Raw genomic sequence first — 787,312 nt, 5'->3', positions numbered from 1 at the left:
ACGGGATCCCGCCGAGTCGTGGTCACCCGCTTCGAGCGTCGGGCACCCTCGATCCCCGCAGCCCGCATCAGCCGCGCGGTCTGATCCCGCCCGATCCCGATGCCTGCCCGCACCGCGGTCTTCCACAGCTTCCGGACCCCGTAGACGCGGTAGTTCACCTCCCAGAGCTCCACCAGCCTGGGGATCAGCTCGTCATCGCGGACAGCCCGAGCCGAGGGGGCGCGGGACTTGGCGGCGTAGTAGGTGCTCGGAGCCACCTGCAACACAGTGCAGATGAGCTCGACCCCGAGCCTTCGACCCTCCACGACGTCGTCTTTGTTCCGGTCGACGAACGCGACTATCTCCGGTGTTGGCGGTCGAGCTCCGCCCCGAAGAAAGACGCGGCCCGCTTCAAGATCTCATTGGCCCGGCGAAGCTCACGGACCTCCTGCTCCAACTCCCTCACTCGCGCCGCCTCAGCGGTTCTCACCCCTGGGGAGACGCCGTCATCGACATCGGCCTGCTTCACCCAGCTCCGCACCGACTCGACCCCATAGCCGAGCTGCGACGCGACACGCTGCACCGTCCCCTGGGCCGTTCCCAACTCCGACCGCAGGGTCCGAACCATCCGCACCGCGGCGGCCTTCTCCTCCTCCGAGTACCGACGCGTCGTCGGCTTCCCCGGCACCTGTTCCTTCGGCATGACTCCATCCTCGTTTCCAAGACCAGGAGTCTCCAACAAACTCAGTGCGATTCAAAGCCGTCTGATCCCCTTTGAACAGAAGGCGGTCGGAGCCTTGGTGCGGGACCTGTTTAGGTTGGCACCGGATCTGTTGCGCTACCCGTTCGAGAGTGACGAGTGGAACCAGCGCCTCGGTGTTCCGCCCCAGGTCGAGATCGATTTCGGAGGTGAGGCTTGGGCCGCGGACATCGATGCCAATACGACGTCCAGTCCGGGACGCCGGGTTCCCGTAGGTAGGGACCTGGCGCCCGCGGAAGACTCACCGGTTTCGATGCCGAGAACTCGGCTATGAGCTACATCAAGTTCGGCTTCGACGAGATCGCGGAACGGGTCCCGCCGGAATTACGCACCGAAATTCGAGCGCAGCACGACAAGCGGCTGGCTGTGGCTGCGGACAGTGGCCCAAAACGGAGGCGGATCCTCACAAAGGTCGCTTCGGCGCTTGATGTGTTCCACCCTCCGACCATGGCCGGCGCATCGGTGGAGCTTGCGACGGGGAGGACCGCTCCCGAGCTTCTAAGGTCGACGATCAACCTGGTGTCATCGTCGGCCGCCCGCGGGTTCCCCATTCCGGAACAGGCGCCTGAACTGCGACTGGATCCGGCTGGCCTCGTCGTCGAAGCACGCCCGATGCCCCCCGGGATCGAGCACCACGTGGAGTTCGCGTTCTACCTCTTCCGAGATTGCGTACGAGTGGAGTCTCGGTGGTACGAGGAGGCGCCCACGATGCGCTTCTCCGTGCCCGCGACACCTGGGCAGTACAGCGCGACGTCGTTCATGCGGAAGCGCGGCGCAGAGAATCCTGTGTGGGTGGATCGGACCGCCTATGTCCTTATCGAAACGCTGCCAGAAGAGGCGGCAGAGGCACATGCCTCCGGCCCCGCACCTGCACCAGTACCCGCGCCTGAGCTCGCGGCGGAGGTTCCAACTCGCACTGCCAGCTGGGCGCGCCGAGCCGTGCGCGGTATGCGCCGGAGGCTGCCCCGGCTCGGCTAGCGTCCGCACCAGCCCTCAACCCGAGGTAGCCCCAGGGAGGCCTCCACTGCGGCTTCGACATCCGATTGGGAAATCCCCGCTAGGACCACTTCAGTCAGTCAATCCGCGCTTAGCAGCCGTCATTCACGCAGAGTTTCAGAGCCATTCCAGTGTCCTGCCGGGGGCATGCTCCGATGACCTGAGATGGCTATTCCGACGTGCTGAGATCACACAGTTGCAGTGAGCTTGCAGCGTGAGCCGCAGAAGTCTATGTAACTTTGTTGCGCTGAACCCTAGCGTGGCGGGACGGACGCAGGTATAAATGGTCAATCGGGTCTACATTGGGGGGCCCAGCGCGGAAGGCCCATCGGCGGGCCTCCTGTGAGCGACGGGTCAGAGCCCGCGATTGGGGGGTAGAACATGTCCAGATTCAGCATTCCTACAGTTGGTAGGAAAAGAACTTCACGCCGCTGGGCGGCTGCGATCGTCGCATGTGGATTTGCGCTTTCGACGGCGTTTATGTGGACGGAGCGCAGTCCTGAGGCGGTCGCTGCCACAGACGCGGATCCGTCCTTTGTCTTGAACCAGAATGATCTCGAATTCATTCTGCGCCAGGTGCAGATCTCGGAGGCTCATGCCGCAGACCTGCTCAACCCGTCGAGCTACGAACTCCTGTGCCCCGGGCAGGATGACGTGGCACAGAACTGTGTATCGGACATCGCACGCCCGCGCGGAGTGCGCACCGTCGATGGTTCCTATAACAACCTGACGGTGTCGCAAGACCGCTGGGGCTCCTCACAGGAGGTGTTCCCGCGTCTGCTGCCCGCAGAGTGGCGTCAGGCCGACGCCCAACCCACCGGCGAGGGATGGCCGCCCAACAGCGCGGGCGTTACCGACGCCTGTGAAACGGGCGTGACCTGTTATGAGCAGACGGACGGCTTCGTCTACGATGCCGAACCGCGCATGATCTCCAACCTGATCGTGGACCAGACCACCGGCAATCCGGCGATCGTCAACCAGGTGGAGAACGGCACCGCGGAGGTTATCCCGGGCACCGACCGTGTCATCACGCCCAACACAGCCCCGGACGAGGGTCTTTCGGCCCCGTTCAACTCGTTCCTCAGCTTCTTCGGCCAGTTCTTCGACCACGGCCTCGATCTGGTCTCCAAGGGCGGCAACGGCACCCTTGTCGTGCCACTGGCGGAGGACGACGACCTTTACTGTCTTCCCAGCGGAGTCAACAAGCTCGGTGACGAGTGCGACCCGCGGGTGAACTTCCTGGTCCTGACACGCGCGACGCGTCACGAGAACGGCACCGAGCACATCAACCTGACCACGCCGTTCATCGACCAGAACCAGACATACTCCTCCAACCCGTCCCACCAGGTCTTCCTGCGTGAGTACCAGCTGGTCGACGGCAGGCCGATGGCCACTGGACGGCTTCTGGAAGGCGTCAACGGAGGCATGGCGAAGTGGCGCGACCTGCAGGCGCAGGCAGCCAACATCCTCGGCATCCGCCTCACCGACGCACACGTGCTAGGCATCCCGCAGGTGCACGTCGACCCGTACGGCAACTTCATCCCGGGTAGCAACGGCTTCCCGCAATTGGTGACCGAATCCGGTCTGGTGCAGGGAACTACGGCAGGTGGCGGCCTCGCCATCCCGGCCAACTACGTCAACACCGGCCAGGCCTTCCTCGACGACATCGCGCACGGCGCCACTCCTGTCATTGACGCCGAAGGCAATCTGCAGCCGCGCTTCGACGAGAACGGTGACCCCGTCCTCGATGGGAACGGCGAGCCGGTGCTCACCGGCTACGACAACGCAGCCCTGGGCGAGCACTTCATGGCAGGCGATGGCCGCGTCAACGAGAACATCGGCCTGACGGCGGTCCACACCGTCTTCCACGCCGAGCACAACCGCTTGATGCGCCACATCGAGCAGGTCCTCAACGGCGAACGCCCCGAACTCCTCGCTCAGGACGCAGAACAGCGCGGCGGGATTGCGGAGTTCGCGAAGGCCTTCCGCGGCGAAGAGCACGCCTACGTGTCCCACAAGCCCGAAGAGAATCTCCCGCAGCCCCAGGCTGATGACTGGAGCTACGAGGAGCGGCTGTTCCAGGCGGCCAAGTTCGCAAACGAAATGCAGTACCAGCACCTCGTCTTCGAGGAGTTCGGACGCAAGATAGCTCCCACCATCGACGGTGTGGTCTTCAACGAGAACAGCTACGACGCCCGCCGCAGTCCCTCGATCAGCGCCGAGTTCGCTCACGTCGTGTATCGCTTCGGTCACTCGATGATGACCGAGGAGATCGGGCGTAAGCCCGTCAAGGGCGGCGACCAGACGCTGGCTGATGTGCCGCTGCTCGACGGCTTCCTCAATCCGGGGCTGTTCGACCACAACGGCACGTTGACCCCTGAGGAGGCCGCAGGTTCGCTGATCAACGGCATGACGGAGATTGCGGGCAGCCAGATCGACGAGCACGTCGTCGACACCCTGCGCAACAACCTGCTGGGTCTGCCCCTCGACCTTCCCACCATCAACCTGTTGCGGGGGCGCGACACCGGCGTGCCGCCGCTGCAGCGGGCTCGGCAGGTGTTCTTCGAGGACACCGGCGAGGCGGCCCTCGAGCCGTACTCCAGCTGGGAAGACTTCGGCCTCGGCATCAAGAACGGCAACAACTTCGGCCGCGGCGGCAGCAAGGCGTCGCTGGTCAACTTCGTGGCGGCCTACGGCACCCACGAGACCATCACCAGCCAGACCACCGTCGAGGGTCGCCGTGCAGCGGCAGCCCTACTGGTCAACGGCGCGCCGGCCGGTGCGGAGTTCATCGTCCGGCACGGTGGCGAGAACCGCTTCCAGACGGCGCAGGCGATCGCCCTGAACCACTTCACCGGGCCTGTTCCCGTCGTCTACATCACGGCTGGCTACAACTTCCCGGATGCGCTGGCAGGCGGCACCATCGCCGGTGCCAACAACAGCCCGATCCTGCTCGCGGGCACGGTCGACGGGGTTATCCCGATCCCGACGCTGCTGTCTCTCATTGAGCTCCAGCCGCAGCGCATCGTCGTCCTCGGCGGCACCGACCGCGTAGGCGCAGCCACGATGGCAGCCCTGGACGAAGTGTTCCCGACCGACCCTGCGGTGCAGCGCATCGCTGGTAGCAACCGCTTCCACACCGCTGAACTGCTCGCTCAGCAAGTCACTCCCGGTGGTCCGGTCTACATCGCCAACGGTTGGAAGTTCCCGGACGCGCTCAGCGGCTCTGCCGTTGCTGCGGCCACCGGTGACGCCCTGCTGCTGACCAACGAGACGAGCATCCCGGTTGAGACGCAGCGGGCACTCGAGAGGCTCAACCCCTCCAAGATCTACGTCCTAGGCTCCAACGGTACGGTCTCCGACGGCGTCGCATCGCAGCTCGCGGGCTACACCTCGGGTGATGTCGTCCGCCTCGGTGGCAACGACCGCTACGAGACGTCCGTGTTGATCAGCCAGGAACGTTACGGCGCAGGTGCGGATCGCATCTACGTGGCGATCGGTGATCGCTTCCCGGACGCCCTGACCGCATCTCCGGTGGCGGGCCTCAACGGCGCTCCGCTCCTGCTGGTGCCTGCCTCCGGCCTCACCCCGGTGATCCGTGCGGAGATCGAGCGGCTCAACCCCAGCCAGATCCACATCCTCGGCAGCCCCGGCGCGGTCACCGCCGAGACTGAGGCTCAGCTGGCTGAATACGCCCCTGTCCAAATCGAAGCTCCGGCAGACCGCCTGGACTTCATGAACAGCACCGGCCTCTACGAGTCCGTCGACGGCGAAACCGTCACGGGTCTCGAGAACGTTGACATGTGGGTCGGCGGCCTCGCGGAACGGCTCGACCCGTTCGGCGGCATGCTGGGCTCCACCTTCAACCACGTCTTCGAGCTGCAGCTCGAGGCGCTCCAGTTCGGCGATCGCTTCTACTACCTGTTCCGCAACGAAGGCGAGCAACTGTTCGCTGCCCTTGAGGGCAACACGTTCTCCGACCTGATCCAGCGCAACACGGATGCGTCGCATCTGCCGGCCGACATCTTCGCGCTGCAGGATCCGATCATCGACGTCACCGAGCTGGACCCGACGAATCCCGCCGGACTCCCCGCGGGGCTCCTGAGGGATACGGACGGTACCTGGCGTTGGAGCGGTGATGAGCACGTCGAGCTGCACGGTACGCCGGCGAACGACCTGCTGCGCGGTGACGAGGGCGACGACTCCATCTGGGGTTACGCGGGAGACGACCGCATCGAGGGTGGCGCGGGCGACGACGCGCTCGTCGGCGGTCCCGGCGATGACATCATCACCGACTCGTTCGGTAACGACAACATCAAGGGCATGCAGGGTAACGACTACCTGCACTCCGGGCCGGGGATCGATCTGGTGCTCGGCGGTCTGGGTGACGACTTCATGATCAACGGCCCAGGCGAAGGCAACGTGTTCTTCGCCGGTATGGGCGACGACATCGTCACCAGCTCCGGCGGCCGCTTCACGGGCGTCATCGGTGGCGAGCATGATGACTGGGTCGAGGGGGGCCCACACGCCGACCTCCTCCAGGGCGACAACGCCGACCAGTTCCAGAACGACACTCTGGGCGGCAACGACGTCGTGGCAGGCAGACTCGGCAACGACGACATCGAGGGTGAGGGCGGCCACGACGTCCTCATCGGCGCCGGTGTCGGCACCGACCGCCATCATGGCGGCAACGGCTTCGACTGGTTGACCTACTACGGCCAGACCACCGGAGTGACGTCGGACTGGGCCTTCAACAGGTTCTTCGAGCCGAACAACCCGCTGCCGTCCCGCTTCGACTTCCTGGAGGCGCTCTCGGGTGGTGCCGGCGACGACACTCTCAAGGGACCGCTGACGGAAGCCGACGACCTCGCCCCGAGCGAGATCGAGTTGTCGAAGATGACGCAGGAAGCCCTCGACCTGGTCGACGGTTTGGAGGAAATGCTCCGGCCCACGATCATGCACGATGGTCAGCCGTTGGCGCTGGGTGACTTCACCTTGCCGATGTGGCGCGATGCCCCTGAGATCGACATGGATGGCGTCCACAAGGTGGTCATCGGCGGCCCCGGCAGCGACGAGATCACCGGCCGGGGTGGCAACGACTACCTCGACGGCGACGCGATGCTGCGGGTTCGGCTGAAGGCGCCGGGTGCCAACGGCGGACCGGACCGGTACTTCGACACCGCGTTGCAGATGCAGGCGTTGGTGCGTTCGGGCGAGATCAACCCCGGCGACATCGACATCATCCGCGACATCGTCTACGACGACAGCACCGCCGTCGACACGGCCGTCTACGAAAACGCCTTCGCGGCATACACGATCTCCCCGATCGGGCCGCTGGGTTCGGGCTACTGGACGGTCACGCACACCCAGGTCGACGAGGGTGAAGAGAGCGATGGCACGGATGTGCTCCGTGGCTTCGAGCGCCTCCAGTTCGCCGACGGATGTGCCGAACTCGCCGAGGACGGCGTCACGTGGGAGTCCTGCCTGCCGACGGCAGAGGTCACCATGGACACCGACAGCCCCGTCGAGGGCCAGCCGGTCACCGCGCTGCTCTGGGAGGTCGGCGGCACCGAGCCGTTCGACACCAGCAACGTGACCAACCTCCGCTACACCTGGTGGGCGGGCGAAGGCGACACCCCGGACGCCATCGGTGAATGGGAAGCCATCGTCAACCCGCTGACTTCGACGTCCAACGTCTTCGTGCCCACCCAGGCCGAAGTCGGCCAATTCCTGATGGTGACGGCGTCTTACACCGACGCCGATGGCCTGTTCAGGACGGCGACGTCGGCGGTCTCGGCCAATCCGGTCGCGGACCTGAGCAGCCCGGGCACGCTGGCGCCGCTGGCGCATCCTGATCCGCTCGTCCTGCCGCAGACCCTGCTGGCTGGTGTCCCGAGCGATCCGGATGGGTTGGCGGAGGACCAGATCCTGCAGTACCAGTGGTCGTGGTCCGCCACCGATCCGTCGGACGAAGCCAACCCTCCTCAGTGGGTCGACTTCGACGTGACTGTGAGGTTGGATGCTGAAAACTCCAGCTTCGCGCTCAACTCGACTGATGCCGGTCGGTGGATCCGGGTCGCTGTGACATATCAGGATGGCGGTGGAGAGACCTCGACTGTCTATGCACACACGAGTGTGCCCCTGTCCGGTTCCCCCGAATAAACGGACCGACAGTTGAGGGGTCGTCCCGGGTGCGTCGCATGATGCACCCGGGACGACTGCGTTCGCCTGCGGTCGAGCTTGCCCGGCGCGATGCGCCGCCCGCAGCGGCACATGCCGCGACTGAGTAACCACCTCGGTCTGTGATCGGCGCGGCTGAGCCGAGGTGGGTACGCTGACAAGCATGAGCGACGGCGCTTGCAGACGGATCTCCGTCGAACCCGGGGAGTGCACATCCCCCAGCGTGGAGAGCTTCGACGGCGTCTGGCGGATCCGCTCCACGGAGGCCGTCCGCCAGATCCTCAGGGAGCGCGACGCCACCACGCAGGCCGGCTTCAACTCCGAATCCATCCCGGACGGAACCATGGCCGATCAACCCATCCTGTTCGTTGACGGGCAGCCGCACCGGCAGCAGCGCAGCAAGATCGCGCGCTTCTTCGCGCCCAAGACGGTGGCCACCCGCTATCGCGGGCTGATGGAATCGCGTGCAGACGCCCTGGTGGCCGAGATGGCAGCCAAGGGCGGGGCACGGCTCGACGACGTGTCGCTGCGCTATTCGACGGAGGTCGCGGCGAAGGTGATCGGGCTCACCGATTCACGTCGACGTGGGCTGGCGCGTCGTCTGGAGCGGTTGCTGGACCAGCCCGTCTACGACCCGGCCTCAGACCGAGCCGAGGGACCGGTCCGGGCCACGCTTCGGGCGCTGCGCGGGGCGGCGCCCATGGCCTGGTTCTACTTCTGGGACGTGCGCCCCGCCATCCGGGCCCGCAGGCGACAGCCGCAGGAAGACGTCATCAGCCACCTCATCGACGAGGGGTACGGCGCCCCGGCCATCCTCATCGAGTGCGTCACCTACGGCGCGGCGGGCATGGCCACCACCCGCGAGTTCATCTCGATGGCGGCCCTTCACCTGTTGCGCGACGACGCACTGCGCTCGCGCTACGTCGTGGCCCCCGACGACGAGCGCCACGCGATCCTCCACGAGATCCTGCGGCTGGAGCCGATCATCGGCCACCTGTACCGGAGGGCGGAGAAGGAGTTCACGTTCACGGACGCGGGCGCCACCCACACGGTGCGGGCGGGGCAACTCCTCGACCTGCACATCCGCCAGGCAAATGCAGACCCGGCCACCGTCGGTGACTCGCCGTTGGACCTCTGCCCCGGCCGGGAACTGCCCCGCGGCATCGGCCCCGAAGTGATGAGCTTCGGCGACGGGCCCCACAAATGCCCTGGCAACGCGTTGGCGATCCAGGAGTCCGACATTCTGCTGACGAGGCTTTTCGCGCACCCCGTCTCGTTGGTGGGCGAGCCGGCCCTCGGCTGGGACGAGGTCATCTCCGGCTACGCGCTACGCAACGTCAGGATCGCCGTCGGCTGAGGCCCGTCACCGGAAGAAGCCGCAGAGGTGAGGCAGGGAGCTAAGCGCCCGGGGCCCAGATGGCGGCGGTGCGGGCGATGAGTTCGTCGAGTTGGCTGAAGTCGGTGCGTCGGTCTTCGGGCCGGTGTTCGCTCTGAACGGCTTCGACGGCGACCGGTTCAGCGATGCCGGGTTCATCTGGGCAGGGTGGTGCCTTGGCCGAGGAGACGAGGTGTTCGCGCAGGAGGTGCCTGCGGTGTTGCCTCCGCCTTCGCGCCGGATCGACATGCCGGGGTGGGGTGAACCACGCCCTTCCGGTGTCCGGGTCGAGGTGGACCTGCCACTGCGACTCGGCTGACTGTTGAGGGTCTAGTTCGACGAGCCGGTGGTGGTGCGGGCAGAGGAGAACGCCGTTGGCGAGTGAGGATTCTCCGCCTGCCCACCAGGGGACGATGTGGTGTGCTTCGCAGGTTCGTGGTGTGGCGGTGCAGCCGGGGAACGCGCAGCCTCCGTCGCGCAGTGCGAGGGCTGTGCGGATCCCGGCGGGGAACAGGCGGTGTTTGCGGCCCACGTCCAGGGGTTGTGAGTTGGTGCCGAGGACGACGGGGATCAGGTCCGCGTCGCAGGCCAAATGTCTGGCGTCGGCGGCGGATAGACCGCCCTGGCCGTGGCCGCCGAGGACGTCGACGCGTCCCAGCCCGGTGAGCAGGGTGTCGTAGTTGACGGTGATGTGGACCTGGGGCCGGTCTCCGCCGTGGGCGGGGAGCTTCCCGGTGGCGGCAGCGGTCTGCACCAGGATCATCAACGCATCCGCGCGCCGCACAGCCGGATCCGACGGCTCATCCGAGTCGCGGTACGACGAGGCTGGCGGCATCACCGCGTCGAGTTGGGCGGCGAGGAGTTCTGCCTGGGCGGTGGGCAGCAGGCCGCTGAACCTCGACGACCCGTGGTGATCTGGGGTGATGATCAGGAACCGGCTGCGGTGGGCGGCGCGGTCTTGGGCGTCGAGCCTCTTCTTGTCTTCGGCGTCGGCGCCGTCGGGGTCGATCACCCGGAACACGTGGCTGGCCAATTCCCGCAACTCGTCCGGGCCCAGTGCGTGAACCTCATTGAGGACCGACTGCTGACACAGCTCCAACTCGGCACGGGTCACAGCATTGGGCAGTTTCCGCAGCCCGGAGACGATGGCTTCGGCCTGGGCCAGGGAGATCTCCCCGTTGTTCAACGCCGCACCGATGAGCGGAAACCGCTCCCCGAGATCCAGCGCCAGCTTCAGCGATGCGGTGGCCTGGGAGGTGGTGGTGCGCACCGATTGACGGACCCGCTCCACTAAGGCGTCGTCGGCGGCCAAACGGGCGTCGTGCAGCAGTCGCAACCTTGCACCTGCGGCCTGCGCCTGAACCTCGTCCAACAGTGCCGCGAGCTGGGCGCGACGCTGGACGTCGGCTGCCGGGTCCAGGCCTAGCGAGCCGATGTCCTGCCACAGGGCAGCCATGCCCTGCAGCAACACTTCGCGCGTCTCGTTCATAGGTACCATTAAATAAGAACGCACTGACAAAACTGCTCAAGCCGGCGCCCGTCTTCGAAAACCACCCCAAAGGGTGCCCGGACGCAGCCGAGTTGCCCTCTGGGGTGCATTCTGCCGCTGCCGGAAGTGCTTGACTGGAGGCTCACATTAGGGAGGAAGACATGTCCAATGCCGACCGTGTCCGTTCGTCCACCGCCGACAAGGTGCAGCAACGCCTCGATGAGGAACGGCTCCAGCCCTGACCGCCCTGGCCGACGCCCCCGTCGATGTCATCACCCAGCACATCAAGGACCTCGACAGGGCGTGGGACGTGGAGCGCGTGCTCGAAGCGAACGCGTCCACCCTGATGCTGCTGAGCCTCGGGCTGTCACGGCTGCACTCCCGCAAGTGGCTGTGGTTGACCGCCGCGGTGCCCTCGTTCCTGCTGCAGCACGCCATCCAGGGGTGGTGCCCGCCCATCGAGGTGATCCGGCGGCTGAACGTGCGCACCCGCAAGGAGATCGAGGTGGAACGCACGGCTTTGAAGGCATTGCGGGGCGACTTCGCCCACCTCAATTTCCAGGGAATGGACGCCGCCAGCGCCGCCGCGGCCGCGTTGGAGGCTGCCGAGGAACCGCAGCCCTCCTGAGCACCCTCAGACGCCTTCGCGGTTCCCCGTCGCGCTGACGTACACGCGGTCCAACGCTGCCCGCAGGGCCTCGCGCACTTCGTCGGCCAGCGGTTCCATCTCCGGGTTGTCGGTGATGGCGACCATCGTCTCCGGGTCGATGGCCTCGACGACGGTGACGCCGGCCGTGTGCCGCACCACCACGTTGCACGGCAACAGCACGCCGAGCGACGGCTCGATCTGCAGGCCCTTGTAGGCGAACCCGGGGTTGCAGGCGCCGAGGATGATCTGGTCGTCGACGTCGACGTCCAGCTTGTTCTTGAGCGTCTGCTTCAGGTTGATTTCCGTGAGGATGCCGAAGCCGCTCTGGGCGAGTGAATCCTTGGTGAGCGCGACCACCTCGTCGAAGGGGCGCTCCAGGTCGATGCGAAGTCCGTAGTTCATGTCAACCTCCTGGCATCGATCATGCTCCGTTCAGTGCCGTGGCGTGGGGTGTGCGGAGAATTGGCGACGGAAGTGCTGCACGGGCTCCCGTAACGATCTGGACTCGGCCGTGCTCGGTCCGCGCGCGTCCGCGCAGCACGGGCGTAGCCTCAACCTCACCGAGCCGATGGAGGAGGCGCCATGTGGGGGAAAGCTGGGCTGCGGAGCGTCGTGGGAGCTGTCGTCGCGCTGCTGATGACGTTGCTGCTGGCGGCCTGTGCCGGGGGAGACGGCGCCACTGTGGATTCACCTGCGGGTGGCCCCGCTCCGGACGCGGGCGGTGGCTCCGTGGGCATGCCCCAGAAGGACGGTGATGAGGATTCCGGCGGCGGGGACCGCCTGATCATCCGGTCGAAGGTGCTCCGCCTGGAGGTGGAGAGCACGCCGGACGCGGTGACGAAGATCCGCGACCTGGCCCGCAGCCACGAGGGCACCGTCACCGACATGCAGGTGGCCACCGACACCGACGAATGGCTCTACCGCTACGGCGAGGACGGCGCACCCGCGGGAGACGGGTCGGCGTTGCGCGGCTGGGTGACCACGCGCGTGCCCGCCGAGACCTACGAGGATTTCCTCGCCGAGGTGGCTGCGCTCGGCGTCGTGAAGTTCCAGTCCGAGGCCACCAGCGACGTCACCCAGGAGCACGTCGATCTCTCCGCCCGGCTGGACAACCTGCGAGCCCAGGAAGTGCGCCTGCGTGAGTTCTTCGACGCGGCCAAGGACGTCAAGGACATGCTGGCCATCGAGACCGAGCTGTCCCGGGTGCGGGGCGAGATCGAATCGCTCGACGCGCAGGTGACCTACCTGGAGCGGCAGGCCGCGATGGCGACGGTGACGATCGAACTGGTCGAACCCCGCGCCGTGGTGAGTCCCGGCGGCGAGTCGTGGGGCTTCGGCGAGGCCATCACCGACGGCATCCGCGGCGCCGCAGGCCTGTTGACCGGGCTGCTGACGCTGCTGATCGCCACCGCCCCCGTGTGGCTGGTGGCCTTGGTGCTGTTCTTCCCCCTGCGCGCCTACCTCCGACGGCGGGCCGCGCGCCGCCACGCGCCCTCCGCCCCCGTGCTCGCGACACAACCGGAGGCTGAGCAGTCGGCCCCGTGACCACGCGCAGTGCCGCCGGGCGAACCGTCCGATCCTCAGGGAGTGCGACCATCGGGCCTGCTCGGCGAGGTGAGTTCGCGCAGGAGCCAGTCGACTTCGCGGGTCAGCAGCGTGGACGGTAGCTCATGTCCGCCGTCGAAGATCTCGTGGTCGGCCACTCCTGGTGCGAAGGCGGCGACGACCTGGTCGACGCCCGAGACGGGGAACAGGGGGTCGTGGCGCCCGGCGACGAGGAGGACTCGTTGCTGATGGAAGGCACGTGCGACGGCGGGGGAGTCGCCGAGTGTCGTGATGCCGGACGGATACCAGGCCGGGTTGTGGAGAATGCCGGCGGCTTCGAAGGATGCCACCGTCCCGACGCCGCAGTTGAGCACGCCGGCGACGATGCGCTCATCGCAGGCCATCGAGAAGAAGCTGACCTGGGCACCCAGCGAGTGCCCGATCACGCCGCATGAACCGGCGCCGGTGTGGTGGAGGATCCAGTCGATGGCCACGCTGACGTCGGTGACATGTGCGCCTTGCAGGGTGCTGCCGTGGGCGATGAGGTTCCATGCGTGGAACTGTTCGTCACGGGCGCCGTCGCCAGAGTGGTCGCGTCGCTCCTCGAACCCGTGGAGGTCAGGGATCAGCGTGGTGACCCCGGCCGTCGCGAGGGCGAGGCCATAGGCCATGTCCGGGTTGCCCGCGATCCCGGCCGGTTCGCTCTTGCCGAGGTGGAACTCGCCGTTGTGCTGGTGAACGGCCACGACGGGCAGGGGTGTCGAGAGATGCTCCGGTTCCAGGAGGAGGCACGGGATCGTGTGCCCGTCGGGGGCGCGCAGCGACACCCGTGAGCGCGAGATTCCCTCCCACGTTTGGGGTCGCGAGACTTCGGCGTCGACGATGCGAGTCGGGGCGGGGCCGACACCCAGCAGGCGTCTCACGCCTGAACGATCCATGACCCACTCCTCCTCAGGCCAGCAGGGCGCGTGTCTTCTGCTCCTCACGGAACAGGTTGACGAACGTAGTGGGGGCATCCGGCCCGTGGCCGCCCCGAGCCCATCGCCCGATCTCCTCATCCCAGAATCCCACGGCGACCCGAATCGCAGCTCCACACCGAGGCAGAAGATGCTGGGCCACCGCCCGTACCTGAGGCATCCTCGATAGGCTGCACCTCACCATGAGTAGGACTGACACCTTCGCACCCGGCAACGTCGTGGTGGTGCGCGACGAGGACTGGCTGGTGACGTCAGTCGACGAGTCGTCCGACGGACCCGTCCTCAACGCCCAGGGCCTCTCCGACCTGGTCCGCGGCCAGGACGCCGTCTTCTACCCCTCGCTGGACCGGATCAAGCTCAACGACCCCCGCGACACCACCGTCCGCCCGGACGATTCCCCGAAGTACCGGCGCTCCCGCCTCTGGGTGGAGTCCACCCTCCGCAAGACCGCCGTCCCCCTCAGCGACGACTCGCTCACCGTCTCGCCCCGCATGCTCGCCCGCCAGCTGGGCTACCAGCACAAGGCCGTCGCGAAGGCCCTCGACCCCGCGACACTGCGGCCCCGCATCCTCCTCGCCGACGCCGTCGGCCTGGGCAAGACCCTCGAGATCGGCATGATCCTCTCCGAACTCATCCGCCGCGGCCGCGGTGAGCGGATCCTCGTCGTCACCCCGCGACACGTCCTGGAGCAGATGCAGCACGAGATGTGGAGCCGCTTCGCCATCCCGTTCGTGCGCCTCGACTCCCAGGGCGTGGCCCGCGTCAAGCAGAAGCTGCCCGCCAACCGCAACCCGTTCTCCTACTTCCGCCGCGTCATCATCTCCATCGACACGCTGAAGCAGGAGCGCTTCGTCCACGACCTGCGCCGCCACCCCTGGGACGCCGTCGTCATCGACGAGTCGCACAACGTCACCAACACCGCCACCCTCAACAACCGGCTCGCCAGCATCCTCGCGCCGCAGGCCGACGCCCTCATCCTCGCCTCCGCCACCCCGCACAACGGGTCGCGCGAGTCGTTCGCCGAGCTGGTCCGCCTCCTCGACCCCACCGCCGTCAAGGCCGACGGCGACCTCGACGCCAAGCGCGTCGAGCAACTCACCATCCGACAACACCGTCACAGCGCCGAGGTGGCCGAAGAGGTGGGCGCCGACTGGGCCGAGCGCCTCGACTACCACCCGGCTGCGAAGTTGACGGCCTTTCCTCGTCGAGGTCATCGCAACAACTGTTGCCAGGCGGTGGCCGTTCACCCGCGGCGGGCATGTCCGCCCGCGCAGACGTTACTGAAGGAGACCTGCCGGTGATTGGGATCAGAGTGGTCGATGGCGTCCAGCAGGCGGGAGGATCGGCGCTGCCGACGCTCCCAGAGCCAGGACAGGTCGTCGAGGTTCGGGGCTCCTCTTGGGCGGTGACCAACATCCAGGTCCAAGGCCTCCCGCGCAGCCCAGCTGATGAAGCGGTCGCGCAGCTCTCGCACGTCGTCGAGCTGCAGTCGCTGGACGAGGACCGGCTCGGAGAGCAGCTGTCGGTCGTGTGGGAGCTGGAGGTTGGACATACCGTTACCCCCGCACAGGGACTCCCCGAGACGATGCACCCGGCAACTTTCGACGACCCCGCCACCCTTGCAGGGTTCATCGACGCCATGCGTTGGGGAGCAGTCACCAGCGCCGACCCCAACCGGTACCAGGCGCCTTTCTGGTCTGGCGCCAATGTCGAGGCCTATCAGCTCGAACCGCTACGCCGTGCCCTCGCGGCCCCGCGGACGAACCTCCTCCTTGCAGACGACGTCGGCCTCGGCAAGACGATCGAGGCGGGCCTGGTGATTCAGGAGTTGTTCCTGCGCCACCGCGCCCGGACCGCTGTCATCGTCTGTCCGCCCAGCCTCGCGCTGAAGTGGCAGGACGAGATGCGGGAGAAGTTCGGCCTGGAGTTCACAATCGTCAACTCCGAGCTCATGGCCCAGGTCAGACGGACCCACGGTCTTCACGCCAACCCCTTCCAACTCTTCACCCGCGTCATCGTGAGCATGGCTTGGCTGCCGCAGGTGCGCGCTCAGCGGCTCCTCCGCGACGTGTACGCCCAGGCCACCAACCCCAAGACCGGGAAGCGGTATGCGTTCGACATCCTCGTGGTCGACGAGGCCCACCACGTTGCGCCGGCGAGCCCATCGGCTCTGGCCGGTGGGCGAGGCTACGCCGTAGACACTCAGCGCACCGTGGCAGTGCGTCAACTCGCAGAGAAGTGCGAGCACCGCCTGTTCCTGAGCGCCACCCCGCACAACGGTCACCCCGAATCCTTCACCGCGCTGATGGAGATGATCGATCCCCGCCGCTTCGCCCGCGGCGCCAACCTGGACCCAGCCGCCCTCAAGGACGTCACGGTCCGCCGCCTCAAGACGGACCTGAGCGACAAGGGGTTCAAGAAGCGCGCGGTCAACACCCTCGACGTCATCCCGTCCGACGACGAACAGCAGATGTTCTCCCTGCTCGATGAGATCGTCACCAAGAGCGCCAAACAGAACGGCACCAAACCCGGCGGCGACATCGTCACCATGCTGCTCAAGAAGCGCTTCCTTTCCAGCCCGTTCGCCTTCGGGAAGACCCTCAACCACTACATCGCGACTAAGGCCGGGCGCGGACTCACGGACGACGAGTACGACGACATCTTCGGCGAGGGCCAGGCGGACGAGGAAGAAGGCCTGTGGGAGCAGGACGAAGCCGAGAAACTGCGAGAGTCCAAGGGGTCCGACCCGCTCGTTGCTGCCGAGCCCGGCCAGCTCGAGGCCCTGATGGAATGGGGCCTGAGCTACGAAAGCCGTGCCGACTCTCGCCTCGACCGTCTCATCACCTTCCTCGATGCTGTCTGCCGACCCGACGGCAAGTCCTGGTCCAACGAGCGCGTAGTGGTCTTCACCGAGTACGCCCACACCGTCGACTGGCTCTTCCGCGTGCTGCACCAGCGCGGATACACCGACGATCGCCTCGCGGTGATCCAGGGCTCGACTCAGACAGAAGACCGCGAGTACATCCGGTCCCAGTTCACTGCCGATCCGGCCAGGGAGCCGGTCCGGGTTTTGCTCGCGACAGATGCCGCGGGGGAGGGCATCGACCTGCAGACCTACTGCCATCGCCTCGTGAACTTTGACATCCCCTTCAACCCGTCCCGGCTGGAACAGCGCATCGGCAGGATCGATCGATACGGCCAGGCAGAGCAGCCCCAGGTGTTCCACTTCATGCCCGTCATCAACTCATCCACCTATGCGTCCGACCTCAGCTTCATGGAGCGCGTCGCGCGCAAGATCGCGCAGGTGGAGTACGACCTCGGGTCCGCCAACCAGGTCGTGGGCGAAGAGATCCAGAGCCACTTCGGTAACCGGAAGTCGGTCAAGACCAAGACAAAGGGTGTCGACACCAATGAGGTCATCAACTCCGCGTTGGCAGGAGGAATGGAGCTCAACGCTCGCCTGACGCAGCTGGAGCAGGGTTACGACGAGTCCCGCAGAGAGATGCACCTGGACCCGGCCAACCTCCGTCGCGTCGTCGATACTGCATTGCGCATCAACCATCAGTCGGCGCTGATCCCCAACCATGACCACGCTCAGGACACCGATGCCGAGGTCTTCACAGTGCCGTCGCTCACCCCCGGGTGGCACGACGCGCTGCGAGGACTGGACACGAGGCTCAACCCTGGTGTTCTCCGCCCAGTCACCTTCGACGCCGAGGCGGCCGACGGACGCGCCGACCTGGTCTACGTGCATTTGGGGCATCCCATCGTGCAGAAGGCACAGCGCCTCCTTCGACGCTCTCTGTGGAGCGTCGACTCGCCGCTGAACCGGGTGACCGCCGTTGTCGTCGACGACTTGGACGAGTCGTTCGTCGCCGCAGTGACCCGCATGGTCCTGGTTGGCAGAGGGGGAGTCCGCCTCCATGAGGATGTCTTCCTCGCTGGTGTCCGGTTGAAAGGACGACGGGCGATGGCGGAGGAGAAGGCGGAAGCCGCCCTCGAGAAGGCCCTCGATCGCGAACGTCTCACCGTCGCCGACGAGAGCGTCCGAGCGCAGCTTTGCGACATGTGGAACGTGCCTGATGCGCCCCTGCGTCTACGCCTGGAGGAGTCAATGAGGGCACGAGCCGGGAGGCGGCACGAACTGGTGATAGAGCAGCTCGTCAGGAGACAGTCGGCCGACATCCAACGGGCGAGGGAGATCTTCGCAGCGTTCCGTACGAACTTGGGCGACTCACTCTCGAGACTGAAGGCCGAGGAGGCCGAGGCGCAGGGCCAGCTATTCACCGATGCTGATCAGCAGCGCCAATGGAGGAGAGACATGGAGGCAATGAGTCGCCGTCTGGATGAGCTCGACGACGAGGAGGCCCGAGAGGTCATGGCCATCACCGACCGTTACGCCGACGTCAAGCCGCACACCACGGCAGCTGCGGTCGTGTTCGCCCTGACCCGCGCCGACGCCGACGGGTGGACAGAGTGATGGCACGCCCGATCACGCGTGGACGCAATACGCTGAACGCCACGGAGCAGCATCGCGCCTGGTTGGAGCTGGTCGACACCGACGGTCCGTTCCTTGCCATCCCACCGCTCAAACGCGTGTGGCCACAAGGGATGCCCAGCCTCGCCGAGGAGCGAAAGACTGCGCTCGTCGACGCCCGCAAGGAATTCGAACCGGCGTGGGAGAAGCTTGATCTGAACCCGGACTCCCAGAGTGCTCTCGAAGCCTACCGAGGCGCCCGAGACCAATGGGTGAAGATCATTCTCCGCGACGTCGCAGGCTGGGCCGAGTCCCTGGCGTGGGGCGAGGTGCAAGGCGTCACGGCGCAATCGCCTAACCACAGCGTCACCGTCCGGGCACAGGCGGCCCTCAGGGGTCCTGACGGCCTGGGAGCGGTCGTCCACGTGATCGACCCCGTCGACTCTCTGCGCCAAACGCCCGGCGACCTTTGGGCCGCTAACCCCATCGACCGTGTCGAGGTCATGTTGCGGGAGAACAAAATCCCGATCGGGATCGTGACCGACGGCCGATGGTGGGGTCTGGTCACCGCGCGCGAGGGGGCGATGGCAGCCTCCGGCATCGTCGACGCGTTGACGTGGATTGAAGAGCCTCGCACGCGCGACGCATTCCTGGCTCTCATCGGCCGTCCGCACCTCATCGGCGGAGACCCTGCTGAGCGTCTTCCGGTTCTGTTTGAGCAGTCGGTGGCTGCCGCAGAGGAGATCACTGAGGCACTGGGAAGCCAGGTCCGCAGGGCCGTCGAGTTACTCATCCAATCATTCTCCGAGTCGGCTGCGGACGCGCGCCGTCGAGGTCTTCCGGATTCCCTGCCGGAGCGCACCCACGACGCCTACGAGGCGGCCGTGACCGTGATGATGCGCGTGGTCTTCCTGCTCTTCGCGGAGGAACGGGGTCTCCTGCCCTCTGGTGAGCTGTTCGAGCAGGGGTACGGCGTCGCACGCGAGCTCGACCGTCTCATCGCTCGCGAGACCGAGGAGAGCGAGGAGGCACTCGATGCGACGTCTCTGACCTGGCACCGCCTTCTGGCGACCAGCATCGCGTTGTACCGGGGAGCCAGTTTTGAGAGCCTCCGCATGCCCGCCTACGGAGGCTCACTATTCGATCCGAGCCGATTCCCGTTCCTCACCGCCACGAATGATCAGGGCACGCTTTCCACGTCCGTCTCCGACCGCGTCATGCTCCATGTCCTCCGATCCGTCCAAGTGGCCGACATCAAGGGTGAGGCCCGGCGGATCTCGTTCCGAGACATCGACGTTGAGCAGATCGGGTACATCTACGAGGGCCTGCTTGGTTACACCGCAAGCGTCGCTTCCGACGTGACCGTAGGCCTCAAGGGAAAGCTCGGTGAGGAGCCCGAGATCCCTCTCGCCACGCTCGAGTCTCTCGCAGAGGAACACGACGACCCGAAAGCGCTGGCCGCGGCCATCATTGCGTTCGCCAAGGAGACCCAGCCTTCGGCCAAGCCGGCATCGGTCCCGGCCATCGCCAAGGCGCTCAACGCCGACGCCCAACCAGGAGTGGTCAGTGCGCTGACGCAGGCAGTCGGCGACGATCTCGAACTCCGCGACCGTGCGAAACCGTGGCTCGGGCTGATCCGCCTCGACCTGCGTAAGCGTCCGGTCGTCGTCCTCCCAGGTGGCCTCATCGTCAAGGAGACCCCCTCCCGCAAGAACGCCGGCGCCCACTACACGCCTAAGTCGCTGGCCGAGGAGGTCGTCCTCCATGCGCTCCAACCGCTCTGCTATTCACCGGGTCCTCACCAGACCGCCCTAGAGACGGAGTGGAGGCTCAAGTCCTCGGACGAACTGCTGGGTCTGAAGGTTGCCGACATCGCATGCGGTTCTGGTGCTTTCCTCGTCGCAGCTGCGCGCTACCTCGCAGAGCGTGTTGTCGAGGCATGGAGCGCCGAGGACGCTCGCAACGCAGCCCGCAAGGACCTCTACACCCGCGCCATCCGCCAGGTCGTTGCCAACTGTCTTTACGGCGCTGACATTAACGACATGGCCGTTGAGATGTGCAAGCTCTCCCTCTGGCTGGTCTCACTCGACCGCGATCTCCCCTTCTCCTTCGTCGATGACAAGGTATTCCTCGGGAACTCCCTGCTGGGTGTCACGGATCTTGACCAACTCCGACGCCTTCACATCGATCCCACAGTCAAGACCGAGATGGAGCACTACGAGGCCTATGACGTCGATGTCGACGGAATCGTTCAGCGAGCCATCGAACTCAGACGCCGCCTTCTGGCCGAGATCGACGAGAATGACCCGGTCCGAACCAGCGCGGCGAAGCGGCGCCAACTCGACGAGCTGCACCGTTTGACGGCTGGCCTGCGCGCCATCGCAGACGGGGTGGTGGCGGCGGGACTTGCCGTCGGCGGGAAGCCCGGTAAAGGGCTGAAGGAGGCCTACGAGAATCTTCGAGTTGCTGTCGTTGCCGCTCACCCGGTCAAGGGTGAGCCGGACGACACATTCCTGCAGGCCATCATTGACGCGGGCCTAACACCAACAGTCGAAACAGACTACGAGCGATGGCAGCCCCTTCACTGGGTTATCGAGGCTCCAGACGTGATCATCGACAATGGAGGCTTCGACGCCGTCATCGGCAATCCGCCATTCCTCGGTGGCCAGAAGCTCACCGGCGCGATGGGTACCAGCGTCCGCGACTGGCTCATCAATGTGATCGCTGAAGGTCGTCGCGGAAGTGCCGACCTCGTCGCCTACTTCTTCTTGCGTGCCACCTCGCTCTTGCAGGCGAACGGGACACTGGGGCTCATCGCCACGAACACGGTCGCTCAGGGCGACACCCGAGCGGTTGGCCTCGACGCCATGGTTGAGTCCGGCTTCACCATCACGCGAGCCATCCAGTCCCGTTCGTGGCCGGCCGCGAGCGCCAATTTGGAGTACGCCGCAGTGTGGGGCACCCTCAGCGAGGTAGCGGCCACTGTCCCCCGAGTCGCAGACGACATTGAGGTGCGCCTCATCAGCACCCTGCTCGAACCCTCGGGTCGCGCCGAAGGTAATCCCATTCGGTTGAGCGAGAACTCCGGCCTCGCCTTTCAAGGCTGCATCGTTCTGGGCATGGGATTTGTCGTCGAGGAAGCAGAAGCGCAAGAGTGGGTTGCCGCCGATGCACGCAATTTTGATGTGCTCCTTCCGTACCTCAACGGAGAGGATCTAAACTCTCGTCCTGACGCCTCTGCGTCCCGCTGGGTAATCGACTTCCGCGAGATGCCGGAAGCTGAGGCTGCGTCCTATTCGCTCCCTTGGGCACGAGTGCAAGCCGCTGTCCGGCCGGAGAGGATCACCAAGGACGCGACCAAGTACCCGCGGATGGTCTACGAGTGGTGGAAGTTCTGGAACGCTCGGCCGGTCATGCGCGCCGCGATTGCCGAATTGTCTGAAGTGTTGGTCATCGCTCTTGTCAGCAAGACTGTGATGCCGCTGCGTGTCGATGCAAGCCAGGTCTTCAGCCACGCGCTGGGGGTCTTCGCGACTGATGGCTATGGCGACCAAGCAATCTTGTCATCGAGCCTGCACCAGCTCTGGGCGATCACCTACGGGTCCACGCTTGAGACGCGGGTCAGGTACACCCCATCCGATGTCTTCGAGACCTTTCCGCGTCCAGAGGCGACTTCTCGCCTTGACGCAGCTGGCCGTGCTCTGGACGAGGAACGCCAAGCCATAACGAGCCGACGAAATATTGGGTTGACGAAGCTCTACAACCTCGTCAACGACAGCGCTGTCCAGGGCGACAAAGATGTGGACCTCCTGCGCGACATTCATGTCGAGGTAGACACGGCAGCAATGGCGGCGTACGGATGGGACGATGTCGACCTCGCTCATGGCTTTCACGAGTTTCGGCAAATGGTTCGTTGGTCGCCCTCACCGGTTGCTCGCGTAGAGATGCTCGACCGTCTCCTACTTGCAAACCACAACCGCGCTGCGAACGGATCGAGCTCTACTGTTCGAGAATCCGGCAGCCAGATGCCCGCCGAACCAGCCCTCTTCGACTGAGTTTGAGCCAAGATGCAGGTCACTCGAAGAGAGTGTTTTCTTCTTGGGGGAGGCTGTTTGGGAGCGGCTTGCCTTTCGTGTCCATCGAGGCCGCACGGCGGTGGTTCTCTTCAAGCAGGCGATCAAGAAGCTCGACCCTTGCGGACGGGCTGACAGTAAATCGTTCCATCCTCCGATGGCTGTAGAAGCCATGATCGAGTTCCAGATCAGACCAGCCGTAGGCGTCGGCGGCGGCTAGATCCAACTCGACGTGAATGGAGCGGATTCTGGCGACATCATGGTCCAATGACGAGGGCAACTCCGGGTCATTCACCAAGTTGTAGAGCCGAGTGAGTCCAAGCTCCCGTCGGAGCATGATCTGTCGGCGCTCTTGATCAAGTGTGCGGCCGGCGTCCTCCAACGCCGTCGTGATGGATGGGCGTGGGAACGTCTCGAAGACATCGGATGGGGTGTAGCGAGGGTCGTTCCTCATCCCTGAACCGTAGGTGATCGCCCAGAGCTGGTGCAGGCTTGATGACAAGAGCGCTTGGTCACCGTAGCCATCGGTGGCAAAGACGACGCACGCCTCGCTTGGTACCTGACCCGTTCCGACCCGGAGGGGCATCACGGTCTTGCTGACACGAGCGATGACCAGCACTTCAGACAACGGCGCAATGGCCTTCCGCATGGCAGGCCGCTTCTCCGCGTACTGCCACCAGTAGTCGCGGTAGACCTTGCGATTGTTCTTCACGCGCTCGGGCTTCACCCGCTCGACAAGGCGCTCGTAGGGCAGCCGGTAGGACCGCGCTTCGTGCTCTGGGCGATCGTTGAAGTCAATGGCCCACCTTGACGCGCTGGCATCGGGGTTCGAGTTGAGGTCCTCGCCGTTGAGGTACGGAAAGAGCACACCAGCATTGCGTGCATCGGCGGCAATCCACTCCTGCGCCTCCTCGGGGGGCAGGACGAAGCCCATACCAAGCACATAGCAGCCGATAAATCCGATACCCGAGTTCTCGCTCAACCGAATGGGATTACCTTCGGCGCGACCCGAGGGTTCGAGCAGGGTGCTGATGAGGCGCACCTCAATGTCGTCTGCGACTCGGGGGACAGTGGCCGCTACCTCGCTGAGGGTGCCCCACACTGCGGCGTACTCCAAATTGGCGCTCGCGGCCGGCCACGAACGGGACTGGATGGCTCGCGTGATGGTGAAGCCGGACTCAACCATGGCGTCGAGGCCAACCGCTCGGGTGTCGCCCTGAGCGACCGTGTTCGTGGCGATCAGTCCCAGCGTCCCGTTCGCCTGCAAGAGAGAGGTGATACCTCGACAGAGGCAGGCTGACTGCCCACCAAGTGGCATGAGGGCATGACTACACAACTAGAACGGCGTTGCGTGCTGTACGCACGCCTCAGCGTCACCAAGGAAGAGTCCGTCTCGATCGCCCGCCAGCTTCAGTCCTGTCGTCGATACGCCGAAGCCCGAGCGTGGGAAGTGGTCGGTGAGTTCATCGACGACGGAGTGTCTGCGACCGCCAACCGCCCCGAGGACCGCAACGGCTGGGCGGCCCTTCTTGCCGCCAACGACTTCGACGCGGTCATCATCTGGAAGGTCGATCGTCTTGCTCGCCGCGTCCTGGACTTCCTCCATGCCGATGAGGCTCTCCAGAAGCGCGGAGCCGGTCTCGTCGCCGTCGAGGATCCGATCGACATGACCAGCCCTCAGGGTCGGGCCTTCGCGGTCATGCTCGCCGTCTTCGGAGAGATGGAGTCCGAAGCGATCCGTGCTCGAGTGCGTGCTGCGCGTGCGCAGTTGCTGCGGGATGGCCGGTGGGCGGGCGGCGGGATCCCATACGGCTATCGATCAGCTCCTAACCCCGGAGGACCTGGTTGGGTGCTCGCGAGCGACCCTGAGCGCCAGCCTTGGCTTGTTGAGGCAGTCGCGATGGCTCGGCGGGGAAGCACGATCAACGCCATCACCACCTGGTTGACGTCGAGCGGCGCACCCCTTCCGCGCGGGGCTGAGTCACGGCGCAGGTCAGGAAGCACCGCCTGGAACCGTCAGACCGTCGAAGGGCTGCTGCGGAACCCGATCCTGGCGGGCATGACGGTCCACAACCCTGGAAGGGCGAAGAGTGCCACGCGCATGGAGCCCGTCACAGTCATTCGCGACATTCATGACGAGCCCGTCGTCAACGAGTCCTTGGCCATCATGTCGATCGTCGAGTTCAAAGAGTTGCAGCTGCGCCTCGACAGTCGCAGCACGCCTCAGTCGCGGAAGAGGGCCGAGAGGGAGCCCACAAGTCCGCTGCTCTCGCGGGTGGTGCGTTGCGACGACTGCAACGTGTACATGTGCCGAGGTACGAACCAGAAGCGTCCGGTCCTCTACTGCCCCGAGTGTAGGCAAACCATGGGCCGGAACGCCCTCGATCTCTACCTGATCGACCGTCTTCTCTACGAGCGTGGGAGGGAGCCTCTCGGCGACTCCACAGTTCGTGACTGCTGGGCCGCGGCTGGTTCGAATGAGGTCACGCGCCGGGACATTCTTGTGTCTCAGCTGGGGAGCCTCCGTATCCGGCGCGGAGTCGTCGGTCGCTACTTCGATGTTGATCGTGTTCTTCTGCGCTGGCTACCAACCGCGGCGACGAATACGCAAGTCCTCCCGGAAACGTCGGAGGCCTACGGCAGACTGGTGAACCGTGACCGAGGTAACCACTGAAGCGGCTGGGCCGCAGGCATCGTACGAGCTAAACCACGAGCTGGATGGCTCGTCATTCGCTGTGCGTGAGAACCTCTCCGACATCCTGCAGCGTGAGCTCCTTGGCCCGATCCATGGTCCCGAGGAGGTGCTTCCCCTGAGCCCGCGCGCGCAATATCTCGTCGGGCACATCGCTCCCGTGAAACTCATCGGCACGGCAACCACCTCCTCTGACGACAGCGACAGTGGTGGCCTGGTTGAGGTACGGCTTGACAGCGACGCGGTGGCCGAAGGGCGGGGCGTGCCAGCATTCGCGGCCGACGAGACCGAAGCAGACTCGGAGGATGACGAGGTTGAGGATCGGGCACCGAAGCAGGGGTTGATGGTCCCAGCCTCCATGGGTCTGCGGTTCCAGGTGCCGGCCAACCTCCAGGCGTTCAGAGTGGTGGCGTCGTGGGGGACGTACGAGACCGTCGAGACGGACAAGGTCACCAAGACCGGCCGCCCGGTCAGGGAGTACCAGCGAACCCCCGTTGAGGAAGCGCGCACTGTCCGTGTGGCAGATCTCATCCCGGGGCGGACGGCCACTGTGCCGTTGAAGGAGGCCATCGCTCTCAGGGTGGACCGCTACGACGACCCGAAGTACGGGCGAATCCTTGTCGAGATCGCCTTGTGCAACGACCGCGAGACACCGATGCCAATCCCGTTGAGCATGTGGATGTTCCAGACCAAGCTGGTCGTCGACGCGGATGGAGCAGAGGTGTTCCTCCCGGTCCAGGACGTCCTGGAGCACGAATGGCCCGAGCACGACGAGGAGGTCAAGCGCCTCAACCTCCAATATCGCAACCGACTGGAGTTCGCTATCGGCCGCACCTGTTCGGCGGATTGGAGCGTGAAGAACGGCTCTCGGCGCGCTACATCCGTCGAGACGACCTGGCTGCCTGTGGGGGAGACCCCTCAGACCCGAGCGCGGTCAGTGGAGGGAGCCCTGCTCTCCATGGACGCGCTCGCCAGCGCCTCAGGCGATGACCTTCGAATCGGTCTGGCCCCCCTCGTGGCCGGCTACGAGGCGTGGCTGGACGACCAGGCCGCCGCGGTCCTCGGCCTCCCAGAACACCTGCGAGAGACGGCCGAGGTTGCGATGTGGGAGGCGCGGCAGGCGCACAAGCGACTGGTGTCAGGCCTGGAACACGTGGCCAGCGATCCGGAAGCCCTCAGGTGCTTCCAGTTCATGAACCTAGTCATGCGCGACCAGCGCATCTCATCCCAGGTGGCTGCGGAGCGCTCGGCCGACGCCGGCCTGTCCATCGAGGAGGCGAGGGCCACCGTGGCCGAGCGTGGTGCACCTGCCGCCTCGTGGCGCCCCTTCCAGCTCGCTTTCATCCTCATGCAACTCGATGCCCTGACCGACCCGGCAACTGCGTTCCGCAGTTCGGACCACCAATCGAAGGTGGAACTACTGTTCTTCCCCACCGGCGGTGGCAAGACCGAGGCATACCTCGGACTCGCCGCGTTCACGTTCGCGATCCGCCGTCGCCAAGGCATGCTTCAGTCGGCTGACGGGCCGCTCGACGGCCGCGACGGAGTTGCGGTCCTGATGCGATACACGCTGCGGCTGCTCACCGCGCAGCAGTTCCAGCGCGCCACCACCCTTGTGTGCGCGGCCGAACTCGCCAGACTCGATGACGAGGCAACGTGGGGTGCTGAGCCGTTCCGAATCGGCCTGTGGGTGGGAACGGATGTCAGCCCCAAGCGGTTCGAGGAGGCCGACGAGCAGCTGACCAAGGCCAATGAGTACGGCCGCCACCGGCTCACCGTCCTGCAGATCCAAAGATGCCCCTGGTGCGGCACCCCGATCACGGCCGCGCACGTGAAGGCTGACGCATCCAAGCGTCGTGTGTTCGTCTTCTGCGGCGACGAGCTCGCCCGCTGCCCCTTCTCCAAGGGCGGTGCCGTGGCGGAGGGCCTCCCCGTTCTGACCGTGGATGAGGAGATCTACCGCCTGACGCCGGCCTTCGTGATCGCTACCGTCGACAAGTTCGCACGGCTCGCTCGAGAGGGTGAGGCGTCGTCACTGTTCGGCTATGTCAGCCGTCGGTGCGGGCGCCACGGCTACGTCCACGCCGACTACGCGCCCTGCCAGGTGGGCTCACACCCGGCCAGAGACGGCCAGCCGGGAGCGACGGTGGTGCCGGTGGGACGCCTTCGCCCACCAGACCTCATCATCCAGGACGAGCTGCACCTCATCACCGGCGCGCTGGGGACCGCGGTGGGGCTGTTTGAGGTGGCAGTCGAGACGCTGTCATCTTGGGAGACCCCGAGCGGCGCGCCCGTCAAGCCCCTGATCGTGGCCTCGACTGCCACCGTGCGGAACGCTCAGGATCAGGTACGGGCCCTGTACGGCCGCCAGGTGGAGATCTTCCCACCCCAGGTGCTGGATGTGGCCGACACATACTTCTCGCAGGAGATCCCCATCGATGAGCAGAATCCGGGGCGCCGATACGTCGGAGTGAGCGCCCAGGGTGTGCGTCTGTCAAGCGCTGAGATCCGGGTGGCGGAGGTACTGCTTTCCGCCGGACAGCTTCTGCTGGACAAATCGGGTGCGGCCGCGGACCCCTACATGACGTTGGTCGGCTATTTCAACGCCACTCGCGAGCTGGCAGGCATGGCCCGCTATGTGGCCGACGACGTCCAAAGCCGGGTCAAGCGGCCGCGCAAGGACTCAGGCTTCCCGAGTCGTCGGGGCGCGACCTTCGGCCTGTTGAAGACCGGTGAGCTGACCTCGCGCATCGCCTCCTCGGAGATCGGCGCGACGCTTGATCGCCTCGGCTTGGAGTTCGACCCGGAGTACGACACCACGGAAGCCGCTCGTCAACGCCTCGCAGAATCTAAGGAAGGCAAGAAAGTCGCGGCCCGTGGGGAGGCCGAATCACCGTTTGACGTGGTGCTGGCCACCTCAATGCTGCAGGTGGGGGTCGACGTGCAGCGGCTAGGGCTCATGCTCGTCGTCGGCCAGCCCAAGAACACCGCAGAGTACATTCAGGCATCGTCGCGTGTGGGCCGTGACTCTTCTGCGAGACCCGGTCTCGTGGTTGCCCTCGGCAACTGGGCGAGGCCGCGAGACCTCGCACACTACGAGCAGTTCCGCCACTACCACGAGACGTTCTACGCCCAGGTAGAAGCACTGTCCGTGACGCCGTACTCGCCCACCTCCCTCAGGCGGGGTATCGACGGTCTCCTCGTGAGCGCCACTCGGGTGGTTCAAGCATCCGTGCCCGACGGGCTGTCACCCGAGCGGCAGGCCGGCCTTATTAAGCAGCACTGGAACGCAGTGGAGGCGATCGCTGAGAAGCTCAAGAACCGCATTGCCGCCGCGGCGCTCGACGACGCGGCGACCAAGCGCGCCAACGATCTGCTGGTCAACCGCCTCGATCGCTGGGCGGAGCGGGCGAAGTGGGCCGCCGAGATGCACAAGACGCTGGTGTACGAACGCACCGGGGAAGGCGGGAAGTACCTGCCGCTGATCATCAGCCCGGAGAACGTCAAGGCCTCCGTCGGAGGATCGTTGCAGGCCCCGTTCGTGATCGCCAACTCGATGCGCGAGGTCCAACCCGAGATCAACCTGCTCGTCAGTCCGGTGCCCGAACGGCTTTTCGCTCGGGTGCCCGACGGCGTCGCGCAATGGACCCTGCCAATGGGGGAGGACGACTGATGACTGACGTGTCGACAGAGCTCAGCGAGGAAATGCTGGCCGACGAGCACGAGCTGCTCGACCCGCTCGGCGACGCCGAAGAGGGAGTGGTCAAGAATCGCGCCAAGGTGGGCTCCGCTCGCCCGTCATCGCTGCTCTACACCTACGGCCCCGGGGCGATCATGGACCTGCCGAACTTCTCGGTCATGCCCGCAGGACTGGGGGACTGGGAGCCGATCTGGAAGCGGCGCCCCCACGTCCCGACTGTCGTCGAGCCGAGGCTGCTCAACGTCGTGCGACTGCATCTGGGGCCGCAGGTCGATTCGCTGAGGCCCTTCCCGTGGCAGCCGAAACGAATGGGCATGTCCAGCGAGGGTTCCGATCTCGGCATCCCATCGCGCGTGTTCCCGCAATGGCTTCGCTGCACTGGGTGCGACTACCTCGGCCCACTGCCGCGCTTCAACTACACCAACACCCACCCCTTCCGGCCCGATCTCGCCCAGTTCACGCACAAGAACTGCCCAGGGCGGCATGGTAACTCCAACCGGAAGTCCGGCAGTCCAGCCGTTCCAGCGCAGCATCTGCTGACCTGTACTAACGGACATCTCGACGAGTTCCCGTATTCGATCTGGGTCCACCGCGGAAAGAAGTGCTCGAAGGCAGAGCTCCCGGACCTGAAGATGCGCGACGCCAACGTGGGCAAGAGCGTCGGCTCCATCATCGCTTGCGCTTCGTGCGGGCAGACGCGGGGCATGGCAGAGGCTCAGGGCTCCGTCGGGCGGGAGAAGCTCCCGCAGGTTTGCCGAGGACGGCATCCTCACCTCAATGCTTTCGACAACCAGTGCGATGCACGGCCCGCTCTCATCATGATGGGTGCCTCCAACCTCTGGTTTGCATCAACGCAGTCGGTTATCGTCATGCCGCGCACGGATGCCGAGGAGCAGCGGGCGCTCGCAGACCAGCTTAGGGCCGAGCTCGGCGTCAAGCAGATTGAGCAGTTCCGTGATCAGCTCCCCGTTATCAGGGCACTTGCCAGCGCAAGGGGGCTCGACGTCAGCGCCTTCGGGGACGCCGACATCGAGACGGCGGTCGCCGAAGTGCTCGCTCCCGTGGATTCCGACGAGGAGCGCCACCAGAAGCTGGCGGCGTGGGATCCGGTCGACCTCCTTGTCCCAGAGTGGCGCTACCTCCAGAAGCCGGCCCTGTTCCCGCAACAGCAGAACGGCACCGGCCTGATGGTCACCGAGATGCAGCGCGACCCCCATCTGCATCCGAGGATCAGCCGCGTCGTCGCGGTGAACCGGATGAAGAAGATTAATGCGGTCCTCGGGTTTACGCGCCTCGACGAGATGGACCGCGTCAACGACCTCGTCAGCCGCCTGGTCAAACTCACGCGCAACGGCAAACCCACCTGGGTTCCGGCTACGGAGGATCGCGGCGAGGGCATCTTCATCCAGTTGGATCTCGACGCGGTCGCCGCCTGGGAGACTGCCATCCTTTCGACTCCTCTGTGGCAGGCCCATAGAGCCGCGCATCGCCGCAACTTCCAGCGACGGTTCTCGGAGACCGCCAAGCGTGTCGACCCTGATGACCGCCTGCCTTCACCACGTTACTGGCTGCTACATACGCTTTCGCACGCACTCATTCGGGAGATGGCGATGTCCAGCGGATACGGAGCCGCGAGCCTGACCGAGCGGATCTACGGGTGGAGCGGATCCCCACAGCGAGAAGCCGCCGCCGGTCTGCTGATCTGCACCACAGCCTCCGACAGCGAGGGCACTCTCGGCGGACTTGTCGCCCTTTCCGAGCCCGCCAGACTCCACGGCTTGTTCCTGTCGGCAATGAGGCGCGCGTCGCGCTGCTCGTCGGACCCCGTCTGTGCGGTGAGGACGCCGAGCGATCCGGAGGACTTCCTCCACGGGGCGGCGTGCCACTGCTGCTCCTTCGCATCGGAAACCTCCTGTGAGAAGGCCAACCGCTTCCTAGACCGACGGTTCCTGCTCGACCTCCCGACAGTCACGGGTGACCGGGTACCCGGTTTCTTCGGGGGCGCCGATGTCATCTGAGCCCCTCGCGGTGCTCGGGGCCTTCCTGACTGCGAGCGAGGCGAAAGCTTTGGCCGTGCAGTTCTCGCTCGGCCAACACACAGTCAAAGCGCTCGCCGCTGTAAATGCCTCGCGCCGTGGGGAGATCAAGGAGTTGCTCGCGAACGCGGGGCTCAGCCACGCCAACGGGCACCAAACTGCCGCTGTGCTGCATGCTGTAGCTGGTGTGAAATCGGTACATCGAGATCTCGTTCCGGTGTGGACCATGCCTGGCAACGAGGCCGAGGTAGGTCACCTGACCAGTGAGTTCCATCGTCTCGTCTTGGCGGCCCGGCAGTCGGTGGTTTGCGCCACCTACAACTTCGAGCCCACCTCCCAGATGTGGAAGGTGCTGAAGAAGGCATCGGAGCAGCCTGGCGTCCTGGTAACGGTATATGTGGACGGGGAGAAGGCGGACGCTGTCAAGGTCAAGAATCAGCTCCCCAAGGCGACGATTTATCGCTCAGCGGAACTGCCGAACGGCAAGCGCGTAGTTAGCCACGCAAAGTTCGTCATCATTGACCACGAGGCTGTGCTTCTGACCAGCGCCAACTTCTCATTCAGCGCGGAGAAACGCAACATTGAGTTTGGCCTGTTGATTCGCGACTCCGCCCTGGCTGGGTCGGTTCAGTCAACAATGGCTAGTAAACATGGAAGCCTCTATGAGCTGATGTGAGGGCCCTGCTGAAGTTCGCTCGGCTCACACCGGGCGCACGCATGAGAAGGCTGGCAAAGAGCGAATGAGCTGCGGGATCGAGTCTCACGTAGGTGGGTAGGCGCTCCTCAGTCTGTCGACCTCGACCAGGAACGCCTCGATGATCTGCTCGTCTGAATCTGACCAGTCGGCGCTGAGTGGTACGTGGTTGAAGTCGGGGTAGGGCACGCTAGATCGGCCTCTGTATGCCTTGACCGCGAGAGTGGTGTCCGCCGGGTCGGTCCAGTCCACGACGAGTTCGATGTGGTTGTGCGCTGAGAGTTTGAACGCAATCCACTGTTTGTCCCGATCCTCGGGGGCGTAGATCCAGTCGCTGGACACCTCGGGGCCGAGTGCTTCGGCTATTGCCCGGCGCAGCGCCTCTCCCCTTGAGAGGAAAGCGCTGCGGTCATCCAGTCTCCCGAATCCCTGCAGGAGCCTGGTCACGATGTCGATCCCTGCTGCGACACGATCGACGGCGTCGACCATTACCCCCTCAACTTGGTGCTGGGGTATCGCCCAACGGAACCCGTCATCGGTGGCTCGGATGTCGAGTCGTTCTGAGAGAACGTCGATGGCTTGGTCGCGGATGGATTCAGGAACCCTGACGACCAGCGAGTCCTGGACGTTGCGCAGGGCGGCATCGCAGGCCGGTATCGCGAGCCAGCGGGGGCTGTTGGCGAGGCCAGAGAAGGTGGGGTGGCCTACCTGATACTTGGTGGCTGTGACCCGGTGCCGGATTGCGGTCAGAATCGGATCGGTGTAGTAGCTGTTCAGCTGGGACTGTTTGAGGGCGCACAGCATGAATCCCATGGAGGGCGCCTCGCTGACGAAGATGCCTGAGGTCCCGTCCCGGGTCTCGGGGTATTTGACTAGGTAGTAGCGCCAGTCGAGATGCCCCGCCGCCTCGACACTATCCAGCCAATCGTCAATCATCGTTGAGTAGGTGCTGGGGAGAGGGTCGGGGGAGGCGGCCACCCGGTCCAGGAATCGTGCCAATACTGGCTGCGTGTCGGACAGCGGTGTGTCGGCCGGGCCTGTGAGAAGCACTCGCCACCATGAGTCGGTTGTGGGGGATCCGAATTGGAATCTTCCGCGCGTCTTCTGTCGGAAGTAGTCACCGCAGGTCAGAAGTGCACCAGTCAGCTGTGGCCAATGGGAGGGCTCTGCGAAGGCACGATAGAAGGCTTCAACTCGGGACTCCACTGTGGCGGGGTCGAGGTCGAAAGCGCCTAGCGCCCCGCGAAGGAGCCGGTGGTCTTCGAGTTGGTACAACGCTGCCCGCAGATCTGGGTTAAGCGAGAGGAACTCCGCCTTCCGTTTCTCGTCCGCGATCTGGGTCCGGTTCAGGGTGGTCAGGACGTTCAGGTCGCCTGTCGGAACGAAGGTCTGAACATCTCGCAGGTGTGCCCCCATTCGGTCTGCCCGGATCTGGTCGCCCGAGGCTTCGATCACGTTGCGCAGCGCTCGGATGCGGCCGGCGAAGTTCTCGGTCTGCTCTGCTCGATAGATGAGGATGGCGAACAGCAACAGGGTCAACCCCAACGGGTAGGTCCGGGCCCTTTCTGTGCGCCACTCGCCATATGACCGGCAGCACATCTCGAAGAGATTTGTGCCATCAAAGGGCTCTGGGACGAACAGTGCGACGCGACTGTCGGGCTTCATCTGCGGATCGGGGGTACGGAACAGCTCGTCGAAGAAGGCCGCAACGTCGACCCCGACCCAGGAGTCGAACGCTGCCTCCAAGAAGGCCAGCGATGACGCCGCATCGTCAGACTCCTGGCCGAAGACTCGCTTCGCTCGCCCCGAGATACTGCCGGCGGGGGTGCTACCGGTTCTCCACTCACAGACCTCGACGACGAACGTGAGGTAGTGCATGAACTCGTCATCGACGATGCTGTCACCGCCATGGAAGCGCCACAGTACGTCGGACCACTGGCTGTCGAACTTCTTGGCGATCTCGCGTGCGCGATCGGAGTGCGCGATCGTGTCCTCGAACTTGGCCTTGAAGTTCTCGAAGTCGGTCAGTGGTTTGCCGCGTGAGTTCATCTTGATATACATCTCGTCACCAGCGCCCACTTCGGGGAGACGCAGGACGTAGAAGCTGACCGCGGGAGTCTCGCGGTTGGTCAGATGATTCCAGGCGAGTTGCGCGTCGTCGCCCTCGAAGAGCGACTGGATGTGTTTGAGCATCACCAGCATGGACTGGATCGTGGGGTCGTTGCGCCAGACGTAGAGGTACCAGGGTTGGTCGATGATCCAGTCGCTGAGGAGTTCTCCATCGGGCAGCGATGAGACCTCGATCAATCGTTGGCAAAAGCGACGGGCGCTGGGTCGGGTGGCGTAGCTGAGTTTGGCCCATGGCGCGGATGCGACGTCCTGACTTGTGCGTAGCGCAAGGTACCAGTGGAGCAGAAAGAGGGTTGTGAGGCGTTGTTGTCCATCGAGCGGACGCAGCGTTGCGTCCTCCTCGTCACCAAACACGAAGTCCAGGCTGAGCGGATCTCCGTTGGTGGCGGCCTCGTGGATAGCTTCGAGGAACAAGGATCGAATGCTTGATTCTCGCTCACCAGGGCGTCCCTGAGCGTAGTCCCGTTGAATAAGGGGGATCTCGATACTGGTCAGTGGTGCTCGTGCGTGGCTGTCGGTATCGAAGAGGCCCACATAGGAGGTTCTGTAGCCTTGGATCGGCGTGCTCACTTTGCCCCATCCTGTCCGCCATCGGAGTCGTCCAGTAGGTACGGATCGAGCAACGAGACCATGGCCTCTCGATATGCCTGCCGGTCGTCGGAGCCCCAAAAATGTAGTTGCTGGGAACTGGCCTGTGTGTAGTACTTAAGGAATACATTCCGGGTGCACGGCGGGATGAATGCACCCTCACGGTCCCTCTCGATGATGTCTCGACGTTTCACGGTGAAGACGGAGTTACTCAGGGCGCTGTTTAGCCCGACGGCCAGCAGCGCCAGGTTGTCGATGGAGTTGATGTCGCTCTCAACATCCTGGCCGGCCCCAGCGAAGGCGTCAATGATCTGACCTTGCAGGCGACGGAACTGGGATTCAGTCCACGCGACGTCGTGTGCAGGGGCTTGCGCCCGCAGGGACTCGACCATCTCCGGGACGGGCTCAGGCAGAGCCTCCAGTGCGTCGATGTGGCGGCGAATCCATTCGCGCCACTGGGCCTCCGTGTTGAGAACCTCAGCGTTCTGGGCGTGGATGTGCTCAAGGGACCAATCCACCGCGGCGTGCCCGTGGAAGGAATAGCGCTCAGCGGCGTGGCGCCCCGCTAGGACCGTTTGGATGTTCATCAGCAGCAGTGCCCGGTAAGTCTTAGTGCTCGAGTACGTGAGGTCAGTCAGAGTGTCCCGGGTGAGCCCCAACCTTCTTCGCACGAGGTCCCGCAGCGACATCCGGAACCTGCGCTTGGTCGCCTCTTGCTGCAACTGCCAAAGATCCAGAAGGCTGGTGCCTGTGGTCACCAGGAACCCAACCAAATGGTAGACCTCCCTGTCGAAGTACCAACCGATGATGTGCGAGTAAACGTCGACGACGTCGTTCCAGAATGCTTGCGCGTCGGCTTCGATCCGGGGCCGTAGCTTTTCGAAGGTCTCGTAGAGTGGCGCCTCCCGTCGATCCACGTGACCCGCCATCACGTCGAGGACCAGCCCGATGTGGCTTGCTTCCGAGTCAGACCGGCCGGAGATGAATGCCCAAGTCTCCGGGTCCCGCAGGTCGCGCTCGATCAAATCCCACTGGGCGGCCACTTCGTGCGCGCGAGCGGGGTCTCTGTTTCGGATCTGCGCCAGCAGAAGTGCCTTTACGAGCTCCGCGTCGGTCAGCGGGATACGGCCGACGTTGAGGCGAGAGAACAGGTCAGCGGAGTCGACGTCAGCATCCGCCTCGTACCAGATGACATGAACTGAACGCGAGAACGCAGTGTAGAAGTCGATGGCGTCCTGTAGCGGATTGGGGAGTGCGCCTGAGCCGTGGCCTCGACTGCTGGGATCGTCAAACCACTTCTCGATCGTCCGCCACGCCTGGAACATATGAAAGTAATCGATGTTGCCCTGGCTAGAGCCCTCATCCAGGGTGTCCAGGTAATCGGCGCTGCCTGGCCTCGTCTCGTACGAGAGCCGGTAGAGCGGCTGTGCGGCGCTGAACTGCCGCTCGACGTGGCGAGCGATCAAATACAGGGTGGTCAGCCGCTGCTGCCCGTCCACCAGCTCCCATTCATTGTCGCCACGACGCTTGACGACTACCGGCTGGAGGTAGTAATCCTTGCCCCGTGCCGCGGCGATGTCATCCAGAAGGCGAGTCACCTCAACTTGTCCCCATCGGTACCCGCGCTGATAGGAGGGAACGAAGAAGGTCCCTCGCAGATCACTCACAGGCTTCGGGACCAGAGTCGCCGTCGACGCACTTGACATTCCATCAGCGTAGCCCTCAGGCAATCCTCCGTGGTGCTTCCCAGCTGCTCGACTGAACGGGCCACTCGACTGAACAGGCCAAGTCTGAGCAGACCGAACTCAGCACTGAGCATCCAGCACCTACTGTCCAGTTGGGGTGGCGCGGTTCTCCTCGTGGGGCCGTGCCCGGGGTTCACCGCGGCGGGGTCACTTCCTAACGATTGTTGAGCACTTCGAGCACTTCAGCTGGTTGGTGGTGTACGGCTGAAGCGTGTGGCTCCCGCACTTCGGGCACTCATTCCCCTTAGCCATGGCCTGGCCCTTCCCAAGAGTCCGCGGCTTCGTCGCACGCGGTCTATCAAGAGTAGCAATCATTGCTGCCGCAGGCGGCGGTTGACCTATGCCTTTACCAGCGATGATTCAACGGGACGCGCTCTCGACAGCTTCGCCCACCCCAGCGCTCGCGGGATCACGGGTAGCGACTTCACCGCGTGGAGGGTGTTTCCGCACCCTGCGCAGTGACGGTGGGTCGTTGGCGACTGGAAGGGGCCCTACCGGATCGCCGGCGGTGCCAGCACTGGGAAGGCCGTCGTCGTCCTGCATCGGCGCGGCGACTCGCCGACGACGACTCGGACGTGTCCATCGACGTCACGACGTTCACCACCAACCTGGCCGGCGAGCTGTCTCGCAGCCTCGAGCGGTCCCCCGACCTCCGCGTCGCCCCGGGCTCCACGTCAAGGGCATCAACGCGCTGGCCCGGGGGGGGGGCTCCAGTCTGCGGGCGCACGGCAGCCGCAGCGTCGGCGCCAGGCCGTCCTCCGCGCGGGCGAGGAGTTGGAGGAGAAGCTTCACACGCCCGCATTCCTGGTGCCCGAGTGAGATGGTGATCCTGCCCAACCGCATGGCCCTGCTCTCCGACTACCAAGGTGGCGTGTGTCGGGCGTGACGTGAGGCTGTCGCGGGCGGGACGCAGGGCGTCTGGGCGGTCGTCGAGACCTACCGCGGCGCCGCCCGCTAGGCGGGAACGTTGACTTCGCCGAGGCCGCCTCCGTCGCCGCCGCCCACCTCGAGGCGACGGGGGAGCGGCCCGCCCGGCACGTGCTCGTCGACGAGGGGCAGGACTTCAAGCCGTGCCACTGGCAGCTGGTTCGGGCGCTGGCGGCCGAGGCACCCAACGACATCTTCATCGCCGAGGACGCCCACCAGCGGATCTACGGGCAGAAGCTGGTGCTCTCGGCGTACGGGATCCGGACGCAGGGACGGTCGCGGGGGTTGAAGCTGAACTACCGCACGACGGCGCAGAACCTGGCGTGGGCCGTGGGCGTGCTGACCGGGCAGGAGGTCGTCGACTCCGACGGCGAGGCCGAGACCATGGCCGGCTACCTGTCGGCGCGTACGGGGCCCAAGCCGGAGGTGCGGTCGTTCCCGACGCTGACGGCGGAGCTGGACTTCGCGGCGGACCTGGTCGGGTCCTGGGTGGGCGGTGGGGACGTCGCGCCGGAGACGGTCGCGGTGCTGGTGCGCGACCGGGTGACGCGAGACCGCGTCGTCGCCGGGCTGGGGGAGCGGGGCGTCGAGGTCCGGGCCGTGGAGGCCGGCACGGTGAAGCCGGGCAACCCGGTGGCGCTGACGATGCACCGGGCGAAGGGCACGGAGTTCACGCGGGTGCTGCTGTTCGGGCTGAGCAAGGACTCGATGCCGATGGGATTGAAGGCCTACGACTACGACGACGAGGAACTCAGCGAGGCGCAGCTGCGGGAACGCTCGCTGCTGTACGTCGCGGCGTCGCGCGCCCGCGACGAGTTGGTCGTGACGTACAGCGGCACACCGTCGTCGCTGCTGCCAAGCTGATCCTGAGCGGATCAGGTGAAGGAGGATTCCGGGCCGCTGACGATACCTGGTCGCCACGGGGTCCACGTCTGAGGATGCGGACCCACTACCAATAGCCACTGCGCAACGCGCTCCGCCGCAGTCGATACCTCAGTGGCGAAAAGAGCTGATCTGCCTAGAGTGGCGCGCTTCCGTCAAGGCGTGCGTGGCGCCATAATGGCTCCATGCCGAATATTCAGATCAAGGACGTGCCGGACCAGACGCATGCTGTGCTGCGACAGCGGGCTAGCGCGGCGCACCAGTCACTTCAGGAGTACCTGCGCTCGAAGCTGATCGCCGAAGCCGCCCAGCCGACGTTGGACGAGGTGTTGGCCAGGGCCGGCGGGCGCGCCGGCGGATCGCTGCCGCTCGCCGACGCGGTGAGCGCGTTGCGGTCCGACCGTGCTGGTCATTGACGCCAGCGTCCTGGCCGTCGCACTGCTTGACGACGGCCAGGACGGTGACACAGTGCGGGACAGGCTGCGCGGTGAACGACTCGCCGCACCCGCGCTGGTCGACCTCGAAGTGGCCTCGGTTTGGCGCGGCCTGGCCCTCGGCGGCCACCTGGACCCGCGCCGGGTCCGGCTTGCTCTTGACGACCTGCAGGAGCTGCCACTCCAGCGCGTCGAGCACACTTCGCTGCTGGTTCGCTGTTGGGAACTGCGGGACAACCTCACTATCTACGACGCCGCGTACGTTGCCCTCGCCGAAGCACTTCAGGCGCCCCTGCTCACCGGTGACAGGCGCCTCGCACGATCCACCGGCCCACGCTGCACCATCGAGGTCGTCAAGGCCCACGGTTGACGTCACGGTTGCCGCAGAGGTCGAGGATCTGCCGCAGCCACTCCCCCCGACTTCGCGTCGCTTGCGGGCAATATGTTCGTCACCTCAACCAGTCTGCCCCACAGACTTTCGGTACTCTCACGCGCCGCTGGGGCTTCAGGCGATCTTGCTCGGGTAGCGCTGGCGCGCGACCTCTCCGCTGGGCCGACGCAGGCGGCGGGCTTCGCACGGCCGTTTGCTGCTAGGTGACCGCGACCCCGGCCAGCGCAAGCGCCAGGGCCAAGATCACCGAGCCGACGGCGACCCAGGCCCGGTCTCGCGGCTCACGGGGCAGGGCTGGCCACCGCCAGCCCAGGGCCGCCGCAGTCGCCGACGTGAACGTCGCCTGGACCATCCAGATGGGGAAGGGGTCCACCATTCCCATCACGATGGCAGGAAGAACCACCCCGATGAGCGTGGTGCCAGTGACGCTCCACAGCACGTAGGAGAGGGCGCGATGGCGGCTGGGATTGTGCCGCGTGATCCGCCACATCGCCCATCCAGTACCGACGACGGTAGCGAGGGCCAGTGCGGCGGACAGTGCCAGGACGAATGTCTCGCTCATGGCTAGTGCGCTTCGTCCAGTAGGGCGCTCACGAGGTCGCCCTGCAGGGTGAGCAACTGGGCACCGGTGGGCACCGAATTGACGACGTAGGCCAGGCCGCACCCGGTGCGGGGGCAGAACCCCACGTACGAATGGTGCGACCCGGTGAGCCCGTTGTGGAAGATGAGTTCCTCGCCTCCGGCAGTGGAGGCCCGGACCCAAGTGATGCTCATCTGGGCCTCCGGCATCCAGGGCAGGATCGGCGCCGGGGCTACAGGGTCGAGCCCGGCGGAGCCTGGTTGGCGGCCGTCCCGCGTCAGCCGCAGCCAGGACGCAAGATCCTGGCAGGTGGACCACATGCCGCCGCCCGGCCCCAGACCCCCCAGGATCCACGGCTCTGCGGGTCGCCCGCCGAGCCGGCCCTTGGTCCATCCCTCCGGCAGGTCCGCCACAGTCGCGGGGAGCAGCGTGTCGGTCAGTGCGAACGGCTCCAGGATGCGTTCCGTGAGCAGCTCGCCGTAAGTGGTCGCGGCCTTCGCCGCCAGGAGGTGGGCGAGCAGGGCGATGCCGGCAGTGGAGTAGGAGTAGCTGCCCCGTCCTTCCGTGCCCTGCTGGAGGATGTCGGCGACGGTCTCGGCCGCGTCCTGCCGCAAGCCGTCTGCGTGGAGCAACCCGAACCACGTGTTCTGGCTCCCGGCCGCTTTCGCCGTGAAGTCCGGGAGGCCCGAGGTGTGGGAGGCGAGCTCCCGCAGCGTGACGTCGGCCACCTCGGATCCGCTTGCGTCGGTGATCTCGTCGACGGTGGTGTCAAGGCTCACTTCGGCCTTGGCAACCATGTCCATCAGCACTGCGCCACAGAAGGTCTTCGACACCGAGCCGATCCCGAAGGGGGTGGTCTGGTCGGCGCCAATGCCCGCAAACTGGGTGGCATCCCCGTCGACATAGGCCAGTGCCACGCGATTGAGCCCCCGGAGATGGGGGTCCACGCGCCGGAGCAGCGCAGGATCACCGGTGCGGCCCGCGGCCGCTCCCACCGGGCGCGGGCCAACGAGCGCCAACAGCGCCATCGCACCGGCGCCGGCGCCGGCAGCCAAGAGACCCCTCCTCGAGACCTCGGAAGTGCGCACCCGTCTCGCCGCCCCGCTCAGGTGAGAGCCGAAGCTCGCGCCGGCGGAGCGGCCGCGGTGTCCGAAGGCGCGGGTTGCGATATCTCGGGGCTGGGCCCACGTCGTCGAAGCACGGTGATCAAGTACCCGGCGTATCCGGCGCAGACCAGCGTGGTCGCCGCGAGCATGACCAGTTCTGCCTGCGCATCCGCCCTGGTCAGATTCCCGCTGATGTTGAGGAGGGCGTGGAAGGCGATGAGCGGAACGATCGTGCCGGTAACGGCGAACAGCAGCGCCAGGACGATTCCCAGGGTGACGCCGAACGCGATCTGGATTGCCTGATCCAACGGCGCCATTCCCCTGGTGAGGTTCACGATGTGCCCGATGCCGAAAGTGACGCCGGAGATCACAACCGCGCGCGTCAACGTGCTGGTGCGTTGGATTCCGCGGAACAACATGCCGCGGAAGATCAGTTCCTCAAGGAAACCGACAGCGACCATGAGAACGATGATCAGCGCCACCGTGGTGAAGTCGAGGTCGTCCCTAAAACCCTTCGTGAACTGCATCAGCGCGATCAGCAGGAGCGGGATGTATAGCAGCGTCGCGTTGAAATCGCGCCTGCGCAGGGGGCGGACGCCGTAGTACGTCAGCCAACCGTGCTTGCGGAGGCGGACCACGAGCCACACCGCGAGCAGGACCAGCACCGCGCTGGCCCCCAAATTCGGAACGCCGACAAGCGTTGAAAGCCAGTCGCCGATGTTGACCGCAATCACGTAGATCGCTATCCACGCGACCGCGTGCCAAATGGGACGGGTCTCCTGCAGCCTGTTCATGACAGTCACTTCCTTAAGGGCGGAGACGACCAAGTGGTATCACCTGCCCTGCCGCTGATACTACGCTGCGTAGGGACAGGTGTGGCCTTCAAGGGGATCTGACGGTTCCGTCCCGTGCAGAGAGTCAGATTGCCTAGTGCGGGCCTACCAACGTGACGGTGCGTAGTCCTTCAGGAAGACGCCGAACAGGTCGTCGCCGGCCTGGCCGCGGACGATCGGGTCGTAGACCCGGGCGGCTCCGTCGACCAGATCCAGGGGCGCGTGGAAGCCCTCTTCGGCGAGCCGAACTTTCGTGGGGTGCGGTCGCTCGTCGGTGATCCAGCCGGTGTCGACGCTGGTCATCAGGATGCCGTCGGATTCGAACATTTCCCGCGCGCTCGTCCGGGTCAGCATGTTGACCGCCGCCTTCGCCATGTTGGTGTGCGGATGGCCGGGACCCTTGTAGCCGCGCGCGAAGACCCCCTCCATTGCTGAGACGTTGACCACGTACGCCCGGGCCGGACCGCTCGCCACGCTTCTCGCCGCCTCGGCCAGGCGCGGCCGCAGGCGGCTGATGAGGATGAACGGCGCCGTCTCGTTGCAGAGCTGCACCTCGAGCATCTCGAGCGCGTCCACCTCGCCGACGCCCTGGACCCAGCTGTTCGAGTCGTGAAGGTCGGGAACGAGCCCTCCCGCGTCGATCGCTGAGCCGTCGGCCAGACGCGCCAGCGACGACGAGCCCGGAGCCAGAGCCATGTCCGTCAGGCGCTGGGCGTGGCGGGCCGCAGCCTCGGCATCCGCGTGAGTGGAGGCAGAGCCGGTGACCGCAGCGTCCGCCGCCGCGAGCAGCGGGTGGGCCTTGACCGACTCGGCCAGTGCCAGAGGATGCAGGTCTCGTGTGTGCCCGAACGTCAGGAGTTCTGGACCTTGGCCTTCGGGCCACAATCCGTCCGGGATGGGGATCGACTCGGCGTCGACGAGGGGCGCGTACGCACCAGGCGAGCGTCGTACGGTCTGTGCCGCGTTGTTGATCAGGATGTCCAGCGGGCCCCGGGCGGCCACCGCGTCGGCCAAGGCGATGACCTGGGACGGATCACGCAGGTCGATGCCGACCACGTGGAGCCGATGCAGCCAGTGGGCGGCGTCAGGCATCGCCGCGAAGCGTCGCACCGCGTCGCGCGGGAAGCGGGTGGTGATCGTGGTGTGGGCACCATCGCGCAGCAGCCGGAGCGCGATGTGCATTCCGATCTTGGCCCGGCCGCCGGTCAGCAGCGCTCGTTTGCCGGTCAGATCCGTCCGCGCTCCGCGCTTGGCGTGACTCATGGCCGCACACGCGGGGCAGAGCTGGTGGTAGAACGCGTCCACCAGCGTGTATCGCTGCTTGCAGATGTAGCAGGGTCGGGCCTTCATGAGCGTCCCGGCCGTCGGCGCCTCGACGCCTGACGTGAGCGCCAGCCCCCGCGTCTCATCATCGATGCGGTCGGGTGCGCCCGTGGCTGTCCCGGCGACGATCGCCTTGTCGTTGTCCTGGATCGCCGCTCGCTTGACGCTTCGGCGGTGGTGCTTGACCGCCTTGAACATCCTGCCGGTCGCCCGTCGGACGGCCACGAAGTCGGGGTGGGCCTCGTCGAGCTCGTGGATGGTGCGCAAGACCCGCAGGGTCGCGGCCAGGTCGTCTGGGTCGACTCCGCTGCCGACCGCCTCCGAGGAGGGTGCTGCAGTGGGCTTGGGCGCTGATGGATTCGACACGGCGCTAAGCGTACTCAGAACTCGGCCGCGGGCACCTCACAGCCGATCGCGCTCACCTGGCAGCTGCGCCGGCCGATGCCTCCGGACATCCTGATGGAGGCACGCGCAGCGAACTGAACAGGTTCATCGCATCGAGGGGTGATTGAAACAGGCGAAGCGTCGTGGACGCTTTCAGGACGTGGACGGTCCGAGGCGCTGCTCGGCGACGGCCGACGAGGTGGGCTCTTTCAGCTCGACGAAAATGGCGTGGGTCGGGGTGTCTCCGATGTTCATGCCCGCATGCTCTTGGGCGTCCAGCCACCGTGCCTGGAACGCAGTCAGTTCGACGTCCATCTCCCGGTCGTTTGAACGGAGCCGGCGACGGAACCCGGTGAGGGTCACCATCACGCTGTCGGGGTGTGAGTGGGGCTGGGTGGAATCGCCTGGTTGATCTACGTACTCCAACACTCGAACACGATGGTTCTCGAAGAGCACCCGGTACAGCCCGGGATTGGTGACAACAGGGTCTTTCATGACTCTCCTTTGGACTCTCGCTGCTCTTGCAGCGAGACGTTGACTGTTCTTCTGGGCGCGCTCGGGAGGGGGCGGCCGACGTCGGGAGCCTGCGTGACGCAGGCTCCCGACGCCTAACCCGCCGCGGTAGCGCTACCCGGCGGCGGCCACCTGGACGAGGGGAGACCAGGCGGACGTCCCCAGGGCGTTGGCGGCGCGCACCCGGAAGAACCACGTTTGCCGCGTGATGGTTCCGGTGGTGAACGTCGTCGTGTTCGCTGGTGTGGATCCGGTGCCGTTCACGGTGGTGAAGGCCGCGGTGGTGCTCCACTGGAGCGTGTAGCCGCTCTCGTTGGCGAGGTCAGCCCAGGTGAGGGTCACCCGCTCGCCGTTTCCCTGCCGCCTGGCGGTTCCGGCCAGGTTGGCCGGCGTTGCCGGAACGGCGACGGTGATCGACAGCGTGTTGGACGGTGCCGAGGCGCCCGCGGCGTTGGCTGCGGTCACCCGGTACTGGTACGTGGACCCCAGCGTCACGCTGGTGTCGGTGAAGGTCACGTTCCCCGTGCCGTTGCGCGCTGCCGGAGTGGCCAGGGCCGCGAAGGTTGTCCCACCGTCGGTGGAACGCTCCACCACGAACCCGGACTCGTTGCTCGCGTTGTCACGCCAGGTCAGAGCCACCCGAGGTCCGGCCTGCAAGGCGCCCACCAGTTGGGTTGGGGCCCCTGGAATGTTGACGCCCAGCTCCAACGAGGTTGCCCGGACAGACAAGCTCGGGAACTCCGCGCCGTACCCGACCGTGTTCACGGCCTGCACCCGGTAGCGGTAGGGCGTCGTGGCGTTGGACGTGGCGTCGACCAACTCACGCGTGCCTCCCCTGGTGTTGACCTGGTCCAGCGGCGACTGCACCGTTCCCACGTCGACCCAGGTGGTGCCGTCGGCCGTCCGCTGGACGACGAACGACGTCTCGGTGATCGAGTTGTCGGTCCACGTCAGCCGCACCCGGCGGTTGTTGCCCCTCCCGGTGAGGGTGTAGGCCAGCCCGACGGGCTGGAGAGGTGGCAGGGCGAGGCTGACCGGTCGCATCATGTCCATCTCCTCGTGGGAGAGGATGTGGCAGTGGTAGACGTACTCCCAGCCGAAGTTGACCAGCCGGTTGGTGACCACAGCGGTCGGGTTGCCCTGTGGGTCGGTGTTGTTGAAGCCCATCGTCGAGCCGATCGGATCCATCGGGCTCAGTGCCCGCACCGAGTTCGGCACCTCGAACGGCACCTTCGGGATGATCGGGCGCAGCGCCACGATCGTGTCCTCCAGTGGGCTCATCCGCACGGTGTCCTTCCAGCCCAGCTCGCCTGGATCGGTGGGCTTGATGATGTTGTCCCACGTCACCCGGTTCAGCACCTGGACGTCGTAGAGGTGGAAGTGGATGGGGTGCGTGTCCACGCCGTTGTGGGTGAATCGCCAGATCTGCGAGCCGTCGGCCATGTCGCTGATCGGGGAGACCTTCACGTCTGCCGAGGGCAGCTTGCTGCCGTCGATCAGTTCGGTCTGCGGATTGGTGAACGGGTAGAGAGTGACGTTCTGCAGTCCCGGTGTAGGCGGCTGCGCCTCGATGCCGAGGTTGGCCTGCATGCGCCCGAACTCGTCGAAGGTCGACGCATTCATCTCGTCGTGGATGGCCTTGGGCTCCATCTTCATCGACACCTTGGTGTTCGGTGAACGCAGAGTGTTGAAGGCGAAGGTTCCGGTGTTGTTCACCCGAACCAGCCCGTCGCAGCGCTGGACGGCGGGGTTGGCCACGTTGCAGTTGCTGCTGGCGGCGAAGGAGGCGCCGTAGGCCGAGTTGTAGGCGGCCTGGCCGACGATGACCGGGTGCTGGCCCGACTCGAAGACGCCCGACCCGTTCGCCTTGTGGGAGAACGCGGTGCGGAGCTTCGTCAGGTTGAACGCGGCCGCTGGTGTCGTGTCAGCGATGGTCACCTGCATCACCGTGCGGGTGTTGGGTCCGTAGCCGGCGAACGGCGTCGGGGCACCCACTGGGCTCAGATCGGGAGCGCCGGTGTAGTAGTCGTACGACGGCACCCGCGCCGGGAACGCGGCCGGGGCGTCGTTGTACATGATCAGCGTCTTGCCGGCGAACTTCGAGAAGTCGACGATGACGTCGGCCCGCTCGGCGGGTGCCAGAAGCAGCGAGGACTGGTCCACGTTGCCGACGTCGAAGCGCGTCGGATCGGTGATCCAGGTGGTGGGCTGCTGGCCGTCGAGCACCGCGGGCGCGGGCAGGAAGCCGCCCTCGCTGGCGATCTGGACCCAATCGGGGCCGTAGGCGTTGTTCTGGCTGCCCACCGGGGTGGGTGAGACCGTCGGATCCAGCTGGGCCGCCGCGAGCTCTTCGGGCTTGAGAGCCACCTCGGTGGTGCCGTCGCCCTGGGTGGGGTCGGCGGTGTACCACTGCAAGTTGAAGAAGCGGTCGTTGGCCGCGTTGAGCACCCGCAGCCGATACGACTTCGGCTGGAGGTTCAGCGTCGGGTAAGCGACACCGTTGACGATCGGGGTGTCGTTGAACTGCTCCATGCCGGCCGAGATGTTCGGGGTGCCCGGGATCTGCTCGGGTTCACAGAACGGATCGGTCTGGTACTGCCAGGTGGCCGGGTCGTCCAGATTGCAGGCAGGGTCGTAGTACGGGTTGGCAATCGGTCCGTTGACCGTCCCCGAGGCCGGTGGCCAGAACCATGGGCCGTACATCCAACGTCCATAGGCGCTCATCCCGGACGGGTCGCCCGGGTTCTGCGCAGGCATGTAGACGTGGTGGTACCAGAAACTGCCCTTGCCGCCCCAGCGTTGCGTGTCCCACGTCGGGTCCTGCAACTGGAGCGTTGCCTCGTCCGGGGTGAAAGTGCGGTCCTGGACGATGAGGGGGATCGTGTCGTCGGCGCCGGGGATGGTCCCGTTGGTAACGAGGGCCTTCTCGGTGTCGTCGGTGATCAGGTATCCCGCGGCTTCGCCGGCGTAGACGTTGAGCCGGGTGATGCCCCACGAGTGGTCGTGGTAGAACATCATCCGCGCGCTCTGCTGGTTGGTGTAGTAGAAGGTGGAGCAGCCGTCATCGGCGGGAGCACACACTTCGGCTCCGCTGCTGTCCACCATGTCGGGAACGTTGCGCACGCTCACGCCCTCCGGCCAGGCGGTGTCCTCGCCGGCGGGGGTGATCCACTGGTGCGGTGTGCCGTCGCTGATCCACGGTGTGATGCCGCCGTGGAGGTGCAGCGTGGCCCGGTTGTCCTTGAAGCACATGTCGGACTTCGGGTAGCCGGTGCAATCCGGGTTGCGCACGCCGTCCATCACGGTGCCCTCGTTGACGGGCTCGGCCATCTCCATCGGGCCCATTCCCGAGCCCATCATGGTGCTGTCGGTGGGCAGGAAGAGGTCGCCCTCGGCGCCGTTGGGCAGGAGGTTGCGGAAGACGATCCGCACGGGCCGGTTCTTGGTGGCCGCGATGATCGGGCCTAGCCACTGGGGCGACGCGACGGCCGTGTAACCGCTGATCGGCTGGCGGGTGCCGTCGAGCAGTTCGTTGTAAAGCGGCACCTGCCGTCCCGGCACGGCCGCGGTGGACAGCTGGACGTAGCCGCGCACGAGCGTCGCGGGCAGGTCCGTGGAGAACTTGGTGCGGTACTGCACCAGGCCGATGACGTACTCGTCGGCCTCCTGGTCGTTGTAGGTCTTCACCTCGGGGACGCCGGTCGGGATGAACTTGGCGTCCGCTCCCATGGCCGGCGTGTCAGGTGCCAGCGGGCAGCCGAGCCCGTCTGTGCCAGGGTTGCACGGCACAGGCAGTTCGTCCTGGAACTTCTTGATCCCTGGCGAGAGATAGCCGTCGCCCGCGGTGTCGACCGTGATCGAGGAGATGGAGCCGACGTCGGTCACCGCCGTGACGGTGGCCCCCGTGCCGGTTCCGGTGGGATCAGTCACCTCCACGCTGGGAACGCTGGTGTACCCGGAACCCGGATCGGTGATGCCCGTTCCGACGAGCGCGAGGCTCGTGGTGGCGGTTGCCGCCGTGGCGCCGTTGATGGGGTCGAAGATGGTGCCGTTGCGGATCGTGACCGCGGGGGCTGTGCTGTAGCCGGATCCGGGATCATCGACCACCACTGCGGTGATGGTGCCGCCCGCATCCATCCCATCCACGGCGTCACCGTTGGCGGTCATGGGGATGTGGGCCTTGGCCACGGTCCCGTTGGGATCGTCGGGGAGGTCGAAGTCGACGGTGGGCATCGTGTAGCCGCTGCCGCCGTCGGTGAGGGTGACGCCGTCGACGCCACCCGATGCGGTCACGGTGGCGCCGGTGCCGCCGCCTCCGGTGATCGCGATGGCCAGCGCCCCGTAGCCGGCCCCGGGGGAGTCCACGCTGAGCTCGACGACGGCGCCGCTCTGGTTGACCGTCGCTGTGGCCGTGCCGGCGGTGCTACCCGCGGCGTTACCAGCGACGGTGACCGTGGTGGTGGTGTCATAGCCACGTCCCGGGGAGGTGACCGTGATCGAAGCCAGTCCGCCGGTCTGGGGGTCCACCACCGCCACCGCCTCCGCACCCGTGCCCGGGCCGTCGACGGTGACCGTGGCCGTCGACAGTGTGTAGGGGCTGTTGGCCCAGTTGGGGTACGGCCCGAAGTAGTGGGGCACCTTCGTCTCGTCAGTCGGTGATGTCGGCGCAGCAGCGGCTACTTCTGCGGTCACCGCTTGCGGTGCGGCCCCGTTTGCCTCCAGCCCGATCACGGGTGTCATCACAATCAGCAACGATGCTGAGGTGATGGTGATGGCGAGCCTTCGTCGGCTCCTCCTGAGCACGTTCATCATTCCTTCCCCTCTCGTTTCGCGGGGGTCGTTTTTCTCGCCCGCCTACCGAGGGCGTCAACCGACGCTCACCCGCTATTGGAGCCCATCCCCGCGCGTGGAGAGATCAACTGACACAGCGGTCACGCAGGCGTAATCTGTCGGTCATGAGCATCTTGATGGTCGTCGATGACCACGAGCGGACTCGAGCCCTGCTGCGCACGCTGCTGGCGAACGAAGGTCACACCGTATTGCTCGCCGAGGACGGGGACGAGGCGCTGCAGCAGCTCCGTGAGCAGGAGGTGGATCTCGTACTGCTCGACGTCGTGATGCCGAAGTCGAACGGGCTGATGGTGCTGTCTGTCCTGCGTAAGAATGGCTTCACCACCCCGGTCGTCGTCGTCTCGGGGGTGGACGACGTTTCTCTGCGGGTGCAAGCGCTCGACCTGGGCGCCGTCGACTTCATCGTGAAGCCGTTCCACAACGCCGAGCTGGTGGCCCGCGTGCGGCGCCATCTGGTTGACCAGCCACATGAGCGCGACAATCAGCGCTTCCTGGAGGTGGGTGGGCTCCGACTGGACATGGATCGTCGCCTGGCACGCATGCGGGGGAAGGACGTGTACCTGTCCGAGCGTGAGTTCGGGTTGCTCGCCCACCTCGCGCGCCGGCACGGCGACGTGTGCACCCGATCTGAGTTGCTGCACGACGTGTGGGGGTTCGACTTCGATCCCGGTAGCAACTTGGTGGAGGTCTGCATGCGGCGGATACGCAAGAAGGTTCCGGACGTGCCTGTGGAAACCATCCGTTCCGTCGGCTACTGCTTCACCGACGGCTGACCTCAGAGGAGCCGAGATGAGGCAGGGCAAAGGGGTGCTGCGGTCGCGCCTGTTCCTGCCGTGGCTGGCCCTGGCAGCGTTCTGCGCCCTGTGGATGTGGTTCGTTCCAACCTTCGAGGTGGTGCCGTTCCACCTGGTGTGGGTGGGCTTCGCGCTGGCCTACGGTTTTGAGGCCTGGGACCTGCTGCCGACGGTGCTGGCGGCCGTCGGAGTCAGCGTCATCACGGGTGCGATCCTGGTTTATCGTGCTTCGACCGGACACGTGGCCTGGGCGGAAACCACCGAGATCCTCCTGATGCTGATGCTGGCCGGCTTAGTGGTGTGGCACGTCCAGCGCAGAGAAGCGGCGTTGACCATGGCCGGGGCGCTGGCCGATCGGGCAGCGCAGTCGTCGGCCCGGCGGCTGCGGCTCGCCCGGCTGACCTCGCACGAGATGCGGACCCCGCTCACGATCGCCCAAAGTTATGTGGAGATGACGCTCGACGGGCAGGAGCACACGGACGTCCGCGAGCGACTGGAGGTGGTGCATGACGAGTTGCGTCGTTTGGCCCGGGCCAGCGACAGGCTGCTGCGGATGATCCAGTTGAGTGACCTGTTGGAGCGAATGCCCGTAGATGTGGACGCGCTGCTGCGGGAGACGGCCCACCGGTGGGCGTCCGTTGCCGACAGGCACTGGATGGTCGACTCCGACGCTGGCACCGTGACGCTCTCCGCCGAACGCATCCGGGGCTGCCTCGACACGTTGATCGAGAACGCCGTGCGGTACACCCACAAGGACGACACCGTGCGCCTGGCTGCCTCGACCAACGCAGGAAGCCTGTGGCTGTGCGTCGCGGACGCCGGGCGCGGCTTCGACGCGGCACTGGCCGCGGCGGTGAATGCGCGCCAGCCGCACATCGCACATCTGCCCCCGGTCGCCGGGGACCTCGACCTGTCCCAGACCGGCCTCGGCATCGCACTCGTCCAGGAGATCGTGGAGTCCAGGGGCGGCCGCGTGTTGGTGGGGCGCAGCCATGAAGGAGGTGCGTTGGTGCTCCTGATCCTGCCGATGGATACCGGCACGGCAGGGACAGTGGGTGGGGCGCCTGTGACGGCTGAGTTGCCTGGCGTGGTCTTCGACGCCGACAAGTGGGCGACCCTTTCTCCCGACCCCATGCCCGCGGTGCGCTTCTCGAGCTAGGTCAGGCGGTGACGTCGGCGGTCCTGAAGCGGCCCCAGGCCAGCGAGGCGAAGATCGCCACCCAGCCCAGTTGAACCAGAAGGCCGGACGCGAGGACACTCCAGTCGACCTCGAGGCGGAGGAACTCGGCGAAGTCGAACCAGTGATGCGTGAGCAGATAGGGATGGATGGCCGACAGTTGCGGCAGCGTGTCCAGCACCGACGACACCACGGCCACGACGGTCGTCGCCGCCATCGCGCCGACCGGCACCTCCGTCAGGGTTGAGAAGAACAGCCCGACGGCCACCAGACCTGTCAGCGACAGCGCCACGTACGCCGCGACTCCCAGCATCCGGCCCACGCCCGCCGCGAGGGACACGGTGGTGCCCGACAACAGTGTCATCTCCGAGAATCCGAAGAATGCACCGCCGGCGGCGAGAGCGACGATCGTGATCACCAGCACGGCCGCGAACGCGAAGGCGAGTGCGACGAGGGCCTTGGCCACCAGCAGCCGGGTTCTGGCCACCGGTACCGTCAATACGTACCGCAGGGTCCCCGTCTGGGCCTCACCGGCGATGGCGTCGCCGGCCGTGATGCCGATGGTCAAGGGCAGCAGGAACGGCAGGCACATGAACAGTGCGGCGATGACCAGGAAGAGCCCGTTGCCGGTCACCCGGTCGATGAAACCTGGGCCCTGCCCGCTCATGCCGGAGTTGCTGGCAATGAACAAGACGAGCGCGAGCAGGAGTGGCACCAGGGCCAGACCCGCCAACAGGGCCAGCGTGCGCCGTCGCCCGAACAGGAGCCGAAGCTCGCTGCGGACCAGCCGCCCGAACGAACCCCTAGCGCGCGACATCGAAGCCCTCCCCGGTCAGTTCCACGAACAACTGCTCCAAGCTGCGCCGTCGGACCTCGAGCCCGTCCAGGCCGACGCCGGCGTGCACCAGCGCTGCGGCCACCCCCGACGGGGGAGTGGCGCCGAGCGCGGCGTGCAGCACGGCGCCCTCGGCGGTCACTGCCTCGAGCCCGAGCCCGCGGAGCACGTCGGCGGCGGTAGCCACGTCGTCGAGGTTGGTGGTGACCACCAGCGTCGCGGCGTCGTCGGCGACCAGCGATGCCCGTTCCGATTGGACCAGCAGCCGACCCTGGCTCATGATCCCGATGTGCGTGCAGACCTGTTCGATCTCAGCCAGCAGGTGGGAGGAAACCAGCACGGTGGCGCCCTCGGCCGAGAGTTCGCGGATGAGGTGGCGGACTTCCCGGGTGCCCTGGGGATCGAGGCCGTTGGTCGGCTCATCGAGCACCAACAGGTCGCGGGGCCTCAGGAGCGCTGCTGCGAGTCCCAACCTCTGCTTCATCCCGAGCGAGTACTGACGGTAGGGCTTGCGGGCGGCGGCGGTGAGCCCCACCCGTTCGAGAGCCTCGCCGATCCGTTGCCGCGACGAGGACCGGGTGGACGTCGCGTCACAGGCGTCGAGCCGGGCCAGGTTGGCGCGTCCGCTGAGGTAGGGATGGAAGGCGGGTCCCTCGACCAGCGCCCCCACGCGGGGAAGCACCTCCAGGGCGTCTCCAGGTATCGGCTGGTCGAGCAGGCGTGCGGAGCCTGACGTGGGGGAAACGAGGCCCAGCAGCATGCGGATGGTGGTGGTCTTCCCCGACCCGTTGGGGCCGAGGAAGCCGTAGACAGCACCGTGGGGTACTGCGAGGTCGACCCCGTCGACCGCAACCTGCCCGGAGCGGAAGCGCTTGGTCAGCCCCGAGGTCTCGATGGCGGGGGCGCTCACGCCATCGCACGCAGCGTCTCGGCGGGCACAGCACCCACGAGCACGCGGCCGTCGTCGGTCATGAGGATGCTGAGCAGCGTGGAACTGAGCAGGCGTCCCTCGGGAACCTCCGTGGTGAGCTGTTCGAACAGCGCTGCGTTGTCGAGCCCCATCCCCCCGGAGTGGTCGGGGGTGAACTCGTCCATCAGTTCCTGGGCCTCGTCCGATCCGACAAGGCGATCGGGCATACCGGACATGGCGCCCGGGTCAGCGGCGAGGAGCTTGGTGAGGTCCATTCCCTGGAGTTCGACGACGCTCTCCCATCCCGAGCCGGTGACCGTCGGCTTCTGATGTTGCGTGCCCTCGTGCGACGGCATCGCGCCATCCTGCTCGGGGAGCGGTACGACGACCTCGCGCTCGGTGGCCCCCGCGGGAGGGGAGAACTCGAACACCGATTCGTTGGGCATCTGGAAGGAGACGTCGGTGAAGGAGATTTCAACCGCGGGCGCGCTCTGGTCCTGGGTGCTCCAGGTCTGCACGCGGAGGGGGGTCATCGTTTCGCCGTCGACGGCCACTACGACGCGCTCCACGAGGGTGGCGTCGGTGTCGGGGGTCACGACGAGCTGGTAGACGTCCCTGCCCGCGATGATCATCTGGGAGTCGACGCTGACCGAGCTCGATTCCTCGGCCTTCGCCAGGGCCGCCGCAGCAGCCTCCTGCGGGGTGGGCAGTTCGGCCTTGCGGGCCAGGGCCTCCGCTCGGGCCTCCTCGCTCATCGCCTCCAGGCGCGCCCGGTCAGCATCGCTGACGCTGTAGTGGACGGCCTCGTCGTCGGAGCTGGAATAGGTCCACAGGTCCGCTCCGTCGGCCACGACCGAGTACTCGGACACGGCGCCCAGCAGCGCCACCCGCGACCGCTGCTCGCCGTCGGTCCACACCTTGAGCGTGGAGCTGCCGCCCAGCAGCGACATCGGGTCGGCGCCGGTCGCCTCGGTGAAGAGGAGGTCGGGTAGGCCGAGACGTGCGGTGTGCACCACCGTGCCGGACATCGGCTGGGGGTCCGCCTCGAGCACTCGAGCGACGAGTTCCTCGGCGGAGATGTCGGGCAGATCATTCGACTCGCCCGCGGCCAGCAGTGGCTGGGCGGCCAGGGAGGCAGTGACGGCCACGGCGACGACGATCGGCACCGCCCACGGGGAGCGGAGCGGGGAACGGCGGTCAGCCTGGGAATCGGTCATGGTGCCACGATAGGCGCCGCACGCTGAGAGGCTGCTGAGAGCGGAAGCGTGCGGCGCTGGGGTGCGGACGACGCGTGAATGACATGATGAAACCGTGCGCGTACTGGTGGTCGACGATGAGCGCACCCTCGCGCGCGCGCTCCAACGGGGACTGACCGCTGAGGGTTTCGCGGTGGACGTCGCTCACGACGGTGACGCGGGGCTCACGTTGGCCACCCACGGCGACTACGACGCCATCGTGCTCGACATCATGCTGCCGAGGCGCAATGGGTACGCGGTGACCGCTGAGCTGCGGAAGCGCGGCGTCTGGACCCCGGTGCTGATGCTGAGCGCGAAGGACGGCGAATACGACGTGGCCGACGCCCTCGACCTCGGTGCAGACGACTACCTCACCAAACCGTTCTCGTTCGTCGTGCTCGTGGCGAGGCTCCGGGCTCTGGTTCGGCGACCCTCCGGCGCCAGGCCGGCCGTGCTCGAAGTGGGTGCGCTCACCCTTGATCCGTCCACCCGAGCGGTCACGCTGGGCGGCGCGCCGGTGGAATTGACCGCCCGCGAGGTGGCGTTGCTGGAATACCTGATGCGCCACAGCGACCGCGTGGTCGGCAAGGTGGAGCTGCGTGACCACGTCTGGGAGGGCACCGGCGAGGACCTCAATGTCGTCGAGGTCTACGTCGGCTACCTGAGGCGCAAACTGGGTCGCGACGTCATCTCAACCATCCGGGGCGCCGGCTACCGGGCCGTCGGATGACTGGCCCCGTGCGGTGGGGAGGGCTGTCGCTGCGTCTGCGACTCACCCTGCTGACAGCCGGCCTGCTGGCGGTGGGGCTGTCCTTGGGCGCCGTCGCGCTGACCGCCGTCGTCTCCTCCAGCCGCGTCGCCGAACTCGACCGCGCTGCCACCGCCCGCGCGGAGACCATCGCCCGGCTCGCTTCCGACGACCGGCTCCCGGATCCGCTCCCCGTCACTCAGCCCGGAGAGATCGCGCAGGTGCTCGACACCGATGGGCTGGTGGTGTCGAGCTCCGCGACGGCCAGCCGAACGCTGCCGCTGCTGAGCCCCGAGGAGGCAGCGCTCGCTACGGAGCGACCCGGGGTCACCTTGCCCACCGCCTACGACGACCGCGCCCGCATCGCCGCCAGGACTGCGACCTGGCGAGGCGAGCGCGTCACCGTGGTGGTCGCGCTGCCGCTGCGCGACGTGGAGGGGGTGCTTCGGGCGCTTCGCGTATCGCTCGTCGGGGTCGTGCCCATCCTGACCCTCGCGCTGGCTGGACTCATCTGGCTCGCCCTGGGCAGGGCGCTGCGCCCGGTGGAGGAGCTGCGGGTGGCCGCCGCGCGGGTGGCGAGTGAGGGTGGGCCCGGCGCGTTGCCGGTGCCCGACGCGGATGACGAGCTCGCCGCGCTCGCACGCACGCTCAACGAGATGCTTGATCGACTGGATCGGGCGGCGTCGCGGCAACGCCGATTCGTGGAGGACGCCGCGCACGAGCTCAGGTCGCCGCTGTCATCACTCCGGGCGAGCATTGAAGTGGCCCTGTCACATCCAGACGCCTTCCCGACGGGAGAGCTGGCGGCGGAGCTGGAGCCGGAAGTGCTGAGGATGCAGGCACTCGTCGACGACCTGTTGCTGCTGGCCCGGGTCGGGGCGGCGGGTGGACGTCGTCGTCTGACCGATCTGCGGGCGGTGGCGGAGCAGGTGGCGGGTACGCGCCGCGCAGGGGTGGCGCTCGAGGTGATGGGGGAAGGCGCAGCGACGGTGGACGGGCCTGCCGTGGAGCGGGTGCTGCGCAACCTCGTCGACAACGCGGTGCGGCATGCCGGCTCCCGGGTTCGCATCACGGTTGCGGGGCCCCGCGTCGTGGTCGAGGACGACGGTGCGGGGATCGCGCCGGAGGATCGGGAGCGGGTGTTCGAGAGGTTCGTCCGCCTCGATGAGGCGCGCCAGCGTGAAGCCGGGGGCAGCGGTCTGGGGCTCGCCATCGCCCAGGAGATCGCCCGCGACAACGGGGGCGACGTTGCGCTGGGCGACTCGGAGCTGGGCGGACTTCGGGCGGAGTTGACGCTCGCCGCGCAGCAGCCGGCCTCTTAGACGGCTGTTTCCGGAACGTGGGATATAGTAGAAGGATCAACTACCTCTCTGAAGGATTCTGCATGACCTTGGTCGCCCCGCCCGAGCACATCACCGCCAGCCGCATCTTCACCGAGCGGCACACCGCCTACTGCTTCACGTCGGAGCCGGTCACCGACGACGAGCTGGCTCAGGTGTACGAACTGGCGAAGTTCACCCCCACGGCCATGAACAGCCAGCCGCTGCGGATCACGTTCGTGCGCACTCCTGAGGCGAAGTCCCGCCTGCTGCCGTTGCTGGCGGAGTTCAACCGCCACAAGTCGGAGTCGGCTCCCGTCGTGGCCATCCTCGCCGCTGACATCGACTTCCACGAGCACCTGCCCGTCGTCTCGCCCCAGTCTGCCGGAGCGCGCGACCGGTTCGAGGCCGACGATGCCATGCGCGAGGCGTTCGCGCGCAACAACGCGTGGCTCCAGGCCGGCGGGTTCATCCTCGCTGTGCGCTCCGTCGGGCTCGACGCCGGCCCGATGGGCGGCGTCGACCTCGCAGGCCTCGACCGGGAGTTCTTCCCCGGCACGTCGATGCGCAGCCTCATGGTGGTCAACATCGGCCATGTCGCCGAGGACGGCACGTTCCCGCGTAACCCGCGCCTCGCATTCGACGAGGCAGCCAGCCTGATCTGACCCGCGTCGGCCCCGGCCCCGCACGAACCTAACGCCGCCACCCGAGCCTCTTGTCGCGGGAAAGCGTTACATGTAACGTGGATCCATGAGCGTCAGCGACAGGGTGGGGCAGTACCGCGAGCGAATGCGGGCTCGCGGGTATCGTGCGGTGCAGGTGTGGGTGCCGGACGTGCGGTCGGAGCAATTCGCTCGTGAAGCCCGTCGCCAGGCAGCCCTAGTGGCGGATTCTGACCGCAGACATGACGAGCAGGACTTCATCGAGGCCGTTTCCGTCGACTGGGACGAGGAGTGAAACGCGGCGAACTATGGACGGTGGCGGGCGGTGTCTACGCCTCGAAACCGCGGCCGGCGATCATCGTTCAGGATGATGTCTTCGATCAAACGGACTCGGTGACCGTCGTGCCCCTGACCACGAGGCTCATCGACGCTCCACTGTTGCGATTGCGAATCCCCGCAGGTGGCGCGGGCGGGTTGTCCCAGGACAGCGACGTGATGGTCGACAAGCTGACAACGGTGAGGCGGAGCAACGTGCAGGTGCGCGTCGGCAGGCTCTCCAGCCAGCAGATGGTCGACTTGGAGCGACTCCTCATGACCTTCCTCGGGATGGCCCGCTGACAGAATGGCGTCAGCGGGCTCCCGGCGTCGATGAACGTGGACTCAGCCGGTGCAGAGCGCCTGCAACTCCGCCATGGAGGCGCCGAACTCAGTGGTGGCCTCGGTGACGTCTCCCACCTCACTCATGTCCTGGTCGACGTAGGCCTTCTGGATCGCGTCGCGCACCTCCGTGGCGTCTTCCTGCACGGCGCTGGCGGCCGCCTTGACCTCCGGGTTGACCACGGTGTCCGCGGCCGTGCGGTAGGCCTCGACCAGCTCGGTCCAGGTGTCCACGGCTACCTGCGGATCCGCGGTGCCGACCGATGCGATGTCAGCGATCGCCTTGCTCGCATCCTCGAGGGGGCCGGACATGCTCGCGCAGGCGTCCGCCACCGGCTGCTGGGCGTCCGTGCCGGCCGGGGTCGACGCGTCGGAGTCCGCGCTGGGGTCGGCGGAAGCGGACTGGGTGGTGGGGTCGGCCGACGCCGACTCGGTGCCTGTCTCGGCGGTGGTGGTGGTGTCCGTTGCGGGGGCTTCGACGGAGGCGCCGGGCGTCGTCGACTCCCCTGGGGTGCCGGAACATGCGGCGAGCCCGAGGGCTGCCATGGCGGCGATGATGGAGGTGCCGATTCTGTGATTCATGATCTTTCCTTTCGGCGGATCTCGGTGCTCCTCATGCAGGAGCCGTAGTCGGAGCATAACTTTCACCCGGTGCACACCGACCTGACGCGGCGAGGCCAGCCGCCGCCGTCCGATCCCCCGCTAAGCGACGGCTGGGACGTAACTCAGGCGCAGCACGTCATCGTCGACCTGCTCGAAAGCCGCCAGGCGCAGCCGCGGACGGGGCCTGGCGAAGAACGGATCCCCGCCGCCCAACACCACCGGGTGGAGGTAGGTCCGGTACTCGTCGATCAGGCCGAGCTCCGTCAGGCTCTGGGCCAAGCGCGGCCCCGCCACGGCGATCTCGCCGTCGTGCTCGGCCTTCAACCGGCGCACCGCCTCCGCCAGATCGCCGGTCACCAATGAGGCGTGGGGCCCAACCTCCTTCAGGCTGCGCGAGACGACCCACTTCGGCTGCCGGCGGTGGGCGACGGCGAACTCCCGCTCGGCGTCGTCCCACTCGGCCCGGTCGTCGTCCCAGTAGCGCATCAATTCGTAGACGCGCCGCCCGTAGAGCGAGCCCGTCTGCGTCCGCGCCTCCTCGATGAAGCGCCGGAACAGCGTGGGGCCGGGCGCGAACTTGTCGTGATCGACGTACCCATCAAGGCTCTGGTTCATGCTGAAGACGAGCGTGGCCATGGCCACTCCTTTCCCCGGCGCCGGACACCGCTCAACGGTCGGGCGCGATTCAACCGAGACCCTTTCGAGGCTACCCGCCCGAATGCTGAGCCGTTCAGAAGGTGCCCAGCTTGCGAAGAGGTGGAAGGATAGGGGAGTGACTGCAATCTGGGCCCATCGCGGCGCGTCGGCATACGCTCCGGAGAACACGCTGCCTGCGTTCGAGCTCGCCCTCAAGATGGGTGCCGACGGCCTGGAACTCGACGTCCAGCGCACCGCCGACGGGCAGCTCGTCGTCGTCCACGACGAGGCGATCAACCGCACCTCCAACGGCTTCGGCAAGGTTGTGGACCAGACGCTGGAGGAACTGCGCGGCGCGGACTTCTCGCACGGTTTCCCCGGCCGTCGCAACACCAAGATCCCGCTCCTGCGCGACGTGCTGGAGCTGGTCAGGGGCACCGACGCGACGGTCAACGTTGAACTCAAGAACAGCGTCGAGCTGTACCCGGGGCTCGAGGACGACGTGCTCGCCGCCGTCACGGATGCAGGGATGCTGGACCAGACGCTGTTCTCGTCGTTCAACCACTACAGCTTGGCCAACCTGCGCGGACGGGTGTCGCCGGATCACCTCGGCCTGCTGTTCTCGGACGGCCTCTACGAGCCGTGGGAGTACGCCAAGCGGTTCGGCGCCGGCAACGTGCACCCGCACTACCTGGCGCTGCGCCACCCGGATTTCGTGTGGTTGTGCCACGAGAAGGGCATCAAGGTCAATGCCTGGACGGTGAACAACGACGAAGACGCGCTGCGTCTGAAGAGCATCGGCGTGGACGCGATCATCACGAACTTCCCCGACAGGCTGGGCGAGACCGTCCGTCGCGGCTACCTCTGATCCAGACCGCCCACGGCGCGAGCCGCCGCGCGCGCTCGGGCCGACGTCGCCGGGCCGCGCTCGATAGGGTGGGCGCATGAGCAACCCGTTCCGCCCAGAGCTGTGGACCCCCGTCGAGGGCTTCGAGTTCACCGACATCACCTACCACCGCGCCAAGGACGTGCCCGCCGTGCGGATCGCGTTCGACCGGCCGGAGGTGCGCAACGCGTTCCGCCCGCACACCGTCGACGAGCTCTACCAGGCGCTCGAGCACGCCCGCACCTCCTCCGACATCGGCTGCGTGCTGCTGACGGGCAACGGGCCGTCCGAGAAGGACGGCGGCTGGGCGTTCTGCTCCGGCGGGGACCAGCGCATCCGCGGCCGGGCCGGCTACCAGTACGCGGAGGGTGAGACGGCGGAATCCGTCGACGCCGCCAAGCTCGGCCGGCTGCACATCCTCGAATGCCAGCGCCTGATCCGCTTCATGCCGAAGGTCGTCATCGCCCTGGTCAACGGGTGGGCCGCCGGCGGCGGTCATTCGTTGCACGTCGTCTCAGACCTGACGCTGGCGTCGCGCGAACACGCCAAGTTCAAGCAGACCGACGCCGACGTCGGCTCGTTCGACGCGGGCTACGGCTCGGCCTACCTCGCCCGCCAGGTGGGGCAGAAATTCGCCCGCGAGATCTTCTTCCTCGGCGACGTCCACGACGCCGAGGACGCCCACCGCATGGGCATGGTCAACCGGGTGGTGCCGCACGCCGACCTCGAGGACGTCGGCCTGGAATGGGCCGCCAAGATCTGCGGCAAATCGCCCACCGCGCAGCGCATGCTCAAGTACGCCTTCAACGCCATCGACGACGGGCTGGTCGGCCAGCAGATCTTCGCCGGCGAGACCACCCGCCTGGCCTACATGACCGACGAGGCCGTGGAGGGCCGCGACTCCTTCCTGGAGAAGCGCCGGCCGGACTGGTCGAAGTTCCCCTACTACTACTGAGTCATCGCGGCAGCGCAAGGCACGCACCCGCGCCTGACAAGCGACGACTCCCCGCGGAACGCCGAAAAGTAGTACGTCTGACCTCTCGCCGAGGACCCCTGGATCGACCTCTTGCTCAGTAGGGTGACCGGGTAGACCTACCGTGTGGAAGTGAGGGTCGATGGTGATCCTGGAGCCCTACTCAGTCTCCGAACTCCGAACTGCCTTCGCCGCGGGCGCCGGGCTCGATCTGCTGCTGTTCCACGGCCACGTGCCGGAACACCCCGGCCAGGTCGACAACGGCTGCCTCAGCGAGCACTATCCCGCGCCCTTCGAGTCCGACGGCGAGCTCTTCCGCACCGTCGAGCACTACATCGCCTGGCGCAAGGCGACCCTCTTCGGCGACAAGCATTCCGCGCAGCGTGTGCTGCGCGCCGAGGCGCCGACGACGGCCCGCGCCATCGGCCGCACCGTCCGGCCGTTCAATGACGAGGTGTGGAAGTCGCACCGCTTCGACGTGGCGGTGGCCGCCAACGTGGCCAAGTTCGCCGCTGATCCGCAGTTGGCCGACCACCTGAGGTCCACCGGGCGTTCGGTGCTGGTCAACGCCTCGCCCATCGACAGGGTGTGGGGCATCGGGTTGTCGGCCGATGATCCCGCCGCCCAGGACCCCACCCGCTGGCCCGGCCTCAACATCCAGGGCTTCGCCCTGATGGAGGCCCGCCGCCGGCTGCTCAGCTGAGGTGGGAGACGACCTCCCAGGTGGGGTCGTTCGCGGCCTCCACCGGTAGGGCGAGCGCCGTGGCGAGATCGAGTAGCCGCTGCGTCGCCTCAGTGTCGGGCCGGACGTAGGAGTACCACGTGCGCAGGTTGTTGAGGGTTTCGACGGCCACCAGTTCGCCGTCGGCCCCGATGCTCTCGTTGATCATCTCCTCGACCTCGTCGGCCGCCGGGCCCCGCAGGTCTTCGAGCCGGAGCCGGATGGTGACGACCTTCTCCAGCAGGGGTTCCCGCGCCACGCACAGCGGCACCCTGATCCGCGCGTGGAGCTCCTTCCCGTCGTAGCGGGTGCCCTGCACCGTGGTCCACGGGCTGGCGTCGGGGAGTTCGACGAAGCGGGTGCGCACGTCGTCGACGAAGCGCCGCAGCGCGACGAGGTCGACAGGATCCTCCGGCGGGCTGTCCAGGGCCTCGAGCCCACCCACCCAGCACTGCACGTGCTCCTCGCCCAACGCGACGTCGACCATGGCTGCGGCCAGCGACGCCTGCTGCTCGGCGGTGAAGGGCTCGAACAACGGGTGCCACACGCCGACGTCGACCCGGCGCGCCATGTCGCGGTAGGTGATCTGGGTGTCCGCCAACTCGAGGGCGATCCCGTCGATGTCGAAGGTCACGGCCATCGGCTCCGGTGAGCGCTTGATGAAGTTCGAGTAGGACCAGTGCCGGTCCGGCGCGGGGGCGCCGTCGCGGACCCGGCGGGCCAGCGCCATCAGCCACGGCTGCCCGTGGGCAGAGATGGTGAGGGTGCGACGGCTGCGCCCCGCGTTGTCGTCGATGCGGTAGCCGAGGCGCGAGTCGACGGCGTCGAGCTGCTCGGCGAGCAGCGGCCCGTAGGTGCGGACCGCAGCCTCCTCGGCGCCGGTGTCCAGCAGCGACCCCAACGCCGCCGAATGCCGCCCCCACCACTGCCAGAACGCGTCGATCCGCTGTGCCTCGTCCATGGCTCGAGCCTAGGGCGACTCGTCAGCCCGCGTAGCTGTAGACCAGGACCGAGTACGGGGCGATGGTGAGCGTGGCGCTGGCGCCGAACCCGTCCTGGCCCTCGTCGCTGCTGTGCAGGTCGTCCGACGGGTGGTCGCCGAAGTCGTCGGAGTACAGGGTGGCGTCGGAATTGAGCTTCAACTCCCACCTGCCGCCGGACGGCAGCCCGATGCGGTAGTTGTCGCGCGCCTCGCCGGAGAAGTTCGCCACCACCACGACGTCGTCGCCGATGCCGTGGTCGTACCAGCGCTGGAACGCGATGACCTTCGCGTCATCATTGCGATGGAAGACGTTGATGCCCTGGCCCTGCAGCCCCTGCGACTCGCCGAACAGGTTGCGCCGCAGCGTGATGAGGTCGGCGTAGAGCTGCACGATGCCGTGGTGCTCGCGCTTCAGATGCCAGTCGAGTGGCACGTCGTCGCGGAACCAGTCGCCCTGCAGGAACTCCTGGCCCTGGAACAGCATGGGGATGCCCGGCGCGGTCATCACGAGCGCGGCGCCCAGCGTGGAGCGCTTCTGCGCGAACCAGCCCTGCTGGTCGCCGGGCTGGACCTCCGCCACGACCCTCGCCTTGCCGTTGGCCACCTCGTCGTGCGACTCGGTGTAGACCACCCGGCGGAACGCGTCACCGTCGTAGTTGAAGGTGAGCGCGTCGGCGATGGCGTCGATGCTGCGGTGCGCGTCGTCGTATTCCTGCAGGGCCTTGCGCACCGGATGCACGAAGTTGGGGTCCCACTGCGCGTGGTAGCCCGCGCCGTCGTTGTCCAGGCCGGTGACCAGCGGGTTGGAGTGCATGTCCTCCGCGATGAGCAGCGCCTTGGGGAACTGGGCGCGGATGTCGCGGTTGATCCAGGACTGCAGGGTCCAGCCGTCGATGATGTCGAAGCCCGTGGCGTCCACGGAGCGCATGTACGGCGTCATGTCGTAGCGCAGCCCGTCGACGCGGTACTCGCGCAGCCACATCAGCGCGTTGTCGTGGATGAAGCGTCGCACCTCCGCGCGGCCGTAATCCGGGCGGGTGTCGCCCCAGGGCGTGCTCGAGCGGTGGTCGTTGTAGAAGTAGATGCCGCCCTTGTCGTTCTCCTGCCAGCCGTCGAACTGCCACAGGTCCAGGTCTGACGGGCCGAAGTGGTTGTAGACGACGTCCTGGATGACGGCCAGACCCATGCGGTGCGCCTGCTTCACGAACTCGCGGTAGGCGCGCGGGCCGCCGTAGGTGGATTCGACGGCGAAGATGTGGGCGGGGTTGTAGCCCCAGGAGAGGTCGCCGGCGAACTCGGCGATGGGCATGAGCTGGATGGCGTTGCAGCCCAGGTCCAGGACGTGCTGCAGCTTCTCGGCCATCATCGTGAAGCTGCCGGTGTCGTCGCTCTTGGTGAAGAACGAGCCGACGTGGGCCTCGTAGATCACGATCTCGTTGTGGGTCGGCAGGTCGAACCCGTCGTCCTCCCAGTCGAAATCGAGGGGGTCGACGATGACGGTGTTGCCGACGGAGTTCGTGACCTCGCGGGCGTAGGGGTCGTTGCGGTGGAGTTCGAGGCTGCCGTTGGTCAGCAGGTACTTGTACTCCTGGCCCGCCTCGGCGCCCTCGACGTAGCCGTACCAGTACCCCTCGTCGTTCTCCCTGGTGAGGGGATGTGCCGTGGTGTCCCAGCCGTTGAAGTCGCCGGTGACGCTGACGCTGTCGGCGTTCGGCGCCCACACCCGGAATCCGACGCCACCCTCGGCGACGATCGCGCCCATACCCTCTAGAACCACGATGGCCCCTTTCTGATCTCGCCTCAGAGTAGGGGATGTTTCCAAGCGTGCGCTGGGAGTGGAGGGTGGCTCAGAACAGCACGAGCAGCAACGCCCATGCCGACGCCACGATCTCGACGACGCCGATCTGCCCCGGCGAGCGACGCTGCCGCGGCAGCCACCAGGCGCGGACGATGAGGGCCGCCGCCCACACCGGCCAGGCCCAACCGAGCCAGCCGACGATGGCCGCCGCCAGCACCAGCGCGCCGAGCGCCACGTGGTAGAACAGCGACCGCTTCGCCGAGCGGGGGTCGTTGCGCTCCCGGATGAGTGCCTTCACGTGCAGCACCGTGCCCACGAAGTAGGCCGTGATGGCCACCACGACGGCGACCTCGTCAGCCCGGACGAAGTCCACCCCCGCGGTGCTGCGCAGCACCGCCATCAGGCCGCAGGACGCGACGATCGTGAGCACCCCGGAGAGCACGGTGCGTTCCCGCTTGGAGGCCGCCAACCACAGCGCGCTACCGAGCAGGACGGCGTACAGCGGTGCCCACAGCAGCAGCGACCAGCCCCGGAACCACAAGGTGACAAGGCCCGCGACGACGGCGATGGCGCCGTAGACGGCCACGGCGGGGTAGTACGAGGGGCGGCGGCGCGGCGCGGCCTTCAGCGCCAGCGTGAGCGCGTGGTAGGCGAAGTAGCCGATCAGCCACGTGACGCCCAGCGCGGCGTCGCCACCGTCGAGGGGGCGGTAGGGGGCCACCAGGATCAGCCCGGCGAGGAACGGGACGATGATCATCGCCCAGGCGCCGTGCTGGTTGGTCATCCACCCCTTGGACGCTCCCTTGGCCATGACCCCAACCTATCGGCCGCCCCGCGGGGGACGAGCGACGGGGTGCCTACTCGGCCAGGCCGTACAGGCGGTCGCCGGCGTCGCCGAGGCCGGGCACGATGTAGCCGGCCTCGTTGAGGCGCTCGTCCAGCGAGGCGACCACGACGCGGCACGGCACCTGCAGGTCGCCCAGGAGGTGCTGCAGCTTCTCCACGCCCTCGGGCGCAGCGGTCAGGCAGATGGCGGTGATGTCGTCCGCCCCCCGGTCCACCAGGTACTGGATGGCGCCGCCGAGTGAGCCGCCGGTGGCGAGCATCGGGTCCAGTACGTAGCACTGCCGGCCCGACAGGTCCTGCGGGAGGCGCTCCGCGTAGGTCATGGGCTGCAGGGTCTTCTCGTCGCGGATCATGCCGAGGAAGCCCACCTCCGCGGTGGGCACCAGGCGCAGCATGCCGTCGAGCATGCCGAGCCCGGCGCGCAGGATGGGCACCACCAGGGGCGCCGGCTGCGCCAGCTTCACACCGGTGGTGGGGGCGACGGGCGTCTCGATCTGCACCTCATGGACGCGCACCCCGCGGGTCGCCTCGTAGGCGAGCAGGGTGACGAGTTCCTCCACGAGCAACCGGAAGACCGGCTGCGGCGTGTTCTTGTCCCGCAGGACCGTGAGCTTGTGATGGACGAGCGGGTGTTCGACGACGTGTAGTTCCACGGGACCAACCTTCGCACATCCGGGCACTTCCGCGTAGCGGGTTGGGCCCCCTGCTGTCTCATTCCGGGGAAGCGTGCAAGGATGGGCGAGGCACCTGGGTTCGTCGGAAGGAGTGGGTTGTGGACGTGTTCGATGAGGATGCGGAGCCGTTCGACTTGAAGAACGACGTCGAGGAAACAGACGACGCTGATCTGGACGATTTCGACGACGACGATGACGACCTCGAAGACGCCACCGAGGACGACATCGACCTTGTGGTCGCGCTCTACCGCGAAGACGGTAAGGCCACTGCGGTGCCCATGGACTACGACCTCGCCAACGACTTCGACGAGCTCATCCGTCAGCTGAGCCGCCTCCCAGGCGACTCGGGCGCCGACGGCTGGGTCTCCGTGGCCGGCGAGTTCTTCGTGTTGTGCCGCGTGCGCGGCCGCACCGTCGAGGTGCTGCTGTCCGACGCGACGGCCGCCAACGACTGGCCCCTGGCCCGCGACGTGGTCGACTACCTAGGCGAGGACGTGCCGGACGAGGACGACGACTCCTTCCCGCTGGGCGACCTCGAGATCTACGCAGCCAGCGGTCTCCGCGGCTTCGAGATGGAGGCCATCGCCACGGATTACGACGAGGATTCCGACGTCCTCCTCGGCGTCATCGCGAAGAAGCTGAAGATCGGCGCGGAGTTCGAGCGCGCCGCCGAGTCCTTCGACGACTGACCTGGGCCGTGGGCACGCGCTGGCATGACGCGATGCGTCGCGCGCTGGCCGAGGCGTCGGGCGCGGAAGCGCACGGCGACGTACCCATCGGCGCCGTCGTCCTGAACCCGGCCGGGGAGGTCATCGCCGCTGCCGGGAACGAACGGGAACTCACCGGGGACCCCACCGCGCATGCGGAGGTCGTCGCCATCCGCCGCGCCGCGCAGGCAGTGGGGGAGTGGCGGCTCACCGGCTGCACGCTCGTGGTCACCCTGGAACCCTGCACCATGTGCGCCGGCGCCATCGTCGCCTCGCGGATCGGGCACCTCGTGTTCGGCGCGTTCGACGAGAAGGCCGGCGCCGTCTCGTCGCTGTGGGACGTGGTGCGCGACCCCCGGCTCAACCACCGCCCGACGGTGACCTCACGGGTCCTGGAAACCGAATGCGCCGCGATCCTCGAGCAGTTCTTCGCCGCCAAACGCTAGGTGAACCCCCCTGCCCGCTCATGACAGCTGGGCCGCGGCTCAGTCGAGGATGGAGATGCCGCCGCGCAGGTCCGGCTGCGCCTTGCGGAACACGACGGCCACCACCAGCGCCAGCACGCCGGCCCCCGCGGCGATGAACAGCGCGCCGGGCGCCCCCACCGCGTCGATCGCTACGCCGGCGACGGCCGCGCACACAGAGGTGCCCAGCAACTGGCCGGTGCCGATCCAGCCGTAAGCCTCCGCTGTGTCGGCGAACGGCACGCTGCCGGCGATGACCGAGGACACGGCCGCCAGGGCGGGCGCGATGCCGACGCCCGCGATGAACAGGGCGGCGGTCAGGCCCCAGAAGCCGGTCAGGATCGCGGCCAACACGAGGCCGACCACCATGATCATGGTGCGCAGGGCCAGCGACCAGCGCGAGATGGGCCGGTTGCCCGCCGCGAGCCCGCCGATGAGCGAACCGAACGACGTGATGCCCAGCACCACGCCGGCGAGGATCGAGCCTTCGTCGAAGCTGGCCACGACACCCACCTCGACGGCGGCGAAGGCGCCCAGGAACAGCGCCGAGGTGACCATCATGAGGATCACGGACGGGTTCTGGAGCACGCGGCCCAGCTTGCGGTCCGTCTGCGGGATCTTCATGGTGCGCACGGCCGGCGCCAGCATGAAGGCGAGGCCGCCGACGATCTGTACGGCCACCACGATGAGCAGCGCCACGGTGGTGTCGAACGCGGCCACCAGCATGGTGATGGACACCGGTCCGATGACCCAGATGACCTCCTGCAGCGCGGCGTCGAAGCTGAAGAGCGTCGTCAGCAGGGGGCGCGGGGTCACCCGGGGATACAGCGTGCGGACCGCCGGGATCACGGGCGGGACGGTGCCGCCGCCCAGGGCGCCCAGCACGATGAGCCAGAACAGGGGGAGGGTGGGGAACAGCGCGAGGGCCGAGAAGGCGGTGACGGACAGGAGGGTGCACACCAGCAGCACCCGGAAGGTGCCGAACCTGCTCAGCAGCCGCGACACCGGCGGCCCGGCCACGGCCATGGCCGCGGAGAACGACGCGAGCACCAGGCCCGCGGCGGTGTAGGTGCCCTGGGCCCGCTCCACGTGCATGAGGATCCCCAGCGTGTACATCCCGGCCGGGAACCGGGCGGCTAGCTGGGCCGCCAGGATGAGCGGGAGTCCCGGGACACGGAGGAGGGCCGAGATTTCACGCACCGGCCTACTGTACGCGCCGGGCGCGGGTGGCTGGCAAACCACGATTGGTGATCGCCGGTGGGAATCACTACACTGGTCTGCGGTGATGTGTCTGAGCGGCCGAAAGAGCTCGCCTCGAAAGCGAGAGTAGGGCAACCTACCGGGGGTTCAAATCCCTCCATCACCGCCGACGAACCCCCGGAAGAGATTCCGGGGGTTCAACGTTTCTATGGGCCCCGGAGCCGAGGCTACGGGCGTGCGTGCGACGGGCTCAGCTCTCCGTCGTCGGCGAGGGGGACGGGGACGCAGACTCGTCCGTGGCCACCGGCGGCCTGCAGATCGAACCGCCGGCGGACGACACCTGGTAGATGATCTGTTCCGTGGGCGCGTAGCCCTGCCAGGCGGTGCCGACCAGCACGTCGAGGGTGCCGTCGATGCGGTCGTCGTACTCGATCTTCGGGTCGATGAAGTTCGACATCAGCAGCCGCATGGCGGGGTACTGGTCCTTGTTGCCGCGGATCACCGTCTCCTTGATGGTCTCCTCGGTGTCGTCGACGCTCACCACGTTGTACCCGCCGTCGGTCAGTTGCGTGCCGATCCGACGCGCCAACCCGGAGGTGAAGCCGCCGTTGTACACGTGCACGAACACCATGGTGGGGTTGACGAACTCCGTGGCTTCAGTGACGCACGGCGTGGGCGGTGTCGTCGGCAGCGGCGCGGTGAGTTCGCGCCAGCCCCACAGGAAACCCCACCCGAGAAAGCCCAGCAGACCCAGCAGAATCACCGGGGTGGCTATCAGGCGGAAGATGCGCACTTGTTTACATTCGCTTTCGTCGAGGAGTTTCCCTGGTGGGAGATTACTTCAACTCGAGGACCCTGGCGTGCATTGTCTGCCGTTGCTGGAGCGCGGCGCGCAGCGCCCGGTGCAACCCGTCCTCCAGGTAGAGCTCGCCGCGGTAGGACACGACGTGCGCGAAGAGGTCGCCGTAGAAGGTGGAATCCTCCTCGAGCAGCGCCTCCAGATCCAGCGTGCGCTTGGTGGTCACGAGTTCGTCGAGGCGCACCTGATGGGGCGCGATCGCGATCCACTGCTTCTGGGTGTACCCGTGGTCCGGGTAGGGGCGGGAATCGCCGACTCGCTTGAAGATCACGCCGCCAGCCTACCCAACCCGCCCCCCGCCCGGAGCCAGCTGTGCCCACTGGGGCCTCCGTGCGTCGTAAACACGCCCGTGCGACGGGGGTCTGTGGGACGATGCGGACGTGAACGATGCAGCACCAACTGACCAGATCAGGGCCGGCTACACCTTCGAGGCGCCGGCAGCGACGCTGGGCGTCCTCGTCGACGGAGAGCCCGCCGTCGACGTGCCCATCCGCATCCCCCTGTCGATGTTCAACAGGCACGGCCTGGTGGCCGGGGCCACCGGCACGGGCAAGACCAAGACCCTGCAGGTGATGGCCGAGGCGCTGTCGACGGCCGGCGTGCCCGTGTTCGCCGCGGACATCAAGGGCGACCTCAGCGGCATGGCGTCGCCGGGCGAATCGAACGAGAAGATCCTCGCCCGCACGCAGAAGCAGGGCCAGCCCTGGCAGCCGACGGCGTTCCCCGCCGAGTTCTACGCCCTGGGCGGGCAGGGCATCGGCGTTCCGGTGCGGGCGGCCGTGTCGTCGTTCGGCCCCATCCTCCTGTCCAAGGTGCTGGGCCTCAACCAGGTGCAGGAATCCTCGCTGGGGCTGGTGTTCCACTACGCCGACAAGAACGGCCTGCTGCTCCTCGACCTCAAGGACCTCGTCGGCCTGCTCAAGTGGCTCACCTCGGATGAGGGCAAGCCGGAACTGAAAGGCATCGGCGGGGTGTCGACGGCCACCGCCGGCGTGATCCTCCGCTCGCTCGTGACGCTCTCGGACCAGGGCGGCGACGTCTTCTTCGGCGAGCCCGAGTTCGAGCCCTCGGAGTTGCTGCGGGTGGCGCCGGACGGCCGCGGCGTGGTGTCGCTGCTGGAACTGCCGCAACTCGCCACGCAGCCCGCGCTGTTCTCCACGTTCCTGATGTGGCTGCTGGCAGACCTGTTCACGTCGCTGCCCGAGGTGGGCGACCTCGACAAGCCCAAGCTGGTGTTCTTCTTCGACGAGGCCCACCTGCTCTTCAACGACGCGTCGAAGGCGTTCCTCCAGGCCATCACGCAGACCGTCCGGCTGATCCGCTCCAAGGGCATCGGCGTGTTCTTCGTAACGCAGACACCCAAGGACGTGCCCGACGACGTGCTGGCCCAGCTCGGTTCGCGCGTCCAGCACCAGCTGAGGGCCCACACGCCCAACGATGCGAAGGCCCTCAAGGCCACCGTCGACACCTACCCGCACTCCCACTACGACCTTGAGCAGGTCCTGCAGCAGCTGGGCATCGGCGAGGCCGTCGTGACCGTGATGAGCGAGAAGGGCGCGCCCACCCCGGTGGCCTGGACGCGGATCTGGGCGCCGGCCTCCTCGATGTCGCCGACGCCGGAGGCCCAGTTGCGGGCCTCGGTGGAGGCGTCGCCCCTGTTCGCGCGGTACGGCCAGGCGGTGGACAGGGAATCGGCCTACGAGATCCTGACCCGCCGGCTCGAGGCCGGCTCGGCGCAGGCCGCGGCCGAACGGCTGGAGGCGGAGCGGGCGGAGGCCGAGGCCGCCGCCCAGAAGGAGCAGGAGCGCACCCAGCAGGAGTGGGAGAAGCAGCAGCGCGAGAACGAGCGCGAGCTGGCCCGGCTGGAGCGCGAACGCAAGCAGGCGGAGGCCGAGCGTCGCCGCTATGAGCGGGAGAACCCGTCGCTGATCGAGCAGGTCACGAAGTCGCCGGTGTTCAAGGACGTCATGCGCACGGCCGGCCGCGAGATCGTGCGCAGCATCTTCGGCACCGGCCGCCGGGGGCGGTAGCAGCTCAGTCGACGGTGTAGGTGGGGATGTCCGGATCCTCGCGCACAGCGTCCGACAACGCCTGCAGTTCCTCGGCCAGCGCCTGCGCGCCCAGGTCACCCCTGAGGAACTGCCCCCAGAGGCGGTTGTAGTCCTCGGACAGGCCGTAGTGGGACACGAAGCGCCACGAGTACACGTCCTCCCCGGCGTCTGCCAGGAGGCGGGTCTGCGCGGCCAACGCCGTCGACTCCAGGTCTGCCGGCACCGTGGTGCGCACGACCGTGGGCACCAGGTTGTTCCGTGCGAACGACTCCGCGGCCTCCCTCGACAGCAGCGTCCGCAGGAGTTCCTGCCCGCCGGCCGGGTTCGCTGAGTTCTTCGGCACCATGAACTGCTCGATGGGCTGCGCATGCGCGGCGGACCAGGGCAGCGTCGGCGCGGCCGTGAGCGCGGGCACCGGGGAAACCGTCATCTCGAAGCCGTGGCTGGTGCGGCCCTCCATCTCCCTGGCGATCCAGGACCCCGACGGGTAGAACAGCGCCTTCTGGTGCTGCGACCACTCCGCCTGGGCGTCCACGTACGCCCCGCCATGGCGGACGAAGCCCGCGGCCACGCACTCCGCCAGGGACTGCAGCACCCCGGCGACGGCGGGGTGGGACCAGCCCTCGGGCTCCAGGTTGTCGAGCGCGCGGCGCACGTCGTGGCCGCCCTCCTTGATGGCCGACGAGATGGCCAGCTCGGCGTAGTAGCTGGCGGCGTCGTCGCCCCACACGAACAGGTCCTGGCCCAACCCGCGGGCCTGCTCGCCGAGCTCCAACAGCTCGTCCCAGGCGGTGGGCACTGCCCAGCCCTGAGCCGCGAAGTGGCTGGCGGAGTGCCAGAGCCCGTAGACGCTGAGTGCGTAGTCCAGCGCCACGTGGCGTCCGTTGAACGTGCCGGCCTGCACCACGCCGCTGTACAGCGTCTCCTCGATGGGGATGCCCTCGAGGTTGACGGACGACATCAGGTCGTCGAGCGGCAGGAGTTCGTCGACGATGTCCGCGACGGCGAGCTGGTGGCTGCCGGAGTTGTCGACGAGGTCCGGCGGGGTGGCGCCGTCGGCGAACAGGGGCGCCACGTCTGCGGTGATGTCGCTACTCGCGGACACCTGGACCCGCAGGCCCTCATAGGTCTTCCGCATGGCGGTGGCGGCGTCGCGCACGTAGCTGACGCCGAAGGCGCCGTCGAAGATGACGGCCTTGACGCTGCTGGGCACCGTGAGCCCGAAGGGATGGGTGGCCGTGGGGCTGGGCTCCGGCGTGGAGGTGGGGCTCCCCGTCTGGCTATCGCCCGGGGGCGCCGGCGGCTGGGTGTTGACGCACGCCGTGAGCGGCACGACGGCGGCCGCAGCCAGGAAGTGTCGTCGCCCCAGAATGGTCATGCAGGAACTCTAGCCCCGCGCCCGCCGGGAGCACCCTTCGGCCTGCCCGGCGCCCGGCGCCGGGACAGGGGGGAGGGCAAGGTCAGCGACCGGTGCCCGCGTAGACCGTGGCCTCGGCCGAGCCGTCGAGCCCGAAGGCGCTGTGGGCGGCGCGGACGGCGTCGTCGACATCATCGGCGCCGACGATCACCGAGATGCGGATCTCCGAGGTGGAGATCATCTGCAGGTTCACGTCTGCCTTGGCCAGAGCGTCGAAGAACGTGGCGGAGACGCCCGGGTGCGAGCGCATGCCCACGCCCACCACCGAGACCTTGCCGATCTGGTCGTCGTAGAGCACCTCCTCGAAGCCCACCTCGTCCTTGATGGCGTCGAGCGCGGCGATGGCCTTGGCGCCCAGGTCCATGGGGAGGGTGAACGAGATGTCCGTGGCGGCGTCCGACAGGCGCGAGATGTTCTGCACGATCATGTCGATGTTGATGTCGGCCTGGGCGATCGCGCGGAAGATGCTGGCCGCTTCGCCCACCCGGTCCGGCACGTTGACGATGGTGATCTTGGCTTCGGTGCGGTCGTGGGCGACACCGGTGATGATGGCTTCTTCCATGGCTCCGTCTTTCGTGATCTGATCCTGGCTCTTGACCCAGGTGCCGGGCTTGTCGGTGAACGAGGAACGCACGTGCACGGGCACGCCCTCGCGGCGCGCGTACTCGACGCAGCGCAGGTGCAGGATCTTGGCGCCGCTGGCGGCCATCTCCATCATGTCCTCGTAGCCGATCTCGCTGATCTGGCGGGCGGACTTCACGATGCGCGGATCCGCCGTGTAGACGCCGTCCACATCCGAGTAGATCTCGCAGTAGTCGGCTCCCAGCGCGGAGGCGAGCGCGACGGCGGTGGTGTCCGACGCGCCGCGGCCGAGCGTCGTCACGTCCTTGGTGGTCTGGGCGACGCCCTGGAAGCCGGCGACGATCACGACGCTGCCCTCTTCGAGCGACTTCACGACGCGGCCCGGGGTGATGTCGATGATGCGCGCGTTTCCGTGCGTGGGGGTGGTGATGATGCCGGCCTGTGATCCGGTGTAGGACACCGCCTCCATGCCGAGGTCCGACAGCGCCATCGCCAGCAGCGCGGCCGACTGGCGCTCGCCGGTGGTCAGCAGCATGTCGAGTTCGCGCGACTTGGGGCTGGGGGAGACCTGCAGCGCCAGGTCCATCAACTCGTCGGTGGTGTCACCCATGGCGGAGATGACGATGATGACGTCGTGCCCTTCGCCGCGGGTGCGTGCGATGCGTCGGGCGACGCGCTTGATGGACTCCGCGTCCTGAACCGAACTGCCGCCGAACTTCTGAACGATGCGACCCATGTGTAAGAACCTCCTGAGGACCGCCTATCAGGATAGTTCGCCCGGGGCCTGGATGCGAGGGTCGTCCGCCGTCGGCGCTCCCACCCCAAATCTTGATCTGGGGTCGCGGACGACGCCGAATCACGATTCGGGCCAATGTGGTCCTCGCGCCGAATCTTGATCTGGGGTCGCGGACGACGCCGAATCACGATTCGGGCCAATGTGGTCCTCGCGCCGAATCTTGATCTGGGGTCGCGGACGACGCTGAATCAGGATTCGGGTCGCCAGTGCGACCCCCGCACCCGCCCCGACGGCGCCCGGCTCCAGCGGGTAATGTCGGGCCCGTGACCGCGCTTCCGATCCTCACCGCAGAAGAACAGCGCGTGCTGGGGTGCCTCCTCGAGAAGGAGATCACCGTCCCGGCCAGCTACCCGCTGACGCTCAACGCCCTGCGCACCGCCTGCAACCAGTCCAGCAGCCGCGAGCCCGTCGTCGACTACGACGAGCGCACCGTCCAGGACGCCGTGCGCTCCCTCAAGGACCGGGGGCTGGCCCGCATCACGTGGCTGGACTACGGCAAGCGCACCCTGAAGTACTCGCAGAGCGCCGTCGAGGCCCTGGCGCTGCCCGACGACGAGCGCGCCCTGCTGACCGTGTTGCTGCTCCGCGGCCCCCAGGCGCCGGGGGAGCTCAAGGCCCGCACCGACAGGCTGCACCGCTTCGCCGACAGGGAAGCGGTGGAAGCCGTCCTGCAGCGCATGGCGCAGCGCGAGGAGCCGCTGGTGCGCCAGCTCGAGCGCAAGGCCGGCCACCAGGACCACCGCTGGCTCCACCTCCTGGGCGACATCCCGCCCGACGTCGGCCCTGAGGCCGCCGTGGACCGCGAGCAGATCCTGGCGGAGGGGGTCGACGCTCGTGACGGTGCCATGGTCGTGGCCTACGAGGCGCTGGCAGACCTCGAGCCGGACCCGATGTCGCCCACGGCGTTCGAGGACTGGTTCATTGCGCACGTGGCCGAACTCTCTGGCCCGCACCAGACCGCCGACATCGGCTGCGGCCTGGGCGACACCACGCTCCTCCTCGCGGAGGCCGGTGCGCTGCCCACCGGTTTCGACCTGGCACCGCGCATGATCGAGGTGGCCCGCGAGCGCAACCTCGACGTCGAATTCGAGGTGGGCGATTTCCGCCGCCTCCTGCGGCCGGGCAACGACGCGGGCTGGGGCGCCATCCTCGCCTGGTACTCCTTCATCCACCTCGCGCCCAGCGAACTGGCGGCCGTCCTCCGGCGCCTCGCCCAGACCCTGCTGCCCGACGGCGTGCTCGCGCTGGCGCTGTACGTCGGCAACGCCGTCGAACCGGTGACGCGGTGGGACGGCGAAGAGGTGGCGGTGCCGCTGGTGCTGCACGACCCCGCCGAGATCCGCCGCGCCGTGTCCGCGGCCGGCCTGGAATCCGAGTCGTACCTCGTCAGCGGCGACGGGGATCGGGACCGGCTCTATCTCATCGGCCGACGCAGAGCCTAGTCAAACACCCACCACAGGATTATCCAGAGGACTACCCTGTCTGCCATGGATACGGTTCGCTGGGGCATCGTCGGCACGGGAGCTATCGCACACGGGGTGGCTGGAGACTTCCAGTTCGTCCCCGGCGCGGCACTGACCGCCGTCGCGTCACGCACCACCGCCAAGGCCCAGGCGTTCGCCGCCAAGCACGGCATCCCCAGGGCCTTCGGCTCCTACGCCGAGATGCTCCAATCCGAGGACGTCGATGTCGTCTACATCGCCACGCCGCACCCCCAGCACCGCGACGTCGCGCTCATGGCCATCGCCAACGGCAAGGCCGTCCTCGTCGAGAAGGCCTTCACCGCCACAGTCTCCGGCGCCCGGGACATCGTCAAGGCGGCCCGCCAGCAGGGGGTGTTCGCCATGGAGGCCATGTGGACCCGCTTCCTGCCGGTGGTCGAGGCCGCCCGCGAAGTGGTGGCGTGGGGCCGCATCGGCGACGTCGTCTCGGTGCAGGGCGACCTCTACGCGTACCGCGAGTTCCAGCCTGACCACCGCCTCTTCGCCAAGGAACTGGGTGGCGGCGCCATCCTCGACCTGGGCGTCTACGTCGTCAACTTCGCCCAGAATTTCCTCGGCAACGTCAAGTCTGTGGACTGCATGACGCGCCTGTACCCCACGGGCGTGGAACGGGCCGCCAGTATCAGCCTCGCGCACACCGGCGGCGGGCTGTCGTCGCTGGTGGTCGGCTTCGACGGGCATGGCCCGGCACGGATGGTCATCATCGGAACCAAGGGTTGGATCGAGGTGGAGCCGCGTTTCCACCACCCGTCGATGATCACCATCCACCGCAACGGCGTGCTGCCGCGCATCATCGAGGCCATGCCCACCGGCCGCGGCTACAGCCATGAGTTCGCCGAGGTCACCGAGCGGATCAGGGAGGGTTGCACGGAGTCGCCGACGATGCCGCTCGACGACACCCTCGAGGTGATGCGGGTGCTCGAGTCATGCCTCCGGCAGGCAGGGATCTCCCACAGCGACGCCAACCTGGCGCTCATCTGACCCGCTCTTGAACTGACAAAGTCGTCCGGTGCCAGGAGGTGGGTCGGCCCACCAAGGCCACCCCGATGCTGGCGATACCGACCCGGAGTATTAACCTGAGGTTGAGGTCGTAAGACATCAGATTTACGGTTTGACTGCACCTTATGCGTCACTTTGTGTACCGTCACAGGCGGTACTCATCGTCGAGCGACCCCTCCTCGTAGGTAAATCTTGTTCGCAGAAGGATCTTCCCCAGTGCGCCTGCATGCTCTTTTGTCCGCCGCTTTGGGGGCTGTGCTCATCCTCTCCGGGATGGGTCTTCAGTCTTCCCAGGCCACCACCGCGATAGACAACTCCAACATCGAATCCGTCCGCGCTGCTTATCAGCAGCAGCTCAAGCCGGCCTTGGCCGTGCAGCAGGACTGGACCGGGAACCTCGACACCTGCGCGGCGGGTGCCCCCAGCGCCGCGGCCCAGAAGGCCACGCTCGACGCCGTAAACTACTTCCGCGCCATGGGTGGCCTCGCCGCGGTGAAGTTCGACGCCGCGCTGTCCGCCAAGGCGCAACAAGCGGCCCTCATCATGAGCGCCAACAAGCGGCTCGACCATTACCCGACGGATTCCTGGCGCTGCATCAGCGCCCAGGGCAAGGAGGCCGCAGGCCGCTCGAACATCGCGCTCGGCGCGGTGCGCTCCGGCTCCGGCGCGGGCGCCATCGCGCTGTACATGTCTGAGCCGGGCGCGTCGAACACGGCCGTGGGCCACCGTCGCTGGGTGATGCGCCCGCACACGACGACCATGGGCAGCGGCTCGACCACCAACTCCAACGCCCTCTGGGTCATCAGCACCCCCAACGACAACCGCTCCAACCCGGATCCCGCCTGGATCCCGTGGCCCACGGCCGGTTACTTCCCCACGCAGATCCAGCCCAACGGGCGGTGGTCGCTGACCGGCAACTCGTCGACCAAGTTCGACAGCGCCAAGGTGAGCGTGACAGGGCCTAACGGCCCCGTGCAGGTCACCAAGCAGCCGCTGGTCGGCGGCATGGGGAACCCGACGCTGGTCTTCGAGCTCGGCCTGCTGCCGAAGCCGGTGGGTTCCGCGGTGCACACCTATACCGTCACCGTCAGCGGCATCGTCCGCAACGGCGTCACCGTGAGCCACTCCTACGGCGTGAAGCTCTTCGACGCCGACGCCCCCGCCGCCGGACAGCCCGCCCCGGCGAGCCCGCGCCCCACCACGCCGGCCCCCACCCAGACGATCTGGGTCACCACCGGCAACCGCACCTCGCCGTCCCAGACGCCCACGCCGCCGAAGCCGACGGCGGGGGGCTTCGTGCGCAGCGCCCCCTACACGCTGCCGGGCATCCACCGCAACGTGAACGGCCGCGACTGGCAGACCAGGTGCGAGCCCTATTCGCAGACCGAACGCTGCCGCACCGACATCTGGGCCGCGATCGTGGTCAAGGAAGGTGGGCGGTTCGTGCAGAAGGAGGGGTGGGCGTTCAACAACCTCACCTACCTGCCGCTCATGAGCCGTGCGGAGTGGGGCACCAACCCGATCGCCATGCACAACATGAATGGTTTCGAATCCGGTGGCCGCCGGTGGAAGACCGAGTGCGACACCGCCCAGACCGGCCGCGGCGCCTGCCGCAGCTACACGTTCACCACGGTCTTCCGTGCCACGACAACCACCAGCGGTCTGGTCGTGAAGCAGTCCGGCTCGTGGGTCTTCAACAACCTGGTGCTGTTCCGCTGACCCTGTGCACCGGGTGGCAACGACATCGGGCCGGCTCGCAGCGTGCGAGTCGGCCCGATGTCGTTGGACGCCAGGTGTCAGTCAGTGCCGCTGCTGAGGCTCACGCCTCGGGCAGCACGTCCGGGTTGTTCTCTGTCCAGGCCTTGATGGCGTCGGCCTCCTGGCCCTCGTCGAACTCGTTGACGACGGTGTTCTCGAGCGAGCCGTACTGCTCGTCGTCGAGCTTCAGCTCGCCGATCCACTCGGCGATGTCCGGGTACTCCTCCCCGAAGCCCTTGCGGGCCAGGAAGTGGAGGCTCTCGGTGTCGCCCAGCGCGCCCTCCGGGTCCTCCAGGTCACGCACGCCGAACTCGGCGTTGGCCCAGAACGGACGCCACAGCGTGACGACGATCTCCTCCTGCGCCGCGATCTTCGTCTTCAGCTCGGCCAGCATCGCCGCCGTGGAGCTGGTGACCAGTTCGAAGTCCTCTAGGCCGTAGCCGGGGATGACATCCTCCTGCGACACCCGCGACAGGCCCGCGCCCGGCTCGATCCCGATGATGCGGTTGTCCAACTCGGCCGCATGGTCCTTGACGTCGGCGATCGACTTCAGCTCGGAGTACTCCGGCACGGCCCAGGTCAGCACCGCGCCGTCGTAGTAGGCGCCGAGCGACTCGATCCTGTCGCCGTACTCGTCCATGTAGGTGGAGTGCGTGACCTCGGGCCACGCGGACGGGTAGATGTCCACGTCGCCCTGGGCGAGGCCGACGTAGAGGGGGCCCGGGTCGCCGAGCTCCTCCGTCGAGACGGTGTAGCCCATGTCCTCGAGCTGCGCCTTGAGCAGGTTGCCCATGGAGCGCCCGTCGGTCCAGGACGGGATGAATCCGAGAGTGATGTTCTTACTGGGCTCTGCGGCGTCGGTCGCCTCCGGGCCGCACGCGGCGACTCCTGTCAGCAGTGCTGCGCCGAGCGCAGCGATTCCGATCTTGCGGATGGCAGTGAGCTTCACATTTTCCTTTCAGTGGGGTCACGCAGCGAGTTCTGCGGACTCCCTGGCCTTGGCCTTCTTCTCGCGGGTGGTCTTCCACTTCGCGAGCAGGGATGAGGTGTGCTGCGCGGGCGTGCCCAGCGCGGCGGTGAACCGGTCGAGGAAGATCGCGAGGAACACGATGGACAGGCCTGCCTCGGCGCCGCGGGCGATGTTCACGGTGCCGAGGGCGGCGACGACCTCCTTGCCGAGGCCGTCGGACCCGACGAGCCCGGCGATCACGGCCATCGACAGCGCCAGCATGATGACCTGGTTGATGCCGGCCATGATCGTGGGCACCGCGAGCGGTAGCTGCACGCCGCGCAGGACGTCCCACTCGGTGGCGCCGAAGGAGTGGGCGGCCTCGACGGTCTCCCTGTCCACGCCGCGGATGCCAAGCTCCGTGAGCCGCACGGCCGGCGGAAGCGCGAAGATCACGGTGGAGAACAGCCCGGGGACCGCCCCGATGCTGAAGAACGTGATGGCCGGGATGAGGTAGACCATCGCGGGCATGGTCTGCATGAGGTCGAGGACCGGCTTGACTGCGGCGCTTACCCTGTCGCTGCGCGCGGCCCAGATGCCTGTCGGGATGGCGATGACCACTGCCGTCAAAGTGGCGATCAGGACCAGCGCCAGGGTCTGCATCGCCTGGGCCCACTGGCCCATGCTCATGATCAGCAGGAACGAGACGACCACGCCGATGGCCAGCCGCCAGGAACGCACCAGCCAGGCCAGCGCGGCGAAGCCGGCGATCATCGCCAACGGCGGCGGGGCGAGCAGCACGGCGGCCACCGCGTCGTTGGTCCAGGTGCCCGCGTCCTTGAGCAGGTCCAGGAGGAAGCGCAGGTTCAGGCTGATCCAGTCGACGAGGTCGGCCGCCCAGCTGCCCACGGGGATCCGGGGTGGGAATTCGTTCATGCCGGGATTCCTTCGGGTTCGGCGGTGTCCTCGACAACGAGGTCGTCCCCGTTGACGGGCGTGGCTGCCGCCAGGAGGGTCACCCGCGGGACGACGCCGACCACGCGGCCGTCGTCCTCCGTCACGACGAGGGGCGCCAGGTGCTGGGCGGAGTGTTCGAACAGTTCGTTGACGGGGGTCTCCGCACCCACGATGGGCAGTTCATGCACCGTCGAGTAGGGCAGCGTGGTGGCGCCGTGCCGCACGGCGTTGGCGACGTCCTCGGCCCACACCATGCCGACGGGGCGGCGGTCGCGGCTCACCACCAGCAGCCAGTTGGGTTGGTGCTCGCGCAGGATCTTGTGCGCCATCCGCGGGCCCTGGTCCTCGTAGAGGACGGCGTAGGGCTTCTCCGCGATGTTGCGGGCCGTCAGCACCCGCGTCCGGTCCACATCTGCGACGAACCTGGCCACGTAGCTGCTGGCGGGATCGTTCAGGATGTCCTCGGCGGTGCCGATCTGCTCGATGCGGCCGTCGCGCATCATCGCGATCCGGTCGCCCAGCCGCATGGCCTCGTTGAGGTCGTGGGTGATGAAGAGGATGGTCTTGCCCAGCTTCTGCTGCAGCTCGACCAGCTGGTCCTGCATGTCGCGCCGGATGAGCGGGTCCAGGGCGGAGAAGGCCTCGTCCATCAGCATGATGTCGGTGCCCGCCGCGAGCGCACGGGCCAGCCCGACGCGCTGCCGCATGCCGCCGGAGAGCTCGTCGGGCCGGTAGCCGCCCCAACCGCCGAGGCCCACCAGTTCGAGCGCCTCGTTGGCCTTCGCCTCGCGGTCGTGCCGGTTCATGCCCCGGATCTGCAGGCCGTACGCGGCGTTTTCGCCCACGGTGCGGTGGGGGAGCAGCGCGAAGTGCTGGAAGACCATGGAGACGTTCTGCCGGCGCACCTGGCGCAGCTGGCCGCTGCTGAGGCCGGACAAGGGCCGGTCGTGCACCAGCATCTCGCCACCGGTCAGCGGCAGGAGGCCGTTGACCATGCGGATCAGCGTCGACTTACCGGAGCCGGAGAGCCCCATGACCACGAAGATTTCCCCGGGATCCACCTCGAAGCTGGCGTCGATCACGGCGGCCGTGAGACCCCGTTCCTGAAGCTGCTTCCGGTCCTCGCCCGACTCCAGCAGACGTATGCCGGATTCGGGTCGACGACCGAAAATCTTGTAGACGTGTGAGGCCTGAATTGCGCTCACGAAACTCCTCGGGCTGGTGGATTGGGGACTCCAATACCGTTGCCCAGAACCCGGGGTCAGTCAAAACACAACCGAATTATAACGCTGTTGCTGAGAAATCCTCAGAGAGGATGTCCGACGTCAGCGCGATTTGCCCCCCGAGTCCTAAGAAGACCCTAAGAATTCTTGGCCCGCCCGGATCATGCCTTCTGGAGGGCGATCTTCAGCCCCAGCTCATCGTCGACATCCGTGGCTTCAGCCACCGGCGCGTTCGTGAGATCGACGGCGAGCACCTCGCCGGCGATGAGGCTCCGGTGGGTCTCGACGGCGTCGCCGAGGGGGCCGTCGGCCTCGACGGTGACGCGGATCCGGTCCGTGATCTCCAGCCCGGCGCGCTTGCGGGCGTCCTGGATGAACCGGATGACCTCGCGGGCCAGGCCGGCCAGCACCAGGGCCGGCGTCAGCTCCAGGTCGAGCGCGACGGTTTCGCCCTGCTCGTTGACCACGGACCAGCCCTCGCGGGGCCGCTCGGTCACGATGACGTCGTCGGCGGACAGCTCCACCTCTTCGCCCTCGAACTCGATCAGGGCGCGGCCGACGTCGCGGAGCTGCCCGGCGAGCCAGGCGGCGTCCAGTTCGGCGATGACCTTCGCCACCAGCGGCGTCTTCTTCGCGAAGCGCTTGCCGAGACTGCGGAAGTTGCCCTTGGCGGAGAAGTCGACGAGGTCGCCGGCCGAATCGAAGGACTCGATGGACTCGACGTTCAGCTCGGCCTTGACCTCCTCCTGCAACTCGGGCGAGAGCTTGGCGAAGATCCTCGACGGCACCAGCATGCGGCCCAGGACCTGACGCACCTTCATCTTGGACTCGGCGCGCGCGGAGCGGCCCAGTTCGACGGTGCGCTGGGTCAGCCGCATCGCCTCGGTCAGTTCCGGGATGATCAGCGACTCGTCCGCCACCGGCCACGAGGCCAGGTGCACCGAGCTGGGACCCTCCGGGTCCGCGGCGTAGAACAGGTCCTGCCACACGCGCTCCGTGACGAACGGCATGATCGGCGCCAGCAGGCGGGTGAGCGTGTCGAGCGTCTCGTGGAGGGTCCACAGGGCGCCCTCGTCGCCGCTCCAGAACCGGCGACGGGAGCGACGCACGTGCCAGTTGGACAACGCGTCGATGAAGCCGGCGAGGGCCTGGCCGTAGCGCTGCGTGTCGAAGTTCTCGAGCGCGTCGGTGGTCTCCAGGATCAGTTCCTGGGTGGTGGAGGTCAGCCAACGGTCCAGCACGTGGCGGCTGGCCGCGGCGGGCGCGGTGCCCGTCGGTGTCCAGTTGGCGGCGCGCGCGTAGAGCGTGTGGAAGGCGACGGTGTTCCAGTAGGTCAGCAGCACCTTGCGCACGGTCTCGCCGATGGTGGCGTCGCCCACCCGGCGGGCCGACCACGGCGAGCCGGAGCACGCCATGAACCAACGCACCGCGTCGGCGCCGTGCTTGTCCATCAGCGGGATGGGTTCCAGCACGTTGCCCAGGTGCTTGGACATCTTGCGGCCGTCGTCAGCCAGGATGTGGCCGAGGCACACGACGTTCTTGTACGCCGATTCGCCGAAGACGAGGGTGCCCACCGCCATGAGCGAGTAGAACCAGCCGCGGGTCTGGTCGATGGCCTCGCAGATGAAATCTGCCGGGTAGCGCTCCTCGAACATCTCGACGGAACCCTCGGCGTGCGGGTAGCCCCACTGCGCGAAGGGCATCGAGCCGGAGTCGAACCAGGCGTCGATGACCTCCGGCACGCGCCGCGACTCCTTGCCGCAGGTGGGGCAGGCGAAGGTGATGTCGTCGACGAACGGCCGGTGCGGGTCGAGCGCCGATTGGTCCTGCCCCGACAGTTCCGAGAGTTCCGCGCGGGAGCCGACGCACACCTGGTGGTCGTCCTCGCAGCGCCAGATGGGCAGCGGTGTGCCCCAGTAGCGGGTGCGCGACAGTGCCCAGTCGATGTTGTTGGTGAGCCAATCGCCGAAGCGTCCGTGCTTGATGTTCTCCGGGTGCCAGGTGGTGTCCTCGTTCTCGGCGAGCAACTGGTCCTTGATACGCGTGGTGCGGATGTACCAGGAGGGCATGGCGTAGTAGAGCAGCGGGGTGTGGCAGCGCCAGCAGTGCGGGTAGCTGTGCGTGTAGTCCAGCTTGCGGAACATCAGGCCGCGCGAGGTGAGGTCCTCGACGATGAACGCGTCGGCGTCCTTGAAGAACATGCCGCCCACCAGGCTGAGGCCCTCCTCGAAGGCGCCCTCCTTCGTGATGGGGTTCACGAACGGCAGCCCGTAGGCGCGGCAGACGGCCATGTCGTCCTCACCGAAGGCGGGGGCCTGGTGGACCAGGCCGGAACCGTCCTCCGTCGTGACGTAGTCGGCCAGCACCACGAAGTGTGCCTCGGCGGGGAACTCGACGAGTTCGAGCGGCCGCTGGTAGGACCAGCGCTCCATCTCGGCGCCGGTGAAGGACGCGCCCAGCGTCCATTCATCGCCCAGCACCTGCTCGGCGAGCGGTTCGGCGACCACCAGCGACTTCTGTTCCGGGTGGCTGGCCACCCGGTAGGTGACCTCCGGGTGCACCGCGACGGCGGTGTTGGACACCAGCGTCCAGGGCGTCGTCGTCCAGACCAGGAGGTCGACGTCGCCGGCGAGTGGGCCGGAGGTGAGCGGGAAGCGCACGTAGATGGACGGGTCGGTGACGTCCTCGTAACCCTGCGCGAGTTCGTGGTCCGACAGCGCGGTGCCGCAGCGCGGGCAGTACGGCGCGACGCGGTAGTCCTCCTGCAGCAGGCCCTTGGAGTGGATCTGCTTCAGCGCCCACCACAACGACTCCACGTACTCGGGCGTCATGGTGACGTAGGCCTTGTCGAGGTTCACCCAGTAGCCCATGCGCTCCGTCAGATCGGAGAACGCGTCGACGTGGCGCAGCACGGATTCGCGGCACCTGGCGTTGAACGCCTCCACGCCGTAGGCCTCGATGTCGGCCTTGCCGGAGAAGCCCAGTTCCTTCTCGACGGCGAGTTCGACGGGCAGGCCGTGGCAGTCCCAACCCGCCTTGCGCTCCACGTGGAAGCCGCGCATCGTCTTGAAGCGGGGGAACATGTCCTTGAACACCCGCGCCTCGATGTGGTGGGTGCCGGGCATGCCGTTGGCGGTGGGCGGACCTTCGTAGAACGTCCAGGGCTCACCGCCCTTGGACTTCTCGAGGGACTGGTCGAACGTGCCGCGCTCAGCCCACAACTTCAGGATGTCGTGCTCCAGCGCCGGGAAATCGACCTGGGCGGGCACGGCGCGGTAGCCGGGAGTGGTGCTCATCGGGTGGGTTCCTTCTTCGTCTGCAATGGCGAAGGGACGAGCCGTGGCCCGCGGTACCACCCTTCTTGGACGCGTGAGCGCCCCGCTTCATTCGCTGCCGCAGCCGGTTCTAATGAGTGGAGATCCACCGTTCTTCCGGCAGCTCCGGGGTGATGGCCCCATCCGCGCCGTGCGGTCCGTGCCATTATGCGCCGAGTGCGGCGCCGACTCAAGCCCACGCGGCGGTCGGCGCCCCGCCGGACGACCTCCATGGCAACATTGAGCCGATGGGGATGGAAGGGAGGTGCCCGAATGGCCGACGCTGAGGCCTGGCGGCACTGGGCGACCCTCCGCAACCTGCACTTCTTCCCCGCGTGGGAGGCCATGACGGGTACCTTCCGCGGCGGCGGCCTCCACGTCGGCGGACAGCGCGCGATCACCGTCGGGTGGTCCGGCACCTATGCAGGCCTGCCCTGCTTCGGTTTCCGGGCGACGGCGGGTTCGGACCCGGCCGGTCACCTCCACGTCGTGGCACTGCGGGTGCCGGGGGTGCGGTTCCCGTGGCTGAGCATCGAGGTGGCGGATTTCACCCAGTCCGGCCCCGGCATCCCCATCGAGGCGGATTTCGACCTGGCCTGGCGGGTCAGCGCCGCCCACCCCCAGTTCGCCAACGACGTGCTCAACGAGGCCGTCCGCCAGTTGCTGATCCCCATCACCGCGGACTTCTCGGAGATCTGGTTCGAGCACGACGCCGTCCTGCTGAGCGCGCGCGGCCGCGTCGAGCCCGAGCACGTGGACCGGTACCTGGACCTGCTCCGCAAGATGGTCGACGCCATCGATTCACGGGTGCTCGACGCCATCCGGCCCCGCCCCTACCAGCGCGCCCTGCCCGCCTATCTCACCGCCTCGGCCCCCGCGCTGCGCACCGCGGCGCCGAGGCCCGTCGTCCGACGCGGCACCACCTGGCAGGAGTGGGCGGGACAGCGCGGCTGGCTCTACTACGCCAACGCGCGCGAGATCGTCGAACGCTTCAATCAGGGCCCGGTGCCGTCCGGCAGGTTCGTGCACGGTTTCGTGGGCCGCTTCGGCGACCTCCCGTGCTTCGGCTGGCAGTGGATCTCCGCCCCCGAGCAGGGCACCAAGATCCGCCAGGTGCTCTGCGTGCGACGCCCGGGCCTGGTGATGAACCCCGTGCGGCTGACCGCGGAGAACGCGTTGCTGGCCGAGTTGATGGGCACCAGCGACATCGAGGTGGGCGACCCCACGTTCGACGCCCGCTGGCGCGTCACGTCGTCGGACGCGGACGCCACCCGACGCCTTCTGGGCCCGGCCGTGTGGCGGTTCTTCACCGCTCCCACCACACCGGAGTTCAGCCAGTTGTGGCTCGAGCGGGAGGTGGCCGCCGTGGTCATCGAAGGCGCGGCGCCGCGGGAACACGTCGACGGGTACCTGCGCTTCCTGCACGACATCATCGGGGCCGTCGCCCACACTGTCGACGGCGGCTGAGGCGGGGCCGGCTGCCATAGACTCGCAGGCATGACGATCTTCAATGTGCCGCTGGACGAGTTGAGGCAGCGGGGCAGCATCAAGTGGCGCCGCTTCGAACCGGACGTGCTGCCCATGTTCGTCGCCGAGATGGACGCGGAGATCGCTGTCGCCGTCCGTGATCGGATCGAGCGTGCCATCCTCGATTCGGACACCGGTTACCCCGAGCTGCCCGAATACCAGGAGGCGATGGCCGACTACGCGCAATGGCAGTGGGGCTGGCAGTTCGACACGGAGGACGCCATGCTGGTCGCCGACGTCGTCACCGGCATGCGCGAGGCCGTGCTGGCCTTCACGGAGCCGGGGGACCGGGTGCTGATCAACCCGCCCGTCTACCCGCCCTTCCGCAGCGTCAGCCGCGGCCGGGAACTGGTCACCGCCCCCATGCTGGAGAACGGGCGGCTGGACCTGGCCGCCATCGAGGCCGCGTTCGTCGAGCACCGCCCCGCGCTGTACCTCCTGTGCTCGCCGCACAACCCCACCGGGGCCGTGCACACCGTCGAGGAACTGCGGGCGGTGGCCGCGTTGGCCGACGCCCACGGCGTGATCGTCGCCTCCAACGAGATCCACGCACCGCTCGCCGGCACCCGGCACACCCCCTACCTCCAGGCGGCGCCGGGCGCGCGCGCGGTCATCATCACGTCCGCGTCGAAGTGCTGGAACCTGGCGGCCCTCAAAGCCGCGCTCATCATCGGCCCGGCGGAACTGCGTGGCCGCATCAACCCCGTCGTGTCGGACTCCGCCTCCTACTTCGGCATCCTCGCCCACACCACCGCGCTGCGCGAAGGCCGCGAGTGGCTGGCGCAGGCCTCGCAGGAGATCGACGCGAACAAGGTGTTCTTCGCCGAGGAGCTGGCCCGGCAACTCCCGCAACTCAGTTACACGCCGTCCGAGGGCACCTATCTGGCATGGCTCGACTGCTCGCCGCTGGGCTTGGAACACCCCGGCCGGCACTTCCACGAAGTGGGCCGGGTGCGGTTCAACTTCGGCACGGACTTCTCGCCTGAATCCACCCAATTCGTCAGGGTCAACCTGGCCTCTTCGCGTGAGATCATCACCGAGGGCATCAGGCGGATGGCTTCGTCCATCAACTAGTTTCGCGGGTCCTGACCGCTAACCTTCTGCCTAGTGCCAATCCGAGGAGATGACGATGACGCGACCCATGGCTGCATGGCGCACCACCTACACGCCCGGTGCGTGGCTGGCCCTGACGGGGCCGAGCACCCTGGTGGTCATGGCGCCCCCACCGGCGCGCGCAGCAGCCACGGTCAACGAACTCTGGCTGAGCGTGGTGGCCGCCGGCTCTCTGGACGCGCTGCTGACGCTCGTGTCGCAGGTGGGCCTGGACTCCATGCCGGATCTGGGTGCGTTCCACTGGGACGACGACGGGCTGCACGGTCTCGCGCGCGGCCGCGTGCGGGTGGTCGACACTGATTCCGGGGATGTCGTCCTGCAGGGCGAGGGGAGCGTGACGTGGCGCGAGGAGCACCTGGGCCGCGAGCGCAACCTCGGCATCACGCTGGAGGAGTTCGACGCGGACCAGGCCCTGCAGTTGCCGCTGGTGGTCGGGGCGGCCACCGTCTCGGCCGTGTTCCTGACCACTGATCCCGCCGCTCTCGTGCGGTTCCCCACCGCGGACGAGCCGGCCGGCACGCCGCAGTTCGTCCCCACCGCGGCCCACGTCTCAGACGACGACGCGCCGGTGGACGTCGTCCATGACGAATTCTCGGAGGCCATGGTCCTCGACGCCCCGCCGTCTGAGGAATTCAACGCGGACGACACCGACGAAGCCGGCCCGGAGGAGATCGCCGCAGCGCTCAGCGCCGTCATCCCGCCCCCGGTCGCGCCCGAGGTGGTCGTGCCCCCCATCGCGGAGCCCGCATCGCTGTCGTCGCCGGCTGAGCGACCGGCGCCCGTCGTGGTGCCACGCTCGTTCGGCGAGGTGGAGGAGGACGACGGCGGCACCATCTTCTCCACGGGACTGGCCGCCACGCACAAGCCGGCGCCGCCGGCCGACGAGCGGCCGGACCCGCAGGTGCTGGCCGTGCCGTGTGTCAACAACCACCCCAACGCCCCCGGCAGCCGCACCTGCCGCATCTGCCAGTACCCGGTGGACTCGTCGAACCCGCGGCTCATCCGCCGCCCCGTCCTGGCGGGCGTGCACACCAACCGCGGCGACTTCGCCGACATCGTCGCAGGCATCATCGTGGGCCGCGCCCCGGATTCCGGCCACGGCCCGTCCGGCAGCCACCTCATGCGGGTGGCCAGCCCCAGCAACGACATCTCGCGCAACCACCTGCTGATCACCACGCAGGACTGGAACGTGCACGTCACGGACCTGGATTCCACCAACGGCACCACTGTGCTCCCCGCCGGCGAACCCCCGTTCACCCTGCGCGATGGTGCCTCGGTCCAGGTGGGGATCGGCACCGTGCTCGACCTCGGTGACGGCGTTTCGCTGCGCATCGAGCCGCCCCGCGGTTAGAAGAGGAGGACCAGATCTCCGTGACGGACGCTCCGCTCGGGCCAGCCAGGCAGGCTGCCCGGCCCCTTCGGATCATCGCCCGTTTCCTCCGGCGGTTCTGGCAGGCCCTCCTCGTCGTCGTCCTGGCGATCGCCCTGGGCGTCGCCGCGTACCTCAGCCCGGGCCTCGTGCAGGCAGACGTGCACCTCGACGAGGGCATCGTCTTCGTCGGCAAGCGTGACGACGGACTCATGGGCACCGTCAACGCCCAGATCGACGAGCTGTCCGCGGCGACGGCCACCGGCGACTCCAGGTTCCAGCTCTACCAGCACCAGGAGCACGCGCAGGCCTTCCTGCCGCAGTCGTCGAACCTGCATCCGTACCTCCCCGGGCGCAACATCCTGGAGCGCGCCACCAAGATGCCGCCCAACGCGGTGGTGCAGCAGGTGGGCGGCTCCATGCTGGTGTTCGACCAGGAGAACGGGCGCGTCTGGCACGGCACCCTCGACGAGATGCTGCGGGTGGACTTCCTCCGCGACAAGCCGGATCTGGAGGTGGGCGAGTTCGGGGTGGCCACCCTGACCGTCAGCGGGAAGGCCATCGGCCTCAACGTCTCCGCCAGCACGCTCGTGCGGCTCGAGGGCGACGTCGTCCTCACCACTGCGGTGCCCATCGAGTTCGACCCCGAGCGCCGCAGCTTCGAGATCTCCGCCGTCGGTGACAACGCCGTCGTCCTGGACCGGCACAACGCCCAGATCTGGGTGGAGGGGATGCCGAAGGCGTTCACCATCAGCGGGCAGTCGCAGGCGGTGCTGCTGCCGCCGGTGGCAGACGTGCTGCACGGTGAGGACGGCGCCCGGGCGCTCTTCGCCAACGAGGCCGGGCTGGGCGCGATCACGCCGGACGGGTTCCGCTCCATGTCCGGGCGCATGGACCTGAGGCCGGTGCGCCCCATCCAGGTGGCGGACTGCCTCTACGGTGCGTTCCAGGGAGGCCCTGGAGTGCTCCGGGTCGTGAAGCGCTGCGCCGGTGAGGAACCGGTGGTCACCGAACTCGACCACCTCACCAGCGACGGCACCGCCCTGGAGTTCCAGGTCAACCGCACGACGGTGGCCCTCAACGACATGGCCAACGGCACCGTCTGGCTGGTGGACAAGGGCACCGTGATCCTGCCGGAGGCCTGGTCGCACGTGCGGCCCATCGTCGAGCGCGAAGACAGCGAGTACACCGAGGGCGACCCGACGGTGCTTCCGGACCGCACTCTCGACAACCGCGCCCCCATCGCCAAGGACGACCGCCTGGGCGCCCGCGCCGGCGTGGCCACCATCATCCCGGTGCTCGACAACGACACGGACCCCGACGGCGACGTGCTGACCATCTCCGTGCCGGACGACCTGCAGATCGACGGCGCCACGGTGCAACCGGTGCGCGGCGGGTCCGGGCTGCAGATCACCGTCGACTCAGACGCCAGCGGTGAGATCGTCGTGCCCTACATCGTCGACGACGGCCGCGAGAAGACCGCGACGGCCAACGCCTATGTCACGGTCCACCCGCCGGAGCCCGGCGCCGGCAACCAGCCGCCCGCGCTGCGCGGGAAGCACGACCCGGACGTGCCGGCCCCCCAGCCGCTGCGGGTCACCAAGGGCGACTCCGACGTGAAGTACCGCGCGCTGCTGGACTGGCGCGACCCGGAAGGGGACCCGCTCATCCTGGTGAAGGCCTGGATGGACCCCCAGTTCAGCGACATCGTGCAGTTCCGCCCGGACGGCGAGATCACCTACACCGACGTGGGCACCACCTTCGGGCCCAAGACCATCCACGTCCAGGTGGCGGACCGGCACGGCGCCGTCACGACCGACCAGCTGCAGGTGCTCGTCTCGGAAGAGGTCGTGCCGCCCACCACCTACGGCGACTTCGCCACCACCATGCAGGGCGAATCCGTCACCGTCGAGCCGCTCGCCAACGACATCCGCGCGATCAACCTCACTGAGGTCAACCCGGTCGACTGCGCGGAGTGCGTCGAGACGTCGCTGGCGGACAACCGTTTCACGTTCACCTCAGACAGGGTGGGCGCCCACTACATCAACTACAGCGTCAACAACGGCGCCAGCGGGCTGGTGCGCGTGGACGTGCTGCCGCGGCTCACGAACCGGCCGCCCGTGCCGGTGGACGACGTCGCGCACCTCCCGGCGATGGGCTCGGTCACGATCGACCCGCTGCTCAACGACACTGACCCCGACGGCGACGTCCTGGTCATCCAGACCATCACGGACGTGCCTCCCACGCTCAACGTCACGATGGAGCGCCGCACGCTGCTGACCATCGAGGCGACGGCGGAGCTCACCGGCACGGAGAAGTTCCACTACCACGTCTCCGACGGCAGCGCCTCGAAGCGGGGCACCATCCAGGTGGTCGCCACCGACGCCTCGGACCAGATCGGGCCGCGGGTCGAGGACGACCTGCTGCGCGTGCGCGCCGGCGCCACGGGCGCGGTCAAGGTGCTGGAGAACGACACCTCGCCGGACGGCCGCGACCTCACGATCGACGCCGAACTGGTGGACAACCCGTTCGGCGACAACGCGTGGGTGGAGGGCGACACCGTGCGGGTCAGCGTCCCGGCGGGTTCGGCCCCGGGCGTCAGCCAGGTCCGCTACCGCGCCGTCGACAGCACAGGTGAGGCCACCGACGGCATCGTGCGGGTCACCATCGTGTCCGAGGAAGCCTCCAACGCGGAGCCCCCGCAGCCCCGCCAGGTGATCGACCGCGTGCTCGCAGGCACCACCACCCGCATCCCCATCCCGCTGGACGGCATCGACCCGCAGGGCGACTCGGTCCGGCTCGTGGGCCTGGGCTCCATCCCCACGCACGGTCGCGTCCTCAAGGTGGGGGAGCGGTACTTCGAGTACGAGGCTTTCCTCACCTCAGCAGGCACGGACACGTTCCGCTACGTCGTCGTCGACAGCCACGGCGTCGAAGCCACCGGCGAGATCCGGATCGGCGTGGCCCAGCCCAGCAAGACCAACAACAAGCCCATCGCCGTCATGGACGAGATCCGCACGCGTCCCGGACGCCAGGTGCAGCTGGATCCCCTCTCCAACGACTACGACCTCGACGGCGACCCCATCAAGTTCGCCAGTGAGGAGCCGGCGCGGATGCGCGCCGAGATCCCCGTGCAACTGGTGGATAACCGCGAGCTGGTCATGACCGCCCCGGAAGAGGAGGGCGACTACGACGGCACCTACGACATCGTCGACCTCCGCGGCGAACCGAACTCCGGGCTCATCCGTCTGACGGTCGACGAGGAGGCGCCACTGCTGCCGCCCGTGGCCCGCGACGACCTCGTCGACGTGGCCCAACTGGCCGATCAGCAGTACGTCGAGATCGACCCGCTCGCCAACGACTACGACCCCGACGGCCCCCGTGACGAGCTCACCGTGGACCTCCCCGACACCGATGGCGAGGACGACCTCGCGCCCCGCCTCACCGACGAGGGCAAGGTTTCCATCGGCGTCCGCGACACCATGCAGCAGATCCGCTACCGAGCGGTGGACGACGACGGCCTCGGCACCAACGGCGTGATCACCGTCCCCGGCCGCGGCGACGTGGTGCCCACGCTGAAGGACCCGGCACTCCAGATGACGGTGCGGGCCGGCGAGAACCTCCAGATCAACGTCAACGAGGTGGTGCAGGGCACTCAGGGCCGGGAGGTCGAACTCGCCAGCGTCGAGAACATCAAGGGATACCCCGGCACCGGCCTGGCCCGGGCTGCGGGTCTGAACGCCGTGGAGTACCAGCCGGGGCTGGCGGATTTCGGCCCGGCCGCCGTCGTGTTCGAGGTCAAGGACGTGATGCCCGCCTCCAGCGCCAGCACCGACGTGAGCAGCGCGTTCATCTCCATCCCCGTGACGGTCCTGCGCGCGAAGGTCAGCGGCAGCTCAGACCCCAACCAGGAGGGCTACCAGGTCAACCAGGCGCCCATCCTGCTCACCGAGCGCCCGGTCCTCGAGGTGGGCGCCGCGGAGGATGAGCAGAGTATCGACGTGACGGCCTTCTTCCGCGACCCCGAGGGCGACAGCGTGCGGCTCCTGGAGCGTCCGCGCCAGATCCGCGGCGACGCCCCCATCGAGTGGGAGGAGCGCGGCAACCGCATCGTCGCGCGCGCCCTCGATTCGGCGCGCAAGGGCCAGTCCATCGTGCTGCAGGGCGAGGTGATCGACGGTTCGGTCGACGCCAACACCGCCCGGTTCGAACTCACCATCCTGGTGGTGGCCTCCCGCTTCCAGAAGGTTTCGGCGTCCGAGGTGGTCGTCGAGGTCGACGCCGGCCAGTCCATGCCGGTGCCGGTGCTCGGCGACAACGTCGTGTCCTACCTGCCGCACGACCAGCAGGTGTTCCTCGAAGGGGCCCGGGTGGTCAGTGGCGGCGGTAAGGCCGTCGCGGACCCGGGGGCCGGCGTGGTCACGGTCTCCCCGGCGCCGGGGTGGCACGGCACGATGGTGGTCAGCTACTCGGTCAACGACGCGCTCCGCGATCCCGAACGGGTGGTCAGCGGGGTCATCCAGGTGCGTGTGCGCGACGTGCCCGGGCGCCCGGGGCACCCCTACGACATCGTCGCCGGCGACGGTTCGGTCACCTTCAAGTACACCTCCACCGGCACGGGCGGCGACGTGCCGGCCAACGTCACCGGCACCGCATTGGCGTCCGCGCCGGGTCTCCCCCCGGCGGAGGGCACCTGCTCGCGCGGCATCTGCAGTATCCGTGGCCTCACCAACGGTGTCCCGTACACCGCGACGGTGACCGAGCAGAACTCGGTCGGCCCGTCGGAGATCTCGCCGCCGTCCGCGGCGTTCCACCCCGACGCCAAGCTGCTGCCGCCCCAGGTGGTCCAGGCCGCCACGGGCGACCGCGGCCTCACGGTCTCCTGGGTGCACAACCGGATCACCGATTCGGAGTTCGGCTCCAGCGGGGTCAAGGGATACCTGGTCCGTCGGTATGTCGACGGCGCCGAACAGTCCGACAGCCCGCAGACCGTCTCGGCGGACCAGCGGGCGCTGTGGTGGGCCAACCTCGTCAACGGTCAGTCATCGCAATTCCGGGTGCAGGCCCTCAGCGACCACGCGATCGTCTCCAACGCGGCCCACTTCGATTCGGACCTCTCGGAGGCATCCAACAGCGAGTACCCCGTCGGTCCGCCCACCGGTTCCATCACCGTGACGCCCACCACCATCGAGGACGACATCGGGGGCGGCTTCCGGGTCTCCTTCGACGTGTCGGGGGTGGACCCCAACGGTGACCCCACCATCGCGCAGTACCGCGTCGTCCCGGTCGCGTCGGGCCGCGAGCGCACGGACCGCCAGGCAGTGGTCGCGCCGACGGGGGCAACCACCCTCCAGGCGGCCATCCACGGCATGGGCACCGAGGCCACCCAGTTCCGCGTCTACGCGAAGAACCGGCACAGCGAGGTGGCGCTGGGCATGTCGCCGACGCCCATCACCTCGTGGGCCCGGCCGAAGCTCACGTCCGTGGAGGCCACCCCGGGCGACGGCCAGATCACCGTCAGCGTGACCCACACCATGCCGCGCAACTCCCCGGGCGTGATCCAGTACTCGATGGGCGAGGGCTGGCACCAGCTCCCCGGCGACGGCGTCATCAAGCCGCTGGTCAACGGACGCCGGTACCAGCTGCAGATCAAGGCGGTGCTCGACCAGATGGAGTCCGCCCTGGAGACCCGTACCGGGCTGCGTCCGCAGGGTGCCGAACCCACGCCTCCCCAGGTGGCCTCCTACTCGGCCGTTGACGAGAGCCGGGTCACGGCGCGCCTCAGCGGCAGCGCCGACGACTGGGAGGCCACCAACGGCTGGGACCCCTCCGCCTTCGAGTTCTGCTATCCCTCCTCGCGGGGCTGCGTCTGGTCCAGCCAGCGCAGCGGCGCGGTTCCCTACGGCGAACAGCAGATCCCCTGGCGCGTCAACAACCAGAGCTTCAGCCACCTCCCGGCGATCTCGGCCGTCTCGACCCCGCCCCTCCTCCCGCAGCTCCAGAACGACCAGCTGACCTTCAAGTTCAGCTACGTCGACTCCGGCAGCTGCACCATCGAACTGAGCGGCGAGGGCAAGCAGCAGCAGGAAGTGGTGCCGGCCGGCAGCGACGGGGTCATCTACTACCAGCCCACCGAGCAGTACATCTCGGCAGACCCGGTGACGGTCACGCCCAGCCCCGCGGAGCCCGGCGGCCCCACCCCCGAGCCCACCACCTCCACGCCGCCGGACATCAAGCCCACCCGGATCGACGTCACCTGCACGCTGAACGGCTCCACCCAGACCTGGAGCAGGATCAGATGAGCCCGAACGAAGGAAACCAGAGCCAGTGAATCCCGAACAAGCCCGGTGGTTCGGCGAGAACTTCGCCAACATCGTCGCCAACATCGAACGCGTCATCATGGGCAAGACGGAGGCCGTCCGGCTGGCCGTCACCTGCATGCTCGCGGAAGGGCACCTCCTGCTCGAGGACTACCCGGGCACCGGGAAGACCACGCTCGCGCGCGCCATCGCCCAGTCCGTGCAGGGCACCAACAGCCGCATCCAGTTCACGCCGGACCTACTGCCCTCCGACGTCACCGGTGTGACGATCTTCGACCAGAAGTCGGGCGACTTCGAGTTCCACCAGGGCCCCATCTTCGCCTCCATCGTGTTGGCCGACGAGATCAACCGCGCCTCGCCGAAGACCCAGTCGGCGCTGCTCGAGGTGATGGAGGAGTCGCGGGTCACGGTGGACGGTCAGTCGTACAACGTCGGCCAGCCGTTCATGGTGATCGCCACCCAGAACCCCATCGAGCAGGCCGGCACCTACCGCCTGCCAGAGGCGCAGCTCGACCGTTTCCTCATGAAGACCGCGCTCGGCTACCCGGACCACGACGCCACCATGCGGATCCTCGCCACCGGCGGCAGCCGCCCCCGGTCGACGGCGCTGCCGTCGGTGCTCTCCACCTCGCAGGTGGCGGAGATGAGCCAACTGGCCGCGTCCGTGCACATCGAGTCGTCGATCTTCGACTACATCACCCGCCTCACGGAGGCCACCCGCCACGTCGACGACGTGCGGCTGGGAGTCTCCGTCCGCGGCGCCCTGGCTCTGGTGCGCTCCACCCGCGTGTGGGCCGCGTCGCTCGGCCGGCACTTCGTGGTGCCGGACGACGTGAAGATGCTCGCCATCCCGTGCCTCGCGCACCGTCTCATCCTCGACCCGGAGGCCGAGTTCAACGGAGTCCAGGCGGTGGACGTCATGGCCGAGGTGGTCGGCTCCGTGGAGCCTCCGACGGAGCGTCAGTCCGCCTGATGACCGCAACTCCCGCGCGGTGGGAAGCTCCCGAAGTTGTCGACCCACCCACGTTCGACGGTGTGCGCCGGTTCTATGACCGGCTCCGCCGCGTCACCGGCCTGCGCACCAGCGGCTGGATGGCGCTGGCCGCCGGCGCCCTGGCGTTGGCGCTCGGCCTGGGCTTCGGGTGGCTGGAGTACACCGTCGCGGGAGTGCTGGCGGTGGTCACCGTCGGGCTGTGCCTGCTGTTCACCATCGGCCGGCCCACCCTCGAGGTCGGGCTGCGGCTGGCGGGCCGCTCCGTCGTCGTGGGGGACCCCGCCCGGGGGGAGTTGCTGGTGCGCAACGCCGCACCCCGGCGCCACTGGGGTTCGCGGCTGGACCTGCCCGTCGGGCCCGTGTCGACGAGCTTCTCGCTCCCGTCGCTGGTGTCCGGGGCCGTGTCGCACAACACGTTCCGCATCCCCACGGACAAGCGCGGTCTTGTCACGGTCGGCCCGGCCCAGACGGTGCAGGGCGACCCCTTCGCGCTGGCCGGCCGCTCCACCACCTGGACGGAGGCCCTCGAGCTCTACGTCCACCCCCGCACCGTGCGGCTGCCCGGCCGGCAGGCCGGCTTCGTCCACGACCTCGAGGGCCACGCCAGCTCCCACATCTCGTCGGCTGACATGAACTTCCACGCGCTGCGGCCCTACGTCGCCGGCGACGACCGGCGCCACGTCCACTGGCGCTCCACCGCCCGGGCCGGCGAGTTGATGGTGCGGCAGTTCGAGGAGTCGCGTATGTCGCGGGTCGTCGTCGCGCTCGACACCGGACGGGGCGCCTACCTCGACGACGCCGAGTTCGAGCTCGCGGTGTCCTGCGCTGCCTCCGTGGCGCTGCAGACGCTGTATTCCGAATCGCCGTTGGCGGTGCTGACCACGCACGAGACCCTGATGAGCGTCACGCCCACCAGGACGCTGGACGAGTTGTCGCTCGTCGGGCAGAGCACCCGCGGCGGCATCGCGGACCTGGTGCACACCACCATCCGACGCGAGGCGTCGGCTTCGGTGGCGGTCTGTATCACCGGCTCGACGGCGACCCTGGCAGACCTGCGCCGGGCCTGCGCCCGGTTCGACGTCGACACCCGCGTCGTCGGGATCCGCGTGGCCGACGGGGCGGAGTTGAGGGCCCGCTCCGCGAGCAACGTGACCATCCTGCAGGTGGGCACACTGGACGAGCTGCCCCGCGCCATGCGGAAGGCCATGCAGTGAGCGCCCCCGCCCGCCGGGCCCTGCCGGCGCACGACGCCACCCCGTACGAGCTGGCCCGGCGGTGGCGCTGGGCCGCCGTCGACGCCACCGCCATCCTCGTGTTGTTGGCCCTGGTGTCGCTCTCCTTCTACCCGGTGTACGGCACCGTCTGGCTGTTCGTGGCGGTCCTCGGCTTCGGCCTCGTGGGTATCGGCCTGGCGATGGTGTCGGCCCTGCGGCGCTGGTCCTCGGGCGTCACCGCACTGTCCGCAGCCGGGGCGTGGTTCCTCTTCGGAGGCCTGCTCACCATGCCGTCGTCGACGATCGGCTTCGTCGTCCCCACCCCGCGCACGCTGTTCGGCCTGCTCGTCGGGCCCGTGACGGCGTGGCGCGACATGTTGACCCTCGACCCGCCGATCGGCGAGACCTACAACCTGCTGACCGTGCCCGGTCTGGTGGGCCTGACGGCCGGCCTGCTGGCGATGGTCATCTCGCTGCGTTCCCGTCGGCCCATGATGGCGTGGCTCCCGCCGGTGCTGGGCTACCTGATCGGCGTCGTCGTCGGGTCGCAGGTGGCCTACCGCCCGCTGGTGGTGGGCGGCCTGCTGTTCGTCGTCGTGCTCGTGTGGACCAGCCATCGCCGCGCCGTCGTGCGGGGCCAGCTCGCGGGCAGCGCGAACCGGCTCAAGCCGTTGCGCGCGCTGCTGGGCGCCGGCGTGCTGGTGGCCGCCTTCGCGGTGGCGCTGGCCGCCGTGCCGTTCATCTCGCCCACCCCGGCGCGCGAGACCCTGCGCACGGCGATGGAGCCGCCCATCGATCTGGAACAGTTCGCCTCCCCCCTGCAGGGGTTCCGCGCCAACATCACTCAGCATCGCGCGGAGGTCCTGTTCGACGTGCTGGGGGCGCGCCCGGACGACATCGTGCGCATCGCCACCCTCGACAAGTACGACGGCATCAGCTACCGCGTCTCCACCCTCGACGACACCGCGGTGCAGGCCACCACCTTCACCCGCGTGGGCCAATGGATCGCAGACGACACGGACGGCGACGACCTCTCGGTGCGCGTCACGGTGCGCGGTTACGACGGCGTCTGGACCCCGACGGTGGGGCGCAGCACGCAGGTGGCGTTCCAGGGGCCGCGCCGCGTCGAACTGGGGGAGAACTTCTTCTACAACCGCAGCTCCGGCACCGGCCTGAACGTGGCCGGTCTGCGGGAGGGCGACACCTACGAGCTCGGCGCCCGCGTCGCGCCACGCCCGCCGGATGAGGAGATCGCCAAGGCGCGTGCCGGGCAGTTCGACCTGCCGGAGACCAACGGTGTGCCGGACGAACTGATCGCCGCGGCCCGCGCCTGGGCCCGCGACGGCGGCACTGCCGGCCAGCTCGCGCTAACCCTGGAGGAGCGGCTGAGCAACGGCTACTTCAGCCACGGCCAGGCCGACGAGGTCGCCTCGCTGTCCGGCCACTCCGAGCGGCGCCTGATCGATCTCCTCGCGGACCCGGAACTGATGGTCGGCGACCACGAGCAGTACGCCGTCGCGATGGCGCTGATGTCGCGGGAGCTGGGCATCCCGGCGCGGGTCATCTACGGCTACCAGGTGGGCACGGGAAGTGCGATCTCCGGCGGCCAGGTGGGCGCCTGGACGGAGGTCTACCTCGAGGACCTCGGGTGGGTGGTGTTCAACCCCACGCCGCCCGAGGACCGCGAGCCGCCGGAGGACGACGAGCGCACGCCCCCGGAGCAGCTCCCGTTCATCGAGAACCCGCCCCCGCCGCCGCAGCGGCCGGAGGTGCCGCCGCCGGACGAGTTGCTGCCCATCGAACCGGGGGAGGCCCCGGAGCCGGAGAGCCGGATCGACTGGGCGCAGATCGGCGCCATCGCTGCGCTCACCGCCATCCCGCTGCTGACGATCGTGGCGCCGTTGGCGCTGGTCATCGGGCTGAAGCTGCGTCGTCGCTCCCGTCGGCGCAACGACCCCGTCCTGGCCAACCGGATCGCCGGGGCGTGGGCGGAGTTGGTGGACCGGGCCCGCGACGTGGGTCGCTCGCCGTCCATCTCGGCCACCAGGTCCGAGCAGGCTGAGGCCCTCGTCGGGGATTTCCCGAAGGTGGGGACGGTGGCGGATCCCATCGCGCTGGCGAAGGAGGCGGACTGGTTGGTGTTCGCCCCGGGGGAGCCCAGCGAGACCACCGCCCGCGAGTACTGGCGGTCGTCCGCCGCCATCAACCGCGGCATGCGGCGCTCCGTCAGTTGGGTGCGTTGGCTTGCCAGCTACCTGTCGACCAAATCGTTCCGGAGGATCAAGTGATGCGGGGATGCCCATCTCACCCGACCGGCCGCCGTGCCGGCTGGCACCTCGACCGGTATTGTCTGGATGTATCTGGTCTAGGAGGAACTAGGTGAGTCGGCTGATCCCACGCGGTGCCGTGGTCGCTGGGCTGGGGAAGCGTTTCCTCGCCGCGGTGATCGACGCGCTGCCGTTCCTCGTCATCGCCGCTCTGGGCGCCCTCGCCGGGCGGTCATCCAGCGAGCCGACGGTGGCCCTGGTCGTCGCCATCGGAGCCGGGGTGCTGTCCCTGGTCTTCGCCCTGTACCAGTGGTGGGCCTACGCCGTCCGCGGCGCGGGCCTCGGCGCGCAGGCCATGGGACTGCGGCTGGTGTCGCTGAAGGACGGCGAACCCATCGGGTGGTGGCGCGTGTTCCTGCGCTACGTGGTGTTCTCCGCGGTGATGGGCACCGTCATCGGCGGCATCGCGCTGCTGATCTTCCTCGTGATCCATGAGCGTCGCCAGGGCTGGCACGACATGGCCGTGTCCGCCGTCGTGGTGCAGCCCAGGGAGGCCGAGGCTCGTCCCGGCAGCACCGCCCCGCGGAAGACGGCTCAGGCCAGCACCGTCGGGTTGCCGCCCCACCTGTCGAGCTCGTTCAGCCCTCAGCCCGGCACCACCGCCACATCCAACTGGGATTCCTTCGCGCCGCGCGGCACCCAGCAGGGGGCGCCGCAGCAGGGAGCGCCGCGCGGCGGCCTCCCCCCGCAGCCCCGCACCCAGTTGTCCGCGCCGGACTGGCTGCCCGGCGTCCAGTCCGAGCCCGTCGAACCCACGCCGCAGCAGGCGCCCTTCCAGGCCTCCGCGCAGTGGCGTCCGCCGGCCGCGAAGACCCCCGCGCCGTCGCCGTGGCAGGCCCCGCAACCGCCCACGCCGGTGCTGCCGGAGCCGGTACCCGCTGATTCGCCCAAGCCTCCCCGGGCGTGGATCCCGCTGCCCACCCCCACGTCGGTGATCGAACCGTCGATGAAGGTGCGGCGCCGCGACTTCGGCGAGGTGGAGGACAACGAAGGCACCCGCATCGCCAACCTGCCGTCGACGGCGAGCCGCGGCGGCGGCGAGGGCTGGTACCTCCGCCTCGACGACGGTCGCGAGGTGGAACTCACCGTCACGGTGCTGCTGGGCCGCAACCCGCAGAAGGGCCCGGACGATCCCGAGGTGCATCTGGTGCCCGCGTCGGGCGACGGCCGGATGATCTCGCGCACCCATGTGCAGATCGGCACGGACCCCCGCGGCGTGTACGTCGTGGACCGCGGCTCTACCAACGGCACGGCCCTCGTCACGCAGGGCGGTGATCTCGAGCCCTGCCCGGCCGGCACCCAGGTGCGGGTCAGGGAGGGGCAGCAGGTCAGCTACGGCAACCGCTGGTTCACCGTCCTGCGCCGCCCCGTCATCGCGTGAGCAGGCCTCTGGGCCGGCCGCTGCGGCGTTAGGATCGACCACATGCTGCTGAGCGACCGCGACATCCTGGCCCAAGTGCACGCCGGAAACATTCTGCTCGACCCGTGGGATCCCGCCATGGTGCAACCCGCCTCCGTCGACGTGCGCCTGGACAAGCTGTTCCGCGTGTTCGAGAACCACCGCTACCCGTCGATCGATCCGTCAGTGGAGCAGTCCGAACTCACCCGCCTGATCGAGGTGGCCGACGGCGAACCGTTCGTGCTGCACCCGGGCGAGTTCGCGCTGGCGTCGACGTACGAGGGGATCACGCTCGGCCAGGCGTTGGCTGCCAGGCTGGAGGGCAAGTCGTCGCTGGGCCGCCTGGGTCTGGTGACGCATTCGACGGCGGGCTTCATCGACCCCGGTTTCTCGGGCCACGTCACCCTCGAGCTGTCGAACATGGCCACGCTGCCCATCAAGCTGTGGCCCGGCATGAAGATCGGCCAGTTCTGCTTCTTCCAGCTCAGTTCTCCGGCAGAGCACGCGTACGGCTCTGAGAAGTACGGCTCCCGCTACCAGGGGCAGCGCGGGCCCACGCCGTCGCGCTCGCACCTCAACTTCCACCGAAGCCAGGTCTGATCCACCCATGAGTGTCGGTAGGGGGATGGGCGGGGGCCGGGTCCTCGGCCGGCTCGCCACGGGATCCGAGATCCGTGACCACAAACTCGACCGCGGCACCGCGCGCCGCGTCATCGCGTACGGCGGGCCCTTCAAGGGCCTGATCCTGCTGTTCCTGCTCACCGTCACGCTCGGGAGCGCGCTGTCCGTGGTGCCGCTGCTGCTGTTTCAGCGGATCATCGACGACGGCGTGCTCGGCGGCGACGTCCGGCTCATCGTCGTGCTGTCGCTGGCAGTGGCGGGCATGGCGATCGGTTCGGCGGCGCTGTCGATCGTTGAGCGGTGGTGCTCGGCGCGGATCGGCGAGGGGCTCATCTATTCGATGCGCACCCAGATCTTCGACCACGTGCTGCGCATGCCCATCGCGTTCTTCAGCCGCTCCCACACCGGCAAGCTGGTGTCGCGGCTCCACTCCGACGTCAACGGCGCGCAGCAGGCGTTCACCTCCACGCTGTCGTCGCTGGTGTCCAACGGCGTCACGCTGCTGCTGGTGCTGGGCTCCATGCTGGCGCTGTCGTGGCAGTTGACGCTGGGTGCGCTGGTGCTGCTGCCCGTCTTCATGGTGCCCGCCCAGTTGGTGGGCCGGCGGTTGGCGGACCTGTCGCGCGACCGGATGCAGCACCAGGCGGAGATGTCGGCCACCATGACCGAGCGTTTCTCCGTGTCCGGGGCGCTGCTGGTGAAGCTGTTCGGGGACCACGCGACGGAGAACGCCACCTTCGCCGCGCAGGCCAGGGCGGTGGCCGACGGCGGCGTGAAGATCGCCATGACCTCGCGGGTGTTCATGACCGCGATGACCTTCGTCGGGGCGTTGGCCACGGCCCTGTTCTACGGCTTCGGCGGCTATGCCGCAGTGGAGGGTCAGCTCACCGTCGGTACCCTCACTGCTCTGGTGGCGCTGTTGGCCAGGTTGTACGGGCCGCTCATCCAGCTGAGCTCGCTGCGGGTGGACGTGATGACGGCGCTGGTCAGCTTCGAGCGGGTGTTCGAGGTGCTGGACCTGAAGCCCCTGATCGTCGATGCGCCCGACGCGAAGCAGTTGACCGGCCCGCCGAGTGTCGCCTTCCGGGACGTGTGGTTCACCTATCCGGACGCGCAGCAGGTGTCGCTGGAGTCGCTCGAGCCCGCCATGGCGGTGGGGGAGTCCGCCAACGAGCCGGTGCTGCGGGGCGTCACGTTCGAGGTGTCGCCGGGACAGACCGTCGCCCTGGTCGGGCCGTCGGGCGCGGGCAAGACGACCATCACGCACCTGCTGGCGCGGCTCTACGACGTGGACTCGGGCAGCGTCGAGATCGGCGGAGCCGATGTGCGTGAGCTGGCGTTGTCGTCGCTGCAGGACGAGATCGGCTACGTGACCCAGGACGCGCACCTCTTCCACGACACCGTGGGCGCCAACCTGCGCTACGCCAAGCCCTCGGCCACCGAAGACGAGCTGTGGGCGGCGCTCGAGGCGGCCCAGATCGCGGGCCTGGTGCGCCGGCTCCCCGACGGGATGGCCACCGTGGTGGGCGAGCGGGGCTACCGGTTGAGCGGCGGCGAGCGGCAGCGCTTCGCGATCGCCCGGCTGCTGTTGAAGGCCCCGCCCATCCTGGTGCTGGACGAGGCGACGGCGCACCTGGATTCCGAATCCGAGCACCTGGTGCAGCAGGCGCTGGACAACGCGCGGGAGGGGCGCACGTCGATCGTGATCGCGCACCGTCTCTCCACAGTGCGGCACGCCGACCAGATCCTGGTGGTCGAATCCGGCCGGATCGTCGAGCGGGGCACCCATGCGGAGCTGCTCGAGTCCCGCGGCCAGTACGCGACGCTGTACTTCACGCAGTTCTCTGACCCCGGCTGACCTCCCGGATCCGGAGGGTCAGCCGGTCCGGCAACCTCGACGAGAACAACGACGACTTCGAGGTGCGCGACGTCCGGCTCGTGCTGCCCGACGGTCGCACGCTGCGCCCCACCGACTTCGTGAGCTCCGCCACCATCCTCCGCATGGGTGACTCGGCCGGCAAGCTCGACTTCTACGACGCCGTGTTCACGGTGCCCACGGACGCGTTCTCCGCGCTCGGCCACCGCTGGGACACCACGACGCTGGCCGACGGTCCCTACCCGGTGACCGCCGTTCAGGGCGACATCTCCGTCACCCGCACGGTCAGCGTCGACAACACCGCGCCGTGATCACCACCTCACTCGGCGAGGGCACCCAGGTGAAGGGCGACTTCGCTCTCATGGCCTCGGCGAAGGACGCCGGCGTGGGCGGCGGTGACCTCACGGCCCGCCTCGACGGCGAACCCGTCGCGCTGCCGTTCGAGTCGTCGTCGCTGACCATGGCGCCCGGCAACCACACCTTCGAGGTGACCGCCACCGACGCGCTGGGCAACAGCGTCACCAGGAGCGTCACGTTCCGCACGCCGGCCGAGCACCCGGCCGTCGAGCTCCTCAGCCCCGCCGTGGGCGCCGAGGTGTCCGGGGACGGCGTGGAGCTCACCGCCCGGGTCACGGACCCCACCCGGGACCTGCAGACCGGCTCGTTCAACCGCGGCTTCACGCTCACGGCGGCCACCGATGGGATCGCCCTCACCGGCGGCACCACGCAGGACTCCGTCGCCACCGAGCGGCAGGCTGCGCCCGCTGAACTGGGCACGGCCGTGACCAGCGAAACACTCCTGCCGTACCAGATCGCCACCGTCGACGTGCCCGCCGCTGCCGGCGCCGACTATCGCGCCCGCCTCACCTGGGCCGGCGAGGTCAACGCGGGTTCGCGGGTGTCGATGAGCGTGCAGCGCACCGACGGCACCTGGGACCGCGTGGCGGAGACCGTCGCCGGCGGGGCCGCCGAGCTGAGCGCGATCGTGCCGGCCGAGGGTCACGCCGTCGACAGCACCCTCACGGTCCTCATCCAACACACCGACGGCTGGGCCGGCGGCAACGCCACCGAGCGTGACGCCGCGGTGACGAAGTACCACGCCGACGCCCCTGAGCGCTCGACATACGACTTCACCATCGCCCACATGAGTGACACCCAGTACTACAACGCCACGGCCGACTACCACCGCCACCAGGTGGGCATCAACGACTTCCTGCTGGCGGAGCGCGACAACCTCAACCTGCAGTACGTCGTGCACACCGGCGACATCGTCGACAACAACGAGCTCCCCGTCCAGTGGGAGCGCGCCAACCCGCAGTACCAGAAGTTCGACGACGCGGGCCTGCCCTACGGCGTGCTCGCCGGCAACCACGACGTCTCGCAAGCGTCCAACGACTACACCGAGTACTCGCAGCACTTCGGCGCCGGCCGCTTCGAGGGCAACCCCTGGTACGGCGGCTCGCACCTCGACAACCGCGGGCACTTCGACCTCATCTCGGCCGGCGGCATCGACTTCCTGCATCTGTACATGGGCTGGGGCGCCGGCGACGAGCAGATCGAGTGGCTGAACCAGGTCCTGCGCGCCTACCCGGAGCGCATCGCCGTGCTGAACCTGCACGAGTACATGCTGACCACCGGCGGCCTGGGCGCCATCCCGCAGCGCATCTTCAACGAGGTCATCGCGGTCAACCCCAACGTACGCATGGTGCAGTCGGGCCACTACCACGACGCCTTCACCCGCCTCGACGCGTTCGATGACGACGGGGACGGCGTCGACGACCGCACCGTCGTGTCGATGCTGTTCGACTACCAGGGCCTGCCGGAGGGCGGCCAGGGCTTCGTGCGGCTGCAGCACTTCGACAACGAGGCGCGCCAGATGCTGGTGCGCACCTACTCGCCGACGCTGCAGCAGTTCAACGCCGTCGACGCCACCCTCGAGCCGGAGCACCAGAGCTTCGAGATCAGCTACGACACCCTCGGCATCGAGCCCGCGGTGGAGTCGCTGACGACGACGGCGCTCACGGCCGACATCCTCACCGAACAGGTCATCGGGTCGTTCGCCGACGCGGAGTCGGGCAGCACGGTGAGCGCGCTCTGGGCCGAGCCCGGGGCCGACGGCGCCGGCTGGTACCTCGTGTCGCGCGACGACTTCGGTGGCGAGGCCATCAGCGAGGTGCGCTTCGTGGTGCCCATGGCCGAGGGGACGGGGTCGCCTGAGCCCACCGTCGAGCCGTCCGAGGACGACACGGACGGACCGGGCGTCAGCCCGTCGCCGACGGCCTCACAGCCCGGAACCCCGGCGGCCCCGGAGTTCGTCCGCAGCGCGCCGTACACCAAGCCGGGTGTGCACCGGAACCTGAACGGGCGCGACTGGAACACCACCTGCGAGCCCTACTCGCAGACCGAGCGGTGCCGCACGGAGATCTGGGCCACGGTGGTCAAGGTCGTCGACGGCGAATACGTCCGCACGAGCGGTTGGGCGTTCAACAACCTGACCTACCTGCCGCTGATGAAGCGCGCGGCCTGGGCCGGTAACCCGCTGGGCGAGGCGGGGGAGTTCACCTCCGGCGGCCGCCGGTGGAAGACGGAGTGTGACACCGCGGCAACCGGCCGGGGTGCGTGCCGCAGCTACACCATGACGACGGTGTACTCGGCCACGCCGAAGGCGGCCGGTGGCTACACCTTCGCCCAGAAGAACGACTGGGTGTTCAACAACCTGGTGCTGTTCCGCGCCGGCTGAGCCGTCAGAGCCCGCCGAGTGGCGTTGGAAGCCCCGCGTCCTGTCCGGGCGCGGGGCTTCTGCGTATCGGTGGGATCAGTAGTCGTCGCCGGAGTCGACGGCGGCCTCCGGCACCTCGCCCGATTCAACGCCTTCAGCGCCGGCGAGCACAGAGGCGCTGCCGCTCAGGCCGAGGCGTGTGGCCCCCGCCTCAACCATCGCATTGGCGGTGGCGTAGTCGCGGATCCCGCCGCTGGCCTTCACTCCCAGGCGGTCGCCGACGGTCTGCGCCATCAGCGTCACCGCGTGCACCGACGCGCCGCCGCTGGGGTGGAAGCCGGTGGACGTCTTCACGTAATCCGCCCCGGCAGCCTCCGCCGCCCGGCAGGCGGCGACGATCTCGTCGTCGGTCAGGGCGGCCGACTCGATGATGACCTTCAGCAGCACATCCGGCGCCGCCTCACGCACGGCGCGGATCTCGGCCTCGACGAGGTCCGCGCGGCCCTCTTTGAGGAGGCCGATGTTGATCACCATGTCCACCTCGTGGGCGCCGAGGCGGGCCGACTCGGCGGCTTCCGCCGCCTTCGCCGCCGGGGTGTGGTTGCCGGACGGGAAGCCACACACCGTGGCGACCAGCACCTCGCCCAGTTCTACGTCGATCGGCAGCATCGACGGGGAGACGCACACCGAGTAGGTGCCCAGCTCGCGTGCCTCGGCCACCAGGGCGGCCACCTGGGCGCGCGTGGCATCCGTCTTCAGCAACGTGTGGTCAATCATCTGGGCGAGTGCCGAGCGGGTGATCTGCATTGCGGTCCTTTCGTTTCTTGCATCGTAGCTGTCCATTTGGGCGGGTGTTGCGCACTTCGAACGAGCGCTTGTCGTCTCCATGTGACCGCGACAAGGAGTGACAGTTATGGTCGCCGGGAGGTGTGGGCCCGTCGAAGAGCCCACCGATGAGAAGGGACTCGGATGTCCACAGTGACAACACGACACGTGGTGGCAGGTATTGCCGCCGGCGCGTTGGCGTTCGGCGGGTTGGTTTTCCCGCAGGCAGCGACAGCAGCGTATGAGTACACAGCAATTCCGCAGAGCGAGATGACGGTGGTTGACGTCAACTCGGTTGAAACCACCGGGGAAGGTACCAACGGCGCCGCGGCGCTGGTGCTCGACGGCAACCCGGAGACGTACTGGCACACGCAGTGGTCGGGCACCACAGTCCAGCCGCCGCACCACCTCACGGTGAAGGTCGCGGACACCCCGGTGCAGCTCGGCCGGGTGCGCCTGACTCCGCGTCAGTCGTCGAACGGCTCCGGACGCGTGAACGAGTACGAACTGTGGACCTCCGCCAGCGCGTGCACCACTGACACCACCGACTTCGTCAAGCGCGCCGAGGGCAGCTTCGATGGCCTGGTCGTCAACAACAAGATCGAGCGCGAGATCACCTTCCCGCCGGTGGACGCCACCTGCGTCAAGGTCGTCTACCTCTCGACGTGGGGTGGCCACACCTCTGGTGAAGAGATCTCCCGCGTGGAGAAGGTCGGCTCGCTCGCAGAATTCAACGCTGACACCGCCACCGGTGATGGCCCGACCGTGAGCCCCACACCCACCGAACCCACCGTCCCGCCGGTCACCGAGATCGTGATCCCCGAGGGCACCATCGAGCTCGCCGACGGCGACCTCAAGGTGCGTCTCCACCCCGACTTCCCGCAGGTGGTCGACTACCGGCTCGGGGATGACCAGCTGGCCGGCCGCATCGGCGCCGCGCTGACCACCATCCTCGTCAACGAGGTTGAGCAGCCCGTCACAGTGGCAGATCCGGTGCGCGCCGCCGACGGCCGCTCGGCGAGCTACGCGCTCACCTTCCCGAACCTGACCGGCGTGTCGATGACCGCCCGCATCGAGGTCGCCGACGAGGCCCTGCGATTCACGCTCACCGACATCGTCGACCCCGACGGGGACGTCAACCGGGTGCGGATCCCCAACCACAACCTCGTCACCGTCACCGGCAATGACGCGCAGTTGACCGCCGGCCTGATCGGCGTCAACCGCAACGTCTCGGGTGACAGGTTCGAGCCACTGGCCACCACCTCCGCCGGCGCGATCCAGGGCTCCTGGATGGCCATCGCCAACGACTCCAACCTCGCCGCCACCCTCGACTCGAACGCCACCGAGGACAACCGCGGCCCGGCGTCCACCTCGGGCCGTGTTGCAGTCGGTAACAACCGTCTGCAGCGCCAGATCACCACGGTGGGCGGCGTCAAGCTCGGCGCGCTCTGGTCGGGCACGTGGACCTGGCTCGGCGAGCCCGTCGAGCAACACGAGGGCGTGATCGGCCGCGACGCGGACCCGTACGTCACCGTCAAGCTGACGCGCGACCGCAACGCCGACTCCGTGATCGACTGGCAGGACGGCGCGATCGCTCATCGCGAGATCGTCGAGTCGCCGCTGGGCGCCGACAACGTCAAGAACGAGGTCGTCGCGCGGATCCCCTTCAACATCGTTTCGCAGGCGACGCACCCGTTCCTCCGCACGCTCGACGACACCAAGCGCATCTCGCTCGAGACCGACAACCTCGGCCAGCGCGTGCTGCTGAAGGGTTACCAGTCCGAGGGTCATGACGCTGCCCACCCCGACTATGCCGGGCACTACAACCAGCGGGCCGGCGGCTTCGAGGACCTCGAGACGCTGACCGAGACCGGCGCCGACTACAACGCCAAGTTCGGCGTGCACGTCAACGCCACCGAGAGCTACTCCGAGGCCTACTCGTTCTCGGAGGACCTCCTGCAGATGCCGCCGAAGAAGGCCTGGGGCTGGATGAACCAGTCGTACTACATCGACGGCCCCAAGGACCTCGCCACCGGTGCGGTGCTGGACCGCTTCCAGGACTTCTACGACGAGAAGCCGGCCAACCTCACGTGGCTCTACGTCGACGTCTACTACCCCTACGGCTGGGAGATGGAGCGCTTCGCCTCCGAGCTCGCGGACATGGGCTGGGAGCTCTCGTCCGAGTGGTCGGACCGCTTCCCGAACCAGACCCTGTGGTCGCACTGGTCCCAGGACGAGAACTACGGTGGCGCGGAGAACAAGGGCCTCAACTCCACCTTGATGCGCTTCACGTTCAACCACGAGCGTGACACCTGGAACCCGCACCCGATCCTGTCGAACAGCAACGTCGTCGAATTCGAGGGTTGGAGCGGCGGCAACAACCACAACGCATTCCTCCGCAACGTGTGGGAGCGCAACCTGCCCGCCAAGTTCCTCCAGCAGTCGCCGATCCTGAAGTGGGAGACCAACCGCATCGCGTTCACCAACGGCACCGTGGCCACCTCGCCGCTCACGTCGATCCCCGGCAGCACGGTCCCGACGAACCGTGAGATCACGTTCGACGGGGCCACCGTCTTCGCAGACGGCGGCTACCTGCTGCCCTGGCAGAACGGCGGCGAGAACCGTCTGTACCACTACAAGATCGGCGGCGGCACCACAGAGTGGACCCTGACCGACGCGTTCGCGGGCCAGACGTCGCTGAAGCTGTTCAAACTGACCGACACGGGTCGTGAGCCGCTCGCCGACGTCCCCGTGGTCGACGGCAAGATCTCGCTGACCGCAGAGGCCAACACCGCTTACGTGCTCTACCCGACGACCACCGTCCCGCAGGTCCAGGACCCCAACTGGGGCGAGGGCAGCAACATCGAGGATCCGGGCTTCTTCTCCGGCACCCTCGAGGCCTATGAGACGACCGGCAACGTCACCGTCGAGCGCAACGCGCGTCGCAACTACGAGGCCCAGATCGGCGCTGGCGAAGCTTCGCTCTCGCAGGCCCTGAACCTCCCCGCGGGCACCTACTCCGCGTGGGCCTCGGTGGAGATCGAGCCGGGCAAGACCCGCGATCTCACGATTGAAGCCTCCGGTACCGGAGTCACCGCGGCGGGTTACGCCGAGACGGACGGCGGCAAGGTCGTCAACACCATCGCGGCCTCCACGGTGCGCAACTCCACCGCGTCGGACCAGAAGCGTGACTTCTACCACCAGCGCCATCGGGTCACCTTCACCACCCCCGGTGGTGACGTCACCCTGGCGTTCAAGGCCGGCGACGGGGATGCCCGCATCCTGATCGACGACCTGCGCGTGGTGGAGTTCCTGGCACCGGTTGACCCGGACAGCTCGGAGCTCCCTGACACGGTGTTCTTCGAGGACTTCGAGAACATCGACACGGGCTACTACCCGTTCGTGACCGGCGCCACCAACCGCGGTGGCGACGCACGCACCCAGCTCGCCCGTCTGCACGCTCCGTACTCGCAGAAGGGTTGGTGGGGCGTCGACAGCACCAACAACGTGGTCGAGGGCGGCAAGCTCAACGACAACGTGCTGCGTGGCGACTGGTCGCTGATGGCCAACAACGAGAACTCCGGCGAGATCCTCAAGACCGCTCCCGGCGCGATCGCGTTCGAGGCAGGGCAGCGTTACCGCGTCTCGTTCGACTACCAGACCACCTATGCCGACCAGTACCGCGTCCGCATCGGAAGCGACGTGGTGACCGCCACCGGTGTGCGCACCGTCAACGCCGTTTCGGACGTCCTGGGTGAGCAGCGTGACACCACCACGTACTCGGCCGAGCTCGACACCGCATGCGGTGCCAACGCGTTCGTTGCAATCGACAAGCTGGCCGGGGCCAACACCCAGCACAACATGACGATCGACGACCTGCGCGTCGAGCATCTCGGCGAGGCTGAGTCGGGTGCCTGCATCGAAGGCTCCATGTCGGTCACCGGAACCGCTCAGGCGGGTCGCGAGCTCACCGTCACCACCCGTGTGGTGTCGGTTCTCGGTGCAGGTACCGACGTGAAGCACGAGTTGACGGCTCCGGAGGGATGGACCACGACCGTGACCACCGCCGGTGCGACCGAGCTGGCAGAGGGCGCAACCTCTACCCAGGTGTGGAAGGTGCTGTTGCCGGAGGGTGTCGAGGACGCCGTCCTGCAGTTCCGTGGATCGATGACTCAGGGGCAGGAGACGGCCATCGTCGAACGCTCCGCGAACGTCACTGTCATCCCGCCGCTCCCCGGCGGCCAGGTCTACCTCTCCGACATGCGTGAGCGCATCGTCGGAACCCCCACCAACGGTTGGGGTCCCGTGGAATGGGATCTGTCCAACGGCGAACAGGGCGGCGGCGACGGCGGTCCGTTGAAGATCGACGGCGTCACCTACCCGAAGGGCATCGGCATGCACGCTCCGGCGAGCGTCACCTTCAACCTCGAGGGTGAGTGCCAGGCGTTCAGCTCCTTCATCGGCATCGACGATGTGCAGACCGGGCGCGGCACTGTGCAGTTCGTGGTGATCGGTGATGGCGAGGAACTGTTCCGGTCGGAAACCCTCCGCCACGACAGCGCCGTCGTCGAGATCAAGGACCTCGACATCACCGGCGTGCAGGAGCTGACACTCAAGGCTGAGACCACGGCCGACGGCAACGGCAACGACCACGCCGACTGGGCAGAAGCCCGCGTCACGTGCAACACGGTCGAGGACGTCACCGGCCCGGTGGTGGACACCATCACCGCTCCGGCCGATGCCCAGGTGGGCAAGGCGCTGAGCATCGCCGTGACGGCGACCGACGTGTCGACCCCGCTGACCTACGCCGCCACCGGCCTGCCGGCCGGTGTGACCATCAACGCCGGCACCGGCGTCATCTCCGGCACCCCGACGGCGGACGGCACGTTCAGCGTCACGGTGACGGTCACCGACGCCAAGGGCAACGAGACGGACTCGACGTTCACCCTCGTGGTGGCGAAGAAGGCAGCTCCCACGGTGTCGCCGAGCCCGTCGGTGTCGCCGTCGGTGAAGCCCTCGGTGACCCCGTCTGTGAAGCCGTCGGTGAAGCCGTCGGTCACGCCTTCGGGCAAGCCGACGACCACGCCGGCCTCGGACAAGTTCGTGCCGACGGTGCCCTACACCCTGCCGGGTAGGCACGACTTCAACGGCCGTCAGTGGTTCACCACCTGTGAGGCGTACTCGCAGACGGAGCGGTGCCGCACCGAGATCTGGGCCACCGTGGTCAAGGTCGAGGACGGTAAGTTCGTCCGCGAGTCGGGGTGGGCGTTCAACAACCTGACGTACCTGCCGTACATGACCCGTCAGGCCTGGAAGGGCAACCCGCTGGGTCAGGCCGGGGAGTTCACTTCGGCCCGTCGGCAGTGGAAGACCGAATGCGACACCGCCGCCACCGGTAGGGGCGCGTGCCGCTCCTACACGATGACGACGGTGTACGCGGCCACGGCGAAGCCTGCGGGTGGCTACACCTTCTCGCAGAGCAACGAGTGGGTCTTCAACAACATCGTGATGTTCGGAGGACCCGAGAAGCGAGGCTGATTCTGACCTGGGCCGGGCGTTCCGCGCGCGGCTCAGGCGGTCAGCCGAGTAGCTGAAACGGAACCCCGGGCTCCAAGCAAACGTGCTTGGAAGCCCGGGGGTTCTTTGCGTCAGCGCGTCGGCTCTCGGCCGCTGGTGCTCACCGTGGGCGAGGGCAGCCCACGCGTCAGGTGGGTGGTGCCCAGCGTCGTCCGGCTGCCTGAGCTTCGCTCCAAACACGCTTGGAAGCCCGGGGTTCTTCCCGTTAGTATCGACTCTCGGCCGCTGGTGGTCACCGTGGGCGAAGGCATCCAACGCGTCAGGTGGGCGGTACCCAGCGTCGTCCGGCGGCTTGAGCTCGCTTCACTGGTGGGTTTGTGCCCGAGGACGGCGTCACTTCCAGCACTGAAGCGGGGCGGAAGTGTTCAATGCTGGGTTTGTGCCCGAGGACGGCGCCACTTCCAGCACTGGCCCGGAACCTGAAGTCCGCCCTGGCGCCTGGCCCGTGCCCAGCTCCGGCATTGCTGCCTAGCCCAGCGGAAGCATCCAGCGCCTCGACGTCCAACGGGAGACCCCAGCCCACCGAAGGATGCGTCACTGGCCCCGCCTGCGCACGGGCGTCGTTCACCACGGGGTCGTCGAAGTGGCGGGCTGGAGTCGCCCGTCGGTCAGTCGACGGGGGCCAGCGGCAGCGTCACGGTGAACGCCGTCCGGCCAGGCCTGCTCGACACCATCGCCGACCCGCCGAAGCCCTCGGCGATGGCACGCACGATCGCCAGCCCCAGCCCCGTGGACGGCACGGTGGAGTGGGTGCGCGCGTCGTCGGCCTTCGTGAACCGCTCGAACACGCGGGGGAGGATGTGGGGCGGGATGCCCGGCCCGTTGTCGGCGACCTCGATCACCGCGCGGTCCCCATGCCGCCGCACGCACGTGCGCACGACGGTGCCGGGCGGCGTGTGGGCCCGGGCGTTGCTCAGCAGGTTGATCATCACCTGGTGCAGTTGGTCCGCGTCGGCCAGCACCATGACTTCCGGCTCGGGCAGCATCAGCTGCCACTGGTGGTCGCGGCTCGCCGCCTGCGCGTCGCTGACGGCGTTGACCACCACCTCGACGGCGTCCACGGGCCTGGCCTCCACCTGGGTGTCGGCATCGAGCCGGGCCAGCAGCAGCAGGTCGTTGACCAGCTTGGTCATGCGTCGGGATTCCGAATCGATGCGCTGCAGCGCGAAGGACTTCTCGCCCTCGGGTGCGCGCTCCGCCAGTTCGCTGTAGCCCCGGATCGCGGCCAGGGGGTTGCGCAGCTCGTGCGACGCGTCGGCGACGAACCGGCGCAGCTTCACCTCGGACGCCTCGCGGGCGGCCAGCGCGCTCTCGATCCGGTCCAGCATGTCGTTGAAGGCGGTTGCCAGGCGGGTGACCTCGTTGTTCTCCGGCAGCGCCCCCACCGAGACCCTCGGCACCTCGACGCGGCCCCGTTCCAGCTGCAGGTGGCTCACCTGGTCTGCCGTGTTCGTGAGCGCGGTCAGCGGCCGGGTGGCGCGGCCCAGCACCTCGCGGGTGACCAGGGCGGTGACGGCGACAGCCGACAACGAGATGCCCGCCGCGAACAGCGTCAGCCACAGCAGCGAGCGGTCGATGTCGCCGGTGGGCAGCCCCACCGACACCTTGCCCAGCCGCGTCTGGCGCGCCTCGACGCGGTACTTGCCCATCCCGGGCAGCATCACAGAGCGCTTCTCGCCGTCGGCGGGCAGTTCGACGAGCCGGATCATCGCCGCGGTGGTCACGGAGTCGACCTCGCCGTCCTCGATGACGCTGCCCACGGCGCTGCCGTCGGGCAGTTCTAAGGCGATGACGGTGCCCACCCTCATGCCGGGGGTCTCGATGCCCGGCACCCGGTCACCGCTGCTCCAGCCCGGCCCGCGACCCTGCCGCACCTGCGCTCCGTCCAGTTCGGTGTCGAGTTGGCGGTAGAGGATGGTGGCGGCCGCGAAGACGGTGACCATGCTCACCACGAGCGCCAGCACCGCGACGGTGATGACGACGCGGGGCTGGATCTGGGCGGCGAGGGAGCCGCGTCGCTGAGGGCTCATCCGGCCGCCGGCCGCAGCACGTAGCCCGCGCCGCGCATGGTGTGGATCATGGGGTCGCGGTTCGCGTCGATCTTCTTGCGCAGGTAGGAGATGTACAGCTCCACCACGTTGGCCTGGCCGCCGAAATCGTAGTTCCACACCCTGTCCAGGATCTGCGCCTTCGACAGCACCCGCTTGGGGTTGCGCATCAGGAAGCGCAGCAACTCGAACTCGGTGGCGGTGAGGTTGATGTGTTCGCCGGCGCGGGTCACCTCGTGGGAGTCCTCGTCGAGGATCAGGTCGCCGACGACGATCTGGGTCTCGGGGCGGATCGACGTGGCACCGGAGCGGCGCAGGAGCCCGCGCAGCCGCGCGATGACCTCTTCGAGCGAGAACGGCTTGGTGACGTAGTCGTCGCCGCCGGCGGTGAGCCCGGCGATGCGGTCCGTGACGCCGTCCTTCGCGGTGAGGAAGATCACCGGCACGTCCGGGTCCTCGGTGCGGATGCGGCGCATCACCTCCAGCCCGTCGAAGTCCGGCAGCATCATGTCGAGCACCAGGGCGTCGGGCTGCGCCTCGCGCGCCACCTTGACGGCCTCCGTGCCGGAGGTCGCCGTGTAGACGTCCCACCCCTCGTACCGCATGGCCATCGACAGCAACTCGATGAGGCTGGGTTCGTCGTCGACGGTGAGCACGCGGATGGGCGTGCCGTCCGGGCGGGTCAGGGTGTCAGCATGGGCCATGGGTCCACTCTCTCACCGCCGGGTGGGTGAATGCTATGGAGTTTCTGTGGGGTACCTGTGAGAGCCCGCCGGCGGTTCGTCCGGAACAGGGTAGGCCGTCGGGCGGTCCCGGGGGTCCGGTTCGATCAGGCGCTCGGCAGCGTCGTCGCGGGGGCGCAAGAACAGGTAGTCGAGGCCGGCGCGGCCGGAGCCGAAGGCCAGGAAGATCAGGCCGAAGGTGGCCAGGACGGCGTTGTACTCCCAGCCGCGGTCGTGCTGGTAGAAGCCGGCGTCGAGCCGCGTCGTGAGCATGACCGCGCCGTTCTGGACGATCATGCCCAGGCCGATGAGTGGGGTGGCCAGGCCGAAGATGAGGAGGGCACCCCCGATGAGTTCGAAGGCGATCGTCGCGATGACGAGACCCTCCGCACTGGGCAGACCCACACCTTCCAGGATGTTGGTCTGGTCCTCGAGGCCCGTGATGTTCCAGCGGTACCAGCCGTGCGCCATCAGCGTCACGCCCAGCACGATCCTGGCCACGAGCAGCGCGAGGTCACGCACCACCTTCAGGAAGGCGTCCATCGCAGCTCCTAGTCCTCGGTCAGCTCCTCGCCGTGGATCAGCTTGCCAGAAGAACCGGCGCCGAGACGCTCCAACGCGAGGCGCGCCACCATTTGCTGGTTGGTGACCACCCGCTGTGAGCGGCCGTTCGTCACGAACGTGATGAACCAGCTCAGCAGCGTGGTGATGCGCTGCTTGAACCCGGCGATGTAGAGGAGGTGCAGGAACAGCCACGCGAGCCACGCGATGAAACCGGTCAGCTGGATCTTGCCGATCTGCGTGACGGCGGCGAACTTGGAGATGGTGGCCATGGACCCCTTGTCGCGGTATGTGAACGCACCGGGCTCAGAGGAGTTCTCGACGCGGGCCCGGATCGTCTTCGCCGCGTGCTTCGCGCCCTGGATGGCGCCCTGGGCGACACCCGGCACTCCCGGCATCGAGGCCATGTCGCCGATGACGAACACCTCGGGGTGCCCGGGGAGGTTCAGGTTCTCGTCGACGACGACGCGGCCTGAGCGGTCCAGCTCCGCGTCGGACTGCTCGGTGAGGGTCGCGCCCAGCTCGCTGCCCTGCACGCCGGCGGCCCACACCTTGCAGCCTGCCTCGATGCGTTCGGTGCTGCCGTCCTTGCGGCGGAAGGTCAGGCCGTCGTCGTCCAGGTCGGTGACGATGGCGCCCAGCTGCACCTCCACGCCCTGCTTCTCCAGCGTCTCCTGCGCGTTGCGGCCCAGGCGCGGCCCGAACGGCGGGAGCACCTGGTCGGCGCCGTCGAGCAACACGACGCGGGCGTCGGAGGGATCGAAGGAGCGGAACTCGTTGCGCAGCGTGGAATCCGCCAGCTCGCGGATCTGGCCGGCCATCTCGACGCCCGTGGGGCCGGCGCCCACCACGGCGAACGTCAGGAGCCGGCGCCGCTCGTCGGGATCGACGGTGAACTCGGCCACCTCGAACGACTTCAGGATGCGGGCCCGCAGCTCCAGCGCGTCGTCGATCGTCTTCATGCCTGGCGCGAACGTGCGGAAGTGGTCGTTGCCGAAGTAGCTCTGGCCGGCGCCGGCGGCCACGATCAGGGTGTCGTAGGGCGTCTCGTGGTGCTGGTTGTGGAAGCGCCACTTGACGGTGCGGGCGGTCAGGTCGATGTCCTCGACGAGGCCCAGCAGCACCTGCACGTTCTTCTGCCGGCGCAGGATCTCACGGGTGGGGGGTGCGATCTCACCCTCGCTGAGGACACCGGTCGCCACCTGGTAGAGCAACGGCTGGAAGAGATGCGTGTTGGTCTTGGCGATGAGGGTGATGTCCACGTCCGCGTGCTTCAGGGCCTTGGCCGCGAACAGCCCGCCGAAGCCGGATCCGATGATGACGACACGATGCATGTGCCCAGAGTAATCCGCAACATAGTCGTGGCGAAAATATCCCACAGATCGATTCCACTAGTCTGGCGCGGTGCGTAACTGGCTGTGGGTGACGATCGGGTTCTCGGCGGTGCTCGTCATCGTCGGTGCCGCGTTCGTCGACGCCCCCGGGCTGCTCGAGGGCCCCGCCTCCTGGTGGCGCGTGATCGTCTCCTTCACCGGCCATTGCGTGCTGCTGCTCGCCTGGTGGCAGTTGGGCCCCCGCTGGCACCGCCCGCTGACGACGGCGGCCCTGTGGTCGCTGCCCATGCTGGTGTCGCTGCCGCTCCACTCCCGTGATGCCTACGCGTACGCGGCCACCGGTTGGCAGGTAGCCCGCGGCATCAACCCGTACGAGACGGCCATCGGCGATGCGGGGCAGCCGGGCCTGCTCGTGGGGACCCACTGGCACACCACCACGTCGGTCTACCCCTCCTTGCAACTCGACCTGTTCGGCCTCGTCTCCCGGCTGACCGCCGGCGACATCCTCGCCACCCCGATGGCCATGCGGATCCAGAGCGTGCTCGCGCTGGCGATCCTCGCGTGGGTGCTGCCGCGGCTGGCGCGGCGCTTCGGCGTCGACCCGGGCCTGGCGCTGTGGGCGGGGCTGCTCAACCCCGTGATCCTCGTGCAGTGGATCGGCGGCGCCCACAACGACGCCCTGATGGTGGCGCTCGGCGTGGCCGCATTCCTGGCGGTCACCGACCAGGGCTGGCGCGGCTGGCGCGGGCTCGTCGTCGCCGGCCTGCTGCTGGGCGTCGCGATGGGCATCAAGCAGTCCGCCGCCCTGTACGGCCTCGGCGTGGTGGCCGTCGCCTGGAGCCTCCGTCGGCCCGCCCGGTCCTCCTGGTGGGGTCTCACATGGGTGGCGGTCGTGCCGGGAGCGGTGACGGTGCTGACGTTCCTGGCCACCTCGCTCCACTGGGGCCTCGGCTGGCGCAACCCGACGGCCGGCCAGCCCATCGGCGCCACCAGCAACGCCCCGCTTTCGTGGGTGGCGTCCTTCTTCCGCTACCACGAGATCTTCCCGGAGGGGGTCTCCGACGGCGCCATCAACCTGCTCTCCACCCTGCTGATCGCGGTGGCCGTGGTGCTCCTGTGGGTGAAGTGGGGCCCGAAGGGGCGGGCGACGGGGGACCGGCCGTGGCTCTTCGCCGTAGCCGTGCTGGTGGCCTTCATGGTGTGCGCGCCCGCGCTGCAACCCTGGTACCTCACGTGGCTGCTGCCGCTGTATGTCTTCTGCCCGCGGTCCCCGCTGACGGACCGCGTCTGGCTGGTGGTGGTGGCCGCGTTCGCGCTGCTGCCCGCGCTGCAGGATGCGATGGCACCCTATGTCGCCATGTTCGTGGTGGGGGTGCCGCTGTGGTGGTGGTGGCGCCGCGGAATCCCGGCCATCGCCCAGCGGCCCGCACACTAGACTCCACCCCATGCTCTACGTCTCCACCCGCGATGCCTCGGGCGCGCCCGGCAAGCGGTTCAGCGACATCCTGCTCGAGGGTCTCTCCGCCGACGGCGGGCTGTACCTGCCGGACAGCTACCCGCAGGTCTCCGTCGCCCAACTCGATGCCTGGCGCACGCTGCTGGCAGACCAGGGCTACGCGGCGCTCGCTTTCGAGATCGTCGCGCTGTTCATCGACGACATCCCGGCCGAAGACCTGCGCGGCATTGTGGAGCGGGCCTACGCGCCGTCGAAGTTCCTCGACCCCGCCGTGGTGCCGCTGACGCAGCTGAGCGACGGGCTGTGGTTGGCGCACCTGAGCAACGGCCCGTCCGCCGCCTTCAAGGACATGGCGATGCAGCTGCTGGGCGAGCTGTTCGCCTACGAGCTGGAGCGCCGCGGAGAGAGGATCACCATCCTGGGCGCCACCAGCGGCGACACCGGGTCCTCGGCCATGTACGCGCTCCGCGGCAAGCGGGGCGTGAAGGTGTTCATGCTGTCGCCGCAGGGCCGGATGACGCCGTTCCAGCAGGCGCAGATGTTCTCCATCGACGACCCGGACATCGTCAACGTCGCCGTCGACGGCGTGTTCGACGACTGCCAGGACATCGTCAAGGCCATCAACGCGGACGCCGACTTCAAGGCCCGGCACAAGATCGGGGCCGTGAACTCCATCAACTGGGCGCGCCTACTGGCCCAGGTCGTCTACTACTTCGCCGCGTGGCTGCAGCTCCCCGGGAAGCTCACGGGGCCGGTCAGCTTCGCCGTGCCGTCGGGCAACTTCGGCAACATCGCCGCCGGCCACATCGCCCGCGAGATGGGCCTGCCCATCCACCGGCTCATCCTGGCCACCAACGAGAACAACGTGCTGGAGGAGTTCTTCCGCACCGGCGTCTACCGCGTGCGGGCCGGTGCCGAGACGCACGCCACGAGCTCGCCGTCGATGGACATCTCGAAGGCCTCGAACTTCGAGCGCTTCGTCTTCGACCTGCTGGGCCGCGACGCCGCGCGCGTGCGGGAGTTGTTCGTCGACGAACTGGGCTCCCACGGCTCCTTCGACCTGAGCGACACCCCGGAGTTCCGCGGCCAGGTCGAGCGGTTCGGGTTCGTGGCGGGGACGTCCACGCACCAGAACCGGCTGGACCAGATCCGCCGCGTCTTCAGGGCCGACGGCGTGGTCATCGACCCGCACACGGCCGACGCCGTGCAGGTCGCCGGCAGCCTCTCCGTCGACGGCCCGGTCATCGTGCTGGAGACGGCGCTGCCGGTGAAGTTCGCCGAGACCATCATCGAGGCCATCGGCGTGGTGCCGTCACGCCCGGCGCGCTTCGAGGGGATCGAGGACTTGCCCCGCCGCGTCGTCAGCGCCCCGAACGATGCCGTCGTCGTGCGCGCCATCATCGAGCGTTCCGCGTAGCGTCACTACGGCCAGCCCCACCAGGGTGACCCCGAACAGTAGTCCGGCGGCGTAGAAGGCCCACTCGCTCAACGAGCTGAGCCCGAATTCGGCCACCACGAAGAGGATGGGCGCCACGCCCAGCCAGCGCGGCCCGAAACGGGCGCGCAGCAGCATGACGCCGAACAGGATCATGCCGAGCACCAGGCCCAGCACGCCGAACGCCAGGTAGGGCGCCAGGTGGGGACTGCTGTACATGGCTTCAATGGCCGGCCCCACCTCGTCGTGCAGCTCTGTGTGGGGGGCGAAGGTGAGAAGCACGGCCTGGACGCCCCCGCCAACGCCGTGGGCGAACGCGCTCAGGGCGATGAGGGCGGTGGCCACAAAGGTCAGCCTCGGTGCGCGCTGCCAGGTCTGGGCCGCGATGCCGACGACGCCCGCGGCCAGGAACAACTGCGACATGGTGAACAGGTGGAAGGACCAGCCAGCGGCTGGGGTCACGGCGATCTCTGCCAGCCACGTGGCGGGTGGCCCCGAGAAGTTGGGGCCGAAGGGCAGGGAGGCGCACGTGGTGAGCGCCGCGAGGACGAGCGTGACCGCGGTGGTCCAGCGCAATGTGGGTGAGGTGATGTGCATGGCTGCTCCTTGGTTGGGACCGACCGGTGCCGGTTGCCGCCGACGCTACGAAGCTGGCGGTTGGCCGGTCATCAGCCCCACGTGGTCGGTTGTGTCCCGCGAAGTCCACTTCCGGAGACCCAGCGGTCTTCCCTGGAATGGCATGGGACGACGGTGGGCTGCTTAGGCTGTGCGCATGGCACGGCCTCGATTCAGCCCGCAGGCGCAGGACCTGGTGGTCTCGGCGCTGCTCGCCGCGCTGGGACTGTTCGAGGTGTGGCTGCCGATGGAGTCCGTCTTCGGGGCCGGCTCGCCCGCAGTCAGTTCCGTCGGCATCGTCGCGGTCGCCGCGCTGCTGTCGCAACGGAGAGCGCGGCCGTGGGTGGCGGTGGCCGCGCTCCTCGTCTGGCCGGTGCTGGGCTTGCTCACCGGCGGTCAGTTACAGGTGCTGTTCCTCGGCCAGTTGGTGCCCACCTATGTGCTGGCCTACTCGATGGCGCGCCACGCCCCTGGCGCCCTGAGGTGGCTCGCCGCGGTGTTGATCGCGGCCTATCTGGCGCTGGCGGACTTGGCGCTGCCGGATCTCCGTAGCCCGGGGGAACTCCTCTTCCATTGGGCCACGGTGGCGCTGGCCTATCTCGTCGGCCGCGGGCTGCGCGCCTCTGAGGAGAAGGCGGTGGCTGCTGCGGTGGCCGCTGAGCAGGCCGAGGCGGCGAGCCGGGAACGTTCGGCGGCCGCCGTTGCGGAGGAGCGCGCGAGGATCGCCCGGGAGCTGCACGACATCGTCACGCACGCCGTCGGCGTCATGGTGGTGCAGGCGGGGGCAGCGGAACAGGTGGTCGACGAGAACCCGGAGTTCGTGCGGCGCGCGCTGGGCGCCATCCGCACCAGCGGCACGGGCGCCATGTCGGAGATGCGGCGCATGATCCAGATGCTCCGCGTGCCAGAGCCGGTGGCGGCGCTGACGCCCCTGCCGGGGCTGGAGGCGCTGCCCGAGCTCGTGGCCGCGGTCCGTGACGCGGGGCTCGAGGTCCGCGTCACCCGGACCGGCCGGCAGGTGCCGCTCGGCGGAGGGCTGGATCTGGCGGCCTACCGGATCGTGCAGGAGGCGCTGAGCAACGTGCGTCGACACTCGGCGGCGACCTCGGCGGACGTGGGCATCCATTTCGGCGACGACCTGCGCATCAGAGTCAGCGACGCCGGCCCGGCCCTGCCGGGAGGCGCCGCCCCCGGTCACGGCCTGGTCGGGATCCGCGAGCGGGTCTCCCTATTCGGCGGCACACTGACGGTCCACGACGACGACGGGTTCGCCGTCGAGGCCGTCCTGCCGCTGGAGGGTCAATGACCAGGGTGCTGATCGTGGACGACCAGGAACTGGTGCGAGCCGGGTTCAGGCTGATCCTCGAGCGTGCGGGGCTGACGGTGGTGGGGGAGGCGGCCGACGGTGAGGTCGCCGTCGAACTGACCCGCCGGGAGCGCCCCGACGTCGTGCTGATGGACATCCGGATGCCCAGGCTCGACGGTGTCGCCGCCACGCAGCGGATCCTCGCCGGGCCGGGGCCGCACCCGAAGATCCTGGTGCTGACCACGTTCGATCTCGACGAGTACGTGTGGTCGGCGGTGCGCGCGGGCGCCTCGGGGTTCCTGCTGAAGGACGTCGCGCCCGACGACCTGGTGCACGCGGTCCGCGTGGTGGCCAGAGGCGAGTCGATGTTGGCGCCGGCCCTGATCGGTCGCCTGTTGGAACAGTTCACGCGCCGTCCCGCGCCGGGCGTCACGCCCGAGGGGTTGGGCACGTTGAGCGAGCGCGAGCTGGACGTCGTCCGGCTGGTGGCCCGAGGGCTGTCCAACGCGGAGATCGGCGCCCGGCTGTACCTCAGCGAGACGACGGTGAAGACGTATGTCTCCCGGATCCTGGGCAAGCTCGACCTCCGCGACCGCGTCCAAGTCGCCGTCCTGGCCTACGAGTCCGGGCTCGTCCAGCCCGGCTCCTGAGCAACGCCCGCCACAACCGCGGCACGCCTTCATAGCTGTACGTTTTCGCACCCGCGAACCGGTCGTCGGGTAGTAATGGTGCATGCAAGCATTCGAGTTCCTCGGTGACTGGTCCGGTCAACTGATCGCCACCTCCATCCATGCCGGGCATGACCTGAGCCCAGAGATCGCCAAGTCCATGGTGCTCGACGAGGAGGTGCGCTTCCGCGAGGAGGACCCCTTCACGGACCTCATCGCCGGTCGCATCCCGGCACGGGTCAACGTGCACCTGTCGCGGTTCGAGACGGATCTCAACCGGATCCGCACCAAGGCCGTCTACCGGACGCCGGACGACTGCTGGGGCCTCAAGGTCTGGGATACGGAGGAACTTCCCGAGGACGCGGTCGACATCGCCCTGACAGGCTACGACGCGTTCTATGCCGCCCTGGCGGAGCGCCTCGATGTAGTGGCCGAGCGCGGCCCGTTCGTCATCTACGACGTGCATTCCTACAACCATCGCCGCGACGGCGCGGACGCGCCCGACGAGCCGGTCGAGGAGAACCCGGAGGTCAACCTGGGCACCGGCTCGCTGAACCACGAGACGTTCGGCGACGTGGCGGGCGCTTTCCGCGAATCGATGCTGGGTCAGGGCTTCGACATCCGCGAGAACGTGAAGTTCAAGGGTCAGAACCTCGCGTGGTTCGTCCATGAGCGCTACCCCGGCGTGGGCTGCGTGCTGGCCATCGAGTTCAAGAAGACGTTCATGGACGAGTGGACGGGGGAGCCGGACCACGAGCACATCGAACGGCTCGCGGCGGCCCTCGAGAAGACCCAGGGCCCGGTGCTGGCGGCGCTCGCCGAGATCCCCGAGCGGCACATCCCGCAGCGCCGGGATCCCGAGCAGGCCATGGCTGGCGAGGGCGGATGAGTAACAACCCGCTCTCGATGGTGGACCAGGCCATCGACCTCCAACTGTCGCAGCTGAGCACCAGCTTCCGGTTCATCCTGGACGTCACGCCGATCGACGCCAACGACGTGAAGGACGCCTTCATCGCGGGCGACGTGCGGGAGCCGGAGTTCACCTACCGCGACTACATCATCGAGCCGGAGGTGCTCCACACGGTGCTGCACAGCATCGACGTCACCCGCGTCCAGGACGCGACGGTGGGCGCCCTGCTGCGCAACAAGCACCGCGAGCTGGACCTCCAGTTGTCGATGTTGCGCTGCCGCGGCTCGCAGGACTTCCGCAACCTCTCCATCGAGCTGTTCGGCGGGGTCCACCAGGACCTGCTCACGGCGGCCGAGGCGATCCTCAGCCGGATCGACGCCTCGGCATGGTCCGGTGAACGGCTGACGGCCGAGGAGTTCCTGGCCCTGGCCAACGAGGAACTCGACTACTACCGCGGGCTCGAACCCGACGTCGACATCCACGCGGAGATCCGGCCGGATTCCACCGGCGTCATGGTGTCGGGCAACCTGCTGCTGATCGGGCCGGAGGCCTCCGTATCGGCGGACCGCGCCAACGCGCTGATCCAGCACGAGGTCGGCACGCACCTCGTCACCCAGGTCAACGGCTCCCACCAGCCGCTCCAGGTTCTGGGTACCGGCCTGGCCGGGTACGACGAGACCCAGGAGGGCCTGGCCGTGCTGGCGGAGGTGGCCTGCGGGGAACTGACCGCGTCGCGGCTCCGGCAACTCGCCGGCCGCGTGCTCACCGTGTCGCGCATGCTCGGCGGGGCGTCGTTCCGCGAATGCTGGGAGGGCCTCGTCGACGACGGCTTCCACCCCGGAGGCGCTTTCTCCACCGTGATGCGCATCTTCCGCTCCGGCGGGCTGACGAAGGACGCCTGCTACCTGCGCGGCCTCATCGACATCCTGGGGCACCTCCGCTCCGGCGGCGACCTCGGCGCCTTCTTCCTCGGCAAGTTCGCCCTGGAGGACCTCCCTCTCATCGAAGAACTCAACGCACGAGGGGTGCTCAGCGCCCCCGTCGTGCTGCCCCGCTGGTTCGACGAGGCCAGCAGCCGCGAGCGGCTCCTCGTCGCAGCCCAGACCACAGACCCCACCGAACTCATCCAAGGAGTTGCAGCATGAAGATCGGATTCGTCGTCAACGACGTCATGACCGAGAAGGCCGAATACACCACCACCAGGCTGGCCATGCACGCCACGAACATGGGCCACGAGGCGTGGCTGATGGGGATGGGCAATTTCGCCTACGAGCCCGACGGCTCCCTCAGCGCCCGCGCCCGCGCCGGGGCCGGCAAGAACTACCGCTCACTCGAGCGCTATATCGAGGACGTGCAGAAGCCCACGTCTGAGGAGCGGCTACCGCTCAGCGAGTTCGACATCGTGATGCTCCGCTCGGATCCCGCCGACGACGCGCAGGGCTCGGCGTGGGCCAACAACGCGGGGGTCGCCTTCGGGCAGCTCATCGCCTCGACGGGGGTCCTGGTGGTCAACGACCCCACCAGCCTGGCCAATGCGCTCTCCAAGGCCTACTTCCAGCACTTCCCGGAGGCGGTGCGCCCCACTACGCTCATCTCGCGTGACGAGGCTCAGATCGTCGACTTCGTGAAGGATCTCGGCGGCCGTGCCGTGCTGAAGCCGTTGCAGGGTTCCGGTGGCAGTGGCGTGTTCCTGGTGAACACGGACGAATCCCCCAACATGAACCAGATCATCGAGGCGATCTCCCGCGACGGCTACGTCGTGGCCCAGGAGTACCTGGAGGAGGCGAAGAACGGCGATGTGCGGATGTTCGTGATGAACGGCAAGCCGCTGATGATGAACGGCAAGTATGCGGCCTTCCGACGCCGGTCGAGCGGGTCCGACCTGCGCTCCAACATGTCGGCCGGTGGCAAGGCGGTGGCCGTGAAGGTCACTGACGAGATGCTCGAGATGGTCGACGTGGTGCGGCCCAAGCTCGTCGCCGACGGGATGTTCCTCGTCGGGCTCGACATCGTGGGCGACAAGCTCATGGAGGTCAACGTCTTTAGCCCCGGTGGCCTGGGCTCCTGCGCCGCGCTGTACGACGAGAACTTCGCCATCGCCGTGATCACGGACCTGGAGCGCAAGCTCGAGATCCGCCGGCACTACGGAAACCAGATCGCCAACATCAGCCTGGCCGCCCTCTAGCGTGACCCGGTGGCGCCGGGCGCCGGATCAGCTGAAGCGCACCATGTTGTTGAACCGCCAGTCGCGCGTCCATTCGTAGACCTTCGAACCATCCGCCTTCGTCACGAGCGCGATGGCGTCCGACTCGATGTAGCTCCGGCACCCGTTGCGACCGGTGGCTGGGGTGTCGCATTCCGTGCGCCACTTGCGCCCGTCAACCGCGGTCCAGGACCCGGTTGCGGCCAAGGGGTTGCCCTTCCACATTGCCCGGGGCGAGGTCTTGTAGGTCAGGTTGTTGAATGCCCAACCGTTCGTTTGCACGAACCTGCCGCCCACCTGGGCGACCGTCGTCGCCCATATCTCCGTGCGGCACCGCTCGGTTCGGGAGTAGGGCTCGCAGGCGGTTCTCCAGCGACGCCCGTTGACGAGGTGCTCGCCAGGGGCGGTGTAGATGTCGAGCGGTTTCGGCGCGGGCGGGGCCGGGTAGACGTCGAGGAAGTTGCCCCGTTCCGTGTGGGTGGTGCCCAGCGGCCCCTTCGCTGCTTCGGTGACGACGGTGGCCAGCACCTGCTTGACGAACGCGACCGAACGCGCGTCGTAGGCGATCCCGGGCGTCAGGGCGAACGCGAAGCCCATCGTGCCCAGGTTCAGCACGCCTGCCTTCGACGGCGCCACGTAGTACGTCAGGTCTGAGATGCCCTTGCGGGTGGTGCAGTCGAACGTCGAGTGCGCGGCGATGTGGACGCCCTGGGGGGAATCAGGGCCCGCCTTGTCGACCTCGTGGCCGATGAGCTGGGGATACCGCGAGCCCGCGGTGGCGCCGGTTCCCTTGAACGCCCAGAACGACGGGTTGGTGATGACCAGGTCAGTCTGCGGATTGGCCCCGTCGCAGTCGTACTGTGAGCCGATCAGTCGGGCCTCCGGGTTGGGGTAGGGCTCCGCGCGGAAGGTGCCCGTCGAGGTGCGGTCCTGCACGGGGTCGAGGTGGCTGAGCTTGTAGGAGGTGACCTCGGTGAAGTCTGCATTGAAGCGCGTCCGGTAGTAGGCGGCGTTGGAGCCCAGGAAGAGGAGGTTCGTGCCCCTGTCTCGCAGGATTTCGGCATTGCGGCGCATCTCGACGGACCAGTACTCGTCGTGGCCCAGCATCACCAGCGTCCGCGAGCCCCGGAACGAATCCGCGCCGCGGTGCAGTTCCGAGTTGGTGGTGTAGCTGATGGGAACGCCCAGCGACTCGAGGTACTGGACCAAGCCCAGTTCGTAGCGGTAGAACTTGTCCGCGCCGTTGCCGCGGTTGGGCCGGTTCATGTTGACGGTGTAGGCCCGATTGAGCGCGCTGCCGTCGGGCAGGCCGACGTACAGCGAGTAGCCGCCGATGCTGTTGTACGCCGCGTGTGTGGAGGTGGCGAACATCACGGTCACGGCCCCGGAGTGGCTGGGGGAGCGCAGGAACACCGAGACGTAGCGCTGGTTGCCGCCGTTGTCTGAGAGCTTCGCCAGGTAGGCGCCCGGCTGCCAGGAGGTGGTGTCGAAGCGGTGCGTGACGCTCCAGCCGGAGCAGTCCACGGTCTTGTCGCGCGTCACGCAGGCAGGCTGCTTCACGGCAGGTTGGGCGGGAGCAGTGGCCACGAGTTGGCCGCCGGCCCCGTCGTAGTGGCCCATTCGGAACATCTCGACGGAGACCGTCGCGCCTGTGCCGTGGACCTTGAGTCGTAGTTCGTCACCGGGCAGCAGCGACTCCCCGACGGCGTAGCCGGAGAGCACCTGCCAGTCCCCGAGCCGGCCCGTGATCCGCCACGTGGACTCCGCTGAGGCGGGTTGGGCGGAGGCGAAGATTGTGGTCAGGGCCACGAAGACGGCGACGAACAGTGTCTGGATGCGCATGAATTGATTCCCCCTGGTCAGCGATCTGCCCCGACTCTAACGTGCGGTGCCGACACGGGTGCTAGGGGGCCTAGGGTTGACCCATGGACGTTCAACGATTGCGTGCAGGGGATGCGGATCGCGATCACACCTTGACCATCATCCAACGGGCCTACGAGGCCGGCCGGCTAGACCTCGACGAGATGCGGGAGCGTCAGGAGAAGGCGCTCAAGTCCGTCTTCACCGACGAACTGCCCGCGCTCGTCGCGGACCTTCCGGAGGGTAGCGACCTGATGATGCAGCAGGACCAGATGGCGCCGCGCGCGTCGCACTACGAGGCGCTGCCCGCCACCGCTCAGGGCGACGGTGGTTTCACCGTCGCCATCATGAGCGGGCGCGACGTCCTCGTTGAGCCGGGCACGCGCGACGTCGGTTGCCTGGCCTTCTGGGGAGGCAACAACTACGACCTCACCCAGGCCATGGGTCCGGGCCGGATCGTGACCCTGACCCTCAACGCCATCATGGGCGGCTGCAACGTCTACGTGCCGCCGGGCGTGCGCGTCATCGACCAGTCGGTGGCCATTATGGCCGGCAACGACATCCACCCCGAGGCCCAGGGTGACGGGTCCAACGGGACCGTCGTGCTCAAGGGGCTCCTGTGGTGGGGCGGCAACGACGTCAAGCTGCGGCCGTAGACGCCCGTCAACGCCGGAGGACTGCGTCGTTTCCCGCCTCGACCTCGACCCCCGAGGCGCCCGTCCACCTCTACGCCCACACCCTGGAAATGCTCAGGGTTCTCCAGGGTTGAGCCGGATAAGCTCAACTTTAACTTGAGCGCGGGCGGGGTCTGTGGTTAGCTTGAGTCAACCCCGCTCAAGGGAACTGATTCGACTTCAACAGCTTCACAGCAGCTAACACCCAGGAGGAAATCCCATGGCTCGTGCAGTAGGCATCGACCTCGGCACCACCAACTCGTGCGTCGCCGTCCTCGAGGGCGGCGAACCCACCGTCATCCCCAACTCTGAAGGCTCGCGCACCACCCCGTCGGTGGTGGCCTTCTCGACTTCCGGCGAGGTCCTCGTCGGCGAGGTCGCCAAGCGTCAGGCGGTCACGAACGTGGACCGCACCGTCCGCTCCGTCAAGCGCCACATGGGCACCGACTGGAAGGTCGAGATCGACGGCAAGGACTACCGTCCCCAGCAGATCTCGGCATTCGTGCTGCAGAAGCTGAAGCGTGACGCTGAGGCGTACCTGGGTGAGTCGGTCACCAACGCGGTGATCACCGTCCCGGCCTACTTCTCCGACGCCGAGCGTCAGGCCACCAAGGAGGCCGGCGAGATCGCGGGCCTGAAGGTGGACCGCATCATCAACGAGCCCACCGCCGCCGCGCTGGCCTACGGCCTCGACAAGGGCGACACCGAGCAGACCGTGCTCGTCTTCGACCTCGGTGGTGGCACGTTCGACGTGTCGCTGCTCGAGATCGCCGACGGCGTCTTCGAGGTCAAGGCCACCAAGGGCGACAACCGCCTCGGTGGCGACGACTGGGATTCCCTCGTCGTGGACTGGCTCGTCACGCAGTTCAAGAACAAGAACGGCGTGGACCTGTCCAAGGACAAGATGGCCCGCCAGCGTCTGCAGGAGGCCGCCGAGCGCGCCAAGATCGAGCTGAGCTCCGCGTCGGAGACCGCCATCAACCTGCCCTACATCACCGCCTCGGCGGAGGGCCCGCTGCACCTCGACGAGAAGCTGACCCGCTCGGAGTTCCAGCGCATGACCCAGCCGCTGCTGGACCGCTGCCGCGCGCCGTTCAACTCCGTCATCTCCGACGCCAAGACCTCCGTCGACAAGATCGACACGGTCCTCCTCGTCGGTGGTTCCACCCGCATGCCCGCCGTCGCGGACCTGGTCAAGGAACTCACCGGCGGCAAGGAGCCCAACAAGGGCGTCAACCCGGACGAGGTCGTCGCACTGGGCGCCTCGCTGCAGGCCGGCGTGCTGAAGGGCGAGGTCAAGGACGTGCTGCTCCTCGACGTGACCCCGCTGTCGCTGGGCATCGAGACCAAGGGTGGCGTGATGACCAAGATCATCGAGCGCAACACCACCATCCCGACCAAGCGTTCCGAGGTGTTCACCACCGCTGAGGACAGCCAGCCGTCGGTGATGATCCAGGTCTACCAGGGCGAGCGTGAGTTCGCCCGCGACAACAAGTCGCTCGGCAACTTCGAACTGACCGGCATCCTGCCCGCGCCGCGGTCCGTGCCCCAGATCGAGGTCACCTTCGACATCGACGCCAACGGCATCGTGCACGTCAACGCCAAGGACCTTGCCACCAGCAAGGAGCAGTCCATGACGGTGACCGGCGGTTCCGCCCTGGCCAAGGACGACATCGAGCGCATGGTCAAGGACGCCGAGTCGCATGCCGAAGAGGATCGGAAGCGCCGCGAGGCCGTCGACATGCGCAACGAGGGCGACGCCCTGGTGTTTCGCACCGAGAAGCTCCTCACCGAGCACGACGAGACCATCGGCGAGGACGTGAAGGCGCCGGTCGTGGAGGCCACCAACGCGCTGAAGGAGGCCCTGAAGGGCGAGGACGACGACGTGGTCAAGGCCGCGATCGACGACCTCAACACGAAGGCCGCCGCGATGGGTCAGGCGATCTACGCCGCAGCCCAGGCCAAGGCTCAGGAGTCCGCTCCGGCCGACGGTGGGGCCGCTGACGCCACGCCCGAGGGCGAAGAGGACGTCGTCGAGGCGGAGATCGTCGACGAGGAGAACGACAAGTGACCGATTCGCAGTTCACTCCGGACAGCGACGCAGTGGGCGAGACCGTCGAAGAGACGGCCTCGCCCACGGGCGCACCTGAAGCCCCCGTCGAGTTCGAAGCCGTTGAGGCTCCTGACCGTGTCGCCGAGCTCGAGGAACTCGTGGCGGAGCGCACGACGGATCTTCAGCGCCTCGGCGCCGAGTACGTCAACTACAAGAAGCGCGTGGACCGCGACCGCGACCTGGCCCGCCAGGCCGGCATCGAATCGGTCCTGACGGACTTCATGCCCGTGCTCGACTCCATCGCGCTCGCCAGAGAGCACGGCGACATCGACGGTGGGTTCCGCATGGTCGCCGACGAGCTGGAGAAGGTCATGGCCAAGCACGGCCTGGTGTCGTTCGGTGAGGTCGGCGAGGAGTTCGACCCCAACCGCCACGACGCCCTCATGGCGGTCCAGCTGGACGAGCCGGTCACGGTCACCACCGTGTCGCAGGTCATGCAGCAGGGCTACGAGCTCAAGGGGCGGGTCGTGCGCCCGGCACGCGTCGCCGTCGCCAACCCGTAATGCCGCGCCTGGGCCTGCCCTTGCGACGACGTCGCAGGGCAGGCCGCCCGGCCTGTGGAGGAACAACCATGCACCCTGATTCAGGAAGGAGATGATCGGGAAGTGAGTACCAAGGACTGGCTCGAGAAGGACTACTACAAGGTTCTCGGCGTCTCCAAGAACGCGTCGCCGGACGAGATCAAGAAGGCCTTCCGTCAGATCGCCCGCGACAACCACCCTGACCAGAACCCGGGCGACAGCGCCGCCCTGGCCCGGTTCAAGGAGGCCTCTGAGGCCAACGCGGTGCTGTCCGACACGGAGAAGCGCAAGGAATACGACGAGGCCCGCAGCCTGTTCGGCGGCGGATTCCGGTTCAACCGGCCCGGGCAGCCCGGCGGCGGCGCGTCGCCGTCGTTCGAGGACCTCTTCCGCAACGCCGGCCAGGGTGCGGGGCAGCAGGGCTTCGGAGACCTGTTCGGCGGTCTGTTCAGCGGGGGCGCCGGGGCCACCCGTCGCGCCACACAGCGGGGCCCGCGTCGCGGCGCCGACATCGAGGGCGACGTGACCATCAGCTTCGAGCAGGCCGTCGAGGGCGCCACGGTGACCATGCGGACGGTCTCGGATCAGCCGTGCCCGTCGTGCCGGGGCACCGGCGCGAAGGCCGGCACGTTGCCGCGGGTGTGCCCGTCCTGTGAGGGTTCGGGCATGCAGTCGTCGCAGGCCGGCGGTGTGTTCCACATGAGCGAACCGTGCACGGACTGCCTCGGTCGCGGCCTCATCGTCGACACCCCCTGCCCGGACTGCGCCGGTTCCGGCCGTGGGAAGTCCACCAAGACGATGAACGTGCGGATCCCCGCCGGCGTCGAGGACGGGCAGCGTATCCGGCTCAAGGGCAAGGGCGCGGCCGGTGAGAACGGCGGCGCGCCGGGCGACCTGTACGTCAGCGTGCACGTCACCCCGCACAAGTTGTTCGGGCGCAGCGGTTCCAACCTCACCTTGGACGTGCCGGTGACGTTCACCGAGGCGTCCCTGGGCGCCGACATCCAGATCCCCACGATGCAGGGGCAGCGCGTGAAGCTGCGGATCCCGCCGTCGACGCCCAACGGGCGCACGATGCGGGTGCGTGGCCGCGGCGCGCGCAAGCCGGACGGCACGCAGGGTGACCTGCTGGTGACCATCAAGGTCGAGGTGCCGGACGATCTGAGCCCGGAGGCCAAGGCCGCGCTGCAGGAGTACGCCGAGAAGGCCCACGAGGTCAACCCTCGCGAGTCGCTGTTCGGCGGGTGATGACCGATGAGCCAGCATCTGCAGCCCTTTGACCCCGACGCGGCGGTCTTCCCCGTTTCGGTGGCCGCGTCGCTGGCAGACATGCACGCGCAGACCCTGCGCGGCTACGACCGGCTCGGCCTCGTCGTCCCCCAACGGGCGCGGGGCCGTGGCCGGCGTTACTCGTTGCGCGACATCGCGAAACTGCGGCACGTGCAGTACCTGTCGCAGACTGAGGGCATCAACCTAGAGGGCATCCGTCGCATCCTCGCGCTCGAGGAGCAGGTCGACGCGATGCGTGACCAGGTGGAGCGCCTGAGCGAACTGGTCCGGCGCATCCAGAGCGACGAGATGGCCGCGCGGGTGTTCACCGCGGAGTCGTCCGGGCGCGTGCACCAGGGCCGGTACCGGCCGCAGCGTCGTCTGGCGCTGCCGCCGTCCGCCACCTGACGACGCGGCGGTGGCAAGAGTCGCAGTTTGGCTCGGGCCGCCGTCGTGGTGGCGGTTGTTGCACCGACCTCGGTGCGAGATCTGCCCCTACAGAAGCGCCCTGAGCTGCACTGCGAGTTGTGCCACCGTCAGCAGTGCCGAGCCGCCCCAGCCCGCCCGTAGCGCCGAACTCTCGCCCACCTCCGCGTTGGCGGCCTTGCCCAGCGCAGCCATCCAACACCTGGGCCTCCAGCGGGTGACCGACGCCGGCCCGAGGTCTTTGCGCGTCACCCGCTGACCGGCGTCCGGCTCAGAAGCCCAACCGGCGCGCGGCCTCACGAATGTGGTCCGCGCTGTCGCGCAGGCGCTGGAGTTCCCCGTCGGTGAGGGGCAACGCGAGCGCCCGGCCCACACCCTTGCCGTCGACGACGTGCGGCACCGACATGCAGACGTCCGAGATCCCCTGCCAGTTCTCAAGGTACGACGACACCGGCATCACCCGGTGCTCGTCACGCAGCACGGCCTGGATGATGCGCGTGCCCGCCAACCCGATGGCGTAGTTGGTGGCTCCCTTCCCCTCGATCACCTCGTAGGCTGCGCCGACGACCTGCTCGGCGATGCGGTCGCGCACCTCGCGACTCAACTGGCCGGTCTGCTCCTCCCACTGCTTCAGCGGCACTCCGCCGATGGTGGCGGTGCTCCACAGCGGAGTCTCGGTGTCGCCGTGTTCGCCGGCGATGTAGGCGTGCACGTTGGTCACCGAGACGGCGCACTCCGCGGCGATGAGCCACCGCAGACGGGACGAGTCGAGCACCGTGCCGGAGCCCATCAGCTGGTTGCGGGGGAGACCCGAGATCTTGAGTGCCGCCTGGGTGGTGACGTCGACGGGGTTGGTCACCATGATGAACACCGCGTCGGGCGACTGCTCCACCAGCGGCGGGATCAGCGACTTCATCATCCCGACGGTCTTCGCAGCGAGGTCCATCCGGGTCTCGCCGGGCTGCTGCTTCGCACCGGCCGCGACGACCACCACGTCGGAATTGGCCGTCACCGCGACATCGTCGGAGCCCTCGACGGTGACGTGGGGAGGCAGGAACTGGCTCCCGTGGGCGAGGTCCAGGGCCTCGGCCTTCACCTTGGTGGCGCTGAGGTCGTGCAGCGCGACGTGCGTCGCGGCGCCCTTGATCAGCGCCGCGTACGCCAGGGAGGTGCCGACGGCGCCCGCGCCGACGACTGACAGTTTCGTGCCTCGCATCTTCATACCCACATCTTGCCCACAATCCCCAACACCCCGCGTCGGGGACGGCCCCGAATCTGGATCTGCGTCGGTCAGGGACCCCAAATCCAGATCTGGCGCCCGGGGCGCCTCTCAACGGCGCGGTCCCGTTCTCTGCCGACCCCCGACACCTGGCGTCGGGACGGCCCCGAATCTGGATCTGCGTCGGTCAGGGACCCCAAATCCAGATGTGGCGCCGCCGGCGCACCGAAACGCTCGTGGGTCCCATCCTCAGGGGTGAATAGGGGGTTTTTGGGGGAGCCAACCCCTCGTGGCGGCGCCCTTTGCGTTGCACACTAGATAAGGAACGTACGAGATCCAGGAGGGTCCCATGACCGAGCATTTCAACGACCGACCGGACGACCAGACCCAGGGCGAGCGCTTCGCCGATGAACCCACCTACACCTACGACGCCACTGAGGCCGCGGCCAGCCAGGAGTCGGGCGCCGAGTACGGCACCACTGGCACCACCGGCACGACCGACGCCCCTGACGCGTCCACCAGCGACGCGTGGGGGCAGCAGCACACCACCGTCGACGGTCCCGAGCAGCACCGGAGCCCGGAGCAGTTGGGCGACAACCTGCGCAAGGCGGCTGAGGAGACGGCCTACGCCGCCGTCGGTTTCGTGGGCCTGGTGGCCGACAAGGCCAAGGAGTTCTACGAGGAGCAGAAGAAGCAGTACGTCGAGTCCCACCCCGAAGCCGATTCGGAGGCGGGCGCCAAGAACGTCCTGGCCCAGCTGCGCGAGCAGCTCGACAAGTTCATGGACGAGATCAACCGCGGCTTCCGCGACCTCGCCGAGCGCGGCCGCGCCTCCGGCAAGGAGCAGGGCACGCCCGACGTGGCCGATCCGGCCGACGAGAACAAGGATCACACCATCTGATCCGGTGACAGCACCCGATCAGGCGAGACAGAAGCGGCCGGCACCCTTGGGGTGTCGGCCGCTTCGCTGTGCTGTCAGCTCACCCGCTGAAGGTGGCTGAGGACAATTGGGTGTAGTCGGCGGACTCCAGACTCACCGTCGTCACGCCGCCGTCCCGCTGCACTGCCAGGCGGGTGGCGAGGCTGGGATCAGGCAGGGAGCCGAGGAGTCCGTCGACGGCGGAGGCCAGATCCCCTGCGGGCGGGAGCGGTGCCGGCTCCGGCACTGGGCCGTCAGAGGGCAGCGGATGGGACGCGACGCTGGTGCTCGCCGCGTCGAGGCCGCGACTCCACTGGTAGATCCTGGCTGTGTCGACACCTCGCACGGAGACGACGGCGGAGCCTTCCTCCGCGTCGATCTCAACGGACAGGACTTCGTCGGTGAGGCCCGCGCGCTCGATCTCGGACCAGACCTGGGTGAGAGCGGCTCCGGAGATGGGTTCGGTGATCGGCTCCAACTGCTCGCCGTCGAGGAAGACGCTGCCCTGCCCGTCGCACTGGGCTTCGGCCACCGCGATGCCTGGTGACAGGGCCCGCACCGCGACGCGGGCAGCACCGTCGCACGCGTCGATCTGCGCCTCGGCCAGCTCGATGCTGTCGTCCAGGGGGAAGTCGTCCCTCGGCACCGTGATGGGCGCGGCGGGATCCGCGAGGCTGGATCCCTCAGTGGGGTAGAGCTTCTGCGTCTCGGGCGGCTGCCCGCCGACGACCTCGAGGCGCCACTCATCGGTCACCGTGAACCCGGCGGGCCTCGCGGTGGCGCCGATGTACTCCCGCAGCAGGTCGGTGGACTCCGCACGCTCGTCGGCGGGGGTGCAGCCCGCGAGGGCCAGCACGCCGACGGCGGCCCAGGCGGCCGCCCGCCTAGCCGAAGTACTCACGGAACAGGGAGTCTGCCTGGGAGGTGGAGGAGGCTTCGTTGTCCAGATAGTTGCGGGCGGTCTGCCGCAGCGAGTCGCGCATGGATTCCGCGGCGGCGCGGCCCCCGTCGATCGCAGTGGTGATGCTGTCTGCCAGCCCGTTGAGCGACGACGACTCGGCGGCCGAGAAGTGGGGCATATCGATCATGATGACCGGTAGCCGCGCCGCTCCCGAGGCGTTGCTGTGCAGCGTCGCCATCTGGGTGGCCAGGTCGTCCCAGTAGGCGACCTGCGACTGGAACCATTCGGCGTTGGTGCGCACCTCGTCGTTGCCGGTGGAGCCCGGCTGGTCGAGGTCGCGCGAGACGTTGCGGGGCGACGGCCAGGTGCCGCCCGGCCCGATGCCGGTCAGGTCGTTCTCGAGGAGCCCCACCTGCACGACGGAGGAGATGGCCGCCGACAGCTGCCTGCCCTGCTCCTGCACGCGGTCGTAGAAGAGTTGTCGCTGGTCCATGACGAGTTGGGCGAAATCCTCCACCGCGCCGATGAAGCTACCGATCGTCGGCTCCATGATCGCGATCTTGATGGCGTCGAGGTAGAGCTGTTCCTGCTGCTGGGCCAGGTTCGTCAGGTTCGCGATGGAGTCCGTGACGTTGCCGAGATACGTCGTGGTGTTGGACACCAGCCCGCCGGCGACGCCGCGCGTGGTCTCCGCGGCGGTGCGCTGGCTGCCGATGGAGGCGTCGTAGCCCGCCGCGTTCCCGCTCACCCACGGCTCACCGTTGGACGGGATCTCGTTGGTGTTGGCGGGGTAGTAGACGCCCTCGAACGAGGCGTCGATGCTGAACCAGTCGAGGAGGAAGCCGCCCACGTCTGTGGGGATGCTGACCAGCTTGTCCTTGCGGCTCGTCTGCGCGGTGCAGGTGGTGTCGTAGCCGGACTCGGCCTCGGCAAGCGCGTCCATCGCCTCGCCCTGGCGCTCGTGGTCACTGGTGCGGATGTTGTGCCAGAACAGGTTCCAGCCCGACGGGCGGGTCTCGCTGTAGTACCCGCCGGAGGGGCAGAACGGCCAGCTCTCGCAGCGATACTCCTTGAAGCCGCCGACCAGCGCCCTCGACGCCTCCATCTCGGCGAGCACGAGTTCGGCCTGCAGTTCGTAGGCGTCCTGCAGGTCTTCGGTCATCTGGGTGATGAGATCCAGCGTTGCCTGGGGGCTCATGAGGTGTCTCCGTCCTATTTCTCGACGAGGTAGCGGCGCGCCGCCGCGTAGTGGCTGTTGGCGTCTGCGATGTCGGCGTCCTCGGCGGAGGGCTGCACCAGCGGCTTCGGCAGCACCTCCAGGATCTCGTCGGCGAGCGCCTGCAGGCTCGCCTTCGCCGCCCACTCCGGGTTGATCTGGAGCCCGTGGAAGCGGCCGGCGGTCAGGAAGACCTCCACCCTGTCGTGCGGGGTGCCCAGCACCTCGTCGCGGCGACGGTCAACCTCACCGGCCCTGAGCCGGGCGAGGTAGCGACGCATGGCCGCCCGGCCCGCACGCATCTCAGCGAGATAGGAGGGGATGGACGAGAGGGGGAGGTGGACCTCCGGCAGGGGCGACGGTGCGGCGGCCTCGAGGGGCGGCAGCGCCCGGCGGACGAGTGCCGAGATCGTTTCGGCCAGCTCGCGGGGAATGAACCGGTCTCTCCATGAGGCGCTGATGCGGAGTGAGACCACCTCCAGCCCCTCAACGGTGATCTCGATGGCCCCGGACTCATCCGTGATGACGGTTTCCTGCACGCTACCTCCCCGATCTGCCTGTGCAGCCTACGGTCGCACGGGGTCATCGGAGCAGGGGCGCATCCCGGTGGACACAAACGACGAAGCGGCCGGCGCCCCGTGGGGGAAACCGGCCGCTTCGTCGGGTGCGGATCAGATCATCGGGGTGGTGTGCCAGATGCGCTGCAGGTAGTCGCGCATCGAGCGGTCCGAGCTGAAGAAGCCGGTGCGCGCCACGTTCAGGATGGCGGAGCGGGTCCAGGCCTCCTGGTCGGCGTAACGCTCCTCGACGCGGGCCTGTGCATCCACGTAGCTCTGGAAATCTGCCAGCGCCATGAACCGGTCCTGGTTGATGAGGTTCAGCACCACGGAGTCGAAGATGTGACCGTTGCCGCCCGAGAAGTGACCCGACAGGATCAGGTTCAGGGCGTCGCGCAGGTTGGCGTTGGCCTCGTAGTACTCCGTCGGGTTGTAGCCCGTGGCGCCCAGGTCCGCCACCTCCGGCTCGGACATGCCGAACAGGAAGAAGTTCTCGTCGCCGACCAACTGCCGGATCTCGACGTTGGCGCCGTCGTCCGTGCCGATGGTGAGGGCGCCGTTGAGCGCGAACTTCATGTTGCCGGTACCCGAGGCCTCCATGCCGGCCAGCGAGATCTGCTCCGAGAGGTCTGCTGCCGGGATGAGCTTCTCCGCGAGGGTGACGTTGTAGTTCGCCGGGAAGGCGACCTTCAGGCGACCCTCGAGACGCGCGTCGTTGTTGACGACCTCGGCCACCTTGTTGATCAGGTGGATGGTGTCCTTGGCGATGCGGTAGCCGGGGGCGGCCTTGGCGCCGAACAGGACGGTGCGCGGGGTCAGCTCCGCGGCGCTGATCTTGCCGCTAATGACCTGCTCGTACAGCGACACGATGTGCAGGACCTTGAGCGACTGGCGCTTGTACTCGTGCAGGCGCTTCACCATGACGTCGAGCATGTGACCGTCGGGCAGGTCGATGCCGTCGCGCACCTTCAGCAGGCGCGTGAGGCGGCCCTTGTTCCACGCCTTGACCTCACGGAAGCGGGCCTTGAAGTCCTCGTCCTCGGCGTAGGGCTCCAACTCGCGGAGCCGTTCGAGGTCCGTGACCCAGCCGCTGCCCAGGGTGTCGTTGAGCAGGTCGGCGAACTTGTAGTTGGCCATCCGCACGAAGCGACGGGGGGTCACGCCGTTGGTGACGTTGGTGAACTTGTCCGGCCAGAGGTCTGCGAAGTCCTTCAGCACCTTGTCGCGCAGCAGTTGGGAGTGGAGCGCGGCCACGCCGTTGATCTTGGTGGCAGCGACGGCGGCCAGGTGCGCCATGCGGACCCCGCGCTCCTCCCCCTCGACGATCAGCGACATGCGGCGGGCGCGGATCTCGTCGCCCGGGAAGGCGGCGCGCACCTCGCCCATGAGGTTCTCGTTGATCTGGTAAATGATCTCCAGGTGGCGGGGCAGCAGGCGGCCGAGCAGCTCGGTGGACCACACCTCGAGTGCCTCAGGCAGCAGGGTGTGACAGGTGTAGGCGAAGCACCTGCTGGCGATGTCCCAGGCCTCGTCCCAGTCGAAGCCCTCTTCATCGATGAGGATGCGCAGGAGTTCCGGCACCGCGATGACGGGGTGGGTGTCGTTGAGCTGGAAGATGATCCGCTCCGGCAGGTTGTGCAGGTCGAAGCCGTCTTCGAGGCCGTCCAGGAAGTCGCGCAGTGAGGCGGCGACGAAGAAGTACTGCTGCTGGAGGCGCAGCTCCTTGCCCTGGGGAGTGGAATCCTCCGGGTAGAGGACCTTCGAGATGTTCTCCGCGAAGGTCTGGGCGCGGACGGCCTGGGCGTAGTCGCCGGAGTTGAAGATCTGCAGGTCGAACGCCTTGGTGGCCGACGCGCTCCACAGGCGCAGCGTGTTGACGCGGCCGTTGAGGTAGCCGGGCACCATGTAGTTGTAGGGCACGGCGAGCACGTTCCACGCCGGCACCCAGCGGCACCGCTCCTCGCCGTCGTCGTCGGTGTAGCGCTCGGTGTGGCCACCGAAGTTCACCACGACGGAGGCCTCGGGGTGCGGGAACTCCCACGGTGCGCCCAACGCGAGCCACGTGTCGGGCTGCTCCACCTGCCGGCCATCGACGAAGGTCTGGCGGAAGATGCCGTACTCGTAGCGGATGCCGTAGCCGACGCAGGGTACGTTCATGGTGGCGAGGGAGTCGATGAAACAGGCGGCGAGGCGGCCGAGGCCACCGTTGCCGAGCCCGGGCTCGATCTCCTGCGCGCGGAGCGTGGGCAGGTCCAGACCGCACTGGGCCAGGCCTTCCTGGGCGATGTCGTGCAGGTCTGAGGCGAGCAGCGCGTTGTTGAGCTGGCTGCCCAGCAGGTACTCGGCGGACAGGTAGCCGATGGTCTTGGCCCTGGCGTCGTGCGTCTTGCGGTTGGTCTCGAGCCAACGCGCCATGAGGTAGTTCTTCACGGTGCTGGCGAGAGCGAGGTACTGGTCATTGACCGTCGAACGCGACAGCGTGACGCCCTGGTTCGTGTTCAGTTCGTGGAGGAACTCACGCACGAAACCGTCCACCGAATAGGTGGGCGCGCCCACCGGAGCGGTGGCTAGAGGGTGCGTCGGCGTCGATGTGGGCCCGACGCGGCGGACATCGGTGTTGGGGGATTCATCGGCCCGCATGGGGCCCCCGTTGTGCTGCGCAAACTCAGACATGGCACCACAGTAGTTTGAACGTGCACATTTCTCACATCGGGGGGTGTCCCGCGCGCTCAGATACCCGGTACCGCGCGTGCCAATCACCTCCCTCAGGGTGTTTTTCCCGCCCCTTTTCTGAGAGAGGCTGGAACGTACCCCCGGTTACACGGATCGGTCAGATTCTGGCCGGGAACGAAGGGAGCACACCATGCACCACGACGAGAACATCGACCAACTGCTCGAGGCCACGGCCTACGACCGAAGCGGCGAGAAGATCGGCGGCGTCAGCGGCGTCTACCTCGACGACCAGACCAGCCAGCCCATGTGGGTCACGGTCAATACCGGTCTCTTCGGCCTGCGCACCAGTTTCGCGCCGCTCGCGGGATCCTCGCTGGAGGGTGACCGCCTGACGCTGGCGCACGACAAGGACGCCGTCAAGGACGCCCCGAACGTGGACGAGGACGGACACATCACCAGGTCCCAAGAAGACGACCTGTACCGCTACTACCAGGTGGACAGCAGCGTCATCGAGGAAGACCGCCTCCGCACGCGCCGCTGGGACCGCGACCATGACCTGTCCGGCGAGGAGCGCTCGGATGGGCCCCTGCTGGACCGCGACCGCGACGGGCGCGGCCCCATCGGCGAAGTGATGGACGGCCCGGACCACACCCACGACCCGGCCCGTTCCTTCGGGGACGGCCGCGACAACGACTCCGTCTTCGACAGCGACCGTGACGGACGCGGCCCCGTCGGTGAGGTGCTGGACGGCCCGGACCACACCCGCGGCGACAACGCAGGCGTCCACACCGGCAGCCTCGGCTCGCCCGGCGTCGGAAACGAGCGCGTCGTCGAGAGCGGCAGCCTCGGCTCACCCGGCATGGGCAACGAGAACGTCCGCAGCAGTCAGGACGACCTCATCAGTGACCCGGCCTACCGCAACGACCCCTCGTTCGCAGACGACCAGGCCGCGGTGAGCGGCGAACGCTACGTCGACGACGAGCGACTCCGCGACGATCGCCTGCGCGACGTCGGGCCGGACGGTGAACTGGTGGACGACGAGGCGTACCCGAGGGGCGACGTCTCCGGTTACCCCGACGCCGCCGATGGCCCCCTGGGCGAACGCACCCGTGGACAGCGCCCGATCGACAACATCTTCGACGCGCCTGACCAGGGCAACCCCCGCCCCAACTGAGTGATCTGACGAGGAACGGCCGGCCCATCCAGGGCCGGCCGTTTCCGTGTCCTGCAAAAAGCCTCGGCCGATGGCAACCAAACTGAGCCCCGCGACGTATTCACATTGAGTCCCCGAAGAACGAGGATGACATCATCCACGGGGCTCTGCCCCAGGCACAGTTAGGAACAGCAATGTCGCTTCTCCGCAGAACCGCCATCGCCACCGCAGCAGCGGGACTGGCTATCTCAGGGTTGGTGACCCAGCCCTCCAACGCCGCCGACACCACCGACGTCTACGCGACGCCCGGCGGCCACATCCAGAGCGGCAGGCTCTGGGACACCGAGTGCGAGATGTACTCGTCGAACGTCGTGCGGTGCGAGACCAAGATCTGGTCGACGCAGGTCGTGTACAAGAACGGCCGCTTCGTCCAGGACACCGACTGGCACTTCAACAACCTCTCCTACCTGCCGTCGCCGCGCTCCAGTTGGGCCGGCAACCCGCTCGCGACCACCGGCACCTTCACCAGCGCCGGTCACCGCTGGCGCACCGAATGTGACACGCCGGCCACCGGCCGTGGCGGCTGCCGCTCGTACATCGAGACCAACTTCATCGCCAAGGAGGGCAACTCCTACGTACGGAAGACCGGCTTCGTCTTCAACAACCTGGTGCGCTTCTCCGGCGGCTCGGTCGCCCCTGTCACCGCCATCCCGGCGCACGTGCTCGACCAGAGCACGCTGACCTTCGAAGGCCTCGGCCCGTTGACCTACGCCCCGTACACCCAGGCGGCCTACAACAACGCGCAGCTGAACTACCTGCGGCTGGGCTACATCGTCCCGTCGCCGGTCGAGGACTGCGACGCCTACCGCAACGGGCCCGAGTTGGTGGACCGCGGCATCTCTGTGGTGGACCTGGCCGACGTGGCCGTGCGTGAGCCCGGCATTCAGACCGAGGACGGCGCTGAGGTCGGCATGACCGTGGCCCAGATCCAGGCCATCTACGGCGCGGACTTCAAGCAGGTGCGCAAGCAGAACCATGGCGAGCTGCAGTACCTCGGCTCCGTCAGGCTCGGCGACCGCGAGCTGCAGTTCCGCGTCCAGGGCGAGCCCTACCCGGGCGGCGATGCGCGCTACGCCCCGCTGACCCCGATGAAGGGCACCGACGTGATCGTCGAGATCTCGGCCCAGAAGTACACCGAGGACGTGAGCTTCGGCGGCTGCTGACCGCACACCCATCAACCCAGTTCGCTCCCGCGCCCCTGAGGGCGGGGGAGCGAACTGCGTCACGTTGCGTTTACTCTGGCAGGTCAGAGCGTCCAGGTCTCCCGGGCGTAGGACTTGGCCCAGAACTGCTCCTCGTAATAGGTGGCGTCGACGAAGGCGGTGAGCATCTGCTCGCGCGTGGCCTCGTCCGCCGTCGCGGCGGCCGCGTCCATCAGCTCGATGGCGCGTCGGGTGGCGTCCTGGAAGGCGGGGTCCGCGTAGGAGGCGGCCCAGTCGCCGAACGGGTGGTCCCGCACGGCCGAGGCGGTGTCGGCGAGCCGGGCGCCGACGTCGGCGTAGACCCAGAAGCAGGGGAGCACCGCGGCGACTCCCACCTCGTAGGGTTCGTAGGCCGTCATGGTCTGCAGCATGTTGACGTAGGCGCGGGTGGTGGGCGACGCGACGGTGGGGCGGGGCGCGCCGGCGAGCGCGGGGTCGCTCATCAGCCCGGCGTGCATCTCCACCTCTGCGGTGACGGCGCCCTCGGCGCTCGCCGCCCAGAAGCCTGCCGCCTCAGCGGAGGGGGCGCGGCTCGCGAGCATCGCGAGGGCACGGGTGTAGCCGCGCAGGTAGAAGTCGTCCTGCACGAGGTATTCCACGAAGCGGTCGACGTCGAGGGTGCCGTCCGCGAGTTCGGTCAGCAGGGGGAGGCCGTCGATGCGGCGGCGGATCCCCGCGGTGGCCTCCCAGGCCCTGCCGCTGAATTCGCCGGTCTTCCAGGTGATGGTCATCGCGTGCCTTCTACGAAGTGGTCCACGGGTCCGTGGCCCAGATCGGGCGTGCGGGAGAGCGTCCAGCCGGCGCCGGACGCGATGGCCCGCATGAGGTAGTCGCGGGCCTGTTCGATGCTGGGGAGCCGCACACCGGTCCGGAGCGTGTCGCCGTTGCGCGCCGCGTGGGCGGCGATCGCCGACGACAGCGTGCAGCCGGTGCCGTGCGTGTGCCGCGACCTGATCCGGGGGCCGCTGAGGATGGCCACGCCGTCGGCGGTGGCGAACGCGTCGGTGACCTCGTCGTCGGACAGATGGCCACCCTTGACCAGCGCGGCCCTCGCGCCGGCCCCGACGAGCGCCTTCGCCTGCGCGATGACGCCGTCGCTGTCCATGGCCGGGGAGGTGCCCAGGAGCACCGCGGCCTCCGGGACATTGGGCGTGATCACGTCCGCCAGCCGCATGAGCCGCTCGCGCACGACGGCGACGGCGTCGTCCTGGAGGAGTGTGTCGCCGGAGGTGGCGACCATGACGGGGTCGAGGACCACGACACCGAAGTCGGCGCGCCGCTCCTCGAGCAGGTCCGCGACGACGCCGGCGACCTCGGCGTTCGACAGCATGCCGAGCTTGGTGGCGGCGACGGGGAGGTCGTCGAGGACCGCCTCGATCTGGCTACGCACGAAGGCGGGGTCGACGGCGCGGGCCTCGCGCACGCCCTGCGTGTTCTGGGCAGTGAGGCCGGCCAGCGCGGCGGTGCCGTAGACGCCCAGCGCGTGGAAGGTCTTGAGGTCGGCCTGGATGCCCGCGCCGCCGCTGGGGTCCGAGCCGGCGATGCTGAGCGCGATCCTGGGCGTGGTCATCGGGTCCTCCAGAGCGACATGAGTTCCTTGGCGGCGGCCAGCGGGTCCGGGGCGGTCATGATGGCGGACACGACGCAGATGCCGTCCACCCCCGTGTCGATCACCCAGGGGGCGTTGACCGGGTTGATGCCGCCGATGGCGACGGTCTTGGCGCGCCCGGCCGTCTCGCGCACGATCTGTTCGGCGCCCTGCAACTCCAGCGGCGGCTCGGTGTCGGTCTTGGTGCTGGTGGTCCAGATGGGCGACAGACCCAGCACGTCGGCGGTCTGGTGCCGCAGTTCGGTGCGCAGCTGCCCGCTGTTGGAGATGGACAGGCCGATCATCAGGTCCTGGCCGAGCCGCCGTCGGGCCTCGGTGATGTCGCCGTCGCTCTGGCCCATGTGGAAGTGGAGGCCGAGGTCCGCGGCGATGTCGAGGCGGTCGTTGACGAAGATGGCGGCGCTGTGGCCGGTGGCGTCGAACACGCGCTGGGTCGCGTCGACGCAGGCCTGCGTGAGGTGGAGGAACTCGACCTCTGACATGTGCTTGTCGCGTACCTGGACGACTCCGGCGCCGCCCAGCACCGCCTGCTCGACGATCCGCGGCACCCTGTCCGGGCCCCCCGCGAGCTCGGTATCGGTGACGACGTAGAGGCGCCAGTCCACCTGTTTGGCCAGTTTCTTGTGGGCCTGCATCAGTCCTCCTCGACTGTGACGAGTCCTTCCACATCTGCCGGCGTCAGCGTGTGCAACGCGTCGAGCCAGAGGGTGCGGAAGGTGCCGGGGGCCGAAGCCCCCCGGGCAGCGGCGATTCCGGCCGCGCCGAAGATGGCGTGTGCGGCGACCACGGCGTCGTGCCGGTCCGCCTCGCTCTCGGCGACGGCGAGGCAGGCCGCGACGGTGGCGCCCAGCGCGCAGCCGGTGCCGATAACCAGCGGCATGAGGGCGTCGCCGCCCGTGACCCGGGTGATCCGGCCGGCGGACACGATCACGTCCACGGGGCCGGAGATGGCGACGACTGCGCCGGTGGTGGCGTTGAGTTCGCGGGCGGTGCCGACGGCGGCCTCCACCTCGTCGGTGGCGTCCACCCCGCGGCCCCCGGCCGACGTGCCGGCCAGGCCGAGGATCTCGGAGGCGTTGGCGCGGATGGCGGCAGGGCGGTGGGCGAGGAGGTCGCGGGCGAGTTGGGTGCGCACCGGCAGGCCGCCGACGGCGACCGGGTCCAGCACCCACGGCTTTCCCGCGGCCGCGGCGGCGGGGGCGGCGAGGCGCATGCCGGCGTGCTGCTCCGCTGAGCCGTTGCCCACGTTGATCAGCAGCGCCGACGCGAGGCCGGCGAAGATCTCCGCCTCCTCGGGCAGGTCGATCATGGCGGGCGCCGCGCCGACGGCGAGCAGCACGTTGGCGGTGATCTCGGGCACCACGGTGTTGGTCATGCAGTGCACCAACGGGGTGGTGGCGCGGACGGCGCTGAGGATGCGGGCAATGCCGGTCATGGATTGCTCCCTTCGCTAGAACGACCTAGATCAGGTGACTACGGGTGTGTTCTCAGCCCCTCCTGCGGGGCACCCCGGCTTCGCCCCGACCCTACCAGTGTCGCCACGCCTGGCGGTCAGGCGACAGCGTCCCGGGCGGCGACGAACGCCGCCACCGCCGCGTCCAGGTCCTCCCGGGTCAGGGCCGCGGACAACTGGGTGCGGATCCGCGCCTTGCCGCGGGGCACCACGGGGAACGAGAACGCGCGCACGTAGACGCCCCGGGCGAGGATCTCGTCGGCCATCTGGGCGGCCAGCGCCGCGTCGCCGATCATCACGGGGACGATGGGGTGGTCAGACTCGGGCACCTCGAAGCCCTCCTCGACGATCCGGCGGCGGAAGTAGGCCGTGTTCTCGCGGAGCCGGTCGAGCAACTCGGGCCGGGAGGCGATGAGGTCGATCACGGCGATCGCCGAGGCCGTGATGGCGGGGGCGAGCGAGTTGCTGAACAGGTACGGCCGCGACTTCTGGCGCAGCAACTCGACGATGGGCCCGCGCGCGCAGGTGAAGCCACCCGACGCGCCGCCCAAAGCCTTGCCCAGCGTGCCCGTGAGGATGTCGACCCGCTCGGTCACGCCGAACAGTTCCGGCGTGCCGGCGCCGGTGTCGCCGATGAAGCCGACGGCGTGGGAGTCGTCGACCATCACCAGCGCGCCATACTCGTCGGCGAGCGTGCAGATGTCGTCGAGGGGCGCGACGTAGCCGTCCATCGAGAAGACGCCGTCTGTGGCGATCACCCGGTGGCGCGCGCCCTTGGCGGCCTCCAACTGGGCACGCAGTTCGTCGAGGCTCCGGTTGCGGTACCTCAGGCGCTGCGACTTCGTCAGGCGCACTCCGTCGATGATCGACGCGTGGTTGAGCTCGTCGGAGATGATGGCGTCCTCGGGACCGAAGATGGTCTCGAACAGGCCGGTGTTCGCGTCGAAGCATGACGAGTAGAGGATCGTGTCGAAGCCCTCGGCGCCCTTCCGGAGGAAGCCGGTGAGCTTGGCCTCCAGGTCCTGGTGCTGCGTCTGCGTGCCGCAGATGAACCGCACGGAGGCCATGCCGAAGCCCCAGCGGTCGAGCGCCCCCTTCGCGGCGGAGATCAGCTCGGGGGAGTCCGCCAGGCCCAGGTAGTTGTTGGCGCACAGGTTGATGACCTCGCCGCCGAGCGTGCCGACGTGCGCGGCCTGCGCCGTCGTGAGCGGGGCCTCCTCCTTGTACAGCCCCTCGTCGCGGAGGGCCTGGATCTGCTGGCTGATGTCATCGAGGAAGGTCATGGTGCTCCTGTTCGGAAAAGTACCTGCATGGGAATGCCGCCAGTTGGGGGTCACCCGCGAAGAGCTGAGCGGGCAGCCCCCAACCGGCGGAGATCCCATGCGACGTGGTCAGTCCCACGTGAGGATGACCTTGCCGGACCGGCCATCCGAGGCGACTTCGAAGGCTTCAGCGAAGGACTCGGCCGGGAACCGGTGCGTGATCACGCCGGAGATGTCCAGGCCGGAGCGGATCAGCGCGTTCATGGCGTACCAGGTCTCGAAGATCTCGCGCCCGGTCACACCTTGGATGGTGAGCATGTTGAAGATGATGGTGGCGAAGTCGACGGTGAGTTCCTTCGTCGGCGACCCCAGCAGCGCGATCCGCCCACCGTGCGTCATGTTGTCGATCATCGAGCGCAGCGCCGGCCCGGAGCCGGACATCTCGAGACCGATATCGAAACCCTCCACCATGCCGAAGCGCTCGTAGACGTCCTCCAGTCGCTCGACCCCGGTGTTCACGGTCGACGTGAGCCCCAGCGAGCGGGCCAGCTCGAGGCGCTCGTCGGACAGGTCCGTGATGACCACGTTGCGGGCGCCCTGGAACTTGGCCACCAGCGCGGACATGATGCCGATGGGGCCGGCGCCGGTGACGAGCACGTCCTCCGCCAGCGCGGGGAACTGGAGCGCGGCGTGCACGGCGTTGCCGAAGGGGTCGAAGATGGCCGCCACGTCCGGGTTCATGCCGTCGGGATGCACCCACACGTTGCGGGCGGGCATCACGAAGTACTCGCAGAACACGCCGTCTACGTGGTAGCCGATGCCCTTGTAGTTGCGGCAGAGATGCCGCTTGCCGGCCAAGCAGGCCCGGCACCGCCCGCAGACGTAGTGCCCCTCGCCGGAGACGAACTGGCCCACCTCGAGGTTGGTCACCGACGAGCCCAACTCCACGATGTCGCCGCAGAACTCGTGCCCGATGATGCGCGGGCACTTCACGTTCTTCTCGGCCCAGCCATCCCAGCGGTCGATGTGCACATCGGTCCCGCAAATGCCGGTGCGCCGGATCTTGAGGAGCACGTCGTTGGGGCCGGGGACGGGGATGGGCATGTCGATGAGCTCCAGCCCGGGGCCGGGAGCTGTCTTCACCAGGGCCAACATGTCAACCATCGTGGCACGCCGCCCGCGCCGCCTGCGGGCGCCCTGCCGCAACGAGCGTCCACCTTCACCGGCCCGCCCGCGATTCCGCCTCTGCGGGTGCGGAAACCCTTGTTACTGGGCCGAGGCCCGGCTTAGGCTGGTGGCAACCGAGTGTGAAGGAGGCTCCCATGGCCCACGGCGACATCACCCACATCGACATTCCGGTCTCGGACCTCAAGCGGTCGCAGGACTTCTACTCCGCCCTGTTCGGGTGGGACATCCAGGAGTACCCCGGTTTCGAGGGCTACCCGATGTGGCGCGCCCCCAACCAGATCAGCGGCGGCGGCCTCGCCCCGCGGGGCGACGGCTTCACCCAGCCCCGCTCCTACGTCGAGGTGGATTCCATCGACGACACCCTCAGCCTCGCGAAGGACCGCGGTGTCACCGTGGTCATGGGGAAGACCGAGATCACCCCCACCAGTTGGTTCGCCGTGTTCGAGGACCCGGACGGCAACCCCATCGGCCTCTACGAGGGAACCACGTAGGAGAGCTGGGTATGTGCCGCAACATTCGCCCGTTGAACAACTTCGAGCCGCCCGCCACGCACGACGAGGTGCACGCCGCCGCGCTGCAGTTCGTCCGCAAGGTCTCCGGCACCACGAAGCCGAGCAAGGCCAATGAGGAGGCGTTCAACCACGCCGTCGAGGAGGTGGCTCACATCACGCGCCACCTTCTGGAGGACCTCGTGACCGTAGCCCCGCCGAAGAACCGGCAGGAGGAGGCGGAGAAGGCGAAGGCCCGCTCGGCGAAACGCTTCGCTGCCACGGGCTAGACCCCTCCCCGGCTACCCTGCAGGAATGCCGCGCACCCAGCCCCCGAAACACAGCGCCGGCTCGCTCCTGTGGCTGGGCGCGGGTCTGGCTTACCTGTCCATCCTCGTCCCGGCGTTGCTGGGCGGAGTTGGGGCGGCGCTGGTCCCGTGCAGCGGTTTCCTCTGCAACGTCGGCTACGCGTTCCTGGGCGCCCTGGCCGGCGCGGCGCTGGGCGTGGTGGTGGTGGTCTTCCTGGCCGTGAGGCTGGGGCTGCGCTGGTGGTTCGTGCCGGTCCTGCTCGCCGTGGCCGTGGCGGGCGTGGCGCTCTTCACGACCTTCGACGGCGTGCCCGCCCGGGCCGGTGTGCTGCTGGCTGCCGTGGCACCCGTGGCGGCGGCGTTGACCGCCTCCGGGCTGAGACCCAGGCGGCTCCTCGTCGGCGGCATCGCTCTGCTGGCGGGGATCGCGGTGGGGGTGGCGCTCCTCACCCTGGGCGATCACCTGGACCGTCGCAGCCAACTGCAGCAGCGGGCCGAGAAGTTCCGGACGACCACGCTGCCCCTCGTCGCGCCCACCAGCATCGAGGCGCCCGAACTACGCCTGGTCCGGGCGACGCCGGACCAGGTCATCTACGACCTGCGCACGCCGGAGCACACGGGTTGGCTGCGCATCGTGCTGGAGCCCACCGGGGTCCGGGAATGCGGCGAGGGCAACGTCACGGGCATGGGGGACGACATCTTCGCCTCCGGGGAGGGCCAGTCGTTCCGGCGGGTCTGCAGGGAAATGGGCGAGGTCGACGCGGAACTCTGGCCCGACGGCGGCGACAGCGACTGGGGTGCAGACGAGATGGTGGAGGTCGCCAGAGCGCTGGAGCCCGCCGGGGCCGAGTGGTTCGCCGACCATCAGGAGTCGTGAACCGGGCCCCCCCGGCGGGCTCGAACGGTAGGGGTGGCTAGTAGCTCAGCCCGTGCCCGAAGGCATAGGCCACGCCGCCCGACGGCGAAGGGACGTCGACGGGGAGCTTGCCGGTGGGGTTCACCTCACCGGTGATGACCCGCACGAGCGCACCCGGCATGACCGGCGCGTAGGAGTACGTGCAGATCTCCGCCGGGGCTTCGTAGTTGCCCACGTCGTACGGGTTGCGGACGGCGACGGCCACCACCGGCTTGCCCGTCTCCACCAGGGCGTTCACCAGCCTCACGAGCGGGGACGTGGGGCCGGCGTTGTTCGTGAGCACCACGATCAGGTCCTGGTCGGCGGCTGTTGCCACCGCCGTGGCGATGTTGGCGGCGGTGGGGCTGTTGTAGCTGAGCCTGGTCGCCGTCGCGCCGGCAGCAGTGAACGCGGCCTGCACGTTCGTCGTCGTCCCCACGCCCCAGCCGGTGACCAGCACCCGCTTGCCGCTGACCGGCATGGGCAGTACGCCGTCGTTGCGCACCAGGGTGACAGTGCGGTCCGTGACGGCGTCGGCGATGGACAGGTGCTCGGGGATCCCCACCACGCTGCTGATGAGGGCGGGGTCGCACGTGGGCGCGGAGATGATGCCGCGACGGTGCTTCATGCGCAGCACCCGCTCCACCTTGCGGTCGATCTCCGCCTCGTCGATGCGGCCGGAGTGCACCGCGTCGAGTACGGCGTCGCGCGCCTCGATGGGCGACGGCGACATCAGCAGGATGTCGACGCCGGCCTCCAGCGCCCGGACGGCCACCTCGGGGTCGCCGTACATCTCCCGCACGCCCTCCATGTTGAGTGCGTCGGTGATGACCACGCCGTCGTAGCCGAGCTCGTCGCGCAGCAGGCCGGTGAGGATGGGCTTGGAGAGGGTGGCCGGGTCTCCGGATTCGTCGAAGGCGGGCAGCAGCAGGTGGGCCGTCATGATCATGTCGATCCCGGCCGCGATCGCCGCACGGAACGGCGGAGCGTCGAGCCGCTCCCACTCCTCACGTGTGTGGGTGATGAGCGGTAAGCCGTAGTGGGAGTCGACGGCGGTGTCGCCGTGGCCGGGGAAGTGCTTGGCCGACGCGGAGACGCCGCCCTCTCCCTGGTAGCCCTCCACCTGCGCGGCCACCATCTGCGACACCAACGCAGGGTCTGAACTGAACGAGCGCACACCGATGACCGGGTTGTCCGGGTTGACGTTCACGTCGGCGACCGGGGCGAAGTTCGTGTTGATGCCGACGGCGCGCAGCTCCTTGCCAGTGATGGCAGCGGCCACCCGCGCGTCGTCCGCCGAGCGGCCGGCACCCAGCGCCATCGCGCCCGGGAACTGCGTGGCCGGCGGGCCGAAGCGCGTGACGAGGCCCTGCTCCTGGTCTGTGGCGATCAACAGGGGCACGGCCACCTTGTCGCCCACCGGGCGGCCCCTGGAGGCGGTGACCCGCGTCTCGAGGGCCGTGGCCTGCAGCGCGTTGCTCAGTGCGGCCACACCCTCGGGGCCGCGCGTGAAGCTGTCGGTCCAGGCGAAGTAGATGACGCCACCGAGCTGGAGTTCGCGCACGACGTCGACGCCCTTGCCGATGCCGAAGCGCTCGATGTTGCCGGGGTGTTCGACGGTGGGGTCGATCCCGTAGACCTCCGAGACCATGAGCTGGCCCACCTTCTGGGGCAGGGTCATGCGGGAGACGACGGACCGGACATAGCCGGTGATGTTGTCGGCGGCGGCCGGGAGGCGGCCCGCCACTGCGCTCGCGGCGAGCGCTCCCACGCCGAGGCCGAGCATCTGTCGGCGGTTGAAGGTCAGCATCTTTGCTCCTTTCACATCGCCCTGGAGGGGGCGATCTTCGTCACTCTGCCACCGGCAGGGGTCACTGACAAGGGGGTGATGGCGCTGTGACCCGAACTCCGCCGGGGCTGCCCCACGGACCGCCTAAGGTTGCGAATGACACGAGGAGGCACCATGAGCGGCGCTGCTGAAGTCCACGTCGGAGCAGAACTCCGCCCCACCAAGATCGAGCTGCTGCAGGACTGGCTGCCCCGCCAGCACTGGTTCTTCGGCGACGCGGGCAAGCTCGAGCGCGTCGCCAACTTCCGCCTGGTGGATCCCGACGGTGAGGTCGGGCTGGATTCCATGGTCATCTCGGACGGTGCGCACGCCTACTTCGTTCCGGTCACCTGGCGGGCCGCTCCGCTGGACGGGGGAGACCTCATCGGCACCCTCGAACACTCCGTGCTGGGCACCCGCTACTGCTACGACGCGGCCACGGACCCGGTGTTCATGGAGGAGTTGGAGCGCGTCATCCGCGAGACGGACGGCCAGGCGGATGTGCACGACCACGACGGCAACGTGTTGCCGCTGGTCATGGACGTCCAGGGCAGCGGCGTGGTGCCGGGCGAGGGGTCGGACGCGGAGGTGGAACTGGTGCGGGTGCTGGAGCGCTCGGCCGACGTGCCCGGCGACGCGCTCGGCACGCTCATCGCGGACTGGACCGACGACGGCGGCCCGCGCCACGACCTGCTCGCGCTGCTGCGCTGAGGTTCACACCGGAACTACGGGCGCACCGACCAGTTGTCGTCCGCCGGGCGTCCGGCGGCGATGACGGTGCCCTCGCCCTGGGCGACGGCACCCCAGCTGGGGAGGGTGAGGACCGCCACGGCCGACGTCCGCATGGGGACGGGATGTCCAGTGGCGAGCCCGATCAGTTCCTCGAGCGCTGGGTTGTGGCCCACGAGGACCACCGTCGACGCAGAGCCCGGCAGCGCGGAGACAACGTCTGCCAGTTCCTCCCCGTCGAAGGTGTAGGCGTCTTCCGAGTCGATTGTTCCTGAGGCGGGGTGGAGATGTGCGGACAAGATCCCCCAGGTCTGTTGGGCCCGCGTCGCCACAGAGACGACGGCGAGGTCCACCCGGGTGAAGGTCGCGCCCAGCCACTGGCCGGTGGCCGTTGCCTGGCGAACGCCCCTGTCAGAGAGTGGACGGCGGCGGTCCGGGACGTCCGTGTGCCAGTCGGATTTCGCGTGCCGGACGAGAATCAGCGTCACTGCCATGCCTCCACCCTAAGCACGCGGAGGGGATAGTGGAAAAGTTAGCGAAAAGAGACATTTGTTAGCGTGAACAGGCTTGGACGGGTGGCTAGGTTGGAAGTGTTCACCGGCTAGACGACGACGCTGTCGCGAGGAGCGACGTTGAAAAGTGTCGTCGCAAACGAAGGAGACACATGTTCAATCGATCCCGTAAACACGTAGCGGCCCTTGCCGCTCTCGGCATGGCCAGCGTCGCCCTGCTCAGCGCCTGCGGAAACGGCGACACCGAACCCACCGCCGGCACCGACGGCGGGACCACCGCTGCCAGCGAGAGCCCCGCCGGCAGCGAAAGTCCCGCCGGCAGCGAAAGTCCCGCCGGCAGCGAGAGCGCCTCCGGCAGCGAGAGCGCCGCCGCGGACCTGTCCGGCACCACCCTCAACGTCGTCGCCGCCTGGTCCGGCGCGGAGCAGGCCAACTTCGAGGCCGTCCTCCAGCAGTTCGAGGACGCCACCGGCGCCAGCGTGACCTACACCAGCTTCGGCGACAACGGCCCCACCTATATCTCCGGCCAGCTCGAGGGCGGCACGCCGCCCAACGTCGCCGTCGTGGGCCAGCCGGCCCTCATGCAGCAGCTCGCCGCTGACGGCAGCATCATGCCGCTGTCCGACGACGTCAAGGCGGCCGTCGAGGAGAACTACTCGCAGTCCTGGCTCGACCTCGGCAGCGTCGACGGTGAGCTCTACGGCGTCTGGTTCAAGGCGGCCAACAAGTCCACCATGTGGTACAACGCCGACCTCTGGAGTGAGGCCGGGGCAGATCCCGCCGCCGCCGAAGACTGGGAGGGCTTCCTCGAGCAGCTCGGCCTGATCCGCGACGCGGGTTATGCCGGTATCTCCGTCGGCGCCGACGTCGGCTGGCCGCTGACGGACTGGTTCGAGAACGTCTACCTGCGCACCGCCGGTCCCGAAATGTACGACCAGCTCGCCAACCACGAGATCCCCTGGACGGATCCGTCGGTCAAGGAGGCTCTCGACGTGCTGGCCCAGCTGTGGGGCACGGATCTGGTGCAGGAGGGCGGCGCCCAGCGCGGCTTCCCCGAGTCCATCACTGAGGTCTTCGGGGCTGACCCGCAGGCCGGCACCGTCTACGAAGGCGACTTCGTGGCCGGCGTCATCACGGAGGACGGCAACTCCACCGTCGGCGAGAACGCGCTGTTCTTCGACTTCCCGTCCGTCAACGGCTCCGAAGCGGCAGTGGTCGGCGGCGGCGACGTCGCCATCCAGTTCACCGACGACGAGGCCACCAACGCGCTCATGGCCTACCTCGCCTCGCCCGAGGCCGCTTCGGTGTGGGTGCCCCTGGGCGGCCTGACCTCGCCGAACAACGGTGTCGACACCTCGCTGTACCCGGACGACACCTCCCGCCAGATCGCCGAAGCCCTCGTGGGTGCGGAGGCGTTCCGCTTCGACATGTCCGACCTGACGCCCAGCGCGTTCGGCGGCACGCAGGGCCAGGGCTTCTGGCAGGAAATGATCACCTTCTACGAGAACCCGTCTGATGTCGACGGCACCATGCAGCGCCTCGAGGCTGCTGCCGCGTCGGCATACGGCGGCTGACAAGGCTTCCGGTGACTGCTGTAGTCACCGCGCCACAGCGTCCGAGGACCGGGGTTCACAAGCCCCGGTCCTCGGGTCGCTTGAAGCGCGGGTTGATCATCGCTTCCTTCCTGGCGCCGGCCCTCGTGGTGCTCGGCGCCCTCGTCGCCTACCCCATCGTGTTCACCCTGGTGCGCTCGCTCTACGACAGGAGCGGGGACAACTTCACCGGCTGGCAGAACTACGTGACGATGTTCACCAACGAGACCACGTTCACCGCCATCCGCAACAACATCATGTGGGTGCTCGTGGCCCCGGTGATCTGCACCGTCCTCGGCCTGATCTTCGCGGTGCTGTTGCAGCGGTTGAAGTGGAAGACGGCCTTCCGGCTGATCATCTTCATGCCGATGGCCATCTCCATGCTCGCCGCCGGCGTCATCTTCCGCGGCCTCTTCCAGGAGAACCCGCAGCTCGGTGCCGTGAATGCCGCCATCGTCGGCGTGCAGAACACCTTCACGGACACCGCCAACTATCCCGGGGCCAACCCGCGCAAGGACGTCGGCCTCACCGCTGAGGGCGGCATCATCAGCACGGAGTCGACGGTGGGCACAGGCACTGTCGTGGACCTGCCGCTGATCGGCATCCGGCAGAACAACCTCCCGGAGACGGCGGAGGGGGCCGTCGCGGCTCCCGAGGCCGGCGACGACCAGATCTCCGGCACCGTGTTCCTGGACGTCATCCCCGGCGGTGGTGGCACGCAGGGCGCCCTCGAGGAGGGCAAGTCAGGCCTGCCCGGCATCCGGGTCGACGCGGTGGCTGAGGACGGCTCCATCGCCGGCAACGCCACCACGGAACCCAACGGCACCTATGTGATCGAAGGGCTGGATCCCGGAGGCAACTACCGGGTGGCGCTCCCGGCGTCGAACTTCGGCGAGGGCGCCCAAGGAGTCTCCTGGTTGAGTTCCACGTTCATCAACGCCGTGGTGATCCTGTCCTACGTGTGGATCTGGGCCGGCTTCGCGATGGTGATGATCTCGTCGGGCCTGTCGGCCATGGACCCGTCGCTGCAGGAGGCGGCCCGGATCGACGGCGCCAACGAGTGGCGGGTGTTCACCCGCATCACGGCGCCGCTGCTCGCCCCCGTGCTGGTGGTGGTGTTCGTGACGCTGATCATCAACGTGTTGAAGATCTTCGACCTGGTCTACGTCATCCCGCCGGGTGCCTCGAAACCCACGGCGAACGTGATCGCGGTGGAGATGTGGACCGTGTCGTTCGGTGGCGGTAACGACTACGGCCTCGGCTCCGCACTGGCCATCCTGCTGTTGGTGCTGGTGCTGCCGTCGATGATCCTGAACATCCGCCGCTTCCGAGAGGAGCGCGGGCGATGACCGTCGAACTCAGCATCGTGAAACCGAAGCTCACACCGGCACAGAAGGTGTTGCGCGTCTTCAACAACTCGATCGTGAACGTGGTGTTGGCGGTGGTGGCGATCTTCTGGCTCGTGCCCACCGTCGGGCTGCTGCTGACGTCGCTGCGCAGCTCCGGCGACAACTCGGCGTCGGGCTGGTGGAACGTATTCACCGCGCCGGCGCAGCTCACGCTGGACAACTACGCCAACCTGCTGTCGAACCCCACCATCACGGGGTCCTTCTGGAACACCGTCGTGATCGCGGTGCCGACGACGGCGCTGGTCGTGATGATCGGGGCCCTGGCCGGCTACGCGTTCGCGTGGCTCCAGTTTCCCGGACGCGACTGGCTGCTGATCGCCGTCATCGTGCTGCTCGCGGTGCCCATCCAGGTGGCGCTGATCCCGCTGGCCCGCCTCTTCGGGCAGTTGGGGATCTTCGGCAGTGTGCTGGGCGTGATCCTCTTCCACGTGGCGTTCGGCCTGCCGTTCGCCATCTTCCTGCTGCGCAACTTCTTCACGCAGTTCCCCTCGGAACTGCTGGAGGCGGCGAGGGTCGACGGTGCGTCGGAGTGGCAGATCTTCTTCCGTATGATCCTGCCGCTGGGCCTGCCGGCCATCGCGTCGTTGGCGATCTTCCAGTTCCTCTGGACCTGGAACGACATGCTGGTGGCGTTGATCTTCACCAACGCGCAGTCCATGCCGTTGACGGTGGCGATCCAGTCCCAGCTGAGGCAGTACGGCTCGAACATCGACGTGCTCTCGGCAGGTGCCTTCCTGTCGATGATCGTGCCGCTGATCGTGTTCTTCGCCTTCCAGCGCTACTTCGTGCAGGCCCTGTTGGCCGGTTCGCAGAAGTAGTCACACAGCACACGTCCCCTGCGCCTGATCCGGGCGCAGGGGACGCGTGCTGTTGGGTCAGTTGCGGATGATCATCGCCTGGCCGCCGTAGGCGGGTAGTTCGACGGTGAACCCGCCGAGGTCGTCCACGGTGCCCACCTTGCGTCGGGTGGACAGGTCGAACACGCGGCCGCTGGGCAGCTTGTCGGACTGCACCCGGGCGCTCAGCTTCTCGCCGCCGAAGTTCAGGGCGGTGATCTGGGTGGTGCCCGTCTCCAACTCGTTGACCAGCACCAGCAGCGCCTTGTCGCCCACTTCCGGCACATCCACCAGGGCGCCGGTGGGCAGACCGTTGCGCTTGCGCACCTTGAGGACGGCGGCGAGCCGGCTCGCGAACGACGTCTCGCGCTTCAACTGGTCCGGCACGGAGCCGTACAGCGCGCGGGCCCGCGGCATGCCGCTCGCCGACTTCTTCGCGTCCGGGGCCACGCCCAGCAGGTCGTAGGCGCCGCGCTCGATCCACCGGGTGTCGCCCATCGCCGTGAGGGCCTTGACCTCTTCGCGGTCCAGCGGCAGCGCGCCGACGAGGTCCCACCCGGAGAGGGCGAACACGCCCGGCTGCCAGGCGTTGAACATGCACAGCAGCAGATGGGCGTTGGAGATGCGCCGCGCCTCGCTGTCGGAGATCGCGTCGAGGTCCGTGAACCCGAGCGAGGCCGCGACGATCGACGCGGTGGTGCTGGCGATCCCGTTGGTGGTGAACAGCGAGTTGTACGGGGCCGCCGGCCCCGTCAGCTTCTCGCGCATCGTCTCGCGGACGTGCTCGGCCAGCTCGCCGCCGGTGTAGGTCTGGCCGCCGAGGGTGTACTCGTCGTCGCGGTGCGTGGTGGTGAAGTGGACCAGCTCGTAGGTGAGCTCGTCGTGGTTCTGCATGGCGTGCACCAGCGACGCCTGGTCGATGCCCAGGCGCATGGCTTCGCGCAGCACGAGCCGCAGGAACTCGGTGTCGCCCGTCGCCAGCGAGAACTGGGCGGCCGGGCGCGTGATGAAGTCGTAGGAGAGGTCAGGGCCGACGGTGCCGGTGCGGGCGATGTCGTCGATGGAGAGGTTCAGCTCCTGGAAGGTGAACCCGCCCACCTTGCGCACGAGTGATCCGATCAGCTGGTTGGCGGCCAGCGACAGCGGGTGGCCCTCGGACCAGGCGGGGGAGCCGAACGTCTTCTCGACGCCCAGGAAGCCGTTGGCGTCCAGCCGGAGGCCGCGGGAGCCGAGGTCCAGCTGCGAGTGCAGCGCGTCGCCCATCACCAGCCGCATGCCGGCGCACGTGGGGTCGAGCCAGTTGATGGTGGGCTGGCCCTCCTTGAAGTAGTGGAGGTAGACCCAGCGCCGCTCGACGCCCTTGTAGTCGACGATCGGGGGCGTGCAGGACCAGTTGGTCTCCTTGACTCCGGGCTCGTAGAAGATCACCCGCTGGAGAGCGCCGATGATCAGCCCCTCGTCGGAGAGTGCCTGCTCGGCCTCGGGGGAGAGGTTGACCGAATCGCGACCCTCGGGCACGTCGGGCAGCAGCGACCAGTGCTCCGGCGGGATGTCGACCATGTGGAACACCCCCGGGTAGTCACGGTAGTTCAGCTCCGCCAGCCGGAAGTCGGCGCCCTTGCCCGTGTGGCCGGGGACGATGTCGTCGATGATGGTGCCGTGGTACTTGGTGGCGGTCTCGCACATCTCGCGGAACTCGGCCTCGTTGCCGAACAGCGGGTCGATGGCCATCGAGATCCGGTCGAAGTGGCCGTCCACTGACGGGGTGGGCTCCCAGCCGTGCAGGCCGCCGGCCAGCTTCACCGGGCCGGTGTGGACGGCCTCGATCCCGATGCTGGAGAAGGCCTCCCACAGTTCCTGGCTGCCGAGGGAGCCGAGGAAGGACTGCGCCCGGTCCGTCATGTGCGACAGCGGGTAGGCGGTGAACCACACCGAGGCCCGCTGCACCGCCGCGCGTGGGTCCGGGTGGGCGTAGGGGTGGGCCCACATCAGGTGCTTGCCGGCCACCTGGCGCGAGATCTGGTTGGCGTCGTGGAGCATGGATTGCTCCTCGAGCCACTCGACGTAGGCCCGGTTGGCGCCCGAGGCGGTGAACGGCGGGGCGATGGGCCCCTGGTCGTCGGAGCGACGGCGGGCGCGGGGCCGCAGCCGGGCCGGGCGGGCCGCGAACCGCTGCTGGTCGAAGCTTGCCTCGAGCAGTTCGTCGTCGTCGATCTGCTCGGGCACCGGGTTCTCAGGTGTCGTGGTCACCTGCCTTACGCTACCGGTCACTTCGCGCGCGCAGCGCACGTACGGTCTGCCGCGCCCTCGTCCGGGGGCGGGGATGAGGGGATGTCGGTGGAATACAATGGGCCTGAACAAGGTTGAGTGATGTAGACTCAACTTTGTATCCAGAGCGCGGGACTGCGCTTGAGAACAGAACCAGGAGATCCAGCTACATGAACACGGAACGGCTCACGACGAAGTCGCGGGACGCCGTCACGGCGGCGGTCCGGCAGGCTCTCACCAACGGCAACCCCAACACCGAGCCCGTGCACCTGCTGCACGGACTCCTCCTGACTCCTGACAACACCGTCGGCGCCCTGCTCGAGGCCGTCGGCGCCCGCGCTGACCAGGTGGATGGGGCCGCTGTCGCCGCCATCAAGAAGTTGCCCTCCACGTCGGGCAGCTCGGTCAGCCAGCCCGCCCTGAGCGGGCCGTTCGCGCGCGTGCTCGCTGCGGCGGAGACGCTGGCGGATTCCCTCGGCGACGACTTCGTCGCCACCGAACACCTCCTCATCGGGCTGGCCACCATCGCCTCCGATGCAAAGACCATCCTGGACAACGCCGGCGTGACGGCAGACGCGCTGAAGGCTTCGTTCGAGGCCTCCCGTGGGGGTAAGCGCGTCACCTCCGCTGAATCCGAGGGCGGCGAATCCGTCCTCGAGAAGTACTCGATCGACCTCACGGAGCGGGCGCGTTCCGGAAAACTCGACCCGGTCATCGGCCGCGACCAGGAGATCCGCCGCGTGGTCCAGGTGCTGGCCAGGCGCACCAAGAACAACCCGGTGCTGATCGGTGAGCCCGGCGTCGGCAAGACCGCCGTCGTCGAGGGCCTTGCGCAGCGACTGGTCGCAGGCGACGTGCCGGATTCGTTGAAGGGCAGGCGGCTGGTGTCGCTCGACCTCGCGTCGATGGTGGCCGGCGCCAAGTACCGCGGTGAGTTCGAGGAGCGGCTCAAGGCCGTGCTGAACGAGATCAAGGAGGCCGAGGGCCAGATCGTCACGTTCATCGACGAACTCCACACCGTCGTCGGCGCCGGCGCGTCCGGTGAGGGCGCCATGGACGCGGGCAACATGCTCAAGCCCATGCTCGCCCGCGGTGAGCTGCGGATGATCGGCGCCACCACGCTCGATGAGTACCGCGAGCGCATCGAGAAGGACCCCGCGCTGGAGAGGCGCTTCCAGCAGGTCTACGTGGGGGAGCCCTCCGTTGACGACACCGTGGCCATCCTGCGCGGCCTCCGCGAGCGGTACGAGGCGCACCACAAGGTACGCATCACGGATTCCGCGTTGGTCGCGGCCGCCGAGCTGTCGAACCGCTACATCACCAGCCGACAGCTGCCGGACAAGGCCATCGACCTCGTCGACGAGGCCGCGTCGCGCCTGCGGATGGAGATCGACTCCTCGCCGGAGGAGATCGACATGCTCCGCCGCGACGTGGACCGCATGACCATGCAGAAGTTCCACCTGGAGAAGGAGGACGACGAGGCCTCGCGTGAGCGCCTCGCCGCCCTGAACGCCGAGCTCGCCGACGCGCAGGAGAAGCTGCGCGGACTCGAGACCCGGTGGGAATCGGAGAAGTCCGGCCTCAACCGGGTGGGCGACCTGAAGGAGCGCATCGACCAGCTGCGCATGGAGGCAGATCGCGCCCAGCGCGAGGGCGACCTCACCAAGGCCTCCACCATCCTCTACGGCGAGATCCCGGCCGCGGAGAAGGAGTTGGCGGAGGCGGAGGCCTCCGACGCCACACCGTCGATGGTCTCCGAAGAGGTCAGCGCCGGCGACATCGCCGAGGTCGTCGCCGCGTGGACGGGCGTGCCCGTCGGGCGCCTGCTGCAGGGCGAATCCGAGAAGCTGCTCCAGATGGAGGAGCGCATCGGTGAGCGCCTCATCGGCCAGCGGTCCGCCGTCGTGGCCGTGTCCGACGCCGTGCGCCGCTCGCGCGCCGGCATCTCGGACCCGAACCGGCCCACCGGTTCGTTCCTGTTCCTCGGCCCCACCGGTGTCGGTAAGACCGAGCTGGCCAAGGCCCTGGCGGATTTCCTGTTCGACGACGAGACCGCGCTGGTGCGCATCGACATGAGCGAGTACTCCGAGAAGCACTCGGTGGCCCGTCTCGTCGGTGCTCCTCCGGGCTACGTCGGCTACGAGGAGGGCGGCCAGCTCACCGAAGCGGTGCGTCGCCGGCCCTACTCGGTGATCCTGCTCGACGAGGTGGAGAAGGCGCACCCGGATCTGTTCAACATCCTGCTGCAGGTGCTCGACGACGGCAGGCTGACGGATGGCCAGGGCCGCACCGTCGACTTCCGCAACACGCTGCTGATCATGACCTCGAACCTTGGTTCGCAGTTCATGGCGGATCCGCTCCTCGACCGCGAGGAGAAGGAGAAGTCGGTCATGTCCGTGGTGCGGCAGGCGTTCCGGCCGGAGTTCCTCAACCGCCTCGACGAGGTGGTGCTGTTCGATGCCCTGAGCCGGGAGCAGCTCAGCCAGATCGTCGACATCCAGCTGCGGCGCCTCAACGCGCGGCTGGCCAGCCGTCGGATCGCCGTCGAGGTGTCCGACGCGGCGAAGCTGTGGCTGGGCGAGGCGGGCTTCGACCCCGTCTACGGTGCGCGGCCGCTGCGTCGCCTGGTGCAGTCCACCATCGAAGACGACCTGGCCCGCGGCCTGCTGTCCGGCGCGATCAACGACGGCCAGACCGTGCGCTTCGACAGGGTGGACGACGGCATCGCCATCGTCGCCTGAGTTCGTCGGCGCCGGTCAGGCCCCGTCGTCGATCATTCGCACCAGCCGTACCCGCCGTACCACTTCTCCCCGGCGGTGATCAGGTCGACCACAGCAGGGTCGCCGCTCTCGTCGAAGGTGTTGGCGCTGAAGGAGAGCCACGAGTCGCCCTCGCGGAGGTAGAACAGGCTGTTCTCCTCGGTGAGGGCGGCTCCGTAGGCGGCCTTCAACTGGTCCACCGTCTGGCCCAGGCGGAAGGTTGAGACGCCGCCCGCTCCGTCGGTGATCTTGACCTGCGGCGATCGCACGATGAGTTGGTCCATCACCGGGCTCGACCAGACGCCGTAGCGGTTCACGAACGAGTCCGGCGTCTCGACGGTGGAGCAGGTGCTCCCGTCCTCCCGCACGTAGCTCTTGTCCACCTTGAACCCCAGCGTCTTGGCGTCGAAGTCCGAGATGTCGGCTTGGAGGGGGCCGAAGCCGGTGGGGGTCAGGACCGCCCGGTCCAACACGATGGGCGGTACGGCGGTGACGGGTGGCACGGTGGGCGTGGCGAACAGGACCTGGTTGTTGAACACCCAGCCCTGACGCAGCCAGGGGCTGCCCCCCTCCGTGGAGACGTACCGGGTCCAGATGTAGCTGCGGCACGCCCCATGCCCGGTGGCGGCGGTGTCGCATTCGGTCCGCCATGGGCGGCCGGCGCTGACGAACTGCCCGGTGGTGGCCAGCGGGTTGCCCGCCCAGGCCGCGCGGTGGGAGGGCAGGTACGTGAGGTTGTTGAAGTGCCAACCGGTCTCGTTGATGTACTGGGTGCCCTGGTGGACCACGATGGTGGACCACAGGTTCGTGGTGCAGCGCACGACGGTGGAACTGTACTTGGCGCACGCGGTGCTCCAGAGCCGTCCGTTGACCCTCTGGTTGCCCGGGGTGTTGTAGACCGTCACGACCGGTCCGTTGGTGTCGTAGACGGGCGCGGCATGCGCCGGTGAGGCGGTGAATCCGGTCATAGCTGTGGCCGCCGCGACTGCTGTGAGGGCGACGCGTCTGATGAATCCCATTGCTCCCCCAAGGAGTTGATTCGGTGCTTTCAGCCTAGTCCTGCCACCGACATTTATGGGGCGAGTGGGAAGGTACGCTGGTGCTCATGGCTGGGGACTTCATGCGCATCGGGGATGCTGAACGCGACGACGCTGTCGGGATGCTCCGCGAGCACCACGCCACCGGCCGGTTGAGCTCGGAGGAATTCGACGACCGGATGTCGCGCGCGCTGAGCGCCCGCACGGAGAGCGACCTGACGTCACTTTTTCTGGACCTCCCCAACCCCAAGCCGGGCAGCCCGTACCCCGCCTCGGCGCCGTCGCCGCAGCCCGTGGTGCCGCCGGTCTACGGCTACGACCTCAACACGCAGGGCTACGGCTACGAGCAGCAGCCCATGCCGTACGCCGAGCCCAATGCGCCTGTCCAGCTGGGCAAGCCTCCGCGCCCCTGGTACGCGCAGTGGTGGATGATCTTTGTGGGCATCGCGCTGGCCGGGGCACTGGACTGGGGCTTCCTCGTGGTGCTCATGGCGCTGTGGATCTGGCTGATCTACCCCATGGTGTTCGAGAACCGACGCGGCCTCAGCGCGGCGCCGAGCATGGAGCCGCCTCGCCCCCTGACCTACTCGGAGCGCGAGTACGTCATGGACGAGGTGCGCGCTGGCCGCAAGATCAACGCCGTCAAGCGTTACCGCGAACTCACCGGGGCGGATCTCCGCACGGCGAAGAACACCGTCGACTCCTGGGGACGGCAGATCGGCCGCTAGCTGGTTCCGCCGCCGGGCAGGAACAGTCGTTCATCGCCCGAGTTGGCGTTGTAGAACCCCACGCCGTGCTTGGCCGCCAGCGAACGACCGGTCCTGGCCGCCTTCTCTGCCCCGCCGTCGGGGCAGCTCGCCATCGTGACGGTGCGGCCGAAGCGATACGTGGTGGTGCCGTCGTCGTCGGCGTAGGGGCCGTTGAGGGCGGGGAAGTGGCCCGAGAAATCAGAGAACCAGTTGCGGAGGGCGACGGTGCCCGCGTCGGGGTCGTCGTCCGGGGCGCTCTGCCGCTGGAACCAGGCGACGAAGGCGTCGTCGTCGGTGGGGGCGCCCACGGGATCGAACACGGCGATGTCGTAGCTCATGTGCCGACGTTAGTCCCCCCTGTCTCGGCCCGTGGGGGGAATGGTTGGATGGGTCCATGGCCAACCTCCACGATGTGCGGCGCGACTACACCGGCGCGCCCCTGCCCGACGATGTCGCCTCGGTTGAACCCTGGCGGCTGCTCGACGACTGGGTCAACGACGCGCTCGCCGGCGGGGAACCGGAGCCGACGGCAGTGACGCTGGCCACCGTCGACGCCGACGGTCGCCCGCAGGCGCGGATCGTGCTGCTGAAGGAGATCTCGCCGGACGGGCTGGTGGTCTTCACCAGCTATGAGTCGGCCAAGGGCCGGGAGTTGGCTGAGCACCCCGTCGCCTCCGTGTCGTTCTGGTGGCCGCTGCAGATGCGGCAGGTCCGGGCGGTCGGCTCGGTGACCAGGCTGGCGCGGGAGCGGTCCGAGGAGTACTTCGCCAAGCGCCCCCGCGAGAGCCAGTTGGAGGCGTGGGCCTCGCACCAGTCGTCGCCGATCCGCTCCCGCGACGACCTGGTCGCCGCGCTGGAGGAGGCCAGGCGGCGTTTCGAGGGCCGGGACGTGCCGTGCCCACCGCACTGGGGTGGCTACGTGCTCAGCGTCGACACCTTCGAGTTCTGGCAGGGGCTGCCGGGCCGCCTGCACGACCGGGTCGTCTGCCGCCGCACCGCCGACGGGTGGGCGAACGAGCGCCTGCAGCCTTGAGCGCTTGGATCAGTCTGCTGCTGCGAGACCTGCGATGACCCGCAGTTCTGAGACCTCGGGCAGCGAGCAGTCCACGTCGGCGTCGTCCTCGGGGTACGGCTCCATCATGTGCGACAGGTACGAGAGCTGCCCGTCCTCGATGTCGAGCATGAGCACGTGGGTGGCGCCGTCGCGCGTGAACGTGGCGCTCGCCGGGAACGTGTAGCTGTCCAGCAGCGTGAGGGGAGCCTCCGGGTCCGGCACCAGGAGGTAGTGGCCGTCCTCGTCGCGGCACACGGCGTCCTCGAGCTGGACGCGCAGTTCCTCGCTGCCGTAATCGTCGACCGCGTCGAGCAGCGCGGTGATGACCGCCCGCGCCTCGGCCGGGAGCGGCTCCAGCGTCTCCGGGAGCGGCTGGCCGAACTCGTCGAACCCGTCAGCATCCTCCGCCGCGGGCTCGGAACCCTGCGCCAGGGAGACCGCCATCATCGAGGCGAAGACACCGGCAGCGGCCCAGAGCCGGGGGCGCCTGATGCCCAGTCGCTGCAGCTGCTTGATGGACCAGGCGTCGCTGCGGGCCAGGAGGTCCTGCGCGCCGTAGGTCACGCCGGCCGTGCCCAGCGCCAGACCGGTGCTCAGGCCGGCGGGGCGGTAGGTGCCGTCGTCGGGCAGCGCCACCTCGGCGGCGGTGCCCCCGGCCATGGCCAGCCAGTAGGCGTGCTTCTTCCACCCGCTGAGGCGGTTGGGGTCGATCAGGGTGATGCCCGCCCACGCGGCGGACTTCAGAACTGCGGTGGCGAGGGTGGAGCGACTGATGCGTCGGGTCATGCCCGCCACACTAGTCCCCGACCCGCGGGCTCGTTCTTCCCCAGGGCACTCGGGACACGGGAGCCCTCGCCGGCAGCAACCGCCAGGGCATCAGGCCGGGCGCAACTCCAGCAGGAGCGCGCTCTCGCCGTCCTGCAGCAGCCAGATCGCGCCGTCGGGACCCTCCTCGACGGCCCGGATGCGGGCGCCCATCGGCCAGGTCTCCTGTTCGGCGGCGGCCTCGCCGTCCAGCTTCACCCGCACCAGTGCCTCGCCGGAGAGCGCGCCCAGGAAGGCGTCCCCCGTCCAGCCGGGGAACAGGCTGCCCTGGTAGATCATCAGCGAGCCGGGCGAGATCGACGGGGTCCAGAACACCTTCGGCGGCTCGAACCCGTCGCCCGAAGCGTGGTCCGGGATGGGCCCGCCCCCGTAGTGCGAACCGTTGGAGGCGGCCGGCCAGCCGTAGTTGAGGCCCGGCTTGATCAGGTTGAGTTCGTCGCCGCCCTCGGGCCCCATCTCCGACGCCCACAGGCGGCCGTCGGCGTCGAACGCCAGGCCCAGGGGGTTGCGGTGCCCCATGGACCAGAACTGCTGCGCCGCCGGCGCATCCTCTTGGAAGGGGTTGTCAGGGGCCGGTTGCCCGTCCAAGGTGAGGCGCAGGATCTTGCCGAGCGTGTTGTCCATCTCCTGCGCCGGGTCCATCTTCTGGCGGTCGCCGGAGCTGACGAAGAGGTGGTCGCCCTGGATGGCCAAGCGGTGGGAGAAGTGACCGTTGCCGTCCACCTTCGGCGTCTGGGCCCAGATCTTGGTCACGTTGCTCAGCGTGGCGGCGTCGACGTCCAGCGTGGCCGTGCCGACCACCGCGCCCGACCCGCCGTCGCCGCGTTCAACCCAGGAGAGGTAGACGGTGCCGTCTGTCTCGAACGTCGGCCCGGCGACGATGTCGCCGAAGCCGCCCTGGCCCGCGACGGCGACCTCCGGGACGCCGCTCACCTCGCGCACGGTGCCGTCCGGTGAGCGCAGCTTCAGCACCCCGGTGCGCTCCGTGATGGCCAGGAGGTCCGTGCCCGGCAGGAACTCCAACGCCCACGGGTTGCTGTAGGCCTCATGCTCCGTGACGGCGAACTCGTGGGTCTCGGGCGCCGGCTCCGTCGACTCCGCGGTGGCCGATTCCGCGACGGTGGGCTCCGCCGCCGTGGACGACGCCTCGGGGGCGGCCGGTGACGGCGCGGACGGTGCGGAGGTGGTGAAGCTGGGGGAGGTGGCGGGAGTGGGCGCCGGGTCTCCCGGCCTGGGCTGCTCGCCCGGGCCGGTGCAGGCGGCCAGTGTCACTGCGGCGGTCAGGACTAGGGGTGCAAGTCGTCGCATGTCACGACGCTACCAGCCGGCTCAGTCGGTAGAAATCAGGCGCCGAGCCGCATCCAGTGGTCGCCGCGGGCGCGCAGGCCCAGCGTGAGCGCCCGCAGCCCCATGAACCCGACGGCGAACGCCAGCCACAACCAGGTGAGCCCCGGCTGTCCGGCCTCGATGGTGAGCGCACCGAACGACAGGGGAGCGTAGCCCAGCAGCGTGATGACCCCGGCGATGGCCAGGTAGCGGCCGTCCCCGGCGCCGATCAACACGCCGTCGAGGAGGAACACGTAGCCGGCCAGCGGGAGCGTGACGGCGATCAGGACCAGCAGCCAGGCGACGAGCGTGCGGACCGCGTCGTCGGGTGCGAAGAACGCCGCCACCGGTTCCCGGACGAGCACCACGAGCACGCCGATCACCGCGCCGCCGCCCACGGACCACCAGGTCATGAGGCGGGTGGAGTCGCGGGCCTCCTTCGCGTTGGCCGCCCCCAGCGCCGTGCCGATGATGGTCTGCCCGGCGATGGCGAGCGCGTCGAGGGCGTAGGAGAGCAGACCCCACACCTGCATCACCACGTGGTGGGCGGCCAATCCGGCGGTGCCCTGCCGGGCGGCGATGTAGGTGGTGATGAGGAGCGCGATGCGCAGGGTGACGGTGCGCAGCAACAGCGGGACGCCGACTGCCAGGCTGCTCATCATCTCCGTCCACGACGGGCGGAGCCCCGCACCGGCGGCGCGGGCCTTGCGCGCGACGAGCAGTGCGGCCGTCGCGCCCAGCGCGGTCTCGGCCAGCGCGGTGCCGAGGCCTGCGCCGCCGATGCCCATCTGGAGGCCGAAGACGAGAACGACGTTGAGCACCAGGTTGAGCGCCGCGCTGCCGATGGACAGCACCAGCGGCGTGCGGGCGTCGGCGAGCCCGCGGAAGGTGCCGGTGGCGGCGAGCATCACGAGCATGCCCGGCAACCCGGGGAGGGACCAGCGCAGGTACTCCACCGCCTGGGTGTGCACGTCGCCCGTCGCCCCCAGCGCGGTGGCCAGCAACGGCGAGGCGATCCAGACGAGTGCGCCCACCGTCGCCCCGATGAGACCGGCCAGCCACATGGCCTGGACGCCCAGCTGGATGCCCCGGCCGCGGTGACCGGCGCCGATCTGGCGCGCCACCACGGACGTCGAGCCGTAGGCGAGGAAGATCATCAGGCCGGTGGCCGTGGTGAGCAGGCCGGAACCGATGCCGAGGCCGGCGAGCGGAACGGTGCCGAGGTGGCCCACGATCCAGGTGTCCGCCAGCATCATCAACGGCTGGGCGACCAGCGCGGCGAAGGCGGGCACCGCTAGGGCGAGGACACGTCGGCTCAAACTCATGGCGGGGGCGAGTCTATGCCCCTGTCACGGCGCCCCATCTCCGGCGCCTGCCCGGTGGGACCGGCGGTTCAGTACCCGCGTTTGGTGTTCCAGTCCCAGATGTACCAGGCGTAGATGATGTTGCCGATGCCGCCGGTGAGGAAGAACAGGAGCAGGTGCACCCAGAACGAGTTGTACTTGCGGTACATCCCGACGGGCCCGCTCTGGTTGACGAACACCTGCTGGACCGGGGCCATGGGGTGGTGCGCGTACATGGGCGGCGGCAGCTGCGGCGGGCCGGAGGGCGAGGGTGGCAGGTGGGGCGCGGCGTAGGGCGGCGGAGGGGGAGCCTGCAGCGGGGCCGGCGACGGGACCGCAGGCAGGCTGGACGCGGGGCCGGGCTTGGGTGCAGGCAGATCCGAGAAGAGCGAGGCCAGTTCCCCGAGCGTGCGGGCCGTCAGCGCGTTGCCGATCCGTTCGTTGAACTCATCGGAGCTGAGCCTGCCCTGCTCCGCATGCGTCTGGAGGAACCCGACGGCCTCGTTGCGTTCCAGGTCTCCGATGCGGAGCTGCAGGTTGTCCATGACCTCAGGCTAGCTGCGCAGGGCGACAAAATCCCGGCGCCCCACGGACCGCTCACCATCCCCGGCCCCGGGGGCCGGGCGAGTCCTCCATGGTGTCGTCGGTGAAGGGCAGCGCCCCGCCGGGCCAGCGCTGCGCCGCGTGCCCTGTGACCCAGCGGTAGCCGAAGAGTCGGCGCCCGGATTCACGCTCGATCGGCCCGGTGTCGGGCTTGGTGTCGGACGCCAACATCAGCAGGTTCCCGAAGCGTCGGCCCTTGTAGACGTCGTTCTCCATCCCGATCATCGAATGCTTCCACCGTTGGTTGAGCCCGCCGGCGAGCTTCCGGGCCCACTCGAAGGGCGCCTTGTCGGTGATGTTGAAGATGACGACGGCGTCGCCCCTGCCGATGCGCCGCAGGTCGTCCAGCGCCTCCTGGGTCGCCAGGTCTCCCGGCACCACGAGTTCCTTGAAGGCATCGACGATGATGACGTCGGCCCACTGCGAGGGCATCGCGGCCAACCCGGTGCGGCCGTCGACGTCGCGCACCTTGATCCCGGAACGGGTGGGCAGCGGGATCTTGCGCCGCACCTCCTCGGTGAGCTCGACATCGGGCTCGCACACCACCTGGGCAGTCTCCGGCCGACGGTGGGCCACCCAGCGCGGGATGGTCATGCCGGCGCCGCCGATGTGAACGACGCGGAGCCGCTGGTCCGCCGGGGCCCGGAAGGCCGAGTGCTCCAACAGCAGGGAGATGTGCGCCACGTACTCGAACAGAAGCAGATCCGGCTGGTACGGATCCACGTAGGACTGCGACGTGGGGCCGAACCGGACGTAATACGCCCCCATCGTTTCGGGGTCGGGAAAGAGTCGGTCAGCCACCTGGAGAGCCTAGCCAAACCTCAGCGGCGGCGCTCGGGGAGCGCCTCGGGCGGGGCCTGGGGAGCCGGTTCCTGTCCACGGGAATGCCGTTTTCCCTGCCCGTTACCTACGGTGCCGTAGGCTTGTATACATGACCACAACGGGGGTCATCGCCCCTCAGCCCCAGGCCACGTCGGTCGCGAAGCGCGTTCTCGGCGGTGTCCGGAAGGGCGCCCGCAGGGTTGCGGAGGCCATCGCCACCCCGCTTCTCCCCGAAGACTTCCTCGACCTCATCAGCCCGCTGGGCTCCGGTGCCGAACTCCGCGGCCGGGTGCTGGGCGTGCGCGCCGAAGGCCCCAACGCCACCACCCTCACCATCCGTCCCGGCAGGGGTTGGCGCCCCCACACGCCCGGCCAGTACGTCCGCATCGGCTTCGACGTGGACGGCGTGCGCCTGTGGCGCGCGTACTCCCTGACCAGCCCGGTGAATGCCGACACCTTCACCATCACGGCACGCGCCATCCCGGACGGCAAGGTCAGCAACTTCGTCCGCAGCCTCGCCCCGGGGACGCTGCTCCACCTGGACCAGGCCGAAGGCCTCTTCACGCTGCCCACGCCCACCCCGCCCGCCGCACTGTTCCTGACGGCGGGCTCCGGCATCACGCCCATCATGGGCATGCTGCGCAACGACCCCCTGCCGGCGGATGTGGTCATCGTCCACTCCGCCCCCAGCGAGGCCGAGGCGCTGTTCCTCCCTGAGCTGCGTCGCCTCGAGGCGGCCGGTCGCCTGCGGCTGGTCACCCGCTTCACCGCCGTCGACGGCATCCTCACGCCCGACCAACTCGATTCGGTGGTCCCCGACTGGCGCAGCCGCGACACCTGGGCCTGCGGCCCTGCCGCCATGCTCGACGACGCGGAGGCCCACTGGGCTGCCGAAGGCCTGGGGGAGCGGTTGCACACCGAACGCTTCCGCGCGGCCATCATCGCCGTCGGCGACGGTGGCGCGGTGACCTTCGACACTTCCGGCGTGACGGTGGACGCCGACGCCGCCACCACCCTGCTCGACGCCGGCGAAGACGCAGGCGTCCTGATGCCCTCCGGATGCCGGATGGGCATCTGCTTCAACTGTGTGTTGCCGCTCACCGGCGGCAGCATCCGCGACCTACGCACCGGGGAAGTCACCACGGCTGATCCGCAAGACCCTGTACTCGTCCAGACCTGCGTATCGGCTGCGGCCGGGCCCTGTCACCTCACCGTTTAGGACATGCCATGACCGCCACCACGGAAGTTCGTTCCAACCGCATCACCGCCAGCACACCGCAACAGCGCGCCGAAACCTCGTCGACGGGGCGGCGCAACCCCATTGCCCACCTCAGCCCGGCAGACATCGAGGCCATCGGCCGCGAGCTCGACGAGCTCCGCGACGAGGTGCTGGGCAGCCGCGGCGCCAACGACGCCGACTACATCCGCGGGGTCATCCGCCTCCAGCGCATGCTCGAGGCCGGGAGCCGCGTGATGCTGCTGTTCTCGAAGTTCCCGCCGGCGTTCATCGCGGGCACCGCGGGGCTGACGTTCGCCAAGATCATCGAGAACACCGAGATCGGCCACAACATCCTCCACGGCCAGTGGGACTGGATGCGCGACAAGAAGATCCACTCCAGCACGTGGGAATGGGATTTCGCGTCGCCGGCGGACCAGTGGAAGCGCTCGCACAACGTGGAGCACCACACCTACACCAACGTCGTCGGCATGGACAACGACCTGGGCTACAACATCATGCGCGTGGACTCCGGCCAGGAATGGGAGCTCAAGCACCTGTTCCAGTCCGTGACGAACTTCTTCACCATGCTGTTCTTCGAGTACGGCATCGCCGCCTACGACATGCAGATCAAGGAGTGGAAGGACGGCAAGCGGTCCACGGCCGAGTTCAAGGCCGACCTGACCGCCACGCTGAAGAAGATCGGCAAGCAGTTCAGCAAGGACTACGTCGTGCACCCGTTGCTGTCGGGCCCGTCAGCGTTGCCCACGCTGGCTGCCAACGTGATCGCCAACACCTTGCGCAACATCTGGACCCACTCGGTGATCCTGTGCGGGCACCTGCCTGAGGGCGTCGAGACGTTCGAGACGGAATCCATCGAGGGCGAGACCCGGGGCGAGTGGTACCTGCGGCAGATGCTCGGCTCCGCCAACATCACCGGCTCGAGGGTGATGCACCTGATGACCGGGCACCTCTCGCACCAGATCGAGCACCACCTGTTCCCGGACATGCCCAGCAACCGGTACCCGCAGATCGCGCCGCGGGTCCAGGAACTGATGGAGCGCCACAACCTGCGCTACGTCTCCGGCCCCCTGTACAAGCAGGTGTTCTCTGCCTGGCGCACGGTGCTGCGCCATTCGCTGCCGGACAAGCGAGAGGGGTCGAGCCGACTGCGCGAGGTGGCCGGCGCGGCCCGCGACGCCGTGGGCGAGGTCGTGCGCAACACGCGCGGCATGTGGCTGCCCCGGCGGGCCGCCGTCGCGTCGTAGCCGACTATCCTGTGCTCCGACCGCCGTTGAGGGCATAGGAGGTGCGCGTCGTGCGGGAAGACCGGCCGAGTAGCCACCAGCAGTTGGGGCGAACCTTCATCACGCAGCAACGCGTGATCGCCCTGCTGAGCTTCTTCCTGCCGGTGTCGCTGATCGGTTGGAGCCTGATCAGCGGGGAAGGCCTTCGCGGCAGCATCTCGGAGTACTACTACACGCCGATGCGCGACGTGTTCGTCGGCACGCTGTGCGCGCTGGCCCTGTTCCTCTGGTCCTACCGCGGCTACCACCCCACCAACCCGGAGCTGCGGGCCGATCGGATCGTGGCCAAGGTGGCCTCGATCGCCGCGGCCCTCGTCGCGCTGGCCCCGCTCCAGCCGCGGCAGGCGGAGTGGGACTGCACGGTGCTGCAATGCGTGTTCGGGGTGAGCACCACCTACTGGCTGCACAATGTCGCCGCTTCGGTGTTCCTCCTGGCGCTGGCGACGTTCTGCCTGATCCTGTTCCCCATGAGCGCCATCCCGGAGCATGACCTGGGTCCCCGCCTGGTGGCCTACGGCATCAGCGGCGCCACCATCGTGATCGCGGTGCTCCTGATGGTGCTGTGGACGTTCCTGCCGGTGGAGATCTACTTCATGCTGGGCCGCTACAAGCCCATCCTGATGCTTGAGACGATCGCGCTGGTGGCCTTCGCGTGGAGCTGGTTCCTGCGGAGCCGCGCCGTCGAGCACGCCGCGCTCGCCCGGTTCCGGCCGCCCGAAGAGGTGGCGGCCTGACCCCGCCGTCGCGGCGCGGACGGGGCGGCGTCAGTTGCCCTCGGCGTCCTGCCTCGGCACGAAGCTGAGCACGCCGCAGTCGTGGCACTGGACGGCGTCGCCGTCGAGCAGCGCCTGTACGCCCACCTGCTTCTTCCACTCCAGGTACCGCGCGCGGTCGAGGTGCGCCACCCGGGCGGGGTCGATGACCTCCACCTGGTAGCTGTCGCACTCCGGGCACTGGGGCGTGACGTCGAGCCACTGCACCTCGAAGTCGTCTCCCATGAGGCTGAAGTTGCCGCACTCCGGGCAGTCCCAGCACATGAGGATGGCTTCCGGGTCGATGCCGTAGCGGTCAACGAGCTCATCGAAGGACTGGGGGTCCGCCGCCCGCAGGTCCGTCGGGTCCAGCCAGGTGACCGGTGCCTCGCAGTAGTCGCAGACCTTCTCCGACATCAGCTGCAGGATCTTCTGCGCCTCTTCGTCGTCCTCCATGGAGCGCAGGAACTCCTCGTCGACGACGACTTCCTCGTCGGCGACCGGGGGATCTGTGGGTTCAATCGTGGCCATGGTCAGTCCTCTCAGTGCTGGTCGCGCTGACGGGCCTGTTCCTTCAGCACCTTCTGGTGCGTCTCGCGCTCGTCGACGAGCCAGCCCGGCGGGTTGGCCAGCAGCTCGCCGATCTCATCGCTGGTCAGCGCCTCCTTCACGCCGGAGCGGGCGAGGCCCGACTTCGAGACCCCCAGCTTCTGCGCGACGACGTCGCGGGGGAACGGGCCGTTGCGGCGCAGCTCCACCAACCACTCCGGCGGGTCGTCGCGCAGCGCGTCGACCTCTTCGCGGGTGATGGGGGTGGTGCGGAAGTCCTCGGGCGCGGCGGGCAGGTAGATGCCCAGTTTGGCCGCTGCGGTGATCGGCTTCATCGTCTGGCTCATGCCCGAAGCGTAGCCCTGCAGTAGCCTCAACGCATGACAGCAGCAGACGACGGCGGCCTGCGCATCGGCTTCGTGCCGGGCGTCACCCTCACCAAATGGCGCCGCATCTGGGGCGAGCGGTTCCGCGAACCGCTGGAGGTGACGGAGGTCACCGAGGCGGAGCAGCGGCGCGCCGTGGTCGCCGGTGACGTCGACTTGTGTTTCGTGCGGCTGCCCATCGACAAGAACGGGCTGCACGTCATCCCGCTCTACGAAGAACAGCCCGTGCTGTGGTTGAGCAAGGACCACCTCCTGGCGGCGCTGGACGAGGTCACCGCCGAGGATCTGGCCGAGGACGGCACGCGGGTGATCCACGACGCGGAGCCGGAGAGCGTCGACCTCGCCGCCTACTCCGCCGCCGTCCTCCGGGTGCCGATGTCGATCGCGCGCTCCGGCAGCCGCAAGGACATGGTCTACCTCCCCGTCGTCGATGCGGATCCCACCACGGTGGGCCTGGCGTGGCGGGTGGACAACGAGCACCCACGGATCGAGGACTTCATCGGCGTGGTGCGCGGCCGCACGGTCAACAGCACCCGGACCGCCCAGGCCAAGGGGGAGAAGCCCCCGAAGGAGCAGCCGCGCGCTGCGAAGCCCCCGCAGGCGAAGGGTCGACGGAGCCCACGCCGCCGTTGACTGCGGAGGGCGCATCAGATCTCCGCCAGCCGGGGTCTGCCCGCTCCGGCGCGCGCAGGCAGCCCCAGACTGGAGGAGTTTCCATGCACTACCCCAGGCGAGCCGCCCAGGGACGACCGCGGCGACGGCTCAGCAACCGCGAGTCGGCGGCATCCTGCAAGAATGGGGCCGTGGCGACTCGGGTGATCAGAGAGAAGCGGGGCATCTCCCCGTTCCTGCTGCTCCTCGCGACGCTGCTCGTCGTGGTCCTCGCCGTGGGCGCTTTCCTCGGTTGGCAGGTCTGGGGCACCACGGCGTTCGCCCGTGACCGCGCCGTCGACGAGATCACCCGGCTCCGCACGGAATGGGACGCGCCGCTCCCTCCCGAATTGCAGCAGGAGGACCCCGCCGCCCCGCCGCTCATCGCCGAGCCCGGCATGCATGAAGCCAACTGGCTGCTGCGCATTCCGGCCTTCAGCGCGGAGTGGCCGATCATCGCCGGGGTCGAGCCCACGGATCTCAACCGGGGTGTCGGTTGGTACCCCGGCAGCGCGCTGCCCGGCCAACTCGGCAACTTCGCCCTGGCGGGCAACTGCGTGACGGAGGGGGAGCCCTTCCGTCGCCTCCTCGAGTTGCGGCAGGGCGACGAGATCATCGTCGAGACCCGCACCGCCACCTTCACCTACGAGATCGTCTCGGCCCCCGCCGAGCTCACCGTCGGGGCTGACGACAACTGGGTCCTCGAACCGGTCCCCGGCCACCCGGATGTCGTGCCCCACCAGGCCCTCATCACCCTCACCACCTGCGAGGATCTGTTCCCCACCCCGGACCGGGCCGTCGGCTTCGGCACCCTCAGCGACACGGAGAAGAAGACATCATGACCGACCGCACCGAACTCATCGAGCACGTCAAGAACCTCGCCGTCGTGCACGGCAAGGTCACCCTGGCCTCCGGGAAGGAGGCCGACTACTACGTCGACATGCGACGCGTGACCCTCGACGGCGCGGCCGCCCCCGTCGTCGGCCGCGTGATGAACGACCTGGTCGCTGATCTCGATTTCGACGCCGTGGGCGGCCTCACGCTGGGCGCCGACCCGGTCGCCACCGCCATGCTGCATTCCACGGCTGCGGCGGGGGGTCGCCTGGACGTGTTCGTGGTGCGTAAGGAGAGCAAGTCGCACGGCATGCAGCGCCGGATCGAGGGCACCGAGGTGTCGGGCCGCCGGGTGCTGGTCGTCGAGGACACCTCCACGACGGGTGGCTCGGCCCTCACCGCCGTCGAGGCTGTGCGGGAGGCGGGCGCCGAGGTGGTGGCCGTCGCGGTGGTCGTCGACCGCGGCACCGGCGCGGCCGAGGCCGTCGCCGAGGCCGGACTCGAGTACCGCTACGCCCTCAACCTCGCCGACCTCGGCCTCTGAGGCCCTCTCTTCGGCACCCCGCGGCCCCGTGCCGTGAGCAATTGGATGGGGTCACGGCGCGACACGCCGACAAGAACGCCCTTCCGGGGCGATGACCCCATCCAATTGCTCACGGTGAGACCCTGCCCGTGGCTTCGCGCCTGCGGTAGCGTGATTCCCGAAGATAGGAGAACTTCGTGGACACACTGCTGATCATCCTGGCCGTGCTGGTCGTCCTCGCCCTCGGCGTGGTCCTCTGGGGCGTTGCTGCCTACAACGGTTTCGTCAAGAGCCGCAACCTCATCCAGGAATCCTGGCGCCAGATCGACGTCGAACTCAACCGGCGCTACGAGCTGATCCCCAACCTGGTGGAGACGGTCCGCGGCTACGCGGCGCACGAGCGCAACACGCTCGAGCAGATCACCGCGCTGCGCAACCAGGCCCGTGCGCTCGCCGGCCAGAGCGGCGGCCAGCCCAGCCAAGAACGCGCCGCCGTCGAATCCGAACTGACCCAGGCCGTGCACAACCTGCTGGTGTCCGTGGAGGCCTACCCGGATCTGAAGTCCAACCAGAACTTCATGCAGCTCCAGCGCGAGCTGACCGACACCGAGGACCGCATCGCCGCCTCGCGTCGCTTCTACAACGCCAACGTGCGCGACTACAACACGCGCATCGAGTCGGTACCCAGCAACATCATCGCCGGGTTCGCGAAGTTCGAGAAGGCCACCTACTTCGAGGTCAACGACCCGATGGTCCGCCAGGCCCCCGACGTGAACTTCGGCGAGATCTCCCAGCGTCCCGCCGCCGCCCCCGAGCAGCAGCAGCAGCAGATCGCGCCGCAGCAGCAGTACCAGCAGCCGGTCCAGCCGCCTCAGCAGCAGATCCAGCAGCCGCAGCAGCAGCCCGCGGAGCGGCCCCCGTTCGAGAACTGAGCGGCCCCTAGCAGGCAGACGCCCCTTCGTCGTAGCGACGCAGGGGCGTCTTCCGCTTTCGGCTCGCCCCACCGTCGGCCCGGCCCACGTCGCGCCCGGCCGTCGGCTCCGAATCCAGATTCGGCGTCGTCCGCGACCTCAGATCTAGATTCGGCCCTCACGCCACCCCACCCCAAATCCAGATTCAGCGTCATCAACCACCCCAAATCTGGATTCAGCGTCATCAACCACCGCAAATCTAGATTCAACGTCATCAACCACCCCAGATCTTGATGTGGAGCCATCGCCCCAACCAGACGTCCCTCCTCATCGAGGCGACACGCGGATGCCACTAGGCCTTTTGTTGAAAACCGCTCGACATAGTTGAAACCTCAACCAAAGACTGTTAGAGTTTCAACTACCACCCCGGAAAGGAAACAACATGTCCCTCAACGAACTCCACGGCACCTTCGTCCTCGATCCCGCCCACACCACCCTCTCCTTCGTGACCCGCCACGCGATGGTCACCAAGGTCCGCGGCTCCTTCGAGAAGTTCGAGGGCCAGGCCGTCATCAACGCCGACGATGTGAAGGCCAGCACCCTCGAGGTCACCATCGACGCCGCGTCGATCAACACCCGCAACGCGGACCGCGACGGCCACATCCGCTCCGCCGACTTCTTCGATGTCGAGAACTACCCCACCTGGACCTTCAAGGGCACCGACTTCTCCATCGAAGGCGACACCGTCAACGTGACCGGCGACCTCACCATCAAGGACGTCACCAAGTCCATCACCATCCCGCTGGAGTACCAGGGCTCGGCCCTCGACCCCTTCGGCAACACCCGCGTGGGCTTTGAAGGCTCCAAGCAGATCCAGCGCTCCGACTTCGGCCTGACCTGGAACGCCGCCCTCGAGACCGGCGGCTTCCTCGTCTCCGACAAGGTCGTCCTCGAGTTCGAGATCTCGGCCATCAAGCAGGCCTGATCTCCCCAGATCCCCACAGGAACGCCCCGGTGACCACACCGGGGCGTTCTCCTGTCCCCAAGCAGGGCAGCGGGTCAGGAGCCGTAGCCGAGCGACTCGTATTCAGGGTGCTTGGCCATCCAGCTCTTGACGAACGGGCAGATGGGCAGCACCTGGCGGTCGCCGGCCCCGCGCACGTCGTCGAGGGCACCGCGGACGAGAGTGGAACCCAGACCCTTGCCCTCGAAGGCGGGGTCGATCTCCGTGTGGGTGAACGTGATGAGTTCGTTGCTCAAAATGTAGTCGGCGAAACCGGCGAGGTCGTCGCCCAGCCGGATCTCGTAGCGGTTCTGCTCGGGATTGTTGGTGACGGTGGCTTTTTCGGTCATGTGTCGACGATACGTCCGCCTGACATACTGGAGCGCATGCCATGCTGTGACACTTCGGAGGGGTCCCAACGTCTGCCTCTGAGAGGTAAGCCCCGATGACCCCTGTTGTATCCCTGCTCGTAGGCGTCCTGGTCGTGCTCCTGATCACAGTCGCCACCGGCTACTTCGTGGCGCAGGAGTTCGCCTACGTCGCCGTTGACCGGTCCAAGTTGGGCAGCCGCGCCAAGGCCGGCGACGACCGCGCGGCCCGCACCCTCGAGATCACCCGTCGCACCTCGTTCATGCTCTCCGGCGCCCAGCTGGGCATCACCGTCACGGGCCTGCTCGTCGGCTACGTGGCGGAGCCACTGATCGGCCAGGCCATCGGCTCCCTGCTCGACGGCGGGGCGCTCACCGCGGTCAGCGTGGCCATCGGCGGATTCGTCGCCATCGGGTTTTCCACGTTCGTGCAGATGCTGATCGGCGAGCTGTTCCCCAAGAACTACGCCATCGCCCGCTCGACGGTGGTGGCGGACGCGCTGACGCCGTCGACGCGCATCTACCTGGCCATGTTCGGTCCCATCATCTGGGTCTTCGACAAGGCGGCCGAACTGCTGCTCCGTGCGCTGCGGATCGAGCCCGTGCACGACGTCGAGTCGGCCGCGTCGGCCACAGATCTCGAGCGCGTCGTCGCTGCCTCGCGCGAATCCGGCACGCTGTCGCCCGAGCTGGCGCACATCCTGGACCGGATCCTCGACTTCCCGCGCCGCGACCTCGACCACGCCATGAACCCCCGCGTGCACGTCGACGTGGTGCGCGCCGACGCCACCATCGGCGAGGTGCGCAACCTCATGGCCACCGGCCACACCCGCTACCCGGTGGTGGACGAACATGACTCGGTGATCGGGGTGGTCCAATTGGCAGATGTGCTGCGCACCGGCCGCGCCCTCGACGAGCCCGTGCTGCGCATCGCCCGCGAGCCCTTCCGGCTGCCGGATCTCACCAAGCTGCCGGACGCCGAGAACCAGCTGCGCGCCGCCGGCGAACAGATGGCCTGCATCATCGACGAGTTCGGCGTCTTCGTGGGCGTCGTGACCCTCGAGGACCTGGCCGAGGAGGTCATCGGCGAGCTGACCGACGAGCACGACCCCGACAACCCCGATTACCTCCCGCAGTCCGACGACGGCGTCTGGGTCATGCCCGGCGACGTCCACGTGGACGAGGTGGAGCGCGCCATCGGCCTCAAGCTCCCCGGCGGCGACTTCGAGACCATCTCCGGCCTCATCATCCACTCCCTGGGGGATCTGCCCGAGGAGGGCGCCGTCGTGAACCTCGTGTTGGAGCCGACGGCGGCGCAGCGCGCCATCGACTCCCACTCCCCGGCGCACCTCGTGCGCATCGAGGTGCTGGCCGTGGAGCGCCACGTGGCCTCCCGCGTGCGGATCTCGCTGCCTGAACTGGGGGAGCAGAAATGATGTTGCTCGAGACAGGCATGAGTGGCTGGACCGTCACCCTCTGGACCGTGCTGATCATCGTGTTGAGCGCGTTCTTCGTCGCCGTCGAATTTGCGCTGATGGCCGCCAAGCCGCACCGGTTGGAGGAGCGGGCGGGCACGTTCGCCGGCCGCGCCGCCATCAAGAGTTCGCATGAACTCACCCTGGTGCTGGCCGGCTCCCAGCTGGGCATCACGGTGTGCACGCTGGCGCTCGGCGCCATCACCAAGCCCGCCGTGCACCACGCGCTGACCCCGCTGCTGGAGGTCACGGGGCTGCCGGCCGCCGTTGCCGACGTCGCGTCGTTCGTACTGGCGCTGATCATCGTCACGTTCCTCCACCTGGTGGTGGGGGAGATGGCGCCCAAGTCCTGGGCCATCGCGCACCCCGAGGAATCCTCGGTGCTGCTGGCGGTGCCGATGCGGGCCTTCATGTTCGTGGTCCGTCCCATCCTCAGGGCGATGAACGCCATGGCCAACTGGCTGGTCCGCAAGGCCGGCGCGGAGCCCGTCGACGGGCTGTCGGCCACGCAGGACGTCGCCGGTCTGCGCCACCTGGTGGAGCATTCCGCCAACGTCGGCGCGCTGGAGGCCGGCTACCAGTCGTCGATCACCTCCGTGCTGACCCTGCGCGAGCGTCAGGTGCGCGAACTGGTGCCCGAGGAGCAGGAACTGGCCGCCATCCCGGTGACCGGGACCTTGGCCGACGTGCAGATGGTCACCCGGAACCACGGCCACATGCGGGTGCTCGTCCGCGACGGTGGGACCACCGTCGGCATCGTGCACGTCCGCGACACCCTGGACGAGCCGGACCTGTCGCGGCCCGCGATGGACGTGGCGCGCCCGCCCGTGCGGTTGTCGGCGGACAGCGGTGTGGCCACCGCGCTGAACCAGCTGCGCTTGGCGCGCACGCAGATCGCCGTGGTGACTGACGGCGACCTCGAGATCGGCATCGTGACGCTCAGCGACGTGCTGCCCGGGCTGATGCCCACGGGCATTGTCCAATCCGTCGATGCGGGCTGAGCCGCTATCCTGCCGGGCATGACCGACGAGCCCCACGACCCCACTGCGCCGACCGTGGGAGTGGGGCCGCACCCGGAGCCGTGGCCGGACGATGAGCGCCTCGACGCGGAACTGCTGCGCGACGGCGACCGCCGCAACGTGATCGACCGGTACCGGTACTGGAAGCTCGAGGCCATCGTCGCCGATCTTGACCGCACCCGCTCCCGGCTGCACGTGGCCATCCAGAACTGGGAGCACGACTTCAACATCGGCTCCATCGTGCGCACCGCCAACGCGTTCAACGTGGCGGCCGTCCACATCGTCGGGAAGCGACGGTGGAACCGGCGCGGCGCGATGGTCACGGACCGCTACCTCCACGTCCACCACCACGGGGACGAGGCGTCGCTGCTGGCCTTCCTCGCCGAGCGTGGCGTCACGGCGGTGGGCGTCGACAACCTGCCCGGCTCCGTGCCCCTGGAGACGGCGGAACTCCCGGCCGACTGCTGCCTCATCTTCGGCTCCGAGGGCCCCGGCCTGACGGAGGCGATGGTGGCGGGCTGCGCGCAGCTGGTGGCCATCACGCAGCACGGCTCCACCCGCTCGATGAACGCCGGTGCCGCCGCGGCGATCGCGATGTACCACTGGCAGTTGCAGCACGGGCCGGCCTCAACCGGGGTGGCGCTAGCATGACCTCCATGCAGCAGCAGGGACAGCGATTCGCGGCCGGGCTGACGCCACTGCCCACGGCGGCACGCGTCACCAGAGCGCGGAGCACCCTGCGGTGGCGCGTGATCTCGACGGTGGTCTCGCTCGTTCTGCTGGTGGTGTTCTGGTTCTTCTTCGGCCGCAGCTGGTCGCTGGGCTGGACCATCGGCATCGCCGCCCTGTGGCTTGTGTCGACGGTGTTCTGGCTCGTGTTGTCGGCCGTCGGGCTGAGCAACGCCAAGAAGGACCTGGCCGCCATCACCGACGGCGTGGCGTTCTATCTGGACCCCAAGGGCGTCGAATTCGTCCACCCCACCGCAGTGACGGTGCCGTGGGCCGAGGTGACGGCGCTGAAGCTCGCAGGCCACAACTTCGGCGCCGGGCCCACCCTCGTCGTCGAGGCCAACGGCCAACTGGCGGCCAAGGTGCCCGTGGCGTTCCTCGACGCCGCCCCGGCGGTCATCGACTCCGCCGCCCAGGCGTACTCGCTGGGCCGGGTGCGCCTCGACACCACGGCGCTCGACAACCTGCTCTGACCCTCTGACACGTTCCCTGGCGCCCCGGGAACGCCCGGGCTGCAACCCGGACCCAGACGGTGTGGAATCCAGCCGACGCGATAGGCTGGGCGGGAACCAGTTTTCATCGAGAAAAAAGGGGCTCCCATGCCAGTTGCAACTCCTGAGGTCTACACGGAGATGCTCGACCGGGCCAAGGCGGGCAAGTTCGCCTACCCGGCCATCAACGTCTCCTCCTCGCAGACCCTCAACGCCGCTCTCCAGGGCTTCGCCGAAGCAGGCTCGGACGGCATTCTGCAGGTCTCCACCGGCGGCGCCGAGTACTTCTCCGGCCCCACCATCAAGGACAAGATCGCCGGCGCAGCCGCTTTCGCGGCCTACGCCCAGGAAGTCGCCAAGAACTACCCGGTCAACGTGGCGCTCCACACGGACCACTGCCCGAAGGACAAGCTGGACAGCTTCGTGCGTCCGCTGCTCTCCATCTCGGAGGAGCGCGTCGCCCGTGGCGAACTGCCGCTGTTCCAGTCGCACATGTGGGACGGTTCCGCCGTTCCCATGGAGGAGAACCTGCAGATCGCTGCTGAGCTCCTCGAGCGTTGCGCCAAGGCCAACATCGTCCTCGAGATCGAGGTCGGCGTCGTCGGCGGCGAAGAGGACGGCGTCGAAGCCGCCATCAACGAGAAGCTCTACACCACCGTCGAAGACGGCCTGCGCACCATCGAGGTCCTCGGCCTCGGCGAGAAGGGCCGCTACATGACGGCCCTCACCTTCGGCAACGTGCACGGCGTGTACAAGCCGGGTGCCGTCAAGCTGCGCCCGGAGCTCCTCAAGGAGATCCAGGACGCCGTCGGCGCCAAGTACGGCAAGGAGAAGCCGTTCGACCTCGTGTTCCACGGCGGTTCCGGCTCCACCGCGCAGGAGATCTCCGACGCGGTCGACCACGGTGTCATCAAGATGAACATCGACACCGACACCCAGTACGCCTTCACCCGCCCGGTCGTCACGCACATGTTCAAGAACTACGACGGTGTGCTGAAGATCGACGGTGAGGTCGGCAACAAGAAGCTGTACGACCCCCGCGCCTGGGGCAAGGCAGCCGAGGCCGGCATGGCCGCCCGCGTCGTGGAGGCCTGCCAGCAGCTCCGCTCCGCCGGCCAGTCGTCCAAGTGACGCCTCGCTGACGCACTGAACAATGCTGCGGCCGGTCCCCTCGGGGGCCGGCCGCAGTTGTTTTCGTCAGGTCAGCGGAACCGGACGATGTTGTTGAGGACCTCCTTCGTCACCCAGGTGTACTGGGTGCCGCCGCCCGCCGTGGGCAGCGCCGCGATGACGCTGGCGCCCAGGTAGGTGCGGCAGCCGCCGCGGCCCGTGGCGGCGGTGTCGCACTCGGTGCGCCACGTGCGGCCGTCGGCCGATGTCCAGGCGCCGCCCCGGGCCAACGGGTTGGTGCCCCACTGGGCGCGCGTCATCCGCGGCAGGTAGGTGAGGTTGTTGAACACCCACCCCGTCGTCTGGGTGAACGCCCCGGCCGTCTCGGTGACGGTGGTGGCCATGATCATCGTGCGGCAGCGCACCGTCTGCGAGTACGGCTCGCAGGCCGTGAACCACTGCCGGCCGTTGACCATGTGTAGGCCCGGCGTGTTGTAGACGTCCCTGACCTCGGGCCTCGGGGCGGCTGTGGTCGGCCTTCGCGTCGGCTCCGGGCTGGGCTCCTCCGGTTCGATGGCCTCCAGCCAGGTGAACGACGGCGACGTCCAGGTCTCGGTCAGCGCCGGGGTGTCGGAGTTGGTCACGGTGATCCGCAGGGCGTAGGTGCCGTGCGGGGCGGGCATCGGTTCGCCGTCGGCGCCGGCCAGCATGCCGTCCCAGGCGGCGAAGTTGGCCTCCGGTGAGCGCCACGGAGCGGGCTCGGTGTAGACCTCCTGCTCGGACCTCTCGACCGGCGTTCCCTGGGTGTCGGTGGCCAGCACCGACAGCGTGACGGCCGAGGCGGGAGTGCCCAGCGTGAACCCGACGGCGGGCAGCTGCCACTCGTCGTAGGGCGTGTCGTCCTCCCGGACGCCGAAGGCCGGCATGGAATCGGTGCACTGGCGGCCCTCCACCTCGGCGCAGCCCCACAGCACGCCGAGGAACGGCGCGCTGGCGCTGGCCTGCGGGAACAGCAGGGGCGCGTCGCCGTAGTCGCCCTTCATGCCGGCGAAGGGGACCCGGAGGGAGTCACCGTCCGTCGTGAACTGCAGGAAACCGCTGTAGATGGCGGTGTCCGGGGCGGTCTCCGGCGCGTCGATCGTGACGTCGACGGTGGCGCTGCCGCCGGCGGGAACCGTGACCGTGGGTGCCGAAAAGGCGACCTCGGCGGCTTCCTGCGTGAAGTCCGGCCGGTTCTGCGTCCTGGATTCGCCCCAGGCGACCGAGCTCGTCACCGCGTCGTCGTGCGAGGCCCGCCAGGTGACGGGGGCGTCCGTCGCGTTGGTCAGCGTGAGCGTCTGGCGGAACGGGCCGTCCGCGGACTGCCCGGTGGCCAGCTTCGACGGGGTGACGAGGTGCTGCTGCGTGATGGCCCGGTCCACGTGGATCAGGCCGGCGCCCTGGCGGTGGGCCGCGTCGAGGACGCCCGATTGGGGCATGAACGAGTAGACGGCGGGGGTGGCGGTGTTCTGCAGCCGGGTGCGGATCTCGACGGGGGTGTAGCCGGGGTTGCGCTGCAGGAGGAGCGCGGCGGCGCCGGCGACGTGCGGCGCGGCCATCGAGGTGCCCGACGACAGCCCGTGGCCGCCCATCGACAGCGGCAGCGTCGAATAGACGTCGCCGCCCGGGGCCGCCAGGTCGGGCTTCAGGCCCAGTTCCGCGTCGAGTCCCCAGGAGGTGAACGACGAGGCCAGGCCGGGGGTGTACGGGTTGGGGTCGTCGATGAACGTACCCGGGACGGTCACGGTCACCGGGCCGTTCGCCAGCGCCTGGACCACCTGACGCCCGGCGTCGGCGAGGATGCCGATCATGGGGATGTCGTTGACCTCGGCCCACTCCCAGGAGAAGTAGTCGCCGTGGAGCACCACGCCGATGGCGCCGGAGTCCAGCGCGAGCTGCGTGCGCCGCTCGACGTCGCAGCCGCCGGTGCCGGGGAGCAACGCGATCCTGCCCTCCAGCGCGGGGTCCAGCTTGCACTGGAGCGGGTCGCTGAACCTGGCCAGTTCGCCGGTGAAACCCGTCGGCACGGGAGCGGCGGACATGACGGTGTAGCCGGAGCGGATGGGATCGCCGGAGGCCGGAGTGAACACCACCTCGGGGGTGGCGATGCTCGTCGAGTCGAACGAGGCAACCGCGATGGCCTTCTCCGCCACCGAGGGGGCCCGCAGCGTCTGCGTGCCCATCTCGCCCTCGTTGCCCGCGGCCACCACCAGGACGACGCCCGCGTCGACCATGCGGTCACCGGCCTGCGACAGCGGGTGGTTCGGCGAGCTCTGGAACGGCCAGCCGAGGCTCATGTTGACCACGTCCATGCCGTCGGCGGTGGCGCGCTCCATGGCGTCGAGGACGACGGCCATGGTGGTGTCGCCGCTGCAGGTGAGCACCTTGTAGGCGCCCAGCGTCGCCTCGGGGGCCACGCCGACGACCGCGCCCGCGCCGCCGACGGTGCCGGCCACGTGTGTGCCGTGGCCGAGGCAGTCCATGGGATCCCTGTCCGGGGCGATCTCGCCGGCGCCGGCCTCCTCGTCGGGGGAGGGGCTCCAGTGGTCGCCGATGAAGTCCCGGCCGTAGGCCACGCGGGCGGTGGGGAACGTCGTCCCGGAGCCGGTGCCGCCCAGATCCGGGTGGGTGTAGTCGACGCCGGAGTCGATGATGCCGACCTTCACGCCCCGGCCCGTCACGCCGAGCGCGCTCTGCGCCCTGTCGGCGCCGATCATGGCCAGCGCCGGCCTGGTGGGCGAGCCGTCGGCCGACGGCGGGGCCGTGGGAACGCGCAGGCCCAGCACCGGCTGGACCGACCTGACCGAGCGCAGCCCGGCCAGTTTCCTGGCCTGCGCGTCGTCGGCGCGGACGGTGACGCCGTTGAACAGCCGCGTGTAGACGCGGTTCACCTCGGCAGGCAGGCTCGCGGCACGCGCCTCTGCGGTGAAGGCCGAGCGGTCACGCTGGAGCTGCGTCTGCCTGCCGCCGGAGACCGTCGGCTGGGAACGGAATTCGACGAACCACTCCCCGGTGGGCCAGGTCTTCCCGAGTTCTGCCGAGGGGGTGGTCACGTGGTCGGCGAGGTTGCCCAGGTCCACCGTGGCGGCGGTCTGGTCGTCGGCCCGCGAGACCGCGGGGGAGAGGGTGAGAGCGGCGACGACGAGCGAAGTCATCGCCGTGCGCCACCAACGTTGCTGGAACATGGCGTCCTTCCGTTGCCAAGGGCTGAGCACAACCTACTGGTCCGCGACGGCTTCGCGCCTCCGCCCCAGGTCTGGGGGTCCCGGCACCTCCGGGGCAGGTGCAGAGGGGGCCCGGCGACCGTGCCGCCGGGCCCCCTCGGGGTGCTTCAGGTGCCGCTGGTCAGTTCTTGAAGCGGACCATGTTGTTGAGGATCTCCTTCGTGACCCAGCGGTAGGCGTAGCCACCGTCAGCCGCCGGGTAGGCCTCGATCACGCTGGCGGTGATGTAGGAGCGGCAGCCGCCGCGCCCCGTCGTCGCCGTGTCGCATTCGGTGCGCCACGTGCGGCCGTCGGTGCCCTTCCAGGTGCCGTTGACGGCCAGCGGGTTGGTGCCCCACTGCGCCCGCGTCATGTGCGGGAGGTAGGTGAGGTTGTTGAACGCCCACCCGCTGCGCGGCACGAACGAGCCGTCGTCGGCCTGGATCACGGTGGTGGCCCAGATCATCGTGCGGCAGCGCACCGTCTGCGAGTAGTCCTCACATGCGGTGAACCACTTGCGGCCGTTGACCTCGTGCATGCCCGGCGTGTTGTACACGTCGGCCGGCAGCTCGGACGCAGGCGACTTCGTGACGGTCACCGTCGGCTTCGCCCCCGGCACCGAGGGTTTCGGGCTGGGCGACGCGACCGGGGTGTTCATCCACCCGAAGGCCGCCGACGTCCAGCTCTGGCTGCCGCCGTCGCCGTCCGCCGCGACGCCCGTGACCTGGATCACGTAGTTGCCGGGCGTGGCCGGGACGAGCAGGCCGGCGTCGTTGGGCAGCTGGCCGTTCCACGTGTACAGCGACTCGAATTCGGAGCGTCCCAGGTGGTCGAAGCTGAGCACCGTGGCGCGGCTGGCGTCGATGGGGTTGCCCTTGGCGTCTGCGCGCAGCACGTCGATGGTCAGCTTCTGCACCGGCACGGCCTGGTGCAAGGCCACCGTCGGCAGGTCCTCGCCGCCGGTGAAGATGCGTCCGGCGTCGACGATCTCGTAGTCGACGTCCGGGTCCACGCACTGGCCCTCGTCCCAGAAGGAGCAGGCGGTGATCTCGACCACTGCCGGGAGGTCCCAGATCTCCGGGAAGATCTCGAGGTTGCCGTAGTCGCCCGCCATGCCGGCGAACGGCACGGACACGGCGGTGGCTCCCTCGTCGGAGGTCAGGTGGACGAAGCCCGAGTACTGGGCGCCCTCCGGGGCCTCCGGGTCCGCGTTGATCGTGACGTCGACGGTGGCCGCGCCGCCGGCGGGCACGGTGACGCTCGGCGCGGAGAAGGACACCTGCGAGGCGAACAGGTTGTAGCCGACGGTGTTCTGCGTGCCGTCGCCCCAGTCCGGATCGGTCTCCAGGTAGGTGCTGAGCGCGTCCTCGTAGGACAGCGCCCAGGTGACGGGGGCGTCGGTGACGTTGGTGATGGTCAGCGTCTCGGTGTGGGCGCCGTCGGCGGATTCGCCGGCGGAGATCTTGCCCGGCGAGACGACGAAGCCGTCCTGCAGCGCCCGGTCGACGCGGATCAGGCCGGCGCCCTGACGGTGGGCCGCGTCGAGGATGCCCTCGTCGGGAAGTTCGGCGATGGCGGCGGGCACGGCGCTGTTCTGCAGCCGGCTGCGGATCTCCGCCGGGGTCATCGACGGCGCGTTCTCCAGCATGAGCGCCACGGCGCCGGCCACGTGCGGTGCGGCCATGGAGGTGCCGGACAGGGTGGCGTAACCGTCGGCCTTCTCCAGCGGGTAGGTGGAGCGGATGGATCCGCCCGGCGCGCCGAGATCCGGCTGCAGGGTCAGGTCTGCGGCCAGACCCCAGGAGGAGAAGTCCGAGATCAGCCCGCCGGTGGGGTTGGGCTGCTGACTCTCCCCGCCGGTGAACTGGATGGTGGCGGGGAGCGCGCCCACCACGGAGGTGCCCACGGCCTGGGTGACGGTGACCACCGGGATGGTGATGCTCACCTCGCCCTCGACGGTGGCGTTGATGAAGCCGGGTTCGTTGTTGTAGATGACCAGCGCCTCGGCGCCGGCGGCCTGGGCGTTGGCGGCCTTCTGGTGGAAGGTGCAGGTGCCGCGCTGGGCGATGGCCACCTTGCCGGTGAGATCAGCGGTCTCCGCCTCGCAGTTCAGCGGGTCCGTGGTGCGCGCGAGCGGCAGGTTGTTCAGTGCCGACGTCGCGCCCGGCGAGCCCTCAGCACTGAGGAATCCGGCGGAGACTGGGCCGTTGGCCGTGGTGAACAGCACTTCGTCCATGGTCACGTGCGAGTTGTCGAAGGACGCCACGTTGATGGCCAGGCTGGCCGTGCCGGGTGAGCCCACCGTCATGGTGTAGCGGTCGCCGGCGTTGCCTGCGGCGTTGACCACGACGACGCCGTTGCGCACCAGGCGGTCCGAGGCCTTGGAGGTGGGGGCTTCGGGAGAGGAGTCGAAGTCGGCACCGAGGCTCATGTTGACCACGTCCATGCCGTCGGCCTCCGCGCGCTCCAGCGCATCGAGGATCACCTGGTCGTCGACGGAGCCTTCACAGCCGAAGACGCGGTAGGCGCCGAGGGTGACACCGGGGGCGACACCGGTGACCTCACCGGAGGCGCCGACGATGCCGGCCACGTGGGTGCCGTGGCCCTGGCAGTCGTCCGGGCGGCCGTCGGGCTTCGGGACGGGCTGGTAGGAGGTCGACGTGGGGTCGGCGTTGTAGTCGTCACCGACGAAGTCGTGACCGTAGGCCACCCGCGCGCTGGGGAAGGCGGTGGAGCCGTTGGTGCCGCTGCCGCCGAAATCCGGATGGTCGATGTCGATGCCCGTGTCGATGATGCCCACCTTGACGCCCTCACCGGTGAGGCCGAGCTCGGTCTGGGCGATGTCCGCGCCGGTCTGCGCGATGGCGGTGATCAGCCGTGGGGTGACGTCCTGCGGTTCCGGCACGGAGAAGATGCGCACCGGGTGGACGGCCTTGACTCCGGGGAGCTCTGCGTACTGCTCGGCGGTGGCGGTGTCAGCGGTGACGGCCACGCCGTTGAAGAGGCGCTCGTAGTTCCTGATGACGTTCGCGGGGCGGCCCGCGCGGCGCGCCTCCTCGGCGAACGAGCGGTGTTGACGCTGGATCGTTGTGCGGCTGCCGCCGCTGGCGGTGGGCTCGCTCTCGAACTCGACGAACCACTTGGTGGCGTTCAGCCAGCGGGCGGTGCGCTCTTCGGCGGCGGCGCTGTCGCGCGGCACACGCAGGTCCGGGTCTCCGGGGTCTGCTGAGGCGGTCAGGGGTGCGAGCCCGACGATGGCCGCAATGGCAACCGTCGCTGCGCGCCTCCAGGCGGAGGGCAGGGGCATGGGTTTCTCCTCGCAATGGTGGTCTGGCTGGCAACCTAGCGGTTCGTCGGGCCAGCCACGCGGCTTCCGGGGAGGTGGTGTCATCGAAGGCATGGCCCGGGGGACGGCTGAATCGGCGGCGGTGTCGTATCCGAAGAGCGATGAGTCACGGTTTGATAACAAACCCTGCATCAATCGTGGAGGAGTGCTAGCGTTAACATCGTCGTTCAGAGAGCCGCATAGTTGCGGGATTTCCGGCGAAAGTACGAAGGAGTACACGTGAGCAAACTTCTTGAGCTGAAGAACGTCAGCAAGACGTTTCCAGGCGTCAAAGCGTTGCAGAACGTCCATTTGGACCTCAACGCCGGCGAGGTGCTGGGTCTGTGCGGCGAGAACGGTGCCGGCAAGTCCACGCTGATGAAGATCCTGACGGGCATCTACACGCCGGATCCGGGCGCGGAGATCTGGCTGCAGGGCCAGAAGGTCACCGTCCGCGACGTGAACCACGCCCGTGATCTGGGCCTGAGCATCATCCACCAGGAACTCAACATGGTGCCGGACCTCACCGTCGCCCAGAACCTGTACCTCGGGCGCCCCGGCAGCAGCAAGGGCGGCTTCGTCGACGACAAGGCACTCAACCGCGAGGCGAGCGAGCTCTTCGAACGCCTCGGGATGAGCATCCGCCCCACTTCCCGCGTCGGCGACCTCTCGGTGGCCCGGCAGCAGATGGTGGAGATCGCGCGCGCCCTGTCGTTCGAGTCCACCAAGATCCTGATCATGGACGAGCCCACCGCGGCGCTGACCATCTCGGAGACCGACGCCCTGTTCGGCATGATCCGCGACTTCGTCACCCCGGAGACCGGCCTGATCTACATCTCGCACCGCATGCCGGAGATCGAGGAGATCACAGACCGGGTGTCCGTGCTGCGCGACGGCCAGTACATCGGCACCGTCACCACCGACGAGGTGGAGATCCGCGAGATCATCTCGATGATGGTGGGCCGCGAGGTCTCGGGCGACGCGCGACCCCGCACCACCGTCGACAGCGACGAGGTGCTGCTCAAGGTGGAGAACCTCAACACCAGGAAGCTCCTCCACGACATCAACTTCGACGTGCGCAAGGGCGAGGTGCTCGGCTTCGCCGGCCTCGTCGGCGCCGGCCGCACCGAGGTGGCCCGCGCAGTCTTCGGCGCAGACCCCCGCACCTCCGGCGACATCCACGTGCACGGCAAGAAGATCAACATCCGCTCCGCCGCAGACGCGGTGCGCGCAGGCATCGGCTACCTCTCCGAGGACCGCAAGACCTACGGCCTGCTGCTCGAGCAGGACATCAAGTACAACGCCGTGCTCGCCGCCATGAACGACTTCAGCATCGGCGGGTTCGTCCTCGACGGCAAGATCCGCACCGTCGGCAAGGAGTTCTCCGACAAGCTCAAGGTCAAGACGCCGTCGGTCAACCAGCTCCTCGGCAAGCTCTCCGGTGGCAACCAGCAGAAGGTCGTCATCGCGAAGTGGCTCGTGCGTAACTCCGACATCCTCATCTTCGACGAGCCCACCCGAGGCATCGACGTGGGTGCCAAGGAGGAGATCTACGACCTCATCGAACAGTTGAGCGCCGCGGGCAAGGCCATCATCGTCATCTCCTCCGAACTGCCGGAGGTGCTGCGCGTCTCGCACCGCATCGTCGTGATGGCGCACGGACACATCACCGGCATCCTCGACAACGAGGACGCCACCCAGGAAAGCATCATGGAGCTCGCCACCCTCGGCAAGGCTCAGTTGAAAGGAACCGCAGCGTGAGCACTCAAGCCACCACCAAGCAGACGACGAGCCCGGTCCAGGGCTACCTGAAGTCGTCGCTTCAGCAGATTTTCGTCTTCCTCGCGCTGGTCCTGATCTACATCGTCTTCATGCTCGTGGCGCCCAACTTCGCCACGCTCGGCGTCGCGCTGGACATCGTCTCCCAGTCGGCCTACGTCGGTGTGATGGCGTTGGGCGCGACCTTCGTGATCGCGACGGCCGGCATCGACCTCTCGGTCGGCACGGGCATGAGCCTGGTCGCCGTCGCGGCGGGCGCGTTCCTCGCGGCCGACCCGTGGCTGAACCTGCCGCTGGGCGCGGGCCTCGCGCTGACCATCCTCGTCGGCGCGTTCATCGGCCTGATCAACGGCTTCAACATCGCCTTCCTCGGCCTACCACCGTTCATCGCCACGCTGGCGATGATGATGGCGGCCCGCGGCCTGGCGCTCGTCGTGTCGGACAAGCAGACCATCAGCATCAAGAACCCGCAGTACACCTGGCTGTTCAACGGCGAGCTCATCCCCGGCCTCAAGAACGCCATCCTGTGGTTCATCCTCTTCGCGATCATCGCCGGCGTCATGCTCAACAAGACGCTGCTCGGCCGCTACGCCATCGCCATCGGCTCCAACGAGGAGGCCACCCGCCTCTCCGGCGTCAATGTGCGGTTCTGGAAGACGATGGTCTACGTCACCGCCGGCGTCTTCATGGCCTTCGGCGCCATCCTCTACTCGTCGCGGTTCGGCTTCGTCCAACCCGCTGAGGGCGTGGGCTTCGAACTCAACGTCATCGCCGCCGTCGTCATCGGTGGCACCTCACTCGCCGGTGGCCGTGCCAACATCATCGGCACCGTCGTCGGCGCACTCATCATGGAGACCCTCCGCAAGGGCCTCCAGATGATGGGCATCGCACAGGAATGGCAGCTCGTCGCCACTGGCGTCGTCGTCCTGCTGGCCGTGTTCATCGACAACGTCCGCCGCGCCAGAGCTGCTGCGGTCTGACCCGCCCCCCGTCCACCACTCACGCACAACAACACCCTGTACCGGGAGGGCGGTCCTCCCAACAACCGAAAGGAACCGCTATGCGCATGTTGCGCTCCGCACTGGCTCTCGGAGCCGTGCTCAGCCTGGGCCTCACCGCCTGCGGCACGTCCACCTCCACCGAGACCGAAGCTCCCGCCCCGGCAGAGGAGACCAGCGCTTCGGCACCCGCGGAAGAGACCTCGGCCCCGGCTGAGGAAGAGTCCCCCTCCGAATCCGCTTCTGAAGAAGCCCCTGCGGACGGCGATGTCCCCAAGGGCGACGGCACGCAGACCATCTACCTCGTCTCCAAGGGCTTCCAGCACCGCTTCTGGCAGGCCGTGAAGGAAGGCGCTGAGCAGGCCGGCGAAGAGCTGGGCTACAAGGTTCAGTTCGTCGGCCCGCAGGACGAGACCCAGGTCACCGAGCAGCTCAACCAGCTGAAGACGGCCCTGGACTCCAAGCCCGCCGCCATCGGCTTCGCCGCCCTCGACTCGGGCGCCGCTTCGGATCTCCTCAACGAGATCGAGGCTGCGAACATCCCGATCATCGCCTTCGACTCCGGTGTGGACTCCGACATCCCGCTGACCACCGTCTCGACCGACAACACCGCAGCCGCTGAGAACGCCGCTGAGCACATGGTCGAACTCATCGGTGGCTCCGGCCAGGTTGGCCTGATCTGCCACGACCAGACCTCCGCCACCGGCAAGCAGCGTTGCGACGGCTTCCAGAACTGGATCAAGGACAACGCTCCTGACGTCACCGTTCTCGAGCCCCAGGTTGCCGGCGCGGTCGACCTCGCCGCCAACACCGCCAAGTCCATGATCCAGGCCAACACCGAGCTCAAGGGCATCTACGGCACCAACGAGGCCGCCGCCACCGGCGCCATCCAGGGCGCCAAGGAATCCGGCGCTGAGGTCGTCGTCGTGGGCTTCGACTCCGGCAAGACCCAGATCGAGGCCATCAAGTCCGGCGACCAGGCCGGCGCCGTGACCCAGGCCCCCGTCAAGATGGGCTACGAGACCGTCGTCGCCGCCATCAAGGCCATCAACGGACAGGAGCTGCCGAAGGTCATCGACTCCGGCTTCGCCTGGTACGACGCCTCGAACATCGAGGATCCCGAGATCGCCGCCAACCTCTACGAGTGATGCGTGAGGGTGGGCCCGCCCGGGCCCACCCCACCTCATGAACAATCCCTAGGGGCGCCTGTCCGCGTTTGCCTGCCTCGCGTGGGACACGCAGACAGGGGCCCCTTTTCATCCGACGCAGCCACCCGGCCGCCTGCGCGGAGCACACCGTGCCGGAAACCTGAACCACTAGTAACGAACAAAGAAGGTGTGATTCGTGACCAACTACCCGAAGATCGGTATCCGTCCCATCATCGACGGCCGGCGTAACGGCGTGCGCGAGGCGCTCGAGGACCAGACGATGGGTATGGCGCTGCGCGTCAAGGAACTCTACGAGTCTGAGCTGAAGTACCCCGACGGGACCCCCGTCCAGGTGGTCATCGCCGACTCGACGATCGGTCGCGTGCCGGAGGCCCAGGCCGCCGCCGCGAAGTTCAAGGCCGAGAACGTCGGCCTCACCCTCTCGGTCACGCCGTGCTGGTGCTACGGCTCCGAGACCATCGACATGGACCGCACCATGCCGCACGCGATCTGGGGCTTCAACGGCTCCGAGCGTCCGGGTGCCGTCTACCTGGCCGCCGCGCTGGCCGGCCACGCACAGCTGGGCATCCCCGCCTTCGGTATCTACGGCGAAGAGGTGCAGGACGCCGACGACGAGTCCATCCCGGCCGACGTGCGTCAGCGCCTGCTGGACTACGCACAGGCCGGCCTCGCCGTCGCCTTGATGCGCGGCCAGTCGTTCCTCTCCATCGGTGGCGTGTCCATGGGCATCGCCGGCTGCGTGGTGAAGGAGGAGTTCTGGAACTACTGGCTGGGCATGCGCAACGAGTACATCGACATGGTCGAGATCGAGCGTCGCATCAACCTGGGCATCTACGACAAGGACGAATACGAGATTGCGTACACGTGGGTGCGCGAGAACCTCAAGCAGGGTGAGGACTTCAACCCCGAGGAGTGGCAGCGCTCCGCCGAGGACCACGAGAAGTGGTGGGAGTGGAGCACCAAGATGGTGCTCATCGGCCGTGACCTGATGATCGGCAACCCGAAGCTCGCCGAGATGGGCTTCGAGGAGGAGGCCGTCGGTCACGGCGCGCTCGTCTCCGGCTTCCAGGGCCAGCGTCAGTGGACCGACTACCTGCCCAACGGCGACCTGATGGAGACGCTGCTCAACACGCAGTTCGACTGGAACGGCAAGAGGCAGCCCCTCATCCAGGCCACGGAGAACGACAACCTCAACGGCGCGTCGATGATGTTCAACTACCTGTTGACCAACACGGCGCAGATCTTCTCCGACGTGCGCACCTACTGGAGCGCCGACGCCATCGAGCGCGTCACGGGCCACCGTCCCGAGGGTCGCGCAGCGGCGGGTGTCATCGACCTGCGCAACTCCGGCGCCACCACCCTCGACGGCACGTTCGCCGCCAAGGACGCCGACGGCAACCCCTGCATCAAGCCCTGGTGGGAACTCAGCGACGACGACATCCAGGCGATGATCGACGAGACGACGTTCCATCCTGCCAACACCGGCTACTTCCGCGGCGGTGGCTTCTCGACGCACTTCCGCTCCGCCGGTGAGGTGCCCGTCACGATGACGCGCATCAACTGGGTCGATGGCCTCGGCCCGGTCATGCAGATCGCCGAGGGCTACACCGTCGAACTGCCCGACGAGGTGGCCAAGACCATCGAACTGCGCACGGATCCCGGGTGGCCCACCACCTGGTTCGTGCCGAACCTGACGGGCGAGGGTGCCTTCACCAGCGTCTACGAGGTCATGAACGCCTGGGGCGCCAACCACGGCGCCATCTCGTACGGTCACATCGGCCACCAGCTGATCACGCTGGCGTCGATGCTCCGCATCCCGGTGAACATGCACAACGTGGAGCGCGAGCGGATCTTCCGCCCGAAGAACTGGCTGGGCTTCGGCACGGCTGACCTCGAGGGAGCAGACTTCCGCGCCTGCGCCCAGTTCGGCCCGATGTACAACTAGTAGCGCTGTTGGTTCCCTGGGCCGGCCGTGCGCGGCTGGCCCAGGGAACGCGCACCACCATCCAGGAGGAGAGAAGTGTCCACCGTCACCGCCCTTGCGGTTGATCTCGGGTCGTCGACCGGGCGAGTGATCGCCGGCACGTTCCGCGACGGCCGCATCGAGGAAGTCGAAGTCCGCCGCTTTCCGCACGAGGCCCGGATGCGCGACGGGTACCTCTCCTGGGATCTCGATGTCATCTGGGGCGAGGTGGTCGAGGGGCTCCGCGACGCCGTCGCCCGCTTCCCCGACGCGGTGAGCGTCTCCGTCGACACCTGGGGAGTCGACTACGTGGCACTCGGCGACGACGGCATGGAGCTGACTCCCGGCCGCGCGTACCGGGACGAGCGCACGATCCGCACCCATGAGGCCTTCCGCGAGCGCCTATCCGACGAGGCCCTGTGGGCCGCCACCGGTATCGCGCCGGCCACCATCAACACCGCGAACCAGCTGTTCGCGTTCCTTCAGGAGGAGCCGGAGGTGGCGGCCAGGACGTCGCAGATCCTCCTGCTGCCTGACTACTTCACCTATCTGCTGTCCGGCGCCCGCGGCTGGTCGCGTTCCCACGCGTCGTCGTCGGCGCTGATCCGCCCAGGCGCCCACGAATTCTCCGACGAGGTGTTCGAGGCGCTGGGCATCCCGCGCTCGTGGGTGGGCGACGTGACGAACGAGCTCAACGTGGTGGGCCGGTGCATCGTCGAGGGGCTCGAGCAGCTCACCGTGGTGCGCGCCGGTGCCCACGACACCGCCTGCGCCGTGCACGCGCTGCAGCGCGACGTGAGCCAGGACTCGTACTTCCTGAGCTGCGGCTCATGGTCCGTGCTGGGCGTGCTGCGCGACGAACCGCTGCTCTCCGACGAGGCCCGCGCGCTGGGCCTCACCAACGAGGCGCGCGCCGACGACGGCCTGCGCCCCCTGTTCAACATCACCGGCCTGTGGATCCTGCAGGAACTCCAGCGAGACTGGGAGCAACAGGGCCGCATCCACGACATCGTGGAGCTCATCCGGCGGGCCGAGGCCTCGCCGTCGCTGGGTGCCACCATCAACCCCGACGAGCCGCAGTTCGTGCTGAAGGGCGAGATGGAGAGGCGGGTGCTGGAGGCGCTCGCTGCCCAGGGTGTCGCCGTTGACGACCTCGACGAAGGGGCGGTCACGCGGGTGGTGCTGGAGTCGTTCGCGGCCCGCTACGCCCGCGGCATCGCCGACCTCGCAGCCCTCACCGGAACTCCCGCCACGCAGTTGAACCTGGTGGGGGGCGGGTCGCGCAACAAGTTGTTGTGCCAACTGACCGCCGATGCGCTGGGGGTGCCGGTGATCGCGGGGCCCGTGGAGGCCTCCGTGCTCGGCTCGCTGCTGGCGCAGTTGGAGATCATGGGCCACCTGGACCCGGCCAACCGCAACGACGTCATCGCCAGCACCGCCCGTACCGAGACCTTCGAGCCGCGGTCATGAGGGCCGGGCAGCAACGCGCCAACCTGCGAGACATCGCCGAGGCCTCCGGGGTCTCCATCCAGACCGTCTCCCGCGTGGTGCGGGGCGTCGACGTGGTGGCCGAGGCCACCCGCGCGCGGGTGCTGGAGGCCATCGAGCGGCTCAACTACCAGCCCAACCTCGCCGCCCGCTCCCTGTCTGCGGCGCGCACCGGCTCCGTGCACATCATCGACGCCGTGCCGCTGTTCCACGGACACGCCACGTCGTTCGTCGCCATCTGCCAGGCGCTGTCCAACCTCGAGTTGCACACGTCCACCTCCGTGTTCGGGTCGCCGGACATCGACCATCGGGAGCTGCATCACCTGGTGCCGGTGAGCGCCGACGGCGTGATCGTGCTCGGCGGGCGGGCGGAGTCTCGGCCGTGGATCGACACCATCGCCAGCCGCCTCCCGACGGTGTGCGTGGGCGAGACGAAGGACCTCCCGTCGCCGGCCGTCGGCGTGGCTGTGGACCACCGGGCGGGGGCGGTGGCCGCTGTGGACCACCTCATCAGCCGCGGTGCGCAGCGCATCCTGCACGTGGCCGGTCCGCAGGACTGGATCGACGCGCAGGAGCGCCTGGAGGGCTACAAGTTGGCCATGGGCAAGGCGGGCCTGGAGCCCACCGTGCTGTTCGCCAACTCCTGGGACGCCTCCGCCGCGGCTGCCCTGGTGCCGGACCTGCCGCCGGACGTCGACGCGATCTTCGCTGCCAACGACCAGTTGGCGCTGGGCGCCATGTCGGCGCTGCAGCTGGCCGGCCGCCGGGTGCCCGGCGACGTGCGGGTCGTCGGCTACGACGACGTGCCGGGTTCCGAGTGGTTCCTGCCCGGCCTCACCACCGTCCGGCAGGACTTCTTCACGATGGGGGAGCAGGCCGTGAAGGCGTTGAACCTGTTGTTGAACGGCGAGCCCGCGGAGTCGTCGTTGATCACGCCCACGCTGATCGTCCGCGACAGCACGTAACCACCCGAAAGGAAACCCCCATGCTCAACGGCCCCATGATCCACCCCGAGCTGCTGAACGCGCTTGGCCGCGCCGGTCACGGCAGCAAGATCCTCATCACCGACGGCAACTACCCCCACGAGACGGGCGCCAACCCGCGCGCCCGCCGCATCTACCTCAACCTCGCGCCCGGGCTGCTCAACGTCTCGCAGATCCTTGACGTGCTGAAGCAGGCCGTCCCCATTGAGCAGGCCGGCATCATGGTGCCCGCCGCCGACGCCCCGCCGGAGCTGCGCCCCGAGAAGATCGACGCCCACGACGAGTACAAGGCGGCCCTGCCCGGCGTCGAGTTCGTGGAGATCCCCCGTTGGGACTTCTACGACGAGGCGAAGAAGGACGACGTCGGCATCGTGATCGCCTCGGGCGAGCAGCGCATCTACGCGAACCTGCTGCTGACGATCGGTGTTCGCCAGTAGTCGCTGGTTGACGCGGAGAGCGGGGTCAGACCAGGTTGCCGGAAACCTCCGGGAACAACGGAGGCGTCCGCGCATCCACCCACGCCACCAGCGCGTGGAAGGCCTCGGTGTCCTCCGCGTCGATGCCGTCGCCCCGGACCACCTCGTGGGAGCGCCTTCCGACCGCGATCCAGAGTCGCGCCGTGATGCCGTCCGCCACCGGTGAGTCAGGCAGGGAGTTGGGGATGGTGAAGAAGTCCGCCTCCGTGATGAGGCGGCGGAGCTCATCATCTTCAGCCTTGGTCAGCTGGTAGCTGTCGGTCTCGTAGGAGGTGGACCGGCCGGCGATACCGCCGGAGACGGAGTAGCGCAGCCTGATCTCGGTGTCGGGACGCGGGTTGTCCCCCCGGGCCCGGCGCACATTGCCCTGCTGATCGGCGTGGTAGGTGAAGCCGTCGCCCAGCCGGATGAGGTAGCCCGGCGTGATGACGTCCGCGCACGCGTCGTCGTCCTCGGCGAGACCCAGGCAGGAATCGGGCCAGTCCCGCGCCTCCATGCCCTCCAGCGCGACGCCCTCCCTGGGGATCCGCAGGAGGTTGGCGGCATTCTCGATGGCGGCAGACAGTGCGACGACGGCGGGGTGATCAGCGGCGGTCATGGTGCGCTCCTAGCTGGGCGGGGTTGACGCTTCCAGGCGGTCAGGTGAGCCTAGCCACCTGCCCCCGGCAAAGGAAGAGGGTTCGCATCTGCCTTATGTGCGCATGCTCCCGGTTAGGGTGGGAACACCCTCGCCAAGGGAGAAGGAGGACCCACCATGCCCATCCCTACTCCGGACACCGAACCCCTCGATTTCACCACCCTGGCCCAGGCCGACGACGGCCCCCGCGACCCCGTTTCGACGGTGCTGCGTGACCACGCTGCCTTCGTTGAGTTCTTCGATGGTGAGCCGCCCATGGAGGACCCGGTCGACTGGGACACGGAGGTGGTGACGGTTGTCGCGCTGGGCCCACGCGGTCACGGAGCCGGTGTCGCCATTGAGGAGATTCAGCTGCACACCCTGGGGATCCGCGGCGGCACGGTGGATGTGTACTTCCGCGAGGTGGCCGGCGAGGGTGACGACGCCACGGTCACCTATCCCTTCCACGCCGTCCGGTCTACTGCCTTCGGTCACGCGTTCTTCCACCCCGTCGGGCCCGCCGACGTCCCAGCGGGCCTGTTCCGCGACTGGCGTGGCCCCATCCGCACCGACGACGACGGAGTCGGCGTCTATGTCCCTCGGGAGGAGGCTCCGCTGTCACGCTCGGTGGCGGGATTCGCGGTGGACGGCAGCGGCTCCTTCGTTGCCGTGCACGACGCCCCCGGTGATGGCCCCGTCGAAGTCCCAGGACACTGGCGGCCCGCCCAGGATGGGTTGAGCGTCGAACTCGAAGACGGCCGCGCCTTCACCCTCCATGTGGTGTCGGTGGACGAGCATGAGCTGCGCGCCCGAATCCAGGGCGTCAGTCGGCCAGCACGATGACGAGTTCCGTGCGCATCGACTCCGGGTCGGCCTCGGGGGTGGGCTCGGTCAGGTAGATCTCCCAGAAGGGAAGCCCCGCCTTCCTGTGGGCAGACTCGACCTTCTCGAGGAAGACGCCCCAGGCCTCGCCCAGCCGGTCGTAGGAGCCGACGTGCGAGACGGTCGCGATGGGGCCGCCCGGAAGGACCGAGCCGTGGAGCGAGGCCCCGGATGGGGTTGTGACAGGTGTGGTCAGGGGGCGGTCGACCGGCACCCCCACCTCGAAGGTCGCATTCACTCCGGGCATCTGATAGTAGAGGGTGAACACCGGGCCGACCGGATGGAGCCCCTGAGCCTCCAGCGCGGGGAACAGAGCGGACACGGCGCCGTCCATCGCCTGGGACATCGCGGAGAGCGGATAGTCGGTGAACTTCTGCACCACGGTGGGGATCTCCGCCACCTCTAGGAACTCCACATCGGTGCGGGCAGGGCCTGTGTAGTACGGGGCCGGGTGGGCGTCAGTCATGATCTTCCCCTCATTGGGATTCGGGCCGACGAGACGGCGTCGGCCCGCGTGGCCAGCAACTTTACCCGCGCGGGTCGCGCGTGAACAGGCCTCTATCCCCGCTCACTGCTCCACCCTCACCTCGATGGTGTGGTGCCCCGATGCACCGTCGGGCGCGACCGGTGTGCGCACGTCGGTCTGCGTGTCCCCCAAACCGTCGCTGGCCCGCACCGCGATGGTGTGGGACCCGGGCGTCGCGTCCCATTCGTAGACCCACTGGCGCCACGTGTCGACGCTGAGGCTCGCGGCGAGGCGCGCCTCCTTCCACGGGCCGCCGTCGATGCTGACCTCCACCATCTCGATGCCGCGGGTGGGTGCCCATGCCACGCCGGCGATCGGCTGGCGCCCCGCCGTCACGCTGGACCCCGCGCGGGGGACGTCGACGCGGGACTGCGTCTTGATGGGACCCTCGCGCGCCCATCCGCGGGGGATCCAGTACCCGGCCTCGGCTTCGAAGGTGGTCAGTTCGATGACGGACAGCCACTTGGTGGCCGAGACGTACCCGTAGAGACCGGGCACCACGAGGCGGGCCGGGAAGCCGTGTAGGGCCGGGAGCGGCTCGCCGTTCATCCCCAGGGCCACCAGCGCGCCACCCTCCATTGCGGTCTCCGTGGGGAAGCCTGCGGTGAACCCGTCCACCGATCTGCTCAGCAGTTGGGTGGCGCCGTCCTGCACCCCGGCGCGTTCCAGCAGGGCCCGGAGGGGCACGCCCTGCCACCGGGCGTTTCCGACCAGGCCTCCGCCCACCTCGTTGGAGACGCAGGTCAGCGTGATGTCGGTTTCGACGTGCGGCATCGCCAACAGATCGTCGTAGGTCAGGGTGAACGGGCGATCCACCAGGCCGCGGACCTCCAGCGACCATTGCTCCGGATCGACCTGGGGAATGGAGAGGGCGGTGTCGATCCTGTAGAAGTCGTCGTTGGCGATGTACAGCGGAGTCAGCCCGGCGAGCGCCAGGTCCGCATCAGGCGGGGCCGGGGGAGCGGGCGTTGCCGGTGCGGGTAGCCGCAGCAGCGCGCGGATCTCCTCTACGCGGCGCGACGACGTGAGCCACCGGCCGGCCGCGGCGGTGGCGCCGGCGACGGCCACCGCGATGGCGACCGCCTGCAGGAACGCTCGGCGTCCCGGCCGTGCCTCGCCGCGGCCGACGGCTCCCGGCGGGGCGGCAGACCGCGCTGACGCGGCGCGGGTGAGGATCATCAGGGCGATGATCCCGCTGGCCGCGCCGGCCAGGCCCGCCGCCATGACGGCCCAGGCGGTGGAGCGCTCGTCCCCGATGGCAGCGACGACTCCCACCAGGGCGAAGATTGTCAGCCCGACAGAGGCCAACGGCAGGCTTCGACGGGCCACCCATCCCAGCCCTGCACCCACGAGGAGGGATACGGCCAGAATCCCGACGATGAGAACAGGCTTGTCCGCCGAGCCGAGGATCGCGATGGCCGATCGCTCGAGCCAGCCCGGGACGAGATCGATCACTGTGTCGCCCACGGCCTCCACCAGCGACCGGCCGCCGGGCAGGAGCGCGCCCACGAGTTCGGAGACGCCGAGCGCGACGGCGGTGGCCGCGGCGCCCGCGATTCCCGAGTCCCGAAGGGTCGGTGTGGGCACCCCGCCGGGGGTGCCTGTTCGGAGGCCGTTCACATCACGAGTTTACGAGGCGGCGCGTAATCGGGGTTGTCTTGATCGGCGTCTTAGCCGCTTTCGGGGTCCCGTGGTTTGGTGGTCGAGCGGAGACGTCGTCGACATTCGCCGTCGATGGACCACTACTTTGTTCCTCATGGTTGAGGATGCGGCCCGGGTGGACGTCAAGCGGATGCGGCTGCGCTATGCCGGCACCTGCTCAAGCTGCGGCTCGGCATTGAGTGCGGGCACGACCGCGGACTACGACCGGTCGAGCAAGACGGTGGCCTGCGTGACGTGCCCTCCCCAGGTTCCGCTGCGCCCAGCAGATCCCACTGCTCCGGGTGTGGTTGTCGACGAGACCATCGCGGCCGTCGCAGCTGATGCGGTTCGTCCAGGGCCTGACGTGGAGAAGGTGCCCTCGTTGGGGGTGGTTGATGGGCAGGGCGGCGCATCTGCGGCTGCCGAGTACCAGCGGCGCCATGCGGCCCGGGCCGAGCGGGTATTGGGCAACCACCCGCGTATGGGGCGGTTCCTGCTGGCGGTCTTCGACGACCCTCAGTCGACGCGGGCCTGGTCGGTGGGCGCTGAGGGCGAGCGGATGCTCGGTGGCATGCTGGCGTCCATGGCTGCGGACTCGCTGCGTGTGCTGCACGATCGCCGCATTCCCCGGACCAGGGCGAACATCGATCATCTGGTCGTGTGCCCCAGCGGGGTGTTCGTGGTGGACGCCAAGCGCTACCGCAACGCCCGGCCAGCGCTACGAGTCGAGGGAGGCTTGCTGAGGCCACGAACCGAGTCGTTGACCGTCGGGGGGCGAGACCGGACAGCGCTGGTGACGGGGATGCAGAAGCAGGTAGACCTGGTCCGCGCCGCCCTGGCCGAGCGGCCAGAAGTACCAGTGCGGGGTGTGCTGTGTTTCGTTGACGCGGACTGGCCGCTGCTCGGCGGCGCGTTCACCGTCAACGAAGTGGCAGTGATGTGGCCCAAGAAGCTCAAGTCGCTACTGACCGAACGCGGACCGCTGGACGAAGCGCAGATCGCGGACCTCCAGTGGCAACTCCACGAAGCCTTCCCGCGCCAGAAGCAGGCACCACCAGGTGAGTGAGCACTCGCCGACGGCGGCGGTGCGGGCGGTCGTGCCGGGGTGCCAGGCAAGCCGCAGAGGTCTCCCTCGCGCACCGCTGCAGATCCGTGCCTACTCGCGGTGACGCAGGATGTTCACGACATGACCGTCTTGTGTTCGTACCAAGAAGCGGCGGACGCCCCACGGCTCGGTTGTGAGCGGGTGAACGATCTCGTACCCGCGACGAACGGCTTCGGCGTAGGCCTCATCGACATCGTCAACGGCGATCGAGATGGCTGGGGCATCGGACGCAGCGCCGTCTCGAGTGAGCAACTGTAGGTTGGCGCCCGAGGGAGCAACGTAGCGGGTCACCCAATCCAGGCCCAGGTCTTCGCGACGCAGACCCAGGTAGTCGCCGTAGAAGTCGTCGGCTGCGGTGATGTCCTTGACCAGCACGTCCGGAATGATGCGCACTACCCTCATGTTTGCGAGTGTGCCACTACTGGGAGACTGTTACGAGAGCCGGGCCAGGGGGTGCTCATCGGCAGCAACCGGCGGCGACGCTGACGAAGCAATCTTCCGGTACAGCACCTCGAGTTGATCTGCCGCCTCCGGCGCGAACCGGACCGTGTAGGTCACTGGCCGCGCAGGGACACGAGCCGCGCACGGACCTCGCCTACAGACAGCGCACCATCCGGGTCTGCCCGCAGCCTGTCATAGGCTGGAGCAACCTGCTCCAGAAGCCAAGCGTCGACCGCGCGAGTTGGTTACCGGCGTTCGTAGATGTCGCGGCGGTGGCCGATGGCAACGACGAGGACGAGCAGCACGTTGTCATGGATCTCGTAGACGATCCGATAGTCACCGGTCCGGACACGCCACTCACCGTCACCGCCAACCAGCTTCTTGGCACCGCTAGGGCGCGGTCCGCTGGCAAGCAGTTCGATCGCCGCCTGGACCCGCCGCTGGGCGCCCCTGTCCAACTTGCGTAGCTGTCGAACCGCAGCGGGCGCGACCTCGATCCGGTAGCTCATGCCAGGCCGAGGTCTGCCTTGACCTGCTCCCAGGGGATCGCCGACTCGCCATCGACCATCTCGGTACGTGCCGCACGGGCGGCCTCGAGGTCGGCCAGGTCTTCCGCGGCCGCGATGAGCCGATCCAGGTCGTCGGCGTCGATGACCGCGGCCACCCGCTGCCCGCGACGGGTCAGATAGACCGGGTCGTGCCCGACCCGGGCCGCGTCCACGACATCGGCGAGGCGGGCCCGGGCGTCGCTCACAGTCATCTCAGTCATGACACCCAGGATAGCCGCTGGAACAGCCGAATCGTACAACTCAGCGGCTCCAGTCCCCAGAACGAACGAGACTCTCGGCAGTTGTGGACGTTCTCGACTTGGCATGGGCATGAACAAGCCGGGCCTGCGGTGGTACGACGCGCGAAGGGCGGAGTCCACGCGATACGCCGCTTTCGAAGGTCATGAACCCTGTGAGTTCCCCTGCGACGCCCCGATGAAAGGCCAGACCCTCAGAGCGTCAAGGCTCCAGCTATGTAGGCGTGCGGGCCTCCTCAAATATGGATGCCCGTGCATCTACATAGTTGGAGGTTTTCCATCGCCGGCCCCAGCGACTAAACCCCATACTTGGGCCAACGCGTCGTAACAGGTATGGAGGTACTCGTGTTCGAAGCCCAGCCCACCGTCGACGAGACGGCAGTGGGTTTCGACTCGTTCGTCCGCGCCCGCCGCGCTGATCTCTGGCGGGCCGCGTGGCTGCTCACTGGCGACCGCGACAAGGCCGACGACCTGGTCCAGACCGCCCTCGGGCGCACCTACGGCCGCTACACCGTGCTGGCCAACGACGCCAAGTTCGAGGCCTACGTCCGCACCACCATCTACCGCACCTATGTGTCGTGGTGGCGGCGGAAGTGGAACGCCGAGCTGGCGTCGGACGACCTGCCCGACAGCCCGACCGCCAGCGCAGACCAGGCGGTCAGCATGGACGTCGTCCGGGCCTTGGCCGCGCTGCCGAAGATGCAGCGCGCGGTGATGGTGCTGCGGTTCCTGGAGGACCGCACGGTCACCGAGGTCGCGGAGCTGCTCGACATCGCCGAGGGCACCGTCAAGGCACACACCTCCCAGGGGCGCGCGGCTCTGCGCGCTTCGCTTCACCTGTCCGAGGAGGAACGGTCATGAGCGACGACCAGCTGTCCGAGATGTTCAAGCGCGACCTGCCCCGCCCGGGCGACGGTGCCTGGTCCGAGGATGCCCGCCGTCGCGCGGGTCGCCGTCGGGTGACCGTCGGCACGCTGGCCATGGTGGCCGCGCTCGCCGTCGTGAGCCCGTTCGCGTTGCAGTTGGTGAACAAGTCCAACGACACCGCGGTGCCTGCGCCCGTCGGCACCGAGCCGGTGGCGACTGCAGCCGAGGACCGCGAGGCCGCGTGTTCCGGGGCGGACCAGTCCACAGCCAACGAGTTTCCGGAGGAGGCCGTCCGGCTGTGGCTGTGCGACGAGCCGGGTGAGATCGGCTTCTCCCGCACCGGGCCGCAGGACCCGCTGACGCAGGGGGTCGATGAGGCCCTGGCCGCATTCCGGGAGCTCCCGAAGGCCGACCCGAACCAGGCCTGCACGATGGAGTACACGCTCACCTACGTCGTGGTCGCCGAGGCGGCCGACGGCACCATGACGCCCGTGCGTGGCGAGCTGCACGGCTGCCGCAGCGTCGGCAACCGCTCCGGCGGTGACGCGTTCCTCGACACGCTCGCGGGCCTGTGGCAGGCGCAGCGCGCCGAGGGCTCCGCGCCCACGTCCAGCCTCTCGTCGGAGCAGGTCTGCTCGTCCATCGGTGCCATCCTGCCGGCCACGGTCGACGGCGCCACGCAGGGCGCCCTGTGCCGGCCCGACGACGGCACCGGCACCAAGAGCGAGGGCGTCGAGCTGCCGACGGACGTGCTCCAGCGCGTCAAGGACGACGTGGCCGCCAACGCCGTCGACGGCGCCCTGGGCGAATGGGAGCCCACCGCACGGCTGGTGCTCGCCAACGCGTGGGGCGAGTCCGTCACGCTGACCCGCTTCGCCAGCGGAAGCTACGTGGTGGGCCCCAACCAGGTCTGGCGCCCGAAGGGCGACCTCGCGGCAGAGCTCGACGCCCTCGTCGGCCAGCTCGGGAACCCCGTCACCCAGCAGCCGTACGTGCCGGAACGGCCGGACTGCACCGCGGCGCGCAACACCGCCGCCGAAACCCCTGCGGTCATCGAGGGCGACATCACCGGCGTCTACTTCTGCTTCGAGAGCCCCGAGGGTGGGCCCCGGCTGATCGCGCCCGGAGGCCTGTACGAGCCGGCGTTCGTGGAGCGCGCGGTGGAGGCGTTCAACGGCCTCCCGGTGCTCGAGGGGGTCTGCGCCCTCCCGTCCGACGGCACCCGGCCCGAGGTGTACGTGGTGTACGCCGGGATGGAGGGCGACGTGGCGGCGGTGCGGGCGGACGGCTGCGGCCCGGCGACGGGCGCGGTCCAGAAGGACGGCGACCTTGTCGGCGTGCTGGTGGACCTGTTCCACGAACAGACCGGGGATGAGGGCGCCGGGATGTATTACGGCGCGCAGGAGCTGTGCCCGCGGGCCGATTCGCTGGTCCCTTTCAGCCCCGAGGCGGAGGGCGCCACCCAGATCGTGGCCTGCCTCGGCCCCGACGGCGCGCTGCCGGTGGACCTGCCGCAGGAGCTGGTCAAGGCCATCTCCGCCACGTTCGAGAGTGCCCCGCAGCCCGACGACTGGGCCGCAGGCGAGGGCACCTTGGTGTGGGTCAACAAGTACGGCGAGCCCATGACGCTGCTCCGCGGCGAGGACGGCTCGTTCGGTTGGATCGCCGATGGCCCGCGCGTGTGGACCCCGTCGCCGGACGTGCAGGCCCAGCTGGACCGCGTTTTCGGCCTCTAGCCCGGCCCGCCCGGGCGGCCAGGGAACCGCTGGATAGGCTTTCGGCGTCCGACGGCAAGGAGGCCAAGAGGTGGGTTCGACGACGGTGTTCAGGGTGGCCGCGGCGCTGCTCTTCACGACGATCGTGCTGGGCTCCGTGGTGTGCGCCACGGACTCCAGCTCGACCTGCCCCGCGTGGCCCGTCTGCTACGCCGACCAGGTCGCGCCCGCCCCGCAGTTCGAGTGGCTGAACAACCCCGCCATCGAGTTCGTGCACCGGTTCATCGCCTTCCTTTCCCTGGTGTTCACGGGCTGGGCGGGGTGGCTCGGGCGCCGCTCCGCCGACGTGCGGGTCCGCGTGTTCCCCTGGGTGGCGCTGGGCCTGGCCGTAGGCTCCGCGGTGTTCGGGATGATGATCATCCTGTTCACCCTGCCGCTCGGCCTGGCCCTCATCGACGTCGGCGGCGCGATGATCGCCATGACGCTGATGACCGTCGCGTCGGCCGCGGTGACTTCCCGGGGCGACGACGCCGGCCCGCCGTCGGTGCGACGCCTGGGCCTCGGCGCCCTCGTCGTGCTGATCTCCATGCACCTGCTGGGGATCGTCGTGGCGGGCGTGACGTCGGCGGGCACGGGCTCGTTCACCCGCTGCATCAGCTGGCCCCTGTGGCTGGTGCTCGACATCGACAAGTACCCGGCGCTGCAGGTGGCGCGCATCGTGATGGCTGCCGCGGCGCTCGTGCTGATCGCGGCGACGGTGGCGAAGGCCGCGCGCAGCCTAGAGCTGCGCACGCCCGCCGTCGTGCTGGCCGCGCTGACCGTCCTCGAGTTGGCGCTGGGGCTGCTGATCCGAACCCAGGGGTTGGCGCTCACCCAGACCAACGGCATCAACGCCACGCTCGCGGTGCTGTACACCGCGCTGGCGTCGGGGATCGTGTGGGCGCTGGGCTACGTCACCGGGCGGGCGGGATCCGTCGCCCGACGTTCGCCTGAGCCCACGGTCCCGGAGGCCGTCACGGGATCCGCTTGGTCCACTCCTCGGAGCTGAACTTCGTCTCCACGAGGTGCTTCGCCTTCGCCAGCTCATCCTCGGAGTACTCGCGGCGCTGCGTGGAGTAGAGCGACTCGAAGTGCTTCAGGAACGACGCCAGGATCTCGTCGCGGGGCAGCTGGGTCTGCGAGCGCAGGGGGTCGACGCGCTTGTTGGCCGACTTCGTGCCCTTGTCAGACATCTTTTCGCGCCCGATGCGCAGCACTTCGAGCATCTTGTCGGCGTCGATGTCGTAGGCCATGGTCACGTGGTGCACGACGACGCCGCCGGTGACCCGTCGCTGGGCGGCGCCGGCGATCTTGCCCTTGTCCGAGGCGATGTCGTTGAGCGGCACGTAGCGCGCGTTGACGCCCAGCTCCTTCAGCGCGCCCATCACCCACTGGTCCAGGAACTCGTAGGAGCGCTCGAAGCTGAGGCCCTCCACCAGCGACACCGGCACCACCAGCGAGTACGTGACGCAGTTGCCGGGCTCCATGAACATGGCGCCGCCGCCCGTGATGCGCCGCACCACGTCGATGCCGTGCCGCTCGCGACCCTCGTCGTCGATCTCGTTCTTGTAGCTCTGGAAGGAGCCGATCACCACCAGCGGCCGGTCCCAGTCCCAGATGCGGAGGCTGGGGCGGATCTCGCCCTTCGCGAGCTCCGCGGCGAGCACCTCGTCGAGCGCCACGTGCATCCGCGGGTCCATGGAGACGGGGCCGATGACGTCGAAGGTGTGGTCGGTCCAGTCCGTGGCGTGGCCGAGGGCGCGGCGCACCGCGATGCCCACGGCCTCGGGCGTGAAGCCGATCATCTGCGTCTCGGAGTGCAGGCGCGAGGTGATGGCCTCTGCCATCTCCGTCACCGACGACGTGGTGGGCATGCCGAGGAGCGCACCGTTGATGTCGTCGAGGGCCTCGTCGGGTTCGAGGAAGAAGTCGCCGGAGATGGCCACGCGGCTGAGCCTGTCGCCCTCCTGCTCGACGTCGACCGCCACGAGTTTGCCGCCAGGAACCTTGTATTCGCCACGCATGTCGATGAGCTTACCCACCCGGGGTTGGGGCCCGTGGTGGCGGAGGGCTGAGTGAAGTTGTGCACCAACTCCGCTGCACAACTCGACAACGCTTGGTGGGGTGGGCGGGGGCCACGACGGTGGGCTGAGTGAAGTTGTGCACCAAGTCCGCTGCACAACTCGACAACGCTTGGTGGGGGCAGCGGCCACGACGGTGGGCTGAGTGAAGTTGTGCACCAAGTCCGCTGCACAACTTCACTCTGCCGGGCCGGTTCGACGCGGGGGCAGCCGCGGCGCCCCGACTCACCGCCCCAACTCAGGCATTTCGCCGACCCTGTGCACCGAACCGCCCCCTCGACGCGTGCTGGGGGTGACACTTCGCCAACCCAGGAGACGCCGTGCCTGCCGTAACACTCGCCATCCCGGCTCCGGCCGCGGTTAGGGTGAGCCGTGTGAACGACGACGTCAGCGAGGCGACCCTCGGCTTCGAGGGGTTCGTGACGCAGCGCGGCCGGGGCCTCTGGCGCGCCGCGTGGTTGCTGACGGGCGACTCCCACCACGCCGAAGACCTCGTCCAGACCGCCCTCTCCAAGACGTTCACGCGCTACGGCGACTTCGACAACGACAACCAGTTCGAGGCCTACGTCCGCACCACCATCTACCGCACGTTCGTGTCGTGGTGGCGCAAGCTCAGTTGGCGCAACGAGAAGGCGGCCCAGTTCGTGGCGGATTCGGCCGCGCCCGAGACCCCGCACGGCGTCAACCTTGACCTGATCCGCGCCCTCGACGAGCTGCCCCGCATGCAGCGCGCCGTGCTGGTGCTGCAGTACTTCGAGGATCTCCCCACCGACGACATCGCCCAACGCCTGGGCATCTCACCCGGCACCGTCAAGACGCATGCGCACCGCGGCCGCGCCGCCCTGCGCGCGTCCAAGCACCTCGCAGGAAGGGGTGAGTGACATGAACGACAACCTCCACGATCTCTTCAAGCAGTCCGTACCCCAGGCGCCCGCCCCCAACGGCTGGGCCGCCGCCGCCCGCCGCAAGCGCCGCAGCCGACAGATGGTCGCGGGCAGCCTCACCGCCGGGGTGCTGATCGCGCTGGCTGTTCCGCTGGCGCTCAACCTGTCGTCGGAGGGGACGCCGAACCTCGTCGCGTCCCCGGAGCCGACGGTGAGGTCAGCGGCGCCCATCACCTCGCCGGAGGAGACGGCTCAGCCCGCGCCCAGCGTGACCGCGCAGTCGCCGGAGGTGTCGCTCTCGACGCGGGCTGACGCTCAGCCCGGCGCCGAGGCTTGCTACAACGAGGTCGACGAGCCGATGGGCAGCTCGATCAACATCGGCACCATCGACACCGGTGCGGCCCGCGCCTGGCTCTGCACATCCGATTACGGCACGGTCGGCCCGCTGGAGCCGCTCGTCGTGGACGTCGACGGGCTGGTCGAGGCCCTCTACTCACAGCCGCGGCTGATCGAGGCCGACGCCCCCGAGACCGCTCAGTCCTACACCGTGATCTTCGAGTACGACGACGGCCGCAAGGCCGCGTTCACCGGCGACATCCAAGACTCCACCGAACTGACCGACGGCGAGAACCAGCTGCAGGGGAGCGAGGCGTTCTTCCGCGACCAGGTTGAGGCGCGGTGGCTCGCCCAGCGGGCGCTGCTCGGCCGCCCGACGGGGGAGTACACCCCGGCGCAGGCGTGCCCAGTGACGTTCAACCAGGCGCTGTTCCCGGTCGAGCTGGACGAGGTGGTGGGCGGCTACGCCTGCGCCTTGGAGGCCGGCGAGCCGACGAGGAACGTGGAGTTGCGTGAATCCGTGGCTGCTCAGATCGGGGCGGAGGCCCTGGCCAACTCCGTCCCCACCGAGGCCGCAGGCAGCGACGACGCGGGGCAGCGCACCCTGGTGCTGCGCAACGTGTGGGGCGACGAGCTGCGGCTCGAGCAGCGCGGCGACAGCTACGAATTCCGCGGCGAGACCAGCCTCATGCGCTGGACCCCCTCGGCGGAGTTCGCGGCCGAGCTCGACGCGCTCTTCGCCGGGTGAGCCGCCGGGGCGCCGTCGACGCCCGGCCCGCCGTCGAGGGTGGGGGCTGAGTGAAGTTGTGCAGCGGACTTGCTGCACAACTTCACTCTGCCCGGCCCGGGAGCGCCGCCCCCAGCCGGGCGTTGTTGAGTTGTGCAGCGGACTTGCTGCACAACTTCACTCTGCCCGGCCCGATGCCGATGCCCCTACCCGCGCCACCCTGTCCGCCACGCCCCGCCCCACCCAGCCCAACCGACCGCTTCTCCATGACAACCTCCCGCGACCCCCACCGCGTCGTTAGGGTGAGGAGGTGGCCATGCAGGGCATCGAAGCGTTCATCGCCCACCGTGGTGGCGACCTCCTCCGCGCCGCGTGGGTGCTCACCGGCGACTCCCATCACGCGGAAGACCTCCTCCAAACCGCGTTGGCGAAGTCGTTGGGTGCCTACGACAACCTGGCCAACGACCACAAGTTCGAGGCCTATCTCCGCACCACCATGTACCGCACCTACATCTCCTGGTGGCGACGGCTCAGCTGGCGATCCGAGATCCCCAGCGAGGTCCCCGACGACGACCAACCCGCCGCGGACGCCACCGCCGAGCTCCGGCTCGACGTGCTGCGCGCCCTGGCCACCCTTCCCCGCATGCAGCGGGCGGTGGTGACCATGCGCTACGTCGAGGACCGGCCCATCGCGGAGGTGGCCGAGGCACTGGGCATCAGCCAGGGCGCGGTGAAGAAGTACGCCCATCGAGCGTGCGCCGCCCTCCGGGAGTCGACGCACCTCACGCCCCAGGAGGCTTGAGATGAACGACGACGACATCAAGGACGCACTCAACCGCGCCGCCCCCCATCCCACCGTCCCCGCAGGCCTGCTCCGGGGGGCGCTCCGCCGCCGTCGGCGCACCCGTGGGCTGGTCGCCGCCGGTGCCCTCGCGCTGGCCGGGGCGCTGATCGTGCCGCTGGCGCTGAACCTGGGCAACGGCGCCGGCCCTGTGGCCGAGCCCGCCTCCGCGCCGGTGTCCGACGCGGTGGCCGAGATCGCTGAATCCACCCAGCCCCCCGCCGAAGAGTCCGCGACCCACACCGAGGCGACACCCGAGGCCGCCTCCGGCGAGGAGTCCGTCACGGTCTCCCCGGAATTCGCCGCCACACGCTCCCTGGAACTGGGCTGGGACGTCATCCAGGCAGCCGAAGGCCCCAACCGCGTCGTGTCGCCCTCATCCCTGGTCATGTCCCTGGTGCAGGCGGCCGAGGGCGCCGAGGGCGCATCGCTGGCCAGCATCGACGACACCCTCGGCCTCACCGGCGACTCCCGTGCCGCCTCGTTCGCCGCCCTCCGGGAGCAGCTGCTGCCCTATGACTCCCTCCCCGCAAGCGTCGACGCCGACGACCCGCCCGAGACCCCCGTCGTGCATCAGGCCAGCCGGGTGCTGGCCATCGACTCGGAGCTGAAGCAGCCGTTCCTCGAGCGCATCGCCCTCTTCTACGGCGCCCAGGCCGAGTCCACCACCTTCGACGACGCCAAGGCCAACCTCGACGCCTGGGCCACCAAGCACACCGCCGGCCTCATCGAGCAGTCCGCCATCGAGCCGAAACCCGATTTCGTGGCCGTCCTGCAGGACGCCCTGCTGTTCGCCGCCGCCTGGCGCGACGAGTTCCGCTACGAGCAGCCCATCAGCTTCACCACCCCTGCCGGCCCCAAGACGGTGGAGGGGGTGTCCGACATCCTGCCGGTCGCCTACGCCGAGGGGGAGCGCTGGACGGCCGTGCGGCTCCCGTACGACGACAACCTCGCCGCCGACGTCATCCTCCCGACGGCGGGGGTGGCCCCCGAAAGCCTCACCGTCGAGGAGCTCGAGGCCGCCCGCGCGGCCCTGGATGCCGCCGAGCCCGCGCCCATCAACGTGACCATGCCCACCTTCGACCTGACCGCCAAGACCGACCTCCTGAACGCGCTGCCCCAGCTGGACCTGTCCAACCTCAACGGCATCTTCGACGGCGGCTTCGCGGGGCAATGGGTGCAGCAGACCAAGCTGATCGTCACGGCCCAGGGCACGGTCGGCGCGGCGCTGACCGAGATGGCCGTCTTCACGAGCAGCGGGGGCTCCGCGGAGCGCGAGTTCATCGTCGACCGCCCGTACGTCTTCCGCGTCTCCGACACCCGCACCGGCTGGCCGCTGTTCGTGGCCGCAGTCTCAGACCCGACCGAGGAATCATGAACATCCGCTGGCTGAGCCTCATCACGGCCCTCGCCCTCACCGCCTGCTCGCCACCCGCTCCGGCGATCGACGCAGGCGAGGCGAAGGGCGTCGTCGCAGTCCTCGACCTCCCGTACGAGTCGACGCCCTCCGTCGACGAGGCGGCAGACGCCTCCGAGGCGCTCGGCTGGCTCGCCGTCCAGAACGGCGAACGCCTCAACCGGGTGGTCTCGCCGTCGTCCCTGTCCATGTCCCTCGTTCAAGCCGCCGAAGGCGCCAGGGGCCGGTCGCTCGAGAGCATCGACGACGTCCTCGGCCTCACCGGCGACCACCGGGCCCGCGCCTTCGGCGCCCTCCGTCAGTCGATCCTCGAGTACGACGACCTCCCCAGCAAGGTGGATGCCGACGACCCGCCCGAGACCCCGGTCGTGCACCAGGCCAGCCGTGTCGTGGCCGTGGACTCGGTGCTGGAGCAGCCCTTCCTGGACCGCCTCTCCGAGTTCTACGACGCCCCTGCCCAACGGGTGACCCTCGCCGACGCCAAACCCAACCTGGACGCCTGGGTCAAGAAGCACACCGCCGGCCTCATCCCGCAGTCCGCCGTGACGCCCGACGGCAACACCGTGGCGGTCCTCCAGGACGCGCTCCTGTTCGCCGCCGCCTGGGCGCAGCAGTTCAAGTTTGAGGCAACCATCCCCTTCGACACCGCCGGCGGTACGAAGCAGGTGGACGGGCTCTCGGACACCTTCTCCGTCCGCTTCGCCGGGGGCGAGCGCTGGACGGCCGTGCGGCTCCCCTACGACGACGCCCTGGCGGCCGACGTGATTCTGCCCCTCCCCGGCGTCGACCCCTTGGAGCTGACCGAGCGTGAGCTCGCCGAGGCGCGGTTCGTGCTGGCGCAGGCTGAACCGGAGCCGGTGGACGTCACCATGCCGGCGTTCGACCTCACCGCCAAGACCAACCTGCTCACCGCCCTCCCGAACATCGACCTATCCGACCTCGGTGGCATCTTCCCGGGCGGCTACGCGGATCAGTGGGGTCAGCAGGCGAAGCTGATCGTCTCCGCGAAGGGCACCGTCGGCGCCGCGGTGACCGAGGTGGTCGTCGCTGCGAGCGGCACCTCGCAAGAACCACGAGCCTTCAAGGTCGACCGCCCGTACGTTTTCCGCGTGCTGGACACCCGCACCGGCTGGCCCCTGTTCCTGGCGGCCATCTCCAACCCGAGCGAGGAATCATGAACATCCGCTGGCTGAGCCGGGCAGCGCTCCTCATCACGGCCCTCGCCCTCACCGCCTGCTCCCAACCCACCGCCGAACCCATCGCGACGGAGGTCAAAGGCGCCGCAGCCGTCCTCGACCTTCCCCTCGACACCACCCCCAACGTCGACGAGGCGGCCCGCGTCTCCCAGGAGGTCGCCTGGCGCGTCATCCAGAACACCGAAGGCGACAACCGCCTCACCTCCCCGAGCTCCCTCAGCATGTCCATGGCCCAGGCCGCCGAGGGCGCGCAGACCGTCTCGCTGCAGAGCTTCGACGACATCCTCGGCCTCACCGGCGACGACCGCGCCAAGGCGTTCGGCGCCCTCCGGCAGGCGCTCGCCCCGTACGACTCCCTCCCCGACGAGGTGGACGTCAACGACCCGCCGGAAACCCCCGTCGTCCATCAGGCCAGCCGCGTCCTCGCAGTCGACGCGACGGTGGAGCAGCCCTTCCTCGACCGCCTGGCCGAGTTCTACGACGCGGCCGCGGCGCAGTCCCCGCGCGCGGAGGCGCAGGCCAGCCTCGACGAGTGGGTCAACCTCCATACGGCGGGCCTCATCGAGAAGTCGGGCGTCAAGGTCAAGCCCAACACGGTCGCCGTGCTGCAGGACGCCGTCCTGTTCGCCGCCGCGTGGCGCACGCCGTTCGAGCAGGAGCGCAAGGTCCCGTTCACCGGCCCGGCCGGGGCGGGTGAGGTGGACGGCGTGAGCGGCATCGTCACGGCCCGCCTCGCCGAGGGCGACGGCTGGACGGCCGTGCGGCTGCCCTACGACGACAATCTGGCCGCCGATGTCGTGCTCCCTGACGAGGGGACGGGCCCGGAGGAATTGGCCGCGGAGGACCTCGAGGCAGCGACCGCCGCCCTCAACGACGCCTCGGAGCAGCAGGTGATGGTGGTCATGCCGTCGTTCGACCTCAAATCCAAAACGGACCTCATGGAGGCCCTCCCTGAGATCGACCTCAGCGACCTCAGCGGCATTTTCCCCGGCGGCTACGGCGAACAGTGGGTGCAGCAGGTGATCCTCCAGGTCAGCGCGAAGGGCACCGTGGGCGCGGCCGTCACCGAGTTGGCGGTGGCGGAGAGCGCCCCCATGCTCGACGACGAGTTCGTGGTGGACCGCCCCTACGTCTTCCGCGTGCTCGACACCCGCACCGGCTGGCCGTTGTTCCTGGCGAGCATCGCCGATCCCGCCGCCGCAGGCTGAGCCGCCGGCGGCTGGTCGAAGGGCGCGGAGCGGTGGACGACACCACCCCCACCCCTCCTGGAACACGCCCCATAGGCTGGTTCCATGACCTACCCCCACACCCGCCGCGACGACACCGTCGACAACCTCCATGGCACCGCCGTCCCTGATCCGTACCGCTGGCTCGAGGACGCCGACAACCCGGAGGTGCAGGAGTGGGTGGCGGCGCAACGCGACTTCACCGAGGCCCAACTCCAGCACCTCCCCGCCCGCGGCTGGTTCACGGAGCTGATGGGCCGCATCGTCGCGCGACCCCGGGCGGGCGTGCCGTTGAAGCGCGGCGGCCGCTGGCTCGTCAGCCGCAACGACGGCACCAGCGCGCAGGACCTCTGGTACACCGCGCCCACGCTCGAGGAGCTGGTCGACGGAGGAGAGGTCGTCCTGGACCCCAACACCTGGAGCGACGACGGCACGTCCTCGCTGTCCACCTTCACCGTCGCCCGCGACGGCTCGCTGATGGCCTACGCCCGCAGCGACGGCGGCTCGGACTGGCAGCACATCCGCACCCGCGACCTGCGCACCGGCGAGGACCTCGACGGCGAGGTCACCGCGAAGTTCTCCAGCCCCGCGTGGCTGCCGGACAACAGCTCGTTCCTGTACACCACGTTCGACGAGGCCGACGACGCCCGCGGCACCGCGACGGCCGGCCTCGGGGTGGCCCGCCTCATGATCCACCGCCCCGGCGGCGACGACGAGCTGCTGCTGACCTTCCCCGACGAGCCCCACACCATGGCCAGCGGCGAGGTCAGCCACGACGACAACTGGCTGGTCGTGAGCATCTTCCGCGGCACGGAGAACGTCAACCGCCTGTGGGTCTACCCGATCACCACGGCGGACGGCCGCTCCACCCTCGGCGAGCCCGTCAAGCTCCTCGACACCGCCGACGCCGAGTACACCTTCATCCGCACCGACGGCGGCCACCTCTACCTCCACACGGACCTCGACGCCCCGCTGGGCCGGGTCATTCGCCTGAACGTGGCCGGCGGTGAACTGACCGAGGTCGTCCCGGAATCCGACGCCACGCTCGCCGCCGTCGAAGCCGCGGGGGAGGGCCTACTCCTGGCCTACCTCGACGATGCCCAGCACCGCGTCGAGTACCGCAACCTCGACGGCTCAGATCCGCGTCCCGTCGACCTCCCGGCCGGCGCCCTGGTGGCCCTCGACTCCTCCCCGCTGCGCGACGAGGCCTTCGTGGGCCTCAGCACCATCGCCACCCCCACCGCCTCCTTCCACGTCCCGCTGCCGGTCGCCGAGGCTGCCCCTGCGACGGAGGAACCGGACAGGTTGAAGGGCCCCCACACCCTCCCCGCCCGGCCCATCGCCCTCTCTGCGACTTCCGAGCGGTTCGCGCCGTCCTTCACGATGGAGCGACACCGCGCGCCCAGCGCTGACGGCACCCCCGTCCCGTACTTCCTCATCACCCCCGACGACGACCGCTCGGGCCCCCGCCCCACGCTCCTCTACGGCTACGGCGGCTTCAAGATCCCCGTCCTCGCCGACTACCGCCCCGGCTGGTCCGCGTGGCTGGCGGCCGGGGGAGCGCTCGCGATCGCCAACCTCCGCGGCGGCGGCGAGTTCGGCACCCGCTGGTACGACGACGGCCGCCTGGCCAACAAGCAGCGCGTGTTCGACGACTTCATCGGGGTGGCCGAACACCTCATCTCCACGGGCGTCACGTCCTCGAAGCAGCTGGCGATCTACGGCCGCTCCAACGGCGGCCTCCTCGTCGGCGCCGCGCTCACGCAGCGCCCCGACCTGTTCGCGGCAGCGATGCCCACCGTCGGCGTGCTGGACGTGCTGCGGTTCCACAAGTTCACGATTGGCTCGGCGTGGATCAGCGACTTCGGCGACCCCGACACCCCCGAGGGCTTCGACGCGGCCTTCGCCTACTCGCCGCTGCACCGCATCGAGGAGGGCACCCAGTACCCGCCGACGATGATCCTCACCGCTGACCACGACGACCGGGTGGTGCCGCTGCACAGCTTCAAGTTCGCGGCGGCCCTGCAGGCCGTGTCGCCCGCCGAGGCGTGGCTCCGGGTGGAGAGCTCAGCCGGCCACGGTGCGGGGAAGTCGCTGCAGATGGTCGCCAGTGAGTGGGCCGATCTGCTGGCCTTCGCGGCACACCACACTGGCCTCGTTCCCTGAGCCAGTCGCTCTGCGACTGGTCGAAAGCGCTAGGCGTGCCCGCTGGCCTAACTCAGCGCCTCCACGACGGCCGCAGCAATCGCGTCCTGCGCCTCAGCCGACAACGACGTGCCGTCGCCCAACCCAGGCTGGCCGGCACTCACGAAAACCCCGTCGACGGCATCCAGCGCCGCGCTGATGCTGCGACCGTGCAGCGTCAGCCAGTACTCAGCCACATCCTCCGTGGTGACAGGCGCGATGCCGACGATCTCGGCGTCCGGCAGCGCCTTCCTCAAGGCGGCGTAGTACGCGTCGGCCCCCGGCGTGATGCTGTAGTCCCCGTCGGCGACCCCACCGAACGTCACCACCAGATCAGGCTGCGCGTCCACCACCAGGTCCACGGACTTCGCGAAGTTCGCGCACGGCGTGAAGTCGCACTCCCGGGGCGCCGTGATGTAGCCGCGACCGGGGGAGGAGAGGTTGACAACCTCACCCCAGCCCAGCGCCTCTGCGGCTCTGGTCACCCAGGTGTCGTCCCCGATGGAGTGGGAGTCGCCGATGACCACGACGGTCGACCCGCCGACGGCCGGCGACTCAGACGCACTCGGCTCCGGCGACGTCTCAACGACGGCTGGCGGCACACTCTCGCTCACGTCTGCGGTGGGCGACGGGGGCGCCGACTCCGAGATGACCACCGACGGCGATGACGATTCAGCCACGGGATCCGACGACGGGGTCACGGCAGGGGTGGAGGCCCCGCTCGGGGCAGGCGCAGCCTCGATGGGCCGGTTCATCAGCAGCGCGGCGGCGGCGAGGGCGACGGCGACCACGCCGAGCACGATCAAGCCGATGATGCTCAGCCTGCCGAAATCACGGGGAGTGCGCATGACCCTGTCTTCCTGTCATCGAAATTCACGGAACGCCTCAGAGGCTAGTGCACCGTTGCCACTGACGGCGTGCACCCGGCCCCCGAGTCGGCTACCCGGGGCACTTCGGGTTAGGGTAGACAAAGCGGTGACCCGTCGCCGCCCTAACATCCCCTGTGAACAACGGATAAGGCTCCGGATCGGTCTGGAGCGCCCTGGCTGGACAAGGATTCATTGATGGAGTTGCAGCAGTACCTGCAGATCGCTCGCCGATACTGGAGGAGCACGCTGGCAACCGTATTCCTGTGTATCGCCCTGGCAGCCGGCTTCACCTTGCTGCAGAGCCCCACGTACACCGCCACCTCCTCGGTGTTCATCACTGTGGAAAGCGGCGGCACAGCCGGCGAACTGTCCCAAGGCGCGACGTACGCCGAACGCCAGGTGGGCTCATTCATCTCCGTCGCCACCTCGGCCCTGGTGCTACAGCCGGTCATCGACGAGCTGGGCCTCGATCTGTCGGTCAGGCAACTGGCCGAGAAGTTGGCGATCTCCTCCCCGGCTGCAACCTCGATCATCAAGGTTGCCGCCGAGGACGGGTCGCCTCAAGGGGCGGCAGAGTTGTCGAATGCGGTGGCGGCTAGCCTCCAAAGCTCGACCGAGGCACTCGCACCGGCCGGCCCCGACGGGACCCGCCTGGTGAGCGCCACGGTGATCGACGCGGCGGTCGCGCCCGCTTCCCCGTCCGCTCCCCGCCCGGCGATGAACCTCGCGCTCGGCGCGCTCTTGGGCCTCCTGCTCGGCTTCGGGCAGGCAGTACTGCGCAGCGTCCTGGACACCCGGGTCCGCAGCGCCGAGGATCTGGCACAGATCACGGACGCCTCCGTCCTCGCGGAAATCGGCCACCACGAGAAGCCGGCTGCAGGCCGGGCGGCCGGGAACGACGGCGTCCAGTGGGCCAGCGCTGAGTCTTACCGCAAGCTCCGCACCAGCATCGGCTTCGTCGGCTTGGGCGGCGAGCGCCGCTCCTCCATGGTCATCACGTCTTCAGTGGAGGGGGAGGGCAAGACGGAAACGGCCACCAACCTTGCTCGTGTCCTGGCTCTGGCGGGCGAGCGAGTGTTGCTGATTGACGCTGATCTGCGACGGCCCCAAGTGGGCGAGAGGCTGCGGATCGACAGCCAACTTGGGCTCTCTGACGTTCTAACGGGGCGCGGTTCGCTGCAGGACCTCATCATCGATGTTGCCCCCGGTTACCTGTCCGTGCTGCCTTCGGGGACGGTGCCTCCCAATCCATCAGAACTCTTGGGTTCGGAAGCGATGGGGCACCTTCTTGCGACCGTGGAGCGGCAGTACGACTACGTGCTCCTCGATGCACCGCCCCTGCTTCCGGTCACCGACGCTGTTGTCTTGGCGGCCGAGGCAGGCGGGGCTGTAGTGGTGTCACGCTCGGGGACGGTCAGACGCCAGCAACTCGCCGCAGCGCTCGATGTCTTGGAGTCTGCTGATGCCACACTGCTGGGCGTGGTCCTGAACGACGTACCGGCATCTCGGGCGGACTCCTATGGCTACTACTCCACAGCTAAGACAGCAACCAATGGGTAAACGGAAAAGGGGTGCCCTGGGGAACTCGAGCTCCGGTGGCAGAGTGGTCTTGACCTATCACCTGGCCGGGTTCCGATGTGGGGGGGTGGCCTTATGAGAGTAATGCTGATCACGAACTTCTGGCACTTTCCGGAAGAGAAGGCAAGCGCCCGGTACACCACCTTGGCGACGCTATTGGCCGAGGCAGGGCATGAGGTAGAGGTCGTTACATCGTCCTTCCATCATGCTTCGAAGCGTCAGCGTGATCCGGACATTGTGCACTCTGTGGGCGGTTACAAAGTCACTTTGATCCACGAGCCTTCCTATCCGCGCAATGTTTCGCTTCGTCGCCTCCGTAGCCATGAATCGTTCTCTCGATCCGTCGTGCGGTACCTAGGCCGCACCCCTCTTCCTGACGTGATCTATGTGGTTGTACCATCTCTGTCGCTCGGTGATCATGTAACCTCCTTCGCGAAGAAGAATCGCGTGAAAGTGGTTATGGATGTTCAAGACCTCTGGCCCGAAGCGTTTGCGATGGCGATTCCATCGCGGTTTCTATTTCGGGCCTTAAGTCTTCCAATGATGCTCCAAGCTAATCGAGTGTACGCGCGCGCTGACGCTCTGGTCGCAGTCTCTGAGACTTATCGGGCACGGGTTGTTGGCAAGCCCGCCGATCGACCGAGTTTGGCTGTATATCTTGGACTCGAGCTAGACCGGTTTGACCGTCCCACTGCGGAGCCTGTGCTGGTGAAACCGGATGGAGCGATTTGGCTGGCGTACGCGGGAACACTTGGCCGCAGTTATGATTTGCCAACCCTGATTGCGGCCTGCGCGCTACTCAAGGCCAGAGGTGGGGACCACATCGAACTGATCGTGCTAGGCGACGGCCCTCGTCGTGCGGAGTTTGAGGCCCTCGCTGCGCAGGCCAGAGTTCCTGCGCGATTTCTGGGCTTCGTGGCGTATGACGTTATGGCCAGCACTCTACGCGAGTCTGATATAGCCGTGAACCCAATCGACGGACGGTCCGAAGCATCGATCATCAACAAGCATGCGGACTACCTCGCTGCAGGCATCCCCATGATCAACAGCCAGGCATCTAGTGAGCTGATTGACCTGTTGGATCGATGGAACGCAGGGCTAACATGTCAACCTGGGTCCCCTGAATTGATGGCCGAAGCCCTGGCTGCGCTTATCGGTGATCCCGAACTCCGCCATCTCATGGGAGGCAATGCGCGACGTTTGGCCGAGGCCCGCTTCGATCGAGCCTCAACCTATCCCAGTATTGTGGAATTAGTCGAACGTGTGTAGAACATTGAGGAGTTGGCGCTCTAACGAGTTTCTCCTTAACGCTATTTCTTTCGGCCTGTACATCGCTTCGCAGCAATTCCTGATGCTGCCAGCGATTGCTCGCTTTTTGCCAGAGCGGACGTTTGCGCTCACGATCCTATTCGTGTCCGTCTATGCCGTAGCAACGAACGTTCTCGGGGAAGAACTGGGAAACGCCTTCTTGGTACGGAAGGGCCGCTACACTGCCTCAGGATTGAGATCCGGAGGTGACTTTCTTCTTCTGCTTATTTGCGGAGCCGTTACACTGTTCGTAGCTGTGGCCGCCGCTCTGCTCGTTGCGGGGGGCCCATTGATCACTCTCGGGCTGGTGTTGACGAGTGGCGTGATTGGGGTCTCGCGTTGTTACCTGCTTGCGATTCTGCGAGCGGAGCGGGATTTTAGCGCGATTCTCTTGGTAAATGCATCCTATCTGGTGGGTGGCGCCATTGGGCTAGTCCCGGCAGTGAACTGGAACAGCCCTCTGTTAGCGTTCCTGACCGCAGATATCGTTGCCCTGGGTGCAGCTCTTCTCGCTAGATCGCGGAAGATGAGCCTAAGCTTCGACAGGACTCCGGAGTTTCGCTCCAGCGCGGGTCTGTACATCCAGTTCGCCGCGGTGTCGCTGATCATGAATGCGGTCGTCTACTTGGACAGGCTTCTCATCCTTCCCATGCTTGGGGCCGGGGCGATGGCGATCTACTTCGCTGCGTCAAGTCTGGCAAAGATGGTTTCGCTTGCCACAACCCCCGTCGCGGGAGTGATCCTGGCTCGCCTCGGGGCGATGCATGAGTCCTCCCGCGGCGTGGTGGTCCGCTCGGCGCTGTTGCGTTTGCCACTCTTAGTAACCGGAGCGTTTCTCTTGGCGTTGCTGCTCAGTTTCACGGGTGTTCGTCTTCTCTACCCCCAGTTCCAAGGCGACGCTAGAGCGATCTTCGTACCGGCTTCGGTCGCGGCTGCGTTGGGGGCAGCGACCTTGATGCTCCGTCCGTTCCTGATGAAGTTCTATTCGGCCAATTGGCTCTTGGCCGCGAATCTGGTGTACGGAGTGGGGTTCGTCGTGATTGCTCTCAGCAGTGTCGCATGGGGCGTTGTGGGGTTCGCTTGGGCTGTAGCCCTGTCGCGCGTTTTGCAGCTTGCGGGGTACCTGGTTGCGCTTGGAAGTCGCCGTGCGCCTTCGTAAGCAGCCATGCGAACGTCGTTGGGACGCCCCACCTTTCGCTCTATGCATCCTGTTGATGGTTTTGCCGGTGGGCCTAGTGTTCGGAGTGGGCTTGGGCGTTGCTCTGCCAGTGCTCATGATCCCTGCCTACGTTGTCCAGGTCGCGCTACTGACCTTCTTTTACGCGTCCCGCCAGATTCGGCTGCCCCTCGGGTTCGCCGTCTACGCCCTCGCCCTTGGCCTCACGCAATCTGCCGCAGTCATCGCTGGGTTGATTGTTACAGGGGACATAAATCCACTGGACATCGCGGTCGCAATGAGCAAGGTAATGAGCGCGACTCTCCTGTTTGGGTTGGCCGCAGGATTACGGGCAAATGAGCGCGATGTGCACCGGATCATGCAGGCTGTGATCGGTCTTGCTGTGGCCGCGATTCTATGGGGCTTGCTTGATCTCGGCAACCCATTAGCCACGCTCACCCAGATCGGCTCTAGTTACGAGGTGAACTTCCGAGGCTTCTTGGGGAATAGAAACCAGCTTGGCAGCCTTGTGTTTCTCTCGATTGTGGCTCATTTCGTGATTCGCGCCACGAAGCGGTGGTCGTTCCGTGCTGCCTCGATACTCGCGGTTCAGGGCGTTGGCCTCCTCTTGACCATGTCGCGCGGGGCAGTCTTCGCTACTGTCATTTTCCTCTTGGCGTATTTCTTGCTCAAACGTTCGCTACTCTGGGGAATGGTAGGTGCTCTCGCGGCCGGGTTGACACTGTTCGGCCTTCTCGATCTGGTCCCAGATTCGATGGATGTATTGCAGCGATTGTTCATCCGCGAGGACGCAGGTCTATCTGGGCGTGACCTCCTCTGGGCTCACGGTTTGGAAATCTTCTCGCTGAGTCCACTAGTGGGCGTGGGGGCTTTCCAAGCACTTGATGTCGCGACGGGACGCGGGATGACAATTCCGCAGTTCCATAGCTTCTATATCGAGACATTAGCCGGGGGAGGAATTCTGGAACTGGCTCTTGTGCTAGGCGCGCTCTTCTACACCGGACTTTTGGCTTTCCGATCAGCTCGTCGCGACCCAGTCGCCCGTGTGTACGTCGCCGCATTCGTTGGACTTGCATTTCTCGCAACATTTGAGTCAGTGGGCTTTCTCTCTATCGGCTATGTCGACACGCTGTTCGGGGTTCTATTCTTGACAGTGCCGATATCCATGTTCCCACGCAAAAAGGATTCTCTTGGGATCTCGAGGTCAAGCCTCCCTGTCGTGAAAGAGTTACGCGCGCCGCGTTTGGGCACTAATCCTCCGGTGCCAAGCGAGACGCCACCAGTAGGAAGGTCATAAATGAGCTCGCAATCAGTGGTCAGGACGGGCGATGTTCCCAAGGGTGGCGGAGGGCTGCTAGGCAGCCTCCGACGTAGGTACCTGGAGTTCCCTCCACAGCACACGTTTTACGTTACGTTCTTGCGCGCTGTTGCGGCCCTTGCGATCACCAATGCTCATTTCGATACGATCTACCCATTGGGCGGTCTCGCGGCAGGCGGGCTGTTAGGGGATGTCATCTTCTTCGCAGTGGCCGGATACTCGCTGAACCCCCGACCTGGGTTCGTAACGTGGTACGTCCGGCGCGTCATTCGGATCTATCCCTCTGTACTTGTCATTACTGGCCTGTATGGCATCGCGGGTGCCTACTACATAACGAAATCCAACTGGTTTCAATGGTTCGTGTTCCCTACGGACTACCACTTTGTCGCGTCAATCCTGATTCTCTATCCTGTGATGTATGCCATTCAGCGATTCGTGTCATCGGTTCGCGGGACTGTTACGGCACTTATAGTCACCGTTATGATGCATGTCATTCTCTACGTCACGATCTACGATCGCTCGTACTATCACATTGACACCGTGCGTGAGCCACTCATTCGTTTCCTCTTCCTTGAAGCGATGCTGGTCGGTGCGCTATTCCGTCGCGCCAAGGGGCGACTGCTTAATCGGCCGGGGGTCGCGCACTTCGTCGCGCTTTTGATCGCGACTCCGGTGTATCTGTTCACTAAGCTCGGATTCTCCAGCGGCGCTTTGCCTGCTGAGTGGCAACTTATCAATCAAGTGGCCTTGTTGGTTCTGCTGCTTCTAGTCTTCAGAGTCGCCGCGGGGTCGGAGGCGGCCCTCAGGTCTCTCCCGAGTTGGGTGCGCGCCGGGGCTGTTGCCCTGGCCACCATCACCCTCGAGGTCTATTTGGTTCAATACGTCCTAATCGACGTTGCTAGTCGTCTTCCTTTCCCGCTGAGTTGGGCTGCGGCGGTGTTGATGATTCTAGGCGCGGCATTCGTGCTCAACTATGTGGCTCATAGGATCTCGGGCGGCCTTGAGGCGGCTCTCTCGCGGGTAACCCGGACGGAAGTCCATAGGAAATGAGCCGCAGCGCTGGCACAGGGGCGAGCAGGGGGGCGCGAGAGCTATCGGCGCTAGCCACACTGGTCATGCCACGGGCCAGGTCCGGGGCGGTCTTGGCCAAAGAAGTGTCCCGGGTCAGGTGGTTCGCGGAGCCCCACTCCGGAGGCTATTATGTGGCTCATCGTGATTCAGGGGTAGTCTGCGTCTGAATCCGCCGGTCTCCAGCAGACGGTCTTCAGGTTGTCCAGAACGATCCTCGGCGGCCTGCCGGCGAACCAGTGGAGCATCGCCTTTTGCGGCTCTTCACAGAAGTGAGTGGAATCAGGGGTCCGAACCCGCCGGCGTCGAGTAGGCACCGAGCGATGTAGTTGACGATGCTGCGGAATCCACGCGACGTCCCGCGGAGGTGTTCCAGAAGGCCATTCACGGCCTCAGTAGGGCCGTTCGACGTGCCGGGGTGATCGAAGAACGCCAGGATGTCATCGCGGCGCCGTTTCATCGTCTGCCCCAGAGACCGCAGTTCGTCGAGGCCAGTCGGGACGCCGCTCTGGAGGCTGGTGATGAGCCGGGTCATGATCTACTTCCATTCGGTGGGCTGGTCGGCTTGGTAGGCGTGTCGATGCCGCGTGAATACTGACCCCTAACCTCGACGGGCCGGTCCGAGTCCTTGTCGGGGTCAGGTCGATGACGACGGTGACGTACTTGTCGCCGTGTCGGGTGTGCCTCCAGACGTGCTCATCGACCCCGACCGTGGTGACACCCTCAGGCCGGTCAGCGCTGTCGATCAGCAGCTCGGTGCCGGCGGCCAGGATCGCATCCGAGGCGGTGTTCCACGCGACGCCGAGGTTGGCCGCGACCCGGGCGATCGACATCCGGTCGACCACGATCGACTTGACCGCCAACATCACCGCGTCGCGCGACAGCTTCCCCTTCGACGGCGCCGCGGCCGTGATGCTGTGACGCCAGATCAGTCGACACGGCCAGCACCGGTAGCGCGGAACCACCACCTCCAGGATCGTCGGCTTCCACCCGAACGGCACATGCGCCAACCGGCGCACCGCCGCATCGTGCCGTATCCCCGGCCGAGCGCAGCCTGGACACGGTGACGGCGCTGTCGTGGGGCGGCAGCGCAGCACGCTGTGATCAGGTTCGACGCGCTGGGCGGTCACGGACAGTCCGAGACGATCGAGTCGGCAGAACGTATCGAGGCAGGGCCGGGTAGCGTTTCGCACAAGGGCCCTTGGGTTTGAGATGTGGCTTAGACACCTTCATCCTGCCAACCCGAGGGCCCCCTTCACGTCACCAGGGCCGTCCGAACTCCAGCCCCATCACCCACCGCCATCTGTGAAGAGCCTCGAAAGTGTGCCCGGCGTGCAGCTATCGCGAGGAGGAGGCGACGTAGTGGCGCAAATTGGCCATGAGCATGCAGGACAATCTCTCGTGGTTTCTGTCGGACTCGAAGGCGTCATGAGGGGTCACTATTACGTTCTGCAATTCCCAAAAAGGGCTAGAGTCGGGAAGCGGTTCATGTTCGAAAACATCCAGAGCCGCTCCACTGAGCGAACCCGAGCGCAGGGCATCCACCAGGGCTGCTTCATCTACCACGCCACCACGGGAAACGTTGAGGAACAGCGAGCTTTCCTTGAGACTGCGGAAGATCTGTGCGCCGAAGAAATCGCGCGTCGAGGATTCAAGCGGAAGACAGGAGATCAGCACATCCGTCTCCGGCAGAACGCGAAAGATGTCCTCTTGATTAAGCACCTTGTCAAAGCCAGGCATCACGAACGGGCCACGTCGGCTCACGCCGAATAGCCGCATTCCCAACGCGGAAAGGCGTGGGGCCAGGGTTGCGGCCAATTGCCCCAGCCCCACAACAGTCGCGGTCTTACCGTAGATCTCCGGTTGGGCGCGCAGCTTTTCCCATTTGCCGCGCTTCTGATTTTCGTAATGGACCCGGGAACTCTTGAAGTACTCGAAGATGCGTGTGATCACCCATTCTGCAAGCGGAATGTTATAGACGCCCCGAGCGTTGAAGGACTGCACACCACGGCGGTCAGCCTCGGCTCGTGGGAAGCGGTCCCATCCAGTACTGAGCAGCTGCACAAACTCCAGCCGAGAATGATCGGCGAGTCGATGGTGCGCGAAGTAGCTGTTGCAAACGACGGCATGGAAGGTCCGTGGATCGTGGTCGGGGCGTTGCCGCTCATCCTGAAGAGTGACTACGTCGAAGCCGAGCTCGGACATTTCGTGTATCTGTTCCGTTGCCGGTCGAAATGGCCCGGCCAGTAGCAGCGATCGGCGCATGGCTTGCTTCACGCGCTACGCCGGCTGAGGTCCAGCGCTACCTGGCGAGGCTAGTCGTGCGACTATTCCAGCCACGGTTGTAGCGACGCGACCCCGGTTGGATTCGAAGAACTGCTCGTCCCGGTACCGAAGCAGGGTCTCATATTCTCGGATAGCACGGACTTCCGCTTCTAGCTCCCCGCGAGCTTCCTCAGGGAAGGCCTTGGCATGGTCACTCAGGAAAGAGCGGGAGAGTATGGCCATAGTGGAGCCCAAGCGGTAATGTTCAGCAACGATCCGCTCCGCAGGCAGTTCTCCCGAGCCGAGGCGCGCTATGCCTCCAAACCCGTACTTAATTCCGCGGCTGCGCACTCGCATGCAAATGTCGTCCACGGTGCCGTCGGCAAGCAATTCGAACATAAACGTTCTTCGAAGGCCGAGGTGTAGGTCGTTCAAACCGACATGGATTGCGTCGATGCCGGGGATATCTAGGATGCTATCAAGGAGGGCAAGCGCACCCGGTGTTTCGAGAAGCAGGCATGTTTCGGCGCGGCCATTTACAATGCCAGTGAATTCCTGAACTTCCTCGACCGTGGAAAAAAAGGGCAGCATAACCACGTCTGCGCCCCCTCTCAAAGCAGCTTCAATCTCCTCCTCAGAGCCATCATGGACGGGATTCACACGAACCAGAAGCTTCGATGATTTGAGGACGCCCTTTACGAGTGCGACGTCCTGAACCGAGTGCCGAGAAATGACAGTGTCGAGGTGGCCTTGCCTCTCGAGTTTGCCTTTAATTTCGAGATCGACGAAGATCCAGTCGACACCCGCTGCCTCGGCGTGGAACGCCAGCCTAGGGTCGTTCGTTATCATCATCAATGTCAATGTCATGAAGCCACCATCAGTCCTTTACTTAGCTCCGTGCGCCTGAGCCTCGGTGTTTAGATTCCCGGTCGCCGAAAGCACGCTCCTCACAGTCCTGAGAGCGATCGTGACGTCGGTTGTTAGTGACAGCGTTTCCACGTATTGAACGTCTAAAGCGATCCGCTCCGGCCATGGTAACTCTTTCCGCCCCGTGATCTGAGCGAGACCAGTGATCCCGGGTCGTGTCTGAAAGCGACGCAGCTGATCTTCTGAATATTCGTCGAGATTCCACGGGTGATAAGTCAGGGTCGGGCGTGGTCCGATAAATGACATTTCGCCTCGGAGGATGTTGAGAAACTGAGGAAGCTCATCGAGGGAAGTGCGTCGAAGAATCCGGCCGACCCTGGTGACACGCGGATCTTTGGCGAGCTCGTAAACCCCTGCACGCTCCGCGTCTATGGTCATGGTGCGCAGTTTGAACATCGTGAACTCTTTACCGTTGAGGCCTAGCCGGGTTTGGCGGAAGAGTGCAGGGCCGGGCGAATCGAGCTTGACCGCTGCGGCGCAGGCCAAGATGAGTGGCAGGCACAACACAAGCCCTAGGGAGGCTCCCGCCGCATCCAGGGAGCGCTTCACGTGGACGTAACGGTCGCGGGTCAAGAATGCCTCCAAGCTTTGCATGGACCGAGCAGGTGAAAGTCGCTTTCCCGCCGCGGCCGGATCTGACAGTAAACGGAAGGGGCAGGGCTAAACAGTGATGACACTGTGAACCTGTGTGGGTTCTGTCTCCAAGATTCTCATCACGTCTTCCTCCGCCTTTGGGCTGTCCGGGATCATATCGGGGTGCAATGCCGGCACCTGCACCTCGCTGATCAGCGGGTGCTCGCTCGAGTCGCCGGCTTCTGCGTTACTGAAGAGCACTTCGTGCATCTTCTCGCCCTCGCGCAGCCCTGTGAAGTGGATTTCGATGTCCTTCTTGGACTCCGCGATCATCCGCTTCGCCACGTCGAGGATCTTAACCGGCTCGCCCATGTCCAGCACCAGGACGTCGCCAGGGAGGCCGATGGCGCCGGCCTGCATCACCAGCTCGCACGCCTCGGGGATGGTCATGAAGTAGCGGGTGACGTCCGGGTGGGTGACCGTCACGGGGCCACCCTTCTCGATCTGGCTCTGGAAGGAGATCAGCACTGAGCCGCGGGAGCCGAGAACGTTGCCGAACCGCACGGACAGGTACGGCACCTGGTACTCGTTGGCGTACCAGGCGGTGAGCCGCTCCGCGAGGCGCTTGGTGCGGCCCAACACGCTGGTGGCCGCCGCCGCCTTGTCGGTGGAGATGTTCACGAACCGTGTCACGCCCACAGAATAGGCGGCACGCAGCACGTTGCGGGTTCCCAGGACGTTGGTCTTCCACCCCTCAAGGGGGAAGCGCTCCAACATCGGGAGGTGCTTGAGCGCCGCCGCGTGGAACACCACGTCCGGGCGGTGCTTGCTGAAGACGCGCTCAAGGGCGTCCTCGTCGCGGATGTCGCACAGCACCATGTCTTCGGTGTCGAGGAGGCCGTTGCCGTAGAGGTCGAGCTGGACGCCGTGCAGGGCGGACTCGTCGCGGTCCAGCAGGATGAGCTTGGCCGGGCCCAGGCGGTGCACCTGGGCGGCGAGCTCGGAGCCGATGGAGCCGCCGGCGCCGGTGACGAGCACCACCTTGCCGGTGACGTAGTCGGCGATGGCGCTGAGGTCGGTCTTGATGGGGCGACGCCCGAGGAGGTCGGCCACGTTGAGCTTGCGCAGCGAGCCCATGGTGACCTGGCCGCCCACCATCTCCCGCAGCGACGGGATGATCAGCAGGTCCAGGCCATGCTCCTCGCAGGCGGTGCTGAGCCGCTGGATGAGGTCGGGGCTGGCCGCGGAGATGGCGAAGATGACGGCCTGGGCATTCTGCTGCTTGGCCACCTGGATGATGTCCTTGCCGAGGCCGAGCACCCTGTGGTTCCGGACGCGCAGGTTGCGCTTGTCGCGGTTGTCGTCGACGAAACCGACAATGCGGTAGGGCGCATCCTCGGCGAGGTCCATGAGCGTGGCCACCTGGTGGCCGGCGTTGCCGGCGCCGTAGACCAGCGTGGGGATGGCGTTCGCCGCCGCGCTGCGGGGCCGACTCTCCACGATGGAGCGGAAGACCAGGCGCGCCGTGGCCATGAAGATCAGCGCCAGGGACGGCAACGCTACCGCGGCCCGCATGGGGAAAGAATCGGCTGCCAGGAGGAAGGTGGTGCCGTTGAGGATCGCGATACCGGCGACGGTGAAGCCCATGCCCGCGGCATCAGCGAAGCTGCCGATGCGGTTGCGCCCGAGGTACAGCTGCGAACCCAGGCCGCCGATGACCTGGAGCAGCACGGCGGCAGCGGTGTAGAAGAGCACCCACCGGGCCTGAACGGGCTCGAGGGCTGCGTTGCGCATCGACAGGAAGACGATCACCGCGAGCACCCAGGCGAGCGCATCCCACATGATCAGGATCAGGCGCCGGACAGCTGCGGGCATGCGGTACAAGAGCGCGCTCAGAGCGTTAGACCCTCTTGGCTTGTTGGTTTCATCATTGGATGCATCCCATTCCCCCACGGGCCTACCATATACTCCGTCCGCTGAGAAGTGCCAAATTGTCATGAGTGTTTGGCCGGGAAAAGCCCCTAGCTGGACGGCATTTGCTGCTATGTGGCCCCCGGCCTTGTGCCCATCCGTTTGTGTGATATGTCAGGTGGTCACGGGAACCGGCGACGCCTATTCAAACGGTAGTTCGGTGGTGCCGTGGATCTCTTCCCAGTCGTCGACGAAGCGGTCCACCGCGGTGATGATGTCGGGTGCGGACAGCGCCTGCTGCAGCAGCTGCGGCGACAGCGTCACCGCGTCGGCGCCGCTCTGGAGTGCGTGCGACACCTGGGCGATGTTCTTGAAGCTAGCGGCCATGATCTTGCTGGGGGCGTCGAACCGCTTGATGAAGCCCGCCAGTGCCTCGATGGTCTCGCGGGTGTTGATGTCGATCGACTGCATCCGGTTGTAGTACGGCGCCAGGTAGTCGACACCCGAGGCGATGGCCAGGAAGCCCTGCGTCTTGGAGTAGATCGCGGTGGCGGTCACCTTCACGCCCTCGCTCTTCAGGATGCGCATGGCGTGGAGGCCGGCCTCGGTGAGGGGGATCTTGGGGTAGACGTTGGCGTCGATCTTGTCCAGCAGGCGGTGGGCCTCGTCCACCATCCCTTGGGTCTCCTTGGACAGCACCTGGACGTGGAGGGTGCGGTTGGGGCCGATGATCGAGCGGATCTGGCGGAAGTGCGCGTAGAAATCGATCTTGCCCTCGGCCTTGAGAATCGACGGGTTGGTGGTCACGCCGGTGACAGGGTAGATCGGCGTGAGCCGCTCGATGTCGTCCAAGTTGGCCGTGTCGAACAGGATGTCCATGACTGTGCCTTTCGGGTGAGGGGTGCCCCTGGTGATATCCAACCATGCGACCGGCTGTTTCGCGGGTGAGCGGCCGGTGAGCAGATGCCCAATCTGGCGCGTGGCCGAGGCCCGTGGCTGATAGCTTGCCGCTACGCGTTGATGGGGCTCGGGGGCAGTGATGACGGATCAGGAAGACCACACGGGCGAGCCCATGGCGGAGCGGCGAAAGCAGGGGAGTTGGTCGCGGTGGGTCGTCGTGAGCCTCGTCGTGGCGCTGGCGATCGCAGGGACGGGCATCTTTGCCTTCCGCGATTACCTGTGGGGAGCGAGGGCTGACGCCAGAGCCGCAGTCAGCGCCCTCAAGGACGGCGACCTGACGGCGCTGGGGGAACAACTGGCCGAGAACCGCGGCGAGCCGAACTTCGCGTACTTCTTCGCGTCCGGGGTGACACCGCGTGACCTGGGCGACGGTTTGGCCACCGTGGCCGGCCCAAGCAAAGCGCACCCGTTCGCGGTCAGCACCAGCGCGTATGCCTACGAACTCATGCTCACAGACCTGGCGGGAACCCTCGCGCTGGCCACCCACGGCACGGGGGACCTCGCCCTCAGTGAGGGGTGGACCACCGACTTCATCGTCGCCACCACGAATCCCGTGGCGCTGTACGGTGAGCATGACGGCTTCTTCGACTCCGAAGGGAAGCTGCGCGAAAAGCAGGACGCGGCGAACCGGTCGAACCTGATGCTGCTGCTGTCGCGGGGATTCTGGTCCCTGGAGTTCCTCCAATCCGTGACGAAGGCGTACTACAACTTCGACCGCCTCGAACGCGACAGGGCCTGGCCGGGCCCTGCTCCTAGCAAGGACGTGGTGTACGCGCCGTCACCCGATGGCGTCTACCTCTGGGACGGTGTCCTCGCCCTCACTGCTGCCCTCACCGCCAACCCTGAGGCGAGCGAGTGGGCCTTCACCCGCTTTGTGCCTGGCACGACCGAGGTGGAGGGGGCCGACCTCAGCATCGGGAACTTCACGCACTTCCTGATGTTCGAACACCGATTCCCCGAATCCGAGGGTCAGGCCGTCGGAACCAGCGCCACGGTCACCGCATTGTCAGCGGCGATCGACTCGCTCAACTCGGCCGTGGAGATGGGTGGCTCGTCGTCACCCAATGACGTCATCTCTTCTGACGTCGGCCCCATGCACGACGCCGCCGCGCTTCAAGCCCTGGCTAGGGAACTGACCCAGCGCAGCGAATGTTCCTGGTCGCCTCTCGACTACGGGCACTGCGTGATCGATGCCGCTGAGGCTGTGTGGCGGTTTGTACAACGCTGGGGTCGCGTGGTTCTGATGGTGCTGGCCACGGCAGCGCGTGCCAAGTCCCCATGGCTCCAGGTTGTCGGAGTGGCGGCGGGGGTCTCCCTCGCGGTCTGGGACGCGATCGACGGGGACTTCGCCAAGGCCGGTCTCTCACTGGCCAGCGCAGTGCCGAATGGCGCCCTCACCAAGATGGCCAAAGGCGCGAAGCCCAGTCCCGCAGTCATGCGAGGAGTATCCAGATCGCTGGAGGTGGCCGAGATCATCTTGGAGATACGGGACGCAACTGAGAAGAACCGAGGCGGCTAAGAGCCCAGCGCCGCCTGGCCCTATCCTTTGCCGATGCACCGACTCTCCGCGCAGGACCTGCGCCGTAGCCGCACCTATCTGTGGGCCTGGTGGGCGGGCTGGTTCGTGCTCGCCATCCTCTGCGGCCTCGCGCTGGGCGCCATGCAGCTGGGCGACGACGTGGTGCGCCAACCGCTCGGCTCCACCGGTTACGTGCTGATGGGGCTGTTCCCGGCCTGGCTCGGCACGGTGGTCACGCTCCACTGGGCGCCGCGGCTGACGTTCGCCTTCGGCGCCCTGCTCGGCGTCCTGTTCGAGGCCGCACCTGTGCACGACGACGTGCGCGGCCTCGGCTGGGCGGCCGCAGTGTTCGCCGTCGCGGGGCTCGTTTGGTTCCTCTGGCGCGACTCCCGCAGCACGCCCCACGGCCCCCACGTGGTGCCGGCCAACGGGACGCAATGGGAGGGCTCGTGGGCGGCCGACGACGCCCGGATCGACGCGAAGGTCGGCGCCCTCGTCGCCGGCGCGTTCGCGCTGCTCACCCTGATCGGGTTGGGCGTGCACCACTTCATGCTCAGCGACGTCGCCGCCTTCGAGGCCCGGGCCGAGCTGGCGGCGGGCACCGTCGTGGAGCTGATCGAGGACCCGTACGAGATGGTGGTGGAGGTTGGCGGGCGGGAGTTCACGTTCGAGCGGTTCTACACCGACGAGGAGCAGGACGAGCCCCAGCCGGGCGAGGCCATCGAGGTGCTGATCGACGGCGACCGGGCGACGCCGCTGGGCCAGGGGCAGGGGAACCCGGCGTTCGTGCTGGGGATCACCGCCGTCGCGCCGCTGCTGGGCGCGGCCATCGCCCTGCGGCTGGGCACGCGTCGGTCGCGGCGTCGCGCCCTGCTCGAGCGGGGCGGGCCTTCTGCGACGGTGCGGCTGTTGTGGCTCGAGGAGTTCGACGCGCTCGCTTTGCCGGTGGATGACACCGTGCCCACGCTGCGGCTGATCAACCTCACCGGGTTGCGGGAGCTGGACCCGGGGGAGGAGGACGTGGAAGAGGAGGACCGTCCTTCGACACACCCCGCGGATGATGGGCCCGCGTCCGACGACGACGATGGCCCAGAACTACCGGTCGGGGCGTTCGAGATCGCGCAGTTCATCCGGGAGCAGGAGGCCGAGGAGTTCGACGACGAGTTCACGCCCGAGGAGCGGGCCAACCTTGAGGCCTTCCTCGGGCCGCAGAGCGCCGCCAACGGCGAGCCGTTCATCCTCGTGGGCAGGTGGGCGCAGGGCTCCACCGTCGCCCTGCTGCGCGAGAGCGGCGAGGTCTGGTTCGCGGAGGTCGCGGCCGGGCGGCCCATCACGGATCGCCGCGCCGTCGTCGAGGCGGGAGTGCCGTCGGTAAAGCATCGGGCCGTCGACCGCACCATGAGGGCGCTGCCCGTCTGGGCGCACCGCAACGCCGGGTGGCTGCGCTGGGCGTTGGCGTGCGGTGCGGGGCTGGTGGCCGTCCTGGCGTTGGCGCTGTTCATCTGGGACGAGCCCGTGGAGTGGCCGGTGGTGTTCCTGGTGCTGATGGCCGCGTCGGCGCCCTGGTCGGCCATCACATGGTCCGACGGCCGGATCTCGGCCGCCCCCGCGGGCCTGCGGACGCACGGGGTGTTCCTGGACGAGGTCTACGGGCGGGACCGGACCACCGTCGTGGTGCCCGTGGACCACTCCGTGGCGGCGCGGTTCGAGCGGCCCGACGAACTCATCAACCTGGGGGTCGACGTGGTGGCGCCGGGGGAGGACCTCACCGCGGAACAGGCGGCGGAACGGGTGACGCTGATGATCTTCCAGTCGCCGGGCTCCGGGCGGAGCTACCGGGCGCCGTCGCCGGGTTTGGCTGCCGGGGTGGGGGTGCTGGTGGCGTCTCTGGTGTTGATCTGGCCGCTCGTCGGCTGAATGAAGAAGACCCCGGAGCGACGCTCCGGGGTCCTCCATCAGGGGGTGAAGGGTTACTTGAACATGACGATGTTGTTGAACACCCACTCGTTGCTCTGCGAGAAGCTGTAGCCACCCGCAGGCTTCGCGGTTGCGGTGTACACCGTCGTCATCGTGTAGGAGCGGCACGCGCCACGGCCGGTGGCGGCAGTGTCACATTCCGTCTTCCACTGACGGCCTCCCGAGGTGAACTCGCCGGCCTGGCCGAGCGGGTTGCCCGTCCACGCGGCACGCTCCATGTACGGGAGGTAGGTGAGGTTGTTGAACGCCCACCCCGTCTTGCGCACGAACTGGCCGTTCTCGACCTTGACCACGGTGGCCCAGATCTCGGTGCGGCAGCGCTCCGTCTGCGAGTAGTCCTCACAGGTGGTAACCCACCGGCGGTCGTTGAGCAGGTACGCGCCCGGCTTCGTGTACGGGGCGCTCGGCACGAACGTGTCGGCGGGCTTCGTCGGGGTCACGGTCGGCTTCACCGACGGCGACACCGAAGGCTTGGGCGACACCGAAGGCTTCGGCGACACCGACGGGCTCGGCGACACCGAGGGCGACGGCGACACAGACGGGCTCGGCGACACCGAGGGCGACGGCGACACAGACGGGCTCGGCGACGGCGAGGGATCCACGACCGGCGCGGTCACCGTGAGGGTGAACTCGACGGTGGCCTTGTTGCCGGCCTCGTCCTCCACGGTGACGGTCACCTCGTGGGTGCCGGCAGCGGCAACCGAGCCCGAGATCGCGCCGGTGGCGGCGTCGATCGAGACACCCGCGGGCAGCCCCACGGCGCTGAACGTCAGCGCGGTGGAGACGTCATCGGTGGCTTCGATGGCGACCGAGACGGCCGCGTCGGTCTCCACCGACACGTCAGCGACGGCGGTGATCACCGGCGCGGTGGTGTCGACGGAGTCGGGCACGGCGACCTTCACCGCGAGTTCTGCGATGGACACGAACTGCATGGCCTGATCCGAGAACGCCTTGATGACGCGCAGTTGGACGAAGCGGGCCGTCGTGTCGAGGGGGATCCTCTTCACCGACGAGTCGAGCGACATCGTGCCCTCACCGATCTTGACGAGCGCATCCAGCGAGTCGCCGGCGTACAGCTCGTAGTCGGTGATCTTGCCGTTGTTGCCGCCACTCTGGCGCGGCAGCACCTCGAGGTAGGCCAGCTCCAGCGGGGTCTCGCCGACGGAGAGGTTGATGTTCAGCGGCAGCTGGACCGTGGTCTGCCACGGTGTGTGCCACATGGTGGAGGTGTTGCCGTCGAACATCTTCGACGGATCCTCGCCGGGCTGGTAGGGCAGATCGCCCACGACAGTCACCGGCACGCTGACCGCGGGGTTCTGCAGCGGCAGCAACTCGACGGTGAGCCGGGCCATGCCCTGGCTCTCACCGTCTGCGGTGGCCACCGTCACGGGCAGCGTTGCTGCGCCCGCGTCGGCCCAGTCCGGCACCGTCACGTCGAGCGAGATGGTGGTGGAGGCGCCAGCCGCCAAGTCGAAGGCGGCGGACGGTGCGGCCGTCCATCCCACCGCCGGGGTGGGGGTCAGCGTGAGGCCCGTGAGATCCTCGGCGCCGACGTTGGTCAACTCGAACTCGACGGTGTTGACGCCACGGTTGACGGTCTGGGCGGTCGAGACCACCGAGACGGGCAGGCCGCCCAGCCACTCGAGCGAGACCTGCATGTAGCGGATCGTGGAGCTGGTGCCCTCGAAGAGCAGGCCGTACGTGCCGGGCTGCGCGCCGGGGCCGTAGGCCAGGGGGGTCAGCGTGGAGTAGGACATCGAGCCGGGCTCGAACACCTTGGCGACGGACCAGGTCTGGCCGTCGTCGTAGCTGAGCTTGACGGTGCCGTTGGAGCGCGAGCCTGCGGCGGCGTTCGAGAACAGCAGCATCTTCGCCTGGGGCGAGCCCTCAGCGGCGTTCGGGTAGGCGCGGGTGATCGACGCGTTGTTGGCGGGATCGATGAGGGCGCGGTCGATGTACGCCGGCCCGTAGTTCACGCCACCGTCTTCAGAGATGGTGATGCGACGAGCCCCGGTCCCCGGGGCGCGGGAGTTCAGCATGACGCGGCCGTCGGAGAGTTCCACGGTCTTGTTCTCGTCCATGCCGGTCTCGGTGGGGTTACCCGCGTGCCAGGTGACGCCATGGTCGTCCGAGTAGACGGACACTGCACGGAGGCCGTTCTGCCCGGTGATGCCGATGGAGTACTGCTGGATGAGGCGCCCTGCGTAGTCGCCGTAGCGCAGCTGGATGCCCTCGCCGGAGGAGGCGAAGCGGGTGTACCAGTTGGACTCGTTGGTGATGCTGGGCGTGATGACGCGCGGTTCGCTCCAGGTCTCGCCGTTGTCGGCGGACTCGATCACCGCGGCGTGCATGATGTTGCGGGCGGTGGGATCGGTTCCCTCGACGGAGCCCCAGAGGCCGACGTCGTAGGACTTGACGAAGAAGTTGAAGATCTTGCCGGTCTCGCGGTCCACCACATAGGACGGATCGGAGTAGCCCATGCGGGGCGACGTCTGTCCGGCGGCGATCACAACCGGGTCGCCCCAGGTCTGTCCGCCGTCCTTCGAGATGCGCTGGACGATGGAGTTCGGGTTCGGCGAGTCGCCGCAGCCGCCGGGGCGACCGTCCCACGACGCGAGGATCCAGCCGTTGTTGGCCTGGGTCAGCGCCGGAATGCGGTGGCAGGTGAAGCCTGCGTAGCCGGCGGAGGCGAGGGTGACGTACTGGCCCTCTTCGCGCGGCGGCGGCGGGGCGTCGGTGACGGTCACGGGTGCGGCGCTCGCGACGAGGCCGGCCTGGAGGACAGTGAGGCCGTCCCTGTCAGCGGTGGCGTCGAAGGTCACGGTGCCGGTGAACGACCCTGCCGTGAGGTCGGCCTCGGTCACGGTGTGGCTGGCCGTAGCGCAGGTGTTGGTGGCGCCGGCCGCCAGCCCTGCCCAGCGGCAGTTCGGGGGGTTCGGCGGCAGCATGCCGTCCAGGTTCGACGTGCGGGGGAAGGCAGTGATCGACTGAGCGGAGACGTTGGTGTAAGTGACGGCATAGGTCAGGGTGTCGCCCACGCGCACGGGGTCGCCGAGGCTGTCAGTGCGGGCCAGCGAGACCGTGAGGTACTCGATGGGCTCGGGGGTGGCGGTGGTCACCGGGATGGAGCCGTAGATGGTGGTCACTACGGGGGTGCCGCCGGCAGCGGTCTCGGTCCAGGTGAGGTCATAGATCGCCCGGCCCGCGTCAGCGTCGGCCTGGGTGACGGTGTAGGTGAGCTGCGGGTACTGGACCCCGCCCTGGGTGCGGGCGCAGTCGTACTTGCCTCCGGAGCCGGCAGTGAACGTGCCGCCCCAGCTGCAGCTGGCCGCGTTGGTCAGCGTGTTGGAGGTGGCGACGATCGTCCTGGCCGGCGCGGCGGCGTTGGATTCCATACGGAAGCGGACGGTCACGACGTCGCCGACTGAGTACGCCGTCTTGTCGGGGGTCACGGAGCCGATCTTCACCTGGCCGTTGGGGGTCGGCAGCCAGGTGCCTACCGGGGTGACGACAACCTCGGCCTGCGCCGTGGGTGCCGCGATGAGGCCCGTCAGGGCCAGACAGAATGCGAGTGCCATGGCGAACCACGAACTCAATGTGCGATTTCTTTGCACTGGGTTCTCCTCCTTGAGACGACAAACGCTGAGTCTAGGCCAGAGGTCTGATGTCGCATCTCTTTGTTGCTAGGTGTGCAGCCCATGTGAGCGGTGTGAAACCACAAAGCACTGCTGGCAGGGGGTCGGTGGTACGCCCGGCAGAAAACATAAGTGACCCCTGTGCAGACGTAGGGAAGTGAAGGTACTATCGTTGGTGGACGAAAGGTGTCCGTAAGCAAACCGAAAGCTGGTTGAAAGCCACAATGACCGTGGAACGTGCAGATCGGGAGACTGAGATCATGTCTCGGCTGTCCGGCGAAGGCGCCCTCACCGTCGCGTCACTGGCAGCGGATCTCGGAGTGTCAGAGGTCACCATTCGGGGAGATCTGCGCACGTTGGAGCAGCAGGGCATGCTCGTTCGCACCCGCGGCGGCGCGCGTCCCACCACGCTGAAGTCCATCCTCCAGCGCGAACAGCTCAACGTCGAGGCCAAGACCCGCATCGCAGCGACGGCCGCGGCCATGCTCCGCGACGACGACGCCGTGATGATCGAGGCCGGCACCACGTGCGCCATGGTGGTGCGCAGCCTCAGCCCCCGACGCGGCGTCCAGGTGGTCACCAACTCCGCGCTCGTCTTCAACAATGCGCGCAGCATCCCCAACGTCAACGTCATCCTCACCGGGGGCGTCTTCCGCCGCGAGTCAGAGTCGTTCGTCGGCCCGCTCGCCGAGCGTGCGATCGGGGAGTTCAACGCCCGCATCGCGTTCCTCGGCACCGACGGGTTCTCCCCGGAGCGCGGCCTCACCACCCGGTTCGTCGAGGGCGCCCAGGTGGCGTCCACCATGCGGGACCGCGCGGAGGAGACCTGGCTGGTGGCCGATTCCACGAAGTTCGGCCAGGCCGGTTTCGTCAGTTTTCTGCCGCTGAACGGCATCACCGGGATCATCACGGATTCCGGGCTGCCCGAAGGGGCACTGGAAGCGCTGCAAGAGCACACCCAGGTGTGCGTCGTCTAACAAAGAAGGAAAACCGCAATGGCAACCGTTGTAGTCATGCCGCAGCTCGGCAACAGCGTCGAGTCGTGCCTGATCATTTCCTGGCAGGTCAAGGTCGGCGACGAGGTCGCTGTCGACGGCGTGCTGTGTGAGGTCGAGACAGACAAGGCCTCCATGGAGGTGCCGTCCACCGAGGCGGGCACCGTCCTGGCAATCCTCTGGGACGAGGGCGACGACGTCCCCGTCAAGGAGCCGCTGGTGGTCGTCGGCGCAGCGGGCGAGGATCCCCAGACCGCGCTCGACGCCGCCGGCTGGAAGGGCAAGGACGGCGAAGCTGAGGAAGCCGGGTCGGCTGCTGCGCCTGTCGAGGCGCCTGTGAGTGAACCTGCCACGTCGGCTCCCGCGTCCTCCGACCAGCCGCAGGCGGCTGGCTCAGGAAACGCCGGGACCAGCCCGCGGGCCCGCAACCTGGCCAACTCCAGCAACATCGACATCAGCGCCGTCTCCCAGGGCTCCGGCCCCGGCGGCCGCGTGATCGAGCGCGACGTCCGGGCAGTTCTCGACGGCGGCGGCACCACGCTCGCCGCAGCCCGCGCAGGCGCGCTCCCCGGCCAGGGCACCGGCCTCGGCGGACGCGTCGCCACGGCGGACCTCGGCAAGGAAGCCCAGGCCGAAGCCCCGCAGGCCGCGCCGTTCCTCTCGTCCGGCGCCCGCGAGTACCCCGGCCCCTCCACCGCCACCCCGGTGAAGGGCATCCGCAAGGTCATCGCCGAGCGCATGATGCACTCGCTGGCCAGCTCCGCGCAGCTCACCTACACGTCGACGGCGAAGGCCGCCGGCCTGCTGGCCCTGCGCAAGAAGCTCAAGGGCTCGCCCGAGGAACTGGGGCTCAACAAGGTCACCATCGGCGACCTCGTCGGCTTCGCCGCCGTCAAGTCCGCGGCCAAGAACACCCAGCACAACGGCCACCTCGAGGACGGCGTCTTCACCACGTTCCAGAACGTGCACCTGGGCATGGCCGTCGACACCCCGCGCGGCCTCCTCGTGCCGACGGTGCGCAACGCGTCGGAGATGAGCCTGCGCGAGTTCTCCGCCACCAGCAAGGACCTCGCCTACCAGGCCATCGACGGCAAGATCAACCCCGACCTGCTGGCCGGGGCGACGTTCACCGTCACCAACCTGGGCGGCTTCGGCATCGAGAGCTTCACCCCGCTGCTGAACGTGCCGCAGGTGGCCATCCTGGGCGTCGACGCCATCTTCCCCCGGGCCGTTATCAACGACGACGGCACCGTCGGGGCAGAACAGCGCATCGGGTTCTCGCTCACCGCGGACCACCGCGTGATCGACGGCGCCGACGCGGCCCGCTTCCTGCAGGACCTCGTGCGCTACATCGAAAACATCGACATCACGGTCCTGGGCTGAGAAGGGGAAACGCAATGAACGAATTCGACGTCATCGTGCTGGGCGGCGGCCCCGGCGGCTACATCGCCGCGGAGCGCCTCGGCCACGCGAAGAAGAAGGTCCTCCTCGTTGAGGCCGACGCGCTGGGCGGCACCTGCCTGAACGTGGGCTGCATCCCCACCAAGGCGCTCCTCAACGCGGCCAAGACCTACGCCCACGCCAAGCACGGCGCGAAGCTGGGCGTCAACGCCGGCGACATCTCGGTGGACTGGCCCACCATGCAGAAGTGGAAGAAGCAGACCGTCGACACCCTCGTGGGTGGCGTCGGTCAGGCCGAGAAGAAGGCCGGCGTCACCGTCGTGAAGGGCCACGGCACGTTCGACGGCCCGGGCAAGGTGACCGTTGACGGCACGCAGTACACCGGCAAGCACGTGATCCTCGCCACCGGCTCGGTCCCCGTCATGCCGCCCATCCCCGGCGCCAAGGACAACCAGAAGGTAGTGGACTCCACCGGCATGCTCGCCATCGAGGAGATCCCGGCCCGCCTGGCCGTCATCGGCGGCGGCGTGATCGGCCTCGAGTTCGCCAGCCTGTTCGCCATGCTGGGCTCTGAGGTCACCGTCGTGGAGATGCTGCCGGAGATCGTGCCGTTCATGGACGACGAGCTCGCCGCGCAGCTGCGCAAGGGCCTCGCCGACGTGAAGTTCAAGCTCGAATGCAAGGTCACCGGCATCGACGGCGGCACCGTTAAATACGAAACGTTGGCCGGCGCGGAGGAATCCGTCGAGGCTGACGTCGTGCTGATGGCCGTGGGCCGGCGCCCCGCCGTCCAGGGTTGGGGCGCGGAGAACTCCGGCCTGGAGGTCTCCGGCAAGGGCATCGTCGTCGACGACCGGATGCGCACCAACCTGCCCAACGTGTGGGCAGTCGGCGACGTCACCGGCCGCTCGCTGCTGGCCCATGCCGCCTACCGCATGGGTGAGATCGCCGTCGCCAACATCCTCGACCCCGAGGCGCACCGCCGCGGCGAGATCATGCGCTGGAACACCATCCCGTGGGCCGTGTATTCGGCCCCGGAGGCGGCAGGCGTCGGCCTCACCGAGAAGCAGGCCGCAGCGGCCGGCTACAAGGTGGCCAAGGTCGTCGTGCCGGCCTACCTGTCCGGCCGCTTCGTCGCCGAAGAGGGCGTCAAGGCGCCCGGCGCCTGCAAGCTCGTCTACGACGCCGAGAGCCTCACCGTGCTCGGCGTCCACGTGCTCGGCACCTACGCCTCCGAGATGGTCTGGGGCGCCTCCGTCGTGCTCGAGACCGAACTCAGCATCACGGACCTGCGCCAGGTCGTCTTCCCCCACCCAACCGTCAGCGAACTGATCCGAGAAGCGGCTTGGGCCGCGAAGATCTGACACCAGGAGATACACACCCATGACCAAGTCACTCATCGTCGACCCGAGCAACGTACGTTCGGCCTCGTACATCGAATCACCGAAGGTTCCCGTCAACCAGTACACGCCGGACTTCGACGCGGAGCTCGCCAAGTACGGCAAGCAGGGCCTCGTCGACATCCTCCACGACATGATCGCCGTGCGTCAGTTCGAGACCATGCTGGACTCCATCAAGAAGACCGGCTCCTGGAACGGTGTCGAGTACAACCACCGCGGCCCCGCGCACCTGTCCATCGGACAGGAATCCGCCGTCGTCGGCCAGGCCTCGCAGCTGAACCCCGACGACTACGTCTTCGGCTCGCACCGCTCGCACGGCGAGATCCTCGCCAAGTGCTACTCCGCGGCCCGCAAGCTGCCCGAAGACCAGCTCGAGAACATCATGAAGCAGTTCCTCGACGGCGAGACCCTCGGGTTCGCCGAGAAGGTGGGCTTCGAGAACCTCGCAGACCTGGCCGAGAACTTCATCCTCTACGGCACCGTCGCTGAGACCTTCGCCCGCTCCGCCGGCTTCAACCGCGGCCTCGGCGGCTCCATGCACGCCTTCTTCGCGCCGTTCGGCTCCATGCCCAACAACGCCATCGTCGGCGGCTCCGCAGACATCGCCACCGGTTCCGCGCTGTTCAAGCGCATCAACCGGCAGAACGGCATCGTGATCGCCAACATCGGCGACGCCTCCATGGGCTGTGGCCCGGTGTGGGAAGCCATGATGATGGCCGCCATGGACCAGTACCGCACCCTGTGGAAGGACGGCGTCGACGGCAACCCGCCCATCTGGTTCAACTTCTTCAACAACTTCTACGGCATGGGCGGCCAGACCGCCGGCGAGACCATGGGCTACGACATCCTCGCCCGCGTGGGCATGGGCGTGAACCCCGAGGCCATGCACGCCGAGCGCGTCGACGGCCTGAACCCGCTCGCCGTCGCCGATGCGGTCGCCCGCAAGCGCGAGATCCTGGAGAACGGCCACGGCCCGGTGCTCACCGACACCATCACCTACCGCTTCTCCGGCCACTCGCCGTCGGACGCCTCGTCCTACCGCACGCCCGAAGAGGTGGAGCTGTGGCAGGCCCACGACGGCCTCACGAACTACGCCAAGTACCTCGTCGACAACAAGGTCCTCACCCAGGACGAGGTGGACGGGATCCAGGCCACGTTCGACGAGCGCCTGACCAAGATCATCGCCATCGCCACGAAGGACGACGGCTCCAGCCCCCGCGTCGACACCGCGTTCATCGAATCGGTCATGTACTCCGACGGCAACGAGCCCTCGCTGGACACCACCCGCGAGCCGGAGCTCCTCCAGCCGCTGGCGGAGAACGCGCGCGCCAAGTCGCTGCTCGCCAAGAGCCGCTTCTACAAGGACGCCACCGGCAAGGCGGTCTCCAAGGCCAAGGCCTACAACTACCGCGACGCGCTGTTCGAGGCCGTCGCGCACGGCTTCGCCACGGACCCGACGCTCGCCGGCTGGGGCGAGGAGAACCGCGACTGGGGCGGCGCGTTCGCCGTCTACCGCGGCCTCACCGAACTGCTGCCGCACCACCGCCTGTTCAACTCGCCCATCTCCGAGGCCGCCATCATCGGCGCCGGTGTCGGCTACGCGCTCTCGGGCGGCCGCGCCATCGTCGAACTGATGTACTGCGACTTCCTCGGCCGCGCAGGCGACGAGATCTTCAACCAGGCGCCCAAATGGCAGTCGATGTCCGGCGGCCTGCTGAAGATGCCGCTGGTCATGCGCGTGTCCGTGGGCTCCAAGTACGGCGCCCAGCACTCCCAGGACTGGTCCGCGCTCGTGGCGCACATGCCCGGCCTGAAGGTCTACTACCCCTCCACCCCGTTCGACGCCAAGGGCATGATGAACCTGGCGCTGCGCGGCACGGATCCGGTGGTGTTCTTCGAGTCGCAGCTGTTGTACGACGTGGCTGAGCAGTTCGTCGAGGACGGCGTGCCCACCGAGTACTACGAGGTGGAAGAGGGCCAGCCCGTCGTCCGCCGCGAAGGCGCGGATGTGACCATCGCGACGCTCGGCCCCACGCTGTACCGGGCCATGGAGGCCGCAGAGATCCTGGAATCGAAGTATGGGGTTTCGGCGGAGGTCATCGACCTGCGCTTCATCGCCCCGCTCGATCTGACGGTGGTGCTGGAGTCGGTGAAGAAGACCGGCCGCCTGCTGCTGTCGTCGGACGCGGTGGATCGTGGCTCGTTCCTCCACGATGTCGCCTCCCGGGTGCAGACCCTGGCGTTCGACAGCCTCGACGCACCGGTCACCGTGGTGGGTTCGCGCAACATCATCACGCCCGCCGCTGAGCTGGAGAAGCTGTTCTTCCCGCAGCCCGAGTGGATCGTCGACGCCATCCACGAGCGGATGCTCCCGCTGAAGGGCCACACGCCCGAGTCCAACCAGACCGACGGCGAAATCGTCCGCCGCGCGAAGCTGGGCCTCTGACGACGGTGGGCCGGGCGCCGCTCCGGTGTCGCCCGGCCCACCCCCTCGCAGACCGCCCGTGACGTCGCAGACCTGGGCGTGACGTCGCAGACGGCCTGCGGGGTCGCAGACAGTCCTCTGTCTGCGACGTCGGCCGAGGTCTGCGACGTCCGACGGAGGTCTGCGACGTTCGGCCGAAGTCTGCGAAGTGCGCAGCGATGCAGTGAAAAGGAGAAGCATGACCACCACGATCAACGACCCGAATGCCACCCCGGTCGAGCGACTCGACGCGCTGCGGGAGCACCTCGCGACCAACCCGGACTTCCCGCCCTTCGTGACGGAATCCAACAACCACGTCCACACCATCTACAGCTTCAGCCCGTACACCCCGGCCATGGCGGCGCTGCGGGCCCGCGAGGCCGGGCTGACCGTCGTCGGCTCGGTCGATCACGATTCGGCCGCCGGCGCCGCGGAGATGACGGCGGCCGCTGAGGCCGTCGGGCTCGGCTCGGTGACCGGCTTCGAGTGCCGCGTCTACGTGCACTCCGCCGACGACGTGGCGGCGGGTCGCGCCCCGTTCCACGACCGGAAGCTCAACAACCCGGACACCGCCGGCATCGTCTACATGACGGTGCAGGGCATCCCCGCGTCGTCGCGCGACGCGGCCGCGGAGTTCCTCAAGCCCATCCGCGAGGCGCGGCTGAAGCGCACCGCCACCATGGTGGAGAACGCCAATGCGATCCTGGACAAGCTCGGCGCCCCGTTGATTGACGTGGAGACCGACATCGTCGGCCGCTCACAGTTCCTCCTCGGCGGCACGGTCACCGAGCGGCACCTTCTGGCCGCGATGGCGGACAAGCTCATCGAGCGGTTCGGCCGCGGTGAGTCGCTCGTCGACGGGCTGGCTCAGATGGGGCTGAACCTGTCCGACAAGGTCAAGGCGCAGCTGGCCGACGTCGACAACCCGCACCTCACCTTCGACCTCCTGGGCGTGATGAAGGCCGAGTTCCTCGACCAGATCTACGTCATCCCCGAGCGGTTCGAGGACGGCGGCGAATGCCCGACGATGGCTGAGGTGATCGCCTTCGCCAAGTCGATCGGGGCCATCCCGTGCTACGCGTACCTGGGCGACGTCACCGCGTCGCCGACGGGGGACAAGAAGGCGGAGAAGTTCGAGGACGACTTCCTCGACGAGCTCGTCGAGTTCCTCGGCGAGATCGGGATGCCGGCCATCACGTACATGCCGCCGCGCAACACATCCGCGCAGATGGCGCGCATCGCTGACCTGGCGGACCGCAACGGGCTGCTCGAGGTGAGCGGCGTGGACATCAACACGCCGCGTCAGGTGTTCAACTGCCCCGAGCTGCAGCGCCCGGAGCTGGACCACCTGAACGACGCGACGTGGGCGATGGTCGCCCATGAGCGGCTCGCCGAGAACGACCGTTCCCTCGGGCTGTTCGCCGAGAACTCGCGCCTTGCCGGGCTGCCGCTGAAGGAGCGCGTTGCGCGTTACTCCGCCGTCGGCCGGGAAATGATCCAGGACGGCCTGCCCGTCGCCGACGCTGCGGCGCGCCTCATTCCCTGAGCCAGCGCCCAGGAACCGTTAAGGAGAACCCATGACCATCACCACCATCGCCCCGATGGTGCGGGGCGCGTACCTCGCCCGCCACGGCGTCCCCGTCGTCCTGACGCTGAGCGACCCGGCCGAGCCCGCCGGGCCCATCAGCCTCCAGGCGGCCTCGGTCGACGACCTGGCCGACGCCCTCCACGGCGCCGAACTTCCCCTCCCGGCTCAGCTCGCCGTCGAAGTCGCGGGGGAGAGCTACTCGTTCGCCGTCGAGACCCTCGGCGACGTCTCCGTCCTGCCCGACGCCAAGTCGGCCGAGGCACGTTCCGCGGCGTTCCGCTCCGAGGTGGTGGCCGGCAAGGTCGCCGTCGTGACCGGCGGCGCGCAGGGCTTCGGTGCCGAGATCGTGCACGGCCTCGTCGACTCCGGCGCGTTCGTCTACATCGCCGACCTCAACATCGACGGCGCCACCGCCCTCTCCCAGGAGCTGGGCACGGATCGCACCGCGGCCATCAAGGTCAACGTCGGCGACGAGGACTCCGTCGCCGCGATGGCTGCGGAGATCGCCCGGCGCACCGGTGGCCTCGACCTGGTCGTCTCCAACGCCGGCGTCGTGCGCGCCGGCCCGGTGTTGGAGCAGGAGTTGAAGGACTTCGCCTTCACCACCGACATCAACTACACGGCGTTCTTCCTGGTCACCAAGCACCTGGGCCGGCTCCTGGCCGCGCAGCACCGGACGGCGCCCGAGTGGACCACCGACATCATCCAGATCAACTCCAAGTCCGGCCTCGTCGGCTCGAACAAGAACGGCGCCTACGCGGGCTCGAAGTTCGGCGGCATCGGGCTGGTGCAGTCGTTCGCGTTGGAGATGGTGGAGCACGGCGTGAAGGTCAACGCGATCTGCCCGGGCAACTTTTACGACGGCCCGCTGTGGTCCGACCCGGACCGTGGCCTGTTCGTGCAGTACCTGCGCTCCGGCAAGGTGCCCGGCGCCACCACCGTCCAGGAGGTCCGCGACTTCTACGAGGCCAAGGTGCCGCTGCGTCGCGGCACGTACGGCGCCGACGTGATGCGCGCGGTGTACTACATCGTCGAGCAGGCCTACGAGACGGGCCAGGCCATCCCGGTCACCGGCGGTCAGGTGATGCTGAGCAGCTAGGGCTGGTTGAGTTCGTCGTCGCGGTCCGTCGGGTCAAGCCCGGCGGACCGCGATTGCGTTCTGTTGGATGAAGCTGAGGTCGTCGCCGCCTGCGCTGGCAAGGCAGCTAGCGCGTGAGCTCGTGGGGGCTGGTCAGGGCAGACGGCTCTCGGATTGCTGCTGGGTTTGGTGCCGTCTTTGGGCATGAATCCAGCACTTGAGCTGGGCGCGATGTTTCAGTGCTGGGTCTGGTGCCATGGACGGAGCCAAACTCAGCAGTGAATTGCGACGGCGTCCTGGGGCTCGCCTGCCGGGCTGCGGTCGCGCCGGCCTGCCGCGGTTGCTGCCTTGTCCAGCTGCACCCGATGCCACCGAAGCCTCAGTGCAGCGTCAGGTCCTAGCTATTGTTGTGAGGTAGGACAAAAACACTGGAGGGACATGTACCCCGAGCAATCGCCCCAGCCCGATCCGACGATGGCACACCGCCGCGCCGCCCGCACCCTCACCCTGCGCCGCGCCGACGGCACGCCCCTGGCCGACGCCGAGGTCACCGTCGAGCAGACCCGGCACGAGTTCGGGTTCGGCTGCATCGGCTTCGACTTCCTTCCGCTCCACAACAACGAACTGGCGCCCGACGGGGACGAGGCCAGGCGCCTCACCGCGCTCGCCGACCTATGGCTCGACGTCTTCAATTGGGCCACCCTGCCCTTCTACTGGGGCCGCTTCGAGCCCGAACGCGGGAAGCCCCACACCGAGGAACTCCGTCGCACGGCTGAATGGTTCGCGCGGCACGGCGTCACGCTCAAAGGGCACCCCCTGGTGTGGCACAGCGTCGACGCGAAGTGGCTGCTGGACCTCAGCACCGACGAGATCGAAGGCGTCCAGCGCGAGCGCATCCGTCGCGATGTCGGCGACTTCGCCGGCCTTATCGACATGTGGGACGCCATCAACGAGGTGGTCATCATGCCGGTCTTCACCGCGGAGCAGAACGGCATCACCCGGCTCGCGCGCAAACTGGGCCGCGTCGGCACCATCCGCTTGGCGTTCGAGGAGGCCCGCGCCACCAACCCGTCGGCCACGCTCCTCCTCAACGACTTCGACATGTCCAGCGCCTACGACACCCTCGTCGAGGCCGTCCTCGAGGCCGGCATCCAAGTGGACGCCATCGGGCTGCAGAGCCACATGCACCAGGGCTGGTGGGGCCAGGAGAAGACAGAACGCGTCCTGGAGAAGTTCTCCCGCTACGGGCTCCCGCTGCACTTCACCGAGATGACGCTGGTCTCCGGCGAACTCATGCCCAAGCAGATCGTCGACCTCAACGACCACGTCGTCGATTCGTGGCCCACCACCCCCGACGGCGAGGCCCGGCAGGCAGAGGAACTCGAGGCGCACCTGCGGCTGCTGTGGCAGCACCCCAGCGTCGTGTCGGCCACGTACTGGGGGATCTCCGACGTCGACGCCTGGCTGGGCGCGCCTGCGGGGCTGGTGCGGCTCGACGGCACCCCGAAGCCGGCCTACCACGCGCTGCGTCGCCTGGTGAAGGAGGAGTGGTGGACGCCGCCGGCCACGCTGCGGACGGACGCCGAGGGTCGGGTCGCCGTCGAGGGGTGGAAGGGGCGCTACCGGGCTGTCGCTGATGGGGTCGCCGTGGACTTCGACCTCGTCGACGCTCAGCCTCAGGACCTGACGCTCCGCTGAGGCTTCGGGAGTGCCGGGTGAGGCTGGACAAGGCAGCAAACGCGGAGGCCGGCGCACCCCACACTCGGCAGGCGACCCCAGCACTCCGTCGCACTTCACTGCTGAGTTTGACCCCGTCTATGGAGCGAAACTCATCACTCAAACCAAGGGCCCAGCGCCAGTGCTGAATTCATGCCCAAGGACGGCATCAAACTCGGCAGCCGGCCGAGAGCCGCCCGCCGGGCTCAGGCTCTGCGGTCTCACGCGCTGGCTGCCCTGCCCAGCGCAGCCGGAGGCAACCTCGGCTTCCAGAGCTCAACCCGCAGGAGGGCCCAGAACTGACACCCGTCAGCCGCCGGGCCCTCGTCCCGGGCCGGTGTGTGTAGGTCAGCGGTGCAGCTGGGCCATCCACTGCCAGATGTGCTGACCGTTGTGCTGCGGGTCGTTACGGGCGACGTAGATCCAGGACCAGTGCCCCATGAACTGGTGGCCCTGCCATGTCACCGTGTCGTACAGAGTGACGATGTCGTCGTCGATCAGCGCCGCCGCCCGCCCGGTGTTGGGCTCCCACGGTAGGACGGTGTCGTCCTTCGAGTGCACCAGCCACGTCGGGGTTGAGCTCACGCTCTGCAACTCGGCGTCAGTGAAGAAGTTGGGCGTCGCACCGGGACAGATGGGGACGACGGAGGCGAACGTCTCCGGGTACTCGACCGCCATCTTGAGCGACATGTAGCCGCCGTTGCTGCAGCCCAGGACGTGCACCCGCTGGGGGTCGATCGTGGGATTCGACGCGAGCAACTCGTCGACGAGCGCGGCGATCTGCGGCGCGAAACCGTCACCGTCGGTCATCCACGCGCTGGGTGACTGGGGGGCGACGACGTACGCGCCGCCGAAGATCTGCTGCGCCTCCGGCGTGACGAAACCGACTGCGCCACGATTGCCGCGCAGTTGTGCCTCGTTCGTCTGGCGCGCGCCCATGCCGCCTTCGCCGCCTCCGTGCAGCCAGACGATCAGCGGGTGCTTGCCGCCCTGGCCGTGGCCGTTGTGCCGGGGGGTGAACAGACGGTAGTTCAGCCCTGAGACGGAGGTGCCGTAGCTGAAGGCGTCCACCTCGGGGTTCATCAGTTCACCTTGGACGAATCGGGCGATCGTCACCTGGCGCCGGTTGCGCAGCCGGAGCGGGGCGTTCTGCGTGATCGTGTAGGTCAGGTTGAATTCGACGTTGCGCCCGGCCGGGACCGTGTAGCCCAGGGTGGCGCCCCCTGGAACGCCCTCGGCGGTTGCCAGTTCGAGGGTGATGTTGCCCCGGTTGTCGATGCGGGCCCCGGTCACGTCGCGTTCGACGTCGTAGGTGCCGAGGGTGAGCTGGTTCGAGGAGGCCGGGAGCGGGCTCCCCGCCCGTGCACGCACCGAGAAGGTCTCGAGGGTCAGGCTCGTGGGGTCGAACTGTCCGAGCGCGCCGGCCCGGATGGTCAGCGACGTCACCTGCTCGCCGCCGTCGAGCACGGTCGCGTTCAGGTCGAAACCCACCGAGGTGGACGCCGAGGCCACCTGCGGGAGGGCGGCCACTGCTGGGATTGCTGCGGCCGAACCGAGCACCGCACGTCGTGTGAGGGGTTGCATCATTCCGAGACTCCTTCGTCTGGGCTGGGGGTTGTCCAACGCATCCGCCGGGGCCCTCGTCGTGGAGGTCGTGGCGGACATGATCATTACCCGGCCTCGTGGGGTGCAGGACGGAAAGCCGCAGCATGATCGGACGCCTCGGCGGCACAATCGGTCTCGGCAGGGCAGGGGGCTTGGCATCAAATCCAGCACTGGAGAGCTCAGGATGCCCGGCAGCACAGTGCGCGACGGAGCTGATCGGGCCAGCCGCCCCGCCGCAGGACGGTCGCCATCTGGCGGGCGGCGGCGCATGCTTCCTGGTTCGCGCCGGTCCAGCCGTAGCGCAGGGTCCGGCTGTCGTCCTGCACGACGTTGAGGTTGTCTCGGTCCATGTCGCGCGTGGCGTCCTGGTGGTCGGCCAGCCCGTCGAGTTCGAGGATGAGCTTGTAGTCGCGGTAGATCCCGTCCACACGTCCGGCCTCGCGGCGCACCTGGCGCTCCGGGATGGGGAGGCCATGAGGGATCAGGACGTTGGTGTGGAACCGCCACTCCAACGCGCTCTCGATGCCCTTGGCTGCTTCGGTGCAGAGTTGGGTCAGGAGAGCGCGGTGCCCGACGCGCGACCGGGCGTCGACAGCCTCGCTGATCCGCTGGGTCGTCGTCTTGTCCTTCGCCAGTGCCCTGGCCACGGCGCTGACGGTTTCGTTCTCGTCCCCAGTGTCGGCGATGTCGAGGAGGACCTCCTCAACCGACGTCCGCGGCAGCGTGTACAGCCGCCTGCGCTCGCCTCTGCGGAAGGTGATGCGCCACTCGTCAAGGGAGAAATCCTTATGGTCGGTTGGGACCCAGATGGTCACGTCGGTGGGAGCGTCGCGCACGATGTCGTACACGTGACCGGCCGCGCGTCCGCCGATCGCCGCCTGCTTGCCTCCGCGGAGGATTCCCGCCCAGGCCGCCGCTGTGAACGACGGCGCCCCGAGGAGGTACAGCCCTTGAGCCACCGGCCGCCAGCCCTGCGCCATGCGTGAGATGACCTTGCGGCTCAGCCCGCCGTCGAGGAGTTGCCGCGTGCTGAGCACCCCGGCCTGGTCCGCGGCCAGTTTCTCGAGGGATGAAGAGAGATGTTGTCGATGTCGCACGGCGCCAGTCTGTGCTCGTGGGGGTGCGGCCGGGAGGGGAGTGCGGCAACGGACAACACCGAAGGGGCAACTGACAACACGAAGGCCCTCTGGGACAACACTTGGCGCGGGTTGGACAACACCCTGTGTGGCCTGAGGCTGGCAGACGACCTCAGGTCGTCGTCGGAGTTCGCCGCTGAGTTTGAGTCTGTCTATGGCGCTAAACCCAGCACTGAGGCCGAGCGGTCGACGCCAGTGCTGGGTTTGTGTCCAAGGACGGGGCCAAAGCCAGCAGTGACCTGCAGTCGCCTGCCGGACTCAGGCCGAGTGGGATCGCCCGGTCGCTGACGGGCGGCCAGTCTCGCGTCAGGAGGCGACCACAGCGGTGGTGCCCCGCAGGATGAGTTGCGTCGGGAGCTGACGGTGCGGGTCTGTCATCTCGCGCCCGGCCAGCAGGTCGAGCAGCATGCTCAACGCCATCGCGCCGATCGCCTGCAACGGCTGGGCGACGGTGGTCAGACCCTGCCTCGCGGCTTCGGGCACGTCGTCGAAGCCCACCACGGACAGGTCCTCGGGGACCCTCAGGCCGCGAGCGTGGGCCGCTGCGATCACCTGCAGCGCCGACACGTCGTTGGCCGCGACGATCGCCGTCGGGCGGTCAGGGTCGTCGAGCAGCTGTGCGGCGGGTCCGGCAGCGCCGACGGCGGTGTAGTCGCCGGCCAGCACGTGCCGCTCGTCGAGGGGCAACTGGGCGGCCGCCATGGCGTTGCGCAGTCCGGCCTCGCGTGAGACGGCGGAGGCCAGGTCGTCGCGACCACCGAGGTAGCCGATCCGGCGGTGCCCCAGTTCCAGCAGGTGGTTGACGGCGGACCGCGTGCCGCCCTCGTCGTTGACCGAGACGGCGGGCCGGGTGAGGTCCAGCCGCTGCGGGTCCACGGCGACCACCGGGAAGGTCCCGGAGGTCGCCTCGACGCTGGGCGTCACGATGATGGCGCCGTCGATCAGGCTGCCGGCCAGGCGGCCGAGCAGCTTCTGTTCCCAGCCGGTGGGGGCGTGCGGGTTGTGGGAGGCGCCGGCCCAGGCCATGATCTCGAGATCAGTGCCCTCGGCCGCGGCGCCCACACCCTTGAGGATCTCGGCGGAGTAGGGCTCGAACTGGCTCACCAGCACCCCGACGACCCCCGTGCGGCGGGCGCGCAGCGACTGGGCACCGATGTTGCCGACGTAGCCGAGCTCATCGATGACCTGCTGCACGCGCTGCTGGGTTTCTGCGGCGATGCCGTCGCGCCCGTTCATGACCTTCGAGATCGTCGATACCGACACGCCCGCAGCGCGGGCGACATCAGTGATCGTCACTCGACGCATGAACCCTCCCTCCGCCGACCGTCTACGTGCATGTCAGCCTCATCAGCCCTTGACGGCGCCGCTGAGACCACCGACGATCCGGCGCTCGAAGATGCTGAAGAACAGCAGTGCGGGGAGCATGGACAGCGACGTGAAGGCCAGCACCGCCGCAGTGTTGACGGAGTACTGCGAGGCGAAGGCCTGCACTCCCAGGGGAAGCGTGTACTTCTCCGGGGAACTCAGGATGAACAGCGGCAGCATGTACTGGTTCCACGCCCCGATGAACGCCAGGATGCCCGTGGTGATGACCCCCGGCAGTGACAGCGGCAGCACCATGCGGAAGAAGAAGCCCACGCGGCCGGAGCCGTCGATCATCGCTGCCTCTTCGATCTCCTTGGGGATGGCACGCAGGAACGGCACCAGGATGATGACGGTGACGGGCAGCGCGAACGCGATCTGCGGCAGGATGATGCCTGCCAGGCTGTCGGTGAGACCCAGGGTCCGGATCAGGATGTACAGGGGCGTGATGGCGACCGTCAGCGGGAACATCAGGCCGGCGGCGAACAGCGAGAACAGGGCGTTGCGGCCCCGGAACTGGTAGCGCGCGATGACGTAGCTCGCGGCCAGGGCGAGAGCGACGCAGCCCACCGTCGTCAGGGTGGCGGAGATCGTCGAGTTGCCGAACTGGATCCAGAAGGTGCTGGAGGTCAGCACGTCGGTGTAGTTCTGCAGGATCCACGGATTCGGCAGGCCGGACGGATTCGTCGTGATCTGCGCGTTGCTGCGGAAACCGCCGAGGATGATGTACAGCACCGGCCCGATGCACAGCGCGATCAACACCGTGGCGAGCATGTAGAGGCTGGGGCTACCCCAGGGGACGCTGGACTTGCTCTGCTTCTTGCCACCATAGGGGCGGCGAGCGGCCCGGCTACGTTGGGTGAGGGCGGCCTGGGACATCAGTTCTTGTCCTTTCCGGGCTTCTCCGTGAGGGCGCCCTCGGTGTCGCGGCGCAGCACGAAGCGCTGATAGGTCAGAGCGATGACCAGCGAGATCAGGAAGATGACGACGGCGACGGCGTTGCCGTAGCCGTAGTTACCGGCGAGGCGGCCCTCGCGGACCATGTAGGTGGCCATCGTCGAGGTGCCCGCGGTGTCTGCCACGTACTGACCCCAGATGATGTAGACGAGGTCGAACAGCTGCAGCGAGCCGATGATCGACAGGAACGCCCAGATGCGGATGGTGGGGCCGAGCAGCGGCAGCGTGATGGCGCGCTGGATCTGCCAGTAGGACGCCCCGTCGACGGCGGCGGCCTCGTACAGCTCATCGGGGATGCCCTGCATACCCGCGAGCATGAGGATCACCGCGAAGCCGATGTACTTCCAGGAGATGATGACCATCAGGGTCCAGATCGCGATCTTCGGGTTCGCGATCCAGTCCTGCTGGAGAGCGTCCAGGCCGATCTTGCCGAGGAAGTCGTTGATGGCGCCGGTGCTCTGCAGCATCAGGGACCACCCGGTGCCGACGATGACTTCGGCGATGACGTAGGGGACGAAGATCAGCACCCGGATGAGGGAGCGGCCCCGTACCTGTTGGTTGAGTAGGAGGGCGAATCCGATCGCGATTGGCCCCTGCATGACGAGGGACGCGAGCACGATGAACCCGTTGTGCTGCACCGCGGAGAGGAAGAGACCGTCGGTGAAGATGGTGACGTAATTCTGCAGCCCGATGAACTCGGTGGGCGGGCCGAAGCCGCGCCAGCGGAAGAAGCCGTAGTAGGCCGCCATGACCACGGGGAAGATGACGAAGCCTACGAACATCACGATCGCAGGGCCCGCGAGGAGCATGATCTCCGCGCGCTTGAGCCAGTCAGCCCGTGCTCGGCGCGGCCGGCCGGCCCGGGCCGGCGCCGTGGAGGCGCCGACCCGAGCAGTAGTGGTGGTGGTGTCAGTCACGACCGGCCTCCGTGTCAGCCCTTGGCGGCGGCGGACTCGACTGCGGACACGATGTCCTCAGGCGTGCCCTGGCCGGCGAGCATGTTGACGACGCCGGCGTTGAGCGCGTTGCCGACGTTCTGGCCCAGCAGGGTGTCAAGCCAGACCGTCATGTAGGCCGCGTTGGAGTAGGCGCCGAGGATGTCCTTCAGCGCGGGGTCCTCCACCGCGTCTGCCGCCTCGCCGTTGGCAGGAAGGGTGTTGAACGCCTTGGCGTAGGCCTCCTGGTTCGCCTTGCTGGCGTAGAAGTCCAGGAAGTCGGCGCACTCGGCCGGGGAGTCGATGTGGCAGGCGTAGCCGTCGGCGCCGCCCATCATCGCCGTCGGGTCACCTTCGCCGCCCTCGACGGCCGGGAAGGGGAACCAGCCGAGGTCAGGCAGCGGCTTCTCATCGGGGGTGAGGGAGGCGATGACGCCGGGGTTCCAGGCGCCCATCAGTTCCATACCGGCCAGGTGGTTGGCGACGAGGCCGGCGGAGCTACCCGCGCCCTGCTGGGCGGAGGTGGTGAGGAAGCCCTGGTTGAACGGCTCGGTGTCGGCGAACTTCTGCAGTTCCTTGCCCGCGTCGAGCCAGCACTGGTCGGAGAAGTCGAGTTCTGCGGCCTTGTTGATGGTGTCCTCGCTGCACTGGCGCAGCACGAAGAAGTAGTACCAGTGAGCTGCCGGCCAGGCGTCCTTGCCGCCCAGCGCGATGGGCTCGACGCCCGATTCCTTGAGCTTGGCGACGGCGTCGTTCAGCTCGTCCATGTTCTCGGGCGTGCCCTCGATGCCGGCCGCCTCGAAGAGGTCCTTCGAGTAGTAGATGCCGCCGGGCAGGAGCGAGGTGGGAAGGCCGTAGATCTTGCCGTCCACGTTGAAGGTGTTGACGATCGCGTCGCCGTAAGCCTCCTTGGTCTCGTCGGAGATGGCGTCGGTGATGTCCATGATCTGCTGGGCCTCGACCATGTCGGCCAGCTTGCCGCCGCCACGCGCCATGAAGATGTCGGGCGCGTCGCCGGAGTTGAGCGCCGTCTGCAGGCGTCCGTCCATGTCTTCGTTCTGGATCACCTGGATCTCGAAGGTGACGTTGGGGTTCTCCGCGGTGAATGCCGCAGTGGTGTCCTCCCAGTAGGCCTTACCGGGGCCTGTGGTGGAGTTGTGCCAGAAGCTCAGGGTGACGGGTTCGCCGCCCGCAGCTGAGCTTGCCGCATCGCTGGGCGCTGTGGTCTCGCCGGGCTCAGTTGCCCCGCCGCCGCACGCGCTCAGCAGGAGAGCCGCGATCGCGGTTCCGATGAGGGCCTTCTTCATGTGTGGTTCCTCCCAGTCAGCATTGACTTTGATGGCATTTAGTTGTGCCGTGAGACTAATCCTGGCAAGCTAAGTGCACGATGTCAAACGTTTTCGGTAACGTTTTCGTAACCGACTCACTCACTCGATGACGATGGAGCAGCACATGAACCCCTGGGCAAACACCGAACACCCCCTTGACGAGCGGGTGGACGCCCTGCTCGACGAGATGACGCTCGCCGAGATGGCCGGCCAGCTCGGCGCCTTCTGGCCCCGGCCCAAGGAGCGCGCGGAAAGCGGCGGCGAGGTGGCCCCCATGGAGTCTGTGATGTCGAGCGGCGAGTTCGAGGAGGTCAGCCGCGACGGCCTGGGCCACCTCACCCGCGTGTTCGGCAGCGCGCCCGTCACTGCGGAGGAGGGGGTCGGCAACCTGGCCAGCTTCCAGAGGCGGGTCGTCGAGCACTCCCGCTTCAACATCCCCGCCATCGCCCACGAGGAGTGCCTGACCGGGCTCACCGCGTGGCGGGCCACCGTCTACCCCGCGGCCATCGCGTGGGGCGCGACGTTCGACCCGGCGCTCATCGAGGAGATGGCCTCGGCCATCGGGCAGGACATGGCCGCGCTCGGCGTCCATCAGGGCCTGTCGCCGCTGCTCGACGTGGTGCGCGACTACCGCTGGGGCCGCGTCGAGGAGACCATCGGCGAAGACCCGATGCTGGTCGGCACCGTCGGCACCGCCTATGTGAAGGGCTTGCAGGGCGCGGGCGTCCTCGCCACGCTCAAGCACTTCGTGGGCTACTCCGCCTCCCGGGCCGGCCGCAACCACGCGCCGGTCAGCATCGGCACGCGCGAGATCGAGGACATCCTGCTGCCCCCGTTCGAGATGGCGGTCCGCGAGGGCAAGGTGGCCAGCGTGATGAACTCCTACTCGGACCTCGACGGGGTGCCCGCCGCCGCCAGCCGCCACCTGCTGACGCACGTGCTGCGCGAACGCTGGGGCTTCGAGGGCACCGTCGTGTCCGACTACTGGTCCGTGAGCTTCCTCCAGGCGATGCACCGCGTCGTCGACGACCTGACCGAGGCCGGCGCGCTCAGCCTGCACGCGGGCATGGACGTGGAACTACCCGAGACCGGCGCGTTCGGGCACCTCGAGGAAGCCGTCGAGCGCGGCATCCTCACCGAATCGGAGATCCGCCAGGCCGCCCGCCGCGTGTTGCGCCAGAAGATCCAGCTGGGTCTGCTCGACGAGGGCTGGGACCCGGCCACGGCCGGCGCTGCCGTCGACCTTGACAGCCGGCGCAACCGCGACATCGCCCGCCGCGTGGCGGAAGAATCCATCGTGCTGCTCGCCAACGACCAGAACCTGCTGCCGCTCCAGGCGAAGAGCATCGCGTTGGTCGGCCCCACCGCCGACGACGCGCTGACCTTCCTCGGCTGCTACTCCTTCCCGAACCACGTCATGCAGCGCCATCCCGACATGGAGATGGGACTGGACATGCTGTCGTTGGCCGACGCCGTGCGCGCGGAGTTCGCGGGGGCTGAGGTCGCCGTCGAGCGGGGCGTGCCCATCCTCGAGCCCGACACCTCCGGGATCGCCGCCGCGGTGGAGGCCGCCAGGAACGCCGAGGTCGCCGTCGTGGCCGTCGGCGACAAGGCCGGCATGTTCGGCCACGGCACCTCCGGCGAGGGCTGCGACGCCGTCGACCTCCGCCTGCCCGGCGCCCAGGCCGACCTCGTCGAGGCCGTCCTCGCCACCGGCACCCCGACGGTGCTGCTCGTGGTCTCGGGTCGTCCCTACTCGCTCGGCGCGTTCGCGGACCGGGCGGCCGCCATCGTCCAGGCCTTCATGCCCGGCGCCGAGGGCGGCATGGCGATGGCAGGGGTGCTGTCCGGCCGCGTGAATCCCACCGGCAAGCTGCCCGTCGGCATCCCGAACCATCCGGGCGGCCAGCCCGGCACCTACATCGCGCCCCCGCTGGGCTGGTTCTCCGACGGCGTGTCCAACCTGGACCCGCGGCCGCTGTTCCCGTTCGGCCACGGCAGCTCCTACACGTCCTTCGAGATCTCCGATCTCCAGCTCTCCGCCAGCGAGGTGCCCGTCGACGGCGAGCTCACCGTCACCGCCACCGTCGCCAACACCGGCGACAGGGCGGGCGCCGAGGTCGTCCAGGTGTACCTCTCGGACCTCACCGGCCAGGTGGTGCGCCCGCTGAAGCAGTTGGTCGCCTATGCGAAGGTCCCGCTGGAGGCGGGGGAGTCGCGGACGGTCACGTTCGGCCTGCACGCGGATCTGATGAGCTTCACGGGGCTGGCCAAGACCCGCATCGTCGAGCCCGGCGCCATGGAGGTCAAGGTGGGCGCGAGCAGCGAGGACACGCCGCTCGTCGGCGCCTTCACCCTCACAGGCGCGGTGCGCGAAGTGGGCGAGGGTCGTGTCCTGGTCCCGTCGATCTCCGTAGGCTGATCCCATGGCATTCTTCGACCTCACTCCCGCCGAGCTGGCCACCTACGCGCCGGAACTCGACGAGCCCGCCGATTTCGACCAGTTCTGGGCCCGCACGTTCGAGGAGCACGGCTCCGGCCCGCTCGACTTCACCTGCGAACCCGTCGAGACGCACCTCGCTGTACTGGACGCGTTCGAGGTGAGCTGGCTCGGCTTCGACGGCCACCGCGTCTACGGGTGGCTAGCGCTGCCCCGGGGCATCGAGGGGCCGCTGCCCGCCGTCGTGCAGTACACCGGGTACTCCATGGGCCGCGGCATGCCGTTCGAGAACATCCACTTCGCCGTCGGAGGGTACGCGCAGTTCGTGATCGACGCGCGCGGTCAGGGATGGCGCAACGGCAGCCCGAAGCCGGGCAGCGAAGACCCGGGGCTGCGCACATCGGGCAGCGTGCCCGGCTTCATGACCGCCGGCGTCCTGGACCCGGAGGGCTACTACTACCGGCGCCTGTTCGTCGACGCCGTGCGGTTGGCCGAGGCCGCCGCCGGCCACGAGCGGGTGGATGCCGACCGGTTGTTCATCACCGGCGGCAGCCAGGGCGGCGCCATGGCGCTGGCGGTGGCCGGGTTGGCTCGGCACCGGGGCGTGCGGATCGCCGGGTGCGCGGCCGACGTGCCGTTCATGTCGCACTTCCGCCGGGCCATCGGGCTGACCGACGCCTACCCGTACAAGGAGGTCGCCGACTACCTGGCGGCCTACCCGCAGCGGGCCGAGCAGGTGATGCGCACGCTGTCGTACTTCGACATGATGTCGATGGCCGCGCGGGCGGAGTCGCCTGGGCTGTTCTCGGTGGCGCTGATGGACCAGATCACCCCGCCGTCGACGGTGTACGCCGCCTACCACCACTACGCGGGCGAGAAGTCCATCGAGGTGTACCCGTTCAACGGCCACGAGGGCGGCGGCGGGTACCAGGTGGAGCGCATCCACCGGTGGCTGGCTGGGCTGAGTCGCTGACCCCTCCCTGAACGCAGAGCGGCCCCATCCGGTGGACACCGGATGGGGCCGCACTCGAGACAGCCAAGGTCACTCCTCGGAGATCGCCCCCACGGTCTCACCCACGGTGGACACGTCCATCTGAACGGCGACATCGGCCTGCGCGACGATGCCCACCACCTCGTCGCCGTCGAGGACGGGGACGCGGCGGATCTGGTTGTCTGCCAACACCTTGGCCACGACGGAGGCGTCGTCGTCCACGTCGACGCACACCACGTCCCTGGTGGCGACGTCGCGGACGCTGCACGACGCCGGGTCGACGCCCTTGGCGATGCCGTTGACCACGATGTCGCGGTCTGTCAGCACGCCGACCAGGCGGCCGTTCTCCAACACCGGCATGGAGCCGACATCGTGCTGGGCCAGCTGCTTGGCGGCGTCAACGAGGGTGTCGTCCGGCGCCAGGCACTGGGCGGGTGAGGTCATGAGTTCTCGTGCGGTAGTCATCGCTTACCTCCCGATGGGTTGAGCCGGCCGTCGGCCAGCCGTCTTTCCACCCTGTCACAGCAGCGCCCGGGTGGGAAGGACACCAATGGGTGAGAAGGGACCCAGCGTGTGGGCTCAGTGAACGATGGGCGCCCAGTTCGGATCGCGCCCGATCAGCGCCACGAGACGCTCCTCAGGAGTGTGCGACTCGTCCAGCACGACGGGGGTGCCGAACTCGCCCGAAGCGCCCAGCGCCTCGGCGATGGGCGCCATGCCCTCGACCATCCCGGCCACCACCTCGGGCTCCCATTCGGCGTCCTGGCCGGAGGCCTTCGCCAGGTCCCAGCGGTGCATGAACAGGTCTGCGAGGTAGAACTGCTCGAGCACCTGGCCGAGCGTCTGGTCGCCCTGGCCGACGTCGATGACGCGGGCCACCTGCTCGTCGTCCTCCACGAGGGCCTGCACGTTGGCGGTGTGCTTCCACCATGCGGCGAGCACGTCGTCCCCGACCTCCACAGTGGGGAGTTCCACTCCGGCTCCGTTGAGCATGCCGGGGAGCCAGCCCATGAGGTGGGCCAGCACGTCGCGGGCGCGCCATTCCTGCACGGGGGTGGGTGCGTCCCAGTCGGTGACGTTGGCCGCGATGGCGGCGAGCTTGCCGGCGAGAGCGGAGTGCTGTTCGGCGATCTGATTGGTCATGCGATGAGCCTAGAGGTTGAAACGGCGAAAGCTGGGCGTCGGCCCGTGGACAGTCTGGACAGGGCGCCCCAGGTGACCCCGGACCCAGACAGAATGCCCTCGGATCCGCTAACGAGAGGGAAGATCCATGGTGAAGAAGTTTCTCGGCGCCGCAGCAGCTGCGGTGCTGGCCCTGGGGGGCGCAGCCGTCTACGCGCCGCAGGCTCAGGCCGACGGCTCGACCCAGCCGGTGGCGGTGGCCTCGGCGCTCGACGGCGCCAGGACCACATCGTACGCGCTCGCGCTCCCACTCAGCCCGATGAGCGAGGTGCTCTGCTACGCGACGCGCTGCGGCATCTCCACCCCGATCGCCTACGGGGCCGGCGCCTATCGTGAAGGCGCACCCATGCGCATCAACGTGCTCGGCCAGAAAAACCGCGCCGTGCAGGTGCGGGCCTATGCCGCCAAGCGGACGGCGGACGGCAAGCTCGCCGCGGTCGCCATCTCCAACAGTGTCTCCGCCACACCCACCGGCCCGTCGGGCGACGGCTACGGCCAGGTGCGCGTCGAGGTCACGATCGGCCAGATCCCCACCGGCTACAACGGTGGCGAGGTCATCGTCCAGACCGCGGACTGGACCCCCACCCTGGGCCTCGTGCCCGCAGACAGCGGCGCCACCGACGCCACGAAGGTGAGCATCACGCAGGTGCTCTCGGCCCGCGGCCGCGACATCGGCTTCCACGAGGAGACCTTCACCGACATCTTCCACCGTCGGGTCGACGCCGCCATCCCCGGCCAGCGCTACTCGGTCCAGATGCTGCGCAGTGGCAAGTGGGTCACCATCGACAACCGTGGCCCAGCCACCGTCGGCGACCTCGGCACCGCGTCCATCCAGGCCAAGGTGCCGGCGGATCTCCCCACCGGCAAGTACCGCACCCGGATCGTCAACATCACCAGGAACCTCACGGACCTCACGCCCGACGCAGAGTTCGCCTACTTCACGTGGACCCTGAACGCCACCCCTCCGAAGCCCACCGATCCCGGCTTCAACGTCTACACCACCCCCGGCGTGTGGGACTACAACGGCCGCAAGTGGAAGACCTCCTGCGAGGCGTACTCGGCCACGGAGCGGTGTCGCACGGAGATCTGGGCCACCCAGATCCTCTACCAGGCGGGCCAGTTCAACCGGCTCGACGGGTGGGCGTTCAACAACCTGACGTACAAGCCGTCGCCGCGTGCGCTGTGGAAGGGCAACCTGGTGGGCGGTAACGGCACGGTGGGGTACACGGGTCAGTGGACGGCGGCGGACGGCCGCAAGTGGCGCGTCGAGTGCGACACGGCCACCTCGGGTCGCAACGGTTGCCGCGCGTACGCGATGGCGAAGGTCGCGGAGCCGGTGTCGGCCGGGGCAACCACCTACCGCGTCGTGGACAAGTGGCTGTTCAACAACATCGTCCAGTTCAACTGATGAGCGCCGGAACGACGCCCATGAAGTCCACGAAAGCCTGGTTTGCCGGGGCCGTTGCCGCGGCACTGGCCGTCACGGGCCTGGCTGTCGCCTCGCCGGCGGCGCAGGCGACGGCGGGGGAGGAGACCATCAAGCTGTGCGGGCGCGTCCCCACCGACGGCTCCACCTGCTCGATCGCGATCGATTCCCAGTTCCTGACGACGAGCCCCGAAGAGGGGGTGACGCTGCACGTTTCGGTGCGCGGCGTCCCCAACGTGACCGTCTCGCTGAGCGCGATCGTCTACGAGGTGCGCGACGCCGACAACCGGGTGATGTTCGCCCCCCTCTCGGACCCCGTCATGGTCACCCCCAAGAAGGTCAAGGCGTCCGACACCGTCGGCGTCGCGCGGGCCAGCATCAAGACGCGCGCGCTGCCCGGCGAGTACACCTCGCAGGCGACGGTGGCGGTGCAGCCCAGCGACTGGCGGCCCGTGCGAGGCATGGTGCTCAACTCGGCGGACCGGTATGCCGGGATGGACCGCGTCTCCCTGGTGAGCAAGCGACCCCGGGACCGCGGCTTCGAGGCGGTGCCCACGAAGGACGGCGCGTTCACGCGCCTGCTCTACAACGCGTCGAGCTCCGGTCGCTACAGCGTGCAGCTCAAGCAGGGCACGAAGTGGGTCCCGCTCGACGTCAACGGGCCCGTCCAGGGCGCCGGGGCCGGCATCACGAAGCTCCGCGGGCAACTGCCCGTGGGGCTCATCTCGGGTCGCTACGAGATGCGGGTGGTCAACGTGACGCATGGCCAGACGGGTCTCACTCCGGTCGGCACGCCGCAACAGTTCATGGACTGGCAGCTCGCCATGGACAGCAAGCTGTTCAACGTCTACACCACCCCCGGCACGTGGGACCTCAACGGCCGCAAGTGGCGCACGACGTGCGAGGCGTACTCGGCCACGGAGCGGTGCCGCACGGAGATCTGGGCCACCCAGATCCTCTACCAGGCGGGCCAGTTCAATCGGCTCGACGGGTGGGCGTTCAACAACCTGACGTACAAGCCGTCGCCGCGTGCGCTGTGGAAGGGCAACCCGGTGGGCGGCAACGGCACCGTCGGTTACCGGGGCGAGTGGACCGCCACGGACGGCCGCAAGTGGCGCGTCGAGTGCGACACCGCCACCTCGGGCCGTAACGGTTGCCGCGCGTACGCGATGGCGAAGGTGGCCGAGCCGGTGTCGGCCGGGGCAACCACCTACCGCGTCGTGGACAAGTGGCTCTTCAACAACATCGTGCAGTTCACCTGATCCACCTCGGATCGACGACACCCGGAGCGGCAGCCTGATGGCTGCCGCTCCGGCTCTTTTGGGACCCCCTCCCGGCCGATTGTGCGCACAGACCGACAGGTTGTGCTCAGGCGGCGAGCGCCTATCCGGACGGCTGATTGAGTTTCTCGCGGTAACACGCGGCCGTCCGGCCGCGTCCCACTCGACGAGGAGAAATAGATGAAGGTACTTCAGCGTGAGGGTGCAGGGGGGCATCCGATGAAGCGCTCCGCCGTGCGTGTCCTGGCTTTCGCCGGCGTCGCGGCCATGGCTCTTTCGGGTTGCACCGCAGCCCCGGCGCAGCAGGGGACCCAGTCCCCGACACCTTCGGCTGCGCAATCGGTCAGCGAGACCACCACCGGCGATTACACAGAGCGTGAGGTCACCGACGGCACCACCACCTTCAAGGTCGTCGACAACCCTGGTGACGGCCCCACCCTGTCGTACGGCGCCGAGAGCGGCGTCACCCTGCTCGAGGAAGAGATCGAGGGTGCGACGTACGCGTTCAAGGACATGAACGCCAACGGTGAGCTGGACACGTGGGAGGACTGGCGGGTCGACGCCACCGAACGCGCCGCCGACCTCGCCGGCCAGATGACGATCGAGCAGATCGCCGGCCTCATGCTGTTCAGCTCGCACGAGCGCACCCCCGCGGACGGCCTCACCGACGCACAGAAGACCTACCTGTCCGAGTCCAACTTGCGCGCCGTCCTCAACGCGGCCGGCAGCGACGCCAAGGTCACCGTGCCGTGGGTCAACGAGATGCAGGCGTTCGTCGAGACCTTGTCCGCGGAGGGCACCCCCTACGTGCCGGTCAACTTCGCTTCCGACCCGCGGTCTACCGCGGGCTCCGGCGGCTACAACGCCGATGGCGCCGACATCTCCCGCTGGCCCTCCAACTTGGGCCTGGCGGCAACGTTCAACGCGGAGCACACCCAGAACTTCGGTGAGATGGCCTCTGCTGAATACCGCGCGCTGGGCATCTCCACCGCGCTGAGCCCCCAGATCGACCTCGCCACCGAACCCCGTTGGCTGCGCGTCGGCGGCACCTTCGGTGAGGACGCCGCCCAGGCGGCCGAACTGGCCGCCGCCTACGTCGACGGCTTCCAGGGCACCGGGGGCGAAGACGCTTGGGGGACGGAGTCCGTCAACGCCATGATCAAGCACTTCGCCGGCGACGGGCCGGGCGAGGGGGGCCGCGAGGCCCACACCGACGCCGGCAAGTACGGCGTCTACCCGGGCGACAACCTGGCCGAGCACGTCTCGGTCTTCCAGGGCGCGCTCGACTCCGCCGCAGTCATGACGGCCTACTCGATCGCGCTGGACGCCGACGGCGAGCCGCTGTTCGAGGACCGCATGGGCACGGCGTACGACGCCAGCCGCATGGCGATCCTCCGGGAGGACAACTCCTACCAGGGCGTCATCGTCACCGACTGGGGCGTCATGACGGGGGCCAAGGACGAGGGCGCCTTCATCGGCACCGCGTGGGGCGCGGAGGAGCTCACCCCGGCGGAGCGCTACGTCGAGGTGCTGGGCACCGGCCACGACATGTTCGGCGGCGTGAACGACGCCACCTTCCTGCTCGAGGCCGCTGACCTGTGGCAGCAGAAGTTCGAGGCCGGCGAGCTCGAGATGGACGCGGAGACCCGCTTCCAGGAGTCCGGCTCCCGCATCCTCACCATGTTCTTCAACCCCGGCCTCTACGAGAGCGCCTTCCTCGACCCCGAGCAGTCGACCGAGACCCTGGCGAGCGAGGACAAGGTGGAGGCCGGCTACGCCGCCCAGCTCGATTCGGTGGTCATGCTGAAGAACGACGACGGCACCATCGCCGCGGCCGAGGCCGCACAGTGGTCCGACAAGACCGTGTACATCCCCCAGTCCTACGACGTCGGTACGGCGAGCATCTTCGGCGAGCCGGCCTACACCGAGGGCCCGACCATGGACCTCGACGTCGCTGCCAAGTACTTCGCCAAGGTCGTCACCGACGAGGTGGAGAAGGATGCCGACGGAAAGGTCGTCGGCTACACCGCGCCAGACCTGAGCGATGTCGACCTCGTGCTCGTCGGCATGGACAGCCCCGTGGCCGGCGCCGTGTTCGGCAACTCGGGCTTCGACGCCGCGACCGGCGAGTGGTACCCGCTGTCCTTGCAGTACCGTCCCTACACCGCCGACGGCGAGAACGTCCGCAAGGTGTCGATCTCGGGCGACCTGCTCGAGGACGGCACCAAGCAGAACCGCTCGTACTTCGGCAACACCTCGCGCATCTCCAACGAGGCTGACCTGGATTCGTTGGAGCGGGCCGTCGCGGCCGTCGAAGCCAGCGGCAAGGACATCCCCGTCGTGACCGTGCTCAAGGCGGCCAACCCGGTCATCCCAGCCGAGTTCGAGGCGAAATCCGATGCCATCGTCGTCGGCTTCGGCACCAGTGACCAGGCGCTCATCGAGGTCGTGCTCGGCCTCTACGAGCCCCAGGGTCGCCTGCCGATCCAGTTCCCGGCGGACATGGACACCGTCGAGAAGCAGTTCGAGGACGTCGCCAAGGACATGACGCCCTACACCGACGCCAACGGCAACGTCTACGACTACGGCTTCGGCCTGAACTACGCCGGCCCCATCGCCGGCTGATCCACCCCACCGCCCGGGTGGCGGGCCGATCCCCTTCGGCCCGCCACCCGTTCCCGGCACCGGGACCCGCCCGGAGCCACAGACGACAAGGAACAAGAAGTGAAGACCAACAAGATTCTGACCACCGGACTCGGCCTGCTGATCGCGCTGACCGGCGCCCTGGGCGTCACCGCCTGCTCCGCCGGGGACGACGCCGCCGCCCCCGCCGCCAGCGCTCCCGCCGCCAGCGAGGTGGACGTGGCCGAAGACCTGGAGAACGCCCGTCAGGCCGTGCTCGAGGCGCTGGAGGACGACGACTGGAACCAGGTCATGCTGGCCAGCGACGTCGACGCCCCCACCGTGAAGTACGGCCTGCTCGTGATGCCCTACAGCTACTCGGAGAAGACCTCCCGCGTGCAGGGAACCATCGAGATCAAGGACGGCAAGTTCACCATCGAAGCCGATTCCGCCGCTGACGACAAGACCTGGCAGATCGACCAGGACGGCGAAATCTCCGAAGTTTCCGAGTAACCGCCCCCACACCTCATCATTGAACCTGTGCTCGAAGGAGACAAGTAGTGAACGCCAGACCGAAGAAGGTCTCTGATCGCCGGAAGGCGCCAATGCCGAACAAGAGGTTCCTGTGGATCTGGGTCCCCGTCCTCGTGACGGTGACCGCCCTGATCATCGCCGCCAACGTGGCGCTCGTGGTCGGCGGCGGCTGGGTCGCCTCCCAGCTCGGTTCTGGTACCTACACCTTCACCAACTCGGAGGAATCCGAGGGGTGGGACACCGAGTACTACACGGCCGATTTCGCCACCATCGATGACGTCGACGCGGCGGCCAAGGAACTCGTCGAGGAGATCGCCGCAGGCGGCATCGTGCTCGCCAAGAACGATGGCGCGGCCCTGCCGCTCGCCTCGGCCCGGCGGGTCACCATGTTGGGCCGCGCGGCCGCGGACCCCGTCTTCGGCGGCGCCGGCTCCGGCTCCGTCGACACCCGCTCCGCGGTGACCGCCCGCGGCGGGCTCGAGGGCGCCGGGTTCGAGATCAACGAAGAGGTCTACACGGCCATCGAGGCGTTCGCCGCCGAGAACCGTCGGGGCCACATCGAGATGGACAACCCCGAGGCCTCCAGCTACACCATCGGTGAGCTCCCCGTCGCACAGTACGAGGCCCTCCAGGGCTCGTTCCAGGACTTCGCGGATGCGGGCATCGTCTTCATCGGCCGCCCCGGCGGCGAGGGCGGCGACCTCACCCGTGACATGGCCGGCTGGGACGAGAACGCCGTCGATGGTCAGCACCAGCTGGAACTGAACCAGGACGAGCGCGACCTCATCGAGCTCGCGAAGTCGTCGTTCGACACCGTGGTGGTCGTCGTCAACGCATCCACCACCATGGAACTGGGCGACCTCCAGGACGACGCCGGGGTCGACGCCATCCTGCTGGCCGGCTCGCCTGGCGCCAGCGGATTCTCCGCGCTCGGTGGCATCCTCGCCGGCGACGTGAACCCCTCGGGCCGCACCGCCGACGTCTGGGCAGCCGACTTCACGAAGGACCCCACCTACGTGAACTTCGGCAACTTCATCTACAACAACATCGAAGCCTCCTTCCCCGTCTCGGCGGTGGAGCGCGCCACCTCCAACGCGACGCTGACCTCAGACGCCCCGTTCGTGAACTACGCGGAGGGCATCTACATCGGCTACCGCTACTACGAAACGGCGGCCGCTGAGGGTTTCATCGACTACGACGACGCGGTGGTCTACCCGTTCGGCCACGGCCTCAGCTACACCGACTTCGCCTGGCGCGTCGTGTCCTCCGAGGTGGGTGCCGTGGACGGCGCCATCTCGGTGGAGGTGGAGGTCACCAACACCGGTGCCGTCGCCGGCCGCGACGTCGTCGAGCTGTACTACTCGGCGCCCTACACGCCGGGCGGCATCGAGAAGGCAGAGGTCGTCCTCGGCGCCTTCGCCAAGACGGACATGATCGAGCCGGGCGCCTCGGAGACCCTCACGCTCGAGCTCGCCGTCGAGGACATGGCGTCCTACGACCATCTGGAGAACCGCGCCTACGTCCTGGAGGCCGGCGACTACGAGATCAGCCTGCGCACCGACTCGCACAGCGTCGCCGACGGCGTGGAGCCCATCGCCTACACCGTGGACGAGACCGTGGTGTACTCCGGCGACAACCACCGCTCCACGGACCTCACCGAGGTCAGCAACCAGTTCGACGGCGTCTCGGAGCAGTTCGCCGCCGAGCCGCAGGACGGCAAGGTCGTGTCCCTGTCTCGCGCGGACTTCGCGGGCACCTTCCCGACCGCCCCGTCGGAGGACCAGTACGCGGCCGGCGACGCCATCGTTGCGGGCTTCGCACCGTGGGACCACGAGGCTGCGGCCGACGAGTTCGACGGCGACAAGCCTGCCACCGGCAAGGGATCGGACCTGACCCTCATCGACATGCGCGGCCTGGCCAAGGACGATCCCCAGTGGGCCGAACTGCTGGATTCGCTGACGGTCTCCGAGATGTCCGACCTGCTGCTCAACGGCGCCTACCAGACCGCAGGCATCGGCTCGATCGCCAAGCCGCAGACCCTGGAGCCGGACGGCCCCGCGGGCTTCTCGTCGTTCATCAACTCGTCCATCAACGGCGTTGCCTACCCGTCCCAGTTCCTCATCGCGCAGACGTGGGACGTCGACCTGGGCACCGAGATGGGCCGCATGCTCGGCAACGAGGCGCTCCACAAGGGAATCAACGGCTGGTACGCCCCGGCGGCCAACCTGCACCGCTCGCCGTTCGGCGGCCGCAACTTCGAGTACTACTCGGAAGACCCACTGCTGTCGGGTGCGCTGCTGACGTCCGTCGCCAACGGTGTCGCCGAGAAGGGCGTCTACACGATGCTCAAGCACTTCGCGCTCAACGAGCAGGAGACCAACCGCGTCAACAACGGCATCGCCACCTGGGCGACCGAGCAGACGATCCGCGAGCTGTACCTCAAGCCCTTCGAGATGGCCGTCAAGAACATCTCGATGGACGTGTCCTACATTTCGGGTGCCGATGGCACCCGCACCGACACCACCATCGGCGCGGCGGGCATCATGAGCTCCTTCAACCGCATCGGCTCCACGTGGGCCGGCGGCTCCGAGGCGCTGATGACCAACGTGCTGCGGAACGAATGGGGCTTCCAGGGCTTCGCGATCTCGGACTTCAACCTGTACCCGTACATGAACCCCAACCAGAGCATCAGCGCGGGCACGGACCTGACGCTGACGTTCCAGCCGTCGAAGTCCTTCGTGGACACGACGTCGGCGAAGGCCGTCACGGACATCCGCAACGCCACCCACAACATCCTGTTCACGGTGGCCAACTCCAACGCGATGAACGGGCTGGCCCCGGGCGCGACGGTGGACTACACGCCCCCCACCTGGGTCTACATCCAGTACGCGGTCACCGCCGTGCTGGGCGCCCTGGTCCTGCTGGGCGCGTTCCTGGTGTGGCGCCGGGTGCGCAGGCACTCCGGTGAGGTCAGCGCAGCCTGACCCACACCGACGGTTGACGACAACTGCGGGGCCCGCTTCCGAGCGGGCCCCGCAGCTGTGTGTCCGGCGTCAGAACCAGGCGCGCACGACGCTGTCGAAGCGGCTGAGCGCCGAGCCGATGGCCATGTGCATGTCGAGGTACTGGTAGGTGCCCAGCCGCCCGCCGAACAACACCCGTGGTTCCTCGGAGGCCGCCTGCCGGTACTGCTCCAGGACGGCCCGGTCCTCGGAGGTGTTGACGGGGTAGAACGGCTCGTCGGCGGCCTGCGCGAAGCGGGAGAACTCCCGCACGACGACGGTGCCGCCACGGTGGGTGCGCTCGGGGTGGAAGTGCTTGAACTCCAGCGTGCGCGTGTAGGGGACGTCCTCGTCGCACTCGTTGATGACTGCGGTGCCCTGATGGTCGTCGACGTCGAGCACGCGACGGTCGAAATCCAGCGTGCGCCAGCCGAGGGCCCCGTAGCGGTGCTCGAAGTAGCGGTCCAGCGGGCCGGTGTAGACCACCGGCACCTGGCCGACGGCGGAGCCGCGGCTGAATTCATGCCCGGGCTCGAGGAAATCCACGCCCACCAGGATGTCGATCCGGGGGTGGTCCGCCATGCGCTGCAGCCAGGCGGCGTAGCCGTCGCGGGGCATGCCCTGGTAGGTGTCGTTGAAGTAGCGGTTGTCGTAGGTGAAGCGCACCGGAAGCCGGGTGATGATGCCCGACGCGAGTTCGCGCGGGTCTGTCTGCCACTGCTTGGCCGTGTAGCCGCGGATGAACGCCTCGTACAGGGGCCGGCCGATCAGTGAGATCGCCTTCTCCTCGAGGTTGCCCGGTTCGTGCCCGCCCAGCTCAGCTGCCTGCTCCGCGATGAGAACGCGAGCCTCGTCGGGGCTCATACCGCGACGGAAGAACTGGTTGATGGTGCCGAGGTTGATGGGCAGCGGGAACACCTCGCCGCGGTGACGGGCGTAGACCCGATGCTCGTAGGGAGTGAACCGGGTGAACCGGTTGACGTAGCCCCACACGTTGTCATTGGAGGTGTGGAAGATATGGGCGCCGTAGCGGTGCTCCTCGATGCCCGTGGCCTCGTCGACCGTGCTCCAGGCGTTGCCCCCGATGTGGCTGCGGGACTCCACGACGGTCACCTGCAGGCCCAGTTCGGTGGCGGCCCGCTCCGCGATGGTCAGCCCGAAGAGACCGGACCCCACGACCAACAGATCCATGATTCCTCCCGGCTTCCGCTCCGGGTAAGGCTACCAGCGTGGGCAGGGGCCAGATTGGTAATGTAAGGGCAAGCGAGGAGGGGATTGATGATCACGATCGGCGTCGTCGACGACCAGCCGGAGAGCCGCCACCTCCTCCAGAGCTACCTGGCGCGCTACGAGTTCGAGAGCGGCGTCCAGTTCAAGGTGGAGGAGTTCGCCGACGGCTCGGAACTGACCGCCTCCTACCGCCCCCGGTTCGACATCATCTTCCTCGACGTCCAGATGGACAACCTGGACGGCTTCGCCACCGCCCGCCTGATCCGCGAGGTGGACCCGGGCGTGATCCTGATCTTCGTCACGAACATGGCGCAGTTCGCCATCAAGGGCTACGAGGTGGACGCCCTGAGCTACCTGTTGAAGCCCGTGCCGTACTTCGCGTTCTCGCAGGAGTTGAAGAGGTCGCTGGAGCGTCTCGACAAGGCCCGCGACGAGCACATCATGCTCAGCGTCGGCGGCGAGATGCTGCGCGTGAACCTGGCTGACGTCATCTACATCGAGAGCATCAAGCACCGGCTCGTCTTCCACATGGTGGACGAGAAGCTGTCGATGATCGGCACCCTCAAGGAGATGGCCGCCCAACTCGAGCCGCGCGGCTTCTACCGCTCCAACAGCTTCCTACTGGTGAACCTGCGGCACGTGGAGGGGTTCAGCGGCAGCGAATCCAAGCACACCGGCGGCATCTCGCTACCCGTCAGCCGCGCGCGCAAGAAGCCGTTCCTCGAGGCGCTGTCCGCCTACTTCGGCGGGAACCCCGCGTGACCGAGATCCTGCCCAACATCCCGCGGGAGTTCACGGGGCTGGCGGAGTGGCTGGCCTGCGTCGTCTACATCCTCGTCCTGCCCCGACGGTGGGGCGTGGCCGGCACGGTGGCCGCCCTGGCCGGGGGCCTGGGGCTCCTGGTCGGTGTACAGCTGTTCGCCGGCACGCTGCCGCAGTACCTGTGGACGCTCGGGATGGGGCTGGCGGCGGCGTGCATGCTCGCCTTCGTCGGTATCGCCACCACGGTCAACGCCCGCGACGCCGGTTACGTGACCGCCCGCGCGTTCGTCCTGGCGGAGTTGGTCGCGTCGCTGGAGTGGCAGATCCACGCCTTCTACTTCCATCCGGAGCCAGGGGTCACCGCATTGTTCCCGACGCTGGTGCTGCTGGCGCTGTATGCCGCCGCCTTCGGGGTGGCGCACGTGCTGGAGCGGCGGCATTTCGACGGGGCGGCGCCCGCCGTCGGGTCGCGGCTGCTGGCGATCGCCATCGCCATGGCGGTGGGCACCTTCGGCCTGAGCAACCTCAGTTTCGTGACCCCCAACACTCCCTTCAGCGGCGAAATCTCCCTCGAGGTCTTCTACATCCGCACGCTGGTGGACCTGGCCGGCTACATCGCGCTGTACGCCCAGCATGAGCAGCTGCGCAAGCAGCGTGCGGACCTGGAGGTGGCTGCCATGGACGCCATCCTGCGCACCCAACACGACCAGTACCTGGCGGCCAAGCGCGACATCGAGCTGGTCAGCCGCGCTTCGCACGACCTCAAGCACCACCTGGCCGTGATCCGGTCCGAGCGGGACCCGGAGCAGCGGGGCAAGCACCTCGACGCGCTGGAGGAGTCGCTCAACGAGTTCGGTGCCGCGTTCGACACCGGTAACCCGGTGCTGGACACGGTGCTGACCTCCAAGGCCCGCTACTGCCGATCCAGGGGCATCAACTTCACGGCCGTGGCTGACGGCGGCGCCCTGGGTTTCGTCGACGTGATGGACCTGGCCAGCATCTGCGGCAACGCGCTGGACAACGCCATCGAGTCGGTGTTGCGCCTGCCGGACCCGGAGCAGCGACTGATCCGGGTGGCCGTGTTCAACCAGGCCCGCTTCGTCGTGCTGAAGTTCGAGAACTACTTCGACGGCGAGCTGCGCTACGAGGAGGGCGAACTCGCCACCCGGAAGGTCGGCGGCACGCACGGGCTGGGCCTGAAGAGCATCAGGCAGGCGGCGGAGAAGTACGGTGGCGAGGCGACCTTCGTCGGCCGCGACAACTGGTTCACCCTGACGGTGCTACTCCCGCTCAGTTGAACCCGACGACCGACTGGGCCACTCGGTAGGCAAGCACCGAGACGCTGCGTCCGGTGCGGCCGGGCAGGTTGACCAACTGGCCCATGCTGCTGCGTCGTAGCTGTCGGTGCGCCGGCGCGTGGGCGGCCCGAAGGTCGCGCCACAGCTCGCGCTTCTGCTGCAACTGCTCCGGCCCGCCGGCCCGGATCAGCATGATCGAGGAGACGGCGCACACCAGCCCCAGGTAGTGCACCTGGTAGCGGTGCAGGGCCTTCGGCGTCGAACCGGGCGACGGTAGCGCGCCGATCATCAGGCGGTTGACGCGCAGCTGCTGGTCCAGGCGCTTCAGCATGACGGCCTCGTTGACCGACTGGTCGGCGCGGCCGATGTGGTAGCGGTACAGGTCCACGTCCAGGTAGAACAGCCGCTGCACGTAGGGCAGGGGGAGGAAGGCGTAGAGATTGTCCACATAGAAGGTGTGCTCCGGCAGGCGCATGCCGGAGTTGCGCAGCACCGCCGTGCGGTAGGTCAGCGCGTGCATCAGCATCCCCTGGTCGGCGCGGAAGCGGCCCACCTCGTCCCAACCGAACTCGCGCCCGGTGGGGAGTGTGGAGCGGTAGCGCATGGCGTGCCGGTGTGTGCGGCCCTCCTTCTCATACACGAAGTTCGTCACGACGAGGTCCAGCCGGTCCTGGCCGCGCAGCACGCCGAGCAGCGCCGTGAGCGCCTCGCGGTCGAGCCAGTCGTCGCTGTCCACCACCCGGAAGTAGCGCCCCGTGGCGGCGTCCAAGCCGGCGTTGACCGCCGACCCGTGGCCGCCATTGGCCTTGTCCACCACGCGCACCTGCCCGGGGTGCGCCTCCGCGTAGCGGTGGGCGATGGCCGAGGTGTCGTCGCTGGAGCCGTCGTTGACGACGATGACTTCGAGGTCGTCGTCGAGCGGCATCAGGGAGTCGATGCAGCGGTGGAGGTAGGCGGCCGAGTTGTAGCTCGGCACGGCCAGGGTCAGGGTCTTCACGGCCGGGGCCTCAGACCGTCTGCTCGGCGCGGACGTCTTCTGCGGCCACCGGCTCCTGACGGAAGATGACCTTGAAGATGGGATAGAACACCCAGAACGAGATGGCCGCGTTGATGATCATAGTGAGCACATCAGCCGCGGTCTCGCCGGTCTGGCCCCACCCGAGGGTGTCGATGAGGAAGGTGTAGATCGGCGCCTTGTAGAAGCCCTGCGCTGCTGCGGCCACCAGCGTGATGACGACGTAGGCCACCAGGTACCAGAACGCCGCGCGCCACACGCTGGTGTTCGACTTGAACGTGATGTTGCGCTGCGCGAAGAAGTTGATGATCTGCGCGATGCCGATGGCGAGTTGGACGGCGAGGAAGTAGGCCAGGCCGCCCCCTCCGTCGGGCAGGGCGCCGGCGGCGTAGTCGAAGATGAAGTACTGGGAGCCGTCGACGTTGGCGCCCACCGGCCACACCTGGAAGTTGGTGTCGATCAGTGAGGTGCGCGCGAAGATGGCGCGGAACAACGGCATGACGATGATCTGCAGCACGGTGACCCCGTTGCTGAGGAGGAAGAACATCAGGAACTTCGACAGTTCCGGGTGGCGCTCGCTGTAACGGCCCCACGCGGTGCGGATCTTGGTGAACATGGGCGGGTCTGCTCCTTGGTGATTTCAGTGTGCGTTGAGCTGGCGGGACAGGTCCCTGCCCAGGCGCCGGTTGCGGAGGAAGCCGCCGACGATGGTGCGCAGCCCGCGGAAGTGGTGGCCGTTCACGAGCGCGACGATGCCGTCGACCATCTCGTCGCTGACCATGCCGTTGGACATCTTGGCGATGGCCCGGAACGGCATGTTGTACAGGAACTGGATGTTGAGGTCCGGCTCGCCCTTGGCCTCGCTTCGACGGCGCAGGGTGACGAGGATCCAGTGCGCCAACCGGCCCAGGGGGCTGCGGGCGCGGCTGAGGTCGCCGAGCGGGTCGTTGCGGTCCAGCGCGCCGGAGGTGGCGTCCCTGGGCACGATGATGCCGAACAGGTCGCTGAACTCGTCGTCGGCCAGGCCGCGCAGCATTGCCCGGCGCACTGTCTCAGGCGCGACGGTCGGGTCGACGGCGACCCCCGGGACCTGCAGTTCGCCGCTCAGCCGCAGGTCGGCGGAGCTGGCGCCCACGAGGATGCGGCGCAATCCGCCCTCGATCTCCCAGACGCCGGAGGTGGCGTCGAAGTGGCGCCAGGTGTAGCGGTCGAAGGGGATCGTCACGCTGGCGGAGTCGCCCGCGGCGAGGTGCACCTTCGCGAAGCCCTTGAGTTCCTTGACCGGCCGGACGACGGCGCTGGCGGGCGTCGAGACGTAGAGCTGGGCGATCTCCGCGCCAGCCACCGGGCCGGTGTTGGTGATCGTGAATTCGGCGCCGGCCTCGGTGAGGTGGAGATCCGAGTAGGTGAAGTTGGTGTAGCTCAGGCCGTGGCCGAACGGGTAGCGGACGGCGCGCCCGGCGGCGTCGGCGTGGCGGTACCCGACGAACAGGCCCTCGCGGTAGACGCTGGCACGACCTTCGGCGGGGAAGCGCCCGAACGTGGGCGTCTCCACCAGCGACACCGGGTAGGTTTCCGCGAGCTTGCCCGACGGCGATACCTCGCCGGTCAGCACCCGCAGCGCCGCCTCGGCGCCGGCCTGCCCGGACAGGTAGCCGTGCAGCACGGCCCGGGTCTGTTCCGCCCACGCCAGGTCCACGACGGAGCCCGCGCTGAGCACGACCACAACGTTCCGGTTGACGGCGGCGACGGCGCGCAGCAGGGAGAGCTGGGCGTCGGGGAGGTCGATGTGGCGGCGATCGACGCCCTCGGATTCGTTGATCTCGTCGAGGCCCAGGTAGACCAGCGCCACGTCGGCGGCGCGCGCGGCGGATACCGCCTCCGACTCGAGGTCGCCGTCGATGCCGGAGTGGCGACGGTAGCCCTGCGCGAACGCGGTGAGCTCAAGGCCGCTGTCGGCGATGGCCTCGCGGGCGGAGCTCAGCCGGGTGGGGTTGACCTGGGACGAGCCGGCCCCCTGGTAGCGCGGCGTGTCTGCCATGTCGCCGATGAGCGCCACGCGGGTGCCGGCGGAGAGGGGGAGGATGGCGTCCTCGTTGCGCACCAGCACCATCGACTCCTCGGCGGCGCGGCGGGCGAGTGCATGGTGGGCGTCGTGGTCGACGGTGGGGCGCTCGGCGTCAGCACCGGCGAGGGCGAGCCTGACGACTTCGGCGGCCCGGGCTGTGAGGTCGGCCTCGGACAGGCGCCCGTCGCGGACGGCCGCGACCAGTTGGCGCACCGAATCCAGCCCTGGGGCCGGCATCTCCAGGTTGGCGCCGGCGGCGATGGCGGCGACGGGGTCGTTGCTGCCGCCCCAGTCGCTGATCACCACGCCGTCGAAGCCCCATTCGCCGCGGAGGATGTCGGTGAGCAGGTGGCGGTTCTCATGTGCATAGGTGCCGTTGACGAGGTTGTAGGAGCTCATCAGTGCACGGGGCGCGGCCTCGCGGACCACGATCTCGAAGGCGGTGAGGTACAACTCACGCAGGGTGCGCTCGTCGACGACGGAATCTGACGCCATCCGGCGCAGTTCCTGGCTGTTGACGGCGAAGTGCTTGGGGGTGGCCGCGACGCCTTCGGCCTGGATGCCCCGCACGTAGCCGGCGGCCAGCTTGCCGCTCAGGTACGGATCCTCGGAGAAGTACTCGAAGTTGCGCCCGCCCAGGGGGCTGCGCTTCAGGTTGAGGCCGGGGCCCAGCAGCACATCGACGCCCAGCGCGGCGGCTTCGCGCCCGAGCGCGTGCCCCACCTCCTCGGCCAGCTCGACGTCCCAGCTGCAGGCCACCGTGGCCGAGGTGGGGAAGCAGGTGGCCGGTTCGGAGGCGTTGAGGCCGAGGTGGTCGCCGGAGCCCACCTGCTTGCGGACGCCGTGTGGGCCGTCCGCCATGAAGAACGACGGGACGCCGTGCCTGGGCAGGTCGCGTGACTGCCAGACGTTCTTGCCGCTCAGCAGGGCGGCCTTCTCAAGCGTCGTGAGTTCCTGGGTCATGGGTATCTCCATTGATTCGCGTCCCCCGGAGCCGGTGCGGGCGGCCCGGGAAGGGGTCGTCCCACAGTCGACCACGGGCGCGGGGCGGGGCGTCGGGCCGATGCACAGTCGGCACGATCCGCAGCACGATCCGTCGTCGGGTGCCTGGTGGCCCCGCGCTGTTGGCCGGTGGGCGACGGGCGGTGCGACTCTGCGAGGATGACGGCCATGACCATCCGACGCCGGGCCGCCCTCGCCCTGGGTGCGCTCGTCGTCGCCGGCTGCGCCCCTGACACGGACACCGCGCGACCCACTCTCACCGCGCCCGCGCCGCAGCCCTCGCCCAGCATCAGCAGCGTCCGGCCGGCGCCGGTCGAGCCATCGGCCACGTCCGCGTCTACAACTCCGGCGCCCTCGTCGTCGGCGACCTCCGGCCACCTCAGCCGCGACGACATCGTGGCCCGCTTCCAAGGGCAGAGCCCTACCCAGTGGGGCCCGGAGGTCGACGGCGTGGTGCTCCGCCACGAACAGGCACCGGTCGTCCTCACGTTCGACGCCTGCGGCGGCCGGCACGGCTCCGGCGTCGACGACGACCTCCTGGCCGCGCTCTCCGACACCGGTACCCCGGCCACCCTCTTCGTCAACGCCCGCTGGGTGGAGTCCAACCCCGGCACGGTCCGCGACCTCATCGCGGACCCATTGTTCGAACTGGCCAACCACGGCACCCGCCACCTGCCGTTGTCGGTCACGGGGGAGAAGGCCTACGGCATCCCCGGCACCGCCTCGGTCGCCGAGGTGTACGACGAGGTGGCCGGCGCCCAGGAACTGTTGACCGGCCTGCTGGGCGAGGCCCCTCGCTTCTTCCGCTCAGGCACGGCGCACTACGACGACGTGGCGGTGACCATCGCCCAGACCCTCGGGCTGCAGTGCATCAACTTCGACGTCAACACGGACGCCGGCGCCACGTTCTCTGCATCGCAGGTGAGAACCGCGACCCTGCAGGCCCGGGCCGGTTCCATCTGCCTCGGTCACTTCAACAGACCCGGTTCCGGCACCGCACAAGGGATCCGTCGGGCGATCCCGGCGTTGCTCGAGGAGGGACTCACCTTCGCCCGCCTGGGCGACGTCCTTCCCTGAGGCGGAGCGGCCCAGATCCCACCTGTCGGGCGGGGATTTCACGAAACCCTTGGTTGACCCCGGCCGTGCGGGTACATTGGGAAGTCCTATCCACCGACCGCTAGGAGGCAGCCTATGGGACTCGGAGACAAGATGAAGGAAACCGTCGGTAAGGCCAAAGAAGGCATCGGCGACGCAACCGACAACGAAGAACTCCGTCGCAGCGGCCAGCGTGATCGCATCGAGGCAAATGTCTCGGAAGTGGGTCACGAGGTCGATGAGAAGGTTGGCGATGCCTCTGGCTCAGTCGCCGACAAGGTTGAGGACTTCAAGGATTCCGTCACCGACGACCGTCGTCACTGACAACGGTCCGGCCACACGGCCCTGAACCAAACGGGACCATCCCTCGCGGGTGGTCCCGTTTGCTGTCTCCGCGTACCCGGAGCGTCCGCGCACGGACGGCACAACAGAATACTTTCCTCCGGCACCCGGCTTTCACGGGGGTGCCCCATGGAGCGCGCAATGGACATGATTGGATAGTTGCCATGACAGCGCGAAAGATCGGCGTGACGGAGCTCGTGCTCCGCGACGCACATCAGAGTTTGATGGCGACTCGCATGGCCATGGAAGACATGGTGGATGCGTGCGAAGACATCGATCAGGCAGGCTACTGGTCGGTTGAATGCTGGGGCGGCGCGACGTTCGACGCGTGCATCCGCTTCCTGAACGAAGACCCCTGGAAGCGGCTGCGGACCTTCCGCGAGCTGATGCCCAACTCGCAGCTGCAGATGCTGCTGCGCGGCCAGAACCTCCTGGGGTACCGCCACTACGAGGACATGGTCGTCGACAAGTTCGTGGAGAAGTCCGCCGAGAACGGCATGGACGTGTTCCGCGTGTTCGACGCCCTCAACGACCCCCGCAACATGGCCAAGGCGATGCAGGCCGTCAAGAACGTCGGCAAGCACGCGCAGGGCACCATCTGCTACACCGTCTCTCCCGTCCACACGGTTGAGGGCTACATCCGCCTGGCCGGCCAGCTCCTGGACATGGGCGCCGAGTCCATCGCCCTGAAGGACATGGCCGCGCTCCTGCAGCCGCAGCAGGCCTACGACATCGTCAAGGGCATCAAGGACACCTACGGCGACGTCCAGATCAACGTGCACTGCCACTCCACCACCGGCGTGACGCTCGTGTCGCTGATGAAGGCCATCGAGGCCGGCGCCGACGTCGTGGACACCGCGATCTCGTCGATGTCGCTGGGCCCCGGACACAACCCCACGGAGTCGCTCGTCGCGATGCTCGAGGGCACCGGCTACGAAACCGGCCTCGACATGGAGCGCCTCCTGCGCATCCGTGACCACTTCGCCACGGTGCGCCCCAAGTACAAGGAATTCGAGTCGGCCACGCTGGTCGACACCGACATCTTCTCCTCCCAGATCCCCGGCGGCATGCTCTCCAACATGGAGTCGCAGCTCAAGGCGCAGGGCGCGGGCGACCGCATCCGCGAGGTCATGGAGGAAGTGCCCCGGGTCAAGGCCGACGCGGGCCAGCCGCCGCTGGTCACCCCGTCGTCGCAGATCGTGGGCACGCAGGCCGTGTTCAACGTGCTGATGGGCCGCTACAAGGTGCTCACCGGTGAATTCGCGGACCTGATGCTCGGCTACTACGGCGAATGCCTCGGCGAGCGCAACCCTGAGGTCGTCGCACTGGCGCAGGCGCAGGCCAAGAAGGAGGTCATCACGGACCGCCCGGCAGACCACTTGAAGCCCGAATGGGACGAACTGGTCAAGGCCGCCTCGAACCTCGACGGCTACGACGGCTCCGAGGAGGACGTCCTCACCAACGCGATGTTCCCGGGTGTGGCGCCGAAGTTCCTCAAGTCGCGCGACGAAGGCCCCAAGAGCGTCGGCAAGACCCACGCCCAGCTCAAGTCCGAAGCGGCCGCCCAGAAGGCCGGCGCTGAGCGCCCCGGCATCACCGGCCCCGTCAAGTACAACGTCACCATTGCCGGCCGCTCGCACAGCGTTGCCGTCGAGCCGGCCTAAGGAGAACATTCATGGCAAAGCAGCACACGATGGAGGAGCGCCTCGCGCAGCTCGCCGAACGCCGCGCGCACGTGCAGACGGGCGGCGGCGAGGACAAGCTCCAGAAGCAGCGCGACAAGGGCAAGCTGACCGCCCGTGAGCGCGTCGCCGCCATGCTCGACGAGGGCTCCTTCCAGGAGACGGGCGCGTTCCGCAAGAACCGCACCACCACCTTCGGCATGGACAAGGCCGACATGCCCGCCGAGGGCGTCGTCACCGGTTCCGGCTACGTCATGGGCCGCCCGGTCCACATCGCCTCGCAGGACTTCACCGTCATGGGCGGCTCCGCGGGCGAGGCCCACTCGATCAAGGTGACCGAGGCCCTCAACGCCTCGCTGCGCACCGGCACCCCGTTCGTCTTCATCAACGACTCGGGTGGCGCGCGCGTGCAGGAGGGCATCGATTCGCTGTCCGGCTACGGCAAGGTCTTCTACGCCAACGTGCTCCTCTCGGGCGCGGTGCCGCAGATCTCGATCATCGCCGGCCCCTGCGCCGGTGGCGCCGCCTACTCCCCGGCGTTGACGGACTTCATCATCCAGACCCGCAAGGCCCACATGTTCATCACGGGCCCGGGCGTGATCAAGCAGGTCACTGGCGAAGAGGTCACGCAGGACGACCTGGGCGGCGCTGACGCCCACATGGGTCGCTCCGGCGTCGTGCACTTCGTCGCGGACGACGACGAGCAGGCCATCCTGATCGCCCAGAAGCTGCTGAGCTTCCTGCCGCAGAACAACACGGAGGACGCCCCCGTCGTCAATCCCGACGACGTGGTGGAGCCCAACGAGAAGCTGCGGGGCATCATCCCGGTCGAGTCCAACAAGGGCTACGACGTGCGCGAGATCATCCACGAGATCGTCGACCACGCCGACTTCCTCGAGGTGCAGGCCGGTTGGGCGCGGAACATCGTGGTGGGCTTCGGCCGCATCGTGGGCCGCACCATCGGCATCATCGCCAACCAGCCCAGCGTCATGTCCGGTGTCCTCGACATCGACTCCTCGGACAAGGCCAGCAAGTTCGTCCGCTTCTGCAACGCCTTCAACATCCCCGTGGTGAACCTGGTCGACGTGCCGGGCTTCCTGCCCGGTGTCGCCCAGGAGCACAACGGCATCATCCGCCACGGCGCCAAGATGCTCTACGCCTACTCGGCCGCCACCGTCCCGAAGATCACCGTGGTGCTGCGCAAGGCCTACGGCGGCGCGTACCTGGCCATGTGCTCGAAGGACCTGGGCGCCGACAGGGTGTTCGCCTGGCCCACCGCCGAGATCGCGGTGATGGGGGCCGAAGGTGCGGCCAACGTCGTGTTCCGTCGTGAGATCGCCGCTGCCGACGACCAGGAAGCCCGCCGCGCCGAGCTGGTCGAGGAGTACCGCGAGACGTTCTCGACGCCGTACATGGCGGCCAGCCGTGGCCTCGTCGACGACATCATCGATCCCGCCGACACCCGCCGCGAGATCGCCATGGCGCTCGAGCTGCTCATCGGCAAGCGCGAGATCCGCCCGGCCAAGAAGCACGGCCTCGGCCCTGCGTGATCGGAGTCGACATGGAAGACACCCAGATGCAGGAGTTGCGCGACCTCGTCGCGCAACTCACGGACAGAATCGCGGGGTTGGAGGCGCAGGTCTCCGAGCTGCAGTCCGCCAAGGAGATCCCCGAGGCGGACCTCATCGCCATCGGTGCCGCCGTGGCGGCGTACTTCGGGCACCGCGCCCGGGTGCGCGCCATCCGGTACGGCTCGCAGACCCGTTGGGCCGCCGCCACCCGAACCCGCGTCCATGACCGCTCCGTCCCGCACGTCCGTTAAGGAGACACCACAATGAAGCTCAAGGTGACCGTCAACCAGACGGAGTACGAAATCGATGTCGAGGTCGAGGAGGAGGAGCGTCCCGGTCTGGGGCCGATCGTGATCGGCGTCAACGCAGGCTCCAACCCCATCCCGACGAAGGCCTCGGTCAGCGCTGTCAGCTCCAACGCTGTCGTCGCGCCCCTGGCGGGGTCCGTCGCACGGATCCTCGTCGCTGAAGGCGACGAGATCGAATCCGGCCAGGTGCTGCTGGTGCTCGAGGCCATGAAGATGGAGACCGAGATCACGGCCCCCACGGCCGGCAAGGTCGCCAGCATCCTCGTCGCCCCGGGCGACGCGGTGCAGGGCGGCCAGGCCCTCATCGAGTTCTAGCCGACGCAGCGACGGGCGCCCCACCTTCGGGTGGGGCGCCCGTCTTGCATTGTGGGCTTGGATAAGGTTGCCCCAGATCGAGATGAGGAGATCGCGTGAGCGACGACAGAACTGGCGAACCGACAAACCCCAGGCCGGTTGAGGGGTTGCCGTTCGACGAGGAGACCCTCGTCGCGCTGCCATCGCCTGACCCCTCCGCGCCCGTCGACCGGGCCGACGTCATCGGTGAGGGGGGCCGCTGGGTCGCGGGCTGGGCCGGCCGTTTGATCCTCATGGCCGCCGCACTGTTCGTCATCGGCTGGCTGGCCGCCAGGTTCTGGGACGGCATCCTCCCCGTCGTGCTCGCGCTCCTGTTCGCCTCGGTCCTCTGGCCCGTGACCGCCTGGCTGAAGGGCCGCGGGGTGCCGTACGTCGCCGGCGCCGCCATCTCACTGCTCGGCGGCTTCGGCGCCCTCGCCGGGCTCATCTGGTTGATCGCCCCCAGCATCGCGGCGCAGTGGTCCACCCTGTCCGGCCAGGCCATCAAGGGTGTGCGGCAGCTGCAGGATTGGGCGGCCGGTCCGCCCCTCAACATCCGCGACGAGCAGCTCAACAGCTGGATCGACCAGGGCCTCAACTGGGTCCAGGGCAGGAGCGGCGAGTTGGTGGGGCAGGCGCTCAACGTGGGCGGCTCCATCGGCAGCGCCATCGTCACGCTGCTGCTGACGCTCGTGCTGACGTTCTTCTTCCTCAAGGACGGCCACGGGTTCCTGGCCTTCACCCGTCGCGTCGTGGGCCGCAAGGCCGGGTTCCACGCCACTGAGCTGCTCACCAGGCTGTGGACCACCCTGTCCGGCTACGTCCGCACGCAGGCCATCGTCAGCTTCGTCGATGCCGTGTTCATCGGCTTCGGTCTGTTGGTGCTGGGCGTGCCGCTGGCCTTCCCCCTGGCCGTGATCACGTTCATGGCGGGCTTCATCCCGATGGTCGGCGCCATCACGGCCGGCGTGCTCGCAGTACTCGTCGCGCTCGTGTCCGGCGGCATCTACACCGCCCTGTTCACCCTCATCCTGATCCTCGCGGTGCAGCAGTTGGAGGGCAACGTCCTCCAGCCCATGCTCCAGTCCCGGGTCATGCAGCTCCACCCGGTCATCGTGCTCCTCGCAGTGCTGCTGGGCGGCGTCTGGGGCGGCATCATCGGCGCCTTCCTCGCAGTTCCGGTGGCGGCTTCCATCGCCGTGGTGATGCGCTACCTGGGAGACCTGATCGACCTGCGCACCGGAGACCGGGGTGCTGAGGACATCCGCTGGGCCACCGACGACGGGCACACCGTCGCCTTCGAGGGCGAGCAGCACGCCGCGTTCTTCCGCGCGTTGGTGCGCCGCCGCACCGCCCGCCGCGAGGTGGAGGAGGGCACTGATCGTGCCACCGTGGAGCTTCCCGACGGAGAGGTGGCCCGCGTCGACGGCACCGGCTGGCTCGGCAAGCTCATGCGCCGCCGCCCGCTGGAGGACGCTCCGGATCCGAAGGAGCAACTGGGCCCGGAGGAGCCCCAGGACCGGTAGACCGCAGAAAGCCGCAGTGCGGCTGAGCGTTTGGGTAAATCGCCTTGACCGGACCCAGTCGCCGCTTGGAGGCTGGCCACAACCCCCCTTCACAGGCGAAAGGTATCCATGCGGAGCACCAGACATCTGCTTGCTACCGCGTAGCTCCGGGCGTCCGCGCCCCGCTCGGACCGTCCGGCATGAGCTTCGCTCCACTGCTGGGTTTATGCCCGAGGACGGCGCCACATCCAGCACTGAAACCGGGCGGCCGTGTTCAATGCTGGCTTTGAGGCCAAGTACGGCGCCAAACCCAGCACTGGGCGTGAAACTTGAACGAACCTCTCAGACGGTGCGGTGCACCTTGTGCGACGCGGCCTGGGCCCGCGGGCGGATCGCAAGGCGGTCGATGTTCACGTGCGACGGCCTGGTGGCCATGAACACGATCACGTCCGCCACGTCGTCGGCTGTCAGCGGCTCCGCGACGCCGGCGTACACCTTGTCCGCCCGCTCACGGTCGCCGTCGAAGCGGGTGAGCGCGAACTCCTCGGTCTGCACCATGCCGGGGGCGATCTCGGTGACGCGCACCGGCTGGTCGAACAGTTCCAGCCGCAGCGACTCGACGATGGCCCGCTCGCCGGCCTTCGCGGCGCAGTAGCCCGCGCCTCCTTCGTAGCTGGCATCTGCCGCCAGGGAGGTCACGAACACGATCACACCTTCGGCGGCCACCAGCGCAGGCAGCAGGGCCTTGGTGACGCGGGCGGTGCCGATGGTGTTGGTCGCGATCATCGTCGCCCACCTGTCCAGGTCGGCTTCGGCGACGGGTTCCAGTCCCAGGGCGCCGCCCGCGTTGTTGACCAGCACGTCGAGCCGGTCGCCTACGGCCGCAGCGAGGCGGGTCACGTCGTCGTCCGAGGTGATGTCGCACACCACGGCGGCGCCGCCGATCTCCTGGGCCAGCGCGACGATGCGGTCTTCACGGCGTGCGGCGCAGATGACGCGGTAGCCCGCGGCGGCGAGTTGGCGGGCGGTGGCGGCTCCGATGCCCGAGCTGGCACCGGTGACGAGAGCAGTCTTCATGCCTGTCACTGTATTCCCAGTGGCGGGGGAGGTACGACGAGGGGGTCAGCGTTTCGCGGCGCGCCAACCGGCTGCCTCAGCGTCTTCGGGGGTGCAGAACCAGCGCTCGCCGTAGGACTCGTTGATCTTCGTCTCGTCGTAGTGCTGTTGCCCCGGCTGGTGGTAGATGTGTTCGCCTTCGCGGTTGATGTTGCCCTTGATCAGGCAGTCCTGCGAGGAGACGCCCGCGGGCGGCTGCACCGGCGCGACGGGTTCGGCGGGGGGCTCGACGGAGGGTTGCCCGGCGTCGCAGGTTGCTCCCCACACCCCGAGGCCCCGGTCCTGGGCGCTGGCCTGGGCGGCCAGATGGTCCGCGACATAGGCGTAGGGGGCGGCATAGGTGTATTCGCGACCCAGGCCCCGGGCGATGATCTCTTCGGCGACATTGACGCCCTCGGCCGTGAAGACGTGCCGCAGCAGCCGGTCGTAGCGGTCCGTGTCGCCCTGGCTGGGATCGAATTCGATGTGCACGTCGCGCGACTGCACCAGCGCCTGCATGGCGCTCGCCGCCTCCTGGTAGCCGCAGTCGCCGCGCTCGGGGGTGTCGATCCCGATGACGCGGATGCGGGTCCGCTCGCCGTCGATCAGCACGTCGATGGTGTCGCCGTCGATAACGCCCGCCACCGGCAAAAGGTCCCCGACGACGGCGTCCGCCGCAGGCCCCTCCGTCGGGCCGGCGCTGGTCGTGACCGGCTGTGGAACCTCCGGCGTCGTCACGTCCGATGTTTCGAGGGACGTGCCGGGGAGGCACCCGCTCAGCAGAAGCAGACAGAGCAACGCAGGCCCCACGAACACGTGGGGCCTGCGAGTGAGGTGCGGAGTGGTGACTACTTCTTGCCCTGGTTCTTGACGGCCTCGATGGACGCCTTCGCGGCCTCGGGGTCGAGGTAGCGGCCACCGGGGGTGACAGGCTTGAAGTCCTCGTCCAGCTCGTAGTAGAGCGGGACACCGGTGGGGATGTTAAGGCCGGCGATGTCCTCGTCGGAGATGCCGTCGAGATGCTTGACGAGGGCGCGCAGCGAGTTGCCGTGAGCGGTGATCAGCACCGTCTTGCCCTCGGCCAGGTCCGGCACGATGTGCGCTTCCCAGTAGGGCAGCAGGCGGGCCACGACGTCCTTGAGGCACTCGGTGCGGGGACGGTCAGCCTCCGGGATGTCCGAGTAGCGCGGGTCGTGGTGCTGGCTGAACTCGTCGTCGACATCGATCGGCGGCGGGGGCGTGTCGTAGCTACGGCGCCACAGCATGAACTGCTCCTCGCCGTACTGCTCCAGCGTCTGCGCCTTGTCCTTGCCCTGCAGAGCGCCGTAGTGGCGCTCGTTCAGGCGCCAGTTGCGCTTGACCGGGATCCAGTGGCGGTCGCAACCATCCAGCGCCAGGTAGGCGGTGTGGATGGCGCGGCGCAACAGGGAGGTGTGCAGAATATCCGGGAGGAGTCCCTCCTGCTTGAGCAGTTCGGCGGCCTTCTTGCCCTCCGCAATGCCCTTTTCATTGATGTCGACGTCCACCCAGCCGGTGAACAGGTTCTTCGCGTTCCATTCGCTCTCGCCGTGACGGAGCAGGATCAGCTTCGCAGTCATACGCCCAACATTAGCGGCGACACCCCTGCCGTGCTCAGCCGGGTCAGGCGTTGGGCCACTCTTCACCCTCGGGGATCTCCCCGGTGATGATGTAGATCACGCGGCGACCCACGGCGACGGCGTGGTCCGAGAAGCGCTCGAAGTAGCGGCCGAGCAGCGCAACGTCCACGGCGCCCTCGACGCTGATCTCCGAGCCTTCCTTGAAGATCTCGGTGAAGTGGTCGCGACGCAGGTCGTCCATGCGGGAGTCGATGGTGGCCAGCGTCTGGGCGCCCTTGGCGTCGCGCTCCGCCAGCGACAGGCGGGCCACGTCGATGACCTCTTCGGCGATCTTCGCCATCTCGCGGAAGTTCGGCTCGAAGCGCTCCGGGACGGCGTGGGCCGGGTAACGCAGGCGGGCGATCTTGGCGATGTGCGCGGCGAGATCCCCCATGCGGGCGAGTTCGAACACGACGCGGATGGCCGACACGATGGTGCGAAGCTCGCCGGCGACGGGCGCCTGGAGCGCGAGCAGGCTCAGGCACTGGAACTCGAGCTCCTCGTGCATCTTGTCCAGTTGCGCGTCATTGGTGATGACGGCTTCCGCGCGGCCCAGGTCTGCCGTGAGCAGCGCCTCGGAACTCTCGATGATGGCGACCTCGACGAGATCTGCCATATGAACGAGGCTGTCCAGGACGGAATCAAGTTCCTCATGGTAGCTGGTACGCATTCTGCGGTACTCCTTTGTCACGGTTGCCCCGAGTCTAGCTGGACACCTTTCCTGCCCGAGGCTAGGGCAGCTACCTAGCTGGACGTGTCATCTCGGTGAATGAACGATGAACGGCAGGTGAAGGATTGGTTCCGCATCCCGGACCGGTGCGTTCAGGGTTGTCTGATGACCGGGCCAATCGCGCTGCGCCCCATATGATGTGGCACATGCATCCCGCGGTCGCAGGCCTCATTGGGGCCTTCCTGGCCCTGGTGGTGGTGACGTTCGTCCTGCTGATCCGCCGGGGCCTTGCGCGTCGTCGGCTGCTCGAGTCCCAGGGTCGCGTCGAGGCCAGCGAGGAGCTGCGCATCGTGATGGATCTGCTCCGTTCCGGCGCCATGCTGGTGGGGCCCCATGACGAGATCCTGCATGTCAACGAGCCTGGCATCGTGCTCAACCTCGCGCGGGGGAGCCGCGTGGGATTCGCCGCTCTGCTGGAGAAGGTCCGGGAGGTCCGCGCCAGCGGCAACCTGTACCGCGGCCCCATCCGGCGGGAGGTGCACCCCGGCGCCGACGCCCTCGAACTGGAGGCGCGCGTCGCGCCCATGGGCGACGACCTGGTGCTCGTGATCGCCGACGACGAGTCGACGCAGCGCCGCGTCGAGGCCGTGCGCCGCGACTTCGTGGCCAACATCTCGCACGAACTCAAGACACCCATCGGTGCGCTCAGCGTGCTTGCGGAGGCCGTGGAAGCGGCCAGCGACGACCCCGACGCCGTGCAGCGGTTCGCCGGTCGCCTGCAGCATGAGTCGTCGCGGCTGGCGCAGCTGGTCAACCAGATCATCGACCTGTCACGCCTCCAGTCGGAAGACCCCATGCTCAGCCGCGAGATCGTCGACGTGCACGAGGTGGTCACAGAGGCGGTGAGCCGCTCCCGGGCCCGCGCGGAGAAGCGCGGGGTCAGCCTCATCGTCGCGCGCACGGCGCACACCTACGTCGTCGGCGACAGGTGGCAGCTGGCAGACGCAGTTAGCAACCTGGTGCAGAACGCCATCAACTACTCCCACGAGCAGGCCCGGGTGACGCTGAGCATCCTGCAGGTCACCGCGGAGGGGGACCGGTTCGTCGACATCAAGGTCTCCGACAACGGCATCGGCATCAGCGCGGAGGAGCAGGAGCGCATCTTCGAGCGCTTCTACCGCGTGGACTACGGCCGCTCGCGGGACGCTGGCGGCACCGGGCTGGGCCTCAGTATCGTTCGCCACATCGCCCTGGCCCACGGGGGGTCCATCCGTGTCTGGTCCAGGCTCGGGCAGGGATCCACCTTCACCTTGAGACTTCCGGCCTATCTCGGGCCTGATCCACTAGACACCGCCCTGGCGGAGGAGGAATTTGCGCTGTGACCCGCATCCTGATCATCGAGGACGAGGACTCGTACCGCGACGCCACCAGCTTCATGCTGAGGAAGGAAGGCTTCGACGTCGTGACCGCGGCCGATGGCGCGGAGGGACTGGCCGAGTATGACAAGAACGGGGCCGACCTCGTGCTCCTCGACCTCATGATGCCGGGCATCCCGGGCGTCGAGGTCTGCCGCCAACTGCGCTCCCGCGGCAACGTCGCGATCGTGATGGTCACCGCCCGCGACTCCGAGGTGGACAAGGTGGTGGGCCTCGAACTGGGTGCCGACGACTACGTCACCAAGCCGTTCAGCCACCGCGAGCTGGTGGCCCGCATCCGTGCGGTGCTGCGCCGCGGCATGGACCAGGTGCTGCTGCCCGAGGTGGTGGAGGTGGAGGGCGTCCGTATCGACGTCGAGCGCCACCAGGTCACCGTCGACGGCGAGGACGTGCGGTTCGCGCTGCGTGAGTTCGAGCTCCTCGAACTGCTGGTGCGCAACGCGGGCCGGGTGATGACCCGCGGCCAGCTGATCGACCGGATCTGGGGCAGCGACTACGTCGGCGACACCAAGACCCTCGACGTGCACATCAAGCGCCTGCGCTCGAAGATCGAGAAGGACCCGTCCGAACCACGGCGTCTGATCACGGTGCGCGGCCTGGGCTACAAGTACGAGGGCTGACGCGGGTGCTGGGTTTGTAGCCGCCAGTGGACCTGAGTCCAGCACCGCACACCCAGAGGCGCTCGCTCACTGCTGACTTTGATGCCAAGTACGGCATCATATCCAGCAGTGCCGCGGTCCGAGGGGAGGTCAGCCAGCGTTGGAGAACGCCTCGGAGAAGTCCTCGTGCTCGGAGCTCATGACCGGCGTGTGGACCTTCAGGCTGGTGCCGCCGTCGAAGGTGACCGTCACCTCTGCCAGCCGACCGAGTGCCAGGTCCGGGTTGGAGAAGGACGTCTCCGAACCGTCGAGGTAGACGGAGTTGCCACGCGGGATCGACGCGGTGAAACCGAGATCCACGGGCTCCCCGTACTGCTCGAAGCCCTCCTCTGCGGCCACCGTGATGCCGGTCACCTCCGCGGCCTCGTCGCGGGAGTGGATGCCGCCGAGCAGCACCGCCTCACCCGCGTCGTCCGCCACGATGACGATGTTGCGGATCTTGTAGCCGTTGTCCTCGGCCTGCACGCCTGCGGCCGGCGGGGAATCCGGGACCCAGCCAGCGCGGGTGCAGGCGCTCATCGAAAAGGCGAGTGCTGCGGCGACGGTGATGGCCGCGAAACGGCGCACGGGCTTGGTCATGGGTCCTCCGGTCAGGGGCATGCGTGAGCACATAGTAACCAGTCTCCGCACCAGGTGCGACCCTCTCTCCGCGTTTGCGGACCCCGTCCGTTACGGGCAGAGGCCCCGGGTGTATAGGGAGCCTGCTAGAATTGTCTGTGGAAAGGTGGTCTTCAAGATATGACTTTTTCGATCGGTGAGACGGTCGTCTACCCAAACCATGGAACGGCTGTCATCGAGGACATCGAAAACCGGACGATCAAGGGCGAGGACAAACTGTTCCTCGTTCTTCGTGTGCTCGGCCAAAACGATCTCGTGATTCGTGTCCCGTCCGACAACCTCGATCTCGTCGGCGTGCGCGACGTGGTCGATCAGGAAGGCCTTGAACGGGTGTTCGATGTGCTCCGCGCAGAACACACCGAGGAACCGGCCAACTGGTCGCGTCGCTTCAAGGCGAACATGGAGAAGCTGCACTCCGGCAACGTGATCAAGGTGTCTGAGGTCGTCCGCGACCTGTGGCGCCGTGACCGCGACAAGGGGCTCTCCGCAGGCGAGAAGAGGATGCTGGCGAAGGCCCGCTCCATCCTGCTCGCTGAGCTCGCGCTCGCAGAAGATTGTGATGAGGAGAAGGCCGAGACGCTTCTCGACGAAGTGCTCGCTTCCTGATTCAGACAACCTTCGTGTCAAACACTCAAGTACCGGTCGTCGCCGTTGTGGTGGCGGCCGGTAGTGGTTCCCGGCTGGGTGCGCCCGTGCCGAAGGCCCTCGTTGAACTCGAGGGCGTCTCCCTCGCTCGCCGCTCTGTGGATGCGTTGGTCGACGGTGGGGTCACCGCCGTCGTCGTCACCATCCCGGCCGGCTTCGAAGCGGAGTTCGACCAGCAACTCGACGGCGTGCCCGTTCCGGTGCAATGTGTGCAGGGGGGCGCGTCGCGTCAGGAGTCGGTGGCCCACGGCCTCGCCGCCCTGGAAGCGCCTGCTGACGCCGTCGTCCTGGTGCACGATGCGGCCCGGGCGCTGGTGCCGCCCGCTGTGGTGCGGTCCGTGGCAGACGCCGTGGCCCGCGGCGCTGAAGCGGCCATCCCGGTGGTGCCCGTCGTCGATTCGGTGCGTCGCGTGGACGAGGACACCTCTGTCGTCGTGAACCGGGCCAGGCTCCGCGCCGTCCAGACTCCCCAGGGTGCGCGCCTGGGCGCCCTGCGTCACGCGCACGCCGCCGTCGCCGCCGAGGGCGTTGAAGTGACGGACGACGCGACGGTGTGCGAGTTCGCCGGCATGCACGTCTCCCTCGTGGCGGGCCACCGCGACGCGCTCAAGATCACCGAACCCACAGACCTCATCGTGGCTGCGGCCATCCTGCAGAACCGGAAGGACCACTGATGCGCGTCGGCATTGGTACTGATGTGCATCGGCTCGAGGAGGGGGTGCCCCTGTGGGTGGGCGGCCTCCACTTCCCGGATGAGCCGGCCGGGCTGGCCGGGCACTCCGACGGTGACGTGGCCGCGCACGCCGCGTGTGATGCGCTGTTCGGCGCCGCAGGGCTGGGCGACATGGGCTCCAATTACGGCACGTCCGAGCCGGAGTGGGCCGGGGCCAGCGGTGTCGCCTTCCTGGCGGAGACCGCACGCCGGGTGCGCGCCGCAGGGTTCGAGATCGGCAACGTCTCCGTGCAGATCATCGGCAACCGGCCTCGTTTCGCCGCTCGGCGCGCCGAGTCCCAGGCCGCGCTGACGGAGGCGCTGGGTGCCGCCGTGACCGTGACCGCCACCACCACCGACGGGTTGGGGCTGACGGGTCGCGGCGAAGGGGTCGCGGCCGTCGCGGTGGCCCTCCTCGCGTGAGCCCGGCGGTAGGTAATCTTGCCGACGGTCCGACGAAGGAGAAGGCAATGACGTATGCAGGCAGGCGCCTCGCGCTGACGGTGAGCGCGCTGGTGATGCTGGGGCTAGGTGCGGCCTGCACCGGCGCCGGGAGCGTCACCCCCACCGAGACCCCGGCGTCCACGTCGGCTGTCGCCACCTCGGAGCCCGCGGCACAGACCTCTGACACTCCCTCGGCGTCGCCCATTGCGTCGGATTCCGTCGAGGACGTCCCGGACGACCTCTTCGAGGAACTCCCCATCGACAAGGCGCTCCTCCCCGCGGAGATCGGCGAGTTCGTCCTCGACACGGAACTCTCCTTCGACCAGGCCATCTACAGCCGGGGCTCCCTGGCCGAGGACACCTTCGAGAGTGTCACGGTCAACGCCACCGCCCCGCACCAGGGCGCGGCGGATTACGCGTCGATCATGGAGGACGTCACGGAGGTGGAGGCGGGCACGGCCTACTGCGGCGTGCAGTCCGGTATGTCGGCCTGCGTCTTCGACAGCGCCAACCACGGCACCGTCCACGTCACCAGCCTGGACGCCGCGCCGGCAGACCTCCAGCCCATCATGGAGGCGGTCCGCCCCCTCCTCTGAGGAAGGGCACAGTGAACTCCCGAAACGGAAGAGGGGCCGCGATGCTGTTGCATCGCGGCCCCTCTTTCTGTTCAGGTCAGAGACTGAACAATCAGATCTCGAAGCCCGGGTAGAGCGGGTGCAGGTTGAGCAGCCGCTCGGCTTCGGCGAGCGAGTTGTCGCGCGCCGCATCGTCGAGTGCGTACTTCGCCTTGCTGGGGGCACCGGCCGAGGTGGTGGTCGGCTTGGTGGCCTTCAGCACGCCGGTGATCATGTCCGCGACGGCGTCCATGTCCGAGGCGGTGAAGCCGCGCGAGGTGAGGGCCGGGGTGCCGAGGCGCACGCCGGAGGTGTACCAGGCGCCGTTCGGGTCGTTGGGCACCGAGTTGCGGTTGGTGACGATGCCCGCGTCGAGCAGCGCGGCCTCGCCCTGACGGCCGGTGAGGCCGAAGGCGGTGGTGTCGAGCAGCACGATGTGGTTGTCCGTGCCGTCCGTGACCAGCTTGCCGCCGCGCTTCATGAGGCCTTCGGCCAGCGCCTTGGCGTTGTCCGCCACGGCCTGCGCGTAGGTCTGGAACTCAGCGGTGCGGGCCTCGGCGAGCGCCACGGCCTTCGCCGCCATGACGTGCGACAGCGGGCCGCCGAGCACCAGCGGGCAGCCGCGGTCCACCGACGGGGCGTACTCCGCCGTCGCCAGCACCATGCCGCCGCGCGGGCCGCGCAACGACTTGTGCGTGGTGGTGGTCACGACGTCGGCGTAGGGGACCGGGTCCTCCTCGCCGGTGAACACCTTGCCGGCCACCAGGCCGGCGAAGTGGGCCATGTCGACCATGAGGACGGCGCCCACCTCGTCGGCGATGTCGCGCATCTTCGCGAAGTTGATGCGACGCGGGTAGGCGGAGTAGCCGGCCACCAGCACCAGCGGCTTGAACTCCTTGGCCTGCGCGCGCAGGGCCTCGTAGTCGAGCAGGCCGGTCTCGGCGTCGGTCCCGTAGGAACGCTGGTGGAACATCTTGCCGGACACGTTCGGGCGGAAGCCGTGGGTGAGGTGGCCGCCGGCGTCGAGCGACATGCCCAGCAGACGCTGGTCTCCGAAGCGGCGGCGCAGGGTCTCCCAGTCCGCCTCGCTCAACTCCGCGACGCCCTTCACGCCGAACTCCTCCAGCGCGGGGGACTCGATCTTGTGCGCGAGGATGGCCCAGTAGGCGGTGAGGTTGGCGTCGATGCCGGAGTGGGGCTGCACGTAGGCGTACTGCGCCCCGAAGAGCTCACGGGCGTGCTCGGCGGCAACTGATTCGACGCTGTCGACGTTCTGGCAACCGGCGTAGAAGCGGTGACCGACGGTGCCCTCTGCGTACTTGTCGCTCATCCAGGTGCCCATGGTGGCGAGCACGGGGAGGCTGGCGTAGTTCTCGGACGCGATGAGCTTCAGCGACCCACGCTGATCGGTGAGCTCCTGGCGCGTCGCCTGAGCGATGCGGGGCTCCACCTCCTCGATCATGCCCAGCAGGGTCCGGTAGGCCGACGAGATCGATTCGAGATCGCTCACAGTTCTCCTTGGATTCAGGGGTGCGTGCTGCCCACTCTAGTGCCCGAGGTCCTGAACGGCCCATCCGTTACCCTTCACCCTGTGTCGGTGAACAGGCGTGGTGCGCTGGGGCTTTTTGCGCTCATGGGGTTGAGCGGCTGTTCGTTCGAGCCCATCGAGTGGGTGGAGGGCACGCCGGAGGCCGTCGAGTCGGCTGACCCCACCGTCGAACTGCGGCCGGACTTCTTCATCCAGACCAGCGACAACGGAGTGAAGTCCATCGAGGAGGCCAGTAGCGTCGGGCAGCGCATCTCGACGCCCCACTTCGACGCGCGGCTCGAGCAGGTGTTCCTGGGCGCCGAACTCGGCCAGCAGACCGCCATGCAGGTGCGTCGCCGCACCCCGCTGCGCGCGCCCGAGGGCCACCAGATCCTGGCGTTCACGCTGGCGGCAGGCGTCCCGTCCTTCCAGCCCGACCCAGGGGCGGACCTCGCGCACCGGCTGCGCGTGGGAGACGTCGCGTTCGACCTCGGGGCGCCGTTCGTGCGGCACACGATCAACGACGACGGCGAGTACGACATCGACTGGACGCTCATCATGCTGTGCATCCCCGAGGGGTCGCCGGTGTTCCTCGACGTCACGGACCAGGCGCGCACAGTGTCGCTGGACCTGATCACGGGCGCCCCCGTCGAGGACGAGGCGTGGGCCGACACCACGGGTTTCCGGGAGCGGCACCTCATCGCGGTGCAGCCGGAGCGACAGATCTTCGTGCACGACATCATCAGCCTGCCGGACCCGTCGCTGCAGATCGAGCAGGACGAGGCGCAGTTGGCGGTGGCGTTGGCGCCGAACCCGACGGCGAGCCTCTTGACGCCCTGGCTGCCAGGCCTGGGCTGGGCGGCTGCCGGGATGCAGTGGTTCAGGCTGCGGCTCACATTCGAACCCAGCCTCACCGACACCCGCTTCACCTACAGCTTCAGCGGTCCCGAGTCGTTCACGTTCGAGGACAGCGAGGGCGTCAACCACAAGGTGGTGGCGCCGGAGATCGTGGCGGCAGACGACATCGAGATGTCCACGACGGTGGACCTCATCTGGCAGCTGGCCGGGCCCTATACCGTCGGGACGATGCGGTTCCAGCCGAAGGGCACCCTGCAGGCCCTCTACACCGGGGGCGTGACGGTCGCGGCGCAGTTCACCGCGACCCCGTCCCCGCTGCAGTTCGGCGTGCAGTTCACTGCCCGGGAACAGCCTCAGTGATGCCCGCGCGCTGCTGCGAGACCTCGTAGAGCGCGACGGACGCGGCCACGGAGGCGTTGAGCGACTCCACCTCGCTGGCGATCGGGATCGACACCAACTGGTCGCAGTGGTCTCGGACCAGGCGCGCAAGGCCCTCGTCCTCGGAGCCCACCACGATCACCAGCGGCCCGTCGAGGCCTGCCGCGCCGCTGATCGGCACCTCGCCCTCGCCTGCGAGGCCGAGGATGGTGAAGCCGGCCTTCGTCGCCTGCTCGAGCGTGCGGTTGAGGTTGGTGGCCATCGCGATGGGCAGGCGTGCCGCGGCACCCGCGGAGGTCTTCCACGCGGCGGCGGTCATCGACGCGGAGCGCCGCGACGGGATGACCACGCCGACGGCCCCGAACGCCGCCGCCGAACGCACGATCGCGCCCAGGTTGCGGGGGTCCGTGATGCCGTCGAGGGCCACGATGATGCCGTCCACCTCGAACGCGTCGGCGATGAGGTCCTGCGGGTCCGCGTACTCGTAGGCCGGCAGCTGCAGGGCGACGCCCTGGTGCACGAGGCCACCGCCGGTGACCCGGTCCAGCTCTGCGCGGGTGACCTGCAGCATGGGCAGGCCGCGGTCTGCCGCGAACTTCAGGATGTCGCGGAGGCGGTCGTCGCGCTCCGAACCCTCGGCCACGAAGGCCTGCTTCACGGGCATGCCGGCGAGCAGCGCCTCATAAACAGGGTTGCGTCCCACCACCCAGTCGGCGCCCGCCGGCTTCTGGCGCGTGGGCTTCGACGGGGTGCGGCGCTGTGCGGCCTGCTTGGCCTTGTACGCCTTGTGGTACGTGCGTTCCTCGGCCTTCGGCGTGGGGCCGCGGCCTTCGAGGGATCGGCGGATGCGGCCACCGGAGCCGGCGGCCTTGTTCTTGCCTTTGCTGGTCGCGCCGCGGCGCGAGGAGTTGCCTGCCATGAGCTTCTTTCGTCAGTTGTCCAGGTGCCACGTGGGCCCGGACGGGGTGTCTTCAATGGTGAGGCCGACGTTGCTCAGCGTGTCGCGGATGCTGTCGGCGGTTGCCCAGTCCTTCTCGGCCCGGGCCTTGGCCCGCTGTTCAAGGAGAGCGGCGACCAAGCCGTCGACGACCGGGGTGAGGTCTGTGTCGGTGCCTTGGGCGCCCCACTCCGGGGCGTCGGGGTGGATCCCGAAGACGTTGAGCATGCTGTCCACGACGAGGGCGTGGAGCCTGGCGTTCTCCGTGTCGCCGGCGGCGATGGCCTGGTTACCGGCGCGGATGGCCTCGAAGAGCGCGGCTGTGGCGGCGGGGGTGCCCAGGTCGTCGTCCATCGCCTTCGTGAAGGCCTCGTACCCGGCGGCGTTCATCGGCGCGTAGGCGAGGAACTCCTCCTCAGGCAGGAAGGCGCGGGAGCGTTCGACGAAGGAGTCGATGCGTTCGATGGCCTTCTCCGCCTCGGCAAGGGAGCCGCGGGTGTCCTCGTCGGCGGGGGAGAACTCGATGGTGGAGCGGTAGTGCGGCGACAGCAGGAAGTAGCGCACGGCGCGCGGGTCGTAGGCCTTGGTGACCTCGGACACCAGGGCGGTGTTGCCCAGCGACTTACTCATCTTCTCGCCGGCCATGGAGACCCAGGCGTTGTGCAGCCAGAAGCGCGCGAAGCCGCGCCCCGCCGCGGCCGACTGGGCCAGCTCGTTCTCGTGGTGCGGGAAGCGCAGGTCGATGCCGCCGCCGTGAATGTCGAAGGTGTCACCCAGATATTTGCCGGCCATGGCCGAGCACTCGATATGCCAGCCGGGGCGGCCACGGCCCCACGGCGACGGCCAACTCGCGGTGAGGGGCTCGTCGGCCTTGTGGCCCTTCCAGAGGGCGAAGTCTCGCGGGTCGCGCTTGCCGCGGGGGTCCGCGTCGGCGGCGGCCTCCATCTGGTCGACCTTCTGGCCGGAGAGCTCGCCGTAGCGGGGCCAGCTCTTGACGTCGAAGTAGACGTCACCGGAGCTGTCAGCCGCCGGGTAGGCGTGGCCCGTGCTGATGAGTTCGGCGATGAGTTCGACCATCTCCGGGATGTGACCCGTGGCGCGCGGCTCGTACGTGGGGGGCTTGCAGCCGAGCGAGGCGTAAGCCTCGTGCAGTTCGCGTTCGAAGCGGTACGCGTGCGCCCACCACTCGACGCCCTCCTCCGCGGACTTGTGGAGGATCTTGTCGTCGATGTCGGTGACATTGGCCACGACGGTCACCTCGTAGCCGGTGTGCTCCAACCAGCGGCGCAGGACGTCGAAGTTGACCTCCTTGCGGATGTGGCCCAGGTGAGGAGAGGCCTGGACGGTCAGGCCGCAGTGGTAGATCGACACTTTGCCGTCGACAAGGGGCACGAACTCGCGCACGGTTCGTGAGGCGGTGTCATACAGCTTCAGCGTCACAAGAGGGCAGTTTACCGGTCAGGGCCCCGTCGACGCACTGTCGACGGGCACGCGCGGCGACCAGCCCCGCTTCCTGTATGGTTGAAAATGTGAGTATCGACGTTCAGATCTGGTCCGACATCGCCTGCCCGTGGTGCTACATCGGCAAGCGCCGCTTCGAGAAGGCCCTCGCCGACTTCCCCCAGCAGGACGAGGTGAACGTGACCTGGCGCTCCTATCAGCTGGATCCCAGCCTGCCCGAGCACGACCACCGCTCCGAGATCGACTACCTCGTCGAGATGAAGGGCATCGCGCGTCCCCAGGTGGAGCAGATGCTTCAGCACGTCAAGGGCAACGCGGCGGGGGAGGGCCTCGAGTACGACTTCGACGGCCTCGTCGTGGCCAACTCGCGCAAGGCGCACCGCCTGCTGCAGGCCGCGAAGGCTGCAGACCGGGCGGACGGCGACCACCGCACCGACACGCTCAAAGAAGCCCTCCTGGCGGCCCACTTCATCGACGGCGAGGACATCAGCGACGTCGAGGTGCTGACGCGGCTCGGGGCCGAAGCAGGCCTGGACCAGTCGGAGGCCCGCGCCGCCGTCGACTCCGCTGAGCTTGATCGCGCCGTCGAGGACGACATCACGGCGGCGCGTCAGATCGGGGTGCAGGGTGTGCCGTTCTTCGTCTTCGAGAACAAGTACGGGGTCTCCGGTGCGCAGCCGGCAGAGGTGTTCGCCCAGGTGCTGCAGACCGTGGCGTCGGAACAGACCCCCAGCCTCATCACCATCGAAGGCGAGGCGGGCGACGCCTGCGGCCCCGACGGCTGCTGAGGGCCGATACCCCGCCGGGTTCCGCTCCCGTGGAACACTGGGGTCCATGACCACGCCTGAAGACCGCCAACGGCGACTCTGGGACACCACGGCCGCGCGCTACGACCAGATGGTCGCGCCACTGGAGGGCCGTTTCATGGCCGCCAGCCGCCGCTGGGTGGGCGAGCGTGCTGTGGGCGAGACCCTCGAGGTCGCCATCGGCACCGGGCTCAACCTCCCGCACTACCCCGACGCCGTCGCCGTCACAGGCCTCGACATCAGCGCCCCCATGCTCGACGAGGCCCGCGCCCGTGCAGCACGCACCGGCCGCGAAGTCACGCTCGTGGAGGGCGACGCGCAGGACCTCCCGTTCGCCGACGGCACCTTCGACACCGTCGTGTCCACGTTCGCCATGTGCGGGGTGGGAGACGACGACCGTGCCCTCGCGGAGTTGGTCCGGGTGGTCCGCCCGAACGGCCGGATCCTGCTGGCAGACCATGTCGTCTCGACCAACCCGGTTCTGCACGCGCTCCAGTTGGCTCTGGAGGCGGTGACCAAACGCACCAACGGCGAGTACTGGACGCGGCGGCCGCTGCCGAAGCTGGAGCGCATGAGCGGGGTCGAGATCGTCGACAGCGGTCGCAGTCACGTGGGCATGATCGAGCACCTGCACGCCCGCAGGTCCTGACGGGCGGCGCGGGCCTCAGCTCATCGGGTCAGCTCATCGAGGAGACGAGGGTGGTCGTCACCTGGTGCACATCGGCGACCGGAGTGTTGAACCCCATCACCATCGTGTGCCCGTATTTGGCCGACTTGAAGACGCAGACGTATTCGCCAGAGTCCGGGATGGTGCCGCACACGGCTGCGCCCAGCGTCGTCGAGTCCTGGAGCCCGAGGCGCCACATCTCGACGCCCATGTCCAGGTTGCCGAAAGCCACCACTCCCACGCCCGTCTCGGCGGCGAGGTTGCGGGAGTAAATGATGGCGCCGTCCGCTTCGTAGGCCGTCATCGTGCCGATCCTGGCGGGGACGTCGGCCAGGTCGATGGGTGTCGGGGTGAAGTTCTCGAGGTCGGGCGAGACGGGCGTGACGGGCTGGGGGAGCGGCTGAACCGTCCCGAAGCGCACCATCGAGTTGAAGATCCACTGCTTCTGCCATGCAAAGCCCCCGGGGGTCTTCGCGATGACGTCGGCCTCGATGTAGGAGCGGCAACCGCCCCGGCCTGTGGTGGCGGTGTCGCACTCCGTGCGCCAGTTCCGTCCGCCGCTGACGAAGTCGTTCATGTTGTGGCTGGCGAGGGGGTTCCCCGCCCACGTCTCCCTGGGCGATTGCAGGTATGTCAGGTTGTTGAAGGCCCAGCCGGTGTTCTGGACGAACCTCCCAGCCGAGTAGGTGACCACCGTTGCCTTGATCTCGGTGCGACAGCGATGCGTGATCGAGTACGGCTCGCACTGCGTGCGCCATTCGCGGCCGTTGACATAGTGGTAACCCTCCGTCGAGTAGATGTCGACGTCCGCCGAGGCTGTGGGCGCGACGGTCATTGCCCCCGCCGTGCCCAGCAGCGCAGCGAGCGCGACACGGATGACCTTTTTCACGTGTGATCCTTCCTTCTGGCCTCGTCGTTGAGGCTTATGAGGACACTATCGGGCCACGATCAGGCCGGAGACGACGGGGTGGTGATTCCCCGAACGGATGACGGCCCCGAGCGGGAAGCTCGGGGCCGTCATCGATAGAGGAAGGGTCAGGGCAGTTGGGCGTCGACCGCCGCGGCGACCTCGTGGAGTTCGGCCTTCGTGGCGCTCTCGGCGATGAGCAGTACGACGCCGTACTTCGGCGTGGTCAGCACGCAGGCCTCCATGGTGAAGGGCTCACCGCTTTCCTCATCGACATCGGAGATGGTTCCGCACGTGGCGCTGCCGACCTTCTCGAGGTTGGTCATATCGCCGATGAAGTAGGCCTCGCCGCCGTCGACCTCTCCGACAGCCACGGCCATCACCAGCGCGTAGCGCGTGCCCGAGTCCTTGTCATAGAAGATCATGCCGTCGACGGCCGTCTTCTCCCAGCCGGCGATCGCGGGCGCATCGCTCGCCGAGATCGGGATCTCCTGGGGCTCGGTGGGCGCCGGGGCGTTGGTGCTGAAGCGGACCATCGAGTTGAAGACCCACTGCGTCTGCCACTGGAAGCCGCTCGCGGTTTTGGCGATCACGTCGGCTTGGATGTAAGACCGGCAGCCGCCGCGCCCTGTGGTGGGTGTGTCGCACTCGGTGCGCCAGTTGCGGCCGCCGCTGACGAAGCCGTTCATGTTGTGCGAGGCGAGCGGGTTGCCCTTCCACGTTTCGCGGGGGGAGGGAAGGTAGGTCAGGTTGTTGAACACCCAGCCGTTCTTCTGCACGAACCTGGCGCCGTCCCAGGACACGACGGTGGCCATGATCTCGGTGCGGCAGCGCTGGGTGACGGAGTAGGGCTCGCAGCCGGTGCGCCAGTGGCGGCCGTTGACGGTGTGCACACCGGGCGTCGAGTAGACGTCGACGACGGGCTCGGCCGAGGCGTTCGGGGCCAGCACCACGGCGCCGGTCACGGCGACGAGCGCCGCCAGGGCGACACGGACGGTCTTGAACATAGTTGGGTCCTCCCAAGATCGTGACCCCGACGCCGGGGTGTGCGCCGAACGATACCGCCAGGCGGCGTGCCCCGCGCCTCGGGGCTGGGCAATGAACCCAGCGGCAAAGCCCGATCCGATCAATGCCGACGAACCATCGCCAAACGGGAAACAGGAAAGGTACATTGCTGTTTTTCGGTGGGGGACGACATGGGATTCCTGGACAAGCTCGGCGACCTGTGGAGGCGCGAATCACGAACCGTCGTGCACGGATGGATAGCGCAGGATGACAGCACCTACGGACCGGGAGACGAGGGGCGCCATTACCTGTCGGTCAGCTGCGCAGACCTGGGGCTCCGGTTCGACCGGCAGCGACTGGGCGAGCGCCGCCCCGTATTGCAGTCGATGGTGACCTGGCCGAGCCAGGACGAACGCATCCCCGTATCCACCACCCTCGGGCCATCCAGCTTCACCTCCCTCAACAACGGCGACTTCGCGCACCTCATCCATGAGAACGTGGCGCTCACGGGTGACCTCCCCATGAACTCCGACGCGATCAGCATCGTCGTCGGTCTGATGGCAGCCCCGGGGGAAGGACTGCTCGACCTTGCCACCGAGTTTCTCGGCGACCTGGCGTCCCTGACGCAGGTCCCTCAACTCACGGCCGCTGCGCCGATCGCCACCAAGATCGCGAACGGTGTCGACAAGCTTCTCGGTACCGATGAGACGATCGGGCTCATTGCCCTGCAGATGTCGATCCAGGCCGACGCGCTGCGTGAAGGCTACGTGGTGGTGACGGACTGGCCGACCGATGAAGGCTCGCTCGACCGTCTAGCAATCGATGGTTCACGGCTCATGATGCAAGATGGCGATGACTGGGTTCCGGCCCAGGGCTTCAACTATCTGGTGCTCGACGTGCAGGTGACCCCGTCGCGACCCAAGCGCTGGCGCGAGCTGACCGCGATTGCCGGCCTCGCCGAAACGGCCCTCTCCCAGCTGGCGAAGGCGACCTCACCCGAGGACGTTGAGGCTGCCGGCAGTGCAATCCAAGTCGCCATGAGCACCGTCCTCTTCGAACCGAACCTCACCGTCACCGATCGCGACGCCGCCGCAGATCAGATCCAGGACATGTGGGACAAGGCGGTCACCCGTCGTAATGCGGTGCTGTCAAAGGACGCGACGACGCAGCCTGACCGCGGAGCGGCCGAGGAGACGGAGCACGACTCCGTGGAGCGGGTCACGGGGAAGCAGTTCGATCGCGTCCGGCTGTCCGGCATGGTTTCGGCTGGTGACCGCGTCACCTCCAGGCTGAAGATGCTGCGTACCGAGGCGCGATAGGTCGTCGCTGGGAGCGGAAGCCTGAACAGCGGCGCCGCTACGTCTGCTTCTTCTTGGCGGCCTTCGCCCGCAGGGCGTTGATGTCGAACGTGGCGGCCAACTCCAGGTCTGGAGCGTTCGCGCTGTCCTCCCACGGATCGTACGGCTTCTCCTCATTCTCGTCGACGAAGCCGTGGGACGGGTCGTACTTGTTGGCCAGTTCACCGCCCACCATCTGAAGGTCACCGAGCTGCTCGTCGGGCAGGGTGGTGAGGATCTCGTGGATGTAGCCGGAAGCTGCGTCCGCCGTCGGCACCTCGCGGTTCTCCCGCTGCGACTGGTACCAGCGGTAGTCGAGCACCTCGTGGAAGAACTGGGCGGCGTCGCGCTTGCTCCGGAGATCTGCAGGGATCCGGTTGATGGCCGGCTCGAACACCTCGACGAGCCACTTGTGCGCGGCCACGGACTCGGCCATGTTCGGGGCCTTCTTGGCGCGGAAGGTGTCCATGTCGTTGAGGAGCCGGCGCGCCTGGTGCTCCTCGGCGTCGAGGCCGGTGAGGCGCATCAGCCGACGGGTGTGGTGGCCCGCCTCCACCACCTTCGGCCGCATCCGGATGGTGCCGCCGTCCGCGGAGGCGTCGACGTCGATCTCCGCCACATCGAACCCCAGGGCGTTCAGGCGGCGGACGCGCCCCTCGAGGCGGTACAGCTCGGACTCGTCGAACTCCTCGACGCCCGTCAGCTCCGCCCAGAGCTGGTGGTAGCGGTCCTCGATGGTCTTCACGAGCCACTCCGGGTCCAGCGAGGGGTCGAGGATGCCGCCCGCTTCCAGGTCGAGGAACTCGCCGAAGAGGTTGGTGCGCGCGATCTGCAGGTCGTGGGCGCGCTGGCCGTCCGTGAGCTGGTCGTGCAGCTCGCCCGTCTCGGCGTCCACCAGGTAGGCGGCGAACTCGCCCGCGTCGCGCCGGAAGAGGATGTTCGACAGCGACACGTCGCCCCAGTAGAAGCCGGTGAGGTGCAGGCGGGCGAACAGGACCACCATCGCATCGAGCAGCCGGTTGACGGTCTCGTGCTTGACGCCGTGGTAGAAGAGCGAACGGTACGGCAGGGAGAACGGGAGGTGGCGCGTCAGGAGGATGGGGTCCAGAGGGTCGCCGTTGGGGTCCACCCGGCCCAGGACCACGCCCACCGGATCCACCGACGGCACCTTCAGCCGCTTCAGCTCGGTGAGCAGGCGGTACTCCTGCACCGCCACCTCTTCGAGGATCTCCTTCGCGGCGAAGATCTCGTCGCCCACCTGGAGGAACCGCACCACGTGCCGGGAGATACCGCGCGGCAGCGCGACGAGGTGTTGGGCAGGCCAATCGGTCAGCGGCACCTGCCACGGGAGCCGCAACAGGTCGGCGTCGGGCCGGGCAGCGAGGAATCTGGGCACACGCCCAGCCTACTGGGTCGGTCCCTCGATACAGTTCGCCTGATCCTCGCGGGACCTCCGACGTGGAAGGTCTACGCCAGGGTTGCGAGCAACGCGGCCGCGTACGCGTTCTCGGCGTCCGGGTCGCGGTGGGTGCTGCCATCGGCCAACTCGACGACGAACTCACGGCCCTCCCTGCGCAGGCTGACGAACGTGTCGTCCAGCGCCATCCGCAACTGGTTCTCGTCCGGCAGCCACACCGTCGCCGACTGGGGCACCGAATCCAGGGCCCACTCGGTGGTGCCGTTGAACGCGAAAAGAGTGCCGGTCTCCAGGGGGCGGGCCTCGATGACCATGTCCGCCAGGTAGAAGACGTCGTCGATCATCTCCGTGCGCGTCACGGCGAACCGGTCCCCGGGGCTGGGCACCCAGGCCAGCCCCGCGTCGCGGAGGGCCAGCGCCAGCGTGAGGCTGATCATGTCGCCCTGTCGAGCGCGCGGGTGGCGACGGCCACCAGGTCGTCGCGGCCCTCCACGCCCACGCTGATCCGCAGCAGCCCGTCGGAGATGCCGGCTGTTGCCCTCGCCTCGTCGGTCATGCCGGCGTGGGTCATGGATGCGGGGTGGCAGATGAGGGACTCCACGCCGCCGAGCGACTCCGCCAGGTGGAAGATCTCCAGCCCGTCGAGGAACCGTTCGACGGCGGCCCGGCCGCCCGCCAGCTCGACGCTGATGAGCGAACCGAAGCCGGACTGCTGCGCCTTGGCCACCTCGTGGCCAGGGTGCGACGGCAGGCCCGGCCAGTAGAGGGTGCCGACGGCCGGGTGGTCCTGGATCGCGTCGACGAGGGCCGCCGCGTTCTCGCCGTGGATCCGCAGGCGGGCATCAAGGGTGCGGAGGCCGCGGAGGGTGAGGAAGGCGTCGAAGGCGCTCGACGTGAGTCCCAGCGCGTTGGCCCACTGACGCAGCTTCTCGTGGTGCTCCGGGGTGGCCGCGACTACGGCGCCTCCCACGACGTCGGAATGGCCGTTGATGAACTTGGTGGTGGAGTGCAGCACCAGATCCGCGCCGTGCTCGAGCGGGCGCTGCAGGAGGGGGGAGAGGAACGTGTTGTCCACCGCCACCAGCGCCCCGGCGGCGTGCGCGAGGTCTGCGGTGCGGCGGATGTCGGTGATCCGCAGCAGCGGATTCGAGGGCGTCTCGATCCAGACCATGGCCGCGCCACCGTCGAGTGCGGCGGCGAACGCGTCGTCGTCGTTGAAGTCGACGAAAATCACGTCCAACCGGCCCTGCGAGGCGAGGAAGGTGAACAGGCGCCAGGTGCCGCCGTACGCGTCATGCTGGACGACGACCCTGCCACCCGTCGGCACGAACGCCTCGGCGATCAGCGTGACGCCCGCCAGGCCGGTGGCCACCGTCGTGGCACCGGCACCGCCCTCGAGGGTGTTGATGGCGTCGTTGAGCAGGTCCCTGGTGGGGTTGCCGGAGCGGGAGTAGTCGTACTCGCGGGCCCGGCCCAACTCCTCGAACGCGTAGTTCGACGACAGGTAGAGCGGTGGGACGACGGCCCCGTAGGTGGCGTCGACGCCCAGGCCGGTGCGCACCGCCTCGGTCCAGCGGGAGAAGTTGTTCATTCCACTCGGCCTTTCTGCAAACTGTCCCCCAAGATATCCCGACGGGGCTGCTGCGCGGCTCGCGGCCCGCGGCAGTTCGCTGTCAGGTGAGGATCCCGGGGAACGGGAAAGGGCCCCGGCGACGCCGGGGCCCTTCCACGAATGATCGAGCGATCAGGAGATGCGCTCTTCGGTGCGGTCGCTGAACACGTGGAGCTGGTCAGCCGGTGCGGTGAGGCGCACGGTCTGGCCCTTCTCCGGGGCGGTGCGGGCACCGACGCGGGCGACGAACTGCTGGGCGTTGACGATCTCGTCGTCGGAGAGCCCGGCCAGGGTGCCGTACAGGTAGGAATCGGCGCCGAGCTCCTCGACCACCGCGACGTCGAGACCGATGCCCTCCTGAGCGACGCTGAAGGCCTCCGGGCGGATGCCGACCGTGAGGGTTTCTTCGCCCTCAGCGCGGGCCAGGACCTCACGCGGGATGCGCACGATGTAGTCGCCGACCTGGACGCCGTCTTCGACGCGCCTGCCGGAGATCAGGTTCATGGCGGGGGAGCCGATGAAGCCTGCCACGAAGAGGTTCTTCGGGTTGTCGTACAGCGCCAGCGGGGAATCGACCTGCTGCAGGATGCCGTCCTTCATGACCGCAACGCGGTCACCCATCGTCATGGCCTCGATCTGGTCGTGGGTGACGTAGACGGTGGTGACGCCCAGGCGCTGCTGGAGAGCGGCGATCTGGGTGCGGGTCTGCACGCGGAGCTTGGCGTCGAGGTTCGACAGCGGCTCGTCCATGAGGAAGACCTGCGGGTTACGCACGATGGCGCGGCCCATGGCGACGCGCTGACGCTGGCCACCCGAGAGGGCCTTCGGCTTGCGGGAGAGGAAGTCTTCGAGGCCCAGCAGGTGAGCGGCTTCCTGGACGCGCTTCTGGCGCTCTTCCTTGGGGACGTTCTGCATCTTCAGAGCGAAGCCCATGTTGTCCGCCACAGTCATGTGGGGGTACAGGGCGTAGTTCTGGAAGACCATCGCGATGTCGCGATCCTTCGGCGGGAGATCCGTGACGTCACGGTCGCCGATGAAGATGGAGCCCGAGTTGACCTCTTCGAGGCCGGCGAGCATACGCAGTGAGGTCGACTTGCCACAGCCCGAGGGGCCGACGAGGACCATGAATTCGCCGTCCTCGATCTCGAGGTTCAGCTTGTTGACCGCTGCGCGGTCCGATCCGGGGTAAACACGGGAGGCATCCCGGTAACTAACGGTGGCCATGCCACTTGTCCTTTCCACGGGCAGGTACGTGCCCGACGATCCGTTGTGGATTGGAACCCTAAGTATTTAGGTTTTCCTGAGCCGGACTTTACACCTTCCGGACTGATCGCCAACAGCGGGGTTCGCTTGTTGGTCGTAACAAACTGGTCACGATCAGCGGCTGGATCGATCAAACACAGCGGCGTCCACGGCGGGGCACGGTGGGGGCGTTTCACGTAGGCTTCACCCCGTGATCGACGAGCCGAAGTCCTCGGAAGAGCCCCGAACCGAGCAGTGGTGGCAGGACCAGGGCATGCCTTGGCGCAAGGAGCCGGGGCGTGCCGACTACTGGTGCCTGGGCTGGTTCGGCTTCATCGGCCTGTTCTCGCTCGTCCTGCTGCCCACCCGCGCGTGGCTGATCACCGCCGCCCCGGACTGGCTGGCCATGCTGACCGGCGGTCGGACCGCCGTCGCAGTCAGCGGTGCCTTGGGCTCGCAGGGCGACATGCCACACTGGCCCGTCGTGCTCCTGGTCGCCTCGATCTTCAGCCTCAAATTCGACTGGGTCTACTGGTGGGCGGGCAAGCTCTGGGGCCGGGGCATCATCGAGGTGTGGGCCGGTCAGTCCAAGCGCGCCCAGAGGAACTACGCGCGGGCTGAGCGGTGGGCGGAGAAGCTGGGGCCCCTCGGTTTCCTGGTGGCCTATTTCCCGATCCCCCTGCCACTGATGCAGGTGGTGTTCGTCCTGTCCGGCGCCACCAACATGAGCCTGCGGCGGTTCCTCGTCTACGACTACATCGCCTCCACCCTGTGGTTGGTCCTCTACTTCTGGCTCGGTTGGCGCTTCGGCGCTCCCATCGTCGACGTCCTGGAGCTCTACGCCCGGATAGCGATGTGGGTGGCGCTCGGGCTCATCGTCTTTGTGATTTTCACGAGTGTGCTCGCCCAGCGGCGTCGTGCCAAGCCCAATTCGGGTGAAGGCGCTTGAGAACCGGCTAAGGAGTGGAACCCGGGCACTGTGATGCCCCGCTCGGCTGATTGAGATCCCTGGAAGGGGCCGACCCCACGGTCGGCCCCTTTCTCACGCCTTGCCGCAGATGGCGACGATGAACGTGGAGTCCTCCGTGAAGGGGCGGAGGTCCCACGTCGAGAGCGGGATCTGGAGTTCGAGCCCGGCCTGCGCGCAGTCGGCGAGGAAGTCGCGGAAGTCGTAGCCGCGGCCGGCGCCGAAGCCGATGACGGCGCGTCCATCTTCTGCCAGGTGGGTCGCGAAGCGGTGCAGCACGTCAACCCGGGTGGAGGGGGCCAGGAAGCCCATCACGTTGCCGGCCGAGACGATCACGTCGAAGTTGGCTTCGATGCCCTGCGCCGGGAGGTCCATCTCCGCCAGGTCCCCGACGACCCACGTCGGGCCGGGGTGGTCCTGCCCGGCGGCCTCGATCAGTGCCGGGTCGACGTCGATCCCTACGACGGTGTGGTCGAGCTCGTGAAGCCTGCCGCCCACCCGGCCGGGGCCGCAGCCCGCGTCGAGGATGCGGGAGCCTCGCTGCGCCATGGCGTCGACGGTGCGGGCCTCGCCGTCGAGGTCGTTGCCCTGCGCCGCCATGGTCCGGAAGCGCTGGATGTAACGGCGGGAGTGATCGGGATCCGCTTGGATCATGCGGGTCCACTTGCTGGGCTCAGGGGTCATGCGCGCAATTGAATCAGAGCCTCCTGAGGGAGTCGAACCCTCGACCACTCGCTTACAAGGCGAGCGCTCTGGCCGCTGAGCTAAGGAGGCGTGGGCCCTATTGTGCCAAGCCGGGGCGCGGAATTCCGAATCAGGCGCCCGATGCGGCCACGAACATCTGGCCCTCACCGTGCACCGTGACGTCCTCGTCTGCGGCGAGGAAGGCGCTGTCGCCCGATTCCAGGTGCATGTCGCCATCGTCGCCCTGGAGCACGAACCGGCCCGCCGTGACCAGCGCGATGCGACCGCAGTCTGAGCGCGGTACCGGGAGGTGGGAACCGTCGACGGGGGACACCAGCCACAGCTCGAACTCCGGGAACGACGTGGGGTAGACGTAGACGCCGTCCGCGCCCTCGGCGACGAGGACGGTGGGCTGCAGGGGCTCGAAGCGGACCACCTGCAGCAGGCCGTCCACGTCGATGTGCTTCTGGGTGAGGCCGCCGCGCATCACGTTGTCCGAACTGGCCATGATCTCCACGCCCACGCCGCGGAGGTAGGCGTGCATGATGCCGGGCTCCAGCGCCACGGCCTCGCCGGGTTGCAGTGTGAAGCGGTTCATCAGGAGCGCGGCGAGGATGCCGGGGTCACCGGGGAAGTGCTCGTCGAGTTCGACGGCGGTGCGGGCGAACTCGCCCAGCGCGCCCGGGGCCTCGAGGAGGTTCACGGCTGCCGCGAGCACCACATCGACCAGGTGCCGCCGCTCGTCGAGCGAGAGGACGTCCAGGAAGACCTCCTGCAGGGCAGGGGCGGCGGCGCGGTCGCGCAGCGGGCCGATGACGGAGGCCAGTTCGTCGGCGACACCGAGGGCCTCGAACAGGCCGGCCGTCTCCAGCGGGTCGCGGAAGCCGAGGAGGCCCTCGAACGGGGTGAGTGCGACGATCGCCTCGGGCTTGGGCCAGTCGTCCTTGAAGGACCGGGTGGGCTCCGACGGGTGGAGCCCCAACAGCGATTCGCGGGCGTAGCCGACTTCGGCCTGCTGCCGCGAGGGATGCGCCTGCAGGCTCAGCGGGGTGGAGGCGGCAAGGATCTTCATGAGATAGGGGAGCCTGTCGCCGAACTCGGCGCGGGCGGCGGCGCCCACCACCTCCGGGTTCTCCTGGACGTGGGTGGCCAACGCCATCCCGTCGTCGAGGAAGGCGTGGCCCCCCGGATGCGTGCCCAGCCAGTACTCGGCCCATGGCCGGTCGTCGGGCTCGCGGCGGAGGATCCCCGGGATGGCCGTGTGGCTGCCCCAGGCGAAGTGCTGGACATGGCCGGTGAGTCGGCGCATCGGGGATCGGCTCCTAGGGACGTGGTGTGCGGGCAGAGGCGACTCTACCTTCGGACTGGGACCAGTGTTGCCGCAGTTGAATGACACAGGTGTCGTTTGCAGCTAAACTGACCGTCATGTCCGAGGCCCTCATGCACACGCCGGTCGACCTGACCGAACGCGAAGCCGCCATCCTCGACTTCGAGGACAGCTGGTTCACGTCCGCGGTGCCGAAGGAACAGGCGATCATGGAGAGCTTCTCCCTGTCGTCGGCCCGCTACTACCAGCAACTCAACGCCCTGATCGACACCCCGCGCGCGCTGGCCTACCGGCCGCTGCTCGTGAAGCGTCTGCGCCGCATGCGGAGCCAGCGTCAGGCTGCGCGCTCGGCGCGCCGCCTCCACGCCTGATCCGTCACCTACGGAACCTCAGCGCCGCCAGGCCCTCACGCAGCGGGCGTTTTGTGCCCACGCGGTAGCCGCCCTTGAGCAGGTCCGCCTGTACCTCGAAGTGATTGGCCGTGGCCCTGTCCCCGGAGCGGAGCATGGACCAGGCCACCGCAATCACGTAGAGCGGGATGAACGGCAACCCCAGGCAGTAGGCGTACTGCCACGCATGCGCCTCCTCATGGGCGAGCAGGTCAGGGATTCGCCCCTCGACCTCGCCCACCGTCTTGCCGGGAACCAGCACGACGTCGCCCACCGTCATCGCGCTGGCGTTGACCAGCGGCAGCTTCACCTGCTCGAACACGATCAGGTGGCCCTGACGGCGGGGCCGGCCACGGCCGGCAAGGCCCAGGACCAGCCCCAGTGGGGTGGACAGATTGAGCGCGTTGGCGACGTTCCTGAGGGTCCGCGGCGTGTCCATGGGCTCACTCTAGTGAACCGATGCCCCAGAAGCTTTGCACTCCCTTGGGGAGAGTGCTAATAATGGGGTTAGCACTCTCACGTTTGAGTGCTACCGAATTGCGGTGAGGCCCGGAAGGGCCGTCCGTCGCGGGCACCAGCAGTTCAACCTGACATCTGAAGACACCCGGGGCTAGCCGCCCCATCGACGGGAGGACTCCCGAACACCATGGCAAAGCTGATTGAATTCAATGAGGCCGCACGACGCGACCTTGAGCGCGGCATGAACACCCTTGCGGACGCCGTCAAGGTCACCCTCGGCCCCAAGGGCCGCAACGTCGTCCTGGAGAAGAAGTGGGGCGCCCCCACGATCACCAACGATGGTGTGTCCATCGCCAAGGAGATCGAGCTCGAGGATCCCTTCGAGCGGATCGGCGCCGAACTCGTCAAGGAGGTCGCCAAGAAGACCGACGACGTCGCCGGCGACGGCACCACCACCGCCACCGTGCTGGCACAGGCGATGGTCCGTGAGGGCCTGCGCAACGTGTCGGCCGGCGCGAACCCCGTTGGCCTGAAGAAGGGCATCGAGACCGCCGTCGCGGCGATCGTAGAGAAGCTCGGCGAACTCGCCATCGACGTTGAGACCAAGGAGCAGATCGCCGCCACCGCGTCGATCTCCGCTGCTGACCCCACCGTCGGCGAGATCATCGCCGAGGCGATGGACAAGGTCGGCAAGGAAGGCGTCATCACCGTCGAGGAGTCGAACACGTTCGGCCTCGACCTCGAGATGACCGAGGGCATGCGCTTCGACAAGGGCTACATCTCGCCCTACTTCGTCACGGACGCCGAGCGCATGGAAGCCACGCTGGATGACCCGTACATCCTGCTGGCCAACTCCAAGATCTCGTCGCTGAAGGACCTCCTGCCCGTGCTGGAGAAGGTCATGCAGTCCGGCAAGCCGCTGCTCGTCATCGCCGAGGACGTCGAGGGTGAGGCCCTGGCCGGCCTCATCGTCAACAAGATCCGCGGCACGTTCAAGTCGATCGCCGTCAAGGCGCCCGGCTTCGGCGACCGCCGCAAGGCCATGCTGACCGACATCGCCATCCTGACCGGTGCCCAGGTCGTCTCCGAGGAGGTCGGCCTGTCGCTCGACACCGTCTCCCTGGACCTCCTCGGCCAGGCGCGCTCCGTGCTCGTCACCAAGGACGAGTGCACCATCATCGAAGGCGCCGGCGACTCCGAGCAGATCGAAGGCCGGGTGGCCCAGATCCGTCGCGAGATCGAGAACTCGGATTCCGAGTACGACCGTGAGAAGCTCCAGGAGCGTCTGGCCAAGCTGGCCGGCGGCGTCGCCGTCATCAAGGTCGGCGCGGCCACCGAGGTCGAGTTGAAGGAGCGCAAGCACCGCATTGAGGACGCTGTCCGCAACGCGAAGGCTGCGGTCGAAGAGGGCATCGTCCCCGGCGGTGGCGTCGCGCTGCTGCAGGCCTCGAAGCTCGCTTCGGTCGAGGGCCTGACGGGCGACGAGGCCATCGGCGCCCAGATCGTGTTCGCCGCTGCTTCGGCTCCGCTGAAGCAGATCGCCTTCAACGCCGGCCTCGAGGGCGGCGTCGTGGCGGAGAAGGTCGGCTCGCTCCCCGCGGGCGAGGGCCTCAACGCCGCCACCGGCGAGTACCAGAACATGGTCGAGGCCGGCATCATCGACCCGGCCAAGGTCACCCGCTCGGCGCTGCAGAACGCCGCGTCGATCGCCGCGCTGTTCCTCACCACCGAGGCAGTCATCGCGGACAAGCCGGAGAAGGCCCCCGCGGGCGCTCCCGGCATGGACGAGATGGGCGGCATGGGCGGCTTCTGATCGCCTGAGACCCAGAGGGCGGCCCCACTTCGGTGGGGCCGCCCTTCTGCGTTCCCGGGGACTGGTCAGGGGCTGTGGGGGAGGGATTTCCCAACCCTAGGGGTATTGATCTGCCTCGAGACTAATGCCATGATGGGCGGACTTGAACGATCAAACGTGCAATGACGAAGGAGTCACGATGTCGCGTTCAGCGTCTTCCCGATTGCTCTCGGGTTTCGCTCTCACAGCCCTGGTCTGCACATCAGGCGTTGTCACAGCAATTTCGCCGCCCGCCCCTGCGGCCGCCGCCACGACAGCCGTGACACTGGTGGGCGATCTCCAGTCAGAACTCGGGTGCGCGGGCGACTGGGACCCAGGTTGTGCCGTCACCGGCCTCACCGATGCCGACGGCGACGGCCTCTGGACGGGCGATTTCACTGTCCCCGCAGGCAACTACGAATTCAAGATCGCGATCAACAACGCGTGGGATGAGGCCTACGGCCTCGACGGGGGCAACTACCCCCTGCGCCTCGCTGCGGACACGGCGGTCACGGTGAGCTTCGAGGACGGCTCCAACAAGGTCTCCCTCGGCATCGCCGACCTGCCGGACGGCTACCAGGAGTCCGACGCGGCGCTCGTCGCTGCGCCTTTCCGTGACCCGGGCGCCGGCAACAACTTCTACTTCGTCATGACGGACCGTTTCGAGAACGGCGACACCGGCAACGACGCCTGCATCGCCACCGGGCCCGCCGCCGACGGCGTGCTCCCCGTCGACTGCAGCGGCACCGACCGCCTGGTGACCGGCTTCGACCCCACCGACAAGGCGTTCTTCAACGGCGGCGACATCCAGGGCCTCCGCGACAGGCTGGATTACATCGACGGCCTCGGGATGAGCGCCATCTGGCTCACGCCGTCGTTCGTGAACCGTCCGGTGCAGGGCGTCGGCGCTGACGCGTCGGCCGGCTACCACGGGTACTGGATCACCGACTTCACGCAGATCGACCCGCACTTCGGCACCAACGCCGAACTGGACGCCTTCATCGACGAAGCGCACGCCCGGGGCATCAAGGTGTACTTCGACATCATCGCCAACCACACCGCCGACGTGATCCACTACGCCGGCCACGAGGGCACCAACCCGCCCTACGTCACCAAGGCGGCCAGCCCGTACAAGGACATCAACGGGGCGGAGTTCGACCCCGCCGCCTACGCACCGGGCACCGCGGCCATGCCGCTGATGCACCCCGACGAGCGCTCGTTCCCCTACGACCCGGAGATCCCGGCGGGCATGGAGGACGCGAAGTTCCCGGCGTGGCTCAATGACCCGACGCTTTACCACAACCGCGGTTTCGACCCCGCCTGGCCGGCCGGTGAACCTGCCCGCTACATGGACTTCGGCGACCTCGACGACCTCATGACCGAGAACCAGATCGTCGTCGACGGCATGACCGCCATCTACCAGGCCTGGACCGACCTCGGCATCGACGGCTTCCGCATCGACACCGCCAAGCACGTCGACTTCGTCTTCTGGCAGGAGTTCACCAAGTCCATCCAGGACCATGCCAAGGACGACTTCTTCATGTTCGGCGAGGTCTACGACGCCGACGCGCGCCTGCTGTCGCCGTACGTCCGCAACTCCGACATGAACTCCGTGCTGGACTTCGCCTACCAGTCCAGCGCCCTGGGCTACGCCAAGGGATTCACGGCGCAGGGCCTGTCCGGCCTCTTCTCGGCCGACGACTACTACACGACCGCGACCTCGTCGTCGTCCAGCCTCCCCACCTTCCTCGGCAACCACGACATGGGCCGCGTCGGCTTCCTCCTGGGTGACTCCGCGGACCGGCAGCAGAGATCCGAACTGGCGCACGAACTGATGTTCCTGACGCGCGGCCAGCCGGTGGTCTACTACGGCGACGAGCAGGGCTTCGTGGGCGACGGCGGAGACAAGGACGCCCGCGAGTCGATGTTCGCCTCGCAGGTGCCCAGCTACCTCGACAACTCCCTGATCGACGGTTCGTCCGCCGGCAGTGGGGCCCATTTCGGTACCGACGGAGTGCTCTACGACGACATCGCGGGTTTGGCCGCACTGCGCCTCGCGCACCCGGCGCTCTCCACCGGTGCGCAGACGGAGCTCTACGCCGAATCCGGCGCCGGCGTCTACGCCGCCGCCCGCGTCGACCGCACCGAGAAGGTCGAGTACCTTGTGGCCGTCAACAACGCCACGACGCCCCAGACCGTCGACTTCGCCACCCTGACGCCCGGCGCCACCTACGCGCCGCTCTACGGCGCCACCACGGGCGTGACCAACGTCGACGGCTCGGTCACCCTGACCGTTCCAGCGCTGAGCGCCGTCGTCTACAAGGCCGGTGCCCCGGTCGCGCCCGCTGGCGACGCCCAGCGGATCGCCGTCACCTCCGGCGCTCCCACCGACGGCCTGGTGCCGCTCATGGCGGACATCGCCGACGACCGCTGGGCGGAGACCTCCTTCGCCTACCGCGTGGCCGGCTCCAGCAGCTACACCCCGCTCGGCACCGCTGAGACCGACCAGCCGCGCGTCTTCGGCGACTTCGGTGCGCATCTTCCCGGCACCGTCCTCGAGGTGCGGGCGGTGAGCACCGACGCCAGCGGCGCGCGGGTCGCCGCCTCGACCACAGTCGTCGTCGGCACCGACCTGGGCGAGGCCGCCCCCGACGCCGGTGAGATCGACTGGTCCACCGCCGTCACCGTCCCCGGCAACCACAACGCTGCGATGGGCTGCTCCGGAGATTGGAAGCCCGACTGCGCAGAGGCGCTGCTCACGCTGGATCCGGTGAGCGGGCTCTACACGGGCACGTTCTCGCTGCCGGCCGGCAGCTACGAGTACAAGGTCGCGGTGGGCGGCTCCTGGGACGTCAACTACGGCGTGGGCGGCGTGCCGGGCGGGGGTAACTCGCTGTACACGCTGACCGAAGCAACCGAGGTGACGTTCTTCTACGACCCCGTGACGCACCTGTTCTTCAACACCGCCCAGAGCCCCATCGTCACCCTCCCCGGCAGCTTCAACGCCGCAGCGGGGTGTCCGGGGGACTGGCAGCCTGAGTGCCTCGCGACGCTCATGTTCCCGACGGGAGACGGCAACTACACCTGGTCCACCACCTCCCTCCCGGCCGGCAGCTACGAGGTGAAGGTCGCCCACGGTCAGTCGTGGGACGAGAACTACGGGGTCGGCGGCGTTCCCAACGCCGGGAACTACTCCTTCACCACGGCGGCGAACAAGCTTGTGTCGTTCGCCTACAACATCGACAGCCACCTGCTCGAGATCACCGTCGAGGATCCGCCGCTGGCCGGCACCGATCAGCTGCTCGGCCACTGGATCGACCAGCAGACCGTCGCCTGGCCGGCGACCGTCGCCGCTGGTGACCCGGCCACCCGCACCTGGGAACTCTGGACCGACGCGGACGGCGGGCTGGCGCTCGTCGACGGGGTCGTCACCAGCAGCACCGGGACGCCCGCGGTCAAGCTCGGCGACCTCACCTACGACGCTGCCGGCCTCACCGCGGCTCAACTCGAGGTCCGCGGCCACCTGCGCGGCTTCCTCGCGCTGAAGCTCGACGCCGACCGCGCCGCCGTCGAGGAAGCACTGAAGGGCGACCTCGCCGTCATCCAGCGCAACGCCGACGGGCTGCCCGAGGCATTCACCGGGCTGCAGATCCCGGGCGTGCTCGACGACCTGTACGCCTCCGACGCCCGCACCGGCGAACTCGGCGTGACGTTCGCCGCAGGCGTGGCGTCGCTCAGCCTCTGGGCGCCGACGGCCACCGACGTCGACCTGCTCCTCTTCGCCGACTCCACCGGCTCCGGCGAACCCACCCGCGTGCCGATGGCCGAGCAGGCCGACGGCACCTGGACGCTCACCGGGGAAGCAGGCTGGAAGAACCGTGCGTACCAGTTCGACGTGGGCGTCTTCGTCCCGTCACTGGACCGCATCGAGCGCAACGTGGTCACGGATCCGTACTCCATCGGCCTCACCCTCAACTCCACCCACTCGGTGCTCGTCGACCTCGACGACCCGGCCTGGGCGCCGGAGATCTGGACGGGCAACGAGGCGCCGGTGATCGACCAGTTCGTCGACCGCACCATCTACGAGCTGCACATCCGCGACTTCTCCATCACGGACGAAACCGTCCCCGAGGAGCTGCGCGGCACCTACGAGGCGTTCGCGCTGGAGGACAGCGACGGCGTGGCCGCCCTCACCGAACTGGCCGAGGCCGGCATGAACACCGTCCACCTCCTGCCCAGCTTCGACATCGCCACCATCGAGGAGGACCGCACCCAGCAGGTCGAACCGGTCGTCCCCGACGCCGGCCCGGCCTCGACGGAGCAGCAGGCCGCCGTGACCGCCGTGGCAGACCAGGACGCGTTCAACTGGGGCTACGACCCGTTCCACTACTCGACGCCGGAGGGCTCCTACGCCTCCGACGCGAACCAGATCGGCGGGAAGCGGACCTCCGCCTTCCGCGAGATGGTGGGTGGCCTGCACGGCATGGGCCTCCAGGTCGTGCTGGACGAGGTCTACAACCACACTGCGCAATCCGGGCAGGCCGACAAGTCGGTGCTCGACCAGGTCGTGCCGGGGTACTACCACCGGCTCAGCCTGACCGGCAGCGTCGAGAAGTCCACCTGCTGTGAGAACGTGGCAACCGAACACGCCATGGCCGAGCAGCTGATGGTCGACTCCGTGGTCACCTGGGCCCGCGACTACCACGTCGACGGTTTCCGCTTCGACCTCATGGGCCACCACTCCCGCGCCAACATGGAGGCCGTCCGCGCGGCTCTCGATGAACTCACCGTCCAAGCCGACGGTGTCGACGGCAGCAGCATGTACCTCTACGGCGAAGGTTGGGACTTCGGCGAGGTGGCGGGCAACGCCCGCTTCCACCAGGCCACGCAGGGGCAGTTGGACGGCACCGGCATCGGGGCGTTCAACGACCGGCTGCGCGACGCCGTCCACGGTGGTGGGCCCTTCGACGAGAACAAGTCCGAGTTCCAAGGCTTTGGCACCGGCCTCCTCACCGACCCGAACGGTGTGAGCACCCGGAGCGCCGACGAGCAGCGGGCGGACCTGAGGCACCGCCAGGACCTCATCCGCCTCGGCATGGCCGGCAACCTGGCCGACTTCTCGTTCGAGACGTCGGCGGGCACCGTCCAGAAGGGCAGCGAACTGGACTACAACGGCCAGCCGGCCGGCTACGCCACGCAGCCGTCCGAGTCGGTCAACTACGTCGACGCCCACGACAACGAGACGCTGTTCGACCTGGGCGTCTGGAAGCTGCCCACGGATTCGACGATGGACACGCGGGTGCGGATGAACACGCTCTCGTTGGCCACCGTCGCGCTCGGCCAGTCCCCGTCGTTCTGGCACGCGGGCACAGATCTGCTGCGCTCGAAGTCCATGGACCGCGACTCCTACAACTCCGGCGACCACTTCAACGCGCTCGACTGGTCCATGCAGTCGAACAACTTCGGCGTGGGCCTGCCTCCGGAGGAGAAGAACGGTGCGAAGTGGGACGCGATGCGGCCGCTCCTGGAGGACCCGGCCAACACGCCGTCCCCAGGCGACATCGCCACCTCGCGCACCCGTGCGCTCGAGCTGCTGAAGTTGCGCTCCACCTACCCGCTTCTCACGCTGGGCACGGCTGAGGACATCGCGCAGAAGGTCACGTTCCCCAACGCGGGCGCCGACCAGACGCCGGGCCTCATCCTGATGCGCATCGACGACACCGTCGGCACGGACGTGGACGATGCGGTGGACGGGCTCCTCGTGGCGTTCAACGCCACTCCGGAGGCCATCTCGGAACAGGTCGACGGCATGGCCGGCGTGGAAATGGCGCTCTCGCCCGTCCTCACCGACGGACCCGACGCCGACGCCACGCTGGGCACCACCTCCTGGACCTCGTCCACCGGCACGCTGACGATCCCGGCCCGTTCGGTCGTCGTCCTCGTGCAGGACCAGGAGCAGGCACCCAGCACCCCGCCGACGAAGCCCACCCCGCCAGTGCCGGCACCGCCCACCACGAAGCCCCCGACGACGCCTCCCGGCCCGCCGGCCTTCGTGCGCAGCGCTCCTTACACCCTGCCGGGGCTGCACATGGGCCTCAACGGGCGCGACTGGAACACCACCTGCGAGAAGTACTCGCAGACCGAACGGTGCCGCACCGAGATCTGGGCCACCGTCGTGGTGATCCAGGACGGGAAGTTCGTGCGGAAGACCGGATGGGCGTTCAACAACCTCACCTACCTGCCGTACATGACCCGGCAGCAGTGGCGGGGCAACCCTCTCGCGGCCACCAACGAGTGGACGGCGACGGACGGCCGCAGGTGGCGCACCGAGTGTGACACCGCCCAGACGGGCGGGAACGGCTGCCGGTCCTACGCCGAAGTGACCGTCTACACGGCGGTCGAGGCCGAAAAGGGTGGCGGCTGGATCTTCAGCCAGAACAACGAATGGGTGTTCAACAACATCGTGATGTTCCGCTGATCCCCGCATAAGCACTGACGCCGGCCGAGCACTGCTCGGCCGGCGTCACTGCGTTGTGGGGATCAGCGCGACATGCTGCGGAGCATGCGGTGCATCGCGACGCCGCCCCAGCTGGGGCCGGCCACGAACTGCTCGTCCAGGTCGACGAAGCCCCGCCGCGCGTAGAAGCGCCGGGCGCGCTCGTTGCCATTGATCAGCCACAGGTACATCGGGCGGCCGTCGTCCACGTTGCTGAACAGGGCGTCGGCCAGGCCGGTGCCATGGAAGTCAGAGGAGACGTACAACCGGTCGAGCTGGCGGGTGGCAGGGGCGGGCAGGAGGTCGTTCTCCACCTCCCAACTGGCAGGCGCATCCGTGATCGACGCGATGCCGGCGATCTGGCCGCCCACCCTGGCGACGAGCGCCCGGGCGGAACCGGGGTTGGCGAAACGCGCCTCCAGTCCGGGCACCCACTCGTCGCGGTAGGCGCGCTGGCGCTCGGCGAAATCGGTAGGCACGGTTCCGGCGTAGGTCGCGGCCTGCTGCGCGACGAGGAAATCGAACCAGCCCTCAGCATCGTTGGGTGTGGGCGTGGTCAACACGGGTACGGGCACGCGGTCATGTTATCGCTAACAGGCGTGCAAACCTGGCAAGCTGTGAACATGAGCCTGCTGGAGGTCATCGCACTGCACGCCGCCGACGCCGAGCGCGCCGAAGCCGGCGGCGCAGACCGCGTGGAACTTGTCGGCACCATGGACGACGACGGACTCTCCCCGGAGCCCCGCACGGTCGACAAGGTGCGCCGCGCCACCACCATCCATCTCCGCCCGATGGTCCGCCTGAGGCCGGGCTTCGGCACGGACGGAGGCGAAGCGACCCGGCTCAAGGGACTGATCTCCGCCTACCGCGACGCCGGCGCCGACGGGGTGGTGCTCGGCTTCCTGAACGGCGCGAACCGGGTGGACCGCGAGGTGGTCTCGGAGCTCGTCGGCGACGGCTCGCTGCCCTGGACGTTCCACCGCGCCATCGACCACTGCCTCGATGCGGCCAAGGCCTGGCAGGACGTGCGCACCCTGCCGGGCCTCACACACGTGCTGACGGCCGGTTCCGTGCGCGGCGTCGAGCAGGGCCTTGACGACCTCATCCGCCGCGCGAAGGCGGACGAGGAGGTGGCCCGCCTCATCATGGCCGGGGGCGGCCTCAAGCCGGAGCACGTGCCGTGGCTGGTCCGGGCGGGCGTGCGCGCCTTCCACATCGGGTCACCGGCGCGCCCGGGCGGCTCCTTCAAGGCCTATGTCGACACCGAACTGGTGGAGAGCTGGCGCGACCTCATCGACACCGAGGTGGCTCATGTCCGCAGGCCCCACTGAACGCCGCATCAACCGTCGCAGCGGCGCCCGCGTGATCGTGCTGTCAGCACCGGAAGGGGCGCAGCCGCAGGTCCTCCTGCAGGGCGACACGGACCCGGGCATTCCCGGCTCCAGGTTCTGGCAGACGCCCGGTGGCGGCATCGACGACGGCGAGTCGCCCCGCCAGGCGGCCGCGCGCGAGTTGTTCGAGGAGACCGGGCTCACCGTCGACGCCGAGGAGTTGGGCCCGCCTGTTGCCACCCGTACCGTCACGCACGGCTACTCGGACCGCGTCCTCATCCAGCACGAGACCTACTACCGGCTGCACGTGCCACTGTTCGACCCGGTGCATGCGGCCTTGAGCGAGGCGGAGGCGAGGCGGCGCGTCGAGACGCGGTGGTTCCCGCTCAGTGCCCTGCCCGGCGCCGTCTGGCCGGCGGAACTGCCACTGCTCGCGGTGCACGACGGTGAGGCGCTCGACCTCGGCGAGGTAGAGGAATCCACGGTGCCGGCAGGAAACTGAAGGGACTCAGCGTCCCCTGAGCGAATACAGCATGAAGCCGATGCTGCACCCCAGCGCGATGAAGCCCCACAGCGTGGTGAACATGGGCGACGGCTGCCCGGCGAGGTACCACTGCACCAGTAGCCCCGACGCGCCGACGCTGGTGGCGACATAGCCCAGAGCCTTGGTCAGCGGCTTGGTGCGGAGGCCGATCACGCCGGCCGCCAGCAGCATGAACGCCGAGGTGTTGCTGACCAGGAACCCCACGAAGCAGAGCACGGAGGCGACCCTGGCGAGGGCCCGGTGGCTCTCCGTGACAGGCACGGGGGTGCCGACCACGGGCGGGAGCGCCACCGACGGCGGGGGAGCCCAGGGGCCGGTGGGCGCCGAAGGGAGCGTGGGCGGCGGGTAGGCCGTCGCCGGCCCGGGCGGGTCGAGCGGAGGCCCGGTGGGGGGCGGGGGCGCGGTGTCCAGCGCGGACTGAGCAGTCGTCGGGAACGGCGAGAGCGGGTTGCGCGGGCCCGCCGGGGCGCCGCCCGGATCAGCCGTCATGAGTGAGGTGTACACCGTGAACGCATCCCTCGGGTCACGCGCGCCCGAGGGGCGGTCGCCGATGAGGTGGAGCGGCTGCTGGGGCGGTAGCGGGTCGAAGCCGGTGGGGTGGCCGACGGGGCCCGGGGTCTGCGCCCGGTACGGCTCGCCGGACGAGAGGGGGCCGACCACCGGGGTCGCGAACCCGTCCGGTCTCTCCACGGGCGCGTAGGCCGCGCCGTCCTTCCACGTCGCCATGGATCCATCGTAATGGCCCTGCGGCAACAGGGTCGGAAGGTCATGTGGGGCAAACGTACGGACAAACCTGTTCCAGGTACCTTGGTGCGCACATTTCCTGTTCACTTCACGGGGTAAATGAGCAGGATATGCTCAGGTCACGTTGCGCACAATAAGGTGGCGGGATGCAAAGCCGGACATTTCGGCAATCAGATTCGTGAAGATTCGGGAAAAACCATGGAAGTTATCATCGTCGAGAACGCTGACCAGGTGGGTCAGGTGGCCGCGGACAAGGTGATCGAGAACCTGGAGGGCATCGCAACTCCGGTCCTGGGCCTCGCCACGGGCAGCTCCCCGCTGTCGCTGTACGCCGAGCTGTCGCGCCGCTCCACCGAGGGCATCATCGATTTCTCGCACGGACTCGGCTTCGCTCTCGACGAGTACGTGGGCATCGACCCGGCGCACCCGGAGAGCTACCGCAACGTGATCCACCGCACCGTCGTCGAGCCGCTCGGGATGGATCCGGACCGCGTGCGCGTGCCCAACGGTTTCGCTGACGATCTGGAGGCCGCCGCTGACGAATACGACGAGGCCATCGAGGCCGCCGGCGGCGTCGACGTGCAGATCCTTGGCATCGGCTCCAACGGCCACATCGGCTTCAACGAGCCCTTCTCGTCCTTCTCCTCGCGCACCCACGTCGAGATCCTCACCGCACAGACCCGCGAGGACAACGCGCGCTTCTTCAACTCCATCGACGAGGTCCCCACGCACTGCATGACGCAGGGTCTCGGCACCATCATGGACTCCCGCGTCGCCGTCCTGGTGGCCACCGGTGAGCACAAGGCGGACGCCGTCGCAGCCATGGTCGAGGGGCCTGTCGCCAACGTGATGCCTGCCTCCATCCTGCAGTTCCACCCGAACTGCATCGTGATCGTCGACGAGGCCGCCGCCTCGAAGCTCGAATACGCTGCGCAGTTCAAGGCCCAGTACGCGCTGAAGCAGCAGCTCACGGGCAAGGCCTGACCAGCCCGGCCCACGTCACTTGGGCAGCCCGCTGCCCAAACGACTAGACTGTGCCGTCACTGGATTTTCTCTGAGAAGTGGGGGCGACGTGCCAACCGGTAAAGTGCGATTCTTCGACGCTGAGAAGGGCTTTGGGTTCATCACCAAAGACGGCGGTGGCGATGTCTACGTGCGCTCCAACGCGCTCCCCGACGGGGTCACCTCCCTCAAGCCCGGGCAGCGCGTCGAGTTCGGCGTGATCGAGGGCCGCCGGGGCGAGCAGGCGCTCAGCCTCCACGTGCTGGAGACCCCGCCGTCGCTGTCCAAGGCCCAGCGCAAGAACCCCGAACAGTTGACGATCATCGTCGAGGACCTGATCAAGATGCTCGACACCATCGGCAACGACTACCGCCATCAACGCCACCCAGACAGCAAGCATGCCTCCAAGGTCGCTTCGCTGCTGCGCCGCGTCGCCGACGAACTGGAGCTGTAAATGGCAAAACCCTTCAAACTGGATGCCGTCACCGCCGAGGCCGTCGACCTCGCCCGCGAAGCTGCCGTCGAAGAGGGCGGTGACGAGGCCGTCGGCGCCCACCTGGGTGTGGTCGCTGAAGAGGGCGACCGCATCGTCACCCACTCCTTCGAGTGCCTCCTGACGGGCTACGCCGACTGGCGTTGGGCCGTGACGCTGGTGCGCGCCTCGCGTTCCAAGGTGGTCACCGTCAACGAGGTCGTGCTGCTGCCGCAGCCCGCCGCGCTCCTCGCGCCTGACTGGGTGCCGTGGGAGGACCGGATCGGCGCCGGCGACATCGCGCCGGGCATGCTCATGGCCACGCCGGACAACGACCCGCGCCTGGAGCCCGGCTTCGCCGCCACAGACCTGCCTGCCGACGCGGACCCCTCGGAATGGGTCCAGCTGCGCACCACCGTCGCCGAACTGGGCCTCGGTCGCCAGCGGGTGCTGAGCCGCGTCGGTCGCGACGAGGCCGTCGAGCGCTGGTGCCGCGGTGAGGCCGGCCCGCACAACGAGATGTCGCGCGAGGCCCCCGCCAACTGCGCCACGTGCGCCTACTTCGTGCCTCTCCGTGGCTCACTGGGCGTCATCTTCGGCGCCTGCACCAACGAGTATTCGCCGTCCGACGGACACGTCGTGTCCCTGGACCACGGCTGTGGCGGGCACTCCGACGTCGTGGCCGAGCAGCGCCCCAAGGAACTGCCCGCTCCCGCGTTCGACACGGTGAGTGTCGACGAGAGCCTCTTCGACTGAGACTGGAAAGCCCGCGGGTCCGACGCTGATCGGGCCCGCGGGCTTTGTGTTGCCTGCAGGTGGGGCTCAGGCCGGGCAACTGGCCTTGACGACGAAGTTGACCGGGTCCTGGCCGGTGACGGCCGGGTCCATCAGGTCGTAGAACGGGCCGCTGCCCACGACGGTGAACCAGTCGCCGTCCCAGGTGATGGTGGCGCTGCCCAGGTCCCGTGCGGTGTCCATGTCGACGAGCTTGCCGTCATCGAACACGACGCTGGCGCTCACCACCGTCTGCTTGTCGCCGGTGGTGGTGACGGCGACCTTCGCGCCACCCTCGTTACTCCCGCTCATGGACCAGTTGTCGTTGACCTGGGTGCAGCCCACCTTGGTGATGGCTTCCTCGGTGTCGCCGAGACGCACGGCGGCACCGCCCTGGGGCGCTTCGGTGGTGATCTCCGTGGGAAGGGCCTGGCCGGCAGGAACATCGGCGTTGGCTTCTCCGGTGCCCTGCCCGACGGGTGACGGGGCGCCACCGGCGCCTCCGGTGCACCCGGAGAGCAGCAGCGCCAGCACGGCGGGTCCTGCGAGGAGGGATGCCTTCACACGGTTCATAGAACGCCCTTTCTGACTTCGGCCAGCTTAGGCCAGGATGCGAAAGGGACCCAGGCCTGACGCGGGTCGCGCATCGTGGACGCGCACCTGGTGAGCGTTCGCGGTGCGGAGGCAATAGGATGGTCGTCCGTGGTTACGAACTCCCCCAAGGCAGCCAAGCTGCACCCAGAGACCGCGCGCGGCACCGCGTCCGGACTCGACCGTTTCTTCGAGATCACCAAGCGCCGCTCGTCCGTCGGGCAGGAGATCCGCGGTGGCCTCGTCACGTTCTTCGCAATGGCCTACATCATTGCGCTGAACCCCCTCATCATCGGCACAGCTGCAGACAAGAACGGCAACCTGATCTCAGGCGCGCCCATGTACAGCGACGCCGCCCGCACCATCGTGGACGAGGCTGCCGTGGGCGCCTCCATCGGCATGGTGGCAGCGGCCACCGCTCTCATCGCGGGACTGCTGACCCTGGCGATGGGCCTGATCGGGCGCTTCCCGATCGGTCTCGCGGCCGGCCTCGGCCTCAACGCACTGGTGGCCTACGTGCTCGCGCCGCAGATGACGTGGCCCCAGGCCATGGGCCTCGTGGTGTGGGAGGGCATCCTCATCTTCATCCTGGTGCTGACCGGGTTCCGGACGGCAGTGTTCAAGGCCATCCCGAAGACGCTGCGCACCGCCATCTCGGTGGGTATCGGCCTGTTCATCGCGTTCATCGGCCTCGTCAACGCGGGCGTGGTCCGCCGCGGTGCCGGCACCCCCGTCGAGCTCGGTGTCGGCGGCACCCTGCAGGGCTGGCCGATCGGCGTGTTCTTCTTCGGAATGCTGATCCTGATCGCCCTGTACGTGCTGAAGGTCAAGGGCGCCATGTTGATCTCCATCGTCAGCGCCACCGTGCTGGGCATCATCATCGAGGCCGTCACGAAGGTGGGCGCCCAGTCGCCTGACGGCAGCAACGCCTACGGTTGGGCGCTCAACGTCCCGGCGCTGCAGAACTTCACGCTGCCCGATCTGGGCCTCATCGGCCGCATCGACATGTTCGGCGCGTTCTTCCCGGACGGCGAGTTCTCGCTGGCCAACTTCGTCGCGCTCCTGGTGCTGGTGTTCTCGCTGCTCCTGGCCGACTTCTTCGACACCATGGGCACAGTCGTGGCCGTGGGCTCTGAGGGCGGCCTGCTCGACAAGGACGGCATGCCGCCGCGGACCACCGAAATCCTGCTCGTCGACTCCGTCGGAGCCATGGCCGGTGGCTTGGGCTCGGTGTCGTCGAACACCTGCTACGTCGAGTCGACCGCGGGCGTCGGGGAAGGTGCCCGCACGGGCCTCGCGTCGGTCGTGACCGGACTCGCGTTCATCGCCGCGATTTTCCTGGCCCCGCTGATCAACCTGGTGCCCTCGGAGGCCGCCGCCCCCGTGCTGGTGTTCGTCGGGTTCCTGATGATCTCGCAGGTCGTGGATGTCGACTGGACGCGCCCCGAGGTGGGCATCCCCGCCTTCCTGACGATCATCCTGATGCCGTTCGCCTACTCCATCACCGTGGGCATCGGCGCCGGCATGGTGGCTCACGTGTTCATCAAGCTGGTCAAGGGTGAGGCCAGGAAGATCCACCCCCTGATGTACGTGGTGGCGGCGCTGTTCGTCATCTACTTCGTGCAGGGTGCGCTGATCGGCTGGCTCGTCGGCTGATCCTGCTGGACCACTGCGGGCCGGGCGGTATTCCGCCCGGCCCGTCGTCGTCCCCGCCGATGCGGCACTCTGGAGGAAGCGACGAGGAGGGACGATGGCGGAGAACTTCAACCTGGTCAGTACCGGGACGGCGGGGCTGGACCGGATCGTGGATTCGCTGCGTCTCGGCGACAACGTGGTGTGGCAGGTCGATTCCCTCGACGACTACCGCCGCGTCGTGGACCCCTTCGTACGGCAGGCCCTCGCCGACGGACGCCGCATCACCTATGTGCGCTACGGCGCCCACGCGCCCGTGGTCGACGACCCCGCCGTCGAGGTGGTCGAGATCGAGCCCGGAGGCGGTTTCGAGGCGTTCGCCACGGCCGTGCACACCATGGCCGCTGAGCGGGGCAGGCTCGCGTTCTACGTGTTCGACTGCCTCACCGATCTGCTGAGCGGGTGGCACTCGGACCTCGCCGTGGCCAACTTCTTCCAGGTCACCTGCCCCTTCCTCTACGAGTTGGACACCGTGGCCTACTTCCCGCTGGTGCGCGGCGAGCACACCTACGCCACGGTCGCCGCCATCCGCTCCACCACCCAGCTGCTGCTGGATCTCTACGGCGTCGACGACGAGCTGTACGTGCACCCCCTCAAGGTCTTCGGACGGCACTCGCCCACGATGTTCTTCCCCCACGCGCTGCAGGGCGACGAGGCGCGGCCCATCACGTCGTCGGAGGCCTCCGCCCGGCTCTTCGCCCGCATGAGCGACACCTTCGACCCACCGGACCACTGGCAGTCGCTCGTGCAGACGGGCCGCAACGCGTTGCGCTCCGGGGACGAGGGCGAGGTGGCCGGCGCGAAGAGCCTGCTGCTCCGGATGCTCGTCGGCGGCGAGGGCCGGATGGTCGAGTTGGCCGAGGACTACCTCACCCTCGACGACCTGGTGGCCACCGCCTCCCGGGAGATCGGCACCGGCGCCATCGGCGGCAAGGCGCTGGGCATGCTCGTGGCCCGGGCGATCCTGGAGCGGCAACCCCAGTTCCGGGCGCGGATGGAGGCCCACGACTCCTTCTTCCTGGGCGCGGACCTCTGGTACACCTACGTCGTCGCCAACGGGTGGTGGCGGCTGTGGATGCAGCAGAAGACCCCCGAGGGCTACTTCAGCGCGGGCGCGGAACTCCACCAGAAGCTCGCCTCCGGGCGCTTCCCGCCGTCGGTGCGGGACCACTTCATGCGGATGCTGGAGTACTTCGGGCAGTCGCCGATCATCGTGCGCAGTTCCTCGCTGCTGGAGGACAACTTCGGAAACGCCTTCGCCGGCAAGTACGAGTCGGTCTTCTGCGCGGGCCAGGGCTCGCCGGAAGACCGGTACCAGCGCTTCGAGGACGCAGTGCGCGCGGTGTATGCCAGCGTCATGAGCGCCGAAGCGCTCGAGTACCGCCGCGACCGGGGACTCTCGCACCTCGACGAGCAGATGGCCGTCCTGGTGCAGCGTGTCTCCGGTGACCACCACGGCGACCTGTTCTTCCCCCACGCCGGCGGGGTGGGCAACTCCTCGAACCTCTACGTCTGGGAACCGGGGATCGACCTCGAGGCCGGGATGTTGCGCGTCGTGTTCGGCCTGGGCACCCGGGCCGTGGACCGTACCCACGAGGACTACGCACGGATCGTCACGCTCGACGTACCCAGCCGTCGGCCCATCGTCGAGGAAGGGATGGAGCGACGCTATTCCCAGCGCTACGTCGACGTGCTCTCCCTGAGTGCCAACGAACTGGTGACCGAGCCACTGCTCGACGTGCTGAGCGGCGCGGCCGGAGACCCCGACGGGCGGATCGGGGCCGACTGGTCGCTGTTCCTCACCCCGGACCGAGGGGCTCTGCGGCGCCTGCAGGAACTGGGCCGTTCCGCAACCCAACCCCAGATGATCTGTGACCTGCAGGGGCTCCTCACCACCACGGACTTCGGCACCTTGATGCGGGGGGCGCTCGCCACCCTGGCGGAGGCGTACGACTACCCGGTGGACATCGAGTTCACCATCAACTTCCGCCCGGACGGCGACTACCGCTTCAACCTCGTGCAGTGCCGTCCGCTCCAGACCCGCGGCCTGGGCAAGGCGGTGCGGATGCCGGAACTGGCCGACACCGCGGACTGCCTGTTCAGCTCGAACGGCACGTTCATGGGCGGCAACGTGCGGCTCCCGATCGGTGCCGTCGTCTACGTGCGCCCCAAGCGCTACCTCAGCATGGGACATCAGGACCGCTACGCGGTGGCCCGGCTGGTCGGCCAGGCGACTCGGGCGCTGAAGGGGAAGGGCGTGATGGCCATCGGCCCAGGCCGTTGGGGGACCACCACGCCATCGCTGGGGGTGCCGGTCTCTTTCTCGGAGATCGCCGCGGCCGACGCGCTCATCGAGTACACGTACCCGGACGCGGATTTTCATCCCGACCTCAGCTACGGCAGCCATTTCTTCCAGGACATCGTCGAGGGGGAGACGTTCTACGCCGCCATCTTCGACGGGCGGCCCGGCTACGTGTTCAACCACGAGAAGCTGACGACGCAACCCAACGAGGTCCACTCGATCGTGCCCAACGCGGACCCGGCCATCGCGGAGGTGGTGCACGTGGTCTCCACGGAGTCGCTCGTGCTGTACTCCGACGTCGTGAACCAGCGGGTCTTCTGCTGCTGACCCGCGGCGGCGTCGTCAGGATCATCGATCAGGGACGAGCCGGTGGCGGTCGCGGCCATGGAAGGCATTCCGGTGCGGGCGGGCTAGCCGTTAGGCTGACGCCCATGTTCCAAAAGGTATTGGTCGCCAACCGCGGCGAGATCGCAGTGCGCGCATTCCGTGCAGCCTACGAACTCGGCTACCGCACCGTCGCAGTGTTCCCCTACGAGGACCGCAACGCCGATCACCGCGTGAAGGCGTCGGAGTCGTACCTCATCGGGGAGGAGGGCCACCCGGTCCGCGCCTACCTGAGCATCGACGAGATCATCCGTGCGGCCAAGGAATCCGGCTCGGACGCGATCTACCCCGGCTACGGCTTCATGTCGGAGAGCCCTGACTTCGCCAAGGCCTGCGAGGCGAACGGGATCACCTTCATCGGGCCCTCGTCCGACGTGCTCGCCATGGCCGGCAACAAGGTGCGCGCCATCGAGGCCGCCAAGAAGGCCGGCGTGCCGGTCCTCAATTCCTGCCCTCCCTCCACAGACGTCGAGGTGCTCAAGAAGGCGGCCGACGAGATCGGCTTCCCCGTGTTCGTGAAGGCCGTCGCCGGTGGTGGTGGCCGCGGCATGCGCCGCGTCGACGACCCCAACAGGATCGCAGACGAGGTGGCCGCCGCCATGCGCGAGGCCGAGGCCGCGTTCGGTGACCCCACCGTCTACATCGAGCAGGCGGTCGCCGCCCCGCGTCACATCGAGGTGCAGATCCTCGCCGACGGTGAGGGCAACATCGTCCACCTCTTCGAGCGTGACTGCTCCATCCAGCGCCGCCATCAGAAGGTCATCGAGATGGCCCCGGCGCCGTACATCTCGGAAGAACTACGGCAGTCGCTGTGCGCAGATGCGGTCAAGTTCGCCGAGTCGATCAACTACTTCTGCGCCGGCACCGTCGAGTTCCTCGTCGAGACCGAGGGCGCCCGCGCCGGCGAGCACGTGTTCATCGAGATGAACCCGCGCATCCAGGTGGAGCACACCGTCACCGAAGAGATCACCGACGTCGACCTGGTGCAGGCGCAGATGCGCATTGCCAACGGCGAGACGCTCGAGCAGATCGGCATCCGGCAGGACGAACTGCAGATCCGCGGCGCCGCCCTCCAGTGCCGCATCACGACGGAGGACCCGCTCAACTCCTTCCGCCCGGACACCGGCCTCATCACCGCGTACCGCTCGGCCTCGGGCGCGGGTATCCGCCTCGACGGCGGCACCACCGGCACAGGCGTCGAGATCAGCCCCCACTTCGACTCGCTGCTGGTCAAGCTGACCGCCCGCGGCCGCGACCTGAAGATGGCCATCGCCCGCGCCCAGCGCGCGCTGGCCGAGTTCCGAGTCCGCGGCGTGGCCACCAACATCCCGTTCCTGCGGGCAGTGCTGGAGGACGCCGACTTCCTGGCGGGGCCGGTCACCACCAACTTCATCGACGAGCGCCCCTACCTGCTCAACGCCCGCACCCCGGCAGACCGAGGCACCAAGCTGCTGCGCCACATCGCCGAGGTCACGGTCAACAAGCCGCACGGCGACGCGCCCACGACGCTGGACCCGGGCGACAAGCTGCCGAAGGTGGACCTCAACGGGGCAGTCCCCGACGGTTCCCGTCAGCGGTTGCTGGCGCTCGGCGCGGCAGGGTTCGCCAAGGAACTGCGCGACGCGGTGCCCGTGCGGGTCACGGACACCACCTACCGCGACGCGCACCAGTCGCTCCTGGCCACCCGCGTCCGCACGCGTGACCTGCTGCGCATCGCCCCGACGCAGGCCCGCCTGCTGCCGGAGATGTTCTCCGTCGAATGCTGGGGCGGAGCCACCTATGACGTGGCGCTGCGCTTCCTGGGCGAGGACCCGTGGGAGCGGCTCGCCACGCTGCGTGAAGCGATGCCGAACCAGAACCTGCAGATGCTGCTGCGCGGCCGCAACACCGTCGGCTACACGCCGTACCCCACCGAGGTGACGCAGGCCTTCGTCGCCGAGGCAGCCGCCACCGGCATCGACATCTTCCGCATCTTCGACGCGCTCAACGACGTGGAGCAGATGCGCCCCGCGATCGAAGCGGTGCACACCACCAACTCGGTGGCCGAGGTGGCGCTGTGTTACACCTCGAACCTGCTGGACCCCAACGAGAAGATCTACACGCTCGACTACTACCTCCGCCTGGCGGAGAAGATCGTCGACGCAGGTGCGCACATCCTGGCCATCAAGGACATGGCCGGGCTGCTGCGCCCCGAGGCGGCACGGCGCCTGGTCACCGCACTCCGGGAGCGTTTCGACCAGCCCGTGCATCTGCACACCCACGACACCACGGGCGGCCAGATGGCCACCCTCATGGCGGCCATCGACGCGGGGGTCGACGCCGTCGACGTGGCGAACTCGGCGCTCAGCTCCACCACCTCGCAGCCGCCGATGTCGGCTCTTCTGATGGCGCTGGACCAGACCGAACGCCAGACCGAACTCGACGCTCAGGCCGTGCTGGACCTCGAGCCCTACTGGGAGGCCGTGCGTAACCTGTACAAGCCGTTCGAGTCCGGCCTGCCCGCGCCCACCGGCCGCGTCTACTCGCACGAGATCCCGGGCGGCCAACTGTCGAACCTGCGCCAGCAGGCGATCGCGCTCGGACTCGGCGAGAAGTTCGAGCAGATCGAGAACATGTACGAGGCCGCCGACAAGATCCTCGGCCGGCCCACCAAGGTGACCCCCTCGTCGAAGGTGGTGGGCGACCTCGCTCTGCACCTCGTCGCCGTCGGTGCAGACCCGAAGGCGTTCGAAGAGGACCCGCAGAACTTCGACATCCCGGATTCCGTGATCGGCTTCCTCGGCGGCGAACTCGGCGAACCGGCGGGCGGCTGGCCCGAGCCGTTCCGCACCAAGGCGCTGGGGGGACGCAAGGTCCCCGTCCGCGTCACCGAGGTGTCCGACGAGGACCTGGCGTTGTTGGAGAACGAGGGCCGCGAACGTCAGGAGACGCTCAACCGGCTGCTGTTCCCCGGCCCCACGAAGGCGTTCATCCAGGCCCGCGAAGACTTCGGCGACATCTCCGTGCTGCCCACCGTCCCGTACCTCTACGGCATGGAACGCGGCAAGGAGTACGCCATCACGCTGGAGAAGGGCGTCACGCTGTTGGCCGGTCTGGAGGCGATCTCCGAGCCCGACAAGCGCGGCAAGCGCACCGTCATGACGCTGCTCAACGGCCAGATCCGGCCGGTGCGGGTGCGTGACCTCTCGATCAAGTCGGAGGTTGCGGCGGCTGAGAAGGCCGACACGTCGAACAAGGGCCACGTGGCCGCACCCTTCAGCGGCGTCGTCACGCCTTCCGTGGGTGAGGGCGATGTGGTGGAGGCGGGTGCGCCGGTGGCCACGATCGAGGCGATGAAGATGGAGGCCTCCATCAACGCTCCTGTCGGTGGTACCGTCCGTCGCGTCGTGCTGCCGGGCGCCACCCAGCTCGAGGGCGGCGACCTCGTCCTGGTGATCGACCCGAGCTAGTTGCCGCTGGGGACTGGCTGTGGGGGTGGTCACTTGCGGCCGGTTCCGCAGGTGATGGGAGGGGCCCTCCCGCCCATGCCGTAGTCCCGGCGCGCGTGGCTGTTTGTTTGCGGGGGGTGGGCGACGGGACTCCGACAACGCCCACCTAACCCGTCGGGCCCCTCCCGTCACCTGCTGTGGGCTGAGGGCTGCCGCTGGTGGGGCTGCGGCCGGTTCCGCAGGTGAGGGGAGGGGTCCTCCCGCCCATGCCGTAGTCCCGACGCGCTGGCGATGTGTCTGCGGGGGGTGGGCGACGGGACTCCGACAACGCCCACCTAACCCGTCGGGCCCCTCCCGTCACCTGCTGTGAGTTGACGGCTGCCGGTGGTCGGACCGGGTTCGGTCTGGAGACTGAGGGCGACGCTAGGAGTCGGTGCCCACGACGGCGACATCCAGCCCCTCGTCCGAGGCCACAGCCTCGAGCACCTCGACGACGGGCTGCAGCCAGGAGCGCGCCTCGTCGCTGAGTTCCGGGTTGGTCAGCACGCGTCGGTAGTCCTCCAGGGCCTCGACGGCGTGCACCCGCTTCGCGTAGCCCACCACCTGGCCGGGGAGCGGCCGCAGCGGCACGGCCAACTGGCGGTCCGCCAACGAACGCAGCGAGTAGTCGCTGTTCAGGCCGCCGCGGGCGAGGTCCCATTCGACCCTGTCGAAGGTCTCCGCGTCCCACGGGATGTCGCGGCGCGCGGCCGACAACTCGTCGAGCCAGGCGTGGAACAGGTGCCAGCTGGGGGCCATGCGGTCCGGCGGGATGTAGGCGCCGGTGAGCAGCGCGTCGACATCGGTGCGCTGCGGCAGCGACGGGTCGATCTCGTTGGCCGGATCACGCCGCATCAGGGGCCCGAACCAGTGCCGACGCGACGGCTGGGGGGCGGCGAAGCGCTCGGCGGCGACCCCGCGCAGGCGCTCGGCGAGAGGCGCCGGAGCGCGGAAGATGTCGCGCACCTCATCGATCGAGATCGCGTAGACGACGAGCCGGTGCATGCTTCCACGTTATCCCGCGCGTAGTATCAACGCAGTGAATCCGAGAAGTCGTCGCCTGATAGTCACGGGGGTCCTGGTGGCCCTCGTGTTGCTTGCTGTCGTCAGCGCCGTGTGGGGCGGCCAGCTGTGATCACCGGTGACGCCCTATGCTGGGCGGTCTGATGAACATCCTTGCCCGTAGCGCAGCAGCCTCGCTGGCCGGCGGTCTGGCGCTCGCCACGGCCGTGCTGCCGGCATCCGCAGAGGACGTCACCATTCCCGAGAACGCAGCCCCGCTGGTGGGCATGGCCTACGACCCCAGCAACGAGGAGCTCTGGCTCGCCGGCGCAGACGCGGACCAGGGCACGCTGGTCGACGCCACGGGCGAGAAGGAAGTCACGTTCACCGCAGACCTCGTTTCGGTGCAGGCACTGTCCTGGTCCGGCGACCGGCTCTGGGTCGGCGACATCGGAGACCCCGGAAGCACCCGCGACACCATCGTCGTTTACCGCCTCGGCTCCACCGAGGGCGGGCGCACCACGTACCACGCCTACGACTTCCAGTACGAGGACGAACCGCAGGACGCGCAGGCGATGCTGATCTCCGGTCGCGGCAACATCTACATCGTCACGGTCGGCGAAGCCCCGGGCATCTACCGGGTGCGCGGCGACATCAGCCGCGAGAACATGAACACGCTCGTGCGGGTCTACGACGCGCCTGAGGGCGTGACCGACGGCGTCTTCCTCAGCGACGGCTCCACCATGGCGCTGCGCACCACCACCGGCATCGAGTACATCGACGCCCTGCGGTGGGAACCCCTGGTCACGGACACGATCGTCGGGGCTCCGGAGGGCGAATCCATCGCGAGGGGCGCCGACGACGAACTCTTCGTGGGGGGCAACCCCGCCGTGCGCGTCAGTGAGGTGCCCGGCGAGGACGTGACGACGACCGTGGCGCCGCAGGTGGCGGAGTCACCGTCGGCAGAGCCGTCCACGACGGCGCCGACAGCCACCGGGAGCGCGGAACCCGCTGCCCCCGAACCGGCCGCGGAAGAAGGCCCGGCGAGGGCGGGCACCATCACGGCATTGGCGCTGGCCGCGGCCGTGGCGCTGGCCGCCGGCGTCGTCACCTACCTCTGGCGCAACTGACCTACAGCCGCTCAATCACGTAGTCGAGGCACGCGGTGAGCGCCTCCACGTCGTCGGGATCAACTGACGCGTAGCAGCCGACGCGCAGCTGGTTGCGGTTCAGCGCCCGGTACGGATCCACGTCGCGGATGCCGTTGTCACGCAGCGCCGCGATGAGGGTGGCTGCGTTGACGCTCTCGTCCAGGTCGATCGTTGCGACGACGGGGGAGCGGTGTGCCGGGTCCGTCACGAACGGCGACGCGAAGCTGCGCGCTTCGGCCCAGTCGTACAGCGTCTGGCTGGAGCGGCGGCAGCGCGCCGCGACCTCCGCCATCCCGCCGAGGTCCAGCATCCATTGGATCTGGTCCTCGAGCAGGAGCAGCGTGGCCAGCGCGGGGGTGTTGAGCGTCTGGTTCTTCCGCGAGTTGCTGACCGCGGTGCTGAAATCCAGGATTTCGGGGATGTAGCGCCCCCCGGCCTTGATCCGCTCCGCCCGCTCGACGGCAGCGGGCGAGGCGAACGCGAGCCAGAGCCCGCCGTCGGAGGAGAAGTTCTTCTGCGGGGCGAAGTAGTAGACGTCGGTCTCCGAGATGTCGGCATCGATGCCGCCGGCGGCCGAGGTGGCGTCGATCAGCACGATGGAATCCGGGTCGCCACGGCGCACGACGGGGGCCGCCGCGCCGGTTGAAGTCTCGTTCTGCGCCCAGGCGTGGACGTCCGAGTCGCGGCTCTCGGGCAGCGCGACGCCGCCCGCCGGGGCCTCGAAGATCGCCGGGTCGTCGAGGTGCGGGGCGCGCGACGCGGCGCGGGCGAACTTGCGGGTGAACTCGCCGAAGACGCCGTGGGCCGAGCGCTGCTCGATCAAAGAGAAGACGGCCATGTCCCAGAACAGGGTGGAGCCGCCGTTGCCGAGCACCACCTCGTAGCCGTCGGGCAGGCGGTACAGCTCCGCCAGGCCCGCCTGAATGGTGGCGACCAGTTCGCGGACCGGGGCCTGACGATGCGAGGTGCCCATGATGTCGGAGCGCAGGCCCAGGTAGTCGAGGGCCTCGGGGCGAACCTTCGCCGGGCCGGAGCCGAACCGGCCGTCGAGCGGGAGCAGATCGTCGGGGATCATCATGGGGGCAATCTTCTCATCTCACTCGACCTGCACATTTGGGGATCCACCTTCAGGGCCGCGGAACGAGTGGTGTTGGATGGAACCATGGCCGTTACGCAGATCAAGGTTGCCCACGCAGTCACTCCCGGAGGCGTCGTCGACGACGCGGTCCTCACCGTCGAAGGTGACCGCATCCTCTCCGTCGAATCCTGCGGCGGGGGAGAGGGCACCCTCTGGGCAGTCCCGGGATTCGTCGACTCGCACTGCCACGGGGCCGTCGGTGTCGCGTTCGGCAACCCCGACCGCGAGGCCAACCTCCGCGCCGTGGACTACCACCGCAGGCAGGGTTCCACCACGGTGTTCGCCTCGACGGTGACTGAGCCCATCGAGAAGCTCGAGGCGCAGTTGGCCGTCCTGAAGGAACTGGTCGAGGCCGGCGAACTGGGCGGCATCCACCTGGAGGGGCCGTTCCTGGCCGAGGCCAAGAAGGGCGCCCACGACCCCGCGCTGCTGCGCGACCCCGATCCGGAATCCGTCGAGCGCCTCATCGCCGCCGGCGGCGACGCGCTGAAGATGATCACGCTCGCCGTCGAACGCGAACACGGAGAGGAGGCCACGCGCCGCTTCGTGGAGGCCGGGGTGCATGTCGCCTTCGGCCACTCGGATGCCGATGACGTGACCACTGCGGAGTCCATCGAGTGGGGCGCCGACATCGCCACCCACCTGTTCTCAGCCATGCGCTCCATCCACCATCGCGAGCCCGGCCCCGTGCCGGTGCTGCTCTCCGACGAGCGCGTGATGGTGGAGCTGATCTGCGACGGCATCCACCACGCCCCGGTGATCGCCGCCATGTCCATCGACGCCGCCGGACCGGGCCGCGTCGCGCTGGTGACCGACGCCATGAGCGCCACCGGCATCGGCGACGGCAACTATCTCCTCGGCGAGCTCGAGGTGGAGGTCAAGGACGGCACAGCCCGCCTCGTGACCACCGACGGCAGCCAGGGCGCCATCGCCGGGTCCACCCTGACCATGGCCCGCGCCTTCGAGTTCGTCGTGCAGGAGGTCGGCGTCTCGATCCCCGACGCGGCGCTCATGGCGGCGACCACCCCGGCGAAGTGGCACGGCGTGCCGGATGTCGGCGAACTCGCGCCCGGGAAGTTCGCGGATGTGTGCCTCGTGGACGATGACGGCGTGCTGAAGGGCGTGCTGCGTCGCGGCGAGTGGATCGTCGCCCCCCAGGCCGGTTGAGGGCCCAAGCCTCGGCGCCAGGCTTCCCGCAACCACGCCGGGGCTAGGATGGCCGGGGAAAGGGGGTGGCGATGAGTGACCTGATCGACACCACGGAGATGTATCTCCGCACGGTGTATGAGCTGCTCGAAGAGGGGATCCCGCCGCTTCGGGCCCGCATCGCTGAGAGACTCCACCAGTCCGGTCCCACCGTCTCGCAGACCGTGGGGCGGATGGAACGCGACGGACTCCTCGTCGTCGACGAGGACCGCACCATCAAGCTGACGCGCACCGGCGCCAAGCTGGCGCGCGACGTCATGCGCAAGCACCGCCTCGCTGAATGCCTGCTCACGGAGGTCATCGGCCTCGAGTGGGAGAAGGTGCACGACGAGGCCTGCCGTTGGGAGCACGTCATCTCCCTGGACGTGGAGAAGCGCCTGGTCGCGATCCTCGATTCCCCCACCCATTCGCCCTACGGCAACCCCATTCCCGGGCTGCACGAACTCGGCATCGACGTGCACCACCAACCGTTCCGCGAGGGCGCGGACCCGCTCACCGACATGGTGACCGAGGAACCGCAGCGGTTCGTGCTGCAACGCATGAGCGAGAACCTCCAGGCCGACGCGCACTCGCTGGGGCTCCTGGCGCGCACCGGCTTCGGACCTGACACGCCCTTCGAGGCGGTGAGGATCGGCGACATGGTGCACATCACCGTCGGTGAGGCCGCCGTGGACGTGCCCGTGCACACTGCGGAACTGCTGTTCGTGAGCCCCGAGTGAGCGACATCGACGGCGTGCTGAGGTGGTTCGGCACCCGCAAGCCCGGCGCCATGGAGGAGGTGCTGTCCCGCTCCTACGGAGGTGACCGCACCCCCTACGAGTGGCTGGCGCGGGCAGTGTCGTCGTCGGCCGTGACCGTGCTCGACCTGGCCTGCGGCGCCGGGGCGATGATCGAGCGGCTGCAGCGGCCGGGCCGCACCGTCATCGGCCTCGACCGTTCAGAGGCGGAGCTGCGCGAGGCGCAGCGCCGCGGCCGCGGCCCGCTGGTGCAGGCGCACGCCTCCTACCTGCCGTTCGCCGACAACAGCTTCGACGCGGTGGTCAGCTCGATCGGCATCTCCGTCGTGGCGGACCGTCCACGGTTCCTGGCGGAGGCCGCCCGCGTGCTGAGGCCGGGTGGTGTGTTCGCCGCACTCACGCCGTCGCTGCGTCCCGCGAACATCGAGGACCTGAGGATCGTCAGCCGCCTGGGCGGCTACCTGCGCACCACCCCGCACCTCCCGGGCGTCACCGAGTTCAAGGCCAAGCGTGCCCTCGGCGAGGTGGGCCTCACGAAGGCCGAGGACAAGCGGGCCAAGTACTACTACGAACTGGCCAGTGAGGAAGACGCGGAGCACTTCCTCGCCGGGCTGCGCGCCCCCGTCGACGCCAGCCGCACCGCCGCCACGCTCGATTTCCTCCGACAGCGGCTCCGGATCGGCCCCGTCCAGGTGCCGCTCCCGATGCGCCGCATCATCGCGATCAAGTAACTCCCTGCCGCGCAGGGAACCCTTCCGGTCCATAGGAAGTGGCAGCGCTGCGGGGTATGGTCGAAGTGTCGCGCGGAATATCCCGTAACCCCACCGCGTTGCACTACGTGGAAACGACGACGAAAGGTGTCACCTATGGCGACCACTGACCTGACTGCTGTTGACTTCGAGAGCACGGTCAAGGACAACGAGATCGTACTGGTCGACTTCTGGGCCGACTGGTGCGGACCGTGTAAGCGTTTTGCGCCGATCTACGATGACGCCTCCGTGCGGCACGACGACGTCGTGTTCGCGAAGGTCGACACCGAGGACGCCCGCGACCTTGCGGCTGCTCTGGAGATCCAGTCCATCCCCACGCTGATGGGCTTCAAGTCCGGACAGCTGGTGTTCCGCCAGGCCGGCATGCTCAGCGGCAAGCAGCTCGACTCCGTGATCGAGCAGATCCGCGACCTCGACATCGAGGCCGCGCTCGCCGATCAGCAGAAGAAGTAACCCAGCGCACCGACACACGGCGGCCCATCCCCACTCCGGGGGTGGGCCGCCGTCGTCGTGCGCGAGCATGGCTCCACGCGTTTGGGGACACCCCCTCTGGAGGCCCATACCCCCGCCCCCTACTATGACCAGTAGTAGTAACGGAAAGGGACGACGATGACCTCCGACCGCAAGGACATGACGGTCCAACCGGATCTCAGTGCGAGCCAGGGACGGGTGGCGGCGGTACGTTCGCGCCGTCCCATCTACCTGGACATGCTCCCGCCGTGCAACGCGGGCTGCCCGGCGGGCGAGAACATCCAGGAATGGCTGAGGCTCATCAAGGCCGGCGAGGCCGAGGCGGCCTGGCGGCAACTGGTCGTCGACAACCCGTTCCCCGCCGTCCACGGCCGAGTCTGTTACCACCCGTGCGAGACCGCCTGCAACCGTCAGGACCTCGACTCGGCCGTCAGCATCCATTCCGTGGAGCGCTACCTGGGTGACCTCGCGATCGAGAACGGCTGGCAATTCCCCAAGGTCCGCCGCGCCTCCGGCCGCCGCGTGATGGTGGTCGGCGCAGGTCCCTCGGGCCTCTCCGCGGCGTACCACCTCGCCCGGCTCGGCCATGCGGTGGAGATCTTCGACGCCGGCGACCTGCCCGGCGGCATGATGCGCTACGGCATCCCCGAGTACCGCCTCCCGCGCGACGTGCTGGACGCCGAGATCGACCGCCTCCGCGAGATGGGCATCGTCTTCCGGCAGAACACCCCCATCAAGGACCTCCTGGCCATGCAGGAGCAGGGCCGGTTCGACGCGGTGTTCGTCGCCGTCGGCGCCCACATCTCCAAGCGCGTCGACATCCCGTCGGCTGACGCCACGCGGGTGGTCGACGCAGTGAGCTTCCTGCGCGACGTCGCCTCGGGCGAGCGGCCCGTCATCGGCCGCCGGGTCGCCGTCTACGGCGGCGGCAACACGGCCATGGACGCAGCCCGGGTCGCCCGTCGGCTCGGCGCCGAAGAGTCGGTCGTCGTCTACCGGCGCACCGAGGAACAGATGCCCGCGCACGCCGAGGAACTCGAGGGCGCCCAGACAGAGGGCGTCAAGATGAACTGGCTGCGCACCATCAAGGAGATGCACGACGAGGACCTCACCGTCGAGGTCATGGAGATCGACGAGGAGGGCAGGGCCCGCGGCACAGGCAGGTACGAGACGCTCGCCGCCGACACCGTCATCCTCGCGCTCGGCCAACGCGCCGACACCGACTTCCTCCGCGCCATCCCCGGCATGAGCTTCAACGACGACGTGGTCGACGTTGATCCGCATTCGCTGATGACCGCGGTGCCCGGCATCTTCGCCGGAGGCGACGCCGTGCCGTCGGACCGGACCGTCACCATCGGCACCGGCCACGGCAAGAAGGCGGCCAAGCGGATCGACGCCTACCTCAACACCGAGGAATGGGTCACGCCGCTGAAGCATCCCGTCGTCACCCTTGACCAGATGAACGTGTGGTACTTCGGCGACCACGGCCGTCGGCAGCACCAGGAGACGGAGGGGGAGGACCGCATCGGCGACTTCGCCGAGATCGTCTCCGGCCTCACCGACGAGGAGGCGAACTTCGAGGCGCGCCGGTGCCTCAGTTGCGGTAACTGCTTCGAGTGCGACGGCTGCTTCGGCGCCTGCCCGGAGGACGCCGTCATCAAGCTGGGCAAGGGCAACCGGTACCGCTTCGACTACGAGTCATGTACGGGCTGTGCCACCTGCTACGAGCAGTGCCCGGTGCACGCCATCGAGATGATCCCGGAGGGAGGACGATGAACGACCTGCAGGCCATCATCGACGGCAACGAGGCAGCGGCTGACGTCGCCTACCGGGTGAGCGAACTGTGCTCGATCTACCCCATCACGCCCAGCTCCACCATGGCGGAGCTCGCCGATGAATGGATGGCGCACCACCGCCCCAACATCTACGGGCAGGTGCCCACCGTCATCGAGATGCAGTCCGAGGGGGGCGCCGCCGGCGCGATGCACGGCGCCCTGCAGGGTGGCGCGTTGTCGACGACATTCACCGCGTCGCAGGGCCTCCTGTTGATGATCCCCAACATGTACCGCATCGCCGGCGAGCTGACCTCGACGGTGTTCCACGTCGCCGCGCGCTCCCTCGCGACGCAGGGCCTGTCCATCTTCGGCGACCACCAGGACGTCATGGCCGTGCGGCAGACGGGCGTGTGCCTGCTCAGCTCCGCGTCGGTGCAGGAGGCCCACGACATGGCCGCCATCGCGCACCACGCCACGCTGCGCACGCGCCTGCCGTTCGTGCACTTCTTCGACGGGTTCCGCACCTCGCACGAGCTCAACACCATGACGCGCCTCACCGACGACCAGCTGCGCGCCTTCATCCCCCGCGACCTGGTGCTCGAGCACCGCGGCCGCGCCCTCAGCCCCGCCAACCCGTTCATCCGCGGCACCGCGCAGAACCCGGACACCTACTTCCAGTCGCGCGAGACCGCCAACGCGTTCTACGAGTGGGTGCCCGGCGTGCTGACGGATGCCATGCGCCAGTTCGAGGCGCTCACCGGCCGCAGCTACGGCCTCGTCGAGTACCACGGCGCCGAGGACGCGGAGCGGGTGGTCATCATCATGGGCTCCGGCATCGAGGCCGTCACCCCCGTGGTCGACAGGCTCAATGCCGACGGCGGGCGCGTCGGGGTCATCCAGATGCGCCTGTACCGCCCGTTCCCGACGGAGGCCCTGCTCGCCGCGCTGCCCGAGAGCGTGCGGCGCCTGGCCGTGCTGGACCGCACCAAGGAACCCGGTGCGTCCGGCGAGCCCATGTTCCTCGACGTCAGCTCCGTGCTGGGCGAGGCCGTCGCCAACGGTCGGCGGGCGTCGCTGCCCCAGATGATCGGCGGTCGCTACGGCCTGTCGTCGAAGGAGTTCACGCCGGCGATGGTGCAGGCCATCTTCGACGAGCTGGGCTCGGAGCACCCGCGGCCCCGCTTCACCGTCGGCATCAACGACGACGTGACGCACCTGTCGCTCGACTATGACCCGACGCTGGACCTCGAGGACCCCGAGACCCTGCGCGCCGTGTTCTACGGGCTGGGCTCCGACGGCACCGTCGGCGCCAACAAGAACACCATCAAGATCCTCGGCTCTTCCGAGGACCTGTTCGCGCAGGGCTACTTCGTCTACGACTCGAAGAAGTCCGGCTCGCGCACGGTCTCGCACCTCCGGTTCGGGCCCCATCCGATCAAGGCGCCGTACCTGGTCAGCCAGGCCGGTTTCATCGGCTGCCACCACTGGTCCATCCTGGAGCGCGTCGACGTGCTGGAGTTCGCGCGGCCAGGCACCACGCTGCTGCTCAATTCCCCGTACGGCCCGCGCGAGACGTGGCACCACCTGCCGCAGCCCATGCAGGAGAGGATCATCGAGCTGGGCATCAAGGTCTACGTGATCGACGCCGGCAAAGTGGCGCGCTCGGCGGGCCTGGGTAGCCGCACCAACACCATCCTGCAGACCTGTTTCTTCGCCATCTCGGGCGTGCTCGACAGGGAGGTGGCGATAGGCAAGATCAAGGACGCCATCTCCAAGACCTACGCCCGTAAATCCGCCGAGGTCGTCCGGAAGAACCACGAGGCGGTCGATTCGGCGCTGGCAGACCTCTTCCAGCTCGAGATCCCCGTCGACGCCACCTCCGGCCGGGGTTTCATCCCGCCGGTGCCGTCGGATGCGCCCGAGTTCGTGCGCACCGTCACCGCGACGATGCTGCAGGGCCGCGGCGACGACCTGCCCGTCTCGGCGCTGCCCGTCGACGGCACGTACCCCTCCGGCACGACGAAGTTCGAGAAGCGCAACATCTCCGAGATCGTCGCCGAGTGGGACGAGGAGGCCTGCATCCAGTGCGGCAACTGCGCCTTCGTCTGCCCGCACGCCGTGTTGCGCGCCAAGTCCTATCCCACCGAGATGCTCGACGGCGCGCCCGACGGCTTCCTCAGCGCGCCCCTGAACGCCGTCGGCCTCCCGTCGACGAGTTACACGCTGCAGGTCTACGTCGAGGACTGCACCGGCTGCGGCCTCTGTGTGGAGGCGTGCCCCGTCAAGCCCATCGGTCAACTGAACCGCCGTGCCATCAACCTCGTGCCGAAGCTTGACCGCAGCAAGGACATCGAGGCCGTCGGGTTCTTCGAGGAGCTCCCGGTCAACAAGCGCGTCAACGTCGATTTCGGCACCGTGCGCGGCACCCAGTTCCTCGAGCCGCTGTTCGAGTTCTCCGGAGCCTGCTCGGGCTGCGGTGAGACCCCGTATCTCAAACTGCTGAGCCAGCTGTTCGGGGACCGCGCCACCATCGCCAACGCGACGGGGTGTTCGTCCATCTACGGCGGCAACCTCCCCACCACGCCGTGGGCGAAGAACGCCGACGGTCGCGGCCCGGCGTGGTCCAACTCGCTCTTCGAGGACAACGCCGAGTTCGGCCTCGGTATGCGCCTTGCCGCAGACCTCCACGAGGACCTGGCCCGCCGTCGGCTCCTGGAGCTGAAGAGGCAGATCGGGGACGACGACCTGGTGGACGCCATCCTGGGCGCCCGGCAGCGGCAGGGCTCCGAGATCGCGGCGCAGATGGAGCGGGTCAAGCTGCTCCTCCCGAAGCTGACCGACCTCACCGGCACCGCCGCGGAGGACCTCCGCTCCGTGGCAGACCACCTGGTGCGGCGCTCCGTGTGGATCGTGGGCGGCGACGGCTGGGCCTACGACATCGGCTCGGGTGGCCTGGACCACGTGCTGGCCTCTGGCCGCAACGTCAACATCCTCGTGCTGGACACCGAGGTGTACTCCAACACCGGCGGCCAGGCCTCGAAGTCGACGCCGATGGGCGCCGTTGCGAAGTTCGCTTCCGGCGGCAAGACCACCAACAAGAAGGACCTCGCGCTGCAGGCCTCGGCCTACGGGTCTGTGTACGTGGCTCGCGTCGCCATGGGCGCCGACCCCCAGCAGACGCTCAAGGCGTTCCGCGAAGCCGAGGCCTACGACGGACCCAGCCTGATCATCGCCTACAGCCACTGCATCGCCCAGGGCTTCGACATGCGCAAGGGCCTGGACCAGCAGTACAAGGCGGTCAACTCCGGTCACTGGCCGCTGATGCGCTACAACCCCGTCATCCGCGACGCCGGCGGCAACCCGTTCCTGCTCGACTCCCCGCGACCACGGTTGTCGCTGGCGGATTACCAGTCTGCCGAGCTGCGCTACCGCGTGCTGCGGGCCGCGGACCCGGAGGAGGCCGACCGGTTGCTCTCCCTGGCACAGGAACAGATCGAGCGCCGTTGGGGTGAATACGAACAGCTCGCCGCCCGCGGCGCTGATTCCTTCGCTGCAGATCCGAGGAGAGACTCATGACCGACCTGACCACCAACTATCTGGGCCTCTCCCTGCGCAACCCGGTCGTCGCCTCGGCCGGCCCGCTGTCGCAGTCGGTGGCGGGCATCAAGGCGCTGGCCGACGGCGGCGTCGGCGCCGTCGTGATGTACTCGCTGTTCGAGGAACAGTTGCGCCGGGAGGCCGAGGTTGCCGCCGCGTTGGAGGAGATGTACGACAATTCCTTCCCCGAGGCGCTCAGCTACTTCCCGACGGTGCCTGCCTCGCAGAAGGACGCCAGCCACGCATACCTGAAGCTGGTGGAGCAGGGCGCCAGGGCGATCGACGTGCCGCTGATCGCCTCGCTGAACGGCGCGTCGATGGGCGGGTGGACCCAGCAGGCCCGGCGCCTAGCGGACGCCGGCGCCTCGGCGATCGAGCTGAACATCTACTTCGTGCCCGGTGACATCACGATGACCGGCGCTGCGGTGGAGGAGCGACACCTCGAGATCGTCGCGGCGGTGAAGAGCACCGTCGACGTGCCCGTGGCCGTGAAGATCAGCCCGTACTTCTCGTCGGTGGGCAACATGGTGCTGCGCCTGGTGGACGCCGGCGCGGACGGCGTGGTGCTGTTCAACCGCTTCCTGCAGCCGGACATCGACGTGGACCGGGTCACCGTCGAATCCGGTGTTTCGCTGAGTTCCCCGGTGGAGGCCCGCCTCCCCCGCACCTGGATCGCTGTGCTCCGCGGCAAGATCGCGGCGTCGCTGGCCGCCACCACGGGCGTGGACCGGCCGGAGGATGTCATCAAGTACATCCTGGCTGGGGCAGACGTCGTGATGACCACTTCGTCGCTGATCCGACGCGGCCCCGCCTACGCCGAGGTGCTCGTCGACGAACTGGCCGCCTGGTTGGAGGACCGCGACCTGACTCTGCATCAGGCGCGGGGCCTGCTGAGCGTGCCGAAGGAAGCGCCGGCCGACGTCTATGAGCGCTCCGGTTACGTCTCGGCGTTGGAGAAGGCCAAGGCCACCTACGGATCGCTTCGCTGATGGCTGTCCGGAGCGCCGCCGCGCCCGTTGTGCGGGGCGGCTCTCCGGCCGGTATCCTGACCTGGTTGGCCCCGTAGCTCAGGGGATAGAGCACCGCTCTCCTAAAGCGGGTGTCGTTGGTTCGAATCCAACCGGGGTCGCCAACGAGGTCCTGTTTCCTTCGCCCGCGGGATCAGCGCCCCCGAAGCCGAGCGCTCCCGCCGGCTCCCGTCAGGCTCCTGGCCTGCGGCTCCAATGCAGGAAGCGCGATACCGCGATCGCAAGCTCCGTCGGGTGCGTCAGCGCGAGATCGTGACCCGCCCCCGAGATGCTGACCGTCTGCACGTCAGGGAAGAGTTCCCGGACCCAAGCCTTGGTCTGGCGGAACATCGGCCCGCTGTCGGTGCCGCCCACGTACAACACCGGGGCACCCAGGGAAACGGCCTCGTCCGGCCCGTAGCGCCAGGTCAGGAGGGCAGGGATGTCGCGGCCGAAGAACGCCGCCGCGTCGCGCTCGATCCGTTCAACCGACCCCGGCGCCAGTGCCTCCTGGCGGCGTCGCCAATCCGGCCCGACGAGCATGACCATGAACGCTTCCAGCGCGGCGGCGGCACCGTCGTGCTCGTACACGTCCATCAGCCTGCGGCTCGCCGTGACGAAGTCCGTGGCGGATGGTGCATGCCGCGGTGGCGGCTCGATGGCCACGACCGAGCGGACGGCCGCCGGCGCCAGCGAAGCGAGGTGCAGCGCCACCGCCGCGGAGTAGCTCACGCCAATGACGTGGGCGGGCACCGCGTCCAGGGTCTCGAGGACGGCGAGGCAGTCCAGCGCGTCGGATTCGATCGTGGCGGGGGCTGTTCTGGTGGTGGTGCTCGACCCGTAGCCCCGTCGGTCGAAGGTGATCACCCGGAAATGCCCGCGCACCAGTTCGTGGCGCGAGAACGATGCTGTCTCGTCCACGGACAGCGCGGTCTGCACGACGAGGACTGCCTCTCCCGATCCCTCGGCAGTGACGGCGAGCCTTCCCTCGGGCACCGAAACCCACGAAGTGGTCACCAGACCACTGTGTCACCAGGGGGTTGCATCCACTAGTAGCTGCGAAGGCCGGAACTGCGCTCCCCCCAGCGCAGTCCCGGCCGGTTTTCCCCCCAGCGCAGCGGGCTCAGAGCCCGACTGAATCCGCCCCGTGCTCGGCCTGTGCCTGCGAGAATCCCTCGTAGAGCAACTGGTCCACCAGGCCGGAGCGCGAGAATCCGCCCATCTCCAGGTACGACTTCGCCTTCAGCGCCGCCTGCTCCATCCAGTCGACGGTGACGTTGGCCACCCCGTAGAGGGCCTCCTCGGACGAGAAGCCCTCGTACTCGAGCTGGTCCACCAGACCCGACTCCGAGAAGGCGGTGAACTCGAGGTACGACTCGGCCTTCAGCGCCGCCTGCTCCATCCAGTCCGCGCCGATCGCGTCAGCGGCGAACTCCGCGTCCGCAGTGGAGAAGCCCTCGTACTCGAGCTGGCCGATCAACCCGGTGCGCGAGAACGGGGCGAAGCTGATGTAGTTCTCGGCGCTGACGACCGCCTGGCCCTGAGTGACGCTGAGGCCCGGATCCGCCGGTTCCTCCACCACGGGCTCTTCTGCCACGGGCACCGCCGCCGTCGTCTCCGGGGCGGCTTCCGCTGTGGTCTCAGGTGCTGCTGCCTCCGTGGTGGCTGCCACCGGGGTGGTTTCCTGGAGCGGCTCCGCGGTGGTCTCCTCCGCCGGTGCGGCAGACGTGGCCTCCGCCGTGGCGCTGGCGCTGGCCAGGGGCGCGGCCTGCTCGGTGTCGTCGCCGCCCTTGGGCAGGATGGCGATCAGGCCGATGAGGGCGATCACCGGGATGATGATGCGCTTCTTCGTGTACCAGGGCCGCCGCGCTGCGGCCGTGGTCTGGGTGGCCTGCGCGGCCGGGTCTGCCCACTGCGTCCCGTCCCAGTACCGGGACGAGCCGTCCGGCTGGGTGTACCAGCCGGCTGGATGCTGCTGTGTCATGTTGGTTCCCCCAATGACGATTGATGTGTACGTCATTGACGCTATAGAGGGGGTCTGACAAAAACTGGCGCCCGAAGGAAGATCAGTCGGTCAGTTCGCCGCGCACCAGGGAGTCGCCGGAGTGCGTGGGGGCGTCGTCGAACAGCTCGCGGGAGATGTCGACGATCGTGTAGCCCTCGTCCAACAGTTGCTGCGTCACGGGGAAGCGCTGCTCGCCGTCGGGCTCGAGGATGCCCACCGACACCATGCGCTGGAGGTCTTCGTTGATCAGCCAGACCTCGAAGTAGTCGGCTTCCCTCGCGTCGAACACCGGTGCCTCCACGACAAGGACCAGACCGTCGCCCCCGTCGACGAGGCGGGCGGCGGCAGGCGTGGCGTCGTCGGCGAGAGGGGCGAGCTCTGCGGAGGCCACGGTCACTGGCGACGCGTCCCGCGACGGGAGCTCGAGCAGGGTGCCGAGGCCGACGCCCGCCAGGAGGCAGACGGCAGCCGCCAGCACCCAGGGCCATGACCGGGAACGCAGGCCGGACGCGGTGGTGCCGGCGGTGACCGGTGCGTCGGAGGCCTCGAGGACGCGCGCCCGGAGCCGTGCGGGTGGCGTCGCGGCCAGACTGGGCGAACCCTGCGCGTCCCTGACCAGCTGCGCGCCCAGGCGGAGATCCGCCACGGCCGAGTTGCAGCGGGGGCACGACGCAAGGTGGGCCGCGTACTGATCTGTTGTTTCATCCTCGGCTAGCGCCAGGGAGAGCAACTGGTCGTTCTCGAGGTGGGTCGTCACGATTGGCTCTCCTTCCAGGCGTCCTTCACGATCAACAGGCCCCGCCGGATGTGGCTCTTCACGGTGCCTACGGGCATCTGCAACCTGTCGGCGATCTCCGCGTGCGTCAGGCCATCGTAGAAGGCCAACTGCAACACTTTCCGCTTCGGATCGCCCATGGCGTCCAGTACGGCGGTGACGAGGAGGCGGTCGTCGGCGGGCGGCTCTGTGGTGTCCTCCGTGCTGCTGTAGCGGCGGGCCTCGTCCACGCGACGGTTGTGCCGGGCGCGGGATTCCCAATGGTCCGCCACCCGCCGTCGGGCGATCACCAGCAACCAGGCCGGCAATGCCGTCTCACCGGGAACCAGCGATGACCTACTCGACCAGGCGGAGACGAAGACCTGCTGGGTGACGTCTTCCGCATCCGCATCAGGGGGAGCCACCTTCCGCCGGACGAAGCCGTGGATCATAGGCGACCACCGGTCGTACATGGCCGCGAAGGCCTCGCGGGAGCCCGCAGCGACATCCCGGCTGAGCATCGCAACGTCATCGGAGTCCACACAGAGAGCCTAGGTCAAGAAACGGGAACGGCGCGGGCGATCACGTTGTTCTGATATCCGCCGCGGTCACGTAGATAGGGGCCGCCGCACGTGACCAGGTTGAGGTGGTGCGTCCCGGTGCGGGCGAACAGTCGCGCAAGGTCGAGTTCGGCGCGTGGCACGGAGTCAACCGACTCCACGCGGTAGGTGTGCTCAACGCCTGTTGCGTCGAGCACGACGATGACCTCACCGGGGGCCAGCCTGCGAAGGTCCGCCAGAGGTCCGATGCCCAGTTCCTTCGAGTCGACGTGGGCCGCGATCACGGTGGCTCCCTGAGTGTCGCCGGGGGCCGGACCGAAGCGGTACCAGCCAGCCTCTCCGGGATCGGGTGGCAGGGCCATCAGGCCGATGTCGTCGACGCCCTGGGGTGAGACCGGCATGTCGATCTTGAGGGAGGGGATCATCATCCGCGCCGGTGACGGCCGGGCAGTGGTAGCCGCCAGTCCTGCCGAGCTGGTGCCGACCTGATCAGCCGGCGTGGAGGCAGGCGAGGGGGTTGAGGTCGGCGGGGCGGGGGACCGCGGGGGAGACGCGTCGGGCGCTTCCGGTGAAACGGCCGGGGTCGGGGACGGGGACGAGGTCGCCCCTGCAGGCGCGGTGGAGGGCGCGGACTCCTGGGCGACCGGCCCGCCGCAGGCGGTGATCGCCGTGAGGGCGATCACCGCTGCGACTCCGAAGGCGGGACGCCGTCGGTCAGGGCTCATGACGGTCAGTTGACCAGGGCGCGCCTGCGCACCAGCACCACACCGGTGCCGGCCGCCAGGAGTGCTGCCACGGCGAGGAGGCCGGCGGAGTTGGCGGCGTCAGCAGCAGCGGCCTGTCCACCGGTGCCTCCGGGGACGCCGCCGGGGGCGCTGTGGAGACCGTCGATCACCTGGACGGCCAGCCCCAGGTTGGCGTCTGCCGCACTGCCCCAGGCGTAGACGATGGTGTTGGCGCCCTCAGTGATGTTCACATCCGCCGGGCCGATCGCCACGGTGTCGGTGCCGGTGAGCACCACGTCGGCAGACACGGTGCCGGCCGCGAGGTCGGCCTTCGCCTCGTCAGGGTTGGCGAGGTTGCTGAACGCCACGGCGCCGTTGGCGCGCACGTCGACGGCCGGGGCCGCCGCAGTGTGGCGGACGGTGAGGCGACCTTCGCCCGCGGCGGTGGCGGTGACGTCGTTGACGAACGGCGTCAGCACGGGCTTGCCTTCGGCGTCGAGGTGGGCCACGACGGTGATGTTGGCTCCGCCGGGAACGGTGACGTCGTTGGCCTCGATGGCGGCCTCCCCGTCCGCACCGGCTCCGGCGGCCGTGACCTTGAGGTCGTAGGAACCGGCTGGCAACTGCACCGCGTCGGTGAGGGTACCGGGCGCGAAGTTGGTCAGGAGGGAATTGCCGTTGGCGTAGACGTCCACCGTGAGGCCCGGCACGCCGTGGAGGATGTGGACGGTTGCTTCGTGCTCGTCTGCTGCTGCGATGTTCGGGACGACCGCGCAGGCCAGTGCCAGCGGCAGCGCCGCGGCGAAGAGTCGTGCTCGCATGATGGATCCTTTCGGTCCGGGCCCTGGGGCCGGTGCAGCGCGGCTTTCGCGCTACTGCCCCCTTAGTCCGCCTGGGACCCCTCCATGGATGCACCTTGTTCAATGTTTTTTTAAGGTTGCCCGATCGTTGCCCACGTAGGTCGACCCCGGATATTAATCCCAAAGGTTCGTAGTAATATCTCGGGCATGCAAGATATCTCGCTCAGCCCCAAGTCCAGCTGCGGTTGCGGCGGCCACGACGAAGCCCTCCCGGAGCTCGACGCCCGCACCATCCCGCACGCCATCCGCCACGCCGCCATTCACGGCGTCGTGGACTCGCTGCAGTCCGGCACGGCCTTCGTGCTCGTCGCTCCGCACGACCCGATCCCGCTCATCGCCCAGATCCAGCAGCGCCACGGGCAGGACGTCGCCATCAGCTACGTGCAGCAAGGTCCCGACGCCTGGAAGCTCAAGCTCGCTCGCTCCTGATCGTGACAACCTCGGGTACCGCTGACCGGACGTCCCGGGCCACACGGGACATCGGTCAGCGCACGAAGAACTGGCGGGTGGCGATGGTCGCCCTCGCCGGTTTTTCGCTGTTGGCGGGGCTCAACGCCGGGTTGTTGCGGCTCGGCGTCTGGGCGCCCGTTGATTCGGACCGGCTGGCGGACCTCCATGGACCGGTCATGGTGCTCGGTTTCATGGGCACCCTCATCTCCCTGGAGCGGGCCCAGGCGCTGCGCAAGGCGGCGGCCTACCTCGCCCCGGCGCTCTTCGGCCTGGGATCGGTGACCCTGCTCGCGGGCGCCCCCATCGGCCTGGGCAAACTCCTCCTCTTCGACGGCGGTCTGGCCTTCCTCGGCCTCACCATTGCGCTGTGGTTACGCGCCCCGCTCTCGCTGGTGGCCGCACAGGCCTTCGGCGCGCTGTTCGTCGCGCTCTTCACCGGCCTGTGGCTGGTGGCGGAGATCGCCCCGTTGCTGCCGCTGCTCGCCGCCTTCCTCATCATCACCATCGCTTCAGAGCGCGCCGAACTGGCCCAGCTCACCATGGGCCGCCGCGCCATCCCCACCCTGCTCGCCCTCGGCACGCTGATCGGCGGCGGCGCCGCCCTCAGCCTGGTCTTCCCCGACACCGGTGCCCGGATCGTCGGGCTGGGTTGCCTGCTCACCGCGCTGTGGCTGTTCCGCGACGACGTGGGCCGCCGCTTCGTGCGCAGTACCGGGCTCCGGCGGTTCAACGCCGCCTCGCTGCTGGCCGGCAACCTGTGGCTCGCCGTCGCCGGCGTCGTGTGGATCGTCGTCGGCCAGCCCACCTCCAGCGGCACCTACGACGCCGTCATCCACGGGGTCTTCCTGGGCTTCGGGCTGGCCATGATCATGGCGCACGCCCCCATCATCTTCCCGGCAGTCATCGGGCGGCCGCTCCCGTATCGTTCGTCCATGTGGGCCCCGCTCGTCGTGCTCAACGTGGGCATGGTCCTGCGCCTCAGCGGCGGGCTGGCGGGCATCCAACCCCTCTACCGAACCGGAGGCATCCTCACCGTGCTGGCACTCCTGATCTTCGCCGTGACCGTCGTGGTGTCGGTGGTGCGTTCATGAGGGGACGCCGGTCGCTGCGCGACTTCACCCTGCTGGTCTGGCTGGTCGGCGCCGTCGTCATCGCGCTGGTGCATCGCTGGGTGCCCGAATCCACCTGGCTGATGGTGCACCTCGTCGGGCTCGGCGCCATCACCCACTCGGTCATGGTGTGGAGCGCCCACTTCACCGCAGCCCTGCTCAAGACCCGGCCGGACGACAAAGCCAGGAAGGTCGCCGATGTGCGGCTGGGCCTCCTGGCCGTCGGCGCGCTGGCGGTGTTCGTCGGGGTGCCGACCACGCAGTGGTGGCTGGTGCTCATCGGCGCCGTGGCAGTGTCGACGGCGGTGCTGTGGCACGCCTGGACCCTCGTCCGCGACCTGAAGCGCGCGCTTCCCGGGCGCTTCCGGATCAGCATCCGCTACTACGTGGTGGCCGCGCTCTGCGTGCCGGTAGGAGCCGGCTTCGGCGCCGCGCTCGCCTGGGGCCTGGGTGACCGCTGGCACGCCAACCTCCTCGTCGCCCACACCATGACCATGATTCTGGGCTGGGTGGGCCTCACGCTGGTCGGCACCCTGATCACCTTCTGGCCGACGGTGCTGCGCACCCGGATGGACGACCGCGCGGAGCGCCTCGCCCGCCAGACGCTGCCCATCCTGCTGGGCGGCCTGGCCGTGATCATCGCCGGCTCGTTGACGGGGCTGCGGCCCGTCGCCGCCGTCGGCATCGCGGGATACGCCCTCGGTCTCCTGTGGTTCGGGCGCTGCCTCGTGGCCCCCACCAGGAAGCGGCCCCCGCGCGAGTTCGCCTCCGCGTCGATCCTTGCTGCCTGCGTCTGGGCGTGCGTCGCGCTGGTCGCCACGGCGGTGCACGTGTGGCGCGCCGACGACATCGCGCTCGCCACGGACTACCCGCTGCTCGCCGGCATCTGGGTGGTGGGCTTCCTCCTGCAACTGGTCACCGGTGCGCTGAGCTACCTCCTGCCGTCGGTGCTCGGCGGCGGCCCGCGCGTGGTGCGGGCGGGCGCTGCCTACTTCGACCGTTGGGCCACGGCCCGGCTGGTCGTCATCAACGGCGGCCTGCTGCTGTTCCTGCTGCCGCTGCCCAGCTGGGTGAAGGTGACGGTCTCCAGCACCGTGCTGGTGGCGTTGGCGCTGTTCATCCCTCTGATGGTGCTGGGCATCCGGGCGTCGGTGAAGGAGAAGCGGGCGGCCATGGCGGGCCTCGAACCCTCACTGCCCGCAGAGCGGCCCAATGCGCTGACCGGCAGCGGCCTGGTGGCCGGCGTCGCCGCGCTGGCCGTCGTGGTCTCGCTCGGGTTCGGGATGGACCCCGGAGCGGCCGGCATCGTCACCCCGGGCACGACGACGCAGGCGGTGGAGCCCACCGGCGAGACCGTCCGTGTGGCCGTCACCGCGCACGACATGCGCTTCGACCCCGCGAGTATCCAGGTGGACCCGGGCGACCGTGTCGTCATCGAGCTCACCAACCTGGACGACACCAACGTGCACGACCTCATGGTCGGCGACGTCCGGAGCCCCCGGCTCGCCGCCGGGGAGACAGCGGAGCTTGACCTGGGTGTGGTCGGGCAGAGCATCGAGGGGTGGTGCACCGTCGTCGGGCACCGCCAGATGGGGATGACGTTCGACGTCGTCGTCGGCGACACCGCGCCCGCGCCGGCCTCCACCTCCGGCGGCGGTCATGCCGCGCACCAACCCGCCGCGGGCAATCCCGAGGCGGAGCTGGGCCACATCGTCGACCCCATCGCACCGGAGCTGACAGACGAGACCGTCCGCCGCTACGAGTTCCGCGTCACCGAGGAGCCCCTCGAGGTGGCCCCCGGCCTGTGGCAACGCAGGTGGACGTTCAACGGGCAGAGCGTCGGCCCCACCCTGCGGGGCAGGGTCGGCGATACCTTCGAGATCACACTCATCAACGACGGCACGATGGGCCACTCGATCGATTTCCACGCCGGCGCGGTCGCGCCCGACGCGCCGATGCGGACGATCGCGCCCGGCGAGAGCCTCGTGTACCGCTTCACGGCGGAGCGGGCGGGAGCCTGGCTCTACCACTGCTCCACCATGCCCATGAGCGCGCACATCGCCGCCGGCATGCACGGTGCCGTGATCATCGAGCCGGAGGAGGGCTGGCCCGCGGTGGACCGTGAGTACGTGGTGGTCCAGTCCGAGGTCTTCGCCGACGACGCCGCCACCGCCGAGGAGGCCACGGAGATCAACCCGGACCGCGTGCTCGCCGAGCAGCCGGACCGGGTGGTGTTCAACGGCATCGCCAACCAGTACGACCAGCGGCAGTTCGAGGCCAAGGTGGGGGAGAAGGTGCGTTTCTTCGTGGTCGACGCCGGGCCCAACCGCGCGTCGAGTTTCCACATCGTGGGCGGCCAGTTCGACACCGTCTACCGCGAGGGCGGCTACCTGCTGCGCGACGGCGAGGACGCCTTCGGCACCACCGGAGGCGGCGCCCAGGCGCTGGCGCTCCAGCCGGCCGAGGGCGGTTTCGTCGAGATCACGTTCAACGAGCCGGGGCACTACCCGGTGGTCAGCCACATCATGGTCGACGCGGAGCGCGGCGCCCACGGCATCGTCGAGGTCACGGACTGAAGACGCATCCAATGTCCACCGGCCGGGGGTGCCCCTGTGGCGCTGACTCGGGGCACCCACTGACTGGCGGACATCGGATGCGGGATTCGTGCGTGGTGGGCGGAGCGCGTTACTACGTGTATTACTAATAGTAAGAAAACTGGGCGCTTTCAGGCTGCCGAGAGCTCGGCGTCGTCGGCCAGCGACTCGCCGGCGACAGCGGGGATGCCGCCCAGGTCCACGAGGAAGCCACCGGGGAACTCCTCCGACAACAGATCAGCCAGCCGGCGCGCGGTGCGGGAGCGGGCGTCGCGTTCGGCGTCCGCCGACACCGGCTCCAGCGGGTCCGTGCCGTGCAGCATCGCGCCCAGGTGATCGTCAAGGATGGGATGGCCGCCGAGCGCCTCCATGTCGCCGAAGACGTCGAGTTCCGCACGCACCACCTCAACGGCCGGCAGGAGCGTCTCGGGGTTCGAGGTCAGCAGGGTGGCGCGGGTGCCCAGGGCGGGGAAGGTGGCCTCGTAGGGGAGCAGCGACATGGTGGTGTCCGTTCTGTTCGTCGGTGTATACAACCAAACCGGAGCTTTCTGTGCACATCCTGTGAGGCGTCTGGCAGGTCGGTGTGACCGGTTCCACTGCGCGATCTGGCCCCACGGGGGGCACCTGAAGGTGAGCAATCCGAGGTCGCCGGTTAGGATCGATGCGTTACCTAGGAAGGGAATCGTCGTGTCCGAAGCCGGCCTGCAGGCAGCACGCCAGAAGATGATGGATGCCGGGGTACCCACTCCGGCCATTGAGGTGTTCACGCGCTTCTACCATCTGCTCGAATCCGGTGAGACCGGTGTCATCCGAGAGGACACGATCGAGCCGCTGCTCGACCCGCCGATGCTGACGGACGTGGACATCACCGACGCCGAGGCCCGCGACGCCATCGGCAAGACGGTCATCATCAAGCTCAACGGTGGCCTCGGCACCTCCATGGGCCTCGACAAGGCCAAGACCCTCCTCCCCGTGCGCGACGGGCTCAACTTCCTGGACCTCATCGTCCGCCAGGTGCTCGCCGCCCGCGAGCGCTACGACGCGCGCCTCCCTCTGCTCCTGATGAACTCGTTCCGCACCGACGACGACACCCTCATGCACCTGAGCCGCTACCCCGAACTCCCCGTCGAGGAACTGCCGCTGAGCTTCGTGCAGAACCAGGAGCCCAAGCTCCGCGCCGACGACCTCACGCCGGTGGCATGGCCCGCAGACCCGTCGCTCGAATGGTGCCCGCCCGGCCACGGCGACCTGTACCCGGCGCTGGAGGGCTCCGGCGTGCTCGACGCGCTGCTCGAGGCCGGCTTCCGCTACGCCTGCGTCTCCAACGGCGACAACCTGGGCGCGGCCCCGAACGCCACCATCGCCGGCTGGTTCGCCAAGTCAGGCGCCCCGTACGCCGCGGAGCTGTGCCGCCGCACCATCAACGACAAGAAGGGCGGCCACCTCGCCGTCCGCAAGGCCGACGGGCAGCTGATCCTGCGCGACACCGCGCAGACCGCGCCGGAGGAGATGGACTTCTTCACCGACGAGCACCGTCACCCGTTCTTCCACACCAACAACCTCTGGTTCGACTTGCAGGTCCTGAAGGACACCCTCGTCGAGCGCGGCTCGGTGCTCGGGCTGCCCCTCATCCGCAACGAGAAGACGGTGGACCCGACGGATTCGTCGTCCACGCCGGTCATCCAGGTGGAGTCCGCCATGGGCGCCGCGATCGAGGTATTCGAGGGCGCCACCGCCATCTGCGTCGGCCGCGACCGCTTCCTCCCGGTCAAGACCACCAACGAACTGCTGCTGCTCCGCTCGGACGTCTACAACCTGACCGACGAGGGCAAGCTCATCGCCTGCACGGATGCCTCGCCGGAGATCAACCTGGACTCGCGCTACTACAAGACGGTGCAGAAGTTCGCCGAACGCATCCCGTCGGCGCCGTCGCTGCGCAAGGCGAGGTCGTTCCGGGTGGAGGGCGACTACACCTTCGGGGCCGGCGTCGTCGTCACGGGCGACGTCACGCTGCCGGATCCCGGCGACAGCCGCACGGTCGCGGACGGGGCCCGGCTTGACGGCTGACCCGCTCGCGTGTGCCCTCGCCCTGGCGCTGACGGGGGAGGAGATCCCCGTCGGGTCTGTCGAAACGTTGGCCGAGGAACTGGCCGCGCTGGGCTTCACCCCTGAGCGGCTGTTCGCACTCCGCCACGAGGCCCAGGCGGCGGAGCGCGTCTGGCCGTTCACGGTGCCGCTGGACATGCGCCGCGACGTGGGTTTCGCCCGCTTCGACGCGGCGCTGGCCACCGCCCGGCAGCAGTTGGGTCTCACCGGTCTGGTCGCGAGCCGGCCTGCGGAGCGGCCCCTGAACCGCGACGAACAACGCCTCGTCCAGGACCGTCCGCCGCACTGGTGAGCTTGGCGGGACATGAAAAGGGGCGCCTCCCGTGGGAGGTGCCCCTTCGTGTTCCTCGAGATCAGAGGGTGCGGGCGCGGATGGCGTCGCGGATCTCCTCCAGCAGTTCCTCGGACTTGGTGAGGGTGGGCGCCTCTGCGGACGAGCGGTCGAAGCGCTCCTTGGCCTTCGTGTAGGGCAGCACCACGCCGAAGTAGACCACCGTGGCGATGATGACGAACGCCAGCAGAGCGGTGAGGAAGGCGCCGACGGACACGCCGCCCGGCTTGAAGTTCGAGAAATCGGGCGTGCCGCCCAGGAGGCCCAGCACGTCCATGAACATCGCGGTGAACGACTCGACGACGGTGGCGAACGCGGCGCCGATGACAAAGGCGATGGCCAACTCGATGAGGTTGCCACGCATCAGGAATTCTTTGAAGCCCTTCATAGCTCTTCAGACTTTCTGTATTACCGCCGGAGCGGGGTCTGTCACGACGCGCGACTGTCGCGTCGTCGGACCGTGGTCCGGGATGACTCTAGCGAGGTGCCGGTGCACCCACAACAGCGATGGCGTCACCCGGGCGCGCCACCCAGCACGATGCGCAGGCCGCCGTCCTGCCCCAGCGCGGCCACCATGGGGGCCTCGGACGTGGGCACGTCCACGAGGATCATCGGGCCCGAATTGGCGCTGACAGAGGCCAACGGTGAGCCACCGGAGGGCGGGGTGGCCAACACGGCCACCCGTGCGTCGGTGGTGAGGATCTCCACCTCGTCATAGCCCGTGGCGATCAGGGAGATCCGGTCACCGGGGTTCAGCAGCGAGCGGAGGTTGTCGTCGCGCAGGACGATGGGGACCAGGGCCCGACCAGGCTCGGTGTTGCGGCTGGCGGCCAACATGCCGGGCTGGAGGACGGTGCCCCCTCCCAGGGAGACTGCGGTGCTGCGACCCACCAGGGCGTCGGCTTCAGTGAGGGCGCCGTCGGGCACGGAATGCGATGGCAGATGGGCGAGGCTCACGTCCGAGGCCGTCAGCACGTGGCCCGCCGGCAGGTCCGCCGAGATCACGACGGCGGGCTCAGTGGGCCCCTCCGCAGGCGCGAGGGAATTGCCCAACATCAGGACGGCCGCCGCGGCGAGTACTGCGCCCACCGCGCGGCGGTGCCAGGACACCCGTTGGGCGATGAGATCGAGGAGGCGCTTCATGCCTCCACTGTGGCCGATTGGACCATCGATCCACCGTTATCCACAGGTCTGAGTGCGCGTCAGGCGGACTTGGCCTCGACCTTGGCGGCCGGCTTGGCCTCGGTCTTCGCGGGCTCCGCTGCCTTGGCTGCAGGCTTCGAGGAGCTGCGGTTGTCCGTCTTGTAGAAGCCGGAGCCCTTGAACACGACGCCGACGGCGCTGAACACCTTGCGCAGGCTGCCTTCGCACTCGGGGCATACGGAGAGCGCGTCGTCGGTGAACTTCTGCACGACCTCGAGGTCGGTGCCACAGTGGGTGCAGCGGTACTGATAGGTGGGCATTGACTTCCTCCGTAGAGACAACCGCCCGCCATGATAGTTCAGCGGTCAACGATGACCCAACCGAGCTCAGTGGCGTAGCCATCCATGGACACGTCGTGGGGGAGCACTGGCACGCTGTCGACGACCTCCTCGGACCTCGCGAGCGCCACCAGCAGGACGTTCGGGCGTCGTCGGCTCAGCGCCCGGTCGTACCAGCCCCCGCCCGTCCCGAGCCGCGATCCGTCGCGCCCGACGGCGAGGCAGGGGAGGAGCACGAGGTCAGCCTCAGCGATGGCCTCCGCGCCCAGCCCCGGGCCTGGCGGGTGCGGGATGGCTCCCCAGCCGGGAACCAGCGCGTCCCAGCCGGGGAAGACCGCCCAGTCGGGTGAGTGGGTGAGCCGCGGCACCAGCACGCTCCAGCCCAGCGCCAGCAGCCCGTCGATGATCGCTCGTGTGCCAGGTTCACCGGGCCGCGACACGTAGACAGCCGCCGTCCCCACCGGCAACTCGTCGACGGCGGCGAGCACGTGCCGGGCCAGCTCCGCGTCCGCGCGGCGCCAGCCCGCCTCCGGGACGGCCCTCCGGGCGGCCGACACGTCCTGGCGCAGCGCGTCCTTCCGGAGCTGTTCGGGCATTGGCATATCGTAAGGGCCATGGCCTGGTTTGGACGCAAGAAAGAGGACCCCGTCGTCGAGGAGATCCCCGAAGAGCCGCGGCTCCCGGAGGCCCCTGCCCTGAACGCCTCAGGGCTGCGCAGCGTCGCAGACCACACCGCCTATCTGCTCGGCCTCGTGGAGCCGCTCGAGCCGTTCGGTACCCCGTTGCTGGAAGCCTGGGACCAGGTGATGTGCGAGGACATCGACTCGATGATCAACGTGCCGCCCAACTCCACCGCCAAGGTGGCCGGGTACGCGGTGCGCGCGGCGGATCTCGTCGACGACCAGGGACACCTGGCCGAGCCCCTGCAGATCGCCGAGGCCACCGTCGAGCGGTTGCCCGAGGGCGCGGCTGTTGTGGTGGCCGCCGGTGACGTGCTGCCGCGCGGCGCCAACGCTGTGCTGCCCGCGACCTTCGCCACGCTGGAGGACAACCGTGCGCACCTGATCGAGAAGGTCACGGAGGGTGAGTACGTGCGCGCCGCCGGCGAACATCTGAGCGTCGGCACCCGCCTCCTCAGCGAGGGCGAGGTCCTCGACGACCGCGCCATGGGCCTCCTGGCGGGGGCCGGCATCGACAAGGTGATGGTGCGGCCCCGGCCGCGCGTCGTGGTCGTCAGCTCTGGCGAGCATCTCGTGGACCCGGGCGCCACCATGTCGCACGGTGACGCGACGGACGCCAACTCCTACATGATCTCCGCGGCGGCGCGCGCCGCGGGCGCCACGGTGTTCCGCGTGGCAGTGCACTCCAACGACCCCGAGGCGCTCCGCAACGCCATCACGGACCAACTCATCCGGGCAGACCTCGTCATCTCGACGACGGGTGGGCGCCGCGAGGACTACGAGGCCGTAGTCGACGTCATGAACGATCTCGGCATGGTGGATTCCGTCGACGTGGCCATGTCCCCCGGCCGCACCCAGACGTTCGGCCTGATCGGCGAGGACGACGAGCGGGTGCCCATGCTGATGCTGCCGGGCAACCCGGTGAGCGCCTATGTGTCGTTCCACGTCTTCGCGCGGCCGCTGATCCGCCGCCTGATGGGCGCGCGCACCGAACATCGGGCCTTCCGCGCGATCACCCGCACCATGTTGCGGTCGATGCACGGCACCATGCACCTGCTGCGGGGCCGGGTGCAGCTCGACGGCAGCATCCGCTACGTCGAACAGGTCTCGCTGCCGCACGCGCTGGGGGAGCTGACGGAGTCGAACGCCCTGATCCTGCTCGACGAGTCGCTCGAGTCGGTGAAGGCCGGCCAGGCCGTCAAGGTGTGGCTGTTCGACGAGGAGGACTGAGCCTGGCTGCCATCCGCCGCCTGCGCGGCGTGCGCGCGCGGTGCCGAGAGTGGCCGCGAGCATGAAGAAACCCCCGGGCTTCCACGCGGAAGGCGTGTGAGCCCGGGGGTTCTCCTTCGGTCAGCCTCGCTTCTCGGGTCCTCCGAACATCACGATGTTGTTGAACACCCACTGGTTGGACTGACTGAAGGCGTATCCGCCCGCAGCCTTGGGGGTTGCGGCGTAGACCGTCGTCATCGTGTAGGAACGGCAGGCTCCACGGCCGGTGGCGGCGGTGTCGCATTCGGTGCGCCACTGGCGGCCCGCGGAGGTGAACTCGCCGGCGTAGCCGAGCGGGTTGTTGTTCCACGCCTCGCGCGTCATGAACGGCAGGTACGTGAGGTTGTTGAACGCCCACCCCGACTCGCGCACGAACTGGCCGTTCTCCATCTTGACCACGGTGGCCCAGATGTCGGTGCGGCAGCGCTCGGTCTGCGAGTACGGCTCACAGGTGGTCATCCACTGACGGCCGTTGAACTCATGCTTGCCCGGCAGGGTGTAGGGCACCGTGGGCACGTACTTGCCCGCTGCCGGCGTGGTCGTCGGCTTGGCAGACGGCGACTTCGACGGGCTCGGTGACTTCGACGGGCTCGGCGAAGGCGACGGCGACGCGACCGGCTCCTCCTCGACCGTCAGCGGCACCGTGGCCGTCTGCGTCACTCCACCGGCAGTCACGCTGAGGGTGCCGGTGTGGTTACCTGCCGGCAGCGTGGCGGAGGACGACAGCTCGAAGATCGAGTTCACCTGACGGTGGTCGAAGTCGGCGCCGGCCCCGTCGAGGTACGGACGCTCGGCAGTGACCGTCAGCGGCAGCACGTCGTCGCCCACCTGCAGGGTGGCGGTGATGCCGGCCGGCGTCGCCTTGGGCAGCGAGGCCCAGCCGACCAGACCCAGGGCGTCGTCGACCTGCAGCGCAGGCAGTGCGTGGCCGCGGACGTCCAACTCCCACGTGCCGTCGCCCGGGTAGAAGTTGCGGCCGGAGACGGTGAGGGAGGTACCCAGCGTTGTCAGTCGCTCACGGAAGTCCACGATGCTGCGGCCTGCCTGCGGCGTCCAGCCCACCTCAGCGGTGGCCATCAGGCGCGGGTACAGCAGGTACTCCATGGAGCCCAGGCTGCGGATGTGCTCGCCCCAGATGGGAGCCGTGGGCCCAAGCACCGAAGCCTCGGGAACCTGTGCCTGTGCCGTCGGGTCCCAGTTGTAGAACTGGTTGATGTCACACGCGGTGCCACACGCCCAGGCGGGGCCGAGGAGTTCGGCACCCGGGCGCTGCGGGAGATAGGCGTTGGGGGCCGGGGACATCACGAGCTTGAAGCCGCGCGTGTTGACCAGGTTGCGCACGTTGGCGCTGATGCCGGCCGACGTCCACTGCTGGACGACGGTGCCGTCGGGCAGCTGCGCCGCCGCCTTGTCCGCGGCTTCGTTCCACACCACGGGGATGGCGTCCAGTTCGACGGTGATGTCGCTGACGCGATCCATGTAGACCCGGTAGGCCTCGGCGGTGGTGTTGTGCGACTCGTCTCCACCGATGTGGAAGTAGCGCTTCCCGTTGACCAGGGTCTGGTTCTGCTCGATGAGCTGCTTGAAGACGTGGCGCATGAAGGTGTAGGTCGCAGAGTTGTTCGCATCCAGGCTGGACTCACCGACGCTGGTGTTGGTGATCGGCGGTGCCGTCGTCTCGCCCGGCGCCAGCTTCGGGAAGCTGCCCTCGGAGTTCAGCTGCGGAATTGCGTGCAGGATGGCGTTGGAGTGAGCGGGACCATCGACCTCGGGAACCACCGCGATGTTGCGCTCGTCGGCGTAACGGATCAACTCGGCGACATCCTCGGCGGTGTAGAAGCCGGTGCGGCCCGGGAGCGTGGTCCACTGCGACTGCGTCACTGCGGTGCCACCGGAGACGGAGGTCAGCAGCGTGTAGTCGATGTCGTCACCCTGGACTCGGCCCTCGTTGCTGATCGCGATCCGCCAGCCCTGATCGTCGGCGAGGTGCCAGTGGAGCACGTTGAGCTTGTGCGCGGCCATCTCGTCGATGATCTCCTTGACCTCGTCCTTGGGGACGAAGCTGCGGGAGACGTCGAGCATGAAGCCGCGGTACTCGTAGCGCGGTCCGTCAACGATCTGGACGGCCGGGACGGTCCAGTCCTGCGCGACCGGCTGGGCCGAACGGGCCCAGGGGCCGAGGAGCTGGAGCAGTGTCTGGGCGCCGTAGAAGAGCCCGCTGCGCTTGGGTGCCGTGATCACGACGCCGTCCGCGTCGACGGAGAGCTCGTAGCCCTCGTCGGTACGCCCGGGAAGGTCCGCCATGGAATCGTCGAGGACGAAGGAGATGGCGTTTCCGGTACCGCTGGCGGCGACGTCCAGGTCGAAACCGGTGGCCGGACGCAGGCTGGCGGCGAAGAGGTCCGCAACGGCGGTGGCGGCCTCGCCCGAAGCGACGACGGTGGTGCCGGCGTCGACGGTGAACGAGGACTCGCCTTCAGTGGCGGAGACCGGCTTCGGGATCACGTTGACCTTCAGCGGCTCGACGACCTCGCCGTCCAGCGTGCCCATGACTTCGATCTCCCAAATGGCGACGGGCCACGTGGCGGACTTGGAGTGGATCTGCACCTTCACGTGGCGGTAGCCCGAGACGTCGAGGTCAGTTGTGACCCAGTCGCTGCGCACGCCCACGAGGTTGGAGGCGAGGTCGGTCCAGGCAGCCCCATCGGCGGAGCCCTGAATCGTGTAGCTGGTGGCGAAGGTGTTGCCCCAGCGGATCTTGACGGTGTCGATGGTGGCTTCCGCCCCGAGATCGACGGCGATCCACGGGGTGTCGGTGAGCCCCGACCAACGCGACGCGTCCGGGCGGTTGTGCACCTCTGGGGGGATGCTGGTGCCTTCAGGGCCGGTGTCGCCGTCGAAGGCACGATCCGCCGTCCATGTCAGTTCGCTGCCCGAGGACGTCACCGGCTGATTGAGGCCGAGGTTGATGGGAGCCGCGTGTGCGGCTCCCAGGGGGATGAGTGCGCCCAGGAGAGCCAGCGACGCGAGTAGCGTCGCCAGCTTGGGCCATGCTCGTTGTTTCATTGATTCTCCAAAAGTCGTGCGGGATGGGAAGCGTTTCAGGTGCTCCACTGGAGTCGGGGGGTTTGGGGGCCAACATAAGGTTGGTCAGCGAATTCCTCCTGCAGCCTGGCCAACTCGGACTCCAGTTCCGAGCGAATTGCTGCATAGGCGGGGTCGTCTGCGACGTTGTGGAGTTCGGCGGGGTCCGCCACCAGGTCGTAGAGCTCGTATTCGGACGGCATCACCACACCCGACGAGCCGGGGGTGCCCAGGCCGTCGTTGTAGTAGTGGATGAACTTGTGGGTGGCGGTCCGCACTCCGTAGTGGGCGGGCGCGTGGTGCTCCGGGTCGTCGTGCTCCCAGTACCGGTAGTACATCGAGCCCCGCCAGCCCTCGACCTCCTCGCCCCGCAGCAGGGGCCTGAAGCTGCGTCCCTGCTGGGCGGGCAGCGCGTCGGGGCTCTCGCCGCAGACGTCGAGGAAGGTGGCGGCGAAGTCCACGTTGGTGATCATCGCCTCTACCCGCGTGCGGGGTGCGATCTCCGCCGGCCAGCGCACCAGCATGGGCATCGTCAGCGACTCGTCGAACATGAGGCGCTTGTCGAACCAGCCGTGGTCTCCGAGGAAGAACCCCTGGTCGGAGGTGTAGACGACGAAGGTGTCGTCTGCCAGACCCTCGTCGTCGAGCCATTGGAGCACCGAGCCGACGGAGTCGTCGATGGCCTGGACGGTCTGTAGGTAGTCGCTCATGTACCGCTGGTACTTCCAGCGGCTGCGTTCCAGCCAGTGGCCGTCGCCCTGCAGTTCGGCCGGTACGGGTTCCTTGACGTCGCGCTCCGTGAGGTCGTCGAGCGCCATGCGGACGTTCTTGACGACGTCGGCCCGGTCCTCATGGGTGTCCCACATCGTCTCCGGTTCCGGGATGGTGCCCACCGGGTACAGGTCGCTGTGCCGCTCGTGCGGCACCCACGGACGGTGCGGGGCCTTGTGGTGCATGAGGAGGCAGAAGGGCCGGTCCCGGTCGATGCGTGCCAGGTAGTCCAAGCTGAGCTCGGTGATGATGTCGGTGGCGTAGCCTTCCAGCCGGGCCGCGCCGTCGGGACCGTACATCTGCGGGTCGTGGTAGTCGCCCTGCCCGGGGAAGATCAGCCACTCGTCGAAACCGCGCGGGTTGGCCTTCTCGGTCTCCCCGAGATGCCACTTACCGAACAGCGCGGTCTGGTAGCCGCGGTCCTGCAGCACCTGGGCGAAGGTCGGCACCCGGTAGTCGAACTCTGAGTAGATGGAGCACGCCCCGTTGACGTGGCTGTACGCGCCTGTGAGGATCGTGGCCCTCGACGGGGTGCAGATCGAGTTGGTGCAGTAGACGGCGTCGAGCCGGGCCCCCTCCTCGGCCAGGCGGTCGATGTGGGGGGTGCGGTTGACCACGCTGCCGTACGCCGAGATGGCGTGGGCAGCGTGGTCGTCCGCCATGATGAAGATGATGTTGGGGCGGCTCATGCCTGCGCGTAGTCCTCCGCCAGCCAGTAGTTGCCCACGGGAACCACCTCGGGGGCCTTCTCGGCCTTGACGAACTCCTCGTTGAGGCCGGTGAGCCACGCCTCGATGGTGCCGTCGTCGTTCTTGGCGATGACGTCGTCGGCGCTGAACACCTCGACGAACTCCTGCTCGCTGGCGATGGCGTCGGCCGGGGCCTTGATGAAGTCGGCGAGGATGCCGTTGAGCTCTTCGCGGTTGGCGGCGGCCCAGGTGAAGGCCTCCTTGCAGACCGCCTGGAACTTGGCCAGCACCTCGGGGCGGTCCTGGATGTCGGTGCCGGCCACCTGGGCGGCCAGGAAGGCGAGGTCCGCGAAGTCGGTGGACTTGGCCACCTCGACCAGGTCGGGCACCTGGTTCTTGATGGTCTCGACGTGCGGGTACCAGATGCCGGCCGCGTCGATCTGCTTCGAGGCGAAGGCGGAGATCGTGGTGGGCGGGTCCATCGGGATGCGCTCGATGTCGTCGATGGTCATGCCGGCCTCTTCGAGGGCGAGGTTGAGCAGCATGTCGCCGGAGGTGCCCTCCGGGACGCCCACCTTCTTGCCCTTGAGCTCGGCCATCGAGGTGATGCCGGGCTGGGCGATGACGCGGTCCGCGGTGCCGCGGGAGTTGATGCTGACGACCTTGGCCTGGTCGCTCATCGGCAGCCAGAGGGCGCCGAAGCCGATGTAGCCGAAGTCGAGGTCGCCGGTGCCCAGCGCCTGGATCTGCAGCGGTCCGTTGGTGAAGGCCAGGGTGTTGGCCTTGAGGCCGTGCTTCTCCCACAGGTCCTGCGTCTCGGCGACGGCCACCAGCATGCAGCCGTTGCCATCCTCGATGTAGCCGACGTTGATGTCGTCGACGGTGGCGGGGGCCTCGGCGGCGGAGGTCTCGCTGGCCGGGGCGGACGTCGGGTCGGTGGCGGCGCCGGAGGTGGTGTCCGCGGGCGCCGGGGTGGTGGCTGCGTCGTCAGTGCCGCAGGCGGCAAGGACAGCTGCGCCGGCGATGCCGGCGGTGCCGAGCAGCATGTGTCGTCTGGTGATCATGGGTCTCCTTGGTTTGTCGAGCGTCATTGCTTGTAAACGGCGTTCCAGACCTGGTTGCGCAGGTCTGTGAACTCGGGCGAGGTGCGCAGGTCGTCGTTGCGGGGGTAGGGGAGGTCCACGTCGATGATCTGGTGGATCCGTCCGGGGCGGGCTGCCATCACGATGACGCGGTTGGCGAGGAACACCGCCTCGTCGACGTCGTGCGTGATGAACATGACGGTGCGCTTCTCCTGTTGCCAGGTGTCGAGGAGCGCGGTCTGCATGTGGACCCGTGTGAGGGCGTCGAGCGCCCCGAACGGTTCGTCCATCAGCAGGATCGAGGGGTTGGCAGCGTAGGCGCGCGCGATGGCGCAACGCTGCTTCATGCCGCCGGACAGGTTCTTCGGCAGGGCGTCGGCGAACTGGGTGAGACCGGTGAGTTCCAACTGCCGGTCCGCGATCTGGCGGCGCTTGGACTTGGGGATCTTCTGGAGTTCCAGCCCGAACTCGACGTTCTTGCGCACGGTGAGCCAGGGGAACAGGGCGTACTGCTGGAAGATCACGCCGCGCTCCGGGCCGGGGCCGGTCACCGGCTTGCCGTCCACGCGGACCTGGCCGCCAGTGGGCTTGAGGAGGCCCGCCGCCTGGTTCATGATGGTGGACTTGCCGCACCCCGAGGGGCCCACCACCGTGACGAACTCGTTGTCGGCGATGGTGAGGTTGAGTTCCGTGACGGCGGTGAACGGTTTGCCGCTCAGCTCGAAGACCTGCGTGACGCGGTCGAAGACGATCTTGTCGGACATCAGTGGCGCTCCTGCCAGCTTGTAAGGCGATTGTCGAGCCAGAGGAGTATGCGATCCATGATGAGTCCGAAGACGCCGATGGTGATGAGGCCGACGAAGATGGTGGAGATCTGGTAGTAGATCTGGGCGTGTTGCATGCGGTAGCCGACGCCCTCCTGGGCCGCGATGAGTTCCGCGGCGACGAGGGTGGCCCACGCGGAGCCCAGACCCTGCCGCAGGCCGACCATGATGAACGGCAGCGACGCGGGCACGGCGATGCGGCGGAAGATCGTCCAGTCCTTGGCGCCGAGGACGCGGCCGGCGTTGATGAGTGTCTTGTCGACGTTGACCACGCCTTGGAAGGTGGCGATGATCGACACGAGGAAGCTGGCGAGAGTGATGACGAAGACCTTCGGGACTTCGCCGATGCCGAGGAACACGATGGCCAGCGGGATGATGGCCAACGGGGGGATCGTCCGGAAGAACTGCGTCCACGGCTCGACGATCGCGCGGACTGGGCGGTACCAGCCCATCGCGAAACCGAGGGGGATCGCCAGGCCGGAGCCGAGGAAGAAGCCGAGGAGGACGCGGCGCAGTGAGGCCGCGATGTCACCGAGGAGGGTCCCGTCCTCGATGAGTTCCCACGCCCTGATGGCGACTTCGCTGGGGGAGGGGAGGGTGTCTTGGGTGAAGGAGAGCAGCCACCAGAGCCCGACTCCGCCCAGCACCGAGACGACGCTCAACCACGCCCAGGGGTTGCGGGTCCGTTTGATCGTGACTTCGAGCTCCGGCGGAAGGGTGGTCGGGAGGGGCGTCGTCAGGTCCATGCCGACGTGTGTTTCGGTGCTCATGCGGTGACTGCTCCGACATGTGAGTGGGGGTTCTCGGCCCGGACGATGCGCTCGAGCTGACGTTCCGTCGTCTCCAGCCAGCCGATGAACCAGGACGTGCTCTGCCACCCGCGGTCTTTGGCGGTCGCGTCGATGAACTGGAGCCACTGGGAGTCGATCTCGGGCACTGGGTCTGCGTCCTCGCTGGCCAGCGCGGTGCTCTCCTCCGCGCGCTGCTGCTGGCGGAACGCCAGCTCGGTGCGGACGATCTCCAGGGCGTAGGTGGGGCCCAGCTGGCCGGCGAACTGGAGCCGGACGGTGAAATCCGGGGCCATCGGCCGCTCGGCCGGCTCATACGGGCTGGCTGCCCACTCCAGGAGGGCCTGGCGGCCAGCGGGCGTGAGCCGGTAGACCTTGGCGTCGGGCGCCGCGTCCCGCTGGTCCAGGGTGCAGGTCACCCAACCCCGCCGCAACAGTTCGCCGAGGGCGCGATAGATGGGTGTCATGGACGGCCGACGCCCGAGAAATCTGCCGTCGCTGCGTAACCATTTGCCGATGTCGTATCCGCTTGCCGGCTTCCTCGCCAGCAGCCCCAAGAGGGGATAGTCGGGCTGCATTGCGCCTCCTAGTACCTTACGGGCATAGTTTGGTCAACCGCTGGGCAACTTGTCAACGGTCATCCCGGAAGTGACTATCTCCGGATGGATAGAGCACGCTGGATCCGCGCAATCTCGTTAGAATCAATATCGCGACGCGCCGCGGCCGAGCGGTCGAATTACACGGATGTTGTTAACGTATGGGCATGCTCGCCGGGATCATCATCGCTGTTGTCGTCTGCGCCGGCCTCGCGTTCGCTCTTCCCTGGGTGAGCGCGCAGCGGCCCTCTGACCTCGAGCTCGAGGGCGACCCCACTGAGCGATTCGCAGACTCCATGCGCATCCTGCGCCGGGACGTGGAGGATTTCGTCGAGGACGAGAACCTCGCCTCGGTGTCCACCCCCTTCACCAGGCGGGCCGAGTTGAACGAACTCCGCCTCATCGCGCGCCAGGCCGCCCGACGACGCCTCACCGTCGTCGTCGTGCTCCTCGGCGCACTGGTCATCCTCACCGCGCTGGCCGCGTCGAACATCGTCGCGTGGTGGACGCTCGCCGTGCCCGGGGGACTGCTGGTCGCGTTCCTGTGCGTGGCCCGGCTCACCGTCGTCGCGATGCACCGCAGCCTCGACCGTCGGGCAGCGGCCGTCAACGGCGGCTTCGACGAGCACGAGGACACCACCACCATCGACATCGGCCAGCCGGAATCGGAGAGCACCGAGATCTCCATCGAGCTCACCATGCCCACCACGATGGGTGCGTTGTGGGATCCCATTCCCGTGACGCCGGCCACCTACGTGTCGCAGCCGCTGCTGCCGCGCACCGTGCGAACCATCGACCTGTCCGCGCCCGTTGCGGCCACCTCGCCCCTGGTGCCGACGGCGGACAACCCCGCGGCCCCGGTCGAAGAGGGCGAGGCCACCATCACGGCGTCGGGTGGCGCGGCGAGCATCGCCGAGTTCCGCCCTCGCGCCGTCGGCGAGTGACGCTGGTCACGGGCGAGTGCCCCGTGGGCACCCCAACTTGGAGCGATTCCCGACGCGGTGCTAAAGTTGTCGATGCTCTGGGGCTATGGCGCAGTTGGTAGCGCGTCTCGTTCGCAATGAGAAGGCCGGGGGTTCGAATCCCCCTAGCTCCACCAGACAAATGCCCCGCTCCGGCGGGGCATTCTGCTTCTCCGGGACGATGCTCGAAATTCGCAGGGAGATATCTGCCACATCGCCCTCTGTAGCGCCGATGTGGTAGAAATCTCCCTCCTATTTCTGGAGACTCAACCCTGGTCGGCGAGTAGTTCGACTTCCGCCGTGGCGCTCTGCTTGATCGTGCGGCCGACGGAGCACAGTCGGTCGACTGCCTTCACCGCACGCTCCACCAGCGCCGTCTGCTTCTCGGTGTCGATCTCCGACATGTCCACCACAACTGTGCTGCGGATCGCGGAGTAGCGGTTCTCGCCTCGCACCCCGTCACCTTCGACGGAGAACGTCGCGTCGAAATCCAGCCCCAGCTTGCTGGAGAGGACGTGGTCGGCGGACAGCGCGGCGCAGGAGGCGGCCGCGATCTGCAGCAACTCGCCGGGAGTGAAGGCCGCCTCTGCGTCCGGTCCGCCGATGCGCACCTCGGCGCCGCGGTCGTTGCGAGCCACGTACACGGCCCGCTCCACCCTCTCTGCGGTCAGCCTTCGAGGTGGTGTCCCGTCGGCATCGGCTTCGGGGCGCTCGGGATCGTTGGCCATGGCGTCAGTCTGCCACGGGACGAGGCAGTCCCGGATATACCTTCCCAGGGTCGCCTACTGGCCTGAGGGATCGGACAGGTCCGTCTTTGGCTGACGCATGGCAAGTAAGGTCTGTCCTGGACGGGGCGGTCGCGACATAGCAATTTCACCGGACAGACCCATTCCCCCGAAGCCGCCGGATGATGGAGGTAGCAATGGCAACCGAAAGGTTGGCACGCCAGCGCGAACTCCCGCCCCCTCATGCGGTTCCCGCAACGGCTGGAAGACCATGAGCGGGCGGTGCGGCTGTTCCCCTGCGCGCGGCGAGGCGGTAGAGGCTGTCCCTCGGCCCAGCGTGCGGCGGACCGGACATCACCCCTTTGACCAGGCCGTGATTCCGGCCGGGTCCTTCACGATGGGCGACTCGTCGGGGGACCGCAACCCGCACGACGGTGAGGTGCCCCTCCGCGATGTCGAGGTTCAGGGCTTCAGCATGGACGTGACGACGGTGACCAACGAGGCGTTCGCCGCCTTCGTGGCCGACACCGGGTACGTCACGGATGCCGAGCGTTTCGGCTCCTCCGCTGTCTTCCACCTCGCGGTCCAGGCCCCGGAGGCAGACCTGATGGGTTCACCGGCCGGCCTGCCGTGGTGGCGGGGGGTCCGCGGCGCCGGCTGGCGCCACCCCGGCGGTGCCCTGACGGACATCGCGGACCTTCTCGACCACCCGGTCGTGCATGTCAGCTGGCACGACGCCATGGCGTACTGCACCTGGGCCGGCCGACGGCTCCCGACGGAGGCCGAGTGGGAGTACGCCGCACGCGGAGGTCTTGCCCGCCGGAAGTACCCCTGGGGTGATGCCGCGGTCGACGACAGGGGGTGGCGGGCCAACATCTTCCAGGGTGCGTTCCCCGTCGACAACACGTGCGAGGACGGCTTCCTCACCACCGCACCGGCAGGGCACTTCGAACCCAACGGGTTCGGGCTCCACCAGATGATCGGCAACGTGTGGGAGTGGTGCGCGGACTGGTTTCATCCGGAGACCTACCAACACGACCGTCGTCGCGACCCGCATGGGCCATCGCAGGGCACGCAGCGCGTCATGCGCGGTGGTAGTTACCTCTGCCACGACAGCTACTGCAACAGGTACCGTAACTCGGCACGCTCCCAGAACACCCCGGACTCGTCCATGGGCAACGCGGGCTTCCGGACGGTAGCGACCAGTCACTGAACCTTCAGCGGGGCGGAAGCAGGCGCGGTGATCGACGCGGCCCCCTCGCGGGTCTCAGCCCTGCGACAGGTGCATCTTCCAGACCGCTGCCAAATCGTTATATCTGACTTTCTCGAAAGGGCTTGACGTGGGTTGGGACGCCATCTACTGTCATGCCAAGACGTTTTGGCAAAACGTCTTGGCACAAGGGTCTGCACCCCCACCACAACCGAAATGGAGTCGAAGTGAAGACGCTTCACCCCCGAGCGACGAGGCGTACCAAGCGCGTCGGAGTCGCAGTTGCAGCAGTCACTGCCACAGCACTGGTCCTCAGCGGATGCGGTGCCGGCGGAACCCCCGCCCCCAGCGACGGCGCTGACGGCGCCGAGGGTGCCGAGGGCACCACGCTCACCGTCGTCGTCGAAGGCGGCGGCAAGGCGGAGCTGGAGCCCATCGCAGATCTGTACACCTCTGAAACGGGCACCGAGGTCACGCTCGTCGAACTGCCTTACGCAGGTCTCTACGACCGCATCTCCTCGGAGTTGCAGTCCGGTGCCACCTCGTTCGACGTCGCCGCGCTCGACGCGATCTGGCTCACCTCATTCGGGCCAGGCCTCGCCCCGCTGGACGACCTCTTCACCGACGAGGTCCAGGGCGACCTGTTCGACGGACTCGTCAGCGAAGCCAAGGTGGGCGACCACTTCGTCGGCATGCCGGTGTGGACCAACTCCGAGGTGCTCTTCTACCGCACCGACCTCTTCGAGGACGCCGACAACAAGGCGCAGTTCGAAGAGAAGTACGGCTACGAGCTCGCGGCACCCACCACATGGGAGGAGTACCGCGATGTGGCGGAGTTCTTCACGCGTGACACCGACGGCGACGGCGCCGTCGACCTCTACGGTACGGACGTGAAGGGCGCAGTCGAGACCGAATGGCTGGCGACCGTTTCGCAGGCCGGGGAAGAGCACATGGTCCTCGATCCCGAATCCGGCGAGATCACCATCGACAACGCCACCCACAAGGAGGCGCTGGACTTCTACGTCAGTCTGCTGCCGTTCGCCCCATCGGGTGCGGCGCAGCTCGACTGGGCCGGCGCGCAGAACCTCTTCTACCAGGGCAACCTCGCCATGATGCGGTTCTGGGGCCACGCCTACCGGCAGACGCCCGACGACTCGCCCATCAAGGACTCCATCGGTGTCGCCCCCATGATCGGCGGCCCGGGCGGGGTGGCTGGTGTCCCCGGCGCGTGGTACCTGTCGGTCCCGGCCAGCGGGAAGAACCAGGACGCGGCCAAGGACTTCATCGCCTTCACCTTCGAGCACAACGAACTCGCCGCCGACACGTCGCTCGGGCTGGTGGCCAGCAAGGCTGCGTTCGAGAGCAAGGCCGGCGAAGAGGGATTCGAGAACTATCCCGCTCTGGTGACCACGCTCGAGGCGCCGCAGACGCTCCCTCGCCCGAAGACGGAGAACTGGCAGGAGATCGTGGACTCCGTCCTCATCCCCACGCTCCAGAAGGCCGTTGAACCCGGCGCCGACACAGCTCAGCTGCTCTCGGACGCCAAGTCGCAGATCGAATCCATCATCAAGTAGAGGCCGGTCCCGTGCACTCCACAACCCCCCAGAGCGTCGCCGGGGTGGCCACAGCCGCCCCGGCGTCGCCCGGAATGCGCCCCAGAATCGGGCGGCGCGAACGGGGCGACCGTAGGTTCGCCATGTTGCTCATGCTCCCCGCGGCGGCCTTCCTCGCCGCTTTCGTCCTCTGGCCGCTCGTCCGTTTCGTCTATGACAGCTTCTTCGAGATCTCGCCGTTCGCCGGTGCGGCCCGAACTTTTGTCGGCTTCGACAACTACGTCGCCGCGTTCGCCTCCGACGCCTTCATCGCGGCGTCCGTCCGGACCGTGCTCTACACCCTGTTCGTCGTGACGCTGGAGTTCGTCTTCGGCCTCGCCGTCGCACTGCTGTTCTCCGCCCTGGGGAGCCGCTCCACGGTGTTCCGCACCTTCTTCATGTACCCATTGATGATCGCCCCTGTGGTCGCCGGCCTCCTCTGGCGCTTCCTGCTCATCGACAACTTCGGCATCATCAACGAACTCCTGTTTCAGGCCGGCATCCTGTCGACGCCCGACCAGGTGCAGTGGCTGAGCAACCCGAACCTCGCGCTGTTCTCCGTCGCCATCCCCGACATCTGGCTGACGACATCGTTCATCACGCTCGTGCTCTTCGCCGGGCTGCAGAACATCTCTGGCGAGGTCATTGAAGCTGCCCGCCTGGACGGTGCCCGCTACCTGCGTCTGCTGTTCAGCATCATCATCCCGCTGCTGCGGCCGGTGATCGCGGTGGCGCTGATCGTGCGTGGCATCGACGCCGCCCGCGCGTTCGACGTGATCCTCATCCAGACCGACGGCGGCCCACAGGGGAGCACCACCACCTTGAGCCTGCTCATCTACCGCACCATGACCAGGTTCGGCGACCCTGGGCTGGCGAGCGCCATGGGCACTGTCTACCTGCTGGGCATGCTCGCCGTGTCCATCGTGGCGGTCCTCCTCATCTGGCGACCGGGAGCAGGTGCCCGATGAATCCGCTCGAAACCCGAGGCCGCAGCCGGATCCTCCTCTGGGCGGGTCTCGCCCTGACGCTGGTGCTGTACGGCTTCCCGTTCTTGTACCTGCTGCTCACGTCGTTCAAGAGGCCGCTCGAGGCCATCGCCGTCCCCCCGAGGGTGATGCCGTCGATGTGGACGCTCGAGAACTACGTCTCTGCCCTCACCAGGCAGGGGGTGGCGGCGGCCCTCACCAACAGCGTCGTCACCGCGCTCGTCTCCACCGCACTGAGCCTGGTGCTCGCGGTCCCGGCGGCGTACGCCATCACCCGCTTCCGTACCCCCTCCGGGCGCGTCTTCATCCTCGCCGCGCTGGTCACCCGCATGGTGCCGACGATCGCAGTCGGCGCCCCGCTCGTCCAGGTGATGCGCACCATCGGGCTGACCGACACGTCGTTCGGCCTCGCGCTCGCCCACACCACCATCTCGTTGCCACTGTCGATCTGGCTGATGGCGAGCTTCTTCGAGGCGGTGCCCGACGACCTGAGCGAGGCCGCGCAGATGGACGGGTGCAACAGGCTCCAGGCCATGATCAGCGTGGTGCTGCCGGTGGTCTCCGGCGGCCTCGCGGTCACTGCGATCTTCGCCTTCCTCGCCTCGTGGAACGAGTTCCTCTTCTCGCTCCTCCTGACGTCGGTCCGCGCCCAGACCACTCCGGTGGTCATCGCGAACTTCCAGAGCCAATTCGGGCTCGACTGGGGCGGGATGACCGCTCTCGCGGCGGTCTACTCCGTACCCGTGATCATCCTGACCCTCTTCCTCCAGCGCCACATCGTCGCCGGCCTCACGCTCGGTGCCGTCAAGGGCTGACCCGGATCTGAATGGAGAGCAGCAACATGAACAGATACGACGTCACGGCCTGGCACCATGGCGACCCGCGCGAAGACATCGGCGAGGTGATCAACAGCATCCTCGCCGACGTCAAGGCCCGACAGTCAGGAGCCGCCGACTTCGGTGGAAAGCCCGGAGCCGTCATCTACATCCCGCCGGGCGACTACCGGCTGCGCACCCAGGTCGTCATCGACGTCAGCTTCCTCCGCGTCGAGGGCTCCGGGCACGGCTTCTCCTCGTCGAGCATCCGGTTCAACGTGCCCTCCGCGGAGTGGCCGAACCTCCACGAACTGTGGCCCGGTGGCAGTCGTGTCATCAACGACATCGACGTCGAACCCGGTGCGGAGCAATCGCGGGGCGCGGCGTTCTATGTCGCGCGGAGCGGCAGCCCCAGGATCAGCTCCGTCGAGTTCGTGGGGTTCTGCATCGACGGTTTGCATTTCACGGGGGAGGGGCCCGACGGTCAGCAGGAGAACTCTTATGTGAACGGAAAGACGGGCATCTACGTGGAGGACGCCAACGACTCGTTCCGCGTCACCGGTATGGGTCTGGTCTATCTCGAGCACGGCCTGACGATCTGCAGGGCGGACGCCCTCAGCGTGCACGACAACTTCGTCGCCGAGTGCGGCAACGGCATCGAGTTGTGCGGCTGGGGACAGGCGTCGAAGATCACCGACAACCTCGTCGGCGCCGGACCCCAGGGCCATTCGATCTACGCCGAGAACCACGGTGGGCTCCTGGTTGCCACCAACAATGTGTTCCCCCGGGGAGCGAGCAGCGTCCACTTCCAGGGCGTCACGCGTTCCAGCCTGACGGGCAACCGGCTGCACTCCTTCTACCCCGGGATGGTCCGCCTGCTCGGCGACAGCTCGGAGAACCTCGTGGCCGCAAACCACCTTCTCCGCGACCACGAACCGTGGACCCCGTTCCTGGACGTGGACAACGGCCTGGAAGATACCTACGGGTTGGTGCGCATCGAGGGATCCGGCAACACGGTCACGGGCAACCACTTCTCCGAGGTGGTCGATGCCCGGCAGGTGCGCCCGAGCGGTGCGGCCCCCGTCATCATCCGGCTGGCAACTGGCAGCGACAACTTCGTCGCCACCAACCACTGCATCGCCCGGAACGTGGATGCCACCTCCAGCGACTCCTGCTTCGAAGCGCAGGTCGGGGCGCTGCTCGGCACCGGCGCCACCTCTAGGCTCAAGGTGACGACGGTGCGGGTCGACGGCGACTCCTCGCGCAACACGGTCCTCGATTCCGGCTCGGACTCCGAGGTGCTTATCGACCTCACAGCCAACGCCTTCCGGCCGACGCCGACCCTCGCGCCGTCGCCCTCGCCGGTCACGCCCGATGAAAGGTCTTCACGTTGAGGCAGAAGAGAGTCACCATCAAGCAGGTCGCAGCTGAGGCCGGGGTGTCGATCACGACGGTCTCCCACGTCCTGAACGACGTGCCGGGCCTGCGGGTGAACCCGGTGACCCGCCAGCGGATCCTGGAGGTCTCAGCCAGGCTGGGGTACGTCCCGAACGGGCTGGCCCAGTCGTTGCGTACCCAACGGTCCAACACGATCGGTCTGATCGGCGACGAGATCGTCACCACCCCGTTCGCGGGGAAGCTCGTGCTCGGCGCCCAGGAGGTGGCGCTGTCGCGCGACGCGGTGCTGTTCGTAGTCTCCACCGGCTACCAGCGCGACGTCGAGGACCGCGAGATCGAGGAGCTTCTGCGCCGCCAGGTGGACGGCATCCTCTATGCGTCGATGTTCCACCGCGAGTTGGAGCTGCCACCGCAACTGGCTGCCGTGCCGACCGTTCTCCTGAACGCCGAATGCACCACGCCCGGCGTGCCCTGGGTGGCTCCCGATGAGGTGTCCGGTGGGCGCGATGGGGCGGGCATCCTCATTGAGGCCGGACACCGTCGGCTGGGCTTCATCAACAACATCGACGACATCCCCGCGTCCTCCGGCCGGCTCGCCGGCTTCCGGGCCCGGATGGCCGAGGAAGGGATCTCCGACGACCAGCTCACCGTCGTCACGGCGGAGACCGACCCTGCCGGTGGTTACGCCGCAGCCATGGAACTGCTCTCCGGTGACGATCGCCCGACGGGGATCTTCTGCTTCAACGACCGGCTCGCCATGGGCGCCTACCGCGCGGCCGCCGAGCTGCGGCTCACCATCCCTGGCGACGTTTCCATCGTCGGTTTCGACAATCAGGAGTACGTCGCTGACGGGATCTACCCCGGCCTGACCACCATCGAGTTGCCGCACTATGACATGGGCGTGTGGGCGGCGGAACAACTGTTCAACCTGGTCGACGGTGTGACCGGCGGCACCTCGAGCGCGTTGCTGCGTGGACCAGTGATCCACCGCGCCTCGGTCGCACGGCCCAACGGCCAGACCCATTGACCGCGAGGAGGCCCGGCCGTACCCGCAGACTCGCGGCCGGACCTCCTCGCTCCTATTCCAGAAGAGAGATCATGCGACCCAGCTTCCACTTCACCCCTGCCTCTGGCTGGATGAACGACCCCCACGGCATCACGGCGCGCAACGGAGGCTATGACACGTTCTTCCAGTACGTGCCCGGCCAGACGGTCTGGGGCCCGAACTGTCATTGGGGCCACGCGTCAGGCCCTGACCTGTTGACGCTGCGCGAGCACCAGGTCGCCATCGCGCCGGGCGAGGGTGACGACGGCATCTGGACCGGGACCATCGTTGAGGCGGGGGAGTCCGCCCACGCGTTCTTCACCGCCGTCTCCACCCCCGACTTCGGCATCGGCCGGATCCGCGTGGCCCATCCCAGCGACGGCAACTGGGCGAACTGGAACAAGGGGCGCGTGGTTGTGCAGGCGCCCGACGAACTCGACCTCATCGCCTACCGCGACCCGTTCATCCGGCCGGAGGGAGACGGCTGGCGCATGTTCGTCGGAGCAGCCGGCCGCGACGGCACGGCTATGGCCTTGACCTACACCTCTCCGGACCTGAGCTCCTGGCGCTACGACGGGATCGCCCTGCAGCGACACACCTCCGAAGTGGAACCCGTCTGGATGGGGTCGCTGTGGGAGTGCCCGCAGGTCTTCGACCTCGACGGCCGCTCGTTCATGGTGTCGTCCATCTGGGATGCGGACGTGCTGCACTACGCCGCCTATGCCAGCGGGACTTTCGCCGACGGCCGCTTCAAGGTCCACGCGTGGGACCGCCTCACCTGGGGGTCCAGCCTGTACGCACCGTCCCTGTTCACCGACGCCGACGGTCGGCCCGGGCTGACCTTCTGGCTGCGCGGCGTCGGCGGTGATGGGTGGCAGGGGGCGCACAGCGTGCCGTATCGCCTGTCCACATCGGAGGGTCGCCTTGTCGCGCGGCCCCACCCTGACGTCGCAGCCCACCGGACGCAGTTGGCGGAGGACGGCGTTGTTCCGGCGCTGGCCGCTGACGTCGAATGGGCTGGGGAAGCGGGCACCCTCACGATCAGCTCGGGGGGGCGCGAGGTCGCCTCCCTGAGCCGTTCCGCGCATGAGGCCACGGCGACGACCCCGTCGTCGAGCGACACCTTCCCGGTGAGGGGACCGCTACGGATCATCGTCGACGGACCTGTGCTCGAGGTCTCCTCAGAGGCCGGGGTCTTCGCGATCGCCGTCGAGCCGCAGGGAGCGGGGCTGCGTGTCAGCGCGAGCGGTGGCGTCCCGGATGTCTACGCACTGGGGTAGTCAGCAGGCTGGCGCCCAACCGCTGTCGGGGCGGCTGCCGTGGGCAGTTCTGCCGCCGCCCGCCGCGACAACCTGGCCTGCTGCGCCAAGGGGATGAAGCCCAACGCCGCGACCACCGTCGCCGCCCCGATCAGCCATGGGTACGCCACGGCGCCGATCAGGGCGGCAACGACGGCGGACGTGAGCACCTGGGGCACATTGAACATCATGTTCATCGCCGCCCCGCTGCGGCCCTGCAGGTTGAGCGGCAGTTCGAGCTGCCGGAGCGTGACGGTGGCCACGATCATCAACGGCATGGACATCCCGAGCAGCGCGATCGCGAACACCACCACCACGACATGCTGCACCGTCAGCGCCGCGAAGGACGCCACGAACAGGGTCAGGCCGACCATCATCAGCCGGTCGTAGCCCCACTTCTTCAACAGCCGGGCGGCGTTGAGCCCGGAGACGACAGCGAACACACCCTGCACCGAGATGAACACCGACAACATCTCCGCCCGCAGACCCAGACCGGTGTCGAGGATGGGGAAGATCAAGGCGTTGATGGCGCCGGCCGCGAAGACCGCCATCGCCAGGGCGAGGGTGAAGCGCCAGAGCCGGGGGCGGGAGTGCAGCGCCCCGAACCCCTCGAGAGACGTGTGGAACCAGTGCTTCTCACTGGAGATCTCATTGCGGGTCTCCGTGATCCGGAGGTTGGCCAGCAGCAGCGCGTAGGTCAGGAAGGCCACGGCGGTGACCACGAGCACGGGCCTGATGCCCCACAGCGCGAAGGCGCCGGCGGCGGCCAGGGGCGCGATGATCCGCAGGCCCTGGTCGATGCTCCCGAACAGCCCGTTGGCGGCCGCCAGCAGGTGATCCGGGAGGGTGTCCCGCAGCAGCCCGCCCTGCGCCGCGGCGTTGACGTAGGTGGCCAGCGAGTAGACGAAGGTGACCGCGTAGATCAACCACAGGTGCGTCGCGTCGGTGACGGGCAGCAGGCTGAGCACGGCCAGCGCGATCACGATGTTGCTGATCACCAGGATCCGTTTGCGCGAGAACGTGTCGGCCAGCAGCCCCAGGGCGGGGGCGAACAGCGCGGGCACGCCGAGGACGATGAACACCGTCGCCGCAAAGACATCTGAGCCGGTCAGCACCTTGACCCAGATGCCGATGGTGAGGAAGAGCGCGGAGTCGCCGAGGTTGCCGATGGACCAGGCCGCCACCAGCTTGCGGTAGGCGGGAATCCGCAGCGCCTCGCGGGTGGTGCCGAACTCTTCTGTGCCGATGCTCATTGCGCGGCCCCCTGCCTGTCGGTGTCGAAGTTGGACAGTTCCGGGGTGCTCGCCATGAACACCGTGTTCCGGAGCGCGCCCTCGGGCCGCAGCGACTCGTCGGCGTTGCGGTCCCGGTACCGCTCGAAGAGGGCGAGGACGGCGTCCATGAGCTCCTCGTGCTCGTCGTGGGTGACCCAGAGCGAGGTGTGCGAGACCAGCGTCCGGTCGATCGCCTCCGTCGGCAGGCCCGGCGCAGCCTCGAGGAAGGCGGTGAGGCGCCTGGCCTCCTGCGTGACGACGGCGGTGCCGAGCGCGAGGACCGCCGGCAGCGACTCGGGCTCCTCGGCCGAGAACATCTGGCGCTGGCGGCGGGCGGCGACCTGCCAGGGGCGACTCTTGGCGTCGCCTGATTCGGCCCGCGTGATGTAGCCGTGCTTGGCCAGGGTCCGCAGGTGGAAGGAGCAGCTCGCCACGGACTCGCCGATCACCTCGGCGCACTGCGTGGCGGTGGCGGAGACGACTCCGCTGAGGTAGTCCAGCAACGCCAACCGGATGGGGTGGGCGAGCGCGCGGATGCGCGTCGGGTCCGTGGTGCTGTCGTGCTCGTCGCCGGTCATGCCACGAGAGTAGATGCTAAAGAAGGCTTTAGCAAGAGTTCTTTAGCATTGCTTTCCCCGTCTGATCAGTGCGACCCGCCGGCTTGGCGCGGTCGCACGTCCTTGAACTCGCGCAGGTGGTAGCCGAGGCTCGAATCGCCGAACGTCTCGGCGTGAGTCACGGACGCCAGCACGACGGTGTGGTCACCGCCCGGCACGAACTGCAGGTGGTCGCACCGCAGCCACGACACCGCCCCGTCGATGCAGGGGAGGCCGTGGTCCTCGCGCCACTCGAGATCGGTGAACCGGTCGGTGGCCTCCCTGCGCGCGAAGCGCAGACCCACGTCGGCCTGGTCCCCGGCCAGCACGTTCACGCCCACCCGGCCGGCGGCGCGGATGCGTTCGATCATCCCGCCCCGGTTGTCCAGGGCGAAGAAGACCATGGGGGGATCCACGGAGAGGGAGGCGAACGCCGAGACCGTGGTGCCGGCGGGGGTGCCGTCCACGGTGGTGGTGATGACGGTCACCGGGGCCGGAACGCGAGCCATGGCCTCGCGGAAGCTCACCTCAAGTTCTCTCACGCGCCCCACGGTAGTCGCTCGACCCCGTCCGCCCCGGTCCCGTTCCGGGGAGACCCCGGGAGCCGTCAGCGCTCGTCAGCGGTGTACATCCCGGGGGTGTCGTACTGCAGGGTCGCGCCGTCGGCCTCGTCGCGCATCTGGCGCGGCGCGATGGCGCGGGCCAGGTGGTAGATGCCGATGGTCACGATGGTGCCCAGCGCGATGCCGCCCAGCTCGAAGTCGCCTCCGAGGGGCACCTTCACGTCGCCCACGCCGATGATGATGCCGGCCGCGGCGGGGATCAGGTTGAGGGGGTTGCCGAAGTCGACGTTGTTCTCTTTCCAGATCTTCGCGCCGAGCAGGCCGATCATGCCGTACAGCACGACGGTGATGCCGCCGAGGACGGCCGACGGCGTGGCGGAGATCACGGCGCCGAAGATGGGGGAGAAGCCGAACAGGATGGCCACGATGGCGGCGACGACGTAGGCCGCCGTCGAATAGACGCGTGAGGCGGCCATGACACCGATGTTCTCGGCGTAGGTGGTGGTGGGGCCGGCGCCGACAGCGGTGGCGAGCATCGACGCGGCGCCGTCGGCCGCGATGGCGCGGCCCATGAGCGGATCGAGATCCTCCTTGGTCATCTCCGCGACGGCCTTCACGTGGCCGGTGTTCTCCGCGATCAGCGCGATGACGACGGGGATGGCGATGATGATCGCGCCCAGCGAGAACTGCGGCAGGTGCAGGCCCACGACGTTGGCGGTGGAGCCGAACTCCCAGGTGGCCAGGTCCGTCACCGGGGGCAGGCCGAACCAGTCGGCCTCCGTGACGGCGGTCCAGTCGACGCGGAGCTGTTCGGTGACCGCGCCGTCGGCACCCTCCTTCTGCAGCGGGCCGAAGGCGAGGTCGGCCAGCCAGCTGATCACGTAACCGATGACCAACGACAGGAAGATCGCGATGCGGCCCCAGAAGCCGCGCAGGCCGATGGACAGCCCCACGACGATGAGCATGACGACAAAGGCGAGCCAGGGGTCGACGGGCCAGTACACGCCGGCGACCACCGGTGCGAGGTTGAAGCCGATCAGCATGACGACCGCGCCAGTCACCACCGGCGGCAGTGCCTTGTGGATCACGCGGGCCCCGGCGAAGTGGATGATGAGGCCGGCCATGAAGAGCAGGAGACCCACGACGAACAGGGCGCCGGTCAGCGTGGCGGGGTTGCCGCCCGCCGCGTAGATGGCCGTGGCGACACCGACGAAGGAGGCCGACGAGCCGAGGTAGCTCGGCACGCGGTGCTTGACCACGAACAGGAACAGCAGGGTGGCGATGCCCGACATCATCACCGCGAGCTGCGGGTTGAGGCCCATCAGCAGGGGGAATACGAAGGTGGCGCCGAACATGGCCACGACGTGCTGGGCGCCCAGCCCGATGGTGCGTCCCCAGCCCAGGCGTTCGGTGGGCTTGACCACCGCGTCGGGGAGGAGGACTCCGTTATTGTGCAGCTTCCACATGCGGTCGCTTCCTTTCGTCGGCGTGATGTTACTCGGAGCGCCCCTCGGCTGGCATCTCCGGGTGTCCTAATGGGCGGGCATGTTGCGTGTGCGCCCGGATGCCGCGCGCAGCGGTGGATACTGTGGGGTCATGGCGCATGACGTGGTGGTCCTCGGCGCGACGGTGGCAGGTCTCACAGTCGCCCGGCTACTCGCGTCCGAGGGCTTCGGCGTGGTGGTGCTCGACCCGAATGACGAGGGGGTCAGCGCCGCCACCGGCCACGGTGTCGCTGCCATCGGCCACGCCTCCACAGTGGCCACCATGGCCCACTTCTACGGTCTGGCGGCCGCGCGCGAACACACTCGCCGCAACATCGCAGGCCTCGCGCAGATCAGGGAGGTCTATCCGGACGCGCAACCGATGATGCTGCGCGACCGTTCGCTGCCGGGCGGTGACGAGGCCGAGACGCTGCAACTCGCAGAGCTGTACCGCGGGGAGGGCGGCGAGGCCGAGGTGCTGGTCGCGCCGGACTCGATCAGCCTCATGACGCAGGCCTTGGTCGTCGACCCCATCGCCTATGCCGCCGAACTCCGCGCGGCAGCCGTGCGGGCGGGCGCCAACGTCGTCCACGGCGTCACAGTGACGCACCTGACGCGGCGCGAGGGCGCCACGCGGATCTACTTCCGCAACAACATGGCGTGGCTGCACGACGTGGGGCACGTGACCGGCATGGCCGTGATCGACACCCTCGGCGTCAGCCCGTGGGGCAGGGTGGCGCGGATCGGTCCCGCCGAGTGGGTGCCCGTCGTGCGGTGCCGCCCGGCCGCGCCGCTGACCGAGGTGTCGTTGTACACCCGCCCTGAGGTGTGGATGGTGCGACCCACCGGCGACACCGCGTTGCTGCTGGGCCAGAAGACAACCCTCGGCGGGGTGGAGCACGCCGCGGAGGCGCTCGGGGCGTGGGCCGTCGAGCACCTCGGCGCCACCGAGATCGAGCACAGCCGCCTGGCGATCGACCCCAGCGACCACGGCCGCCCCGTCGTGGGCGCCTCCGCCATCCCGGGCGGGTTCTACGCGCGCGGCAATGGTCGCGGCGAGCTGATGAACGGGACGGCGAGCGGCCACTACCTGGCCAGGTTGCTGGCCGGGCACCAGCGAAGCGACAATGCGCTGCCACCCATCAGCAAGATCCGTGCCCTCGGGTCGCGGATGCTGCGCAGCCTCTGACCGACGTGAAGAAGCCCCGGACTCGGCGAGTCCGGGGCTTCCTGCAGTGCTGACTAGCGGGTCTTGAACATCACGATGTTGTTGAAGACCCAGTCGTTGCTCTGGCTGAAGGTGTACCCACCCATCGGCTTCGCCGTGGCCGCGTACACCGTCGTCCAGGTGTAGGACCGGCAGGCCCCGCGGCCGGTGGCCGCGGTGTCGCACTCGGTCTTCCACTGGCGCCCAGCCGAGGCGAACAGCCCGTTCGTGGTCGAGCCCATGTCGCCCAGCGGGTTGCCCTTCCAGGCCTCGCGCGTCATGAACGGGAGGTAGGTGAGGTTGTTGAACACCCAGCCGGACTTCCGGACGAACTCCCCGTTCTCGATCTGGACGACGGTGGCCCAGATCTCAGTGCGGCAGCGCTCGGTCTGCGAGTAGTCCTCGCAGGTGGTCATCCACTGACGGTCGTTGAGCAGGTGCGTGCCCGCCAGGGTGTAGGGCGCGGTCCGCACGAACCCGCCGCCTGGCTTCGTCGGCGTCGTGGTCGGCTTCGCCGTGGGCGACTTCGAGGGCTTGGGCGACTTCGACGGCGACGGCGAGGCGGACGGGGAGGGTTCCACCGCCGGCTCCACGGTCAGCGCGAAGGTCACCGAAGAGACGTTGCCCTCGGCGTCGGCCACGCGGACCGTCACGTTGTAGCTGCCGGCCCCGGTGGGGGTGCCGGTGAGCTTGCCCGCGGTGTCGATCGTCAGCCACGAGGGAGCGTTGGCCACCGTGTAGGTGAGCGGCACGGACGGATCCGATGCGGTCACCTGCAGCTGGAAGGCCTCACCGACGGTGGCGCTCTGCGCAGCGATGGGCGTGACCACCGGCCCCGTGGCATCCGCGACGGTCAGCGTGGTGGACGCGACCGCCTTGAATGCCCCGACCGCGACCACTTCGAGTGCGCCGGAGGCAGTGCCAGTCGGAACCACGTGGGACGCGGTGAAAGCGCCCTCGGCGTTCGCGGTGGCGGTCACCATGGCGTCGCCGACGGTGATGGTCACCGCTTCTCCTGAGGTCCATCCGGCACCGGTGATGGTGACGGTTTCGCCCGGCTCAACTGATACCGGCGAGACCACGACGGATGGGTTGGGCAGCGGCTCCGGGTTGGCGGCAGGGGTACCCCGCACGCCGAGTTCGCCGGCGTGCGCCCACGCCTGGCCCGTGGCGGCGGGACTGGTGGCGAGCAGCTTGACGTAGCGCGCGGTCACCGGAGCCTCGAGCGTGACCACCTTGGGGGCGGTGTTCTTCTCGAACGTGCCCGAGGCGATCGTCTCGAACGCTGCATCCGCGGGCTGGGCGTACTGGGCCTGGCGCAGCTGCGCGGCGGTGGGAGGCACCCAGGTGCCGGCTGTCGGGACCTGGATCTCGTAGCCGCCGATCTGGCCGTTGCAGACAGCCGGATCGTTGGACGAGCCACAATCGCTCTTCGGGCGTGGGGTGTAGGTGAAGGACGTGAACTCCTTCTCCTCTCCCAGGTCCAGCACGATGTAGTGCGGGTAGTTGGGGGTGCCGGCGCTCCACTGGGTGTGCCAGAAGGTGGACGGGTTGCCATCGATGGCCGCCGACACGTAGCCGTTCACGGCGCCTTCGCCGCCGGCTTCGGCGCTGTCCCAGGCGGCGACGGTCTGAACCGGGATGATCGCGGGATCGGTGAGCTGGATCCCGACGGTGGCGCTCACCTCGAGATCCGTTGCCACGAGGCGGATCCGCAGCGTTCCCTGCGTGCCGGTGTTCGGGGTCCGGACTGTGAACGACGCGGTGCCGTCGCCCTCGGCGACCACCTGACGCTCAGGCGACAGCTGCCAGCCTTCGGGGGCCTCGACGACGAGCTGGGCGCCGGCGGGGGCGCCGACGTAGTCGACGCTCACGACACCGTCGGTGGAGTAGACCAGCGACTCAGGCGCGTCCGTTACGACCAGCTTGGTGTCGCCGTCGATGGTGTAGGTGCCACCGCCGGTGGCCGTGAAGGAGATGACGCCGTCGGCGCGGGTGGCGGCGACGGTGGCGCCGGAGCCGTCACGCACGGTGACGGGGGCCCCGGCCAGGGTCGTCTTGACCTTCACCTGGCCGGCGTTGCCGGTGCTGAGGCGGATCTGTTCGGCTGCCCCGGAGGCCCAGGTGGTCCCAACGGTGACGTCGTTCCAGGCCTTGATACCGTCGACGGATCCGTTGCTCCAGGCTGCGGGAAGGGCCGGAAGCACCGTGATGAGGCCCGGGTCGTTGGCGACGAGCATCTCGTTGATGCCGGAGGTGGCGCCGAAGTTGCCGTCGATCTGGAACGGCGGGTGCGCATCCCAGAGGTTGGCGTAGGTGGAGTTCGAGATGATGTTCTTCACCATCTGGTGGGCGTGGTCGCCGTCGAAGAGCTTGGCCCAGAAGTTGATCTTCCAGGCCATGGACCAGCCGGTGCCGCCGTCGCCGCGGTGGACGAGCGACTTGCGCGCGGCCTCGGCGAGCTCAGGGGTGGTGTTGGCGGAGATGTTGCGTCCGGGCCACAGCGCGTACAGGTGCGAGACGTGGCGGTGGCCGATCTCGCCGAGTTCCTCGGTGCCCTTCCATTCGAGGATCATGCCGGTCTGGTCGCTGATCGTCAGGCCGGGATCGGTGTCGGCGAGCGTGCTGCGCAGGGCGGCCACCTCCGAGTCGACGCCGAGGATCTCCGCGGCCTCGATGGTGGACTGGAACAGTTCCGTGGCGATCTGCTGGCTCATGGCCGCGCCGGCCACGAACGGGCCGTGCTCGGGCGAGTACGACGGGTTGGCCACGAGCGTGCCGTCGCGGGGGTCCTCGACGAGGTACTGCTCCCAGAACTTCGAGGTCTTCTTGAGCATGGGGTAGGCCGTGGTGCGAAGGAAGTCCTCGTCACCGGTGTACAGGTACTTCCACCAGAAGGCCTGCGCCAGCCAGGCGTTGGCCTCGGGGAACCAGAACGCGGTGGACCAGTCGAAGACGCCGGTGAAGCCGTAGGGCGTGGTCTCGTTCATGACCATCCAGGAGTCCTGGATGCCCAGCACGTTCTCCGCGGAGGTGGCGCCGGCGTCCACCAGCGAGGTGATGTAGTCGAGGTAGGCGTCGTAGCTCTCGGGCATGTTGCCCGACAGCGCCGGCCAGTAGTTCATCTGCACGTTGATGTTGGTGTGGTAGTCCGCGGACCACGGCGGGTTGTTCCGCTCGTTCCACACGCCCTGGAGGTTCGCGGCGCCGAGTGTCACGTCGCGCGACGACGAGATCAGCAGGTAGCGGCCGTACTGGTAGTACAGGGTCTCGAGCGTGCGGTCCTGGTCCGAGGTGCCGCGGTAGGCGGAGCGGGCCTGGTTGGTGGGCAGCGTGAGCGCCGCGCCGTCCAGGTCGAGCTTCACGCGGTCGTAGATGTTCTTGTAGTCGGCCTGGTGGGCGGTCATGACGCCGCTCCAGCCCTTGGCCCTGGCGTCGCCGACCCGCTGGGTCACTTCAGCGGCCACCTGCTCGGCCGTGCGGCCGTCGCGGTAGGACCTGGTGATGTCGGCGTTGTACTGCGGGCCGTAGTCGGTGGCGGCGGCCCACACGAGGGTGGCCGAGTCCGCGCCGGCCACGGTGATGCTGGCGCCGGCCGCCGTCGTCGTGCCGCCGTCGGTGGCGATGTCGGCCTGGGCGTTGTACGTGAGGCCGTTGTTGGGGGAGACGCCGCTCAGCGTGATGCGGCTGCCGCTGGCGGTGACGGTGCCGGAACTGAGGGCTTCCTGGTTGTCGGCGACGCCGTCCTGCAGCTTGCGGTCATAGGTGGTGGTGAAGTTCACGGCGCCGGGCTGGTCGGCGGAGATCTTCATCATGATGACGTTGTCCGGGTAGGACGCGATGTATTCGCGGGTGAACGTGGTGTCGCCCACCTTGTAGGTCACCTTGGCGACCGAGTTGTCGATGTCGAGGGAGCGCTCGTAGTCCGAGGGCGTGCCGACGCCGTTGTCGAAGGCGAACTGCAGCTTGCCGAACGACTGGTAGTTGCCGTAGCCCACCTTGGGCTGGCCGAGCTTGCCGGCCACCCAACCGGGATCCGCCTGACCGACGGTGTTGATCCGGTCGCGCACCTCCTGCAGGTTGGCGCGCCGCTGGGTGATCTGGTCCGCGGGGTAGTTGCCGTACCGGTAGCCGGTGACTCCGGGGCCGCCGGTCCAGAGCGTCTTCTCGTTGAGGAAGAGCTCGTCATTGACGACCTGGCCGAAGACCGACGCTCCGAGGGCACCGTTGCCGATCGGGAGGGACTCCTCCTGCCAGCGGTTGAGGGGGGCGGGCGCCGAGTACCGCAGGACCAACGGGTCCTGCTGGGTCGTCGTCGGGGCGGCTGTGGCTGTGGGGGAAAGCATGGGCGTTACAGCTGTCGTTGCGACGAGTGCCGCTGAGAGCGCTGCAACGAGTGCCTTGGAAAAGCGGGACATCGTTGACCAACCTGTGTCGAAAATGAACAGTTCCGCGCCATTGTTCATCGGGGTCCCGCGTGTCGGGAACGAGTTCGGTCAAAGTGCTCAGGGAACTTGCGGGCCTTGTGACCGGCGGTCAGACCCAGGTGTTGCCCAACCACATCCGCGCCCACCAGCTGCTCCTGCTGACCAGTTCGGCCGTGAGCACCGGATAGAGGTAGGCGAAGTTCACGATCACCAGCGCGACGATCAGCCCCGCGACGATGGCCCGCACCCGCCTCTTCGGATGCTCCGGTGGCCCGAGGATCTTGCCGATCGCCATCGCCAGGGCGATGGAGCTGAACGGGATCATCATGATCGCGTAGAAGAAGAAGATGGGCCGGTCCGCGTACTGGAACCAGGGTAGCCAGGCCGCGCCCAGCGCGAGCACCGGCACCGCGAAGCGCCAGTCGCGCTTGATGATCCACCAGTAGAGGCCGGCCAGCAGTGCGAGGGCGGCGGCCCACCACAGGACCGGGGTGCCCATGCCGGAGATGATCCGCATACACGTGTCGCCCACCGCCTCGCAGCCCTGAGTGCCGGGCTGGATGTCGTTCTCGGCCTCGATGCCGATGGGGCGCAGCATGAGGATCCAGCTGGCCGGATGCGACTGGTACGTGTGCGTCGTCTCCGTCATCATCTTGTCGCTGGTGTGGAACTCGTAGGCCTGGTGGTGGTACCACATGAGCGAGCCGAGGGCCCTGCCGAAGAACTTCACGAGGGGGTGCTCCGGATTGCCCTCGCCCCAGTCACGGCTGTAGCCGCCAGAGGTGCTCAGCCAGCCCCACCAGGTCGCGATGTACACGGGCACCGCCACGACGACGAGCTGGACGAACGCGGCGGGGGCGTCGATCACCAACGAGAGCCACTTCCGGTGACGGGCCCCTGCCAACTGCCTGGCCCCGAGATCCCAGACCACGGCCACGATCCCGAAGACGGCGAGCACGTAGATGGAGTTCCACTTCACCGCGCAGGAGAGGCCGAACAGGGCTCCCGCGGCAATGCGCCAGGGCCGAAGCAACATGAGCGGACCGAACTGGCCGCCCAGGTCGTCGAGGTTGTTCTTCCTCAGGTGGTGCGCGAGGCGGTGGCGGAACCAGTCGCGGTCGGCCACCAACGCGGCGATGGCCGCGACGGCGAGGGTGGCCTGGAAGATGTCCAGCAGCGCCAGCCGGCTCATCACGAAGGCGAGGCCGTCGAACGTCAGCAGCAGGCCCGCGACCGCGCCGATGAGCGTGGAGCGCGACACCCGACGGGCGAGCCGGATGGTGAGGAACACCAGCAGCGTGCCGAAGATGAGCGCCATGAACCGCCAGCCGAACGGGTTCATCCCGAACATGGTCTCGCCGAGGCCGATCAGGATCTTGCCCAGCGGAGGGTGGACGACGAACGCGGCGGTGTCCTCCATGCCGCTGAGGTCGCCCTTCAGGAGGAGGTCGTTGGCGCCTTCGGCCCAGTTGCGCTCGTAGCCGGACTGCATGATGGCCCAGCCATCCTTGGCGTAGTAGGTCTCGTCGAACAGCACCTTGTGGGGGAAGGCGATGTTGTAGAACCGCAGCGCGAAGGCCATGAGGGTGATGGAGAGCGTCACGATCCAGCCGACGGTCCGGTCACGGAGTTTGCCGTCGTCGAGCGCCGTCAAGGTCGTTTGCACACAGGCATCATAGGCTCTACCCATGCATGACCCGAGCGAAGGAACACTGATCCTGGCAGCCACACCGATCGGTTCGTCCGACGACGCCAGTCAGAAGTTGCGCGACGCTCTGACCTCGGCAGATCTCATCGCCGCCGAGGACACCCGCCGTTTCCTGACGTTGGCCAGGCGCCTCGGCATCACGCCCCGGGCGCGGGTCGTCAGCTACTTCGAGGGCAACGAGGCCAGCCGCACGCGCGAACTCGTGGAGGCGGTGGCCTCCGGGCAGCGCGTGGTGCTCGTGACCGACGCGGGCATGCCCTCGGTGAGCGACCCCGGGTACCGCGTCGTGACCGCCTGCATCGACGAAGGCCTGCGCGTGACGGCGGTGCCGGGCCCGTCGGCGGTGCTGACGGCACTGGCGGTCTCCGGCCTGAAGGTGGACCGGTTCTGTTTCGAAGGGTTCCTACCGCGCAAGGCGGGTGAGCGCAGGCGGCGGTTGGCCGCCCTCGCCACGGACGAACGGACGATGGTCTTCTTCGAGGCGCCGCACCGGCTGCAGGAGTTCCTGGCCGACGCCGCCACTGAGTTGGGCGAGGCGCGACGCGGGGCGATCTGCCGCGAACTGACCAAGCCGTACGAGGAGATCATCAGGGGGCCGCTCTCGGAGTTGGCGCGATGGGCCGCCGGTGAGGTGCGCGGTGAGGTGACCGTCGTCATCGGTGGCGCCGAGCCGCAGGAGACCTCGGCCGACGATGCGCTGGCGCTGGTTCGGCAGGCCATGGCCGGTGGTGCGAAACTGTCTGCGGCGGTGGCCGATGTCGCCAAGATCACCGGCACCAGCCGCAAGGCGTTGTACGCGGCCGCGCTGGCCGACAAGGAGAAGTGATGAGCGTCATCGACGAACTGGGGCTGCCCCCGCTGCCGGAGTCGTTGCCGCGCGCGGTGATCGACAACCACACGCACCTCACCTCGACGGAGGAGTACTCAGGCCTAAAGGTTGACGACAACCTTCGCCTGGCCGCCGGGGTCGGGGTGACGAGGGTGATCGAGGTGGGCTGCGACGTGCCGAGTGCTCGGGCCGCCGTCGCTCTGGTGGAGGCAGACCCGCAGGTGCGCGCCGCGGTGGCGCTGCACCCCAACGACGCTGCCCGTACTGTCCTGAAGCACGGGGAGTCGCAGTTGGACGAAGACCTGGCGGTCATCGAGGAGTTGTGTGCGCATCCGGGTGTCGTGGCCGTGGGGGAGACGGGGCTGGACTACTTCCGCACGCGGGAGGCTGAGGGTCGCCGGGTGCAGGAAGTCGCCTTTCGGCGCCACATCCAGTGGGCCGGGCGCCTGGGCAAGACGCTGATGATCCACGACCGCGACGCCCACGACGACATCCTGCGGGTGCTGGACGACGAGGGCGTGCCGGAGCGGTTCGTGATGCACTGCTTCTCCGGTGACGCCGACTTCGCCGAGCGATGCCTGGAGAGGGGTGCCTGGCTGTCCTTCCCCGGTGTCGTCACGTTCGGCTCGGCCGGGTCGCTGCGCGAGGCCGCGCTGGCCACGCCGGCCGACCGGATCCTGGTGGAGACCGACGCCCCCTACCTCACGCCCAAGCCGCAGCGTGGCAAGGCCAACGCGCCCTACCTCCTGCCGCACACCGTCCGGTTCCTGGCCCAACTGCTCGAGGTGGAGCTCGGGGAGTTCTGTGACCAGTTGACCGCCAACACGTTCGCCGCATACGGCGGGAGGTGGGGAGATGCCTGAGACCGGACTGCTGGACCCGTCGTCGGTCCGCAAGATCGCCGCGGAACTGGACCTGCGCCCCACCAAGCAGCGCGGCCAGAACTTCGTGATCGACCCCAACACGGTGCGCCGCATCGTCGACATCGCCGAGGTGCAGGCCGACGACGTGGTGCTCGAGATCGGGCCCGGCCTGGGTTCGCTGACGTTGGGCCTACTGGAGCGCGGCGCCACCGTCGTCGCCGTGGAGATCGAGCAGCGGCTCGCGCGGCGGCTGGAGCAGACTGTTCGCGAGCGGATGGGCGGTGACGCGGCCGCGCGGCTGCATGTCGTCGAGGCCGACGCCCTCCAGGTGGAGCAGTTGCCGCTTGCGCCCACCGCGCTGGTGGCGAACCTGCCCTACAACGTGTCGGTGCCCGTGTTGCTGCGGATGTTCGAGTTGTTCCCGGACTGGACGCGCGGCCTGGTCATGGTGCAGTTGGAGGTGGCGGACCGGTTGGTGGCGCCACCCGGCTCCAAGGTGTACGGCGTGCCCAGCGCCAAGGCCGCCTGGTACGCCGAGACCGCCCGGGTGGGTACGGTGCCGCCCAAGGTGTTCTGGCCGGTGCCCAATGTCGACTCGGGGCTGGTGCGGATCAGGCGCCGCCCCGCACCGGAGACGACGGCGACCCGCGCGGAGGTGTTCGAGGTGGTCGACGCGGCGTTCGCCCAGCGTCGCAAGATGTTGCGGGCCGCGCTCTCCGGGATGGCCGGCTCCTCGTCGGCGGCGTCCGCCGCGATCGAGGCCGCCGGGCTCGACCCGCAGCTGCGCGGGGAAATGCTTGACGTCGAGGCATTTGCGCGCATCGCCGAGCGACTTCTGGGGTAGGTTCATGCCGTGAATAACACGGTGCGGGTGCGCGTGCCTGCGAAGGTGAATCTCGCTCTGAGGGTCGGTGGGACCGACGCCCAGGGCTATCACCAGTTGGCAACCGTTTTTCAGGCCGTGTCGCTGGGCGACGAGGTCGCGGCTGAAGAAGCCGGAGCCGGTCAGTTCAGCCTCGCCTTTCACGGTGAAGGCGCCGCATTCCTGCCCGTGGACGACACGAACCTTGCCATCCGGGCCGCGAAGCTGCTGGCCCGGCACGTCGGGCGTGACGACGTGGGTGTTTCGTTGATCATCCGCAAGCGCATCCCTGTTGCCGGGGGCATGGCCGGCGGTTCAGCCGACGCCGCCGCGGTGCTCGTGGCGTGTTCCGCGTTGTGGGAGTTGGGGCTTTCCCGCGAGGAACTCCACGCGCTGGCCGCGGAACTGGGTTCCGACGTGCCGTTCCTGCTGCTTGGCGGCACCGCGATCGGCACCGGCCGCGGCGAACAGCTGGCCCCGCTGATGACCGAGGGCACCTACCACTGGACGTTCGCGCTTTCGCACACCGGCCTGTCTACCCCCTCCGTGTTCAGGGAGTTCGACCGTGTCAGTACGCCGAACGCAACAGACATCCCGCGCGATCTGGTGGAGGCGCTCCGCGCCGGTGACCTCCCCGCCGTGGGGGCCGCGCTGTCCAATGATCTGGAGGAGGCTGCCATCGCGCTGCAGCCCACCCTCGCCCACACGCTGCGGTTGGGCCGCGAAGCGGGCGCGCTCGGCGCGATCGTCAGCGGTTCGGGCCCCACGTGCGCCTTCCTGGCAGGGTCGGAGGCCCACAGCCATGAGATCGCCGAGGCGTTGGCCGTGTTCAGCGGTGTCCGTGCCGTCCGGCGAGCCTACGGCCCGGTCTCCGGAGCGCAGGTGATGCCGTGAGTGACGAGGTCGACGGCGTCGTCGCCGCCTGGCAGCGGGTGCGCCCGGATCTGCAACTCGCTCCGCTGCAGGTGTGGTCGCGGATCGACCGCCTCGCCGGAACCTTGGCGGTCCAGCGCAAGGCGGCGTTCGCGCGCCACGAGATCGAGGGCTGGGAGTTCGACGTGCTCGCGGCGCTCCGCCGGGCGGGTAACCCCTACCAGATGACGCCGGGGCAACTCCTCAAGGAGACCCACGTCACGTCGGGCACGATGACCAACCGCGTGGACCGGCTGGTGAGTAGGGGAGCGGTGACCCGCGAGCCTGATCCCCACGACGGCCGGGGCGTGCTGGTGTCGCTGACGGAGTACGGTCTGACGCTGGTGGACGCGGCGATGGCCACGCTGATCGAACTCGAGGCGGATCTGCTGGAGCAGTGGAACCAGGCCGACCAGGACCGGCTGGCCAACTACTTGCGGCGCCTGCTCCTGGGTTCTTCCTGAGGCCCGTCCTCCACGGCAATCTTGTCGCGTCGCTTGTCGATGGTCTCCATGATCAGCTTCGGGTCCGGCTTGAGGTGCGCCATCCCGTTCCAGGCCAGGTTGATCAGGTGCCGGGCCACGATCTCGCGGGACGGCTCACGGCTGTCCAGCCACTGTTGACCCGTCTGCGCCACCAGCCCGACAAGAGCCTGCGCGTAGAGGCCGGCGAACTGGGGGTCGTGGCCGGTGCGGCTGAACTCCGACGCGAGGATGTCTTCCACCTGCACCGCGATGTCGCTGAGGATCGACGCGAACGAGCCGCCGGTCTGGCCGGCGGTGTGGACCGACGACGGGTCGCGCGACAGGATGCGGAAACCGTCGGGCCGGTGCTCGATGTAGTCCAGCAGCGCCATCGCGCCCCGCTCCAGCAACTCGCGTGACCTTGCGCCGGGGGTGGTGAGGGCGTTGCGGATGGCGTTGTGGAGCGTCTGGGTCTCGCGGTCCACGACGACGGCGTAGGCGCCTTCCTTGCCACCGAAGTGTTCATAGACCACAGGCTTGGACACGCCGGCCCTGGCCGCGATCTCCTCGACCGCGGTTCCCTCGTAGCCGCGTTCGGCGAACAGTTCGCGGGAGATCTCGATCAACTGCTCCCTGCGTTGGACCGCCGTCATGCGCGTCCGCGAGCGGCGGGCACGGTTGGGCGCAGCGGGAGTGGTCACCCCTCCAGTCTGGCCCATCGCTCAGACGGGCGCCAACCATCAGTTCTCAGCGGCCGAGAACGCGGTGGGTCCGGGCTGCCGCCGGGGACGCGGGAGGGATCAGGCCCGAGCGAGCCAGCACCCCTTGACGTGGTCATCCACGTGCCCGATCGCCTGCATGAGTGCGTACATCGTGGTGGGGCCGACGAAGCGGAATCCGCGCCGGCGCAACTCCTTGCTCAGCGCCACCGATTCGTCGGTGCTGGCCGGCACGTCGAACCCCGTCAGCGGCGCCTGCCCGCGCGGTTCGGGCGCGTGCTCCGCGATCAGGTCCGCCAGGCGTTCGCCGTCCTCGTGCATCTTGTTGAGCGCCCGGGCGTTGCCGATGGTGGCGAGGATCTTCAGACGGTTACGGATGATGCCCGGGTTGGCCATGAGCTCCTCGACGTCGTCCTCATCGAATTCGGCTACTACGACGGGGTCGAAGCCGGCGAACGCCTGACGGAAGATGTCCCTCTTGCGCAGGACCGTCAGCCAGCTCAGGCCGGCCTGGAATCCTTCGAGGCAGACCCGCTCGAGCAACTCGTGTTCGTCGTCGGAATGTTCGAGGGGGCGGCCCCACTCGTCGTCGTGGTAGGCCTGATACAACGGGTCATCGGCGCCGAAGCAACGCACCTTGTCCATCTGGTTCTCCTTCATGGCAGGAACAAGTCTCCCCTCCACTGTGGCCGGTGCGCCAGCCGATTTTCGATCGCTTCTGCTCCTGTGGATAACCGGGCTGTCACCTTGATAGACTCTCGGGAGCCTCAGATGAGGCTGATCCCCGGTTGGTCTTTCGGTAGGGCCCGCCTGACTTTGAATCAGGATTAGCGAAGCAGGTTCGACTCCTGCCCGGGGAGCTGAAACCGCCCTTGACAAGCGAGGCGCCCTCCGGCCCCGAAGCGTTGGGCTCGAGCCTTCTCACAGGTAGCGGCCCCGGCGATGCTCGAGGGCTTCCATTTCGGACTCAGGTAGCTCGAGGGATTCGATCACGGCCCGCACGAGCAGCCCCCACCCGGCATGCCCCGGAGCCGCGTCGACGAGTCTGACGCCGGCCCAGGCCGCAGCGTGGACCAGACGCGGGCCGCGTGCGTCGTCGCTCCACTCGCCGGTGCGGAAGGGTCCGCCGGGTGACGGGGCCATCCGGGCGAACACATCGGAGAGCCAGCCCTGCCCCTGGCGCAGAACGTTGACGGTGGCCAGCTCCGTCTTGCGGAACAGGTCCCACCAATCGCTGTCCTCGTCCACGAGCGCCACCATTTCAGCGGGCTCCCCGTCGGCCACCAGCACGGACGAGATAGTCCATCCGTCACGGATGGTGCCGTCGGCGCTGGTCCAGATCGTCACCGGGGACGGCATCAGGCCGCGGAGCCTGCGAACCGGGTCGCGAAGGTCTCGCGGTGGCAGGAACGGATGGTCACTGTGGATCGACATGGTTCCAGTGTTCCCCACGGGGCGGGGCCGGCGGCTGATGCCGGGCACGCGAGCGCAACCACTCCACATCCCGAGCACATGGTTGATCGCTCAACAAGCCTGAGCGATGACGCTGAAGGAGTCCCGTTTCCGGCACGGTGACCGGTTGTCCCGCCTAGGTTCACCGAACGACTCGAACGAGTCGTGACTGTTGAGCGACAAGGTTGTCGTTGCCGCAGCGGGTGGCTTCCCGCTGCTCAGGATCAAGGAGGAGACCTGACGTGACCAATCCATTCAAGGCTTCAAGACGCGGCTTCCTGGCCGGAGGAGTCGGCGCGGGGTTACTGGCCGCCGCTGGCGCCGGCGTAGCCGCCCACGCCAATCTGGGCGCGCAGGACAGTGCCGCCCCCAGCAACGTCGGGGGCCCCCGCCCGATCGGCCAGGAATCGATGGTGGAGGTTCCGTTCGAACAACTCGGTACCGTCCGGATCGGCCTGGTGGGACTCGGTAACCGGGGCCACAGCATGGCGTCGGGATGGGCGCGGCAGCCGGGCGCACACGTGGTTGCCGTGTGCGACATCCGTGACGATCGCGCTCAGCGCACCGCCGACACGCTGCAGGCAGAGACGGGGACCAGGCCCGCCACCTACGGCGGGTCTGCGGACTCCTATCAGAAGATGTACGCCGAGATGGACCTGGACCTCGTCTATGTCGCCAGTCCGTGGGAGTTCCACTACGCACAGGCGCGAGACGCCCTGTTGGCGGGGGCGCATGCGATGGTGGAGTTGCCCGTCGCAATGGAACTCGATGAGTTGTGGAGCCTGGTCGACACGTCGGAACAGACCCGCAAGCACCTCATGCTGGCTGAGAACTGCAGCTACGGCCGCAACGAGCTGGCGATGCTGAAGATGGCCCACGAGGGCGTCTTCGGCGATGTCCACAACGGCCACGGGGGTTACCTCCACGACCTGCGGAGCCTGCTGTTCGCCGACGGCTACTACACCGACGACTGGCGCCGCCTGTGGCACACCCGGCTCAATGCGAGCTTCTACCCGATGCACGGCCTGGCGCCGATCGCAGCAGCGATGGACATCAACCGCGGGGATCGTTTCACGACGCTGTCGGCGACGGCGACCCCGGCGAAGGGCCTCGCTGACTACCGAGAACGCTACGTCTCGCGCAACCACCACTCTTGGAACGAGACCTACGTCAACGGTGACCTCATCACGTGCATGATGACCACGGACATGGGCCGCATCGTGCGCGCTGAGCACGACGTCTCCACGCCGCGTCCGTACAGCCGGATCAACAGCCTGGCCGGCACCCGGGGCCTCATGGAGGACTACGTCGGCAGCGGGTCCGGGGCCCGGATCTACATGGAGCCTGACCACACCGATCACGGCTGGCGCGACTTCGGTTCCTACCGCAACGAGTACGACCACTGGCTGTGGACGGAGGTCGGCGGCCAGGGTGGTCACGGGGGCATGGACGGACTCATGCAGTGGCGCACCATCCAGCTCATGCGCACGGGCGGGATCCCTGACATCGACGTCTACGACTCGGTGGCCTGGTGTTCGCCGGTGCCGTTGAGCGCCGCCTCGCTCGCGCTCGGCGGACAGCCGGTTGAGGTCCCTGACTTCACCCGCGGCGACTGGAAGTTCCCGCGTCTGGGGCTCGACTCCCAGCCCGGAACCATGCCGGGGGCCTGACCGATGCAGGCATTCATCACTTCCTTCCGAACCGCGCCGCGCAGAACCAAGGCGGCGACCGCCATGGCCTCCGCCCTCCTGCTCGCACTTCTCGGGGTGTTCGTCGTCAGCCCCTCCCTGGCCCAGGGTGAGGATCTGGCGGTCGAAGTATCGATCGCACCGGTGGACCTCGACGGCCCCGTGATCTCCGACATCGACGTCACGCTCACCAACACCAGCGGCAAGGCAGTCAGCGACATTGCCGTCGAGGTGACCGGGCCCATCAACTGGACGTTGTACCCGCGGGTGCACCACATCGAGGGTGAACTGGCGGCCGACGAGTCGATCGTCCTGACCGCTGAAATTCACGCGCCCAACGACCCGCCCAGCGCCACCACCCGCACGTTCAGGGCCAGCGCCAACTATGAGACCAGTCCTGGCGTCCGCGAGACGTCCACGGCCACCCGCCAGCAACCTTCGAGCGAACTGGTGGTCCTGACTCTCGACGAGGCTCGTAACAACGTGGGAACCACCACCCTCGACACCGTCGAGCTCGGCGACTACGACGGCGAAGGCCACTCCTTCTCCCGCGAACTACTGGCAGAGCTCGGGGTCACCCCGGGAGCCGCGCTGGAGGTCGGCGGCGCCACCTTCACGTGGCCCGACGTCGAACCGGGCCAGCCGGACAACGTCTCCAGCCGCGGGCAGACGATCTCCTTCGAGGGCGGCGGCACCAAGATTGCAGTGCTGGGCAGCGGTCTGGGCGCCTCGGGTGTGTCCGGGGAGTTCACGGTCAACTACACGGACGGCACCACCTCCACCGGCACGGTGGGCTTCGGCAACTGGTTCTCCGCCACGCCGGCGTTCGACGAAGTCGTCGCATTCGCTATGAACGGACGCAACACGCCAGACGGTCTCGCCAACACGGAGTACCGCTACGGGATCTACCTCAGCACGTTCGACATCGATCCCTCAAAGACGGTCGCGTCGGTGCTCCTGCCCAACGCCCCAGCGTTGCGGGTTTTCGGCATGGCGTTCATCGCACCCGTGGCCTCGCCGACGCCGAGCGAGTCGCCGTCGGTGTCGCCGAGCCCGACCGACTCGCCCAGCCCGAGCGAGTCGCCGAGCCCGTCGGCGTCGCCGAGCCCGTCGGCGTCGCCGTCGGCTTCGAAGTCGCCGTCCGTGAAACCGACGACGCCACCGGCCACGCCGACATCCCCCCGCGTCGACAAGTTCGTCCCTGAGGCGCCGTACACGAAGGCCGGCACGCACAACATCAACGGTCGTCAGTGGATGACGTCGTGTGAGTCGTACTCGCAAACGCAGCGGTGCCGCACCGAGATCTGGGCCACGGTGGTTCAGATCGAGAACGGCGCGTTCGTCCGCACGTCGGGTTGGGCGTTCAACAACCTGACGTACCTGCCGTACATGACCCGCGAGGCGTGGAAGGGTAACCCGCTGGGTGACCTCGGGTCGACTCAGAACGGTCATTTCTCGTCGGCTGGTCGTCAGTGGCGCACGGAGTGCGACACGGCCGCGACCGGTCGGGGGGCGTGTCGCTCGTACACGATGACGACCGTGTACGCGGCGACTGCCAAACCCGGCGGTGGTTACGCGTTCAGCCAGTCGAACCAGTGGGTGTTCAACAACATTGTGATGTTCGGAGGCCCTGAGAAGCGTTGACCGTCGTCGGGTGATCCCGCCGCTGGTTGAGCCGACCGCCCCCGAGCTTGCGAGGGACCCGGTCGGGTCGAGACCTCTGAAGCTGCCAGGCTTCAGGGGTCTCGGCATCTCCAGGGTCGGTCGGTGAGCATCCCCTACGGGGCAGGAGCCGAGGCTGCGCGGCACTGGCCGCCGCGCAGCGGCCCGTGAGGACTCAGCGGAAGCTGTCACGGGGCACGCGGCGGCCGCCTCGCGGCTCAGCGCTCCCCGCGAGAGGTTCGGCTCACCCCGCGAGAGTGCCGCCGAAGACCTGCCAGGCAAGCAGCGACTTCGCCACCAGGCTGAGGATGATGTAGCTGCGCTCCCCGAACAGGTAGTCGGTCCATCGACCCTTGGCGCGGTACTGCAGCCACTGGTTGAGGCCGAAGACGTTGAAGAACAGGAAGAGCGACACGACGATGGCGTAGACGAAGCCGGGCGGCTCGGCGTCGGACCCCGGGGCGATGGTGTAGAGCAGGATCGCGACCCAGGGGACTATCCCGGCTATGCAGCCGAAGATGAAGGGCAGGAAGCCCCCGGTGCCCGCCACTTCGTACTTTTCCTGCAGCCATCCGAACAAGATCATCGACACGTTCGCCCCCGCGATCCCGATGAGCGCGGAGACATCAGTGATCCCCACCAACTGTGAGATGACGACGATCATGAGGGTGGACGAGAAGGAGTACTCCACCCAGCGGGCGCGATTGATCTGGCGGGACAGATCCCTGACATAGCTTCGGAACCACACGGTGCCGACGATGAGATGCGCCAGGAACGAGAGGAACAGGAAGCCGGCGACTGCGAGGCCTGCGGGTAGATCCGCCAGCACCGTCGCGGGGCCGGGCGGCGTTCCGGGCGGCCCCGCCAGGTAGGAGGCCGTGATCGGCAGCGCGAAGTCCGTGGCCAGAATCAGCACTGCTATCGCCTGGGCCAGATGGAGCCCCGCGGCCCCCAGGTTCAGGGTACGGAGTCTGCCTTGTTCGGATGTCGTGATCTCGCGTGACCTCATTCTGACAATTTTGCTCCGGCCACTCCCTCTGGGGCGATCCAAGCGATTACTCGATCCGCTCCGCTCATGCGGGGATGGCAGGGGCTATCGTCGACCCATGGGGCAGCCCCGACGTGACCAGCCCGGACCCGGACAGGAATCCGTGTGGGATTATCCGCGCCCACCTCTCCTTCGCCGGTGCGCTCTGCCCATCCAGGTCGTCCTGGGCGGCGAGGTGATCTGCCGGACATCGGAATCCTGGCAGGTGCTGGAGACTAGCCATCCGCCCACCTATTACCTTCCACGAGCGAGTTTTGCGAAGGGTGCGTTGCGGGCCGCGCCCGGCGGGTCCTTCTGCGAGTGGAAGGGATCGGCACGCTACTTGGACGTGCACGGTGGTGGCAGTGTCGCGCCGGCGGCGGCATGGTTCTATCCGTCGCCACCCGAGCCCTTCGCCGCACTCCTGGGTCACGTGGCGCTCTACGCCGGGCCGATGGACGCGTGCCTCGTCGACGGCGAGAGGGTCACCCCGCAACCCGGTGGGTTCTATGGGGGGTGGATCACCTCGACGGTGAGCGGGCCGTTCAAGGGACTTCCTGGATCCAGTGGGTGGTGAGGCAGCGGACCAGGACGAACGCGGCTGCTGCGCCGGTGCCGGATGAATCAGGCGCCCAAGAACGCCTATGTGGGGGCCGACGAGGCTGCACGGCACTGACCGCCGCGCAGCGGCCCACCGACGGCGGCGCTGATGTAGCAGACGTCGAATAGCCCGGCGGTGAGGGGGAGGATGCTCCAGGCGATCGACGCCAGGCCGAGCACGCTCCCACGCCCGGCGAGGCCGGCCGCCAGGAACGCGGCGCCGGCGGCCACCCTGAACACTCGGCCGCTGGGGTTGTTGATCCAGCTGCCGAACCGAGACCGGTTGAAGGACTCCGCCATGGCGCTCATGCGCGCATCGTAGGCATCAGGGCGGCCCGGGAGCAATGGTCGGCGGATGTGGACATGCGGCCCCGAACGGCTGCAGCCAGAGGCGCCGTCCGGCCGAGAGGCCGGCCCCCTGGGGAACCGACCTCTCTATCCGTCGACGATGACGGCGATCAACGCAACGGCATCGAGATGAGTTCGCCCGGAGGCATCAGGGCGCTGGTGGTGGCGTAGAGCGTTGAGCCCTTGACGTCTACGTCCACAGCCATCATGGCGGGCAGGAACAGATTGACGTCCTTCGTCCCGGCCTCAACCTGGTAGATGCCTTCGCCGAACAGCGAGGCCACGTACAAGTTGCCGTCGCCGTCGAAAGCCAGGCCGGTCGGGGTCATGAGACCGTCGACGTAGAGCTCGTGGTGGCCACTGGCGACGTCAATGCGATGCACCGAACCGCGGGCGCCCAGGCTCGGATCCTCGGGACCACCGGGAAGCAGACCGACGTACAGCATGCCGTCGGGCCCGAACTCAAGATCAGTCGGCACCGCTTCGAAGGCGTACTCGAGGCCCGCGCAGGAAGGCACTCCCAGCATCTCCGCCGCTTCTGTCGTGATCTCCGCAGTCTGCGGGGGAAGGACTGCCACGGTGCTGATGCTGCCGGTCTTCAGGTTGATGGCGAGGACGGCATTCGCACCGGCGTCGGCCACGTAGGCGGTGTTGCCGCGGACCGCGAGCCCGTAGGCGTGGGAATCCACCTCGGCGTCGGCACCGGTATAGGCAGCCGGGAATCCGACGGTTTCCAGTTCGGCGACACACTCGGGATTGGCTGCGGCAACCTCGGGGGACAGGCCGTACTGGACGTCCGCGTCGAGGTTGTTGTCCATCTCATACTGGGCGATCTGGTCCGTGATGGTGGTCACGTTGCCAGCCGCATCGATGGACTTCAGGCTGCCCACCATGGGGCTCGGGTCTGGGCCCGCGCCGACGCTTTCGACGAAGTAGAGGGTGCTGCCCCGGTAGTCGACCCCGGCGACATCCCAGCCCTCAGCGCCCACATAGGACGTGGTTGATCCGGTGCGGTCGACGGTGGTGAGTTTGCCGGCGAACGACTCCGCGACGGTGACCGAATGGCCAGGTCCCACGGCTAGGTGGAGCGGGCCGATGAGACCGCCCGCGAGGACGGTGGGTTCAGAGGACGGAGGCGCCGCCTGGGACATGCCGGCGGGTACGAGTGCGAGGAGGGTGGCTGAGGCTAGAGCGACACTGCGAAACTTCATGAGATCCCCTTCGGACGCAGAGCCGGCCGACGTGGCCGGTCGCATAAGGGACAGCCTCATCCGAGGCGTCAACTATGTCAATAGTTTTCATCCCTGTAAATCTGCGTTGTGCGTGATCCACGCGGCCGGTCGTCGGGCTTCGCTAGGGTTCAGACATGCGAGAGCGCAAAGACATCAAGAGCTGGCTGACGGACATGGACGGCGTGCTCGTCCACGAGAACGTCGCGCTGCCCGGAGCCACCGAACTCATCGAACAGTGGAAGGCCGACGGCACCGAATTCCTTCTCCTCACCAACAACTCGATCTTCACGCCCCGCGACCTCGCGGCCCGCCTCCGTGCTTCCGGCCTGGACGTTCCAGAGGAGCGACTGTGGACGTCCGCGCTGGCGACGGCCGATTTCGTGTCCCAGCAGAAGCCTGGCGGCTCCGCCTACGTCATCGGCGAAGCAGGCATCATCACGGCACTGCACGAGCGCGGCTTCATCATGACGGACCGCGACCCTGATTTCGTGATCGTTGGGGAGACGCGCACCTACTCCTTCGAGCAGGTGACCACCGCCATCCGGCTGATCGCGGCGGGTGCCCGGTTCGTCGTCACCAATCCCGACGCCACGGGCCCGAGCCCGGATGGCATCATTCCGGCCACTGGCGCCATCGCGGCGCTGATGACCGAGGCCACCGGCCTGAAACCCTATGTCGTCGGCAAGCCGAACCCCATGATGTTCCGGTCGGCGCTGAACAAGATCGGCGCCCACTCCGAGGAGACGGGCATGATCGGCGACCGGATGGACACCGACATTGTCGCCGGCATGGAAGCCGGGCTGCACACGGTGCTCGTGCTGACGGGGATCGAGACCCGGGAGAGCCTGAAGATCCGGCCCTTCCGCCCCGTCGAGGTACTCGACGGGGTACACGAGCTGGTCAGGGACTACCGCGGCCCCGGGCGCACGGAGGGCTGACCTCCCGCCTCACGAAAACGTGAGGAACCTGAGCCGGTGCCGCAATGCGCGGTAGGCATCGCAGCAATCTTCGAGCCGTTAGCTAGGCATGTGCCCGCCACTTCGGGCAGACAGCTTTCGCATCACCAGCTCGAGGAGACCACCATGGAACGCAAGAAGCTCAAGACCTCTCTCCGGATCACCGCCGCCGTCCTGATCGGCGCCTCCGCGCTCGCCGTCGGCGCCAACGGTATCTACGCCACCCTGAACGCCACTGCCGAAAACGTCGTGCCCCAGGAAGCCGCGTCGGGCACCCTCAGCCTGAGGCTGGGCACCGGTGCGGATTCGGTCGGCTTCGCCGCCAACATCGAGAACCTGGCTCCTGGCGACGTGGCCAACCGCTACGTCGACCTGACCAATGACGGCTCGCTCGCGTCCACGGGCCTGAGCCTTGGGGTCACCGCCACCGGTACCGCGTCGCTCATCTCGGACGGAGCCACCAGCAAGGCCGTGCGCGTGTCCATCACGTCGTGCTCGGTCGCCTGGAACGTCACCGACGGTACCTGCGCCGGGACGACGAAGACCGAGGTGGCCGCCGCTCCGCTGTCCGCTCTGGCCGCGGCCAACTCCTTCGTGGGGACCACCGGGCTGGCAGTGGGAGGCGTCGCGCACCTCCAGGTGGGAGTCACCCTGCCGGAACAGAGCGAGACCACGGTCAACGGGCAGCTGCCCGCGGGCACTGTCCAGGGCGGCGAGGTGGCACTGACCTACACCTTCAGCGAGACCCAGGCCACCGCTGGCACCACCCACCGCTGACCTCTCACCGGAAGAGGATGAGGAGTAAGCCATGAGGCGCAGTCTGGCTGCGGCCACGCTCGTCCTGGCCATCCTCGTCACCGTCCTGCCCGCAGCCTCCGCGTCCAGCCGCGCGGAGGCGCGGGTGGGGACGACCACCACCGCTGCGGCTTGGGGCGTAGCGGCGGTAGGGCAGGGCGCTGCGCCCACGGGCTCCCCCCTGATCCTCATCTGGACCAATCTCAAAGGCTTCCGCTACTCGTTCGTCGACCTCGTCAACGTCGGCACCGTCGAGGTGTCCGGAGCGAGCCTGCTGCCCGACTCGGTGGCGCAGTCCGGCGGAAACACCGCGAGCCCACGGCTCACCTTCGACGCCTGCGTCGGCGCGGACTGGAACCCGGCCACCGCGACCTGCTCAGGCGCGGTGGTGCACCTCGGGACGAGCGTGGGAGGGGCCCTCAACTCGCCGGTGGCGATTGCCGCCGGCGCGCGGGTCAGCCTCCGCGTTCTGCACCCGTCCAACCCGAACCAGTTCCTGACCAGCCTGCAGGTGGCCGTCTCCCGGGACCAGGTTCGCACCGCAGCCACCACCAACAGCTGACCGAAAGGCGCTCGACAGATGACCGACCACGCAGCCACCCAACCTGCTGCCGTCCGTGCCGGCCGGTGCCGTCGGCTCCGAGCCGTCGTTGGCTGGGCGCTGGTCACGGCAGTGGTCCTCTGCTGCGTGGCGCTGGCCGTCGTCACGAACCTGGGCAACTACCACCTGACCCGGGTGCTCTCGAACAGCATGGCACCCACCTTCTCTGTTGGCGACCACGTCATCGTCCAGGACCGTCCGGCCACCGAGCTGGCCGCGGGTCAGATCGTCGTGTTGCCGCAGCCCGGCAGCAGCAATCTGTTCATCCACCGGATCCTCACCGTTGAGCACGACGGAGAGGGACCCATCGTCACCACGCAGGGCGACAACAACCCTGCCCCCGATGCGTGGACGCTGCGCGTGACGTCGCCCACCGTTCCGGTGTTCGTGGCGGCGATCCCCACCCACGGCGTGCCGTTGCCGACGCTGCCCGCAGCCACCTCGCAGGGGCTCCTCGCACTGGGGCTGGCGGCGCTGTCCCTCCTCCTTTTCCTGCCCGGCCGCACCAACCGCGGCGTCCGCTCCGGAGGAGATCCCAGCTAACTCGTAGCCCGAGTGTCAATCGCCTCCCACTACTGCAATAATCGCGGTGGGCGAGAGGGGGAGCGACCGTGAGCGCGTCGTTCAGTGGCGGTGAGACCGCCGACATCGATCAATTCGTCGCGCAGCGTCGTGAGCGCGTCGCCACCACAGCGATCAGTGAACTGCGCGCCGCGAAAGCGGACGAACTTCCCGCGCTGCTGCACCGGCTCGCCGGGAAACTCGATTCCTTCGGTCTTCCGGCAGCCGGCGAGGCAGTGCGTGAGCTCCTCGGCGACCTACCGGGCGAGGCCTCTGAACTGAACCGCCGGGCACACCGGATCGCAGCTCTGCTCAGCTCTGAGGTGGCTTCGTGACCCAGCCGCTCATTCTCGTCGTTGAGGACGACCCGGATCTGCGGGAGCTCATGATGGTGAGCCTCACCAACTCCGGCTACCGCACTGTTGCCGCGTCGGACGGTGACCGCGCCCTTGAGCGGTTCCACGCCTCGGCGCCGGATCTGGTGCTGCTCGACATCGCGCTCGGCCCGCACTCCATCGACGGCCTCGAGGTATGTCGCCGGATCCGTCGGGAGAGCGACGTGCCGGTGGTCTTCCTCACCACGCACAGCGACGCCGTCGACCAGATCGTCGGCTTCTCGTCAGGCGCCGACGACTACGTCACCAAGCCCGTCAACCACAGGTTGCTGCTGGCACGTATCGCGGCGATCCTGCGCCGCGTCCACGGCGCATCCCGCTCGTCGGACCCCACCGAGCTGGCCGCCAACGGCATCGCCCTGGACCTGGTGGCACGCACCGTCATGGTCAACGGCACCCTCGTGGATCTGACGCGTATCCAGTTCGACCTGCTCGTGCCGCTGGTGGAGGATCCTCGACGCGTGGTGACACGCGACCAGCTCGTCGGGCGCGTGTGGGGCGAGTGGTACGGTACCGACCACCACCTCGACGTTCATCTGTCCCGGCTGCGCCAGCGCATCATCGACGCCGGCGGACCACGCGTAGCCCACGCGGTCAGAGGGGTGGGCTACCGCCTGACCAGCTGAGGAGAAGCGATGTCGCCAACGGTCCTTGTCGTCGAGGACGACGCAGACGTTCGATCATTGATCGCGTTCGCCCTCGGGCTCGACGAATCCTGGCGCGTACTGACGGCGGACTCAGTTGCAGCTGCTTTGACGGTCCTGGAATCGGTCGGGGAAGTCGACATCGTGCTGACCGACGGCCAGTTGGGCGACGGCACATCCGAGACCGTGCGGGTGGCCGCAGCCCCGCGCCCGGTGGTGCTCCTGAGCGCGTGGGCCGACGGCCCATCGGCCAATAGAGTTCCGGAAACCGGGTATGCGGTCAGGATCGCGAAACCGTTCGACCCCATGACCCTGTCCGCGGCCTTGTCCTCGGCCCTGGCTGCCCGCAGCCAGCATCCGGACGGGGAGTAGCCGAAGGTGAGCACCACCGAGAGCCTCCTCACCGCCGCCCTCGACGGACTCATCGACCTGCATGTGCTCGTCGAACCCGTGCGTGACGCAGACGACAGCATCGCCGACTTCGTAGTGCTCCTGGTCAACCAGACAGCTCTCGCCGCGTGGGGGGTGACGCGCGAGGAGGTGCTCGGCGTCGGCCTGCTCGAGATCCTCCCCGGTCTCCGGGACGCCGGCATCTTCGGGCATCTCGTCACGACCTCCCGGACCGGCGAGCCAACCGTCTTGGTGGAGCAGGAATACGCCAGCGAGATGCTGGGCAGCGTCGCCTACTTCGACGTGCGTGCCACCAGGGCCTCGGGCGACCTTGTCAGCATCAGCTGGGCGGATGTCACCGCACGGCACCTCGCCTCTGTCGCCGCGGACGAAGCCAGGGAACGCTACCGGCTGCTCGCCGAGAATGCCTCCGACGTGGTGCTGTGCACCACGGAATGGGCGTTGGAATGGGTCTCACCCTCGGTCGAAACGATCCTGGGCTGGCGGTCGGAGCAACTGCTCGGGTCGAGTCCGCAGGACCTGATGCACCCCGACGACGCCGCCATGGTGTGGTCGGCGAGAGCCCCGCGCGTGGCGGGTCCGCAACGCACGGAAGCCCGCGTCCGATGCGCCGATGGCAGCTACCGCTGGATGGATGTGCGTTTCAACCTGGCCGGTTCGCAGGCCTCGGGGCAGGCACTGTGGGCGGTGTCCTGCCGCGACATCGATGCCGAGGTGGCGGTACGTGCCCACCTGCGTGACGAACGCGCGATGTTCGAGGCGATCAAAGAGTCTGTCACTGACGCCTTCGCCACCGTCGACCGCTTCGGGACCGTCATCGCCTGGAACGGGGCCGCCGTGGACATGTTCGGCTATGGGGAGCGCGAGGCGCTCGGCCAGAGCTACCGGCTGTTCATGCCGGAGATGTATTGGGCCATCGTCGAGCGCTGGCTCGGGGACGTCGACGGCACGGAACTGCGAGAGGCGGCGTCCCGCACCCACCGGGTGCGCCTGCTCCACCGCGACGGCACGACGTTCCCAGGCGAATACTCCATGGCGGTGTGGAGCCGAGGGGACGCCCGCCACGTCACCGTGATTCTCCGTGACGTCACGCGCCAGCAGACTGTCCTGGACAACCTCGAGTACAGCCGCCAAGAGCTGGCCGAGGCCCAGCGGCTCGCCAACGCCGGCAGTTGGACCTACCACCCTCGGATCGGCCGCTTCGAATGGTCCGACGAGCTGCGTCGCATCTACCGGCTGCCCGTCACGGGCGAAACCACCACGATGGGGGAGTTGACCGACCCGATCGTCGAGGACCAACGGCAACGGGTGATCACCGCCATCGAATCCGCGCTCGCCGGCGGCGTGGAGGCGGACGTGGAGTTCGACCTCCGCTGCGCCGACGGTGAACTGAAGCGTCTCCGCGGGCGGGTCGCCACGGCGACCGACCCACGGGATGGCAGCCTGCGCGTACGCGGCAGCGCCGTCGACATCACGGGAGCCCACCGGGCGGCAGAGGCCCGCGTGCGCCGCACCGCGCGCCATGCCGACTACCTGGCCCGGGTGGAACACACCCTGCGCACCCATCTGTCCGTGGTGGAGGGGTGGTCCGGCATCCTCGAGAAGACGTTCGACGACCTTCCGCCGGCTGTCCGCGACGAGGCGCTCGGGGCGATCCGCCGCAACGCCACGTCTCTGGTGGCCCACGTCAAGGGCCTGATGAACGAATCTGCCTTCCTCGCCCAGGCCGACGTCATGGAAGTGGGCCCGGTGGACGTGGCCGTCGTCGCCGCCGCAGTGGCCGCCGACTACCGGGGCCTGGCGGAGGGCCGCCGCCTGGAGGTGTCGCCCACGTCGGGGGTGGTGGCGACGGCCTCGGCCGAGGGCCTCGACACCATCGTGCGGCACCTGGTGGAGAACTCGGTCCACCACGCAGGAGAAGGCGGCTCTGTGGAGGTCCTCACGCGCTCGCTTCCCGGCCGCACCGTGGAGATCGTGGTGCGCAACGACGGCGCCCCAATCCCGGAGGGGGTCGAACTGTTCGCGGCGTTTGCGAAGGGTAGGAGCTCGGGCGGCAACGGACTGGGGCTGCACGTCGTGTCCACGTTGGTGGAGGCCATGGGCGGCCGGGTGACCGGCGGCAACCGCACCGACGGGCCCGGCGCCCAGTTCGTCGTCGCGCTTCCCGCGGCCATGGAAGCTCAGCGCTAGCAGCCGCCATCCAGTCTGTGCAGCAGCGCCTCCAATTCCAGCCTCAGCTGGACCGTGCGGCCTCTCACAACCTGGGCCGCCCGTTGCCGCAGGGCGGCATCGATCTCCCTGTCGTCCAGCAGTTCGAGCCAACCCTCGATGACGCTGAAGTGCGTGGCGATGAGATGTTGCTGCTCCCTGACGTGGGCGGCGGTGAGGCCACTGCTCCTCGCAGTGTCAGGTCTGGCTGGAATGGTGGCTGTCACCCCATCATCATCCCGGCCCACCCCTGTCACCTCGTCCCTTTTTCCTCTCTGCAGCCTCACAATGTGGGCGATCTCAAGATCCGGGAGTGGCGAGTGACTGGACGGTCGTTTCGTGTCGTGCCCTGCGTCCGGACTGGTAGTTTCTGGGGTGAGCCCCCCTGGCCGTCGTCGAAGGGAAATTCTGGTGTCCAACACTGACAACGAGCTCGCGCAGGTCGCGGCGGTCATTGTGCTCGCCGCGGGTGGCGGGACGCGGATGAAGTCCAAAACCTCCAAACTCCTCCATGAAGTGGCCGGCAAACCCATGCTGAGCTTCGCGGTGTCGGCCGCGGCCGCGCTGGACCCGGAGCGACTCGTCGTGGTCGTCGGGCATCAGCGCGAAGAGGTGGTGGCCCATCTGGAGCAGCTCTCCGAGCAGCTCACCACCGCCGTTCAGGAGGAACAGCTCGGCACCGGGCACGCCGTGGAGTGCGGGCTCGCCGGCCTCGGCGACATCGAGGGCGACATCGTCGTCACCTACGCCGACGTGCCGATGCTGGCCGGCGACACGCTGCGGCAACTCGTCGCGGTCCACCGCGGCCGCCGCAACGCCGTCACCGTCATGACCTCGCGCGTCGAGGATCCCACGGGCTACGGCCGCATCATCCGCGAGGACGACGAGGTCGCCGGCATCGTCGAGGACCGTGACGCCACGGAGGAACAGCGCGCCATCACGGAGATCAACTCCGGTATCTACGTCTTCGACGCGGCCAGCCTCCGCGCGGGCCTGGCAGCGCTCAAGACCGACAACGACCAGGGCGAGCGCTACCTCACGGACGTCGTGAAGTTCTGTCACGAGCGGTCGCAGAGGGTCGGCGCCCACCTCGTCGACGACGTCTGGCAGACCGAGGGCGTCAACGACCGGATCCAACTGGCCCGCATCAACCAGGAGATGCAGCGCCGCATCCGGGATTCGTGGATGCTCAAGGGCGTCACGATGATCGACCCGGCGTCCACCTTCATCGACGTCGACGTGGATCTCGCGCCCGACGTGCTGCTCCACCCCGGCGTCATCCTGATGGGTGCCACGACCATCGGCGAGGGCGCCATCATCGGCCCCGACAGCAGCCTGATGGACGTCGAGGTGGGCCCCGGAGCCGAGGTGATCCGCACGCACGGATCGTTCGCCGTGATCGGTGAGGGCGCCACCGTGGGGCCCTTCGCCTACCTCCGGCCCGGCACGATCCTGGGCGACGGCGGCAAGATCGGCAGCTTCGTCGAGACCAAGAACGCGCAGATCGGGGCCGGGACCAAGATCCCGCACCTGTCCTACGTGGGCGACGCCATCGTGGACGAGGGGGCCAACATCGGGGCCGGCACGATCTTCGCCAACTACGACGGCCTCCACAAGTCCACCACCCACGTCGGCAAGGCCGCCTTCGTCGGATCGAACTCCGTCCTGGTGGCACCCATCGACGTCGGCGCTGGCGCGCTGGTGGCCGCTGGGTCTACGATCACGGACGACGTGCCTGCGGGCGCGTTGGGCGTGGCCAGGGGGAGGCAACGCAACGTCGAGGGCTGGATGACCCGCGGTCGTCCGGATTCCAAGCAGGCCGCGGCAGCGGCTGAAAGCGACGGCACCATCCATCCGGCAGTGATCGAGTCCCGAGAAAAGAAGGCCTGAGCCACATGTCCCACCAGATCGCCAAGAACGACAAGCACCTGATGCTGTTCAGCGGGCGCGCCTACCCTGAGCTCGCTGAGGAGGTGGCGAACCTGATGGGCTGCCCGCTGGTGCCAACCCGCGCTCTGACCTACGCCAACTCCGAGATCTACGTCCGGTTCGAAGAGTCCGTCCGCGGCTGCGACGCGTTCGTCATCCAGTCGCACACCGCTCCGGTCAACGAGTGGATCATGGAGCAGCTCATCATGGTGGACGCCCTCAAGCGGGCCTCGGCCAAGCGCATCACCGTGGTGGCCCCGTTCTACCCCTACGCCCGCCAGGACAAGAAGCACCTGGGCCGCGAGCCCATCTCCGCGCGCCTCGTGGCAGACCTGTACAAGGCCGCCGGCGCGGACCGCATCATGTCGGTGGACCTGCACGCCGCCCAGATCCAGGGCTTCTTCGACGGCCCGGTGGACCACCTCTGGGGCCTGCCCGTGCTCAGCGAGTACGTCCAGGAGAAGTACGACACCTCCGAGATGGCCATCGTGTCGCCCGACGCCGGCCGCGTCCGCCTGGCTGACCTGTGGACCGACTACCTCGGTTGCTCGCTGGCTATCATTCACAAGCGCCGCGACCCCAACAAGGCCAACACCGTCGCCGTGCACGAGGTCGTCGGCGACGTGGAGGGCAAGATCTGCCTCCTCGTGGACGACATGATCGACACCGCCGGCACCATCGCACAAGCTGCCCAGGCGCTGAAGGAACGTGGTGCCAAGCAGGTCATCGCGGCGGCCACGCACGCCGTATTCTCCGGCCCCGCGGCCCAGCGCCTCAACGCCTCCGGCATCGACGAGATCATCGTGACCAACACGCTGCCCCTCCGCACGCCGGAGCCCATCGCGAACCTCACTGTGCTGTCCATCGCCCCGCTGATCGCCAAGGCGATCGACGCGGTGTTCCTCGACGGCTCCGTCACATCGCTCTTCGGTGGCCAGGCCTGAGGTTTCCTGCCGCTCCGTTAGAAGGGGGGCTGGTGTGGACGATCCACACCGGCCCCCCTTCACGTTGCGGAGAGCACGTCCCGGTTCAGCGGCTCAGCACAGATGGACCGGTGACGGCTCGGGGAGGGACGCCAGCGCGACGGCGAGCCGCTCGGCGTAGGTGCCGCGAGGGGCCAGGACGGCTGTGGCGCCTGCCGGCAGGTCATCGGGGTCCGTGGCAGGGGGTGAGGCGTAGAAGACCTGCGCGCCGGCGCCGGGGCCTCCGTCGAGCCGGATGCGGTGGGTGAGCACTGCCAGGTTGGCGAACCGTTTGGTGGCCTCGGCTGAATGCTCACAGTGATCGACTGCCAGGTGGAGGCGACAATGAACGGCCAACTCCACCAGCCAGGCGAAAGGAACTTCCGTCAGGCAGCGGTCCAGAACCACGGAGCCGGGTAACGACGACTCCTGGCAGCTCAGGGTGATGTCTGTCACGCCGCTGGAGGCGAGCCAACGCAGGATCGCCGCGTGTTTTCTCTCCGGCATTACTTGTCCTTCCGGCCGTTGATTGACCCTATCCCGTTTCCAGCCGGGCCGGGTAAAGAGTCCGTCAGCCGCTTCTATCGGCCCGGTCGGGACGTAATAAACTTCATCTCTGGTAAAAACACGAAAGATAGTTTCACCCATTCAATGGGGTGAAGGGTCCGGAAATGACAATTGCCCGGCAGTCAGCCGGGCAATTGATCCCCTTCAGGTTCTGGGAGGTGACGGGGGTGGGGCCACAGTTCGCGATCAGCGGTGGACCGTCCCACGAGAAGCTCCTAGACCCCCACCCGGACCATGCTGGCGTAGAACAACATGCGGCCGATGACCTCGCCCGCCAGGACCAGCGCGAATGCGAACAGCGTGATCACGGGCAGGAGCCGCTTGCCGGGGCGGCCGCCGGAGAGGTGGAAGAGCAGGTAGCCCAGGATGGCCACGCCCAGGAAGATGAGCACGGTCTGCGTCGTGCTCCATGCCCCGTAGGTCTGACCGAGGAGTTCCAGGGACCGCTGTGCGGCCGGGCGGGCGTCCTGGGCCAGCTGGGACAGGTACAGGGGCAGGCCGACGAACTTCACGCCGAGCACGATGATGGCTCCGAGTGCGATACCGCGCACGGAATCGCCCAGCAGGCCCTGCTCCGGCGCGCTGTCGGCGCCCTTGCGCTGCCGGTAGAACGCCGTGATCACCAGGGCGGCCGCAACCGCGAGGCCACCGAGCAGAAGCGTCGTCGTGAAGAAGCGCACCGGGGTGTAGACGGTGGCCCAGGCCGGCACCGTGCGCAGCGAGTAGACCTGCGAGATGGCGTAGACCAGGAAGATGCCCACGAGCGCCGTCGCGGCGGCGAGGACCTGGCGCAGGCGGTAGGAGAACAGCTTGAACCATTCGGTGACGGCGAACGCGGCGCCGAGACCCAGGAACGCCATGCCTGAGAGGATCTCGCGGCTCAGCCAGCTGCCGTCCCAGTGCAGGATGGCGTTGGGGGCGCGCAGCGGTGAGCCGAGGTGCAGGGTCGAGGCCGCGAGGCCCAGCACCAGCAGGGGGCCGATCGCATAGAGCGCGGGGCGGGTGACCCGTTCCATGGCCTCGGCGGGCACGCGGCTCCCGGCGAGCTGGATGATGCCCAGCGCGATGAAGGAGCCCACCGACATCTGGGCGCAGATGGTGAAGATCACCAGGGGTAGTTCATGGAGCATGTCAGACCACCTTCGTCATGCGTTCGATCCGGCCGGTGCCCTGCCCGCTGGTCTGGGCGGCCGGGTGGGGCTTGATCACCAGGTTGGGTTGCGTGATGCGCGGGTCGGGCAGCGGCTCGATCCCGGCCTCGGAGCCGTACGTGGTCCGGAGTTCCTCGATGTCACCGAAATCCAGGGCGCGCGACGGGCAGGCCGCCACACACGCGGGCTGCTCACCGACCGCGAGCCGGTCCCGGCACAGGTCGCATTTCGTCATGACGCCCTTGTCCGCATTGAACTGGGGCGCGGAGTAGGGGCAGGCCATCTCGCAGTATCGGCAGCCGATGCACACCTCGGGGTCGACGTAGACGATGCCGTCCTCGCCCCTGCGCATCGCCGTCGACGGGCACACCTCCATGCAGATCGCGTCGGTGCAGTGGTTGCAGGACACGGACGTGTAGTACGTGGCGACGTCAGGGCTGACCGTCCCGTCGGCATCCTCGCGCCAGGTGCCGGTCGTGTATTGCGTGACCCGTCGCCAGGCCACACCGGCCGGCAGATCGTTCTTGTCCTGGCAGGCGATGGTGCAGGCGGCGCAGCCGGTGCAGCGCGACTGGTCGAAGTAGAAGCCGAGCTGTGTCATGTCGTCACGCCCTCTCGATCTGGACCAGCGCGGAATGCTGGCCGTTGGCCTTGGCGTACGGGGTGGGGTGATGGCTGGTCAGGATGTTGACCGAGCCGCCAGTGTCGGTGCCGCCTGCGCGGTCCGGCTTGTACCAGGCGCCCTGCGGCACGGAGATGACGCCCGGCATGATGCGCTTGGTCACGAAGGCCGGTAGCACCGTGGCGCCCCGGTCGTTGAACACTCGCACCTGGTCGCCGTTGCTGATGCCGCGGCGCTTCGCGTCGAGGTCGTTGACCCACACGTTCTGCGGGTGGGCCTCCTTCAGCCAGGGGCTGTTGCCGTACGAGGAGTGGGTGCGGGCCTTGTAGTGGTGGCCGATGCACTGCAGCGGGTAGGTGGCCTGCAGTGGGTCTCCGGGCATCTCGCGCGACTGCCAGTACACCGGCAGCGGGTCGATCTTGTTGCCTTCCTCCATCTCCCAGTCGAGGCTCATCGCGTAGAGGTTGGAGGAGAAGATCTCGATCCGGCCCGACGGGGTGGTCAGCGGGTTGGCGACGGGATCCTCGCGGAACGCCTTCATGCCGATGACGGGCTCCAGCGTCTTGCGGAAGATGCCCATCTTCTTGAACTCCTCGTTCGGCGGCAGGTCAGGGATGCTGGTCGACCGTGACTGGTCGAGGATCCAGTCGAGCCACTGGTCCTGCGTGCGCCCCTCGGTGAACTTGTCCTTGACGCCGAGCTTCTCGGCGATGCCGGTGAGTTGGTCGTAGATCGGCATCGAGTCGCCGATGGGTTCGATGGCGCGGCTGGCGAAGATGGAGTAGCCCAGGTTGCCGGCGGAACCCTGCTGAATGATGTCGCTCTGCTCCGCCGTGGTCACGTCAGGCAGCACGAGGTCCGCGTAGCGGGCGCTCACCGTCATCTGGTTGTCGATCACCACGATCATCTCGCAGAGCGTCTCGTCGGAGAGGATCTCGATGGTGCGGTTGATGTCGCCGTGCTGGTTGATCAGGGCGTTCGAGCCGTAGTTCCAGATGAACTTGATGTTGGAGTTCAAGGTGATGTCGTGCTTGACGTTGGCGTTGCCGTTGAGGTTCTGTAGGTCGCGCACGCCCTGCTGGTAGCCCCAGCCCTTGCCTTCGAGGATCGCGTCGGTCCAGCGGTAGAAGGAGATGACCGGGCGCACCGGGTTCTCCAGGACGGGGAAGCCGCCCATGCCGATGTTGGCTGAGGACTCGCGTTCGCCGGTGCCGCCGCCGGGGATGCCGATCTGGCCGATGAGGGCCGCCAGCATCATGGGTGCGCGGGACTGGTTCTCGCCGTTGCTGTGGCGCTGGATACCCCAGCCGGCGTTGACGGCACAGGGCTTCGTCGTGGCGATCTCGCGGGCCAGGGCGCGGATCTTGTCGGCCGGGTAGCCGGTGACCTGCGCCGCCCACTCCGGGGTCTTCTCGACGCCGTCCTCGCTCTTGCCCATGATGTAGGACTCATAGCTCATGTTCGCGGGCGCGCCCTCGGGCATGTGCTCCTCGTCGAAGCCGGAGCAGTAGGTGTCGAGGAACGCCTTGTCGTGGAGTCCTTCGCTGATCATGACGTGCGCCATGCCGGCGACCAGGGCTGCGTCGGTGCCGGGCCTGATCGGCACCCACTCGTCGGCCAGGTTCATGGCGGTCTCGGACTGGCGCGGGTCGATCACGATGACCTTGTGGCCGGAGAGCTCCTTGGCCTTGCGGGTGACGAACACCTCGCCGCCTCCCGACATGCGGGTCTCGTGCGGGTTGTTGCCGAACATGACGACCAGCCGGGAGTTGACGGTGTCGTCGTTGGAGTTCGACCCCTGCCAGTAGCCGTAGTGGAAGTCGACGGCGGTCTCGATGTTGCCGGCCGAGTAGTCGTTGTAGTGGTCGAGGTAGCCGCCGACGCAGTTCATCAGCCGGGCGATGGCGGTGGCCCGCGGCGGCCAGGACGTGGCGATGGTGGCGCCGATGACGCCGGTGCCGTAGTTGAGGTAGATCGACTCGTTGCCGTACTGGGCGATCAGCGCCTTGAGCTTGTCGGCGACCAGAGTGAAGGCCTCGTCCCAGGAGATCTCCTCCCATTTGTCCTCGCCGCGCTTGCCCACCCTCTTGAGGGGCTTGGTGAGGCGGTCGGGGGAGTAGATGCGCTGCCGCATGGAGCGACCGCGGACGCAGGCGCGGATCTGCTGCGTGCCGAGTTCGTCGTCGCCAGTGTTGTCCGGGTCGATCCGCACGATGGTGCCGTCCTTGACCACCATCCGCAGGGGGCAGCGGCTGCCGCAGTTGACGGTGCAGGCGCTCCAGACGTGGGTCTCGGCCTCGGGGTCGGCCGCGGGAGGGGTGTCTCCCGAGCCGGTGCCACAGGCGGTGAGGGCTGCGGAGCCTCCCACCACCGTGCTCCAGGTCACGAAGCTCCGGCGGTTCAACGCGGTCGAGCCCACTTCCTGGGCCAGTTCGCGTAATTCGGTCATGTCCGCCTCCTCGGTCGAGCGTGAGCCACTTTGTACTACGTATCGTAGGACAACGTTCCATGCCGGGGCGGTCGGGGTGAAGGATTGCCGTTAGTTGCCTCGGGGCCGACGGCGCCGTTCGAGCAGGGCGCGCGCCGCGGGAGGCAGCTGGACGGAGAACGGATCGTCGTCCGTGAGGCGGCACACCGGGCATCGCCCGTGTGGGCCGTCGACCGTGAAAATGCTCTGACAAACGGAGCAGGTCGCCACCTTCATGGTGGCCAGTGGGACGACCGGACTGTCGCGGACATCGCCCCACCGGTGCCGCCCGTGTTTCTCGATGGCTTCAGCGGGGCAGAGGGCGACGCAGGCGCCTTCGTCCTCGCAGCTGGCGAGTCGTTGGGAGAGGGTGGCCACGCCGTCGGCGACTGTGAGCTCCAGTGCATCGTGCGGACAACTACGCACGCAGACCGCGCAGGAGGTGCAGGCGGAGGAGACCGTGAGGGCGGCCGCCTGGCCGGGGGCGGCATCGTCCAGGGGGAGGGCCGCGAGCGCCGCCGCCAGCCGCTCGGCGTAAGTGCCGGCGGGCCCAGGGCTGGCCGGTGCGCCCAATCCGAACAGCCCGCGTCGTCGCGCGGGTGGTGAGGCGTAGCGCGCTTCGGGGCCGGCCGAGGGACCGCCGTCGAGCAGCACCCGGGGCGTGAGGTCCGCGAGCTGTGCCAGTCGGCTGCGGGCGGCGTCGGCCTGCGCGCACCGCTCCACCGCCAGGTGCACGGTGGAGTGGACGGCGACCTCGGCCACCCAGGCGAGCGGCACCTCCGCCAGGCAGGCGTTCAGGACGATCGAACCCGGCTGCGGCGACTCGGCGCACGCGAGCGTGACATGCTCGGCATCGAGCGCCGCGAGCCACCGCAGGATGGCCGCGTGCTTCGCGTCTGTCATCCCGCCTCCTCCTGCCGTGGGCCTCTCCCATAGTCTCATTGCCATGGATGCCGAAGACCTCGACCGTCGGTCTGCCTCGCTGACCGTGATCTCCCGCCTGCTGCTCGCCCCGCCTTCTGAGGACGCGCTGCGGCAGCTTCGCGACCCGGACTTACTCGCTGAATGGCCCACCCCGGAGGGAGCCGACGAGGGGTTGCGCCTGCTGGCCCGCTCCGCGGAGAGCGTGGAGGAAGTCCGGATCGATCACCAGCGACTGTTCGGGGGTGCCGGCCCGGCGAAGGCCAACCCGTTCGAATCAGTGCACCGCTCGCGGGAGGGTCTGAAGTTCGAGGCCGAGACACTGCAGGTCCGCGCGGCCTACCGTCGGCTCGGATTGCAGGCCCCTCTGCTGCACAAGGAACCCGACGACCACATCGGCCTCGAACTGGAATTCGTCGCCACCGCGTACCAGCGGGCGGCGGAGCTGCTGGATGAGGGAGAGGAGGCTGACGAGGTGCTCGCCGTGGCGCAGGACTTCATCCGGGACCACCTCCAGCAGTGGGTGCCGCAGCTGTTCGACCTCGTGGTGGAGCGCGCGGAGACGGACTTCTACCGCGGGGTCGGCCACTTGGGCGGCGCCCTACTGCGCACCCTCGGCTGAGTCAGGGTCTTCCACGACCTTCGTTGGACCGGAGCTTCATACCTGCGATGTCCGAGGCGGGACGTGGGGTGGATTCCCTGGGTGCGTGGGCCTCAATAGGTTGGTCGGCGAAACCTCTGGAAGGACACCCCATGACGCAAGCCCAGCCCGCCTCGCATCCTGCGTGCGGCACCCACCACCTCACGAAGGTCTATGGTTCCGACGACCGGCAGGTCGTCGCCGTCAACGACGTCTCGGTGAGCATCGAGCCCGGTTCCTTCACCGCCATCATGGGTCCGTCCGGCTCCGGCAAGTCCACCCTCATGCACTGCATGGCGGGCCTCGACCGTCCGACGTCCGGCTCGGTGTTCGTCGGCACCGACGACCTGGCGCGCTTGCCCGAGAAGAGCGTGACGCGCATCCGCCGCGACAAGGTGGGCTTCGTCTTCCAGAGCTTCAACCTTCTTCCCACCCTGACTGCCGAGCAGAACATTCTGCTGCCACTCGAACTGGCGGGCACGAGGGTCGACCGCCCGTTCTTCCAGCAGGTCGTCGCGTCGTTGGGGCTGGGCGACCGCCTCACCCACCGCCCGTCGCAGCTCTCCGGCGGACAGCAGCAGCGTGTCGCCATCGCCCGCGCCATGGTGACCCGGCCAGAGGTGATCTTCGCCGATGAACCCACCGGCGCGCTCGACCTGAAGACCGGTACCGCTCTGCTCGAATACCTGCAGCTCTGCTCTCAGGAGCATGGGCAGACCATCATCATGGTCACCCATGACGCGCGCGCCGCCTCGTACGCCGACCGGGCGCTGATGCTGCTCGACGGCCGCGTCGTCGCCGACATCGCCCAGCCCACCGCCGAGGGCGTCAGCTCCTTCCTGCAGCAGGCGGTGGCCTGATGTGGCGCCAAGCCGTCTCTGAACTGAGGCTTCATCCCGGCCGCTTCGTGGCCACCCTCATCGCCATCGCCATCAGCGTGGGCTTCATCGCGGCCATCTCCGTCTTCGTCAACTCCGAGCAGACGGCGCTGGGCAAGTCCAACACCATGCCGCTGGCCAATGCGGACCTCTTCGTCACGACGCTGGGCCTCGAACTGCCAGAGCTCGTCGACACCCTCGAGGGAGTCGACGGGGTGCGCGCCGTGCACGAGGTGCCGTTCGCCCAGTCCACCATCCTCAACTTCGGCGACAGGTCCGAGGTGAGCATGCTGTACAGCGTGCCGCCGGCAGACCTCCAGTGGTCTGAACTGGTCGACGGCAGGTGGCCCACCTCCGAGCAGGAGATCGTGTTGTCGCGGGCCGGGCTCGATTCGCTGGGCGCCGACATCGGCGACTCGGTCTCGCCGGACCACGATTCCGCCACCGCCTTCACCATCGTCGGCGCGACCGACGACCCCGCCTCCCTGTGGTCCACTGTCGGCTATCTGGAGTTCGGCCCGGAGTACGTGATCACCGATTACGCACTGGTCCTCGACGACGGGGCGTCCGCCGCCGACACCTTCGAGGGCGTCTCCGAGGCCGCGGCCTCCCTGGACCCCGACATCATCGTGCGCACCGCGGCCGCCGAGCGCCAGACGCAGCTCGACGACCTCACGAACCAGTTCGACATCTTCAAGTACCTCCTGCAGACCTTCGGCGTCGTCGCGCTGCTCGTGGGCATGATCACCATCGCCAACACCTTCGCCATCCTCGTGGCGCAGCGCCGTCGGCAGGTGGGCCTGCTGCGGGCCGTGGGCGCCTCGCCGGGCCAGGTGATGGGGCGAATCGTCGTGGAGTCCTTCCTACTGGGCATCGTCGGTTCTCTCCTGGGCATCGCGCTGGGCTTCGGCGTGGCCATGATCGGCGGTTCCATCACGGGCTCGCTCTACTGGGGCCTCGACGTGCGCTGGGGCGAGCTCGTCATCGCGCTGCTCGCGGGCGTTGCCGCCACCATGATCTCGGCCATCGCGCCCGCCGTCGTGGCCTCAAGGGTGAAACCGCTCGAGGCGCTGCAGGCCGTGCCGACGGAGGCCCAGGCGCGGCGGGCCGGCCTCATCCGGACCATCCTCGTGGTCGGCGCCGCGGCCATCGGCGCCTTCCTCGTCGTGATGAGCCGCATCAACACCGAATGGAGCGTGTTGTGGGCCGTGGGTGCCGGAGCGTTCCTGACGGTCGCGGTGCTCGCGGCGGCCCCGTTCTTCGTCCCGCCGCTGCTGAAGCTGCTGGGCGCCGTCTTCGGCAGGACGGGCCCGACGGCCAGACTCGCCTTCACCAACGCCGCCCGCAACCCCAAGCGCGCCGCGGCGACGGCCACCGCGCTGATGCTCGCCGTCGGGCTCATCGTAACGCTGCAGGTGGCGCTGGCGACGGCCCGCACCTCCGGCACGGAATCCATCCACGCCACGTACCCCGTCGACTTCACCGTCTCGTTCGCCGACGATGAGGTGCCGGCCGACCTCATCGAACGGCTCGAGGGCATGGAGGGTGTCGCGGGGGTGCGGACCCTGCCGGCCAAACAGTTGGACAACGACGTGGTGGCCTTCGACCGCAACGGCCTGCTGCGGGAACTCGGCAAGCGCATCGCCGAGGACGCCCATCCCCAGGACGGCGAGGTGGTCGTCTCGGAGGGGAGCCTGCTCGCCCAGGGCCAGGACACCGTGACCCTGCCCGGTGCCAACGGCGACGTGACACTGAAGGTGGTCACCGGCACCGGCCTCGAGTATTACCAGGCCTCGGTGACCACGGCCACGCTGGAGCAACTGGCGGGCGACCCCGTGGAGCGTGAGATCTGGATCACGCTCAAGGACCGCGGGGACCTGAAGGCCATCAACCAGGTGGTCAAGGTCCTCGAGACGGTGCCCGACGCCTTCTTCGGCGCGTCCGGAGCCGGGGCGATCCTGGTGCTCAACCAGGTGCTCGACGTCATGCTGATCGTGCTGACTGGCCTGTTGGGCGTGGCGATGGTGATCGCCCTGGTGGGCGTGAGCAACACACTGGGCCTGTCGGTGATCGAGCGGCAGCGGGAGTCCGCGCTGCTCCGCGCCCTCGGCATGCAACGCTCCGGCCTGCGCTGGATGTTGCTGGTGGAGGCCCTCGCCCTCGTCGGGGTGGGGGTGGTGATCGGGCTCGTGGCCGGGATGTTCTTCGGCTGGCTGGGGGTGTCGTCGACGCTCCTGATGATGCCGGGCGAGAACGTCCAGCTGCACTTCTCGATCGACGTGCTCTACACGGCCGGGCTCATCGCCGTCTGTCTGGTGGCGGCCGTCCTGGCCTCCCTGCTGCCCGGTCAGAAGGCGGCCAGCGCGCCCCCGACGGAGGCGCTGGCCGCCGACTGAGAAAGGAGCTACTCGGTGGCGACCTGCTTGCGGTAGGCCTCCGCCTCCCAGTTCTCAATGAATCGACGCTCCCGCTCGTCCAGGGCCCGCACACGGCCGAGAGCCGTGGCGGCCTGGCCGACGGTCAGCGCATCGACGTAGACCTCGAGCGCTGTCGTGGCCTGCTTCTCGTCGGTTCCCACGGCTACCACCCCCAGCCCCGGGGACACCGCGATGACCGGGTCCACCCCGTGCTTCTCCCGGTGCCGGCGGACGGCCGCGGCTGCGTCGTCGCCCTCGTTGAGCACCACGGGGAAGGACCCCGCGTACACGATCTGGTCGGGAATCAGGGGGCCCTCGTGGAGGAAGCGGGCGCCGGCTTCGGTGAGCGGGAACTGCGTGGCGATCGGGCTGGCGTCGAGCGCCGTGAACTCGGCGCCCACTGCGGCGCGGAATGCTTCGGCGACCGCGGGCAGGCTGCCGGCGGCTGCATCCACGGCCTGCTGCACCCGTCGCATGACGCGGTGACTCTCGCTGCGCACCTGGTCGGGGTCGTCGCCGGAGACGATGAGGCCGTGGTTCATGAGGAACGTGGTGGTGGGGGCGGGTCGGCCGGTGCGCTCCGTGTAGGCGGCCCGGCGTGCGGCGATCTCTCTGGCCAGCGGCAGGCCGGGGTCGACGTAGGGCACCCAGAGGACCTGGTCGCCGAACAGCCGGCGGGTCAGATCCTCGCCGTCGGCGTTGCAGGTCACCGCGTTGATGAGCAGCGGGTGGGTGTGCAGCACGAACGTGTCGTCGATGAGGGCGTGGAAGAGGATCTCCACCGACGGCCGGCGGGGCCCGTCGTCGAGCCTCGCCAGGGTGGCCAGATGGTTGACCGGGTCGCCGAGGGCGGGGTCCGGATCCGGGCTTGCGAGGGCGCCGTTGAGGACGTCGACGGCGAGCGGCACCAGATCGTCGGTGCTGAGCGTGGCCATGGAGACACCGCTGGGCTTGATCCAGAGCACGCCGCCGGACTTCACCGACGAGTTGCCGCCGCCCGCCCGGGTGAAGGCCGGGTCGGCGCCGAACTCGTTGGACAGCGTCACGATCTCACGCAACAGGCCGACGGGCCGCTCGGGGGAGGGTTGGTAGGAGGTCAGGTCGGTGGACATCATCGAGATCTTTCGCAGTTCGGAGAGGGAGCCGTGGAGCAGGCCGACGGCGCGGGCCTGGATGAGCGAGTTGCCGATGGCGGTCGCCTCGACGGGCCCGGCAAGTACGGGCAGCCCCGTGCGGTCCGCGGTCAGTTGGTTCAGGAGGGTGTTGGCAGAGCCACCGCCGACGATGACGACGCGGCGCGGCCGGCGGCCGGTCAGGTGCGCCAGTTCCGCGATCGTGTCGGCGTAGGCGGCGGCCAGGGATTCGAGGACGGAGCGGGTGAAGAAGGTGGGGTCGTCGAGACGTTCGTCGCCTCCCAGGAGCGCCTTGACCCGCGCCGGCATGTCGCCCGGAGGCAGCAGCGAGGGGTGGTTGACGTCGAACACGGGCGCGTCCGTGACGCGGCGGGCGGCCCGCGCCAGGGCGGCCGGGGAGTGACCGTGCCCCTCGGCCTCCCACTGGCGGATCGCCTCGGAGATGACCCAGAGTCCCATCACGTTCTTGAGGTAGCGCACGGTGCCGTCGACGCCGCCCTCGTTGGTGAAGTTCTTCAGCCGCGACTCGTCGGTCAACACCGGCGCCGGCAGTTCCATGCCCACCAGGGACCAGGTGCCGGACGAGATGAACACGTCGCCGTCGTCCTGCAGGGGCGCGCCCACGACGGCCGACGCCGTGTCGTGGGATCCCACCGCCACCAGTGGGATGCCGGCCGCGGGACCGTTGGTGATCGGGCCCAGCACCGTGCCGGGTTCGACGACCTCAGGGAAGATGCGGCGGGGAAGGCCGAGCCTGTCGATGAGGTCCCAGTCCCACCCGCCGGTGCGGGGGTCGAGCAGGCCGGTGGTGGAGGCGTTGGTGCGCTCGGCCACGATCCGCCCGGTCAGCCAGTGGCCCAGCAGATCCGGCAACAGGAGGAGGTGCCGGGCCTTCTCGAGGCGGCCGGACAACAGGTCGTGACCGAGTTGGTTGATGGTGTTGATGGGGAGGTCCTGGAGACCGGTGCGCGCGTAGAGCTCGTCGGGGGCGATGCGCCCGGCGATCAGTTCGCGTCCGGCGGCGGTGCGCTCGTCGCGGTAGTTGTACGGCAGGTCCAGCAGCTGGTCGTCGCCGAGCAGCCCGTAGTCCACCGCCCAGCAGTCGATGCCGACGGCCGCCACGTCACCGTGGGCGGCCGCCATCGCCAGGCCGATGCCCGCCTGGATGTCCTCGAACAGCGGGACGACGTCCAGCCGCAGCCCGTCCTCGCTGCGCCGGGCTGCAGTGGAGAAGCGGTGCACCTCGGTCAGCCGTGGGCACCCGTCGTGGAAGGTCGTGAGCACGACCCGTCCGCTGGTGGCACCCAGGTCGACCGCGATGACCGCATCCATGGGGTCAGGCCCCCCAGCTCGACTGGGCACCGCCGACGCGTTCCTCGGCGATCTGGGCGAGGTAGCCGCTGTCGGCGAAGGCCTTCATCGGGTCCGCAGGCAGCCCGCGACCCTCGCGCCACTGCGCCAGCGCAGGCCGCACGTCGGTGTAGAACGCGTCCATGAGCACGGCGTTCGCGCCCAGCACGTCTCCCGCCTGCTGTGCTGCTTCCAGCGCTGCGGTGTCGACGAGCAGGGTGCGGGCGGTCATCTCCTGCACGTTGAGCACGGAGCGGATCTGTCCCGGTACCTTGTCCTCGATGTTGTGGCACTGGTCGAGCATGAAGACCACGCCGTTCTCGGCGTCGAATCCGCCGCCCCGCTTGACCTCCCACAGGATGCGGAAGAGCTGGAACGGGTCCGCGGCTCCGACGATGAGGTCGTCGTCGGCGTAGAAGCGTGAGTTGAAGTCGAACGACCCCAGCTTCCCGAGGCGCAGCAACTGGGCGACGATGAACTCGATATTGGTGCCCGGGGCGTGGTGGCCGGTGTCGAGGCAGACGAAGGCGCGCTCACCGAGGGCGGAGACATGGGCGTACGAGGTGCCCCAGTCCGGCACATCGGTGTGGTAGAACGACGGCTCGAAGAACTTGTACTCCAGCACGAGGCGCTGGTTCTCGCCGATGTGCCGGTAGATCTCCGCGAGGGAATCGGCCAGCCAGTCCTGGCGGCGGCGCAGGTCGCCCTGGCCTGGGTAGTTGGTCCCGTCGGCCAGCCAGATCTTGAGGTCCTGGGAGCCGGTCTGGTTCATCACCTCGATGCAGTCGAGGTGATGCTCGATGGCGCGACGACGGACGCCCGCGTCGTGGTGCGCGAGGCTGCCGAACTTGTACTCGTCGTCCTGGAAGGTGTTGGAGTTGATGGTGCCGATGCCGACACCGAGGTCCTCGGCGTACTCCAGCAGGCCCATCCAGTCGTCGACCTTGTCCCAGGGGTAGTGGAGGGAGACCTTGGGCGCGAGGCCGGTGTACTTCTGTACCTGCGCCGCGTCGGCCAGCTTCTCGTGGACGTTGCGGGGGGTCCCGGGGGTGCCGAACACCCGGAACCTGGTGCCTGAGTTGCCGTAGGCCCACGACGGAACCTCGATGGCCTGCGCTGCCAGTTGCGCGCTGATGCTGTCGTCGAACATGGGCCGCCTCCTTGCGGTTGTGCGATCATTTAAACGGTTCAATTGAAACGATACAATTAGATCTGACAGTGGTCAAGCCAGTGCCGAGGTGATGGGTGGGGGTAGGGAGCCGGGGGCCCCGCGAACGGGACCCCCGGACGTGGAGTGCAGGCGCGCGGCCCGCTGTGCTTCGATCAGAAGTCGAAGTCGGCGATGTTGTCGGCGTTGAACACGAAGGGGTCGCCCAGCAGGACGACGCCGTCGGCGCCGACCTCGTAGCTGCCCAAGCGGCCGGCTTCGAAGGAGTCGCCCTCCGCGCCGGTGATGTCGCCGTTGACGAGGGCGCCTGCCGCGTGGGCGGCGAGGTAGCCCAGGTCGCCCGGGTTCCACAGCGCGAAGGCGGTCACGGTGCCGTCCTCGACGTACTCACGCATCTGGTTGGGGGTGCCAAGACCGGTGAGCGCGACCTTGCCCTTGTACTGCGAGGTCGACAGGTAGCGGGCCGCCGCGGCGATACCGACGGTGGTGGGGGAGACGATGCCCTTGAGTTCGGGGTAGGTCTGCAGGAGGGCCGCGGTGCGGTCGAACGAGGTCTGGTCGTCGTCGTCGCCGTAGACGACCTCGACGAGCTCGATGTCGGGGTGGCTGGCCTCGAGCTCTTCCTTCATCATCTCGATCCAGGCGTTCTGGTTCGTGGCGTTGGCGGACGCGGAGAGGATCGCGATCTGGCCGGCGTCGCCGATCTGCTCGGCCACGAGGTCGACCTGGACGCGGGCGATGCCCTCGGCGTCGGCCTGGTTGATGAACAGGTCACGGCACTCGGGGTTGGTGTCCGAGTCGAACGTGACAACCTTCACGCCGGCGCTGCGGGCCTCGTCGAGGGCGTCGCAGATGGCGCTGGGGTCGTTGGCCGAGACCACCAGGGCACCGGTTCCCTGCTGGGCGGCGGTCTGGATGAAGCTCACCTGGGAGGTGGGGCTGGCCTCGGTGGGGCCGATCTCGCTGAACGTGCCGCCGAGCTCCTCGACGGCTTCCTTGCCGCCGGTGCTGGAGGTGTCGAAGTAGGGGTTACCCAGGTTCTTGGGTAGGAAGGTGATGGTGAGGTCTCCGCCGGCGTTGTCGGCGGGTGCCGACTGGGCGGCGCTGTCAGCGGTGGTTGGCTCGGCACCATCGTCGGTGGTGCCGGTGCCACACCCGGTGAACAGGAGGGCGGCTGCGGCCGCGAGTGCAGCCGAACGGAACGCGAAGCGCGTCTTACGAAGTCCAAACATCATTGTTACCTTTCGTCATGGACTGCTTGTTGGATGGTTGGTGAAGATTGTGAAGTGGTGATCCGGTTGCTCTGCTCATGGGGTGGTAGCTCGGGCGCTGGCCACCCCCTGACGTCTGCCGACCGCAGCGGCCCGCCTGGTGTGAACCCAGGCCAGGAAGCTCGACGAGACCACGGAGAAGATGAGCAGCAGGCCGGTGATCACGTTGATCACGTCGCTGGTGACGTTGGCCAGCCGCAGCGCGCTGGCCACCACGCCGATCAGCAGCACGCCGGCGATGACTCCGTGCAGGCCGCCTCGGCCACCGAAGATCGAGACCCCGCCCAGCAGGACGGCCGCGATGATCTGGAGTTCCATGCCCAGGGCGTTGTCGCCGCGGGCGTTGGAGTAGAGCAGCGTGAAGTAGACGCCGGCGAACGCGGACACGGCGCCGCTGGCGATGAACAGCAGGAACTTGGTGCGGCCCACATCGATGCCGGAGAAGGCGGCGGCCTCCTTGTTGAGGCCGATCGCGTACAGGGAACGGCCGAACGGGGTGAAGTGCAGCACCACGGCGAACCCGATGGCCAGGAGCACGAAAGCCACCATGATCAGCGGAATGGGCGTGCCGGGTATGTTGGCCCGCGCCATGCTCGTCCAGTTCTCGGGGAAGTCCGTGATGGCGGTGGTGCCGAGCAGGCCGACGGCGATGCCGCGGTAGAGCGCGAGCGTGCCGATAGTGACGGCGAGCGAGGGGAGGCCGACGAACGTGATGAGGAAGCCGTTGAACATGCCTGCCACCGCGCCCGCCAGCACTGCGATGAGGGCGGCGAGCAGGAACGGCAGGCCCGCCTGGGTGAGTAGGCCGGTGAGCACACTGGCCAGACCGACGATGCTCGCCACCGACAGGTCGATCTCCTCGGTGATGATGATCAGCGTCATCGGCAACGCGATGAGGAGGATCGGGGCCACTTCACGGAGGAGGAAGGTGACGGTCAGCGGGCCGCTGAAGTTCGGCACGGCGACGAAGGAGACCAAGTAGACCAGCAGGAGGATCGCGATGATCGCGCCTTCCCTGGTGAGCAGGAGGCGACGCCACAGCGGCCGCGTGTGGTTGGCGTAGGTACGGATGCCGGGGGCGGCGACTGCGGTGCTCACGGCTTCTCCTCTCGTTGGGCGACCAGCTTGCGGCTCCGGCGCACGGCCAGAACCCGGTCGAGGACGATGGCGCCGATGATGAGGGTGCCCACGACGGCGCGCTGCCAGAAGTCGTCGATGCCCAGGATCGGCAGGGCCCGGTTGATGGTCATGAGCAGGAATGCGCCGAGCGCCGCACCCCAGAGGGTTCCGATGCCGCCGGCGATGGCTACGCCGCCGATGACGGCTGCGCCGATCGCCTGCAGTTCCCAACCGGTGCCCGCCGCGGAGCTGACCGTGCCGTAACGCGCGGCGTACAACACCCCAGCCAGACCGGACAGGGCGCCGGAGAGCACGAATGCGCTCACGAGCCGGCGGGTGACCCGGAGGCCGTAGAGGTGCGCGGCCGGCGCGTCGGAGCCGATGGCGTACAACTCTCGACCCCCGCGCATGTTCCGCAGGTACCAGGCGGCCAGCACCAGCACGACGACGGCGATGATGGTCAACGTCGGGATGCCCAGGATCTGGTCGGTGCCGAGCGAGCGGAAGTCGCGGGGGAGGTCTGAGGCGTTGATGCGGCTGCTGCCCGCCCACGAGACGTTGAGGCCGCGGTAGATGTACATCGTGCCGAGCGTGATGACCAGCGCGGGGACCCGGGCGAACGCGATGAGGGCGCCGTTGATGGCCCCGAGCAGGGCACCGAACAGCAGCCCGGCCAGGATCACGACGACGATCGGGATGCCCTCGACGTCGATGAACAGGCGGCCAGTCATGTAGGCGGTGAGGCCCACGACCGACGACACGGACAGGTCGATGTTGCCCGTGATGATGACCACGGCCTGGCCGACCGCCACCAACAGGAGGAGGGAGGGCGTGAGGAGGAGGTCACGGAAGCCGTCGGGGGAGAAGAGGAAGGTGGGGTTGGTCAGCGTCGCCGCGGCGATCACCAGCAGCAGGGCGAGCAGGATGCCCAGCTCGCGGGCCGACGCGACGTACTTGACGAAGCGGGCGGCGCTACTGGTGCCGGGGCGCGGAATCGTCGTGGCGGTCATCGAACTGTCTCCAACTGGGCGGTGGCGGCATGGAGGACGGCCTCCGGGGTGGCTTCGTCGCGGCTGAACTCGCCGGTCAGGCTGCCTTCCCGCATGACCAGCACGCGGTCGGACATGCCCAGCACCTCGGGCAGTTCGGACGAGATCATCAGGATGGCGATGCCCTGCTGCGCGAGGGTGCTGATGAGGCGGTGGACCTCGGCCTTCGTGCCGACGTCGATGCCGCGGGTGGGCTCGTCGACGATCAGCACCGACGGCTCGGTGGCGAGCCACTTGCCGAGGACGACCTTCTGTTGGTTGCCGCCGGACAGCGTGCCCGTCTCGGTGTCGAGCGCCGAGGTCTTGACCTCGAGCCGGCTCGCCCAGATCTCCGCGGCCCTGTTCTCCAGGCCGGTCCAGATCAGGCCCCACTTAGCCAACCGGGAACGGATGCTCAGGGTGATGTTGCGCGCGACGCTGTCGTCGAGGACGAGGCCCTGCCTGCGCCGGTCCTCGGGCACGAGCGCGATGCCGCGCGCCGTCGACAGCCGGGGGTTCCCGCCGGGGAGGTGTCTGCCGTGCAACTGCACCGAGCCGGACTCGTAGCGGTCGACGCCGAAGATGGCCCGGGCCACCTCGCTGCGACCGGCGCCGACGAGTCCCGCGAGCCCGACGATCTCGCCGGAGCGGATGGAGAACGAGATGTCGCGGAAGACGCCCGTGCGCGTCAGCCCTTTCACCTCCAAGGCGACCTCACCGATCTCGGCGGGCAGCTTGGGGAACATCTCTGTGACGTCGCGGCCCACCATGAGGGAGACGAGTTGGTCGACGCTGGTGTCCTCGATGGAGAGGGTGTCGATGTAGGAGCCGTCGCGCATCACGGTGACGGTGTCGCTCAGGGCGAACACCTCGTCGAAGCGGTGCGAGATGAACAGCAACGCGCGGCCCTCGTCGCGGAGGCTGCGTGCCACCGCGAAGAGACGGTCGACCTCGACGCCCGAGAGGGCGGCGGTGGGCTCGTCCATGATGAGGACCTGCGCATCGAGCGAGATGGCCTTGGCGATCTCGATCAGTTGCTGGTCCGCGATCGACAGGCCTTCGACGACACGGTCAGGGTCGAGGGCGACACCCAGCCGCTCGAAGATCGCGATGGCCTCCCGTCGCATGCTCCGACGGTCGACGCGCCCCAGGCGGTCGGTGGGCTGGCGGCCCATGAAGATGTTCTCCGTGACGGAGAGGTCGGGGAAGAGGGTGGGCTCCTGGTAGATCACCGCGATGCCGGCGGCCTTCGACTGCGCGGTGCTCGTGAAGTCGACGCTCTTGCCGTGGAGTTCCACCTCGCCCGAGTCTCGCCGGTACAGGCCGGCGATGATCTTGACCAGGGTGGACTTGCCGGCCCCGTTCTCGCCGATCAGTGCGTGGATCGAGTTGCGGTGCATCGTGAGGCTGCCGGACCGCAGCGCCACCACATGCCCGAACGACTTGAACACCCTGTCCAGCCTCAGCGCTGGTGTGGGCGTTCTCACCTCGTCCTTCATGTAGCCTCCCCATCGAGGTCGTGAGATGAAACGATTCATTCCCTTGTGTTGCACACTATAAGGACGCTCTCGGCCTCAGGTCAAGCGCGTGGTGGATGGTGATTGAATCGTTATACGGGCCGGTTGGTGGCGGCCCCCTGGACGGGGCTGCGGGGGGCGTCCGCGGCGTCAGTGACGGCCTTCAGGCAGGGGTGCCCAGCGTGGACCGCCGGGCCACGAGTTCAGGCTTGAGGAGCACCCAGCGGTGGGTGTGGCTGTCGCCGTCGGTGATCTCGTCGTCCAGGAGTTCGATGGCCTTGCGGCCCATCTCGGCGCTGGGTTGACGGATGGACGACAGCGGCACGACGGCGTCCCTGCAGAAGTCGACGTCGTCGTAGCCGATCAGCGCGACATCCTCGGGCACCCGCAGCGAGCGCGACATGACGAGGGCCTGGAGTGCGCCGATGGCGAGCAGGTCGTTCATGGCGAAGATGGCCTCGGGCAGCGTGGCGCGCTCCGCGATCTCCATCGCGGCGTCGCGCCCGGCCAAGATGCTCATTTCTTCGGGCGCGAGGTACTCGATCTCGACGCCGGCAGTTTCGCCGGCGGCCTGCTGGGCGCCCGCAAGGCGTCGCCCCACCTGCCGGAAGTGTTCCGGCCCGCCGAGGATGGTGATCCGGCGTCGACCCAGGTCGATGAGGTGCCTGACCGCCAGGTAGCCACCGTGGAAGTCGTCGGCCGCCACGGCGCAGAAGCCCTCGTCGCGTTCGACCGCGTCCACCAGCACGACGCGGGTGCCGCGCTGGGCGACGCTGCGCTGGACGTCGAGATCCGACGAGACGGGCGTCACGAGGATGCCGCGGGCGCGCTGCTGCTCGAACTGTGACAGATAGAACTGTTCCTTCGAGTGGCGACGGTGGGAGTTGGCGATGAACAGGCCGAGGCCGCGCTCCTCAGCAGCGTCCTCGGCCTCGAGCGCGATGGTGCCGTAGAAGGGGTTCTGGGTGTCGACGACCACGAGGCCCACCGCGCGGCTGGTACCGGCTTTCAGTTGCCGCGCGGCATCGTTGGGCACATAGCCCAGTTCTTCGATGGCCTTCTCGACCTTCTCGCGGCTGCTGGGTGACACCACATCCGGCCGGTTCATGACGTTCGAGACCGTGCCGACCGACACGCCGGCTGCGCGGGCGACGTCCTTGATGCCCACGCCGGAGCCGTGCCTCGTCATCTTGTCCACCCCTCTATGCTATCCATGCAATGAAGCGTTTCAGGCTCTCGGAGAGCCGTGTTGATCCAGGATGTGCCCATGCCCATGCGACGCCACTGTTTCCAACTCCAGGTACGGCCTGACCGGCTCGACGAATACAAGGAGCGCCACGCGGCCGTCTGGCCGGAGATGCTCCGTGCCCTCAAAGACTCCGGGTGGCACAACTACTCCCTGTTCCTCCGGCCGGACGGTCTGCTCATCGGGTACGTCGAATCCGAGGACCTGGGGGCGGCTCAACGCGCCATGGCCAAGACCGAGGTCAACGGCCGGTGGCAGGCCCAGATGGCCGAGTTCTTCGTCGACTTGGATGCCGCCCCGGACGAGAGCTTTTTCGAACTGGAGGAGGTCTTCAATCTCGAGGAGCAACTGGGTCGCCTGTGAGGAGCGCCAGGTTGGCCGCTGAGTGATTTCCTGCAGCCCGAAGGCGTGAGGTAGGCTTGCCGGGTTGCCTGGCGAGGGACTCATGCGGGTCCGTCATCGACTAGCTCGCTTCTCGCTCGGCGCCTGCATGCGCACCATTCATCTGAGAGCTTGAGGAGTTCACCCCATGGCTGCTGACGCCCAACTGTCCGCCACCACCCGCACCGAGTTCGGCAAGGGCGCTGCCCGTCGACTCCGCCGCGAGGGTGGCACCCCCGCTGTCCTTTACGGCCACGGCATGGATCCCGTCCACCTGGCGCTGCCCGCGCAGGAGACCTACCTCGCGCTGCGTACCTCCAACGCACTGCTCGAGATCTCGATCGACGGCGACAAGAAGCCCTCGCTCGCGCTCGTCAAGCAGATCCAGCGTGACCCGATCCGTCCCCTGATCGACCACGTCGACCTCCTGCTGGTGAAGGCCGGCGAGAAGGTCGAGGTCGAGGTGCTGCTGGTCCTCGTCGGCGAGGCCGAGCGCGGCACGCTGATCAACCAGGACCTCACCACGCTGACCGTCCTCGCGCCGGCCACCGACATCCCCACGGAGCTCCACGTATCACTCGACGGCCTCGTCATCGGCGACCAGATCCTGGTCTCCGACGTCAAGTTGCCTGAGGGCGTCGAGGCGACCGGTGACCCCGATGCGCTCGTCCTGTCCGTCAACGCGCCCGTCGTCGAGTCCGAGTCTGAAGAGACCGCCGACGAAGAGGTCGCTGAGGGCGACGACTCCGCGGAGTGACCAGTTCCACCTTTCTCGTGGTCGGGCTCGGGAACCCGGGCCCGGCCTACGAGATCACCCGGCACAACGTCGGGTTCTGGGCCGTAGCGGATCTCGCAGACCGCTACGGCTCCTCCTTTTCGCTGAACTCGCGCCAGAAGGCTGAGATTGCGACGGTGAGCCTCCGCTGTCCGGAACCGGTCAAGCTGGTCCTGGTCCGCCCCACCACGTACATGAACCTGTCCGGCGTGGCCGTCAGGTCCATCGCCACGTTCCACAAGATCGAGCCGGGCCACATCATCGCGATCCACGACGAGCTCGACCTCGACGCTGGGCGCCTGCGCGTGAAGCTGGGCGGCGGCGACAACGGCCACAACGGCCTGAAGTCGATGCGTCAGCACCTCGGCACCGGCGACTTCTACCGGGTGCGCGTCGGGATCGGGCGCCCGCCCGGCCGCCAGTCCGCTGCGGATTACGTGCTCGCCAAGCTGAAGCCGAAGGAACTCGACGAGATGCGTGTCGACGCGGCGGTGGCCGCTGACGTCGTGGAGTCGCTCGTGCGCGACGGCCTGGTCGTCACCCAGAACAAGTTCAACTCGTAAAGCACGCCCACCCCACCGTCGCCCGGCCGGAACCCGTGAGCAATTGGATGGGGTCACCGACGCTTTAGGATGTTTTTCTCGGCGTGTCGCGCCGTGACCCCATCCAATTGCTCACGGCGCCGCCCCGGACCGGGGCCGGGTGGCGTGGAAGGATTGACACCGTGAAGTATCCAGGCCTCCTCCAGGCTCTCGAGGCATCCGAGGGATTCCAGTACACGCTCGCCGACGCCCGGCGCTCCGGAGTCACCACCCTCGATGTCACCACCGTCGGATCGTTCTTCCCGTTCCTGACCTCCGCCATCGCGGAGGAGAGCGGCCGGACCGTGCTGCTCATCACATCCACCTACCGCGAGGCCGAGCAGCTCACCAGCGAGCTCGCGGGCCACCTGGGTGAAGATGCCGTCGAGTACTACCCCGCCTGGGAGACGCTGCCGCACGAGCGGCTGTCGCCCCGTGCAGACACTGCCGGCCGCCGGCTCGCCGTGCTCCGCCGCCTCGCCGGGCACGACGAGGAACCCGCACCCAAGGTCGTCGTGGCCCCGGTGCGTTCCGTCCTGCAGCCGCAGGTCAAGGGCCTGGCGGACATGGCGCCGGTGCGGATCGCGGTGGGGGAGACCTACGAGCTGGGCACGCTGCTGGCGGATCTCGCCGGCGCGGCCTACAACCGGGTCGACATGGTGGAGCGACGCGGCGAGTTCGCCGTCCGTGGCGGCATCGTCGACATCTTCCCGCCCACCGCTGACCACCCTGTGCGCGTCGACTTCTTCGGCGACGAGGTCGACGAGATCCGCTACTTCACCGTCGCGGACCAGCGCTCCACCGGCGACACCGCCACCGTCGTCGTCGCGCCTCCCTGCCGCGAACTGCTCCTGACGACGGCGGTGCGCAACCGGGCCAAGAGGCTCGCCGCCGCCCACCCCGAACTGGCCGACATGCTCACCCGCATCGGCGAGGGCCAGGCCGTGGAGGGCATGGAGGCGCTCATCCCGGTGCTCGTCGAAGGCCTGGAACTGCTCGTCGACGTGCTGCCGAAGGGCTCGCTGATCCTCGCCGCGTCGCCGGAGTTGATCCGCACCCGCGCCGCCGAACTAGTTGCCACCAGCCAGGAGTTCCTCGAGGCCTCCTGGGCGGCGGCCGCAGGCGGGGGCAGCTCGCCCATCGACCTCGGCGCCTCCGCCTACTGGGCCCTGGGCGACGTCCGCCAGCATGCGCTGGAGTCCGGCCACCGCTGGTGGTCGCTGTCGCCCTTCATGGCCGCCCCCGGCGCCGAAGAGGACGGCCCCGCCGTCCCCGAAGCCGCCTCGGTGCACTCCCGTTCGCTCGACATCACCGCCGGTGAGGGTTTCCGCGGCGACACCGACGCCGCCGTCACCCACATCAGGACGCGCCTGGCCGACGGTTGGAAGGTCGTGCTCACCGTCGAGGGCCAGGGCCTGGCCACCCGCCTCGTGGAACTGTTGGGCGAGGCGGGGATCGCCGCCTCGATCGACGACCTGGCTGAGGCTCCGGCGGCGGGCCGGGTCACCGTCGTGCTCTCGCCGCAGCGGCACGGCTGGCGCGCCGGAGGGCCGAAGCTGGAGGTCATCACCGCCGGCGAACTGACCGGCCAGGTCGAGCTGGACAGGTCCGAACGCAAGCTTCCCCAGCGCCGCAAGCCCACCATCCAGCCGCTCGAACTCAAGGCCGGCGACCCCGTCGTGCACGAGCAGCACGGCGTCGGCCGGTTCGTGGAACTGGTCCAGCGCACCGTGCAGGGCAACACCCGCGACTACCTCGTCATCGAATACGCCGCCAGCAAGCGCGGCCACCCGGGAGACCGGCTGTTCGTGCCGATGGACCAGCTCGACCAGCTGAGTCGCTACGTCGGCGCCGAGGCGCCCGCGCTCGACAAGATGGGTGGGGCCGATTGGACCAAGCGCAAGGCCAAGGCCCGCAAGGCGGTGCGCGAGATCTCCGCCGAGCTCATCAAGCTCTACGCCGCCCGCCAGGCCACCAAGGGCCACGCATTCGGCCCCGACACCACCTGGCAGCGCGAGTTGGAGGATGCCTTCAGCTACGTCGAGACCCATGATCAGCTCTCCGCCATCACCGAGGTCAAGCACGACATGGAGCAGCTCGTGCCCATGGACCGCCTCATCTGTGGCGACGTCGGCTTCGGCAAGACGGAGATCGCCGTGCGCGCCGCATTCAAGGCTGTCCAGGACGGCAAGCAGGTGGCCGTCCTGGTGCCCACCACGCTGCTGGTCACCCAGCACTACCAGACGTTCGCGTCCCGCTTCGCCGGTTTCCCCGTGCAGTTGGCCCAGCTGTCACGCTTCCAGAGCGACGCGGAGGCCAAGAAGGTCGTCGACGGCCTGGCCACCGGCCGCATCGACGTGGTGATCGGCACGCACCGCCTCCTCGGCAAGGAGATCCAGTTCAAGGACCTTGGGCTGGTGGTGATCGACGAGGAGCAGCGCTTCGGCGTCGAACACAAGGAGCGACTCAAGTCCATGCGGGTCAACGTCGACGTGCTGTCCATGTCGGCCACGCCCATCCCGCGCACGCTCGAGATCGCCATCACCGGCATCCGCGAGATGAGTGTCATCGCCACCCCGCCCGAGGAACGCCACCCGGTGCTCACGTTCGCCGGCCCCTACGACGACGGGCAGGTGAAGGCCGCCATCCGCCGTGAGTTGGCGCGCGAGGGCCAGGTGTTCTTCGTGCACAACCGCGTCGGCACCATCGAGAAGACCGCCGCGCACCTGCGGGAGTTGGTGCCCGAGGCGCGCATCTCCACGGCGCACGGCCAGATGAACGAACACCGGCTCGAAGCGGTGATGCAGGACTTCTGGGAGCGTCGCACCGACGTGCTGGTCTGCACCACGATCGTCGAATCGGGCCTGAACATCCAGAGCGCCAACACCCTCATCATCGACAGCGCCGACAAGATGGGCCTGTCGCAGCTGCATCAGCTGCGCGGCCGCGTCGGGCGCTCCAGGGAACGCGGCTACGCCTACTTCCTCTACCCGGCGGACAAGTCGCTCAGCGAGGCCTCGCACGAACGGCTCGCCACCATGGCGGCCAACACCGAGCTGGGCTCGGGCATGGCCATCGCCATGCGCGACCTCGAACTCCGCGGTGCCGGCAACCTCCTGGGTGAGGACCAGTCCGGCCATATCGAGGGCGTCGGGTTCGACATGTACCTGCGCATGGTCGGCGAGGCCGTGGCCAACTGGCGCGGCGTGGACACGGAGCCGGAGCCGACGATGCGGGTGGAGATCCCCGTCGACGCGCATCTCCCGGACGACTACATCACCTCGGAGCGGCTGCGCCTGGAGATGTACAAACAGATCGCCGAGATCCGCACCGCGGCAGACATCGACGCCGTGCGCGCCGAACTCCTCGACCGCTACGGCGAGCTGCCGCCCCCCGTCGAGCAACTGCTCGGCGTGGCGGCCCTGCGCAACCTCGCCCGGGAGCACGGGATCCAGGAGATCGTGCCGCAGGGCAAGGTGATCCGCCTCTCGCCGTTGTCGCTGCCGGAATCGAAGCAGTTGCGCCTGAACCGCCTGTACCCGGGCTCAGTGATCAAGTCGTCCAACGAACAGATCCTCGTGCCGAAACCGGATGGCGACCACCTCACCTGGGTCACCACGCTGCTGACCCAACTGTTCGCCTGAGCCTCGAGGCGCAGGGCCGGTCGGCTTCGGGACCGCGGGTGGGCCTGCGGTAGGCTGAGCGAGGTGCCTGTGCACCCCGAAGTTCGAGAGGACCCAGATGAAGTTCAAGCGTCTCGCGCCTGCCCTCGCCGCCGTCGCCGCCGTCGGCCTCCTGGCTGGCTGCAGCCCCACGGCCGGCACCGCGTTGGTCGTGGACGGCAACCGGTACACGGAGAGTGAGGTCACCCAGATCGTCGACGGTTGCGCCGAGGCGCTGCAGGTGACGCCGGACCAGCTGCGTCGCCAGGGTGTCGTCGGCACGCTGCTCCTGGGCGGCCTGTTCGACTCCTTCGGTGCTGAAATCTCCGAGGAGGACCTCCGCGCCGCCGGTGCGCAGAACGCGCAGGGCTCGGAGCAGCTCTTCTCGGTGGAGGACTGCAAGCCCCTGGCCCTCGCCAACGTCAAGACCACCATGCTCGGCCAGCTCGAGCCGCAGTTCGTCGAGGAGGCAGCCAACAAGCTCGACGTGCAGCTCAACCCGCGCTACGGCAAGTGGGAGCCTTGGACGCAGCAGCTGCTCAACACGTCGGGCTCGCTGTCGGAACCGGTCGTCGCGATCCAGTGACCTCCGAGCTGGAGCGCCTGCGCCAGGTGATGGCGGAACTACGGGTGAAATGCCCGTGGGACGCCGAACAGACCCACCGCTCACTGCTCAACCACCTCATCGAAGAGGCCTGTGAGGTGGTGGACGCGGTTGAGGCCGGGTCAGACACCGAACTGGTGGAGGAGCTCGGCGACCTCCTCCTGCAGGTGTACTTCCACGCCCAGATCGCCACGGACGAGGGCCGCTTCACGCTCGACGACGTGGCCCGGGGCATCTCGGACAAACTCGTCAGCCGCCACCCCCACGTGTTCGGCGATGCGGAGATCCCGCAGGACATGTGGCAGAACTGGGAGGAGCGCAAGCGTGCCGAGAAGGGCCGCACCTCCGCCCTCGACGGCATCGCCGAATCGCTGAGTGTGATCGGCCGGGCCCACAAGGTGGTCTCGCGCACACGTTCGCACGCAGTGCCCATCGAGCTGCCTTCCGAACCCATCGACGAGGACACCGTCGGGCGGGAGATCCTCGCGCTCATCGCGCGGGCCCAGGCCAACGGGATCGACGCGGACGCCGCCGCCCGGCAGGCGCTCCGCGACCTGGAAGCCCAGATCCGGGCCACTGAACCGACCACCCATCAATAGGGCCTGAGTCCGGCTGCCCCGGCGCGGGAGACCGAACCGGTTACAGCTAGGCTTGGGCCCGAGAGACGACTCTTTGAAAGGGACCTTAAATGGCATCCATCGAATTCATCCAGGCACGCGAGATTCTCGACTCCCGCGGCAACCCGACGATCGAGGTCGAGGTCGAGCTCGAGTCGGGCGCGCAGGGTCGCGCCGCTGTCCCGTCGGGTGCCTCCACCGGCGCCTTCGAAGCCGTTGAGCTTCGCGACGGCGACAAGGGCCGCTACGGAGGCAAGGGCGTCCTCACGGCCGTGAAGAACGCCACCGAGGTCATCGGCGAGGAGATCCTCGGCCTCGACGCCACGGAGCAGCGCATCGTCGACATGGCGATGCTGGAACTCGACGGCACGGACAACAAGGCCAAGCTGGGTGCCAACGCCATCCTCGGCGTCTCCCTCGCCGTGGCGCACGCCGCCGCTGAGGAGTCCGGCCTGCCGCTGTACAAGTACGTCGGTGGCCCCAACGCGCACATCCTCCCCGTCCCCATGATGAACATCCTCAACGGTGGGTCGCACGCAGACTCCAACGTTGACATCCAGGAGTTCATGATCGCTCCGATCGGCGCAGAGTCGTTCGCGGAGGCCGTCGAAATGGGCGCCGCCGTCTACCACTCGCTCAAGGCTGTCCTCAAGGAGCGCGGGCTCAACACCGGCCTCGGCGACGAGGGTGGCTTCGCCCCGAACCTGGACTCCAACCGCGCCGCGCTCGACCTGATCGTCGACGCCATCCGCAAGGCCGGGTTCGAGCCCGGTTCGGACATCGCGCTTGCGCTCGACGTGGCCGCCTCGGAGTTCTTCGAGGACGGCTCGTACGTCTTCGAGGGCGAGAAGAAGACCGCCGAGCAGATGGTCGACTACTACGCCGAACTCGTCGACGCCTACCCGATGGTCTCCATCGAGGATCCGCTGAACGAAGAGGACTGGGACGGCTGGAAGCTCATGACCGAGCGTCTGGGCAGCAAGGTCCAGCTCGTCGGCGACGACCTGTTCGTCACCAACGTCACCCGCCTCCAGCGCGGCATCGACACCGACACCGCGAACGCGCTGCTGGTGAAGGTCAACCAGATCGGTTCGCTGTCGGAGACCATCGACGCTGTGGACCTGGCCCACCGCAACGGCTTCCGCACCATGATGTCGCACCGTTCCGGTGAGACCGAGGACACCACCATCGCAGACCTCGCCGTTGCGCTGGGCTGTGGCCAGATCAAGTCCGGCGCCCCGGCCCGTACGGACCGCGTCGCCAAGTACAACCAGCTGCTGCGCATCGAGGAGGACCTCGACGAGGCCGCTGTCTACGCCGGTCGCTCGGCGTTCCCCCGCTTCCAGGGCTGATCACCTGAAGTGACACAAGGGCCCCGGAGTAGCGCAGGCAGCTACTCCGGGGCCCTTTGTCTTGGGGCACACGCGAGTCGATTCCGGTGCCTGCAAGGACATGCGGCAGACTGGGCGGGTGGCTCAATCACCCCGATCCAGGCAGGCCAATCCCGGCCCCGGCCGCGGCACCCCGCGGTCGCGCACGTCTGCGCGTCCGGGTGAACGGAGCCGTAAACCCCACGTCGAGCCGCTTCCCGAGCAGGAGGTGTCGAGGGCGATGAGCGCACGGCCCGCGGCGCCACCGCGCGCCAGCCGGGCCATGACCGCCACGTGGCGGCTCGCCGTCCTCCTCGTCGTCATCGCCGGGATCGGTCTGGTGCTCGCCCATTCGCTGCGCGTCTACTTCGCGCAGGCGCAGGAACTGGCCGCAGTCCGGGCGGAGATCGCCGCGGAGCGCGACAGGATCGCCGACATGGAGGACCAGTTGGAGCGCTGGGAAGATCCCGAATACGTTCGCTCCATCGCCCGGGTCCGGCTGGGCTGGGTGATGCCAGGCGAGGTGGGCTACCGCGTCATCGACGCCGACGGCAACCCGCTCGAAGGGGCCACGATGGCGGAGCAGGAGCCCGAGTTGCAGGGCGAGTGGTACGAGAAGATGTGGACGTCCGTGAAGCTCACGGACACTCCGGTGGAGGAGGAGTAGGCATGAGCGGGCCGACGCAGGAAGACCTCGCCATCGTGGAGGCGCAACTCGGACGCGAGCCCCGCGGGGTCGCCGAGGTGGCGTGGCGCTGCCCCTGTGGCAAGCCGGGCGTCGTCAAGACCGAACCGCGGCTGCCCAACGGCACGCCGTTCCCCACCACCTATTACCTGACCTGCCCGCGGGCCACGTCGGCCACCTCCACTCTCGAGGCCTCCGGGTTGATGGCGGAGATGACTGAGCGGCTGGCGACCGACGAGGAACTCGCGCTCGCCTACCAGCGCGCGCATGAGTCCTACCTGGCAGACCGGGAGGCGCTGGGCCACGTCGAGGAGATCGAGGGGATCAGCGCCGGCGGCATGCCCACCCGTGTGAAGTGCCTGCACGTGCTCGTCGGGCACTCGTTGGCCAAGGGTCCCGGCGTCAACCCACTCGGCGACGAGGCCGTGGCGGCGCTCGGCGACTTCTGGCGCGCCCCCTGCCTGGAGGGCGAATGACGACCGTCGCCGCCGTTGACTGCGGCACCAACTCCATCCGGCTGCTGATCCTCCGGAGGGGAGCCGACGGCGCGCTCACCGAACTTGCCCGCGAGGTGCGCCTCGCCCGGCTCGGTCAGGGCGTCGACGCGACCGGGGAGTTCCACCCGGATGCGCTCCAGCGCGCCAACCGGATATTCGAGGAGTTCGCCGCGATCATCGCCGGCACCGGGGCGGACCGCGTCCGGTTCGTGGCCACCTCGGCAGCGCGTGACGTGGGCAACCGTGCGGTGTTCGAGGCGAACGTGCGCGACAGGCTGGGCGTGGAGGTGGACGTCATCTCGGGATCCGAGGAGGCGCAACTCTCCGCGTTGGGCGTGCTCAGCGGCGTGAACGTGCAGACACCGTCGTTGGTGTTCGACATCGGCGGCGGTTCCACGGAACTGATCGTGGTGGGGGAGGGGCCGGAGATCCTGTCCGCCGTCAGCCTCAACATGGGTGCGGTGCGCCTGAAGGAGCGCTTCCTGCCCGGCGACCCGCCGTCGGCGCCGGAGATCCGGGCGGCGCGGACGTTCATCGGGGAGCAACTCGACGGAGCGGTCGTGGATTTCGGGTCGCTCGCTGCTGCCGTGGGCGTCGCCGGTACGGTCACCAGTTTCGCGGCGGCCAAGCTCGGGCTGGAGACCTACCACCGCGAGTCGGTGCACGAAACGGTCCTGGGCCGGGGCGACATCGAGGCCATCCTCACTCACTGGCTCACTCAGCCGGCTGCGGTGACGGCCGAGGAACCCTGCATGCATCCCCTGCGCGCAGCGGTGATCGGCGCGGGCGGCCTGATCCTCGACGAAATCTCCAGCCGCGTCCCCGGCGGGAGCGTGTTGGTGAGCGAGACCGACATCCTCGACGGCATCGCGCTGGGTCTGTTGGAGCAGTGATGCTGCCCACCCTCCCCATCGTGCAGGCGCCCATGGCGGGTGTGCAGGGGAGTGCCCTGGCCGTGGCGGTCGGACGCACCGGTGCGCTGGGCTCACTGCCCGCGGCCATGTTGAGCGACGATGCGCTAGCCGCCGAACTGACCGTGCTGGAGGGCGCCGACGTGCCCTACAACGTCAACTTCTTCGCCCACCACGCGCCCCTGCCTGATCCGGTCCTCGAGGACGCCTGGCTCGCGGCACTCGCCCGTTACCGCGAGGAGTACGGGGTGGCCGAGAGCGGCGGCGGGGCCGCCCGCCGGCCGTTCGACGCACACATCTGCGACGCCATCGAGCCCTTCGCGCCGCCCATCGTGAGTTTCCACTTCGGCCTGCCCGACGAGGGCCTGTTGCGCCGGGTGAAGGCGTGGGGCGCGGTGGTCATGAGCACCGCGACCACCGTCGACGAGGCCCGCTGGCTCGTGGAACACGGGGCCGACGCGGTGATCGCCCAGGGCATCGAGGCAGGTGGGCACCGGGGCAACTTCCTGTCGGACGACCTGTCGCTGCACCTGCCCACCCTGGAACTGGTGCGCGCGGTTCGGGGCTCGGTCACCTGCCCGGTCATCGCGGCCGGGGGCATCACGACGGCTGCCGACGTGCAGGCTGCGCTCGCCGCCGGGGCGGTGTCCGTCCAGGCGGGGACCGCGTTCCTGCTGGCCGACGAGTCCATCACGTCGCCGATGCACCGCGACGCGATCCTGAGTCCGCACGACACCGTGGTCACCACTGCGCTGACCGGCCGGCCCGCGCGGGGGATCCCCAACCGGCTCGTGCTGGAGTTGGGCGAATTCCCCGAGGCGGTTCCCCCGTTCCCTTTGGCGACCGGGCCCCTGGCCCCGCTGCGCGCAGCCGCAGAGGCTCAGGGCCGCACGGACTTCACGCCCCTGTGGTGCGGCATGAACACCGACGGCGTGCGCGCTGCGCCGGCCGCGGCGATCGTCGAGTCGCTGCTCGGCTGACGGCATGCAGAGAGCCGGTGTGCGGAAGTCTCCGCACACCGGCTCTCTTGTGCTGCCTGTTACTCGGCTGGGGTGGCGGTGCCCTGGAGCGCGCCGTTGGTCTTGCCGGCCATCCGGTCGAGCACGGCCGTCAGGTCGTAGCCGGTGGTGTCCTTGACCATCTGCATGGTCTGCATGACGTTCTCCGTGACCTGGCGGGGCAGCACCGAAGCGCCGTCGGTGGACACAACCGTGAGCTTGTCGATGTTGCCCAGCGGGGCGGCGACCTTCTCGGCCATCTGGGGCAGCACGTCGATCAGCATCTGCAGGACGGCGGCCTCGTTGTAGTGCGCGAAAGCCTCGGCACGCTTGTCCATCGCCTCGGCTTCAGCCTGGCCGACGGCCAGCACCGCGGCGGCCTTCGCCTCGCCTTCAGCGCGGACGGCGTCGGCCTCGGCCACGCGGCGGGACTTCTCGCCGACACCGGTGAGGCGCTGGCGCTCCGCGTCGGCCTCTGCCTGGGCGATGGCCGTGGCCTTCTGGGCCTCGGCCTGGAAGATGGCGGCATTGCGCTGTGCCTCTGCAGCGGTCTCGACGCGGTACCGCTCGGCATCTGCCGGGCGACGCACCTCGGTGTCCAACTGGCGCTCCTTCAGCGCGGCCTGCGCGACGGCGACCTTCTCCTGCTCGAGGAGGACGGCCTGGTCACGGTCTGCTTGGGCGAGGGGGCCGGCGGATGCGGCGGTGGCCCTGGCGGCGTCGGTCTCCGACTGGATCTCGGCCTTCTTCAGCACGAGTGCCCGCTGCGAGATGGCGATCTCCTGCTCCGCGGCGATCTGCGCCTGTTCGGCCTCGCGTCGCGCCTCGGCCTCGGCGACGGCGGCGAGCCGGCCCAGCTTGGCCGATTCCGGCCGTCCGAGGTCCGACAGGTAGGTGCCGTCGTCGGAGATGTCCTGGATCTGGAAGGTGTCGAGCACGAGGCCCTGCCCCGTCAGCGACGACTCGGACTCGTCGGTGACCCGCTGCGCGAACGCAGCGCGGTCACGGATGATCTGCTCCACCGTCAGCGAGCCGACGATCGAACGGAGCGAGCCCGCGAGGGTCTCCTGGGTGAAGGTCTCGATCTCGTCCTGCTGCCCGAGGAAGCGCTGCGCGGAGGCCCGGATCGAATCCTCGTTGCCGCCCACCTTGACGATCGCCACACCGTCGACGTTGAGTTTGATGCCCTGGCCGGAGACGGCGTTGCGGATGGTGATCATGATGCGGCGCGACGACAGGTCGAGCGTGTGCAGGCGCTGGATGAACGGGACGACGAACACGCCACCGCCCATGACGACCTTCTGGCCGCTCAGGTCTGTCGACACGAGACCGGTCTCGGGATTGCGGACCTCCCTGCCCTTGCGGCCGGTGATGATGAAGGCCTCGTTCGGCTTGGCCACCTTGTACCTGCTGGCGATCAGCAGGCCGATCAGCACGAGGAGGATGATGAGGCCGAGGATTGCGGTGACTACGGGACTTAAGCCGGGCATGGATGCCTTTCGTTCGGTCTTGGGCTGCAGGCTAGGGAGTGAGTTCGCCGGGGGCGGAGGTGGGCGTGACCTCCACGGCGGTGGGGGAGAGGATGGCCGAGACCCACACTTCATCGCCGGCGGCGACGGGGAGCTCGGACTTCGCGGCGATCTTGCGCACCTGCCCGCCCACGCTGATGTGGATCTCGCCGTACCCGCCCTGGGGGATGGCCGTGATGACGCGGCCTGAGTAGCCGACCATCGAGTCAGACCGGAAGCTGGCCGCATCCTCGCCGCTCTTCAGCGCACGGGTCAGCCGCATGGCGCCCCAGGCGGCCAGCGCGCCGATCACCAGGCCGGTGACGACGGCGAACACCATGTTGTCGACGAGGGCCAGGCCCAGCGCACCGCCGAACCCAAACGCGCCGATGAAGGCGGAGATGGAGGAGACGGAGAAGAGGTCGCCACCGAGGACGTCGAGGTCGAACAGGCCGTCGATCACGTCACCGACGAGCAGGGAAAGCAGGACCAAAGCGATACCGACGCCTCCGATGATCAGAAACGCGGTCAAAGCGGGCCCCTCCCCTTGTGCGAACCCCCAGTCTATCGGGCGGGCAGGTCTCCGTCGGGGGCCGTGGGTCTTTCGCTCATCGTCGCTAGACTTTGGCGTGGCCCTCGTAGCCCAATTGGCAGAGGCAGGCGGCTTAAACCCGCTTCAGTACGGGTTCGAGTCCCGTCGGGGGCACTAGTCTTCGGCCTCGTCGCCCAGGAGCGCGACAACCTCGCCGAACTTCGGGGCCACGGCGACCCAGCCCAGCTCGTCGGAGATCCGGTCCGCGAACTGTGCGGCCACGTGGGGCTCACCGTGCGTGACGAACACCTCTTCCGGGTCCTTGTCCAGGGCCTTCAGCCAGTCGAGCAGGTCCGACGCGTCGCCGTGCACGGAGAACTCGCGGTCGCGCACGATCTCGGCGTTCACCCGGACGTACCTGCCGTTGATCTTCACCTGACGGGCGCCGTCCTCGAGCGCACGGCCGCGGGTGCCCTCGGCCTGGAAGCCCGTCAGCACGACGGTGTTGCGGGCGTCCGGCAGCAACCGCTGCAGGTGATACAGCACCCGGCCGCCCTCGGCCATGCCCGAGCTCGAGATGATGATCATGGGGTCGGTGCGCTTGTTCAGCGCCTTCGAATCGCGCGCACCGCGGGTGGCGGTGAGGTCCAGGTCGGTGAAATCGGCGACCGTCACGTCCTCGCGCAGTTCGTCCAGCGCCGTGTCGCTGTAGACCGCCAGCGCGCGCAGCGACATGGGGCCGTCCACGACGACAGGCACCTCGGGGATGCGGCCCTCGCGGCGCATCTGCACCAGCGCCTGCAGCACGGTCTCCGTCCGGTCGATGGCGAAGGCCGGGACCACCACCTGACCGCCCCGCTCAATGGTGCGGCGGATGGCGGCAGCGAAGTCTTCGTGCGGGACGTCGGGTTCTGGGTGCTCACGGTCGCCGTAGGTTGATTCCACCACGACGATGTCGGCGCCGGGGGGAGTGCCGCGGTCCTTGAGGATGGGGTGGTCGTGGCGGCCGAGGTCGCCTGAGAACAGCACCGAGCGGTTGCCGAACTCCACGTGGACCGAGGCGGAACCGAGGATGTGCCCGGCCCTGGTCCAGCGCACCCAGATGCCGTCGATGTCGACGTTCGTGTCGAACTCGACCGACCGGAACAGCGGGAGGGTCCTCTCCACGTCCTCGGTCGTGTAGATCGCCTCGGGATTCTCGTGCTTGGACCAACCGCCGCGCACCGCGTCGGTGACCGACTGTTCCTGGAGCTTCCCGGAGTCACGCAGCACGATCTCGGCCAGGCGGATCGTGGCCTCGGTGGCCCAGATCGGCCCGCGGAAACCGTGCTTGACCAGAGCGGGCAGGTAGGCGACATGGTCGGTGTGGGCGTGCGTGAGCAGCACGTCGGAGAGGGAGGCCGGGTCCACGGGGAACTCGTCGCGGTTCTTCAACCGCCACTTCTTGTCGCCCTGGAACATGCCTGCGTCCACGAGGATGCGCCGGTCGTCGAGCGTGAGGAGGTACTTGGAGCCGGTCACGGTGCCGGCCGCGCCGAGGAACGTCAGGGTCGCCTTCTGCGGGGTGCTCATGATCCGATCGTGGCAGGTAAGGGGTGCACCCGGGCCCCCGGCGTGGAAACCCACGGCGCGGGTGGGGAGACCACGTACCATGGAGAACGACGATCCCGTAGGGGACCACGACAAGAAAGAGAATCACATGGCTAACCCGATCATCGGCAGGCCCGACTCGTTCACGAAGAATCAGGGCACGCAGCAGCGCGGCTACACCGGCTACGGCCAGCCCCAGGGATATGCGCAGCCGCAGAGCCAGCCCCAGGGCCAGTGGCAGGGCTACCTGCCACCGCAGCAGCAGTTCGAGCAGAACCAGTTCAACCAGCCCCAGCAGACCGATCCGCGCGTCGGCGGTGTGATGACGCTGGACGACGTGCTCGCCAAGACCGCCATCACGCTCGGCACCGTGGCCATCGTCGCCGTCGCGACGTTCATCCTGCTGCCCATGAGCCTGATGCTGCCCGCCGTCATCGGTTCGGGCATCGTGGGGCTGGTCACCATCCTGTTCGTGGCCGGCCGCCGCAAGCTCCCCGTCGGCGGTGTGCTGTTCTACGCCGCGGTCGAGGGCGTCTTCGTGGGTGCGTTCTCGAAGTTCTTCGAGTACCTGTATCCGGGCATCGTGGTGCAGGCCGTGCTGGCCACCTTCGTCACCGCGGCCGCCACCCTGGCGGCGTACAAGTTCTTCAACATCCGCGTCACCCCGAAGTTCCGCAAGATGGTTTCCATCGGCACGGTCGCCCTGCTGGGTGTCCTGCTCGTCAACTTCGGCCTCGCGCTGTTCGGCGTGGACACCGCCATCCGCGGCATCGGTTCCGGCGCCGGCTGGCTGGCGATCGGGATCTCCATCCTGGCCGTCGTGCTGGCCGTGCTGAACCTCGTGACGGACTTCGACTCCGTCGAACGCGGCATCGCCGCCCAGGCGCCCGCTCAGGAATCCTGGCGCGCGGCTCTCGGCATCACGGTCACCATGGTGTGGCTGTACGTCGAGCTCCTGCGCATCATGAGCTACTTCAGGGACTGACAGTGGACAGCTTGCGGGCGTACTGACTCAGTAGCGTCCGCGAGCTGTTCGTCCAGTGCAGCGAGCGCCACGCGCGCGTAGGCACCCAGCCGGCCTTCAGGGTCGATCCACCGATGTCGTGGACGACCGGCTCGCTGGGTGCCTTGCATGTCGCCCCGTAGACGACCCTCAGGGCGTGGAAGTCCTCGAGCCGCCCGCTCATGGAGCGGCCCACCCAGTGCTCGGATTCGAGCGTCAGGACCCGGTCGATGACGATCTCCTGGCCGGTCTCCTCGAAGACCTCGCGTAGCACGGCCTCCGACGGCGACTCTCCCGGGTCGACGCCGCCGCCAGGGAGCGACCACGTACCCGGCGCGGGGGTGGCCGGGGAATTCACCGTGCCGAGGATGCCGCGCTCTGACAGCACCAGGGCGTAGGCGCCGATGCGCTGGTAGCGCGCAGGGGTCTCCGTCGGCGAATTGACGTAGACGGTGTGCCGCTCAACCGGGCGGTGGTCCGACTCGTGCACTTCGCGGACCAGCCAGGTGAAGACGATGTCGCCGTCCTGGATGGCGGCGGCGAGCGGCCGCAGGGGTACATAGCCGTGATCGAACATCGTCACGCGGGGATGCGCGCCGTGCTCCACCGGGAAGTCGGCCACGGGCGCCCGCAGGGGACTGGTGACACCGATGACGCGCATTGCGACAGTGTAGTCGGCCGCCCATTCGCCGGCCCTTGCCACCGCAGCCCCCGCTGAGCTGGAATGGGGTTATTGTTTTGGCTACGCATTCCGGGGCTGCCGGGAAGCGGTTCCGACGGAGGCTGGTCATGGATTATCGCTCTGGCACCGACATCAGTGGCTCCCGCGTGCGGAGGCGCGGCGGCGGCGGCATGGGCGGCGGACGCCGCGGTGGGCCCATCGCGGTGGGCGGCATCGGCGGCCTCATCCTCCTGGTGCTGACGCTGCTCTTCGGCGGGAACATCGGCGATGTCCTCGGCGGTGGCGGCGGGGCCGTGCCGCCCCCGCAGGGGGAGGGCCAGGCCCAGACGCAATGCCGCGACGCGGCAGACATCGAGCAGAACCGCGACTGTCGCTGGGACGCCTACGACGTCGCCCTGGAGGACCACTGGTCCGGCGCGTTCGAGTCCGGCTTCGAGCCCATCTCGGCGCTCAACCTCTACAGCGGCCAGATCGCCACGGCGTGCGGCACCGGCTCGTCGCAGATGGGGCCCTTCTACTGCCCCGGCGACAAGGCCATCTACATCGACGACGAGTTCATGGGCAGCCTGCTCGAGCAGTTGGGCACCACCCGCAGCGACGCCGCTGAGCTGTACATCGTCGGCCACGAGTACGGGCACCACATCTCGAACCTCACCGGCGACATGGAGAAGGCCCGCGCCGGCGGCAACGACACCGGCCCGCGTTCCGGTGCGGTGCGCCTGGAGTTGCAGGCAGACTGCTACGCCGGCGTCTTCTTCAAGAACACGACGCAGGACCCGGAGTCGCCGATCGAGGCCGTGACCCAGGACGACCTGAACCGCATCGTCGACGCGGCCCGCGCCGTCGGTGACGACCACATCCAGCAGCAGCAGGGCGGCCGGGTGGTACCGGAGAGCTGGACGCACGGCTCGTCGAAGATGCGCCAGTACTGGGTGGCGAAGGGCTTCGAGAGCGGGGACCCGGCAACCTGCGACACCTTCAGCACCGACGACCTCGGCGAGTAACGCCGGACGGGAGGGCTCAGCCCTCGATCAACCTGGTCATGTCGCGACCCTCGAGATCCGTGTAGTGGACCTCGCCGCCGCAGTCCACCCGGACGACGGCGCCGCTGCGCTCAGTGCTGCGGTCGATACGCACGTCGCACTGCTGGGCCGGGTCGGCCTGGAACTGGGCGATCACCTTCGCCAACGTGGCCGGGTCGATCTGCTGCGGGTCGAACGTACCCAGGGCGGGGGCTTCCCCGCGCCGCGTCTCGAAGACGGGCAACCCCGCCAACCGGCTCCTGTTCAGGACGACGCCGGGCTCATCCGGAAGATCGGTCCAGTAGCCGCGCGTGTCGTTGAAGCCGACCGCGAAGGCCTCGGTCGCGTCGCCGATGACCTCGCTCAGGCCGGCGGTCAGATCAGCGACACTGGTGTAGCCCAACTGCGCGACGGCGGTGCCGTCGGCCCTGAAGAACACCGTCGTCGATTCCGGCCGCGAGGTGATGGTCATCAGTACCTGCCCCTCGCGGTACTCCACGATCTGCAGGACGAGTTCGCCGCGCACGCCGCGGAGGTCGGCGATGTCGAACATGCGCGCCGCCGACTGCAGGGGGAAATCCGCAGGGTCGAACGTCGCCTGTTCGAGGTACTGGATGTCGGAATCGACCGCGGTGATCTCGTCCTCGGTCCACCGGTAACTGACCACCGAGCCGTCCGGGCGCAACGCGGTAAGGGTGGCCTGGTCCCGCGTGATGTCGAGTTTCAGCACGGGCAGGCCGGCGGCCACCGCATGCAGTTCGTCGACGACGAGCTCGGCACTGTCCACCAGCGGGCCGTCGATGGGGAAACGCTGGGGGAGTTCAGGCTCTGGAACGGGCGGGAGGCTCGGCTCAGTGCTCGTGACCGACGGCGACAACGAGCTGGGCGGCGAGGCCGCCGAGGTGGGCACCAAGCCGGGCGACAACGGCGTGCATCCGGCGAGGACGACGGCAGCTCCGAGCGCACCGACCGACCATTTCCTCACCCGCACAGTGTAGGCACCCGTGGAAGCAGGTCCACTACTCGCCGTCGTCGGAGGTCACCCTGTCCACGAAGTACGAGTCGTCCATCGCCGGGTCCGGCGCGATCGGGATGTACTGGCGCCGCACCCGGGCCTCGCCCCATGCGCGCGACTCCACCACTTCGCGCGCCTCGTTCACCGCGTCGCACTGCTCTTGGCTGAGGTAGAACTCGATGTTCTCGACGGCACGGTCGGCCCGCGTGAACGCCTCGGGATCCTCTCCTTCCGCGGAGGCGGCGATGAGCCGGTCCACCGCGCGCTGCACCGTCGCCCTGCGCATCCGCCGCTTGGACTTGGGCAGCAGGTCGATGCGGCCGTCCTCGGAGACGATGATCACCATGGAGCCCTTGCCCGCACCGGCGAGGTATCGGATGGCGGAGCTGAACCGCGCTCCGCGCGCCGGGTCTCCGGTGCCGGTGGCGAGGCCGTCGAGGATGACACCCACGGCGTGACAGCGCCCATCCGGCGACACCAACACGGCGCCGTCGATGCTGGTGGCGGCCTCCAGCGCCCGCTCCGACAGGCGGGTGGGCGTGATGGCGTAGGCCTGCGGGAGGAGACGCGCCGCCTCCCTGTCGGCCTCGGGGTGCACGACGAGCATGGTGCCGTGGGCCTGCTGCGAACAGGCGACCGCCACGTGCCACAGGAAGCGGGCGTTGCGGGCGGAGACGTTGGGGAAGACACGCTCGACGGTGATCGCGAACTCGTCCTCGTCCAGCAGGTCGCGCGGCATGGCGGGGATGCCGTTGTCGACGCGGAGGAACGGCACGTCGTTGTCCCAGAGTTCCCAGGAACCGTCGCCGGAAATGCGCACCTCGAACGTGTGATCGCGCTCCGTGGTGTCGACGGTGCCCAGCCCGTAGACCTCCCGGCCGTCGCAGAGCAGGTGCAGCCCCGGGCCGGACAGTTCGAGGATCTTGCGCAGCCCCCTGGTGCGGCCGATCGGCACCGGATGCTCCAGCGTGATGATGCGGGTGACCGTGCCGTCGTCCGCCGGCACGAGGACGAGGGTGCCCTTGCCGGCGCGGCCCTCATAGCGGGTGGCGGCCACCGCGTCGAAGGCCTGCATGGCGCCGAACGCGTGGTCCTGGCCGGTCCGTGCCACCACCGCGGACACGAAGGAATCCGCCGCGGCGCGCAGGACCGCCTCGGTGTCCGCACGCACCACGAGCCCGGGCGACTGGCGGTCGAGTTCGCGTGAAGCCACGTCCAGCACCATGGTGACGACGGCCTCCTGGAAGGACCGCGCGGTGAGGAACGCGTCGGCTGCGTCATCCGCGAGCTGGGGCAGTTCACGCCACGGGTCTGCCTGCAGAGCGAGGACGGGGAACACCATGTGATCCAGGATCTTCACGCCGACCCCCACGAAGTGCACCCGCCCGGTGGCTCGCGCTGCGGAGTCGAGTTTGTCGGCCACGGCGCGGCGACGGGTGCGTGATTCGAGGGCGGCGAGGTGTGCCTCGCTGTCGTCGTCAAGGTCGTTCTCCCGCAGGATCCTGTTGAAGCGGCGGGTGGCCAGTGTGCTGGCCTGCTTGAGGATGGCGCGGTCGAAATGGCCGCGCTGCGGCTCCACGAGCACGTCGTCCTCAGCGTTGAGGGGGAGTGCCACGACGAACGCCCGCGGATCGATGTCCACCCCGGCGGCGTCGAGCACATCGTTGGCAACCTGTTCCAGCGAACGACGGAACCGAGCCTGTCCGTCCCATAATTGCCAACCCACGGGGGCATCATGCCACGACGTGGGGGCGGGGTGGGCGCCGCGGTCCACCTCAAGCAGCAGTCGCGTGTAGATCACGGGATCAGACATCCCGCCAGTCTGTCATCGACCCGGTTCGTGGCTGTTGTCGGTGGGCCGACCTAGACTCGCCGCATGCACGACCTCGACGCAGTAATGGTGGAACTCGACGACCTGGCGGATCCCAAGATCCTGGTGGTGAACCAGCGGCGCGGCGACGACCACGCGGTGAACCTGACGAAGCTGCGCGCGGTCGCCAAGCGGCTCAAGACCGATCACTCTTTCGCCCGGGAACTGTGGGCGACGGGCGACACGGCCGCCAGGTTGCTGGCGCTGCTGACGTGTCGGCCGAAGGAGTTCAGCGCCGACGAGCTCGACACCATGCTGCGCGAGGCCCGCGTCCCCAAGGTGCACGACTGGCTGGTGGGTTACGTCGTGATGAAGGGCCCGAACGCTGAGGAGCTGCGCGTGAAGTGGTTCGACGACGCGGATCCGCTGGTCGCCAGCGCCGGGTGGGCCCTCACGGCGGACCGCGTGAAGAAGAACCCCGACGGCCTGGACCTGCCGGGGCTCCTGAGCCTTATCGAGGCTCAGATGAAGGACGCGCCGGAGCGGCTGCAGTGGCAGATGAACACCACCCTGGCCCACATAGGGATCGAGAACCCGCAGCTGCGCGAGCGCGCCGTGGCCATCGGGGAGCGGCTCGAGGTGCTGAAGGACTACCCCACGCCGCCCAACTGCACCTCGCCGTTCGCGCCCAACTGGATCGCGGAGATGGTGCGCCGCGGCGAGCGCTGATCCGGCGTCGGCTCAGCCCTCGGGCTCTGTGATGTCGGCAACGGTCGCGTCGAAGTGGGCGATGAGCGCGTCGCCGTCGATGGTCGCCGCAACCCCGTGTTCGCCGGCTCCGATGGAGACTGTGCGTCCCCGCACCAGCTCATCGGCCACCACGGGCAGCGGCGTCTTCGTGCCGAACGGCGTGATCGTGCCGCGCTCGAAACCGGTCACCTCGAGAGCCGCGTCCGCGTCGGGCATCGACAACCGTGACACGCCCAGCAGCGCGCGGAGCTTGGGCCACGAGATGGCGCGGTCTCCGGGGACCAACGCCAGGATGTGGTCACCTTCGCCGCGGCGCACGACCATCGTCTTGATGATGTCGCGAGGCTCGACGCCCCGTGCCGCGGCGGCCTCCGCCAGGGAGCGGACCCGCCCGTGCCGGGTGACGGTGTGGTCGATGCCTGAGGAGGCGAGCTCCTCGAGTGCGGGATTGGTCATTGCCTCAGCCCAGGGGCGCGCCGTGCGGAACAGCAGGGTCTGCGTGTCGTAGTAGGCGTCCGTGAGCCCGACGCGCCTCATACCGATGCGCTCGGCCACCCGCTGCGACGCGTAGTTCTCGGGATGCGTGACTGCCACCACCTCGGGAAGACCCGCTTCCAGGACGGCCCGGAGGGTGGCGTCGGCCGCCTCCGTGATGTAGCCGTTGCCCGTGTGTTCGGCCACCTGGCGCCAGCCGATCTCGATGTCGACCGCCTCGCCGCCTCCCGACGGGGGGATGGGCTTGACCATGATGATGCCCACTGCGGTGCCGGCGCTGGGACCCGTGGCCAGCTCGACGAGGGAGAAGCCGTGCACCGGGTGGTTCCGCAGCATCATGAACCGCTCGAGGTGGAGCCCGGCGGCGGCCAGGTCCGGCGTGGTCGCCGTCGGGATGAAGCGCTGCAGGTCCGGGTTCTGGTGGAGGAGGTAGACGAAGTCCAGGTCGTCGCCGGTGAACGCACGCAGGCGCAGACGTTCGGTGATGAGGGGGATCATCGCTGACTTTCCGACGCCAGGGGTTACTGCGCGGCCGGCGGTAGCAGGTCTTTGGCGTACCAGTCTGTGGCGTTCGGGTTGTCGTTGAACGGCTCCACCGAGTGGTATCCCTCTGCGCGGTACAGGCCGTTGGCGCTGTCGAGATCCGCGTTGGTGTCCAGCACCATGCGCTGCGCGCCCAGGGAGAGGGCCCGGCGCTCCAGTTCACGGAGAAACGCACGACCCAGGCCGGCACCCCGCGCTTCAGGGGCGATGTAGAGGTGCTTGACCTCCATACCTTCACCCTCGACGGGGCGGATCCCCCCGACGCCGACGGCCTCGCCGTCCCGTTCCGCCACGAGCAGCACGCCCTCGGAGAAATCGGCGGGCTTGGGCTGGTAGGCGGTCTCCTCGCCTGCCCACAGCGCGATGCGCTCGGCGAAGTACGCGTCGAGCAGGCGCGCGGCGGCGGGATCTGTCGAATCGGTGGCGCGGAACTGCAGCATGATCGAAACCCTAACGACTGGCTGGGGGCGGGTGCAGGTCGGTCAGTCCGCCGGACCGCACCTCACGCCGGTGGCGTGGTTCGGGCAGTAACCGCCCGGATTCTTGTGCAGGTACTGCTGGTGCTCAAGTTCGGCGTAGTAGAAGGTCTGGCCCGGGGTGATCTCGGTCGAGATCGGGCCGTAGCCCTCAGCCGTGAGCCGCTCCTGGAACGCGGCCCGGCTGCGCTCGGCTGCCGCCCGCTGCTCGTCGTCCACCGGGAAGATGGCGGAGCGGTACTGGGTACCCAGGTCGTTGCCCTGGCGGTAGACCTGCGTGGGGTCGTGGTTCTCCCAGAACAGCGTGAGCAGATCGTCGTAGCCCACCTTGGTGGGGTCGAAGACCACCTTGACCGTCTCGGTGTGTCCGGTGTGGCCGGTGCACGTCTCCTTGTAAGTGGGGTTGGGCGTGAAGCCGCCCATGTAGCCAGCGGCAGTGTTCAGCACGCCGTCGACCTGCCAGAACATGCGTTCCTCGCCCCAGAAGCAGCCCAGCGCGAAGTAGGCGACCTCGGCGCCTGCCGGCACCTCGTCAAGCGGGAGCCCGAGCACCTCGTGCCTGGGCATGGGGCTCAGGACCGGTGTGTCGCGGCCCTCGAGCGCTTCATCCTCCGTCACCATCTGAGGCGTGGACATGCGGGCGTTGAGCCAGGCCAGAACGTCAATCTCCATTCGCCAAGGCTACCCGGAGGCTGAGGAACGGACTAGGGCTGCTCCTCGTCCTCGCCGGTGATGATGCCGTAGAGACCGCGCAGAATCATGTAGGCACCCACGGCGCCACCCAGCACCCAGACCGAACGCCTGCCCAGCCCCACGTTCTCGTAACGCTTGCCGGGCTCCGGCTCCGCCTGCGGTACGTCGTCGGGGGTCTCGGGGTTGGCCGGCTCGGCCTGCTGCTCTTGCATGGAGTCAGTCTGCCAGGCTCCGCCGGCAGATGGCCCATCGATCTGAGGTGGCCGGCGACAGCGTGACACCGCTAGAGCCGCCAGTCGACGGGCTCCCCGCCCTGGTCCTCCAGCAGGCGGTTGGCGGTGCTGAAGGGGCGGGATCCGTAGAAGCCGGTGCGCGCGGACAGGGGCGACGGGTGCGCGCTGGCGATCACGGGCGTTTCGCCGAGTAGCGGTCCGGCCGACTGTGCGTCGCGGCCCCAGAGGATCGCCACGAGGGGACCGCCGCGCTGGGCGAGCGCGCGGACCGCGCAGGCGGTGACCTCTTCCCAGCCCTTGCCCCGGTGCGAGGCGGGCGCGCCCGGCCGCACCGTGAGCACACGGTTGAGGAGGAGAACTCCCTGCTCGAACCAGGCGGTGAGGTCGCCGTGCTTCGCCTGGGGGATACCCAGGTCGGTCTCCAGTTCGCGGTAGATGTTGCGCAGGCTGCCCGGGATGGGCCGCACGTCCGGGTTGACCGAGAACGAGAGCCCCATCGCGTGGCCCGGCGTGGGGTAGGGGTCTTGGCCGAGGATCAGCACCCGGACGTCCGCCAGGGGACGCGAGAAGGCGCGCAGGATGTGCTCGCCGGCAGGTAGATAGGTGAAGCCGTTGGCCAACTCCGCGCGTAGGAACTCACCCATGGCGGCGATGTTGTCCTCGACGGGGGCGAGGGCCTCCGCCCAGTCCGGCGCCACGAGGTCCGGGAGTGGTGTGCGCATACATCCAACCTTGGCACAGGCGTGGACCCGTAGTCGGGCCGTCCGAGCAGTTCTTAACCCCTCAGGGAAAGCCCAGGGTTTCGAAAGCTGCACGATCGCTTTTCATTATGGAAAAGGGGGATAGCATTTTCACCATGAGCAACGCAGATCTGGGTCCAATTCTGGACGACCTGGCGGCCGGGCGCATCGACGCCGGCGAGGCCGCCACCCGCATCGAGGCCGCCAAGCGAGCGGCAGCAGGGGACAGCCCCGAGGACATCCCGCAGGACACCACCACGAAGGGTGGCCCCAAGGCCGGCGGGCTGTCCCGCGTCTCGGTCACCGCAGTGGGGCGCCGGGTGCGTATCGAGGGCGACCCCTCGGTGAGCACCCTCACGATCGACGGGCCGCACGTGCTCCGCCGCGTGGGCACCGTCATGGAGGTCAACTCCACCGGAGAGTTCGGGCCCAGCTTCACGGGTTTCTCGCTGATCCGCCCGCCCCGCAACCTCGACGACCTGCGCGATATCTCGCTGGGCAAGGAACTCGTGGTCAAGGTCAATCCCAACCTCATCGTCGACGCGGAGGTCACCACCGGCGGGCTCCGCACGGTGGGGGTGCCCCGGCTGGGCCGCATCCGCGTGACGGCGGGCGGCTCCACCCTCGAAGACGTGCAGGAGGTGGAGGACCTGCTCAGCCAGGCCGGCGGCATCGCCGTCGAGGGGCCCATCAGCCTCGGCCGCTCGCGCCTGAAGGTGGAGTCGGGCACCCTCACCATCCACCTCACCAAGGGCGCCAACGTGACCATCCGAGGCGAGGCGAGGCTCGGGCGGATCAGCTGGCCCGATGGGGGCGACAAGGTCGACGAGTACGTGGTCGGCAACGGCTCCGCGCGGCTCGACATCGCCGTCGTCATGGGCATGGCAACCATCAAGGCGGATGAGTGACATGGCGAAGCACCTCTACCACCCGCCGGCGGACTGCCCGGTCTGCGGCGACCAACTCATCACCACCCGCAAGGGATGCCTCCATTGCGGCACGGAGATCGCCGGTGAGTTCGCCAGCTGCGAGTTCTGCTCGCTGAGCGAGGCGGACCTCACGCTGCTGAAGGTCTTCCTCGCCTCCCGCGGCAACCTGCGGGAGGTCGAGAAACACCTCCAGGTGTCGTACCCCACGGCGCGCGCGCGTCTCGACGCGGTCCTGGCCAAGCTGGGCCTCGACCCTGCGGATCCCGCCGCCCAGCCGGCTCCCGCCCATCAGGAACGGCCTGAGCAGGACGGTACGGAGCAGCAGTCGGAGTACGGCGACGCCGTGGACGGCAGCCTGACGCCGGAGGAGCAGATCCTCGCCCGCGTCGCGCGCGGCGAGCTCAGCCCCGAGCTGGCCGCCCAACTGCTGGGCGACTGACCCGGCGCACGCGCCCACAACGAACAGGGCCGCCGTCCCTCTGGACGGCGGCCCCGGTGTTCCTGAGGCGAACTAGAGGGCCGACACCTGCGTGATCCGGACCATCAGCTCCTTACCGTTGGGCGCCGTGTAGCGCACCTCGTCGCCGACCTTGGCGCCGAGGATGGCAGCGCCCATCGGTGACTGTGGGGAGAAGACGGAATGCTCCACCGAATCATCGGTGCCGAGCACCTCGCGCGAGCCGAGGAGGAAGGTGTCAGTGTCGCCGTCGTCGCCGTCGTAGGCGACCGTGATGATCTTGCCGGGGGCCACCTCGTCTGCGGCGCCTTCAGGTTCGCCCACCTGCGCGCGGCGAAGGAGATCCTCCAGTTGGCGGATCCGGCCTTCCATCTGACCCTGCTCTTCGCGGGCGGCGTGATACCCACCATTCTCGGACAGGTCGCCCTCTTCACGGGCGGCAGCGATCCGTGCGGTCACCTCTTCGCGGCCGACGGTCCTGAGCTCGTTCAATTCGGCCTCGAGCTTGTCGTAGGCCTCCTGGGTGAGCCACACCACATCAGTAGCTGTTTCGGACATTGAGCCAGCCTATCAGCCGACCAGGCGGCAGCCTTCGATTCTGATGGCGGTCGCTTCTTTCACCGTTGTGAGGGTCACGTCGATGTTGGTGAGCTTGTCAGTGCCCGGTGGCACCTGCACGATGCGCTCGGCGACGGTCTCGTAGCTCTCCGCCTGGGCGTACATCCGGCACTCCGCGGCCTCCGACGGGTCTTTGCGCTGGACGACCACCTCGGCGGTGATCTCCGTGGCCGACGACACCTCGAAGCTGCGGATCATCGCGACGACATCGGGGTTGGAGTTGCGCACGCCCGACAACACGGCCAGCAGGATGGCCGTCAGCACGGCGACGGCGGCCAGACCTCCCAGCAGGTAGTCGGCGGGGCTCGCCTTGGGGTAGCGGGCCTTGATGCGGGCTTCGTCGGTGGTCACGGCACCCATTGTGCCCTGAGACGGGCATGGTACTGATCCGGGGGAGGGCACAATACAGTCCATGTCCACCGCCGCCGCTCCCCACCTGAGGCTGTTGCACGTCCACGCCCACCCAGACGACGAGTCGAGCAAGGGCGCTGCCACCACGGCGAAGTACGTGGCCGAGGGCGTCGAGGTGATGGTGGCCACCTGCACCGGCGGTGAGCGGGGCTCGATCCTGAACCCGAAGCTCGCCGGTGATCCGGACATCGAGCACAACATCGCGGAGATCCGCCGCGACGAAATGGCCAGGGCCCGCGACATCCTCGGCATCCAGCAGGTGTGGCTGGGTTTCGTCGACTCCGGTTTCCCGGAGGGCGACCCCCTCCCGCCGCTGCCCGAAGGCTGCTTCGCGCTCGAGGACCCGCAGGTGGCGGCGGGCCGGCTGGTGCGGATCATCCGGAGTTTCCGCCCGCACGTCGTCACCACCTACGACGAGCAGGGTGGCTACCCGCACCCCGACCACATCCAGTGCCACCGGATCACCGTCGAGGCCTTCCGGGCCGCGGCCGATCCGTACCAGTGGCCCGAGCACGGCACGCCCTGGCAGGCCGCCAAGTTGTACTACCACATGAGTTTCCACCGGAAGCGCTTCGAGCAACTCGAGGCCGCCATGCACGAGCACGGCCTGGAATACAGCGTGCCCACCCGTGACAACGACCCGTACTCCTACGGCCGGCTCACCACGTTCGTGCCGTGCGCCGACTACTTCCCCGTCCGCGACGAGGCGCTCAAGGCCCACGCCACCCAGATCGACCCCGACGGCCCGTGGTTCGCCGTCCCGCTGGCCATCCAGCAGATGGGCTGGCCCACCGAGGACTACCAGCTCGTCGTGTCGAAGGTGCCCACGATGATCCCGGAGGACGACCTGTTCGCCGGCCTGCGGCCCGAGACGCTGGTGCCGGAGTTCATGATCTGACGCGCGAGGCCTTCGAGTGGAGCAGGTAGGCCGCAATCACGCCGCCGGCGGCGCCACCCAGGTGGGCCTGCCAGCTGACGCCGGGCGCGCCGGGGAGCACCCCCAGCAGCACGGTGCCGTACAGCGCGAACACCACCACGGCGAGCAGGATCTGCGAGATCTTCCGGGTGAAGATGCCCCGCACGAGGAGGTAGGTGAGGTAGCCGAAGATCACGCCGGACGCACCCGCCGTGATGGTGCCGGCGGCCGAGAGCAGCCAGGCGGTGAGTCCGGAGACGACGGCGCTCAGGACGGTCGTCACCACCCAGCGGATCGCCCCTGAGAGGTAGGTCAGCACGCCCAGCACCAGGAACGGCACGGAGTTGCTGATGAGGTGCGCCCACCCGAAGTGCAGGAGGGGCGCCCACACGATGTTGGGGAGGTCCGAGACCTCGCGCGGTTCGATGCCATAGGAGTCGAGCGCGTTGAGCGTCACCGCGTCGAGGATCTCAAGCGCCCACATCACGGCGAGCAGGCCGCCCACCGCGAGTAGGGCGGCGGCCAGCGGGGAACGGGTGGTCCGGGCTTCGCTCATGTCCCCATTGTGTCCGACGCGCCGACAGCCCGGACCCGCCACATGGGGTCCGGGGGCCCACCGGATACCCTTGGGGACTATGGTCAACCGCCTTGCCCAGTCGTCCAGCGACTACCTCCGCCAGCACTCCCACCAACTCGTCGACTGGTGGGAATGGTCCGACGAAGCACTGGCCAGCGCGCGTGAACTGGAACGTCCCATCCTGCTGTCCGTGGGCTACGCGTCGTGCCACTGGTGCCACGTGATGAGCCACGAGTCGTTCGACGACCCGGAGGTCGCCGAGTACATCAACGACCACTTCGTGGCCATCAAGGTGGACCGCCAGCAGCACCCCGACGTCGACGCGGTGTTCATGACAGCCACCCAGGCGATGAACAACGGTTCGGGCGGCTGGCCCATGACCGCGTTCCTGACGCCCGAGGGCAAACCCTTCTTCACCGGCACCTACTTCCCGCCGGAGGCTGCCCCCGGCATGCCGTCGTTCCGGCAGGTGCTGGAGTCGATGGCCGACGCGTGGCACCACCGCCGCGACAAGGTGCGCGGCTCTGCGGAGTACCTCGTCAACGTGCTGTCCTCCCGCGAGGAGACCGTCGCGGGGGAAACGCCGGATCTGCGCAAGGCGATCGACGACGTCGAGGCCGCCTTCGACGTCATCCACGGCGGCTTCGGCACCCAGCCGAAGTTCCCCAACCCCACGCTGCTGGACGCGCTCCTGGTCAAGGGTGACCCGCGCTCCCTCGAGATCGCGCAGCGCAGCCTGGAGCACATGGCCCGCGGCGGCATCTACGACCAGGTGGGCGGCGGGTTCCACCGCTACTCGGTGGACCCGGGATGGGTGGTGCCGCACTTCGAGAAGATGCTCTACGACAACGCGCTCCTGCTGGGCACCTACGTGCGCGGCTGGCGTCGCACCGCAGATCACGATGGTGGGCTGCGCGCGCTGTTCGAGCGCACCGCCTACGGCATCGTCGAATGGCTGGAGCGGGAGATGGTCAGCGAGCAGGGGGCGTTCATCTCCGCACTCGACGCGGACTCCTGTGACATCCGCGGCGCCGTGCACGAGGGCATCTTCTACCTCTGGAACCCCGAACTGCTCGTCGATGCGCTGGGCGCCGAGCTCGGTGACTGGGCCGCGGACGTCTTCCACGTCACCAAGGGCGGCACCTTCGAAGACGGCCTCTCCACGCTGCAGTTGCGTGGCCGGCCTGACTACGCGCGACTCGACGAGGTCGCCGGCAAGCTCCTGGAAGAGCGCGAGACGCGCTTCCGGCCCGCGTCGGACAACATCGTGGTCGCCGCCTGGAACGGCTGGATGGTCTCCTCACTGGTCACGGGCGCGATGATCTTCGGCGAGAGGGGCTGGCTGGAACTCGCGATCCGCGCCGCGGAGTACCTGGCCGGGGTGCATCTGGTCGACGGTGAGCTGCGCCGCACCTCGCGCGACGGGGCGGCTGATGCCGCCGTCGGTGGCGCTGAGGACTTCGGCGCGGTGGCTGAAGCCTTCGCGCTTCTGGCCGGAGCCACCGGCGACTCGGCGTGGTTGCGCAGGGCCGAGGCCGTCCTGGAGCGGGCCGACGAGCTCTTCAGCCACGCCGACGGCGGGTTCTACGACTCCGTCGACACCGGCCTGTTCGAGCGCCCGCGTTCCCTCACCGACAACGTGTCGCCCAGCGGCACCTCTGCTCTGATCGCCGCGCTGCGCGTGGTGGCACAGTTGGCTGAACGTCCGGACTTCAGCGACCGCGCAGACCGCGCCGCCCGCACCACCTGGGCGAGCGTGGCCGAGCACCCACGGTTCGCCGGCGCGTCGCTGGCAGACCTGCTGGTCTCCGACGAGGCGCGGCGTGGCCTCAAGCCCGCGGTCGCCGTCGTGGTGAGCGACGACCCGTTCGGCGAGCTGGCCCGCGCGTCCTGGCGCCTCGCCCCGGCGGGGTCCTATGTGGTCACGGCCCCTGAGGGCGCCGAGGGGTGGGGGTCGCACTTCGAGCAGCGACCCGGCGGGTTCGTCTACGTCTGCCGGGGCACCGTCTGCTTCGATCCGGTGGATGACTACAACGACCTCAAGACGCCGCTGTGGTCCCGCGTCTGACGCTTCCTTGCCTCACCGCCGTGAGCAATTGGATAGGGTCGTGATGCGACACGCCGAGGAATCTGTGCGAAACCGGGCGTGACCCCATCCAATTGCTCACGGAGGCGGCGAAGATGCAGCGCTTGAACTGGACCGACGGCACCTGGACCACCCCGCCGGTGGAGGCCCGCGAGGAGGGTACTGACCTCCTTGTCACGGCCGCCGAGAAGTCCGACGCCTGGCGCATCACCTCCTACGGGTTCGAGCGCTACAACGCGCACGCCCTCGTCGCGCCCCTTCCCCAGGACACCGCGATGGAGGTGGTCTTCACGGCGAACTTCGACGAGCAGTTCGATCAGGCGGGCATCTTTCTCACCGCCGGTCCCGACGCGTGGGTGAAGGCCGGCGTGGAGTTCGCGGATGGGCACCCCATGGTGGGAGCGGTGGTGACCAACCCGCTCTCCGACTGGTCGACGTCGCCCGTCGACGAGTGGCAGGGGAGGAGGGTCCGGGTGCGGTTGTCCCGCTCCGGCGACGCGGTCACCGTCCGGGCGGGCCTCGACGGTGGTGAACTGCGGCTGGTCCGGCTCGCCGCCTTCCCCGCCGACGCGGAGGTGCAGGCAGGCCCGTTCACCTGCGCGCCCGAGCGCGACGGCCTGACGGTGCGCTTCCACGAGTGGTCGTTAGGCGCGGCAGACGCTTCATTGCACTGATCGGTAGCGGCCGGCCCACCGGAGTGCCGACAGTGGCTGGCTACAGGAACGACAGGTCGGTACGTGCGACGCTGTAACCCTCGGAGCGCAGGTCGTCGGCCACCTCGTCGGCATAGTCGCCGGGCAGCACGAGGGCATCACCCCGGAGTGAGGTGATGTCGCCGTCGTACTTGAGGATCAGCGACTTGGGGAACCACTCCAACATCCGCGCCTGCAGCCACGCAGGGTAGTAGCGGTCCGCCACCCCCGGGATGGCGTCGGGATTGAACGGCTCCGTGAGATCGATGTTGTCCATCGTCATGCCCAGGTTCTTCTCGACCAGGTACTGGTACTCGTACGGGTCCATCAGTTCCTTGAACTCCGCCCACGTGGTGGCGTTGTTCAGCGCCCGGCGGATGCGGGCGACATTGTGGGCCTCGTCGCGGCGCGCGAAGACTGCCTGGCCGAACTCGTTGTTGGTCGTGTACAGGATCTCCATGGCCACTCCTTGTCACAGCGTGCTCGTTGTGGCTTCCAGGCTAGCCCGCGCCTCGACGGAGCGGCGCCCGACAGCACCGACTCGGGCGGGAAGGGTCAGCTGGCGACCAGGATCTCGCAGTCGTCGCACCACCGCGTGGCCAACGACACCCGGATGAAGCACGACGGGCAGACGAGGCCCGTGGGGGTGACGCGCTCGGCGTCGTACTTGACGGGGGCTTTTGCCTTCGGGGTTGCAGCCACACGGGGAGTCCGCGTGGCTGCTGCCGCTGGCAGGGCCTGAGCCTTCACCGGGGCCGCCTTGGGGCGGGTCAACTTGTTGCCCATGGGATCCAGTTCTGCCACAAGGCCTTCGGCGGCCTGGGCCGCGTCATCTGCCGTGGTCTCCTGACGCCACCACCACGAGACGCGGTGCTCCGCCTTGTGGGCCGCGTTCATCAGGTTGTTGATCGTGGCCGGGCCGCCGTCCGTCGTGGACGGGGAGACGACGGAGTAGTCCCCGTGCGTGTTCGAGACGCTGGCCAGATCATCGGTATGGCCGAGGTAGACGACCTTGTCAGCGACAACCCAGGCGAAAAGACCGGGGCCGGCGGCCGTCGACGGCTCCACCACGAGCTGGCAGAACGGACCGGCCTTTGGAGCTATCGGAATGCGGAGGTCCCAGTCTGTCACCTTGACCTTCGACGGGGTGAATTCAAGTTCCTTCAATTGCTCCGTGTGCCGCATGCCGCTTCCTCCCGCAACGGCGATCTTTGGATCGCCGTCTTCACGATAAACCGCGAGGTGGGGTCGCGTCATCCTGAGGGCGTGTCGGATGTGCGTTTCAGACGGTGTGTCGGCGGATGATTTCCAGGAATGTGGGATTCGGTTGAGCGTTCGGATGAATCTCCTGCAGCGCCCGCAGCGCCTCGGCGGCAGGCACGCCCAGCGCCTCAGCGGCGTAGAGGGACGCCACCGTGGGGGTCCGCGACTGCCCGGACACGCAGTGGATCAACACCGTCAGCCCCTCGGCCCGCAGGCTGGCCACGATGTGGGCAGCCTCCGTGAGCACATGGTCGAGGTGTGGGTTGTCCTCGTAACCGCGGTCTGAGAGCCAGACCTCGATGCGGTTGTCCGGCGCGATGCCCTTGGCCAGCTCGTCCGCGTCCGAGGGTCGGCAGAGCGAGACCACCGCGTCGATGCCCTCAGGTGGCGTGGATCCGGCGCGGTAGCCGCCCACGAAGAGGCCGCTGTCCAGCGGGTGCTGGAAGAAGTTGTCCAGGCCCGGTTGCACGGTGTAATCGGCGGGGAAGATCTGCGCGGCCATCTCCTTGAGGTCTTTCGCGCGGAGCCCCGGCCAGCCGTGCAGACGGCGGGTCCACTGCAGGGGGATGGCCGAGTAGCCCCACCTGGCTCCCAACAGCCCACCGGCGATGGCCGCGACGGTGTCTGTGTCGTGTCCGACCCTGACCGCGTTCTCCAACGCCAGGCGGAAGTGATCAGCCGGGTCCTCCAGGGGGACCGGCGTCTGCACGATGGCGGCGTAGGCCGCCTGCAAAGCGTGCACTGTCCAGCCGTTCTTCGAGAACGTGGCCGGGGGCAGCGTCTCCGCCTCGTCGAGGCGCTCCGCCCAGTAGTTGCGGCGCTCCTTCGGGATGTAGTGGAGTGCCTCCCGCACGCCGTCGAAGTTCTCCAACTGGACGGCGTGGGCGATGGCGATCGACCAGATCACGCACGCGTCGCCCGCGATGGGGTCTGCGTGCGTCAACTCCGCGATGCGCCGTGCCACGCTCGCCACGATGAGCGGCGTGGTGTCGAACAGCGCGACGGGAGCCGTGCGCATGAGGGCGCCGTTGCCCGCGCTGCGGGTGGGATTGGAGGCGAAGTACTGCCGCGCCGCCTGCGTCAGGTCGTCGGCGTACCCGGCGTCTGCCATGCGCATGACGGCGCGGGTCTGGACACCCACGTCCGGCGGGTTGCTGGCGATCCAGGCCCCGAAGTTCGTGGCGATGGCGTCGCGGGCCTGAGCCGTGCGGGGATCCATCCGCTGGTTGAAGACGTGCGCGATACACACCGCCATCGACGTGTCGTCCGTCCACTCGCCGGGGGCGAAATCGCCCAGCCCGCCGCCGATCATGCTCACCGGCGCATCCGGGGCAAGCGTGGGCCCGAACTCGTAGCCGGCGCCCAGCGCATCCCCGACGGCGGTGCCGACGAGCAGGCCCGCGGCCCGGTCCCGCGAGACGTGGAACGCCCGCTGGGGGCGCCAGGCCAGGGAGGCGGCGAGCGCCCCGGGCAGGTCGTGGCCGAGGACCTCGACGAGGCCCCGGGCCGTGGCCAGGGCAGCGGCCTCGATGTCCTCCTCGCGGCCGCCCTCGATGCCGATCCACCAGTTCAGCATGCGGTCATCAGGGCGGGTGAAGCCCAACTGTTCCAGCGCTGCGCACTGTTCCTCGGTGAGCTGCACGTCCTCGTCGTCGATGTAGGAGTTGGACTCGATCTCAATGATCAGGTCGTCCCCGTCCGAGGCCATCTGGTAGTACCCCCAGACCAGATCGATGACCTTGCTGTCATCGGTGCCGTGCACCTCACGTAGCAGACCCGCGATCGCATCGCGTAGGTCCAGGATGTTCTCAGTATTCAAAGCCGTCCTCCTTGCCCCCGTTATTGGCTTGTGTTTCCACGGTAGGGCCGGCGTCTGACATTTCCGCTCGGCGCTCGGCACTGCGTCCTTCTCCCGGGTCGGGGCAGCGTCGACGACGGGGGACCGCTATGTTTCTTGTACCACGACACAAGGGGGGTGCCTGGTGCCACCGAAGACACAGCGGCCGCCGCTGCCGGACGTCGGCCAACCCCTCGTGCAGACGCGTGACCTGAGCAAGATCTTCCGCGTCGGCGACTCCCGGGTGGTCGCCCTGAACCGGATCAACCTCACCATCCCGCGGGGCAGCTTCACCGCCGTCGTGGGCACCTCCGGTTCCGGCAAGTCGACGCTGCTGAACATGCTCGGCGGCCTCGAGAAGCCGACGGCGGGCGAGGTGTTCGTCGCAGGCCAACCGCTGCACAGGTTCAGCGAGTCCCAACTGGTCACCTACCGCCGCGAGCAGGTGGGCTTCATCTTCCAGTCCTTCAACCTGCTGCAGTCGCTCACCGCACTCGACAACGTCGCGATGCCCTTGAGCTTCCGGGGCATCCCGAAGCGCACCCGGCAGGCGCGCGCCCGGGCGATCCTCACGCAACTCGGGCTCGCCGGGCACCTCCATCACAAACCGAGCCAGCTCTCCGGCGGCCAGCAGCAGCGCGTCGGCATCGCCCGCGCCATGGCCGTCCAGCCCACCCTCGTCTTCGCCGATGAGCCCACCGGCAACCTTGATTCGCGCACCTCCGAGGAGACGCTGCGCCTCTTCCGCGCCGTCATCCAGCGCTTCCAGCAGACGTGGATCATGGTCACCCACGACCACCACCTGGCTTCGTTCGCCGACACGATCATCAGCATCGGGGACGGCCGCATCACCGACATCTCCCAGACGGAACACGCCCAGACGGGCCCCGTCGTCACTACCCAGAAGGTCGCGCCATGAAGATGATCCACCGCCTCATGCTCGTGCTGATGATGGTGTCCAGCCTGAGCCTCATCCCGCTCGCCAGCGCGGCGGGGGACCCCACCACGGACGGTGGCGTACAGGGCGACGGCGGCACCGAGGGTGCGCCGTCGGGCGAACCACCCGCGCCTCCCGTCGTCGTGCCGGGCGTGTCCACGCCCCGCGTGATCCTGTCGGGGTTCACGACGAACCCGGCGGAGGTGCAGGCCGGCGACGACTTCCAGGTCACCTTCACGCTGCGCAACACCTCCACGAAGACGCGCGTGCAGAACATGTTGGTCACGCTGACGTCGGCCGACGCGGCCTTCCTGCCGGCCAACGGCTCGTCGTCGCTGTACCTCAACCGCATCGGTGCCGACCAGATCGAGTCAGGCACGATGAACTTCCACTCGCTGCCCTCCCTGGAGGAGAAGCCGTACCAGCTGACGATCAGCATCGAGTACGAGGACAGCCAGGCCAACGCCTACTCGGCCCAGGAGACGGTCTCCATCCAGGTCAAGCAGAACATCCGCGCGGATGCGTCGGCCCCGCAGTTGCTGCCGCCGCAGTTGACGATGGGTCAGGACGCCTCGCTGACCTTCAGCATCTTCAATCAGGGCAAGACCAAGCTCTACAACGCCAAGGCCTCCATCGCCGAGGGCCAGCCCATCGTCGGTCACGAGGTGTTCGTCGGCACTGTCGACGCCGGGGCCAGCGGAGCCGTCGACATGACGGTGCAGGCGGTGGAGGAGGCCGCCGGGCCGGTGACCGTCACCGTGTCCTATGAGGACGTTGACGGCAACGTGAGCACCATGGACAAGACCCTCGAGGTCGCCGTGATGGCACCCGTGCCGATGGAGGAGCCGGGCCAGTGGGAGGAGCCCATGCCGGAGGAGGGCGCGGGTTTCCCCTGGATCCCGCTGCTTGTCGGCGGCGGCCTGCTCCTGCTGTTCCTGATCATGGCGGTGCTCGCCGTCCGGCGTCGTCGGCGCAGGCGCGCCGAGACGGAGGACATGGAGTCGCTGGCGGCACTCGGCGACCCGCTCATCGGCGCGGAAGTCCGCTGAGCCCTCGATGCGTTGGTCCGATCTCCTCGCGACGAGCTTCGCGAGTCTGCGTCAGCGACTGTTCCGCACGTCGCTGACGGTGCTGGGCGTGCTCATCGGCACCACCGCGGTGATCGTGATGGTGTCGCTGGGGGTGGGGCTCTCGTCGAGTTTCACGGCCCAGTTCCAGAACATCAACCTGCGCCAGGTGTCCGTGAGCGGGGCCCCGGCGCCCGAACAGGTGGGCGTCGGCGGGCCCACCAAGATGAACGAGGCCATGCGCACCTTCCTGGCGTCGACGCCGGGTGCGACGGCCGTGTGGCCCGTGTACCTGGCCGACCTGGAGATCAGTGTCGGCACCACCAAGCAGTACCTCCAGATTCAGGGCCTCCCAGCCGAAGCCTTCCCGGAGATGGAGCTCGAGCTCGCGTGGGGCGAAATGCCGCAGCAGGGCACGTTCGGCCTGCTGCTGGGCGACAAGGTGGACGAGCAGTTCTGGGACCCGATGACCGGCATGCCCATGGACATCGACTTCAGGACCCAGACCCTCTTCGGCACGGTCACCACCTGGGGGGAGTACGGCCCCGTGCCGATCGACGGCGCCCCGGCGCCCGGCGACGACCCGGCGGCGCCCCCGAAACCTGCGAAGCGGCACATCCTGCCTGTCATCGGCGAACTCCACAGCGACCTCGCGGAAGACCAGTGGGGACCGTACTCGACGTCGGTGTGGGCGGATCTCGACGGCATGATCGAGTGGCTACGGAAGGCGATGCCGGGTAAGGCGTTGCCGAACCAGCCCGCCACATCGGACGGGAAGCCGCTGGGCAAGGACTTCATCTACACCGAGTTCAAGGTGCTGACAGACAGCCCGGAGGACGCGGAGGCGGTGCTCAACACGCTGCGGGACCAGGGCTATCAGGCATATGCGGAGATCGAGTGGATCCGGCAGTCGCAGGAACAGGGGCTGATCATCCAGGCGGTGTTCGGCGGCATCGGTTTCATCTCGCTGCTGGTGGCGGCCATCGGTATCGCCAACACGATGATGATGAGCGTCTACGAGCGCACCAGGGAGATCGGCATCATGAAGGTGATGGGAGCCGCCCTCGGCGACATCCGCAAGATGTTCCTGATCGAGGCCTCGAGTATCGGCTTCTTCGGCGGCCTCATCGGGCTGTTGTTGTCGCTGGGCGTCTCCGCGGTGCTGAACGCCACCCTGGGATCGCAGATGGTCACCGGTTCCGAGGGTGGCCAGGTGTCGATCATCCCCGTGTGGTTGATGGTGGGGGCCGTCGGCTTCGCCACCCTGATCGGTACCGTCGCCGGCGTGCTGCCGGCGCAGCGCGCGATGAAACTCAGCCCGCTGGCCGCCATTCGCGCCGAGTAGGGGACCGTCACCGGAATTCGGAGGGAGATACCTGCCACATCCCGCTCTATACGGGCGATGTGGCTGGAATCTCCCTCCGAATTCCAGTCTGTGCCGGGTGGCCGTCAGCCGAGTGAGTCGACCTCCAGCATGTCGGTGACCAGCGCCGCGATCTGCGAACGCTCGGAGCGGGTCAGAGTGACGTGCGCGAAGAGGGGATTGCCCTTCAGCTTCTCGATCACGGCGACCACTCCGTCGTGGCGACCCACCCGGAGGTTGTCCCGCTGGGCGACATCGTGCGTCAGCACCACCCGCGAGTTCTGGCCGACCCTGGACAACACCGTCAGGAGGACGTTGCGCTCCAGCGACTGGGCCTCGTCCACGATGATGAACGCGTCGTGCAAGGACCGGCCGCGGATGTGGGTCAGCGGCAGCACCTCGATCATGTCCTGTTCGAGCAACTCGTCGATGACGTACTTGTTGGTGACCGCCGACAGGGTGTCGAACACCGCTTGGCCCCAGGGCTGCATCTTCTCTTCCGCGCTGCCCGGGAGGTAGCCGAGCTCCTGACCGCCCACCGCGTAGAGCGGCCGGAAGATCATCACCTTGGTGTACTTGCGCTGCTCCAGCACCGCGTCGAGGCCCGCGCAGAGCGCCAGCGCCGACTTGCCGGTGCCCGCCCGGCCGCCCAGGGAGACGATGCCGATGGAGTCGTCCATGAGGATCTCGAGTGCAACCCGCTGCTCTGCAGAGCGGCCGCGTAGACCGAAGACCTCGCGGTCGTGCTTGATGAGCTTCAGGTCCCCGTTGGGCAACTTGCGGGCCAGCGCCGACGAACCAGGGGCATTGACCACCACGCCGGAGTGGACGCAGATGTCGTCCGCGGCCGCTGTGGTGAGCACGCCGTCTGAGTAGAGGGAATCGACGTCCTCCGAGGTGACCGCGACCTCCGCCATGCCCGTGTGCCCGGTGTGGACCGCCAGGTCGTTGCGGTACTCCTCGGCGGCGAGCCCGACGGCCGCTGCCTTCACTCGGAGCGGCACGTCCTTGGTGACCAGCACCACGTCGTGGCCCTCGTTGGCGTAGTTGAGCGCGACGGCGAGGATGCGGGTGTCGTTGTCGCCGAGGCGGAAACCGGGCGGGAGCGCTTCCTCGTTGCTGTGGTTCAACTCGACCCGCAAATTTCCGCCCTGGTCATTGGTGGGCAGCGGGGTGTCGAGACGGCCGTGTTCGACGCGGAGGTCGTCGAGGAGGCGAAGTGCTGAGCGGGCGAAGAAGCCCAGTTCGGGGTGGTGGCGCTTCGCTTCGAGCTCCGTGATGACCACGATCGGCAGGATGACGTTGTGCTCCTTGAAGCGCAACATCGCCTTCGGGTCTGAAAGGAGGACGGAGGTGTCGACGACGTAGGTCTTGATGGCCGTGATGGGCTGCGCAGCGGTGGGGGAAGTCTGCTGGTCTGACAGGTTGAGCACGTTTGCTCCCTTCGCGGGGGCGACGCTCTTGCCTGCCCCCGTCCTGAGGTCAGGGGACCGGATCTTCAGTGATGGAGCGATTCTCCATGCCTAGACAGTAACGCGCCGGCGGGGCAACGGGAAGACCTGAATGACAATGGTGTGATTAGGAATCCCGCGCCGGTGCCGAGACCAGCCTGAACTGGACGCGGTTGTCGCCGTGCGCCGTGTCGATGCTGCGGTTCACCACCGCTTCCGCCTGCGACCACACGTCGGTGGTCGGGTCGAGCACCGCCAGGTAGACCTGGTGCTCCGCGAGCGACCGGACGGCGGCCTGCACGTCGTCGTCCGTCACCACCAGGTGGTGCGTCGGGCCGGGGCCGTTCTCGAAGTGCCAGACGTTCCTGCCCGCGAGCGCCTCGATGGTCGCTTCGCCGACGGCCATGTGGTCCGCCTGGTTGGGCATGCCGGGTTCCCACTGTGGGCCCCGGTAGGTGGAGATGACGACGTCGATGGGGTGGGATTCGGTGGCGTGGCGGATGGCGTCGGCGAGGCCTGGGGTGTCTGCCAGCCTGCCGTCTGGGAGGTCGAGCCAGATCAACCTGCTGACGCCCACATGGGCGGCCGCGCGGCGCTGCTCCTCCTCGCGGAGCGGGCCGGCCTCGGCCGGCGACATCCCCTGGATGCCGGCCTCGCCGCTGGTGGCCAGGAGGTAGGTGACCTGCTTCCCCTCGCGCGTCCACCTGGCCACGGCAGCTGCGATGCCGTACTCCGGGTCGTCGGGATGCGCGACGACGACCACTGCATGATTCCAGCTGGTGGGAAAGAGGTCCGTCATGGAGCCAATCTACCGGCGGCACGTGGCATGGGGATCAGAAAATGGCCAGCCCGATGGCGATCGCGTGGAGCACTGCGGCGACGATCGTGCAGGCATGGAACACCTCGTGGAAGCCGAACCAGGTGGGCGACAACTGCGGCCGCTTCGTCCCGTACGCGAGGGCCCCCACCGAGTAGACGAGCCCGCCGCCCAACAGCAGTAGCACCACCGCGGGGCCGCCCTCCGCCCAGAACTGGTTGAGCCACCCGACGGCTGCCCACCCCATGGCCACGTAGAGCAGCGTGTAGAACCAGCGGGGCGCCGACAACCAGGTGACGCGGAAGAGCACCCCGAGCACGGCGATCGACCAGATCAGGATCAGCAGGGCCCGGCGGGAGCTGCCGTCCAACAGCGCGAGCGTCAGGGGGGTGTAGGTGCCGGCGATGAAGACGAAGATGTTGGAGTGGTCGATGCGGCGGAAGATCGCGTTGGTCCTGTCGGACCAGTTCCCGCGGTGGTACACGGCGCTGGTGCCGAAGAGCTGCACTGCGGCCAGCGTGTAGACGGCGGCGCCGATACGGGCCGTGAGGTCCGGTGCGAAGGTGGTGAACGCCAGGCCGACGATGAACACGATGGGCGACATCCCCAGATGCAGCCACCCCCGCAGCTTCGGTTTCGTGCCCGCCGTCGTTGACAGCTCACCGCCCTGGAGGGGGGCTTCCGAGCTGGGCCGTTCGCTCGGCTGCGGGGTGGTCCCGGTGCCTGCTTCGACGGTGGAGGAGTCGTTCATGGTCAGACCTACGCTTCCGTAACTTACGCAACCGTAGGTTAACGCGTTGCGCGCCGATTTCCAACACGATTCCATCACTCGAGCATCGGCGTCGCCCGGCAGACCCGCTGTCCGTCCTCCAGATGGGGTCACCCCCTCATTTCGGCGGGGGTCACGTCATCTGTAGGACACCTGTCGGGTTGGTTCGGGGAGGCGTACCTGCCGGGCCCTTGACGCGATGCCCTAGGCTTCTCGCATGTCACTTGCGCGCCCGCTCAGCGAGCGGTGGTGGCCGCCCAAATGGCTGTACGCCACCTACGAGCGGGGCGTGCTGGACAAGCTGGACAAGGCGTCGCTCCCCCAACACGTGGCCGTCCTCGCCGACGGTAACCGTCGGTGGGCCCGGATGAACGCACCCGGTGAGCCCCTCGTCGCAGGTTACCGGGCGGGCGCGGGCAAGCTCCGCGAGTTCGTGGAGTGGTGCGAGGACGCCGGCATCAAGGTCATCACGCTGTGGGTGCTCAGCACCGAGAACCTCAGCCGTGGTGAGGAGGCGGAACTCGCCCCGCTGCTGCAGGTCATCCAGGATCTCGTGCGCGACCTCGCCGCCCGGAAGCGCTGGCGCGTGCAGGTGGTGGGAGCCCTTGACCTGTTGGACGACGAGTGCGCCCAGTCGTTGCGCGCGGCCTCCGCGTCGACGGAGGACATCGCCGGCATGGTGGTCAACGTCGCCGTCGCCTACGGCGGCCGCCACGAACTGCGCGACGCCGTGCGCTCCCTGCTCGCCGAGAAGGCCTCACAGGGCGCCACGCTGGAAGAGGTGGCGCAAACGCTGGAGATCGACGAGATCTCCGAACACCTCTACACGAAGGGTCAGCCGGATCCCGATCTGATCATCCGTACCTCCGGCGAGCAGAGGCTCTCGGGCTTCCTGTTGTGGCAGTCGGCGCACAGCGAGTTCTACTTCTGCGAGGCGCTGTGGCCGGACTTCCGCCGCGTCGACTTCGTCCGCGCCCTGCGGGCCTACGCCCAGCGCGAGCGTCGCTTCGGGCGCTGATCCCCGCGTCGTCCGGTCGATGGCATTGCGACGTCCGGCGGCCCGGCAGGTGTGAGTTGTGCAGCGGACTAGCTGCACAACTTCACCCAGCCCGGGGTGGCTCGGCGCGTGCGGCTGGGCGCAGGTGGCTGTCGGAGGCGGCGGCTGGGTAGGGTGGCGCGCATGGCTCGCAACCCGAAGGCCCGCGGTAGGGACATGATCATCTCCTTGGCGGTCATCGCTGTTCCGGTGCTGCTGGTCATCATCTTCTTCACCTCCACGCCAAAGGAGGAGGTCGAACCCATCGATCTGGGCCCCTTCATCACCCGGGCGGAGGCGGAGTCGCCGTTCCCGGTGCTGGTGGCCGGCAACCCGGGGGCGGGCTGGGTCCCGGTCCGCGCCGCCTGGGCCCAGAAGGGCCAGCCGTGGATCACCACGGAGCCCGCGGTAGGTAACTCGTGGCAGGTGGGATACCTCTCACCGGACGAGATCTACTACGGCGTCCTGCAGCGCGACGAGTCCGCCCGGGAACTGGTACGCAGTGGCACCCGCGAGGGCAACGAGATCGGCGAGGAGACGACGCTCGCCGGCCGTGACTGGTCCCGCTACGAGAGCAAGGACGGCCGTACGCGCAGCCTCGTCAACGAGCAGGACGGCGTGACGACGGTGGTCTCGGCGGACACCGACTTCCCGGAACTCGAGGCCTTCACCTCCACCCTCGTGGAGCGATAGGCCGCTCAGCCGGATTCGCGGGCCTTGGCCACCTGCTCCTTCGCGCCGTCGAGGAACTCCTGACAGATCTTCGCCAGTTCCTCGCCGCGCTTCCACAGCGCCATCGAATCGGCGAGCGACGCACCGCCGGATTCCAGCTTGCCGACCACGGCCACCAACTCGTCGCGGGCCTGCTCATAGGTCAGTTTCTCGTCAGCCATCGTATGGCTCCCTTCGACACATTCGTTCGGCCCCCCCCGAATACTCAGGACACGGCCCTTCGGTACATCAGGACGCCCCTTCGGGCGTGACCCGGGCGACATCGAGGGCCAGTTCCCCGTCGGCCAGGTAGGCGTGGATGCGGGCGCCGACGGTGGTGTCGCCGATGCTGGACACTGAGGCGTGGGCCTCGTCCACCAGGACGGCGTACCCGCGCTCCAGAGTCCGCTTGGGGGAGAGCGCCCGGATGGTGCTGACGGCTGCCCGGAGGTCTGATTCCTCGTCGCGGAGCCGGCGGCCAATGGCAGATTCCAGACGGTGGCGCAGCAGCGACACCCGCTCGACGTGGGCGTCGAAGGCGCTGGTGGGGTCCACCATGACAGGGCGCGAGCGCAGCGCGTCCAGCACCTGTTGCCGACGGGTGAGCACACCGTCGACGGCGCGGTGCAGCCGCTGGAGCGCCTGGGCGACACCGGCCTGCTCCGCCGCGTGGTCCGGCACCACGTGCTTGGCCGCATCGGTGGGGGTGGAGGCCCGGTAATCGGCCACCAAGTCGACGAGTGGGAAGTCGCGCTCGTGCCCGATCGCCGTGATCACCGGGGTGCGGGCCGCGTGGACCGCACGCACGAGCCCCTCGTCGGAGAAGCTCAGCAGGTCTTCGAGGGAGCCGCCCCCGCGGGCGATGATGATGACGTCGACCTCGGGGTCTGCGTCCAGCGCGGCCAATGCCGTCATGACGGATTCCGCCGAGCTGACGCCCTGCACCAGCGCGTGCCGGACCCGGAGGTGGGCGCCGGGCCAGCGCCGCTCGACGTTGGTGATGACGTCGCGCTCCGCGTCGGAGTTCTTGCCGGTGACCAGACCGATCACGCGTGGGAGCAGCGGGAGGCGTCGTTTGCGGTGGGCCTCGAACAGGCCCTCCGCCTGGAGCTTGCGCTTGAGTTGTTCGAGCTGGGCCAGCAGGCGGCCCTCGCCGGCGACACGGAGTTCCAGGCATTCGTAGCTCAGTGTCGAGTTGCGGTCCCAGACGCGTGGCCGGATCCGGGCCGTCACCCGGGAGCCCTCCGGGATGGGCCCGGCAGCGTCGAGGACCAGGGTGGAGGCGGTGACCTGGCAGGACATGTCGGCGATCCGGTCGCGGAACGTCATGAACTGGGTGGGGGCGTTGCGGCGCTTGATCTCCACCACCTGGGCGTCGACCCAGATCTCGCCGCAGCGGTTGACCCAGTCCTTGACCGCCCCGATCACGCGGCCGAGCGGCTGCGGTTGTTCCGGGGAGCTGGTCAGTGCCATGCCGGCAACCCTAGTGGGCGCCGGCGTTGCGGTCCCAGGTGCCGGCGTTGACGGTGGCGTAGAACGTGCCGTGGATGACGTTGCCCGGCTCGACGGGGTGCTCCATGGGGACGGCGACAGTGAGGCCGATGACGCTCGCCGCCCGCACGTACTGGAAGTTGGTCTTGGTGAGCTCGTTGCGACGCACCTGCACGTCTTGGACGACGGCGCCCATCAGCAGCGTCGGCCCCGCCTCCTCGGTGGTGATCGAGGAGGCCTGCAACCCCAGGAGCGACGGCGACACCATGGAGCGCGGCTCCATCAGCATCGAGCCGACGCGGGCGGCGTCGGAGGCCTTGAACGCCTCTTCGTCGGCGAACACCAGCACGTCCATCGCCAGGGCGCCCACCTGCAGTTCCTGGATGATCGAGAAGCCGCCGCCGGGGGTGAGGTCGTGCTGCTCGTAGGCGATCGGGTCGTCGACCATCGCAAGGAACTGGGTGAGCAGCTCGCCGTCCTCGCCCTGCGAGTACACGGCGACGCGCGCCAGGAGGTCCGTGAACCGGATCACCTGGGCCCGGTACCGCGTGTCCGAGCGGAGCCCTGCGGACACGTTGACCGCCTGCCCCTTGCGCTGCACGAAGGCCACCCGGGCGCCGCTCGGGTCGGTGTAGGCGCCGATCAGGGCGAAGCCGGGCGCCTTGTTGACGCCCCTGACCCCACCGTCGAACGCAGCCTTGGTGAGCGCCTCCATGGAGGTGAAGTCGAATCCGACGGCGTGCAGCTGAGGCGATTTCATGGCCCCAGGCTACCGAAGCGGGGGTATTTCCTATTTCACCTAGACTAAGAGGCATGACTGCCACCAAACGAGTCGTTGTCGCTGCGCCCCGCGGTTACTGCGCGGGCGTGGACCGTGCCGTGATCACCGTTGAGAAGGCCCTCGACCTGTACGGCTCACCCGTCTACGTGCGCAAGGAGATTGTGCACAACCGCCATGTCGTCGAGGACCTCCAGGCGCGCGGCGCGATCTTCGTCGAGGAACTCGAAGAGGTGCCGCCGGGTTCCACCGTGGTGTTCTCTGCACACGGCGTCTCCCCGGCGGTGAAATCCGAGGCGGCCGAGCGCGGTCTGAAGACCATCGACGCCACGTGCCCGCTCGTCACCAAGGTGCACCACGAGGCCAAGCGCTTCGCGACGGACGGCAAGACCATCCTGCTCATCGGCCACCAGGGCCATGAAGAGGTGGACGGCACCATGGGCCACGCGCCCGAGCAGACCATCCTGGTGCAGCACCCCGACGATGTCGCCGGGCTGGACCTGCCGGATGACGCGGATGTCGCCTGGCTGTCGCAGACCACCTTGTCCGTCGACGAGACCATGGAGACGGTGGGCCGGCTGCGGGAGAAGTTCCCGCTCCTGATGGACCCCCCGTCGGACGACATCTGTTACGCCACGCAGAACCGCCAACTCGCGGTGAAGCAGATCGCCGGCGCCGGTTGTGACCTGATGATCGTGGTGGGGTCGGCCAACTCGTCGAACTCCGTGCGGCTCGTGGAGGTCGCGCTCGAGGCCGGGGCGAAGGCCTCGCACCGCGTCGACAACTACAGCGAGATCAAGCCCGAATGGCTCGACGGCGTGGAGACGGTGGGCGTCACGTCCGGCGCCTCCGTGCCCGACGACCTGGTGCAGGGCGTGCTCAAGTTCCTCGAGGAGCAGGGCTACCCCGTCGCTGTCGAGGAGCGCCTGACCGAGGAGACGCTGCAGTTCGCTCTGCCGCCGGAACTACGCAAGGACCTGCGCCGCGCGGTGAAGCACTGACGCTGCGAAATGGGGGCCGCCGGGAGACCGGCGGCCCTTTCCATGTCCCGACGACCGCCGGCTGGTCAGACCAGGAAGGTGAAGTACGGGGAGTCGTAGGCGATCTCCTCGGTCTTCATGCCGCACTCGTCGATGCGCTGGAGGAGGAAGCGGTAGTCTCCCGGGCTGCCCAGCTCGACGCCCACCAGGGCGGGACCGGTCTCCTTGTTGTTGCGCTTGACGTACTCGAAGTAGGCGATGTCGTCCTCGGGCCCCAGCACCGAGTCGAGGAACATGCGCAGCGCACCCGGCTGCTGCGGAAACTCCACCAGGAAGTAGCGCTTGCGGCCCTCGTGGATGAGCGAGCGCTCCACCACGTCGGCGTAGCGCGAGACGTCGTTGTTGCCGCCGCTGACCAGCACCAGCACCCGGGACCCCGTCGGGATCTGCACCCGCGGGCCCACCCCGCCGGTGGGGAGGGCGGCCGCGGCGAGGGCGCCGGCCGGCTCCGCGATGATGCCGTCGGTCTGGTACATGTCCAGCATCTCGGTGCAGATCTGGCCCTCTGGGACGCGCGCCAGCTCGATGCGTGCCTCGCGGATCGCCTGGAAGGTGAAGTCGCCGGCCCGCCGCACGGCCGCGCCGTCGACGAAGGTGTCGATGTTGTTGAGGGTGACGGGCCGCCCGGCTGAGATCGCGGCCGCCATGCACGGCGCGCCCTCCGGTTCGACGCCGATGATCCGCACGTCCGGGTGTACCGCGCGCAGCCACGCCGAGCAGCCTGCGACGAGACCGCCGCCGCCGATGGGCAGCACGACGACGTCCGGCACGAAGCCGAGCTGGTCGAAGGCCTCGACCATCAGTGTCGCCTGGCCGGCGGCGGTGCGCGGGTCGTTGAAGGCGGGGACGAGCACCATGCCCTGGCCGGCGAGCCGGACGGCTTCCTCCGAGGCCTCGTCGTAGGTGGCGCCGTGCAGCACAAGGTCCACGTACTGGCCACCGATCTTCTGGATCCGGTCACGCTTCTGGCGCGGCGTGGGGTGGGGCACCACGACAGTGGCATGGATGCCGAGGGCCGCGGCGGAGAACGCGACGCCCTGGCCGTGGTTACCGGCCGAGGCGCAGACGACGCCGGCGTCCTTCTCCTCCTCGTTCAGCTGGCTCATGAGGTTGTAGGCGCCGCGCAGCTTGTAGGAGCGGACGGGCTGCAGGTCTTCGCGCTTGAGCCAGATCTCGGAGCCGGTGGCGGCGGACAGCCGCTCATTCAGCTGCACTGGGGTGTGCGTGACGATGGCCGACAGCCGTTCGACGGCGTCGGGGATGGATTCGGCAAGGTCGGCCAGTGTGCTCACCCGGACCATTGTGTCACTCTGCGGTCACCGGTGGACGTGGGTGACGTCGCCGGAGGGCCGGATCGCCGGGTCTTTGGGGCATACCCGGAGTGGGACTCAGGTTTTGTCTGAGGCGGCTGATTAGCTGTGAGGCATGGAAGCACTCGCCATCCTTTTCGGTCTTTTCGCCCTCGTCCTCGGCCTGGTCGGAGGCTTTCTGCTGGGGCGCCGCAGCACCGCCGCTGCGGGTGCCTCAGACACCGCCGCCCGTGAGCAGGAGCAGCGCCAGTTGATGCAGGCCCGCGACGATTCGGCACAGGCCCGGGCAGACGCCAGTCGCGCCCGCGAGGAGGCTGCCATGGCCAAGGCGGAGATCGCCCAGGTCCTCGCAGGCAAGGCAGAGCTGCGCGCCGTCGCCGCGGACGCGCAGCGGCTGGTGGCCGAGGCCCAGGGTGAGACCGCCAGGGTGCAGGCGCTCGTGGCGGCGGCAGAGGCAGAGCGCGACGCCGCGGTCCAGAAGGCCAAGGAACAGGCGGCAGACCGCGAGGTGCTCCTCAACCAGTTCAAGGTGTTGTCCTCGGAGTCGCTGGAGAAGCACGGCAAGGCCGCAGATGTCGTGGCGGACCAGCGGATGAAGGCGACGGAGCAGCTCGTCGCCCCGCTGGCGGACGGCCTGCGCCAGATGCAGGAGAAGCTGCAGGCGGTGGAGAAGGACCGCGTGCGGATGGCCGCTGAGCTCGCTGAGCAGGTCAACACCGTGCGGATGTCGGGGGAGGCCATCCGCAAGGAGACCACCAGCCTCAGCCAGGCCCTGCGCACACCCCAGGTGCGCGGCGCGTGGGGGGAGAGCAGCCTCAAGCGCATCGTCGAGATCTCCGGCCTCGTGGAGCGCTGCGATTTCGACACCCAGCAGAGCTACACCTCCGACGACGGCCTGTTCCGCCCTGACCTACGGGTGAACCTCCCCGCCGGCAAGGTGATCTTCGTCGACGCGAAGGTGCCGCTGGCTGCGGTGCTCGAGGCGTACAACACCGAAGACCCGGAGGCCCAGAAGTCGCACTTCGCCTCCTTCGCCCGGCACGTCAAGACCCACATCGACCAGCTCGCCGGTAAGAACTACTGGCAGTTGGATCTGGGCTCGCCGGAGTTCGTCGTGCTGTACCTGCCCTCGGACGAGTTCTACCGGCTCGCCATGGAGCAGATGCCGGACCTCCACGACTACGCCACGCGCAAGCACGTCGTGCTCGCCTCACCCGGACTGCTCATCCCGCAGCTGCAGATCGTCGCGAATGGGTGGAAGCAGGTGGCTCTCGCAGAGACGGCCGGGGAGATCTCGAAACTCGGCCGCGAACTCTACGAGCGGCTCGCAACCCTCGGAAAGCACTTCGACAAGCTGGGCAATTCGCTGCGCAGCGCCGTGACGAACTACAACAGCGCCGTGGGTGCGCTGGAGACCCGCGTGATGGTGTCGGCCCGCAGGTTCCGTGACTACGAGGTCGCGTCGGAAGACCTCACGGAGCTGAAGGGCGTCGAGCTGACCACCCGCCAGGTGACGGTCACGGAGATGCTCGACTACGAGGACCTGCGCGAGCGGGAGCGCACGCTGCTCTCGTCTGAGCAGACGCTGCTCGATCCGCCGGTCCGCCAGCTTCCCCGCCGCACGGACGCCGGCTGAGGCCCCACGCCACCCTTGGTCGCACGCCCATCGGGCTGGGGCTATGTTTGACGCCATGCTCAGCACCGCCCAGGACCACATCGCAGATCTCGCGGAGTTCGTCACCGCGTCGCCCACCAGCTACCACGCGGCCAGCACGATGGCACGGCGCCTGCGGGAGGCGGGCTTCGAGCAGTTGGACCCGCGTCGGCCTTTCGACGGCGTCGCCGGCAAGCGGTTCATCCAGCGCGACGGCGCCGTTGTCGCCTGGGTCGCGCCCGAGGAGTTGACCGAGACCGCCGGGTTCCGCATCGTCGGCACCCACACGGACTCGCCGTCGTTCAAGATCAAGCCGGGTGACCTGATCCGTTCGGCAGGTTGGGTCCAGGTCGGCGTGGAGGTGTACGGGGGGCCGCTGCTCAATTCCTGGCTGGACCGCGATCTCGGCATCGCCGGCCGCCTCGTCACCCGTGATGGGCAGAGCCACCTCGTGAAGAGCGGGCCCATCGCCCGGATCCCGCAGCTGGCCATCCACCTGGACCGCGGCGTCAACGACGCGCTCAAGCTGGACAAGCAGCAGCACATGCAGCCGGTGGTCGCCGTCGACCTGAAGCGGCCCGTGAAGGAGCATCTCGCGGTACTGGCGGGTGTTGAGGCCGAGGAGGTCGCCTACCACGACCTGTACCTGTTCGATACCCAGCCGCCCGCCGTGATCGGGGCTGAGGATGAGTTCTTCGCCTCGGGTCGCCTGGACAACCTGTCCTCCACCCACGCGGGCCTCACGGCCTTCGAGGCGCTCGAGGTGGGCTCCGACGTGTCGGTCCTCGTCGCCTTCGACCATGAGGAGGTGGGCTCCGCCACCACCACCGGCGCCGGTGGACCCCTCCTGCAGGACGTCCTGGAGCGGATCGCGGCCGGCTGCGGGCTGGGCCTGGACGCCACCCGCGCCATGTTCGCGCGGTCGAGCTGTGTCTCTGCAGATTCCGGGCACCTGGTCCACCCCAACTACGTGGGCCACCACGACCCGAAGAACCATCCGGAGGCCAACGGCGGCCCCCTGCTGAAGATCAACGCGAACCAGCGCTACGCCACGGATGCGGTAGGCGCCGCCCTCTGGCTGGACGCCTGCGCGCGCGCCGACGTGCCGACGCAGCCGTTCGTGTCCAACAACTCGATGCCCTGCGGCTCCACCATCGGGCCGATCACGGCCACCCGGTTGGGCATCACCACCGTCGACGTGGGCATCGGCCTGCTGAGCATGCACTCGGCGCGCGAGCTGTGTGGGGTCGAGGACGCCTGGTTCCTCGCCCGCGCGATGGAGTCGTACTACGCAGGCGGTGCTGCGGCCTGATAAGGAACCGGGCAGCTCAACCGGCGTTGAGGACGAGCGGCACGGGGGCGCCGACCTGGCGGTCCAAGCAGCAGCCCTCCCGTTGCGACCGGTGGGAGTTGTTGCACGTAGGGATTGGCAGGTAGAAGTGCGCGATGGGCCGGCCCTGGAACTCGCCCACCTCAATGTCCAGATCGAACACCTCACGCAACAGACCGGGCCGCACGATCTCGGCCGGTGTGCCCACGGCATGGATCCGGCCGTGCTTCATGGCGACGATCTGGTCGGCCCAGCAGCTGGCGTAGTTGATGTCGTGCAGCACGATGACGACGGTCTTGCCCAGCTCGTCGGCGGCGCGGCGCAGCGTCTGCAGCATGCCGTGCGCGTGTGACACGTCCAGGTTGTTGAGGGGCTCGTCGAGCAGCACGTACTCCGTGTCCTGCGCCAGCACCATCGCGACGAACGCGCGCTGCCGCTGGCCTCCACTCATCTCGTCGAGGAAACGGTTCCGGAGGTCCTCGAGGCCCATCCAGCGGATGGCCAGGTCGATGGCCTCGTGGTCGGCCTTCGTGTGCCGTCCGCCGCTGTGGGGATAGCGCCCGAATCCGACGAGGTCGGTGACGGTGAGCCGCGATTGCACGTCGTTGTTCTGCCGCAAGATGGCGAGCCGCTTGGCCAGTTCCCTGGAGTCTGCCTTCGCTACGTCGAGGTTCCCGACGGTGATCTCGCCCGTGTCGGCTCCGAGCAGGCGCGCGACCATCGACAACAGGGTTGACTTGCCCGCTCCGTTGGCGCCCACAATGGCGGTCAGGCCGCCGCTGGGCAGCGACACCGACACGTCGTCGACGACGACCGACTTGCCGTAGCGCTTGGTGACGTCCTTGACCTCGATCATGACCGTGCAGCCTTCCTGATGACGAGCCAGATGAACGCGATGCCACCGGCGAATTCGATGATGACGGAGAGCACGGTGCCCAGCCCGAACACCTGCTCCAGAATGGCCTGGCCGGCCACGATGACGCCCACGCCGAGCAGCCCCGCCATCGGCATGGTGTAGGCGTGCTTGCCGGTGCCGGCGACCTGATAGGCCACGGCCGCCACGATGAGGCCGAGGAACGTGATGGGTCCGACCAGCGCCGTCGACACCGACACCAGCAGGGTGGCGACGAGGAGCACGGTGCGCACGGTGCGGTGGTAGGGGACACCGAGCGACACGGCGGCTTCCCTGCCGAGCGTGAGTACGTCGAGCGTGTTGCGTGCCCGCCACAGCCACCAGGTACAGGCAGCGACGACGGCGAAGCCCACCCAGATCAGTTCCGGGTGGACGGCGTTGAAGGAGGCGAACAGGTTGCCCTGCAGCACCAGGTAGCTCGTGGGGTCCAGCATCCGGCTGATCAGCGAGGAGAACGAGCGCAGGATCGCGCCCAACACCAGGCCGGCGAGCACCACGAGATAGACGGAGCGGCCCTTGCGACCGAACAACAGGCCCGTGAGTGCCATGGCGGAAGCCAGCATGATCACCACCGTGATGGCGAACATCGTGTAGGGCCCGACGGCCGAGACGAAGGTGACCCCCAGCAGGAAGATCAACAGCGTCTGGATGAAGGCGTACAGCGCGTCGAGACCGAGGATCGACGGGGTGAGCAGCCGGTTGTTGGTCACCGTCTGGAAGGCCACCGTCGCCACCCCGGTGGCCCATCCCACGAGCACCATCGCGGCGAGCTTGCGGCCGCGGAACGGCAGGATGAACTCGAGGTTGCCGGCCGCGTTGATCGTGACGAACGCGACGGCCGCCAACAGGCAGAAGGCGACGGCCAGCCAGAGCCGGGCGTCGGGGCCGACCTGGCGTCGGACCTTGGTGTCCGGGACGAAGGCGACGGTGGTCATCTGGCGGTCCTCAGCTTGCCGGTCAGCAGCAGCGCCAGGAAGACGGTGCCGCCCAGCACCCCGGAGATGGTGCCGACGGGGATCTCGTAGGGGTGGTTGATGGTGCGCGCGAGGAGGTCGCAGACCAGCACGAAACCGGAGCCTGCGAGGGCCGTCCAGGCGATGTTGCGGCGCAGGTTGTCGCCGCGCCACATGGCGATGAGGTTGGGGATGATCAGGCCGACGAAGCCGATGGCCCCGACCACCACGAGGGTGACCGCGGACGCCACGGCGACGAGGCCAAGGCCGAGGTTGAGGGTGGTCTTGTAGGACAGGCCCAGCGAGGTCGCCTGCTCCTCCCCGAGCGACGCGACGGTGAACCGGTCCGAGAAGACCCACAACACGGCACCGACGATGGCCAACAGCCACAGCAGTTCGTAGCGGCCGCGCAGCACGCCGGAGAAGTCGCCCTGCATCCAGATGCCGAGGCTCTGGAGGAGGTCGAACCGGTAGGCGACGAACGTGGTGCCGGCGGAGATGACGCCGGCCAGCATGATGCCGACGAGGGGCACCGCGACGATGGGCGCGCGGGGCGGCAGGGCCCGGACGAGGCGGACGAACACGGCGGTGCCGGCCAGCGCGGTGGCCACGGCGATGAGCATCTTCAACCAGAGCGGCGCCGAGGGGAACAGCATGACCGCGATGAGGATGCCCACGCCTGCCGACTCCGAGGTGCCCACCGTCGTGGGTTCGACGAACCGGTTGCGCACCAGCAACTGCATCAGTAGACCGGAGAGCGCGAGGGACGCGCCGGCCAGGAGCACGGCGACGGTGCGGGGGATGCGGGACGCGAACAGGTTGAGCACCTGTTGGTCTGTGGCCCGCCCCGAGATGAAATCCCAGGGTGAGAGGTCGGCGACGCCGACGAACAGCGAGACCGCCGCCAGCACCAGAAGCGCGGCGAGCCCGCCGACCCAGCCCCAGTTCAGGGGACGGGTGGCGGGCTGACGCGTGGTGCGCAGGGCGGCGACGCTCACAGCTCGGCAGCCACCTGGTTGATCATTTCGACGGCGTTGTTGGCGCCGTGGATCAGGATGTACCAGCGCTGGCCCTCGAGGTACACGACGTCGTCGTTGCTCCAGGCGGAGGTGGTGGCCATCAGTTCGTTGTCGAGCACCTGCTTGGCCGCGGCACCCTCCTCACCGATGGCGGCGTCGCGGTCCACGACGAACAACAGGTCGGGGTTGGCCTGCTGGATGGCCTCGAAGGAGATGGCGTCGCCATGGGCCTCGGCCTCGACGTCGGAAATGGTGGGCTCGATGCCCAGGTCGTTGAACAGGGCGTTGTAGCGCGACTGGGTGCCGTGCGCCGACACCTTGCCACCGGAGGTCATGAGGACCATGGCGTTCTTGCCCGCGGGCACCTTGTCCTTAGCGGCGGCGATGGCCTCCTCGAGCTCCTTGAGTTCGGTCTGGGCCTGCTCCTGGGTTCCGGTGGCCTCGGCGAGGATGTCGGTGGCGTAGGCCACACCGTCGTAGAAGCTCTTGGAGTAGTCGTAGGTGATGTCGACGGTCGGCGCGATCTTGCTCAGCTCAGGCACCTGCTTCGCGGAGCGGAAGCCGGCGACGATGAGATCCGGCTGCAGGGAGGCGATGGTCTCGAAGTTGGGCTCCTGGAGCGTGCCTACGTCCGTGGTGGAGTCGGTGTTGAAGGAGCTCACCGCGTCGGGGAAGGCCCCGCCCTTGGGAACGCCGACGACCGAGCCGCTGACGCCGAGCGCGTCGAGGGTGTCGAGCGCGCCGAAGTCGAGGACGACGATCTTGCTGGGCGTGCCGTCGAGTTCAGCGGTGCCCTGGGTGTGGGCGACGGAGATGGCCTGACCGGAGGTCTCGTCTGCGGCGGGGGCTGTATCGGGGGTGCCGCACGCCGTGAGGGCGAGGGCGCCAGCGGCTGCGGTGGCGGCGAGGAGGCGCAGAGTCTGCTTCATCGGTGTCTTTCAGTAGTAGCTGTCGGTGTCGCGACTTAGGCAACCCTAACCAACCCATTAACGCTACGCAAACGTGGCCAAAATGCGGACAGGGGCCAGTGTGAAGTTGTGCAGCAAGTCCGCTGCACAACTCAACCTTGCCCACGAGCCGGAGCCTGGTCGGGGTAGGCAGTGTGAAGTTGTGCAGCGGACTTGCTGCACAACTCAATTCTGCTGAGGTCGCGCCAGTGCCCGGCCGCCGCGACGGGGCGCGGCATTCGGTCGCCTCAGCGCGGAGCGGTAAGCTGCGCTCTCGTGGCACTCACCATTGGAATCGTCGGTCTCCCCAACGCCGGCAAGTCGACCCTGTTCAACGCACTGACCCGCGCGGAGGTGCTCGCGGCGAACTACCCGTTCGCGACCATCGAGCCCAACGTCGGCATGGTCGGCGTCCCGGATCCGCGGCTCGCGGAGTTGGCGAAGGTGTTCGGCTCCGAGCGGCTCGTGCCGGCTGTCGTCAGCTTCGTCGACATCGCCGGCATCGTGAAGGGTGCCTCGCAGGGTGAAGGCATGGGCAACGCGTTCCTGGCCAACATCCGCGAAGCCGACGCGATCTGCCAGGTCACCCGCGTGTTCGACGATGTGGACGTCACCCATGTCGACGGCAAGGTGGACCCCGCCTCCGACATCGACACCATCTCCACCGAGCTGATCCTCGCCGACCTCGCCACGGTCGAGAAGGCCCTGCCGCGTATCGAGAAGGAGGCGCGGATCAAGAAGGATGCGCAGCCGAAGCTCGAGGCCTTCAGGGCCGCGAAGGATGCCCTCGAATCGGGCCAGGGCGTCCGCGCCGCGGCTCTGGACACCGAGGAGCTCTACGAACTCCACCTCCTCACCGCGAAGCCGTACCTCTACGTCTTCAACTGCGACCAGGACGAACTGGGTGACGAGGAACTCAAGGCCAGGATGCGCGCGATCGTCGCCCCGTCCGAGGCGATCTTCCTCGACGCCAAGTTCGAGTCCGAGCTGGTCGAGATGGAAGAGGACGAGGCTCGCGAGTTCCTCGCCGAGATGGGCGTGGAAGAGCCGGGCCTCGACGTGCTGGCGCGCGTGGGCTACGACACCCTCGGCCTGCAGAGCTACCTGACCGCCGGCCCCAAGGAAGCCCGCGGTTGGACCATCAAGAAGGGTGCCACCGCCCCTGAGGCCGCAGGTGTGATCCACACCGACTTCCAGAAGGGGTTCATCAAGGCGGAGGTGGTCAGCTTCGACGACCTGATGGCCGCCGGTTCGATGAACGCGGCCAAGGCCGCCGGCAAGGTCCGCCTGGAGGGTAAGGACTACATCATGGCCGACGGCGACGTCGTGGAGTTCCGCTTCAACGTCTGATTCGCCATGACTGCGACAAGATATGACCAGGGCTGGGGATCGTGCGTTCTGTCGAAGTCGCCTTGGCTCGCTGGTAGTCGCGACTCGATGACGTGCGTCGCGCCGTCGGCCAGCTGCGCGACGCCGGGCTCGCCTAGACGCCTTGTCATTGTCCTCGGGAGGCTGCGTCGCGGGCGCCCTCTGTGGACCAACACCGGTGTCGTGGCACACTCCGGTTGTGGATACGTCGGAGGAGTCGGGACCCACCCGGTACTACCACGGCACCCGAGCGGTGCTGTCTCCCGGTGACTCGATCACCCCGGGGCGCCCGTCGAACTACCGGGCCGAAGTGACCATGAACCACGTCTACTTCACCGCGCGGCTCGACGGCGGTGGCCTGGCGGCCGAGATCGCCGCGATGCTCGGTCCCGTGGGCGCCGAACCGCACGTGTATCTCGTGGAGCCGACCGGTCCTTTCGAGGACGATCCGAACGTCACCGACAAGAAGTTCCCCGGCAACCCGACGCTGTCCTACCGCAGCGCGGCTCCGCTGCGCGTCATCGAGGAGATCACCGGCTGGACCCGTCTGGGGCCGGATGAGCTCGACGTGTGGGGCGAGCGGTTGCGGGCGATGCGGGAGTCGGACGCGGAGATCATCAACTGATCGCACGTGCCCGCGCCGGAACTCGGTGGAGATCCGGGTGAGCGTCTACCGTGGTTGTGGCGTCGCAGTGCCGTGCGGCAGCGGGTGTGACGCTCTGAGTTGAAGGAGGGTGATATGGCTGGCATCGCTGCCCTGGATGCGAGTGTCGGTACCGAGCGCGAGGTCCTTCTCGCCTTCCTGGCTGAGCATCGCCGACTCGTCCGCGAGACGGTCCTCGTCCTGACCGATGAGGAGGCGAGGCGAAGGTTGGTGCCGTCGCTGACGACGCCGATGGGCCTGCTCAAGCACGCAGCTTTCGTCGAGTCGGCCTGGTTCCCTTGTCGCTTCGGTGGCCTGACCCGCGCAGAAGCGGGAATTCCGGAGACGGTGGACGAGAGCTTCACCCTGGAGCCGGATGACACGCTTGCGCGACTTGCGCGCAATCACGAGCTGGCTGTTGCCGCAGCTGATGAGGTCATCGGTCAATTGGGACTCGACGACCGCTGCACGCACCCCGTCCTGGGGGAGCTCTCGCTCCGCTGGGTGCTGAACCACTGCATCCGCGAGTTGGCCCAGCACGCCGGTCACGCCGAGATTCTCGTCGAACAGATCATGGCCGAACGCGCCTGACCGCTACCGGTTCGACTGTTCACTCCGGGCTATACGGCGACTGACTCATTTGATCTGCCGGACTTCCTGGGGCCAGCCACAGGCAACAGCGACCTTGCCGGCCCACATTTTCGCGGCCTCGTCGTCTGCGACATCAATGATCGTCAGTCCGCCGAGAAACTCGCTGGACGACCCGAATGGCCCGTCGTTGATCTCGACCGTGCCGCTCGTCGCGTCTGCGCTCCACGCCTCGTCGATGTTCTCCTCGAGCCCGCCGGCGAACACGTAGACGCCGGCCTCCTTCATCTCGTCCACGACCGCGTTGGCGAGCGGTCCGCGGCTGTCGAACCACTCCTCGCTGTGGTCGCCCACCCATTGCTGGTTGAAGTAGATGATGTAGTGGCTCATCGTGGCTCCTAGTGTCAGCGGCGCGGTGCCGCACCGACTCTCGCCGACGATACGACGGGGGCCTGAGGCGATGTCAACACCACGGTGGACCGGATTCGGGCGCCCGTGAGCGTTCGAGCCTGGAAAGCCGAGATCGGGTGGCCTTTGCCGCGACAAGTCCGTGACTTCCCCGGACAACCGGTTCACACTGGAGTATGGACCGGGAAATCTATGAGGTGCAGGAGCGGATCTTCGCGCTGCTCATGATCCGTCTGGACCGGTTGATCCAGCGGCGCATCCCAGTTCGCAACGTGTCCCCAGGCCCGGTGCAGCACACGGCCAGGCTCCAGTTCGCTGACGGCGCCACGCTGTTGGTGCGCTCCCAACGTTCCGGCAGTAGTGCCGCGGTCATGCATGCGATCCTCGAGGGACGCTCGGTACTCCTCGAGGCCTGGCAATGGCAGGACGACGGCCTGGTGCTCACCCTGGCGGTCCCGATCAGGCGTCGGATGATGCGCCACTGCCTGATCCTGCTCGGGGCGGACCAACCCGACTAGTGGCGTCAGCCGGACCGCCACAGTGAGCGCATCGACGGGGTAGCGTGGCGGACAAACCGGGCCAACCGGCCGCCGATCAACGAAAGAGGAGCGATCATGCCCAACCCCGTCGTCAGCAAGGCCAGCACCGTCTGGAACGGTGACCTGTTCACCGGCAAGGGAACCACCACCCTGGACAGTTCCGGCTCCGGCAGCTTTCCGGTGGAGTGGAACGCCCGCGCCGAAGGTTCGGATGTCACCACGACGCCCGAGGAACTCCTGGCCGCAGCGCACGCCACCTGTTTCTCCATGGCTTTCTCCAACGAACTGAAGAAGAACGGCACCCCGCCCACGGAGATCACGACGAACGCCGAAGTCAGCTTCGTGGCCGGCACCGGCGTCACCGGGATTCACCTCATCACGAACGTGCAGGCCGAAGGCCTGGATGAGGAGACCTTCCAGACGATCGCGAATGGCGCCAAGGAGAACTGCCCCATCAGCCAGGCGCTGAAGGCCGTCGAGATCACCCTCGAAGCAACCCTCGCCTGAGCCCCGGCGAGGCGGCTCAGGCCGCGGCCGGTGCTCACAGACCTCGCGCAGGTCTGCGCTGTGGAAGCCGAACAGTTGAATGTGGCCGTGGCACTAGCGCAGGCCATGATCCTCGCTATGGGCGGGGCCGGGCCGCCAACGTCATCCACAGGAGGGTCGTGCGGCACCTGCCGCACGACCCTCCGTGTTGGAACGGTGATCAGGCGTTCACGTCGGCCCGCGAGATCAGGTCCGACATCTCGCGGCTGTTCGGCGCGGTCAGGTCGGCCATCCGCTCCTTGCCGACCCGCGCCACGATGATGTTGCCCAGTTCAGTGGCGACGTCGGAGTACAGGCCCTGGGCCTTCATCCGCTCGCATTGGGCGGCGTTGGCTTCCGTGGGCGAGACGTAGTGCACGGCGTCGGCCTTGAAGCGCTGGATCATGTACAGGTGCACGAGCATCGAGAGGCGCTTCTTGCGGAGGTTGTCGTCGAAGGTGTTCTGGTCGCGCACCGAGATGAAGGTGCGTCCGTGACGGTCGTTGATGGGGGCGAACACAATGTTGTGCACCTTGTCGTCCGGCCCCCGGTAGACCGCCAGTTCCAGCAGTTCGGGCGCCTCCCGGCTGGGCCGCAGGCTCGCCTGAAGCGGTGTCCCGAGCCCGTTGAACTCCGCCCACTCGGCCAGCCAGTCTTCGAGGACCTTCTTCGGCAGCTCGGTCTGCACCAGGTGCTGGGTCTGGGTGGAGCCCTTGCCCATGGCCTTGGTGGTGGCGGTGCGTGCCGAACAGGCGGCCAGCGCGGCGTCGAGACGCGGGCCGCCGACGTGGGTCTGCGGGGTCCGGTACGGCGACTCGAGCAGCCTGATCCGGCGCTGCACCTTGGCGAGGGCCAGCATGCCGTCGTGCATCAGCGCCGAGGCGAACTCCTCGCCGGCCACGCCGTCGATCTGATGACCGCCGTACGTGATGAAGTTGAACACGAAGCCCGCAGCTCCCAGCTTCGCCGGGAACTCCCGCATCTCGTCGTCGGTCATCCCGGTGGAGTCCCAGTTGAACGATGGCGACAGGTTGTAGGCGAGCATCTTGTCGGGGAACACCTCGTGCATCGCCCTGGCGAAGTGCTCGGCCTCCTTGATGTCGGCCGAAGCTGTCTCCATCCAGATGATGTCCGCGTAGGGCGCCACGCTCAGCGACTTGCGGATGGCGTACTCGATGCCTCCGCGCACCTGGTAGAAGCCTTCGGGCGTGCGGGCGACGTCGGCGTTCCAGTAGAAGTCGATGCCCAGCTCGCGTGCCTTGTCACGCACCATCCAGAAGGAGGCATCCGCCGCGAACTCGCGCCACTCCTCCTCGCTGATCGGCAAGTCTGCGTCGTCGGCGGCCAGCATCTGGAGCCGGTTTCCCACGGCCTCCCCGATGGTCATCAGGCCGGCTGCGGACTCCCACAGCCCCACCATGTCGTTGACCAGGCCGTCGTAGGTCTCATCGACGATGGGCTCGGCTGCGCCCGCGAGCCGGGTGGCCGCCTGCCCGGCCTTGGCCATCAGGCCGTTGTGCTCCAGCCACGCATCGGCCGCGGCGTACTCCTCGTCGGTGATCGTGTAGAGCTGGAAGCCAGACAACACCGTCGTGCCCGCCTTGTGCATGGCGCGCATGAGCGCCAGTGTGACGAGCTTGTACGACGGGATGGACGGATTGGTCGCACCCAGGACGAAGGGGTGGTCGCGCTCGTCGCCGTTGTTGTCGAGGAGGGTGGCCGCTTCGGCGTCGGTGCGGGCGACGATGAGGCCCGGCACGCCCATGATGTCGAGCTGGAACCGCGCCGCGTTGAGACGCTTGATCTGCTCGTCGACCCCCACGAGCACCTTGCCGCCCTGATGGCCGCACTTCTTCGTGCCGGGGCGCTGGTCCTCGATGTGGTAGCCCGTCACGCCGACCTCGACGAAGCGGCGGATGAGGTTGCGCACGTGGGCGTCGCCACCGTGCCCGGTGTCGGCATCGGCGATGATGAACGGCCGGTAGTCGACGGGGGCGGGGGCCTCCGCGAGATCCTCCGGGCGCATGCGGGCCCGCAGGTAGGTCTGGTTGCGGTCAGCAGTCAGCAGCGCGCGCACGATGCCGGCCGCCTCGTCGGGAACCTGCGAGAGGGGGTAACTGGCCAGGTCCGCACCCGGATCCTCGGTGACCGATCCCTTGGCCGAGGTGGCCCAACCGCCCAGGTAGATGCCCTCCATGCCCATGCGCTTCATGGTCACGGCCTGGCTGGGGGAGTAGGGGCCGAACGTGGTGATCGACTTCCTCTCCGAGAACAGCTCGCGCAGCCGCGTGTGGAAGGCGGCGGCGTTGTCGCGGGCGATCGGGTACGCCGTGGGGATGGTGCCTCGCTGCTCCGCCACCTGGCGGGCCGAGTAGAGCCGCTTGATTCCGGCGAAGCGGTCGCCGTCCATGTACTGCTGAATGTCGGTGGCGGTCTGATCGATGGTCATGTCAGGTCCCTCGTTGGTTGACGTGATGGGATGGTCGGTGGGCGTTGGGGCTGCGGCCAGATCGAGGTTCCAGGTGATGCGGGTGCCGTCGTCGGCGAACGCGTTGAGGTACCGCTCGATCCGGTCCTCGGCTTCGCGCAGGTCGTGGTTGTTGAGGTTGAGGTTGAGCAGATCGATGTACCAGGGCGCCTTGACCGGGTATCTGACGTAGGCCCGCACGATCTCCCGCGCGATGGGCAGGGTCGTGGTCTTCGACACCTCGTGGACGTCCCTGGCATCCGCGGCGACGAGCTTGTGATACTCCTCGTCGAGGAGCCGTTCGAACAGTTCCGCGGTCATCGGATCCCCGGCCCTGACGCCGGTCTCGTCGTCGTCGGCGGTGAACGTGGCGCTCTTGTGCAGCCACTCCCACAGCACCGACAGGCGGATCTCGCCCGTGGCCGCGTCCTCCATCAGGTAGAGCACGCTGTCGTCGCCGAAGAAATCCGCAGGCTTGAGCGCCGCGGCCTGGAACCCCTGGCCGAACGCGTTGCCGTACTGGAGCCCCACGCTCAGGAGGTCGCGGGCGCCGCGGACGGTGCGGGGCGCGTCCTCCAGCTGGGTCAGGGCACGGGCGTCCTCGGCGGTGTAGGTCAGCGCCGGGAACTCGCGCCCGAGCTGGTTGTCTTCGCCGACGCGTTCCCAGACCGGCCGCATGATGTGCACCATCTTCCAGTGGGCCACCCACTTGCCCGAGGCGCCCTCGCGCTGCTCGCGCTCGCCGCCGGCCACCGCCCTGGTCATGGCCGTGGCGACCCCCTCCTCGCTGCCGACGGGGATGTTGGGCTCCATCCCGCCCTGCCAGAGCGAGAAGTTGCCTGCCGCGTCAGGCGTGTTGACGGCCCTGCGGACGCGGTCCTCGTAGGCCCGCATGTAGGCGTACGTCATGGTGATGGCGTCGATGTTGGGGTTGGTGAACTCAGGATCCCAGGCCATGGCGTCGGAGACGGAGTTGATGTAGTCCCAGCGGCCGGTGTTGAAACCGACGAAGTGGAGGCCGAGCGCCGCCCGGATCTCCATCAGCTGGAAGGAGGCCTCCACCTGCTCCACCAGCACGTAGCCGAGGATGGTGCCACGTGTGAGGCCCAGATGGTCCTCGAGCGCATCCATCAACCGGCCCCAGTGGGCGGCCTCGGCGGCGGTCTGGATCTTGGGCAGGTACAGGACGATCGAGCGACCCTGCTCAGCCAGGTTGCGGTGGTTGTGCACGACGTAGAGCACCAGATCGGTGATGCTGGCAGAGAAGCCCCGGCCGTCGTCGTGTGTGAGGTGGCGGTCGTCGAGGTGGAGTCCGCGGCAGCGGAAGATCCGCGTGGTGAACCCCAACTGTTCACGCCAGTCGCCGATGATCTCCCGGCCGAGGAAGGCGCGGGACCACGCGTTCATCTCGCCGGCGACCTGCTCGGCCACGTCCAGGAACTGGGGGTCTTCGGCCACCATGAGGCGCAGGTTGCGCTGGGCGTCGAGCGACATGAACCCGGTCTGGCCGAGGGCGTCCTCCCCGTCGAACATCCAGCCGTCAGCGCCGGACAGCAGGGCGTAGGCGACGTTGCGCAGCCCGGACGCGACGCTCGACTGCGGCTTCGTGCTCGGCCCTGTGCCTTGGATCCACTGCCGACGTAGGTCCGCGGGAATGACCGGGCCGGTGAAGCGGCCGGCGCGCGCATCGGCGACGGTGATCCCGGTGCCCTCGATGACGGAGTCCTCGGCAAGGAAATCGAGGGGTTGCCGCTCGTTGGCGCGTGTGGTCCGGCGTCGGATGCGGCGGTCCATGAGCTCCGCGCGCTGGGTGTCCAACCCGGCGAGCGCCTCGAGGGCGGCCACGGCTTCCGGGGTGTAGACGTCCGGGTAGACGGCAAGAGCCGCGGGGTTGATGCGAATGGTGGTCTGCACGGTCGACATTGACAGGTGCTCCTTCTTTTGTGGACTGGGTGATAGGGGAGGTCAGGCGTCGAGGAGGTAGCGCCGGTAGGCGTGTTCGGTGACCGACGGGGGCAAGACCTCGCCCAGGGCTCCGAACTCGACGAGGTGGCGGATCGCCGCGAGCCGGCTCTCGTGGCGGGAATCGTCGTCGGCGCGGAGTGCCTCGAGTTCCCGGTCCAAGGCGTCGACCAGCACGTGCCGGGTGACGGGTCGCCCGTCGTCCCTGGTGACCCCGGTCCGGGACCACTGCCACAGTTGTGCCCGCGCGATCTCGGTGGTGGAGGTCTCCTGCAGCAGGCCGTCGACGGCGATCTCACCGCGGCCGTCGAGCCAGGCGTCGAGGAACCGGACCAGGACGGCCATGTTCGCGGCGATCCCATCGTCCGTGACGGGGCCGGGCTCCTCCAGGGTGAGCAGGCGCGCCGTGGTGATGCCGGGGTCGTCGAGCTTGGCCTCCAGCTGGTGGGGTCGGCCTGCCAGGACGCCGGCGTAGGCCTCGCTGCACGTGCTGATCAGGTCGACCTGGGCGACCCAGGAGCCGTCGAAACCGCGCCGCGCGTCGCTCTCCTTGGCGGCTCGGACCTGCTCCGAGGAATCGACCTCGTCCGTGGTCGTGGCGGTGAGGCCGCCGAGGGCATGGCCCCCGCGTCGGTGCGCCGTGTGGACCAGCAGGTCGAAGAAGGCCTGAAGGTGGTCAGCGTCGAAGGTGATGTCCCGGCGGTCCGGCAGCTGGAAGCTGGCGTCCCCGCCGAGCTGCTTGATGATGCTGAAGATGTAGTCCCAGCGGCCTGCGGCGAGGCCTGCGGCGTGCCCGCGGAGTTCGAAGAGGATCTCGTCCATCTCGAAGGCTGCGGTGATGGTCTCGATGAGGACCGTCGCGCGGATGCAGTTGACCGGCAGCCCCAGCGACGCCTCGGCGAAGTCGAAGACGTCGTTCCAGAGGCGGGCCTCCAGGTGAGTTTCGAGCTTCGGCAGGTAGAAGTACGGGCCACGGCCCTGCTCGAGCAGCGGGGCCGCGTTGTGGAAGCAGTGCAGTGCGAAGTCCACGAGGCTGGCTGGGACTGGCTCGGAATCGACCTTGATGTGGCGCTCCAGGAGGTGCCAGCCCCGGGGCCGCAGGACGACCGTGGGACCACCCTCGGCCCGGATCCCGGGGAGGCCACCAGCCGCTGTGGCCTTGAGGTTGAGATGACCGGTGATGATGTTGGCCCAGGTGGGGCTGGTGGAATCCTCGAAGTCGGCGATCCAGACGTCGGCGTCCGAGTTGAGCGCCTCGATGCAGGAGGCTGCGTCGACCGGGCCGCTCAACTCGACGACGCGGCGCTCGAGGCCGGGGGCCGGCACCGGGACCGTCCAGTCGTCGCTGCGGATCTCGCTGGTCTCGGGCAGGAAGCCGAGGGTGTCGCGGTTCGTGGTGCGGCGGAAGCGGGCATCGAGGAGAGCAAGGCGGCGCTTGCTGAACCTGCGGTGGAGGGCACGGATGAACTCCAGCGCATCGGGGGTGAGAAGGGTCTCGTCTCCGGGGACCGGATCCCCGACCACCGACAGGTGGTATCCCGCGGAGGGCGTCGTTGCCTGGAGACGGTGTGTCTGGGGTGGGTTCGTGAACATGTCGATAAGCATCCGTTGCGCCATAAGAAGGCCACAAGGGTGCCGATTTGCCAAGTAGCGAAAACCACTTTCGATCATATTGCCAACCTCGCGAAAACCTTCCGGCTCAGGACTCGGCCGTGAACGCTCACATCGGCTGCGCAATCAGCTGCTGACTATGCGTTATGGTGACCCCTGAGTGCAAAGAACAGCCAAGCGGTGGGCGGCATCTCAGTTTGACAAGGGATAGGGAGCGAAGCTACTTCGCGACGGGTCGACGCGCAGCGCCAGCCCGACGGGAGGGGTGGCCCGCTGGATACAGCGAGGTCGGTCGCACGTGCGGCAGCCCGGGCCGATGGGCACCACGTCGGGTTCGATGAGGTCGAGGCCGAGGCTGTAGATCAGCCGGCCCGCTTGCCGCAACTCGCAGCCGAGCCCGATCACGAAGGTCTTGGCCGGGTTGCCGTAGCCGCCCCGACGGTGGGTGACCGTGCGGGCGATCCACAGATAGCGCTCGCCGTCGGGCATCTCCGCAACCTGCACCTTGACCTGGCCAGGCGAACTGAACGCCTCGTAGATGTTCCACAGGGGACAGGTGCCGCCGTCTCGCGAGAAATGGAATCCCGTGGCCGATTGACGCTTGGAGATGTTCCCTGCCCTGTCGACCCGGATGAAGATCAGGGGGACGCCTCGCATCCCAGGTCGCTGCAGCGTGCTGAGTCGGTGCGCGGCGGTCTCGTAGCCCACGTCGAAGTGCTCGGCCAGCTCCTCGACGTCGTAGCGGAGCCGCTCGGCGCGCCTGAAGAACTCCGTATACGGCAGCACCAGCGCCGCCGCGAAGTAGTGCGCCAGGCCGATCCGGGCGAGGGTGCGGCTCGTTTCGTCGGGCCATTCGACGGTGGCCAGTGCCTCGTCGAGCAGGTGTTCGGCCTCGAGGTAGGCCAGCTGAGTCGCCATCCGGAAGGCTTGTTGCCCCTCGCGAAGGTCCGGGGCCAGGATGAGCGTGCGGTGCCGCTCGTCATAGGCGTGCATGTCCTGGGCGAGCCCGCCGCGGTCGATGGTGACCTGCACCCCATGGACCGCCTCCAGGTGGGAGCGGAGTTGGTGCATCAGGTCGCCGCCCCGGTGCCCGACTGCCTTCGCGAGTCGTTCGGCCGTGCGGTCGAGCGCGTTGAAGTAGTTGAGGTGCTTGTCGAAGAACTCCAACACCCGCTCGTGCGGCATCAACGCCAGCCGTCCGCCCGCCCTCGCCGTGTCCGATTCGACGAGGGTGACGGCGTCGCGGTACCCGCGGTGGAGGCGGACGATGGCCTCGGTCACCTCCGGCATGGTGCGGGCGATCTGCTGCAGGTCACTCAACGGGACGAGGCGCGCCTCGTCGTCGGAGGATTCGCGCAGCGCCTCCCGCAGCTGCGCCAACTGGCGGGCCGTGTCACGCGGGGAGAAGTACGACGGATCGATGCCGAAGAGTTCCGTCAGACGGACGAGGACCGTGACGGTCAGCGGCCGGGTGTCGTGCTCGATCTGGTTGAGGTAACTGGGGGAGATCACCAACACGCGTGCGAGCTCCACCTGGGACAGCCCGCGCTCCTCGCGCAGTCTCCTCAGGCGTGCACCACCGAACACCTTCTCCATGTCGACACGCTAGCGTCCCGCATCCCGCGCGTTGGCAGAATTGGCAACCTGTGGCTGGCGCTGCCAAGTCAGCCCCCGACGCGGCGGGCTCGGGGTCGGCTTCCCGGCCGCGGCACTGAGGGAACGGGGAGTACATTGCGTCTCTGGAGGTGCGGCGTGGATCGCTGGTGGAGGGTTCTCTCGATTGCGGCGGGGTCGTTCCTCGTCGTCTTCGGCGGTCTCGTGGTCATGGCGGGGCAGGCAGACGACTCGCCCGGCCTTGGCGGGCTGGGCCTCATCACCGTCGCCATCGGCGGCGTGCTGCTCGTGCGCACGCTACAGGGACACTTCCGGCGCCGCTGATCCCGTCGAACGGACTCACCCCCCGGTCGTCAGGAGCGCCGCGAAGACCCGGGCCAGCAGTTCCCGGGGGAGGGGTTCCTCCAGCGGGAACCAGAGCGTCCCCTTGCCCCGTCGGTAAGTCGTCAACTCCGCCTCCAGGGCACTGTCCTTCGGCACGGGGTAGACGCCGATGTGATCGCGCCACCCCGAGATGAACCCGTAGGCCCGTTTCGTGCCCGCCGGGCGGTAGCCGATGATGTCGTAACTGAGCACCTCCTGCGCGTCAGGTGCCACCTCGCGGACCAGTGCCCTCAACTCATCCAGCTGGGGACGGGCGGCTTGCGGCACCGAGGCCAGGTATTCGTCGACGGTGGTGGGTTTGGCCGGCGGGGGTTCGGCGTGGTGCTGGAACGAGCGCTGCACCAACTCGCGCAGGACCTCCGCGTCGACATCGACGAGCTTGTTGAGGTACAGGCAACTGACGCCGGTACGGTGCTTGCCCAGGCGGTCGAGCAGGTCGCCGTGCCGCTCGAAACCCTCGGGGATGTAGACCGTGATGGCGGATCGCCGCGGGCTGAAGGACAGCAGCCCCATCTCACCCTCGCGCCCGGACGCGAGCCGGTAGGAGGTGCTGCCGAAGCCGATGATGCTGGGTCCCCACATCACCGGATCCTCCCCGGAGATCTCCCGCATCATGACGATGAGCTCCTCCGCCTCCCCGCGACGACGCGTGTCCAAGCCGTCGAGGAAGTCCGGCACCGGAGTGGCGGTGGGTCGGGTCTTGTTCTCCATACCCACACGCTAAGCCACGTTCGGCGAGGAGAATCGTGATTGGCGCACGCGGCGTGCGTCACACGTGTGCACGAGGAGCAGCAATGAACCGGGTAACGCACTTCGAGATCCATGCGGGGGATGTCCCGCGTGCGGTCGACTTCTACCGCAGCGTCTTCGGCTGGGCCATCGAGGACTGGTCCGAGTTCGCCGGGATGCCCTACATGGGTGTCGTCACCAGGGAGGAGGGCACCCCTGGCATCAACGGCGCGATCATGCAGAGGATGGGCGACAACCCTTCTCCGGGCAGCCCCGTCGCCGGCTCCGTGATCACCGTCGAGGTGGATGACTTCGACGCGGCCGGCGATCGGATCGTCAGGGCGGGTGGCGCCGTCGCCATGCCGAAGTACGCGCTGCCGGGAATGGCCTGGCAGGGCTACTTCGTGGACACGGAGGGCAACGTCTTCGGCGTCCACCAGCCCGACGAGGCCGCCGGCGTCGATGCCGAGGCGGCCAAGACGGACGCCTCGCATTGACCCGTTCTGCGACTGTGAGGTGGGTGATGCAGAGAAGTGGCAGGAATCAAAATCCTCGATTTTGACGCCTGACTCGCCGTTTGGGCCTGAATGAGGCTAAGCTGGAGACCTGCTCGGCAGTAGGTGTTGTACAGCCATTAGGCAATGGTCGTCAGGCCACGCGGTTCCCTCTGAGAAGTGTGACGAGCAGACACCAGTTGTGGTCGAAAGTCGGCCACACAAAGCCAGAAGGGCTTAAGTCATGGCTACAGGTACGGTCAAGTGGTTCAACGGTGAGAAGGGCTTCGGGTTCATTGCACCCGACGACAAGTCGGAAGATGTATTCGTGCACTTCTCGGCCATCAAGTCCACGGGCTACCGGTCGGTAGAAGAAGGAGAGAAGGTCGAGTACGACGTCGAGCAGGGTCCCAAGGGTCTCCAGGCCTCGAACGTCACCGTCCTTCGCTGACGCTTAGAGCTCAAAGGGCCGTTGTCTCCAGAAATGGGGGCAGCGGCCCTTTGTTATTCCATCAGTCTCCCCACGGGAAGGTTGCGACACCGCCTTAAACTCCCTTGACCCGCGGGGGTCTAGGGTTGATCCAGATCCGACGCAAAGGAGCGTGCCGTGACAGAACCACTCCTGGTCTCAGTCGACGATGGCCTGGCCCACCTCACCCTCAACCGCCCGGAGCGACTCAACGCCTTCAACGCTGATCTCGCCCGCGCCTGGGAGCAGGCCACGGTCGACATAACCTCGCGCAGCGACGTCGGTGCCATCCTGATCGACGGGGCCGGTCCCGGATTCTGCGCGGGCGGGGACGTCATCGACATGGCCACGACGATGGGTTCACCGTCGGACCTGGAGGAACTGGCGCACACCATCAACCGGGGGATCCGGGCGCTGACCGAGTCGAGCATCCCCGTGGTGGCTGCGGTCCACGGCGTCACGGCCGGCGGCGGCCTGGGAGTGCTCCTCAGCTCCGACTACGTCGTGGCTGCCGCTGGAGCCCGTATCGGCAGCCGCTACGCGAACATCGGGTTGACTCCCGACCTCTCGGTCAGCGCCCAATTGGCCCGCGCGGTCGGCACCCGACGTGCCCTGCAACTCGTGCTGTCGGACCGCATGCTCACCGCCGAAGAGGCGCAGTGCTGGGGTCTGGTCGCCGAGGTCGTGCACGGCGAGGGGTATGCCACGCGGGCCCACGCCGTGGCCCGGAGCTGGTTGGACGGCGCGGCCAGCGCCTACGGCGAGGCGAAGCGCCTCATCCGGTCGTCTTGCTCGCGTTCCTTCGCGGACCAGCTGGACGAGGAGGCCCGCACCATCGCGGCCAGCTTCGGTACTGAGGAGGCGCGGGCCCGGATCAACGCGTTCCTCCAGGCCAAGACGCAACGGGCGACGCGCGGTTCCTGACCGTCTCTCTGTTCGGACGGCTCAGCCCTTGAGTCGTCCGAGAGCCTCGTCGAGCAGGTCCTGGGGGGCGAGCCACATCGACGGGTAATTGCCGTACCACCGCTGGACCCCGTCGCCGTCGATGAGGACGAAGCCATGGCCGGGCAGCCCGGGGTGCATGCCCTTGTCGAGGACGTCGTAGGCCTTCGACACCTTCCCGTCGTCGAGGAGGAACGGCGTGGTCACGCCGAACTGGTCCATGTCAGCCTGGATCTGATCAGCCGTGTTCATCACGATGGGCAGCACCCTGATGCCGGCCTCGGCGAAGCCCGCGTGCTTCTCGATCTCCGCCATCTGCATCGTGCAGGACGCGCAGCCTGCTCCCTCGTTGAAGTACAAGATCACAGGGCTGGGGCGGAGCTCGCTGAGCGTGACGGTCTCGCCCGCTGTGGTGCTGAGGGTGAAGTCCGGCGCACGGTGCTCAGTGTCGCCCGATTCAGGGACGGCCGTCCACAGGCCGTAGCCGGTCACGGCGAGGATGACGACGGTGGTCAGCGCGCCGAGCGCCCTGATCCAGACGAGCCGGGGGTCCTTCATCGGAGCTCCTTCGAAGACGTGGCCGGTTCGGCCGGGCAGCAGTCATGGGCAACCGCGACGGTGTCGCGGCGCCGGGTGCGGTCGCGCAGAGTGGCGACGACGAAGACGGACACGAGCGCGAGTAGGGCAAGGCCGAGGACCGCCTCCGGAACTGGTGCGGTGACTGAAACGAGCCACGCGAAGCTGTCGCTCAGCCAGGCGCCGAACCCGAGCAGGGGCGCATCGCCCCCGGTCATGTCCTCCGCGCCGGCCTGGGCGATGACCAGGACGCCCATGATGGCGAAACCGGTCGCCACGAGCAGATTCACCGTGTTCGTGGAGTAGCTGAGCCGACCGAGCGACAGTGTCACAGGCCGTGCCCTGAGGCGACGCATGCCCTCCGGTCGCTTGTCCCACAGCAACGCCATGACGAAAAGGGGAATGACCATGCCGAACACGTAGGCGGCGCCCAGCAGGACCCCCCCGGCCGCCGAGCCGGAGAGGGCCGACAGCGTCATGACGCCGGCGAGGACCGGGGCGCAACAACTCGAGGCGATGCCGGAGAAGACGCCGAGACTGAAGAAGGTGCCGGTGTCGCCGCGTGCGGTGTCCGGCGCCCGCAGGAACGAGGGCATCGACCACATGGCGCCCGACAGGGCCAGCGCGCCCAGCCCGATCATCAGGAGGCCGCCCGCCCAGTAGAGCACCACGTGGTATTTCGCGATGGCGCCGGCGACGATGCTGACGCCCATCGTGATGGGCACCAACACGGCGGCCAGTCCGGCCGCGAACACGAACGTGAGGGGGAGTAGACGCCACCGTCGGTTCTTCGCGGCTGCGGCGAGGTAACTGGGGGCGAGGAAGACGATGCAGCAGGGCGCGAACAGAGCCACGCCCCCGGCGAGGAACGCGGCAAGGATGCCCCCGGCACCCAGGAGATCGGCGCCCATCAGCGGGCCTCCAGTCCGGTCCTGAGGCGCGCCAGTTTGCCGCGCGGGATCCGCCCGTCGTGGAACCGCTGGCCCTCGACCAGCGTGAGCGGGAACATCGCGGGTCTGTGCGCGGCGATGAGGGCGGCACCTTCGTCGGAATCGGCGGCCACCGTCCTGAGGCGCAAGAGGCCCACCTCCTGCAGTTCGTGGAGCCGCGCGTGGGCGTCGTCGCAGAAGTGGCAGGCGGTAGCTGTCACCAGGACCACCTCGGCCCGTTCGGTGTCGGTCCGCGCCGCTGCGGTCATTGCTGTCTCTCTCACCCCTCCAGAGTCGGCTGACGAAGTCAGGAATTGGCTCATGGGAGGTCAAGGTCCCATCAAGAAATCCGGTGGGTGCGCGCAATCAGGCGGTGGGAGAGTCCTGACCCGGATAATGGCCGCATGACCGACCCGGGAACGCCGCAGATCTTGATCGTGGACGACGAACGTGCACTGGCGGGCATCGTCGCGTCCTACCTGGACCGTGCCGGCTTCGCGACGTTTCTAGCCCACACGGGGCCGGACGCAGTGTCGCGGGCGCGGGCGCTGGACCCGGACGTCATCATCCTCGACCTCGGGCTGCCCGGGCTGGACGGCATCGAGGTGTGCCGCGAGGTACGTACCTTCTCTGACTGCTACATCCTGATGCTCACGGCCCGCACCGACGAGGTGGACAAGTTGATCGGTCTCTCGGTGGGTGCCGACGACTACGTCACCAAACCGTTCAGCCCCCGCGAAGTGGTGGCCAGGGTCAACGCAGTGCTCCGCAGACCGCGTCGTGCCCCCGGGCCGACGGCGGAAGCATCCGAGACCCGGACCTTCGGTGCGCTCCGAATCGACAGTGACGGCCGGGAGGCGTCGGTGGCGGATGAGGAGGTGCCCCTGACCCGCACAGAATTCGACATCCTTGCGGCCCTCTCCGCGCGACCCCACCTGGCCATGAGTCGCCGTCAGATCATCGATGAGGTGTGGGGTCCCTCGTGGGTGGGTGATGAGCACGTGGTCGACGTCCACGTCGCGAACCTGCGCAAGAAGCTCTCTGACCCCCCGGGCGAGCCCCGCTACCTCCTCACCATCCGCGGGGTCGGCTACCGGATGGGGCAGGGATGAGCAGGGCCCCGGTGCTCGGACGTCTGCGGTGGGGAACCCGTACTTTTCTCACCCAGGCGCTGGTGGTCACGGCGGGTCTCCTCGCCGCGGCCGTCGTGGCCGCGGTCGTCGGCCCGCCCCTCTTTCACGGACACCTCCTCCAGCTCGGACACACCGAGGGATCCCCCGAGATGAGACACGTAGAGCAGGCGTTCATGGAAGCTGGGCTCACATCCCTGGGGGTCGGTTCCTGGTTGCGCTGGGTGTGGCGACCGGCCTGGCCTGGCTGGAGACGCGCAGGCTGCGACGCCCCTTGGATGAACTCACTGCTGCCAGCGAACGCCTGGAGGTGGGGGACTACCAGGCCCGGGTCCCCATCGGCGGCACCAGCCGCGAGTTCAACGCCGTGGCTGAGGCCTTCAACGCGATGGCCGGACGCCTGGACTCCGTCGAGACCAGCCGCCGACGGCTCCTCTCCGATGTCGCCCACGAACTCCGGACGCCATTGGCGACGCTGACGGCCGAGTTGGAGGCGCTCAGCGACGGCGTGGTCCCGTGGGACGGCGCGAGCCAGGACCTCCTCGCGCTGCAGGCGACGCGCCTGCGGCAGATCGCCGCCGATCTCGACGATGTGTCCCGTGCTGAGGAGGGCCGCTTCACCCTCGAAACGCAGCCCCAGGCGGTCCGGGACCTGGTGGCCGCCGCCGTCGTTTCACTGGCGCACAGGTTCGCCGAGAAGGGAGTAGACCTGGCCGCTGACGACGCCACCGCCGTCGTCCAGGCCGATGCGCAGCGGGTGGGACAGATCCTCGTCAACCTGCTGGGCAACGCACTGCGGCACACCGCAGCCGGCGGGCACGTCACCATCTCGACGGCCGCGCTCCCCGGCAAAGTCCAGATTCGGGTCACCGACACTGGAGACGGGCTCACGCCCGACCAGTTGGCCAAGGTGTTCGACCGTTTCTACCGGACGGACACAGCCCGGGGCCGCGATGCGGCTGGCTCCGGCATCGGACTCACCATCGCCCGGAGCCTGGCCCTGGCGCACGGCGGGTCGCTGACCGCGACCAGTCCTGGGCCCGGACAAGGGTCGACGTTCACGCTCACGCTGCCGGCCGCCGGCGAGGATTGACCGCAGCCGCCGACGTCAGCCGGCCGACGCGCTGTCGTGCGCCGGGGTGCATGGCAGACTGGCGCTCATGTGGCACGCAGCAGTCATCTCCGAACTGCGCGACTTCCTGCGCGCCTCCCTGGCGGAGCCGGTCATGGCCCACGTCCCCGAAGAGCCCCGCGTGCTGCGGCGCCGCCGCATCGTCGCCGGGCTCAGCTACGCCGTCGGCACCATGGCGTTGGCGGCAACTCTGCGCATTGAGGCCGGCGACGACCTTTTCTACCCGGCGGCGCTCGGGCTCGCGGCCGTCTGGGGGGTGGGGGCCCTGTTGGCGGGGCCGCTGCGGCTCGGCTCGGCCCGCACCCGCGCGGGCGGCGTGACCACCCCCGTCATCCAACCCTTCGCGCTCGGGGCACTGCTCGTGGTCCTCTTCCTCGCCGGCGCAGCCGTCGTCGCGGGCATCCCCCTCCTCCGGGAGCCCGTGGACGACCTGCTCGACCACGCCCGCTACGGGTCGCTGCCCATCGTGCTCGCCCTCACACTGCTCAACGGGGTCGTGGAGGAGTTGTACTTCCGCGGCGCCCTTTTCTCGGCCTTCGCCCCGCGCCACGCGGTCGCGGGGACCACGGTCCTCTACACGCTGACCACCCTCGGCTCCGGCGTGCCGTTGCTTGTGCTGGCAGCCGCGGTGCTCGGGTTCGTGACCGCGCTGCAACGCCGCGTCACCGGCGGCGTGCTCGCGCCCATCATCACGCACATCACCTGGTCCATGGGAATGCTCCTGCTGCTCCCCACCGTTCTACAGATCTCGAGGTAACCAACATGACCACCGAAGCGTCCCCGCCCGCAGACCGCACCGTGCTCGTGACCGGCGCCACCGGCTACATCGGCGGCCTCCTCACCCAACGCCTCCTCGACGAGGGGTGGCGGGTGCGCGTGCTGACCCGCCACAAGAAAGGCATCGGACAGCAGAGCTGGGGACAACGCGTGGAGGTCATCGAAGGTGACGCGGACTCCGCCGACGACCTCGCCACCGCGTTCGAGGGAGTGCAGACGGCCTACTACCTCATCCACTCGATGGGTCAGGCCGACGACTTCGCGGCGCGCGACCGGGCCCTGGCCCAGACGTTCGGCGACGCTGCGGCCCAGGCGGGCGTGCGCCGCATCGTCTACCTCAGCGGACTCCACCCCGACGGCGAACTTTCGCCCCACCTCGCGTCCCGCGTGGAGGTGGGCGACATCCTCATGGCGTCCGGAGTGCCCACGGCCGTCATCCAGGCCGCCGTCGTCGTCGGCAACGGGTCGGTGTCCTTCGACATGCTCCGCTATCTCGCGGAACGCCTCCCTGTGATGGTGGCGCCGAAGTGGCTGAACAACCGCATCCAGCCCATTGCCATCGACGACGTCCTCCACTACCTCGTCGGTGCGGCGGACCTGCCCGACGACGTGAACCGGACCTTCGACGTCGGAGGCCCGGAGGTGCTCACGTACGCCGACATGCTCCAGCGGTTCTCCGCGGTCACCGGGCTGCGTCGACGGCTCATCATGACGGTGCCCGTGCTGACCCCGCACCTCGCCAGCCAGTGGATCGGCCTGGTCACCCCCCTCGACGTCGGCGTGGCCAAACCGCTCATCGGCAGCCTCGTCCATGAGGTCTTCTGCCGGGAGAACGACATCGACCGCTACATTCCGGCACCCGCAGGCGGACCCACGGGCTTCGACGACGCCGTGCGCGCCGCCATGGCCGAGGCTCCACCGGACCACGCCTTGCGCCACGTCGCGACGGTGGCCGCAGCCCTCGCCGTCCTGGCGGCCGTAGCGTTCCTCGCGATGCGAAACTGACGCTTGGCGATGCGACTCTGGTCCCTCACCCCCTCGCTGCTCGACAGGCAGGGCCTGACCGCCGCGTGGCGGGAGGCGCTCCTCGCGCAGAAGGTGCTGGCCGGCGGCACGAAGGGCTATGTGCACCATCCACAGCTCGTGCGGTTCCGGGCCGCCGCCGAGCCGTTGTCAGCGATGGCCGCCTTTCTCGACGGTATCGCCGATGCCGCTACCGAGCGCGGGTACTCGTTCGACCGCACCCGCATCCTCGACGTGCCCCGCGCGGCGCAGTGGATCGATGTCACCGACGGGCAGGTGGCGTTCGAATGGCAGCACCTACTGGCGAAGCTGGCGGCCCGCAGCCCGAAGGTGCACCAGAGCCTCATTGGCGTGCGGCCGATGGTGCATAGGCTCTTCCGGGTGGTGCATGGGGGAGTCGAAGCATGGGAGCGGGCCGCAGGCTCGCCAGCTTCACGTTGACCCCGGGGGACGCTTGGATCATGGGCGGCCTGTCCGGTTCCGGCAGCCCCACCCAGCGCAGTGGCGCGGTGACCTCGCCGTCGACGGTGGCGTGGTGCAGCGGCCAGGGCTGGTGCTCCACGGGGGTCTGCCACATGATCCCGCGCCGGTGGAACGCGGTGAACCGCCCCGTGAGCGTGTCCACCAGCGGGGTGCGCTCCGTCTCGGTCAGTGGCGCACCGACCTCGACGGTGGCGGTGAACCAGTCCTTGACCCGCGGGCCGAGGAGGCCCGGGGCGCCGAAGCGGTAGTCGATCCGGGGCCACGCCGTCCGCACCTCTGAGTTCGACACCCAGTAGGGCAGGCCGATCGTACGCAGCGCCAACGCGAACGAGGAACGTGCCACGAGCATCCCCAGGAACCAGATGCCCTCGCTGCCGTCGGGCGCGGTCACGTAGGCGCGGACGTTGAGTTCGGCGAAGGCCCTCCATCCGGGGACCACGGGCATGCCTGGGCCGCGCACGTTGGCCATCCGGAACGGGATGACGCCGATCCAGGTGACGCCGCCCCACTGTTGGACGCGGAGCCCTGGGGGCAGGAGCCGCTGCACCAGATCCGGCGGGTAGGCCCAGTGCAGGAACGTCGTGTCCTGCCAGTCCTGGAGGTTCACGGGGGTGTGGAGGGGCTTGTCCGGCAGACGGCCACTCATGTCTTCGTTCCTTCCCCGTCTCGGTGGGTGGAGCCGTGAGTCGTCGCCTCGACGAACGCGCGTAGCGTGAGCTCCTCCGCGTCGGTCAACCCGGCGCGTCGGGGCTCGGTGCGGATGTCCTCATAAGCGAGGGCGGCCGCGAGCGTGTCGCGGAGGGGACGCGTGCGCAGGCCGTGTCCGCGGGCTCTCTCGCTGTCGAGCGTCGCGGCGTAGCGCCAGGCCGGGTCGTCGACCCAGAGGGGGAGCGATCGGGGACCGGCCCACGGCGCGATTCCGGCTTCGACGAGGGTGGCGTCGTCGACCACCCGGGGCACAGCCTGGCTGCCCGAGACGTCGCGGGACAGTTCGTACACCTCAGCCAGGGTCGTGCTCACCCCGGAGGCGTTGAACGTGCCGTTCACCGGGTGGGCGGCGCAGTGCACGATCCAGTCGGCAAGGTCGCGCACGTCGATGAGTGCCGCCGGGAAAGTGGGGTCCGGCACGAGCACGTCTGGGCCGGTGGGGTGTGCGAAGCGCCACGGGTAGTAGCCCGAGCGGCCAGACACGTCGCCCTCGCCGCCGATCAGGCCGGCCCTGATGATGGTGTGGTTGGGCGAGCGCCGTCGGTAGGCCTCCTCGCACGCGACCTTCGCCGGCCCGTATTGCGTCATCTCTGTCATCCGGTCCGCCTCGAGGGGCGCGTGGACCTCCGCGGCCTCATCCTGCTCGGGCGAGTCGAACCGCGTGTAGACGCTGCCCGTCGAGACGAACACCCAGCGGCGGGCGTCCAGGTCGCGGGCTGCCCGGCGGGCATGCCCCGGGTCGCTCGCAAGATCGATCACGGCGTCCCAGGCTGTGGGGGAGACGACCGACAGCGCGCCGTCGCCGTTCCGGTCTGCACGCACCAGGTCGGCCCCGCGGGGGACCGGTCCGTTGCCGCGGGCCAGACAGGTCACGTCGAAACCCTTGAGTAGCGCTTCCGCCACGACGGCGCGCCCGAGGAATCCGGTGCCCCCAAGGATCAGTAACTTCATCTCGTGGCGTCACCCACCCTCAGGAGACGACGGCGAAGCCCGCGGTCCAGGGCAGCTTCTCGGCGGCGGCGAGGGTGATCTGGAGGAAGCCCATCGACTCGAGTTCGCGGGCGCGTTTCAGGCCGCCCACGTCGATCGCGTTGAGCCCCCCGGATTTCACCACCTCTGCGAGCTCGGCCTTGGCGTCGGTGTCGTCGCCGGCGATCAGCACCGTGGTGGTGAGCTCACCCACCGTGCCCTCGGCCAGGGTGGCGGCGAAGGTCGTGTTGAACGCCTTGAGCACCCGGGATTGCGGCAGCTTGCGGGCAATCTCCGCAGCCGCGGAACTGTCCGCCGGCACCGAGAGGGAATCGAATGTCTCGAAGTCAACCGGGTTGGTGATGTCGACGACGACCTTGCCGGCGAAACTGGCGCCGCGCTGGGTGAGGACCTGATCGACCGCGGGGTAGGGGACGGCCAGGATCACGATGTCGCCGGTGGCCTCCGAGGTGTCTTCGCTGCCGATGGACTGGACGTTGTTCCCGCCCCGTTTCGCCATGCTCGCGAGAGCCTGTCCCATGCTGCCGGTGCCGATGATGGAGATGCTGGTCATGAGCGTTCCTTCCGGAGGCGTCGACGCCAGCCGGCGGGGCCGGCGATGCGCTCAAACTAACACCGATCCAGGCCCGGGAGAAGGGTTTGACATGCTCCGTCCCGGGGTGCGCGGTGCGCCCGGGGAGAGTGCTCGTGACTCACGCGAAGCGGACGAAGGCCTTGATGGGGTGCGCCATGTCCGCGATCTCAGTGAGGCCGAGCGACTCGTAGAAGTTCCGTTGCCCCGGCTCGTCGTCGGTGATGAGCACCTGCCGGCGCACGTCGCTGAACGGTTCCAGGATGCGCTCGAACAGGTGCCTGCCGATGCCCCTGCGCTGGTGCGCGGGATCGACGAGGATGTCCTGCAGATAGACGATGGTCAGGCCGTCGCCGACGACGCGAGCAAGGCCGACGAGTTGGCCGTCCTCGCGGGCACACACGACCCGCAGCGAGCGGCTCACCGCGTCGTACAGGCGCTCGGGATCCGTGGTGTACACACTCCAGCCGACGCTGTCGTAGAGCGTCACGAGCTCCTCCCTGGTGGGGAGGTCGTGCTCGGTCAACTCGATCGCCGTCATGAATCAAGCGTAGTCAGCACCCGGGCCACTCTTCGTCGCCGGCTGCGGAATGGACACCACCGAGCAACCGCCTAGAATTCCGCGCATGAGCAACCTGGACGGAATCTGGAACCGCGCACTCGACGGCGGGGGAGAGGGGGACGGCGACATCGCGCTCGCCGCAGCCCTGGTCTTCCACGGCATGGTGATGAACGGGGGCGCCCTCCACGCCGTGGAGACTATCGACCCCGAGGAACTCTCCGAAGCCAAAGAGGGCTACCGCTGGCTGGGGCTGGACCAGGTGGCTGAACTCGTCAAGCGCATCGAGGCCGAGTCCGCCGAGGTCGTCGGCGACGTGGAAGCCCTCGAGGACCTGGAACAGAGCGCGGACGACGACTACTACGCCCTCATCCCCGACGACGCCGCGCTCCAGGAGGCGCTCGAGGCGAAGTACGCGGAGGAACCCGACGCGTTCGACGAGGCCTGAGGCGCGCGTCAGTTGAGCCGATTTGGCATCCCAGCGCCAGGTGGTTAACCTTTCAACTAGCAATGAACTTCGAAAGGTTTTCCATGCGCATCGGCTACATCGTCGGCTCTCTCTCGTCGACCTCCATCAACCGCTCCCTCGCCAAGGCGATCGGCACCGTGCTGCCGGCCGGTGTCGAGTACGTCGAGGTGAACATCGCGGACCTGCCGTTGTACAACCGTGACGCGGACGTCGACTACCCGCAGGTCGCCCTTGACTTCAAGGCCGCCGTCGCCGACGTCGACGCCGTGATCTTCGTCACCCCCGAGTACTCCCGCACCGTGCCCGCCGCGCTGAAGAACGCCCTCGAGTGGGGCGGCCGTCCCTGGGGCACCTCGGTGTGGGGCGGCAAGCCCGCCGCCGTCATCGGCACCTCGCCCGGCGGCGCCGGCACCGCCATGGCGCAGCAGCATCTTCGCAACGTGCTCGCCCACCTTGACATGCAGGTGATGGGCCAGCCGGAGGCGTTCGTCCAGTTCCGCGACGGCGACCTGCGCGAGGACGGTACCATCCAGTCCGAGAACCTCCGCGCGATCATCGAGGGCTTCGTCGGGGCCTTCGTCACCTTCAGCGGCGCTGAGGACCGGCTCGCAGCCTGAGGCAGAGCCGAGCCTCCGCTCGACAACCAGAACACCCGGTGTGCTTCGGCACGCCGGGTGTTCTGTCGTCGGGGGCACCCGTCGCCCCATCTGGGATGGACGGTAGGTTCTCACCGCTGCGGCGCCCTGCAACAATTGGCAACCCGGAAGACCGCAGTGGTGAGGAGCGTAATTTGGCGCACATCACCCAGCGCCACGGACTGGAGAATCAATGACGACCGACGTGATGGAACGGCCCTCCACGGCCGAGAGGCTCCGCCTCTGGGTGACCCGGGAGACCACCGGCGGAGCGCTGCTCCTCGCCGCGGCGATGGTGGCGCTCATCTGGGCCAACACCCCGTGGGCCGATGCCTATCACGCGTTGTCGGAGTTCCGCGTCGGCCCCGAAGCCTGGCACCTCGACCTGCCCCTCGCGGCTTGGGCCTCTGACGGGCTGCTCGCCCTCTTCTTCTTCCTCGTCGGCGTCGAACTCAAACACGACCTCGTGGTCGGCTCGCTCCGCAACCTCAAGGAAGCGGCCGTCCCCGTCCTCGCGGCGGTGGGCGGCATGGCGATGCCCGCCATCGTCTTCTCGCTGGTCATCTTCCTGACCGGCGACTCCAGCGCCGCCCACGGCTGGGCCATCCCCACCGCCACCGATATCGCCTTCGCGCTTGCCGTGCTGGCCGTGTTCGGGCGTGGCCTGCCGCGCGCGTTGCGCATGTTCCTCATGACGTTGGCGGTGGTGGACGACCTGCTGGCCATCATCGTGATCGCCGTGTTCTACACCAGTGACCTCAACATCCCGATGCTGCTGGGCACCGCCGCCGCCGCCGTCGCCTTCTGGTTCGTGGTGCGCACCCGGCGCTGGCCGCGCTGGGTGCTGGTGCTGCTGGCCTTGGCCGCCTGGTGGTTCATGCACTCCTCCGGCGTGCACGCCACCATCGCCGGTGTCATCCTCGGATTCTGCGTGCCGGCCCGCCCCGTCCACGGCGAGGAGGAGGCGCGGACGCACACGATCAACAACGCGCTCCAGCCGTACTCCGCCGGCCTCGTGCTGCCGATCTTCGCCTTCTTCGCCGCCGGCGTGACGTTCATCACCGACGAGGGCATCGGCGACATCCTCCTGCAGCCGGTGGTGCTGGCGATCGTTGCGGGCCTGTTCATCGGCAAGATCGCCGGCGTCCTGCTCACCACCACGCTGGTGACGAAACTGACCCCACTGCGCCTCCCTGACGCCATCGGGCTGAGGGACCTCCTGCCCATCGGCCTGGTGTGCGGCATGGGCTTCACGGTGTCGCTGCTGATCGCGGACCTCTCGTTCGCCGACGGCACCCACACCGCCGGCGCCAAGATCGGCGTACTGCTGGGCACCGCGGTCTCCGCGATCGCGGGCGCCATCGCTCTGTCGCGGGACGCGCGGATGGCGCGCCGGGCGGACATGAACCTCGACGGCGTCCCGGACGTCTACACAGAGCCCATCACGGGCGAAGAGCGGCGCGGCCTGTCCTGGCACCCCGAGGTCATCGGGTTCATGGACGGCGAGGACATCCCGGATCCCGACATGGACTACATGGCGGCGCTCGACGGGGTGGACCTGGACGTCGAGACCGAGTTCAAGGAGTCCCTGGATGAGGAACGCGAGAGCCGCTACGGCCCGAGTTCGGAGGACTGACGCCGGGGCGGCACCCGAATCATCCGATCGGATGACCCCGCTTCGATCCTCCTGACTGATCCGCCGAGGCCCAGGCCGCGGAATGATGGGGACATGGCACTGATCCATGTCTCCGAATTGACCAAGAGCTACGGCCCGCACCGCGTGTTGAACGGCATCAACCTCAGCGTGGAGGAGGGCGAGATCGTCGGCATCCTCGGGCCCAACGGCGCAGGAAAGACCACCACCGTCGAATGCATCGGCGGCCTCCGCGGCCGCGACGGTGGGTCCATCTCAGTCGACGGCATGGACCCCGCGGACGACCCTCGGGGGTTCCGCAGCCTCGTCGGCATGCAACTCCAGCAGTGCCAGTTGCCGCCGAAGATCAAGGCGCGCGAGGCCCTCGACCTCTTCGGCTCGTTCTACGCGGACCCGGTAGCCTCTGACGAACTCCTGCGCCGCTTCGGCCTCGCAGACCACGCCAACAAGCGCTTCGAGCAGCTTTCCGGCGGCCAGCAGCAGCGGCTCTCGGTGGCGCTGGCCCTCATCGGCCGCCCCCGCATCGCGATCCTCGACGAGCTGACCACCGGTCTCGACCCGTCGGCCCGCCGGGAGATCTGGCGCTATCTCACCGCCCTGCGCGACACCGGCGTGACCATCATCCTGGTCACGCACTCCATGGAGGAGGCCGACTACCTCTGCGACCGCGTACTCGTCATCGACGACGGCGTGGTGGTCGCCGACTCCCCTCCCGCGGTGCTCGCCGAGGGCCACCGCTCCCTCGAAGAGGCCTACCTCGAACTGACCTGGAAGGAACCAGCCGCATGAACGCCACCGTCGCCCTGTTCCGCAACGAGGTGCGCATGTTCGCCCGCACCCCCGGTGTCGTCGTCTGGCTGGCGCTGCCCATCCTGGCGGCCATCGTGATCGCCGCGATTCCCGCCGCCCGTCAGCCGAACGACGCCTTCGGCGGCCTGAGCGTCAGCCAGGCCTACACGCCCACCCTGACCATGTTCGTGATCTCCATGACCGGCCTCGTGCTGCTCCCGCAGGTGCTGGGGGACTACCGCGAGCTCGGCTTCCTGCGCAGGCTGCGCACGACGCCCGCCACCGTGGGGAACCTGCTCAAGGCGTTCCTCGCCGTGATGGTGGTGCTCAGCCTGGGCGCCGCCCTGATCATCGCCGTGACGCCGCTGTTCTTCGGGGTCGGCGGCGCCGTCCAACCGGTGCGCTACGCGCTGGCGGTGGTCCTGTCGACGGCGGCGTTCCTCGCCCTCGGCACGGTGCTCTGCGCGCTGATCCCCAGCCCGAAGGCGGCCAGCGGCATCGGGACCGCCGTCGCCGCGACCCAGTGGTTCGCCGCCGGCATGTGGTTCCCCCGCGCCCTGTTCCCGGACTGGCTGACCACCGTCTCGAACCTGATGCCTGGCGGTGCCGCCACGCAGTTGATGACCGACGCCATGTTCGGCGTCTCGACAAGCCCCGCCACCGGCTGGATCGCCTCCCCGGCGACCAGCGTGATCGTCTGCCTGGTGTGGGCTGTGATCGGCATCGCTGTGGCGCTGAAGACTTTCCGCTGGGAGTGACGCGGGCGACAGGAGTGGGTGGTGGAGGATAGAGGCATGCTCAAGCGCGACTGGCCGGTGGCCCCGCTGATCCTTCTCGGCTTTTCGCTGGCCGGGGCGCTCGTGCTGGTCAGCCTCGCGCCGGGGTTCTACCGGCCGGAGACGGTGCCCTGGTTCGTGGCGCTGACGCTGATGGCCGCCGCCGCCCGCTGGCTGTTGGCGAGCCAGACGCCACGCTCCGCGCGGTCCCGGTTCGCCTTCTGGGGCAACGTCGCAGTCGTGGTGCCGCTGGTGTTGCTCAACCCGCTGTTCGGCCTGTACGCCTTCTACGGCTACGAGGATTCCCAGCGCCATCTCCGCGGCAGGGAGGCGACCGCCGGGGTGGTGGCCACGGCCGTCGTCTGCGCCGTCTCCCAGACTGGCGGGCCGCCGTCGGCGCTGTTCACCCCCCTGTTCCTGGCCCTGTTCCTGACGGTGAACCTCACCATCGCCGTCACGATGGGGTGCGCCGACAAGGCCCGCCGGCAGCGCGCCGACGAACTGCAGCGCACCAATGACGAGCTGGTGCGGTCGCAGGAGGCCAACGCCGCACTGCAGGCCGAACTGGTGCATCGGGCCCGCGACACCGGCGTGGCGCAGGAGCGTGCTCGGTTGGCCCGAGAGATCCACGACACCGTCGCCCAGGACCTGGTGGCGATCATCGCCCAGCTCGCGGCGGTCTCCAGCACCGATGACGGGGCCGAACGCGAACGGCGACTCGAACTGGTCGACGAGACGGCGCGCAAGGCTCTGGCCGAGGCGCGTCGCGCGGTGCGGGCGCTGTCGTCGCCGCGCCTCGACGAAGCCGATCTGCCCTCCGCCCTGGGCGACCTCCTGATGGCCTGGCGCCAGGCCGAGGGTGGCGAGGCCAGGCTGATCGTCGACGGCGACGCCCGCCCCAGCGCCAACGACCCGGCGCTGCTGCGCATCACGCAGGAGGCGCTCTCCAACGCCCGGAAGCATGCGCACGCCGGCAACGTGCAGATCGAGCTGGGCTACGAGGACGACCACGTGCGCGTCACCATCGCCGACGACGGTGCCGGCTTCGAGCCCTCGTCGACGCGCTCCGGCGTCGGGCTACCGGGTATGCGGGGCCGGGCCACGGAGGCCGACGGCGACCTCACCGTCGATTCCGCGCCCGGACGCGGCACCATCGTGACGGCGACCCTCCCGGGGAGGTGGCGATGATCCGCGTCGTGATCGCCGACGACCACCCCATCGTCCGCGACGGCATCGTGGCGATCCTCGAGCACGCGTCCGGCATCGAGGTGGTGGGCCAGGCCGGGGGCGGTCACGAAGCGGTGGCGCTGGTGGCGGAGCTCGATCCCGACGTCGTGCTGATGGACCTCAGGATGCCCGCCGGCGACGGCGTCCCGGCGATCACCGCGCTGCGCGCCAGACATTCCAGCCGGCCGCGCATCCTCGTGCTGACCACCTACGACACGGACCAGGACATCCGGCATGCGCTGGAAGCCGGCGCCGACGGGTACCTCCTCAAGGACACCCCGCGAAGTGACCTCGTCGACGCCGTGCGCCAGCTCGCCGCGGGCCATCCGGTGCTGACACCCAGAGCCCTGAGCGTGCTGAGTGGCAGGGGCGGCGGGACGTCGCTGACGGAGCGCGAGCTGGAGGTGCTGCGGGAGGTGGCGGCAGGAGGCACGAACAGGGAGGCGGCCGCGCGGCTGTTCATCAGTGAGGCCACGTTGAAGACCCATCTCTCGCGGGTGTTCGGCAAACTCGGGGTGGGGGACCGCGCCGCGGCGGTGCGGGTCGCCTTCGACCGGGGCCTCCTGTAGCAATTGCCTACGGCGAACAACGCTCAGCCCAGCCTGCGCTGCGGGTAACCTGTGGGACGACCCGACCTCAGGAGGCCGTCATGGATCCCGCCCGCCTCGTGCCCGATGACCAGATCTGGGACGCGATCAAGCGCGAATGCCGCGAGGCTGCCGACAGCGAGCCGCTGCTGGCCGGGTTCCTGCACGCCACCATCCTCAGCCAGCCTGACGTCGAGGAGTCGCTGGCCTACATCCTGGCCAGCAAGCTCGACAGCCCCACGCTGCCGGCGCTGGGCCTGCGCGACATCTTCCACGACGTGCTGCACGAGCAGGAGTGCATCCAGGAGGCCATCCGGGCAGACCTGCAGGCCGTCGTGACGCGGGACCCGGCCTGCCCCGGCTACGCCAACCCGTTGTTGTACTTCAAGGGCTTCCAGTCCATCCAGGCCTACCGCGTCGCCCACTTCTACTGGACGCATGACCGCAAGCCCCTGGCTCTCTACCTGCAGAGCCGCATCTCCGAGGCGTTCGCCGTCGACATCCATCCCGGCGCCCGGATCGGCAAGTCGATCATGTTCGACCACGCCACGTCGGTCGTCATCGGTGAGACCGCCGTCGTGGAGGACGACTTCTCGATGCTCCACGAGGTGACTTTGGGCGGGTCCGGCAAGGAGGGTGGCGACCGCCACCCCAAGATCGGCCGCGGCGTGATGATCGGCGCCGGCGCGAAGGTGCTGGGCAACATCCGGGTGGGGGAGTGCGCCAAGATCGGTGCCGGTTCCGTGGTGCTGAAGGACGTCGAACCCCACACCACCGTCGCCGGTGTGCCCGCGAAGGTGGTCAACGTGCCGCCGGCCTCGCTTCCCGCGTTCGACATGATCCAAACCCTGGGCAACGGCAACGGCAACGGGAATGGCAACGGCAACGCTGATGGCGACGCAAAGCCGTCGGACACCGGGGAAGTCCGCGAATAACACCGGCGAAGTGCTGCGCACGCCCCGCGGACGCGTTAGTTTGGGGCATGCGGATCAACGAAGTCATTCACAACAAGGGCAGTTCGGTCATCACCGCGCGTGCTGACCAGGACGTGCGGCACCTCGTCGACCTCCTGGCCGAACATCGCATCGGCGCCGTGGTCATCACGGACGACGGCGACACGGTCACCGGCATCGTCGGCGAGCGCGACGTCGTGCAGGGCCTCCGCAGATTCGGTCCGGACCTCCTCGACCGGCCCATCTCCGACGTCATGGATTCCGACGTACACACCTGCGGCATGGACGATGAACTGGCCGCCGTGGCCACGGACATGACCAGGTTCCGCGCGCGGCACCTGCCGGTCATGGTCGACGGGCACCTGGCCGCGATCGTCTCCATCGGCGACATCGTCAAGAGCAGGATCGACCAACTGCAGACGGAGCAGGAACATCTCGTCAAGTACCTGCACGGATGACGCGGGCCCCCGGACAACCGCTGCGCCGCACGGCGCAGGACCTCGTGGCCGAAGCCAACAGCGTCGTGCCACCTGTGGCGATCGACGACGCCCTCCCCCTGCTCGACGACACCTCGGTGCTGTTCGTCGACATCCGCGAGCAGGGCGAACTGGAGAAGCTCGGCGTCATCCCCGGTGCCTACCGGGCGCCGCGCGGGATGCTCGAATTCTGGGTTGACCCGGCGTCGCCCTACTACCGGAGATCGCTCGACGACGGGCGCAGGCTGGTCCTCTACTGCGGCTCGGCCTGGCGCTCAGCGCTGGCCGCGGCGGCCCTGCACGAGATGGGCCGCACGGACGTGACCCATCTCGACGGCGGGTTCAGCGCATGGTCAGAGGCCGGGCATCCCGTGGAACCGTTCAGGCCCAGGTGATGCGTTCCCCGGCGGCCTCTTCCGCAACCGCCGGGACGTTCGCCGGGTGCACCGCGGCCGTGAGCCGGCTGAGCACCGTGGTGTCGAAACCCTCCCGTGCGGCGTCGAGGGACGTGGCGCGCACGCAGTAATCCGTGGCGATGCCCACCACGTCCACCCTGGTGACGCCCTGCTCGCCGAGCCACTGCGCGAGCCCGACGCCGTCGTCGTGCGCGCCGATCGTGCCCTCGAAGCCGGAGTACGCGGCGCGGTACGAACCCTTGTCGAAGACGGCGTCGAAGGGGTAGGTACGCAGCGCCTCGTGGAGCTGCTGTCCCGCCGTCCCCACGACGCAGTGCGGGGGCCAGGAGTCGACGAAGTCCGGCGTCGGGGAGAAGTGGGTCCCCGGGTCGATGTGGTGGTCGCGGGTAGCCACGACGTAGTCGTAGCCGTGTCGCGACGCCAGGAGTTCCGCAATCCCCTCCGCCGTCGCGTTGCCGCCCTCGACGCCCAGCGCGCCGCCCTCGCAGAAGTCGACCTGGCAGTCGACGACGATCAGTGCACGTGCCATCTCGAGACCCCTCCCTGACTGTGGATTCCACTGTAGGGGCGGCCCGAGGGCCAGGGATGCGGATTCGCATTGCGGGACCTGCCAAACCTCCCCCAAGGGTGGGGGCCGGGGTTACTCTGACCCGTATGCAGTCAAATATGGGGGACGACAGTATGCCTCCAGTCATGTTGGCGGCCACCGAGGGTGGACGGAACACGTGGCTGGTGGGCGACGAGCGTGAGGTGATCGCCGTCAATGCCGTGGCTGATCCCGACACGATTCTCGACATGGTCGACGGGCGGCGCGTGGTCGCCGTCGTGTACACCACGGACCCCGCCGGCAGCGACGCGGTGCGCAGGCTGGAGGAGCGCACCGGTGCGCCCGTCTGGGCCACGCCCCACGTCGGCCAGGAGTTCACCGTCGGGGCGGTGACGCTGCAGGCGGTCCGGGCGCCGAACGGTCATGCAGGTGTCTGCTTGTACTCGCCAACGCTGGGCTGCGTCTTCACGGGCGATGCGCCCCTTGAGGGAGGCATGGGTCTGCCCGCCGAAACCACCGTCTACCGGGGCTGAATCACACCTCGATCGTCATCGCCAACCGGTGGTCGCCGCCGGCCGGGATGGTGACTGCGCCGTCGCGCACAGTGCCGTACTCGAGGCAGACGAATTCGCGCCATTCCTCGCCCACGTCGGTGTTCGCCGGGCCCGGATTCCACACCACGGTGCGGCTCGCGCCATGGTTGCTGAGCCTGCGGGTGCGCCGGACGTCGCTGAGGAACAGGGGCGGGGCCTCGGCATAGACACGATCGGTGTGTTCTCCGAAGGTGAGCGGATCCGCGTCGCGCCCGGGCCGCCACCCGTGCGGGACGTCCTGGAAGTCCACGTCCTCGAGCCCGGTCACCGTGGCCGCCGTGGCGTCGATGCGCAGGTAGGGGTGCAAAGCCTGGTCGATGGAGACCTCGCGGGTGGGTGAGCCGATCGTGAGCGCGACGGTGAGCGCGGCAACGTCGACGGTGATGTCGAGGCGGTAAGTGAGGTCGTCGGGGTAGCGCTGGGCACCCGGCAGGTGGGCGACGTCTGCCGAGGTGAGCGTCAGCACCAGCTTGGCTCCGTCGTCGTTCTGCTCGAGGAGATCCGTGCGCCACTGCACCCGGCTGACGAGCCCGTGGCCGTGGGGCACCTCCCAGTCACCCTGCCCGGTGCCGAACCAGGGCGCGCAGACCGGGATGCCGCCGTGCCACATGGTACCCGGGAGCAGTTGGGCGTCCTTCGACACGAAGAGCACGTCGTCGCCGCCCCGCGGACCCCAGGACAGCACACAGCCCCCCAACTCGGCGACGCGTGCGGTGCCCCAGGCACCGCTCAGTTCGTGGATCCTCATGGCGTCGAGCGTAGTGGCCCACCGGGCGAGCGCCCTACGATGGAGCCATGCCGACCATTCGCCCTGCCCATATCCGCGACCTCCCGGCGATCACCGACATCTACAACGAGGCCGGAGTGGGTACGACGGCGTCCTATGCACTCGAGCCCGTGTCGGTCGCCGACCGCCAGAAGTGGTTCGAACGGCTCACCGCCACCGGTTACCCCGTGCTCGTCATGGAGGATCCGGACGGGCTCATCATCGGGTACGCCAGCTACGGCCAGTTCCGCCCCCTGGAGGGCTACCGCCACACGGTCGAGCACAGCGTCTACATCCGGTCCGGGCACCGGACGGCGGGGGCCGGTCGCATGTTGATGACTGCCCTCATCGACTACGCCCAGGGCCGCGGCGTGCACGTCATGCTGGGCGTCGTGGACGGCTCGAACGAGGATTCGATCGCGTTCCACCGCAGGCTGGGCTTCGAAGTGGCCGGGCGGCTCCCGCAGGTGGGTCGCAAGTTCGGCCGCTGGCTCGACGTGGTGTTCATGACGATGATCTTCGAAAACAACGAGCCGAGCTGAGCGCAAGGGTGGGGACGGCCCCCGAGTCCTACCCACTAACATTGCCCCATGGCTTATCACGCGGACGCTCGGGACCTCACTGACAAGGAAGTTCTCACCTGGGAAGGTTTCGGTGACGCCCAGCGCGAGTTGTCGTCCGCCGTGGCCGCATCGGAGTTCTTCCCCGAGATCATCATCGCCGTCGCACGGGGCGGGCTTACCCTGGCCGGTGCCATGAGCTACTCCCTGGGCGTCAAACTCTCGGATGCGATCAACGTCGAGTTCTACACCGACGTGAACGAGACGCTGCCGGACCCCATCCTGCTCGCGCCCATGCTGGACACCGAATCCATCGCTGAGCGCAGGATCCTCGTCGTCGACGACGTGGCTGACTCCGGCCGCACCCTGCAGCTCGTCATCAAGTTGCTGCGTGGCTTCGGCGCCGACGTCCGCTCGGCCGTGTTGTTCTCCAAGCCGCGTACCATTGTGGAGCCGGACTACGTCTGGAAGGCCACCGACAAGTGGATCGTGTTCCCCTGGTCGGCTGAGCCGCCTGTCACTGAGGAGCGATGAATGGCTGAAATCCGCAAGTTCGATCCGTCCAGCGGCGAGGGGATCCAGAAGCTGGTGCGCGAGGCGCTCGGCGAGACGGTCCGCCCCGTCGCACCCGGCCAGCCCCGGGAAACCGATGAGAATACGGAGCAGGAGGCCCGCGATCAGGAGGCCCTCGACGCGGCCCGCGTGCCCGGTCACCTGCTCCTCCCGGATTCCGGCAATACCGGGGGTGGCGGCGGGTCCTGGTGAAGTTGGGCAGTTGCCCAATGTTGCACCGATTACCGCACCCGAGGACGGGGTTCCGGGGAAGCGCAAGATAGGCTTGCTCGCATGACCGCCGCAGCAAGGAAGCATGCGCTGCGCTGCACAGCTACGAGTTAGGAACAACTGTGACTCTTGAGTGGACCGAGAAGGATGCCCGCGCTGTCGATACGGCCCGCATCCTCGCCGTCGACGCCGTCGAGAAGGTCGGCAACGGCCACCCCGGGACGCCAGTGTCCCTCGCCCCTGCCGCCTACCTGCTGTACCAGAAGGTGATGAACAGCGACCCCACGGATCACCTGTGGCTGGGCCGTGACCGCTTCATCCTGTCGGCCGGCCACGCGTCGCTGACCCAGTACACGCAGCTGTACCTGGCCGGCATGGACATGGAGCTCGACGACATCGCCGCTCTGCGCACCTGGGGTGCCAAGACGCCGGGCCACCCGGAATACATGCACACCAAGTTCGTGGAGTGCACCACAGGCCCCTTGGGCGCCGGTATCTCCAACGCCGTCGGCATGGCCATGGCCGCCCGCCGCGAGCGTGGCCTGTTCGACCCGGACGCCCCTGCGGGCGAGTCCGTGTTCGACCGCATGATCTACACCATCGCCGGTGACGGCTGCCTCCAGGAGGGCGTCGCGTCCGAGGCCTCGTCGCTGGCCGCGACCCAGAACCTGGGCAACCTCGTCCTGATCTACGACGACAACCGCATCACGATCGAAGGCCAGACAGACATCGCCTTCAGCGAGGACGTCAGCGCCCGCTACGCGGCCTACGGCTGGCACGTCCAGCACGTCGACTGGACCAACGGGGGCACCGAGTACACCGAGGACCTCCAGGCGCTGTACGACGCCATCGAGGCCGCCAAGGCGGTCACGGACAAGCCGTCGTTCATCAAGCTGACCACCGTCATCGGCTGGCCCATGCCCACCAAGCAGGGCATGGCAGCGGTGCACGGTTCGAAGATCGGTGGCGAGGAGATCAAGGCACTCAAGGACGTGCTCGGCTTCGAGCACGAGCCGTTCGCCGTCGACCTCGAGGCTGTCAAGCACGCCCGCGAGAACGCGGCTGCACGCGGCAAGGCCGCCCGCGAGGCGTGGGACGCAAAGTTCGAGGCCTGGAAGCAGGCCAACCCGGAGCGCAACGCTCTGCTGGAGCGGGTCTCGGCACGCAAGCTGCCCGAGGACTTCTCCCTGCCGGTCTTCGAGGAGGGCAAGAAGTCCACGCGCGCCGCCTCCGGTGAGGTGCTCGCCGCGTTGGCAGACCAGCTGCCGGAGCTGTGGGGCGGTTCCGCCGATCTCGCCGGCTCCAACAACACCACGATGAAGGGCGAGCCCTCGTTCCTGCCCAAGGAGCGCACCACCAAGGAATGGGCCGGCAACCAGTACGGCCGCACCCTGCACTTCGGCATCCGCGAGCACGCCATGGGCGGCATCGTCAACGGCATCAACCTTTCGGGCCTCACGCGGGCCTACGGGGGCACGTTCCTGGTCTTCTCGGATTACATGCGCCCCGCCGTCAGGCTGGCAGCCATCATGAACCTGCCGTCGGTGTTCGTCTGGACGCACGACTCCGTCGGCGTGGGCGAGGACGGCCCCACCCACCAGCCCATCGAGCACCTCGCCGCGCTGCGGGCCATCCCGAAGCTCGACGTCGTGCGCCCCGCAGACGCGAACGAGACCTCCGTCGCCTGGGGTGAGCTGCTGCGTCGCACGGACCGTCCGGCCGGCCTCATCCTGTCGCGTCAGGATCTGCGTACGGTCGCCCGCGGCGACAGGTACGCCTCTGCAGAGGGTGTCGCCAACGGTGCCTACGTGCTGAGCGAGGCCTCCGCCGAGCCGAAACTGATCCTCATCGCCACGGGCTCCGAGGTTGCCGTGGCGCTCGACGCGCAGGACCTCCTCGAGGCCGACGGCGTGCCCACCCGGGTCGTGTCGATGCCGTGCCAGGAATGGTTCGAGGAGCAGTCCGACGAGTACAGGGAATCGGTGCTGCCCGCGGCGGTCACCGCACGCGTGAGCGTCGAGGCCGGCATCGAGATGGGCTGGGGCAAGTACGTAGGCGCCAAGGGCGCCTCGGTGAGCATCGAGCATTACGGCGCCTCGGCGTCGGGTGCCAAGTGCTTCGAGGAGTTCGGCTTCACCGCCGAGAACGTGGCCGCCACCGCCAAGGGCATCCTCTGACGCCCAGCCCGGTCTGACCCGCGCCCCCGGCAGGGGTACGCGGCAGCCCCGTCCACGGAAGTGGGCGGGGCTGCTGCATTTCCGGTCACGTCGTGGGCCTCGCCGGATCCACGGTGGCGGCTGGAGCCCGCACGTATCCTTGGCTCATGAGCCTCAAGGACGTGCTTGGCAAGATCGTCGGCGACAAGCCGGTGGTACTCGAACTGGACATGGCGCGGGGGGTGCTGGTCGCGAAGCCGACCAATCCGCTGCAGGCCATCCAACTGATCAACAGCCCCACCATCTCCGCCCTACGTGAACACCTCCACGCCGCCGCGGACGATGACCGCGTGCTGGGGCTGATCGTGCACGCCAACCCCACCCAACTCCAGCTCGCGAACCTCGAGGAGGTTGCGGGGCTGATCGAGGAGTTCGGGGAGAAGAAGAAGACGATGGCCTGGGCCGAGTCCTTCGGGGAGCTCGTGCAGGGCCTGGGCGGCTACCGCCTCGCCGCGGCCGCGCAGAAGGTCTGGGTGCAGCCCACCGGCATGCTCTCGATCGAGGGCGTGGAGTTGTCGATCACCCTGCTCAAGGGGCTCCTGAACAAGGTGGGCGTCGAGCCGCAGTTCGGCCAGCGCCACGAGTACAAGAGCGCCGCGAACACGTTCGCCGCAGACACGGTCACCGAACCGCACCGCGAGATGATGCAGCGCATCGGCCAGTCCATCGTCGACCGAGTGGTCGACGACGTCGCCCGGCTGCGTGGGCTGACGGCCGACACCGTGTGGGAGGCGGTGAACTCCTCGCCCGTCGAGCCGCAGCGGGCCCTCACCCTCGGGCTCATCGACTACGTCGGGTACCGCGACGAGGCCTACGCCCACACGCTCAAGCAATGGGGTGCCGAGCCGGAGAACCTGCTGTTCGCCCACCGCTACACCTCGCGCGCCGCCCTGCTGAAGAAGCTGCGCCCCAAGCAGCCGAAGGTCGCCGTCGTCAGCCTCCGCGGCTCCATCGTCACCGGCCGCGGCGTCCGCTCGCCGATGGGCGGCGAACAGGCCGGGGCAGACGTCGTCGACGAGCACTTCCGGGCCGCGTTGCGAGACGACGAGGTGAAGGCCGTCGTCTTCGCGGTCGACTCTCCAGGTGGCTCAGCCGTCGCCTCAGACTTCATCCGGCGCGCCGTCCTGCGCCTGCGCGAGGCGGACAAGCCGGTCGTCGCCCACATGGGCGCGTATGCGGCCTCGGGCGGCTACTACGTGTCGATGCCCTGCAACGAGATCGTGGCGCAGTCGTCCACCTTGACGGGGTCCATCGGCGTACTCGCCGGCAAGATGGTCACCGAGGGGCTCTACGACAAGCTCGGCCTGGTCCGCGAGACCATCCCGGTCGGGGCTGCGGCCGGCACGTTCTCCAGCGCCCATGAGTTCTCGCAGGAGGACTGGGAGCGTCTCGACCGCTGGCTGGACCGCATCTACCTGGACTTCACCACCTTCGCGGCGGCAGACCGCGGCATGGCCTACGAGGACCTCGAGCGCCTGGCGAGGGGCCGTGTCTGGACGGGCGCCGACGCGAAGGAGCGTGGCCTGGTCGATCATCTCGGTGGGCAGCGGCTCGCCATCGAGCGTGCCTGTGACCTCGCCGGCCTCGATCCGGAGGCCGTGAAGATCAGCCACGTCGGCGACTCCGGCCTCTTCGACCTCATCAAGCCCGCCACCTCCTCGGAGGCCGTCGCAGGGGGAGCGGGCCTGGCAGTGCCTGAACAGATGCTCGTCTCTTTGGCCGGCAGTCTCGGCATCCGTAGTCAGGGCGCACTCAGCATGCCCTGGAACCTGCGGATCTCGTGACGTTGTTTTGGGAGCGCTTGACCTTTAAACGTACGATGGACCCGCTTGTACCGCCGCGGTACACGAGGGGTGGACGTGAGTAGAGCCAGCAAGATTGTCATCGGTTGCATCATCGGGGTACTGATCCTCGTGGGCGGCGCCTATGTGGCCGCCTATTTCGTGGCGGGCAACCAGGTACCGGCGCAGGCTGCCGTCGACGGCGTGCCCATCGGCGGGATGTCACCCGAGCAGGCCCGGGCGAAGCTCGAGACCGAGATCGCGCCCAAGCTCACTGAACCGGTCACTCTCAGCGCGGGCAGCGTGTCGACGGAGATCGTCCCCTCGGAGGCAGGGCTGGGCTTCGACTACGAGGCCACCGTCCAGGCGGCCGGAGGCGGCCACAGCTGGAACCCGGCGGACATGTACGAGACCCTCACCGGCGGCAGCGAGGTCGCCGTGCAGCGCACCGTGGACGAGGCCGCGCTCCGCTCGGCGATCGAGGCCAAGGCGCCTGAGTTTGCCGTCGAGGGCGTCGACGCCACCGTCGCATTCGACGGGGGCAAGATCGTGCGCACTCCTGCCACGGACGCGCAGGCCATGGACGTCGACGCCACCGTGGAGACCGCCCGTGCCGCGTTCGAAGAGGGCAGGGGCAACGTGGCGGTCACCCTGGTCAACACCCCCGCGAAGGTCACCGACGCCATGGTCGACGACGTGGTGAAGAACTTCGCGGAGCCGCTCATCAGCGGACCGGTCATCCTCACCCACGGGGACGTGCAGATGGAGATCGCCCCCGGCTCGCTGGCGGAGGCCGCGACGCTCGAGGTGCAGGACGACGAGATCGTGGGCACCCTCGACACTGCGACATTGTTCGAACAGACCGCTGAGGCGCGGCGCGCGTTGAAGCTCACCGAGGCCCAGGACGCCACCTTCACGTTCGAGGGCGGCAAGGTCGTCGTCGTGCCCGCCGTCACCGGCCAGGAGCTCACGGAAGAGGCCTTCGCGGCCGCCGTCGAGAAGGCCGCCACGGCCACCGGTGAGGCCCGCACGGTGCCCGTCGAGGTGGAAACGGTCGAGCCCGAGTACCCGACGGCGAAGGCCACTGCACTCGGTGCGTTCACCGTGATCGGCGAATTCACCACCACCTACCCCCACGCCGCCTACCGCAACAACAACCTGGGACAGGCCGCCAAGAGCGTCAACGGCACCGTGCTGATGCCGGGCGAGACCTTCTCGCTCAACGACACCCTGGGCGAGCGGACGACGGCCAACGGCTACGTGGACGGCTACGTGATCAACAAGGGTCGCCTGGTCAAGGAATCCGGCGGCGGCATCTCGCAGGCCGCCACGACCCTCTTCAACGCCGGCTTCTTCGCCGGGTTCAAGGACGTCGAGCACAAGCCGCACAGCCTCTACTTCGACCGCTACCCGGCCGGCCGCGAGGCCACGGTCTACTACGGCTCCCTGGACATGCGTTTCCAGAACAACACTGAGTACCCGGCGATCATCCAGGGCTACATCAGCCCCTCCTCGTCGTCGAAGCGCGGCTCGATCACCTTCAAGATCTGGTCCAAGCCCACCTGGGACAAGGTCACCTCCACAGAGCTGACGAAGTCCGGCTTCTACACCGGCAAGGAACGCACCGTCACGGGGGACCCGGCCTGTGAGCCGCAGGCGCCCATCCAGGGCTTCACCGTCAACTGGGAACGCCTTTTCCACAAGGACGGCAAGGTTGTCAAGAGGGAGCCCTACAGCTGGAAGTACAGCGCGGGCGATCGCATCATCTGCCAGCCCTGACGGGTGGGCCCTCCAGCCAGGTAGCGCTAAGCTGGGGGACGCCCGCTTGTGAGGAGAAACTGTGACGTACATCATCGGACTGCCGTGTGTTGATGTGAAGGACCGCGCCTGCGTTGAAGAGTGCCCCGTCGACTGCATCTACGAGGGCAACCGGATGCTCTACATCCACCCCGAGGAGTGTGTCGACTGTGGCGCCTGCGAACCGGTGTGCCCCGTCGAGGCCATCTACTACGAAGATGACGTGCCGGAGGAGCAGGCCGAGTTCTACGATGTCAACGTCCAGTTCTTCGACGAGATCGGCTCACCCGGTGGCGCCGCCAAGCTCGGCACCATCGACAAGGACCATCCGGTAGTTGAGGCGCTGCCGCCGCAGGGCAACTGATGGGCCTGGGGGCCCGGCTGCCGGATTTCCCCTGGGACACGCTGGCTGACGCGAAGCGCGTCGCCAGCGCCCACCCGGGCGGCCTCGTCGACCTGTCGGTCGGCACGCCCGTCGACCCCGCCCCGCAACTCGCGATCGATGCCTTGACCGCGGCGGGTGACGCCCACGGCTACCCGACGGTGTGGGGCGCTGCGGAGACCCGCTCGTCCATCCGCGCCTACCTCGAGCGGCGCTGGGCCTCCGTCCCACTCGTCCACGAGGGCATCCTGCCCGTCGTCGGCACCAAGGAACTCGTCGCCTGGCTGCCCCTCCTCCTGGGGCTGGGGCCGTCAGACGCCGTCGTTTTCCCCGAATGCGCCTATCCGACGTACGAAGTGGGTGCGCTGGTAGCGAACGCCCGACCGGTGCCACTGGACGATCCTGAGGGCCTTCCGGCCAACGCGCGCGTGATCTGGATCAATTCCCCGGCCAACCCGACGGGCCGCATCCTGTCACTCGAGGAGCTCCGCGCCTTCGTCGCCGCAGCCCGCAGGGTGGGCGCCGTGCTCGCCAGCGACGAGTGCTACGGCGAGTTCGCCTGGGACGCAGAGGCCGTCTCGGTGCTCGACCCGCGGGTCAACGACGGAGACCTCACCGGCCTCCTGGCCGTCCACTCCGTCTCCAAGCGCTCCAACGCAGCCGGTTACCGCGGCGGTTTCGTCGCGGGCGATCCGGCCGTGGTCCAGCCGCTCATCGGCGTGCGCAAGCACCTCGGCATGATGGTGCCGGCCCCCATCCAGGCCGCGATGGCCGCGATGCTGGGGGACCAGGGCCACGTTGAGGAACAGCGCCGGCGATACCTGGCGCGCAGGGCCGTGTTGAAGCCCGCGCTCGAGGCGGCCGGCTTCCGCATCGACCACTCCGAAGGCTCGCTGTACCTGTGGGCAACCCGCGGCGAGAACTGCCGCGACACCATCAACTGGCTGGCCGAACGCGGCATCCTCGCAGCCCCCGGAGACTTCTACGGCACCGCCGCGGCCCAGCACGTCCGCGTCGCGCTGACAGCCACGGATGAGCGGATCCTCGCTGCCGCGGAGCGTCTGAGCGTCTGAGCGAAAAGCCCCTGGCCCCTTCCCGGCGTGATGTCCGTGGCGGGTTGACAGAGTCTCAGACCGGCGCGTAGCGTTACCGGCGACGTCGATAGGAGGTGCCGCAATGTTGAACACAACCGTGCTGGCAGCGTTCGTCGCGCTCCTCGGCCGTCCGCGCGCTGCTGCCGCCTGAGCCACCACTGCGCCCTCTGACGCCCCTGCGTCCACCCCTCCTTTCGGATCATCTTTCTGCGTCGCCTGACGCGTCAAGGAACACCCATGCTCTCGCCCCATCGCGGCCGTTACGACTTCCCTCCGCCCATTTCCGCCGGCGACGCGCCTGACACCCGCTCGCCCAGCCGTTTCCTCTTCTGGCTCATCCGCTCCTTCGGCTGGGTCGTGCCCGCCATGACATTGGCGGCCTCGTCCTGGATGGTGCCGGGCGCGCTCACCCCGTGGCTGTTGGGGCGGGCCATCGACGCGGGCGTCCTGCGTCAGGACCTCCCCGCGACGATCGGCTGGGTGGCGCTGCTGCTGGGCGTCATCGCCTTCGGCGTCGTGGGCGGCATCCTGTTCCACACCTACGCGGTGCGGATGTGGCTACTCGGCATCTACGGCACGCAGCGCCGCGTCTCGCGGAAGGCCGTGCGGCTGGGGCACGTCCTCAACCGCCGAGTCCCGACGGGTGAGGTGCTGAGCGTCGCCTCGTCGGACAGCAACCAGTTCGGCGCCACCGTCGAGGCCTTCGGCGGTGCGCTGGCCGCGCTCATCAGCTTCCTCGTGGCCACGGCACTCATGCTCACCACGTCGGTTCCGCTGGGCCTGCTCGTGCTCGTGGCCACGCCGCTGCTGCTGGCGGCCTCCACCCCGGTGCTGCGTCCGCTGACCGCCGCGCAGGCTGCCGAGCGGACCGAGAACTCCACGCTGACCTCCATGGCCACGGACATCGCCACCGGGCTGCGCATCCTGCGCGGCATCGGCGGCGAGAAGACGTTCGCGGACAACTACGCCCGCCAGTCGCAGAAGGTTCGTGGGCTCGGCGTGCGGCTCGGTACCTGGCAGGCGGTTGTCGAGGCCATCAGCGTGCTCCTGTCGGGCCTGCTGCTCGTGGCCCTGGTCTACCTCGGCTCCCGCCAACTCCTCGAGGGCACGCTCAGCGTCGGCCAGCTGATCAGCTTCTTCGGCTATGCCGTCTTCCTGATGACCCCCATGCAGATGGCCTTCGACTTCGCCCAGAAGTGGGTGCAGGGCCTGGTCAGCGCGCAGAAGACCGGCGCGCTGCTGGGCACCGACGTGCCCTGGCGCGACGGGGACAGCCGCCTCGGCAGCAACCCTGTCCTGCACGACGAGGCCTCGGGCGTCACGGTCGAACCCGGCCGGATGCTGGGCATCGTGTCCGCAGATCCGGACGACTCCGCTGCGCTGGCAGACCGCCTGGGTCGTTACCTCCCTGATGAGGTGAAGGAGGAGGACGACGACGAGGGACTCTCGGGTCGTGCGCTGCGGCGCGCCCGCAAGGAGCGCTTCGAGGCCCGGCGCCGCCAGGCCGCCGTCGATGCCACCGTCGCCCAGCAACCGTGGGGCGTGACGGCCGACGGCGTCGACTACCGCGACCTCAGTGTGGCCGACCTCCGAGGCCGCATCGTCGTGTCCCACACCGGCGCCGGCCTCTTCGCGGGAACGCTGCAGACCGCCGTCGACCCGTGGGGCACGCATTCCAGGGAGGCCGCGGATGCGGCGCTGGTGGCGGCCTCGGCCGAGGACATCTTCGAGTCGTTGCCCGGCGGATGGCAGGGTCGCATCGACGAGAAGGGCCGCGGTCTGTCGGGCGGGCAGCGACAGCGGCTCGTCCTGGCGCGGGCGCTCCTCCTGGACCCGGACGTCCTGGTGCTGGTGGAGCCCACGTCGGCCGTCGACGCGCACACCGAGGCGCGGATCGCCGAGCGGTTGGCCGAACTGCGGCGTGGCCGCACCACGGTCGTGGTGACCGCCTCGCCGCTGATGCTGCGCCACGCCGACGAAATCGCCGTGCTGGTCGACGGACGCGAAGTCGTCCGCGGCAGCCACGACGACCTGCATGACAACCCGTACTACCGCCGCATCATCGCGCGCGGCATGGAGGACAGCCATGAGTGAACTACTTCCGGGCTCAGCCCGTACCTGGCGCGCTGAAGCGCCGGCGCCGCGCGTCCCGCCGGAGATGCATCCCCCGCGGGGCGTCGGGCCGCGGCGTCGCCTGCAGGCGCTGGTCACCCGGCACCACGCCCGCACCGCGACCGCGCGGGCGGTGTATCTCGATTCGCGCGCCCCGGCGCACGGCTTCCCGGTGGCCTCCTCGAAGGTCGCCTTCGGCTTCATCGGCGACCTCATGAGGAACCGCCGGGCCCTCCTCGGCTGGGCGATCGCGGGCAACCTGGCTGCGGCCGGGGCGGGGCTCATCGCCCCGTACCTGCTCGGTGTCCTGATGGACCGCGTCACGGGCGGCCGGCTGGGCCTCGAGGGACTCACATTGCTGGTGATGATCGTGGCCGGCGTGGTGGTGCTGCAGTCGCTGTTCACCTTCGCGGCGCGTCGCGTCTCCGCGGTGCTCGGCTACGACCTGCTCGCCGCCGCCCGCGAAGAGGTGGTGCGGATCGTGCTGCGCCTGCCGCTGAGCCACGTCGAATCGTCCGGCTCGGGGGACCTGCTGACCCGCATCACCTCCGACGTCGCGAAGATGGGAGTCGCGGCGCGCTGGGCCATCCCCACCCTCATCGTGTCGGTGGTGCTCATCGGCGCCACTCTGATCGCGATGCTGCTGAACTCATGGCTGCTCACGCTGCCCATGCTCGTGACGGCCTTGATCATGTGGTTCGGCGGACGCTACTACCTCGCGCGGGCACCGGCCGGCTACATCGCTGAATCCCGCTCGTACTCGGTCATCAACACCACGACGACCGAGACGGTGGAGAGCGCGCGCACGGTCGAGGCCCTCGGCCTCGGCGACCTCCGGGTGGGCCAGCTCGATGAGGACACCGAGGCGTCGGCCCAGGTGGAGCGCTACACGATGACGCTGCGCAACATCCTCTTCGGGATGGTGGACGTCTCGTTCCAGCTGCCGCTGGTGGGCATCGTGCTGCTCGGCACCTGGGGCTACACGTCGGGCTGGGTGACGATCGGCCAGATCACCACCGCGGCTCTGTACGTGTCGCAGTTGCAGGGGCCGCTCGACCGCGTCATCGCGGTGCTCGACCACCTGCAGCTCGGTCTGGTCTCCACGGCCAGGCTGATCGGTGTGGCTCAGGTGGACGACGACCGCACCCCGGGCCACGCGGTGCCCGACGGCGTCAAGCTCACCGGCTCCGAACTGCGCTTCGGGTACCGGCCGGACGTGGACGTGCTGCACGGCGTCGACGTCGACCTGGTGCCGGGGGAGCGGCTCGCCGTGGTGGGGCCATCGGGCTCCGGTAAGTCGACGCTCGCCCGGCTCGTGGCCGGCGTCAACCGACCACGCGAGGGTGAGGTCACCGTCGGTGGTGTCGACGTGATGGACCTGCCGCTGGACCGCCTCCGCACGGAGGTGGCGCTGGTGACGCAGGAGCACCACGTGTTCGTCGGGTCGGTGCGCGACAACATCGTCCTGGCCCGCGAGACCACGGCCTCGGACGCCGAGGTCGAGGAAGCGCTGCGGGCCGTCGACGCCTGGGGCTGGGTGTCGCGGCTGCCGGGAGGCATCAATGCGCAACTCGGGCACGGTAAGAACAACCTGACCCCCGCCCAGGCGCAGCAGGTTGCGCTCGCCCGGCTGATCGTCGCGGACCCGCACACGCTGGTGCTCGACGAGGCGACCTCGCTGATCGACCCGTCGTCGGCCCGCCACCTGGAGGACTCGATGTCGGCGCTGCTCGACGGCCGTGCGGTGATCGCGATCGCGCATCGGCTGCACACGGCGCACGACGCCGACCGCATCGCGGTGGTGGACAACGGACGCATCGTGGAACTCGGCTCGCACGACGAACTGATGGGCCTCGACGGTCAGTACGCGCACCTGTGGCGGACCTGGCGCAGCTGAGAATTCACCCGGCCAGAGTGACCACCACGGTGAGGTCGGGGCCGGGGGTCTGCAGTGTGTGCCACTGCCGGCTCTCGGCCCGCCATTCCCGGTCTGCCAGCGCGACGCCCGTGATGGCGGCGTCGTAGGAGTTGGCCACCGCATGATGGGCCGCGGCCCACGCGGTGGTCTCGTCCGTGGCGGTGATGCTCAGGCCGTCGTCGGTCTCCTCGACGGTGAGCGCAGGGCCGAACGCCTCCAACACCCTGTCCAGACCCTCGCGCCCGGGGCTGGGGTCCGGCTCGTAGCTGATGCAGCCCAGCGACGCCGGCACGGAGCCGCGCAGCGCCCCCACGACGGCCCGTGAATTCTCGACGTGCTTGCGGTACGCCTCGGGGTGGCCGCTGCGCTGCACCTTCTGGGCGATGTCGTTGACGTCGGTGGTGTCCCAGTTGGTGAACTTCACCAGCTCCTCGTAGAAGCGGGCCGACGAGTACCACGGGTCCAAGATCTGCTCCTCGGTGCCCCACCCGAAGGAGGGCCGCTGCTGGAACAGGCCGAGGGAGTCGCGGTCGCCGTAATCGAGGTTGCGCAACCCTGATTCCTGGTAGGCGGTGGCGATGGCGATCACCGCGGCCTGCTCGGGCAGCTCACGCTCCACCGAGGCTGCCACGATGATCGAGGCGTTGCGGGCCTGGGCCGGGGACAGCGTGAGCGAGCCGTCGGCCACCTGGACGTGGCAGACCTCCGGGGTGATGCGCTTCTGGACGTAACGCAAGCCCATCCACCCGGCGAGGCCGAGCGCGCCGACCACGAGGATCGCGACGAGCGCCACGATCAGTGGCCGCTTCATCAGTCGTTGGCGTGGAGGGCGGAGTTCAGCTCGACCTGCTGGCCGCGGCGGTGACGGGCGATGACGTTGCCCTGCACCGAGTCGCGGAGGAACAGCAGGTCGTTCTGGCCACTGAGCTCGCGGGCCTTCACCACGGCGCCGTCGTCGAGGGTGACCTTGGTGCCAGCGGTGATGTAGAGGCCCGCCTCGACCACGCAGTCGTCGCCCAGCGAGATGCCCACACCGGAGTTCGCGCCCAGCAGGCAGCGCTCGCCGAGCCGGATGACCTCCTGGCCACCGCCCGAGAGGGTGCCCATGATGGACGCGCCGCCGCCGACGTCGGTGCCGTCGGCCACGACGACACCGGCCGAGATGCGTCCCTCGACCATCGAGGTGCCGAGCGTTCCGGCGTTGAAGTTCACGAAGCCCTCGTGCATCACGGTGGTGCCCTCGGCGAGGTGGGCGCCGAGGCGGACGCGGTCTGCGTCTGCGATCCGCACGCCGCTGGGGACGATGTAGTCCACCATGCGGGGGAACTTGTCGATGCCATAGACCGTCAGCTGCTCACCGCGGGCCCGCAGCAGCACCCGCACGCGGGCGACGTCGCCCACACGCACGGGGCCCATCGTCGTCCAGGCGTTGTTGGGCAGCACGCCGAAGATCCCGTTCAGGTTGACCTGGTGCGGCTGCACCAGGCGGGCGCTCAGGAGGTGGAGGCGCAGGTAGGCGTCCTCCACCGTCTCCGGCGCCTCGTCCAGGTCGATGCTGGTGCGCACCACCTTGGTCTCCACCTGACGGATCTCGTCGACGAACTGGGCATCTGCCAGCAACGAGTTGGGCTCGTCGGTGTGGTCCGAGCCGAGCTTGGGCTCCGGGTACCAGGCGTCGAGGACGGCGCCGGTGGTGTGGACGCTGGCCAGGCCCCAGGCCCAGGCGGTGCGGGTCTCATTGGTCATGGACGCCAGTCTATCGGCGTGCCGGAGCGACCGGTGTCGGCCGCCGTCGCGCTCAACCGGCGTTGCGGTCGATCCACCCGAGCTGTTCACTCAGGCGGCCTGAGCCCTCCAGCGCGATGTCCGCCCAGTATTTCTCGGGCAGCTGATCCCAACGGGCCAGGGGCACGGAGATGGAGAGGGCGGCGACGGCGGCGCCCGCCGCGTCGCGGATGACGGCGGCGGCACAGGCCACGCCCGGGCCGGATTCCTCCCGCTCGATGGCGTAGCCGCGCAACCGCGACGTGGCCAGCGCCTTCTTGAGCTGGCCAAGGTCCGTGATCGAGTGTTCGGACAATGCCGGGAGCTGACCGGTGGGGTAGAGGCGGTCCACCTCCGCCGGTTCCAGTTCGGAGAGCAGCGCCTTGCCGAGCCCGGTGCAGCTGGCGGGGGCCCGCTTACCGACGCTGGAGATCAGCGAGAGGGACTCGCTGCCCTCGACCTTCGCCAGGTAGAAGACCTCCGCGCCCTCCCGGATGGCCACCGAACAGGTGTGGCCGGTGGCCTGGCCGACGTCGCGGGCCACTTCCGTGGCAGCGCCCAGCAGGTCGAAGCGCGCCGCGTAGGCGTTGCCCAGTTGGACGGTGCGCACGCCCAACTCGAAGTTCCCGATCTCGTCGCGCGTGAGGTAACCGCGGTGGGTCAGCGTGGTGAGCAGTTCGTGGACCGTCGTGCGCGGGAGCCCGGTTGCCTCGGCGATCTGGGCGGCGTTCCAGCGCGCTCCGCGCTCGACGAACAACTCCATGATGTCGAGTGCGCGCATCAGTGCGGGGGTCAATCGGGCCATGTCTCACCGTCTCAGGTCTTCCGAAATTGATTCTTGCATATGTCTTGACACGACGTCAGACGTATTCGATACTTAGAAAATCATAACGAAATCTCGAACAAGATTTCGACATCTCGAACACGAAGACGTGTGAGGAGGAAGCCTAGTGACCACGAAAGTCGCCATCATCGGTTCCGGAAACATCGGTACCGATCTGATGATGAAGATCCTGAAGCCGCAGCAGACCGCGTTGGAGATCGTCGCCATGGTCGGCATCGATCCCGAGTCCGACGGCCTGAAGCGGGCGGAACGGCTGGGCGTGAAGCCCATCGCCACCGGTGTCGACGGTCTGGTCGCCGACGAGGTGTTCGCCGACGTCGAGATCGTGTTCGACGCCACCTCGGCCAAGGCCCACCTCTACGACGAGAAGGTGCTGCGGGCCGCCAGGCCCGAGATCCGCCTCGTCGACCTGACCCCTGCCGCGATCGGTCCGTTCTGCGTGCCGGTGGCCAACCTCGACACCATCACCACCGACATGAACGTCAACATGGTCACCTGCGGCGGCCAGGCCACCGCGCCGATCGTGCACGCGATCTCCTCGACCGGTGCCACCGTTGAGTACGCCGAGATCGTCGCGTCGATCAGCTCGAAGTCGGCCGGACCCGGCACCCGCGCCAACATCGACGAGTTCACGGAGACCACCGCCCACGCGCTGGAGAAGATCGGCGGCGCCAAGAAGGGCAAGGCCATCATCATCCTGAACCCCGCCGAGCCCCCCGTCCTGATGCGCGACACCGTGTTCGTCCTCACCTCCGACGGGGACCGCGACCACATCCGCGCCGCGGTCAACGCCCGCATCGGCGAGGTCGCCGAGTACGTGCCGGGCTACCGCCTGAAGCAGGACGTGCAGTTCGAGGAGATCCCCGAGGACCAGAGCGTCAACATCCCGGGCGTCGGCCGGTTCCACGGCCTCAAGGTGTCCGTGTTCCTCGAGGTGGAGGGCGTCGGCGACTACCTCCCCGCCTACTCGGGCAACCTCGACATCATGACCGCCGCGGCGCTGCGCACCGGCGTCGAAATCGCCGCCCACCTGAACGACAAGGCTGAGGAGGCCGTCGCATGAGCACCCCCGAAGGCAAGCTCTTCATCTCCGACGTGACCCTGCGCGACGGCTCGCACGCCGTGCGCCACACGTTCACGCCTGAGCAGGTGGCCTCCGTCGCCGCAGCGCTCGACGAGGCCGGGGTCGACTCCATCGAGGTCGCCCACGGCGACGGCATGGGCGGCTCCACCGTCAACTACGGCTTCGCCACCCACTCCGACCTGGAGAAGATCGAGGCCGCCGCCGCAGTGGTCAAGCGCGCCAAGATCGCCATCCTGCTGCTGCCCGGCGTCGGCGTCATCCCGAACCTCCGCGAGGCCTACGAAGCAGGGGCGCGCTACGTCCGCGTCGCCACCCACTGCACCGAGGCCGACACGTCCGCCCAGCACATCGCCAAGGCCCGCGAGCTCGGCTTCAACACCGCCGGCTTCCTGATGATGAGCCACATGGCCGACGAGGACAAGCTCGTCGAGCAGGCCCTCCTCATGGAGGGCTACGGCGCGCAGTGCGTCTACGTCACTGACTCTGCGGGCGCCATGGTTCCCGAGCAGTACGCGGCCAAGATCAAGGCCGTGCGCGCAGCCCTGAGGCCCGAGACCGAGGTGGGCGTGCACGCCCACGAGAACCTGTCGGTCTCCGTCGCGAACTCCGTGGCCGCCGTGCAGAACGGCGCCTACCGCGTCGACGCCAGCCTCGCCGGTCTCGGCGCCGCTGCCGGCAACACACCCCTCGAGGCCTTCATCGCGGTCGCCGACCGCATGGGCTGGGAGACGGGCTGCGACGTGTTCAAGCTCGCCGACGCCGCCGACGACCTGGTGCGCCCCCTCATGCACCAGCCGGTCCGCGTCGACCGCGACACGCTCTCCATCGGTTACGCCGGGGTGTACGGCAGCTTCCTCCTGCACGCCCGCCGGGCCTCGGAGCGCTACGGCATCCCCACGCCGCAGATCCTCATGGAACTCGGTCGCCGCAACATGGTCGGCGGCCAGGAGGACATGATCGTCGACGTCGCCCTGGACCTCGCCAAGTCGCGCGCGGCCAGCTGAAACTCACCACCCCCCTAAAAGACCCGCCTGCTTCAAGGAGGAAGCACATCATGAGCAAACTGGCACAAGGCGATATCGTCAAGCCCATCAATGAGAACAACGAAGACTCATTCGACGTCGAGAACATCGACAAGGGAACGCGGATCAAGGCCCTCATGGGCTCCGCGGTCGGATCCACCGTGGAGTGGTACGACTTCTTCCTCTACGGCACCATGGCCTCGGTCGTGTTCGGCCCCCTGTTCTTCCCCTCGGAGGACCAGCTCACCTCGACGCTGCTCTCGCTGGCCTCGTTCGCGCTGGCCTTCCTGGTTCGCCCCATCGGCGGCGTCATCTTCAGCCACATCGGCGACCGCATCGGCCGCAAGAAGACGCTCGTCTTCACGCTCTCCCTCATGGGCGTCTCGACGGCCCTGATGGGCCTGCTGCCCACTCACGCCGCCATCGGCGCCTGGGCAGGCGTCCTGCTCACGCTGCTGCGCCTCGTGCAGGGCCTTGCGCTGGGCGGCGAATGGGGCGGCGGCGTGCTGCTGGCGGTCGAATACTCCCCGCGCAAGAAGCGCGGCTTCTACGGCGCGGTCCCGCAGACCGGCGCGCTCCTCGGCCTCGCCCTGGGCAACCTGACCCTCTGGTTCCTGGACTGGCTCCTGCCGGAGAACGCCTTCCTCAGCTGGGGCTGGCGCATCCCGTTCCTCCTGTCGGCACTGCTGGTCATGTTCGGCCTCTGGATCCGCGCCAAGGTCGACGAGACCCCCGCGTTCCGCAAGATCAAGTCTGAGCGCAAAGAGGTCAAGGTCCCGATCGTCGAGATCTTCAAGACCCAGTGGCCCTCGGTGCTCAAGGCCATCGGCGCCAAGTTCATTGAGACCTCGACGTTCTTCATCTTCGCGACGTACTCCGTCAGCTACGCGGTGGGTCTGGGCTTCACCCGTGGTCAGGCTCTCGGCGCCGTGCTCTTCGCGGCTGTCGTGGCGGTGCCCTGCATGCTCGCCCTCGGTGCGCTGTCGGACCGTGTCGGCCGCAAGCCGATGTACCTGATCGGCACGGCGCTGGCTGTGGCGTACATCTTCCCCTACTTCTGGATGATCAACCAGAAGTCGGTGCTCCTCCTCACGCTGGCCACCGTCGTCGGCTTCGGCGCCATCTGGTCCATCTACGGAGCCCTCATGGGCACCTTCCTGGCAGAGTCGTTCACCGCCGATGTCCGCTACACCGGCATCTCGCTCGGCTACCAGGTGGGCGCCGCCATCGTGGGCGGCCCGGCGCCGCTGATCGCCACGGCGCTCGTCGGCACGACCAACAACTGGTGGCTCGTGGGCGTCTTCGTGGCCGTGTGCGCCGCGATCTCGTTCGTCGCCGTCCTGATGACGCGTGACCGCTCCGGTCAGGTCCTCGACAGCCACTGATCCATCGCTCGGCACACACGGGGCCGCTCCTTCGGGGGCGGCCCCGTGGTGCGTCGGTACACTCCCAGCCATGTCCGTGCCGAAGATCCTCCTGTTCTACCGGTTCGTGCCGCTGACCGACCCCGAGGCCGTGAAGCTGTGGCAGTTCGAGCTGTGTACCCGTCTGGGGCTGCGTGGCCGCATCATCGTGTCCCCGCACGGCATCAACGGCACGCTCGGCGGGGAACTCGACGCCTGCAAGGCCTATCTCCGCGCGACGAAGCAGTTCGCGCCGTTCAGAGAACTCGACGAGAAGTGGTCGGCCGGCACCGGCGTCGACGACGCCGGCGCCTCGCTCGACTTCCCGCGGCTGTCGGTCAAGACCCGCCCGGAACTGGTCGCCTTCGGCGTACCCGACCTCGAAGTCACCACCGACGGTGTGGTCGGTGGGGGAGTGCGGCTGACGCCCGACGAGGTGGACGCCCTGGCGGCGGACCGACCGGACGTCGTCTTCTTCGATGGTCGCAACAAGATCGAGGCGGAGGTGGGCCGGTTCGACGGCGCCGTCGTCCCCGACGTGGTGAGCACGCCCGATTTCGTGGCCGAACTCGACTCAGGCAAGTACGACCACCTCAAGGGCCGCCCCGTCGTCACCTACTGCACCGGCGGGGTCCGCTGCGAGATCCTCAGCGCCCTGATGAAGGACCGGGGCTTCGAGGAGGTCTACCAGCTCGACGGCGGCATCGTGCGCTACCTGGAGCGGTTCGGGGCATCGTCGCGGTGGAAGGGTGCGCTCACCGTCTTCGACGCGAGGGAGACCGTGGCGCCCGAAGGAGCCGAGCCCATCGGCGCGTGCCACCGCTGCGGCACGGCCACCTCGCAGCTGGTGAACTGCGCCGACCTGGCGTGCCGCGTCCGGCTGGTCACCTGCCCCGACTGCGCGGCGCAGCCGGTGGGTTGTTTCGCCCATCCCACCGCTGCCTGACCCAAATCTAGATTCGGGGTTCTGGACGACACCACATCTAGATCCGACGCCCGGCGCCAATCGCCCCGAATTCAGATTCGGGGGCGTGCACGACACCAAATCTAGATTTGGTTCTTCGGGTGGGTGAGTAGAGTGGATAGTCTCGTCACCATGGTTTCTGATCTGGCCCGATTGCTGCAGGAGATCATGGACGTCGAGTCCGTGTCGGGGAACGAACGCGAACTCGCAGACCTCGTCGAGCGCCGCCTCCGGCGGTTGCCGCATCTGACGGTCTTCCGCGACGACGACTGTGTCGTCGCACGCACCACCCTCGGCCGGGCCGAGCGGGTGGTCGTGGCCGGTCACCTCGACACGGTGCCGGTGGCGGGGAACCTGCCGTCGCGGCGGATCGAACACGCCGACGGCGACCGCATCTGGGGCAGGGGTGCCTGCGACATGAAGGGCGGCGTCGCCGTCATGCTGCACCTCGCGGAAACCCTGACCGCGCCCAACCGCGACATCACGTGGATCTTCTACGACCATGAAGAGGTGGAGGCCACCCGCAACGGGCTCGGCCGCTTGGCGCGTAACCGGCCTGACCTCATCGAGGGGGACTTCGCCGTCCTGATGGAACCCACCTCAGCCCACATCGAGGGAGGCTGCCAGGGCACCATCCGCGTCGAACTGTCGACGACGGGCACCGCAGCCCACAGCGCGAGGTCCTGGATGGGCCACAACGCCATCCACGATCTGGCCCCCGCCCTGCAGACGCTGGCCGAGTACCGGGGCGAGGAGATCGAGGTGGACGGGCTCGTCTACCGCGAGGGGCTCAACGCCGTGGCCGTCTCCGGTGGCATGGCCTCGAACGTCATCCCGCCCCGGGCCACCCTCACGATCAACTACCGTTACGCGCCGGACAAGTCCGGCGACGAGGCGCTCGCGCTGTTGGGGCGGTGGTTCACCGGGTACGAGATGAAAGTCACCGACCTGTCACCCGCCGCCCGCCCCGGGCTCACCCTGCCGCTCGCGCGCGAATTCGTCGACGCCATCGGCGAGCCTGCAGGCCCCAAGTACGGCTGGACGGACGTCGCCCGCTTCAGCGCCCTCGGCGTACCCGCCGTGAACTACGGCCCGGGGGATCCGGCCTACGCGCACCGCGACGACGAGTTCTGCCCCGTGTCCGACCTGGAGAAATGTGCCGCGGGGCTCACCCGTTGGCTCACCGCCGCTGAGGAGACCCGCTCATGACCGAACCCCGCCCCCAGGACCTTGAGCCCGGACGCCGTCGGCGCCAGGGCCCCGTCGTGTTGCGCGGCCAGGAGCTCAACCAGCCCATGGCCGACAGCGCGCTGCTGGAGAAGGAGGACAAGCAGGGGTGGACCCACTGGGACCCGTGGCGGGTGCTGCGGATCCAGTCGGAGTTCGTCGACGGCTTCGACGCCCTCGCCAAGCTTCCCCCCGCCGTCAGCATCTTCGGGTCCGCGCGTACCAAGCCCGGTTCGCCCATGTACAAGGCCGGCGAGGAACTCGGCAGGAGACTCGTGCAGAAGGGCTTCGCCATCATCACGGGCGGGGGCCCGGGCATCATGGAGGCCGGCAACAAGGGCGCCATGGACGCCGACGGCTGTTCCGTGGGGCTCGGCATCGAGCTGCCGCATGAGCAGGGCCTCAACGACTACATCACGCTCGGGATCAACTTCCGCTACTTCTTCGTCCGCAAGACGATGTTCCTCAAGTACAGCCAGGGCTTCATCACCATGCCGGGCGGCTTCGGCACCCTCGACGAACTGTTCGAGGCGCTCACCCTCATCCAGACCGGCAAAGTGACGCACTTCCCGATGATCCTGTTCGGCACCGAGTACTGGTCGCCGCTGATCGACTGGGTGCGCGGCACCGTGCTGGGCGGCGGCTACATCTCCGACGGCGACCTTGACCTGGTCACGCTCACCGACGATGTCGACGAGGCGGTCGAGGCGATGGGGGAGCCCGGGCAGTTCGGTACTGTTTAGCCCATGTGGATCGCCATCTCCGTGGTAGCCCTCGCCGTGCTGGGGGCCGCCGTCTATGCCGGATCGGGCAAGTTGGGCGCCATGCCGCAGGTAGCGGTCAACGACAGGCCGAAGGGCAACGTTCCGGCGGGCCCTGTCACCCCGGAATTCCTGGAGGTGCTGCGGGTGCCCAGGGCCTTCACCGGCTACCGCCCGGAGCAGGTGGACCCCTACCTCGCCGGCATCGCATCAGGCCGTGCTGCACCGGCCGGCACGCAGTCGTTCGACGTCGTCAGGCGCGGTTACGACATGCAGGTGGTCGACGACCTGATCGAGCGTCCCCGCCCCTCCCAACTCCCGGAAATGGCCGACGACAGCGTCGCGGAAGACGACCAGGCGGCGTGCCGGCCGCCCACTGCAGAGCCGGCTTTGGTGGCCCAACCGGGCACGAACTTGCCGGATGCGGAATAATGGGCCGCAACGCAGTTCGTCTAGTCACAAGAATGAGGGTTGCAGATGGCAGCGATGAAGCCCCGCACCGGCGACGGTCCGATGGAAGTCACGAAGGAAGGCCGCGGCATCGTCATGCGCGTCCCCGTTGACGGAGGTGGGCGTCTGGTCGTTGAGATGAACGCTCAGGAAGCCACCTCGCTGCTCGATGCACTCAAGGGTGTCGTCGGCTGAGTTCCCGCCGAAACATGACAAGGGCCGCCCCTCGGGGCGGCCCTTGCAGGTTGGTGCAACCGTGCTCCCTCAGCGGGAGCGATGCGCCTCGATCGCCTTCTGGTAGACGTCGACGGTCTCCTGGGCGATCTTCGCCCAGGAGAATTCGTCGATGCAGCGCTGGCGGCCGGCCTTGCCGAACCGCTCCGCCAGGGCCCCGTCGCGGGTGACGCGGTTGATGGACTCGGCGAAGCCCGCCTCGAACTCGGCGACGTAGCGGGAGTCGTCGGCCTGAGCGGGGTCGTAGGCGACCAGCAGGCCGGTGTCGCCGTCGACGACGACCTCGGGGATGCCGCCCACGGCACTGGCCACGACGGGGGTCTCGCAGGCCATCGCCTCGAGGTTGACGATGCCGAGCGGCTCGTAGATGGACGGGCACGCGAACACCGTCGCGTTGGTCAGCACCTGGCGCACGGAGGCGCGGGGGAGCATCTCCTGGACCCAGATGACCGGCGCGGTGCGCTGCTTCTGGAGGTCGACGAACGCCGCGTCGAACTCGGCGGCGATCTCCGGGGTGTCGGGGGCGCCGGCCAGCAGCACCACCTGGGTGTCCGGGTCGAACTGCGTGGCCGCGCGGACCAGGTGCACCAGGCCCTTCTGCCGGGTGATGCGACCCACGAACGCGACGGACGGGCGGTCCAGGTCGACGCCGAGCTCGCGCAGGACCGTCGTGTCGTGGTCCGGCCTGAACTCGTCGGTGTCGATGCCGTTCTTCACGACGTGCGTCTTGGCGGGGTCAAGGTTCGGGTAGGACTCGAGCACGTCGCGTCGCATGCCGACGCTGACGGAGATGACCGCGTCGGCGGCCTCGTAGGCGGTCTTCTCGGCCCACGACGAGACGCGGTAGCCGCCCGCCAGTTGCTCGGCCTTCCAGGGACGGTGGGGCTCGAGCGAGTGGGACGTGACCACGTGGGGGATGTCGCGCATCAGCGCGGCCAGGTGACCGCCCATGTTCGCGTACCAGGTGTGGGAGTGGACGATGTCCACGTCACCCACCGCCGCGGCCATCGACAGGTCCGCCCCGAGCACCCTCAGCGCCGCGTTCGCGTCCGGCGGAAAGCTCTCGGCGTGCGCGGTGGCGCCGTCGCGTGGCTCGCCCATGCAATGGACTTCCACGTCGATGAGGGCGCGGAGTTGGGGCACCAGTTGAGCGACGTGAACCCCCGCTCCGCCGTAGATCGACGGGGGGTACTCCCGGGTCAGCAGGGACAGCTTCATCGTCATGCGAACATCGTTGCATATCGCTTCTGTCTCAGTGCCCGAGACAGGAGCCGCAAATTCATGGAAACGAACGCACATGGGCCGGAAAGGCAATAGGTTCAGGGCATGGTCGCACGCCCCAGAGTCTTGTCAATCGTTCTTGCTGGTGGTGAGGGGAAGCGGCTCATGCCGTTGACGGCCGATCGGGCCAAACCCGCGGTGCCCTTCGGCGGCACTTACCGCCTCATCGATTTCGTGCTGTCGAACCTCGCGAACTCGGGCCTGCGGCAGATCGCAGTGCTCACTCAGTACAAGTCCCACTCCCTGGACCGCCATATCGCCAAGACGTGGCGGTTCTCGACCATGTTGGGCAACTACGTCGCCCCTGTCCCGGCGCAGCAGCGGCTCGGGCCCCGGTGGTACCAGGGCTCCGCAGATGCCATCTACCAGTCGCTGAACCTGATCCTCGACGCGGACGCCGACTACATCGTGGTCTTCGGCGCCGACAACATCTACCGCATGGACATCGAGCAGATGCTCGACGCGCACATCGACTCCGGCCTCGGGGCCACCGTCGCCGGCATCCGCGTGCCGCGGAAGGAAGCCTCCGCCTTCGGCATCATCGACGCAGCGGCGGACAACCGCATCAAGAACTTCCTGGAGAAGCCGGCAGACCCGCCCGGCCTGCCGGATTCGCCGCACGAATCGTTCGCGTCGATGGGCAACTACGTGTTTTCCACCAAGGCCCTCATCGAGGCGCTGAAGGCGGACGCCGAGGACCCGACGGCCCGCCACGACATGGGCGGCGACATCATCCCGTGGTTCACCGAGCAGGGCGAGGCCCAGGTGTACGACTTCAAGGACAACATCGTCCCCGGAGCCACGGAGAAGGACGTCAACTACTGGCGTGACGTGGGCACCATCGATGCCTTCCACGAAGCGCACATGGATCTCGTCAGCGTCGACCCGGAGTTCAACCTGTACAACGAGGACTGGCCCATCTGGACAGACCAGGTGCAGGCCCCGGGCGCCAAGTTCGTCATCCGCGGCCGCGCCGAGGACTCCATCGTGACCCCGGGTTGCATCATCTCCGGCGGCGAGGTGGAGCGCACGGTGCTGAGCCCGAACGTCCGCGTCGACAAGTGGGCGCAGGTCTCGGATTCGGTGTTGATGGAGAACGTGCGGATCGGCCGCGACGCGGTGGTGCGCCGCGCCATCCTCGACAAGAACGTGGTCGTCCCCGACGGGGTGCAGATCGGCGTGGATCCGGAGCACGACAAGGCCCGCGGCTTCGACGTCTCGGCAGGCGGCGTAGTGACCATCGGTAAGAACGTCACGATTCCCCGCGACTGACCCCACACATGCGAATCGGGCCCGGCACAGCGCGGGCCCGATTCTCTGTGTCGGTGGGGATCAGGCTGCGAAGCCCAGGTTCTCCAACAGGCCGACGTAGGCCTCAGCCACACCGTCCGCGACGCGCCCCATCGGCGCCCGGCACGGGCCGACGTCGAAGCCCCGCAGGCCGAGACCGGCCTTGACCATCATGCAGCCCTGCGTCGCGAAGACGCCCTGGAAGGCGGGCAGCACGTGCTGGTTCGCGGCGATGGCCTCGGCCACGCGACCGGCCAGGAAGTGCTCGATGATCTCGCGGGCCGCAGGGGCCGTGAAGTGGGTGGAGGTGCCCACGACGCCGACGCCGCCGACAGCCAGCAGCGGTAGCAGGTATGCGTCGTCACCCGCGTAGTACGCCAGGTTGGTGCGGGACAGGACGGTCGAGGTCGACACGATGTTGGCCTTGGCGTCCTTGACCGCCCGGATCCGGGGGTGGCCGTCCAGACGGATCAGCATGTCTTCGGGAATGGGGATGCCTGAGCGGTGGGGGATGTCGTAGAGCATCACGGGAAGGTCAGTGGAATCGGCAACGGTGACGAAGTGCGCCTCCAGCGCATCAGCCGGCGGGCGGGAATAGTAGGGGGTGACGACGAGCAGCCCGTCGGCGCCCATCGACGCGGCCTGCTGCGCCAGGTCGACGGTGTGCGCGGTGCTGAAGGTGCCGACGCCGGCCACGATGCTGGCGCGGTCACCGACGGCGGTGACGACCGCGTCGAGGATCTGGCGCTTCTCCACGTCTGACGTGGTCGGCGACTCGCCGGTGGTGCCGTTCACGACGAGACCGTCGTGGCCCAGATCGTCCACCAGATGAGCGGCCAAGCGCGCGCACTGCGCATAATCGACCTCCCGACCATCGGGGGTCATGGGCGTCACCATTGCGGTGAGAACGCGGCCGAACACCGGCATCATGTCGTCGTCTGGACTCATGCGCCACATCTTAGGTCAAGACGCGCCGTGCCTTAGTAGGCTGTGGCCGTGAGCACTCCTGTCGAGAACCCCACCGCAGCCAGCTGGACCTTTGCGGAGGACCATGTGTCGCCGTCCGAAGCCGTCGCCGAGGCGCGTGATGAAGCAACCGTGTCCGGCCTCACGCCGGTGACCACGGGAGAGATCGCCCTCCTGAAGGTGCTGACGCGGGCCATCGGGGCTGGCCACGTCGTCGAGATTGGCACGATGATGGGCGCCACCGGGCTGACGTTCCTCGAGGGCATGGGCTCCGACGGCATCCTGACGTCGATCGACGCGGAGGCGGACAACCAGATTCCCGCCCGCGAGTTCTTCCTGAAGTCGGGGTTCCCGACGTCGCGGTTCCGCCTGATCGCCGGCTCGCCCATCGAGGTCATGCCGAAGCTGCGCGACGGCGCCTACGACATCGTCTACATCTCCGGCGACAAGCTGGAATACGTCGAGTACGTCGCCGGTGCGCTGCGCCTGCTCCGCCACGGTGGGCTGTTGATCGTGCGGGACGTGCTGTGGCACAACAAGGTCGCCGATCATTCGGACGAGTCCGACGAGGTCATCATCATCCGTGAAGCCCTCGAGGCGATCACCCAGTCTGAGTCCTACACCCAGGCGCTTCTTCCGGTGGGCAACGGTCTCCTGGTGGCGGTCAAGGACTGAGCCGCCGCCGTTGCCGCCGCCCCGGGGCGCAGGCTGTCTCTCCGGCCGTCACCGCTGTCTCCGCCGCGCACGGGGCGGCGAGGACAATCCACCGTCCCGCCTCGCCCGGCGTTCAGCCCACAGGGAACTTTTCGGGCGCGCGGCGCGTTATACAGGGAGAGTCACAGCTTGTTCACAGGTTGCTCTGGCAAGGTATCCGGGTATGGAGAGGCCCCCTATGTTCCGAGGAAGCAAGACGGCTAAGGCCGTCGCGCATACTTGGGTCGCGCCTACCTGGCAGGAACTGGTCCGCGACCATTCCGCCCAGGTGTATCGCCTCGCCTACCGCCTCACCGGCAATCAGCACGACGCGGAAGACCTTACCCAGGACGTGTTCGTGCGCGTGTTCAAGTCGATCCACAATTTCCAGCCCGGGACTCTCGAGGGCTGGCTGCACCGAATTACGACAAACCTCTTCCTCGACCAGGCCCGCCGCAAGCAGCGCATCCGCTTGGACGCCCTGTCGGTGGCCCCAGACCATGTCTGGGGCGAAAGCACTGGCCCCGAGGAACTGCACGACGACGCCGAGCTTGACGCCGACGTCTCTGCCGCCTTGCGCGCGCTCAGCCCTGAGCAGCGCGTCGCGGTGGTCCTGTGCGACATTGAGGGGCTGAGCTACGAAGAGATCGCCAAAGTTCTCGACGTGAAGCTCGGCACGGTGCGTTCCAGGATCGCCCGCGGCAGGGCAGCACTGCGCGAAGCCCTCGCGCACCGTGCGCCCACCGGGGGACGAACGCGCTATGCCGGAGTGTCCTGAATGGCCAAAGGCCCCTGCGAGAAATTCCACCCAGATCTGTCGGCCTATGCCGACGGGACGCTGCCGCCCAAACGCTGGGAACAGGTGACCTACCACCTAGCCGGCTGTGACAGCTGCTGCGAGGAGGTCCGGGCCATCAGCGACGTGTGCTCGAAGCTGAGCACCTACCGTTCCACCGGCACCCCGGATTCGCTGGCCGCCCGGCTCGAGAACATCGCCGGCGAACACGCCGCCACCCCCCTCTACATGGCTCACGGAGCCGGGGACCTGCCCTCCCAACGCCGACGCAGGGCCCAGCTCGCCTACCAGGGCGGCGTCGCGCTGCTCGCCGTCATGGTGTCCGCCGTCGTGATCGCGGTGCTCGTTGCGCCCACGCCCGTCAAGGTGTCGGATCCGGTCAAGGCCGCGCGGGAGCAGTACTCCCGGTCGCTGACCGCCATCAGCGTCAACGAGGCCGTCGGTGCCATGCTGCTCGCCAACGAGCGCGGCGCTGACTTCGGTGCCCCGGAGAGCTACGTGCCGCTCACCTCGGAGACGGAATCGCTGCCCATCACCCGTGAACTGGCCGCCAACCTCCTGCGGCGCGCCGCCGACGCTGACTACAGCCTCACCGGCACGCAGCGGGTGTGGGCCAGCAACGGCGAAGGCCGCTACCGCACCGCAGACGTACGCACCACGAAGATGGCGGGATTCGGTGCTCAACTGGAAGTGCTCGACGTGCGGGGCGACCTGTTCGGCTCGGCCTTCCTGCCGGAGGTCGGCACCAGCCCCGTCGAGGCGCCCTGGGGGTGGGAATACTCCCGCAGCGGCACCACCGAGCAGGTGGCGGGCCGCGACGCAGTGCGTATCCAGGCCAACTCCGGCGAACTCCCGGCTGCCAGGTGGTGGGTGGACGCCGCCACCGGCATCATGCTCTGGGCCGAACGCTACGACGCCCTCGGCCGGGTCAACCTGGCGGTCGGTTACAAGCAACTCTCCCTGGACGACGCCTCGTTCGAGCCGGACGACTCGGCCCAGCTGATCTCGCTCCAGCCCGCCTCCTCCTCAGAGGCGGACGACTGGTGCGTCGGCCTGGACGCCTGCCCCCACGCCGTGGGTGGCATGTCCCTGGTGGCGTACTCGTCGTCGGAAAAGGACGAGTCGCCGTCGATGAGCTTGGTCTACTCGGATGGCTACCACACCGCCGTTGTCGACTGGACCACCGGCGTGCTCAGCGACGGAGCCCTCACCGAAAGTGACCGCGCGGCGGACATGACGGTGGAGGTCTGGCAGGCGGGCGACGGGGTTCTTTCGGTGGCCTGCGACTGCGCACCGGCCATGATCAAGGCCATCGCCGGAGAGCTCCCAGAACCCGAGGCCTACCGGGAGACGATCGCCGAGAAGATCGCCGGCGGGCTCGTTCGCATGACCAGGGTGCGCTGATCCGGCCGCGGCCGGGTAGCCTATAGCCGTGTTTGGCATCAGTGCGACGGATCTCGTCATCATCCTCGTGCTGGCCGTGCTCATGTTCGGCCCCGAGAAGCTCCCCGAGTATTCGCGCAAGGCGGCGCGGCTCTTCGTCTTCTTCCGCGATGTGGCGAACAACGCCAAGACCACGCTGGCAACCGAACTGGGCCCCGAGTACGCAGACCTCGAGCTGCGTGACCTGCACCCGAAGGCCTTCATCGCCAAGCAGTTGCGCGAGGAGGTGGCCCTCATCGAAGACGCCAAGCGCGAACTGCTCGAGGCACAGGACACGCTGAAGTCGACAGCCACAGAGGTGAAGAGCGCGGCGAACGTGAACGCGCTGAAGAACGCCGCGGCGGACGGGTCGGCGCTGAACGAGCCGCCTGCGGACGCCCTGGCACTCGCCGGCCCCGTCGCCTCGCCCTTCGATCCCGAGGCGACCTAGATCAGGTCGGGATCCAGCGCCTGGTAGGCATGCCAGGCCGGCACTTCGTAGGGATGTGCGGCCAACATGGCGTCGATGGCCGCTCTCGCGCGCTCGCGCGTGCAGACGGCCTCGATCCGGACCTCCTCCACCACGGTGAGCTCACCGCTGGTGCCGATGAACGGGTCTGCCGCGTCGCTGGGGCGGAAACGTCCCTCGCCCGGGGAACTGAAGCTGCAGGCGGAGTACTCACCGAGCTGTCCCGCCCCGCCCCCGGCCAGCGCGGAGCGCACGGCGTCGGCGTGGGAGAGCGGGGCGAAACAGACGATGACGATCATTGCTGCCTCAGGCGTTGGTGGACAGCGGGAGACGGTGCCCCAGGAGCCCGCGCTTGGTGGCGGCGATCTGGTTGGCCAGGTCGATGATGGCGGTGGCAGACGGGTGCTCCGGGTGGCTCTCCACGATGGGCAGGCCGCGGTCTCCGCCGGCGAGCAACTGCTCGTCGAACGGGATCTGGGCGAGCATGGGTACGTCGTAGACGACGCGGTCCGTGAGCGCCTCGGCAACGAGCGTGCCGCCGCCGGAGCCGAACAGCTCGATCCGGTGAGTCTCGGTGCAGTGGGGGCAGGTGGTCTCGAGCCAGCTCATGTTCTCCACCACACCGATCACACGCTGCTCGAGGATGTGCGCCATGGTGCCGGCGCGCTCGGCGACCTCTGAGGCAGCCGACTGCGGGGTGGTCACCACGAGCACCTCGGAGCTGGGGATCTTCTGGCCCAGCGACATGGCGACGTCGCCGGTGCCGGGCGGCAGGTCGAGGAGCAGGTAGTCGAGGTCGCCCCAGTAGACGTCTGCCAGCAACTGGGTGAGCGCACGGTCCAGGATGGGGCCGCGCCAGGCGACCACCTGGTCACGCGACGGCTTCAGCATGCCCACGGAGATCACCTTGAGGCCACCGATGGCGGGCACCGGCATGATCATGTCGTCGACGACGGTGGGGCGCGCGTCGCCCAGGCCGAGGAGGTCCGGGATGGAGTGGCCGTAGATGTCCGCGTCGAGGATGCCGACGGAGCGACCCTGCCTGGCCAGCGCCAGGCCGAGGTTGACCGTGACCGACGACTTGCCGACGCCGCCCTTGCCGGAGGCCACAGCGATGACGCGGGTGAGGTTGCCGGGCTCGGCGAACTGGATCTTCCGCTCGACGGCGCCGCCGCGCAGCATCGAGCGCATCGCCTGGCGCTGCTCGTCGTTCATCACGCCGAGTTCGACGTTGACGGCGGAGACGCCCTCGACGACCTCGACCGCCTTCGTGACCCGGCCGATGATCTCGCTGCGCATGGGGCAGCCGGAGACCGTCAGGAGGACGCGGACGAACACGGTGCCGTCGTCGCTCGCCTGGATGTCGTCGACCATGCCCAGGTCGGTGATGGGGCGCCGGATCTCGGGATCCTCCACGGTGTGGAGTGCGGCGCGGACGTGCGGGAGCAGCGGGTGTTCAGTCACGGTGTCCTTCATATCTGGAGGTGCTTGTGCCCTCCACGGTACCCGGGGTGTACCGCCCCGGGGTATCGGGTCCGCCTTGGGGATGACCCTCGTCAAGCTGATGGTCAGTCAGCGCCGGGAGTTGAGGGCGTCGCCGAGGATCATGACGCAGGTGGCCACCAGGGCAGGCACCCAGAGCCCGGCCAGGCTGGCCACCACGACGACGGCGGGGCCAAGGACCACGCTCACCGTCAACCGCTCGCGGTAGCCCAAGCGGGTCCGCGAACCCGGGGCGAGCAGGTAGCGCCACAGGGCGAAGTAGCCCAGTACGAACAGCGCGGCCACCACGGCCCCCAGCCACCAGCCGCCGGCGATCCGCCACAGGGAGATCGCGCCCAACACGATGAGGGCCAGGTGACCGATGAGCAGGACGATGCCGAACCAGCGCACCTCGGTGGCCGATTCGGCGACCTCGGAGACCTCGTCGGGGTGCACCTCGTTGCGTGTCTCTCGCCGACCCGTCACCGCGCCTCCTTCTTCTCGGTCTTCTCATCTGCGCGCTCCAACCGGTCCGCCAGTTCACGCAGTTCGCTACGCAGTTCACCACGGACGAAGTCGCGCGTGGCCAGTTCACCCAGATGCATGCGGATGGCGGCGATCTCGCGCGCCAGGAAGTCCATGTCTGCCCGCGACTGCTGCGCCACGCGGCGGTCTTCGTCGAGACTCAATTTGTCGCGCACCTCCTGACGGTTCTGTGCCAGCAGGATCAGTGGCGCGGAGTAGGACGCCTGCGTCGAGAAGAACAGGTTCAGCAGGATGAACGGATAGGGGTCCCACTTCAGCCCAAAGAGGCCGATGAGGTTGATCATCACCCACACGATGACGAAGACCGTCATGTAGACGAGGAACTTCGCGGTGCCCATGAAGCGTGCGAAGCTCTCGGCGAAGATGCCGAACGTCTCGGAGTCGACGGCGACCTTGGGCAGCCAGGAACGCCGGCCCGGCGTCGACAGGGGATTGCGCTCAGACATCGGCAGCCTCGCTCACCTCGCTGGCGTCCACCTCGTCCATGAGGTCACCTCGCCAGTCGTCGGGGAGCATGTGGTCGAGCACGTCGTCGACCGTCACGGCGCCCACCAGGTGCCCCTCCTCGTTGACCACGGGGGCCACGACGAGGTTGTACGTCGCGAAGAAGCGGCTGACCTGCGCGAGCGGGGTGTGGGGGCGCAGCGGTTCCAGGTTGTCGTCGATGAGCGTGGTCACCATGATGGTGGGGGGCTCGCGGAGCAGGCGCTGGATGTGGACCGCCCCGACGTAGCGGCCCGACGGCGTCTCCAGCGGCGGGCGCGTGATGAACACCATGGAGGCCAAGGCGGGGGTGAGGGCCTCGACGCGGGCGTGAGCCAGCGCCTGCGCGACGGTGGCGTCAGTGTCGAGGATGATCGGCTCGGGCGTCATCATGCCGCCGGCGGTGAACTCCTCGTACGCCATGAGGCGCCGCACGTCGGCCTGTTCCTCGGGCTCCATGCGCTGGAGGAGGTCCTCGGCGACATCGGCCGGCAGGTCGCGCATGAGGTCTGCCGCGTCGTCGGGGTCCATCTCGGACAGGACGTCTGCGGCGCGCTCCATGTCGAGTTGCGAGATGAGCTCGATCTGCTCGTCCTCGGGGAGTTCCTCGATGGCCTCGGCGAGGACGTCGTCGTCGAGCGCGTCGATGACCTCGGCCCGCGACTCCGGCTCCAGGTCGTGGAGTTCCTGCGCGATGTCGGCGGCCTTCATGTCGGTGAACTCGGCGATGAGATGAGCGGCGGTGCGGCCGGTGGACAGGATGAGGTCCGGGATCTCCTTCCAGGAGACCACCTCGGGCTTGCCGCGGCCGCCGAACCCGAAGCGGCCGACTCCGGTCGAGGCGCGCAGTGCCACGGTGGCGAGTTCCCATTCGCGGTTGCGCACCTGGGCCATGGAGATGTCCTCGATCCGCGTGGGGCGGTCGCGGTGGATGTTGCGGTCGAGCAGATCCGCGGCGACGAGGACCTCGGCCTCGCGTCGCTGGAAGCGCCGGGTGTCCACCTGGCCCAGGATGGCCACCTGGTTGGGGCTGATGTCGTGCACGCGGATCATCGGCACGAAGATGCGGGCCCTGGCGAACAGCTCGACCACGAGGCCCTTCACCCGCGGCGCGCGGCCGTCGGCGCGGAGGAAACACACCACATCCTTCACGCGCCCCACCTGGTCACCAGCGGCGTCGACGATGGGCATGCCCAGCACACGCGAGATGAAGACCTGCGTATCTTTGCTGACCATGGGGGTAAATGTACTGGGAACGGAGCGGAAATGACTGGTAGGCACCAGCGCGCCAGGCGCACCATCCTCGCGGTGCCCGGTTCGAGTGAGCGGTTCATCGCGAAGTCCACCGGGCTCGACGTCGACGAGGTGTTCCTCGACCTCGAGGACGGCGTGGCCGTGGGCGCGAAGAAGGAGGCTCGCGGGCTGATCGTCGAGTCCCTGCGCGCGTTGACGTGGAAGGCGCCGACGGTGTCGGTGCGCGTCAACGACTGGATGACGCCGTGGACCCTCGGGGACGTGCTCGAGGTGATCGGTGGGGCCGGGGCCGCCGTGGACAGCGTGATCCTGCCGAAGGTCTCCACCCCGGGGCACGTCGAGGCCCTCGACCTGCTGCTCACCCAGGTGGAGCGCGAGCACGGGCTGGCGGTCGGGCGGATCGGGATCGAGGCGATCATCGAGGACGCCCGGGGCCTCGCTGCGGTGCAGGCAATCGCCGCGGCCAGCCCGCGGCTGGAGTCGCTGACGATGGGTCCAGGCGACATGATGGCCTCGCTCGGGATGCCCGGCCTGGGCGTCGGCGCCCTGGTTGACGGCTACCCGGGGGATCCGCTGCACCACGTGTTCGCCCAGATCCTGGTCGCCGCCCGGGCGAACGGGCTCCAGGCGATCGACGGGCCGTACGTCGCCATCCATGACCTCGACGGCTTCCGTGCCGCGGCCAGGAGGGTCGCGGCCCTCGGCTACGACGGCAAGTGGGTGTTGCACCCCACGCAGGTGGGCGCGGGGATGGAGGTCTTCACCCCATCGGCGGAGGCGATCAAGCGCGCCCGGGCGATGGTGGACGCGGCTGACAGAGCGGCAGAACGCGGTGTCGGAGCGGTGATGTTCGGCGACGAGATGGTCGACGAGGCCGGTGTGAAGCTCGCCCGCGCGCTCCTCGGCCGCATCGCTGAAATAGCGTGAGCGCCGTCTGCGGGGTCGCGTAGGCTTGAAAGCGGTTCAAGGAGGACACACAATGGCCGAGCCCGCATCGCCGATGGGGAAGTTGATGAAGCTCAACTACCCACAGCACGTCGTCGAGTACTCGACGTATGAAGAGGCCCAGTCCGCCGTCGACTACCTCGCCGACAACAAGTTCCCAGTTGAGAACATCATGATCGTGGGCACCAACCTCAAACTGCTGGAACGCGTCACGGGTCGTCGCACCTGGGGCAGCGTGATCGCGGCCGGCGCGGCCTCGGGCGTCATGACCGGCCTTCTCGTGGGCCTCATGCTGATGTTCTTCGTGGGCGGCGGCAACGCCACCATGCTGTGGGTGGGCCTGGCCATGGGCATCCTGTTCGGCATCATCGCCCAGGGCCTCACGTACGCCATGAGCGGCGGCAAGCGCGATTTCAACTCGCAGCGCGTCACGGTGGCGGCCAGCTACGAGGTGCTCGCCGAACACCGCGTTGCCCAGTCAGCGCGGGACCTGCTGATGCAGCGCCCCGGCGCACGAGCGGCGCTCTTCGAGTGACGGCGGAGTTCTGGGACAACCGTTACTCGCATCCGAACTACTTCTACGGGTACCGCCCCAACGATTTCCTGAAGCAGCAATCCTTCCTGCTCAAGCCCAACTCACGGGTGCTGTGCCTGGGCGACGGCGAGGGCCGCAACGGCGTCCACCTCGCCGGGTTGGGGCACCGCGTCGTGAGCCTCGACTTCTCCCGTGTCGCCCTCGACAAGGCGGCGGCGCTCGCTGCGGAGAAGGGCGTCGAACTCGAGACGTGGCACGTCGATCTGGCCGACTGGGTGCGCAACCCGGACCCGCTCGAGCAGTGGGATGCCGTGGTGTCGATCTTCGTGCACCTGCCGGCTGACCTGCGCCGAAGTGTGGCTCAGGTGGTCACGCGCCAGTCGGCACCGGGCGCCAAGCTGATCCTGGAGGCGTACACGCCGGCGCAGCTCTCGCTGGGCACGGGCGGGCCGAAGGACGTGGACCTGCTGCTGAAGCGCGACGACGTGGCGGCCGATTGGCAGGGCTGGCACCTCGACGTACGGCTGCTGGAGCGGCGGATCTTCGAAGGCATGGGGCACCAAGGGCTCAGCTCCGTCGTCCAGGCCCTGGGCCTTCGCGTCGGCTGAGGCAACCGGAGCCACCCTTCGGGCCTGCAGCGGGTCTCCGGTAGGTTAAAGCCCACCGAGTCGTGAGGAGTGCCGCATGGATCTCAACTGGAGCTACTACAACCCCAACTCGCCCGCAGAGCGGGTACTGATAGTCGGACCGAGCCTCGGCGGCAACGCCGCCCATCAGTGGACCAAGGTGGCCGCTGAACTGATCGACGACGTGCGTGTCGTGTTCGTCGACCTCCCCGGCTCCGGCATGGGTGCAGTCTGGGACGACGCGGACGAGCCGTCGCTTGACACCGTGGCCGCCGCCATCGCCGACGTGGCGGACGAGGTTCGCGCAGACCTCGGCGGGGACGTGCCCGTGTACTTCGCAGGGCTCTCAATCTCCGGCGCCACCGCGCTGCACCTGGCGCGTGACTACGCGAAGAGCTTCGCCGCCGTCGCCGTCGTGGCGTCCTCGGCCAAGGTGGGGGAGAGCGAGCGCTGGCGCGAGCGGGCCGACGCGGTCGACGCCCGGGGCACGCAGCACCTTCTGGAGGAGACCACCAAGCGGTGGTTCACCCCGGCGTTCCGGGCCGAGCAGCCCGCCGCGGTCGACGCGATCATGGAGGGTCTGGCCTCGTCGGACGACCACTCCTACGCGCAGCTGTGCCGGGCCCTGGCCGAGCACGACGTGCGCGAGGATCTCGGCCTCATCCGCATCCCCGTGATGATGATCGCCGGCGAGCGCGACACCTCGACGCCGCTGGCCAACGTGGAGGCTGTCGCGGAGGGTGTGCTGCGCGGCGCGCTGCACGTCGTCGAGGGCGCGGCGCACATCGTGCCGGTGTCACACCCCTCGCAGGTCGCCGAACTGTTGCGCGGCCTCCTCGAGCGCCCGCTTGCAAGCCGTGTCGTGAGTGAGTCCGAAGACTGAGGCCTGCTGAAGCCGGCCGAGCTGGGGGCCCTGACCAGGCGCTGGGCGCCCGGTTCAGGGGACCGTCACCCGGCGTCGCGCAGGTTCCTCATCCACTTCTCGACGGCGTCGGCCTCGCGGGGCAGTGACCCAGACAGGTTGACCGGGTCGCCGTCCGTGATGAGGATGTCGTCCTCGATCCGGATGCCGATGCCGCGGTACTCCTCTGGCACCAACAGGTCGCCCTGCTTGAAGTAGATGCCGGGCTCCACGGTGATGATCATGCCGGCCTTCAGCGTGCCCCCGCGGTACAGCTCCGCGCGGGCGGCGGCGCAGTCGTGCACGTCCAGGCCCAGGTGGTGGCTGGTGCCGTGCACCATCCAGCGGCGGTGGAAGCCGCCCTCCTCGGACAGGGATTCCGCGGCTGACACCGGGAGGATGCCCAGTTCCTCGAAGAATTCCGCCAGTACGGTGATGGCGGCCTGGTGCACGTCGGCGAACAGGTTGCCCTTGCGGCACGCCTCGATGCCCGCCGTCTGGGCGGCCAGGACGGCCTCGTAGACGCGGCGCTGCGGCTCGCTGAACGCGCCATTGACGGGCATGGTGCGGGTCACGTCGGCGGTGTAGAGCGTGTTGACCTCGACGCCCGCGTCGAGCAGGAGGAGGTCGCCGTCGACGAGGTCGCCGTCGTTGCGGATCCAGTGCAGCGTGTTGGCGTGGTCACCGCCGGCGGAGATCGTGTCGTAACCGACAGCGTTGCCCAGGTGCCGGGCGTGCAGGCCGAAGATGCCCTCCACCCAGCGCTCGCCCCGGCCGTTCCTGACGGCGGCGGGCAGTTCGCGGGCCACGGCCTCGAAGCCGACGCGGGTGGCGTCGATTGCGCGCTTCATCTCGCCCACCTCGAACTCGTCCTTGACGAACCGGGCCTCGGAGACGGAACGTGCCAGGTCGGCGTCGAGCGCGGTGGCCAGGTCGCCGCGCGCCTGGTCGACCATCTCCGTGATGGCCGGGTCGGCGTCGCGGATGACGAGCGTGCGGTTGCCGGCCGCGCGCAGCACCTCAGGGAGGTCGGCGATGGCCCGGCAATTCAGCTGCGTGGCCGCGGCCATCTCCTCGAGGGAGTCACGCTTGCCCACCCACACCTCGCCGTAGCGCGAATCCGCGTAGAACTCGCGGTCCGTGCGCGGGGCGCGGGGTTTGAAGAAGAGGGTGACCTCGTCGTCGCGGATGACGAGGACGGCATCGGGCTCGCGGTCCTCGCCCAGGCCGCTGTAGTACGTGAACGCGGTGTGCGGGCGGAACCGGTAGTCGGTGTCGTTGGAGCGCACCTTCAGCGGGCCGGCTGGGATGACGAGCGTCTGGCCGGGGTACTCCGCCGCCAACTTCTTGCGGCGCGCGGCCGTCCACTCACTGGCGGGCAGCTTCTCCGGCATGGCGTCGGAGTAGGGCTCCCAATCCTGGACGATGAACTTCTTGAACGCCTCGGAATAGGGGTCCCGGCGGTTCTCGGATGCGTCAGAAGGTGCGATCATGTCCGTCACTTTACGCTGTGGGCGCAGACCCTCAGCAGCCGCTCCTGAGGAACCGCTAGACCTTGCGGATGCGGATGGCCTCGATCATGTGGTCACGGTCCTTGACCAGGATGGCGGTGGCGCGCTCCCGTGTGGGCGTGATGTTCTGCCGGAGGTTCGGGCCGTTGATGGTGTCCCAGATCTGGCCGGCGAGCTCGACCGATTCGGCGTCGGACAGGTCCATGAAGCGGCGGAAGAAGCTGCGCCGGTCCTGGAAGGCGGTCTCACGGAGGGTGAGGAAGCGGTCCAGGAACCATTCCTTGATGTGCTCCTCCTTGGCGTCCACGTAGACCGTGAAGTCGAAGAAGTCGCTCACCGCCAGGCCCGGGTGGCCGTCGGCCTCGATGCGGGCGGGCTGCAGCACGTTGAGACCTTCGACGATGAGGATGTCGGGGCTCTCCACCACGATGTGCTCGCCCTCCACGATGTCGTAGACGAGGTGCGAATAGACCGGGGCGAGCACCCGGGGTTCGCCGGACTTCACGCCCATCACGAACTGCAGGAGCGCCCGGCGGTTGTAGGACTCGGGGAAGCCCTTGCGGTCCAGCAGCCCGCGACGCTGAAGCTCCGCGTTGGGATAGAGGAAGCCGTCGGTGGTGATGAGGTCCACCTTGGGGGTGCCGGGCGCGCGGCGCAGGAGTTCCTGCAGCAGGCGCGCCACCGTCGATTTCCCCACTGCCACGGAGCCCGCCACGCCGATCACGAACGGCGTGCGCTGCACATCGAGGCCCAGGAAGTCGTTGGACTGGGCGTAGAGCCGCCCGGTGTTGACCATGTGGAGGTGCAGCAACTGCGTGAGAGGCCGGTAGACCTCCGCGATGTCCAGCTGGCTCGTCGGGTCGCCGAGGCCCCTCAGCCTGGTCAGCGTTTCTTCGTCGACATTGATCTGGGTGGCGTTCGACTTCTCGGCCCACGCGCGGCGTTGCAGCGTGACGTACGGTTCGGGCACAGCGCTCCTCGGTTGCTGGGTGTGCAGCCAGCAAGCATACGCCCGTGCCCGTCCTGCGGGCGGGGAAGACCCCATGAGCAATTGGATGGGGTCACGCGTTGCGTAACGCGGTTACACGGCGTGTCGCCCCCGTGACCCCATCCAATTGCTCACGGATCGTCACGCGCCGAGCGCGAAACACTGCGAAGTGTCAATGTCAAGAAGTGGACAAGGGTGCTGTACGGTTTTCGACGTGTGTGGAATCGTTGGATACCTCGGAACCCGTGACGGACTCGACGTTGTACTGAGCGGCCTGCGCCGCCTCGAGTACCGCGGCTATGACTCGGCCGGCATCGCCATGCCGCACGACGGGCAGATCGCCTGGCGCAAGCGCGCCGGCAAGATCGCCAACCTGTCAGCGGCCATCGACGAGGAGCCGCTGCCCCGGAGCACCGTCGCGATCGGCCACACGCGGTGGGCCACCCACGGCGCCCCCAACGACGCCAACTCCCACCCCCACGTCGCCGAGCGCATCGCCATCGTGCACAACGGCATCATCGAGAACCACGACAAGCTCCGCGCGGAACTCAACGGCGCGACCTTCACCTCGGAGACAGATTCCGAGGTCGCCGCACACCTGCTCAACAAGGAGGTCCACGGGGGAGCAGGCCTCGTGGAGGCCATGCGCACCGTGGCGGCCAAGCTCGAAGGGGCCTTCACCCTCGTCGCCGTCGACGCGCAGGACCCTGACCGCATCGTGGCCGCACGCCGGAACTCGCCGCTCGTGGTGGGCAAGGGTGACGGCGAGTACTTCCTCGCCTCGGACGTCGCCGCGTTCATCGCGCACACCCGCGACGCCGTCGAGCTCGGTCAGGACCAGATCGTCGAGATCACCCCCGAGGGCGTCAACGTCACCACGTTCGACGGCGGCCCCGCCGAGACGAAGGACTTCCACGTCGACTGGGACCTGGAGGCCGCGCAGAAGCAGGGCTTCGACTGGTTCATGCGCAAGGAGATCTTCGAGCAGCCCACCGCGGTCGCCGATACGCTGCTCGGCCGCCTGAACGAGCGCGGCGAACTCGTCCTGGACGAACTGCGGATCAGCCCCGAGACCCTGCGCCGGATCAACAAGATCGTGATCGTGGCCGCGGGCACCTCCTTCTACGCCGGCCTGGTGGCCAAGTACGCCATCGAGCACTGGACCCGCATCCCCTGCGAGGTGGAGCTTGCCTCCGAGTTCCGCTACCGCGACCCCATCGTCGATCCCATGACGCTGGTGGTCACCATCTCCCAGTCCGGCGAGACCGCCGACACCCTGATGGCCATCCGCCACGCCCGCGAGCAGCACGCCAAGGTGGTGGCCATCTGCAACACCAACGGCTCCACCATCCCGCGTGAATCCGACGCCGTGATCTACACCCACGCGGGGCCGGAGATCGGCGTCGCTTCCACGAAGGGCTTCACCACGCAGCTGGTGGCCTGCTACCTGCTCGGGCTGTACCTTGCCCAGGTCCGCGGCATGAAGTACGGCGACGAGATCGCCGCGCTGCTGGCAGAGCTGGAGCGGATGCCGGCCGCCATCCAGCAGGTGCTGGACAACAAGCAGCCCGTGCTGGACCTCGCCGCCGAACTCGTCGACGCCACGTCGGTGTTGTTCCTGGGCCGGCACGCCGGCTACCCCGTCGCGCTGGAGGGTGCGCTGAAGCTCAAGGAACTGGCCTACATCCACGCCGAAGGCTTCGCCGCCGGAGAGTTGAAGCACGGCCCCATCGCGCTCGTCTCCGAGGGCCTGCCGATGTTCGTGATCGTCCCGCCCCGGGGCCGCGACCAGTTGCGCGACAAGGTCATCTCCAACATCGCCGAGGTGCGTGCCCGCGGCGCCCGCACTATCGTCCTGGCCGACGCCGACGACGAGGAGGCGCGCGCCGTCGCGTCGAACTTCATCGAACTGCCCAAGGTGTCGACGCTGCTGCAGCCCTTGGTCGCCGTCATCCCGCTGCAGCTGTTCGCCTGCGAACTGGCGACGGTGAAGGGTCACGATGTCGACCAGCCGCGCAACCTGGCGAAGTCCGTCACCGTCGAGTAGATGGGCGGTTCGGTCGCGGCGCTCGTGCCTCGGACGCGTCCGGCTCAACCAGCGTTAGGGTGCTTCCATGATCGTGGGCATCGGGACGGACCTAGTGGTCATCGAGCGTTTCAAGCGGATGCTCGAGGAACGGCCCAAACTCGGCGAGCGCCTCCTCACCGACGGCGAGCGCAAGCTCTCCGTCGAATCCCAGGCCGCGCGGTTCTCGGCCAAGGAGGCCCTGGCCAAGGCGCTCGGGTCGCCGGGCGGCATGCGGTGGCTCGACTGCGAGGTGGTCCGCTCCGACGAGGGCGTCCCGTCGTTCGCGACGACGGGCTCGGTCGCCGCCCGGATAGAGGCGCTGGGGGTGAGGCGCATCCATTTGTCCATCAGCCATGACGGTGGCTTCGCAACGACCATGGTGGTGTGTGAAGCATGAAGCAGGTCATCAGCGCGCAACAGATGCGCGACGCCGAGCGGCGGGTCTTCGACGCCGAACCCGACGTCGACCTCATGGGCCGGGCGGCCCTCGCGATCGCTCAACTGGCCGAGGCGATTGCACCCAACGGCCCCGTTCTCGTGGCCGTCGGCCCCGGCAACAACGGGGGAGACGGGCTGTTCGCCGCCGCCCACCTGGCGGACCACCGGCCCGTCACCGTGTGGCCGGCGATGGGGAAATGCCATGGAGCCGGACTGGCCGCGGCTCGAGGGGCAGGATGCCACGTGGTCGACGCCGTGGGCGCCGCCGCCGCCCTGGCTGATGCGGCCCTCGTGATCGACGCGGTGACGGGCCTCGGTTCGCGCCCGCACCTGCCCACCACCACCGCGACCTTCGCGGAGGCGTGCGACGCCGCGGCCGTCCCCGTGCTCTCCGTGGACCTCCCCAGCGGCCTCGACGCCGACTCCGGGCACCCGCACAACAGCTTCCGCGCCGAACACACCATCACCTTCGCCGCGTTGAAGGCCTGCCACGTGCAGGAGCCCGCGGCGTCGCGTTGTGGCGAGGTGCACGTCGCGGACATCGGGGTCGCGCTCCCTGAGAGTGCCTCGAGGGACGGGCAGCGGGGCGCGTCGAAGGGTGCGGGCCTCGAGGAGGTGCGACAGGCGGAGGAGGCCGACGTGGCCCTCTGGTGGCCGGTTCCCGATGCCACCTCCGACAAGTACTCGCGCGGCGTGGTGATGGTGGACACCGGGTCCGAGCACTACCAGGGAGCGGCCCTCCTCAGCATCGCGGGAGCTGTCAACGCCGGCGCCGGCATGGTGCGCTACACGGGCCGCGTGCACTCCGGCCTGGTGCTCACCCGGTTCCCGAGCGTGGTGATGGGCGAGGGCAGGGCTCAGGCGATGGTGCTGGGGTCAGGCTGGGGCGACACCGACGGCGCCGAGGGACGAGTAGCCAACGCCAAACTGCACGGCCTGCCCGCCGTCGTGGACGCCAACGCCCTGTACGCGCTGCCGCAGGGGCGGCTCGACGGCTGGTTGTTGACGCCGCACGCCGGTGAGCTGTCCCGGATCCTCGGTTGCTCGCGGTCGCACGTGGAGAGCGAGCCGGTCAGTTGCGCGCGGGAGGTGGCCCGCAGCACGGGGGCGGCCGTTCTCCTCAAGGGAGCCACGCAGTACGTGGCTGAGCCGTCGGGACGCGTGACGATCGCGGTCCCCGGGCCCAGTTGGACGGCCCAGGCCGGTTCGGGTGACGTGCTCGCCGGCATCTGCGGCACGTTGCTGGCGGCAGGTCTGCCCGCGTGGAAGGCCGGTGTGCTGGGGGCGAGCATCCAGGCGATGACCGCCTGGCGCCATCCAGGTCCCCACCCGCCGGACGTCGTGGCGTCGCGGCTGCCCGAGGTGATCGCCTCGGTCACTCCCCGGTGAAGAGTCCTTCGCCGATCCAGCCGCCCTCCTGGAAGCCCGGCGGGATGACGAACACGGCCGAGCCGATGGCGGTGGTCCACTCGTTGAGCGCGTCGCCCTGATCCAGCATCCGCTGCACGGGGATGAACTGGTCGGCGATGTCCGCTTGAAAGGCGCAAAAGATCAGTCCCGAGGTTTCCACCGCCGTGCCGTCGACCCAGTCGTCGTGGGTGTAGTTGAGGCCCCGCCGCAGCATCCGGCGGCCGTTGTTCAGCGATGGGTGGCTCCGCCGGGAGTGGGCGTCGAGTGCGATGACCGGCGCCCCGTCCTGCGTGGCCCCGAGGTCGACGTCGTCGCGTTCCCCGCCGCCGGTGAGCGGCGCGCCGGTGTCGAGCCGACGACCCACCGACGCCTCCTGCCGGTCCCGCACGGCTTCGTCCCACCCCACCAGGTCCATCTCGATGCGCCGCACCACCAGTTGGGTGCCGCCGGTGAGCCACTCGTCGGTGGAGACGACGGCGGCGCTGAGGGTGTCGCCGGTGGGGTTCGCCGAGCCGTCCACCTGGCCGAAGAGGTTGCGCCCTGTGACCGCGGCACCCATGGCGTCGACGGAGCGCCAGGAGCCGCGCTGGGCCCATCGTCGGGTGGCGAACGGGGCGGCGTCGGTCACGAACCGGCGCACGGCGTGGGCGACGCTGGTGGCGTCGTCGGCGGACACCCAGACGAGGAGGTCGCCGCCGGTCCAGCGCCGGTCGAGTGCGTCGTGCTGCATGGGCGGGATCTCCTGGAACCCGGCCGGGCGTTTCGCCTGCAAGCCGTCCAGTTCGAAGACACGGGGGCCGAGGCCAACCAGCGCAGTCAGCGAGACGCCGGGTTGGGCCATGTGAGGAGCGAAGTCGCCCGCGGCGGGGCGGCCCTCGGTGAGCGCGACCACATCGCCCGTCCAGGCCCGGAGCAGCCGGCCGAGTGCAGCCTTGTCGGTCTGGGGGAGCAGGTCGAAGGCGACGAGCTCACTCACCTGGGTCTTCGGTGTGAAGATGCCGGCCTGGTGCGCGCCGTAGGGGGAGTAGGTCTGTCCGACGACGCCGCCGTCGGTTCTCGGGTCTGGAGGGGGTGAAGCGGTGGCGCGCCCGGCGACCACTCCGGCAGCGCCGGCGATGCCGGCGGCACCGGCGTAACCGAACACGCCTCGACGGCTGACCTTTGACATGGCGCTCAGTGTACGTGTCTTCCGGCCCCTCATTACCCGCGAGACGATTACCCCACGGGGTATTGTCTGTGTAGTCTGGCGATCATGACGCTGCGTGCCCTCGCTCTTGCCGTTTCCGCCCTCCTCATCGCCGGCTGCACGTCGGCGCAGCCCGCCGCCCCGGGCGTCCTCGCCGCAGACGCCTGGGCCCGCACCACCGATGGTGCCGAGCGGCCGGACATGACCGCGGTCTTCGTCAACCTCACCAACCCCTCGGACGAGGACCGGGTGCTGGTCGAGGCCGACTGCGGCGACGTCGCCGAGAAGACCGAGCTCCACGTCATGGAGAACCAGGACGGGAAGATGGTGATGGTCAAGGCCGAGGGCGGCATGACCGTCCCAGCCGGCAAGCACTGGCACCTGGCGCCCGGCGGTCCGCACATCATGCTGATGGGGCTCACCCGCGAACTCCCGGCCGGCTCGGAGGAACTCACCTGCACCCTCACGTTCGACGACGGGCAGACCATCGAGATCCTCGCACCCGTCAAGCAGTTCACCGAGGAGCAGGACTCCTACCATGAGCACGCCGAGGATGGCACAGAGGTCACGCCGGCCGGATGACGACCGCCGGGTTTCATGAACCGTTCACCTCGTGTTCCCCCGGCTACCGGGAGTGGTTCACCCTCGTGAGTATTGTGGAACTGTGAGAGTCGCGATCGTCGCAGAATCCTTTCTGCCCAATGTCAACGGGGTGACCAACTCCGTGCTTCGCGTGCTCGAACACCTCAAGGCCCACGGCCACGAGGCGATGGTCATCGCCCCGTCCGACGGCGGCAAGACACCCAAGGACTACCTGGGCTTCCCCATCGTGCCGGTCAACTCGATCGGCTTGCCGGGCTACGACGTCGTGCGCGTGGTGACCACCACCAGCTTCAACATCGAGCGCATCCTCACCAACTTCCGCCCGGACGTGGTGCACCTGGCCGCGCCGTTCATCGTCGGTTACAAGGCGGCCTCCGTGGCCGCCAAGCTGGGCATCCCCATGGTGGGTATCTACCAGACGGAGATCCCCACCTACGCTGCCCGCTACGGCGTGCCTTCGCTGGAGCCCGTCTTCTGGCACCACCTGCGTCAGGTGCACTCACTGGCCTCGCTGAACTTCGCTCCGTCCACCTTCGCGCGTGACCAGTTGGTCGAGCAGGGCGTTCCCCGCGTCGGCGTCTGGGGCAGGGGCGTGGATTCCGTGCGCTTCGACCCCGCCAAGCGCAGCGACGCCTTCCGCGCGCGCTACGCCCCCAACGGGGAGCGGCTGATCGGTTTCATGGGGCGGTTGGCCTCGGAGAAGCGCGTGGAGGACCTGGCGGCTGTCGCGGCCGTGCCCAACACCCGCATCGTGATCATCGGCGACGGCCCGTTGCGCAGCCAGCTCGAGGCGACGCTGCCCAACGCCGTGTTCACCGGCCTGCTCAGGGGCGAGGACCTGCCCACGGCGTTGGCCAGCCTGGACCTGTTCGTCCACACCGGAGACCTCGAGACGTTCTGCCAGGCAATCCAGGAGGCCAAGTCCTCGGGCCTGCCCATCGTCGCGCCGCACCGCGGCGGCCCCATCGACCTGGTGGACCAGTCTCGCACCGGATGGCTGTACCGCCCCGGCGATCTGGAGGCCATGCGCGGCCACGTCGTGGACCTGATCGGTGACGATGCGAAGCGCCAGGCGTTCGGCGCGGCCGCCCGCGAGTCCGTGTTGGGACGCACGTGGGAGAAGGTCTGTGCCGAATTGATGGGGCATTACACCAAGGCCATCCGCATGTCGGTGCGCGGCGGCCACCTCGTCGGCTGAGCGTGATCCCCGCTGCGGGCGGGGTGCCGGAAGAGGGTGCACAGAGCCCTCAAATAGGGTATGCGGCCAATCTGGTGTAAGCTCGACAGGCCCGATGCGGCGCCCAATCGCGCCAACTTGACGCCCAAGCGTCAAATTTCCTATTTGAGCGGGCAGTCCAGTCTCAGGTGGACCTATTCCCTGAGCGCATACCCCTCGAAGGGCAACAACACAATGACTTCACCGAACCGTAAGGCTCGGTGGTCCGCTGACAAGCGCGCCACCAAGGGCCTCAATCCTCAGCGTCGCGGCGTCGGCCGCACCGACCGTCGCGATGATTCCGCACCTCTGAACCGCAAGCAGCGCCGCGCGCTCCAGTTCGCAGACCGCGAGCCGGGTTCAGAGAACCGCGAGAACCAGGGCAACGACGAGACCCGTCGCGACACCCGTCCCACCTCCTCGCGTCCCGCCAGCAACTGGGGCGACCGTCCCCGCCGCGATGACCGTGACGACCGTCGCCCCCCTTTTGAGCGCGACGACCGTCGTCGGGACGACCGTTCCGAGCGCGACGATCGCCGTCCGTCGTTCCAGCGCGATGACCGTCCCCGTCGTGACGATCGCGACGACCGCGCCCCCCGCTTCGACCGTGACGACCGGCGTCCCCGCTTCGAGCGCGACGATCGCCGTCCGTCCTTCCAGCGCGATGACCGTCCCCGTCGTGACGACCGCGACGACCGCGGCCGCAACGACCGTGTCAACCGCGACGACCGTTTCAACCGCGACGACCGTCGTCCCCGCTTCGACCGCGACGACCGCTTCGGCGCCGGCCCGGATCGCCGCGAACGCCGTAGCGACTCGTGGGGCGAGCGTCCGGCCCGCAAGCCGTTCGAGCAGCGCCACACGCACGAGCCGCGCGGCCACGAGGAGCGTCGCCGCCCGTTCGACCGCGATCGCCGCAACGGCTTCGACCGTCCGGAGCGCCCCAGCCTTGAAGAGTTCGAGGCCGAGGCGGACCAGATGAGCTGGGAAGCCACCACGGCCGAGGGTGTGCAGGGCGAGATCTCGTCCGGCTTCCTCGAGTTGGGTGTGCACGAGCAGCTCGTCCGCGTGCTGGCCGCGCAGGGCATCACCGAGCCGTTCCCGATCCAGCAGGCGACCATCGCCGACGCGATCGCCGGCCGCGACGTGCTCGGCCGTGGCCGTACCGGCTCCGGCAAGACGCTCGCCTTCGGCCTGCCGATGCTGAGCCGCCTCGCGGCCGGTACCCCCGTCGGTTCCCCGCGCGCCATCATCCTGACGCCCACCCGTGAACTCGCGCTGCAGATCGCCGACGTCCTGTCGCCCTTGGCGTCCAAGGTCGGCATCGACCTCACGCTGATCACCGGTGGCATGAGCTACGCGCCGCAGCTGAAGGCCTTCGCCCGCGGCGTCGACGTCGTCGTGGCCACCCCCGGCCGCCTCATCGACCTCATCGAGCAGGGCGCCGCAGACCTCAGCCAGGTCCAGGTCACCGTCCTCGACGAGGCAGACCACATGGCGGACATGGGCTTCCTCACCGAGGTCCGCACCATCCTCGACGCCACCCCGGAAGGCGGCCAGCGTCTGCTGTTCTCCGCCACCCTGGACAACGCCGTCGGTTCGCTGGTGCGCAAGTACCTGTCCAACCCGGTCACCCACGAGGTGGACTCCGAGAAGGCGTCGGTCAGCACCATGGTGCACCGCCCCATGCTGGTTCGCCCGCACCACAAGAACCAGGTCACCGCGGAGATCGCCAACCGTGACGGCCGCACCGTGCTGTTCGCCCGTACGCAGATGGGCACGGACCGTATCGCCGCCCAGCTCCGCGACGCGGGTGTCATGGCCGGCTCGCTGCACGGCGGTCTCACCCAGGGCGCCCGCGCCCGCATCCTGGCGGCGTTCCGGGAAGGCCTCGTGCCGGTCCTGGTCGCCACCGATGTCGCGGCCCGTGGCATCCACGTCGACGATGTGTCGCTCGTGCTGCAGGTGGATCCGCCGCACGACTCGAAGGACTACCTCCACCGCGCCGGGCGTACCGCCCGCGCCGGTAACGAGGGCGTCGTCGCGACGATCGTGCTGCCCCACCAGCGCAAGGTGGCCCAGCGTCTGCTGAGCCAGGCCGGTGTGCAGGCCGAGGGTCTGACCGTGGAGCCGGGTTCGCCCGAACTCCGCGAGGCCACCGGCGCCCGCCCCGTCAGCGGTGTGGCGATCCAGGAATCCGATTACCTGGCGCTCATCGCGCCGAAGCAGCAGCCGCGTCGTCGCCCCGACGGCCCGCGTGGCGGTGGCCGCGGTGGGTACCGCAGCGGAGGCCGTAGCCGCAACCGTTGGTGAGGCGTACTATTTCCCCGCTATGACATCTGATCTCGAAGTGCGGGTGGCCGAACCGGCCGACGCCGCCGAACTGCTGCAGGTCATCCGCGCAGCATTCTCGGCCCGCCGCCCGGTGGACCCACCCGCAGAGGCCCTCACAGACGCCGTAGCCGACATCGAGCATGCGCTCACCGTCGGCTCCGGCGTCGTGCTGGTGAATGAGGGTCACCTTGTCGCCGGCCTGCTCATCGAGCTCGACGGCGACGTGGCGACGTTGCGCCGGGTCTCCGTGCTGCCCGCATGGGCCGGCAAGGGGCTGGCGCGCATGCTGGTGCAGAGCGCCCTGACGCTCGCCGTCGATCTGGGCGCCCGTCGCGTCGAACTGGTGGCGCGCCAGGAGTTCCCGGAGATCGTCCAGTGGTGGCGGGACCATGGCTTCGAGGTGCTGGGCGGCGTGCCCAACGGCCACACGATGGGCCGCGACCTGCCGGTGATCATCGACGTGCCCACGGCAGAAGACATGCGCTCGCTCGGCCGCAGGCTGGCGGGGCTGCTACGCAAGGGCGACGTCATCGTCGCCACCGGCGACCTCGGCGCCGGCAAGACGACGCTCACGCAGGGCATCGGAGAGGGCCTGGGCGTCACCGGCCCGATCATCTCTCCCACTTTCGTGATCTCGCGCGTCCATCCGCATCCGGGTGAGGGCCCGGCCCTGGTGCATGTCGATGCGTACCGGCTGGGGGGGTCCGCCGAGCTCGCCGACATCGACCTCGACGCGTCGCTCTCCGAGGCCGTCACCATCGTCGAATGGGGCTCGGGCCTGGCCGAATGGCTGGCCGATTCCCGCCTCGAGATCGACATCGAGCGCGGTCTCAACTCGGACCAGCGCACCGTCCACCTCACCGGCATCGGCCCGCGCTGGGCCGGGGCCCTGGAACCGCTCAGGGAGCAGCTATGACCTGGACCGTGGGAATCGACACGAGCCACGTGGTGGCCGTGGGCATCGCCCGCGACGGTGCACCCGTCGCGAGGGTGATCGTCGACGACACCCGTGCGCATGCCGAGGCCCTCATGCCGTCGGTACTGGAGGTCTGTGCGCAGGCCGGCATCGCGCTGACCGAAGTGGACGAGTTCGCCGTCGGGATGGGCCCCGGGCCCTTCACGGGGCTCCGGGTGGGCATCGCCACCGCCTGGACCCTGGCCCTGGCCGGCAACAAGCCGGTGCACGGGGTGTGTTCGCTCGATGTCGTCGCACGTCAGTGGGTTGAAACCGCGGACCGCTCGCCGGCCGTTGACGGCCGCCTCGGGGGAGGCTTCATCGTCGCCGCCGACGCCCGGCGCAAGGAGTTGTACTGGGCCACCTACGACGCGGACGGCAATCGCACCGGCGAGCCTCAGGTGAGCGCCCCCACGGAACTTCCCGCACTGCCGGTGGCGGGCGCGGTCCCCGTGGAGTACCACGAGTTCCTCGACATCCAGGGCCCGCAGGCGCTGGACCCGGCTGTCCTCGCGGCGCGCTGGGCCACCCTTGCCCCTGCCGGGGACGAGCCCTACTACCTGCGCCCGGCCGACGCGACGGTGCCGGGCAAGCCCAAGTCTGCGCTTCCGCGCCTGCGAGCGCGCCGATGAACGTCGACATCGCCACGCTCGACGACCTCCCCGCGATCCTCGGGCTCGAAGACCACTTCGAACGACGCGTCTGGTCAGAACAGTCCTGGCACGACGAACTCGTCGGCCTCGGCCGGCTCGTGCTGATCGCCCGGAAGACGGCGGGCAACGTCATCGGGGTCGCCTGTTTCCAGCACGTGGACGAGGTGGTCGACCTGCACCGCATCGTGGTGGCACCGGAAGAGCGGCGGCTCGGCTTCGCCCGCGTCATGCTCGTCGCCGGCCTGCAGTGGGCCATCGCCCAGGGCGCCAGCCGCATGCTGCTGGAGGTCGACCACACCAACGTACCGGCCATCGCCCTGTACCGCGGCTACGGGTTCCGGCAGGTGGCCGTCCGCCGCGGATACTACGCGCCGGACCGCGACGCGCTCGTCCTGGAGCGGCAACTGGAAGGCGTCGACGCGGATTCCGTCGGCATGTGGGACATGGAGGCACTCGATGACTGAACCCCTCGACGACGCTCAGGGCCCGCTGGTGCTTGGCCTCGAGTCGTCCTGTGACGAGACCGGCGTCGGCATCGTCCGCGGCCGCACGCTGCTTGCCAACGAGGTCGCCAGTTCGGTGGACCTGCACGTCCGCTTCGGCGGCGTCGTCCCCGAGGTCGCGAGCCGCGCGCACCTGTCGGCGCTGATCCCCACCATCGAGCGCGCCGCCGAGAAGGCGGGGATCAAGCTCGCCGACGTCGACGCGATCGCCGTCACCGCAGGCCCGGGCCTGATGGGCGCCCTGGTCGTCGGGCTGGCGTCCGCCAAGGCGCTCGCCGCCTACCTCGGCAAGCCGCTCTACGGCGTCAACCACCTCGTCGGCCACGTCGCCGTCGACCTGCTGGATCACGGCCAACTCCCCACGCCCGCCGTCGCGCTGCTGGTCTCCGGCGGGCACACGTCGCTGCTGCATGTCGAGGACATCGCCACGAAGATCACGGAGATCGGCGCCACCATCGACGACGCGGCCGGTGAGGCCTACGACAAGGTGGCCCGCATCCTCGGCCTGTCCTATCCGGGCGGTCCGGTCATCGACAAACTCGCGCAGGAGGGTGACCCCAAGGCCATCCGCTTCCCGCGCGGCCTCACGGCGCGGCACGACCTGGAGAAGCACCGCTACGACTTCTCGTTCTCGGGCCTCAAGACCGCAGTGGCCCGCTGGGTGGAGCAGCGGCGCCTCGACGGTGAGGAGATCCCCGTCGCAGACGTCGCCGCCTCGTTCCAGGAAGCGGTGTGCGACGTGCTCACGGCCAAGGCGGTCGCCGCGGCGCAGGAGTACGGCGTGGACACGATCCTGCTGGGCGGGGGAGTGGCGGCCAACTCGCGCCTGCGCACGCTGCTCGAAGAGCGCGCCAACGCCGCCGGCATCGAACTGCGTCGGCCCCGGCCGGCCCTCTGCACCGACAACGGCGCGATGATCGCGGCCGTGGCCAGCGAGGTCATCCGGGCGGGCATCGCACCGTCGGGTCTGGACATCTCTGCACTCTCCGGCCTCCCCGTCGGGACCATCTCCGTCTGAGGATCGGATGTGTTCGTTCAAATGGCGCCGGAGTAGCACGGCGGGGTCAAAGACGCAACAAGGTAACGATCTGGTGTCAAAGAACCTGTGATTCTTCCACGACGCACTTAATTGTCGATAAGGTCGCCAACACTAAGTTGGGCCCACTGCGTGGGGCCCACGAGTGTCGTCCTACGACAAGGAGAATCAATGAAGTTCAGGCGAACATCCGCCTCGCTGGCAGTGATGCTCAGCGGCGCGCTGCTGCTGAGCGCTTGCACCAGCCCCGACGAGACCGAAACCCCGCCGGCCAGCGAAACCACCGCGGCCACGGGTTCGGAAAGCCCCGGTACTGAAGACACCGCCAGCGCCGATCCCTCGGCGTCCACGGACCCCTCGGCGTCCGAGGGTGAGAACCCCGCGGCCTGCCTGCAGGACGTCGGCATCACCGAAACCCAGGACGGCGAGGTCCGCTACACCGCAGGCCCCGGCGACTGGAGCGGTTACAACTCCATCACCTACAAGACGTACTCGACGTACAACTCGGCCGTTGCCGCACACATGTTCTCGAGCTTCATCTACTTCGGCACCGATGGCACCATCTGTGACAACAAGGACTTCGGCTCGTACGAGGTGCTGTCCGAGGATCCGCTGGAGATCGAGTACACGATCAACGATGACGCGGTGTGGTCTGACGGCACCCCGGTCACCATCAACGACTACCTGATGGACTGGGCCGCCCAGAACCCCGAGTTCCTCGTCCCCGGCTACGCCAGCGGCGAGAACCCCGACGCCCCGGTCGTGTTCGAGCACGTCTCCAGCTCCTTCGCCCAGTACGTGCCCGAGGGCCCGCAGGGCGAGGTCGGTTCGAAGACCTTCACGGTCAAGTACACCAACCCCTACCCCGACTACAAGCTGACCGTGGGCTCGGCGCTGCCGGCGCACGTCATCGCTGAGAAGTCCGGCCTCACCCCCGAGGCGCTGGCCCAGGCCGTCCTCGACCGCGATGCCGAGACCGTCAAGAAGGCCGCCGAATTCTGGAACACCGGCTGGGCCTACAACCCGGGCGAACTCCCGGCAGACCTGGCTGACGTCCCCTCCTCCGGCCCGTACAAGCTGAAGGAAGGCGGCTGGACCGCTGGTCAGTCGCTGACGCTCGAGGCGAACGAAGAGTACTGGGGTACTCCCGCCGCCACGAAGAACCTCATCTTCCGCTTCATCGACGACGCCCAGCAGGTGCAGTCGCTGCAGAACGGTGACGTTCAGGTCATCCAGCCCCAGGGCACCGTCGACCTCGTCGGCCAACTCGACGCCATCGGCGACGCCGTCAAGGTGGACAAGTACTCCTCCCTCACCTGGGAGCACCTCGACTTCAACTTCCGCGACACCAGCGCCTTCGCTGATGCCAACGGTGGTCTCGAGCTGCGTCAGGCCTTCGCCTACTGCGTCCCGCGTCAGCAGATCGTCGACCAGCTGATCAAGCCGATCAGCCCCGACACTGTTCTCATGAACGCCCGCGAGGTCTTCCCGTTCCAGGACGAGTACCAGGGTGTCGTTGACGCTTCCTACGGTGGCGAGTACGACACCGTCGACATCGAGAAGTCGAAGGAACTCCTGGCAGCTGCCGGCGTCACCGCTCCGGTGGACGTGCGGATCGGCTACCGCGCCGGTAACCAGCGTCGTACCGACACGGTTGCCGCGATCAAGGCCTCGTGTGACCAGGCCGGCTTCAACATCATCGACACCAACGCGGCTGACTTCTTCGAGGTCGCGCTGCCCAACGGTGACTACGAAGTCGCTCTGTTCGCGTGGGCCGGTTCCGGCCAGATCACCTCGGGCGAGAACATCTACGCCACGGGCAAGGGCCAGAACTACGGCGAGTACAGCAACGAGGACGTCGACGCCGCATGGGCCGAGCTGACCAAGACGCTGGACCGCGAAGAGCAGCTCGCTGCCATCGAGAAGATCGAGACGGCTCTCTGGGACACGCTGTACGGCATCCCGCTGTACGCCCACCCCGGCATCGCTGCCTACGACGCAGGGCTGCAGAACGTTCGCGCCACCTCGACGCAGGACCAGGTTTCCTGGAACGCGCCGCAGTGGCTGAACAGCTGACCTCCTGAGGTCAGTGCCTAGCCGCTGAAACCGAATAGGGGGCAGGTGACTTCCCGAAGTCACCTGCCCCCCTTTCGTTGCCAACCATGCCAAGTGGCGTAGACTCAGCCAGCGCCAGAGTTGGACAAGCGCGGGTTCAGCTCGAGAAACCTGTAAGGAACGCATACCTGTGATCAGATACATCGCCAAGCGCTTGGGGATCTCCGTCCTCGTTCTGCTGCTCGGCTCGCTGTTGCTGTTCGTGTTGACGATCAACTCCGGCGACCCGCTCGAAGACCTACGTGAATCCAACGCCCCCAACCGCGCCAACCTCATCGCGCAGCGCATCAACTACATGGGGTTGAACCAACCCTGGTACGAGCGCTACTGGGACTGGCTGTCGGGAGCGTCCAAGTGTCTCGTGGGCCAGTGTGATCTCGGGCTGGACCGCAAGGGCCAGTCGGTCAATGCCATGGTCGTCACGGCGGCAGGCTCGACGCTGCGCCTCGTCGTCTTCGCCACCATCCTCGCCATCATCATCGGTGTGACGCTGGGTATCGTGACCGCCATCCGGCAGTACTCGGGCTTCGACTACGCCGTCACCTTCATGGCCTTTGTGTTCTTCTCCCTGCCGGTCTTCTGGTTCGCCGTGCTGCTCAAGCATTACGCCGCAATCGAGTTCAACAACTGGATAAAAGAGGCCAGCTTCAGTCCACAGTCAATAGTGATCATCGCGGCGTTACTGGCATTCGTTCTGATGGCCGCCATCGGCGGTGAATGGAAGCGTCGGCTCATCAACTTCGCTGTCGCTTTCGTCGTCTTCGCCGGCGCACTGTTCTATTTCGACGCCGTCACCTGGTTCCGCCGGCCCTCGATCGGCCTGCCCATCTTCGCCATCGTCGCGCTGGCGCTGGCCGCCCTGATCGTCGGCATGACCTCCGGTTTCGCGAACAAGAACGTCCGCAACGCCGTGGCCACCACCGCAGTGGCGGGGATCATCGGCTACGCGCTGATGCGCGGCACCCTCATGACCAACCCCTCCTGGCTGCTGTTGGCGCTGTGCTTCCTCGGCGCCGTGGCCATCGCACTGATCAGCGGCTGGTTCTGGGGAGGCTTCTCCCGCAAGCAGGCGATGATCTCCTCCTTCATCTGGTCCCTGATCGCCACGCTGGTGGCGGCCGGAGACCTGTTGCTGAGCAACTGGTCCAAGTACCTCAAGGAGATCCCGCGGCCCGTGCCCACCATCGGCTCGGAGACCCCCAACTACGATTCGACGTTCTGGAACCACGCCATCGACTCTCTGACGCACATCGCGCTGCCGACGGTGGTGCTGACCCTGATCTCGATCGCGGCCTACACCCGGTACACCCGCGCGTCGATGCTGGACGTGCTCAACCAGGACTACATCCGCACCGCCCGTTCCAAGGGCATCTCGGAGCGCAAGGTGATCACCCGCCACGCGTTCCGCAACTCGCTGATCCCGCTCGCCACCATCGTCGCGTTCGACTTCGCCGGCCTGATCGGCGGTGCGGTCATCACGGAGACGGTGTTCGGCTGGCAGGGCATGGGCCAGTTGTTCAACGTCGGTCTCAACCAGGTTGACCCGGCACCCGTCATGGCCTTCTTCCTGGTCACCGGCACGGCAGCCGTGTTGATGAACATGCTGGCGGACATTGCCTATGCCTTCCTCGACCCGCGGATCGCGCGCTAAGGAGATTGACGAATCATGACTCAGGATCCGAACCGCACCCCTCTGCAGATCGAGGGCGACGCCTTCTCCATCGAGGACGACGTCGAAACCAGCAACACGAAGTCGTACTCGCAGGGCCAGTTGGTCCGCAGGCGCTTCTTCAGGCACAAGGGCGCCATGGTCGCCCTGACCGTCCTGATCCTCCTCATCCTGTTGGCGTTCACGTCCATCGGCGTGGGGCCCCTGCCCGGATGGTGGGACAAGGACTTCATCAACGCCTACCCGCCGGTCAACAGCGGCCAGCCGACGCTGCAGTTGTGGCCCTTCCAGATCGGTGAGCACCCGTTCGGGCAGAACACCATCGGCAAGGACTACTTCGCGCTGGTCATGAAGGGCGCCCAGCAGTCGCTGTTCATCGCCTTCATGGTGGGCCTGCTGGCCACCTTCATCGGCACCAGCATCGGCGCCATCGCCGGCTACTACCGCGGCTTCGCCGAAAGCCTGCTCATGCGCGTCACCGACCTGTTCATCATCATCCCCACCCTGGTGCTCGCCGCGGTGCTGGGCCGGATGGCCGGATCGAGCATTCCCCTGCTGGCACTGGTGCTGGGACTGGTCTCCTGGACCGGCCTCGCGCGCCTGGTGCGCGGTGAGGTGCTGTCGCTGCGCGAGCGCGAGTTCGTGGCGGCCGCCCGCGCCGTCGGCACGTCCGCGCCGCGCATCATCGTGCGCCACATCCTCCCCAACGCGCTGGGCACCATCGTCGTCAACGCAACCCTGCTCATCTCGTCGGCGATCCTGCTGGAGACGGCGCTGTCGTTCCTCGGGTTCGGCGTCAAGGCGCCCAACACCTCGCTCGGTCTGCTGGTCAGCGAGTTCCAGAATGCCCTGACCACGCGGCCGTGGCTGTTCTGGTGGCCCGGCATCTTCATCCTCATCATCGCCCTGTGCGTCAACTTCATCGGTGACGGCCTGCGCGATGCCTTCGATCCCCGCCAGCAGATGGACTGATCATGACGACAACTGACAACCAGTACACCGGCCCGCGGTTCACCGGGGAGAACCCGGTGCTGAAGTTCGACGAACTCGACGTGCGGTTCCGCACCGAGTTCGGCACCGTCCACGCCGTCAAGGGCCTCACCCTCTCGGTGGAGCCCGGCGAAGTGATGGCGCTGGTCGGCGAGTCCGGCTCCGGCAAGTCCGTGTCCGCGACGACTGCGCTCGGCCTGCTTCCGAAGACCGCCCGCATCCAGGGCGAGACCCGCGTCGGCGACAAGACCATCAACCACCTCAGCCCCCGCGAGCTGCGCAAGGTGCGCGGCAAGAGCGTCGCGATGGTGTTCCAGGAGCCCATGACGGCGCTCAACCCCGTCATCAAGATCGGTGACCAGCTCATCGAGTCGATGGAGGTGCACGGTGTCGCCTACGGGCGCCAGGCGTGGAACCGGGCCATCGACCTGCTCAAGGCCGTCGGCATCCCCGGCGCCGAGCGGCGCGTGAACCAGTTCCCCCATGAGCTCTCAGGCGGTATGCGCCAGCGCGTCGTGATCGCCATGGCGCTGGCGTGTGACCCCGAGGTCATCGTCGCCGACGAACCCACCACGGCCCTCGACGTGACGGTGCAGGCCGAGATCCTCGACCTGCTGCGCTCGCTGAAGGACAAGCTCAACACCGGCATCCTGCTCATCACGCACAACATGGGCGTCGTGGCGGACATGGCCGACAACGTGGCCGTGATGTTCAAGGGCAACATCGTGGAGCGGGGCCCCGTCGAGCAGGTGCTCCTCAACCCGCAACACCCGTACACCAAGAGGCTGCTGGCGGCCGTGCCGCACCTGGGCGACGGCCCCGGCCAGTTCGGCGAGGCGCCCAACCCGGTCGCGGAGGAGGCTGAGGCGGCCCTCGACGTGCGCAACCTCGTCGTCGAGTACCACCGCGCGGGCAAGAAGCCGTTCCGCGCCGTCGACGACGTGTCGTTCGACGTGCGCCGCGGCGAGATCGTCGGGCTGGTGGGCGAATCCGGCTCCGGTAAGTCGACGATCGGCCGGGCGCTGCTGGGGCTCATCCCGTCCCATTCGGGCGAGGTGCAGGTGCTGGGCGAGGACCTCCTCTCCATGCGCGGTAAGGAACTGCGCCGGCTCCGCAAGCGGATCGGTGTCATCTTCCAGGACCCGGCCGCTTCCCTCAATCCCCGGTTCCCCGTCGGCGATGTGATCTCCGAGCCGCTCGAGGTGCACAAGGTGGGCGACCGCAAGTCGCGCGAGAACCGCGTGCACGAGCTGCTGGAGGCCGTCCAGCTGCCGCGCTCCGCGTTCAACCGCTACCCGCACGAGCTCTCCGGCGGTCAGCGCCAACGCGTGTCCATCGCCCGCGCCCTGGCTCTGAACCCGGACCTCCTGATCGCGGACGAGCCCACCTCGGCGCTCGACGTGTCGGTGCAGGCCTCGGTGCTGGCGATGTTCACCACGCTGCAGAAGGAATTCGGCTTCGCGTGTCTGTTCATCTCGCACGACCTCGCCGTCATCGACTCGCTGGCGCACCGCGTCGTCGTGATGCAGTACGGCAAGATCGTCGAGGCCGGGAGCCGCGAGCAGGTGCTGCTGAACCCGCGGGAGGAGTACACCAAGCGACTCCTCGCCGCCGCGCCCGTTCCGGACCCCATCGAACAGCGCGAGCGTCGCGCCGCCCGCCACGCATTGCTGAAGGAACTCGGCGACGAGATCGTGGAGTTCGACGCCCGGGAACTCGACTTCGAGAAGTGACGCGCACGGCCGCACTCGAGGCGGCGATGCTCGAAGCGGATCCCTCGTCCCTGAAGGCGGGGGAGCGGCTTCGGGCGCGCTTCACGGCCGACGAGGTCGCCTGGGCGCTGACCCAGGCGGCGCTCCGGCGCAAGGGAGTGGCGAAGTTCACCCGCGCGTCGGAGATGTTGTTCACTCCGGCCGGGCTGGAGCAGGCCTCCCGCGAACCAGTCGCGCGCTGGAGGGCCCAGCGGTTCCTGGCCGCCGGCGTCACGGAGGTCTGGGACCTGGGCTGCGGCATCGGTGCGGACGCGATGGCGTTCGCGGCCGCAGGCCTGCGCGTCGTCGCCGTGGAGTTGGACCGCGAGACCGCGGCCGTGGCCCGGCACAACCTCGATCTGGTGGGCGGCGGCGAGGTCACCGTCGCTGCCGCTGAGGACGTCGACGTGCCTGCGGAGGCCGCAGTGTTCCTCGACCCGGCCCGGCGAACCGCGCGGGGCCGAACCTGGAATGTCGCCGATTTCGCGCCGTCGTGGGAGTTCGTGCTCGCGCACCTGGCGGGGGAGCGGTTCGCCTGCGTGAAGCTCGGCCCGGGAGTGCCCAAGGAACTGATCCCGGGCGACGTCCAGGCGTGCTTCGTGAGCCACCACGGGGACGTCGTGGAGGCCTCGCTGTGGAGCGGACTGCCCGAGGGGCCGCAGGCGGTGGTGTTGGCGTCGGCGCAGGACGAACTGGGCCCGGCCGGGCGCCGTCCGCTGGACGTGCGGCCCGTGGGCCGCTACCTGATCGAGCCCGACGGCGCGGTGATCCGGGCGGGCCTGCTGGATGCGATCGAGCCGGAGCGCGACCTGTGGCTGCTCGATGCGCACATCGCCTACCTGTCGTCCGATGAGCCCGTCTCCTCGCCGTTCGCCACGGATTTCGAGGTGCTAGAGGACCTGCCCTATGACCTCAAGGGTTTGCGCGCATGGGTGCGCGACAACTCCGTCGGGACCCTGGAGATCAAGAAGCGCGGGCTGGAGATCGATCCGGCCGCACTCCGCCGGCAGTTGAAGCCCAAGGGGCCCAACGCCGCGACGATCGTGTTGGCCCGCACCGTGCGGGGTACGCGGGCCCTCATCTGCCGCCGCGCCCTTGGTACCGTCAAGCCATGCCCTTCGCGCCCGAACTGACCACCCTCGGCTACATCACGTCGCCAGACCGCACGCGGGTGCTGCTCTGCCACCGGGTGGCCCGCTCGCACGACGAGCAACTGGGCAAGTACAACGGCCTGGGTGGCAAGGTGGAGCGCGGCGAGGACGTCGCAGAGGCGATGCGCCGCGAGTTGCGGGAAGAGGCCAACATCGAGGTCACGGAGATGGAACTGCGCGGCACGGTGGCGTGGCCGGGCTTCAACGGCCGCGACGTGTTCGGCTTCGTCTTCCTCATCACCGGTTTCACCGGAAGCATCCCGGACAGCAACGTCGAGGGAGACCTGGGCTGGCACGACGTGGCCACCATGATGGAGCTGCCCATGTGGGACGGTGACCGCCATTTCCTCCCGCTCGTCTTCGACGACGGGCCCCAGTTCCACGGCGTCATCCCCTACGACGGTGGGCACAGCGTCGGCTGGAAGGTGTCGCGCGTCGCCCGATGAGCGCCTAAGCTCACCGCCATGGGCAAACTCGGCGACCAGCAGGTGACGGACGACGATGTCCGCGAGGCCAACCGCGCGAACTGGGACGAGCGGGCCACGCTCCACGAGGCCGGCTCCTACGAGGTGTCTCGCTACGCCGAAGACCCCGAACAGATCTCCAGCGTGGTGACCGACGACCGCGCACCCCTGGCGCGGGCCCTCGGCCGTGACCCGCTGGCCGCCAGGCCGCTCGAGGGCCTCGACCTGCTGCACCTCCAGTGCCACATCGGCACGGACACCCTGTCACTGGCTCGGCTGGGCGCTCGCGTCACGGGCGCGGACTTCTCACCGGCCAGCCTCGAGGCGGCACGTCGGCTCTTCGCCGCCTCCGGCGCTCCGGGCACCTTCATCGAGACCGACGTGCAGCACGCCGGCGACAACGTGCCGGGCAGCTTCGACGTCATCTACACCTCCATCGGCACCGTGACGTGGTTCCGCGACCTCGACGCCTGGGCGGCCGGCATAGCCAAGCTCCTGCGGCCCGGCGGCACGTTCTACATCCGCGACGGGCACCCCGTCATGTTCTCCCTGGACGACGAACGCACCGACGGCGAACTCGTCGTCCGGTACCGCGGCATGGCCGACGGCACCTCCGAGGTGTGGGACGACGAGGACACCTATGGCAGCGACGACAAGCTCACCAACGTGCGCACCTATGACTGGCCGCATTCCCTCTCGGAGATCGTCAGCGCCCTCATCGGGGCCGGGCTGACCATCACGGGGATGGACGAGGGACGGACCCTCCCGTGGGACGCCTTGCCGCAGATGACGCTGACCGCGGACGGTGGCTCGTACGAGCTGCCCGAACACCAGCGGTTCCTGGTGCCGTTGACGTACACCATCACGGCGCGCAGGTAGCCCGGGGGTCAGGGCGCGAGCTTGCGCCCCTGCAGCACCGCTGACAGGAACACCACGAAGATGCCTGCCACCGGGACGATCAGGAGGCCCATCCGCAGTGAGACGTTGTCCGCCACCGCGCCCACGATGGGCGGCGACACCAGGAAGCCCACGCGAAGCAGCCACGAGACGATCGTGAGCCCCGTGCCGGCCCGCAGTCCCGGCAGATTGTCTCCGGCGTGCATGGCGGCGGGCACGAAGGTGGCGCAGCCGAAGCCGGCCGCGGCGAAGCCCAGCACCGTGCCGGGCACGCTCGGCCAGGCGAGGGCGAGGCCCATGCCCACGGCGATCAGCACGCCGCCGAAGCGGGCGACGGCGCGCTCACCCCAGTGGTCGACCATGCGATCGCCCAGGATCCGGCCCACGAACTGGGCGCCCACCAGCGACACGAAACCGAAGGCGGCGAGAGCGGCCGGGGCGCCCAGCGTCTGGAGGTACAGGGTGGCCCACGAGTTGCCGAGGTCTTCGACGACGCTGCCGGAGATCGAGATCAGCGACAGAGCGGCCAGCAGCGCGATGATGCGGGGGCTGATGCCGCGTCGGACCTTGTCGGCGACCTCATGGGGGTTGGCGACGGCGCGCTCGTCGCCGTCGTGACCGGGCAGAGCGTTGCGCTGCGCCACGACAGCGACGACGGTGAAGAGCACCGCTGAGATGCTCAGGTGCACCCCGAGCGGGAGCTGCAGCGCGATCGCGGCTGCGGCCATCAGCCCGCCCGCCACGGCACCCATGGACCAGAAGGCGTGGAACGAGTTGATGATCGACGAGCCGTAGCGCCGCTGCACGCGCAGCCCGTGCGCGTTCTGGGCCACGTCGATGATGGCGTCAGCTGCGCCGACGGCGAACAGCGCCCCGGCGAACAGCGCCAGCGACGGCGACACCCCGGCGGCCAGCACGAAGAGGCTCGCGAGCATGGTGCCGTAGGTCGCCACGCGGGCGGAGGTGAACCGTCGGATGAACCAGGCAGCCGTCAGGCCGGCCACGATGGCTCCCACCGGCATGGCGGCCACCGCGAAGCCGTAGACAGTGTTGCCCAGGCCCAGCGCCGCCTTGATCTCGGGGTAGCGGGGCAGCACGTTGGCCACGATCGCGCCGTTGGTGAAGAACATGGCGTTGACCGCGAAGCGTGCTTTGCGGTCCACCAAGGGGATCGTCCGGACGGTTGTCATGCGCCCGATGGTAGCGAGCACTCGGGGTGCGCGGTTGCTCAGGCGTCCGTCCCGACGGCGGCCAGCTGCTACGCCTGACCGTCCTTGAGGATGCCCAGGTAGGCGCACACCTCGAAGCCTGTCGTGAGCAATTGGATAGGGTCACGGTCTGTTTGATGCCTTCTGTCGGCGTGTCGCGTCTGTGACCCCATCCAATTGCTCACGCACTGGGACGGCGACCACCTACCCGAGACTGAGAAGTGCGCGCCGCTCCGCGAGGATCTGGGGCAGCAGCGTGCCCACCCGGCCGATCGTCTTGTCGGTGAAGTGCACAGGCAGCCACCCGATGCTCGCCAGGTCGGCGTCCCGGTCCCGGTCCCCATGGAAGGACTCCGCGCTCGAGTGGTAGGCAAATCCGTCGAACTCGACGGCGACCTTCTCTCTTCGGAAGGCTGCGTCGAGGTAGTACGTGACCCCCTGGATGCTTATGCGGTAGTTGGCGACCCAGCCGGTGATGTCGTGTCCACGCAGGATCCCGTGTCCTTCCTTCTCGAGGAAGGACCAGGGTTGCTGCTCGCAGGCTTTGAGGATGTCGCGGCGGCGCTTGTTGCCGCGCCTCTTGGGTGTCAGTCGGAGTGCCCGCTGAAGTGTTCCGATGGTCACCTTCTTCCGACGCAGCGCCTCGTAGACGACAGCGTCGTCGAGGTCCGGGATGAGATCCAACACGGTCAGTTCTGGCACGGTGATGGCGGCTCCAGCCAGGCGCGTGGTGAGTTGCACGGGGATCACCCGTTGTTCCACGGCCATCCCGTACCCGGGTGAGATCGGTCGCGGGCATGCCAACTCCCACGTCTCCGGAAGTGCCAGGTCCTCCCACCAGGTCAGTGCTGCAGCCGCGTGCCTCGTGACTACAAGGTCCGTGCCGTAGGCGCCGACCGCCCTGAGCCTGCCTTCCGGCGACGACGCCACGTGGGGTAGGGCGTACACCCCTGGCAAGACCCGCTCGAGTCGCTGCCGGAAGGCATGGGCGTTCAGGGAGCGCGCTCGCTCAGGCGCGAGTCGGGCGCTCATCACGCCGTCGGGGAGGAACTCTGTCAGACCGCTCATGACTCGATGCTCACCGCCGCGAGGGGCTAACGGAAGGGCGATTCTGCAGCTTGTGGATAACTCCGTGAGCAATTGGATAGGGTCGCGGGCCGTTTGGTGCCTTCTGTCGGCGTGTCGCCGCCATGACCCCATCCAATTGCTCACGGCGGGACCCAAGCTCAGGCAGAGTCCGCGCCGGGGTTCCGCGAGGGGGTGTGCCGGGCACATCGGTCTTGGCACTCGGCTTGATTGAGTGCTAAAGCCGCGATAGTTTGGGGACTGGCACTCGACACCCTCGGGTGCTAACTGCCTAGGCGGCACCGCGACGACGCCCGGGTCCAACAGAAGAAGACATCTCAGCCGGTTTCGGCCGGAAGACACAAAGGAAGGTGTTTGACGTGGCAACCACGATCAAGCCTCTCGAGGACCGCATTCTGATCCAGCCCCTCGAGGCCACCCAGCAGACCCAGTCGGGCCTCTTCATCCCCGACACCGCCAAGGAAAAGCCCCAGGAGGGCAAGGTCATCGCCACCGGCCCCGGCCGCATCGATGACAAGGGCAACCGCATCCCCCTCGATGTCGCTGAGGGCGACGTCGTCATCTTCTCGAAGTACGGCGGCACCGAGGTCAAGTACGACGGCAACGAATACCTCCTGCTCAACGCGCGGGACATCCTCGCCGTCGTCTCCAAGTAAGGGCTGATTTCACCCATGGCAAAGATTCTCGCTTTCAACGAGGAAGCCCGCCGCGCTCTCGAGCGCGGTGTTGACGCACTCGCCAACACCGTCAAGGTGACGCTCGGCCCCAAGGGCCGCTACGTCGTCCTCGACCAGAAGTGGGGCGCCCCGACCATCACCAACGACGGCGTCACCGTCGCCAAGGAGGTCGAGCTCGACGATCCTTACGAGGATCTCGGCGCCCAGCTGGCCAAGGAGGTCGCCACCAAGACCAACGACGTCGCAGGTGACGGCACCACCACCGCCACCGTGCTCGCCCAGGCCATGGTCCACGCCGGCCTGCGCGCCGTGACCGCCGGCATCAACCCGGTCGGCCTCAAGCGCGGCATCGACAAGGCCGTTGAGGCCGTCGTCGAGCGCCTGCGTGAGAACGCCCGCGTGGTCGACACCACCGCCGACATGGCGTCGGTCGCCACTATCTCCTCGCGTGACGAGCAGATCGGCGAGCTCATCGCCGAGGCGTTCGACAAGGTCGGCAAGGACGGCGTCATCACCGTCGACGAGTCGCAGACCTTCGGCACCGAGCTCGAGTTCACCGAGGGCATGCAGTTCGACAAGGGCTACCTGTCGCCGTACATGGTCACCGACACGGACCGCATGGAAGCCGTGCTGGATGATCCGTACATCCTGATCAACAGCGGCAAGATCTCGTCGATGAACGAGCTGCTCCCGCTGCTGGAGAAGGTCATCGCCGCCAAGGGCACGCTCTTCATCGTGGCTGAGGACGTCGACGGCGAAGCGCTCTCGACCCTCGTGGTCAACAAGATCCGCGGCACCTTCACCTCCGTGGCCGTCAAGGCCCCGGCCTTCGGTGACCGCCGCAAGGCCATGCTCGAAGACATCGCCATCCTCACGGGTGGTCAGGTCGTCGCGCCCGAGGTCGGCCTCAAGCTCGACCAGGTTGGCCTCGAGGTGCTCGGCCGCGCCCGCCGCGTCGTCGTCACCAAGGACGCCACCACCATCGTCGATGGCGCTGGCGAGTCCTCCGAGGTCGACGGGCGCGTGGCCCAGCTGCGCGCCGAGATCGAGCGCACGGATTCCGACTGGGACCGCGAGAAGCTGCAGGAGCGGGTCGCCAAGCTCGCCGGTGGCGTGTGCGTGATCCAGGTCGGCGCCGCCACCGAGGTGGAGCTCAAGGAGAAGAAGCACCGCATTGAGGACGCCGTCTCGGCTACCCGTGCGGCCATCGAGGAGGGCATCGTCGCCGGTGGCGGCTCCGCCCTCATCCATGCCGGCGCGGTGCTCGCTGACGGCCTCGGCCTCGAAGGCGATGAGCTCGCCGGCGTGAACGTCGTGGCCAAGTCGCTCGCCGAGCCGCTGCGCTGGATCGCGGAGAACGGTGGCGAAGCCGGCTACGTCATCACCTCCAAGGTTGCCGAGATGGAGGTCGGTCACGGCTACAACGCCAAGATCGGCGAGTACCAGGATCTCGTTGCCAACGGCGTGATCGACCCGGTCAAGGTCACGCGCTCCGCGCTGGCCAACGCCGCGTCCATCGCGTCGCTGCTGCTCACCACGGAAACCCTCGTCGTCGACAAGCGCGAAGACGAAGACGCCTGATCTGACACCAGTCGCTGCAAGGCCCTGTCCGGTTCGCCCGGGCGGGGCCTTCTGCGTTCCCCGGGCGTCGAGCTGGCCAGCTGCCGGCGCCGGCGCTAGCCTGGTCCCCGACCTGGGAGGGCGGCGAAGTGGGCAAGCGGATCACTGTGGTTGGCGCGGTTTCGGTGCGGGACGGACGCATTCTGGCGGCCCGCCGGAGCGACTCCATGTCACTGCCCGGGCTCTGGGAGTTCCCCGGTGGGAAGATCGAGCCCGGCGAGACGCCGCAGGAGACGCTGCGCCGCGAGATCGACGAGGAGCTGGGCTGCACCGTCGAGGTGGGCGACTTCCTCACCCGCACCGAATACCACTACACGTTCGGGCTCGTGGACCTGAGCACCTACTGGTGCCGGATCGTCGACGGTGAACCTGCGCCGACTGAGCACTCCGAGCTGCGCTGGGTGGAGGCCCATGAGCTGACGGAGCTGGAGTGGGCACCGGCTGACGTCCCGGCCGTCGAACTGATCTTCGCGGCCCGCGGGCAATGGAGCTGACAGCGGGCTTTGGCCGCGACCTGACGTTCGGTTTCGTCGACCGCACGCAGACCTCACCCCGCCTCCACCAGCCCCGGCTGATCGTGAACGAAGGCCGAGACACCATGCTGCGGACGATCCGCCACGAGCTGCGCCGCGCCGAGAGCTTCGTGTTCTCCGTCGCTTTCGTCACGCCGGGCGCGATCGCCGCGCTGAGACAGGCGCTGCTCGACTTCCCGGGCGCGGGCACCATCGTCACCTCGACGTACCTGGGCTTCAACTCGCCGGCCGCCTTCGACGAACTGCTCAACCTGCCGCGCATCGAAGTGTTGCTGCTGGACGGCGCCTCGGAGGGATTCCACGCGAAGGGCTATGTGTTCCGTCAGGAGCACAGCTCGACGGCCATCGTGGGCAGCTCGAACCTCACCGAGTCAGCCCTGCTGCGCAACCACGAGTGGAACCTGCGCTTCTCAGCGTTGGCGGACGGTGACATCGTGCACCAGCTCGAAGCCGCCGTCGACAGGCAGCGTGCCCGGGCGGTGCCCCTCACCCGCGCCTGGGTGGAGGCCTACCGCAAGTCCTGGCGACCGCCGGCCGCTCACAGCGCCCCGCACCAGAGCCCGGAGGCGGGGGCCGGCGCGGCCGGCATGGTCGTCGCCAACTCCATGCAGGTGGAGGCGTTGGCCGAGATCGACCTGGTGCGGGCCCGGGGGGAGAAGCGCGGCCTCGTCGTGTCCGCCACCGGCACCGGCAAGACCATCCTCGCGGCCCTCGACGTGCGAACGGCTCAACCGCAACGCATGCTGTTCGTGGTGCACCGGGAACAGATCCTGGACAAGGCCATCGCTGAGTTCCGTCGGGTCCTCGGAGCCACCGCCAGCGACATCGGCAAGTTGGCGGCTGGCCGGCGCGAGGTGGATCGCCGCTACGTGTTCGCCACCGTCCAGTCGCTGTCCAACGCCCTGGGCGACATCGCCCCGGACGCGTTCGACTACGTCCTCATCGACGAGGTGCACCGGGCCGGCGCCCACAGTTACCGCCGCATCATCGAGCATCTCAGCCCGGCGTTCCTCCTTGGCATGACGGCCACCCCGGAGCGCACCGACGGTTTCAACATCTTCGAGCTGTTCCACTACAACGTGGCTTACGAGATCCGGCTGCAGAAGGCGCTGGAGGCCGACATGCTGGCCCCCTTCCACTACTACGGGGTCACCGACTACGTCACCGGTGACGGTGAGGTCATCGACGACACGACGAGCCTCGCCCGCCTCGTCGACCGCGAACGCGTCGACCACGTGCTCGCCGCGGTGGAGCGCTACGGGCAGGCGGGGATCCTGGTACGCGGCCTCATCTTCTGCTCCCGCAACGAGGAGGCCAGACAGCTGTCCCAGGTCCTCAACGGGCGCACCCTGCGAGGCCACAGACTGCGCACGATGTCCCTGTCCGGCACGGATTCGGTCCGGGCCCGAGAGGACGCGGTCGCACGGTTGGAACGGGGCGAGCTCGACTACCTCCTCACCGTCGACATCTTCAACGAGGGCATCGACATCCCTGCCATCAATCAGGTGGTGATGCTGCGCCAGACCCAGTCGGCCATCGTGTTCACCCAGCAACTGGGCCGTGGCCTGCGCAAGGCCGCCGGCAAGGACTACCTCGTCGTCATCGATTTCATCGGCAACTACGCCAACAACTACCTGGTACCGGTGGCGTTGTTCGGCGACTCCAGCCTGTCGAAGGATTCGGTGCGGCAGAATCTCATCGAGGCCGAGGAGGCCGGCTCGATCGCCGGGCTGTCCAGCGTCAACTTCGACGCCATCGCCCGCGACCATGTCTTCAAGGCCATCGCCCAGGTCAAGCTTGATTCGATGGTGGCGCTGAAGAAGGCCTACACAGAGATGCGCAACAGGGTCGGGGGAGAGCCGAAGCTCCTGGACTTCGCGCGGTTCGACACTGCGGATCCGGTGGTGCTGGGCACAAAGGAGAAGAACTACTGGCGGCTGTCGGCCAAGTTCGCCAACGTGCAGGGCCCCACGCCCCGCCAGACAAGACTGCTCAATCTGCTCACGGTCGAGCTGCTCAATGGGAAGCGGCCGCACGAACTTGTGGTGCTCCGGGCGCTGCTGGAGGAGGGCCGGCTCACCGGGGCCGACATCGTCGAGCGCTTGCGCGCACGAGACTGCACCAGCACGCCCGAGGTGGTGCGCAGCGCTGTCAGCATGTTGACTCTCGGGTTCTTCCCGGCGAAGACGAAGCCCAGCTACCATCCGCTCGCGGTCGAGAGCGACGGCGGACTGGAACTGAGCCCCGAATTCCGCGACGAATGGGCCAACACCGATTTCCGGGCGCAGGCCACCGACGTCATCGACACCGGCCTCTTCCTCGCCCGTCACCGGCACGGCTGGGCGCAGACGCTGCGCCCGGGCGGGCGCTACTCGCGCAAGGACGCCTGTCGGCTGCTCAACTTCCGCGGCGACGAGACGGCCACGCTCTACGGCTACAAGGTGGACGAGTTCTCCCGCACCTGCCCCATCTTCGTGACCTACCACAAGGGCGACGAGGTGGAGTCCTCAGTGGCCTACGGCGACGAGTTCCTCGACGAATCCACGATGCGGTGGTTCACCCGCAGCAGGCTGCATCTGGGCAGCCGGGAGGTGCGCCGCATCGTCGAGCACAGCGTGGAACTGCACCTGTTCGTCAAGCGTGACGACGCCGAGGGTCGCGACTTCCTGTATCTCGGCACCGTGAGCCCGCACAATGCGCGGCAGGAGACGATGCCCACGGACGACAGGTTGTCCGTCGTCACGATGCACCTGCGTCTCGACGAGCCGGTGGAACGGGGCCTCTACGACTACCTCACGGCCGGCCCTGCCCCCGCCCAGGCGACGCTGGCAGATCTGGGGTGGCGGGAGGCAGCGCTCGAGCTGCCGCTATTCGCTCATCCTCAAACCGCGCAACGGAAACGGTAGTGCCATAATCGGGCGATGACCACCGCGCGCGACGACAATCTCGGCCAGACGCAACGCTCCCTGGCCGAGCGTGCGCGCGACGTCATCCGCGACCGCATCACCACCGGCGCCTACCAGCCCGGGTACCGGATCAAGGAGCGCGACCTCTCCGAGGAGCTGGGCATTTCGCGCATCCCGGTGCGCGAGGCGCTGGCCGGGCTGTTGACGGAGGGCTTCATCACCCTGCAGCCCCGCCGTGGCGCGGTGGTCACCGAACTGGTCCCAGAAGACCTGCGGGAGATCTTCGAGCTGCGCGAGGCCCTCGAGGTGCAGGAGGTCGAGCTCGCACTCAAGCACGGCAGCGAAGCGGAACGCGCCCGGCTGCTGCGCGTCGTCGAGAAGGAACAGTCCGCCCTGAAATCTGGAAACCGTGACCTGGTGCGCCGGTACAACGCAGAATTCCACGAGGTGCTGGTCCAGATGACGCACAACTCGCTCCTGGCCACGATGCTCGAGCCGCTGCGCAACCGGCTGAACTGGTTGTTCAAGCAGAACGACGACCCGGCCGCGATCTGCGGTGAGCACTTCGAGATCGCCCAGGCCATCGTGTCGGGGGACAGGGAGAAGGCGCGGGCGCTCGCCGAAGTGCACGTGGGGACCTCACTGCGGCTCGCCCACACGCTCCTCTTCGGCGACACGGAAGCCTGACGCGAGGAGAACCCGCCCGGGAGACCGAACAGGCTGAACCTCACCCGGGCGTAGATCAGGACAGGCTGGACCGGGCAGGCGTCTCCCTTTCTACGCGGGATTCATCATTTCCGGAGCCGTCCGCCGCTCGGCCACCGGTTAGCCCAGCCTCAGGCGGCGGCGTAGACTGAGGCCTCGACTGGCCGCGACCGAAGGGTGACCAAGTGTCCGAGGAACTGACTGGATCGGGGGTGCCCGCGCCGTTCGGCGTGCTGGGGCTCACCTATGACGATGTGCTCCTTCAGCCCAACCAATCAGACATCATCCCCTCGCAGGTGGACACCGGCACCCAGCTGACCCGTCGCATCAGGCTCAACGTTCCGCTCGCTTCCGCCGCGATGGACACCGTCACCGAATCCCGCCTGGCCATCGCCATGGCGCGCGAGGGTGGCATCGGCATCCTGCACCGCAACCTCAGCATCGAGGACCAGGCGCACATGGTTGACCAGGTGAAGCGCTCGGAGGCCGGGATGGTCTCTGAACCCATCACCGTCGGTCCCGACGCCACGCTCGGGGAGGTCGACGACCTCTGCGCGCAGTTCCGCATCTCCGGCACGCCCGTGGTGGATTCCGACGGCACGCTCCTGGGCATCATCACCAACCGCGACATGCGCTTCGAGGACGACGCCTCCCGCAAGGTGGGCGAGGTCATGACGAAGATGCCGCTGGTCACCGCCCACGTCGGTGTGACCAACGACGAGGCCATCGGTCTCATGGCCAAGCACAAGATCGAGAAGCTGCCCATTGTCGACGGCCAGGGCAAGCTCAAGGGGCTCATCACCCTGAAGGACTTCGTGAAGGCCGACAAGTACCCCCACGCCGCCAAGGACGACTCGGGCCGCCTGCGCGTCGGCGCCGCCGTCGGCTTCTTCGGCGATTCCTGGGACCGCGCCATGGCGCTGGTGGAGAAGGGCGTCGACGCCATCGTCGTCGACACCGCGCACGGCCACAGCCGCGGCGTCGTGGACATGATCCGGCGCCTCAAGGCAGAACCCCTCGCGGCTGACGTTGACATCATCGGCGGCAACGTCGCCACCTATGCCGGCGCCAAGGCCCTGGTCGAGGCCGGCGCAGACGCGGTGAAGGTGGGGGTCGGCCCCGGCTCCATCTGCACCACCCGCGTGGTGGCTGGCGTGGGCGTGCCCCAGGTCACCGCCATCTACGACGCGGCCCGTGCCGCCAGGCCGGCCGGCGTCCCGGTCATCGGCGACGGCGGCCTCCAGTACTCCGGCGACATCGCCAAGGCCATCGTGGCCGGCGCCTCCAGCGTCATGCTCGGTTCGCTCCTGGCCGGCTGCGCCGAGAGCCCCGGCGAGCTGGTGTTCATCAACGGCAAGCAGTACAAGAGCTACCGCGGCATGGGCTCGTTGGGCGCCATGGCCGCGCGCGGGCGCAAGGCCTCCTATTCGAAGGACCGCTACTTCCAGGGCGACGTCACCGCCGATGACAAGCTCATTCCCGAAGGCATCGAGGGACAGGTCGCCTACCGCGGCCCGCTGGCCGCCGTGGCCTACCAGTTGGTGGGTGGCCTGAGGCAGTCCATGTTCTACTCGGGCGCGGGCACCATCGCCGAGCTCCAGGACCGGGGGCGTTTCGTGCGGATCACGGCTGCGGGCCTGCGCGAATCGCACCCCCATGACATCCAGATGACCGCCGAAGCGCCGAACTACTCGTCGCGCTAGGAAGAGAACAGGTATAAACAACCACATGTACGAGCTTGAGCGTTCCAAGCGCGCCTCCCGCGCCTACAGCTTCGACGACGTCGCCATCGCGCCCACGCGTCGCACCCGCAGCGACGAGGAGGTGGACCTCTCCTGGAAGATCGACGCCGTCAGCTTCGACGTGCCCATCGTGGCCGCCCCCATGGACTCGGTGATGTCGCCGGCAGCGGCCATCCGCATGGGGCAGCTCGGCGGCCTGGGCGTGCTGAACCTGGAAGGCCTCTGGGCCCGCTACGAAGATCCCCAGGCCCAGTACGAACTGATCACCCAGCAGTCGGACCAGGTCACCGCCACCAAGCGGCTACAGGAGATCTACGCCGAGCCGGTGAAGGCGGAACTCATCCGCGACCGCCTGGCTGAGATCCGCGGGGCCGGGGTCCCGGTGGCCGGGTCGCTGTCGCCCGCCCGCACGCAGGAGTTCGCGCCCATCATCGAGAAGGCCGGCATGGACTTCTTCGTCATCCGCGGCACCACCGTCTCGGCGGAACACGTCGGCGGCGAGGACACCCTCAACCTCAAGGACTTCATCTACCGCTTCGACACCCCGGTGCTCGTCGGTGGGGTGGCCACCTACCGTGCGGGTCTGCACCTCATGCGCTCCGGGGCGGCCGGCGTCCTCGTCGGCTTCGGCGGCGGCGCCACGCACACCACCGCGTCGGTGCTGGGCATCCAGGTGCCCATGGCCTCTGCGGTGGCAGACGTGGCGGAGGCCCGTCGTGACTACCTCGAGGAGTCGGGCGGCCGCTACGTGCACATCATCGCCGACGGCGCCGTCGGGCGTTCCGGTGACATCGCCAAGGCCATCGCCTGTGGTGCCGACGCCGTGATGGTCGGCTCACCGCTGGCCCGCGCCACCGAGGCCCCCGGCCGCGGCTGGCACTGGGGTTCCGAGGCGTGGCACGCCTCGTTGCCGCGTGGCGAGCGCTCCTTCTTCGAGCAGGTCGGCACCCTCGAAGAGGTCGTGCTCGGCCCGTCGCGGGTTCCGGACGGCACGATGAACCTGGCCGGCGGTCTCCGCAAGGCCATGGCGCTGACCGGTTACACCGACCTCAAGTCGTTCCAGCGCATCGAACTCATCCTGCTCTGACGATGGGGATCCCCATGGACGAAGCCCTCCACGAGCTGAAGCGCCTGCGCGGCAGCATCGACAACATGGACTCCGCCCTCATCCACCTGCTGGCTGAGCGCTTCAAGGTGACCCAGCGGGTGGGGGAGCTCAAGGCGAAGGCGGGGCTGCCGCCGGCAGACCCGGGCCGCGAGGCCCAGCAGATCGCCCGGCTCCGTGCGCTCGCGGAGAGCGCGGAGCTGGATCCTGAGCTGGCGGAGAAGTTCCTGACGTTCATCGTCAGCGAGGTGGTGCGCCACCACGAGCGGATCGCCGCGGAGCAGGCAGACTGACGCCCTGAGCCGGCCACCTCGGGGGAGATTGCCGGCTCAGTCGTGGGCGTTGATCATGAACTCCGCCGCCCGCACCAGGTAGTCGCGCAGGGCGGCGTCGTCCTCCGGGGCGAGATCCAGCGTGTCGCAGGCGTTCATCATGTGGTGCACCCAGCGGTCGCGCTGCAGCGGGGTGACGGCGAATTCCAGGTGCCGCATCCGCAGCCTCGGGTGGCCGCGCTGCTCCTGGTAGGTCTTCGGGCCGCCCCAGTACTGCTCGAGGAACATCCTCAGCCGGTCCTCCGCCGGCCCCAGGTCCGCTTCGGGGTAGAGCTCCCGCAGCGGGGCGTCATCGGCGACACCTTTGTAGAACTCATGCACGAGTTGATGGAAAGTCCCGTAGCCGCCCACGCGGTCGTAGAAGCTCTTGTCTGTCACGGACCCATTGTGTCAGGAGCCGGCGACGCACCCTTTACAGCAACCTGAACGTGGTGTCAGGATTGGCGGCAGCGGCCCACCCCCACCGACGAGGAGCCCGCCATGAACGAATTGACCCCGCAGCGGATCCAGACCAACCGCCTCACCCACAACGTGTGGACTGCCGGTCCGGAGGACGGCACGCCGCTGCTGCTGGTGCACGGCAACCTCAGCAGCGGCGGCTTCTGGCGGTACGTCGTCGAGCACCTCGGCGCCGACGTGCGGGTCATCGCGCCGGACCTCCGCGGCTTCGGTGACACCGACCCCCTCCCCATCGACGCCCGGCACGGGCTGGGCGACATGGTCGACGACCTCCATGACCTCCTCTCGTACCTGGGTCTCGCGGGGCAGCGCAGGGTCAACGCCGTCGGGTGGTCCATGGGCGCCGGGGTCCTCCAGCAACTGATGCTCGAATACCGCGACGACCTGGCGTCGGTCACCCTCATCGCACCGCTGTCGCCGTACGGCTACGGCGGCACGAAGGGAACCGACGGCCAACCGGCGACGGCCGATCACGCCGGTGCGGGTGCTGGCGGGGCCAACCCCGCGTTCGTCGCGCGGCTCGCGGCCCACGACACCAGCGAGGGCGACCCGCAGACCAGCCCCCGCGTGATCATGCGCACGTACTTCGGCGGAGGTGCCAACCACGCCAACCTGGACGAGGATTTCCTCACGCAGGAACTGGTCAAGATCCGCACGGGAGACGACTTCTACCCGGGCAACGCGGTGACCTCCGAGAACTGGCCCGGCTCGGCGACGGGGGATCGCGGCGTACTCAACACCATGAGCCCCAGGTGGTACAACACCGCGGGCATCGTAGACCTCGAACGCAAGCCGCCGGTCCTGTGGATCCACGCCTCGGAGGACAAGGTGGTGGCCAACGGTTCGTTGTTCGACCTGGCCACGCTCGGCCAGCTCGGCGCCATCCCCGGCTGGCCCGGCGAGGACGTGCTGCCTCCCCAGCCGATGGTCGATCAGACCCGGGCGGTGCTTGAGCGGTACCGCGCGAACGGGGGAGAGGTCAGGGAGGTCTTCCTGGAGGGCGAGGACCACGGCATCCCGCTGGCCGTCCCGGGCCTCGTCGCTGAGGAGGTCACGCGCATCCTGGTCCAGTGATTCCGCGAGGAACATGCTTGTACAGCTGTATAGGTAGTTATACGCTTGTATCGTGATGGATGACCGGACGACGAGCGCCAAGCTGCGCGACGCGTGTATCGAGATCGTCGCGGAATCGGGGGTGAAGGCCGCGACGGCGCGCGCCGTCGCCGACCTGGCCGGGGTGTCGCTGGGCCTCATCCGCCATCACTTCGGATCCATGGGGCAGCTCCTGCACGCCTGTGACCAACACGTCGCGGATCTCGTGCGCAACGGCAAAGAGGACGCCATCGCCCAGGGCGCCGGGTTCGACGCGCTGGCAGCGCTCCGGGGCACCGGCTCCGAGCACGTCATGGGCTACCTCGCCATGCGCCTCACCGACGATTCCGAGGGCATCAACCACCTCGTCGACGCGATGATCGACGACGCCGAGGACTACCTCGCGGCAGGCGTTCAGGCCGGGCTGCTCACGCCCACCGACGATGAGCGGTCCCGGGCCGTCCTGCTGACGATGTTCGGGTTGGGCTCGCTCAGCCTGCACAACCACCTGAGCAGGCACTTCGGCATCGACCTGCGCAGCGCAGACCCATCCACCCAGCCCGGCTTCGCGCGCTACCTCCGCGTCCACCTGGAGGTCTTCGGCGGCCTCCTGCAACCCGCGGTCCGTGAGCAGTACCTCGCGGCCATCGATCAACTGTCCGAGGAGGACGCATGATCCCCATCCAAACGCGGCAGCTCACCAAGCACTACGGGTCCTTCCCCGCGCTGGTGGACCTCGATCTCGACGTGCGGCAAGGCGAGGTCTTCGGCTTCCTCGGCCCGAACGGAGCCGGGAAGTCCACCACCATCCGCGTGCTGATGGGCGAGCTCAACGCGACCTCGGGCTCGGCCACGGTGCTGGGTGCCGCACCGCGCGAGGTGGCCCACCGCAACCGGCTGGGTTATCTCCCGGCGGACCTGGCGCTGTGGCCGGCGATGACAGGACGGGACACCCTGAAGTTCTTCGCCAATCTCCGCGGGGGAGTCGACTGGCGCTACGTCGACCAACTCGTGGAGCGCCTCAAGGCGACCCTCGACAAGCGCGTCGGTGAACTCTCCAGCGGCAACCGGCAGAAGATCGGCCTGATCGCCACGTTCATGCACAAGCCCGAACTGCTCCTGCTCGACGAACCCAACGCAGGCCTCGACCCCCTCGTGCAGCACGAGTTCTGGGCCATGATGCGCGAGGTCGCCGACGACGGCCGAAGCGTCTTCCTGTCGTCGCACACCCTGTCAGAGGTGGAGCGCGTGGCGGACCGGGTGGGCATCATCCGTCAAGGTCGCCTCGTCGCCGTGGAGGAGGTCGCTGCGCTCCGCGCCATGCAGATGCGCCGTATCGAGCTGGATTTCGACGGCGAACTCGAGGAGGGTTTCCTCCGCCGGATCGACGGCGTGCGCGACGTGGAACTGAGGCCGGGGCGCGCGGTCGTCGACTTCAACGGTGACATGTCCGCGCTGCTCGGGGCCGTCACCGGCCTCACCACCCTGCGCGACCTCCGCACCAACGATGCCGACCTCGAGGAGATCTTCCTGGCCTACTACAAGGACGCGAAGTGAGCACCGCGGTCCTCCGCAAGGGCCTGGCCGACGGGTGGCGGGGCCTGACGACCGCCGCCGCAGTCGTCGCCGCGATGCTGGTGTTCGGGCTGATCGTCTACCAGGACATCGACCTGAGCATCTACGAGGCGCTCCCGGAAGCCGTCCGCAGCGTGATGGGTGTCCCCGTGGAGGCGGACGCGTCCGTGCTCGCCTACAACGAGATGCTCGGGGCCATCGGCGCGATGGCACTGGCAGGCGTAGGCATCGCGATCGGGGCCCAGGCCGTGGCCGGCGAAGAGGGCAACCGGACGCTGCCCCTGGTGCTGGCCGCGCCCGTGTCGCGCACGGCCTACGCCTTGAGCAGGGCGGTGGCCATGGTGCTGCTCCTCGTGGCCGCGACGGTCGTGATCTGGGCGGGCGGCGCGCTGGCGCCGCTGGCCCTCGGCATCGACATCGGCCAATCCGATCTCGGTGCCCTCATGACCCACCTCGGGGCCAACACCGTGTTCCACGCCGCCGTCGCGTTCGCCGTCGGCGCGCTCACCGGCCGCAAGTCTCTGGCGGCCGCGGTAGCTGCCGGCGTCATGGTGCTGGGGTGGCTCGGCGCCGGGCTGCTGCCGCTGTGGCGTGAGGGCTCGGCGGAGTGGGTGCCGTGGACCTGGTTCAACGGCTCGAAGCCGCTGGTCAACGGCGTCGACGGCGGGCACCTCGCCCTACTGCTCGGTGGGACCGTGTTTCTGGTCGCGGTGGGGGTCGTCGGGTTCGCACGGCGCGAGATCCGCCTGCATGAGGGTGGCGTCTCGCTGAAGGAGCGGCTCCACGCGCTCCCGGTCGTCGGGAAACTGGTGCGCCCCACCGGTCGGGGCCAGTCCCTCCTGGGGCTGCGCTTCGCCTCCCAGCGCACGCTGCTGATCACGGTGACGTTCATCATGGGCGCGCTGATGGGCCTCGTGATGGGCCCGTTGTACTCGTCGATGGAGGCGGACCTCAACCAGTTCGCCGCGAGTTTCCCCGAGGCGATGGTGGCGATGTTCGGCGGTGGCAACATGTCCACCCCCGCCGGGTTCCTCCACATCGAAACGATGGGCATGATGGCCCCCATCGCCGTGATCCTGCTGGCCACCGCAGCCGCGTCGGCCGGCATCGCGGGGGAGGAGCACGCCGGGCGGCTCGCGGGACTGCTCGCCACCCCCGTCTCGCGCTCCCGCGTCTACTGGACCACCGCTGCGGTCATGGCCGGCTACGTGCTGGTGGTCAGCGTCGGGCTGTTCCTCGGACTGTGGGCGGGCAACGCGCTGGGCGGGCTCGAGGTGGAACTCGCCAACGTCGCGACCGCCTGCTTCCTGATGGCCTGCCTCGGCTGGGCCTTCGGCGGCTTCGCGCTGCTGTTGTCCGCCGCCAGCGGCCGGCCCGGCCTCGTCGTCTGGGGCACCACGGGCGTGGCCATCGCGACGTACTTCGGCTACACGCTCCTCATGGCGGCGGGCAGGGAGGAGTGGGGATGGTGGTCGCCGTTCCGGGCCTACCTGTACGGCGCCCCGATCGAGGTGGGCATGGCGTGGTGGCAGCCGACGTGGCTCCTGGTCGCCGCCGTCGCTTTGGTCCTGGCAGGGCTTCCCCTGTTCGCGCGCCGCGACCTCCGCTGAGCCATGCTGACCGACGAGATCCGCGCCGCGCTGCGTGCCCAGGCCGATCCGGCACGCGCCGCCGGCCAGCAGCGGTACATGAAATCGGCGCTGCCGTACTACGGCCTGACGTCACCTGCATTGAGGGCGGCCCTGAAGCCGGTCCTGTCCCGGTCCCGGCTGGCGTCGGCCGACGGGTGGCGCGCCGCCGTCGTCGACCTCTGGGACCACGCCACCCACCGCGAGGAGTGGTACGCCGCCCTCGCAGTCCTGCGCCACGGTCGCTACCGGGCCTTCGCCCTCGAGCCCTCACCGGAGAACATCGCCTTGCTCCGCCACCTCATCGTGACCGGGGCGTGGTGGGACGTCGTCGACGAGCTCTCTGCCCGCACCGTGGGGGAACTCCTCCGCGCCCAGCCCGCCCTCATGACACCGCTCCTGCGCGGCTGGGCGGAGGAGGAGGACCTCTGGCTGCGGCGCACCACGATCATCTGCCAGCGGTTGTTCCGGGAGGCCACCGATCGTGAGCTGCTGACGCACGCGATCGAGCACAGCATCAGCGACGGCGACTTCTTCGCGCGCAAGGCCATCGGCTGGGCGCTGCGCGAGTACTCCAAAACCGACGGCCCATGGGTGCGCACCTACATCGCGGCCAATGCGGACAGGCTCTCTCCGCTCTCGGTGCGGGAGGGCCTCAAGTGGCTGGGCCGCCCGTCGTCGGCAGGTTGAGCCCTCCGGCCGGGCGTGCGTTGCCGCACCGGTATCGTCGAGGGGTGGACATGGTGGAGATCTCCCTCGACAGCCCCGTTTCAGCGCTGGGCCGCCTCCTCCTCGTCGAGACGGAGGCCGGCCGGAGCATCATCCGCAGGACCTCCCAGGGCGGCACCCACACGCTCACCGCGTACCTACCGGACGGCCGCAAGACGGACTTCGAGGGCGTGCGCGGGGAGCGCACCCTGAGGCAGGCCGTGGCCACCGTGTCGGCCGCCCGCCCGCTCCGGGCCTTCCAGGTGGAGGGCGGCGAGGTCACGGCCAAACTGCGGCCGGCGCAGACCTTCCTGTCCTACCTGCCGTGGGTGGTGGGGATCGCGCTGGCCGGCCTGGGCGGCGTCGGCGACGCCTTCGGCCTCCTCCGCTTCGTGTTCCTCGCGCTCGGCATCACCATCATCATCGTGGCCCAGGACGCCTTCAAGAAGGGCCGCCGGTACCGGGACTGGGCCGTGGAGACCGGCGACGGCGACGTCAGGGCCATCGACTTCCCCCTGCCGGCGCTGCCTGAGGAGATCGAGGTCGACGACGTCAAGGAGGAGTACGGCCGGCTGCTCAGTGACATCGTCTACCGCATCGAGTGCCCCGCCCTCTTCGACCCGCACGAGCCCACGTCGAAGGAGTTCACCCTCGCACTGCTGCAATGGGACAACAACGACGGCGTGGCCGGCGATGACGAGCGGCGCGAGCTCGCCCGCCGCGTGCGGGCAACCTTCGCCGCCGCACGGGCGAACGCCGAGCGGATCGGGATGGCGCACCTGCCGCAGGCGGCCCAGTTCCGAGCGACCACGGCGCTCAAGGCCGCCAGGCTCGCCGTCGATGAAGCGGCACCCGCGCCGGAGCGGGAGACCGCGCTCCGCCGCGCCGTCGAGATCCTGGACGAGTTGGCGCTCTACTACCTGCCGACAGGGTCAGAGGCGCGCCGGGCGATCACGGGCAGCACGCCGCCGCAACTCCCCGGAAGGCGGGCCTCCTGATGTACGCCACCTGGCAACAGGTCCCGCCCGACACCACGTGGGCCGGCTTCGCGCCCGGCGCGGTGCTGCTCTACAACGACGACGAGGCCGTCGTCGTCGACGCGCGGCGGGGACAGAAAGAGAAGATCAAGCTGCGCATCCAGCGGCCCAACGGCGAGCGGTTCGAGCGTGACGTGAAGCCCGGCGAGTCCCTGGGCGCCCAGGCGACCTCCCTCCTGGAGGGCCCCGGTGCCCGGGCGATGGTGCTGCCTGCCGTGATCTGGCACGAGGACCAGCTGTTCTCGCCGCGCAACATCGCCGCCCTGCTGGCCAGCGCCCTCGTGACCACCGTGTTCATGGTCCTGACCAGCCTGAACTCGAACCCGATGTCGTTTCTGTACCTGTCGTTCATGATCGCCGGCGCGGCCGCCATGGGCGTGCGGCGGCTCTGGAAGGGCGGCCGGCTCACCTTCCTTGCGCCGGACCGTCTGGGCCTGACGACGGGGACGATTCACGCCTATGCGCTGACGCGCGAGGCGGGCAAGTTGTGGGTTCCGCCGACGCCCGGCTCGGACCGGCGCGGCCTCGCCTACCAACGCGTCGACGCGATCCGCGACGCCTACCTGGGCCTGCGCGGCGACATCGCATACCGCATCGAGTCGCCGGCGCTCTTCGACCCGAAGGTGCCGGCCACGGCCGAGTTTGAGGCGGCGTTGGTGGCGTTCGACGACGTCACGGATCTCACCTCCACCGACGAACTGGACGAACGCGCCACCGAGGTGGAACTGACGTTCAACGTGGCGCAGGCCAACGCCGAACGTCTGGGACTCAGCCATTTCCCGGAACACGCCCGCGCGGATGCGCGCCGCGCGGGCAAGGCTGCCAGGCTCGCCGCCGGAGCCACCACGGAGGGGGAACGCCAGGCATCGCTCGCGCAGGTCAAGCGCATCCTCGACTCGCTGGCGCTGTACTACCTCCCCGCCGTCGACGAGAAGCTGGCCATCGAGAAGTAGCCGCCGATGGCTCAGGCCACGACGTCGCGCCAAGAGTGCCGCGGACGCCACCCCAGCTTCTCGGCGGCGGCCCGGTTGCTGAGCAACGTGCCGAACTCCGCCACCTCGTCCGGCACCGTCAGGTCCGGGTGGATCGCCTTGAGGGCGTCGCGCGTGGGCATGTCGAGGATGATGTCGTCGGCGGCTATCACGAAGGAGTGCGCGCCCGTGAGGTCCGCGGTGAGCGCGTCCTCACAGGACTGGGCGACGTCGCGGGCGTCGATGTAGCCGAACAGGTTCCAGCGGCGCGCCTCAGGATCCTTCGCGAACGACGGCTGCATGGCGTAGTCGTCCACCGTGAAGATGTTCGACAACCGCAGCGCGATCACCGGGATGCCCGCCCACCGGGCCACCTCGGCGGCCATCGTCTCCGTCATCACCTTGCTGAGCGAGTACGTCGAGTTCGGCAGCGGGTAGTGGTCCTCGTCGACGGGGACATAGCGCACCTCGTCGAACGGCAGCCCCAGGGTGGTTTCGCTGGAGGCCCACACGATGCGCTTCAGCCGCAGCTTCCAGGCCGCCATGAACACGTTGGTGTTCATCAGCAGGTTCTGGTTGAGCGTGTGGGTGTCGGTGTGGATGTTGTCTGCCGGGATGTTGGCCAGGTGGATGACCGCGTCGGCGTCGACGAGGAGGTCCATGGCCTCACCCACCTGCGTCAGGTCCGCCTTGAAGAAGCGGCCGTCGTACCAGGAGGGGCGCGGTGCGAGATCCGTGGCCACGACGTCGTGGTCGGTGTTGTCGGTGAAGTGGCGCTGGGGGGCCGGCCCGGCCTGGCCGCTGGCGCCCGTGATGACGATTCTCATGCCTTCAGACTAGGGCGGCCGCTGCCTGTCGGCAGCGGCCGCCCTAGTCTCAAGCGGAAAGATGGTCGATCAGTTGTCGATCAGGCCCTCGAACAGGACGGTGGAGAGGTAGCGCTCGCCGAACGACGGGACGATCACCACGATGGTCTTGCCGGCATTCTCCGGGCGGGCCGCAACCTCGGCTGCTGCCGACAGTGCGGCGCCGGAGGACAGGCCGACCAGGAGGCCCTCCTCGCGTGCGGCCCGGCGGGCGAAGTCGACGGCCTGGTCGATGTTGCGGGGCAGGACCTCGTCGATGACGGAACGGTCCAGGATCTCGGGGATGAAGTTGGCGCCGATGCCCTGGATCTTGTGCGGGCCGGGCTGGCCGCCGGAGAGGATCGCCGATTCCTGCGGTTCCACGGCGACGATCTGGACGCTGGGCTTGCGCTCCTTCAGGACCTGGCCGACACCGGAGATGGTGCCGCCGGTGCCGATTCCCGCCACGACGATGTCCACGGCGCCGTCGGTGTCGTTCCAGATCTCCTCCGCGGTGGTGTTGCGGTGGATCTCCACGTTGGCGGGGTTGGCGAACTGGCGGGCGAGGATGCCGCCGCGCTCAGCCGCGATCTCCTCGGCGCGCTCGACGGCGCCGCGCATGCCAGCGGGGCCGGGGGTCAGCACGAGCTCGGCACCGTAGGCGCGCAGCAGTGCGCGGCGCTCCAGCGACATGGTCTCGGGCATGGTCAGGACCACCTTGTAGCCGCGGGCGGCGCCCACCATGGCCAGAGCGATACCGGTGTTGCCCGAGGTGCCCTCGACGATGGTGCCGCCGGGCTGCAGTTCGCCGGAGGCCTCAGCTGCGTCGACGATGGCCACGCCGATGCGGTCCTTGACGGAGTTGGCGGGGTTGTAGAACTCGAGCTTCGCGGCGACGATGGCGTTGTCGCCGGCGACCCGGTTCAGCTTTACGAGGGGGGTGCGACCGACGAGGGCCGTGACGTCAGAGTAAATGCTCATGCCACCGCCAACCGCGGCGACGGGGGGAATATTCCCCCGCGACGGAATTCGGCTCCACGAATCTTCCAGGGCCCGGCCGACGTGCTTCGGTCCCGACGAGCTGGCGACGTGTCCAGGGTCGGTGAGCGAGGCTCTCCCCGTTAGGGCGGAGCCGCCCCGCGACATTAGACTCCTCACCATGACTGCCCACGAGAAGGTGCTGGTCGTCGACTTCGGCGCCCAGTACGCCCAACTGATCGCGCGCCGTGTGCGCGAGGCCAATGTGTACTCGGAGATCGTCAGCCACAGGCTGAGCGTCGAGGAGATGATGGCCCAGAAGCCCGCCGCGATCATCCTCTCCGGTGGACCGTCGTCGGTGTACGCCGACGACGCGCCCTCTGTGGATCCCGCCATCTTCAGCGCGGGGGTCCCGGTCCTGGGCATCTGCTACGGCTTCCAGGCGATGGCGCAGGCCCTCGGCGGCACGGTCGCGAAGACCGGCCAGCGCGAGTACGGCCGCACGTCCCTGTCGATCGCCGAGGGCGGCTGCCTGCTCGGCTCGCTGCCCAACACCCTCAACGTCTGGATGTCGCACGGCGACTCCGTCAGCAAGGCCCCCAAGGGCTTCAAGGTCCTCGCCCGTACCGCCGGTGCTCCGGTGGCGGCGTTCGAGGACAGGGAGCGCGGGCTCGCCGGTGTGCAGTGGCACCCCGAGGTCAACCACACGCAATGGGGCCAGCAGGTCATCGAACACTTCCTGTTCAACATCGCCAAGCTGACTGCCGACTGGACGCCGGAGAACATGGTCACGGAGTCCATCAACGCGGTCCGTAGCCAGGTGGGTGACAAGCATGTCCTCTGCGCGCTGTCCGGCGGCGTCGACTCCGCCGTCGCCGCCGCGCTCGTGCAGCAGGCCATCGGCTCACAGCTCACGTGCGTGTTCGTCGACCACGGCCTCCTCCGGGAGGGCGAGGTCGAGCAGGTCCGCACGGACTTCGTGGCGGCCACCGGCGTGGACCTCGTCTTCGCCGACGAGCGTGAGCGCTTCCTCACCGCCCTGGCAGGCGTCAGCGATCCGGAGGAGAAGCGCAAGATCATCGGCCGCGAGTTCATCCGCACCTTCGAGGAGAAGGCGCGAGAGATCGCGGGCGACCGTGGCATCGACTTCCTCGTCCAGGGCACGCTGTACCCGGACGTCGTCGAGTCCGGCGGCGGCGAGGGCGCGGCCAACATCAAGAGCCACCACAACGTCGGCGGCCTGCCGGACGACCTGCAGTTCACGCTGATCGAGCCGCTGCGCCAGATGTTCAAGGACGAGGTGCGCGCCGTGGGCGAGCAGCTCGGCCTGCCTGAGGCCATGGTGTGGCGCCACCCGTTCCCCGGCCCCGGCCTGGCCATCCGCATCGTCGGCGAGATCACCGAGGACCGCCTCGCGATCCTCCGCCAGGCTGACGCCATCGCGCGCGAGGAACTGGCCAACGCCAAGCTGGAGCGCGAGATCTGGCAGTTCCCCGTCGTGCTGCTGGCGGATGTCCGCTCGGTGGGCGTGCAGGGCGACAGCCGCACCTACGGCCACCCCATCGTGCTGCGCCCCGTCGTGTCCGACGACGCGATGACGGCCGACTGGGCCCGTCTGCCCTACGAACTGCTGGAGAAGATCTCCAGCCGCATCACCAACGAATGCCCCGAGGTCAACCGCGTGGCGCTCGACATCACGAGCAAGCCGCCGGGCACCATCGAGTGGGAGTGACGAAAACCCCCAAGCTGCGTTGCAGCTTGGGGGTTTTTCTCTGCGGTCAGATGTCGTAGTTGGGTCCCTTGGGGCCCTGGTTCTTCCGGTCGTCGTACCAGGTGCGTGCCTTGTCGAACCCCTCCTCGGCGATGGTGCCGCCGTCTTCGCGGGGGATGACCGCCCACAGGATGAGGTACACGAGCAGGCCGCTGCCGGCGAAGATCGAGATGAGGATGAAGGCGACGCGCACCATGGTGACGTCGACGTCGATGGCTTTGGCGACGCCGGCGGCGACGCCACCGATCATGCCGTTACGGGAGCGGGTGAGTTTCATGATTGTTCCTTCCGGTGGGTGGTGCGGCCACGTGTTGCGAGGAGCCCGATCGTGCCTGCTGCGGCCAGGGTGACGGCGAGGATGGGCTGAATGAGGGGCGAGGCGATGTGCCCCGCGAGGAGGAGTACGACGGCGAAGCCGACGGCCACCAGGCCGATGGCCAGGGCGGCGATGTCCAGGGATGGGCGGTTCATGCGGACTCCTTGATGAGCACGTCGGACAGTTGGGCATGGACGTCGATGTGGAGACCCCCGGTCGCCGTGCCACCGTCTGCGGGGCTTCCCGGTGCCATGGTCACGTCGGCCAGCCACGAGGTGGTGGTCATCTCCTCGACGGGCCCGGGCAGGATCAGCTCGACGTCGGAGGCGATCACCTCGACCCGCAGTACCGTCTGGTCTTCGAGCTCCACGCCGCTCAGGTCCACGACGCCCTCCCTGCCGACGAGCCGCACCACGTGGGTGTCCTCGGCGGGGGCAAGGGCGGGGCCGACGGCGGTCTGGGTGGCGAGCCACCCCGTCGCGACGATCGAGGCGGCCAGAGCGGCCAGCACCACGCGGGGGATCCGGCGGTCGCGGGCGGCCAGGGCGCAGATCACGGTGACCACGCCGCCGGTGGCGGTGGTCGCGGCGAGCGTGGTGCCCAGGTCGTAGCCGAGTAGCCCGGCCGAGACGAACGACGCTGCCATCATCGCCACGATGACCGCGACGCCCATCCACCAGCCGTTCCTGGCCTGCGGCCCCAGGATGCGCGGCGCTGGCGGCTCCTCCGGGGCGTAGAGGTCGACGGTGGGCAACTGCCGCGACGGTACCGCCGCGCGATGCGAGCCCACCGCCTCGTTGATGCTGCGGCGCCAGTGCTCCACCAGCGTCTGGTCGTCGAGCGGGGCGACGGTGGGCGCGGCCGGGGGGAAGAGGCGCGGGGCGCCGGGGACATAGCGGGTCGAACCCGGGGCGGAGGGGCCGGAGGGCAGCGGGTAGTGGGCCGGCGGGAACGCTCCGGAATTCCGCGCACGACGGCGAACCAGCACCAGCGCGATGAGCACCAGGACGCCGGCGCCCCAGGGGAGGGGGAGGGCGGCGTCGAGGGTGGCCACCACGATGACGGTGGAGATCACGACGGCGGCCTTCTGCATGAACGGGGACCAGTCCCGGAAGCCGGGCAGCACCTGGTCGATGGGGCGGGTGCCTTGCGGACCGCGGGTCAGGACGGTGCCCCAGCCGTAGAGGGCCAGGCCGAGGCCGGCGCAGAAGGCCAGCACGATGAACACCACGCGCACGAGGACCACGTCGACGCCCAGCCGCTGGGCGATGGCGCGGCTGAGGCCGGTGGAGACGCCGGCGGCCTCCGGGCGCTGCAGGGCGCCGAGGCTCGGGTCGAACCAGCCGAGGTCGAGTTCTGTGGTCATGGCTTCAGTCTGCTCTGACCCGAGCCGAAAGAGCATCGGGTGAGCCCCTGAAGCGCCCCTGGAAAGGGTTCTCCGGTCTGGCCTGGGGGGGATGCCCGTGACAATCTGGGGTCATGACTCAGCTACCGGTGGTGCCCAGCGTGCCCGCGCGCGCGCCGCTGCAACGCCGCGTCGAGTCCGGTGTGATCGCCGGTGTGGCCGCCGGTCTCGCCGCCCACCTGGGCGTCAACGTGCGGATGGTGCGGTTGGCCTTCGTGATCGGCGCCCTGCTCTCCGGCCTGGGTCTGCTCGCCTACGGCGCCCTGTGGGTGCTGCTGCCGAGCGGCAGGTTGGAGGAGGCCGCGGGCCTCGAGGCCGCCACCCGACGCGGCATGCGCCCCACGCTGCTGCCCGCCTCGCGCCCGGACCACGGTGTGCTGGTGGCCGGGGGCCTGGTGGTCGTCGGCCTGCTGTGGCTTTTCGTCTCGGGCGGTGTGGTCCCGACGGCGCTGTTCTGGCCGATGGTGATCGGTGGTGTGGGCATCATCGTGATCTGGCTGCAGGTCGACGAGCGCGTGGCCACCACCCGCAGCACCGACACGCGATTGTGGGCCCGCGTCACCCGCGGCGGCGGCACGATGAGCATCGTGCGCCTCGTCGGCGGGCTGGTGCTCGTGGGCGCCGGAATCTCGTGGACGCTCGCCACGCAGATCGGCCTTGCCCAACTCCCAGGGGTGCTCGGCGCCTCCGCGCTGCTCCTGGCCGGCCTGTTCATTGTGGCGGCCCCGTGGCTGTACCAGCACCGCAACCGCGTGCGCCGTGCCGACGCGGAGCGCCACCGCGCCGAGGCGCGCGCCGACATGGCTGCGCACCTGCATGATTCCGTCCTCCAGACGCTTGCCCTCATCCAGCGCCAGGCGGACGATTCCGCCACCGTCGCCCAACTGGCCCGCCGTCAGGAGCGTGAACTGCGCACCTGGCTCTACGGCGAAACGGCCCGCGCCGCGTCGCTGCGTTCCGCCCTGCAGGAGATGGCCACCGACGTGGAGGGCCGGTTCCCCGTCGACGTCGAACTGGTCTGTGTGGGTGACGCCACCGTCGACGACAAGGTGGAGGCCCTCATCCTCGCCACCGGTGAAGCCGTCACGAATGCGGCCAAGCATTCGGGCGCGCCACGCATCGACGTGTACGCCGAAGTGGACGATGGACAGATCGAGGTGTTCATTCGGGACCGTGGCAAGGGGTTCGATACCGAGCAATTGCCCGACGGACGCATGGGCGTGAGAGAATCGATCCGGGCTCGCATGGAACGTTACGGGGGTAGCGCGACGATCCGCTCGGAGCTCGGGGACGGCACTGAAGTGAAACTGGAGATGAGCGGATGAGTGAGGATCAGGCCCATGATGTGGCCGGGTTGCGGGTTGTCATAGTTGATGACCACGCGATGTTCCGGGCGGGCGTCAACCACGAGATCGGCCAGCACGTCACCATCGTGGGTGAGGGTGAGGATGTCGAGACCGCGGTGAAGGCAATCCTCGAGACCGAACCCGACGTCGTGCTGCTCGACGTGCACCTCCCCGGTGGAGGCGGTGCTGAAGTGATCAAGCAGGTGCTGCCCACGAAGCCAGATGTGAAGTTCCTGGCGCTCTCGGTTTCCGACGCGGCGCAGGACGTGATCGGCGTCATCCGCGCCGGCGCCCGCGGCTACGTGACCAAGTCGATCAGCTCAGAGGAACTGATCGAGGGCATGGCGCGCGTGGCCGCCGGTGACGCGGTGTTCTCCCCGCGGCTGGCCGGCTTCGTGCTGGACGCCTTCAGCGGCGCCATCGACATCGCACAGGTGGACGAGGAACTGGACAAGCTGAGCGCCCGCGAGCGTGAGGTGATGAAGCTCATCGCCCGCGGCTACTCCTACAAGGAGGTCGCGAAGGAGCTGTTCATCTCGATCAAGACGGTGGAGACCCACGTGTCGTCGGTGTTGCGGAAGCTGCAGCTGTCGAACCGGCACCAGCTCACGAAGTGGGCCACCGACCGCCACCTGGTCTAGCCGCTGCCGCTGTTCAGCTGATCTTCGCCAACACCCGGCTTCGGGTGCCGGTGTAGACCAGTTCGTACTCGCCCACGCGGACGCTTTCGCCGTCGGCCAGCTTGGCCTTGACCGCCTTCTCGCTGCCAACTGCGGCCTTCACCAGCACCTGTTCGCGCTTGCTGGCCATCGCCGACACCGCACCCGAGGGTCCCGTTCCCGGCTGTGGGGGAGTCAAGGACACAGACCTTCCGGTGAGCAGCAGTTCCTGCACCAGTTGCCCGTCGCGCAGCACGGTGAGGGCTCCCTCGAGCTTGGGGCGGGTGAGGTAGAAGAGCGCCGCCAGCGCCAGGAGGACGAGCACCGCGCCGCCGATGATGAGCGGGAGCGGGTCGAGTTCAGCCTGCTCAGTCTCGGCCGGAGGGGGTGCCAGGGGCGTGGGGGAGGGACTCGGCTGTGGCGTCTCTCCGGCGACTGCGTCTTCTGACGCGGCGGGCACCGGCTCGTCGAGCAGCTGGAGCGGGGCGGCCGTCAGAGTCAGTTCCACGGGGGTCCGCAGCTCCGTGCGCACCACCTCGCTCCAGGAACTGTCCGCCACGGCGGTGACGAGGAGGTCAGATTGGCTGCCGTCCCACTCGTCCACGGTCAACGTCAACGGCAGGTCGACAGTTTGGCCGGGGCTGAGAATCACTTCGTCCGGCAACCCCTCGACGGCGACCGGAGCTGAGCCGGAAACCTCCGCCGCGAGGCCCGTGAGGTGGGTGGGCAGAAGGCTGTAGGTGGACGAGACCTGCAGAGTTGTGGCGTGCTTGCCGGCGCCCAGGGACTTGGCGTCAGCGAATTTCGCGGTGAGGGTGCCGGCCTCCAGGTCGGGATCCAGCTTCTGCTTGGCCTGGAAGGTGAGCAGTTGCATGCGCAGGTCGCTCAGCACGTCGGCGAATTGTGCGACGGGGATCTCCTGCGTATCCGGGAACACCCCGGTCATCAGGCCGGCGTCGGTTTCTTCTCCCACTGACAGGGCGTAGGTGGCGATGTCCCTGCCGCTCAGGGCCGAGGCCCGCGCCTTGAGGTCTGCCCACCCCTCGGAGGTGGGCTCAGCGAACGGCGAGTCCAGCTTGGTGTCGAGGTCGCCGTCCGTGATCAGCACCAGAGCGCCCGCAGGCTTGGCGTCGGGGCGTTCAAGCTCCTCAAGGCCAAGTTCGAGGCCGGCGCCTATGTCGGTCTGGTCACCGGAGGGCTGCGCGGGGAGCTCGTTCAGTACTGCCTGGGGGTCGTCTCCGCGGGGTCCGCGGTAGGCGACTCGTGCGCCGTCGTCGAAGGTGACCAGTGCGACGTGATCCGTGGGTTGGAGTTGGGTGAGAGTCACGCCGAGCGCCTCAGCCACCCGCACGTACCGGTCTTCGGCCCGCATCGACAGCGACGTGTCGACGACGATCACGTAGTCCGATTCCTGTGGACGGACCTGGAGGGCCTCGAGGACGTCGTCGATGGTTGCGGCCGGCGGCGCGGCGAACGCCGCCCCGATTTGTGCCGAACAAAGCAGCAAACTGACGAGCACGGCTGACAGACGTCGCATGGTGCCCTCCCCCCAGATGGTCACGTGCTGCTCACCCTAGCGTCACGCGCTGTTGGGTGGGTAGTGGGATCAGCATGCACCCCCCTATCATGCCCAAGGTTCAGTTTGGATGTTTGGACTCGCACTTTCCTGCAAATCATGTATTGTCCTGCTTGCGACCCGTTGGGGGACGGGTCGCCCGAAGTCCGTCACCTCTGCCGGGTCGGGAATTCTTCCCCCGTCGAAAGGAAGAGTCATGTTCAATTACATGGAGACCGTCCTCCGCGGTGTCATCGGGTCCAGAATGAAGTCGGAGAAGGGCGCCACCGCCGTTGAGTACGGCATCATGGTCGCGGCCATCGCGGCCGTCATCATCGCCACCGTGCTTCTAATCGGCCCGGAGCTCAACGAGCAGTTCAACAAGGTCTTGAAGGGTCTTCAGGACATCCCTGCCTGATAGTTATCGCGGGCCTCGAAACAAGGCGAACGAGGGCCTCATCCCTGATGGTTTGTGGTGAATGTGACGAGCCACAAACCATCAGGTGATGCCGGTGACATAGAGAGGCGCACGGAGATGAAGTCCAAACTGGATCGAGGAGCGGCGGCCGTGGAGTTCGCCATCGTCGCCATGCTCCTCGTCACCCTCCTCATGGGGATCATGGAATTCGGCTACGCCTTTTTTGTCCAAGGCAATATCGCGGGGGCTGCTCGAGAGGCCGCTCGTGCCTACGCGATAGATCCGGCTGGCACCGACGTCTCGGACGTCGCCGCGGACTACGGTATGCCGAGCGGGGCGACGGTAGCATTAGAACCCCCAGCGGGTTGCAGCCCCGGCGGGCCGGTCACCGTCACCATCACCTACACCTATTCTGGCCTGACCGGCTTCTTCGGCGGGCTCGACCTCACTGGAGAAGGGACCATGCGATGCGGAGGTTGAATCATCGCCGCGATGAGCGCGGGGCTTCCGCCGTCATCGTCGCGATCATGCTGGTGGTCCTTGTCGGCTTCGGGGCCCTCGCCGTCGACGTGGGTTCCCTGTGGTGGGACAAGAAGCAGATCCAGAACGGCGCCGATGCTGCTGCTCTGGCGCTGGCGCAGACTTGTGCTGCGGGTGCGTGCGAGGCGGACGAGCCAGCCATGGCGCAAGACTATGCGGCCTTCAACAAGAACGACGACAACGTGACCGTCACGGCTGCCGATATCACCCACACCCCCAACTCCGTGAGTGTAAAGGCCGCCACCACTCGCGAGCACTGGTTGGCACCAGTCATCGGCATCGGTTCCAGTGATGTTTCTGCACAGGCCACTGCCACGTGGTCCGGCGCGCCTTCCAGCATGAACACCATTCCCTTCGCAGTCAGTTACTGCCAGTTCTTCTGGCAGAACGGCGTCTACAACGGGACTCCCACCAAGGGGACCGAGCTCTACATCTACTCGAAGAGCAAGCCCAAGGATTTCCCCAACGTGCCCTCAACGGAGGCTTTCCCATGCGCCGCCAGCAACAGCGCTCATAATGAACTCAGTGGCGGGTTTGGCTTTCTGGAGGCGGATGGCGACTGCGTGACGAAAGTCACGATAGGCAGCAACCCAGACGAGCGATGGGTGGACAGCAGTAATGGTGAGGGATTTGACACCTCCTGCGATCCGGACGATATCCGGAGATACATGGGTGACTCCCCAGGCCAGATCGTCAAAGTGCCGCTCTTCGACAATGCTGATAAGAATAGCGGCAGGTACAGGATCACCGGCTTTGCCGCCCTCGAAGTCACTGCCTACTGCCTGCAGACGCAGGGGTGGGCCAGTGTTCCGAGCGATGCGTGCGCTACCGATCCTGTCAACGGAAAGAACGCATATATCAAGGGTAAGTTCGTGGGATTCGGGTCTCTGGCGGACTGGGAGAACGGTAGTGGCGCTGGTGTCGATTTTGGCGTCGTGAACGTCCGGCTGACCGGATAACTAGCAGGACTGAGCAGAGGACTTACACACATGAACAAGCGCGGTGTCTTCGGAGCGTTGGCCCTCGTCCTAGCCTTAGTGGGCGGCGTACTCCTATTTCTCTACGTCAGCGGCGCCGACGACCGTGCGATGGCCACGCTAGAGCCCGTCCCCGTTCTGGTGGTGAGCAACGAGATCCCGGCCGGGCTGGGCACGGCAGAGATGGCCCAGTACGTAGAGGTCCGTGAGATCCCTACCGACGCCGTCGTGCCTGGTGCGTTGACGAAGGCCAGCGAACTGCCCCCAGGGCAGGTAGCCGTCACCGCGCTTCAGCCGGGAGAGCAGGTGCTCGCGGCCCGCTTCGTGAGCGCCGACGACAACCAGGTGGCTGCATCAGTGCCCATCCCTGAGGGCCTACAACTGGTCTCGATCCAATTGTCGCCCGAGCGGGTAGCAGGAGCGCAACTCAACGCTGGCGACAAGGTGGGCGTCTTTGCGTCGATGGAGGTCGAGGTCGAAACCGTCGGCATCGCGCCCGCCGCGTCCCCTTCGCCCGCCCCCGCGCCGACGGCAGGGGAAGAGGAAGAGGACACTCGCTTCCTCACGAAGCTCATCGCCAACGATGTTCTAGTTGCTCGCGTACAAGGTGCACAATCCACGCAGCCGACCGATGACGAAACCGCCGGCACGCAGACGCTCCCTGGTTCTGAGGTCATCGTCACCCTCGCGGTGGACGCTCCGCTGGCGGGGAAGATCGTGTTCACCAAGGAGTACGGTTCCATCTGGTTGTCCCGCCAGACGCCTGCCACTGAGATGACGGAGAGCCGCATCGTCGAGGCGTGGACGGTGTTCGAATGATCCAGCTGCTCCTGAGCACGGCGGACGATTCGCTCGAGGAGCGACTCCACCAAGCCATCGGTGATGGATTCACCCGGGTACCCCCGCCGCAATTGGCGGAGCAGGATGACCCGGTGGCGTCGTTGTTCGGCAGGGCCGCCATTCCAGACGTCGTGGTGCTCGACGCTACCGGAATGGAAGACGCAGCGATGCGGATCGCTTCGGATCTTGCGCAGCGAGCAGACGTGCTGTTGGTGCACCCTGATCCCGGCCTCATCGGGGTGGCTGCCGTCCGGGCAGGGGTGCGAGACATCATCCCCGTCGCTGCAGAACCGCACGAATTGCGCGCCGCGCTCGACCGCGCAGCCGATCGTGTGTTCGCATCGCGCGCAGCCCAGGACATGCCCGGGATGCTCCCGCCCCCTGTCAGTGGTCGCACCGGGGTCGTCGTGACAGTCACTTCCCCCAAGGGCGGCGTCGGCAAGACAACCGTGGCCACCAACCTGGCGGTTGGCCTGGCTCAACGCTTTCCGCAGCAGGTAGTTCTCATCGACGCCGACGTGCACTTCGGGGACGTCGCCAGTGCGCTCAACCTGCAGGCCCAGCACTCGCTGCCGGACATCGCGCGCGGTCCCGCCGCCAGAGACAGCATCGCAGTGAAGAGCTACGTGACACAGCACGTGACCGGACTCTTCGTGGTCCCAGGCTCGGATTCTCCCGCTGATGCCGATACCGTCACTGGCGACGATCTGGCCCAACTGGTGTCGCTGCTGCGTGGCCAATTCGCCTACGTGGTCATCGACACCGCACCGGGACTCACCGACCACACGCTCGCGGCACTGGACCACACGGACCATCTGGTGCTCGTGACCAGCCTCGATGTGCCCGGTGTGCGGGGTCTGCGTAAGGAGATCGACACGCTCAATGACCTCAAGATGATCGCAGGCAGACGCACCATCGTCGTGAATTTCAATGAGCGCTCACGCGGCATGACGATCGCAGATGTTGAGGCCACCATCCGCGCCGGCGTCGATGTAGCGCTGCCCCAGTCCAATGGAGTGCCGCTGTCAACCAATCAGGGCATTCCACTCCTGCAAAGCGGCGGCCGAGACCCGGTGAGCAAGGGGCTCCTGTCGCTGGTGGATGCCGTTGCGCCACAGACTCAGGCGAGCCATAGAGGGCGGCTGTTCCGGAGGAATCCATGAGCCTGAGGGAACGTCTGGAGGGGGTCAGGGAGAGGTCAGCGGAAGCGCCAGCCGCTCCGGTGTGGTCACCGCCTGATCCCACGGAGCAGAGCCCATGGGGGCGCTCGGAGCCGCAGCCGCTGGGAGCTCGGTCGGCGGACTCTCCCGAGCGTGCTCCGGAGGCCGAGTTACACGCTGTGCCCGCCCCCGCGGCACGAGTCACGGCGCGGCTGTCGGAACGGGCACCCGTCGCGACAACGGCTCCGCCTGCCAGGAGTGACGCGCTCAGCGCGTTGAAGGCTTCGGCCGTGGACACCCTGTTCGCTCGACTTGGCACTCGAGTGAACGACCCCGATATGGACGAGTCCAGCCTGCGGAGCATGGTGATGGACGAGTTGAACTCAGTTGTTGAAGCGGCGAAGGTGCCTCTCACCACTGCGGAGCGCCAGCGCCTGATGCGTGAAGTAGAGGCTGACGTTCTAGGCTTGGGCCCCCTGGAGCCGCTGCTCGATGACTCCACGGTCACCGAGATCATGGTCAACGGTCCGGAGTCCGTATATGTCGAACGCAAGGGCCAATTGACACGCAGCGAGGTCTTCTTCGACGGCGAACCACATCTGAGGCGAATCATCGAACGCATCGTCACCAGGGTGGGTCGGCGCATCGACGAGTCATCCCCGTTGGTGGATGCTCGTCTCGAGGATGGCTCGCGAGTCAATGCCATCATTCCCCCGCTTGCGGTGAGCGGCTCCACCTTGACGATTCGTAAGTTCTCCAGGGACGCACTTTCTGTCCTGGATCTGGAACGCTTCGGCACCATGACACCCGAGATGGCGGAATTGCTCAAGGCCTGTGTCGAGGCGCGGCTCAATATTCTGGTTTCCGGCGGCACCGGCACAGGCAAAACCACGTTGCTCAACGTGCTGAGCTCCTTCATTCCCTCAAACGAACGGATCATCTCCATCGAGGATTCGGTGGAGCTCCAACTCCAGCAGGACCACGTGATTCAGCTGGAGTCCAGGCCGGCCAACATCGAAGGAAGGGGCGAGATCACGATCCGTGACCTGGTGCGCAACTCGCTGCGCATGCGACCCGACCGCATCGTGGTGGGTGAGGTCCGTGGCGCGGAGGCGCTGGACATGCTGCAGGCCATGAACACGGGTCACGACGGCTCCCTTTCCACAGTTCACGCCAACTCACCGCGCGACTGCCTGGCCAGGCTGGAGACCCTGGTCATGATGTCAGGCTTCGAGCTCCCGCTGCGCGCCATCAGAGAGCAGGTCTCCTCGGCCGTCAACCTGATCGTGCAACTCACCCGGCTGAGGGACGGCACTCGACGGATCACTGCCGTCACCGAAGTGAGTGGCATGGAGGGGCAGATCATCACCTTGCAGGATGTGTTCCTTTTCGACTACTCCGCCGGCGTCGATCCGAATGGTCGGTTCAGGGGTCGGACGATCCCTACCGGTGTGCGCCCCATGTTCACGGACCGCTTCCAGGATCTGGGCATCGAACTGTCCCCCTCCGTGTTCGGCGGTCCCGGCTGGGGCGGCTTGCGATGAGCGGTGACACGCTCGCGTACATCGGTGGCGGCTTGGTGTCAACCGCAGTGTTGACCTGGCTGGTGCTCTACTTCACTGCTGGACGCACGGTGCCGATGTCGCGACGGCGTCCTCCCGACGCTGCACCCGCCGGCCTGGTACCGCAGGCCGCCAAGGCGGCCTCAAGCGCGGCAGGGTATGCGCTGGGTGGCCGGGCACGAGCGGTTGAGGAGTCGCTCGCCGCCGCGGGCATCCGCATGCGGCCGCAGGATTTCATGGTGCTGGTTGCCTCTGGCGCGGTGGCGGGCTTCGCCCTCGGCCTCTTGCTAGGCGGACCGGTCCTGCCCTTGTTGGCACTGATCCTCGTCCCGCTCGCCGCTGTGCTGAGTGTGCGTTTCAAAGCGGCGAAACGACGCCAGCTCTTCGGTGACCAATTGGAGGAGACCCTGAGCACCTTATCTGGCAGCCTTCGCGCTGGCTTCAGTCTCCCCCAGGCCTGCGCCACGGTGGCGACCGAACTCGATGAGCCCACCTCGTCCGAGTTTTCCCGAGTGGTGAATGAGACGCGACTTGGTAGACCTTTCGTGGAGGCGTTGGCTGACGTGGCGCGGCGTAACGAGAATGAGGACTTCGATTGGGTGGTCCAAGCCATCGCGATCAACCGCGAAGTGGGAGGCAACTTGGCTGACGTGCTGGCCGGGGTCGGCGCGACCATCCGGGAACGTGTGCAGTTGAAGCGTCAGGTTGGTGCCTTGGCTGCGGAGGGGAAGCTGTCTGGGGTCATTCTAGGGGCCCTTCCACCCGGTATGTTTTTGGTACTCTGGGCCGCTAACCCCACATACATCGGTCGATTCGGTGAGTCCATCATCGGCATCGGCGCGTTGATCATCGCTGGCATCATGATGGCTGTTGGCATGTTCTGGCTGAGCCGCGTCATCAAGATCAGGTTCTGAGGTGAGCGCGGTGCCTTCCATCGTCTACGTCGGTTTGGCGTTCCTGGTGCTAGGCACCGCGTACCTGCTTGGTCTCCTGCTGGTCGGCGAAGGCCGTGTTCGGCGAGGCGTACGGGCCAACCTGCAGCGGGGCATGGCGGGACGGTCGGGAGGAGGCAGAGTCGTCGCAGTCCCTGCTCTCGGTCTCAAGCTCGCCGGTACGCGGGCTGCCGGGAATCTCGACAAGCTGCTCATGCATGCTGGTCGGCCAGCCGCCTGGCCGCTGGAACGCGTAATCAGCCTCAAGATGATGTCCACACTGATCATGATCGCTCTCGCATTGCTCATAGTGAGGAACAACCCCTCCCTCGGATCCATCGGGCTCGGAGCCTTCCTCATTGCTTTTGTCTTCTTTCTTCCGGAACTCCTTTTGTGGAACACCGGCATCAAGCGTCGGGAAACGGCGCAACTGGAATTGCCGGATGTCCTGGACCAGATGAGCATCGCTGTCGAGGCCGGGCTGGGCTTCGACGCTGCGCTGGTCAGGGTCGCTCGGAACGGGCGCGGGGTCTTGGCGACGGAACTCATCCGCACGCTTCAGGACATTCAACTCGGCCAGCAACGGCGTGTGGCTTACCAGGCCTTGGCGGATCGGCTTGCGGTGCCTGAATTGCGGCGTTTCATCAGATCGGTCATCCAAGCGGAAGAACACGGGATTGCCCTCTCAGAGGTGCTGCACACTCAGGCGAAGGAACAGCGAGTCGCGCGCAGGCAGCGGGCCGAGCACAAGGCGATGGAAATCCCCGTCAAGGTTGTCTTCCCCCTGGTTCTGTTCCTCATGCCCGCCCTGATGATTGTCATTATGACTCCTGCAGCCATCAGCATCATCGAGGCCTTCTCCGGATGACCTGGCTCTGGACCGCGCTCCTGGCCGCTGCCGCGGCCGGGCTGGCGTCGAGGTTTCTACCAAGGGTGGCGCTGGAGGCGACCACGAAGCTCATCGGGACGGTACCTCGGGCAGCGATTCTGGGGGCTGGGGTAGGCCTCATCACCTCGGAGCTTCTGGAGGCCGCAGCCCTGGCCGTCATCGCCGGGTTGGCTGGCGTCCTGTTCGTCGTCGACCTCAAGGAACACCGGCTTCCCGACACTGTAATCCTCACCGGACTCATCGCCTGGGCGATAGGCATCGTCGCCATGGCCGCCACGACGGGGGACTGGGGTGCTCTGCTCCGGGCGTTCCTGGCCGCGCTCGCGATGTTCGCCGGCTTCTTCGTCGCGGCACTACTGGCCAACGGGATGCTCGGGTTCGGGGATGTGAAGCTGTCGGCGCTGCTGGGCGCCGTGCTCGGCTGGTACAGCTGGATGGCGGTGGGCCGCGGCCTGTTCTTCGGGATCGTCCTGCACGGCCTCTTCGCGGTGGTGGTCCTCATCGTCACACGGGACAGAAAGGCCGACGTGCCGATGGGCCCGGCGCTGATCGCCGGGGCCGCGGCGGCCATCGCGATCAGCGCCTGAGGCTCACCAGAAGACGGCGATGCCGGCGTTGAGCAGGGTGAGGGCGAAGATGCCCCAGAACTGCCCGGGCGCCACCTGATCCTTCTTGCGGTTGATCAGCACCAGCACGAAGATCGCGATCAGCACGAGCAGCTTGATGCCGATCTTGATGTTGTTGACGTGCCCGTCACCCATCTCCAGGATGCCCACCAGAGCGAGGCCGGAGATCAGCATCGTGAGAGCACCGTGGAACATGGCCGGATTGACGATTCGGTGGGGCCCCTTCAGCTGAACAAAAGCGCCTCCGAAGAGCGCCGCGAAGCCGATGAGGTGGAGCAGAAAGAAGATTCCGTGCACGATTTCCATGGCTCCAGACTCTACCCTTAAGGGGGGAACCCAGCCCAATTCCACGCACCTCAGGGACAGTTCAGGGTTCGAAAGCATTTACAGTGACCCCGCCTACTGCCATGCTTGAGGCATGTTATGGACAATCATCGTTTGGATTATCGTCGGCCTCATCGGAGGCGCTATCGCCAAGGCCATCATGCCTGGGCGTCAGGGTGGGGGCTGGCTGGCCACCATCATCCTGGGCATCATCGGTGCATTCGTTGGTGGTCTCATCGGTTCGCTCATCTTCGAAGGTGAGCTCAATCTGACCGGCCCCAACTTCTCCATCGGCGGTGTCATCACCTCCATCATTGGTGCCCTCATCGTGCTCGCCATCTACGGTTGGGCTCAGCGCCGCAAGGCCTGATCCCTCCCTCTGACCCCGAAGGGGCGCCCGGCTGCTGCCGGGCGCCCCTTCTTCTGTCTGCCGAAACCGGCACCGGTCGCAGGGCGATCAGAAGAACGGGCGCCAGGGCGACAGGAACAACTCCGTCACCTTGGCCACCACGGAGCGGCTCGCCCAGCGCTGTTCGTTCAGCTCGATGCTGTTGGACTGGTCCGTGCGGAACACGTCCTCCATGTGCTTGGCGACGCTCTCGTCGGTCACCTCGAGGTTCACCTCGTAGTTGCCCCACAGGCTCAGCCTGTCCAGGTTGGCCGTGCCGATCGTTGACCACACGCCGTCCATGGTGGCGGTCTTCGCGTGCACCATCGCCCCCTGGTACAGGTACAGCTTCACGCCAGAGCGCAGCAGGTTCGTGTAGTAGCCGCGCGACAGCCAGTCGGCCACCACGTGGTTGGAGCGGCCCGGCACGATGATCCGCACGTCGACACCCCGGTTGACGGCGGCACGGAGGCCGGCGATCAGGTCGTCGTCGGGGATGAGGTAGGCGTGGGTGAGCCAGATGTGTGAGGTGGCCCTGTCGATGGCCTCCAGGTACATGTTGCGGATGGGGTACACCTGAAGGCGCGGCATGTTGCGGTGCACGCGCACGGTGGGGAGCCAGTCGCGCTCCGGGTTGTCCTCGATCCGGTCGTGCTCCTTACGGACGTGGAGGTTCCAGAAGTCGATGAACGCGTTGTCCAGCTCGGCGACCCCGGGGCCCACGACGCGGGCGTGGGTGTCGCGCCAGCCGGTGGCGTACAGCGAGCCGATGTTGTAGCCGCCGATGAAGCCGACCCGGCCGTCGACGGTGAGCAACTTGCGGTGGTCGCGACCCCAGTGGCGCGGCGACCACGGGATGGGAATCGCGGGGTGCGGCATCGTCGCGATGTTCTTCGGGATCGACGTGAAGAACGCCCGCGGCACCACCAGGTTGGCGAACTCGTCCCAGATGGCGTGCACCTTCACGCCCCGGTCGGCGGCGCGGCCCAGCGCGTCGCGGAACCGGTGGCCCGTGGCGTCGCCCTTCCAGATGTAGGTCTCGAAGTAGATGGTGTGCTCGGCCGCGTCGATGGCCTCGATCATCGCGTCGTACAGGTACTCGCCGTAGGTGTAGACGGTGATCTCGTCATCGGCCACGGGCAGCGGTTCCGGACGGGTCACCGGGAACTTGCGCAGCTTGCGCTTCTTCTTCCGGAAGGACTCGACGACGGTCAAGGCGATCATGGAGAGGATCTGACCGATCAGAACCGCGGCCGTGAGGCGGTTGAAGAACCGTCGTGCGCGGCTCCAGGTGGTCTGCATGGGCATAGCGTACCGACGGAGTCGTCGGCGCGAGCCGGTAGGCTGGGCAGCCGACATGAGTGACTCCCTTTTCCCGGATCTTTTTGCCGTCTTCCAGCCCGACGAGCCCGCTCCGCCGCGCGCGGAGGCACTGGTGACCCCGCGGAAGGCCAAGGCGAAGCAGGTCAGCGAGGAACAACTGTTGGAGGGTCTCAACCCTCCGCAGCGCCAGGCCGTCGTGCATGCGGGCAGCCCCGTGCTGGTGGTGGCCGGCGCCGGCTCCGGCAAGACGCGTGTATTGACCCGGCGCATCGCGCATCTGGTCAGCCAGCGTGACGTCCATCCCGGCTCCATCCTGGCCATCACGTTCACCAACAAGGCCGCCGCGGAGATGCGTCAGCGCGTCATCGAACTGGTGGGCAACCGCGCCAAGCTCATGTGGGTCTCCACCTTCCACTCCGCGTGTGTGCGCATCCTGCGCGCAGACATCGACCGCTTCGGCATCGCCAAGTCCTTCTCCATCTACGACGACGCAGATTCCAAGCGGCTCATGTCGCTGGTGGTGCGCGACATGGAGCTGGACCCCAAGCGTTACCCGGTGCGCGCCGTGATGAACGCGGTGAGCAACTACAAGAACGACCTGGTCGACCACGAGCGCGCCGCCGCAGAGGCGGAGAACTCCCGCCAGGAGACGATCGCGCGGGCCTACGCCGATTACCAGGGCCGGCTCGTCGCCGCCAACGCGCTGGACTTCGACGACCTCATCATGACCGCCGTCCACCTGTTTCAGGCGTTCCCGGACATCCGCGAGAAGTACCGCCGCCGCTTCCGGCACGTGCTGGTGGACGAGTACCAGGACACCAACCATGCCCAGTACGCGCTCATCCGCGAGCTGTGTGCGGGCGAGGTCACCGGCGTGGTGGAGGGATCCCCGACGGTGGAGCCGGCGGAGCTGATGGTCGTCGGCGACTCGGACCAGTCGATCTACGCCTTCCGCGGCGCCACCATCCGCAACATCCTCGACTTCGAATCGGACTTCCCGGGCGCCGGCACCATCGTCCTGGACCAGAACTACCGCTCCACCCAGAACGTCCTCACCGCCGCCAACGCGGTGATCTCGCGCAACCAGGGCCGCCGCGACAAGCACCTGTGGTCCGACCTGGGGGAGGGCGACCTCATCGTCGGCTGGGTGGCAGACACGGAGCGCGACGAGGCGCAGTTCATCGCGGACGAGATCGACAGGCTCTCCGACGCGGGCGAGAGCCAGTACGGTGACACCGCCGTCTTCTACCGCACCAACGCCCAGTCGCGCGCGTTCGAGGAAGTGTTCATCCGCGTCGGGATGCCCTACAAGGTCGTGGGCGGCGTCCGGTTCTACGAGCGCCGCGAGATCCGCGACGCCATCGCGTACCTGCGCGCCATCGTGAACCCCGCAGACGACGTCTCCGTGCGCCGTATCCTCAACGTGCCCAAGCGCGGCATCGGCGACAGGGCGGAGGCCGCCATCTCGACCCTGGCCAGCGCTCAGCGCATCACCTTCTTCGACGCGCTCCAGCGCGCGGAGGAGGCGCCCGGCCTCGCCAGCCGCTCCGTCAAGCTGATCCAGGGCTTCGTGGACGTGATGAACATCCACCGCGCCATGGTGGCCGCGGGCAAGCCCGCAGACGAGGTGCTCACCTCCATCCTGAAGGAATCGCACTACCTCCCTGAGTTGCAGGCGTCGACAGACCCGCAGGACGAGACCCGCATCGAGAACCTCGTCGAGCTCGTATCGGTGGCGGCGGAGTTCGTCGCCGCGGCGAACACCATCGACCTCGACGATGAGGAGGCCGTCGAATCCGGCCTCGTGGCCGGCATGCCGGAGCCCGACGACTCGCTCGCCGCGTTCCTGGAGCGCATCGCGCTGGTGGCGGATTCGGACCAGGTGCCGGACCACGACGAGGGCAAGGGCGTCGTCACGCTGATGACCCTGCACACGGCCAAGGGCCTGGAGTTCGACACCGTGTTCCTCACCGGCATGGAAGAGGGCATGTTCCCGCACATGCGGGCCCTGACAGACCCGAACGAGCTGGAGGAGGAGCGACGGCTGGCCTACGTCGGCATCACGCGCGCCCGGAAACGGCTCTACGTGACCCGCGCCGCCGTGCGCGTCACCTTCGGGCAGCCGGCCTACAACCCGGCGTCGCGGTTCCTGGAAGAGATGCCGGCCCACGTCCTGGATTGGCGCCGCACCGGCGCCGCCACCACGCAGTGGGCGAGCACCGCCGCCACGCGCAACCGCCAGACCTCCGCGTCGATCCAGAGCTTCGGCTCCGGCAACGGCCCGCTGAAGACCGTGCTGAGCGTGGGCGTGGGGGACAGGGTGCTGCACGCCAGCTTCGGCATGGGCACCGTGGTGGCCGTGGCAGGAGCCGGCGACAACCTGAGGGCCGATGTGGACTTCGGCTCGGCGGGCACGAAGCGGTTGAGCGTGAAGCACGCGCCGATGGAGAAGCTGTAGCGCACTTCGCGAAAGACAGTGCTGGGTTTGTGACCGTCTACGGTCCCAAACCGAGCGGCGAAGGCTGTCCTGGTGTGAGCCACGCGTTCAAGGAGTGCTGACGACTACTTGGAAACGCCCAGCGATCGCAGGAACACCATCGGGTTCGACGCGCTGTACACATCGCCCGGCGTCACGCCCGGCTTGTAGTACTCGAAGTGCAGGTGCGACCCGAACGAGCGGCCGGTGTTGCCGACGTAGCCGATGAGCTGGCCCGCCTTGACGGTCTGGCCGGTGCGCACGGCCTTGCGGCTCATGTGCGCGTAGAGCGTGGATCCACCGTTGTTGTGCTGGATCACGACGTTGGTGCCCGCCCAGCCGCCTGCGGTGGGGCTGAGCACGACGCCGGAGGCGGCAGCGTAGATGGGGGTACCCGTGGGGGCCGGGAAGTCCTGGCCGGTGTGGTAGCGCGACCACTTGCCGCGCTGACCGAAGCCCGCGCCGACGCGGTAGCCGGACTTGACCGGCATCGAGCCGCCCTTGCTGGTGAGGTTGTCGACGTCCTCGGCGGTCATCGACTCGACGTCGCCGACGTTGATGCCCTGGGCCTTCGCGGCGCTGGCGGCCTTGCGGGCCCGCTCGAGCAGCTTCGCGGCCTTTTCGGCCTCTTCCTTCAGCTTCTGCGACTGGGCGGCGACGAGCTCCATGTCGGCGTCCATCAACTTGTCGCGCTCGCCCATGGAGAGATCTGCCTGCGACTGCGTGGCGGACTGGTTCGCGGCGCCCAGCTGCTCCTGGCGCTCCTGCGCTGCCTTGTCTGCGACGACGTCGGTGAGGCCGCTGCGTACCGCGTTGCGGCTCACGTCGTCGCTGCGGTCTTCGAAGCTCTCGGCTGCCGCCGACATCGCGGCGGCGGGGATGGCGGCCGCTACGTCCACCCCGCTGTCGAGGTCATTGCCACGGGCCGTGAAGGCGAAGGCGAAAAGTGCGGAGGCCCCGACGGCGCCGGCGACGCCCATGGCGACCATTCGGCGGGAGATGCCCAGCGCGCGGGAGGCGCGGCGTGCGGGCGATGCTGCGGGGGTGACGACCTCTGCTTCGAGGATTTCGTCGGTTACAGGGTCAGCGGCGCGACGGGCGTTGCGCAACGGGCTGTGGTTCACCTGGTTCCTGACGTCAAGAGGGGTTCTGTAGGTCATTCCGAACGGAACCTTAACAGTTCTCAGGAACCTCTCAAAATCAAACCGAAATATTGTCCACAGATCTTTTCTGCCGTGCCGTGTGACGGGCCGAGGGACTGCGGGGCCAGGCGCGCTCGTTCGTGCGAAGGGCTACCGTATCGGCCCTTGTCCCGATACGCTGGCGACGCTCGATCGTCCCAATTGAACAGGAATCACTGTGGATCTCCTCGAATACCAAGCGCGCGACCTCTTTGAGCGGTTCGACGTACCCGTGCTGGCCGGACGCACGGCCACCACCCCCGAAGAAGCCCGTGAGGCCTACCGGTCCCTCGGCTCAGGAACCGTCGTCGTCAAGGCCCAGGTACGCACCGGCGGCCGTGGCAAGGCGGGCGGCGTCAAGCTGGCCCACGACGAAGAGGCCGCCGTCGAGACGGCCCAACAGATCCTCAACCTGGAGATCAAGGGCCACCCGGTCAAGGTTGTGATGCTCAGCCCCGGAGCCGACATCGCCGAGGAGTACTACTTCTCGATCCTCCTGGACCGCGCCTCCCGCGGCTATCTCGCGATGTGCAGCGTGGAGGGCGGCGTCGACATCGAAACGCTGGCGGAGGAGCGGCCCGAGGCCCTCGCCAAGGTCGAACTGGACCCCGTCGACGGCATCACCGCTGAGGCGGCGGAGCGCATCCTCACCGAGGCGGGCTTCCCCCAGGAGATCCACGCGGCCGTCAGCCCCGTGCTCCAGAAGCTGTGGACCGTGTTCGTGGAATCAGACGCCACGCTCGTCGAGGTCAACCCGCTCGTCAAGACGGCCGACGGCACCATCCTCGCCCTCGACGGCAAGGTCACCCTCGACGCCAACGCAGATTTCCGCCACCCGGAGTGGGAGCAGTACGAGGAGCACACCGCGGACGTCGACCTCGAACGGCAGGCCCGCGAGCTCGACCTCAACTACGTGAAGCTCGACGGCTCCGTCGGCGTGATCGGCAACGGCGCGGGCCTCGTGATGAGCACCCTCGACGTGGTGGCCGCCGCAGGCGAAGAGTTGCCCGGCAAACCCAAGCCCGCCAACTTCCTCGACATCGGCGGCGGCGCGTCGGCCCAGGTGATGGCCAACGGGCTGCGGATCATCATGAGCGACCCCCAGGTGAAGTCCGTGTTCGTCAACGTCTTCGGCGGCATCACGGCCTGCAGCGACGTGGCCAACGGCATCGTCCACGCGTTGGAGATGCTGGGCGAGGAGGCGCGGCTGCCCATCGTCGTCCGGCTCGACGGCAACTCCGTCGACGTCGGCAAGGCCATCCTCGAAGAGGCCAACCACCCGCTCATCACCGTCAAGAACACGATGGACGAGGCGGCCCGCACCGCGGCCAAGCTCGCCTCGGAAGGAAACTGACATGGCGATCTACATCAACGCCTCATCGCGCGTCCTCGTCCAAGGGATGACCGGCCGGGAGGGCCGCAAACACACCCAGCGCATGGTCATGTCCGGCACCCGCGTCGTCGGCGGCGTGACGCCCGGCAAGGCCGGCGAATCCGTGCTCTTCGAGGAGGACCCCGTACCGGTGTTCGGCTCGATGGTGGAGGGCGTGGCCGCCACCAACGCCGACGTGTCGGTGGTGTTCGTGCCGCCGAAGTTCGCCAAGGCCGCCGTCATGGAGGCCGTGGAGGCCGAGATCGGTCTGTGCGTGGTCATCACCGAGGGCATCCCCGTGCGCGACAGCGTCGAGTTCCAGGCCGCGGCGGCCGACGCCGGGACCCGCATCATCGGCCCTAACTGCCCGGGTCTCATCTCTCCAGGCCGGTCCAATGTCGGCATCATCCCGGCGCACATCTCGGGTCCCGGCCGCATCGGCCTGGTGTCGAAGTCCGGCACGCTGACCTACCAGATGATGTACGAACTGCGTGACCACGGCTTCTCCACGGCCGTCGGCATCGGCGGTGACCCAGTCGTCGGGCTCAAGCACATCGACGTGCTGCAGGCCTTCGAGGAGGACGACGAGACTGACGTGATCGTGATGATCGGCGAGATCGGAGGCGACGCGGAGGAACGCGCCGCCGACTACATCAAGGCCAACATCACCAAGCCCGTCGTCGGCTACGTGGCAGGTTTCACGGCACCGCCCGGCCGCACCATGGGTCACGCGGGCGCCATCATCACCGGCTCGAGCGGCACCGCCCGCGCCAAGAAGGAGGCGCTGGAGGCCGCGGGTGTGCAGGTGGGGGAGACCCCGTCGCAGACTGCGCAGCTCGCCCGCGACGCCATCGCCAAGCTGCGCGCCGGGCAGCTGGTCTGATCAGTTGAGCTGGCTGGCCCGGACGGAGATCCGGGCGGCCAGCTCGGTCAGCTGCTCCTGGGTGAACTGCACCTCGGGGGTGGCGGAGATGATGGTGTAGGCCACCTTGTTCGTGGCCACGCTGACGATGAGTTGGTAGGTGACCTTCTCAGTGTCCGAGATCGCCTGCGTGGCGGTGAACACCAGCGACGACAGCGCGTTGCCTTCGGCGTCCTTCGCCGGCACGGGCGCGTGCTCCGCGATCTCGGCGGTCAGGACGCGCTGGCCGCAGGTGCGCAGGTTCGTGCCGAGCTTGGTGACGAAGACCGCGGCCTCCTCCGAGGAGGGGAAGGTGAACAGCAACTCGTCGATGCCGAAGCGCTCCGGGATCTTCTCGTCACGCGTCAGGGCGTAGGCCGTGCGCTGCCGCTCGGTGGGGCCGGCCTCGGTGGCCAGTTCCATGTTCTCGCAGCCCATGTTGGTGCCGTCGACGGGATGCGGGCCGGTCATCGTCCAGCGTCCGGCCCCCGGGTGGATACGGGGAAGGTCGACGGGGACGAGCCAGCCCTCGGGCGGCGCAGGAGGCACGATCGCGGGGGCAGCCGTCACCTCGGTGGGGCCGGGTGCGTCCTGGGCCTCAGCCAGGTCCGCCTGCGACCGCAGCAGCGAATCCGCGACCACGTTCTCCTCGACGGGCTGCGCGTCGCGCGCCACGTCGACCATCTGCAGGGCGGCGCCGTCGCGCGTCAGGAGGACGGTGTGGTACTTCGCCACCGCCTCCTCCTGGACGATCGTCACCTGGAAGGTCTCCTCGGCCAGGCCCTCAATGGTGGTGGCGCGGACCAGCCGGGCGGGCACCTCGCGGCACGTGGTCAGGGAGGCGATGCGCTCGCTCATGACGCTGCTGGCGGCGTCGACGTTGGCGTACACGTCGATGCGGTGCAGCGTGGCCAGTTTGTCGTCGCCGCTGGTGCCCAGCGTGCGCTGGAAGGAATGGGTGGGGTTGACCGTCGGCTGGGCGGTGCTCAGGCAGATCGCCCGCATGGTGTGGTCCGACTGGGTTTCCGTGGTGGAGATGACGGACCAGTCTGCGGCCGGGGCGATGGGGGCCAGATCGTCCGCCTCCACCAGATCGGCGACGTCAGCGGGCTGGTCCGTCACCGAAGGGCTTCCGGAGGTGGGCGACTCGGGCCCGCTGGGAACGCCGGTCGGCTCGTCCTGCATGCCGCGCACCACGAAGAACGCGATGAGGCCCACCACCAGCGCGCCCACCAGCCCGGCCAAGGCCCAGGTGCCCAGCGTCATCTTGTGCACGGAGACCCAGGAGGGAGCCGCGGCAGGGGCCGCGGGGCGTTCGACCTCCACCGGGGTGTCGCTCGACATGGCGGAGCGACGGGGGGCCGGGCCCGGCCCGTCGGCGTACTCCCCGGCGGAGCGCGGGAAGACGGGGGCGGGGATCATCGGCTCGGGTTCTGGGGCGACGGGTACCGGGGGAGGGGCCACCCTGAAGGGGACGCTGCCGGGGCGGGCGAAGGGGCTGTCCCCTTGGCCCCTGGCCGGCGCGTCCGGTTCGATGACCTCGACGGACTCGACGGGCTCGGCCGGTTCAATCGGCTCGGTGGGTGCAACCGGCTCAACCGGGTCGTCGCCCAGCCCGGCGGCGGGCGTCGATTCTTCTGGGGCTGCAGCGCCGCGTCGCGGCCGGGCCGCGTCGGCTGCTGCGGTATCGTCCGGAACCAATGGCGCCTGAAGTTCCTCGTCGGGCTGCAAGGCCCGGCGGGCACGGAAGGTCTCGTCAGACACAGGGGCTCACCTCCTCCGGAGCGCTGATTGGCCGAGTTACGTTGGGCCAGACTACCGGGGTGGCTGAAGGCCGCGCGAGAACCTCAACGGAAGGGTGATGGTGGACGGGTTCCAACACCGCACTGTGGCGGTCGACGTCGATCCGACGCCGACCCCGGAGCCGCGGCACTGGCCGTGGTCCTGGTATCTGCCCGCCATCGTCGGCCCGCTGGCGGTGCTGGTGGCCGGGTGGCTCCTCCTCTCCGGCTTCGGAGTGGTGGCGTGGCTCACCTCTCCCGACGCCCAGCTCACCCCCGCCCTCCGGATCGCGGCCGAGGTGCTCGTCCTCGCCCACGGCGCGCCCGTGCAGATCGCGGGGCAGGCGGTCTCGATCGCCCCGCTCGGGTTGACGCTCCTGCTCCTCTTCCTCGCGCTGCCGTTGGCCTCCCACTCGGCCAAGCAGGCCGCGGCCCAGGGCGCCCAGAAAGACGACACCGGTGGCCTCTGGGTCGACGGCGAACGCCTCGTCGCCAAGGTGGCCGGCACCTTCGCGCTCACGTACGGAGCAGCCGTGGTGGTCCTCGCTGCCACGCTGGGGGTCGCCTCCTGGCGTGCGGTGGTCGGCGGGCTGGTCGTGGGCGGCGTGGCCGGATTCTGGGGAGCAGCCCGCGGCATCGGCTACTCGCCGACGGAGACCTGGCCCGTCTGGCTCTGTTCGGTCCCCAGGGCCATGGGGGCCGCCATCCTCGCGGTGCTCGTCGGAGCCATCGTCGTGACGGGCCTGGCCGTCTATTCGGGGTGGGACCGGATGGGCGGCATCGTCGATGCTCTCGACGGCGGCACGAGCGGGTTGGTCCTGCTGGTGGTGCTGCATCTCCTCTACCTGCCCAACATCGTGCTGGCGGGCGCCTCCTGGCTCCTCGGCGCGGGCCTCACGCTGGGCGACGGCTCCGTGGTGACGATGACGGTCACCGACGTCGGGCTGCTGCCGGCCATCCCCATCTTCGGCGCCGTGCCTGCAAGCGGGACCGCGCCCACGTCGCACCTGTGGTGGCTCGCCGTCGGCGTCATTGCGGGCGCCGTCGCGGCCCTGGTTGTCGCCTTCGCCCGGCCGCGCGCCCGCTTCGACGAGACCGCGCTGGTGGGCGGGCTCTCCGGAGTGGCGGCCGGGGTGCTCATCGCCACCGTGTGCAGCATGGGCTCTGGCGCCCTGGGGGACGACCGCCTCAGCCACGTCGGTGCCCGGATGCCGGAACTGCTGGTCTTCGCGCCCACCATCCTGGGACTGTCCGGAGTGGTGGCCGGCCTCGTCGTCGGCCTCGTCCGGCGCCGGCCGCACGCAGGAAAGCCGGCTGACGAGACGTCCGACAAGACACCCGGCGAGCCCACGGCGTAGGGTGTGCGGGTGACCACCCGCGTTGTCGTTCTGCTGTCCGGTTCGGGCACCCTGTGCCAGGCGCTGCTGGACGCCATCGACGCAGGCGAGGTCGACGCCCGGGTCGTGGCCGTCGTTTCGGACCAGCCCTCGGCCCTCGGGCTGGAACGGGCACGTGCCGCAGGGATCCCCGCCGTCGCCCATCCGCTTGCCAGAGGTGGCGATCGCGGTGCCTGGGACGCTGAGCTCACGCGGGTCGTCTCTGAGTTCGAACCGGACCTGGTCGCCTCCGCCGGCTTCATGAAGCTGCTGGGCTCCGAGTTCCTCTCGCGCTTCGGTGGCCGCACCATCAACACCCACCCGGCGCTGCTGCCGAGCTTCCCCGGGATGCACGGTCCGCGCGATGCGCTCGCCGCCGGTGTCAAAGTGGCCGGGGCAACCGTATTCCTCGTCGATGACGGTGTCGACACCGGTAGGATCCTGCTTCAGGGGGCCGTCGACGTTCTGGATGACGACAACGTCGAATCCCTGCATGAACGCATCAAGACGGTGGAACGCCGCTTACTGATCCGAGCCGTCTCCGAGTGGAAGAAGGAACACCCGTGACCGAGCTGACCCCGCTGCGCCGAGCCCTCGTCTCGGTATACGACAAGTCAGGACTGATTGAACTCGGACGTGACCTTTCGGCCGCAGGCATCGAGATCGTGTCCACCGGATCCACGGCCGCCAAACTGGCCGCCGCCGGCATTGAGGTCACCGGCGTGGAAGAGGTCACCGGCTTCCCCGAGTGCCTCGACGGCCGGGTGAAGACGCTCCACCCGCACGTGCACGCGGGCATCCTGGCGGACCGCCGCCTCTCCACCCACCGTGAACAGCTCGACGACCTGGGCATCGCCCCCTTCGACCTCGTGATCACGAACCTCTACCCGTTCGCCGCCACGGTCGCCTCCGGCGCCTCGCAGGATGAGTGCATCGAGCAGATCGACATCGGCGGGCCCACCATGGTGCGCGCGGCCGCCAAGAACCACGCCTCCGTCGCCATCATCACCTCCGCCGAGCAGTACCACATGCTGCGCGCCGCCATCGCGGCCGGCGGTTTCACGCTGGCGCAGCGCAAGGAACTCGCCGCCGCCGCGTTCGTGCACACCGCCAGCTACGACGTCGCGGTCGCCTCCTGGATGTCCGGCGACGTCGTCGGACATCCCGGCGGGTTCCCCGCCTGGTACGGTGCCACGTGGCACAAGGTCGCCGACCTGCGCTACGGCGAGAACTCGCACCAGAAGGCCGCCGTCTACCGCAACAGCAACGGCACCGCCGGCCTGGCCGACGCCACCCAGCTCCACGGCAAGGAGATGAGCTACAACAACTACGTCGACGCCGACGCGGCCCGCCGTGCGGCCTACGACTTCGAAGAGCCCGCCGTCGCCATCATCAAGCACGCCAACCCCTGCGGCATCGCCACCGGCAGCAACATCGCCGACGCCCACCGCAAGGCCCACGCCTGCGACCCGGTCTCCGCGTTCGGCGGCGTCATCGCCGCCAACCGCCCCGTGTCGGTGGAGATGGCGCAGCAGGTGGCGGAGATCTTCACCGAGGTCGTCGTCGCTCCCGGGTACGAGAAGGGCGCCGTCGAGGTGCTCTCCGGGAAGAAGAACCTGCGCATCCTGATCGCCGAAGGCTCCACCAACGAGGGTATGGCCATCCGCGAGATCGACGGCGGGCTGCTCGTGCAGCAGGCCGACGCGATCGACGCCGACGGCGACGACCCCGCCAACTGGACGCTCGCTGCGGGCGAGGCGGCCGACGAGGCCACCCTCGCGGACCTGCTGTTCGCCTGGCGCGCCGTGCGCGCCGTCAAGTCCAACGCCATCCTGCTCGCCAGCGACGGTGCCTCTGTGGGCGTCGGCATGGGGCAGGTCAACCGCGTCGACTCCTGCCACCTCGCGGTGGACCGAGCCGGTGACCGGGCCCGTGGGTCAGTTGCGGCCTCGGACGCGTTCTTCCCGTTCGCCGACGGCCCCCAGGTGCTGCTCGACGCGGGCATCCGCGCCATCATCCAGCCCGGCGGGTCGGTGCGTGACCAGGAGGTCATCGACGCGGTGACCGCGGCCGGCGTCACGATGTACTTCACCGGCACCCGCCACTTCTTCCACTGACGGAGGCTCACCCCATGACTGCAGTCAAGCTCGACGGTAAGGCCACGGCCGCCGCGATCAAGGCCGAACTCACCGTCCGCGTGGCGGCCCTGCGCGAGCAGGGCGTGGTGCCCGGCCTGGCCACTGTGCTCGTGGGCGCAGACCCCGCCAGCCAGAGCTACGTGCGGATGAAGCACCGCGACTGCGACGAGGTGGGCATCGCCTCCATCCGTGTGGAACTGCCTGAGGACGCGACGGCTGAGCAACTCCGCGAGGCCATCGAGGGACTCAACAACGACCCGGCCTGCACCGGCTACATCGTGCAGTTGCCCATCCCGAAGCACCTCGACGAGAACTGGGCGCTGTCGCTGATCGACCCCGACAAGGACGCCGACGGCCTCCACCCCATCAACCTCGGCCGCCTGGTGCTGAACGAACCGGCCACCCTGCCCTGCACCCCGCGCGGCATCGTCGAACTGCTGCGCCGCCACGGCGTCGAAATCAGGGGTGCGGAGGTCTGCGTGGTGGGCCGCGGCATCACCGTCGGTCGCCCGCTGGGCCTCATCCTGACCCGCCGCAGTGAGAACGCCACCGTGACCCTCTGCCACACCGGCACCCGGGACCTGGCGGCCCATACGCGGCTCGCCGACATCGTGGTAGCCGCGGCGGGGGTGCCGGGCATGATCACGGCCGACATGATCCGCGAGGGTGCCGCGCTGGTGGACGTGGGCGTCAGCCGCGTCGACGGCAAGACGGTGGGCGACTTCGCCCCCGACGTGTGGGACAAGGCCGGCTTCGTCACGCCGAACCCTGGTGGTGTCGGGCCGATGACCCGCGCCATGTTGCTCAGCAACGTCGTGGACCGCGCGGAGCAACTGAATGATCTTCGGCGATAGGCTCGAAGGCCGGCTGAGACGACGGGCGAGGGACCGGCCCGCAGACTCCTACCCTGACAGCCCGTGGGCCCTGTCGCTCACGGTGGCCGTGCTGGGCGTGGGCGTCGTCTTCGCAGCGCTGGGCCGGTGGCGCCTGGCGTCCCTGGTCATCGGGGCGGCGCTGCTGGTGGGCGCCGGGCTGCGTCTCATCCTCCCGCGCATGGTGGCGGGCCTGTTGGTGGTGCGCCGACGCTGGATCGACGTGAGCGTGCTGGCCGTGCTCGGCGCCGCCGTCGTGGCTCTCGCCTTCATCGTGCCGCCGTCTGCCCCCTAGCTCGAGGGGCGGGCGCCCCACAGTTCGCCGGGCCTGCCCTGCATGGGTGTCCAGCCACCTCCGCCGCTGAGGATACGCTGCACCTCCGGCCGCTGATGGAATACCAGTTCGGCCAGTTCACGGTGCATCCCCAACCAGGCCCGCGGCGGCGGCCCATCCGGGAGGGCCTCGAGCCTCCCGCGGAGTAGAGCGAGCTCGGTGACGTTCTGGATGAAGTCCTTGAGCAGCCGCTTTTCCCGCCCAGCTGCTGCCACCATGCGACGGCGCGCGCCGAGGTCGGCGAGCCATCCGGCCTCCAAAGGCGTGATCCAGCCGAAGTGCACGAGCGCGGGGAGTTGGCGCACGACGGTCGCGCGCTCCCGCTGCCTGGCCACCATGCCGACGATCAGCAGGCCGACGAAGACCAGTAGTTCGATGCCCGCGGCGATCAGGAGGCCGCGCATGCCGAGGAGGTCCGTGGAGGAGTTGTGCATGAAGTGCAGCGCGACGGCCAGGCACCAGGCGAGGAACGGCCACCCCACCCGCATGAGGCCCCTGGCGTTGACGCCGGCCCAGATGCCGATCGAGACGATGATGGTCAGCATGGGATGCAGGTAGGCCACCAGGAGGAGCCTGAGGAGGATGACCTCGACGGAGTCGTACATGGTGTCGGGCCTGAGTGCATAGGTGATGTGTTCGATCCACGAGAACCCGAGCCCCACCATTGCGCCGTACACGATGGCGTCGGTGAGGCTGTTGAACTCCGCGCGCCCCCGTCGGGTGCTGAGCAGGACGATCACGAGGAAGAGGCCCTTGGTCGACTCCTCGATGAGCGGCGCGGACACCATGACGGCTGCGTTCTCGGACTGGAGCGAATAGGCCACGACCGTGTTCACGATGCCGCTGACCAGGGCGGAGACGCCGGCTCCCCACACGAAGGCGCCGATGATGAACAGCGGCGGCTCGGGTTCCCACTTGTCGAGCCAGCGCACGAAAGCCACCCCGAGGGCCAGCACGGCGGTGAACGCGAGCACCGCGACGACCGACTGGGTGACCGGCCGGTCGAGGAAGACGAGCAGGCCCAGCAGGGTGCCTGCGCCGCCGACGACGAGGAAGAGCAGCGGCAGCACGACCGCCTGCTTCTTGTGCCGCGCCGCCTGTTGATAGGTGGGGTAGCTCATGGACCCCACCGTATTGCCTGTGCGTGCCGTGCCGCCCGTGCGCTGTTGCCTGCCGGGTGTGTGCTGCGGCTGTGGCTGCGCCTGACCAGAGTGAAGTTGTGCAGCGGACTTCCTGCACAACTTCACTCAGCTCGGGCATTGGGGCGACGAGAGGGTGGGCGTTGTTGAGTTGTGCAGCGGACTCGCTGCACAACTTCACTCAGCTTGGGCGTTGGGACAGCCTCGGCAGGGCGTCATCGTGCGGGACCAACCCCGAGAGACAAGCAGTTGCGCGACGGCACGCGCCACGTTGCACGGATGGTTGACGATGTCGTTCCATCCGATCCGCAGCGTGACGTAGCCACGCAGCGAGTTCTTGTTGTCGCGCTCGAAGTCACGGAAGACGCCGTCTCCGGAGTGGCCGAGCCGTCCGTCGAGTTCGATGACGACGGCGACCTCAACGTAGGCGACGTCGCTGTAGCGGCTGGGCTGCAGGCTCACCTGGCGCACGCCGTCGGGCAGACCGTGGCGCTGCTCGACATCGCGGAAGTAGCGGCGTTCCAGTGCGCTGTGCACGCCGCCTGCGATGTCTCCCAGCGCCTCGACGATCAGCGCCCTGTGCCGCACATGGGGATTGGCCAGCGCGGCGTCGAGCAGTCGGCGGGGCGTGGTCCGTCGGGAGGTCACCGCCCGGGCGAGTTGACTGAACAGCGCCTCGCGCTCGGCCTCGGCGCACATGAGCAGAGCAGTCTGCTCGATCCTCGCTACCGGTGGCTCGCCGCTGGCCTCGATCCGCGGCATCCGATGAAAGCGCCAAGAGCCTCGGTCGACCCGTTGGTGCGGGGTGAGCACGTCGATGCTCGACGGCGGGGCGCAGAGCCCGAGCTTGTGACCTGCCGCCTCGAACCCCAGCGCAGCGTCCGGCCCGCCGAGCAGGACGCCGCCCCACGCGAGACCGTCCCAGGTCGGGTCGGGGGAGAGGGAGTAGAGGCCCCGGGCGAGGGACCACCAGACGTGGTCGTCGAGGAAACGCTGCGTGACGGCGCGGGTGATGCCGGCCGTGGCGGCCTGTTTCGTCGTGAAGACCCCGCCCTGTCCGCGGGCGATGGCAATGAGGTCGGCAGGCATGACGATCTTGTTCATGCCACCACTTATGTTCAGCCGATAGCCCGGCTCCCCATGCCGTCGCGCATCTGTGCATAACCCGGGCCGACGGCGGGTCGGGCGTTGTTGAGTTGTGCAGCGGAGTCGGTGCACAACTTCACTCTGTCGGGCCGGGGCCTCGACGGCGGGTCGGGCGTTGTTGAGTTGTGCAGCGGAGTCGGTGCACAACTTCACTCTGCTGGGCCGGGGCCTCGACGGCGGGTCGGGCGTTGTTGAGTTGTGCAGCGGAGTTGGTGCACAACTTCACTCTGCCGGGGCGGCCGACCCGGCGACCCGACGGCGGGCTCAGATTCATTGACGGCTCACCACTCCTTCCGGAGGCCGCGACCGCAGCTTGCGCCGCGCAGTTACGATGTACGCGTGCAAGAGACCATGACCTCGTCGTCGGAGATCCTCGACCCCGCAAACCCGGGCGGCGACCCGCGACCGGTGCCGAGCAAGCGCCAGCGCTACATCCTCTTCGGCGAGATGCTCGCCTTCGCCATCGTCAGTCTCATCGCGTCGTGGGTGCTGAGCTACGACGCCATCGTGCTGGCCGCCAACCCCGACGCGGACCTGGCCTGTTCCATCAACGAGGTGTTCGACTGCGCCAAGGTCGGCGCCACCTGGCAGGCCAACATCTTCGGCTTCCCCAATGCGTTCCTGGGCATGATCGCCGAACCCGTCGTCATGACGATCGCCGTCGCGTCGCTCTTCGGGGTGCGGTTCCCGCGCTGGTTCATGTTCACCGCCAACGCGGTCTACTTCCTCGGTGTCGTCTTCGCCTACTGGCTCCTCTACCAGTCGTCCTTCGAGATCGGCGCCCTGTGCCCCTGGTGCCTCACTGTCACCGTCGCCACGACGTTCGTGTTCTGGTCCATGACCGCGTGGAACATCCAGGAACGCAACCACTACTTCTCCGCGAAGACCGCCGAGAAGCTGGAGCGTTTCCACCGCAACGGCTGGTTGACCATCTCGTTCATGGCGTGGCTCGCGCTCATCGTAGTCATCGAAATCCTGAAGTTCGCGCCCAAGTTCATCTGAGCCCAGCTCAACTGAGCCCGTGCGCACCGGCCTCCGACGGGGCGGTAGAGTCTCCCTGGTAGGACCTACCGTTCCAAGAGAGGAATGAGAAGTGAGCACTGCAGCTCCCGTCAAGATCGCCGTCACCGGCGCCGCTGGTCAGATTTGTTACAGCCTCCTGTTTCGCATCGCGAGCGGCTCGCTGCTGGGGGACACCCCCATCGAGCTGCGCCTGCTTGAAATCACCCCGGCGCTGAAGGCCCTCGAGGGCGTCGTCATGGAGCTCGACGACTGCGCCTTCGGCAACGTGGTCAACATCGAGATCGGCGACGACCCCGCCAAGGTGTTCGACGGCGTCAACCTGGCCATGCTGGTCGGCGCAATGCCGCGCAAGGCAGGCATGGAGCGAGGCGACCTGCTGTCCGCCAACGGCGCCATCTTCACCGCGCAGGGCAAGGCCCTCAACGACGTGGCCGCCGACGACGTCAAGGTGCTCGTCACGGGCAACCCCGCCAACACCAACGCGCTGATCGCCATGGAGAACGCTCCCGACATCCCGGCCGAGCAGTTCAACGCGCTGACCCGTCTCGACCACAACCGCGCCCTGTCGCAGTTGGCCGCCAAGCTGGGCGTGCCGGTCACCGAGATCACGAACATGACCATCTGGGGCAACCACTCGGCCACCCAGTACCCGGACATCTTCAACGCCAAGGTCAACGGCCAGAGCGCCGCTGAACTGGTCAACGACCAGGCCTGGCTGGAGAGCACCTTCATCCCCACCGTCGCCAAGCGCGGCGCGGCCATCATCGAGGCGCGCGGCCTGTCGTCGGCAGCGTCGGCAGCCAACGCCACGGTCGAGCACATGCGCGACTGGGTGCTGGGCACCCCGGACGGCGACTGGGTCTCCATGGCCGTGCCGTCCGACGGTTCCTACGGCGTGCCGGAGGGCATCATCTCGTCCTTCCCGTGCACCGTGAAGGACGGCAGGTACGAGATCGTCCAGGGCCTCGAGATCAACGAGTTCTCCCGCGCCAAGATCGACGCCTCGGTCGCCGAACTCACAGACGAGCGCGAGGCCGTCACGGCCCTCGGCCTCATCTGAGCTGAACAACAACACACCGGCCCGCCCCCGAATCGGGGGCGGGCCGGTGTGCGTTCAGCCTGTCGGTCAGTGGTCGAGGGCACCTGCCGCGCCGGCGCCGGTCATGGAGCGGACCTCCATCTCGGCGGCCTGATCGGCGAACTGGTTGTGGTCCGGCTTCAGGACGGAGCCCAGCCAACCGAGGAAGAAGCCGGCCGGCACGGAGAAGATGGCCGGCGAATCCCACGGGAACCAGGAGAAGTCGACGTCGGGGAACATCGAGCCGGGGCTGCCCGACACCGCGGGGGAGAAGGCGATCAGCACGATGGCGGTCACCAGACCACCGCTGATCGACCACACTGCGCCCGCCGTCGAGAACTTCTTCCAGTACAGCGAGTAGAGGATGGAGGGCAGGTTCGCCGAGGCGGCGATGGCGAACGCCAGCGACACCAGGAAGGCGACATTCTGCTCCTTCGCGACGATACCGCCCAACACGGCGACACCGCCGATGAGGACCGACGTCCAGCGGGCCACCTTGACCTCCTTGGCCGGGTCCGCCTTACCGTCCTTGAGTACGTTGTTGTAGATGTCGTGCGCGAACGACGCGGAGGCCGTGATCGCCAGGCCCGCCACGACGGCGAGGATGGTCGCGAACGCCACACCCGCGATGACCGCCATCAGGACGGCGCCGCCCAGGTGGTAGGCGAGCGCCGGGGCAGCAGCGTTGGCGCCGCCGGGCATGCCGCGGATGGCCTCGGGGCCGACCAGCCACGCGGCACCGTAGCCGAGCACCATCGTGAACAGGTAGAACGCACCGATGAGGCCGATGGCCCAGGTCACGGAGCGACGCGCCTCCTTGGCGGTGGGCACCGTGTAGAAGCGCATCAGCACGTGGGGGAGGCCGGAGGCGCCGAGCACCAGGGCCATGCCCATCGAGATCAGGCCGATGGGATCGGTGTAGCGCTCCATGGGAGCGAGGAGGTCGAAGGTGGGCAGTTCGGGGTTGGCCGCACCGTCGGACGCGGTCTTGTCGATCGCCGCACCGATGAGGGCCGACATGTTGAAGCCCTTGAACGCCAGCACCCAGATGGTCATGATCAGCGCGCCCGTGATGAGCAGCACGGCCTTGATCATCTGCACCCACGTGGTGCCCTTCATGCCGCCGATGAGCACGTAGCCCACCATCAGCGCGCCCACGATGCCGATGACCAGGTTCTGGCCCCAACCGGAACTGATGCCCAGCAGCAGCGACACCAGCGCACCTGCGCCGGCCATCTGCGCCAGCAGGTAGAAGAAGGAGATGACGAGGGTCGAGGTGGCTGCGGCGGTGCGGACGGGCTTCTGACGCATGCGGAAGCTCAGCACGTCGGCCATCGTGTACTTGCCGGTGTTGCGCAGCGGTTCGGCCACTAGGAGCAGCGCGACCAGCCAGGCGACGAGGAAGCCGACGGAGTAGAGGAGGCCGTCGTAGCCGTACAGCGCCACGGCGCCGACGATGCCGAGGAACGACGCGGCGGAGAGGTAGTCGCCCGCGATCGCGAAGCCGTTCTGGCGGCCGTCGAATTGGGCGCCGCCGGTGTAGAAGTCGCCGGCGCGCTTCTTGCCGCCCTGGCTCACGCGGATCACCACGAACATGGTGATGACGACGAAGCCGGCGAAGATGCCGATGTTGATCAGCGGGTTGCCCAGCAACTGGGTTTCGAGAATGGTCATCGTGAGTGGCCCTCCAGCTCAGTGCGCAGTTCGCCTGCGACGGGGTCGACCTTCCGGGTCATGTAGCGGATGTACAGCCAGGTGATCAGGAACGTGCTGATGAACTGGCCGATGCCGAAGAGGAAGCCCACCGACACGTTGCCGAACACCGGCGTCATCATCAGGTCCTTCGCGAAGATCGAGCCCAGGACGTAGGCGAGGTACCAGACGAGGAACACCACGGTCATGGGGAAGGCGAACGAGCGGAACACCTTCTTGAGATGTTGGAAGTTCTCCGATTGCTGGACCCGGTGGAACTCTTCTGGGGGAATGATGCCCCGGTGGGGCGATGTGACGTCATCCATGACGGATTCTCCTCAGGCGTGGCGCATCGTTGCGCGCCTGCATGCTAGCAATCGGGCAGTTCGTTTGCGTGTATCTGTGATTTATCCCATCACACGGAGCGGGTTGTCCAGGGGGCAGCGCCGGGCATGGGGGACCTCGCCCGCGGGGCACCGCGCCGCATACCGCTAGGCTGAGCGCCATGCATCAGCTCGTCGTCACTCTCGACTGCCCTGATCGCCCCGGCATCGTCCACGCGATCACCGGAGGCATCGTCCAGGCAGGCGGGAACATCACAGAACTCCAGCAGTTCTCCTCCCCGGACACCGGCCGCTTCTTCACCCGCATCCACGTCGAGGACGCAGATCCCGAGGCGCTGTACACCTCCGTCGACACGGCAACCCGGGGCTTCGACGCACGGCTGCGGGTGGACGACGCGACGCGCCCGGTGCGCACCCTGCTGCTCGCCTCCAAGGCCGGTCATGCGCTCAACGACCTGTTGTTCCGGTGGAAGGGCGGCGACCTGCCCATCGACGTCGTCGGCATCATGGCGAACCACGCCGTCCTCGCGCCCATGGCCGCGTTCTACGACGTGCCGTTCAAGCACCGCTTCGTCACCCCCGAGACCAAGCCGGCCTTCGAGGCGGAGATCCGCCGGGTCGTCGAGGAGGAGGACGTGGAGCTGGTGGTGCTCGCGCGTTACATGCAGATCCTCAGCCCGGAACTGTGCGAGTTCCTCGCCGGCCGGGCCATCAACATCCACCACTCGTTCCTGCCCGGCTTCAAGGGCGCCAACCCCTACCGCCAGGCACACACCCGCGGCGTCAAGCTCATCGGGGCCACTGCCCACTTCGTCACCGGCGACCTCGACGAGGGCCCGATCATCGAGCAGAACGTCGTCCGCGTCGACCACACGATGGACGTGGCCAAACTGGTCCGCAAGGGTCAGGCCCAGGAGTCGCAGACGCTGGCCGAGGCCGTGCGCCTCTTCGCTGAGCACCGTGTGCTGACCGACGGTGACCGCACCGTCATCTTCCGCTGACCAGGCCTCCTGTTGCTAGGAGATATCGCCCTCATCGGGCTGTTCATCATCATCGGCGGGGTCTTCGCGGCCGCCGAGATGGCTCTGGTGACCCTGCGGGAGTCGCAGATCCGGCGCCTGTCGCTGAAGGGTAGCCGCGGCCACGCCGTCGAGCGGCTCACCAGCAATCCCAACCTCTTCCTGTCGGCCGTGCAGATCGGTGTGACCATCTCCGGCATGCTGTCGGCCGCCTTCGGTGGCGCCACCATCGGCGCCCGTCTCGTCCCGGTCCTGGTGGGCTGGGGGATGGCGGAGAATGTCGCCGCACCGCTGTCGCTGGTGCTCACCACTGTGGTGATCGCGTACTTCTCCATCGTGGTGGGGGAGCTCACCGCCAAGCGTCTCGCCATGCAGCGCCCGGAGACGTTCTCGCTGGCGCTGGCGCCGCTGGTCTCCGGCATCGCGAGGCTGGCCCGCCCGCTCATCTGGGTGCTCGACATCAGCACCAACTTCCTGGTGCGGGTCCTCGGCGGCGACCCCACCCAGTCGAAGGATGCCGTCACCGACGAGGAACTGAGGGCCATGGTCATCAGCTCCACCACCCTCGGGGTGGAGGAACGCAGCATCGTCGACGAACTCTTCGACGCCGGCGAGCTCAGCCTCCGCGAGGTGATGGTGCCGCGCACCGAGGTGGACTTCCTGCCGGCCGACATGCCCATCTCGCTGGCCTACCGGGAGGTGCGCGGCGCCCCCCATTCCCGCTACCCGGTCACCGACGGTTCCTCTGACCGCATCGTCGGCTTCATCCACGTGCGCGACCTCATGGACGTGGAGGGCGCCGCCCGCTCCGGCGACGTCCGCTCGCTGGCCCGTGACGTGCTCTTCCTGCCCGAGACCGTCAAGATCCTCACCGCCATGACTGCGATGCGCAGCCGAGGCGCCCACCTCGCCATCGTGCGCGACGAGTACGGCGGCACGGCGGGCATCGTGACGCTGGAGGACCTGTTCGAGGAACTCATCGGCGACATCACCGACGAGTACGACCTGGCCGACGGCGATGCGGCGCGCGAGGTCAATGAGGTCGACGGGCTGACCACCATCGAAGAGTTCGCCGAGTTGACGGGCCACGTCATCCCAGAGGGCCCCTACGACACCGTCGCCGGCTACTACATGTCCGTGGTGGGGAAGCTGCCGGTGCCGGGCGGCCTGATCAACGTCATGCTGGAACCCGTGCGGAACTCCGCCGGGGCGCGCGCCGCCTGGTACACGCTCGAGGTCCGCGAGCTGGACGGCCGACGCGCCGCGTGGTTCACGTTGCGCCGCGAGGCGGCTGCGGAGCCACAGCAGGAGAGCTCGGCGCCGCACCAGGAGGGGGACCCGGATGCCTGACGACGGCATGGGGCTGCTCACCGGGCCCCGCGTCGAGCCGCTGCTGCGCGCCGCCGTCGAGCATCAGGGCGGGAATCTGGTGAGCTGGTCGCTCGACCACGTCGACGCCGCGCCGGAGCATTCCACCACCGCCACCTACCTGGCGCAGATCCGCTGGCCCCACGGTGAACGCACGGAGCTGCTCGGGGTGAGCGCCCGCACGGGGGAGTTGTCCGCGTCGGACGCGCGCGCGGAGATCTTCGACGACGGCAACCGCCGCGTCGCCGTGTGGCTCTACCCCAACGACCCGGACCTGCTCGGGCTCCCGACGGCGGCCTTCCCGGAGAAGATGGCAGAGGCCCTCAACGCCGGGGGAGTGCTGGCGCGTCCGGTGACGGGTGGCCAGCTGTCGTTGTCGATGATCGGCTACCGGCCCCGCCGACGCGCCGTGGTGAAGGTGGTCGTGAACGACCCGCACATGGTATTCTACGTCAAGGTGCTGCGCGAGAGGCTGTTCGCGGACGTGCTGGCCAAGCACACGATGCTCCGCGATGCCGGCATCCCCGCGCCTGAAGTGGCACTCGCCACCCCTGACCACCTCCTCGTGACCCGCGAACTGCCGGGCATGGCGCTCGCCAGGGCGCTCTTCGAGCCCGGCGATCCCTGCACCGCCGAGGACCTGATCGGCATCCTCGACGCGATGCCGCCCGCCGTCGCCCGGTTGGAACGTCGCGCCCCCTGGGCCGAGGCCGTCGGTCACTATTCGCGGATGGTGTCGGCCACGCTGCCCGACGCGGGGGACGAGCTCGCCTGGATGACCGACGAGATCACCAAGAGGCTCGCCCTCTTTCCGCCCGGCGACGAGGCCACCCACGGCGACTTCCACGAGGGTCAGTTGCGCGTCTCGGAGGGCCGGATCGTCGGCATGCTCGACGTCGACACCATCGGGCCCGGCAGACGGGCCGACGACCTGGCCTGCCTCATCGGACACCTCTCCACCATCCAGCGGATGAACCCGGAGCAGGAGGGCAAGGTGCGCGATCTGTTGGCGCGCTGGGTGCCGGTGTTCGACCGACGCGTGGACCCCGTCGAACTGAGGCTGCGGGCCGCCGCCGTGATCATCTCGTTGGCGACGGGTCCGTACCGCAGCCAGGAGGTGGACTGGCGGCAGCAGACACTGCAGATGATCCGCTCCGCGGGCGCCCTGGTGCGCCAGGTGGTGTGATCCAATCCGCGATTGTTGCGTATCTATAACGATCAACTGCAGCGCAACAAATGTCCCAGCCACGGAGCGGTATTGTCGGGTTGCCCCACTGAAACCGGACCAACAAGGAGGATCTTCGTGAAGAAGTCCCTGCTCAGCCTCGTTTCGGTCGCTGCGGCCAGCGCTCTCGCGCTCGCCGGCTGCGCCGAACCGCCCGCCACCACCGAACCCGGCACGGAAACTTCCGCGGCCGTTGAGACCAGCGCCGAGGAAAGCCCTGGCACGGAAGAGAGCCCCTCGACGGAGCCCTCGACCGACGCGTCGGCCTCGGCCAGCGCGTCCGGCAGCGTGGACGCCGCAGACTTCACCGCCTGCATGGTCTCCGACGCCGGTGGCTTCGATGACAAGTCCTTCAACGAGACGGCCTACAACGGCCTCATGCGCGCCAAGGACGAACTCGGCATCGCCACCAACCAGATCGAGTCCAACGCCGAAGCCGAGTACGCCGGCAACGTGCAGGCCATGATTGACGCCAACTGCAACATCATCGTCACGGTCGGCTTCGCTCTCGCCAACGCCACTGAGGCCGCAGCCAAGCAGAACCCCGAGACGAACTTCGCGATCGTCGACTATGGCTCGTTCGAAGGCGTCGACAACGCCAAGGGCCTGCTGTTCAACGCTGCTGAGCCCGCGTTCATGGCCGGCTACCTCGCCGCGGGCATGAGCCAGACCGGCACCGTCGGCACCTTCGGTGGCGCCAACTACCCCACCGTTTCCATCTTCATGGACGGCTTCCACGAGGGTGTCAACTACTACAACGAGGCCAAGGGCGCTTCCGTCAAGGTCATCGGTTGGGACGAGGCCAAGCAGGACGGCCAGTTCATCGGCGGCAACAACCCGTTCGGTGACATCCCCGGTGGCAAGAACACCGCCAACACCCTGATCGCTCAGGGCGCTGACGTGCTCCTCCCCGTGGCCGGCCCCGCCGGCATCGGCGCTCTCCAGGCCGCCCAGGAATCCGGTGGCAAGGTCAACGCCATCTGGGTCGACACCGACGGCTACGAGTCCGCTCCTGAGTACGGTGCTCAGATCATGACGTCCGTCGAGAAGGGCATGGACGTCGCAGTGTTCGAGGCCATCAAGTCGGCCCTCGAAGGCAGCTTCTCCTCCGAGCCGTACGTCGGCACCCTGGAGAACGGTGGCGTTCTGCTGTCCGATTACCACGACTTCGACAGCAAGATCCCGGAGGAACTCAAGGCCGAGGTCGAGCAGGTCAAGGAAGACATCATTGCCGGCACCATCGAAATCACGTCGCCCAGCCAGCCCTGAGCTTCGCTGAGTTGACCCAGGGGAGGGGCGCAACGGCGCGTCCCTCCCCTTTCTTCGCACCGTCCCACAGGGTTTCGGCGCCGCCCTCAGGCCGCGCCGTCCTCGACCCGCTACGCTACGAACCACGCCGCACCAGGCGAGGGGAGGAACTCCGACGTGACAGTAACCACCGCGCAGGCACCGACGCTGACGCTGGACCACATCACCAAGCGATTCGGATCGCTGACGGCCAATGACGCCATCACCGTGGACATCACGCCGGGGCGCATCCATTGCCTCCTGGGCGAGAACGGCGCCGGCAAATCGACGTTGATGAACATCCTCTTCGGGCTCCTGCAGCCGGACGAGGGCGAGATCCGGATGGGTGATGAGGTGCTCAACCTCACCAACCCGAAGCACGCCATGGCCAAGGGCATCGGCATGGTGCACCAGCACTTCATGCTGATCCCGGTCTTCACCGTCGCGGAGAACATGGTGCTCGGCCGCGAACCCGGCAGCGGGGGCCTCCTCGACATCAACTCCGCCCGCAAGGCGGTGCGCGAACTGAGCGAGCGCTACAACATGTTTGTGGACCCCGACGCGCTGGTCGAAGACCTGCCGGTGGGCATCCAGCAGCGCGTGGAGATCCTCAAGGCCCTCGCGGGCGGCGCGCAGTACCTCATCTTCGACGAGCCGACGGCGGTGCTCACTCCGCAGGAGATCGACGAGCTGATGCTCGTGATGAAGGCCCTCCGCGACGAAGGCAGGGCGATCGTCTTCATCACGCACAAGTTGCGCGAGGTGCGCCAGGTCGCCGATGACATCACGGTCATCCGCCGCGGCAAGGTCGTCGGCAAGGCGGAGCCCGGCGCCTCCGAGGCCGAGCTGGCCACCATGATGGTGGGCCGTTCGGTGTCGCTGAAGGTGGACAAGAAGCCGGCGGAGCCCGGCGAACCCCGCCTCACGATCAATGAATTGACGGTGGCCGCCCCGTCGGGTCAGGTCGCCGTCGACCACCTCAGCCTGGATGTGCGCGGCGGCGAGATCGTGTGCATCGCCGGCGTGCAGGGCAACGGCCAGACCGAACTCGTCGAGACCCTGCTCGGCACCAGGACGGCGCTCAGTGGCACCGCCACCCTCGACGGCGTGGACATCACCCGCGCCAAGCCGGCGAAGACCATCAAGGCGGGCCTCGGCTACGTGCCGGAGGACCGGCACCGCGACGGCTTCATCGGCGAGTTCTCCATCGCGGAGAACCTCGTGCTCAACAACCTCGACGAGTTCTCCCGCGGCGGTTCGCTGCAGCTGAAGAAGATCGCCGACAACGCCGTCGCCCGCATCGAGGAGTTCGACATCCGCGCCGGCTCGCACACCCAACCGGTGCGCTCGCTCTCGGGCGGCAACCAGCAGAAGGTGGTGCTCGCCCGCGAGCTGTCGCGCGACCTGTCACTGCTCGTCGCCAACCAGCCCACCCGCGGCGTGGACGTCGGCGCGATCGAGTTCCTCCACACGCGCATCGTGGAGGAACGCGACCGCGGCACCGCTGTGCTGCTCGTGTCCACGGAGCTGGAGGAAGTCGAGTCCCTCGCGGACCGGATCGCCGTCATGTACCGCGGCAAGATCGTCGGCATCGTGCCGCCGGACACCCCGCGCAATGTACTCGGCCTCATGATGGCCGGCATCAGCCACGAGGACGCACTCGCCACGATCAAGGAGGCCGGCAATGAGTGACAAAGTGAAGGCACCCCGTCCGGCGTGGGTCACCTCCACCATCATCACGGTGGCGTCGCTGATCCTCGCGTTCATCGTCGGCTCGTTCGTGATGGTGTTCACCGACGCCGAGGTCGCCTCCACGTGGGGCTACTTCTTCTCCAGGCCCAGCGACGCGCTCGCCGCCTCGTGGGACAAGATCTCCGCCACGTTCTACGCGATGTGGGTCGGCTCCATGGGCTCCTGGGTGGCCATCACCAACACGACGGCGGAGGCTGCGCCCCTGATCTGCGCGGGCCTCGGTGTCGCCGTGGCGTTCCGCGCCGGCCTGTTCAACATCGGCGCCCAGGGCCAGGCGATGCTCGGCGGCCTGACGGCCGCCTTCATCGGCTTCAGCATCAAGGGCCTGCCGATCTTCATCCACCTCCCGTTGGCCATCGTCGTGGGCATCGTGGCGGGCGCCATCTGGGGCGGCATCGTCGGCCTGTTGAAGGCGAAGACCGGCGCGCACGAAGTCATCGTGACCATCATGATGAACTACATCGCCGGTTCGTTCCTGGCGTTCCTCATGCTGCAGCCGGCGTTCCAGACGCCCGGCCGTGCAGACCCGATCTCGCCGGTCCTGGAGTGGACCGCCACGCTCCCGCGCCTGGCCGGTACGCGGCTGCACCTGGGCTTCTTCCTGGCCATCGCGGCGGCCATCGTCTGCTGGTGGCTGCTGGAGCGCACCAAGTTCGGCATCCACCTGAAGGCGGTGGGCCTGAACCCGAACGCCGCCGCCACCTCGGGCGCCAGCGTGGCCAACGTGACCATCCTCACCATGGCCCTCGCCGGTGGCCTCGCAGGCCTGGCCGGCGTCCAGGCCGTCACCGCCCCCGAGCTCCTGACCGGCACGCCCACCCAGATGACCGGCACGATCATCGGCACGTTGGGCTTCGACGCCATCACCGTGGCACTGCTCGGTAGATCGAGACCACTGGGAGTGGTGCTCGCGGGCCTGCTGTTCGGTGCCCTCAAGGCTTCGCGCCGCACGATGGTCACGATGGCCAACACGCCGGACAAGCTGACAGACCTCATCCAGGCCCTCGTCGTGCTGTTCGTGGCCGCGCCCGCGTTCGTCGCGTGGCTGCTGCCGTTCCTCAACGAGCGCAAGACCAAGCGTCGTTCCGTTCCTGTCGCGAAGGTGGCTGAAGCATGAGCACCCAGACCCTGCCCATCCCGGACAGCGACCTGCGCCTCGTCAAGAAGGTCGAGTCGCCGGAGGCGAAGGCCCAGCGACTCTCCACCGGCACCCTGATCGCCGTCATGGGCGTCGCGCTGTTGGTCATGGCGTTCACCGTCAACAAGTCCGGGCGGATCGCCCTGTCCGATGCCTTCTCCGAGGTGCAGTTGCCCACGCTGGAACTGCCCGGCACCGCCACGGTCCTCATCGCGGCCCTGCTGGTACTCGGCGCCGGTATCGGCTACCTCACCGGGAAGCTCAGCGGCAGGATGCGCACGCTGGCGGCCGTGGTCGCCGGCCTGGGCATCGTCGTCGGCTTCCTGGTGTGGGCCGCGGCCAGCTCACCGCTGCCGTTCACCCTCACCAGCCAGCTGAACCTCACGCTCGAATACGCGACGCCGCTGTTCTTCGGCGTGCTGGGTGGCGTGCTGGCGGAGCGGGCGGGCGTGGTGAACATCGCCATCGAGGGCATGTTCCTCACCGCGGCGTTCTCGGCCTCGCTGACCTACAGCATGACGCAGTCGTTCGTCGCGGCCCTGTTCGCGGCCGCGTTGGCCGGCGTCATGATGGCCGGGATCCTGGCGCTGTTCACGCTGCGTTACCTGGTGGACCACGTCATCATCGGCGTCGTCATCAACGTGCTGGCCACGGGCCTCACGGGCTTCATCTACCAGCAGTTGGTGGCCAAGGACATCGCCACCTACAGCAACGTGCGGCCCATGCTGCCCATCCGGATCCCTGGCCTGGCGGACGTCCCCTTCCTCGGGCCCATCCTGTTCACGCAGCGACCCCTCACCTACATCGCGTTCGTCGCGGTGCCGCTGGTGTGGTTCCTGCTGTTCCGCACCAAGTGGGGCCTCCGGGTCCGCTCGGTGGGCGAACACCCGCACGCTGCAGACACCGTCGGCATCAACGTGCTCTGGACCAAGGCCTCGGCCGTGCTGCTCGGCGGCGTGTTCGCCGGCATCGGTGGCGCGTACTTCACCATCGGCTCGGTGGGGTCGTTCCAGGACAACAACCCGACGGCGGGCAACGGCTTCATCGCGCTCGCCGCGGTGATCATGGGCCGCTGGCACCCCGTCCTCGGCGCATTCGTCGCCCTGTTCTTCGGCTTCGCCCGCGCGCTGGCCCAGAACACGAAGCTCATGCAGCTTCCCATCCCCAGCGACTTCATCGAGATGCTGCCGTACCTGGCCACCATCATCGCCGTGGCGGGCCTCGTCGGACGCGTGCGGGCCCCTGCCGCAGACGGCGCGCACTTCATCAAGAGCCACTGATGACGAGCATCGACTGGGAGGCGCTGCGGGCCACCGCCCTCAGCGTCATGACCCGCGCCTATGCGCCCTACTCGAGGTTCCGGGTGGGGGCGGCGGCGCTGGTGGACGACGGGCGCGTGGTGAGCGGCTGCAACGTGGAGAACGCCGGCTACGGCGTCACGCTGTGCGCAGAATGTGGGCTGATCTCGGACCTCGTCGCCGGTGGGGGTGGGCGCCTGGTGGCGTTCACCTGCGTCGGTGGGGAGACGCGCGGCGAGGTGATCACGCCGTGCGGACGGTGTCGCCAGCTGCTCTTCGAGCACGGCGGCGCAGACCTGCTGATGGAGACCCCGGCGGGCATCGTGACCTTGGCGGAGATGTTGCCGCAGGCCTTCGGCCCCGCCAACCTCACCTGACCGCACGCCTCCCGCGGCGCTGCCGCTGGTGTGCGACGCAACGGGAGGACCGACGCGTCTACTGGTACGACACGAGGTGGGGCAACGGCTCGACCTGCGCCACCGTCTGCTGAGGCGTCAGCATGGGCAGGTCCTCGTCCTCGAAGTTCTTCCAGCCGAGGAACACGTTCTGGGGGAGGTCCTTCAGCAGCGCCTGCCAGGTGGCCTGCTTCGCCGGCTGGCCGCCCTGCCCGTCGGCATGCATGAGGTACTGGATCTCCGGGCGGCTGGTGTCGAGCCGCTCCCTGCCGATGACCATCCGGGGCTGGAACTGGTGCAGGACGAGCACCTTCGACGGCAGGTTGTTGTCGCGCACCAGGTCTGCCAGCCAGGTGCCCACGGCGTTGACCTCTTCGATCGCCACCTGCCCGATCTGACGCAGGTGCACCTGGTTGGGCTTGAGGCGCCACTCCGGATCGAGCGCCAGACCCACCGACGGGCGGCGGAGCAGTTCCTCGTACAGCTTGGCCTGCGTGAGGAAGTCGACGCGGCCGGGCTGGAGGTCGATGATGACGTAGATGTCGTTGGCCTCAGCGGCCTCGATCCACGGCATGATCGTCTCGATCGGTGTGCGGTTCGAGTAGGAACCGTCGGCCGTCTTCGACGCCGAGGCCACCGTGACGATGATCTCGAACGCCCCGATGACCTTCTCGTCGGGCAACAGTTGCTGGTATTCGGCGACGAGGGCGTTGACCCGGGTGACCGCCTGGGCGGGTGGCTGTTCGCCCAGCATGCCGAGCACCGGGGCCGTGGGGTGTCCGTAGAGCGCGACCATGCGTCGGCCCGGGAACGGGGTGGTGCCGCCGCCAGGCAACTCGGCCACCTGCGGGGTGGGCGAGGGCTCGGGGGAGGGGCTGCTCGGCTCCGGCGACGGGCTGGGCGACGCTGAAGCCGACGGGCTGCGGGGAGCCGTGGCCGGCGAGGCCGACGTCGGGCTCTGGGACGGGGGTGTCTCCGGCGAGCCTTCGTCGGTGCAACCCGTCGCCAGGGCGAAGCCCCCCGCTGCGGTTCCCGCGATCAGTGCTCTTCTGTTCAGCGCAGCCATTGCTACAGCTTGCCACGGATCGGGAGCAGCTCCCCGGCCTTGCCCGGTAACCTGAGCCCATGCTGAGCCTCGACGACTTGCGCGCGCTACCCAAAGTTGCGCTCCACGATCACCTCGACGGAGGGCTGCGCCCGGAAACCGTCATCGAGCACTGCGCAGCCAACGGCCACGAGCTGCCGACGACGGATCCGGAGGGTCTGCGCCGGTGGTTCTTCGAGGCCGCAGACTCCGGCTCGCTGGTGCGCTACCTGGAGACGTTCGCACACACGGTCGCCGCGATGCAGACCGCCGAACAGCTCGAGCGGGTGGCGCACGAGTTCGTCGTCGACCAGGCCGAGGACGGCGTCGTCTATGCCGAGGCGCGCTGGGCCCCCGCGCAGCACCTGGCCAAGGGGCTGACGCTGCAGCAGTCGGTCGAGGCGGTGCGCGACGGCTTGGCCTCGGGCATGAGGGCGGCCGCGGCGTCGGGCCACGCCATCGTCGCGCGGCAGATCCTCACCTCGCTGCGCCAGGACGACCCCACCGTCGAGATCGCGCAACTGGCCATCGACAACCGTGACGACAGCGTCTGCGGGTTCGACATCGCCGGAGCGGAGGACGGCTTCCCGCCGTCGCGTTTCGAGGGCGCGTTCCGGCTGCTCAAGAAGCACAACATGTTCTTCACCATCCACGCAGGCGAGGCCTTCGGGCCGCCCTCGATCTGGGAGGCCGTGCAACTGTGCGGCGGCAACCGCCTGGGCCACGGCGTGCGGATCGTCGAGGACCTGACCATCGAGGAGGACCGCGTGCGGTTCGGTCGGCTGGCGGGCTACGTGCGTGACGCCCAGATCCCGCTCGAGGTGGCGCCGTCGTCGAACCTCCAGACCGGCATTGCGGGGGAGATGAAGGACCATCCCATCGACCTACTGAAGGGCCTCCAGTTCAACGTGACCGTTAACTGCGACAACCGGTTGATGAGCGACACCAGCATGTCGCGGGAGTACCTCAAGCTGGTGGAGACCTTCCACTGGGACCTCGACGACGTCGAGAAGACCACAGTGGGTGCGATGCGCGCGGCGTTCCTGCCGCACGACCAGCGCGAGTCCATGATCCGCGAGGTCATCCGCCCGGCCTTCGCCGCCGCCCGCTGACGGCGAAAGGCCGGGACTGCTGGATCCACCGAAGGATGGATGCCTGCCGGGGGAAACCTGTGAGCGGAATCGCGACGATGGATACATGCTGAATCGACTCTTCCTCTCCGCCGGAACCTGGACCGCCCTCGGACTCGCCTCGGGCCTCTACTGGCGCGAAATGACCAAGATCAACGAGTTCACCGGCGACACCATGCTCTCGACCGCCCACACGCATGCACTGGCGCTCGGCACCCTGGTGTTCCTCGCCATCCTTGCGCTGGCCAAGGTGTTCCCCATCGCGGAGAAGAGCGCCAAGCTCTTCACGCTGCTCTACAACATCGGCCTCGGCTTCACGTTCGGCTCCATGGTGGTGAAGGGCACCCTCCAGGTGCTCGAGGCCCCCATCGCCACCTCCGCCATGTGGCCCGGCTTCGCGGGCCTCGGTCACATGATCCTGACCGGCACCTGGGTGTACTTCTTCGTCATCCTCGGCAGGGCGCTGAAGGCCGACGCCCGCCAGCCGCTGGACACCGCTACCGTGGAGGCGTGACGACCCCTTCCCGACGTGCCCACGTGGGCGTGGCTCGCGCGCCCAGGTGGTCGGCGTCCTGGTGGCTGCGGTTCGGTCAGGCGGTGCTGTTCATCGGCCTGCTGATCATCGCCAGCCTGCTCCCCGACGGCGGCGCGGCCGTGGTGGTCGCCTGGCCCATTGCGCTGCTCACCCTCCTGGTGTTCGTGCTCGGGTTGCAATTCGTCGACCGGCTGGGCACCGTTGGCCTCACCGTGTGGATGGGCATTCTGTTCGCCCTGTCGGGGTGGACGATGTGGATCTCCCCGGCGTATCTGTGGATCGCCTTCCCTCTGTGGCTGCTGGGGGCGGCGCTCCTGCCGCTCCTGACCTCGCTGCTGCTGACGGCGGTTTCGCTCGCGATGATCGTCACGGTGCTGACCATGGCCGGTGGTGGCACCATCGGCTCCGTGCTGGGCCCGCTCTCCGGGGCGCTCATCGCCGTGGGGTTCTCCCGAGCGGTGCTGAAGTTCGAACATGAGGTCTCGGAGCACCGCCGGTTGCTCACCGAGGTGCTTCTCGCCCACGAGGAGACCGCGCGCCTGCAGCGCGAGGCCGGTCAGCTGGCCGAACGCACCCGGCTCGCCCACGACATCCACGACACCTTGGCGCAGGGTTTCTCCTCCATCGTGCTCCTTGCCCGGGCTGCGGGCCGTAAAGCAGCCGACGACCCGGCCCGGGACCTCATCGCCCAGATCGAGGCCACGGCGACTGAGAACCTCGCGGAGTCACGCCGCGTCGTCTACGCCTTGGCCCCCGAGGAGGCCGGTGCAGGGGGCCTCGCCGCACCGCTGCGTCGCCTGACGGCGGAGGTGGCCGAAGCACTCGGAGCGCAGTGGGACGTCACCGTCGACCCCGAGCTGCCCCGGCTCGCCACGTCCACTGAGGTGGCGCTGCTGCGCGCGGCGCAGAACGCGTTGGCCAACGTGCGCCAGCACTCGCGGGCCGGCCGCGTCGGCGTCGAGCTGGCCCGCGCAGGGGACCACGTCCACCTTGACGTCGTCGACGACGGCATCGGGTTCGACCCGGCCGTCACGGTGGAGCGCACCATGAACGGGGGCTACGGGCTGCGCGCTCTCCGCGAGCGCCTCGCAGACCTGGGCGGTGAGCTCACCGTCGAATCGGAGCCGGGAGGTGGCACGGCCGTCACCGCCCGCCTGCCCCTCGTGCGGGCGGACGAGGCGTTGCCATGATCCGGGTACTGCTGGTGGACGACCATCCGGTGGTGCGGTCCGGCGTCGCGGCGCTGCTGAGCGGGGCCGACGCCATCGAGGTGATCGGGTCCGCAGCCACGGGCGAGGAAGCACTGCGGCTGGTGGACGAGTTGTCGCCCGACGTGGTCCTCTGCGACCTGAGGCTGGGAGAGGGACTCGACGGCGTGGGCGTCACCGAGGCGGTCAGACGCCGGCCCCGCCCGCCGGCGGTGCTGATCCTCACCACCTACGACAACGACTCCGACATCGCCAGGGCCGTCCTGGCCGGGGCCGCGGGGTACCTGCTCAAGGATGCGCAGCCCGAAGACATCATCGAGGGCATCGCCGACGCAGCTGCCGGGCGGCTGGTGCTCTCGCGCGACCTCGAGGTGCGCGTCGTCGAACGGATGTCGCAGGGCGTGCCCGCCGTGAGTGCGCGGGAACTCGACGTGCTGCGTTTGGTTGCCGAGGGCAGCACCAACCGAGAGATTGCCAGGCAGTTGTTCATCTCCGAGGGCACCGTGAAGACGCATCTGGTGCACGCCTTCGGAAAACTGGGGGCTGATTCGCGTACCGCCGCGGTCGCTGCGGCGCGCCGGCACGGGCTCCTGAACTAGCGCGCGATCCAAGTCCGGAAAGCCCTTGCGTCCTTGCGCACCTACTGTATATAGTGGATATATACAGTAAGGAGCTGGTCGTGACCCTCGACATCGTGATCTCCAACACCAGTGGAGAGCCGATCTACGAACAGATCAAGCAACAACTCAAGGCGGCCATCCTCCGGGGCGACCTGCCGGAGGGTGACGCCCTGCCATCGATCCGCGGCCTCGCCCGCGACCTCCGGGTGTCCGTGATCACGACCACCCGCGCCTACTCAGACCTGGCGCAGGAGGGGTTCGTGACCAACGTGCCGGGCAAGGGCTCGTACGTGCTGCCCCGCGACACGGACCTCGTGCGCGAACAGATCCTGCGCGAAGTGGAGACCCACTTCGCCGACGGTCTGCGGAAAGCGCGCCTGGCCGCCCTCACCCCAGCCGAGCTCCACGCGGTGCTCGACGCACTCATCGAACAGGAACTGTGATGACTTCACGAGACCTCACCTCGGCCCCCGACGCGGAGTTCGCGCTGCGGGGAGTGACCAAGAAGTACCCGGGCTTCGCGCTCGGACCCCTCGACCTGGTCGTACCCCGCGGCTTCGTCATGGGCCTGGTCGGCGCCAACGGCGCGGGCAAGACCACGGCGATCAAGGTCGGCCTCGGGATGGTGCACCCCGACGAGGGTCGCGCGCAGGACGTCGACAGGACCAGGTTGGGGGTGGTGATGGATTCCGCGCCGTACCCGGCCCTCTGGAAGGTGCGCGACGTCCACCGCGCCCTTGCGCCGTTCTATCCCCGGTGGGACCAGGCCAGGTTCGACGAACTGCTGGGCTGGGCCGGCATCGACGAGAAGAAGTGCATCAAGGAACTGAGCCGCGGCATGTCGATGCGCCTGCAGCTCGCCGTCGCCCTCTCGCACGGCGCGGAACTGCTGGTGCTCGATGAGCCGACCAGCGGCCTCGACCCGCTGGCCCGGCGCGAACTGGTGGACATGCTGGCGGAGTTCATGACCGATGAGCGGCACTCCGTACTGTTCTCCACCCACATCACCACCGATCTCGACCGGGTGGCGGACTACATCACCCTCCTCCACAACGGCCGGGTGCTGACCAGTGGTACGCGCGATGAACTGGTGGAATCGTTCCGCACGGTGCGCGGTGCCAGATCACACCTCGACGACGTGCGCGGCCTCGTACGCGGCCTCCGCCTGCACGACGCGGGGTGGGAGGGCCTCATGGCGACCGAGCACACCGTCGCCCTCAACGGTTCCGCCGCGGTGGAGGAACCGAGCCTCGACGACATCATCGTCGCGTTCGCGAAGGAGAACTGACATGACGAACCTGTGGTCCATGATCAAGCTCGACCTGCGGGCGGTGTTCGGGGGCAACGTCCGGACGCTCGCCTTCCTCGGTCTGGTCCTGGTTGCGGCGGCCCTGTTCGGGGGCACCGCGATGGGCGTGCCCATGGCAGCGACGGTCGCGTCCGTCCTCTCGCTGAACGTCTTCACGGCAGACTCGCTCCATGGCCTGACCCGGCTGCACGGCTCCCTGCCCGTGGCTCGTCGCACGGTGATCACGTCGCACTTCCTGGTGGCTCTGGGGCTGATGCTCGCGATCGTCGCCGGTGCGGTGACGCTGGCCGCGCTGGGGGACACGGTGCGCGGTGAGCCGAGCGACGCGCTCCTCAACGGGTTGCTCCTGTTCGGCGTGCTGAGCATCGTGATCGCCGCCCAGTTCCCCTTCCAGGTACGCTACGGGCACCAGACCGCGCGCGTGATCCTGATCGCCCTGATGGGAGTGGTGGCCTTGGGGTTCCTGTTCGTGGCCACCGTGGGCGCCACATTCCTGGAGGGGCTGGAGACGGGATCTGCGGAGGGCTCGCTCACCGTGTTCCCGTGGCTGGTGGCGGGCATCGCCGTGGTCGTGTGGGTGGTCTCCTACGCCGTCAGCCGAAGGATCTACGAGCGTCAGGACCACTGAGTCGCCCGGCACTGGCGCTAATGTCGTGCCATGACTGAGCCGAACGCCCCCGTTGCACCCGTTGCCGATGTCAAGGACTGGACCTGGGTCACCACCCGGGCCTGTCCTGAGTGCGGCTTCGATCCCGCCACGGTGTCGCCGGAGGACCTGCCCACGCTCATCCTGGGCGCGGCCGAGCGGTTCGAGGTCGCCGTCGAGCGGAGGGGCGCGGAGGAGCGTCCGTGGCCGGAGACGTGGTCGCCCATCGAATACGGGCAGCACGTGGCGGACGTCATGGCGGTCATGACGGAACGTCTGGGCCTGATCCTCGACAGCGACGGCGCGGGCACCGAGTTCGAGGACTGGGACCAGGACGCCGCCGCCGTGGAGAAGGAGTACTGGAAGGCCAACGGCCACGCCACCGCCGTCCTCATCAAGGAACGGGCCGAAGCCGCGGCGAAGGCGTGGGCCGAGCCCGTCGGGGAGCAGTGGTCCTGGGCGGGGCTGCGGGGTAACGGCTCCGAGTTCACGGCGCAGTCACTGGGCCTGTACTTCGCGCACGACCTGATCCACCACCTGCACGACGTCGCCGGCTGAGTCGCCTGCGGGTGGTTCGAACCCTGGCGGTTCGCGGTCAGGGAGCCAGGTACTGCCTCAGGTGGTCGCCGGTCAGGGTGCCCGCATCCATCAGGCCTTCGGGCGTACCCTCGTAGACGATGCGGCCACCGTCGTGGCCGGCGCCCGGGCCCACGTCGATGATCCAGTCGGCGTGCGACATCACGGCCAGCGAATGCTCGATCACGATGACGGAGTTGCCGCGGTCCACGAGGCCGTGGAGCATCTCCAGCATCGCCTCGATGTCGGCGAGGTGCAGCCCCGTGGTGGGCTCGTCCAGCACGTAGACGCCGGCACCCTCGGCCATGCGGATCGCGAGCTTGATGCGCTGGCGCTCGCCGCCGGACAGGGTGGAGAGCGGCTGCCCGAGCCTGAGGTAGCCCAGGCCCACCGCCAGGAGGCGGTCCAGGATCTTCTTCGGGGTGCCGGCGGTGAACACCTCGGCGGCCCTCCCGATCGGCAGTGCCAGCACCTCGGCGATGTTGAGCCCGTGGAGCCGGTACTGCAGCACCTCGTCGGTGAACCGTCGGCCCTCGCACACCTCGCAGGTGTTGGCCACCCCGGCCATCATGCCCAGATCCGTGTAGACGATGCCCAGGCCCTTGCAGTTCTCGCAGGCACCGGCCGAGTTGGCGGAGAAGAGCGCGGGCTTGACGTCGTTCTCCTTCGCGAACGCCGACCTGATGGGGTCCAGCAGACCGGTGTACGTGGCGGGGTTGGAGCGGATGGAACCCCGGATCGCGCTCTGGTCGACCACGCGGATCTCGCCGGCCTTCTTCAGCGCCCCAGACTGGATCGAGCCGTGGATCAGCGACGACTTGCCTGAACCCGCCACGCCCGTGACCACCGTCAGCACGCCGAGCGGCACGTCGACGTCGACGCCCTTGAGGTTGTGGGTGGTGGCCCCGCGGATCTCCATCGCGCCCGACGGCGTGCGCCGGTGGGTGCGTAGCGTGGGCTTGTGGTCCATAAGTTCACCGGTGATGGAGCCGGACCTCCGGAGGCCCTCGAGGTCGCCGACGTAGACGATCTCGCCGCCGTCGGAACCGGCGCCGGGGCCGATGTCGACGATGTGGTCCGCCCGCTCGATGACCTGCGGCTTGTGTTCCACGACGAGCACGGTGTTGCCCTTGTCGCGCAGCGACTGCAGGAGGTCGATCATCCGGTTGATGTCGTGCGGATGGAGGCCGACGGTGGGCTCGTCGAACACGTAGGTCACGTCCGTCAGCGCGGAACCGAGGTGGCCCACCATCTTGACCCGCTGGGCCTCGCCGCCGGACAGCGTGCCGGATTCGCGGTCGAGCGACAGGTAGCCGAGCCCCACCTCCACCAGCGAGCCGAGCTGGTCCGCCAGCGCGGTGAGGACGGGGAGCGCCTTCGCCGAGGTGGTGTGTCCTGCCAGTTCCAGGACCCATTCGCGCAGGTCCGAGACCTGCCACGCCAGCGCGGCGGGCAGCGTCACGCCGTCGACCTCAGCGGAGCGCGACGCCTCGTTGAGCCGCGTGCCGCCGCACTCGCGGCAGGCGACGAAGGTGCCGATCCGCTCCGCGAATTCGCGGATGTGCTTCTGGCCGGCCTCCTTCTCCGGGTTGAGGAACTGGCGCTTCACGCGCACGACGATGCCCTCGTGCGTGGTGTTCATGCCCAGGAACTTCACCCGGGTGCCGGGGTCGTACATCAGCCGTTCGAGCTCCGCCGGCGTGTAGTCCTTGACTGGCTTGTCCGGGTCGAGCTCCGGGTCCTCGCCGTACATCTTCCACTGCCAGGTGCCCACCCCGTAGCCAGGGACGGTGATGGCGCCGTCGTTGAGGGAGAGTTCGGTGTTGACGATGAGCGACTCGTCGACGGCCGACACCTTCCCGTTGCCCTCGCAGGCCGGGCACATGCCCTGTGGCGTGTTGAAGGAGAAGTGGAAGCTGGGTCCCACGTGGGGCGTGCCCAGGCGGGACCAGACCAGCCGCAGCAACGAGTTGACGTCGGTGGCGGTGCCGACGGTGCTCCGGCTGTTTGCTCCCATCCTTTCCTGGTCGACGACGATGGCGGCCGACAGGTTCTCCAGCCGGTCCACGTCCGGCCGGGCGGGGGAGGCCATGAAACTCTGCACGAACGCGGGGTAGGTCTCGTTGATGAGGCGTTGCGACTCCGCCGCGATGGTGCCGAACACCAGGGACGATTTGCCCGAACCGGAGACTCCGGTGAAGACGGTCAACTGCCGCTTTGGGACGTCGACCGAGACGTCCTTGAGGTTGTTGACGCGCGCACCGCGGACCTTGATCTGATCATGCTCTGCCACCGGGCAAGTATGCCCCGCCGCGTCGTCTCCAGCCAGAGGCCTCGGCGACCCGGCCCGTGAGCAATTGGATAGGGTCGCGACGCGACACGCCGAGAGATCACCGCTGGGGGTCCCGTGACCCCATCCAATTGCTCACGGAAGCGACGCAGGGCCAGCCGGGGCCGGGGCGCGGTGAAGTAATGTGACAGGATGATCATCGAGGTCCCCGCCGGAGCGCCGCGCATCACGCTGCGGCATCTCGACGCGGACGGGCGTGCCTCAGATCTCGTCGGCCACCTCATCGCCGCCGACGACGACCGCCTGGTGGTGCTCCCCGAGGACAAGCCGGCCGTGTGGCTGCAACGATCGACGGTGAAGAACCTGAAGCGGGTCCCGGAGCGCACCGTGCTGCCCGCCTCGCCCCCTGACGCGATGCAGCGGATGCTGGACCGCACCTGGCCGGGGCTGCGTCGCGCCCGGTTGGGCGGCTGGATCCTCCGCGACGGGAACCGCCGCACCACCCGGGCGAACTCCACCCTGGTGGGCGGCGACCCCGGGATGCCGTGGGACGTGGCGCTCACACTGGCCGACCAGTGGCGTGGCCGGCCCACCATCCTGCAGGTGGTGATGGGTGACCCCGTCATCGACCTGGCGAAGGCCGCGGGCTACGAGTTGCGTGGCCCCACCGTCGTGATGGTCGCCCGGGCTGATGACCTGCCGTATGACCACGTCGAGGTCAAGGTGTCGCCCGAGCCCGACGAGGGGTGGCTCTCCATCTGGCGGGGTGGCCGCACGGACGCCGACCTGGTGGCGGAGATGACCAGTGCCCCGGCCACCTATGCGCAGATCCCCGGCATCGCCGTGGGGCGCGTGGCCCTCTGGGGTTCGTGGGCGGTCATCTCGTCGGTCGAGGTCGCTCCCGCACTGCGGGGCACCGGCTGGGGCCGGGCCATGACGCGGGCGCTGGTGGATTCGGTCGAGTGCCGCTTCGTCGCCCTGCAGGTGGGGGAGGAGAACACCGCCGCCCGCTCGCTGTACGCCAAGGAGGGTTTCGTGGAGCACCACACCTACGCGTACCTGTTCCCGCCCACCGTCGCGTGAGTTTCAAAGTGTCGCGGGCTCCCAGGCCACGACGCTGAATCTGGATCCGGGGTCGCTGAAGCCACTGAATCTGGATGTGGCGTCTCACCGCGACCCCCAGCCCAGACGCCGAATCTGGATTCAGGGTCCCTGACGACACTGAATCTAGATTTGGTGTCCCAGCGCCCGGATCTAGATTTGGTGTCCCCTAGCGCCAGCCGGCTGCGGGGTCGGGACCCCACCGGTCCGGAGGTAGTCTGTCCGGCGTGATTGTTGCTGCCGCAGACGGTTCCTCCCTCTCCAACCCCGGCCCGGCAGGCTGGGCCTGGTACATCAGCGACGACGCCTGGGCCTCCGGGGGATGGCCGCACGGCACCAACAACATGGGTGAACTCATGGCGGTGCTGGACCTGCTGCAGTCCACGGCGCACGTTGACGAACCCCTGCGCATCCTCTGCGACTCCCAGTACGTGATCAACTCCTTGACCAAGTGGCTGCCGGGATGGAAGCGCCGGGGCTGGAAGAAGGGTGACGGCAAGCCGGTCCTCAACGTCGAACTGATGAAGGAACTCGACGTCGCGATGCAGGGGCGCAACCTGCACTTCGAGTGGGTGAAGGGCCACGCCGGGCACGCCATGAACGAGGCGGCCGACGAGCGGGCCAGGTCCGCAGCGTTCGCGTTCCAGCAGGGTGTCGCCTTCGATCCCGGCCCGGGCTTCCCGTCTGCTGCTGCCCCCAAGTCGAGGGAACAGGCGTTCGCCATCGGGTCCACAGATCCGGAGCCTGACCTGTTCTCCGTGGGCGAGCCCGAACCTGCGCCGTCGGGCCCGAGCGGAGGATGCCCCGGCACCGCTTCGGCGCGGGTCAAGGCCAAGCTGCTGCAACTCACGCGCGAACTCCTCGACGACGAGGTACGAGGCGACTCCCGGGCGCTCGTCGCGCTGCTTCACCCCGACTTCGTCGCCCATGCGCTCGACGGCCGGATCGTCGACAGGGCGTACGGGGCATGGCAGCCCACGTCGTCGCGCTTCGAGGTGCTCGCGGTGGACACCTATGCGGAGGGAGTTGCGGGGGTGCGCTGGCGCCAGGGTGACGATCTCAGCCGCCTGCGCTTCTCGTTGTGGCAGCAGACCCCCGACGGCTGGCTGATGCGGTTCGCCCAGGTCACGTTGGCCGAAGCCGTCGGCTAACCCGGCCGGGACCAGGGAAGAGGAAAAAGCTCCCCCGCGGAGGGTGCCCTGCGTGGGGTCACGCTGGGCAGTCCCCGCGAGGGAGCTTTCTTGACGTCCCTCCGTCAGAGGAGGTCGTTCTCCTCGAGCCAGTCGCCGGCGATCTCCTCCGAGCCCAGTTGCTCGTCCACGCTGCGGGCGTTGAGTTCGCGCAGCGCCTCCGGGGTCAGCTTCTCGTTCACCGACGCGATCGCCTGCTCAGCGGCGTCGTCGACCTTGTCGGAGACCAGCGGAACCACCTGCTGCGGCAGGATCAGGCCCTCCGGGTCTTCCAGCACGATGAGGTCGTTGGCGGCGATGGCGGGGTCCGCGGTGTAGATGTCGGCCACCTGGACCGTGCCGTCGGTCAGCGCCCGAACCGTCAGCGGGCCGCCCGAATCCTCCACCGGGAGCACCTCGATGTCGACGCCGTAGATCTCCTTCGCCCCCCCCGGTCCGTAGGGACGGGTGGCGAACTCGGAGTTCGCGGCCATCTTCAGCGGCTCCCCGACACCGGCTAAGTCGGCGATCGCCGTCAGGCCATGCTCCTCGGCGAAGGCCGCCGTCACGGTGTACGAGTCCTGATCCGTGGCCTCGGCCGGGTCCAGCACGCGCAGCCCGTCCGGGAGTGCCTCAGCCAGGGCGGCGTTCACCTCGTCGGCGGTGCGGGCCGTGGTCTCGGCGTCGACGTACTGCAGCAGGTTGCCGGTGTACTCAGGGAAGACGTCGATCTTGCCCGCCTCCAGTTCCGGCAGGTAGGTCTCGCGCTGCCCGATCTGGAACTGCCTGTCCACCGTGTACCCCTCGGCCTCCAGCGCCTGGGCGTACAGCTCGGCGATGATCTCGTTGGAGTAGTACTGCTGGGAGCCGACGACGAGCGTCTGCCCGCCCACCGGCTGAGCCGAGGTGGCGTCGGCGGAGGGCTCGCCGAGTGGGTCTGTGGATGCGCAGCCGGCCAGGGCGAGGGCGGTGGCTGCCGCGAGGATGGTCAGGCGGAGGGCGGTCATGGTGGTTCCTTCCGTGAGGTGGTCAGGGGGTCCTGATACCGGCGGGCGTCACCCGGCGTTGCAGCCAGGCGAACACGAGGTCGACGATCAGCGCGATGGTCATCACGGCGAGCGCGGCCCCGAGCATCTGAGGGTAGTCCTGGGTGCGTAGGCCGAGGAAGAGTTGCCGCCCCAGACCTCCTGCCCCGACGTAGGCGGCGAGAGTCGCCGTGGCGATCACCTGCAGCATCGCCGAGCGGATGCCGCCGGTGAGCAGGGGTAGGCCCAGCGGCACCTCCACCCGCCACAGCACCTGGCGCGGACTGAGCCCGGTGGCACGTGCCGCGTCGATGGTGGCGGGCTCGATGGCGCGGATCCCGGCGTAGGCGCCGGCCAGGATGGACGGGACGGAGAGGATCACGAAGGCCACCATCGGCCCGACCAGGCCCACCCCGAAGGCCAGGCCCGCCAGGGTGAGGACCCCGAGCGTGGGCAGGGCGCGGGCTGTCCCCGTGGTGGCGACGGTCACGCCGTCGAACCGGCCGCTGTGCCCGACCAACCAGCCGACCGGCACCGCGATCAGGCACGCGATCGCCACGGCCACCACCGAGTAGGTCAGGTGCTCCACAGCCCGGTGCAGCACCCCGCCGTCGCCCATCAGGTGGGCGGGGTCGGTGAGCCAGACGACGGCGTCGATGAGGTGTCTCATGCGCGCCGCCACGGCAACAGCCAGCGTCCGAGCAGCACCCAGGCCGCGTCGAGGACCAGCGCCACGACGGCCGTCATGACGAGGCCGGTGAGGATCTCCGCGGTGATCCCGCGCTGGAACCCGTCGGTGAACAGCATGCCGAGGCTGGGGACGCCCAGCACGGCACCGACCGTCACCAGCGACACCGTGCTGACGGAGGTGACGCGCAGGCCTGCCAGCAGCGTGGGCCCGGCCAGCGGCAACTCGACCGTCAGGAACCGCGCCGCCCGGGTGTACCCGAGCGCCCTCGCCGCATCGACCGGGCCCTTCTCGTTGGCGCGCAGCGCGTCGACGACCGCCGGGACCATCAACGCCAGCCCGTACAGCGTGAGCGCGACGACGACGTTGAGGCTGTCGCGGACGCCGGTGCCGATCAGGGCGGGCAGCACGATGAAGAGCGGCAGTGAGGGGATGGCGTATAGGAGAGCAGCGCCAGTGACCAGCGGGGCGCGGAGCCGCCGCCGTCCCGCCGCGAAGCCTCCGATGACCAGGGCCACCAGGAAGCTCGCGGCGATGGCGGGCACCGCGAGGGCGAGGTGGGCGAGCGTGCGCTCCCAGATGAGGTCGAGGTTCGCGGTGATCCAGGTCACGACGGCTCCGCGAGTCTCCCCGCGGCGCGGCCACGGCCATCGACGACGATGCGGCCCTCCGCCGAATCCACGATGTGCAGCGCCCGAGCGTCCCTGCCCAGGCCCAGGAACTCCGCGACGAACGCGTTCGCGGGTGCCGCCAGGATGTCCGGACCGGTGCCCCGCTGGGCCACGTGGCCGCCCTGCTCGAGGATGATGATCTGGTCGCCCAGCAAGAGGGCCTCGTCGATGTCGTGGGTGACGAACACGATGGTCTTGCCCAACTCGGCCTGAAGGCGCAGAAGTTCGTTCTGCAGGTCCGCGCGCACGATGGGGTCGACGGCCGCGAACGGCTCGTCCATGAGGAGGATGTTGGGGTCAGCGGCCAGGGCGCGGGCCACGCCGACGCGTTGCTGTTGGCCGCCCGAGAGTTGTGCGGGGTAGCGACCAGCCAGGCCGGCGTCGAGGCCGACCAGTTCCATCAGTTCTGCCGAACGTCGATGGGCGTCGCGCCGCGTCGTGCCCAGCAGGCGGGGCACGGTCGAGATGTTGTCGACGACGGTGCGGTGCGGCATGAGACCCGCGCTCTGCATCACGTAGCCGATGCGTCGGCGCAGGGCGACTGGGTCCTGGCCGGCGATGTCCTCGTCGTCGATCAGCACCCGCCCCGCAGTGGGTTCCACCATGCGGTTCACCATCCGCAACAGGGTGGTCTTGCCGCATCCGGACGAGCCGACCAACACGGTGGTGGTGTGGGAGGGGATGCGCGCGCTGAACTCTGCCACGGCGGGCGTGGGGCCGCCGTACAGCTTCGAGACCTGCTCGAATTCGATCACGCGGCCACCGCCATGCTTGCGATCCTAGCCACATTGTCGGCGCACACCAGGGGGTCTGGCCGCACTGCCACGGCTCTCTGCCCGGCCCCTAGGGCGTCAGTGGGCGCCGAGTTGCCCCGAGAGTCGCTGGTGGCGGGCCGCCGACGACGCATTCAGGCCGACGATCTCGACGCTCTTGCCGTAGCGCTCGTACTTCGACTCGATCGCGTCGAGAGTGGCGACGGTGGACGCGTCCCACACGTGCGACTCGCTGAGGTCGATCCTGACGTGGGCGGGGTCGCCGGCGTAGTCGAACTGGTAGACGAGGTCGTTGCTGGTGGCGAAGAAGAGCTCACCGGTCACCTTGTAGACGGGGCCGCCGTCGCCGTCGAGGCGCTGCACCTTCGCGAACCGCGCGACGCGGCGGGCGAAGACGATGATCGCCACGTTGACGCCCACCAGCACGCCGATGGCGAGGTTGCTCGTCAGCACCGTGACGATGACGGTGACGAACATCACGATGTTCTCGCTGTGCGGCATGCGGCGCAGGGTGGAGGGCTTGATGCTGTGCCAGTCGAACGTGGCCACCGACACCATGACCATGACGGCCACCAGGGCGGCCATGGGGATCCGGCCGACGGCGGGGCCGAAGCCCACCACCAGGATGAGCAGGAACACGCCGGCCAGGAAGGTGGAGATGCGCGTGCGGGCGCCGGAGACCTTCACGTTGATCATCGTCTGGCCGATCATGGCGCAGCCGCCCATGCCGCCGAACAGGCCCGACATGATGTTGGCCACACCCTGGCCCCAGCCCTCGCGGGTCTTGTTGGAGTGCGTGTCGGTGATGTCGTCGACGAGCTTGGCGGTCATCAGCGACTCCATCAGGCCCACCAGCGCCATGCCCAGCGCGTACGGCGCGATGATGCGCAGCGTCTCGAGCGTGAACGGTACCTGGGGGATGAGGAGTTCGGGCAGCGACGTGGGCAGCTGGCCCTGCCCGGCGACATCCGGCAACTGCCAGCCGAGGGCGACGACGAGCCCGGTGATCAGCAGGATCGCCACCAGCGGGGCGGGCACCACGGATGTGAGTTTCGGGAAGAAGACCATGATGGCGATTCCCAGCGCGACGAGGGGGTAGACCAGCCACGGCACATCCTGCAGGTGGGGGATCTGGGCGATGAAGATCAGGATGGCCAGCGCGTTGACGAAGCCCACCATCACCATGCGGGGGATGAAGCGCATCAGCCGCGCCACGCCGATGACGCTCAACAGGATCTGGAGCAGCCCGGCCAGCAGCACCGTCGCCAGGAAGTATTCGACGCCGTGGTCCCGCACCACGGGGGCGATGACCAGGGCGACGGCGCCGGTGGCGGCAGAGATCATGCCGGGACGACCGCCCACCACCGCGATGGTCACCGCCATGACGAAGCTGGAGAACAGGCCCATCCGCGGATCCACGCCGGCGATGATCGAGAACGAGATCGCCTCCGGGATCAGCGCGAGGGCCACGACGAGACCGGCCAGCACCTCCGTCTTGAGCCGGCGCGGGTTGCGCAGCGCCGCCAGGGTGGAGGTGGAGCGTTCACCCGCCTCGGGCACGGCGGACGTGGACACAGTGGTCTGACTCATGGATCTCCTGCGATGAGGCCCACGCGGAGGCGGCGGGCCGGGGAACTGAGGGCGCGCGACGGGCGCGCCGGGCAGCACTTTACTGACAGCGGCGGCGTGCGCGAAAATCTTCTCCCGGCGAAGGGGTGTCCGGACCGGAGGCGGGCCGGGCGGCGGTCGGGTCAGCCCAGCGTGCCGTCGACGTAGTACCAGCGGCCGTCCACCTGGGTGAAGCGGCTGCGCTCCTGCAACACGCCCATGCCGTCGGGCGAAAGGAACGTGGCCGTGAACTGCACGGTTCCCTCGTCGTCCCAGGCGTTGCCCCGCTCGGTCTGCTCGATCACGAGGCCGGACCACTGGGTGCCGTCGTCGAGGCTGATCGACGGTGGGCGCGTCGTCGGGTGCCAGGTCTCCATGAGGTGGTCACTCAGGCCGAACACGAACGCGGAGTAGCGCGACCGCATGAGCGCGACGGCCGTGGGGGCCGGGCGGCCGTCATGGAAGCGGCCGCAGCAGGCCGAGTAGACCTTGCCGGTGTCGCAGGGGCACGGCAGCGGTGCGCTCATAGGTTGTCTCCCCAGGTCCAGGTGATGTCGGCCTCGCGTTCAGGGGCGAAGCTACCACCCAGCTGAAGGCAGTTCTCCGGCGAGTCGAAGGACTCCCCGCCGAGCACGAGCCGCAGATCCTGGATTCCTCGCTCGCAGCGACCGTTGCTGAGCCACTTGAGGGTCAGTAGCGCGGAGGCGCCTGGCTCGAGGAGCGGGCTGGGCTCAGGGCCGGAGGCCGGTGCGGTGGTCATGTCGCCCCAGATGTTGCCCAGGTCCCGGCCGCGGAAGGCGGGTTCTGGCAGGATGACCGTCTCGTCGGTGCAGTTGCGGACGCGCGCCCAGTGGAAGCGGCTGCCCAGCGCCGCGTCGTAGCCGACGAAGGCAACGGACAACGCCTGACCTTCGGAGCAGGGCGGCTCCTCGTCGACGTACACGATCTGGGGCTTCTTCTCGACGGGCGGGTCCTGGTCCAGGGGTTCCACGCCCCGGGGGGATGGCTCGGGCTCCGGGAGACGGACGTCGGGCGGCAGTTCCGGCGGTGCCTCGACGGCCGGCTCGGCCCGCTGGGTCGCTGCGCCACAGCCGCCCAGCAGTAGTGCCAGCACAAGAAATGTCAGGAACCTCATGCCCCGACCCTAGGGGCTGATCCCAGGTGGCTTCTGTGGGCGTCAGCACTGCGGTACCCACGAGCCGTTGCGCTGGACCGAAGGAGGATCCGGGCTGGGACCACGGACGGACACGGCTCAGCGACGCGCGATGCCGTAGTGCGCAGCAAGGGTGTCGAGCGTGGCGAGATCGACGTCCAACATCGTTTCGAACGTGTACTTCGTGAGGTTCGGGCTGAGGACGTGAACCATGATCGACGAGCGCCTGGCACCGTTGTCGCGGTGGACGGTGGCGATCTGCCGGCCGACCTCCTCCAGCAGCGCCTCGTTCGTGGCGGGGTCGTTGGTGTCCGAGCGGACGGTGCCGGAGACCCAGGCCGAGTCCCTCCCGCCGAACGCCCCCTGCATGGAGTAGCTGAAGTCCGTCAACTCCTCGACGTGATCCAGCGGCTCCAGCGCCTCGACGAGGCGTTGATTCCATTCCTGGTCTGTGACCTCGGCGTCCTTGGATCCGCATCCGAACAGTCCGAAAACCACCACACCTACTCCCATCAACAGTGCCCTTCGCTGCATCAACGTCCTCCGGCCGCAGCAGCAAGCCTGGAGACGAGTTGCGCCCCCAACTGGCCGGGCGGCACCTGGGTGATACCCGGGCGTCCGGGCACCATGTAGTAGAGGTTGCGCCCGACGGCCCAGGCGTCGTTGGACGCGGAGGGACCGGTGCTCGGCTCGCCCACGGCGTAGGCGAAGACGCTGGCCTCAGGCTCGAGGGCGTCGCGGACGTCTGCGGGCAGGGTGGGGAGTTGTAGGAGGCGCTGGGCGAACAGGGTGCGCTCGTACTCCCACGCGGTGGGGACCTCCTCCAGCTTCAACGTCAACGGCACAGCCTCGTCGCTGCGCGGGAGCCGGGGGTGGGCGCGCGCGAGATCCAGCGGTGGAAGGGCGCGGCGCAGTAACAGCCACGGATCCGACGACGGCGCCAGCGCCACCTCGAGCATGGGATCCACGCCGGTGGCCTGCCACCCGTCATCGGTGGGCGCCACCGCGGCTCTCGACGTGACCGTCACCATGTCGTCGCCCAGCACGAAGACCATGGCGTCGAAGGCGACGTTCTGGAACACGGAGACCAGTTCCATCCCGGCGCGCGCCTGCTGGGCGACGCGCAACGCCAGTCCCCAGTCGGTGGCCAGGCCGCGCGGGGTGATGATGCCCGCCGCCTCCCAGCCCGCGAGGGTGTCCTCGTCTACATGGGGGAGTGTTTCGTCGCGGATCTGTTCCATGGCCGCGGCCCAGGTCTCGAACCCCACCAGGCCCACGCGGATACCGTCCTGGGCCACCATCGTCTCGTCGGTCATCACTTCACCTCTCGTCCGAACTCTACGGAATAGGTGGTGGTCGTGCCGTTGAAGAAGCTGCCGTAGCTCTCCTCCAGGGCCTGGACCGGGCCCAACGCGGCCACATCCTGCCGGTAGGTGTCCTGCAGGTGGGTGTACGTGGGCAGGTAGTCCGCCGGCCCGGAGCCGGAGTGGTCGAGGGTGATGTTGGTCACGTTCCCCGGTACATCCCTCGTGCCGTCGAGCCGGTATCCGTTGACGTCTGTTCGGGGGACGGGGTCGTACTGGGTCTGGAAGTTGTAGACCGGCACGTCCGGCCGCATGTTCAGCGACTCCGTCGGCGCACCCGCGCTGATGATGCCCTTCACGTCCACGCCGCTGAGGAACTGGTCGTCCGTGATCAACTGCCCAGCCGCGATCCCGCCCTGCGAGTGCCCCGTCAGCAGCAGTTCCGGCCGCCCGGTGGGTACCGGCAACCCGTTGGCGCGGCGGTGGGCCAGGTCCTCGGCTATGGCGTCCTGGATAGCCTGCGACGCGGCATGCGTGGCAGAGGTGGGGCCCACGCCGTGGTGGAGGAAGTTGGCGGCCCAGTCCAGCCCTGACGGCTGCCCGGCCCACCCCTCCATGGTTGTCATCGCGTGCGCGGTGCCGGAGATGGCGGCCACGTAGCGCACGTCGCCGTTCTCGTCCTCGACGGCGGTGACCGTGACGGAGGTGCGCTCGGCCCCGCCGCGTTCATAGGCCTTCATCATGGTCTCCATGACATCTGACAGGCCCGCGTAGCTGCTCGCGCGGGGATTGCGCTGCACCGGCCCGACGTAGGGCGTGCCGTCCTCGAAGATCTGCAGGTCCCGGCCCACCACGGCGTTGCCGACGACGCCTGCGCCCTGCCCCAGCCGCGTGATGGCGTAGGCGCCGAGTTGCGAGAGGTAGGGCGCCTCTCCGTTCTCGCGCCAGTTCGCCAGCCACTGCGGCGGGTTCTCTCCCAACTCCGCCCAGCGGTCCCAGGCGGAGCCCACCGCCTGGGCGCGACGGTCGAAGAAGTCCTGGACGCTGGCGGCCGCGTCGGTGGCGGTGTCCACCGCCCACTCCATGCCCTCGCCGACCCGGTTTCCGATCCAGCGCCCACCGTCGACGGCGGCATCGCCCCAGCCGACGATCGTGCTCTGCGCATCTGCCGCCCACAGTTTCGCCGCGAGGGAGGCGTCGCAGGCGTTCAGCCGGAACAGCAGCGAGACGACGGAGGCGCTGAGCTGCATCCTGACCACTGGGCGGCGCGGGTCGAGGCTGAAGCCCTGCTCGTTGGCGATCCCACCGCTGTCGCCGATGGAGAAACCCCACCGGTGGGCCTTGTCGAGGGTGCTGTGTTGCGCGTGCTGGATGTCGTCGAAGGTGCCGGCGGCGCTGTCCAGCGCGCTCGCGACGGGCGGCAGTTCGTCGGCGCGGCGCCGCACGGACCTGATGAGCGTGCGGTGGGCCTCGCGACCCCGGCCGGCGGCGTCGCCGTCCCAGGTGGAGAAGTCGTAGGACTCCAGCTGCCCGTGTATCCGCGTCAGAGCCGAGTGGCTGTTGAGCAGGCCCTGGGACTGGGCCCGCAGTTCGACGGGCTGCATGGCGAGGCCGTCGGACCACCTCACGGCAGGCCTCCGAAGAAGCCCGTCGCCGACTCGGTGGCGGCATCCTCGGCGGCCCGGTAGTTGCGGGCGGTGGTGTCGAGCGCGGTGGCGAACCCGAGGAGGTCTGTCGTCAACTGCTCCGCTGAGGTCACCCACTCGCCGTCGGTCTTGGCGGCGCGGCCGGCGCTCAGGCTGCCGGGCAGCGCAGCCACCACCCGGTTGAGGCGCATGCCCTTCGTGGCGCCGGGCGCATCCGCCGCGAGCGCATGCGCGTCGTCGGCGGTCTGCTCAAGCGCGCCGTAGTCGACCTTGTAGCCCTCACCCATGCCCCTGACCCTATGCAGGGCAGGGGTCACCGAGGCTAGCCCCGGAACGTGGGGAGGTCGTGGGCCCGGAACTGGCCCATCACCCGCTCGATGAGGTCCTTCGACGGGGGCTCGGTGTCCGCGAGTTCGTAGGGGATGCCGAGGGATGCCCACTTGTCGCGGCCCATCTGGTGGAACGGCAGCACCTCGACCCGTTCGACGGCATCACCCAGCGTCGCGACATGCGCGGCGACCGCGTCGACGTTGGCCGTGTCGTCGGTCAGGCCGGGGACCAGCACGAAGCGGATCCACATCCGGTTGCCCCGCTCCGCGAGGCGGCGGGAGAAGTCGAGCGTGGGCTGCAGTTCGCGCCCGGTGGTGCGGACGTAGGTGTCCGGGTCACCCGATTTGATGTCCAGCAGCACGAGGTCGACGTCGTCCAGCAGTTCGTCGGACGCGTTGCGCCCCAGGAAGCCGGAGGTGTCGAGGGCGGTGTGCAGGCCCATCTCCTTCGCGGCGCGCAACAGGCGTCCTGCGAAGACGGGTTGGAAGAGGGGTTCGCCACCGGAGAGCGTCAGCCCGCCGCCCGTGGCGCGGAAGACCCCACGGTACCGGCGCACCTTAGCAACGATGTCGTCGAGCAGGACTGGCTCGCCCTTGTTCGTGAAATACGTGTCCGGGTTGTGGCAGTACAGGCAACGCAGCGGGCAGCCGGCCAGGAAGACCGTCAGCCGCGTGCCCGGCCCGTCGACCGCGGTGACGAGTTCCCAGGAATGGACGGAGCCGAGCTCACCGCTGCGGACGGCAGCGATGTGCTCGGCGTGCGTCATGTCGCCGGCCGACGCGATGCCGGCCGTGCCCGACGTCGCGCGCAGGCGCGGGACGTCGAGCAGTGGCAGCTCTTCTGTGGTCACGCGTTCCCGTGGAACGTGCGGGCCAGGACGTCGCGCTGCTGGTCCTTGGTGAGCTTCACGAAGTTGACGGCGTAACCCGAGACGCGGATGGTCAGGTTCGGGTAGTTGTCCGGGTTCTCCATCGCGTCCTCGAGGGTCTCGCGGTTGAGCACGTTGATGTTGGCGTGGAACAGGCCGGGCTGGTGCGAGCGCTCGTCGCGCGACGCCTTCATCGTGGCCAGGCGCTCATCGAAGGTCTTGACTGACATCTGGGGTTCTCCTTAGTTCTCGGGCACGAAGCCGGCGTCGAGCAGGCCGACGAGGTTGCTCACCTGTTCGGCCTTGTCGCGGCCGAGGCCCGACGGGGTGATGGTGTTGGTCAGCGAGATGCCGTCGAGGGCATCGTGGTAGTCGAGCTTGCCCACCGACAGCATGGAGGCGAGCATGCCGTGCGAGTCGGCGCCGTTCTCCGGGTTGGCGCCCGGCGCGAACGGGGCGCCGGCCTTGTGGCCCGACGGGAAGGCGCCGGTGTTGCGGCCGTACACCACGTTCGAGGTGATCGTGAGCACGGACTGCGTGGGCAGCGCGTCGCGGTAGAGGTGCTGCGCGCGGATCTTCTGCATGATCGTGTGCACCACGACGGCGGCGATCTCGTCGGCACGGTCGTCGTCGTTGCCGTAGCGGGGGAAGTCACCCTCGGTCAGGTAGTCGATCACGAGGCCGGTCTCGTCGCGCACCGGGGTGACTGTGGCGTAACGGATGGCCGACAGCGAGTCCGCCACGATGGACAGGCCGGCGATGCCGCAGCCCAGCGTGCGCAGGATGTCGGAATCGTGCAGCGCCATCTCGATCGACTCGTAGGCGTACTTGTCGTGGCTGTAGTGGATGATGTTGAGCGCCTCCACGTAGGTGGCCACCACCCAGTCCAGCACCTGTTCGTAGCGGTGCCACACGTCGTCGAAGTCCAGGGGGCCGTCGCCCGTGACGGGTTCGTAGCCCTTCACGATCTGCTTGCCGCTCATCTCATCGCGGCCACCGTTGATGGCGTAGAGGAGCGCCTTGGCGGCGTTCATACGGGCGCCGAAGAACTGCATCTGCTTGCCCACCCGCATGGGGGACACGCAGCACGCGATGGCCGCGTCGTCGCCCCAGTAGTCGCGGATGCGGTCGTCTGCCTCGTACTGCAGCGAGCTGGTCTCGATCGAGATCGCCGCGCAGAAATCCTTGTAGCCCTGGGGGAGGGCCGGATCCCAGAAAACGGTGATGTTCGGCTCGGGGGCGGGGCCGAGGTTGCGCAGCGTCTGGAGCAGACGGAACGAGGTCTTGGTGACCATCGAGCGGCCGTCCTCGCCGAGGCCCGCGTCGGACCAGGTGGCCCAGTAGGGGTCGCCGGAGAAGATCTGGTCGTAGTCGATGGTGCGCAGGAACCGCACGATGCGCAGCTTGATGACCAGGGCGTCGATCATCTCCTGGGCGTCGGTCTCGGTGATAAGGCCGGCGGCCAGGTCACGCTCGAAGTAGGCGTCGAGGAAGGCCGACAGACGGCCGATCGACATGGCCGCGCCGTCCTGGCTCTTGACGGAGGCGAGGTAGCCGAAGTACGTCCACTGCACGGCCTCCTTGGCGGTGCTGGCGGGACGCGAGATGTCGAAGCCGTAGATCTCACCGAGGTGCTTCAGCTTCTGCAGAGCCTTGATCTGCTCGGAATGCTCCTCGCGGTAGCGGGCCCAGTGCTCGCTGAAACCTTCCTCGGCAACGGCGTCCTTGGCACGCTGCTTGTCGGCGATCAGCGCGTCGACACCGTAGAGGGCGACGCGGCGGTAGTCGCCGATGATGCGGCCACGGCCATACGAGTCCGGGAGGCCGGTGATGATGTGCGAGGAGCGTGCGGCGCGGATGCGCGGCGTGTAGATGTCGAAGACCGCCTCGTTGTGCGTCTTGCGGTACTTGGTGAAGATCTCCTTGACCCGCTCGTCCGGCTTGGTGCCGGCCTCACGCAGCGCGGTCTCGACCATGCGCCAGCCACCGAACGGCATCATGGCGCGCTTCAGCGGGGTGTCGGTCTGCAGGCCGACGACCACGTCGTCGCCCTTCCAGATGTAGCCCGCAGGGAAGGCGTCGATGTCGGCCGGGGTCTCGGCGTCGACGGCGAACACGCGATTGCGTCGCTCGACGGAGAGGTAGTTGTCTTCGAGGCGCTGCCAGGTGGCAGTCGTCTTCTCGGTGGGACCGGCGAGGAAGGAGGCGTCGCCGTCATACGGGGTGTAGTTGCGTTGGACAAAGTCCCGCACCTCGATCTGGGTCCGCCAGGGGCCCTCTGTGAATCCGTCCCACTCGGTGGGCTCGTTTACCAATGTGTCTTCGGCTACGTTCAACGTCACGAGTGAGTAGTTTACGACGATTTGTAGGACTAAGCGATTCGGGCATAGTGGCTGAGCGGTGGAGGCCCCGGCAGGGGCCCGCAGTTTGGATAAATACGCACCAGACGGCCCGCAGCTCCCAGAGGGTGGGCCGGTGGGCAGAGTGAACGAGCGCTTCCGCACGCCGGAACCCGACGGATTCCCACCACATCGCCGCCCTGTGGCAGCGACGATAGGATGACGCGCATGAGTCACGTTCTTGCTGCCGTTGCCTGGCCCTACGCCAACGGCCCCCGCCATATCGGTCATGTCTCGGGCTTCGGGGTTCCCTCCGATGTGTTCTCCCGGTACATGCGAATGGCGGGCCACGACGTGCTCATGGTCTCCGGCTCGGACGAGCACGGCACCGCCATCCAGGTGAAGGCCGATTCAGAGGGCCTCACGGCTCGCCAGACGGCGGACAAGTACCACGGTCAGATCGTCTCGGACCTGCAGGGCCTCGGCCTCAGCTACGACCTGTACACGCGCACCACCACACCGAACCATTACCACGTGGTGCAGGAGATCTTCACCGCACTTCACGAGAACGGCTACATCGTCGCGAAGACGCAGATGGGCGCCATCTCGCCGTCGACGGGGCGCACCCTGCCGGACCGCTTCATCGAGGGCACCTGTCCCATCTGCGGGTACGACAACGCCCGGGGCGACCAGTGCGACAAGTGTGGCAACCAGTTGGATCCGGCAGACCTCATCGACCCGAAGTCCAAGGTCAACGGCGAGACCCCCAACTTCGTGGAGACCGAACACTTCTTCCTCGACCTGCCGAAGCTCGCACCGCAGCTGGCCGAATGGATCGATTCGCGTGAGGACTGGCGCCCCAACGTGCTGAAGTTCTCGCACAACCTGCTCAAGGAGATCCGTGAGCGCGCCATCACGCGTGACCTCGACTGGGGCGTGCCCGTCCCGCTCGACGGCTGGCGCGACGCCCCGATGAAACGCATCTACGTCTGGTTCGACGCCGTCATCGGCTATCTCTCGGCGTCCATCGAATGGGCCAAGCGCACCGGCGACCCGGACGCGTGGCGCAAGTGGTGGAACGACGACCGGGCCAACTCCTACTACTTCATGGGCAAGGACAACATCGTCTTCCACTCCGTCATCTGGCCGGGCATCCTGCTGGGCGCCAACGGCCAGGGCACCATGGGCGGCACCATCCGTCCCGAACTCGGCGAGCTGCGGCTCCCCACCGAAGTGGTCAGCTCCGAATTCATGACCATGCGCGGCTCGAAGGTCTCCAGCTCGCGCGGCGCCTCCATCTTCGTCGGCGACTTCCTCGACGAGTTCGGCCCCGATGCGCTGCGCTACTACATCGCCGTGGCCGGCCCCGAGAACCAGGACACGGACTTCACCTGGGAGGAGTTCGTCCGCCGGACCAACTTCGAGCTGGCGAACGAGTGGGGCAACCTGGTCAACCGCTCGATCTCCATGGCGCACAAGAACAACGGCGCCATCCCCGCCATGGGCGAGCTCACCGACGAGGACCGGGCACTGCTCGACGCGTCGCGGGAGGCCTTCCACACCGTCGGAGACCACATCGCCGCCCGCCGCTTCAAGGCCGGCATCACCGAGGCCATGCGGGTCGTCGGCCTCGCCAACAAGTACATCTCCGACATGGAGCCCTGGAAGCTGAAGGACGACCCGGCCCGCCGCGACACCGTTCTGCACGTCGCCCTGCAGGTGATCTCTGACTGCAACACCCTCCTCACCCCGTACCTCCCGCACGCCGCGCAGCAGATCTTCGAGGCGCTCGGGAACGAAGGTGTGTGGGCCGCGCAGCCCCAGATCGTCGACGTGACCGACGGTGACCTGACCTACCCCACCCTGCAGGGCGACTACGCGTCGCAGCAGGCGGTGTGGGAGTCGCGCCCGATCGTCGCCGGCACGCCCTTGCAGAAGCCCTCGCCGCTGTTCACGAAGCTCGACGAGAAGCTGGGCCAGACCGGCCCCGCGTTCGCGCCCATCCCGGAGTAGGCCGGGTCTCTCCTCAGCTGTCGCGCCCGCGGAAGGCGGCGCGGAGCTGCTCCCGGTGCACGGCCGCCACTGCAGTGAGCGGGATCCCGGCCGGGCACACCTCGACGCATTCGCCATACGTGGAGCAGGGGCCGAACTGGGCGTCCAGCGCCTCTCCCACGGCCCGGGCGCGCTTGCCGCGCTCCAACGTCCCGTGCGGGATCAACGCGAGATGGGCGAGTTTGGCGCCGGCGAACAGGTGGGCGGCGCCGTTGGGGCAGGCGGCGACGCACGCGCCGCAGCCGATGCACGCCGCGAAATCCAGGGCGAGTTCGGCGTCGCCGTGGCCGACGAGCAGGTCGTCGGCGTCCGGCGCGGTGCCGGCCATGACGTCGACGTGCCCCCCGGCCTCGATCAGCCGGTCCAGCGACGAACGGTCCACCACCAGATCCCGCACGACGGGGAACGCAGCCGAGCGCAACGGCTCGATGCGCAACGTCGAGATGCCCCCGAAGGCGCGCAGGTGCTGTCGACAGGACGGCGTCTTCGGCACCGGGCCGTGGGGGCGGTCGTTGACCGTCACGCCGCAGGCACCGCAGACCCCCTCCCGGCAGTCGGATTCGAACTGGATCGGCTCCACGCCCGAGTCCGCCAGTTGGTCGTTGAGCCTGTCCAGCAACTCGAGCAGGCTCATCTCCGGCGTCGCGTCGTCGACGACATGCGTCTCGAAACGTCCCTGGGCCGTGGGCGAATCCTGCCTCCAGACCTCTATCTCTATTCTCATCGGTAGTTCCTCACCGCCAGGGGCACCAGGTCGAAGCTGAGTTCCTCCAGGTGCCGGGTGTGCCTGCCCTCGGGTGTGGTCTCCCAGGCGGAGACGTTGCACCAGCGCCCGTCGTCGCGGGCAGCCTCGCCGTCGGCCGTCGCGAACTCCTCGCGGAAATGGGCCCCGCAGGATTCGGTGCGGTCCAACGCGTCGAGGACCATCAGCTCCGCCAATTCGAGGAAATCGGCGACTCTCGCGGCGCGCTCCAACTCCTGGTTCAGCCGGTCCGCCGGCCCGGCCACCTTCACGTCGCGCCAGAACTCCTCGCGCAGCGCCCGCACCTCGTCGAGCGCCGCCCGCAGGCCCTGCTCGCTGCGTGACACGCCGCAGCCGCGGTACAGGATCTCGCCGAGGCGGCGGTGGAAGGCTACGGGGCGGGCCACGCCGTGGTTGTCGACCAGCCTCCGGGTGCGGTCCCGCACCCAGGCCAGCGACTCGGCGGCCTCAGCCGAGCCCGCTTCGAGGAGGGGAGTGCCGACGAGGGGCGCCAGGTAGTTCGGCACCGACAGCGGCAGGGTGAACCAGCCGTCGACGCAGGCGCTCAGCAGCGAGTTCGCGCCCAGCCGGTTGGCGCCGTGGTAGTTGCTGCCCGCCTCGCCGCCGACGAACAGGCCGGGCACCGTCGTCATCTGGTCGTAGTCGCTCCACAGACCGCCCATGGTGAAATGCGCCCCCGGCGCGATCCGCATCGGCACCACGTACGGGTCCTCGCCGGTGGCGTCGTGGTACATCTCGAACAGGTTGCCGTAGCGCTCCGCGATGGCCTGCCTGCCCAGCCGCGCGATGGCATCGCGGAAGTCCAGGTATACCGAGTTCTTCAACGGCCCGACGCCTCGGCCGGCCTCGATCTCGTCCCTGGCCGCTCGCGAGGCGATGTCGCGCGGCGTCAGGTTGCCGAAGGCGGGGTAGCGGCGCTCGAGGTAGTAGTCGCGCTCGGCCTCGGGGATGCTGCCCGCCGGCCGATCATCACCGGGCTTCGCGGGTACCCAGATGCGGCCGTCGTTGCGCAGAGACTCGCTCATCAGCGTCGTCTTGGACTGCCAGTGCGAACTCACCGGCAGCGCTGTGGGGTGGAACTGCACGAACGACAGGCTGGCGAACAGCGCGCCGCGCCGGTGGGCCCGCCAGGTGGCCGTCGCGTTGGAGTTCATGGCCAACGTGGAATGGAAGTAGACGGAGCCGTAGCCGCCGGTGGCCAGCACGACGGCGTGGCCGGGCGTGAAGCCGACCTCGCCGGTGACCAGGTCACGGGTCACAATGCCCTGGGCGCGGCCGTCTGCCACGACGAGGTCCAACATCTCGGTGCGCGTGTGCAGCCGCACAGTGCCGCGCGACACCTGCCGGAGCAGCGCCTGCGCGGCGGCGACCTGCAGTTGCTGGCCTGTCTGGCCGCGCGTGTAGTACGTCCGCGACACCTGCACGCCGCCGAACGAGCGGGTCGCCAGCTGCCCGCCGTACTCGCGGGCGAAGGGGGCGCCGATGGCCTGGAGGTGGTCGATCACGCGGACCGACTCGGTGGCCAGCCGCACGACGTCGGCCTCGCGGCCGCGGAAGTCTCCGCCCTTGACGGTGTCGCTGATGAAGCGGGCCAGGGAGTCGCCGTCGACCTTCCGGGCGCGGGCCGCGTTGATGCCGCCCTGGGCCGCGACACTGTGGGCCCGCCGCGGCGCATCGTGGAACGTGAAGCACTCGACGTGGTAACCCAACTCTCCCAACGCCGCAGCGGCGCCGGCCCCGGCCAGGCCGGTGCCCACCACCACCACGGTCATCTTTCGCCGGTTCGCGGGGCTGACGAGACGGTATTGCGACGTGCGCCGCGCCCACGCGGTGGCGGGGTTACCGGCCGGCACGTGCGCGTCGAGCATCATGCGATCACCCCGGCCAGGACCAGCACGGGAATGGCGGCGTTCCCGGCTACGACGGCCAACGCCAGCACCGCGCCGACGGCGGCCCAGGCTGCGCGGAACCGCCGCCCGGTCACGCCCCAGTCCTGCAGCAGCGCGCGCCAGCCGTGCCAGATGTGCGCGCCGATGACCACCATGGTGAAGGTGTAGAAGGCCGCCATCCACGGCCGCGAAAAGCTCGCCACCAGGTTCGCGTAGGCGGGGATCACCCCGTCGGGGCCGGCGTGGGCGTAGGAGCCGGGGGCGACGAGGGCGCCAATGGTGAGGTCCAGTAGGTGCACTACCACGAACACGAGGATGACCACCCCACCGGGCAGCATGGTGCGCGCGCCCCAGGCGGTGGCCCGTGGCATGGACCGACGGCGGTGGGAGCCGCGCGCCGCACGCCCACGCAGCCACAGCGTCACCGCCGCCCACACGTGGACGACCAGGCTCACCGCGAGGGTCACTCGGAGGGCCCAGAGCACGCCCTTCTTCGGGATGAGTGGGTAGCCCACTTCACGCAGCCACGTCGCGTAACCGTCCAGGGAGGCGGGACCCCCGTAGACCTTGAGGTTGCCGATCATGTGGATGAACACGAACCCCACGAAGACCACGCCCGTGACGGCCATCACCTGCTTCAGCGCAAAGGTGCTGGGTCGTTTCCTCATCGCGGCCGGTCGTTCCAGTACGGCGGTCATGTCCCGACCGTAGCCCAGCACCCGCCGGGATCAACCGCCGGGGTGAGTCACCGTCGCTTCACGGAGCCGAGGGCCCGGCGCATCGACATCCCCCGGAAGCCGGCCGCCAGCGCGGCCCGCCGCAGCGCCGGCTCGGAGCGGTAGAGGGCCCAGCCGCGGCGGAGCAACAGCACCGGTGGCTTGCGGTGCTCCTTGAGGTCGCGGGCCAGGCGTCGCAGGAAGTTGGCCGCCCGTCGCCTGTCCAGCCACAGGGCCTCCACCGTCAGACCTTCGGCGCGGGCGGCGGCCAGCGCCTGGATGGCGAAGATGCCCTCGGCCAGCACGATCTGCGCGGTGCCGAGGTCGACGGTGCGGGTCCCGACCCGTCGGGACAGGGAGATGTCGTAGACAGGCAGCTCCGCCCGCCCGTCCCGCAGCAGGGTGCGCAGCGTGTCGACGGCCAGTTCCATGTCCCAGCAGGCGACATCGTCCCAGTCCGGGATGCCCATGGGCGTCATGGGGAGATCCGGATGGTCGAGGTCGCGGTAGAAGTCGTCGAGGGACAGCGCGACGACGTGCTCGCCGTCGGCTGCGAGGCTGGTGATGCGTGATTTACCGCTGCCGGAGGGACCCGCGATCAGCACCAGCGTTCGAACCATGGGACAGAATCCTAAGCCACAGACCAGCGCCGATCAGCATCGGCCACCGGCGCTGGGGGCTGTGCCCGCGACCGCCCCAGCCTGAGCACGCGACACCAAGGGGTGTGGCGGAGGTGGGGCGCCTCTGGTGTGCTGGACGGATATCCCGCTGCGCCAGCAGCGCGAGACCGGAAGGGACGCACCATGAACGACCTGTCGCCCACCCTGATCGCGGTGATCATCGCCGCCATCATCATTGTCATCGTTGTGATCGTGCTTATCGTCCGCGCCGCGGGCAAGCGCAGGACGGAGCAGCTCGTCGAGGATCGGCGCCATGCGGAGGAGTTGCGGCGGGACACTGACCGCGACCGGGTGGCCCTCCGCGAGCAGGAGTTGGGCGTGCGTAAGCAGGAACTCGAGGCGGAGCAGGCCCGGGTGAACGCCGAGAAGGCCCGCATCGAAGCGGAGCGGATCGAGCGGGAGGCCGCCGAGCGGCGCGGCAGTCTGGCCGAGACCCAGGCGGACATCGACCGGCGTACCCGCGAGGCCGAGGAACTCGATCCGGACCGTCGCGACGACGGTTCGATCCGCCACGATGCGCATGAGCTGCGCGACACCGACGACCACCGCGGCGTCACAGACGACCACCGTCGAGACGACCATCGCCACTGATCCCACTCAATGAACGAGGGGCGACTCCACCGGAGTCGCCCCTCGTTCGTGTTCGGGTGAGGTTCACCAGCTTCCGCCGCCACCGCCGCCGAAGCCGCCCCCGCCGCTGAAGCCGGAGAAGCCGGACGAGCCGCCCGTGGCCTGGCTCATGCCGTCCATCCGGGCCTCGTTCATGACGCTGTTGAACGAGCTGGTGAGGTTGTTCATGGCGCTGGCGAAGTAGTAGCCGTGCATGAGATCTGCGCCGATGTACCACGAGGTGTCGGCCTGGTAGATGCCCTCGGCGCCGAGCTGCGCGAACAGCTTGGACCAGCGGTCCGCGACGCCGAACACGATGGCGTAGGGGAGGTACTTGGAGAAGATGTCCTCGCCCTCCTCGAAGCGGAGGGTCTCCTTCTCCGCGGTGCGCAGGTACAACTCGAAGCCCTTCGCCTGCGCCAGGTAGGCCGAGCCGGTGGCCGTGCGCTTGCGGAAACCGCCTGACAGCAGGATCAGGCCGATGCCGAACAGCGCCACCGGGATGGCGAGCAGGCCCCAGCCGAAGGCGCCGAAGACGAACCCGATGCCGACGGCCACCAGCAGGAGCAGCACACCCATGCCGATGGGCACCATCTGCGCCACCTGGGGATTGCTCTTGAACCAGCCCTTCTGGACGACGGCGTTGTACAGGCCCTGCCGCGCGTCGGGCAGCACATTCTGGAACTTCGCCTTGCTCAGTTCGCGGGAGCGACGCACGGCCTGGCCCTTGAAGATGTCGCCCAGCAGCTTGCGCTCATAGGGCAGCAGGGTCTCGCCCGCCGGCGGATTGGTGGCGTAGAGGGTGAAGTCCTTGCGCCCGTCCGATTCGATCTGCAGGAAACCGCGCACGGCCAGGTCGATGATGGTCGCGGACACGTCGACGTTGTCGGCCGTCGCGTCGATCAGGGTGCCGATCTCGCCGGGGGTGGCGCCCTTCGGCGGATGGAACTGGACGGTCACGGGGGTCTTGCCCGCCTTGGTGCCGACGCGTCCCTGCTCGCCCGCTGTGGGCGTGAGGCCCGGGGTCAGGCCCAGGAAGACCTCGTCGCGGGTGTGCCTGCGGCGCACGATCAGCAGCCCGGCGATGGCCGCGATGAGGCCCGCGCCGGTGACCGCGCCGGTGGCGGGGGTCAGCTCGAAGGGGCTGACGATCTCCTCGATGGTCTGCGTGGCGCCGCCGAAGGTGCCGGCGGGGAACCCGGCGACGACCTGCACCGGGGTCTTCGGGTTGACGGCGGGGACGGCGAACGTGGCGCTGTTGCCGCTGTAGGACGTCTCACACGGGGTCTGGTTGTCGTAGGGGCCGTAGAAACAGGCCGTCTTCTCCACGCCCGCGGGGCCCGTCACGGTGACCCGCACGTCGCTGAACCGCGACTCCCACGCGCGGCCGATGACGTCCCAGTTGAACTCGTCGAGGCCAGACTCGGGATGGTCAGAGGCGATGAGGCCCTTCACGTCGTAGGAGACGACGTAGTCCTGGGGCGTGGTGTTGACCACGTTGGCGTTGCCGATGCGCAGCCGGAAACCGTCGGAGCTGCTCTCACGCTGCACGTCGGTGCGGGCACCGGTGGGGGAGGAGACGCTGATGTTGTCGTACTCGAAGATGTAGCGCTTGCCGTCGCCCTCCTGCTGGGTGGGGAACAGGAAGTAGGGCCCCCGCCCGTTGAACGCCGCGAAGTCCATCGTGAAGTCGACCTCCACCTGGGCGATCCCGTCCTCGGTGAGGTTGACGTCGACGTAGTAGCGCGTGATCGGCGCCGAGTCGTCCGCGGCGGCGGGTACCACGGCCCAGGCGGTGAACAGGACGAGCAGAAGTGCCGTGAAGGCGGCGCGCAGCTTGAGCATGGTTCCAGAGTACCCAGGCCGAGGGCAGGGGGAGCGTGGCCCGGCAGCCGCAGGGATACGTCCCGTTCCGCGAACCCGGCCGAGTACGCGCAGAAAGGGTACGGTTCAGGGGTGAATGAAACCCCGGCGCGCATCACGGTGGCGATCGTCAACGACTACCCCGTAGTCGTGGAAGGCGTGGCGCAGTTGTTGGCGCACGACACCCGCCTCCAGCTCGTCGAGCTGGACACCATGACCCACCCGCGGCAGGCCGTCGACATCGTCCTGTTCGATGCGTTCGGCCAGTTGCATCTCGAAGACGACATCCGGCAATTGCTGGCCAACCCGAAGTACGGCCGAGTGGTCGTCTACACCTGGAACATCAGGCCGGAGCAGGTGGCGCAGGCGCTCGAGATCGGCGTCCACGGCTACGTGTCCAAGGTGGCCGACGGCAACACGTTGTGTGACGCGCTGGTGCGCGTCCACGGTGGTGAGCGGGTCATCGAGCCCAAACCGGTGCCGCACGAGATCGAATCCGGCGACTGGCCGGGCCGTCGTCACGGCCTCTCGGCGCGTGAGGCCGAGGTGATCGCCATGATCACCCAGGGCATCACCAACGATGAGATCGCCAAGGCCAGCTACCTCAGCATCAACTCCGTCAAGAGCTACATCCGCTCCGCCTACCGCAAGATGGGCGTCGAACGCCGTAGCCAGGCCGTGCTCTGGGGCGTGGAGAACGGGATGCTCCCACGCCGCCAGCGCAGGGAACTCTAGGCCTCCACGCCCAGAGCGGCCGCCATCTCACGCCTCAGCGTGACGAGCTTCTCAGCCGCCCGGACACGCGCGGCGGGCACGTCCTGGGACTCGTCGACGCCCAGCCGCACCTCCAGGTAGCACTTGAGCTTCGGCTCGGTGCCCGAGGGGCGGGCCACCACGTGCACGGATCCCCCCGTCAGCTCGACGGCGTCCGTGGGCGGTAGCGCCTCGGAGCCCTCCGCGAGGTCTGCCACGACGACCGGCTCACCCAGCAGAGCGGCCGGCGGGTCCGAGCGGAGCCGCGCCATGGCGTCGGCGATGAAGGACAGATCCGCCACCCGCACCGAGAGCTGCGACGTGGCCGTGAGCCCGTGCGTCCGCGAGATCTCGGCGAGCCGGTCCGCCAGCGTGCGGCCCTCGGCCTTGAGCCCGGCGACGATCCGCAGCACGGACAGGGCCGCGGTGATGCCGTCCTTGTCCGGCACCGCACGGGAATCGCAGCAGTAGCCGATGGCCTCTTCGTAGCCGAAAGCGAGGTCTGCCACCCGGCCGATCCACTTGAAGCCGGTGAGCGTCGTGACGTGCGGCCTGCCGGCGGCGCGCGCCATGCGGCCGAGCTCGGTGGAACTCACCACGGAGTTGGCGAACCGTCCGGGGACGCCGCGACGGATGGCGTCGTCACCGAGGAGCGAGCCCAGTTCGTCGCCGGTCAGCATGCGCCACTGACCGTCCACCACCGCGGCCACGGCGCAGCGGTCTGCGTCGGGGTCGTTGGCGATCACGACGTCGGCACCCTTGTCGGCCGCCAGGGCCACCGCCAGGTCGATGGCGCCCTTCTCCTCGGGATTGGGGAACGCGACGGTGGGGAAGTTCGGGTCTGGCTGCGACTGCTCGCCGACCTCGTTGGCGGCCGGGAGCCCGACCGCCTCGGCGACGGCGCGGACGGTCGCGGTGCCCACCCCGTGCATCGCGGTGTGCACCCAGACGACGTCGCGCGGGGCGTCGGCGGGGTAGAGCGTCACCGCGCGGGCGACGTAGGCCCGGCGCAGCTCAGCTGTGACGTCGGTACGCTCAGCGCCGCGGGGGAGGTCCGTCCAGTCGCGGGCGGCGACCTTGGCGATCTCGGCGGCAATCTCCGCGTCTGTGGGCGGCACGATCTGGGAACCGTCGCCCAGGTACACCTTGTAGCCGTTGTCCTGCGGCGGGTTGTGGCTGGCGGTCACCACGACGCCGGCGACGCAGCCGAAGTGCTGGATGCCGAAGGCGATCACCGGAGTGGGCGTGGGTTGCGTCACCCACAGCACCTCGAAGCCGGCGCCGGCCATGACACGGGCGGTGTCCTCGGCGAAGTCCGTCGACTTGTGGCGCGCGTCATAGCCGACGATGACCTTGCCACCGTCGTGCCCCTGGGTCTTGAGCCACGCGGCGAAGCCTGCGGCGGCCTGGGTGACGACCGAGCGGTTCATCCGGGCGGGGCCGGGGCCGAGTGCTCCGCGCAGGCCGGCGGTGCCGAACTCCAGTGGGCCCGCGAAGGCCAACTTCAGTTCCTTCTCCGCCGCTTCGCGGAACGTCGGGTCGTTGGCCTGGGCCTGGACGATGAGGTGGTCGAGCTGTTCGCGGGTCTCCGGATCCGGGTCCATGTCGCGCCAGCGGATGGCGGCGTTCAGCAGGTCCTGCATCACAGCCTCCCCACGATGGCAGCAAGCAGCGCGGCCAGCCGCGGGCCCGCGTCGCGCCCGGCCTGGAGCACCTCGGCGTGGTCGAGGTTGCTGTCGCTGAGCCCGGCGGCGGCGTTGGTGACGAGCGACAGGCCGAGGACCTCAAGGCCTGCTTCGCGGGCCGCGATGGTCTCCAGCGTGGTGGACATGCCGACGAGGTCGCCGCCCAGGATGCCGGCCATGCGGACCTCTGCGGGCGTTTCGTACTGAGGTCCGCGGAACTGGACGTACACGCCCTCGGGCAGGCCGCCGGCGGCTTCCTGGGCCTCGGCGCGCAGACGCGTGGAATAGGCCTCGGAGAGGTCCACGAAGTTGGCGCCCTCGAGGGGGGTGTCGCCAGTGAGGTTGATGTGGTCCTTGATCAGGACGACGGTGCCGGGCGCCCAGTCCGGGTTGAGGCCGCCGCAGCCGTTGGTCAACACCATGGTGGTGGCGCCCCAGGCCGCAGCGGTGCGCACGCCGTGGGCCACGGGCGCGACGCCGCGACCCTCGTAGTAGTGCGTGCGGCCGGTGAAGATCGCGGCCAGCTTGCCGCGCGCGGTGCGGACGAGGAGCAGTTTGCCGCCGTGGCCGCTGACCACGGGCTTGCTGAAGCCGGGGACGTCGCCCAGTTCGAGTTCGCCGACCGGCTCCCCGAGGGAATCTGCCCCGGAGGACCAGCCGGAACCCAGCACGAGGGCGGTGTCGATCGCCTGTTCGCCCAGACGGTCACGTAGATACGTTGCGGCCTCGGCGGCCAGCTCAAATGCTTCACTCACGCCCATCAGCATAAGTGAGCCGCCTCATGCGTGGCGCGGCTATGGAAGGATGGGGGCCGTGACCAAGGTTGTGATCATCGGTGGTGGGCCCGGCGGCTATGAGGCCGCCCTCGTCGGAAATCAGCTGGGCGGTGAGGTCACCCTGATCGAACGCGACGGGCTCGGCGGAGCCGCGGTGCTGAGCGACTGCGTGCCGTCGAAGACGCTCATCGCCACGGCAGAGGTGATGGTCCGCATCAAGAACGCGAACCAACTCGGGCTGCACATCCAGGCGGAGAACGTGCGCGAAGTGGTCAAGGTGGACCTGGCCGAGGTCAACGAGCGGGTGCTGGCACTGGCCAAGGCCCAGTCCGACGACATCGCGGCCAAGCTGCGTCGTGACGGCGTGCAACTGGTGACCGGCCAGGCGCGCCTCGACGGTGCGAACCGCGTCGTCGCCACCACCGAGGCGGGCGAAGAGACCTTCGAGGCCGACATCGTGCTGGTGGCCACGGGCACCACGCCGCGTGAACTGCCCGACGCCAGGTGCGACGGCGAGCGCATCCTGAACTGGAAGCAGGTCTACAACCTCACGGACGTCCCGGAGCGGCTCATCGTCGTGGGCTCCGGTGTGACCGGCGCGGAGTTCGCCTCCGCCTACGACGGCCTGGGCTGCGAGGTCGTCCTGGTGTCGTCCCGCAAACAGGTGCTCCCCGGCGAGGACCAGGACGCCGCCGCCGTGCTGCAGCGCGCGTTCGAGCGCCGCGGCATGCAGATCCTGTCGGAGAGCCGTGCGGTCGCCGCCCGGCGGCAGGGTGACGGCGTCGTCGTGACGCTGGAGGACGGCCGCGAGGTGGAGGGTTCGCACTGCCTGCTGGCAGTGGGCGCCATCCCGAACTCCGCCGGTCTGGGTCTCGAAGAGGTGGGCGTCGAGCTGGGCAAGTGGGGACACATCCCCGTGGACCGCGTCTCGCGCACCTCGCACCGCAACATCTACGCCGCCGGCGACGTGACCGGCGTGTTCGCGCTGGCCTCGGTGGCCGCCATGCAGGGCCGCATCGCCATGTGGCACTCGCTGGGCGACGCGGTGGCGCCGCTGGACATGCGCACGGTGTCGTCGAACGTGTTCACCACCCCGGAGATCGCGACGGTGGGGGTGACCCAGAAGGCGGTCGACGCCGGTGAGGTACGCGTCGCCTCCGTGCTGCTGCCGCTGGCCCCCAACGCCCGCTCGAAGATGATGGGATTCACCGACGGGTTCGTGAAACTGTTCTGCCTGCCCACCACCGGCATCATCATCGGTGGCGTCGTGGTCGCGCCCCGGGCCTCGGAGCTGATCCACGCCGTGTCGCTGGCCGTTGCGCAGAAGATCACCGTGGACGAGTTCAGCCACGCCTTCACCGTCTACCCCTCGATGTCGGGCTCCATCGCCGAGGCTGCCCGTCGTCTGCACAACCGCGACGACCCCTTGATGACGCAGTAGTCGCAGCAGGCCCCCGCTGCGGTTCGCCCTGGTCGAGTCCCAAACGGCGAGCTGCGCCTCGGTGCTGGGTTTGGTGCCATGGACGGGCACAAACCCAGCAGCACGCAGTGTCGCCCGTCAGCCGCGCAGCTCGGGGAACTGCTCGTAGCGGAAGTCCTCGATGCGGACGGCGGTGTCGTGCTCGCGGGCCCGGAGCACCACCCTGCGGACCTTGCCGCTCAGGGTCTTGGGAAGCGTCGAGAACTCCACCCGCCGGATCCGCAGGTACGGCGCCAGGCGTTCCTTCGCGTGCAGCAGGATGGACAGCGCTGTCTCGCGGGACGGTTCGAAACCGGCCGCCAGCGACACGTACGCCTTCGGGACGGCGGCGCGGATGGGGTCCGGCGCGGGCACGATCGCGGCCTCGACGACGGCGGGGTGCTCGATCAGGACCGACTCCAGTTCGAACGGCGAGATCTTGTAATCCGACGCCTTGAACACGTCGTCGGTGCGCCCGACATACGTCAGGTAGCCCTCCCCGTCGACGTTCACCAGGTCGCCCGAGTGGTAGCGGCCGTCCTCCTGTGCCGTGGGCGCACCCCCGAGGTAGCCCGACATCAGGTTGTACGGCCACGGGTCGAGCGGCAGCGTGATCTCGCCCTGGCTCGCCACCTCGCCGGTGTCCGGATCGACGATCTGGATGCCCACGCCCGGCAGGATCTTGCCCATGGCCCCAGGCTTGACCTTCTCGCCCGGCGCGTTGCCGATGGTGCAGGTCGTCTCGGTCTGGCCGTAGCCGTCGCGGATCGTGAGGCCCCAGGCGCGTTCGACCGTCGAAATCACTTCGGGGTTCAGCGGTTCGCCCGCGCCGACGATGTCGCGCAGGGCCGACGGCTTCGAGCCCAGATTCGCCTGGATCATCATCCGCCACACGGTGGGCGGGGCGCAGAACGTGGTGACCTTCGCGTCCTCGAGTTCCTTCAGCATCTTCGCCGCGTCGAAGCGGCTGTAGTTGTACGAGAACACCGTCGCCTCGGCCAACCACGGCGAGAAGAAGCTCGACCAGGCGTGCTTGCCCCAGCCGGGGGAGGAGACGTTGAGGTGCACGTCGCCGGGTCGCACGCCGATGAAGTACATCGTCGACAGGTGGCCGACGGGGTAGCTCAGCTGGGTGTGGGCCACGAGCTTGGGGTCTCTCGTGGTGCCGGAGGTGAAGTAGTAGAGCACCGGGTCGTTGATGTCGGTGACCACCTGGCACGGGGCGGCGGGGGAGTCCGCGGACTCCGCCATGCTGAGCCATCGGTCGTGGGCGTGCCCCGTGGTGATGAGGGTGGCGCCGTCGATGAGGTCGAACTTGTCCTCGTCGACGGGGTTGGCGATGACGGCGCGGACGTCGGCGCGCTGGATGCGGTCCACCAGGTCGAAGTCCTGCAACGCCTGCGCGGTGGGCAGGATGATGCCGCCGATCTTCATCACGGCCAGCATGGCGTCCCACAACTCCACCTGGTTGGCGAGCATCAGCATGACGGCGTCGCCCTTGCGCACACCGGCCGCCGTCTGCAGCCAGCCGGCCAGCCGGTCCGAGCGCTCAACCAGTTCGCCGTAGGTGTAGCGCTCGTCCGCCCCGTCCTCGTCGCGGATCCAGAGCGCAAGGTCATCGCGGTCGCGCCCGATGGCGTCGAACCAGTCGATGGCCCAGTTGAAGTTGCCGGTGATGTCCGGCCACTCGAACCGGGCGCGGGCCTCGTCGCCCTGTCCCACGAGGTCGAGGAGGAGATCGCGGGCGGCGCGGATCTTGGTGGTGGCGTCGGACATGGAGCTCCTCGGGACGTTACCTGGCCGCACTTGTGGGACTCCCACAACTGCCGGGCCCCTGTCAGTCGTCGAGCAGACCCATCAACAGTGAGAAGCCGCCGATCATCAGGGCCCCCGTCGTGATCTGGCGGATCACGGGATCTGACCCGTAACGGCCGTAGTAGCCCTGCGCCCAGGCGGCGTGGCGCGGGTCTTCCCAGTAGGGCACCGGCATCAGCTGCGGGCCCGCGTGCACCATGCGGATGGAGGGGTCGTTGCCGGTGCGGACGCGCTGCGCGTCGGCGGCGCACGCGGGGACCTCACGCATCGCTCCGCCGGGCGGCGCCCACTGGACGTTGGCGACGGAGGTGCCGTGCGCCGGGTCGAAGAAGCAGGGCGGGCGGTGCTCCGGGACCGGCGCGCCGTTGGAGCGTGCCTTCACACAGGCGATCGCGTAGCGACCCTCGTCGAGGATCTCCGTGATGCGCTTCACGTCGGCGTTGCTGCGGGCGTGTTCGAGCTGCTGCTTGGCGCCGTCGTAGGAGTCGAGGGCCTTGCCGTAATCAGCTTGAGCGTCCGCGTCGAGGGTGCGGCCCACCACGTCGAAGTCGAGGTCTCGGAGCTGCTCACCGAACGTGGTGATGTCGGCGTTGACCGCGTCCCGCGACGCGGGGGAGAGGGGCTGGGCCGCCGAGGGGTCGTAACCCTGGCCGTAGCCCAACTGCTGCCCGAAGCCGAAGTGCTGACCGTAGCCCATGGGCGGGCGGAAGAACTGCTGCGGCTGGCCCCAACCGAGCTGCGGTTGCCGGGGCTGCTGATCGAGCTGGTCGGATCCGCTGCCTCGCACCGAGCGGCCGATGCCGAGCACGATGGACACCGCCACCATGATGAACATGATCGTGAAAATGCTGCCGAACACGCGTCCTCCAGTCGTCAGTCCCTCCAGAATAGGCGCGGCCTCCAAGGAATGGAACGACGGCGGTGCCGGTGGCGGTCAACGCCACCGGCACCGGTGAGACAGCTCAGTGGGGTACCCCCGTCACTCGGGCTCGACGATCTCGCAGAGGACCTGGCCGGCCGTCACGGCCTGACCGGCCTCGACCTTCAGGTCCACCACCACGCCGTCGCGGTGGGCCTTGAGCGGCTGTTCCATCTTCATGGCCTCGATCACGGCGACGGTGTCGCCCTCGGCCACCTGCTGGCCCTCCTCGACGGCCACCTTGACGATGGTGCCCTGCATGGGCGACGTCATGGCGTTGCCGCTGGCTGCCGCGACCTTCGAGCCACCCCGGTCGCGCTTCGTGGGCTTCTTCATGGCCTTGCCGGACGCGGGCCTGCCGCCGCCGAAGCCGCCGGGCAGCTTGACCTCGACGCGCTTGCCGTTGACCTCGACCGTGATGACCTCCGGCTCTTCGTGGTCATCCTCTTCGCCGAGGAGGCCGGTGTAGGGCGGGATCTCGGTGGCGAAATCCGTCTCGATCCAGCGGGTGTGCACTGTGAAGTGCCCGTCCGCCGCGGTGTAGGCGGGATCTGCCAGCACCACCTGGTGGAACGGCACGACGGTGGGCATGCCCTCGATCTGCAGTTCGGCCAGGGCGCGGCGGGAGCGCGCGATGGCCTGCTTCCGGTCCGCGCCGGTGACGATGAGCTTGGCCACGAGGGAGTCGAATGCACCCGGGACGGTCATGCCGACGTGGTACCCCTCGTCGACGCGGACGCCCGGGCCCGACGGCGCATGCCACTTCACCAGGGTGCCGGGGGCGGGCATGAAGTTGCGGCCGGCGTCTTCAGCGTTGATGCGGAACTCGATGGAGTGGCCGCGCACCTCGGGGTCGCCGTAGCCCAGTTCCTCGCCGGCGGCGATGCGGAACATCTCGCGCACCAGGTCGATGCCGGTGACCTCCTCGGAGACGGGGTGCTCCACCTGGAGGCGGGTATTGACCTCGAGGAACGAGATGGTGCCGTCGGTGCCCACGAGGAATTCGCAGGTGCCGGCGCCGACGTAACCGGCCTCCTTGAGGATGGCCTTGGAGGATTCGTAGAGCAGCGTGACCTGTTCCTCGGAGAGGAACGGTGCGGGGGCCTCCTCGACGAGCTTCTGGTGGCGGCGCTGCAGCGAGCAGTCTCGGGTGGAGACCACAACGACGTTGCCGTGGGTGTCCGCCAGGCACTGGGTCTCCACGTGCCGCGGCTTGTCGAGGTACCGCTCGACGAAGCACTCGCCGCGCCCGAAGGCGGTGACGGCTTCGCGGGTGGCGGACTCGAACAGGTCCGGGATCTCCTCGAGGGTGCGCGCCACCTTCAGGCCGCGTCCGCCGCCGCCGAAGGCCGCCTTGATGGCCACCGGGAGGCCGAACTCCTCGGCGAACGCGACCACTTCGCTTGCGTCGGCGACGGGATCCGCCGTGCCCGGAACCTGGGGAGCGCCCACCTTCTGGGCGATGTGCCGTGCCCTGACCTTGTCGCCGAGCGACTCGATGGCGGCGGGCGGGGGCCCGATCCAGATCAGGCCGGCGTCGATGACGGCCTGGGCGAACTGGGCGTTCTCGGCGAGGAAGCCGTATCCGGGGTGGATGGCGTTGGCGCCCGCGCGCTCGGCGATCCCGAGCAGCTTGGGGATGTTGAGGTAGGTGTCCGCAGGGGTCGCGCCGTTGAGGGCGTACGCCTCGTCGGCCAGCTTGACGAACAGTGATTCTGCGTCGGAATCTGCGTAGACGGCTACGGAATCGATTCCAGCATCCCGCGCGGCACGAATGACTCGTACAGCGATTTCTCCGCGGTTTGCGATCAGAACCTTTGAGACGGCGTCGTTGCCCACTTCTCCTCCTGCATTCGTTTGTGCCTCGGAGTCTAGTGGGCGGCGCTTCGCGCGGATGGAATGTCCATAACCTTGTGGATTCTGCGCGGATGTGCGATCACGAGGGGGTGTCGCGGCGCTCCGCCGTCTGCTCCCGTTCGGCCATGTCGGCGGCGCTGGGGCCCGACATCTTGCGGTCGCGTTCCTCCGCGTCGGGGGAGCCGGAGTAGAGGCGGGCCTCCGGGCTGCGCGACGACAGCGTGGTCTCCAGCGGGGACTCCTCCTTGCTCCGGACATCGGCAGGCTTGCGGCGATGCGACAGCCACGAATGGAGCCACTTCGGCAGGGCCGGGTCCTCCTCCGTGTCCTCGAGGCTGCCGGTGGCCGCCGGCATCACGCTGGTCTCCTCCAGGGCCTGCTCCGCCTCCCATTCGGTGACGACCCTGTCGACGAAGTCCTCGCGTTCCTCAACCGGCGGGGCCGTCGTCGTGTCGGGCTCGAGGCGGGTGCGGGGCAGGGCGTAGACGGCCTCGTGCTGCACCCAGGCGATGAGGTCCTCGCGCACCAGGCAGCGCAGATCCCACAGCTGGCCCGACGTCGCGGCGGAGACGACCGCGCGGATCCTGACATGGCCGCCCGTGGCGTCGGTCACCTGCATGGAGGCCGTGCGGCCGTCCCACAGTTCGCTGGAGCGCACGATGCGGGTCAGCTCCACCCGCATGGCCTCCACCGGCGCCAACCAGTCCAGGTCGAACTCGACGGTGCCGAGCAGCTTGGGCTCGCGTCGCGTCCAGTTCTCGAAGGGCTTGCTGGTGAAGTAGGTGCTGGGCACGATCCAGCGGCGGTCGTCCCACGCCCGGACGACGACGTAGGTCAGCGTGATCTCCTCGACGGAGCCCATCTGCTCGTCGAAGACCACGAGGTCGCCGACGCGCAGCGCGTCCGAGAACGCGATCTGCATGCCCGCGAAGATGTTGGCCAGCGACGACTGCGCGGCGAGGCCGGCGACGATCGACAGCACGCCCGCCGAAGCCATCAATGACGCGCCGATCGCCCGGAACTGGGGGAACGTCAGGAGCGCCCCGGCCAGGGCACAGATCCAGATCACGGCCAGGCCCACGCGCATGACGATCTGCAACTGGGTGCGGATCCTGCGGAAGTGGGGCGTCTCCTCGGCGTCGTCCTCGCGGCTGAGGAGTGTCTCGCCGATGGCCCTGATCACTCCGGTGAGCAGGAAGGCGGCGGCGAAGATCATCAGGATGAGGAACACCTGGAGGAAGATCGGCCGCCACTCGGGCGCGGCCTGCAGCACGCGCGGGCGGGTGACGAACGCCACAGCGAGCCCAGCGCCGAGCAGGATGAAGAAGATCCGTTGCGGCAGCCTCATGCGCCGGATGACGAACTTGCGGGTGCGGCGTTTGACGATGAGCCTCAGCAGGGCCGTCAGGATGAGCGACACGATGAAACCTGCGAGGAGCCCGAGCCCTGCCCAGAGCAGCACCGTCAGCAGGTCGAGCGTGTCGGGAGTCATGGTGAGAGCCTAGTCGCCGGACTCCTGCGGGGTCTCGCGATCCGTGCGCAGCGAGAGGGCGGCGAAGGAGTCCGACGTGGTGAAGGCCCCCTGCCAGCGGCCGTTGGTGAACAGCATCGACTGGTTCTTGTCCGCCGTGATCGTGAAGCCCATGCCCGCGAGGTTCTCGCGGAGGTACGCGGCGATGTCCTGCCCGGAGGGGGAGGAGAACACCGCGGTGACGTTGTTGTAGGAATCGATGCGGTCCGTGATCGAGGCGTGGAGCGGGACGGAGAACATCTCCGGCGCGTTGACGTAGCCCAGCGAGCTCAGCAGGACGCCACCCTCCGGCGCGTCGCTCACGAGCGGCGACGACGCCGGGGCGGAGGGGGAAGGTTGCGGTGCGGCGGAGCACCCCACCAGGGCGAGCGCTGCCACCAGGGCGATTCCGATCCGTTGCACGGGGACGATCCTAGGCCACGTCCGAACCCCGGCCCGTCGCCTAGGAACGCTGGTCCACCCACAGCGAGTGCCAGGGCACGCCGGAGTCGATCACCATCTGCCGAACCAGCGGCAGCGAGATCCCGACGACGTTGAAGGGGTCGCCCTCGATGGACGTCACGAACGCGCCGCCCAAGCCGTCGATCGTGAACGCACCGGCCACCCGCTGGGGCTCCCCGGTGGCCGCGTAGGCCCGGATCTCCTCATCGGACAGGTCCGCGAAGCGCACCATGGTGGAGCCGACCCGCGTCTGCTCCGAATACCGCTCACCCTGGTGCACGACGATGTGGTGGCCGGTGTGCAACAGGCCCTCATGCCCGCGCATCCGCTGCCAGCGGGCGATGGCCGCCTCCTCAGTACCGGGCTTGCCGTGCGCCCGGCCCTCGAACTCCAGGACCGTGTCACACGCGAAGAGCACGAAGTCGCCCACGAGGTGGGGCACGACGGTGCTGCCCTTGGCCTCCGCGAGCCTGGCCGCCAGGCGGGTGGGTACCGGATCGACGATCTGACTCTCGTCGAAACCGGACACCACCACCTCGGGATCCAGGCCCGCGTTGCGCAGGACCTGCAGTCGCGCCGGCGACTTCGAAGCCAGAATCACCCGCATCTGATCACATGCGGTTGAACGTACGCCACGCCTCGCGGCCCGTGATCAACGGGCCGCGGACGGTGCGGTAGTAGGACTTCCAGCCGCCGGCCAGCGGCCGGTCGGCCGCCGAGCGCAACGTCTCACGCCGGGCGGAGGCCACGAGCACGGCGGTGACCGCGGCCATCTCCTCCTCGGTGAGAGTGGCCTTGCCGAATTCGAGCGAGCCGGTCACAGCGGGATGTTCCCGTGCTTCTTCGGCGGCAGCACCTCGCGCTTCGAACGCAGCAGGCGCAGCGCCCGGATGACCTGGGCCCTGGTCTCGTGCGGGTAGATCACCTGATCGACGTAGCCGCGGTCCGCCGCGACATACGGGTTGGTCAGCTCGTCGTCGTACTCCTGGATCAGGCGCGCGCGCTCCTCCTGGGGGTTCTCCGCGTTGCTGAGTTGCTTGCGGTAGAGGACGTTGACGGCACCCTGGGCACCCATCACCGCGATCTGCGCCGTCGGCCACGCCAGGTTGATGTCGGCACCCAGGTGCTTGGAACCCATGACCACGTACGCGCCGCCGTAGGCCTTGCGGGTGATGACGGTCAGCAGCGGGACGGTGGCCTCGGCGTAGGCGTAGATGAGCTTCGCGCCGCGGCGGATGATGCCGTTGTGCTCCTGGCCGACGCCGGGGAGGAAGCCGGGCACGTCGACGAAGGTCAGCACCGGGATGTTGAACGCGTCACAGGTGCGCACGAACCGGGCGGCCTTCTCGGCGGAGTCGATGTCGAGGCAGCCGGCGAACACCGTCGGCTGGTTCGCGACGATGCCGATCGAGCGGCCCTCGATGCGGCCGAAGCCGACGATGATCGAGCCCGCGAACAACGGCATGACCTCGAGGAACTCGTCGTCGTCGAGGACGTTGCGGATCACCTCGCGCATGTCGTAGGGCTGGTTAGCGGCGTCGGGGATGAGCAGGTCGAGCTCGCGGTCGTGGTCCGTGATGGTCAGGTCGACCTCGTCGTCGTCCCAGACCGGCGGATCCTCCAGGTTGTTCTGGGGGAGGTAGCTGATGAGGTCGCGCACGTACTCGATGGCGTCGTTCTCGTCGGCGGCCAGGTAATGGGCGTTGCCCGACTTCGTGTTGTGCGTGCGTCCGCCGCCCAACTCCTCCATCGAGACGTCCTCGCCGGTGACGGTCTTGATGACCTCCGGCCCGGTGATGAACATCTGCGAGGTTTGGTCCACCATCACGACGAAATCCGTCAGCGCCGGGCCGTAGACGTGACCACCGGCGGCGGCACCCATGATCAACGAGATCTGGGGGATCACCCCGGAGGCGACGGTGTTGCGCTTGAAGATCTCCCCGTAGAGCGCCAGCGAGACGACACCCTCCTGGATGCGTGCGCCACCGCCCTCGTTGATCCCGATGAGTGGCACCCCGGTCTTCATGGCGAAGTCCTGGATCTTGACGATCTTTTCGCCGTACACCTGGCCGAGCGCGCCACCGAAGATGGTGACGTCCTGGCTGAAGATGCACACCGGGCGGCCATGGATGGACCCGGTTCCGGTGATGACGCCGTCGCCGAAGGGGCGGCGGGCATCCATACCGAATGCGCTAGTACGGTGGCGAGAGAACTGGTCGAATTCCGCGAAAGAACCCTCATCGAGGAGGGCCATGACCCGTTCGCGGGCAGTCATCTTGCCCTTGGCATGCTGCTTTTCCACGGCTGCGGCGGACCCGGCGTGCACGGCTTCATCGATGCGCACTCCGAGATTGGCAATCCTACCGGCGGTGGTGTGGATGTCGATCTCCATGGCCTTCACCATAGCGGGATTGAACTTCGCTCAATTCCCTTGCTCAACTTTGGAACGGGCAGGCGCTGACACCGGCCCTACGATGAGTTGGTGACCGCCGAACTGCCTGACGCCGAATCCATCCGCAGCCTCCTCGAACCGGGTACCCCGTTCACCCGCGTCGAGGTGGTCGACAGCACCGGCTCCACGAACGCCGACCTCTCGAAGCGCGCGCACAGCGGCGAGGCTGAAGGCGCCGCGCTCATCTCCATGGAGCAGAGGGCGGGGAGGGGGCGGCTCGACAGGCAGTGGGTCTCACCGCACGGCTCGTCCATCTCGCTCTCCGTGCTCCTCAAGCCCAGGCCGGAGTTCCAGCACTGGGGTTGGCTCTCGCTGCTGGCGGGCATGGCGGTGTCGTCGGCGCTGGCCGAGCTCGCGCCGGACCCCTCCCGCGTCACACTCAAGTGGCCCAACGACGTGCTCATCGGGGGCCGGAAGGTCTGCGGCATCCTGTCGGAACGCGTCGAGCAGCCCGACGGGGCACGCGCCGTCGTCGGCCTCGGCATCAACGTGACGCTCACCGAGGAGCAACTGCCGGTGCCCAACGCCACGTCGCTGAGCCTTGAAGGCATCCCCACAGACCAGAGCCGCGTCGTGGCGGGGGTCCTGAACCACTTTGCCCGCTATTACACCGCCTGGCAGTTGCGCGGCTCACTGCGGGAGGAGTACGAGTCGCGCTGCTCGTCCATCGGCTCGCAGTTGAAGGTGGTGGTCGACGGCCAGCGCACCGTGGAGGGGACCGGAAGGGGGGTCGACGTCTTCGGCAGGCTCCAGGTGGCCACCGCGTCGGGCCTCCAGACGTTCGCGGTGGGCGACGTCATCCACGCCCGCCTCGGATAGTCGGCGGCGCATGCCAGACTGTGGCCATGGCGATCAAGAGAGACCAACTGGGCCGCGACGAGCACATCGTCGCCTCCATGCGCACCCACGGCAAGGTGCTGATCGTGCCGGCGTTGGTGCTGATCGTGATGGGCTCCCTCCTCGGCTTCGCCATCGCCCTCCTGCCGCCGGACTGGGAACCCTGGGGCACATACGCGGTGATCGCGTTGTTCCTGGTCGTCGTGGTCGGTGCGGTCGTCCTGCCGTTCCTGCGCTGGCTCACCTCCACGTACACCATCACGGACCGCCGCATCGTCACGCGGCGCGGCATCATCAACAAGACCGGACATGACCTGCCGCTACGCCGCATCAACAACGTCAACTACGAGCGCTCGCTGACAGACCGCATGCTCGGCTGCGGCACGCTCATCCTGGAGACGGCCGCCGGGCAGCCCCTGGCGCTGCCTGACGTGCCGCACGTGGAGCGCGTCCACGTGACCATCAACGACCTGCTCTACGACATGCATGGGGCGCCGGACACCTCCGACGAGTAGTCTTCGCGGGTGACTCGACGCTACTCACTGGCCATCGCCGGAGGCGGGCAGCTGGCCCGCATGATGCAGCAGGCGGCCATTCCGCTGGGAATCGACGTGCGGCTGCTCGCCGAGGGGCCGGCCGTTTCCGCGGCCCAGGTGGTACCCGCCCACACCGTCGGCGACTACCGCAGCCTCGACACCCTCCTGGACTTCGTCGACGGCGCGGACGTGCTGACCTTCGACCACGAGCACGTGCCCACAAGACACCTCGACATCCTGGCCGAGCACGTCGCCGTGCGGCCCGGCTCCGCCGCGCTGCGGTTCGCGCAGGACAAGGCGGAGATGCGCGAGAAGATGGCGGAGCTGGGGATCGCCTGCCCCGCGTTCGCCGTCGCAGACTCGCCCCGGGACCTCATCGCGTTCGGCGACAACCAGGGCTGGCCGGTGATCGCCAAAGCCTCCCGCGGCGGCTACGACGGCAAGGGCGTCTGGAAGCTGGACGGACCCGAAGATGCCGGCGAACCGTTCGCGAACCTGCCCGAGACGTCCGCGGGGGAGCGGGTCAGGATTGTGGCGGAGGAGTTCATCGACTTCGCCAGGGAGCTGTCCGCCATCGTCGTGCGCTCCCCATCCGGACAGGTGGTGGCCTATCCCATCAGCGAGACACTGCAGGAGCAGGGCATCTGCGTCGAGACCGTCACCCCCGCGCCCGGCATGAGCGACGAGGTCGCGGCGGGGCTCCAGCAGATGGCCGTGCGCATCGCCACCGAACTCGGCGTCGTGGGCGTCCTCGCCGTCGAACTCATGGAGGCCCGCGACGGCCGCATCGTCGTCAACGAACTGGCGATGCGGCCGCACAACACCGGGCACTGGACCATCGACGGGGCGCTCACGAGCCAGTTCGAGAACCACATCCGCGCCGCCCTCGACCTGCCGCTCGGCTCACCCGCCATGCGCTCAGACGTCGTCGTGATGACCAACGTGCTCGGCGGCGCCGAGGATGACCTCACCGGAGCGCTGCAGCACGTGTTCGCCCGTGACCGCGAGGTGCGCGTGCACCTCTACGGCAAGGAGGTCACGCCCGGCCGTAAGGTGGGGCACGTCACCTGCTTCGGCACCTCGCTCGACGATGTGCGTCGTCGCGCGCGGCACGCCGCGCACTACCTGATGGGAGACCCCGATGCCTGAGCCGCTCGTCTCGATCGTGATGGGATCTGATTCGGATTGGCCCACGATGTCCGCCGCGGCCGACGCGTTGGCCGAGTTCGGCGTCGCCTACGAGGCGGATGTCGTGTCCGCCCACCGGATGCCGGAGGACATGGTGCGCTTCGGGCGCGAGGCGCACGAGCGCGGCATCAAGGTGATCATCGCCGGCGCGGGCGGAGCGGCGCACCTGCCGGGCATGCTCGCGTCGCTGACCCCGCTGCCGGTCATCGGCGTGCCGGTTGCCCTGAAGTACCTCGACGGCATGGATTCGCTGCTCTCGATCGTGCAGATGCCGGCGGGGGTCCCCGTCGCCACCGTCGCCATCGGCAACGCCCGCAACGCCGGCCTGCTGGCGGTACGGATGCTCGCCGTCGGCGACGAGGCACTGCTCGAGCGGATGCTCGACTTCCAGGACCAGCTCCGGGACGCGGCGCACGCGAAAGGCGCCGTCGTCCGCGAAGCCAGCGGTTCCTAGTTGAACACCACCTCGAGCCGGATGCTGCTGTCGCCGTCGTCGGCGGCTTCAACCGCCATGCCGAGGGCGCGGACAGGCTCGAGCCACTGGGTGAAGTCGGCCGAGTAGTCGCTGGCCGCCATCTCCTGGTAGAGCGGCATGCTCTTCACGGCGTTGAGGTCCACGAAGCTCAGGTTGCTGGCGTCCTGCCGGATCACGTCCGTGAAACCGGGGGAATCCCCCAGGGTGGTGGCGGGGCTGCGGATGTCGTCGATGCCCTGGCCGTACGCGAGGTAAACGGTGTCGCCGTCCTGCTCGGCGGTGAGCCCGTCGAAGCTCCCCTCGGGCATCAGGACCCGCTTGACGCCGTCCAGCAGTTCGAGCTGACGGGCAGGATCGTCGCTGACGAACTTGGCTCCCACCACGGGTTCGCCCTGACCGTCCATGCCGATGGTGACGCCCATCTGGCGGCCCATGAGGGCCTGCAGGTCTGCGGCCGACATGATGCCGAGCGACTCGAGGTCCGGGGTCAGGCCGGCTGCCTCGAAGGACCGCCAGGACTGCTCATAGGACTCTGTGGAGGCGGCGCCCGCCACGGCGGCGAACACGCCTCCGGGAAGTTCACTCGCGAAGGCGCGAATGTCGTCGAGTTCCGGTTGCGGGTAGTTTGGCGCGAAGAACTGCCCGTCGAGGATGACACGGTCGTCGTCCACCTTGAGGCCTGCGGCGCCGTGTGAGCCGCGGAGGGCCTCGACGTCGGTCATGGGGGAGAGGCCGGGCCCGCCCTGGCTGATCAGCATGTCGATGGCCTCGGAGCCTGCCCAGAAGGTCGCCAGGCTGCCCGTGCCGAGCTTGGCCATGTCCGCCTTGTAGTCCTGGTCATCCGCCAGCGACGACTCGCTGATCGCCGCGGCGTCCAGGCCGAGGTCCGTGCTGGTGATCACCAGCACGTCGTCGACGAAGAAGTACTCGTTCTCGGCGGCGGCCTGAGCCGCAGCGAACGCCCCGGCCTTCTCCTTGTCGGTGGTCTCGACGGCCACCACGACCTGGTCGCCGAAGCCCGAGGCGCTGTCCGGTGCCGAGCCCAGGAACCCGAGGGCGACGGAGTTGCCGAGCCACGGCTCGACCTCCTCATAGGACGGCTTGTCCCCGGAATCGTCCGGGATGAGGTCCCACAGTGCCCGCTTGTAATCTGTGGTCTCCGACATCTCCTCGCCCACCGGGAACTTGTTGACGATGCGGGCGAGCTTCAACTGGTCTGCCGGCGCCGGCGCCAGGTTCAGCTCGATGGCCATCGCCACGGTGGAGGGGAGGCCCTTGGCCGCCGCAGGCGTGGCACCGCGGAAGAACGTCAGGCTGAACGCCACGCCACCGAGCACCAACGCGAGAGCCAGGGCCCCGGCGACGATCGCCGGGGTCTTCGACCTCTTCTTCACGGGAGCAGCTGCGTACGGCTGGTACTGGCCCGGGAGCTGTTGCGGGGGCGTGCCCCACTGCCCCTGCTGCGGCGGAGGAGTGCCCCACTGCCCCTGCTGCGGCGGAGGAGTGCCCCACGGCGCCGGCTGCTGCGGGCGGGGCTGCTGGAAGGACGGACTCTGGGGCTGGCCCTGCAGACCCTGCTGCGGCGGCTGTTGCGGGGCGCGACCCCACTGCGGCTGGGGAGGCTGTGGACCGTTGGGTTGCCAGCCGGGTGGTGGGTTCTGGGTCACGGTGTTCTCCTGCGCGCAGTGGGTGGGCTGTGCTTCGAGGATAGGTCCACCGCAGACCAGTGACCGCTACTGCCGGTACTTCTCCAAGTCGGCCGTATTGCCGACAGCCATCGCCCCGAAGATTTCGTCAGCAGCTGCGTCGTCCCAGATGACGGACGAGCCGACGCTGGTGTTCGCCACGCTGCCGGGGACGGTCAGGCTGAGCCCGGAACCGGTCATCACGCTGAAGAAGCCCGTTCCCACCTGCGCCATGGATCCCAGGCCGGTGTCCTCGCCACGCGCGAGCGACTTCGAGGCCGCCATGTTGACCTTCCAGTACCGCACCGGATTGAGCACGGTGAGGGGGTTTGCGACCTTTTTCATGATGGCGCCGATGGTCTCGCGCTGACGCTCGACCCGGCCGAAGTCGCCGTTCGGGTCCGCCTTGCGCATCCGCACGTAGCCCAGCGCGGTGACGCCGTCGACCGTCTGGCAACCCTTGGAGAGCGTGATGTGGGCGTCCTCGTCGTCGATGTCGAACTTCGGGCACACCTCGATCCCGCCGACGGCGTCCACCACGTCCACGACGCCGAGCATGCCCACCTCGAGGTAGCCGTCGATGCGCACGCCGGTGTTCAGTTCGATGGTCTCGATGAGCAGGGGAGCGCCGCCGAAGGCGTAGGCGGCGTTGAGCTTGTTCTTCTTGCGGCCGGGGATCTGGACGATGGAGTCGCGCGGGAGGCTCAGCAGCACCGGCTCACCCTCGGTGGGGGTGTGCAGCAGCATCATCGTGTCCGTCCGGCGACCGTCGGTGGTGCCGGTGCGCAGCCTCGACCAGTCCTCGGCGCTCAGGTCTTCGCGGCCGTCGGAGCCGACGAGGAGGATGGTGCTGCCCGGCTGCTCCGCGGGGCGCTCGCCGGCGGACGCCGTGTCCACCGTGGTGCCGGCCGTCCAGGCGTAGAGCGGGGTGCCGATCAGGAAGGCCAGCCACAGGATGAGGGCGAAGCCCAGCAGACGGAGCGGCCGGAAACGACGGCGCTTCCTGGGTCGGCCAACCGGGGGAGCGGCAGGCGGAGCGGTGGGCGGCTGCGACGGCGGGCCGGCCTTGGCGGCCGGCTGCGGCCCGGCGGTGCCCTGCGGATAGCCGGCGCCGCGCTCGCGACGGGCGTCGTTGCGGCGCATGTTCTCCACCTCGTCGGGACGGAGCACCGAGGTCTCTTCGTCCTTCTCGTCCCGGTAGAGCCAGTTCATGTCGTCGTCTCCTCGTGGCACTCGCCATCCCCTTTCCGCGTGCCCAAGGGTACCCATTAGTGCGCCAACGACGGCATCGCGGCGTGGCGCTACCGGGCTGAGGGGAACCTGCGGGTGAGGATGGAAATCAGCCTTCCCCGAGGAGATCACCAGTGCCGTCCACCAAGACCGCAGCCGCCAAGAGCGTGCAGGCCCGCCGCGCCTTCGGCTTCGTCCTGATGTCCGCACTGTTCCCGGGCTCGGTGCAGTGGTTCGCCGGCAACCGCGCGGTGGGCCGCGTGGCCGGCCGCGTCTACGGCGCCGCCCTGGCCCTGCTGGTGCTGATGGTGCTGGGCCTGCTCCTGTTCCGTGGCCCCACCGTCGGGCTGCTGCTCAACCCCGCCGCGACCACCGTCGTGCGCGTGGTCCTCTGGGCCCTCTTCGCCGGCTGGGGGCTGCTCCTGGTGGACGCCTGGCGGCTGGCCGCGCCCCTGCGCCTCGGGCAGGGCACCCGGCTCACCCTCACCGTCACCACCCTGGCGCTCGCGCTGGGGGTCGGCGGCATCACCACCGTCGCCGCCAGCGGTTTCCAGGCCGCCGGGAACGTCGGCGTCGTGCTGCAGGGCGGCGGCGACACCGACGAGAAGGCCGGCCGCTACAACGTGCTGTTGCTCGGGGTCGACGCGGCTGAAGGCCGCGACGGCCTGCGCCCGGATTCGATCAACGTGGCCTCCGTGGACGCGGAGACCGGGCGCACCGTACTGTTCGGGCTGCCGCGCAACCTGCAGAAGGTGCGCTTCCCGGACTCCTCCCCGCTGCGGGCCCTCTACGCCGAGGGGTACGTCTGCCCCGACAACGCCTGCCTGCTCAACGGGGTCTACACCCTGGGCGAGCAGCATGCCGATCTCTACCCCGGCGAGGCGGACCCGGGCCTCCAGGCGATGAAGGAGGCCATCAGCGAGACCCTCGGCCTCGAACTCAACTACTTCGCGATGATCGACATGGCCGGTTTCCAGAACCTCATCAACGCCATGGGCGGCATCCGGCTCAACATCACCAAGCCCATCCCGATGGGCGGCGGCGGAAGCAACATCCACGGCTACATCGAGCCCGGCGACGACGTCCGGCTCGACGGCTACCAGGCGCTCTGGTTCGCCCGCTCCCGGGCGGAGAGCAGCGACTATGAGCGCATGGTGCGCCAGAAGTGCGTGATGTCGGCGATGGCCAACCAGCTGGACCCCATGACGGTGGCCACGAAGTTCGTCGAACTGTCCAAGGCGGGCGGCGACGTGCTGCGCACCGACGTCGGCACGGGCGAGATCACCCGCCTGGCCGAGTTGGCCCTGCAGGCCAAGGAACTCAGCATCGTCTCCGTCAACTTCACGCCCCCGCTGATCGTCACGGGGGACCCGGATTTCGACCTGATCCGCAGTACGGTCCGCGACAGGATCGACGCGTCCGAAGCGCTCGACGAGGTGACGGGGTCGCCGGCCCCGGCGGCCTCCCCGGATGCCGCCACCACGCAGGCCGCCCCCGTTGCGGCGTCTCCTGTGGCGTCCTCCGAGGCCCCAGCCGCCGAGGGCGGCGAACCCACCACCGACAGCGCGGATCCCGCCCCTGTCGAGGCCGCCGGCGCCGAGGTGGAGGCCGACGAATCGGTCAGTGACGCTGGCGACCTTGAGCTGGTCTGCTCGGTTCCGTGAGCCACGCCCACTAAAGTGGGCGCCGGAGAAGGGAGTCCGCAGCGTGCAGCAGAGCGTCAGCGTGGTGATGCCGATCCGCAACGAGGAACCACACCTCACGGCGGCCGTCGAGCGGGTCCTCAGCCAGGGTTATCCGGGCGACCTGGAGATCCTGCTCGCAGTGGCTCCCAGCACAGACCGCACCAGGGAGATCGCCGACCAGCTGGCGGCCGCTGACCCGCGCATCCGGGTTCTCGACAACCCGGAGGGGTACACCCCCGTCGGGCTCAACATCGCCATCCACGCGGCACGGCACCCCGTCATCGTGCGTGTCGACGGGCACGGTGAGCTGAGCCCCGGCTACATCGCCACCGCGGTGCGCCTCCTCGAGGAGACGGGCGCCGCCAACGTGGGCGGCCGGATGGACGCGCAGGGCACCTCGGCCCTCTCGGAGGCCATCGCCGCCGCGTACAACTCCCGCCTGGGCCTCGGGGGCGGTGGGTTCCACCTCGCCGACACCCCGCCCGGGCCGGCCGACACCGTGTTCCTCGGCGTGTTCCGCCGCGAGGTGCTGGAGGAGATCGGCGGATTCGACGAGACGCTCCACCGCGCCCAGGACTGGGAACTGAACTACCGGCTCCGCACCGCCGGCCACCTCGTCTACTTCTCCCCGGACCTGCGCGTCGTCTACCGTCCCCGCAACAGCTACGAGGCGCTCGCCAAGCAGTTCTTCACCACCGGCCAGTGGCGCCGCGAAGTGATCCGCCGCCATCCGGAGACCGCCTCGCTGCGCTATCTCGCCCCGCCGTTCGCGGTGCTGGGCATGGGCGGCGGTCTCCTCGGGGGTCTGCTCGGCCTCGTGCTGCGCAACCGGCTGCTCACCGCGCTCCTCGTGGCGCCGCTGGTCTACATGTCGTTCCTGACGGTGGCCACCGCAACGATGGAGACCACGGCGCGGGCCCGCACCCGCCTGCCGCTCGTGCTCGCGATCATGCACGTGGCGTGGGGCGCGGGCTTCGTCCGTGGTCTGCCGGATCGCGCTGACACCCTGGGATGAGTGCCCCGCAGGAACGTGCCAAGATGGATCCCATGAGTTGGCAGACCCCGGAGCCCGCATCGCGCGGGACTGATTCCCGGGCTGCCACCGAAGTACTCCTGCAAGCCCAACGACTGGCAGACAGGCTGCGCGAAGAGGCCCAGTCAGAGGCAGACCGCATCCGCACCGAAACCGTCGAACTCACCCAGCAGCGCGATGAACTGGCGGGCGAGGTCACCTTCGCCCGCCGTCGGCTGGAGGAGGCGAAGGCGGACGCCCAGCGCACGCTGTCAGACGCCGTCGCGCAGGCCGGCGCCATCAGCGGACGTGCCCAGGAAGGTGCCGACGAGGTCGTCGCTGAAGCGCGTGCCGATGCGGAGCGCATCGTCGCCGAAGCCCAGAGCCGGGCTGCGCGCCAGCTCGAGGACGCAACCGCGGAGGCCGCACGCATCAGGGCGGAGGTGTCGGCCTGGCGCGAGAAGGTCGAGGTGGAGGGGCACGCCGCCCGCGCCCTCGTCGACGACGAACTCACAGCCCAGCGCGCAGCGCACGACGAGCGCATCGCCAGGGAACAGGCCGAAGCGGACCAGGAACTCGCCGCCCGCCGGGAAGAGATGCAGCGGCTGGAGGACGAGGCCGCAGCGCGGCTCGCCGCCGAGCGCGAAGCCGTGGAGCGGGAGATGACGCAGCTGCGCGAGGAGACGGCGGGCCAGGTGGCCCGGCTGACGTCCGAGGCGCAGCGGCAGGCCGACGCGCAACTCGCGGCGGCCTCCAGCCAGATGGAGTGGGCCCAGACCACCGTCGCGGCGCTGCTCGACGGCGCGCGCGTGGACGTGGCGCGCCGCAAGCAGCAGGCGCACCTCGACCAGGCCCGCCGCACGGCGGAGCTGAGAGCCAAGCTGTCGGCCACCACCCAGCGTTCCGTGAACGCAGCCCGCCAGCGGCTGCGCGCGGCAGACGTGGAGGCGCACGACACCCGCGGCAGGGCCGACGCCGAACTCGCCGCCGCCGCACAGCACGCCCAGCGCACCCGGGCGGAGGCGGACCAGCAGGCTGCCGACACCGTGGAACGGGCGAAGCGCGAAGCGGAAGCGATCGTGCAGCGGGCAGACCAGCGCATGACGGAGGCTGAAGCCAGCTCCGAGATGCTCCGCGAGCAGCTCACGGCAGAGCTCGAGCGCACCCAGAAGGCGTCCTACGAACGCACCCGCGCCACCCGCGAGGAGGCCGTCCGCCTCCTGTCCGACGCGCGGGTCGAGGCCGAGACCATCCGCACGCAGGCCCGCGAGATGCTGGCCGCTGCCCGGCAGGAAGTCGCGGGGCTGACGAAGCGCCGCGACGACATCACCCTGCAACTCAATTCGCTCTCCGGCGTGATCGAAGCGCTGTCAGTGCCAGGTACCACCACTCAAGACGAGGAACACTCATGAGCTCCACTTTCCGCACCGTGCTTCGTGGCTACGAGCCGGCCCAGGTCGACGCCGAGATCGCCACGCTGCAGCAGGCGCTGGATTCCGCCCGCGCAGAGCTGGGTGAGTTCACCATCCGCCTCAAGGAGGCCGCCGCGGAGCGCGAGCAACTGGCCCAGGAACTGGCCGCCGCCAAGAGCCGATCCGAGGAGCAGTCCCGCGCCGCGTCCATGGTGTCGCGCCCGGCCTTCACCGATCTCGGCGAGCGCGTGGGCCGCATCCTCACCCTGGCCGAGGAAGAGGCCGAGGAGATGAAACGGGCGGCGAAGGAGAAGGCCAACCAGCTCGTCGAGGACGCGCAGAAGAGGGCCCAGGCCGCGCTGACCGAGGCCGACCGGTACGCCGTCGACACGCGCAGCTCCGCAGACGCCGACGCCGAGGCGAAGCTCACCGGCGCCCAGCGCCGGGCCGACGAGATCCTCGACAACGCGGACCGCGAGGCCGCGGCCCGTCGCGAAGAGGCCGAGGCCGTCTACGAGTCCCAGCAGGCCCGCGCTGCCCAGGCCGCCGCGGACTTCGAGCGGACGCTGTCCGAACGCCGCAACGCCGCCACCGCAGACTTCAACCTGGCCATGGGCCAGCGCGAGGAGCAGCTCAGTGCCGCCGAGGAGAACCTGCGCGGCGCCGAGAACGACGCGCTGCGAGTGATCGCCGACGCCAACACGCAGGCCGAGTCCATCCGCGCCAAGGCGCAGGCCGAGGCCGACGAGCTGATCGGGGAGGCCCGCACGCAGGCAGACCGGATCCGCCGCGACTCGGACCGGGAACTGTCGGCGCTGACCCAGCGTCGCGATTCGATTACGGCGCAACTGTCCAATGTGCGCCAGATGCTTGCCACACTGGGTGGAGGCGCCGCGCTCGCGGTGGTCGACAACCAGGAGGCAGCCATGTCACAGAACCAGGCAGATCCGGCGAACGTGGATCATCAGCACGACGACGATGATCGCGTCCACGCCCAGGAGGCATCCGAAGGCGCGAAGAACGAAGGCGAGACCCATCCTGACAACCGCGTCCACGATCAGGACCCGGCAGAGGGCGCCGAAGACATTCAGTGAGTGACGCGCTCGTCGGCACCGATCCGGGCGGCTTCGTCGTCTGAGGTGTTGACGGCCACGACGGTTGAGCCGGTGCCCAGCACCGGCGCAACCAACGCACGCGCCACCGTCTCCCACCCGGGCGCCGGGTCACGCAGCAGCACGCGCCCGTCGCTCGCGCCCACTTCCGGGGCGGCGGCGCCGTCCCAGGAGAAGGCCTCGCCGTCGAGCGCCACGTCGTGGAGGTCCGGCTGCCCGAACACCTCGCGGTAGTCGACGGCGTCCACGGGCGGGGTGGTGAACCCCAGGCCCAGCGGATGCAGCGAGCAGGCCACCGTGATCTCCGCGCGGCGGTCATCGCCGGGCCCCACCACCAGGAAATCCGAGCCCGCCGCGTCGCTGTTGACGGGGCAGCCCCGCTGCCAGGCGGCCGCGATCCACACCATCGTCACCCAGTGGCCGGGATGCGACGAGGCCAGCGCCACATCGATGGGCTCGCCGTCGTCGTGCCCGAGGTCCGCGATGAGGTTGGCGGTCTTGTCCACCCAGTTGGCGAACGTGACCGCAGACAGTTCGATGCGCGAGCCTTCCGCTCCGTCGTAGTAGGTGAACAGCGGCTGCGCGCCCTGCCGGGCGACGCGCTTCTGGAGGGCGGAAACGAGCATGGGTGCAGCCTAGACGGCTAGGGTCTTTCCATGCGTTACGTCGTCATCATGGCCGGTGGGTCCGGCACGCGCCTGTGGCCGCTCTCGCGCAAGGGCAGGCCGAAGCAGTTGCTGGAGATGGTGGGCGGGAAGTCCCTGCTCCGGCTGGCCTACGAACGACTGGACGGACTCGTCGACAAGAACCGCATCCTGGTCTGCACGGGCCGCAGCTACGCCGACGACGTGGCACGCCAACTTCCGGAACTCGCGCCCGGCAACATCCTGGGGGAGCCCGAGGGCCGCGACTCCCTCAACGCGGTGGCCTGGTCCGCAGCCGTCGTCGCGGACCGTGATCCCGACGGGGTGGTCGCCATGGTGACGGCTGACCAGATCATCGAACCCGTCGACGAGTTCCAACGGTCCTTGTCGCTCGCCTTCGACGTGGCGGAGGCCCGCCCCAACGCGCTGGTCACCCTCGGCGTCGTGCCCACCTCGCCGCACACCGGCTACGGCTACCTGCACCGCGCCGACGAACTCGAGGGCTTCAGCGGAGTCCACCGCGTCGCGGAGTTCAAGGAGAAGCCCAGCCGGGACGTCGCCGTCGCATACGTGAACTCGGGGGAGTACTGGTGGAACGCCGGCATGTTCGTCTGGCGGGCCAACACCTTGCTCAGCCAACTGGACCAGCTGCTGCCGGACACGGCCCGGACCGTGCGCGAGATCGTGGCGCATCCCGATCGCCTGGATGAGCTGTTCCCGACCCTCCAGAAGATCTCCGTGGACTACGCGGTGATGGAGCCCGCCTCCGTGGGCAAGACCGACGCCGAGGTGGTCAGCGTCGGGCTGCACATCCATTGGAAGGACGTGGGTGGCTTCCTGTCGCTCGCGGAGTTGTTCACCCGCGACGAGCACGGCAACGCCGTCGACGGCCGGACGGTGACCCTGGATTCGTCGGGCTCGGTGCTGGTCAACGCCGCTGGGCCGGACCATGTGGTGGCCGCGCTGGGCCTGAAGAACTGTCTCGTGGTGGCCACGGAGACTGCCACGTTGGTGGCCGGCCTCGAAGATTCCGAGCGGATCCGTGAACTCGTCGAGCTGGTGCGAACCCGTGTTGGGGCAGAATACGCCTAACCCGTCCGCAGCCGTCTGGAGGAACCATGCGAGACACCCGGTTCGTGAGGCGTCTCCTCGCGGTCGTCCTGGTGGCTTCCGCGGTGGTTCACGTCAGCGCGCTGCTGCTCGTCGGGCTGGTCCTCCTCCCCGTCGGTGAGTCGGGGCGCAGCTTCCTCCTCTGGCCGCTGTCCGTGACGGCGCTCGCGGTGAGCCTCGGTGTCGTCGTCTGGGGGGCGACCACGGTGGTCCGGGTGTCTGCCATGGCGGCGTCGTCGTCGCCCCAGGATCGGCAGGCTCGAGCCCAACTCCCGCCCCCTACAGCGGCGCCCACTCCAGAGGCCCACTCGACGGTGATCAACCCCAAGCGGGAACCGGCCGGGTCGCCCCAGACGCCGTCGGAACAGCAGTCGCAGCACTCACCCGGGACATGGACGACGTCGACCACTCCCTGGCCCCGCGCCGACGAAGAGGATCCCAACGGCACCCTGATCCGTCCGCCTTACAGGGTGAGCAACCGCAATGCGTGAATAGTTTCGACGGATATCCGCCTTCCGCTTGACCGATCAAAATCACTCGTGTGTAATTCAAGGCAAGAAAGGAGGGGTACATGGACGAGACATGGGAGCTCTTCGCTGATGAGGGGACTTTTGCATGGCAGGCTGAAGCGCTGTGTGCCCAAACCGATCCGGAAGCCTTCTTCCCTGAGAAGGGTGGGTCGACCCGTGATGCGAAACGGGTCTGCCTGAGTTGCACAGTGCGCACCGAATGCCTTGAATACGCCCTCGCACACGACGAGCGTTTCGGCATCTGGGGCGGGCTTTCTGAGCGGGAGCGCCGCAAGCTCAAGCGCGCTGCCGGCTGAGCGCCTCGTGACCGAGGAACCGCAGCGCGGGGTGATCGACGACGACCTCTGGTCGTGGATCGAGCACGAAGACCCCGTCGCTGACGTCCCCGAGGTCGATCCTTCTTCTGTGGTCGCCGTCATGGTGACCCACAACGCAGCTGAATGGCTGCCCCGGCAGTTGCTGTCCGTCGCGATGCTGAGCACCCGACCCGGCCGGATCGTCGTCGTCGACACCGGCTCAACTGACGAGACTCCAGAACTGGTTGCGCGGGCCCTGGACGAGGGCGTCATTGACGACTTCCTCCGCGCCGACGCCACCACCACGTTCGGTGGCGCGGTCCATGCGGCGCTCGCGGACACCGAGCCGGAATGGATCTGGCTCCTCCACGACGACTCAGCACCCCACCGGGACGCGCTGGCGCATCTGTTGGAGGGCGCCCGCCAGGCCGACGTCGTGGTGCCCAAACTCCTGCAGCCCAAGCGCCGCAACTATCCCGAGACCCTCTGCGAGGTGGGCCAGGCCATCACACCGGGCGGGCTCCGGGTCCCCATGGTGGAGGCCGGCGACGTCGATCAGGGGCAGACCGAGCCGCGCGACGTGCTGGGCGCCTCCACCGCGGGCCTGCTGATCCGCGGCGGCACTTGGCGCGAGGTGGGTGGTCTCGCCCCGGAGGTGGAGCGGCACCGCGACGGCGTCGACTTCGGCTGGCGCGCCAACGCGCTTGGTTTCCGCGTGCTGACGTGGCCCGCGGCCTCGCTGCACCACCGGCGGGTGGGGCACACGGGGGAGCGGCCCTCGAAACAACACCCCCACCTCGACGACAGGCTGGCGGCGCTACGCATCGCGGGCGCCCGCGGGGCCTCGGGCTTCGGGCTGGCCGCAGCCTCGGTGTTCCGGGCGTTGGGCTTCCTGCTGGGCAAGTCGCCGTCGTTCGCCGCTGCGGAGATGCGCGCGCTGGGCAGGTACCAGCGCAGCTCGTCCCTCACCCGGTCGCTGAAGGACCGTTTCCCCACCGAGGACATGACGCCCTCAGACTTGCTGCCCAACCGTTGGTGGCCGGTGCGCAACGCGGCGGACAAGGTGGGCCACGGACTCTCCGAGCGCTACCGCAACCTCACCGACGTCTCGGCGGACACCTCGATCGACGAACTCACCGGCGATGACTTCGCCGGCGGGCAGATCCGCCGCAGGGTCTTCTCGCCGGTGACCGCCCTGGTCGTCGTCCTGCTCATCGCCGCGTTCATCGCCGGGCGCACCCTGCTGGGTGCAGGCCCTGTCTCGGGCGGCGGCATGCTGCCGGCGCCGTCGTCCCTCGGCGCCGCCTGGCAGGCCTACCTCACGGGCGAGGCCCCCTGGTTGGGCCTGGCCGCTTTCGCGTCTCTGGGCGGGCTCGGCAGCCCCGGCTGGTTCGCCTTCCTCGCCGTGCTGTTGACACCGCTGCTGGCCGGGTTGGCCGCCCTCGCGTTGCTGCGGCGGGTGGGACTCGCGGCGGGGCCCGCTGCCGCGGTGAGCGCGGTCTGGGCCGGCGCCACCATCCTATTGGGGCTGGTGACGGCCGGCGACGTCAGCGGCATGGTGCTCTCGGTGGCCGGGCCCTTGCTGGCTCGGGCGGTGCTCGCCGTCGTGCGGAGCGAGGCCAGCGGTGCCGAACGGCTCCGCGCGCCTGCCGGCGCCGGCTTCTGGCTCATCGTGGTGGCCTCGGTGTGGCCTGCCGCTCTCCTCTTCGTGACCATCGCGGGCGTCGCCTGGGGCGCGCGGCACCGGCACCGCGTCGTCGACGTGGTGGTGGGGGTGCTTCCCGCCTGGATCTTCTTCGCGCCCTGGCTGCCCACCCTCGCGCGCTACCCGGGGCGCCTGCTGACGGGGGTGGACCCGCTCGCCTGGCCGGACTTCCCGCCCGCCTCGTACGCGTTGGTCGTGGGTCGCATCCTCCCCTCGGGCCTACCCGTCTGGGCCAACGTGGCGTTCTTCGCTGTGCTGGGCGTCGTGGCGCTGTTCGCCGTCGCCGGGCTCAGGTACCGCCAGTGGCTCTGGACGCTGGTGGGCATCGCGGCGCCCCTGGTGCTGGGCACGCTCCTGTCTCGGCTCACGCTCGAGGTCGACGGCGGCACGGCCCGCGCGCTGCTGTCGCCGTGGGCGCTGCTCGTGGTGGCGGCGCTGCTGGCACCCGTCGTGTTCGCCGAACGGGACGCGGGCCGGAAACGGCGCGCGGCGCTGCTGGCGCTGGTCCTGGCCGCCCTGCTGGCCTTCGGCGCCTGGGGCTGGGTGGGCTTCGCCGGCCCGGTCCGTTCCACCACCAGCGTGCTGCCGGGCTATGTCCGCGACGTGATGTTCTCCCCGCGTGACACCAGGGCCCTGGCCGTCGAGCTGTCTCCGGACGGCACCGTCGACTGGAACGTCGTGGATGCGCGCCAGCCCCGCTGGGGTTCGGCGGAGCGCAATCCGGCGGGGTCCTTCGCCGGCCAGTTCACCACGCTGGTGCACGCCATCGCGAGCGGTTCCGTGCCGGACGACCTGGCTGAGCGACTGCGCCTCATGGGCGTGTCCCACGTGTGGCTGCGCGGCTTCGACGACGACCAGCGGGCCGCCATGGACAATCTGGAGGGTCTGGTGGGCGCCGCCGCGGACGACCGATCCGTCGTCTGGACGGTCAGCGGGCTGGTCTCGCGCGTGACGTACGCAGCGGAGGACCCGGAACCCGTACCCGTGACCGACGGGCACCTTCCCGAGGGCGACGACGGGCGCTACCTGGTCGTCGCAGAGCCGGCAGAGTCAGACTGGGTGGCCACGCTCAACGGCCGCGACCTTGAGCGCACCAGCGGGTTCTCCTGGGCGGCCCTGGACACCGAGATGCTCACGTTCGACGCGGGTGCCGAGGCGGGCGAACTCGTCGTCGAGCCTGCGCCGCGCGACGGCAGGTTCGTGCTGCACCTCCTGGTGATGCTGGGCCTCGCGCTGCTCGCGGCGCCCACCCTGGGGGCCGCCACGGCGGCCCGGAGGGGACAGGAATGATCAGACGGATACTCGTGACCCTCGTGGCGTTCCTGGTCATCGGTGGCCTCGCTGTGGGACTGTCGCTCCTGACCCCGGCCCGGGTGCCGGCCTCCGCGACGGTGGACCTGCCCCGCACCACGCGGATGACCTGCCTGCAGTCGGGCGACGCGCTGGCCTATTCGGCCGGGACGATGACCGCCACGGCCACGGAGTCCGGCGACCAGGTCTTCTCCCGCACCGGCTCGGGCCTGTTCGCCGGGGTGGACGGGCCGTTCGTGATCGGCGCCGATGCCCTGGCGGTCGCGGGCATCTACGCGGCCGGGCCGGCCCGCACGTTCGCGCCCTGTGCGCCCGCGGCGACGTCCGGCACCATCGTGGTCACGGAGCCGGGCGACGCCGAACTGCTGATCACCAACAGCGACGCGAACGAGGCCATCGTGGACCTCACCCTGCTCGGCCCGGACGGTGAGGTGGCCGCCATCGGTGCCCGCGGCATCGCGGTGGCCCCGGGTGTGTCCCGCAGGATCGCGCTGTCCGTGCTGTCCCCGGAGGGGCCGGTGGGCGTGTCATTCCGGGCCAGCGAGGGGCGCGTGGCCATGGCTGCGGTCAACGTCGAGGGACGCGCCGCCCGATACGTGGCGCCCACGCGCCCCGCCCTGGAGCACCTCATCGGGGGCGTGCCCCCCGGCGCGTCAGACGTGCAACTGGTGATCAGCAACCCGCGCGAGGAACGCGCCGACATCACCGTGACCGCGCTGGGCGCCACGTCGTCCTACGAACTCGCCGCCACCGCAGACCTGAGCGTCGAGCCCATGTCGAGCGTCGTGGTTCCCATCGCGGAATCGCTCGGCGGCGAGGCGAGCGCCATCCGCGTCGAATCCACCCAGGAGGTGGCCGCAGGGGTGGTGGTGAGCGGCCCGACGGGGAGCCCCGCCACCCTGGTCGACGTGGAGGCCGCACCGGAGCTGGCGGCCACCACGATGGGTGGCGCCCTCCAGATCACGAACCCGGGGACCGACCCGGTCGAGGTGAAGGTGTCTGCCGGGGAAGGGTTCACGCTGACGGTGTCGCCCGGGACCACCGTCGTGCAGGTCCTCCCCCTGGCGGCCCAGCAGCTCATCACCGTGACGGCGGACGACCCTGTGATCGCTTCGGCCGCCACGTCGGAGGCAACGGGCACCATCATCGTGCCGCTGGGCGGTGTGGCCGATGAGCCACGCTCGACCGGCAGGGCGGAGCTGGACGCCCACCTGAGGTGACCCGCCGTCCGGCGGGCGTCAGTCCCAGTCGTCCCAGTTCTCGTCGCCCCCCAGGTCTTCGATGCTCCGGCCGGTGAGCGTGCTCAACTGCTCGACGATGGTGCGGTGCACCAGGCGGCGCAATTCCGCGCGCGACGAGGCGCGGTGCTCGAGCGGACGCTCGAAGATCACGATCTGGGCCTTCCGGCCCCTGCTCGGTTCCACCGCCGCGGACAGCGGCACGCGGTCTCCCGTCCAACCGCCACGCAGGTGGGGAACCTCCTCGACCCCGACGATGATCCCGTTCAGCGCATCCGGGCAGGCACCGGCGATGTCGACCATCGCGTTGGTGACGCATTCGTTGAAGTAGTCCACGCGCGTGGGCCGGCCGAGGGGCACCGGCTTGCCCGACAGCGGGTTGGGCGTGGCCAACGGGCCCCGCATTCCGCGGTCATGTCGGTCTCTTCTGCGTGGCATGTCGCCACTCTAGTAGCGGGTGAGATACCTTGCTCGGGTGCGTTCCTGTTCCCGTACCGCGTGTGCCGCCCCGGCGGTGGCGACGATGACGTACGTCTATGCAGACTCCACGGCGGTCCTGGGGCCCCTGTCGCTGACGCCGGAACCGGGGATCTACGACCTGTGCCAGCGCCACGCGGAGCGCACCAGCCCGCCGAACGGCTGGGAGATGATCCGGCTGCCGCTCAACGGCACCGTCCCCGCCCCCACGCAGGAGACGTCCGACGACCTCATGGCGCTGGCGGATGCGGTGCGGGCCATCGGCCTGCGGCACGACGACGTCGCGCCGCCGCTGACGAGCGTGGTCGTCCCCGTCGTCGCCGCTGCGCCCGATCCGGCCCGTGGCGGCCACCTGCGGCTCGTCCCGACGGGTGAGTGACCAGGTTCGCTACCCTGAGCAGGTGCTTGAGCGAGACATCTTCAAGGCCAACGACATCCGCGGCATCGTCGTCGGCGACAAACCGCAGTGGGACCTTGACGGGGCCAGGGCGCTGGGCGCCGCCTTCGTCGAGTTGCTCGAGCCGGAGGAATTCGTGCTCGGCCGCGACATGCGGGTGTTCGGCCGCGAACTGTCCTGGGCCTTCATCGACGGGGCGCGCCGCGCCGGCGCCTCCGTGGTCGACATCGGCCTCAGCTCGACGGACCAGCTGTGGTTCGCGTCGGGCCATCTGAGCCTGCCGGGCGTGCAGTTCACCGCCAGCCACAACCCGTCCGAGTACAACGGCATCAAGTTCTGCCTCGCGGACGCCAGGCCCGTGCCGCCGGATTTCATGAACCGGCTGCGTGACCTGGCCGCCACCGTCGAACTCGGCGACGAGGTGCGGGGCGAGGTCCGCGAACTCGACTGCCTGGAGGACTACGCGGACAAGCTCGGCGACCTGGTCCCGGCCACGGGGGAGCGCGAGCTCAGCGTCGTCCTCGACGCGGGCAACGGCATGGCCGGTCATACCGCGCTGACCGCGCTAGCCGGGCGATCCCTCGACATCGTCGGCCTCTACCTGGACCTGGACGGCTCGTTCCCGAACCATCCTGCCAACCCCTTGGAGCCCGCGAACCTCGTCGACGCGCAGCGCGCCGTCGTCGACAACGACGCCGACCTCGGCCTGGTCTTCGACGGCGACGCCGACCGTTGCTTCATCATCGACGAGCAGGGCGAGGTGGTGGACCCCTCGGTCATCACCGCCATGATCGCGGTGGCGGAACTGGCGAAGCATCCGGGTTCCACCATCGTGACCAACACCATCACCTCCTGGGGCGTCGGCGAGGCCGTGGAGGCGGCCGGCGGCACCATCCGGCAGTCGCGCGTGGGCCACACCTACGTCAAGGCGCTGATGGCCGAGACCGACGCCGTCTTCGGCGGGGAACACTCCGCGCACTACTACTTCCGCGACTTCTGGTCGGCCGACACCGGCATGCTCGCAGCGCTGCACGTGATCGAACTGCTCCGCTCCGCGGATCGGCCGCTCTCGCAACTGGCCGCCGTCTACGACTCCTACCGCCGCTCCGGCGAACTCAACTCCACCGTCGACGACGCGGAGGCCTGCATGGACGCGGTCGCCGCCGTGTTCGAGGGCAGGGGAGAGGCGGACCGGCTCGACGGGCTGAGCGTCCGCAACCCCGCGGAGGGTTGGTGGATCAACCTGCGCCCCAGCAACACCGAGCCGCTCCTGCGGCTCAACGTGGAGGCCTGCAACCAGGCCACGATGGAAGCCCTGCGCGACGAGGTGCTCGCCCTCGTCCGGGCCGGGCAGCCCGACTAAGCTGACTTCACCACTGAGGAGGAACCATGGCTGAAACTCTCGAGCTGTCGCCCGAATTCATGGCGATCGCCGCGTGCCCCGCGTGCCACGCCAAGTTCGCCGTCGACTACGACCAGCAGGAACTCGTGTGCACCAACAGCGCCTGTGCGCTGGCGTACCCGGTGCGCGACGGGATCCCCGTGCTGCTCATCGACCAGGCCCGTAGCACGCAGTGAACGGCCCCCAGTTCGACGATTCGCGCCTCGAGGCTGCTGATCTCGAGGAGCACGAGGGCCTTCGCGCCCTGGCGCTGGCGGGTGCCCGCATCCGGCGCGCCGCGCTGACCGAGCCGCACGGGCACCTCGAGCGGGCGGACCGCCCGCGGGGTGTGCTGGCGATGGGCGCCGAGTCCAGGCTGGTGCGCGCCGTGCTCGAGCCCGCCTGCCCGGTGCCGTTCATGGCCTGGCCGGGCCCCGGGCTGCCCGCCTGGGTGGGTCCTCTGGACCTCGCGGTCATCCTCGGCACCACGGACACTCCCGGATGGGTGGTGCAGTGCGCCGCGGAGGCCAACCGTCGTGGCGCCACGCTGATCGTCGCCGCCCCGGAGGATTGCGAACTGACGGAGGTGACGCGTTCCAACTCCACCACGCTGATCGCGCTGGAGGAGAACGACCCCGTCGCGGCCGCCGTGTCCGTGCTGGCCCAGCTGGGCGCGCTCGGGCTCGGGCCGCTGGTGTACCCCGAACACGTGGCAGACGCGGCAGACCTCGTGGCCGAGGCGTGCGCGCCCGGAAGTGACCTGTCGGAGAACCCCGGCAAGGAGCTCGCGCTCGCGCTCGCGGACAGGCTGCCGCTGATCTGGGGTGGCACCACTCTGGCCGCGCGTGCGTCGCGGCGCATCGCTGAAGCGGTCCGCCGCGCCTGTGGTCGCCCCGCCCTCGCCGCCGATGCGTCGGAGATCCGCACCCTGCTGACCTCCGCCCCCATCCGTGACCCGTTCGCAGACCCCTTCGACGGCGACTACGAGACCCAGCCGGTGCTGGTGCTACTCGACGACGACAAACTGCCGGACCGGGTGTCCGGCGTGGCGATGGACCTGGCGGACGTGGCCGAATCGCGCGGCCTGCGGGTCGCTCGGGTCTCGTCGGGCGACGCGGACCTCGGCGCCACGGACGTCGAGCGCTACATCACGTTGCTGCAGAAGGGCCTCTACGGTGCTGCTTACCTGGAGATCGGCCTGACCGCCACCGAGTGACCGATATCCTCGGCGCATGCGCAAGGTTCTCGTCCTCAACGGCCCCAACCTCGGCCGGCTCGGTACCCGTCAGCCGGAGATCTACGGCGGCATGACCTACGCCGGCCTCGCCGATCACCTCGTCGAGACCGGTGAAGGCATGGGCCTCGAGGTCGACGTCCGGCAGACGGAGCATGAGGGCCAGATGATCGAGTGGCTCCACGAGGCCGCCGACGGTGACCTCACCGTCGTCCTCAACGCGGGGGCCTGGACGCACTACTCGTATGCCATCGCGGATGCTGCGGCGCTGACCACGTACGTGGAGGTGCACATCTCCAACGTGCACGCCCGCGAGGATTTCCGGGCACACAGCGTGCTGTCGGCGAAGGCGGCCGGCATCATCATCGGCTGCGGCGTGGGCGGATACGACCTCGCGTTGGCCCACGTGGCCGCCATGTAGAGTTGGGCCCGTGGATTTTCGTGTAGCTGACCTGTCCCTGGCCGACTTCGGCCGCAAGGAGATCACCCTCGCCGAGCATGAGATGCCCGGCCTCATGGCCATGCGCGAACGGTTCGGTGACTCCAAGCCGCTGAAGGGCGCCCGGATCGCCGGGTCGCTGCACATGACCATCCAGACAGCGGTGCTGATCGAGACCCTCGTGGCGCTGGGCGCCGACGTGCGCTGGGCCTCGTGCAACATCTTCTCGACGCAGGACCACGCGGCCGCGGCCATCGCCGTCGGCCCCGGCGGCACGCCGGACAACCCCCAGGGTGTCCCGGTGTTCGCGTGGAAGGGCGAGACCCTGGAGGAGTACTGGTGGTGCACCCGCCAGATCCTCGAATGGCCTGACGGCCGGCACCCCAACATGATCCTCGACGACGGCGGCGACGCCACGCTGCTCGTCCACCAGGGCGTCGGCGCCCAGCGCGCGGGCGAGGCCCCGGCTGACGCCTACGACGACTCCCACGAGTTCCGCGTGGTCAAGCAGACCCTTCGCGACGCGTTCGGCCAGGTCGACTGGGAGGCCCTCGCCGCGTCCATTCAGGGCGTGACCGAGGAGACCACCACCGGCGTGCACCGCCTTTACGAGATGGCGAAGAACGGCACGCTGCTGTTCCCTGCCATCAACGTCAACGACTCGGTCACCAAGTCCAAGTTCGACAACAGGTACGGCTGCCGTCATTCGCTCATCGACGGCATCAACCGCGCCACCGACGTGCTGATCGGCGGCAAGGTCGCCGTCGTGTGCGGCTACGGCGACGTCGGCAAGGGCTGTGCGGAGTCGCTGCGCGGCCAGGGCGCCCGGGTCGTGGTGACTGAGGTGGACCCCATCTGCGCGCTGCAGGCCGCGATGGACGGCTACCAGGTCACCACGCTCGACGACGTGGTGGACACCGCAGACATCTTCGTCACCGCCACCGGCTGCCTCAACGTCATCTCGCACGAGCAGATGGCCCGCATGAAGCACCAGGCCATCGTCGGCAACATCGGCCACTTCGACAACGAGATCGACATGGCCGGCCTCGAGGCGCGCACGGATGTGCAGCGGGTCGAGATCAAGCCGCAGGTCCACGAGTGGCGCTTCGACGACGGCCACTCCGTCCTGGTCCTGTCTGAGGGGCGCCTGCTGAACCTGGGCAACGCGACCGGCCACCCGTCGTTCGTGATGAGCAACTCGTTCACCAACCAGGTGCTCGCGCAGATCGAGCTGTTCACCAAGCCGGCCGACTACCCGGTGGGCGTGTACGTGCTCCCGAAGCACCTGGATGAGGAGGTGGCGCGCCTCCACCTGGGCGCGCTGGGCGTGAAGCTGACGGAACTGTCCGCCACGCAGGCCGCGTACCTGGGTGTCGACGTCGCCGGCCCGTACAAGTCCGAGTACTACCGCTACTGAGCCAACCCGCTACCGAAACGAGTCGCCGGCGAGCACCTGCTCGCCGGCGATTCCTTTGCCCAACAGTTGGGGGCGTTACTCGCCCGGCCTCAGCGTCTGCCAGATCTCCTTGCACTCAGGGCACACGGGGAACTTGTCGGGGTTCTTGGTGGGCACCCAGACCTTGCCGCACAACGCCACGACCGGCGTGCCGGTGACCATGGCCTTCATCAGCTTGTCCTTGGGCACGTAGTGCGAGAAGCGGTCTTGGTCGCCGTCCTCGAACAGCTCCGTGCGCTCGTCAACAACAGTCTGGGATCCGGGGGCCAGTTCACTCATGCGACAGATTCTACGTCGCCGCGCAGGGACACGTGCGGCACAATGGGGCGCGGCCAAGGAGGTTTCATGACCCAGGGACGTTGGGCGCTCATCGCGGGCATCATGCTGAGTGTCTTCGCGGTCGCCTTCCAGGCCATCGGCATCGCGACGGCGTTGCCGACCGTCATGGAGGACCTCGGGGCCGCCGTCCTGTACCCCTGGGCCTTCACCACCTTCGTGTCGGGCATGCTGTTGGCCGTCATCGTGGCCGGCCGGGTCACGGATCGACGCGGCCCGTCGCTGCCCATCTATGTGGGCTTCGCGCTGTTCGGCATCGGGCTGGTGATGGGCTGGCTCGCTCCGTCGGTGTGGGTGCTGCTCGCCGGCCGCGTGGTTCAAGGCCTGGGGGCCGGCGCGCTCAACCTCACGCTGATGGTGATCGTCGCGCACGGGTTCCGGCCCGAGGACCGCCCCAAGGCCATGGCGCTGGTGTCGTTCTGCTGGCTGCTCCCGGCCTTCGTCGGCCCGCCCATCGCCGCCTGGTTGACGCTGACCAGCTGGCGGCTGGTCTTCGCCGTGATGGTGCCGCTGATGGTCATCGCGTTCGCCATCACGTTGCCCGGGCTGCGGCGGGTCCAGGCGGAGTTCCACGGCGACGGCGACGTGCCGCCCGTCCCCGTCGCGGCCACCATCGCGGTGACGCTGGCGCCGTCGTTCATCCTGCTCGCCGGCCAGCCGCTGGGGCTCTGGCGTTGGGTCTCTGCCACCGCGGGCGTCGCCGCGCTGGCTTGGGGGCTCAAGCGCATCATCGCGCCCAAGGCTCTGGGCTTCGGGCCCGGCATCCCGAGCCTCGTCCTGGCCCGCGCCACCCAGGCGGGCGCCTTCTTCGCGGCCGAGACCATCGTGCTGGTCACGCTCCAGCACCTGCGCGGCTACACGCCGTTCCAGGTGGGCCTCGCGCTCACCGTCGGCAGCCTCGGGTGGACCCTCGCGTCGTGGTTGCAGGCGCAGCGCTGGGTGCCCCTCAGCCGAGACGCCTTCATCACGCTGGGGGCGGCACTCTCGACGTTCGGGATCGCGACGCTGGTCGCTTTCGCCTGGTTCCCCGGGATGCCGCTGGTGGCCGCGCTGGCAGGCTGGGTCGTGGCCGGGCTGGGCATGGGGCTCACGATGCCCAGCAGTTCCGTGGCGGTGATGGGGTTGTCGTCTCAGTTCGAGCAGGGGCGGCACCAGTCGTCGCTCCAACTGGCCGAATCGGTCGGTAACTCGGTGGTGACCGCTGTCGCCGGCGGCATCTACACCGCGCTGCTGTTCGTCGAGCCGAAGAAGCTCAGCTACACGGTGTCGCTGGGTGCGGTGCTGCTCATCGCGGTGGCGGCCATTCTGCTCAGCCGGCGTATCGGTTGGATCGAGAACGAGGTGCGCGCTCAGCGCGTGAGCACGTAGATGGTCAGCCAGATCGTCAGGCCGAGCAGCAGGATGGCGGAACTGGTGACCCACACGTAGAACCACGGCGAGTGTGTCTCGACCGACTTCTTCGGGGCGTAGCGACCGCGGCCGATGTAGTTGTCCAGCATGGAGGCCGGGGTCTCGCTGCGCGAAGGGAGACTGCCACCGTTCTGCCTGCCGCCGCTGATCAGGGCGCCCATGGGCTGCGGCGCGGAGGGCATCTGCCCCATCACCGCCGTCGTCGAGGTGATGGGCCGCGGCTGGTACGAGTCACCCCCGGGGAGCTTGTCCGCCAGGCGGTCCAGCACCTCGGCGAACTGAGCGGCGGTCTGGGGGCGCCGGTTGGGATCCGGTGAGAGGGCTGAGGCCATCAGCTGGTCCAGCAGCTCCGGGGCGCCGATCTGGTCCGCGATGGCGGCCGGGCCGATGGTGTGGTTGCGGCTGAGCAACTCCGCGAGCGTCTTGACCGGGAAGGGCGGGCGTCCGGTCAGCAGGGCGTAGGTGACGCAGGCCAGCGAGTAGATGTCCGAGCGCTGGTCCAGCTGCGACGAGTTGGCCTGTTCCAGCGCCATGTAGGCCGGCGTGCCGGCGGTCATGGTGTCGCGGTACTCGTCCAGCAGCGACTTCGCCACGCCGAGATCTGCGAGCATCACCCGCACGCCGCCAGACGAGTTCGTGAGCAGGATGTTGCCGGGCGTGATGTCGCGGTGCACCAGTTGGTTGCGGTGCAGCACCTCGAGCGCGCGGGCGGCCTCCGCGCAGAGCCGTAGCGCCAGGCCGGGAGCCACCATGCGCTTGCGTAACTGCTCCAGAGACCCGCCGTTGGCGAGGTCCATCACGAAGTAGGGCTGACCCCGGTCCGTGGTGCCGATGTCGTAGACCCGCACGATGCGTTCATCCGAGATCCGACGCAGGAGGCGCGCCTCCGCCAGGAAACGGGCGCGCACATCGTCGTTGGTGGCCCAGTTATCGGCGAGCACCTTGACGGCCACCGGCACGTCGAGCGTGTCGTCCTGGCCGCGGTAGACGGTGGCGAAAGACCCGGACCCGATACGTCCGGTGATCCTGTAACGCCCGATCATCTCCATTGCGATAAGCATTCTCCCCTAAAAACAAGCCGCCGGGGAAGTCCGCTGATCTCTGGCATCCTTGGAACCATGACGAATACCCCGCAGCAGCCCCCCGCCGGTTGGTACCCGGATCCCGCCGGATCCGGGGGGGAGAGGTTCTGGGACGGCGTTGCATGGTCGCAGTCCACCCGGGACAAGGTGGCTCCCGAGGCAGCGCCCGGCGCGACCCCCGGTGGGTCGACCGGGGCGTCCGGCTACGGCGCGACGCAGTCCTACGCCGGCCCCCCACAGCAGCGGGAGCAGCCCCAGCAGCAGTACAGCCAACAGCCCTACGGGCAGCAGCCCCAGTACGGACAGCAGCCCTACCAGCCGCAGTACGGGCAGCAGCCCTACGGTGGCGTGCAGGGCTACGGCGCCGGCTACGGTGCGCAGCAGCTCCCACGTCCGGCCGGTTTCTGGTGGCGCGTGCTGGGCTACTTCCTCGACGGACTCGTCATGATGATCCCCACCTTCATCGTCGCTTCAGCGTTGGGGATCACCAACAGCCTGTCCGCCCTGACCGAGCGCTGGACCAGGGAGTTCATCATCTGGTCGGAGAGCCAGAGCGGCCCCATGCCGGAACTCGCCGGCGCCGAATGGAATTCCCTCCTCCTGCAGGTGTCCCTCGTGCAGGTGGCGGTGTGGGTCGTGTACCGCATCGCCATGTACGCCTGGAAGAGCGCCACGCTCGGGCAGATGGCCATCGGTGCCCGCACGGTGCCCGCCGCCAACCCGGACGCCAAGATGGGCTGGGGCACGATCGTCCTGCGCTCCATCGTGTCGCCCGTGCTCTACGCGCTGTCCTTCATCGGGCTCATCAACGGGCTCTTCGCGGCCTTCACCCCGCGCAAGCAGACACTCGCAGACCTCATCGCGCGCACCGTCGTCCTGAAGATCCGTTAGGGTCGTTGCGGTGAGCGACGTGTACCCAGGGCTTGCCCAGCTGGCGGAGAAGTTCGGCATCGCCCAGGAATTCTGGGATTGGAAGGGCCGCCACCAGGCCATTCCTGCCGAGACCATCATCGAGGTCCTCCGCGCCTTCGAGATCGACGCCTCCACCCCGCAGGCGGCCGACGACGCGCTCACCCGGCTGGAGGACGACCGCTGGCGCCGCACTCTCCCCGCGTGCACCGTGGCGGAAGGGGGGCAGGGCATCCACGTGGACGTGCACGTCCCTGCCGGGACCTCCGTCGAGGTCTCAGTGCGGCTGGAATCCGGCGAGACCCGCTCCACGTGGCAGTCGGAGAACGCCATACCGGACCGGTGGGTCGACGGCGCACCCATCGGGGAAGCGACCTTCTGGCTGGGGGACGACCTGCCCATCGGCTATCACGAGATCGTGGCGCACAGTGTCGCCGGCACGCACCGGTCGTCGCTGATCATCACGCCGGGCTTCGTCGGCTTCCCCACGCGCATGCGCGGCAACCGGATCTGGGGCTACGGCACCCAGCTGTACTCGGTCACCTCCTCGCGTTCCTGGGGCATCGGAGACCTGGGTGACCTGGCAGACCTCATCACCTGGTCCGGCACGCGTCAGTTCGCCGGCTACGTGCTGATCAACCCGCTCCACGCCGCTGAGCCAGCACCCCCGATCGAGCCCTCGCCGTACCTGCCGGCCAGCCGCCGGTTCATCAACCCCATCTACATCCACCCTGAGTCGATCCCCGAGTACGCCACCCTCGGCAAGGACGAGCGCAACCGGATCAGGCTGCTGCTGGAGCAGGCGCAGGAGGCCGCCGACACCTCCGGCATCGTGGACCGCAACGCCATCTGGCCGTTGAAGCTCGAAGCCCTGCGGATCATCCACGGGGCCGGCATGCGCCCGGCCAGGCACATCGCCTTCCAGGATTTCCGGGGCCGCGAAGGCATCGGCCTGCGGTTCTTCGCGCTCTGGAGCGCCCTGAGCATCGAGTTCGGGCAGTTCTGGGCGGAGTGGCCGGAGGCCTACCGCTCGCCGTCGTCGCCCGCGGTGGCTGCCTTCGCGGAGGCGAACGCCGAGGAGGTGGACTTCTTCGAGTGGTTGCAGTGGGTGGCGCAGACGCAGGTGTCCGCCGCCCAGACCGTCGCCGACGAGGTGGGCATGCCGGTGGGCATCGTCACAGACCTCGCCGTCGGCGTGCACCGCTACGGCGCGGAGACGTGGATGATGCCTGATGTGTTCGCCCAGGGCATGAGCGTCGGGGCACCGCCGGACCAGTACAACCAGTCGGGCCAGGACTGGGGCCAGCCGCCCTGGCGCCCCGACCGGCTCGAGGAGTTGGCCTACGAACCGTTCCGTGCCATGGTCGCGGCGGCGTTGCGCCGCGTCGGTGGCCTGCGGGTCGACCACATCATCGGCATGTTCCGCCTGTGGTGGGTGCCGCAGGGGCTGGGCCCCACCGCGGGCACCTACGTGCGCAACAACCACGAGGCCATGATCGGCATCCTGGCGTTGGAGGCGCAGCGTGCCCAGGCACTCGTCGTCGGGGAAGACCTCGGCACGGTGGAGCCCTGGGTGCGCGACTACCTCTCACGCCGTGGGCTCCTCGGCACCTCGGTGTTGTGGTTCGAATCCGCGCTGCAGGGGGAACCGCTCGACGCCCAGTGGTGGCGCGAGTACTGCATGGCCTCGGTCACCACCCACGACCTTCCGCCGACGCTGGGCTACCTCGCCGGCGACCACGTCCGGCTCCGCCATGACCTGGGGCTGCTCACGGAGCCGCTCGAGACCGAACTCGCCGCGGCGCAGCAGGAGCAGGCTGACTGGGTGACCAAGCTCATCGTCGACGGCCTGCTGGATCCCGCGCACCGCGACGACCCCGTCGAGGTCATGCTCGCGCTGCACAAATTCCTGCTGCGAACGCCGTCGAAGGTGCTGCTCGCGGCCCTCGCCGACGCGGTGGGGGAGCGCCGGGCCCAGAACCAGCCGGGCACCATCAACGAGTACCCGAACTGGCGGGTACCGCTGGGCGACGCCGCCGGGAAGCGGCTGGATCTGGCGGAGATCTTCCAGGCCGAGCTGCCCCGGCGCCTGGCCGCGGTGATGAACGGGGTCGACAGCCAGCCCGAGTCGCGCTGGGGCTGACCCCTGGGTTAGCACGCATCCTGCGCCCTGCGGTGCGGCATACTCGGGCCAGTCGTTGAACGGAAGGTGCCCCATGTTTGATCCCGTGAAGATCTACGCGGACGAGTTCGCCCAGGTCCTCGAGCCGGGGGAACGCATCGTGGCTGCGCCGTACGTCGCCTACATGGCGGGCAGGGAACAGACCGGCCCCGAGGACAATGTCGTCACGTTCGACGTCATCGACGGATTGACGGTGCCCAAGTGGAACCGGGCCGCCGAATCCGCCATCTCCGGCCTGACGCTGAACGGCTCGCAGGCATCTCTGGCCGCCGACGTGGCGCGGGCCTTCGACGGACATGCCCACCTGGTGTTGACCGACGCGCGGGTGCTCGCCGTCGACCTGCCGCTGAACGGCACCCTCGTCGTCAAGGGCTCCTGGCCGCTCGATGCGGTGGCGGAGATCCGGCACGACCCACGGCTGGGGCAGCACGGCCGGCTGCGGCTCACGATGTCGGACGGCTCGATGGTGCGGCTCGTCGCAGGCCTGTTCTTCTGGCGGCGCGCCCAGCGGCTCGTCACGGCGTGGCGTGAGCTTGTCGGCCTCCCGCGGTAACGGGGTGCGCTAGTTGAGCCTGCGCAGGATCTCGTTGAGCTGGTCGTCGACGGCGGTGAGGCGTCCTTCCAGGGCAGTCATGTCCGTGTCGAAGTGGCTTAGCAGCTTGTCCAGGGTTTCGCTGAGCGGCTGGGCGTCGTTGCGCCCCACCTGCGACGAGGCGAGCGCCCGATTCGCGGCCGCGGGCACCTGGGCAAGGTTCTCCGGCCGCACGTCCTGTACGTAGCAGGCCGTGAGACGGCGCGTCCTCGCGTCGACCTGGATGACCACCGCGCCGTCGTCAGAGGCTCCTTCGAAGGTGCGCAGCACGTCTCCCACCGGAGGCGCATCGTCGTCGGGCAGCACCCCCGTCTCGAACACCGCCCGGAGTTGCGGGGAGAGCAGGCTGCCGGATTCGACGCGGCTCTCGATGTCGCGCTCGGCGTTGGCCAGTGCGTCGTTGATGGCCTGCACGAGGGCCGTCCCGGCCTGGGCAGGCCGCTCCACGGGCCCGGCGTCGGTGGACAGCACCGACAGGCCGCCGTCGACGACGGCCGTGGCCGAGCCGTCCTGGCTGTGGCCGGTGTAGGTGGCCTCGGCGAGTGCCATCAGTTCCCTCAACTGGGGGCTGTCGAGAGCATCGCGTGGGAAATCAGACATGAGGGAATTGAAGCATGACCAGGGGTGGACCCGGCGTGACGTACGTTAGGCCGGTGACAGATTTCGCTGTGAGTTACCCGGACCTACGCGCCGCCGGAGAGCGTTTCGGCGAGATGCACGCCACAGCCAATGACCAGGTGTCGACGCTGGGCTCGGTGCAGCTGACCCAGGCAGACTTCGGACGCGTCCCATGGTTGCAGACGCGCATCTTCGAGTCCTTCCAGGAGCACACCGCCGAGTGCACCACCGTCCTGCAGGAACTGGCTGACGTGCTGGGCTCCACGTCGGATGGGCTCCAGTTGTCCGCGGAGTCGTACGAGGCGATCGACACCGCCGCCACGGAGGCCATCAACAACTTCTTCGGGGAGGCCGGGCAGTGACCGAGTACAACAACTCCCTGGACTCCTGGTACCAGCAGTGCCCCTGGCCCGTGCAGCAGGTGCTCGAATGGCCCTACCAGAAGACCTCTGAGGCGCTGCGCTGGATCACGGGCGATCCCAACAGGGTCGCCGGCTACGCGCCCACCTACGACGCCATCGCCCAACGGGTACAGCAGCTTGGGGCGGAGGTGGAATCGGCGCGGGCCGGCATCGGGATGTGGGATGGCCAGGCACGGATGGCGTTCGACGCGAAGATGCGGCAGGTGCGGCAGAATCTCGAGTCGCTGGCGCCGGCGATCTCGCAGACGCAGGAGATCCTGCGCTCGGCCGCGGAGACCAGCGTCAGCTGCGCCAACCTGATCCTGGACATCATCCGCGGGGTCATCGAGTTCCTGGTGTCATCCCTGGCGGTGGCGGGGGCGTTGGCCGTCTTCACCGCCGGCGCGTCCGCAGTCGCCTGGGTCGCCGCGAACCTGGCCAAGGGTGCGCAGGCGTTGGCCACTGTGCTGAAGGGGGTCGAGCGGGCCGCCAAGGTGCTCCAGGCGCTGGCACGTGCCCTGACGAAGATTCAGGCCGTGATGAAGAAGGTCGCCGACGTCCTCAAGGCCATCCGCGAGCTGTTCCTGGCGATCCAGAAGGCCAAGAAGGGCGCCGGGCTGGTGGACAAGGCACTGCTCACCGCGCTGGCCGCCCCCATCAAGATCCCCACCACCCTGGCGGGCAACGCCGCGCTCGGCGGAGTCAGCGCCGTGACGGGGGTGCCGGGCCTGTCCATGCCCGGCGGCGTTGGCGAGGTGCTCAACGCCGGAGGTGACGCCACCGACGCCGTCGGAAGTTCCAACGAGGCGGTGGGTGCCGCCCGCTGACCGCGTCAGAGGTTCGTGACGATCGGTGCGGCCTGGTACGGGTTGGTCGTCACATCGCCGGCGGCGTCCAGGATGACGGTCTCCAGCGCCGGGTCTCCCTTCGAGATCCGCAGGGCGGACAGCGGCAACTCAGCCAGTGATTCGCGGTGGCGGCGACGGGCGTCGTCGAGCGTGGCGTGGTGCACCAGCTTTCCGTCCTGGTAGATGGGCACCAGGAGTTCGCGGTCGTTGCCGTCGTTGACCGGCGGGGTGCCCAGCCCGATCACCTCGGATTCGGCCCGCCCGTCGGAGCCCAGCCGGCGCATGGCGAACTTGCGGCCGCCCAGAGTGTTCTTGCCCTTGGACTTCTTGCCGACCGGCACCCACGGGGCGTCGGGCGCCTCGGATTCAGCGCGGGCCACCAGCTTGTAGACGAAGCCGCACGTGGGGTGGCCGGAGCCGGTCACCAGCGACGTGCCGACGCCGTAACCGTCGACGGGGGAGCCCTGCAACTGTGCGATCTGCCATTCGTCGAGGTCTGAGGTGACCATGATCTTCGTAGCGGTGGCGCCGAGGTCGTCGAGGAGGTCTCTCGCCTGGCGGGCCATGATGGCGAGATCGCCGGAATCCAGGCGGATGGACCCGAGCCGGCCCTCCGTCAGCTCGACGCCCAGCCGGATGGCGGCCTCGACGTCATAGGTGTCGACGAGCAGCGTGGTGTTGTCGCCCAGCGTGGCCAGTTGGGCACGGAAAGCGTCCTCTTCAGTGTCGTGCAGCAGCGTGAACGAGTGGGCGGCGGTGCCGATCGTCGGGATGCCGTGGGTGCGGCCCGCCTCCAGGTTCGACGTGGACGCGAAGCCCGCCACGTATGCCGCCCGGGCGGCGGCGACGGCGGAATATTCCTGCGTTCGGCGGGCGCCCATTTCGGCGCAGGACCGGTTGCCGGCCATCGCGGTCATCCGTGAAGCGGCGGCGGCGATGGCGGAATCGTGGTTGTAGATACTGAGCAGGACGGTCTCCAGGAGCACCGCCTCGGCGAAGGTGCCCTCGACCGACAGGACGGGGGAGCCCGGGAAATACACCTCGCCCTCGGGATAGCCCCAGATGTCGCCGGTGAACCGGTAGGTGGCGAGGTACTCGGCCAACTCGTCGTGGATGATGTTCTTCCCCAACAGGAAGCTGAGCTCCTCGTCGCCGAAGCGGAAGTTCTCGATGGCATCGATCGCGCGCCCCAGGCCGGCCACGACGCCGTAGCGGCGTCCTTCGGGGAGGCGACGGGTGAACAGGTCGAACAGACTCCGCCGCTGCGCGGTGCCGGCGTTCATCGCCGCCTGCACCATCGTCAGCTCGTAATGATCGGTCAGCAGGGCTGTGGTCATGCGCTTCAGCGTAGTGGCAGAGTAGGGGGCATGAGCCAAGCACCAGCAGGAGGGGTTGAGGTCGTCGAGCAACCCACGGAGTCGCCGTTGAGCGCCGCGCCGTGGGTCACCATCGTGTGGGATGACCCGGTCAACCTGATGAGCTACGTCGCCTACGTGTTCCAGGAGTACTTCAAGTACCCGTTGGAGAAGGCGGAGGAGCTCATGCTGCGCGTGCACCACGAAGGCAAAGCTGTGGTCTCCAGCGGCAACCGAGAAGCCATGGAACGCGACGTGCTGGCCATGCAGGGGTACAACCTGTGGGCCACGATGGAGCAGTCGTGACCCTGGAGCCTGAGGACATCGTCTGGGAATTCGACGGCGCGGACGGCCGCGACAAGGGGCTGGCCTCCATGGTGCGGTTCTACACCCAGCACCTGGAGGAGCTCCTCCCCGCCGAGAGCGACGACCCGTTCGAGCAGATCGTCGCCGACATGTCCGACGACCCCACCAACCGCATGCTCGCCAACCCCCGCCTCGCCCGGCTGTTCCCGGCCGCGCTGGGCGACGCGAAGCAGACGGACGAGTTCTGGCGCGACTCCATCCACGCCCAGACGAGGGCGCGGATCGAGGCGGCCCAAGTGGTCGTCGACAATCTGGACGCCTACCACGACTACATCCCGGTGACGCTCGGCGCGGTCGACGACTGGGCCCGGACCCTCGGCGCGCTGCGGCTGTTCTGGTGGGCGGAACTGGCCGGCACCGAGCGGCTGGCCCGGCCGACGCCGGCGGTCGCCTCCGCGAATCCCGGCCTGGTGGACCTCGTCGAATGGCTGGGTTACATCCTGGAGGACCTCATCGACTCGCGGGAGCGCTGCCTGCGCACCGGGTCGGTGTACGACCCCGACGATTACGAACCATTGACAGGCCCGGACGCCTAGGATCGGTGGATGCCAGGAGACGCGAAACCACCCAGCTCCCTGCACACCATGGGACAGCAGCAGGACCGACGCAGCTGGGCTGAGCCCTACCGGATCAAGATGGTGGAGCCGCTGCGCATGACCACCGCCGAGGAGCGGAAGCAGGCGCTCGTGGAGGCCGGGTTCAACACCTTCCTGCTGCGCTCGCGGGACGTGTACATCGACCTGCTGACGGACTCCGGCACCAACGCGATGAGCGACCGCCAATGGGCCGGCATCATGCTGGGCGACGAGGCCTACGCAGGCAGCGAGAACTTCTACCACCTCGAACAGACCGTGCGGGAATGCTACGGCTGGGAGTACCTGGTGCCCACCCACCAGGGGCGCGGCGCGGAGAACCTGCTGTCCCAGAGCCTCATCAAGCCGGGGGACCACGTGCCCGGCAACATGTACTTCACCACCACCCGCTTCCACCAGGAGCGCGCCGGTGCCACCTTCCACGACATCATCATCGACGAGGCGCACGATTCGCACTCGCTGCACCCGTTCAAGGGCAACGTCGACCTGGAGAAGCTCTCCACGTTGATCGACGAGGTGGGCGCCGACAAGATTCCGTACGTCTGCGTCGCGGCGACGGTGAACATGGCTGGCGGGCAGCCCATCTCCATGGCGAACCTGCGTGCCGTCCGCGAACTCACCCAGCAGCACGGCATCCCGATCTACCTGGACGCCACCCGCGCGATGGAGAACGCCCTGTTCATCCAGGAGCGCGAGGAGGGCTACGCGGGCAAGCCGATCGCCGAGATCCTGCGGGAGTTCTGTTCGCACACCGACGGCGCCACGATGTCCGGCAAGAAGGACCCGCTGGTCAACATCGGCGGCTGGCTGAGCACCAACAACCGCGAACTCTTCGAGGAGGCGCGCAACCTGGTGGTCGTCTACGAGGGCCTCCACACGTACGGCGGCATGGCTGGACGCGACATGGAGGCCATGGCGATCGGCATCCGTGAGGCGCTCAACGACGACTACATGAAGAGCCGCATCGGCCAGGTCCGGTACCTCGGCGCCCTCCTGGAGCAGTGGGGCATCCCGTTCGTGAAACCGGTGGGCGGCCACGCCATCTTCCTCGACGCGCGAGACTTCTATCCGCACCTGGCGCAGGACCAGTTCCCCGGCCAGACCCTGGCCGCGGAGCTGTATCTCGAGTCCGGGATCCGGGCCATGGAACGGGGCATCGTGTCGGCCGGCCGTGACGCCGTGACCGGTGAGAACCACCGTCCGAAGCTGGAGCTGACGCGCCTCACCATCCCGCGGCGGGTCTACACGCAGGCGCACATGGATGTGGTGGCCGAATCGGTGAAGGCCTGCTTCGACCACCGCGAATCCGTGAGTGGGCTCAGGATGGTCCACGAGCCCCGGTACCTGCGCTTCTTCCAGGCTCGCTTCGAACCCCTCTGAGTTCCCCAACGATGTGGGCGTGCAAGCCTCGGTCCAGGGAAGGGCCCTGCACACCCACATAGTTGGAGGATTGGGGCAGAGGGCTAGAATCACCGCTCGTGACCAGCATCGAACAACCCATCGGCGTCTTCGACTCCGGATTCGGTGGTCTCACCGTCCTCCGCTCGCTGGTCGAGCAGTTGCCCAACGAAGACTTCGTGTACCTCGGCGACACCGCGCGCGCGCCGTACGGCCCCCGGGCCATCGCGGAGGTGCGCAGGTTCGCCCTCCAGGGGCTGGACCACCTCGTGGAGCGCGGCGTCAAGGCGCTCGTCATCGCCTGCAACTCTGCATCCTCCGCCGTGCTGCGCGACGCCCGGGAACGGTACGACGTGCCCATCACCGAGGTCGTCCTGCCAGCCGCGAGCCGCGCGGTCGCCGCCACCCGCAACGGCAGGGTCGGCGTGGTCGCCACGCAGTCGACCGTGAACTCACGCTCCTACGAAGATGCCTTCGCCATCGCGCCCCACATCTCCCTGACCCCGCAGCCCTGCCCGCGTTTCGTGGAATTCGTGGAGGCAGGCATCACCGGCGGCGACGAGTTGCTGGGCATCGCGGAGGAGTACCTGGCCTCCATCAAGAAGGCCCAGGTCGACACGCTGATCCTCGGCTGCACGCATTACCCGCTGCTCCAGGGCCTCATCGGCTACGTGCTGGGCACCGGCGTCACACTGGTCTCGTCGGCGGAGGCCTGCGCCCAGTCGACCTACTCGCAGCTCACCCAGGCGGGCCTGCTGCACCACCAGCCACGGGAGGCGGAGCGCATCTTCCTCACCACGGGAGACGCCCATAACTTCCAGGGAATCGGGCGTAGATTATTGGGTGGCTTCGTCACGGACGCCACCACCGTCGTCATCGACCACGATTGAGGAGATACGCCATGTGCATGAAAGTCACCTGCGCCCGGTGCGGAAAGCCCACCTGGCAGGGCTGCGGAGCCCACATCGAAGAGGCCCTCGAGGGCGTTCCCGTCCCCGAGCGCTGCGACTGCCCCCGCTGACAAAGATCCCTGGTCCTGAGCGCCTCCTAGAGACCACCCGGTGTCGAGCCGGCGTGGTCTCGCGAGGGGTCTCGAAGGACGCCCAAGCACAACCGAGAAGCTAAGTTGGAGCCCATGACTGTGACCCGCATCGACGGCCGCACCACTGATCAACTGCGCCCGGTGCGCATCACCCGAAACTGGCTGGACCACGCGGAAGGTTCCGTGCTCGTCGAGTTCGGCCGCACCCGGGTTCTGGTGGCAGCATCCGTCACCGTCGGGGTGCCGCGCTGGCGCTCCGGTTCGGGCCTCGGCTGGGTGACCGCCGAATACGCCATGCTGCCCCGCGCCACCCACACCCGCTCGGATCGCGAGTCGATCCGCGGCAAGGTGGGCGGCCGCACCCACGAGATCTCCCGCCTCATCGGCCGCTCGCTGCGCGCCGTCGTGGACTACAAGGCGCTGGGCGAGAACACCATCGTCCTCGACTGCGACGTGCTCCAAGCCGACGGCGGCACCCGCACGGCTGCCATCACCGGCGCCTACGTCGCCCTGGCGGATGCCGTCGCCCACCTGCGGGGCCTCGGCGCCCTCGCAGGGGAGCCCCTGACCGACTCCGTCGCCGCGGTCTCCGTCGGCTTCGACAAGGCGGGCACCGCGCTGCTGGACCTCTGTTACGACGAGGACGTGGCCGCCGAGACCGACATGAACATCGTGATGACGGGCTCCGGTAAGTTCATCGAAGTGCAGGGCACCGCCGAGGGCGTGCCGTTCAGCCGCGAGGAGTTGGGGGAGCTGATCGACCTCGGCACCGTCGGCTGCGCCGAACTGACCCGGATTCAGCGCGAGGCGCTGGCGTGACCCGCCCAGACAAGCTGGTGCTGGCCACCAACAACCCGAAGAAGCTCAGGGAACTGCGGCGCATCCTCGAGGGCGCCAGCCTCGACATCGAGGTGTTCGGGCTGGGCGACTTCGAGCGCTACCCCGAACCCGAGGAGGCCGAGCGCACGTTCGAGGGCAACGCCTTCCTCAAGGCCGAGGCGGCCATGCGCGCGACGGGGCTGCTCGCCGTCGCGGACGACTCCGGCCTGGAAGTCGACGAACTCAACGGCATGCCCGGGGTGCGTTCCGCACGCTGGGCCGGCCCTGCGTGCGATGACGAGGACAACAACGCGCTCCTGCTGGCCCAGCTGGACGGGCTGCCAGACGAGCGTCGCTCCGCCCGATTCGTCTGCGCCCTGGCCATGGTCGCGCCAGACGGCGAGCGCCGCGTGTGGCACGGCCGCATGCCCGGACGGATCAACGACCGGCCCGCGGGGGAGAACGGCTTCGGCTACGACCCGCTGTTCGTGCCCGCCGGGATGACCGTCACGTCGAGTGAGCTGACGGCGGAGGAGAAGGACTCGATCTCGCACCGCGGCATCGCCGTGCGTGCGTTCGTCGACTACCTCAAGGAACTCGGCTGACATGCGCCAGTACCACCAGCTGCTGCGGCACATCATGGACACCGGCGTCGACAAGTCCGATCGCACCGGCACGGGCACCCGGTCGGTGTTCGGCCACCAGCTTCGCTTCGACCTGCGCGACGGGTTCCCCCTGCTGACCACCAAAAAGGTGCACACCCGCTCCGTCTTCGGCGAGCTGCTGTGGTTCCTGCGCGGCGACACCAACATCGGCTGGCTGCACGACAACGGCATCAGCATCTGGGACGAGTGGGCGGACGCCGACGGAAACCTCGGCCCGGTCTACGGCTACCAGTGGCGCTCCTGGCCCACCCCGGACGGGCGGCGTGTCGACCAGATCGCCAAGGTCATCGAGTCGCTGCGCGCCAACCCGGATTCGCGTCGCCACATCGTGTCGGCCTGGAACGTGGCGGACGTCGACGACATGGCGCTGCCGCCGTGCCACACGATGTTCCAGTTCTACGTCGCGCCGTCGGCCGACGGCGGCCCGGGCACTCTCAGCTGCCAGCTGTACCAGCGCTCGGCCGACGTGTTCCTCGGCGTGCCGTTCAACATCGCCTCGTACGCGCTGCTCACGCACCTGGTGGCCCAGGTCACCGGCCTGCGGGTGGGCGAGTTCGTCCACACCTTCGGCGACGCCCACATCTACTCCAACCACTTCAACCAGGTCGCCGAGCAGTTGGCGCGGGAGTTCCGGCCGCTGCCGACCCTGCACCTCAACCCGGATGTGCGCGAGATCGACGCGTTCGAACTGGGCGACATCGTGGTGGAGGGCTACGACCCGCACCCCGCCATCAAGGCACCCATCGCGGTGTGACCCCGCTGAGCTACCCTTCTCGCATGAGTGAACTGCGCCCCCACTTCCCGGAGCGCGACGCCTATCTCGACCGGTTGGCGCAGCACTACGCCGACGGACTCTTGGACGACGCCGACTTCGAGGCCCGCCGCGACGTGGTGCTTCAGTCGACCAGCCACGGAGACGCGTTGCGCGCCTTCGACGGGCTGCCGCAGCCGCGGTACCGGGAGGGCACCCGCACCGGCCGGCCGGCCGGCCTAGGGCGACGGGGGCTGCTGATCGGCGGGCTCGCCGCGGCTGCAGTGGTCGGCGTCGGTGGCATCGCGGCCTTGGTGTTCGGCGCCCGGTTGGGTGACCCCATGATGGGGGGACCGATGATGGAGGAGGTCTGGCCCCAGCCCTCCATGGGCGGTGGGGACGTCGAGACCTATGCGATGGACTACGGGGCAATCGAGGAGACCTTCTTCACGCTGCAGGAGCGTGGCCTGACGCTGATCAGTGAGTTCACCGTCGAGATCGGCGGGGTGACGGGGACGGCGATGTCACCGAGGTCGCCTGGTGAACTGCGGGCCTTCAGCCGGCGGATCGACCGGCCCATGGTCATCTCTGAGGGGTCTGAGGGCGAGGTGCCGCCCGCCGTGGAGCTGGAGCCCTGGCAGTCGCTGGTGATGATGAGCATCGAGCAGGCGCCGATGGACCTGGGCGGATACGGCCATGCCGACCGCGTCGAGCTCGTGTTCACGGATCGCGGGAGTCCCACGGCACTGGTGACGGTGCTCGCCATTGAGGACGCGCACCCGCTGGGCACCGCGCAGTACGACGTTGACGGAAACCTGATCGCTCTGGAGGAGAACCCGTGAGAATCGTCGCTATCGCGGCAGTGGCAGACAACGGGGTCATCGGTTCCGGTGACGACATGCTGTGGCACATCCCGCCGGACTTCCGCCGCTTCAAGGCCGTCACCAGCGGCAACACGCTGATCTTCGGGCGTAAGACGCACGAGCAGATCGGCCGGACGTTGCCGGACCGCCGGATCATCGTCGTGACGCGCGATCCCGAGTGGCGCGACGACGGCGTCGAGGTGGCTCACTCCATCACCGAAGCGCTCGACCTGGCCGCGGAGACGCCGGAGCGCATCTGTTACGTCGGCGGGGGCAGCGAGATCTACGCGGGGGCGTGGCCGTACCTGACGGAGCTCGACATCACGCACGTGCACCAGGAGCCGGAGGGCGTCGCCAAGTTCCCGCTGATCTCCCGCAACGAATGGACCGAGGTGAGCCGCGAGGTGCACCAGGGCTACGACTTCGCCCAGTACCGCCCGACCCCGTCCGCCGGTTCCTGAGCCAGCCGGCACCGGCTGGTCAGAGACCCCCGAGGATCTCCATGCGCCGCATCCTCCACCTTGACCTCGACGCGTTCTTCGCGGCCGTCGAGCAGCGCGACAAGCCGTCCCTGCGGGGCAAGCCCGTCGTCGTGGGCGGCTCGGGGCCGCGAGGCGTGGTGGCGACGGCGAGCTACGAGGCGAGGAAGTTCGGCGTTCGCTCCGCGATGTCCGGCACCGAGGCGCGACGGCGGGCTCCGCACGCGGCCTTCCTCGGCGGCCGGTTCCAGGCCTACCGGGCGTCGTCGCGGGTGGTGATGGGGCTCCTGCGTGAAGTGTCGCCCCTGGTGGAGCCGTTGAGCCTCGATGAGGCTTTCGTCGACCTCGAACCCAGCGGCTGGCCCGACGACGAACTGGGCGAGCGCGTCGAATGGTTGCGCGCCGAGCTGGAGCGGCGGACGGAAGGGCTGACCGCCTCGGTGGGGGTGGGTTCCGCGAAGTTCCTGGCCAAGCTGGCCAGCGAGGCCGCCAAGCCGAACGGCCACCGGATCCTGCGGCCCGAGGAGGAACTGGATTTCCTGGCGCCACTGGCGGTGCGGGCCATCCCCGGCGTTGGCCCAGCGACGGAGCAGCGGCTCGTCGGCATAGGTCTGCACATCATCGAAGACCTGCGCGGGGCCGACCGGAAGGAGCTGGTCAGGGAACTCGGCCAGTCGGCGGGGGAGAGCCTCGCGGAACTCGCCTGGGGCCGCGACCCGAGGCGTGTGCAACCGCAACGCGACCCGAAATCGATCTCCACCGAGGACACGTTCGCCGTCGACCTGACCGACCGCGGCCAACTGGAACAGATCCTGCGCCGCGACTCGGCGGACGTGGCCCGACGGCTCACGCGGGCCGGCTTCTTCGCGCGCACTGTCACCCTAAAGGTGCGGTTCGCCGACTTCACGACGCGCACCATCGCCCGCAGCCTCGGGGGCGCCACCGCCGACGGCGCCGAGATCGCCGCCGAAGGCATCAGCCTCCTCGGCGATGTGGACATCCGCGCGGGCGTGCGGCTGTTGGGCATCGGCGTGTCCAATTTCGTGACGGCCGCGCAGGAGAAGCTCTTCGACCTCGGACCCGGGTCTGCGGCCGGCGCCGGCGGCGCCGTCGACGTGACCGAGCAGACGGTGGCCAGTGACGACACCGGGGCGATCCCCCTCAGCGGGGTGCGTGGGCAGGGTGGCTTCTACCCGGGCGCCGACGTCGAGCACGACGAGCACGGCCGCGGCTGGGTCTGGGGATCCGGCCTGGGGCGGGTGACGGTGCGGTTCGAGTCGCGACACAGCGGGCGCGGCCGCATCGCCACGTTCCCCGTCGACGATCCGGCCCTGCACCCGGCAGACCCGGAGCCGCTCGCCTTCCCGTTGCCGGACGAGGACGCTGATTGAGGGGACGGCAGCTGCCTAGCCGGCGGCTATGTTGATGCCCCACTCGACGCCGAACTGGTCCGTGAGGTCGCCGTAGTGGTCGCCCCACATCTGCTGCTCGAAGGGCGTGACCACTGTGCCGCCCTCGGCCAGCGCGTCGAACCACCGGCGACCGGTCTCGGCGTCCTCGCCCCAGATCACGATGGTGGTGTTGCCCTTCTCCTCGGGCGCGTCGTTCGTCGGGGTGTCTGCGGCCATCAGGGTGAAGCCCTCGGCGTCGAGCTGGCCGTGCATGATCTTGTGCTCCAGTTCAGGGGCGGAGCTGTAGTCCGCAAACGGGGTGGTCGTCAGTTCGCCGCCGAAGACCGATTGGTAGAACTCCAGGGCGGCGGTGGCCTGGCCGTTGAACGCGATGTACGGGCTCATTCGAAGCATGGAACCGTTCCTTCCGGTTGGGGCTTCCAACGCTACGACGCCCGGGGTCCACGCGGCGACGGTTCCTTCGGGCGGCCCGCCTCAGGGCTTGGCCGGCGGCGTGAGCGTGCTCTGAGCCCGGCTGGTCTCCACGTAGCTCCGCAGCGCGGCGGTGTCGCGCGCGCCCAGCTCCGCTTCGCTCAGGATGGTGTCGACGTGGAGGTCAGCGAGGCGGGCGACCTCGGGATCGACGGCGGCCACCCGGATCCGTGCGGCCAGGTCCACCAGCGCCTCCAACACGATGCGGGCACCGAGCGCGTAGGGGCGGATGTGGTCGAAGGGCGTGTCGACGATCTCCCCGATCGACACGGGGCGCAGGTAGACGCGGGGCACGCCCTCCTCGTCGACCAGCACGTTGGCGCTCTCGGCGCGGCTGACGACGGTCGTCACTCCTGAGGCCACCTGCTGGATGGCGTTGACGGCGGTGTAGGGGTCGTTGTTGCCCGGCGACAGGCCGCGGACGGCCAACTCGACGATCTGCTGCTCCGCGAAGCGCACGTCCTGCTCCGTGGAACGGCTGGGCCCGGTGCGGAGGTGGTCCCTCAGGTGTGGCTCGATCCCCTCAGCACGCTCTGCCGGCCACACCTGGGCGATGGGCTCGCCCTCGATCACCTGGTCGCCGGTCCGCTTCAGCAGCCGGACCGATACCCCCGCTTCCGTGGCGGCGTCCGCGAGCGAGCGCCCGTCGACGTGGGTGAGGTAGCCGCCGATGGGGGAGCCGAGGACCGCCCCGCCGTGGGTGGGGGCGTCGAAGCTGTCGTACTCCGGTGCTTCAGGGTCGAGCCAGTTGCGCCCCACCGCCCTCTGAAAGTCCAGGCGGGCGCCTTCGGAGATGGTTTCCACCTGCACCGAACTCGCGATGTGGTGGATGAACCAGACGAACAGGAAGACATCGATGATGCCCAGCAGAATCACCGCGTTGACGGCGAGGTGGGGCACGAACGCCGCGCCCGCGTCGCTGTCCGATCGGATGGTGCGCAGCACCAGCAGGGTGTAGACGAAAGTGGCCGTCAGCACCCCCAGCACCACCTGGTTGTCGCGGTTGCGCATGAAATTGCGCACGAGGCGCGGGCCGTAGGTGGTGGACGCGGTGCTGATGACCGAAATCGTGATTGAGAACGCGGTGCCGGCCACGCCCAGGAACGCCGCGACGGACGCGAGGATGGCGCGGGCGCCGTCGACGCCGGTGTCGAAGAGGAAGCTCCGGATGAAGCCGGGGAGTTCGAGCGAGGCACGATCTGCGGCGACGAGCGTCTGGGCCACCACCATCGCGGCGGCGATGAAGAGGGCGGGCACGAACCAGAAGCGCTGCGGGATGCTGGTCAGGAACGCTCGTACTCGGCCCACGGGAGTCCTCCTCGTCGTCGTCGTTCGACGCTACCGCAGACAGGTTCAGGAGAGGCCAAGTAGCGTTGAGGTATGTCGAAGCGGATGTTCACGGCGGTGCTGCCGCCGCCAGAGGTGATCCAGGAGCTGGACAGCTACGTCGCCCCGCGCCGCGAGGCTGACCGTGACCTGCGCTGGACCCGCCCCGAGGGGTGGCACCTGACGACGTCGTTCATGGGCCACGTGGGCGTCGGGCGCGATGAATACCTGGAGGACCATCTGGCGGAGGTCGCGGCGGGGACACAACCGTTCGAGGTGCGCATCGCCGGGGGCATCGCGTTCCCCAACCCGGTCAGGGCCCGCATCATCGGCCTCGGGGTGCCCGTGGGCCACGAGCCGCTGGCGTCGCTCTCCGCGCACTGCCGCACAGCCGCCTCCCGGGCGGGGATCGACGTCGACGGCAGCAGATTCGTCGGGCATCTGACGTTGGCCCGCAACAGTCGCGGGGTACAGGCCACCCGCTGGTTGACCGTGCTGGACTCGTTCCCCGGCTGGTCTTGGACGGCCGACGAGTTGGTGCTCATCGAATCCCGGAGCACCGGGTACGGCTTCGGCTATGAGGTGGCCGCGCGTTTCGCGCTGGGACGGCCCGTGGCCGATCCCTACGCGTAGCGGCTAGAATCTAGCTCGCTTGCGCAAGTGGTGGAATTGGTAGACACGCAGGATTTAGGTTCCTGTGCCTTCGGGCGTGAGGGTTCAAGTCCCTTCTTGCGTACTCAGTTCCGTGGCCGCCGGCTGCGCCGCGGTGATGCCCCCGGCCGTCTTGCCGCGCTGCTTCAGGCGCTTCTCCACCAACTGGGCGAGGCTGGTCACCAGCAGGTTGAGCAGGATGAACAGCACCGCGCCCACCACGAACGTCACCGTCAGGTTCCCGAACCGGTTGCCCATCTGGCGCACCCGGTTCAGCAGCTCGGGGTACAGGATGATGTAGCCCAGCGCGGTGTCCTTGAGGACGACGACGAGCTGGCTGAGCAGCGTGGGCATCATCGCCGTCAGGGCCTGCGGCACCAGGATCATGCGGCGGGTCTGGCTGGATGTCAGGCCGATGGACAGGCCCGCCTCACGCTGGCCCGAGGGGAGGGAGCCGACGCCGTTGCGCACCACCTCGGCGATCACCGCGCCGTTGTAGCAGGTGAGGCCCACCACCACCGCGGTGAAGCTGAGCGATGGACCCGCCAGGTCCGTGTTGTAGGTCAACAGGTAGAAGACGAACAGCATCATGATCAGCACGGGCACGGCGCGGAAGAACTCGACGATGACCGACGAGAGCCACCGCAGCACCTTGAGGTCCGACATCCGACCCATCGCGAACATCAGCCCGAAGATGAAGGCCAACACCATGCTAAGGGCGGCGGCGAGCACGGTCTGTTGGATGCCTGGCAGGAAGTACTGCTGCCACGCCTCGACGGTGAACACGGGGAGCCAGCGGTCTGGCGTGATCTGGCCGGCGTTCCACAGGGTCAGCACTATCCAGGCGCCGGCGCCGAAGATGATGAGCACTCCGATGGAGGCGTAAATGAGGTGCCGACGGCGGGTGCTGGGGCCGGGCGGGTCGAAGAGGGCGGCTGCGCTGTTCACCGACGAACCGCCAGCTTCTTCGACAGCCAGCCGGTCAGCAGCCCCATCGGCAGCGTGAGCACCACGAAGGTGAGGGCCACCAGGCCGAAGATGAGGATGATCACGTCGGAGCGGAACTCGATCATGCGCGCCATGGAGTGCGACACCTGGGCCACACCGATGGCCGTCACCACCGTCGTGTTCTTGGTGAGCGCGATGAGGACGTTGCCCAGCGGGGTGATGGCGCCGCGCAGCGCCTGGGGAAGGATGATGTGGCGCAGGTTCTGGCTGAAGGTCAGGCCGATGGAACGCGCCGCCTCTGCCTGCCCGACGGGGATGGTGTTGACGCCGGAGCGAAGTGCCTCACACACGAACGCCGCGTGGTACACCGCCAGCGCGATGATGGCCAGCCGGATGTTGGTGTCGATGATGTAGCTGGCCGACTCGCGGGAGGCGAGCTGCAGGCCCAACTGGTTCCACAGGATGAGGTTCGCCGCGATCACGATCAGCGTCAGCGGGGTGTTGCGGAACACGTTGACGTACACCGAGCCGGCGAAGTTCAACGCCCGCACGGGCGTCAGCCGCATGATGGCGACGATGGTGCCGAGCACGAACGCCAGCAGCGCGCCCCACAGGGTGAGCTGCAGGGTCAGCCAGACCGCTCCCAGGAAGTTGAAGCGTTCGATGAGTTCCAGCACGGCACCTCCTCGTCAGATGTGGATGGGAGAGCGCGACGGGTGCGTGGGGCACCCGTCGCGCCCGGTCACGCGTCAGTCGCAGTGGCCGCCCGGCTCAGCGGGGTTGGTGTCGGGGTTCGGCGTGTACTTCGCCGGCCCCAGGTTCTTCTCGATGGCCTCGTCGATGGCGCCCTCCTCGAACAGCTCGACGAGCGCCTCATTGATCTGCTCGCAGAGCTCGCTCTCCTTGGCCACCCCGATGCCGTACAGCTCCTCGCTGAAGGGTTGGCCCACCACGCGGAACTGCCCGGCCCACTGCTCCTGGGCGGCGTAGCCGGCGAGGATCGAATCGTCGGTGGTCAGCGCGTCGACGCTGCCCGATGCCAGAGCGTCCACGCAGGAGGAGTAGGTGTCGTACTCCTGCAGCTGCACGCCCGGGTATTCCTCGGCCACGCGCTCAGCCGGCGTCGAACCCGACACCGAGCAGAGGATCTTGCCCTCGAGGTCGTCAGGCCCGTTGATGGTGTCGTCATCGGCCTTCACCAGCAGGTCCTGGCCCGCGACCAGGTAGGGGCCGGCGAACTGGACGCGTTCCTTGCGGGAATCCGTGATCGAGTAGGTGGCGACGATGAAGTCGACGGTGCCGGCCTCCAGCATGGTCTCGCGCTGAGGCGACGGCGACTCGGTCCACTCGATCTGGTCTTCGGAGTAGCCGAGCTTCTCGGCGACGGCCTTGGCCACGTCGACATCGAAGCCGGACATCTCGCCCCCCTCCTGGAGGCCGAGACCCGGCTGGTCGAACTTGGTGCCGATCTTGATGGTGCCGCTGCTTGCGCCGTCGCCACCGGTTTCGGTGTCGGTCCCGGTGTCGTTGCCGTCGCCGCCGCAGGCGGTGAGGGCGAGTGCAGCCGCCGCCGCGATGGCGGCGATTCGGTAAGTGGTCCTACGCATGGATCTTTCTCCTTTGAAAGTCTGTGGTGAAGGGAAGGGTTCTCAGTGTGTGAGGATCTTGCCGAGGAAATCCTTGGCTCGGGCTGACTGGGGTTTGGTGAAGAATTCCTCCGGGGTGTTCTCCTCTACGATTGCGCCGTCCGACATGAACACAACCCTGTCGGCGGCCTTGCGGGCGAAGCCCATCTCATGGGTGACGACGATCATCGTCATCCCTGACTGGGCCAGTGTGGTCATGACGTCGAGGACCTCATTGATCATTTCCGGATCCAGCGCCGACGTGGGCTCATCGAAGAGCATCACCTTCGGCTCCATGGCGAGCGACCTGGCGATCGCGACGCGCTGCTGCTGGCCGCCGGAGAGTTGCGCCGGGTACTTGTGGGCCTGTTCCTGGACGCCGACCCGCTTGAGCAGTTCCATCGCCCGCTCTTTCGCGACGGCGGGTTTGACGCCCCGGGCCTTGATGGGGCCCATCGTGACGTTCTCGAGGATCGTCTTGTGATGGAAGAGGTTGAAGCTCTGGAAGACCATGCCCACGTCTGCGCGTAACTGCGCCAGGGCTTTTCCCTCTTCAGGTAACTCCGTGCCTTCGATGGTGATGGAGCCGGACTCGAAGGTTTCCAGGCGATTGATGGTCCGGCAGAGCGTCGACTTGCCGGAGCCGGACGGGCCGATGACCACGACGACCTCGCCCTCCCTGACGGTGAGGTTGATGTCCTTCAGGACGTGCAGTTCCCCGAAGTGCTTGTTGACGTCCTTGAGCACGACGAGAGGCTGGCCGAGCCCCGAGTCACGTGTCGAAGTGGTGTCGGTCATGGAGGCAAGTTAGTTGCCTAGCCGGTCACTCGCAGGCATAGGCCGTGTTTGTAACGGGATCGTGACCTTGGTCCGCGGGTGGGGGGGCACGGCAGTACCTCCTCGGGCTGGGGTTGGCCGTCTGATCGATCTTCCGCCCATGCAGCTAGAGGAACGGCAGTCTGATCAGCCGACCCAGCGCTCGCCGATGCCGGTTGCCGTGAGGGCGCCGGCCGACATCGTCGCCAGCGCCGTCGCCAGTTCCTCTTCGTGCCCAGCGCTCACCGCCACGCGGATGTGCGCCTTGTCGCTCCACTCCACGCCGTCAACGACGACCGCCTCGCCCGACGGCAGCACCAGGCCGCGGAGCTGGTCCTCCATGCCGCCGGCGGACGCGAAGTCGACGTCGATCTGCAGCAGACGGCACAGCTGGACCGTCCGGATCCCTGCGGCGTCCACGGCATGGGCGACTGCGTCGGAGTAGGCCCGCACGAGACCCCCTGCGCCCAGTTTGATGCCCCCGAAGTAGCGGGTGACCACGGCCACGACATCTGTCAGCGAGTTCTTCTGCAGCACCTGCAGCATCGGTATCCCCGCGGTTCCTGCCGGCTCTCCGTCGTCAGAGCTTCGCGCCGTTCGCGCGTCGGGGCCCAGCACGAACGCCGAGCAGTGATGTCTGGCGCTGAAGTGCACCGAGCGGCGCTCGTCGATGACCGCGCGTGCCTCGTCCTCGGTCGTCACCCGCCTGAGACGGGTGAGGAAGCGGGAGCGCTTGATCTCGAGTTCGACGTCGACGCCGTGCCCCGGCCGGGCGTCGATGGTCAGGAAGTGGTCAGACACCCAGTTCGCGGCGCAGCTTCGCCACGTGTCCCGTGGCCTTCACGTTGTACTGCGCGACGCGGACCAGGCCGTGGCCCTCGTCGTCGACGTCGATCACGAAGGTGGAGCGGAGCACACCCTCGATCTCCTTGCCGTACAGTTTGCGCACCCCGTAGGCGCCGTAGAGGTTGTGCACCTTCTTCTCCGGGTCTGCCAGCAGTGTGAACTCGATGTCGGAGTTCGCCTTGAACTTCGCGAGCCGGTCCACGTCGTCCGGTGAGCAGCCGAGCACGGTGTAGCCGGCGTCCTGGAAGGCATTCAGCGAGGCCGAGAAGTCGACGGCCTGCGTGGTGCAGCCCGGCGTCATGGCGGCGGGGTAGAAGTAGAGAATGACCGAGCGTCCCGCGAAGCTGCTGAGCGAGACGTCGTTGCCGGCCTCGTCGGGCAGCGTGAAGTCAGGAGCGGGCGTTCCGGTGGTCAAACGTGCGGTCATGGCCGCCAGTGTAGTGCGGCGGCGCCGCGCCCGTTCTCCGCGTCTTCTGGCGTGAGAGCCCCAGTGTCAATAGGCTGGAGGGCAGAGAACCTACCGAGGAGCACTCTATGAGCACCCGTTCAGTCGATGAGATCCGCGTCGACCTCGCCGCCAACCGCGCGAAGCTGGCCAACGCCACCTCCGAGGCCGTCGAGTCGATGAAGCCGAAGAACATCGCCCGCGAATCGGTGTCTCAGGTCAAGGAGTTCGCCAAGACCGAGTTCGAGACCGCCACGTCGTCGTTCAAGGACGAGAGCGGCGCCTGGCGCACAGACCGTCTGCTGATGATCGGCGGCGCAGTCGTGGGGGCGGTGGTGTTCTTCATGGCCGTCTCGTCGGTGGCGAACAGACGCAGCCTGGCTTCGCAGGCGCGTCGGGCGATCGAGAAGTGAGCGAACCCAACCTGGCCATTCGAATGCTGCACGACCGGGTCCTCGTCGATGTCGACGCGGTGTCCGGTGAGCGACGCAGCGGCGGGGGGATTCTCATTCCAGCCACCGTGCAGATGGGTAGGCGACTCACCTGGGCCAAGGTGGTGGCCATCGGCCCCAATGTGCGCTCGGTCGAGACCGACGACCGCGTGCTCTTCGACCCCGAAGACCGGGCGGAGGTCGAACTCCAGGCGCGCACCTACGTGCTGCTGCGGGAGCGCGACATCCACGCCGTCGCCTCCACCTCCGTGGCCGACGGTGGCACCGGCCTCTACCTCTGACCTGCGCCCGCGGTCCGTCGGCCGCCTAGGCTGAGGGTCACAGGAGGTGCAATGACCGACGACCAGCGCCGCGCCCACAAGCCGGGCGAGCCAACCGAACCCAGGTTGGAGCGCGTGGGAGACCTCTGGCGGATCCGCTCCCTCGAAGCTGCCCGCCAGGTGTTGCGCGCCCGCCACGCCACCACCCAGGCGGGCTTCACCGCCGAGTACATCCCCAAGGGCGTGCTCAAGCACCACCCCATCCTGATGTCGGACGGCCCCCTGCACGACGAGCAGCGCTCGAAGGTGGGCCGGTTCTTCGCGCCCAAGGTGGTGCGTGAGCGCCACGGCGACCACATCTCCCTGGCGGCCGCGCGGCACGTCGACGGCCTCTCCGGAGAGGTCGTCCTCGACGACCTGGCGCTCCTCTACAGCGTCGAGGTGACGTCGCGGATCGTCGGGCTGACGGAGTCGCCGGTGGAGAAGATGGCCACCCGGCTCGTCTCGTTCTTCCGCCAACCGCCCCTCGACATCACGCGCAAGGACCTGGGCCGCACCCGTCGCCAATGGATGCAGGCTGCCTGGCGCGGGCTCGTGCCCGTCGCCAGGTTCTACGGGGCAGATGTGCGGCCGGCGGTGCGACGCCGTCGACGGGAACGCCAGGGCGATGTCATCAGCCACCTCATCGACGAGGGCTACACCAACGCTGACATCCTGGTGGAGTGCGTCACCTACGGCACGGCGGGCATGGTGACCACCCGCGAGTTCATCACGATGGCCGCCTGGCACCTCCTCACCACTCCGGCGCTGCTGGAGCGCTACCTGGTCGCGGGGGGCGTGGAGCGCCACGCCATCCTCAACGAGATCATCCGGCTGGAGCCCGTCGTCGGGCACCTCTACCGGCGGGCGCAGGAGGAGATCGAGATCACCGACGGGGAGCAGCGCGCCACCATCGCTCCAGGCGACCTCGTCGACGTGTGCGTCCGGCAGGTCAACGCCGACGCCCAAGCCGTAGGGGAGGGGCCGCTCGCCCTCCGCCCGGCCCGCGAGCTTCCGCCCGGGGTCGACGAGGCCGTCATGACCTTCGGGGACGGGGCCCATCGGTGCCCCGGCCAGCCCCTGGCGATCTTCGAGACCGACGAGTTGCTCACGCGTCTCCTAGCCCGCCGCCCCCGTCTTGCGCAGGAGCCGACGCTGACCTGGGACGACCTCATCGAGGGTTACGTACTCCGTGGCCTCCGACTGCTTGTATAAAGTTTGTCGAACCTCTAGGGTGACAGTGATGGCTGACAGCTACCAGTACCTGATCCTGATGGCCGCGTGCGTGGCGATCACCCTGCCGCTCGAGTTCGTGCTCCGCGCCCGGGTCTACCGGCGTCCCCTCCGGTTGCTGCTCGCGATGCTCCCCATGCTCGTGGTCTTCCTCGCCTGGGACGTGCTGGGCATCCTGCGCGACCACTGGACCTACAGCGAGCGCTTCACCACGGGGATCATGCTCGGAGTGCTTCCGCTCGAGGAGCTGCTGTTCTTCCTGGTCATCCCCATCTGCGGGCTGCTGACGTACGAGGGTGTCGGCTACGTCCTTGGCCGCCTCCGCGGGAGGAAAGACGATGCCTGAGTACACGGTCCTTACCGTCATCGGGATCCTCGCCGTCATCGCCCTGGAGGCCTTCTGGCTGCGCACCGGCCTGTTCCGCTCGCTGCAGTACTGGATCTCGATGGCCATCATCTTCTTCTTCCAGGGCCTGGTCGACGGCTGGCTCACGAAGCTCTCAGACCCCATCGTGCTCTACAACCCGGCACACCATTCCGGCATCCGGTTCCCCTGGGACATCCCGATTGAGGACTTCGGCTTCGGGTGGACCATGCTCACCCTCACAATGCTCGTATGGGTGGCGCTGGGTCGACGAAAGGGAGAGCCCGCATGAACATGGCAGAAGCCTTCGACCGCGGTGCCCGCCGCTATGACCTCATGGTGCGGCTCAACCCCGGCTACCACCGCGAACTGCGCCGCGCGGCCGAGGCCCTGACGTCGCGTCTCGACGGTGATCCCCAGGCCCTGCTGGATCTGGCCTGCGGCTCGGGCGCCTCCACCCGGGCGCTGGCCGACACGGCCCCAGAGGGGTCCTACATCCTGGGCCTCGACGCGTCGCCGGGCATGCTGGAGCGGGCCCGTGCCAAGCGCTGGCCTCCGCAGGTCCGGTTCGAGCGGGCCACCATTGGCGAGCTGAACCTGGACAGGTGGGCCCGCGGAACTTTCGACGGCGCCCTCGCCTGTTACCTGTTCCGCAACGTGCCCGGGGAGCAGCGTGACAGCGCGGTGGCCGAGGTGTTCGAGCTGCTGCGCCCCGGTGCGTGGCTGTGCGTGCAGGAGTACTCGGTGGCCGGCAACAACGCCGCGCGCCGGGTGTGGGACGCCGTCAGCCACGGCGTGACCATCCCGCTGGGCTCGGTGGTGGACCGCAACCCGACGCTGTACCGATACCTCTGGCGCAGCGTGATCGACTTCGATTCGGTCTCCACGTTCGCCGACAGGTTGAGCGCTGCCGGGTTCGTCGATGTCGCCCACCGCACGGCCGTGGGGTGGCAGCGCGGAGTGCTCCACACCTTCATCGCCCGCAAACCGGAGGAGACCCCATGAGCCAACGCCCCGGCAGGGACAAGCGCGCCGTCCGCCACCCTGGGCAGGCCGGCGCCCGTCATCTCGACGGGGGCCGCCACGCGCTGGTGGTGGGCGGCGGCATCGCCGGCCTCGCGGCCGCCACCGCACTGGCTGAGCGAGGGGTGCGCGTCACGCTGTTCGAGGCCGGCGACAGGCTCGGCGGCCGCGTCGCCGCCTGGCCGCTGGAGGACGGCCGCACCATGAGCCGCGGCTTCCACGCCTTCTTCCGCCAGTACTACAACCTGCGCCGGCTGCTGCGCCGCGCAGATGTCGATCTGTCGTTCCTCGTCCCTATCGACGACTACCCCCTGCAGCGGCCGGACGGGCTGCGCGACTCGTTCACCGGCCTGGCGAAGACGCCGCCGTGGTCTGTGTTGCAGTTCGTCGCCCGCAGCCCCGCGTTCTCGCTGAAGGGGCTGGCCAAGGTGCGCATCCCTGCGGCCCTCGAGCTGCTCCAGGTGCAGTTCCCCGAAACCTATGAGCGCTACGACGGCGAATCCGCCGCGGCCTTCCTGGACCGGCTCCGGTTCCCCGACGGGGCCCGCGACCTGGCGCTGGAGGTGTTCGCGCGCTCCTTCTTCGCCGACCCGCGCGAGTTCGGCGCCGGCGAACTCGTGGCGATGTTCCACACCTACTTCTTGGGCTCGGCCGAGGGCCTGCTCTTCGACGTGCCGGACGACGATTACGACACCGCCCTGTGGGCGCCGCTTGCCCGCGTGCTCGGCGGCCTGGGCGTCGACATCCGCTTCGGCGCCCCCGTCGCTTCGATTCAGCTGGGGGAGAACGGCGCGGCCGTGACCGTCGGCTCTGAGCGCATCGAGGGCGATGCCATGGTGCTCGCCGCAGACCCACGGGCTGCCCGCGCGCTGGCCGCCACCGTCGACGGCGAAGGGCTCGCCGCCTGGCGCGACTCCGTGGCCGCCACGTACAACGCGCCGCCGTTCGCCGTCGTCCGCCTGTGGCTCGACACCCCGGTGCTGGCCACGCGCCCCGCGTTCCTCGGCACGTCGGGCTACGGCCCGCTCGACAACGTCTCAGTGCTGGAACGCTTCGAGGACGGCGCCGAGCGGTGGGCCGAGAGCAACGGCGGCTCAGTCGTCGAGCTGCACGCCTACGCCTGCGACCCGGCCGTCATGGAGGACCAGGCCGCTGCCGGCGACGTGGTGCAGCGCCTGGAGGCGGAACTGCACAGGGTGTTCCCCGAAACGGCGACGGCCGGGGTGGTGGGCCGTGAGGTGCTCATCCGCGACGACTGCACGCTGATCGGCCCCTCGGGCTGGAGTGAGCGCCCAGGCGTCACGACGCCGGACTCCCGGCTCGTGCTGGCGGGCGACTGGCTCCGCTGCGACTACCCGGTGGCGCTCATGGAGCGAGCCGCGACGACCGGCTTCCTGGCTGCCAACGAGCTGTTGGCCGGCTGGGGCGCAGCCGGCCACGACGTGTGGACCGTGCCGATGCGCGGACTCCTCGGCGCCCGGCGCTGACTAGGCCAGCGTCGGCTGGGGGAGCCCGACGGTCAGCGTACGGGCCACCACGCCGAGCTTCTCGCCCACCGGCACCCGGACCCGACCTGAGAAGACGTCGTAACCGCGGGCCTCGATGCGGTCCAGGATGCGGCTGTACAGCACCAGGGCCGTGCCGACGCAGCGGCGCGACGCCGGCGGCAGCATGGGCAGCCCGGTCATCGCCTCGGCGTACAGCGCGCGGTTGCGCTCGAACTGCTCGGCCATCATGGCGCGCCACTGCGGGGTGACCCGGCGCAGCCAGGGATCCGCGCCGTGCTTCGCCAGGTCCGCCTGGGGCACGTAGACGCGGCCCCGGTCGAGGTCCTCCTCGATGTCGCGGAGGAAGTTCGTCAGCTGGAAAGCGTGGCCCAGCGCGCGCGCCGGCCCCCTCGCTTCGACGGTGTACGGCTCGAGCACCGGCAGCATCATCTCGCCGATAACGGCCGCCGAGCCCTCCATGTAGCCGTCGCGGAGGCGCTCCCAGGTGGGCCACGTCTCCGTGTGTAGGTCCAGGGCCATGGCGTCGAAGAAGCGCTCGAAGCATTCGGGATCCGTGCCGCGGCGGCGGATGCTGTCCGCGATCGCGGCCATCACCGGATCCGACGACTGCCCGGAGGCCAGTGCCGTGAAGAACACCTGCCGGAACGCGTCGAGCCGCTCCGCGGGGGTACCGTCCTGGGGTACCGCCAGATCCACCCGTTCCGGCTCGTCGACGATGTCGTCCGCGAGCCGACACAGCGCGTAGACGGAGTAGACATCCCGGCGTTGTGAGGGGGGCAGGAGCAGCGCTCCCCAGTAGTAGGTGGTGCCGTACTGACGGGTCAGTTCACCGCATCGCCGGTAGCCCGCCTCGAGCATCTGGTCCATCAGAGTTCCTCCACACGTCGGGCGGCGAGTTTGCCGGAGATGAGCACCATCGGGATGCCCACGCCGGGCGTGGTGCCGGAGCCCGCGAAGATGAGCCCCCGGGCACGTTTGTCCACGTTGCGCGGGCGGAACGGGCCGGTCTGTGAGAAGGCGTGCGACAGCGCGAACGGCGTGCCGGCCGCCATGCCCTGGGCGGCCCAGTCTGCGGGCGTGACCAGCTCCTCGGTGACGATGTCGACGGGGTAGCCGGCGCCCTCGAGGAAACGCAGCATGCGTTCCCGCAGGCGGGGGCCTTCCAGGGCCCAGTCGAGTTTCCCGACCTGCAGGTTCGGCACCGGCTCCAGCACGTAGAGCGTGTGGTGACCCGCGGGCGCTGCGTCGGGGGCGTGCACCGTCGGGACCGCCACGTAGCGCGACGGGTCCGCCATGGGCACGCCGCGCTTGAGGAGGTCGGTGAAGGCCTCGTCCCACGCGCGTCCGAAGTGGATGTTGTGGTGGCCCACCTGGGGAGGCAGGTCTCCCTTCACACCCAGGTGCCACACCAGCGCCGACGGCGAGAACTTGCCCCGCCGGGCGACCCTCGGGGCCTGAAGATCTGGCAGCAGCCGCTCGTAGGCGACGGGGAGGTCGGCCGTCACGACGACGGCTTCCGCGGGCACCACCTCGTGGTCCGTCAGGCGGACCCCGGTCACGGCCCCGTCGGCTCCGCGCAGCACTCTCTCGACGGTGGCGTTGTAGCGCACCTCGACCCCGGCGTCGACCGCCGCCGCGGCCATGGCGCGCGGCACGGCGTGCATCCCGCCCTCGGGGAACCACACGCCCTCGATGGAATCCATGTACGTGATCACCGCGTACAGCGCCAGGGCCTGGGCCGGCGCGAGACCGGCGTACATCGCCTGGAAGCTGAACACCCGGTGAAGGCGCTCGTCGTCGAAGCGGCGTGCGACGGAAGGGCCGAGGCGACCGAACGCCCCGAGCCGCAGCAACTCCAGCGCGGCGGCGGGGGAGCGCAGGAGGCTGAGCGGGGAGGAGAAGTTGGTGTCGATGAAGTTGGGCACCTCGACGTCGTTGAGGCGCTTCAGCCATGCGACGAAGCGGTCGAACGCCGCGGCGTCCTTCGGGCCGCACTGGGCGAGGATCTCTTCGCGCATCAGTTCATGGCCGGGGCGCACCAGCAGCTGTGAGCCGTCGGCGAAGAACGCGTGGTACGCGGGGTCGAGCAGCGCCATCTGCACGTAGTCGCGACTGCTCCGCCCGACGGCGGCGAAGGCCTCCTCGAGCAGGCCGAGCATGGTGAACACCACCGGCCCGGTGTCGAACCGGAAGCCGTCGCGCTCCAGGATCCCGTTGCGCCCACCGGGCACCGCGTCGCGTTCCAGGAGGGTGACCCGGTGCCCCGCGCCGGCTAGGTGCAGGGCTGCGGACAGGCCGGAGAGGCCTGCGCCGACGATCACTACCTTCTTGCTCATGCGTCCCGCCAGGCGACGGCGCGGGCCGCGTCGTGCAGACCGTCGACGCCGGCAGGGACCAGGCCCACGTCGTCGAGGTGGGCGAGGGCGGCGGCCAGGTCGTCGGCGATCAGCTTCTCGAGTTCGACATCGACGCCGGCCTCACGCATGGCGTGGGCCAGTTCCGGGGCGTCGCTCCGGGCGAATCCGTCCGTGCCGAGCGCCTCGATGGTGTCGCGGCTGGTGCCGGTGAGCCGTTCCCGCGCGATGGACAGGAGCACGGTGGCCTTCGCGTCGACGAGGTCGTCGCCGGCCGGCTTTCCGGTGATGTGGGGGTCTCCCCACACGCCCAGGTAATCGTCGCGGAGGGCGAAGGCGCGGCCGAGGAGTTCGCCACAGGCCAGAAGGGCCTCCTCGGCCTCGGTGGAGGCGCCGGCGGCGATCGCGCCGAACTGGAGCGGCCGCATCACGGTGTAGCGCCCCGACTTCAGCCGGGCGACCGATTCGGCGTGGTGGCGGTCCCAGCGGCCGGCGACGGCGCCGGTGAGGTCCGCGCGCTGGCCGGCGATGAGTTCCACGCAGAGCCGGTACCACGTCTCGCGCAGGCGGCGGGGGAGCCCGTCGACCAGCCGGTCGGCGACGGTGTGGGCGAGGTCGCCCAACAGGACCGCCAGGCTCTCGCCGAAGCGCCGTGCCTCTCCGACGGCGGCGCTGTTGCGGTGCCAATCGGCGGCCTCCACGTGGGCCGACGGGTGGCCGCGGCGGGAATCGGACTCGTCCATCACGTCGTCGTGGATGAGCGCGAACAGGTGGAGGAGTTCGAGGGCGGCGGTGATGCGCAAGAGGCGGAGGTAGGACTCGCTGCCGTGGGCGCCGCCGCCGGCGATGAAGCCCCAGTACGCCAGCCGCACGCGGATGCGCTTGCCGCCGGAGCTGAGCCGGGCCAGCCACTGGGGGAGGTCATCGGCCAGGATGTCGACGCCGAGGTCGCCGATGAGGGCGCCCCATTCGGTGCCGAGTGCGTTGAGTTCGGCGGCGATCAGTTGGTCAACCTCGGCCACAGCCGCGTCGGGATCGGCTGCGGAGCGGTGCTGCAGGTCGTGGGCACCGGGGAAGAGGGTGTTGATCTCCGGAACCTGGAGAGCGGCCCAGGGGCTGTAGACGTGGGGGGTCGCCTCGATCGCGCGGTGCAGGTCTGCCCAGTCGATCCAGGCCCACTCGGCCACTTCCTCGGGGTTCGCCACGGGGTCCTCGTCGCCGACGAAGGCGGCGAAGACGGGGCAGATCTCGTTCTCGACGATGCCCGATGCGTCCGTGGCCTGGTAGCGGAACTGCGGCAGCAGCGATACGAGGGGACCGACGTGCAGCCCGATCTCCTCGCGGATCCGGCGTCGGGCGGCGTCCTCGATCTGCTCGCCGGGCCGGGGGTGACCGCAGGCCGAGTTGGTCCACACGCCTGGCCAGGTTTTCTTCGACAGCGCACGGCGGGTCACGAGGACCTGCCCGGCGGCGTTGAAGAGGTATGTGGAGAAGGCCAGGTGTAGCGGAGTGGAGTCGGTGTGGATGGTGAGGCGGTCTGCGCTGCCGACGGGGCGGCCCGCCTCGTCGAGGAGGATGACCTCGTCCGGATTGGAGGGGCTCGACGTGCTCTGAGCCGAAGTGTGAACTGACATCGCGACCTGTCTAACGTTTGTCTAAGGTTGATGGAACTCTAACGTGAAAGTGAGATGCAGGCAAGGCCAGTGTTCAATGTTTGTCCAAGGCTTGCTAGCGTTATGGTCGACAAGCGTTCCTCCTCAGTCTGGAGCAGAGGTGTACACAATCAAACAGGTTTCGGGGCTCACTGGTGTCTCGGAAGCGGTATTGCGTGCCTGGGAATCCCGGTACGGCATCGTGGAGCCCTCGAGATCCGAGGGGCGCTACCGCCTTTACAGCGACGAGCAAGTGGCTGTGCTGCGGGAGATGGCGGCCCTGGTCGGGGCCGGGGTGCCCGCTTCGCGCGCTGCCGCGACCCTGCTGGCCGAGGTGCGGGATCCGGGTGCCGCGGTCAGCGCCTTCCCTGGGTGGCGGGGCATGGTGGAGGCCGCGGCACGCCTCGACGTCGTAGCGCTGGATGCTGCCATCGCCGCTGCGGCCCCCGTCGAGGGCTTTGAGGCGTTCGCCGACGTGTGGCTGCCGGATGGCCTCCGGGAGTTGGGCGAGGCCTGGGCGAGCGGCGAACTGGGTGTCGCGGCGGAGCACTTCGCCAGCGCCGCGCTCATGCGGACCATCGCCGGCGCCTTCGAGGCGGCAGGCCCGCCGACCACCCCGGGCAAGGTCCTGGTGGGCCTGCCGCACGGGGCGCGTCATGAGTTGATGCTGTTCGCCTTCGCAGCCTGCCTGCGGCGTCTCGGTGCCGATGTCGTCTACCTGGGTGCGGACGTCCCCGCGGCCGAGTGGGAGAGGGCGGCCCGCGAGCACCGCGCCCGGGCGGCCGTCGTGGGCGTCACGTCAGTGCAGAAGCCTTCTGATGGTGCGCAGGAGGTGGTGAGTCGCCTGGCAGGCATCGCGCCACCGGTGAGCGTCTGGGCCGGCGGCTCGCGACGCGCGGAAGTGGAGGGGGCCGAGTCGCTGCCCGACGCCCCCTCCGAAGCGGCGAAGGTATTGCACCGGGCGTTGGTGGCCGGCCGAACGTAGCAACCTTAGACAAACATTGAACAAGACCCTCCGGTTGGGCTACTGTGGTGACATCTACCCCACAGAACGAGGAAACATCATGAACCGCGACCTTCTCCGCCAACTCTGGGTCACCGTCTCCGCCGTGCTCTGCGTGTACGGCACGCTGCTCGGTTTCGGCGTCGTCGGCACCCCCGTCGAGCAGTCGTCGGGTGGCGCGCTGTCTGCCGATGCGACGCTGCTCGCGCCCGGCGGCCCCGCCTTCTCCATCTGGTCGGTGATCTACATCGGCCTGTTCGCGTACGCCATCTGGCAGTGGCTGCCGGCCAACAGGACGTCGGAGCGGGCCCGCGCCACCGGTTGGCTCGCCGGGGCGTCGATGCTGCTCAACGCCGCGTGGATCCTCGTGACGCAGGTCGCCTGGATCTGGGTGAGTGTGCTGGTGATCGCCGTCCTGGCTCTCGTGCTGGGCTTCATCGTGCGTAACCTCACGGCCATTCCGCGTGCGAGCACGGCTGAGCGGATCGTCGTCGACGGCACCTTCGGCCTCTACCTCGGCTGGGTCACCGTCGCGACCTGCGCCAATGTCGCCGCCGCGGGCGATGCCTCGGGCTGGTCCGTGGGCGCGCTGGCAGACCAGGTGATCGCCGTCGTCGTGCTCGCCGCTGCCGCCGGTCTGGGCGCGCTGTTCGCGTGGCAGTTCGGCGGTCGGCTCGCAGTGGCCGCGGCCGCGGGCTGGGGTCTGACGTGGATCGCCATCGCGCGCCTCGGTGATGCGCCTGAGTCGACGCTGGTGGGCATCTCCGCCGTCGTCGCTGCGCTGATCGTCGTCGCGGCAGCCTTCCTGCTGCGTCGCCGGCCCGTGCTCAGGACGTCGGCAGCTTAGTCGCGCGACTGGGGCAGCCTCGTCCTGCCCACACGCTTCGGGTTCGACGGCGGGGGCACCACGGGGCCGATGTCGCCGTCGTAGGCCTGGTCGAGGTCGACGATGACGGGGGCGTGGTCGCTGGGCGCTTTGCCCTTCCGCGCGGCGCGGTCCACCCAGGCGGCCGCGACCCTGTCCGCCACCGGCTGGGACGCGAGCACCAGATCGATCCGCATGCCCAGGTCCTGGTGGAACATCCCGGCGCGGTAGTCCCAGTAGCTGAAGAGGCGCTCGTGCTCGGGCCAGCGGGCCCGCACGACGTCCACCAGCCTGAACGCGTCGATCCGCGCACGCTCGGCCGGGGTCACGTGGGTGTGTCCGACGTAGGCGGAGGGGTCGAACACGTCGACGTCGCTGGGGGCCACGTTCATGTCGCCGCACAGCGCGACCTCCGTGGGTCCGGCGGCAACGACGGCCGCCAGCGCGTCGAGCCACTCGAGCTTGTAGGCGTAGTGGTCTGAGCCCACGGTGCGGCCGTTGGGCACGTACAGGCTGTGGATGCGGATGCCGGCGCAGGTTGCGCTGATGGCCCGGCCCTCCGTCGCGCCGAGATAGTCGGGCTGGCCGTGAAAGTTCCGCTCCACGTCCTCCAGACCCACCCGGGACAACACCGCGACGCCGTTGAACCCGCCCAGCCCGTGGTGGGCCGCCTCGTACCCCAGTTCGGCCAGGGGGGCGGCGAAGAGATCGGTGAAGGCGTCGTCGGTCAGTTTGGTCTCCTGCAGGCAGACGACATCGGGCCGGCGGGCCTCCAGCCAGGGCAGCAGCCGCGGCATCCGTTGCTTGGCGGAGTTGACGTTCCAAGTGGCGATCCTCACCCCTCGAGGCTACCTCCGCCGTGCGTCACGAGGTGGTGAGCGCGGCGCGAAGGCGCTCCGCGTACTGGGCGGCCTCGCCCTCGGCGTATTTCGTGCGAGGCCAGAAGAATCCCCGGAGTCCGTCGCCCTTGGTGCGGGGCACCACGTGCACGTGCAGGTGGGGCACCGACTGGCTGACGACGGTGTTGATCGCGGTGAAACTGCCTTGCGCGCCGAGGGCCTCGACCACCGCTCGTGCCACGCGCTGCACGGCGGCGAAGAGGGGGGCGATCTCGTCCCCGGGCAGCTCCAGAAGCGTTTCGACGTGCTTGACGGGGCACACGAGAACATGGCCCTTGAACACCGGCCTGTGGTCGAGGAAGGCGATGACGCCTTCATCCCGGTACACCACCTCGGCCTCGATCTGCCCGGCCGCAAGGCCGCACACGATGTCGACGCCCGGGGAGGCGGGCATCTCAGGTCGTGACGGCGCGCCGCGGGAGGGCGGGGAGGGCGGCCGTGGCGTCGGGGTCGAACTCTTCCTCGATGGCCACAGGCACCGTCTCCGGCTCGAGCAGTTTCGTCACCAGGGCAGCGGTGGGCCGCTCCTCGGGCTCCTTCGCCATGCAGGCGGTGATGAGCGACTCGAGATCGGGAGGCGTGCCCTCGGGCAGCGGCGGCGGCGGATCCTGCACGTGGGCCAGCGCGGTGGCGATGGGGCTGGTGCGGTCGAAGGGCTTCTTGCCGGTGAGCATCTCGTGGGCGAGCACGCCCAACCCGTAGATGTCCGACGCCGGGCCGACCTGTTGGCCCAACGCCTGCTCCGGGCTCAGGTAGTGGGCGGTGCCGAGGACCTGCCCAGTGAGGGTGCGGGAATCGCGGTCGATGGAACGCGCGATGCCGAAGTCTGTCAGCTTGGCCCCCGTTTCCGGGACCAGGACGTTGGCCGGCTTGATGTCGCGGTGGATGACGCCGGCCTCGTGGGCCACGGTCAACGCCGAAGCCAGCTCGAAGAGGATGGTTCGGGTGGTCTCCGGGGACAGCGGCCCGTCGGCCAGCATGCGGTACAGCGTGGGCCCGTCAACGAACTCCATCACGAGGCAGGACAGTCCGTCTTCCTCGAGGTAGTCGTGGATGGTCACGATGTTGGGGTGGGTGAGCTGCGCGGCGAAGCGCGCCTCGTCGCGGAAACGTTCCACGAGCGCAAGCTCTTCCTGGGTGTGGGGGTGCATGATTTTCAGTGCCAGTCGGCGTTCAAGAACGTCGTCGAAAGCTTCCCAGACCTGCCCCATGCCGCCTGACGCGACGTGACCGATCAATCTATAGCGCTCCGAGAGCACCAGTCCCGGCCGTAGTCGTTGCACGAAACCTCCCCGACCCACCCTCGCGGCGAGGTATCGGATCTTCCTAAGTATAACTCAGCAGACCGTCCGGGTCCGCATCGGTGGCCCACGTGTGGCCCCGATCCGCTAGTCAGGGGGAAATGCGCGGCATCCGCGGGGACGTGGATCGGACCAGCGGACAGCCCATGCCCGGGTTGCAGTCGGAGAGGGGCCCGCGAGGTTGCAGAGAATCACTTGACAAGCCCGGTGGGTGAGCGCATTCTGGGTCTGTACACGTTTACGTAAACGAATACAAAGTCTGGCAATGAAGCCGGTTCACGAACAAGACGGAGTGGTCGGAATGGCGCATTACTCGATCTGGATGCTGGAGTACTCCCACTGTCTCACCCAGCCCATGGGATGCATCTTCTACGGGCAGTGGAACGAAGGTACACGGCCGTTCCCGTACAGCTATGTCTACCTCGAAGGTGAGGGTCACAAGATCCTCGTGGACGTAGGCCACGACGATGACGGCACCAACGAGCGCCTCTCGAAGCGCTATGACGTCATCGACTGGCAGCCCCCGGAGGCTGTCCTCTCGAAGATCGGGGTGCGTCCAGACGACATCGACACGGTGATCCTCACTCACGTCCACTATGACCACGCGGGAGGCGCTCGACGCTTTCCCAACGCGACGTTCTATCTCCAGCGCAAGGATCTTGAGGGAGCCAAGTGGGCCCTGGAGAACCGCCACCTGTTCGAGTCAATCATCGGAGCCATCGACCCCTCCGACATCGCCATGCTCGACGAGTTCGCCGAGCAGGGGAGACTACGTCTCCTCGACGGCGACCTCGAGCTCTTCCCTGGGCTCAGCATCCGTCTGGCCGAAGACACCCACACCTTCGGGTCGCAATACGTCCTCGTGGAGACGGACGGCGAGCCATGGGTCATCACCGGCGACAACCTCTACAGCTATGAGAACGCCGAAGGCATCAACCAGGACGGGGTTCCCGTCAGCATCGGGTTCGGCGGCGGAAGTTGCTGGAACACCCTCACGGCGATCCATGACATGCATGTGGCCGCCGGAGACTCAAACCGGCTGGTGATCGCGCACGAGGGCGCCACCTTCGACCGGCATCCCTCGCACCTCTATCCCGACGGTCTGGCCGTCGCGGAACTCACCCTCGCTCCTGGCGTCGACAGCCGCCTCAACGGGCTCACACAATTCACCCCCACTCAATGAGGAGTTAACAATGTCCACTCGCCGCACGCTGCAGTTCGCAACGGTGCTCCTGGCCGTCTCCGGATTGGCATTGACCGCCTGTTCCTCTGGAACCCCTGACGCCACGTCACAGTCCGACTCTCCCAGCACCTCCGGTGCGACACAGCCAGAGGCTGGTGACCAGCTTCTCGGGATCGTGTCGATCACAGCCACGGACTCCAACAATGCGCGGGTCATCGCCGGCGCAACCGAGGCCGCGGAAGCGGCAGGCTGGAAGGTGGAGGTGGTTGACGCGCAGGGCAATGCGGACACGGCCAACGCCGCCATCCGCAACTTCGTGAGCAAGGACGCCACGGCCGTCTTCGATCTCGTGTTCCCGGTGTCGTCCCTCGGCGCGGGCCTCCAAGCGACCAAGGACGCCGGAATCCCGGTCGCCACCTGGGGCGGGGGTCTCGGCGACGGTGTCGTCATGACGACCGGCGACGGTGGTCCGTTCGCTGAACCCGCCACCCAGGCCATGCTCGACGAAATGGAGGGCAGCGGCTCAGTGCTGGCCCTCACCTATCGAGGTGGACAGGTCTGTCGAGACCGCGAGGCCGTCTTAGACGAGATGCTCAAGGAGAACCCGGACATCAAGGTGACCAAGAGCGAAGTCAACATCCCGGGCTTCCTGCAGGACGGCTCCCGGCACGCCACCGCCTGGCTGGCCGCCCACCCTGGAGGATCTGAGAATCTCGCGATCTGGGGATGCTGGGAAGATCCGACTCTCGGCGCCATCTCCGCGCTCCAGCAGCAGGGACGCACGGATGTCCTGACCTACGGGATCAACGGCTCGAGCACCGCGATCAAGGCTGTTCAGGACGGCACGCTCACGGCGACCGTGTACGAGGACGGCAAGGGCGAGGGCGCAAAGATGTTCGAGGTCGTCCAGGAAGCGATGGAGGCCGGTGAATCCTGGGAGCAGCAGGCCATCGACGTGCCCGGCATCCTCGTGACAGCGGAGAATGTGGACGCGTTCCTCAAGGACCATCCCGAAGCCCTGCAGTGACGGCTGGTGTGACGTGCTGACCAGGTCGCAGCGCCCCCTGAGCGCTGGGTCTCCACTACTGCAGGTGGAGAACGTGTCGAAGAGCTTCGGCGGTGTCCACGCACTGAAGGACGTCTCCGTGGCAATCCGCGCCGGCGTGGTCCACGGATTCGTGGGAGCCAACGGTGCAGGCAAATCCACCCTGATCCGCTGCCTGGCGGGAATCCACCATCCTGAATCGGGGACCATCGAGCTGGATGGCGAGCCGATCACCGTTCCCACACCCCTCGACGCGTCGAAGCTCGGGCTCGCCTTCATCCACCAGGAGATGAGCATCATCCCGGGATGGGACGTCCTGCGGAACATCGCACTGGGGATGCCCTATCGCACCCGGGGCGGGCTCATTGACTGGAAGACGACGAGGGCCCGGGTCCAGACGGTTGCAGATCGCGTCGGCATTCATTTCCGTCTCGATACGTTGATCGACGACCTGAGCACGGCGGACCAGTGGTTGGTGATGATCGCCCGCGCCCTGATGCAGGACGCCCGTCTCATCGCCATGGACGAACCGACGGCTTCCCTGTCGCCGCAGGAGGCCACCAGGCTGCACGGGATCATCCGTGAGCTGACCGCGGCGGGCACGGCCGTCATCTTCGTCTCGCACCGGCTGGGCGAAGTCGCGGAACTCTGTGAGGACATCACCGTCTTCAAGGACGGCAGAGTCGTTCGCAGTGAAGCCGGGCAGCACCTCTCAAGCCACGAGTTGGTGGAGGCCATCGTCGGTCACCACATGGAACTGGTCCGGCGGCCGGACGATACACCCGAACTCGGGGCCGTCGTCCTGGACGCCGAGCACGTCTCTGACGGGCGGATGGTCCACGACGTATCGCTGCAGGTCCGCTCGGGGGAGGTGGTCGGCTTGGGCGGGCTCGTGGGCGCCGGAAGAACGGAGTTCACGCGCCTTGTCTACGGCGCAGAGAAGCTTGTTGGCGGCCGCATCTTTCTGGACGGCGAGACCACTCGCTTCCAGGAGCCTGCCGACGCCGTCGCCCAAGGAGTGGGGATCGTTCCGGAGGAGCGGAGGTCCCAGGGCGTCTTCCTCGACAAGAGCATCGACTTCAACATCAACCTGTCCAGCCTCGACGGGCTGCGGGTCAGCCCGTTCCTGCCGTGGTTGAGGCTCCGCAGCGGGAGGCGGATCGCCCAGGGGCTCGTCGATTCCGTGGGGATCAAGGCGCGTCATGCCGGCGTGCTGGTCGGGTCGCTGTCGGGCGGCAACCAGCAGAAGGTGGCGGTGGCCAGATGGCTGACCGAGGACCGTCGCCTCCTGATCCTTGACGAGCCCTCCCGAGGCGTGGATGTGGGGGCTCGTGCGGAACTGCACACGCTCATCCGTGAGCTGGCTTCACGGGGCGCCGCGGTCCTCGTCGTTTCGTCTGACAACGAAGAGTTGGTCGCGCTCTGCGACCGGGTGGTTGTCATGGCGGAGGGCTACGTGACCGGAGAGCTGACCGGCAGCGAGATAACAACACAGGCCATTCTGGCGCTCAGCTTCGCGCGAGCGCATCACAAGGAGACAGTCGCATGACCACGAGTGCACCCATCAGCGTTCAGCCGGCACCGGCCAATGAGCGGTCCGCGCTCAAACGCCATGTCCTCTCCGCTGTTTCCAAGTACGGCACGCTCATCGCGATGGCGATTCTCATCATTGTGTTCAGCGTCGCGGTGCCCAATGGAGCTTTCCTATCGACGTCGAATCTTCTCAATATCGTCAATCAGTCCGCCTTGACGGCGATCATCGCCAGTGGATTGACGCTGGTGCTGGTGGTCGGTGAGTTCGACCTCTCCCTCGGTTATGCGGCCAGCCTCGCAGGCGTGCTGGTGACTGGCCTCATGGTGAACCAGGGTTTCGCGATTCCGCTGGCCATTCTTGTGACGATTCTCGTGGGCTCGGCGGCAGGCGCCGCCAACGGGTTGCTGGTCACGAAGGCCAAGGTGAACGCCGTCGTGGCGACTCTGGGCATAGGAACGATCCTGGTCGGCCTGACCTTCGGTTACAGCGCCGGCTCTCCGATCGTGCTGCTCCCTCCCGGCTTCGTCCAACTGACTCTCGGGCGGTTCCTCGGGATTCAGAACCCGATCTGGATCATGGCCGTGGTCCTGACGGCGCTGTGGGTGCTGCTCAACCGCACGCCCCTGGGCCAGCGGATCCAGGCCGTGGGGGCCAACTCTGAGGCCGCCAAACTGGCCGGTATCAGGGTGGACCGGACCAAGATCGCTGCCTTCGTCATCGCCGGAGCGTGTGCGGCGCTCACCGGCATGCTCCTGGCCTCGCTGCTCGGAAGTGGCACCATCAGTGCCGCCGATGGCTATTTGATGGATTCCTTCGCCGCGGTGTTTCTTGGTTCCGCAACCCTGCGGAATGGCGAATTTCACATTGTGGGCACCCTCATCGGCGTCCTAGTTGTCAACGTCGGGTTCAATGGTCTCAGCATGATGGGTACTGCTACTTTCTGGCAGTACATATTCAAGGGCGGGATCCTGGTGCTCGCGGTGGCGTTGTCAACCATTGCTCGCAGATACGCCCGTGCTTAGCAGTCCGCGGCGAGAGGAGTTGTGACGTGCCTACGATGCGTGAAGTAGCCGCCGCCGCCGGCGTTTCCACTGCGACCGTTTCCCGCGTAGCGAACGGGGGAGCGGGGGTCGACCCCGACCTGGCCAAGCGGGTGCAGGGCGTCATCGATGAGATGGGCTACCGGCCCAACCTCGTGGCGCGAGGGCTGAGGAGCCAGTCGACGCCACTGCTGGCGCTCGTGATCCCTGACATCGAGAACGCCTTCTTCACCTCACTGTGCCGCGGCGTCGAGGATGTCGCGCGGCGCCAGAAATTCTCGGTGATGCTGTGCAACACCGATGAGGATCCGGCGAAGGAAGCGGCCTACCTCGGGGTCCTGGCAGCGCACTCCGTCTCGGGCGTCATCATCAGCGCGGCGTCTGTGTCCTCGGACCTGGCCCCGGTCACTTCCCGGGGAATAGCGGTGGTCGGCATCGGGCGCCGTCTGGGGGATGGCTTCGACTGCGTGCGCACTGATTCGGAGGCAGGGGCGCGTCAGGCGACGCGGCACCTGCTCTCCTACGGCGCGGAACGGGTGGCGTGCATCACCGGCGCGGATGACGTGATCACTGCCGAGGAGCGACTCCAGGGCTACAAGCACGCACTCGAGGCGGCTGGGCTCGCAGTGGACGACGATCTGATTGTCCACGCGAACTTCCGTGAGGACGGCGCCTACAGGGCCATGAACCAGTTGCTCGACCTTGACCAGCCGCCAGACGGGGTCTTCGTCGCGAACAACCGCATGACCATCGGAGCCATGCGGGCGTGCAGAGAGCGCGGCGTGAGCATACCGGAGGAGCTGAGCCTGGTGGGTTTCGACGACCTGCCCTGGGCAGATCTCACGACACCTTCCATCACCACGATGCGTCAGCCCACCTACGAAATTGGCGCAGCGGCGGCCCGGCTTCTCCTGGAGCGGATCGGTGGCGAACCGGGTGCGGGACGGGAGATCGTCTTCCAACCGGAGTTGGCTGTCCGGCAGAGTTCGGTCAAGAAGTCGGCCGCGTCCCGCCCATAGCGGGCGGCACATGCTGAGCCCCGGGTACCCCGCACAGTGCGGTGTCCCCGGGGCGCTTGGATTTGTGGGTCAGGCCGTCTTGTCGGTCTTGCCGATCTTCACGCGCCAGACCTCGGGGCCGTTCTCCTGGTAGTCCCAGGTGTACTCGCCCGGGTGCTCAGCGGCGAACTGGTAGGAGAGCGGCTTGGGGTCGTGGTCGTTCACGAGGATGAAGGCCTCGCCGGGAGGCAGTGCGGACCAGGTGCCGAAGATGGTCGAGTGGCGCTGGGCGGGGGCGAGTTCGCGGACGTCCAGATCGGGTGTTTGCGTCATGTCTCGAGATTAGTACAGGTTGCTGGTAACAATGCAGGGGGTCCGCCGTTTCGAGCAGAGGAACGGCCGGCCAGCCATCTCGGGGGTGATGGTTGGCCGGCCGTTCGGGGTTCATCGGCTCTGCTTGGCGATCCACTCGAAGATGGTTTCGCCCTCTTCGTCGACCACGAGGTTGTTGTACACGTAGTTCCACGAGTCGTGAGCGCCGAAGTAGTGCTCACCGTCATACACGGGGCCCGCCGGGTAGCGGGCCATCTGGGCGTCCACGCCGGCGGCCAGCAGGTTCGCGAGCGTTGCGGGCTGGGAGGCGGCGGCCCAGTCGGACGTGTTGCCCACCAGGTAGACGGGGAAACCCTTGGCTGCGACGATCGCGGCCTGCTCGGCATTGAGGTTGCCACCGGAGGTGAGGATGGCGGCGGCGAAGTCGAGTTGGTTCTCGGTCTGCGACGTGATGAGCGGTGTCGTCATTGCGGTGCCCATGGACAGGCCGCCCACGTAGACCCGGTCGGGATCGACGTTGTTGTCGGCGATGATCGTGGCGATCAGGGCCTCCATGTCGGCCAGCCTGTGCGCGCCCCAGCCCGTCGTGGTGGACTGCGGAGCCAACACGTAGGCCCCGTCGAGAGTGTCCTGGAACTCGGTGTCGGCGAAGGCGAGCGCGCGGTTGCCGATCAGGTTGGCGCCAGGGTTGGTGCCGTGGAAGCGCTCACCGGTGCCGTGGAACCAGACGAACAGCGGGCGCAGGTTCTCCTCGCTCGCGTTGGCCGGGGTGTACAGGGAGTAGGTGCCGCCGCCCGGTGCATCCGCGATCTCGAACTGGTCGAAGATGGGATCGTGACGGGTGTCGCCCTGGACGTAATCGTTCTCGTGAAGACCAGCGATGGCCTCCTGCTGGGTGATGTCCAACTCGATGCTGGCGAACGCGATCAGCCCGTTCACCGTGTACCAGGCTGCGCGCGTGGCCGGCACGTCATAGCGGTTGGCGCTGCTGGTGCCGTTGGGTTCGGTGCGGGTGTTCCACTCGATCTCCAGCTTCACGTACTGGCCCTGCTCGGCGGGGTTGCCGTCAGCGTCCACGACGTAGGCGTCGAGGATGTTCCACTGGGCCCAGCCGTCGCCGAGGGCGTAGCTCTCCTTCTCCGGATCCCAGCCGAAGTTGCCGAAGCCGCCCTGGACGCTGCCGTCGGCCTCCGTGATCCTGGCCTTGGCTGAGAACGTGTCCTTGTCGATCGCATCGGCGCTGACGGTTGCGCCGAGGTCGATGATGGCGCCCGAGTAGTAGTAGCCCGGGTTGCTCGAAGTGCGGAGCGCCTCGTAGCTGATCGGTCCGCTGTACAGCGGCGGAACGACAACAGTGGCGGTCATGGTCTTCCCGTTGACCTTCGTGATCGTGAACACGACGCTCTGTTCCTGGGTGGTCTGCTGGATCCGCACGTCGAGCGCGCCTTCGCGTTGCTGGTTGCTGTCGACGGCGTACGGGGCGACCACGACGTCGCCGCCGTTGCCGGCCCAGGTGAGCTCTGCCGAGTTGTTGGCGTTGCCGTGCCAGCCGACGGTGATCTCGCCGGAGTACCAGCCATCGACGGACGCGAACTCGCCGGCTTGGAGTGTGTGGACGTTGTTGCTGGTGGGGATGTCGAGCGCCCGCGCGGGGGCGATGAATGTGAAGGCCATCAGGAGCGAGATGGCGACTGTGAGGAATCTCTTCATTGTGATCTCTCTGTGTGTGGTTCGTTACCTGTCGGTTTCCCCCGAATACGCACGTCACCGAGGCTTCGCCGCCTCCTCGCGGCGCCGTCGGCGGTGATCAGCCACGGCAGTGACCGGTCACGGATCGATACTAACCAACCCAGGGGTCATTAGTAGTGGTGCGCAACAAAAGAGTCCATGAGTATTCGAGTGCCAGCCGCAAGACTGGGCTAGGACTGGGCGCGGTCCGGCATCGGTGCACGGAGGGTCTGAAGGGAGGCCGCAGTCGAGTGGGCAGGGGTCCCTGGGAACCACAAAGCCCCGACCGAAGTCGGGGCCTTTGGCTTGGTACACCACCAGGGACTCGAACCCTGAACCCGCTGATTAAGAGTCAGCTGCTCTGCCAGTTGAGCTAGTGGTGCGCGCGAGGAATAACTCTAGACCCTCGCCGTTCGGCTTGTCCAATCGGACCCTCGTGTTGCACGAAACCCCTTGTCAGAAGCCTATTCGATGATGTTCGGCAGTGCGCGGTCCAGCGCTTCGTCGATCTCCCGCGGCGAGTCCGGCCGCACCACTCGGGCGACCTCCTGCCCGTCGCGCAACAGGATCATCGTGGGCCACAACTTCACCTTGAACGACCGGCCCAACGGGAGGCCCTTTCCATCGGCGACCTTGATGCGCTCGACGTCCGGCCTGTTGCCCAAGGCCTCGTCGAGGGCCGGGGCGGACCGGGCGCAGAACCCGCACCAGTTCTGGCCGAACTCCAACGCGACGAGGCCGCGCGTGGCATCGATCTCGTCCCGTGTGGGCTGTTCATCCTGGTAGCCGAGCGTCATGTCCCCAGGCTAGGCGACCTCCCCGGGCAGAAGCCGCAGATCGGCCACATTGCCCCACCATCCGGCGCAGGATGGTGCCCATGGAGACAACCGACTTCGACCTCATCGTCATCGGCGCCGGCTCGACGGGCGAGAACGTCGCGGACCGCGCCGTCGCGGGCGGTCTCAGCGTCGCCGTGGTGGAGAGTGACCTCGTCGGCGGGGATTGTTCCTACTGGGCCTGCATGCCCTCCAAGGCCCTCATCCGGCCCGGTGAGGCGCTCCGGGCAGTGAGGGCGGTCGCAGGTGCGTCGACGGCGGTGACAGGCTCCCTCGACGTGGGGGCCGTGCTGGAGCGGAGGGATTCATTCACCTCGCACTGGGACGACACCGGCCAGGTGGAGTGGGTCCAAGGCATCGGCGCGACGCTGGTGCGCGGCGCGGGGCGCCTGACCGGCGAGCGCGAGGTTACCGTCGACACCGACGAGGGGCGCCGCGTACTGCGCGCCCGGCACGCCGTCGCCGTCTGCACGGGCACCGAGCCCCTGGTCCCCGACATCCCGGGGCTGCGTGACGCGCGGCCGTGGACGAGCAAGGACGCCACTAGCGCCGAGCGGGTGCCCGAGAGCCTGGTGGTCATCGGCGGCGGGGTGGTGGCCTGCGAGTTGGCTTCCGCCTTCGCCGACCTCGGTGCCGACGTCAGCCTCATCGCCAGAAGCGGGCTGCTCGGCTCCATGGAGCCGTTCGCGGGAGAGGCGGTGGAGGGCAGGCTGCGGGAGCGTGGGGTTCAGGTCCTGACCGACGCACGGGTCAGCAGCGTGACCAGGTCGGGCGGCGAGGTGACCGTCGCGACCGGCCACCACGGCCGCATCGTCGCCGCCGAAGTGCTGGTGGCGACGGGAAGGCGGCCCCGCACGGGCGGCCTCGGGCTGGAGTCGGTGGGCCTCGAGCCGGGCGAGTACCTCGCCGTCGACGACACCATGCGCGTCGAGGGACACGGGTGGCTGTACGCGGTCGGCGACGTCAACGGGCGCGTCCTGCTGACCCACCAGGGCAAGTACCAGGCCCGGGCCGCCGGTGACGTCATCGCCGCCCGCGCGGCCGGCCACCCCGTCGACGACGACGACTGGGGCAGGCACGTCGCCACCGCCGACCACCGGGCGGTGCCCCAGGTGGTGTTCAGCGACCCGCAGGTCGCCTCCGTCGGTCTCACAGCAGCCGAGGCGCGGGATGCCGGGCTCACTGTGCGCGCCGTCGAGTACGCGCTGGGCGACGTCGCCGGGGCGAGCCTGCACGCCGACGGCTACGACGGCCGGGCCTGCCTGGTCATCGACGAGGATCGCTCCACCGTGGTGGGCGCGACCTTCGTCGGCGCAGACGTGGCCGAGTTGTTGCACGCGGCGACGATCGCCGTCGTGGGGGAGGTGCCGCTGCGGCGACTGTGGCACGCCGTGCCGGCCTATCCGACGATCAGCGAGGTGTGGCTGCGTCTGCTGGAGACGGCTGGCGCCGACTTCAGGAATCTGCCGGCACATCCTTGAACAGCAGCCAGGCGTAGCCGTAGGGCGGCAGCTCGATCCGGTACTGGTCGCCGATCACCTGCGGAGCTTCCGGCACGGTGCCCGACAGGACTGCGGGGGTGCGGCCGTCCAGGCCCGGCAGTTCCACCTCCACCATCTGCGGCCACGCGGTGAGGTTGTTGACACACAGCACCAGATTGGTGCCCTGCCGGCGCTCGAACGAGAACACCTCTTCAGGCCCGTCAAGCTCACGGAAGCTGCCGACGCCGAACAGTTCGTACTTGCGACGCTGGGCCAAGGTGTGGCGCAGCCAGTTCAACAGCGACTGGGGGTTGGCCTGCTGATCGGCGACATTGACCTGCTCCGGCCCGTACGGGGGAGTGGCGGGGATGGGCTTGTCGAAGAGGTACGGGTTGGCGTCGGAGAACCCGGCGCCCGGCATCTCGCGGGTCCACTGCATGGGGGTGCGCACGGCGTCGCGGTCCGGCAGCCAGATGTGGTCGCCCATGCCGATCGCGTCGCCGTAGTACAACACCGGCGACCCCGGCAGCCCCAGTAACAGCGCATGCATCAACCGGATCTGGCGCTCGTCGTTGTCCAGCAGCGGCGCGAGCCGACGGCGGATGCCCAGGTTGAGCCGCATCCGCGGCACCGGGGCGTACTCGTTCCACAGGTATTTGCGGTCCTCCTCGGTGACCATCTCGAGCGTCATTTCGTCGTGGTTGCGCAGGAACGTGGCCCACTGGCAACCCTCCGGCAAGGCGGGGGTGTCGGACAGGATCTCGGCGATCGGCAACCGCGAACCCTGCTTCAGGGCCTTGAACAGCCTGGGCATGAGCGGAAAGTGGAAGGCCATGTGGAACTCGTCGCCTTCGCCGAAGTACTCGACGGTGTCGTGGGGCCACTGGTTCGCCTCGGCGAGCAGCATCCGGCCGGGGTACTCCTCGTCAACCATCGCGCGGATCCTGCGCAGGATCTCGTGCGTTCCTGGCAGGTTCTCGCAGTTGGTACCCTCCTCCTCGACGAGGTAGGGGACGGCGTCGAGGCGGAAGCCGTCGACACCGAGGTCCAGCCAGTGGCGCAGCGCGTCGAGGATCTCCTCGAGCACCTTCGGGTTGTCGTAGTTGAGGTCCGGCTGGTGCCGGTAGAACCGGTGCCAGTAGAACTGCTTGCGCACCGGGTCGAACTCCCAGTTGGACTTCTCGCTGTCCAGGAAGATGATCCGGGCGTCGGGATAGCCGCGGTCGTCGTCGCGCCAGACGTAGTAGTCGCCGTAGGGCCCGTCGGGGTTCTTCCGCGACTCCTGGAACCACGGGTGGTCTGACGACGTGTGGTTGAGGACGAAGTCGCTGACCACGCGGATGCCCCGGGCATGCGCCTCGGCCTGGTTCTTCATGCCCTCCTTGGTGCCCATCTCCACCTGCACCGAGGTGAAGAAGTGCACGTCGTAGCCGCCGTCGCGCTGCGGGGAGGGGAAGAAGGGCGGGATCCAGATGCAGTCGACGCCGAGCCACTGGAGGTAGTCGAGCTTGCTGATGAGGCCGTTGAGGTCGCCTGCGCCGGTGCCGGTGCTGTCGGAGAACGAGCGCACCCACACTTCGTAGAAGACGGCGTTCATGTACCAGCAGGGGTCGTCGTTGAGGGACTGGGCGGGCGGCGGGCCGTCAGGCTTCGGCACAGCGGGGCCGGCGGCCGTCCACGTGGTGGTCGCGGGCGAGGGGTTGCCCACCGTCGGCTGGGGGATGATCCCCGGAGCGTCAGTCATGGTTTCATCCTTGCCCATCACTCCAACAACGCAAGGAGGGCCTTCTCCAGGCCCGTCTGGCGCGCGTTGGCCGAGCTGTACTTCTTCCGGGCGGCCTCGGCGATGGTGTCGCCGGATTCGTAGGCGTCGAGCACCCGCGGGTCGATGTACGACGAGCGCGCCACCGTCGGCGTGTTGCCCAGGTAGCTGGCCACTTCCTGAACCGCCTGCCTGATCGCGCGTTGGCGCGACGCCTTCGAAGTGCCGGGCTCCTCGGTCAGCGCCAGCGACTCCGCGGCGATCACCGTGGCGTGCCAGGTGCGGAAGTCCTTCGCGGTGAGCGCGCCCCCGAAGAGGTCGGAGAGGTACCCGTTGACATCGGCGCTGCTGAGGTCGCGCCACCGGCCGTCCTGCCGGTACGCCAGCAGCCGCTTGGAGTCGTCGGTGCGCTTGCGCAGCTTCTCCAGCACCGTGATGGCCGGCTGGTCGTCGACGGCGATGGTGTGCGCGATCCCGGACTTCCCCGTGAACGAGAACACCAGGTCGTCGCCCCGTCGGCGGACGTGCTGCTTCTCCAAGGTGGTGAGCCCGAACGAGCCGTGGGCGTCGGTGTAGGCGTCGTTGCCGATGCGGAAGTACCCGATGTCGAGCAGCCGCACGGCCGTGGCGCAGACGCACTCCAGCGACGAGTCCTCGAGAGTCAGGTCCGCCGAGATCCGACGGCGGGCCGAGGGCAGCATCTCGGCCGCGGCGGTGATGCGCTCGAACTTGGAGCGGTCGCGCTTCAACCGCCAGTCCGGGTGGTAGAGGTACTGGCGGCGGCCCGCGTCGTCGGTGCCCAGGGCCTGCAGGTGGCCGTTGGGGTGGGGGCAGATCCACACGTCGGTCCAGGCGGGCGGGATGGCCAGGGCCTTGACGCGCTCCACCTCGTCCTTGGGTAGCGCGTTGCCGTCTGCGTCTGTGTAGCTGAAGCCACTGCCGCGCTTGCGGCGCGTGAAGCCCATCATGCGTGGGCTGACCCGACGGAGCCTGACCATGAGGACCTCAGGACCCAGCGAGGAGGTCGAGGCTCTCGCGCTGGGTGAGCACCGGCTGGCGCATCTCCTCGCGGAGGAAGTCGAGTAGGGCTTCGGCGAGCGGACGATGGTCCGACGCGATGGCGTCACCGGCGACGTAGGCGCGGAAGTTGTGCGCGAAGGCGCCGATGGCGGTCTGGGCCACGCAGCTGTGGGTGGACACCCCGCAGATCAGCAGGCGGTCGATGCCGAGGAAGTCGAGTTGTTCCTTCAGGTTGGTGCCGAAGAAGGCGTTGTCGCGGGTCTTGACGATCTCGACGTAGTCGGTGGTGTCGAGGCCGTCCAGGAATTCCGCCTGTTCGCTGCCGGGAAAGGCGAAGCCCTGGTCGTCCTCCAGCATGTTGAGGGTCCAGGTGGACTTGTCGGGCTCGTGCTGGGTCCGCACCAGGATCACCGGGCGGCCGTTGGCGCGGGCCGAGGCGATCAGCTCGTTGGTGGGCGGCAGGAGGAGTTCCTCCTTGCCGGCGAGGCCGGGCAGTTCGAAGTAGGACTTCTGGAGGTCGATGACCACCAGCGCCAGTCCGGCGTCGCCGCTCATTCCCGCCACCAGGTGTCGAAGATCGTCACCGGCACCGTCCGCTTGTGCCGGCTGCGCAGCCAGGTCTGCTCGATCCGCTCCGCGGAGGCCGCAGGGACCTCGCGGCCCTCGAGGTAGTCGTCGATGTCGTCGTAGGGGACGCCGAGCTCCACCTCGTCCGGCTGGCCCACCTTGTCGTCGAGGAGATCTGCGGTGGGCACCTTGCCCCACAGCTGTTCAGGCGCACCCAGGTGTTTCAGGAGCTGACGGTTCTGGCGCTTGTTGAGGCCGAACAGCGGCAGGATGTCCGCGCCGCCGTCGCCGAACTTCGTGAAGAAGCCCATGACGGATTCCGCGCCGTGGTCCGTGCCCAGCACGAGCGCGTTGTTGTCGCCTGCCACGGCGTACTGCGCCACCATGCGGATGCGGGCCTTGACGTTGCCCTTGTTGAAGTCGGTGATCTCCTCGCTGACGGCCGTGGCGTACTCGTCCTCGAAGCCGTCGACGGCGCGGCCGACGTTGAAGGTGAGGTCGCGGTCCGCGCCCACGAAGTCCATCGCGGCCTGCGCGTCGGCCTCGTCGTGCTGCACGTTGTAGGGCAGCCGCATGGCGTAGAAGGTGGCGTCGCCGCCCTGCGCGCGCACCCGCTCCGCGGCGAGTTGCGCGATCCTCCCGGCGAGCGTGGAGTCGATGCCGCCTGAGATGCCGAGCACGTAGCCACGGGTGTGGGAGGCGGCGAGGTAGTCAACGAGGAACTGGATGCGCCGCTCGATCTCCTGCGCAGGATCGATCTCGGGCCGCACACCGAACTCGTCGATGATGGTCTGCTGAAGTTCACGCATCACCCCATTGTGCTGGATGGTGGCACCATTGGCCCGTGGATGCGTTCGATCCCTCGGTGCTTTTCCGGGTCGTTGACGTGGCGGGTGTGGTCGCCAACGGGCTACTCGGGGCCCTTGTGGCGCGCAGGTTGCGGTTCGACATCATCGGCTTCCTGTTCCTCGCCATCCTCACCGGCCTGGGAGGGGGCATGCTCCGCGATGTGCTGCTGACCACCCGTCCCGTCGCCTTCATCGACCCGCTGTACCTCGTGGGCGCAGTCAGCGCCGCGGGGGTCGCCTACCTGGTGACGTTCAAGGGCCGATGGATGAGCCGGCTGCTGACCTCGTTGGACATGCTCGCGCTGGGCTGTTGGAGCGCCACCGGCACCATCAAGGCGTTGGGCTTCGGGCTCGACCCGCTGCCCGCCATCCTGGTGGGCGTGCTGACTGCCGTGGGCGGGGGGATGATCCGCGACGTCGTTACGGGGCGCATCCCGGTGGTGTTCGGCGGTAACACGCTCTACGCCTCCGTGGCGGTGATCGGGGCAGCGGAGAGCCTGATCCTCACGCAGCTGGGGTACCCGAACCTGGGCATGGCGGCGTCGATCCTGACGTGCACCGTGCTGGGGCTCTTGGCGCACCGCTACCGGTGGACGCTGCCCCAAAAGGGCGAGGCGCGCTGAAAGGGCTGGAGATTTGTCGCAGGCCGGGTGAGGATGGGGCATGGAGGACAGTGGAAATACCCAGGGCCGCCCGAAGCTGCTCTCTGGCGGCAACCCGCAGATCCCGAAGGGCGAAGGTCCCGGCCCGGTGCGCGACTACATCGCCGCGATGCCCGGCTGGAAGCAGCCCATCGGGCAACGCCTGGACGAGCTGATCGTCAAGGCGGTTCCGGACGTCCGCAGGGCCGTGAAGTGGAACCAGCCGCACTACGGGAACGAGGGGGACGGCTGGTTCCTGTCGTTTCGTTGCTACACCAGGTACGTCCAGGTGCAGTTCCTGAAGGGCACCTCACTGGAGCCCATGCCGCCGAAGGAATCTATGCATGCGGAGGTGCGTTACCTGGACATCCATGAGGACGACGACCTGGACGAAGCCCAGCTGAGGTCCTGGATCGAGCAGGCGAGCAAGTTGCCCGGCGAACGGATGTAGGCGCTGAGGTCAGTCCGCCGACGCGGGGAGGTACTGGTCGGCCCACCGTCTGCCGGGATCCGGATCTGCGCCGAACCGCTCGGCGTACCCCTCGTGGATGGCGCGCCAGTGCTTGTGGGCCTCCTCCTCGGACATGGGCTGGCCGGCGAGGTGCGGCTCCAGCCGCGACAGGTAGGTGTGCCAGCCGGTGGCGGTTTGCGCGGCCGGGAGGTCGTCGATGGTGTGGGTGAAGGTCAGGCGGGTGCCGGTCTCCGTAGGTTCGAGGTCGAAACTCTGGGGCTGGCCGGCGAACGTCCATGCCAGGCGCGACGGCACGCTGGCCTCGTCGACGGTGAGGGTCATCCCGCCGAGGTCGATGCTCTCGCCGGTTTCCGGCCCCCAAGGGGCGGCGCCGGGGAAGAACTCCTGGAGCTCAGCGGGGTTGCTGACCGCCTGCCAGACCCGCTCGACTGGGTAGGGGAGCTCGATTTCGAAGCGCAGCGCGGGGCGCCCGTCGACCGATTCGAGCGTGCCATATGGGCTGTTCGGAGCCATGATCTTCCTCAACTCGGCGACAAAGCAATCGGCCCCAGCATAAGCCGGGGCCGATTCTCTTCGGGGTGAGTAACGGGACTTGAACCCGCGACTTCCTGGACCACAACCAGGTGCTCTACCAGCTGAGCTATACCCACCATCGCCGGTTGATCCGGCAGCCACTAATCGTAGCGGATGGGAATGGCCTGCGCGAATCGAGCGTCAGACCTCGTCGACGGGGGCCTCAACGGGCGTCTCCACGGGGGGAGAGACGGCCGTGGATCCGTTGGCGCCGGTGAGCGCCCCGCGGTGGCGGGCGGCGATCTCACGCAACTGTGATGACGTGGGGCCTGGGCGGGGGACGAAGAGCGCGTCGCGGTAGTAGCGCAGTTCCTCGATGGACTCCTGGATGTCGGCCAGGGCGCGGTGGTTGCCGGACTTCACGGGGGCCAGATACTGCACCCGGGGGTACCAGCGGCGGGCCAGTTCCTTGATGGAGGACACATCAACGTTGCGGTAGTGCACCCACTGCTCGAGCTCCGGCATGTCGCGGGCGAGGAAGGCGCGGTCGGTGCCGATCGTGTTGCCGGCGAGGGGCGCCTTGCGGGCGATGGGCACGTGGGTGCGGACGTAGTCGAGCACCTGGGTCATGGCGTCTTCCATGGTGGTGCCGGTGCTGAGTTCGTCGAGGAGGCCGGACTTGGTGTGCATGTCGCGGACGAAGTCGCCCATGGCGGTGAGTTGCTCGTCGGACGGCTTGATGAGCACGTCGACGCCGTCGCCCAGGACGTTGAGGTCGCCGTCGGTCACGAGGGCGGCGACCTCGATCAACGCGTCGGCCCCGAGGTCGAGACCCGTCATCTCGCAGTCGATCCACACCAGTTTTTCGCTCATGGGCACCAACCTATGACTCCGGGCCACCTGCACGCCAACGGGCTACACTGTTTGGCCGAAGCCCCAGTAGCTCAGCGGATAGAGCAACAGCCTTCTAATCTGTAGTGCGCAGGTTCGATTCCTGCCTGGGGCGCTTTACATTTCGCCGCGAGAGCGACAGCGGCTTGGGCTCCGGAGCGGGGGCGACAGGGCGGAATGGCGGCCAGAGGGAGCGCAGTGAACCTGTCGTAAGTTTGCGAGTGAACTCCGAGGTCCTCGTGCGGCGAATCGGTGCGGCATGATTCAGCCGAACTTGGTGTCCTGCGCGTTCAGAGTGAAGTCCTGACTCATTGACGCAGGATCGGGGGGACATCCGGACCCACCACGGCCCGACGAGGGACCAACTGGTTCTTCTCATGCCCAGGACGCAGTCTTGCGACGATGCCGGGTTGAGAACATCCGCAATTGCCGATGTGCGAGCCTGCAATCTGTCTGATTCATGCCGTGCTAATTGACTGATTCAGATCCTGCTTCTTGTATGGTTCATGCATGGAGTATGCCCGCCGGATTCTGGATGACGAGTTGGATGAGTTGTTCGGGCAGGTTCCGGCGATCGCGGTTGACGGGCCCAAAGGGGTGGGGAAGACCACGACCGCTGAGCAGCGGGTTGCGGGAGTGGTGCGGTTGGACTCGAAGGCTATTCGTGAGTCGATCGCCGCGGAGCCGGAGCAGGTGTTGGGGCGTGGGCGTTCGCTGTTGATTGACGAGTGGCAGAAGGTCCCCGAGGTGTGGGACGTCGTGCGCCGTGCGGTGGATGCTGATCCGACGGGCGGGCAGTTCCTGCTGGTCGGCAGCGCCTCCCCGGCGCCGGGGGCCACGGCGCATTCCGGGGCTGGTCGGATCGGTCGGTTGCGGATGCGTCCGATGACCTTGTCCGAGCGGGGAGTGACGCAGCCCACGGTCAGCTTGCGGGGGCTGCTGGGTGGAGGTCGCGGGCCGCTGGCCGGGTCGTGCCCGCTGACTTTGAGCGACTACGTGGAGGAGATCGTTGCGTCGGGTTTCCCGGCGATGCGGCCATTGGTGGGGAGGTCGCGGCGGTTCCAGCTCGACTCATACCTGCGCAACGCGGTGGATCGTGACGTCCCGGAACAGGGGCTGGCGGTGCGGAAGCCTGAGGCGATGTTGGCCTGGTTGCGTGCCTATGCTGCGGCGTCGGCGACCACTGCGAGCTATGCGCAGATCCTGGATGCCGCCACGCCGGGGCAGGGCGATAAGCCGGCCCGCTCCACGTCGATCGCCTACCGTGACGTGTTGTCCAGTTTGTGGCTGCTGGACCCGGTGCCGGCGTGGGCGCCGAGCGGGAGTCTGTTGACCCGGCTGGGGCAGACGCCTAAGCATCATCTTGCTGACCCGGCGCTTGCCGCGCGTCTCCTCGGCCTCAGCCGTGACGCTCTGCTGGATGGCGTTGGCACGTCGGTGGGTCCGCAGTCGGGCAGCGTTCTGGGTCACCTGTTCGAGTCGTTGGTGACCTTGTGCGTCCGGGTCCCGGCGCAGGCGGCGGAAGCCACCGTCGGTCACCTGCGTACCCGCAACGGCGACCACGAAGTCGATCTGGTCGTCGTCCGCGACGACGGCCGAGCCCTGGCGGTCGAGGTCAAACTGGCCAACACCGTCACCGACCAGGACACCAAGCACCTCCACTGGCTGGCGGACCGGATGGGCGACAAGCTGCTCGACGCAGTCGTGATCAACACCGGCCCCAACGCCTACCGGCGTTCCGACGGCATCGCTGTGGTCCCTCTCGGACTCCTCGCACCGTGACTGGCCGACATCCGACTCTGCCGCTGTCAGGGGCGGTCCATTTCGCCGAGTTCATGGGCGTTCGGCGCAAAGTCGCGAGATGAGAGCCAGTTTCGGAGCCAGGGCACCAAGTGCATGATGTGAATGTGGCTGACCGGCACCCACTCTGCCTGTTCAGGTGATCCGCTGCTCTCTGCCCTCAGTACGCGATCCCGGACTTCCACCTCATAGATGAGCCGAATTGAGTGCAGTTCCACCGGTTCGTTCCTCAAGCGGCTCACGTCAGAGACAACATCGAGTAGACCTATGATCTGTGGACTCGTCCCGGTCTCCTCCGCGAACTCCCGAGTGAGGCATTGTTCGGGTGTCTCACCGAACTCGAGCCCACCTCCGGGCAGCCACCAGGTGCTGGGCCTCCCGGCCGTTCCGGCCACACGTACCAACAACACCTCGTGGCCCGCTGCGCGCAAGGCCGTATGCCGCAATGCGTTGCCGCTGGTGCACGCCGAGGTTCATGGTTCGATCGTAGGGCGCACTACCGGCAGTTCCGTGCGACGCCAGAGGGCTGCCGCTCAAGTCCGGATCTGCCGAATGGGATGCAGCCGCCCAGAGAAGGGCACACCCCGTTGGGCACGGGTGGCCAGTATGGTGTGGGCGTTGAGGGCCGGAGCTTCTGACCGATAACGGGCGATCGGATGGAGAGCCAACGGGTCGGTTGCGTGCGGATATGCGACAGCAGGGTCGGAGGGTTTGATGGCGTATGACGAGGGCTTGGCTGAGCGGATCCGGGCTGCGGTCGAAGCCGCGGCCGGGACCGGCGGGTATCGCGAGATCAAGATGTTCGGTGGTCTCTGCTGGACTGTGAATACTCACATGGCCGTGGGCGTCACCGATGGTGACCTGATGGTTCACGTCGGCAAGGACGGCATGGGCGTGGCACTTGACAAGGGCGCCTCCCCAGCGACGATGGGGGAAAGAACCATGGGAGGCGTGGTGCTGGTCGGCGCGTCAGAGATTCCAGACGCAGCTGCTGTGCGTGCCTGGGTCGTCCCGGCGGTGGAGCGGGCTGCGGCGAAAGCACCGAAGAAGTCGAAGGAGTAGGCCGCAGCCCTTGAGCTCGAGGCGACGCTCTGATTCGAGCAGGGCAACCGTGCCGTACGCCCTTGGTGTTCGTGGGTAGCCGATGAATGCGTCCCGAAGGTGGGTCTACGTTTGCTGCGCGGCGAGGATCGTCAACCGGGCGACGAGTCGCTGCATCGTGGGGATTCCCCGGCAGGTCACCGGGACGCCGAGCAACCGGGTCAGCTCTGGGCCGGCGGAGATTCCTGAACCGGTGGCGCTCGTGACCGCGTGAGCGCCGCTGAGTTCGTGCACGACGAGCTCGCCGGTGGGACCGCGTCCGACGTGAGGCAGCACGAGTTCCGGGACGCTGACGGCGTCGAAGAGGGTGAACTCGCCGCCAGGTAGGTCGGGATCGAGGTGCCCAACCGTGTCGATGAGCCAGTCCGCCGAGCGGACCACAACAAGGTCGGAGTAACCCGTGACAGCTGTGAGGCGGGCGACCACGGACTCCGCGAGCGCTGCGGGTTCGTCGCCGGAGAAGATCACGGTGCCGTTGGTCTGGAAGTTCACGGCGCTGGTCGCGCCGGCCGCCGTGAAGGCGTCCAGCAACTCCGGACTGCGCGGCGATCTGCTCCGCGCCTGGCCGAGGTTCATGTTCCGGAAGAACGCCACCTGCATGCTCACGTGCCCATCGCGTTCAGCTGTGGCGGAGATCGAACTTCGACAGCGGTTCGGGTCCCGCCATCACCCGGCGGGTGACCTGCAGCAACGCGTCCTCGTTCGGGTCCACGCGCCATCGGACAAGAGCGATGGTGTCCCCAGTGATTTCCAGGGCCGTGATGTGCGACGGGTAGACGCAGCTGCCCGAGTTGAAGTAGGGCACCCCGTTCTCGCGGGGGAACCTCTCGCGATGGGTGTGGCCGCAGATGAGTGCCGTCCGGTTCTGACGAATCCACTTCGCGTAGTTGCGCTCCACCTTGTGCCGCTTGTCCGCGTTGGCCACCGGGCTCGTGGGGCTGTGGAAACCGAAGGCGTGCGCATACCTCCAGAAGGCGCGCATCATGAACCGGCTGAATCGCCATGCCTGGTCGTTGGGAAGGTCACCCTGGTGCCCGTGCACCAGCAGGATGTCCTGGTGCGTCTGCTTGTGCCGGAACACGACCGCTTCCACCGGCTCCAAGCCGTCGAAGAACGGCTCCACCTCACCGGTGGCGACAGCCTTAGCGGTCCACAGATGCTCGCGGACGTAGTGGGGCTCCTTCAACACAATGTCGTGATTACCCCACATCCGGATGTACCTGTCGGCACGGTGGAACTGGAGCACCTGTTCCCACACGGCGCGGTTGGCTCTGATGATGTGCTTGTAGTCGTGCTCCCAGAGCTCGTCGCCGTCACCGGCCTCCACATAGGTGAACCCGTTGCGCCAGTAATAGTCCATCGCTGCCGTGAACGTGTTCTTGTTCTTCAGGAATTCGTCGGACTTCGAGCCGTCCCCGCGATGGCAGTCGCTCATGATCACGTAGCGCGAGGTGTCGTCGATCAGCTCGACCCGGGCATCCCTGTAGGCCTCCGAGAGACGTGTCATCGTCTTCACGGCAATCACCGCCCTTCGCTGGCTTCTCTTCGATCATAGGTCTGTGACGCGGTCGTCGTCCCCGATTGGTGGACGTGCCGGTGCTTGTGCGTCGCCGTTGCACTGACGTAGCTTGATCGTCACCACCGACCGAGAGATCAACGATGACTGTATTGGTACAAGTGAATTTCCCCATGCACGGGCCGTGGGGAGCGGAGATGGCAGAGGCGTTCCGCGGCCTCGCCGAATCCATCAACGCAGAGCCGGGCTTCATCTGGAAAGTGTGGATCGAAGACGAAGCTGCCGGCCTCTCCGGCGGCATCTACCTCTTCGAATCCCGCGAGCACGCGGAGGCCTATGTCGCGATGCACACCGAGCGCCTCGCCGGTTTCGGGATCACGGATGTAAAGCCTATCTACTCCGACGTCAACGAAACCCTCACGAGCGTGAACCGGGCGAGCCTGCAGGCTGTCTGAACCGGCCTCAGTTGGCGTCGAGGGTCCAGTTGGCGAGTTCGATCCAGTCGAACCAGCCCAACTCCGGACGCACCGTGACGGACACCAGATGGACGGACCCGATGCGCACGGGACCCACCTCGGGGGCGCCCTCGAGTCGGCGCTGGAGCTCCGCGTCGTCGACCTCGCCGGTGGCGTAGGCCAGGGAGACGTGGGGGCCGTACGGCGCCCCGAGGACGTCGCCGCCGTAACTGGCCGCCGCACGGCCGACGGCCTCGACCAGCGACACCCACGCCGAAGTCGAGTCCGCGACGCATTCCACGGCGACCGGTTGGGGCTGGGGCGCGCTCAGGTTCAGGTCGAAGGCGCGGACGGTCTCGAGCTCGTCGGTCAGGTGCTGCGCGAGGCGGCTGAGGTCCGCGTGCTTCAGGTCGTCGAACTGGGCCAGCCGGCGCACGGTGAAGTGCCGCCACGAGGCGGGCATCAGAGGAAGGTTCGGCAGGCCGTCGAGACGGGACGCGGCCTCGTCGAGGCGGTCCTGGACGTCGTCTGTGGGGAGGGCGTACACGTGGAGCGACCCGTCGTTCTGGGTCCAGGGGGTCATCTGCTCGAAGAAGCTGCGCATGGCGCTGAGCCTAGCGATGGGAAGCGGGCGGCGGATCCTCGGGCGCAGGACGATCGGCCGGTAGTCTGGGCGCACTATGAGTACAGCGCAGATCAGCCAGCCCACGACGCGCGGCCGTTGGCTGAACGGCCTGCCGCAGGATGGGCCCAGGCGCCCCTGGTACCTGCGGCTCCTGCGCAGCCCACTGTTCTGGCTGGCGCTGATCCTGTTTCCGCTGTACTTCTGGGCGCTCTACGACCAGTACTGGATGCTGCACCCCGAGCAGACGTTCGAGGACGGCACCCGCTCGCTGGGCATCAGCAACGAGGCCCTCAAGCTCGGCGCGTACTGGGCCATGTGGACCGGCCTCGCGTACACGACGCTGTTCATCCTGCTCGACCGGTTCCGGGCTTCGAGCCCCGTCGTCTGGTTACTGGCGCTCGGGTGGGGAGCCTGCGCCTCCACCTGGTTCTCCATCCACGTCAACACGTGGATGGGCCAGGCCATGGCCACCACCCAGGCCAACTCCGACGCGGGGTCGCGCGCCGCGATCTTCTCCGCTCCGTTCGTGGAGGAGTTCGCCAAGGCCACCATCCTGGTGCTGCTGGTGATCCTCTGGCGCAACAAGATCGTGTCGCGGCTCTCTATCATCACGCTCGCCGGGCTGTCCGCCGTCGGCTTCGCGTTCACCGAGAACATCATCTACTACGGCCGCGTCTGGATGCAGGCCACGCACGACATCACCATCGCGGAACCCGCGGAGTCCTTCATGGAACTGGTGATGCTGCGCGGCGTGTACACCTCGTTCGGCCACCCGCTGTTCACGATGATGACCGCCGCCGGCCTCGCGGTCGGGCTGGGCGCCCGCTCGAAGTGGGTCCGGGTCATGGCGCCGGTGGGCGGCTACCTGCTCGCCTGCGCGGGCCACATGCTGTTCAACGGCCTGTCGTCCACCAACTCCATCGACAACCTCATGATCCAGTGGTACATGGCGCTGGGTCTGGTGGCCGTGATCGTCATCTCCCTGATCGTCAGCATCGTCGGCAATGCGCAGATCATCCGGGCCCGCTTGGGCGACTACCAGCACGCCGGCTGGCTCACCGAGCGCGACGTCGAGCTTTACGGCCGCCCCCTCCGTCGCGCCAAGCTGCTGCTCTACGCCCTGTTCCGCGGCCCCCGCATCTGGTGGCGCACATCGAAGCTGGTGCGTCGCGTCACGGAGCTGGCGTACCTGCGCAACGCCATGACGCGCGGCCTCGTCTCGGAGGCCGGCGACGACCGCGCCCACCAACTGATCACCGAGATCCACTCGCTCCAGCAGATCACCTTCAGCGACTACGCGGGCCAGCCGATGATCCCGCCGCGCAAGAAGAAGGCCAGCGAACTGCCCCCGCCGCCTGAAGAGGGGCCGGGTGGGCCTCTCACCAGTAACTACGCCCAACCCGTCGCGCCCGGCCCGGCCGGCGTCGGCGGCAACTATCCTGTGCGTTCATGAGCGGATCCCAGAAGCTCGTCGACGCCTTCCACCTGCTCGACGCCACGCTGCCGTCGGCGCAGTTCCCGCTTCCCCTCGACGGCGCCGAGTCCCTGCGTAGCCTCGCGGGTTCGCTGGCGCACCAGGTCCGCGACTATCTGCTGCCGCGTGCCTCCCGGCTCGACGCACCGCTGCTCGCCGTGGTCGGCGGCTCCACGGGCGCCGGCAAGTCCACCATCGTGAACTCGCTCCTCCGGGCCGAGGTGACGCGCCCGGGTGTGCTGCGCCCAACGACGAAGTCGCCTGTGTTGATCTGCCACCCCGACGACGAGGAGTGGTTCCGCTCCGACAAGGTGTTGCCCGGGCTGGTGCGCACCGACACCCAACTCCACGACTCCCGGGCGTTGCACATCGTCGCGTTCCCCGACCTGCCCCCCGGCCTGGCTCTGCTCGACGCACCCGACATCGATTCGGTCGACGACGCCAACCGGGCGCTGGCCCGCCAACTCCTCCTCGCGGCAGACCTCTGGGTCTTCGTCACCTCCGCCGCCCGCTACGCCGACGCCGTGCCCTGGGACTACCTCCACCAGGCGCAGGAGCGCAACACGATGCTGGCGGTGGTCGTCAACCGCTGCCCACCGGGCGCGATCGCCCAGGTGGCCGGGCATCTGGCCCAGATGCTCGCCGAGCGTGGCCTGGCGTCGGCCAAGCTGTTCGCCATCGTCGAACGCGCCCTGGGGCACGACGGGATGCTCCCGCTGCCGGATGTCGGCGGGTTGCGGCAGTGGCTGGGGCAGCTCGCCTCGCAGACCGAGGCCCGGGCGCAGGTGGCGGTGCAGTCGCTGGCCGGCTCCGTGCGCTCGCTGGACCCGCAACTCCACGAACTCATCGGCGGCATCCACCGCCAGAACGAGGCCATCGAGGAGCTGCGGGAACAGTCCGTCAGCACCTACCGCCAGGCCGTCGTCGACGTCGCCGAGGCCGCTGGCGACGGCACCATGCTGCGCGGCGAGATCCTCAGCCGCTGGCAGGACCTCGTCGGCACCGGCGAGTTCATGCGCTCCATCGAGGAACGCATCAGCGCCTTCCGGGACCGCCTCACCGGCTGGTTCCGCGGCGAACCCGAGGTGCACGCCGTCGAGGTCGCCATCTCCGACAACCTCGCCGCAGTCCTCCAGGAGAAGGGCCAGTGGGCCGCGGAACAGGTGGCCGTGAAGTGGTCACGCACCCGCTGGGGCCGCGACATCATCGTCGCCGAGCCCGGCCTCGCCCATCCGTCGCCGGATTTCGACGCCGCGGCCACCGCCGCCATCCGCGCCTGGCAGTCCGACGTGATGCGCCTCGTCGAGGAGCAGGGCCGCGGCAAACGCATGAAGGCCCGCTTCCTCGCGCTGGGCACCAACATCCTCGCGCTGGCCCTGATGATCGTGGTGTTCGCCGCCACCGGCGGGCTCACCGGAGCGGAGGTCGGCATCGCCGGCGGCGCCTCGGTGCTCGCCCAGCGACTCCTCGAAGCCGTCTTCGGCGAGGGCGCCGTCCGGAAGCTCGCCGAACAGGCCCAGGCAGACCTCGAGGCCCGCGTCCAAGGCGTGCTGTCCGTCGAACTGTCGCGCTACGGCGCCATCCTCGATTCGCTCGCCGTCGACGACGGCGCCACCGCCCAACTGGAGACCGCCGCCGTCACCCTCCGGGACGCCGCGCGCAGCGCCTTCGACGACCTGACCGCCCCGGAGCTGTGATGTCCCTGATCGCCGACCACCTCGCAGCACTCACCGAGGTCCTCGACCTCGCGCAGGGCCGCATCCCAGCCGAGGCGGAGGCCCGCGCCCGCGCCGTCCTGGCGCACGCCCCCCGCAGGCTGGCCGCCGGCGCCCAGACCGTCGTCGCCATCGCGGGCGCCACCGGATCCGGCAAGTCCAGCCTCTTCAACGCCCTCACCGGCACCCGCCTGGCAGAGCAGGGCCCCCGCAGGCCCACGACGGCGCTCACCATGGCCGCCAGCTTCTCCGCCACCAACAGCCGCCTGCTGGACCTGCTGGCGGTGGCGCGCCGCCACGAGGTGGAGCCGCCCGCAGGCGGCATGCAGGACCTGATCCTGCTCGACCTGCCGGACCACGACTCCACCGCCACGGCCCACCGCGACGAGGTGGACCGTCTCGTGGCGCTCGTCGACCAGTTCACCTGGGTGCTCGACCCCCAGAAGTACGCCGACGCCGCCCTCCACCAGCGCTACCTGCGGCCGTTGGCCCGGCACCGCGAGGTCATCACCGTGGTGCTGAACCAAGCCGACAAGCTCTCTCCCGAAGACCTGGCGCGCTGCCTCGCGCACATCCGCCGGCTGCTCGACGACGACGGGCTCCACGGCGTGCCCATCCTCGCCACGTCGGCGGTCACCGGCATGGGGATCGACGACCTCCGCGGCCGCCTGGCGAAGCTTGCCACCGGGAAGCGCGCGGCGACCACCCGGCTCCAGGCAGACGCCGCCGTCGCCGCCCGGGAACTCGACGCGGCCATGGGCCGCGCCGTCACCCGCGGCGTGAGCAAGGACACCGTCCAGCGGCTCAACGCCCAACTGTCCGCCGCAGCGGGGGTGCCTATCGTGGTCGACGCGGTGCGCAACTCGGTGAAGCACCGGGGTCGCCTGGCCACGGGCTGGCCGCTGGTGAAGTGGATCGGCAGGTTGAAGCCGGATCCGTTGAAGCGGCTGCGCCTCGGGGTGAAGCGCGGCGCGGCACCGGCTGAGCTGGAACCGCCGGGCGGGCTGACGCGCAGCTCGCTGCCGGCACGCTCGGCCGCGGCGTCGTCACACCTCTCCACGGGTCTGCGTGGGCTCGCCAACGAACTGGGCGACGGCATGCCCGCCGGCTGGCGCGACGCCATCAGCCGCGCCGTGCACACGTCGGAGGCGACGCTGCCGGACCAGCTCGACCGCGCCGTCGTCGCCACCGACCTCAAGGTGGACCGCACGCCCGTGTGGTGGCAGCTGATCAGGGCCCTGCAGTGGGTGCTGATCGTCGCCGTCGTGGCGGGCGCCCTGTGGCTGACGCTCAACGTGGTGCTGAGCTACTTCGGGCTGCCGAAGGTGGACATCTACCCGGTCGGCCCCGACGGCGGGCTCCAACTGCCCGTGCCCACGCTGATGGTGATCGGTGGGGTGGTGGCCGGGATCGTGCTCTCGGGCCTGTCCGGCCTCGCGATCAGCGCCGCCGCGAAGGGCGCGGCGAAGCGCGCGAGGAAGGCGCTCAACGCGTCGGTGGCGGAGGTGGGCAGCGAGCACGTCGTCGCCCCTGCCGAGGCGGAGGTTCAGCGCTACGTGCAGGCCCGCTCCGCCCTGGATCGGCTCAGCTAGCGTTTCTGGGTTGTCCGCATTCCCGCATAGACTGGCCCGCGGTCCGTTACGAAGGGAAAACCGATACACGTGGCTGAGTTCATCTACAGCATGCAGAACGTCCGGAAGACCGCCGGTGAAAAGGTCATTTTGGATAACGTCACCCTCTACTTCCTGCCAGGCGCCAAGATCGGCGTCGTCGGTCCGAACGGAGCCGGCAAGTCCACCCTCCTGAAGGTGATGGCGGGCCTCGAGCGGCCCAACAACGGTGAAGCCGCCCTCAAGAAGGACGCCACCGTCGGGATCCTGCTCCAGGAGCCCCCGCTCGACGAGGACAAGACCGTCATCGAGAACGTCGAACTGGCCGTCGCCGAAACCAAGGCGATGATGGACCGGTTCAACGAGATCGGCGCCCTGATGGGGGAGCCGGACGCAGATTTCGACAAGCTCCTCGAAGAGATGGGCACGCTCCAGACGGAGCTCGACCACCGCGAGGCGTGGGAGCTCGACTCGAAGTTGCAGCAGGCCATGGACGCGCTCCAGTGCCCGCCGCCGGACGCCCCGGTCAACGTGCTCTCCGGTGGCGAGCGACGCCGCGTGGCGCTGTGCAAGCTGCTGCTGGAAGAGCCTGACCTGCTGCTCCTCGACGAGCCCACCAACCACCTCGACGCCGAATCCGTCGACTGGCTGGAGAAGCACCTCAAGAACTACCCGGGCGCCGTCCTGGCGGTCACGCACGACCGCTACTTCCTCGACAACGTCGCGGAGTGGATCTGTGAGATCGACCGCGGCCGGCTGCACCCGTACGAGGGCAACTACTCCACCTACCTGCAGAGCAAGCGGGAGCGCCTGCAGATCGAGGGCAAGAAGGACGCCAAGCGCGCCAAGATCCTCGAAAAGGAACTCGAGTGGGTGCGCTCCAACCCGAAGGCCCGCCAGGCCAAGAGCAAGGCCCGCCTGGCCCGCTACGAGGAACTGGCGGCCGAGGCCGAGCGGGGTCGCGCCGTCGACCTCTCCGAGATCAACATCCCGCCGGGCCCGCGCCTGGGCTCCGTCGTCCTCGAGGTGCGCAACCTCAAGAAGGGCTTCGGTGAGCGGGTGCTGATCGACGACCTCACGTTCACCCTTCCGCGCGCCGGCATTGTGGGCATCATCGGCCCCAACGGCGTCGGCAAGACCACGCTGTTCAAGACCATCACCGGTCTTGAGGAGGCCGACGCCGGCACGGTGAAGGTGGGCGAGACGGTGAAGTTCAGCTACGTGGACCAGGGCCGCTCGGGCATCGACCCGAAGAAGAACGTGTGGGAGGTCGTCTCCGACGGGCTCGACCACATCAAGGTGGCGAACTTCGAGATGCCGTCGCGCGCCTACGTCGCATCGTTCGGCTTCAAGGGCCCGGACCAGCAGAAGCTGGCCGGCGTGCTGTCCGGTGGTGAGCGCAACCGCCTCAACCTGGCGCTGACGCTGAAGCAGGGCGGCAACGTCCTCCTGCTCGATGAGCCCACCAACGACCTGGACGTGGAGACGCTGCAGTCGCTCGAAGACGCACTGCTCGACTTCCCCGGCTGCGCCGTCGTGATCTCCCACGACCGCTGGTTCCTGGACCGTGTCGCCACGCACATCCTGGCGTGGGAGGGTACCGACGAGGACCCGGCGAACTGGTTCTGGTTCGAGGGTAACTTCGCCGACTACGAGCAGAACAAGATCGAGCGCCTCGGCCCCATGGCGTCGCGCCCGAAGTCGACGGCCCACCGCCGCCTGACCCGCTGATCGTCGGTTCCCCTGAGCATGGGCGACGCCCCGTCTGCGCAATGCGCCACGGGGCGTTTCCCATTGGGGACGGGTGGTCATCGGTGCGGCTGCACGGGGCCGCGGTAGGCTGGAATCCATGCCTTCGCACACGCCGGTCCCGAGGTACCCCTTGGGTGAGTATGCGTATCAGGGCTTGTGGTGGGGCAGTGTGCTGCTCCCGCTGCTGCTGGCGGTGGTCCGGTTCGCAGCCGCTCCCACGGACATGACGTTCGCTCTCTTCACCATCATCGGGCTGCCGGCCATCATCGCCGGGCAGGTCATCGCGGGCATGCTGGCGTGGACCTATCGCCGTCGCCAGTGGCGGCACTGGTTGGGGCCGGTGGGGGCACGCTTGTCGTTCATCTACTACGCCGCCTGGGTGGTGCTGGCCCTGGCGTTACCGGAAGCGCGTCCGGGCGAGGTCTACCCGTCGTTCGTGATGGGGCTGTTCGGCAGCGCTTTCGCCAACGGCCTGTCGGCGGTGCTGTTCTGGCTCGTTCCGGTGCTGTACGTCACATTGCTGGCGTCGATCATCGTCGAGGGGGAGAGGGCCGTCAGGAAGTGGCGGAGGGCCCCCACGGCGTGACGGAGCCCCCAGGCAGCTCAAGAAGGGTGGCTTGAGCGCCCGGGGGCTCCATTCGGGGCCGTCGAGGTTGCCGTCAACTGGGCTCCACCAGTGCCTGGATCGCCTCTGGAATGGCGGCGGGAAGTTGGCACTGCCCCATGTCCGGATCCTCTCCGCTGGGCTCGCAGTTGTTGTCCATGCCCTCGAATGCCGAAGTGAGCAACAACACACGTTCCCCTGCCTGGACAACGACGGTGTCGGTGAAGACGCCGAAGCCCTCCTTCTCCGGCTCGGTCAGGATCATGAGGCCGGTGACGTAGCTCATCCGAGCAGGGGAGGCGTCCACCGCCGAATCGTCGAACGGTACCTCGTCGGTCTGATCCCGCGTGGTGACTTCCGACGGGGCCCCGAACTTGGGACTGACGTCGGTGCACGTCAGGGAGTCGGCCTTCAGCAGGTCGAACCCGGCCGAAGCCTCCTCCGGGGTGGCGTACCCGAGCACCGCGGCGCTGATGTAGGCGGGCCAGTCACCCTCCCTGCCGTACTCGCGGCTGAGGACGGTGATCGGAGCACCGACGTCACCCGGCAGGCACAGCGAGGAGACGCCCAGCCCTTCGAACTCGTTCTTGATCACGCCGGGGGACTGGTCGAGGAACAGCAGCTCCGCCGTGGGCAGGTTCGCATACGAGGGGGCGGCCACCGTCGGGTCCGTGGGCGGCACCACGGGGGAGCCCGAGGTCACGGTCTCGGTCGGTTGCGGGGTCGGTGAGGGCGACGGCGACTGCGTGGGCACCTCGGTGGCACCGTCGGAAGCCGTGGGGGACGGCGTCTGGGGGATGGCGGTATTGGCCCACTGGGGGGTGCGCAACTGGTCGAGCAGCGGGCTCTGCCAGACACCCACACCTGCTGTCAGCACCAGCGCCATGACGCCTGCAGCCACGGACACGTGGCGGGTGGTGCGGCGGCGGTTGCCGCGGCGGCGGATCTCAGACGGGGGAAGCATGTCGACCTTCTTGGCATCGGCGGCCAGGCGGTCCAGCTCAGGAATGCGATCAGGCATGTCGGACCTCCAAGTCAGTGTTGAGAAGACGCGCCAGCGTGGCGCGGCCCCGGGCGAGTCGGGCCTTGACGGTCCCGGTGGGTGAGCCGACCTCGTCGGCCACCTGAGACACGCTCATGTCGCAGAGGTGGTACAGCACGATGGCGCGGCGTTGGTCGTCGGGCAGTTGGTCGAGCGCCCTGTTGATCGCGACCCTGTCCGGGCTCGGCTCGTAGGTGCGCTCCGGTTCGACGGCACGGTCGGCCTGGCGGAATCCCCGGCGGGCCTTGCGCCAGCGGCTGACGGCCAGGCGGTAGGCGGTGGTGCGGATCCAGGCCTCGGGGTTCTGGTCCCAGTCAAGTTTTCTGCGATGGTCCCAGGCGCGGATGAACGCCTCCTGGACGCAGTCCTGCGCCTCGGCCAGATTGCCGCACATCGCGTAGATCTGGCCGACGAGTTTCTGGAACGACCCGGTGTACAACCGGTCGAACTGTGCCTCGTCCATGGCGCCTCCTCTCAGCGTGTTCTGCTGTGAATACGCACGGCCCCTGAGTTCGGTTGCATCGATTCTGGAGCAACTTCGATCAGTGCGTGGCGAGGAGCTCCGCGAGCGACATCGACGAGCGGCCGGCCAGCGACGTGAGCTGCGTCTGGCAGGAGAAGCCGTCGGCCAGCACGATCGCGTCCGGGTGCGCCTCAACGGCGGGGCCCAGATCGTGCTCGAAGACCTTGACGCTCACCTCGTGGTGGCCTCGTTCGACGCCGAAGTTGCCCGCCAGACCGCAGCAGCCGCCCACCTGCACCAGGTCGGCGCCGGTCTGCAGCAGGATCGTTTGGTCCTTCGCCCACCCGATCACGGACGCGTGGTGACAGTGCGGCTGAGCGACGATGGTGTGGCCGCTGAGATCCGGCGGGGTGAAATCCGGGTCTGCCGTGAGGAACTCGGCCAGGGTGAGGACCTTGCCGTCGAGTGCCGCGACGTTCTCGTCCTCGGGCAGCAGTTCAGGGGCGTCGCTGCGCCACACCGCCGTGCAGGAGGGTTCCACGCCGACGATGGGCACACCGTCGCGGACATACCGGGCGAGCACGGCCGCGGCGTTCGTGAGTTGGCGGCGGGCGCCGTCGAGTTGCCCGGTGGAGATCCAGGTGAGGCCGCAGCACGCCGTCTCGTCGAGCACCTCGGGCTCGTAGCCGAGGCGGACGAGGACCTGCACCATGGCGGCGAAAGAGGTGGATTCGAAGCAGTCAGAGAAGGAGTCCACCCAGATGAGCACCCGGCCCTTGGTGCCTTCGGCCGCGCCCAGGCTCAGGGAGCTGCGGGCGGTCTTCGAGGCGAAGCGGGGGATCTGGCGGCGGCCGTCGACGCCGGCGGCGAACTTCAGGAGGTGACCCAGCACGGGCGCGCCGCCGACGAGGTTGACCAGTCTGCCCAGGCCGGGGACGCGCGTGATCAGGCGACCCCAGCGCGGCAGCCAGCCCAGGGCGTAGTGCGCCCTGGGACGGAGGCGACCCTTGTACGTCTCGTGGATCACGCGCGCCTTGTACGCTGCCATGTCGACGCCGGTGGGGCAGTCGCGCGCGCAACCCTTGCAGCTGAGGCAGAGGTCGAGCGCGGCGTGCACCTCGGGCGAGCGCCACCCGCCTGTGATCAGCGAGCCGTTGACCATCTCCTGGAGGGCGCGCGCCCGGCCGCGCGTCGAGTCCTTCTCGTTGCGGGTGGCCTGGTAGCTGGGGCACATCACGCCGCCGGCCGCCGTCGAGTTCGCCAGGCACTTGCCGACGCCGGAGCACTGGTGCACGGCCTCGACGAAATCTGCGTGGCTCAGCGACAACGGCGACCTGCTGGCCGCCACCATCCGCAGGTCGGATTCGATGGGGGCAGGGTCGACCAGGACGCCGGGGTTCAGCAGGCCCTTGGGGTCGAAGACGTTCTTGATCTGGCGGAACAGGCCGAGCGCCTCGGGGGAGTACATGTGGTGCAGCAGGGCGGAGCGGGCGCGGCCGTCCCCGTGTTCGCCGGACATGGAGCCGCCGAAGGACGCCACCAGCTGTGCCGCCTCCTCGACGAAGGCCTTGTAGCGCTCGGCGCCGTCCGGCTCTGTGAGCGGGAAGTCGATCCGGCAGTGCACGCACCCGTCGCCGAAGTGGCCGTACGGCAGCCCGTGCAGGTTGTACCGGCCGAGGAGTTCGTCGAAGCGACGCAGGTACTCGCCCAGGTGCTGCGGCGGGACGGCCGCGTCCTCCCAGCCGCCGTAGGCGGGCTTCTCGAGGCTCACGCCGGCCAGGCCGGCGCCGTCGGCACGGATCTTCCAGAGGCTGTTGGCGCGGGCGGGGTCGTCGACCACCCAGCCCTCCGTCGCGGCGGATCCGGCGACGACGGCGTGGGCGCGCTCGAGGACCTCCGCGCGGTCGTCGCCGACGAGTTCGAGGAACATCCAGCCGTCGCCGGTCGGGAGTTCACCCACCGCCTCAAGGCCGTTCTTGGCGATCACCACGTCGACGATGCGCCTGTCGATGCCCTCGCACGCGGTGGGCTGGAAGCGCAGCAGGTTGGCGATGTCGTCGCCGGCGTCCGGCATCGTGGGGTAGCCCAGCGCCACCATCACGCTGACCGGCGCGTCGGTGACCAGCCGCACGGTGGCGCGCACGATCACACCCAACGTGCCCTCGGTGCCGGCGAAGAACTTGGGCAGGTCGAACTTCTTCTCCGGAAGGAGGTGTTCGAGCGAGTAGCCGGAGACCTGACGGATGAACGTGCCGAACTCCGTGCGGATCACGCCCAGGTTGGCGGCGACGAGCGTGCGGAGCTCAGGCACGTCGTCGACCCCGAGCGTCAGTAGCTCGCCGGTGCCGGTGATGATGTCGAGGGAGACGACGTTGTCCGACATGCGGCCGTAGCCAAGGGCTCGGGGGCCGCAGGCGTTGTTGCCGATCATGCCGCCGACGGTGCAGCGGCTGGAGGTCGACGGATCCGGCCCGAGCCGCAGGCCGTAGGGGCGCGCGGCGATCTGGAGCTGATCCTGCACCACCCCCGGATCGATGACGGCGGTGCCGGCGACGGGGTCGATGGAGTGGATCGTGTGGAGATGCTTCGCCACGTCGATCACCAGCCCGGGCCCGACGGCGTTGCCGGCGCACGAGGTACCCGCGCCGCGGGCGGTGATGGGGGTGTCGGTGGCCAGGCAGGCGCGCACGAGGGCGATCAGCTCATCGGAGGTGCGCGGGTGGGCGACGGCAAGCGGCTCGACGCGGTACAACGACGCGTCCGAGGAGTAGAGCGCGCGCGTCAGCGTGGAGGTGTCGACGATGCCGGCGAGTTCACCCAGCTCACTCAGGAGCCGGGCGTGGGGGGCAGCGGTGTCGACGGTCACCCCCCTAGTTTCGTGCGTCGGGAGGAGAATGTCGAAAGGTATCCACCGACGCCGCTCGGCAGGTCAGTCCGTGACGGCGAGTGCGGACTGCATCGCGCGGCCCAGGGCCGCGTAATCCTCAGGGTTGATGGCGTCGACGAAGACCCTACGCACCGAATCGACGTGGTGCGGCGCTGCCCGCTTGAGGAGGTCGAAGCCCTCTTCCGTCATGGTGGCCTGCACGCCGCGGCCGTCGGAATCGCACGAATTGCGCGAGACCAGGCCCATCCGCTCCATACGCTTGACGGTGTGCGTCAACCGCGAACGGGAGTGGCCCACCGAGGAGGCGAGTTCGCCCATGCGCAGCGTGTGGTTGGGGGACTCGCTGAGCCGTACCAACACCTCATATTCGGGCAGCGAGAGGTTAAACTGGCTCAGCGCCTCGTCGAGGTACTCATTGATATGCGTGTTGGCCAGGAGGTAGCTCCGCCAGACACGTTGCTGGCTCTCCGTGAGCCAGCCTGCAACTGGTTCTGTCATGTGACCAGGATAGCACAATGGTTGAGGATTCAAGTAGTTGGTCCGCCAAATCCCTAGCCGACGCCGCAGCGGCACGTTAACCTAGCCTGCAACCGTTGAAAGGGACCCCATGGGACTTCGTGAAGAGATCATGTCGCTTTCGGCCGATTCGGTCGGCCAGATGCTGCGGCGGCGTGTGGCGGAGACGCCCGACAAGTTGGCGTTCATGTATCCCGACGGGAAGGCCGAGGGTCCCAACACCTGGAGCGCCCTCACCTGGCGCGAATCCAACGAGATCATCGACAAGCTCGGCGCGGGGCTCCTGGCCCGCGGGGTGAAGTACGAGGACCGGGTGGCGATCTGCTCCAGCACCCGCGTCGAATGGATCTTCATGGACCTCGCCATCGCCGTGGCCGCGGGGGCCACCACGACGGTGTATCCCAACACCGCCTCCGGCGACGTGCACTACATCGTCAGCGACTCCGGCTCCAGCGTCTTCGTGGCAGAGAACGCCGAACAGTTGGCCAAGGTGCTGGATACACCGGATTTCGCAGAGCAGATCCACACCATCGTCGTGATCGACGGCACCGGCGTCACGTTCGACGACCGCATCATCTCCTACGACAAGCTGATGGAACTGGGCGAGGCCCACCTCAAGGAGAAGCCCGACGCGCTGGACGAATCCATCGCCTCGACGAACCACGACACCCTCTCCACGCTGATCTACACCTCCGGCACCACCGGCCGCCCCAAGGGCGTGCGGCTCAACCACCTGTCCTGGGTGTACGAGGGGGCGGCCACCAAGTACCTCGAGATCATCGGCCCAGACGAGCTGCAGTTCCTGTGGCTGCCGTTGAGCCACGTCTTCGGCAAGGCGCTGATCGCCGCGCAGCTGGACTACGGTTTCGCGTCCGCCGTCGACGGCCGCATCGACAAGATCGTCCAAGGCCTTGGAGAGGTGCACCCCACCTTCATGTGTGGTGCGCCGCGCATCTTCGAGAAGGTGCGCGCCGCCGTCCTCACCAGCAGCACCGGCGTCAAGGGGAAGATCGCGCGCTGGGCGTTCTCCGTGGGCTACCGCTCCATCGACGATCGGCTCGCCGGCCGACCGCTCAAGGGTGCGCTCGCGGTGCAGTACAAGATCGCCGACAAGCTGGTGTTCTCCAAGCTGAAGGAACGCCTCGGCGGCCAGATGAAGTTCATGATCTCGGGCTCCGCGAAGCTCAGCCCGCAGATCCAGAAGTGGTTCTACGGCGCGGGCATCCTCATCGTGGAGGGCTACGGCGCGACGGAGACCAGCGCCATCGCCGCC

General features: G+C 68.3%; 709 protein-coding genes, 10 tRNA genes, 4 pseudogenes and 1 riboswitch (1 of these 724 running past the window's edge). Of the genes and pseudogenes, 422 read left to right on the top strand and 301 right to left on the bottom strand.

Annotation, left to right across the window (positions count from 1 at the left end):
* Nucleotides 1–682: pseudogene (locus H5393_RS09140) on the bottom strand (IS3 family transposase); the annotation flags it as partial.
* A gap of 327 nt (nt 683–1,009) precedes the next feature.
* Between H5393_RS09140 and H5393_RS09135 the strand changes: the two are divergent.
* The 3 genes from H5393_RS09135 (at nt 1,010) to H5393_RS09125 (ending at nt 9,272) form a co-directional block, all read left to right on the top strand.
* Nucleotides 1,010–1,717, top strand: a complete 708-nt coding sequence (locus tag H5393_RS09135) for a hypothetical protein (RefSeq protein WP_182766367.1) — start codon at nt 1,010–1,012, stop codon at nt 1,715–1,717.
* A 594-nt stretch (nt 1,718–2,311) separates the two neighbouring features.
* On the top strand, nt 2,312–7,897 hold the full coding sequence (locus tag H5393_RS09130; protein ID WP_182766366.1) for a peroxidase family protein: 5,586 nt from the start codon (nt 2,312–2,314) through the stop codon (nt 7,895–7,897).
* 181 nt (nt 7,898–8,078) lie between these two features.
* Nucleotides 8,079–9,272: a cytochrome P450 gene (locus H5393_RS09125; RefSeq protein WP_182766365.1), complete on the top strand. Its 1,194-nt coding sequence runs from the start codon at nt 8,079–8,081 to the stop codon at nt 9,270–9,272.
* Nucleotides 9,273–9,312: 40 nt separating this feature from the next.
* On the opposite strand, the gene H5393_RS09120 is transcribed toward H5393_RS09125, so the two are convergent.
* Nucleotides 9,313–10,779 carry an HNH endonuclease signature motif containing protein gene (locus H5393_RS09120; protein WP_182766364.1) on the bottom strand — a complete coding sequence of 489 codons (1,467 nt, stop codon included), beginning with the start codon at nt 10,777–10,779 and terminating at the stop codon, nt 9,313–9,315.
* Between the two features lie 319 nt (nt 10,780–11,098).
* On the opposite strand from H5393_RS09120, the gene H5393_RS09115 reads away from it, so the two are divergent.
* Entirely contained in the window at nt 11,099–11,407 is a 309-nt protein-coding gene (locus H5393_RS09115) for a DUF2892 domain-containing protein (protein WP_220488276.1), read from the top strand.
* 6 nt (nt 11,408–11,413) lie between these two features.
* Here the strand turns inward: H5393_RS09115 and H5393_RS09110 are convergent, their stop codons facing one another.
* Nucleotides 11,414–11,830: a DUF302 domain-containing protein gene (locus H5393_RS09110; protein ID WP_182766363.1), complete on the bottom strand. Its 417-nt coding sequence runs from the start codon at nt 11,828–11,830 to the stop codon at nt 11,414–11,416.
* Between the two features lie 180 nt (nt 11,831–12,010).
* On the opposite strand from H5393_RS09110, the gene H5393_RS09105 reads away from it, so the two are divergent.
* A complete protein-coding gene (locus tag H5393_RS09105; RefSeq protein WP_182762834.1) occupies nt 12,011–12,973 on the top strand; it encodes a DUF4349 domain-containing protein in 963 nt (320 codons plus the stop codon).
* Nucleotides 12,974–13,008: 35 nt separating this feature from the next.
* Here the strand turns inward: H5393_RS09105 and H5393_RS09100 are convergent, their stop codons facing one another.
* Entirely contained in the window at nt 13,009–13,911 is a 903-nt protein-coding gene (locus tag H5393_RS09100; RefSeq protein WP_182762832.1) for a dienelactone hydrolase family protein, read from the bottom strand.
* Between the two features lie 221 nt (nt 13,912–14,132).
* Between H5393_RS09100 and H5393_RS09095 the strand changes: the two are divergent.
* The 3 genes and pseudogenes from H5393_RS09095 to H5393_RS09085 form a co-directional block, all read left to right on the top strand.
* Nucleotides 14,133–15,026, top strand: a pseudogene (locus tag H5393_RS09095) (DEAD/DEAH box helicase); the annotation flags it as partial.
* A gap of 221 nt (nt 15,027–15,247) precedes the next feature.
* Complete coding sequence (gene drmD, locus H5393_RS09090) at nt 15,248–18,430, top strand: DISARM system SNF2-like helicase DrmD (protein WP_370585960.1); 3,183 nt, start codon at nt 15,248–15,250, stop codon at nt 18,428–18,430.
* Complete coding sequence (locus tag H5393_RS09085; protein WP_182766360.1) at nt 18,430–22,482, top strand: DNA methyltransferase; 4,053 nt, start codon at nt 18,430–18,432, stop codon at nt 22,480–22,482. Before drmD ends, H5393_RS09085 begins: the two co-directional genes overlap by 1 nt.
* Nucleotides 22,483–22,501: 19 nt before the next feature.
* On the opposite strand, the gene H5393_RS09080 is transcribed toward H5393_RS09085, so the two are convergent.
* Nucleotides 22,502–23,767 (bottom strand): class I SAM-dependent DNA methyltransferase, encoded by a 1,266-nt coding sequence (locus H5393_RS09080; protein ID WP_182766359.1) that lies wholly within the window; start codon nt 23,765–23,767, stop codon nt 22,502–22,504.
* An 84-nt stretch (nt 23,768–23,851) separates the two neighbouring features.
* On the opposite strand from H5393_RS09080, the gene H5393_RS09075 reads away from it, so the two are divergent.
* The 4 genes from H5393_RS09075 (at nt 23,852) to drmC (ending at nt 31,604) form a co-directional block, all read left to right on the top strand.
* The gene (locus tag H5393_RS09075) at nt 23,852–25,174 is read left to right on the top strand and encodes a recombinase family protein (RefSeq protein WP_220488275.1); all 1,323 of its coding nucleotides are present in this window, start codon (nt 23,852–23,854) and stop codon (nt 25,172–25,174) included.
* A gap of 61 nt (nt 25,175–25,235) precedes the next feature.
* Nucleotides 25,236–28,865: a DISARM system helicase DrmA gene (drmA, locus tag H5393_RS09070; protein ID WP_370585959.1), complete on the top strand. Its 3,630-nt coding sequence runs from the start codon at nt 25,236–25,238 to the stop codon at nt 28,863–28,865.
* A complete protein-coding gene (gene drmB, locus H5393_RS09065; RefSeq protein ID WP_182766356.1) occupies nt 28,865–30,910 on the top strand; it encodes a DUF1998 domain-containing protein in 2,046 nt (681 codons plus the stop codon). Before drmA ends, drmB begins: the two co-directional genes overlap by 1 nt.
* Nucleotides 30,900–31,604, top strand: coding sequence for a DISARM system phospholipase D-like protein DrmC (gene drmC / locus H5393_RS09060; RefSeq protein ID WP_182766355.1), 705 nt, complete (start codon nt 30,900–30,902; stop codon nt 31,602–31,604). Before drmB ends, drmC begins: the two co-directional genes overlap by 11 nt.
* Before the next feature lie 84 nt (nt 31,605–31,688).
* On the opposite strand, the gene H5393_RS09055 is transcribed toward drmC, so the two are convergent.
* Nucleotides 31,689–34,322 carry a DUF262 domain-containing protein gene (locus H5393_RS09055; protein WP_182766354.1) on the bottom strand — a complete coding sequence of 878 codons (2,634 nt, stop codon included), beginning with the start codon at nt 34,320–34,322 and terminating at the stop codon, nt 31,689–31,691.
* The gene (locus tag H5393_RS09050) at nt 34,319–36,046 is read right to left on the bottom strand and encodes a DUF262 domain-containing protein (RefSeq protein WP_182766353.1); all 1,728 of its coding nucleotides are present in this window, start codon (nt 36,044–36,046) and stop codon (nt 34,319–34,321) included. The genes H5393_RS09055 and H5393_RS09050 overlap by 4 nt, the downstream gene beginning before the upstream one ends.
* A 957-nt stretch (nt 36,047–37,003) precedes the next feature.
* Here H5393_RS09050 and H5393_RS09045 point away from each other — a divergent pair.
* The 3 genes from H5393_RS09045 (at nt 37,004) to H5393_RS09035 (ending at nt 38,698) form a co-directional block, all read left to right on the top strand.
* Nucleotides 37,004–37,876, top strand: coding sequence for a 3'-5' exonuclease (locus H5393_RS09045; protein ID WP_182766406.1), 873 nt, complete (start codon nt 37,004–37,006; stop codon nt 37,874–37,876).
* Between the two features lie 203 nt (nt 37,877–38,079).
* A complete protein-coding gene (locus H5393_RS09040; protein WP_040283599.1) occupies nt 38,080–38,310 on the top strand; it encodes a hypothetical protein in 231 nt (76 codons plus the stop codon).
* Nucleotides 38,297–38,698 (top strand): type II toxin-antitoxin system VapC family toxin, encoded by a 402-nt coding sequence (locus H5393_RS09035; RefSeq protein WP_076063473.1) that lies wholly within the window; start codon nt 38,297–38,299, stop codon nt 38,696–38,698. Before H5393_RS09040 ends, H5393_RS09035 begins: the two co-directional genes overlap by 14 nt.
* Nucleotides 38,699–38,918: 220 nt before the next feature.
* Here H5393_RS09035 and H5393_RS09030 read toward each other — a convergent pair whose 3' ends face one another.
* From H5393_RS09030 to H5393_RS09005, 6 genes are all read right to left on the bottom strand, one after another.
* Complete coding sequence (locus H5393_RS09030; protein WP_182762816.1) at nt 38,919–39,281, bottom strand: hypothetical protein; 363 nt, start codon at nt 39,279–39,281, stop codon at nt 38,919–38,921.
* Nucleotides 39,282–39,283: 2 nt separating this feature from the next.
* On the bottom strand, nt 39,284–40,354 hold the full coding sequence (locus tag H5393_RS09025) for a serine hydrolase domain-containing protein (RefSeq protein WP_182762814.1): 1,071 nt from the start codon (nt 40,352–40,354) through the stop codon (nt 39,284–39,286).
* 50 nt (nt 40,355–40,404) lie between these two features.
* Nucleotides 40,405–41,232: a CPBP family intramembrane glutamic endopeptidase gene (locus H5393_RS09020; protein ID WP_182762812.1), complete on the bottom strand. Its 828-nt coding sequence runs from the start codon at nt 41,230–41,232 to the stop codon at nt 40,405–40,407.
* A 111-nt stretch (nt 41,233–41,343) separates the two neighbouring features.
* On the bottom strand, nt 41,344–42,927 hold the full coding sequence (locus H5393_RS09015) for an SDR family NAD(P)-dependent oxidoreductase (RefSeq protein WP_182766352.1): 1,584 nt from the start codon (nt 42,925–42,927) through the stop codon (nt 41,344–41,346).
* Between the two features lie 171 nt (nt 42,928–43,098).
* Nucleotides 43,099–43,440 (bottom strand): cytoplasmic protein, encoded by a 342-nt coding sequence (locus H5393_RS09010; RefSeq protein WP_182762808.1) that lies wholly within the window; start codon nt 43,438–43,440, stop codon nt 43,099–43,101.
* Between the two features lie 132 nt (nt 43,441–43,572).
* The gene (locus H5393_RS09005; protein ID WP_220488273.1) at nt 43,573–48,270 is read right to left on the bottom strand and encodes a multicopper oxidase domain-containing protein; all 4,698 of its coding nucleotides are present in this window, start codon (nt 48,268–48,270) and stop codon (nt 43,573–43,575) included.
* A gap of 143 nt (nt 48,271–48,413) precedes the next feature.
* Between H5393_RS09005 and H5393_RS09000 the strand changes: the two genes are divergently transcribed.
* Nucleotides 48,414–49,082, top strand: coding sequence for a response regulator transcription factor (locus H5393_RS09000; protein ID WP_182762804.1), 669 nt, complete (start codon nt 48,414–48,416; stop codon nt 49,080–49,082).
* A 16-nt stretch (nt 49,083–49,098) separates the two neighbouring features.
* A complete protein-coding gene (locus tag H5393_RS08995; protein ID WP_182766350.1) occupies nt 49,099–50,262 on the top strand; it encodes a sensor histidine kinase KdpD in 1,164 nt (387 codons plus the stop codon).
* 1 nt (nt 50,263) lies between these two features.
* Here H5393_RS08995 and H5393_RS08990 read toward each other — a convergent pair whose 3' ends face one another.
* Genes H5393_RS08990 through H5393_RS08980 form a run of 3 tightly spaced genes read right to left on the bottom strand, consistent with a single transcriptional unit; the run spans nt 50,264 to nt 53,242 of the window.
* The gene (locus H5393_RS08990; RefSeq protein WP_182766349.1) at nt 50,264–51,097 is read right to left on the bottom strand and encodes an ABC transporter permease; all 834 of its coding nucleotides are present in this window, start codon (nt 51,095–51,097) and stop codon (nt 50,264–50,266) included.
* Entirely contained in the window at nt 51,084–52,025 is a 942-nt protein-coding gene (locus H5393_RS08985) for an ABC transporter ATP-binding protein (protein ID WP_182766348.1), read from the bottom strand. Before H5393_RS08985 ends, H5393_RS08990 begins: the two co-directional genes overlap by 14 nt.
* Nucleotides 52,022–53,242, bottom strand: a complete 1,221-nt coding sequence (locus H5393_RS08980; protein ID WP_182766347.1) for a hypothetical protein — start codon at nt 53,240–53,242, stop codon at nt 52,022–52,024. The genes H5393_RS08985 and H5393_RS08980 overlap by 4 nt, the downstream gene beginning before the upstream one ends.
* A gap of 94 nt (nt 53,243–53,336) precedes the next feature.
* Here H5393_RS08980 and H5393_RS08975 point away from each other — a divergent pair, with 94 nt between their 5' ends.
* The 5 genes from H5393_RS08975 (at nt 53,337) to H5393_RS08955 (ending at nt 56,607) form a co-directional block, all read left to right on the top strand.
* Complete coding sequence (locus tag H5393_RS08975) at nt 53,337–53,990, top strand: response regulator transcription factor (protein WP_182762795.1); 654 nt, start codon at nt 53,337–53,339, stop codon at nt 53,988–53,990.
* Complete coding sequence (locus H5393_RS08970) at nt 53,987–55,330, top strand: ATP-binding protein (protein ID WP_182766346.1); 1,344 nt, start codon at nt 53,987–53,989, stop codon at nt 55,328–55,330. The genes H5393_RS08975 and H5393_RS08970 overlap by 4 nt, the downstream gene beginning before the upstream one ends.
* A gap of 62 nt (nt 55,331–55,392) precedes the next feature.
* Nucleotides 55,393–55,992, top strand: coding sequence for a malonic semialdehyde reductase (locus H5393_RS08965; RefSeq protein ID WP_182766345.1), 600 nt, complete (start codon nt 55,393–55,395; stop codon nt 55,990–55,992).
* Between the two features lie 85 nt (nt 55,993–56,077).
* Entirely contained in the window at nt 56,078–56,284 is a 207-nt protein-coding gene (locus tag H5393_RS08960; protein WP_076063509.1) for an antitoxin MazE family protein, read from the top strand.
* Nucleotides 56,281–56,607 carry a type II toxin-antitoxin system PemK/MazF family toxin gene (locus H5393_RS08955; RefSeq protein ID WP_076063511.1) on the top strand — a complete coding sequence of 109 codons (327 nt, stop codon included), beginning with the start codon at nt 56,281–56,283 and terminating at the stop codon, nt 56,605–56,607. The genes H5393_RS08960 and H5393_RS08955 overlap by 4 nt, the downstream gene beginning before the upstream one ends.
* 42 nt (nt 56,608–56,649) lie before the next feature.
* Here the strand turns inward: H5393_RS08955 and H5393_RS08950 are convergent, their stop codons facing one another.
* Both H5393_RS08950 and H5393_RS08945 read right to left on the bottom strand, forming a co-directional pair.
* Nucleotides 56,650–57,228: a hypothetical protein gene (locus tag H5393_RS08950; protein WP_182766344.1), complete on the bottom strand. Its 579-nt coding sequence runs from the start codon at nt 57,226–57,228 to the stop codon at nt 56,650–56,652.
* 120 nt (nt 57,229–57,348) lie between these two features.
* On the bottom strand, nt 57,349–57,885 hold the full coding sequence (locus tag H5393_RS08945; RefSeq protein WP_182762783.1) for a dihydrofolate reductase family protein: 537 nt from the start codon (nt 57,883–57,885) through the stop codon (nt 57,349–57,351).
* A gap of 136 nt (nt 57,886–58,021) precedes the next feature.
* Here H5393_RS08945 and H5393_RS08940 point away from each other — a divergent pair, with 136 nt between their 5' ends.
* From H5393_RS08940 to H5393_RS08930, 3 genes are all read left to right on the top strand, one after another.
* Nucleotides 58,022–58,753 (top strand): glycerophosphodiester phosphodiesterase, encoded by a 732-nt coding sequence (locus H5393_RS08940; protein ID WP_182766343.1) that lies wholly within the window; start codon nt 58,022–58,024, stop codon nt 58,751–58,753.
* 76 nt (nt 58,754–58,829) lie between these two features.
* Complete coding sequence (locus tag H5393_RS08935; RefSeq protein ID WP_182766342.1) at nt 58,830–59,726, top strand: 1,4-dihydroxy-2-naphthoyl-CoA synthase; 897 nt, start codon at nt 58,830–58,832, stop codon at nt 59,724–59,726.
* 163 nt (nt 59,727–59,889) lie between these two features.
* Nucleotides 59,890–60,447, top strand: a complete 558-nt coding sequence (locus tag H5393_RS08930; RefSeq protein ID WP_220488272.1) for an NADAR family protein — start codon at nt 59,890–59,892, stop codon at nt 60,445–60,447.
* Here the strand turns inward: H5393_RS08930 and H5393_RS08925 are convergent.
* The 4 genes from H5393_RS08925 to upp all read right to left on the bottom strand — a co-directional run bounded on the left by H5393_RS08925 (nt 60,440) and on the right by upp (nt 64,744).
* The gene (locus H5393_RS08925) at nt 60,440–61,426 is read right to left on the bottom strand and encodes a hypothetical protein (RefSeq protein ID WP_182766340.1); all 987 of its coding nucleotides are present in this window, start codon (nt 61,424–61,426) and stop codon (nt 60,440–60,442) included. The genes H5393_RS08930 and H5393_RS08925 overlap by 8 nt on opposite strands.
* 22 nt (nt 61,427–61,448) lie before the next feature.
* The gene (locus H5393_RS08920; protein WP_370585958.1) at nt 61,449–63,224 is read right to left on the bottom strand and encodes an alpha-amylase family glycosyl hydrolase; all 1,776 of its coding nucleotides are present in this window, start codon (nt 63,222–63,224) and stop codon (nt 61,449–61,451) included.
* Nucleotides 63,225–63,294: 70 nt separating this feature from the next.
* A complete protein-coding gene (locus H5393_RS08915) occupies nt 63,295–64,056 on the bottom strand; it encodes a YwiC-like family protein (protein WP_182766339.1) in 762 nt (253 codons plus the stop codon).
* 46 nt (nt 64,057–64,102) lie between these two features.
* A complete protein-coding gene (gene upp, locus H5393_RS08910; protein WP_076063531.1) occupies nt 64,103–64,744 on the bottom strand; it encodes a uracil phosphoribosyltransferase in 642 nt (213 codons plus the stop codon).
* Between the two features lie 119 nt (nt 64,745–64,863).
* Between upp and H5393_RS08905 the strand changes: the two genes are divergently transcribed.
* Together H5393_RS08905 and tadA are read left to right on the top strand one after the other, a co-directional pair.
* Nucleotides 64,864–65,454 carry a tRNA adenosine deaminase-associated protein gene (locus H5393_RS08905; protein WP_182762774.1) on the top strand — a complete coding sequence of 197 codons (591 nt, stop codon included), beginning with the start codon at nt 64,864–64,866 and terminating at the stop codon, nt 65,452–65,454.
* Nucleotides 65,455–65,486: 32 nt separating this feature from the next.
* Nucleotides 65,487–65,918 (top strand): tRNA adenosine(34) deaminase TadA, encoded by a 432-nt coding sequence (gene tadA, locus H5393_RS08900; protein ID WP_182762771.1) that lies wholly within the window; start codon nt 65,487–65,489, stop codon nt 65,916–65,918.
* A 39-nt stretch (nt 65,919–65,957) separates the two neighbouring features.
* Here tadA and H5393_RS08895 read toward each other — a convergent pair whose 3' ends face one another.
* Complete coding sequence (locus tag H5393_RS08895) at nt 65,958–67,136, bottom strand: MFS transporter (protein ID WP_182762769.1); 1,179 nt, start codon at nt 67,134–67,136, stop codon at nt 65,958–65,960.
* A gap of 81 nt (nt 67,137–67,217) precedes the next feature.
* Between H5393_RS08895 and H5393_RS08890 the strand changes: the two genes are divergently transcribed.
* Nucleotides 67,218–67,302, top strand: a tRNA-Ser gene (locus H5393_RS08890).
* A gap of 84 nt (nt 67,303–67,386) precedes the next feature.
* On the opposite strand, the gene H5393_RS08885 is transcribed toward H5393_RS08890, so the two are convergent.
* Nucleotides 67,387–67,929: a LytR C-terminal domain-containing protein gene (locus H5393_RS08885; protein ID WP_182762767.1), complete on the bottom strand. Its 543-nt coding sequence runs from the start codon at nt 67,927–67,929 to the stop codon at nt 67,387–67,389.
* A 43-nt stretch (nt 67,930–67,972) separates the two neighbouring features.
* Nucleotides 67,973–68,266, bottom strand: coding sequence for a type II toxin-antitoxin system VapB family antitoxin (locus H5393_RS08880; RefSeq protein ID WP_076063541.1), 294 nt, complete (start codon nt 68,264–68,266; stop codon nt 67,973–67,975).
* 109 nt (nt 68,267–68,375) lie between these two features.
* On the opposite strand from H5393_RS08880, the gene H5393_RS08875 reads away from it, so the two are divergent.
* A complete protein-coding gene (locus H5393_RS08875) occupies nt 68,376–70,025 on the top strand; it encodes a helicase HerA-like domain-containing protein (RefSeq protein ID WP_370585957.1) in 1,650 nt (549 codons plus the stop codon).
* A gap of 4 nt (nt 70,026–70,029) precedes the next feature.
* On the opposite strand, the gene ngcE is transcribed toward H5393_RS08875, so the two are convergent.
* Together ngcE and H5393_RS08865 are read right to left on the bottom strand one after the other, a co-directional pair.
* Complete coding sequence (gene ngcE, locus H5393_RS08870; protein WP_182766338.1) at nt 70,030–71,424, bottom strand: N-acetylglucosamine/diacetylchitobiose ABC transporter substrate-binding protein; 1,395 nt, start codon at nt 71,422–71,424, stop codon at nt 70,030–70,032.
* An 82-nt stretch (nt 71,425–71,506) separates the two neighbouring features.
* Nucleotides 71,507–72,781 (bottom strand): aspartate kinase, encoded by a 1,275-nt coding sequence (locus H5393_RS08865; RefSeq protein ID WP_182766337.1) that lies wholly within the window; start codon nt 72,779–72,781, stop codon nt 71,507–71,509.
* 323 nt (nt 72,782–73,104) lie between these two features.
* Here H5393_RS08865 and H5393_RS14880 point away from each other — a divergent pair, with 323 nt between their 5' ends.
* From H5393_RS14880 to H5393_RS08850, 3 genes are all read left to right on the top strand, one after another.
* The gene (locus H5393_RS14880; protein ID WP_182766336.1) at nt 73,105–74,283 is read left to right on the top strand and encodes a DUF480 domain-containing protein; all 1,179 of its coding nucleotides are present in this window, start codon (nt 73,105–73,107) and stop codon (nt 74,281–74,283) included.
* Between the two features lie 36 nt (nt 74,284–74,319).
* Nucleotides 74,320–75,324: a Gfo/Idh/MocA family protein gene (locus H5393_RS08855; protein WP_370585963.1), complete on the top strand. Its 1,005-nt coding sequence runs from the start codon at nt 74,320–74,322 to the stop codon at nt 75,322–75,324.
* A 291-nt stretch (nt 75,325–75,615) separates the two neighbouring features.
* Nucleotides 75,616–77,061, top strand: coding sequence for a CAP domain-containing protein (locus tag H5393_RS08850; RefSeq protein ID WP_182766334.1), 1,446 nt, complete (start codon nt 75,616–75,618; stop codon nt 77,059–77,061).
* A gap of 100 nt (nt 77,062–77,161) precedes the next feature.
* Here H5393_RS08850 and H5393_RS08845 read toward each other — a convergent pair whose 3' ends face one another.
* The 4 genes from H5393_RS08845 to ileS all read right to left on the bottom strand — a co-directional run bounded on the left by H5393_RS08845 (nt 77,162) and on the right by ileS (nt 83,525).
* Nucleotides 77,162–78,049: a glycine betaine ABC transporter substrate-binding protein gene (locus H5393_RS08845; protein ID WP_182766333.1), complete on the bottom strand. Its 888-nt coding sequence runs from the start codon at nt 78,047–78,049 to the stop codon at nt 77,162–77,164.
* Between the two features lie 18 nt (nt 78,050–78,067).
* Entirely contained in the window at nt 78,068–78,985 is a 918-nt protein-coding gene (locus H5393_RS08840; protein ID WP_182766332.1) for a proline/glycine betaine ABC transporter permease, read from the bottom strand.
* Nucleotides 78,982–80,211: a betaine/proline/choline family ABC transporter ATP-binding protein gene (locus H5393_RS08835; protein ID WP_182766331.1), complete on the bottom strand. Its 1,230-nt coding sequence runs from the start codon at nt 80,209–80,211 to the stop codon at nt 78,982–78,984. Before H5393_RS08835 ends, H5393_RS08840 begins: the two co-directional genes overlap by 4 nt.
* A gap of 179 nt (nt 80,212–80,390) precedes the next feature.
* A complete protein-coding gene (gene ileS, locus H5393_RS08830; RefSeq protein WP_182766330.1) occupies nt 80,391–83,525 on the bottom strand; it encodes an isoleucine--tRNA ligase in 3,135 nt (1,044 codons plus the stop codon).
* 291 nt (nt 83,526–83,816) lie between these two features.
* Between ileS and H5393_RS08825 the strand changes: the two genes are divergently transcribed.
* From H5393_RS08825 to H5393_RS08770, 12 genes are all read left to right on the top strand, one after another.
* The gene (locus H5393_RS08825; protein ID WP_182766329.1) at nt 83,817–85,010 is read left to right on the top strand and encodes a hypothetical protein; all 1,194 of its coding nucleotides are present in this window, start codon (nt 83,817–83,819) and stop codon (nt 85,008–85,010) included.
* A 30-nt stretch (nt 85,011–85,040) separates the two neighbouring features.
* Nucleotides 85,041–86,144, top strand: coding sequence for a MalY/PatB family protein (locus tag H5393_RS08820; protein WP_182766328.1), 1,104 nt, complete (start codon nt 85,041–85,043; stop codon nt 86,142–86,144).
* Nucleotides 86,145–86,199: 55 nt separating this feature from the next.
* Nucleotides 86,200–87,534, top strand: a complete 1,335-nt coding sequence (locus H5393_RS08815; protein WP_182766327.1) for an FHA domain-containing protein — start codon at nt 86,200–86,202, stop codon at nt 87,532–87,534.
* Nucleotides 87,535–87,554: 20 nt separating this feature from the next.
* The gene (locus H5393_RS08810) at nt 87,555–93,854 is read left to right on the top strand and encodes an Ig-like domain-containing protein (protein WP_182766326.1); all 6,300 of its coding nucleotides are present in this window, start codon (nt 87,555–87,557) and stop codon (nt 93,852–93,854) included.
* Nucleotides 93,855–93,879: 25 nt separating this feature from the next.
* Complete coding sequence (locus tag H5393_RS14875; protein WP_076063068.1) at nt 93,880–94,845, top strand: MoxR family ATPase; 966 nt, start codon at nt 93,880–93,882, stop codon at nt 94,843–94,845.
* Nucleotides 94,845–96,080 (top strand): DUF58 domain-containing protein, encoded by a 1,236-nt coding sequence (locus H5393_RS08800; RefSeq protein ID WP_182766325.1) that lies wholly within the window; start codon nt 94,845–94,847, stop codon nt 96,078–96,080. Before H5393_RS14875 ends, H5393_RS08800 begins: the two co-directional genes overlap by 1 nt.
* Nucleotides 96,077–98,368 (top strand): transglutaminase-like domain-containing protein, encoded by a 2,292-nt coding sequence (locus H5393_RS08795; RefSeq protein WP_182766324.1) that lies wholly within the window; start codon nt 96,077–96,079, stop codon nt 98,366–98,368. The genes H5393_RS08800 and H5393_RS08795 overlap by 4 nt, the downstream gene beginning before the upstream one ends.
* A gap of 91 nt (nt 98,369–98,459) precedes the next feature.
* A complete protein-coding gene (locus H5393_RS08790; protein ID WP_182766323.1) occupies nt 98,460–99,788 on the top strand; it encodes an RDD family protein in 1,329 nt (442 codons plus the stop codon).
* A gap of 42 nt (nt 99,789–99,830) precedes the next feature.
* Nucleotides 99,831–100,406 carry a dCTP deaminase gene (gene dcd / locus H5393_RS08785; protein ID WP_182766322.1) on the top strand — a complete coding sequence of 192 codons (576 nt, stop codon included), beginning with the start codon at nt 99,831–99,833 and terminating at the stop codon, nt 100,404–100,406.
* 7 nt (nt 100,407–100,413) lie between these two features.
* A complete protein-coding gene (locus tag H5393_RS08780; protein ID WP_182766321.1) occupies nt 100,414–102,285 on the top strand; it encodes an ABC transporter ATP-binding protein in 1,872 nt (623 codons plus the stop codon).
* A 62-nt stretch (nt 102,286–102,347) separates the two neighbouring features.
* Nucleotides 102,348–102,614, top strand: coding sequence for a hypothetical protein (locus H5393_RS08775; protein WP_182766320.1), 267 nt, complete (start codon nt 102,348–102,350; stop codon nt 102,612–102,614).
* On the top strand, nt 102,611–105,043 hold the full coding sequence (locus H5393_RS08770; RefSeq protein ID WP_182766319.1) for a metallophosphoesterase: 2,433 nt from the start codon (nt 102,611–102,613) through the stop codon (nt 105,041–105,043). The genes H5393_RS08775 and H5393_RS08770 overlap by 4 nt, the downstream gene beginning before the upstream one ends.
* Nucleotides 105,044–105,118: 75 nt before the next feature.
* On the opposite strand, the gene deoC is transcribed toward H5393_RS08770, so the two are convergent.
* Nucleotides 105,119–105,829 (bottom strand): deoxyribose-phosphate aldolase, encoded by a 711-nt coding sequence (deoC, locus tag H5393_RS08765; protein WP_182766318.1) that lies wholly within the window; start codon nt 105,827–105,829, stop codon nt 105,119–105,121.
* Nucleotides 105,830–105,991: 162 nt separating this feature from the next.
* Here deoC and H5393_RS08760 point away from each other — a divergent pair, with 162 nt between their 5' ends.
* Nucleotides 105,992–111,385 carry an endo-alpha-N-acetylgalactosaminidase family protein gene (locus H5393_RS08760; protein WP_220488271.1) on the top strand — a complete coding sequence of 1,798 codons (5,394 nt, stop codon included), beginning with the start codon at nt 105,992–105,994 and terminating at the stop codon, nt 111,383–111,385.
* 647 nt (nt 111,386–112,032) lie between these two features.
* On the opposite strand, the gene H5393_RS08755 is transcribed toward H5393_RS08760, so the two are convergent.
* The 4 genes from H5393_RS08755 to H5393_RS08740 are packed head-to-tail and all read right to left on the bottom strand — an operon-like array spanning nt 112,033 to nt 116,089.
* On the bottom strand, nt 112,033–113,454 hold the full coding sequence (locus H5393_RS08755) for a cell wall metabolism sensor histidine kinase WalK (RefSeq protein ID WP_182766316.1): 1,422 nt from the start codon (nt 113,452–113,454) through the stop codon (nt 112,033–112,035).
* Complete coding sequence (locus H5393_RS08750) at nt 113,451–114,176, bottom strand: response regulator transcription factor (RefSeq protein ID WP_304650650.1); 726 nt, start codon at nt 114,174–114,176, stop codon at nt 113,451–113,453. Before H5393_RS08750 ends, H5393_RS08755 begins: the two co-directional genes overlap by 4 nt.
* 33 nt (nt 114,177–114,209) lie before the next feature.
* Nucleotides 114,210–114,737 carry a DoxX family protein gene (locus H5393_RS08745; protein ID WP_182766315.1) on the bottom strand — a complete coding sequence of 176 codons (528 nt, stop codon included), beginning with the start codon at nt 114,735–114,737 and terminating at the stop codon, nt 114,210–114,212.
* 8 nt (nt 114,738–114,745) lie between these two features.
* Nucleotides 114,746–116,089 (bottom strand): NAD(P)/FAD-dependent oxidoreductase, encoded by a 1,344-nt coding sequence (locus tag H5393_RS08740; protein ID WP_182766314.1) that lies wholly within the window; start codon nt 116,087–116,089, stop codon nt 114,746–114,748.
* Between the two features lie 70 nt (nt 116,090–116,159).
* Between H5393_RS08740 and mptB the strand changes: the two genes are divergently transcribed.
* Complete coding sequence (gene mptB, locus H5393_RS08735; RefSeq protein WP_182766313.1) at nt 116,160–117,524, top strand: polyprenol phosphomannose-dependent alpha 1,6 mannosyltransferase MptB; 1,365 nt, start codon at nt 116,160–116,162, stop codon at nt 117,522–117,524.
* A 10-nt stretch (nt 117,525–117,534) separates the two neighbouring features.
* Nucleotides 117,535–118,962 (top strand): threonine synthase, encoded by a 1,428-nt coding sequence (gene thrC, locus H5393_RS08730; RefSeq protein ID WP_182766312.1) that lies wholly within the window; start codon nt 117,535–117,537, stop codon nt 118,960–118,962.
* Here the strand turns inward: thrC and H5393_RS08725 are convergent.
* Nucleotides 118,858–119,577: a hypothetical protein gene (locus tag H5393_RS08725; protein WP_182766311.1), complete on the bottom strand. Its 720-nt coding sequence runs from the start codon at nt 119,575–119,577 to the stop codon at nt 118,858–118,860. The two genes, thrC and H5393_RS08725, sit on opposite strands and share 105 nt — an antisense overlap.
* A 175-nt stretch (nt 119,578–119,752) precedes the next feature.
* Between H5393_RS08725 and H5393_RS08720 the strand changes: the two genes are divergently transcribed.
* The 5 genes from H5393_RS08720 (at nt 119,753) to H5393_RS08700 (ending at nt 124,664) form a co-directional block, all read left to right on the top strand.
* Nucleotides 119,753–120,901: a sensor histidine kinase gene (locus H5393_RS08720; RefSeq protein WP_182766310.1), complete on the top strand. Its 1,149-nt coding sequence runs from the start codon at nt 119,753–119,755 to the stop codon at nt 120,899–120,901.
* Nucleotides 120,898–121,551: a response regulator transcription factor gene (locus H5393_RS08715; RefSeq protein WP_182766309.1), complete on the top strand. Its 654-nt coding sequence runs from the start codon at nt 120,898–120,900 to the stop codon at nt 121,549–121,551. Before H5393_RS08720 ends, H5393_RS08715 begins: the two co-directional genes overlap by 4 nt.
* 82 nt (nt 121,552–121,633) lie before the next feature.
* A complete protein-coding gene (locus tag H5393_RS08710) occupies nt 121,634–122,458 on the top strand; it encodes an N-formylglutamate amidohydrolase (RefSeq protein WP_182766308.1) in 825 nt (274 codons plus the stop codon).
* Entirely contained in the window at nt 122,455–123,624 is a 1,170-nt protein-coding gene (locus H5393_RS08705; protein WP_182762713.1) for a flavohemoglobin expression-modulating QEGLA motif protein, read from the top strand. The genes H5393_RS08710 and H5393_RS08705 overlap by 4 nt, the downstream gene beginning before the upstream one ends.
* On the top strand, nt 123,621–124,664 hold the full coding sequence (locus H5393_RS08700) for a glutathione synthetase (protein WP_182766307.1): 1,044 nt from the start codon (nt 123,621–123,623) through the stop codon (nt 124,662–124,664). Before H5393_RS08705 ends, H5393_RS08700 begins: the two co-directional genes overlap by 4 nt.
* A 27-nt stretch (nt 124,665–124,691) precedes the next feature.
* On the opposite strand, the gene H5393_RS08695 is transcribed toward H5393_RS08700, so the two are convergent.
* The gene (locus H5393_RS08695) at nt 124,692–126,524 is read right to left on the bottom strand and encodes a N,N-dimethylformamidase beta subunit family domain-containing protein (RefSeq protein WP_182766306.1); all 1,833 of its coding nucleotides are present in this window, start codon (nt 126,522–126,524) and stop codon (nt 124,692–124,694) included.
* Between the two features lie 83 nt (nt 126,525–126,607).
* Here H5393_RS08695 and H5393_RS08690 point away from each other — a divergent pair, with 83 nt between their 5' ends.
* From H5393_RS08690 to H5393_RS08670, 5 genes are all read left to right on the top strand, one after another.
* A complete protein-coding gene (locus H5393_RS08690; protein WP_182766305.1) occupies nt 126,608–127,198 on the top strand; it encodes a DUF1707 domain-containing protein in 591 nt (196 codons plus the stop codon).
* A 238-nt stretch (nt 127,199–127,436) separates the two neighbouring features.
* Nucleotides 127,437–129,287 carry a molecular chaperone DnaK gene (dnaK, locus tag H5393_RS08685; protein ID WP_182766304.1) on the top strand — a complete coding sequence of 617 codons (1,851 nt, stop codon included), beginning with the start codon at nt 127,437–127,439 and terminating at the stop codon, nt 129,285–129,287.
* On the top strand, nt 129,284–129,832 hold the full coding sequence (locus tag H5393_RS08680; RefSeq protein WP_182766303.1) for a nucleotide exchange factor GrpE: 549 nt from the start codon (nt 129,284–129,286) through the stop codon (nt 129,830–129,832). Before dnaK ends, H5393_RS08680 begins: the two co-directional genes overlap by 4 nt.
* A gap of 102 nt (nt 129,833–129,934) precedes the next feature.
* Complete coding sequence (gene dnaJ / locus H5393_RS08675; RefSeq protein ID WP_182766302.1) at nt 129,935–131,098, top strand: molecular chaperone DnaJ; 1,164 nt, start codon at nt 129,935–129,937, stop codon at nt 131,096–131,098.
* Nucleotides 131,099–131,104: 6 nt separating this feature from the next.
* Nucleotides 131,105–131,527 (top strand): heat shock protein transcriptional repressor HspR, encoded by a 423-nt coding sequence (locus tag H5393_RS08670; protein ID WP_182766301.1) that lies wholly within the window; start codon nt 131,105–131,107, stop codon nt 131,525–131,527.
* A gap of 87 nt (nt 131,528–131,614) precedes the next feature.
* On the opposite strand, the gene H5393_RS14590 is transcribed toward H5393_RS08670, so the two are convergent.
* Together H5393_RS14590 and H5393_RS08665 are read right to left on the bottom strand one after the other, a co-directional pair.
* Nucleotides 131,615–131,740, bottom strand: a complete 126-nt coding sequence (locus H5393_RS14590) for a hypothetical protein (protein ID WP_255436365.1) — start codon at nt 131,738–131,740, stop codon at nt 131,615–131,617.
* Nucleotides 131,741–131,816: 76 nt separating this feature from the next.
* The gene (locus H5393_RS08665; RefSeq protein WP_182766300.1) at nt 131,817–132,767 is read right to left on the bottom strand and encodes an L-lactate dehydrogenase; all 951 of its coding nucleotides are present in this window, start codon (nt 132,765–132,767) and stop codon (nt 131,817–131,819) included.
* Nucleotides 132,768–133,113: 346 nt separating this feature from the next.
* Between H5393_RS08665 and H5393_RS08660 the strand changes: the two genes are divergently transcribed.
* The gene (locus H5393_RS08660; protein ID WP_182766299.1) at nt 133,114–133,665 is read left to right on the top strand and encodes a hypothetical protein; all 552 of its coding nucleotides are present in this window, start codon (nt 133,114–133,116) and stop codon (nt 133,663–133,665) included.
* A gap of 79 nt (nt 133,666–133,744) precedes the next feature.
* On the opposite strand, the gene H5393_RS08655 is transcribed toward H5393_RS08660, so the two are convergent.
* The 4 genes from H5393_RS08655 to H5393_RS08640 form a co-directional block, all read right to left on the bottom strand.
* Nucleotides 133,745–134,584: a hypothetical protein gene (locus H5393_RS08655; protein ID WP_182766298.1), complete on the bottom strand. Its 840-nt coding sequence runs from the start codon at nt 134,582–134,584 to the stop codon at nt 133,745–133,747.
* Complete coding sequence (locus H5393_RS08650; protein WP_182766297.1) at nt 134,568–135,782, bottom strand: hypothetical protein; 1,215 nt, start codon at nt 135,780–135,782, stop codon at nt 134,568–134,570. The genes H5393_RS08655 and H5393_RS08650 overlap by 17 nt, the downstream gene beginning before the upstream one ends.
* 14 nt (nt 135,783–135,796) lie before the next feature.
* The gene (locus tag H5393_RS08645; protein ID WP_182766296.1) at nt 135,797–136,339 is read right to left on the bottom strand and encodes a hypothetical protein; all 543 of its coding nucleotides are present in this window, start codon (nt 136,337–136,339) and stop codon (nt 135,797–135,799) included.
* A 132-nt stretch (nt 136,340–136,471) separates the two neighbouring features.
* Nucleotides 136,472–139,030, bottom strand: a complete 2,559-nt coding sequence (locus H5393_RS08640; protein WP_182766295.1) for a glycogen/starch/alpha-glucan phosphorylase — start codon at nt 139,028–139,030, stop codon at nt 136,472–136,474.
* A 190-nt stretch (nt 139,031–139,220) separates the two neighbouring features.
* On the opposite strand from H5393_RS08640, the gene H5393_RS08635 reads away from it, so the two are divergent.
* Nucleotides 139,221–140,204 carry a PRC-barrel domain-containing protein gene (locus tag H5393_RS08635; protein ID WP_182766294.1) on the top strand — a complete coding sequence of 328 codons (984 nt, stop codon included), beginning with the start codon at nt 139,221–139,223 and terminating at the stop codon, nt 140,202–140,204.
* A gap of 173 nt (nt 140,205–140,377) precedes the next feature.
* Entirely contained in the window at nt 140,378–141,406 is a 1,029-nt protein-coding gene (locus H5393_RS08630) for a hypothetical protein (protein WP_182766293.1), read from the top strand.
* An 83-nt stretch (nt 141,407–141,489) separates the two neighbouring features.
* Here H5393_RS08630 and H5393_RS08625 read toward each other — a convergent pair whose 3' ends face one another.
* From H5393_RS08625 to tdh, 6 genes are all read right to left on the bottom strand, one after another.
* Complete coding sequence (locus tag H5393_RS08625; RefSeq protein WP_182766292.1) at nt 141,490–142,176, bottom strand: TenA family protein; 687 nt, start codon at nt 142,174–142,176, stop codon at nt 141,490–141,492.
* The gene (thiD, locus tag H5393_RS08620; RefSeq protein ID WP_182766291.1) at nt 142,173–143,015 is read right to left on the bottom strand and encodes a bifunctional hydroxymethylpyrimidine kinase/phosphomethylpyrimidine kinase; all 843 of its coding nucleotides are present in this window, start codon (nt 143,013–143,015) and stop codon (nt 142,173–142,175) included. The genes H5393_RS08625 and thiD overlap by 4 nt, the downstream gene beginning before the upstream one ends.
* Nucleotides 143,012–143,689, bottom strand: coding sequence for a thiamine phosphate synthase (gene thiE, locus H5393_RS08615; protein WP_182766290.1), 678 nt, complete (start codon nt 143,687–143,689; stop codon nt 143,012–143,014). Before thiE ends, thiD begins: the two co-directional genes overlap by 4 nt.
* Nucleotides 143,689–144,489 carry a hydroxyethylthiazole kinase gene (thiM, locus tag H5393_RS08610; protein ID WP_182766289.1) on the bottom strand — a complete coding sequence of 267 codons (801 nt, stop codon included), beginning with the start codon at nt 144,487–144,489 and terminating at the stop codon, nt 143,689–143,691. Before thiM ends, thiE begins: the two co-directional genes overlap by 1 nt.
* Nucleotides 144,480–144,576: riboswitch (TPP riboswitch) on the bottom strand. Its footprint overlaps the gene before it by 10 nt.
* Nucleotides 144,577–144,605: 29 nt before the next feature.
* Nucleotides 144,606–145,790 (bottom strand): glycine C-acetyltransferase, encoded by a 1,185-nt coding sequence (locus H5393_RS08605; RefSeq protein WP_182766288.1) that lies wholly within the window; start codon nt 145,788–145,790, stop codon nt 144,606–144,608.
* A 108-nt stretch (nt 145,791–145,898) separates the two neighbouring features.
* Nucleotides 145,899–146,924 carry an L-threonine 3-dehydrogenase gene (gene tdh / locus H5393_RS08600; protein WP_182766287.1) on the bottom strand — a complete coding sequence of 342 codons (1,026 nt, stop codon included), beginning with the start codon at nt 146,922–146,924 and terminating at the stop codon, nt 145,899–145,901.
* A gap of 167 nt (nt 146,925–147,091) precedes the next feature.
* On the opposite strand from tdh, the gene H5393_RS08595 reads away from it, so the two are divergent.
* Genes H5393_RS08595 through H5393_RS08585 form a run of 3 tightly spaced genes read left to right on the top strand, consistent with a single transcriptional unit; the run spans nt 147,092 to nt 148,630 of the window.
* A complete protein-coding gene (locus H5393_RS08595) occupies nt 147,092–147,448 on the top strand; it encodes a VOC family protein (RefSeq protein WP_182766286.1) in 357 nt (118 codons plus the stop codon).
* Nucleotides 147,449–147,459: 11 nt separating this feature from the next.
* Entirely contained in the window at nt 147,460–147,735 is a 276-nt protein-coding gene (locus H5393_RS08590; RefSeq protein ID WP_182766285.1) for a DUF2277 domain-containing protein, read from the top strand.
* A 25-nt stretch (nt 147,736–147,760) separates the two neighbouring features.
* Nucleotides 147,761–148,630: a hypothetical protein gene (locus H5393_RS08585; protein WP_182766284.1), complete on the top strand. Its 870-nt coding sequence runs from the start codon at nt 147,761–147,763 to the stop codon at nt 148,628–148,630.
* Between the two features lie 37 nt (nt 148,631–148,667).
* Here H5393_RS08585 and H5393_RS08580 read toward each other — a convergent pair whose 3' ends face one another.
* Complete coding sequence (locus H5393_RS08580) at nt 148,668–150,458, bottom strand: glycoside hydrolase family 3 protein (RefSeq protein ID WP_182766283.1); 1,791 nt, start codon at nt 150,456–150,458, stop codon at nt 148,668–148,670.
* 153 nt (nt 150,459–150,611) lie between these two features.
* On the opposite strand from H5393_RS08580, the gene H5393_RS08575 reads away from it, so the two are divergent.
* Nucleotides 150,612–151,187 (top strand): hypothetical protein, encoded by a 576-nt coding sequence (locus H5393_RS08575; RefSeq protein WP_182766282.1) that lies wholly within the window; start codon nt 150,612–150,614, stop codon nt 151,185–151,187.
* Nucleotides 151,188–151,201: 14 nt separating this feature from the next.
* Here H5393_RS08575 and H5393_RS08570 read toward each other — a convergent pair whose 3' ends face one another.
* A complete protein-coding gene (locus tag H5393_RS08570) occupies nt 151,202–151,699 on the bottom strand; it encodes a histidine phosphatase family protein (RefSeq protein WP_182766281.1) in 498 nt (165 codons plus the stop codon).
* A 170-nt stretch (nt 151,700–151,869) separates the two neighbouring features.
* On the opposite strand from H5393_RS08570, the gene H5393_RS08565 reads away from it, so the two are divergent.
* The 3 genes from H5393_RS08565 to H5393_RS08555 all read left to right on the top strand — a co-directional run bounded on the left by H5393_RS08565 (nt 151,870) and on the right by H5393_RS08555 (nt 155,536).
* Entirely contained in the window at nt 151,870–153,291 is a 1,422-nt protein-coding gene (locus tag H5393_RS08565) for an ABC transporter substrate-binding protein (RefSeq protein WP_182766280.1), read from the top strand.
* A 92-nt stretch (nt 153,292–153,383) separates the two neighbouring features.
* Nucleotides 153,384–154,658: a carbohydrate ABC transporter permease gene (locus H5393_RS08560; protein ID WP_182766279.1), complete on the top strand. Its 1,275-nt coding sequence runs from the start codon at nt 153,384–153,386 to the stop codon at nt 154,656–154,658.
* The gene (locus tag H5393_RS08555) at nt 154,655–155,536 is read left to right on the top strand and encodes a carbohydrate ABC transporter permease (RefSeq protein WP_076063170.1); all 882 of its coding nucleotides are present in this window, start codon (nt 154,655–154,657) and stop codon (nt 155,534–155,536) included. Before H5393_RS08560 ends, H5393_RS08555 begins: the two co-directional genes overlap by 4 nt.
* Nucleotides 155,537–155,593: 57 nt before the next feature.
* On the opposite strand, the gene treS (H5393_RS08550) is transcribed toward H5393_RS08555, so the two are convergent.
* The gene (gene treS, locus H5393_RS08550) at nt 155,594–157,804 is read right to left on the bottom strand and encodes a maltose alpha-D-glucosyltransferase (protein WP_370585956.1); all 2,211 of its coding nucleotides are present in this window, start codon (nt 157,802–157,804) and stop codon (nt 155,594–155,596) included.
* 188 nt (nt 157,805–157,992) lie between these two features.
* On the opposite strand from treS (H5393_RS08550), the gene clpB reads away from it, so the two are divergent.
* Nucleotides 157,993–160,563, top strand: coding sequence for an ATP-dependent chaperone ClpB (gene clpB / locus H5393_RS08545; RefSeq protein ID WP_182766277.1), 2,571 nt, complete (start codon nt 157,993–157,995; stop codon nt 160,561–160,563).
* 32 nt (nt 160,564–160,595) lie between these two features.
* Here the strand turns inward: clpB and H5393_RS08540 are convergent, their stop codons facing one another.
* Nucleotides 160,596–161,600 carry a hypothetical protein gene (locus H5393_RS08540; RefSeq protein WP_182766276.1) on the bottom strand — a complete coding sequence of 335 codons (1,005 nt, stop codon included), beginning with the start codon at nt 161,598–161,600 and terminating at the stop codon, nt 160,596–160,598.
* An 86-nt stretch (nt 161,601–161,686) separates the two neighbouring features.
* On the opposite strand from H5393_RS08540, the gene H5393_RS08535 reads away from it, so the two are divergent.
* Nucleotides 161,687–162,346: a DUF1707 domain-containing protein gene (locus H5393_RS08535; protein ID WP_182766275.1), complete on the top strand. Its 660-nt coding sequence runs from the start codon at nt 161,687–161,689 to the stop codon at nt 162,344–162,346.
* Here the strand turns inward: H5393_RS08535 and H5393_RS08530 are convergent.
* Nucleotides 162,343–162,705, bottom strand: a complete 363-nt coding sequence (locus tag H5393_RS08530) for a hypothetical protein (protein WP_182762658.1) — start codon at nt 162,703–162,705, stop codon at nt 162,343–162,345. The genes H5393_RS08535 and H5393_RS08530 overlap by 4 nt on opposite strands.
* Nucleotides 162,706–162,761: 56 nt before the next feature.
* Here H5393_RS08530 and pdxH point away from each other — a divergent pair, with 56 nt between their 5' ends.
* On the top strand, nt 162,762–163,400 hold the full coding sequence (gene pdxH / locus H5393_RS08525) for a pyridoxamine 5'-phosphate oxidase (protein ID WP_182766274.1): 639 nt from the start codon (nt 162,762–162,764) through the stop codon (nt 163,398–163,400).
* Nucleotides 163,401–163,409: 9 nt separating this feature from the next.
* Here pdxH and H5393_RS08520 read toward each other — a convergent pair whose 3' ends face one another.
* The 5 genes from H5393_RS08520 to H5393_RS08500 form a co-directional block, all read right to left on the bottom strand.
* A complete protein-coding gene (locus H5393_RS08520) occupies nt 163,410–164,207 on the bottom strand; it encodes a hypothetical protein (RefSeq protein ID WP_182766273.1) in 798 nt (265 codons plus the stop codon).
* A 90-nt stretch (nt 164,208–164,297) separates the two neighbouring features.
* A complete protein-coding gene (locus H5393_RS08515) occupies nt 164,298–165,554 on the bottom strand; it encodes a PQQ-dependent sugar dehydrogenase (RefSeq protein ID WP_182766272.1) in 1,257 nt (418 codons plus the stop codon).
* A 35-nt stretch (nt 165,555–165,589) separates the two neighbouring features.
* Nucleotides 165,590–166,897: an MATE family efflux transporter gene (locus tag H5393_RS08510; RefSeq protein WP_182766271.1), complete on the bottom strand. Its 1,308-nt coding sequence runs from the start codon at nt 166,895–166,897 to the stop codon at nt 165,590–165,592.
* A gap of 68 nt (nt 166,898–166,965) precedes the next feature.
* On the bottom strand, nt 166,966–167,460 hold the full coding sequence (locus tag H5393_RS08505) for a DUF1707 domain-containing protein (RefSeq protein WP_182766270.1): 495 nt from the start codon (nt 167,458–167,460) through the stop codon (nt 166,966–166,968).
* Nucleotides 167,461–167,512: 52 nt separating this feature from the next.
* The gene (locus tag H5393_RS08500) at nt 167,513–168,319 is read right to left on the bottom strand and encodes a fused MFS/spermidine synthase (protein WP_182766269.1); all 807 of its coding nucleotides are present in this window, start codon (nt 168,317–168,319) and stop codon (nt 167,513–167,515) included.
* 130 nt (nt 168,320–168,449) lie between these two features.
* On the opposite strand from H5393_RS08500, the gene H5393_RS08495 reads away from it, so the two are divergent.
* From H5393_RS08495 to H5393_RS08485, 3 genes are read left to right on the top strand one after another with little or no spacing between them, the layout of a single operon-like run.
* Nucleotides 168,450–169,559 (top strand): ferredoxin reductase, encoded by a 1,110-nt coding sequence (locus tag H5393_RS08495; protein ID WP_182762644.1) that lies wholly within the window; start codon nt 168,450–168,452, stop codon nt 169,557–169,559.
* A gap of 8 nt (nt 169,560–169,567) precedes the next feature.
* Nucleotides 169,568–170,824: an acyl-CoA desaturase gene (locus tag H5393_RS08490; protein ID WP_182762642.1), complete on the top strand. Its 1,257-nt coding sequence runs from the start codon at nt 169,568–169,570 to the stop codon at nt 170,822–170,824.
* A 50-nt stretch (nt 170,825–170,874) separates the two neighbouring features.
* Nucleotides 170,875–171,597: a hypothetical protein gene (locus tag H5393_RS08485; RefSeq protein WP_182762640.1), complete on the top strand. Its 723-nt coding sequence runs from the start codon at nt 170,875–170,877 to the stop codon at nt 171,595–171,597.
* A 30-nt stretch (nt 171,598–171,627) separates the two neighbouring features.
* On the opposite strand, the gene H5393_RS08480 is transcribed toward H5393_RS08485, so the two are convergent.
* Together H5393_RS08480 and H5393_RS08475 are read right to left on the bottom strand one after the other, a co-directional pair.
* Complete coding sequence (locus tag H5393_RS08480; RefSeq protein WP_182766268.1) at nt 171,628–172,146, bottom strand: hypothetical protein; 519 nt, start codon at nt 172,144–172,146, stop codon at nt 171,628–171,630.
* An 11-nt stretch (nt 172,147–172,157) separates the two neighbouring features.
* Nucleotides 172,158–172,511, bottom strand: coding sequence for a DUF5997 family protein (locus tag H5393_RS08475; protein WP_076063686.1), 354 nt, complete (start codon nt 172,509–172,511; stop codon nt 172,158–172,160).
* 33 nt (nt 172,512–172,544) lie between these two features.
* On the opposite strand from H5393_RS08475, the gene H5393_RS08470 reads away from it, so the two are divergent.
* The 5 genes from H5393_RS08470 (at nt 172,545) to H5393_RS08450 (ending at nt 176,454) form a co-directional block, all read left to right on the top strand.
* Complete coding sequence (locus tag H5393_RS08470) at nt 172,545–173,183, top strand: LysR family transcriptional regulator substrate-binding protein (RefSeq protein ID WP_182762636.1); 639 nt, start codon at nt 172,545–172,547, stop codon at nt 173,181–173,183.
* A 170-nt stretch (nt 173,184–173,353) separates the two neighbouring features.
* The gene (locus tag H5393_RS08465) at nt 173,354–174,043 is read left to right on the top strand and encodes a class E sortase (RefSeq protein WP_182762634.1); all 690 of its coding nucleotides are present in this window, start codon (nt 173,354–173,356) and stop codon (nt 174,041–174,043) included.
* On the top strand, nt 174,040–174,579 hold the full coding sequence (pyrE, locus tag H5393_RS08460) for an orotate phosphoribosyltransferase (protein WP_182766267.1): 540 nt from the start codon (nt 174,040–174,042) through the stop codon (nt 174,577–174,579). Before H5393_RS08465 ends, pyrE begins: the two co-directional genes overlap by 4 nt.
* A gap of 176 nt (nt 174,580–174,755) precedes the next feature.
* Complete coding sequence (locus H5393_RS08455; RefSeq protein WP_182766266.1) at nt 174,756–175,490, top strand: LemA family protein; 735 nt, start codon at nt 174,756–174,758, stop codon at nt 175,488–175,490.
* 421 nt (nt 175,491–175,911) lie between these two features.
* The gene (locus H5393_RS08450; protein WP_182762629.1) at nt 175,912–176,454 is read left to right on the top strand and encodes a YceI family protein; all 543 of its coding nucleotides are present in this window, start codon (nt 175,912–175,914) and stop codon (nt 176,452–176,454) included.
* Between the two features lie 74 nt (nt 176,455–176,528).
* On the opposite strand, the gene H5393_RS08445 is transcribed toward H5393_RS08450, so the two are convergent.
* The gene (locus H5393_RS08445; protein WP_182762627.1) at nt 176,529–176,822 is read right to left on the bottom strand and encodes a GNAT family N-acetyltransferase; all 294 of its coding nucleotides are present in this window, start codon (nt 176,820–176,822) and stop codon (nt 176,529–176,531) included.
* Nucleotides 176,823–176,917: 95 nt separating this feature from the next.
* On the opposite strand from H5393_RS08445, the gene H5393_RS08440 reads away from it, so the two are divergent.
* From H5393_RS08440 to fbaA, 5 genes are all read left to right on the top strand, one after another.
* On the top strand, nt 176,918–178,276 hold the full coding sequence (locus H5393_RS08440; RefSeq protein WP_182762625.1) for a hemolysin family protein: 1,359 nt from the start codon (nt 176,918–176,920) through the stop codon (nt 178,274–178,276).
* Nucleotides 178,276–179,316, top strand: a complete 1,041-nt coding sequence (locus H5393_RS08435; protein WP_220486211.1) for a CNNM domain-containing protein — start codon at nt 178,276–178,278, stop codon at nt 179,314–179,316. Before H5393_RS08440 ends, H5393_RS08435 begins: the two co-directional genes overlap by 1 nt.
* An 18-nt stretch (nt 179,317–179,334) precedes the next feature.
* Entirely contained in the window at nt 179,335–179,985 is a 651-nt protein-coding gene (locus H5393_RS08430) for a TrmH family RNA methyltransferase (RefSeq protein WP_182766265.1), read from the top strand.
* A 5-nt stretch (nt 179,986–179,990) separates the two neighbouring features.
* The gene (locus tag H5393_RS08425) at nt 179,991–180,536 is read left to right on the top strand and encodes a hypothetical protein (RefSeq protein ID WP_182766264.1); all 546 of its coding nucleotides are present in this window, start codon (nt 179,991–179,993) and stop codon (nt 180,534–180,536) included.
* 126 nt (nt 180,537–180,662) lie between these two features.
* Nucleotides 180,663–181,685, top strand: coding sequence for a class II fructose-bisphosphate aldolase (fbaA, locus tag H5393_RS08420; RefSeq protein WP_182762619.1), 1,023 nt, complete (start codon nt 180,663–180,665; stop codon nt 181,683–181,685).
* A gap of 71 nt (nt 181,686–181,756) precedes the next feature.
* Here the strand turns inward: fbaA and H5393_RS14750 are convergent, their stop codons facing one another.
* Nucleotides 181,757–184,888: a S8 family serine peptidase gene (locus tag H5393_RS14750; protein ID WP_182766263.1), complete on the bottom strand. Its 3,132-nt coding sequence runs from the start codon at nt 184,886–184,888 to the stop codon at nt 181,757–181,759.
* 160 nt (nt 184,889–185,048) lie between these two features.
* On the bottom strand, nt 185,049–188,213 hold the full coding sequence (locus tag H5393_RS14745; protein WP_182766262.1) for a S8 family serine peptidase: 3,165 nt from the start codon (nt 188,211–188,213) through the stop codon (nt 185,049–185,051).
* A gap of 258 nt (nt 188,214–188,471) precedes the next feature.
* Here H5393_RS14745 and H5393_RS08405 point away from each other — a divergent pair, with 258 nt between their 5' ends.
* From H5393_RS08405 to H5393_RS08375, 7 genes are all read left to right on the top strand, one after another.
* A complete protein-coding gene (locus H5393_RS08405) occupies nt 188,472–189,992 on the top strand; it encodes a sugar ABC transporter ATP-binding protein (protein WP_182762612.1) in 1,521 nt (506 codons plus the stop codon).
* Entirely contained in the window at nt 189,989–190,990 is a 1,002-nt protein-coding gene (locus H5393_RS08400) for an ABC transporter permease (protein ID WP_245244075.1), read from the top strand. Before H5393_RS08405 ends, H5393_RS08400 begins: the two co-directional genes overlap by 4 nt.
* An 86-nt stretch (nt 190,991–191,076) precedes the next feature.
* The gene (locus H5393_RS08395; protein ID WP_245244077.1) at nt 191,077–192,156 is read left to right on the top strand and encodes an ABC transporter substrate-binding protein; all 1,080 of its coding nucleotides are present in this window, start codon (nt 191,077–191,079) and stop codon (nt 192,154–192,156) included.
* Nucleotides 192,157–192,352: 196 nt separating this feature from the next.
* Complete coding sequence (locus H5393_RS08390) at nt 192,353–194,122, top strand: L-fucose isomerase (RefSeq protein ID WP_076063714.1); 1,770 nt, start codon at nt 192,353–192,355, stop codon at nt 194,120–194,122.
* Nucleotides 194,123–194,197: 75 nt separating this feature from the next.
* Complete coding sequence (locus tag H5393_RS14870) at nt 194,198–195,610, top strand: FGGY-family carbohydrate kinase (protein ID WP_182766261.1); 1,413 nt, start codon at nt 194,198–194,200, stop codon at nt 195,608–195,610.
* On the top strand, nt 195,607–196,593 hold the full coding sequence (locus H5393_RS08380; protein WP_182766260.1) for a LacI family DNA-binding transcriptional regulator: 987 nt from the start codon (nt 195,607–195,609) through the stop codon (nt 196,591–196,593). The genes H5393_RS14870 and H5393_RS08380 overlap by 4 nt, the downstream gene beginning before the upstream one ends.
* Before the next feature lie 20 nt (nt 196,594–196,613).
* Entirely contained in the window at nt 196,614–197,048 is a 435-nt protein-coding gene (locus tag H5393_RS08375; protein ID WP_182762602.1) for an RbsD/FucU family protein, read from the top strand.
* 25 nt (nt 197,049–197,073) lie between these two features.
* On the opposite strand, the gene H5393_RS08370 is transcribed toward H5393_RS08375, so the two are convergent.
* Nucleotides 197,074–197,685 carry a protealysin inhibitor emfourin gene (locus H5393_RS08370; protein ID WP_182762600.1) on the bottom strand — a complete coding sequence of 204 codons (612 nt, stop codon included), beginning with the start codon at nt 197,683–197,685 and terminating at the stop codon, nt 197,074–197,076.
* Between the two features lie 156 nt (nt 197,686–197,841).
* Here H5393_RS08370 and H5393_RS08365 point away from each other — a divergent pair, with 156 nt between their 5' ends.
* Nucleotides 197,842–198,546, top strand: a complete 705-nt coding sequence (locus H5393_RS08365; protein WP_182766259.1) for a hypothetical protein — start codon at nt 197,842–197,844, stop codon at nt 198,544–198,546.
* On the opposite strand, the gene H5393_RS08360 is transcribed toward H5393_RS08365, so the two are convergent.
* Nucleotides 198,527–199,051: a GyrI-like domain-containing protein gene (locus H5393_RS08360; RefSeq protein WP_182762597.1), complete on the bottom strand. Its 525-nt coding sequence runs from the start codon at nt 199,049–199,051 to the stop codon at nt 198,527–198,529. The two genes, H5393_RS08365 and H5393_RS08360, sit on opposite strands and share 20 nt — an antisense overlap.
* Nucleotides 199,052–199,153: 102 nt before the next feature.
* The gene (locus H5393_RS08355; RefSeq protein ID WP_220488269.1) at nt 199,154–200,731 is read right to left on the bottom strand and encodes a sulfite oxidase; all 1,578 of its coding nucleotides are present in this window, start codon (nt 200,729–200,731) and stop codon (nt 199,154–199,156) included.
* A gap of 136 nt (nt 200,732–200,867) precedes the next feature.
* On the opposite strand from H5393_RS08355, the gene H5393_RS08350 reads away from it, so the two are divergent.
* Nucleotides 200,868–201,818 carry a nuclease-related domain-containing protein gene (locus H5393_RS08350; RefSeq protein WP_220488268.1) on the top strand — a complete coding sequence of 317 codons (951 nt, stop codon included), beginning with the start codon at nt 200,868–200,870 and terminating at the stop codon, nt 201,816–201,818.
* A gap of 90 nt (nt 201,819–201,908) precedes the next feature.
* Here the strand turns inward: H5393_RS08350 and H5393_RS08345 are convergent, their stop codons facing one another.
* The 3 genes from H5393_RS08345 to H5393_RS08335 all read right to left on the bottom strand — a co-directional run bounded on the left by H5393_RS08345 (nt 201,909) and on the right by H5393_RS08335 (nt 203,067).
* Nucleotides 201,909–202,259: a VOC family protein gene (locus H5393_RS08345; protein ID WP_076063732.1), complete on the bottom strand. Its 351-nt coding sequence runs from the start codon at nt 202,257–202,259 to the stop codon at nt 201,909–201,911.
* 284 nt (nt 202,260–202,543) lie between these two features.
* Nucleotides 202,544–202,807, bottom strand: coding sequence for a type II toxin-antitoxin system RelE/ParE family toxin (locus H5393_RS08340; protein ID WP_076063734.1), 264 nt, complete (start codon nt 202,805–202,807; stop codon nt 202,544–202,546).
* On the bottom strand, nt 202,804–203,067 hold the full coding sequence (locus H5393_RS08335; RefSeq protein ID WP_182762593.1) for a type II toxin-antitoxin system Phd/YefM family antitoxin: 264 nt from the start codon (nt 203,065–203,067) through the stop codon (nt 202,804–202,806). Before H5393_RS08335 ends, H5393_RS08340 begins: the two co-directional genes overlap by 4 nt.
* Before the next feature lie 381 nt (nt 203,068–203,448).
* Here H5393_RS08335 and H5393_RS08330 point away from each other — a divergent pair, with 381 nt between their 5' ends.
* From H5393_RS08330 to H5393_RS08320, 3 genes are all read left to right on the top strand, one after another.
* A complete protein-coding gene (locus tag H5393_RS08330) occupies nt 203,449–203,964 on the top strand; it encodes a SigE family RNA polymerase sigma factor (RefSeq protein WP_198928318.1) in 516 nt (171 codons plus the stop codon).
* A complete protein-coding gene (locus H5393_RS08325; protein WP_182762590.1) occupies nt 203,961–205,706 on the top strand; it encodes a hypothetical protein in 1,746 nt (581 codons plus the stop codon). Before H5393_RS08330 ends, H5393_RS08325 begins: the two co-directional genes overlap by 4 nt.
* 70 nt (nt 205,707–205,776) lie before the next feature.
* Nucleotides 205,777–206,733, top strand: coding sequence for a COX15/CtaA family protein (locus tag H5393_RS08320; RefSeq protein WP_182766258.1), 957 nt, complete (start codon nt 205,777–205,779; stop codon nt 206,731–206,733).
* Here the strand turns inward: H5393_RS08320 and H5393_RS08315 are convergent.
* The gene (locus H5393_RS08315; protein ID WP_182766257.1) at nt 206,699–207,748 is read right to left on the bottom strand and encodes a biotin/lipoate A/B protein ligase family protein; all 1,050 of its coding nucleotides are present in this window, start codon (nt 207,746–207,748) and stop codon (nt 206,699–206,701) included. The two genes, H5393_RS08320 and H5393_RS08315, sit on opposite strands and share 35 nt — an antisense overlap.
* 431 nt (nt 207,749–208,179) lie before the next feature.
* On the opposite strand from H5393_RS08315, the gene H5393_RS08310 reads away from it, so the two are divergent.
* From H5393_RS08310 to H5393_RS08280, 7 genes are all read left to right on the top strand, one after another.
* The gene (locus tag H5393_RS08310; protein ID WP_182766256.1) at nt 208,180–208,686 is read left to right on the top strand and encodes a SigE family RNA polymerase sigma factor; all 507 of its coding nucleotides are present in this window, start codon (nt 208,180–208,182) and stop codon (nt 208,684–208,686) included.
* 1 nt (nt 208,687) lies between these two features.
* Nucleotides 208,688–209,773 (top strand): hypothetical protein, encoded by a 1,086-nt coding sequence (locus H5393_RS08305; protein ID WP_182766255.1) that lies wholly within the window; start codon nt 208,688–208,690, stop codon nt 209,771–209,773.
* Between the two features lie 295 nt (nt 209,774–210,068).
* Nucleotides 210,069–210,554, top strand: a complete 486-nt coding sequence (locus H5393_RS08300; RefSeq protein WP_182766254.1) for a SigE family RNA polymerase sigma factor — start codon at nt 210,069–210,071, stop codon at nt 210,552–210,554.
* 1 nt (nt 210,555) lies between these two features.
* Nucleotides 210,556–211,971, top strand: a complete 1,416-nt coding sequence (locus H5393_RS08295; protein ID WP_182766253.1) for a serpin family protein — start codon at nt 210,556–210,558, stop codon at nt 211,969–211,971.
* Nucleotides 211,968–213,188, top strand: coding sequence for a serpin family protein (locus H5393_RS08290; RefSeq protein ID WP_182766252.1), 1,221 nt, complete (start codon nt 211,968–211,970; stop codon nt 213,186–213,188). The genes H5393_RS08295 and H5393_RS08290 overlap by 4 nt, the downstream gene beginning before the upstream one ends.
* Nucleotides 213,185–214,414 carry a serpin family protein gene (locus H5393_RS08285; RefSeq protein ID WP_182766251.1) on the top strand — a complete coding sequence of 410 codons (1,230 nt, stop codon included), beginning with the start codon at nt 213,185–213,187 and terminating at the stop codon, nt 214,412–214,414. The genes H5393_RS08290 and H5393_RS08285 overlap by 4 nt, the downstream gene beginning before the upstream one ends.
* 84 nt (nt 214,415–214,498) lie before the next feature.
* Nucleotides 214,499–216,598 carry a prolyl oligopeptidase family protein gene (locus tag H5393_RS08280; protein WP_182766250.1) on the top strand — a complete coding sequence of 700 codons (2,100 nt, stop codon included), beginning with the start codon at nt 214,499–214,501 and terminating at the stop codon, nt 216,596–216,598.
* Nucleotides 216,599–216,645: 47 nt separating this feature from the next.
* Here H5393_RS08280 and H5393_RS08275 read toward each other — a convergent pair whose 3' ends face one another.
* Nucleotides 216,646–217,464 (bottom strand): SGNH/GDSL hydrolase family protein, encoded by an 819-nt coding sequence (locus H5393_RS08275; RefSeq protein WP_182766249.1) that lies wholly within the window; start codon nt 217,462–217,464, stop codon nt 216,646–216,648.
* 216 nt (nt 217,465–217,680) lie between these two features.
* Between H5393_RS08275 and H5393_RS08270 the strand changes: the two genes are divergently transcribed.
* The 5 genes from H5393_RS08270 to H5393_RS08250 all read left to right on the top strand — a co-directional run bounded on the left by H5393_RS08270 (nt 217,681) and on the right by H5393_RS08250 (nt 223,916).
* Nucleotides 217,681–219,045, top strand: a complete 1,365-nt coding sequence (locus tag H5393_RS08270; protein WP_182766248.1) for a polysaccharide biosynthesis tyrosine autokinase — start codon at nt 217,681–217,683, stop codon at nt 219,043–219,045.
* A gap of 102 nt (nt 219,046–219,147) precedes the next feature.
* A complete protein-coding gene (locus H5393_RS08265; RefSeq protein ID WP_182766247.1) occupies nt 219,148–220,332 on the top strand; it encodes a glycosyltransferase family 4 protein in 1,185 nt (394 codons plus the stop codon).
* A 142-nt stretch (nt 220,333–220,474) separates the two neighbouring features.
* Complete coding sequence (locus H5393_RS08260) at nt 220,475–221,530, top strand: hypothetical protein (protein ID WP_182766246.1); 1,056 nt, start codon at nt 220,475–220,477, stop codon at nt 221,528–221,530.
* A gap of 115 nt (nt 221,531–221,645) precedes the next feature.
* The gene (locus H5393_RS08255; RefSeq protein WP_182766245.1) at nt 221,646–222,845 is read left to right on the top strand and encodes an O-antigen ligase; all 1,200 of its coding nucleotides are present in this window, start codon (nt 221,646–221,648) and stop codon (nt 222,843–222,845) included.
* Between the two features lie 120 nt (nt 222,846–222,965).
* The gene (locus H5393_RS08250; protein ID WP_182766244.1) at nt 222,966–223,916 is read left to right on the top strand and encodes an acyltransferase family protein; all 951 of its coding nucleotides are present in this window, start codon (nt 222,966–222,968) and stop codon (nt 223,914–223,916) included.
* Nucleotides 223,917–224,220: 304 nt separating this feature from the next.
* Here the strand turns inward: H5393_RS08250 and H5393_RS08245 are convergent.
* The 6 genes and pseudogenes from H5393_RS08245 to H5393_RS08220 all read right to left on the bottom strand — a co-directional run.
* Nucleotides 224,221–225,127 (bottom strand): annotated as a pseudogene (locus H5393_RS08245) (transposase); the annotation flags it as partial.
* A gap of 145 nt (nt 225,128–225,272) precedes the next feature.
* Complete coding sequence (locus tag H5393_RS08240) at nt 225,273–226,139, bottom strand: NAD(P)-dependent oxidoreductase (protein ID WP_220488267.1); 867 nt, start codon at nt 226,137–226,139, stop codon at nt 225,273–225,275.
* Between the two features lie 75 nt (nt 226,140–226,214).
* On the bottom strand, nt 226,215–227,066 hold the full coding sequence (locus H5393_RS08235) for an aldolase/citrate lyase family protein (protein WP_182766242.1): 852 nt from the start codon (nt 227,064–227,066) through the stop codon (nt 226,215–226,217).
* Nucleotides 227,067–227,084: 18 nt separating this feature from the next.
* Complete coding sequence (locus H5393_RS08230; RefSeq protein WP_255436364.1) at nt 227,085–227,699, bottom strand: sugar transferase; 615 nt, start codon at nt 227,697–227,699, stop codon at nt 227,085–227,087.
* 87 nt (nt 227,700–227,786) lie between these two features.
* On the bottom strand, nt 227,787–229,574 hold the full coding sequence (locus H5393_RS08225) for a nucleoside-diphosphate sugar epimerase/dehydratase (protein WP_182766240.1): 1,788 nt from the start codon (nt 229,572–229,574) through the stop codon (nt 227,787–227,789).
* 237 nt (nt 229,575–229,811) lie between these two features.
* Entirely contained in the window at nt 229,812–230,489 is a 678-nt protein-coding gene (locus tag H5393_RS08220) for a fructose-6-phosphate aldolase (protein WP_182766239.1), read from the bottom strand.
* A 160-nt stretch (nt 230,490–230,649) separates the two neighbouring features.
* On the opposite strand from H5393_RS08220, the gene H5393_RS08215 reads away from it, so the two are divergent.
* The gene (locus H5393_RS08215) at nt 230,650–232,089 is read left to right on the top strand and encodes a hypothetical protein (RefSeq protein ID WP_182766238.1); all 1,440 of its coding nucleotides are present in this window, start codon (nt 230,650–230,652) and stop codon (nt 232,087–232,089) included.
* A gap of 33 nt (nt 232,090–232,122) precedes the next feature.
* Nucleotides 232,123–234,006 (top strand): hypothetical protein, encoded by a 1,884-nt coding sequence (locus tag H5393_RS08210; RefSeq protein ID WP_182766237.1) that lies wholly within the window; start codon nt 232,123–232,125, stop codon nt 234,004–234,006.
* Between the two features lie 53 nt (nt 234,007–234,059).
* Here H5393_RS08210 and H5393_RS08205 read toward each other — a convergent pair whose 3' ends face one another.
* A complete protein-coding gene (locus H5393_RS08205) occupies nt 234,060–237,644 on the bottom strand; it encodes an exo-alpha-sialidase (RefSeq protein WP_182766236.1) in 3,585 nt (1,194 codons plus the stop codon).
* Between the two features lie 281 nt (nt 237,645–237,925).
* Between H5393_RS08205 and H5393_RS08200 the strand changes: the two genes are divergently transcribed.
* From H5393_RS08200 to H5393_RS08170, 7 genes are all read left to right on the top strand, one after another.
* Nucleotides 237,926–238,678 carry a DeoR/GlpR family DNA-binding transcription regulator gene (locus tag H5393_RS08200; protein ID WP_182766235.1) on the top strand — a complete coding sequence of 251 codons (753 nt, stop codon included), beginning with the start codon at nt 237,926–237,928 and terminating at the stop codon, nt 238,676–238,678.
* A gap of 18 nt (nt 238,679–238,696) precedes the next feature.
* On the top strand, nt 238,697–240,079 hold the full coding sequence (locus H5393_RS08195; RefSeq protein WP_182766234.1) for a dihydrolipoamide acetyltransferase family protein: 1,383 nt from the start codon (nt 238,697–238,699) through the stop codon (nt 240,077–240,079).
* Between the two features lie 14 nt (nt 240,080–240,093).
* Nucleotides 240,094–241,461 carry a dihydrolipoyl dehydrogenase gene (gene lpdA, locus H5393_RS08190; RefSeq protein WP_182766233.1) on the top strand — a complete coding sequence of 456 codons (1,368 nt, stop codon included), beginning with the start codon at nt 240,094–240,096 and terminating at the stop codon, nt 241,459–241,461.
* A gap of 19 nt (nt 241,462–241,480) precedes the next feature.
* Nucleotides 241,481–243,943 (top strand): thiamine pyrophosphate-dependent enzyme, encoded by a 2,463-nt coding sequence (locus H5393_RS08185; protein WP_182766232.1) that lies wholly within the window; start codon nt 241,481–241,483, stop codon nt 243,941–243,943.
* 217 nt (nt 243,944–244,160) lie between these two features.
* Entirely contained in the window at nt 244,161–245,507 is a 1,347-nt protein-coding gene (locus tag H5393_RS08180; RefSeq protein WP_182766231.1) for a PHP domain-containing protein, read from the top strand.
* Nucleotides 245,508–245,538: 31 nt separating this feature from the next.
* On the top strand, nt 245,539–246,648 hold the full coding sequence (locus tag H5393_RS08175) for an SDR family NAD(P)-dependent oxidoreductase (RefSeq protein WP_182766230.1): 1,110 nt from the start codon (nt 245,539–245,541) through the stop codon (nt 246,646–246,648).
* A gap of 417 nt (nt 246,649–247,065) precedes the next feature.
* A complete protein-coding gene (locus H5393_RS08170; protein ID WP_182766229.1) occupies nt 247,066–248,325 on the top strand; it encodes an endo-1,4-beta-xylanase in 1,260 nt (419 codons plus the stop codon).
* Nucleotides 248,326–248,691: 366 nt separating this feature from the next.
* On the opposite strand, the gene H5393_RS08165 is transcribed toward H5393_RS08170, so the two are convergent.
* The 6 genes from H5393_RS08165 to H5393_RS08140 form a co-directional block, all read right to left on the bottom strand.
* A complete protein-coding gene (locus H5393_RS08165; protein WP_182766228.1) occupies nt 248,692–249,930 on the bottom strand; it encodes a prolyl oligopeptidase family serine peptidase in 1,239 nt (412 codons plus the stop codon).
* 197 nt (nt 249,931–250,127) lie between these two features.
* Nucleotides 250,128–251,045: a type IV toxin-antitoxin system AbiEi family antitoxin domain-containing protein gene (locus H5393_RS08160; protein ID WP_182766227.1), complete on the bottom strand. Its 918-nt coding sequence runs from the start codon at nt 251,043–251,045 to the stop codon at nt 250,128–250,130.
* A gap of 345 nt (nt 251,046–251,390) precedes the next feature.
* Nucleotides 251,391–252,389: a LacI family DNA-binding transcriptional regulator gene (locus H5393_RS08155; protein ID WP_182766226.1), complete on the bottom strand. Its 999-nt coding sequence runs from the start codon at nt 252,387–252,389 to the stop codon at nt 251,391–251,393.
* Between the two features lie 42 nt (nt 252,390–252,431).
* Complete coding sequence (locus H5393_RS08150; protein WP_182766225.1) at nt 252,432–253,325, bottom strand: carbohydrate ABC transporter permease; 894 nt, start codon at nt 253,323–253,325, stop codon at nt 252,432–252,434.
* Complete coding sequence (locus H5393_RS08145; protein ID WP_370585955.1) at nt 253,325–254,320, bottom strand: carbohydrate ABC transporter permease; 996 nt, start codon at nt 254,318–254,320, stop codon at nt 253,325–253,327. Before H5393_RS08145 ends, H5393_RS08150 begins: the two co-directional genes overlap by 1 nt.
* 14 nt (nt 254,321–254,334) lie before the next feature.
* The gene (locus H5393_RS08140; protein ID WP_182766224.1) at nt 254,335–255,645 is read right to left on the bottom strand and encodes an ABC transporter substrate-binding protein; all 1,311 of its coding nucleotides are present in this window, start codon (nt 255,643–255,645) and stop codon (nt 254,335–254,337) included.
* Between the two features lie 145 nt (nt 255,646–255,790).
* On the opposite strand from H5393_RS08140, the gene H5393_RS08135 reads away from it, so the two are divergent.
* Both H5393_RS08135 and H5393_RS08130 read left to right on the top strand, forming a co-directional pair.
* Nucleotides 255,791–258,088, top strand: coding sequence for a glycoside hydrolase family 3 N-terminal domain-containing protein (locus H5393_RS08135; RefSeq protein ID WP_255436363.1), 2,298 nt, complete (start codon nt 255,791–255,793; stop codon nt 258,086–258,088).
* 4 nt (nt 258,089–258,092) lie between these two features.
* Complete coding sequence (locus tag H5393_RS08130; protein WP_182766223.1) at nt 258,093–259,079, top strand: acetylxylan esterase; 987 nt, start codon at nt 258,093–258,095, stop codon at nt 259,077–259,079.
* A gap of 69 nt (nt 259,080–259,148) precedes the next feature.
* Here H5393_RS08130 and H5393_RS08125 read toward each other — a convergent pair whose 3' ends face one another.
* Both H5393_RS08125 and H5393_RS08120 read right to left on the bottom strand, forming a co-directional pair.
* A complete protein-coding gene (locus H5393_RS08125; protein ID WP_182766222.1) occupies nt 259,149–259,562 on the bottom strand; it encodes a CBS domain-containing protein in 414 nt (137 codons plus the stop codon).
* A gap of 114 nt (nt 259,563–259,676) precedes the next feature.
* Nucleotides 259,677–260,240, bottom strand: a complete 564-nt coding sequence (locus tag H5393_RS08120; protein WP_182766221.1) for a maleylpyruvate isomerase N-terminal domain-containing protein — start codon at nt 260,238–260,240, stop codon at nt 259,677–259,679.
* Nucleotides 260,241–260,367: 127 nt separating this feature from the next.
* On the opposite strand from H5393_RS08120, the gene H5393_RS08115 reads away from it, so the two are divergent.
* The 5 genes from H5393_RS08115 to H5393_RS08095 all read left to right on the top strand — a co-directional run bounded on the left by H5393_RS08115 (nt 260,368) and on the right by H5393_RS08095 (nt 269,125).
* Entirely contained in the window at nt 260,368–261,687 is a 1,320-nt protein-coding gene (locus H5393_RS08115; RefSeq protein WP_182766220.1) for a hypothetical protein, read from the top strand.
* Nucleotides 261,688–261,707: 20 nt separating this feature from the next.
* Nucleotides 261,708–262,967 (top strand): hypothetical protein, encoded by a 1,260-nt coding sequence (locus tag H5393_RS08110; protein ID WP_182766219.1) that lies wholly within the window; start codon nt 261,708–261,710, stop codon nt 262,965–262,967.
* Nucleotides 262,968–263,165: 198 nt separating this feature from the next.
* On the top strand, nt 263,166–265,610 hold the full coding sequence (locus tag H5393_RS08105) for a glycoside hydrolase family 3 N-terminal domain-containing protein (RefSeq protein ID WP_220488265.1): 2,445 nt from the start codon (nt 263,166–263,168) through the stop codon (nt 265,608–265,610).
* Nucleotides 265,611–265,709: 99 nt separating this feature from the next.
* The gene (locus H5393_RS08100; RefSeq protein ID WP_182766218.1) at nt 265,710–266,120 is read left to right on the top strand and encodes a hypothetical protein; all 411 of its coding nucleotides are present in this window, start codon (nt 265,710–265,712) and stop codon (nt 266,118–266,120) included.
* A gap of 47 nt (nt 266,121–266,167) precedes the next feature.
* Nucleotides 266,168–269,125 (top strand): glycoside hydrolase family 3 N-terminal domain-containing protein, encoded by a 2,958-nt coding sequence (locus H5393_RS08095; RefSeq protein WP_220488264.1) that lies wholly within the window; start codon nt 266,168–266,170, stop codon nt 269,123–269,125.
* 69 nt (nt 269,126–269,194) lie between these two features.
* Here the strand turns inward: H5393_RS08095 and glf are convergent, their stop codons facing one another.
* Nucleotides 269,195–270,334, bottom strand: coding sequence for a UDP-galactopyranose mutase (glf, locus tag H5393_RS08090; RefSeq protein ID WP_182766217.1), 1,140 nt, complete (start codon nt 270,332–270,334; stop codon nt 269,195–269,197).
* Between the two features lie 87 nt (nt 270,335–270,421).
* Between glf and H5393_RS08085 the strand changes: the two genes are divergently transcribed.
* The gene (locus H5393_RS08085) at nt 270,422–271,135 is read left to right on the top strand and encodes a LytTR family DNA-binding domain-containing protein (protein WP_182766216.1); all 714 of its coding nucleotides are present in this window, start codon (nt 270,422–270,424) and stop codon (nt 271,133–271,135) included.
* Nucleotides 271,132–272,433, top strand: a complete 1,302-nt coding sequence (locus H5393_RS14865) for an ATP-binding protein (RefSeq protein WP_182766215.1) — start codon at nt 271,132–271,134, stop codon at nt 272,431–272,433. The genes H5393_RS08085 and H5393_RS14865 overlap by 4 nt, the downstream gene beginning before the upstream one ends.
* Here H5393_RS14865 and H5393_RS08075 read toward each other — a convergent pair.
* The 3 genes from H5393_RS08075 to H5393_RS08065 are packed head-to-tail and all read right to left on the bottom strand — an operon-like array spanning nt 272,426 to nt 276,479.
* Nucleotides 272,426–273,430 carry a glycosyltransferase family 2 protein gene (locus H5393_RS08075; RefSeq protein ID WP_182766214.1) on the bottom strand — a complete coding sequence of 335 codons (1,005 nt, stop codon included), beginning with the start codon at nt 273,428–273,430 and terminating at the stop codon, nt 272,426–272,428. The two genes, H5393_RS14865 and H5393_RS08075, sit on opposite strands and share 8 nt — an antisense overlap.
* Nucleotides 273,431–273,440: 10 nt before the next feature.
* On the bottom strand, nt 273,441–274,064 hold the full coding sequence (locus tag H5393_RS08070; protein WP_182766213.1) for a hypothetical protein: 624 nt from the start codon (nt 274,062–274,064) through the stop codon (nt 273,441–273,443).
* Nucleotides 274,065–274,088: 24 nt separating this feature from the next.
* On the bottom strand, nt 274,089–276,479 hold the full coding sequence (locus H5393_RS08065) for a glycoside hydrolase family 3 C-terminal domain-containing protein (protein ID WP_182766212.1): 2,391 nt from the start codon (nt 276,477–276,479) through the stop codon (nt 274,089–274,091).
* Between the two features lie 207 nt (nt 276,480–276,686).
* On the opposite strand from H5393_RS08065, the gene H5393_RS08060 reads away from it, so the two are divergent.
* The 7 genes from H5393_RS08060 (at nt 276,687) to H5393_RS08030 (ending at nt 283,375) form a co-directional block, all read left to right on the top strand.
* Complete coding sequence (locus H5393_RS08060; protein ID WP_220488263.1) at nt 276,687–277,595, top strand: polysaccharide deacetylase family protein; 909 nt, start codon at nt 276,687–276,689, stop codon at nt 277,593–277,595.
* A gap of 114 nt (nt 277,596–277,709) precedes the next feature.
* Complete coding sequence (locus H5393_RS08055; RefSeq protein ID WP_076062715.1) at nt 277,710–277,937, top strand: CsbD family protein; 228 nt, start codon at nt 277,710–277,712, stop codon at nt 277,935–277,937.
* 182 nt (nt 277,938–278,119) lie between these two features.
* A complete protein-coding gene (locus H5393_RS08050) occupies nt 278,120–279,619 on the top strand; it encodes a methylmalonyl-CoA carboxytransferase subunit 5S (RefSeq protein WP_182762462.1) in 1,500 nt (499 codons plus the stop codon).
* 11 nt (nt 279,620–279,630) lie between these two features.
* Complete coding sequence (locus tag H5393_RS08045) at nt 279,631–281,187, top strand: acyl-CoA carboxylase subunit beta (protein WP_182766210.1); 1,557 nt, start codon at nt 279,631–279,633, stop codon at nt 281,185–281,187.
* An 11-nt stretch (nt 281,188–281,198) separates the two neighbouring features.
* Nucleotides 281,199–281,459, top strand: a complete 261-nt coding sequence (locus H5393_RS08040) for a hypothetical protein (protein ID WP_076062734.1) — start codon at nt 281,199–281,201, stop codon at nt 281,457–281,459.
* Between the two features lie 12 nt (nt 281,460–281,471).
* The gene (locus H5393_RS08035; RefSeq protein WP_182766209.1) at nt 281,472–281,831 is read left to right on the top strand and encodes a biotin/lipoyl-containing protein; all 360 of its coding nucleotides are present in this window, start codon (nt 281,472–281,474) and stop codon (nt 281,829–281,831) included.
* A 95-nt stretch (nt 281,832–281,926) separates the two neighbouring features.
* On the top strand, nt 281,927–283,375 hold the full coding sequence (locus H5393_RS08030; protein ID WP_182766208.1) for an AI-2E family transporter: 1,449 nt from the start codon (nt 281,927–281,929) through the stop codon (nt 283,373–283,375).
* Nucleotides 283,376–283,696: 321 nt separating this feature from the next.
* On the opposite strand, the gene H5393_RS08025 is transcribed toward H5393_RS08030, so the two are convergent.
* The 4 genes from H5393_RS08025 to phoU form a co-directional block, all read right to left on the bottom strand.
* Nucleotides 283,697–284,431 (bottom strand): SDR family NAD(P)-dependent oxidoreductase, encoded by a 735-nt coding sequence (locus H5393_RS08025; protein ID WP_182766207.1) that lies wholly within the window; start codon nt 284,429–284,431, stop codon nt 283,697–283,699.
* Between the two features lie 45 nt (nt 284,432–284,476).
* Nucleotides 284,477–285,187 carry a thermonuclease family protein gene (locus H5393_RS08020; protein ID WP_182766206.1) on the bottom strand — a complete coding sequence of 237 codons (711 nt, stop codon included), beginning with the start codon at nt 285,185–285,187 and terminating at the stop codon, nt 284,477–284,479.
* A gap of 110 nt (nt 285,188–285,297) precedes the next feature.
* Entirely contained in the window at nt 285,298–286,047 is a 750-nt protein-coding gene (locus H5393_RS08015; RefSeq protein ID WP_182766205.1) for a phosphoglyceromutase, read from the bottom strand.
* A gap of 43 nt (nt 286,048–286,090) precedes the next feature.
* Nucleotides 286,091–286,756, bottom strand: coding sequence for a phosphate signaling complex protein PhoU (phoU, locus tag H5393_RS08010; protein ID WP_182766204.1), 666 nt, complete (start codon nt 286,754–286,756; stop codon nt 286,091–286,093).
* A 206-nt stretch (nt 286,757–286,962) separates the two neighbouring features.
* Here phoU and H5393_RS08005 point away from each other — a divergent pair, with 206 nt between their 5' ends.
* Complete coding sequence (locus H5393_RS08005; protein WP_255436362.1) at nt 286,963–288,138, top strand: cell wall metabolism sensor histidine kinase WalK; 1,176 nt, start codon at nt 286,963–286,965, stop codon at nt 288,136–288,138.
* A complete protein-coding gene (locus tag H5393_RS08000; RefSeq protein WP_182762445.1) occupies nt 288,135–288,812 on the top strand; it encodes a response regulator transcription factor in 678 nt (225 codons plus the stop codon). Before H5393_RS08005 ends, H5393_RS08000 begins: the two co-directional genes overlap by 4 nt.
* A gap of 129 nt (nt 288,813–288,941) precedes the next feature.
* On the opposite strand, the gene H5393_RS07995 is transcribed toward H5393_RS08000, so the two are convergent.
* On the bottom strand, nt 288,942–289,430 hold the full coding sequence (locus tag H5393_RS07995) for a hypothetical protein (RefSeq protein WP_182766203.1): 489 nt from the start codon (nt 289,428–289,430) through the stop codon (nt 288,942–288,944).
* 159 nt (nt 289,431–289,589) lie between these two features.
* Between H5393_RS07995 and H5393_RS07990 the strand changes: the two genes are divergently transcribed.
* Genes H5393_RS07990 through H5393_RS07975 form a run of 4 tightly spaced genes read left to right on the top strand, consistent with a single transcriptional unit; the run spans nt 289,590 to nt 291,866 of the window.
* Nucleotides 289,590–290,075, top strand: coding sequence for a CarD family transcriptional regulator (locus H5393_RS07990; protein ID WP_076063820.1), 486 nt, complete (start codon nt 289,590–289,592; stop codon nt 290,073–290,075).
* A 14-nt stretch (nt 290,076–290,089) separates the two neighbouring features.
* Nucleotides 290,090–290,788 (top strand): 2-C-methyl-D-erythritol 4-phosphate cytidylyltransferase, encoded by a 699-nt coding sequence (gene ispD / locus H5393_RS07985; RefSeq protein ID WP_182766202.1) that lies wholly within the window; start codon nt 290,090–290,092, stop codon nt 290,786–290,788.
* The gene (gene ispF, locus H5393_RS07980; protein WP_182762439.1) at nt 290,788–291,249 is read left to right on the top strand and encodes a 2-C-methyl-D-erythritol 2,4-cyclodiphosphate synthase; all 462 of its coding nucleotides are present in this window, start codon (nt 290,788–290,790) and stop codon (nt 291,247–291,249) included. The genes ispD and ispF overlap by 1 nt, the downstream gene beginning before the upstream one ends.
* 47 nt (nt 291,250–291,296) lie before the next feature.
* Nucleotides 291,297–291,866, top strand: a complete 570-nt coding sequence (locus tag H5393_RS07975; protein ID WP_182766201.1) for a hypothetical protein — start codon at nt 291,297–291,299, stop codon at nt 291,864–291,866.
* A 91-nt stretch (nt 291,867–291,957) separates the two neighbouring features.
* Here H5393_RS07975 and H5393_RS07970 read toward each other — a convergent pair whose 3' ends face one another.
* Nucleotides 291,958–293,394, bottom strand: coding sequence for a glycine hydroxymethyltransferase (locus tag H5393_RS07970; RefSeq protein ID WP_182766200.1), 1,437 nt, complete (start codon nt 293,392–293,394; stop codon nt 291,958–291,960).
* A gap of 87 nt (nt 293,395–293,481) precedes the next feature.
* On the opposite strand from H5393_RS07970, the gene H5393_RS07965 reads away from it, so the two are divergent.
* Entirely contained in the window at nt 293,482–294,630 is a 1,149-nt protein-coding gene (locus H5393_RS07965) for a hypothetical protein (protein ID WP_182766199.1), read from the top strand.
* Here H5393_RS07965 and rlmB read toward each other — a convergent pair.
* Together rlmB and cysS are read right to left on the bottom strand one after the other, a co-directional pair.
* Nucleotides 294,605–295,567 (bottom strand): 23S rRNA (guanosine(2251)-2'-O)-methyltransferase RlmB, encoded by a 963-nt coding sequence (rlmB, locus tag H5393_RS07960; protein WP_182766198.1) that lies wholly within the window; start codon nt 295,565–295,567, stop codon nt 294,605–294,607. The genes H5393_RS07965 and rlmB overlap by 26 nt on opposite strands.
* 12 nt (nt 295,568–295,579) lie before the next feature.
* Entirely contained in the window at nt 295,580–297,025 is a 1,446-nt protein-coding gene (gene cysS / locus H5393_RS07955; RefSeq protein ID WP_182766197.1) for a cysteine--tRNA ligase, read from the bottom strand.
* Nucleotides 297,026–297,114: 89 nt separating this feature from the next.
* On the opposite strand from cysS, the gene H5393_RS07950 reads away from it, so the two are divergent.
* Both H5393_RS07950 and H5393_RS07945 read left to right on the top strand, forming a co-directional pair.
* Nucleotides 297,115–297,834, top strand: coding sequence for a DsbA family oxidoreductase (locus H5393_RS07950; protein WP_220488262.1), 720 nt, complete (start codon nt 297,115–297,117; stop codon nt 297,832–297,834).
* 46 nt (nt 297,835–297,880) lie between these two features.
* Nucleotides 297,881–298,501 carry a class I SAM-dependent methyltransferase gene (locus tag H5393_RS07945; protein ID WP_182766195.1) on the top strand — a complete coding sequence of 207 codons (621 nt, stop codon included), beginning with the start codon at nt 297,881–297,883 and terminating at the stop codon, nt 298,499–298,501.
* Nucleotides 298,502–298,529: 28 nt separating this feature from the next.
* Here the strand turns inward: H5393_RS07945 and H5393_RS07940 are convergent, their stop codons facing one another.
* Nucleotides 298,530–299,408, bottom strand: coding sequence for a hypothetical protein (locus tag H5393_RS07940; protein ID WP_182766194.1), 879 nt, complete (start codon nt 299,406–299,408; stop codon nt 298,530–298,532).
* A gap of 146 nt (nt 299,409–299,554) precedes the next feature.
* Nucleotides 299,555–300,433 (bottom strand): hypothetical protein, encoded by an 879-nt coding sequence (locus H5393_RS07935; protein WP_182766193.1) that lies wholly within the window; start codon nt 300,431–300,433, stop codon nt 299,555–299,557.
* Nucleotides 300,434–300,622: 189 nt separating this feature from the next.
* On the opposite strand from H5393_RS07935, the gene H5393_RS07930 reads away from it, so the two are divergent.
* Nucleotides 300,623–301,750: a hypothetical protein gene (locus H5393_RS07930; RefSeq protein WP_182766192.1), complete on the top strand. Its 1,128-nt coding sequence runs from the start codon at nt 300,623–300,625 to the stop codon at nt 301,748–301,750.
* Between the two features lie 37 nt (nt 301,751–301,787).
* Here H5393_RS07930 and H5393_RS07925 read toward each other — a convergent pair whose 3' ends face one another.
* The 4 genes from H5393_RS07925 to H5393_RS07910 all read right to left on the bottom strand — a co-directional run bounded on the left by H5393_RS07925 (nt 301,788) and on the right by H5393_RS07910 (nt 306,021).
* Entirely contained in the window at nt 301,788–303,164 is a 1,377-nt protein-coding gene (locus H5393_RS07925) for a DUF4032 domain-containing protein (RefSeq protein WP_182762411.1), read from the bottom strand.
* Between the two features lie 71 nt (nt 303,165–303,235).
* Nucleotides 303,236–303,622 (bottom strand): pilus assembly protein CpaE, encoded by a 387-nt coding sequence (locus H5393_RS07920; protein WP_182766191.1) that lies wholly within the window; start codon nt 303,620–303,622, stop codon nt 303,236–303,238.
* Nucleotides 303,619–304,776 (bottom strand): cystathionine gamma-synthase, encoded by a 1,158-nt coding sequence (gene metB / locus H5393_RS07915; protein ID WP_182766190.1) that lies wholly within the window; start codon nt 304,774–304,776, stop codon nt 303,619–303,621. Before metB ends, H5393_RS07920 begins: the two co-directional genes overlap by 4 nt.
* A 153-nt stretch (nt 304,777–304,929) precedes the next feature.
* Nucleotides 304,930–306,021, bottom strand: a complete 1,092-nt coding sequence (locus H5393_RS07910; RefSeq protein WP_182762405.1) for an ABC transporter ATP-binding protein — start codon at nt 306,019–306,021, stop codon at nt 304,930–304,932.
* Nucleotides 306,022–306,250: 229 nt separating this feature from the next.
* Here H5393_RS07910 and H5393_RS07905 point away from each other — a divergent pair, with 229 nt between their 5' ends.
* Nucleotides 306,251–306,988 carry a DedA family protein gene (locus H5393_RS07905; RefSeq protein ID WP_370585954.1) on the top strand — a complete coding sequence of 246 codons (738 nt, stop codon included), beginning with the start codon at nt 306,251–306,253 and terminating at the stop codon, nt 306,986–306,988.
* 93 nt (nt 306,989–307,081) lie between these two features.
* On the opposite strand, the gene H5393_RS07900 is transcribed toward H5393_RS07905, so the two are convergent.
* The 3 genes from H5393_RS07900 to manA all read right to left on the bottom strand — a co-directional run bounded on the left by H5393_RS07900 (nt 307,082) and on the right by manA (nt 308,999).
* Nucleotides 307,082–307,690, bottom strand: coding sequence for a trans-aconitate 2-methyltransferase (locus H5393_RS07900; RefSeq protein WP_182766189.1), 609 nt, complete (start codon nt 307,688–307,690; stop codon nt 307,082–307,084).
* Between the two features lie 17 nt (nt 307,691–307,707).
* Nucleotides 307,708–307,780, bottom strand: a tRNA-Thr gene (locus tag H5393_RS07895).
* Nucleotides 307,781–307,820: 40 nt separating this feature from the next.
* Nucleotides 307,821–308,999 carry a mannose-6-phosphate isomerase, class I gene (gene manA / locus H5393_RS07890; protein WP_182762401.1) on the bottom strand — a complete coding sequence of 393 codons (1,179 nt, stop codon included), beginning with the start codon at nt 308,997–308,999 and terminating at the stop codon, nt 307,821–307,823.
* Between the two features lie 116 nt (nt 309,000–309,115).
* On the opposite strand from manA, the gene H5393_RS07885 reads away from it, so the two are divergent.
* Nucleotides 309,116–309,388, top strand: coding sequence for a DUF3263 domain-containing protein (locus H5393_RS07885; RefSeq protein WP_182762399.1), 273 nt, complete (start codon nt 309,116–309,118; stop codon nt 309,386–309,388).
* Between the two features lie 4 nt (nt 309,389–309,392).
* Here H5393_RS07885 and H5393_RS07880 read toward each other — a convergent pair whose 3' ends face one another.
* Nucleotides 309,393–309,845 carry a hypothetical protein gene (locus H5393_RS07880; protein WP_182766188.1) on the bottom strand — a complete coding sequence of 151 codons (453 nt, stop codon included), beginning with the start codon at nt 309,843–309,845 and terminating at the stop codon, nt 309,393–309,395.
* Nucleotides 309,846–310,052: 207 nt separating this feature from the next.
* Between H5393_RS07880 and groL (H5393_RS07875) the strand changes: the two genes are divergently transcribed.
* Complete coding sequence (gene groL / locus H5393_RS07875; RefSeq protein WP_182762395.1) at nt 310,053–311,678, top strand: chaperonin GroEL; 1,626 nt, start codon at nt 310,053–310,055, stop codon at nt 311,676–311,678.
* A 298-nt stretch (nt 311,679–311,976) separates the two neighbouring features.
* Nucleotides 311,977–318,174 (top strand): pullulanase-type alpha-1,6-glucosidase, encoded by a 6,198-nt coding sequence (gene pulA / locus H5393_RS07870; RefSeq protein ID WP_370585953.1) that lies wholly within the window; start codon nt 311,977–311,979, stop codon nt 318,172–318,174.
* Between the two features lie 62 nt (nt 318,175–318,236).
* On the opposite strand, the gene H5393_RS07865 is transcribed toward pulA, so the two are convergent.
* Nucleotides 318,237–318,767, bottom strand: coding sequence for a GNAT family N-acetyltransferase (locus tag H5393_RS07865; protein WP_182766186.1), 531 nt, complete (start codon nt 318,765–318,767; stop codon nt 318,237–318,239).
* A gap of 48 nt (nt 318,768–318,815) precedes the next feature.
* Here H5393_RS07865 and H5393_RS07860 point away from each other — a divergent pair, with 48 nt between their 5' ends.
* Nucleotides 318,816–319,523, top strand: coding sequence for a copper homeostasis protein CutC (locus tag H5393_RS07860; RefSeq protein ID WP_182766185.1), 708 nt, complete (start codon nt 318,816–318,818; stop codon nt 319,521–319,523).
* Nucleotides 319,504–320,025 (top strand): NUDIX hydrolase, encoded by a 522-nt coding sequence (locus tag H5393_RS07855; protein ID WP_182766184.1) that lies wholly within the window; start codon nt 319,504–319,506, stop codon nt 320,023–320,025. Before H5393_RS07860 ends, H5393_RS07855 begins: the two co-directional genes overlap by 20 nt.
* 6 nt (nt 320,026–320,031) lie before the next feature.
* Here H5393_RS07855 and H5393_RS07850 read toward each other — a convergent pair whose 3' ends face one another.
* Complete coding sequence (locus tag H5393_RS07850) at nt 320,032–320,793, bottom strand: hypothetical protein (protein ID WP_182766183.1); 762 nt, start codon at nt 320,791–320,793, stop codon at nt 320,032–320,034.
* Nucleotides 320,794–321,009: 216 nt separating this feature from the next.
* Between H5393_RS07850 and nagB the strand changes: the two genes are divergently transcribed.
* From nagB to H5393_RS07835, 3 genes are all read left to right on the top strand, one after another.
* Nucleotides 321,010–321,795, top strand: coding sequence for a glucosamine-6-phosphate deaminase (nagB, locus tag H5393_RS07845; RefSeq protein ID WP_182766182.1), 786 nt, complete (start codon nt 321,010–321,012; stop codon nt 321,793–321,795).
* Nucleotides 321,796–321,883: 88 nt separating this feature from the next.
* The gene (locus H5393_RS07840; RefSeq protein WP_076063845.1) at nt 321,884–322,267 is read left to right on the top strand and encodes a cold-shock protein; all 384 of its coding nucleotides are present in this window, start codon (nt 321,884–321,886) and stop codon (nt 322,265–322,267) included.
* Entirely contained in the window at nt 322,268–323,041 is a 774-nt protein-coding gene (locus H5393_RS07835; protein ID WP_182766181.1) for a DUF3027 domain-containing protein, read from the top strand. It abuts the gene before it with no gap.
* A 66-nt stretch (nt 323,042–323,107) separates the two neighbouring features.
* On the opposite strand, the gene H5393_RS07830 is transcribed toward H5393_RS07835, so the two are convergent.
* Nucleotides 323,108–323,623: a lipoprotein LpqH gene (locus H5393_RS07830; RefSeq protein WP_182766180.1), complete on the bottom strand. Its 516-nt coding sequence runs from the start codon at nt 323,621–323,623 to the stop codon at nt 323,108–323,110.
* Nucleotides 323,624–323,761: 138 nt separating this feature from the next.
* Here H5393_RS07830 and H5393_RS07825 point away from each other — a divergent pair, with 138 nt between their 5' ends.
* The 3 genes from H5393_RS07825 to H5393_RS07815 all read left to right on the top strand — a co-directional run bounded on the left by H5393_RS07825 (nt 323,762) and on the right by H5393_RS07815 (nt 331,477).
* The gene (locus H5393_RS07825) at nt 323,762–325,306 is read left to right on the top strand and encodes an NCS2 family permease (protein ID WP_182766179.1); all 1,545 of its coding nucleotides are present in this window, start codon (nt 323,762–323,764) and stop codon (nt 325,304–325,306) included.
* A 94-nt stretch (nt 325,307–325,400) separates the two neighbouring features.
* On the top strand, nt 325,401–327,971 hold the full coding sequence (locus H5393_RS07820; RefSeq protein ID WP_182766178.1) for a PEP/pyruvate-binding domain-containing protein: 2,571 nt from the start codon (nt 325,401–325,403) through the stop codon (nt 327,969–327,971).
* Between the two features lie 104 nt (nt 327,972–328,075).
* Nucleotides 328,076–331,477: a pyruvate carboxylase gene (locus tag H5393_RS07815; protein WP_182766177.1), complete on the top strand. Its 3,402-nt coding sequence runs from the start codon at nt 328,076–328,078 to the stop codon at nt 331,475–331,477.
* 402 nt (nt 331,478–331,879) lie between these two features.
* On the opposite strand, the gene H5393_RS07810 is transcribed toward H5393_RS07815, so the two are convergent.
* Complete coding sequence (locus H5393_RS07810) at nt 331,880–332,500, bottom strand: hypothetical protein (protein ID WP_182766176.1); 621 nt, start codon at nt 332,498–332,500, stop codon at nt 331,880–331,882.
* A 161-nt stretch (nt 332,501–332,661) separates the two neighbouring features.
* Between H5393_RS07810 and H5393_RS07805 the strand changes: the two genes are divergently transcribed.
* Entirely contained in the window at nt 332,662–333,627 is a 966-nt protein-coding gene (locus tag H5393_RS07805) for a hypothetical protein (protein WP_182766175.1), read from the top strand.
* Nucleotide 333,628: 1 nt separating this feature from the next.
* On the opposite strand, the gene serC is transcribed toward H5393_RS07805, so the two are convergent.
* Nucleotides 333,629–334,726, bottom strand: a complete 1,098-nt coding sequence (gene serC, locus H5393_RS07800) for a phosphoserine transaminase (protein WP_182766174.1) — start codon at nt 334,724–334,726, stop codon at nt 333,629–333,631.
* An 84-nt stretch (nt 334,727–334,810) separates the two neighbouring features.
* Here serC and H5393_RS07795 point away from each other — a divergent pair, with 84 nt between their 5' ends.
* The 8 genes from H5393_RS07795 to H5393_RS07760 all read left to right on the top strand — a co-directional run bounded on the left by H5393_RS07795 (nt 334,811) and on the right by H5393_RS07760 (nt 344,474).
* On the top strand, nt 334,811–335,953 hold the full coding sequence (locus H5393_RS07795; RefSeq protein WP_255436360.1) for an N-acetylglucosamine-6-phosphate deacetylase: 1,143 nt from the start codon (nt 334,811–334,813) through the stop codon (nt 335,951–335,953).
* Between the two features lie 71 nt (nt 335,954–336,024).
* Nucleotides 336,025–336,711, top strand: coding sequence for a metal-dependent transcriptional regulator (locus H5393_RS07790; RefSeq protein WP_182762365.1), 687 nt, complete (start codon nt 336,025–336,027; stop codon nt 336,709–336,711).
* The gene (locus H5393_RS07785) at nt 336,708–337,460 is read left to right on the top strand and encodes a methyltransferase domain-containing protein (RefSeq protein ID WP_182766173.1); all 753 of its coding nucleotides are present in this window, start codon (nt 336,708–336,710) and stop codon (nt 337,458–337,460) included. Before H5393_RS07790 ends, H5393_RS07785 begins: the two co-directional genes overlap by 4 nt.
* 135 nt (nt 337,461–337,595) lie before the next feature.
* Nucleotides 337,596–337,952 carry a thioredoxin gene (trxA, locus tag H5393_RS07780; protein WP_076063888.1) on the top strand — a complete coding sequence of 119 codons (357 nt, stop codon included), beginning with the start codon at nt 337,596–337,598 and terminating at the stop codon, nt 337,950–337,952.
* A 156-nt stretch (nt 337,953–338,108) separates the two neighbouring features.
* Complete coding sequence (locus H5393_RS07775; RefSeq protein WP_182766172.1) at nt 338,109–339,746, top strand: NAD(P)-binding protein; 1,638 nt, start codon at nt 338,109–338,111, stop codon at nt 339,744–339,746.
* Nucleotides 339,743–343,321, top strand: a complete 3,579-nt coding sequence (gene nifJ / locus H5393_RS07770; protein ID WP_182766171.1) for a pyruvate:ferredoxin (flavodoxin) oxidoreductase — start codon at nt 339,743–339,745, stop codon at nt 343,319–343,321. Before H5393_RS07775 ends, nifJ begins: the two co-directional genes overlap by 4 nt.
* The gene (locus H5393_RS07765) at nt 343,318–344,331 is read left to right on the top strand and encodes a dihydroorotate dehydrogenase-like protein (RefSeq protein ID WP_182766170.1); all 1,014 of its coding nucleotides are present in this window, start codon (nt 343,318–343,320) and stop codon (nt 344,329–344,331) included. The genes nifJ and H5393_RS07765 overlap by 4 nt, the downstream gene beginning before the upstream one ends.
* Nucleotides 344,332–344,398: 67 nt before the next feature.
* Nucleotides 344,399–344,474 (top strand) — tRNA-Arg (locus tag H5393_RS07760).
* A gap of 67 nt (nt 344,475–344,541) precedes the next feature.
* Here the strand turns inward: H5393_RS07760 and H5393_RS07755 are convergent.
* The 6 genes from H5393_RS07755 to H5393_RS07720 form a co-directional block, all read right to left on the bottom strand.
* A complete protein-coding gene (locus tag H5393_RS07755) occupies nt 344,542–345,366 on the bottom strand; it encodes an alpha/beta fold hydrolase (RefSeq protein WP_182766169.1) in 825 nt (274 codons plus the stop codon).
* A 106-nt stretch (nt 345,367–345,472) separates the two neighbouring features.
* Nucleotides 345,473–346,333 carry an Ltp family lipoprotein gene (locus H5393_RS14320; protein ID WP_220488261.1) on the bottom strand — a complete coding sequence of 287 codons (861 nt, stop codon included), beginning with the start codon at nt 346,331–346,333 and terminating at the stop codon, nt 345,473–345,475.
* Nucleotides 346,334–346,415: 82 nt separating this feature from the next.
* A complete protein-coding gene (locus H5393_RS07735) occupies nt 346,416–347,111 on the bottom strand; it encodes an anti-sigma factor (protein ID WP_182766168.1) in 696 nt (231 codons plus the stop codon).
* Nucleotides 347,108–347,650: a sigma-70 family RNA polymerase sigma factor gene (locus H5393_RS07730; protein WP_182766167.1), complete on the bottom strand. Its 543-nt coding sequence runs from the start codon at nt 347,648–347,650 to the stop codon at nt 347,108–347,110. The genes H5393_RS07735 and H5393_RS07730 overlap by 4 nt, the downstream gene beginning before the upstream one ends.
* Nucleotides 347,651–347,664: 14 nt before the next feature.
* Entirely contained in the window at nt 347,665–348,393 is a 729-nt protein-coding gene (locus H5393_RS07725) for a class F sortase (protein WP_182766166.1), read from the bottom strand.
* A 5-nt stretch (nt 348,394–348,398) separates the two neighbouring features.
* Entirely contained in the window at nt 348,399–349,214 is an 816-nt protein-coding gene (locus H5393_RS07720) for a DUF4397 domain-containing protein (protein WP_182766165.1), read from the bottom strand.
* Nucleotides 349,215–349,400: 186 nt separating this feature from the next.
* On the opposite strand from H5393_RS07720, the gene H5393_RS07715 reads away from it, so the two are divergent.
* From H5393_RS07715 to H5393_RS07705, 3 genes are read left to right on the top strand one after another with little or no spacing between them, the layout of a single operon-like run.
* Nucleotides 349,401–349,682, top strand: coding sequence for a DUF2249 domain-containing protein (locus tag H5393_RS07715; RefSeq protein WP_182766164.1), 282 nt, complete (start codon nt 349,401–349,403; stop codon nt 349,680–349,682).
* Between the two features lie 2 nt (nt 349,683–349,684).
* Nucleotides 349,685–350,794, top strand: a complete 1,110-nt coding sequence (locus tag H5393_RS07710; RefSeq protein ID WP_370585952.1) for a hypothetical protein — start codon at nt 349,685–349,687, stop codon at nt 350,792–350,794.
* Complete coding sequence (locus H5393_RS07705) at nt 350,791–353,388, top strand: multicopper oxidase domain-containing protein (protein ID WP_182766163.1); 2,598 nt, start codon at nt 350,791–350,793, stop codon at nt 353,386–353,388. The genes H5393_RS07710 and H5393_RS07705 overlap by 4 nt, the downstream gene beginning before the upstream one ends.
* Nucleotides 353,389–353,537: 149 nt before the next feature.
* Here H5393_RS07705 and H5393_RS07700 read toward each other — a convergent pair whose 3' ends face one another.
* Nucleotides 353,538–353,906, bottom strand: coding sequence for a hypothetical protein (locus H5393_RS07700; RefSeq protein WP_182766162.1), 369 nt, complete (start codon nt 353,904–353,906; stop codon nt 353,538–353,540).
* Nucleotides 353,907–354,093: 187 nt separating this feature from the next.
* Between H5393_RS07700 and H5393_RS07695 the strand changes: the two genes are divergently transcribed.
* A complete protein-coding gene (locus H5393_RS07695) occupies nt 354,094–355,473 on the top strand; it encodes a UTP--glucose-1-phosphate uridylyltransferase (RefSeq protein ID WP_182766161.1) in 1,380 nt (459 codons plus the stop codon).
* Entirely contained in the window at nt 355,463–355,804 is a 342-nt protein-coding gene (locus H5393_RS07690; RefSeq protein ID WP_182766160.1) for a hypothetical protein, read from the top strand. Before H5393_RS07695 ends, H5393_RS07690 begins: the two co-directional genes overlap by 11 nt.
* Before the next feature lie 61 nt (nt 355,805–355,865).
* Here H5393_RS07690 and mscL read toward each other — a convergent pair whose 3' ends face one another.
* From mscL to H5393_RS07670, 4 genes are all read right to left on the bottom strand, one after another.
* The gene (mscL, locus tag H5393_RS07685) at nt 355,866–356,231 is read right to left on the bottom strand and encodes a large conductance mechanosensitive channel protein MscL (protein WP_182766159.1); all 366 of its coding nucleotides are present in this window, start codon (nt 356,229–356,231) and stop codon (nt 355,866–355,868) included.
* Nucleotides 356,232–356,356: 125 nt separating this feature from the next.
* Complete coding sequence (locus tag H5393_RS07680) at nt 356,357–356,986, bottom strand: SAF domain-containing protein (RefSeq protein ID WP_182766158.1); 630 nt, start codon at nt 356,984–356,986, stop codon at nt 356,357–356,359.
* Nucleotides 356,987–357,045: 59 nt separating this feature from the next.
* The gene (locus H5393_RS07675) at nt 357,046–357,306 is read right to left on the bottom strand and encodes an FmdB family zinc ribbon protein (RefSeq protein ID WP_182766157.1); all 261 of its coding nucleotides are present in this window, start codon (nt 357,304–357,306) and stop codon (nt 357,046–357,048) included.
* Between the two features lie 38 nt (nt 357,307–357,344).
* On the bottom strand, nt 357,345–357,920 hold the full coding sequence (locus H5393_RS07670; protein ID WP_182766156.1) for a 5-formyltetrahydrofolate cyclo-ligase: 576 nt from the start codon (nt 357,918–357,920) through the stop codon (nt 357,345–357,347).
* Between the two features lie 18 nt (nt 357,921–357,938).
* Between H5393_RS07670 and glp the strand changes: the two genes are divergently transcribed.
* A complete protein-coding gene (glp, locus tag H5393_RS07665; RefSeq protein ID WP_182766155.1) occupies nt 357,939–359,234 on the top strand; it encodes a gephyrin-like molybdotransferase Glp in 1,296 nt (431 codons plus the stop codon).
* A 120-nt stretch (nt 359,235–359,354) separates the two neighbouring features.
* On the opposite strand, the gene H5393_RS07660 is transcribed toward glp, so the two are convergent.
* From H5393_RS07660 to H5393_RS07635, 6 genes are read right to left on the bottom strand one after another with little or no spacing between them, the layout of a single operon-like run.
* Nucleotides 359,355–362,339 carry a family 20 glycosylhydrolase gene (locus tag H5393_RS07660; RefSeq protein ID WP_182766154.1) on the bottom strand — a complete coding sequence of 995 codons (2,985 nt, stop codon included), beginning with the start codon at nt 362,337–362,339 and terminating at the stop codon, nt 359,355–359,357.
* 35 nt (nt 362,340–362,374) lie between these two features.
* Complete coding sequence (locus H5393_RS07655; protein ID WP_182766153.1) at nt 362,375–363,817, bottom strand: sulfatase; 1,443 nt, start codon at nt 363,815–363,817, stop codon at nt 362,375–362,377.
* Nucleotides 363,814–364,881, bottom strand: coding sequence for an aliphatic sulfonate ABC transporter substrate-binding protein (locus H5393_RS07650; protein ID WP_255436359.1), 1,068 nt, complete (start codon nt 364,879–364,881; stop codon nt 363,814–363,816). The genes H5393_RS07655 and H5393_RS07650 overlap by 4 nt, the downstream gene beginning before the upstream one ends.
* A gap of 23 nt (nt 364,882–364,904) precedes the next feature.
* On the bottom strand, nt 364,905–365,663 hold the full coding sequence (locus H5393_RS07645; protein ID WP_076060106.1) for an ABC transporter ATP-binding protein: 759 nt from the start codon (nt 365,661–365,663) through the stop codon (nt 364,905–364,907).
* A complete protein-coding gene (locus tag H5393_RS07640) occupies nt 365,663–366,493 on the bottom strand; it encodes an ABC transporter permease (RefSeq protein WP_220488260.1) in 831 nt (276 codons plus the stop codon). The genes H5393_RS07645 and H5393_RS07640 overlap by 1 nt, the downstream gene beginning before the upstream one ends.
* Entirely contained in the window at nt 366,490–367,089 is a 600-nt protein-coding gene (locus tag H5393_RS07635; RefSeq protein ID WP_182766152.1) for a PadR family transcriptional regulator, read from the bottom strand. The genes H5393_RS07640 and H5393_RS07635 overlap by 4 nt, the downstream gene beginning before the upstream one ends.
* A 185-nt stretch (nt 367,090–367,274) precedes the next feature.
* Here H5393_RS07635 and H5393_RS07630 point away from each other — a divergent pair, with 185 nt between their 5' ends.
* Together H5393_RS07630 and H5393_RS07625 are read left to right on the top strand one after the other, a co-directional pair.
* A complete protein-coding gene (locus H5393_RS07630; protein WP_182766151.1) occupies nt 367,275–368,051 on the top strand; it encodes a hypothetical protein in 777 nt (258 codons plus the stop codon).
* A 79-nt stretch (nt 368,052–368,130) separates the two neighbouring features.
* Nucleotides 368,131–368,206, top strand: a tRNA-Ala gene (locus H5393_RS07625).
* A gap of 129 nt (nt 368,207–368,335) precedes the next feature.
* On the opposite strand, the gene H5393_RS07620 is transcribed toward H5393_RS07625, so the two are convergent.
* Nucleotides 368,336–368,797, bottom strand: a complete 462-nt coding sequence (locus H5393_RS07620) for an OsmC family protein (protein WP_182766150.1) — start codon at nt 368,795–368,797, stop codon at nt 368,336–368,338.
* A gap of 370 nt (nt 368,798–369,167) precedes the next feature.
* On the opposite strand from H5393_RS07620, the gene H5393_RS07615 reads away from it, so the two are divergent.
* From H5393_RS07615 to H5393_RS07585, 7 genes are all read left to right on the top strand, one after another.
* Nucleotides 369,168–370,007, top strand: a complete 840-nt coding sequence (locus tag H5393_RS07615) for a formylglycine-generating enzyme family protein (RefSeq protein ID WP_370585951.1) — start codon at nt 369,168–369,170, stop codon at nt 370,005–370,007.
* 224 nt (nt 370,008–370,231) lie between these two features.
* Nucleotides 370,232–371,578, top strand: coding sequence for an extracellular solute-binding protein (locus tag H5393_RS07610; RefSeq protein ID WP_220488259.1), 1,347 nt, complete (start codon nt 370,232–370,234; stop codon nt 371,576–371,578).
* 122 nt (nt 371,579–371,700) lie between these two features.
* Nucleotides 371,701–372,564 carry a carbohydrate ABC transporter permease gene (locus H5393_RS07605; RefSeq protein ID WP_182762276.1) on the top strand — a complete coding sequence of 288 codons (864 nt, stop codon included), beginning with the start codon at nt 371,701–371,703 and terminating at the stop codon, nt 372,562–372,564.
* Nucleotides 372,561–373,397: a carbohydrate ABC transporter permease gene (locus H5393_RS07600; protein ID WP_182762275.1), complete on the top strand. Its 837-nt coding sequence runs from the start codon at nt 372,561–372,563 to the stop codon at nt 373,395–373,397. Before H5393_RS07605 ends, H5393_RS07600 begins: the two co-directional genes overlap by 4 nt.
* A 26-nt stretch (nt 373,398–373,423) precedes the next feature.
* Nucleotides 373,424–374,791 (top strand): NosD domain-containing protein, encoded by a 1,368-nt coding sequence (locus H5393_RS07595; RefSeq protein ID WP_209455196.1) that lies wholly within the window; start codon nt 373,424–373,426, stop codon nt 374,789–374,791.
* Entirely contained in the window at nt 374,788–375,822 is a 1,035-nt protein-coding gene (locus tag H5393_RS07590; protein WP_182766147.1) for a LacI family DNA-binding transcriptional regulator, read from the top strand. Before H5393_RS07595 ends, H5393_RS07590 begins: the two co-directional genes overlap by 4 nt.
* Nucleotides 375,823–375,893: 71 nt before the next feature.
* Entirely contained in the window at nt 375,894–377,120 is a 1,227-nt protein-coding gene (locus tag H5393_RS07585; RefSeq protein WP_182766146.1) for a glycoside hydrolase family 32 protein, read from the top strand.
* On the opposite strand, the gene H5393_RS07580 is transcribed toward H5393_RS07585, so the two are convergent.
* The 4 genes from H5393_RS07580 to H5393_RS07565 form a co-directional block, all read right to left on the bottom strand.
* Nucleotides 377,105–378,391: an MFS transporter gene (locus tag H5393_RS07580; RefSeq protein ID WP_182766145.1), complete on the bottom strand. Its 1,287-nt coding sequence runs from the start codon at nt 378,389–378,391 to the stop codon at nt 377,105–377,107. The two genes, H5393_RS07585 and H5393_RS07580, sit on opposite strands and share 16 nt — an antisense overlap.
* Complete coding sequence (locus H5393_RS07575; protein WP_182766144.1) at nt 378,388–378,990, bottom strand: helix-turn-helix domain-containing protein; 603 nt, start codon at nt 378,988–378,990, stop codon at nt 378,388–378,390. Before H5393_RS07575 ends, H5393_RS07580 begins: the two co-directional genes overlap by 4 nt.
* 65 nt (nt 378,991–379,055) lie before the next feature.
* Complete coding sequence (locus tag H5393_RS07570; protein ID WP_182766143.1) at nt 379,056–379,550, bottom strand: flavin reductase family protein; 495 nt, start codon at nt 379,548–379,550, stop codon at nt 379,056–379,058.
* A 65-nt stretch (nt 379,551–379,615) separates the two neighbouring features.
* Complete coding sequence (locus tag H5393_RS07565; protein WP_182766142.1) at nt 379,616–381,037, bottom strand: uracil-xanthine permease family protein; 1,422 nt, start codon at nt 381,035–381,037, stop codon at nt 379,616–379,618.
* Between the two features lie 130 nt (nt 381,038–381,167).
* On the opposite strand from H5393_RS07565, the gene H5393_RS07560 reads away from it, so the two are divergent.
* A complete protein-coding gene (locus H5393_RS07560; protein ID WP_182766141.1) occupies nt 381,168–382,244 on the top strand; it encodes an FAD-dependent oxidoreductase in 1,077 nt (358 codons plus the stop codon).
* Between the two features lie 53 nt (nt 382,245–382,297).
* On the opposite strand, the gene H5393_RS07555 is transcribed toward H5393_RS07560, so the two are convergent.
* Both H5393_RS07555 and H5393_RS07550 read right to left on the bottom strand, forming a co-directional pair.
* Nucleotides 382,298–386,608 (bottom strand): glycoside hydrolase N-terminal domain-containing protein, encoded by a 4,311-nt coding sequence (locus H5393_RS07555; protein WP_182766140.1) that lies wholly within the window; start codon nt 386,606–386,608, stop codon nt 382,298–382,300.
* Between the two features lie 190 nt (nt 386,609–386,798).
* A complete protein-coding gene (locus tag H5393_RS07550; protein WP_182766139.1) occupies nt 386,799–388,379 on the bottom strand; it encodes a dolichyl-phosphate-mannose--protein mannosyltransferase in 1,581 nt (526 codons plus the stop codon).
* Between H5393_RS07550 and rsmI the strand changes: the two genes are divergently transcribed.
* From rsmI to H5393_RS07525, 5 genes are read left to right on the top strand one after another with little or no spacing between them, the layout of a single operon-like run.
* Nucleotides 388,378–389,223 carry a 16S rRNA (cytidine(1402)-2'-O)-methyltransferase gene (gene rsmI / locus H5393_RS07545; protein WP_182766138.1) on the top strand — a complete coding sequence of 282 codons (846 nt, stop codon included), beginning with the start codon at nt 388,378–388,380 and terminating at the stop codon, nt 389,221–389,223. The two genes, H5393_RS07550 and rsmI, sit on opposite strands and share 2 nt — an antisense overlap.
* Nucleotides 389,223–390,089 (top strand): TatD family hydrolase, encoded by an 867-nt coding sequence (locus tag H5393_RS07540; protein WP_182766137.1) that lies wholly within the window; start codon nt 389,223–389,225, stop codon nt 390,087–390,089. The genes rsmI and H5393_RS07540 overlap by 1 nt, the downstream gene beginning before the upstream one ends.
* Nucleotides 390,082–390,933: a 16S rRNA (adenine(1518)-N(6)/adenine(1519)-N(6))-dimethyltransferase RsmA gene (rsmA, locus tag H5393_RS07535; protein ID WP_182766136.1), complete on the top strand. Its 852-nt coding sequence runs from the start codon at nt 390,082–390,084 to the stop codon at nt 390,931–390,933. Before H5393_RS07540 ends, rsmA begins: the two co-directional genes overlap by 8 nt.
* Before the next feature lie 9 nt (nt 390,934–390,942).
* On the top strand, nt 390,943–391,845 hold the full coding sequence (locus tag H5393_RS07530; RefSeq protein WP_182766135.1) for a 4-(cytidine 5'-diphospho)-2-C-methyl-D-erythritol kinase: 903 nt from the start codon (nt 390,943–390,945) through the stop codon (nt 391,843–391,845).
* Nucleotides 391,842–392,327 carry a MarR family transcriptional regulator gene (locus tag H5393_RS07525; RefSeq protein ID WP_182766134.1) on the top strand — a complete coding sequence of 162 codons (486 nt, stop codon included), beginning with the start codon at nt 391,842–391,844 and terminating at the stop codon, nt 392,325–392,327. The genes H5393_RS07530 and H5393_RS07525 overlap by 4 nt, the downstream gene beginning before the upstream one ends.
* On the opposite strand, the gene H5393_RS07520 is transcribed toward H5393_RS07525, so the two are convergent.
* Both H5393_RS07520 and H5393_RS07515 read right to left on the bottom strand, forming a co-directional pair.
* Nucleotides 392,294–392,980: a TetR/AcrR family transcriptional regulator gene (locus H5393_RS07520; protein WP_255436399.1), complete on the bottom strand. Its 687-nt coding sequence runs from the start codon at nt 392,978–392,980 to the stop codon at nt 392,294–392,296. The two genes, H5393_RS07525 and H5393_RS07520, sit on opposite strands and share 34 nt — an antisense overlap.
* Before the next feature lie 147 nt (nt 392,981–393,127).
* Nucleotides 393,128–393,691, bottom strand: a complete 564-nt coding sequence (locus tag H5393_RS07515; protein WP_255436358.1) for a DNA-3-methyladenine glycosylase I — start codon at nt 393,689–393,691, stop codon at nt 393,128–393,130.
* Nucleotides 393,692–393,827: 136 nt separating this feature from the next.
* Between H5393_RS07515 and H5393_RS07510 the strand changes: the two genes are divergently transcribed.
* Nucleotides 393,828–393,906 (top strand) — tRNA-Gln (locus H5393_RS07510).
* 61 nt (nt 393,907–393,967) lie between these two features.
* Here the strand turns inward: H5393_RS07510 and H5393_RS07505 are convergent.
* Complete coding sequence (locus H5393_RS07505; protein ID WP_182766131.1) at nt 393,968–394,480, bottom strand: flavin reductase family protein; 513 nt, start codon at nt 394,478–394,480, stop codon at nt 393,968–393,970.
* A 260-nt stretch (nt 394,481–394,740) separates the two neighbouring features.
* Here H5393_RS07505 and H5393_RS07500 point away from each other — a divergent pair, with 260 nt between their 5' ends.
* A complete protein-coding gene (locus H5393_RS07500; protein WP_370585950.1) occupies nt 394,741–396,168 on the top strand; it encodes a Gfo/Idh/MocA family protein in 1,428 nt (475 codons plus the stop codon).
* Between the two features lie 63 nt (nt 396,169–396,231).
* Nucleotides 396,232–397,830 carry a hypothetical protein gene (locus tag H5393_RS07495; RefSeq protein ID WP_182766130.1) on the top strand — a complete coding sequence of 533 codons (1,599 nt, stop codon included), beginning with the start codon at nt 396,232–396,234 and terminating at the stop codon, nt 397,828–397,830.
* A gap of 262 nt (nt 397,831–398,092) precedes the next feature.
* Here the strand turns inward: H5393_RS07495 and heR are convergent, their stop codons facing one another.
* Nucleotides 398,093–398,857: a heliorhodopsin HeR gene (heR, locus tag H5393_RS07490; protein WP_182766129.1), complete on the bottom strand. Its 765-nt coding sequence runs from the start codon at nt 398,855–398,857 to the stop codon at nt 398,093–398,095.
* A gap of 97 nt (nt 398,858–398,954) precedes the next feature.
* Here heR and H5393_RS07485 point away from each other — a divergent pair, with 97 nt between their 5' ends.
* A complete protein-coding gene (locus H5393_RS07485) occupies nt 398,955–399,452 on the top strand; it encodes a DUF427 domain-containing protein (protein ID WP_182766128.1) in 498 nt (165 codons plus the stop codon).
* 65 nt (nt 399,453–399,517) lie between these two features.
* Here H5393_RS07485 and H5393_RS07480 read toward each other — a convergent pair whose 3' ends face one another.
* Nucleotides 399,518–399,784, bottom strand: coding sequence for a hypothetical protein (locus H5393_RS07480; protein ID WP_182766127.1), 267 nt, complete (start codon nt 399,782–399,784; stop codon nt 399,518–399,520).
* Between the two features lie 149 nt (nt 399,785–399,933).
* The gene (locus H5393_RS07475; RefSeq protein WP_182766126.1) at nt 399,934–401,034 is read right to left on the bottom strand and encodes a ScyD/ScyE family protein; all 1,101 of its coding nucleotides are present in this window, start codon (nt 401,032–401,034) and stop codon (nt 399,934–399,936) included.
* A 155-nt stretch (nt 401,035–401,189) separates the two neighbouring features.
* On the opposite strand from H5393_RS07475, the gene H5393_RS07470 reads away from it, so the two are divergent.
* The 8 genes from H5393_RS07470 to H5393_RS07435 all read left to right on the top strand — a co-directional run bounded on the left by H5393_RS07470 (nt 401,190) and on the right by H5393_RS07435 (nt 407,608).
* Nucleotides 401,190–401,993 (top strand): HAD-IIA family hydrolase, encoded by an 804-nt coding sequence (locus H5393_RS07470; protein WP_182766125.1) that lies wholly within the window; start codon nt 401,190–401,192, stop codon nt 401,991–401,993.
* Nucleotides 401,994–402,137: 144 nt separating this feature from the next.
* Nucleotides 402,138–402,788, top strand: coding sequence for a TasA family protein (locus H5393_RS07465; protein ID WP_182766124.1), 651 nt, complete (start codon nt 402,138–402,140; stop codon nt 402,786–402,788).
* A 31-nt stretch (nt 402,789–402,819) separates the two neighbouring features.
* Nucleotides 402,820–403,368 carry a hypothetical protein gene (locus tag H5393_RS07460; RefSeq protein ID WP_182766123.1) on the top strand — a complete coding sequence of 183 codons (549 nt, stop codon included), beginning with the start codon at nt 402,820–402,822 and terminating at the stop codon, nt 403,366–403,368.
* Nucleotides 403,369–403,386: 18 nt separating this feature from the next.
* On the top strand, nt 403,387–403,950 hold the full coding sequence (locus tag H5393_RS07455; protein ID WP_182766122.1) for a signal peptidase I: 564 nt from the start codon (nt 403,387–403,389) through the stop codon (nt 403,948–403,950).
* 68 nt (nt 403,951–404,018) lie between these two features.
* Nucleotides 404,019–404,303, top strand: coding sequence for a hypothetical protein (locus tag H5393_RS07450; protein WP_182766121.1), 285 nt, complete (start codon nt 404,019–404,021; stop codon nt 404,301–404,303).
* Complete coding sequence (locus tag H5393_RS14860; protein WP_182766120.1) at nt 404,300–404,989, top strand: response regulator transcription factor; 690 nt, start codon at nt 404,300–404,302, stop codon at nt 404,987–404,989. The genes H5393_RS07450 and H5393_RS14860 overlap by 4 nt, the downstream gene beginning before the upstream one ends.
* 9 nt (nt 404,990–404,998) lie before the next feature.
* Nucleotides 404,999–405,379, top strand: a complete 381-nt coding sequence (locus H5393_RS07440; RefSeq protein ID WP_182766119.1) for a response regulator — start codon at nt 404,999–405,001, stop codon at nt 405,377–405,379.
* Between the two features lie 6 nt (nt 405,380–405,385).
* Nucleotides 405,386–407,608 carry a PAS domain S-box protein gene (locus H5393_RS07435; RefSeq protein WP_182766118.1) on the top strand — a complete coding sequence of 741 codons (2,223 nt, stop codon included), beginning with the start codon at nt 405,386–405,388 and terminating at the stop codon, nt 407,606–407,608.
* On the opposite strand, the gene H5393_RS07430 is transcribed toward H5393_RS07435, so the two are convergent.
* Complete coding sequence (locus H5393_RS07430) at nt 407,605–407,853, bottom strand: hypothetical protein (RefSeq protein ID WP_182766117.1); 249 nt, start codon at nt 407,851–407,853, stop codon at nt 407,605–407,607. The genes H5393_RS07435 and H5393_RS07430 overlap by 4 nt on opposite strands.
* A gap of 184 nt (nt 407,854–408,037) precedes the next feature.
* Between H5393_RS07430 and glmU the strand changes: the two genes are divergently transcribed.
* Both glmU and H5393_RS07420 read left to right on the top strand, forming a co-directional pair.
* Nucleotides 408,038–409,516: a bifunctional UDP-N-acetylglucosamine diphosphorylase/glucosamine-1-phosphate N-acetyltransferase GlmU gene (gene glmU / locus H5393_RS07425; protein ID WP_182766116.1), complete on the top strand. Its 1,479-nt coding sequence runs from the start codon at nt 408,038–408,040 to the stop codon at nt 409,514–409,516.
* Between the two features lie 5 nt (nt 409,517–409,521).
* The gene (locus H5393_RS07420) at nt 409,522–410,499 is read left to right on the top strand and encodes a ribose-phosphate diphosphokinase (RefSeq protein ID WP_076060027.1); all 978 of its coding nucleotides are present in this window, start codon (nt 409,522–409,524) and stop codon (nt 410,497–410,499) included.
* A gap of 93 nt (nt 410,500–410,592) precedes the next feature.
* Here the strand turns inward: H5393_RS07420 and H5393_RS07415 are convergent, their stop codons facing one another.
* The 5 genes from H5393_RS07415 to H5393_RS07395 all read right to left on the bottom strand — a co-directional run bounded on the left by H5393_RS07415 (nt 410,593) and on the right by H5393_RS07395 (nt 416,227).
* Nucleotides 410,593–411,024, bottom strand: a complete 432-nt coding sequence (locus H5393_RS07415; RefSeq protein WP_182766115.1) for a hypothetical protein — start codon at nt 411,022–411,024, stop codon at nt 410,593–410,595.
* Between the two features lie 275 nt (nt 411,025–411,299).
* Nucleotides 411,300–412,214, bottom strand: a complete 915-nt coding sequence (locus tag H5393_RS07410; protein ID WP_182766114.1) for a DmsC/YnfH family molybdoenzyme membrane anchor subunit — start codon at nt 412,212–412,214, stop codon at nt 411,300–411,302.
* A gap of 1 nt (nt 412,215) precedes the next feature.
* A complete protein-coding gene (locus H5393_RS07405; protein WP_182766113.1) occupies nt 412,216–412,836 on the bottom strand; it encodes a DMSO/selenate family reductase complex B subunit in 621 nt (206 codons plus the stop codon).
* A gap of 4 nt (nt 412,837–412,840) precedes the next feature.
* Entirely contained in the window at nt 412,841–415,306 is a 2,466-nt protein-coding gene (locus tag H5393_RS07400; RefSeq protein ID WP_182766112.1) for a DMSO/selenate family reductase complex A subunit, read from the bottom strand.
* A gap of 90 nt (nt 415,307–415,396) precedes the next feature.
* On the bottom strand, nt 415,397–416,227 hold the full coding sequence (locus H5393_RS07395) for a 4Fe-4S dicluster domain-containing protein (protein WP_182766111.1): 831 nt from the start codon (nt 416,225–416,227) through the stop codon (nt 415,397–415,399).
* A gap of 43 nt (nt 416,228–416,270) precedes the next feature.
* On the opposite strand from H5393_RS07395, the gene H5393_RS07390 reads away from it, so the two are divergent.
* The 3 genes from H5393_RS07390 to H5393_RS07380 are packed head-to-tail and all read left to right on the top strand — an operon-like array spanning nt 416,271 to nt 420,159.
* Entirely contained in the window at nt 416,271–416,867 is a 597-nt protein-coding gene (locus H5393_RS07390; protein WP_182766110.1) for a molecular chaperone, read from the top strand.
* A 47-nt stretch (nt 416,868–416,914) separates the two neighbouring features.
* Complete coding sequence (locus H5393_RS07385; protein ID WP_370585949.1) at nt 416,915–417,745, top strand: ABC transporter ATP-binding protein; 831 nt, start codon at nt 416,915–416,917, stop codon at nt 417,743–417,745.
* Nucleotides 417,745–420,159: an ABC transporter permease gene (locus tag H5393_RS07380; RefSeq protein ID WP_182766108.1), complete on the top strand. Its 2,415-nt coding sequence runs from the start codon at nt 417,745–417,747 to the stop codon at nt 420,157–420,159. Before H5393_RS07385 ends, H5393_RS07380 begins: the two co-directional genes overlap by 1 nt.
* Before the next feature lie 8 nt (nt 420,160–420,167).
* On the opposite strand, the gene H5393_RS07375 is transcribed toward H5393_RS07380, so the two are convergent.
* The 7 genes from H5393_RS07375 to H5393_RS07345 form a co-directional block, all read right to left on the bottom strand.
* Complete coding sequence (locus H5393_RS07375; RefSeq protein WP_182766107.1) at nt 420,168–422,645, bottom strand: FGGY-family carbohydrate kinase; 2,478 nt, start codon at nt 422,643–422,645, stop codon at nt 420,168–420,170.
* 4 nt (nt 422,646–422,649) lie between these two features.
* Nucleotides 422,650–423,813, bottom strand: a complete 1,164-nt coding sequence (gene rhaI / locus H5393_RS07370; protein WP_182766106.1) for an L-rhamnose isomerase — start codon at nt 423,811–423,813, stop codon at nt 422,650–422,652.
* A gap of 173 nt (nt 423,814–423,986) precedes the next feature.
* Nucleotides 423,987–425,063 carry a rhamnose ABC transporter substrate-binding protein gene (gene rhaS, locus H5393_RS07365; protein ID WP_182766105.1) on the bottom strand — a complete coding sequence of 359 codons (1,077 nt, stop codon included), beginning with the start codon at nt 425,061–425,063 and terminating at the stop codon, nt 423,987–423,989.
* Nucleotides 425,064–425,138: 75 nt separating this feature from the next.
* Entirely contained in the window at nt 425,139–426,200 is a 1,062-nt protein-coding gene (locus H5393_RS07360; protein WP_182766104.1) for an ABC transporter permease, read from the bottom strand.
* The gene (locus tag H5393_RS07355) at nt 426,197–427,231 is read right to left on the bottom strand and encodes an ABC transporter permease (RefSeq protein WP_182766103.1); all 1,035 of its coding nucleotides are present in this window, start codon (nt 427,229–427,231) and stop codon (nt 426,197–426,199) included. Before H5393_RS07355 ends, H5393_RS07360 begins: the two co-directional genes overlap by 4 nt.
* Complete coding sequence (locus tag H5393_RS07350) at nt 427,228–428,748, bottom strand: sugar ABC transporter ATP-binding protein (protein WP_182766102.1); 1,521 nt, start codon at nt 428,746–428,748, stop codon at nt 427,228–427,230. The genes H5393_RS07355 and H5393_RS07350 overlap by 4 nt, the downstream gene beginning before the upstream one ends.
* Nucleotides 428,749–428,929: 181 nt before the next feature.
* On the bottom strand, nt 428,930–429,955 hold the full coding sequence (locus H5393_RS07345) for a LacI family DNA-binding transcriptional regulator (protein WP_182766389.1): 1,026 nt from the start codon (nt 429,953–429,955) through the stop codon (nt 428,930–428,932).
* 78 nt (nt 429,956–430,033) lie between these two features.
* On the opposite strand from H5393_RS07345, the gene H5393_RS07340 reads away from it, so the two are divergent.
* The 11 genes from H5393_RS07340 to H5393_RS07290 all read left to right on the top strand — a co-directional run bounded on the left by H5393_RS07340 (nt 430,034) and on the right by H5393_RS07290 (nt 441,075).
* Nucleotides 430,034–430,375, top strand: coding sequence for an L-rhamnose mutarotase (locus tag H5393_RS07340; protein ID WP_255436357.1), 342 nt, complete (start codon nt 430,034–430,036; stop codon nt 430,373–430,375).
* 166 nt (nt 430,376–430,541) lie between these two features.
* Complete coding sequence (locus H5393_RS07335) at nt 430,542–431,150, top strand: 50S ribosomal protein L25/general stress protein Ctc (RefSeq protein ID WP_182766101.1); 609 nt, start codon at nt 430,542–430,544, stop codon at nt 431,148–431,150.
* Nucleotides 431,147–431,731, top strand: coding sequence for an aminoacyl-tRNA hydrolase (pth, locus tag H5393_RS07330; protein WP_182766100.1), 585 nt, complete (start codon nt 431,147–431,149; stop codon nt 431,729–431,731). Before H5393_RS07335 ends, pth begins: the two co-directional genes overlap by 4 nt.
* Before the next feature lie 161 nt (nt 431,732–431,892).
* Nucleotides 431,893–435,393 carry a transcription-repair coupling factor gene (gene mfd, locus H5393_RS07325; RefSeq protein ID WP_182766099.1) on the top strand — a complete coding sequence of 1,167 codons (3,501 nt, stop codon included), beginning with the start codon at nt 431,893–431,895 and terminating at the stop codon, nt 435,391–435,393.
* Between the two features lie 97 nt (nt 435,394–435,490).
* Entirely contained in the window at nt 435,491–435,997 is a 507-nt protein-coding gene (locus H5393_RS07320; protein ID WP_182766098.1) for a hypothetical protein, read from the top strand.
* 29 nt (nt 435,998–436,026) lie between these two features.
* Complete coding sequence (locus tag H5393_RS07315; protein WP_182766387.1) at nt 436,027–436,614, top strand: MazG family protein; 588 nt, start codon at nt 436,027–436,029, stop codon at nt 436,612–436,614.
* Nucleotides 436,615–436,703: 89 nt separating this feature from the next.
* Nucleotides 436,704–437,984, top strand: a complete 1,281-nt coding sequence (gene eno, locus H5393_RS07310) for a phosphopyruvate hydratase (protein ID WP_076059980.1) — start codon at nt 436,704–436,706, stop codon at nt 437,982–437,984.
* Nucleotides 437,985–438,243: 259 nt separating this feature from the next.
* The gene (locus H5393_RS07305; protein ID WP_182766097.1) at nt 438,244–438,669 is read left to right on the top strand and encodes a septum formation initiator family protein; all 426 of its coding nucleotides are present in this window, start codon (nt 438,244–438,246) and stop codon (nt 438,667–438,669) included.
* A 2-nt stretch (nt 438,670–438,671) separates the two neighbouring features.
* The gene (locus tag H5393_RS07300) at nt 438,672–439,163 is read left to right on the top strand and encodes a DUF501 domain-containing protein (RefSeq protein ID WP_182766096.1); all 492 of its coding nucleotides are present in this window, start codon (nt 438,672–438,674) and stop codon (nt 439,161–439,163) included.
* Nucleotides 439,160–440,077, top strand: a complete 918-nt coding sequence (locus H5393_RS07295; protein ID WP_182766095.1) for a Ppx/GppA phosphatase family protein — start codon at nt 439,160–439,162, stop codon at nt 440,075–440,077. Before H5393_RS07300 ends, H5393_RS07295 begins: the two co-directional genes overlap by 4 nt.
* Entirely contained in the window at nt 440,077–441,075 is a 999-nt protein-coding gene (locus H5393_RS07290; RefSeq protein ID WP_182766094.1) for a nitronate monooxygenase family protein, read from the top strand. Before H5393_RS07295 ends, H5393_RS07290 begins: the two co-directional genes overlap by 1 nt.
* 59 nt (nt 441,076–441,134) lie before the next feature.
* On the opposite strand, the gene H5393_RS07285 is transcribed toward H5393_RS07290, so the two are convergent.
* Both H5393_RS07285 and H5393_RS07280 read right to left on the bottom strand, forming a co-directional pair.
* Complete coding sequence (locus H5393_RS07285; RefSeq protein WP_182766093.1) at nt 441,135–442,583, bottom strand: flotillin family protein; 1,449 nt, start codon at nt 442,581–442,583, stop codon at nt 441,135–441,137.
* A gap of 31 nt (nt 442,584–442,614) precedes the next feature.
* Complete coding sequence (locus tag H5393_RS07280; protein ID WP_182766092.1) at nt 442,615–443,133, bottom strand: hypothetical protein; 519 nt, start codon at nt 443,131–443,133, stop codon at nt 442,615–442,617.
* A gap of 100 nt (nt 443,134–443,233) precedes the next feature.
* Between H5393_RS07280 and H5393_RS07275 the strand changes: the two genes are divergently transcribed.
* A tRNA-Leu gene (locus tag H5393_RS07275) sits at nt 443,234–443,307 on the top strand.
* Here H5393_RS07275 and H5393_RS07270 read toward each other — a convergent pair.
* Nucleotides 443,308–444,705 carry an MBL fold metallo-hydrolase RNA specificity domain-containing protein gene (locus tag H5393_RS07270; protein ID WP_182766091.1) on the bottom strand — a complete coding sequence of 466 codons (1,398 nt, stop codon included), beginning with the start codon at nt 444,703–444,705 and terminating at the stop codon, nt 443,308–443,310.
* 127 nt (nt 444,706–444,832) lie between these two features.
* On the opposite strand from H5393_RS07270, the gene H5393_RS07265 reads away from it, so the two are divergent.
* Nucleotides 444,833–445,708 (top strand): Bax inhibitor-1/YccA family protein, encoded by an 876-nt coding sequence (locus tag H5393_RS07265; protein WP_182766090.1) that lies wholly within the window; start codon nt 444,833–444,835, stop codon nt 445,706–445,708.
* Here H5393_RS07265 and H5393_RS07260 read toward each other — a convergent pair.
* Nucleotides 445,698–446,387: an NUDIX hydrolase gene (locus H5393_RS07260; RefSeq protein ID WP_182766089.1), complete on the bottom strand. Its 690-nt coding sequence runs from the start codon at nt 446,385–446,387 to the stop codon at nt 445,698–445,700. The two genes, H5393_RS07265 and H5393_RS07260, sit on opposite strands and share 11 nt — an antisense overlap.
* 128 nt (nt 446,388–446,515) lie before the next feature.
* Here H5393_RS07260 and H5393_RS07255 point away from each other — a divergent pair, with 128 nt between their 5' ends.
* Nucleotides 446,516–447,412: a neutral zinc metallopeptidase gene (locus tag H5393_RS07255; protein ID WP_182766088.1), complete on the top strand. Its 897-nt coding sequence runs from the start codon at nt 446,516–446,518 to the stop codon at nt 447,410–447,412.
* A gap of 16 nt (nt 447,413–447,428) precedes the next feature.
* On the opposite strand, the gene H5393_RS07250 is transcribed toward H5393_RS07255, so the two are convergent.
* Both H5393_RS07250 and H5393_RS07245 read right to left on the bottom strand, forming a co-directional pair.
* Nucleotides 447,429–448,415 carry a hypothetical protein gene (locus H5393_RS07250; RefSeq protein WP_182766087.1) on the bottom strand — a complete coding sequence of 329 codons (987 nt, stop codon included), beginning with the start codon at nt 448,413–448,415 and terminating at the stop codon, nt 447,429–447,431.
* Between the two features lie 34 nt (nt 448,416–448,449).
* Nucleotides 448,450–450,258 carry a DNA integrity scanning protein DisA nucleotide-binding domain protein gene (locus tag H5393_RS07245; protein ID WP_220488256.1) on the bottom strand — a complete coding sequence of 603 codons (1,809 nt, stop codon included), beginning with the start codon at nt 450,256–450,258 and terminating at the stop codon, nt 448,450–448,452.
* Nucleotides 450,259–450,321: 63 nt separating this feature from the next.
* Here H5393_RS07245 and H5393_RS07240 point away from each other — a divergent pair, with 63 nt between their 5' ends.
* Nucleotides 450,322–450,984: a DNA alkylation repair protein gene (locus H5393_RS07240; protein WP_182766086.1), complete on the top strand. Its 663-nt coding sequence runs from the start codon at nt 450,322–450,324 to the stop codon at nt 450,982–450,984.
* Between the two features lie 12 nt (nt 450,985–450,996).
* On the opposite strand, the gene H5393_RS07235 is transcribed toward H5393_RS07240, so the two are convergent.
* The 5 genes from H5393_RS07235 to H5393_RS07215 all read right to left on the bottom strand — a co-directional run bounded on the left by H5393_RS07235 (nt 450,997) and on the right by H5393_RS07215 (nt 454,167).
* Nucleotides 450,997–451,998: a GNAT family N-acetyltransferase gene (locus tag H5393_RS07235; protein WP_182766085.1), complete on the bottom strand. Its 1,002-nt coding sequence runs from the start codon at nt 451,996–451,998 to the stop codon at nt 450,997–450,999.
* Between the two features lie 23 nt (nt 451,999–452,021).
* Nucleotides 452,022–452,483: a GNAT family N-acetyltransferase gene (locus tag H5393_RS07230; RefSeq protein WP_182766084.1), complete on the bottom strand. Its 462-nt coding sequence runs from the start codon at nt 452,481–452,483 to the stop codon at nt 452,022–452,024.
* A gap of 42 nt (nt 452,484–452,525) precedes the next feature.
* On the bottom strand, nt 452,526–453,191 hold the full coding sequence (msrA, locus tag H5393_RS07225) for a peptide-methionine (S)-S-oxide reductase MsrA (protein ID WP_182766083.1): 666 nt from the start codon (nt 453,189–453,191) through the stop codon (nt 452,526–452,528).
* 32 nt (nt 453,192–453,223) lie between these two features.
* Nucleotides 453,224–453,424 (bottom strand): hypothetical protein, encoded by a 201-nt coding sequence (locus H5393_RS07220; RefSeq protein ID WP_182766082.1) that lies wholly within the window; start codon nt 453,422–453,424, stop codon nt 453,224–453,226.
* A gap of 71 nt (nt 453,425–453,495) precedes the next feature.
* Nucleotides 453,496–454,167, bottom strand: a complete 672-nt coding sequence (locus H5393_RS07215) for a uracil-DNA glycosylase (protein WP_182766081.1) — start codon at nt 454,165–454,167, stop codon at nt 453,496–453,498.
* A 134-nt stretch (nt 454,168–454,301) separates the two neighbouring features.
* Here H5393_RS07215 and H5393_RS07210 point away from each other — a divergent pair, with 134 nt between their 5' ends.
* Nucleotides 454,302–455,093, top strand: coding sequence for a hypothetical protein (locus H5393_RS07210; protein WP_182766080.1), 792 nt, complete (start codon nt 454,302–454,304; stop codon nt 455,091–455,093).
* Between the two features lies 1 nt (nt 455,094).
* Entirely contained in the window at nt 455,095–455,553 is a 459-nt protein-coding gene (locus tag H5393_RS07205) for a DUF2089 domain-containing protein (RefSeq protein WP_182766079.1), read from the top strand.
* A 72-nt stretch (nt 455,554–455,625) separates the two neighbouring features.
* Here the strand turns inward: H5393_RS07205 and greA are convergent, their stop codons facing one another.
* Together greA and H5393_RS07195 are read right to left on the bottom strand one after the other, a co-directional pair.
* Nucleotides 455,626–456,129 carry a transcription elongation factor GreA gene (gene greA / locus H5393_RS07200; RefSeq protein ID WP_182766078.1) on the bottom strand — a complete coding sequence of 168 codons (504 nt, stop codon included), beginning with the start codon at nt 456,127–456,129 and terminating at the stop codon, nt 455,626–455,628.
* A 12-nt stretch (nt 456,130–456,141) separates the two neighbouring features.
* Nucleotides 456,142–456,540, bottom strand: a complete 399-nt coding sequence (locus tag H5393_RS07195; protein WP_182766077.1) for a DUF4307 domain-containing protein — start codon at nt 456,538–456,540, stop codon at nt 456,142–456,144.
* A gap of 61 nt (nt 456,541–456,601) precedes the next feature.
* Between H5393_RS07195 and mca the strand changes: the two genes are divergently transcribed.
* Nucleotides 456,602–457,498: a mycothiol conjugate amidase Mca gene (gene mca, locus H5393_RS07190; protein ID WP_182766076.1), complete on the top strand. Its 897-nt coding sequence runs from the start codon at nt 456,602–456,604 to the stop codon at nt 457,496–457,498.
* Here the strand turns inward: mca and H5393_RS07185 are convergent.
* Complete coding sequence (locus tag H5393_RS07185; protein ID WP_182766385.1) at nt 457,488–458,021, bottom strand: rhomboid family intramembrane serine protease; 534 nt, start codon at nt 458,019–458,021, stop codon at nt 457,488–457,490. The two genes, mca and H5393_RS07185, sit on opposite strands and share 11 nt — an antisense overlap.
* Nucleotides 458,022–458,151: 130 nt before the next feature.
* Between H5393_RS07185 and H5393_RS07180 the strand changes: the two genes are divergently transcribed.
* Together H5393_RS07180 and H5393_RS07175 are read left to right on the top strand one after the other, a co-directional pair.
* Nucleotides 458,152–460,161, top strand: coding sequence for a thioredoxin domain-containing protein (locus H5393_RS07180; protein WP_182766075.1), 2,010 nt, complete (start codon nt 458,152–458,154; stop codon nt 460,159–460,161).
* Nucleotides 460,162–460,274: 113 nt separating this feature from the next.
* Complete coding sequence (locus H5393_RS07175) at nt 460,275–460,853, top strand: DUF1349 domain-containing protein (RefSeq protein ID WP_182766074.1); 579 nt, start codon at nt 460,275–460,277, stop codon at nt 460,851–460,853.
* Between the two features lie 40 nt (nt 460,854–460,893).
* Here the strand turns inward: H5393_RS07175 and H5393_RS07170 are convergent, their stop codons facing one another.
* The 3 genes from H5393_RS07170 to H5393_RS07160 all read right to left on the bottom strand — a co-directional run bounded on the left by H5393_RS07170 (nt 460,894) and on the right by H5393_RS07160 (nt 463,953).
* Nucleotides 460,894–461,331 (bottom strand): hypothetical protein, encoded by a 438-nt coding sequence (locus H5393_RS07170; RefSeq protein WP_182766073.1) that lies wholly within the window; start codon nt 461,329–461,331, stop codon nt 460,894–460,896.
* 95 nt (nt 461,332–461,426) lie between these two features.
* A complete protein-coding gene (locus H5393_RS07165) occupies nt 461,427–462,056 on the bottom strand; it encodes a hypothetical protein (RefSeq protein ID WP_182766072.1) in 630 nt (209 codons plus the stop codon).
* A 97-nt stretch (nt 462,057–462,153) separates the two neighbouring features.
* Nucleotides 462,154–463,953 (bottom strand): ADP-ribosylglycohydrolase family protein, encoded by a 1,800-nt coding sequence (locus H5393_RS07160; RefSeq protein ID WP_220488254.1) that lies wholly within the window; start codon nt 463,951–463,953, stop codon nt 462,154–462,156.
* Between the two features lie 163 nt (nt 463,954–464,116).
* Between H5393_RS07160 and H5393_RS07155 the strand changes: the two genes are divergently transcribed.
* From H5393_RS07155 to H5393_RS07145, 3 genes are read left to right on the top strand one after another with little or no spacing between them, the layout of a single operon-like run.
* Complete coding sequence (locus tag H5393_RS07155; protein WP_370585948.1) at nt 464,117–464,890, top strand: ABC transporter ATP-binding protein; 774 nt, start codon at nt 464,117–464,119, stop codon at nt 464,888–464,890.
* Complete coding sequence (locus H5393_RS07150) at nt 464,887–465,957, top strand: COG1361 S-layer family protein (RefSeq protein ID WP_182766071.1); 1,071 nt, start codon at nt 464,887–464,889, stop codon at nt 465,955–465,957. Before H5393_RS07155 ends, H5393_RS07150 begins: the two co-directional genes overlap by 4 nt.
* A gap of 7 nt (nt 465,958–465,964) precedes the next feature.
* Nucleotides 465,965–467,320, top strand: coding sequence for an ABC transporter permease (locus tag H5393_RS07145; protein ID WP_182766070.1), 1,356 nt, complete (start codon nt 465,965–465,967; stop codon nt 467,318–467,320).
* Nucleotides 467,321–467,424: 104 nt separating this feature from the next.
* Here H5393_RS07145 and H5393_RS07140 read toward each other — a convergent pair whose 3' ends face one another.
* From H5393_RS07140 to H5393_RS07130, 3 genes are all read right to left on the bottom strand, one after another.
* Nucleotides 467,425–468,663 (bottom strand): PhoH family protein, encoded by a 1,239-nt coding sequence (locus H5393_RS07140; protein WP_182766382.1) that lies wholly within the window; start codon nt 468,661–468,663, stop codon nt 467,425–467,427.
* A gap of 253 nt (nt 468,664–468,916) precedes the next feature.
* Entirely contained in the window at nt 468,917–469,588 is a 672-nt protein-coding gene (locus tag H5393_RS07135) for a PIG-L deacetylase family protein (protein WP_182766069.1), read from the bottom strand.
* A 34-nt stretch (nt 469,589–469,622) separates the two neighbouring features.
* The gene (locus H5393_RS07130) at nt 469,623–470,357 is read right to left on the bottom strand and encodes a hemolysin III family protein (protein WP_182766068.1); all 735 of its coding nucleotides are present in this window, start codon (nt 470,355–470,357) and stop codon (nt 469,623–469,625) included.
* Nucleotides 470,358–470,592: 235 nt separating this feature from the next.
* Between H5393_RS07130 and H5393_RS07125 the strand changes: the two genes are divergently transcribed.
* Both H5393_RS07125 and H5393_RS07120 read left to right on the top strand, forming a co-directional pair.
* Complete coding sequence (locus tag H5393_RS07125) at nt 470,593–471,393, top strand: isoprenyl transferase (RefSeq protein WP_182766067.1); 801 nt, start codon at nt 470,593–470,595, stop codon at nt 471,391–471,393.
* Between the two features lie 162 nt (nt 471,394–471,555).
* The gene (locus H5393_RS07120; protein WP_182766066.1) at nt 471,556–472,104 is read left to right on the top strand and encodes a DUF4245 domain-containing protein; all 549 of its coding nucleotides are present in this window, start codon (nt 471,556–471,558) and stop codon (nt 472,102–472,104) included.
* 5 nt (nt 472,105–472,109) lie between these two features.
* On the opposite strand, the gene H5393_RS07115 is transcribed toward H5393_RS07120, so the two are convergent.
* From H5393_RS07115 to H5393_RS07105, 3 genes are all read right to left on the bottom strand, one after another.
* Nucleotides 472,110–472,304 carry an exodeoxyribonuclease VII small subunit gene (locus tag H5393_RS07115; protein ID WP_182766065.1) on the bottom strand — a complete coding sequence of 65 codons (195 nt, stop codon included), beginning with the start codon at nt 472,302–472,304 and terminating at the stop codon, nt 472,110–472,112.
* Between the two features lie 67 nt (nt 472,305–472,371).
* Nucleotides 472,372–473,595 (bottom strand): exodeoxyribonuclease VII large subunit, encoded by a 1,224-nt coding sequence (xseA, locus tag H5393_RS07110; RefSeq protein WP_182766064.1) that lies wholly within the window; start codon nt 473,593–473,595, stop codon nt 472,372–472,374.
* A 10-nt stretch (nt 473,596–473,605) separates the two neighbouring features.
* Nucleotides 473,606–474,373, bottom strand: coding sequence for a hypothetical protein (locus tag H5393_RS07105; RefSeq protein ID WP_182766063.1), 768 nt, complete (start codon nt 474,371–474,373; stop codon nt 473,606–473,608).
* Nucleotides 474,374–474,426: 53 nt separating this feature from the next.
* On the opposite strand from H5393_RS07105, the gene H5393_RS07100 reads away from it, so the two are divergent.
* On the top strand, nt 474,427–475,392 hold the full coding sequence (locus tag H5393_RS07100) for a 4-hydroxy-3-methylbut-2-enyl diphosphate reductase (protein WP_182766062.1): 966 nt from the start codon (nt 474,427–474,429) through the stop codon (nt 475,390–475,392).
* Nucleotides 475,393–475,457: 65 nt separating this feature from the next.
* On the opposite strand, the gene ilvA is transcribed toward H5393_RS07100, so the two are convergent.
* The gene (gene ilvA, locus H5393_RS07095; RefSeq protein WP_076059850.1) at nt 475,458–476,732 is read right to left on the bottom strand and encodes a threonine ammonia-lyase IlvA; all 1,275 of its coding nucleotides are present in this window, start codon (nt 476,730–476,732) and stop codon (nt 475,458–475,460) included.
* Between the two features lie 124 nt (nt 476,733–476,856).
* On the opposite strand from ilvA, the gene rmuC reads away from it, so the two are divergent.
* Nucleotides 476,857–478,377 (top strand): DNA recombination protein RmuC, encoded by a 1,521-nt coding sequence (rmuC, locus tag H5393_RS07090; RefSeq protein ID WP_182766061.1) that lies wholly within the window; start codon nt 476,857–476,859, stop codon nt 478,375–478,377.
* Nucleotides 478,378–478,432: 55 nt separating this feature from the next.
* The gene (locus H5393_RS07085) at nt 478,433–479,707 is read left to right on the top strand and encodes a M18 family aminopeptidase (protein ID WP_255436355.1); all 1,275 of its coding nucleotides are present in this window, start codon (nt 478,433–478,435) and stop codon (nt 479,705–479,707) included.
* Between the two features lie 16 nt (nt 479,708–479,723).
* Here H5393_RS07085 and H5393_RS07080 read toward each other — a convergent pair whose 3' ends face one another.
* The 4 genes from H5393_RS07080 to H5393_RS07065 are packed head-to-tail and all read right to left on the bottom strand — an operon-like array spanning nt 479,724 to nt 483,539.
* On the bottom strand, nt 479,724–480,581 hold the full coding sequence (locus H5393_RS07080; RefSeq protein ID WP_182766059.1) for an ABC transporter ATP-binding protein: 858 nt from the start codon (nt 480,579–480,581) through the stop codon (nt 479,724–479,726).
* Nucleotides 480,578–481,573: an iron chelate uptake ABC transporter family permease subunit gene (locus tag H5393_RS07075; protein WP_182766058.1), complete on the bottom strand. Its 996-nt coding sequence runs from the start codon at nt 481,571–481,573 to the stop codon at nt 480,578–480,580. Before H5393_RS07075 ends, H5393_RS07080 begins: the two co-directional genes overlap by 4 nt.
* On the bottom strand, nt 481,570–482,589 hold the full coding sequence (locus H5393_RS07070; RefSeq protein ID WP_220488253.1) for an iron chelate uptake ABC transporter family permease subunit: 1,020 nt from the start codon (nt 482,587–482,589) through the stop codon (nt 481,570–481,572). Before H5393_RS07070 ends, H5393_RS07075 begins: the two co-directional genes overlap by 4 nt.
* Nucleotides 482,586–483,539 (bottom strand): siderophore ABC transporter substrate-binding protein, encoded by a 954-nt coding sequence (locus H5393_RS07065; RefSeq protein ID WP_182766057.1) that lies wholly within the window; start codon nt 483,537–483,539, stop codon nt 482,586–482,588. Before H5393_RS07065 ends, H5393_RS07070 begins: the two co-directional genes overlap by 4 nt.
* A 294-nt stretch (nt 483,540–483,833) precedes the next feature.
* Here H5393_RS07065 and ychF point away from each other — a divergent pair, with 294 nt between their 5' ends.
* The 3 genes from ychF (at nt 483,834) to H5393_RS07050 (ending at nt 486,159) form a co-directional block, all read left to right on the top strand.
* A complete protein-coding gene (gene ychF, locus H5393_RS07060; protein WP_182766056.1) occupies nt 483,834–484,907 on the top strand; it encodes a redox-regulated ATPase YchF in 1,074 nt (357 codons plus the stop codon).
* 217 nt (nt 484,908–485,124) lie between these two features.
* Entirely contained in the window at nt 485,125–485,550 is a 426-nt protein-coding gene (gene arr / locus H5393_RS07055) for an NAD(+)--rifampin ADP-ribosyltransferase (protein ID WP_182766055.1), read from the top strand.
* Nucleotides 485,551–485,664: 114 nt separating this feature from the next.
* Nucleotides 485,665–486,159, top strand: coding sequence for a DinB family protein (locus H5393_RS07050; RefSeq protein ID WP_182766054.1), 495 nt, complete (start codon nt 485,665–485,667; stop codon nt 486,157–486,159).
* A 45-nt stretch (nt 486,160–486,204) separates the two neighbouring features.
* Here the strand turns inward: H5393_RS07050 and H5393_RS07045 are convergent, their stop codons facing one another.
* Entirely contained in the window at nt 486,205–486,546 is a 342-nt protein-coding gene (locus H5393_RS07045) for a YciI family protein (protein ID WP_182766053.1), read from the bottom strand.
* 194 nt (nt 486,547–486,740) lie between these two features.
* Between H5393_RS07045 and H5393_RS07040 the strand changes: the two genes are divergently transcribed.
* Together H5393_RS07040 and H5393_RS07035 are read left to right on the top strand one after the other, a co-directional pair.
* Nucleotides 486,741–487,082 (top strand): hypothetical protein, encoded by a 342-nt coding sequence (locus tag H5393_RS07040; RefSeq protein WP_182766052.1) that lies wholly within the window; start codon nt 486,741–486,743, stop codon nt 487,080–487,082.
* Nucleotides 487,083–487,178: 96 nt separating this feature from the next.
* Complete coding sequence (locus H5393_RS07035) at nt 487,179–487,610, top strand: OsmC family peroxiredoxin (protein WP_182762063.1); 432 nt, start codon at nt 487,179–487,181, stop codon at nt 487,608–487,610.
* A gap of 199 nt (nt 487,611–487,809) precedes the next feature.
* Here the strand turns inward: H5393_RS07035 and H5393_RS14740 are convergent, their stop codons facing one another.
* The 3 genes from H5393_RS14740 to H5393_RS07015 form a co-directional block, all read right to left on the bottom strand.
* Nucleotides 487,810–492,018 carry an isocitrate lyase/phosphoenolpyruvate mutase family protein gene (locus H5393_RS14740; RefSeq protein ID WP_220488252.1) on the bottom strand — a complete coding sequence of 1,403 codons (4,209 nt, stop codon included), beginning with the start codon at nt 492,016–492,018 and terminating at the stop codon, nt 487,810–487,812.
* 42 nt (nt 492,019–492,060) lie between these two features.
* Complete coding sequence (locus H5393_RS07020) at nt 492,061–493,650, bottom strand: malate synthase (RefSeq protein WP_182766051.1); 1,590 nt, start codon at nt 493,648–493,650, stop codon at nt 492,061–492,063.
* Nucleotides 493,651–493,860: 210 nt separating this feature from the next.
* Complete coding sequence (locus H5393_RS07015; protein WP_182766050.1) at nt 493,861–495,264, bottom strand: short-chain fatty acyl-CoA regulator family protein; 1,404 nt, start codon at nt 495,262–495,264, stop codon at nt 493,861–493,863.
* Nucleotides 495,265–495,420: 156 nt separating this feature from the next.
* On the opposite strand from H5393_RS07015, the gene H5393_RS07010 reads away from it, so the two are divergent.
* Nucleotides 495,421–495,606, top strand: coding sequence for a hypothetical protein (locus H5393_RS07010; protein ID WP_182766049.1), 186 nt, complete (start codon nt 495,421–495,423; stop codon nt 495,604–495,606).
* A 15-nt stretch (nt 495,607–495,621) separates the two neighbouring features.
* On the opposite strand, the gene H5393_RS07005 is transcribed toward H5393_RS07010, so the two are convergent.
* Nucleotides 495,622–496,377 carry a DUF1801 domain-containing protein gene (locus tag H5393_RS07005; RefSeq protein ID WP_182766048.1) on the bottom strand — a complete coding sequence of 252 codons (756 nt, stop codon included), beginning with the start codon at nt 496,375–496,377 and terminating at the stop codon, nt 495,622–495,624.
* An 83-nt stretch (nt 496,378–496,460) separates the two neighbouring features.
* On the opposite strand from H5393_RS07005, the gene H5393_RS07000 reads away from it, so the two are divergent.
* The 3 genes from H5393_RS07000 (at nt 496,461) to H5393_RS06990 (ending at nt 498,282) form a co-directional block, all read left to right on the top strand.
* Nucleotides 496,461–496,892 carry a VOC family protein gene (locus tag H5393_RS07000; protein ID WP_182766047.1) on the top strand — a complete coding sequence of 144 codons (432 nt, stop codon included), beginning with the start codon at nt 496,461–496,463 and terminating at the stop codon, nt 496,890–496,892.
* A 241-nt stretch (nt 496,893–497,133) separates the two neighbouring features.
* The gene (locus H5393_RS06995) at nt 497,134–497,340 is read left to right on the top strand and encodes a cold-shock protein (protein ID WP_076059814.1); all 207 of its coding nucleotides are present in this window, start codon (nt 497,134–497,136) and stop codon (nt 497,338–497,340) included.
* A 156-nt stretch (nt 497,341–497,496) separates the two neighbouring features.
* Nucleotides 497,497–498,282, top strand: a complete 786-nt coding sequence (locus H5393_RS06990; protein WP_182766046.1) for an enoyl-CoA hydratase-related protein — start codon at nt 497,497–497,499, stop codon at nt 498,280–498,282.
* Nucleotides 498,283–498,303: 21 nt separating this feature from the next.
* Here the strand turns inward: H5393_RS06990 and H5393_RS06985 are convergent, their stop codons facing one another.
* From H5393_RS06985 to H5393_RS06975, 3 genes are read right to left on the bottom strand one after another with little or no spacing between them, the layout of a single operon-like run.
* On the bottom strand, nt 498,304–498,858 hold the full coding sequence (locus H5393_RS06985) for a peroxiredoxin (protein ID WP_182766045.1): 555 nt from the start codon (nt 498,856–498,858) through the stop codon (nt 498,304–498,306).
* Nucleotides 498,855–499,787 carry a cytochrome c biogenesis CcdA family protein gene (locus H5393_RS06980; RefSeq protein WP_182766044.1) on the bottom strand — a complete coding sequence of 311 codons (933 nt, stop codon included), beginning with the start codon at nt 499,785–499,787 and terminating at the stop codon, nt 498,855–498,857. Before H5393_RS06980 ends, H5393_RS06985 begins: the two co-directional genes overlap by 4 nt.
* Nucleotides 499,787–500,089: a glutaredoxin gene (locus H5393_RS06975; RefSeq protein ID WP_220488251.1), complete on the bottom strand. Its 303-nt coding sequence runs from the start codon at nt 500,087–500,089 to the stop codon at nt 499,787–499,789. The genes H5393_RS06980 and H5393_RS06975 overlap by 1 nt, the downstream gene beginning before the upstream one ends.
* 120 nt (nt 500,090–500,209) lie before the next feature.
* Between H5393_RS06975 and H5393_RS06970 the strand changes: the two genes are divergently transcribed.
* From H5393_RS06970 to H5393_RS06950, 5 genes are all read left to right on the top strand, one after another.
* Nucleotides 500,210–500,917 (top strand): response regulator transcription factor, encoded by a 708-nt coding sequence (locus H5393_RS06970; RefSeq protein ID WP_182766043.1) that lies wholly within the window; start codon nt 500,210–500,212, stop codon nt 500,915–500,917.
* A gap of 292 nt (nt 500,918–501,209) precedes the next feature.
* On the top strand, nt 501,210–502,028 hold the full coding sequence (locus H5393_RS06965; RefSeq protein ID WP_255436354.1) for an ATP-binding protein: 819 nt from the start codon (nt 501,210–501,212) through the stop codon (nt 502,026–502,028).
* Nucleotides 502,029–502,095: 67 nt separating this feature from the next.
* Nucleotides 502,096–502,824, top strand: a complete 729-nt coding sequence (locus tag H5393_RS06960) for a CPBP family intramembrane glutamic endopeptidase (RefSeq protein ID WP_182766042.1) — start codon at nt 502,096–502,098, stop codon at nt 502,822–502,824.
* Nucleotides 502,825–502,829: 5 nt separating this feature from the next.
* The gene (locus tag H5393_RS06955; protein ID WP_182766041.1) at nt 502,830–503,849 is read left to right on the top strand and encodes an NmrA family NAD(P)-binding protein; all 1,020 of its coding nucleotides are present in this window, start codon (nt 502,830–502,832) and stop codon (nt 503,847–503,849) included.
* Between the two features lie 9 nt (nt 503,850–503,858).
* The gene (locus H5393_RS06950; protein ID WP_182766040.1) at nt 503,859–504,308 is read left to right on the top strand and encodes a pyrimidine dimer DNA glycosylase/endonuclease V; all 450 of its coding nucleotides are present in this window, start codon (nt 503,859–503,861) and stop codon (nt 504,306–504,308) included.
* On the opposite strand, the gene H5393_RS06945 is transcribed toward H5393_RS06950, so the two are convergent.
* The 4 genes from H5393_RS06945 to H5393_RS06930 form a co-directional block, all read right to left on the bottom strand.
* Entirely contained in the window at nt 504,211–504,996 is a 786-nt protein-coding gene (locus H5393_RS06945) for a YqjF family protein (RefSeq protein WP_182766039.1), read from the bottom strand. The genes H5393_RS06950 and H5393_RS06945 overlap by 98 nt on opposite strands.
* Complete coding sequence (locus tag H5393_RS06940) at nt 504,993–506,009, bottom strand: NAD-dependent epimerase/dehydratase family protein (protein WP_182766038.1); 1,017 nt, start codon at nt 506,007–506,009, stop codon at nt 504,993–504,995. The genes H5393_RS06945 and H5393_RS06940 overlap by 4 nt, the downstream gene beginning before the upstream one ends.
* Before the next feature lie 19 nt (nt 506,010–506,028).
* Nucleotides 506,029–506,601 carry an NADPH-dependent F420 reductase gene (locus tag H5393_RS06935; protein WP_182766037.1) on the bottom strand — a complete coding sequence of 191 codons (573 nt, stop codon included), beginning with the start codon at nt 506,599–506,601 and terminating at the stop codon, nt 506,029–506,031.
* 139 nt (nt 506,602–506,740) lie between these two features.
* Nucleotides 506,741–507,160: a GNAT family N-acetyltransferase gene (locus H5393_RS06930; RefSeq protein ID WP_182766036.1), complete on the bottom strand. Its 420-nt coding sequence runs from the start codon at nt 507,158–507,160 to the stop codon at nt 506,741–506,743.
* An 85-nt stretch (nt 507,161–507,245) separates the two neighbouring features.
* Here H5393_RS06930 and H5393_RS06925 point away from each other — a divergent pair, with 85 nt between their 5' ends.
* From H5393_RS06925 to H5393_RS06880, 10 genes are all read left to right on the top strand, one after another.
* Nucleotides 507,246–507,626 (top strand): hypothetical protein, encoded by a 381-nt coding sequence (locus H5393_RS06925; RefSeq protein ID WP_182766035.1) that lies wholly within the window; start codon nt 507,246–507,248, stop codon nt 507,624–507,626.
* Nucleotides 507,627–507,709: 83 nt separating this feature from the next.
* Nucleotides 507,710–508,264, top strand: a complete 555-nt coding sequence (locus H5393_RS06920; RefSeq protein ID WP_182766034.1) for an NADPH-dependent FMN reductase — start codon at nt 507,710–507,712, stop codon at nt 508,262–508,264.
* 211 nt (nt 508,265–508,475) lie between these two features.
* Nucleotides 508,476–509,918 carry a Na+/H+ antiporter NhaA gene (nhaA, locus tag H5393_RS06915; RefSeq protein ID WP_182766033.1) on the top strand — a complete coding sequence of 481 codons (1,443 nt, stop codon included), beginning with the start codon at nt 508,476–508,478 and terminating at the stop codon, nt 509,916–509,918.
* Between the two features lie 93 nt (nt 509,919–510,011).
* Nucleotides 510,012–510,725, top strand: a complete 714-nt coding sequence (locus tag H5393_RS06910) for an ABC transporter ATP-binding protein (protein WP_182766032.1) — start codon at nt 510,012–510,014, stop codon at nt 510,723–510,725.
* Entirely contained in the window at nt 510,722–511,483 is a 762-nt protein-coding gene (locus H5393_RS06905; RefSeq protein ID WP_182766031.1) for an ABC transporter permease, read from the top strand. Before H5393_RS06910 ends, H5393_RS06905 begins: the two co-directional genes overlap by 4 nt.
* 36 nt (nt 511,484–511,519) lie before the next feature.
* Nucleotides 511,520–512,689: a sensor histidine kinase gene (locus H5393_RS06900; protein WP_182766030.1), complete on the top strand. Its 1,170-nt coding sequence runs from the start codon at nt 511,520–511,522 to the stop codon at nt 512,687–512,689.
* Complete coding sequence (locus tag H5393_RS06895) at nt 512,686–513,297, top strand: response regulator transcription factor (RefSeq protein ID WP_182766029.1); 612 nt, start codon at nt 512,686–512,688, stop codon at nt 513,295–513,297. Before H5393_RS06900 ends, H5393_RS06895 begins: the two co-directional genes overlap by 4 nt.
* A gap of 80 nt (nt 513,298–513,377) precedes the next feature.
* Nucleotides 513,378–514,250, top strand: coding sequence for a serine O-acetyltransferase (gene cysE, locus H5393_RS06890; protein WP_182766028.1), 873 nt, complete (start codon nt 513,378–513,380; stop codon nt 514,248–514,250).
* 47 nt (nt 514,251–514,297) lie between these two features.
* Entirely contained in the window at nt 514,298–514,726 is a 429-nt protein-coding gene (locus H5393_RS06885) for a CBS domain-containing protein (RefSeq protein WP_182766027.1), read from the top strand.
* Nucleotides 514,723–515,139, top strand: coding sequence for a rhodanese-like domain-containing protein (locus tag H5393_RS06880; protein ID WP_182766026.1), 417 nt, complete (start codon nt 514,723–514,725; stop codon nt 515,137–515,139). Before H5393_RS06885 ends, H5393_RS06880 begins: the two co-directional genes overlap by 4 nt.
* Here H5393_RS06880 and H5393_RS06875 read toward each other — a convergent pair.
* Entirely contained in the window at nt 515,126–515,689 is a 564-nt protein-coding gene (locus tag H5393_RS06875) for an isochorismatase family protein (protein ID WP_182766025.1), read from the bottom strand. The genes H5393_RS06880 and H5393_RS06875 overlap by 14 nt on opposite strands.
* A gap of 164 nt (nt 515,690–515,853) precedes the next feature.
* On the opposite strand from H5393_RS06875, the gene H5393_RS06870 reads away from it, so the two are divergent.
* Complete coding sequence (locus H5393_RS06870) at nt 515,854–516,240, top strand: hypothetical protein (protein WP_182766024.1); 387 nt, start codon at nt 515,854–515,856, stop codon at nt 516,238–516,240.
* Between the two features lies 1 nt (nt 516,241).
* Here H5393_RS06870 and H5393_RS06865 read toward each other — a convergent pair whose 3' ends face one another.
* A complete protein-coding gene (locus H5393_RS06865) occupies nt 516,242–517,048 on the bottom strand; it encodes a hypothetical protein (protein WP_182766023.1) in 807 nt (268 codons plus the stop codon).
* Between the two features lie 47 nt (nt 517,049–517,095).
* Here H5393_RS06865 and H5393_RS06860 point away from each other — a divergent pair, with 47 nt between their 5' ends.
* From H5393_RS06860 to H5393_RS06815, 10 genes are all read left to right on the top strand, one after another.
* On the top strand, nt 517,096–517,608 hold the full coding sequence (locus tag H5393_RS06860) for a GNAT family N-acetyltransferase (RefSeq protein WP_182766022.1): 513 nt from the start codon (nt 517,096–517,098) through the stop codon (nt 517,606–517,608).
* A 48-nt stretch (nt 517,609–517,656) separates the two neighbouring features.
* On the top strand, nt 517,657–518,160 hold the full coding sequence (locus H5393_RS06855) for a phosphoribosyltransferase (protein ID WP_182766021.1): 504 nt from the start codon (nt 517,657–517,659) through the stop codon (nt 518,158–518,160).
* A complete protein-coding gene (locus H5393_RS06850; protein WP_182766020.1) occupies nt 518,161–518,391 on the top strand; it encodes a hypothetical protein in 231 nt (76 codons plus the stop codon).
* Nucleotides 518,392–518,531: 140 nt separating this feature from the next.
* On the top strand, nt 518,532–520,586 hold the full coding sequence (gene tkt, locus H5393_RS06845; RefSeq protein WP_182766019.1) for a transketolase: 2,055 nt from the start codon (nt 518,532–518,534) through the stop codon (nt 520,584–520,586).
* A 146-nt stretch (nt 520,587–520,732) separates the two neighbouring features.
* The gene (sppA, locus tag H5393_RS06840) at nt 520,733–522,409 is read left to right on the top strand and encodes a signal peptide peptidase SppA (RefSeq protein WP_182766018.1); all 1,677 of its coding nucleotides are present in this window, start codon (nt 520,733–520,735) and stop codon (nt 522,407–522,409) included.
* Nucleotides 522,410–522,484: 75 nt separating this feature from the next.
* Nucleotides 522,485–524,185, top strand: a complete 1,701-nt coding sequence (locus H5393_RS06835; protein ID WP_182766017.1) for a VanW family protein — start codon at nt 522,485–522,487, stop codon at nt 524,183–524,185.
* Nucleotides 524,186–524,246: 61 nt separating this feature from the next.
* Nucleotides 524,247–524,567, top strand: coding sequence for a ferredoxin (fdxA, locus tag H5393_RS06830; RefSeq protein ID WP_182761993.1), 321 nt, complete (start codon nt 524,247–524,249; stop codon nt 524,565–524,567).
* Nucleotides 524,567–525,658, top strand: coding sequence for a succinyldiaminopimelate transaminase (gene dapC, locus H5393_RS06825; protein WP_182766016.1), 1,092 nt, complete (start codon nt 524,567–524,569; stop codon nt 525,656–525,658). Before fdxA ends, dapC begins: the two co-directional genes overlap by 1 nt.
* Nucleotides 525,659–525,916: 258 nt before the next feature.
* Nucleotides 525,917–527,773, top strand: coding sequence for an ABC transporter ATP-binding protein (locus tag H5393_RS06820; RefSeq protein ID WP_182766015.1), 1,857 nt, complete (start codon nt 525,917–525,919; stop codon nt 527,771–527,773).
* Nucleotides 527,766–529,688, top strand: a complete 1,923-nt coding sequence (locus H5393_RS06815; protein WP_182766014.1) for an ABC transporter ATP-binding protein — start codon at nt 527,766–527,768, stop codon at nt 529,686–529,688. Before H5393_RS06820 ends, H5393_RS06815 begins: the two co-directional genes overlap by 8 nt.
* 4 nt (nt 529,689–529,692) lie before the next feature.
* On the opposite strand, the gene H5393_RS14855 is transcribed toward H5393_RS06815, so the two are convergent.
* Genes H5393_RS14855 through H5393_RS06800 form a run of 3 tightly spaced genes read right to left on the bottom strand, consistent with a single transcriptional unit; the run spans nt 529,693 to nt 532,278 of the window.
* On the bottom strand, nt 529,693–530,520 hold the full coding sequence (locus tag H5393_RS14855) for a hypothetical protein (protein WP_182766013.1): 828 nt from the start codon (nt 530,518–530,520) through the stop codon (nt 529,693–529,695).
* On the bottom strand, nt 530,520–531,455 hold the full coding sequence (gene dapD, locus H5393_RS06805; RefSeq protein WP_182766012.1) for a 2,3,4,5-tetrahydropyridine-2,6-dicarboxylate N-succinyltransferase: 936 nt from the start codon (nt 531,453–531,455) through the stop codon (nt 530,520–530,522). Before dapD ends, H5393_RS14855 begins: the two co-directional genes overlap by 1 nt.
* Before the next feature lie 52 nt (nt 531,456–531,507).
* Nucleotides 531,508–532,278, bottom strand: coding sequence for an IclR family transcriptional regulator (locus tag H5393_RS06800; RefSeq protein WP_182761982.1), 771 nt, complete (start codon nt 532,276–532,278; stop codon nt 531,508–531,510).
* A 145-nt stretch (nt 532,279–532,423) separates the two neighbouring features.
* Here H5393_RS06800 and H5393_RS06795 point away from each other — a divergent pair, with 145 nt between their 5' ends.
* The 8 genes from H5393_RS06795 (at nt 532,424) to H5393_RS06760 (ending at nt 539,423) form a co-directional block, all read left to right on the top strand.
* On the top strand, nt 532,424–533,380 hold the full coding sequence (locus H5393_RS06795; RefSeq protein ID WP_182761980.1) for an acetaldehyde dehydrogenase (acetylating): 957 nt from the start codon (nt 532,424–532,426) through the stop codon (nt 533,378–533,380).
* Nucleotides 533,377–534,405 carry a 4-hydroxy-2-oxovalerate aldolase gene (dmpG, locus tag H5393_RS06790; protein WP_182761977.1) on the top strand — a complete coding sequence of 343 codons (1,029 nt, stop codon included), beginning with the start codon at nt 533,377–533,379 and terminating at the stop codon, nt 534,403–534,405. The genes H5393_RS06795 and dmpG overlap by 4 nt, the downstream gene beginning before the upstream one ends.
* Nucleotides 534,406–534,455: 50 nt before the next feature.
* Complete coding sequence (locus tag H5393_RS06785) at nt 534,456–535,808, top strand: MFS transporter (protein ID WP_182761975.1); 1,353 nt, start codon at nt 534,456–534,458, stop codon at nt 535,806–535,808.
* A gap of 70 nt (nt 535,809–535,878) precedes the next feature.
* Nucleotides 535,879–536,772: a rhodanese-related sulfurtransferase gene (locus H5393_RS06780; protein ID WP_182761973.1), complete on the top strand. Its 894-nt coding sequence runs from the start codon at nt 535,879–535,881 to the stop codon at nt 536,770–536,772.
* A gap of 150 nt (nt 536,773–536,922) precedes the next feature.
* Nucleotides 536,923–537,999, top strand: coding sequence for a succinyl-diaminopimelate desuccinylase (gene dapE / locus H5393_RS06775; RefSeq protein ID WP_182761971.1), 1,077 nt, complete (start codon nt 536,923–536,925; stop codon nt 537,997–537,999).
* A complete protein-coding gene (locus tag H5393_RS06770; RefSeq protein WP_182761969.1) occupies nt 537,996–538,760 on the top strand; it encodes a TIGR00730 family Rossman fold protein in 765 nt (254 codons plus the stop codon). Before dapE ends, H5393_RS06770 begins: the two co-directional genes overlap by 4 nt.
* 3 nt (nt 538,761–538,763) lie before the next feature.
* Nucleotides 538,764–539,210 carry a hypothetical protein gene (locus tag H5393_RS06765; RefSeq protein ID WP_182766011.1) on the top strand — a complete coding sequence of 149 codons (447 nt, stop codon included), beginning with the start codon at nt 538,764–538,766 and terminating at the stop codon, nt 539,208–539,210.
* Between the two features lie 45 nt (nt 539,211–539,255).
* Nucleotides 539,256–539,423 (top strand): DUF3117 domain-containing protein, encoded by a 168-nt coding sequence (locus H5393_RS06760; protein WP_076059707.1) that lies wholly within the window; start codon nt 539,256–539,258, stop codon nt 539,421–539,423.
* A gap of 69 nt (nt 539,424–539,492) precedes the next feature.
* Here H5393_RS06760 and glgA read toward each other — a convergent pair whose 3' ends face one another.
* Complete coding sequence (gene glgA, locus H5393_RS06755) at nt 539,493–540,680, bottom strand: glycogen synthase (RefSeq protein WP_182766378.1); 1,188 nt, start codon at nt 540,678–540,680, stop codon at nt 539,493–539,495.
* A 108-nt stretch (nt 540,681–540,788) separates the two neighbouring features.
* On the opposite strand from glgA, the gene glgC reads away from it, so the two are divergent.
* A complete protein-coding gene (gene glgC / locus H5393_RS06750) occupies nt 540,789–542,015 on the top strand; it encodes a glucose-1-phosphate adenylyltransferase (protein WP_182766010.1) in 1,227 nt (408 codons plus the stop codon).
* A 60-nt stretch (nt 542,016–542,075) separates the two neighbouring features.
* Here the strand turns inward: glgC and dapA are convergent, their stop codons facing one another.
* Nucleotides 542,076–542,981, bottom strand: a complete 906-nt coding sequence (gene dapA / locus H5393_RS06745; RefSeq protein WP_182761964.1) for a 4-hydroxy-tetrahydrodipicolinate synthase — start codon at nt 542,979–542,981, stop codon at nt 542,076–542,078.
* Nucleotides 542,982–543,029: 48 nt separating this feature from the next.
* On the opposite strand from dapA, the gene H5393_RS06740 reads away from it, so the two are divergent.
* The 4 genes from H5393_RS06740 to H5393_RS06725 all read left to right on the top strand — a co-directional run bounded on the left by H5393_RS06740 (nt 543,030) and on the right by H5393_RS06725 (nt 546,361).
* Nucleotides 543,030–543,674, top strand: coding sequence for an O-methyltransferase (locus tag H5393_RS06740; RefSeq protein ID WP_370585947.1), 645 nt, complete (start codon nt 543,030–543,032; stop codon nt 543,672–543,674).
* 217 nt (nt 543,675–543,891) lie between these two features.
* Nucleotides 543,892–544,470 carry an RNA polymerase sigma factor SigE gene (sigE, locus tag H5393_RS06735; protein WP_182766008.1) on the top strand — a complete coding sequence of 193 codons (579 nt, stop codon included), beginning with the start codon at nt 543,892–543,894 and terminating at the stop codon, nt 544,468–544,470.
* Complete coding sequence (locus tag H5393_RS06730) at nt 544,471–545,892, top strand: zf-HC2 domain-containing protein (RefSeq protein WP_182766007.1); 1,422 nt, start codon at nt 544,471–544,473, stop codon at nt 545,890–545,892.
* 28 nt (nt 545,893–545,920) lie between these two features.
* On the top strand, nt 545,921–546,361 hold the full coding sequence (locus tag H5393_RS06725; protein ID WP_182766006.1) for a sec-independent translocase: 441 nt from the start codon (nt 545,921–545,923) through the stop codon (nt 546,359–546,361).
* Here the strand turns inward: H5393_RS06725 and H5393_RS06720 are convergent.
* From H5393_RS06720 to H5393_RS06700, 5 genes are all read right to left on the bottom strand, one after another.
* Nucleotides 546,358–546,678 carry a hypothetical protein gene (locus H5393_RS06720; RefSeq protein ID WP_182766005.1) on the bottom strand — a complete coding sequence of 107 codons (321 nt, stop codon included), beginning with the start codon at nt 546,676–546,678 and terminating at the stop codon, nt 546,358–546,360. The two genes, H5393_RS06725 and H5393_RS06720, sit on opposite strands and share 4 nt — an antisense overlap.
* A gap of 7 nt (nt 546,679–546,685) precedes the next feature.
* On the bottom strand, nt 546,686–547,843 hold the full coding sequence (locus H5393_RS06715) for an Mrp/NBP35 family ATP-binding protein (RefSeq protein ID WP_370585946.1): 1,158 nt from the start codon (nt 547,841–547,843) through the stop codon (nt 546,686–546,688).
* A 108-nt stretch (nt 547,844–547,951) separates the two neighbouring features.
* Nucleotides 547,952–548,347: a hypothetical protein gene (locus H5393_RS06710; RefSeq protein WP_182766003.1), complete on the bottom strand. Its 396-nt coding sequence runs from the start codon at nt 548,345–548,347 to the stop codon at nt 547,952–547,954.
* Entirely contained in the window at nt 548,344–548,853 is a 510-nt protein-coding gene (locus tag H5393_RS06705) for a DUF1003 domain-containing protein (RefSeq protein WP_182766002.1), read from the bottom strand. The genes H5393_RS06710 and H5393_RS06705 overlap by 4 nt, the downstream gene beginning before the upstream one ends.
* Nucleotides 548,846–550,126 (bottom strand): magnesium transporter MgtE N-terminal domain-containing protein, encoded by a 1,281-nt coding sequence (locus tag H5393_RS06700; protein WP_182766001.1) that lies wholly within the window; start codon nt 550,124–550,126, stop codon nt 548,846–548,848. Before H5393_RS06700 ends, H5393_RS06705 begins: the two co-directional genes overlap by 8 nt.
* A 30-nt stretch (nt 550,127–550,156) precedes the next feature.
* Between H5393_RS06700 and H5393_RS06695 the strand changes: the two genes are divergently transcribed.
* The 4 genes from H5393_RS06695 (at nt 550,157) to H5393_RS06680 (ending at nt 553,133) form a co-directional block, all read left to right on the top strand.
* A complete protein-coding gene (locus H5393_RS06695; RefSeq protein ID WP_182766000.1) occupies nt 550,157–551,071 on the top strand; it encodes a CoA ester lyase in 915 nt (304 codons plus the stop codon).
* A 52-nt stretch (nt 551,072–551,123) separates the two neighbouring features.
* Entirely contained in the window at nt 551,124–551,624 is a 501-nt protein-coding gene (locus H5393_RS06690) for a general stress protein (RefSeq protein WP_182765999.1), read from the top strand.
* A complete protein-coding gene (locus H5393_RS06685; RefSeq protein ID WP_182765998.1) occupies nt 551,621–552,232 on the top strand; it encodes a class I SAM-dependent methyltransferase in 612 nt (203 codons plus the stop codon). Before H5393_RS06690 ends, H5393_RS06685 begins: the two co-directional genes overlap by 4 nt.
* 76 nt (nt 552,233–552,308) lie before the next feature.
* Nucleotides 552,309–553,133 (top strand): alpha/beta fold hydrolase, encoded by an 825-nt coding sequence (locus tag H5393_RS06680; RefSeq protein ID WP_182765997.1) that lies wholly within the window; start codon nt 552,309–552,311, stop codon nt 553,131–553,133.
* 65 nt (nt 553,134–553,198) lie between these two features.
* Here H5393_RS06680 and H5393_RS06675 read toward each other — a convergent pair whose 3' ends face one another.
* Both H5393_RS06675 and coaA read right to left on the bottom strand, forming a co-directional pair.
* Entirely contained in the window at nt 553,199–554,644 is a 1,446-nt protein-coding gene (locus H5393_RS06675; protein WP_182765996.1) for an aminopeptidase P family protein, read from the bottom strand.
* 55 nt (nt 554,645–554,699) lie between these two features.
* Nucleotides 554,700–555,632: a type I pantothenate kinase gene (gene coaA, locus H5393_RS06670; RefSeq protein WP_370585945.1), complete on the bottom strand. Its 933-nt coding sequence runs from the start codon at nt 555,630–555,632 to the stop codon at nt 554,700–554,702.
* Nucleotides 555,633–555,864: 232 nt separating this feature from the next.
* Between coaA and glmS the strand changes: the two genes are divergently transcribed.
* The 3 genes from glmS (at nt 555,865) to H5393_RS06655 (ending at nt 559,545) form a co-directional block, all read left to right on the top strand.
* Complete coding sequence (glmS, locus tag H5393_RS06665) at nt 555,865–557,697, top strand: glutamine--fructose-6-phosphate transaminase (isomerizing) (RefSeq protein WP_182765994.1); 1,833 nt, start codon at nt 555,865–555,867, stop codon at nt 557,695–557,697.
* A 67-nt stretch (nt 557,698–557,764) separates the two neighbouring features.
* Nucleotides 557,765–558,115 carry a holo-ACP synthase gene (locus H5393_RS06660; RefSeq protein ID WP_182761932.1) on the top strand — a complete coding sequence of 117 codons (351 nt, stop codon included), beginning with the start codon at nt 557,765–557,767 and terminating at the stop codon, nt 558,113–558,115.
* Complete coding sequence (locus H5393_RS06655) at nt 558,112–559,545, top strand: NAD(P)H-hydrate epimerase (RefSeq protein WP_182765993.1); 1,434 nt, start codon at nt 558,112–558,114, stop codon at nt 559,543–559,545. The genes H5393_RS06660 and H5393_RS06655 overlap by 4 nt, the downstream gene beginning before the upstream one ends.
* Here the strand turns inward: H5393_RS06655 and H5393_RS06650 are convergent.
* Nucleotides 559,532–560,734 (bottom strand): Dyp-type peroxidase, encoded by a 1,203-nt coding sequence (locus H5393_RS06650; RefSeq protein ID WP_255436353.1) that lies wholly within the window; start codon nt 560,732–560,734, stop codon nt 559,532–559,534. The genes H5393_RS06655 and H5393_RS06650 overlap by 14 nt on opposite strands.
* 84 nt (nt 560,735–560,818) lie before the next feature.
* Between H5393_RS06650 and H5393_RS06645 the strand changes: the two genes are divergently transcribed.
* The 14 genes from H5393_RS06645 (at nt 560,819) to H5393_RS06580 (ending at nt 577,071) form a co-directional block, all read left to right on the top strand.
* Nucleotides 560,819–561,334, top strand: coding sequence for a copper chaperone PCu(A)C (locus H5393_RS06645; protein ID WP_182765991.1), 516 nt, complete (start codon nt 560,819–560,821; stop codon nt 561,332–561,334).
* Nucleotides 561,335–561,416: 82 nt separating this feature from the next.
* Complete coding sequence (locus H5393_RS06640; RefSeq protein ID WP_182765990.1) at nt 561,417–562,553, top strand: glycosyltransferase family 1 protein; 1,137 nt, start codon at nt 561,417–561,419, stop codon at nt 562,551–562,553.
* Nucleotides 562,554–562,766: 213 nt separating this feature from the next.
* Entirely contained in the window at nt 562,767–564,884 is a 2,118-nt protein-coding gene (locus H5393_RS14520; protein WP_182765989.1) for a DEAD/DEAH box helicase, read from the top strand.
* Between the two features lie 19 nt (nt 564,885–564,903).
* Complete coding sequence (gene tsaE / locus H5393_RS06630) at nt 564,904–565,821, top strand: tRNA (adenosine(37)-N6)-threonylcarbamoyltransferase complex ATPase subunit type 1 TsaE (protein WP_182765988.1); 918 nt, start codon at nt 564,904–564,906, stop codon at nt 565,819–565,821.
* Nucleotides 565,818–566,492, top strand: a complete 675-nt coding sequence (gene tsaB / locus H5393_RS06625) for a tRNA (adenosine(37)-N6)-threonylcarbamoyltransferase complex dimerization subunit type 1 TsaB (RefSeq protein WP_182765987.1) — start codon at nt 565,818–565,820, stop codon at nt 566,490–566,492. The genes tsaE and tsaB overlap by 4 nt, the downstream gene beginning before the upstream one ends.
* Nucleotides 566,489–566,977 carry an N-acetyltransferase gene (locus tag H5393_RS06620; RefSeq protein WP_076059648.1) on the top strand — a complete coding sequence of 163 codons (489 nt, stop codon included), beginning with the start codon at nt 566,489–566,491 and terminating at the stop codon, nt 566,975–566,977. Before tsaB ends, H5393_RS06620 begins: the two co-directional genes overlap by 4 nt.
* On the top strand, nt 566,970–568,034 hold the full coding sequence (gene tsaD, locus H5393_RS06615; protein WP_182765986.1) for a tRNA (adenosine(37)-N6)-threonylcarbamoyltransferase complex transferase subunit TsaD: 1,065 nt from the start codon (nt 566,970–566,972) through the stop codon (nt 568,032–568,034). The genes H5393_RS06620 and tsaD overlap by 8 nt, the downstream gene beginning before the upstream one ends.
* A gap of 189 nt (nt 568,035–568,223) precedes the next feature.
* The gene (locus tag H5393_RS06610; protein ID WP_182765985.1) at nt 568,224–570,128 is read left to right on the top strand and encodes an ABC transporter family substrate-binding protein; all 1,905 of its coding nucleotides are present in this window, start codon (nt 568,224–568,226) and stop codon (nt 570,126–570,128) included.
* Between the two features lie 169 nt (nt 570,129–570,297).
* Nucleotides 570,298–571,818 (top strand): ABC transporter permease, encoded by a 1,521-nt coding sequence (locus tag H5393_RS06605; RefSeq protein ID WP_182761911.1) that lies wholly within the window; start codon nt 570,298–570,300, stop codon nt 571,816–571,818.
* 15 nt (nt 571,819–571,833) lie between these two features.
* Nucleotides 571,834–572,808, top strand: a complete 975-nt coding sequence (locus H5393_RS06600; protein WP_182765984.1) for an ABC transporter permease — start codon at nt 571,834–571,836, stop codon at nt 572,806–572,808.
* A 2-nt stretch (nt 572,809–572,810) separates the two neighbouring features.
* Nucleotides 572,811–574,559: an ABC transporter ATP-binding protein gene (locus tag H5393_RS06595; RefSeq protein ID WP_182761908.1), complete on the top strand. Its 1,749-nt coding sequence runs from the start codon at nt 572,811–572,813 to the stop codon at nt 574,557–574,559.
* Nucleotides 574,556–575,710 (top strand): class I SAM-dependent methyltransferase, encoded by a 1,155-nt coding sequence (locus H5393_RS06590; RefSeq protein ID WP_220488249.1) that lies wholly within the window; start codon nt 574,556–574,558, stop codon nt 575,708–575,710. Before H5393_RS06595 ends, H5393_RS06590 begins: the two co-directional genes overlap by 4 nt.
* Entirely contained in the window at nt 575,689–576,174 is a 486-nt protein-coding gene (locus H5393_RS06585) for an 8-oxo-dGTP diphosphatase (RefSeq protein ID WP_182765983.1), read from the top strand. Before H5393_RS06590 ends, H5393_RS06585 begins: the two co-directional genes overlap by 22 nt.
* An 18-nt stretch (nt 576,175–576,192) precedes the next feature.
* Nucleotides 576,193–577,071, top strand: coding sequence for a bifunctional 2-polyprenyl-6-hydroxyphenol methylase/3-demethylubiquinol 3-O-methyltransferase UbiG (locus H5393_RS06580; protein ID WP_182761903.1), 879 nt, complete (start codon nt 576,193–576,195; stop codon nt 577,069–577,071).
* Between the two features lie 8 nt (nt 577,072–577,079).
* Here the strand turns inward: H5393_RS06580 and H5393_RS06575 are convergent, their stop codons facing one another.
* Entirely contained in the window at nt 577,080–578,279 is a 1,200-nt protein-coding gene (locus H5393_RS06575) for an MFS transporter (RefSeq protein WP_182765982.1), read from the bottom strand.
* A gap of 222 nt (nt 578,280–578,501) precedes the next feature.
* On the bottom strand, nt 578,502–579,365 hold the full coding sequence (locus H5393_RS06570) for a hypothetical protein (RefSeq protein WP_182765981.1): 864 nt from the start codon (nt 579,363–579,365) through the stop codon (nt 578,502–578,504).
* Nucleotides 579,366–579,742: 377 nt separating this feature from the next.
* Here H5393_RS06570 and groES point away from each other — a divergent pair, with 377 nt between their 5' ends.
* The 8 genes from groES (at nt 579,743) to H5393_RS06530 (ending at nt 588,964) form a co-directional block, all read left to right on the top strand.
* Nucleotides 579,743–580,039 (top strand): co-chaperone GroES, encoded by a 297-nt coding sequence (gene groES, locus H5393_RS06565; protein ID WP_076059623.1) that lies wholly within the window; start codon nt 579,743–579,745, stop codon nt 580,037–580,039.
* A gap of 15 nt (nt 580,040–580,054) precedes the next feature.
* Nucleotides 580,055–581,641: a chaperonin GroEL gene (gene groL, locus H5393_RS06560; protein ID WP_182765980.1), complete on the top strand. Its 1,587-nt coding sequence runs from the start codon at nt 580,055–580,057 to the stop codon at nt 581,639–581,641.
* 128 nt (nt 581,642–581,769) lie between these two features.
* Nucleotides 581,770–582,174 (top strand): (deoxy)nucleoside triphosphate pyrophosphohydrolase, encoded by a 405-nt coding sequence (locus H5393_RS06555; protein WP_182765979.1) that lies wholly within the window; start codon nt 581,770–581,772, stop codon nt 582,172–582,174.
* Entirely contained in the window at nt 582,165–585,119 is a 2,955-nt protein-coding gene (locus H5393_RS06550) for a DUF3427 domain-containing protein (RefSeq protein ID WP_182765978.1), read from the top strand. The genes H5393_RS06555 and H5393_RS06550 overlap by 10 nt, the downstream gene beginning before the upstream one ends.
* Nucleotides 585,120–585,134: 15 nt before the next feature.
* A complete protein-coding gene (locus H5393_RS06545) occupies nt 585,135–585,806 on the top strand; it encodes a GntR family transcriptional regulator (RefSeq protein ID WP_182765977.1) in 672 nt (223 codons plus the stop codon).
* 215 nt (nt 585,807–586,021) lie between these two features.
* Entirely contained in the window at nt 586,022–587,527 is a 1,506-nt protein-coding gene (gene guaB / locus H5393_RS06540; RefSeq protein WP_220488297.1) for an IMP dehydrogenase, read from the top strand.
* Between the two features lie 25 nt (nt 587,528–587,552).
* Nucleotides 587,553–588,653 (top strand): GuaB3 family IMP dehydrogenase-related protein, encoded by a 1,101-nt coding sequence (locus H5393_RS06535; RefSeq protein ID WP_182765975.1) that lies wholly within the window; start codon nt 587,553–587,555, stop codon nt 588,651–588,653.
* Between the two features lie 14 nt (nt 588,654–588,667).
* Nucleotides 588,668–588,964, top strand: coding sequence for a chorismate mutase (locus H5393_RS06530; protein WP_182765974.1), 297 nt, complete (start codon nt 588,668–588,670; stop codon nt 588,962–588,964).
* Between the two features lie 36 nt (nt 588,965–589,000).
* On the opposite strand, the gene H5393_RS06525 is transcribed toward H5393_RS06530, so the two are convergent.
* Nucleotides 589,001–589,381 (bottom strand): globin, encoded by a 381-nt coding sequence (locus H5393_RS06525; RefSeq protein WP_182765973.1) that lies wholly within the window; start codon nt 589,379–589,381, stop codon nt 589,001–589,003.
* A 102-nt stretch (nt 589,382–589,483) separates the two neighbouring features.
* On the opposite strand from H5393_RS06525, the gene H5393_RS06520 reads away from it, so the two are divergent.
* Genes H5393_RS06520 through H5393_RS06490 form a run of 7 tightly spaced genes read left to right on the top strand, consistent with a single transcriptional unit; the run spans nt 589,484 to nt 596,455 of the window.
* Nucleotides 589,484–590,536: an alpha/beta fold hydrolase gene (locus H5393_RS06520; RefSeq protein WP_182765972.1), complete on the top strand. Its 1,053-nt coding sequence runs from the start codon at nt 589,484–589,486 to the stop codon at nt 590,534–590,536.
* Between the two features lie 55 nt (nt 590,537–590,591).
* Entirely contained in the window at nt 590,592–591,230 is a 639-nt protein-coding gene (locus H5393_RS06515) for a TetR family transcriptional regulator (protein WP_255436388.1), read from the top strand.
* Nucleotides 591,227–592,111, top strand: a complete 885-nt coding sequence (locus tag H5393_RS06510; protein ID WP_182765970.1) for an ABC transporter ATP-binding protein — start codon at nt 591,227–591,229, stop codon at nt 592,109–592,111. The genes H5393_RS06515 and H5393_RS06510 overlap by 4 nt, the downstream gene beginning before the upstream one ends.
* A complete protein-coding gene (locus tag H5393_RS06505; RefSeq protein WP_182765969.1) occupies nt 592,108–593,739 on the top strand; it encodes an ABC transporter permease subunit in 1,632 nt (543 codons plus the stop codon). Before H5393_RS06510 ends, H5393_RS06505 begins: the two co-directional genes overlap by 4 nt.
* A 3-nt stretch (nt 593,740–593,742) precedes the next feature.
* Entirely contained in the window at nt 593,743–594,447 is a 705-nt protein-coding gene (locus H5393_RS06500; protein WP_182765968.1) for a DNA alkylation repair protein, read from the top strand.
* A gap of 50 nt (nt 594,448–594,497) precedes the next feature.
* A complete protein-coding gene (locus H5393_RS06495) occupies nt 594,498–595,463 on the top strand; it encodes a hypothetical protein (protein WP_182765967.1) in 966 nt (321 codons plus the stop codon).
* The gene (locus H5393_RS06490; RefSeq protein WP_182765966.1) at nt 595,463–596,455 is read left to right on the top strand and encodes a hypothetical protein; all 993 of its coding nucleotides are present in this window, start codon (nt 595,463–595,465) and stop codon (nt 596,453–596,455) included. The genes H5393_RS06495 and H5393_RS06490 overlap by 1 nt, the downstream gene beginning before the upstream one ends.
* A gap of 11 nt (nt 596,456–596,466) precedes the next feature.
* On the opposite strand, the gene H5393_RS06485 is transcribed toward H5393_RS06490, so the two are convergent.
* The gene (locus H5393_RS06485; protein ID WP_220488248.1) at nt 596,467–597,300 is read right to left on the bottom strand and encodes an NAD(P)-dependent oxidoreductase; all 834 of its coding nucleotides are present in this window, start codon (nt 597,298–597,300) and stop codon (nt 596,467–596,469) included.
* A gap of 69 nt (nt 597,301–597,369) precedes the next feature.
* Nucleotides 597,370–598,299: a cysteine synthase A gene (cysK, locus tag H5393_RS06480; RefSeq protein WP_182764565.1), complete on the bottom strand. Its 930-nt coding sequence runs from the start codon at nt 598,297–598,299 to the stop codon at nt 597,370–597,372.
* 178 nt (nt 598,300–598,477) lie between these two features.
* Between cysK and guaA the strand changes: the two genes are divergently transcribed.
* Nucleotides 598,478–600,028, top strand: a complete 1,551-nt coding sequence (gene guaA, locus H5393_RS06475; protein ID WP_182765965.1) for a glutamine-hydrolyzing GMP synthase — start codon at nt 598,478–598,480, stop codon at nt 600,026–600,028.
* Between the two features lie 46 nt (nt 600,029–600,074).
* On the opposite strand, the gene H5393_RS06470 is transcribed toward guaA, so the two are convergent.
* The 3 genes from H5393_RS06470 to H5393_RS06460 are packed head-to-tail and all read right to left on the bottom strand — an operon-like array spanning nt 600,075 to nt 601,749.
* On the bottom strand, nt 600,075–600,344 hold the full coding sequence (locus tag H5393_RS06470) for a PspC domain-containing protein (RefSeq protein WP_182765964.1): 270 nt from the start codon (nt 600,342–600,344) through the stop codon (nt 600,075–600,077).
* Complete coding sequence (locus H5393_RS06465; RefSeq protein ID WP_083665385.1) at nt 600,341–600,538, bottom strand: hypothetical protein; 198 nt, start codon at nt 600,536–600,538, stop codon at nt 600,341–600,343. Before H5393_RS06465 ends, H5393_RS06470 begins: the two co-directional genes overlap by 4 nt.
* The gene (locus H5393_RS06460; protein ID WP_182765963.1) at nt 600,535–601,749 is read right to left on the bottom strand and encodes a PspC domain-containing protein; all 1,215 of its coding nucleotides are present in this window, start codon (nt 601,747–601,749) and stop codon (nt 600,535–600,537) included. The genes H5393_RS06465 and H5393_RS06460 overlap by 4 nt, the downstream gene beginning before the upstream one ends.
* Nucleotides 601,750–601,862: 113 nt before the next feature.
* Between H5393_RS06460 and H5393_RS06455 the strand changes: the two genes are divergently transcribed.
* Both H5393_RS06455 and H5393_RS06450 read left to right on the top strand, forming a co-directional pair.
* Entirely contained in the window at nt 601,863–603,113 is a 1,251-nt protein-coding gene (locus H5393_RS06455) for an ATP-binding protein (protein ID WP_182765962.1), read from the top strand.
* The gene (locus H5393_RS06450) at nt 603,110–603,775 is read left to right on the top strand and encodes a response regulator transcription factor (RefSeq protein ID WP_076064146.1); all 666 of its coding nucleotides are present in this window, start codon (nt 603,110–603,112) and stop codon (nt 603,773–603,775) included. The genes H5393_RS06455 and H5393_RS06450 overlap by 4 nt, the downstream gene beginning before the upstream one ends.
* 13 nt (nt 603,776–603,788) lie before the next feature.
* Here the strand turns inward: H5393_RS06450 and H5393_RS06445 are convergent, their stop codons facing one another.
* On the bottom strand, nt 603,789–605,354 hold the full coding sequence (locus H5393_RS06445) for a vWA domain-containing protein (RefSeq protein ID WP_220488247.1): 1,566 nt from the start codon (nt 605,352–605,354) through the stop codon (nt 603,789–603,791).
* A gap of 211 nt (nt 605,355–605,565) precedes the next feature.
* On the opposite strand from H5393_RS06445, the gene H5393_RS06440 reads away from it, so the two are divergent.
* From H5393_RS06440 to H5393_RS06400, 9 genes are all read left to right on the top strand, one after another.
* Nucleotides 605,566–605,766 (top strand): Flp family type IVb pilin, encoded by a 201-nt coding sequence (locus H5393_RS06440; RefSeq protein ID WP_220488246.1) that lies wholly within the window; start codon nt 605,566–605,568, stop codon nt 605,764–605,766.
* 117 nt (nt 605,767–605,883) lie between these two features.
* Nucleotides 605,884–606,246: a TadE family protein gene (locus H5393_RS06435; RefSeq protein ID WP_182765960.1), complete on the top strand. Its 363-nt coding sequence runs from the start codon at nt 605,884–605,886 to the stop codon at nt 606,244–606,246.
* Nucleotides 606,234–607,265 carry a pilus assembly protein TadG-related protein gene (locus tag H5393_RS06430; protein WP_182765959.1) on the top strand — a complete coding sequence of 344 codons (1,032 nt, stop codon included), beginning with the start codon at nt 606,234–606,236 and terminating at the stop codon, nt 607,263–607,265. The genes H5393_RS06435 and H5393_RS06430 overlap by 13 nt, the downstream gene beginning before the upstream one ends.
* Nucleotides 607,266–607,295: 30 nt before the next feature.
* Nucleotides 607,296–608,102, top strand: coding sequence for a Flp pilus assembly protein CpaB (locus H5393_RS06425; RefSeq protein WP_182765958.1), 807 nt, complete (start codon nt 607,296–607,298; stop codon nt 608,100–608,102).
* Nucleotides 608,099–609,286, top strand: coding sequence for an AAA family ATPase (locus H5393_RS06420; RefSeq protein WP_182765957.1), 1,188 nt, complete (start codon nt 608,099–608,101; stop codon nt 609,284–609,286). Before H5393_RS06425 ends, H5393_RS06420 begins: the two co-directional genes overlap by 4 nt.
* A 287-nt stretch (nt 609,287–609,573) precedes the next feature.
* A complete protein-coding gene (locus H5393_RS06415) occupies nt 609,574–610,827 on the top strand; it encodes a CpaF family protein (RefSeq protein ID WP_370585944.1) in 1,254 nt (417 codons plus the stop codon).
* Complete coding sequence (locus tag H5393_RS06410; RefSeq protein WP_182765955.1) at nt 610,824–611,759, top strand: type II secretion system F family protein; 936 nt, start codon at nt 610,824–610,826, stop codon at nt 611,757–611,759. The genes H5393_RS06415 and H5393_RS06410 overlap by 4 nt, the downstream gene beginning before the upstream one ends.
* A 10-nt stretch (nt 611,760–611,769) precedes the next feature.
* The gene (locus H5393_RS14850) at nt 611,770–612,645 is read left to right on the top strand and encodes a type II secretion system F family protein (protein WP_182765954.1); all 876 of its coding nucleotides are present in this window, start codon (nt 611,770–611,772) and stop codon (nt 612,643–612,645) included.
* Complete coding sequence (locus H5393_RS06400; protein WP_182765953.1) at nt 612,642–613,253, top strand: prepilin peptidase; 612 nt, start codon at nt 612,642–612,644, stop codon at nt 613,251–613,253. The genes H5393_RS14850 and H5393_RS06400 overlap by 4 nt, the downstream gene beginning before the upstream one ends.
* Nucleotides 613,254–613,256: 3 nt before the next feature.
* Here H5393_RS06400 and H5393_RS06395 read toward each other — a convergent pair whose 3' ends face one another.
* Nucleotides 613,257–613,598 carry a hypothetical protein gene (locus H5393_RS06395; protein WP_182764550.1) on the bottom strand — a complete coding sequence of 114 codons (342 nt, stop codon included), beginning with the start codon at nt 613,596–613,598 and terminating at the stop codon, nt 613,257–613,259.
* Between the two features lie 112 nt (nt 613,599–613,710).
* Between H5393_RS06395 and H5393_RS06390 the strand changes: the two genes are divergently transcribed.
* Nucleotides 613,711–613,986 carry a GlsB/YeaQ/YmgE family stress response membrane protein gene (locus H5393_RS06390; protein WP_182764549.1) on the top strand — a complete coding sequence of 92 codons (276 nt, stop codon included), beginning with the start codon at nt 613,711–613,713 and terminating at the stop codon, nt 613,984–613,986.
* 87 nt (nt 613,987–614,073) lie between these two features.
* Here the strand turns inward: H5393_RS06390 and H5393_RS06385 are convergent, their stop codons facing one another.
* Complete coding sequence (locus H5393_RS06385; RefSeq protein WP_182764548.1) at nt 614,074–615,306, bottom strand: phosphatidylserine/phosphatidylglycerophosphate/cardiolipin synthase family protein; 1,233 nt, start codon at nt 615,304–615,306, stop codon at nt 614,074–614,076.
* A 55-nt stretch (nt 615,307–615,361) separates the two neighbouring features.
* Between H5393_RS06385 and pcrA the strand changes: the two genes are divergently transcribed.
* Entirely contained in the window at nt 615,362–617,785 is a 2,424-nt protein-coding gene (gene pcrA, locus H5393_RS06380; protein WP_182765952.1) for a DNA helicase PcrA, read from the top strand.
* Nucleotides 617,786–617,889: 104 nt separating this feature from the next.
* Here the strand turns inward: pcrA and H5393_RS06375 are convergent, their stop codons facing one another.
* Nucleotides 617,890–618,963 carry a M23 family metallopeptidase gene (locus tag H5393_RS06375; protein WP_182765951.1) on the bottom strand — a complete coding sequence of 358 codons (1,074 nt, stop codon included), beginning with the start codon at nt 618,961–618,963 and terminating at the stop codon, nt 617,890–617,892.
* 199 nt (nt 618,964–619,162) lie between these two features.
* Here H5393_RS06375 and sucC point away from each other — a divergent pair, with 199 nt between their 5' ends.
* Together sucC and sucD are read left to right on the top strand one after the other, a co-directional pair.
* Nucleotides 619,163–620,338 (top strand): ADP-forming succinate--CoA ligase subunit beta, encoded by a 1,176-nt coding sequence (gene sucC / locus H5393_RS06370; protein WP_182765950.1) that lies wholly within the window; start codon nt 619,163–619,165, stop codon nt 620,336–620,338.
* 1 nt (nt 620,339) lies between these two features.
* Nucleotides 620,340–621,239: a succinate--CoA ligase subunit alpha gene (sucD, locus tag H5393_RS06365; protein ID WP_182765949.1), complete on the top strand. Its 900-nt coding sequence runs from the start codon at nt 620,340–620,342 to the stop codon at nt 621,237–621,239.
* Here sucD and H5393_RS06360 read toward each other — a convergent pair whose 3' ends face one another.
* A complete protein-coding gene (locus H5393_RS06360) occupies nt 621,240–623,021 on the bottom strand; it encodes a hypothetical protein (protein WP_182765948.1) in 1,782 nt (593 codons plus the stop codon).
* Between the two features lie 100 nt (nt 623,022–623,121).
* Here H5393_RS06360 and H5393_RS06355 point away from each other — a divergent pair, with 100 nt between their 5' ends.
* The 5 genes from H5393_RS06355 to H5393_RS06335 are packed head-to-tail and all read left to right on the top strand — an operon-like array spanning nt 623,122 to nt 627,719.
* Complete coding sequence (locus tag H5393_RS06355) at nt 623,122–624,396, top strand: DUF6350 family protein (RefSeq protein WP_182765947.1); 1,275 nt, start codon at nt 623,122–623,124, stop codon at nt 624,394–624,396.
* Nucleotides 624,397–624,405: 9 nt separating this feature from the next.
* Entirely contained in the window at nt 624,406–624,981 is a 576-nt protein-coding gene (purN, locus tag H5393_RS06350) for a phosphoribosylglycinamide formyltransferase (RefSeq protein ID WP_182764541.1), read from the top strand.
* The gene (purH, locus tag H5393_RS06345; protein WP_182765946.1) at nt 624,978–626,531 is read left to right on the top strand and encodes a bifunctional phosphoribosylaminoimidazolecarboxamide formyltransferase/IMP cyclohydrolase; all 1,554 of its coding nucleotides are present in this window, start codon (nt 624,978–624,980) and stop codon (nt 626,529–626,531) included. The genes purN and purH overlap by 4 nt, the downstream gene beginning before the upstream one ends.
* 14 nt (nt 626,532–626,545) lie before the next feature.
* Nucleotides 626,546–627,406 carry a bifunctional methylenetetrahydrofolate dehydrogenase/methenyltetrahydrofolate cyclohydrolase gene (locus tag H5393_RS06340; protein WP_182765945.1) on the top strand — a complete coding sequence of 287 codons (861 nt, stop codon included), beginning with the start codon at nt 626,546–626,548 and terminating at the stop codon, nt 627,404–627,406.
* Entirely contained in the window at nt 627,390–627,719 is a 330-nt protein-coding gene (locus H5393_RS06335; protein ID WP_182765944.1) for a DUF3017 domain-containing protein, read from the top strand. The genes H5393_RS06340 and H5393_RS06335 overlap by 17 nt, the downstream gene beginning before the upstream one ends.
* On the opposite strand, the gene H5393_RS06330 is transcribed toward H5393_RS06335, so the two are convergent.
* Nucleotides 627,716–628,879: a PrsW family intramembrane metalloprotease gene (locus H5393_RS06330; protein WP_182765943.1), complete on the bottom strand. Its 1,164-nt coding sequence runs from the start codon at nt 628,877–628,879 to the stop codon at nt 627,716–627,718. The two genes, H5393_RS06335 and H5393_RS06330, sit on opposite strands and share 4 nt — an antisense overlap.
* Before the next feature lie 195 nt (nt 628,880–629,074).
* Nucleotides 629,075–630,001, bottom strand: a complete 927-nt coding sequence (locus H5393_RS06325; protein WP_182765942.1) for a type IV toxin-antitoxin system AbiEi family antitoxin domain-containing protein — start codon at nt 629,999–630,001, stop codon at nt 629,075–629,077.
* A gap of 381 nt (nt 630,002–630,382) precedes the next feature.
* Between H5393_RS06325 and H5393_RS06320 the strand changes: the two genes are divergently transcribed.
* Both H5393_RS06320 and H5393_RS06315 read left to right on the top strand, forming a co-directional pair.
* Entirely contained in the window at nt 630,383–631,045 is a 663-nt protein-coding gene (locus tag H5393_RS06320) for a vitamin K epoxide reductase family protein (RefSeq protein WP_370585943.1), read from the top strand.
* A gap of 91 nt (nt 631,046–631,136) precedes the next feature.
* Nucleotides 631,137–632,126, top strand: coding sequence for a malate dehydrogenase (locus tag H5393_RS06315; RefSeq protein WP_182765941.1), 990 nt, complete (start codon nt 631,137–631,139; stop codon nt 632,124–632,126).
* 66 nt (nt 632,127–632,192) lie between these two features.
* Here H5393_RS06315 and H5393_RS06310 read toward each other — a convergent pair whose 3' ends face one another.
* Together H5393_RS06310 and H5393_RS06305 are read right to left on the bottom strand one after the other, a co-directional pair.
* Entirely contained in the window at nt 632,193–633,818 is a 1,626-nt protein-coding gene (locus tag H5393_RS06310) for a cation acetate symporter (protein ID WP_182764534.1), read from the bottom strand.
* Nucleotides 633,815–634,162: a DUF485 domain-containing protein gene (locus tag H5393_RS06305; RefSeq protein ID WP_182764533.1), complete on the bottom strand. Its 348-nt coding sequence runs from the start codon at nt 634,160–634,162 to the stop codon at nt 633,815–633,817. The genes H5393_RS06310 and H5393_RS06305 overlap by 4 nt, the downstream gene beginning before the upstream one ends.
* A gap of 170 nt (nt 634,163–634,332) precedes the next feature.
* Between H5393_RS06305 and H5393_RS06300 the strand changes: the two genes are divergently transcribed.
* The 8 genes from H5393_RS06300 to H5393_RS06265 all read left to right on the top strand — a co-directional run bounded on the left by H5393_RS06300 (nt 634,333) and on the right by H5393_RS06265 (nt 643,644).
* Nucleotides 634,333–635,181: a formyltetrahydrofolate deformylase gene (locus H5393_RS06300; RefSeq protein ID WP_209455254.1), complete on the top strand. Its 849-nt coding sequence runs from the start codon at nt 634,333–634,335 to the stop codon at nt 635,179–635,181.
* A 9-nt stretch (nt 635,182–635,190) separates the two neighbouring features.
* Entirely contained in the window at nt 635,191–636,549 is a 1,359-nt protein-coding gene (locus H5393_RS06295; protein ID WP_370585872.1) for a hemolysin family protein, read from the top strand.
* The gene (locus H5393_RS06290; protein ID WP_182764531.1) at nt 636,542–637,753 is read left to right on the top strand and encodes a phosphotransferase; all 1,212 of its coding nucleotides are present in this window, start codon (nt 636,542–636,544) and stop codon (nt 637,751–637,753) included. The genes H5393_RS06295 and H5393_RS06290 overlap by 8 nt, the downstream gene beginning before the upstream one ends.
* 117 nt (nt 637,754–637,870) lie before the next feature.
* Nucleotides 637,871–639,061 carry a BMP family protein gene (locus H5393_RS06285; RefSeq protein ID WP_182764530.1) on the top strand — a complete coding sequence of 397 codons (1,191 nt, stop codon included), beginning with the start codon at nt 637,871–637,873 and terminating at the stop codon, nt 639,059–639,061.
* A gap of 156 nt (nt 639,062–639,217) precedes the next feature.
* A complete protein-coding gene (locus H5393_RS06280) occupies nt 639,218–640,771 on the top strand; it encodes an ABC transporter ATP-binding protein (RefSeq protein ID WP_083665696.1) in 1,554 nt (517 codons plus the stop codon).
* A complete protein-coding gene (locus H5393_RS06275) occupies nt 640,764–641,948 on the top strand; it encodes an ABC transporter permease (protein ID WP_182765940.1) in 1,185 nt (394 codons plus the stop codon). Before H5393_RS06280 ends, H5393_RS06275 begins: the two co-directional genes overlap by 8 nt.
* Entirely contained in the window at nt 641,945–643,249 is a 1,305-nt protein-coding gene (locus H5393_RS06270) for an ABC transporter permease (RefSeq protein ID WP_182764527.1), read from the top strand. The genes H5393_RS06275 and H5393_RS06270 overlap by 4 nt, the downstream gene beginning before the upstream one ends.
* Nucleotides 643,249–643,644, top strand: a complete 396-nt coding sequence (locus tag H5393_RS06265; RefSeq protein ID WP_182764526.1) for a cytidine deaminase — start codon at nt 643,249–643,251, stop codon at nt 643,642–643,644. The genes H5393_RS06270 and H5393_RS06265 overlap by 1 nt, the downstream gene beginning before the upstream one ends.
* A gap of 58 nt (nt 643,645–643,702) precedes the next feature.
* Here H5393_RS06265 and H5393_RS06260 read toward each other — a convergent pair whose 3' ends face one another.
* The gene (locus tag H5393_RS06260; protein WP_182764525.1) at nt 643,703–644,728 is read right to left on the bottom strand and encodes a hypothetical protein; all 1,026 of its coding nucleotides are present in this window, start codon (nt 644,726–644,728) and stop codon (nt 643,703–643,705) included.
* A gap of 59 nt (nt 644,729–644,787) precedes the next feature.
* Here H5393_RS06260 and H5393_RS06255 point away from each other — a divergent pair, with 59 nt between their 5' ends.
* The 8 genes from H5393_RS06255 to H5393_RS06220 all read left to right on the top strand — a co-directional run bounded on the left by H5393_RS06255 (nt 644,788) and on the right by H5393_RS06220 (nt 650,752).
* The gene (locus H5393_RS06255; RefSeq protein ID WP_182764524.1) at nt 644,788–645,858 is read left to right on the top strand and encodes an adenosine deaminase; all 1,071 of its coding nucleotides are present in this window, start codon (nt 644,788–644,790) and stop codon (nt 645,856–645,858) included.
* Nucleotides 645,859–645,943: 85 nt separating this feature from the next.
* Entirely contained in the window at nt 645,944–646,390 is a 447-nt protein-coding gene (locus H5393_RS06250) for a DUF2871 domain-containing protein (protein WP_182764523.1), read from the top strand.
* Complete coding sequence (locus H5393_RS06245; RefSeq protein ID WP_182765939.1) at nt 646,387–647,601, top strand: sensor histidine kinase; 1,215 nt, start codon at nt 646,387–646,389, stop codon at nt 647,599–647,601. The genes H5393_RS06250 and H5393_RS06245 overlap by 4 nt, the downstream gene beginning before the upstream one ends.
* Entirely contained in the window at nt 647,598–648,218 is a 621-nt protein-coding gene (locus H5393_RS06240) for a response regulator transcription factor (protein ID WP_182765938.1), read from the top strand. The genes H5393_RS06245 and H5393_RS06240 overlap by 4 nt, the downstream gene beginning before the upstream one ends.
* 80 nt (nt 648,219–648,298) lie before the next feature.
* Nucleotides 648,299–648,682 carry a GntR family transcriptional regulator gene (locus H5393_RS06235; protein ID WP_182765937.1) on the top strand — a complete coding sequence of 128 codons (384 nt, stop codon included), beginning with the start codon at nt 648,299–648,301 and terminating at the stop codon, nt 648,680–648,682.
* Nucleotides 648,682–649,527: an ABC transporter ATP-binding protein gene (locus H5393_RS06230; protein ID WP_182765936.1), complete on the top strand. Its 846-nt coding sequence runs from the start codon at nt 648,682–648,684 to the stop codon at nt 649,525–649,527. Before H5393_RS06235 ends, H5393_RS06230 begins: the two co-directional genes overlap by 1 nt.
* 1 nt (nt 649,528) lies before the next feature.
* Nucleotides 649,529–650,176, top strand: coding sequence for an ABC-2 transporter permease (locus H5393_RS06225; RefSeq protein WP_182765935.1), 648 nt, complete (start codon nt 649,529–649,531; stop codon nt 650,174–650,176).
* Between the two features lie 30 nt (nt 650,177–650,206).
* Nucleotides 650,207–650,752, top strand: a complete 546-nt coding sequence (locus H5393_RS06220) for a DinB family protein (RefSeq protein WP_182765934.1) — start codon at nt 650,207–650,209, stop codon at nt 650,750–650,752.
* A gap of 37 nt (nt 650,753–650,789) precedes the next feature.
* Here H5393_RS06220 and H5393_RS06215 read toward each other — a convergent pair whose 3' ends face one another.
* Nucleotides 650,790–653,063, bottom strand: coding sequence for an excinuclease ABC subunit UvrA (locus H5393_RS06215; protein WP_182765933.1), 2,274 nt, complete (start codon nt 653,061–653,063; stop codon nt 650,790–650,792).
* Nucleotides 653,064–653,252: 189 nt separating this feature from the next.
* On the opposite strand from H5393_RS06215, the gene H5393_RS06210 reads away from it, so the two are divergent.
* Both H5393_RS06210 and H5393_RS06205 read left to right on the top strand, forming a co-directional pair.
* The gene (locus H5393_RS06210; protein ID WP_182765932.1) at nt 653,253–654,143 is read left to right on the top strand and encodes a GNAT family N-acetyltransferase; all 891 of its coding nucleotides are present in this window, start codon (nt 653,253–653,255) and stop codon (nt 654,141–654,143) included.
* 245 nt (nt 654,144–654,388) lie between these two features.
* Nucleotides 654,389–655,312 carry an RNase H family protein gene (locus H5393_RS06205; RefSeq protein WP_182765931.1) on the top strand — a complete coding sequence of 308 codons (924 nt, stop codon included), beginning with the start codon at nt 654,389–654,391 and terminating at the stop codon, nt 655,310–655,312.
* Nucleotides 655,313–655,416: 104 nt separating this feature from the next.
* On the opposite strand, the gene H5393_RS06200 is transcribed toward H5393_RS06205, so the two are convergent.
* The 13 genes and pseudogenes from H5393_RS06200 to pflB form a co-directional block, all read right to left on the bottom strand.
* Nucleotides 655,417–656,337: an ABC transporter substrate-binding protein gene (locus tag H5393_RS06200; RefSeq protein WP_182765930.1), complete on the bottom strand. Its 921-nt coding sequence runs from the start codon at nt 656,335–656,337 to the stop codon at nt 655,417–655,419.
* A 22-nt stretch (nt 656,338–656,359) separates the two neighbouring features.
* Nucleotides 656,360–657,025 (bottom strand): ABC transporter permease, encoded by a 666-nt coding sequence (locus H5393_RS06195; RefSeq protein ID WP_182765929.1) that lies wholly within the window; start codon nt 657,023–657,025, stop codon nt 656,360–656,362.
* Nucleotides 657,022–657,654, bottom strand: a complete 633-nt coding sequence (locus H5393_RS06190; protein WP_182765928.1) for an ABC transporter permease subunit — start codon at nt 657,652–657,654, stop codon at nt 657,022–657,024. The genes H5393_RS06195 and H5393_RS06190 overlap by 4 nt, the downstream gene beginning before the upstream one ends.
* Complete coding sequence (locus tag H5393_RS06185) at nt 657,651–658,469, bottom strand: ATP-binding cassette domain-containing protein (protein ID WP_182765927.1); 819 nt, start codon at nt 658,467–658,469, stop codon at nt 657,651–657,653. The genes H5393_RS06190 and H5393_RS06185 overlap by 4 nt, the downstream gene beginning before the upstream one ends.
* A 96-nt stretch (nt 658,470–658,565) precedes the next feature.
* Nucleotides 658,566–660,077, bottom strand: coding sequence for a SulP family inorganic anion transporter (locus H5393_RS06180; protein ID WP_182765926.1), 1,512 nt, complete (start codon nt 660,075–660,077; stop codon nt 658,566–658,568).
* Nucleotides 660,078–660,238: 161 nt separating this feature from the next.
* Complete coding sequence (locus H5393_RS06175) at nt 660,239–660,622, bottom strand: YchJ family protein (RefSeq protein WP_182765925.1); 384 nt, start codon at nt 660,620–660,622, stop codon at nt 660,239–660,241.
* The gene (locus tag H5393_RS06170) at nt 660,619–661,230 is read right to left on the bottom strand and encodes a hypothetical protein (RefSeq protein ID WP_182765924.1); all 612 of its coding nucleotides are present in this window, start codon (nt 661,228–661,230) and stop codon (nt 660,619–660,621) included. The genes H5393_RS06175 and H5393_RS06170 overlap by 4 nt, the downstream gene beginning before the upstream one ends.
* Before the next feature lie 117 nt (nt 661,231–661,347).
* On the bottom strand, nt 661,348–661,746 hold the full coding sequence (locus tag H5393_RS06165; protein WP_182765923.1) for a hypothetical protein: 399 nt from the start codon (nt 661,744–661,746) through the stop codon (nt 661,348–661,350).
* Nucleotides 661,747–661,781: 35 nt separating this feature from the next.
* Nucleotides 661,782–662,564: a hypothetical protein gene (locus H5393_RS06160; RefSeq protein ID WP_182765922.1), complete on the bottom strand. Its 783-nt coding sequence runs from the start codon at nt 662,562–662,564 to the stop codon at nt 661,782–661,784.
* Complete coding sequence (locus H5393_RS06155) at nt 662,564–664,180, bottom strand: hypothetical protein (RefSeq protein WP_182765921.1); 1,617 nt, start codon at nt 664,178–664,180, stop codon at nt 662,564–662,566. The genes H5393_RS06160 and H5393_RS06155 overlap by 1 nt, the downstream gene beginning before the upstream one ends.
* Nucleotides 664,177–664,485, bottom strand: a complete 309-nt coding sequence (locus H5393_RS06150) for a hypothetical protein (RefSeq protein WP_182765920.1) — start codon at nt 664,483–664,485, stop codon at nt 664,177–664,179. Before H5393_RS06150 ends, H5393_RS06155 begins: the two co-directional genes overlap by 4 nt.
* A 35-nt stretch (nt 664,486–664,520) precedes the next feature.
* A complete protein-coding gene (gene pflA, locus H5393_RS06145; RefSeq protein WP_370585942.1) occupies nt 664,521–665,378 on the bottom strand; it encodes a pyruvate formate-lyase-activating protein in 858 nt (285 codons plus the stop codon).
* A pseudogene (pflB, locus tag H5393_RS06135) lies at nt 665,375–667,711 on the bottom strand (formate C-acetyltransferase). Before pflB ends, pflA begins: the two are co-directional and overlap by 4 nt.
* A gap of 243 nt (nt 667,712–667,954) precedes the next feature.
* Between pflB and metG the strand changes: the two are divergent.
* A complete protein-coding gene (gene metG, locus H5393_RS06130; RefSeq protein WP_182765919.1) occupies nt 667,955–669,748 on the top strand; it encodes a methionine--tRNA ligase in 1,794 nt (597 codons plus the stop codon).
* A 13-nt stretch (nt 669,749–669,761) separates the two neighbouring features.
* Here metG and H5393_RS06125 read toward each other — a convergent pair whose 3' ends face one another.
* From H5393_RS06125 to H5393_RS06110, 4 genes are all read right to left on the bottom strand, one after another.
* A complete protein-coding gene (locus H5393_RS06125) occupies nt 669,762–670,511 on the bottom strand; it encodes a succinate dehydrogenase/fumarate reductase iron-sulfur subunit (RefSeq protein ID WP_182765918.1) in 750 nt (249 codons plus the stop codon).
* Nucleotides 670,508–672,421, bottom strand: coding sequence for a fumarate reductase/succinate dehydrogenase flavoprotein subunit (locus tag H5393_RS06120; RefSeq protein WP_182765917.1), 1,914 nt, complete (start codon nt 672,419–672,421; stop codon nt 670,508–670,510). The genes H5393_RS06125 and H5393_RS06120 overlap by 4 nt, the downstream gene beginning before the upstream one ends.
* Nucleotides 672,418–673,068, bottom strand: a complete 651-nt coding sequence (locus tag H5393_RS06115) for a succinate dehydrogenase (protein WP_370585962.1) — start codon at nt 673,066–673,068, stop codon at nt 672,418–672,420. Before H5393_RS06115 ends, H5393_RS06120 begins: the two co-directional genes overlap by 4 nt.
* Nucleotides 673,069–673,184: 116 nt before the next feature.
* Nucleotides 673,185–673,775, bottom strand: coding sequence for a uridine kinase (locus H5393_RS06110; RefSeq protein ID WP_182765916.1), 591 nt, complete (start codon nt 673,773–673,775; stop codon nt 673,185–673,187).
* Nucleotides 673,776–673,958: 183 nt separating this feature from the next.
* Here H5393_RS06110 and H5393_RS06105 point away from each other — a divergent pair, with 183 nt between their 5' ends.
* Nucleotides 673,959–674,426, top strand: a complete 468-nt coding sequence (locus tag H5393_RS06105; RefSeq protein WP_182765915.1) for a hypothetical protein — start codon at nt 673,959–673,961, stop codon at nt 674,424–674,426.
* Between the two features lie 63 nt (nt 674,427–674,489).
* On the opposite strand, the gene H5393_RS06100 is transcribed toward H5393_RS06105, so the two are convergent.
* Nucleotides 674,490–676,289, bottom strand: coding sequence for a DUF2207 domain-containing protein (locus tag H5393_RS06100; protein ID WP_182765914.1), 1,800 nt, complete (start codon nt 676,287–676,289; stop codon nt 674,490–674,492).
* Between the two features lie 111 nt (nt 676,290–676,400).
* Here H5393_RS06100 and H5393_RS06095 point away from each other — a divergent pair, with 111 nt between their 5' ends.
* Entirely contained in the window at nt 676,401–677,042 is a 642-nt protein-coding gene (locus H5393_RS06095) for a response regulator transcription factor (protein ID WP_182765913.1), read from the top strand.
* Here H5393_RS06095 and H5393_RS06090 read toward each other — a convergent pair.
* Entirely contained in the window at nt 677,039–678,703 is a 1,665-nt protein-coding gene (locus H5393_RS06090) for a phospho-sugar mutase (RefSeq protein ID WP_182765912.1), read from the bottom strand. The genes H5393_RS06095 and H5393_RS06090 overlap by 4 nt on opposite strands.
* Complete coding sequence (locus H5393_RS06085) at nt 678,703–679,506, bottom strand: purine-nucleoside phosphorylase (RefSeq protein ID WP_255436351.1); 804 nt, start codon at nt 679,504–679,506, stop codon at nt 678,703–678,705. Before H5393_RS06085 ends, H5393_RS06090 begins: the two co-directional genes overlap by 1 nt.
* Before the next feature lie 52 nt (nt 679,507–679,558).
* On the opposite strand from H5393_RS06085, the gene H5393_RS06080 reads away from it, so the two are divergent.
* The gene (locus H5393_RS06080; protein WP_182764500.1) at nt 679,559–680,962 is read left to right on the top strand and encodes an NAD(P)H-quinone dehydrogenase; all 1,404 of its coding nucleotides are present in this window, start codon (nt 679,559–679,561) and stop codon (nt 680,960–680,962) included.
* Nucleotides 680,963–681,079: 117 nt separating this feature from the next.
* Here H5393_RS06080 and H5393_RS06075 read toward each other — a convergent pair whose 3' ends face one another.
* The 8 genes from H5393_RS06075 to H5393_RS06040 all read right to left on the bottom strand — a co-directional run bounded on the left by H5393_RS06075 (nt 681,080) and on the right by H5393_RS06040 (nt 689,935).
* A complete protein-coding gene (locus H5393_RS06075) occupies nt 681,080–682,756 on the bottom strand; it encodes an AMP-binding protein (protein WP_182765910.1) in 1,677 nt (558 codons plus the stop codon).
* A 61-nt stretch (nt 682,757–682,817) separates the two neighbouring features.
* Entirely contained in the window at nt 682,818–683,654 is an 837-nt protein-coding gene (locus H5393_RS06070) for a hypothetical protein (protein WP_182765909.1), read from the bottom strand.
* A 120-nt stretch (nt 683,655–683,774) separates the two neighbouring features.
* Nucleotides 683,775–685,553, bottom strand: coding sequence for a biotin carboxylase N-terminal domain-containing protein (locus H5393_RS06065; RefSeq protein WP_182765908.1), 1,779 nt, complete (start codon nt 685,551–685,553; stop codon nt 683,775–683,777).
* A gap of 97 nt (nt 685,554–685,650) precedes the next feature.
* A complete protein-coding gene (locus H5393_RS06060; RefSeq protein WP_220488244.1) occupies nt 685,651–687,063 on the bottom strand; it encodes a mechanosensitive ion channel family protein in 1,413 nt (470 codons plus the stop codon).
* A 9-nt stretch (nt 687,064–687,072) separates the two neighbouring features.
* The gene (locus H5393_RS06055; protein WP_182764496.1) at nt 687,073–687,504 is read right to left on the bottom strand and encodes a hypothetical protein; all 432 of its coding nucleotides are present in this window, start codon (nt 687,502–687,504) and stop codon (nt 687,073–687,075) included.
* Between the two features lie 40 nt (nt 687,505–687,544).
* On the bottom strand, nt 687,545–688,150 hold the full coding sequence (locus H5393_RS06050) for a nucleoside triphosphate pyrophosphatase (RefSeq protein ID WP_182765907.1): 606 nt from the start codon (nt 688,148–688,150) through the stop codon (nt 687,545–687,547).
* A gap of 4 nt (nt 688,151–688,154) precedes the next feature.
* The gene (locus tag H5393_RS06045; RefSeq protein ID WP_245244139.1) at nt 688,155–688,364 is read right to left on the bottom strand and encodes an acyl-CoA carboxylase subunit epsilon; all 210 of its coding nucleotides are present in this window, start codon (nt 688,362–688,364) and stop codon (nt 688,155–688,157) included.
* Nucleotides 688,361–689,935 carry an acyl-CoA carboxylase subunit beta gene (locus H5393_RS06040; protein WP_182765906.1) on the bottom strand — a complete coding sequence of 525 codons (1,575 nt, stop codon included), beginning with the start codon at nt 689,933–689,935 and terminating at the stop codon, nt 688,361–688,363. Before H5393_RS06040 ends, H5393_RS06045 begins: the two co-directional genes overlap by 4 nt.
* A gap of 90 nt (nt 689,936–690,025) precedes the next feature.
* On the opposite strand from H5393_RS06040, the gene H5393_RS06035 reads away from it, so the two are divergent.
* From H5393_RS06035 to purE, 4 genes are read left to right on the top strand one after another with little or no spacing between them, the layout of a single operon-like run.
* Complete coding sequence (locus H5393_RS06035; RefSeq protein WP_182765905.1) at nt 690,026–690,814, top strand: biotin--[acetyl-CoA-carboxylase] ligase; 789 nt, start codon at nt 690,026–690,028, stop codon at nt 690,812–690,814.
* 26 nt (nt 690,815–690,840) lie between these two features.
* Nucleotides 690,841–691,347 carry a PH domain-containing protein gene (locus tag H5393_RS06030; RefSeq protein WP_076060288.1) on the top strand — a complete coding sequence of 169 codons (507 nt, stop codon included), beginning with the start codon at nt 690,841–690,843 and terminating at the stop codon, nt 691,345–691,347.
* A 9-nt stretch (nt 691,348–691,356) separates the two neighbouring features.
* Nucleotides 691,357–692,517, top strand: a complete 1,161-nt coding sequence (locus H5393_RS06025) for a 5-(carboxyamino)imidazole ribonucleotide synthase (protein ID WP_182765904.1) — start codon at nt 691,357–691,359, stop codon at nt 692,515–692,517.
* The gene (purE, locus tag H5393_RS06020) at nt 692,510–693,010 is read left to right on the top strand and encodes a 5-(carboxyamino)imidazole ribonucleotide mutase (protein WP_182764490.1); all 501 of its coding nucleotides are present in this window, start codon (nt 692,510–692,512) and stop codon (nt 693,008–693,010) included. Before H5393_RS06025 ends, purE begins: the two co-directional genes overlap by 8 nt.
* Here purE and H5393_RS06015 read toward each other — a convergent pair.
* Both H5393_RS06015 and H5393_RS06010 read right to left on the bottom strand, forming a co-directional pair.
* Nucleotides 693,007–694,698, bottom strand: a complete 1,692-nt coding sequence (locus H5393_RS06015; protein ID WP_182765903.1) for a hypothetical protein — start codon at nt 694,696–694,698, stop codon at nt 693,007–693,009. The two genes, purE and H5393_RS06015, sit on opposite strands and share 4 nt — an antisense overlap.
* Before the next feature lie 66 nt (nt 694,699–694,764).
* Complete coding sequence (locus H5393_RS06010) at nt 694,765–695,928, bottom strand: LCP family protein (protein WP_182765902.1); 1,164 nt, start codon at nt 695,926–695,928, stop codon at nt 694,765–694,767.
* Between the two features lie 152 nt (nt 695,929–696,080).
* Between H5393_RS06010 and H5393_RS06005 the strand changes: the two genes are divergently transcribed.
* Genes H5393_RS06005 through H5393_RS05990 form a run of 4 tightly spaced genes read left to right on the top strand, consistent with a single transcriptional unit; the run spans nt 696,081 to nt 701,149 of the window.
* The gene (locus H5393_RS06005; protein ID WP_182764487.1) at nt 696,081–697,610 is read left to right on the top strand and encodes an LCP family protein; all 1,530 of its coding nucleotides are present in this window, start codon (nt 696,081–696,083) and stop codon (nt 697,608–697,610) included.
* A 43-nt stretch (nt 697,611–697,653) separates the two neighbouring features.
* Nucleotides 697,654–698,646 (top strand): glycosyltransferase family 2 protein, encoded by a 993-nt coding sequence (locus H5393_RS06000; protein WP_256437889.1) that lies wholly within the window; start codon nt 697,654–697,656, stop codon nt 698,644–698,646.
* 32 nt (nt 698,647–698,678) lie between these two features.
* Complete coding sequence (locus tag H5393_RS05995) at nt 698,679–700,055, top strand: hypothetical protein (RefSeq protein WP_182765901.1); 1,377 nt, start codon at nt 698,679–698,681, stop codon at nt 700,053–700,055.
* Nucleotides 700,052–701,149: a hypothetical protein gene (locus H5393_RS05990; RefSeq protein ID WP_182765900.1), complete on the top strand. Its 1,098-nt coding sequence runs from the start codon at nt 700,052–700,054 to the stop codon at nt 701,147–701,149. The genes H5393_RS05995 and H5393_RS05990 overlap by 4 nt, the downstream gene beginning before the upstream one ends.
* On the opposite strand, the gene H5393_RS05985 is transcribed toward H5393_RS05990, so the two are convergent.
* Complete coding sequence (locus H5393_RS05985) at nt 701,143–701,793, bottom strand: TIGR03089 family protein (protein ID WP_182765899.1); 651 nt, start codon at nt 701,791–701,793, stop codon at nt 701,143–701,145. The genes H5393_RS05990 and H5393_RS05985 overlap by 7 nt on opposite strands.
* Nucleotides 701,794–701,823: 30 nt before the next feature.
* Here H5393_RS05985 and H5393_RS05980 point away from each other — a divergent pair, with 30 nt between their 5' ends.
* From H5393_RS05980 to H5393_RS05960, 5 genes are all read left to right on the top strand, one after another.
* Nucleotides 701,824–702,903: a mannose-1-phosphate guanylyltransferase gene (locus tag H5393_RS05980; RefSeq protein ID WP_182765898.1), complete on the top strand. Its 1,080-nt coding sequence runs from the start codon at nt 701,824–701,826 to the stop codon at nt 702,901–702,903.
* 26 nt (nt 702,904–702,929) lie between these two features.
* Nucleotides 702,930–703,412, top strand: coding sequence for a hypothetical protein (locus tag H5393_RS05975; RefSeq protein ID WP_182764483.1), 483 nt, complete (start codon nt 702,930–702,932; stop codon nt 703,410–703,412).
* Nucleotides 703,413–703,492: 80 nt separating this feature from the next.
* Nucleotides 703,493–703,747 (top strand): WhiB family transcriptional regulator, encoded by a 255-nt coding sequence (locus tag H5393_RS05970; RefSeq protein ID WP_182764482.1) that lies wholly within the window; start codon nt 703,493–703,495, stop codon nt 703,745–703,747.
* Nucleotides 703,748–703,754: 7 nt separating this feature from the next.
* Nucleotides 703,755–706,742 carry a glycosyltransferase gene (locus tag H5393_RS05965; protein ID WP_182765897.1) on the top strand — a complete coding sequence of 996 codons (2,988 nt, stop codon included), beginning with the start codon at nt 703,755–703,757 and terminating at the stop codon, nt 706,740–706,742.
* On the top strand, nt 706,739–707,983 hold the full coding sequence (locus H5393_RS05960; RefSeq protein WP_182764480.1) for a DUF5719 family protein: 1,245 nt from the start codon (nt 706,739–706,741) through the stop codon (nt 707,981–707,983). Before H5393_RS05965 ends, H5393_RS05960 begins: the two co-directional genes overlap by 4 nt.
* 18 nt (nt 707,984–708,001) lie before the next feature.
* Here H5393_RS05960 and H5393_RS05955 read toward each other — a convergent pair whose 3' ends face one another.
* A complete protein-coding gene (locus H5393_RS05955) occupies nt 708,002–708,439 on the bottom strand; it encodes a metallopeptidase family protein (RefSeq protein ID WP_182764479.1) in 438 nt (145 codons plus the stop codon).
* A gap of 37 nt (nt 708,440–708,476) precedes the next feature.
* Between H5393_RS05955 and H5393_RS05950 the strand changes: the two genes are divergently transcribed.
* The 6 genes from H5393_RS05950 to ahcY are packed head-to-tail and all read left to right on the top strand — an operon-like array spanning nt 708,477 to nt 713,346.
* Entirely contained in the window at nt 708,477–708,857 is a 381-nt protein-coding gene (locus H5393_RS05950; protein WP_370585941.1) for a DUF3499 domain-containing protein, read from the top strand.
* 22 nt (nt 708,858–708,879) lie between these two features.
* On the top strand, nt 708,880–710,238 hold the full coding sequence (manB, locus tag H5393_RS05945; RefSeq protein WP_182765895.1) for a phosphomannomutase/phosphoglucomutase: 1,359 nt from the start codon (nt 708,880–708,882) through the stop codon (nt 710,236–710,238).
* A 26-nt stretch (nt 710,239–710,264) separates the two neighbouring features.
* Entirely contained in the window at nt 710,265–710,453 is a 189-nt protein-coding gene (locus tag H5393_RS05940; RefSeq protein WP_182765894.1) for a Trm112 family protein, read from the top strand.
* Nucleotides 710,450–711,472 carry an SIS domain-containing protein gene (locus H5393_RS05935; protein ID WP_182765893.1) on the top strand — a complete coding sequence of 341 codons (1,023 nt, stop codon included), beginning with the start codon at nt 710,450–710,452 and terminating at the stop codon, nt 711,470–711,472. The genes H5393_RS05940 and H5393_RS05935 overlap by 4 nt, the downstream gene beginning before the upstream one ends.
* Nucleotides 711,473–711,488: 16 nt before the next feature.
* Nucleotides 711,489–711,911 (top strand): type II 3-dehydroquinate dehydratase, encoded by a 423-nt coding sequence (locus H5393_RS05930; RefSeq protein WP_182765892.1) that lies wholly within the window; start codon nt 711,489–711,491, stop codon nt 711,909–711,911.
* Nucleotides 711,912–711,921: 10 nt separating this feature from the next.
* Entirely contained in the window at nt 711,922–713,346 is a 1,425-nt protein-coding gene (gene ahcY / locus H5393_RS05925) for an adenosylhomocysteinase (protein WP_182765891.1), read from the top strand.
* 75 nt (nt 713,347–713,421) lie between these two features.
* Here ahcY and H5393_RS05920 read toward each other — a convergent pair whose 3' ends face one another.
* Complete coding sequence (locus H5393_RS05920) at nt 713,422–713,664, bottom strand: DUF3039 domain-containing protein (RefSeq protein ID WP_182764474.1); 243 nt, start codon at nt 713,662–713,664, stop codon at nt 713,422–713,424.
* A gap of 66 nt (nt 713,665–713,730) precedes the next feature.
* Between H5393_RS05920 and H5393_RS05915 the strand changes: the two genes are divergently transcribed.
* A complete protein-coding gene (locus H5393_RS05915) occupies nt 713,731–715,089 on the top strand; it encodes an MFS transporter (protein WP_182765890.1) in 1,359 nt (452 codons plus the stop codon).
* Here H5393_RS05915 and H5393_RS05910 read toward each other — a convergent pair.
* Nucleotides 715,071–716,180: a serine/threonine-protein kinase gene (locus tag H5393_RS05910; RefSeq protein ID WP_182765889.1), complete on the bottom strand. Its 1,110-nt coding sequence runs from the start codon at nt 716,178–716,180 to the stop codon at nt 715,071–715,073. The two genes, H5393_RS05915 and H5393_RS05910, sit on opposite strands and share 19 nt — an antisense overlap.
* Before the next feature lie 69 nt (nt 716,181–716,249).
* Here H5393_RS05910 and H5393_RS05905 point away from each other — a divergent pair, with 69 nt between their 5' ends.
* The 3 genes from H5393_RS05905 to H5393_RS05895 all read left to right on the top strand — a co-directional run bounded on the left by H5393_RS05905 (nt 716,250) and on the right by H5393_RS05895 (nt 719,857).
* Nucleotides 716,250–717,104, top strand: a complete 855-nt coding sequence (locus tag H5393_RS05905) for an RDD family protein (protein ID WP_182765888.1) — start codon at nt 716,250–716,252, stop codon at nt 717,102–717,104.
* Nucleotides 717,105–717,114: 10 nt separating this feature from the next.
* Complete coding sequence (gene malQ / locus H5393_RS05900) at nt 717,115–719,265, top strand: 4-alpha-glucanotransferase (RefSeq protein ID WP_182765887.1); 2,151 nt, start codon at nt 717,115–717,117, stop codon at nt 719,263–719,265.
* A gap of 73 nt (nt 719,266–719,338) precedes the next feature.
* Nucleotides 719,339–719,857 (top strand): hypothetical protein, encoded by a 519-nt coding sequence (locus H5393_RS05895; protein ID WP_182765886.1) that lies wholly within the window; start codon nt 719,339–719,341, stop codon nt 719,855–719,857.
* Between the two features lie 9 nt (nt 719,858–719,866).
* Here H5393_RS05895 and H5393_RS05890 read toward each other — a convergent pair whose 3' ends face one another.
* Nucleotides 719,867–720,496, bottom strand: coding sequence for a YbaB/EbfC family nucleoid-associated protein (locus H5393_RS05890; protein ID WP_182765885.1), 630 nt, complete (start codon nt 720,494–720,496; stop codon nt 719,867–719,869).
* A gap of 53 nt (nt 720,497–720,549) precedes the next feature.
* On the opposite strand from H5393_RS05890, the gene H5393_RS05885 reads away from it, so the two are divergent.
* Nucleotides 720,550–720,876, top strand: coding sequence for a hypothetical protein (locus H5393_RS05885; RefSeq protein ID WP_182765884.1), 327 nt, complete (start codon nt 720,550–720,552; stop codon nt 720,874–720,876).
* Nucleotides 720,873–721,742 carry a WXG100 family type VII secretion target gene (locus tag H5393_RS05880; protein WP_182764466.1) on the top strand — a complete coding sequence of 290 codons (870 nt, stop codon included), beginning with the start codon at nt 720,873–720,875 and terminating at the stop codon, nt 721,740–721,742. The genes H5393_RS05885 and H5393_RS05880 overlap by 4 nt, the downstream gene beginning before the upstream one ends.
* A gap of 5 nt (nt 721,743–721,747) precedes the next feature.
* Here the strand turns inward: H5393_RS05880 and H5393_RS05875 are convergent, their stop codons facing one another.
* Nucleotides 721,748–723,139, bottom strand: a complete 1,392-nt coding sequence (locus tag H5393_RS05875; RefSeq protein WP_370585867.1) for a nicotinate phosphoribosyltransferase — start codon at nt 723,137–723,139, stop codon at nt 721,748–721,750.
* Here H5393_RS05875 and clpS point away from each other — a divergent pair.
* The 10 genes from clpS to H5393_RS05825 all read left to right on the top strand — a co-directional run bounded on the left by clpS (nt 723,131) and on the right by H5393_RS05825 (nt 731,485).
* A complete protein-coding gene (gene clpS, locus H5393_RS05870) occupies nt 723,131–723,424 on the top strand; it encodes an ATP-dependent Clp protease adapter ClpS (RefSeq protein ID WP_182765883.1) in 294 nt (97 codons plus the stop codon). The genes H5393_RS05875 and clpS overlap by 9 nt on opposite strands.
* The gene (locus H5393_RS05865) at nt 723,421–724,020 is read left to right on the top strand and encodes a DUF2017 family protein (protein ID WP_076060363.1); all 600 of its coding nucleotides are present in this window, start codon (nt 723,421–723,423) and stop codon (nt 724,018–724,020) included. The genes clpS and H5393_RS05865 overlap by 4 nt, the downstream gene beginning before the upstream one ends.
* 9 nt (nt 724,021–724,029) lie before the next feature.
* The gene (locus tag H5393_RS05860) at nt 724,030–725,457 is read left to right on the top strand and encodes a tyrosine phenol-lyase (RefSeq protein ID WP_182765882.1); all 1,428 of its coding nucleotides are present in this window, start codon (nt 724,030–724,032) and stop codon (nt 725,455–725,457) included.
* Nucleotides 725,458–725,555: 98 nt separating this feature from the next.
* The gene (gene murI / locus H5393_RS05855; RefSeq protein ID WP_182765881.1) at nt 725,556–726,365 is read left to right on the top strand and encodes a glutamate racemase; all 810 of its coding nucleotides are present in this window, start codon (nt 725,556–725,558) and stop codon (nt 726,363–726,365) included.
* Between the two features lie 245 nt (nt 726,366–726,610).
* Nucleotides 726,611–727,336, top strand: a complete 726-nt coding sequence (gene rph / locus H5393_RS05850; protein ID WP_076060371.1) for a ribonuclease PH — start codon at nt 726,611–726,613, stop codon at nt 727,334–727,336.
* Nucleotides 727,333–727,941: an RdgB/HAM1 family non-canonical purine NTP pyrophosphatase gene (gene rdgB / locus H5393_RS05845; RefSeq protein ID WP_076060374.1), complete on the top strand. Its 609-nt coding sequence runs from the start codon at nt 727,333–727,335 to the stop codon at nt 727,939–727,941. The genes rph and rdgB overlap by 4 nt, the downstream gene beginning before the upstream one ends.
* A gap of 1 nt (nt 727,942) precedes the next feature.
* A complete protein-coding gene (locus H5393_RS05840) occupies nt 727,943–728,755 on the top strand; it encodes a thymidylate synthase (RefSeq protein WP_182765880.1) in 813 nt (270 codons plus the stop codon).
* Between the two features lie 23 nt (nt 728,756–728,778).
* On the top strand, nt 728,779–729,594 hold the full coding sequence (locus H5393_RS05835) for a DUF1707 domain-containing protein (protein WP_182765879.1): 816 nt from the start codon (nt 728,779–728,781) through the stop codon (nt 729,592–729,594).
* A complete protein-coding gene (locus H5393_RS05830; RefSeq protein WP_076060381.1) occupies nt 729,591–730,076 on the top strand; it encodes a dihydrofolate reductase in 486 nt (161 codons plus the stop codon). The genes H5393_RS05835 and H5393_RS05830 overlap by 4 nt, the downstream gene beginning before the upstream one ends.
* A gap of 41 nt (nt 730,077–730,117) precedes the next feature.
* Nucleotides 730,118–731,485 carry a DNA polymerase IV gene (locus tag H5393_RS05825; RefSeq protein WP_076060383.1) on the top strand — a complete coding sequence of 456 codons (1,368 nt, stop codon included), beginning with the start codon at nt 730,118–730,120 and terminating at the stop codon, nt 731,483–731,485.
* A 15-nt stretch (nt 731,486–731,500) separates the two neighbouring features.
* Here H5393_RS05825 and H5393_RS05820 read toward each other — a convergent pair whose 3' ends face one another.
* Both H5393_RS05820 and H5393_RS05815 read right to left on the bottom strand, forming a co-directional pair.
* Nucleotides 731,501–731,890, bottom strand: coding sequence for a VOC family protein (locus H5393_RS05820; RefSeq protein ID WP_182764456.1), 390 nt, complete (start codon nt 731,888–731,890; stop codon nt 731,501–731,503).
* 90 nt (nt 731,891–731,980) lie between these two features.
* Entirely contained in the window at nt 731,981–733,285 is a 1,305-nt protein-coding gene (locus H5393_RS05815; protein WP_182765878.1) for a DUF2254 domain-containing protein, read from the bottom strand.
* Between the two features lie 72 nt (nt 733,286–733,357).
* Here H5393_RS05815 and thpR point away from each other — a divergent pair, with 72 nt between their 5' ends.
* Complete coding sequence (gene thpR / locus H5393_RS05810; RefSeq protein WP_182765877.1) at nt 733,358–733,936, top strand: RNA 2',3'-cyclic phosphodiesterase; 579 nt, start codon at nt 733,358–733,360, stop codon at nt 733,934–733,936.
* A gap of 21 nt (nt 733,937–733,957) precedes the next feature.
* Nucleotides 733,958–734,039 (top strand) — tRNA-Leu (locus tag H5393_RS05805).
* Here the strand turns inward: H5393_RS05805 and H5393_RS05800 are convergent.
* The 6 genes from H5393_RS05800 to H5393_RS05775 form a co-directional block, all read right to left on the bottom strand.
* Complete coding sequence (locus H5393_RS05800) at nt 734,021–734,902, bottom strand: amino acid ABC transporter permease (protein ID WP_076060394.1); 882 nt, start codon at nt 734,900–734,902, stop codon at nt 734,021–734,023. The genes H5393_RS05805 and H5393_RS05800 overlap by 19 nt on opposite strands.
* Nucleotides 734,899–735,579 carry an amino acid ABC transporter permease gene (locus H5393_RS05795; RefSeq protein ID WP_182765876.1) on the bottom strand — a complete coding sequence of 227 codons (681 nt, stop codon included), beginning with the start codon at nt 735,577–735,579 and terminating at the stop codon, nt 734,899–734,901. Before H5393_RS05795 ends, H5393_RS05800 begins: the two co-directional genes overlap by 4 nt.
* Nucleotides 735,580–735,651: 72 nt before the next feature.
* Nucleotides 735,652–736,509, bottom strand: coding sequence for a glutamate ABC transporter substrate-binding protein (locus H5393_RS05790; protein WP_182764452.1), 858 nt, complete (start codon nt 736,507–736,509; stop codon nt 735,652–735,654).
* 42 nt (nt 736,510–736,551) lie between these two features.
* Complete coding sequence (locus H5393_RS05785) at nt 736,552–737,325, bottom strand: amino acid ABC transporter ATP-binding protein (RefSeq protein ID WP_076060399.1); 774 nt, start codon at nt 737,323–737,325, stop codon at nt 736,552–736,554.
* Between the two features lie 165 nt (nt 737,326–737,490).
* Nucleotides 737,491–738,144, bottom strand: a complete 654-nt coding sequence (locus tag H5393_RS05780; protein ID WP_076060402.1) for a YigZ family protein — start codon at nt 738,142–738,144, stop codon at nt 737,491–737,493.
* A complete protein-coding gene (locus H5393_RS05775; protein WP_076060404.1) occupies nt 738,137–738,616 on the bottom strand; it encodes a peroxiredoxin in 480 nt (159 codons plus the stop codon). Before H5393_RS05775 ends, H5393_RS05780 begins: the two co-directional genes overlap by 8 nt.
* 107 nt (nt 738,617–738,723) lie before the next feature.
* On the opposite strand from H5393_RS05775, the gene H5393_RS05770 reads away from it, so the two are divergent.
* From H5393_RS05770 to H5393_RS05740, 7 genes are read left to right on the top strand one after another with little or no spacing between them, the layout of a single operon-like run.
* Nucleotides 738,724–739,047, top strand: coding sequence for a DUF3618 domain-containing protein (locus H5393_RS05770; protein WP_076060406.1), 324 nt, complete (start codon nt 738,724–738,726; stop codon nt 739,045–739,047).
* A gap of 23 nt (nt 739,048–739,070) precedes the next feature.
* On the top strand, nt 739,071–739,367 hold the full coding sequence (locus H5393_RS05765; protein WP_076060408.1) for a co-chaperone GroES: 297 nt from the start codon (nt 739,071–739,073) through the stop codon (nt 739,365–739,367).
* A 51-nt stretch (nt 739,368–739,418) separates the two neighbouring features.
* The gene (locus H5393_RS05760; RefSeq protein WP_076060411.1) at nt 739,419–740,600 is read left to right on the top strand and encodes a cytochrome P450; all 1,182 of its coding nucleotides are present in this window, start codon (nt 739,419–739,421) and stop codon (nt 740,598–740,600) included.
* 28 nt (nt 740,601–740,628) lie between these two features.
* A complete protein-coding gene (locus H5393_RS05755; RefSeq protein WP_076060413.1) occupies nt 740,629–740,964 on the top strand; it encodes a lycopene cyclase domain-containing protein in 336 nt (111 codons plus the stop codon).
* The gene (locus H5393_RS05750) at nt 740,957–741,274 is read left to right on the top strand and encodes a lycopene cyclase domain-containing protein (RefSeq protein ID WP_182764445.1); all 318 of its coding nucleotides are present in this window, start codon (nt 740,957–740,959) and stop codon (nt 741,272–741,274) included. Before H5393_RS05755 ends, H5393_RS05750 begins: the two co-directional genes overlap by 8 nt.
* Entirely contained in the window at nt 741,271–741,987 is a 717-nt protein-coding gene (locus H5393_RS05745) for a class I SAM-dependent methyltransferase (protein ID WP_182764444.1), read from the top strand. The genes H5393_RS05750 and H5393_RS05745 overlap by 4 nt, the downstream gene beginning before the upstream one ends.
* Nucleotides 741,984–743,492 carry an FAD-dependent oxidoreductase gene (locus H5393_RS05740; RefSeq protein ID WP_182764443.1) on the top strand — a complete coding sequence of 503 codons (1,509 nt, stop codon included), beginning with the start codon at nt 741,984–741,986 and terminating at the stop codon, nt 743,490–743,492. Before H5393_RS05745 ends, H5393_RS05740 begins: the two co-directional genes overlap by 4 nt.
* Here the strand turns inward: H5393_RS05740 and H5393_RS05735 are convergent, their stop codons facing one another.
* Genes H5393_RS05735 through idi form a run of 3 tightly spaced genes read right to left on the bottom strand, consistent with a single transcriptional unit; the run spans nt 743,493 to nt 747,501 of the window.
* Entirely contained in the window at nt 743,493–744,380 is an 888-nt protein-coding gene (locus H5393_RS05735; protein ID WP_182764442.1) for a phytoene/squalene synthase family protein, read from the bottom strand.
* Entirely contained in the window at nt 744,380–745,849 is a 1,470-nt protein-coding gene (gene crtI, locus H5393_RS05730; RefSeq protein WP_182765875.1) for a phytoene desaturase family protein, read from the bottom strand. The genes H5393_RS05735 and crtI overlap by 1 nt, the downstream gene beginning before the upstream one ends.
* Entirely contained in the window at nt 745,846–747,501 is a 1,656-nt protein-coding gene (gene idi, locus H5393_RS05725; RefSeq protein ID WP_182765874.1) for an isopentenyl-diphosphate Delta-isomerase, read from the bottom strand. Before idi ends, crtI begins: the two co-directional genes overlap by 4 nt.
* Before the next feature lie 139 nt (nt 747,502–747,640).
* On the opposite strand from idi, the gene H5393_RS05720 reads away from it, so the two are divergent.
* Nucleotides 747,641–748,504, top strand: a complete 864-nt coding sequence (locus H5393_RS05720; RefSeq protein ID WP_182765873.1) for a MerR family transcriptional regulator — start codon at nt 747,641–747,643, stop codon at nt 748,502–748,504.
* A 79-nt stretch (nt 748,505–748,583) separates the two neighbouring features.
* Nucleotides 748,584–749,369 carry a TspO/MBR family protein gene (locus H5393_RS05715; RefSeq protein ID WP_182765872.1) on the top strand — a complete coding sequence of 262 codons (786 nt, stop codon included), beginning with the start codon at nt 748,584–748,586 and terminating at the stop codon, nt 749,367–749,369.
* On the opposite strand, the gene H5393_RS05710 is transcribed toward H5393_RS05715, so the two are convergent.
* Genes H5393_RS05710 through H5393_RS05700 form a run of 3 tightly spaced genes read right to left on the bottom strand, consistent with a single transcriptional unit; the run spans nt 749,366 to nt 751,545 of the window.
* Nucleotides 749,366–750,226: an exodeoxyribonuclease III gene (locus tag H5393_RS05710; RefSeq protein WP_182765871.1), complete on the bottom strand. Its 861-nt coding sequence runs from the start codon at nt 750,224–750,226 to the stop codon at nt 749,366–749,368. The two genes, H5393_RS05715 and H5393_RS05710, sit on opposite strands and share 4 nt — an antisense overlap.
* A gap of 25 nt (nt 750,227–750,251) precedes the next feature.
* A complete protein-coding gene (locus H5393_RS05705; protein ID WP_182765870.1) occupies nt 750,252–750,680 on the bottom strand; it encodes an HIT family protein in 429 nt (142 codons plus the stop codon).
* Between the two features lies 1 nt (nt 750,681).
* A complete protein-coding gene (locus H5393_RS05700; RefSeq protein ID WP_370585961.1) occupies nt 750,682–751,545 on the bottom strand; it encodes a serine/threonine-protein kinase in 864 nt (287 codons plus the stop codon).
* A gap of 343 nt (nt 751,546–751,888) precedes the next feature.
* Between H5393_RS05700 and H5393_RS05695 the strand changes: the two genes are divergently transcribed.
* From H5393_RS05695 to H5393_RS05675, 5 genes are all read left to right on the top strand, one after another.
* Nucleotides 751,889–752,770 carry an N-acyl homoserine lactonase family protein gene (locus H5393_RS05695; protein WP_182765868.1) on the top strand — a complete coding sequence of 294 codons (882 nt, stop codon included), beginning with the start codon at nt 751,889–751,891 and terminating at the stop codon, nt 752,768–752,770.
* Nucleotides 752,771–752,780: 10 nt separating this feature from the next.
* Entirely contained in the window at nt 752,781–753,797 is a 1,017-nt protein-coding gene (locus tag H5393_RS05690) for a sugar ABC transporter substrate-binding protein (RefSeq protein WP_182765867.1), read from the top strand.
* A 73-nt stretch (nt 753,798–753,870) separates the two neighbouring features.
* Nucleotides 753,871–755,364, top strand: a complete 1,494-nt coding sequence (locus tag H5393_RS05685; protein WP_182765866.1) for a sugar ABC transporter ATP-binding protein — start codon at nt 753,871–753,873, stop codon at nt 755,362–755,364.
* On the top strand, nt 755,361–756,371 hold the full coding sequence (locus H5393_RS05680) for an ABC transporter permease (protein ID WP_182765865.1): 1,011 nt from the start codon (nt 755,361–755,363) through the stop codon (nt 756,369–756,371). The genes H5393_RS05685 and H5393_RS05680 overlap by 4 nt, the downstream gene beginning before the upstream one ends.
* A 35-nt stretch (nt 756,372–756,406) precedes the next feature.
* Nucleotides 756,407–757,408: a LacI family DNA-binding transcriptional regulator gene (locus H5393_RS05675; RefSeq protein WP_182766368.1), complete on the top strand. Its 1,002-nt coding sequence runs from the start codon at nt 756,407–756,409 to the stop codon at nt 757,406–757,408.
* A 69-nt stretch (nt 757,409–757,477) separates the two neighbouring features.
* Here H5393_RS05675 and H5393_RS05670 read toward each other — a convergent pair whose 3' ends face one another.
* From H5393_RS05670 to H5393_RS05655, 4 genes are all read right to left on the bottom strand, one after another.
* The gene (locus H5393_RS05670) at nt 757,478–757,720 is read right to left on the bottom strand and encodes a DUF2249 domain-containing protein (protein WP_182765864.1); all 243 of its coding nucleotides are present in this window, start codon (nt 757,718–757,720) and stop codon (nt 757,478–757,480) included.
* 111 nt (nt 757,721–757,831) lie between these two features.
* Complete coding sequence (locus tag H5393_RS05665; protein WP_182765863.1) at nt 757,832–759,430, bottom strand: PHB depolymerase family esterase; 1,599 nt, start codon at nt 759,428–759,430, stop codon at nt 757,832–757,834.
* 325 nt (nt 759,431–759,755) lie between these two features.
* A tRNA-Lys gene (locus H5393_RS05660) sits at nt 759,756–759,831 on the bottom strand.
* Between the two features lie 81 nt (nt 759,832–759,912).
* On the bottom strand, nt 759,913–760,245 hold the full coding sequence (locus H5393_RS05655; RefSeq protein ID WP_076060445.1) for a thioredoxin family protein: 333 nt from the start codon (nt 760,243–760,245) through the stop codon (nt 759,913–759,915).
* An 80-nt stretch (nt 760,246–760,325) separates the two neighbouring features.
* Between H5393_RS05655 and H5393_RS05650 the strand changes: the two genes are divergently transcribed.
* Nucleotides 760,326–761,765 (top strand): NAD(P)/FAD-dependent oxidoreductase, encoded by a 1,440-nt coding sequence (locus H5393_RS05650; RefSeq protein WP_182765862.1) that lies wholly within the window; start codon nt 760,326–760,328, stop codon nt 761,763–761,765.
* On the opposite strand, the gene treS (H5393_RS05645) is transcribed toward H5393_RS05650, so the two are convergent.
* Genes treS (H5393_RS05645) through nadE form a run of 4 tightly spaced genes read right to left on the bottom strand, consistent with a single transcriptional unit; the run spans nt 761,740 to nt 765,923 of the window.
* Complete coding sequence (gene treS / locus H5393_RS05645) at nt 761,740–763,509, bottom strand: maltose alpha-D-glucosyltransferase (RefSeq protein ID WP_182765861.1); 1,770 nt, start codon at nt 763,507–763,509, stop codon at nt 761,740–761,742. The two genes, H5393_RS05650 and treS (H5393_RS05645), sit on opposite strands and share 26 nt — an antisense overlap.
* Nucleotides 763,510–763,526: 17 nt before the next feature.
* Nucleotides 763,527–764,495 (bottom strand): DNA topoisomerase IB, encoded by a 969-nt coding sequence (locus H5393_RS05640; RefSeq protein WP_255436347.1) that lies wholly within the window; start codon nt 764,493–764,495, stop codon nt 763,527–763,529.
* 37 nt (nt 764,496–764,532) lie between these two features.
* Nucleotides 764,533–765,102 (bottom strand): cysteine hydrolase family protein, encoded by a 570-nt coding sequence (locus tag H5393_RS05635; RefSeq protein WP_182765859.1) that lies wholly within the window; start codon nt 765,100–765,102, stop codon nt 764,533–764,535.
* Nucleotides 765,099–765,923, bottom strand: coding sequence for an ammonia-dependent NAD(+) synthetase (gene nadE / locus H5393_RS05630; RefSeq protein WP_182765858.1), 825 nt, complete (start codon nt 765,921–765,923; stop codon nt 765,099–765,101). The genes H5393_RS05635 and nadE overlap by 4 nt, the downstream gene beginning before the upstream one ends.
* Nucleotides 765,924–765,958: 35 nt before the next feature.
* On the opposite strand from nadE, the gene H5393_RS14845 reads away from it, so the two are divergent.
* Together H5393_RS14845 and H5393_RS05620 are read left to right on the top strand one after the other, a co-directional pair.
* Nucleotides 765,959–766,585: a trimeric intracellular cation channel family protein gene (locus H5393_RS14845; RefSeq protein ID WP_182765857.1), complete on the top strand. Its 627-nt coding sequence runs from the start codon at nt 765,959–765,961 to the stop codon at nt 766,583–766,585.
* Between the two features lie 40 nt (nt 766,586–766,625).
* The gene (locus tag H5393_RS05620; protein ID WP_182765856.1) at nt 766,626–767,054 is read left to right on the top strand and encodes a DUF1801 domain-containing protein; all 429 of its coding nucleotides are present in this window, start codon (nt 766,626–766,628) and stop codon (nt 767,052–767,054) included.
* A 9-nt stretch (nt 767,055–767,063) separates the two neighbouring features.
* Here the strand turns inward: H5393_RS05620 and H5393_RS05615 are convergent, their stop codons facing one another.
* From H5393_RS05615 to orn, 3 genes are all read right to left on the bottom strand, one after another.
* Nucleotides 767,064–767,588, bottom strand: coding sequence for an SRPBCC domain-containing protein (locus H5393_RS05615; protein WP_182765855.1), 525 nt, complete (start codon nt 767,586–767,588; stop codon nt 767,064–767,066).
* Between the two features lie 64 nt (nt 767,589–767,652).
* Nucleotides 767,653–767,725 (bottom strand) — tRNA-His (locus H5393_RS05610).
* A gap of 64 nt (nt 767,726–767,789) precedes the next feature.
* Entirely contained in the window at nt 767,790–768,461 is a 672-nt protein-coding gene (orn, locus tag H5393_RS05605; RefSeq protein WP_182765854.1) for an oligoribonuclease, read from the bottom strand.
* 60 nt (nt 768,462–768,521) lie between these two features.
* Here orn and H5393_RS05600 point away from each other — a divergent pair.
* Nucleotides 768,522–768,594: transfer RNA gene (locus H5393_RS05600), tRNA-Arg, on the top strand.
* A gap of 395 nt (nt 768,595–768,989) precedes the next feature.
* Nucleotides 768,990–770,261, top strand: a complete 1,272-nt coding sequence (locus tag H5393_RS05595) for an ATP-binding protein (RefSeq protein ID WP_182765853.1) — start codon at nt 768,990–768,992, stop codon at nt 770,259–770,261.
* A gap of 26 nt (nt 770,262–770,287) precedes the next feature.
* On the opposite strand, the gene H5393_RS14840 is transcribed toward H5393_RS05595, so the two are convergent.
* A complete protein-coding gene (locus H5393_RS14840; protein WP_182765852.1) occupies nt 770,288–770,710 on the bottom strand; it encodes an NUDIX domain-containing protein in 423 nt (140 codons plus the stop codon).
* Nucleotides 770,711–770,993: 283 nt separating this feature from the next.
* On the opposite strand from H5393_RS14840, the gene H5393_RS05585 reads away from it, so the two are divergent.
* Nucleotides 770,994–771,341 (top strand): TfoX/Sxy family protein, encoded by a 348-nt coding sequence (locus H5393_RS05585; protein ID WP_182765851.1) that lies wholly within the window; start codon nt 770,994–770,996, stop codon nt 771,339–771,341.
* A gap of 105 nt (nt 771,342–771,446) precedes the next feature.
* Here H5393_RS05585 and H5393_RS05580 read toward each other — a convergent pair whose 3' ends face one another.
* Entirely contained in the window at nt 771,447–771,980 is a 534-nt protein-coding gene (locus tag H5393_RS05580) for a DUF1697 domain-containing protein (protein WP_255436374.1), read from the bottom strand.
* A gap of 19 nt (nt 771,981–771,999) precedes the next feature.
* Nucleotides 772,000–772,887, bottom strand: a complete 888-nt coding sequence (locus H5393_RS05575) for a metallophosphoesterase family protein (protein ID WP_220488241.1) — start codon at nt 772,885–772,887, stop codon at nt 772,000–772,002.
* 152 nt (nt 772,888–773,039) lie between these two features.
* Between H5393_RS05575 and H5393_RS05570 the strand changes: the two genes are divergently transcribed.
* Entirely contained in the window at nt 773,040–773,351 is a 312-nt protein-coding gene (locus H5393_RS05570) for a monooxygenase (protein WP_182765848.1), read from the top strand.
* Nucleotides 773,352–773,358: 7 nt separating this feature from the next.
* On the opposite strand, the gene H5393_RS05565 is transcribed toward H5393_RS05570, so the two are convergent.
* Nucleotides 773,359–773,955, bottom strand: coding sequence for a 2'-5' RNA ligase family protein (locus tag H5393_RS05565; protein ID WP_076060483.1), 597 nt, complete (start codon nt 773,953–773,955; stop codon nt 773,359–773,361).
* 76 nt (nt 773,956–774,031) lie between these two features.
* On the opposite strand from H5393_RS05565, the gene H5393_RS05560 reads away from it, so the two are divergent.
* From H5393_RS05560 to H5393_RS05540, 5 genes are all read left to right on the top strand, one after another.
* The gene (locus H5393_RS05560) at nt 774,032–775,429 is read left to right on the top strand and encodes a PrsW family intramembrane metalloprotease (RefSeq protein WP_076060486.1); all 1,398 of its coding nucleotides are present in this window, start codon (nt 774,032–774,034) and stop codon (nt 775,427–775,429) included.
* Complete coding sequence (locus tag H5393_RS05555) at nt 775,426–777,147, top strand: GTPase domain-containing protein (protein WP_182765847.1); 1,722 nt, start codon at nt 775,426–775,428, stop codon at nt 777,145–777,147. The genes H5393_RS05560 and H5393_RS05555 overlap by 4 nt, the downstream gene beginning before the upstream one ends.
* Complete coding sequence (locus tag H5393_RS05550) at nt 777,147–778,757, top strand: GTPase (protein ID WP_182764418.1); 1,611 nt, start codon at nt 777,147–777,149, stop codon at nt 778,755–778,757. The genes H5393_RS05555 and H5393_RS05550 overlap by 1 nt, the downstream gene beginning before the upstream one ends.
* 69 nt (nt 778,758–778,826) lie before the next feature.
* The gene (gene ettA / locus H5393_RS05545; protein ID WP_182764417.1) at nt 778,827–780,506 is read left to right on the top strand and encodes an energy-dependent translational throttle protein EttA; all 1,680 of its coding nucleotides are present in this window, start codon (nt 778,827–778,829) and stop codon (nt 780,504–780,506) included.
* A 118-nt stretch (nt 780,507–780,624) separates the two neighbouring features.
* Entirely contained in the window at nt 780,625–781,113 is a 489-nt protein-coding gene (locus H5393_RS05540; RefSeq protein ID WP_182764416.1) for a hypothetical protein, read from the top strand.
* A 73-nt stretch (nt 781,114–781,186) separates the two neighbouring features.
* On the opposite strand, the gene H5393_RS05535 is transcribed toward H5393_RS05540, so the two are convergent.
* The 4 genes from H5393_RS05535 to H5393_RS05520 form a co-directional block, all read right to left on the bottom strand.
* Nucleotides 781,187–782,152, bottom strand: a complete 966-nt coding sequence (locus H5393_RS05535; protein ID WP_182765846.1) for a hypothetical protein — start codon at nt 782,150–782,152, stop codon at nt 781,187–781,189.
* Entirely contained in the window at nt 782,145–782,636 is a 492-nt protein-coding gene (locus H5393_RS05530) for an RNA polymerase sigma factor (RefSeq protein ID WP_182764414.1), read from the bottom strand. The genes H5393_RS05535 and H5393_RS05530 overlap by 8 nt, the downstream gene beginning before the upstream one ends.
* A 79-nt stretch (nt 782,637–782,715) precedes the next feature.
* On the bottom strand, nt 782,716–785,502 hold the full coding sequence (locus tag H5393_RS05525; RefSeq protein WP_182765845.1) for an FAD-binding and (Fe-S)-binding domain-containing protein: 2,787 nt from the start codon (nt 785,500–785,502) through the stop codon (nt 782,716–782,718).
* A gap of 63 nt (nt 785,503–785,565) precedes the next feature.
* A complete protein-coding gene (locus H5393_RS05520) occupies nt 785,566–786,021 on the bottom strand; it encodes a MarR family winged helix-turn-helix transcriptional regulator (protein WP_182764412.1) in 456 nt (151 codons plus the stop codon).
* 109 nt (nt 786,022–786,130) lie between these two features.
* Between H5393_RS05520 and H5393_RS05515 the strand changes: the two genes are divergently transcribed.
* A protein-coding gene (locus H5393_RS05515) for a long-chain fatty acid--CoA ligase (RefSeq protein ID WP_182764411.1) crosses the window boundary here: on the top strand, nt 786,131–787,312 show its 5' portion. It continues 654 nt past the right edge of the window; only the first 1,182 of its 1,836 coding nucleotides appear in the window; its start codon is at nt 786,131–786,133; the stop codon falls past the right edge of the window.

The organism is Tessaracoccus sp. MC1756, from assembly GCF_014164735.1.
In the GTDB taxonomy this organism is placed as follows: Bacteria; Actinomycetota; Actinomycetes; order Propionibacteriales; family Propionibacteriaceae; genus Arachnia.
The sequence above is the reverse complement of the archived record's forward strand: the minus strand, read 5'-3'. Positions and strand labels throughout refer to the sequence as shown.

What these genes read in the sequence shown, in the direction of transcription:
- H5393_RS07920 (WP_182766191.1), bottom strand. Translation starts at nt 303,622, where the DNA reads ATGATCAGCCTCACGCTGGCGCTGGCCCTCCGCGACGCGGGGCTGGCC.
- H5393_RS05890 (WP_182765885.1), bottom strand. Translation starts at nt 720,496, where the DNA reads ATGTCTGATTTCCCACGCGATGCTCTCGACAGCCCCCAGTTGAGGGAA.
- lpdA (WP_182766233.1), top strand. Translation starts at nt 240,094, where the DNA reads ATGAACGAATTCGACGTCATCGTGCTGGGCGGCGGCCCCGGCGGCTAC.
- H5393_RS07420 (WP_076060027.1), top strand. Translation starts at nt 409,522, where the DNA reads ATGTCCCACCAGATCGCCAAGAACGACAAGCACCTGATGCTGTTCAGC.
- H5393_RS06340 (WP_182765945.1), top strand. Translation starts at nt 626,546, where the DNA reads ATGACTGCAGTCAAGCTCGACGGTAAGGCCACGGCCGCCGCGATCAAG.
- H5393_RS14855 (WP_182766013.1), bottom strand. Translation starts at nt 530,520, where the DNA reads ATGAAGCGGCCACTGATCGTGGCGCTCGTCGCGATCCTCGTGGTCGGC.
- H5393_RS05535 (WP_182765846.1), bottom strand. Translation starts at nt 782,152, where the DNA reads ATGCCTGATCGCATTCCTGAGCTGGACCGCCTGGCCGCCGATGCCAAG.
- H5393_RS14745 (WP_182766262.1), bottom strand. Translation starts at nt 188,213, where the DNA reads ATGCCCCTGCCCTCCGCCTGGAGGCGCGCAGCGACGGTTGCCATTGCG.
- H5393_RS08695 (WP_182766306.1), bottom strand. Translation starts at nt 126,524, where the DNA reads ATGCGCATCCAGACACTGTTCGTCGCCGTCTTCGTGGCCCTGACCACA.
- H5393_RS05755 (WP_076060413.1), top strand. Translation starts at nt 740,629, where the DNA reads ATGGCTGACAGCTACCAGTACCTGATCCTGATGGCCGCGTGCGTGGCG.
- H5393_RS05930 (WP_182765892.1), top strand. Translation starts at nt 711,489, where the DNA reads ATGCGCAAGGTTCTCGTCCTCAACGGCCCCAACCTCGGCCGGCTCGGT.
- H5393_RS07255 (WP_182766088.1), top strand. Translation starts at nt 446,516, where the DNA reads ATGGATTATCGCTCTGGCACCGACATCAGTGGCTCCCGCGTGCGGAGG.
- H5393_RS08155 (WP_182766226.1), bottom strand. Translation starts at nt 252,389, where the DNA reads ATGCGTCGAGTGACGATCACTGATGTCGCCCGCGCTGCGGGCGTGTCG.
- purE (WP_182764490.1), top strand. Translation starts at nt 692,510, where the DNA reads ATGCCTGAGCCGCTCGTCTCGATCGTGATGGGATCTGATTCGGATTGG.
- H5393_RS07475 (WP_182766126.1), bottom strand. Translation starts at nt 401,034, where the DNA reads ATGAAGTTTCGCAGTGTCGCTCTAGCCTCAGCCACCCTCCTCGCACTC.
- H5393_RS08395 (WP_245244077.1), top strand. Translation starts at nt 191,077, where the DNA reads ATGTTGCGCTCCGCACTGGCTCTCGGAGCCGTGCTCAGCCTGGGCCTC.
- H5393_RS05770 (WP_076060406.1), top strand. Translation starts at nt 738,724, where the DNA reads ATGAGCACCCGTTCAGTCGATGAGATCCGCGTCGACCTCGCCGCCAAC.
- H5393_RS07415 (WP_182766115.1), bottom strand. Translation starts at nt 411,024, where the DNA reads ATGCCGGAGAGAAAACACGCGGCGATCCTGCGTTGGCTCGCCTCCAGC.
- H5393_RS07395 (WP_182766111.1), bottom strand. Translation starts at nt 416,227, where the DNA reads ATGACAGACGCGAAGCACGCGGCCATCCTGCGGTGGCTCGCGGCGCTC.
- H5393_RS08650 (WP_182766297.1), bottom strand. Translation starts at nt 135,782, where the DNA reads ATGAGCCCCCAGGCAACGCTGGATCTCATCACCCAGATGACCGAAGAC.
- H5393_RS07810 (WP_182766176.1), bottom strand. Translation starts at nt 332,500, where the DNA reads ATGCACCGGCTCGTCGTCTACGCGATCTCGATCGATGAGGTGCGCGAC.
- H5393_RS06410 (WP_182765955.1), top strand. Translation starts at nt 610,824, where the DNA reads ATGAGCGGTGACACGCTCGCGTACATCGGTGGCGGCTTGGTGTCAACC.
- H5393_RS06675 (WP_182765996.1), bottom strand. Translation starts at nt 554,644, where the DNA reads ATGATCGCACCTTCTGACGCATCCGAGAACCGCCGGGACCCCTATTCC.
- H5393_RS08265 (WP_182766247.1), top strand. Translation starts at nt 219,148, where the DNA reads ATGCTGATCACGAACTTCTGGCACTTTCCGGAAGAGAAGGCAAGCGCC.
- H5393_RS07440 (WP_182766119.1), top strand. Translation starts at nt 404,999, where the DNA reads ATGTCGCCAACGGTCCTTGTCGTCGAGGACGACGCAGACGTTCGATCA.
- H5393_RS06500 (WP_182765968.1), top strand. Translation starts at nt 593,743, where the DNA reads ATGCTGACCGACGAGATCCGCGCCGCGCTGCGTGCCCAGGCCGATCCG.
- H5393_RS08640 (WP_182766295.1), bottom strand. Translation starts at nt 139,030, where the DNA reads ATGTCTGAGTTTGCGCAGCACAACGGGGGCCCCATGCGGGCCGATGAA.
- H5393_RS08125 (WP_182766222.1), bottom strand. Translation starts at nt 259,562, where the DNA reads ATGACTACCGCACGAGAACTCATGACCTCACCCGCCCAGTGCCTGGCG.
- H5393_RS07180 (WP_182766075.1), top strand. Translation starts at nt 458,152, where the DNA reads ATGGTCAACCGCCTTGCCCAGTCGTCCAGCGACTACCTCCGCCAGCAC.
- H5393_RS14520 (WP_182765989.1), top strand. Translation starts at nt 562,767, where the DNA reads ATGACTTCACCGAACCGTAAGGCTCGGTGGTCCGCTGACAAGCGCGCC.
- sigE (WP_182766008.1), top strand. Translation starts at nt 543,892, where the DNA reads ATGTTCCGAGGAAGCAAGACGGCTAAGGCCGTCGCGCATACTTGGGTC.
- H5393_RS07235 (WP_182766085.1), bottom strand. Translation starts at nt 451,998, where the DNA reads ATGATCCCCCTCATCACCGAACGTCTGCGCCTGCGTGCGTTCACCGGC.
- clpS (WP_182765883.1), top strand. Translation starts at nt 723,131, where the DNA reads ATGAGCCAAGCACCAGCAGGAGGGGTTGAGGTCGTCGAGCAACCCACG.
- dapE (WP_182761971.1), top strand. Translation starts at nt 536,923, where the DNA reads ATGGTTTCTGATCTGGCCCGATTGCTGCAGGAGATCATGGACGTCGAG.
- H5393_RS06690 (WP_182765999.1), top strand. Translation starts at nt 551,124, where the DNA reads ATGGCCGAGCCCGCATCGCCGATGGGGAAGTTGATGAAGCTCAACTAC.
- H5393_RS08605 (WP_182766288.1), bottom strand. Translation starts at nt 145,790, where the DNA reads ATGACCTTCCTCGATGACATCAGCCAGCAGATCCAGGCCCTCCGCGAC.
- H5393_RS14740 (WP_220488252.1), bottom strand. Translation starts at nt 492,018, where the DNA reads ATGTCGACCGTGCAGACCACCATTCGCATCAACCCCGCGGCTCTTGCC.
- H5393_RS07990 (WP_076063820.1), top strand. Translation starts at nt 289,590, where the DNA reads ATGACTTTTTCGATCGGTGAGACGGTCGTCTACCCAAACCATGGAACG.
- H5393_RS06090 (WP_182765912.1), bottom strand. Translation starts at nt 678,703, where the DNA reads ATGCAGGACCTGCTGAACGCCGCCATCCGCTGGCGCGACATGGACCCG.
- H5393_RS06105 (WP_182765915.1), top strand. Translation starts at nt 673,959, where the DNA reads ATGAACGACCTGTCGCCCACCCTGATCGCGGTGATCATCGCCGCCATC.
- H5393_RS08425 (WP_182766264.1), top strand. Translation starts at nt 179,991, where the DNA reads ATGCAGCAGCAGGGACAGCGATTCGCGGCCGGGCTGACGCCACTGCCC.
- H5393_RS07230 (WP_182766084.1), bottom strand. Translation starts at nt 452,483, where the DNA reads ATGCTGCAGTTCCGCGCCACCGATTCGACAGATCCCGCCGCCGCGCGC.
- H5393_RS05530 (WP_182764414.1), bottom strand. Translation starts at nt 782,636, where the DNA reads ATGGACGAGGCACAGTTCGACCGGTTGTACACCGGGTCGTTCCAGAAA.
- H5393_RS07205 (WP_182766079.1), top strand. Translation starts at nt 455,095, where the DNA reads ATGGCGAAGCACCTCTACCACCCGCCGGCGGACTGCCCGGTCTGCGGC.
- H5393_RS07460 (WP_182766123.1), top strand. Translation starts at nt 402,820, where the DNA reads ATGAGGCGCAGTCTGGCTGCGGCCACGCTCGTCCTGGCCATCCTCGTC.
- H5393_RS05670 (WP_182765864.1), bottom strand. Translation starts at nt 757,720, where the DNA reads ATGACGCAAACACCCGATCTGGACGTCCGCGAACTCGCCCCCGCCCAG.
- H5393_RS06815 (WP_182766014.1), top strand. Translation starts at nt 527,766, where the DNA reads ATGAGTGAACTACTTCCGGGCTCAGCCCGTACCTGGCGCGCTGAAGCG.
- H5393_RS08270 (WP_182766248.1), top strand. Translation starts at nt 217,681, where the DNA reads ATGGAGTTGCAGCAGTACCTGCAGATCGCTCGCCGATACTGGAGGAGC.
- H5393_RS07455 (WP_182766122.1), top strand. Translation starts at nt 403,387, where the DNA reads ATGACCGACCACGCAGCCACCCAACCTGCTGCCGTCCGTGCCGGCCGG.
- H5393_RS08340 (WP_076063734.1), bottom strand. Translation starts at nt 202,807, where the DNA reads ATGAGCTACCGGATCGAGGTCGCGCCCGCTGCGGTTCGACAGCTACGC.
- H5393_RS05580 (WP_255436374.1), bottom strand. Translation starts at nt 771,980, where the DNA reads ATGCAGGTGGCGTTCTTCCGGAACATGAACCTCGGCCAGGCGCGGAGC.
- H5393_RS06550 (WP_182765978.1), top strand. Translation starts at nt 582,165, where the DNA reads ATGGAGCTGACAGCGGGCTTTGGCCGCGACCTGACGTTCGGTTTCGTC.
- H5393_RS07150 (WP_182766071.1), top strand. Translation starts at nt 464,887, where the DNA reads ATGAAGATGATCCACCGCCTCATGCTCGTGCTGATGATGGTGTCCAGC.
- H5393_RS07900 (WP_182766189.1), bottom strand. Translation starts at nt 307,690, where the DNA reads ATGACCCCTGAGCCCAGCAAGTGGACCCGCATGATCCAAGCGGATCCC.
- H5393_RS08140 (WP_182766224.1), bottom strand. Translation starts at nt 255,645, where the DNA reads ATGAAGAAGGCCCTCATCGGAACCGCGATCGCGGCTCTCCTGCTGAGC.
- H5393_RS08360 (WP_182762597.1), bottom strand. Translation starts at nt 199,051, where the DNA reads ATGACTGACGCCCACCCGGCCCCGTACTACACAGGCCCTGCCCGCACC.
- H5393_RS08370 (WP_182762600.1), bottom strand. Translation starts at nt 197,685, where the DNA reads ATGACCGCCGCTGATCACCCCGCCGTCGTCGCACTGTCTGCCGCCATC.
- H5393_RS07120 (WP_182766066.1), top strand. Translation starts at nt 471,556, where the DNA reads ATGGCTCGCAACCCGAAGGCCCGCGGTAGGGACATGATCATCTCCTTG.
- H5393_RS06250 (WP_182764523.1), top strand. Translation starts at nt 645,944, where the DNA reads ATGCTGAATCGACTCTTCCTCTCCGCCGGAACCTGGACCGCCCTCGGA.
- H5393_RS07385 (WP_370585949.1), top strand. Translation starts at nt 416,915, where the DNA reads ATGTCCGAGGCGGGACGTGGGGTGGATTCCCTGGGTGCGTGGGCCTCA.
- H5393_RS08315 (WP_182766257.1), bottom strand. Translation starts at nt 207,748, where the DNA reads ATGCGTGGCGAATACAAGGTTCCTGGCGGCAAACTCGTGGCGGTCGAC.
- H5393_RS06885 (WP_182766027.1), top strand. Translation starts at nt 514,298, where the DNA reads ATGCGGATCAACGAAGTCATTCACAACAAGGGCAGTTCGGTCATCACC.
- H5393_RS08595 (WP_182766286.1), top strand. Translation starts at nt 147,092, where the DNA reads ATGGCCCACGGCGACATCACCCACATCGACATTCCGGTCTCGGACCTC.
- H5393_RS08995 (WP_182766350.1), top strand. Translation starts at nt 49,099, where the DNA reads ATGAGGCAGGGCAAAGGGGTGCTGCGGTCGCGCCTGTTCCTGCCGTGG.
- H5393_RS05835 (WP_182765879.1), top strand. Translation starts at nt 728,779, where the DNA reads ATGAGTGAACTGCGCCCCCACTTCCCGGAGCGCGACGCCTATCTCGAC.
- H5393_RS06870 (WP_182766024.1), top strand. Translation starts at nt 515,854, where the DNA reads ATGTTGGCGGCCACCGAGGGTGGACGGAACACGTGGCTGGTGGGCGAC.
- H5393_RS07505 (WP_182766131.1), bottom strand. Translation starts at nt 394,480, where the DNA reads ATGTCGATCCACAGTGACCATCCGTTCCTGCCACCGCGAGACCTTCGC.
- H5393_RS08380 (WP_182766260.1), top strand. Translation starts at nt 195,607, where the DNA reads ATGAGGGCCGGGCAGCAACGCGCCAACCTGCGAGACATCGCCGAGGCC.
- guaA (WP_182765965.1), top strand. Translation starts at nt 598,478, where the DNA reads ATGACTGCCCACGAGAAGGTGCTGGTCGTCGACTTCGGCGCCCAGTAC.
- H5393_RS07265 (WP_182766090.1), top strand. Translation starts at nt 444,833, where the DNA reads ATGGCTAACCCGATCATCGGCAGGCCCGACTCGTTCACGAAGAATCAG.
- H5393_RS08815 (WP_182766327.1), top strand. Translation starts at nt 86,200, where the DNA reads ATGACGCGACCCATGGCTGCATGGCGCACCACCTACACGCCCGGTGCG.
- H5393_RS09085 (WP_182766360.1), top strand. Translation starts at nt 18,430, where the DNA reads ATGGCACGCCCGATCACGCGTGGACGCAATACGCTGAACGCCACGGAG.
- H5393_RS05595 (WP_182765853.1), top strand. Translation starts at nt 768,990, where the DNA reads ATGGAGTATGCCCGCCGGATTCTGGATGACGAGTTGGATGAGTTGTTC.
- rph (WP_076060371.1), top strand. Translation starts at nt 726,611, where the DNA reads ATGACTGTGACCCGCATCGACGGCCGCACCACTGATCAACTGCGCCCG.
- H5393_RS06785 (WP_182761975.1), top strand. Translation starts at nt 534,456, where the DNA reads ATGAGCAAACTGGCACAAGGCGATATCGTCAAGCCCATCAATGAGAAC.
- H5393_RS08210 (WP_182766237.1), top strand. Translation starts at nt 232,123, where the DNA reads ATGCACCGACTCTCCGCGCAGGACCTGCGCCGTAGCCGCACCTATCTG.
- H5393_RS07375 (WP_182766107.1), bottom strand. Translation starts at nt 422,645, where the DNA reads ATGGATGCGGTCATCGCGGTCGACCTGGGTGCCACCAGCGGACGGGTC.
- H5393_RS07135 (WP_182766069.1), bottom strand. Translation starts at nt 469,588, where the DNA reads ATGACGGACCTCTTTCCCACCAGCTGGAATCATGCAGTGGTCGTCGTC.
- H5393_RS05570 (WP_182765848.1), top strand. Translation starts at nt 773,040, where the DNA reads ATGACTGTATTGGTACAAGTGAATTTCCCCATGCACGGGCCGTGGGGA.
- eno (WP_076059980.1), top strand. Translation starts at nt 436,704, where the DNA reads ATGGCATCCATCGAATTCATCCAGGCACGCGAGATTCTCGACTCCCGC.
- phoU (WP_182766204.1), bottom strand. Translation starts at nt 286,756, where the DNA reads ATGCGTACCAGCTACCATGAGGAACTTGATTCCGTCCTGGACAGCCTC.
- H5393_RS06995 (WP_076059814.1), top strand. Translation starts at nt 497,134, where the DNA reads ATGGCTACAGGTACGGTCAAGTGGTTCAACGGTGAGAAGGGCTTCGGG.
- H5393_RS08345 (WP_076063732.1), bottom strand. Translation starts at nt 202,259, where the DNA reads ATGAGGGTAGTGCGCATCATTCCGGACGTGCTGGTCAAGGACATCACC.
- H5393_RS06865 (WP_182766023.1), bottom strand. Translation starts at nt 517,048, where the DNA reads ATGAGGATCCACGAACTGAGCGGTGCCTGGGGCACCGCACGCGTCGCC.
- H5393_RS07650 (WP_255436359.1), bottom strand. Translation starts at nt 364,881, where the DNA reads ATGATCACCAGACGACACATGCTGCTCGGCACCGCCGGCATCGCCGGC.
- H5393_RS06460 (WP_182765963.1), bottom strand. Translation starts at nt 601,749, where the DNA reads ATGACCACAGAACTCGACCTCGGCTGGTTCGACCCGAGCCTCGGCGCC.
- H5393_RS09110 (WP_182766363.1), bottom strand. Translation starts at nt 11,830, where the DNA reads ATGAACTACGGACTTCGCATCGACCTGGAGCGCCCCTTCGACGAGGTG.
- drmB (WP_182766356.1), top strand. Translation starts at nt 28,865, where the DNA reads ATGACTGACGTGTCGACAGAGCTCAGCGAGGAAATGCTGGCCGACGAG.
- H5393_RS07620 (WP_182766150.1), bottom strand. Translation starts at nt 368,797, where the DNA reads ATGGCCAACGATCCCGAGCGCCCCGAAGCCGATGCCGACGGGACACCA.
- H5393_RS08825 (WP_182766329.1), top strand. Translation starts at nt 83,817, where the DNA reads ATGGCCGACGCTGAGGCCTGGCGGCACTGGGCGACCCTCCGCAACCTG.
- H5393_RS07260 (WP_182766089.1), bottom strand. Translation starts at nt 446,387, where the DNA reads ATGCGCGTCATCGGTGTCACCAGTCCCCTGCGGGCGCCCGTGGCCGAC.
- trxA (WP_076063888.1), top strand. Translation starts at nt 337,596, where the DNA reads ATGGCGACCACTGACCTGACTGCTGTTGACTTCGAGAGCACGGTCAAG.
- H5393_RS05620 (WP_182765856.1), top strand. Translation starts at nt 766,626, where the DNA reads ATGGAGGACAGTGGAAATACCCAGGGCCGCCCGAAGCTGCTCTCTGGC.
- H5393_RS08440 (WP_182762625.1), top strand. Translation starts at nt 176,918, where the DNA reads ATGACCCCTGTTGTATCCCTGCTCGTAGGCGTCCTGGTCGTGCTCCTG.
- H5393_RS08925 (WP_182766340.1), bottom strand. Translation starts at nt 61,426, where the DNA reads ATGGACGAGGCACAGCGGATCGACGCGTTCTGGCAGTGGTGGGGGCGG.
- H5393_RS08280 (WP_182766250.1), top strand. Translation starts at nt 214,499, where the DNA reads ATGACCTACCCCCACACCCGCCGCGACGACACCGTCGACAACCTCCAT.
- deoC (WP_182766318.1), bottom strand. Translation starts at nt 105,829, where the DNA reads ATGCAGATCACCCGCTCGGCACTCGCCCAGATGATTGACCACACGTTG.
- H5393_RS08445 (WP_182762627.1), bottom strand. Translation starts at nt 176,822, where the DNA reads ATGACCGAAAAAGCCACCGTCACCAACAATCCCGAGCAGAACCGCTAC.
- mca (WP_182766076.1), top strand. Translation starts at nt 456,602, where the DNA reads ATGTCCACCGCCGCCGCTCCCCACCTGAGGCTGTTGCACGTCCACGCC.
- H5393_RS06860 (WP_182766022.1), top strand. Translation starts at nt 517,096, where the DNA reads ATGCCGACCATTCGCCCTGCCCATATCCGCGACCTCCCGGCGATCACC.
- H5393_RS06120 (WP_182765917.1), bottom strand. Translation starts at nt 672,421, where the DNA reads ATGATGCTCGACGCGCACGTGCCGGCCGGTAACCCCGCCACCGCGTGG.
- H5393_RS07790 (WP_182762365.1), top strand. Translation starts at nt 336,025, where the DNA reads ATGAGTGACCTGATCGACACCACGGAGATGTATCTCCGCACGGTGTAT.
- H5393_RS08045 (WP_182766210.1), top strand. Translation starts at nt 279,631, where the DNA reads ATGGCAAAGCAGCACACGATGGAGGAGCGCCTCGCGCAGCTCGCCGAA.
- H5393_RS08185 (WP_182766232.1), top strand. Translation starts at nt 241,481, where the DNA reads ATGACCAAGTCACTCATCGTCGACCCGAGCAACGTACGTTCGGCCTCG.
- H5393_RS07085 (WP_255436355.1), top strand. Translation starts at nt 478,433, where the DNA reads ATGCTCAGCACCGCCCAGGACCACATCGCAGATCTCGCGGAGTTCGTC.
- H5393_RS08065 (WP_182766212.1), bottom strand. Translation starts at nt 276,479, where the DNA reads ATGACCCAGGAACTCACGACGCTTGAGAAGGCCGCCCTGCTGAGCGGC.
- H5393_RS05790 (WP_182764452.1), bottom strand. Translation starts at nt 736,509, where the DNA reads ATGCGTAGGACCACTTACCGAATCGCCGCCATCGCGGCGGCGGCTGCA.
- crtI (WP_182765875.1), bottom strand. Translation starts at nt 745,849, where the DNA reads ATGAGCAAGAAGGTAGTGATCGTCGGCGCAGGCCTCTCCGGCCTGTCC.
- H5393_RS08865 (WP_182766337.1), bottom strand. Translation starts at nt 72,781, where the DNA reads ATGGGTCGCATCGTTCAGAAGTTCGGCGGCAGTTCGGTTCAGGACGCG.
- H5393_RS05565 (WP_076060483.1), bottom strand. Translation starts at nt 773,955, where the DNA reads ATGCGCAGCTTCTTCGAGCAGATGACCCCCTGGACCCAGAACGACGGG.
- H5393_RS07855 (WP_182766184.1), top strand. Translation starts at nt 319,504, where the DNA reads ATGTCCGCAGGCCCCACTGAACGCCGCATCAACCGTCGCAGCGGCGCC.
- msrA (WP_182766083.1), bottom strand. Translation starts at nt 453,191, where the DNA reads ATGGAGATTGACGTTCTGGCCTGGCTCAACGCCCGCATGTCCACGCCT.
- H5393_RS08240 (WP_220488267.1), bottom strand. Translation starts at nt 226,139, where the DNA reads ATGTCCGAGCTCGGCTTCGACGTAGTCACTCTTCAGGATGAGCGGCAA.
- H5393_RS07715 (WP_182766164.1), top strand. Translation starts at nt 349,401, where the DNA reads ATGCAAGATATCTCGCTCAGCCCCAAGTCCAGCTGCGGTTGCGGCGGC.
- H5393_RS08105 (WP_220488265.1), top strand. Translation starts at nt 263,166, where the DNA reads ATGAAGGTACTTCAGCGTGAGGGTGCAGGGGGGCATCCGATGAAGCGC.
- H5393_RS06985 (WP_182766045.1), bottom strand. Translation starts at nt 498,858, where the DNA reads ATGAAGGACCCCCGGCTCGTCTGGATCAGGGCGCTCGGCGCGCTGACC.
- H5393_RS07305 (WP_182766097.1), top strand. Translation starts at nt 438,244, where the DNA reads ATGAGCGCACGGCCCGCGGCGCCACCGCGCGCCAGCCGGGCCATGACC.
- H5393_RS07975 (WP_182766201.1), top strand. Translation starts at nt 291,297, where the DNA reads ATGACGTATGCAGGCAGGCGCCTCGCGCTGACGGTGAGCGCGCTGGTG.
- H5393_RS05760 (WP_076060411.1), top strand. Translation starts at nt 739,419, where the DNA reads ATGACCGACGACCAGCGCCGCGCCCACAAGCCGGGCGAGCCAACCGAA.
- H5393_RS08935 (WP_182766342.1), top strand. Translation starts at nt 58,830, where the DNA reads ATGAGCAACCCGTTCCGCCCAGAGCTGTGGACCCCCGTCGAGGGCTTC.
- H5393_RS07350 (WP_182766102.1), bottom strand. Translation starts at nt 428,748, where the DNA reads ATGAAGGACGAGGTGAGAACGCCCACACCAGCGCTGAGGCTGGACAGG.
- H5393_RS07775 (WP_182766172.1), top strand. Translation starts at nt 338,109, where the DNA reads ATGACCTCCGACCGCAAGGACATGACGGTCCAACCGGATCTCAGTGCG.
- H5393_RS07805 (WP_182766175.1), top strand. Translation starts at nt 332,662, where the DNA reads ATGAACATCCTTGCCCGTAGCGCAGCAGCCTCGCTGGCCGGCGGTCTG.
- H5393_RS05575 (WP_220488241.1), bottom strand. Translation starts at nt 772,887, where the DNA reads ATGACACGTCTCTCGGAGGCCTACAGGGATGCCCGGGTCGAGCTGATC.
- H5393_RS06770 (WP_182761969.1), top strand. Translation starts at nt 537,996, where the DNA reads ATGACCGAACCCCGCCCCCAGGACCTTGAGCCCGGACGCCGTCGGCGC.
- H5393_RS08945 (WP_182762783.1), bottom strand. Translation starts at nt 57,885, where the DNA reads ATGGCCACGCTCGTCTTCAGCATGAACCAGAGCCTTGATGGGTACGTC.
- H5393_RS08025 (WP_182766207.1), bottom strand. Translation starts at nt 284,431, where the DNA reads ATGAAGACTGCTCTCGTCACCGGTGCCAGCTCGGGCATCGGAGCCGCC.
- H5393_RS06275 (WP_182765940.1), top strand. Translation starts at nt 640,764, where the DNA reads ATGAGTGACAAAGTGAAGGCACCCCGTCCGGCGTGGGTCACCTCCACC.
- H5393_RS08535 (WP_182766275.1), top strand. Translation starts at nt 161,687, where the DNA reads ATGGCTGGGGACTTCATGCGCATCGGGGATGCTGAACGCGACGACGCT.
- H5393_RS08170 (WP_182766229.1), top strand. Translation starts at nt 247,066, where the DNA reads ATGTACCCCGAGCAATCGCCCCAGCCCGATCCGACGATGGCACACCGC.
- H5393_RS08130 (WP_182766223.1), top strand. Translation starts at nt 258,093, where the DNA reads ATGGCATTCTTCGACCTCACTCCCGCCGAGCTGGCCACCTACGCGCCG.
- H5393_RS06375 (WP_182765951.1), bottom strand. Translation starts at nt 618,963, where the DNA reads ATGACCTACAGAACCCCTCTTGACGTCAGGAACCAGGTGAACCACAGC.
- H5393_RS06765 (WP_182766011.1), top strand. Translation starts at nt 538,764, where the DNA reads ATGTGGATCGCCATCTCCGTGGTAGCCCTCGCCGTGCTGGGGGCCGCC.
- H5393_RS06265 (WP_182764526.1), top strand. Translation starts at nt 643,249, where the DNA reads ATGACGAGCATCGACTGGGAGGCGCTGCGGGCCACCGCCCTCAGCGTC.
- H5393_RS08665 (WP_182766300.1), bottom strand. Translation starts at nt 132,767, where the DNA reads ATGAAGATGCGAGGCACGAAACTGTCAGTCGTCGGCGCGGGCGCCGTC.
- xseA (WP_182766064.1), bottom strand. Translation starts at nt 473,595, where the DNA reads ATGGCACTGACCAGCTCCCCGGAACAACCGCAGCCGCTCGGCCGCGTG.
- H5393_RS06760 (WP_076059707.1), top strand. Translation starts at nt 539,256, where the DNA reads ATGGCAGCGATGAAGCCCCGCACCGGCGACGGTCCGATGGAAGTCACG.
- H5393_RS05740 (WP_182764443.1), top strand. Translation starts at nt 741,984, where the DNA reads ATGAGCCAACGCCCCGGCAGGGACAAGCGCGCCGTCCGCCACCCTGGG.
- H5393_RS06855 (WP_182766021.1), top strand. Translation starts at nt 517,657, where the DNA reads ATGGCTTATCACGCGGACGCTCGGGACCTCACTGACAAGGAAGTTCTC.
- dcd (WP_182766322.1), top strand. Translation starts at nt 99,831, where the DNA reads ATGCTGCTGAGCGACCGCGACATCCTGGCCCAAGTGCACGCCGGAAAC.
- H5393_RS05585 (WP_182765851.1), top strand. Translation starts at nt 770,994, where the DNA reads ATGGCGTATGACGAGGGCTTGGCTGAGCGGATCCGGGCTGCGGTCGAA.
- H5393_RS06085 (WP_255436351.1), bottom strand. Translation starts at nt 679,506, where the DNA reads ATGGGCGTGAGTGAAGCATTTGAGCTGGCCGCCGAGGCCGCAACGTAT.
- H5393_RS07400 (WP_182766112.1), bottom strand. Translation starts at nt 415,306, where the DNA reads ATGACCGAATTACGCGAACTGGCCCAGGAAGTGGGCTCGACCGCGTTG.
- H5393_RS08375 (WP_182762602.1), top strand. Translation starts at nt 196,614, where the DNA reads ATGCTCAACGGCCCCATGATCCACCCCGAGCTGCTGAACGCGCTTGGC.
- H5393_RS06575 (WP_182765982.1), bottom strand. Translation starts at nt 578,279, where the DNA reads ATGACAACCGTCCGGACGATCCCCTTGGTGGACCGCAAAGCACGCTTC.
- H5393_RS07470 (WP_182766125.1), top strand. Translation starts at nt 401,190, where the DNA reads ATGCGAGAGCGCAAAGACATCAAGAGCTGGCTGACGGACATGGACGGC.
- rlmB (WP_182766198.1), bottom strand. Translation starts at nt 295,567, where the DNA reads ATGGCAGGCAACTCCTCGCGCCGCGGCGCGACCAGCAAAGGCAAGAAC.
- H5393_RS08625 (WP_182766292.1), bottom strand. Translation starts at nt 142,176, where the DNA reads ATGACCATCACCTGGAAGACCGGCGAATTCAGCGGCAGGGCCTGGGAG.
- H5393_RS05675 (WP_182766368.1), top strand. Translation starts at nt 756,407, where the DNA reads ATGCGTGAAGTAGCCGCCGCCGCCGGCGTTTCCACTGCGACCGTTTCC.
- H5393_RS06720 (WP_182766005.1), bottom strand. Translation starts at nt 546,678, where the DNA reads ATGATCGTCATCGTCTGTTTCGCCCCGCTCTCCCACGCCGACGCCGTG.
- H5393_RS07645 (WP_076060106.1), bottom strand. Translation starts at nt 365,663, where the DNA reads ATGTCCGACAAGATCGTCTTCGACCGCGTCACGCAGGTCTTCGAGCTG.
- H5393_RS07815 (WP_182766177.1), top strand. Translation starts at nt 328,076, where the DNA reads ATGTTCCAAAAGGTATTGGTCGCCAACCGCGGCGAGATCGCAGTGCGC.
- H5393_RS07480 (WP_182766127.1), bottom strand. Translation starts at nt 399,784, where the DNA reads ATGAGCGCCATGGCGGAGTCCTTCAACCGGTCTCGGTTCGGCAGCTGG.
- H5393_RS07725 (WP_182766166.1), bottom strand. Translation starts at nt 348,393, where the DNA reads ATGAGCCCTGACCGACGGCGTCCCGCCTTCGGAGTCGCAGCGGTGATC.
- H5393_RS05640 (WP_255436347.1), bottom strand. Translation starts at nt 764,495, where the DNA reads ATGATGGGCTTCACGCGCCGCAAGCGCGGCAGTGGCTTCAGCTACACA.
- cysE (WP_182766028.1), top strand. Translation starts at nt 513,378, where the DNA reads ATGGATCCCGCCCGCCTCGTGCCCGATGACCAGATCTGGGACGCGATC.
- H5393_RS06820 (WP_182766015.1), top strand. Translation starts at nt 525,917, where the DNA reads ATGCTCTCGCCCCATCGCGGCCGTTACGACTTCCCTCCGCCCATTTCC.
- H5393_RS08475 (WP_076063686.1), bottom strand. Translation starts at nt 172,511, where the DNA reads ATGAGCCAGACGATGAAGCCGATCACCGCAGCGGCCAAACTGGGCATC.
- rsmI (WP_182766138.1), top strand. Translation starts at nt 388,378, where the DNA reads ATGCATGACCCGAGCGAAGGAACACTGATCCTGGCAGCCACACCGATC.
- H5393_RS07020 (WP_182766051.1), bottom strand. Translation starts at nt 493,650, where the DNA reads ATGTTCACGAACCCACCCCAGACACACCGTCTCCAGGCAACGACGCCC.
- H5393_RS08510 (WP_182766271.1), bottom strand. Translation starts at nt 166,897, where the DNA reads ATGAGTTTGAGCCGACGTGTCCTCGCCCTAGCGGTGCCCGCCTTCGCC.
- H5393_RS08470 (WP_182762636.1), top strand. Translation starts at nt 172,545, where the DNA reads ATGACAGCAGCAGACGACGGCGGCCTGCGCATCGGCTTCGTGCCGGGC.
- H5393_RS06980 (WP_182766044.1), bottom strand. Translation starts at nt 499,787, where the DNA reads ATGGGCGCCGATCTCCTGGGTGCCGGGGGCATCCTTGCCGCGTTCCTC.
- H5393_RS05840 (WP_182765880.1), top strand. Translation starts at nt 727,943, where the DNA reads ATGCGCCAGTACCACCAGCTGCTGCGGCACATCATGGACACCGGCGTC.
- H5393_RS05665 (WP_182765863.1), bottom strand. Translation starts at nt 759,430, where the DNA reads ATGAAGAGATTCCTCACAGTCGCCATCTCGCTCCTGATGGCCTTCACA.
- H5393_RS08085 (WP_182766216.1), top strand. Translation starts at nt 270,422, where the DNA reads ATGATCACGATCGGCGTCGTCGACGACCAGCCGGAGAGCCGCCACCTC.
- H5393_RS08070 (WP_182766213.1), bottom strand. Translation starts at nt 274,064, where the DNA reads ATGTTCACCAAGATCCGCACCGCGTGGGGCCGTTACAGCGAGCGCCAC.
- H5393_RS06850 (WP_182766020.1), top strand. Translation starts at nt 518,161, where the DNA reads ATGGCTGAAATCCGCAAGTTCGATCCGTCCAGCGGCGAGGGGATCCAG.
- H5393_RS09005 (WP_220488273.1), bottom strand. Translation starts at nt 48,270, where the DNA reads ATGATGAACGTGCTCAGGAGGAGCCGACGAAGGCTCGCCATCACCATC.
- H5393_RS08005 (WP_255436362.1), top strand. Translation starts at nt 286,963, where the DNA reads ATGCATCCCGCGGTCGCAGGCCTCATTGGGGCCTTCCTGGCCCTGGTG.
- ileS (WP_182766330.1), bottom strand. Translation starts at nt 83,525, where the DNA reads ATGAGCACCACTCCCGGCTACCGCGCCGTGCCCGCCCAGGTCGATTTC.
- H5393_RS07600 (WP_182762275.1), top strand. Translation starts at nt 372,561, where the DNA reads ATGAATCCGCTCGAAACCCGAGGCCGCAGCCGGATCCTCCTCTGGGCG.
- H5393_RS08225 (WP_182766240.1), bottom strand. Translation starts at nt 229,574, where the DNA reads ATGCCCGCAGCTGTCCGGCGCCTGATCCTGATCATGTGGGATGCGCTC.
- H5393_RS06115 (WP_370585962.1), bottom strand. Translation starts at nt 673,068, where the DNA reads ATGGCCGTCACGGGCGTGGTCTTCGTGGGGTTCGTGTTCATCCACATG.
- H5393_RS07105 (WP_182766063.1), bottom strand. Translation starts at nt 474,373, where the DNA reads ATGAAATCGCCTCAGCTGCACGCCGTCGGATTCGACTTCACCTCCATG.
- H5393_RS05980 (WP_182765898.1), top strand. Translation starts at nt 701,824, where the DNA reads ATGCGTTACGTCGTCATCATGGCCGGTGGGTCCGGCACGCGCCTGTGG.
- H5393_RS06100 (WP_182765914.1), bottom strand. Translation starts at nt 676,289, where the DNA reads ATGCTCAAGCTGCGCGCCGCCTTCACGGCACTTCTGCTCGTCCTGTTC.
- H5393_RS06645 (WP_182765991.1), top strand. Translation starts at nt 560,819, where the DNA reads ATGACGCTGCGTGCCCTCGCTCTTGCCGTTTCCGCCCTCCTCATCGCC.
- H5393_RS06310 (WP_182764534.1), bottom strand. Translation starts at nt 633,818, where the DNA reads ATGACCATTCTCGAAACCCAGTTGCTGGGCAACCCGCTGATCAACATC.
- H5393_RS08660 (WP_182766299.1), top strand. Translation starts at nt 133,114, where the DNA reads ATGACCGAGCATTTCAACGACCGACCGGACGACCAGACCCAGGGCGAG.
- H5393_RS06955 (WP_182766041.1), top strand. Translation starts at nt 502,830, where the DNA reads ATGACCACCGAAGCGTCCCCGCCCGCAGACCGCACCGTGCTCGTGACC.
- H5393_RS06160 (WP_182765922.1), bottom strand. Translation starts at nt 662,564, where the DNA reads ATGACCGACGAGACGATGGTGGCCCAGGACGGTATCCGCGTGGGCCTG.
- H5393_RS05765 (WP_076060408.1), top strand. Translation starts at nt 739,071, where the DNA reads ATGCTGCACGACCGGGTCCTCGTCGATGTCGACGCGGTGTCCGGTGAG.
- H5393_RS06490 (WP_182765966.1), top strand. Translation starts at nt 595,463, where the DNA reads ATGTACGCCACCTGGCAACAGGTCCCGCCCGACACCACGTGGGCCGGC.
- H5393_RS07290 (WP_182766094.1), top strand. Translation starts at nt 440,077, where the DNA reads ATGCTGCCCACCCTCCCCATCGTGCAGGCGCCCATGGCGGGTGTGCAG.
- H5393_RS08325 (WP_182762590.1), top strand. Translation starts at nt 203,961, where the DNA reads ATGAGCGACGACCAGCTGTCCGAGATGTTCAAGCGCGACCTGCCCCGC.
- H5393_RS06570 (WP_182765981.1), bottom strand. Translation starts at nt 579,365, where the DNA reads ATGAGCGGTCTGACAGAGTTCCTCCCCGACGGCGTGATGAGCGCCCGA.
- H5393_RS06800 (WP_182761982.1), bottom strand. Translation starts at nt 532,278, where the DNA reads ATGGCCCGATTGACCCCCGCACTGATGCGCGCACTCGACATCATGGAG.
- glf (WP_182766217.1), bottom strand. Translation starts at nt 270,334, where the DNA reads ATGGATCTGTTGGTCGTGGGGTCCGGTCTCTTCGGGCTGACCATCGCG.
- H5393_RS06910 (WP_182766032.1), top strand. Translation starts at nt 510,012, where the DNA reads ATGGCACTGATCCATGTCTCCGAATTGACCAAGAGCTACGGCCCGCAC.
- H5393_RS07220 (WP_182766082.1), bottom strand. Translation starts at nt 453,424, where the DNA reads ATGCAAGAGCAGCAGGCCGAGCCGGCCAACCCCGAGACCCCCGACGAC.
- H5393_RS07910 (WP_182762405.1), bottom strand. Translation starts at nt 306,021, where the DNA reads ATGGCCACCGTTAGTTACCGGGATGCCTCCCGTGTTTACCCCGGATCG.
- H5393_RS08960 (WP_076063509.1), top strand. Translation starts at nt 56,078, where the DNA reads ATGAGCGTCAGCGACAGGGTGGGGCAGTACCGCGAGCGAATGCGGGCT.
- H5393_RS08515 (WP_182766272.1), bottom strand. Translation starts at nt 165,554, where the DNA reads ATGCGACGACTTGCACCCCTAGTCCTGACCGCCGCAGTGACACTGGCC.
- H5393_RS08035 (WP_182766209.1), top strand. Translation starts at nt 281,472, where the DNA reads ATGAAGCTCAAGGTGACCGTCAACCAGACGGAGTACGAAATCGATGTC.
- H5393_RS06225 (WP_182765935.1), top strand. Translation starts at nt 649,529, where the DNA reads ATGACGAACCTGTGGTCCATGATCAAGCTCGACCTGCGGGCGGTGTTC.
- H5393_RS08585 (WP_182766284.1), top strand. Translation starts at nt 147,761, where the DNA reads ATGCCGCGCACCCAGCCCCCGAAACACAGCGCCGGCTCGCTCCTGTGG.
- H5393_RS14320 (WP_220488261.1), bottom strand. Translation starts at nt 346,333, where the DNA reads ATGACACAGCAGCATCCAGCCGGCTGGTACACCCAGCCGGACGGCTCG.
- H5393_RS05695 (WP_182765868.1), top strand. Translation starts at nt 751,889, where the DNA reads ATGGCGCATTACTCGATCTGGATGCTGGAGTACTCCCACTGTCTCACC.
- H5393_RS08305 (WP_182766255.1), top strand. Translation starts at nt 208,688, where the DNA reads ATGAACGACAACCTCCACGATCTCTTCAAGCAGTCCGTACCCCAGGCG.
- H5393_RS07300 (WP_182766096.1), top strand. Translation starts at nt 438,672, where the DNA reads ATGAGCGGGCCGACGCAGGAAGACCTCGCCATCGTGGAGGCGCAACTC.
- H5393_RS05920 (WP_182764474.1), bottom strand. Translation starts at nt 713,664, where the DNA reads ATGAGTGAACTGGCCCCCGGATCCCAGACTGTTGTTGACGAGCGCACG.
- H5393_RS06470 (WP_182765964.1), bottom strand. Translation starts at nt 600,344, where the DNA reads ATGAAACTCACCCGCTCCCGTAACGGCATGATCGGTGGCGTCGCCGCC.
- H5393_RS07035 (WP_182762063.1), top strand. Translation starts at nt 487,179, where the DNA reads ATGCCCAACCCCGTCGTCAGCAAGGCCAGCACCGTCTGGAACGGTGAC.
- H5393_RS07520 (WP_255436399.1), bottom strand. Translation starts at nt 392,980, where the DNA reads ATGACGGCGGTCCAACGCAGGGAGCAGTTGATCGAGATCTCCCGCGAA.
- H5393_RS05905 (WP_182765888.1), top strand. Translation starts at nt 716,250, where the DNA reads ATGACGAATACCCCGCAGCAGCCCCCCGCCGGTTGGTACCCGGATCCC.
- H5393_RS05960 (WP_182764480.1), top strand. Translation starts at nt 706,739, where the DNA reads ATGATCAGACGGATACTCGTGACCCTCGTGGCGTTCCTGGTCATCGGT.
- H5393_RS07595 (WP_209455196.1), top strand. Translation starts at nt 373,424, where the DNA reads ATGAACAGATACGACGTCACGGCCTGGCACCATGGCGACCCGCGCGAA.
- H5393_RS06030 (WP_076060288.1), top strand. Translation starts at nt 690,841, where the DNA reads ATGGCGATCAAGAGAGACCAACTGGGCCGCGACGAGCACATCGTCGCC.
- H5393_RS06260 (WP_182764525.1), bottom strand. Translation starts at nt 644,728, where the DNA reads ATGGCTGCGCTGAACAGAAGAGCACTGATCGCGGGAACCGCAGCGGGG.
- ispF (WP_182762439.1), top strand. Translation starts at nt 290,788, where the DNA reads ATGCGCGTCGGCATTGGTACTGATGTGCATCGGCTCGAGGAGGGGGTG.
- H5393_RS06520 (WP_182765972.1), top strand. Translation starts at nt 589,484, where the DNA reads ATGAACGAATTGACCCCGCAGCGGATCCAGACCAACCGCCTCACCCAC.
- H5393_RS08235 (WP_182766242.1), bottom strand. Translation starts at nt 227,066, where the DNA reads ATGACATTGACATTGATGATGATAACGAACGACCCTAGGCTGGCGTTC.
- H5393_RS08120 (WP_182766221.1), bottom strand. Translation starts at nt 260,240, where the DNA reads ATGACCAATCAGATCGCCGAACAGCACTCCGCTCTCGCCGGCAAGCTC.
- H5393_RS08850 (WP_182766334.1), top strand. Translation starts at nt 75,616, where the DNA reads ATGGGTCTTCAGTCTTCCCAGGCCACCACCGCGATAGACAACTCCAAC.
- serC (WP_182766174.1), bottom strand. Translation starts at nt 334,726, where the DNA reads ATGATGATCCCCGACGATCTGCTCCCGCTCGACGGCCGGTTCGGCTCC.
- H5393_RS06680 (WP_182765997.1), top strand. Translation starts at nt 552,309, where the DNA reads ATGGATCTCAACTGGAGCTACTACAACCCCAACTCGCCCGCAGAGCGG.
- H5393_RS06050 (WP_182765907.1), bottom strand. Translation starts at nt 688,150, where the DNA reads ATGCGGGTGATTCTGGCTTCGAAGTCGCCGGCGCGACTGCAGGTCCTG.
- H5393_RS14750 (WP_182766263.1), bottom strand. Translation starts at nt 184,888, where the DNA reads ATGTTCCAGCAACGTTGGTGGCGCACGGCGATGACTTCGCTCGTCGTC.
- H5393_RS07125 (WP_182766067.1), top strand. Translation starts at nt 470,593, where the DNA reads ATGTCACTTGCGCGCCCGCTCAGCGAGCGGTGGTGGCCGCCCAAATGG.
- H5393_RS08200 (WP_182766235.1), top strand. Translation starts at nt 237,926, where the DNA reads ATGACCGTGGAACGTGCAGATCGGGAGACTGAGATCATGTCTCGGCTG.
- H5393_RS06040 (WP_182765906.1), bottom strand. Translation starts at nt 689,935, where the DNA reads ATGGAGATCGACATCCACACCACCGCCGGTAGGATTGCCAATCTCGGA.
- H5393_RS08630 (WP_182766293.1), top strand. Translation starts at nt 140,378, where the DNA reads ATGTCGCTTCTCCGCAGAACCGCCATCGCCACCGCAGCAGCGGGACTG.
- H5393_RS08290 (WP_182766252.1), top strand. Translation starts at nt 211,968, where the DNA reads ATGAACATCCGCTGGCTGAGCCTCATCACGGCCCTCGCCCTCACCGCC.
- H5393_RS08820 (WP_182766328.1), top strand. Translation starts at nt 85,041, where the DNA reads ATGACGATCTTCAATGTGCCGCTGGACGAGTTGAGGCAGCGGGGCAGC.
- H5393_RS08635 (WP_182766294.1), top strand. Translation starts at nt 139,221, where the DNA reads ATGCACCACGACGAGAACATCGACCAACTGCTCGAGGCCACGGCCTAC.
- H5393_RS07820 (WP_182766178.1), top strand. Translation starts at nt 325,401, where the DNA reads ATGGCGGAGAACTTCAACCTGGTCAGTACCGGGACGGCGGGGCTGGAC.
- H5393_RS08530 (WP_182762658.1), bottom strand. Translation starts at nt 162,705, where the DNA reads ATGAGCTACGACATCGCCGTGTTCGATCCCGTGGGCGCCCCCACCGAC.
- thpR (WP_182765877.1), top strand. Translation starts at nt 733,358, where the DNA reads ATGTCGAAGCGGATGTTCACGGCGGTGCTGCCGCCGCCAGAGGTGATC.
- rsmA (WP_182766136.1), top strand. Translation starts at nt 390,082, where the DNA reads ATGCCTGAGACCGGACTGCTGGACCCGTCGTCGGTCCGCAAGATCGCC.
- H5393_RS08970 (WP_182766346.1), top strand. Translation starts at nt 53,987, where the DNA reads ATGACTGGCCCCGTGCGGTGGGGAGGGCTGTCGCTGCGTCTGCGACTC.
- fbaA (WP_182762619.1), top strand. Translation starts at nt 180,663, where the DNA reads ATGCCAGTTGCAACTCCTGAGGTCTACACGGAGATGCTCGACCGGGCC.
- H5393_RS07485 (WP_182766128.1), top strand. Translation starts at nt 398,955, where the DNA reads ATGGGGCAGCCCCGACGTGACCAGCCCGGACCCGGACAGGAATCCGTG.
- H5393_RS08915 (WP_182766339.1), bottom strand. Translation starts at nt 64,056, where the DNA reads ATGGCCAAGGGAGCGTCCAAGGGGTGGATGACCAACCAGCACGGCGCC.
- H5393_RS06290 (WP_182764531.1), top strand. Translation starts at nt 636,542, where the DNA reads ATGCCTGACGACGGCATGGGGCTGCTCACCGGGCCCCGCGTCGAGCCG.
- H5393_RS05785 (WP_076060399.1), bottom strand. Translation starts at nt 737,325, where the DNA reads ATGACCGACACCACTTCGACACGTGACTCGGGGCTCGGCCAGCCTCTC.
- H5393_RS08435 (WP_220486211.1), top strand. Translation starts at nt 178,276, where the DNA reads ATGTTGCTCGAGACAGGCATGAGTGGCTGGACCGTCACCCTCTGGACC.
- H5393_RS09040 (WP_040283599.1), top strand. Translation starts at nt 38,080, where the DNA reads ATGCCGAATATTCAGATCAAGGACGTGCCGGACCAGACGCATGCTGTG.
- H5393_RS08275 (WP_182766249.1), bottom strand. Translation starts at nt 217,464, where the DNA reads ATGCGCACTCCCCGTGATTTCGGCAGGCTGAGCATCATCGGCTTGATC.
- H5393_RS07700 (WP_182766162.1), bottom strand. Translation starts at nt 353,906, where the DNA reads ATGTCGCTGCTCCCCTACGAGGCCACCTTCCCCGCCCTGGGCACCCGC.
- nagB (WP_182766182.1), top strand. Translation starts at nt 321,010, where the DNA reads ATGGAAGTTATCATCGTCGAGAACGCTGACCAGGTGGGTCAGGTGGCC.
- H5393_RS08495 (WP_182762644.1), top strand. Translation starts at nt 168,450, where the DNA reads ATGACCACAACGGGGGTCATCGCCCCTCAGCCCCAGGCCACGTCGGTC.
- H5393_RS05995 (WP_182765901.1), top strand. Translation starts at nt 698,679, where the DNA reads ATGAGTTGGCAGACCCCGGAGCCCGCATCGCGCGGGACTGATTCCCGG.
- H5393_RS07885 (WP_182762399.1), top strand. Translation starts at nt 309,116, where the DNA reads ATGTCCGAGGCCCTCATGCACACGCCGGTCGACCTGACCGAACGCGAA.
- H5393_RS07540 (WP_182766137.1), top strand. Translation starts at nt 389,223, where the DNA reads ATGAGCGTCATCGACGAACTGGGGCTGCCCCCGCTGCCGGAGTCGTTG.
- H5393_RS08780 (WP_182766321.1), top strand. Translation starts at nt 100,414, where the DNA reads ATGAGTGTCGGTAGGGGGATGGGCGGGGGCCGGGTCCTCGGCCGGCTC.
- H5393_RS08950 (WP_182766344.1), bottom strand. Translation starts at nt 57,228, where the DNA reads ATGAATCACAGAATCGGCACCTCCATCATCGCCGCCATGGCAGCCCTC.
- H5393_RS08135 (WP_255436363.1), top strand. Translation starts at nt 255,791, where the DNA reads ATGAACCCCTGGGCAAACACCGAACACCCCCTTGACGAGCGGGTGGAC.
- H5393_RS05895 (WP_182765886.1), top strand. Translation starts at nt 719,339, where the DNA reads ATGTTTGATCCCGTGAAGATCTACGCGGACGAGTTCGCCCAGGTCCTC.
- H5393_RS07495 (WP_182766130.1), top strand. Translation starts at nt 396,232, where the DNA reads ATGGCCTCCGCCCTCCTGCTCGCACTTCTCGGGGTGTTCGTCGTCAGC.
- H5393_RS08740 (WP_182766314.1), bottom strand. Translation starts at nt 116,089, where the DNA reads ATGCATCGTGTCGTCATCATCGGATCCGGCTTCGGCGGGCTGTTCGCG.
- H5393_RS08050 (WP_182762462.1), top strand. Translation starts at nt 278,120, where the DNA reads ATGACAGCGCGAAAGATCGGCGTGACGGAGCTCGTGCTCCGCGACGCA.
- H5393_RS05690 (WP_182765867.1), top strand. Translation starts at nt 752,781, where the DNA reads ATGTCCACTCGCCGCACGCTGCAGTTCGCAACGGTGCTCCTGGCCGTC.
- H5393_RS05560 (WP_076060486.1), top strand. Translation starts at nt 774,032, where the DNA reads ATGAGTACAGCGCAGATCAGCCAGCCCACGACGCGCGGCCGTTGGCTG.
- H5393_RS07215 (WP_182766081.1), bottom strand. Translation starts at nt 454,167, where the DNA reads ATGCGCACACCACTCCCGGACCTCGTGGCGCCGGACTGGGCGGAGGCC.
- H5393_RS07635 (WP_182766152.1), bottom strand. Translation starts at nt 367,089, where the DNA reads ATGCAGCCCGACTATCCCCTCTTGGGGCTGCTGGCGAGGAAGCCGGCA.
- H5393_RS06620 (WP_076059648.1), top strand. Translation starts at nt 566,489, where the DNA reads ATGAACGTCGACATCGCCACGCTCGACGACCTCCCCGCGATCCTCGGG.
- glgC (WP_182766010.1), top strand. Translation starts at nt 540,789, where the DNA reads ATGGTCGCACGCCCCAGAGTCTTGTCAATCGTTCTTGCTGGTGGTGAG.
- H5393_RS06180 (WP_182765926.1), bottom strand. Translation starts at nt 660,077, where the DNA reads ATGAGTCAGACCACTGTGTCCACGTCCGCCGTGCCCGAGGCGGGTGAA.
- H5393_RS05735 (WP_182764442.1), bottom strand. Translation starts at nt 744,380, where the DNA reads ATGGACCAGATGCTCGAGGCGGGCTACCGGCGATGCGGTGAACTGACC.
- H5393_RS08255 (WP_182766245.1), top strand. Translation starts at nt 221,646, where the DNA reads ATGATCCCTGCCTACGTTGTCCAGGTCGCGCTACTGACCTTCTTTTAC.
- H5393_RS05910 (WP_182765889.1), bottom strand. Translation starts at nt 716,180, where the DNA reads ATGGAGATGATCGGGCGTTACAGGATCACCGGACGTATCGGGTCCGGG.
- H5393_RS08490 (WP_182762642.1), top strand. Translation starts at nt 169,568, where the DNA reads ATGACCGCCACCACGGAAGTTCGTTCCAACCGCATCACCGCCAGCACA.
- H5393_RS08700 (WP_182766307.1), top strand. Translation starts at nt 123,621, where the DNA reads ATGAAGATCGGATTCGTCGTCAACGACGTCATGACCGAGAAGGCCGAA.
- H5393_RS06595 (WP_182761908.1), top strand. Translation starts at nt 572,811, where the DNA reads ATGACGACAACTGACAACCAGTACACCGGCCCGCGGTTCACCGGGGAG.
- H5393_RS07515 (WP_255436358.1), bottom strand. Translation starts at nt 393,691, where the DNA reads ATGGACAAGGTGCGTTGCTTCGGCGCCGATGACCCGTTGTATCAGGCC.
- H5393_RS07630 (WP_182766151.1), top strand. Translation starts at nt 367,275, where the DNA reads ATGCTCGCCGGGATCATCATCGCTGTTGTCGTCTGCGCCGGCCTCGCG.
- H5393_RS08575 (WP_182766282.1), top strand. Translation starts at nt 150,612, where the DNA reads ATGAGCGGCGCTGCTGAAGTCCACGTCGGAGCAGAACTCCGCCCCACC.
- sppA (WP_182766018.1), top strand. Translation starts at nt 520,733, where the DNA reads ATGAGCCTCAAGGACGTGCTTGGCAAGATCGTCGGCGACAAGCCGGTG.
- H5393_RS06175 (WP_182765925.1), bottom strand. Translation starts at nt 660,622, where the DNA reads ATGAGCGCACCGCTGCCGTGCCCCTGCGACACCGGCAAGGTCTACTCG.
- H5393_RS05715 (WP_182765872.1), top strand. Translation starts at nt 748,584, where the DNA reads ATGAACCGCGACCTTCTCCGCCAACTCTGGGTCACCGTCTCCGCCGTG.
- H5393_RS07705 (WP_182766163.1), top strand. Translation starts at nt 350,791, where the DNA reads ATGAGGGGACGCCGGTCGCTGCGCGACTTCACCCTGCTGGTCTGGCTG.
- H5393_RS06060 (WP_220488244.1), bottom strand. Translation starts at nt 687,063, where the DNA reads ATGACTCCCGACACGCTCGACCTGCTGACGGTGCTGCTCTGGGCAGGG.
- groL (WP_182765980.1), top strand. Translation starts at nt 580,055, where the DNA reads ATGGCAAAGATTCTCGCTTTCAACGAGGAAGCCCGCCGCGCTCTCGAG.
- H5393_RS08215 (WP_182766238.1), top strand. Translation starts at nt 230,650, where the DNA reads ATGACGGATCAGGAAGACCACACGGGCGAGCCCATGGCGGAGCGGCGA.
- clpB (WP_182766277.1), top strand. Translation starts at nt 157,993, where the DNA reads ATGAACACGGAACGGCTCACGACGAAGTCGCGGGACGCCGTCACGGCG.
- H5393_RS07210 (WP_182766080.1), top strand. Translation starts at nt 454,302, where the DNA reads ATGAGCAACGCAGATCTGGGTCCAATTCTGGACGACCTGGCGGCCGGG.
- H5393_RS06970 (WP_182766043.1), top strand. Translation starts at nt 500,210, where the DNA reads ATGACCGACCCGGGAACGCCGCAGATCTTGATCGTGGACGACGAACGT.
- H5393_RS08115 (WP_182766220.1), top strand. Translation starts at nt 260,368, where the DNA reads ATGGTGAAGAAGTTTCTCGGCGCCGCAGCAGCTGCGGTGCTGGCCCTG.
- H5393_RS07930 (WP_182766192.1), top strand. Translation starts at nt 300,623, where the DNA reads ATGGGATTCCTGGACAAGCTCGGCGACCTGTGGAGGCGCGAATCACGA.
- H5393_RS06425 (WP_182765958.1), top strand. Translation starts at nt 607,296, where the DNA reads ATGAACAAGCGCGGTGTCTTCGGAGCGTTGGCCCTCGTCCTAGCCTTA.
- H5393_RS07170 (WP_182766073.1), bottom strand. Translation starts at nt 461,331, where the DNA reads ATGGAGATCCTGTACACGACCAACAACGAGTTCGGCCAGGCAGTCTTC.
- H5393_RS08430 (WP_182766265.1), top strand. Translation starts at nt 179,335, where the DNA reads ATGACCGACGAGCCCCACGACCCCACTGCGCCGACCGTGGGAGTGGGG.
- H5393_RS09000 (WP_182762804.1), top strand. Translation starts at nt 48,414, where the DNA reads ATGAGCATCTTGATGGTCGTCGATGACCACGAGCGGACTCGAGCCCTG.
- drmC (WP_182766355.1), top strand. Translation starts at nt 30,900, where the DNA reads ATGTCATCTGAGCCCCTCGCGGTGCTCGGGGCCTTCCTGACTGCGAGC.
- H5393_RS06455 (WP_182765962.1), top strand. Translation starts at nt 601,863, where the DNA reads ATGACTCAGCTACCGGTGGTGCCCAGCGTGCCCGCGCGCGCGCCGCTG.
- H5393_RS08840 (WP_182766332.1), bottom strand. Translation starts at nt 78,985, where the DNA reads ATGAACGAATTCCCACCCCGGATCCCCGTGGGCAGCTGGGCGGCCGAC.
- H5393_RS06920 (WP_182766034.1), top strand. Translation starts at nt 507,710, where the DNA reads ATGCGCATCGGCTACATCGTCGGCTCTCTCTCGTCGACCTCCATCAAC.
- H5393_RS08480 (WP_182766268.1), bottom strand. Translation starts at nt 172,146, where the DNA reads ATGGCCACGATTGAACCCACAGATCCCCCGGTCGCCGACGAGGAAGTC.
- H5393_RS06510 (WP_182765970.1), top strand. Translation starts at nt 591,227, where the DNA reads ATGATCCCCATCCAAACGCGGCAGCTCACCAAGCACTACGGGTCCTTC.
- H5393_RS07935 (WP_182766193.1), bottom strand. Translation starts at nt 300,433, where the DNA reads ATGTTCAAGACCGTCCGTGTCGCCCTGGCGGCGCTCGTCGCCGTGACC.
- H5393_RS07245 (WP_220488256.1), bottom strand. Translation starts at nt 450,258, where the DNA reads ATGTCTGATCCCGTGATCTACACGCGACTGCTGCTTGAGGTGGACCGC.
- H5393_RS07165 (WP_182766072.1), bottom strand. Translation starts at nt 462,056, where the DNA reads ATGCGGCACACGGAGCAATTGAAGGAACTTGAATTCACCCCGTCGAAG.
- H5393_RS07655 (WP_182766153.1), bottom strand. Translation starts at nt 363,817, where the DNA reads ATGAGCCGCCCCAACATCATCTTCATCATGGCGGACGACCACGCTGCC.
- H5393_RS06450 (WP_076064146.1), top strand. Translation starts at nt 603,110, where the DNA reads ATGAGTGAGGATCAGGCCCATGATGTGGCCGGGTTGCGGGTTGTCATA.
- H5393_RS08800 (WP_182766325.1), top strand. Translation starts at nt 94,845, where the DNA reads ATGACCGCAACTCCCGCGCGGTGGGAAGCTCCCGAAGTTGTCGACCCA.
- H5393_RS08990 (WP_182766349.1), bottom strand. Translation starts at nt 51,097, where the DNA reads ATGTCGCGCGCTAGGGGTTCGTTCGGGCGGCTGGTCCGCAGCGAGCTT.
- H5393_RS05615 (WP_182765855.1), bottom strand. Translation starts at nt 767,588, where the DNA reads ATGGCTCCGAACAGCCCATATGGCACGCTCGAATCGGTCGACGGGCGC.
- H5393_RS08295 (WP_182766253.1), top strand. Translation starts at nt 210,556, where the DNA reads ATGAACGACGACGACATCAAGGACGCACTCAACCGCGCCGCCCCCCAT.
- H5393_RS06930 (WP_182766036.1), bottom strand. Translation starts at nt 507,160, where the DNA reads ATGACGGCGATCGAGTTGACCGAGCACGACCTCCCCACCAGGGAGGAG.
- H5393_RS08335 (WP_182762593.1), bottom strand. Translation starts at nt 203,067, where the DNA reads ATGACTGAGATGACTGTGAGCGACGCCCGGGCCCGCCTCGCCGATGTC.
- H5393_RS05955 (WP_182764479.1), bottom strand. Translation starts at nt 708,439, where the DNA reads ATGCCACGCAGAAGAGACCGACATGACCGCGGAATGCGGGGCCCGTTG.
- H5393_RS08040 (WP_076062734.1), top strand. Translation starts at nt 281,199, where the DNA reads ATGGAAGACACCCAGATGCAGGAGTTGCGCGACCTCGTCGCGCAACTC.
- nadE (WP_182765858.1), bottom strand. Translation starts at nt 765,923, where the DNA reads ATGCGTGAACTTCAGCAGACCATCATCGACGAGTTCGGTGTGCGGCCC.
- greA (WP_182766078.1), bottom strand. Translation starts at nt 456,129, where the DNA reads ATGTCCGAAACAGCTACTGATGTGGTGTGGCTCACCCAGGAGGCCTAC.
- tdh (WP_182766287.1), bottom strand. Translation starts at nt 146,924, where the DNA reads ATGTTGGCCCTGGTGAAGACAGCTCCCGGCCCCGGGCTGGAGCTCATC.
- H5393_RS07295 (WP_182766095.1), top strand. Translation starts at nt 439,160, where the DNA reads ATGACGACCGTCGCCGCCGTTGACTGCGGCACCAACTCCATCCGGCTG.
- dapA (WP_182761964.1), bottom strand. Translation starts at nt 542,981, where the DNA reads ATGAGTCCAGACGACGACATGATGCCGGTGTTCGGCCGCGTTCTCACC.
- nhaA (WP_182766033.1), top strand. Translation starts at nt 508,476, where the DNA reads ATGACGACCGACGTGATGGAACGGCCCTCCACGGCCGAGAGGCTCCGC.
- H5393_RS08195 (WP_182766234.1), top strand. Translation starts at nt 238,697, where the DNA reads ATGGCAACCGTTGTAGTCATGCCGCAGCTCGGCAACAGCGTCGAGTCG.
- H5393_RS05990 (WP_182765900.1), top strand. Translation starts at nt 700,052, where the DNA reads ATGAGCTCCACTTTCCGCACCGTGCTTCGTGGCTACGAGCCGGCCCAG.
- dmpG (WP_182761977.1), top strand. Translation starts at nt 533,377, where the DNA reads ATGAGCACCCCCGAAGGCAAGCTCTTCATCTCCGACGTGACCCTGCGC.
- H5393_RS07270 (WP_182766091.1), bottom strand. Translation starts at nt 444,705, where the DNA reads ATGAGCACCCCGCAGAAGGCGACCCTGACGTTCCTCGGCGCGGCCGGC.
- H5393_RS07050 (WP_182766054.1), top strand. Translation starts at nt 485,665, where the DNA reads ATGGCTGGCATCGCTGCCCTGGATGCGAGTGTCGGTACCGAGCGCGAG.
- H5393_RS06395 (WP_182764550.1), bottom strand. Translation starts at nt 613,598, where the DNA reads ATGGAAATCGTGCACGGAATCTTCTTTCTGCTCCACCTCATCGGCTTC.
- orn (WP_182765854.1), bottom strand. Translation starts at nt 768,461, where the DNA reads ATGAGCGAAAAACTGGTGTGGATCGACTGCGAGATGACGGGTCTCGAC.
- H5393_RS05655 (WP_076060445.1), bottom strand. Translation starts at nt 760,245, where the DNA reads ATGACGCTCGGCTACCAGGATGAACAGCCCACACGGGACGAGATCGAT.
- H5393_RS08150 (WP_182766225.1), bottom strand. Translation starts at nt 253,325, where the DNA reads ATGTCCCAGGCCGCCCTCACCCAACGTAGCCGGGCCGCTCGCCGCCCC.
- H5393_RS06195 (WP_182765929.1), bottom strand. Translation starts at nt 657,025, where the DNA reads ATGAGACACCTCATCGACGCCGTCGTCTGGCTCACCGACCCCGCCCAC.
- dapD (WP_182766012.1), bottom strand. Translation starts at nt 531,455, where the DNA reads ATGACCAATGAGACCCGCACCGCCTGGGCCTGGGGCCTGGCCAGCGTC.
- H5393_RS09050 (WP_182766353.1), bottom strand. Translation starts at nt 36,046, where the DNA reads ATGTCAAGTGCGTCGACGGCGACTCTGGTCCCGAAGCCTGTGAGTGAT.
- H5393_RS06270 (WP_182764527.1), top strand. Translation starts at nt 641,945, where the DNA reads ATGAGCACCCAGACCCTGCCCATCCCGGACAGCGACCTGCGCCTCGTC.
- H5393_RS07765 (WP_182766170.1), top strand. Translation starts at nt 343,318, where the DNA reads ATGACCGACCTGACCACCAACTATCTGGGCCTCTCCCTGCGCAACCCG.
- H5393_RS07140 (WP_182766382.1), bottom strand. Translation starts at nt 468,663, where the DNA reads ATGTTGCGCTTCAAGGAGCACAACGTCATCCTGCCGATCGTGGTCATC.
- H5393_RS08750 (WP_304650650.1), bottom strand. Translation starts at nt 114,176, where the DNA reads ATGGCCCATGCTGACACCCTGACCCGCCCGGACGGCACGCCCATCCGC.
- heR (WP_182766129.1), bottom strand. Translation starts at nt 398,857, where the DNA reads ATGAGGTCACGCGAGATCACGACATCCGAACAAGGCAGACTCCGTACC.
- H5393_RS08965 (WP_182766345.1), top strand. Translation starts at nt 55,393, where the DNA reads ATGACCTTGGTCGCCCCGCCCGAGCACATCACCGCCAGCCGCATCTTC.
- H5393_RS06330 (WP_182765943.1), bottom strand. Translation starts at nt 628,879, where the DNA reads ATGAGCTACCCCACCTATCAACAGGCGGCGCGGCACAAGAAGCAGGCG.
- pdxH (WP_182766274.1), top strand. Translation starts at nt 162,762, where the DNA reads ATGGCCAACCTCCACGATGTGCGGCGCGACTACACCGGCGCGCCCCTG.
- H5393_RS08165 (WP_182766228.1), bottom strand. Translation starts at nt 249,930, where the DNA reads ATGATGCAACCCCTCACACGACGTGCGGTGCTCGGTTCGGCCGCAGCA.
- H5393_RS08285 (WP_182766251.1), top strand. Translation starts at nt 213,185, where the DNA reads ATGAACATCCGCTGGCTGAGCCGGGCAGCGCTCCTCATCACGGCCCTC.
- H5393_RS06255 (WP_182764524.1), top strand. Translation starts at nt 644,788, where the DNA reads ATGCTGAGCCTCGACGACTTGCGCGCGCTACCCAAAGTTGCGCTCCAC.
- H5393_RS06335 (WP_182765944.1), top strand. Translation starts at nt 627,390, where the DNA reads ATGATCTTCGGCGATAGGCTCGAAGGCCGGCTGAGACGACGGGCGAGG.
- H5393_RS08980 (WP_182766347.1), bottom strand. Translation starts at nt 53,242, where the DNA reads ATGACCGATTCCCAGGCTGACCGCCGTTCCCCGCTCCGCTCCCCGTGG.
- H5393_RS08580 (WP_182766283.1), bottom strand. Translation starts at nt 150,458, where the DNA reads ATGCTGACCTTCAACCGCCGACAGATGCTCGGCCTCGGCGTGGGAGCG.
- H5393_RS06170 (WP_182765924.1), bottom strand. Translation starts at nt 661,230, where the DNA reads ATGAGGTTCCTGACATTTCTTGTGCTGGCACTACTGCTGGGCGGCTGT.
- H5393_RS07670 (WP_182766156.1), bottom strand. Translation starts at nt 357,920, where the DNA reads ATGCCCGAACAGCTCCGGAAGGACGCGCTGCGCCAGGACGTGTCGGCC.
- ngcE (WP_182766338.1), bottom strand. Translation starts at nt 71,424, where the DNA reads ATGACCATTCTGGGGCGACGACACTTCCTGGCTGCGGCCGCCGTCGTG.
- H5393_RS07390 (WP_182766110.1), top strand. Translation starts at nt 416,271, where the DNA reads ATGGATGCCGAAGACCTCGACCGTCGGTCTGCCTCGCTGACCGTGATC.
- H5393_RS06485 (WP_220488248.1), bottom strand. Translation starts at nt 597,300, where the DNA reads ATGAGAATCGTCATCACGGGCGCCAGCGGCCAGGCCGGGCCGGCCCCC.
- H5393_RS05520 (WP_182764412.1), bottom strand. Translation starts at nt 786,021, where the DNA reads ATGACAGAACCAGTTGCAGGCTGGCTCACGGAGAGCCAGCAACGTGTC.
- glgA (WP_182766378.1), bottom strand. Translation starts at nt 540,680, where the DNA reads ATGAAGCTGTCCCTGCTGACCCGGGAGTACCCCCCGTCGATCTACGGC.
- H5393_RS07680 (WP_182766158.1), bottom strand. Translation starts at nt 356,986, where the DNA reads ATGAAGCGCCTCCTCGATCTCATCGCCCAACGGGTGTCCTGGCACCGC.
- H5393_RS07410 (WP_182766114.1), bottom strand. Translation starts at nt 412,214, where the DNA reads ATGCTCCATGAACTACCCCTGGTGATCTTCACCATCTGCGCCCAGATG.
- H5393_RS07550 (WP_182766139.1), bottom strand. Translation starts at nt 388,379, where the DNA reads ATGGGTAGAGCCTATGATGCCTGTGTGCAAACGACCTTGACGGCGCTC.
- H5393_RS08220 (WP_182766239.1), bottom strand. Translation starts at nt 230,489, where the DNA reads ATGGACATCCTGTTCGACACGGCCAACTTGGACGACATCGAGCGGCTC.
- H5393_RS09120 (WP_182766364.1), bottom strand. Translation starts at nt 10,779, where the DNA reads ATGAACGAGACGCGCGAAGTGTTGCTGCAGGGCATGGCTGCCCTGTGG.
- H5393_RS07100 (WP_182766062.1), top strand. Translation starts at nt 474,427, where the DNA reads ATGACTGCCACCAAACGAGTCGTTGTCGCTGCGCCCCGCGGTTACTGC.
- dapC (WP_182766016.1), top strand. Translation starts at nt 524,567, where the DNA reads ATGGGCCTGGGGGCCCGGCTGCCGGATTTCCCCTGGGACACGCTGGCT.
- H5393_RS06465 (WP_083665385.1), bottom strand. Translation starts at nt 600,538, where the DNA reads ATGAACCGCCCATCCCTGGACATCGCCGCCCTGGCCATCGGCCTGGTG.
- H5393_RS07945 (WP_182766195.1), top strand. Translation starts at nt 297,881, where the DNA reads ATGACCACGCCTGAAGACCGCCAACGGCGACTCTGGGACACCACGGCC.
- H5393_RS05985 (WP_182765899.1), bottom strand. Translation starts at nt 701,793, where the DNA reads ATGCTCGTTTCCGCCCTCCAGAAGCGCGTCGCCCGGCAGGGCGCGCAG.
- H5393_RS06385 (WP_182764548.1), bottom strand. Translation starts at nt 615,306, where the DNA reads ATGCAGACCACCTGGAGCCGCGCACGACGGTTCTTCAACCGCCTCACG.
- thiM (WP_182766289.1), bottom strand. Translation starts at nt 144,489, where the DNA reads ATGACCGGCATTGCCCGCATCCTCAGCGCCGTCCGCGCCACCACCCCG.
- H5393_RS07795 (WP_255436360.1), top strand. Translation starts at nt 334,811, where the DNA reads ATGGCCGTTACGCAGATCAAGGTTGCCCACGCAGTCACTCCCGGAGGC.
- H5393_RS07585 (WP_182766146.1), top strand. Translation starts at nt 375,894, where the DNA reads ATGCGACCCAGCTTCCACTTCACCCCTGCCTCTGGCTGGATGAACGAC.
- dnaK (WP_182766304.1), top strand. Translation starts at nt 127,437, where the DNA reads ATGGCTCGTGCAGTAGGCATCGACCTCGGCACCACCAACTCGTGCGTC.
- H5393_RS06200 (WP_182765930.1), bottom strand. Translation starts at nt 656,337, where the DNA reads ATGACCGCCCTCCGCCTGACCATCCTCGCGGCAGCCACCGCCCTCGCC.
- tsaD (WP_182765986.1), top strand. Translation starts at nt 566,970, where the DNA reads ATGACTGAACCCCTCGACGACGCTCAGGGCCCGCTGGTGCTTGGCCTC.
- H5393_RS06945 (WP_182766039.1), bottom strand. Translation starts at nt 504,996, where the DNA reads ATGAGTGGCCGTCTGCCGGACAAGCCCCTCCACACCCCCGTGAACCTC.
- H5393_RS05825 (WP_076060383.1), top strand. Translation starts at nt 730,118, where the DNA reads ATGCGCCGCATCCTCCACCTTGACCTCGACGCGTTCTTCGCGGCCGTC.
- H5393_RS08365 (WP_182766259.1), top strand. Translation starts at nt 197,842, where the DNA reads ATGCCCATCCCTACTCCGGACACCGAACCCCTCGATTTCACCACCCTG.
- glp (WP_182766155.1), top strand. Translation starts at nt 357,939, where the DNA reads ATGGCCTGGTTTGGACGCAAGAAAGAGGACCCCGTCGTCGAGGAGATC.
- H5393_RS07315 (WP_182766387.1), top strand. Translation starts at nt 436,027, where the DNA reads ATGGCGGAACTACGGGTGAAATGCCCGTGGGACGCCGAACAGACCCAC.
- H5393_RS06495 (WP_182765967.1), top strand. Translation starts at nt 594,498, where the DNA reads ATGGTGGAGATCTCCCTCGACAGCCCCGTTTCAGCGCTGGGCCGCCTC.
- H5393_RS07175 (WP_182766074.1), top strand. Translation starts at nt 460,275, where the DNA reads ATGCAGCGCTTGAACTGGACCGACGGCACCTGGACCACCCCGCCGGTG.
- H5393_RS06075 (WP_182765910.1), bottom strand. Translation starts at nt 682,756, where the DNA reads ATGTCCGACGCCACCACCAAGATCCGCGCCGCCCGCGATCTCCTCCTC.
- H5393_RS07080 (WP_182766059.1), bottom strand. Translation starts at nt 480,581, where the DNA reads ATGATCGAGGTCAAGGACGTCACCAAGCGCTACGGCAAGTCGGTCGTC.
- H5393_RS07835 (WP_182766181.1), top strand. Translation starts at nt 322,268, where the DNA reads ATGGCAAAACCCTTCAAACTGGATGCCGTCACCGCCGAGGCCGTCGAC.
- tsaB (WP_182765987.1), top strand. Translation starts at nt 565,818, where the DNA reads ATGACCTGGACCGTGGGAATCGACACGAGCCACGTGGTGGCCGTGGGC.
- mscL (WP_182766159.1), bottom strand. Translation starts at nt 356,231, where the DNA reads ATGAAGGGCTTCAAAGAATTCCTGATGCGTGGCAACCTCATCGAGTTG.
- H5393_RS08710 (WP_182766308.1), top strand. Translation starts at nt 121,634, where the DNA reads ATGCAAGCATTCGAGTTCCTCGGTGACTGGTCCGGTCAACTGATCGCC.
- H5393_RS06780 (WP_182761973.1), top strand. Translation starts at nt 535,879, where the DNA reads ATGTCCGTGCCGAAGATCCTCCTGTTCTACCGGTTCGTGCCGCTGACC.
- H5393_RS07465 (WP_182766124.1), top strand. Translation starts at nt 402,138, where the DNA reads ATGGAACGCAAGAAGCTCAAGACCTCTCTCCGGATCACCGCCGCCGTC.
- H5393_RS07380 (WP_182766108.1), top strand. Translation starts at nt 417,745, where the DNA reads ATGTGGCGCCAAGCCGTCTCTGAACTGAGGCTTCATCCCGGCCGCTTC.
- H5393_RS07340 (WP_255436357.1), top strand. Translation starts at nt 430,034, where the DNA reads ATGCCCATGCGACGCCACTGTTTCCAACTCCAGGTACGGCCTGACCGG.
- H5393_RS07575 (WP_182766144.1), bottom strand. Translation starts at nt 378,990, where the DNA reads ATGACCGGCGACGAGCACGACAGCACCACGGACCCGACGCGCATCCGC.
- H5393_RS06125 (WP_182765918.1), bottom strand. Translation starts at nt 670,511, where the DNA reads ATGAGAATAGAGATAGAGGTCTGGAGGCAGGATTCGCCCACGGCCCAG.
- treS (WP_182765861.1), bottom strand. Translation starts at nt 763,509, where the DNA reads ATGACTGACGCTCCGGGGATCATCCCCCAGCCGACGGTGGGCAACCCC.
- H5393_RS09010 (WP_182762808.1), bottom strand. Translation starts at nt 43,440, where the DNA reads ATGAAAGACCCTGTTGTCACCAATCCCGGGCTGTACCGGGTGCTCTTC.
- H5393_RS06515 (WP_255436388.1), top strand. Translation starts at nt 590,592, where the DNA reads ATGGATGACCGGACGACGAGCGCCAAGCTGCGCGACGCGTGTATCGAG.
- H5393_RS06705 (WP_182766002.1), bottom strand. Translation starts at nt 548,853, where the DNA reads ATGTCTGAGCGCAATCCCCTGTCGACGCCGGGCCGGCGTTCCTGGCTG.
- H5393_RS07145 (WP_182766070.1), top strand. Translation starts at nt 465,965, where the DNA reads ATGCGTTGGTCCGATCTCCTCGCGACGAGCTTCGCGAGTCTGCGTCAG.
- H5393_RS08715 (WP_182766309.1), top strand. Translation starts at nt 120,898, where the DNA reads ATGACCAGGGTGCTGATCGTGGACGACCAGGAACTGGTGCGAGCCGGG.
- H5393_RS05940 (WP_182765894.1), top strand. Translation starts at nt 710,265, where the DNA reads ATGGCTGAAACTCTCGAGCTGTCGCCCGAATTCATGGCGATCGCCGCG.
- H5393_RS06420 (WP_182765957.1), top strand. Translation starts at nt 608,099, where the DNA reads ATGATCCAGCTGCTCCTGAGCACGGCGGACGATTCGCTCGAGGAGCGA.
- H5393_RS08705 (WP_182762713.1), top strand. Translation starts at nt 122,455, where the DNA reads ATGAGTAACAACCCGCTCTCGATGGTGGACCAGGCCATCGACCTCCAA.
- H5393_RS06660 (WP_182761932.1), top strand. Translation starts at nt 557,765, where the DNA reads ATGATCGTGGGCATCGGGACGGACCTAGTGGTCATCGAGCGTTTCAAG.
- H5393_RS07580 (WP_182766145.1), bottom strand. Translation starts at nt 378,391, where the DNA reads ATGAGCATCGGCACAGAAGAGTTCGGCACCACCCGCGAGGCGCTGCGG.
- H5393_RS05550 (WP_182764418.1), top strand. Translation starts at nt 777,147, where the DNA reads ATGTCCCTGATCGCCGACCACCTCGCAGCACTCACCGAGGTCCTCGAC.
- H5393_RS08350 (WP_220488268.1), top strand. Translation starts at nt 200,868, where the DNA reads ATGGTTGAGGATGCGGCCCGGGTGGACGTCAAGCGGATGCGGCTGCGC.
- ilvA (WP_076059850.1), bottom strand. Translation starts at nt 476,732, where the DNA reads ATGGTCCGGGTGAGCACACTGGCCGACCTTGCCGAATCCATCCCCGAC.
- H5393_RS07285 (WP_182766093.1), bottom strand. Translation starts at nt 442,583, where the DNA reads ATGCCCGGCTTAAGTCCCGTAGTCACCGCAATCCTCGGCCTCATCATC.
- H5393_RS08690 (WP_182766305.1), top strand. Translation starts at nt 126,608, where the DNA reads ATGGACGTTCAACGATTGCGTGCAGGGGATGCGGATCGCGATCACACC.
- H5393_RS08450 (WP_182762629.1), top strand. Translation starts at nt 175,912, where the DNA reads ATGTCCCTCAACGAACTCCACGGCACCTTCGTCCTCGATCCCGCCCAC.
- H5393_RS06150 (WP_182765920.1), bottom strand. Translation starts at nt 664,485, where the DNA reads ATGGGTGAGGGCTACAAGGTCGACTACGGCGCGCTTGAGCAGACCGCC.
- H5393_RS08015 (WP_182766205.1), bottom strand. Translation starts at nt 286,047, where the DNA reads ATGACTGCGAAGCTGATCCTGCTCCGTCACGGCGAGAGCGAATGGAAC.
- H5393_RS06610 (WP_182765985.1), top strand. Translation starts at nt 568,224, where the DNA reads ATGAAGTTCAGGCGAACATCCGCCTCGCTGGCAGTGATGCTCAGCGGC.
- H5393_RS06730 (WP_182766007.1), top strand. Translation starts at nt 544,471, where the DNA reads ATGGCCAAAGGCCCCTGCGAGAAATTCCACCCAGATCTGTCGGCCTAT.
- H5393_RS07015 (WP_182766050.1), bottom strand. Translation starts at nt 495,264, where the DNA reads ATGGAGAAGGTGTTCGGTGGTGCACGCCTGAGGAGACTGCGCGAGGAG.
- H5393_RS05555 (WP_182765847.1), top strand. Translation starts at nt 775,426, where the DNA reads ATGAGCGGATCCCAGAAGCTCGTCGACGCCTTCCACCTGCTCGACGCC.
- H5393_RS07565 (WP_182766142.1), bottom strand. Translation starts at nt 381,037, where the DNA reads ATGTGGAAGCTGCACAATAACGGAGTCCTCCTCCCCGACGCGGTGGTC.
- groL (WP_182762395.1), top strand. Translation starts at nt 310,053, where the DNA reads ATGGCAAAGCTGATTGAATTCAATGAGGCCGCACGACGCGACCTTGAG.
- H5393_RS06695 (WP_182766000.1), top strand. Translation starts at nt 550,157, where the DNA reads ATGACTGGTAGGCACCAGCGCGCCAGGCGCACCATCCTCGCGGTGCCC.
- H5393_RS08590 (WP_182766285.1), top strand. Translation starts at nt 147,460, where the DNA reads ATGTGCCGCAACATTCGCCCGTTGAACAACTTCGAGCCGCCCGCCACG.
- rmuC (WP_182766061.1), top strand. Translation starts at nt 476,857, where the DNA reads ATGGAAGCACTCGCCATCCTTTTCGGTCTTTTCGCCCTCGTCCTCGGC.
- H5393_RS07075 (WP_182766058.1), bottom strand. Translation starts at nt 481,573, where the DNA reads ATGACCACCGTCGCCTTCGTCCCGGACACCAAGGTCCGACGCCAGGTC.
- H5393_RS06585 (WP_182765983.1), top strand. Translation starts at nt 575,689, where the DNA reads ATGCCCTTCGCGCCCGAACTGACCACCCTCGGCTACATCACGTCGCCA.
- H5393_RS06325 (WP_182765942.1), bottom strand. Translation starts at nt 630,001, where the DNA reads ATGAACAAGATCGTCATGCCTGCCGACCTCATTGCCATCGCCCGCGGA.
- H5393_RS06210 (WP_182765932.1), top strand. Translation starts at nt 653,253, where the DNA reads ATGATCATCGAGGTCCCCGCCGGAGCGCCGCGCATCACGCTGCGGCAT.
- H5393_RS05915 (WP_182765890.1), top strand. Translation starts at nt 713,731, where the DNA reads ATGACCCAGGGACGTTGGGCGCTCATCGCGGGCATCATGCTGAGTGTC.
- H5393_RS06530 (WP_182765974.1), top strand. Translation starts at nt 588,668, where the DNA reads ATGGACGAAGCCCTCCACGAGCTGAAGCGCCTGCGCGGCAGCATCGAC.
- H5393_RS07860 (WP_182766185.1), top strand. Translation starts at nt 318,816, where the DNA reads ATGAGCCTGCTGGAGGTCATCGCACTGCACGCCGCCGACGCCGAGCGC.
- H5393_RS08555 (WP_076063170.1), top strand. Translation starts at nt 154,655, where the DNA reads ATGACCGTCGAACTCAGCATCGTGAAACCGAAGCTCACACCGGCACAG.
- H5393_RS07130 (WP_182766068.1), bottom strand. Translation starts at nt 470,357, where the DNA reads ATGAACGACTCCTCCACCGTCGAAGCAGGCACCGGGACCACCCCGCAG.
- H5393_RS06110 (WP_182765916.1), bottom strand. Translation starts at nt 673,775, where the DNA reads ATGGTTCGAACGCTGGTGCTGATCGCGGGTCCCTCCGGCAGCGGTAAA.
- H5393_RS06950 (WP_182766040.1), top strand. Translation starts at nt 503,859, where the DNA reads ATGCGACTCTGGTCCCTCACCCCCTCGCTGCTCGACAGGCAGGGCCTG.
- H5393_RS05705 (WP_182765870.1), bottom strand. Translation starts at nt 750,680, where the DNA reads ATGCCCGCCTCCCCGGGCGTCGACATCGTGTGCGGCCTTGCGGCCGGG.
- H5393_RS05750 (WP_182764445.1), top strand. Translation starts at nt 740,957, where the DNA reads ATGCCTGAGTACACGGTCCTTACCGTCATCGGGATCCTCGCCGTCATC.
- H5393_RS07000 (WP_182766047.1), top strand. Translation starts at nt 496,461, where the DNA reads ATGAACCGGGTAACGCACTTCGAGATCCATGCGGGGGATGTCCCGCGT.
- H5393_RS06220 (WP_182765934.1), top strand. Translation starts at nt 650,207, where the DNA reads ATGACTGAGCCGAACGCCCCCGTTGCACCCGTTGCCGATGTCAAGGAC.
- H5393_RS07660 (WP_182766154.1), bottom strand. Translation starts at nt 362,339, where the DNA reads ATGAAACAACGAGCATGGCCCAAGCTGGCGACGCTACTCGCGTCGCTG.
- H5393_RS08055 (WP_076062715.1), top strand. Translation starts at nt 277,710, where the DNA reads ATGGGACTCGGAGACAAGATGAAGGAAACCGTCGGTAAGGCCAAAGAA.
- rhaI (WP_182766106.1), bottom strand. Translation starts at nt 423,813, where the DNA reads ATGTTCGACGACAGCATCAGCGCGCAACTGGCAGCGCAGGCCATCGAG.
- H5393_RS06880 (WP_182766026.1), top strand. Translation starts at nt 514,723, where the DNA reads ATGACGCGGGCCCCCGGACAACCGCTGCGCCGCACGGCGCAGGACCTC.
- H5393_RS06240 (WP_182765938.1), top strand. Translation starts at nt 647,598, where the DNA reads ATGATCCGGGTACTGCTGGTGGACGACCATCCGGTGGTGCGGTCCGGC.
- H5393_RS14590 (WP_255436365.1), bottom strand. Translation starts at nt 131,740, where the DNA reads ATGGCTGCGCTGGGCAAGGCCGCCAACGCGGAGGTGGGCGAGAGTTCG.
- H5393_RS06875 (WP_182766025.1), bottom strand. Translation starts at nt 515,689, where the DNA reads ATGGCACGTGCACTGATCGTCGTCGACTGCCAGGTCGACTTCTGCGAG.
- H5393_RS07335 (WP_182766101.1), top strand. Translation starts at nt 430,542, where the DNA reads ATGGCTGCTGACGCCCAACTGTCCGCCACCACCCGCACCGAGTTCGGC.
- H5393_RS05635 (WP_182765859.1), bottom strand. Translation starts at nt 765,102, where the DNA reads ATGAGCGGCGACGCCGGACTGGCGCTGGTGGTCATCGACCTCCAGAAG.
- H5393_RS06230 (WP_182765936.1), top strand. Translation starts at nt 648,682, where the DNA reads ATGACTTCACGAGACCTCACCTCGGCCCCCGACGCGGAGTTCGCGCTG.
- H5393_RS07850 (WP_182766183.1), bottom strand. Translation starts at nt 320,793, where the DNA reads ATGGCGACGTGGAAGGACGGCGCGGCCTACGCGCCCGTGGAGAGACCG.
- H5393_RS08205 (WP_182766236.1), bottom strand. Translation starts at nt 237,644, where the DNA reads ATGGCACTCGCATTCTGTCTGGCCCTGACGGGCCTCATCGCGGCACCC.
- H5393_RS08670 (WP_182766301.1), top strand. Translation starts at nt 131,105, where the DNA reads ATGAGCCAGCATCTGCAGCCCTTTGACCCCGACGCGGCGGTCTTCCCC.
- H5393_RS08565 (WP_182766280.1), top strand. Translation starts at nt 151,870, where the DNA reads ATGTTCAATCGATCCCGTAAACACGTAGCGGCCCTTGCCGCTCTCGGC.
- H5393_RS08760 (WP_220488271.1), top strand. Translation starts at nt 105,992, where the DNA reads ATGTCCACAGTGACAACACGACACGTGGTGGCAGGTATTGCCGCCGGC.
- H5393_RS05820 (WP_182764456.1), bottom strand. Translation starts at nt 731,890, where the DNA reads ATGAGCCCGTACATCGCGTTCAACGGCCAGGCCACCGCCGCCCTGGAG.
- H5393_RS05650 (WP_182765862.1), top strand. Translation starts at nt 760,326, where the DNA reads ATGGAGACAACCGACTTCGACCTCATCGTCATCGGCGCCGGCTCGACG.
- H5393_RS08110 (WP_182766219.1), top strand. Translation starts at nt 261,708, where the DNA reads ATGAAGTCCACGAAAGCCTGGTTTGCCGGGGCCGTTGCCGCGGCACTG.
- H5393_RS06925 (WP_182766035.1), top strand. Translation starts at nt 507,246, where the DNA reads ATGAGCAACCTGGACGGAATCTGGAACCGCGCACTCGACGGCGGGGGA.
- pcrA (WP_182765952.1), top strand. Translation starts at nt 615,362, where the DNA reads ATGAGTGACTCCCTTTTCCCGGATCTTTTTGCCGTCTTCCAGCCCGAC.
- H5393_RS07675 (WP_182766157.1), bottom strand. Translation starts at nt 357,306, where the DNA reads ATGCCCACCTATCAGTACCGCTGCACCCACTGTGGCACCGACCTCGAG.
- H5393_RS06600 (WP_182765984.1), top strand. Translation starts at nt 571,834, where the DNA reads ATGACTCAGGATCCGAACCGCACCCCTCTGCAGATCGAGGGCGACGCC.
- H5393_RS07115 (WP_182766065.1), bottom strand. Translation starts at nt 472,304, where the DNA reads ATGGCTGACGAGAAACTGACCTATGAGCAGGCCCGCGACGAGTTGGTG.
- H5393_RS07345 (WP_182766389.1), bottom strand. Translation starts at nt 429,955, where the DNA reads ATGACGAGGCACGGCTCCGGCGTGGGCATCAAGGACGTCGCCCGCGCA.
- H5393_RS08755 (WP_182766316.1), bottom strand. Translation starts at nt 113,454, where the DNA reads ATGAGCCCTCAGCGACGCGGCTCCCTCGCCGCCCAGATCCAGCCCCGC.
- H5393_RS09105 (WP_182762834.1), top strand. Translation starts at nt 12,011, where the DNA reads ATGTGGGGGAAAGCTGGGCTGCGGAGCGTCGTGGGAGCTGTCGTCGCG.
- thiD (WP_182766291.1), bottom strand. Translation starts at nt 143,015, where the DNA reads ATGACCACGCCCAGGATCGCGCTCAGCATCGCCGGCTCGGACCCCAGC.
- cysK (WP_182764565.1), bottom strand. Translation starts at nt 598,299, where the DNA reads ATGAGCATTTACTCTGACGTCACGGCCCTCGTCGGTCGCACCCCCCTC.
- rhaS (WP_182766105.1), bottom strand. Translation starts at nt 425,063, where the DNA reads ATGTTTGGACTTCGTAAGACGCGCTTCGCGTTCCGTTCGGCTGCACTC.
- H5393_RS07045 (WP_182766053.1), bottom strand. Translation starts at nt 486,546, where the DNA reads ATGAGCCACTACATCATCTACTTCAACCAGCAATGGGTGGGCGACCAC.
- H5393_RS05970 (WP_182764482.1), top strand. Translation starts at nt 703,493, where the DNA reads ATGGACGAGACATGGGAGCTCTTCGCTGATGAGGGGACTTTTGCATGG.
- H5393_RS09100 (WP_182762832.1), bottom strand. Translation starts at nt 13,911, where the DNA reads ATGGATCGTTCAGGCGTGAGACGCCTGCTGGGTGTCGGCCCCGCCCCG.
- H5393_RS06390 (WP_182764549.1), top strand. Translation starts at nt 613,711, where the DNA reads ATGTTATGGACAATCATCGTTTGGATTATCGTCGGCCTCATCGGAGGC.
- H5393_RS05975 (WP_182764483.1), top strand. Translation starts at nt 702,930, where the DNA reads ATGCGAGACACCCGGTTCGTGAGGCGTCTCCTCGCGGTCGTCCTGGTG.
- H5393_RS08505 (WP_182766270.1), bottom strand. Translation starts at nt 167,460, where the DNA reads ATGGACAACCTGCAGCTCCGCATCGGAGACCTGGAACGCAACGAGGCC.
- H5393_RS09030 (WP_182762816.1), bottom strand. Translation starts at nt 39,281, where the DNA reads ATGAGCGAGACATTCGTCCTGGCACTGTCCGCCGCACTGGCCCTCGCT.
- H5393_RS07405 (WP_182766113.1), bottom strand. Translation starts at nt 412,836, where the DNA reads ATGACACAGCTCGGCTTCTACTTCGACCAGTCGCGCTGCACCGGCTGC.
- tsaE (WP_182765988.1), top strand. Translation starts at nt 564,904, where the DNA reads ATGACATCTGATCTCGAAGTGCGGGTGGCCGAACCGGCCGACGCCGCC.
- H5393_RS06305 (WP_182764533.1), bottom strand. Translation starts at nt 634,162, where the DNA reads ATGGATGACGTCACATCGCCCCACCGGGGCATCATTCCCCCAGAAGAG.
- H5393_RS05680 (WP_182765865.1), top strand. Translation starts at nt 755,361, where the DNA reads ATGACCACGAGTGCACCCATCAGCGTTCAGCCGGCACCGGCCAATGAG.
- H5393_RS07005 (WP_182766048.1), bottom strand. Translation starts at nt 496,377, where the DNA reads ATGGAGAACAAGACCCGACCCACCGCCACTCCGGTGCCGGACTTCCTC.
- H5393_RS07355 (WP_182766103.1), bottom strand. Translation starts at nt 427,231, where the DNA reads ATGACCGCCACGACGATTCCGCGCCCCGGCACCAGTAGCGCCGCCCGC.
- H5393_RS06430 (WP_182765959.1), top strand. Translation starts at nt 606,234, where the DNA reads ATGCGGAGGTTGAATCATCGCCGCGATGAGCGCGGGGCTTCCGCCGTC.
- H5393_RS06650 (WP_255436353.1), bottom strand. Translation starts at nt 560,734, where the DNA reads ATGTCAAAGGTCAGCCGTCGAGGCGTGTTCGGTTACGCCGGTGCCGCC.
- H5393_RS07065 (WP_182766057.1), bottom strand. Translation starts at nt 483,539, where the DNA reads ATGAAGCAGACTCTGCGCCTCCTCGCCGCCACCGCAGCCGCTGGCGCC.
- H5393_RS07320 (WP_182766098.1), top strand. Translation starts at nt 435,491, where the DNA reads ATGAAGTTCAAGCGTCTCGCGCCTGCCCTCGCCGCCGTCGCCGCCGTC.
- H5393_RS05540 (WP_182764416.1), top strand. Translation starts at nt 780,625, where the DNA reads ATGCCTTCGCACACGCCGGTCCCGAGGTACCCCTTGGGTGAGTATGCG.
- H5393_RS07880 (WP_182766188.1), bottom strand. Translation starts at nt 309,845, where the DNA reads ATGGACACGCCGCGGACCCTCAGGAACGTCGCCAACGCGCTCAATCTG.
- H5393_RS08720 (WP_182766310.1), top strand. Translation starts at nt 119,753, where the DNA reads ATGGCACGGCCTCGATTCAGCCCGCAGGCGCAGGACCTGGTGGTCTCG.
- H5393_RS07240 (WP_182766086.1), top strand. Translation starts at nt 450,322, where the DNA reads ATGCACGACCTCGACGCAGTAATGGTGGAACTCGACGACCTGGCGGAT.
- H5393_RS06400 (WP_182765953.1), top strand. Translation starts at nt 612,642, where the DNA reads ATGACCTGGCTCTGGACCGCGCTCCTGGCCGCTGCCGCGGCCGGGCTG.
- pyrE (WP_182766267.1), top strand. Translation starts at nt 174,040, where the DNA reads ATGACCGACCGCACCGAACTCATCGAGCACGTCAAGAACCTCGCCGTC.
- H5393_RS07560 (WP_182766141.1), top strand. Translation starts at nt 381,168, where the DNA reads ATGGCGCATGACGTGGTGGTCCTCGGCGCGACGGTGGCAGGTCTCACA.
- H5393_RS08060 (WP_220488263.1), top strand. Translation starts at nt 276,687, where the DNA reads ATGACCATCCGACGCCGGGCCGCCCTCGCCCTGGGTGCGCTCGTCGTC.
- nifJ (WP_182766171.1), top strand. Translation starts at nt 339,743, where the DNA reads ATGAACGACCTGCAGGCCATCATCGACGGCAACGAGGCAGCGGCTGAC.
- H5393_RS08175 (WP_182766230.1), top strand. Translation starts at nt 245,539, where the DNA reads ATGACCATCACCACCATCGCCCCGATGGTGCGGGGCGCGTACCTCGCC.
- H5393_RS06655 (WP_182765993.1), top strand. Translation starts at nt 558,112, where the DNA reads ATGAAGCAGGTCATCAGCGCGCAACAGATGCGCGACGCCGAGCGGCGG.
- H5393_RS07640 (WP_220488260.1), bottom strand. Translation starts at nt 366,493, where the DNA reads ATGAGCACCGAAACACACGTCGGCATGGACCTGACGACGCCCCTCCCG.
- H5393_RS06935 (WP_182766037.1), bottom strand. Translation starts at nt 506,601, where the DNA reads ATGACCAGCATCTCCATCATCGGCACCGGCAGCATGGGACAGGCTCTC.
- H5393_RS06900 (WP_182766030.1), top strand. Translation starts at nt 511,520, where the DNA reads ATGCTCAAGCGCGACTGGCCGGTGGCCCCGCTGATCCTTCTCGGCTTT.
- H5393_RS06535 (WP_182765975.1), top strand. Translation starts at nt 587,553, where the DNA reads ATGTACGAGCTTGAGCGTTCCAAGCGCGCCTCCCGCGCCTACAGCTTC.
- H5393_RS06700 (WP_182766001.1), bottom strand. Translation starts at nt 550,126, where the DNA reads ATGGTCAGCAAAGATACGCAGGTCTTCATCTCGCGTGTGCTGGGCATG.
- sucD (WP_182765949.1), top strand. Translation starts at nt 620,340, where the DNA reads ATGGCGATCTACATCAACGCCTCATCGCGCGTCCTCGTCCAAGGGATG.
- tadA (WP_182762771.1), top strand. Translation starts at nt 65,487, where the DNA reads ATGCGTCGCGCGCTGGCCGAGGCGTCGGGCGCGGAAGCGCACGGCGAC.
- H5393_RS05745 (WP_182764444.1), top strand. Translation starts at nt 741,271, where the DNA reads ATGAACATGGCAGAAGCCTTCGACCGCGGTGCCCGCCGCTATGACCTC.
- H5393_RS09135 (WP_182766367.1), top strand. Translation starts at nt 1,010, where the DNA reads ATGAGCTACATCAAGTTCGGCTTCGACGAGATCGCGGAACGGGTCCCG.
- H5393_RS06545 (WP_182765977.1), top strand. Translation starts at nt 585,135, where the DNA reads ATGACCACCGCGCGCGACGACAATCTCGGCCAGACGCAACGCTCCCTG.
- H5393_RS06440 (WP_220488246.1), top strand. Translation starts at nt 605,566, where the DNA reads ATGTTCAATTACATGGAGACCGTCCTCCGCGGTGTCATCGGGTCCAGA.
- H5393_RS08725 (WP_182766311.1), bottom strand. Translation starts at nt 119,577, where the DNA reads ATGCACATCACCTCACCCACATTGCGCTGGACCACCGCGGTCACGCTC.
- H5393_RS06010 (WP_182765902.1), bottom strand. Translation starts at nt 695,928, where the DNA reads ATGAACTGGCTCTACCGGGACGAGAAGGACGAAGAGACCTCGGTGCTC.
- H5393_RS06580 (WP_182761903.1), top strand. Translation starts at nt 576,193, where the DNA reads ATGGGCAAACTCGGCGACCAGCAGGTGACGGACGACGATGTCCGCGAG.
- idi (WP_182765874.1), bottom strand. Translation starts at nt 747,501, where the DNA reads ATGTCAGTTCACACTTCGGCTCAGAGCACGTCGAGCCCCTCCAATCCG.
- H5393_RS06435 (WP_182765960.1), top strand. Translation starts at nt 605,884, where the DNA reads ATGAAGTCCAAACTGGATCGAGGAGCGGCGGCCGTGGAGTTCGCCATC.
- H5393_RS06940 (WP_182766038.1), bottom strand. Translation starts at nt 506,009, where the DNA reads ATGAAGTTACTGATCCTTGGGGGCACCGGATTCCTCGGGCGCGCCGTC.
- H5393_RS05860 (WP_182765882.1), top strand. Translation starts at nt 724,030, where the DNA reads ATGCCAGGAGACGCGAAACCACCCAGCTCCCTGCACACCATGGGACAG.
- H5393_RS08570 (WP_182766281.1), bottom strand. Translation starts at nt 151,699, where the DNA reads ATGGCAGTGACGCTGATTCTCGTCCGGCACGCGAAATCCGACTGGCAC.
- H5393_RS06895 (WP_182766029.1), top strand. Translation starts at nt 512,686, where the DNA reads ATGATCCGCGTCGTGATCGCCGACGACCACCCCATCGTCCGCGACGGC.
- H5393_RS08300 (WP_182766254.1), top strand. Translation starts at nt 210,069, where the DNA reads ATGCAGGGCATCGAAGCGTTCATCGCCCACCGTGGTGGCGACCTCCTC.
- thrC (WP_182766312.1), top strand. Translation starts at nt 117,535, where the DNA reads ATGCTCTACGTCTCCACCCGCGATGCCTCGGGCGCGCCCGGCAAGCGG.
- metG (WP_182765919.1), top strand. Translation starts at nt 667,955, where the DNA reads ATGACGCGCATGAGTCACGTTCTTGCTGCCGTTGCCTGGCCCTACGCC.
- H5393_RS07040 (WP_182766052.1), top strand. Translation starts at nt 486,741, where the DNA reads ATGGACCGGGAAATCTATGAGGTGCAGGAGCGGATCTTCGCGCTGCTC.
- H5393_RS06960 (WP_182766042.1), top strand. Translation starts at nt 502,096, where the DNA reads ATGTGGCACGCAGCAGTCATCTCCGAACTGCGCGACTTCCTGCGCGCC.
- manA (WP_182762401.1), bottom strand. Translation starts at nt 308,999, where the DNA reads ATGCGCCGACTCACCGGCCATGTCCAGCACTTCGCCTGGGGCAGCCAC.
- H5393_RS07720 (WP_182766165.1), bottom strand. Translation starts at nt 349,214, where the DNA reads ATGCGAGCACGACTCTTCGCCGCGGCGCTGCCGCTGGCACTGGCCTGC.
- metB (WP_182766190.1), bottom strand. Translation starts at nt 304,776, where the DNA reads ATGAACAACTTCTCCCGCTGGACCGAGGCGGTGCGCACCGGCCTGGGC.
- H5393_RS06905 (WP_182766031.1), top strand. Translation starts at nt 510,722, where the DNA reads ATGAACGCCACCGTCGCCCTGTTCCGCAACGAGGTGCGCATGTTCGCC.
- H5393_RS07555 (WP_182766140.1), bottom strand. Translation starts at nt 386,608, where the DNA reads ATGCTTTCCCCCACAGCCACAGCCGCCCCGACGACGACCCAGCAGGAC.
- H5393_RS07605 (WP_182762276.1), top strand. Translation starts at nt 371,701, where the DNA reads ATGTTGCTCATGCTCCCCGCGGCGGCCTTCCTCGCCGCTTTCGTCCTC.
- thiE (WP_182766290.1), bottom strand. Translation starts at nt 143,689, where the DNA reads ATGCAGGCCCACAAGAAACTGGCCAAACAGGTGGACTGGCGCCTCTAC.
- H5393_RS08745 (WP_182766315.1), bottom strand. Translation starts at nt 114,737, where the DNA reads ATGGACGCCTTCCTGAAGGTGGTGCGTGACCTCGCGCTGCTCGTGGCC.
- H5393_RS08540 (WP_182766276.1), bottom strand. Translation starts at nt 161,600, where the DNA reads ATGGGATTCATCAGACGCGTCGCCCTCACAGCAGTCGCGGCGGCCACA.
- H5393_RS05775 (WP_076060404.1), bottom strand. Translation starts at nt 738,616, where the DNA reads ATGACCGCACGTTTGACCACCGGAACGCCCGCTCCTGACTTCACGCTG.
- H5393_RS07995 (WP_182766203.1), bottom strand. Translation starts at nt 289,430, where the DNA reads ATGACCAAGCCCGTGCGCCGTTTCGCGGCCATCACCGTCGCCGCAGCA.
- H5393_RS08520 (WP_182766273.1), bottom strand. Translation starts at nt 164,207, where the DNA reads ATGACCCGACGCATCAGTCGCTCCACCCTCGCCACCGCAGTTCTGAAG.
- H5393_RS09125 (WP_182766365.1), top strand. Translation starts at nt 8,079, where the DNA reads ATGAGCGACGGCGCTTGCAGACGGATCTCCGTCGAACCCGGGGAGTGC.
- H5393_RS08180 (WP_182766231.1), top strand. Translation starts at nt 244,161, where the DNA reads ATGACCACCACGATCAACGACCCGAATGCCACCCCGGTCGAGCGACTC.